This is a genomic window from Xanthobacter cornucopiae, from assembly GCF_043195065.2.
In the GTDB taxonomy this organism is placed as follows: Bacteria; Pseudomonadota; Alphaproteobacteria; order Rhizobiales; family Xanthobacteraceae; genus Xanthobacter.
Map to the genome: position 1 here is coordinate 626,371 of NZ_CM195531.1, position 915,376 is coordinate 1,541,746.

A 915,376-nucleotide genomic window follows, 5' to 3' on the forward strand; every position below is an offset into this window, starting at 1 on the left:
CGGCCGCAGGCGGTCGGCATTCATGGCGAGGCACATGGAGCAGCCCGGCTCGCGCCATTCGAAGCCGGCGGCGGTGAAGATCTTGTCGAGGCCTTCCGCTTCCGCCTGCTCCTTCACCAGCCCCGAGCCCGGAACCACCATGGCCGACACGTTCGCATTGACCCGATGCCCGGCAATGGCGGCAGCAGCCTGGCGCAGGTCCTCGATGCGGCCATTGGTGCACGAGCCGATGAAGACCCGGTCGATGGCGATGTCGGTGATCCGGGTGCCGGCGGCAAGGCCCATGTAGGCGAGCGCCCGCTTCTTGGCGGCGCGCTTGACCTCGTCGGCGATCAGCTCCGGATCGGGCACCACGCCATCCACCGCGATCACGTCCTCGGGGCTGGTGCCCCAGGAGACGATGGGCGGCAGGTTGGCGCCGTCCAGGCGGATCTCGGAATCGAACACCGCGCCCTCGTCGCTGCGCAGGGTCTGCCAGAACTGGAGCGCCTTGTCCCAGGCTTCGCCCTTGGGCGACTTGGGCCGGCCCTTCAGATAGTCGAAGGCCTTCTCGTCCGGCGCCACCAGGCCGGCGCGGGCGCCGCCCTCGATGGTCATGTTGCACACCGTCATCCGCCCTTCCATGGACAGGGAGCGGATGGCCTCGCCGGCGAACTCCACCACATAGCCGGTGCCGCCGGCGGTTCCGATGGTGCCGATGATGGCGAGAATCACGTCCTTGGCGCCCACGCCTTCGGGCAGGACCCCGTCGACGGTGACGCGCATGTTCTTCGCCTTCTTCTGGATCAGCGTCTGGGTGGCGAGCACGTGCTCCACCTCCGAGGTGCCGATGCCGTGGGCGAGGGCGCCAAAGGCGCCATGGGTCGATGTGTGGCTGTCGCCACAGACGATGGTGGTGCCCGGCAGGGTGAAGCCCTGCTCCGGCCCTACCACATGCACCACGCCCTGGCGCTTGTCGAAGCCGTCGTAATATTCGATGCCGAACTCGCGGGTGTTCTCCGCCAGCGCGGCGATCTGGGCCACGCTCTCGGGGTCCGGATTGGGCAGGGTGCGGTCGGTGGTGGGCACGTTGTGATCGACAACCGCCAGGGTCTTGCCCGGCGCGCGCACGGCGCGGCCGGTCATGCGCAGGCCTTCGAATGCCTGCGGGCTGGTGACCTCGTGCACCAGATGGCGGTCGATATAGAGCAGGCAGGTGCCGTCGTCCTGGCGGGCCACCACGTGGTCGTCGAAGATCTTGTCGTACAGGGTGCGCGGGCTGCCGGCGGGTGCGGTCATGGTTCTTGTCCTTGGGGTCTTGGGCCGAGGGACGGCCGGCGCGCGGCGAGGCGGCCGGTCCGAGCACGAAAGGCGGAAAGGATGCGCCTCAGCGCGCGTCCACGGCCGAGGCGGCGGTGGTGAAGCGGCCGAAGAAGCGGCCCGGCAGGCGCACATGGTCGGGCACCGCCGCGAATTCCATGGTGGTGCGCGCGAACGGCCCGGCGGCGCAGAAGGCGGCCCGGCTCCGGTTCGAGAAAATGGCGCACGAATGGAACATGGGTGGGTTTGTAGCAGTTCCACGCTGCCGCGACAATCGGGCCTCGCGACATCGTCATGTCATGCTTAGTCGCGACACATCCTGACGCCTGCGCGCCCGCGCGCGCCCAACCGGAGGAGACCCCATGGCCGAAGCACCGGGAACCGTCGTTCCCTATCTCACCGTGAACGGCGCGGCCGAGGCCATCGCCTTCTACCAGCAGGTGTTCGGCGCCCGCGAGACCTATCGGCTGCCGGCCGACGACGGGCGGCGCCTGCTGCATGCCCGGCTCACCCTGGGCACCGGCCTGCTGATGCTCTCCGATGATTTTCCCGAATACTGCACCGGCGGTGGGGCGCCGGCTTCGGGCGGCGTCGCGAGCGTCGCCGTCTCCCTGTCGCTGGCCACCGCCGCCGAGGTCGACGCCACCCACGCCGCCGCCGTGGCCGCCGGCGCCATCTCGGAGACGTCGCCCCAGGATGTGTTCTGGGGCGATCGCTTCGCCACCGTGCGCGACCCGTTCGGGCATCGCTGGATGCTCACCGCGCCCAAGGGGTGAGACCTGTCGGGCTGAGACCGGCAGGGATCAGGCTTGCAGGGATTAGATCTGCAACGGGTGAGACGTCCCGGCCGCCGCGCCGGATGGCTCGGGCTCGCGGGGCGGGCTTTGCGCGTATCCGCCGTCGCCCGGCTTGCGGCGGCGGCGGCGGCAGGGCAGGCACGGTCAAGAAGTACGATCAACACGGGGGTCCGGGGTGCGTTTCATCGAGTCGTTCGAAATGGTGAGCTTTCTCGACACCATTGTGAGCCTTGGCGCCGCCTTCCTGCTGGGCACGCTCATCGGCGCCGAGCGCCAGTATCGCCAGCGCACCGCCGGCCTGCGCACCAATGTGCTGGTGGCGGTGGGCTCGGCGGCGTTTGCCGATCTCGCCGCGCGGGTCGGCTCGCCGCAGGATGCCATGCGCGTGGTGGCCAATGTGGTCACCGGCGTCGGCTTCCTTGGCGCCGGCGTCATCATGAAGGAAGGCCTCAACGTGCGCGGGCTGAACACCGCCGCGACCCTGTGGTGCTCGGCGGCGGTGGGGGCCTGCACCGGCACCGACATGCTGGCCGAGGCCATCCTCATCACCTTCATCATCATCGCCGGCAACACGGTGCTGCGGCCCCTGGCCGCCGCCATCGACCGCATTCCGCTGGACGAGCGCGCCTCCGAGGTCACCTACGAGGTGCGGGTGTCCACCGATGCCGCCTCCGCCGCCGACGTGCGCGACCTGGTGAGCGACGCCCTGGATGCCGCCAAATATCCGGCCGGCGATGTGGTGACGATGGGGCAGCCGGGTGGCGGCGTGGACATCGTCGCCAAGCTGGTGAGCACGGCCGTGAACCGCGCCGAGCTCGACGCCGTGGTGGAGCGGCTGGAGCGCTTGCCCAAGGTCACCCACGCCACCTGGGAAAGCTCGACCCAGGATTGAGCCGCCGGCCCGGGGCGCCGCCCGGGCCTAAGCCCCGGCTAGATGGTGCAGGACGATGCCGGAGGTGGTGGCCACGTTCAGGCTGTCGAAGCCCGGCGCCATGGGGATGGCCACGGTGCGCGCGGCGGCGAGCACGCGGGTCGGCAGGCCCGGCCCCTCGGCGCCGAACAGCGCCGCCACCCGGGGCGGCGGCACGACGGCGGAGAGCCGCTCGCGCCCCGATGGCGACAGCGCCACCACCCCCACGCCCGCCGCCGCCAGGGCCGCCAGCATGGCGTCGGCGTCGGCGAGCCGGGCGAAGGGCACGATGAGGCTCGCCCCCACCGAGACCCGGATCGCCTTGCGATAGAGCGGGTCGCAGCACGCGCGGTCCAGCAGCACCAGGTCGGCACCGAAGGCGGCGGCATTGCGGAAGATGCCGCCCATGTTGTCATGATTGGCGATGCCGGACACCGCCACCACCAGCGCCCGCTCCCCGAGCCCCGCCAGCAGCGCTTGCGCCGGCACCTCCTGCCGCGCCACGCCCAGCGCCAGGATGCCGCGATGGATGGGAAAGCCGACGATGGCGTCCATCACGTCCTGGGGCGCGACGTGAACCGGCATGTGCGACGGCAGCGCCGCGAGCAGGTCCGACAAGCGCTCCGCCTGACCTTGGGACAGCAGCAGCGAGAGCAGGCGGTGGCCCTGGGCGGTGCGGCCGTCTGCGTCCACCTGCGCCGCCAGCAGGCGCAGCACCACTTCGCCCTCGGCGATGAAGCGGCCCTGCCGCCCCACAAGGTCGCGCTCGCGCACGTCACGATATTCGGCGATGCGCGGATCGTCGGCGGCGGGGACGGGAACGATCATCGGCGGTGGGGCAGGGGAGCGAACGTCATGCCGCCTTATAGAGCGCCGCCGGCGGTGCCGCGCCCGCGACAGGCTGTCCCACTTGAGATGGGTCAAGGACGCTGCCGGGTCCCGGGGCGACAGAAAGACCGCCGCCGGCGACATGCTCCGGTCAGGGCCATGGGGCCCGGCGGCGGCGCGGCCATCGGGAAACCGGGGGCAGCCCGGCGCCCTGGGAGGAATCCCCCCTTCCAGGGGCGCCGCACGCGGCCGGCCCGTCACGCCCGGCGAGGGCCCGGCGCGCCGCTTCCACCCGCCCCATTGGCGGGCCGCGAACAGCACCCGCGTCAGGCCCGCGGGCGTGGATGGGCGGGCGATGACAACAATTTGAACATGAATTATGCGTAGGATCTGCTGCACTGCACAGCTGCGGTTGGCGTCGCGTCGCGACGGGAACGAAGCCGGCGCAGCGGCGTTTTCAAGGGGCAGTGGGAGGTAACAGCGGTGGTGCCAGCGGATTCGCGCATCGTCAGCATCGACTTCTGGCGTGGCTTCGCCCTGCTCACGATCTTCATCAATCACGTGCCTGGCCATCTGCTGAGCGCCTACACGTTCCGCAACTTCGGCGTGTCCGACGCGGCGGAACTGTTCGTGCTGCTGGCGGGCGTCTCGGCGGCGTTCGCCTATGCGCGGCCGTTCGAGCCGGGGCGGCGGCTTCGGGTGGGCGCGCGCATCCTCACCCGGGCGTTCAACCTCTATGTGGCCCATCTGGCGCTGGTGATGGTGGCGGTGGCGGTGATCGGCGGCTTCGTGGTGGAGACCGGAGATACCCGCGTGCTCGGCTGGTACCATCTCGACCTCATCATCGAGGCGCCGGTGGAGGCGCTGGTGGGCATGGCGCTGCTCACCTTCCAGCCGGCCTATCTCAATATCCTGCCGCTGTATGTGAGCCTGCTGCTGATGGCGCCGGTGCTGGTGGCGCTGGCGCGGCGCAGCCTGGCGCTCGCTCTCGGTGTCTCGGCGGCGCTGTACCTCGTCGCCCAGCTTGCCCATCTCGGGCCGCCGGTGTGGCCGGGGGCGGGGCGCTGGTATTTCAACCCGCTGGCGTGGCAATTGCTGTTCACGGCCGGGCTCGCCATCGGCATCGTCCTCGACCGGGGCGGCGCCAGGGTTGCCAACCGCGTGCTGGACGTGCTGGTGCCCGTTTATCTGGTGGCGACGGCGGTGTGGGCGCAGCTCGATTTTCCGGTCTCGCTGCAGATCTGGCGCCTGCCCGCCTTCGTGTGGGATTTCGACAAGTCGAATCTCGATCTGCCGCGGGTGCTGCACATTCTCGCGCTTGCCTATTGCGTCACCCGCCTGCCGGTGGAACGCTGGCTGCGGGGGTGGACGGCAAGCGCGCCGCTCATCCTCATCGGCCGCCACGCGCTGCCGGTGTTCTGCCTCGGCACGGTGCTGAGCCTCGGGGCGCAGGTGCTGCGGCCGGCATTCGATGGCGCGGTGTCGTTCGACCTGCTAATCGTGGTGGTTGGGTTCTCGCTCCAATGGTTGCTCGCGTGGGCACTCGAATGGCAGAAGGGCGGACGCGCCGCCGACGCCAAGGCGTCGGGCGAACGGGGGGTCGCGCGCGCCTGAGCGCCGCCGCGGCGCTGGGCCTTGTTCTGCTCCTGGCCTGTTTTCCGTTCGCCCCGGCGCGGGCGGATATGTCGAAGGCCTGCCGGGTGCCGGAAATCTTCCTCACCTTCGACAGCGAGTTGAAGCGCACCGAGCGGCTGGTGGACCGTTCCCAGCCGGTGCGCATCCTGCTCATCGGCCCGCAGCCGGACCGGCTGGCCCTGTCACCGCGCAAGCGCAGCCGGCTCGAGGTGGAGCTGAACCGCCGCCTGCCGGACATCGCCTTCACCATCATCGAGGAAGGGCCGCAGCCGGGGCTGGCGCGGGAGGATTTCCAGCGCATCCGCTCCGCCATCGAGCAGTTCGAGCCGGATCTGGTGATCTGGCAGGTGGGCACCGGCGATGCCCTCGCCGCGACCGATCCGGAGGATTTCGCCCACACCCTGGAGCAGGCGGCGGACGACCTGAAGGGGCGCGACATCGATCTCGTGCTGATCGATCCGCCGTTCGTGCCCAATGTGCCGCATGAGAAGCTCTATGGGCGCCTCGTCAGCCAGATCGACGCCATTTCCGACCAGGAGAAGATGAACGTGGTGCAGCAATACGCCGCCACCAGCTATCTCCTGTCGCGCCTCTCCCGCCCGCCCGCCGCGCCGGACGGCGTGAGCCCGGCCGAGCAGCAGGGGCGGCTGTGCATGCCGGAACTGGTGGCGGAAGCCATCGTGCGGGCGGTGACGCGCTAAGAGCACCTCACAAAACCATTTATTCACCCTATTGGGCAGAGGCTCGGGCATGGCCGAGAGGCTGTTGCCCGATGGGCTTTGGGTCGAGATCGCCCCGTTGTTTCCAGCCGCTGCGCCGCGCCCGAAAGGCGGGCCCCGGGGGTGGCGGACCGCGAGGTTCTGATCGGCATCCTGTTCGCGCTGTACGCCTCGATCCCGTGGGAACGCCTGCCGCTCCAAGTGGCCGGATGCTCGGGCATGAGCTGCTGGCGCCGGCTGTGGGCCTGGCAGGGTGTCGGCGTGTGGGACCAGATCCATCGCCACATGCTGGAGCATCGCAGCCTTTCCGGAGAGATCGACCGGTCGCGCGCCCGCGTGGATGCTTCCTCGGTGCCGGCGAAAAGGGGGGCGACGCGATCGGCCCGAACCCCACCGATCGCGGCAAGCCGGACACCAGGCGGCACATCGTGGTCGACCGAAAGGGCCTGCCCCTCGCCATTGTCCTGACCGGGGCCAACAGGCACGACAGCGGGGTATTGACCGATGTGGTCGACGCCATCCAACCCGTCCGCCAGCGGCGTGACCGTCCCCGCACGCGGCCCACGAAGCTCCACGTCGACAAGGGCTACGACTTCGACCGCTGCCGCAAAGACCTGCGCAAGTGGGGCATCACGACCCGCATCGCCCGCCGCGGCATCGCCAGCTCACAGCATCTCGACCAGCACAGATGGGTGGTCGAGCGCACCTTCGCCTGGATCATCCGGTTCCGCCGCCTCACCCTCCGCTATGAGCGCTCTGCCGACCTCTGCCGCGCCTTCTGCGTCCTCGCTGCCGCTATCATCTGCTTCCGATCCCCCAGCAGGTTTTGTTGGGCGCGCTAAGAGCGCCGCCCTGGTGTGCGTCAGCCCTTGGGGGCGGGACGTCGCTGGAGCCATCTGGCGGCGCCGGATGCAGGGGCGTTACCGATGGCGGCGCGACACCGGCTTGCGAGCGGCTGCCTCCGCTTTCAAAAAGGGGCATGGCATCTGGCCGCTTATGGCCCCGGCCGCCGCAGTCAGACACCGTCGAACTTGGCTGGGGCCAAGGATGAAGGGCCAAGGATGAGGGGCCAAGGGCATATGTGCGCCGCAAGACGGGGTGTGGGCGGGCGCGTCAAAAAGGCCGGGTCCGCGTACTCGTGAGCCCTGGGCACATGATCGCGGAGGCACACCGGTGACGCCGACGCTTCGCACGCCCGTCGCGGTTGGATCGAAGAGCGCGTGAGCATACAGAGCCGCGCCAGATCGCGCAGGACCGGACATCGCCGCACGGGATATCTTCGCTTGGGATGCGCCGCACCGAACATGCAGCAGGTCGCACGCGTCTGCATGGGCGCTTCGCGGCATCTCCAGACCACTGCGGAGTGAGATTCGGGGCCGGAGCCAGACTGGTGGCCGGAGCCCTTCAGGGGCCGCCCAGGGCGGGAGCGTGTCCTTAGGGGAAGCGTCGCGGAGCGCGCGGTGGCCAAGTCAATGACGCGGGCGTGTTCGCCTACGCTCTGGCTCCTTGTGGGATCCCTTCATGCTCTCGCCCATTGCCCCGCCGTCGTCACTGGCGGGGGCGCGGGCGCCGCTAGCCGAACTTGAGCGGCTTGAAGACGACGTCGCCGTAGAGCTTGATCGTGCCGTCCTCGGCGACCAGCGACTTCAGGGAGGCGGCATCCTGCGGCGTCGGCGGCGTGATGGTCACGACGGTTGGCTGCGAATAGGACGGCGTTGCTACCTTGAACAGGTTCGGCGCCTGCTTGGCGAGACTGGCTAGGAATGTCTCACGCTGATCAGGGGTCGGGAACTTCAGCTGCATGTCAGCCTCCGGAACGCACCCTCACTATCACCTCCCATTTGCCGCCAGCGCAAACACCCAGTGAGGGCAAACGGGTAGTAAAAATGAAGATTGCGGCAATTATGCTACACGAGTGACGCGAATTCGAGCGCTTTCGCAACCCCCGCATCACAATTGATGACTCCACGTCCCACGCAGGCCGCTCCTTCGTGAAGTGGATCGGAGGTGTCGCGGATGATGTCGGCCACGACCTCCGGGCGCAGGGTCGGCGCCACCGAGAGGATGAGCGCGGCGAGGCCGGCCACCTGCGGGCAGGCGCCGGAGGTGCCCCACCAGCCCATCTTGCGATAGCTGCCGCCCCAGGGCACCTCGCCATAGGTGGGGGCCACGCAGTCCGGCTTCAAGCGATTCACCGCCCACTCCCCGGGACCCCGGCTCGAATTGGCGTGCGGTGTCAGCGGATCGCAATTGGTGAGGGCGCGGTTGACGGTGCCGACGCTGACGATCTGGTCGTGGGAGTTCGGCCCCCAGATGGTGTTGGGGCCGCATTCGCGCGGGTCGAAGTCGCATTTGACGTCGTAATGGTTGTTCCCCGCCGCGAAGCACACGAAGACGCCGCGCGCGATGGCCGACAGGATGACCTGGATGTAGGGATGGTCGATGGGCAGCACGTTGGGCGGCGTGCAGGTGTAAAGGCCGTACGAGTTGGTGACCACCAGCGGGCCGGGGAGGGTCCCTTTGTCCCGCAGCATGTTGATGTTGTCGAACACCCCGTAAAGGTCGTCGGAGGTCAGGTTGGTCCGCGCGGCGAGCACCGTGGCTTCGGGGGCCACGCCCTGGAAGCGGCCGCCGGCGTCCCGCGAGCCCGCGGCGATGGCCGCGCACATGGAGCCGTGCCCCACGGCATCCGCCCAGTGGTCGCCGCGATAGTGGGTCTGCAGGTCCACCCCGAGGCGTCGCGCGGCGGGAATCTCCTTGAGCTTCCCGGATATGCCGGTGTCGACGACGGCGATGGTGACCCCCTTGCCGCGGGTGTGCGCCCATGCGCCCGGCGCGCCGATCTGCGCCACGACGTCATCGAGGGAGAAGTCGTGGTCGTCTTGTCCGGCGGTCGTGTGCCAGTCCGTCCCCGCGTCGTCGTCATCCTCGCCGAGGGGAAAGACGCTGAACTGGACATTCTCGTAGATCGTGGCGCCGTTCTTCTCCAGCCAGTCCCGCTCCTTGTCGCTCACGTCCAGGGCGAGAACATCCGGCTGCGTGGCCGAGGGCCGGATATAGCGTGCCGCGCGCTCTTTCGAGGCGACATTCTGCAGGATGTCGATTTTCAGCTTCGCCGTGGGCACCCTGACGAACACACGCTCCATCGCATCCCCCCATTCCTGCCGGTCGCCCGCCCGCGAGTCGGCCACAGGATCGGCCACGGGAATTGAATATGCAACCTATGGAGGCTTGCAAGTACTTTGCAATTGTTCAGCCGGGACCCCGGCCCTTCACCGCCCCTTAACCCGGCGCCGCCACACTGCGACCCGTGAGTAAGCGTTGCGTAGGGTTGCGTCATGCGTAGTGTGGTCAAGGGGGCGCCCGGGCGGGTGGCCCGCCAGTACGGCGAGCACGCGAAAAAGCCTGCGGTCATCCCCTTGACCACAAAAACCGCGCCGCCATTGCCGCGCGACGAGGTGCTGGTGGGCGACAGCATCCTGGAGCTGTCGCGGCTCCCGGCCCATTCCGTGGACATGGTGTTCGCCGACCCCCCGTACAATCTCCAGCTCGGCGGCGAGCTGAAGCGGCCCGACGAAAGCCGGGTGGATGCGGTGGACGACGCCTGGGACCAGTTCGAGAGCTTCGCCGCCTACGACGCGTTCACGCGGGCCTGGCTGCTGGCGGCGCGGCGGGTGCTGAAGCCGAACGGCACGCTGTTCGTCATCGGCTCGTACCACAACATCTTCCGCGTCGGCGCCGCGATGCAGGATCTGGGCTTCTGGATCCTCAACGACATCATCTGGCGCAAGGCCAATCCCATGCCCAATTTCCGCGGCCGGCGCTTCACCAATGCGCACGAGACGCTGATCTGGGCCGCCCGCGATGCCGATGCCAAGTACACTTTCAATTATGAGGCGCTGAAGGCCGGCAACGAAGACGTGCAGATGCGCTCCGACTGGCTGTTTCCCCTGTGCACCGGCCAGGAGCGGCTGAAGGACGAGGCCGGGCGGAAGCTGCACCCCACCCAGAAGCCCGAGGCGCTCATCGCCCGCATCCTGCTCGCCGCCACCAAGCCCGGCGACGTGGTGCTCGATCCCTTCTTCGGCTCCGGCACCACGGGGGCGGTGGCCAAGCGCCTGCGCCGCTCCTTCATCGGCATCGAGCGCGAGGAGGGCTATGCGACCGCCGCCCGCGCCCGCATCGACGCCGTGGAGCCGCTGCCCGAGCACACCCTCATCGCCCCGCCGAGCGCGCGGGAAGCCCCACGCGTCGCCTTCGCGGCCCTGGTGGAGCGCGGCTTCGTTTCTCCCGGCGCCGAGCTGACCGACGCCAAGGGCCGCTTCCGCGCCGTGGTGCGGGCCGACGGCACCATCGCCCTGGACGGCACGGCGGCGCAGGTCGGCTCCATCCATCGCGTCGGCGCCCTGGCCCAGGGCGCGGAAGCCTGCAACGGCTGGACCTTCTGGCATGTGGAGCAGGACGGCCGCCGCCACCCCATCGACGTGCTGCGCGCGCGCCTGCGCGCCGAAATGGGCATCGCCGCCGAATAGGCCCCGGGGCCCCTCGCGCCGGTTCCAGCCCCCGGGAGGCGATTTTCGCGCTGTCCGCACCGGGCGGACGACGGGGCGCGGGCCTCGATGCCGGGGGCGTCTTCCCGTCTATGCCAGCGCGTCGCGTCCCCTTGGCCCATGTCGCCACCGGGCTCGCGACCCGGCTCGAGACCGGGCTCGCGCCCCCGCCCGCGACCTTTGCATCGGCGCACGGCCGGCGGCCTCGCCGGCCCGCCCGAAAGCGCCGCGCCCTATCCCGCCCGCCCGTGGGCCAGCACCTTGCGCATGACGGAGGGCAGGGCCTCGCGGTCGAAGGCCTCCGGCAGGACCCAGCGATGGCCGTCCGGCGCCGGGGTGCTGGCGGGCAGGTCGGCGCGCTGCACGCTCAGCGTCAGCGCGAAATGGGTGAAGACATGGGCCACCGCGCCCGGCAGCGGGCGCCAGCGCGCCGCCAGGGGCGCGTGCTCCTGCGGCCGGGCCGGAGGCGGCCCCCACGGGGTTGAGGGCACCTCGGTCATCCGCGCCAGCAGGCCCTTTTCCGGGCGGGTGCGCAGAAGCACCGCCCCGTCGGCGCGCACGGCGAGGAAGGCGACCCCGGCGCGCTCCGGCTTCTCGGCCTTCCTTGCCTTCACCGGAAAGCGGGCCATGGTGCCCTCCGCCCGCGCCCGGCAGGGGGCGTGAAAGGGGCAGAGCGCGCAGGCCGGCGACTTGGGGGTGCAGATGGTGGCGCCGAGATCCATCATCGCCTGGGCGTGGTCGCCCGGCCGGTCGGCGGGCACCAGCGCGGCGGCCAGGGCCTTGATGCGCGGCTTCGCCTTGGGCAGCGCTTCTTCCACCGCGTGCAGGCGGGAGACCACGCGCTCGATATTGCCGTCCACCGGGCTCGCCGGCAGGTCGAAGGCGATGGCGGCGATGGCCGCCGCCGTGTAGGGGCCGATGCCTGGCAGGTCGATCAGGGCCGCCTCGTCGGCGGGAAAGCGCCCGCCGTGGCGCTCCACCACCGCCCTGGCGCAGGCATGGAGATTGCGCGCCCGCGCGTAATAGCCGAGCCCCGCCCAGGCCGAGAGCACCTCGTCCAGCGGCGCCGCCGCGAGGTCCGTCACCGCCGGCCAGCGCGCCAGGAAGGCGCCGAAATAGGGCCCCACGGCCTTCACCGTGGTCTGCTGCAGCATGATCTCCGAGAGGAAGACGTGGTAGGGGTCGGCGCGAGACCCGCGCTCGGCCCGCCATGGCAGGCGGCGGCGGTGGGTGTCGTACCAGGCGAGCAGGGCGCGCGGATCGGGCGCGGGGGATGGCCGTGTCGCGGCGGCGGGGGGCGTGATCATGGCGCCAAGGTGGCCGCGCCCGCGCGTTCGGGCAAGGGCGTCTCGATAACGGCGATGGGACGGCCGGAGACGAAGGCGGGCCATCACCGGGCCACAAAGGGACTCCACACGCGGACGATGCCTGCCGGCGCGGCCGCTCCGCGCCGGCGCGAAGTCCGTCTCCAGCTCGCGGAACACCATGAGCCAGCCCGTCAAGCGCGCCTTCCGGCCCCGCAATGCCCGTCCTCTGGCCGATTTCGTCGCGCCCACCATCGCCGACGTCTGCGGCAAGGCCGGCTTTTCGGTGGTCGAGGTGGTGACCCACTGGGACGAGATCGTGGGGCCGGACCTCGCCCCCCGCAGCCTGCCGCTGAAGCTGCAATGGGCGCGCGGCGGCGAGACCGAGCCGGCGACGCTGGTGGTGCGGGTCGAAGGTGCCTACGCCATCGAGATGCAATATGCCGCCGCAGTGGTGATCGAGCGCATCAACGCCTATTTCGGCTGGCGCTGCGTCGGGCGGCTGACGCTTCGCCAGGGGCCGGTGCCGCCGCGCCATGCCCGCGCGGTGGTGATGCCGCCGCCCGATCCGGCCGCGGTGCGGGCGATGCGGCAGGAGATCGCCCAGACCATCGGTGGCTTCGAGGACGAGGCCCTGGCCGCCTCCTTGTCCCGTCTCGGCGCCCTGGTGCGGCGCGAGCGCGGCGGGCCGAAACGGGGCGGCTGAGGCGGCCTCGGGCGTGGGGCGGGGCCGGGCGGCCGGCGTGCTGCGGCCGGCGCCGGCCGGCACATGACCGATCTGTGATCGCCGGAGGATTTGCCGCCACACCGCCGGCATGCTAGCGCGCTTGCGTTGGTGCCGTGGGGCTTCCGCCCCAGGCTTCCCCATGGAGACGACCCATGACTTTCGACCGCCGCCGCGTCCTCGCCGGAGTCGGCGCCGCCGCCGTGCTCGCGGGCCTCGGCCTGCCCCTTTCGCCGCGTGCCGCGCTGGCCCAGGCGGCCGATCAGGCGAAGCTGCTGGCCCCCGCCGCCACGCCGCTGACGCAGAAGGTGCTCGGCGATCCCAAGGCCCCGGTCACGGTGGTGGAATATGCCTCCATGACGTGCAGCCACTGCGCGGAGTTTCACACCAAGGTGTTTCCCGAGCTGAAGGCGAAATATATCGACACCGGAAAGGTGCGCTTCATCTTCCGCGAGTTCCCGTTCGAGCCGGTGGCGACCGCCGCGTTCATGCTGGCGCGCTGCATGCCCGACGACAAATACTTTCCCATGGTCTCCACCCTGTTCGAGACCCAGCGCAGCTGGGCCTACAGCCAGGACCCGGCGGCGGGCCTGTTTGCGGTGGCCCGGCAGGCCGGCATGAGCCAGGCCGAGTTCGAGAAGTGCCTGAGCGACAAGGACCTGGCCCAGAAGGTCCAGGAGAGCGCCCGCTACGCCAATGCCGAGCTGGGCGTGAACGCCACGCCCACCTTCTTCATCAACGGCAAGAAGATTTCAGGCGCCATCGGCATCGCCGAGTGGGACAAGGAACTGGAGCCCCTGCTGGCCGCCAAGTGAAGCCAGGGGCCGGTGAGTTGGACGCGTGGGTTCTGGTCGAGCCCGCGCGGTGCCCGAGCGAACCCGTCTGGCACCGCTCAAGGACCGGGGCGATGCGCTGATCTTCGCGTTCGGTCCTGTCCGCGGCGGGCGGGGCGCGTTGGGGCAAGGGTCGTGAGACCCGGTGTGTCCATTGTCAGGACGATTGGCACATTTGGTGGCGTAAATGCCCGGAGGGCGGGCCTCGTCCGGGCTCTGCCTGCCGGCCAGCGCGCGGTGTTGCAGACGGCGATGTGCGATGCTCTGGCGCCTGATGGCGTCTGGCGGCTTGATGATGGCAGCGGCATTGCCGAAAAGCGGCTGGGCTTCATGTCCTGGTTCCCGCGTCGGGCCGGAACACGTTTCAAGCCGGATTATCGCGGGGCAACGTCACCCGCGATAATCCGTGCTGTTGGGGATAAGGTCGCTCGGCGGAAGCCGCCAGGCGCGGCCGCGCATCGCATGGCGGATTGCGTTCACGATCTCGCGCAGTGGCCAGGGCCGCGGTCGCTCCGTTCGCGTCGGCGCCGGCGGCCGCCGGCGTCACGCTCATCCGTCATGCCATCGGCCCCGGTCTTCGACCGGTGCAAAGCGGGTTCGCTCAAGCGCCGCTCGGGCTTGACCAAAGGCACACAAGGCAAGCTCGCGGGCCTTTGGTATCAGATCCGCTTCATATCGAAGTCCCGCGCGACCATGCGGCCAGCGAGTGGCTGGGGCCCGCTTCGCTCGCTCCAGCATGGTCTGAACGCTTCCTTGGAAACACCTGCGTCCCGACCGCTCGACCGTTTCGGGGAGGGGTTCCAAGAAGGGATCTCAGACTCGTTTCAGGAAGCCGTCCGCGGAGGCGGTTATGGCGATCTTGTGTTCGATGGTGAGGTCGGTCTCCAGCATCAGCGGCGCGCCATCCAGCCCCACATGGGGCGTTTCCCGGAGAGACTTCTGATAGGCCCAGACGGCGGTCTTGGGATTATTGCCCTTGCCCCAGGGGCGGTCGGCGCACATGCCATCGGGCAGATCCTCCACCCCAGTGTCCCACACGACCACATAGGACCCCTTGGTGACCATCGGCGCATAGTGCTCAAGCTCGGCCAGCACGTGGGCATGTGAGTGGTTGGAATCCAGGAACACCATCACCCTTTGCGCGGCGGCTGCCTGGGAGCGGATCTGGCTCACGATCTCCTCGTCGATGGAGGAGCCCTGGAGCATCTGAATCTTGGGCGCCAGCGGATGCGCTTCAATGGCGGCACGATTATGGGCCCGGATGTCGATGTCGACGCCGATCACCCGGCTGGTCCCGGCCCGCGGATCGAGCGGGATGCCCTTGGCCATGGCATCGCAATAGTCGATGAGCGCCAGCATGGAGGCGCTCATTATCAAGGAGCCGCCATGGGCGATGCCGGTTTCGATGATGAGGTCCGGCTTCACCTTCCAGACCAGTTCCTGGATGGCATATATGTCCGTGGGCACCTGAATGATGGGGCGGCCGAGCCAGGAGAAATTGTGCGCGTAATTATGCCTCAAGCATTCCCGTACCCAGATGTTGGACAGGCCGATGAAGTCACGATCCTGGCCGATGCCTGCGACGTTCTTTGCGACGTAATTGGCGAATGTTTCTTCTGGTGTCATCACACGTTCCATTTTATCCTCTTGATGCGCGATGCGCATTTCTTATGAGGAAGGGGCTCCAATGGCACCTGCCTCATCCCTGCCGGTTCCAGCATAAAAATAACATAATTTAAATGTGAATAATCGGCCACCGCATGCGCGGGGCGACTTGGCTTCGCGCCCGGTTGCGGGTGGCGGTGGAGTATGCGGCGATCACCTCGTCCCTGCTCAGCCGGGAGCCCGGCATCCCGTCCCCGAAGGGATCCGAAGCTCCCTTGGGGAACGCAAACCCGCGGGCTTGGTCGAACAGTGTGGGCACTGCGGACTGGGCCGACAGCTTAAAGCGGCCGTCGCTCGTTCCGGCAAGGGGCTCGATATGGTCATTGCCGTCCTGCGTGTGGCCGCCGCGCATGAAAGCGGCGAGGCGGGGCTGTGTTCAAGAGCATAGGGTTTCACGCCGCCTTTGGCCATCACGTCGAGCATTGCCCATTCCGGTAGGTCGAGACGGCCGCGCGCCAGCGCCGGACCATGCAGCAGGTGCGTGCCATCCCGTGAGACGACGGCGAGGTGCGCCTTGCCCGCGAGCCTCTGGTCGCCCGCTCCGGATGGCCGGCCGGCCGGTGCGCGGGGTCGATGGATCTCCACCCGCACGTCCGGTCTTTCTCCATGCGCTGGCGCGGCGCGTCGAAACCGCTGATCTAGCGGCCCACGATCAACAGGGGGGCGGGGATAACTGCAGGTTCCTCGACGCGCGCTCGTGGATGGCTGGCTCGGGCGCCGGCGGGCCCTCGGGATGCCCCTGGCGGTGGGGCCGTCCAGCCCCTCCAAGGCGGCAACACGGTGGCGACAAGCGATTCCGCCGCACCGGCGCATCTGTGCGGCCGTCTCTAAAGTTTGTTTAATTTCATAATGTTAAATGGTCGGAGCAGCAGGATTTGAACCTGCGACCCTCTGCTCCCAAAGCAGATGCGCTACCAGGCTGCGCTATGCTCCGACACAAGGGAGAACCGCGCCACTGCTACATTCCAATGCCCCCGAACGCAAGTGCGATCGATGGCTTATGAGGACAGAAAACGAACAGAACGGCCATGTCGCGACGTCGAGGCTCGGAGAAGTCCCGGATGATGTTCTGCCGTTGTTCTCGGTCATGTGGTCAGGGATAAGGCCCTCCTTCCTCAACTCCACCCCGCTCCCCAAATACGCCCGGTCCGCCACGCTCCGCGCCACATGCGGATGGGTGGGCGGGACGCGCTCCAGCGCCCGGTCGATGCGCACGTAGGTGCGGTGCCCGGTCATTTGACCCGCGGCTACCGTCACCGGCTGCAGCCTTGTTCCACCCCGCGATGGGAGCGGTCGGGACGATGGAATTGAAGGGCTGGCCGGCGTATTGAGAAGCGGCTTCCTTGGGGGGATTTCGCGATGATCCGATCCATCAAACTCTTTGTGCCGATCTTCTGCATGGTCTTGGTTTCTCCGGCTCATGCCCAGCCACGGCCGGAGATTTGCAACAGAAGCAAGTCGTGCTTCATGACCTTCAACGGGCCGGATCGGGGGTTCTGCGAGGCCTATGTCGAGGGGAAGTCCTGCTTCATGGCCTTCAAGGATGCCGTGGACATCGGCTGGTGCCAGACCATCCGCGAGGGGAAGTCCTGCTTCATGGCCCTGAACGGCCAGGAGCGGGCCCAATGCGAAGCGGGACGGATACCGCGTGAGCATCGGTACTGGCTGAGACTCTGCCGCCGCTGAGCCCGGAGGGCCCCAGGAGCCCCGGGCCGCTCGCGCCCGCCGCCGGTCGCGGCGGGTGGAGGTGCTCACAGGGCGAGGGCTTCCGCGCCGGGGGGCGGCAGCGCCTGCGGCATGGCGCGGAAGCTGATACGGTTCCGGCCGGCGCTCTTCGCCTCGTAGAGCGCGGCATCCGCCTGGCTCACCAGGGCGTCCACGCGTTCCCCGGGCATGACCCGTGCCGTCGAAACGCCCACGCTGACGGTCACGCCCACCTCGACGCCATCCTTGATCAGGGCGATGTCGGCAATGGCCGCGCGCATGCGCTCGGCGATGAGCAGCGCGCCGTCGCTGCCGGTGGCGGGCAGCAGGACCACGAATTCCTCGCCCCCGAAGCGGGCCGCGAAATCGCCCGGCCGGCGGATGGCGGCCTGGATCTGCCGGGCGATCTGGGCCAGGATCTGGTCGCCGAACGGGTGGCCGTGACGGTCGTTCACCTGCTTGAAATGATCGACGTCGATCATCAGTAGCGACAGGTCCTTCTGGTCGCGGGCGGCGCGGCGCATCTCGGTCTCGGCGGCCATGCCGAAGCCGCGCCGGTTCGGCATGCCGGTCAGCGGATCGGTCAGCGCCATGGTCGCGAGCTGCTCTTCCATCTCGTAGCTGTGGCGCAGCGCGCGCCTGAGATTGACGATCACGTACAGAAGCAGACCGCAGACGGCGATGGTGAGGCCCGACAGGATGACCGCCTGGATGAACCAGTGCCGGAGCGCCTGATCCACTGAAATGCCCACCACCAGGAGCAGCGGAAAGGCGCCGATCCTGCGGCTGAGGAAATAGCGCTTCACGCCATCGATGCTGGCGACGGTGATGAAGCCTTCTCCCGGCTGCGCGAGGGATTTCTGGAACGAGCGGGAATTGGCGACATTGGTGCCGGCATTGCCGCGGCCGTCGACGGAGGGCTGGCGGTAGATGATGGTGCCGTCGGTGCGCACGAGGCTGACCACGCTGCCGGGCCCAAGGTCGAGCTTGCCGAACAGGCTGCGGAAATAGGACAGCCGCACCACCGCCACGGCGACGCCTTCAAAGGTGCCGCCCAAGGTGGCGAGGCGACGGCTGAGGGCGATGCTGGGGTCGCCGGAGCGCACCCGGCTGTCGAACGGAACGCTGATGAAATGCGGCCTCGGCCCGTTCTGCTGCGCGGTGAAATAGTCCCGGTCGGACAGGTCGACGGCGATGGGGGTGGTGTAGCCGGAATAAAAAAGCACCTTGCCGGCAGTGTCCAGGACCAGCATGGAACCCAGGAATTCCGCGCTCGCCGACCGGTCGAACAGCAGCATGTCCCGCGCATGGGGCGACGCCGTCGCCAGCTCCGGCAGGCGCAGCGCCTGCTCCACCCCGTCCAGGGACAATTCCAGGATGGACAGGTTGCGCTCGATGCTGGCGGCCAGGGTCTGCGTCATGTTCTCGGCCGACCGCTCGATGTCGCGCCAAGTATCGGCCCGGGAGCGGATCAAGACATAAGCCTGAATTGCGATGATCATGAAAATGATCAACGCAGTCAATAAGCTTAGTAACGGGCCACGAGTCAGGCGGCGCAACAACCCAAAAGACATGCCTCAACCCATGGGCCCAGAAGATATCCTATAATATCGGGAGCGGCTGTCGAATTCCAGTTTAATCACCGGTTGCGTCACGTTTCCGGATAAGACTGTAAGTGTTGTAAATTCCCGTTTAGGTTGATTTTTTTCGGAACTCAAGTCTTTGTTCGCCGGGCCGTGCGGGGCCCGGCGCGTGTTCTTCCGGCGGCGCGCCGGCGGGCGTCGCGCTCACGCTACGATGACGGGCACGCGAGTCGCCGGCGGCGTGTTGCGCGAACGCTCGGTCCGCACGAGACCGTCGATGATGGTCATGCCGATGCCTGGCAGGTCGCCCAGGCGCACGCTGTCCAGCAGGGTCTTGCCGGCGGAGTGCTGGGGGGTGTCCATGATGACGAAATCCGCCGCCCGCCCCACCTCGATCAGGCCGCAGTCCAGGCCGCGCATGCGGGCGGTGTTGCCGGTGGCGAGGCAGAAGGCCTGTTCCGCCGGCAGGTCGCCGAGCGACGACAGAAGCGCGATCATACGCAGGATGCCGAGCGGCTGCACCCCGGAGCCGGCCGGCCCGTCGGTGCCGAGGATGACGCGGGACAATTCGCCCATCTCCCGCGCCGTGCGCAGGGTGAACAGGGCCGAGCGCTCGTTGCCGTTGTGCACCAGTTCCAGGCCGCGCTTGCAGCCCTCGCAGATGCAGCGGATCTGGTCGTCCGGCAAGGCGGTGTGGCCGCCGTTGATATGGCCCACCACGTCGGCGTCGGTTTCCAGCACCACGTCCTTGTCGATCAGGCCGGAGCCGGCGATGGAGGGCCCGCCGGTGTGGATGGTGGACTGGATGCCGTATTTGCGGGCCCAGCCCACCATCCTGTTGGCGGTGGGCCCGTCCTTCACGCCGCCGAGGCCGATCTCGCCCAGCAGCCTCACCCCGGCGGACGCCAGCTCGCGAAAGTCGTTCTCCTCCATCTCGTGCTCGATCACCGGGGCGCCGGCGTGCAGCTTCACCCCGCCCGGGCGGAAGGCGGAAAAGGCCCGCTGGGCGGTGATGGCCAGCGCCTTGATGCCGATGACGTCGCGCGGGCGGCCGGGATAATGCACCTCGCCGGCCGAGATCATGGTGGTGACGCCGCCGTGGAGCGACGAGTCGATCCAGCCGCTCTGGTTCTGGCGCGGGGTCCAGTCGCCGGCCACCGGGTGCACGTGGCTGTCGATGAGGCCGGGCGACACCGCCGCGCCGTTGGCGTTGACGGTGGTGGTGGCGTGGTCGGCGTCCACGTCCTTGAAGCGGCCGATGGCGGTGATGCGGCCGTTCTCGGCGACGATGGTGTCGGCATCCAGGATCGGCCGTTCGAGATCGCCGCTGAGCAGCAGGCCGATGTTGAAGATGACGAGCTTGGTGGGCCCTTTGGGGCCGGTCTGGGCGTCGTGAGCCATGCCTGATGTCTCCGGAAGGATGGGCCGGAGAGGCGACGCGATCCCGGCCGTTTATTTGTAGGCATATAAACTTTAGAGCAATCCCGGCTGGCGTGTGAAGCGATTTCACCCGCGGGCCGGGCGGGCGGGAGGCCGGGGCCGGTCAGCCCGCGGGCGTGGAGTTTGGGGCGTGGGGCGGCATCCCGGCCCCGCGCCGGGTCGCCGGGCCCGGGTTCAGCGCTCGGCGAAAGCCTTTTCCAGCACGAAGTCGCCGGCTTCGCCATGGTTGCCTTCCGTGAAGCCGAGGCCGGTGAGCCTGGCCTTGAGGTCGGTCATCATCTGCGGCGATCCGCACAGCATCACCCGGTCGCGGGCGGCGTCGAGGGGCGCAAGGCCGATGTCGGCGGCGAGCTTGCCGCTGTCCAGCAGGGTGGAGATGCGGCCCTGGTTGCGGAACGGCTCGCGCGTCACGGTGGGGTAGTAGATCAGCGCCCGCCGCGCGTCCTCGCCCAGCAGGTCATGGGCCTGGAGCGCGGCCACCATGCCGTCCCCATAGGCCAGCTCCGCCACCTGCCGGCAGCCGTGCACCAGCACCACCTTCTTGAAGCGGGCATAGGTTTCCGGGTCGCGGATGATGGACAGGAAGGGGGCAAGTCCGGTGCCGGTGCCGAGCAGGTACAGGTTGGCGCCCGGCCGGAGGTTGTCGATGACAAGGGTGCCGGTGGCCTTGCGGCCGACGATGATGGGGTCGCCGTCCTTCAGGTGCTGGAGGCGGGAGGTGAGCGGGCCGTCGGGCACCTTGATGGAGTAGAACTCCAGCGTGTCCTCATGGTTCGGGCTCACCACCGAATAGGCACGCAGCAGCGGGCGCCCGTCCACCTTCAGGCCGATCATGGTGAACTCGCCGTTGCGAAAGCGGAAGCCGGGGTCGCGGGTGGCGGTGAAGGAGAACAGGCGGTCGGTCCAGTGGCGCACGGCGAGCACGCGCGCATCCATCAGGTTGCTCATGGGGACGGTCCGGTGGCTGGCGGCATAGGGGTTATATTGTTTGTATACAAATGAAATAGACCGGCCGCTTCCCCCTGTCAACGCGTGCTCAGCGGTGTCGGCGCGGACATTTCAGGCAGGCCTGCCGGGTTTCCGGGCAGGCCGCCGCGCGGCGGCCTCAATGGGGGCTGGGGCTGGCGCGCAGGCGCGCCACCGTGGCCTCGATGTCGCCCCAGGCCGGCGCATCGGGGGCGAAGGTGGCGCGGATGTAGCGTGTCAGCGCCGCGACCTGTTCGTCACTCAGGCTGTCGCGGAAGGCGGGCATGTCGCCGAGGTCGCGGGCGGCGGGGGTGGGGATGCCCTCCAGGATGATGCGGATGAGATTGTCGGGCCGTCCGGCATGGACATTGGTGTTGAGCGCCAGCGCCGGGCGTGCGCCCAGCAGGGTCGGGCCATCGTCGCCGTGGCAGGCGGCGCAGGCGCCTTCGTAGAGCCTGCCGCCCATCGTATCGAGCGGGCGCAGCGCCGCGCGCGCCCGGGCCTGGAGCGTGGCGGCGCGGGCCTCGGGGGCGTCGGGCGCGGGCGGGGCGAAGGAGGCGAGATAGGTGGCCATGGCGCGGATGTCGGCATCCGGCAGCGCCGACAACTCCCGGACCACCGGCGCCATGGGGCCGGCGGCGGTGCCGTGGAAGCGCGAGAAGCCGGTTCGCAGATAGGCGAACAACTCGTCTTCGGTCCAGGCAATGGGGGCCTTGGACAAAGCGGTGAGGGCCGGGGCTTCCCAGCCGTCCACCATGGCGCCGCCGAGATGGGCGGCACCCGTCCGCTCGGCCCCCAGCAGGTTGCGCGGGGTGTGGCAGGCGCCGCAATGGCCAAGGCCCTCCACCAGGTAGGCGCCGCGATTCCATTGCGGCGCGCGGCCGGTGTCCGCCGGGAGCGGGCCGGTGTTCAGGAACAGCGCGTTCCAGCCGGCCATGAGGGGGCGCAGGTTGAAGGGAAAGGCCATCCGCGCCGCCGGGCTCGGCGCCGGCACCGGCGGCGCGCTCATCAGGAAGGCGTACAGCGCCTGAAGGTCGGTGTCGGAGGCGCGGGTGAAGGCGGTGTAGGGAAAGGCGGGGTAGAGGTGGCGCCCGTCCCGGGAGATCCCCTCGCGCATGGCGCGCTCGAAGGCGGCATAGGACCAGCGGCCGATGCCGGTCTCCGGGTCCGGGGTGAGATTGGTGGAAAAGACGGTGCCGAACGGCGTCGCCATGGCCCGCCCACCGGCATAAGCCGCCCCGCCGGGGGCGGTGTGGCACACCGCGCAGTCGCCCAGTGCCGCAAGCTGGCGCCCGCGCGCGATCATGTCGGCGGAGAAGGAGGCCGGGTCCGGCGGCGCGATGGGGGCGATGGCGCCGCGCAGCGGCAGGGCCAGGGCCGCCATGCCGAGCGCACCGGCCAGCGCCGCGCCGGCCATGGCGCGCCACGGCCGCCTGCGCGGCGGCGGCGGGGCCTCCTCCGGCGCGGGATGGCCCAGCGCCGCGCGCACCCGCTCGGGCGTGAACGGCGGCTCGCGCATCCTGACCCCGGTGGCGTCGAAGATGGCGTTGGCGATGGCGGCGGCCGAGGGCACGGAGGCGGATTCGCCGGAGCCGAGGGGCGGCTCGTCCGGGCGCGGCATCAGCACCACCTCGATGACTGGCACCTCGGGGAAGGTGAGGATGGGATAGGCGCCCCATTCCCGGTCGGCGACGCCGGTGTCGGTGAAGCGCACCTGTTCCTTCAGCGCCCGGCTGGTGGACTGGATGACGTTGCCGTGGATCTGGTGCTCGATGCCGGCCGGGTTGATCATGAGCCCGGAATCCTGGCCCACCACCACCCGCTTCACGGCGACGTCGCCGGTGACGGTGTTCACCTCCACCTCGGCCACCCAGGCCGACCAGGCGGCGCCGTAGCCGGGAAACTTGGAGTGCACGTAGAGGGCATAAGCGAAGCCCTGGCCACGCACCACGTCGCCCGCGACCACCTCGCGACGCGCCCCGGTGCGGGGGACCCAGCCGGCGCGGGCCGCGACTTCCCTGATGAGGTCCACCGCCCGCGGGTCGTGCAGGTGGCGCAGGCGGTATTCAACCGGATCGACCCCGGCGGCGGTGGCCAGCTCGTCGATATAGCTCTCGTGGGCGAAGGAATTGGGCAGGGCCGAGACGCCGCGCAGCCACGCCGCGCGCACGATGGGCGCCATGTCGTGCACCTTCACCCGCAGGTTGTCGTAGGCATAGGGCGGAATGGCGGTGCGGTCGCCCATCTGGAACACGGGATTGTCGGCCGGCACCCGGCCGGTGAGCAGCAGCGCCAGGGTGGTGGCGGCGTTGGAGGGATAGCGGGTGGAGAAATCGTAGGCGGCGGGGGTGCCATCGGCGGCGATGCCGCCGGAGACCTCCATGAGCTGGGCCGCGCCCTTGGGTTCCCAGGCGTGCTCCTGCTCGCGGGTCAGCTGCACCCGCACCGGCCGGCCCACCGCCCGCGACAGCAAGGCCGCATCGGCGGCCACGTCGTCGGCGCAGTTGCGGCCGTAGCAGCCGGCGGCCTCGAACCGCAGCACCTCGATGTGCGCCTCGGCCATGCCCAGCAGCACCGAGATGTCGAGCCGCAGCGGATAGGGATTTTGCGTGCCGGCCCAGATGGTGGCGCCGTCCGCGCGCACGTCGGCCACCGCGCAGGAGGGGCCGATGGAGCCATGCATCTGGTAGGGCCAGACGTAGGTGCGGTCGAGCGGCACGGCGGCGGCGGCGCGGGCCGTCTCCACATCGCCCCGGTCGATCAGGGTGCGTGGCGTGGCGGGGTTGGCGCGCAGCGCGGTGGCAAGGTCCGACAGGGGCGGCACCGGCGGCGGCGCCTTCCACTCCAGCTTCAGCACGCGGGCGGCCTCCGCCGCCTGCTCCTCGCGCTCGGCCACCACGCCGACGAAGTCGCCCATGGTCACCACCGCCACCACGCCGGGGATGTGGGCGACGGACGCCTCGTCCACCGCGATCAGGCTCCTGCCGATGAAGGCGCCGGCGTCGATGCCGGCATAGGGCGGGCGCACCACCCGGCCATGCAGCATGCCGGGCACGCGCACGTCGTGGACATAAGTGAAGGTGCCGGTGGCCTTGGCGGGAATGTCCACGCGCGGCACCCGCTGGCCGATGATGCGATGCTCCGCCACCGGCTTCAGCGCCACCTGGTCCGCCAGCGTCAGCCGCTCGCGCCGATTGGCCAGCAGCGTGGCGTAGGAAAGCCCGGCGGCCGTGCCGGTGCGCGGATGCACCACCCCGCCGGTGACGGCAAGCCCCTTCGCCGGCAGGCCGAGGGCGAGGGCGGCGAGGTCCACCAGGTGCCGGCGGGCCTGGGCGGCGGCGCGGCGCAGCGGCTCCGCCGCCTTCTGGATGCTGTCGCTGGCGATGGTGGCACCCTGGTTGGGGGTGCCGGAGGTGTGGCCGAGCACCATGGTGACGGCGGCGAAGGGAACGTCCAGCTCTTCCGCCACGATCTGCGCCAGCGCCGTGCGGATGCCGGTGCCGAGGTCCACATGGCCATTGAAGGCCAGCACCTGGCCGGTGTCGTCCAGCAGCAGGAACAGGTCGAGCGCGCCGTCGGGCGGCGGGGCGGTGGGCACCAGGCCGTGCACATGCTGCGCCGGCCGCAGCACCGCCAGGGTGCCGGCGCGCGCCAGCAGCAGCGAGGGGGAGGGCGTGGGCTCGCTCATCATTCCCCCTCGGGCTGCGGCGCCGCGGGTGCGCCAGGGTTCCGCGCTGCGGGTGCGTCCAAGTCCCGCGTGGCGGGCGTGCGAAGGTCCTGTGCCGCCTGCAAGACGGCGCGCAGGATCTCCACATGGGTGCCGCAGCGGCACAGGTTGTAGCGCAGGGCTGCGCGCACCTGGTCGGGGCTGGGGTTCGGGTGGCGCTGCAGGAAGGCGGTGGCGGTCATGATCATGCCGTTGAGGCAGTAGCCGCATTGGGCGGCCTGGGCGGAGATGAAGGCGGCCTGCACCGGGTGCGGCGCCTCCAGCGTGCCGAGCCCCTCCAGGGTGGTGACGGCGCGGCCCTCCACGCTGCGCAGCGTGGTCACGCAGGCGCGCGCCGCCACCCCGTCCACGAGCACGGTGCATGCGCCGCATTCGCCCAGGCCGCAGCCGAACTTCGGGCCGTTGAGCGCAAGGTCGTTGCGCAGCACGTAGATGAGCCGGGTGTCGCGGGGTAGGTGAAAGCTGCATGCCGAGCCGTTCACGGTCAGGGCCACCGCCGCGCCCGCGGGGGCGGGGGCGGGGGCCATTCAGGCCCCTCCAGTGGTGTGCGGGCAGCCCTGCCGGGCGCCCCGAAGTGTTTGCAGTGCAATATGTTTCCGCTTCGCCATGGTGGCCGTTCCGGAACCGCAGGGAGCCCTGTTGTCTTTCCAGATTGTTTCTGTACGAATGAGGATCGTCAAGCGCCACATGGCCGAAGATGCCCATTAAGGCAGCGTGCCCATTCCTTGTGCTTGACAGGGACGGTGGCGGATACTTCATTAGTATACATACGAACCAGGTCGCAGCCGACGGCGTGTCGCGCCTCCGGCGGCGCCCGGTCGAGAGCTGCGAGCGAGGGCCAGATGCCTGACGAGACCACCACCGGGGCGCGGCCGCAGGGCGATGGCAGGATCCGCTGCGATGCCTGCCCGGTCATGTGCTACATCAAGCTTGGGCTTGCCGGCGCCTGTGATCGCTATGCCAATCTCGCGGGCGAACTGGTGCGGGTCGACCCCCATGTGGTGCTGGACCGGACCTTGTCCCAGGGCGGGGCGGTGGTGCCCTTCCATCGCGACGGCGCCTGGGATGGCCGGCTGGTCTCGACACCCGACACCTTCGTGACCGCCATCGGCGCCGGCACCACCTATCCCGACTACAAGCCCGCGCCCTTCATCGTGTCGTCGCAGGTGGACGGGGTGGATATGGTGACCGTCGTCACCGAGGGCATCTTCAGCTATTGCGGCGTCAAGGTGAAGATCGACACCGACCGCTTCCTCGGCCCGGAGCAGGCCACGGTTCGCGCCGGCGGCGAGCCGGTGGGCCATGTCACCACATCGGAATACGGCTCGCAGATGCTGTCCCTGGGCGGGGTGCACCACCTCACCGGCGGCGGCAAGAAGGAAGGGCGCCTCACCTGCGCGGCGCTGCTGGAGCTGTGCAACGGCAAGGCGGTGGAGCTTTCCATCGACGGCGGCGCCACGGTGGTGGTGGAGGCCGGCCGGCCGCCTGTCGTCAATGGCGTGGTGGAGGAGCGCATGCGGGTGGGCTGCGGCTCCGCCACCATCGGCATGTTCGCCAAGCAGTGGTTCGACAAGGCCGACGAGGTGGTGGTGGTGGACGACCACATCACCGGCGTGCTGTCTGAGCACCAGGCCGGCAAGGTGCTGGGCGCGCGCGACACCGGCATCAGGATGAAGGGCCGGCGCTCCACCCCCGGCCGCTATTTCCAGGTGGCGGAGCCCGGCACCGGCTGGGGCGGCACCAGCATTTCCGATCCGCTGTCCATCATCGGCCCGTTCGATCCCAAGGTGGCGTGGCCGGGGCTGCGCCTGTTCTTCATCTCCACCACCGGCGAGCACGCGGCCTATTACGAGCTCGACGACGCCCTGCTGCCGGTGCGCAAGGACCTGCCGCCGGCGCTCGCCGCCTCGGCCCAGCGGGTGAAGGACAATTGCGAGCCGGCGCTCGCCACCGTGCTGTTCATGGCCGGGGCCGGCGGCTCCCTGCGCGCCGGCGTCACCGAGGACCCGGTGCGGCTCACCCGCTCGGTCAAGGCGGCGCTGACCCGTGTCACCTGCGGCGGCGCGCCGGTCTATGTCTATCCCGGCGGCGGCATCACCTTCATGGTGGACGTGACGCGCCTGCCGGAGAACGCCTTCGGCCATGTGCCCACCCCGGCGCTGGTGGCGCCCATCGAATTCACGCTGCCGCTGGCCGACTACCAGGCCCTCGGCGGTCACATGGCCGAGGTGCGGCCCGCCGCCGCGCTGGCCGGGGAGGATGGCATCAAGCCGGTGGCGCCGCATCTCGATAATCCCTGGCCGCTGGCGCCCCAGGCCGGCAGACGCTCGCACGGCTGACCCATGACCGCTCGGCTTTTTCTTTTTCCCCCCCGGCGGCGCGGGTCCCGCGCCCGCCCGCCCCAGGCGGCGCTGCTGGCGGATGGCCGCCGCCTGCACCTGCAGGACGGTCCCATCGACCTCGTGATCGAGGCCATGGGGGAGGAGGATGCGGTGCAGGCCGCCTATGCAGCGGCGGTGGAGCGCTTCGGCGGCCTGCTGGCGGCGCTGTGCGCCGAGCTCGACGCCCTGCGCACCCCCTCGGGCCGGGGGGCGCCGGCGCTCACGCATCCGGCCGCCCGGCGCATGGGGCTGGCGGTGGCGCCCTTCGCCGACGAGGTCTTCATCACCCCCATGGCGGCGGTGGCGGGGGCGGTGGCGGAAGAGGTGCTCGACGCCCTGGTCCTGCCCGGCATCACCCGGGCCTATGTGAACAACGGCGGCGACATCGCCCTTCACCTGCCCGCCGGCGCGCGCTTCGCGGTGGGGCTGGTGGACCGGCCCGACCAGCCGCGCCTCATCGGCGCCGCCGAGCTGGACGCCGACGGTCCGGTGCGCGGGGTGGCCACCAGCGGCTGGCGCGGGCGCAGCTTTTCCCTCGGCATCGCCGATGCCGTGACCATCCTGGCCCCCACCGCCGCCATGGCGGATGCGGCCGCGACCGTGGTGGCGAACGCGGTGGACCTGCCGGGCCATCGCGGCGTTGTGCGGGTGCCGGCCTGCGATCTCAGTCCCGACAGCGACCTCGGCACGCTGCCCGTCACCCGCGAGGTGCCAGACCTGACCGCCGCCGAGCGAACCGAGGCGCTCGAGGCCGGCCTCGGCGTCGCGCGCGCGCTGGTGGCGCGCGGCCTCATCTGCGCCGCTGCGCTGCATCTCAAGGGCGAGAGCGTCGGCACCGGCCCCGGCCTTCTGTCCCTGCCGCCGATGGCGGCGGATGTTCCACCTTCCCCGCAACCCCGATAAGAGCGCCCCATGCCAGAGGTGAAAATTCGCAAGCGGCTCCTCGTCACCGAGGACACCTTCCACGAGGGCGGGCCGGTGGCGGCCACCCCGCGCCGGCGCGGCGCCATCCTGTGCGTGATCGAGAATCCGTTCGCCGGCCGCTATGTGGCGGACATCGCCGGCTTCATGGACGACCTGACGCCGCTGGGCGTGGCCCTCGCGGGCGACCTGCTCAAGGCCCTGGGGGGCGATGCGGCGGCTGTGGATGGCTACGGCAAGGGCGCCATCGTCGGCGCCGCCGGCGAACTGGAGCATGGTGCGCTGTGGCATGTGCCGGGCGGCTACGCCATGCGCGCGATCCTGGGCGAGGCCAAGGCCATCGTGCCCTCCACCAAGAAGGTGGGCGGCCCGGGCACCCGGCTCGACGTGCCGGTGACCCATGTGAACGCCTCTTATGTGCGCAGCCATTTCGATGCCATGGAGGTGGGGGTTCCCGACGCACCGCGGGCCGACGAGATCGTGCTGGCGCTGGTCATGAGCTGCGGCCCGCGCGTCCATGCCCGGGTGGGCGGGCTGGCGGCGGACCAGATCAAGGGCGAGGACGGCCTGAGATGAGCGCCAACATCCGCAAGATCGTCACCTTCGTGGAAGAGACCCTGACCGAGATGGGGCGGCCCGTGTGCCCGCCCACCCGCCGGGCGGCGGCGGTGGCGGTGATCGAGAACCCGTTCGCCGGCCGCTATGTGGAGGACCTCTCGGAGCTGGTCGCCATCGGCGAGGAGCTGGGCGGGCTCCTGGCCCGCCGGGCGGTGGAGGCGCTGGGCATCGCCGGAGCGGCGGCGCAGAGCTACGGCAAGGCCGCGCTGGTGGGCGAGAATGGCGAGCTGGAGCACGCCGCCGCCCTGCTGCACCCGAAGATGGGAACGCCGGTGCGCGCGGTGCTGGGCAAGGGCGCGGCCCTCATTCCCTCCTCCAAGCGGCGCGGCTGCCTGGGCGCCGAGCTGGATATTCCCCTGGGGCATAAGGACGCGGCCTATGTGCGCAGCCATTTCGACGGCATGCAGGTGAGCGTTCCAGATGCCCCGCGCGCCGGCGAGATCGTGGTGGCGGTGGCGGTCACCTGCTCCGGCCGGCCACTGCCGCGGGTGGGCGGGCTCACCATTGCACAGATCAAAGGCGAGGACGGGTTGCGCTAAGCTCACGTCGGGTTCGACGTGCGCTGACGGGAAGGTGCATCGAAAAACCAGAGGGGATGACCGTATGAAACGAATGATGGGCGTGGCGCTGGCGGCGCTGGTGCTGGCCACAGGCGCGGCAAAGGCGCAGCAGGGCGAAATCAAGGTCGGCGAGATCAATTCCTATTCGGCCCTGCCGGGCTTCACCGAGCCCTATCGCAAGGGCATGGAACTGGCGCTGAAGGAGATCAACGACGCCGGCGGCATCAAGGGCAAGAAGCTGGTGGTCATCTCCAAGGATGACGGCGGCAAGCCCGGCGACGCGCTGACCGCCGCCAACGAGCTGGTGTCGCGCGACGGCGTGGTGCTGATCGCCGGCGGTTTCCTCTCCAATGTCGGCCTGGCGCTGTCCGACTTCGCCAAGCAGAAGAAGGTGCTCTACGTGGCGGCCGAGCCGCTCACCGACGCCATCGTCTGGTCGAAGGGCAATGACTACACCTTCCGCCTGCGCACCTCCAACTACATGCAGGCCGCCATGCTGGCGGAGGAGGCGGCCAAGCTGCCCGCCAGGCGCTGGGCCACCATCGCCCCCAACTATGAGTTCGGCCAGTCGTTCGTGGCGGTGTTCAAGGAGCTGCTGAAGGCCAGGCGCCCGGACGTGGAGTTCGTGGCCGAGCAGTGGCCGCCGCTGAACAAGATCGACGCCGGCCCGGTGCTGCAGGCCATCGACGCCGCCAAGCCCGACGCCATCCTCAACGCCACCTTCGCCGGCGATCTGGTGAAGCTGGTGCGCGAGGGCAACACCCGCGGCGTGTTCAAGGACCGCGCGGTGGTGAGCTATCTCACCGGCGAGCCGGAATATCTCGACCCGCTGAAGGGCGAGACCCCGGAGGGCTGGATCGTCACCGGCTACCCCTGGTATGCCATCGACACGCCCGAGCACAAGGCGTTCCTCGACGCCTACCAGCAGCTCAACAAGGACTATCCGCGCCTCGGCTCCATCGTCGGCTATTCCACGGTGAAGAGCATCGGCGCGGCGCTGAACGCCACCGACGACCACTCCACCGAAGGCCTCATCAAGGCCATGAAGGGGCTGAAGGTCTCCACCCCGTTCGGCGACATCGTCTATCGGGGCGCCGACCACCAGTCCACCCTCGGTGCCTTCGTGGGCCGGACCGCGCTCAAGGACGGCAAGGGCGTCATGGTGGACGTGGTGTTCAAGAAGGGCGCCGACTACCTGCCGAGCGAGGCCGAGGCGGCCAAGCTGCGGCCGGCCAACTGATGGGCGCGCGGGGCGCGTCCGCGGACGCGCCCCGATTTCCGCCCCCTGATTTCCGCGGCTCGGCGTCCATGGCTTGAGTGCCGCGGCCCGGTTCTCGCGACCGGCCTTCCGCCCTCGACGGCGGGCGGCCACAACAAGAACACCACCTTCCATACCGGTGAACGAAAGGCGGAGCCGTGGAATTCCTCCTGGTCCAGGCCCTCAGCGGGCTCGCCAGCGCCGCGTCACTATTTCTGGTGGCGTCGGGGCTCTCCATCATCTTTGGCGTCACGCGCATCGTGAATTTCGCCCACGGCGCCTTCTACATGCTCGGCGCCTACGCCGCTTTCACCCTCACCGACCGTTTCTCCGGCCCGCTGGGCTTCTGGGGCGGGCTGGTGGTGGCGGCGCTGGCGGTGGCGGCGGTGGGCGCGCTGATGGAAATGGTGCTGCTGCGCCGCATCTATCAGGCGCCGGAGCTGTTCCAGCTGCTCGCCACCTTCGGCGTGACGCTGATGGTCCAGGATCTGGTGGTGCTGATCTGGGGCCCCGACGACCTCATGGGGCCGCGCGCCCCGGGCTTCACCGGTGCCTTCAGCGTGCTCGGCCGGCTGGTGCCGGCCTATGACGTGCTCTTGATCGTGCTCGGGCCGGCGGTGCTGGGTCTGCTGTGGCTGTTGTTCCACCGCACCCGCTGGGGCGTGCTGGTGCGCGCCGCCACCCAGGACCGCGAGATGGTCGCCGCCCTGGGCGTGAACCAGAAATGGCTGTTCACCTCCGTGTTCGCGCTCGGCGTGTTCCTGGCGGCGCTGGGCGGCGCGCTGCAGATCCCGCGCACCACGGTGACCCATTACATGGACCTGTCCATTATCGTGGAGGTGTTCGTGGTGGTGGTCATCGGCGGGCTCGGCTCGGTCGCGGGCGCCTTCATCGCCGCGGTGCTGGTGTCGGAACTTAACGCCTTCGGCATTCTGGTGCTGCCCAAGATTTCCATGGTCACGGTGTTCCTGGTGATGGCGGCGGTGCTGGTGGTGCGGCCCTGGGGCCTGTTCGGCAAGCCGGACACCACGCCGCGCGCCAGCGCCGGCATGTCCTTCCGCCCCTGGAAGCCCATGTCCGTGGTGGAGCGGGCCGGCGTCGGCCTGGCGGTGGCGCTGGCGGCGGGGCTGCCGCTGTTCGCCGGCAGCTATGCGCTGAGCGTCGGTTCGGAGATCCTGGTGTTCGTGCTGTTCGCGGCGAGCCTCCAGTTCATGATGACGGTGGGGGGGCTCGCCTCGTTCGGCCACGCCGCTTATTTCGGCCTCGGTGCCTATGGCGCCGCGTTCGCCGTGACCTATCTCGGCGCGCCCATGGAACTGGCGCTGCTGGCCGGCCCGCTGCTGGGGCTGGCGGGGGCGGTGCTGTTCGGCTGGTTCTGCGTGCGGCTGTCGGGCGTCTACTTCGCCATGCTCACGCTCGCCTTCGCGCAGATCACCTGGTCGGTGGCGTTCCAGTGGGTGGAGGTGACGGGCGGCGACAACGGCATCCTGGGCATCTGGCCGTCGGCCTGGGCGTCGAGCCCGCAGGGCTTTTTCTGGCTCACCCTGGCGGTGGTGGCGGCGGGCGTGGCGGTGCTGCGGGTGCTGGTGTTCTCGCCCTTCGGCTTCGGGCTGCGGGCAGCCCGCGACAGCGCGTTGCGGGCCGAGGCCATCGGCATCGATGCCAAGCGCACCCAATGGGCCGCCTTCATGGTGGCGGGCACCTTCGCCGGCATCGCCGGGGCGCTGTTCGCCTTCCTCAAGGGCTCCGTGTTTCCCGAGACCCTGGCCATCCCGGTGTCGGTGGACGGGCTGGTGATGGTGCTGCTGGGCGGCATCGAGACCGTGTCCGGCGCGGTGGTGGGCGCGGTGGTCTACAAGGCGCTCGCCATCTGGCTGATGAGCCAGACCGAGCTGTCGAAGCTGGTGCTCGGAGCCATCATCGTGCTGCTGGTGGTGGCCTTTCCCAAGGGCATCGTCGGCTTCCTGGAGGACTGGCGCCATCGCCGGCCACCGGCGCCGGGCGGGGCCGGGCCGCAGCTGGCGGGGGCCGCCGCGCCGGGCGGGCCGCCCGATGCCCTCGGCATCGCCAAGGTGGAGGCCGCCCGATGACCGCGCTGCTGGAGGTGAGGGGACTGGTGAAGTCCTATGCCGGGGTGCATGCCGTGCGCGGCGTGTCCTTTTCCCTGAGGGCCGGGGAGATCCTGGCGCTGATCGGCCCCAACGGCGCTGGCAAGAGCACCTGCTTCAACATGCTGAACGGGCAGATTCGCCCCAATGCCGGCTCCATCACCCTGGCGGGCGAGGAACTGGTGGGCCTGCCGCCGCGCGCGGTGTGGCGGCGGGGCGTGGGGCGCACGTTCCAGATCACCGCCACCTTCTCCTCCATGACGGTGCGGGAGAATGTGCAGGTGGCGCTGCTCTCCCATCATCGCCGCCTGTGGTCGCTGTTCGGCCATGCCGGCGCCGCCTTCCGGGACGAGGCCGACGCGCTGCTCGCCCTGGTGGGCATGGCGGGGGAGGCGGAGCGGCCCTGCGGCGAGCTGGCCTATGGCGACCTGAAGCGGCTGGAGCTGGCGGTGGCGCTGGCCAACGCGCCGCGCCTGCTGCTGATGGACGAGCCCACCGCTGGCATGGCCCCCAAGGAGCGGGTGGAGCTGATGCGCCTCACCGCCGCCATCGCCCGCAAGAAGGAGATCGGCGTGCTGTTCACCGAGCACGACATGGACGTGGTGTTCGAGCATGCCGACGCGGTGATGGTGCTGAACCGGGGCGAGCTGATCGCCCGCGGCGCCCCGCAGGAGGTGCGGCGCGACCCCCATGTGCAGGCCATCTATCTCGGCGAGGGCCTGCTCTACGCTGCCAAGCACCGCGCGGAGGCCGTGCAATGAAGCTCGATGTCTGCGGCCTCAACAGCCTGTACGGCCAGGCCCACATTCTGTTCGATGTCGCCTTCGCGGTGGGGGAGGGCGAGGTGGTGGCGCTGCTGGGCCGCAACGGCGCTGGCAAGAGCACCACCTTCCGCTCGGTGGCGGGGCTGGTGCCCCAGCGCTCCGGGCGGGTGGTGTTCGAGGGCGAGGATGTCTCGCGCCTGCCGGCCTATGAGATCGCCCGGCGGGGCCTCGGCTATGTGCCGGAGGACCGGCGCATCTTCACGGACCTGACGGTGGAGGAGAATTTCGAGGTGGGCCGGCAGCCGCCCCGCCCCGGCGTCGCCACCTGGACGCCGGAGCGCCTCTACGCCCTGTTCCCGAACCTCGGCGAGATGCGCAAGCGCCCGGGCGGCCACATGAGCGGCGGCGAGCAGCAGATGCTGACCATCGGCCGCACCCTGATGGGCAATCCCTCCCTGGTGCTGCTGGACGAGCCTTCCGAGGGGCTTGCCCCCAAGATCGTGGAGCAGATGGCCGACGCCATTCTCGCCATGAAAAGGGAGGGACTCAGCATCCTCCTCTCGGAACAGAACCTGCACTTCGCCCGGCTGATCTGCGACCGCGCCTACATCATCGAAAAGGGGCGGATCCGGTTCTCCGGTTCCATGGAGGAACTGGAGGCCAATCCCGAGGTGCGGGATGCCTATCTTGCGGTGTGAGGCGCCCCGGCGCCGGGGGGCGGGCGGGCCGGTCGGGTCGCCCGCTTTCCATCTTGAGCTCCAGGGGAAGCTCGGCAAGACTGTGACGCGCGGGCGCGTCGGCCATGCGCAGCAACGATCCGCCCCACCCGGCGGATGGGGAAAGGCGAAACGGTGAGCGTCAAGGCTCCATCCGGCACCCGGCGGCGGACGAGGCAGACGCCGCCCGCTTATGTGCTCGACACCCAGGTGGGCTTCGTGCTGCGGCAGGTGGCGCAGCGGCACACCACCATCTTCACCAGCCGCATGGGCGAGGACATCACCGCCACCCAATGGGCGGCGCTGTCCAAGCTGTTCGAGAAGGGGCCATGCTCCCAGAACCTGCTCGGCCGCCTCACCGCCATGGACGCGGCCACCATCAAGGGGGTGGTGGACCGGCTGGTGAAGCGGGCGCTGGTGGAGACCCGGCCCGATCCGGAGGACGGCCGGCGCCTCGTGGTGGGGCTCACCGCCGAGGGCGCGGCCTTCGCGGAGCGCGCCATTCCCCTCGCCCGCGAGATCACCGAGGAAACCCTCGCCCCGCTGGACGCCGGCGAGCAGGCCCAGTTCCTGGCGCTGCTGGAGCGGCTGAAGTAGCCGCCCGCCGGTGCCCGCTCCGCGCAGGCGGCTGCGGGCGTTCGCTTCCCGGTTCGCACCGGCGGGCGCAGGCAGGGGCGCTGGCCCCCGGGCCTTACCCGCCGGCATTTACCCCCGGGCGCGCAGCTCCCGGCGCAGGATCTTTCCGGTGGCAGTCATGGGCAGCTGGTCGGTGAAGGCCACCTGGCGCGGGTATTCGTGGGCCGAGAGGCGGGACTTTACATGGTCCTGCAACTCGCGCGCCAGGTCATCGGTGCCGGCGACGCCGGGTTTGAGCACCAGCCACGCCTTGACCGCCTCGGTGCGCACCGGGTCCGGCACCCCCACCACCGCCGCCAGCGCCACCGCCGGATGCTTCAACAGGCAATCCTCGATTTCCGCCGGGCCGATGCGATAGCCGGCGGAGGTGATGACATCGTCGGCCCGGCCCACGTACCACAGGTAGCCGTCCTCGTCCTGCCGCCCGCGATCGCCGGTGAGCAGGACGTCGCCGGCGTATTTCTCGCGGGTGGCCTCGGGGTTGCGCCAGTATTCCAGCATCATCACCGGATCGCCGGCGCGGACGGCGATATGGCCTTCTGTGCCCACCGGCAGTTCCACCCCCGCGTCATCGACGATGCGCACGTCGTGGCCGGGCATGGGCTTGCCCATGGCCCCGGGGCGCAGGGGAAAGAAGTTGGAATTGGAGCCCACCACCAGGTTGCACTCGGTCTGGCCGTAGATTTCCCGGGCCTCCACGCCCAGGCGCTCGGCCACGAAGGCGCCGAGCTCGGCGCCCAGGCTTTCGCCGCCGGTGAGCAGGGAGCGCAGCTTGAGCGCGCGCGGCTTCACGTCTGCCTGGCGCAGCAGCTTCAGCGCCGTGGGCGGCAGGAACACGTTGCGCACGCCGTGGTCGGCCATCAGCGCCATGGCCGCCTCGGGGTCGAACTTCCTGGCCCGATGGGCCAGCACCGGCACCCCCAGGTGCAGGGTCGGAAACAGCACGTCGAACAGGCCGCCGATCCAGGCCCAGTCGGCCGGGGTCCAGTGCAGGTCGCCGGGCTGCGGCATGCCCTGGTGGATGACCTGGAGGCAGGGCAGGTGGCCCAGCAACACCCGGTGCCCGTGCAGCGCGCCCTTGGGATTGCCGGTGGTGCCGGAGGTGAAGATGATGATGCCGGGATCGTCCGGGCCGGTCGCCACCGGGGTGAAGCGGTCGGAGGCCGCCTCCAGCGCGGCGTCGAACAGCCGGGTGGAGGCGGCGCCCGGGTCGGTGCCGACGATGAACACATGCTCCAGCTCGGGCAGGCGGTCGCGCACCCGCTCCAGCTTGGCGAGGCCCGACAGGTCGGTCACCAGCGCCCGCGCGCCGGAGGCCGCCAGCCGGTATTCCAGCGCCTCGTCGCCGAACAGGGTGAACAGCGGCACCGAGATCATGCCCGCCTTGAAGGCGCCGATATGGGCGATGGCGGTTTCCGGCGCCTGCGGCAGGAACACCGCCACCCGGTCGCCGCGCGCGAGGCCGCCGGCGACCAGGGCATTGGCGAAGCGGTTGGTGAGCGCCTTCAGTTCGTCGAAGGAATAGGCGCGGGTGGCGCCGCTCTCTTCCACGAAGATCAGCGCCGGCTTGCCCGAGCCGTCGGCATGGGCGTCGGCGCAGGCCACCCCCATGTTGAAGCGCTCCGGAATGCTCCAGGAAAAGGCGCGCCGCAGGGTTTCGTAACAGGGGGTGGGCGACGACATGGGGGGTCCTCCGCGCGGCGCCGATTCTCGTTTCGCGCCGGCCGCCCCGGCATTTCCAGGACGTGGCCGGCGCCGGCGGCGCCTTCGATGCGTTCAGGAAACGATCGAACGTTTTTTTCCGGAGGAGGTCAAGGGGGGGGCACGCAAGCGAACGGCGCCGGTGTGCGCCGGCGCCGTTGCTGCTGCAGCCTTCAGACCGGCGGTGAAAGCCGCGCCGGGTCAGTAATAAGACGCGATCTTCTCCACCTCGGCCCTGGAGCCGAACACCAGCGGGATGCGCTGGTGGATGTGATGGGGCACGATGTCCAGAATGCGGGTCTTGCCGTCGGTGGCGGCGCCCTTGGCCTGCTCGGTGAGGAAGGCCACGGGGTTGGCCTCGTAGATCAGTCGTAGGCGGCCATTCTCATAGCCCTTGCGCTTGTCGCGGGGGTAGATGTAGACGCCGCCGCGGGTGAAGATGCGGAAGGCGTCGGCCACCATGGAGCCCACCCAGCGCATGTTGAAATCCTTGGCGCGCGGGCCCTCCTTGCCGGCGAGGCAATCGGCGATATAGGCCGCCATGGGCGCCTCCCACTGGCGCACGTTCGACTGGTTGACGCCGTATTCCTTGGTCTCCGCCGGGATCTCCACGCCATCGCGGGCCAGGAAGAAGTCGGCCTTGTCGCGGTCGTAGACGAACACCTGGGTGCCCTCGCCCAGGGTGGAGACCAGGATGGTGGCCGGGCCGTAGGCCAGGAAGCCGGCGGCCACCTGGTGGCTGCCGGTGCGCATCACCGCCGCCGCCGGCGTGGGGTGCTCCGCCGCGTCATAGGGCAGGATGGAATAGATGGTGCCCACCGACACGTTGGTGTCGATGTTGGAGGAGCCGTCCAGCGGGTCCACCGCCACCACCAGGCGTCCCCCCTCGGTCACGGGAATGAGCTCCTCGCTCTCCTCGGAGGCAAGGAACGCCACCTCGGTGCCCTTCAGGGCGGCGACGATGCGTTCCTCGGCGATGACGTCCAATTCCTTCTGCGCGTCGCCGCCGGCATTGGGATCGGTACCGCGGATCTTGGCGAGGCCCTCCTCGAGCGGCCCGCGCGCCACCAGCTCGGCGATGCCCACCCCGGTCACGGCGATGGTGCGAACCGCGCCGGCCACGGCCCTGCGGCCCGCGTCGGTTCCCGCCCAGCGATCGAGGTACGCCTGAAGGGTCACGATCTCACTCACCATCATCTCCCTGACATCCGGCGGACACCGCCCGCCGCCCTTATGACCCAAGGCAAGCCCGGCGGCAAAGCAAATGCCGCCAACGCCCCGCGTGGCGGTAGGCTGTTAAGCCGCGACGCCTCAGCGCCGGCGCACGATCTCCACCCCCACGTCGCCGAACACGCCGGTGACCGGGGCCCCGGGCTTGTGCACCACCACGCGCACCTGTTCCAGCAGGTGGAAATGGTCCAGCAGCCGGGTGGCGATGCGCTCCGCCAGGGTCTCGATCAGGTTCACGGGGTCGTCGTTCACCACGGCGGCCACGTGCTCATAGACTTGCTGATAGGAGATGGTCAGCGCCTCGTCGTCGGCCCAGGCGGCGGGGCGGGTGTCCAGCCACCAGTCCACGTCGATGACGAATCGCTGCCCCAGCTCGCGCTCGGCCTCGTGCACGCCGTGGCGGGCGAAGAATGGCAGGGCCCGCAGGAACAGGCGCCCGGATTGTCCCGGTCGCGTGGCCGGGGCGGCATCGGTGGCGGCGGAAGCGTCGGCGATGAGGTCGGCGTCGTCGGAAGGTGTCATTCACGCCTCGCGCGGGCAAAAGAGCACCGGATTGCGCGGACGCTGGACCGGACCGGATCAGGCCGGCCGGACCTGTCTGAAGCGCAGGCGGATCGGGACGGCCCAGGTGCCGCGCGCACCGTGGAATTGGCCCTTTCCTATTGCGTTCCCGCGCGCCTTTCAACGGATCATCACGTCCACCGGGCGCGGATGCGGCAACGGAGGCAGGCTTGACGGCCGGCCGATGCCGCCGAGTTCCGGCAGCAGGGCGGCGGGGTTGAGGCCCAGGGCGGCGTGGAGGCCGGCGTAAGCGATGGTGGGGCGGGCATGGATCTCCAGCACCAGCGGCCCGTGCGGGGTCAGCAGCAGGTCGATGCCGACGAAGCCGGCAAGCCCCGGCACCGCGTCCACCACCCGCCGTCCGAGGGCGGCGAGGCGCCCGTCGGCGTCCTCGACGCCGCCGACGATGACGCCGTGGGTGCGGAACAGCCCCACCAGCTGCCGCACATCCAGCCGGTTGGCGGCCAGCAGCGTCACGCCGTCCGGCCGCGCCAGCAGGCTGAGACTGGCGGGAGCGCCGGCGACATAAGGCTGCGCCACCAGTCCCGGATCGTCGGGTAGCGCCGAGCGGTCGGGCCAGGCGCACACTGCCTCGCAGCCGGTGCCCTGGTCCGGCTTGGTCACCAGCGGGCCGGCGAGGTCGGCGGGCAGGTCCGGCAGGGCGAAGGTGGGCACATGGGGAATGCCGGCGGCGGCGAGCCGCGCCGCCGTGGCGCTCTTGCTTATGGCGACGGCGATCGCCTCCTCCCGCGCGGCGATGACGCGGGCGCCGGTGGCGGCGAAGAGAGCGGCCACCCGGCCGAGGGCGCCGCCGGTCTCCGGCGCCACGGGCCACACCACGTCGGCGTCGGCGGCAAGGCGGGCCCACAGGGCGAAGGGATCGTCCCCGGCGCGCACCGGAACGCTGGCCGGGTGGGGCGCGGGCAGGCGGTCGTCATGGGCCAGCAACACCTCGGTGTCCGGCAGGTCCTCCACGTCGGCGACGAGGGCATCGCGGATCAAGGCACCGCCGGGCAGCAGGACTTCCGGCAATGGCTTGTCGCGTAGCCCGCCGGATGTCACGTACTCGCAGATGAACACACGCATGGGACTTCTTCGGGGTTCCAGCTGGCCGCCCGGAATGGCTCCGGCGACGGAAGGTCAAGACAGATGCAGCTTATCCCGGTGATCGACCTGAAGGGTGGAATTGTGGTGCACGCCCGGCGTGGCGCGCGCGACACTTACGCGCCCCTGGCCAGCCCCTTGTCCGCGTCTGCGGCCGCCGCCGACGTGGTGGCGGGCTTTCTCAGGCTGGCGCCGTTCCGCACTCTCTACATCGCCGATCTCGATGCCATCACCGGCACCGGCGACAATGCCGCCGTCATCGCCGGCCTGCGCCGGGCCTTTCCCGCCCTGGAGCTGTGGGTGGATGCCGGGGAGACCACGGTCGCGGCGGTGCGCGCCCGCGCCGCCGCCGGCCTGGGCGTGAGCGTGGTGGGCACCGAATCGCTGCCCCAGGGGGCGGAAGACATCGCGGCCACGCGGGCGGTGCTGGCCGAGGATGTCGTTCTCTCCCTGGATCACGACGGCGCGGGGCCGCTGGGCCCGCGCGCGGTGCACCAGGATGCGAGCCTGTGGCCTGCCCGCGTCATCGTCATGACCCTGGCCCGCGTCGGCGCGGACGCGGGCCCGGACCTTGCCACACTGGCCGCCGTCGCCGCGCGTCGCCGGGCCGGCCTGTTCGCGGCCGGCGGCGTTCGTGGCCCGCGGGATCTCGACGCCCTGGCGGCGGCGGGCGCGTCAGGCGTCCTGGTCGCGAGCGCGTTGCACAGCGGCAGGATTGGCGGCAGCGGCCCGGTCCAGCCTGCGGCTTGAGTCCGCTGTCGGCGCGCTCATTTCAGACACCGGTCGCGGCCGGCAGCGCCGCGCGGCCGGTGCCTCATCGCCCGGTGGGCGCGCGCGCGGCGGCTGCCTCCATTTCCGACGCCTCCGGGCTGCTGAACAGGTAACGGCGCATCCTCGGCCATCCGATCAACCGTGTCAGGTTCTTGAAGGCGAAGAAGGGGAGCAGCGACACGAAGAGAACCACGGCGATGAGGACAACCCCAAGGTAGCCGCCTCCGCCGGTCGAGAGGCTGTCCTCTCCTCCCTGCGGTCCGCGGATCAGGCTGACGACCAGCCGCTCGATCACGTGGAAGACGATGAAAAGCACCGTGCAGAGCAGGGCTTCCAGCAGGATGGAATATATCGCCGGCTTCTTACGCAGCCCGCGCGCCAGATCCAGATGCTCGGCGATCAGCATGACCTTGCCGAGGACGAGGGCGTTGAGGAGCGCGAAGCCCTGGAAAACGACGCCTCCGCCGTGCTCCCGCAGGACGATGTCCTCGTGGAGCACGAACACGCCCAGCAGGACCCAGAGATAGATGAACAGCGTGAAGAAGAGGCGGAACTCGCCGATCAATCGCGCGCGAAGCGTGGGACGGCTCGCGCCCTCCGAATTATGGATGTTCATCGTTTCTCCACCCCCCGGGGAAAACAGGCTCTCACTCGACACAGCTCGATCGCGCCGGCTCTTCCGCGCGGACCGGACCACCCCTGCGCAGCGCCGCGACACCGCGGGCGATGCGGACCTTGTGCGCCGCTGCGACCCTGGCCAAGGGCGCCGGGCGCCCGCGGACCGATGACCTGGCGCCGCGCGCCAAGCGTGTACATGTGCGTGAAGGATGCGTCGAAGGCAATGTCGAGCGGCTCTCCCGACGACCCCTTTCATGCCTTTGGGCAGGTCTGCTTCCCCGGCTACCCCTCGGCTTCCGCTCCCGCGCCCCGCACCGGCGGAAGCCCCCACCGTTCCGCCCCCTCCCGCCTTGACTCCCCCACAATCCGGGTGTTCCTGCGCTCCCCGATTTTGGCTGGACGCCCCAAGCGTCCCAAACGCACGTCCCCGGAGGGCCGCCCATGAGTGATGGACCGCGCGCAGCATCGCAGACCGCCTTCGTCTTTCCCGGCCAGGGCAGCCAAGCGGTTGGCATGGGCAAGGCGCTGGCCGATGCCTTCCCCGTCGCCCGGGCGGTGTTCGACGAGGTGGATGCGGCCCTCAACGAGCACCTCACCCGCGTCATGTGGGAGGGGCCGGCCGAGACCTTGACCCTCACCGCCAATGCCCAGCCGGCGCTGATGGCGGTCTCGCTCGCCGCCCTGCGGGTGCTGGAGGCCGAGGCGGGGCTGGACCTGGCGCGCGAGGCCGCGTTCGTGGCCGGCCATTCGCTGGGCGAATATTCGGCGCTGGCCGCCGCCGGCGCCCTGACCGTCACCGAGGCGGCGCGCCTGCTGCGCATCCGCGGCCGCGCCATGCAGGAGGCGGTGCCGGTGGGCGAGGGCGCCATGGCCGCCCTGCTGGGCCTTGACTACGAACAGGCGGTGGCGGTGGCGGCGGAAGCCGCCGGCGACGAGGTCTGCGAGGCCGCCAACGACAATGCGCCCGGCCAGGTGGTGGTGTCGGGCTCCAAGGCGGCGGTGGACCGGGCGATCGTCATCGCCAAGGCCAAGGGGGCGCTGAAGGCCGTGCTGCTGCCGGTGTCCGCCCCCTTCCATTGCCGCCTCATGGGCCCGGCCGCCGAGGCCATGGAGGTGGCGCTGGCCGGCTCCACCGTGATGACCCCCAAGGTGCCGCTGGTGGCCAATGTGCGCGCCTCCCCGGTGACCGACCCGGCGGAGATTGTGCGGCTGCTGGTGGAGCAGGTGACCGGCACCGTGCGCTGGCGCGAAAGCGTCATCTACATGGCCGGGGCCGGGGTGACCCGCATGGTCGAGGTGGGGGCCGGCAAGGTGCTGTGCGGCCTGGCCAAGCGCATCGACAAGTCGATCGCCACCGCCAACGTGGGCGGGCCGGAGGATGTCGCCGCCTTCATCGCCGCCCGCGCGGCGAGCCCGGTGGCCTGACCCGGCGCTGCGATTTTAACGCCGCGGCACGCCGCGCCCGCTTGCGGGGGCAGAGCGGGCACGGCAAAAGACGGCCCGAACCTGGCGGGCGGCGCCGAGGCCCTCGGCGCCGCCCGTTGATGTGTCGTGCGTGTCTGGTCCGGCGCTGCGGCGGGGCTTCCCGGCCCCGCGCCGGACCGGCCATGCGCCGCCCCCTCTTCGCCGGCTGCGTGCCGGCCAACTCAGATTAAGGACTGGGCTTTCATGTTCGACTTGACTGGCAAGACCGCGCTCGTCACCGGTGCCACGGGCGGCATCGGCGGCGCCATCGCCAAGGCGCTGCACGCCCAGGGAGCCACCGTCGCCGTGTCCGGCACCCGTCGCGAGGCGCTGGACGCCCTGGCCGGCGAGCTGGGCGGCGCGCGGGTGGCGGTGCTGCCGTGCAATCTCGGCAGCACGGAAGAGGTGGAGAAGCTGGTGCCCTCCGCCGAAGAGGCGCTGGGCGGCCACGTGGACATTCTGGTGAACAACGCCGGAATCACCCGCGACAACATTTTCATGCGCCTGTCCGACGAAGCCTGGGACCAGGTGATCGCGGTCAATCTCACCGCCGCCTTCCGGCTGTCGCGGGCGGCGGTGCGCACCATGATGCGCCGCCGCTCGGGCCGCATCATCTCCATCACCTCCATCGTCGGCGTCACCGGCAATGCCGGACAGGGCAACTACGCCGCCGCCAAGGCGGGAATGATCGGCATGTCCAAGTCGCTGGCGCAGGAAGTGGCCTCGCGCGGGGTGACGGTGAACTGCATCGCCCCCGGCTTCATCGCCACGCCCATGACCGACGCCCTCAACGACAAGCAGCGTGAGAGCATCCTGAAGGCGGTGCCCGCCGCCAAGCTGGGCACGCCGGACGACATCGCCGCCGCCGCCGTCTACCTCGCCTCCGACGAGGCCGCCTACGTGACCGGGCAGACCCTGCACGTCAACGGCGGTATGGCCATGATCTGAGCGTGGATGCGGCGCCGCCCTCGGCCTTGCTGGCCAGGGCGGCGCGAGTATGGTACGAGCCGCACAGCCGGTCCGGATTCGGGGGCGCCATCCGGCGGCCCCAGGTCCGTCACGCAGCGTCAGGAGACGTGCGGTTCGGCGCCACGGCGGCGAACACATGCGCCAGTGGCGCCGAGCCCATGCACAAGATGTGGGCGAGGGGGCTGGGCACGGCGGAAAAAAGGCATTATGCCCACCTCCAGCCGCCGAACGGCAACGGGATTATCCGAACAACGAGGGTTGCATCGATGAGTGACATCGCCGAGCGGGTGAAGAAGATTGTCGCTGAGCATCTGGGCGTCGAACCTGAGAAGGTGACCGATGGCGCCTCCTTCATCGACGATCTCGGCGCCGACAGCCTCGACACCGTGGAGCTCGTGATGGCCTTCGAGGAGGCCTTCAACTGCGAGATCCCCGACGACGCCGCCGAGACCATCCTGACGGTGGGCGACGCCATCAAGTTCCTGGAAAAGAACGCGGCGTGAGCCTCGCCTAGGGGTCATGTTCCGGTCGCGCGGCGCGGGGCGCCCGCGGCCGTTGTCTTAAGTTCGGCCCGCCGCGGTCGCGACGGCGACGGGACCCGACAGCAGGCGCGGAGAGCACGGTCAGCGTGCTCTCGGGCCGAGTCGCTTGCACGCTTTATCGAGCGTCTGCCGGAGTTTGCCCATGAGACGTGTCGTCGTCACCGGTCTCGGCATGGTGACGCCCCTCGGCTGCGGCGTGGAACCCACGTGGCGCCGCCTTCTTGCCGGCGAAAGCGGCGTGAAGGCCGTGACGCACTTCGATGTGTCCGATCTCGCCTGCAAGATCGCAGCCAACATCCCACGTGGGGATGGTTCCGACGGCTCCTACAGTCCCGACCAGTGGATGGAGCCGAAGGAGCAGCGCAAGGTCGACGAGTTCATCGTCTTCGCGATGGCGGCCGCCTCCCAGGCCCTCGACGACGCGGGCTGGCATCCGTCCGCCTATGAGGACCAGATCAACACCGGCGTGCTGATCGGCTCCGGCATCGGCGGCATCGAGGGCATCGCGGAAGCCTCGCTCACCCTGAAGGAGCGCGGCCCGCGCCGCATTTCGCCGTTCTTCATCCCCGGCCGACTCATCAACCTCGCCGGCGGCTATGTTTCCATCGCCCACGGTCTCAAGGGGCCGAACCATGCGGTGGTCACCGCCTGCTCCACCGGCGCCCACGCCATCGGCGACGCCGGCCGGCTGATCGCCCTGGGCGATGCCGACGTGATGGTCGCGGGCGGCACCGAATCGCCCATCAACCGGCTGGCGCTGGCGGGCTTCTCGGCCTGCAAGGCGCTCTGCACCGCCTTCAACGACGAGCCGACCCGCGCCTCGCGTCCCTATGACCGGGATCGCGACGGCTTCGTGATGGGTGAGGGCGCCGGCGTTGTCGTGCTCGAGGAACTGGAGCACGCCAAGGCACGCGGCGCCCGGATCTATGCGGAGCTGGTGGGCTACGGCCTGTCGGGCGATGCCTACCATATCACCGCCCCGTCCATGGACGGCGACGGCGCCTACCGCTGCATGTCGGCGGCGCTGAAGCGGGCCGGCATCACCGCCGACGAGATCGACTACATCAACGCCCATGGCACCTCCACCATGGCCGACGAGATCGAGCTGAAGGCGGTGGAACGGGTGCTCGGCAACGCCGCGGGCAAGACCGCCATGTCGTCCACCAAGTCGTCCATCGGCCACCTGCTGGGTGCCGCGGGGGCGGTGGAGGCGATCTTCTCCGTGCTCGCCATCCGCGACCAGATCGCCCCGGCGACGCTCAATCTCGAGAATCCATCGGTGGAAACGCCCATCGATCTCGTGCCGTTGAAGCCACAGCCGCGCAAGATCGACACGGTGCTGTCCAATTCCTTTGGTTTCGGTGGCACCAACGCGTCGCTGATCTTCCGGCGTTACGCGGCCTGAACCGGCGCGGCAGGGATGCCGCGTCCGCCGTCCGGCCGTGGAGACCGGCGTGTCAGATCGCCTGACGCCGCGCGTGGGAGGCCCGCTTTGGAGACGCCAGACACCAACCAGACCCCCGGCAAGGGGGTCGCGCCGCCCTATCTCGTGACGCGGCGCGACAAGGGCAAGCCGAAGAGCGGGCCGGCCAGCCGCCCCTCGCGGGCGGCGCGCCATCCGGCGGTCACCATCGGCAGCGGCATTTTCACCTTCCTGCTGTTCGCCCTGCTGGGCGGGGGCCTCGCCGCCTGGTACGGCGAGCGCGCCTATAACGGGCCGGGGCCGCTGACCACCGAAAAGACGGTGCTGATTCCGCGCGGCGCCGGCGTTCGCGACATGGCGGAGACGCTGGAGCGCGAGGGCGTCATCGACAATTGGCTGGTGTTCACTGTCGGCCAGAAGCTGTCGCACCCGGATGCCAAGATGAAGGCGGGCGAATACCTGTTCAAGCCCGGCCAGTCCATGGCGAGCGTGGTGGAGGCGATCGCTTCCGGCAAGGTGGTGGTGCATCAGGTGACCATTCCAGAGGGCCTGACCAGTCTCCAGGTGGTGCAGCGGCTGATGGCCAACGACATGCTCACCGGCACCCCGGTGGTGCCGCTGGAAGGCACGCTGCTGCCCGAGACCTATCGCATTACCCGGGGCATGAGCCGCGACGAGCTGCTGCGGCAGATGGCGGATGCCCAGCAGAAGCTGGTCAAGGGCCTGTGGGAGAAGCGCGCCCCCGACCTGCCGCTGCGGAGCCCGCAAGAACTCATCATCCTCGCTTCCATCGTGGAGAAGGAGACGGGTGAGCCCGACGAGCGGGACAAGGTGGCGGCGGTGTTCGTCAACCGCCTGAACAAGAAGATGCGGCTGCAGTCGGACCCGACCATCATCTATGGCCTCGTGGGCGGCAAGGGAGCGCTGGGCCGCCCCATCAGCCGCACCGACATCGTCTCGCCCACCGCCTACAACACCTATGCCGTCGACGGCCTGCCGCCGGGACCCATCAGCAATCCAGGTCGCGAGGCGCTGGCGGCGGTGGCCAATCCGGCCAGCACGCGGGACCTCTATTTCGTGGCGGACGGCACCGGCGGGCACGCCTTCGCCGAAACCTTGGCCGACCACAACCGGAATGTCTCGCGCTGGCGGGCGCTTGAGGCGGTGCAGTCGGGTTCGGCTCCGCCGGCGCAGACGCCCGCCCGCCCGTCCGCCACCACGCCGCCCGTGGTTCCCGCGCCCGGCGCCAACTAGGGCGCCATCGCCCGCCTGGCGGGGCGGCCCCCGTGGGGCAGGTGGGCTCTACGTTCGTTCGCCGCCGGTCGGCGTGGGGCCAAGGCCCGCGAGGCGTCTCGCCTCGCGGGTGTTGTTTGCGCCATAGGCGCGCGTCACGTCTCGATCCAACGCGCCACTTGATCTGACGCGTCATCGGCGCCGGCGGGCTTCGCCCGTGTCGATGGACGTCCCAAAGAAGGCATGCGGCGGTCCTGCGCCCGCGTGAGCATCCATGACCCAGCCTCCATCCGCGCCGACGAAAGTCCCTCAACCGCTCGCCAGCATGACCGCTTTTGCCCGGTCCTCCGCCACCGCAGGGCGCTGGCGCTTTGGCTGGGAGCTGCGCTCGGTCAACGGCAAGGGGCTGGACCTGCGCCTGCGCCTGCCGCCCGGCTGCGAGGACATCGAAGCGCCGGTGCGTGCCCGGGCGGGCGCCGCGCTGGCCCGGGGCTCGGTGTCGGCGACCCTGACCGCGGCGCGGGAGGGGGAGGAGGTGACGATTCGCGTCAACGAGGCCGCGCTCGAAAGCCTGGTCCGGGCGGTCCGCCGCACCGCCGAGCGCCTGGGCGTGGCGGCGCCGGGCATGGATGCCTTGCTGTCGGTCAAGGGCATCGTCGAGGTGGTGGAGGCGGAGGAGGACGAGGCCGCGCGCGGCGCCCGGACGACGGCCTGCGTGGCGGCGTTCGACGACGCGCTCGGGGCGCTGACCGAGATGCGCGAGCGGGAGGGGCGGGCGTTGCAGACGCTGCTGCTGGAGCGGCTGGAGGCCATCGCCGGCCTGGTGGCGGCCGCCGAGCGGCTGCCCGAGCGGGCTCTGGAGGCCATCCGCGCCCGGCTCGTCGATCAGGTGCGGGCACTGACCGAAGCGGCCCCGCAGTTGGATCCGGAGCGGCTGCACCAGGAAGCGGTGCTGCTGGCCACCAGGGCGGACGTGCGCGAGGAGCTGGATCGGCTCGCGGCCCATGTGTCGGCGGCCCGCGAACTGCTCGAAAATGGCGGGCCGGTGGGTCGCCGCCTGGATTTCCTGGCCCAGGAGTTCAATCGCGAGGCGAACACATTGTGCTCGAAGTCCGGCTCGGTGGCGCTGACGCAGATCGGCCTTGACCTGAAGCTGCTGGTGGATCAGTTCCGCGAGCAGATCCAGAATTTGGAATGACCGCGGTGACCACGCCTTCTCCCATCTCGTCCCATTTCGCTTTGCCCGGATGGAAGCCCGGCGCCGGCTCCGGGCTTGCCCGGCGCGGGCTGATGCTGGTCTTGTCCTCCCCGTCCGGCGCCGGCAAGACCACCTTGTCGCGGCGTTTGCTGGAGACCGATTCGCGCATCACCATGTCGGTATCCGTGACCACCCGCCCGCCGCGGCCCGGTGAGGTGGAGGGCCGCGACTATTTCTTCGTGGACGTGCCCACCTTTGAGCGGATGCGCGACGGCGGGGAACTGCTGGAGCACGCGGTGGTGTTCCACAATCTCTACGGCACCCCCCGGGGCGCGGTGGAGACGGCACTGTCGGCCGGCCGCGACGTTCTGTTCGACATCGACTGGCAGGGCACGCAGCAATTGGGCGAGAGCGCCCAGCAGGATCTGGTCAAGGTCTTCCTGCTGCCGCCGAGCGCGGCCGACCTGGAACAGCGCCTGCGCACGCGGGCCCAGGACAGCGACGAGGTGGTGCACCAGCGCATGGCCAAGGCGTCCGATGAAATCAGCCACTATGACGAGTATGATTACATTCTTATCAATCACGAGATCGAGGACAGCCTGACCAAGCTGCAGGCGATCCTCCAGGCGGAACGGCTCAAGCGCCGGCGCTTGACGGGCCTTTCCAGCTTCGTGAAGACTCTGCGCGACGGCTTGTAAGGCCCAATGCCGGGACCCGGGGCGGCGGGGTGCCGCGCCGGGTGTGGACGGCGCGTGAGGGGGAGCGTGCGGCTGCCGCAAGTCCGCCGGAATGTTCAGGGAGGATGCGGCCATGAAACAGCTTCGCAACGTCTTCGGCGGCTTCGCCGGTCTCGCTGTGGCGGCCCTTGCCGGCTTTGCCCTGTTCACGGTGATCGGCGGCCTCATCATCGTGGCCGGGGTGGTGGTCACGGCGCTGCTCCTGGGCGGTGGCATCTATGCCCTGGTCACCGGGCGCAAGGCGTTCTCGGCGCGCGGCGGCGCCTTCCAGGGGGTGCGGATCTTCGATCTGCGCACCGGCCGGCCCGCGGCGCCGCCGTTCGAGCATGAGATGATCGACATCACGCCGCCGAAGGAGCGCAAGGGCCGCTGAGCGGCGTGCTTGCGCAGGGGCGCCGGTTCAGGGCCTATCCCCTTCGCGCGGAAAGAGCTTTAGTCTGCCCCCGCGCGAATCCATGTCCGGCGGGGAGCCGAGCTGATGTCCCAGGCGGTGCAATACGCCAACGTGGTCTTTGTCTGCCTCCTGCTTGCAGTGCTCACAGTGATGATTCACATGTGTGGACTGTATATGCTGCGGCGATGGATTCACCGCCTGGTGCGGACCGAGAATTTCCATCACCACGTCATGCGCGAGACCTATGTGGTGAGCGCGCTGGTGCTTGGGCTGTGCGTCATCCACATTGCTGAAATCATGGTCTGGGCAACGGGCTACGTGTCCATGGGCGCGCTGCAGGACTATGGCGACGCTGTGTATTACTCCCTGACCACCTACACCACCGTGGGGCCGGACGGGGTTTCGGTGGGCCGCACCTATCGCGGGGTCGCGGGGTTCGAATCGTTGCTCGGGCCGATGATGATGGCCTGGTCTACGGCGGCGCTGGTGGGGTACGTGACGCAGGTCATGAGCGCCAATCTGCACCCGCCCCACGCGGCCCCTTCCCCACAAAGCGGATCGTGACATCGAGCCTGTGAGCGCGTCCGGCGCCGCCGAGGGCCCTTGCCTGCGGGGCATTTCGCGGGGGGCTTCACGGGGGCTGGCAGCGGGCGTTCGCGTGCCGCGCGCGTGGCTGCGTCGGCAGCCAAAGAGGCTGACGTCTTGCGACCTTGGCGGTAAGTATATGCTCCATGATGCTTTGTGTTGTGGTGCAATATAAGTATATTATATTTATATTATTTATAATATTTGCGTCATTTCTGTCCATGTGTCACATCTGCGAAGGTGGACTCATGCAGGGCCGGGCGGCATTTGCCGCTGCGCAGGTTTCTGCGGCGCATGGGGAACAACGTTTCTCGCCATGAGGCGGATGCTCCCGATGATCTACTCCAAGACGCAGAATTTTATTTTCATGAAGACCCGAAAGACGGGCGGTACCAGCGTAGAACTTGTGTTGCGGAGCGTGTGTGGCGCCGCCGACATGGTCACGCCAGTGGATGAACCGAACTTGTGGGGTGTCAGCGCGCAGAATTACATGATGCGGCGGCGCGACTGGCGCTTGAAACATCGCATTCGCTGGACGCTGGGGCTGCGCGCGCCCCGCTTCAGTCCGTTGGTCCCCATTCCGGATCACATCCATGCGGTGGACCTGCGCCGGCATGTGGGGGCTTCGGCGTTCGACGCGGCCTATCGCTTCTCCATCGAGCGCAACCCGTGGGACCGCCAGGTATCCAATTACTTCTGGCAGACCCGCGACCTTGCGCCGGCCGACAAGCCGGCGTTCGAAACCTGGCTCCACTCCGGCGCGCCGGAGGTGCGGGTGGACAATTGGCAGATCTATTCCATCGCCGATCGCATCGTCGTGCATCGGGTGCTTCGCTACGAGCACCTTGAGGAGGACCTGGCGGACCTGGCGCGCGATCGGGGATTGGCGTTGCCGGCCTTGCCCCGCGCCAAGGGACACTTGCGCCCCGCGGGCAGCTATCGCGCCTATTACACGCCGGCCACGCGCGATCTTGTGGCGTCCTGGTACCAGAACGAGGTGGAGGCGTTCGGCTACACCTTCTGAGTGCCGCCGCCGGCAGGCCGGCGGAGCAGGCAAAGAAAAGGCCGGCGGCTCGCGGGAGCCGCCGGCCTTTTGCATGCGGGGTGCCGACGGCCCGGCGCGATGTCAGACCGAGGTGGGGTAGTTCGGGCTTTCGCGGGTGATGAGCACGTCGTGCACGTGGCTTTCGCGCAGGCCGGCGGAGGAGATGCGCACGAAGCGCGCCTTCTCGCGGAATTCCTGCAGGTTGCGGCCACCCACATAGCCCATGGCGGCGCGCAGGCCACCGGCGAGCTGGTGCAGCACCGCGCCCACCGGGCCCTTGTAGGCCACCTGCCCCTCGATGCCTTCCGGCACCAGCTTCAGGGTGTCGCGCACTTCGGCCTGGAAATAGCGGTCGGCGGAGCCGCGCGCCATGGCGCCCACCGAGCCCATGCCACGATAGGACTTGTAGGACCGGCCCTGGTAGAGAAACACCTCGCCGGGGCTTTCATCGGTGCCGGCCAGAAGCGAGCCGACCATGGCGGCGGAGGCGCCGGCCGCCAGGGCCTTTGCCAGGTCGCCGGAATATTTGATGCCGCCGTCGGCCACCACGGGCGTGCCGGTGGCGTGGGCGGCTTCCACTGCGTCCATCACCGCCGTGAGCTGCGGCACGCCCACCCCGGCGACGATGCGGGTGGTGCAGATGGAGCCTGGGCCGATGCCGACCTTGACCGCGTCGGCCCCGGCGTCGATGAGCGCCCGGGCGCCCTCGGCGGTGGCGATGTTGCCGGCCAGGATCTGGGTGGTGTTGGACAGGCGCTTGATGCGGGTCACCTGGTCCAGCACTTTTCGGGAGTGGCCGTGGGCGGTGTCCACCACCACCAGGTCCACGCCGGCGTCGATCAGGCGCTCGGTGCGCTCGTAGCCGTCCTCGCCGACGGTGGTGGCGGCGGCGACCCGCAGGCGGCCCTGCTCGTCCTTGGCGGCGCTGGGATAGGCCACCGCCTTCTCGATGTCCTTGACGGTGATGAGGCCGACGCAGCGATAATCGGCGTCCACCACCAGCAGCTTCTCAATGCGGTTCTGGTGCAGCAGGCGCTTGGCATCGTCCTGGGTGACCTCGCCCTCGCGCACGGTGATGAGCCGCTCCTTGGTCATCAACTCGGCCACGCGCTGGTCCGGATTGTGGGCGAAGCGCACGTCGCGATTGGTGAGGATGCCCACCAACCGGCCGGGCAGGCTGCCGGCGGACCGCTCCACCACCGGAATGCCGGAGATGTCATAGCGCTTCATCAGCGTCAGGGCGTGGGCGAGAGTTTCGTCGGGGTGGATGGTGACCGGGTTCACCACCATGCCCGATTCGTACTTCTTGACGATCTTGACCTGTTCGGCCTGGAGTTCCGGCGTGAGATTGCGGTGGATCACGCCGATGCCCCCCGCCTGGGCCATGGCAATGGCGAGCTTGGCCTCGGTCACCGTGTCCATGGCGGCGGAGATGATGGGCAGGTTGAGGGTGATGGTCTTGGTCAGCCGGGTGACCGTGTCTACCTCGCCGGGCATCACCTCGGAGGCGCCGGGCGTCAGCAGCACGTCGTCGAAGGTGAGCGCCTCGCGGAACAGGCCGCCGGGAGGGGAGAGCAGAGGGGCAGTCATGGCCAACTCCTGTTGGCGAGGCCGGGAAGGGGCGCCGCGCGATGGTGGTCGAGACGGGGCGGCGGCGGTGAACGCCGGCCGTTGTCGCCCGTTTCGAGTTGGCAGTGGCCGATACCACGGGTCTACGACGAAAAGAAGTCCCGTTGCGCAGACTCGGCGCGCAATGGAGCCATGCGCCTGTCACATCTTGCCTCTCCGGCCGCGGATCCGGCCGCCCCGTTGAGTGGTGTCAACGGCGGATCTGGATGAGCGTGTTGTCCGGCCCATGGCTGCGCACCAGGGCAAAGAGCGTGGCGGCGTGGTCCGGGCGCAGGCGGACACAGCCATGGGAGGCGGGCGCGCCAAGCTGGCTCACCGCCAAGCTGCCGTGGATGGCATAGCCGCCGCGGAAAAAGATGGCGTAAGGCATGGGCGAATTATAGTATTTTCGGGAATAATAGCTGCGATGGAGCCGTTGCGGCCGGTAGGCGCCGGTGGGGGTGACATAGCCCCGCCGGGCGGTGGACACCGGCCAGCTGTGGCGCGGAACGCCGTTCACCAGAATGGTCATGCGCTGGGTGGAGAGGTCCACCCGCGCCAGGACGTCGGCCGCCGCCGGCTCCAGCAGCGGGAACATGAGCGCAAGTGCACACAGGACAATGGCGCGGGACAGGCGCGCGCCCCATGCGTGCCGCCGGCCGACACTCCTGGGGCCAGTCCCGCGGCCACGCCTGTCGCCACGCCTGTCGTTCGTCGCGGCCATTCCCGTCATGCCCGGCCCCTCCCGTGTTCAGTGTGGCAGGCCTGTGATGCAATGCAAGCCTGTAGCCGATGCGCCGGGTGCGGTGCGGCACGGGCTGCGGCACGGGCTTGCCCTTCGGCGCTTTGGCGTGCACTTGAAACCGGAGCGCGGATGCCGCGGGCGGAGGGCGAGCCATGGTGATGATGCTGTTGGGCCTGGTGGTGTTCATCGCCATCCATGTGGTGGCGAGCCTGCGCGGTCTGCGCGCCCGCTGCATCGCGGCGGTGGGCGAGGGCGCCTACAAGGGCTTCTTCTCGTTGCTGGCTGGCAGCGGCCTGGCGCTGATCGTCTACGGTTTCGCGCTGTGGCGGGCGGCGGGCGCGGCGGAGGTGTGGACCCCGCCGCTGGCGCTGCGCCATGTCACGCTGCTGTTGATGCTGCTGGCCTCGATCGCCGCCGTCGCGGCCTATGTGCCGAGCCACATCCGCACCGCTCTCAAGCATCCGCTTCTGGTGGCGGTGAAGGCCTGGGCGGTGGGCCACCTGCTGGCCAATGGCGATGCCGCCTCCATGGTGCTGTTCGGCGCGTTCCTGGCGTGGGCGGTGTATGACCGCATCGCCCTGAAGCGGCGCGGCGCACCGGTGCCGCCGGCCCCCGCGGGATGGACCGGCGATGCCCTTGCGGTGGCCGGCGGTGTGGTGCTCTATGGTCTTCTCGCCTTCGTGTTCCATCCCCATGTCATCGGGGTGCCCGTCATGTGAGCGCGGGCGGCGGGCGCGGGTGCGGCCGTTCGACCGGGGCGAGCAGGGGGCCGCGAGGTCCGCACACAAAATTTAGAGGAACGTCATGTCCAGCCAGGCAGACAGCCGCCGCATCACCGCGCCGGAGATCCAGGCCCGCAAGGGCGGCGAGCCCATCGTCTCGCTCACCTCCTACCACGCCCACACGGCGCGCCTGCTCGACCGCCATGTGGATGTGATCCTGGTGGGGGACAGCCTGGGCATGGTGATGCATGGCCTGGAAACCACCGTGCCGGTGACGGTGGAGATGATGATCGTGCATGGCCGGGCCGTGGTGCGCGGCACCCGGCGGGCACTGATCGTGGTGGACCTGCCCTTCGGCAGCTATGAGGCCAGCCCCACCGAGGCCTTCCATACCGCCGCCCGGGTGCTGAAGGAGACCGGCGCCGGCGCGGTCAAGCTGGAGGGCGGCCGCCGCATGGCCGAGACGGTGCGATTCCTGGTGGATCGCGGCGTGCCGGTGATGGGCCATGTGGGCCTCACCCCCCAGGCCATCAACACCCTGGGCTCGTTCAAGGCGCGCGGGCGCGACGATGCGGAGGCCTCCATCATCCTTGACGACGCCCGCGCGGTGGCGGAGGCCGGCGCCTTCTCCATCGTGCTGGAGGCGATCGCCGAGCCGCTGGCCCGCCGCATCACCCAGGAGGTGGCTCCGCCCACCATCGGCATCGGCGGCTCGGCGGCCTGCGACGGCCAGATCCTGGTGCTGGAAGACATGCTCGGCCTGGGCGACCGGGTGCCCAAGTTCGTGAAGAAGTTCGCCAATCTCGGGCCGGAGATCGAGAAGGCGGTGGCGAGCTATGCGGATGAGGTCCGCGCCCGTGTGTTCCCGGGCCCCGAGCACGTCTATGCGCCGCGCCTGGTGCAGAAGGCCAAGGCCTCCTGATCCGGACCGGGCCGGGATTCCCGTGGCCCTCTTCTTTCCAGCCCCCGGGAAAGGCCCGCGCGCCATGGCGCGCGGGCCGGGGTGCGCTGCGTCCTGGGCGTAGCCGGCTCGGGCTCATCCCAGCAGCCGGTGTTCCAGGCGCTGGAGGGCGCGGGCGAACACCTGCGGATCGGCCAGCGCGCGGGCGAGGGTCAGGGCGCCCTGGATGGATGCCAGGGCCTCTTCGGCCAGCGCGTCGGCGTCTGGCCCCGGGTGGCCGGCGCGGCGCAGGGCGTCCGCCAACGCCGCGCGCCAGCGGCTGAAATAGCCCTCGACCTGGGCCGCGAAGCGGTCGCGCTCGGCGCCGAGCGCGAACACGCCCACCAGGCAGACCCGCCTGCCGCTGCGGAAATAGGCCTCCACGCTCGCCAGCATGTCGCGAATGGCGGCGGCGGCCTCCGCGTTCTCGCGCAGCGGCGTGAACACCTGGGTTTCGAACCAGCCGTCGATCTCCGTCAGCACGGCCGCCGCCATCTCCTCCTTGCCGCCCGGGAAGAAGTGATAAAGGCTGCCCTTGCCGAGGCCGGTGGCGGCAGTGATGGCGGCCAGGCTTGCCCCCTCGAAGCCGCGCTCCCGGAACACCTCGGCCAAGGCGGGCAGGGTGTCCGCCCGCTGCATCACGATCCGCGCCATCACAGCCCCAGTTCGGTGAGCCCGGGATGGTCCGCCGGGCGCGGCCCGGCCGGCCACAGGAACTTGCGGTCCTCGGCGCGGATGGGAACGTCGTTGATGGAGGCTTCCCGCCGCCGCATCAAGCCGGCGGCATCGAACTCCCATTGCTCGTTGCCGTGGGAACGGAACCAGGCCCCGGCCGCGTCGTGCCATTCGTATTGAAACCGCACGGCGATGCGGTGGCCGGTAAAGGCCCAGACGTCCTTGATGAGCCGATAGTCCAGCTCCCGCCGCCACTTGGCCTCCAGGAAGGCAACGATGGCCGCGCGCCCGGCGAGGAAATCGGAGCGGTTCCGCCAGCGGCTGTCGGCCGTGTAGGCGAGGGAGACCCGCTGCGGGTCGCAACTGTTCCACGCGTCCTCCGCGAGGCGCGCCTTCTGCGCGGCGGTTGCGGCGGTGAAGGGGGGAAGAGGGGGGCGCTCGATCATCTCTGTGTACCAATCGGTTTTGTATGTACTGAACGGTACGGAAAACGGGAGCGAAGTCAAGGGGCGCGCGGCACCAGGCGAGGGCAGGACGCGCGGCACGGCGCCGGCACCGGCGCGGCCACGGGGCCAAGCGCTGGGCCAAGCACTGGGCCAACCACCGGGCCAAGCGGGGGGGGTAGAGGCCAGGGAGCCGGGCCAGGGCGCCGGCAGCGCGCAAAGGCGGGGCGTGGGGCCGGGGACCGTTCGCGGCGCGAATCGGCTATCGGTGCCGGCGCCGGTCCGCTTCGTCCGGCGCGGAGCCTTTCGCGCGAGGTCGCTTGCGTTTAGGCTGTGCGCGCCGGTCGCCTGCGACCGCTGTGGCATTCAGAACTTCGGCGAGGACCAGTGCGTTACGTTTCCACCCGCGGTGAAGCCCCGGCCCTGTCATTTTCCGATGCCCTGCTCGCGGGTCTCGCCCGCGACGGCGGCCTCTATGTGCCCGAGAGCTGGCCCACCCTGTCGGCGGACGCCATCGCCGCGCTGGCGGGCAAGCCTTACGCTGCCGTGGCCAAGGCGGTCATCGCCCCGTTCGTGGCCGACACGCTGCCCGAGCGCGCCCTCGACCTGATGATCGCCGATGCCTATGCGGGCTTTCGCCATCCGGCGGTGACGCCGCTGGTGCAGGTGGCGCCGAACCGCTTCGTGCTGGAGCTGTTCCACGGGCCCACGCTGGCGTTCAAGGATGTCGCCATGCAGCTGCTGGCGCGGCTGATGGACCATGTGTTGTCCGCCCGCGGCGCGCGCGCCACCATTGTCGGCGCCACCTCCGGCGACACCGGCAGCGCCGCCATCGAGGCGTTCCGCTCGTCCGACGCGGTGGACGTGTTCATCCTGTACCCGCACGGCCGCGTGTCCGAGGTGCAGCGCCGCCAGATGACGACGGTGGCCTCGCCCAACGTGCACGCCATCGCCGTGGAGGGCACGTTCGACGATTGCCAGGGCCTGGTGAAGGCCATGTTCAACCACCACAGCTTCCGCGACCAGTTGGCCCTGGCGGGGGTGAACTCCATCAACTGGGCGCGCATCGTCGCCCAGGTGGTCTATTATTTTTATGCCGCCACAGCGCTCGGGGCGCCCCATCGCGAGGTGTCGTTCGTGGTGCCCACCGGCAATTTCGGCGACATCCTCGCCGGCTGGGTGGCCAAGAAGATGGGCTTGCCCATCCGCGACCTTGCCATCGCCACCAATGTCAACGACATCCTGGTGCGCACCCTCGACACCGGCCGCTACGAGGTGAAGGGTGTGACGCCCTCCCTCTCGCCGTCCATGGACATCCAGGTGTCGTCCAATTTCGAGCGCCTGCTGTTCGACGCGGTGGACCGCGACGCCGCCGTCATCCGCCAGCTGATGGCCTCGCTCGCCCAGTCCGGCAGCTTCACTCTGCCCCTTGACGCGCGCGCCGCCATCGCTGCCGATTTCACCGCCGCCCGCGCCGACGAGCCCGAGACCAGCGCCACCATCGCCCGGTTCTACAAGAGCGCCGGCTACCTGGTGGATCCGCACACGGCGGTCGCCCTCACAGTCGCCGACAAGGTGGAGCACGCCGCCAGGGTGCCGCAGGTGGTGCTGGCCACCGCCCATGCGGCCAAGTTCCCCGACGCGGTGGCCGCCGCCACCGGCCATCGTCCTCCCCTTCCGCCCCACATGGCGGATCTTCTGACCCGGCGGGAAACCGTCACCGTGCTGCCCAACGACCTTGCCGCCGTGGAGGGCTTCATCCGCGCCCACGCCCGCATCGCCACCGGCGCGGCGGCCTGAGGCGCATCATGGGTGTGAAGCTCTCGACCCTCGACAACGGCATCACCGTCGTCACCGACGCCATGGACCATCTGGGCACGGCCTCGCTCGGCATCTGGGTGGGCACGGGCGCCCGCGACGAGCAGGAGGACGAGCACGGCATCTCCCACCTGCTGGAGCACATGGCCTTCAAGGGCACCCGCCGCCGCACCGCCCGCCGGATCGCGGAGGAGATCGAGCAGGTGGGCGGCGACATCAACGCCGCCACCTCGGTGGAGCAGACCAGCTACAATGTGCGTGTGCTGGGCGAAGATGTGGGCCTGGGCCTCGACATCCTGGCCGACATCCTCACCGAGCCGGCCTTCGCCGCCGACGAGCTGGCGCGCGAGAAGAACGTGATCGTCCAGGAGATCGGCGCGGTTCAGGACACGCCCGACGACCTGGTGTTCGACCTGTTCCAGGAACAGGCCTTTCCCGGCCAGGCGCTGGGCCGCTCCATCCTCGGCACGCCGGAGACCGTGCGTGGCTTCAACCGGCAGCAGCTCGGCGCCTATCTCGGGCGCACCTACAGCGGCCCGCGCATGGTGGTGGGCGCCGCCGGGGCGGTGGATCATGACCAGGTGGTGGCGGAGGCGGCCCAGCGCCTGGCCACCATCGGCGGCGCAGCCAAGCCAGCCCTGCCCCCAGCCGCCTATGCCGGCGGCATCCAGCTCACGCCCCGGGAGCTGGAGCAGGTGCATGTCCTGATCGGGCTGGAGGGGTGCTCCTATCTCGATCCCGGCTATCACGCGCTGCAGGTGCTCACCAACGTGCTGGGCGGCGGCATGTCCTCGCGCCTGTTCCAGGACGTGCGGGAAGAGCGGGGGCTCTGCTATTCCATCTACGCCTTCCATTGGAGCTATGCCGACACCGGGCTGTTCGGCGTCTATGCCGGCACCGATACCGGCGACGTGGGCGAGTTGTCGGAGGCGGTCATCGACCAGTTGTTCGCGGCGGGGGAGACCGTCACCGAGGTCGAGGTGGCCCGGGCCAAGGCGCAGATGAAGGTGGGCCTGCTGGCGGCGCTGGAAAGCTCAGGCGCCCGCGCCGATCAGCTGGCGCGGCAGATCCTGGGCTTCGGCCGCATCATCCCGGTGGATGAGATCGTCGCCAAGGTGGAGGCGGTGGATGTTGCGGCAGTGCGGCAGGCGGCGCACACTCTGGTGGCGCGGGGGCGGCCCACCCTCACCGCTTTGGGGCCCAAGGCCGGCCTGGAGCCGGCCGCCCGCGCGGTGGAGCGCTTGAAGGCCTGAGCGGCGGGGGCTTGCCCGGCGCTTGCGAGACGCCCATCGGCGCCCGGTCGCGGGCCGGCGCCGGGGGCATGGGGACGAACCGGAGAGGCTTCGAGACCGTCGATCATGTGGCCGCTGACCACGCTGTTCGCGCCGGAATTCCTGCCGACCATCGAAGGCGAGAGGGTGTATCTGCGCGTGCCGCAGATGAAGGACTTTCCGGCATGGCGCGACCTGCGGTCGGCGAGCCGGGCCTTCCTCACCCCTTGGGAGCCGGTGTGGCCGGCGGATGATCTGAGCCGCGGCGCCTTTCGCCGGCGCCTGCGCCGCTACGCCCGGGATATGCTCGCGGACGAGGCCTACCCCCTGCTGGTGTTCCGCCAGTCCGACCACCAGCTGCTGGGTGGGCTGACCCTGTCCAACGTGCGGCGCGGTGTCTGCCAGGCGGCCAGCCTCGGCTATTGGATGGGCGCGCCGTTCGCGGGGCAGGGCTATATGAAGGCGGCGGTGACGGCGCTGCTGCCCGTGGCCCACGAGGTGCTGCACCTGCACCGGGTGGAGGCGGCGTGCATGCCCAGCAACCAGCCCTCCATCAGCCTGCTGGAGGGGTGCGGCTTCGCCCGCGAGGGCTATTCGCGCGAGTATCTGTGCATCAATGGCACGTGGGAAGACCACCTGATGTTCGCCCGCCTGCGCCATGACGCCCTGCGCCCGCTGCACCGGCCACGGCAGAGCGTGGCGGCGCTGTAGACACGGCGCCCCGCGACGTCGTCCGGGATGTCGGGGCTCAGTTGGCGGGGCGGCCGGCGTCGGCCGGCAGCGGCGCGGCGGGCTTCACCAGCTTCTCGATCACGGTGTGGACTGCGGCGCCGGACCTGTGGCTCTTCACCGCCTCCAGCAGCGGCTGGGCGGCGCCGGAGCGCTCGATGAGGCTGACCGGATCGGCCATGATACGCGGTGCGCTCCAGGGGCCTTCCACCACGAACGGCAGCGAGATGTCGTGCGGCTCTCCCGCCTTCGGCCCGGCCTTGAGGCTGGCCTCGCCGGCCATGTCGAGGGTGCGCTGGGCAACATCGATGGTGCCGTCCAGGTCGAGATGGATCTGCTTTCCGTCGATGGACATGTCGTCGATGGTGGCGAGCCCGTGGCGCAGGCTGGCCCGCGCCACCAGCGCCGAAAAGGGCGTGCGGCCGCCGCGCGGATCGGCTGCGCCGGACAGGGGCCGGCGCTCGATGCGCCGCAGCACCTGGGCCACGTCGAAACCCACCAGGCTGCCGCCGCTGCTGGAGAGGGCGACGCTGCCCGTGAGGCCCTGCGCGATGTCCTGGACGCTGCGCCCCTCGCTCTGCAGATCGAACTGGAGCGTGCCGCTGCCCTCGAACAGGCCGACGCCGGCAATGTCGTCCAGCGCCCGCTCCAGGGAGATGTCGGCGCATTCCGCCTCCACGCGCAGGGACAGGCCGGTTCCGTCGGCGCCGCGACCGGGCCAGTTCGGGCTGAGGGTGGCGGTGCCGCGCAGCATGCCGTTCCAGCCGCTGGTCTGCCCGAGCGCCAGCACCAGCCGACCGCTGGTGAGCACCGCGCTCGCGGCAACGGTGGTGAAGGTGGCGGTCTCGGCGACCACCTGGCCGGCGGACAGGCGCAGGTCCAGGTCGACGGCATCGAGGGCGGACAGGTCCAGCGGATCGCGCGACCACTCGCGTCCGTTGTCCCCGGTCAGCCGCATCTGGCCGTAGGGCGTGAGGCTCAGGCGCTCGGCGGCGAGCGTGCCCTGGATCACCGGCCGGTTGCCGCCGAGCTTCACCAGGAGGCCGCCTTCGCCGCGATTGCCGTCGAGATCCAGCTGGGTGTCGGTGAGGGAGAGGGTTTCTCCATCCAGCGCAAGGCGGGAGTTGAGGGTGAAGGCGCCGAAGCCGCGGCTGGTGGGCGCGGGGACCCGCACCCAGTCCAGCAGCGCGCGCAGCGAATCGGCATCGGCGGTCACCGTGCCGTCCGCAGCGGGCCGGGCGGAATAGCTGGCCTGGCCGCGAAAGCGCATGCTGGCGAGATCGGAGACCAGGGCGGCACGGGTCGGGGTCGCCACGCCGCTGAGGAAGGCCTTCACGTCGTCGACGGAGAGACTCGCCTCCACCACCACGTCGCGCCAGTCGAATACCACGCTGACCGTCATGCCGCGCCCGCCGATGACCCGGTCGAACCGGCCGACGATGCCGCTGACCAGTTCCCGGGTGAGGCCGCTTTCCGAGCGCCAGGCGATGGTGCCGTCCACCACGCGCAGCTCCGGCCCGTGGGCGGCGGCCAGGAACGGAACGATGCCGAGCTGAGGCAGCCGCTGATCGCCGGTGAGCACCAGGGAGGGGCTTTGAAGCGTCACGTCGGAAATGGCGAGACGCCCGAACAGCAGCGGCCACAGGCTGATACGGCTCACCACCGCGTCCGCGTCGAGGGACTGGCCGTGCGGCAGGCTGAACGTGACCTTGCGCAACTCCACGCGCGGGGAGGGCAGGAGCCGGAGCACCGGATCACCGGAAATGGTGACGCCCTGTTCGGTGGTGCCGGCCACGGCGGCGATGGCGGCGCGGCGCAGGTCCGCGGCGGGCACGAGCAGCGGCAACAGCACCGTCGCGGCCGCCAGCGCCGCAAGGGCGAGGCCGCCGGCGGCCGCGGCGACCAGCGCGACGCGGCGGGTGTTTTCGCGCAGTCTCAACATCCACTCTCGATCGATTGGATTTCGGGGCGTCGGTACCCCTGCCGGCGGTCCGGTCGGGCCTCCGGCGGGCGCAAGACTGTCGGCTACCCGAGGTGAATGCCGCAGCGAGCGAGCCTCCCCCAGGATCAATTCTGGCTGGCGGCACCTTCCAGAGTCTCTGTGTCGCTTTCATGGCCTGGAGGATGGCCATGGCGAAGCGGGGCGGCCGGGATCGGGACGCAAAAAAGCCCGGCGCGAGGCCGGGCTTTCCTGTCACGACCGAAATCGGAGCGAACTCAGTCTTCGTCGAGCTCGCCGATGTGGTGCTGCGCGTACAGCGGCAGGCCGAGCTTGGCGACCAGATCAAGCTGGGTCTCAAGGAAGTCGATGTGACCTTCCTCGTCCGCCATCAGCTCCTCGAACAGGTCGCGGCTGGGATAGTCCTTCACCGAATGGCAGTAGGTGGCTGCCTCCTGGTAGAGGGCGCGGGCGTCGAGCTCGGCGGCGAGATCGGCGTCGAGGATTTCCTTCACGTCCTGGCCGATCCGCAGCGGATCAAGCACCTGCATGTTGGGGAAGCCATCGAGGAAGAGAATGCGGTCGGTGAACTTGTCGGCGTGCACCATCTCTTCGATGGACTCGGCGCGCCACTTCTTGGCCAGCGCCTTGTAGCCCCAGTTGTCCAGCATGCGATAATGGAGCCAGTACTGATTGATGGCGGTCAGTTCCGAACGCAGACCTCTGTTGAGGTATTCGATGACTTTCGGATCGCCCTTCATGATCTGCTCCTCATGCCTGAAACGGCATTTTCCCTGGTTTCTTTAAAACGGTCTTAGATCAGTTCTAATCTAAAATCAATACTGGGAAACCGCCCGCGCCGGAGTGTGGCTCCGGGGCGGGCGGCGGATTCCAACAGCGATCGGGGTCCTATTCGGCGGCCACCAGGCCCGTCAAGCCCGCCACCGCGCAGTCCTCGGCGCACTGGCCGCAGCCGTGGGCCTGGGCCTGATCCATGAGCGCGCGGATGGTGCGGGCGCAACGGCCGCACTGCGGGGAACAGCCCAGGCAGCGATAAACCTCGCCGGGGGTGCGCATGCCTTGTGACGAGCCGGCGATCGCGTCGAGAACCTGACGGTCTGAAAAGACATTGCACGAACAAACGATCATGGTAATGCCCAAATCAAAGCGATTGGAAAGCGTCTAAAAACTGCTTCTGATTATCAATTTACGCAGAAATGGTGCGTCGCAGTCAACCGTTGAGAGTGGCGGCGGAGTGTTTCAGAGGAGGTCTAAGGTACGACCGGTCCGGCCTGCCGTACTTGCGCACCGCGCGATGGCCCTGGCGGGCGCGCGGTGGTGTCTGAGTGCTAGCGCGGCAGGGTCAGCTGCGCGGTCATGCCCTTGGCGATGCCGCGGCGCAGCGCGAAGGTGGCGCCCAGCGCGTGGGCCTCGTCCACCAGGCGGGCCATGCGCAGAGGCCGCCCGGCGCGGCTGAAGCGGTCGGTGCCGGGCGAGGGGGCGAGGGGCGCGCGGGCGGCGGCCTCATCCACCTCGTCCACCGGCGGGCCGGCGTCGCTCACCTGCAGCACCACCGGCGCCCCCCCGTCATGATCGTCGCACAGCAGCGACACGATGATCGCGGTGTGGGGGGGCGCGGCGTCCAGGGCGTCTTCGAGAATGAGGCGGACCAGCCGCGCCAGCCGCGCCGGCCGGGTCGCGATCCGTGGAACGTCGTCGATGTCGGTCCGCACGCTGACATGGCGCCGTCGGGCCCGTGCCAGGGCGAACGCCACCGCGGCGCTGACCAGCGGCGCCGGCGCCGTCGGTTCCCGTTCGCCCTCCGCCAGCGGCGCCGCCAGGGCGCCCAGGTCGTCGATGCACTTCTGCACCGTGGCCAGCGCCGCGTGCACGGCGGGCGGCAGGGCCACGGCATCGTCGGGTGCATAAGCGGCGAGGGTCGAGAAGGATGGGCCGAGGCTTTCCGACAGGCGCCGCGCGACCATGTGCAAGGCGGCTTCCGGGAGCGTGGTGTCGAGCGGCGCGCCGGGTGCGGCCCTCTCGGTCTCCGCGCGCGGGGCTTGGGGCGCTCCGGCGCCCTCCACCGGGGCCGCGCCGCCCGCGGGGCTTGCAGCTTCGCCCGGCTTGGCGTCCGATCGGGTCTCGGCGCGCGGCTCCGGACCCAGCACCAGGCACATCTGTCCGGTGTCCTCGCCCACCGGAGCCAGCCCGGCGAGGGCGTGGAAGGCGCCGCCGCCGTTGGGGCGGAGCAGCAGCACCCGGGGGCGCCGCCCGCCCGGCCGGGCGCGGGCGCGGTCGAGCCAGCCCACGGCTTCACCGCGGCCTTCGGGTGCCAGGACGGTGGTGATGGGTTGGCCTTCCAGTTCCGTCGCCGGAAAGCCCAGGCGTTCGCTCGCGGCATGGTTGGCGAACAGGATGCGGTGGGCGTCGCCGATGAGCAGCACCGGCCACGGCACGAGATCCAGGGCGGCGCGGCGCGGATCGACGGCGGATTCCACCTGCGCGGACGCGGCCTCGCGCCGGCGCAGCACGTGCAGGCGGGCGTCGGGAGCGTGGAACGGGGCGTCCACCATCCGCGCCTCGACTGGCAGATGATCGCCGTCCGCAGTCAGGAGGGTGCCGTCGCCGTCGTCGCCGGTGGTCAGCACGTGGGGCACGCCGCCGACGGCGCGCACGGCGTCGACATCCGGCCAGCCGGTCCATTCCAGGAAGGCGCGGTTGGCGTGCACCAACTGGTCCGCGTCCTCCAGCAAAGTGGCGAGGGGCAGGGTGTCGAGGATGGCCCCGGAGGAGGCGGCGGTTTCGGCCGGCTCGGGAGGGGGCGGTGGTGTCGGGGCCGGCGGTGTCTGGGCCGGCGGGCGGGCATCGGCGCGCATGGCCGCCTCGAGCGTGCGGCCGATCTCGTCGAAATAAGTGCTCTCGCGGGGGGTCAGGCCGCTGAAGGCCACTACGTTGGAAGGCGTCTGGCGCGGCGCCGGCGGATGCGGGGCGGCGGGCGGCGGCGGCCACGACCCGGCTTCGGCGGCAACCGGTGCCGCCGGTGCGGGGCCGTCGGGACCGGCGCGCCAGCGGCGCAGGACGCCGAAGCCCCGCGTCGCCAGCCGGCGGCGGGAGGCATCGAACAACGGCACGCCGCCCAGCTCCAGTTCGATCACCACCGGTCCCGGCACGGTGACATGGACGCCGGAGAAGGCGGCGCCGCGCGCCAGGGCGTCGGCGGCGGCATGGCCGGAAACGATCCGGCCGGCCGCCTCCAGTTCCGGAAAGGTGGCGCCGAGCCAGGCATCGGCGCCGGCGCCGAGCGCCGATGCCAGCGCCGCGGAGAACGAGCGCAGCCGGTCGTCGGCGTCGGTCTCAAAGGTGAAGCGCAGCGCCGGATCGAGGGCTTCGAGCGTGACCGCCGGGCCGGGCGCGGGCTGGCGCGCCTCCACCGCCAGCGCCGGATCGTCGCGGAAGGCGGCGGGATCGGCGAACAGGGCCATGGGCGCGCCGTCGATGTCCAGAAGCTGGGCGCGGAACAGGCGGGGGGTCAGGCTGCGCGGCAGCCGCAGCCGCACCAGGGCCGCCGGCCGGCCGCCCCCGAGGGCGCGCGCGGCTTCCGCCACCTGGGGCGGCGGGGCCCGCTCCGGGCCCATGCCGAGCCGGGCGCCGGCGGCGGTGGCGGCGAGGATGGCGCTGCTGGAGACATCCACCAGGAAGGAGGGCAGGTCCTCCTGGCGCAGGGGCGCAAGGCGGGGGTCCGACAAGTCGAGCGCGCGGGCCTTCGTCTCCGTCATCATGTCCCGTCCGCAATGACCGCCGGAGCCCGGCGGTCTCATGAATCCCAGTGCTTGGCCGAACATGGGCCAAATGGGTTAACATGGACGCAATCGCGGGCACTTTCCGTCCTTTTCATGTTGGCACAGTATGGATGGAGCATATTACACTGTCGCCGGGGCAGCCGTCAGGGCCGTTCCCAACGCCCGAGGAGCAACCACCATGACGAAGTTCGGTCCGAATCTGGAACTGCCGTCCGAAGTGCGCGCCATCGCCGAGAAGAACGTGGCGCAGGCCAGGGAGGCCTTTGAGACATTGTTCAAGAACACCCGCGAGGCCGTGGGGGACAACGAAGGCCACCTGGAGGAAGTGCGCGCCGGCGTCACCGACCTGCGGCAGAAGGCGCTGGGCCTGGTGGAGGCCAATGTGGAGGCCGGCTTCGACTTCCTGCAGAAGCTGGTGTCCGCCAAGACCCCGCAGGAGGCCTTGACCCTGCAGGCCGAGTTCCTCTCCAGCCAGGTGCAGAAGGTGGCTGATCAGGCCAAGGAACTGAGCAGCGACGCGAAAAGCCTGGGCGAGACCACCGCCCGCGCCCTGGACGAGCGCGCCAAGGCGTTGGCGGAGCGGGTCCGGGAACTGTCCGCCGCCGCCGCCCAGAGCGCCCAGAGCGCCGCCGCGGACCTCCGGAGCGTGAGTGAAAGCGTGATCAATGAAGCCAAGGCCAAGGCTGGTCAGGCACTCGACCCAGGGCGGAAGGCTTGACGCGCGTTTACCTCGGTTTTTGTTTCTTATTGTGCGGCGCGAGATTGTTTTTGCGCCGCATCTCACCTTGAGCTATGTATTGAACCCGTCGAGGCAAGACTCCGTATAACTCCAGCTCGTGACTGGTTTTCAACGGTCCGGGAGCCTTCCGTCTGCGGGGAGGGGGCCCTTCGGAACGAGAAACTGGCCGGGAGGCTTGCCGCTTGTGCGAAATCCCCCCTGCGCGGCCCGAGGATGATATGAGCGACTCCTTCATCAAGGCATACCAGGACCAGATCGAAGCAGCGAAGAAGGCGTTTTCGGCCAATGGCATTCCGCCGGTCGAGGTGCCGCCGGCCGTGCGCGAGATCGCCGAGAAGGGTCTTGCCACCCTGCGCGAGAATTACGACAAGCTGAAGGTCTCCGCCGACCAGGTGAACGCGGCCCTGGAGGACACCTACACCACCGCCAGCAAGGGCGTGGCGGAATACAATTCCAAGGTGCTCGAGGCGGTGCAGTCGAACGTGAACTCCACCTTCGACTATTTCAACGCCCTGCTGCAGGCGAAGAGCGTGGCCGAGGCGGTGGAGCTCTCCACCAGCCACGCCCGCAAGCAGTTCGAGACCGTGAGCGGCCAGACCAAGGATCTCACCGCGCTGGCGCAGAAGGTGGCGGCCGAGTCGTCCGAGCCGATCAAGAGCACGGTCGAGAAGAGCACCCGCCCGGTCGCCTGAGGCCCGGCGCGTCGGCCTCGGCCCACCCCGCACATGGAGGGCGCCCGTCTCGGGCGCCCTTTTTATTTGACCTGCCGTTTATTTGACCTGCCGTCGTCCCCGGCCGGGTGTCAGGTCAACTCCCGCATGGCGGCGTCGATTCCCTCCACGGTGAGGGGGAACATGCGGTTGTCCAGGATGTGGCCGATCAGGCGGATGGAATCGGTGTAGCCCCAGTGGGCCTGTGCCACCGGGTTGAGCCATACCGCGTGGGGATAGGTCGCCAGCAGCCGGTCCAGCCACACCTTGCCCGGCTCGGGGTTGTTGTGCTCCACCGAGCCGTTCGCATACATGATTTCGTAGGGGCCCATGGAAGCATCGCCCACGAAGATCAGCTTGTAATCGCTGGCATAGGTGTGCAGCACGTCTTGCAGAGCGATGCGCTCGCTGGCGCGGCGAGTGTTGGAGCGCCACACGCTCTCATAGACGCAATTGTGGAAATAGAAATGCTCCAGGTGCTTGAACTCGGAGCGCGCGGCCGAGAACAGCTCCTCGCATTGGGCGATGTGCCAGTCCATGGAGCCGCCGACGTCGAGGAACAGCAGCACCTTCACCGCATTGCGCCGTTCGGGCCGCAGCTTCACGTCGAGATAGCCGGAGCGGGCAGTCTCGCGGATGGTGCCATCGATGTCGAGTTCCTCGGCGGCGCCCACCCGGGCGAACTTGCGCAGGCGGCGCAGCGCCACCTTGATGTTGCGGGTGCCGAGTTCCACCTGGTCGTCGAGATCCTTGAACTCGCGCTTGTCCCACACCTTCACCGCGCGGAAGTTGCGATTGCCGTCCTGGCCGATGCGCACCCCCTCGGGATTGTAGCCGTAGGCGCCGAAGGGGGAGGTGCCGCCGGTGCCGATCCACTTGTTGCCGCCCTGGTGGCGCTCCTTCTGCTCCTTCAGCCGCTCGGCCAGGGTGTCCAGCAGCTTGTCGAGTCCGCCGAGCGCCTCGATCTGCTTCTTTTCCTCCTCGGTCAGGTGCTTTTCGGTGAGTTTGCGCAGCCAGTCCTGCGGGATGGCATGGCCGTCCTCCCCCAGCGCCGCTTCCAGGCCCTTGAAGCAGTGGCCGAACACCTGGTCGAACTTGTCCAGGTGCCGCTCGTCCTTCACCAGGCTGGCGCGGGCGAGATAATAGAAGGTTTCCACCTGTCGCCCGGCCAGGTCGCGGTCCATGGCCTCCATGAGGGTCAGGTATTCGCGCACGGACACCGGCACGCCCGCCGTTTTCAGGGCTTCGAAGAATGCGATGAACATGGCGCCCGGTCCTCCCGCGCGGAGTGAAGCACGAGCCGGCAGCCAGCGCCACCGGCCGTCCGTTCAGGTGGACAGGATGGCCCGCTCGGCCCCGTCGAGCACCAGGCAGGTGAGGCGCCCGCTGGCGAAGGCGCCGGTGTCGATGCCGATGCGATTGCTGCGCACCTCCGGTTCCGCAACCGGGGTGTGGCCATGCACCACCACATGCTCGAACGGCTCGCCATGGTCCAGGAAGGCGTGGCGAATCCACAGGCAGTCGTGCCGGGTCTGGGCCTCGACCGGTACGCCCGGCCGCAGCCCGGCATGCACGAACAGATAGTCGCCGCAGACATGGGTGGTGCCGAGCCCGCGCAGGAAATCGATGTGGGACTCCGGCATGGCGCCGCGCCAGCGATGCCACAGGTAGCGGTCCTCCACGTCGTCGGCGGTCGCGGCCAGCCGGGGCAGGTAGGACAGCGCCGCCGCCCGGCCGCCGACCCTGAGCCAATGGATGAAGGCATCGTAGGTCCGATACGCCTCCAGCATCAGTTCCTCGTGGTTGCCCGAAAGGCAGATGGCCCCCTGGCGGGCCTGTCGCCGCAACAGGGTGTCGAGCACGCCGGCGGTGGCCGGGCCGCGATCCACATAGTCGCCGAGATAGATTTCCCGGTGGGCGCGGCCGGGATGGGCGGCCTGGTCCTGCTCCATCTGCCGCAGCAGGTTTTCCAGCAGGTCGAGATGGCCATGGATGTCGCCCACCGCATAGACCCTCACGCCCTCGGCCACGCGGGGAGGCCCGTCCGTGGCCACGGGCGCGCCGTTCATGCCTTGCCGCACAATGCCCATGGGTGGTCCGTCTCCCGGTTGCGCACTGCATCATAGGGCCAGAACCAAGCCGGCTACAGCAGCGAAATCGCCTCCTCCGCCCCCGTGGCCGCCAATCGCGCGGCGGTGTCGGGTCATGGCACTATGGCAGGATGGCACGGGTGGAATCACCGGCGCGGGGCCTGCGCGCGGCCGGGCGGAGGGGGCGGCATGGCGTTCGACAGCACGGCGGTGGCCATCATTTTCGAGGCGCTGTTCGGGTATCCGGCGGCTCTGGTGCGGACCATCGGGCATCCCGTCACCTGGATCGGCGCGCTGATCGCCCGGCTGGACCGGGTCTGGAACCAGCCTGCGTTCAGCGATCGCCGGCGCCGGCTGCTGGGAGTGGCGACGGTGGCGGTGCTGGTGCTGGTGGCGGCGGGGCCGGCGCTGATCCTGGAGGAAGGGCTGCGGGCGGTGCCGTTCGGCTGGATCGCCGTCGGCCTTCTCGGCAGCACCCTGATCGCCCAGCGCTCGCTCCATTGGCATGTGGCGGCAGTGGCCACGGCGCTGGAAACCGGCGGGCTGGAGGCCGGGCGCCAGGCGGTGGGCCACATCGTGGGGCGTGATCCGCAGCGGCTGGACGAGGCGGGGGTCGCCCGCGCCGCTATCGAGAGCCTGGCCGAGAACTTCTCGGACGGCATCGTCGCGCCCACCCTGTGGCTGTGCGTGGGCGGGCTGGCTGGCGGCGCCGCCTACAAGGCGCTCAACACTGCCGACAGCATGATCGGCCACCTCACCCCCCGCCACGCCGCGTTCGGGTGGGCGGCGGCGCGGACCGATGACTATGTGAACCTGCCGGCCTCGCGGCTCGCCGGCGGGCTGCTGATCGCGGCGGCGGCGCTGCTGCCGGGCGCCTCGCCGCGCGCGGCCTATGCGGCCATGGTGCGCGATGCCCCGCGCCACCGCTCGCCCAATGCCGGCTGGTCCGAGGCGGCCATGGCCGGGGCGCTGGGCCTCAAGCTCAACGGGCCCAAGGTCTATGGCGGCGTGCTCACCGAGGACGCGGTCATGGGCGATGGCCGGCGCGAGGCGACGGCGGCCGACATCCGCACCGCCCTGCGGCTCTACCGGCGGGCCGACGGGCTCCTGATGGCGCTGGTGGTGGCGGGGGCGCTGCTGGCCTGGGCGCTGTGAGGGATCAGCCGCCCTTCACCGTCATCGGCAGGCCGGCCACCATGAACAGCACCGTGTCCGCCTGCCGGGCCACGATCTGGTTGAGCCGACCGGCGGCGTCGCGGAAGCGGCGGGCCAGGGCATTGTCGGGCACGATGCCGAGGCCGACCTCGTTGGCGACGCAGACGGTCAGCCCGGGCCGGCGGCTCAGTGCCGACAGCAGCGCGGCGCCTTCCGCCTCCAGGTCGTGTTCGGCCAGGAGGTGATTGGTGAGCCACAGGGTCAGGCAGTCCACCAGGGCCGGCTGGCCGGCCGGCAGGGCCGCCAGCGCCGCGGCGAGCGCCAGCGGCGCATCGTGGGTGTGCCAGCCGTCGCCGCGCTGGGCCCGGTGCAGGGCGATGCGCTCCGCCATCTCGCGGTCCAGCGCCTCGGCGGTGGCGAGATAGGCCCAGGGGCCGGGCGTGGCGGTGACGATTCGCTCGGCATGGCCGCTCTTGCCGGAGCGGGCGCCGCCGAGCACCAGGATGAGCCGGCTCATCGCCGCGCCCCGGCGCGGCGGCGGCCGGCGCGCCCCTCTCCGGCGCGTGCGCCGCCCGCCTCGCCGGACGGTGGCGTTTCACCGGGTTTCGTCCCATTCATGGCCGTGCCTCCCCGCCTGTTGGGCGTGCACAGTAGCGGCGCGCGCGGCGTGCGCAACGCGGCGTGAAATTTGTGCACCGGCGCCGGACCCGCCCGGGGCTATACTGCGCGACAGGATCAGCACCCGGAGACCCCCGTCCATGGCGGCCGAGCTCACGCTGGACTGGCTGTCGCGCCTCGTCGGCTTCGACACCACCAGCCGCAATTCCAACCTGCCCCTGGTGGAGGCGGTGGAAGCGTTCTTCCACGCCCGCGACGTGGCCTTCGAGCGGGTGGAGGATGCGGCCCAGGGCAAGGCCGCCCTCATCGCCACCATCGGCCCGCGCGACGTGCCCGGCATCGTGCTGTCCGGCCATACCGACGTGGTGCCCGTGGACGGCCAGGAGTGGACGGCCGATCCCTTCACCCTGACCGCCCGCGACGGCCACCTTTACGGGCGCGGCGCCTGCGACATGAAGGGCTTTCTCGCGGTCTGCCTGGGCCTGGTGCCGGAGATGCAGGCACGGGCGCTGAAGCGCCCGATCCACTTGGCGCTGTCCTATGACGAGGAGGTGGGCTGCCTGGGGGTGCGCCCGCTGCTCGCCCATATGGTGGCCAGCGGTTACCGGCCGCAGGGCTGCATCGTCGGCGAGCCCACCTTGATGCAGGTGGTGGTCGGCCACAAGGCGAAGCGGTCGCTGCGCACCCTCGTCACCGGGCGGGGGGGCCATTCCTCCCGGGCGCCGGAGCTGGTCAACGCGGTGGAGGCGGCCGCCCTCATCGCTGCCCGAATCGTCGCCCTTGGCGTCCGCCTCGGGGGCGGGCGCAGCGATCCGCTGTACGACATCCCGGTGTCCACCACCCATGTGGGCACGCTGCACGGCGGAACGGCGCTCAACATCGTGCCCGACCACGCGGCGATGGACTGGGAGATTCGCGCCCTGCCGGAGGAGGACATCGACGCCCTGGTGGCGGAGATCGTCGATTACGCCCGCACCGAGCTGGAACCGGCCATGAAGGCCAGGGCGCCGGAAGCGGGAATCGAGTTCCGCGTCAAGGCGGCGTTTCCCGGCCTGTCGGCCGATCCCGGCGCGCCCATCACCACCCTGGCCAAGCGCTGGGCCGGACGCAACGACCACGCCAAGGTCGCCTATGGCACCGAGGCGGGGCTGTTCGTGGAAATCGGCGACATCCCGACCGTGGTGTGCGGACCCGGCTCCATCGTCCAGGCCCACCAGCCGGACGAATATATCGCCGTGTCCCAGATCGAGGCGTGCGAGGATTTCGTGCGCAAGGTCATCGACTATTGCGCCTGAGCGCCGGGCTCACGCCCTGGCGACGGAGGGCAGGAGCGCCTCGCGACCGGCTGTGGTTCCCCCTGTTCCGGCACGCGGCGCCTTATGCGCCGCCCTCGGCCGCCAGTCCGAAGGGGCCAACCGGCGTGCAAACCTCAACGCTTCGCCCGCGCCGAAGCCGGGGGCGGCGGGGCCGGCCTGGGGTTCTCCGCCCGCCGTCCAATGCGTCCGCTCGTCGCCGGCGATGCGACCTGTGAACTCCTCGGGGGGCCACCGGGGTCTGTGCCGCCGCCGGGGCGAGGGGGCGCCGGACGCCATCGGGTGTCCCTTGCAGCGCGGACGGTGAGGACGGGCAGGGTGTTGCCCCCTCTTGGCGTCATCTGCCCGCTCTTGCCCTGAGGCGGGGAGGCCGGCAGGGCACGCGCCCGCCGGTCAGTTTCGGGCCTTGGCGACCAGGGCGGAAGTGGAGCGGCCCTCAACCAGGGGCACCAGGGCGACACGGCCGCCCCAGCTTTTCACCAGGTCGCCGCCCACCACCTGGTCCTCGCGATAATCGGCGCCCTTCACCACCACGTCCGGCTTCAGCGCGGCGATGGCCTCATAGGGGGTGTCCTCGTCGAACAGCACCACCAGGTCGACGCAGCGCAGCGCCCCCATCACCCGGGCGCGGGCCGCTTCGTCCTGCACAGGGCGGCTCGCGCCCTTCAGCCGGCGCACCGAGGCATCGGTGTTGAGCGCCACCACCAGCCGGTCGCCCTCGCGCGCGGCGGCTTCCAGCAGCGCCACATGGCCCGGGTGGAGGAGATCGAAACAGCCATTGGTGAACACCACCCGCGCTCCGGCATCGCGCCAGCCGGCGATGATGCCGGCGGCCTGCGCGCGGCTGACCAGCGCGCCTTCCTCGGCCCCCTCCGGCACGCTGGCATCGAGGGCAGCGGCCACCTCGGCGCGGCTCACCACCGCGGTGCCGACCTTGCCCACCGCCACGGCGGCGGCGGCATTGGCATAGTGCACCGCGGTCTCGAGCGGATGGCCTGCCGCCAGCGAGACCGCCAGCGCCGCCAGCGCCGTGTCGCCGGCGCCGGAGACGTCGAACACCTCCCGCGCCTTGGCCGGCACATGCAGCACCCGCCCGTCGCGCCGCCACAGGGTCATGCCCTTCTCGGCCCGGGTCACCAGCACGTCGCCGCCGAACTGGGCGGCCGCGGCCTGTGCGGCCAGCGCCGCCTCGGCGTCGGTGGTGTCGGGCCGGCCGGTGGCGGCGGCCAGCTCCAGCCGGTTGGGGGTGACGAGGCTGGCGCCGCGATAGGCCTCGAAGGTGCGGCGCTTGGGATCGACGATCACCGGAATGCCGGCGGCGTGCGCGGCGGCGATGGTGGCGGCGATGACGCTGTCGGCCAGCACCCCCTTGGCATAGTCGGAGAGCACCACCACCCGGCTGCCGGCGACCGCCGCCGCCGCCGCCGCTGCCAGGGCGCCGAGGGTGGCTGGGCTGGGCGGGGCCTGGGTTTCCGCGTCGATGCGCACGATCTGCTGGCGCCCGCTCATGACCCGGGTCTTGGTGATGGTGGGGCGGGCCGGGTCGGCCACCAGCCGCGACAGGTCGATGCCGGGATAGGGCGCGAGCGCGCCGGCGAGGGCGGCGGCCTCGGCGTCGGTTCCCACCAGGCCCACCAGCGTCACGTCGGCGCCCAGGGCGGCGGCGTTGGCGGCCACGTTGGCGGCGCCGCCGGGCACGATGCGCTCGGCGCCATGCACCAGAACCGGGACCGGCGCCTCGGGCGAGATACGCGAGACCGAGCCGACGATGTAGCGATCCACCATCACATCGCCGACGACGGTGATGCGCGGCGCGCCTTGATCAACCATGCTGGACATCCGCTAGAGCATTTTCAGGCGACGTGGAGACCGGTTCGCGGGAGGAAAATGCGTCAAACCAATAGCCTGGAGCATTTTCAGCACGGGCTTGAACCGGCGTTGCGCCCGAAATTGCGTTGAACCGAGAGCCCGGCGGCTTTCCCGGCCGGGCCCGCGAGGCCTCACCCCTCGCCCTCGCCGCGCCCCTTCAGGTATTCGTTGACGTAGGAATCGACGCCGCTTTCCAGCGAAAGGAACGGGCGCTTGTAGCCGGCGGCGCGCAGCTTGGTCACGTCGGCCTCGGTGAAGTACTGGTAGGCGTTCTGGAGGCTTGCCGGCATGTCCACATAGGTGATGCGCGGGGCCTCGCCCAGCGCCGCGAACACGGCGGTGGCGAGATCGGCGAACGAACGCGCCTTGCCGGTGCCGACATTGAAGATGCCCGACACGTCCGGGTTCTCCAGCAGCCAGCGCACCACCTCCACGCAGTCGGAGACATGGATGAAGTCGCGCAATTGGCCGCCGTCGGCGAACGCGGGGTTGTGGGACTTGAACAGGGTCACGTTCTCGCCGCGCGCGGCGGCGGGATAGATCTTGTGCACCACCGAGCGCATGTCGCCCTTGTGGGCCTCGCCGGGGCCGTAGACATTGAAGAAGCGCAGGCCCGCGAACTGCGGCGGGCGCGGCGCGTCGGCCTCCACGTCGGCCATGATGCGCCGGTCCACGAACAGCTTGGACCAGCCGTAGGGATTGAGCGGCGCCAGCAGCGAGAGGCCCTGGGTGGAATCGTCATCGGTGAAGCCGGCGGCGCCGTCGCCATAGGTGGCGGCGGACGAGGCATAGATGAAGCCCAGGCCCTTGCGCGCGCACAGGTCCCACAGGTCGAGACTGGCGCGGATGTTGCGGGTCACGATCTTGTCGGCGTCGCGCTCGGTGGTGGCGGAAACGGCGCCCATGTGCACCACCGCCGCCAGCCGGCCGGCTTCCTTCTCCACGAAGCCGTTGATGGCTTCCGGACGGATCACGTCATTGAGGGCGATGTCGGCGATGTTGCGCCACTTGGGGCCGTCCTCCAGCCAGTCGGCCACCACCACCCGGTAGCCGTCCTCGGCGGCGGCGCGGGCGATGTTGGAGCCGATGAAGCCGGCTCCGCCGGTGACGAGGAGGATGTCGCGGCTCAAGGCCACTCGGCGCGTCATGGAGTTGGTGCCCTCTCGGCGGTCACGCGGTCATGCCCCGTGTGCCACGCTTTCTCACCCTTTGTCCACGGTGGGCCCGGCCCGGAGCCCGCCAAGCGCCTGCCAGACCGTGTCGGCGGCGTGGTCGGCGAGGCAGGGGGGGCCTTCGTGGGTGTCGGGGGCGATACGGCAGCGGGCTTTCTCGCAGGGCGCGCAGGCCCGCGCCGAGGGCAGCTCGCGCACCCGCGCACCGAACAGGCCGGTGAGGCGCGGATTGGTGGGGCCGTAGAGCCCCAGCGTCGGCACCCCATAGGCGGCGGCCAGATGGCCGAGGCCGGTATCCACGCTCACCACCCCGGCGGCGGCCTGCAGCAGCGGCGCCAGGGTCGCCAGCGATTGGGGCGGCAGCAGCTCCACCGCCGGCTGGCCGGCGGCGATGGCGTTCGCCCGTGCGGTCTCGGCGTCGCCATGGGCGAACAGCAGCACCTTGAGGCCGGCATCGCCGGCGCGGGCGGCGAGCGCCCGCCAGCCGTCCCGGGTCCAGGTCTTGGTGGGCCAGGTGGTGCCGTGCAGGAATACCAGGTAGGGTTGCCCCTCCGGCCTCGCGGGGCGAAGGCCAGTATCGGCCGGGCGGTCCTCCAGGGTATAGCCCAGGGCGGCGGCGAACAGCTTGCGGATGCGCGTCGCCATGTGCTCGGTCTCGGGCACCCGGTAGCGGTGGGCGTAGGTGAGGCTCGCCAGTCCCTCGCGGGCGCTGGCGCGGTCGAAGCCGTGGCGGGTGCCGTGGGCAAAGGCGGCCACCAGGGCGCTTTTCACCAGGCCCTGGGCGTCGATCACCACATCGTAGCGCCGCTCCGCCAGGGCCCGGCGCACGGCCCCGGCCGCGCCGGAGCGGCAGGCCGCGAGCGGGCGCCGGCGCAGCCGCCGCAGCGGCACGACGATGGTGCGACGCACGGCGGGGTGCAGCGCCGCCACCGGCGCGAACGCCTCCTCCACCGCCCAGTCCACCTCGAGGCCGGGGATGGCGGCGGCGGCATCGGTCAGGGCCGGGAAGGTGTGCACCACGTCGCCGAGCGAGGACAGCTTGACGAGCAGCAGCCTCATTGCCGGGTCTGCTCGGCGGCGGCGAACACCTCCTCCGGGGAGATGCTCTCCAGGCACGCCAGGGTGCCGAGCGGGCATTCGCGCTTGTGGCAGGGCCGGCACGACAGGTCGCGCCCCAGCACCCGGGCGTTGCGGGAGGCGGGTGGCGTCATCTTTTCCGAGGACGCGCCATAGATCACCACCAGCCGCCGCTCGAACGCCCCGGCGATGTGCATGAGGCCGGAATCGTTGGAGATCACCACGTCGCTCGCGGCCAGGATGGCGGCCGCGTCGATGAGGCTGGTGCGGCCCACGAGGTTGTCCACGGCAACGCCGCTGGTGGCGGCGATGGTGTTCGCGGCCTCCTGGTCCTTGGGCGAGCCCAGTACCCGCACCCGATAGCCGGCCTTCACCGCCAGCGCCGCCAGCCGGGCGAACTTCGCGGCCGGCCAGCGCTTGGCCGGGCCATATTCGGCGCCGGGGCACAGCACCATCACCGGCCCGTCGCCGGGAAGGGGGAACTTGGCCTCGGCCGCGTCCAGCGCCCCGTCGGGCAGGATCAGGTGCGGGCGCGGCGACAGGGTGGGCGTGCCCTCGGGCAGGGCGAGGGCGACAAAGCGGTCGATGGTGCGCGCGGTCTTGCGGCGGGTGTCGGGCCGCGCATCGGTGAGCAGCGGCGAGCGCAGCTCGCCGCCGTAGCCCACCCGCTCGGGAATGCCGGCGGCGAACGGGGCGATGGCGGCCTTGAACGCGCGCGGCAGGATGATGGCCTTGCCGTAGCCTTCGTCCCGCAGGCCCCGGCCGAGGCGCCAGCGGGCGACGAGCCCCAGCGTCCCATGGCCGAGGCCGAGGGGGATGGAGCGCCGGACGCCGGGAATCATGCGCGCCACGGGCAGGGCCGCCGCCGGCGCCAGCACGTCGATGGGCCGCCCGGGCTCGCGCAGGCGCAGCACTTCCACCAGGCTCGCCGCCATGACCATGTCCCCGACCCAGGACGGGCCGACGAGCAGCAGCGGGGAGACGGAACCGAAGGCACGCATGGGCGGACTCGAGGGGCACGCGGAAAAACCAGGGTTCTCATGGCAAGGCCGGCCCGTCGCGTCAAGCGGCGCCAGCCGCGCGGGGTGGCCGGGTGTGGCGCCGGCGCCCCCGGCCTCCTTTGACCCGGTGTCCCTTGACCCGGTGCCCTTGGACCCGGTGCCCTTGGACCCGGTGCCCTTGGACTTGGTGCCCTTGGACTTGGTGCCCTATGGCCCGGTGTCGCTGGGTCAGGGGCGCCACCGCCAGGGGAGAGGTGCCGGGGGAGGCGCCCCAGGCGCGGCGAATGCCGCCTTATGGGAGCGAGGGCGGCGCTGCACGCCGTCCGGGAGAAGCCCCGCGCCCGCCGCCCGAAAGCGCGCGTGGGCAGAGGCGCCAGCGGCGGACAAGGGGGCGCCAGCACGCGGCATTTCCGAAAAGGCGGTACCCCCTTTCGCGGGGCGCGCGCTATACCATCGCCCCTGACGCGGGCGCCGGCTCGGCGCGCCTGGCCGGGGGCTGCGCCCGGGTGGCTTGGCGGGGTGGCTTGGCGAGGTGGCTTGGCGGGTGATTTGAGCGGGCTGACTTGGCGAGGCTGATTGGGCGAGGCTGATTGGGCGAGGCTGATTTGGCTGGTTGATCTGGCCAGGCCTCCTCGGCCGCCTTTTGCAGGCCCCCCGGCGCAGGCCACGCCCGCCGGTGGCAACATGCCGCTCCGGCGCGCCACTGTGTGCGGGCTGGGTGGCGAGGAGCGGGACGAGTGATGACGCATTCCGGCTGGGATTTCTGGATCGACCGCGGCGGCACCTTTACCGACATCGTGGCGCGCCGGCCCGATGGCGGCCTGGTCGCCCGCAAGATGCTGTCCGAGAACCCGGAGGCCTATCGCGACGCCGCCATCCAGGGCATCCGCGAGCTGATGGGGGTGGCGGAGGGCGCGTTGATCCCCGCCCACCGGATCCGCGCGGTGAAGATGGGCACCACCGTGGCGACGAATGCGCTGCTGGAGCGCAAGGGTGCACCCACCGTGCTGGTCATCACCCGCGGCTTCCGCGACGCCCTGCGCATCGGCTACCAGGATCGCCCGGACATCTTCGCCCGCCGCATCGTCAAGCCCGACCAACTCTATGACCGCGTGGTGGAGGTGGAGGAGCGGGTGCGCGCCGACGGCACCGTGGAGCGCACGCCGGATCTCGCGCAGGTGCGGGCCGATCTCGAGGCCGCGCGGGCGGCGGGGGTGGAGGCCTGCGCCATCGTGTTCATGCACGCCTATCGCTACCCCGCGCACGAGCGGGCGGTGGCGGAGGTCGCCCGCCGCGTGGGGTTCGCGCAGGTGTCGGTCAGCCACGAGGTGTCGCCGCTCATGAAGTTGGTGGGGCGGGGCGACACCACGGTGGTGGATGCCTACCTGTCCCCCATCCTGCGCCGCTATGTGGACCAGGTGGCGGGCGAGCTCCAGGGGGCTGGCGAAGGCTGCCGCCTGATGTTCATGATGTCCTCCGGCGGGCTGACCGACGCGGGCCTGTTCCAGGGGCGCGACGCCATCCTGTCGGGTCCCGCCGGCGGCGTGGTGGGCTGCGTGGAGACGGCGCGCATCGCCGGATTCCGCAAGGTGATCGGCTTCGACATGGGCGGCACCTCCACCGATGTGTCGCATTTCGATGGCGAATACGAGCGCGCCTTCGAGACCGAGGTGGCCGGCGTGCGCATGCGCGCGCCCATGATGTCCATCCACACGGTGGCGGCGGGCGGCGGCTCGCTCCTGCATTACGACGGGGCGCGGCTCACGGTCGGTCCCGATTCGGCCGGCGCCAATCCCGGCCCCGCCTGCTATCGGCGCGGCGGCCCGCTGGCCGTTACCGACGCCAATGTGATGGTCGGCAAGCTGGACCCGGCGTTCTTTCCGCAGATCTTTGGCCCCGGCCGCGACCAGCCGCTCGATGCCGCCGCGGTGCGGGCCGGATTCGAGGCCCTGGCCGCGCGCATCGGCGACGGGCGCCCGCCGGAGGCGGTGGCGGATGGCTTCATCCGCATCGCCGTGGAGAACATGGCCAACGCCATCAAGAAGATCTCGGTGCAGCGGGGCTATGACGTCACCGACTACGCGCTGCAGTGCTTTGGCGGTGCCGGCGGCCAGCACGCCTGCCTGGTGGCGGACGTGCTCGGCATGCGCACGGTGCTCATTCACCCCTTCTCCGGCCTGCTCTCGGCCTATGGCATGGGGCTGGCCGACATTCGCGCCACCCGCCAGGGCACGGTGGAAGCGCGGCTGGACGCGGATGGCGCCGCCCGCGCCGCCGCCGCCCTCGACACGGCGGCCGCCCAGGTGCGGGCGGAACTCATCGGGCAGGGGGTGTCAGAGGGGGATATCGCGGTGTTCCGCCGGGCCCATGTGCGCTACGCCGGCACCGATTCCGCGCTGGCGGTGCCGTTTGGACCGGCGGGGGAGATGAAGGCCGCGTTCGAGGCCGCCCACCGGGGCCGTTTCGGCTTCATCGATGCGGCGAAGGCGCTGGTGATCGAAGCCATATCGGCGGAGGCCGTGGGCGGCGGCTCACGCGTGGAGGAGGCCGAGGGCGCCCTGGTGGACGGGCCGGCCGAGCCCGCCGCGCGCACCCGCTTCTATTCCCAGGGGGCATGGCACGCGGCGGCGGTCTATCGCCGGGCCGAAGTTGCGCGCGGGCAGACCCTGGCCGGCCCGGCGCTGCTCATCGAGCCGCACCAGACCATCGTCATCGAGCCCGGCTGGCGTGCGCAGATCACGGCGCGCGACCACCTGCTGCTCACCCGCCGGGCCGCCGCGCGCCAGGCCCCGGCGCTGGGCACCAAGGCCGACCCGGTGCTGCTGGAGGTGTTCAACAACCTGTTCATGTCGGTGGCCGAACAGATGGGGCTGACGCTCCAGAACACCGCCTATTCCGTGAACATCAAGGAACGGCTGGATTTTTCCTGCGCCATCTTCGACGCCGCCGGGCAGCTGGTGGCCAATGCGCCGCACATCCCGGTGCACCTGGGCTCCATGGACAAGTCGGTGGAGAGCGTCATCCGCGCCACCGGCGGGCGGTTCGAGCCCGGCGACATCTATGCCCTGAACGCGCCCTACAACGGCGGCACCCACCTGCCGGACATCACGGTGGTGATGCCGGTGTTCGACGCGGCGGGCGCGCGCCTTCTGTTCTACGTGGCGGCGCGCGGGCACCATGCGGACGTGGGCGGCGTGGCGCCGGGCTCCATGTCGCCGCGCGCCACCGTCATCGAGGAGGAGGGGGTCTATATCGACACCTTCAAGCTGGTGGAGCGCGGCCGCTTCCGCGAGGCCGAGCTGGTGGAACTGCTGACCACCGCCCGCTACCCGGTGCGCAATGTGGTGCAGAACGTGAACGACCTGAAGGCGCAGATCGCCGCCGCCGAGCGCGGGGCCGGCGAGCTTGCCAAGATGATCGCCCACTTCGGGGCGGACGTGGTGGCCGCCTACATGGGCCACGTGCAGGACAACGCCGCCGAAAGCGTGCGCCGCGTCATCGACCGCCTGGACGACTGCGCCTTCGCGGTGGAGCTGGACCAGGGGAGCCGCATCGCCGTGGCGCTGCGTGTGGACAAGGCGCGGCGCGAGGTGGTGGTGGACTTTTCCGGCACCTCGCCGCAGCGGCCGGACAATTTCAACGCGCCCGGCCCCGTCACCCAGGCCGCCGTGCTCTATGTGTTCCGGGTGATGGTGGAGGGCAAGATTCCCCTCAACGCCGGCTGCCTGCGGCCCATCCGCATCATCGTGCCCGAGGGCTCCATGCTGGCGCCGGCCTATCCGGCGGCGGTGGTGGCCGGCAACGTGGAGGTGAGCCAGCATGTCACCGACTGCCTGTTCGGCGCCCTCGGCACGCTGGGGTCGGCGCAGGGCACCATGAACAACCTCACCTTCGGCAATGCCCGGCACCAATATTACGAGACCATCTGCTCCGGCGCACCGGCGGGGCCGGGCTTCGACGGGGTGGGCGGCGTGCACACCCACATGACCAATTCGCGCCTGACTGATCCGGAAATCCTGGAATTCCGCTATCCGGTGGTGCTGGAGGATTTCCACCTGCGCGCGGGCTCGGGCGGGCGCGGCCAGTGGAATGCCGGCGACGGCACCGCGCGCACCCTGCGCTTCCTGGAGGAGATGGAGTGCGCCATCCTCTCGTCGCATCGGCGGGTGGCGCCGTTCGGCACCAAAGGCGGGGCGCCCGGCGCGCTTGGGCGCAACCTGGTGCGCCGCGCCGACGGGGCGGTGGAAGAGATCGGCGGATGCGCCCAGGTGCGGCTGGCGGCGGGGGAGGCCATCACCATCGTCACCCCCACCGGCGGCGGCTACGGCGATCCCGCCCTGCGGGACTGCGCCTGAACCACGCGCGCCGCCAGCGCGGCGCGCGTGTCCGGCGGCCTTGAACCACGGGCCGGTGAGCCACGCGCGCGGGCCTTTCGCGAAGCCCGCGGGGCGGTCGGGCGAACCCCGCGTGGCGCCGGTCTAAGACCGGCCCGATGGCTTTACTTGCGGATCATGGCGGTCTGCTGCGCCGGCGGCGGATTCCACAGCGGAATGATGATGCGGCCCCATCCGCGCGTGTCCTGGCCGCCGTAATTGCTCTCGTAGACATCGGTGGTGAGATAGGCCTGGAGGATTACCGGGCCGAAATCGTAGCCCACCAGACCACCCACCGCGAACTGGCTCTGCTTTTGGTAGAAAGGCACCGGATTGTTCAGGTCGGTGGAGTAATAGGCCACCGGGCCGACTTCCCACTTGCCGAACTTCTTGGTGGCGGTCAGGTCGACGTTCAGGAAGTCCGGATTGACGGTGCTGGTGTTGCCGTCGAACTGGATGCCCCAGATGGCGTTGGCGGTGAGGTTCCAGCCGTCGGCGGTGTAGCTGATGGCGAAGCGCTGGTTCAGCGACGACGAATCGAAGCCGACGGAGGTGTTCACGCCGGCATAGAAGCCCAGCAGGTAGCTGACGCCGAAGCCGTTGCCGAGATCCCAGGCGAGCTGGCCGGCGAAGAAGGGATTGTAGAAGCCGGAGGTGTAGTCGCTGCCATCCACGCCAACCGTGACGGTGGGAACGGCGGTGAGCAACTGCACCCGGGCGCCGAGGAAATTGACCGGGGTCGCCCAGGCCAGCACCGGAATGTTGACACCGACGCAGGTGTCGCTGGGCGAGGTGTTGCGGCACCCCCAGTCGGCGGTATTGACGAAATAGACTCCCTCGGGCAGAGGCGCGCCCACGGCAAGACCGACGGTCTCGCCGGGCTGGGTCACGGAGCCCGCGTGGGCGGCCGGGCTGAAGGCCGCGACGGACAAAAATCCGGCGACCGCCATTCTTGCGAATGTCGTCATGGCATCCTCCGATATGCGCATGGCCCCACGGCCTTCAGGCTCTTCGGGCACAGGCGCTGGCGTTTCCTCGATGCGCTCTTGGCGGCGCGCGACTACTGGCGCCGGGCACGCGACCGCGTGTCCGCGACGGGTTCGAATCAGGCTGAAGCCTGAAAACTTCAATATGCGTCCGGCCGGGCGCGGGGCCCGGAAGGCTTTGGGTGGCATTGGGGAAAGCTTGCGGCAGCGTGTCACGACCCGACGGCGTGGGCAGAAAGCCCGTGAGTGCCGCGCGAGACCTTCGAGGAGATCCGGAGAAGCCGAGTTCCAGAGTCCTTGAAGCCGAAGCTGTGGATCTTATAAGCCCGCCCCGGCGCGGACACCATGCGCATCACGTGTGTCGACGGCCGCGCGGTTCAAGAAACGTCAAAGATGTTGCTTATGGGCAACAAATAAGGAAGCTGTGCTGTCTGGGTTTGAAACAGGATGCCGCGTCGCATCATTCGGTGGTGCGGTGCAGAGGAGCGCAGATGTCTGGAGAAGAGCAGGGTTTGGAGTGGCTCAACGGGCTCATCAAGGCGGTGGCGGTGGAGCAGGCGCGCTCCATGGTGCAGCATTTCATATTGCGCGACCTGGTGATCCAGATCGCACAGGCGCAGCCCGACGCCAATTCTTATGTGGCATCCATGTTCGAGCGGGTCAGCACCTTGGTGGACCAGTGCGAGCTGGCCGGAAAGCCGGAGGTGGAGGCGGAAATGCTGTGGTACGCCGAGCAGTTCTTCACTCAGGCAGGCAATTCGGCCCGCAAGCCGTAGGCATCCTCCCGGCGCCCGATTTGGGATTCCCCCGCCCCCGGCGCCACCGCGGCAGGGGGCGGGGCGCCGGGGCATGGCGGGACGGCGCGGGTGGGCCTGCCGCTTACTTCTGCCGGAAGATGGGGTGGGCCACCCGGTCGCCGGGGGCGATGCCGAGCTTTTTGGCCGACCCGCCGGCGATCTCCACCACCGCCCGCACCGGCTCGCCGGAGGGGATGGTTTCCGTGGAGAGCGGGGTGGTCATGGCGGCGATGCGCGAGATGGTGCCGTCCGAGCGGATGAACAGCATGTCGAGCGGGATATAGGTGTTCTTCATCCACATGTAGATGGGTTGGTCCACCTTGAAGTCGAACAGCATGCCGTGATGGTCCGGCAGCGACTTGCGATACATGAGGCCGGTGGTGCGCTCCGCGTCGGTCTGCGCGACCTCCACCTCCAGCACCACCACGCCGGAGGCGGTGGCGATCTCGATCGGCTCCACCGTCATGGCGGTGGCGGCGCCGAGCGCCGGGAGCATCACCGCCGCCGCCGGCTGGCCGGCCAGCGCCAGCAGCACCGCCGCCAGCAGGCGCCGGGAAGTCTGAGGCCGGAGGGCCTGACGGCGGGGCGCCCGCGAAGACGCGGCGGCCCGGCCGAACGGGAAAGAGCCGCCCGCCCGCCGGCGCGGCCGCGGGGCTGCGAACAAGACCATGATCAGTGATTCCCACCAGGGCCGGGGTCGGCCTTCACTTCCGCCGCCATCAGGCCTTTCGGCCCGTCGCCGAAGCGCACCAGCACCGTCTGGCCGGGGCGCAGCTCGGTGAGGCCATGGCGGCGCAGGGTTTCCATATGGACGAAGATGTCCGGCGTGCCTTCGCCCTGGCTGAGGAAGCCGAAGCCGCGCAGCCGGTTGAACCATTTCACCTCGGCCCGCTCGAACCCGCCGCGGGGTTCCACCTCCACCCGGGTGCGGGGCGGCTGGGGCACGGGGTGCACGGCCGTGGACAGATCCAGCGAGAGCACGCGGAAGGCCTGCCGGCCCTTGGCGCCGCGCACCGCCTCGCACACCACCCGGGCGCCCTCGATGGCGGTATGGAAGCCGTCGCGCCGCAGGCAGGTGACGTGCACCAGCACATCCGGCCCGCCGTCGTCGGGGATGATGAAGCCATAGCCCTTCGAGGCGTCGAACCATTTGATGGCGCCGCAGACTTCCTCAAGCCCGACGGGCTTCTCGGTCCCCTCGTTCATGATGCCGGCTGCCCGTGGCCCCAATCCCAGTGCGTCAGACCCCATGAGCGCCTCGAGACCCCTGCGCGCGCATGCACGTGGTGTTGCTGGAAACGCAGGATAGCAATTCAAATACCGTTCGCCCACCCCATCTTCACGCCGCCGGCGCGAACGGGGCCAGCACGTCGCCGATGTCGGCATGGACCACCAGGTCGGCGAGCCCGTCGAATTCGGTCGGTTCCCGGTTGACGATCACCAGCCGCGCCCCGTTGTCCTTGGCCTGCAAGGGAAATTGCGCCGCCGGGAAGACCACCAGCGACGAGCCGAGGACGATGAACAGATCGGCCCGCCGGGTGAGCGCGTCGGCCCGCCGCATCTCCTGCTCCGGCATCGCCTGGCCGAACGAGATGGTGGCGGCCTTGATGGGGCCGGTGCAGTGCGGGCAATCGGGGGCGATGCCGCCGGAGGCGTCGAATCGCGCCTTCACCCAGTCGAGCTCGAAGCGCACCCCGCAATCGAGGCAGGTGGCGTAGGTGGCGTTGCCGTGCAATTCGATCAGGTCGGCGTCGGCTACGCCCGAGGCCTGGTGCAAGCCGTCGATGTTCTGGGTGATGATGCCGCCGAGCCGGCCGGCCGCGAGCAGGGCCGCCAGCGCCCGGTGGCCGCGCCCGGGCCGGGCGCCGCCGAAGGCTTCCTCCATGGCGAATCGGCGCCGCCAGGCCTCGTTGCGGGCCGCCTTCATGGAAAGGAAGGCATCGAAGGGTATGGGCTTGTTGCGGCTCCACAGCCCGCCGGGGGAGCGGAAATCGGGAATGCCGCATTCGGTGGAAATGCCCGCCCCGGTGAAGGCGACCGCGCAGCGCGCCGCGCCGAGCCATGTGGCGAGGCGCTCCTGGGTACCCTTGAGATCAGCGTCGAAAGTCATAATTGAGCAGCGCCGGACAGCCGGCACCCCTTCCTGCCGCGGCGCCGGATTTCCGGCGCCCGTTTGCCAACAGCGAGAGCAAAGCGATGCGCTTCCTGCACACCATGGTCCGCGTGACCGACATCGACCAGTCCCTGGCCTTCTACCGCGATAAGCTGGGGCTTGAGGAGGTGCGCCGCAAGGAGGTGCCGCAAGGCCGCTTCACCCTGATCTATCTGGCCGCCCCCGGCCAGGCTGACGTGGCCGAGGTGGAGCTGACCTACAACTGGGATCCGGAAGCCTATGGGGAAGGCCGCAATTTCGGCCATCTGGCGTTCGAGGTGGATGACATTTACGCCACCTGCGCCCGCCTGCAGGCCGCCGGCGTCACCATCAACCGCCCGCCGCGCGACGGATACATGGCCTTCATCCGCTCGCCCGACAACATCTCCATCGAGCTGCTGCAGAAGGGCGGTCCGAAGGCGCCGGAGGAGCCCTGGGCCTCCATGGCCAATACCGGCACGTGGTAGCCGCCAGGCGCGCGCGGGGCGCAGGCGGCGAAGGTGGCGGCCGAATGGCGTAGCGCTTCACGATTTATCCATGAAGAGCGCTCAAGGTGTGCCATGATAAAAACGCACCAGACTGGGATGCCGACGCCGTGAAACCGCTCCTGCTCGCTTCTGGACTCCTGGCGCTCGGCGCCGTCAGTGGCGCCGGCTACGCCTTCGGTCCGGCGCTGCTGTCGCCGCAGGACGCGGCCAAGGCGCCGCCGCCGGCGGTGACCCAGGCCGCCGCGCCCGCCGCCAACACCGCGCTGCCCCCGGCGCCGACGGTGACCGGTTCCATCGCCGCCGCGCCGCCGGCCGCCGGCCATGCCGGGCCGCAGAAGGGCATGATCTATCGCTCCTTCAACGTGGACCAGCCCTATATCGCCCTCACCTTCGACGACGGCCCGAACGCGGAGACGACGCCGCGCCTGCTGGCCATCCTGAAGGCGCGGGGCATCAAGGCCACCTTCTTCGTGCTCGGCAACATGGCCGCCAAGCATCCCGACGTGCTGAAGATGATCGCCGACGACGGCCACGAAATCGGCAACCATTCCTGGAGCCATCCGCAGTTGACGCGCGTGCCCATGGCCGTGGTCGACAAGCAGGTGGGCGAGACCTCGGCGCTGATCGAGGAGGTGACCGGCAAGAAGCCGCGGTATCTGCGTCCGCCCTACGGTTCCATGAAGCCGGCCTTGCGCGACCATATCGAGGACAGCTTCGGCCTCACCATCGTCAACTGGTCGGTGGACCCGCTCGACTGGAAGCATCGCGATTCCAAGATCGTCTATGACGAGATCATGAAGCAGGCGAAGCCCGGCGCCATCGTGCTGTCGCACGACATCTACGCCTCGACGGTGGATGCCATGGAGCGAGCCCTCGATGATCTGATCGCCAAGGGCTACAAGTTCGGCACCATGTCCGAGCTCATCGCCATGGACAAGCCGGTGTCGACCCGGATGGTGGCGTCGTTGGCGCCGCGCCCGGACATGAAGGCCCAGGGCCAGAAGAAGCAGGCGCAGAAGCCGCAGAAGCCGGCCAAGCCGCAGACGGCCTCCAATGCCAAGCCGTCCGGCCAGGGCGGCGGGGCGCAGCCGAAGAACGGCAATCTGTACTGAGCGTGCTCCTCACTCATCGGCACGAAGGGCGCGCCCAGGGCGCGCCTTTCGTCGTTCAGGGGGCGGCGGTTGTTCCCGCCGCCCAAGGTTGCTACAGATCTGGGCGAGAGTCGACACGCAATCTCCCGTTGCGGGAGGTGGGGGCTCCTGGGCCTGTAGCTCAATGGTTAGAGCCGACCGCTCATAACGGTCTGGTTGGGGGTTCGAGTCCCTCCAGGCCTACCAATGATTTCAATGTTTTACACAGATAAAACCGGCTTGCCCGCGAGTTGCCTGGAACCGGCGCGCGTGGCGACGAGACGGCGCGCGGCGTAGCGAAGTCGAGCGCTGCCGCGGCGTTTCGAAGGTGTCGTGGAGAGACGCGCGCGTAGACGCGGCGCGTGATCCGTTTATCCTCGCGTCCCAGGTCTTGGGCGCTGTCCTTCATGTCCACGTCGCCATCGGCCCCGATGGCCCCGTCCGCTCGCGCGTGGCGGCGCGCCGCATCTCACCCCTTGAGAAGGTTCGGGACGCGCGGCATTGGAGTCTTTCCGGTGAAAACGGATCTTGTACCGCCGGATCGGCCGAGGCGTGTTGGATAGTGATCGCATCGGGAGGGACGGACGAAGGAGTGGAGGAGTGTCGGTGGGCGGTCTTCTGGTGAGGAGGCTTCATTGGCGGTGGTCATCGTGTTCCGCCGCCCGCGCGAGTGAAGTAGGCTTTTGGTCCGGCGTGCAGGTCCAGGCACTGGCGAGGGTGGCGTGAGGGTATCGGGCGGCTTGCACCGGTCCGGTTCGTGCTCCATTCCGCCCAAGAGATGAGCGAGGAGCGAGCCAGATGGCCGGTCGCGACACCAAGCGTTGGATACCTCGCCGCCTGAGCCGTGCCGAGGCCGCGCTGCGAAACAACAGCACGCGTCCCCTCGTCACGCCCGCTTCCGTGCTGATTTCCTTCGCCGCCATGCTGGCCATCATGGGGATCACCTCCACCTCGTGGGAGTTCGCGCTGCAGCAGCGCGTCCTTCCGCGTCTCGGCGTGTTCGCAGGCGATCAGCTCGGTGATCTCTCGCGCTGGCGTTTCATCGCCACCTCGGTCGCGTTCGCGGCGCTCAGCCAGATCGGGCCGGCCTTGCTGCTGTTTCGGGTGATGCGCCGCCTCGACCAGGCGCGGATCGCGGTCATCAAGGCGCGCGAGGAGGCGGACGCGCTGGCTCGCCACGACCCGCTGACCGGGCTCGCAAGCCGTCGCATGCTGCGCGAATATATGCGCCGGCGCCTCGCGGGGGCGGCGGGAACCGGCGGGTATGCCTTGCTGCTCATCGACATCGAGCGATTCAAGGCCATCACCGACCTGCATGGCCACCAGACCGGCGACCGGCTGCTGCTCGAGGTCGCCAACCGCATGAAGCGGCTGCTGCCGCCCGAGGCCATCGCCTCGCGGGTGAGCGGGGAGGAGTTCGCCGTCTTCCTGCCGCGTCCGCGCCCGGTGGAGGCGCTCGCCAAGGTGGCGCGGCAGCTGATCTCCCAGCTTTCCGGGCGCTACCAGCTCGACAGCCTCGACGCCCGCCTCGGCGCCACCATCGGCATCGCGGTGACGCCGGAAAACGGCACCGACGAAGGCGAGGTGATGCGCTCGGCGGAAGCCGCGCTCTATCGCGCCAAGGGCAAGCCGGGCAGCTACCGGTTCTTCGAGCCGTCGCTGGACCGGGAGCTGAAGCAATCCCAGCGCCTCCAGCGCGACTTGCACGACGCCATCGCCACCAATGGCATCACCCCTTACTATCAGCCGCTGGTGCGCCTGAGCGACGGGGCGGTGGTGGGGTTCGAGGTGCTCGCCCGCTGGAACCACCCCATGCAAGGCTTCATCTCGCCGGAGATTTTCATCCCCATCGCCGAGGATACCGGCCTGATCGGTCAGCTGACCCAGTCGATCCTGAAGCAGGCCTGCGCCGACGCCTCCAGATGGCCCGACCATATCAAGATTTCGGTGAATCTCTCGGCGGTTCAACTCAAGGACTATTCGGTTCCCGAACAGATCCTGCACACGCTGAAGATCGCTAAATTTCCCTCCCAGCGGCTGGAGATCGAGGTCACCGAAACCGCGCTGGTGGACGACGACAAGTCCGCCAATGCCATCTTGAGCCGGTTTCGCGCCGCCGGCATCGACATCGCGCTCGACGATTTCGGCACCGGCTATTCGAGCCTGCAGAACCTGCGCATGTTCCCGGTGACCAAGCTGAAGATCGACAAGTCGTTCGTGCGGTCCATGAACGTGGACGTGAACGCGAAGAAGCTGATCTCCGGCATCCTGGCGCTCACCCGCAGCCTCGGCATCCTCACCACCGCCGAGGGCATCGAAGAGGCGGAGGAGGCCGACTATCTGCGTTCCATCGGCTGCGATTTCGGACAGGGATACTGCTTCGCCAAGGCCATGAAGGCGGACGACGTGCCGCGGTTCCTCAAGGCCCAGGTGTCTGCATAGGGCCGGCGCGGCTCGTCCGCCGCGCCGGCCCGTGCTCCGCCTGGTCTCGCATGGCGCCGGCGGGTGCGGCGGGGATCATTCGAGCTGCTTCAGGCGGCTCATCTGCCGGTCGATCTCGGCGATCTCCGCGTGCTGGGAGCTGGTGGCCCGGCCCAGATCGTCAAGGGTGCGGCCGATCACGCCGGATTGGTCGAACAGGCGCTCCACCTGCTCGATGGTCTGGCGGTAGTGCCGTTCCTCGTCCTCGAACTGGCCATGGGTGGCGGCGATGATGGCGCCAAGCTGGTCCAGCGAGCGCTCCATGCCGCCGATCGCTTCCTGGGTCTGGGAGAGGGTGGGCTTGGTGTCGTTGGCCAGGTTCTTCACCTCGGCGGCGACCACCGCGAACCCCCGGCCGCCTCGCCCGCGCGCGCCGCCTCGATGGTGGCGTTAAGGGCGAGCAGGTTGGTCTGGCCGGTGATGCCGTCGACGACCGAGAACACCTCGCGCAGCCCCTTCATGGCGCGGGCCAGGGACTGGAATTGCGTGGAGAGGGCTTCGGCATTGGCCTCGGCGGTGTTCGCCGTCCCGGTCCGGGATGCGGACAGGATGGTGGCGCGCAGGCCCTCCATGACGTCCTTCATCGCTCCGGTGCGTTCCACCACCCGCTCGATCTCGTGGGCGAAGCTCATGTGCTCGGCCAGCCGGGTGATGATCTGCGAGCGGAAGGCATTCGGCATTTCGGCGCGCTTGAGCGCGCATTTGGTGAAATAGCTCTGGAAGCGCGCGTAGTGAATGGGGAACGCGTCGATGAATACCAAAGGCCCATGAGCGTGACTCATGGGCCTTTGGTCAAGCCCGCGTGGCGCTTGAGCGGACCCACTTGGCACCGGTCGAAGACCGGGGCCGATGGTAGAAGGCGTCGGTATAATTGCCCGCGCGGGTGTCGAAGAACATCACAGCGCTCAATGTCTGGTTGACATGGATGCCGAACAGCTCGCCGAAGGTGGAAAAGCCGGCGCTGGGGCAGGGCCATAGCCCGGTCGCCGCCGGCAGCGCCCGCTCATTGTTCAGCCGGCGCAGGATGCAGTCGTTGAGGATGGCGCCGAGCGGCTTCGGCTTGCCCTTCAGGAACGCCTGGAGGTCGCGGCGGGTCTGCTCGGTGAAGTCGGTGGCTTCCAGCAGCAGCAGTTCGTCGCCGGGGTTGACGTCGCAGAAGAACGAGGCCGTGCCGGCGTGCAGGTCGATTCCGGAAAGGGAGCGGACGAACAGCTCGCCGTCGATCTCGATGCCGAACGTGCTGGCGAGCGCCTCCAGGAAGGTCGTCACGTCGCCGTTGCCCGGCTGGATCACGCCGGCGACGACGCGCCGGTCGGGATCGGCATCGGCGACCGAGAACGAGCGGCCGGTCTTCTTGAAGTTCTGCGTTTTGAAGGCACCGTAGCGGCGGCCCTCGGCCACCTTCTCGAACAGCACCACGGCGTGGTTCTGGACGATGCTCTCGCCGTTGAAGATGTAAGTATCGCGGAAATCGAACGTGCCGCCGGCGGAGCCGCCGATGAACAGGCAGGGGAAGCGGCCGGTGCGATAGACGGCGTCCGTGAAGCAGTTCTCGCAGGCCGACAGCCCATCGATGAAGGCGAGGGCGAAGACATCGCGCGCATCGACCCGGAACACCGGATGCACCAGGCCCAGCGATTGAACGATTCGCTCCACCCGTTCCTCGCGCGGCAGGGTGGGCGCGCCGGCGCGGATATCGGCATTGTGCAGGGGAACCGAGTGGACGGAGACCGCGCCGATGAGATCGGGCGGAAAAATCTGCAGCGTCACCGACGACCACCGGCTGCCCGTGGGCCGATAGAGCGGCGCCGTGCCGTCGCCGCACAGCTCGCCGGCGGTGGATACCGCCACCACGGGACGGCCCTGTGCCAGCCGCTTCAGGCGGGTGGTGACCGCCGCGACGTCCACGTGGGGGGAGACATAGGCCGGCACCAGGGTCGCGTCGCCGGACTCGAAGCGGAAGGTCGCGCCGTCGATGCCACGCAGGCTGTCATCGGTCTCCTTCACCCGAATCTCGTCCGCGGCACGGGCCGCCGGCGGGGCTTCGGCCGGAACCGGAGCGGGAGGGGCGAGGGCCGTCGCACGGGAGCGTGAAAACACGCGGAAGTCCTTAAATCCATGCCCGTCCGGTCGGAACGCCGCCGGTTGCAGCACTGTCGGGGCCGTTGACGAAAGCCCCCGGCCGGCGCGGAATCGTCGTTCGACACAACATCTTCGGCGCGCCCGCGCCCGCCTCGGCGGCCGTGTTCCATTCACCGCCGGGAACGTCCAGGGAAGCGGATGACGCAGTCCCGCGCTATGCTCCGAAAGCATGGGGCGGCGGCGCGGGCGGAGCCGGGTCCGCGATCCTGGCCCGGCCCCATGGCGGCGGACGCTGTCGTGGGCGGGTGGCCGCCGGGGCCGATCCGGCGGTGGTGTATATGACGGCATCGGCGGCGCGGCAGGCGCCACGGGCGGGGACAGGATGCGCGCAGGATCATGAGTCGTTTCAAGCAGACCCTCTCGCGCTGGGCGCCGGGGCTCGCGGCCATCAGTGCGGCGCGGCCCGCCGATCTCCTCGCCGACATGCGCGCGGGCCTCGCGGTGGCGGCGGTGGCGGTGCCGGTGGGCATCGCCTATGCGCAGCTCGCGGGGTTCCGGCCGGAGGCCGGTCTCTACGCCAGCCTGTTTCCGCTGCTCGCCTATGCGGTGTTCGGCAGTTCCCGCCAGCTCATCCTGGGGCCGGACGCGGCCACCTGCGCCGTCATCGCCGCCACCGTCGCCCCCCTGGCGATGGGGGACGCGGGGCTCTACGGCGCGCTCGCCGCGACGCTGACCATCCTCACCGGCCTGCTGTGCCTGGTCGCCAGCGTGCTGCGGCTCGGGGTGCTCGCCGACTTTCTCTCCAAGCCCATCCTGGTGGGCTTCATGAACGGCATCGCCGTCACCATCATCCTGGGCCAGATCGGCAAGATCCTCGGGGTGTCCACCACGTCCGAGGGCGCGATTCCCCTGGTGATCGAGCTGGCCGCCAAGCTGCCGCAGGCCCATGGACCGACCGTGATGCTCGGTCTCGGCGCCTTTGGCGTGTTCGTGCTCTGCACCCGGCTCCTGCCGGCCCTGCCGGCGGCGGTGGCGGCACTGGGCGGGGCGGGACTGGCGGTGTTCGCGCTGGGGCTGGAGGCGCAGGGGGTGAAGACGCTGGGCGTGGTGCCCTCGGGCCTGCCCGGCCTGCAGGTGCCGGAGCTGCGGCCGGAGACGTTGCCGCAGCTGTTGCCGGCGGCGGCGGGCCTGGCGCTGGTGAGCTTCACCAGCATGATGCTCGCCTCGCGGGCATTCGCCTCCAAGCATGGCTATGAGGTGGACCCGGACCGCGATCTCGCCGCCCTGGGGCTCGCCAACATGCTCGGCGCCCTGACACGGGGGTTCGCCGTCAGCGGCGCGGATTCGCGGACCGCGGTGGGCGACGCCGCCGGCGGGCGCACCCATGCCACCGGCCTCTTCGCCGCCCTGGCGGTGGCGGCGGTGCTGGTCTTCCTGATGGCGCCCTTGCGCTATGTGCCGGTGGCGGCGCTGGGGGCGGTGCTGGTGATGGCCGGGCTTTCGCTCGTCGATCTGGCCTCCCTGCGGGTGATCTTCCAGCTCGACCGGGCCGAGGCCGCGATCTCGCTGCTGGCGACGGCGGGCGTGATCGCCCTCGGCGCCACCGAGGGAATCTTGATGGCCGTGGTGCTGGCGCTGCTGCGTTTCCTGCGCCTCACGGCGCGCCCCCGGGTGGAAATTCTGGGCCGGGTGGAAGGAATGCCCGGCTTTCACGCCATCGTCCGCCACGCCGGCGCGGTGGCGCCGCCGGGGGTGGTGATCTTTCGGTTCAACGGCCCGCTGGTGTTCTTCAATGCGGACCACTTCCGCCGCAGCCTGCTGTCCGCCGCAGGCGATCTCGACGGGCGCGCGGAAGGGGTGGTGCTGGATCTGCTGCCCATCACCGAGGTCGACGTGACCGGGCTCTTCGCCTTGCGGGAGGTCACCGAAAGTCTGACCGGCCGAGGCATCCGCGTGGTCGCGGCCGGCCGCCAGACGGAATGGATGGCATGGATGCGCGAACGGGGCCTTGAGCCGCGTTTGGTGGAGATCTTCCCGACCCTCCGGCATGCCGTTAAGTCATTCCGGCCGCCGGTTGCGGTGGACGATGGGGCACGCCTTGCGCCCGGCCCGGAGCCCCAGTAAAGCTGGAAGACTTCTGCGGCGCCGGGGCGGGCGCGCAGCCCCGCATGCTCCTGGCATGCCGGTGAGGGAGGCGGAATCCACGTTTTTCGACGGCTCCTCTGATTTGGGGAGCATCAGGCGCTGTCTGAGTTCTTCAATCCCATGCGACGCCGGCCCATACGGCGCCGGGCGGCTGGCCCGCCGCGACGCAGCGCGGGCCTTTGGCGGAGGACGGGAATGCCCGGCGGCGCGGGGACGCGCCGAATCGTCGATGGTGATTCCGGGCGGACGGCGCGGAAGCCCTTCTTCAAAAGGGGCATGCAGGAAAAGGGGCATGCCGGGCGCGGCGAGGACTCGTGGCGTTCGGGTGGGCCGGGCAGCAGCCGAGGTCCGCCGTCATGCGATGCGGCCACGCACCGGCAGGACGGCCGGTGCGGTGGATGGGTGGCAAACGGGTGCAGGTGAAATGCGATCGGGCGGCGCGGGGGCGCAGGCGCCCGAGGCGTCGCAGCGGGGAACATGTCATGTTGCGGAAATTCTCAGCGATGGCGGTGGCGGCGATCGGTTTCGCCCTCGCCGGCGGTGTGGCGCGGGGCGCGGACGACGCGGCCATTCCGGTCGGCGTGGTGGCGGCGCAACTGCGCCCCGTGGCTCGGTCCATGGAGTTCGTGGGCCGCGTGGAAGCGCCCGAGCGGGTGGACATCCGGGCCCGCGTCAAGGGCATGCTGGAAGCCGTCCTGTTCAAGGAAGGCGAGGTGGTGAAGGAGGGCGCGCCCCTCTACCGCATCGAGAAGGACCTGTTCCAGGCTGATGTGGAGAACGCCAGCGGCGACCAGGAGCGGGCCAAGGCGGCCTTGACCCTCGCCGAAATCCAGCGCAAGCGCGCCGAGGAACTGGTGGAGCGCAATGCCGGCACCCTGGTCGCCCGCGATCAGGCGGTGGCGGGGGAGGATTCGGCCCGCGGCGCGCTGTTGTCGAGCGAGGCGGCGCTGCGCACGGCGAAGATCAACCTCGGCTACACCGACATCACGTCCCCGATCACCGGCCGCATCGGCCGCTCGGCGGTCACCAAGGGCCACATCGTCGGCCCGGACAGTGGCGTCCTCGCCACCGTGGTGAGCGAGGATCCCATGTATGTGGTGTTCCCGGTCAGCCAGCGCGACTATCTGGAAGCCCAGAAGGAGGGCCACACCCTCGATCTCACCACGCTCGAGGTGCGGATCAAGTTTTCCGACGGCTCGGTCTATGACCAGGTCGGCCGCATCGACTTCGTGGACGTCTCGGTCAACCGCACCACCGACACGGTGATCCTGCGCGCCGTCGTGCCCAACCCCGCCGGCAAGCTCATCGACGGTCAGCTGGTGCGGGTGGAGATCAAGACCGGCGCCCCGGAGGAGCGCCTGCTGGTGCCGCAGGCGGCGCTCATCGCCGATCAGGCGGGGCTCTACGTGTTCGCGGTGGAGAACGGCAAGGCGGTGGTGCGGCGGGTGACCATCGGCGCCAACCAGGGACAGAACGTGGTGGTGGAGAGCGGGCTTGGCGCCGGCGAGCCGGTGATCGTCGAGGGCTTCACCAGCCTGCGCCCCGGCGTGGCGGTGCGCGCCACCCCGGTTCCGGCCTTCGGAGGCTGATCCATGCTCTCCTCCGTCTTCGTCGATCGCCCGCGGCTGGCGATCGTCATCGCCATCGTCACCGTCATCGGCGGCCTGCTGTCGCTGCTGGCCATCCCGGTCGCCCAATATCCCGACATCATCCCGCCGCAGGTGTCGGTCACCACGGTGTTTCCCGGCGCTTCCGCCGAGGTGGTGGAATCCACTGTCGCCCAGCCCATCGAGGCGCAGGTGGTGGGCGTGGACAAGCTCATCTACATGAAGAGCGTGAGCGGCGACGACGGCAGCTATTCGCTGGTGGGCTCGTTCGAGCTCGGCACCGATCCCGACATCAATACCGTCAACATGAACAACCGCGTCCAGGTGGCCCTGTCCAAGCTACCGGACGACGTGAAGCGCCAGGGCGTGGTGGTGAAGAAGAAGTCTTCCGCCCTGCTCGGCGTTCTGGCCGTCTATTCGCCCAAGAAGACCTGGGACCCGCTCTATATCTCCAACTACGTCACCATCAATATTCTTGATGAGCTGAAGAGCATTCCCGGCGTGGGCGACGCCTCCCTGTGGGGGCCGCAAGATTATGCCATGCGGGCCTGGGTGAAGACCGACCGTCTCACCGGCCTCAACCTCACCACCGACGACATCGTCCAGGCCATCCGCGCCCAGAACGTGCAGGCGGCGGTGGGCCGCATCGGCGCGCGCCCCATTTCCGACGATCAGCAGCTCCAGCTCAATTTGCGCACCAAGGGGCGGCTCTCGTCGGTGGAGGATTTCGAGAAGATCGTGCTGCGCACCAATGCCGACGGCTCGGTTCTGCGGCTCGGCGACGTGGCGCGGCTGGAGCTGGGCGCCTCGAATCTCGATCGCGAAACCCTGTTCAACGGGGGGCCGGCGGCGGTGCTGGCGCTCTATCAGTCGCCCGGCGCCAACGCCATCACCACGGTGGAGGCGGTGCGCGCGCGCATGGAGGAACTGGCGAAGGCATTTCCGGAGGACCTGGCCTGGAAGGTGACCTACGACCCCACCGTGTTCGTCACCGACACCATCCATGAGGTGCAGAAGACCCTCATCGAGGCGTTCATCCTGGTGGTGCTGGTGGTCTACCTGTTCCTCGGCTCGTTCCGGGCGACCCTGATCCCCACGCTGGCGGTGCCGGTCAGCCTCATCGGCACCTTCATGGTGCTGAACGCCATCGGCTATTCGGCCAATACGGTGTCGCTGCTCGCCATCGTGCTCGCCATCGGCATCGTCGTGGACGACGCCATCGTGGTGGTGGAGAACGTGGAGCGGGTGATGGAGGAGCATCCCGAGCTCTCCCCCGCCGAGGCCACCAAGAAGGCCATGGCGGAAATCACCGCGCCCATCATCGCCATCACCCTGGTGCTGCTCTCGGTGTTCGTGCCGGTGGCCTTCATTCCCGGCATCTCGGGCGAATTGTTCCGCCAGTTCGCGGTGACCGTGGCGGTGGCCATGTTCCTCTCCGCCATCAACGCGCTGACCCTCTCGCCGGCGCTGTGCGGCATCCTGCTGAAGCCCAGCCACGGGCCCAAGCGCGGGCCCATCGGCTACGTCATGCGCGCCATCGACCGGGTGCGCGACGCCTATGGCGCGGCGGTGGCGCGGCTGGTGCGTTTCTCCGTCATCGGGCTGGTCTGCGTGTTCGTGGCCACCGGCGGCATCATGGCCCTGTCGAAGGTCACCCCGTCCGGCTTCCTGCCGGAGGATGACCAGGGCGCCTTCTTCGTGGTGGTTCAACTGCCTGGCGGCGCTTCGGTGGGGCGCACCACGGACGTGATCCGCAAGGCCGAGGCCGTGCTGAAGGAAGAAGAGACGGTGGAGGACTACACCTCCGTCATCGGCCTCAACTTCATCGACAACTATTCGCAGCCCAATGCCGCGTTCATCGTGGTGACGCTGAAGCCGTTCGAGGAGCGCAAGGGCGCCGGCGAGGGCGCGGACGCCGTCCTAGCCCGGCTCGGCGAGAAGATGCGGCAGATCCAGGGGGGCACGGTGGTGCCGCTGGCGCCGCCGCCCATCGTCGGCCTCGGCACCGGCGGCGGCTTCTCCTTCGTCCTGCAGGACCTGCGAGCCGGCGATCCCAAGACGCTGGCGCAGGTGCTGCGCGGGCTGCTGGTGGCGGCCAACCAGGACCCGCAATTGACGCGGGTGTTCTCCACCTATTCGGCCACCAACCCGTCCATCTTCCTCGACATCGACCGCGACAAGGCGCAGGTGCTCGGCGTGCCGTTGAACGACGTGTTCACGGCGCTCCAGACCTCCCTCGGCGGCCTCTATGTCAATGACATGAACCTGTTCGGCCGCACCTGGCAGGTGCAGGTCCAGTCCGAGGGCGAGGACAGGAAGAGTGTCGACGACATCTACCGCATCCATGTGCGCAACGCGGATGGCCAGATGATCCCGCTGCGCTCCATCGTGGAGGTGCGGCTGGAGGTCGGCCCGCCAGCGATCATCCGCTACAACAACAAGCGGGCGGTGACGGTGCAGGGCACCCCGGCGCCGGGCGTGTCGTCCGGCCAGGCACTGGCGGCCATGGACCAGGTGGCGGCCAGGACGCTGCCGCAGGGCTTCTCCGGCGCCTGGACCGACACGTCGTTCCAGGAGAAGCGGGCGGAGGGCAAGACCGGAACCATTCTCGGCTTCGCGGTGCTGTTCGCCTTCCTGTTCCTGGTGGCACTCTATGAGAGCTGGTCGATTCCGGTGCCGGTGCTGCTGTCGGTCACGGTGGGCATGCTGGGGGCGTTCGCGGCCATCGTCGTCGGCCAGCTCACCCTCGACCTCTATGGGCAGATCGGCATGATCGTGCTGATCGGCCTCGCGGCCAAGAACGGCATCCTCATCGTCGAGTTCGCCAAGGAGCGGCGCGAGCACGGCGAGGACCTGCTCGACGCCGCCACCGAGGGCGCGCGGCTCCGGTTCCGGCCGGTGATGATGACCTCGCTGGCCTTCATCCTCGGCCTCTACCCGCTGGTGGTGGCCACCGGGGCGGCGCAGATGGCGCGGCAGAACGTGGGCACGCCGGTGTTCGGAGGCATGATCTTCGCCTCGGTGCTGGGCATCTTCGTGATCCCGCCGCTCTACGTCACCTTCCAGAGGCTGCGTGAGCGGCTGCGGCCGGGCGCGCGGCCGAAGGTGGCCGCCTCCGGCCCCGGCGGCGGCGCGGGCGGGCACTGACGGCAACCCCGGACGGCAACCCCGGACGGCGGCCCCGCGCGGGCGCCGTTCGGCTGGCTCCGCGCTCTCGCCCCGGTGCTTGCCAGGGCCGATAGTGCGCGGCCGGCCGGGCCGCCTGCAGGATGCGTCATCCGAAGGTGTGGCGAGGGAAGGCCGGGCGTGCCGTCGCCTGCCCGCGGCCCTTCCCCGCGAACGCCTCGCAGCCCTCGCGCGTCCGTGTGCGCCACGCCGCATCTCGTGATTTGAAACAGCGCGGCAAATACGAAAAACCGGCGCCATACGGTCGAGGTCGCGTTTCCGCGGGGCTCATACCAAAGGCCTGTGAGTTTGACTCATGGGCCTTTGGCTGAGCCCGCGCGGCGCTTGAGCGAACCCACTTGGCACCGGTCGAAGATCGGGGCCGATGGTATCAGGTGCCCCGCCCGGGCGGGAAGATGCTGCCTCTCCCTTTCAGATCCGGGGCTCTCCAGGATCGTCAGCAAGGATGAGACATCATGAGTCCACCCGGACCAGGCGCGTCGCCGAAGGCCCAGGCCCCCACGGCCCTGGATGCGGGCCTGGGCGCCATCCATCCCGCGTTTGTCGCGGTGGTGGTGTTCAGCTTTTTCATCAACATCCTCGCCCTCAACGGGCCGCTCTACATGATGCAGGTCTATGACCGCGTGCTGGCGAGCCGAAACCTTGAGACGCTGGTGGTGCTCACCCTCATCGCCGCCTTTCTCTATGCGGTGTGGGCGGCGCTGGAAGGGCTGCGGGCGCGGCTGCTGGCGCGGGCGGGCGTCGCCTTCGACACGACGGTGAACACCGCCGTGTTCGATGCGGTGCTCCGGCTGGCGGCGCGCAGCCCGGGGTCGGGCCAGGCCCAGCCCCTGCGCGACCTGGAGACGGTGCGCGACTTTTTCGCCGGCGCCGGCATCGTCTCGTTGTGCGATGTGCCGTGGGTGCCGATCTACATCGCCTGCGCCACCGTGCTCCATCCGCTCTATGGCGTGCTGGCGGTGGCGAGCTGCGTGTTCTCCGGCGTCATCGCGGTGCTGAACAACCGCGCCACCCGCCGCGCGCTGGAGCAGGCGAACCGCGCCTCCATCAGTGCCAATGCCGTGGCCACGGCCACCTTTCGCAATGCGGAGGCGCTGAAGGCCATGGGCATGGCCGGCCCCCTGCGCGAGCGCTGGCGCAAGGTGCATGACGACGCCCTCGGCTGGCAGGGCGAGGCCGGCGACCGTGGCGCGGTGCTGGTGGCGCTCACCAAGTTCAATCGGGCGCTGGTGCAAAGCGTGGTGCTGGGCCTCGGCGCCTATCTCGCCATCGAGCGGGAGATTTCTCCGGGCATGATGATCGCCGGCTCCATCCTGCTCGGGCGCTGTATCCAGCCCATCGAGCAGGCGGTCAGCAATTGGAAGTCGGTGGTGCAGATGCGCTCGGCCTATGATCGGGTCCAGCTTCTGCTCCGGGCTGCGCCGGCGCCCGAGGCGCGGCTGGAATTGCCGGAGGCGCGGGGCGAGGTGACCGCCGAGGCGCTGTTCGCCCGTGCCCCGGGCCGCGACGTGCCGGTGATCCGCAATCTGTCCTTCAAGCTGCCGGCGGGCGCGGCCCTGGGCATCGTCGGGCCCACCGCGGCCGGCAAGTCCACGCTCGCGCGGGTGCTGGTGGGGGTGTGGCCGGCGGCGGCCGGTTCCATCCGCCTCGACGGCTCGGAACTGGCCCATTGGAACGAGGACCAGCTTGGCCGGCAGGTGGGCTACCTGCCGCAGGATGTGGAGCTGTTTGCCGGCACCGTGGCCGAGAACATCGCCCGGTTCGGCCCTCCGGACGATGCCGGCGTGGTGGAGGCCGCGCGCATCGCCGGCGTGCATGAGATGATCCAGCGCCTCCCCCAGGGCTACAACACGCAGATCGGCGAGGGCGGCGTCGCCCTGTCCGGCGGCCAGCGCCAGCGCGTGGGGCTCGCCCGCGCGGTCTACGGCCTGCCAGCCCTGGTGGTGCTGGACGAGCCCAACGCCAGCCTTGATCCGCCCGGCGAGCAGGCGCTTACCCAGGCGATCCGGACCGTGAAGGAGGCCGGGCGCACGGTCATCATCATCAGCCACCGCGCCGCCGGTCTCGGCCAGTGCGATTTTATCCTGGGGCTGAAGGACGGCGCCCAGCAGGCGTTCGGTCCGCGCGAGGCCACCCTGGCCAAGCTCGCGGGCGGTGCGCCCACGGTGGTGCGCGCGCGCACGCCGCTGCTGCCGACCGACCCCCTCCAGGCCGGCGCGCCTCCGCACGCCGCCTCTGCCGGGCGGGGACCGATGCCGCTGCCCGCGTCTCCCCCCTGGCCCCGCGCGGCCGCACCCGCTTCGCCCGTGCCCGCGGCACGACAGGAGGCCTGAGCCATGACCCTTCTGGAAACCGGCCCAAAGGGACGCAATGCCGTGCGCGACCAGTGGGACCACATGCGCCGGTTTGCGCGCCGGTTTGCGCGCCACGGCGCCGCCACGGGAGCGGGCCTCACGGGCGCGGGCCTCGCACGGGGGCTGAGGGCGGGCGCGGCGTTCGCCTGGATCGGCGGCGGGCTGCGGAGAGGCGTGATGTCCGCCCCGGCTGAACCCTCGCTCCCGGGTGCCGCGCCGCCCCCGTCCGCCGACTACCGGGCGTTCGCGCGGGCCGGCTACGGGCTCATCGCCTTCACCTTCATCGGCGTCGGCGGCTGGGCCGCGCTGAGCAACGTGGGCAGCGCCGTCATCGCCCCGGGGGTGGTGGGGGTGGAGAGCATGCGCCAGGTGGTGCAGCATCTGGAGGGGGGCATCATCGGCGGCATCCTGGTCAAGGAGGGCGACGAGGTGGCCCGGGACCAGGTGTTGTTCCGCCTTGCCGATACCCTGCCCAAGGCCAATTACGATGCCGCGCTGGCGCAGCTGGGGGCGGCGCTGGCCCTGGAGGCGCGCCTGCTGGCCGAGCGCGACAACGCCGGGGAGGTGATCTTCCCGACCGAACTGTCGGAGCAGACGGACCGGCCGGCGGTGCTGCGCGCCATGATCGACCAGATCACCCAGTTCAAGGACGGCCGCGCCAATTTCGACAGCCAGATCGAGATTCTGGAGGGCCGAGTCGCCCAGTTCAACACTGAGATCGAGGGCCTCGGCCAGGAGCGTCAGTCGGCCCGGCAGCAGCTGTCCTTCGTGGAGGACGAACTGGGGGCGGTGCGCGAGCTGGAGCGCAAGGGGCTGGTGAACAAGTCGCGCATCTCGCAGCTGGAGCGGGAGAAGGCGCGGCTCGACGGAACGGTGGGCCGCAACGTGGCCGATACCGCCAAGGCGGGCGGCTCCATCAGCGAGATCAGGATGCAGATCGCGCAGTTGCGCCAGCAGCGGGTGGAGGATGCCGGCCAGCAATTGCTGGAGGTGCGCCAGAAGCTGTCCGACCTGCGCGAGCGGGTGCGCGTCGCCCAGAGCGTGCTGGAGCGCATCGACATTCGCGCCCCGCGCGCCGGCACGGTGCAGAACATCAATCCGCGCATCTACACCGTGGGCGCGGTGGTGCGCCCCGGCGACACCATGCTGGAGATCGTGCCCACCCACGAGCCGCTGGTGGTGGATGCCCAGGTGCCGGTGCAGGACATCGACCGGCTGGAGAAGGACAACGAGGTGGAGGTGAAGTTCCCCGCCTTCCATGCCCGCTCCACGCCGCTGGTGCTGGGCCGCCTGCAATCGGTGTCCCGCGACCGGCTGATGAACGAGACCACCCACGAGCCCTACTTCCTGGCCCGGGTGGCCGTGGCCGACACGGACATTCCCGCCGACCTCAAGGCGCGGCTGCGGCCGGGCATGAACGCGGAAGTGGTGTTCTCCACCGGCGATCGCTCGGTCCTCAGCTTTCTGGTGCGTCCCTTCACCGATGCCATGAGCCACGCCTTCACCGAGCGGTGAGCGCGAGGCCTTCCCCCGGTTCCCGAAAAGCCCGGCCTTGCGCCGGGCTTTTTGCGTTCAGGCCCGGGCGGGCCCGCGCCCGCGTCGGGGCAGGCCGGGCGGGGCGATCAACGGGTGGGCGACGAGTGCCGGGTGCTGTAGCGGCCGGCGTGGCTGGGGCACGCGGCGGAAGGCGGGGCGCGGGCGGAGGAGGCGGAGTACAGGCAGGGGCGGGGCCGCGCAGTCATACCATCGGCCCCGGTCTTCGACCGGTGCCAAGTGGGTCCGCTCAAGCGCCGCGCGGGCTTGACCAAAGGCCCATGAGTCACGCTCATGGGCCTTTGGTATCGGGGGCGTGGTCAGGGCAAAAGAAAAGCGGCCGGCTGGGGGCCGGCCGCTTCGCTGTGACGTGGCGCGATCTTCAGACGGTGCCGAAGATCTTGCTGAAGTCGTAGTCGTCCTGGGTCAGGCCGCTGCCGACCGGCGAGACATAGCCCACCACGTCGCCGTTATCGCGGCCCAGCGACCACATGGAGATGCCGGCGATGTCGTCGTTGGACTGCACATAGTCCACCAGCTGCTGGGCGTCCTCCAGGGTGAACACCTCGCTGGTCACGTCGTTGATGCCGATCATGGGCGTGACGACGATGTCGGCGTCGAGCCCGATCGACTTCAGCTGCGCCAGGGTGGCCTCGGCCGCCGAGATGGCGTCGTCACCCATGTCGCCGCTGTCGTAATAGGCGCCGTAGTCCATGGCCATGATGTTGACCGTGGAAATCTCCACGCCCGCTGCCATGGCGTCCTTCAGCAGGTCCAGGCCGTCCTGGGTCAGCCCGTCGGTGAGCACCGGCAGGGTGAACGACACCTCCAGGTCCGGGTTCGCCTCCTGCAGCGCGGCCAGGGCCTCGTTGCGCAGGCCGTTGGCGGCATCGTTGGCGATGGACGCGCCTTCGATGTCGAAGTCGAGGTGCGTCACCCCATACTTGTCGACCACGGACTGGTAGGCCGCCTCCAGCGCCGCGGCACTGGAGAAGGTCTGCGCCGCCTCCTGGCCGTTGGCGCCGCCGAACGAGATGGTCACCTCGACCCCCATGGCGTGGAGCTGGTCCACGATGGAGGAAATGGTGGTGCCGTTCGAAAGCGCGTCGTTGGCGATGCTGCCGACGCCGCCCCAGCCGATGGTGTCGGTGCCGGAGGACAGCACGAACGCCAGCGTCACCGCCTCCAGGCCGGCGTCGGAGACCATGTTCACCAGGTCCTGGCTGGTGGTCAGCGACATGTCCACATAGGGCGAGAAGCTCTTGTCGGTGCCGACGGAAGACCCGGCCTCGTCGGTGGTCACGCTCAGCGCCGCCGACGGCTGGGACGCGCCGGCCTCGTCGACGGCCACCACGGTGAAGGCATAGGTGGTGTCCGCGTCCAGGCCCGTCACCTTGAAATAGGTGCCGGTGCTGGTGCCGATGAGCTCGCCGTCCTTGTAGATCTCGTAGCCGGAGACGGTGCCCACCCCGTCCACCTCGGCCGCATCCCAGCGCAAGGTCAGCGTGGTGTCGGAGACGGCGGAGGCGGCGAGATCGTCGGGGGCGTCGGGCACCACCGGGGTGGTGTCCATGTAGCCGATGACGGTCCACACCTTGCCGCTGCCCTCGGCCCCCGAATTGGCGGCGGGCTCGTCGCCCTGGGTCCACCAGTTCGCCTCATAGACGAGGTTGCCCACGCTCACCTGGTCACCGGCCACGTAGACCGTGGTCGAGGTCCAGGGATCGGCATAGTCCGCCTCGCCGCCGGTGCCGGGAGTGTCGGTGCCGCCGCCGGTGCCCGGATCATCGGTGCCCGGATCGACGGTGCCGCCACCCGAGCCCGAGCCGCCCGAGCCCGAGCCGCCGGCGAGCGCGTCCCGCCACTCGGCTAGGGCGGAGCTGTCGTTGGCGACGATGTTGTCGAGGCTCAGCTCGTCCAGGGTCACACCGGTCAGGGTGTAGGTCTGGTCGTTGGATGGGATCGAGATCACCACCGAGCCGTTGACCTCGGAAATGGTGAAATTGTCCGCCGAGAACCAGCCGAAATCGAGCTTGTCGCTGTCCGGGTTGAAGGCCAGCACGGTGTCGCTGCCCCAGGACCAGGTGATGACCGTGGTGGTGGCGCCGGTGCTGCCGCCGCCGGTCGAGCCGCCGCTGCCGGTTCCCCCGCCGGTCGAGCCGGTTCCCCCGCTTCCTCCGCCGGTCGAGCCGGCCAGGGCCTCGGTCCATTCCGCCACGGCCGAGCTGTCCTTGGCGACGATGTTCGCGAGGCTGAGCTCGTCGAGGGTCACGCCGGCCAGGGTGTAGCTCTGGTTGTTGGACGGGATGGAGATCACCACCGAGCCATTCACTTCGGCGATGGTGAAGTTGTCCGCGTTCATCCAGCCGAAATCGAGCGTATCGGCTGCCGGATCGAAGTTGAGGGTGGCCTGTGTGCCCCAGGCCCAGGTGATTGTCGTCTTTGTCATTCTGGCTCCTTTGTCGCCGCCGCTGGGAAAGGAGCCCACGGCCAAGTCATGGTCAAGTCGATTAGGTTCATGAGTTTGTGAGATCTGCCGTTATCTCATTCTTGTGAAGGAAAATGAATGTCATTTTCGCGGTTCAAGACTTAAAAGTCATTGTCAAACAAGGAATGTTTATGCAATTCATTACTGCAGTATCTGGGATTTCAACTCTTGAATTTATCACAAGGCTGTCATCCCCCCGCCTGCACGCGAGCGTGATTTGCGTTTCGTGGCGTCGGCGGGAGGCTCGGCCGCGCCTCAGGACTGCCCGGCCGTGGCGCTCTCACGCATGGAGAGGAGGGCGCCCACCAGAAAGCCGAGCGCGCCGAGGAACAGGTGGACATTGGCCAGAACCGGGATCCACCCGGCCTCCGGGCCCGCGGGTACGTAGGCGAGGACGGCGGCGGTCATGAATGCGATGCAGCCCAGCAGGTTGGCGAAGACGATCCGCCATGCCAGCATCTTCGGCTTCCAACTCCAGTATCCACGGCTGGTCTCGATGAAGGCCAGATAGCCGGACACCAGGAACAGCAGGGAGCCGAGCAGGTCTGGCGCCCACACCAGAAGGTCTTGCGCGGTGGCGCCTTCGGGCGCGTGCAGGGCATCGAACGTGTTGAGATTGAAGGCCAGGGTGCCCAGGAACTGCGTGAAGGTGCTGAGCCATCCGACGCTGCGGGGCTGCCAGCCGATCACCGCGATGGCGCGGGGCGCCGCCGGTGTGGGGGCCAGGGAGAAGGCGCCCGCGTTGGCGGCCTGGAAATGCTGCATGTAGCCGGCCACGGTAAACGGCAGCGAACCGGCGAAGAAGACGGCATTGGCGATTCCCGCCGACGGCGGCCAGACCTCGCGGGGAATGAGCGAGAGCGCGGCGCCCAGCATGAAGAGCGCCGAGCCGATGGCGAAGACGAGGCCGGTAATCCAATTATAGGTTTCGCTCTGCCAGCAGGGAACCGGCTCTGCTTCCACCGCCCGGGCGGTGCGGTCCAATCCCTTGCGGTGCTGCCGCGCCCGCCAGATGATGTGCCGGCCGGCGAGCACATAGCTGCGGAAGGTGATGAAGGGCCATGGACCGGCGCTGCGCATATGGCGCGCCAGGGCGGCGCCGAAATGCTTGCCGAAGGGGCTCTTGCCGAAGGAGCTCTTGCCGAAGGGGCTGTTCATGCGCGTGGGGCGCGCTGGCGCGCACCGCCGTGCTGCGCGCCGCGTGGGAGGGCGCGGCGCCCCTGGCGCCGGATGCCTGCGGAACGGCGCTGCGGTGACGGGTGGCGGGCTGACCCGTCCGGCAGGGTGGGGCGGCGAGCCGAAGAGTGCATGGTCGCGTTTCCCCTGCCGTCCGCCCCGGCCCCCGCGAAGTCGATTCGGAGGCGATCACAAGTGATCGCACACCTCCATCCGGGCGAAAAGGGCGAGAGGTGCTCCGCCGCCCCATTCCGGCGTGGCGGCGGGAGCGCGGCGCGCCCCTCCCGCATCTGCGCTCACAGGCCGTTGTAGTCCCTGTACCAGGCGACGAAGGCCTTCACGCCATCCTCCACGCTGGTGCGCGGCACGTAGCCGGTGAGGGCCTCGAGCAGGGCAGGGGAGGCATAGGTCTGGGGCACGTCGCCCTTCTGCATGGGCAGCATCTTGCGGATCGCCGGACGGCCGATGGCCGCCTCCACCGTATCCACGAACGGCAGAAGCCCCACCGGCTGTCCGCCGCCAATGTTGACGACGCGATAGGGGGCCTGGCGCGAAAGGCTGTCGATAACGCCCGCCTGCGTCACGCGGTTGGCCTCGTCGGGGGCGACCGGGATGAGGCGGACGATGGCTTCCACCAGATCGGCGACATAGGTGAAGTCGCGCCGCATCTGGCCCTGGCCGTAGATCTCGATGGGCTCATCCTTGAGAATGGCCGATACGAACTTGAACAGCGCCATGTCGGGCCGGCCCCAGGGGCCGTAGACGGTGAAGAAGCGGAAGGCCGTGGTGGGGATCTTCCACAGATGGGCATAGCTGTGGGCCATCGCCTCGCCAGCCTTCTTGGTGGCGGCATAGAGGGTCAGCGGCTCATCGGTCTTGTCGGCCTCGGCGAACGGTACCTTCTCGTTGGCGCCGTAGACCGAGCTGGTGGAGGCGGTCAGCAGGTGCTTCACCTGCCAGCGCTTGGCCAATTCGAGCACGTTCCAGGTGCCGAGCAGATTGGCGTCCACATAGGCCTTGGGATTTTCCAGGCTGTAGCGAACGCCCGCCTGCGCCGCCAGGTGAACGATCACCTCCGGCTGGATCAGGTCCGCCGCCTTGGCGAGGGCCTCAGGATCCTCGAGCAGGCCCACGACCGGCTGGAACTTGGCAAAGCCCGACAGAATGGCGTGGCGCGCTTCCTTGAGGCGGACGTCGTAATAAGGGGTCATGCCGTCGAAGCCCACGACGTCATGGCCCGCTTCCAGCAAACGCTTGGCCAGGTGGAAGCCGATGAAGCCAGCGGTGCCGGTGATCAAAACACGCATGAGATGGGCTCTCCCCACGAAGCCGTCCGGCGCCAGCCGGGATGCAGGCGCGGCAACGCGCACCCGCGTCTGTGGAAAATTCACTGTTCGCCGCCGAAGATGGCCGCTGACCCCGGCCTTGATCCCCGCACGCGCCGGTGCGCCCCCGCGTCAAGACCCAGGCGATGCGCGCACCCCCGGCGGCCTCCTTACTGCCCATGGATGTGGCCGCTGTCATTGGTTTTTTTTGAGCCCTGGGAGTGGCGGGCGGACGCACGGGCGAGTTGAAGCGGCGATGGGGCCTTGGGGTGGTACCGTGCTCACGCCCGGCGGGGCGCGGGTGGGCCAAGCCATCCGGCCGGCGTCCCGGCCATCGTCGATCTCGTCAGCACGTCGATTGAGGACAGGCAGGTGGGCTGGCGGCATAGCCTTGCGCCTTGGTCTGCCCTTGGAGTCGAGGCAGAGGCCCGTGGCCGTGCGATGTCCCGGCGGTGGGCGTGGCCGCGCCGCGGGGACCGGACCGAGGTGTGCGCAATGGCCGTCATCCGTGCGCCTCTATCGGGTCTGACATGTCCGGCGACGGCGTTCTTAGCTGAAGCGTTCGTAGCTGAAAGCCATGTTGGGGCGTGGAACATCGCCTGCGCATGGCAGGGGGAAAACGTCCCAGGCCAATCAGCCGGATATCCTCAAGCTGAGCCTCTCTGCGAGAGGCTGCGCGTCAATCCCGTCCGGGAACGCCGGCAAAGCCGAGGCCGCTCACCGGCGCGGCGCCCGAGGACCATCCGCTGGCCGCGACGTTCACCATGCGCGGCTGAGGCACAGGTGCTGGCGCACGGGAGGCATCGGCGACGTGCGTCGGCACGGGCTTCGCGGCAACCGGCTTCGTGCTGCCGGAGGCAGTGGGCTTGGTGGCCGCGGCCCGGGAGGCTGTGCCCCGGGATTCCGCAACCTCTTCCGCCTCGGCCACCTGAGTCTCGCTCTCCGTGCCAAGATCGTATGGCCGGCTGAGGGGCAGCGGTGCTTCCGCCGTGCTGGTGGGAACGGCTTCAGGTACGTTGGGAATGAAGGGCTTCGCAGACGCCACCATGACACCGGATGCGTTCGGCACCTGGGCCGGGCTGCCATCCTGGCGCAACGTCATGGCCAGAACCGTATCGTCGGAGCCATTCAACGGCGCGCGACCGACATATTCCACGCGGACGCGGGCGACGCCGAACTTGGCGAAGCCCAGCAAGGTCGCGGTCTTGTAGGACACGTCGACCAGACGCCCGCGCGCGTAAGGACCACGGTTGTTGACGCGGGCGATGATCGAGCGGTTGTTGGCCAGATTGGTCACGCGCACGTAGGACGGCATGGGCAGCGTGCGATGCGCAACCGAAATCGAATCCATGTCGAACACTTCGCCGTTGGCCGTGCGTCGTCCATGGAAGTCGCGTCCATACCAGGACGCGGTGCCTTCTGCCGCATAATCGGGATCTTCGGACGGCACATAGGTCTTGCCGGCGACCGTATAGGGCTTGCCGACCTTGTAGCGCCCGCCGCCCTTGGGAACCGGCTCGCCTTCCGCCACCACGCGGGGGCTGACCTCCACACCGTAGGTGGGGTCCAGCTTGCTCACGGACTCTACCGAACTGCAGCCGGCCAGGGACAGCCCCAGCGTCGCGCCTGCGGCAAGCACGGCGAACCCGCGCCACGAAGAGGCTCCGATGCGCATACGAACATTCTGTTCGCGTGCAGTGGCCAGATCGTTCGACGCGCGCCTTTTGCTCATCCGCGGCTTGCCCCCGGTTATTGCCATCTTACTTCGAACCGTCGGCCCGGACTATGGCCTAGCCTGTGCCTCCGGCTCTCGCACGGCGCGGTCGAACACCCCGCACGCTAGGCAAGGAAGGCGATAAAAGATGGCGAAATTGGGGCGGAGGCGACGACAAGGTAAATAATTCGTGTCCAGTTCATGGCAAAGACAGCGCGCGGAAGGCTTTGGCCCAGCGGTGGACAGCCGCCGCTGGGCGGGGCGCCGCTTTGGGCGAAGAGGGCACTCGACGCCGGCCTCGGGCATTTGGTAATAGCCCCCTGGAGGCCCCGTGTGGCGGCATGGAAGGGTGGCCGAGTGGTTTAAGGCAGCGGTCTTGAAAACCGCCGTGGGGGCAACCCCACCGTGGGTTCGAATCCCACCCCTTCCGCCATTTCAGTCCCAAAGTGGGCACGCCGATTCCCGCTTATTGCCGCCCTTGACCGGCAATAAGCGTCTTCAGCAGCTCCGTTTTCGATCCCATGATGCGAATTGCGTCGTCTGCGACCTCGACGCGCTGCGCCAGGGCGCGCAGGTGATCCCGCCGATAGCCGCCCTCGTGGCCTCGAATGCGCTCCCGCGCGCGGCGTGCAAACCCTTCGATCATTGCGGGGCTGAGCGCACTGTGGCCGGGGCTTTCGAGCAGGGCTTGCGCCCGGTCGGCATCGGCCCGCGCCTGATCGCGGAGAACCTTGAGACCAGCGATGCGCTCCTTGAGCGCCGGGTCGTCCAGATCGGCCACGCCCGCCTCAATGGCGTCATAGAGCCGCTTGAGGCGTGATTCCGATTCGGTCGCCTGCCGCTGCAAAGAGGCGATGTGTTCGCGGCGGCGCTCGGCCTGATCCTCACGGCGACCAAGGATGCTGCCAAGCAACTTCTCCAGACGGGCGGGATCGAGCAAGCGGTCTTCGATATGGTTGGCCACCATGTTGTCGAGCTTGTCCATGGGGATCGCTCGGCCCTTGCAGCCGGTCTCGCCCTGCCGCGCCTTGATCGAGCAGGCATAGTAGCGATAGCGGCCGCTCTTTCCGGTGCGGCTGGTCATGGCTCCGCCGCAGTTGCCGCAATAGCAGATGCCGGTCAGCAGGGTCGGCCCGATCACCACACGCGCGGGCAGCTCGGTCTTGGGGTTTCGAGCCTGCAAAAGACACTGAACGGCGTCGAAGGTCTCCCGCTCGATGATCGCGGGCACCGGGACGATGACGATCTCGCCGGGAGCGCGCGGGTCGTTGTGCTTGCTGCGCTTCCCCCATTCATGTTCGCCGATATAGGTGCGGCGGGTCAGGACGCGATGGACCTGGCCGATGCCCCAGCGGCCGCCGTCGCGGGTGAAGATGCCCTTGGCGTTCAGATGCTTGACGATCGCCTTGACGCCCATCTGGCCACTGTCGCCCTGACCTTCCAGAGCGAGCCGATAGATCAGACGGATCGTGTCGGCGTGCAGCGGGTCGATCTCCAGCTTCTTCTTGGTCTTGGCCCCACGCTGTTCGGCGGCGGCGATCCGGTAGCCGATCGGCGGCAACGCGCCGTTCCAGAAGCCTTGCCGGGCATTCTCCTTCAGGGCGCGCGTGACGTGCTTACCGTTTTCCTTCGACTTGTATTCGTCGAACAGGGACATGATCCGACGCATCATGTGTGGATCGGGTCGTCCCCCAACTCTTGCGTGATGGAGATGAGCCGCACGTCGTTCTTGGCGAGCTTGCGATAGTAATATTCCATGTCGAAAGCATCGCGGAAGAAGCGCGAGAAGCTGTGAACCAGCACCACGTCAAAGGGGGGCGGGTTTCGACGTGCCCGCCTCGATCATCCGCTGGAACTCCGGGCGGCGGTCGTTGGTGGCCGTGTTGCCCGGCTCCACGAAGATTTCGACAAGCTGATAGCCGCGCGCCGCGCAATACGCCTCGCCCTGCTTGCGCTGGTCGGGGATCGACACGTCATGCTCGGCCTGCCGGGCGGTAGAGACGCGCAGATAAAGGGCGGCCCGCAGGGCGACATTGGGGGATTGTGCGTTCATTTGCGGGTTCCTTTCGACTTGCGCCGCTCGATCAGGGGCAAGACCAGTTCCACGCGGTCATGGATGACCTTGGGGACCAGCTTGAGGCCCTTGCCCTTCTCCATGCGGACAAGGCCGTAGCCGGCCATGGCCTTGAGTGTCCGGGACAGGTTGGATTTTGCGCGGCCGGTGATCTGCGCCAGTTCCTCCAGCGATCCCGGCTCATGCTCATGGATGATGCGAAGCAGTTCGCAATTGCTGGGCGACAGGAACTTGGCGAAGGACATGGTGGACGCGAACCAGACGGTCGGATCGCTGGGTGCGGGCTTCTCTTCGCCCTTGGCGATCCGCATGGTGCGGGCCTTCATTTCATCGGGTTCGGCGATCCCGACCTTGAGTGCCGTCATGGCGCGGCTCGATCATTAGAGCGATTTCCTCGCGTTTTGAGTCGTCTGGGGTTCCCAAATCAGCGGCGTTCTGATTCACGCTTCGTGTCGGAGAGGGAGGCCGACATGCATGGCCAGGACGCTGTCTTTGGACCTGCGGGAGCGGGTGGTTGCCGCCGTCGAGGGCGGGATGTCGCGGCGGCAGGCGGCCGAGCGCTTCGGGGTGAGTATCGCCAGCGCCGTGCGCTGGTGCGCCAGGGTACGGGAAACCGGAAGCGTCGCGGCCAAGCCGCGCGGCGGTGACACCCTCTCCGCCCGGATCGAGGCGCAGGCCGACCTGATCCTGAGGCTGGTGGAGGAGACAAGCGACATCACCCTGATGGAGCTTCAGCATCAGCTGGCCGCCCACGGGCACCGCTTTGCCATCGGCACGCTTTGGCGCTTCTTCGACCGTCACGCCATCACTTGGAAAAAAAGACCGCGCACGCGGCCGAGCAGGACCGCCCCGATATCCTGAAACAGCGCCAAGCCTGGTTCGACGGCCAACTGGACCTGGACCCGGAGCGGCTCGTCTTCATCGACGAGACCTGGGCTTCCACCAACATGGCGCGCCGCCACGGCCGTTGCCGGCGCGGGAAACGCCTGCGGGTCGGCGTGCCGCACGGCCACTGGAAGACGACCACCTTCGTCGCCGGCCTGAGATCCACCGGCATGGTCGCACCCATGGTACTCGACGGCCCGATCAACGCCGTGGCATTCCAGGCCTATGTGGAACAGGTTCTCATTCCCGAGCTCATCCCAGGCGACATGGTGGTGATGGACAATCTCGGCTCCCACAAGGGGCCACAGGTCCGCGCCGCCATCGAGGCTGCCGGCGACGGTCTGCTTTATCTGCCGCCCTACAGCCCCGACTTCAATCCCATCGAGAAGGCATTCTCAAAGCTCAAGGCGCTCCTGCGCAAAGCCGCCGAGCGCTCCGTCGCCGGCCTGTGGGACACCATCGGTCGCCTCATCGACTGCTTCACGCCAAAGGAATGCCAGAACTTCTTCATGGCCGCAGGATATGAGCCATTATGAACGGAAATCGCTCTAATGGGAACCGCAATCGAACTGGAGGTCGGCGATGTGCCGATCGCCTACGCCAAAAACCACATGGGCATGGACTTCGGGTATCTATTCCAGCCGGGAGATGAGATGCGCCGTAAATCGGACGCCATCAAATACGACTATTACGAAGAGCGTCGGGAGGAAAAGGACGAATTGGTTGCGCATGAGGCAGCCTTCGTTAGACCTTTGTCGCGTGTGCTTCCCCGCCTTTTGCTCTCCGGGTCCAATATCGAAAGCGCGCGCTTTGAATACGAGGCAATCGTCGTCGATGCTCGCGAGATGGCGTCCTATAGCAATCCACCTGAAAAAAGTGATTTCCTGACCTTCGAGGAATTCTGCGCTATGGTTCGGCGCTATCCGCTTTCAAGACTTTGAGGCGGAACAGAGTTTGAAGATGAAGAAAAGGAGAAAGGTAGGCTCGCGACGGATAAGGATTTCGCACGCATCCCTTGGGCCGACAACTAATACCAACGGCCCTTATCTCTGACCGATGTGTGCCCAATCTCGCCTTCCGATTGAGGTTATGACGTGGGGACTTTCGAAGAGCCTGTGCCAGGCCTCGCAGGCCGCATCGATGATGTCGGCGTAGGTCTCGAAGATGCGATTGGAGAGAAAGTTCGAGCGCAGGTACTGCCAGATCTGCTCCACCGGATTGAGCTTTGGGGATCGGGAGGGCAGGAAGATCAGCGTCACGTTCTTCGGGACGGCGAGATTTCCGGTGGTGCGCCATCCGGCGCGGTCAAGCAGCAGGACGGCGTGCGATCCGCGTGCGACCATGGCGGAGATCTCGTCGAGGTGCATCTGCATGGCCTGGGTGCCGATGTAGGGGAGAGCCAGCGCGGCGCCCACACCGCGTGCCGGGCAAATCGCCCCGAACAGCCAGGCATTGTCGTAGCGCTGGTCGGCCGGCTGGCGGGGCCGGGTTCCTCGTCGTGCCCATTGCCGGACGATGCCGTTTTTCTGTCCGATCCGGGCCTCGTCCTGGAACCACACCTCGATCCGCTTGCCCTTCGGCAGGTGTCCGACGTGGGCGTTCAGCGTCCGGGCAAAGTTTTTTGAACTCCTCCATGACATTTGGATCCTGCCCCGGATGGCGGGGCCGTGCGCTGATGTGGGAGAAGCCGAGCGCCTTCAGGATCTTGCCTACGGTGCGCTCATGGTAGTCGACGCCGAAGCGCTCGAGGACGACCTGTCTCAGGTCGACCCGTCGCCAACGGACGACGCCGTGGACGGCCCGATCCGGGCCGCTCTCGACGATCGCGGCGAGTTCGGTCAACTGTGCCGCCGTCCACCGGGGCGGATGCCCCTTCGAGCGGATATCGCAGAGGCCGTCGGGCCCCTGTTCGTTGAAGCGGTGAACCCAGTCCCGCAGCGTCTGGCGATCCATGCCGCCGATCCGGGCCGCCTGCTCGCGGTCCATACCGTCCACCACCGCCGCCAGAGACAGAAGTCGCCGGTTTTGGTTGGCGTGCTTCGAGGCGGCGGCGAGCTGTCGCAGATCCGAAGCCGAGTAGTCCGTCCGAAGCTTCACCGCAGCAGCCATGGTGCGAATCCTCCCCGCACCATGGAATCAGCGTTCCGAACCGCCGAAAAGACCCCGTGAGTCAGCCCCAAAGCCCGTTGGTATAACCTCATCATGGGGCTGGCGTGGCGACCGTGACCGGCTTCCGAGACTGCCTCACCAACCGGATGGGAGCTTCCCGCGAAATGTCCGCCGCCGCCCCTTGCGTTATGGGATTGAAGCCGAATGGCGGAAACGCGCCCTTGGCGTGGTTCCGGCGCAGCCGAAAGCCCGGCCCAGAGGGCAACGCCCAATCACAATAACTTCAAGGTATAGTTTTCAGCTTCAACAGAATGCCATTACTCTGCGACACGGACAACGAGCTTGCCAAAGTTGCGACCTTCTAAAAGGCCGATGAAAGCCTCTGGCGCATCCTCCCTCTCATATAGGGGTCCAACGAGAGGTACAGAATCTTGAGCAGAACTTGCCCCTCGTCTGGCTCTGCGAGCGGCGCAATATCAAGCTTGAAATTATCTAAGGTGGGCTTACCGGCAGGACGGCTTGCAAGAAGTATTCGACGGTTATTCTCAATCACGGCATGGCCTTCCTGTGACGTTCGACAGCGTTCATCATGGACTCGGGTGCGAGGCTTTTCCCAATCGTGCAATCGTCTTGGGGTCGGAAGCCTCCTTGTGCAGCGCGTCCCAATCATCGGGCGGATTGCCGTTATCCAGCATCCCCTTGAAGACCTTGTAGGCATCCGTTTTGGAGCCGTAGGTCCGCAAGCTGTTTTCGTCGTTCACCCAGGCGAAGATGATGACCTTGCTGGCGCTGCTGTAGCGGAAAAAGAGCCGAAAACGACCATTGCCGAACTTGGCGCGAAACCAGTGCTTGCGGTCATCGCCAAGGGTCGCGCCCTGGCGGTAGATGGATGCCGTCGGGTCCGATGGCACATTGACGGTGACGAGCTGGACCAGGGACGCAAGCAACTTGGCGTCGGCGGATTTCTGATAATCGTCCGGTTTCTTCGCTTTGAGCGCGTCGACCGCCTCGATCAGCTTTTCCCACTGATCGAGAAAGAGAGGGTGTGCGAGGACGGTCCAGCCATTGATCGTCGGCATATCAGATCGAAACGTCCCCCTCGATCTCGGCATCGAGATCGACCGTCATGCCCGCGGTCAGGGCAACAGCCCGGTCGAGCAAGGATTGCGGGAACGGAAGAACAGACTTCTCGGGCTGCTTCGCCATGTCCCGCGCGAGGAATTCGAGAAAACGATCGATCACGGGATCGGCGGTTTCTTCAATCTCGGCCTTCTGGACATAGACGCGATGCTGTTCATCGACGACAAAGGCAATGCGCCCGCCATAGTCAACGCCCAGCGCCTGCCGAACGGACTTCGGCACGGTGGTCTGTCCCTTGGCGGTGATGGTGCTTTCTTCTTTCAGCAGGGCTCCCATGGCGGGCCTCCATAAATCGGTCGAGCAGAATGTAAGGAATATTCCTTATCGTGTCAATATTGGCGTCGCCTTGCTCTGCCAGCTAGTTCCGCGCCTTTATTTTGCGGGCTGGCCGATGCCACCGGCCAGCCGCGAAAATGCGGAGAAACCGACGAATCCGCCGCCAGCAATACAGAAGATTTGCCGCCAGATGTCGGACGGCACGCCTTCCTTGGTGACGCCAAGGACCAGCGCCTAGCCCGCAACGGCGGCGGGCGCGGCGGAGATCAGCGCCACGATCAGGCGAATGACAGGCGAACGGATCGTCTCGAACAGTCCGGCCAGAATGCCGAAGGCGGGACCAGCCGAGAACAGGCCGATGAGTCCCGCGCCTGTCCCGTAGGCGAATTGTGCTGCGGTCAGTCCGAGCATGAAAGGCAACGCATGGACGGCGAGATTGTAGGCGAGGACGCAGAGAAGTGCTGTCAGCGCAACGCTCATGAACATGACGGCGACCATGATTTTTCACCTTTGCTGACAGCACCGCCTTTCGTGCAATCTCAACGATGGCCGCTGCACGTTCCAATGTGTGCCGATGGGTTCTTGTTGTGTCGAGGTCATCCGGCCGCGCGGGAAAGCCGCGCGGCCGGATTTTTACGGGTGGAAGGCCGGGACCGCTGACGCGATCCCGGCCCGCCGTTCATTCCGCCGCGACGGCGAAAGGTTCGTCCTCCACGGTTTCGGCGCTGTCGGTTTCGGGCAGAGCTTCGTCCTCCATAGCCGGGGCTTCCGGCTGCTCGTCCACCGCCAGCCATGCGGGCCGCTCGGTGCGCAGGATCGGCGGGAGCCATCCGGTTCCGGCCAGAGGCTGTTCGGCAGCTTCCGCCATTTCCGGCTTCTTCTTGTCCGCGATCCGCTCGGCGGCCTCATTGCCAAGCGCCTCCCGCACGGCGTCAAGGATATGGGCCTTGGTGACACGCCCGAGATAGGCCCGAACGGTTGGCGTCCAATGCGCCGTCATGTCGAGCGCAACCGCCGTCGCCAACCTGTCCGCCGTTGCATGGGCGTGGCGCTTGTTCTGCTCTCACGGCAGCTTGAGGACGTTGACGGTCTGCGCGGCGCAATGGGCGAACAGCGCCATGACGCGGGCATGGTCCAGACCGGTGATGAAGCCCCAAAGCTCGGCTACGTCGCGCGGCATATCCGCCGCCCATCCGGCGTGACGATCCGCCAGCGCCTTCGCCGCCGCCGTGTCCTCGATGCCGTCCGCATGCCCACCAAGGTTGGCGCTGATGGGGCGGATTTCGAGGGCGTGGGCATCCCCGCCGCCGCGATAGAAAGTCTGCGCGGCAAGCGAATGGGTGACGGCGATCAACGCCATGTCCGGCTGCTCGCCAAGGGCGAGCCGCAAGCCAAGCGTCCGATGGGCGGTCAGGTCGCGGATGAGAAGATCGGAAATCGGCTTGCCGTCTTCCTCCGCTTCCTCGTCCTCGGTGTCGAGCGCGGAAACGTGGTTCCCGTCCTCGTCATATTCGCCGTCTTCCCCGATGATCTCGCCATCGCCGTTGACGCGAACGCCGTCGATGATGGTTTCGCCGTCCGCGCCTTCTTCCTCCGGTTCCGGGGCCTCGTCCTCAGGCCGGATGAAACCGCGCTCGATCCGGGCTTCCCCTTCATGGTTCAGAACCACGAAAGCCCCGCCGCGCCCGATCTCGTCGGCATCATAGGCATGGCGTAGCCCGTCGATGCGCTCGATCTCGGCTTCAAGCTCCGCAAGGCGCTGATCCACCTCGGGCGGCAGGTCCTCGTCCGCGTCCTGCCATTCCGCCGACAGGGGCTCAAGTTCCTCCTGCGCAGCGTCGTAGGCGGCTTCCTGTTCCTCGGAAAGCTCCACCGGCTGCGGATAGGTGCGGCGCATGCCGTGGGCGTGGGGCCAGTCGATATAGGCCGAAACCCATTTCCATCCTTCCGCCTCCTGAACCCCGGTGGGGGTCCTTTCCAGCTTGTCCAGCGCGAGCGGGTCCAGCAGCGCGGCGTCCTCATAGAAGCCCCCGCGATCCTCGGTGAACAGGTCACGGATGATGTTGCCGCCCGCCTCGGTATAGGTTTCCGGGCCGACGAAGATCGCCCGCCGATCCGAAGCCGCCACATTGCTCGCGGTCAGGTCGCGGCGGATGATCCAAGGTTCCTTGTTGTAGGACAGATTCTCATAGACCTGTTCCTGCCGGTCGTGATCGTCGGTGATGGCGAACGCCTGCAACTGGTCCATGGTCAGACCGCCATCGCGGTAAACCTCAATCAGCTTGGGGCTGACAGCGCCGAGGCGAAGCCGCTGCTTAACCACATGCGCGGACTTGCCGAACCAGGCCGCGATTTCCTCCGCACCCCATCCGCGATCTTCCGAAAGCTCGCGGAACTTCTCGAACTCGTCGGCAGGGTGAAGGTTTTGCGGTTGACGTTCTCGTCAAGGCTGATCTCGGCGGCGTCGTTCGCCGTGTCGATGACGCAGCGGATCGGCTCGGTCTTCTTGATCTCCTTGCGCTTGGCGCGCAGAAGCTGCGCCAGCCTGCGGCCTTCCCCGACGCTGACGAGATAGAAGCCGGTCGGCTCCCCGCCCGCGTTCGTTTCCGGCTCCACCACAAGGTTTTGCAGCATCCCCTTGGCGGCGATGCTCGCGGCCTTCCCCTCGATAGACGCCTCGCTGTGCGGGGTCTTCCGGGCGTTTTTCGGATGCTTCTTGAGCTTGGTGAGCGGAATGAAAACCGTTTCGCCATGTTCGGGAACGGTCGTGGTCGTGGCATTGGTCGTCATGATCTTGATCCTCTTGGTCTGGGTTGGAGCGCAGCGCTGCGCTCCAACCCTGGCCGTCGCCGAGACCGGGGGGTGCAAGGCGCAAGGGCGGACGGGCGGAGGGGGATCACCCGGCCTGCACAAGCGGATTGAAGTCATGACGAAGGTGCGAAGCCCGCATCCGCGCGGAAGGCCGGGGATACCGCCCGGCCGCCCTTGTGCCGCGCCAGGGGGCGGCGCCCCCAAGCAACCAGCCGGGCCAGAGCGAAGCGGAGGCCGGGCAGATAGAATGGATCAGGACATGGGAGATTGGGAACAGGCCCAGTGCCATCCATAGTTACCGCCCGGCCAACAGCGCCATCATTGGGTGTCCGTCGTCATAACATTTGGCACAGCAAGCGGCGTAAATTAACCGAGACTGGGCTTGGTCTGGGGGCGGATTTTAGGCGGCGAGCTTGCGGTGTAGCAAGCGTCGATGTTCGATGGTCTGTCGCTTGATGGTTTCGCGCTGCTTGATGATGGCTGGCGCCCTGCCGAAGTAGGCATCAGCGGGCGTCACGTTCTTCAGGCTCTCATGATAGCGCTGATGATTGTAACGCTCGATGAAGGCCTCGATCTGGGCTTCGAGGTCGCCGGGCAGGAAATAGTTCTCCAGCAGGATGCGGTTTTTCAGGGTCTGGTGCCAGCGCTCGATCTTGCCCTGGGTCTGGGGATGCATCGGGGCGCCGCGCACATGGCTCATATCGCGAGCCTTGATGTATTGGGCCAGTTCCTCGGCGATATAGCTGGGACCATTGTCGCTGAGCAGGCGTGGCATGTGCGGGACCCTGGCGCTGTCGCAGCCCGAGGCGGCCAGGGCTAGGTCGAGCGTGTCGGTGACGTCCTGGGCGCGCATGTTGGTGCACAATTTCCAAGAGATGATGTAGCGCGAATAATCGTCGAGCACGGTGGATAGATACATCCAGCCCCAGCCGATGATCTTGAAATAGGTAAAATCGGTCTGCCACATCTCGTTCGGGCGGGTGGTTTTGGTGTGGAATGCCTCGGCCGCCTTGATCACCACATAGGCGGGGCTGGTGATCAGATCATGGGCCTTCAAAATCCGGTAAACCGTTGCCTCGGATACGAAATAGCGCTTTTCGTCGGTGAAGCGCACAGCCAGTTCGCGCGGGCTCAGCTCGGTCTGCTCCAGCGCCATCTCGACGATCTGGTCCTGAATATCCTCGCCAATGCGGTTCCATACCCGGCTTGGCGCGCTGGGCCTGTCTTCCAACGCCTCCGGCCCACCTTTCAGGAAACGATCATACCAACGGTAGAAAGTTCGCCGGGCGATGCCCAACTGATCCAGCGTCTGTTTGGCTGGCAGATGCGACTGCTCGACGAACCTGATAATCTCAAGTTTCTCGGACGCGGGATACCTCATTCCTCGTCGCCCCCATCCGCGATCATGCTTTTTTTGAGCAGCCGGTTCTCCAGCGTCAGGTCAGCCACGCATTCCTTCAGGGCACGGGCCTCGCGGCGCAGATCCTGCACTTCTCCGCTGGTCGCGGCGCGGGCCGTGTCGCCAGCCAGGCGGCGCTTGCCGGCCTCCATGAACTCTTTCGACCAGGTGTAATACAGGCTCTGGGCGATGCCTTCCTTGCGGCACAACTCGGCGATGCTATCCTCGCCGCGCAGGCCATCGAGCACGATACGGATCTTGTCTTCAGCGGAGAAATGCCGCCGCGTCTGTCGGCGGATGTCCTTGACCACCTGCTCGGCAGGGGCCTTCGCCGGCAATTTTCTCGAGGAGGATTGGGGCTTCATCTGCGTTCCTTCGTCACTACGACGAAGCCCCAATCCTCCTCAATTCACAATCTCGAATCTGTGCCAAAGGTGCTGACGGGGGACAATGCCGAAGGCGGCCGCAATCGCCGTCATCCGGGCTGACGTTGCCCCTGCTAGGTGTTTAGTCCCGGCATTTGCTGGAGTGGATTGAGCCTGAATCGTTCGGGCTCGTTTGTCCAGCATTTGCAGATGAATTCGTATGGCGTGAGGCCCCTGAGGGTCTTCAGGCGGCGACCGAAACTGTATGCGGTGACGAAGTCGTCGAGATGGGTCTGAAACTGCCGGTGGTCGTCGTAGTGAAAGCGCTTGACGGTGGCTTCCTTGATGGTGCGGTTCATTCGTTCCACCTGGCCGCTGGTCCAGGGATGTTTCACCTTGGTCAGGCGGTGTTCGATGCCGTTTTCCCGGCACCGCATGTCGAACATATGGGTCATGTAGCGTGCGGTTGGACCATTGGCGTAGCGCGGCGGGAAAGTGAATTGGATGCCGTTGTCGGTGAGCACGGTGTGGATCTTGTAGGGCACAGCCGCGATCAGGGCCTCCAGAAATGCTGAAGCCGAAGTCCGCCCGGTCTTGTGGGTCACCTGGACGAAGGCAAATTTGCTGGTGCGATCGATGGCAACATAGAGGTAGAGCTTCCCCTCGGCAGTTTGCACTTCGGCGATGTCGATATGGAAATAGCCGATGGGGTAGGTTCTGAAATTTTTCCTGACAGGCTTGTCACCCTCGACTTTTGGCAATCTTGAGATGCCGTAGCGTTGCAGACATCGGTGGAGGGTGGAACGCGTCAGGTGAGGGATCGTCGCCTGCAAGGCGTAAAGGCAGTCTTCGAGCGGCAACAACGTATGCCGGCGGAAGGCGACGATGATCGCCTCTTCCTCCGGTGCCAGAACGCTGGACCTCGGCGCCTTTGGTCAAGCCCGCGCGGCGCGTGAGCGGACCCACTTGGCACCGGTCGAAGACCGGGGCCGATGGTATTCGGGCCGGTTGGCAGGTCAGCACAGGACGTCCGCTTCTTCCATTTCGCGACGGTTTTCGGGTTGATCCCGTAGCGTTTCGCCAGCGCCCTCAGGCTCTCTTGACTATGCTGTATCGCTCGACGGACCGCCTCTGTCGTCGTGGCGCATCCATGCAGAACCTGGCCCATAGCGCATCCTTCCAGTCCTGCGAAAAGACTGCACCATCAAAGCCTGGGATCAAACACCTAGCGATCCGCGGAACGATGGAGCCCGCGCGGTGCGGTGCGATGGAGGGTTGCGTGTTGGCGTCACCCTGCGTGCCTGATCGCCGCGCGCCGTGTCATACGAAGTGCTGACGGTGCGGGAGCTGTCGCCATGAATCTCATGTGAACGTCGGTGCCGTCGGGCCGGGGGCGAGCCGAGAGCCCCTTTGCGCTGGGCGGCAAGGTCGCGGTCTCCGGGGCCCGGACGCGCCCATGCCGGGGCCGCTCCGCGCTCGCCCCGCGTCTCCCATCATCCGCATCTCCCGTCTGAGTGTGTCCCGTCTGTGTGTCCCTTGCCGGGCGCCGTCATCGCTCTCACACTGCACTGGTTAAGAACAAGGCAACGAACGAGGAGGGGAGCCATGCTGGCCCTGACGTTGATCATCGCCTGTGGCCTCGCCGCCATTGCTTATGGCGTGTGGGCCGTCCGCGGCCTCATGGCCGCGGACCCCGGCTCGGCCCGCATGCAGGAGGTGGCCGCCGCCATCGCGGAAGGCGCGCAGGCCTATCTCAAGCGGCAGTATCTCACCATCGGCGCGGTAGGGGTGCTCATCTTCGCGCTGGTGGGCGTGGCGCTGGGCTGGCTGGCGGCGGTGGGCTTCGCCATCGGCGCGGTGCTCTCCGCCCTCGCCGGCTTCATCGGCATGAACGTCTCGGTGCGGGCCAATGTGCGCACCGCGCAGGCGGCCGCGCGCTCGCTTTCGGGGGGGCTGGAGCTGGCCTTCAAGGCCGGCGCCGTCACCGGCATGCTGGTGGCCGGCCTCGCTTTGCTGGGAGTTGCCGTCTATTTCCTGGTGCTCACCCAGCTCCTGGGCTTCTTCCCCGCCAGCCGCGCGGTCATGGACGCGCTGGTGGCGCTGGGCTTTGGCGCCTCCCTCATCTCCATTTTCGCCCGGCTCGGCGGCGGAATCTTCACCAAGGGCGCGGACGTGGGCGGCGACCTGGTCGGCAAGGTGGAGGCCGGCATTCCCGAGGACGATCCGCGCAACCCCGCCACCATTGCTGACAATGTGGGCGACAATGTCGGCGACTGCGCCGGCATGGCTGCCGACCTGTTCGAAACCTATGCGGTGACGGTGGTGGCCACCATGGTGCTGGCCACCATCTTCTTCGCCGCCACCCCGGCCACCCTGCACGCGTTGCAGCTCTATCCGCTGGCCATCGGCGCGGCCTGCCTCCTGGCCTCCATTGCCGGAACCTTCTTCGTGCGGCTCGGGCTCAACGGCTCGATCATGGGGGCGCTCTATCGCGGGCTGGCGGCCACCGCCGGCCTCTCGGTGTTCGCGCTGGCCCTGGTGACGTGGCTGCTGCCCGGGTTCGGGCCCATCGAGGGCACCGGCTTCACCGGCATCGCGCTGTTCCTGTGCGCCGTCGTCGGCCTGCTGGTCACGGCCGCCATCGTCGTCATTACGGAATATTATACCGGCACCGGGCATCGCCCCGTGGTGTCCATCGCCCAGGCGTCGGTGACCGGGCACGGCACCAACATCATCCAGGGCCTTGCGGTGTCGCTTGAATCGACGGCGCTGCCCACCCTGGTCATCATCGCCGGCATCCTCGCGGCCCATGGGCTGGCCGGCCTGTTCGGCCTGGCCGTCGCCGCCACGGCCATGCTGGCGGTGGCGGGCATGATCGTGGCGCTCGATGCGTTCGGGCCGGTCACGGACAATGCCGGCGGCATCGCCGAGATGGCCGGCCTGCCGCAGGAGGTGCGCCGCTCCACCGATGCGCTGGATGCGGTGGGCAACACCACCAAGGCGGTGACCAAGGGCTATGCCATCGGCTCCGCCGGGCTCGGCGCCCTGGTGCTATTCGCCGCCTATAACCAGGACCTGAGGCATGTCATCGCCGAGGCCGGGGAGGGAGCGTATTTCGCGGGCGTCGTGCCGAATTTCTCCCTCGACAACCCCTATGTGGTGGTCGGCCTGCTGTTCGGCGGGCTGTTGCCGTTCATGTTCGGGGCCCTCGGCATGACCGCGGTGGGGCGCGCCGCCGGCGCCATCGTGGAAGAGGTGCGCCGCCAGTTCCGGGAGAATCCCGCCATCATGGCGGGCACCGGCCGGCCCGATTATTCCCGCGCGGTGGACCTGCTCACCCGGGCCGCCATCAGGGAGATGGTGGTTCCCTCGCTGCTGCCGGTGCTGTCGCCCATCGTCTGCTATTTCGCCGTGTATCTGGTGGCGGGCGGCGGGGTGGCCGGAAAGTCGGCGGCGGTCTCCGCGGTGGGGGCGATGCTGCTGGGGGTCATCGTCACCGGCCTGTTCGTGGCCATTTCCATGACCTCGGGCGGCGGCGCCTGGGACAATGCCAAGAAATCCTTCGAGGATGGCTTTGTGGACAAGGACGGCGTGCGCCACTTCAAGGGCTCGGAGGCGCACAAGGCCTCGGTGACCGGCGACACCGTGGGCGATCCCTACAAGGACACGGCCGGCCCGGCGGTGAACCCCATGATCAAGATCACCAATATCGTCGCCCTGCTGCTGCTGGCGGTGCTGGGACGCTGACGGGGGACGACGGCCGGGCAGGGGCGGGGCAGGGTTGTTCACGGGGCAGGGTTGTTCACTGGGCTTGCCTCGGGCATCGTGCGCCGGCCCCGCGCCGACGCCCGGCGCCACGATGGAACCTGCCGATGTCGTCCGCCTCGCTCCCCACGCCCCGCCCCCTCAAGCCTGGAGACAGCGTGTTTCTGGTGGATGGCTCGTCCTTCGTGTTCCGGGCCTATTTTCAGTCCATCAACCAGGACCGCAAGTACAACTTCCGCTCCGACCGGCTGCCCACCGGGGCGGTGCGGCTGTTCTGCACCAAGCTGCTGCAGTTCGTGCGCGACGGGGCGGTGGGCATCCGCCCCACCCATCTCGCCATCATCTTCGACAAGTCCGAGGACAGCTTCCGCAAGGAGCTCTATCCCGCTTACAAGGCCAACCGCTCCGATCCGCCGGATGAGCTGATCCCCCAGTTCCCGCTGATGCGTGAGGCGGTGCGTGCCTTTGGCCTGATCCCGGTGGAGCAGGCCCGCTATGAGGCCGACGACCTCATCGCCACCTATGCCGACCACGCGGTGAAGGCGGGGGCGGACGTGCTCATCGTCTCCGCCGACAAGGACCTGATGCAGATGGTGGGGCCGAAGGTCGCCATGTACGACCCGGCTTCCGGCGAGAGCGGCGGGCGCGGGGCGCGGCCGGAACGGCGCATCGGCGTGGGCGAGGTGCTGGAGTATTTCGGGGTGCCGCCGGAAAAGGTCACGGACGTCCAGGCCCTGGCGGGCGATTCCACCGACAATGTGCCCGGCGTGCCCGGCATCGGCATCAAGACCGCGGCCCAGCTCATCGGCGAATACGGCGACCTCGACACCCTGCTCGCGCGCGCCGGCGAGATCAAGCAGCCCAAGCGCCGCCAGTCGCTGATCGAGAACGCCGACGCCGCGCGCATCTCCAAGACCCTGGTGACGCTGGTGCGCGACGTGCCGCTCGACGTGCCGCTGGAAGACCTGGTGCTGGAGGAGCCGGACGCCCGGCGCCTCGTCGCCTTCCTGAAGGCCATGGAGTTCACCACCATCACCCGGCGCGTCGCCGAGGTGTATGGCGTGGACGCAGCCGCCATCGACGCCGATCCCAAGCTGGCGCCCCAGGGCCTGTTCAGCCCCGGGGCCGGGGACGAGCCGCCCAAGCCCAAGGCGGCGAGCGGCACCGAGACCGCGGACGCCGGCGCCGACCTGATGCTGAAGCCCTCGGAGCTGGCCCAAGCCCGCGCCGAGGCCGCCCGCGCCACCCCGGTGGACCGCGCCGCCTATCGCACCGTCACCGATCTCGCGGAGCTGGAGGCCTGGTGCGCCAGGGCCATCGGCCAGGGCGTGGTGGCGTTCGACACCGAGACCACCTCCCTCGATCCCCTGTCGGCGGATCTGGTGGGGGTGTCGCTGGCGCTGGGCCCCAACGAGGCCTGCTATATCCCGCTGGCCCATGTGGGGGCTGGCGATGGCCTGTTCAGCGCCGGGCGGCTGGAAGGCCAGATCCCGCTGGAGCAGGCGATCGCGGCGCTGAAGCCCCTGTTGGAGGATAAAGGCACGCTCAAGGTTGGCCACAACGCCAAGTATGACGTGCTGATGCTGTCGCGTTACGGCCTCGCCGTGGCGCCCATCGACTGCACCATGTGCCTGTCCTATGCCCTGGATGCGGGGCGTCATGGCCACGGCATGGACGAATTGTCCACGCTCCACCTGGGCCATGTGCCCATCGCCTTCACCGAGGTGGTGGGCAAGGGCAAGGCCCAGGTGACTTTCGACAAGATCGCCCTGGAGCCGGCCACCCGGTACGCTGCCGAGGATGCCGACGTGACGCTGCGCCTGTGGCGGGTGCTGAAACCCCGGCTGGTGGCGGAAGGCCGCACCACCGTCTACGAGACCCTGGAACGGCCGCTGATCCCGGTGCTGACGCGAATGGAGGGCCGCGGCATTTCCATCGACAAGGCGATGCTGGCACGCCTGTCATCTGAGTTCGCGCAGGGCGCGGCGCGGGTGGAGGACGAGATCGCCGAGCTGGCCGGTGAGCGGCTGAACGTGGGCAGCCCCAAGCAGATGGGCGACATCCTGTTCGGCAAGATGAACCTGCCCGGCGGTTCCAAGACCCCCACCGGGGCCTGGTCCACCAAGGCCAACGTGCTGGAGGAACTGGCGGAGGCGGGCCACCTCCTGCCGCAGAAGATCCTGCAATGGCGCCAGCTCGCCAAGCTGCGCTCCACCTACACCGATGCCTTGCCCAATTATGTGAACCGCGACACGCATCGGGTTCACACCTCCTACGCGCTGGCCGCCACCACCACCGGGCGCCTCTCTTCCTCAGACCCCAACCTGCAGAACATTCCCGTGCGCACGGAGGAAGGCCGGCGCATTCGCCGCGCGTTCGTGGCCGATGCCGGCAACCTGCTGGTTTCCGCCGACTATTCGCAGATCGAACTGCGCCTGCTGGCGGAGATCGCCGCCATTCCCGCGCTGCGGCAGGCGTTCCAGGAGGGGCTGGACATCCATGCCATGACCGCCTCCGAAATGTTCGGCGTGCCGGTGAAGGACATGCCGAGCGAGGTGCGGCGGCGCGCCAAGGCCATCAATTTCGGCATCATCTACGGCATCTCCGCGTTCGGCCTTGCCAACCAGCTGGGCATCGGGCGCGAGGAGGCGGGGCAGTATATCAAGCGCTATTTCGAGCGCTTTCCCGGCATCCGCGACTACATGGAGGAGACCAAGGCCTTCTGTCGCGAGCATGGCTATGTGGAGACCCTGTTCGGCCGGCGCTGCCACTATCCGGATATTGCCGCCAAGAACCCCTCCATCCGCGCCTTCAATGAGCGCGCGGCCATCAACGCCCGCCTGCAGGGCACCGCCGCCGACATCATCCGCCGCGCCATGATCCGCATGGAACCAGCCCTGGAGGCGGCGCGGCTGTCGGCCCGCATGCTGCTGCAGGTGCACGACGAACTGGTGTTCGAGGTGCCGGAGCAAGAGGTGGAGCAAACCTTGCCGGTGGCGCGGCAGGTGATGGAGACCGCCGCCGACCCGGCGGTGGTGATGGCGGTGCCGCTGCTGGTGGAGGCGCGGGCCGCACGGAACTGGGATGAAGCACATTAAACGCAATAATAATGTGATTAAATGAAACAACGAAAAATCGCGTTGAATAAGGGTGCGGGCTCGTCTATTCAGTGAAATGCGCAGGTCGGGCCCGGCCGGCGTCACTGAATGGAGTTGAGCCGCCCATGGCCGTTCCCGGTCCCGCTCGCCGGCCGCAGCCTGCCGCCAGCGCCCGCATGGCGCCGCTGGCGCGCCTGCCCGTGTTCTTCGACCTGAAGGGGCGGCGTGTGGTGGTGGCAGGGGGCGAAGACCCCGCCGCCTGGAAAGCGGAGCTGCTCTCCGCCGCCGGGGCGTGGGTTGAGGTGTTCACGGACCGTCCGTGCCCGAACCTGGAGCATCTTGCCGGCACGCCCGTGGACGGCCCCGTTCAGCTTCACGCGCGGGCCTGGAGTGCGGCGGATTTCGCCGGTGCCGCGCTGGCGGTGGGGGCGTTCGACGATCCGGCCGAGGGCGCGCGCTTTTCGGCCGCGGCGCGCGCGGCCGGGGTGCCGGTGAATGCGGTGGATCACCCGGGGGTGAGCGACTTCACCCTCGGGGCCATCGTCAATCGCTCGCCGCTGGTGGTGGGCATTTCCACCGATGGGGCCGCCCCCGTGTTCGGGCAGGCGGTGCGGGCCAAGATCGAGGCGCTGTTGCCGCATGGCTTCAGGGGCTGGGCGCAGGCGGCCAGGTCGTGGCGCGGGGCGGTCGGGGCTCTCGGGCTTTCGGCGCCGGCCCGCCGCGCCTTCTGGGAGCGTTTCAGTGCCAAGGCCCTGGCCGAGCCGCATCGGGCGCCCGATGCCGCTGACCGCGACGCTTTCCTCGGCGCGGTGGGGCACGACGCCGGGATGGCTGTGTCGGCCGGATCGGTGGTGCTGGTGGGGGCGGGGCCGGGCGATCCGGAATTGCTCACGCTCAAGGCGGTGCGCGCGCTGCAGGCGGCGGACGTGGTGCTTTACGATGACCTGGTGTCGGCGGCGGTGCTGGATTTCACCCGTCGCGAGGCCCGCAAGATGCTGGTGGGCAAGACTGGATACGGCCCCTCCTGCAAGCAGGACGACATCAACGCGCTGATGGTGAGCCTCGCCCGCGAGGGCCGCCGGGTGGTGCGGCTGAAGGGCGGCGAGCCCATGATCTTCGGCCGCGCCGGCGAGGAAATCGCCGCCTGCCGGGCCGCCGGCATCGCGGTGGAGGTGGTGCCGGGCATTTCCTCGGCGCAGGGCGCCGCCAGCCGCCTGGTGGCCTCTCTCACCCATCGCGACCATGCGCGGCGGCTGCAGTTTGTCACCGCCCATGCCCGCAATGGCAGATTGCCGGAGGATCTCGACTTCAAGGCTTTGGCAGACCCGGCCGCCACCACCGTGGTCTACATGCCCCGTCACACCCTGGCGGAGCTGGTGGGGCGCCTCATGCCCGCGGGCATCGATCCGGCGACGCCTGCGGTGGCGGTGTTCGCCGCCACCCGGCCCGACGAGCGCCTGGTGGGAGCCTCCATCGCGACGCTGGCCGCAGCTGTGGATGCGGCCGTGGCGGACGGCGCCGCCGGCCCCTGCATCGTGCTCTACGGCCACGCTCTGGCCGAGGCGGCGGTGGAAGCGCAGCGCGCCGTGGGTGCCGAGGCGGCGCCCACGGCGCGGCATGCGGTGGGCTGACACGCAGGCCGGTGCGCACCGGCCGAAAGGCGCTTGGTGCCGCTCCGTGGCGATCTTCTCCCGTCCGGCATGTGGCGTGGCGTTCGCTGCCGCGAATGGTCCCGCTCAGGCCGGCGGCTGGAAGGACAGCAGCTTGCCTTGCGGAAAGTCGTAGAGCTTGCCGGTCTCGGTAAAGCTCGGCAGGCACAGCGGCAGGATGGCGGCGGCCGCCGCCTCGGGGGTGGGCAGGGTGGCCGGGTCCTCGCCGGGGAACGCCTTGGCCCGCATGCGGGTGGCGATGGGGCCGGGATTGAACAGGTTCACCTTGAGATTGCCGTTCACGGCCTCCGCCGCCCAGGTGCGGGCCATGGATTCGAGTGCCGCCTTGGTGAGCGCGTAGGGCCCCCAATAGGCGCGCGCCTTGTGGGCGGCGCCGGACGAGATGACCACCGCCCGCGCCGTGGTGGACAGGCGCAGCAGCGGGTCGAACGAGCGGATGCAGCGCCAGTTGGCGGTGAGGTTCACCGCGATGGTGGACTCCCAATCCTTCGGAAATACATGGCCCAGGGGCGACAGCGGGCCGAGCACGCCGGCATTGGCCACATAGACGTCCAGGCGGCCATAGCGCTCATAGAGCGCCGCGCCCAGCCGGTCGATGCCGTCGCTGTCCTTGAGGTCGAGCGGCACCAGCGTGGTGGTGCCGCCGATGGCGGAAATAGCGTCGTCGAGTTCTTCCAGGCCGCCTTGGGTGCGGCTCACCGCCACCACGTGGGCGCCAGCCCTGGCGAGGGCCAGGGCGGTTGCGGCGCCGATGCCGCGGGAGGCGCCGGTGACCAGGGCGATCTTGTCGGCCAGGGGCTTGGGGGCGGGCGTGTCGCCGGCCGGGCTGATGTCGGTCATGGAGGTTCCGCGGGCGTTTCCGTTGAGAGGAGGAGATGAGCCGGCCCGGCCGGAAAAGTCCAGCCTTGGCGCACGGGAGTCCCCCGCCGCGTCCGTGTGGCGCCCCGGTTGCGTCCCCCGGTGTCTTCCCACCCCTCGCTTATGGCCTCGCGGCGCCGCTCCTGGGGCGGGAGCGGGACGCGCTCTCCCTCTGCCGGCGGTGGATGGGCCGGCGCCGTGTTGGGGCCAGGGAAGTGGAATAACGAAGTGAGGCAGGGAGGTGGGACCGGGAGGCGGCCCGGCTGGCCAGGGTCTGCGCCATCACCGGGCGGCCGGGCTGGATGGGAGCGCTGCCACCTCCTGCCCGTTCCCGTTGCCCGTCCCCCTCGCGCGTCCCCTTTGGCCCGTCCCCCTTGGCCCGTCCCCCTTGGCCCGTCCCCCTTGGCCCGTCGGCGGAGGGCGAGCCGGCGACGGCGTCTCCGCGTACAGGGCGCCGGACCGGAGGGCGCAGGGCGTGCACACAGGCGATGGCGCGCGCGGGTTGTCGCGCGCGCCGGCTGCGTCAGCTCGCCTCGGCGAGAAGCGAGAGCTGCTGGGCGCCGATGGCGCCGGAACGGTCGGTGAGGGGGGTGGGATAGTCGCCGGTGAAACAATGGTCGGTGAACTGCGGCCGGGCGGGGTCGCGGCCCTCGTAGCCCATGGCCCGGTACACGCCGTCCACCGTCAGGAAGGCGAGAGAATCGGCGCCGATGTAGCGGCGCATGCCCTCCAGGTCGTGGGTGGCGGCGAGCAGCTTGTCGCGGTCGGGCGTGTCGATGCCGTAATAGTCGGGGTGGGTGATGGGCGGGGAGGCGATGCGGAAGTGCACCTCGCGGGCGCCGGCATCGCGCATCATCTGCACGATCTTCACCGAGGTGGTGCCGCGCACCAGGCTGTCGTCCACCAGCACGATGGAGCGGCCCTCCACCACCGAGCGGTTGGCGGAATGCTTCATGCGCACGCCCTGGTCGCGAATGGACTGGGTGGGCTGGATGAAGGTGCGCCCCACATAGTGGTTGCGGATGATGCCGAGCTCGTAGGGAATGCCCGAGGCCTGGGAGAAGCCGATGGCGGCCGGCACGCCGGAATCCGGCACCGGCACGATGACATCGGCATTGGCCGGGCTTTCCTGGGCCAGCACTTTGCCGAAGGTCTTGCGCACCTGGTAGACCGAGCGCCCGCCCACCACGGAGTCCGGCCGGGCGAAATAGATGTATTCGAAGATGCAGGGCCGCGCCGGCATGTCCGGGAACGGCTTGTAGGATTGCAGGCCGTCCTCGTCGATGACGATGACCTCGCCATTCTCCACGTCGCGCACGTAGCGCGCGCCGATGATGTCGAGGGCGCAGGTTTCGGAGGCGAGGATGGGCGAGCCGTCCAGGGTGCCAAGCACCAGCGGCCGGATGCCGAGGGGATCGCGGGCGCCGATGAGCTTCTTGTTGGTGAGCGCCACCAGCGAATAGGCGCCCTCCAGGGACTGCAGCGCGTCGATGAAGCGGTCGATGAAGCGCGGCTTGCGGGAGCGGGCGACGAGATGAAGGATCACCTCGGTGTCGGTGGTGGACTGGGTGATGGCCCCCTCGCGCACCAGCTGCTTGCGGAGGGTCAGGCCATTGGTGAGGTTGCCGTTGTGGCCCACCGCGAAGCCGCCGGCGTCCAGCTCTGCGAACAGCGGCTGCACGTTGCGCAGCAGGGTTTCGCCGGTGGTGGAATAGCGCACGTGGCCGATGGCGGAATCGCCGGGCAGGCGGTCGATCACCGCGCCGTCGGAAAACGCGTCGCCCACCAGGCCCAGGCGCCGTTCCGAATGGAACCGCCGGCCATCGAAGGAGACGATGCCGGCGGCTTCCTGTCCGCGATGCTGCAGGGCGTGCAGGCCGATGGCCGTCACCGCCGCGGCATGGGGATGGTTATAGATGCCGAAGACGCCGCATTCCTCGCGCAGGCGATCGCCGTCGAGATCGAGGTCGACCCCGGAGGAATAGCGGGTGTGGTCACCCGCGCCGTTCATGCCGCCCGCGTAAGTCTTGTCCATTGTGCACCTCCGCTCGGCGGCCCTACTGGCCGGTCCCGCGCGTGCTCTCCAGCAACTGATCGAACCCCTGCTGGTCCGCGCGCCGATAGCTGGCGGACGCGGCCCCCGGGGTCCCCTGGCCTTGGACGGCTCCCGCCGCCTTGCCCCCGAGCCCCGAGCCCGTGCTGTCGGAACGCTGACCCCCTGCCGGAGCGGCGGGAGCCTCGCCTTCGTCGGCGGCGGGCGGCTTCTTCAACTTGTTCAAAATGGTGTTTTCAGGGTCGTCCGGCAACTGGGCCATCAGCCAATCGCCCGCACTTTGCAAGGCAGGGCGCGATTTTGCGTCCGCCACCCATGGCGGCTGGCTCTTCGCCGGAACGAGCCAGTTGAAGAACAGGAAGGCAACGACCATCACGAGCAGCCCGCGGGCAAGGCCGAACATGAAGCCGAGGGTGCGGTCCAGGGCGCCGATTCGGCTATCCAGCACCACGTCGGAGATGCGGGCGGTGATGATGGAGGCAATCAGAAGCGTGCCAAGGAACAGTATTCCCACGGTGGCGGCGGTGGCCGCCATGTCCTGGGAGATGTACTGCTTCACGAACGGCAGGGCGGGCTTATAGAAATAGAGCGTGACGCCGGCCGCGACAGCCCACGACAGGATGCTGAAGACTTCGCGCAGCAGGCCCCGCACCATGGCGAGGATGCCGGAAATCAGCATCACGGAAATGACAATGATGTCCAGTAAGGTGACAGGCATTGGCGCATCGGTCCGTGGTCGGTGTGGCGCGGAAAAGGAATATCCTGCCGCGCCACGTCATGCGGAGCGCGCCGCGCCGGTCATATAGCCCGCGCGTCCCGGCTCGTCATCCCTCCTGTTGGGTCAGTCCTCGTCCGTGTCCGCCTCGCCGGCGCCAATGGCCGCGCGGGGCTTGGCGCCGCCCGTGCCCTGTGCCGGGCGCATGGCAGCCTTTCGCGGCGCGCGGGCGGCGATGGACGCCACCAATTGGGCCAGGGAGGTCATGGCGTCCACCTCCACCGCCGGGCCGGTGCCGTCCTGGCCGCCGGCGGGAATGACGGCGCGCGTGAAGCCCAGCTTCGCCGCCTCCTTCAGCCGCGCCGGCCCCTGGGAGACCGGGCGCACGGCGCCGGTGAGGCTGGCCTCGCCAAAATAGACCGCGTCGGCCGGCAGCGGTGCCCCGGTGAGCGAGGAAACCAGGGCCGCCGCCACTGCCAGGTCGGCCGCCGGCTCGGCGATGCGCAGGCCGCCGGCGACATTCAGATAGACATCGTGTCCGCCCAGCCGCACGCCGCAGCGGGCATCCAGCACCGCCAGCACCATGGACAGGCGGTTGGGGTCCCAGCCCACCACCGCCCGTCGCGGCGTGCCGAGGGAGGAGGGGGCCACCAGCGCCTGGATCTCCACCAGCACCGGACGGGTGCCCTCCATGCCGGCGAACACGGCGGTGCCGGGGGCGCCGAGGTCGCGGTTGGAGAGGAACAGCTCGGAGGGGTTGGCCACCTCCTTGAGGCCGCCGCCGGTCATCTCGAACACGCCGATCTCGTCGGTGGGGCCGAAGCGGTTCTTCTGCGCGCGCAGCACGCGGAACTGGTGGCCGCCGTCGCCCTCGAACGAGAACACCGCGTCCACCATGTGCTCCACCACCCGGGGGCCGGCGATCTGGCCGTCCTTGGTCACGTGCCCGACCAGGATCACGCAGGCCCCGGTCTGCTTGGCGTAGCGCACCAGCAACTGGGCCGAGGTGCGCACCTGGGTGACGGTGCCGGGCGCCGATTCCACGCTGTCGGACCACATGGTCTGGATGGAATCGATGACCACCACATGCACCGGCGGGCCGCCGGACAGGGTGGCGAGGATGTTTTCCGCATTGGTCTCGGCGGCAAGGCCCACCTTGGCGCCGGCGAGGCCGAGCCGTTGCGCGCGCATCCGCACCTGGTCCACCGCCTCCTCGCCGGACACGTAGACCACGTTGAGCCCGCGCCGGGCCAGGGCGGCTGAGGCCTGAACCAGCAGGGTGGACTTGCCGATGCCCGGGTCGCCGCCGATGAGCAGGATGGAGCCCGGAACGAAGCCGCCGCCGGCGACCCGGTCCAACTCGCCGATGCCGCAGACGAGGCGTGGCGCCGGATTGCCGGCGCCCTCCAGGCTTTCGAGGGCGAAGGCGCGGCCCTTGCGGCCCGAGCGCTGGGCGGCGGGCACGCTGGCGGCCACCGCCACTTCCTCGGACAAGGTGTTCCAGGCGCCGCAGGCGTCGCACTTGCCCTGCCAGCGCGAGTAGACGGCGCCGCAGGACTGGCAGACGAAGGTATGGTCGCGCTTGGCCATGAAGCATCCCGGTCGAGGCGGGCGAATCCGCCCCGTTCCGGACACCCTATACCAAGGCGCAGAAGGGCTTGATACCAAAGGCCCGTGAGCCTGACTCATGGGACTTTGGTCAAGCCCGCGCGGCGCCTGAGCGGACCCACTTGGCACCGGGCGAAGACCGGGGCTGATGGTATGGGGCATCCGCGCCGTGAAATCGCGCGGGCATTCCGGTGCCGGTCGCGCCATGGCGCGGCCAGCGCTCGGGTCGAGGGCTCCGCCTTCAGCAGGCTTCGCGCAGGGCGACGGGCTGGAAGCCGGCGAGCCCGGAGGCGATGAGCTGCTCGATCTCGCGGAAGGTGGCCTCCATCTCGCCGGAGATGGCCTCGTGCAGCACGCTCAGCTTTTCCACGCGCTCGCGCTCGCGCCCTTCCAGCAGGGCCAGGGCGGCGCCGATGACCGCCTGCGGGCCGTCGAAGCGGCCGGAGGCGATGAAGCGATCAACGAGACCGGAGTGTTCCGGAGAAAGAGCGAACCGTTCCGACATGAAAGCCTCCCCACGAACCGCGAGCGGCGCACCGCGAGCAACGCATGCGCGGATGCGCATGTCCGGCGCCGGAAGCAACAGGGGGCGAACCGGGGCTCCGCGCGCTCGGCACGCGCGTCGCGGGGATGGATCGCCGCCCTGGCCAGCTTCAGGCGTGGACCGAGGTTAGGGAGCGCATGGTTAATTTTGGATTAAGGGTTGGCCTGCGCTGGTCCGAGGGCGGGTGCTCAGCCGCCGACATGGCGGCGCAGATAGCGCCGGCCGAGAGCGGTGAGCACCTCGTAGCCGATGGTGCCGGCCTTGCCCGCGAGCTCGTCCACGGTGATGCCGTCGCCCAGGAATACCGCCTTGTCGCCGCGCGCCACCGCGTCCGGAGGCAGGTCGGTGATGTCCAGGGTGGCGAGGTCCATGGAGATGCGCCCCACCAGCGGGCAGCGCCGCCCCGCCAGGATCGCCTCCGCCCCCTTGCGCGTATCGGTGGAGCCGGCGGCGCGGAACAGGCCGTCCGCATAGCCGATATGCACGGTGGCCAGCCGGCTGTCGCGCTTCAGCCGGGCGGTGGCGCCATAGCCCACGCTCTCGCCGGCGGGGGCGGTGCTCACCTGGATCACCCGGGCCTCCAGGCGCACCACGGACCGCAGCGGCGGCACGCCCGCGATGGCGACCCCGCCGTAGAGGAAGATGCCGGGCCGGACCAGATCGAAGCGGAAGTCACGCCCCATCAGGGTGCCGGCGGAATTGGCAAGCGAGGCCTTCACGCGCGGAAAGCGCCGTGCCACGTCGGCGAACACCAGCCGCTGGCGGGCGGTGAGCACATGCCCGGGCGTGTCGGCGCAGGCCAGATGGGTCATGACGAGGCTGGGCTTGAAGCCGAGCAGCCGATAGGTCTGCGACAACTGCACGGCCTCTTCCAGCGAGATGCCGAGCCGGTGCATGCCGGTATCCACATGGATCGCCGCCGGCAGGCTGACGCCGGCCTCGCGGCAATGGTCGCTCCACTCGCTGATCTCGGGCGCCGAGCCGAGCACCGGGCGGATGTCGTGGCTGGCGAAGGCGGCGGCGGTGCCGGGCAGCAGGCCGTTGAGGGCGTGAATGACGGCGTCCGGCAGCAGGCGCCGCAGGTGCAGCGCTTCCTTGAGGTGGGCGACGAAGAAGGTGCGCGCGCCGGCACGCCACAGGGCCGGTGCCACCTGGTCGATGCCGAGGCCGTAGGCGTCGGCCTTCACCACCGCCGCGCATTCCGCCGGGGCGGCAAGCGCGGCGAGGGTGCGCCAGTTTTCCACGATGGCGGACAGATCGACGGTGAGGATGGCGCCGGCTTCCGCTTCCTCCGCCGCTTTCCGGGCCGCCGCGTCCGCGTCGTCGTCGCTCACTGGCGGTCCGGCAGGTGGTCCTCCCGCGCCAGGTTGGAGAAGCGGGTGAACTGGGGCTCGAAATGCACCCTCACCGTCCCCGTCGGGCCGTGGCGCTGCTTTCCGACGATGATTTCGGCCGTGTTCTCGGCCGCCTTCATGTCGATCTCCCACTTGAACCACTCCTCTGTGCCCGGCTTCGGTTCCTTGCCCTTGAGGTAGTATTCCTCGCGGAACACGAACATGACCACGTCGGCGTCCTGCTCGATGGAGCCGGATTCGCGCAGGTCCGAGAGCTGGGGCCTCTTGTCGTCGCGCGCCTCCACCTGGCGGGAGAGCTGGGACAAGGCCATAATGGGCACCTGCAGCTCCTTCGCCAAGGCCTTCAGGCCGGTGGTGATCTCGGTGATCTCCTGCACACGCCCCTGGGACGAGCTCTTGGAGGAACCCGACAGCAGCTGGAGATAGTCCACCACCATGAAGTCGAGCCCGCGCTGGCGCTTCAGCCGCCGTGCCCGCGCCACCAATTGGGCGATGGAGATGCCGCCGGTGTCGTCGATGTAGAGCGGAATCGATTGCATGGTCTGGGCGGCGGCGGCGAGCTTGGAGAACTCGCTTTCCGAGATGTCGCCGCGGCGGATCTTGTAGGACGCGATCTCCGCCTGCTCGGCCAGGATACGGGTGGCGAGCTGCTCGGCCGACATTTCGAGCGAGAAGAAGCCGACGATGCCGCCGGAGGCCGCCTCGATGGAGCCGTCCGGCTTCTGCTCGCCGCGATAGGCGGCGGCGATGTTGAAGGCGATGTTGGTGGCGAGCGAGGTCTTGCCCATGGCGGGGCGCCCCGCCAGGATGATGAGGTCGGACGGCTGCAGCCCGCCCATCTGGTGGTCGAGGTCGTCGAGGGCGGTGGCGATGCCGGACAGGTGCCCGTCGCGCTGGAACGCGCGGGAGGCCATGTCCACCGATTCCCGCAGCGCTTCGCCGAATTTCTGGAACCCGCCGTCGTAGCGGCCGGTCTCGGCGATTTCATAAAGGCTCTTTTCCGCCTGCTCGATCTGCTCCTGGGGTGAGGCCTCCACGCCCGCGTCATAGGCCTCGTTGACGATCTCCTCGCCGATGCGGATGAGGTCGCGGCGCATGGACAGGTCGTAGATGGCCCGCCCATAGTCCTCGGAATTGATGATGGTGGTGGCTTCCGCCGCCAGCCGCGCCAGGTATTGCGGGCCGGTGAGGCCAGCCACGTCCAGCTCCGCCGGCAGGAAGGTCTTCAGCGTTACCGGGGTGGCGATCTTGCCGGCGCGGATGAGAGCGCTGGTAATTTCGTAGAGCTTGCCATGCAGAGGCTCGTAGAAATGGCGCGGCTCCAGGAAGTCGGAGACCCGGTAGAAGGCCTCGTTGTTCACCAGGATGGCGCCGAGCAAGGCCTGTTCCGCCTCCAGGTTGTGGGGCGCCTGACGATAGGAGGGGGCGAAGTCCCCCTTGTTCGGAAGGTCGAGCATGGTGACGAGTCCACGGCTTGGGAGTCTCGTTTAGCAGACCTGGGGTTTAAGAGTCCGTGGACGGCCGGATTCAAGCGGGACGGAGAGCTGAATCCCGGCGCGGTCCCGCCGCTTCATCATGCACAGTTGAGAACTCCGGGGATAGCGGCGAAAACTCCGCCGCGCCGGTTGGCCGGCCCCACAGCTGCCGCCGCGCCCCTCGTGGCGGAGGCCGGAAGGGGAGAGGCGGCAAGGGCTTGTCGCAGAATCAGGCGATCGCCTCCAGGATCCGCACCCAGCTGCGCGTGCCCTTGTGGAACGAGGTGAGGTCGTACTTCTCATTGGGGGCATGCACCCGGTCGTCGTCGAGGCCAAAGCCGATCAGCAGCGTATCCACGCCGATCACCTGCTTGAACTGGCCGACGATGGGAATGGAGCCGCCGGAGCCGACGGTCACCGGGGCGACGCCCCACTCGGCTTCCAGCGCCGCCGCCGCCTTCACCAGGTCCGGGCTCTGCGGCGGCACCAGGAAGGCCCGCGCGCCTTCGCCCGGCGACAGCTCAACCTTGACATCCGCCGGCACCCGCGCCGCAACGAAGGCGGCAAAGGCCTCGCGGATCTTCGCCGGGTCCTGGTCGGCCACCAGTCGGAACGAGATCTTGGCGGAGGCCTTGGAGGGAATGATGGTCTTGGTGCCCTCGCCGGTATAGCCGCCGGTGATGCCGTTCACCTCAAAGGTGGGGCGCGACTGGATCTGCTCGATCAGCAGCCGGTCGCGCTCGCCCACCGACTGCCGCAGGCCCACCGGGCCGAGGAAGCCCTCGGCGGTGAGGCCAAGGGACTCCCAGCGCGCCCGCACCTCCGCCGGCGGTTCGCGCACATCGTCATAGAAGCCGGGAACGGTGACGCGGCCGCTGGCGTCGTGGGCGTCGGCGATGATGGCCGCGAGGATGTGCACGGGGTTGGCCGCCGCCCCGCCGTAGAGGCCGGAATGCAGGTCGCGGTTGGCGCCAGTCAGGGTCAACTCGGTGTGCAGGATGCCGCGCAGGGAGGTGGTGATGGACGGGGTGGTCGCATCCCACATGCCGGTGTCGCAGACCAGGGCGAGGTCGGCCTTGAGCGCGTCCGCGTGGGCCGTCAGGAACGCCGGCAGACTCGGCGAGCCGCACTCCTCCTCCCCCTCCAGCAGCACCGTGACGTCCACCGGCAGGCGCCCCGTGGCCGTCTTCAGGGCCCGCAGGGCGCCGAGGAAGGTGAGGACCTGGCCCTTGTCGTCGGCGGCGCCGCGCGCGACGATGGTGCGCCGCCCGTCCGCCGTTTCGCCCAGGCCCGGCTCGAAGGGCGGCGTGTGCCACAGGTTCAGCGGGTCCACCGGCTGCACGTCGTAATGGCCATAGAACAGCACCCGCCGCGCCGCGCCGGTGTCGGTGCGTGCCAGAACCACCGGATGTCCGGCCGTCTCGTGCACCTGCGCCGTCAGACCGAGATCGCCGAGTTGGGCGGCCGCCCATTCGGCCGCCGCCCGGCAGGCGGGCTTGTGCGCCGGGTCGGTGGAGATGGAGGGAATGCGCAGGAACGCGAACAGCCGCGCCAGGGCGTCGTCGAGCCCGTCGTCCACCGCCTGCAAGGCTTGATCCACCGCCGTCATTCCATCCTCCGCTCAAGCCGGCTGGCCGCGCGACAGGGCGGCCAGCCTCTGCAACCTGTCTCACGGCAGGGGCGGCGCGCCCGTCGGGCCCAGCCGACGGCGTCCGCCCGTGGCCGGGCGGCGTCCCACCTGGACGTACCCTATTACCTGGACCTTGCCCACCTGGACCTTGAGGTTCCGCGTGGCCGAAGGGGCGCCGCCCGTGACTCTCCGGCGGATGCTGGCCCGCCGTTGCCGCAGGCGCAAGCCTTGCGGTGGCGTTCATGGCTGCTGGGCCTCTGGCGCAAGGCGTCCGGGCCGGGGCGGGGCCGCGCTCCACCGGCAGGCGAGGGTGGACACGGCGGACCGGGCGGTGGTTGGCGCTGCGGGCGTGCCGTCTGTCTCCGGACCCCGGCCGCCAGTGGCCATGCCCCGTCCCACCTATGCGCGCGCGGCGCATCCAGGCGGTGGCCGAAGCTCGCTTTTGGATGAGGCGCAGCCGCCTGCTGGTCGCCGCCCGGGGCCGGGATCAATCGGAGCATCGGTGCCGGCGCGCATGCGCCAAAGCAGGGGCTCGGCGTGGGCATGCCGGCCGGCGGCGCTCGGGGAGGGAAAGGGGCGGCGCGGCACCGGACCTCGCGTTCGCCGTCGGTTGGCCTCGTTCCCGGTGGATGCCTGGACGAAAGGGGCGCCGAACGGCCCCCGAGGTCGACCAGGGCGCTAGGCGAGGCGCACCGGCCTTTGGCTCGAACTGATTCATCAGGAATGGGACGCGCGGCAGCCCGGCGGTGCGCGGCGCCGGACGAGGGCATGCGGGGGGAAGTGCCGGAGGGGCGGAATCTGCGTTGCCGCTGATGCATCCGGCGTGCGCTTGGATGATCGCGGGCGGACGTGGCAACCCGGTCGCCGGCTCACATCGGTGCGCAAGCGGGCCGATGCTCGCGGATGACTGGCCGGTCGCGTCCGATTGCCATGGCTCGTGTCCTGTGACGGCTGGCAGGACCGGTCCCGTGGTGGAGGCGGCTGGGCCCCGGTGTCGGGCGCGGGCCCGGCCCCCGGCGCGCGCGACACGCCGGCGCCGTAGTTTCGTGGGTTCCGGCTTCGCGGGTCCCGGCCTCGCGTCGGGGCCGCCGCCGATATGCCGTGCCCTTGGCCACCGGCGGAGTCGACACCGGAGATCGCCGCAGGCCCGGGGGGACGGGCCGACCCGGGAACGCTCCAGGCGGGCGCTGTGTCGCCCGTCCTTGGCTTGGTCCCGTTCTCGGTCCTGGGGCGGGATCATCCCGCGCGACGAAGGGGCCGGACCCGTGCATGGCGCGGCGCGCCTTGGATCGGCGGCGGGGGAGGGCGCCGTGCCGGCCCTTCATCGCCGTGGGGCGAACCCGTCGAGGCGTATCCCACCGGTCCCGTCCTCAAACCGGATACGAGGGCGAAAATGCAAACCGCTCCGGGCGCCTGAGGCGCCGGAGCGGAGAAGACGTGCGCCGACCGTTGCCGGCTCTTCAGTTGATGGCGGCCTGGGCCGCCGGGCGTGCCGGGTCGGCCGGCAACGAGTCCGAGGCGACGGGAAGCGCGGCCAGCCCCGTGCGCACCACCCGGCGTGCCCGCTGCAACACCGAGCCGATACGCCGGTAGAGCAGTCGCGGCGCCAGCGGGGCCCCCAGAGCGGCATCATAGCCGCCCCGCGCCGCCGCGCGCACCAGCGCCGCGGTCGCGACCTCCGCGATCAGGATCGCCGGGGTGCTGTTTCCATCACGAAAGGGATTCTCCGGGATCTGCTCGAGGTCATCGGCATACACCACCAGCACGTCGGCGGCCGGCTGAGTGGGAACCTCCTCGATCTCTCCGAGAGTCGCGGCGCCCTGGATGGCGCCCACGCCAAACACGGCGAGTGCTTCGCGCAGCGCTTCGCGGCGTTCAGATTGGGAATCGACAATGAGAATGCGGGCAGTGGGTAACACCTTCATGAGGCGCTCCTTCTGTAGCCGCGCCCGGCCGGCGATGCCGAATCCAGACGCGCACGTTCAGAAAACTGGCCGAGGGGACCCCGCAATCCCACCGGTTGACATTCAGGTTACCTTTTATGGGGCGATCAGGCAAGCCTCTCCGTTACCCGGGTCGGGTGCCGTGGCTGGGACCGGTGGCGTCCGGCGGTGCCGGGGCATCCGCCCTCAGCGGCGGATGCTGCCCAGGATGCCGCGCAGGATGGCGCGGCTGAGCTGGGTGCCGACCTGGGTCGCCACCGAGCGCGCCACCTGCCGCACCACCAGTTCCGTGGTGGACATCTGGCTGCTTGAGCGGCTCGAGGGTCCGCTCTTGGGCACGCTGGTGCGGCCGCCTCCGGCGCGGCCGCCGCCGCTGCGTGGCCCGGTCGGCTTCGGGGTCACCCCGGGCAGCCCGAGCACGGTGCCCAGCACCGCGTCCAGCAAGCCGCCGCCGGTGGACGGGGCCTCCTGTCCTCTCGGCGTGCCGCGGTCATCCGGCGCGGCGGACGCAGGCTCAGCGCGGCGTTGCAGCATCTCAAACGCCGATTCGCGGTCCACCGCGGTGTCGTAGACGTGGCCCACCGGGCTGCGGGCGGCGATGGCCGCGCGCTCGTCCGGCGTCAGGGGGCCCACCCGGCCCGAGGGCGGCCGGATCAATGTGCGCTGCACCATGGACGGCACGCCGTTGCCTTCCAGGGTGGAGATCAGCGCCTCGCCCTTGCCTAGTTCCATGATGACCTGGGCGGTGTTGAGGGCCGGATTGGGGCGGAAGGTCTCGGCGGCGGCCCGGACCGCCTTCTGGTCGCGCGGGGTGAAGGCGCGCAGCGCATGCTGCACCCGGTTGCCCAATTGCGCCAGAACGCTTTCCGGCACGTCGAGCGGGTTCTGGGTGACGAAATAGACGCCGACTCCCTTGGAGCGGATCAGGCGGACCACCTGTTCCACCTTCTCCAGCAGGATCTTTGGCGCCTCGTCGAACAGCAGATGGGCCTCGTCGAAGAAGAAGACCAGCTTGGGCTTGTCCGGATCGCCGACCTCGGGCAGCTGCTCGAACAGCTCCGCCAGCAGCCACAGGAGGAAGCAGGCATAGAGGCGGGGCGCGCCCATCAGCTTGTCCGCCGCCAGCACCGAGATGGTGCCGTAGCCCGACCGGTCGATCCGCATCAGGTCGCGAATGTCCAGCGCTGGCTCGCCGAAGAACTTGTCGGCGCCCTGGTTCTCCAGCATCAGCAACTGCCGCTGGATCGCGCCCACGCTCTGGGCCGAGACATTGCCGTACTGGGCGGCGAGGCTGGCCGCGTTCTCCGCCACATGGGCGAGCATGGCGCGCAGGTCCTTCAGGTCCAGCAGCAACAGGCCCTGCTCGTCGGCGACGCGGAAGACGATGTTGAGCACGCCTTCCTGAATGTCGTTGAGGTTCATGAGGCGGGCCAGCAGCAGCGGCCCCATCTCCGATACCGTCGCCCGCACCGGATGGCCCTGCGCGCCGAACACGTCCCAGAAGATCACCGGAAAGCTGTCGGGGGTATAGGTGATGCCGACCTCGGCGGCGCGGGACACCACGAAATCCTTGGCCTCGCCCGGAGCGGCGACGCCAGACAGGTCACCCTTGATGTCGGCCGCGAACACCGGCACCCCGGCGCGCGAGAAGCCTTCCGCCAGCACCTGCAGCGTCACCGTCTTGCCGGTGCCGGTGGCGCCGGTGACGAGGCCGTGGCGATTGGCGAGGCGCAGGGTGAGGTATTCTCCGGCGTCCACCACGGCGCCGGCGGTCTGTCGCCGGCCGCCGGCTCTGGGCGCTCCAGCGGCGTCGGCCGCCGGCGGGGGCGCCACGCGTCCGAGAAAGATCTTGCCGTCCACGTCGGGGCTCGATGCTGGGGCCTGGAGCGTCATGGAATCATCCCTCGGGTGGATCGGCGCAGGTGGCGAGTCACGCCTGTTGTTGTCGCGCGGTTTCCGCCATCTGGGCAAGCGGTGCCGGGAGGGGCGGCCGCCAGCGGGCCCTTGCGCCCCGGGGCCGGCGTGGGCAAGGTGAGGCGGGCCGGGGCGCCAGCCTCTGGCCAGCGCCGTGATCGCCGGATCGGACATGAGCCAAGCGGATATGGACCCAGCGGGCAGGAGCCAAACGGAGATCGACAAATCCGACGTCGACGCGCTCATGGCCCGTCTGGCCGCGCGGCTGGAGGTGGACGCCGTGACGGCGCGCGGTGTTTTGCGCATCGTGCTGAAGTTCCTCGACCAGGAGGCGCCGCCGGATGTCCTGCGGCCGTTGCTCGACGCGCATCCCTGGATTCCGGCGCTGGTGGCTGAGGTTCCCGCCGAGGCCGCACTCGCGCCCTCCACCCGTCATCTTGGCGGGATGGGGCGGCTGATGCAGGCCGCCGACCGGCTGATGGCGCTCGGTCTCACCATGGGGCAGGTGCAGGCCGCGGTTCATGAGACGGTGACCTATGCGCGCGAGACGGTGGGAGCCGAGCCCATCGACCGGCTGGTGCGCGCGGTGCCCGGCCTGCGTCAGGTGGCGTGAGCGGCGTCGGTGCCGGGCGCCGCGCGGCTCATGGGAAAGCCGGGATGTGGACGTGCGCGGTCGCTGCGGTCATTTCGCATCCCCTGCCCTTGAAAACCGTTCGCGCACTCCGTATGAGGATGGCGCGTGCCGCGGTAGCTCAGCTGGTAGAGCAACGCATTCGTAATGCGTGGGTCGGGGGTTCGAATCCCTTCCGCGGCACCAGATCGGCTCCCAAAGCTGTCTTGAAGCATAAAATTACTGAAAATCAGTAGATTATGCGGATCGAGGGCTGGTCCGGCTTCCTGAGGCCCGGTTGCCTCGCGGGCAGGCTTGCCTGGACTTGGCGGGCCTGCGCAGCGGATGGCGCCTCAAGTGTGGTTTGGCGCGCGATATGGCGCTTTCCACCCTGCCGGGTGCCCGGCGGGGCCGGCATCGCCCACCTTCTCCGGCCGCGCCGGTGGCTGCGACGAGGCGGCATTCCCGGGGGCCATCACTGGATTCAGCGCGGCCATTCCAACCGGTGGCGACCAGACCGGGGCCCTGCATCGTCGCATTCGCGACAGGAACCGCCGATTGGATGGGTTCTAAAGGCGATTTCTCTGGCGTGAAATTTGCGTGCGGGTACCGCAAGCTTCCTTTCCGAGGGCGGTCCCGATGGCGTTCACTTCCGTGTGTCACACAAGTGCCGTGAATGAAGGGGCGATGGGCCTTTTCCAGGTCGGTCGCAAGAGTGTGCTTCTGGTCTGGCCGACCGGCGGCGAGCTCAAGGCCTATCGCGGGCGCTGTCCGCATGCCGACATGCCGATGAACGAGGCCACCTTCGATGGGCGGACGGTGACCTGTCCCTATCACCACTGGGGATTTGAGGGGGCCAGCGGCAAGTGCTCGACGCATCTCGTGCGCAACGAGCTCCATCCCTATCCGGTGCGGGTGGAGGGCGAGGAGATCCAGGTCGATGTGGGGCCCGTCAAGGCGCCTCGCGCGCCGGCATAATACCAAAGGCCCATGATCTTGACTCATGGGCCTTTGGCCGAGCCCGCGCGGCGCTTGAGCGAACCCACTTGGCACCGGTCGAAGATCGGGGCCGATGGTATAAGGCAGATCCCCGCTCACGCCCGGGGCGGGGCGGGGATCGACTCGCGCCGGTTTCAGCTGTGTGGCCCTGGCGCTCGTCATGGGCATGGCTTCGACGGGGTCGCGCGGCCGGCCGGGGATGGGGAATGGGGCGGCGCATCGTCCGCCCCGCGGGTCACGCCGCGGCGAAATCCGCCACGAAGTTATCGACCACCTGACGCAGCTCGTGGGCGCGCTCGGAAAGGCCGCCCGATAGCGTCATGAGCTGCGTGGAGGCGGCTCCGGTCACGCCCGCCGCCTGGCCCACCCCGGAGATGTTCTGCATCACCTGCTGGGTTCCCGTGGCCGCCCGCTGGCAATTGTGGGCGATCTCGGCGGTCGCCGCGCTCTGCTGCTCCACCGCGCCAGAGATGGCCTCCGCGATCTCCTGCATGGTTCGAATCACCTGGGCGATGCCGCTCATGGATTGCACCGAGCTGTTGGTGGCGTTCTGAATCTCGCTCACCTTGGTGCGGATGTCCTCGGTGGCCTTGGCGGTCTGGAGGGCCAGCTGCTTCACTTCCTCGGCCACCACCGCGAAGCCCTTGCCGGCCTCGCCGGCGCGCGCCGCCTCGATGGTCGCGTTCAGCGCCAGGAGGTTGGTCTGGTCGGCAATGGTCTTGATGAGGTTGACCACGTCGCCGATGGCCGCCGCCGCGATCGCCAGTTCGGAAATGCGGCTGTTCGAGGCCTCGGCCTCGGTGAATGCGGTGTCGGCCACCTGCACCGAATGGACCACCTGGCCGCTGATCTCGCGGATCGAGGCGGCCATCTCCTCGGAGGAGGCGGCGACGGTTTGCACGTTGGACGAGGCGTCTTCCGCGGCGCCTGAGACCGCGACGGCCTGGCGCGAGGTTTCCTCGGCCGTGGCGGACAGGTTCTTCGCCGCGTGCGCCACTTCCGTGGACGAGCCCGCGAAGCCGGAGGCCAGCCGTTGCATGTGGTCGACGAACTCCTTGGCGAGCTGTTCCCGGCGCGCCAGCGCCTGCCGTTCCGCCTGGGCGTGGGCGGCCTGCTCCTGCTTCAGACGTTCGCCTTCGCGCATCTTGTCGCGCATGTAGGCGACGTTCTTGCCGATGACCCCGATCTCGTCCCGGCGGCGCGCCGCCTCGATCTCAACGCCGAGATTGCCGTCGCCGATCTGGAGCACGTCGGCCGACAGCGCGTCGAGCGGCCGGGTGATGGAGCGGGAGAAGAAGAAGGCGGATATGCCCAGGACAACGATCACCAGGGCGATCACCGCCGCCAGAAACAGGGCCTGGGTGAGGAAGACCGCGTCGATGTCGTCCACGTAGATGCCGGCGGCCACCACCCAGTCCCATGCGGGGAAGGGCGCCTCGTAGGAGATCTTCTCGCGCGGGGTCAGGTCCGCGCCGGCCTTCGGGAAATAATAGGTGGTAAATCCGCCGCCGGCCCGGGCGTTGGCGATCTGGTGCTGGGCAAAGGCGTTGCCGAAGGCGTCGCGCTCGTTGTTGGCGTTCACGCCCTCGCGGTCCGCGCGGGTCCCGTGCAGCTGCGTCACGCCATCGAAGCTGTAGACGAACAGATAGTTGTTGCCCTCGAAACGCGTCAGATGAATGAGGTCCGCCGCGCGCTTGCGTGCTTCCGCCTCGGTCATCGCACCGTCGCGGACCGCCTGCTGAAAGCCTTTGATCTGCGAGACCGCGGCTTCAACAATCTGGCGAACATAGTTCTTGCGCTCCGTCATCATGCTGTGCCGGAGGTCGACCAGAAATACGGCGCTGACGGCCAGGAGGCCGATCATGAACGTTCCAACCAGGAGCAGAAGCCGCGTCTTGATCGAAAATGAACTCATGGCAGATCACACGCTCCATCAACACACGAGATCTGCTCAATTATTGGGTCGATATGCGCTGAATGTATAGTCTGAATTTTGGTCAAGTGCGGATTTTCACGGAGGCGGTGGACAACTCGAAACGCGCATGAAGCATTCCAGTCAAGATGAACGCTTGATGGCAGGTCAATCTAGACTTGAGGATAGGGGCGCACACCTCCGCGCCTTGCCATGCGTGGGCAGCATACCGCGCCGCCGCGCCGGGCGCGCCGAAAATAGGCGGATATCAATGGATGAGCCCCGCGCCGGGGAGGATCCGGCATCCGGGTGGGGCGATGCGGAGATCAGGCCGCCTCCGGAGTGGGGCGGTGGGGGCGGCGGCAAGGCCGTCCGCGTCAGGCTTTCCGCGTCCGGTCGGCCGGCATCGGCCGGGTCGGGCAGGCCCGGTCCGCCCGCGGCGATGTGGGGCGCCGCGGGCGAGGGGATCAGTTGCGGGCGTCGGCGGGCCTGCCGCCCTTGGGCCAGTCGTTGACCGCGGCGGGGAAGTCCGGGCGTGGCATGTGGGTGAAGTATTCGGCCACGTCCACGGCGTCCTGGTCGGAGAGGCCGCCCTGGCCCAGGGGGAACTTCTCGTGGAAGCCGATGGGCATGTTGCGCTTCACGAAGGCGGCGGCGGTGTAGGTGCGGGCCATGCCGGCACCGATGTTGAAGGACTTGTCGCCCCACAGCGGCGGGTAGATGAAGTTGCCCTTGGCGTCCTGCAGGCCCTCGCCATTGGCGCCGTGGCAGACGGCGCACTGGGCGGCATAGACCAGCTTGCCGTTTTCCACGTTGGGCTTGATCTTCTGGTCGATCTTGCCGACGCCGCGGCCTTCCACCTTGTCCTCCGGCCTGGTGGCGCCCTTCATCCAGTTGAAGTAGGCGACCATGGCCTTCATGTCCTCGCCCTCCTTCGGCAGGGCCTTGCCGTTCATGGAGCGCAGGAAGCAGCCGTTGATACGGTCCTCCAGCGTGATCTCCCGCCCGGCGCGGGGCGCGTAGCTCGGGAACATGGCCGAGACGCCCACATAGGGCGAGCCGTCGGCCACCGTGCCGCCGTTGAGATGGCAGCTCGTGCAGTTCAGCACGTCGCCGACATTCTTCGGCAGCAGGGTGTGGGTCTCCGTGTTGAGGCGCATGCCCCACACCAACTGCTTGGCGTTCGGCGCGTCCAGCAGGTTGGCGAGGCGCGGCGTCTCGAACTTCGACGCGTCGATCTTGGGATCGATGAGGGCGCGGGCCGTCTTCACCTGCTCCGCGGTCACGGCCGGAGCCGCGTTGCCCCAGTTGGAGCGGACGAAGGTGAGGATTTCCGCCACTTCCTGGTCATCCAGCCGGGCGAAGCCGGGCATGGTGAACACGCGGGGATAAGCGTTGGTCTCGGCGGTCTTCCAGCCGGTGAGGGTGATGTGGATCAGGGTCGCCGGATCATCCGACATCACGGTCGGGTTGCCGGCGAGCGGCGGGAACACCTTGGGCACGCCGGCGCCGTTCAGCCGGTGGCAGTCGGTGCAGAACTGCGCGTAAGCGAGGCCACCACGGGTGGTGAACATGGCCTCCGGCACGGTGTCGTCCGCCGGCAAAGGCGTCACCTCGTGCGGGTGGGCCGTGGGCAGCGACTTCAGGTAGGTGGCGATGGCGATCAGGTCATCGGTGCTGAAGTGCTGCGTGGAATTGTGGATCACCTCCGTCATGGAGCCGGAGACGGTGGCGAAGCGGTTCTGGCCGGTCTTCAGCAGTTCCACCGTGTCGGGGACCGTCCACAGGTCGCGCAGGTTGATGGCGTTCCACTCTTCCACCTTGGCGCCGGAGACGAACTTGTCGCCGTTCGGGCCGCGGCCGGACATGGCGAGTTCCTGGAAGCCGATGCCGCGCGGGGTGTGGCAGGCGCCGCAATGGCCGAGGCTCTCAACCAGATAGGCGCCGCGGTTCCACACCGCGTCCCTGGTGGGGTCGGGCTCGAACCCGCGGGTGTCCATGAAGGCCTTCTGCCAGAAGGCGAGGCCCCAGCGCTGGTTGAAGGGGAAGCTGATGCCCAGCGGCTTGTTCGGCGCCGCAACCGGCTCCACGCCCTGCATGAGGTAGGCGTAGAGGGCATACATGTCGTCCGGCGCCACCTTGGCATAGGAGGGGTAGGGCATGGCCGGGTAGAGGTGCCGGCCGTCCGCCGTCACGCCGTGGCGCATGGCGCGGTCGAACGCGCCGAAGCTGTATGTGCCGATGCCGTCCTTGGCATCGGGCGTGATGTTGGTGGAATAGATCACGCCGAACGGCGTCTCGAGCGGCAGGCCGCCGGCCATGGGGTGGCCGCCCGGCGCGGTGTGGCAGGCCACGCAGTCACCCAGCTCGGCGACATATTTGCCGCGCGCGATCAGGTCGGCATCCGCCGTCTTGGGCAGGGCGCGGCCGGCGTTCTCGACCGGAGGCGGCGTCACCACCCACCAGAAGACCCCCGCGCCCGCCACCACGGCGGCGGCGGCGAGCGCGCCCACCACCTTCCACCTCCACTTGCGTCTGCCTGAAACGTCCTTGTCCATCGCAAAGCCTCCGGGTGCGGGCGGTGGCGGGATCGGGGCGCCTCGCTTCCGGGAAGCGCGGGCCGGTCATGCCCACGGGCCGGTTTCAATACATCCGACATCCATCACCGCAGCGTACCTGCCGCCGACATTGGAGGCGGAATGTATCGATGTATTGACGTTCATCAACTGTGAAATATCCATCAGGTGGAAAAGTCAGGGTCGTCCACGTGAAATGCAGCGCGGCAGCCGTCTTCAGCCGTTCCAATTTTCGATCACGTTTTCGTGTGTCGGCCGAAAAACGCCGCGACTCGATGTGCGGCCAACCATCGGTGATTGTGTGGATCGTGCTCTTGAAAACAATTTTTGCGAGCATTAACGTTTGGTAATTGAATCATGCCATAGGCGCGCGCGTTGACTGCCAAGGGGGCTGGGGCGATGCGGATCGGAACTCTCGTCGGCAGGCCGTTCAAGGCGGTCGCCATTCTGGCTGCGGCGCTGCTGTTCGCGCCACCCCCGGCCCACGCCGGGTCCGCGCGGACGGCGCTTGGCATCGCCGCCGGGGCCATCGTGGGCGCCGCCGTGCTGGGTGCCATCGCCGGCAGCAGCCGGGCGCAGGCGGCGCCGCGCCCGGCGAAGCCACGGAATTCCGCGCAGGGCTCCGGCCAGAAAGGAAGCAAGAAGGTGGCCAGCGGCAAGTCGTCCGGGGGCAAGGCGTCGGGCGGGTCATCCGCGCAAGCCAGCGCCGGGGACGATCCCTTCGCCAAGCCGGCGGGGGAAGCCGTGCCGGTTTCCGCCAAGCCATGAGCCGCAGGGCTGTGCCCCTGATATCGGCGCTCCGCCGGGGCGTGGCCGCCGGTCTGCTCGTCATGGCCGCGCTTCTGGCGGCGTCGTCGGCGGCCATCGCCCAGGGGCTGCTGGTCATGGACGAGACCTTCGGCGAGGTCCGGGGCTGGGACATCGGCATCAACGCCAAGGCCCTCGGCTGCCTTGCCAAGGCGAAATACGAGGACCAGACCACCGTCTGGTTCGGCATCGTCGATGGCGACAAGTCGTTCTTCGCGTTGTCCAACCCGCGCTGGCGTTCCCTTGAGGAGGGCAAGCGCTACAAGCTCCAGCTGGTGGCGCGAGGGGGTGGCCGCTGGCAGGGCACCTTCACCGGCGCCGATTCGAGCGCCGGTCGCAGCCTGGTCGGCACCGATCTCAAGGACAGCTTCATGGTGGACCTCGCCCGTGCCGGCGGGCTTGATGTGCGCTATGAGAACAAGAGCATCACCCGCTTGTCCCTGGCCGGGTCCATGGCCGCGCTGGACGCGGTGCTGGACTGCCAGAAGGAGCTGATCGCCGGGCTCAAGGAGCGGCGCGGGCCGGCCCAGGCGAAGGCCGCCCCCGGCGAGGGGAAGGGCGGCGGCACCAGTTCCGGCACCGGCTTCTTCATCAGCCCGGCCGGTCATCTGCTCACCAATTTTCACGTCATCGACGGCTGCAAGGCCGTCGAGATCACCCGCCAGGGTTCCGTGAGCGAGCCCGTGCAGGTGATCGCCCGTGACGCCACCAACGATCTTGCCTTGCTGAAGGCGCAGAGCGGCCCGGCCGGCCCGGTGCCGACGCTGGCGCCGCGCACCCGCATCGGCGACAGCATCTATGTCTACGGCTTTCCGCTGGCGGGGCTGCTGGCAAGCTCGGGCAACTTCACCGTGGGCAATATCACCGCCACCTCGGGCCTCAATGACGACAGCCGCATGCTGCAGGTGTCCGCGCCGGTGCAGCCCGGCAACAGCGGCGGTCCATTGATGGACCAGTATGGGAACATCGCCGGCGTGGTGGTGTCGAAGCTCAATGCGCTGCAGCTGGCGTCGGTGACGAAGGACTTGGCGCAGAACGTGAACTTCGCCATCAAGAGTTCGGTGGCACAGACCTTTCTCGACGGCAGTTCCGTGCAGCCCGCCATCGGCGCCGCCAGTGGCGCGCCGCTGGATCCGGCGTCCATTGCCGAAAAGGCTAAGGCGTTCACCGTGTTTGTGCTTTGCCGCTGAATCCCGATGGCCCCGGGCACTTGCCCGCCGGGTGTGCGTTGTCCATGGAATTGCCCCGCCGCCGGTGCCGGCGATGCGCGTTGGTGGCGTGGGGGCTGGCGGCGGGGTATCCGGCCAAGAGGCTATTCGGTCAAGAGGCTATTCCGCCAAGAGGCTATTCGGCAGGAGACGTCGAGCGTGACAGGCCGGGGGCTGGGCAAGTCCCCGCGCCATGATCGCGTGCTCCACCTTGGTGCCGGTCGCGGACCGGGACCGATGGTGTCAAGCCAAAGGCTGGCGGGCGGACCTCACTGGGCCCGCCGCTAAACCGGCGGGACGCGTGAAGGTGGTGCCTCAGTCTGGCCGGAAGATCGGCGCCTGGGTCCTCAACTGGCGCGCTTCAGGAGGTCCGCCGGCAGCTGGCGGCAGATTTCCGCCACCTGCATCAGCAGGGCCGCCATGGCCGAGGTCTTGCGCCACAGCAGGCCGATTTGCCGGCTGGGGCGGGAATCGACGAAATCGAGCAGGTGGATGTTGTCGGTGCGCTGCGGCTGGTTCTTGGTGGCCAGCATGGGCAGCAGTGTGAGACCGGCGCCCGCCACCACCATCTGGCGCAGGGTTTCCAGGCTGGTGGCGCGAAACTCGGTCTTCTCCCGTGCCCCGGACAACTGGCACACCTCCAGCGCCTGGTCGCGCAGGCAGTGACCGTCCTCCAGCAGCATCAGATTGTGCTGGCCGAGTTCGTCCAGATGCAGCGAGCGGCGCTGCGCCAGCACATGGTCGCGTGGAACCGCAAGCAGGAAGGGTTCCTCGAACAGGAACTCGGCGTGGAGGTGATGGTCGTGCACGGGCAGGGCAAGAAAGGCGGCATCCAGCGTGCCCGCGGAAAGCCGGGCGATGAGATCGGCGCTCTTCTCCTCGAACAGCGCCAGCTCAAGCTGGGGGAAGCGGGCCCGGATCATGGGCACCACATGGGGCAGCAGATAGGGGCCGAGGGTGGGGAACACGCCCAGCCGCAGGGTTCCGCCCTCCGCGGCGCGGCTACGGCGGGCCGCTTCCTTCATCTGGTCCACTTCACTGAGGATGCGCCGCGCCCGTTCCACCGCGTCGCGGCCGGCGGGAGTCAGCATCACCTTGCGCGGGGCGCGCTCCACCAGCGGCACGCCCAGCTCTTCTTCGAGCTTGCGGATCTGCATCGACAGCGTCGGCTGGCTGACCAGGCAGGCTTCCGCCGCGCGGCGGAAGTTGCGGTGGTCGGCCAGGGCGATGAGGTATTGCAGCTCGCGCAGGGTCATGATGTGCCGATCCGCACCGCCCGCCGGGATGATCCGGCGGGCGGCGGAGGGATCACGCCGCCTTGCTTTCCGGCTCGCCCGGAGCCGAGGTGCGGATCAGGTAGTCGAAGGCGCCGAGGGAGGCCTTGGCCCCTTCGCCCATGGCGATGATGATCTGCTTGTAGGGCACGGTGGTGCAGTCGCCGGCTGCGAACACGCCCGGCACCGAGGTCTGGCCCCGGTCGTCCACCACGATTTCCCCGCGCCCGGTCAGCTCCAGGCTGCCCTTCAGCCATTCGGTGTTGGGCAGCAGGCCGATCTGCACGAAGATGCCCTCCAGCTCCAGGGCGTGGGTCTGGCCGGACACGCGGTTCTCATAAGAGAGCCCCGTCACCTTCTGCCCGTCGCCGAGCACCTCGGTGGTGCGGGCGGAGAGCTTCACGTCCACGTTCGGCAGGCTGTACAGCTTGCGCTGAAGCACCTCGTCGGCCCGCAGCTTGGAGTCGAACTCGATGAGGGTGACATGGGCCACCACACCGGCAAGATCGATGGCCGCCTCCACGCCGGAATTGCCGCCGCCGATCACCGCCACGCGCTTGCCCTTGAACAGGGGGCCGTCGCAATGGGGGCAGTAGGCCACGCCCTTGGAGCGATACGTGTCCTCTCCGGGCACGCCCATCTGCCGCCAGCGGGCACCGGTGGCGAGGATGACGCTCTTGGCCTTCAGCGCCGCGCCATTGGCCAGCTCCACGGAGACGTAGTCGGCGCCGGGCACCAGCTTTTCGGCCTTCTGGAGGTTGAGGATGTCCACCTCATACTCGCGCACGTGCTGTTCCAGCGCGCTCGCCAGCTTCGGCCCCTCGGTGTAGGGCACCGAGATGAAGTTTTCGATGGCCATGGTGTCGAGCACCTGGCCGCCGAAGCGCTCGGCGGCGACGCCGGTGCGGATGCCCTTGCGCGCCGCGTAGATGGCGGCGGCGGCGCCGGCCGGGCCGCCGCCCACCACCAGCACGTCGAACGGTTCGAGGGCGGCGATGCGCTTGGCCTCACGCTCCACCGCGCCGGTGTCGAGCTTGGCGACGATCTCCTCGACCCCCATGCGGCCCTGGCCGAACACGGCGCCGTTCAGGTAGATGGTGGGCACCGACATCACCTGCCGGGCATCCACTTCCTTCTGGAACAGCGCGCCGTCGACGGCCGCATGCTTGATGCGCGGGTTCAGCACGGCCATGAGGTTGAGGGCCTGCACCACGTCCGGGCAGTTCTGGCAGGACTGGGAGAAGTAGGTCTCGAAGGTGAAGTCGCCGTCGAGGCCCTTGATCTGGTCGATGATCGCCTGCTCCACCTTAGGCGGATAGCCGCCGGTCTGCAGCAGCGCCAGCACCAGAGAGGTGAACTCGTGGCCCATGGGCAGGCCGGCGAACACGAGGTGGATGTCCTGGCCCGGGCTGGTGAGGGCGAAGGAGGGAATGCGGGCGCCGGGCGTGTCGCGGCTCTCGACAACGGTGATCTTGTCGGACAGCGGGGCGATGTCTGCCAGCAGCTCCAGCGTCTCCTTGGACTTGGCGCCGTCGTCCACGAAAGCGGTGATCACGATCGGACGGACCACCCGCTCCAGATAGGTCTTGAGTTGAGCCTTCATCGTATTGTCGAGCATGGCAATCCTCCGATGAACAGATGGAAGTGAAGTCCGGCCCCCCGCCGGGGAAAGCAGCCTTCCCCCGCCGGGGGAAGGCTGCCATGCGCACGATCAAATCGCGGTGCGAACCGGTCTTGTCGCGATCAGATCTTGTCGCGATCAGATCTTGCCGACGAGGTCGAGCGAGGGAGCGAGGGTCTTCTCGCCTTCCTGCCACTTGGCCGGGCAGACCTCGCCGGGGTGGGACGCCACGTACTGGGCGGCCTTCACCTTGCGCAGGAGGTCGGCGGCATCGCGGCCGATGCCCTCAGCGGTGATTTCCACGGCCTGGATGACGCCGTTCGGATCGACGATGAAGGTGCCGCGGTCGGCAAGGCCCTGGCCGGGACGCAGAACCTCGAAGTTGGTCGAGATCTCGTGGTTGGCGTCGCCGAGCATGGTGTATTTGATCTTGGCGATGGTCTCGGAGGTGTCGTGCCAGGCCTTGTGGGTGAAGTGGGTGTCGGTGGACACCGAGTAGATCTCCACGCCGAGCTTCTGGAACTCCGCATAATGGTCGGCCACGTCACCAAGCTCGGTGGGGCAAACGAAGGTGAAATCGGCGGGATAGAAGAAGAAAACCGACCACTTGCCAGCCAGGTCCGCGTCGCTCACCTCGATGAACTTGCCGTCCTTGAAAGCCTGGGTCTTGAAAGGCTTGATCTTGGTATTCACGAGAGACATGACAATTCCTTGGGTCAGGTTGTGGTGCCGAAGGGGCGAAGCCTTCGCGACGCAACATATGGGGGCTGTCGGGATAAAGGAAATAGATAAATTTGTGCATTTTGATAGGCTGAAGCTATCACTGGTGCGCTAAGCCTTTCATCCCAATGCGACTGCGGTCGGAAGGCCGGGGCAGAAGCCGTTCGTGCGCTGCGGCAGAACGGCGCAGCGCACGAAGATCAGCCTTTGGGAGCGGGGCCGGCATCCGGCCGGGCGCGGGGCGGCAGCAGCACCAGCAGGGTGCCGGCCAGCACCAGGGCGATGCCGAAGGCGGCGCCGAGGGTCCAGTGGAAGGATTCGAACCATGTGGACAGCGCCAGCGCCACCAGCGGAAACAACACCGTCGCATAGCCGGCGCGGCTGGCGCCGATGCGGCGGATCAGTAGGAAATAGAGCGCGAATCCAGAAAGGGTCTGCGCGCCCACGAGGTAGAGCAGCGAGCCGATGTAGCGCGCGTTCCATTCCACCATGAACGGCGCGCCGCGCGCCAGCGCCAGGGCGAGCAGGATCACGAAGCCGTAGAAGAAGCCCCAGGCGCTCATGGACACCAGCGGATAGCCGCGCCGCCCCGCCACGCCCGAGACCAGGCTTCCCACCGAGAAGCAGAAGGTGCCGGTGAGCGCCAGGGCCAGCCCCTCGCCGGCGCCGCTCACCCCTTCCCCGGATGCGACCGAGGGCCCGAACACCAGGGCCAGCCCCGCCACCCCCACCAGCGCGCCGGCGATCACCCGCCGGCGCAGCGGCTGGCCCAGCACCAGTGCGCCAAGCAGGGGAATCATCACCGCCGCCAGCGCGAACACCACCGAAAGCAGGCCGGAGGGCAGGTGGTAGCCGGCATAATAGAAGGTGATGAAATTGAGCGAGAACAGGGTCGCCCCCAGCACCGCGAACACCAGGTGATCGCGCCAGCCGAACATGAATCGGTCGCGGCGCACGGCGAGCACCGCCAGCATGACCAGGGTGGCAAGCAGGAATCGCCAGGTCAGCGACACCTCAGGCGCCACCACGCCCAGCTGCATCCGCAACGGCAGCCAGCCGGAGCCGAAGATCAGCACCGTCAATGTATAAAGCAGCAGGCCCGCCGGCCCGAACGGGGCGGCGGAAGGGGCGGGGGCCGAGGACATCGTTGTGCTCCGGGGATCAGCAGGCACCCGGCCGGGGGCGGGACGGCGGCCTGGGCAGATCCAGCCGGCGCGTCTAGCGGCTGGCGTCCGGATCTGCGTCATTAAAGCGCGTCAGCCCCTGTTCGGTGCGCCGGTGGGCGGCGAACCCGGTCGTGCAGGGCAGGGAGGAAACCTCATTTCGCCGCTGTCATAGCATTGGCGCTCCGGCGCGTCCGGTGCCGCGCGGGCGGCGTTCAAGGCGCATGCCGGGAGGTATCGCGTTGGCTCATGCCTCGAATGGCCATCACAGGCGCGTGGAACGCCGCCGCGCCGGGCTTTGAACCGGCCCGCCGCGCCCACCCGCCGGCTGGCGGACGATCAAGCGCCATGCGCTTTACGCATGGCAGTCCGGCGGTGCCAGCGCACCACGCCGCTGGGGAAGAGCGGCTCAGTAGGCGAGGGCGGTGAAGGCCGGTTCCACCTGCTCGTTCCAGTCGCCGTGGAAGTGCTCCAACAGCACCTCGGCGGGGGAGCGACCGGAGAACACGGTCTCTTCGAGCGGCGCCAGGAACCGCGTCTCGTCGCGGCCCTGCCGATCGAGCTGGGCGCGCCGCGCCAGCCCGGCGCTGGCGATGGCCAGTGCCTGGCGCGCCACATCCCGCAGCCGGCGGCCGCGAATCTCGGCGTTCAGGGCCAGCCGGGGCACGTCGTCGCGCAGTCGCTGGCGCTCCTCGGCGGTCCAGTCCTTCACCAGGTCCAGGGCCGCATCCAGGCTCTGCTGGTCGTAGAGCAGGCCCACCCAGAACGCCGGCAGGGCGCACAGCTTGGCCCAGGGGCCGGCGTCGGCGCCGCGCATTTCCAGGAACCGTTTCAGCCGCACCTCGGGGAAGATGGTGGACAGGTGGTTGACCCAGTCCGACTGGGTGGCGGTCTCACCGGGCAGCAGCGGATGGCGGCCGGCCAGCAGGTCGCGGAAGGAGGTCCCGGCCACGTCCACATAGGCATCGCCGCGCTTCACGAAGTACATGGGCACGTCGAGCGCGTAGTCGACATAGGCCTCGAAGCCGAAGCCGGCGTCGAAGGCGAACGGCAGCATGCCGGAGCGGGCATTGTCGGTGTCGCGCCAGATCTCGGAGCGGAACGAGAGGAAGCCGTTGGGCTTGCCCTCGGTGAAGGGGGAATTGGCGAACAGCGCGGTGGCCACCGGCTGCAGCGCCAGGCCCACCCGCATCTTCTTCACCATGTCGGCTTCGCTGGAGAAGTCGAGGTTCACCTGAACGGTGCAGGTGCGGAACATCATGTCGAGGCCGAGCGTGCCCACTTTGGGCATGTAGTTGGCCATGATCTTGTAGCGGCCCTTGGGCATCACCGGGGTTTCGGCGCGGCTCCACTTGGGGCTCATGCCGATGCCGAGGAAGCCGATTCCCAGCGGCTCGGCCACCTGCCGCACCTGGGCGAGATGGGCGTTGAGCTCGGCGCAGGTCTCGTGGATGGTCTGCACCGGCGCGCCGGACAGCTCGAATTGCCCGCCCGGCTCCAGGGAAATGGCACCGCCGCCAGTGACGTCGGCGAGGCCGATGATGTGCTCGCCCTCCATGATGGGCTCCCAGCCGAGCAGCAGGCGCATGCCTTCCAGAAGCTGGCGGATGCCCTTGGGCCCCTCGTAAGGCACCGGCTCGTGCCGGGAGAGGGTGAAGGGGATCTTCTCGTGCTCGGTGCCGATACGGAAGGCGCTGTCCGGCTTGTTCCCCCTCTCGATCCAGGCGACCAGCTCGTCGCGGGAGGTAATGGGGGTCGCGTCAAGCGTATCGCGGGCCATACGGACAATCTCTTCAGCACGGAAGGAACACTGGAGGGGCTACTCGGGGGCGCGCGACCATACACGGCTGCCGGGCCGAGGCAAACGGGGCCCCGCGCTGGCCCGCCGCGGCCGGCGGCGGCAGCGGTGTTTCGGCACGCCTGATGCAAGCCGGCTGCCCTCCGCTTCCGGCGCCCGCGGGTCCTCGGCTCAGGCGGCCTCGGTGTCCGGGCGGGCCCGCACGGCGGCGAACACCAGCACCGTCAGCGGCGTGGCCAGCAGCACCCCGAGCGGGCCGAACAGGCTGCCGAACACCACCACCGCGAACAGCGTCACCGCCGGCGGCAGCGCCACCATGCGCTGCTGCAGCACCGGGGTGATGAGGTTGCTCTCGGTCTGCTGCACGGCCACGAACATGGCGAGGGTCCACAGCGCCGAATCAAGGCCGAGGGTCAGGGCGATGAGCAGGGCGGGAATGGCCGCCACCACCGGCCCCACCATGGGCACGAACTCGGCCAGCGAGGCGAACAGCGCCAGCGCCAGCGCCGAGGGGATGCCGAGGAGGGTCAGGCCGATGAAGGTGAGCACGCCCACCACCAGCATGGCGATCACCTGTGCCTTCAGGAAGCCGCGCAGGTCCTCGGCGATGAACATCATGCGCCGCAGCACCCGCGGGCGCTCCTGCTCCGACCACAGGGCGAGGAACAATTTGCGGTAGAGCGCTGGCTCGACCGCGAAATAAAGGCCGCCGACCAGCACCAGGAACAGCCCGACCAGAACCTGGAGCAGGTTGGTGGTGAAGCTTTGCACCATGGTGATGATGACGCTGCTGGGCGGCGCCGCGGCCTCGGCCCGCTGCAGCAGCTCCGGCATCATCTCGCTCAGGTGGAAGCGGTCCTCGAACGCCTTCCAGGCCTGGGGCAGGTCCTGCACCAGCTGGCTCACCTGCACCTGGATGGTCGATCCGAACTGAAAGCCCACCAGCATGAGCCCGCCGATGACCAGGAGCGCCACGGGGAACACGGCGTAATGCTCGCGCAGGCGCGTCACGCGGGCGAACGGAATGGCGAGGCTGTGCAGCCCCACCGCCACCAGCACCGCCGCGAACACCATCAGGAAGACGCTGACCACCTGCCACGCGAAGTAGAATCCCGCCATCACCAGGACGGCGATGGCCACGACGCGGGCCACGTTCCTGTCCGACATCATGAGCGTTCCCTTCCCCAGCGGCCCGAACGGGCGGGTGACAGTCTCGACCATATCGCGCGGCGCGCGAAGCCCCGATGGCGCGCCGCCGGCCTCAGTGGATGCTCAGCCGGAACAGCAGGTCGCGGACCGCCTCGCGCACCGGGCGCGGCGCCAGCTTGCCGAGGCCGATCAGCGCCACCAGCGGCCAGGGGAAGTCCACCCGGCCCCGGCCCCGCGCGGCGGCCCGGGCGATGTGGCGGGCGGCCTTGTCGGCGCTCCATTCCAGCGGCCGCCAGCCCTCATAGCGGGCGCTCATGCCGGTGGCGATGAAGCCGGGACAGGCCACCGTCACGGTGATGCCGAAGCGCCGCAGCCACGGCCGCGCCGCCTCGCCCCAGGCCAGCAGGCCGGCCTTGGTGGCGCAATAGGTGGGCTGGTCCGCCAGCGGCTCCAGCGCCGCCAGCGACGACACCAGGATCACGCCGCCGCGCCGGCGGGCCTGCATGGCCGGCAGCAGCGGCACGACGCTGGCGAGCGCCCCGGCCAGGTTGGTTTCCACCTGCGCCAGCACTGCGTCCAGCGGCTCCGGCGCGCCGTCGGCGCCGATGCTGGCCTCGACGCCGGCATTGGCGATCACCAGGTCCACCGGATGGGCGGCGTCGCGGGCGTGCAGCGCCGCCGCCAGCGCCCGGGTGTCGCGGATGTCGCAGACCAGCGCATCCACGTCGGCTCCGCGCGCGACGCAGTCGGCGACGGTGGCCTGAAGCCGCCGGGCATCGCGGCCGATCAGCAGCAGGCGCACGCCGGGCGCAGCATAATGCCGCGCGAACGCCGCGCCGAGGCCGCCCGAGGCCCCGGTGACGGCCACATGGCCCGGCCCTGCCGCCGCGGCGCTCACGGCTTCGACTCGGGCGTGGCAGGGGAAGAGGCGGGAGCGGGGGTAGCGAGGATGCGCTTGCTGGCGCCCACCACGGCGGCGGCGATGCCCTTGCGGGAAAAATAGCCGCCATTGATCTGGGTGCGCTCCAGCAGCACCCGGCGATAGGCCCGCCAGAGCTCCGCGTCGGGCGGCTCCGCCTTGGTCCAGAAGTCGTCGAGGGGGCCTTGGAAGGCGAGACCCGGAATCTTGTAGGTGGCGCGGCCCAGCACCATCAGCGGCACCCCGTTGTTCAGGGCGAAGGTGGCGGAGGTGGAGTTCACCACGATGGTGCCGGCGGAGGCGGCGATGAAGGGCACGATGTCGCCGCTCTCCACGAAGGTGAGGCGGTCGGCGAAGCCGTGGCGCTCCGCCAGCGCCGTGATCTGCCTGCGGCGATCGCACAGGGGCACGTCGTAGGGGTGGCGCTTCACCATCAGCCGGGCATCGCGCGGCGCGGCGCGGGCGAACGAGGCGAATACCATCTCCGTGGCCTCGCGGGTGTCGCGGAAGTCGGAATGGACGCGGATCTGGAAGTCGCCGTCGAGCTGGAGCGGCAGCACGTAATAGCGCGCCCCCGAGGCCCGCAGGGCCTGGAGCGCCACCGCGTCACGCGCGGCGATGCGGCGTTGCCGGGTGAACTGGCGCAGCCAGCCGGCATACTCGCTCACCGGGTGCAGCGTGGCATGGCGCCGGTAATGCGGATAGGCGGGCGTGCCGAGGATCAGGTTCGAGTTCCAGGCCACGTCCCAGAGCGCGCGAAGGGAGAAGCGGTCGTGATAGATGCGCGGCTTGGGCGCCGGGCCGAGCCGCTCGGCCTCTTCCAGCAGCACCTTCGGATCGCGCGGGAAATCCGAGAAGGCGTTGACCCCCTGGTGCTCCAGGGTGATCCAATGCGGCCGCAGGTAGCCTTCCTCGAACAGGTGCAGGCGCACCCGGAGCGCGCGCGCGGCGAGAATGGCCTGGGCGTGGTAAAAGCGGCAGTCGCCGAACAGGATGAGGTCGGTGACGCCCTCCTCGCGCATCAGTGCGGCCACGTATTCGGGCCAGCGTTCCGGGCGGCCCCGATAGGAGAGGGCCTTGCCGGGCCACAGCACCCACTCGCCAGCGCACAGATGCACCTTGATGATGCGCGCGCCGCGCTTCTGCAGCGCCTGGCCCAGCTCCCAATGGAATTGCGACGCCGCCCCCTGAAGCATCAGGATCACGCGGCCGCTGGCCCCGGCCGCGCGCGCGGGGCGTTCGCGCACGGGGGCATCCGGCGTGGTGCCGGACGGCGCCGCGCTGTCCTGGGAGGCCGGGCGCGATTGCGCCTGCTCTGGACCTCTCATCTGGCCTCGATCCCCTCCCTCGCCCTCGTGCGCGCCCCTCGGTTCCGGGCTCGCTTTTTCTTGCCCGCGACGTCCCGGCCGGGACGTCGCGGCGCCGGCCGGGGCCTTCAGGCGCGTTTCAATGGCCGCGCCCACGACCACGGCCATCTCCTCTTAGAAGTGTTTTGGAGTTCTGCAACGTCATGCTGCAAGGCAAGGGCGCGAACCACCGGGTGGCTCCACACGCTTGCACCGGCGGTCGCGGCCAGCGGCGCCGCGCCGAACGGAAAGGCATCGATCAGGCGGTCGCCGTCGAAATCGAGGGGGCTCCAGGCGCTGTCGATGGCGGCGATGACGTCCTCCCAGTCGGTGGCGGTGCGGCGGGGCTGGAAATAGGCCTGCCGCCGGCGCGCGCCGACGCCGCCGTACAGATCGGCGATGCGCGGGTTGGTGGGCGCCTGGGGATCGAGCTCGAACGCCGCCAGGCCGGCCTTGTCGCGCGCGGCGGCGAAATAGAGGCAGGGGATGCCATAGGCCTCGGCGATCACCAGGCCATGCAGGCTGGTGGAGACGATGCGCTCGCAGGCCAGGATTTCATCCACCTTGGCCTTCAGCCGGCCGACGCCGATGGGCGTGACCGTGGTGATGAGGCGCACCTCGCTGGCGAGGCCCGCCGGCAGGTCATAGCGCCGCAGCGCCGGCAGGGGGTGCGCCTCATAGGCGCGGTCGGCGAGGTCGGAGAGGTGCAGCACCACGCCCAGGCGCCATTTCTTCCTGATGCGCGGGCGGTAGAAGCGTGGCAGCAGCCAGACCGGGTCGCCGAATACGCCGGGACTCGTGTCGCCGCCGGAGAGCAGCGCCCGCGAGATCGGGCCCCGGGTGGCGTGGATCACCATGTCGGTGCCGCGCGGGCGCACGTACGGCACGCGCCGCGCCTTGGGCGCGGAGGGATTGGCCCAGTGCGAGCAGCCGGTGCCCCAGAAATGGACCGTCCCGCCGCGAAAGCCGTGGCCGATGGTACCCACCGCTGCCATGCGGGTCTCGTCGGAGGCGTAGGCCACGCGGCGGACCGCACGCCCCCCCACCAGCGCCACCATCACCGGACTCATGGCGTCGCCGAAATTCAGATAGGTCATGCCGAGCGAGGCGCCGGCCCATCCCAGGGGGATGGCGTCAGGGCTGTCAATCACGCGCGATCCGCTCATGCTTTCAGGTCTGCTTCCGGTCCTCGGGCTGCTGCGCGTCGAATCCGCAGGCCTTTCCGCCTGGAGCCTTTTACCATGTCGGCGGCATGCCGCCATTCGGAAGGCGACGGGGGTGGCGCCTCTCGCGCCGCCGTGGCCGCGTCCCCATTTCAAGGATCCGCTCCGGCCGCGACGTCGCGATGGTTGCCACGACGCCAACTCGCGGAGTAGGGGAAAACAAGATGAATGCGGCACCGCCGCGACACGGACTAGGACGACGATGACGGTTCACACGCGCCCCGCCGACGCCAAGAAGCTCATTGCCGGCGCCACCGGCGACTGGGAGGTGGTGATCGGCATGGAGGTACATGCCCAGGTCGCCTCCAACGCCAAGCTTTTCTCCGGCGCCGCCACCGCCTTCGGCGGCGAGCCCAACGACCATGTCTCGCTGGTGGATGCGGCCATGCCCGGCATGCTGCCGGTCATCAACAAGGAATGCGTGGCCCAGGCGGTGCGCACCGGGCTCGGCCTCAAGGCGCAGATCAACCTGCACTCGGTATTCGACCGGAAGAATTATTTCTATCCCGATCTGCCCCAGGGCTATCAGATCAGCCAGTTCAAGTATCCCATCGTGGGCGAGGGTGAGGTGATCGTGGACCTGACCGACGGCGAGAGCATCGCGGTCGGCATCGAGCGCCTGCACCTGGAGCAGGACGCCGGCAAGTCCATCCACGACCTGTCGCCCACCCAGAGCTTCGTCGACCTCAACCGCTCCGGCGTGGCGCTGATGGAGATCGTGTCGCGGCCGGACCTGCGCTCCTCCGAGGAGGCGAAGGCCTATGTGACCAAGCTGCGCACCATCCTGCGCTATCTCGGCACCTGCGACGGCGACATGGAAAAGGGCAACCTGCGCGCCGACGTGAACGTGTCCGTGCGCCGGCCGGGCGGGCCGCTGGGCACCCGCTGCGAGATCAAGAACGTCAATTCCATCCGCTTCATCGGGCAGGCCATCGAGGTGGAGGCCCGCCGCCAGATCGAGATCCTTGAGGATGGCGGCGCCATCGACCAGGAAACGCGCCTGTTCGACCCCAACAAGGGCGAGACGCGTTCCATGCGCTCCAAGGAGGAGGCGCACGACTACCGCTATTTCCCCGACCCCGACCTGCTGCCGCTCGACCTCAAGCCGGCCTTCGTGGACGACCTCAAGCAGCATCTGCCGGAACTGCCGGACGAGAAGAAGGCGCGCTTCATCGCCGATTACGGCCTCTCCCCCTATGACGCGGGGGTGCTGGTGGCCGAGCGCGAAACCGCCGACTATTTCGAGCAGGTCGCCCGGGGGCGCGACGGCAAGGCGGCCGCCAACTTCATCATCAACGAACTGTTTGGCCGCTTGAACAAGGAGGGCAAGGACGTCACCACCTCTCCGGTGTCGCCGGAGCAGATCGGTGCGATCCTCGACCTGATCGCGGAGAAGACCATCTCCTCCAAGATCGCCAAGGACCTGTTCGAGATCATCTTCACCGAGGGCGGCGATCCCCGCGTGGTGGTGGACGCGCGCGGCCTGAAGCAGGTGACCGACACCGGCGCCATCGAGAAGGTGGTGGATGAGATCATCGCCAAGAACCCGGACAAGGTGGCCCAGGTGCAGGCCAAGCCCACCATGCTCGGCTGGTTCGTGGGCCAGGCCATGAAGGCCTCCGGCGGCAAGGCCAATCCCCAGGCGCTCAACGACATCCTGAAGGCTAAGCTCGGGATCTGATCCCCGCGCCGGCGCCGCCTCCGCGCGGCGCCGGTCGTGATCGGGGCCGGCTCACAGCGCCGGCGGGTCTGCCAGCACGGTCGGGCCGAACACCTCCTCGAACGCCACCCGCATCACCGCATCCACCTCCGGCAGGCTCACCGGCAGGCCGAGGTCGGCGAGGCTGGTCACGCCGTGCTCGCGCACGCCGCACGGCACGATGCCGCCGAAATGGGTGAGGTCCGGTTCCACGTTCAGAGAGACGCCGTGGAACGTCACCCAGCGTCGCACGCGGATGCCGATGGCGGCCACCTTGTCCTCGTCACCATGGCGGCGCACCCACACGCCCACCCGGTCCTCGCGCCGCTCGCCGGTGACGTTGAACGCCGAGAGCGTGCCGATCAGCCAGGCTTCCAGCGCGCTGACATAGCGCCGCACGTCGGGCGCCCGCCGGTGCAGGTCCAGCATCACATAGGCCACCCGCTGGCCGGGGCCATGATAGGTGAACTGCCCGCCGCGCCCGGTCTCGAACACCGGGAAGCGCGGATCGGTGAGGTCCTCGGGCCGGGCACTGGTGCCGGCCGTGTAGAGCGGGGGATGCTCCAGCAGCCACACCGCCTCGCCGGCGGTGCCATCGGCGATGGCGGCGACACGGGCCTCCATGGCGGCCAGCGCGAGCGGATAGGGCACCAGTCCGGGGCTGACCATCCAGGCCACCGGCGGATTCGCGGCCTCGCGGGGCAGGAAGGTGGCGTCCAGGGTGGCGCGGGGAATGGAAGGTGAGGCGGGTGCGGACATGGCGCGAGGGCATAAACCATCCGCGCGCCCCGTCCAGAGTCATTTCCGCCCGGCGGCCGGAGCGCCGCTGCCCGCGCCGTGCTGATTCCCATCGTCGGACCGGCGGCGCGCCGCCGCGCGCGCCGCGCCGGTCCGGACGGGCCTGCGGCTCCGTCTCTGGAAAAGCCTTGCCGCAGGCCGCGTTCAGGCTGCGTCATCCACAGGCTGCGGGGCGTTCGGCCTGCCGGATCATGAAGCTCTTGTGGCACCCGGGTCGATCTGTTAGACGATGGCTCCCCGCCGGAAGCGGCCCCCTCGAAAGGGTCCCGGCGGTGCCATCCCTGACTGCGGTCGTGGCGGAATTGGTAGACGCGCTAGCTTGAGGTGCTAGTGGGGAGACCCGTGGAGGTTCGAGTCCTCTCGTCCGCACCAGGTGATTGATTTGCCCACGAAAAAGGCCGGTCCCGGAAAACTCCGGGCCGGCCTTTTTCGTGCGCTGGGGCAAGGCTTGGGTCAGGATTTCTCGTGGCCGGGTCAGGCGGCGGCATCATCGCCGCGGACCCTGGCTCCGGCTCCAGCCGGTGGGCGGCCGTGCGCGCCGTCAGCGCGCCGCGCCACCTTGTGCCGGCACCATGTGCACCACTTTGTAGCCACGCTCTTTCAAGGCGGAGAGGAAGGCGGGAATCATCGCCGCCGTCTGGGCCTTGGTGTCGTGGAACAGCACGATTCCGCCCCCGGCCGCGTCGAGCCGCTTCAGCACCAGTTCCAATTGCTGCTCCGGCGTCATCACGTTCCAGTCGCTGGCCCAGAAATCGGCGCCGAACACGGCGATGCCCTCGGCGTCGAGGAAGGCCAGCAACTCCGGTGTGGAGGCGAAGCCGGGGAAGCGGAAGAACGGCACCCGCGGCGTCGGGCCGTTGGCGCCATAGGCGGCGGCCTCGTCGGCGGCGATGCCCTTGCGGATCTCGGCCACCGCCGCGTCGAACGGCAGCTTGGCCAGGGTGGCGGCGGGATGGGTCATGGAATGGTGGGCCACGGTGTGGCCCTCGGCCAGGGTCCGGCGCACCAGGGCTGGCCGTGCCGTCGCATTGTCGCCGATCAGGAAGAAGGTGGCCCGCACGCATTCGGCCTTCAGGGCGTCGAGAATGGCGGGGGTGGTCTTCGGCCAGGGGCCGTCGTCGAACGTGAGCACCACCTCGCGCGGGGCCAGCGGCAAGGTGCCGGGGAAGGATTTGGTGCCCACCCGCACCCCCTTGGGGGCGATCTCCATCACCCGCTCGGTGCCCAGCGCGTCGGGCCGGCCGGGGCAGGGCGCCGCCAGGGCGGCTGCGCCCGGCGCGCCCAGGAGCAGCGCCGTCAGCAGCCCGGTGACGGGCCGGAACCTTGAAGCCATGATGCGGTTTTCCCTGCCTGTGTCCGCGCCGTGTGGCGGTGGGGCGGGGACATAGGGCGCCGTCGGGGCGAAATGAAGGTGTTGCAAACGCGTCTCGCCGCGTCTTTGTTGCACGTTGTTCGGAACGCTGCGGTGTTTGCCGCTTCCCTAAACCGGCCAGGCACTCTAGAGGCAGAACAGCGCTTCGCTCCAAGGATGCCGCCGGCTGGTCCGGGCGCGCCTGGTCGCGGGCGTTCACCCCCCCCATTCGTCCGGACCGGGAGCAGCCATGCGCGAGGATCACGATCCCGCCGACGCCGAGCGCGCCGATCACCTGCCCGTGGTGCGCGACGAGGCGGGCAACATCGCCGATGCATTCCGCGATTCGGTGATCGCCGCCATCGGCGAGCGCGACGTGGAGCGGCTGAAGGGGCTGACCTCCAGCCTGCATGAAGCGGACATGGGCGACCTGCTGGAAGCCCTGGAGGGGGACGAGCGGCGGCGGCTGATCGAGCTGTCGGGCGACGGCTTCGACTTCACCGCCCTGACCGAGCTGGACGAGACCATCCGCGTGCAGATCCTGCACGGCCTGTCGCCGCAGACCGTGGCGCGGGGCATGCGCGGCCTTGATTCCGACGACGCGGTCTACATCCTGGAGGACCTGTCCGAAGAGGACGTGGCCGCCATCCTGGAGCACATGCCGGCGCCGGAGCGGGTGGCCCTGCTGCGCTCCCTCGACTACCCGGAGGAGAGCGCCGGCCGGCGCATGCAGACCGAGTTCATCGCCGTGCCGCCGTTCTGGACGGTGGGACGCACCATCGACTACATGCGCGAGACCCCCGGCCTGCCCGAGACCTTCTACGAGGTGTTCGTGGTGGACCCGGCCTATCGCCTGGTGGGCGCCGTGCCCCTCGACCGGCTGCTGCGCACACGCCGGCAGGTGCTGATCACCGCGGTGAAGACCGAGCACGCCCAGGTGGTGAAGGCCACCGAGGACCAGGAGGAAGTGGCGCGCCAGTTCGAGCACTACAACCTCGTCTCCGCCCCGGTGGTGGACGACGCGGGACGGCTCGTGGGCGTCATGACCATCGACGACGTGGTGGACGTGATCCAGGAGGAGGCGGACGAGGACCTGCGCGCCCTGGCCGGCGTCGGTTCCGACGAGGAACTGTCCGACACGGTGGCCTATACCGCCCGCAGCCGGCTGCCGTGGCTGGTGGTCAACCTGGGCACGGCGTTCGTTTCGGCCTCCATCATCTCGCTGTTCGAGGCGACCATCGAGAAGATGGTGGCGCTGGCGGTGCTGATGCCCATCGTCGCCTCCATGGGCGGCAATGCCGGCACCCAGACCATGACGGTGGCGGTGCGGGCGCTGGCCACCAAGGACCTGTCCACCCGCAACGCCCGCCGCATTGTCTCCCGCGAGCTGCTGGTGGGCCTGTTCAACGGCGCCACGCTGGCCTGCCTGCTCGGCGGCATCGCCGCCCTGTGGTTCGTGAACATCCACCTGGGCGTGGTGATCTCGGCGGCGCTGGTGATGAACATGGCGGCGGCCGGACTGTTCGGCATTCTCATTCCGCTCGGCATCTCCCGCCTGCGGCTCGATCCGGCGGTGGCCTCCGGGGTGTTCGTGACCATGGTGACCGACTGCGTCGGCTTCCTGGCCTTCCTGGGCCTCGCCAGCTGGTGGTTCTCCGGCGGCTAGGGGATTTTCCTCCCGGGGTACCCCTAATCGCTTGCAAGGAGATTGAAACTGTCGATCATGCACCTACGCGCGCATCATCGGTGAAGCGGGTTGCGCCGTATCGGATCAGTTGTGTCAGGGAGATTGACCATTCCACCGCGAAAGGATGCGAGAACGCATCGATCTCTAGTCTTCGGGGTGGTCGCCCTTCTGCTGTTGTTTACCGCTTCGGTGGCGGCGCTCGGCTATGCCATCCTGCACTACGACCGGAGCATCGCCGCCCGGGAAGCGGAGGCGGTCAAGTCCTCCATCATCGATCGCGAACGGGCCATGACGGACGCGCTGTCTGGCGCGCTCGCGGAACGCGATGTGCTTGCCTACCTCGCGCGCGGCGACCTCGATGAACTGCACCGGCGATTCGGCAGGCGGCTGCGCGAGGGCGCGGGGCTCGAATACGTCTATGTGATCGATGCCGAGGGCAAGCCGCTCTATGCCTCGGAAAACGGGCAGCTCGGCATGGGCGCGGCGGGCCGCGCGCTGAAGCCGGCAGTGGGCCGGCTCCTGGAGCAATTGCGCGGGGTCCCGCCGGGGGAAGGACGCGCCGGCCTTTCGGTGGGCGACGGCGAGGGCGTGCTGCTGGTCGCCTACGCCTTCCATCAGCAGAGTCCCGCGGTAAGCCAGGCCCAGCCCCTGGTGGCGGTGGCGGCGGACGTGCTGGACGCGCCCCTGCTGGCCTCCCTGGCGCGCTCCTCGGCCATCGACGGCGGCGCCATCACCGTCGCCGAGCGCAACACCGGCCACGGGCGCAGCGAGCTGGGCCTGCAGAACCTTTATGACGGCACGGACCTGCTGCTGACATGGCGCAGCGACCGGCCCGCGACCTATCTGATGCTGGCGGCGATGCCTCTGCTGCTCGTCATCGCAACCCTCGCCTCCCTCATCTTTTTCGTGCTGATGCTGCGCGCCCGCCGGCTGGCGGCGGCGCTGCGGGAGAGCGAGGCCCGCGCCCGCGCCCTGGTCAACCAGGATCAGCTGACCGAGCTTGCCAGTCGCAGCTATTTCATCACCCTGCTCGACCAGACCCTCAAGGCGCCGCTGCGCACTCCGCTGTTCGCGGTGGTGTTCGTGGACCTCGACGGCTTCAAGGGCGTCAACGACACCCATGGGCACGCCGTGGGCGACGAACTGCTGAAGGTGGTGGGCCGGCGCATGCGCGGCTGCCTGGGCGATCGCGGGGTGGTGGCGCGCATCGGCGGCGACGAGTTCGTGCTGTTCGCCCATTACGAGACCGAGGCGGAATTCAGCAGCCTGGTGGCCAGTCTCTATGGCGTGCTCAGCATTCCGGTCCAGCTGGACGCGGCGGAGCTGCGCGTGGGCGCGTCCATGGGCGCGGCGCGGGCGCCGAAGGACGCCGTCTCCTCGGCCGAGCTGATGCGGCTCGCCGATATCGCCCTGTATCGGGCCAAGTCGGATGGCGGCGGCATCTTCCGCGATTTCGAGCCCGCCTTCGAGCAGGAGCAGCTGCGCCGCCGGCGCACCGAGCAGGAGTTGCTCACCGCGCTGGAGCGCAGCGAGCTGACGGTGCTCTACCAGCCCCAGGTGGATGTGGAGAGCGAGCGCGTCATCGGCTTCGAAGCCCTGGTGCGGTGGGATCATCCCAAGCGCGGACGCCTGCTGCCGGGCGAATTCGTGCCGGTGGCCGAGCGTTCGCGCCTCATCACCCGCATCGACGCCTATGTGCTGCGGCGCGCCTGCGCCGATGCCCGGCTTCTGCCGGGGGTGACGCTGTCGGTCAACCTGTCGCCCATCAATCTGCGCACGGCCGGCATCGCCGACGATGTCCAGGCCACCTTGCGGGCGACTGGGTTCGATCCGAACCGGCTGGAGTTGGAGATCACCGAGAGCGCCATCATCGATCCCGGCACGGGCGCGGCCCTGGCGCTCAAGCGGCTGCGGGAGACCGGCATCCGCCTTGCCCTGGACGATTTCGGCACCGGCCACGCCTCGCTGGTGCATGTGCGGCGCTACCCCATCACCAAGATCAAGGTGGACCGCTCGTTCATCATGAACCTGGGCCAGCAGCGCGACGCCGCCTCGATCGTGGAATATGTGGTGCGGCTCGGACAGTCCCTGGGGGTGACGGTGACGGCGGAGGGGGTGGAGACGCGCGAGCAGCTGCGCTTCCTGCGCGCCTTCGGTGCCCACCATGCCCAGGGCTACCTGTTCGCGCCGCCGCTGCCGCTGGAGGCGGCGGTGAAGATGCTGGAGCGCCAGCGCCTGGGCGAGGCGCCGTCGGCGCGCCGTGGCGCGGACGGCGGCGCCGACGGTCCCGGCGATGCCGCCGCGGCCGGGCCAGGGGGCGCAGGGGTGTGACTTCCCCCGCGCGGATGGCGTCATGAATTTCTTTTAAAGAAAATTATTTTCTGTATAAGGCGTCGAGCTTCGCTTCTGGGCTGGCCGGCGCCGGTTTTGTCTTGCGTCCGCGCGGCGGCCGTCCAAGAACGCGGGCCATCGTGCGCATGGTCCGGCCCCTCGCCCTGGCGCGTGGGCCTCGCGGGCCTGCCCTTTCCCACCACCGGATCGGAGCGGGGCTCGCCCGCCCCGGCACCGTGCCAGCGTTTGCCCTTGTCGGCGCCAAAATGACGGGATCTTGTCCGTGATCGAAACCAAGCCCATTGATGGAAAAGCCTTTGCCGCCAACCTGCGTGCCCGCATCGCCGAGGAGGTGATCGCGCTTGGCCGTGATCGCGGCATCACCCCCGGCCTCGCGGTGGTGCTGGTGGGCGAGGACCCGGCGAGCCAGGTCTATGTGCGCAACAAGGCGGCCCAGACCCTGGAAGCCGGCATGGCCTCGTTCGAGCACAAGCTGCCGGCGGACACCGCCGAGGCCGACCTGCTGGCGCTGGTGGCGAAGCTGAACGCCGATCCGGCGGTCAACGGCATCCTGGTGCAACTGCCGCTGCCGGGCCACATCGATTCCACCAAGGTGCTGGCCGCCATCGACCCGGCCAAGGACGTGGACGGCTTCCATGTGGTGAACGCCGGCCGCCTGGCCGTCGGCCTCGACGCGCTGGTGCCGTGCACGCCGCTCGGCTGCGTGATGCTGCTCAAGCATCATCTGGGATCGCTCGCGGGGATGAAGGTGGTGGTGGTGGGGCGCTCCAACATTGTCGGCAAGCCCGCCGCCCAGTTGCTGCTGAAGGAGGACTGCACCGTCACCATCGCCCATTCGCGCACCCGTGACTTGCCGGGAGAGTGCCGGCAGGCGGACATTCTGGTGGCGGCGGTGGGCCGGCCGGAGATGATCCGGGGCGACTGGATCAAGCCCGGCGCCACGGTGATCGACGTGGGCATCAACCGCGTGCCCAGGGAAGACGGCAAGACTCGCCTGGTGGGGGATGTCGCCTATGGCGAGGCGCAGGGCATCGCCGGCCTCATCACGCCGGTGCCGGGCGGTGTCGGTCCCATGACCATCGCCTGCCTGCTGCAGAACACGCTGACGGCGACGCGCCGCCAGAACGGCCTTTGAGCCCGCCAGGGAAGGGAGCCGCGTCATGAGCATCGATCGCAAGAAGACGTTCACTCCGGAGGAGATCGAGGCGCGGCTGAAGGCGGACCTGCCGCACTGGCGCCTTGAGGATGGCTGGATTCGCCGCACCTATCGCACCAACAGCTGGAAGGGCACGCTGATGGTGATCAACGCGGTGGGCCACCTTGCCGAGGCGGCGTGGCACCATCCCGACCTCACCGCCTCCTACGCCTGGGTGGAGGTGCGCCTGATGTCCCACGACGCCAAGGGCATCACGGTGCGCGACTTCGCCTTGGCGCAGAAGATCGAGGAGGTGGTGGGCTGGCAACCCGGCGCCGTCGAGGATGCCCCGCTCGAGGGCACGCCCGCTCACGACCTGCGCTTCGCCTACATCAAGTACGACTGAGGTTGGCTCCGGTGCGCAAGCCCTCTCCCGCTGTGGCGGGACGGGCCGGCACTGGACCGCCTCCCGGCGGCGGGCCTATGAAGGGTGAAAAGCACCCGGGAGACCCGTCCATGACCTCGCTGCTCCACCGCCTCGGCATGAGCATTCCGCTGATCCAGGCGCCCATGGCGGGCACCTCGACGCCGGCCCTGGCGGCGGCGGTGGCATCGGCGGGCGGGCTCGGTTCCATCGCCCTCGGCGCCGTCGATGCGGAGGCCGGGCGGCGGATGATCGCCGCGACCCGGGCGCTCACCGACAAGCCCTTCAACGTCAATGTATTCTGCCACGCGCCGGCAATCCGGGACGCGGTCCGCGAGGCGGCTTGGCTGGAGGCGCTCGCGCCGGCCTTCGCCCGTTTCGGCGCGACCCCGCCGCCGGCCATCCATGAGATCTACACCAGCTTTCTTGCCGATCCCGCCATGGCCGACATGCTGGTTGCGGAGCGGCCGGCGGTGGTGAGCTTTCATTTCGGCCTGCCCCCGGCGACGGTCATCGGCCGGTTGAAGGCGGCCGGGGCGGTGCTGCTGGCGAGCGCCACCAGCCTGGCTGAGGGGCGCGCCGTGGAAGCCGCCGGCATCGACGCGGTGGTGGCGCAAGGCCACGAGGCCGGCGGCCATCGCGGCCAGTTCGACCCCGATGCCCCCGACGACCGGCTCTCCACCCTGGCGCTGGCGCAGGTGTTGGCGCGGGAGCTTGGCATTCCCGTCATCGCGGCCGGCGGCATCATGACCGGCGGCGGAATCGCCGCTGCCCTTGCCAGCGGCGCCGCCGCCGCCCAACTCGGCACCGCTTTCATCGGCTGTCCGGAGAGCGCGGCGGACGCCGGTCACCGTGCCGCCCTGTTCAGCGCCGCCGCCCATCACACCGTGCTCACCGATGCCATCTCCGGCCGTCCGGCCCGTTGCCTTGCCAATGCGTTCACGGCGCTCGCCGCCACACTGCACACGCCGCGCGCCGCCTATCCGGTGGCCTATGATGCCGGCAAGGCGTTGAATGCGGCCGCCAAGGCGGCGGGGAACACCGGCTTCGGCGCCCAATGGGCCGGCCAGGGCGCCCCGCTGGCCCGGGCGCTGCCGGCCGCCGAGCTGTGCGACCTCCTGATGCGGGAATACGCTGCGGCCCGGGCGGCGCTGGTGGTGCGCTGAGGGCGCCTGCGCCGCACCTCTTTTGTGCGCCACGTCAGGCGGCATCGGGCGAGGGTGGAAGGGGCATCCTGTTCTCTTTCACCCGCACTGCGCCGGCCGCCACCCAAGCCCCGACGACACGGTGGCAAGCCCGCCGGGCGCCACGCGGCTCTACCGCTGCCCGAGCCTGCCTGCCCGGCGGCTTGGCGCTCCGGGCGGTGGCCGAAGTGGGGCCGAGCCGGACCGTTCTCGTGCTCGAGTCCAGGGACTATGGCCATGGTCAGGCCCAGGGTCAGGCCCAAGGTCAGGCCCAAGGTCAGGCCTAGGTTCAGCTTGGCCGATCGCCGCAGAGCATCCGGGCGCTGTCCGCCCGACGGCGTGGCGCTCGGGGCGCGGTCATGGCGGGTCAAAAGCAAGGGCCGTTCTTGTGGTGGAGACCCAGGGATTGAGGCCTATGGTCAGGCGCGGGGCTGATCGCCGCGGGTCGTCGGGCCCCGGCACGCAGGTCGATCGCCGTGGCCTTCCTTCCCCGTGAGTGAGCGCGGGCTGCGCCACGGCCTCGTCCGCCACAGACCGGCGGCGGCGGGAGTGCCCGCGTGCGTGATCGGCGTCTTGTGCTGGGGCGGGAGTATGCTCGGTTGCCGTGTGGAGGTGTGCCATGCAAGGGGAAGTTTGCCCTTGCCGGTCCGCAGGACAGGCCCCGGCGACGCCACGGGTGCGCGTGGGGCCGCCTTGGCAGCACCTGTTGCGGGTTGCCGGTCGGGGGGGCCATCGCGCGGCCGAGTGGGCGTGGGCCATGCCCTCTCAGGCGGGCACTGTTTCCCCAAGGTGAAGGGCGCGTGCCACCGCCGCGAGGCGCTCCGGATCGAGCGCGCCGGTGCGACCCTCGGCGCACAGGGCGCCGCGAAAGCCCAGATAGTCCGGGCGCAGGGCCGCCAGCGGTGGAATGTCCGCCACCGCCAGGGAGCCGGCGAGGCCGGTCATCAGGCCGTTCTGGCGCGCCAGCGCCACGAAGCGCGCGAGGGTCGCCGTATCGAGATGGCGACGCAGGCCGCCGGCCGCCTTGTCAGCGGTGTCCAGCATCACCCCGGCGAAGCCAGCGCGCGCAAAGGCGGGAATGTGCGCGAGGTCGGGCCCCTGATCGGCGAACAGCACGGCGATGAGGCGGGTGCGGCGGGCCAGCGGTGCCAGGGCCGCGAGGCAGGGCGCCAGGGCGGCCGCAGTCCCCTGCGGTGGCAGGGCGAAGCCGATCTTCACCAGCGGCACGCCGGTGGCGGCGGTGCGCGCGGCGGCGTCCGCGAGGGTCGCGGCGTCGAGCGGCTGATCGCCCACCGTGGCGCTGAGGTTCGGCCTGTGCGCCTCCGGCCGGTCTCCAAGCGCGCGCCAGAGCTCCACCGCTTGTTCCAGCAGCGCCGGCGGCCAGGCGCCGAGCGCCCCTTCGGCGGGATTCTTCAGGTCCACGATGTCCACGCCGAAGGCGAGCGCGGTGCTCATCTCGGTTAAATCAGCCACGGAGGCGAGGAAGCCGGGCGCGCTCATGATGCAGCCTCGATGCGGTGGGCCTCCACCGCCGCCAGCAGCCAGCTCCAGGCCTCGCGCTCGTCGGGGCCGGCGGTCTTCTCGACGGCGATGGCGAGGTGCGCCATCTCCCGTTCGACCTGTTCGCGCGGGAGCATGTGGAGGCGCGACACCAGCACCGCGCCTTCCACCACGGCGGCGACGGCGCGGTTGAGGCCGTGGAACAGGCGGTGGCTTTCCTCCCGCACCACCTGGCAGAACAGGCGGGGGCGAACGGCATCCTCCTCCACCCGCTCCACCGTGAACTCCGCATGGGCCAGGGTGTCGGCGAGGCGGACGCTGGCGCCGGCGGGAACGGTCGGCCAGTCGCGCCGATGGCCAGTGACGCAGCCGGCGAAGACGCGGGCATCGTCGGTGTAGTTGATGACCCCCGTTCGGGTGGCCAGGAGGTTGTCGAGGGTCCGGGAGGGACGGAACGGCAGCAGCAGATAGCCGTCCTCCAGCACGCTCGCGCCCATGGGCGCCACGTGCGGCGCGCCATCCGGCGAGGCCGTGGTGACGATGGTCTCCCTAATCACGTGCTTCGCCTTTCGATGCGGCCTTCTTCTTGGCGGAGAGGGTCGATCCCGCGTCCTTGAAAGTCAACTTGTGGGCGTCGTCCACCTGGCCGCCGGTCTCGCCCGCGACGCCCCAGCGCAGGGGCTCGTCCTGGGCGTAGCGCTTGCCGAGGCGGTAGGCGATTTCCGCCCGCGCCGTCTCCACGCCGAGATAGAAGGCGTGGGCGCCGTCGCCGTCCACCTTCAGATGGGGAAACAGGCCGAATGGCTCCCGCGCCACATGGTGGCCCTCGCGGTTGTAGGCGTGGATGCCGTCCTGCGTCACCTCGATGCGAAACGCCTTGTCGGTCACCTCGCCGGCCAGTCGCGCCACCTCCTGCGGGGTGGTGGTGAAGGGCTTGCGGTCGCGCAGCGCCATCAGCCCGCCGCCGAAGCCCTGCGGCAGGGACCGCGCCTCGCGGGCGGCGAAGAATTCGCGCCGGGCCCGGTCGAATTCGCGCACGGCGGTGCGGCAATGGGGGCTCACCTGAACCGCCAGCACCGCGTCGAGGCGCAGCTCGGAGATGACGCCCATGAGAAGGGCGTTGATGCCGGTGGTGTCGGCGTCGGTCAGTTCGGTGACGTTGCCGATGCCCATGAGGATGGGGATGTCCGGCTTCAGCCGCCGGAGTTCCGCATAGCGCACCAGCGAGCCGGCGAAGCCGAAGTGGATGGGGTCGAGGATGGGATCGGCCAGGAACGCCTGGCCCGACGCCTCGCACACCTCCACCGCCCGGATGAGCGAGGCCAGATCGCCCGGCTTGGCCGGCACCAGCACCGGCACCGCTGGCCCGTCCTTCGCGATGTCGAGATTGGTCTCGTTGAGGGAGAGCAGGAAGTCGGCCCCGGCGCGGGTGGCGCGGGACAGTTCGGCCGGATCGAAGGAATCGACACTGACCCGGAATCCGTCGGCCTTCAGGGCGCCGATGCTCTCCTCCAGGTGTGGGAAGGGGGCATCCGGCAGGGCGCCGAGGTCGATCACGTCGGCGCCGTCGGCGCGCAGCCGCCGGGCGCGCTCCAGCAGCTCGGGCACCGAGAGGCGGGTGGCGTCCACGATCTCGGCGAACAGCATCACATCCTGGCGGGAGAGGTCCACCGCCCGCCGGCCCTTGCCGAAATAGTCCGGCAGGTCCGCCGCTTCCTCCGGCCCGCGGGCGAAGGGGAGACCGAAGCGCGCCGCCAGCCGGTCGAGATCGCCGCGGAAGCGGCCCGGCATCACCACCCGGTCGACGCCGTCGGGCAGCTTCAGGCGGCGTTCCACGATCTCGGTGGTCATCAGCGCCGCCACCTTCACGCCGATGTTGATGACCACCGGCTGCAACGCCGCGTCGGCGATCGCCTCGGCGATGCGGGCGATGCGCGGCTCGGCCAGCGATCCGGTGATGAGCGCGACCCGCTCGGCCCCAGGCCCGGCCATGGCTCAGCGGGCCGGGGTGGAGTCGCCGGCGGCGGCGAGTTCCGCCCGGCGGCTGGCGATGGCGGCCTGCAGCTCGGCCAGGCTCTCGGCCACCACCGTCGCCTCGAACGCCTTGAGCCGGCTGGTATTCTCCAGGTCGATGCGGCGCGGGTAGACCGGCACCGGGCCTTCCGGCGCCATGGTGATGAGTTCCGGCGCGCTGTCGCAGGCGAACACGATGCAGGGCACCCGGCACTTGCCGGCCTGGGCGAAGCAGTTGGTGACGAGCGAATCGGAAATGCCCCAGACCGCCTTCGCCACCGTGTTGGAGGTGGCGGGGGACACCACCAGAGTGTGGTACTCGCCATGGTAGAAGCGACCGACAGAGGCGGAAGAGGCGCTGTCGTCGCGGTAGATGTGGACGGTGTCCGGCAGCGGTTCCTTGTCCTGGCGGTACATGCGCAGCACTTCGGCGGCGGCGGCGGAGATGAAGAGGTCCACGTCGCCGAGGGCGCGGATGATCTCCATGCTCTCGGTGAAGAAATGGCCGGAACCCGTCAGGGCCCAGGCCCAGCGGGGATTGGTCACTTTGGTCATCGGGCCTTCGGCCTTCAGGGTTCGTGGGTCCTGCCCGCCGCGTCAAGAGGGGCCAGGACGGTGTCGAGGGTGGACGTGTCGTCCGCGGCGGCCAGCACAATATCGCCTTCATAGCCGAGCGCCATGGCCTCGAAGGCCCCGTCCACCAGGCCAAGGCGGCTCCAGGCGGAAACATCCTCCGCCCGGGTCCCGGTGGGCGGCGGAGCGGCCACACCCGCCGCCTTCACCAGCAGCAGGCGCGGCGCGGCGAGCTGGCGCGCCAGCCACAGGGCGAGGCTGTCGGAGGTGACGTCCCAGCTCTCCGCGATGCCGGGATGGCCGATCACCAGGGCGGCGGGAAACCACAGCGCCGCGCCGGGGCCGGTGGCGGCGAGGCCCGCCAGGGTGCGGGCCGGGCGCAGCACGGGCGCCAGGTCGTGGAGGAGATGGGCGGTCTGCTCCATGGCGAGGATGGCCATGCGATGGGCGGCACCATCGCTCAGGCCCAGGCGCGGCTGGGCCTCGCGCACCAGGTCGGCGAAGCCGCCGCCGCCCGGCACCAGCACCAGCCCGGGCAGGGGCGCCAGCCGGGCCAGCAGCGCCCGGGGCGGGCCCTGCCGCGTGAGGCTGCCGCCCAGCTTCGCCACCAGCGCCGGCGGGGCGTCCGCATGTGGGGAGGGGGGGAGAGGGCTCAAGGTCGCATCCGTTCGCCGGTTGGAGTCATGATAATGAAAGGGTGTGATCCGTCCCGGACCGGGTGGCCCGCGCGGCGCAGGCCTACCACGGCATGTTCCAGCGCGGCACGGCAGAGCGTCCGGCCCCGCAGGGAGAGTGCCCCGCATGCGCGGGCAAGAGGAAACGAACGGGCGTGGTGTGGCGGTCCATCGCGCCGAGAAAGAGGACATAAGGTCATGCGTCTCGTTCTGGCTTCCATGCTGCTGCTCGCGGCCACCGGCGCGGCTTTCGCCGATCCCGATCCGGCCAAGCCCGACACTCCGCCCGCCGCCGCGGCTGCGGCCCCCGCCTCGGCTGAGGCCGGTGATGCCGCCAAGGGCGAAACCGTCTTCAAGAAGTGCATGGCCTGCCATGCCATCGGCCCCGGCGCCAAGACCAAGGTTGGCCCGCCGCTGAACGGCATCGTTGGTGCCAAGTGGGCACATTTCGAGGGCTATGCCTATTCCCAGGACATCAAGGACGGCGCCGCCGCCGGCAAGGTGTGGGACCTCGCCACCCTGGACAACTACCTGACCAATCCGAAGGTGCTTGCCCCCAAGGGCAAGATGGCCTTCGCGGGCGTGAAGAACGACCAGGAGCGCGCCGACCTGATCGCCTTCCTTGCCCAGTTCGACGCCGACGGCAACAAGAAGTGAGTCTCCTGGCCGGCGGGCGTGTCCCGCCGGTCATCCGGCCCGGGCCGCAGCGCCCGATGCCGTTGCAGGCCGCTTGCCGGCTCGCCCCGCCGGGGCTGGAGCGCGCCTTGGCGCAGCGGCAGACTGTCCTCCGCTCCCCGCCACGTCCCCTTGCACGCAGGGCCGTCGTCGCCCGCAAGAGGTAACAGGATGCCGTCGTTCGCCCGCCACCCGCATAGGCGCGGTGTGGCGTGGCATGGCGCCTCCAGGGGCGGCCGCGGCGCGCGCGGGCGAGGGCCCGGCGAAGATTCGGGGCGCGTTGCCAGGACCAAGTGCCAGGACCATGTGCCTGGGCCATGTGCCTGGACCAAGTACCAGAGCCAGTCGCCGGGACCCGGCGCCATCAAGACATTCCAGACGTTTGCGCACTGGACCCGCGCACTGGACCGGGCCTTGGCCCCCCAAGGGTTCTGCGCCAGGGCTCGGCGCCAGGGTTCTGCGCCAGGGCTCGGCGGTACGGCGAGGCGCCAGAGCGAGGACTCGGGGCGCGGAATGGGCCCGGGCCTGGCTTTGAGGCACCGCGGCGCGTACCCCGGGCAGCATCGCCGGGCTGGCTCGGCGGGATGGCCGACAGCATCGCACGCGCGGTGGCCGGCAGGGTGGCCGGCAGGATGGCCGGCGGGGCCGTGGGCCACCGGCTCGGGCTGCGCACCTTCTGCAAGGCTGCGCCGGCAGGATTGCACTTGACGGGGTCATCCTCATTCACATAGCTTTGTGACAAAGCTAATTAACGATCCTTCCGGTGAGTCCCAGATGTCGCATTCCGACTTCCCCGCGCTGGATTCGCGCACGTTCCGCCAGGTGCTGGGGCAGTTCGCCACCGGCGTGGCGGTGGTGACCGCGAGCGCCGACGACGGCACCCGCATCGGCGTGACCATGAGCTCGTTCAACTCGGTCTCGCTCGACCCGCCGCTGGTGCTGTTCTGCGTGGACCGGCGCGCCCATTCCCTGCCCGCCCTGCGCGCCGCGCGCGGCTTCGGCATCAATATCCTGGGGGAGGGACAGCAGGCGCTGTCAGACCGTTTCGCGCGGCCCCTGGAGGACAAATGGAGCGCGGTCGAGCACCGGCTCGGCGCCCATGACGTGCCGCTGATCTCCGGCGCCCTGGCGCATCTGGAATGCGCCCCCCATGCCATCCATGCCGGTGGCGACCACGAGATTTTCGTCGTGCGGGTGCTGCGGATTTCGGCGGCGGGAACAGAGCCGCCCCTCGTTTTCTTCCGCGGGCGCTATCATGCGCTCGCGTCCACCGACATGCCGCGGGGCTGAGCCGGCCGCGGCCAACATCGAAGGACCTTCCAGATGATCAAGACCGGAGCCCAGCACACCGCCAGCCTTCAGGATGGCCGCGCGGTCTATATCGACGGCCAGTTGGTGAAGGATGTCACCACCCACCCGGCCTATGAGCGGGCGGTGGCCTCCGTGGCCAGGATGTTCGATTTTCACAGCGCGCCTGAAAATGCCGAGCTGATGACCTTTGCCACCGACACCGGCACCCGCGCCAACCGCATCTGGCAGCTGCCGGAGAGCTATGACGACCTCGTGACCCGCCGCAAGGGCCTGGAGGCCTGGACCGAGCTGCACGCCGGTTTCCTCGGCCGCGCGCCGGACCATGTGGCCTCCTGCATCGCCGGCATGTACATGGGGCTCGACCAGTTCGAGGCCTACGATGCCTCCCGCGCGGCGGCGCTGGCGGACTACTATCGCTATGCGCGCGACAACGACCTTTACCTCACCTATGTCATCATCAATCCGCAGGCGGACCGCTCCAAGGGCGCGGCCGGGCAGGCCGATCCGTTCCTGTCCGCGGCCATCGTCGATCGCGACGCTGAGGGCATCACCGTGCGCGGCGCCAAGATGCTGGCCACCGGCGGCATCATGGCGAACGAGGTGTTCGTCACCTGCATCCAGCCGCTGCAGCCGGGCGACGAGAAATACGCCCTGTCATTCGCCATTCCCATGAACGCCAAGGGCCTGAAGGTGCTGTCGCGCAAGTCCTACGAGGCGGGCGCGCCCTCGGTGTTCGACAATCCCCTGGCCAGCCGCTTCGACGAGAACGACGCGGTGCTCTATTTCGACGACGTGAAGGTGCCGTGGGACCGGGTGTTCGTGGTGGACGACCTCGCCATGACCTTGAAGCAGTTCCACGCCACGCCGGCGCACGTTTACCAGAACTACCAGGCGCAGATCCGGCTTTCGGTGAAGGTGCGGTTCCTGGTGGGCATCGCCCGGCGCATCGCCGAGGTCAACGGCATCCTCAACTTCCCCCAGGTGCGCGAGACGCTGGGCCAGCTCGCCGCCGAGGCCGGCATGGTGGACGCCTTCGTGGCCGCCATGGAGGCCAAGGGCACCCGCTACGGCCGCTATTTCATCCCCGACCGGCACACCCTTTATGCGGCCCAGACCCTGGCCCAGCAGCTCTATGGAAAGCTCATCTCCACCCTGCGGGAACTGGCCGGCGGCGGGCTCATCATGCTGCCGTCCTCGGTGCACGATTATGAAAACCCCGAGCTGGCCGCGCTCATCCGCAAGACCCAGCAGTCGCCGGCGGCGAGCGCCGACGAGCGGGTGAAGTTCTTCAAGCTGGCCTGGGACGCGGTGGGCTCGGAGTTCGCCTCCCGCCATGCCCAGTACGAGATGTTCTATGCCGGCGCGAGCTTCGTGGTGAAGGGCCATTCCTTCCGCACTTACGACTGGGACAAGGCCGGTAGCCTGCTCGACCGCATGCTGTCGGGCTACGCCCTTGCCGACGAGGTGCCCGCCGCCCCCGCCCGCGCGGCGGAATGACGCCGCCCGCGACCCGTTTCAAACCAAGGACTGCCCCCGATGGCCATCACCAAGATCCATGACGAGTTCAGGACGGTCGATCTCTCGACCGGCTGGGAAGTGCCGCCCGGCTATCCGTCCGGCATTCAGCAGAAGATTTTGTCCGGAAGCCTGGACGAGACCGGCAAGAGCGGCTCGCGCACCCGCATCCTGCGCTTCGATCCCGGCATCTACACCACCAAGCCGTTCGTGCACGACTATTGGGAAGAGGTGTTCCTGTTCTCCGGCGACCTGACGGTGGGCAATGACGAGAAGGGGGAGGGCGGGGAAGCCTTCCAGCCCTTCACCTATGCGGTGCGCCCGCCGGGCGCCTTCCACGGGCCGTTCAAGTCGCAGAATGGCTGCATGCTGCTCGAAATCCATTATTACGATCCGGTCTGAGCCGTATCGTCCGATCGGCCCGCCCCGTGTCCCTGACGGGGCGGGCGTCTCTGTTTGGGTAGCCCCGATGTCTGCTTTGTCCGCACTGTCCCCCGTTCCCGCCGGCCCCACCCTCGCCGCCCTCGCCGCCGATCTGGCCACCGGCCGCGTCAGCGCCCGCGCCCTGGTCGAAGATTGCCTCGCGCGCATTCAGGACCCCGGCGGCGAGGGCGCCCGGGCCTTCGTGCGGGTGGATGCCGAGGCCGCCCGCGCCGCCGCCGATGCCCAGGACGCGTTGCGCCGGGCCGGCGCCGCGCCCTCGCTCTTCGCCGGCATCCCGATCGCCGTGAAGGACCTGTTCGACGTGGCCGGCCAGGTCACCGCCGCCGGCTCGCGGGTGCTGGCGGATGCGGCGCCGGCCACTGCGGATGCCCCCGCCGTCGCCCGCCTGCGCCGTGCCGGGTTCGTGCTGCTGGGGCGCAACAGCATGACCGAGTTCGCCTATTCCGGCCTCGGCATGAATCCCCACTCCGGCGATCCGCGCGCGCCGTTCGAGCGCGCCGTCGGCCGCGTGTCCGGCGGCTCCTCGTCCGGCGGGGCGGTGGCGGTGGCCGATGGCATGGCCCACGCGGCGCTCGGCACCGACACCGGCGGCTCCTGCCGCATCCCGGCCGCCTTCTGCGGCATCACCGGCTTCAAGCCCACCGCGCGCCGGGTGCCGCGCGCGGGCGCCTTCCCCTTGTCCTCGACCCTCGACAGCATCGGCCCGCTGGCCCGCTCGGTCGGCTGCTGCGCCAGCCTCGATGCCCTCCTGGCCGGCGCCGAGCCGGCGCCGCTGGCGGCGCGGGAGGTGAGCGGCCTGCGCCTGCTGGTGCCCACCACCGTTGCGCTGGATGGGCTGGACGAGGAGGTGGCGCGGGTGTTCGAGGCGGCGCTGTCGCGGCTTGCGGCGGCGGGCGCGCGGGTGGTCCAGGCCCCGTTTCCGGAATTCGCCGACATCGCCCCCATGAATGCCAAGGGCGGCTTCACCGCGGCCGAGAGCTATGCGGTGCATCGGGCGCTGCTGGCGGAGAAGGGGGCGGCGTATGATCCGCGGGTGTCGGTGCGCATACGCCGGGGCGCGGACCAGTCGGCGGCGGATTATCTCGATCTGGTGGCGGCCCGCAGCGCCCTGGTGGCCCAGGCCGCGACGCGCCTGCTGCCGTTCGATGCGCTGGTGCTGCCCACCGCGCCCATCCTGCCGCCGCGCATCGCCGATCTCGCCACCGACGATGCCGCCTACGGCGTCGCCAATCTCGCCGCCCTGCGCAACCCCACCCTCATCAACATGATCGACGGCTGCGCCATCTCGCTGCCTCTGTCGGGCACCGGCGGGGCTCCGGTGGGCCTGATGCTGGCGGCCGCCGGCGGGCAGGACGCGGCGCTTCTGGCCATCGCCGCCGCGGTGGAAACGCTGCTGCGTGCTTGACCCGGCGAGGCCCGTCGGCCCGCGCCTCGGGCCGACGGGCCTCGCGGCGCGGGCCGCTTCCCGGCCGGCGCGAGGGCGGCTCAGAGCTGGCGGTTGAGATTGTCGGCGAACGAGCGGATATGCGCCCGCACGGCGGCTTCCGCCGCGTCGGGGTCGCGCGAGCGCAGGGCCTCGACGATGGCGGCGTGCTCCTCAACCACCCGGCGGTGGTGCTCCGGGGCGCGCAGGGAAACGAACCACACCCGCTGCGACTTCTCGTGCAGGGTCTTCAGGATCTCCGCCAGCACCGGATTGCCGGCGGCTGTCGAGATGATGGCGTGGAAGCTCCGGTCCAGCGCCATCAGCGTGGCCACATCGCGGCTGGCCGCCGCCTCCACCCCCAGCGCCACGTTGGTGGACAGGGCGCTGAGGTGCCCGGGCTCCGCGCGCGCGGCGGCGAGGCGGGCGCAGAAGCCCTCGTTGATGAGGCGCACCTCCACCATGTCGTGCACTTCGTCATGGGAGATGGGGCGCACCACGATGCCCTTGCGCGGCAGCACCTCCACCAGGTTGTCACGCATCAGCCGGTCGAACGCCTGGCGCACCGGCGTGCGGCCGATGCCGAGCGCGGCGGACACCGCCGCCTCGCTCAGCACCTCGCCCGGGCGGAACACGCACATGATGATGCGCGCCTTGATGAGCTCATAGGCCTCGTCGCGCAGCGAACGGGCCGGCGCGACGGCGTCGTGCGGCGGCTCCTCGGAGGCGTCCAGAACGCCGTGGTCCTCGATCATCTGCACCGTCCCGTACCCTTGAGCCCGGCCGCTCCGGCGGCTCGGGAGTGATCATCCGGCGACCGGCAGGGTCGCCACGTCATAGCCATGGCGGATGGTGCGGCCGAGCACCGGGTCCACCAGCTCGAACTCGAAGCGCTCGGCCGGGCGGATGCCGCCATGGGCGGCCAGCGTGCCGCAATACATCACCGCGCCGTCGGCGAAGGCGGCGTCGTAGCCGGCCAGGATGTCGGCGGGCGGCAGCATGGCGGCCACGGTGCCCTCCTGGTACAGCTCCTTGCGACCGTCGAAGACCGCGTAGGAGCGCAGCACCAGGTCATCCCAATGGGGCGCCACCTCGTCCAGCGCCCACAGCTCGGGGGCGATGGGCTTGTCGCACATCTGCTTGGAAACAGTGATGTTGTAGGTTTCCACTTGGCGGTCGGTGTGGTCGGAGCCGACGCCGAGATAACGCCGCCCGTCCGCCGCAACGATCACGAACTCCACCTCGCCGGACGACGCCCCGCCCGTGCATTCGATGGCGCCGGCGGTGGTGAGGCGGGCGGCGCCGACCCGGTAGTAAATGGGGGTGGAGGCCGGGCGCGGCACGCCCAGGGCTTCCAGTTCCGCGATGTGCTTCTCCAGCGCGGCCTTGTCGCGGCCGGTCCAGCCGGCGATGACGGCGGTGCGGATGGCCAGCGTCTCGCCGTAGGTGCGGCCGTCGGCGTGAATGGTGAAGGTGAGGGCGGTGCCCGACATCAGGGTTCCTCGAACAGGTCTGCAACACGGGTCGTGAACGGCAGGGAAAGAGGGCCGGCGCCCCCGGATGTGGGGGGCTTGAGGGGCGCCGGCCCGGCGCGGCGCCGAGGTCAGTTCGGCAGCCGCGTGTCGAGCAGGGTCCACTTGCCGCCCTTCACCTCGATCACGTAGACCGGCTTCACGGCATCGCCGTCGGTGAAGGAGATGGAACCCTCCATGGCGGGATAGTCCTTCAGCTTGGAGAGCTGGTCGCGGATGGCGGCGCGCTCCTCGGCGCGCTTGGCCGCGTCGCCGGTGACGCCGGCCCGCTGCATCGCCTCGCCGTAGAGATAGACGATGTCATAGACCGAGGCGTCCATCTGGTTGGGGTCGGTGCGCAGGCCGGCGGCCTTGGTGCGCTTGGCGAACTCCTGCGTGAAGGCGCGGGTCTTGTCGTTGGCGTCGGCGAAGAAGGTGGTGCCGATGGTGAGGTTCTCGCCGGCGCCGTCCATGCGCTTGGGCAACTCGGGATCGGCGATGGTGGTGCCGCCGATGACGCGGGTGGTGACCCCCTGGCGCTTCAGCTCCTTGGCGAGGTTCACCGCGCCCTCGGGCGGGGAGCCGAGGCCGACGATGTCCGGGTTGATCTGCTTCAGCTGCGCCACCTGCGGCGACAGGTCGAACGCGGCCAGCTGGAAGTCGACCGAGCCCTTGAGCGGAATGGCGTACTTCTCGAACATCTTGGGCACCACATTGGTGCCGATGGACTTGGACACCACGTCGTCGGTGGCATAGGCCGCCGCGCCCGAGGCCATGGGGAGCTTCTTGTCCTTGATGGCGGCGAGCACCTGGTCGATGACCTTGCCCTCGTCGGTGGTGTTGCGGAAGCCGTAGGTGAAGCCCTTGGTGAGGCCGGGGGCCGAGGAGGCCATGGACATCTGGGAGATGCCCTCGCGCTCGCCCACCGGGAAGGTGGTGCGCACCTCGGAGGAGGAGAACGGGCCGATGATGGCCAGCGCCCCGGCATCCTGGGCGAACGAGCGCACGGCGGTGGTGGCCTGCTTGGGGTCGCCGGCGGTGTCGAACTTCACCACCTTGATCTTGCGGCCGTTGATGCCGCCCTTGGCGTTGATCTCCTCCACCGCGAGGTCGACGGCGATCTCATTGGTGTTGGCGAGGCTCACATAAGGGCCGCTCTTGGCCATCATGTAGCCGAGCACCAGCTCGTTCTCGGCCCGCGCGGCTCCGGCGGCCACCAGCGCCGCCAGCATGGTGGCGCCCAGAAGAACCTGTTTCTTCATGTTCCAACTCCTCTGAAGGTTTCTTGTGATGGCTCAGGCGGAGGCGGTTTCGCCCGCGCCGAGATAGGCGGCCTGCAGCCGTGGGTCGGCGGCCAGCGTCTTCGGGTCGCCGGCCATGGTCACGCGGCCGAGTTCCAGCACGGTCGCGCGGTGGGCCACCTGCAGCGCCTTGCCGGTGTTCTGTTCCACCAGCAGCACGGCGAGGCCGTCGGCGTTCACCTCGCGGATGAGCTCGAACAGCTTGGAGACGAACAAGGGCGACAGGCCGAGCGAGGGTTCGTCCAGCATCATCAGGCGGGGCTTGGCCATCAGCGCGCGGCCGATGGCCAGCATCTGCTGTTCGCCGCCCGACAGGCAGGAGGCGGCCATGTTCCGCCGCTCCGCCAGATTGGGGAAGCGGGCATAGATGGCGTCCATCTCGCGGACGATGGTGGTGGTGTCGCGGCGCATGTGGGCGCCGAGCAGCAGGTTTTCTTCCACCGTCAGCGAGATCAGGATGCGCCGGCCCTCCGGCACCAGCACCAGGCCGGCGCCGATACGGGTGTGCGGGGCGGCGCGGCTGATGTCGGCGTCGGCGAAGGTGATGCCGCCGCTCTTCAGCGGCACGGCGCCGAGGATCGCCTTGAGCAGGGTGCTCTTGCCGGCGCCGTTGGCGCCCAGGACGGTGACGATCTCGCCTTCCTTCACCTGCAGCGACACGTCCTGAAGGGCGTTGACGCGGCCGTAGGAGACGCTGATGCCGGAGACGTCGAGCAGTGCCATGGTCAGGCCTCCTCCGCGCCGATATAGGCTTCGCGCACCTTGGCGTTCTGGCGCACCTGGGAGAGCGGGCCCTCGGCGATCTTCTCGCCGAAATTCAGCACCACCACGTTCTGGCAGATGCTGTCCACGAAGTGCATGTCGTGCTCCACCACCAGCAGGGTGATGCCGCGCGCCATCAGCGCCTTCAGGTGATCGCGCAGGGCGTTGGTCTCCGAGGGGTTGAGGCCGGCGGCGGGCTCGTCGAGCATCAGCACGCTGGCGCCGGCCAGCGTCGCCCGCACCAGGTCGATGCGTTTGCGGACGCCGTAGGGCAGGGCGCCCACGGTCTCGTCGGCCCATTCGGCAAGGCCGCTTTCGGCCAGCGCCTCCCGCGCCTCCACCTTCCAGCGGTGGCCGGGGATGAGGCGATAGGGGATGAGCAAGGCACCAAGCGAGGCGTTGCGCACATGCTGGCCCACCAGCATGTTTTCCAGCACGCTCAGGTGCGACATGAGCCGGATGTTCTGGAACGAGCGGGCGATGCCGGTGGAGATGCGCTTGCGCGAGGGCATGCGGGTGATGTCCACGCCGTTGGCTGTGATGGTGCCGGCATCCACGCCATAGACGCCGCTCACCAGGTTGAACACCGTGGTCTTGCCCGCCCCGTTGGGGCCGATGAGCGCGGTGGTGACGCCCTTGGGCACCTCGAACGATAGATCGCGGATGGCCTTGACGCCGGCGAACGACTTGGCCAGTCCCTGGATGGAGAGAGCGGGGCTCATTGCGCGGCCTCCGAGCGGTCGGCGGGGCGGCGGCGGGTGAAGCGCAGCAGCGAGGGCGTCACCAGGCCTTGCGGTCGCACCGCCATGAAGATGATGATGAACACGGCGAACAGGGCATAGCGCCACTGGTCGGAGGCGCGCAGCAGCTCCGGCGCCAGGGTGAAGAAAGCCGCGCCGACGAGCGGGCCCCACACCGTCTGGGTGCCGCCGAACAGCACGTACAGCACCGTGAACACGCTCAGCAGCACGTTGAAATGCTGGGCCTCGACGAAATTGTAGTGATGGGCGTAGAAGGCGCCGCCGAAGCCGGCCACCGCCGCCCCCAGGGCGAACGCCGCCACCTGGATGCCGCGCACCGACACGCCCAGCAGGTCCGCCACCGTCGCATCGCTCTTCACCGCCGTGAGGTAGAGGGCAAAGCGGGTGCGGGAGAGGTAGAGCATCAGCACCACCACGCCGGCGGCGGCCAGGAACACGCCGTTCGGCCCCACATAATCGGTGACCGGATAGCCGGCGGCGCCGCCCACCACCTCCAGGTTCAGGAACACGGCGGCGATCACCTGGCCGAGGGCAAAGGTGGCCATGGCAAGGTAGATGCCGTGGGTGCGGAGCACCGGAATGCCGATCAGCACGCCGGTGAGGCCGGCAAGGCCGGCGCCGACAGGAATCGCCGCCCACATGGACCATTGGTATTCGTTGGTCAGGAAGGCGGAGGCATAGGCGCCGATGGCCATGAAGCCGGCGATGCCGAGATTGAGCTGTCCCGCCGCCAGCGGCAGATAGACCGCGTAGGCCGCCATGACGTTGAAGGCGAGGACGACGAGGACGCCGGTGAGATAGCCGCTCATCACAGCTTCTCCCGGGTGGCGGGGCGGCCGATGAGGCCCTGGGGACGGACGATGAGGATCAAGAGCAGCAGCCCGTAGACGGTGATGTTGACGACGTCGGCGCCGATGAAGGTGATGGAGAGGACCTCGGCGAGGCCGATCAGCAGCCCGCCCAGCACCGCGCCCCAGATGGACCCCATGCCGCCGATGATCATGGCAGCGACCCCCTTGAAGCCGACCCCCTCGCCCATGAAAGGCGACACCTGCTGGTAGTTGACGGCGAACAGCAGCCCGGCCACCGCCGCCAGCACCGCCGAGGCGATGAACAGCAGCGGCACCAGGCGGCCGGTGTCCACGCCCATGAGCACGGCGGTGTCGCGGTTCTCCGCCACGGTGCGGATGCAACGGCCGGTGGCGGTGGAGGACAGGAACCACGACAGCCACAGCACCAGCGCCACCGAGAGCGCCAGCGAGCCCAGTTGGGCGATGCCGATCACCAGCCCGCCGAAGCGCAGGTTGAGGTCTGGCATCAGCGCCGGAAAGGATTGCTGGTCGGAGCCGAAAAAGATCAGCATCAGGTTTTCCAGCAGCACCAGGAAGCCGAGGGAGGAGACCAGCGGCACCTCCGGGTCGCCGCCCTGCATGGGGCGGTAGGCGAAGCGCTCCACCAGCAGCGACACCAGGGCGGCGGCGGCGAGGGCGGCGGCGAAGGCGAACAGGACCGGCGCGCCAAGCCGCATGAAGCCGAACGCCAGCATGCCGCCCAGCATGAACAGCCCGGGCAGGGAGAAGTTGAGGAAGTTCAGGACGCCGATGGCGAGGGTGAAGGCCACCGCCATCAGCATGTAGATGGCCCCGAGCATGAGGCCGTTGACGATCTGCTGTGCGAGCATGGAACCCCGCGGGAAACCCAACTGGCAAGAGGGGCCGGAGCGGGTGGAGCAGGCCTCCGCGCACCGGAATTAGATAATAGACAAAGCTAATTTCACGGCCGGTTCAAGCTGAAATTTCAGGCGTATTTCAGTGGTGTCTCAGTTTTGCGATGCACATGACGCAGTGCGAAAGTGGCTTCGTTTCCAAGTGATTGCAGGCGTGGCGCGGGCGCGCGCGGGATGGGGCGGTGATGTCGCGCTGGCTAAAAGGCGGGCAGGCCGCCCGATTTTGGTGCGTCGCACATGCGCGAAGGGAGGCGCGACTGGCGCGGATGCCGGTGCCCCGCCACCCCATCCGGCGCGGACCTAGCCCCAGGAGGCGGTGAACGCCCCCCGCGTCGATCCGCCTCTCCCTCGAGGTGGATCATAATTTGACAAAATATATCTATTTAATAATTTATCTCCTCTGCCTGCCCCGCACCCTTAGGACCTCTCCCATGAGCGATCACTCGGTTCTGAATTTGCGTCCGCTGGCTGGCCGGCTCGGCGCGGAAGTGGCGGACCTGCGCGTGTCCGGCGATCTGCATCCGGCCACGGTGAAGGCGATCCACGCCGCCCTTCTTGAATACAAAGTGTTGTTCTTCCGCGGCCAGGACCATCTCGACGACCCCACCCAGGAGGCGTTCGCCCGTCTGTTTGGCGATCTCAACGAGCACCCCACCATCCCCTCCAAGGACGGCACCGAGGCGATCCTCGAGGTGGCCTCCGAGCGGGGCGAGGTGGCGAGCCACTGGCACGCGGACTTCACCTTCCTCGACACCTATCCGCAGATCACCCTGCTGCGTCCGGTGGTGCTGCCTCCCAAGGGCGGCGACACCCTGTGGGGCAACACCGAGGCCGCCTATGACGAGCTGCCCGAATCGCTCAAGACCCTGGCCGACCAGCTCTGGACCCTGCACACCAACGACTATGACTATGTGAGCGACCGCCCGTTCCGCGAGAAGCGCGAGGTGCGCCACAAGGAGCTGTTCACCCGCAAAGTGTTCGAGACCGAGCAGCCGCTGGTGGCCGTGCATCCGCATACCGGCAAGAAGGTGCTCATCGTCGGCAACTTCATCCAGCGCATCCTCGGCTATCGCTCGTCGGATTCCCACGATCTGCTGGAGATCTTCACGCGCCACGCCACCAGCCCGGAAAACACGCTGCGCTGGTCCTGGAAGCTGGGTGACCTCGCGGTCTGGGACAATCGCGCCACCGTGCACCGCGCCATCGACGACTTCGGGTCCGCGCCGCGCACCCTGCGCCGCTCGACCGTGGTGGCGGAGCCGGCGGTCGGTGTCGATGGTCGTCGCGCCACCACCCGCGTCGTCGGCGAGAAGCCGAAGGCGGTCGTCGCCTGAGGCGCCCACGCTCCGGGCGCCCCCGCCGCCCGGAGCGTCCCTAGAGCGTTTTCGAGCGAAGTGGATACCGGTTCGCGTGAAGAAAACGCGTCAATACAAAGTTCTAGAGTGATTTCCGTGAGCCAAGGCGAGCGGAAAATGCTCTAGACGAAAGCATCCACCGGGACCGGAACGGGTCCCGGTGGATGCTTTCGTCTGGCGGTCCATCCGGTCCATCCGGTTCGGCAGCATCGGCGCGGCGACCGTGGCACCGGCCGTGATCACGGGCCGGGCGCGGCCGGCATCGTGGTGCGAACGTCCGCCGCTGGCTTCAATAGCGCAGGCGGGCGTAGTAGGAGTCTTCCGATGCGGCGCGGGCCTCGCCGAGGGTGCGGATGCCCTGCTGGCGCAGCAGCGGCAGCAGCTTCAGGAACACCTCCGCGCACACCAGCGCGTCGCCGAGCGCGGTATGGCGGCCAGAGACCGTCACCCCCAGCCGTGCCGCGATGGCCTCCAGGCTCTGCGCCTCTGCATTCGGATGCACGATGGAAGCGAGCAGCAGCGTGTCCAGCACCGGCTGTTCGAAGCGCACGCCGGTGCTGGCTTCCTTCAGCTTGAGGAAGCGCAGGTCGAACGCCACATTGTGCCCCACCAGCACTGTGTCCGAGACGAAGGCATGGAAGGCCGGCAGAGCCTCGGCGATGGTCGGCTGGCCACGCACCATGGCGGGGCGGATGCCATGGATGGCGATGCCGGCCTCCGGAATGGAGCGGCGCGGGTCCACCAGCTGGTCCAGGCACTCGGCGCGCAGCAGCTTGCCGTTGACGATGCGGGTGGCGCCGATCTGGATGATTTCGTCGCCCCCCGCCGGGTCAAGCCCGGTGGTCTCGGTGTCGAACACGGTGAAGCTCAGGTCCTCCAGCGGGCGGTGGTCGCGCTCGTGGTGGCCGTCGCTGGCGGCGAACAGGGCGAAATCGTAGAATTCGGGCCGGCTTTCCCCCGGTTGCGTGCGGGCCTCTACGGCTGCCGCCAGCGGCAGCAGGAAGCGGAACAGGGCGCGCGGCGGCGTGCCTGCGCGCGCGTGCTCCAGCCACACCTCGCCGCCGTGGCGCTCGGCCACGTCGCGGACGCTGAGCGGCGAGCCGCCGCCGCTGCCGCCTTCCATGGGGCAGGATTGCCAGCCGGCAGCAATGGCGGCGCCGCCGGTAAAGGCGAGATCCAGGTGGGCGCGCCCGTCCACCCGCGACAGGCGCAGTTCCAGGCCCGGCGCCTCGCGCCCCTCCGCAGCGCGGCGCGCCAGGAAGGCGAGGGCGGCGATGAGGGCGAAGCTGTCCACGCTCAGCCACAGCTCGGGATCGACGGCGTCGATCCGCACCTCCTGCCCCGTGTCCTCCAGGATACGGTGGGCGGCGGCGGCGGCGAGGTCGGTGCCGGCCATGTCCTGCAGCGGCCAGCGGGTGCGGATGTCGGCTGCGGCGTCCGCGGCCAGGGCGGTGATGCGCGCGCCCATGCCGGCGACTTCCTCGCGCACCACCTGCTGGAACCGCTCGCGCTCGGCGGGCTCGAGGTCCGGATAGTCCAGCATGTCGAGCGCGGCTTGGATGTTGCCGACGGTGGCGCGGCTGGCCTCGGTAAGCGCGAGCCACTGCCGGTCCTGCCGGGCTTCGGCCTCGTAATCGTCGGTGATGTCGTCGAGCAGCAGCACGAACCCGCTCACGGGGGAGCCCGCCGCGGCGCCGCGCACGGGGGCGAGACTGACGCGCAGCAGGTGGCCGGACGGCGTGTGGGTGACGAAGTGGGCGGCCGGCGCCGGCTCTCCCTTCACGATACGCCGTTCCACGCCCTCCCGGGCATGGGCGATGAGGGCGGCGTCAACCACCCCGTGGATGGAGCGGCCAAGGCCGATCAGCTCGGCGCCGCCGGCCCCGCCCGGCGCCCGCGAGATGCGCCGGCACAGCGCCCGGGCGCGGGCGTTGTAGAGCAGGATGCGGCCGTCGAGATTGCACACCACCACGCTTTGCTGAAGCTCCGCCACCAGGGCACCGAGCTGGTCGCGCTGCTGGGCCACGGCATGGCTGGCCTGTTCCACCAGCCGCGCCATGTCCTGGCGCAGGGCGAGCCGTTCCCGGGCCAGCGCGTTGAGGGCATCGGCCAGGGCCCGCAGGGTGCGCCCGCCGGCCGCCGCCACCGGCGGCGCATCGGCATCGCCCACCAGCACCCGCGCGCCCTCGGCCAGGCGCGCCGGCGCCGAAACAAACCGCGCATGCAGCTTCTGCACGCCCCAGGCCGCGCCGGCGGCCGCCACCAGCCACCAGAACACCACGAGCATGCCGTGGGTCTCGACCAGCGGGCCGAGCGCGGCGGACAGGGCGGCGGCGGCCGGCGGGTCGAGGCTCGCATAGAAGCCTGCGGCGCCCAGCGCCATCCACAGCGCCAGCGCCACCCCCGGCGCCAGCATGGCGGCCACCTGCGACCGGTCGAACGTCATTCGGCGGCGTCCCTGGCCATCATGTCCTTCACCGTCTGCACCAGCTCGCGGGTGGAGAAGGGCTTGGTGACATAGGCATCGGCCCCGGCGCCGACCCCGCGCGCCTTGTCGGTCTCGCGGCCCTTGGCGGTGAGCATGACGATGCGGGTGTTGCGCGTGCCATCGTCGGAGCGCACGGCCTCGCACACGTCGAAGCCGGTCATGCCGGGCATGGTGGCGTCCAGCAGCACCAGGCGGGGGTGCTCGCGGCGGATGGTCTCCAGCGCCTTCAGCCCGTCGCGCGCCACCAGCACCTGGAAGCCCTCGCGCTTCATCATGAATTCCAGGGAGACGACGATGTTGGGCTCGTCATCGGCGATCAGCACCTTTTCGCCCGCGGCGACACGGGGGGCCGCGCCGTGGGTCTCCGGCGTGGTCGCGGTGGCGTGCTCCGTCGCGGCGTTTTCGGGTGCGATCCCGGTGGTTGCGATCTCGGTCATGGCGTTCTTCCTCCTTCCGGCTGGAGGGGCAGTCTGAACGCGAAAGTCGCGCCGCCGCCCGGTTCTGACACCAGCCACATGCTCCCGCCGAAATGATCCACGATCTGGCGGCTGATCGGAAGCCCCAGGCCGGTGCCCTGCGGCCGCGACAGGGCATCCCCGCCTTGGCGGAACTTCTCGAATATGGTGCCTTGCTCGGCCCTTGGCACCCCCGGCCCGTTGTCTTTGACCTCCACCACCAAGCCATCGTCGGCCTGTCGCAGGGTGACGTCCACCTGTCCATGCGCGGCGGGCACGAATTTCGCGGCGTTGGAGAGGAGATTCATCAGCACCTGGGTCAGCCGGTCGGCATCGGCGCGTACCGTGGGCGCCGATGCCGGCAGATGGGCCTCGACCCGCGCGCCCCGGGCGCGGAACAGCTCCGAAGTGGCCTTGATCGCGTCCGCCACCAGCCGCCGCAGGTCCACGTCCTCGGTGTGCCAGTCGGCGAGGCCCGATTCGATCTTGGCGAGGTCGAGCACCTGGTTGACCAGCCGGCCCAGCCGCTCGCTTTCGGCGATGATGATGCGCAAGAACTCCTCGCGCTGCGCCTCGTCCATGTCGGGGGCGTCCAGCATCAGCTCGGAGAAGGCGCGGATGGAGGTGAGCGGGGTCCTCAACTCGTGGGTGACGGACGAAACGAAATCGTCCTTCAACTGGTCCAGGGTCTTCAACTGGGCGTTGGCGGCCTTCAGCTCGGCGCTCGCCGTCTCGAGCTTCCGGGCATAGATGCGCAGCTGCGAGGCCTCATCGAGAATCCGCAACACATCGTCCAAGTCCAGCGGCTCCTCGTCCACCACGGAGGCCACCAGCACCCGTGCCGAGGCGCTGCCCACGGCGCCGGCCAGGGCGCGCTCGACCCGGTCCACCAGCCGGGCGTCGGCGGTCAGGGCCTGAATGTCGGCGACGCCCATGTCCCGCCCGTGGGCCTCGAACACGGCGCGGGCGCGCTCGGCCCCGAGCAGGCGGCTCGCCAGGGCCAGGAGGTCGTCGCGCCGCGCCGCCCCGCGCCAGAACACCGGCGCCGCCGCATCGTGGGTGCGCGCGAACGCATCCACGAACAGCAGCGCCTGGCTCGCCTCGCGGCCGGACGGGGCCCGCCGCAGCGACAGGCCCACGTACAGGCCCACATTGACGAGCAGGCTCCAGAACAGGGCATGGGTGAGGGGGTCGAGCCCGGTGAGGCCGAACAGGCGCTCGGGCGCCAGCAGGGCGATGCCGAACGGGCCGTCGCGCACGAACGCATCGCTGATCCAGCCGGATTTCGCCACCGAGGGCAGCATCAGCGTATAGGTCCACAGCAGGAAGCCGCCGACGAGGCCGCCCAGGGCCCCGGCGCGGGTGGCGCCGCGCCAGTACATGCCGCCCAGCAGCGCCGGGGCGAACTGCGCCACCGCCGCGAAGCTGATGAGGCCGATGGAGACCAGGGCATAGGCCTCCCCCGCAACCTGGAAGTAGAGATAGCCGAGCAGCAGCACGCCGACGATGGCCGCGCGGCGGATGTTCAGCAGCAGCCCGGTGAGATCGCCGCCAGAGCGCGCCGCGAAGCCCGGCCGCCGCAGCAGGGCCGGCATCACCAGATCGTTGCACACCATGGTGGAGACGGCGATGGTCTCGACGATCAGCATGCCGGTGGCGGCCGAGAGCCCGCCCACATAGGCGAACAGCGCCAGCGCCGGCGTGCCATGGGCGAGCGGCAGCGACAGGATGAAGGTGTCGGCGTCCATACGGCCGGGTCCGAACAGCACCAGCCCGCCAAGGGCGATGGGCAGCACGAACACGTTGATGGCGAGCAGGTAGGCGGGAAACACCCAGGCGGCGCGGGTCAGGTGGCGCTCGTCGGTGCACTCCACCACCATCATCTGGAACTGGCGCGGCAGCAGCAGCACCGACAGCAGCGACAGCAGGGTGAGCGCCAGCCACTGGGTGTAATCGAACGGATGCCCGGCGGTGGGGCTGAACAGCGAGGCCAGCTCGGGAAAGGCCTGCGCCCGCGCCCAGATGTCGGCCATGCCGCCGAACAGGCCGTAGGTCACGAACAGGCCCACCGCCAGGAACGCCACCAGCTTCACCACCGATTCGAAGGCGATGGCCGCCACCATGCCCTCGTGCCGCTCGGAGCTGTCGAGGTGGCGGGTGCCGAACAGGATGGTGAACAGGGCAAGGGCCAGCGTCACCAGCAGCGTGCCGTCGCGCCACCACGGCAGGCCGGCGGCGCCCGCGGTCCCGCCGGCGTCGGTGAGGATCTGGTAGCCGGCGGACACCGCCTTCAATTGCAAGGCGATGTAGGGGACGATGCCGACCACGGTGATGAGCGTCACCAGCGCCGCCAGCAGCGGGCTCTTGCCATAGCGGCTGGCAATGAAGTCGGCGATGGAGGTGATGCGATAGGCGTGGGCGATGCGGATCATCTTGCGCACCACCACCCAGGCCAGACACATGGCGAGCATCGGCCCGAGATAGATGGGCAGAAACCAGATGCCCCCCGCCGCCGCCCGCCCGACGCTGCCGAAATAGGTCCAGGCGGTGCAATAGACCGCCAGCGATAGCGCATAGACGGTGGCGCTGGAAATCATCGAGCGCCCGCGCGCCGCCGCGCTGTCGGCCGCCGCGGCGATGGTGAACAGCAGCGCCAGATAGCCGATGGAGACGGCCAGGACGAGGGGCGCCGAGATCATGGCGGTCCGTCCGTCCGCCCGCGCCGGCCCTCGCAGGCGCGGGCGAGCAGCGCGATCAGCAGCGCCCAGACCGTGAACAGCGCCACCGGCAGCAGCGGCAGGCCGAGAACCGTGGCCGGCACGTTCCACACCGCCAGCAGCGGAAAATTGAACAGCGCCAGCCCCGCCGCGAACAGCGCCAGCAGCACCGCGGTGCGCGGGCCGCCCCCGGCGCCGGAGCGTGCGCGGGTAGGGGAGGGGCGGTCCTCGCCGTCCTGGCCCCGGTCCTGTGCTCCGTCGCCGTCCGTGGTCACAGCAGGTCGAACCTGTAGTGCCGGCCAAGCCATTGCTTGAAGCCGCGCACGATCGACAGGGAATCCTTCAGAGCCTGCTTGTCCAGGGTGCCGAGTTCACCCAGGGGCACCTTGTTGCCCGGCTGCCGGCCGGCCTCGAGCTGGCGCAGGTTGTTGGACAGTTTGAGGCCCATCAGGCAATGGAGCGCGTCCGCCAGGTCGCGGCCGAGGGCGGGGTCGAGCCGGCCTTCGGCCACCAGCGCCTTGATGCGCGCCACCGTGGAGAGCGGCTTCACCCGGTATTCGAGCGCAAGCGCGCGCACGCCGTGGACGATGGGGAAGATGCCGAGCTTCTTCAGGTCGATCTCGGCCGCTCCCCGCCCGCGCAGGCCCGGCAGGCGCGACCACCAGGAGGTATTGTCGGCGAATTGCTCCACCGCGCGGGCGAAGCGGGCGAAATAGGCGGCATCGTCCTGCAGCAGCTGGTCGAGATGGGCGCGGGCCTGCGCCAGCAGGGCCGGGTTCCCCGCCGCCACCGAGGCGTCGAGGAAGATGGCGAGGTTCATGGGCCCGTCCGCCTCGGCCGCGAACAGCCAGCGCTTCAACGTGTCCTTGAAGGCGGACAGCTCCTGGCACCAGAGCGGGCGGCTCAGCATGATGCCGCCGGGGCAGGGCGGGTAGCCGAAGCTGATGAGGGTGGCGGTGAAGGCGGCGGTGATCGCCTCCAGCCCCTCGAAGGCGAAGCCGTCGGCGAGGATCAGGGCGTTGTCCTGGTCGGTCTTGATGAGCTGCTCGCCGCGCCCCTCGCTGCCCATCACCAGCAGGCAGGAGTTCTCGCGCAGCTCCGGCGGCGCCAGCAGCTCCCACAGGCGCTGGAACAGGCGGCGGTTCAGTTCGCCCACCAGGTCGCCGATCACCTCCACCCGCACGCCGTCGTCCTGCAGGCCGGCGATGAGGTCGTCGATCTGGGCGGCGGCGGCGCGCAGTTCGTCGGCATCGGCGGCCTCGGCGATTTCAAGGGCGATGAGGTGGGAATGGCTGGCCACGAAGGCCATCAGGTCGATCTGGCTGAGCAGGCCGACGATGTCGTCGCCCTCGCGCACCACCACCCGGTGGATGCGGTGGCGCAGCATGAGCAGCATGGCGCCATAGAGCTCATCGTCGATGGACACGCTCCACGGCTCGAAGGTGGCGACCTCGCGCACCGGCAGCAGGTGGGGCGGGGTGTCGCGCAGCAGCGCGTCGCGCAGGTTGGTGGTGGTGAAGACGCCGACCCGGTCGCCGTCCCGCACCAGGGCGTCTGTCAAGGCGCGCTGAGAAAGCGCCCGGCAGACGCTGACGAGGTCGGTGCCGCCGTCCACGAAGAAGGGCTTGCGCACATAGGCATCGCGCACGCGCGAGGCCATGACGGAAACGAACTCCCGGCGCTCGCGGCGCCGGGAGCGGACCCGCCCTTGATCGGGCGGGTCCTGGGGTGCCGGTGTCCCGACGGGGAGGTCTGGGGGCACCGGTCCCCCAGCCGAGATGGAGCCCGGCTGCGACATGGCCCGGGCTCAGTGCGCCGAGGCTTCCGCCGCGCCGATGCCGGTCTCCGAGCGCACTTCCTGCGCCGGGAAGCCCGCGCGATCGATGCTCGCCCGCTTGCTCTTGTCGGTGATGGAGAAGAGCCAGATGCCGGCGAAGCCGAGCGTCATGGAGAACAGGGCCGGCGAGGTGTAGGGGAACGGCGCCGAGCCGGCCGGGTTGCCGAGGGTGGCTTCCCACACCGAGGGGGACAGGATGGTGAGGATCACCGAGGACGCAAGGCCCAGGAACCCGCCGATCACCGCGCCCTTGGTGGTGCAATCCTTCCACAGCACCGACATGAACAGCACCGGGAAGTTGGCCGAGGCCGCCACCGCGAACGCCAGGGACACCATGAAGGCGATGTTCTGCTTCTCGAAGGCGATGCCCAGCAGCACCGCGATCACGCCGAGGCAGAGCGTGGTGATGCGCGAGACCTTCAGCTCGGAGGCGCTGTCCGCCTTGCCGCCCTTCAGCACGGTCGAGTACAGGTCGTGCGACACCGCCGAGGCACCCGAGAGCGTGAGGCCGGCCACCACTGCGAGGATGGTCGCGAACGCCACCGCCGAGATGAAGCCCAGGAACACGTTGCCGCCGACCGCATGCGCCAGGTGCACCGCCGCCATGTTGTTGCCGCCGATCAGGCCGCCCTTGGCGTCCAGGAACTCGGGGTTGGTCAGCACGAAGGTGATGGCGCCGAAGCCGATGATGAAGGTGAGCAGGTAGAAGTAGCCGATCCAGCCGGTGGCCCACATCACGGACTTGCGGGCTTCCTTGGCGCTGGGCACCGTGAAGAAGCGCATCAGGATGTGCGGCAGGCCGGCGGTGCCGAACATGAGCGCCATGCCGAACGAGATCGCCGAGATCGGGTCCTTGATGAAGGTGCCGGGACCCATGATGGCCTGGCCGGCGGCGGCCGCGGCCTCGGGGGTGACGCCGGGCTTGGCGGCGGCGATCTGGGTCTTCACGCCCACCGCGGCCGCGAACATGGCTTCAGGGCTGAAGCCGTAGGCCAGCAGCACCATGAACGCCATGAAGGTGGCGCCGCCGAGCAGCAGGCACGCCTTGATGATCTGCACCCAGGTGGTGGCCGTCATGCCGCCAAACAGCACGTAGACCATCATGAGGGCGCCGACGATCACCACCGCGATCCAGTAGTCGAGGCCAAACAGCAGCTTGATGAGCTGGCCGGCGCCTACCATCTGGGCGATGAGGTAGAAGGCCACCACCACCAGGGTGCCGGAGGCGGCGAACACGCGCACCGGGGTCTGGGCGAAGCGGAAGGCCGCCACGTCGGCGAAGGTGAACTTGCCGAGGTTGCGCAGGCGTTCGGCCATCAGGAAGGTGAGGATGGGCCAGCCCACGAGGAAGCCGATCGAGTAGATCAGGCCGTCGAAGCCGGAGATCATCACCGCGGCGGAGATGCCGAGGAAGGAGGCCGCCGACATGTAGTCGCCGGCGATGGCGAGGCCGTTCTGGAAGCCGGAGATGCCGCCGCCGGCGGTGTAGAAGTCCGCCGCGGACTTGGTCTTGGAGGCGGCCCACTTGGTGATGAACAAGGTGCCCACCACGAACACCGCGAACATGATGATCGCGGTCCAGTTGGTGGCCTGTTTTTCGGCGGCGCCGAGATCGCCGCCGGCGGCGAAGGCGGGGGCCGACAGGAGGGCGAGGGTGGCCACGCTCGCGGCGTGGGTCAGAAGGCTGCGCGCGCGGGTCACTTCAGCACCTCCGCCTTGATCTTCTCGGACAGGGCATCGAATTCGCCGTTGGCGCGGCGCACGTAGATGGCGGTGATGAGGATGGTGAACACGATCACTCCGAAGCCGATCGGAATGCCCCAGGTCATGACGCCGCTGCCGATCTTCGCGGCGAGCACGTCCTTCTTGAAGGCGATGAGGATGATGAAGCCGTAGTAGACCACGAGCATGGCCAGGGTCAGCAGCCAGCCAAACTTCGCGCGCGTCGATTTCAGGCGTTGGTAGTCCGGGTTGGCCGCGAGGCGCGCGGCCAGAGAATTGTCCATGGGAAGCTCCTCTCCAACCCGCGGGCTATTCCGCGGGCCTTGTTCTTCTGGGTCGGGCGCGCAGGGCGGCCCGGTGGCGAGACGCGCACTCTCAATGCGTCGGCGGTGGCGGTCAGCCATCGCAGACGTGAGGCGCGTGATCTCCGGCATGCGGGCAAGGCGGCACGAACCACCTGGCCGAATGCCGTAGTCTGGTTGCGGGTCCTTGCGGCTCGCACATCAAGCCAGGCACGCGCGCAGGGCGCACGGACATGATTCGGGCGGAGCCGATATTTTTCGCGTGAGTTATCGTTCCGCGACTCGGCATCCTCCCCATGCCGGACAGCGGAATGTCTTCAAGCTCTTGACGCACCGGTCGCTTTGACGTGACCCCGTACCACACGCGGCAAGCGGTAGCCGGAGCCATCGGGCGATTCTCAGTACGCCGACAGCTAATGGCGGAAATCTAAGCGACGACGGCGCCGGAGGCGACTCATACTTAGGTCCGACGCTGGCGGCGGCACGGCGGAGCGGCATTGGTGGGTGTGCACCTGCCGGGGCCGGCGCGGCATCTTCCCGCCACATTCGCGGCCCCATTGTGCCGGCCGGCCATGTTGTTAACCATCTTTGGCTAGGAAAGGGCGGATGCGCGGGACGCGCGCCGGCCGGGATCGAAGCATCACCGAGGGATGGCGCGTGGAGGCACACACGGGACGCGGCGGGAGCGGGACGGGCATGAACGATGTGTTCACATCGGCGCTGAAGAACCAGGGGCGCAGCCTGATGGCGATGCTGATGGCGGAATATTCCGCCCGCGTCTCCAAGCGTTCGCTCGGCATCGTCGAGGAGATTTTCAGCCTGGGCGTGGTCGCCGGCAGCATGCTGGTGCTGCGCCTCATGTCCGGAGCGCCGACGCACCATGGCATGCCGGTGTTTCCGTTCGTGCTGTCGGGCCTGGTGCTGTTCTGGATGTTCCGGACCACGCTGTTTCGTGTCTCCTCCTTCAAGACCGCGAAGGCGGGCTTCCGGAACAATCCGCGCGTGACGGCGCTCGATGTCCTGGCCGCGCGCGGCATTCTCAATGTGATTTTCTATATCTTTCTAGGATTTCCGATCTTTCTGACGCTGTATTTTCTTGATCTCTCCCCATTCATGAGCAATCCGGGAGAGGTATTTTTGATCATGGTGCTCATGGGCATCTGGGGTATTTCCCTGGGGCTGTGTTTCGGCGCCCTGTTCCTCTACATGCCGTTCATGCGGCTCGTGGTACAGGGCATGATGATGATGCTGATGTGGGTCAGCGGCGTCATGTTCATCTGGGCCGAGGCGCCGTACATGCTGCGCTGGCTGATCATCTACAATCCGATCTTCCATTTCATGGAGTTGATGCGCTCCGCATACTTCGGCAGCTATGTCACGCCGGTTGGGGATTGGTCGTTCGTGCTGACCACGGTGGCGGTGTCTCTGGCGCTCGGCTTGATGCTGGAGCGGGTGACGCGCAAGCGGGCGGAGAATGCGGTGCAGCGCCAGGCCGCCGACGATGACGCCTTCGACGGAGAAATGGCGTGACCATGGCCGGCGCCGCACCGGCGCCGTGGGGGAATCCGGGGGCGGGAGGTGCTTGAATGCCGATGCTGAAAGCCTTGTGGCATGCCCTGCCCCGCCGTCGCCAAGCCTTGGCGCGCCCCGCCGAGGGGCCGCGCGAGGACGGCGCCGGGGCTGAGGTTTCATCGGTGGTCGCGCTGCGGCGCGAGGGGCGTGACCATCTGCGCGGCGAAGGCGCCATCGAGCTGCGGGGCGTGAGGAAGGCGCTGGGGCGCCGGCCGAAGGAGACGCAGGTCCTGACCGGCGTCGATGCCATCTTCCCGCGGGGACGCACCATCGGTGTCCTGGGGGCCGCGGGGGCCGGAAAATCCACCCTGGTCCACCTTCTGACCGGCAACACGCGGCCGGACCAGGGGCAGGTGGTGCATGGCATGCGGGTATCCTGGCCGATGAGCGCCCGCGACATCTTCCGCAAGGAAATGACTATTCGGGGCAACGTTCGCCTGCTGAGTGCCCTTTATGGCGCCTGGGCGCCCGAGATGATCGACGCGGTTAAGGAAATCGGAAAGATCCGCGGGCAAGATCTCGATACGCCGATCAACAAGTTGGCGCCTGACTTCATGATCCGCGCATCGACCAGCCTGTGCTATGCGCTCGACTTCGATTGCTATGTGGCTGACGATAATCTGTGCGGGGGGTCAAAGACGTTTCGCGAGTATATCAAGGCATTGTACCAGGAACGGCAGAAAACACACAGTCTCATCATTGTCACGAAGAATGCGGGTGCGATTCGCGATCTCTGCGATGATCTGTACATCTTGGAAGATGGTATCATAAAGACCTATGAAAACCGCCTCGATGCCTACAGAATCTTCAAGGGCGCCGCGCTGAATCGACAGCTTGATCCGAAGGGTGAAGAGGGTGATGATGAGCTTTGAAGCGCAGAGAGGTTCAGCTTGAACAGCCCCGTGAATGCGCGCCAGCGTTCGGCGACCCCGGTTGATCCGGCTGACCTGGACGGCGCCCGTGACGAGAGCCCCGTGAGCCTGCGTCGGCGCCGGGCCGCGGCCCTGCCGCAGGTGCAGCCGGAGGCGGCAGGCGCGGAGGCAGCGGCCAATCTGCGTCGGCGTCGGCCTGCCGCGGTGCTGCCATTGACCGGCGCCGCCCCGGCTGAGACGCCGGCGGTGTTACGCCTGCGCCGCTCCGCGGCGCTCAATCCCGGGCACGCCGCGCCGGCCGACCCGCGCGAGGGCGAGGAGGTTTTCGGCCTTGGCGGGGGGGCGGACGGCGCGCCTGAGGCGCGTCAGCAGGACGCTTTTCCCGCCCCCGCCGCCGAGCCGGAACCGGCTCGCAAGGCACCGTGGCGCCGGGGCGGGCAGGTCAAGTCCATTTTCAACTGGCTCAAGGCGCCGGGCGACGACGTCGTTCAGGAAGAAAAGCCGCAGCCGCTGATGCAGCGGATCGTCGTTCGCGAGTTCTGGCAGTCGAACATCAAGACGTTCAACCGCCTGTTTCTTGCACTGCCTATCATTGCGGCGGCCGGCTACCTCTATTTGATCGCTCCGGACGGCTATCAGGTCGATACGGTGCTGTCGATCCGCAATCCGAGCAACAATGTCGCCATGGGCGGCGCCTCCATGGCGGGGATGGCGGCCTCGCTCGGCAGCACAGGGCAGGGGTATGCGGAGCGCGCCATCGACGAATCCTTCGCGGTGGTGAACTTCATCCGCTCGCGAGAGGCTTTCAACGAGCTCGAGCGCAGCATGAAGCTCAGCGAGCGCTTCATGACCGGGAACATCGACTGGTTCCACCGGATGTCGCCCACGGCCAATTACGAGGCGCGCTACAAGAACTACTTGAACCACATCTCGGTGTCCTATTCGGATATCGAAGGGCAGATCACCCTGACGACGGACGCCTATGATCCCGAGACGTCGTTCGCGATGGCGAAGGAGCTGGCGCGGATCAGCGAGCGGCTCGTGAACCAGTTCAACGAGCGCGCCCGAACCGACATGATCAAGCTCGCCCAGGTGCAGATGACCGAGGCGGAGGACGGCCTGCGTGGCTCGATGCTGGCGCTCACTGACCTGCAGATCAAGAACGGCATGCTGGATCCCGCCGGCGAGGCGGAGAGCTATACCAACATCATTTCGTCGCTGCGCGAGCAGGTGGCGGTGAAGCGGGCGGAGCTTGGGGCCCTCACCAGCACCTCGGCGCCCGATTCGCCACGCGCGGTGGAAATCCGCAACATGCTGGGTTCGCTCGAAACGCAGATCCGCACCGAGCAGAACCGCCTCACCGGCCGCACCGACGCGCTGGCGCCGCTTATCGGCAAGTTCAAGCTGCTGAACATCGATGTGCAGCTTGCGCAGCAGAAGTATAATTCGGCTGCCGCCATGTTGCAGAGCGCGCTGCTGCAGTCTGAGCATCAGAAGCTCTACGTGGTGAATGTCGTCTCCCCGACACCTCCGCTGGAATCGACCATTCCGAAGCGCTTTTTCATCCTGCTCTGTGTGGTGGGAGTCACCTTCCTCGCGTGGCTGATCGCGCGGCTGATCCTCGCCTCCATTCGTGATCACAGCGTCTGAACGGGATGGCGGGCCCTTGGGGGGCCGCCTCCACCCTCAGGTAAGGAATTCCGGCTGATCGCGGGCGCTCATCTCGGGGCAGCGGTTCGGTTTCTGGAAGGGCGGGGCCGGGATGTCCTCCGGTTTCCGCCGCCCTGGGCTCGCACGGTGTGAGGTGCTGTGGGTGCGGGATCGGGCCGGGCAGACGTTTGGAAGGGCGCGGTCGCACCGCGGTAGAGGGTGCCGGGAGCGCCGGGCGTTATCCAGCATCCGCTTCGGCGCTGCATTCTCTTTGGCCTTGCGTCCGCTTTGGCCCTGCGTCCGCTTTGGCCCTGCATCCGCTTTGGCCCTGCATCCACTTTGGCCCTGCGTCCACTTTGGCCCTGCATCCACTTTGGCCCTGCATCCACTTTGGCCCTGCATCCACTTTGGCCCTGCGTCCACTTTGGCCCTGCGTCCGTCTCCGGCTTGGGCGTCGAGCGGGGTTCCAAGGGACTGTCTGTGCGTTGGCACGGGCACTTCAGGGCGCGGCTTTAATCCTTGCTCCGCGGGCCGCGGATGGCCACTTCGGCCTGCCTGTCGTGCTGCGGCGTGATGTCGGGAGCCGGCGCTCGTTCGGAAAGCCGTGATTCTGTCGTCCCGGAAGGGCTGGGACCGAATGTGGGCTTGCCCTCGGCATTTGAACGCTGGGTCGGGTTGGCTCTGTAGCATGCCCGCGGAGGGTGGCGGCTTAACTTGATCTGCCATGCGGGTTCTCGCGGCAGAGCGGCGGGCGCGATGCCGGAGCGGCCTCCCGCGCGGCGGTGGGCTCGGGATCAGGCGCGGGTTCAGGCGGCGGCGTGCTCGTAGATGTCCTCCTCCTGCGCATTGTGCATCCGCGCGAGGGCTTCGATGGCCTCGATCATGCGCTGGGCGTCGCGGATCAGGTAGCGGTCCGTCTCCGCCTGCGTCAGGCCGGCGGCGAGATGCTCCAGCAGGCGTGCAAGATGGAGGATCTCGCGATGGGCGCGGCTCATGGCCGCCAGCCCGGCGTCATCGTGCCGGGCCGCGCGGAGCCTGGGAAAGAGGGTGGTTTCATCCCCCCGCTCGTGCGTGACGATCTTCGTCGTCACCAGCTGGCTCGCCTCGCGGATGAGGGCGAGGGCGTCCGCGCCGGTCGCGTCGTCCAGCCCGTCGGCGATTTCGCGCATCCGGTCCAGGGTGGCCTCCAATCGCAGGTGGTCCTGCTGGAGGGCAATGACGGCGGAGCGCTGCAGCCCGCCGCCATGGCGGAAGCCCCGGCCCGAGGACAGCGCGCGCAGCGCGTTGAGGATGACGGCGACGTCGATCGCCTCCTGGGTCAGCGCTCCGGCCACTGGCGCCAGCCAGCCGAGCGCCGCCGCCACCATGGCGAGACCCGACAGGCCCATGCCCACGCCGATGCTCTGCAAGGCGATGCGCCGGGTGCGCCGGGCGATCGCCACCGCGTCGGAGACCCGGTCGAGCTGGTCCACGAGAATGACCACGTCCGCCGCTTCCGAAGAGGCGGTGGCGCCGTGCGCGCCCATGGCGATGCCGACGTCGGCCGCCGCCAGCGCCGGCGCGTCGTTGATGCCGTCGCCCACCATCAGCGTCGGCGCGAGACGCTGCTCCACGATGACCGCCTCCAGCTTGTCGGCCGGGCTGCGGTTGGCGAGAACGCTGTCGAGATCCAGCGCGGCGCCGATGGTCTCGGCTACCGCTGCGTTATCGCCGGTCAGCATGACGATCCGCTGCACGCCTGCCGCGCGCAGGGACTGGACGGCGCGGGGCGTTTCCCGCCGCAACTCATCGGCCAGCAGAATGGCGCCCTTCAGCTCGCCGTCGACGGCGACGAAGACGCTCAGCGCGGATCGCCATGCCGCCCGGCGCAAGGCGCGCACCGTCCAGGGCGCGGGCTGGAGCCGCCCGCAGACCAGATCGTAGGAGCCGGCCTGCACCCTCTGGCCGCCGACCCGGCCCTCAAGGCCGGACCCGGGCGCCTCGCGCGCGTCCTCGGGGAGTTCCAGCTCCAGCCCGCGCGCATGGGCGGCGCCGACAATGGCGTCGGCGACCACGTGGTGGGAGGCCTGCTCCAGCGAGGCGGCGAGGCGCAGCACCGTATCGGGCGCCACGCCTGGAGCGGTCTCCACGGCCACCAGCCGGGCACCGCCTACGGTGAGGGTTCCGGTCTTGTCGAACATCACCGTGTGCGTGCGCGCCAAGGCTTCCATGGCGCTGCCGCCCTTGACCAGGATGCCCAGCCGCGCGGCGTGGGAGACGCCGGCGATGAAGGCGACCGGGGCCGCCAGGATCAGCGGGCAGGGCGTGGAGGCGACCAGCACCGCCAGGGCGCGGATCTCGTCGCCGGACAGCCACCAGGCACCGCCGGCAAGGATGAGTGTCGCCGGCAGCAACAGCAGGGCATAACGGTCGGCGAGCCGGATGAACGGAGCCCTGGCGGTGCGGGCATCCGTCACCATGCGCACGATGCCGGCGTAGGTGCTGTCCCCGGCGGCCGCAGTGGTCCGCAGCTCGAAGGTCTCGCCGGCATTGAGGGTGCCGCTGAACACCGGGGCGCCGCCCGCCTTCACGACGGGAAGCGGCTCGCCAGTGAGGGCGGCCTCGTCGATCACCGCCCGTGTCCCGAGCACCAGGCCATCGACCGGAATGACCTCGCCGGCGCGCACCACGAGCACATCCGCGACCGCCACGTCCTCCACCGGGATGTCCTCGATGTCCGCCCCGCTCTTGCGGTGCGCGATCCGCGGCGCGCGGTCGACCAATGCCCGAAGGTCCCTTTCCGCCCGGGCGATGGCGAAGTCTTCAAGCAGGTTTCCGCCGGAATACATGACCGCGACCACCGCCCCGGCCAGCCCCTCGCCGAGCGCCAGCGCGCCGGTCATGGACAGCAGGGCCACGGCATCCACCCCCAGCCGCCCCGCCAGCAGGTCCCGCAGGATCGCCACCGCGAGCCAGCCGATCACCGGGACCGTGCCGGCCATCCACAGCCGCCCGGCTAGGGTAGCGGCGCCCAGGGACCAAGCGAGAACGCCGCCCGCCAGCGCCACCAGCGCAAAGCCCGCGAGGATCTGGCGCAGACGACGCGCGTTCATCACACGGCCCATGTCATCGCCTTTCTGCTGGCTCCGTGGCGATCCGTCGCCCGATCTTACAGCAAAGCGCGGCGCTTGAGCGGGGCTCTCGGCCGGCCGGTCGGGGATTTCAAGGCCTGATGACCACCGTCGCGGCCTCGGCTTCGCTGTTCCGGTCCGTTCCCCGCCGGGCGATGGTCATGGAGTGGGGGCAGGCGCGTCGTCGCTTCGCGCCCGGCCGTCCGTTCGCCAGCGGGCGCCAGAAGCTGGAGCGAGGATGTGTGTGCCGCCCATGGGGCCGTCGCGCTCTGCCCGGTCGCGGGCGCACCGCCGGCGCGATGCTCGTTCGCCGGGCATGGGTTCAGCCTACGGCCTTCATTCCCCGCCGCAGGTGGCGCGGGTGGAGGTTGGGACGGGCACGCGACAACGTTCCGTGGACCGGCTCGACCTCGAAGGGGAGGGCACGTAATACCATCGACCCCGGTCTTCGAGCGGTGCCAAGGGGGTCCGCCCAAGCGCCGCGCGGGCTTATACCAAAGGCCCTTGTGTCAAGCTCACGGGCCTTTGGTATAAGCCGCCACCGGCGCCGGGCCGCGTCCAAGGGACCGGGGCCAGGTGCGAAGGGGGAAGGCGAGCGCCCGCTTTTCTGGGGCGCGGCGTTTCCGGCGTGTGGTCTTGGCCGGCTCGGATGCGTCACTCGGCGGCGGTGGGCAGCGGCCGCGCCCCGCCGGGGGCCGAGACCGCCGGATCGAGCGGCACCTGCGCCTTGAAGCGGGCGAGCAATTCTTCCCGGTAAGGGTCGATGTTGTCCGGCAGGCAGTGGGAGAGCTGGCCACAGCCGCCACACACCGCGTTTTCCCGGCGCTTGCCCTCCAGGTGCTGAAGGCGCAGGGCGTTCATCAGCGGCGCGTTCCAGATGTCCTTCATGGACTGGGTGCGCACGTCGCCGATGACGAGCTTGCGGCCCCAGTCGAGGAAGCAGGAACTCACCAGTCCGTCCGCGTTCACCGAGTAGCCGTAGAAGATATAGGGGCAGGTCTCGGTCGCGCCGATGGGCTGCTTATAGATGCCCTCGGTGATCTGCACCCCGGTATGGGCCTCGATGTCGAACTCGGGCCAGCAGGGGGCAAAGTTCTCGATGAAGATGCGGTCGCAATGGTCGCCGAAGGTGTCGTAGAACTCCTGGCGCTGCGGCTCGGTGATAAGCTCGCCGGGAATCTTCACCACCACCTCGCACTGGCCGCGGTTTTCATACAGCCACTTGACGTTGCGGACGAAGCCGTCGAAATCAAAGTCGAAACCGGTGAAGCGTTGGTATTGCTCCCGCGTCATGCCATCGACAGAAATGTTGATCTTGTCGAGCCCGGCTTCCAGCACCGGGCCCAGCCGTTCCGGCGAAATGAAGGTGCCGTTGGTGGTGGTGTCGATATAGTCGACATGGCCGCTTTTCTTGGCATAGGCGACCATATCTGCGAAGCGCTTGTTGAGGAACGGCTCGCCGTCCTTGTAGAGGCGCAGCACCTTGATGGGTTGATCGAACGCGCCGAGGTCGTCGACGATCTTGGTGAAGACCTCGAACTTCATCGCCCCCTGGAAGCGGCCGGTGTCGCGAATCATGTCGCGATGGCCGGTGGGGCAGAAGGTGCATTGGAAGTTGCAGGAGCTGGCCGGGTCGACGAACACGATGAACGGCGTCGCGAGCGGAATCACCGTCTCGAGCCGGGTGCGACCATCGAGATTGATACGCGGCTTGATCTCAGCCTTCATCGTTCCGGCCCCTCACTCTCAGCCCGCTCCAGATTGCACACGCCCACGACCACCGCCGGATCGCCGGGGCGCGGTGGCGCGCTCCCGAAAGACAGCAGGTCGCGGCGCCCGAGCGCGTCCGCCGTACGCTCGGCCAGCTGCCGAACCGTGACCGGAACACCTGAGCAGATGTTGATTGCGCCAAGCTGTCGTGTGTCGACGATCCGGGCCACCATGGCGCCGGCCTCGCGCACGTCCAGGAAGTCGCGCACCTGGGTTCCCGCCGAGAGCTGGGCCACCTCGCCGGCGGCGAGGCGCGCGCGGATGTGCGCCACCAGGCGGCTGGGATGTTCGCCCTCTCCATACAGATAGAACAGGCGCGCCCAGGAAAAAGGCGTCCCGGTGCCGGCGAAGAAAGCGGCCAGGGTGTGGTAGAGGCCGAGCTTGGCGGTGGCATAGAGGGAGGTCGGGCCGAGCGGTGCCGTCACGTCGAGATGCGCCGAGGGCAGTGCGTATTCGAAGCAGGTGCCGATGCCGATGACATGCCCGATACCCGCCTCGGCGGCGCCGCGGGCCAAGGCGAGGCTGCCGCGCACGCAATCCAGATTGAGCGGGGAGGCCAGGTACTGGCCGGGCGTCGCCTCCCAGGCGGCGTGCACCAGGGTGTCGGCTCCGGCGGCGGCCTCGGTCCAGAAGGCGGCGTCGCGCGCGAACAGGTCGTCGGTCTCGATCACCTGCGCCGGGGCGGCAAGGCGGCTGGCGGTTCCGGTCCGCAGCACCGCCCGCACGGTGTGGCCGCGCGCGGCGAGCGCCGCGTGGATCTGCCGCCCGACGAAGCCGGTGGCGCCGGTGAGAACCACCGTCCGGGCCGGGCCGGCAGGCGCGCCTCCGTGCGGCTCGGCAGACGGGGCAGGCGGCGTGAGGGGGGGTCGGGGTGTGGACATGGGACAGCATCCCGCAGGGTCGGTTCGCGCGTCCTTATACCATCGGCCCTGGTCTTCGACCGGTGCCAAATGGGTCCGCTCAAGCGCCGCGCAGGCTTGACCAAAGCCCCGTGAGTCAAGCTCACGGGGCTTTGGTGTTATGGGCAGCGCGGATGGTGCGGGGCTGACTCCGCACGGCGCGGAGACGGCGGTGGACGCGCGGAGGACACAAGGCCGGCGACAGCCTCCCGGTTCATGGTGCGCCCCCGAACGGCCGCGCTGCCCGCGCGGCGCTGCCCTTCGATGTGAGTGAGAGATGCCAGACGCCGCGCCTGCGCCTGCTCAAGACCGGGGTCGGACTTGATGCGCCGTCCCACGGCACCCCATCTCAGGCTCGTTTCCGATGCCCATGTCGCCCGCCGTTTCCACGGCTTGCCGGACCGCGCCACCGCGGTGGCGCTGTTGAGCGAGGCGAATGCCCGCGCGCCGGCGGGCGCGCCGGTGGTTCCCGGCCGCCGGCCGTTGTGGCTCTATGGCGCCGGCAGCCTTGGCAAGCTGGCCTACGCTCATCTTGCGGCGGTGGGCCAGCCGGTGGCCGGGGTGATCGACCGCAATGCAGCGGCCTGCGCCGCCGATCCCGCCTGGGCCGGCGTTCCGGTTCTGGCGCCCGAGGCTGTGCCCGAGGCGGTGCGGGCGCAGGCGCTCTGCGCGGTGGCCATCGTCACCTTGCCCTATGCCCCCCTCGAGGCCGCGCTGAACCAGGCCGGCTGGGCCCATTGCGTGCCGGTCTATGACGTGACCGAAGCCTTCCGTGACCAGCATCCGCTCGGCAACGGCTGGTTTGCCGCGCCCCTCGGCGCCGACGCTCTGGAGGCCGCGGGCCGGGTGCTGGCGGGATTCGCCGATGCGCAGTCGCGGGCCCATTACCTGCGTTTCGCGGCCTGGCGGCTGGCGCGCCAGGAATGGGAGTTCTCCGGCGCCCCGGTGGAGCCGGCCACCCGCTTCTTCATTCCCGAGGTCTCCCGCGCGCTCGGGCACGCCGAGCGCTTCCTCGATGCCGGCGCGCACCATGGCACGGTGGTGGCGCGGCTTCTGGAGATCACCCGTGGCGCCATCTCCACGGTGTGGGCGGTGGAGCCGGATGCCGAAAGCCGCGCCGTGCTGAACGCCTATGTGGGGGGGCTCGACCTCGACCTGCGGGCCCGCATCCAGGTGCTCGACGCGGTGCTGGGCGCGCGCGCGGAGGCCGTGCGCTTCCATGAGGGGCTGGGCTATGCCTCGCAGATCGCGCCCACCGGACGCACGCTGCGGGCCAGCGTGCCGCTGGACGCGCTGACCCTCGACCCGAGCTTCGTGAAGCTGCACCTGGAGGGCGGCGAGCGCGATGCGCTGGCCGGCGCCCGTCAGACCCTGCTGCGCCATCGGCCGATCATCGCCGCCACCGTCTATCACGACGCCGCCGGCCTCATCGAGACGCCGGCATGGCTGATGAGCGAGCTGCCCGATTATTCCGTGCTGATGCGCACCCACGGCTGGTGCGGCACCGGCGCGGTTCTCTATGCCATCCCCACGGAGCGCGTCGCCCGATGACGGTCTTTGCCGATTCCAGCCGGTTCATCATGGACCTCGGCATGAACAGTGGCGACGACACCGCCTATTACCTCGCCAAGGGGTTCGAGGTGGTGGCGCTGGAAGCGAATCCGCTGCTGGCGCAGGCGGCGCGCACCCGCTTCGCCGGCGCCATCGCCGCCGGACGGCTGTCCGTCGTCGAGGCGGCGGTCTGGTCGAAGGCCGGTTCCGTGACCTTCCACGTCAACGCGGTCAATGACCACTGGAGCAGTGTCGTGCGCGCCTTGGCCGGCCGGGAGGGGGCGGCGACCCGCGCCATCGAGGTCGAGGCGCTCACCCTCGGCGATCTGTTCGACCGCTTCGGCACGCCGCTCTACCTCAAGATCGACGTCGCGGGCGTGGACAGGATCGTGATCGACCAACTGACCGGCCAGCTGATCAAGCCGCTCTATCTGAGCGTGGAGGACGGCCGCTCCGGCCTGGATCATGTGGCCGCGCTCGCGGCCGCCGGCTACAACGGTTTCCAGCTCGTGGACCGGTCGGAGGTGCCGCAGATGAGCGATCCCGATCTGCCCTACAGCTTCCCGCCCCTCTCCGCCGGGCCGTTCGGCGAGGCGCTGCCCGACTCCTGGCTGGAGCGCGAGGCGTTCGAGGCGCTTTACCTTTCCACCGTGCGCGACGCTTCCGGTGCGCCCATCGCGCCGCCCACACGGTGGTTCGACATCCACGCCGCGAAGCTCTAGAGCATTTCCCGTTCGCATCGGCGCGCGGCACAGGCTCTGGATTATGGGTTTAACGCATCTTCTTCACGCGAACCGCTAACCGCGTCGTTCGTAAAAGCCCGCCCTGCGGTTTTCGCGCGCCGGCCCCTGCACGCGGGGGGGTTGAAACCGTCTGGCGGTGGCCGGGCCGCCGGGCAGGCATCGCGCGTGACCTTAACACATGGACCCTCCAAGGCCGGTGGCGCCGGGGGCAGGGAGATCGAGGCAATGGCGAAGGGGCACGGGGACGCATTCGGTTCGCCGGCGGGGGGGCGGATGAAGACGCTCCAGGATTCGCTCAAGGCAGCGGAACTGCACAAGGCGGGCAAGTTCGCCGATGCGGCGGCGGCCTACGCCGGCGTTCTCCAGCGCGAGCCGAACAACCCGCACGCCAAGCACATGATGGCGCTGTGCCTCAGCCGCATCGGTCGCCTGCCGGAGGCGGCGAAAGCCTTGCGCGAGGCGGCCAGGAGCCTGCCGGGCGACGCCGACATCGCCGGAAGCCTCGGCAACGTGCTGGCGCAGATGGGGGAGCGCGAGGAGGCGCAGGCCAGTTTCGAGCGCGCGCTTGCGATCAAGCCCGGGCACCGCGCCGCCCAGGCGGGGCTCAGCCAGCTGGCCGCCGCCGATGGCCGGCTCGATGTGCTGCGCCGCGCGGTGGCCGAGGACCCCGACAATGGCGAGGCGGCGCTTGCGCTCGGCTGCGCGCTGATCGCCACCGGCTCCGACCCGGGGCTCGCGGTGGAGGAATGGAGCCAGGCCGTGGGGCGTGGGGCGTTGACGGTGGAGCGGCTGGCGGAGATGTCGCGCCAGGCCTATGCCCAGCTTCGCGACCGCGAGGCGATCCTGCTGTTGCAGACGGCGGCCAGCCTCAGGCCCACCGACGCGGCGCTGTTCGGCAGCCTCGGCGCCCTGCTGCTCGACAAGCAGCGCTACAACGAGGCGCTGGACGCGGTTCGCCGGGCCCTGGCCCTGGACCCGGCAGATGTGAACAGCTGGACCAATCTCGGCACCATCTATGTCGACATCCGGAAGTTCACGGATGCCCTGGCCTGCTACCGGAAGGCGATGGCGCTGGCCCCGGACAATATTTTGGTGCGGGTCAGCTTCAGCAAGGTTGCCCGCGCCGTCTGCGAGTGGAGCGAGGTGGAGCTTCGGGAGGCGGAGACCGCCCGCCTGCTCACGCGCACGGGCGCCATGGCGGGGCTGCGGATCGACCCGTTCTCGCCGCTGTCCAGCCATATGACGCCAGCCGACCACCTGCGCTTCGCGCGCAACTACGCCGCGAGCCTGCGCGTGCTTCCGCAGCACGTGTGCCCGCCGGCACCTCCGGCGAACCCCGGACGCCGCATCCGTGTCGGCTATTTCTCCCGCGATTACCACCACCATGCCACCGCGTTCCTGGCGGTGGAGATGTTCGAGCGGCACGACCGCGAGAAGTTCGAGGTCTTCGCCTATTCCTATGGCCCGAATGACAATTCCGACATGCGTCGGCGGGTGGTCGGCGCGTTCGATCATTTCGTCGAGGTGGCCGGCATGAGCAACGAGGACGTGGCCCGCCGCATCCACGATGACGGCATCGACATTCTGGTGGATCTCAAGGGCTATACCGCCAACTGCCGCACCGAGGTGATGGCGATGCGGCCGGCCCCGGTGCAGGTGAACTTCCTCGGCTTTCCCGGCTCCATGGGCGCGAGCTTCATCGACTACATCATCGGCGACCGGGTCGTGACGCCGCTGGCGGATGCGGCGAACTACGATGAGAAGATCGTCCAGCTCCCCGGCTCCTACCAGCCCAACGACAGCCGCCGTCTCATGTCCGACGTGGTGCCGAGCCGCGCGGACTGCGGCCTGCCCGAGACGGGCATCGTTTTCTGCTGCTTCAACAATACCTACAAGATCACGCCGGACATGTTCCGGCTCTGGATGCGGCTGCTCGACCAGGTGCCCGACTCGGTGCTGTGGCTGTACGAGGCCAACGCCACCGCGCGCGACAACCTTGCCTATGAGGCCGCGAGCGCCGGGGTCGACCCCGACCGCCTCATCTTCGCGCCCTGGGCCGATGTGAAGGATCATCTGGCGCGCCAGGTTCACGCCGACCTGTTCCTCGACACCCGGCCCTACAACGCCCACACCACCGCCAGCGACGCCCTCTGGGCGGGCGTGCCGGTGGTGACCTTTCCAGGCGAGAGCTTCGCCTCGCGGGTGGCCGCCAGCCTGCTCCATGCGGTCGGGCTGCCGGAACTGGTGACCTCTTCCCTGGAGGAGTATGAGGCGCTCGCTTTGGCCCTGGCCCGCGACCCGGAGCGAGTGGCCACGCTCAAGTCTCGCCTGCTGCGCATGCGCGCCGGCGCCGCGCTGTTCGATGCCGCGGCCTACACGCGCGGCATCGAGGCGGCCTATCTGCGCATGCACGCCCTGCGTGTTGCCGGCCGTCCGCCGGAGCCGATCGTGATCTGACCCCCGACAAGGGGCACGGTCGCGGTCGGCGCCGGCGCGTTTGATTTTGGTCAAAGCTCCTTCGCCGGCTATGCTGCAAGCTTTGCCGTGAATGGACGTCCGCGCGGTTGGACGGCGAAGGCGAGGCTCGCGGCGCTGGAAGCTTTGGGGAGCGGCGGTGCGCGCGTCTGTGTCTCCTGTCAAGCGTGGGACCGCGACCGGCAGCGCGGCGGTTTTGGCTGCGGCGCCGGGGCGGAGGTTTGATTAAGGTGTACATCGCCGGCCGCCCGGCACCTCGGGGGGCGGGGCGCGGCTTCGGGCGCGGGGGGATCCGCCTCGTGCGCTGACGACGCGGTGTTAAAATACCGCAGTGTTCAGATACATGGACCGTTTGACGTGAGCCGGTGCGAACGAAGAGCGCTCCAGAGACAGAGGACGACACAGTTCATGGTCGACGAGTCCAAATCCGTGGAGGTGACGATCCAGACTGATGTCACCGCTATTCCCGAGGCTGCCCAGGGCGGTCTGGCGGAGGAGCGGGTGAAGGCCGCGCAAGAGGCAAAGCTCTCGGCGGTTACGGACATCGTCACCAATGCCTCGACAGCCGAGGGGCTGGAGGCGATCATCGCCGGTGCCGCGCCCGACGACGCCGCGCGGTTGCGCGCCTCGCTTGGCCTGCCGAAGGCGCCGGGACAGCCGCGCGTGAGCAGCGACGAGCTTGCCGACGACTGGCGCACCGGTAGCTATCCCTACAAGTTCCGGCTGCTGCGCCGTGATTACGAGCAGCAGAAGTTCCTGCTGCAAAGCGAGCTTCTCAAGCTTCAGTCCTGGGTGAAGGAGGCGCGGCAGCGCCTGATCATCCTGTTCGAGGGGCGCGACGCGGCCGGCAAGGGCGGGACCATCAAGCGGTTCATGGAGCACCTCAATCCGCGTGGCGCGCGGGTGGTGGCGCTGGAGAAGCCGAGCGAGGTCGAGCGCGGGCAGTGGTATTTCCAGCGCTATGTGGAGCACCTGCCCACCACGGGCGAGATCGTCCTGTTCGACCGCAGCTGGTATAATCGTGCCGGCGTGGAGCGGGTGATGGGCTTCTGCAGCGATGAGGAATACCGCGAGTTCCTGCGCCAAGCGCCCGAGTTCGAGCGCAATCTGGTGCGCAGCGGCACGCACCTCATCAAGTTCTGGTTCTCGGTCAGCCGCGATGAGCAGCGCCGGCGGTTCAAGGAACGCAAGGTGCATCCGCTCAAGCAGTGGAAGCTTTCCCCCATCGACCTTTCCTCTCTGGACAAATGGGACGATTACACCCGGGCCAAGGAGGCGATGTTCTTCCACACCGACACCGCGGATTCGCCCTGGACGGTCATCAAGTCCGACGACAAGAAGCGGGCACGGCTGAACGCGCTGCGCTACGTGCTGCATTCGTTGCCCTACAAGGGCAAGGACCCCGAGCGCATCGGCCCGGTGGACAGCCTGCTGGTGGGGCGCGCCAACGCCGTTCACGAGCGCGACGAGTACGTCTTCGGGAAGGCTAAAGGTCTTTAAGTCCGTCCCGCGCCGGCTCTCGTGGGGCCGTCCGGCCGTAACAACGGCCGGAGCGCGGTTTGGCGTCGGTTCCGCCTTGGCGCGGGGCCGGCATGTCCATGAGGGCGTGGCAGGCGGAGCGCTCTTTCCGGTTCCGCGGCGCCTCGCCAGGACGCCGCCTCGCCAGGACGCCGCCTCGCCAGGACGCCGCCTCGCCAGGACGCCGCCTCGCCAGGACGCCGCCTCGCCAGGACGCCGCCTTGGCTCAGCGCCAGAAGGAGTCGATGGGCAGCGTGCGTCCGCGGGCTTCCTCGCGGACGATCTGCCAGAATCGCCGCACTTCCTTGCGAACGTCGTACGTCTCCTGACCCACCGCGCGCAGCATCAGGCCAGCCGCGTGGGGAAGGCGGCTCACGCCTGAAATCGCGCGCGGCGTGGGCGCTGGGAAGTGGGTCTCGAACCGCGCCTTGATGCGCGCGGCGACCTCGGGCGGGGTGAGGCACAAGATGTTGGCGAAGGCATCGAAGCCTTTCATGACGGCGCCATAATCGATTGTCGGGTCGTTCTTCTCGATCAGGATCTTTTCGGCGAACAGCTTGCGGCCGTCCGGGCGCTGGACCGATACCGCCAGCGACAGCAGGTCGAGGCCGAAGCGCTCATCCGCGCGGTGGTGCTTGCGTCCGCTCATCACCATCTCGCCGTGCAGAAGCGTCGCATCCGCCGCGATCACGATGTCGGTCTGATTGATGAAGCGGGAGCCGCGATAGGGGATGGTGAAGTCGGGCAGGTATTCCAGATAGGCGCCGCTGGCGAGGGTCACCGTCTGGTGTTGGGCGGCGTAGTTCGCATCCATCTGGTGGATGCGGTTGGCGCTCTGCGAATGCACGTGGGCGCAGGCGCCCTCACCGACGGCAATGTCGATCTTGTAGCGATCCCCCTGCAGGATGCCGCCCCCGACCGAGATGATCGAGCAGATCGGCAGCTCCGGCATGGCCTCGTCCCAGTAGAGCGCCCGCTGCACCAGCAGCGGGGCGACCCGGTAGAGGTCGTGCAGCACCGAGCGGCCATGCCGTATGGAGAAGCCCAGCCGCAGCTCTCCCACCTTCCCGGGCGCCGCCGCGCGCATCTGCGCCGGCTGCGTCTGGTAGCCACGGACTTCCTTCGCGTCGTCAAGTCGCCGCAGCTGCTCGTGAAGGGGCATGGCTCACTCGGCCGCGTTGACGCCAGGGGTGGGGGTGATGTCGAACAGGGCCAGGTCCAGGATGAGGCGGAGCAGCTCGTCAATGCCCTCGCCGGTCTTGCAATTGGTGAAGACGAACGGCTTCCTGCCGCGCATCAGCCGGGAGTCCCGATCCATGACCTCGAGGCTGGCGCCGACATAGGGCGCAAGGTCCTTCTTATTGATGACCAGGATGTCGGACTGGCAGACGCCGGCGCCATTCTTGCGCGGAATCTTGTCGCCGGCGGCCACGTCGATCACGTAGATATAGAAATCGGCGAGGGCGGGGCTGAAGGTCAGCGTCAGGTTGTCCCCGCCGGATTCGATCAGAATAACGTCGCTGTCGGGGTATTTCTCCTCCAGCTCCTCCACCGCGGCGATGTTCATGGAGGGGTCTTCGCGCACCGCGGTGTGCGGGCAGGCGCCGGTCTCCACCCCGACGATCTTTTCCTCGATGAGAATGCCGTTCAGCGTGCGGCGCACCTGCTTGGCGTCCTCGGTCGTCACCACGTCGTTGGTGATGATCAGCGGCTTGATCCCCATGTCGATGAGGCGCGGCGTGATGGTCTCGATGACCGCCGTCTTGCCGGAGCCGACCGGGCCGCCGATGCCGATGCGCGTGATCTTCTTCATGGTGGGGTCCTCCTCCGACGCCGGCTTCAATTCATGAACAGCCGGACGTGGGTCGTGGTGTGGTGCGCGACGAGAACGTCGAAGACTGGCGCGAAGGCGCTCATCTCGTCGAGCGAAAGGTCGCGCACGGCGCGATAATCGTCCTCCACGTGCCGCTGTACCGCGAACAGGATGCGCTGCGTGTCCAGATGATCGATCCGCATGAGCCGCAGCGCGGCGCCGAGGATCATGGAGGCGATGCCGTATTGGTGCATCACGAAGGCTTCCGCCTCGTCGGCGCCCAGATGGGCGAGGGCGATGGCCTGGCCGATGGGCAGGCATCCCGGCGTGGCCTCGGCCCGGATGTCGCCCAGCCAGCGCTCCAGCCCGGGAAAGGGGGAGATCTTCAGCGCCAGCTCGGCGAACTTCTTGCCCATCCGCGCGAGCATGAGCTGCTGCTCCTCGCCCACCCTGCGGCACCACAGCTCCTGGTCGGCGGCGCGGATCGCGTCGTGGTCGCCAGCCCGCGCCGCCCGGTGCGCATGCAGAAGCGCCACCCCGTCCATCCGCGCCGCCTGCCGGGTTGCCAGCTCGACGAACTGCAGAAGGCTGGCGGGATCGGTGACGATTCCGGTCTGCAGCGCCGATTCAAGGCCGTTCGAGAATGCGAAGGCGCCGATCGGCAAGGTCGAATCCGCGAACTGCAGCAGCCGCGCCAGGTGCACCATGTCACGTGGCGCCGGGCGGGCTCCGGCCTCCTCGCGCGCCATCACTTGGTTCCGGCGGGCGCGTGGTGATGGTCGTGATCGCCGTGATGGTGATCGCCGTGGTGGTGGTGCGGCGTGGCGTCGGCGCCGGCGAACAGCAGCCGCATTTCCTTGGCCGTCAGTTTGTCGGCGATCTCCGCGCCGGGCGCGAATCGCGACGTCACATGCGCGAAGGCGTGGGTACGCATGACCGAGGCCATGACCTTCTGGTCGACCGACAGCGGCACATAGATGGTGCTGCCCTTGATGACCGCCGGCCAGTGCTGGTTTCCCAGGCCATGGCCGAGCTCGAAGCAGATCCGCACGATATCCACCGGCGGCAGGCCCTCCAGCCCGTTGAGCTCGATCACCAGCACGTCCTTAAGGGGCACGCGGGCGACGACGAGATAATCTTTCGCGGCGTCATAATAGAGCACGTCGCCGTCGTGCAGATGCTCCGAGCGCGGCAGCGAGATCGCCAGTTCGAGCCCGCCCTCGCTGGCTTTGCGCAGGCGGCTCTTGGGCGCCTCCCAATGCTCCAGGACGAGGGGGTCCACTTGCCCGCGATGGGAGCGGTCATGCCAGAGTGGATCGCTCACGTTGCCGAGCGTCTTCTCGATGATGATCATGATGGCTCCAGAAGGGATGGATGACGGGCGCGGCGGCGACCGCATCCGGTGAGGCGCGCGCCCGCAGGGCCGGTGGATGCAGCCCCGCCCGGTGCGTGCATCCACTGCGGCAAGGCCCGGGGGCCGCGGGCGGGCGGAATGTCCTGGGCGTGGCGGCGGCCGCCGCGCCCAGGCAGGGGCGTCAGCTGAAGAAATACAGCTGGTTGAGGGGTAGGGTCGTCGCCGGCTCGACGGTGGCGTGCTTGCCATCCACGGTGACGGCGAAGGTTTCCGGGTTCACCTCGATGGTGGGCAGGGCGGAATTGCGCACCATCGATCCCTTGCTGATGGTGCGCGTGCCGTGGACCGGCAGCACCTTGGACTTCAGCTCGTAGCGATCGACGATGCCGTCGTGATAGGCGGCCTGGGAGGTGAAGGTGACGCGCGTCCGCGGAATCGCTGCGCCCAGCGCCCCGAACATGGGGCGGTAGAGAACCGGTTGCGGCGTGGGGAGCGAGGCGTTCGGGTCGCCCATCAGTGACCAGGAGATGAAGCCGCCCTTGATGACCATTTTCGGCTTGGCGCCGAAGAAGGCCGGCTCCCACAGCACCAGGTCGGCCATCTTGCCGACCTCCACCGAGCCGATCACATGGCCGACGCCCTGGGCGATGGCGGGGTTGATCGTCACCTTGGCGACGAAGCGCAACACCCTCTGGTTGTCGTTGTCCGAGGCATCCCCCTCGTAGGCGCCCGTCCGCTGCTTCATGAGATGGGCGGTCTGGATGGTTCGCACCCAGTTTTCGCCGACACGGCCCATGGCCTGGCTGTCGCTGGAGAGGATCGAGATCGCGCCCATGTCGTGGAGCACGTTCTCGGCGGCGATGGTTTCGGCGCGCACCCGGCTTTCGGCGAAGGCGACATCGGTCGGAATTTTCGGGCTGAGATGATGACAGATCATCGTCATGTCGAACAATTCGGCCTGGGAATTGATGCCGTAGGGCAGGGTGGGGTTGGTGGAGCTCGGGATCACGTTGGACAGGCCGGCCACGCGGATGATGTCGGGGGCATGGCCGCCGCCGGCGCCTTCGGTATGGTAGGTGTGGATCGTCCGTCCCTCGAACGCCGCGATGGTGTTCTCGACGAACCCGGCTTCGTTCAGGGTATCGGTGTGGATGCAGATCTGGATGTCGTTCTGGTCCGCCACCGTCAGCGCCGCGCGGATGGTGGCCGGCGTGCTGCCCCAGTCCTCATGGATCTTGAGGCCGATGACGCCGGCCCGGATCTGCTCCTCCATCGGGCGCAGCGACGAGCAGTTGCCCTTGCCCAGCACGCCCGCGTTGACCGGCCAGGAGTCGAACGCCCGAAGCATCATCTCCACATTCCAGGTGCCGGAGGTGATGGTGGTTCCGTTGGCGCCGTCGCTGGGCCCGATGCCGCCGCCGAACAGCGTGGTCACGCCATTGCTCAGCGCCGCCTCGGCCTGCTGGGGGGAGATGAAGTGCACATGGGCGTCGATGCCGCCGGCGGTGAGGATGTAATGCTCGCCGGCGATGGCGTCGGTGGCCGGCCCCAGCGCCAGGCCGGCGGTGACACCGGACATGGTGGAGGGATTGCCCGCCTTGCCGATGCCGCAGATCACGCCGTTCTTGATGCCGACATCGGCCTTGATGACACCCAGCACCGCATCGAGAATGGTGACATTGGTGATGACGAGATCGGGCGCGCCGGCGGCGGAGGTCAGCTCGGTGTCGTACCCCATGCCGTCGCGCAGGGTCTTGCCGCCGCCATAGACTGCTTCTTCCCCATAAATGCGAAGGTCCTTCTCGATCTCGATATAGAGGTCGGTGTCGCCAAGCCTGATCTTGTCGCCGGTCGTGGGGCCGTAGAGATCTGAATAGTGTTGTCTTGAGATCTTTGTCATCTCAAAGCTCCATTCGCAAATGTCGAGGCGGCGCGTTACGGCTTGGTCTTGAACCCGTAGCGGGTCGCGCGCTCCAGCGCGTCGGTCAGGCGCGGGCGATAGTCGTCGTGGGTCTCGTCGCCCACCCAGCCATTGGCCAGCCCGTTGAAGCCGAGCACCCGCTGCTTGCCCTGATAGGGAACCAGCGTGACTTCCTTCTCGTCGCCCGGCTCGAAGCGCAGCGCCGTGCTCGCGGGAATGGAGAGGCGCTTGCCGAAGGCCTGTGCGCGGTCGAACTCGAGGAAGGCATTGACCTCGAAGAAATGGTAGTGCGAGCCGACCTGAATGGGGCGGTCCCCGGTGTTCCGCACCTTGAGCGTCGTCGTCGGGTAGCCGGCGTTGATCTCGATATCGCCGGCGGCGAGAACCAGACCGCCCACGGGGGCCTTCTTCTGAGTGGGGCTCATGACGGCGTTCCCTTCCCGGACTACTTGATGGGGTCGTGCACGGTGATGAGGCGGCTGCCGTCGGTGAACACGGCTTCCACCTGGACGTAGGGGATCATCTCCACCACCCCCTCCATCACGTCGTCGCGGGTGATCGCCTTGCCGGCGAGCTCCATGACTTCCTCCAGTGTCTTTCCGGCCCGCGCGCCGTCCAGCGCCGCCACCGAGATGAGGGAGACCGTCTCGGGATGATTGAGCTTCAGCCCCTGATCCTTGCGCCGCTGGGCAACCTGCGCGAGCATGTAAATCAAAAGCTTATCGATTTCTCGTGGGGTGAAATGCATGCGCAATCCTCCTGGAGATCCGGACAACGCCTGGTTCCCAGGCATCATTTCTGCTGTTTTCTGGTGGCAGTCAATCGGCTTGGGTGTGGGTATGTTTGAGGCATCTGGTGTTGAAGACGGATGCAGTTTCTGCATCTGTCTTCAGGGCATTCAAATACTATAAACCGCAGGTTTTCAGGGCGCTGTTGAAGCTCGGGCCGGTCCGTGGCTGCCTTCTCTTTATGCAACGGCGTACCGGCCGCCCTGCTCCCGCCGTTGATCGACGCGCGGTGCGTTGCGGCTGGCGCGCCGTTCAGTCGAAGGATGCCCTCAGGGCCAGGGGCTGCGCAAGACGCTTCGCGAGCCGTTCCGTCGCGGGCGTTTCCGTGGCGGATGCGGGGTGGCGTGCCCGGCGCGGCCGGCCAAAGTCCGGGCGTCCGGGGACGGCTCCACGTGCGGCTACATCCCACGGCGGCGAGGCGCGGTGGGAACCGCCGATGCCCCGCCGCCGCCCGGCATGCGCGGTGCGCCGTCCGCGTCCGCCTGAAGGTGGCGGGACAGCAGGAGAGCACAGGGGTTGGATCCTCGGCCGGCGCCACTGGAGAGGCGAGCGCGCAAGCGCCCCCAGGAGGGGATGGCGTGGCCGCGATGCCGGGTTATTTTCTGCGCTTCGGAACCGGCTGCCGGGCTCCGGCCATGGGCGCGCCGGGTCGCAGAGGGGAGATCGTGGGAAAGGGGCCGGATCCGGTGGCCGGGGCCACCCTGATCTGCGTGGCTCAGCCGGCAGGGACCCAACCCAGGTTCGGGGCCACGGTCCGCGCGAGGTCGGTGAGCAACTGCACGTTTTCCGACAGGTTATAGGCCGGCGGCAGAAAGAGCACGATCTCGTCCGCGCTCGCGAGGCCCGGGTCGGCGAGGATGGCCGCGCTCACCTGGTCGGGGGTGCCGTGGAAGACCGGGGAAATCTGGGTGCCGGGCGGCTGGTTCACCCGCGCGGTCGGCTCGATGGCGCCCCTGGGGCGGGAGGCGGCGATGCCCAGTGTCTGGCGTTCAAGGTCATACGCGGCATATTTCTCCCGGAGTTCAGCCGTGGTGCCGACGAGGATCGAGGCAGCCACCGCGACCGGCGGTGGCGCGGTGCCCCATGTCTCGCGCCAGGTGTCGCGGAACGCCGCGATGCAGCGGGCCTGGTAGGCCCCGAAGGTTTCGCCCTCGGCGTGGCCGTGCTGCACGGTGCCGGACATGAGGCCGATGCCGAGCTGGGCGGCCTGCACCGCCGAGCCGAGGCTCGCCGCGCCCTGCCGGATGCGCGCGCGCAGGGTGGGGCTGTGCGGCGTCACGCGCAACCCGGTGCCTTCCGGAGCGCCTTGTCCCGGTCCATCCACGGTGTGGAGAATCTCGCCCGAGATCGCCGCCAGGAACCGGGCCTGCCGCCGCTTGGCCTCCATGCGGGCGTCGGTGTCCACCGTTCCGAACACCGCGTCGAAGGCCGCATTCGCCCCGGTGGCGATGGCCAGCTCCAGCCGGCCGCCGATCAGGAGGTCGGTGGTGCCCGCGGCCTCCGCCAGCAGGATCGGGTCCTGATAGCGCATCGGGATGACCGCCGAGCCCAGCCTGATGCGCGCGGTGTGCTGGCCGGCGGCGGCGAAGAATGGCAGCGGCGAGGACAGATAATGGTCGAAATGCCGCTGGTAGACCCAGCCTGACTGGTACCCCAGCCGCTCGGCGGCCTTGAACAGCTCGATCCCGTCGCGCAGCCCCTGCGCCGGTCCGGCGTCGTCGGTGAAGGACACGCGGGTGTTGAAGCCGAGCCGGGCCTTCGGGCGGAACCGCGCGGATGTCGTCATGCGATTTTCTGCGCGTTGAGAGCTGGCGCCGCGCGCGGTGTCCCGGGAGCGCCGCGTGCGGCGCCGGACGGGATCGAGTCCAGCAGCGACCGGGTATAGGGCTGCCGAGGGTTGTCGAAGATATCGGCGACGGTCCCGTGTTCGACAATGCGCCCGCGGTGCATCACCGAGACGGTGTGAGCGAGCTGGCGCACCAGGGCCAGATCATGGGAGACGAAAATATACGTCAGGCCGAGGCTGGCCTGGAGCGTCAGCAGCACCTCGACGATGTCGGCCTGCACGCTGACGTCCAGCGCGGAGGTGGGCTCGTCGAGAACGATCACGTCCGGCCTGAGGACCAGCGCGCGGGCGATGGCCACGCGCTGGCGCTGGCCTCCGGACAAGGCGCCCGGCCTGCGGGAGAGCAGGTGTTCGCCGAGGCCTACGTTCGCCAGCGCCTCGCGCACCCGCCGGGCCCGCTCCTCGCGGGTGCCGACCTGGAACCGGTCGAGCGGCTCGCGCACGAGGTGTTCCACCTTCCATGTCGGATCGAGGGAGGTGAACGGGTTCTGATAGACCAGTTGCAGGTGGCGCCAGACCGCGCGCAATGCGCCGGGCGGTCTGCCGGTGAGGCGCTCGCCGGCGATGGTGATGTCGCCGCTGTCGGGCGCCTCCAGGCCGAGCAGCAGCCGGATCGTCGTCGTCTTGCCCGAGCCCGACTCGCCGACCAGCGCATGGGTGGTGCCAGCCGGAACCGTGAACGACACGTCGTCGACGGCGGTCAGCGTCCGGCCGTCGACCGTGAAGCTCTTGGTGACGGCGCTGACCTCGATCTTGGAGGGGCCGCCCGCCCCGGTTCGCAGCCGATGAAAGCCGGGATCGCGCACATCCGCGTAGCGGTCGGGATTGAGGGCCGGAACGTCGGCATGCAGCTTTCGCGCATAGGCCGAGGCCGGCGCGGAGAAGACCGTCGCGGTGCCGCCGGCCTCCTGGACGCGGCCGTCCTTGAGCACCAGAAGCGAATCCGCCCGCTCCGCGGCGATCGCAAGATCGTGGGTGATAAGGAGCAGGCTGATGCCGAGCTCGCCTTGCAGACGCGAGAGCAGGTCGAGGATCCGCTTCTGGATGGTGACGTCCAGCGCCGATGTGGGCTCGTCGGCGACCAGCAGGGCCGGGCGCGGCAGCACGGCGAGGCCGATCAGCACCCGCTGCAGCATGCCGCCCGACAATTGGTGCGGGTAGGAGCCGTAGACGCGCAGGGGATTATCGAGGCCCACCTGGGCGAATGTCTCCAGGATGAGCGCCTTGCGGGCTGCGGTATTGGCCGTGTCGAGGAGCGCGGCCGCCTCCATCGCCTGGGCGCCGATGGTCCGCACCGGGTTGAGAGCGTTGCCGGGGTCCTGCGGCACGAAGCCCAAGGCGCGTCCCCGGAGCGGCCGGAACCGGCGTTCGGACAGCCCGAGCACCTCGGCGCCATCGAACGCGACGCGACCGCTGGCGCGCGCCTCACCGGGCAGTAGCCGCAGCACCGCGCGGGCGATGGTGGACTTGCCCGAGCCGGATTCGCCGATGAGGGCGAGGCTCCTGCCCCGGCTCAGCTCGAATCCCACCCCTGTCACGACCGCGTTCGGGCCGTAGCTGACGGACAGGTCGTCAACCCGGAGCAGCGTGGCCGAGCGCTGCGGCCCCGGCGCGGGGCCCCCGCTGGACATCACCGTCAGTCTGTCTTGCGGAGCCATCGGCTGATCCTGTTCACGGAGAGGACGGTCGCGATCGTGACGAGGGCAGGCGCGTACACCAGCCACGGCCATTTGAGGTAATCCTTGCCGATGGAGATCAGCAGGCCCCAGTCGGAGGCGGGGGGAGGGTCGCCGTAGCCGAGGAAAGCGAGGCTGGCGATCACCAGGATCGACAGGCCGAATTGCAGCACCGCCAGCGGCAGCACCGAGCGCGAGGCATTGGGGAGAACGTGCCGCCACAGGATGTGCCAGGACGAGCCGCCCGAGAGGAAGGAGGCTTCGACGAAGGTTGCCTGCCGTGTCTTGATGACCTCCGCGCGCATCACCCGGGCGAACACGGCCACCGCGGAGACGCCGGTGGCGATGGCCGCGTTGGTGGTGTCGAAGCCGATGGCGGTGACGACGATGACGGCCAGCAGGAAGTTCGGGATCGCCAGCAGCACGTCCACCAGGCGGGCGAGCACGATGTCCGTCCAGCCGCCGAGAAAGCCGGCCAGAAGACCGACCAGGCCACCGGCGAGCACGCCGATGACCACCGCGATGAGGGCGCTCGACACCGACGAGGCCGTGCCATGGACGACACGGGCGTAAAGATCGCGGCCGAGGTGGTCGGTGCCGAACCAGTGCCCCAGGCTGGGGCCGAGCAGCTTGTCGGCGGGAACGCCGTTGACCGGGTCATGGCTGGTGAACAGGCTCGGGGCGAGCGACCAGGCGACCACCAGCGCGACCATCGCGAAGGCGAGGGCGACCGTGGGCGGTACCCGGAGCGCTGCCAGCCGGCGGGCCGCCGAGGCGCGCGGAGTGCGGGACAGGGCCGCGACGGTCATGCGGCCACCGTGCGGGATGGGTCCGGCGCGTCGTCGGCGGTGGTCTGGCGGGGCCCGCCGGCCTCCGCCAGCTTCACGCGCGGGTCGAGCAGCGGATAGACGAGGTCGGCGATCAGGTTGACCAGCACGAACACCACCGCCGCCAGCGAGACCACCGCCTGCAGCACCGGCAGGTCCTGGGTGGTGACCGACCGCTGCACCAGGCTGCCGATGCCGGTGCGCCCGAACACCGTCTCGGTGATCAGCGAGCCGCCGAGCAGCTCGCCGATGGTGAGCGCGATGACGGTGACCACCGGCAGCGAGGACGGCTTGAGCAGATGCCGCGTGAAGAGGCGGGCGGGCCCAAGGCCACGGCCGCGCGCTACTGCCGCGTATTCCTGCCGGGACTCGTGGTCGAGGTTCGCGATCAACACCTCGGCGATCTGCGCCGAGACGGGGATGCCGAGGGCCGTGGCGGCGAACAGGGTGGCCCAGAAGCTGTCGGGCTCGATGACCCGGAACAGGCCGAGCTGGAAGCCGAAGGCATGGATGAGCACCAGCCCGATCACGAAGTTGGGCACCGACAGGAACAGGGACGGGAAGCCCCGCACGGCGCCCTGGCCGAGCCGCCTCGGCAGGAAGCGGGTGGCATAGGCGATCGCCATCGCCAGCAGCAGCGCGACAGCGAGCCCGCTGGCGGCGAGGATCAAGGTCGAGGGCAGCACCTCGGCGATCAGGGTTGCGACCGGCCGGCTGGAGCGCATGGACAGGCCCAGATCGCCGCTCAGGAAGTGCGACAGGGACGTCCACAGCTGCACCAGGATCGGCCGGTCGAGCCCCTGGGCGGCGATGATCGCCTGGATCTCGTCCTCGGTGAACCCGTTCTGGGGATCGCGCAGCACGTTGGTGACAGGATCGCCCGGCAGGATGCTGACGACGACGAAGGTGAAGACATAGGCGAGCAGAATGACCACCACGGCCTGGGCGATGCGTTTTGCTGCGTAGGTCAGGTAGGCGTTCCTCATGCCGGTCACCTCCTTGCGTTGTCCGGCGGCGCGGCGCGTCACTCGCTTTTCGAGGCCGTGTAGTAGCTGGCGTAGGCGATGCCGTTGTAGACTTCACCCTTGAGCTTGGGTGTCTGCACGTAGATGCGCTGGACGATCTGCGTGCGCGGGATGAAATAGCCCTGCTCGAGGACATAGCTCTGCAACTGGTCGAGGAGGGGCGCGCGGATTTCGGCGGAGCTGGCGCTGGCGATTTTATCCCGCAGCTCGTTGATCTTGGGATCGCTCTCTCCAAGAGCGAACCAGTTCTCTCCGTTGTTGGCATTGGTGAGGATGCTGGCCACCGTGCCGGCGTCGATGAAGCTGCGCGTGACCTCGTAGGCCGGCACCGCCGGGCCGCCGAACTTGACCTTCTCTCCAAAGGTCACGACGTCGTAGGCGCGGATGTTGACCTTCCAGCCGATCTTGCCGAGCTGCTGGGCGATGAGCTCGTCGATGGCCTTGGAGGTCGCGAGATAGGGGTTGGAGTGAAGTGTCAGCGTCAGCGGCTTGCCGTCCTTGACGCGGACGCCATCGGGGCCCTTCGTCCAGCCCGCCGCGTCGAGGAGCCTGCCGGCCTTGTCGGGGTCGTAGGCGAGCAATTCGCCGTGGTCGGTGGCGCCGGGCACGTTGCTCTGGATGAAGGACGTCGCCAGCTTCCAGTCGGGCGTGTAGACGGTGTCGATGATTTCCCGGCGATTGATGCCGGCCTGCAGGGCCTGACGCACCCTCGCATCGTCGTATGGCGCCAGCTTGGTGTTGATCGCGAGGCCGTTGACGAAGCCGAGATAGCGCGGTGTGGCGACGGTGAAGCCCTCGTCCTTGAGCGACTTGAGCTCCTGGGGCGAGGCGCTGTAGGCGACGTCGGCCTGGCCGGACTGGACTGCGGCGACCCGAAGCGAGGGCTCGGACACCAGCTTGTAGGTGATGGTATCGAGATGGGCGGGGCCGGTGTGGCCCACCGCCGGCGGCCCCCAATTGTAATCCTTGCGCTTGGCCAGCTTGACGAAGTCGCCTTCCTTCCAGGCTTCGACCACATAGGGGCCGCTGCCGGAGGTCTTCCCCAGATCCGCCTGTTGGGCGGCGGGTTGGGCCAGGGTCTTCGGGGAGATGAGAATGGAGCCGTGGTAGCCGAGAGTCGGGATGAAGCCGAGCGTCGGCGCCTTGAAGAAGACCTTCACCGTGCGCGGGTCGAGCGCCTCGGCGCGGTCGTAGGTCTTGGGAAAGAGGCCGATGGGATTGATGCCCTCACCCTTGCGGCCGGCATACCAGATGTCGAGGTTCGCGACCACGGCGGCCGCATCGAGCGGGGTGCCGTCGGAGAAGGTCACACCGTCCTTGAGGTGCAGGGTGAATTCGGTGGCGGCGTCGTTCTGTTCCCAGCGTTCGGCGATCCAGGGGCTGACCTTGCCGTCCGCATCCACATAGACGAGCTTGTCGGTCACATGGCCCCAGATGTGGCCCTGGAAGCTGGAAATCGCGCTGTTGTTCGGAATCCAGGTGCTGCCGAGGGAGTCGATCAGAAAGGTGATGCCCCCGCCCGCGCGCGGGCCATCGGCGCTGTGCGCCGGCCCCAGCCCCGCCGTCGCCACCAGGGCCACGGCGGCGAGCGCCGAAGTCGCGATCAGCAGGCGGCGCCGGGAACGGGAAAACACGGACAAGGATTGGGTCATGACGAGATCCTGAGGTTCGATGGTGTCCGGGCGGGTGGCAGGCCCGGGTTTTTGTCCGTCACGCGCAACGCCGTTGCGGCCCGCCGCCCGGCTGCCATGCCCGCGCGGGCGGGCGCCGATGGGGAGTTGCGGTGCGTTGACCACGGCTCCGGTGTCCGCCCCGACCAGGAGCGGGTGATGAGCCGCGCGCCCGGCGATCCCAGGCGCCGCCCGTGCGGATGATCGTGATGGTGCGTTGCGCCTGCCGCTTCGCCACGGCTTGCCCCTGTGGATGCGCGAAAATGGTCGATGCGATGGGCGGCAAGAGCCGCGATGACAACCAGTCTAGGATCAAATATTATTTTGTCTATGGATTTGATATAATAATGATGGGAATGCGGCACCGCCCCCGGAGGGCTCAATCGGCGGCGAAAATTTAGGCTGAAGTCATTGGGTGCCGGTCGTGCCGCGCGCTGCCCAAGGACTCCGGATTCGCGGACACCGGGTTCGCAAGGCCTGGATTCGCGGGGGCGCGGCGCGACTGGCCGCCTCATCGGAATGGTGGGCAGGAGTCATCCACAGGGTTCTGGCCTCGTCTTGTCCACTCCCCCTGCCTCGCATGCCGCCGGCCTGCGAAACCAATGCCGGCGCCGTCTCGCGACCCCTGCGCGCGGGATGCCCGCAGCCTCTATCCACAGGGCAGGGAACGAGAACATGGCCGTCATGACGTTTTTTTGGCGCTCGGCTCTTTCCTTCCCGGGGGTGGGTTGCTACATACGCCTCACCGAACGACGACGCCGCCGGCAACGAACTTCGGACTTGACGCGGGGTGGAGCAGCCCGGTAGCTCGTCAGGCTCATAACCTGAAGGTCGCAGGTTCAAATCCTGCCCCCGCAACCATCTTTACTTGCGAAGACCCCACCCCCGAGGTGGGGTTTTTCGTTTGCGCGGAAATCGCAAGGATTCCAGCGAGATCGCCCTGTACGTCGATCTCCACCTTGCCCTCCACAGGCGTCAGCACAATCTGATCCACCAGCGAGCGAATGGTGTCGGCGGCTTCGATCCGTTTGCCCTCATCTTCATCCTGAAGGGAATCGTAGAGGTTCTGTATCCGCTTGCGGTATTGCAGCGCCATGCTCGGGTGGAGCAGGGGAGGCGGCTCGTCCGCTTCGGCGAGGAACCGTTCCAGATCGACTTTTCTGGCTTCAAGCTTCTTGCTTCGCTCTTTCACCATTTCTACGGAGAGCGCATCGCTCAGGTAGAGATCGAGAATCTTTTCCAGTTCTCGGTTGATCTTGGCCAACTCGGCCTCAGACGAGGCGATGCCGGCGCGGCTTTCCATGCGGAGACGATTCATCTCCTGCGTGAAGACCTCACAGAAATGGGCAAACAGCTCAGGATCAACGAGCCTGGTGCGCAACGCATTCAGGACCCGTGATTCCAACTCGTCACGGCGGATGTTGACGCGGTTGTCACAGGTGCCCTTGTTGCGGGCGGTCGAGCATCCGATCAGCGTTGCCGAGATCGCGGAGTACCCGCCACCGCAGCATGCACATTTAGTCAGGCCCGAGAAGAGGTATTTGGGGCGCCGCCTGTGATTGACAGTGCGGACATCCGTGCTGCCGTTGTCGTCGCGGGTGAGCTTGTTCTTCTCCTGCCGTGCCTTCACTGCATTCCAGAGATCGTCGTCGAGGATCCGGAGCTCTGGCGTCTCCTGGATGACCCATTCCGATTCCGGGTTGGGGCGGGCCTGTCGCTTTCCGGTGTTCGGGTCCTTTACGAAGCGTTGCCGGTTCCAGACGATCTTGCCGACATACATCTCATTATTGAGGATGCCGTTGCCACGTTTCGGGTTGCCGTTGATCGTGCTGAAACCCCAGTCGCCGCCCGAAGGGGCCGGAATGCCGTCCTTGTTCAGTGCAAAAGCGATGGTCTTTGCCGACTTACCGGCGGCGTAGTCGCGGAAGATGCGGAGAACGACGGCGGCCTGGTCTTCGTTGATGGTGCGGTCGCCGCGAATGGGTTCGCCATTGGCGTCCAGCTTCTTGACCACATCGTAGCCATAGGAATTGCCGCCACCCGATTTGCCAGCCTCGACACGGCCGCGCTGGCCGCGGCGGGTCTTGTCAGCAAGATCTTTAAGGAAGAGGGCATTCATCGTGCCCTTCAGACCGACATGCAGATGGCTGACCTCGCCTTCAGACAAGGTGAACATCTTCACATCCGCATAGGACATGCGTTTGAAGATACCGGCGATGTCTTCCTGATCACGCGAGAGGCGATCCATCGCCTCAGAGAGGATCACGTCGAACCGGCCACTCATGGCGTCGGTCATCAGGGCCTGGATGCCCGGACGGATCAGGGATGCTCCTGAAATCGCGTGGTCCGTATATTCTTCGATGACGTGCCAGCCCTGCTTTTCGGCATGGAGGCGGCACATGCGAAGCTGGTCGGCGATGGAAGCGTCGCGTTGATTGTCAGAAGAATAACGGGCGTAGATCGCGACTTTCAAAACATTGCTCCCATCCGCATCAGGAGGTGCGCTTCCTCCTTTGCCTGGACAACTTCACTTCCTCTGCAAAGCATTCCCGTGCCGCCTGCTTTGCCAGGATGCCGACCAGACGCAGAAGGCGAGGGTCGGGACTGCCGCACGGCGTAAACGTCAACTCCGGCGCGTCCAGCAGCAAAGATTCGAGCAGGGCTTCGCGCTCGGCTACTGTCATCTTTGCTGTGTTTTGTGGGGCTCGCAAGGTCATAACTGACAGCATTCGTCCCATGCCCGGCATTAGCAACGAAATTTGCGGGCGAACATTTGGCGGCGTTCAGTGTGCCAATGCGCGTTACGGCGTGCGGCGGCGTAACATGGCGTGCCATGGCAGAGTAAAATAACCTGTCGGAATCGCTCGCTGTCGCCGTCATCTTTTGCCTCGTTGCTGGTCCCTCGGAAGCTGTTGCTTGCAAATGAGACTTTATCGTATTGTAATTAGAGATACAAGGCGCTATCTTCCGACTAAGGAGACTCGCTATGGGCAACACTGCCGAACGCAAGGAATATCCGATCTCGATGCGTCTGCCCGAAGCGGATGTTGCCATGATCGATCGCGCCGCCAGCCTGCGCGGCCGCTCGCGCACCGATTTCGTGCGAGATGCCGCTGTGCGCGCGGCCGAGGAGGTCGTCATGGAGCAGGGCCTGATCCGGATGAGCCCGGAAGGCTTTGCTCAGTTCATGGATGTGCTGTCGCGCCCGGCCGCTCCTGTTCCGGAGATGGTTGAAGTGCTGAAGCGGCCTGCGCCGTGGGAGCCCGGCTACGCGGCGAAGCGGTAATCCCTTGCTGCTTTCAGGACCCGAGCTGCTTTCCGCCGCCCACGATGTTTCCCAGTTTTCCTGTGGCAAACCGACGCTCGACCACTGGCTGAAGACCCGCGCGCTCTCCAATCAGCAGAAGGGCTTTACCGCCGTTCTCGTCGTGCATGAGGCAGAGCGTGTGGTGGGATATTACGGCCTTGCACCAACAGCCGTTGTGCCATCGGTGCTACCGCGCTCCATCCGGACGGGGCAGCCGCCTAATCCAATTCCCTGCATGCTGCTTGGTCAGCTCGCGACCGATATCGGCTCGGCCGGGTTGGGCATCGGGACTGGCCTTGTGAAGCACGCCCTCCAACGGTGCGTTCAGGCCGCATCGCTGATCGGTGGGCGGGCATTGATGGTCAACGCCGTCGACGGGGAGGCTGCCGAATTCTGGCAGCGCCGAGGATTTGAGCCTACCAGAGATGATGAACTGGTCCTGTTTCGCTCGATCAGCGATATTGCTGCGTCGCTCCGTGAGGCTGGAAGGTGAATAGCCCCATGTTTGGTGGACGTCTTCCTTGCTAAATTGAGGCAAGGACCTACGCCGGACATTCAAGACGGTGACCGGCAAGGCGAGGATCTCGAAGGAAATCCGCGACCGCCTCCAGAACCACGCGTTGCAGGATGCCAGCTGCGAGAAGCATGACTGCTAGGCACTACATGGTGGAAAAGCGCGCCGACATGACGAAAAGGGAAAAGTTCGTCTCCGCCACGCTTGCCAAGAAGTGCCGGAAGGGCATGCAATAGCCCGGCGTTCGACGGCATTCAGATCCTGTCTGAAAACCGATCATAGGCATCGATCCGCCGAACCGGGGGATCGACCTCATACCGATAGATTTCCGTTCTCAAGAACCGTAGCTCGGCCTCGAGCTGAGCCTCGGGAACGTCAATATACCATGCGCGCGGCTGCGGGCCGGGATCGCCGTTCCAGCGGTATCCCCGCGCTTTGAGGACATCCTTGAGGTCAAAGGGTGCGTTCTCCGCCCAGATTCGCCAAAAAACGGCACGGGCGCCGTCCAGGAGACGGCTGAGACCTGTAGCGCCAGATCGGGGCAGCCACATTGCCAGCAACTCGACCGTAGCAAGACAGTCGTACATCGCGCGGTGGCGGTCGTAGAAGAAGCCGGCGGCCTGAGCGAGATAGGCGAGTTTCGTGCCCTCGAACCCCTCCGCTGCCCAATCGATCTGGCTGAGCGAGCATGCCCACGGCTTCGTCGAGAACACGTCGCTGAATCGTTCAAGGAAGCGGCGGTCGAACGCCGCATTGTGCGCGATGACGAGCGAAGCCGGCGCTGCGAATGTGGCTACCGCTGCGGGATCAATAATCTGGCCGGCCACCATCTCGTTGGTGATGCCCGTGATCGCGGTGATTTCCGGGGCGATAGGCTCGCTCGGCTGACGCAGCCCTTGGAAGCTGTCACCCACGCTGAAAATGGTGCCATCCAAGCCATAGTTGAATGGTGTCATGGCGAGTTCGATGATCTCGTCGCGCTGATGGTCGAGCCCCGTGGTCTCCACATCGACCACCAGGCCAAGGCGCAGCGGCGTGCCTGGCGGAGGAACGATGCGAGGGCGCGGCTTGAGACGCCGGACGACCCGGTAGTCTCCCGTGGCCTCCAGCGTCTGCGCCAGGGTCTCCAGATGGTCAGAAGATGTCATCGTCTGACGCTTCGTTTGCTGCCATCGGCTCCCCTCCAGCGGTATCGACCGGAGCGAGTCGAATGCCGGCAGCTCGACCTTCTTCGTGGAACCACAAATCGACCACGGCGGTGTCGTCGCTGCGCGGCCGCGGTGATGCCTCCCGCACCTTGAATGTCGTCGGGAGATTGACCGAGGTTCCGAACACCAGCGCGTGCTGCCGAGGCAATGACGGTAACCGTTTCAGGACCGAATCCGAGATGAACGGCGTCATCTGCCGAATCTGAGAAAGATCGTCGGGGTTCTGGATGCGGTGAACCAGGAAATTGGAGCACTGGCTGAGAACCGTCTTGGACAGCTCACTCGGGCGTTGTGATGCCAAGAGCACGAACATGCCGTATTTGCGTCCTTCCTTGGCGATGCGCTCGAATATCTTGGTCGCGTCCACTGCATAGCGGGATGGCGTCGCCGAGATGTAGCGGTGCGCTTCTTCCAGCAGAAGATGGATCGGAAAGCGATTGCGCGGATCGGCGCGCCGGAGCAGGCGAAACAGCATCCGCGCGATCACGGCGCTGACCAGTTCGACCACCTCGTCCTCGACGTCATTCATGTCGATGATGATGATCTGATTGGCCTTGGTGTGGCCGGTTCCCTTGCCGGTCAGGCCGACCAGCCGAGTGAGAAACTCCAGCTCTCCATTGTCGGCGGCCGCGCCGCCCGCCTCATGCCGGAGGAATTCATACTCAGGGCGATCTTCCAGTGCCTGGAAGCGCGTCACCATCTGGGAGCAGTAGTCTCGGATTTGCCGATTACCGTGCGCCTCCGCATACAGGATGGCGAGGTCTATTGCATCGCCGAGTGCCGAAAAGTCGAATGGCAGGTTTTGATAGGCAGGAAGCTTCAAATCCTCCAACTCGAAACCGTTCGGGCCAACCAGATAAGCATCCAGACCCGCAGGGTTGGCCATTTGGCCAAAGTTGATCGCAATATATGGCCGGATTTTTGCCGCGTTGATCTCGTTCGTGCTGAAGCGCTGGAGGATGCCAATGATCCGATCATGCTTGGACGGGCTCGACGAGTCGTCGCGCATAATCTGGGTGATGCACTTGGCGAGGATGTGATTGCGGACGCTGTTGAGTTCTGCGGCCCCCGCATTTGAGAACAAGGTCGAGAGCCCGAGCGCCATGCGCAGGATGGGCACCTGAGTGCGCTCGCTGGCTTGCAGCAACAGCTCCCATTCCGCCAGTTCCAGAAACCAGTGCGGCAAGCGGAAGCCCGCTGCCGTACCGTCGAGGACGACACGCCCGACTCCGATCGCTCCCTCCTTCGCGGAAGCGCTCAGAGCGGCGTGATACTCGCCGTTGACGTCGAAGACGATGAAGGTCGCGCCGCGGGCGTGATGCTCCTTCGGCTTGCAGAAAAGGGACTGCAAGACCGAGGCGACCGTGCAGGATTTACCGCTGCCGGTATTGCCCAGGACGGCGACATGACCGCCGAAGAACTCGTTCAGACGAACTTTGACGTCGTAGTCCTCGAACACCACCGACTTGCCGATCGGTAGAACCCGATAGCGCGTGGCCCCTTCGGGTTGGCAGGCGCCGCCATCCGGGCCGACTGACGGCTCGACGGCGGCCTCGGTCTCAAAGATGCGATCGAGCTCGCCATCCAGCGCATACAGTGCGTCCGCATACAGAGACGGGAAAACCGACACACCGAAGCGAAACGCGCCGCCGCGCATCGGCAACATGCCGACGGGCACCACGTCCAGATATTTCGAGGAGCCGGCCCGGTCGAAATCGCCCCGCTCGGAAGGCGTGCTCGCGTCGCGCTCACGCAGGCCGACAACCTCGACCACGACATATTCCGACTGCGACGGAATCATCAGGAATGATCCCAGCCGCGCCACATAATGCACGTCGTCGAAGCCGACGACCGTGAAGTTATCGGTGCCGACGTGCATCTCGACGACAAAGCGGTCGGCCGCAACCGAGACCACCTTGCCGATCGCCCGCTTGCGATCGTCGTGGCTCATGCCTCGCCATCCTTCGTCTCGTCGTCCCTTTTCGGCGCCAGCTCCGACAACACCTTGCGGACGGCATCATCAATCCTGTCGCTGGGGCGCTGGGGCATGAAATGCTCGACGATCATGTCGAAGTAGTGCGCCCTCGTTCCGTCGGAAGGGCCATTGCCTCCAATGATCCAAATGCGCGGATCGCGCAGCGCCCGCAGCTTGGCGATCTCTCCCTCCGTATCCGGCGCCGCAAAGATCACCAAGCGGAAGGTCGGGATCGTCAGAGCCTGATAGATGATGTTGTTCAGGTGCTCGTCGCCGAAGGCGTAGCCGGCCGTGATGAGAACGCTCTGCTCGCGCACGATCCGGGACTGAAATTCCCGGAACAGGTCTGCGTAGGGCGAGCCGAGCGAAGAGTTCTGCTTCGCCGGCGTCGGATAGATCAGCATCTGGTTTGAGGATTCCGGCGGCCAGACCTCCTTGATCGGGAACAGGCCATGATCGTCCTCGGTCCAAGTGACCGAACCATGCAATTTGCAGAGATAGACGAAGGCGTCGACGGCGGTCCATTTGCGGCTGGCGACGTCGAGCTGCTCGGCCAGAGCATAGCGGAAGATCGCCGGGTTGAAGCGGCGTTCTACGACGCCGGAAAAACCGTTGGCATAGGGAATGCCCAGGCGATCCATCGCCAATTCGCTGAAATGATCGTAGTTGGTCGTGAACACCCAGGGCCGGGGCAAGGACCGATCGCGTAGGACCAGTTTCTTGTAGAAACGCTCGTAGAGGTCGCGCACGGTCGTGTCGCCCTCCGTGGCGAAGGCCCCTTGGGTGACACGGGTCCATAGGAAGTCCTGGACCTTCTTGATGATGCCGTCGAGAACAGCGCGATAGGGGTGAAGATCGGGATTCTCGCTCTGGCGCAGCACGAACCGTTGCGCGAACAGCACTTCCATCAAGCGTTCCAGGTTACGGCTGTAATCCTTCGCCAGGTCGACCCCGAGCGCGTCGAGATAGTCGAGTTCGCCTTTGGTCAGCCGCCACGGTGCCGGTACAGCGCCGGCTGTTGGCGGATCGCTGTAGAATCCCGCCGCGCGTGCCTCGATGGTTTCGCCGCAAAACTCCTTGGCCAGCGGCGCCATGGTCGCAATGCCGAGTTCCTTTTTGTCCTTCATCAGGGAAGAACATCCGGCGCCGAGCAGAAATGCGATGTTCTTGGCGTTCATGGCCTCGGAAATCGCCTTGCGGGCGCTCTCGATCCCCTTGTTCCAGTCCAGTTCAGATGGCTCGGCATCGCCGTCCCGCAGAAACTGGAATTTTCGCTCGTCTTCGACTTCGCTCATATACCCCCGGTCCTCCCAGTTTCTTACTTGGCTGCTCTGTTCGCGCGCGCGGCTATATCAGCGCACTGCGCCATGAGCGCTTCGAACGGCTCCTCGTCGTCGAAGAGCAGTCCATCCTCAACCATGCGGGCATAGTCATCCTCCAACGCCTTCGCGCCATCGCCGACCGGCACGAGTTGCAAGCCGCCGCTGACAGCCGCTGCATAGTCGATCGGCGTGCGGTCGGCGGCCTTCTCTGCGAAGAACATCGACTTGTGCCGAGCGACAGCGTTGGCCAGGTCGCGATCGGCAAAAGCGGCTTCCGCGAAGCCGGCTTCGTCCAGTCGGACGACATCGTGCCAATGTCGCGCGAAGCGGTCGCCGCGCAGCCGCTCCTGAAGGCAGAAGGCGTGGATGGCGGTCGCCTTCTCCCAGAACGTCCGCTCCGCGTGCATGACGCGCGGCCGCGCCGTCGGAAACACCAGGCCGTCGATCAGGCCGGCCGCGTCGCAGACGACGTCGCGCAGGCTCGCGGGTTCGCCCGTCGAGCGCGCGCCGAACTCCAGCATGACGCTTGGAGCCACATAGCCGGACCCGGCTGCGGTCGCCTCATAGTCGATGAAGAGCTTCTCATCCTCGACGCGGACGGCCGCCGCCAGCCCTTCAGCGGCTAGGGCCTTCGCGATTACCGGCTGCACCGTCTCTGCGACCCAGCCCGCAAACGCCGGCGGACCTCGCTGGACCAGCGCTTTTCCTCGCTTCGTGTCTTCGGCAGACCCTCGCCATTGTCCCCGACCAGATCGGGCGCAATCGCCCGAATGTCGTAGGTCAGATCCACATCCTCCGAAAAACGGCGAATGACCTGATAGGCTTTTGACAGCGACGTCCCGCCCTTGAACACCAGATGTTCGCCGAGCGGTGCCGCGTAGAGGGTCGCCAGCGCCCACACCACCCACACATCCTTTTCGAGAAGATGGGTGGGACGACCCGAACGGTCGGCGACGACGCCCAACGCGTCACGCCGATCCTCGGCCGAAAGCTGGAGGAAAACGTCAGCCATAGGCCGCCTTTCCGACGCTCTGCGCGAGCCATGTCGGAAGCTGCGGCGCGGCGGCGACCAGTTCGCCGAACACACCAGGCGGCATCTTCCGTTTCAATGTCGTGAGCGCGGCCTCCGCCCTTTCGGGGCCGAGCCAGGCCAGCGCCCGCACGGCCTCCCCCGCGGGGCGGTTGGCCAGGGCCAGTTGCCAGCGCGGCGCGTGCCGCAATTCGACGACCTGCTTGCCGAGGTGCATCTTTCGGCTGCGCCCGGAGGTCAGATAGACCGAGCGGACGGGCACCTGCGTCGTCAAGCCAAGCGCGTTCGCCGCGGCGGCTCCGTTCGAGACGATGATCTCCCCTTTTTGGGTCGCGAGGGCCTCGACAGCCTGCTCGACCGAAGGTGCGCGCGTGCCAAACCGACTGGCGATGGGGCGCAGATAGACGCCACGACCGGCGCGGATGAGCTGCCCGCGCTCGGACAGACGCGACAATGCCTGATCCACGGCTGCCCGGTTTCCGAGGTGGAGCAGGCCCTTGGCGGACACGGGCATCCCTTCGGGAAGTCCCGTCGCATGTGCCAGAATCTGTTCGGTCAGCCGTGTCATCGTCTTTCTCCTGTTGGAAATATACGCGAGTTTCTGACAGTTTTCAAGGAAGCGCAGGGGAACATACCGAATAGGGGGAAAGCCTTCCCCTGCGGCCGAGCCTTGGTCTCTGCCTACCCCTTCTGCGGGGAGATCCCCGCAACGCCCCCTTCAGAGTGAGAGTGCGGACGGATTTTCCGTGACGGGTTAAGAGCTGGAGGAGAGGCTTCCGGCGCCCGTCGCGGAGATCATCCCGATGGCCAGACAGGGTCGTAACCTCGCGGAAGGTGGCGCGCGCAGCAACCTTTACGACGACATCACCAACAAGATCATCGCCGAGCTGGAGCAAGGGCGGTTGCCATGGGTCCAGCCCTGGGGTGCGTCGCCTGATACCGCCCCGCTGGGCCTGCCGAGAAATGCCTCAACCGGCCGGTCCTATTCCGGTATCAATATTCTCATCCTCTGGGGCGCTGTCATCCAGCACGGCTTCCCCGGTCAGACGTGGCTGACTTTCCGCCAGGCCCTTTCGCTTGGCGGCAATGTCAGGAAGGGCGAACGTGGCACCACCGTCGTTTATGCCGACCGTTTCACTCCCGAGGACGAAAAGCGCCGTGCCCGCGAAACAGGTGAGGATGCGTATGCCATTCCATTCCTGAAGCGGTTCACGGTCTTCAATGCCGCGCAATGCGATGGTCTGCCTGATGACATCACGGCAGTCGCGCCGCCACCGCCGCCGGGCCTGATAGCACCTCGGGTCAAGGAGCTGATCGGAGCCACCGGCGTCGATTTCCGTATCGGTGGTAATCGCGCCTTCTACATGCCGTCCCTCGACTATGTGCAGGTACCGCCTCCGCAAGCCTATTTCGAGCCGATCAACTGGCACAGGACGGCCCTGCATGAGCTGGGGCACGCCAGCGGCCATCACAGCCGCCTCAACCGCGATCTGACCGGCTCGTTCGGTTCGAAGAAATACGCCTTCGAGGAAATGATTGCCGAACAGACCGCGGCCTTCAGTTGCGCCGCGCTCGGGATCGTGCCGACCGTCCGCCATGCCGATTATATCGGATCGTGGTTGGAGGTCATGCGCGAGGATTCCCGCGCGATTGTCCGCGCGGCCTCGCAGGCCAGCAAGGCGGCGGACTGGTTGCTGTCGCATCTTCCGGCCGACGACGCCGGGGAGCCCGATACGAGCGTAACCGACCGGAGGGCTGCGGCATGATCCTCCTGACCAGCACACAGCGCGACCGCCTGCTGGAAAATGGCCGCCAGCGCGAACAGGATCACATCCCGGTCGTGAAGTTCTTCAACCCCCTCGGCGAGGGCGCCTGGCTCGCCACCGAGCTGGATGAGGATGGCGACATCATGTTCGGCCTGGCCGATCTCGGCCATCCCGAACTGGGTTCGTGGAGCCTTGGCGAGATGGCATCAGTCCGGCTGCCCTTCGGCATGGTCATCGAGCGCGATCTGCTGTTCACCGGGGATTTCCCGATCTCGGTCTGGGCCGAGGCCGCCCGCGAAACCGGCAGCATCCGCGCCGCCGAGCGTCTGCTCTACCGCATCGGCGCACGATTCTCCCGTACATCCGCCGATACAGAAAACCGGAGTGCCTGATTTCCGGGTTTCAGGTTCTGCGGCTGGCGTCGCTCTCTGTAGAGTAGGGATGAAGCGCCTTGCCCCGTTACTGGGGCAGGTTTCTTCATCCCCCTCTCCGAACCGGACGTGCAAGTTTCCCGGCATCCGGCTCTCCATGCGTGGCGATTGCCACGGGTGGCCCTCACAATAGGGCGAGGGTGTTGGTCGCCTCCCAGAACTTGTTGGCTCCGTTCAGGAACCACTCATCCGGGGTGGCGTTCCATCCGTTCGGTATACGTATGCCCCGGTCCGGGAAGCGTTTCTGGTGAGCCTCGGTAAACAGAGCGACTTGCCGTTTGCCGTGTTGCCAGCGTTTTCGCTTCCCGCTCCTCGATTGCGCATATTGGCGGAACAGCTCCGCCCACGTTGTTTTATCGTGTTTCCTGCGCAACCAAAGAGTAATGCGCTGATCCAGCCACCAATCGAGTTTGCCAAACTCCTTCCACGCCCGTGAGGCATATCGGTAGTAGTTTCGCCACCCGATGATCATTGGATTGATGGTGCCTATGAGATCGGCGAGAGTCCGGCCGGTTGGCGTTTTCCTCACCTTGCCCTTGATCTTGTCGCGCAACAATTGCAGCTTGCTCTTCGGGATGAAGAGATTGCCGACGTGCCGGCCCGTTGCGGGCGACCGTTGCTGTACGACTCGATAGCCGAGAAAGTCGAAGCCTTCTCGGACATCGGTGATGCGGGTCTTTTCCATCGACAACTCCATACGCAATTCCTCTTTGAGGAACTGCGCCAGCGCGTGACGCTCCTCTTCGGCCTCCTGCCGGGTTCCTTGCACGAGGACGACAAAATCGTCCGCGTAGCGCACCATGTAGAAGGTTGGACGGCCAAGCTTGCGATCCCAGCTGTGGCGACCGCTTACTTTGCTTACTCCCTCCCTTGGGTCAGGAATCCAGCGTTTATATCGCTCGTCGATAGCCGACAGATAGATATTGGCCAACAACGGCGAGATGACGCCCCCTTGCGGGGTTCCCGTCACCGGATGTCGAAGATTGCCCTCGATCATGATGTCCGCCTTCAGGAATGCGAGTACGAGCCGCAGGACCTTGGGGTCCCGAATGCGACGACGTACCCGCTCCATGAGCACGTGATGATCGATGGCGTCGAAGCAGCCCTTGATGTCCCCCTCGATCACATAGCGGGTCCAGGATGGACCAGTGGATGAAGGATGCAGGCGTTGTTGAATTCGCGCCAATGCATCATGAGTGCTTCGACCGGGCCGGAAGCCATACGAGATGGGATAGAAATCCGCCTCGAATATGGGCTCCAGCACCATTTTGAGCGCCATTTGAACCAGTCGATCCTTCAGCGTGGGGATGCCCAATGGCCTGAACTTTCCCGGCTTTCCCGGCTTCGGAATAAGCCTCTGCCGGACAGGTTGTGGCCGGTAAGTTTCTTGCCGTAGGTCTTGCCGGATTTCCTCCAGAAAACCCGTGGCGCCGTTGGCACGCTTTTGGATCGTGTCCCGCGTCACGCCGTCCGTGCCGGGTGTCCTGCTGCCCGCGTTGCGGGCGAGCCTTTCCCAGGCGTGAGACAGCGTCCTGCGGTCGCATACGAAGTTGAACAGATCCGCGAACCTCTTCTCGGGGTCCGTGGAACTCCACCGATACAGCTTGCGCTGCATGTCGAGAATGAACTCGGTATTCACCGTGTCCGACAAGTGTCGATCTCCTGCCTGCAAATTGTATCCACTGCCTGCCTTCGCCATGTGGACGGCTTTCCCGTCCTCGAACTACTACACAGGCTCCGTCCCTGCTCCGCGTGTTCGCCGGTCGATTCGACCATCCGTTCCCCGAGTGGTTCGGAAACACGGGCAGGTTCCCAAGTTCCACCGCCGTCCTTTGTCCGCTTTAGGAGCCGACTGTTCCCCGTGTGGATTCAGACCTCCGAGCCTTGCAGGCTTTCCCGGCGGCTGGCGTTTGAGTGATCAAACGCCCCTGGCGCGCACCTCTAAACAACGCGCCGGCGCTCCACAGGTCTTGCGACCGCTCCACCCACTTCCGAGTTGGTGGAGACCCTCTTGACGGGGAGTCAGCCATCGGTTCGGTTTCCCTCTCCATGGCGGTCTCGCTTGCCGGGCCGCGTCGGGATCGGAAGTCCCCTCGCGCCCGGCTTCAACGGGTTCTACTGATTTATGGCTTGTCGGAATCACCCGGCTCACCTCACCCGCTTGCTTCTCGCCCCACGCTGCACCGTGTGGCGGTCGGGGTCTTACACCCCGAAGGACTAATCGGTAGTTTTGACCGATCTGGTTTCTCCTTTTATTCCAGTTGGTTACAGACTTGGCGTACTCAGAGGAAGAGGGCGGCGCTTCGCTTCGTGACGGGCTGATAGCCGGAGAGAGAGGCTCACCGGCGTCCGTCATGGAGTAACCGACATGGCCACTGCCGCTCAGAAGATCACCCTGTCGTCCTCGCGCGATATTCCCTTCAACAAGCTGGTGCTTTCCCAGTCCAACGTCCGGCGCGTCAAGGCCGGGATCTCGGTCGAGGAACTGGCCGAGTCCATCGCGCGGCGTGGGCTGATCCAGTCCCTGCACGTCCGCCCGGTCGTAGATGCCGAGGGCAAGGAGACCGGCATGTTCGAGGTGCCCGCCGGCGGTCGCCGCTTCCGGGCGCTGGAGTTGCTGGTCAAGCAGAAACGCCTCGCCAAAATCGCGCCGGTTCCGTGTGTGGTGTCGGAGGCCAGCGCCGATGTGCTGATCGACGAGGTATCGCTCGCCGAAAACATCGAGCGCGCACCGCTGCATCCGCTCGACCAGTTCCGCGCCTTCCAGGCCATGCGGGAAAAGGGCATGACCGAGGAAGCCATTGCTGCCGCCTTCTTCGTGGATGCCAAGGTGGTGAAGCAGCGCCTGCGGCTGGTTTCTGTCTCACCGGCATTGCTCGACGTCTATGCCGAGGACGGCATGACGCTGGAGCAGCTCATGGCCTTCAGCGTCAGTTCTGACCATGGCCGTCAGGAGCAGGTCTGGGAAGCGATCAAGGATGGCTGGCAGAAGGAACCTTACCACATCCGCCGCCTGCTGACCGAAACCACAGTCCGCGCCGCTGACAAGCGGGCGGTTTTTGTCGGTATTGCCGCCTATGAGGAAGCTGGCGGCTGCGTCTTGCGCGATCTCTTCCAGCAGGACGATGGTGGCTGGCTGCAAGATCCTGTGCTGCTCGACAGGCTGGTGGGCGAAAAACTGAAGGCCGAGGCCGAAGCCATCGCCGCCGAGGGCTGGAAATGGATCGAGGTCGCCATCACCTTCCCCTATGGTCACGATCATGGCCTACGCCAGATTGTCGGCACCACGGTCGATCTGAGCGAAGAGGAACGCGCCACCCGCGAAGCATTGCGCGACGAATATGACCGGCTTGAAGCCGAATATGGCGAGGCCGACGAGCTGCCTGACGAGATCGACGCCCGCCTGGGTGAGATCGAACGGGCGCTGGAAACCTTCGAGCGCCGTCCGATGACCTTCGAGCCGGACCAGATCAGCATGGCGGGTGTCTTCATCAGCATCGACGCCGATGGCGCATTGCTGATCGAGCGTGGCTATGTTCGCGCCGAGGATGAAACGCCTGCGGAACCGGAAGCTGAAATCGTTGACCCGGAAACCGGCGAGGTGATCCAGCGGGCAGAACCGGAGGTAAGCCGCATGGGTGCAGTTATCACGCTGGGCGGCCAGGCGGTCGAAACTGAGGAGGAAGACGAGGCCGACACCATCAAGCCGCTGCCCGATCGCCTGGTCAGCGAGCTGACCGCGCATCGGACGCTGGCGCTGCGGGATGCGGTGGCAGTAAACCCGCATGTCGCTATGACGGCACTGCTGCACAGGCTGGTCATGGATTGCTTCATGCCGCATTCCAGCAAGGGATGCCTCGAAGCCCAGGTCCGGGAGGTTCATCTGCCCGCTCAGGCCGAGGATCTGCGCGATAGCGCTTCGGCCAAGGCCATCGCTGACCGCCACGAACGCTGGGGCGATCATGTCCCGGCAGACGATGCCGCCCTCTGGGATTGGCTGACCGATCTGGACGACGGTTCGCGCATGGATCTGCTCGCCCATTGCGTCAGCTTCGGTGTCAACGCGCTCTATGAAAAGCCCAACCCTTACAGCGGCGCGGGCGTTAGTCAGCACGGGCTGGACATCCGCCTGTCGCAGGCTGACCGGCTCGCCCGTTCGACCGACCTTGACATGGTAGCCGTGGGCTGGCGGCCGACGGTTGGCAATTATCTCGGTCGCGTGACCAAGCCCCGTATCCTTGAAGCCGTGCGCGAAGGGGCCGGTGATCGGGCCGCCGATCTGATCGGGCATCTGAAGAAGGGCGACATGGCGAAAGAGGCCGAACGCCTGCTGGCCGAAACCGGCTGGCTGCCCGAGCCGCTGCGCATGGTGGATGACGGAATCGGGACAGATTCGGCCACGGGCGCTGACGTAGAAGCCGACGATCTGCCCGACTTCCTCTCCGGCGATGGCGATGACGACCCGGCTGACGAAGAGGAAGAACAGCATATCGTCGCTGCTGAATAGTTCTCAGGCGGGGCGGCTTCGGCTGCCCCGTTTGCACCCTCCGTTTCCGCAACGCGCCCGGTCCTTGTGATCGGGCTTTTTCATTGGAGCGCTTCCATGCCCGCCATCATCGACGTCAATCAAATCTTTCTTGAGGATCACGAACATCCCCCATCGGAGCGCAGCTTGCCTTGGGAGGAAACCCGCGACGGCATCACCGTGGTCGTGGAGCCAAAGCCCCATTGGGCCGAAGACATGCGGGTTTTTCGGCTTAGTGCGCGTGAATATTGCCGCTACGCCGACTGGACGGCTCATGGCGCTCGTGCCCGTTTCTTCGGTCATGTCGACACATCAGGCGACGATCTGATGATGAAGGCCCGCGTTATGATCGCGCGTGAGATCGCCGATGGGCTTTGGACCTGAAGACCTGATCGCGGGGTGTCGGGCCGTGAGGATGATAGCTGTTCACCCCACAGGTCCACCTCCAGCTTCACCACAAAACCCGGCCATCCCTGCACATGGGCAAGCGACGGCCATTTCCAGCCTGATGGGAACACGATCCTGATGCCCGCATGGCGGCAAGGCTGGCGCGGCAGAGCATCTGCGGGCGGGTATCCGGCATCCTGTCAGATGCAAAGCACCACCCCCGCTTCCATTCGCAAACCTTGGTCCGATCCTTCTCTTTGACAATCAACCCGTAAAGGGTCGGCTTACGCGAGCGTGCCGCCCTCGGGGATTCGGAAAAAGTCCGAACGCCCGAGGGTGATTGCAGATCCGGTCAGACACTTCGGGCGCCTGTCGCGCGGGGGATGGTCCCCCGCCTCCAAAGACAGGAGCCGGAACCCATGTCCTATGCAGATGCCACCGCCTTCGCCGCCAGCCTCGCCGCCACGCTGATGGTCGAGATCGTCGTGTTCCAGGCCGGGGACGGCACCCACGCCGCTTGTCCCGCCGCCGAGTTCGACGGCGACGACGACATGGTGAAGCTGGAGCTGGATCCTTGGGGGTAAGGCGCGACCGCGCCTCATCCCCGACGGCCTGGCCGCGACAAGCCCGCGACCGGGCCTTCAGCGCGTCGCTATGGTTGCCCATCGCCGACGGCGGAACCGGGCTGCCCCGGTCCGAGAGGAAGAGTGCGGGCCGTTCGGCCGTGACGGGTTGAGTGTCGGAGAGAGAGGCTCACCGGCGCCCGTCATGGAGTGATCCCGATGACCTTTGTCCGTTCCGAAACCTTCCGTTCCATCGGTCAGATTCTGGCTGCCGATGTTCTGCCCGCGCTTTATCGAGCGCAAAAGCTGCCGCTGCGCATCTCTTGCCTGGGCGTCGCCAACTATGACGCCAGTGACGCGGCGAACAGCTTCGACCGCATGATCCCGCTTGGGGAATGCCCGTCACCGGAAGAGGCCATCCAGGCCGCAGCCGTGCGCGTGGCGCGCGGTGATATTTGCACGGGGCCGGACAGCTTCCCGTATTTTCAGCCGCGTATCATGCTCATTCAGGACCGAGATCAGCGCCTGGTCCTCGCCGGTGAAATCCGCGCCGGCATTATCCTCTGGCAACAGCCAGTCGCATCCGAGGCCGAGGCACGCAGGATCGTGACCGAGGCCAGCCGCCTGCGCGGTATGGCATTCAGGGCCTCGGACCCCGGTGATGCGAGACGGCTGCGTTACCGCGCCGCTGCGCTGGAGGCCCGGTTGGTCGATCCCTTCTGGCGCGAAACCTCGGCCGATCTGCTCCGCCTGCCGCAGGCCGCCTGAGCTTCACCCTTTCCATCACATTCGGCTCGGTCATACGCCGGGCCATGTCATGTTCGGAGACCGTCATGGCCGACTATTACACGCACTTTTCCTGCCTCCTCGACGTAGGCACCCCCGAAAACGCCGCCCGCGCGCTCGAGCTCTACAACGCTCTGGCGGATGACAATGCCGCCGAAGACCCGCCATCGGAAGGCTTCCTGCTATCCATCCAGCCAGAACATGGTGGCACACAGCTCTGGATGCGCGATGACGTCACCGGCGATCCCGAGCATGTCATCCAGTTCGTCAAACGCTGCGCCACCGAGTTCGGCCTGACGGGTCTATGGGGCCTTCAATACGCAAACAGTTGTTCTCGACCCCGCCTGGATGGGTTCGGTGGCGGCGCGCACGTCCTCGATCTCGCCACCGGCGAAACGGTGGACTGGATCTATACCGATGGCTGGCTTTCCTCGGTTCTTGAAGGGAGAGATCCCTATGCCTGAGATCATCGAAACCACCGTCTATCGTCTCGATGAGCTTTCCGATGCGGCGAAGGACAAGGCCCGCGCCTGGTATCGTGAGGGCGGCTTCGACTATGACTGGTACGATGCCGTCTATGAAGATTTCCAGCGTATCGCCGAAATCCTCGGGCTGAACCTCAAGACCCGCACCGTCCGGTTGATGGGCGGCGGCACCCGGCAGGAACCCTGCATCTGGTTCCGGGGCTTTTGGTCGCAAGGTGACGGTGCCTGTTTTGAATGTTGGTATTCCTACCAGAAACATGGGCCGCGCCAGATTAGGGAATACGCCCCGCAGGACATCGAACTGCACCGCATCGCCGACGCCCTTCAGGCGATCCAACGCCGCAACTTCTATCAGCTTCGCGTCGAGGCCAGCCATCGCGGCCATTATTATCACGAATACTGCATGGCGATCTCGGTCGAGCGAGACAGCCCGACCTGGCAGGACATGACCGCCGATGCCGAGGAGACGATCATCGAGGCGCTGCGCGATCTGGCTCGATGGCTCTACCGCCAGCTTGAACGCGAATATGATTATCTGTCCTCGGACGAAGTGGTCGATGAAACCATCGCCGCCAATGAATACACCTTCACCGAATCCGGTCGCCGCTTCGGATGATCCCGGGAAGACACTGACAAGCGCCCCGCCGTCCGGTTGGGGCGCTTTTTCTTATGCTGCGGTTTGAGAGTCGGAGGTGGGCCGGAAAGGGTCAGGTCCGGGTGGTCGAGAGAGAGCGCCGTCCGAGCTTGTCCTTCCCGCTCTCCTGAGGTTCCCGCCATGAACATGGTTTTCCCCGTGGCCGATCCGGTCACGCCGATCGCAGTTGCGCCCGCGATCCTGGCTGCGGCCAATCTTTTGCTCCCCCATCTCGAACGCGGTGAACGCATCGATGCCGCCACCTTGCGCCGTGCTATGGAAACGGCCTTCGGCGCATCCGATGCTACCGGCGCCTGGGACTGGAAGCTGGCCTATGAGGCCTGCGAAGTTGCTACCGTCCTTTTTTTACGCAAATACGGAAAGGCGCTTTTCCGCAAAGCCGCGTCTCCGGCTGCACGGCTTTCCGTGCTGGCAAAGATCGCCGGACTATTGCCGACGCAGACCCGGCGTTCCGAGGAAAGCCAGAATTTCCAGCAGTTTTCGACACCGCTTCCGCTCGGCCTTGCCTCTCTGACAGCCGCTGCGATCACGCCTGATGACAGGGTGCTGGAACCATCGGCGGGCACCGGCCTTCTGGCGATCCTGGCGCAGACCGCCGGCGGCTCGCTGATCCTCAACGAACTGGCCGATACCCGCGCTGAACTGTTGGCCGAGCTCTTTCCGGCCTTTGCCGTCAACCGGTTCGACGCCGCCCAGATCGACGATCATCTAGCCCCGGATGTCGTCCCGTCCGTGGTGCTGATGAACCCGCCATTCTCGGTCATGGCCAATGTCAACGGGCGTGTCGCTGATGCGGCCTATCGCCATGTTGCCTCGGCGCTGGCTCGCCTTGCTCCTGGCGGTCGGCTGGTGACGATCACTGGCGCAGGCTTTGGCCCGGAAGCTCTGGCATGGCGGGACGCGTTCATCCGCTTGCAGGCCCGCGGCCGGGTGGTCTTCACCGCCGCCGTTGATGGCGCGGTCTATGCAAAGCACGGCACCACTTTTCCCACGCGGCTGACCGTGATCGACAAACTGCCCGCCGAAGATCCGGCGAGTTTTCCGGCCTCATCGGGAACTGCACCCGATGTTGCCACGCTGATCGGATGGATCGAGGCGCATGTCCCACAGCGTTCGCCGGTATCATTACCGAAGATTGTCGTGCCCGCTTCGACCGCCGCGCCGAAAACTGTGCGAGGCTATCTGGCCCGCGCGACAGCACCGCGGCCTGCCGCTGCTCCGGCCAACGATCCGGAGGGCGTCGAACTCGTCTATGAGACCGTGGACTGGACGCCACCGGAAGGCGCTCGCCTGTCCGACGCCATCTATGAGGAATATGCGCTGCAATCGCTGCGCATCCCAGACGCACAGCCGCATCCGACCAAGCTGGTGCAATCCGCCGCCATGGCCTCGGTCGCACCGCCCAAACCGTCCTACCAGCCCATGCTGCCCGCCGACATCTGCGCGCGTCTGTCGGACGCCCAGCTCGAAACGGTGATCTATGCCGGTGAAGCCCATGCCGATCATCTCGCCGGCGCATGGACCGTGGATGAGCATTTCGACAATGTGAGCGCTGCACCCGAGGATGCTGCCGGATCGATCCGCTTTCGCCGGGGCTTCATGCTCGGTGACGGAACCGGCGCTGGCAAAGGCCGCCAGTCCGCCGCCATCATTCTCGACAACTGGCTGCGCGGTCGGCGCAAGGCGATCTGGATCTCCAAATCCGACAAGCTGATCGAGGACGCGCAGCGCGACTGGTCGGCGCTCGGCATGGAACGGCTGCTGGTCACGCCGCTGTCACGCTTCCCTCAAGGCGTAAAGATCAAGCTGTCGGAAGGCATCCTTTTTACTACCTATGCCACGCTACGCTCCGACGACCGGGGCGAGAAGGTTTCCCGCGTCAAGCAGATCGTTGAATGGTTGGGGTCCGATTTCGATGGAGCCATCATATTCGACGAGAGCCATTCCATGCAGAATGCCGGTGGCGGCAAAGGCGAACGCGGTGATGTCGCCGCTTCGCAGCAGGGACGTGCGGGCCTGCGGCTCCAACATGCGCTGCCCGACGCCCGCGTGGTTTATGTCTCGGCAACCGGCGCCACCACCGTCCACAATCTCGCCTATGCGCAGCGCCTCGGCCTCTGGGGTGGTGAGGATTTTCCGTTCCAGACGCGTGCCGAGTTCGTCGAGGCGATCGAAGCTGGCGGCGTTGCGGCCATGGAAGTTCTGGCCCGCGACCTGCGATCTCTCGGCCTCTATACCGCCCGCTCACTCTCCTATGATGGCGTCGAATATGAACTGATCGAGCATCAGCTCACTGACGAACAGCGGCACATCTACGACTCATATGCTGCCGCCTTCGCCGTCATTCATGGGAATCTGGACGCGGCGATGGAAGCTGCCAACATCACCGGCAGCGAGGGGACGCTGAACCGGCAGGCCAAATCCGCCGCCCGTTCGGCCTTTGAAAGCACGAAGCAGCGCTTCTTCGGCCATCTGCTGACCTCCATGAAAACCCTGACCCTGATCCGGTCCATCGAGGCCGATCTGGAAGCGGGCCATGCCGCCGTCATCCAGATCGTCTCGACTGGCGAAGCCCTGATGGAACGGCGGCTGTCCGAGATCCCGACCGAGGAATGGAACGATATTTCCGTCGATGTCACGCCGAGGGAATATGTCGGCTCGTATTTGCAGCATTCCTTCCCGGTGCAGCTCTATGAACCCTTCACCGATGGCGAGGGCAACCTGTCGTCACGCCCCGTCTTCCGCGATGGTCAGCCGGTGAAATGCCGTGAAGCCGTGGCGCGGCGCGACGAGATGCTGGAGCAGCTGGGTTCGCTTCCGCCTGTCCCCGGAGCGCTCGACCAGATCGTGCAGTGCTTCGGCACGGATATGGTGGCCGAGGTCACAGGCCGTTCGCGCCGGATCGTGCGCAAGGGTGATGGGGTATCGGCACGTCTTGCGGTCGAGAACCGTGCGCCTTCTGCCAATCTTGCCGAGACCTCGGCCTTCATGGATGACCAGAAGCGCGTTCTGGTCTTCTCTGATGCCGGTGGTACGGGGCGCAGCTATCACGCCGAACTCTCGGCGAAAAACCAGCGGCTGCGCGTGCATTACCTGCTGGAACCTGGCTGGAAGGCCGATGCCGCCATTCAGGGGCTGGGTCGCACCAACCGTACCAATCAGGCGCAGCCGCCGCTCTTCCGGCCCATCGCCACGGATGTCAAAGCCGAGAAGCGCTTTCTCTCGACCATCGCCCGCCGCCTCGACACACTGGGCGCGATCACACGCGGCCAGCGCCAGACCGGCGGTCAGGGGCTGTTCCGTCCCGAGGATAATCTGGAATCCGCCTATGCTCGCGATGCGTTGCGCCAGCTCTATCTTCTGATTGTGCGCGGCAAGGTCGAGGGATGCTCGCTCGAACGGTTTGAATCCGCAACCGGCCTGAAGCTGATGGACGGCAATGGTGTGAAGGACGACCTGCCACCGATCACCACCTTCCTCAACCGCCTGCTAGCATTGACCATCGAATTGCAGGGTATCCTGTTCGCCGCCTTCGAGCAGCTTCTGCAGGCGCGTATCGACGGGGCGATTGCATCCGGCACCTATGATATGGGGCTGGAAACGCTGAAGGCCGAAAGTTTCATCGTCACCGACCGGCAAGTGATCCACACCCATCCGGGCACCGGCGCGGAAACCCGGCTCCTGACGCTCACCGAGCGCAAACGCAATCAGCCGGTCACGCTCGATGCGGCCCTCGCGGAACTGGATGATCCCCGCGCAAGATTGCTCATCAACGAGCGATCCGGGCGTGCCGCCGTGCAGATCCCGACCACCAGCGTCATGCTGGATGATGGTGAGATCGAACGGCGTGTGCGGCTGATCCGGCCCATGGAGACGATGAACATTCCTGTGCGGGCGATGGGTGAGACCCACTGGATCGAGGCCGACCGTGCCGCCTTCACCGTGTCCTGGAAGGCGGAACTGGCCGAGGTGCCGGAGTTCACCGACAGCATCCTGCATATGGTGACAGGGCTGCTTCTGCCGATCTGGAAACGCCTGCCGCAGGACTCCGCCCGCGTCTATCGGCTCCAGACCGACGAGGGCGAACGCATCATCGGTCGCCGGGTATCGCCGGCATGGGCCGCCAATGCCTCGACCAGTGGCGTCACCAGCAGCCTGACACCGGATGCCGCCTATGCCGCGCTGATCGAAGGTCGCACGATCCTTGATCTCGCCGAGGGGCTGCAACTGCGCCGCGTCCGCGTCATGGGGGCCAACCGGATCGAACTGACCGGCTTTACTGATCCGATGCGCGACCGGCTGCGGGCCTATGGTCTCTTCAGCGAGATCATCTCCTGGAAATTGCGCTTCTTCGTGCCCGTCGATGCAACGGGGCCGGAGATCATCGGCAAGCTGCTTGAACGCTTCCCCGTTGAGCGCATCGGCGAGCGGGAGGCCGCATAATGGCGCGCCTCAACGCTTCCGAACTGGCGCAGCGTCTCGGCCGACAGGCCGAGGCGGTGTGCCGTCACTATCTGTCGAATGGTCGCAAACAGGGCAATTACTGGCAGGTTGGTGATGTCCGAAACACGGCTGGCCGCTCCATGTTCGTCCGGCTGCACGACAGCGTGAAAGGCATTGCCGGTAAATGGCAGGACTCGGCCACGGGTGAATATGGCGATCTGCTCGATGTCATCCGGGATTCGCTCGGTCTGATCGACTTCGCCGACGTTGCCGAAGAAGCCCGGCGCTTCCTCACCCTGCCGCATCCTGAACCGCAGCCGCCATCCCGTCCGTCCCGAACGCCAACACCATCGAGATCATCCGAGGCCGCACGCCGCCTCTGGCGCATGACCCAGCCGCTGATCGACAGTACCGCAGAAGCGTATTTACGCGGACGCGGCATTACAGATTTACGCCAGACCACAAATCTGCGCTTCCACCCCAACTGCTACTGGCGGCCCGAGGATGATGGCCCGACGCAAGCCTGGCCCGCCATGATCGCCGCCGTCACCGACCTCAGTGGCAGGATCACCGGCGCACATCGCACATGGCTGGCCCCGGACGGTTCCGGCAAGGCATCCATCGATCCGCCGAGGAAGGCAATGGGCGACCTGCTCGGACATGCGGTTCGTTTCGGGTGCGTGAGGGATGTCATGGCAGCGGGGGAAGGTATCGAAACCATCCTGTCGCTGCGTCAGGCTCTGCCCACCATGCCGATGGTTTCCGCGCTCTCGGCCGGACACCTCGCTGCCATCCTGTTCCCGCCGCAACTGCGCAGGCTCTATATCGTCCGCGACAACGATCCGGCAGGTGACAGCGCCCGCGATAGCCTGGTGGACCGGGCGGTTGATGCCGGGATCGAGGCCATCACGCTCTCGCCCGTGATGGGGGACTTCAACGAAGATCTCGCAACTTACGGGCTGGATGCCGTTCGGGCAGAAATCCGGGTGCAAATCGCTCCCGAGGACGTCTGCCGCTTCATGGCTTCAAGTGCATAGCCGGTACGGGGCCGTGATCGGGCCGTTCCGATCCTGTCATGCGCGCAGGCTGCATCCTGTCACCAGCAGAGGACCGCGCCTTGGCCTTCCGAGAGGGCGATCGGCCCACAAACGCTTCGGTCAGGCAATGGCGGCGCCCGACTGATTTCCGTCGGCGGGCAAGCCCGCCTTTACAGCGCGAAACAAATCAGCCGGGCTTTGCCATCAAGGCCCTCGCCACAGGCTCGCGCTGCCAGACCGGAGCGCCCGTGAGCTTTCGTCGCCATGAAGGCCGCGACGGTCGCGGTCCAACTGACGGAAGCATCCCATGTACGCGCACGACGATTTCGAACCCGATCACAGCACGTCCCCGACCGGCCATGCCATCGAAGAACTCGAACTCTACGGCTATCGCCCCTCCGAAGACGAAGCCGATCCCCGGATCACACCCGAAAATCACGTCATCCAGGGCGCAGTCTCCGACATCTTCGATGCCCTGATTTCCACCATGGCCGACACCAGCCTCGATTTTGACCTCGACGAGATCCTCTGGTCCACCGTCAACACCTTCCACCGCGCTGTCGAGCGGATCGAAACGAAACTCGACGATAACGAGCAGGCACAGAAGCGCCTTCAGCGCGAACAGGACGGCAGCGAGGTCAAATCCGTCCAGCTCGAGACACTGATCGGCGCGGGGCAAAGCCTGATCGAGCGCCGCGACAGCATGGAAACCTTCCGCGAGACCGCCGCCGACATCTATTTGCGCACCACCGGTACGCCCTGGTCGCAACGCTCCGGCTCACGGGTCAACCATCGCCAGATGACCTCGGCCATGATCGACAGCCGCGACTTCATCGCCGCCAAACGCCGGGCCGACAACGAGGTGCTGCTGCCCGCCGGACCGAAGATCGCCTTTTCGGGCGGAGACGCCACCGATCACCGGACGATCTGGGCCAAGCTCGATCAGGTTCACGCCAAGCACCCGGACATGGTGCTGATGCACGGCGGATCACCCAAGGGCGCGGAACGCATCGCGGCCACCTGGGCCAATAACCGCAAGGTCGCACAGGTCGCCTTCAAACCTGACTGGGCAAAACATGCCAAGGCAGCACCGTTCAAGCGCAATGACCAGATGCTCTCCATCATGCCGATCGGGGTCATCATCTTCCCCGGCACGGGTATTCAGGACAACCTGGCCGACAAGGCCCGCAAGATGGGCATCCCGGTCTATCGCTTTGGGATAGGCAGCGCATGAGCGCTGCCTATCCACATCACCGCGCGCCGGATGGTCGAAGCCACCGATCATTCCGGCTCGCGCAGCTGTCCATGTTCATGCTAGATTCTCTTTTGCCCATGGTGGTGGTGGAGGGCGCGACCGTTCAATCCCTTGCACGGAGACACCACCATGATCGTTCTCGGAATTCTTGTTTCCATCGCAGCCATCGGCACCATGTGCTGGCTGATGTTCAACCTTGCCGTCTTTGCGCTGCCGTTCTTCATCGGCCTGAATGCTGGCACCTGGGCTTATGGCACGGGTTCTGGTTGGCTTGGCGCGATATTCGTTGGACTCGTCGCCGCCGGCCTGACACTGGTTGTCGGTCAGGGCTTGCTCGTGCTGATCCGCCCGATCTGGGCGCGATTGCTAATCGCCCTAGCCTTTGTTGCACCCGCGGGCATAGCCGGGTTCTACGCCACCCTCGGTATCGTCAAGCACATGATGCCGTCTGAGACATGGCAACTCATCTTCTCGGTCATCGGTGCGGTCGCAGTGGGCGTGACGGCTTTCCTGTGCGTCGCGGGCACGGCGGCGACCGATGCCTCCGCCGGAGGGTTTTCGCGCGCCTGAAAGGCTGCGCATAGTTACTTTGAGCCCAAAGCTACCGTTCGGATGCTTGCTTTGTATCTCTGTTCACGACCAGTTATACGCCATTTTGCGGCAGCGACACTGACGACGCGTCCGATCCATGAGCCGCCTTCAGCCAAGAGTAAAATGGCCCACCAACTTCGAGTCCATATTTTACCAACGACGTACCTAACTCAGCGTCGAAATATTGGCGCACCTCTGTGATCTGAACCCGTCATACTTCGTTCTCCTTTGGAGCGGCCGAGCTTTGCTCACGTTCAGCAAAGTCACTAATTGACGCCTTGCCGGTTACCCGTCCACCGAGCACTTCAGTCATAACCCTTTCGAAAGCCTCGACGACCTTACCCGGTGTTTCAACGAGCTTGTGCTCGAACAGCAGAGCATCGTGCATTGGCAAAACGACCCTAGCGTCTTGAATGGAGGCAACTGCCAGCAGCGTCCGCTTGAATATCAACGATGCAGTTCCCTGGACGACTTGGCTGACGGCTGAACGCTGCTCTTTACCTGTTAGTTGGCCTCCGTTGGCTCGCCGGTAATGGTTGCCTAGGATAGTGGCTACCCGGCCGGAACTCTGAAATTCGCTCCACACTTCCTTTTTCCATTCTTCGTAGCGTTGGAAAAGTCGGAACGCCCCCTTTGCCTTCTGCCTGTCAACGCCGAGGGATACGGCGGCGTCCACAAGCGCCTTGCGGCTCATTCCGTAAGCATAAGACAGAAACAACTGCTTGGCGGCCTTACGATTTCCGACAAGACCCAAGTGCGTAGTCGCGAAGAGAGCGTACATGTCACCATCCGAATAGAGCCGCTTAAGCTCCTCATCCCCTGACAGGGCTGCCATGATTCCGACCTCGAACTGGTCGAAGTCGACGTAGCCGAGTTGGGCGTCACCACGAGCGGTGATGATTGACCGATATCTTTTCGGGATGTTCTGGAGGCTGGGACTACGAAGTTGTACACGGGATGTGCGCGAACCGAATACGTCAACCACCGGTCGCGTGCAGTCTGTCGACAACGTAAGGGAGCCGAGAACTTTGCGTGTCGTGTCCAAGGCGAGAAGTGCCATGGTGTCACCGCCGAAGTCGCGCTCGTGCGGCACGAACTCAAGGAGGTACTCGACCGAAACCTCGTCCAGCTCAAAGCCCTCCTTGACCAGCTTGGCTTCAATGGCACGCCTGCTCGGCGTTTCGAGCGGCATGTCGTGTTTCGCGGAATAATCCTTCAGTTGCAGGAAATAGTCGTGCTCCGCCTGAGCCCGTTTGTTCGAAAGCCCTGCCGTGTCAATTGAGATGCCGGCAGACATAGCAAGCTGGAGCAGCCGGTAGGCGGGTACCTCGACTGAGAAGAAGCGCTCAAACTCGTCGTCGACGGACGCCTTCTCGCAGAGGTCGAGATACATTGCCGCTATCGCCGTTGCCGCCTTGACTGCGACCGCCTCGTCGAACGGGACGCCCTTGTTGAACATCTTTTGGTAAGTGTCACAGACCTCTTGTTCGGCCCCGTACTGCCCCAGATGCGTTGTGACGTCGCGCTTCTCCCGGGAGAGCCGTTCCTCTGGAATTCCGCTGACTGAGATGCGAAGCTCGTCGACGTCGATGATCGTACCTGGTAGCGTACCCGTCCTATCAAACAGTGCATCGCGGATCATCCAGAAGTCATGGCACACAACGGAGCCTGGAAATGTGACGACACTGGCAGCATCGGTCTCCTGGATCTGACCATCATGGAACCAGTAGAAGGCGTCCGCTCCCCTCCCGGTGAAGTCCTTTACAAAGAGTAGCAGCCTAGCGGTCAGGTCAATCATAGCCGCTAACCTCGTCGACGAGGTTCAGGAGATCCGTGCTTTCCCTTACGGCGAACGGGAGGCCATCTTCGTTGCAGTACCGCTCGGCCCTAGGCCCCGTCCCCTTTAGGCAGACGGGGACATTGCCATACAGCGGACGGCGCGCCTCTTCGTTCAGGACTGACGAGGCAATGAGGAGGTAGCGAGCGTTCTGGTAGGGTAACGTCGCGAACTCCTGCATGCACTTCTCGATCAGTGCCTTCTCATCTACGCAACGGAGCCAGATCAGTATAGCTGCTGACTCGCCCGACTTCATGTCCTCCCGCAGCTTGCGATCCGCGAGTGCGACGAGATCGTCGGACCGGTGCCGCCGCATAGCGAGCAGCATCCAGATGTTATAATTCTGCCAGTCGTGGATCGCCCCGTCCTCTGCGAGCAAGAACGCCTCCAGGGCCGGTAAGCAGCGCCCATCACGATCGAGCGTGGCGATCAACCGACAGTACTGATCAGTCGTAACGGCGTGCTCGGAGAGCGAGCGCGACAGTGTGTCGAGAAGGTTGACCGACAACGCGTCGCCTACGTCGAAGAGGCCGGACTCCACGATCTTCGCCACCCGGTTCACGGCGAAGCGGAAGGTCCGCGTCTGCGAATCACCATCTGCAATGCACCGGCTCAGAATCTCGAAGATGTACGTTACCGACCTGGTCACGATTCGACGGCTGCGGGACTGCCACATCTGGTTGATCGCGATGGTGGAACTGTCCTGTGACGGGAAGTACTCCGCGACTTTCTCACTCGACACGTCGGGCGCAAGTATCTCGGTCTTGTTGGCGTTGATATTGAGGCCGACCGTCCGCAACTGCCGGATAAGGTCCTGGAGGGCGCGCTGCGCGTGCAACTGGGAATCGGCGATGACGCGGATGTCATCGACATAGCGATAGTAATCGTAGCCCTTCCTCGTCATTGCCATGTCCACGAATGACAGCAGGATATTGGACAGGAAAGCCGATGCGTCACGGTTCTGCGGCAGCCCGTGGTCGCGGCTGAACGTCCATTGCGTGAGTAGCCGGTCGAGAGTGGCTATCGCGTTGCGGATCTGCAGCTTCTCCGGTCCGGTTGCCGCGAGGTGGGGGACTGCCTGCTCGAGCGCTTTGATGATCTGCACGCGCGAGATGTTCTCGAAGAAATTGCTCAGATCGGTGACCAGCAGATGGCGTCCCGATTTACGGAAGGTCAGCGTTACACCTTCGAACGTGAACCAGCGGTCGATTTTGTTCTTAAACAGATACTTAGCATTAAGAGGAGCGGGATCGAACCGATAGCTCAGGACGCGATGGCCAAGGAGTGGATCGTAATACGGGATCAGAAAACTACAGATGGCCTGATAGACGAAGCGATCGAAAAAGTCGGTTTCCAAACCATAGCGTTCTCCATATCCTTTCTTTGGAATATTGCGAACAACGCTACGCGTACCCCGGTACTCGCCGTTCCATTCCTGCAAAAGCGAGATGATGATCCGCTTCGCCTCAGCTGGATCTTTGAAAAGATCGTCATACTGAAGGCAGTCAAAATACCAATCGTCACGCATGTCCTGACGGAGGTGCTTCAGTACCAGATCGAACTTGACTGGAAAGCCGAGCGCTTGTCCGTTCAGCCAGAATGCCGGATCAAGCACGTAGTCAATCTTTTCGTTAGCTTTACTATGATTATTCACTCTGTTATATGTGCCCCGTTTTTAGTGGATTCGGCCCCAAGTGCTGCATCCGTCTGATGCAGTGTTATCGACTGCTCAGCAAAAGCCAAGGTTCTCGCCGTTCCTTACAAAAAATTGAGGCTACCTTCACGTTGCCGCCGAAGGTAGCAGGTGTCTTCTGCCGCACCCGGCCATTCGACGTCGCGGCGCCTGACGGCGGCTTTGTCCCACAGAGCAGTCATTGCCCTTCTCGTAGCGTGACGGCTTACCTGCGCGTTGCGGGCATGGCAGCACACGACTAGGCGAACGACCGCTTTGCACCCACCGGAACCTCAATGATCCGTTGATGGCGACCAGACGCGGGTGCGGATCATCTTCCATCTTCGTCAGGAAAATGGTGGTAGACACCGGGCACGCATCGGAGCAGCGTGAGGCGCAGACGAGGCCCATAGGAGCGCGGAACGGTCAGCGCGAGCGTTTGTGGTCTGACCAGAACTCGGTTGGGAGCAGTGCCGATAGAACAGGCCGGGAAGAAAGATGCGCATGACCTGAGATGGCGGGGTGACAAAAAGGCCGGTATTACCCGTCTGGTCATCATGATGGCCTCAAGATTGCCACGTCTCCGTTCAGCCCCCGTGTCTCAACCGCTCCAAACGGCCTCTTCAATGGCCTGATCTGGCCGAAGAACAGCGCGATGCGCTTCGACCGCTTTAGCGCAACAGCGTCGTCACAACTTTCTTCCCCTGTCGGCAAAGCCGCCATTCCGCGCGGAACAAGAAAGTTCCTCCTGTGCTGTCCAGCCCCTTTGGGGTGCGCCAGCGGTCGTCTCCGGCCGGTCGATCGCCATCGAGGCCGCAATGGTGCGGGCTCGGAAACGGAAAACGGAGACTTAAAATGGCAACCATCGGCACCTTCAAGAAGATCGGCTCGAACGAATTCACCGGCGACATCGTCACCCTCAGCGTCCAGGCCAAGGGCGTGCGCATCATCCCCGACCTGCGCGCCACCGGCGAGAACGCCCCCAGCCACCGCGTTCTGGTCGGTCGCGCCGAAATCGGCGCCGCCTGGTCCAAGCGCTCCAACGAGGGCCGCGACTATCTGGGCCTCAAGCTGGACGATCCGAGCTTCAACGCTCCGATCTACGCCAACCTTTTCGACGAAGAAGACGGCGAAACCTTCTCCCTCATCTGGTCCCGCCCCAACGGTCGCCGCGGCGACTGAGGCGCGGAACAAAGGCTCCGACCGCAAGGTCGGGGCCTTTCTCATGCCTGCGGGAAAGTCGCCAGGCCCGGTGACCTGTCCGGGCTGGAACTGCTCAGCCGGTCAGGATCGGGATCATGGTTTTCACATGGGCGTCGATCCGTTCCAGCACGAGCGGGGGGACCACTTCGCGTTCCGGCAGGGTCCACCATTTTGCATCGATGCGTTTCACCGTCTCGACAACGGCCTTGAGCACGGCTGGCTCGGGAAGCCTTGCCCGATTGGCAAACGTCTTCCAGCGGGCCGGGGCCAGGCCCTTGAAGGCCCGCTCCCCGCCCAGAGACAGCGCCAGCCCATCTGCCGGAATATAGGGCACGGTCGAAAGCATGTCGTAGATCGGTGCAAGCGCGGGCGTGTCGCCGTCGCCCGGATAGATCAGCGACCAGTTCTTGAGGTGCATGTCGCCATTGCCCATGACCACCGAGAAGGTCAGCCGCCGGACAAACTCCAGCGCGGCGAACGGCGAGATCGCAACATTCAGCACAGAGGCGATATCGTGGGAGGCGGCGCCATCATATTTGCGCGCCGGGTACAGGCCGAAAACCTGCGCGAAATCCTCGATATGGATGCGCTGCCCGTCTGTCCCGCGATCAAAACGCCGCACGAGCAGAACCAGCCCCTCGGCAAGTGTTTCGAACTCTTCGGGTATCCCCTCGAACTGGTCTCGGCTGACCAGTTCCCGCTCGGGCACGTCCATGCCGATTGCTTCGGAAAGCGCGAGGTTCGCAAACTCGTTTTCCGACACGCCCGGAAAGGCGGTCGAGGGGAATTTTGCAATATACTGGCCCTCGTCATCCCCGAGCGGCAAGGTCAGTCCGCCACCCTTGCCGGTGTTCTGCATCACCGAGAGCTTCATCTGCACGCCCGCCAGCGAGAAGCGGGCTTTTGGCCGCCCTTGGGATGGGGCCGCCCCGATGCCCGGTTGACCGTCACTGGGCAGCACCCGAACGGCACCCGGCAGATCCGCGCCTAGAGCTGCCAGGAGATCGAAATCATTCCCCGGCCGCACATTGCCCGCATGGTGCTTTTCCATCGCCTCGCGCAGCCGGTCTTCGGGTAGCAGGTTGGCAAAGAAGGGCGGCAGGCTGCCTGCGACAGGTCGCGGATCCTTGCGCAAGCCCCCTGATGCCGCGCGCAGGGACAGGCTCAGAACCGGAATACCGCCGGCCGCGCGATAGGCCGGATCAAGGCTGAAGGCGTTGAAATCACCCGGCGTTCTGACGATCGTGCCAACCTTCGCACTGTTCAGGAACACGTCCAGCGCGGTGATGGTCTCAGCGGTACGGGCGGCTGTCATCGTCGCTCTCCGGTTGCGGGCTGAAGGCCGGATGATCGTCCTCGGCATCGGGGCGCAAAAGCGCTTCGATGGCGGGCACCATCGCCTGCGGAACCAGCATCATTTCCAGCCCAAGCGCCCTGGCAATGTTGATCAATGTCGTGGTGCGCGCAGCCGCTGCTCCCGTCTCGATGTCGCGGTAGCGCGGGCGCGAAATGCCCGCAAGATCGGCTACCTGCTCCTGGGTCAGCCCCGCTGCCAGCCGGGCGCGGCGAAAATGGTCGCCGATCAGCCCTAGTGTTTCTGCTTCCGCCTTCATGTGATGCCTCTACGGATCATTTTTGCCGCATTGATCTGAATAGGTATCATATTTTGCGCAAGATGCAACAGTATTGATCTCCAAACGCATCGTTGGAATTCCGTATGATGCGTTTAAGGATCATTCTAGGTCTGCCGTACCTCAAGACCGTGCAGGCGCTGAATATGCGGCATACAGGCGACTCAGACTGCCTGAATGCTCAGCCGTGCAAATAACGCCCTGCGCAGATTCAACGATTTCATGTGGCGTATCGGGCGAGGGCGACTAAAATAGCCGTAGTTCTGGAATGCGCGCCGGTCGCGATGGGAGGTGATCATGCATGATCACCGCTCGACAGTCGCGGGCCGCACGCGCGTTGCTGGGTTGGACGCAGGAGACGCTCGCTGACAAGGCCCGAATATCGCTGACTGCCCTGAAGCGCCTCGAGTCCGAGAACCGGCTCGAGGTGTATGAGACAACGCGGGATCAGGTGCGCCGGGCGCTTGAAGCAGCAGGGATTGTTCTCCTGTCCACGGATCGCGGGCAAGGAGTGTTGCTGGTTCATGACCAAGACGAGAAGAAATATCGCCAGATCCATGGCGCCTGATCGGCACCGGCGGCATCATCAATCCGCCGCTGCGGACCGCGCCCTGCGGCGGCTCTCGACATGACATCCGCAGTCATCCCCTTTGACGACATCGCGCCTGTCGGCAACGAGCTGACCGAATATGATCGCGCGCATGTCAAGCTCTACATGCGTTTGCTTGATGCTCACGCCGATGGTGCGGAATGGACCGAAGCCGTCAAGATTCTGTTCGGTCTCGACCCCGCCCTGGAACCAGTGCGCGCCCGGAAGGTTCATGACAGCCATCTGGCACGGGCGCGCTGGATGACACAGAGCGGCTATCGTCAGCTGCTGCGTCGTCCGACAGATCGGACCTGACCTCGGCGCCGTCGCACCAGTGATGCCCCGAGGGCATCACCTCATGTCTTCGTTCCGGCTTCCATCTTGGTAGAGGCGCCGCAATTCTTTCACGCTCCACCTGTGCAGTTTCAACCAGGAGCGGAGCAATGAAGCCGGATACATCCCGCTGGCGAGACCAGGACCAGTATGAATTCTACGACGCGTTACCCGTTGAGGGCGTCGCCTGGGAATGCCTGCGCCGTAACGCCACCTATCAAGCCAGTTTCGAAGATCTTGTAGCGCAAGGCACCGGGCATCTTCCCTTTGCGGATGACGTCCAACATCGCTGGGGGTTGCGATTTCCCGGCAGACCCCGGCTTTTCCGCTCTCGGCCAACCGGTCATCTGGTCGCCTGTTGCCAATCCGGACATGCTGCTGTTCGGGGCAGCGCCCGATTTTCTTCCGCCTTCTCCGTCCGCCTTATCGGTCGATCTTGCTGATGCCATCTGCGGACCAGAGGGGACATATGGTGTCTTTGACGCCAGAGACGGCGTTCAATATCTGATCCTCGCCGACACCGATGCCAATTCGCAGCCGGCGATCATCCTGCCACTTGACGAAAATTTGCCGGATCGGCTCGAAGCCATACTCAGGCTCTGGCACATGCTGGTCGGGAAACCCGCACGCCGCGACCCCAGGATGACGCCGTATCAGCGCCGGCGGTTCCGCCTGATGATGCAAGCCGCCGACGGAAACGCCAACCACGCGACCTATCGTGAGATTGCCATCGCCATCTACGGAGAGGCGCGCGTCCGGGCCGAACCGTGGAAGACATCGGCTTTGCGCGCCTCCGTCATCGCCCTTGTCCGATCTGCCGCCGCGCTGATCGACGGCGGTTATCAGGACCTTTTGCGCCATCGTCGCAAACCCTGACACTGACGTCTGATCGAGGGTGAGGATTCTACCCCTTCGATCTTCCTCATCCCCCATGCCGCCGCGCCTTCGCCACCGTGCGCATGTCATGCCGTTGATCGTCAGCGGCATCCTGCACAACCACGGAGGCCACCCCATGCGACCTGATCTCGCCGCCTTGCCGCCACGCTATCTGCGCACCAAGGAAGCCGCCGATTTCCTCAGTCTGTCCGCGCGCACGCTGGAAAAGCACAGAACCTACGGAACGGGACCTGCCTATCACAAGCTCGGCGGCCGCGTTGTCTATTCGGTCGAGGATCTCGCAGCCTGGGTTGCGCGCGGATCGGTTACCTCCACGTCGGACCCACGCGGACAAGTTCTCCCGGCGAAACCTATGCCGCCGACCGCATTCACCTCGCCCAAGCGCATCACGCGCTGAACACGGCGGTCAGCCCCTGATGGCAGCGCAGCACCCATCCGCCTCGGAACGCGGGCAACTCGATCTGTTTCGGGCGCTTCCCGGGGAATTCGCACCACGAGACGCGCAGGATCTCATGGCCTATCCTTTCTTTTCCCTTTCCAAATCGCACCGTATCCGCCCGATTGACTTTGCCTTGGGCAACGTCTCGATCCGTGTCGAAGCTGTTCCCGATCACGGTATGGCGACGATCTGGGACGCCGATATACTGATCTGGGCGGCCAGCCAGATCGTGGAAGCGCGGGACGCCGGTCTGCGCACGTCGCGCCTGATGGCGGCAACGCCCTATGAAATCCTGACATTCACAGGGCGCGGAACCTCCCTGAGGGACTATCAGCGCCTAAAGGCGGCGCTGGACCGGCTGCAATCGACCACGGTTGCAACCTCGATCCGCCAGCGCGCGAATGGACGGCGACATCGCTTTTCGTGGATCAACGAATGGCACGAGCGGACCGATGCCAATGGCCGTCCGGACGGCATCGAGATGATCGTGCCCGACTGGTTCTACAGTGCGGTTCTGGATGACGCCCTGATCCTCACCATCGACCGGGCCTATTTCAATCTGACCGGCGGGTTGGATCGCTGGCTCTATCGCCTGGTGCGCAAGCATGGTGGGCGACAGAAAAACGGTTGGCGGTTCGACTTCCGTCACCTGCACCAGAAATCGGGCAGTCTGTCGCCGTTCAAGCGCTTCGCCTTCGAGCTGCGCGACATTATCCGCCGCCAGCCACTGCCCGGCTACACCCTGTTCGCCGAGGTCGAAACCGGCGGCCGGATGCTGCTCGCTTTCGAGCCTGTCCCGGCCTGTGGAAAACCTGTGGATAGTCTCGTGCTATCGGGAACCCGGACTATCGTGCCATCAGGAACCCAAACACCTCCTATCCTTCGGTAACAAAAGCGAAAATCGCGCCCTTAACTTAGAGTCTAACACAGAATCTAACTTTGAAGAGCGGCGGCGCGATGTGGAAAAGCTCATCGCGAAGGCTGGTGCGGCCCTCAGATCGGGTGCCCATAAAGGCAAGCTGACACCCCCAAAGCAAGGATCGCCCGCGTCAACAAGCACGCCTGAACTTCCTCTTGGCAAGCCGGGAGGACAGCGATGATCGTCGCTCTCCTCAATCAGAAAGGCGGTGTCGGAAAAACCACGTTGGCGCTGCATCTCGCCGGTGCGTGGGCTGCGGAAGGCAAACGCGTCATCCTGATCGACGCCGATCCGCAAGGCTCCGCACTCGACTGGTCGCAGCGGCGTGGCCATGAAGGGCTGCCAAGGCTGTTCAGTGTCATCGGCCTGGCCCGCGATACGCTGCACCGGGAAGCGCCGGAGCTGGCGCGTGACGCCGACCATGTCGTCATCGATGGTCCGCCCCGTGTCGCTGGTCTGATGCGCTCAGCGCTGCTTGCAGCCGATCTGGTGCTGGTCCCGGTGCAGCCATCTCCTTTCGACGGCTGGGCCTCCGCCGAGATGCTGGCGCTTCTGAACGAAGCACGCATCTATCGTCCTGAACTGGCCGCCCGTTTTCTGCTGAACCGATGCGCTGCGCGCACCGTCATCGCCCGCGAAACGGCTGAGACACTGGCGGACCAAGATCCGCCGTTGCTGGCCACGACCATCGGCCAGCGCGTCGCCTTTGCTGAAGCCGCACAAACTGGGCGACTGGTCTCAGAGACCGATGGCGGCGAACGGGCTGCACAGGAGGTCACAGCGCTGGTGGCCGAGATCGATAGCCTCGGGATCGGGAGGATTGTGCGATGACACGTCCACCCGCCAAATCCGGCTTCGCATCGCGTCCGGGTAATCCCGATAGCTGGGTCAGGGCCGCCGATGCGCCGGCAACCGGAAAGATGGCTGCCGAGGCGTTTACCGCCCGCCTGACCATCGACATCACACCCGAACTGCGCGGGCGCATCAAGGTGGCCGCTTTCCGGCGCGGCGTCACCGTCGCCGTGATGCTGCGCGAGCTGCTGGGCCGCGAGTTTCCACCCACCGAAGGAGACCGGCCATGACCGGCAAAACCGGGCGTGGTGCGCATGAACATCCGCTGGCGGACGGTCCAGCGCCCTTCACCACACTTGTCGAACTGGCCTTCCAGAAGCGGAAGGTTGAGCACTGGATACGCTTCGGCCACAAGAGCTTTGAGCAGATCATCGACCGCCGCCGCAGTCTCGTCGGCTTCGCACCCGAAAGCATCTTCGCCTTCGTCCGCTGGGCCTCCAACGACTACGGCACCATCGTTTCGCGGCTCGACATCCTGCGCGCTGTCGGGCGTGGCGAGCCGTTCCAGACCGTGCCCTTCGTTCGCCCCGGCGGCGAGATCCTGCTGCGTATTGATGGCTGGCCAAAGGTGCAGCAAGCGCTGGCCGCCATCGACGCCGTGGACGCGCTTGGCGTCGATCCTGCGGATGCTGCGCCGGACCATTGGCGGCACGTCCACAACCGCATGATCGCCGGTCAGGACCCCAACCCCTACACGCCGGAACGCCATGCCGCATGGGTCAGCCGCCGGAGGATCGCACCATGAGCCGCCCTCATATCCTCGCCGTGTCCATGTTGGCCGTCGGTACGCTTGTCGCCACGGCCGTTGCCGATCCGCCAACCAGGCTGATCTGGAATGCGACCGCCAGCGCGCCCATCGGCTTCTACACAGTTGTTCCTGCCGATGTGGTCGAAGTTCCTGAACTCGTCGTCATCGCGCCGCCCGAACCGCTGGAGCGGTTCATGGTCGAGCGCGGCTATATCGGGCGGGACGTGCCGCTGCTGAAACGCGTCCTCGGCTTGCCGGGACAGCGCGTCTGCCGCAGCAGTGCGACGATCACCGTCGATAACGTCGAGATGGGCGATGCACTGGAGCGCGACCGGATGGGACGCGATCTGCCGGTCTGGCAGGGCTGCCGCATCATCCGCGACGGCGAACTCTTCCTCATGAATTGGGAAATCCGGGACAGCCTCGACGGCCGTTACTTCGGACCTGTTCCCGCCAGTTCCGTCATCGGCCGGGCGCTTCCGCTCTGGACCGATGAGGAAGGCGATGGCCGCTACGAATGGCGGGCGGTCACGCATTGAACCCACGCCAAACCCACCAACACAGGAGACATACCATGCCACAGATCGGTCAATTTGCGCGTGACGCATCCGGCTTCGCCGGTCAGCTCGTCACGCTCACCATGAAGCGCGATCTCGTCATCGTGCCCGCTGAACATTCCGATGCGGAGAATGCGCCGGACTATCGCGTCCATTACATTGAGCATGACGGTCCCGAGGTCGGTGCTGCATGGAAACGCACCGGCGAAAAGGCTGGCGAATATCTCTCGGTGCTGCTCGACGATCCGGCCTTACCGCACCCGATCCGCGCCAACCTGTTCCGCGACGACGATGCAGGCTCGTCATGGTCGCTGCACTGGAGCCGCCCGCGGCCCCGCGAAGATCGCGACTGAGATCATGCGATCCCGCACCTTTCTTCTCTTCACGGCCCTGCTGTCGGCTGGCAGCGGCTCGATGCCGGCCATGGCGCAGGTCACGCTGCAACCTGCGCCTGTCACCGCGCATCCCCATGCTGCGTTCATTGCCGAGGCGTCACAGCGTTTCGGCATTCCAGAGCACTGGATTCGAGCCGTGCTGCGCGTGGAAAGCGCGGGCGATGTGCGCGCAATTTCATCGGCGGGCGCGATGGGACTGATGCAGGTCATGCCCGATACCTGGGCGGGCCTGCGCCGCCGCCATGGTCTCGGGCGCGACCCTTACGATCCGCGCGATAACATCCTCGCAGGCACGGCGTATCTGCGCGAGATGTGGAACCGCTACGGCAATGTTGCGGCCATGCTTGCCGCCTACAATGCCGGTCCCGGTCGCTATGACGAGCATCTGGCGACGGGCCGCGTTTTGCCCGCAGAAACGCGCGCCTATGTCGCCACGCTCGCGCCGCTTCTTGGGCATGCGACTGCGCCCGATGTGCCGACAATCGTGCCGCCACCACCACCGGATTGGCGCGAAGCCCCGCTCTTCGTTGCGCAATCCGGCGGCATTTCAGCGGCGGCCAATCAGCCGTCGGGCGACATCCAGGCAACCGTTTCTCTGCGCGATCCCGCCGTTCAGGAACCGCAGGACAGCGGCATATTCGTGGCCCTTGCGGGCGATGGCGACAAGCCATGAGCATGGCGTTTTCGCGCTCGTTCGGTCCATTTGCGGTGTGCAGTCAGGCTTGGGGGCGCCTGGCAGCATTCCCGGCAGGAAGGGCAAAAAGGGAAGGAAAGGCGGAGGGCAAGATAAAGGAAACCGGCACCCTGTCGGGGCGGTTTCTGGGCAAGCCCTTGTCTGCACACTGTTTTGGGACGCGGCGCACGGCACCATGCTTTTGGGTTTCGCGTGCCGCGATTTGGCGCAAAGCCTTGGCTTCGCTGGGTTTTGACCGGCACTATAGCCGAATATATGTCGTTTGCGTGCCTACACGGCATGGGATGCGCTCATGAGCGCCGACGACGAGAACCGCTTTCGCCCGAAGCCTGGCCGCATCAGGTCGGACGTGCCGAAGGCGGGCAAGGCGAAGAGCTTTCTGACGCAGGCGAAGAAGCTGGCGCGTCAGCATAGCAACAGCCCCGGCAGATCATCTTCATTCGCATCACGGACATCCTCGTCGTCTTCATCTGGTTCTGCTGGAAAGAGCGGGAAGGCGTCGCAGGCTGGCAAAGGTCCGGGCGTCAAGCGTGGTCGTGGTGCGGCCTTTATCCGCGCCCGAACCCTGTCGGGCGGTTGGCGTCACAGTACGGCCGGAGCGCGCCGCGTCGTCGTCAAAACCCGTTATGTCCAAGGCGCGGGAAAGAATGGCAAAGGGGCTGCCCATCTGCGCTACATCCAGCGCGACGGCACCTCGCGCGATGGCGAACGTGGCCAGCTTTATTCGGCGAACGAGGACCGCGCCGACGGAGATGCCTTCCTTGATCGCGGCAAGGATGATCGCCACCAATTCCGCTTTATCGTTTCGCCCGAAGATGCCGCCGATCTTTCCGATCTCACCGAGCACACCCGCGAACTGATGAGCCGCATCGAGGCCGACCTTGGCACGAAACTCGATTGGGTGGCTGTCAATCACCACAATACCGGCCATCCCCATGTCCATGTCATTATTCGGGGGAAGGACGATCTGGGCGAGAACCTGGTCATCAATGGCGATTATCTCGCCAATGGTATTCGTGAGCGGGCGAGCGAACTGACCACGCTGGAACTCGGCCCCGTGACCGAGATCGAACAGAGCCGCAAGCTGTCTGCCGAAATCGATCAGGATCGCTTCACGCGCATCGACCGCGCCATGACCGAGGAGGCCGATGAAAGGTTCCTCGATCTGCGCCATGAACCAACAGATGCACGCCGCCAGTTCAACCGGACGCTTCGCCTGCGCCGTCTCGCCAAGCTGGAAAAGATGGGGCTGGCCACCGAACACGCACCCGGCGTCTGGGAGCTTGGCGCGAAGATGGAACCGGCGCTGCGTGAACTGGGTGAGCGCGGTGACGTCATCCGCAACATGCACAAGGCGCTGAAGGCCGATGGGCAGGAACGTGATCCAATGACCTTCCAGCTTCACGATGCGGCTCCCGCGGCTCCCATCACCGGCCGCGTCGTGGACAAATATCTCACCGACGAGATTGGCGAGAACCTGACGCTCGTGGTGGATGGCATCGACGGGCGAACACACCATCTTCCTGGCATTGATCCGGCCCGCGTCGAGGACGCCCGGATCGGCAGCATCGTGGAAGTCGGCCCCGCTGATACAGCACAACGTCCGTCTGATCGCACCATCGCTGCGATCTCGGAGAACGGCATCTACCGGCCCAGCCGCCACCTCGAACAGGCGAAGTTCGAGGGACGTGTGCCTGGCGGTGATTACGAGGGCTATGTCGATGCCCATGTCCGGCGACTGGAGGCATTGCGCCGTGCTGGCATTGCTGAACGGATCGATGCGGACCAGTGGCGCATTCCCGATGACTTCGAGAGCCGCGCCACCGCCTATGATGCCGGTCGCAACCGGCAGGCCAGCATCCGTGTGGTCTCGACCTTCGATCTGGAAAAGCAGATCGGCGCCGATGGCGCGACCTGGCTGGATCGGCGGCTGGTTACTCCCGACGCTTCGGATCTTACCCCGGCAGGGTTCGGTCAGCAGGTGCGCGAGGCTATGGACCAGCGCCGCGACCATCATATCGCACAGGGCGATGCCACGCGGCAGCAGAATGGACGCATCCTCTATCGGCGCAACCTGCTCGCCAATCTGCGAGAACGAGAAGTGGCACGCGTCGGTGCGGAGATGGCCGGGACCATAGGATTGCCGTTCCGTGCGGCTGCCGATGGAGAAACTGTCAGTGGCAAGTTCACCGGGACTGCATATCTATCGAGCGGCAAGTTCGCCATTGTCGAAAAGAGCCACGAGTTCACCCTTGTCCCATGGCGACCAGTGATCGACCGGCAGCTCGGGCGCGAGGTCGCCGGCATCGTGCAAGGCGGATCGGTGTCATGGCAAATGGGACGGACGCGGGGGCTCGGGATCTGAGCCTTCCCAACTGGCACCTACTTGTTCTGTCGAAATCGACATGTGAAGGGGCCTGTCCGATTTGCCGCCGATGGTATCCGACGGCCCTCCGGCACGGCCTTTGCTATTGTCACTCGCGCAAACGGCTATTCTCTGATCGGCTCCGTCTCTCTTGCCGATTGGAGCCTGTATGCGTGGAGGCCGAATACTCTGGGGCCAGATCATTGTCGTGTTCACCATCGTCGTGGTGATGGTGTGGGCTGCAACGCAATGGGTGGCCTTCCGGCTCGGCTTCCAGCCCCAGCTCGGCAATCCCTGGTTCGACGTTGCGGGATGGCCGTTCTATTATCCACCGGCCTTCTTCTGGTGGTGGTTTTCCTATGACGCCTATGCGCCCGGTATTTTCACCGAGGGCGCGTTCATCGCCACGTCCGGGGCGGTGCTCGCTATCGCCGCCGCTTTTTTCATGTCGATCATCCGGGCGCGCGAGGCGCGCAACGTCGCCACCTACGGTTCGGCGCGATGGGCCGAGGACAAGGAAATCCATGCTGCCGGACTGCTCGGTCCCGATGGCGTGGTCCTTGGCAGGCACAGCAAGGATTATCTGCGTCATGACGGCCCCGAGCATGTTCTGTGCTTTGCACCAACGCGATCCGGCAAAGGCGTGGGCCTCGTCGTACCGACGCTGCTGACCTGGCCGGGAAGCTGCATTGTCCATGACATCAAGGGCGAGAACTGGAACCTGACCGCAGGCTTCCGCTCCCGTCATGGCCGCGTCCTGCTGTTCGATCCGACCAATGTACATTCCGCAGCCTATAATCCGCTTCTGGAAGTGCGGCAGGGTGAATGGGAAGTCCGTGATGTGCAGAACATCGCGGACATTCTCGTTGATCCCGAAGGCAGTCTCGACAAACGCAACCATTGGGAAAAGACCTCGCACAGTCTGCTCGTCGGCGCGATCCTGCATGTTCTCTATGCCGAGAAGGAAAAGACACTCGCTGGTGTCGCCAATTTCCTGTCCGATCCACGCCGTCCGGTCGAGGCGACCTTACGCGCGATGATGGACACGCCGCATCTGGGCGAAGCCGGTGTGCATCCCGTCATCGCTTCGTCGGCACGCGAGCTGTTGAACAAATCCGAGAACGAACGCTCCGGCGTGCTGTCCACGGCGATGTCCTTTCTCGGCCTTTACCGAGATCCGGTTGTGGCCCGCGTGACGGCCCGCTGCGACTGGCGCATTGCTGATCTGGTCGGAGCAAAAGAACCCGTCAGCCTCTACCTCGTCGTACCGCCATCGGACATCAATCGCACAAAACCGCTGATCCGCCTCATCCTCAATCAGGTCGGGCGACGGCTGACCGAGGAACTGGAAACCTCCGGCAAGCGCCATCGCCTGCTGTTGATGCTGGACGAGTTCCCCGCGCTCGGGCGGTTGGACTTCTTTGAATCGGCATTGGCTTTCATGGCCGGCTACGGTCTCAAAGCCTTCCTGATCGCCCAATCGCTCAACCAGATCGAGCGCGCCTATGGGCAAAACAATGCCATTCTCGACAACTGCCATGTGCGCGTGGCCTTCGCGGCCAATGACGAACGCACTGCCAAGCGGATCAGCGATGCTCTCGGCACGGCCACGGAAATGCGCGATTCCACCAACTATGCCGGCCATCGCCTCGCACCATGGCTGGGGCACCTTATGGTTTCGCGGCAGGAAACGGCGCGGCCACTCCTGACGCCCGGCGAAATCATGCAGCTTCCACCCACCGACGAGATCGTCATGGTGGCGGGGGTCCCGCCGATCCGCGCTGCCAAGGCACGCTACTATGCTGATGCGCGGTTTCAGGAGCGAGTGATGTCACCGCCCGATTTGCGCAAGCAGCCGGCGACAGTCACCACATCGGCGCCAGACGACTGGACGAGCCGCATTGTCGCGGCTGCGAGCGGCAATGGACCCGCCTCAGATATATCCGACGGCGATCCGGCCAATGCCGGTATCCGGCGTGAACCGGAACTGCCCGAGCATGAGGAAATCATCCCGCCACCTCCGCCGCCATCGCAGGAGTTCGATTTTCTCGATGATGAGCCCGACGTCGATGCCGCCAAGGCCCGCGCCATGCGTCAGCGGATGCGGATGATCGCCCGGCAGGCGTCCATGAATCCCGATGACGGCATTGAGCTTTGAGGGGCAACCAATGACAAACCGCACCCGCATGAACGTCTATTTCGATCCGGAACTGCTCAAGCAGGTCGAAGGCCTGGCGCTGCGCCGCAATGTTTCCAAATCCGCAGTGATCGAGGCGGCGGTCGCATCCTTCCTGTCCGGTGACACGACCGAACGGCTGGAAGCCGCAATGTCGCGACGCCTGGACAAGCTTGGCCGCCAGTTCGACATGCTGGACGAAGATGTCGCCATCCTCGGCGAGACGCTTTCGCTGTTCGTACAATTCTGGCTCACCATGACGCCGCCGCTGTCAGACAGCGCGAAACAGTCGGCACGCATCAAGGGCAACGAGCGCTTCGAAGGCTTCATGCAGACGCTGGGCAAGCGTCTTGCAACTGGCGACAGGTTCCTGAAAGAACTATCACGGGATGTGGATACGCCCCACGATCATTCGGCGCAACGCCAGGCTGAAGCCGATGGAAACCAGCCCTGAACGTTCGATCCATCCGATTTGCCGCCGTCAGCCGCCGATGCCCGCATGCGCACAAACATCTGTTGAAACGGCCCTAAATCAGGTTCTTTTAATCGACCCCAATCCGGGGTCCGTCTTTTGCGCGTCCCGCCATGAACGGGGCCGCCATGACCGCATCACATCAGAAACCCGAGACGATTGCGCGTGGTGCGCGGATGCTGCGCACCGCACTCGGGGCATCGATTGCCCGGTTTCTGGAAGATCCGGCTGTCGTCGAGGTGATGCTGAACCCCGATGGCCGCATCTGGGTGGATCGGCTCTCCGAAGGTCTGGCCAATACGGGGGAGAGGCTGTCTGCGGCTGATGGCGAGCGGATCGTCCGGTTGGTCGCCCATCATGTTGGCGTCGAAGTTCATACCCGAAGTCCGCGTGTATCGGCCGAACTGCCTGAGACCGGAGAGCGCTTCGAAGGGTTGCTGCCGCCTGTTGTCACGGCGCCGACCTTTGCCATCCGCAAGCCCGCCGTCGCGGTGTTCACGCTCGACGACTATGTAAACGCCGGGATCATGACCAGCCCTCAGGCCGAGGTGTTGCGCCTGAACGTCGCCACGCGGGCCAATATCCTCGTCGCGGGCGGCACCTCCACTGGCAAGACCACGCTGACCAACGCGCTGCTGGCAGAAGTCGCCAAGACTTCGGATCGCGTCGTGATCATTGAAGACACGCGCGAACTGCAATGCGCCGCGCCTAATCTCGTCGCCATGCGCACCAAGGATGGCGTGGCGACGCTCTCCGATCTGGTGCGCTCCTCGCTGCGCCTGCGCCCGGATCGCATCCCGGTCGGCGAGGTGCGCGGGTCCGAAGCTCTCGACCTCCTTAAAGCCTGGGGCACCGGCCATCCGGGCGGGATCGGCACCATCCATGCCGGTTCCGGCATTGGCGCGCTGCGACGCCTCGAGCAGCTCATCCAGGAAGCCGTCATCACCGTCCCGCGCGCCCTGATCGCCGAGACCATCGACCTTGTCGCCGTTCTTGCCGGACGTGGATCGTCCCGCCGCCTGGTCGAACTCGCCCGCGTCGATGGGCTGGGACCGGACGGCGACTACGCCATCACGCATCCCATTACTTTGGCAACCACCCCGAAAGGAAACCCTTCATGATCCGCACGATTTCATGCGGCTGCCGTATCATGGCAACCGCCGCCGCCACTGTTTCCATCAGCCTGATGCTGGCGCCTGCCGCACACGCTTCCGGCTCCTCCATGCCCTGGGAGGCGCCGCTTCAGTCGATCCTCCAGTCAATCGAGGGGCCTGTCGCCAAGATCATTGCCGTGATTGTCATCATCGCCACAGGCCTGGCGTTGGCTTTCGGCGATACCTCCGGCGGCTTCCGCCGCCTGATCCAGATCGTCTTCGGTCTGTCGATCGCCTTCGCCGCGTCGAGCTTCTTCCTGTCGTTCTTCTCGTTCGGCGGCGGGGCGCTCATCTGATGGCGGGTGGCCTCGAACAGCTCGACGCGGTGCCGGGCTTCTCCATCCCGGTTCACCGGGCGCTGACCGAGCATATCCTGCTCGGCGGCGCACCGCGCTCCATCGCCATCGTCAACGGAACGCTGGCCGGGGCCATCGGCCTCGGCCTTCGTCTCTGGCTGGTTGGCCTTGCGATCTGGGCAGTCGGTCATTTCCTCGCGGTATGGGCTGCCAAACGCGATCCGCTTTTTGTCGAGGTGGGCCGCAGGCACCTGCGCATACCCGGTCATCTGTCAGTGTGAGGGCGCGGCCATGATGAACCTCACCGAATATCGCCGCACCTCCGCTCGGCTTTCCGACTATCTGCCATGGGCAGCCCTGGTCGGCCCCGGCATTGTTCTGAACAAGGATGGCAGCTTCCAGAGGACGGCAAAGTTTCGTGGGCCGGATCTGGATTCTGCTGTCGCCGCCGAACTTGTCGCGGTCGCCGGTCGGATCAACAACGCCGTCCGCCGTCTGGGTTCGGGCTGGTCGATCTTCGTCGAGGCACAACGCTCCGAGGCTGCGACCTATCCCGATAGCAAGTTTCCAGATGCGGCTTCCGCACTGGTCGATGCTGAGCGCAAAGCCGGGTTCGAGGAAGCGGGCACACATTTCGTGTCGGGCTATTTCCTAACTTTCCTCTGGCTGCCGCCTGCCGAAGATGCCGCCCGCGCAGAAACATGGCTTTACGAGGGACGCGAACAATCCGGCGTCAATCCATGGGAATTGATGCGCGGCTTCATTGACCGCACCGACCGCGTGCTGGCGCTGCTTGACGGCTTCATGCCGGAATGCCGCTGGCTGGATGATGCTGGCACGCTGACATACCTCCATTCGTCGATTTCCACGAACCGGCATCGCGTGCGCGTGCCCGAAGTGCCCATGCACCTCGATGCGCTGCTCGCCGACCAATCGCTGACCGGCGGGCTGGAGCCGCGCCTTGGTGACGCGCATCTGCGCGTCCTGACCATAATCGGCTTCCCGACCGCGACCACGCCTGGCCTGCTCGACGAGATGAACCGACTCGCGTTCCCGTATCGTTGGTCAACCCGCGCCATCCTGATGGACAAGACGGATGCGACGAAGCTCCTTACCAAAATCCGCCGTCAATGGTTCGCCAAGCGAAAATCCATCGCTGCGATCCTCAAGGAGGTCATGACCAACGAGCAATCGGCGCTGGTGGACACCGATGCGTCCAACAAGGCGCTCGATGCCGACATGGCCTTGCAGGAACTGGGCGCTGACGTTGCCGGCATGGCCTATGTCACAGCAACCGTCACCGTCTGGGACGCCGACCCCCGTATCGCCGACGAGAAGCTGCGTCTGGTCGAGAAGATCATTCAGGGCCGTGACTTCACGGCCCTGCCGGAAACTGTCAATGCCGTCGATGCCTGGCTAGGCTCGATCCCCGGACATGCCTACGCCAATGTCCGGCAGCCGCCGATCTCGACGCTCAACCTCGCCCACATGATCCCTCTATCGGCCGTGTGGGCCGGGCCGGAACGGAACGAACATCTCGGAGCGCCCCCCTTGCTGTACGGCAAGACCGAAGGTTCGACTCCGTTCCGGCTTTCCCTTCATGTCGGCGACGTGGGCCATACCCTCGTCGTCGGCCCGACCGGCGCGGGCAAGTCCGTGCTGCTGGCGCTGATGGCGTTGCAATTTCGCCGCTATGATCGCAGTCAGATCTTCGCCTTCGATTTCGGGGGATCGATCCGGGCATCCGCGCTCGCCATGGGCGGCGACTGGCATGACCTCGGCGGTGGTTTGACCGAGGGATCGGAGGTTTCCGTCTCCCTGCAACCGCTCGCGCGAATTGATGACGCTTATGAGCGGTCATGGGCCGCTGACTGGATCGCTGCAATCCTGATGCGTGAGGGCATGACCATCACGCCGGAGGTGAAGGAGCATATCTGGACGGCGCTGACCTCGCTGGCATCCGCCCCCGTCAGCGAGCGCACCATTACCGGCCTTGCGGTCCTGCTGCAATCCAATGACCTGAAACAGGCGCTGCGACCCTATTGCATCGGTGGCGCCTATGGCCGGTTGCTCGATGCCGAGGCGGAACATCTCGGCCACGCCGATGTACAAGCCTTCGAGATCGAAGGACTGGTGGGCACAGGCGCTGCACCTGCCGTGCTGGCCTATCTGTTTCATCGGATCGGCGACCGGCTCGACGGTCGGCCAACCCTGCTTATCATCGACGAAGGTTGGCTGGCGCTGGATGACGAGGGCTTCGCCAATCAGCTCCGCGAGTGGCTGAAAACGCTCCGCAAGAAAAACGCCTCCGTCATCTTCGCTACGCAGTCGCTCTCGGACATCGACGGCAGCAATATCGCGCCTGCGATCATCGAAAGCTGCCCGACACGGCTGCTTCTGCCGAACGAACGCGCCATCGAGCCGCAGATCACGGCAATCTACCGCCGCTTCGGCCTCAATGACCGGCAAATCGAAATCCTGGCGCGGGCCACGCCCAAGCGGGACTACTACTGCCAATCGCGGCGCGGCAATCGCCTGTTCGAGCTTGGCCTCAGCGAGGTCGGCCTCGCGCTCTGCGCCGCATCATCCAAATCCGATCAGACCCGTATCGCCGAACTCGTCGCCGAGCATGGGCAGGACGGTTTTCTCGCCGCCTGGCTGCGCGATCGCGGCGTCGAATGGGCCGTCGATCTGATCCCGAACCTCACCAATCTTGTCGAACGGGCAGAGCCTGCTCGGCCGGTCTCGCCAGATCAAATCCATCCAGATGACAGCCAAGAAAAGGAGACCCTGCCATGATCCGTATCCCCGTTTCCCGATATGTCAGTGCATCCGTGCTGGCGCTGACGCTCGCCATGCCTGTTGCACTGTCGCCCATGCTGACGAGCCCCGCTCACGCTTTTGGCTTCGGCCGCATCGTCTATGATCCGACCAACTATGCGCAGAACCTTCTGACCGCCGCCCGCACGCTGGAGCAGATCAACCACCAGATCACCTCGCTTCAGAATGAAGCGCAGATGCTCATCAATCAGGCGAAGAATCTTGCCAGTCTGCCATATTCCTCGCTCCAGACTTTGCAGCAGAATGTCCAGCGCACGCAGCAGCTTCTGGCCCAGGCGCAGAACATTGCCTTCGACGTGCAGAACGTCGATCAGATGTTCCAACAGAAATACGGCAAGGTTTCGCTATCCGCGACCGACGCCCAGCTCGTCGCCGATGCACGGTCCCGTTGGCAGAATACGGTCGGCGGCTTGCAGGACGCCATGCGCGTGCAGGCCGGTGTCGTCGGCAATATCGACACCAATCGCGCTGAAATGTCCGCTCTTGTCGGGCAGAGCCAGAACGCGACCGGCGCGTTGCAGGCGACACAAGCGGGCAATCAGCTTCTCGCGCTCCAGTCGCAGCAGCTTTCCGACCTGATCGCGCTGATGTCCGCCAATGGTCGCTCCGAAGCTCTGATCGAAGCCGAGCGCGCCACCGCCGCCGAACAGGGCCGCATCCAACGCGAGCGTTTCCTGACACCGGGATCGGGCTATCAGCCCGGCAATGCCCGGATGTTCGGCAACGGCAGCAACTGACCGGACAGGAGGGGCGCGACATGGACGGCAAGACGCTGGCCCGGCTTGGCGCGATCATATTTGTGGCCATCGCCATCACCGCGACGGTGATCGAAATGACACGCGAGGACGAACCAGCGCAGCCCCGTACGGCCCCGGCGCTTCAGGCGCCTGCCGATCCACTGCGCCAGAGCCTGCGCCACTGCCAGCAGTTAGGCGAGGCCGCCGTGAACGATCCCGGCTGCCTCGCCACCTGGGCCGAGAACCGCGACCGGTTTCTCGGTCGGACGCCGGTGCCCGCCGCCCCGCATCAGAACGGGGGTCAGTGAACCATGGGCGGCACCGGCGTCATCGACAATTTCCTGGGCGTTTTTACCAGTTATATCGACAGCGGCTTCGGCCTGCTTGGCGGCGAGGTCGCCTTCATCGCCACCACCCTGATCGTCATCGACGTGACGCTGGCCGCACTCTTCTGGTCTTGGGGCGCCGATGACGACATCATCGCACGCCTCGTCAAGAAGACGCTCTTCGTCGGTGTCTTCGCATACCTGATCGGCAACTGGAACAATCTCGCCCAGATCATCTTCGACAGCTTCGCAGGTCTTGGCCTGAAAGGTTCGGGCACCAGCTTTTCCGCCGCCGATCTGCTGCGGCCCGGCAAGGTGGCGCAGACTGGCCTCGATGCCGGTCGCCCGCTGCTCGAATCCATCTCGGACATGATGGGCTATTGGTCGTTCTTCGAGAACTTCATCCAGATCGCCTGCCTGATGTTCGCCTGGGCGCTGGTACTGCTCGCCTTCTTCATTCTCGCCGTGCAGCTCTTCGTCACGCTGATCGAGTTCAAGCTGACTACGCTGGCGGGCTTTGTCCTCATTCCCTTCGGCCTGTTCGGCAAGACCGCCTTCATGGCCGAGCGCGTTCTTGGCAATGTCGTCTCCTCCGGCATCAAGGTGCTGGTGCTCGCCGTCATCATCGGCATCGGCTCGACATTGTTCTCGCAGTTTACGGCCGGTTTCGGCGGCGTAACGCCGACCATCGACGACGCCATGGCGATCGTGCTGGCAGCCCTTTCCCTTCTCGGCCTTGGCATCTTCGGTCCTGGCATCGCTTCCGGTTTGGTTTCTGGCGGCCCGCAGCTTGGCGCAGGTGCAGCAGTTGGAACCGGCCTTGCAGCTGGCGGCATGATGCTTGCCGGCGGCGCTGCCGCAGGCATGGCCGCGAAGGGAGGGGCAGCGGCGCTGTCGGGTGGAGCTGCTGCCGTCCGTGGCGGTGCTGCTGCCGCAGGTGCGGCGAGCGCCGCCTATAGTGTCGGATCGCTCGGCCAGTCAGGCGCTGCCGGTGTTGCCTCCGGGCTCGGCGGTGTTGCCCGCGCGGCAGGCTCCGCCGCCGCATCGCCTCTGAAACGGACGGCCTCGAAAGCAGCGGAAAGGGTCAAATCCAGCTTCTCCGATGGCGCGCGCGCCGGGCTCGGCGTCACCGGTGGATCGTCCTCGCAGGGAACCATTGGCGGTGCGAGCGTGGCCGGCCCTGCCGGGCCCGCCTCCGCGGGCGGCCCGCCTGCATGGGCGCAGCAGATGCACCGCCGCCAGGCGCTCAATCACGGCACGACCATGGCCGCTCATGCCGTCCGCTCCGGTGACAGCCACGGCGGCGGCTCTTCCGCCAACATCTCCGAAAGTGACCACTCATGAACATCTTCAGACGTCCAGCGACCCATTACGGCAAATCGCCCGAACCCGAGACGCCTTACCAGAAAGCCGCACAAGTCTGGGACGAGCGCATCGGCTCGGCTCGCGTGCAGGCCAAGAACTGGCGCTATATGGCCTTCGGCTCGCTGATCCTCTCTGCGGGCTTCGCTGCCGCGCTCGTTCTGCAATCGGCGCGCGGGACCGTCGTGCCCTGGGTGGTGCAGGTCGATAATCTCGGCCAAGCCCAGACCGTCGCCGCAGCCACGGCCGATTACCGTCCGACCGATCCGCAGATCGCCTTCCATCTTGGCCGTTTCATCGAGCAGACGCGCTCGATCCCAGCGGATGCCATCATCGTGCGCCAAAACTGGCTGCGCGCCTATGAGTTCACCACGGATAGGGGAGCGGCCGCGCTCAACGACTATGCCCGCGCCAATGATCCGTTCACCCGTGTCGGCCGCCAGCAGATTGCCGTTGAGGTGTCGTCGGTGATCCGCGCCTCGAACGACAGCTTCCGAGTCGCCTGGACCGAGCGCCACTACGAGAACGGGCAGCTTTCTACGACCGAGCGCTGGACCGCGATCCTGACCATCGTGATCCAGACTCCGCGCGATGCCGAGCGTCTGCGCGTCAATCCGCTCGGCATCTACGTCAATGCAATTTCATGGTCGCGGGAGATGAGCCAATGACCATCGCGTCTTCCCGCAATTCCGCCCTGCCGGTTTTCCGAAAGCCCGCCTTCGCGGCTTTGTTGCTTTCGGTCACCATGCTGGCAGGCTGCGCCACCAACAAGACGCCGCAGTTCAGCTATGATGCCCATGTGCCGGCGTTGCCCGTCGTGCCGACCGCTGTCACCGATGACCGGCCTCGGCCGCTTCACACGCCGCCGGCCTGGACGGTCGCACGCGGCGGAACCGTTGCCGGAACACCGGCAGGCCGGGTTGAGAACGCCAATGCCGCCGCCCGCGTCGAGCCGCGCCGCGAGGGTTACTATAACGCCATCCAGATCTATCCCTGGTCGGAAGGCGCGCTCTATCAGGTTTATGCCGCACCGGGCCAGATCACCAATATTGCGCTGGAGCCGGGCGAAAGCCTGACCGGCGCGGGACCGATCGCGGCGGGAGACACCGCCCGCTGGATCATTGGCGATACCGAGAGCGGGAGCGGTACGTCGCGCCGGGTCCATATTCTCGTCAAACCATCCCGACCCGACATTTCAACCAATCTCGTGGTGACGACCGATCGGCGCACCTACATGATCGAGCTGCGCGCCCGTGAGGCGCTCTACATGCCGTCGGTATCCTGGTCTTATCCGGCGCTGCCTGCCGGTCAGCGCCAGACCGTTCCCGCAGCACCCATCATCCCGGTCGAGGCGGCACGCAACTATCGTTACGGCCTGACCGGAGATACGCCGCCATGGCGGCCGATTTCCGTCTTCGACGATGGCCGCCGTGTCTATGTCGTTTTCCCGCGCGGCATCGTGCAGGGAGAGATGCCGCCGATCTTCGTCATTGGTTCCGAGGGCGAGACCCAGATCGTCAACAGCCGAATCCACCAGAACGTCTTGATCGTCGATCGGCTGTTCGGAGCGGCTGAGCTGCGTCTTGGTAGCGGCAAGCAGCAGCAGACGGTCAGGATCGTTCGCATCGAGCAAAAGCAAGCTGCCCAGCCCGCTAAAACCGGGGAGCAACCGTCATGAGTGAAGAGGCTACTACCAACCCAACGCCGATGCGTCTGCGTGCTGAGCCGCCGCGCGTCACGCGCCTGTCGCGCAAGATGCTGACCGGTGCCGGGGCTGTTGCGCTCCTCGGCATCGGCGGGGCGCTGATCTATGCGCTCCAGACGCGCGACATGAGCGGAAACGGTGAAGAACTCTATTCGACCGAGAACCGCGCCACGGCAGATGGACTGGCGGGGCTGCCGAAGGATTATACCGGGCCGGTCCTGGGGCCGGCATTGCCGGGCGATCTCGGTGGCCCGATCCTGGATGCCCAGAACCGGGGTCAGCCCGTCACGCCGCCCGCCATGGCGACGCCTGCCCGCGATCCTGCCGAAGAGCGCCGGCTTGCCGAGGAAGAAGCCGCACGTCTTAGCACCGTGTTCTTCCAGTCGGGGCAGAGATCGGCGACGACGCCTGGCTCCAATATGCCGGGCCTTGCTGGCCTTGACCTTGGTGGCCAGCCCGCAACACAGGACCGCCACACGGCATTTCTGAATGGGCCGGTGGAACGGCAGACCGTTGCCATGGATCGGATCATGGTGCCAGCCTCGCCCTACATCCTTCAAGCAGGGGCCGTAATCCCTGCGGCGATGATTACCGGCATCCGCTCTGACCTTCCCGGCCAGATCACCGCGCAGGTCACGGAAAATGTCTATGACAGCCCGACCGGCAGCCTGCTCCTGATCCCGCAGGGAACCCGCATCATCGGTCAGTATGACGCCGGTGTGCAATTCGGTCAGCGCCGCGTGCTGCTGGTCTGGAACCGCCTGATCCTGCCCAATGGCCGCTCCATCGTGCTGGAGCGCCAGCCCGGTGCGGACGTTTCCGGCTATGCCGGGCTGGAAGATGACGTTGATTACCACTGGTGGGATCTGATGAAGGCGGCGGGGCTGTCCACGCTGCTCGGCATCGGCACGGAACTGGCGACCGACGACGAGGATCGTCTGATTCGCGCTATCCGCGACGGAGCGCAGGATACCATCAATCAGGCCGGGCAACAGATCGTCCAGCGCCAGTTGCAGGTTGCGCCGACCCTGACCATCCGGCCGGGCTACCCGGTAAGGGTCATCGTTACCCGCGATCTCGTACTCGAACCTTACAGGAACTGACCATGACGAAGCTGAAACTCGGCCCCCTCATCGAAGACAAGCCCGTGAAGGTGACGGTGGAACTGCCGGCGCCGCTGCACCGCGATCTTGCCGCCTATGCAGAAGTGCTGGCTCGCGAAACCGGCCAGCCCGCTGCCGATCCTGTCAGACTGATTGTGCCGATGCTGGAACGGTTCATTGCGACAGATCGGGGCTTTGCCAGCGCCCGAAGGTCTCGCTCATGAGGTGCCGCGCGAGTCATGGCGCGTCGCGGCGATGATTTCCATCAACGTATCGACGGCCTTTCGTGTCGCATCCCATTTGGCGGTCTGATCCATTTCCCGGTTCTGAAGGGTGAGGCTCACCGCGCCGTGTACCGTTGACCAGAACATAAAGCTGTAACGGCTCAGATCCATGCCGGGCGAAAAGCCTTGGTCCTGAGAGCAGCGAAGTCCCGTCAGCAATAGATTTAGTATCTGTCTTCCAGCTTCGCCCGACCATGGATCATCGCTGACTCCGAGCCGTGGCGGCGGTGTGAACATCAGCCGGTACAGGGTGGGGTTTTCCAGGGCAAAGCGGACATAGGCATAGCTGCCATCACGCAAATAGCCGAATGGATTGCCGCGCATCTGCTGGAAGACGGCCAGTTTTTCTCTGTAGAGCTGGTTGAAACCTTCGTCCCGAACGGCGCGCAGCAAGGCGCTTTTGTTGCGAAAATGGCCGTAAAGCGCTGGCGCTGTGCAACCGATGGCATGCGCGACCGCAGTCAGCGGTACGCCGAGGTCGCCACGCTCTGACAGAAGCCGGATCGTTTCGTCGATCGCACGACGAGCAATATCAAGTTCTTGCTCTTTCCGGGGACGGGCCATTCAGATGCCTGTTGCAACTTGTCGTAAAAACTAAACGACATTTACTTTTTTCGTTGACGGGCTGGAAGTCAAGAAGCAGCATTCGGTAACTGAACGTCGTTTAGTTTGAGGATGTGCGGAGAGCCGATGAACGCACACAGATCGATTTTCGCGTTGATGATGGCGGGGTGCCCGTCAGAAACCGAACGCTGTTTCGGATGATGCACCATGGCTGTGACCGGGAACAATCAGACCTCGCCTGATGATAGCCTCACAAAGGCCGTTGAGGGGAAACCCGGTACATCTGTGGTCCGGCTGAACCAGTTGCGATATTTTGTTGCCGCCGTCGATTATGGGAGTTTTCGCAAGGCTGCTGCCGCGCTTTCGGTGCAGGAATCCTCCATCAGCCGACGAATCCGTGATCTCGAAGATGAACTCGGGGCGTCGCTTTTCATGCGGCATTCTGGCGGGGTGCGGTTGACCGTCGCCGGGCGGGAATTCCTGCGCAACGCTCGCCATGCTCTTCGCCAGATCGACATTGGGGTGACCAAGGTGGCGGCGGTTGGCCGGGCGGAGCAAGGGCTGATCAAGGTCGGGATATTTTCGTCCCTTGCGTCAGGATTTCTGTTCGATCTGTTGCGTGCCTTCGGCACGCGCCACCCGAACGTGCAGGTAGACCTTGTTGACGGCAATCCGCCCGAGCACATCGCGGCTGTCCGGAAACTTTGTCTGGACGTCGCATTCATCACGGGAACCGCGGCATGGGATGGCTGTGAGGCGGAGCATTTATGGTGCGAGAAGGTTTTCGTGGTGCTGCCCGAAAACCACCCTTTGACGGGCAAGCCGGAACTTGGATGGGGCGATTTGGTCTCCGAGCGGTTCATTGTGAGTGACGTTGCGCCGGGTCAGGAGATCCACGACTATTTGGTTGCTCACCTTGCCGGTCTCGGCCGCCACCTCGATATTCAGTCTCAGCAGGTCGGCCGCGACAATATCCTATCGCTGGTCGCTCTCGGTCGCGGCCTCACTCTGACGAGCGAAGCAACGACCGTCGCCCAGTTTCCAGGGATCACCTACCGGGAACTTGCGGATGAGGTGCTGCCGTTCAGCATGGTCTGGTCCGCGCAAAACGACAATCCGGCGTCTCGGCGGTTGTTGAGCCTGGCACGATCGCTGACAGGGCTGGCCCAGCGAAAATAGGGTTTGACGGCACTGTACGATCACTCCCTAGCATTGGCTGCAATCGACATTGACCGTGTCGGTATCGAAGATGTCGTGGCCCTGCCCACGTCCAGGTTGACCGACTTCGATAGCGCTTTTGCCCCGCCGTGTTTGTGCACGGTGACACGGTGCGCATCCGGCCTTCCTCGGGCTTGACAGTCTTAGGTTTGTTAGAATAGAAAATATACGGACATCGCAAGGTGTCCCATATACTTTTTATCCTTTCAAGTGCGGCGGGACGAGCAATGCTGAAATGGGGTGTCGAGAGGCGGTTGGAGTTCATCGAATTCCGCCTGTTCTGGGAGGGGGGTGTCAATCGCTCTGACCTGATCGATACGTTTGGCGTCTCCGTTCCGCAGGCGTCAAAGGACTTGACCCATTATCAGGAGCGTGCGCCGCAGAATGCGGTCTATGACAAGAGTGCTCGCCGCTACGTTGCCGGCCCGGACTTTCAGCCGGTGTTTATGGATCCGGATCCGGATGCCTATCTCATGCGCTTGCGCTCAATGGCGGAAGGTTTCGCCGAGCCGGGTGCGAACTGGCTCGCTGCCCCGCCTGATATGGACGTCGCCCTTACGCTGCGTCGTAAGGTCGATACCGAAGTTCTGCGTTCGGTTCTGGCGGCGGTGCGTGAGGAAAGATCGCTCGTCCTTCACTACCAATCCATGAACCGTAATCGGCCCGATCCGGCCTGGCGGCGGATTACCCCTCATGCTTTTGGCTTTGATGGCCTGCGTTGGCACGTTCGGGCCTGGTGTCATGAGACGGAAAGGTTCAAGGATTTCCTGCTTTCACGCGTCCTTGGCCATGGCGAGTCTGGAGAGCCGGGCGCTCGAGCGGCGCAGGACAGGCTTTGGCAAGAAACATTCGACATCACCATTGTTCCGCATCCCGAGCTGTCGGCCGGCCAGCAGGCAGTGGTCGCGAAGGACTACAACATGGCGGATGGGCGGGCTGTGCTAACAGTTCGCTACGCCATGTTGTTTTATGTGCTCAAGCGGTTGGGACTTCTTGAAGGGGCGCTGACGCGTGATCCGCGGACCCAGCATATAGTTGCCGCCAACGAACATGAGGTTGCTGCCGCCCTTGAGCGTGCGCAGCGGGAATTCGATGAGGCTGACGTAGCAAGCGGGGCGGCGCCTCGATAATGGCTACCGTATCGAAATACCGGATGTCCTTCAGTGTGGGCGGGCTTATGCTCAATGAGAGCCTGGCGATCGCCCAGGCCTATCACCCTGGAGAAACATGGGCTTGTGCTCGCGAGCGCCTGCTTGCCCAGGGCGCGTCGTCCTTGCCCAAACTGGCCTCGCAAACTCGCGCACTTCGTGAAGTGTATGACCGGATAGGTCATCTCTCCGATGCAGAGCGCCATTACCTGTCGGCAGAGGCTGACCGCGCCGAGCAGCAGGCGATGGTCTGGCTAGCCATCTGCCGGACTTATCGGTTCGTCCACGAGTTCGCCGTCGAGGTGATCAGTGAGCGTTACCAATCCTGGCGACTTGATCTGGGCCATGAGGTCTTTGACCGTTTTCTCGCGGAGAAAGCTGAGATCGATCCTGCCCTTGCGGAGCTTTCGTCATCGACTTGCGCGAAATTGCGTCAGGTCCTGTTTCGGATTTTGCGTGAGGCCGGATTGAGGAGCATCGAGGGCAGAATTCAGCCGATTTGGTTGTCGGGGCGCATGAAGCGGCTGATTGAGGAGAGTAATCCGGCGGACTTGCGGGTCTTTCCCGGAAATGGGGGGTAATTGTGAGCACAAAGACTGATCGGCGCGCCCGTGCCGAGCACCTGTTCAAAGTGATTTCCAGTGAACGGTTCCTGCAAAAGCAAGGACTGGGCAACGAGGTTCCCTTTTTCATCTGTGCTTTCGATGCAGAGGACGGGCTGAGCCTGGGGGAAGACCGCGAGGATCTGATCACCCGGCTGGGGCACGCCGGTGTGCGGGTGCTGGATGTCGACCTCTATGACCTTTCGCTCGGGATACTGACGGACAGAGGGATCCTTGAGCAAATTCTCGAGGTCGAAGCCGAGACGGAGAAGGGGGAGCTCAAGGAGCTCTTGCAGGGCGTTCTGGATCCGCAGGAACATCTGATTCCGGAGATCGCGCGGCGCATCGCGGATGTCCCGCACGATGTGATCTTCCTGTCCGGTGTAGGCGAGGTTTACCCCTACCTGCGATCGCACAACGTACTCAACAACCTGCAAAGCACCGCCAAGGACCGGCCGACGATCCTGTTCTTCCCGGGAAAATATACCCATGCGCTGGCGACGGGGGCCTCACTGGAATTGTTCGGGTTGCTGCACGACGACAAATACTACCGCGCGTTCAATATCATGAATTACGAGGTCTGACCGATGGCTACTCTTCTACGTGATATCTTTGCCAAGCCGGTCGACCGGTCGATCGATGGGGTGATCAAGGCTGATGACAAGGCCAGCCTCCTGACCGAGCTTGATGAATATGTCATCACCAACGAGATCGGCGCTCGGCTGGAGCAATTCCTCGACGCCTACAACAATTACGATACCGCGAACGGAGTGTGGATTTCTGGCTTCTTCGGGTCAGGCAAATCTCACCTGCTGAAGATGCTCGCCCTGCTGCTGGAGAATGACGAGGTCGAGGGGCAACGTCCCGTCGAAATCTTTGAGCGCAAGCTTGAGGGCGATCCGATGCTGGCGGGTGCGCTGCGCAAGGCCGTGTCGATTCCGTCCCGGTCGGTCTTGTTCAATATCGACCAGAAGGCGGATGTGATCTCGAAGACGGATGTCGATGCGCTTCTGGCCGTCTTCCAGAAGGTCTTTGACGAGATGTGCGGCTATTACGGCAAGCTCCCGCATATCGCGCAGTTCGAGCGTGATCTCGACAGCCGCGGGAAGCTTGATGCCTTCAAGGCGGCCTTTGCGCAGTCTTCCGGCAAGCCCTGGGAGCGCGGGCGTGAACAGGCTCTGATGGAAGGCAAGCACATTGCCGCCGCTTTCGCGGAGGTCACGGGCGATGAGGTCAAGGATATTCTTGGCCAGTATCGTAAGGATACCAAGGTCTCGATTGAAGATTTCGCCAACATGGTGAAGTCGTGGATCGATGCGCAGGGGCCAAAATTCCGGCTGAACTTCTTCGTCGATGAGGTCGGGCAGTATATCGCCGACAACGTCAAACTCATGACGAACCTGCAAACCATCGCCGAAAGCCTGAACACGAAGTGCAAGGGGCAGGCCTGGATTGTTGTCACCGCCCAGCAGGACATGGGTTCGGTCATCGGGGATCTGACGGCACAGCAAGAGAATGACTTCTCGAAAATTCAGGCACGCTTCGCCAACCGGATGCCTCTGAATTCTCAAGATGTGGCCGAAGTCATCCAGCGCCGCCTTCTGGCTAAGACCGAGGCTGGTCAGATCACCCTTGGCAATCTTTACGATGCCGAAGAGAACAACCTGCGCACCCTGTTCGATTTTGGAGATAATTCCTTCAAGTTCAGGAATTTCTCCGGAAAGGAGCAGTTCGTCGCGAGCTACCCGTTCCCGAACTACCAGTATGATCTGTTCCAGCGCGCGATCATGGGGCTCTCTCAGCACAATGCGTTTGAGGGCAAGCACAGCTCGGTCGGTGAACGCTCCATGTTGGGGGTGTTTCAGGAGGTGGCCAAAAAGCTGGCGGATACGCCAGTCGGGGGGCTGGCGACCTTCGACCTGATGTTCGAGGGGATTCGCACTGCCCTCAAATCCTCGGTTCAGCAGTCGATCCAACTGGCCGAGAAGAACCTTGGTGATGATTTCGCCGTTCGGGTTCTGAAAGTCCTATTCCTTGTCAAATATGTCAAGGAATTCAAGCCGACTGCCCGCAACATATCGATCCTCCTGCTGTCCCGGTTCGAGGCGGACCAGACCGAGCAGCGCCGTAATATCGAAGAGGCTTTGTCGCTTCTGGAACGCCAGACGCTGATCCAGCGTAATGGTGAGGTCTATGAATTCCTAACCAACGAGGAAAAGGACGTCGAGGCCGAGATCAAGGCAATTGCCGTCGATCCCGCAGAGATTGAGCGGCAGCTCGATGAACTGGCGTTTGGGGCGATCCTCCGTCACGGCAAGATCAAGCATGCCGGCACGGGTGTGGACTATGCTTTTACCCGCAAGCTCGACGGGCACAGCCTGAACCGGGAGCATGAGCTTTCGGTGAACATCGTCTCGCCCTTCAGCGACGATTCCGACGCGCCGGATGTGGTTCGTTCGAACAGCATGGCAAGCGATGAGATGGTTGTCCTGCTGGGACGTGATGTGCGCTTCACGCGCGATCTCGTCCTCTGGCTCCAGACCGTGAAATTCGCCCGTCAGGTCACCAGCGGTGACGCCCAGCCCGGTCGTGATCGCATCATTGCGGAAAAGCGTGATCAGAATACGCGGCGCGAAAAGGAACTGGTGCAGCGTCTCCGCACTCTGATCGCGGATGCTCGCCTTTTCGTGCGTGGAGCCGAGCTGGAAATCGGAGGCGAAGACCCGCAGGAACGGCTTATCAAAGGTTTCCAGGTCCTGGTCGACAAGGTCTACACCAGCCTGCCTGTCTTGCGCGGCGCCACCTACACCGAAGCCGATCTTGGACGCGCGGGCCGTGTCGATGGTGGGCTTTTCGGCGGCGAAGGCAGCGGTCTGACTGAAGCCGAGCAGGATGTGCTGAATCACGCTCAGGCCCAGATGCGCCTCGGGACGCGGGTCTCGGTCAAGGCATTGGTCGAGAAGTTTGGCGCCAAACCTTATGGCTGGCCATCCATTGCGGTGCTGTGCCTGACCGCGAGCCTTGTCGCGCGCGGCAAGCTTGAGGCAAGGGCCGACAGTGCTCTGCTGGAAGGGGATGCCCTGGTGCAGGGGCTGCGCAATAGCCATGCCCTTGGCAACATATTGCTCTCCCCGCAGATCGAGTTCACCGGCCCCCAGATCCGCAAATCGCGCGAGCTGTTCCAGGCACTGTTCGATCTGCCCGCCTCGGGCAATGACGCCCGCAGTCTCGGGGCGGAGTGGCAGGCGCAGTTGCGCAAGCTGACCAGCGAACTGGAGGGACTTGGCCGGCAGTCGGCTGGCTATCCCTTTATTGCAGCCCTCGATCCTCTGCGGACTCTGCTCGATAGCATGCGCGACCAGTCGGCGACCTGGTTCATTACCGGCCCGGTTGGGCAGGAAGATCAACTGCTGGATGCCAAGGAGGATATCCTCGACAAGATCCGTAGCTTCATGTCCGGACCGCAGAAGGGCATCTATGACGAGGTGCGCGCTTTCCTGACGGCGCAGGATCAGAACGTCACCTTTGCCGAGGATTCTGCCGCCGATGCGCTGCGTCAGGCGCTAGCCGATCCGCAGTGCTTCAAGGGCACCGCGATTCAGGAACTGAAGGCGGATTTCTACGCCCTGAAGGAGCGCATCGAACAAACGGTTCTGGCCGAGCGCAACGCCGTCATCGCGGCAATTGAAGAGGTGGCCGAGAAAACCACCCAGACCTCGGAATTCCGTGCGCTACCGCCAGAGCAGCAGACCCGTATCCGCGATGAGCTTGCCGCGCAGAAAGCCAGCGTGGCTTCGCAAAACCTGATCCCGGCCTTGCGCAATCGGGCGACAGAGGTGCGTTCCAACCTTCTGGCCGACACGCTGACGCGGATCGCCGAACTAACGCCTGCACCGGCGCCGACGCCCGCGCCGCAGTCCCAATCTGCAGGTGGCGTGGCCGAAGCTCCGGCTAAGCCATATGTGCCGCCGGCACCGGCCAAGCCTCAATATATCAAGGCCCAGTCGATCACCGTCCCCTTCGCGAAAACCTATCTCGAAGATGAGGACGATGTGACGCGCTACCTTGATGAGATGAAAAAGACCCTGCTGGCCGAGATCGGCGCGGGCAAGAAAGTGATTGTCTGATGGATACCAACGCGCTCAAGAAATTTGCGCAAAGCGCGCGCAACCTGCTGATCGATCAGGTCACCGCCCGGCTGGACATGGTGCTGGCCGAGGGCGCAGCAGCCCGCCGCGAACATCCCAAGGCGATTGCGAAGCTGGAAGCCGCAGCCAACAGCAACCGTGGCCAGGTGATCGAACAGGCGGCCTACACATGGTTCAACCGCTTCACCGCACTGCGCTTCATGGATGTGACGGGCCTGACCAATGCCCGTGTCGTATCGCCTGCCGACGGTGCTACCCGGCCCGAGATTCTGGCTGAGGCTATGGCGGGCAACCTGCCGGACCGCGCCCGGCCTGAGATTGCTGAATATCTGAACGGCACCCGTCCCGCCCATGACGGGCAGGCGGAAGCCTATCGGCTGCTGCTAATCCATGCCTGCAACGAATGGCACGGCGCGATGCCCTATATGTTCGAGCGTGCCGACATGCTCGACCGGGCCGAGGATTATACCGAACTGCTGATGCCCGACGATCTTCTGTCGCCAGACAGCATCTTGGCGCGCCTGCGCGAGGTGATGACGGAAGAGGCCTGCCAGGATGTCGAGATCATCGGCTGGCTTTACCAGTTCTATATCAGCGAAAAGAAGGATCAGGTTTTTGCGGGCCTGAAGAAAAACCAGAAGATCACGGCCGAGAATATCCCCGCCGCGACGCAGCTGTTCACCCCGCACTGGATCGTCCGCTATCTGGTGGAAAATTCGCTGGGGCGGCTGTGGCTGCTGAACCGCCCGCAATCGAAGCTGGCGGCGAAGATGGACTATTACATCGCGCCGGAAGAGCCGGAGACGGATTTTCTGCGCATCACCCGGCCCGAGGATATCCGCATCTGCGATCCGGCCTGCGGCTCGGGTCATATGCTGACCTATGCCTTTGACCTGCTCTATGAAATCTATGCCGAGGAAGGCCATGACGCGGCCGAAATCCCGGGCCTGATCCTGAAGCACAATCTGACCGGCATCGAGATTGATGATCGCGCCGGGGCGCTGGCGGCCTTTGCGCTGTCGATGAAGGCGGCGGCGAGGCTGGGGCGGCGGCGGTTTCTGCGGATGGAGCCGAAGCCCGACATCTTCGTGCTGCAGGATGTGCGCTTCACGCCTGCCGAGATGCAGGACGTGGCCGCCGTGGTGGGCAAGGATCTGTTCACCGATGAGTTACGCGAGACGCTGGGGCAGTTCGAGCAGGCCAAGAATTTCGGTTCGCTGATCGTGCCGAAACTGCGCGACCCGGCCGAGACGCTGCGGGTGGTGGCGGCGCGGGACTTCGGCGGCGACCTCCTGCTGAAGGAGGTGCAGGAGCGCGTCGTGGCCGTGTTGCGCATGGCCGAGGCGCTGTCGCCGAAGTATCACTTGGTGGTGGCCAACCCGCCTTATATGGGCGGCGGAGGAATGACCGGACTGCTGACCAACTGGCTAAAGGACAACTACCCATCCACCAAGAGTGATCTGTTTTCGGCATTTATCGAACGGCTTCTTGGAATCGTCAAAGATGACGGTTTCGCGGGAATCGTGACGCCATTTACTTGGCTATACATATCTTCCTTTAAGAAGCTGCGCCACTTGGTCTTAACGAACAGCCATGTCCAGTCTTTCGTAAAGCCATCATATACAGCCTTTTATGAATCCGCGATTGTTCCTCTTATGGCGCTGGTTCTGCGTGAAGGTTCTCAACCCGAGCGTAAAGGTAAGTTCTTTGACCTCGGGTATCTTGGCACCGGCGCTCAACAGCCCGGCCTCTTTAGAGAAAAGATCGAGCGGAACGATTTCGTCGAGAGAAGCGCTTCGCAGTTCCTGTCGTTTGATGGGAAAGAAATGGCATATAATCTGCCGACTGGCTTGGTTGAGCATATCGAAAGCAGGACCAAGCTTGGAGAGATATGCGATATCTCAGAAGGCCTAAAAACGGGTGAGAATGACCGATTCATTCGATTTTGGCAGGAAGTCAGTTCATCTAGATCGGGCAGTTTCGGCGAAGGAAGAACGTGGGTTCCTCACGCGAAAGGAGGAGATTTTCGTCGTTGGTTCGGAAATTTGAGTTGGGTGGTAAAATGGGGGCATGATGGCTCCGAAATGCGGGCAACTGGAAAGGCAGGTTTTCAAGGTCAGCCGAACTATGGAAATGAAGGTGGTGTTTGGTCAAAGATATCCACGAGCTACTTTAGTGTTCGATATCAGCCAGATGGGTGTATTTTTGACTCGGCTTGCCCTGGATACTTCCCAAGGGAAAAGCTAACTGCATACCAGTCCGTGGCGCTTCTTTGCTCCATAGTCGGACAAACCTTCATCAAGTCGCTCAACCCCACGATGAATTTTCAGGTTGGCAACATCGCAGGTATGCCACTTTCTGACGACCTTTCGTGGCAGCAGGAAATCCAAACCGTTGCCGAATCCGCAATCGAATTAAGCAGAACCGACTGGGACGCCTACGAAACCTCCTGGAATTTCACCGCGCTTCCGCTGCTCGCGCCCGATCGCCGGGCCGAGACACTGACGGCAAGCTACAACCGCCTCCGCGCCCATTGGCAGGACATGACGGACGAGATGCAGCGGCTGGAGGAACAGAACAACCGCATCTTCATCGACGCCTATGGCTTGCAGGATGAACTCGCCCCCGAGGTGCCGGTCGAGGAAATCACCCTCACCTGCAACCCGGCCTATCGCTATGGAGTGAAGGGGATGAAAGAGGAGCGTGAGGCGCGGCTGTTGCAGGATACGGTGGCCGAATTTCTTCATTATGCCGTGGGCTGCATGTTCGGGCGCTATAGTCTCGACGCGCCGGGCCTGATCCTCGCCAATCAGGGCGAAGGGATAGAGGAGTATTTGGCCCGCGTGCCGGAGCCCAGCTTCGCGCCCGACCGCGACAATGTCATCCCTGTGCTGGATGCCGACTGGTTCGCCGATGACATCGTCACCCGCGCTCGCGATTTCCTGCGCGTCACCTTTGGCGAGGCGAAGTTCCGCGAAAACCTCGCCTTCATTGAGAAGGCGCTCGGTAAGGATCTGCGCCGCTGGTTCACGAAGGATTTCTTCGATTATCACGTGCGTCGCTACAAGAAGCGCCCGATCTACTGGATGTTCTCCAGCCCCAAGGGCAGCTTCAACGCGCTGATCTATATGCACCGCTACCGGCCCGACACCGTCTCGGTCGTGCTGAACCAATATGTGCGCGAGTTCATCCATAAGCTGGAGGTAGAGCGCGCCCGGCTGGAAAAGCTGGCCGACGATCCTGCCGCTACGCCCGCCCAGCAAACAAAGGCGCAGAAGGAAACGGCCACGGTCATCAAGCAGATCGCCGAGCTGACCGAATGGGAACGCGAAGTCGTCTATCCGATGGCGCAGCAGAAGATCGCCATCGATCTGGATGACGGGGTGAAGCGCAACTATCCGCTGTTCGCCGGTGCGCTGAAGCCGATCAAGGGGCTGGAGGCTGCGGATGACTGACCGCATCACCGCCGGCCTGATGCGGCTCTATGAGGATCAGGGCCATCGCATCGTCTTCTGGTATGACGCCGCCCGCGATCTGCGCACGGCGTTCGATGCCGTTGACCTACCCAGCTTGACAAAGCTGGAGATCGCCAACAACGAATTCGGCCTGAAATACCGCATGCTGCGGCAGGAGCCGAAGGCGCGGTTCCTGCTCTACAAGGATGGCCCGGAACCGCCGATGCCTGAGAACTGGCTGCTGGATGTGCAACTTGCCAGCGCCGTCTTTCGCGCCGATCAGGCGGCGATCTGGATGGCGGATCTCGGCATTCCGGCAAAATACGAAGCGGCCGTGCGCGATCACGCCGAATTCTATCGTTCTGGCAAACGGCTGGAAGCCCTGCGCGCCATCGAGCGGGAGCGCCCGTCGCAAAGCGCCAACGATGTCCGCCGCAAGATGCTGGCGGTCTGCGCCGGAGCAGATGGCGATCTGGATACGGTGATCGAGGCGTTGCTGGCCGAACTGGCTGATGGACAGGATGATGCACTGCGGCTCATCGACCGGGTCGGGCTGTCGGAGTTTTTCTGGAAAGAGGTTTCGGCGCGCTATGGCTATGCGCCGGATACCCCTGATTTTCAGGATTTCGCCATCACGCTGTTTTCCAGCGCCTGGGCGCGGGCCGTGGGTGAGGCTGCGTCCCTGAATACCGATGCCGCGCTGATGTTCCGCCGCTGGAGCGCTTCGCGCCGGTGGGGTGAGGCGTTCGAGAAGCTGTCGGGCGACTATCAGGATGTGTTGAAGATCAGGGACGATCTGGCCTCGCGCGATTTCCGCGCCCTGATTCCGCATGACCATTTCGAGGAAGTGGACCGGCGGATCGTTGTCGCCATCGTGGAGGGGCTGGCCCAGCAAAGCCTGCCGGCCACAGATGTGCTGAAATGGGTGCGCGACCGCCGCCAGAGCCATTGGTATGGCCGTTACGCCGATGTCTATCAGGCCATCGGTTATGCGACCGAGTTCCAGCAGGCGTTGGCCGAAGCTGATCTGACGATGACCAGCCTGTCCGATGGCGTGAAGCGCTATTCCGCAAGCTGGTTCCGGCTGGACCAGCTTTATCGCAAGTTTATCTATCACATGCAGAAAAGCGGGCAGTCGGGGCTGCTATCCGCGCTCTATGAGGCGGTTGAGAACCGCTACACCACGAATTTCGTGCTGAAGCTGAACGATGCCTGGCAGGACCAGGTTGCGCGCCTGACGGACTGGGCGATTCCGGGCTTCCCACGGCAGGTGGATTTCTACCGCGAGCAGGCCGCAGAGTTCAGGCGTAAAGACCAGAAGGTCGTCGTCATTATCTCGGATGCGTTGCGCTATGAGGTGGCCGAAGAGGCGCTGCGCGAGATCCGCAAGCTCAACCGGTTTGATGCCGATCTAAAGCCGATGATCGGGGCCTTGCCCAGCTATACCCAGCTCGGCATGGCGGCGCTCTTGCCGCACCGGCAACTGGCGATCCGCGATGACAATGATCTGGTGCTGCTGGACGGTGAAAGCACCATGGGTGCCGCCGCCCGTGAAAAGGCGCTGGCTGCTGGCAGGGCTGGAGACCGGGTAAAGGTTCTGGCGGCGAAGGATTTCATGAACCTTGGCTCGTCGGAGGGCAAAGACCTCTTCCGGGATCATGACATCCTCTATCTCTACCACAATCAGATCGACGCGATCGGTGACAAGCTCGCCACCGAGGAGTATGTCCCCGCAGCGGCAGAGACCGCCATTGAGGATCTGGTGAAGCTGGTGCGCAAGCTGACCTCGGCCAATTTCTCGAACATCCTGATCACGGCCGATCACGGCTTCCTGTGGCAGCACAAGGCGTTGGAAGAGAGCGGTTTTGCGCTGAGCGAGCCGGAAGGCGACATCGTTACACGCAACCGGCGCTATGTGATCGGACGCGGCCTCAGCAGCGCCGGTGGCATGAAGAAGTTCACCGCTGTCGAGCTTGGCCTGGAGGGTGATCAGGACATCCTGATCCCGAACTCGATCAACCGCCTGCGCGTCAAGGGATCAGGCAGCCGCTTTGTCCATGGCGGGGCGAGCCTGCAGGAGATCGTCCTGCCGGTTCTGCGTGTGGGCAAGCAGCGCAAGGAGGATGTCGGGCAGGTATCGGTGCAGATCATTCCGCCAGCCCGTGCCCAGATCACCACGGGCCAGATCCAGGTCACCTTCTATCAGGCTGAGCCAGTTACCGAGAAGCAGCAGCCCCGACAGGTGCATGCAGCTATCTTTGCCGACGATGGGACTCTCATCTCTGACGAAGCCGAGCTGGAGTTCGATTTCGCGTCCGAAAACCCGCGTGAGCGCGAGCTATCGCGGAGCTTCCTGCTGTCCAAGGCGGCGGACGCCTATAACAATCAGACAGTCTTCCTGAAGGTGCGTACGCGCATCGGCAAGACCAGCCATTTCGAAGATCACGCTTCGCAGCCGCTGCTGCTGAAACGCGGGATCAGCACAGATTTCGATTTCTGAGGTGCCGATGTCGACCCTTGATGACAAGATCAACGAGCATTTTGCCGGTTTCGTGGTCCGCAAGGACCTGGTGAAGGCGGTGAAGGGGAACGCCATTGTTCCCACCTATGTGCTCGAATACCTGCTCGGCCAATATTGCGCGACCGATGACGAAGCCTCGATTGCGACGGGTATCGAGACGGTCAAGGACATCCTGCGCAAGCACTACGTCCATCGTTCCGAAGCGGGGCTGGTCCAGTCGACGATCAAGGAGCGCGGCCGCTACAAGGTCATCGATCAGGTCAGCGTGGCGCTGAACGAAAAGACCGATGCCTATGAGGCGGTGTTCGAAAACCTCGGGATCAAGCGGGTCGCGATCGACAGCGCCACGGTCAAGGCGCACCCGAAGCTGCTTGTAACGGGCATCTGGTGCATCGCCGATGTGCAGTACGAGTTCTCGGAAGACAATCGGATTTCCCCCTGGATCATCGACACGCTGAAACCGATCCAGATCGCCCGCGTCGATTATGATGGCTATCGCGAGACACGGGACAAGTTTACCACGGAGGAATGGATCGATCTGCTGATGCAGAGCATCGGCTTCGATCCGTCATTGTTCGGGCGCAGGTCAAAGCTTTTGCAGTTGCTGCGCCTGATCCCCTTCGTCGAGCGGAACTACAACCTCATCGAGCTTGGTCCCAAGGGTACGGGCAAATCGCATATCTATTCCGAGTTCTCACCCCATGGTCAGCTGATCTCCGGCGGTGAAGTTACGGTTCCCAAGCTCTTCGTGAACAACTCCAATGGGCGGATCGGGCTGGTCGGCTATTGGGACGTCGTGGCCTTTGATGAGTTTGCAGGCCGTGAGAAGACGGCCAACAAGGCGCTTGTCGACATCATGAAGAACTACATGGCGAACAAGCAGTTTTCGCGCGGTGTAAATCCAATGGGTGCCGAGGCCAGCTTCGCCTTCGTCGGCAACACCGACCATAATGTTCCATGGATGCTGAAGAATACCGACCTGTTCGAAGCCCTGCCGCCGCAGTTCCACGACAGCGCCTTCATCGATCGGCTGCATGCCTATCTGCCCGGATGGGAGGTCGACATCATCCGGGGCGAGATGTTCACATCCGGCTATGGGTTCATCGTCGACTATCTGGCCGAAATCCTGCGCCATCTGCGTGCCGAGGACTTCTCGCACCGGCCGGATCGGTTCTTCACCGTTCCCGTTCAGACCCATATCCGCGATCGCGCCGCGATCAACAAAACCATGTCAGGTCTGCTGAAGCTGATCTTCCCGAATGGAGGCGAGACAGAAGCCGAAGTTGAAGAGCTGCTGCGGTTTGCGATTGAATGCCGTAAGCGGGTGAAGGACCAGCTCCTGCGGATTGACAGCACCTTCGAGGACGCGGACTTCCATTACGTCGCCTCGGATGGCGCAAAGCGCCCTGTCACCACGCTGGAGGAAGAGGAGTTTCCCCAGTTCTACCATCGCCGATCGACTGGCGATGGGGATCGCAGTGGGGGGCAATCTGCAACCACGCCGGATCCCACGCATCAGTCCTCAACGCTGGCCACTTCTGAAGCACCTGCTGTTGCCGTTATCCCAGCGTTTGCTCCGAAGCCTGGACATGTCGTTTTCACAGAGAACCGCAAGGGCGTGAGTTTCGACAAGATCTTTGGTCCGTGGACGGATGGCGCGACCAGGATCATCATCACCGATCCTTATATCCGGAAGTTCCATCAGGCCCGCAACGTGATGGAATTGATCGAGATGCTGATTCGGCGCAAACAGCCCGAGGATCAGGTCGCGGTGCATCTCGTCACCGCTCCTGATGATGGAAACATTCAGGAGCAGCGGGAATGCCTGGACGGAATCGCCGAGGCTTGCACGGGCACGGGTGTTGATTTCACCTGGGCGTTTGATGGGAGCGGAACGCTCCATGCCCGCGACATCACCACAGACACCGGATGGAAGATGGTTCTGGATCGTGGGCTGGATATTTTTCAGCCGACCCCCCGGAAGATGAATGGTTTTTCACTGGGGGAGCGAATGCAAGAGCATCGAATGGTCAAGGGTTTCTACGTGACCTATGTCAAAGATGAATAAAAATGTAGTCTACAGCATCGCTGACGTCGCGTCTTTGTCCAACCATGATGGGTCAATTTGCGTGAACAGTGGCCGCTCGAGATAGAAGTGAGGTTTAGCATCGGGTTTCAAGGAGAGCCCAAGCAAAGGGGGTAGATGTGAGGGCTTGTCGGATAACGATAAGTAACTTCAGGGGCGTTAAATCCGCGACTTTGCTGCTGCCGCAGCATGGTGTGCTTATCGGTGACAATAACACCGGCAAGACGACCATACTCGAAGCGCTTGATCTGGTCCTTGGGCCTGACCGGCTCAATCGTCAGCCGCCTATCGATGAACACGATTTCTTCCGGGGGACGTATCTTCTCGCGCCTGCTGCGCCAGCGGCCGAAGCGGCTAGTGACGGCGGCGATGGGGAGCTTCCGGCACCGGAAACCGACGTCGAACCACCGAGGATCGAGATCGAGGTGACCGTTGCCGACCTCACCGACGAGCAAAAAGGGAAATTCGGAGACTACACCGAATTTTGGGACGGAGCGACCGACACCTTCTACGACGAGCCGAATCCGGCCGGTGTGGATGCCGCCACCATCACCGAAGCGCTGCGTGTCACGTTCCTCGGCTGGTACGACGCCGAGGAGGACGATTTCGAGGGGAAGACCTATTTCACCCGCAGCCTAACCGAGAGCGACCGGCCCGAGCCGTTCTCCAGGAAACACAAGCAGGTGTGCGGCTTCCTCTACCTGCGTTCCCTTCGCACAGGTTCACGCGCCCTGAGCCTGGAGCGGGGCAGTCTGCTCGACATCATCCTGCGACTCAAAGAAGTCAGACCACAGATGTGGGAGGCCACCCTCGGCACCTTGGCCGGCATTTCGGTCGCGAGTGATCCGAAGCTCGGCATTTCCCCCGTGCTGGAGAGCATCAACACGGCGTTGAAGAAGTACGTGCCGAAAGAGTGGGGCGTGGAGCCCCATCTCAAGGTCTCCAATCTGACCCGCGAGCATTTGCGCAAGGTGATCACGGCCTTCATCGCTACGGGTGACGGGGACCATGCGGCGCCGTTCTATCGGCAGGGCACTGGCACCATTAACATGCTCGTCCTGGCGATGCTCTCCCAGATCGCCCAGGACAAGCAGAATGTCATCTTCGCCATGGAGGAGCCGGAGACAGCAATCCCGCCCTACGCGCAGAAGCGTATCGTTCACGAGGTGCGGAAGCTCGCGTCACAGACGCTCTTCACGTCCCACTCTCCCTATGTTTTGGAGGAGTTCGCGGTCGAGGAGACTGTGGTGCTCGGGCGCGATGGAGAAGGGGTCCTGGAGCAAAAGGCCATCACTCTCCCGGACAATGTGAAGCTGAAACGCTATCGGCAGCAGTTTCGCACGCGGTTCTGCGAGGGGTTGCTTGCCCGCCGTGTTCTTGTGGCGGAGGGCGCCACTGAAACCTCGGCCTTCCCCGTCGCGTGCCGCCGCCTGGCGGAGCTCAAACCCGATTCCTACGCATCCCTTGAGGCGCTCGGCGTCTGCATTGTTGATGCCGGCGGTGAAACCGACATCCCGGGCATGGCCAAGCTCTACCGAGACCTCGGAAAACGGGCTTTCGCGATCTGCGACAAGCAGAGCGACGCCAACAAGGACCTCATTGAGGCGCAGGTCGATCTGCTCTTGATGCACGACGAAAAAGGCTTTGAGGCCATGGTGCTGAAAGGCACGACGGAGGCCGCCTTGAAGCGGTTCACCAAGCTGATCGACTGGCCCCAAGACTTGGCTCAGAAATATTCCGATCCGGAGGCGCAGGCCGCTGCCGCCCTGACGGACTATTTCGCCAAGTCGAAGGGGAGCTGGGGCATTGCCGATTTTCTCGCGCAATGCAGTGAGGCTGAGATTCCCCAATGGCTCCGGCATGCGGCGGTCAAGTTGAAGGATGCCTGTCTTCCTGCGCCTGCGGGCGGTGACCAACCTGCCGCACCCGTCGCTGCGGAGGAGCACCTGGAAGCGGTCGTACATGGAACTGACTAAGGGCCAACAGGATATCATGGAGTCGGGCGGTCATCTCCTGGTCACAGGCGGGCCGGGCTCCGGCAAGACCACCATCTCCATCCTCAAGGCGGCGCAGATTGCCGAGTGGGACCTTCGCCCCGGTCAGAAGGTCCTGTTCCTCAGCTTTGCCCGCGCCACGGTTTCCCGCGTGGTCGAGGCGATCGAGTACGAGCAGCAGATCCCGCCCGCTCAGAAGCGCCTCATCGACGTGGAAACCTACCATTCCTTTTTCTGGCGCATCCTTAAGGCGCACGGCTATCTCATCGGGCTGCCGCGGCGACTCTTCATTCTCACGCCGCCCGGTGAGGCTATCGCGCTCTCGGCCGCCCGATCAGGCTTCCCCGTCCGGAATCTAACGGACGCGCAGAAAGCAGCAAAAAAGACCGCGGAAGAGACGGAACGGGCCCGCCTTGCAACGGAAGACGGCCGCGTGTGCTTTGATCTTTATGCCCCCTATGTGGGCGACCTTATACATGGCAGCGCGCGTATCCGACGCCTTATCGCCATCATGTACCCTGTCGTCATCCTCGATGAGTTCCAGGACACCAACGAGGCGCAGTGGCGTGTTGTCCAGGCGCTGGGCGAAGTCTGCCGCCTGATCGCCTTGGCGGATCCGGAGCAACGCATTTACGACTGGATCGGCGCCGATCCTGCCCGACTCGACCATTTCCGGGAAGCCTTCAAGCCAACAGAAGTGGACCTGAGCACAGTCAATCACCGTAGCGCCGGAACCGAGATTGCCCTGTTCGGCAATGACGTGCTCACCGGGAAATTCCGGCAGGATTCCTATAAGGGCATCAAGTTAGATGTCTTCGACCCGTTTCTCGATCCGGCGATGACCAAGCTCGTGACGACGGTTTACAAGGCGCGGAAGCGTCTCGTGGATGCGGGCGTCGTCAATTGGTCACTGGCCGTTCTGGTGCCGACAAAGAAAATGACTCGCCTAGTATCCGATGCCTTCCGCCAGCCTCCTGCCGGCATGGTCGAGGTGCCCCACTCGGCAGTCATCGAACTGGAAGCCGCCATTCTCGGCGCGGAAATCATCGCTCTTCTCATGCAGCCAGCCGACGACCGCCATTTCGGCCAGTTCATCGACCTGATGTGCAACTACTTTCAGGGCAAGGGCGGCGATGGGCCGACACAGGGGGCGCTCAAGGAAGCCACGAACATCCGCAAGGCCTACGACGAGTGGCTGGCCTGTCAGACGGCAGGCAAAGCGATCCGCAAAAACAGCATCCTCGTCAACATGATTGCCGTCTACGAGCAGGCCCGTGCCGTTATGTTGACGGGTGATCCCGACGAGGATTGGCGCGCAGTGCGGCGGGTTCTGGAGGATGGGGGCTGCGCGCGCCTGAAGGAGATTGGGCAAGAGGTGCGCAATCTCCGCATTCTAGAGCGCGGCACCCAGCTTCGTCAGGAGCTGTCCCAAGATTGGCGTGACAGTGGCGGCTATCGCAATGCCCTAGCTATTACGCGGCAGGCTTTCATTCAGGAGCACTTCTCGACGAACGCGAAGCCCGAATCCGGGGTCGTCGTGATGAATATGCACAAGGCGAAGGGAAAGCAGTTCGACGAGGTCATCATCTTTGAACACTGGCCGATCAAGCGAAAGGGGCAGCCGCCCTACAATGGCGACAGGATCGTGCGCTTCAACTCCAAGGAGCAGATCGACGATCAGGCGCGGCAGAATTTCCGTGTCAGCGTGACCAGAGGCAAGCGGCAGACGACCATTTTGACCCCAAAAAGCGATCCTTGCGTTCTTCTTCTGGGAGACAATAGTTAGATGGCACTCTATCGCATGCCTGAATCCAGAAGCGCAAGTTATGCTCAGTCTTATATAGTGGCCCAACCTAACGCAGCCCCGGGATAACTACTCGATGGCGTTCTGAAGAAACTGCTCAAGAGATGCCTTTCTCGCAAATCTGTCAAAGGCATAGGCAGTTTGTTTGAATTCCTTTCCGTCCAGTAGGCCTTGAATATACCCCGAGACAGTGTCGGCCGCCATGACGAGTGTGTTGTCCAGCGTATGGACATATCTACTGGTCACCGAACTGTTGGCATGGCCAAGGAGCGCTGCAATTGTGATCTCACTGAGGCCAAGATCATTGGCAATGCTCGCAAAACTGTGCCGAAGGACATGGGCTGTGATCGCCTCAAGTGCAGTCCCGGCGAAGATCTTCTTCCACTTGTTGGGAAAGGCGCCATACGCCTTGCCACCCCGCGATCCAGGAAACACGTAATCTCCCGCAGCAACTTCGCGCTGCATCTCCAGGAACTCGACCACCGGAAGGCCAATCGGGCGTATCGACGCGCCTTCCTTTGAATCCGACAGTCGTAGGCAACTGTTCGAGAGGTCCACGTCGCTCCACCGCAGACCAATGATTTCGCTGCGCCGACAACCGGTCAGGGCAATCTGACGAACGATGTCGGTCATCATAGCAAGATCAGGGTCGGTTGCCGCTCGCCTCAGCGCCTCACCCATCTCTCGATACTCGGCGGTGCTTAGGCGTCGGTTTCTAACCTGATCCTTTGGTTTCTTGATCCCATGGGCAACATTTCGATCCACAATCCCAGCGTCATTCGCATAGGTAAGAATCCCACCGAGTAAGCCGACAGTACGACTTGCTGCCCCTGGTCCACCGCGAAGAATGGATTTGCCACGAAGGTTCTTGGTCTTCCTGACCGCGCGCGTTTTCCCGATCAGAATGTCGTTCATCATCTTCGTCACGTCCGCCTTACTCAGATCGCGCACGCGCTTTTTCCCGAGGACCGGGATGATGTGGCCATTGATTCTGCCGATATCGGTAGTGATTGTTGCTGGCTTCTTGGGCCGACCACGTTTGCCCTGGATAAGACCCGCATGGAGATCGCCGATATAGCGTTCGCAAAGCTCCTTGATCGTCATGGCATTTCGGTCCTCCAGCTTTTCTTCAGCCGGATCGTCGCCTTGAGCCACGCGCCCGAGTTGTGCCTTCGCCTCGCGTCGTGCAGTCTCGGGCGTCCAGATACCGTGAAGGCCGATAGTGAAGCGCCGGGAGGATCCGTTGCTTCGATATTGGATCACATAGCTGCGCTTGCCCGACGCGAAGACTCTCAACCCGAAACCGGGTAGATCATCGTCCCAGATGACGTAGTCGTTGGGCTTGGTTATGGCGCTCTCAACAAGCCGTTTCGATATCTTTGGCATGGAATTTATCCTTTCCAGTTGGGCTCTCGCGTAAGCACCACGTAAGCACATGGGGGAAAACCACAGCGTAGAGCCGGTTACGTTTTTCCGTCGTGATGCGCTGGAAAGTAAAGTTATTTCAGTGCCTTATCGCACTGTAGCGTAGTCCATCGCACGTTTCGGATAGACTGCTAATAATTGCTCCAGACCCGCGATGCCGGCCGGAACGCAGAGGAGCTTTACTCGACCAACAACCGCCAGACGGCAGATGGCCTCGCCGGCCTGCCGCGCGACTATACCGGACCAGTGCTTGGACCTCCGCTGCCTGGTGATCTCGGGCGGCCGATCCTCGACGCCCAGAACCGGGGCCAGCCAGTCGTTCCGCCGACGATCACGACGCCGACTATCGACGAGGCGGAGCAGCGCTGGCGGGCCGAGGAAGAGGCTGCGCGCACCAGCCGCGTCTTCTTTCAGACCCAACCTGGCTCGACAGCGACGGCACCCGGCAGCTCAACCACGCCGAATGTTCCCGGCTTCGATCTCGCCGGACTCGCTGGACAGCCCGGCCAGCAGACCGCCCAGGACCGGCAGCTTGCGTTTTTGAATGCGCCAGTTAATCGCCGCACCACATCGTCGGATCGGGTCATGGCTCCGGCTTCGCCCTTCATCCTTCAGGCCGGGGCCGTGATCTCAGCCGCACTCATCACCGGCATTCGGTCGGATCTGCCCGGCCAGATCACGGCGCAGGTGACGGAAAACGTCTATGACAGTCCTACCGGCAGATTGCTTCTGATCCCCCAAGGCACACGTATTATCGGTCAGTACGACAACAACGTGCAGTTCGGGCAAAGGCGGGCGTTGCTGGTATGGAACCGGCTGATCTTCCCGAACGGCCGCTCCATCGTGCTCGAACGCCAGCCCGGAGCCGATGCGCGGGGCTATGCCGGTCTTGAGGATGGGGTGGACTATCACTGGTGGGACATCGCCAAGGCGGCCGGTCTCTCCACGCTGCTCGCCATCGGGACCGAACTCGCCGTCAGCGACGAGGACCGCCTCTTGCGCGCGATCCGCGACGGCGCACAGGACACGATCAACGACGCCGGACAGCAGATCGTCCGCCGTCAGTTGCAGGTCGCGCCGACGCTGACCATCCGGCCAGGCTTCCCCGTCCGCGTCATCGTCACCAGAGATTTAATTCTCGAACCCTACAGAGGCTGACCATGGCAAAGTTGAAACTTGGCCCCATCGCCGACGACAAGCCCGTAAAAGTCACGGTGGAGCTGCCTGCGGCGCTCCATCGTGACCTCACGGATTATGGCCGTCTTTTGGGGGAAGGGGGCGCGCCGATCGAACCGGCCAAGCTGATCGTGCCGATGCTGGAGCGGTTCATCGCGACGGATCGCGGGTTTGCCAAGGCCCGACGCCCGGTAAAATCTACGACAGGGATGCCCTGATCGTCGCTGGCTCTGCCGCGGCTTTTGCCATAGCGAGGAGCCTTCGGAGCGCGGGGTTGTCGTTGATCGGCGACCAGACGGCGGAGAATGGCAGCAGCTCCCCGGTAATTGGCCGGTAGGTGATGCCGGGAAGGGCGGCGACGGTCATGGCTTCGCTCACCAAGGTCATGCCCCGGCCCATGGCCACCAGCGGCAGCAGGTTGTCTCGGCCCACCGACTGGACCTGGATCTCGGGGTGCCGTCCGAGCGCGGCCAGTTCCCGCACCAGATGATCGTGGATCTCCTGGCCCGGCGCGGCCTCGCTGACGATGAAGGGCTCGTCGACCAGATCGAGCCAAGTCAGCTCGGGCTGCGCGGCGAGGGGATGCCGGTCGGGCAGCACCACGAAGACGCGCTCGGTCCACAGAGAAGCCCGGTCGCAGGCAGGCCAGTCTCTGGCGCCGGTCAGGAAGGCGACGTCGATGTCGAGCTTGCGGATCGCGGCGATGTGCTCGTCGGGATTGCCGTCGACCAGCTCGATGCGGACCTTGCCGTGGCGGGCGCCGTAGCTGTGCAGCAGATCGGCGAGGAAGCCGGAGGCGAGGGAGGAATAGATACCGATCCTGACGCAGCCGTTCTCGGCGCGGCCTGCGGCGGCGATGTCATGGGCGCTCTCGCCGAGGTTGCGGACGATCTGGCGGGCGCGCTGCAGGAAGCGCTGGCCTGCGAAGGTGAGGTGGACGCCGCCGCTGTGGCGGTGGAAGAGGGATGCGCCGAGGCGGTCTTCGAGATCGCGGATGCCGCGGCTGATGGCGGATTCCTGAACGCCGACGGCCGGCGCCGCCTTGCGGAAGCTGCCATGCTCGGCGGCGGCGATGAAATACCGGAGGTGGCGAAATTCGATGCCATCGACCTGCTTCATCACCTCCCGCTTCATGAGGCGACAGCCCTGGCCTTTGCCGAGAGGGTAAAGGCCGCAATGAGACTGACAAGGATGCCGGCAGCCGCGATCCAGAAGGCGAGTTGCGTGCCTTCCGTGCCGGCTCGCTGACACGCGCTGCGCAGCGACTCGGTATCACCCAGCCCGCCGCCTCCGCGTATATCGCCGCGCTGGAGACAATGCTGGGCAAGCCTCTTTTCATACGTCAGGCGCGCGGCGTCACCCCGACGCCAGCAGCTGACGATCTCGCCCGCTTGGTCGCCGCCCATCTCGACGGGATCGAGACGACGATGGACGCGGCGCAGGCGCGGTCGTCCCATCTGAGGGGCACGGTGCATATCGTAGGCCCGGCCGAATATCTGTCGTTGCACGTTGCGCCAAGGCTCGCGCCATTGACCGGAGAAGGCTTGCGGCTGCGCATCCAGACGGTCGACCGCGCGCGTATCTATGCTACTCTCGATGGCGGACATGCCGATCTCGCCGTTACGGCCTCGCCGCCCGAAGGTAGGGCGCATGGCTACGCGGAATTGGGACGGGAACGATTGCTGCCGGTGGCGGCGCCGGGATTCGCCGAGCGGGCGAAGGCCAGGAGCGTGACGGCCGAGCTCCTGTGCGGCCTTCCGTGCGTCGCCTATGGCGAGACCCTGCCGCTGGTGCGCGAGTTCTTCCAGTGGGTATTCGACAAGACCCCTGCGATGCAAGCCGTGGCGACCGCGCCGGACTTGCGCCTTCTTCGGGAGATGGCGAAGGCCGGCGCAGGCTGGACGGTTCTGCCCGACTATCTTTGCATGGATGCAGTCAAGGCTGGCCAACTCGCCGTGCTGCCGACGACAGGCGCGATACCGGAAAACACGCTTTACCTTGCTTGGAACAAGCCCGCGCTGCGCCATCCGCGTGTCGTCTATGTGAGGGATTTCCTGCCTGGAAACAATGAGCGTGGAGACTGACACCCCAGAGGCACGAACTACCATCGCTGCCCTCGCAGATGCGTCTTCATCGATGCTTCGAGCGTTTCAATCTCATCGCCTGACAGGTCCAGCGACAGCGCTCCGAGCGCGTCTGCAAGATGATGCGGCTTGGACAGGCCGACGATGGGCGATGTAATGCCCGGCCCGGCCAATACCGATGCGAGCGCGATCCGCGCGGGCGCCTCGCCGCGTGCCGCAGCAACGCTTTCCACGGCTGCGACGGTTTCACCGACGCCGCCGCGCCCCTCATACCATTGCCTGACCTGCTCATCGGTATCTGCGCGCAGCGTCCCGGCCTTGCGCGCGCCGGCCAGAACACCCCGGCCTAGCGGCGACCAAGGCGTCAGCCCGATCACTTCTTCCCTGCAAAGGGGGATCATCTCTTCCTCGTCCTCGCGCGTGATGAGATTGTATTGGCTCTGCATGGAGACGAAGCGCGCTAGCAGGTTGTGCCGCTGGAAGGCCAGCAGCTTCATGAACTGCCAGGCATGCATGGAGGATGCGCCGAGATAGCGGACCTTGCCGGCCCGAACCACGGCGTCGAGCGCCTCGGCCGTCTCCTCGATCGAGGTTTCCGGATCGAAGCGATGGATCACGAACAGGTCGATGTAATCCATGCCCAGTCGGTGCAGCGAGGCATCGACGCTGGCGAGGATATGCTTGCGCGACAGGCCCCGGTCGTTCGGCTTGTCGCTCATGGGGAAGAACGCCTTGGTGGCGACCACCACGTCCTCGCGCCCCGCGAAGTCCTTGACGGCGCGGCCGACGATCCGCTCGCTTTCGCCGCCCGAATAGACATTGCGCTCGGCACCGCCGAGATCGGACGCGTGGCATGAGACGAACGGGGAAAGGGGGGCTGCTCGCTCAGACGCTGACTTTTGCAACAATGCCCATTTGCTGCCTCGAAAAGATGATGGTGTCCGGTTCATTTACAAATTACGATTAACCTCGCGTCCCTTTGGTAAGAACGATCTGGAGGGGCTGACTGACAAAATCGGGACCATATTGTGTTACCTATGAATGCCATCGACAAGCTATTTGCCGTATTCGGCCTGTTTTCCGACGAAAAGCCTGAATGGACAGTCGAGGCAGCGGCCGAGCAACTTGGGCTGCCTGCCAGTACAACCTATCGATTCTTTAAAAGTCTCAGCGACGAGGGATTGATCGTCGCCTATCTCGCGGGCCGATACGTCCTGGGTCCGGCGATCATTCAGCTCGACCGACAGCTGCGGATACAAGATCCGCTGATCAAGGCTGCGTTGGTGACCATGAAAGAGCTTGCGGAAGGTACAGTCGATGGCACCTTCCTGCTCTGCCGACTTTACCGCAATCAGGTCATCTGCGTTCACCAAGAGACCAAAGGTTTTTCGGCGCTGACCAGCAGTTATGAACGCGGCCGGCTTATGCCGCTGCATCGCGGTGCCGCTTCGAAGATCATTCTTGCGCAAATGCCGGCCCGCACTGTGCGCTCGTACCACAATGCGAATGGTGCCGACATGGCCGACGTCAATCTGGGCGGCGATTGGGATGCCGTGAAACAAACCCTCCGATCGATCAGAAGGTCCGGATGGTGCATGACACACGCCGAACTCGACCCCGGCGCGATTGGTATAGCCGCGCCGCTTTTTCTTGCGGACGACATCGTTGTCGGCAGCCTTGGTTTTGTTTGCATGGAAAAAGATATCGACGGAAATGCTGTTGCCGCGATCAGGAAAAACATTGTCAAAGCTGCACATATAGTCACGTCTCGCCTTAGAGACGGAATCTCTTCGAACCAAACGCCTTGAACATCCCGAATGCGCGCCTTCGCAGGCGAAGCGGCCCTAAAAAATGGCCGAGACGATGGATACCTGGTGAATGCTGGCCCACAGGGATGCGGGCCAGCATGGCTTGTTTATGCAGTCGACAAGCTCCTGCCGACCTGTGTCGGGCAGTCATGATCGTCCTGACACCCGTCAGCACAACTATCCTCAAACCTAATTGGTGCAATCGGATCGTAGAGCCATGCGAGACTCTCGAAACTTTGTTCGGGCGTTCGTCCGGCCAGCATGAGATTGCGGAGTTCCCGCCGGACACCGGTTGCGTGGTAGAATTCGCCGTAAAGACGCGCGGTCAACTGGCAGCGCCCGGTCCGCAGGTATCGGGCGTTCTGGTAGCGATGGAATGCGACAGCGGTATCCGGCGATGTTTCAACCATGTCGGCAAGAGTGACAGCATCCTCGATCGCGGTGCATGCCCCTTGGGCGAGATATTGAAGCATCGGGTGAGCGGCGTCGCCAAGCAGGGTCACGCGGCCCTTGCTCCAGTCCTTGACGGGTTCGCGGTCGCAAAGCACCCACATGCGCCAGGTCTGGATCTTGCGCAACAGCGTCTGTACGGTGTCGCAGGTCCCTTCGAAGCGCTTGTAGAGTTCCTCCGGATCACCTTCGGTGTTCCAGCCCTCATCGTACCGGTCGCTGTGGAAGACTGCGACGAGATTGAACAGCTCACCGCCGCGTAGCGGGTACTGGACAAGGTGGTTCTTCGGGCCGGCCCACAGAATCATCGCATTCTTGCGAAACTCTTCCGGCACGTCGGCGATCGGCAGCACTGCGCGATAGGCGATATGGCCCGATACGCGCGGCTTTCCGTCCCCGACGATCGTTTGGCGAATTTTCGACCAGAGGCCGTCAGCGCCGATCAACGCTCGGCCATCGAAGCGGTGCCCCTGCTTAGTCTCGATGGAAACTGAGGTGCCGTCGTCTTCAAACCTTTCGACACACTGACCGGCGTGAATGCGGATCATCCCCGAGGTCTCTGCAGCTTTCAGAAGTACCGAGTGGAGATCGGCCCGATGGATAAGGGCATAGGGGTATTGAAAGCGCTTGCGAAAACCCTCTCCTACGGGAATTCGGGTTACCTCCTCGCCCGCGGCGCTATCCATCAGAATGAGGTCGTCGGGGAAGACGGCGAGGTGATCCGCAGCGTCACGAAGCCCCAGCCTCTCCATCATCCGGAACCCATTTGGGCCAAACTGGATACCGGCGCCAATCTCACGAATTTCCTCAGCCTGCTCGAGCACATCGACCTCGAAGCCCTTGCGAGCCAGAGCGAGTGCGGCGGCAAGGCCGCCGATCCCGGCGCCCGATATTAGGAATGGTTTGTTCACCTCGGACATTCTTCCCTCCCGTTGCTATGCAAGCACTTCGACGTTGATTTCGCCGATCCCATCGATACGCGCGGACATCACATTTCCTGCCTCGATCGGGCCGACGCCTTCCGGCGTACCGGTCAGGATCACATCGCCCGGCAGAAGGGTGTAGAAGCCGGATGCGAATTCGATCAGTTCCGGCACGTTCAGGATCAGGTCGCGTGTATTGGCCTTCTGGCGGGTCTTGCCATCGACCTGAAGCTCGAAGTCGAGGCCGGCGGGATCGGAGAGCTCGTCGCCGGTCACCAGCCACGGCCCGAGAACGGTGTAGGTGTCGATCGACTTGCGAAGGCTGCGCTCTTCCGGCCCGCGGACGGTGATGTCCAGACCGATTGAATAGCCCGCGACGTAATCCAGCGCCTCGGCGGCGCGAACGCGATCACAGGTTTTGCCAATCACCACGGCAAGCTCGATTTCGTGGTCGGTTCTCCGCTCCGGATGCCGGATGCGGACACCTGCCGAAGGGCCGATCAGTGAACTCGTCGCCTTCAGAAAGAGGCCGGTCTCTTGGATCTGGCGGACATGAGCCCGGGAATAGGTCTCGGGTTCGGCGATGGCTTCCTCCAGATGCTTCCTGTAATTGACGGGCGCCGCGACGATCTTGCCGGGGTTGGCGACGGGACTGAGAAGCTTGACCTCTGCCAGGGCAAGCAACGGAGCCGTGCTTGCGGCCTTTTCGATTTCGGGGCGCAGCGCAGGTAATGCTGCGATGAGCAGGTCATGGGTCGGCAACGGATAATGTTGCGCGGGAAGCGATGTCAGCACGGAGCTGACATCGCGAATGCCTTCGGCTTCGACAACGCCGAGCCGGTTGTCGTTGAACATGCAAAGACGCACGGGGTATCCTCGATTGATGGTGGTTAGGGGGCGACGGTTACTTGCGCTGCTCGCGCCAGAAGCCCAGTTTCTGTTGCAGCGGTTTGTCGGAGAAGCTGAACAGGATCAGGTCATCGCTGGCCGCGAAGCTGTGCCACATCCAGCTCGGCACCACGAAAACATCCCTGGGCTTTACGTCCCATTGTTGATCGCCGACCTTGACGGTCCCCGAACCCTCTACGACGCAATAGACAGTGCCGTCCGTTGAGCGGATATCGGTGCCGTTGAATCCTGACGGCAGAAGCTGCATGAATGCGCCCATGGTGCGGATCGGCGAGTCGCCGGTCGTCGGATCGGTGAAGGCGAGGCGCAGCCCTTCGGCGCTATCCCATTCATCGACGTGACGCATCTTCTCCAGCGCCGCACGCGTGCGCTCGTAGGGATACCAGAAGATCGGGCTTGCCGCGCCCTTGGGCTTGTAGTTGACAGGAACCAGGCCGCTGGCATAGCGGGCCACGGAATCGCCGTCCGAACGCGTGACGACCTGCTGCTCGTCTTCACCCTCGTCAGAGAAGCCGGCGCTCAAAAGCTTGACGATCGGAACGTCCAGACCGTCAAGCCAGGTGACCGGCTCGTCACCGTCGCTACCGTGATCGTGCAGGCTCCAGGTCGGGGTGATGATGAAATCGCCCGGATGCATCTCGACACGCTCGCCATCGACGATCGTATATGCGCCTTTTCCCTCCAGGATCAGCCGGAGCGCCGAGGCCGTGTGACGGTGGGTGGGGGCGACCTCACCTGGCAGGATGAGCTGCACGCCGGCGTAGAGCGACGTGGTGATCTGGGATTGCCCGCGCAGGGCCGGGTTTTCCAGCACGATCACGCGGCGCTCGGCCTTTTCGGCGGTAATGAGCTCTCCGGCCTTGAGAGCCTGCTGACGCAGCAGGTCAGCTTTCCAGATCACGGGCACAGCGGGCGTGCGCGGCTCGCGCGGCACGAGGTTCTTCATCACCTCCCAGAGCGGTGCCAGACCATGGCTGTCCAGCTCGTTGTGAAAGGCCGACAGGGCGAGTTCGGATTGATGCGCGTTCATCTTGCTCCTCCAAGTTTCGACTGAATTGCCCCATTAGGCTACAAAATTATCATAATGCAAGAAAAAAGTTGCATAACTTTAGAAAAACTCCATAGTGTCCTGCGGCTGATTGCCAGCCATTGCCTTATCGTCGCCATCAGGGGAGGAGACCTTCAGCGATGAAAAACAACCATGACCAAATTGATATCGGCGCGGCCATCGACGTCGGTGGCCTTGGGAAATTTCAGATACGCACCATCATGTTCTGCGCCGGCGCCGCCATTCTGGATGGGTTCGACACGCAGATGATCGGGTTCCTTGCGCCATCCATTTCCGAGAGCTTCGGGCTTGAGGTTCGTGCCTTCGCTCCGGTCTTTGTCGCGGGCCTTGTCGGCCTGATGGTCGGGGCGCTGTTACTGGGACCGATCGCGGACAAGATCGGGCGCCGCTGGCTAGTGATCGTTTCGACATTCGCCTTCGGGCTGTGCACCTTCCTCACCGCCAGCGCGACCACGATCGATGAATTTATCATCCTGCGTTTTCTGACGGGCCTGGGTCTCGGAGGCGCCATGCCGAACCTGACGGCGCTTGCGACCGAATACTCGCCCCGCAGATATCAGGCGATGATCGTTGCATGGCTATTCGCGGGGATTCCCGTGGGTGCCATTCTCGGTGGCCTGCTGAGCGCGTGGCTGCTGCCGATCGCTGGATGGCAGACAGTGTTTCACGTTGGCGGCGTATTGCCTATGCTACTTGCCGTCGTACTTGTCTTCGCGTTGCCGGAATCGCTTCGGTTTCTTATTCTAAAGAAGGCGAGCGTCCAGCGGGTCCACGGAATTGCCGACCGTATTTTTCCCGGGCGCTTTCCGGCGGACCAGCAGTTCGTTTCGCCTCAGGAAGCGGTCAAGGGCGTTCCGGTCAAGCATCTCTTCACGGACGGCCGCGCAGTTGGCACTTTCCTCTTGTGGGTTCCCTATTTCATGAACCTTCTGATCATCTATTTCATCATCAGCTGGATGCCTGCGGTGCTGCGCCAATCGGGGATGCCGATTTCCGCCGGCATCGAGGCCGCGACAGCCTTCAGCTTCGGTGGTGCGATAGGGTGCCTGGTGACGGGAAAGCTCATCCAGCATCTTGGCACCAGAACGGTGACGCTTGTCGAGTTCGTCTGCACGATCCTGCTCATCGCTCTTCTGTCGATCTATTCGCATGACTACTGGCCTGTCATGATGATCGCCGGTGTCCTCGGCTTTACCGTTCAGGGTGCCCAGGCGGCTCTCAACGCGCTCGTTGCCGGTTTCTATCCCACTGCCATCCGCTCGACAGGCATTGGCTGGGCGCTAGGCATCGGTCGCGTCGGCTCGATCATCGGCCCGTTGCTCGGCGGTTTCCTACTTTCGATGCAATGGTCGGCTTCCGCGATCTTTCTCGCGACCATCGTTCCCGCCCTTGTTGCAGCGGCGGCAGTTGCGGTGATGATCGCGCGCCATCGCGGTTCCCCCGAAGAGGCAGGCGATCCGTCGACGGTCATCGCGCATTAATCCTGCAAGACGGCATCGGTCAACTCGTCGCACTGCGCATTGGGTTGATCGCTTAACCCTGAGAACCGACGAAAGAGGCTTTTGTCGATTCTCGACCGACCTGTTGAAAAAATCCTTTCCGACACGTTCCGCTCACCGCAGGTCGGGGCGCTTTCCGCCCCGTGGAGGCTGGCATGAATACACCGCGTACTCTATACGACAAGATCTGGGACGACCACATCGTCACGCAGGATCCCGATGGAACCTGTCTCATCTACGTCGACCGCCATCTCGTGCATGAGGTAACGAGTCCTCAGGCTTTCGAAGGGCTGAGAAACTCTGGGCGGCGTGTCCGCGCCCCGACCCGCACCCTAGCAACCGTCGACCACAACGTACCGACCACCAAGGATCGCGTCGAGGGCATTGAGAATGAAGAGAGCCGCATCCAGGTCGAGGCGCTGGCGCGCAATACTGCGGAGTTCGGCATCGAATATTATTCGGAGCGGGATCGCAGGCAGGGCGTGGTCCACGTCGTCGGCCCGGAGCAGGGTTTTACCCTGCCCGGCATGACGATCGTCTGCGGCGACAGCCATACCTCGACGCATGGCGCTTTCGGCTCGCTGGCGCACGGCATCGGCACCTCGGAAGTCGAGCATGTTCTCGCCACCCAGACGCTGATCCAGAAGAAGGCCAAGAACATGCTGGTGCGCGTCGACGGCCGGTTGCCGGAAGGCGTGACGGCCAAGGACATCATCCTCGCCATTATTGGCGAGATCGGCACCGCCGGCGGCACCGGCCATGTCATCGAGTTTGCCGGCGAGGCGATCCGTTCGCTGTCGATGGAAGGCCGCATGACCGTCTGCAACATGACGATCGAGGGTGGCGCCCGCGCCGGCCTGATCGCTCCCGATGAAAAGACCTTCGAATACATCAAGGGCAAGTCCAAGGCTCCGACCGGCGAAATCCTGGAGCAGGCCGTCGCCTACTGGAAGAGGCTACACACCGATGAGGGCGCGCATTTCGACCGTACCGTCGTGCTCGACGCCGCTAACCTGCCGCCGATCGTTTCCTGGGGTTCGTCCCCGGAAGACGTGGTGTCGATCCAGGGCGTCGTGCCGAACCCCGACGAGATCCAGGAAGAGGCCAAGCGCGTCTCCAAGTGGCGTGCGCTCGAATACATGGGCCTCACCCCTGGAACGAAGATGACCGACATCGCCATCGACCGCGTCTTTATCGGTTCGTGCACCAACGGCCGTATCGAGGACCTGCGCGCTGCCGCCGCCGTGATCGGAGGCAGGAAGGTCGCATCGACGGTTTCCGCCATGGTCGTGCCGGGTTCCGGCCTCGTCAAGGAACAGGCCGAAGCCGAAGGTCTTGACAGGATCTTCAAGGAAGCCGGCTTCGAATGGCGCGAGCCGGGCTGCTCCATGTGCCTTGCCATGAACGCCGACCGGCTGAAGCCGGGCGAGCGCTGCGCCTCGACCTCGAACCGCAACTTCGAGGGCCGTCAGGGCTACAAGGGCCGCACCCATCTCGTCTCGCCGGCCATGGCCGCCGCTGCCGCCATCGAAGGCCATTTCGTCGATGTGCGGGCGTGGAATTGAAAGAATGGGGCGTATGCATTGTTGGTCGGAAAGAATTGTCCGCGCATGCCGGCATTGGGGCTTGCGAGGACGCGGCAGCTCTTTTTTGGCCGGCGACGATGCAGGACTGCGTGTGGTTACGAAGGGGTATGCCACGGATACGCGCAATTACGGTCGAAAAGCCGGCAGAAAGACTTCAATCGCCTTGTCAACGGCGGCCTCACAGACTTCTTCGCTGGGAGCTTGGTCAAGGCCCCACAACTGCCGCTCCACCAGTCCCGCCTCACAGAGGGCCTTGAAGTAAAGTCCGGTCTGGCGGACTTCCGCTTTTCGCAGCAAACCCCGCGCCATGAGAGACTCGATGACGATGCAGATCGAAAGCAGCGTCTGCCGGGCGCCGTTCTCGTAAAATATCCGGCTCAGTTGCGGCTGTCTCCCGGCCTCTCCAATGATCAGACGATTCATGGCGATAATGTCTGGACGCGTCACCAGGAGCAGATAAGCCATCCCCAGACGGCGGAGGCTTCGCTCGGTATCGGGTTCATTCCGAGCAGACTCGATTTCTTCAAACCGCCCCTTGCCGGCTTCGATCACAAACGCCTCGAACAGGCCCTCCTTGTTGGGGAAGTAGCTGTAAAGCGTCACTTTCGACGAACCTGCTTCAGCCGCGATTGCTTCCATCGTCACGGCATCGAAGCCCTGTTCGATGAACAGTTTCCCCGCCGCGTTCACGAAACTCAGCCGTCTGGCTTCGGTTTTCCTGCGCATTGCCGATTCGATGCTCCCTTATTGAATATAGCCCGATCCCAAGCCGCCATCCTACGGTATTCCAAACAGCCAAACCATTTAAATGAACGAATACGTACAGAAAACTTGATTCTTGATAATGGTCAGCCTATATGTGAACGACATCGTTCATTTATAAGGTCGTCCATCGTGGCCGATACAGCACTTCTCCCATCGCCACAACAGCACGGAACCGAATTGCCCGGCGATCGCCCGGCGGGGCTGGAGAGTGAGGGAAGGCGCAGGGAAAACGGCATTTCTCCGGAAACGCGGAAGGAGAAGCCGGCGATCTTTGCCGTCCGCACGACGATTGCCGCCCTGCTTGCGCTGGCGGCCGCAGCGGCACTGGATATCCAGCATCCGTGGTGGGCAGCCATGACGGTATGGCTTGTCGCCCAACCGACCCGTGGCCTTCTGCTGGAACGCAGCCTGGCCCGACTGGCGGGGACGGGATGCGGCGCGGCCGTGGGCGCCGTCATTCTGTACGGGCTTGAGGGGCGCCCCCTCCTGTCCCTCGTCGCCCTTGTGCCCTGGCTGGCCTTGTGTGCCGGGTTCGGCAACCTGTTCCGGCATTTCCGCAACTACGGCTCCGTCCTTGCCGGCTACACTGCGGCAATCATCGTTCTGTTCGGGCTGGACGCTGGCAGGACGGATGCGGCACTTGCGATGGACCGTGTTCTCTGCACGATCATCGGTATCGTCTGTTCGGCGATCGCATCGATCCGCGCCATTCCCGGACGCGATCAGGAAAGCCTTGATCGGCGTCTCGATCATGTCATCTGCCTCAGCCTCGATCTTGTCCAGGCGCACCTCTGCAACGGTAGTTCACGATATTCCCCGGAACGCCTTGTTGTCGAGATCGGGGCACTCGAACGCACGGCGGATGAAATGGCAGCAGGCTCCGTCACGGGACGCCGTCTGGCGACGCATGTTCGCTGCGTTGCCGGGCTGCTGCTGGAACTGGCCGCGCTGACGAGCCAGCCTGCCGCTCGTGCCGTTGACGGACCGGCAAGGGTCGGGGGGACGGGCAACGGGCGGATCGCCGACCTTGCGGCGTCCGCCATGGCATCAGGCCGGCCGGATCTCGGGAGCGTTCTGGGTGAGCTGTCGCTGGTGGTGAACCTGCCCCGGCGAGCTGTGTTATTTGGCGATCTGTGGGCTGAGGTCGATCCGAGTGCAATTCTGCGCGCGGCAGCAAGGCCGATCGTTGCGCTGTCGCTGGCATCCGTCATCTGGTGGTCTACCGGCTGGTCGGTCGGCGCGATGATGACAATGACAGCCATCCTGTTTTCATCGCTGTTCTCCAGCAATGACCAGGGCAATCACCTCGTTCTCCAGGTTCTGATCGGTACGCTGTGCGGAGCCGTCTTCGGCGTCGCGGCGCGCCTCTTCCTTTTGCCCGAAGCAGGCAGCCTCCCGGCGGTTCTTGCCATCGTCGCGCCGTTCCTCCTGTTCGGGGCATGGCTGATGCGAGGGTCCATAACGGCCAAGATGGCGATCGATCTCAACATGACGTTCCTGCTGACGGCACAGCCCTTTTCTGCTCCCGCAGCGCCGGACATCGTTTTCAGCGAGACGGGCGCCATCATCGTCGGCGTAGCGATTGCGGTTGCAACCTTCTGGCTGATCCTGCCGGCCACGCCGGGTCATCGTTTTCTGCAACTGGCGCATCGTATCGTGGATCTGACGCGCCGGGCCGCTTCCGGCGGGGACATCACCGGCCTGCTGCGAAGAGTTCGGGCCGCCAACGTCAAATTGCTGCACGTCTCCGATCCGGCAAGCGACCTTTCTCGCGCCGCCCGGGATTGTCTGGCGGCAGTGCGTCGGGCGGTGGTTGTGCGTGAGTACCCGAATTGTCCCGAAGTCTCGCCGGCGGCTGCCGACGACACCCTGCGGCGCGCCAGCGCCGCACTTAACGCCCTTATCCCAACCAAATGATGGAGGAAGCCACATGAAGAACGAGCCTCATATTCGACCAGCCTTTACCGGCCAATACATCGCCGGAAAATGGCGGTCAGGCAGCGCGGGAACCGTACTGCCCGACACCAACCCCTATGACCAGTCGCTGCTAACCGAGATCGCCCAGGCTTCGGTCGAGGATCTCGACGAGGCCTATGCCTCGGCCGCAAGGATCCAGCACGACTGGGCACGCCTGCTGCCAGCCGAGCGCGCTGCCGTGCTTTATCGCGCGGTTGAGGTGATGGACCGGCGTCATGCCGAAATCGTCGACTGGTTGGTCAAGGAATCCGGCGGCACCCGGATGAAGGCCGAGCTCGAATGGTTCTTCACGCGGGCGGGCACACTGGCTGCGGCCGGAATGCCGCACCGTGTCGCCGGGCGAATCCTGCTCACCGACATTCCCGGCAAGGAAAGCCGCGTCTATCGCAAGCCGGTCGGTGTGGTGGGCGTCATCAGCCCCTGGAACTTTCCGATGCATCTCTCCAACCGGACCATCGCGCCCGCGCTTGCGGTAGGCAACGGCGTTGTGGTCAAACCGGCCGAGGATACGCCCGTGACCGGCGGCCTGCTGCTGGCGAGTATCTATGAAGAAGCCGGCCTGCCGCCGGGTCTTCTGAATGTCGTCGTCGGTGATGTCAGCGAGATCGGCGACGCTTTCGTCCTGCATCCCATTCCGAAGTTCATCTCCTTTACCGGTTCGACCCGCGTCGGACGCCACATCGGCGAGTTGGCCGTGAAGGGACCGCTTAAGCGGGTGGGGCTGGAACTCGGCGGCAACGCGCCCTGCGTGGTGCTGGACGATGCCGATCTGGAGCTTGCCGTCACGGCGGCGACCGTCGGTCGTTTCCTGCATCAGGGGCAGATCTGCATGAGCACCAACCGCATTATTGTCGAGGAGGGGCTGTACGACCGTTTCGTCGAGGCTTTCGTCGAGCGTGTGCGTAACCTGAAGGTCGGCGACCCGAACGACGCGGACACCGTGATCGGCCCGCTGATCAACGCAAAACAGATGAAGGCGGCACTCGGCCATATCGAGGCTGCCCGCTCGGCAGGCATCCGGCAGGTTCTCGGTGAAGCAGCTTTCGGGCAAATCCTGCCGCCGCAGGTCTTTGTCGATGTCGCAAGCGACTCTGTACTTGCCCAGACCGAGCTCTTCAGCCCGATCGCGCCGCTGATCCTTGCCGCTGACGAGGCGGATGCGCTGCGGATCGCCAACGATACCGAATTCGGTCTGTCGAGCGCGGTCTTCACGCGGGACGAGCGGCGCGGCCTGCGCTTTGCGCACGGCATCGAAGCCGGGATGACGCATATCAACGACATCACCCCGAACGACGACCCGAACATGATGTTCGGCGGCGAGAAGAACAGCGGTCTCGGTCGCTTCAACAGCGACTGGATCATCGCCGAACTGACGACCGACCACTGGATCGGCGTGCAGCAGGAACCGCGAGCCTATCCCTTTTGAAAAAATGTCCAGTTAAAGGAACCATGCTATGAGCAATGCACCCAGGAAATGGATCAGGGCAGAGATCGAAAGCCTCGACCCGGAAAAGGATTATGTCCGCATCTGGCAGCTTGCCAGCTGTTACGATTCCAGCGAATTCATGTCGAACCTCATGTATGCGCTGACCTTCCCCAACTTCGTCGTCACGACATGGGGATCGGAGGTCGTCTGGCGCGACAAGGGCGGCAAGGTCGTCGAACGGGCCAATTCCCGTGTCGAGCAGACCCAGAGCACCAACGCCTTGTGGTGGTGGTACGGTCCGCATGACGAGCGAACCAAGAAGTCCGTCAACGGCATCAACAATCTTCATGCCTATTGGGCCAAGAAGTATCCCGGCAACTTTGCATATGAGGAGGACTATATCTACGTCTGCGCGTTCTCGGCCATCCTGGGTCACCGGTTCCGGCTTCGCCTCGGGCTGCCTGGCGTTTCGGAGAAGGAACAGATCGGCTCCTTCATCTTCTGGCGCGAAATGCTGAAATTGTTCCGTGCCGAGAACGGCACGCCCATCGAAGGTTTCCCCAAGGATTTCGCCGACTGCATCCGTTTTTGCGAGGAATTCGAAAACACACCCAAGCCCAAGCCCGAGCAGGGTAACCTGATCGCCAAGGCGATCTACGAACAGTTCGTCTTCCGCTTCTTCCCAGAAGAGCTGCACTGGCTGGGCCATCAGCTGATCCGCTGCCTGGCGCTGCCCTCGACGCTTGAGACGATGCAGATCGATCCGCCGCTACCGATGGCGCAGGAGATTGTGCCGAAGATGATGGCCTTCATCCTGTGGTACAAAGACACCTATGAGGATGACCCACCGCGCAGCTATATCGAGATGCGCGAAGCGATGAGCGACGAGCAGCGCCGTGCTGCGCGGGACAAACTGCGCGATCTGGACAAGAAGTTTCCAGCGCATTTTTCCGCGCTCTACAAGGACGATCCCCAGTTTGTTGGCTGCCCCTTCCATTCGGCGCTGCCTCGGTATGAAGGCGAGGTTGCCTTCAACGCGCCTGAGCCGGTGCAGGCGATCGAAACGACCGTCGCGGGCAAGGTTGGCGTAGAGGCCGCCGAGTAAAGCCAACTGCACTTAGCTGGCCACGGACACATGCCCTTCCAATCGGAGGGGCATGTGCAATGAGCTGATATTCATGAAACAAGGAGGCAAGCGATGAACGTTTCCGGCAAGATCCGCCCATGCCGGGTGGTGGTGGTGGGCGGTGGCTTTGCGGGCGTGCAGCTTATTCACAGCCTGCGACGTGCGAACGTGTCCGTCACGCTGATCGACCGGCGCAATCACCATCTGTTCCAGCCTTTGCTCTATCAGGTCGCCACGACCGTACTGTCGACGTCGGAGATCGCCTGGCCGATCCGCCACCTGTTCCGTGACCGGCCCGAGGTCGAGACGTTGCTGGGTGAAGTGACGGCGGTCAATCGCGACGGCAAGGCGGTGATCCTGCAGGATGGCACCCGTATCGGCTACGACATTCTCGTGCTGGCGACGGGTGCACGCCACGCCTATTTCGGCAAGGACGCATGGGAGCCTCACGCGCCGGGCCTGAAGACGCTTGAGGATGCCACGACGATCCGGCGGCGGATGCTTCTTGCCCTTGAACGTGCCGAGCTGGAACCCGACCCTGAAGTTCGTGACGCGCTTTTGACCTTCGCGGTTGTCGGTGCGGGTCCCACTGGCGTCGAACTGGCCGGAACCCTTGCCGAGCTGACTCACCACGTCCTGCCGCGCGAGTTCAGGCGGATCGACACGCGCAAAGCCCGCATCCTGCTCATCGAAGGAGGCCCCCGCGTTCTCGCCGCCTTCAGCGAACCGCTCTCCGCCTATGCGAAGACGGCGCTGGAGAAGATCGGCGTCGAGGTGCTGCTCGGACGGGCCGTGACCGATTGCGGGCCCGACGGTCTGAGGATCGGCGAGACGCCTCTCGCCTGCCGCACCATCATCTGGGCCGCGGGTGTGCAGGCGTCGCCTGCCGCTGCCTGGCTCCGCGTCGAAGGCGATCGCGCGGGGCGCGTCCCGGTCGGTCCCGATCTGTCGCTACCCGATGATCCAGACATTTTTGTCATTGGCGATACCGCGCTCGTGAAGCAGCAGGACGGCAAGCCCGTCCCGGGGCTGGCGCCTGCTGCCAAGCAGCAGGGCGCGTATGTCGCCAAGGTCATCAAGAATCGGATGGGCGGAAAGCCCGCGCCGGCGTCCTTCCTGTATCGCCATCAGGGCAATCTCGCCACAATCGGCCGGCGCGCCGCGATCATCGAGCTCGGCAGCTTGCGCCTCAAAGGCGGCCTTGCCTGGTGGCTCTGGGGCATCGCGCATATCTATTTCCTGATCGGCACCAGATCGCGCTTTTCGGTCGCCTGGAGCTGGCTGTGGATTTTCCTCAGCGGACAACAAAGCGCCCGCCTCATAACTCAGCGCGAGGAGAAACGTGCGCCTGTTGGTGTTGATGGTCTGAGCTTCTAGATTGCTGGCATTGGTTTACCAGCCAGGCGGCAATACTCGGAAACCCTTGTCGTCAGCACCGTTCCGTCCTTCGCGGCGTGCTGCCTGACATCGCGCCTGGGCCGCTTCACGATCGCGCATCCGGGGATCGAGGTGGGGATTGAAACCTCGATACAGCTCGCGGATTTGGGCGGTTCGGCAGACGTGGCACTCAGGCACGGTTCAGGGAACTATCCCGGCCTTGACGCGGTGCGGCTGTTTTCTCCCCAACTTGCTGCGGTTGGAAGCCCCGACCTTCTCATAGACGGACCAGGGTCCGGGTCGTCAGCGAGTTTCTGGTCGAACTGGCGCGGGAAAACCGCGTTGCGCTGGAAACACCGGCTGGGTAGCCGACCTGCTGAGAGGTGCCGGGCGGTGGGATTGTCGTTCTTCAGCGACTACGACGGAGAAGGGGACATCTCTCCGCTTATCGGCCTTGGGGAGCAGGGCGACAGTCACGATCTTGCTCACCATCGGCAGGTTTCCGCCTGATCGCGATGAGCGGCGGTCCATCGACTGAAGGAATGACACCATCTTCCTACGCTGCCACGCGAAAGAGCCCCCAATGACCGCCAACAGGGAGAAATTCCGAAAGGGATTGAACCGGCATCGGTGATCGTAAGCTAAGATGGGTGCAGGCTCCCGCAACCATCTTTACCGGCGTCGATTGCAAGTTATGATCGATGCTGGTCCCCGCAACCATCTTTACTTGCTCGGGCAGCAAGTAAAGATTAGATCTTGCCCCCGCAACCACTGATACAAACAAAACCCGCAGCCTCGGCTGCGGGTTTTGTTTTTCTAGCGGTCTTTCCGATTGCCTGGCGCTCGGTCCATTCCAGGATGGTGCGCAGCTCGCCGTGCAGCGCCGCGAACATCTCGCCTCGCTCATTGCCGGGCGTCAGCACGATCCGCTCGATCAGCATCCGCCAGGCTTCCGCTGCCTGAGGCCTTTCTTCCGGCCTGTTCAGCGCATGGGTCAGAGTCGCGACTTTGCTCGCATAGATAACTGCGGCCCTTGCCAACATGTCCGGCACGTCCTTAGGAAGATCGACCAGCAGCGCTGAAAGCTCCTTCTTTCGGGCCTCCAACGTGTCCATCTCGGCCTTCATGCTCTCATGGAACATTCCGGCCTTGATGGCCTCGATGATACCCCTGATCTGCTTCTCTACCTTGACCAGCTCCGCTTTCCAGGCGTCGCCATTCGAGCGGCGTTCCCGATTGAGCCGGTTCATCTCTTCGGCATAAGCACGCATCGCCTCTGCCGCGACCTCAGGTGCCATCATCCGGCCTTTGAGACCGGCCAGCACGCGGCGCTCTAAGTCCTCGCGCGGGATCGTCCGGCTGTTGGAGCAGCTCCCCTTGCTGATGTGGTTTGAGCATGCGAAACGGTCGGATCCGCGGAGAGAATACGGACCACCACAGCAGCCGCAGAATATCAGCCCCGAGAGCAGCGATTTCGGCCGGCGGCCACCGTTCAGCCGATTCTTGGTATGGTGATCACGGATCGCCTCAGTGACATTCACATACTTCTCGTTGATCTCGCCTTGCCGCTCGCGCACGGCTTGCCACAGCTCGTCGTCGACGATGCGGAGCTCGGGGACGTCCTTGACGATCCACTCCGAGCGCGGATTCATTCGCGAGACGCGCTTCCCGGTTGACGGGTCTTTGACATATCGAAGCCGGTTCCAGAGCAAGCGGCCTACATAAAGCTCATTGTTTACGAGGCCGGTTCCGCGCTTGACGTGACCGCGGATCGTTGTGTCGCTCCACAGTTTGCCGCTCGGGCCGGGAATGCCCTCCTCGTTCAGTCGGCGCGCAGTTGTGCGCGGACCTACACCATCCGCAAACTCGCGAAACACACGTCGAACGATGTTGGCTTCGACCTCGTCGATCTCACGGTCTCCCCGAACGGGATTGCCGTATGTGTCGAGCTTCTTGACCACCTTGTAGCCGTAGCAGAGCCCACCGCCCGACTTGCCGTCCTCGATACGACCACGGAGGCCGCGATGCGTCTTGGCGGCAAGGTCCTTGAGAAACAGCGCGTTCATCGTGCCCTTCAGGCCGACGTGCAATTCGCTGATTTCGCCTTCGGCCAATGTGACGATCGGCACGCCGGCGAACTTTAGGTGCTTGAACAGCGTCGCAATGTCGGCCTGGTCGCGGCTGATGCGGTCCAGCGCCTCGGCCATCACCACATCGAATTGTCCCGCCTGCGCGTCCTGCAACAGCATCTGGATGCCAGGTCGCAGGATCATGCTCGAACCGGAAATCCCTGCGTCCTTGTAAGTGGCGACCACGTTCGACGTGTCGCGCCTCGCCTGCTCACGGCAGAGGCGAAGCTGATCTTCGATCGAGGCTTCCCGCTGATGATCTGAGCTGCTGCCGATTTTGTGGACAGGGAGTTAAGCTAGGCAGCGGACTCATAACGCATTGATCCAGATTCGGACGGCAGCGAGCTTGAGGGCCGCGAGGAAGTTGTCCGGACGGCGATCGTAGCGCGTGGCGAGGCCGCGCATCTGCTTGATGCGGTTGAAGAAGCGCTCGATTTGGTTTCTCTGGCGGTAGAGCCAAGGGCTGAAGGCGAAGGTTCGCTTTCGGATGACACGTGGCGGCACATTGGCAAAGGCGCCGCGTTCCGCCGCTTCAGTGCGGATGGCGTCCGTGTCATAGGCCTTGTCGGCGAGGAGGATGCCGCCGGGTGCGAGCCGGGCCAGGAGTTCGCGCCCCGCCGGTGCGTCGCCGGCCTGCCCTGCGGTGAGCAGGAGGTGAATCGGACGGCCCTCCGCATCGACCAAGGCGTGGATTTTCGTAGTCAGTCCACCCCGGGAGCGTCCCATGCAACGATCGTCATCGCCCCCTTTTTGATCGCGGCGCCGTGCTGGTGAACGCGAACGCAGGAGCTGTCGATCATGACGATGTCCCCGTCATAGGCGGCCGAGACCGCTTCCAGCAACTTGTCCCAGACCCCCGCGGCCCGCCAGCGCACGAAACGGTTGTAGAGGGTTGTACGTGGTCCATAGCGCTCCGGCACATCCCGCCACGGCGCACCGGTCCGAAAGCGCCAGAGGATGCCGTTGATCACTCGGCGGTCATCCACCCGCGCCACGCCGCGCACCTTGTTCGGCAGCAGCGGCGAGATGATCGCCCATTCCTCGTCGGTCAGCTCGTGGCGGCGCATCTGTCAGGCTCCCAGTTCGGGAGCTTGAATCACGATACGCTCAGACGCGCAAATTTATGGGGCCACGCCCTAGCATAGCGCGGGCTTCGAACTCCATGGGGCTTAGAGCCCGTTTGGAAATTCAGGGATGTGCATTTCTCCGGGCGAGATTTGCGCCCATGGCGACGAGGATCATCGCGGTTGAGACGTCGATGCGGCGCTCATAGTCACGCACAAGGCGGCGCCATCGGGTCATCCAGCCGAACGTGCGCTCGACGACCCAGCGGCGCGGCAGGACTTCGAAGCCCTGCACGCCATCGCGGCGGCGGATGATCTCGACGACGAAGGCGAGATAGGCCGCCTTGTCCATGAGCGTGAGCCGGTCGTAGGCGGCGTCGGCGAAGAGGTGCTTCACCCACGGCCAGCGCTTGCGGATCGCATCGAGGATCATCTGTGCCCCGGCGCTGTCGGAAATGTCTGCGGTCGTCAGATGGACCATCAGGAGCCGCCCGTCGGTGTCGACCGCAATGTGGCGCTTGCGCCCGACGATCTTCTTGCCGGCATCGTATCCCCTGGCTTCGGCTTGCGGCGCCTTGATCGTCTGGCTGTCGATCACCGCCCCCGTCGGGCTCGCTTCACGCCCCGCCCGCTCGCGGTCGAGCATCAGTTCGACATCGTGGATGGTCTGGAACAGGAAGCGGCGCGCCAGTTCGCGGAACCAGCCATAGACCGTGCGCCAGTGACCGAAATGGATCGGCAGCATCCGCCAGCCGCCGCCTGAACGCACCAGATAGCGCACCGCATTGATGACTTCCCGGAACTCCACCTCGCGGGGCCGTCCCCGGCGTCCGGGAGCCGGCATCAACGGCGCCATCCGCTCCCATTCTTCATCCGTCAGATCCGACGGATAGCGTTTCGTCTTCCGGGCGATCCTGGCCATCCGGTCCCGCTGTTCTGCTGTCCACATCCACAGCTTGAATCATAAGCACGGACAAACAGGAATCCCTGGATAACGAATTTCCAAACGGGCTCTCAGGTACCCCAGTTTCGAATGCCGCCGACGCGGGTTGTAGAAGCGCTCGATGTAATCGAAGACATCGGCACGGGCTTCGTCGCGGGTGCGATAGAGCTTGCGGGCTGTGCGTTCGGTCTTCAGCGTTGAGAAGAAGCTCTCCATTGCCGAGTTGTCCCAGACATTCCCGGCACGGCTCATCGAGCAAGTGATCTCATTGTCAGCCAGAAGCCGCTGGAACTGCTCGCTTGTGTATTGCGATCCCTGGTCCGAGTGATGAAGCAGAGCGTCGGCCTTGCCACGTCGCAGACCGCCATCATCAGCGCATCCATGACCAGGGAGGCATCCCGCTCGGCCTTCATGGACCAGCCAACGACACGCCGGGAAAACAGGTCGAGGACGGCAGCGACGTAAAGCCAGCCGTCCGCGGTCCAGATATAGGTGAAGTCAGCCAACCACTTCAGGTTTGGCCGGTCGGCCTGGAAGTCGCGGTCGAGAATGTTATCGGCGATGACCGCGCGTTCGCCGTCATCCTTCGGCTTGCCACGGCGCCTGGGCCGCGCCCTCATGGCATTGACCCGCATCAGCCGTTCGATCCGGTGCAGCCCGCAGGCCAGCCCCTCTTCCAGAACATCGCGCCAGACACGGCGCGCGCCGTAGGTCCGGTCGCTGGCCCTGAAGCTTGTTTCGATCGCCATGACGAGCTTCGCGTCATGGATCTCGCGGGCTCTGGTCGGGCGATTGAACCAGGCATGGAAGCCTGAGCGCGAGACCTCCAGGACCTTGCAGAGCCAGCTGACCGGCCAGATGTGGCGGTGTTTGGCGATGAAGACGAACCTCATATCGCCTCGCGCGCGAAAAAAGCCGCGGCCTTCTTGAGGATGTCACCCTCCGCACGCAGCCGCGCGACCTCTTTCTTCAAGGCTGCAATCTCGGCCAGGTCGGCCCGCATCTGCCCGTTCCCAGGAAACGCTGTCGCCGGGGTCGCGGTCAGCTCCCGCATCCAGCGGCGCAGCACGCTCTCCGCCACATCAAGGTCACGGGCCGCCTGCGCTACCGAGACACCCCGATCCGTCACCAGCCTGACGGCCTCGACTTTGAACTCGCGGCTGAATTTCCGCCTCGTCATATCCTCTCTCCAGGTCCTTGGTCACGATCTTATCTTCGTGTCCACGAAACCGGCAGCAGCTCACTCCCCCTGGATATCGTCGTGGGGTCTGCCGAGGGTGATGGATGCGTGCCGCTTGTCCGCCGGGTCGATGCTGAACGCGACGCCCATATCGGGCTCGGCTGCGTGGAGCTTCATGAAGAGGGCCGGATTGCACCACGCCCGGATGATGGCCTCGGACCGGGCGAGGATCAGGCGGCGGTGGCGGACGAGAAGCTGGTGCTGGCCGGCAGTGGAAACGTGCGGGAACATGAGACGACCTCTCGCGTGAGAAGAACGCCTCATCCCGGCCTGGGTGGCTTTACGGAGAAGGTCGAGAGAAGAGCCCGGCGGATTCTTCCTCTGGGCAAGATGAGAGGGGAGAAAAGAGGGGGCTGTTGTTGGTCTTGAGGCAGAGGGACCCAGGCCGGGAATGAGACGCTGCCGGGCGGGAGTGCTTCGGCTCACGTCATATAAAAAGGGGCCTGGGGCTGAAATACACGGGACCTCTTCAGGGTATGAACCCGCCGTGGCCGTGAGTTTTCAATCCGCTGCGTCTTGGAGCACTGCGGCTATCCTGGCCGCCAGTTCGTCTTCGCTCAGCTCGCTTGCGGCCAGCGCCAGCCAGGTGGTCACCGCCGTGGCGTCGTCCATGGCGAGGTCATAGCCGTTGAGGGCCAGGAACAGCTCGCACACCACGAAGGAGGTGCGCTTGTTGCCGTCCACGAAGGGGTGGTTCCTGGCGATGCCATAGGCATAGGCGGCGGCCAGTGTAGCTATGTCGGAGGTGGACACCTGCGTTCCGGCAGCTTCGTCCGGCTGCATGTAGTGGTAGCGGTTCTTCGGACGATCGAGAGCCGTCTCCAGCAACCCTTCGTCCCGCACGCCCCGGCCGCCGCCATGCTCTGCAAGCTGGGCGTCATGAACAGCCAAAACGACGGCCTTGCTCACCCAGCGCGGCTCGCCCCGATGGCGCCCACTCATTTCGCGAGTTCGCGCAGCACATTGCGGCGCTTCTTCATGATCTTGCGGGCTTCCTCCATCTGCGCCTCGAACTCTGGCTCGTAGGGCGACAGGTGGTAGCCGTCCGGGGTCTCGGTCAGATAGAGGGTGTCACCCTGGCCCACCTTGAGGCGCGCCAGTACTTCCTTGGGCAGCACCGCGCCCACCGAGTTGCCGATCTTTCCAAGTTTGAGCGCAACCATGACCGTGCTCCCTTCCGTATGAACGATTGTATGAACCAAATGGCGACGTCAAGGCCAGTCCGCTCCGTTATTCCGGACAGGAAGCGGACGGACTTCGTGCGGCTCACGCCTCGGTGAACGGCTCCCAATCCTCGATGAGGCGATGAACTGGCGTGAAGTCGGTGTAGCGCTCGTGCAGGCGGGCGGCGAGGTCAGGGTCCCCGGTCTCGCCAATGGCCGCAATCACGGCCTCCAGCGTCAGGGCCATGAAGGGCACGCCGTCAGTCCGGTCGGCCAGCATGGTGCGGTAGAGGTCCACGGCATTCCAGACGTCGCGATTGCCGGTGGGGGCGATGACGACGAAGAGCGCGCGGGCGCCCGGCCCCAGACGCTCCCGGATGAGAGCGGCGAGGAGGTGCTCTGCGGTGAGCTGGCCCAGCGGATCAACCAGGAGGCTTGGTGCCTCCGGGTCGAGGTGGAGGGCGCAGGCGCGGGTCAGCTGCCGGTAGCGGGCCGTGCTGCTCCGGCCCTGTTGGCGCATGGTCTCGGAATATTTCATCTCGATGGCGATGAAGGCCGGGCCGCCGTCCGGGGCAAGGCCGCTCACGAAGAGGTCGAAGGCGGTGTAGTCGCCGAGATAGGTGGGGTCGCCCCGGCCGGGCGAGTGCTCGAAGGCGAATTTCCCGACTTGGCCGAAGAAGCCGGGGAAGAGGTGGTTGAAGAGGGCGAGGCCGTGGTCGGGTGCGGCCTGGCAGTGGGCGAACAGGTTGAAGGTGAGCGGCTGGCTCGACAGGAGGTTCTCCCACAGCCTCTGCTCTTCGATGAAGGCGCCAATCTCCCGATAGGCCGTCGCGCGGCGGGTCAGGCGGGCGATGTCGGGGGGCAGGAGGTTGCGGCCCCGGCGGGCGTCGTCTGGATCGAGGCGGCTGCCGAGGATGCGCTGGCGTCCGTCCCGGCTCCGATGCCAGCCCGGGCCAGGCCTCGGCTTTCCCGCAAGATGGATTGAAGAAGTCGGGCGCAGCTCGCAAAACGCGTGTCACCCGGCTCATTCACATGGTGGCGATGGAAAATCTCACGAGGCACAATGGGGAGGTGTGAGTTTTCATAACCATATGCATTATCTGACATTTCGTCACCCGATTGCTGATCGGTGACGATATTTCCTGTCGACCTGCGACAACATTATGCAGCTTCGCGACCGTCTGATTCGGGTTCCAAAACTCTATATTTATTGTCCGGCAAATTCCGGGCGCCTTCGCCAACCTCCTGTGAGGCGCTTTCATGTCCTTCGATTCGTTCTCCTCTTCTGATCTCCTCCCGCAGCTTTCGATCCAGTCCAGTGGACAGTTCACGGGGCCATTTGCACCTGCCCTTCGCGTGACCGGGGCGAGGGGCGACATGGTGTAGCGCGGGAGGCTGAGGCGGCCCACGCGCTACACCAGCCGAGATGAACTGTGTCGCCTGTAAGAAGGCATCCTGTTTGCGAACTATCAGGGCGCGGTGTTGAACGCCGAGGTTACCTTCTCTTGGCGCCTTGCCGGTTACGAGAGCAGCATCCAGATGAATGGAGCCCTCAATCGGGTCTTGGACCGATTCCGAAAATTTGCGGCTCATCGAGAAATGAAATCATATTATTACGAAGTCAATGAACACGGTAAGAATATTGGATATCATACACACATATCATTTCATATCCCGGACAGATACCGGGACGATTTTCGCCGGTGGCTGAGTGACATCAATAGTGATACGGCTAATGCAAGGCGCACGAAGGGGTTCATTTCCCTGCGATCCCATAAACAGGATGCTGTACATAGCCAGTGGCGCTGGTTCCAGTATTGCATGAAAGGCCTTGACCCAAAGCTGCTGAAAGGCGAGGCAAAGGGAGAGGGTTATGAGAGCCCGTTTGGAAATTCGTTATCCAGGGATTCCTGTTTGTCCGTGCTTATGATTCAAGCTGTGGATGTGGACAGCAGAACAGCGGGACCGGATGGCCAGGATCGCCCGGAAGACGAAACGCTATCCGTCGGACCTGACGGATGAAGAATGGGAGCGGATGGCGCCGTTGATGCCGGCTCCCGGACGCCGGGGGCGGCCCCGCGAGGTGGAGTTCCGGGAAGTCATGAATGCGGTGCGCTATCTGGTGCGTTCAGGCGGCGGCTGGCGGATGCTGCCGATCCATTTCGGTCGCAAGCGCCACGCCCTCGTCGACACCGACGGGCGTGACCTCGTCCTCTTCGCCCATGCCGCCAGTGTGCAGGATCGCGATGGGGCGGGCCCGCTGCTGGCTGCCTCGCGTCGCCCGTTCCCCTTCATCGAGAAGGTCTTCGCGGACGCCGGCTACCAGGGCCCGCGTGTCGCGACCGCGACCCGCATCGCCGTCGAGATCGTCCGTCGCAAGCCCGATCAGATCGGCTTCGCCGTTCAGCCCCGGCGATGGGTCGTCGAGCGCTTCTTCGCCTGGATCAATCGGAACAGACGGCTCTGGAAGGACGCCGAAGCCACCATTGCCTCAGCGACCGCCTCCTCTACGCCGCCGCCATGGTCCTCATCCGCCGCATCGCCCGAACGTCATGAGGTTCGGGACGGACTCTGAGGTTCGGATTGACCACCCATGGTGGCCGTCGTCGCCACCAGTAGATCGCGCCGCGCCGGAACACATGCTGGATATGCGTCATGTCTCACCCCGTAACGGGTGAGCGGGTTGAACCGCACCGGCTGCCAAGCGCCGATCCTGTACGACAGTGCTGTACGACAAACGCGTACGACAATGCCCCCAGAAGAGCCCCAGCCAAGCTGGAGCCCAGCAAAATCAACAGAAATCGCGGTTTTGGCTGGGGCGCCAGGATTCGAACCTGGGAATGGGGGAATCAAAATCCCCTGCCTTACCACTTGGCTACGCCCCAACGACCGGTTCAGGCTCGGTGGGCGCGGACCTTATCGCCCATGCTCTATCCTGTCCAATGCGGCGTGCGACATATCCAAAGCCCAGGGCGTGGTGCCGGCGTGCCACCCGCGCGGGGGCGGCACGCCGGCGATCGGGGCCTCAGGCGCCGGTGAAGCGCGGGCCGCGCTTCTCGGCGAAGGCGAGCCGGCCTTCCCGATAGTCGGCACTGGCATTGGCGGCGCTGGTCGCGCGGCGGGCCTCGGCGAGGAGCGCGCCCGAGCCCCCTTCCGCCGCGCGGATCGACAGCTTGGCCGCCTTCAGCGTCAGCGGCGCGTTCTCGGCCATGCGCAGGGCCAGCTTGTCGGCGGCGCCATCCACGTCCTGCGGGCTCGCCAGCAGGTCGATGGCGCCGATCTCGAACGCCCGGCGGGCGGGGAGGCGATCCGCCGTGAAGAAGAGCTGGCGCGCGCCCTGGCTGCCGAACACCCGCAGCACCCGTGGCAATCCACGCGGATCGTAGCCCAGGCCGAGGCGGGCGGCGGGAATGGCGAAGAAGGCGTCGTCCGCCGCGATCCGCAGGTCGCAGCTGGCCGCCAGCGCCGCCCCGGCACCGACGCAGGCGCCGTGGATCAGGGCCAGGGTCGGAAACGCCAGCCCCTCGATGGCGGCGCAGGCGCCTTCAACGATGTCGTCATAGCTCTGCGCGCCGGAAGCATCGGAACGGGCGGCGTCAAAATCGGAGATGTCGGCGCCGCCGGAGAAGGCCAGCGCCCCCTCGCCGCGCAGCACCGCCACGCGGATGTCGGTGCGCCGCGCCGCCTCGCCGGCAAAGGCCGCGAGCGCTTGCCACATGCCGCTGGAGATGGCGTTGCGCCGCTCGGGGTTCGACAGGACGAGACGGGCGATTCCGTCCTCGACGGTGATGGCGATGCTGCCAGCCAACTTCGGCCTCCCAGTTTCAACACGGCGCGGATCATGCGCGAGGGGCGGTGCGCCGCGGGCCCGCGGGTCCTGGTCCCTCCAGGTTCGCGACGCATGCGGTGATCGGCGGCGGGGCGCCACCTCCCGATGCGCGGCTCCGCCACGATGGTGGAGCGGCCCGCGATCCGGTCGTGCACATATGCCCGAAACCGCAGGGGAAGGCCATGGCGGGCGACTGGGGAGCCGGTGGCTGGTGAAGATCTGCCCCATGGGATACGGGACGACGCCCGGAGGCGTCGTCCCGTCCCGACGGGCGCCGGTCAGGGCTTGGCACCCGAAGCCATGTGAGCCGCGCGGCTCGCAGGTTTCATGTTTCGCGTCTTCTTGGCGCGTTCAGGGTTGGAATTCAAGCTAAAAAGCGAATGCCGCCGCCGTCGGGGGTCAGATGTCCGCAGGCGACTTCACGCTGCGCAACTCGGTGCCCTGTATCTCGCTAGTCCGCAATTGAACGACTGCGAGGTCTCTATTCTTTTCGAAAAAGAAAATTTCCAATAAATCCGATTATGAGACTGCCTATGGCTACGACTATGCCATAAAATAGTGCATTCGTCTGAGCGAATGCCGCGACCTCTTGTTCAAACCCCGTCTTGTTGACCTCGAAATGCAACAAGGATTGCGCTGTCACTCGGCCTTCCCGAAGCAGCTTGACGGAGATGTCGTAGTGGCCGAGGGGGGCGCGGCCGGGAATGGCGAAGTCCGCCCGGAACACCCGTGGCGCCAGGAACACCACGCCGCGCGGGTTCTCCTGGTAGAGCTGCTCGGCCTCCTGGGTCCGCAGGAAGGCGAGGCGGAAGGGATCGGTGGGCACCACGTCGGCATAGTCGGTGCCGATCATCTGCACCAGCACGTTGCGGGTGAGGCCGATCTGCTCCACCCGCAGCACCTCTGGCGGGGCCATTTCCTCCGGCGGGCGGTTCGACTGCACGCTGAGAAAGGCCGGCACGTCGATGAAGGTGCGGCTGTCGGTGTTCACCCACAAGCCGAACAGGCGCGACTTGCGCCAGGTGATGAAGCTCTCCTTGGGGCCGCGCACGGTCACCACCACGTCCGGCGAATCGTCGGGAGCCGAGGTTTCCGCGACGCCGAACACCACCAGCTCGGTTCCGGTGAAGCTGGACGTGATCCGAACCCGGGGCTGGGAGATGGAGACCACCAGCCGGTCCGGGGCCGGCGCCGTCTCGGCGGGCTGGGCCTGCGCAGGCAGGGCGTGGAGACCGGCGGCCAGCGCCGCGGCGCGCGCCAGCCGCGCGGCGGGCCACCGCCGGCGGCCGCTCACCGGCGCACCTCGATGGGGTGGAGCACGTAGATGTCGGCCGGGGTGCGCACCAGATCGACCGCCACCCGCAGCCCCACGGACAAGACCAGCAGGCCCAGCAGGAAGCGCAGGTTTTCCGGGCGCATGGTCTGGCCGGTGCGGGCGCCGAACTGCGCCCCCATGGTGCCGCCGATCATCAGCACGAAGGCGAGCACGGCATCCACCGTGCCGTTGGCCACCGCGTGCAGCACCGTGGCCGCCGCCATGGTGACAAGGGTGAGCACCAGGGAGGTGCCCACGGAGGTGGTGGTGGGCACGCGCAGCAGATAGATGAGCGCGGGCACCAGGATGAAGCCGCCGCCGACGCCCAGCACCGCCCCCAGCACGCCGATGATGAAGCCGATGCCCGCCACCGGGATGGCCGAGACATAGATGCGCGAGCGGCGGAACCGCATCTTCAGCGGCAGCCGCATGAACCACGCGTGGGTGCCCGGCCGGCGCACGCGCGGTCGCTCTCCCCGCCGGCTGCGGCGGATGGCGCGCACGCTTTCGGTGAGCATCATGATGCCGATGGCGCCGAGCAGCAGCGTGTAGGCGATGCGGATGAACAGATCCACCTGGCCGATCATCCGCAGCCACAGGAACAGCGCCACCCCCGCCACCGTGCCGAGCAGGCCTCCGATGAGCAGCACGCCGGCCAGAGGCAGGTCCACCATGCCCTTGCGCAGGTAGGAGAGGGCGCCGGAAAAGGAGGAGGCCGCCATGTAGGGCGACACGCTGGCCACCGCCACCGCTGCCGGAACGCCGGTGAAGATGAGAAGCGGGGTCATGAGGAAGCCGCCGCCGACCCCGAACATGCCGGAGATGAAGCCCACCGCGAGCCCCATGGCGAACACGGTGAAGATGAACACCGGCAGCTCGGCAATGGGCAGATAGATGGTCACGGCATCGTCCGTTTTGGATCACGGCGCAGGGGTCGGACTTACGCCATCGCCGGGCCGGTGAGAAGGCCCCGCACGTGCGGCCGGACGTCTTCCGCTGGCTTTTGGCGCCGTGGAGGCCGGCGGAAGGGGCGCGCGCGCCCGCCAGCGGCCTTGCCGGGGGCTCATGCCGTCGGCCCCGGTCCTTGAGCCGGGCCAAGGACCCGGGCCAAGGACCCGGGCCAAGCGGGTTGCTCAGAGGCCGCCCCGGCTCGGCCAGGGGGCAAGGGGCATGCTCAGGGGGCATGCTCAGGGGGGTGGCTCAGGCGCCGGTTCCGGGGCGGACCTGCGCGGCGAAGGCGCGCAGCAGGACCCGCAGCGCCAGGCCGAGGGCGGCGCCGTGACGGTGGGGCCGCCCGGGCACATGCACGAAGACAACGGGGATCGCGTCGCCGGTTCGCGCCAGGGCTATGAAATAGCTGGCATTGCACAGGTAGCGCCCGGCGTCCCGCGACGGCGCGGCGGGACAGGCGGCGCGCGCGGCCGCCACCAGGTGCGGGATGCGTGCCGGGCTCTTCAGCACCGCCGGGGCGCTGGCGTCGATCCGCCGGCGTGGCGGATGCCGCCCGGCCGAATCGGGGCGGTCGGCGGCGGCGTTCACGGCGCGGGTCTCGATGCTCAGCCGGCGGCGGCGCGGCGCAATGCCGAACAGCAGCATCCCGTCCGGCCGGTGCCGGGCGATGAGGTCGGCGAGGACGGGGAGGGAGGCCCAGAGCGTCGGCAGGATCTCCAGGCGGAGATCGCACGCGGCGAGCGCCGGCCGGCGGGCGCGGACCAGATCCCGGGCGAGGCGGGCGGACGGGTTCACCGGCACGCCGGGGAACGGCCCGAAGGCACAGATCATGATCTTTTTGCGCCCGCCCACGGCGCGCTCAAAGGCCGATGAGGCGGGCGATCTCCGCCGCCGCCAGGGCCGGGGCGAGGGTGCCGGCGGCCACCTCCCGCTCCAGGGCCGGCAGGCGCGTCCTCACCCCCGGGTCGGTGGCCACCTTCTCGGCGAGGCGCTCGTTGAGCAGGGTCCACATCCAGCGCACCTGCTGGGCCTGCCGGGTGGCGGCGAAGGCGCCGGCGGCCTCGCACCTCTGGCGGTGCAGCTCCACCTGGCCCCACACCTCGGCGATGCCGTCTCCGGTATAGGCGGAATAAGTCAGCACCGGTGGCGACCAATGGGCCTGGCGGGCGCCGAGCAGGTGCAGCGCGGCGCGGTATTCGCTGGCGGCGGCGCGGGCGCGCATGACATTGTCGCCATCGGCCTTGTTCACGGCGACGATGTCGGCGAGCTCCAGCACCCCCTTCTTGATGCCCTGAAGCTCATCGCCGGCCCCAGGCAGCATCAGCACCAGGAAGGTGTCGGTGAGGTCGGCCACGGCGGTCTCGGACTGGCCGACGCCAACCGTTTCCACCAGCACCACGTCGAAGCCGGCGGCCTCGCACAGCAGCATGGTTTCGCGCGTCTTGGCGGCGATGCCGCCCAGGGTGCCGCCGGAGGGGGAGGGGCGGATGAAGGCGCGCGGGTCCACCGACAGGCGCGCCATGCGGGTCTTGTCGCCGAGGATGGACCCGCCGGTGCGGCTGGAGGAGGGGTCCACCGCCAGCACCGCCACCTTGTGGCCGAGGCCGGTGAGATAGGTGCCGAGCGTGTCGATGGTGGTGGACTTGCCGACCCCGGGCACGCCGGTGATGCCGATCCGGAAGGCGCCGCCGGTGCGCGGCAGCAGGGATTGCAGCAGGGCCTGGGCACGGGTGCGGTGATCGGCGCGGCGGGATTCGACAAGCGTGATGGCCCGCGCCAGCGCGGCGCGCTCACCCCTCGCCACGCCGTCGGCGAGCTTGGCATCGTCGTGCTGTGGCGCAGCCGTCATCGTCGTTTGTCCCCCAGGCTGCCGGCACCGGCCGGCGTCATTTTCCCAATCGCGCGGGAACTCGTCATGCCGTGCCGGCGTTGTCCAGGCAAATTTCCATTCGCGTCGATCGGCGGCGGCCTGTCGCCAGGATCGGCAAACCCGGCGCCGCCCCTTGGGCCGCGCCTGATCGCGGGGTGCCCGGCGGCGCGACGACGTCGCCAGAGCCCCGGCCAATGGAGGTGAAGCCATGAATTGGGATCGCATCGAAGGCAATTGGAAGCAGGCCACCGGCACCGTGAAGGCCCAATGGGGCAAGCTGACCGACGACGACCTGACCGAGATTGCGGGCCGGCGCGACATTCTGGAGGGCAAGATCCAGGAGCGCTACGGGCTCGCCAGGGATGAGGCGAAGCGCCAGGTGGAAAACTTCACCAACGCCTTCGATTCTGCGCGCCGCCACTGAGGCGCCTCCGACCCCCCGCGTCGCTGGTCGGCGCGGGGGCTTTTTTGCGCTCAGCAGCGCCCCACGGCGACGATGTCGCCGGTGTCGAGGCCCGCCAGCGCCCGCGCCGCCTGGACCCCGTCGATGCGGATGTCCGGCGCGATCTCCAGCAGCGGCACCAGGGCAAAGGCCCGCTCCATCAGGCGGGGGTGGGGAATCTCAAGGTCCGGCTGGTCGATCTTGTCAGTCCCGAACAGCAGGATGTCGATGTCGATGCGGCGGGGGCCGAAGCGCACTTCCCGGCTGCGGTCGCGGCCCAGCATCCGTTCCACCAGCAGGCCCAGGAACAGCAGGCTGCGGGCGTCCACCGGGCTGTCTACTTCCACCACCTGGTTGAGATAGGGCCCCTGCGGCACCGGTCCCCAGGGCGGCGTTTCGTAAAGCTGCGAGCGGGCGCGGATGGTGAGGCCGGCCCGCGCCAGCACGCCGAGGGCCAGCGCCAGGGTGGCGGCGCGGTCCCCCACGTTGGAGCCGAGGCACAGATAGGCGGTCTGGATGCTCATGGGGCGTCCCGGATGGCCTCCGCGACCCGCGCCGCCTGCACATGGGCGGCCACGTCGTGCACGCGGATGATCTCCACCCCCGCCAGGATGCCGATGACGTTGGATGCGATGGTGCCCGGCAGCCGCTCCGCCGGGGTGGTCTCGATCACCTTGCCGATCAAGGACTTGCGGGACGTGCCGAGCAGCAGCGGCAAGCCCAGCGTGCGCAGCTCGTCCAGCCGGCGGATGGCGGCGAGGTTCTGCGGGAAGGTCTTGCCGAAGCCGACGCCGGGGTCGAGCACCAGACGGTCGCGCCGGACGCCGGCCCGCTCCGCCTTTTCCAGGGCGATCTCGAAGAAGGCCAGCATGTCGGCGATGATGTCGAGGCCCGGGTCGACCTCGGCGCGGTTGTGCATCACCACGGCGGCGGCGTCGTGGTCGGCCACCACCCGCGCCATGTCGGGATCATGGGCGAAGCCCCACACGTCGTTGACGATGTGGGCGCCGGCCGCGAGCGCCTTGGCGGCCACCTCCGCCTTGTAGGTATCCACCGAGATGGGAACGCTCGCTTCTCCCGCCAGCGCCGCCAGCACCGGAGCGAGGCGGGCCCACTCCGCATCGGCGGGCACCGGCGTGTGGCCGGGCCGGGTGGATTCGCCGCCCACGTCCAGGATGTCGGCGCCCTCGGACACCAGCCGGCGGGCGGTGGCCAGGGCGTCGTCCGGCGCGGCGCTGCGGCCGCCGTCGGAGAACGAATCGGGGGTGACATTGAGAATGCCCATCACCAGTGTGCGCGGACCGAGCGGCAGGGCGCGGTCGCGGGCCTGAAGGATGCGGGGGGCGGGGGGGATCTGCGGAGGGAGCGAGGCCATGGCACGACTGTGTAATCAGGTCGCGCCACTCAAGCCCCTGGGCGTCGCCGTGGCAAGGGTGATCGTCAGGCGGCGCCGCAGGGGTGGGACGCCATGGCGTCCAGGGTATCGAGGATCGGCGCCGGCGCGATGCGCATGGGACCGGCGAACGGCTCGCCCATTTCCACCACCAGGAACAGGGCCGCGGCGATGGCGAGACTGGAGAGGGACAGCGCCACCAGGGCCGGCGGATTGCGCGGGGCGAACCAGCCGAAGCCGGCGAAGATGAGGGTGAGCCAACCCATGACCACCAGCACGAACAGGGTGGGAATGCGACTGTCGGCGTCGCTGCTGAGCTTCCAGCGGTGGGTGAGCAGCGCCTTCAGGCTGCGGGCGGCGTCGGCGCGGGCGAGCTTCTGGTCGTCGCTTGCCGGCGACAGGGCGCGGACCATCTCCTCCAGGCGCAGGAGCTGGCGCGCGGAGGCAGCTTCGAATCGGGTCGGCGTCGGCGCGCTCTCGATGCCGCCGGGACTGCCGCCCCAGGTCTCATCGAGGACGAGCCGCGCATAGGTGGCGAGCGCGTGCCGGGCCGGGCAGGCCTGCGGCCCGAGCTGGCGCAGCTCCATGTCGGCGGTGAGCAGCGTCACCGCGTATTCCTGCACATCCTGCCCGGCGGCCGAATAGGTGTAGCGCATGGAGGTGGTCATCAGGCCGAGGATCAGCGAGGTCATGGCGGCGGTGAGGCCCACCGTGAGCTTCAGCGTGTATCGGGTATCGTCGGACAGATAGTCGGCCGGCGACCGGCGGGCGACCACCATGGCCAGAAAGGCACCCGCCAGCATCGCGGCGCACGCCAGCGGCGCCACCATCCAGGATGTCATGTCGTCTCCCGTCGGGATTGCCGGGCCCGGCAGGGCACGCGGCTGCGCCCGAATAGCGCGCGCCGCGCCGACCCCTCAAGGCCATGCGTGACCTTGAGGGGACGGCGCGGTGGGCTTACATCTTGACGATTGCTTCAGAAAGGACGGCCCCATGCCCGTCGTTCATTTGATCGATCGTGCTCTCATTCGCGCCACCGGACCGGAGGCGGCCAAGTTCCTCCACGGTGTCATCACCTGCAACGTCGCCACCATGGCGGCGGGCGATTCGCGCTATGGCGCCCTGCTGTTCCCGCAGGGCAAGATTCTCAGCGACTTCCTCCTCTATCGCGACGGCGAGGACAGCTTCCTGTTCGACGTTCCCGCCGAAAAGGCGGACGAGCTCCTGAAGCGACTCACCTTCCATCGCCTGCGCGCCAAGGTGAATTTCGAAAAGGCCGACGACCTGGCGGTGGCGGCGGTGTTCGACGAAGCCGGCCCGCTGCCGGAAGGGTGGGTGTTCGCCGATCCGCGCCTCGCCGCGCTGGGCCAGCGCCTGGTGCTCCCCGCGACGGCGGCGGCGGCGCTCGGCACCGGGCTGGAGGTGTACGAGGCGCATCGCATCGGCCTCGGCATTCCCAAGGGCGGGGCGGATTTCCCCTATGGCGAGACCTTCCCGCACGAGGCCGACATGGACCAGCTCGGCGGCGTGGACTTCAAGAAGGGCTGCTACGTGGGCCAGGAGGTGGTGAGCCGCATGGAGCACCGCACCACCGCGCGCAACCGACTGGTGGAGGCCATCTTTCCCGGCCCGGCCGAGATCGGCGCCGAGATCACGGCGGGGGACAAGGTCATCGGCCGGGTGTCGTCGGCCGCCGGCGCCAAGGCCATCGCCAGCGTGCGCCTGGACCGGGCCACCGACGCCAAGGCCGGCGGCGTGCCGCTGCTCGCCGGCGGGGTCGAGATCGAGCTGAAGGCGCCGGACTGGGCGGCGTTCCCCCTGGAGTGGGAGAAGAAAGTGAGCGAGCTCGACAAGAAGCTGAAAGGCGCCAAGCCATGAGGCAAAAAGCCATGAGGCAAAAAGCCATGAGGCACAAAGCCATGAGGCAAGAAGCTGTGGAGCAAGACGCCGTGGCGGCGAAACCCGGGGCGGAGAGCGCCTGATGGCTGCCGGCGAGGCCATTGCCCACCCGGACGGGCGGGCGCGCTGCCCCTGGTGCGGCACCGATCCGCTCTATGTCGCCTATCACGACGAGGAATGGGGCGTGCCGGAGCATGACAGCCGGGCGCTGTTCGAGAAGCTGCTGCTCGACGGCTTCCAGGCCGGCCTCGCCTGGATCACCATCCTGCGCAAACGGGACAATTTCCGCCGCGCCTTCGACGGCTTCGAGCCGGAGCGGATCGCCCGGTACGACGCCGTCCGGATCGAGGCGCTGATGGCCGATGCCGGCATCGTGCGCAACCGCGCCAAGATCGAGGGCGCGGTGCTCTCCGCCCGCGCCTATCTCGATCTCCAGGACCGGGGGACGGCCTTCGCCGACCTCATGTGGGACGCGGTCGGCGGCGCGCCGGTGGTGAACCGTCCGCGCCGGCTGGCCGACGTGCCGGCGCAGACGCCGGCCTCGCAGGCGCTCTCCAAGCGGCTGAAGGGGCTGGGCTTCAAGTTCTGCGGCCCGACCATCGTCTATGCCGCCATGCAGGCGTGCGGCCTGGTGGACGACCACCTGGCCGACTGCCATTGCGCCCGCGCCCGTTGAGGGCCGGGCGATCAGAACCGGGTGACGACCTGGGCGAGGTCCGGCCGGGGCCGGTCCTCCAGCGTCTGGCTGGCGGTGCCCAGATAGATGAAGCCGGCGACACGCTCATGCGCCGCAAGGCCCAGCGCCGCGCGGGCATCGGCATCATAGGTGGGCCATTCGCTGATCCAGGTGGCGCCGTAGCCGAGCGCGGCGGCGGCCAGCAACAGGTTCTGGCAGCAGGCGGCGGCGGACAGCAGCTGTTCCCATTCCGGAATCTTCACGTGCGGCGCGGCCGACGACACGACCCCCACCACCAGCGGCACCCGCAGGAAGCGGTTGCGCTCGTCGGCGAGGCGCTTCTCGCTGGAGTCGGGGTCCTTGGCGGCCAGCACCCGGGCGAAGGCTTCGCCGGCCCGGGCGCGGCCCTCGCCCTCGAACACGATGAAGCGCCACGGGGCAAGCTTGCCATGATCGGGAACCCGAGCGGCGATGGTCAGGATGGTGTCCAGGTGCTCCGCCGTGGGCGCCGGCTCCTGGAGGTCGATGATGCGGGAGGAGCGGCGGGTGCGCAGCAGGTCGAGAGCGTCGGGCATGGGCAGGGCCTTCGCGGAGAAGCGGGGAGGGGCGGCGGTGGGCCGGGGGGCGATCTATACGGGGGATCGAGCCATGTTTGAAGGCATGCGGCCATTGCCTGTTCCGCTGCGGCAGTCGCGCGGGTCCGCACGCGCCGACTTGAAACCGCCCCGAATTTTGTGCACGTCAAGATCATGACCTGCTTCGTTCGCCTGTCTCCGCGTCTCATCCGCCGCCCTGGCCGGCGCGTGCCGCCGGCGGCGCTCGGGCTGGCGCTCGCCATGGCCTGGGGTGCCCCCGTCTCGGCGCAGAGCTTGCAGTTTCTCGGCCCGCAGGCGCCGCCGCCGTCGAAGGCGGGCCCGTTCGCGGCGCCGCCGCCCGGTGGCGGCGCCCGCGCACCGGTGCTGGCGCCGGGGGCCGGCGGCCCCGCCGCCGGGCCGCGCGAGCCGCACCAGGTGTTGCCCAATGCTCCCGCCGGCAAGGCCGCGCTCGGTGTCTTCGCGCGCTTCGGCGACGAGGGGGCGCCGATGACGCGCGGCCTCGTCTGGCGCGTGTTCGCCGATCAGCCGGAGAGCACGGGGGCCTTTCCCCTGGTGGCGGAAAGCGTGGAAGCGGCGCCGGTGTTCTTCCTCACGCCCGGCGGCTACATCGTTCATGTCACCTACGGCCTCGCCACCACGGCGCAACGGGTGGTGGTGGGCTCGGTCTCGCGCCGCGAGGCGTTCGCGCTGCCGGCCGGCGGCCTGCGGCTCCAGGCGGACGTGGAGAACAAGGCGGTCTCGCCCCAGAAGCTGACGTTCGACATTTTCGAGGGCTCGTTCCTGCAGGGGCGCACCTCCAGCCAGCCCTATTACCGCGGCGCCGGCGCCGGCGAGGTGATCCTGCTGCCGGAGGGCACCTACCACGTGGTTTCCACCTATGGTGACGCCAATGCGGTGGTGCGCGCCGACGTGAACGTGGTGCCGGGCAAGCTCACCGATGCCACGATGCACCATCGCGCCGCGCAGGTGATGCTGAAGCTGGTGAAGGACAAGGGCGGCGAAGCCCAGGCCGACACGCAATGGACGGTCATCACGCCGGGCGGGGACACCATCAAGGAATCCATTGGCGCGTTCCCGCTGTTTGTGCTGTCGGAAGGCGACTATACCGCCATCGGCCGCCACGACGGCAAGAATTTCAGCCGCGATTTCAAGGTTGAGGCCGGTAAGGACCAGGAATTGGAAGTGATGATGCGCTGAGCGCGTCGCGCGTTTGATCATCTCCCCAGCGAAAGGCAAGGCCCGTGATCCGCCTCCTGCGTCGACCCTCCGGCCCGCCGATGATGGCGGCCCTCGTTCTCGCCGCCGGCCTCGCCGGGCTTGGCGCCCCGGCCCGCGCCGCCGATGTGACGGCGGGCGCGGCTCTGGCCGAGGAGTGGTGTTCAAGCTGTCATGTGGTGAGCCGCGTCCAGCAGCAGGGACAGAGCGACGCGCCTTCCTTCGTCGCCATCGCCCGGCGCACCGCCGATCTGTCCCCCGAGTGGCTGGCGTTCCGCCTGCTGACCCCGCATCCGTTGATGCCGAAGGTGTCCTTGACCCGCGCCCAGGCCCAGGACCTGGCCGCCTATCTCCACAGCCTGGACACGCTGCAAGACTAGCCGGCGCGGTCCCTTCCGCCGCCGGCGGGCAGCCCCCGGCGGCGGCGTGGACCGGACCGCCCTCGTTCAGAACACCTTGTTGATGGAGACCATCACGGCCTGCACGTCGGCGCTGCCCGAATAGGTGCCGAGCGCGAGGCCGGTGAAGGTGTAGCCGTCGTTGAGGGTGCTGAACGGGGAGGCGAAGCGGTTGGTCTTGGTGGTGGAGACCGTATAGCTGTAGTTCAGGTCCACGAACCAGTCCGGAGCGAGGAAATAGGTGACGCCGGTGGAGACGGTTCCGCCCCAGACCCAATTGGTGCTGGAGAAGTTGCGCGGCGCGCCGGTGAGATCCAGGTGATCGCCGAACAGGCTGGCGAAGCCCACCAGGCCGTTCAACTCCGACTTGATCTGAGTGAGGGTCGGGCCGGCGCCAAGATAGACGAAGCTCTTGTCGAAGCTGTAGCCGAGGAAAGGCACCAGTTCGAACTGGTTGGTGGCCTTCATGGTGTAGCCATGGGCATAGACATTGCCCTTCAGGACGCCGCTGACCTCGCCGGTGTAATAGCCGGCCTGGGGGATCAGGAAATTGTCCTGGGTGGAGGAGGCGTTCAGGTAATTGTAGGTGAACTTGGCGCCCCACATCCAGCTGGTGCCGGCGAAATGGTCAAAATAGCCGAATTGCGCCATGGGCGCGAAGTCGGTCTGCGCCGCCAGATAGGGTGAAGTGGAGCCGCCGGCCTCGCCCCGGGCCACCAGGGTTTCACCCGAATAGATCTTGGACAAGCCTTGCCCGAACACGTCCTGGTCAACGAAGGTTGAAAAGTTCGCGCTGCCGCCGACGCCGACGAAGACGCCCTTCTGCGGCACTCCACCCGCCGCCGGCCCGGCCGCGACCTGCGCCTGCGCGCCGATGGTGCCGCTCCAGGCTGTCGCTCCGGCAATCGCCGCCGTCCATATCCACTTCCGCATCGCCTTGCCCCTCGTCACGGTCCGGGCCGGGAGCCGGCGCGGTTTCGCCGGATGCGGATGACCAAGCAGACTCGATCGCCGGCACGCGTTCCGTGGCCGCGATGTCGTCTGCGCCGGTTCGCGCCAGATCGGTCCTGAGATCCCCCGAGCCCGAGGCCAAGGTTAAGAGGGGGGTACGGGCGGCACAACGCGCAGGGCAAAGGCGGCCAAATTTCAGCAGGGTAACAGCCCCCAAAGTTGGCTTCGGGGGCTGAAGAAGGGTCAGGCGGCGGCGAGGGCCTTGCGCTTGAGGTCTGGAGGTACCGCCTCCTCGCTCAGCGCGGCGAGGATGGCATCCAGGCTGCCGCTCTCCTGGGCGTTGGAGCCGAGTCGGCGGACGGAGAGGGTCCGCTCGGCGGCTTCCTTCTTGCCCGCCACCAGCAGCACCGGCACCTTGGCCAAAGAGTGCTCGCGCACCTTGAGGTTGATCTTCTCGTTGCGCACATCGATCTCGGCCCGGAGCCCGACGGCCTTGAGCTTCTCCACCACTTCCTGCGCATAGGCGTCGGCGTCGGAGGTGATGGTGGCCACCACCACCTGGGTCGGCGCCAGCCACAACGGGAAGTGCCCGGCGAAGTGCTCGATGAGAATACCGGTGAAGCGCTCCATGGAGCCGCAGATGGCGCGGTGGATCATCACCGGCGTCTTCTTCTGGCCGTCGGCGTCCACATAGAAGGCGCCGAACCGCTCCGGCAGATTGAAGTCCACCTGGGTGGTGCCGCACTGCCACTCGCGGCCGATGGCGTCGCGCAGGGTGTATTCGAACTTCGGGCCGTAGAACGCGCCTTCGCCCGGCAGGATGCCGGTCTTGATGCGCCCGCCGGAGGCTTCCTCGATCTGCTTGAGCACGCGGGTCATCACCTCCTCGGCATGGTCCCACACGGCGTCGGAGCCCACCCGCTTCTCGGGGCGGGTGGACAGCTTCACGATGATCTCCTCGAAGCCGAAATCGGCATAGGTGGAGAGGATCAGGTCATTGATCTTCAGGCACTCGGCCGCCATCTGCTCCTCGGTGCAGAAGATGTGGGCGTCGTCCTGGGTGAAGCCGCGCACGCGCATGAGGCCATGCAGCGCGCCCGAGGGCTCGTAGCGGTGCACGGCGCCGAACTCGGCGAGGCGCATGGGCAGGTCGCGATAGCTCTTCAGGCCGTGCTTGAAGATCTGCACATGGCCGGGGCAGTTCATGGGCTTCAGGGCGAACACGCGCTCGTCCTTGGTCTCGTCGCCGGCGGACTGGACCTTGAACATGTTCTCCTTGTACCAGCCCCAGTGGCCGGAGGTTTCCCACAGGCCGGCATCCAGCACCTGCGGTGCGTTGACCTCGCTATAGTCGGCCTTCAGCCGGCGGCGCATGTAGGCCACCAGTTCCTGGAACAGGGTCCAGCCCTTGGGGTGCCAGAAGACGGTGCCGGGGCCTTCCTCCTGGAAGTGGAACAGGTCCATCTCCCGGCCCAAGCGGCGATGGTCGCGCTTCTCGGCTTCCTCCAGGCGGTGGAGATAGGCGGCAAGCTCCTTCTCGTCGTGCCAGGCGGTGCCATAGATGCGGGTCAGCATGGGATTGTTGCTGTCGCCGCGCCAATAGGCGCCGGCCACCTTCATGAGCTTGAAGGCGTTGCCGATCTTGCCGGTGGAGGGCAGGTGCGGGCCGCGGCAGAGGTCGAACCACTCGCCCTGCTTGTAGATCTTCACGTCCTGGTCGGCGGGAATGGCGTCCACCAGCTCGACCTTGTAGGTCTCGCCCAACGCGCCGAACACGCGCTTGGCCTCGTCGCGGGTCCACACTTCCTTGGTGAAGGGGCGGTCCCTGGCGATGATTTCGCGCATCTTGGCCTCGATCACCGGCAGGTCTTCGGTGGTGAAGGGCTCGTTGCGGGCGAAATCGTAATAAAAGCCGTTCTCGATCACCGGGCCGATGGTGACCTGGGTGCCCGGCCACAAAGCCTGCACCGCCTCGGCCATCACATGCGAGCAGTCGTGCCGGATCAGCTCCAGCGCGCGTGGATCGTCGCGGGTGACGATCTCGATCCGGGCGTCGCGGCCGATGGGCTCGGCAAGGTCCGCGAGCGCGCCGTCCAGGGTGACGGCGACCGCCTTCTTGGCCAGGGATTTGGAGATGGCGGCGGCGATGTCGGCGCCGGAGGTTCCCTCGGCGAACTCGCGCTGGGCGCCGTCGGGGAAGGTCAAGGCAATCATGTCACTCCTCCTGCCCACTCCTGCGGACCACGCAGGTAGGCTTCATTCCCATATGGGGCGGACCTTTTAAGGGGGAAGGGGGCGGGCCGTCCAGATCGCCGCGCCGCGCCGCCCGGTCCGACGATGAGGCGGTTGTGATCGAAAAGCGCCACGGATCGCGCGTGTCTCCCCCTTTCGCATCCGCTCCGGCTCAGCTAATCGAAATACGGGGACGTGGGTTGTGCATGCCGCATGTGTTCGCGTAACGCCCGATGGGGAATGCCTCAGGGGCCGGCATGGTGCGCACGGGGGTGGCGCGTGAACGGGGGAGCGGGGCGTTAAGGCGCGCTTAAGCTGAACCCGGCGAAAAACATTCGCTCCCGAAGGGACGCGACAGATGAGGCGGGCATGATTTCCTCGACGTTCAAGACCTTGACTTTCGCCGCCCTGCTTCAGGTCGGCCTCCTTGGCGCGATGGGCGCGAGCCAGGCGCAGACGCCGCCGCGCGGCGTGCCGGGCGCAACCATGGACATCGACGACCAGCCGGGCTTCGTGCCGGCGGACGACGACGAGGCGCAGCTGGACCCGGCCTATCGGCGCCAGCCGGTCTACTTCCGCACCACGGAAAAGCCGGGCACCATCATCATCCACACCAATGAACGCTACCTCTATCTGGTGCAGGGCGACAACCGCGCCATGCGCTACGGCATCGGTGTGGGCCGCGACGGCTTTCAGTGGTCGGGCCTGAAGTCGATCGAGCGCAAGGCCGAATGGCCGGACTGGACGCCGCCGCCGGAAATGATCCAGCGCCAGCCCTACCTGCCGCGCTTCATGGCCGGCGGGCCCGGCAACCCCATGGGCGCCCGAGCGCTCTACATCGGCGGCACGGTCTATCGCATCCATGGCACCAACCAGCCGCAGACCATCGGCTACGCGGTGTCCTCGGGCTGCTTCCGCCTCGTGAACTCGGACATCATCGACCTGTACCAGCGGGTGCCGGTGGGCACCAAGGTGATCGTGCGTCAACAGGCCGTGCTGTGAGGACGGCCCGATTTTCCCATTTCTCTCTTGTCCTGAACCGGGGGCATTCATGAAGAAGATCCTGGCCGTTCTGGCCGGTGCCGTCGCGCTGATCGCCACTGGGGCGCAGGCGCAGACGCTGAAGGCCGTGAAGGACCGTGGCGAACTGCTGTGCGGCGTATCGAAAGGCCTGCCCGGCTTCTCGGCGCCCGACGCCAGCGGCCGCTGGACCGGCTTCGACGTGGACCTGTGCCGCGCCGTCGCCGCCGCGGTGCTCGGCAGCGGGGAAAAGGTGAAGTTCGTGCCGCTGTCGGCGGACGAGCGCTTCCCCGCCCTCAAGAAGGGCGAAGTGGACCTGCTCTCACGCAACTCCACCTGGACGCTGGACCGCGAAAGCAAGCTCGGCCTGCTGTTCGCCGGCATTTCCTATTACGACGGCCAGGGTTTCCTGGTGCGCGACGCCCGCAAGGTCACGTCGGCGCTGGAACTCGACAAGTCCAAGGTCTGCGTGCAGGCCGGCACGACCGCGGTGGAAACCACAGCCGATTACTTCAAGGCCAACAACATGGCCCTGGAGCTGGTGACGCTGCCCAATTCCGTGGAACTGCTGAAGGCCTACGAAGACGGCAAGTGCGACACCCTGACCACCGACGTGTCGCAGCTCTACGCGCTGCGTTCCGGGCTGGCGAAGCCCGCCGACCATATCGTTCTGCCGGACGTGATCTCCAAGGAGCCCCTTGGCCCGGTGGTGCGCCAGGGCGACGACCAGTGGTTCAACGCCGTGAAATGGGTGCTCTATGGCCTCATCAACGCCGAGGAGCTGGGCGTGACCTCCGCCAATCTCGACCAGGCGGTGAAGTCGCAGAAGCCGGACGTGAAGCGCCTCCTTGGCGTCGAAGGCGACAACGGCACCTCGCTCGGCCTGCCGAACGACTTCATCCTGGTGGCGGTGAAGACCGTGGGCAATTATGGAGAGAGCTATGAGCGCAACGTCGGTGCCGCTTCGAAGCTGAGCATTCCGCGTGGCATCAACCAGCTGTGGAGCATGGGCGGCATCCAGTACGCCCCGCCGATCCGCTGATTGCGGCCCGGCGCAGGCCGGGAACCCGCTGGCGCGCGCAGGTCGCGCGTGCTTCCGCAAAGGCGCCGCTCGCAGGCATGTGAGCGGCGCCTTTCCTTTGCGGTATCGACCTCCGGCATGGCGGCGGCTAGGCTGGCGTTCTCCGCGCCCGTCGGGTCAGATCCGTGTGGGCCAAGTCCGTGATCGTGACCAAGGATGCCCATGACCGACCTGTCGCGCCGCACCGTCCTCGCCGGCACCGCCGGCGCCACCGCCCTCCTGGGCACGGCCATGAGCAGCACCCTGGCGCCGGCCCAGGCCCCGGCCCCGGCCGTGGCGCCTTCGCCGACGGCCTCCGTGCCGTTGCCGGTGGCCTATCGCTATAAGGTCGGCGATGTGGGGGTGACGGCGGTCAGCGATGGCGTGCGGACCTTTCCCATGCCCGACGGCTTCGTGCGCAACGCCCCCAAGGACGCGGTGAACGGCGCGCTGGCGGCGGCGTTCCTGCCGCCGGATCGGATTTCCATCCCCTTCAACGTGCTGCTGCTTGAGACCGGAGGCCGGCGGGTGCTGGTGGATACGGGCAATGGCCCGTCGCAAGGCCCGGTCGGCCTTTTGCGCGGCACGCTGGCGTCCATCGGCGTGGATCCCGCCAGCATCGACCAGGTGGTGATTTCCCATTTCCATGGCGATCATATCAACGGCCTGCTCACCGCAGAGGGCACGCCGGCTTTCCCGAAGGCCGAAGTCTTCGTCCCGGAGGCGGAATGGGCGTTCTGGACCGACGAGGGTGAGGCAAGCCGCGCGCCGGAGGCCCTCAAGGGCAGCTTCCAGAATGTGCGCCGGGTATTCAAGCCGTTCGAGGGCAAGGTCACGCGCTATGCCTGGGACAAGGAGATCGCACCCGGCCTGACCAGCGTGGGGACGCCGGGCCACACGCCCGGGCACACCTCGTTCCAGCTCGCTTCCGGCAACGACGCGCTGTTCATCCAGTCCGACGTCACCAACATTCCGGCCCTGTTCGTGGCCAATCCGTCGTGGCATGTGATGTTCGACATGGACCCCGCCAAGGCCGCCGAGGTGCGCAAGCGCACCTATGACCGCCTGTCCGCCGACCGGACCAAGGTCGCCGGCTATCACTTCCCCTTCCCCGGCGCGGCCAATGTCGCCAAGGAGGGGGAGGGCTATCGCTACGTGCCGGTGTTCTGGAACCCGGTGCCGTGAGTGCTCTGGCCCGCCGGGCTAGAGGCTCATCCGCAGGCTGAGGGAGCCCATCTGGTTGAGGAAGCCGGACGGGCTCACCTGCAGATCGTATCCCACGCGCAGGTCGAGGCCGGCGGTCCGGCCCGCCGTGAGGCCTGCGCCGGCGGTGAAGAGCCAGGGCGAAAGGTCGGCTCCGGCCGTGACGAAGCGCGTGCCGCCGCCCAGGAAGGCGGCGGTGGCCCGCGTTCCAGTGTCAAGGAGGTTGTAGCCAACCCCCGCATGGGCGGTGAGGCTCAGCGGCGCCGACAGGCGGTAGGTGCCGCCAAGCGCGCCGGACGCCAGCAGTTCCTGATAGGTCTGGCCGTCTACGGCCAGATTCAGCGCGCCGGCTCCGCTCTCGGTGTAGGCCTGCGCGCTGACGCTCGCATAATCGAGCCGCAGCACCGGCTGCAAGGTCAGGTCGGGGGTGACGGCCAGGGTCGGCCGCACGCCGGCGCCGGCGTGAAAGGTGTAGCTGTCGTAATCGGCGCGGGCGGTGGCGGCGGCGAGGCCCACCAGCCGGCTTTCCGCATTGGCGTTGAAGGCGCCGTCGATCTCGACATCGAGCGCGAGGTTCGCCAGCGGCGCGTAGCTGCCGTAGAGGCCCAGGGCATAGCTCGTCAGGCCCAGGCTGCTTGGCGCGCCCACGGCGGTGCCCGACAGCGCCATGTCCGAATAGGCCGCCATGCCGCCGAGGACCAGATCGCCGCCGATCGGGCGGTCGATGCCGGCAACGAAGCCGCCGCCGCTGGCGTTGAAGCCGCTGTAGCCGGCCTGCGCGGTCTGGCTCGCGAACGCGCCGAACGGTTGCAGCCAGGCGTCCGGCCGGTCCGGATCGGCGGTGTCGCCGCGGGTGGCGAGGCGGTCGGAGACGATCTGGCGCAGGCCGCGCTGGGTGTCGTAGGTGGCGCGGGCGGCGGAGCCGGCCAGGGGCGGCAGGGTCTGGCTCAGGGCCGCCGACAGGGCCGGCCCCTCGAAGGCATCCAGCGCCGCAATCGCCGGGGCCAGCGGTCCGAACAGGCCGGCCGGGGTGCCGGCGACGGCATAGAGCACCCGGGCGGCGCCAAGGGGTGCGGGCGTGCCGGTGGCGCGCAGCGTCTGGGCATAGGGCTGGACCAGAGAGGCCCATGCGAATTCGCCGGTCATGGTGCCCGAGGAATCATAGACGCCCAGCAGCATCTCCGCCGCCTCGGCGCTGCCGGTCACCTCGCCGTAGAGGGTGGTGAGCTTGGGGTCGGCATCGGGCAGGGTGCTGTAAAGCACCTTGCCCTCCGGGGTGATGGAGCCGATCAGCGTGAAGGTGGAGCCGTTGGGGGCTACGCCCTGGCCCCAGAAATAGCCGCTCTTGTAGTCGGTGATGATGAAGCGGCCCGGTGCGGCGGTGCCGAACAGGGTGGGGCTGGTGACCCGCCAGGGGGTGCCCTGCGTCCAGGCCCACTGGGGCGAGGCATTGCTCGGCACCACCTGCGGCGCCGGCGGGGTGAAGGTGGCGGGGTCGTAGGGCAGCATGTAGGCCCAGTGGGTCACCAGCAGCGAGGTGCCGGTGATCATCTGCATCTCCATGGTGGTGACGCCGTTCATCTCCCGCATCATGCCGAGGCCGACCGTGGTCAGTCCGGTGGAGGGGTCGGTGAACAGCATGGTGATCTGCCCCGATGGGGTCACCACCCCCGAGATGGACATGGAGGAGGGGCTTGTGATCGGGCCGATGGCGAGCTCGGCGGAACTCGATCCGGTGAAGACGCCGTTGGTGGAGGTGCCAAGCGCCCACAAGGTCTGGTCGCCCACCGGGATCGGCTGGGCGAAGCTGGTGTTCGATGAGGCATAGGCCAGCATGTTGGGCACGCCGACGTACCAGTGCGACCCCGAGATCACGGCATCCCACTGGGATTGCGCGGCCGCCGGCCCGCACAGCGCCCCCGTCGCGAGCGCGCCGGCGATGAGGCCCGCGCTCCGGCCCGTTCCACGTCGCGCGCGAGCGCCGAAGACGTCCTTCCCCATGACCGCCCGATTCCCCCCTGATGCGATGTCCCGAACCTGTCGGGGTGGCCGGGGCGCCAGAATGACACTAATTGGCCGCGCTCGTCGTCTGGCTTGCCACCCAGGCCGCGAACGCGGCGTCGGCGGCCTCCACCGGCAGCAGCAGGATGGCGGGCACCTCGTAGGGATGGGCGGCCTTGAGCGCGGCCATGAGGGCGGGCGCCGCCGCCGCGGTGGTCTTGAGCAGAAGAACGGCCTCCTGCGTCCGCTCCAGCCGGCCGTCCCATTCATAGATCGACACATGGCCCGGCAGGATATTGCCGCAGGCGGCGAGGCGCGCCTCCACCAGGGCGCGGGCGATGTCCTCGGCGGCGGCGGCCGAGGGCAGGGTGGTGTAGACGATCTTAAGGCTCATGGCGGGTCCTGTGGCGGCGCCCGGCGAGAATGGCGCCCGCGCGCCACCTCGACAAGGCCGGCGCGGGAAGCTACGAAGGCCGGGCGCTGTCCCAGATGCGGCGGCTAGGATCGGTGGGCGCGACTGTCCTGATGACTACTTCCTCTCCGTCGCTGGCGCGGATCGCCTTCGTTTCCAGCCAGACGCCCGAGGCCGAGGCCGCGCGGCAGCGGCTGTCCGATCGCTACGGCGGGGTGCCCGAGGACGCGGCGGATGTCATCGTCGCCCTCGGCGGCGACGGGCTGATGCTCCAGACCCTGCATCGGTTCCGCGACCACGGCCTGCCCATCTATGGCATGCATCGCGGCTCGGTCGGCTTCCTCATGAACACCTTCCGCGAGGACGATCTGCCGGAGCGGCTCGCGGCGGCGCTGCATGTGAAGATCCATCCGCTGATGATGGAGGCGATGGACCGCAACGGCACCCGCCACAAGGCGCCGGCCATCAACGAGGTGTCGCTGCTGCGCCAGACCTATCAGGCGGCCAAGCTCAGGGTGTCCATCGACGGCAGGGTGCGGCTCGACCAGCTCATCTGCGACGGCATCATCATCGCCACCCCGGCCGGCTCCACCGCCTATAACCTCTCGGCCCATGGGCCGATCCTGCCGCTGGGCACGGCGCTGCTCGCCATCACCCCCATCTCGCCCTTCCGCCCCCGCCGCTGGCGCGGGGCGCTGGTGCCGGACAAGGCCCGCATCGACATCGCCGTGATGGAGGCGGACAAGCGCCCGGTGAGCGCCGCGGCGGACCATTTCGAGGTGCGCGACATTGTCGCCGTCACCGCCCGGCTCGACACATCGTCCTCCATCGACATGCTGTTCGATCCCGATCACGGACTGGAAGAGCGCATCCTGCGCGAGCAGTTCGTGTATTAGGCCTCTCCTTGATCGCGGCGCGTCATGGTTTTTTCCTCCGTCACCTTCCTTTATTATTTCCTTCCGGCGTTCCTGATCTGCTATTTCAGCATCAGGGGCCTCAAGGCGCGCAATCTCGTCCTGCTGGTCTTCTCCCTGGTCTTCTATGCATGGGGCGGGCTCGCCAACGTCGTCGTGCTGGGCCTCTCCATCGTCGCCAACTATCTGTTCGCGCGCGGCATCGACGCGCAGCCGGACGGGCGGCGCCTGAAGGCGTTGGGATGGGCGGTGGCGGCCAATCTGGCCGGTCTCATCGGCTTCAAATATCTCGGCTTCCTGGCCGAGAACCTCAATGTCGCGCTGGCGCCGTTCGGGCTGGCGGTGCCGGTGATCCATCCCAGCCTGCCCCTCGGCATCTCCTTCTTCACCTTCCACGCCATCTCCTACCTGGTGGACGTCTACCGGCGCCGGGTTAAGGCGAACGTGCGGCTGGAGGAGATCGCGGTTTACATCACCATGTTCCCGCAGCTGGTGGCCGGCCCCATCGTGCGCTATTCCACCATCGCCCGGCGCATCCATGCCCGGCGCACCACCCTCGGGCGGGTATCGGCGGGCCTGCGCATCTTCATCATCGGCCTGTCGTGGAAGGTGCTGATCGCCGACGAGGTGGCGCCGGTGGTGGCGGTGGTGTTCGACCAGACCGCCGTCCCGAATCTCCAGGAAGCGTGGCTGGGCGTCGTCGCCTACGCGCTGCAGATCTATTTCGACTTCGGCGGCTATTCCAACATGGCCATCGGCCTCGCCCTGGCCATGGGGTTGAAGTTCCCGCGCAACTTCAATTTGCCGTACGGCGCCTTGTCCATCGGCGATTTCTGGCGCCGCTGGCACATGAGCCTGTCGAGCTGGTTCCGCGACTATGTCTACATTCCTCTCGGCGGCAACCGGCTCGGCCACATGCACACGGCCATGAATTTGTGGACCGTGTTCCTGCTGTGCGGGCTGTGGCATGGGGCGAGCTGGAACTTCGTCATCTGGGGCGTGCACCACGGCTCGTTCCTGGTGCTGGAGCGCACCCGCTTCGGCGAGCTGCTGCGCCGGGCGCCGCGGCCGGTGGCCCACGCCTATACGCTGGCGGTGGTGCTCACCGGCTGGGTCTGGTTCCGGGCCGACAGCCTGCCGCTGGCGCTGTCCATGTTCAGCGGGCTTGCCGGGTTCAACGGGGTGGGGGAGCTGTCGGCGGCCCTGTCCTCGGAGCTGCAGATGGCGACCATCGTGGTGATGATCCTGGGATGGCCGCTCGCCATGTTCGGCCTGCCGCGCCCCGGCGGGCGGATGCTGCCCGAGCGGGTCCGCCTCGCGCTCTACGGCGTGGCCGACACGGCGGTGACGGCGGCGCTGTTCATCCTGTGCGTGCTCTCGGTGGGGGCAGCGGCCTACAGCCCCTTCCTTTATTTCCGGTTCTGAGGGGGAAACGGCCATGCCCCTGCTGATGAAATTCCGGCGGTTCTGGGCCATTTTCGTGGTGGCGGTGCTGTGCCTGCCCACCATCGGGTTCTTCACGCCGGACCTGCCGGCGCCGCTGCGTTCGGTCGCCGCGCCGGAAGCGCGCTGGTGGACCAAGGCCGCCACCCGGCTCGACCCCTACATCAACAACGTCTTCGGGTTCCGCGGCGCGGTGCTGGCCGCCCATGGCCAGTACGGGCGCTGGATCGGCTCCGGTAAGAGCCGGGTGCTGAAGGGCGAGGACGGCGCCTTGTTCCTCAAGGAGGATCAGGCGCTGGAACAGTCGCTGGGTCAGGTGCTGCGGCCGCAGGCGGTGGCGGCGGCGGCGGATGTGGCGGCGCGCCTCGACAGGATGATGCAGGCCTCCGGCGGGCGGTTCGTGATGATCTCCCCGCCCAATTCGCAGACGGTGAATTTCGAGCTGCTGCCGGCCTACGCCCGCAAGCTCAAGCGCGCGCCCACCGAGGCCGACCTGCTGGCGCAGGACCTCAAGGCGCGGGGCGTTCCGTTCGTGGACCTGCGGCCACTGCTCATTGACGCCAAGGCCGAGGGCCCGGTCTATCTGCGCATCGACACCCACTGGAACGAGCGCGGCGCCCTGATCGCGTTCAACGCGGCCATGCGGGCGGTGGGCCGGCCGGACCTGGAAGTGGACCCGGCCGAGGCAATCGGCGAACAGGTGGCGCGCACCGAGGGCGACCTGGTGCGCATGGCCGGCATGACGCGGCCGGAAAAGCCGGATGTGGGCTATCGGATCAAGGGACCCATGGCGGCGCAGCCAGGGCTTTCGCCCTTGACCGGGGTGATCGCCCCGGTGGGGCCGCGCGATCCGTTCGTGCCGCAGGTCTTCACGACCGGGCACGCCGGCCCGCGCATCATGGTGATCGGCGATTCCTTCACCCAGGGCTATTGGAAGGGCCTGCTCGCCTCCCGCGCCTCGGCCTATGCGTGGATCCACCACCGCCGCTGCCGCTTCGACTTCGCCGATGTGGAGCGCTTCAAGCCGGACATCCTCATCTACGCGCCCACCGAGCGCGGCATGCCCTGCCTGCCGGCCAAGCCCTGAGCCATCCCTCTGAGCCGGGCTCAGCGGGGCGCCGTCGGGCGCGCGCGTTCCACCAGCCGGTCCACCGGCGCGTAGTCCATGTAGCCGCAGCGGGCGAGCACATGCAGGCGGGCGATGTCCACGCGCCCATCCACCAGCGCGTCGTCATCGATATGCACGCCGACGATCTCGCCGATGACCATATAGGTGTCGCTCTCCTGCCCATCCCGGCCGCGCAGGCGGATGGTTTCCACATAGAGGCATTCCAGCGCGCAGGGGCTGGCCGCCACCCGCGGCGGCTCCACCAGGCGCGATGGCGCGGTGGCGATGTCGAAGGCGACGAACTCGCTCGCGCTCGCCGGCAGCGGCGCGGAGGTGAGGTTGACCGCGTCGATCAGGTCCAGGGTCGCAAGGTTGCAGACGAAGGCGCCAGTGGCCTCGATGTTCGCGACGCTGTCCTTGCGGCCGATGGAGGAGAACATGACCAGCGGCGGCGCCTCGCTCACCAGGTTGAAGAAGGAGTAGGGGGCAAGATTCGCGGTTCCGTCGGCGGCCAGCGAGGAGATCCAGCCGATGGGACGGGGCGAGACGATGGCCTTCAGTGGCGCGTGGGGCAGTCCGTGGTTCTTCTTCGCGGGCTCGTAGAACATGCGGGCGGATCTTCCGAGGGGGCGGCGTGGCCGGGGAAGGGAATCGATAGCCCCCTTCGCCGGGCGCGTCACCCCCGGTTCGGCCCCGGAGGGGAAGACGGCGGCTTGAGCGCCGCCACGGCGGCGGCGATGTCCTCCAGGCCCCGCTCCGCCGCCTCGGCGCCAGCGGCGATGGCCTCGCGGGCGCGCTGGAAATCGAACAGGCCGATGCCGCCCAGCTTCGGTGCCAGTGTCAGGTCCGGCGGGTCGCCAGCGAGGCGCGAGCGGGCGATGCGGTCCTGGGTGATGTTGAAGGCGTCGATCATCACCGTGGACAGGCCGCGCGGCCCGTCGTCCGCCGGCGCGGCGAAGAACTGGCGGCGCAGCCGCTCGGGGGAGAGGCGGGACATGAGGCTCCGGCGCTTGCCGGCAATGGCAACATCCGCAACCTGGCCCACCACGCCGCCATGGTCGTGCACCACGGTGCCACGGCCGAACACCTCGGAATTAAGGTTCACCGCCAGCACCAGGCGCGCCCCGAGCGCCCGCGCCGGGGAGACCGGAACCGGATTCACCAGCGCCCCGTCCATCAGCCAGCGCCCGCCCACGTTCACCGGCGTGAAGATGCCGGGCAGCGCATAGGACGCGCGCAACGCCTCCACGAAGTCGCCGCGGGTCAGCCAGATCTCGTGGCCGGTGCCGAGTTCCGTGGCGATCGCCCCGAACACCACGGGCAGATCCTCGATGGGCAGGTCGCCCACGTTCTGGCGCATGAGGTCCACCAGCTTCTTGCCGCCGATGAGACCGGCGCCGCCCAGGGCGAGGTCGAGCATGCCGAGCACCCGGCGCTTGTTGAGCCCCAGCGCCCAGTCCTCCAGGGCATCGAGCTTGCCGCAGGCCCAGAGCCCGCCGACCACCGCGCCGATGGAGGTGCCGGTGACGACGCCGGGGGACAGGCCGTTCTTTTCCAGCACGCGCAGGATGCCGATATGGGCGAAGCCGCGCGCCGCGCCGCCGCCGAGGGCCAGGCCGAGCGCCGGCCGTGTGGCGCGGGTGGCGGGATGCGCGGGCGCGGCGTCGAGATCGGGGCGGCGCCCGTCTGCGGACCCCATGGGGTCGCCGATGGCGTTGGGGCTGGTCTCGGAAGGACCGAGCGGCGCTTCGGTGCGCCGATGGAAGGGATGAAACATGCTGGCCTCGCCCTGCGTCCGTCGCCGAACGCGTACTGTGCAGTAGCAATGCCCCCACCCGCGCGGTGGTTCCGCGCATCTTGTTCTTGGCAGAAGAATGCTACGGGCGAGTGTCCGGGGCGTGGCCCTGGCGTGGCCGGCCGCGCCCCGCCGGGCGCGGCGAAAAAGCCGGGCGCGTCAGCGGCAGAGGGCGCCCCGCCTCAGTGATCGTGGGGCTTGCCGTAGACGGCGGCGGGATCGAAGCGCGGGGTGTCGCCGGTGAAGCCAAGCCGGGTGTCGGGGCCCGGGGCGGCGCCGAGCGGCACCGTGCGGTAGAAGCAGGAGCGCCGGCCGGTATGGCAGGCGGCGCCGGTGCCGCCCATCTCCACCTTGATGATGACCGCGTCCTGGTCGCAGTCCACGCGCATCTCCAGCACCTTCTGGGTGTGGCCGGAGCTTTCGCCCTTCTTCCAGAGCTTGCCGCGTGAGCGGCTGAAGTAATGCGCCTCGCCGGTGGCGATGGTGAGCGCCAGCGCCTCGGCATTCATGTGGGCGAGCATCAGCACGTCGCCGGTGGCCGCGTCCACGGCCACGCAGGTGATGAGGCCATGGGCATCGAAACGCGGGGTGAGGGCGGTGCCCTCCTCCAGCGCCGCGCCAGAGGCGGCGGCGGCGAAGGGCGCGGGGGAGGTGGTCATCTCGGGCTCTTCAAGCAATCGGGCCGCCCCTCTCGGAGCGGCCCGGGTTGGTGATCCGGCGATGGGGAACGCTCAGGCCTTGCCGGCGCGCACCATGGTCATGAAGCGCACCTGCTCGGCCGGATCGTCGCGGAAGACGCCGGTGAACTGGCTGGTGAGGGTGGAGACCCCCGCCTTGGTGATGCCGCGCATGGACATGCACATGTGCTCGGCCTCGATCATCACCGCCACGCCGCGCGGGCGCAGGCCCTCGTCCAGGGTGGTGACGATCTGCGAGGTCAGGTGCTCCTGGGTCTGGAGCCGGCGGGCGAAGGTGTCCACCACCCGCGCGATCTTGGAGAGGCCCACCACCCGCTCCACCGGGAAATAGGCGACGTGCGCCTTGCCGTAGAACGGCACCATGTGGTGCTCGCAGTGGGAATGGAAGGGGATGTCGCGCACCAGCACCATGTCGTCGAAGGTGCCGATCTCCCCGAAGGTGCGGTCCAGGCTCTCGTCGCCCCCCTCGCGATAGCCGGAAAACAGCTCGTCATAAGCCTTGATGACGCGCTTGGGCGTGTCGAGCAGGCCCTCGCGCGCGGGGTCCTCGCCCATGTAGGCGAGCAGGGTGCGCACGGCCGCTTCCGCGTCCGCCCGCGAGGGGCGGGGGCTGCCGTCGGACAGGGGGGGGAACTCCACTCGGGGGGTGGGCTGGCCGTCCTCGGCCGCCTTGCGGGATTTCTTATGGGCCTGACGCTGGCGTTCTTCATGCTCCGCCTGCGCCTTGAACAATTTCACAACCGCGTCCATGACGTACACAACTCCGTTCGACCCGCCGTCGCGCATGGCGAAACTGGCGAGAGTGTCACCGGTCGTCGGCTACGCATGCGCGGGTGCCTTCCCCATCCGCGCCCCGCCTTGCGGCGGTGGCCTTGCCGTCCGTACCCAAGAGGCTGGAACGCTTCAATGAGCGCCTCCAGGCCAAGCTCCATCATGCTGCCACCGACGCCCGCGCGCAAGAGCGGCGCGCGGGGCGGCGAAGCGAAGGCGGCGGGGCCTTACCTGCGCCCCACACAGCGCTATATATGACGGGGAATGGTCGTTCGCGGGGCCCGGCGCCGCGCGGGGGATCACGTTTTCGTTCAAGGCCGGCGCCGCCGGCGGGTTCCTGCCCATGATCAACGACATCTACAACGCGCGCATCCTGGCGCTGGCCGCCGAGATTCCCCGCCTCGGCCGGCTTGCGGCGCCGCAGGCGACGGCCAAGGCCCATTCGCGCCTGTGCGGCTCGACGGTGGTGGTGGACCTCGCCATGGACGGCGACATCGTGACCGATTTCGCCCATGAGGTGCGCGCCTGCGCGCTCGGGCAGGCCTCTTCCTCGCTCATGGCGCGCCATGTGATCGGCGCCAGGGCGGCGGACCTGCGGGCGCTGCGCGAGCGGGTGTCGCGGATGCTGAAGGAGAATGGCCCGCCGCCCGACGGCGCCTTCGACGACTTCAAGGTGCTGGAGCCGATCCGCGACTACAAGGCGCGTCACGCCTCCACCCTGCTGACCTTCGACGCGGTGGTAGACTGCATCGCCCAGATCGAGGCCGCGCGCGCCGCCCAGGCGGCCGATGCCGCGCGTTAGGCGGGCCGATCATGCGTCCCGCCGATCCCTTGTCCGACCTGCCCTGGTCGCGGCCGGAGAGCGCCGGCCGCCGGCTTGCGCGCCGGCTCGGGCGGGTGCCGCGTCTGCTGCTGCGCGGGCCGGTGCTGTTCTATCGCTACACCCTGTCGGCCTTCATGGGCCGGCAATGCCGCTATTTGCCGACGTGCTCGGCCTATGCCGACGAGGCGCTGGAGCGGCATGGCGCGTGGCCGGGCCTGTTCATGGCCACCGCCCGCGTCTGCCGCTGCCATCCGTGGGGCGGCCACGGCTTCGATCCGGTGCCGGCGGAACTGCCGGCGGCGGGGCGCTGGTACGCGCCATGGCGCTACGGACAGTGGCGCCAGCCCGCCGAGGCGCCGGGCGGGCCCTCGGAGCGCTGAGGCTTCAGCGCCCGGCCAGGCAGGCGGAGGACGGCGTCGCCAGGGCTTGCCAGACGGCGGCGACGGCGGCGTCGTTGTTGCAGCGGTCGCCGGTGTGCTCCAGCTGCTCGCGCAGGTTCATCTGCACCGGCTTCGACAGCCACCAGCTCATGGAGACGTCGCGGATGGCCTTCGGCGTCGCCACGCCCACCGGGCAGGTGCCGTCCAAGGCCTCCGGCCAGACCTTGATGTGGGCGAGGTTGCTGCGGCACCCTGTGCCGAAGCGTTCTTCCAGCCACCGCCCGGCCTCGGCCACCGCGAGCCGCCCGCGTCCGCTGCGCACCGTGCCGATGGCGCCGATGGGGCTCGTCGCCTCGGAGAACCACACGTGCTCGGCGGCGTCGGGCACCACCACCGCGCGCGCCGTGCGCTCCTCGGTCAAGGTGCTGCCAGGATCGTTGGAGATGACGAGGATGAAAGGCGCGAGCTGTGGCGCCACGTCCACCAGGGCCTGGGCCAGCTCCAGGGCGCTGGCGGCGCCGAAGTTCTCGAAATAGCCGCCGTCGACGATGCGGTCCACGACGTCCTTCTCCACCTGGTAGATGGAGCCGGGCGGGGAGATCACCGGGAACCGTGCCGAATTGAGCGCGGCGGTGGAGAGGCGGACATCCAGGTCCGCCCGCACCAGTCCGTGAAAGTCGATGGCGTGGGTGAACAGCGGGCATTCGGACCGTGCGCCGCCGCTAGGGCAGGGCCGGCGGGTGGAATAGGTGGGCTGCAGGTCGGTGGTGACGATCCGCTGGCCGGTTTCCACCGAGGTGCCGTTGAGCACCAGGAACGGCACCCAATGGCTGGGATCGCGCTCCTTCGCCAGGAACGGGGCCGCCATGCGCCGCGCCATCGCCGCATCGGGCGGCGTGACGACCTCGGCGAAGCGCCGCTCCCAGGATTGTTCCAGCAGCGCGGCGCGATCCTCCAGGAAGGCCTGGACCTGGTCGTGGAAGGCGAGGCCGAAGAAGGCGGCGGTGAGATAGTCGCCGCTGGTCAGGCTTTCCAGGCAGTCCTGCCAGGTGGTCACACGGCCGCCGAACCACTGGGGCGCGGGACCCGCCGCGCAGGGTGGCGCCCCGCTGGCGCGGGCCTCGAGCGCCGCCGCCGTCGCCGCCGCGCCATAAGCGCCGCCCGAGACGCCGGAAATGGCGAAGATGCGGGTGGCAATATCCACGTTCGCCAGCGCCTGGGCGGCCTGCGGGCTGATGCGGGCATCGTCCCAGGCGCCACGCACCAGCTTGGAGCCGTCCGCGCGGGTCAGGGTGAAGCCGTCCGCGTGTCGCGCGAAATCGAGGAAATGGCCGATGACGCTGGCGGTGAAGAAGCCGGCGCGGCTCGCCCCGCCGGCGGCGGCCACGATGATCGGGCGCGGGCAGGTGGCCGGCGCTTCCGCGCAGCCGTTGGCGCGCATCCACAGGAAGGCGGCGGTGTCGATGGTGGTGCGCTGATAGGACGGCGCGGTGGCGGTGAGGGTCCGCACCCGATGATTGTCGCCGATGAGGTAGACGCCGGCGGCGCCCAGCAGCAGCAGCGCGGTGACGAAGGGAAAGCGCCAGCGCCGGCCGATGGAGGCGAGATAGGACAGGATCGGCACCCAGCCGCCGAAGATGAGCGGCACCGCCAGCGCCAGCGGGAGCTGGCCTGCCAGCCACAGCGGATTGGCCACGAGGATGGCGACGACGCCCAGAGCGTAGGCGAGCAGCAGCAGCCGGCCCGTGGCATGAAGCTCGCCGCTCGGGTCGTCGGCGCGCGCGGTGATGCCCAGCGCGCGGAACAGACCCGCGCAGGCCCGGCCCACGGCCGCGTCCGCCGCCTGGAACGGGCCGATGCGGATCAGCCGGCCGCGCAGCGCCGCATAGGCGAAGAAGACGGGAACCGCCGCCAGCATCACCCATGCGATGAGCTGGAGTTGCGCCCGCGCCGCGCGCGCCACCTGGGCATCCACCAGGGTCGGCAGGTTCGCCACGGCCGCCACGGCGCCGATGGCGAAGGCGGCGAAGGTGAGGGCACCAAGCAGCCGTGGGGTCTGGCGCAGGATGAAGCTGGTCCAGCGGTCGGTGCTGCCGCGGGGCGTGGTCTCGGCTGCGCGACGGCGGCGCAGGGCGGCGATGCCGTCGTCGGTTTCCAGCAGCAGGCGGGCGGCATAATGCAGCGGAATCGCCCAGAGCACGAAGGTGGCGGCGAGCAGGCCGAGGATCGCCTGGGACAGGCCGGCCGCCTGCGCCAGCGGTGCGCCGGACATGGCGACATCCACCAGTGTATCCTGAGCCTGAGTGACCGCCAGCATCAGCAGCAGGCCGAGGACCAGGCTGGCGAGCGGAATCCGCACCACCCAGAGCACCAGGCCCATGTCGAGCACCCGCGACCAGAGGCGCGCGGCAAGGGGCTTTCCGGGCGGCGGCAGGCCGTCCGGCGGCGAAACGCGGACCTGCCCCGGAACGGTCCGGCGCGGCAGAGGCGGATCGATATGGGCCATGGTCGAGCGTGCCTTTCGTGCGCCCCCGCACACACGCTGGATGAACGCGGGAACACTACCACCTTTGCCCGCGCAGGGCGAGTTCGGAACCATCTGCGGCCCGGGCGGGGCGGGCTTCTGGGCACCGTGCGCGCAGGCCGCTTGCCGCATGCGGCGGGGGCTGCCTATGCTTCCGGCCTGTCCGCCGCCGGTCGCGCGCGGACGCCGGAGGGGCTGGCGTGACGATTTCGGTGATCAGCGGCGGGCCGGTTACGGATGCCGCCTCGGCGGCGGCGAGCCTCGCCCTCGGCACCATGGACCTGATCGGCCCGGCATCGGCCGGCGCGCCGCTGCTCGCGCGGGTGCGGCTGCCGCTGCAGCCGTTCGAGGCCGGCGCGGGCGTGGCCCAGCAGGTCGCCGACCCCTGGTTCGGCACCGTGCGACAGAGCGGCGTGCCCGACACCTTCCGGCTGGCCTCGGGCGACGGCGGGCTGGTGCTCACCGGCAATGTGGGCTCCGACCTGGTGCTGGACGCGCGCAGCCTCGCCTATGGCAAGGTGGTGGATATCGTTTCGGGGCGCCTGTCGGCCAGCGCCCGGGGCGCGGTGTCGCTGTCCCTCTCCGGCAAGGTGGCCACGGCGGAACCGGCGGGACAGGAATTCCATGTGCATTGGGATTCCTGGTTCGAAAAGCCCGACCCCGCCTATCCCGAGCGCTTCTACCTCACCAACCTGCCGCCCTATGTCTCCACCGTGACGCTCTGTTTCGCCCGGCCGCAGGCGACCTATCGCGGGCTCGACGACAACGTCTTCGAAACCACCGGCCTGCAGTTCTGGGGCACCGGGCACCAGCTCAAGAACGCGCTTGACCTGCTGCGGCTGCGCCGGCCCGACATCCGCATCGCCCTGGGCGTGCAGCAGGGCGGCCCGCTCGGCTTCGAGCCCTATGACCGCGACGGCTGGGCCGGCATGACCTCCGGCCATGTGAGGGCGCTGCGGGTGTTCGCGGACCAGATGGGCATCCGCGACATCAGCGTGGACTATGAGTGCGTGTCCTCGTCCATGGATTCGAACAAGCACTGCGTGGTCAAGGCGAACAACGAGGTGTGGTGCTACACGGACGGGGAGTTCGTGCGCGTCATCAAGGCGTTCCGAGACCGCTTCCCGCGGCCCCGCTATCGCCTCGCCATCGACGCCTACAACACCGGCGCCTATTTCGGCCCGTTCGCGCAGCAAATTCCGGTGGGCTGGAACCACGGCTATGTCGCGGCGGTGGCGCGCGATCCCAAGGCCCGGGCCGCCATCGACAGCATCAACATCATGTCGTTCGACGAGAAGCCCGGCTACGACCCGGTGCGGGCGCTGCAGGCTTATCAGTACCATTTCCCCGACGCGTCGGTGTTCCTGGGGCTGCGGTCCGGCCCGCCGTGGCACGGGGACGTGAAGCGCTCGTTGACCGAGTGCCTCGATTTCATCAACGCGGCCATCCGCCTCAAGGCCGGTGGCATCTGGCTGTATTCGCTGCTGTGGGACATCGGCGAGCCGCATGGCCCCTACAGCGCCGACAATCCCGACACGAACATGATGGCACGCCTGGTGGCGGAACGCTTCCGCCTGCCCGGGGCCGACCTGCCGCTGGTGGCGAGCCTGGGCTGACGGCCCCCGGGCGGCACGCGCGCCGCCCGGGGGCCTTGCGCGCCGCCCGGGGCCGCCCGGGGCCGCCGCTGCGGGGGCGGCGGGCCTCGGCACGGCGCCCCGCCCTGCCGGAGGTGGCGCGACGAACCGGGGTCAGCTGGCGATGGCGTCGTCGGGGCCGCGCTCGGCAAGCTGTTCGAGGATGATGGCCCTGACCGCCTTCTTGGAGAGCTTGCCGGTGGCGGTGTGGGGCAGCTCCGGCACCACCACCACGTCGTCCGGAATGCTCCATTTGGAGATCTTGCCCTCGTAATGGGCGCGCATGTCGGCGCGGCTGAAGGTGGCGCCGGGCTTTAGCACCGCCACCAGCACCGGCCGCTCGCCCCAGCGGGCGTCGGGCTTGGCCACGATGGCCGCCTCCTGGATGGCGGGATGGGCCTGGGCGATGTTCTCCAGGTCGATGGAGGAGATCCATTCCCCGCCCGATTTCACCACGTCTTTGGTGCGGTCGACGATCTGGATGAAGCCGTCGGCGTCCTGGGTCACCACGTCGCCGGTGTTGAACCAGCCGGGCTCTTCTTCATGGGCGGGGCTGCGGGGCGTGTTGAAATAGGCCCCGGCCACCCACGGGCCGCGCACCAGCATGGCCCCGAAGCTCTTGCCATCGCGGGGCACGGCCTTGCCGTCAACGCCGGCGACGCGGAATTCCATGCCGAACAGCGGGCGGCCCTGCTTGCATTCCAGGGCCATGCGGGCCTCGGGGTCGAGCGCCTCGTGCTTCGGCTTGAGGGCGGCGGACAGGCCCACCGGGCTGGTTTCGGTCATGCCCCAGGCATGGCGCACCTTCACCCCCATGTTGTGGAACCGGCTGATCATGATCGGCGGGGTGGCCGAGCCGCCGATCACCACCCGCTTGAGGGCGGAGAAGGTCCGGCCGTGGGTGTCCATCCAGTCGAGCAGGCCCAGCCAGACGGTGGGCACGCCGGCGGTGAAGCTGACGCCCTCGCCCTCGAACAAAGCGTGCAGGCTGGCGCCATCGAGATGCGCCCCCGGCAGCACCAGTTTCGCGCCCACCATGGGCGCCGCGAACGGCAGGCCCCAGGCGTTCACATGGAACATGGGCACGATGGGGGCGATCACGTCCGCCGCCGACAGGCCGAGGCTGTCCGGCATGGCGATGGCCATGGCGTGCAGCACGCACGAACGGTGGGAGTAGAGCACGCCCTTGGGGTCGCCGGTGGTGCCGGACGTGTAGCACAGGCCGGAGGCGGTGTTTTCGTCGAAGGTGGGCCAGTCGAAGTGGTCCGGCTCGCCGGCGATGAGGGTTTCGTAGCAGATGAGATCGGGCAAAGCGGCAGACTGCGGCATGTGCGCCTCGTCCGTCATGGCCACGATGGCCTTCAGCCCCTTGAGCTGGTCGGCCAGCTCCTCGACGATGGGCAGGAAGGTGAGGTCGAAGAACAGCGCGCTGTCTTCGGCATGGGCGATGATGAAGGCAATCTGCTCGCGGAACAGGCGCGGGTTGATGGTGTGGCAGACCAGGCCGGAGCCGGAGACACCGTAGTACAGCTCCATGTGCCGGTAGCCGTTCCAGGCCAGGGTGCCCACCCGCTCGCCGGGCGCGAGGCCGAGCCGGGCGAGGGCGTTGGCGAGCTTCTGGCTGCGGGCGGACAGCGCGCCGTAGGTGTAGCGGTGGAGGCCGCCTTCCACGGTCGCGGAAACCACCTCCCCGTCGGCGTGGTAGGCTTCCGCGTGCCGCAGGATCGAGGAGAGCAGCAGCGGCACGTCCATCATCGTTCCAAGCATCGTTTCCTCCGTTGACGTGTGTTGTGTTGGGCGTCGGCGTCGGCGTTCAGAAGGCGTCGGCGGGCAGCGCCATCAGCGAGGGTGCGCCGTGGGCGAGGGCGGCGTCCAGGGCCAGGGTCTGCGGCAGCGTCCGTTCCACGAACACCCGGGCCAGCGCCGCCTTGCGGCGGGCGACCGGGCTTGCGTCCTCCCCCAGGGCCTGGGCGGCGGCGACCATGCGCGCCCACATCCAGCCGAACGAGACCAGGGCGAACAGGCGCAGGTAGTCGGTGGCGGCAGCGCCTGCTTCCACCGCGCCGCCGGCCGCCGCAAGGCGGGCGGTGGCGGCTTCCAGCCGCGCGAGGGCATCGGCCACCGGGGTCACGAGCGCCGCGCCCGCCGCCGGCCGCGCGGCGTCGAGGTCGGCGCGGACCAGGGCGAAGAAGCGCGCCACGGCTGCCCCGCCCTCCAGGGCGAGCTTGCGGCCCACGAGGTCCATGGCCTGGACGCCGTTGGTGCCCTCGTAGATCTGGGCGATCCGGGCATCGCGGACATATTGTTCCATGCCCCATTCGCGGATGTAGCCGTGCCCGCCCAGCACCTGCTGGGAGGCGACCGCCGTCTCGAAGCCGAAATCGGTGAAGGCGGCCTTCACCACCGGGGTCAGCAGCGCCACCAGGGCGTCGGCCACACGCCGGGTCTCGGCGTCCGGGTGGCGGGCGGCGATGTCCATCTGCAGCGCCGTCCACACCGCCAGCGCGCGGGCGGCCTCGGCGAAGGCGCGGCCCGTGAGCAGCATCTTGCGCACGTCGGGATGGGAGAGGATGGCGACCGGGCCGGGGGTGCCATCGGCGCCGTGCCCCTGCAGCCGCTCGCGGGCATAGGCGACGGCCTTCTGGTTCGCCGCCTCGGCGATGCCGAGGCCCTGGATGCCCACGAACAGGCGCTCGGCATTCATCATGGTGAACATGGCGTTCAGCCCGCGCCCGGGCTCGCCCACCAGCCAGCCAGTGGCGCCGTCATAATTCATGACGCAGGTGGGCTGGGCGTGGATGCCCATCTTGTGCTCCAGCGCACCGACCGAAAGGCCGTTGCGGGCGCCAAGGCCGCCGTCCGCGCCCACCAGGAACTTGGGGGCGAGGAACAGGCTGATGCCCTTCACCCCTTTCGGAGCGTCCGGCAGGCGGGCGAGCACCAGGTGGATGACGTTGCCGCCGAAATCCTGGTCGCCGGACGAAATGAAGATCTTGGTGCCGGTGATGGCGTAGGAGCCGTCGCCGTTGGGCACCGCGCGGGTGGTGAGCAGGCCGAGGTCGGTGCCGGCATTGGCCTCGGTGAGGGCCATGGCGCCGGTCCATTCGCCGGAGATCATCTTCGGCAGGTAGGTGGCCTTCAGGGCGGCGCTGGCGTGATGGCCGATGGCCTCCACGGCGCCACGGGTGAGGCCGGGGAACAGGCCGAAGGACAGGTTCGCCGACGACAGCATCTCGTCGAGCAGGATCTGGAGTACCCGCGGCAGGCCCTGACCGCCATATTCAGGATCGCCCGAAAGGCTGCACCAGCCGGCCTCGACGAACGCGCGATAGGCCTCGGCGACGCCCTTCGGGGTGGTCACGCGGCCGTCGGCGAGGGTGCAGCCCTGCTCGTCTCCGGGGCGGTTGAGAGGCTCCAGCACGCCGGCGCAGAACTTGCCGCCTTCCTCCAGCACGCTGACGGCGAGGTCCGAATTGACATCCTCGAAGCCCGGCAGGCCGGCCATGGCGTGGTCGAAATCGAAGACGTGCCGCAGCAGGAAGGCGACGTCATCGACGGGGGGCACATAAGCGGCCATGGGTGGGTCCTCTGCCTTCGAAAAGATTGAAGCGCCGATGTCCGGCGGCGCGGATGGGCGCGGGGAGCGGGCCCGGCGACCGGCGGACGCGCTCCCGCGCGCCTGGGACAGAAGGGGCGTGCCTCGCCACGGGGGCGTCGGGCCATTGCGGCCCGCGCCACGAAGGGTTGCCGATACATGCGCTCGGCGCTGCCAGGACTGGAGCCACGTCAGATCGTCTCCGCTCTGGTGTTCTGTATCAAACGATTGTTACAGTCGGCAAGAGGGCGAAGCGCGTGGCCGTGACGCACCCTCTGCGCGCGGTGCGGCCTTTCTTCCCGTCATCGATGGTCGACCGGCGGGTGTTTGCGACGGCGGTGCGGCGGGGTAAGGGAGGGCATGGCCGGACCGCGGCGGGCGCGGAATGGGTCCGGGCCACGGCGGCGCGGCCGACGGGCGCATCGAGAGGTATGTGGTGAGCGACACGACGCCGGCGAACAAGGCTGAGGGAGCAGCGGCGGCAGTACCTGGCGGGGTGGGCGGAGACCTGTTCGCCGGAGAGATCAGCGAGCGCTATCGCGCCATCCTGGAGGCGGCCGCGAGCCTGTTCGCGGAGCGCGGCTATGCCGCCACCTCCGTGCGGGACATCGGCGAGCGGGTGGGCCTGCTCGGCGGCTCCTTGTACCATTACATCAAGTCGAAGGAGCTCTTGTTCATCAAGATCCACGACACCGCGCTGCAGGTGTCGGAAGATCGCATCCGCGCCGCCATAGACCAGGAAAGCGACCCATGGGCGCGGCTGGAGGCCGCCTGCGTCACCATGCTGGGCATCCAGCTCGATCCCCAGTCCATCACCATGCCGTTGATGAACGACTTCCTGGCTGTCCCCCGCCATGTCCAGGAGAGCCTGATCGCCAAGCGCGATGCCTTCGAGCAGATCTTCGTGACCCTGGTGGATGACCTGCCGCTGGCGGAGGGGATCGATCGCGGCGTCTATCGCCTGCTGTTGCTGACGCTGCTCAACAATGTCGGACTCTGGTACCGGCCGGGGCGGTTGTCGCCGGCAGAGATCGGTCGACAGATCGTGGCGATCTTCCGCCATGAAACGGCGGTGGCCGCGCGCCCTGGCGCGGGTGGTTGAATCATACCTAAATGATATGAGTCTGTTGATTTAGTAGATTATTGGTGCCGAAATCTGAGGTTGCAGGTACCAAGGCCGCGTCCGTTTCCATCGGACTTGAGGGCGGCATCATGGAAATCGAGAATCTGAAGACCCACGATCGGCATTTGACGCAACTGAAAGCGGCGAGCCGAACCAAGCACCTCATTCAGTTCAACCCCGCGCGACCGCTCCAATCGCTGCGCAAGTGGATCGCCGCCGTCGACCGGCGCGTGCCCTACAAGCTTCCAGACAAGCAGCTGATTCCGCGCGAGTTCATCCGCCAGGAGCCGTGGGAGATCGAGTATCTCTACATGCTCGCGCGGCGCGCCAAGGCGGGCATCATCGAAACCGGACGGTTCAACGGCGGATCGGTGCTGATTTTCGCCCTGGCCAACGGGGATGTGCCGATTCACTCCGTCGACATCGCCCCGCAGGACGACGCACGTCTGTCGGGGCTGCTTTCGGGCCTCGGGGCCGGGCAGAACGTGAACCTGATCGTCGGCGACTCCCAGGCCACCAAGTATCCGCAGGTGGGGGAGGCCGACCTTCTCTACGTGGACGGTGACCACAGCTATGCCGGCTGCAGCGCCGATTTGAACAATTGGTGGGACAAGGTGCGCATCGGTGGCCATGTGGTGCTGCACGACAGCTATTTCGGCATCCAGAGCCAGGACGCCGCCATCGATTTCATCGAAAGCCACGAGGTCAGCGTGGTGGTGTCGCCCTACAAGCTCGGCGGGCACTATCGGCACGCCGAAGGCTCGCTTTGCCATTTCATCAAGCGCGGCGACTGACCCTGCTCCAGGCCCCGGCGGTTCCCTCCTGAACCGCCGGCATCGCACGGCTCTAACGTCGCGGCCGAAAAGCGGCCCGGAAATCTTGCCAGGGCTCGCGTCACAGGGCCCCGAAAGGCCGGTTCCCTGCGGTTCGACCGGCTAAAGCAGGAAGCTGGCCGAACTCAGCCTCGGTGTACCGTCGAGTCGGATCACGCCTTCGACAGTGTCGAGGTTGCGATCAGTATTCAACGCGAGGCAGGTGTATCCCGATTCAGAATAGGAACGAACTTGCCCCGCTCCGCTGAAAGCGGCTCCGGCAATGTAGCGGAAGGCCTGGTCACCCGAGGTGGTCGTGTCGGCGTCGATGGCGGTCAAGCTGATGCGGTCGCGCTGCGCCGTGCTGAAGTCGGTAATGATATCGGCATACCAGCTGTTATCGGCTGTTTCCTCCACGTCGGTCCACACAAAGGTATCGCGCCCCGCGCCCCCCGTGAGGGTGTCGGTGCCAAATCCGCCTTCGATCCGATTGGAGCCTGAGTTGCCGCTGATCACGTTGTCCAATTCGTTGCCGGCGGCCGTGAGACTTTTGGTGCCGAGCAGGACCAAATTTTCAAGCCCGATTCCGAGTTCAAAGCTGATCGAGCTGCGCACGAAGTCGTTCCCTCCACCCGGCGCTTCAATGACTGTATCCCCGGCATTATCGACGGTGTAGGTATCGTCCCCATCGTTTCCGACCAGGGTGTCGGCGCCAGTGCCGCCGTCAAGAGCATTGGCCCATTCGTTGCCGACCAATCGGTTGTCGAGGGCGTTGCCCTGGCCATCCATGTCTCCGGACCCGACCAGTTCCAGATTGTCCAGCTGCGCTGCCAACATGTAGCTGATGGTAGAATAGACGGTGTCAGTGCCCCCGCCGGCGGCTTCGATGATGCGGTCAGCAGCCTCGTCGACATAATAGATGTCGTCGCCGGCCCCGCCGGTGAGGCGGTCGCTGCCGGCTGCAGGGCGTAGAGGCAGTCGTCGAGCGGCAACAGGGTGTGCCTGCGGAAGGCGACGACGATCGCCTCTTCCTCAACGGACAGGACCGTCGACTTGGCGTCCTTCGGGCCGGTGGGAAGATCCGCGCAGGAGGTCCGCTGCTTCCATTTCGCGACGGTCTTCTGGTTGATCCCGTAGCGTTTCGCCAGAGCCCTCAGGCTCTCTTGACTATGCTGTATCGCTCGCCGGACCGCCTGTGTCGTCATGGCGCATCCATGCAGAACCTGGCCCATAGCGCATCCTTCCAGTCCTGCGAAAAGACTGCACCATCAAAGCCCGGGATCAAACACCTAGGTCGAGACCTCGCATGCGAGGCCGGAGTGGGTGATGCGGTGCTGCAACACCTTTCGTAGCGGCATATTCCTCGACGCGAAAACAACCTTGTCGTGCATCTGGGGCGCTGTTAGCTCCCACCTTGTGTTGTGTCAGGGTGGTCACACATGTCAGGCGAGGGTGATGCGGGTGTGAAGCTGGATTCCGGCCTCGGCGCGCTTGTGCTCCTGTTGCGTTTCCACGGCGTGGCGGCGGAAGCCGATCAGCTGCGCCATCAACTTGGCGTTGCGCAGGTCGGAACCGCAGACATGCTGCGGTCCGCCCGTGCGTTCGGGCTGAAGGCCCGCATGGTGTCGTCCGGCTGGCGCAAGCTTTCCGGCACGCCTTTGCCGGCGATCGCCGCGTTAAAGGATGGTACCTTTGTCATCCTTGCCAAGGTCTCCGATGACGCGGCGCTCATCCACGATCCGGCTTCGGGGCGGCCCTTGCAATTGGCGCGGGAGGCGTTCGAGGCGCAATGGAGCGGCCGGCTGCTGCTTTTGACACGCCGCGTCCGCTTTTCGGATCTCGCGCGGCGGTTCGATATCTCCTGGTTCATCCGGGCGATGCACAAGTATCGTGCCCTGCTCGGGGAAGTCTTGGCGGCGTCTCTCTTCCTCCAGGTGCTGGCGCTGATCTCGCCTTTGTTCTTCCAGGTGGTGATCGACAAGGTGCTGGTGCACCGGGGACTGACGACGCTCGACATCCTTGTCGTCGGCCTGGTCGTGGTGTCGGTATTCGAGGCGCTGCTTGGGGCCTTGCGTACCCACGTCTTCGCGCACACCACCAATCGGATCGACGTGGAACTGGGCGCGCGGCTTTACCGGCACCTGATGGGTCTGCCGATCGCCTATTTCGAGGCGCGGCGGGCGGGGGATTCGGTGGCTCGCGTGCGCGAGCTGGAGAACATCCGCAGTTTTCTGACCGGCTCGGCACTGACCCTTGTGGTCGATCTGGTCTTTGCGTTTGTCTTCATCGCCGTGATGTTCATGTATTCGGCGACGCTGACCTTCATCGTTCTAGCATCATTTCCAATTTATATTGGGGTGTCGGCTGGAGTGACGCCGCTGTTTCGCCGGCGGCTGGAGGACAAGTTCAACAAGGGCGCCGAGAATCAGGCGCTGCTGGTGGAGAGCGTCACCGGGGTCGAGACGTTGAAGGCGATGGCGGTAGAGCCGCAGATGCAGCGCCGCTGGGAGGAGCAGCTCGCGGCCTATGTGAGCGCCAGCTTCAAGGTGCAGAACCTCGGCAATTGGGCGAGCCAGAGCGTGCAGCTCACGGCCAAGCTGGTGACGGCGGCCACCCTCTATTTCGGTGCCCGCCTGGTCGTCGACGGCAGCCTCACGGTGGGCGAGCTGGTGGCCTTCAACATGCTGGCCTCGCGGGTGTCGCAGCCGGTGCTGCGGCTGGCGCAGGTGTGGCAGGACTTCCATCAGGCGCGGATTTCCATCGACCGGCTCGGCGACATCCTGAACACCGCGCCGGAGCCCTCCCATGCGCCGGGACGGGCGGCGTTGCCGGCGATCCGGGGGGCGATCCGGTTCGATCATGTGGCGTTCCGCTATCGCACCGGCGGCCAGATCGTGCTTCCGGACCTGTCGCTGGACATTGCGGCGGGGCAGGTGGTGGGTATCGTGGGGCCGTCCGGCTCGGGCAAGTCCACCCTCGCCAAATTGGTGCAGCGGCTCTATGTGCCCGAAGGCGGCCGGGTGCTGATCGACGGGGTCGACCTCGCCATGGTGGATGTGGCCTGGCTCCGGCGGCAGATTGGCGTGGTGCTGCAGGAGAACGTGCTGTTCAACCGCTCGGTGCGGGAAAACATCGCCCTGGCCGATCCCACCATGTCGATGGAGCGGGTGGTGGAAGCGGCGCGGCTTGCCGGGGCGCATGATTTCATCCTGGAGCTGCCGCAGGGCTATGACACGGCGGTGGGCGAGCGCGGCAATGGGCTTTCCGGCGGCCAGCGCCAGCGCATCGCCATCGCGCGGGCGCTCGTCACCAACCCGCGCATCCTGATCTTCGACGAGGCGACGAGCGCCCTCGACTATGAGAGCGAGCGGGCGGTGCAGCAGAACATGGCGCGCATCGCCAACGGGCGCACCGTCATCATCATCGCTCACCGTCTGTCCACGGTGCGCCAGGCCGATCGCATCCTCACCCTGGAGCGCGGCCGGCTGGTGGAGGATGGCAACCACGAGGCCTTGGTGCGCGCGGGTGGGCGCTATGCCAGCCTGCACCAGCTGCAATCGGGAGAAGCATGATGGGGCGCGAGACCTCCGCCCCCGTGGTGCCGCTGAAAGCGGCGCGACGCGGCCGCCAGGAGCTGGAGTTCCTGCCGGCGGCGCTGGAGATCATTGAAACGCCGCCCTCGCCGGTGGGGCGGGCCATCGGCGCCAGCATCGTCGGCTTTTCGCTGCTGGCGCTCGCCTGGAGCTGGTTCGGCAGCATCGACATCATCGCCACCGCCGAGGGGCGGGTGGTGCCGGCGGGGCGGACCAAGATGATCCAGCCGCTGGAGACCGGCGTGGTGCGGGCGATCCTCGTGCGCGACGGCATGGCCGTCAGGGCCGGGGACATTCTGATCGAGATCGACCCGACCGCGAGCGATGCGGATGCCCGCCGGCTGGGCCATGACCTGGCGCAGGACCGGCTCGACATCGCCCGGCTGGCGGCGCTGCTGGCGGACGATCCGGCCGCGTTCGCGCCGCCGCCGGGGGTGGCGGGGGAGCTGGCGGACACCGCGCGGCGGCAGATGGAGGCGCAGCGGGCGGAGCATCAGGCGCGGCTGTCGACCCTTGAGCGTCAGATCGCGCAGAAGGCGGCGGAGCGCCGCGCGGTGGCGGCGACCATCGCCAAGGGGGAGGCGCTGCTGCCGCTGTTGAAGGACCAGCGCGACATGCGCGAGACCTTGATGCAGAAGGGCTACGGCACCAAAGTGCTGTATCTGGACGCGCAGCAGAAGGTGGTGGAGCAGGAGCAGCAATTGCTGGTGGACGCGCACCGGGCGGACGAGGTGGCGGCGGCGCTCGGGGCGCTGGAGAAGCAGCGGCTGGAGGCGGCCTCCGAATATCGCAAGAGCCTGTTGTCGGACCTCGCCAAGGCGCAGATGCAGGCGGTTGAGCACGGCGAGGAGAAGGTGAAGGCGGCGCGGCGGCGTCTTGACCAGACGCTGACCGCGCCGGTGGACGGCACCGTGCAGCAATTGGCGGTGCACACCATCGGCGGGGTGGTGACGCCGGCGCAGCAACTGATGGTGATCGTGCCCCGCGACGGGCGTCTGGAGATCGAGGCGGAGCTGATGAACCGGGACGTGGGGTTCGTGCACGCGGGCCAGGAGGCGGAAGTGAAGGTGGAAGCCTTCACCTACACCCGCTACGGGCTTCTGCATGGGGTTGTGGAGAGCGTGAGCCGGGATGCGGTGACGGGCGGGTCGGCGCCGCGCCCGGGCGAGGCCGCCGCCGACGAGACGGCCCGCCAGGCGCGCCAGCCCACATATGTGGCGCGGCTTTCGGTGCGGGAGAGCGGCCTTGAGACGGAACAGGGCTTCCGCCCGATCGAGGCCGGCATGGCGGTAACGGCGGAGATCAAGACCGGCCGCCGCCGCATCATCGACTTCCTCCTCTCCCCATTGCTCAAATATGCCCACGAAGGGGGAAGGGAAAGGTGACGCAGCCCGTGTGCATGGCATGAGGAGGGCATTGAAAATTACGGCCGGCACCCATTGGCGAACATCAGAGGTAGGGCAATGAGATGAGGTTTCTTCGTATACTTTTCATATTTGTTGCGATTATCGTCGCCATTCCCATCGTCGGCGTCATTGCGCTGATGATTATTGCCAGATACGATCAGGGGCCTCATCCCGATGGCACGCGGTGGCCGGTGTTCGGCTCGCGCCCGGCCGGCGCGAGGGCGGCCAGCGGGCCCGCATACAAGGACGTCTGGTTCGGCCGCACCTTGTACCGCCTTCCCGTGCGGAAATACTGGATCTGGGTGCAGCAATATAATGCGGAGCGCGACTACGCGGCCTTCGGCTTCGACGCCCTGGTGCCGGATGCCACCCCAATGGCGGACGACCCAGCCGAAGTCGCCGTTTGGGGAAAGGGCCAGGGCTGGCACCGCAACCTTCATGTCATGGTCGAATATGGAAAGAACCTCATATCACAGTCGCAAATGTTGGAAAATGCATTTGAGAATAACAATACAATGAAATACTTAAGCGAAAACACGGCTATAGAGCTAAGTGTCAACAAAAAATATGACATTTTATTATTAGATAATTCAAAATATACATTATTAGCAAATGGATGTAAAAGATATGATGGCATTTTCATGGGTGGAAGCATAATTCAGGCCTGCGGCGATGGAGATGGCATGATTATTATACAGTGTAATACTGGGTTTCCAGGGATCAATGTTAAGCCGCCATCCCCAGGCTGTGTTGTTAATTTCAATTTATACGATAAAACTGCAATATCATATGCTTATGGGTATGATTATTTCGATTTAGCTCCGGACATACACAAGAACATTGTTGCCTTGCTGACTTCGTTTCGGGTTGAGGCCGGGGGTGAAACTGGGTCTGCGGCGGGTTCTGCTTCTGCTAATTAACTCTTGGAGGGTGTCGTGCCGACATATAGCCGTTCGAAATTAGATGAAATTGGTGGATTTGTTCAGCGCGCTAGTAATTCATACGAGTACGGTGATTTTCAGAATGCCGAAAACTATCTTCGTTCATATTACAATGTACAGGTTGAGTTTCGAGGTTACGCCGCGAATGCACTCAAGGTGATAAATAACGAGGGGATATTCGGGCAGACGGCGAACAATAATGTGATAAATGCAATTGGTGAAGGTCGCTACCAGCAGGTGCGGCTTGGATTAATGCTCGATCTTGCTAACGCTGATTTTAGATATATCAATGAACGCTCAGGTGGTATCCCAACTGAAAATGTCATAAATAATATTCATTATATTGTCTATCCGCAGTGGAATATTCCGCTGGAAGCATTCGGCGGAGCGGCAGATGCATCTTTAGGTAGGGATTGGTCGTCTGGGACGTTGATGTCGTATGAAATAGATGCTGATCTCACAGACAATTATTTCTACAAGAATTTTTCTTATGAAATGACAGGAGTGGCAATTGGGCATTTGATGTATTCTGGGGTATTCGCGCTCGGAACAACGTGGTCGAATGCAGCATCAACGCCGACGTCGTGGCCGGTCACGGAAACCTTAAGCGGAGCCGCTCATATCACGGCTCTTACGGGGGCTTGGGTGCTTACATCCAGCGCCGCGCAGGTCCAACATTCCGCAGCCGCCGTATCTGAATCGATAGATTCGGCTTATTATTCCATAAATAATACATATAATTCCATAAAATATATTTCTGAAACCGTGAACGATATCTCTGAATACATAGCATATATTATTGATTATTCTAATTATGATTATAATTCATACCTGAGCATGGGAGAACTCGCGGCGGCTGGTATCTTCGGCTTCACGGCCATGACGTCATCGGGCGCAGCCTCAGCCGACACCAACGCCGCCCAGCTCACCTTCACGGGCCTGTCGGGCGCGGATGTGACGAGTGCGGTTGACTGGTCCACGCCGAATGTCGGCGGTTACATCTCCCAGGACGCCATCAATTCCGCGCTCGGTTACGCGTCCTTCTCGGACCTCGCCGGCATCCCGGTCACCGGACCGAACCTTGGCGCCTATGTCCCTTCCGGCCTGCCATCTTCCGGCGGGTTCGGCGAGGGCGTCGGCGGCGCCTGGGCGGTCTATGGCGGCTCCAACGGCGGGTTCGGCTTCTCCGGCGGTATCAGTTTCTCGTTCCCGGTTGTGCTGGACCTCAACGGCGACGGCGTAAGCATCATCGAGAGCACCGATTCCGACATCTACATGGACATGGAAGGCGACGGCACGCAGCACCGCACCGCCTGGGCCGGGGCCGGCGACGGCGTGCTGGTCTATGACCGTAGCGGCACCGGGGACGTGGACAATCCGCAGGCGTTCCAGTTCACCCAATACAGTCCCGGCGCCGAGAGCGACATGGAAGCGCTCGCCGACGTGTTCGACACCAATGACGACGGCAAGTTGAGTGCGCTCGACGACCAGTGGTCCAAGTTCAAGGTGCAGGTCACCGGCTCCACCGGCACCCAGGTGCTGAAGACCATGGACGAACTGGGCATCACCGAAATCGCGCTGACGCCTGACGACACCGAGCAGAGCTTCTCCGACGGCTCGCAGATCCTCGGCTCCGCCACCTTCGTGCGCAACGGCGTCGCCCGCGCCGCCGCCGACACCGTGCTCGCCTATGAGGCCACGGGCGAGATCGTCGCGCGCACTTCCGCCAAGCAGGCTGATGGCTCCACCGTGGTGGACGTGAAGGCCTATACCACCGATGGCGCCTTCTCCAAGGAAACCATCACCACCATCAGCGCCGACGGCCTCACCCGGACCTTGAAGCAGGATCTCAACGCGGACGGCCTGTTCGAGAGCCGCCAGACGCGCATCGTCGCCAAGGCCGACGACGGCACCCGCACCACTACCGTTTCCAATTTCGATGTCGCCGGCGCGCTCACCGACCGCACGGTCACGGTGCGCAATTCCACCGGCAAGACCACCACCATCAGTTCGGACCTCGACGGCAATGGCACCGTGGATCGCACCGAAGCGCGGGTGACCACCGGCGGCACCACCGTCACGGTCACCGATGTCGCGCCCGACGGCAGCGTCATCGACAAGACCGTGACCATCGCAACCGTGGTGACCGCCACCGGCCATACGCAGGTCCAGCGTTCCGACCTCGACGGCGACGGCACCTATGAACAGACGCGGAAGGACGCGACCGTCGTCAATGCCGATGGCAGCGAGGTCGAGACCATCGAACAGCGCAGCGGCGATGGCGGTTCCACCAGCACCCTTCTCGGCCGCACCACCATCACCACCCGCGCCGACGGACAGGTGACCACCACCGCCGTCGACAGCGATGGCGACGGCACCACCGACCTCACCCGCGTTGCCGCCCTCTCCGTGGACGACAGCGGCAGCACCGTCACCACGCAGACCACGAAGAGCGCCTCCGGCGCGGTCATCGGCAAGATCATCACCGAGGTCGGCGCCAATGGCATGACGCACAGGGAACGCATCTATTCGGGTGCCAGCAGCACGCCGGACCAGACTCTGCGCGACCAGACCGTGGTTTCATCGAACGGTTCGTCGACCCGCACGGTCCGCGTTACCGCCGGGGACGACACCACCCTGCTCTCGCAGCAGATCACAGTGTGGACCGCGGACGAACGGTCCCGCACGCTCCGGACCGACGCCAATGGCGACGGCCAGTGGGAGCGGAACGAAACCATCACCGTCGATGCGGACGGCTCCAAGACCGACACGCTCGATCTTTATGCAGGCCAGACCCTGGTTTCGCGGACCCGGACGGAAACGTCAGCGGACGGCAAGTCCACGGCCATCACCCGCGCCTTCAACTCTGCCGGCACCGTCAGCGAGACCGAGCTCGACTCGACCGTGACCAATGCCAGCGGCAGCATCACCACCACCGTTTCGCTATATGATGGCGTCTATCACGGCGACACCACCGACGTTCTGCACAGCCGGTTCACGCAGATCACCTCCGCCAACGGCCTGAGGACCATCACCCGCAGCGACATCGATGGCGACGGGATCATCGATGCGACCGAGACCGACACCTTGGCGCTCAATAGCGACGGCAGCCGGACCGAGACAGTGGAAGTCACCAATGCGGACGGCTCGCGGCACTCGCTCTCGGTCACCAAGGTGAGTGCCAACCGCCTCGCCACCAGCCTGTTGGAAGACCTCAATGGCGACGGCCTCAACGACCGCGCCACGATGAGCGCGACAGGCGCCGACGGCACCGTGACCGACACTTTCACCAGCTACAACCTCAGCCGCAAGGCGATGACCGTCGCCACCATGATCACCAGCGCCGATGGCCTCTCCACGACCACGAAGCAGGACGTGAACGGCGACGGCACGACCGACGCCAGCCATACTGATGTGCGCGCCTATGCCGCCGATGGCTCCACCATCGAGACGGTTCGGGACTTCAGCGGCACCACCCTGGTGCAATCCACCCAGACCATCACATCCGGCAATGGTCTGACGGTGACCACCACGCAGGATCTCGACGGCAACGGCGTCTTTGACGCCACAGTGGTGGACAAGAGCGAACTGCTGGACGACGGTTCCACACGCGAGACCATCACCAATACCGGGACGAGCGTGCTGGCCGCCCGCTCTCAGGTGGTGACCGCCAGCGCCGATGGTCGCTCCGTGACGACCCAGGCCGACGCGGACGGTAATGGGGTGGCCGAAAGGGTCACCAAGGATGTGACCGTGCTCGACAGCGCTGGTGATGGCGATCGCACGCGCACCGTGTCGGCGTTCAGCGGCGAGGCGACCCCCCGCCTGATCTCGCGGACCGTCACCACCACCGGCGCTCACGGCAATGTGACCGTGCGCGCCGACATCGATGGCGACGGCGATACGGACCAGATCGTGTCGACCGCCCTGTCGAGCGACGGGCGGACGACGGTCACCGCCACCGACTACAAGGCGGATGGCGCGCAGAAGGACAAGCTCCAGACCATCACCAGCGCCAACGGCCTGTCCATCACGACCCGTTGGTATAATGGGTCTGATAGCGCCATCGACCAGTCGCGCACCGACGTCACCTCCCGGGGGATGGACGGCAGCAGCACCCGCACCGTGACCGATTTCGACGCCGGCAACACGAAGACCGCGCAAACCGTCGCCTGGCGGCGCGGCGACGGGCTGAACGACATTACCCAATGGGATCTCGACGGCGACGGCACTTTCGACCTGCGGGAGGACCATCTCGTCGTGGTCGCCACCAATGGCGTGCAGACCGAAACCATCAGCGACTACAAGCTGGGTACTGGCGCGACCTCTCCGACCGTGCTCGCGTCCAGCTGGAAGAGAGTCGTCAGCGCCGACCAGTTGCTCACCACCACGACCCTTGACCACAACGGCGACGGCAAAGTCGACCAGAAGGTCAGAACCGAGCTGCAGGCAGGCGCCACCAACACGGATGACGATCGTCTCGTCACGACGGCGCAGGACCTCACCACCGCGGGCGTGGTTTCCGATGAGCGCGTCGTCACCCGGACATCCACCGGGCTCTCGACCACCACTCAATGGGACACCAACGGCGACGACGCCTTCGAGGCGGCGTTGACCGACGTCATCGTGCTGAAGACCGACGGAAGCCGAGTGGAGACCGCGACGTATGTGGCTGGTACATCGAAGAAGGATGTGACCGTCGTCATGACCGCGGCCGGCGGCGCGTCGGTCACCACCAAGTGGAACCTTGACGGCACGGGCGGCTACGAGGGGGTAAAGACCGACCAGACGACCCTGTCTGCTGGCGCAACCACCCACACGGTCTCCTATTTCGATGGCACCGGAAAAACCCTCCAGACTCAATATGCCCAGACCATCAGTGCCGATGGATTGACCGTCAGCACCGACTGGGACATCGTCGGCTCTGACGCTTTGAGCCAGTCGTCCACCGACAAGACCACGCTCAACGCCGATGGCAGCCGGACGCGGACCGTCACCGCCTCCAAGGGCGGCAAAAAGCTCTCCTCCGTCACCACGACGACCAGCGCCTCGGGCCTCAGCAGCACCAGCAAGGGCGACTTTGACGGGGATGGGACCATCGACCGGATCCGGACCGTCTCGACCCTGAAGAATGCCGACGGCAGCACCGAAAGCACGCTTCTTGACACGGCCGCCGACGGCTTGACGGTTCAGGGGCGAGCCGCCACCATCACCTCCGCGGATGGGCGCACCACCATGACGACCCGCAATGCCGATGGCAACGACACGCTCGACCAGAGGATTGTCGCGGTGACGGCCATCGATGGCGGCGTCACCACCACCACCGCCGACTATGGCAGTGACGGCAAGGCCGCCGCCAGCTCGACCGAGACCGTCAGCGCCGACGGGCTGACGACCACCACCACGTGGGACTTCGATGGCGACGGCGTGACCGACCAGACGCGAACGGACGTGGTGGTCGCTTCCGCCGACGGCCATCAGGTGGAAACCGTCACCGACACGGCCGCCAACGGAACCTTGGTCCAGAAGGGGATCATGACCACCAGCGCCGATGGCCGGACCGTTACGCTGGAGAAGGACACCGACGGCGACAAGATCATCGATCACACGGAAATCACGACCCTCGCCGCCGACGGCAGCTCCCAGACCAGCATCACAGACCGCAGGACCGACGGCTCACTGAGCCAAAGCACCGTGACCGTCAGCGCGGACGGACTGACACGCACCACCAATACGGATGTCGATGGTAACGGCACCTTTGATAACCATGAAGAAATGACCATCAACGTCGATGGGTCGCGTCACGTCATAAGTTACCGTCTACGTCCGAATGGCCATGTGGAAGACCGGGTTGATACGACGATCAGCGCCGATGGCTCTCTGCGGACGGCACACTTCAGCGCGGATAATACCGATGAGGTGACGCTTACGCATCTGGATGGCAGCGTGACCACCACACGCGTCGCGGAAAATGGCAAGGGCAAGGTTATCAGCACAATCGTCGCCTCGACCAGCGCCAATGGAAAATCTGGAACGATAGTCGAGACCACATCGGATGCGACGCGAACATTTATAACGAGTGACGACAATACGGTAAAGCTTAATGCCGGAGAGGTCGATGTCGTCGTGTCTGGAAAAAATAATACAGTTCTACTGGAGGGTGGAAGCCTTCTGGTCGGACCGGAGGCTTCGGTCGTCATCAAGGGGTCTAACGATATAATTATCGCTGCGCAGGACGCGTCGGTAACTTCATCCGGAGCCAACAACCGCATCTTCCGCGTTAAGGCCGATTTGTTATATACTCGCGGTGCAAGCGGTCGAAATCCCGGGGCGGAGATCGCGTTGGGGGCAAACACAAACGCATACATTTCAAAGGATGGAAACGTAAAAAATTACTACGATTCCGAAACGCTTCCGGTGCAAGTTGATGTTTTGTGTGTAGATGAAAATACAGATAAAACATTCGTTTTATCATCTCGTGTTCATGTATTTCTGAATGGATCTATTGATAAATACAAAAATGCAAACGGAAATTACTGGCCTTATACCAAGATTTCCATTAGTGACAAATCTGGAAAAAATGTAGCGTCTATAGCTAGCCTTGAGATCGGCGGCGATGGCTATGAAGGCGGTGCTGGAAGTTGGGTCACAGCGTTCGGGGATAAGGAGGTTTATATCTCTGGATCGACGACATTTGATGCGAGTGACTATCTGGAAGGGGCAAATGGAAATGACGTGATAGATGGTGGCTTCGGCGATGGTGATGTGCTTTCTGGCGGAAATGGAGACGATACCATTTATTTTGATTGTAGAAGCTACGGAAAAAGTGGCGATCTTGAATTTATAGATTACTTTGGTTTTGCCTCTGCCGGCAGGAAAGCTCGCGCGGTCGATGGGGGAGCAGGATATGATACCGGAGTTCTCACCACGTCAGCCGATGCCGTCATCGACCTCACCAAGGGAAACTTCGAGGCTTTGATCGCGAGTGCCGGCAACGACAAGATCACAGGAAATTCGGCCGCGGAGGGCTATATTGACGGCGGAGCGGGAAACGACACCATCGTCGGAGGTGCAAAAAACGATGTCTTGATCGGAGGTGCTGGAAACGACTCCCTTGATGGTGGAGAGGTAGGTGACATTGGAGCCGACCTGCTGGAAGGGGGTGCCGGCAACGACAGGCTGTCCGGTGGAGCTGGCGCCGACACACTGGATGGTGGCGCGGGCGTGGACACGGTGGACTACTCCTCCTCGGGTGCCGCTGTGAAGGTCACCCTCGGCGTCCGGGGCGCGCAGACCACGGCGTCTGGCGGGAGCGGCAGCGACGCCCTGGGCGACGTGATCCGGAACGTGGAGAACGCCACAGGAGGGGCCTTCAACGACGTCCTCACCGGCAACAGCTCGACCAATGTTCTCGACGGACGCAAGGGTTCCGACACTCTGAACGGCGGCGGCGGCAACGATACGCTGAAGGGAGGGGGCGATTTCGACACCTACATCTTCGGCGCGGCGCAGCAAAGCGAGATTATCGTCAACGGCCTGTCGTCGAACACCGGTGCCAGCGGCGAATTGGATATCGCCTTCGATTCCGACCAGCTCTGGTTCGTCCACTCCGGCGATGACCTCGTCATCGACGTGCTGGGCACCACCCGGCAGGTCGTGGTCAAGGACTGGTATGATAGTGCGTCGAGCCAGGATTGGGAGCGGCTCTCTGTCATTTCAGCCAATGACGGCTTGGAGCTGACGTCCGCGCAGCAGGTGGATAGCCTCGTACAGGCCATGGCGACCTTTGCAGCCAATTACAAGACCAGCAAAGGCATCGCCTTCGATCCCACCGCGGTCGGCGCCTCGGACGTTGCCGCCACGACGATCGCGCAGGCAACGAAAAGCGCCAACACCTGGCATAGCTAGGCGCCTGTCCGAGCAACGGATTTGCCGGACGTTTTGAGATTGCGCATGGGCGGTGATTGCCGTGTGTTTGGGGTCAGTGGGGGGGCAATTTGAGGAGGTTGTGGGCGGTGCGGATCATCGCCCATTCGCATCGGACCTTGTCGAGCCCGCGCAGCAGGAACGGCCGGAAGCTTCTGGCTTGCCTGATCTGCCCGAAGACGGGCGCGACCACCTGCTGTCTCAGGCGGTCGCGCCTTCGACGGCCCGCCCGCTTCAGGCGCGCGGCCATGGCGCGCATCAAGGGCATCTGCGTCGGCTTGCGCCGCCCCGCCGCATTCGCCTCGCCATGACGTGCCCGTCCTGGAGCCAGATAGGCCGTGATCCTGCGCGGCTTCAGCGCGGACCGGTTCGCCTCGTTGGCAAACCCGGCATCGCCCGAGACCTCACGCGGCTTGCGGCCGAGGTGGATGTGAATGTCATCGATGAGCGGCACGAGGGCACGGGAATCCGCGGAATTCGTCACGAGGCGATGCGCCACGATGACCTGATGGGCCGCGTCGACGGCGATCTGGCCGTTGCAGCCATGCATGAAGCCGTCAGGGGAGGGCAGGATGCGGCTGTCCGGATCGGTGAAGGTGTGCTGTGCCCGGTCGGAGGGACCGCCATCCTCGCCGCGCAGGGGCCGGCCCTGCCAGCGCATGCCGGACGATGCGCCCGGTCCGCTCTCGTCGTCCGGATCAGGCGGATCGGCGGCTTCCGCCTCCAGCGCGGCCTTGGCGGAGCGGTCTTGGCGGCGCGGATCGTCTCCAGCCGCGGCTGCGTGTCGGCCATCCCGTCCGGCGTCTCGTCGCCGCGCCGGTCCGGGCCCAATGCCCCCCCTCGGCCGCATCCGCCTCGCGCGCTCGGCTCAGCCAAGCCTCGACCTCGGCGGCCAGCGCCGGCTCGGCCGTCTTCATGCGGCCATGGCTCATCGCCTTGTGACGCGGGGCGTTGGCCTTCTCCTTGGCTCCATCGACGGCGACATAGGCGAACTGGACGAGCCCCGCCGCACGGCACAGGCGCAGTACCTGCACGAACAGATCCGACAGAGCCACGAGGTAGCGCTTTGTTTGATCCCAGGCTTTGATGGTACAGTCTTTTCGCAGGACTGGAAGGATGCGCTATGGGCCAGGTTCTGCATGGATGCGCCACGACGACAGAGGCGGTCCGTCGAGCGATACAGCATAGTCAAGAGAGCCTGAGGGCGCTGGCGAAACGCTACGGGATCAACCCGAAAACCGTCGCGAAATGGAAGAAGCGGACGTCCTGTGCTGACCTGCCAACCGGCCCGAATACCATCGGCCCCGGTCTTCGACCGGTGCCAAGTGGGTCCGCTCACGCGCCGCGCGGGCTTGACCAAAGGCGCCGAGGTCCAGCGTTCTGGCACCGGAGGAAGAGGCGATCATCGTCGCCTTCCGCCGGCATACGTTGTTGCCGCTCGAAGACTGCCTTTACGCCTTGCAGGCGACGATCCCTCACCTGACGCGTTCCACCCTCCACCGATGTCTGCAACGCTACGGCATCTCAAGATTGCCAAAAGTCGAGGGTGACAAGCCTGTCAGGAAAAATTTCAAAACCTACCCCATCGGCTATTTCCATATCGACATCGCCGAAGTGCAAACTGCCGAGGGGAAGCTCTACCTCTATGTTGCCATCGATCGCACCAGCAAATTTGCCTTCGTCCAGGTGACCCACAAGACCGGGCGGACTTCGGCTTCAGCATTTCTGGAGGCCCTGATCGCGGCTGTGCCCTACAAGATCCACACCGTGCTCACCGACAATGGCATCCAATTCACTTTCCCGCCGCGCTACGCCAATGGTCCAACCGCACGCTACATGACCCATATGTTCGACATGCGGTGCCGGGAAAACGGCATCGAACACCGCCTGACCAAGGTGAAACATCCCTGGACCAACGGCCAGGTGGAACGAATGAACCGCACCATCAAGGAAGCCACCGTCAAGCGCTTTCACTACGACGACCACCGGCAGTTTCAGACCCATCTCGACGACTTCGTCACCGCATACAGTTTCGGTCGCCGCCTGAAGACCCTCAGGGGCCTCACGCCATACGAATTCATCTGCAAATGCTGGACAAACGAGCCCGAACGATTCAGGCTCAATCCACTCCAGCAAATGCCGGGACTAAACAGCTAGTCCCAGAGTGTGATGGCGTAGGTTTATCGCCATCTGAAAGGGACACGCTATGGGGCAGGTTCTTCACGGGAGCGCCAAGACCACGCACGCCGTGCGAGCAGAGCTACAGCGATCGAAAGCTCCGGTCGCGGAACTGGCGCGGCGCTACGGGATCAACGAGAAAACCGTAAGTAAGTGGCGTTCCCGGTCGATGGTCGAGGATGAGCGGATGGGGCCCAAGGAGCGGCGAAGCTCTGTCCTGTCCGCCGTCGAAGAGGCTGCGATCGTCGCGCTCCGGGTGCAGGCCCGTCTGCCGCTGGATGATGTCTTCCTCGCCCTGAAGGACGTCATCCCGTATCTGACGCGCTCCTCCCTGCATCGCTGCCTTCCGCGTCATGGCATCTCGCGCCTGCCGAAAGCGGATCGCGAAAAGCCAAAGCGGTTCAAAGCCTACGAGATTGGCTACTTCCACATTGACGTCGCCGAGTTGCATTATGAGGGTGGGAAGGCTTACCTCTTCGTGGCGGTGGATCGGACAAGCGAAGCTCGTTTTCGCCAGGATTTACCGCAAAGCGACAAAACTGGTGGCTGCGGGCTTCCTCAAGGCCCTGACCGGCACCGTTCCGTATCGGATCCATACGGTGCTCACCGACAACGGCGTGCAGTTCATCCCGCACGACAGGAAGGCAGCGGAGGGCTTCGTCAGCCACGTCTTCGGCAGGGTCTGTGCCGAGCGTGGCATCGAGCATCGCTTGACCAAACCCTATCATCCGTGGACCAACGGTCAGGCCGAACGCATGGTGCGCACCATCAAGGAGGCCACCGTCCGTTCCTTCCACTCTGCTTCTTTGATCGATCTCAGGCGCCATGTCCGCGACTGGCTGCTGGCCTATAACTACGCCAAGCAACTCAAGGCATTGCGTTTCAAAACACCCTTCGAAGCCATCCGGCAGATCGCCACGCAGAAGCCCGAACTCTTCGTTCGCCAGCCAAGCCATCACATGCGGGGACTAAACACCTAGGCATTTAAGGGGAGCGGCGATTTCCGGCCGGCTGCACTTTCTGGCGCAATCCAGTAAGTTCGTTGCGGACGCAGGCCGCAACTTCTTGTCGGCCGAGGGACACCGGTGGCTATGGCATTCGTCAATCTTTCTATTCCGCTTCGGACCACGAGCCAGAACGGCTTCTTTATCCATGGCGACAGCTCTCCGCGATACTTGCTCGGCTACGCCGTGCGTATGCGACTTCAAGAACCGTACGTGTATCTGGAGCTTCAGAATATCCCATCAGAAATGGCCCGCGGTCTATTGGATAAGATTCGGCTTATCGTTCCTTGGGCCGCACTGCGACTACGACTAGACTTTGGCATCCTTTCCGCCCCAGGCGATTTGCGTGACCTCCATAAAGCTGACTTTGACGGTCAAAAAGCTGACTTTGACGGTCAATTCGCCACTGCGTATCCAGCACACCTCACGCCTCAGCCTGCCCGAATCGAGGCCAACCATCGGAGGGAGGAGGCAGACACACTCTTGTTTTCGGCCCTTATCGAGGGCGCCGAGTTGCAGCGGCTCATCGGATCGGATGCGCGCCCCGAACTCAAGCTTTCCTGCGAGATGTTCGCTTCGGTCGATTTCGAGGCATCGGACACCGCGCAGTTCCTCGCGCTGATTTCGATCCTGGAAATCATGGCGAAGCCGGCTCTTCGGCCGGCGCGTTGCCTCGAAATCATCGACAGCGCGATGGCGCAAATGAAAAGCGAGGCGGAGGCAGCTACAGACCCGGAACTCCGCCAGGATCTTCTGGACATGCACAAGGGTGCGGTTCACTGGAAGGCGGAGTCGATTAGGAGTTCCGTCCGACGCTTGGCGGTCGACACATCGCGAACGCTTGGAGACGCGGCCCCGGAGAGTGCGGGTAAATCGGCAGTGAAACTGTATGACAAGCGAAGTCGCATCGTGCATGGCGGCGAAACCGCCACGGCCGACGAGGCGCGGGAGGCGAGGCGAATCGTCCGTGAGGTGCTAGCGGTTGCAGCCGACAGCTACCACCGTATTCGCGAACGGTTTCCGACGAGCTGAGCGCCTCCAGGGCGCGCCTGATCGAGTCCAGTTTCCGCTCGGCTCCGCCCCTTTCTGGATCCGAGTGTGAACCGCCCCGGCTTTGCCGGAGGCCCCAGCTCCTGAGAGGATGGGGCTATGACGAGCAAGAAGACGAACAAGTTCTCGCCTGAGGTGCGTGCCCGGGCGGTGCGGCTGGTGCTGGATCACGAGGCTGAACACCCTTCGCGCTGGCAGGCGATCGTGTCGATTGCGGCGAAGATCGGCTGCTCGGCGCACTCACTGAACGAGTGGATGAAGAAGGCCGAGGTCGATGCCGGTAAGCGGGCCGGCGTGACGACGGATATGTCGGCGAAGCTGAAGGCCCTTGAGCGCGAGAACCGCGAGTTGCGGCAGGCGAACGAGATCCTGTGCAAGGCATCCGCATATTTCGCCATGGCGGAGCTCGACCGCCGGTCGAAGACATGATCGCGTTCATCGATGATCATCGCGGTGCGTATGGGGTCGAGCCGATCTGCAAGGTGCTGCCAATCGCCCCATCGACCTATCATGCGCATGTCGCCCGGCGGCTTGATCCGTCGAAGTAATCGGCACGGGCGCTACGGGACGCGGCCTTGCGGCCCGAGATCGAGCGCGTGTTCGCCGAGAACTTCGAGGTCTATGGAGCGCGCAAGGTCTGGCGACAGATGATGCGCGAGGGGCTCGATGTGGCGCGCTGCACCGTCGAACGGCTGATGCAGGGCATGGGCTTTGACGTTGGCCGTGACCGCTGCGTGCACTGTGGTGGGCCTGCCGAGATGGTGGATCACCGCACCGCGCCCAAGGGTGACATGCGCCTGTTCTGGGACACGGCCAACTGGCAGCCCGCCTGCCGGGCCTGCAACACCCGCAAGGCCATCCGCGAGGAAGGCGGGTTCGGCAAGCTGGCATCGAGGTAGGGGGGGGGGTGGATCGCGACTTCGCCCCCCTCGCCCCCTGACCGGTGGTGCAGTCTTGCGCGCACTCTCGGGCAAATGGGGTTTTTGGAAAGGGAGGTTCCCCACATGAAAGGCCGTAAGCCGACGCTCCAGATCGTGGCCGGCAGCAAGGGCGCTGGACGCTGCCCGCCGCCGCCCGGATCGCTCTGCCCTCACGGGGCCGCGGAATGGACGCGCACCGCACCGCTCCTGCATGAGCGCGGGCACCTTGCCGCCGGCACCCTGGCGACGCTGGAAGGCGACTGCCGGGCCGTGGGCCTCGCGCGCACCTGCACCGAGATGATGAACGCCGAAGGCCATGTGCTCCAGACCGACAAGGGGCCGGTGACGCACCCCGCCTTCAAGATGCTCATGGGCGCCATGCGGGAAGCGCGCCTGCTCGCCGCCGAACTCGCGCTGACGCCCCATCGGCGTGGCACCGCCGCCAAGGAGGGGGACGCCGCCAATGGCTGGGACACCGATCTTCTCGCCTGAGTCGGGGCTCTATCCCGACCCCACCGGCCGGGCGGATCGCATGTGCCGCTTCGTGCGCCGGCTCAGGCTGTGGGAAGGGCGCTTCGCGGGCCAGCCCTTCACCCTGCATCCGCTTCAGGAAGCCATCATCCGCCGCATCTATGGCCCCTCGACGGACACCGGGGCGCGGCTGGTGCGCACCGCCTGCATCTGGATTCCCCGAGGCAATGCCAAGACCACCCTGGCCTCAGCCCTCGCGCTCGCCCACTTCATGGGGCCGGAAGCGGAGGCCGGCGGGCAGGTGATCCAGGCGGCGGCCGACCGGGAGAATGCCGGCATCGCCTTCAAGCATTCATTCGAGATGGTGAAGCAGGACGGCGCCTTGCTCTCCCGCGTCGCGCCCATTGAAAGCCGCAAGACCCTCAACCATCCCGGCACCGCGAGCGTGCTGAAGGCCGTCTCCACCGAGGCCTATTCCAAGCACGGCCTGAACGTCTCCTTCTTCCTGGCGGACGAGGTGCATGCGTGGCCGGCTTCCGAGGCGCGCAAGCTGTTCAAGGTGGTGACCGATTCCATGGTGAAGCGCGACCAGCCCCTGACCATCGTCATCTCGACGGCCGGCGAGGGCACGGGCGGGCTTGCCGCCGATCTGTGGGCGTACAGCCACAAGGTGGCCTCCGGCGAGATCGACGACCCGACCTTCGCCCCCATCATCTTCGCCGCGCCGATGGGCGCCGACTGGCGGGATGAAAGCGCCTGGCACAGCGCGAACCCCGCCATCGCCGCTGGCTTCTGCTCGCTGGAAGAACTGCGCATCAAGGCCCGGCGGATCGAGCACTTCCCGGCTGAGATTGCCGACTTCAAGCGCTTCCACCTCAATCTGTGGCAGGAAGGCGCCGCCGAGCCCTGGCTCGCCCTTGAGGTGTACGACGCGGCCGAACCCATGGCCCCGGCGGAAGAGCTGGAAGGCCGGCCCTGCTGGGTGGGCATCGACCTTTCCAGCGTGGAAGACCTCACCGCCGTGGTGGCCGTGTTCCCCTCTGCAGGCGCGGACGGCCACGCCCGCTATGACGTGGTGCCCATGTTCTTCCTGCCCGAGGCCGGCCTTGCCCGCAAAGCCGAGCGCGACCGGGCGGACTATCTGCGCTGGAAGGACGAAGGCGTCCTCACCGTCACCGCCGGCAACGTGGTGGATCACGGCGCCATCATCGCGCACGTGGTGGGCCTGGGGGAGCGCTTCGGCGTTCAGGAAGTGGCCATCGACCGATGGAACTCCACCGCCGTGAACACCGCCCTTCAGGAGGAGGGCTTCACCATCAACCAGTTCGGCCAGGGCTTCGCCAGCATGGCGGCGCCGGTCAAGGAACTGAAGCGAGCGATTCTCGCCGGCCACTTCCGGCACGACGGCAATCCCCTCCTGCGCCTGTGCTTCGGCAATGCGGTGGCCGAGCGCGATGCGGCCGAGAACGAGAAGTTCACCAAGGAGAAAGCCCGCGAGCGCGGCCGGATCGACGGCGCCGTCGCCGCCGCCATGGCCATCGGCCGCATCCTGACCACCGACACCGCCACCAGCATCTACGACAGCGACGAATGGACCCCCGACATGATGGTCATGTGAGGGGAGCCAAAGAGGAAGGCGTTGCCGACTTGAGGCGCAACAGCTTACCGGCCGCTGACTTCTTGCTGACTTCTTGCTGACTTGAGATTTTTGGGTGACTTGGCCTTCGATGCTAAGTCTTTGATTTATTTGGTACAGGTGGGTGGGCTCGAACCACCGACCTCCGGTTCCACAGACCGGCGCTCTAACCAACTGAGCTACACCTGCACACGCTTCAGCGCGAGGCACCGAAGAGAGCGCGGAACCTACGCAAGCTCCCCGCCGATTGCAAGGGGGGTGCCGCGAAGATGGCCCCTCGTCCACAGCCCCGGGGGCGGAGGCATGGCGGCTGCCCTTGCATCCGGACGCGCGGTGGGCGATGGCGGGGCGGGCCCATCGGTGTCATCCTGAGTGCGCGGGCCGGTGGCGGGCGGAAGGCGACCATGCAGCAATATCTCGATCTCCTGGACCGCGTGCTGCGCGACGGCGCGCGCAAGGACGACCGCACCGGAACCGGCACGCTGAGCGTCTTCGGCCACCAGATGCGCTTTGCGCTGGAGGACGGCTTTCCGCTGGTCACCACCAAGAAGCTGCACCTCAAATCCATCATCCACGAGCTTCTGTGGTTCCTGGCTGGCGACACCAACATCGCCTACCTCAAGGCCAACGGCGTCTCCATCTGGGACGAGTGGGCCGATGCCCATGGTGATCTCGGCCCGATCTATGGCCATCAATGGCGGTCCTGGCCGACGCCGGAGGGCGGGGTGATCGACCAGATCGCCCAGGTGGTCGCGGATATCCGCCGCAGTCCCGATTCGCGGCGCCTCATCGTCACCGCCTGGAATCCGGCCGATGTGCCGAAGATGGCGCTGCCGCCCTGTCATTGCCTGTTCCAGTTCGCGGTGGCCGAGGGCCGGCTGTCGTGCCAGCTCTACCAGCGCTCGGCCGACGTATTCCTGGGGGTGCCGTTCAACATCGCCTCCTATGCGCTGCTCACCCACATGGTGGCGCAGGTGACCGGGCTGAAGCCGGGCGACTTCATCCACACGCTCGGCGACGCGCATCTCTATCTCAACCATCTGGACCAGGCGCGCAGCCAGCTCGCGCGGGCGCCTCGCGCCCTGCCGCGCCTGGAGCTGAACCACGCGGTGAACGACATCTTCGGTTTCCGCTACGAGGACGTGCGCATGGTCGGCTATGACCCGCACCCCGCCATCAAGGCGCCGGTGGCGGTGTGACGCACGCCCGGTGGCACTCGCGGTGCATGGCGCGCGGACGTTGGGGCTTTACCGTCAAGGGTGCTGGGGCGCGAGATGATCATTGGCGAACAGGCCGAAAGGCATGCGGTGGCGGCAACCTCCCTCCGGGGGTGGCTGATCTGGGGAACGGCGGCGCTTTTCTATCTCTATGAATTCTTCATAAGGGTCGCGCCCTCGGCCATGGAGCCGGAGCTTCAGGCGAATTTCGGCCTGTCGGCGGAGGCGCTCGGCGCGGCGGCGGGGGCCTATTATTTCATCTACTCGCCGATGCAGCTCGTTTCCGGCACGCTGATCGACCGCTACGGGCCGAAGCGCACGCTGGTGGTCGCCGCGCTCATCTGCACGCTCGGCGCGTTCGTCGAACTGGCGGGCACCAGCCCCCTGCTGCTGTCGCTTGCGCGCTTCATGCAGGGCTTCGGCTCCGCGTTCGCCTTCGTGGGCACCATGTACCTGGCGGCGGACTGGTTTCCGCGCTCCATGCTGGCGCTGCTGGCGGGCCTCACCACCTCCCTCGGCATGGCCGGCGCCATCATCGGCAATTCCGGCACCGCCTTCATGGTGGAAACCGTCGGCTGGCGCGGCGCGCTGCTGGCGGCTGGCGCCTTCGGCTTCGCCATCATCGTCCTCATCCTGCTGGTGGTCCGGCCCCATCCCCTGGCGCAGGCCGGCGCCGCGCCCGCCGCCCCGCCCATCCTCTCCGCGCTCAGGGTGGTGTGGTCCAATCCGCAGAGCTGGTTCATCGGCATCGTCGGCGCGGCGCTGTACATGCCATTGTCCATTCTCGGCGCGCTGTGGGGAGAGGACTACATCGCCGCCGTCACCGGCGCCGATTCGGATCAGGCCGCGGCAGCGGTGTCGGCCATGTACGTGGGCTGGCTCGTGGGCGGCCCGGTGGCGGGGTTGGTGTCGGACCGCTACCGCACCCGGCGGGCGCTGCTGCTCGGCGCCAGCCTTGCCACCTGCGCCGTCACACTGGCCATCGCCTCCATCAGCGAGATATCCATCACCGGCATGTACGGCCTCATGCTGCTGCTCGGGCTGGCCTCCACTTCGCAGGTGGTGTGCTTCGCCGCGGCGGTGGAGCATAATCCGCCGGAGGTGACGGGCACCGCCATCGCCGCCACCAACATGCTCATCATGCTGCTGGGCGGTCTGGGGGAATGGGGCTTCGGCGCGCTGCTCAACGCCTTCGGCGGGGCCGGCGGCACCGACCCGCATGCCTTCCGGCTCGCCATCGGCCTTTTGCCGGCGGTCTGCATCGTCGGCCTCGGCGCGGCGCTGCTGCTCAAGGAGGCGCCGCCGAAGGCGTGAGCCAGCGGCGCGGCGGCCGTCGGGCCGGCCCCTCACGCGAACTTGCGCGCGCCGGCTGTGACGCCAGCGAAACGACGGCCTATGGGAAGGCGGCGGCGGTTGACCGCCGGTTCGCCGCAAAGGCCCGCTCATGTCGCTTTTTCACGAACGCTCCGGTGTCTTCAGCCGGGAGAAGACCGCGTTCCTGGTGCTTGCGGTGCTTCCGGCGGTGTGGCTGGCAGGCCTCGCGCTGTCTGGCGGGCTCGGCGCGCGCCCATGGACGCAGGCCATCCACTTTTGCGGCCTGTGGGCCATTCGTTTCCTGGTGGCGACATTGGCCATCACGCCGCTGCGGCGCCTGCTGTCGGCGCCCAAGCTGTTCTTCGGCCGGCGCATCCTCGGCCTCGCGGCGCTGGCTTACGCCCTGCTGCATGTGGGCCTGTTCGTCATCGATCAGGGGCCGGCGCGGGCGCTCTCGGAAATCGCGCTGCGTTTCTATCTGCTCATCGGTGCCGGCGCGGTGGTGCTGCTGGTGCTGCTGGGCGCCACCTCCACCGACGGCGCGCTCCGCCGTCTCGGGGCACGGCGCTGGACCCTGCTGCATCGTGCCGTCTACGGCATCGCGGTGTTGGCGGCGCTGCATTTCTTCATACAGTCCAAGCTCGACGTGACCGAGCCGGTGCTGGTGGCCGGCGTCATCGTGCTGCTGTTCCTCTACCGGATCGCCTTCAGGGTCGCGGGCAAGGTCACGCCACTGGGGTTCGCCCTGCTGGCGGTGGCGGCGGCGGTCCTCACCGGGGCGCTGGAGACCGCGTGGTATGGCCTTGCCACGCGGGTCGATCCCTGGCTGGTGGCGGAAGCCAATTTCTCTTTCGATCTCGGCCCCCGCCCGGTGTGGTGGGTGCTGGCGGGCGGCCTGGCGGTGGCGCTGGCGGGGGAGGTCCGCCAGCGCGGAGCTGCCCCCCGGCGGCGCCCGCGCGTCGCGCCGTCTCAGCCGCGCTGACCGGCCACGGCGGCAAGCAGCGGCTCCAGCGCCGCCTCGGGCGCCGCGCGGGGCCAGTCGGCCATCTGGGTGCGGAAGAACGTGCGCTGGCGCTTGGCGTAGCGGCGAGTGTCGCCCTGGCCCTCGGCGACAGCGTCGGCAAGGCTGAGCTCGCCGGCCAGATGGCGCGTGAGGGCGGGGGCGCCATGGGCCTTCAGCACGGTGCGGGCGGGGTCGAGCCGCCGCGCCGCCAGCCGCCGCACCTCCTCCAGCGCGCCGGCCTCCAGCATGGCCAGGAAGCGGGCGTCGATGCGCTGGCGCAGGGCCTCCGGGTCCACCTCCAGCACCAACCGCACGCATGATTCGGGGGGCAGGAACGGCGCCTGCGGTGCGTCCTGCCAGGCCGAAAGCGGCCGGCCGGTGGCTGCCTCCACCTCGAGCGCGCGCAAAATGCGTTGCCGGTCCTGGTCGCCGATGCGGGCAGCGGCGACCGGATCGACGGCGGCCAGCAGGACGTGAAGGCGCGGGGTCGGCGTGTCGGCGGCTCGGCCGCGGACTTCGGCCCGCACCGCCTCGGGAATCGGCGCTACCTCTACAAGTCCTTGTGTTAGCGCGCGAAAATAAAGGCCGGTGCCGCCGACGAGAATGGGCAGGCGCCCCGCGCTCCAGGTCGCGGCGAGGGCGTCGGCGGCCTCGCGGCGCCAGTGGCCGACCGAGTAATCGGCGTCCGCGTCCACATGGCCGTAGAGACGATGGGGCGCGCGGCGAAGGTCCGCGTCGCTCGGCCGCGCCGTGAGCACCGCAAGATCGCCATAGACTTGCATGGAATCCGCATTGAGGACGACACCACCCGTGCGCTCGGCGAGCGCGAGGGCGAGCGCCGACTTGCCGCTGGCGGTGGGACCTGCGATGAGCACCGCCGTCCCCCTCTCCTGTCCTGTGTCCGGTTTTTCCATGGCCTATGTTGCGACCCTCATCTCGTCTCCTTCTGCCCCGGCTTTGACCCGCGATGCAATCCATGACGCACGCGCCGTCCTGCCCCATGCCCAGGAGCCGGTGACCCTCGATCCCGAGGTCGCCGCCGACATCCATTTCGCGCCCGAACTGGGCGCCGATGCCCGCGCCATTGCCGATACGGTGCGCGCGGCACTGAAGGGCGCGCCCATCGACGTGGTGGTGCAGCTGGAGGCCGGCCGGCGCAAGCGCCTGTTCCTGGCTGACATGGACTCCACCATGATCGGCCAGGAGTGCATCGACGAACTGGCGGACGTGGTGGGGGTGAAGGCCCATGTGGCCGCCATCACCGAGCGCGCCATGCGCGGCGAGATCGAGTTCGAGCCGGCCCTGCGCGAGCGGGTGGCGCTGCTGCGCGGCCTGCCGGCCGGGGTGGTGAGCGAGGTGCTGCGCGACCGGGTTCGTCTTACGCCCGGCGGGCGCGAGCTGGTGGGCACCATGAAGGCCAACGGCGCCTATACGGCCCTGGTGTCGGGCGGCTTCACCCTGTTCACCTCGGCCATCGCCGCGCAGGTGGGTTTCCACGAGCATCGCGCCAATACGCTGCTGGTGGACGGGGGCGAATTCGTCGGCGCGGTGGCCGAGCCGATCCTGGGCCGGGAGGCCAAGTTCGCGACCCTGGTGGAATTGCGCGACCGCTTCCACCTTGCGCCTTCGGAGACCATGGCCGTGGGCGACGGCGCCAACGATCTGGCGATGCTGGCGGAGGCGGGCCTGGGTGTCGCCTTCCATGCCAAGCCGCAGGTGGCGGCGGCCGCTCACGCCCGCATCGACCATGGCGACCTGACGGCGCTGCTCTATATGCAGGGCTACACGCGGGAGGATTTTCGCACGCTTTGACGCCGGGGGCGGGGCGCCGTGGCGCCCCGCAGCGCGCGCCCCGCCCCGCAGGGAGAGAGGGCCGGCCACGGCTGCGACATCGGTGCATCCCGGCGCGCCGAACGCCCGCCGGGGTGTGACGCGCGCGCCGTTCGGTCAATCCAGCGGCAGGGTGACGAATTCCTGCTGGCCCTGGCCGTCGGACACCAGCAGCAGGGCAGACTTCTTCTTCGCCTTGCGCAGGGCCTCGATCTGCTTCTGCACGTCAGTGGGGCTGGTGACCGTCTCCTGGCCCACCTGCACGATCACCTGGCCGGGCTTCAGCCCCTTGTCTGCGGCGTCGCTGCCGCTCTCGACGCTGGTGATGACGGCGCCGTTGATCTCGCTCTTGATCGTGTAGCGCTTGCGCAGGTCCTCGCTCATGGGCGAAAGCTCCAGGCCAAGTGTGCGCTTGGGCGCAGCCTTCTGGGTGTCGCTGCCCTTGGCGCCCTCCGGCTTGTCGTCGTCGGGCATGCGGGCGACCTTGAGGCGCAGGGACTCCTCCTTGCCCTTGCGGATCACCACCACGTCCACCTCACGTTCGGCCATGGTGTCGGCGACGGTGCGGGTCAGGTCGCGAACGGTCTTGATGTCGCGTCCGTCGAACTTGACGATCACGTCACCGGCCTTGAGGCCCGCCGCGGCCGCCGGCCCGCCCTCGCTCACCACGCCCACCAGCGCGCCGCGCGCCTTGCCGATGCCCAGGCTTTCGGCGAGGTCGTCGGTGACGCTCTGGATGCGCACGCCGATCCAGCCGCGCCGGACCTCCTTGAATTCCTCGATCTGGGCGATCACCGGCTGGGCGGTGGCGGACGGCACCGCGAAGCCGATGCCGATGGAGCCGCCGGAGGGCGAGATGATGGCGGTGTTCACCCCCACCACCTCGCCGTCCATGTTGAACAGCGGCCCGCCGGAATTGCCGCGATTGATGGCAGCGTCGGTCTGGATGAAATTGTCGTAGGGGCCGGAATTGATGTCGCGGTTGCGGGCCGAGACCACGCCCACCGTGAGCGTGCCGCCGAGGCCGAAGGGATTGCCGATGGCCATGACCCAGTCGCCAACCCGCAGCTTTTCGGAATTGCCGAACTTCACCGCGACCAACGGCTTCTCCGGCTTCACCTTCAGCAGGGCGAGGTCGGTCTTCGTGTCGCGGCCGATCAACTCGGCCTTCAGCTTGGTGCCGTCGTTGAAGTTGGCGTAGATCTCGTCGGCATCGGCGATGACGTGGTTGTTGGTGACGATCAGCCCCGAGGGATCGATGACGAATCCGGAGCCGAGCGAGGATACCCGCCGCGCGCCGCCCTCGCCGCCGTCCTCCTTGCGGTGCTTGAAGAATTCGTCAAAGAAATCCTCGAACGGCGAGCCCGGCGGCAGTTGTGGCGTGGGCACGCTGCGGGCGGCGGCAACGGTCTGGGAGGTGGAGATGTTCACCACCGCGTCCATGACCCGCTCGGCCGCGTCCGCCACCGTGTCCGGACCTTTGCCGGGGGCCGCCGCCAGCGGGGTGCTGGACAGCATCGGGACGACCAAGGAGAGGGCCAGAGCCGCTGCGAGAATCGGCCGGCGGCGAGGGAAGCGGCGGGGCAGGGGCATCGGTCTCCTCGGAGCTGCTGCGAGGTGCCGAGGCTGCGCCGGGCCGACGCGGGGCGCAAGGGCAAATTCGGCGCGACCGTTCACATCGCGCGCACCGACCGGTCAGGCCGGTTGACGTCAGGGAGGCGGCGGATCCCGGACAGGCCGTCGCTCCCGTCTCCCGGCGTGCGGCCGGTCGCCTCCTGCCGGACCGGCGGCCAGCGGTCCTGGCGGACGGCTCGGGGCCGGTCCGCCCTCGGCTATGGTCTTACCGGCCGGCGCTCCGAACCAGGAACACCAGCAGCACCCCCAGCGCGCCGACCACAAGGCCGGCGATCCGCATGGGCATTTCGGGGGCGTGAAGAACGGCCTCCATGGCTCGCCGCCAGACGCTGGGAAAGGCGGCGAGGCACAGGCCTTCGATGGCGAGCATAAGCCCGAGGGCGGCGATCAGGTCGGTCATTCCGCCCCGGGCCGTCCTCAGTTGGCGCCTGGCGCCGCCGCGGCCGGCTTGGCCGTGGCGCCACCGAAGGGATCGCGGAAATAGCGGAAGAAGCTCGAGTCCGGGCTCAGCACCAGGCGCGTCTCGCCCGCCTTCATGCTGGCTTCGTACGCCTGCATGGAGCGATAGAAGGTGAAGAAGTCCGGATCGCGCCCGAACGCATCGGCGAAGATGCGGTTGCGCTCGGCATCGCCCTCACCGCGCAGCTGCTCGCCCTTGGAGGCGGCCTCGGCGAGGACGATGGCGGCCTCCCGGTCGGCGCGGGCGCGCAGGCGCTGGGCGGCCTCGTTGCCCTGGGCGCGGATTTCGGCGGCCTCGCGCTGGCGTTCGGTCTGCATGCGCTGGAACACGGCCTGGGAGTTGGCCTCCGGCAGGTCGGCACGGCGAATGCGGACGTCCACCACGGTGATGCCGAAATTGGCGGCCTCGCGATTCACCTGCTCGCCGATCAGGCGCATCAGGTGCTCACGCTGGTCGCGGACCACGGCGATGAAGGTGTTCTCGCCCAGCACCCGGCGCAACGAGGAGTTGAGCACCGTGGCGAGCCGCGAGTTGGCGGCCTCGATGGTGCCCGCCGCCTGGTAGAAGCGCAGCGGATTGGTGATGCGGTAGCGCGCGAAGGCGTCCACCACCAGCCGCTTCTGGTCGGAGGCGATCACCTCCTGGGAGGGGTTTTCCAGGTCCAGGATGCGGTTGTCGATATAGACCACGCTGTCGATGAACGGCAGCTTCCAATGCAGGCCGGGCGTGGTGATGGGGGCGAGCGGGTCGCCGAGGCGCAGCACCAGCGCCTGCTGGGTCTGATTGACGATGAAGGCGGACGAATAGACCACCACCAGGGCGATCACCGCCACAATGGCGAGCACGCCGCCGAAAACAGGATTCTTCATCGCGTGGCTCCCTGCGGCTGGGTGGTGGGGGCGGTGGGACGGCGCAGCAGATCGTTGAGCGGCAGCACGGGCACCACCCCGCCCTGGGCCGGCCGGCCGGTGGTGGAGGCCGCGCCGGGATCGACCAGCACCTTCTCCACGCCGCCGAGCACGCGCTCCATCGTTTCGAGATACATGCGCTCGCGCGTCACTTCCTTGGCCTTCGCGTATTCGTCGAAGACCTTGAGGAACCGGGCGGCCTGGCCGCGGGCCTCCACCACCGTGCGTTCGCGATAGGCCTGGGCCGCGTTGTCGATGCGCGAGGCTTCGCCGCGCGCCTCGGGCAGCACCCGATTGGCGTAGGTCTGGGCTTCGTTCTGCGAGCGCTCGGCATCGGCGCGCGCCGCCTGCACGTCGCGGAAGGCGTCGATGACCTGGGTGGGCGGGTCCACCTTCTGCAACTGCACCTGGGTGACGCGCACGCCGGCGCCATACTGGTCCAGGGTATGCTGCATCAGCTCCTGAACCCCGGTCTCGATGCCCTGGCGGGCGCCGGTGAGGATGGGCTGGATCTCGGTGCGGCCGATCACCTCGCGCATGGCGCTTTCAGCCACGGCCTTGATGGTGCCCTCGGGATTCTGCACGTTGAACAGGAACTTCTCGGCGTTCGAGATGACCCAGAACACGGAAAAGTCCACGTCGACGATGTTCTCGTCGCCGGTGAGCATCAAGCTCTCCTCCGGCACGTCGCGCGGCAGCGCGCTGGTGCGGCGCATGTCGTCAGCGACCCGCATGCCGATGTCGATGCGGTTGACGCGCGTCACCTTGGGGGTGAGCACGGTCTCGACCGGGTAAGGCCAATGGTAATTGAGGCCCGGCTGGGTGATGCCCACGAACTTGCCGAAGCGCAGCACCACGCCCTGCTCGTCCGGTTCCACCCGGTAGAAGCCGGACAGCAGCCAGCCCACCACCACCAGCGCCACCACGAGGATCGCGCCCTTGAAGCCGAACGAGTCGGGCATCATCGTGCGCAGCCGGTCCTGGCTGCGGCGGATGATGTCTTCGATGTCCGGTGGCGTGGGTCCCGAGGATTGCGGTCCTGAACCCCATGGACCGCGCGGCCCGCTTCCCCATGGGCCGCCACTCTGATTTTTCCACGACATCCGTCGTCTCCCGTCGGCGGCGCCGCGCAAGGGCGCCCGCGTCACACCGTGTCTCGTCCGAGCGCCGCGCGAGGCATCATGCCCCGCCCGTTCCCAAGGCCACGCGGTCCGGAAAACCGGCCGCCCGGCTGGGCATGAACCCGCTGGGTCGGGGATGGGACGCCATCCCGCCGAGGGGGGCGGTTATAGAAAACCGCGCGCCACGTTTCAACGTGGCGCGCTGTCCGCCAGGGAAGCAGATAAGGTCTCGGTGCGCATTACGCAACGGGAGGGCTGGCCACGCCGACTCGCTCATTGGCGCCGACGGCGCGCGCGCTCTGCGCTGCACCGCGATAGTGATCGAGGACGAACAGCCTGATCGCTGACGACAAATTGCCCTGCGAGCGCGCGGAGTCGATGGTGGCGACAAGGTCCGACAGGGTCAGTCGCCGGCTTGAGGCGATTTCCTTCAGGGCTTCCCAGAACGCATCCTCAAGGCTCACGCTGGTCTTGTGGCCGGCGATGACGATAGACCTCTTAACCACGGGGCTCTTCATGTTCATCCCTCTCGGTCAGCGCATGGCCTTCATGGCGCTGACGCTGGCGCTCAAGCTCCCGCGCGGCGGCTTCTCGCGCGGCCTTGGTCTGCCCGAATCGAATCCGGTTTTCCTCGGCCCGCGACTGCGCCGCACGGCGCGCCCGCGCCTTGCGTTCACGATGAAGATTCACCACGTCGCCCAACTCATATCCCTCACAGGACAGAAACGGCCGGCTCCCCCAAAAACCCACCGTCGTCGCCTCACATCATGCACGACGCCCCGCGCCGGAACACAATGTGCATGCAGAGACTAGATTACCGCTGCGAGGATGGTGAAGATATGGCGAAATGCTAGGGGTGAAGCCTCCACGGGCTACCTTTCTGGAATTATTTTAATCGACCTTACGGAACACTTACGGTTGCAGCCCGCGCCTTTGCGGAATCCGCTTCGCCGCATGGATGTCTCCCCGTCCGCCCATGACCTGTGCTATGAGCCCGCCGCCGCGCGATGTGGTGTACCTTGGCGTTCATTGGAATGGCGAGCGTGCGCCAGATCCCCGAGTCGATGCGTCTTCGGCGGGCGAGCGGGGAGCCGCTTCGGTCGAACGCGCTTTAGGAGAGAGGGCAGACGCATGAGCACGCGTACCGAGACCGATACCTTCGGTCCGATCGAGGTTCCTTCCGACCGCTACTGGGGCGCCCAGGCGCAACGCTCGCTGGGCAATTTCAAGATCGGCTGGGAAAAGCAGCCGCTGCCGGTGGTGCGGGCGCTCGGCATCGTCAAGCGCGCCGCCGCCGAGGTGAACCAGGAACTCGGGCGGCTCGACCCCGGCGTGTCGCAGGCCATCGTCACCGCCGCTCAGGAGGTGATCGACGGAAAGCTCGACGATCATTTCCCGCTCGTGGTCTGGCAGACCGGCTCCGGCACCCAGTCCAACATGAATGCCAACGAGGTCATCTCGAACCGGGCCATCGAGCTGCTCGGCGGGGAAAAGGGCTCCAAGAAGCCCGTGCATCCCAATGACCACGTCAACATGAGCCAGTCGTCCAACGACACCTTCCCGACCGCCATGCATGTGGCGGCCGCCGAGGAGGTGGTGCATCGCCTGCTGCCGGCGCTGAAGACCCTGCACGACGCCCTCGAGGCCAAGTCGAAGCAGTGGGAGCACATCATCAAGATCGGCCGCACCCACACCCAGGACGCGACCCCGCTGACCCTCGGCCAGGAGTTCTCTGGCTACACCCAGCAGGTGGCGAACGGCATCAAGCGCATCGAGATGACCCTTCCGGGCCTGATGCAGCTGGCCCAGGGCGGCACCGCGGTGGGCACCGGCCTCAATGCGCCGATCGGCTTCGCCGAGAAGGTGGCGGCCAAGATCGCCGAGATCACCGGCCTGGAGTTCACCTCGGCTCCGAACAAGTTCGAAGCGCTCGCCGCCCACGACGCCATGGTGTTCTCCCACGGTGCCATCAACACCGTTGCGGCCTCCCTGTTCAAGATCGCCAACGACATCCGCCTGCTCGGCTCGGGCCCGCGTTCCGGCCTCGGCGAGCTGGCGCTGCCCGAGAACGAGCCCGGCTCCTCCATCATGCCGGGCAAGGTGAACCCCACCCAGTGCGAGGCGATGACCCAGGTCTGCGCGCAGATCTTCGGCAACCACGCCACGCTCACCTTCGCCGACAGCCAGGGCCATTTCGAGCTCAACGTCTACAACCCGGTGATGGCCTACAACTTCCTGCAGTCGGTGCGGCTGATGTCGGACGCGGCGCTCAGCTTCACCGAGCATTGTGTGGTGGGCATCGAGCCGCGCGAGGACAACATCAAGGCCGGCCTGGAGCGCTCGCTGATGCTGGTGACGGCCCTGGCGCCGAAGATCGGCTACGACAACGCCGCCAAGATTGCCAAGACCGCCCACAAGAAGGGCACCACCCTGCGCGAGGAAGCTGTCGGCGGCGGCTATGTCACCAACGAGGAATTCGACGCTGCGGTGCGCCCGGAGAAGATGATCTCGCCCGGCTGAGACTGCCCCGATTGCGTGTATCGAGATGCGGCGCCCCCAGGGGCGCCGTTTTCGTTTCCGGCCGGCGGCACGCCCAGCCTGCGATTAACGGTTGCGTCGGAACGCGGCTAGCATGCCTCTATCATCGTCGCAGCGGGCGACACGGCAGGTGCCGCGACAGCCACGATCGGGGGAGCGCATGGGACGGGTTCGCGAAGGGGACGAGGTCGGGATCGACGGGCTGCATCCCACCCAGCTCACGCTCGGCATGAGCGAGGTGAAGAAGCGCGCCAAGTCCATGGATGGCCTGGCCAAGGACGAGCTGAAGGCGCTCATCGCCCGCAAGCCCATCCCGCACGTGCTTGGCCCGGCGGGGCGACTTTATATGGTGGACCACCACCATCTGTGCCGTGCGCTGCTGCGCATCGACGTGGAAAAGGCGGTGTTGGGCGAGCGTGTCGATGACCTGTCGGCGCTCGATCTGCCGCGCTTCTGGCAGGAGATGGAACGCCGGAACCTGTGCTGGCCGATCGACGTGGACGGCAATCGCCGGCCCTGTGTGAAGATCCCGTCGCATGTGAAGGACCTCACCGACAATCCCTGGCGCACCCTGGCGCGCGGCGTGCGCGGCCGGGCCTATTCGAACGAGGACACGCCGTTCCAGGAATTCATGTGGGGCAATTACTATCGCTCCTTCATGGGCACGCGGCTGCTGGAGGCCGACATCGAGCTCGCCGAGGATCTTGCCATCAAGGTCTCGCGCCTCGACGAGGCCCAGGACCTGCCGGGTTATCTCGGTCCCGCCTGAACGGCGCGCCCGCCGCCCGGCGTGCTATAATTTGTCGAATGACAGCAAGGAGAGGTGCGATGGCAGGTTCGTTCGCGGCGCGGCTCGCCGGGGTCAGGGCGCCGGTGTTCGTGGTCTTGGTCTCGCTGCTGGTCGCCGGTTGCGGCGTCAATGCGATTCCCACCACCGAGGAGCATGCCAAGGCCATGTGGAGCGAGGTGCTCAACCAGTACCAGCGCCGCTCCGACCTCATCCCCAACCTGGTGGAGACGGTGAAGGGCTATGCCACCCAGGAGCGCGACGTGCTCGCCACCGTCATCGAGGCCCGCGCCAAGGCGACGGCGATCAACGTGGACGCTTCCACCATCACCGATCCGGAGAAGTTCAGGCAGTTCCAGGCGGCCCAGTCGGAGCTGGGTCGCGCCCTCGGGCGCCTGATCGCGGTGTCGGAGGCCTATCCGGACCTGAAGTCGAGCCAGAATTTCCTGGCCCTGCAGTCGCAGATCGAAGGCACGGAGAACCGCATCGCCGTGGCTCGGAGGGACTATATCCGCGCGGTCCAGGCCTACAATACCGAGCTGAAGACCTTTCCCGGAGTGGTCTGGGCCTCGACCGTCTATCGCGCCTACAAGCCCATGGAGACCTTCACCATCACCGACGAGCAGAGGCAGGTTCCGAAGGTGAAGTTCAACTGAGGCGGCGGCCGTGAGCAGTCCAGCGAAGCGGGCGGGGAGGCGGGCGAGCGGCCTTTCATGGGGTTCCGCGCGGGCGCTTCTCATGGCTGGCGGGCTGTTGCTGGCGGCGTGCGCGGGGGCGCTCGCGCTCTCCTTCCCCCCGCTCACGGGGCGGGTGGTGGATGCCGCCGGCGTGCTAGACGCGGCCACGCGCGCCCAGCTTGAGGCCCGGCTGGCCGCCCAGGAAGGCAAGACGTCGGACCAGGTGGTGGTGGCGACGGTGCCGGGGCTCGAGGGACTGCCCATCGAAGACTACGGCAACGCGCTGTTCCGCGCCTGGCGGCTCGGGCAGGACGGAAAGAACAACGGCGTGCTGCTGCTGGTGGCGCCGATGGAACGCAAGGTTCGCATCGAGGTCGGCTATGGGCTTGAGGGCATTCTCACGGATGCCGTGGCGAGCACCATCATCCGCAACGCCATCGTTCCCGCCTTCAAGGCCGGCAACATGGCGGGAGGCATCCTCAGCGGCACCGATGCGCTGCTGGAGGTGCTCAATCTCGATCCGGAGGAGGCCCGCGCCCGCGCTCGCGCGGCGGAACCGGAGGCGGCGACCGAGGACTGGCTGGGGCTGATCCTTCTGCTGCTGATGATCGCGCTGTGGATCTACATCTTCTGGCGGGCCGCGCGCGGTTCCGGGCCGGGCGGCCCGACGGCGGGCCGGCGGCGGCGCGCCGCCACCGCCGCGGGTCCGGTCACCACCTGGGACTGGAGCCGGGACCGCGGGGGATCGTCCGGCGGCTCCGGGGGGTGGTCCGGCGGCGGCGGCTCCTCGGGCGGCGGTGGCGCGTCGGGAAGCTGGTAGGGCCCGGATGGCGCCGCGCACCGCATTGTGTGGGGCGAGGACTCGCTTTCGCACGCCGGTTCTGACAAGACTGAGGGGCCGCAAGCGCCCATGCGCGGACTTCTCGCCGGGCGGGGAGGGGCCGTACGGTCCGAGGCGAAGTGGGGCGTGCCGCGTCGGCGCGGCTGGCCTGCGCGGTGCCCGCGATGGTATCGTGCTGGCGGTCGGGGCCCGCGCGGTCGGCGCCCCACGTGGAGCGGAGGCATGAAATGAGCTATGTCGCGACCGCGACTCCCGCGCCTGCCGCGGGCCGGGTGGGCCTGCCGCCGGACGCTATCCGTGAGATCACAGAGGCCATCGCGGCAGCGGAACGCAAGACGTCTGCGGAGATCCGCGTCGTCATCACCCGGGCTCCCCTGGTCCAGCATCCCTTCTTCTCGGTGATGTGGTCGGCCCTGGCGGCCTTGGTGCTGCCATGGGCGGTGGCCGTGGCGTGGCCCATGGGGGCGCTGAGCATCCTGCAGCTGCAGGCCATCATCTTCCTGGTCGCCGCCGGCGTGCTGATGCTGCCGCAGCTCACCGAGCGGGCGGTTCCCAGGCTGGCGCTCAAGGCCGCCGCGCGCTCGGCCGCCATCGAGGCGTTCCTTGCCCACGGCATATCGCGCACCAAGGGCCGCACCGGCATCCTGATTTTCGCGGCCGCGCGGGAGCGCCTGGTGGAGGTGGTGGCCGACGAGGGCGTACATACCCCGCTCGGCCCCGTGGCCTGGGCGGAGATCTGCGATGCCGTGGCCCGCGAGGCCAAGCGGGGCAGCTTGGCCGGCGGCCTCGTTTCCGGCGTTCAGAAGGCCGGCGACCTGCTCGCTGGGCCGTTGCCTCATCGGCCGGGCGACGTGAACGAATTGACCGACCGGGTCATCATTCTCTGACGGCGCTGGTCCGACTCGCTGCGCCGGACCCGGCGCCGTGGCCCTTCTGCATCCGGCACGCCGCGCCGCGCGGCGTGGTCAGCGTCGGCCGTAACGGTGCGAGGACCGCCGCGCGGACCGCCGCCATGTCGTCGAACGCCCCTTGCCCGCGTGGCAGAGGCCTAGACGAAGGAAGCGGGGAGCACGGTGCACGTCGGTGTGCATTCGTCTTTCCAAGCGCGGTTCAAGAGCATAGATTGCGCGCCCGAGCCTGAGGGGCTCACTCAAGGCAAAGGGCATTTTCCCATGACCAAACCCGCCGTTCGCGTCGCCGTCACGGGCGCCGCCGGTCAGATTTGTTACTCGCTTCTGTTCCGCATCGCCAATGGCGATCTGTACGGCAAGGACCAGCCGGTTATTCTGCAGCTTCTCGATCTTCCGCAGGCCCAGGGCGCGGTGGGCGGCGTGGTGATGGAGCTCGAGGATTGCGCGTTCCCGAACCTCGCCGACGTGGTCATCACCTCTGATCCCAAGGTCGCCTTCAAGGACATCGACTCGGCTATCCTGGTGGGCGCCCGTCCGCGCTCGAAGGGCATGGAGCGCGCCGATCTGCTCCAGGCCAACGCCGAGATCTTCAAGGTGCAGGGCGCGGCCCTGAACGAAGTCGCCAAGCGCGACGTCAAGGTGCTGGTGGTCGGCAATCCGGCCAACACCAATGCCTACATCACCGCCAAGAGCGCGCCCGACCTGCCGGCCCGCAACATCACCGCCATGCTGCGGCTGGACCACAACCGCGCCCTGTCGCAGTTCGCCAAGAAGGCCGGCGTGCTGAGCCAGGACATCGAGAAGCTGGCGGTGTGGGGCAACCACTCGCCGACCATGTACGCCGACTATCGCTTCGCCACCGTGAACGGCAAGCCGCTGCCCGAGCTCGTCAATGACGAGGCCTGGTATCGCGAGACGCTGATTCCCACCGTCGGCAAGCGCGGCGCCGCCATCATCGAGGCGCGCGGCCTGTCGTCGGCCGCCTCCGCGGCCAATGCGGCGATCGACCACCTGCACGACTGGATCCACGGCACCGACGGCCGCTGGGTCTCCATGGGCGTGGCTTCCGACGGCTCCTACGGCGTGCCGGAGGGCATCGTCTTCGGCGTGCCGGCGGTGTGCGCCAATGGCGATTACGAAGTCGTGAAGGATCTGCCGATCGACGACTTCTCCAAGGGCAAGCTCGACAACACCCTGAAGGAACTGCTGGAAGAGCGCGACGGCGTCGCCTCCCTGCTGGCCTGATCCTCGGGCATCTCCGACAACCGGGCGCGGCTTCCTGGAGCCGCGCCCTTTTCTTTGTGACAGTCCGCAAATCCTCCGCGTGGGGTGCCCAGACCTTTTCGAATGTCCGAAAAGCCGGGTTGGTCGAGCTTTTCCTGGCTCGCGAGTATTGAAACTCTTGACGCAGAGCGACTCTGCGGCTAAAAGCACCCCACTTTCGCGGCAGGCGAACGGTGTTTTAGGGATTTGAAGTGCTTCCATCGATCGCGGTTCCAGCCCCGGTCAAGCGCTTTTCCCGACACCAACCGCTGCCAGGAACAGCACTGCGATAACTTCAGGTGCACGATCGCAGCGCCGCCTTCGGGCCTTCGGGTCTTGAGGATTGTGCGTTGTGATCCTCTGTCGCGAACAAGGCGTCTTCGCCGCCGATGTGCGGTGGCGGGCGACGCCTTTTCTGTTCGTGGTGCGGCCGACGGCATCCGCTGTCGGTCGAAAGGAATTTCGTACGGCCGCCGCGAGGTGGCCAGCCGTGGCGGTCCTAAGGGGTCGTCGAACTTAAAAGTGCGGTCGAGGCCGCAGGTCAGGACGAGGCGAAGGCGTACATGCCGACGATCAACCAGCTGATCCGTAAGCCACGGGAAGCGCAGAAGGCGCGGGAGAAGGCGCCGGCGCTCCAGTCGAGCCCCCAGAAGCGCGGCGTGTGCACCCGTGTGTACACCACGACCCCGAAGAAGCCGAACTCGGCTCTTCGTAAGGTGGCCAAGGTGCGGCTGACCAACAGCTACGAAGTGATCGGCTACATTCCCGGCGAAGGTCACAACCTTCAGGAGCACTCCGTGGTGATGATCCGCGGCGGACGCGTGAAGGACCTTCCCGGCGTGCGCTACCACATCCTGCGCGGCGTGCTCGATACGCAGGGCGTCAAGAACCGGAAGCAGCGCCGTTCGAAGTACGGCGCGAAGCGTCCGAAGTGATCCGGCTGAAGTGAGGAACTGAACGATGTCACGTCGTCACAAGGCCGAGCGCCGCGAAGTCATCCCGGATGCCAAGTACGGCTCCACCACCCTGTCTCGCTTCATGAATTCCGTGATGCGCGACGGCAAGAAGTCGGTGGCCGAAAGCATCGTGTACGGCGCCCTCGACGTGGTCGAGGTCAAGGCCAAGCACGATCCGGTGGAAGTGTTCATCCAGGCGCTGGAGAACGTGGCGCCGGCGGTGGAGGTTCGCTCCCGCCGCGTGGGTGGCGCCACCTATCAGGTTCCCGTGGAAGTGCGGAACGAGCGTCGCCAGACCCTGGCGATCCGTTGGCTGATCGCTTCCGCCCGGGCGCGCAACGAGAAGACCATGGTGGAGCGTCTCTCCGCTGAGCTGCTCGATGCCGCCAACAATCGCGGCGCCGCCGTGAAGAAACGCGAGGATACGCACCGTATGGCGGAAGCCAACCGTGCCTTCTCGCATTACCGCTGGTGATCGGAGAGGACGACTTCCATGCCCCGTACTCACGCGATCGAGGACTACCGCAACTTCGGCATCATGGCGCACATCGATGCCGGCAAGACCACGACCACGGAGCGGATCCTCTACTATACCGGCAAGAGCCATAAGATCGGCGAAGTCCATGATGGCGCTGCCACCATGGATTGGATGACCCAGGAGCAGGAGCGCGGCATCACCATCACGTCGGCCGCGACGACCGCCATCTGGGCCGGCAAGCGGCTGAACATCATCGACACCCCCGGGCACGTCGATTTCACCATCGAGGTGGAGCGCTCTCTGCGCGTGCTCGACGGCGCGGTGTGCGTGCTCGACGGCAACCAGGGCGTTGAGCCGCAGACCGAGACGGTGTGGCGCCAGGCGGACAAGTACAACGTGCCGCGGATCGTGTTCGTCAACAAGATGGACAAGATCGGCGCCGACTTCTACCGCTGCGTCGAGATGATCGTGGATCGGGTCGCCGGTAATCCGGTGTGCTGCCAGCTGCCCATCGGCTCGGAGAGCAACTTCAAGGGCGTCATCGACCTCGTCCGCATGAAGGCGGTCGTTTGGGAAGATGAGGCGCTGGGCGCGAAGTATCACGACGAAGAGATCCCCGCGGATCTCGCCGACAAGGCTGCCGAGTATCGCAACAAGCTGGTGGAAGCCGCCGTCGAGCTCGACGACGACGCCATGGCCGCGTACCTGGACGGCAATGAGCCGGACGAGGCGACCCTCAAGTCGCTGATCCGCAAGGCTGTCATCGGGCGCAAGTTCAACCCGGTGTTCTGCGGCTCGGCCTTCAAGAACAAGGGCGTGCAGCCCCTGCTCGACGCCGTGGTGGCCTACCTGCCGTCGCCCATCGATCGCGGCGCGATCAAGGGCATCGACTTCAAGACCGAGGAAGACACCGTTCGCCTGCCCTCGGACGACGAGCCGACCTCCGTGCTCGCGTTCAAGATCATGGACGATCCCTTCGTCGGCACCATCACCTTCTGCCGCGTTTACGCCGGCAAGATGGAAACCGGCATGGGCCTGCTCAACTCCACCCGCGACAAGCGCGAGCGCGTCGGGCGGATGCTGCTGATGCACGCCAACAACCGGGAAGACATCAAGGAAGCCTATGCGGGCGACATCGTCGCTCTCGCCGGCCTCAAGGATGTGCGCACCGGCGACACGCTGTGCGATCCGAGCAATGCCGTGATCCTGGAAAAGATGGAATTCCCGGAGCCGGTCATTGAGATCGCCATCGAGCCGAAGTCGAAGGCCGACCAGGAGAAGCTGGGCATCGCCCTGTCGAAGCTGGCCGCCGAGGACCCGTCCTTCCGCGTGTCGACTGACCACGAGAGCGGCCAGACCATTCTCAAGGGGATGGGTGAACTGCATCTCGACATCAAGGTCGACATCCTGAAGCGGACCTACAAGGTCGATGCCAACATCGGCGCGCCGCAGGTCGCCTATCGTGAGACTCTCACGAAGAAGACCGAGGTAGACTACACCCACAAGAAGCAGACCGGTGGTACCGGCCAGTTCGCGCGGGTGAAGTTCATCGTGGAGCCTAACGAGGTCGGCAAGGGCTTTGCCTTTGAAAGCGCCATCGTCGGCGGCGCGGTGCCGAAGGAATATATCCCGGGTGTCCAGAAGGGCCTCGAGAGTGTTCTGGGCGCGGGTGTCCTGGCCGGCTTTCCGGTGGTGGACGTGAAGGTGCAGCTCATCGACGGCGCCTACCATGAGGTGGACTCGTCGGCCCTGGCGTTCGAGATCGCGTCCCGCGCGGCGTTCCGTGAGGCCCTGCAGAAGGGCGGCTCGGTGCTGCTGGAGCCGATCATGAAGGTCGAGGTGGTGACCCCCGAGGATTACACGGGCTCGGTCATCGGCGACCTGAACTCCCGTCGTGGCCAGATTCAGGGCCAGGACATGCGCGGCAATGCGAACGTCATCAACGCGATGGTGCCGCTGGCCAACATGTTCGGCTACGTGAACACGCTCCGCTCCTTCAGCCAGGGGCGCGCCACGTTCACCATGCAGTTCGACCACTACGAGCAGGTGCCGTCGAACGTGGCTCAGGAGGTTCAGGCCAAGTACGCCTGACGGCGTCGGCCTGAACCCCATTCACCCTTTGAAGATCACGCCAGAGAGACCCAACGGAGCGTCCCATGGCCAAAGAGAAGTTCAACCGTTCGAAGCCGCACTGCAACATCGGCACGATTGGTCACGTTGACCATGGCAAGACGTCGCTGACGGCGGCGATCACGAAGGTGCTTGCGGAGACCGGCGGCGCGACGTTCACGGCGTATGACCAGATCGACAAGGCGCCGGAAGAGAAGGCGCGTGGCATCACGATCTCGACCGCGCACGTGGAATACGAGACCCAGAACCGCCACTATGCGCACGTCGACTGCCCCGGGCACGCCGACTATGTGAAGAACATGATCACCGGCGCGGCGCAGATGGACGGCGCGATCCTGGTGGTGTCGGCCGCCGACGGCCCGATGCCGCAGACCCGCGAGCACATCCTGCTCGCCCGTCAGGTGGGCGTGCCGGCGCTGGTGGTGTTCCTGAACAAGTGCGACATGGTCGACGATCCGGAGCTGCTGGAGCTGGTCGAGCTGGAAGTGCGCGAGCTGCTCTCCAAGTACGACTTCCCCGGCGACGACATCCCGATCGTGCGCGGCTCGGCGCTGGTTGCGCTCGAGAACGGCGATCCGGTGCTCGGCCGTGACGCGGTGCTCGAGCTGATGACCCAGGTCGACGCCTATATCCCGCAGCCGGAGCGCCCGGTTGACCTGCCGTTCCTGATGCCGATCGAGGACGTGTTCTCGATCTCGGGCCGCGGCACGGTGGTGACCGGCCGCGTCGAGCGCGGCATCATCAAGGTCGGCGACGAAGTGGAAATCGTCGGCATCCGCCCGACCCAGAAGACCACGGTGACCGGCGTCGAGATGTTCCGCAAGCTGCTGGACCAGGGCCAGGCCGGCGACAACGTGGGCATCCTGGTGCGCGGCACCAAGCGCGAGGACGTGGAACGCGGCCAGGTGGTGTGCAAGCCCGGCTCTGTGAAGCCCCACACCAAGTTCAAGGCCGAGGCCTACATCCTGACCAAGGAGGAGGGTGGCCGTCACACGCCGTTCTTCACCAACTATCGCCCGCAGTTCTACTTCCGCACCACGGACGTGACCGGCGTGTGCACCCTGCCGGAAGGCACCGAAATGGTGATGCCCGGTGACAACGTGTCCATGGACGTGGCGCTGATCGTGCCGATCGCCATGGAAGAGAAGCTGCGCTTCGCCATCCGCGAGGGCGGCCGCACCGTCGGCGCCGGCGTCGTCGCCGCCATCATCGAGTGAGCCGAAACGAAAAGAAACGGGGGCACGCCGCATCGCGCGATGCGCATGGTGCGCGTGCCCTTCATTCCCGGAGCCTTTGAGCCATGAACGGCCAGAACATTCGAATTCGCCTGAAGGCGTTCGATCACCGCATCCTCGATGCGTCGACGCGCGAGATCGTCGCCACGGCCAAGCGCACGGGTGCGCAGGTGCGCGGCCCGATCCCGCTGCCCACGCGGATCGAGAAGTTCACCGTGAATCGCTCTCCGCACATCGATAAGAAGTCGCGCGAGCAGTTCGAGATGCGTACTCACAAGCGGTTGCTCGATATCGTCGATCCGACGCCCCAGACGGTGGACGCGCTGATGAAGCTCGACCTCGCCGCCGGCGTTGACGTCGAAATCAAGCTCTGAACGAGAGGCGAGGAGACACGACCATGCGGTCAGGCGTCATCGCCCAGAAGGTCGGCATGACCCGCATCTTTACCGATGCCGGTGAGCACGTGCCGGTCACTGTGCTGAAAGTCGAGAGCTGCCAGGTGGTTGCCCACCGTACGCTCGATAAGAATGGGTATGTCGCGGTGCAGCTTGGCGCTGGCCGTCGCAAGCCGAAGAACGTGACCCGCGCTGAGCGCGGCCACTTCGCGGTCGCCCAGGTGGAGCCCAAGCACAAGCTTGCGGAATTCCGGGTGCCGGAGGAGGCGCTGATTCCAGTCGGCGCCGAGATCACGGTGGACCATTTCGTGGTGGGCCAGTACGTGGACGTGACTGGCACCACCATCGGCAAGGGTTTCGCCGGCGGCATGAAGCGGCACAACTTCGGCGGTCTGCGGGCCTCCCATGGTGTGTCGATCTCGCATCGTTCGATCGGTTCGACCGGCGGCCGTCAGGATCCGGGCAAGACCTTCAAGAACAAGAAGATGCCCGGCCACATGGGTGACGTGACCGTCACCACCCAGAACCTCAAGGTCGTGATGACCGACGTCGAGCGCGGCCTGATCGCCGTGGAAGGCGCGGTTCCCGGTCACGCCGGCGGCTGGATCACTGTGCGCGACGCCGTGAAGAAGAAGCTCCCCGATGACGCGCCGAAGCCCGGCGCGTTCAAGCTGGGCGCGGACGGCGTGGCCGAGGCGGCCCCTGCGGCTGAAGCCACCAACGAGGAGGGCGCGTGATGGAATTCACCGTCAAGACGCTCGACGGCGCCGACGCCGGTTCGGTGACGCTCTCGGATGAGATCTTCGGTCTCGAGCCGCGCGCGGACATCCTGCACCGCATGGTGACGTGGCAGCTTGCCCGCCGCCAGGCCGGCACGCACCGGACCAAGGGACGCTCGGAGATCAACCGCACGTCCAAGAAGATGTACAAGCAGAAGGGCACCGGCAACGCGCGTCACGGTGCGGCGTCTGCGCCGCAGTTCCGTGGCGGCGGCCGCGCCTTCGGTCCGGTGGTTCGCTCGCATGCGTTCGACCTGCCCAAGAAGGTGCGGGCCCTGGCCCTGAAGCACGCTCTGTCGTCCAAGGTGAAGGCGGAGCAGATCGTGGTGGTCGACGCTGTGTCGCTCGCCGATCCGAAGACCAAGGCCTTGAAGGACCGCTTCGCGCAGCTCGGCTGGGCGTCGGTGCTCATCGTGGACGGGGCGCAGGTGGAGCAGAACGTGGCGCTGGCCGCTCGCAATCTGCCCTACGTGGACGTGCTGCCGGTCCAGGGCATCAACGTCTATGACATCCTGCGTCGCGATACGCTGGTGCTGACCAAGGCCGCCTTGGATGCGCTGGAGGCGCGCTTCAAATGAGTTCCGCGCGCAATATCGAGCCGCGTCATTACGACGTGATCCTCTCGCCGGTCATCACCGAGAAGGCGACGAACCAGAGCGAGCACAACAAGGTCGTCTTCAAGGTGGCGAAGACCGCCACCAAGCCGGCGATCAAGGAAGCGGTCGAGAAGCTCTTCGACGTCAAGGTCAAGAGCGTCAACACCCTGGTCCGCAAGGGCAAGGTGAAGATTTTCCGCGGCCGCAAGGGCGTCCAGAGCGACGTCAAGAAGGCGGTCGTGACCCTCGAAGAGGGGCAGAAGATCGACATCACCACGGGCCTCTGAGAGCGACGGGGAACGGAAAAAGACCATGGCGCTGAAGCATTTCAAGCCGGTCACGCCGAGCCTTCGCCAGCTCGTGATCGTGGACCGCTCCGGCCTCTATAAGGGCAAGCCGGTGAAGACGCTGACCGAGGGCAAGAGCTCGTCGGGCGGCCGTAACAACAATGGCCGTATCACCGTCCGTTTTCGCGGCGGTGGACACAAGCAGACGTATCGCTTGGTGGATTTCAAGCGCACCAAGCGCGGCGTGCCGGCGACTGTGGAGCGGATCGAGTACGATCCCAACCGCACCGCCTTCATCGCCCTCATCAAGTATGAGGACGGCGAGCTGGCGTACATCCTGGCGCCGCAGCGCCTCGCGGTCGGCGATCAGGTGATCGCGGGCAGCCAGGTGGACGTGAAGCCGGGCAATGCCGGGCCTCTGTCGTCGCTTCCGGTGGGCACCATCGTCCACAATGTGGAGCTGAAGCAGGGCAAGGGCGGCCAGATCGCCCGCTCCGCCGGCAGCTATGCGCAGATCGTGGGTCGCGACGAGGGCTACGTGATCCTGCGCTTGAACTCGGGTGAGCAGCGCCTTGTGCACGGGGCGTGCTACGCCACCGTGGGCGCGGTGTCGAACCCGGACCACATGAACATTTCTCTCGGCAAGGCCGGGCGGAACCGGTGGCTGGGCCAGCGCCCGCACAACCGTGGTGTGGTCATGAACCCCGTGGACCATCCGCATGGCGGCGGCGAAGGCCGCACCTCGGGTGGCCGCAATCCGGTCACGCCCTGGGGCATTCCCACCAAGGGCAAGAAGACCCGCAGCAACAAGGCGACGGACAAGTTCATCGTGTCCAGCCGCCACAAGCGGAAGAAGTGAGGGCCTGACAGATGACACGGTCGGTTTGGAAGGGCCCGTTCGTCGACGGCTATCTGCTGAAGAAGGCGGAGGCCGCTGCGGGCTCGGGTCGCAGGGACGTGATCAAGATTTGGAGCCGGCGCTCCACCATCCTGCCCCAATTTGTGGGCTTAACCTTCGGCGTCTACAACGGTCACAAGCACGTGCCCGTGACGGTCACCGAAGAAATGATCGGTCAGAAGTTCGGTGAGTTCGCGCCCACGCGGACCTATTACGGACACGCGGCCGACAAGAAGTCGAAGCGGCGGTGATCGGTCATGGGTAAGCAGGCAAAGCCCCGCGCGCTCGCGGACAACGAAGCCAAGGCGGTGGCGCGCAACCTGCGCGTTTCGCCCCAAAAGTTGAATCTCGTCGCGGGTCTGATCCGCGGCAAGAAAGTGGCTACGGCGCTCGCCGATCTCGAGTTCTCGCATAAGCGGATCGCCCGCGACGTGAAGAAGTGCCTCGAGAGCGCGATTGCCAACGCCGAGAACAACCACGAGCTGGATGTCGACGACCTGGTGGTCGCCGAGGCGCACGTGGGCAAGGGTTTGGTCATGAAGCGGTTCTCGCCGCGGGCGCGTGGTCGCGCCTCGCGCATCGAGAAGCCCTTCTCCCACATCACCATCGTGGTGCGGGAAGTCGAGGAGCGGGCCTGATGGGTCAGAAGGTCAATCCGGTCGGGCTCCGGCTCGGCATCAACCGTACCTGGGACTCGCGCTGGTTTGCCAGCAAGGGCGAGTACGGCAGGCTCCTGCACGAAGACATCAAGATCCGCGAGACGCTGCTGAAGCAGCTCAAGCAGGCTGCGGTGTCCAAGGTGGTGATCGAGCGTCCGCACAAGAAGTGCCGCGTGACCATTTACTCGGCGCGTCCGGGCGTGGTGATCGGCAAGAAGGGCGCGGACATCGACAAGCTGCGCAAGAAGGTCTCCGAGATGACCAACTCGGAGGTTTTCATCAACATCGTCGAGATCCGCAAGCCGGAGACCGACGCGCGCCTCGTCGCTGAGTCCATCGCCCAGCAGCTGGAGCGCCGCGTGGCGTTCCGTCGCGCCATGAAGCGCGCGGTGCAGTCCGCGATGCGGCTTGGCGCGGAAGGCATCCGCATCAACTGCTCCGGTCGCCTCGGCGGCGCCGAGATCGCGCGTCTGGAGTGGTATCGCGAAGGCCGCGTGCCGCTGCACACGTTGCGTGCCGATGTGGATTACGGGACCGCCACTGCGTTCACCACCTACGGCACCTGCGGTGTCAAGGTGTGGATCTTCAAGGGCGAGATCCTCGAGCATGATCCCATGGCGCAGGACAAGCGCCAGGCTGAGCAGGAAGCCGGTCCCTCCTCGCGGCCCCAGCGGCGCGAGCGCGGCGACCGTGAGCGTGGTGATCGCGAGCGTGGTGATCATCACCGCGGCGAGCGCGCCTGACGGCCGGCGAGAGAGAAGGCGATTAAGCCATGCTGCAACCCAAGCGCACCAAGTTCCGCAAGCAGTTCAAGGGACGCATCCACGGCGTCGCCAAGGGCGGCACGGAACTGAACTTCGGCGAGTTCGGCCTGAAGGCCGTGGAGCCGGAGCGTGTCACCGCCCGCCAGATCGAGGCGGCGCGTCGCGCCCTCACCCGTCACATGAAGCGTGCGGGCCGGGTGTGGATCCGCGTGTTCCCCGATGTTCCCGTGTCCGCCAAGCCCACCGAGGTGCGTATGGGTAAGGGCAAGGGCGCTCCCGAATACTGGGCGGCCAAGATCAAGCCTGGCCGCATCATGTTCGAGATCGACGGAGTGAGCGTGGATCTCGCGCGCGAGGCGCTGACCCTCGCGGCGGCCAAGCTGCCCATCAAGACGCGCTTCATCCAGCGCATCGCCGAGTGAGGAGAGGCTCATGAAAGCCGAGGACGTTCGGGCCCTCAGCCCCGATCAGCTCGCCGATGAGCTGCTGAAGCTGAAGAAGGAACAGTTCAACCTGCGCTTCCAAAAGGCGACGGGGCAGCTGGAGAATACGGCGCGGACGAAGGAAATTCGCCGCGACATCGCGCGGATCAAGACCGTGCAGACCACGAAGCGCGCCGGCTCGCCGGCGCAGAAGGCGAAGTGAGGAAGCGATGCCGAAGCGCGTGCTCCAGGGCGTCGTGGTGAGCGACAAGACCGACAAGACCGTGGTGGTCCGGGTGGAGCGTCGCTTCACCCATCCGCTGCTGAAGAAGACCGTCCGCCGGTCCAAGAAGTATCACGCCCATGACGAGGCCAACGCCTGGAAGGTGGGCGACACCGTTTGGATCGAGGAGCATCGGCCCCTGTCCAAGCTGAAGAACTGGATCGTCGTCCAGGGTGAGAAGCGGGCGGAAGTCTGATATGAAGTCGATTCTCACCCGGGTGATGCCATCCGGGTGAGCGAAGGCTCCGATGCTGGGTCCGTCGTGCCCTCGCAGGCGCGAGAGGAGACCGCATCGCGGCAAGCCGTGTTCCGATGAGCGGGCACGGGGAACAAGGGTTAAGGCAAAGCCGGGTCATCCGGTGGCGCCGGATGACGAGAACAGGTGCGTCATGATCCAGATGCAGACCAATCTCGACGTGGCGGACAATTCCGGCGCGCGTCGCGTCATGTGCATCAAGGTGCTTGGCGGCTCTAAGCGGAAGTATGCCCATGTGGGCGACATCATCGTGGTGTCGGTCAAGGAGGCCATTCCGCGCGGCCGCGTGAAGAAGGGCGACGTGATGAAGGCCGTGGTGGTCCGTACCGCCAAGGACATCCGGCGCGTGGACGGTTCGGTGATCCGTTTCGACCGCAACGCGGCGGTGCTGATCAACAATAACAAGGAGCCGGTCGGGACCCGTATTTTCGGACCGGTTCCGCGTGAGCTGCGCGCCAAGAACCACATGAAGATCATCTCGCTGGCGCCGGAGGTGCTGTGATGGCCGCGAAGATTAAGAAGGGCGACAAGGTCGTCGTCCTCGCCGGCCGCGACAAGGGCCGCACCGGCGAGGTCATCCAGGTGTTGCCGAAGGAGGAGCGCGCGCTCGTCCGGGGCGTGAACATCATCAAGCGCCACCAGCGCCAGACGGCGAACCAGGAGGGCGGCATCATCTCCAAGGAGGCGCCGATCCATCTGTCGAATATTGCCGTCGCCGACCCCAAGGGCGGCAAGCCGTCCCGCGTTGGCTTCCAGGTGCTAGAGGACGGGAGCAAGATCCGCGTGGCCAAGCGTTCCGGGGAGAAGATCGATGGCTGAGGCGACCTACACCCCGCGGCTGCGCGCCCATTATGATGAGGTCGTGCGCCCGAAGCTGATCGAGCAGTTCAGCTACAAGAATCCCATGGAAGTGCCGTCGATCGAGAAGATCGTCATCAACATGGGTGTGGGCGAGGCGACCGCGGACACCAAGAAGGCGACCACGGCCGCCGCCGACTTGGCGCTGATCGCCGGCCAGAAGCCGGTTCTCACCCGCGCTCGCAAGGCGATTTCGAACTTCAAGCTGCGTGAAAACCAGCCGGTCGGCGCGAAAGTCACCCTGCGCAAGGTTCGCATGTACGAGTTCCTGGACCGTCTGGTGACCATGGCCCTGCCGCGCGTCCGAGACTTCCGGGGCCTGAACCCCAAGAGCTTCGATGGCCGCGGCAATTACGCCATGGGCATCAAGGAGCACATCGTGTTTCCCGAGATCAACTACGACCGCGTCGAGCAGATCTGGGGCATGGACATCATCGTGTGCACCACGGCGAAGACGGATGAAGAGGCCCGGGCGCTGCTCAAGGCCTTCAACTTCCCCTTCCGCCAGTGATCGATTAGAAGGGGCGCTTCGATTCGGTCCGCCGAAGTCTGGCGTCCCTTGCCGCTGCCGTGAGGCGGTGGCGAAAGGTGTGACTGTTTCGGGTGCTTTTCCGGCCGTGAGGGGGTGATTGCGCGCCCTCAGACGCGGAGAACAGGAGCAAGAGATGGCGAAAAAGAGCGCGGTCGAGACGAACGAGCGCCGTCGCAAGCTGGCCGCCGGCCAGGAAGCGAAGCGCGGGCGTCTGAAGGCGATCGTGAACGACAAGACCCTGCCCATTGAGGAGCGCTTCCAGGCGACCCTCAAGCTGGCGCAGTTGCCGCGCAATGGCGCGAAGATCCGGATTCGCAATCGGTGCGAAGTCACGGGACGTCCGCGCGCGTTTTACCGGAAGTTGAAGATGAGCCGTATCGCGCTGCGCGAGCTCGGGAACCAGGGTGTCATTCCCGGTCTCGTGAAGTCGAGCTGGTGAGGGGGATCGCATGTCTGTGAATGATCCGATCGGCGATCTCATCACCCGCATCCGCAATGCGCAGATGCGCCGCAAGGAAAAGACCCTGACCCCGGGCTCGCGCCTGCGGGCCAGTGTTCTGGATGTTCTGCGCGACGAGGGCTATATCCGCGGTTACACGACCACGGATCACGGCAATGGCCGGAGCGAGTTCTCGATTGAGCTGAAGTATTTCGACGGGCAGCCGGTGATCCGCGAGATTGCGCGCGTGTCGAAGCCGGGTCGGCGCGTCTATGCGTCCGTCAAGAACCTTCCCCGTGTCGGCAATGGTCTCGGCATCGCGGTTGTGTCCACGCCCCAAGGGGTGATGGCCGACCACGAAGCGCGTGACAAGAATGTCGGCGGTGAAGTGCTCTTCACCGTGTTCTGAGGCGAGGGAGGATCGAATGTCGAAGATCGGCAAGCTTCCCGTCGCCATTCCGGCTGGCGTGACCGCCACGTTGGACGGCCAGACGGTGAAGGTGAAAGGGCCCAAGGGCGCGCTTGAGCTGACCCTGGTGGAAGAGATCGTCGCCAAGGTTGAGGGCTCGGAGATCGTGCTCGCGATGACCGGCGACACCAGCCGTCACAAGGCGATGTGGGGGATGTCCCGCACCCTGGTGGCGAATCTGGTCGAGGGTGTCACGAAGGGCTTCGAGAAGAAGCTGGAAATCACGGGCGTCGGCTACAAGGCTGCGGTGCAGGGCAAGAACCTGAACCTGGCACTCGGGTACAGCCATGACGTTCTCTATCCGATCCCGGAAGGGATTCAGATCGTGACGCCGAAGCCGACGGAAGTGGTGATCAGCGGCATCAACCGCCAGCAGGTCGGTCAGGTGGCGGCCGAGATCCGTGAGTTCCGCGGCCCCGAGCCCTATAAGGGCAAGGGCGTCAAATACGCTGGCGAGTTCATCTTCCGCAAGGAAGGCAAGAAGAAGTGACGGAGGCGAACCATGGCTAAGGATTTGGAGGCGCTGGCGCGCCGCAAGGCCAAGGTGCGCCGCGCCATCCGCGCCGCTGCGAACGGGCGCCCGCGCCTGTCGGTGCACCGCACCTCGCAGCACATTTATGCGCAGATCATCGACGATGCGAATGGCGAGACCCTCGCCGCCGCCTCGAGCCTGGAGAAGGAGCTTCGCTCGTCTCTGAAGACCGGTGCGGACACCGAGGCGGCCAAGGTCATTGGCAAGCTGGTGGCCGAGCGGGCGGTGGCGAAGGGCGTGACCGCGGTCGTTTTCGACCGTGGCGCATTCATCTTTCACGGGCGCGTCAAGGCGCTCGCTGAGGGCGCCCGCGAAGGCGGCCTTCAGTTCTGACGCGAGGACGTAAAAATGGCCCGTGAACGGGAACCGCGCCAGGAGCGCGAGGATCGCGACAATACGTTTGTGGACAAGCTGGTCCACATCAATCGTGTCGCCAAGGTGGTGAAGGGTGGCCGTCGGTTCGGCTTCGCGGCTCTGGTCGTCGTCGGCGATCAGAAGGGGCGAGTCGGCTTTGGTCATGGCAAGGCGCGTGAAGTGCCGGAAGCCATCCGCAAGGCCACCGAAAGCGCCAAGCGCGCGCTGATCCGGGTGCCGCTGCGGGAAGGCCGCACCCTGCATCATGACGTCCATGGTCACCATGGCGCTGGAAAGGTCATCCTGCGGGCGGCGCCCGCGGGTACCGGCATCATCGCCGGCGGTCCGATGCGCGCCGTGTTCGAGACGCTCGGCATGCACGATGTGGTGGCGAAGTCCTTCGGGTCTTCCAACCCCTATAACATGGTGCGTGCCACGTTCGACGCCCTGAAGAACCAGGACAGCCCGCGGTCGGTCGCGGCCAGGCGCGGTCTCAAGGTGTCGCAGCTTCAGTCCCGCCGCCGCGTCGAAGACGCGGAAGCGACCGACTGAACGGCGCGAACCGACGCATAGGAGCGCGCTATGAACGCAATCAGCGACAAGACCATCACCGTGGAGCAGATCGGTTCGCCGATCCGCCGCCCGTTCGACCAGGAAGCGACCCTCAAGGGCCTTGGGTTGAACAAGCGGCATCGCCGTTCCACTCTCCAGGACACGCCGGCCATTCGCGGCATGATCGCGAAGGTCGCCCACCTCGTCCGTGTGGTCGAGGGTTGAGGAGCGGACTCATGAAGCTCGATGAAATCCGGGACAATCCCGGGGCCCGTAAGAGCCGGATCCGCGTTGGACGCGGTATCGGTTCCGGCAAGGGGAAAACCGGCGGCCGGGGTGTGAAGGGTCAGAAGTCCCGCACCGGCGTGGCGGTCAAGGGGTTTGAAGGTGGTCAGATGCCCGTGCATCGGCGTTTGCCGAAGCGCGGCTTCCACAACATCTTCCGCCTCGACTACAACGAGGTGTCGATCGGTCGGATCCAGGCGGCCATCGACGCCGGGATCGTGAACGCGGCGGAGCCGGTCACGGTTTCGGTGCTCGTCGCGGCCGGCGTGCTGCGGCGGCTCAAGGACGGCGTGCGCGTCCTGGGCGGCGGCGAGCTGACTTCCAGCGTCACCCTCGAGGTGGCCTATGCCACCGCCTCGGTGACGGCGGCGGTGGAGGCCAAGGGCGGGAAGATCATCCTGCTCGCGCCTCCGACTGTGGCGGCCGAAGCGGTCTGAAGATCAGGCGGCCGGGCTTCGTGCCCGGCCGTTTTGGTGCGTGGCGCGGCATCTCGTGCAGCCTTTCGCTCTTGGCAACCCGGCCCTGCGCCGGGTAAATGCTTTTCAGGGCGATGCGCCGGCGCCGCCTTGGCACCGCGTTTCCTGCCCATATATCAGGGCTGCCCTCAGGGGTGGCGTCCAGCGGAGCAAGGCATGGTCTCGGCGGCGGAACAACTCGCGGCGAACCTCAATTTCGGCGCTCTCGGCAAGGCCGAGGAGCTGAAGAAGCGCATTTGGTTTACCCTCGGCGCGCTCATCGTCTATCGGCTCGGAACCTATATTCCGATGCCCGGCATCAATCCCGATGCGCTGGCGGACGTGTTCAAGAACGCGCAGCAGGGGATCATCGGGCTGTTCAACATGTTCTCGGGCGGCGCCGTCGAGCGCATGGCCATCTTCGCCCTGAACATCATGCCCTATATCTCGGCCTCCATTATCATTCAGCTGCTTACCAGCGTGTCGCCCACGCTGGAGGCGCTGAAGAAGGAAGGCGAGGCGGGCCGCAAGCAGCTCAATCAATATACCCGCTATCTCACCGTGGTGCTGGCGCTGTTCCAGGCCTACGGAATCGCGGTCGGGCTCGAGGGTTCCGGCAGCGTGGTGGCCGAACCGGGCTGGTTTTTCCGTATCTCTACCGTTTTGACACTGACTGGCGGTACCATGTTCCTGATGTGGCTGGGTGAGCAGATCACCTCGCGCGGCATCGGCAATGGCACTTCGCTGATCATCTTCGGCGGCATCGTCGCGGAGTTGCCCGGCGCCTTCGTGCGGACGCTGGAGCTCGGTCGGGAAGGCGCGATCTCCACGGTCGCGATCCTGGGCGTGCTGCTGATGGCAGTGGTCGTTATCGCGTTCATCGTGTTCATGGAACGGGCCCAGCGCCGGCTCCTGATCCAGTACCCCAAGCGGCAGGTCGGCAACCGGATCTACGAGGGCCAGTCGTCGCACCTGCCGTTGAAGCTGAACACCTCCGGCGTCATTCCGCCGATCTTCGCGTCTTCGTTGCTGTTGATTCCCACCACCATCGCCAGCTTCACCCAAGGGGCGGGGCCGGACTGGCTCCAGACCATTACCACCTTTCTCGGGCACGGCCGGCCGCTGTACATGGCGCTCTATGTGGCGCTGATCGTGTTCTTCTGCTTTTTCTACACTGCGATCGTGTTTAATCCGGTGGAGACAGCGGACAATCTGAAGAAGCACGGGGGCTTCATTCCCGGCATCCGCCCGGGTGAGCGTACGGCTGAGTATATCGACTATGTGCTCACCCGCATCACGGTGGTGGGCGCAGCCTACATCGCCGCGGTTTGCCTCTTCCCCGAACTGCTGATTTCCTATGCGGCGGTTCCGTTCTATTTCGGTGGAACGTCGCTCTTGATTGTTGTCAGTGTGACGATGGACACTGTGTCGCAAATTCAAGGCCACCTGCTCGCCCACCAGTACGAAGGATTGGTCAAGAAGGCGAAGCTGCGTGGGGGGAGGAGGAAGTGATGAGGCTCGTTCTGCTTGGCCCGCCGGGGGCGGGAAAGGGCACCCAGGCGCAGCGTCTGGTGTCCCGGCACGGCATCGTGCAGCTGTCCACGGGCGACATGCTGCGCGCGGCGGTCGCGGAAGGGACGCCGATCGGTCTGAAGGCGAAGGCCGTGATGGAGGCGGGCGGGCTCGTCTCCGACGAGATCGTGATCGGGATCATCGCTGATCGCCTGTCCCATCCCGACGCGAAGAAGGGTTTCATCCTTGACGGCTTCCCGCGGACGGTGGCGCAGGCTGAGGCGCTGGACCACATGCTGGCCGAGAAAGGAATCAAGCTCGACGCGGTGATCGAGCTGGTGGTTGACCAGGACCAGCTGGTGAATCGCATTATCAACCGGGCGGCGGAAGCGGTCGCACGCGGTGAGGCGGTTCGTAAGGATGACGATCCGGAGGTCTTCAAGAGCCGGCTTGCAGCCTATAACCGCGATACCGCAGTGGTGGCGCCGTATTATCGGACGCGCGGGCAGCTCAAGCAGATCGACGGCATGGCCGCGATCGATTCTGTCACCGCCGCCATCGACAGCGTGCTGCGCCAGGCCGCCTGATAAGGCGGATGTCGAGACACAGGGCCCTTTCGCAGATGGCGAAGGGGCCTTTTTTTGGATTCGTCGAGGACACGGTGGCGTCAGGCCGGCGGAAGGGTCTGGCGCCGTGGCCGCGGGGGCGAGGCTCCAGGGGACGCTGATTATCGCGTCGCGCCAGAAGCGAGGGTTCGCCGGAGGCGTCTTCTGCGCACGCCGGGTGGCGCGAGGCAACGAATTGACTCTTTCGTTAATCCCGGCTATGGGCTTCTCCTCACTTCGGAAGTCGGTGCCGTTCGGTCCACCCGGAAGGGTCGGGTTGAGCGGCATTTTTGTCGTATCCGTGGTGCTTTGTTTCCCGCAGGGGCCGGCCTCCACCGGACGCGGGGTGTCATCGTCGTCGGCGCCTCGGGGCGCGGGCGCTACATGGAGAGAGCCGTGGCTCGTATTGCAGGCGTCAACATTCCCACCAACAAGCGCGTGCTCATCGCGCTGCAGTATATTCACGGCATCGGCCCGAAGAAGGCTGAAGAGATCGTGGAGAAGGTGGGTATTCCCGCTGAGCGTCGCGTGAATCAGCTCACCGACCAGGAAGTGCTGCAGATCCGTGAGGCGATCGACCGCGACTATGTCGTGGAAGGCGATCTGCGCCGGGAAGTGGCCATGAACATCAAGCGGCTGATGGACCTCGGCTGCTACCGCGGCCTGCGCCATCGTCGCGGGCTGCCGGTGCGCGGGCAGCGGACCCACACCAATGCCCGCACCCGTAAGGGGCCGTCGAAGCCCATCGCCGGCAAGAAGAAGTGATCGGCCGCAAGGCCCGATGAAGGGGAGGCCGGCGACGCCGGCCTTTCCGCGTTGTCCCGGCCTCTGTAAGGGGGCCATCCCGAGCGCCTGGAGTTACGGGCGCGCCTGAAGGATTGAAGGTTAAAGATGGCTAAGGAAGCAACACGCGTGAAGCGCCGCGAGCGCAAGAACATCGCCTCCGGTGTGGCGCATGTGAATGCCTCGTTCAACAACACCATGATCACGATCACCGACGCGCAGGGCAACACCATTTCCTGGTCGTCCGCCGGTGCCATGGGCTTCAAGGGTTCGCGCAAGTCCACGCCCTACGCGGCGCAGGTCGCCGCCGAGGACGCCGCCCGCAAGGCCGCCGAACACGGCATGCGTACCCTCGAGGTGGAAGTGTCCGGTCCCGGTTCGGGCCGTGAGTCGGCGCTGCGCGCGCTGCAGGCGGCTGGCTTCCTCGTCACCTCCATTCGTGACGTGACACCGATCCCGCACAACGGCTGCCGTCCGCGCAAGCGCCGCCGCGTCTGATCCGCTCTTGGTCCCGTGGGCGCAAGCCTGCGGGTTGTTTGCCCGGTTTCTCCTCCCCGTGATCGGGACGGGTCTGCACCTCCGGATGAGGTCTCGACACCCCGGCAGCAGTGACAGCCCGGCGAGAAAGCAAGGTGATGCAAGTGATTCAGAAGAACTGGCAAGAGCTGATCAAGCCCGAGAAGCTGCACGTGAATGCCGGCAGCGATCCCAAGCGCCTCGCCACCGTGGTGGCGGAGCCCCTGGAGCGCGGCTTCGGCATGACGCTCGGCAACGCGTTGCGCCGCATTCTGCTGTCGTCCCTCCAGGGCGCGGCGGTGACCTCCATCCACATCGACGGTGTGCTGCACGAGTTCTCGTCCATCCCCGGCGTGCGAGAGGATGTCACTGACATCATTCTCAATGTGAAGGATGTCGCCATCAAGATGCAGGGCGATGGCCCCAAGCGCATGGTGGCGAAGAAGACCGGTCCCGGCGTGCTCTATGCGGGCGACATCCAGACCGTGGGCGATATCCAGGTGCTGAACCCCCAGCTGCCGATCTGCACCCTCGACGACGGTGCGGAACTGCGGATCGAGTTCACGGTGGATACCGGCAAGGGCTATGTCGCGGCGGATCGCAACCGCCCGGAGGACGCGCCGATCGGATTGATTCCCATCGACAGCCTCTATTCACCGGTGCGCAAGGTCTCCTACAAGGTCGAGAACACCCGTGAGGGTCAGATTCTGGACTATGACAAGCTCACGCTGCAGATCGAGACCGATGGCTCGATCTCGCCCGAGGACGCGCTCGCTTATTCGGCCCGCATCCTGCAGGATCAGCTTGAGATCTTCGTCAACTTCGAGGAGCCCAAGCGCGAGAGCGAGGCCACCGCGATCCAGACGCTGCCGTTCTCGCCGGCGCTGCTGAAAAAGGTGGATGAGCTCGAACTCTCGGTGCGCTCTGCCAATTGCCTGAAGAACGACAACATCGTCTACATCGGCGACCTGATCCAGAAGAGCGAGACGGAGATGCTCCGCACGCCGAACTTCGGACGCAAGTCGCTTAACGAGATCAAGGAAGTGCTGGCCTCCCTGGGGCTGCATCTGGGCATGGAAGTGCCCGGCTGGCCGCCGGAGAACATCGAAGAGCTCGCGAAGCGCTTCGAGGAGCATTATTGATCTGAAATCCGCATGCGGCGTCAGCCGCTGTCTTCAGACTTGAAGCGGCTCGAGCCGCCCCATCCATCGGCTCGCCGCCGTCATCCTTAGGAGTTCGCCGTCATGCGTCACGGCAAGGTACATCGCAAGTTCAACCGCACCTGGGAGCATCGCAAGGCGATGTTCTCCAATCTCGCTGGCGCCCTCATCACCCACGAGCAGATCGTCACCACCCTGCCGAAGGCCAAGGACCTGCGTCCCGTGGTCGAGAAGCTGGTGACGCTGGCCCGCCGGGGCGATCTGCACGCCCGCCGCCAGGCCATCGCCGAGCTGAAAGACCTGACGGTGGTCAAGAAGCTGTTCGATGTGCTCGCGCCCCGTTACGCGGCGCGTCCGGGCGGCTACACCCGCATCATCAAGGCTGGCTTCCGCTATGGCGACAACACGCCGGTGGCGGTGATCGAGTTCGTGGATCGCGACGAAGCGGCGAAGGGCGCGGCGGACCACGCGCGCACCGCGGCTGCGGCCGGCGAGGCCGAGGCGGCCTGAACTTCGGGCAGGCCTGTGATTTGAAAAGGGGCGGTCTTCGGGCCGCCCTTTTTTGCGTTCAGGGCAGCGATATGGTTTGACTCGGTCGAGCGTGCCTGGGACCCCGGCAGGGAGGCCGGTTCGCGCTGGCGGGGCCGGCCAAGGGTATGAGGATGAAGGAAGGCGCAATGGTGCAAGGTCTGTCATCGGTTGTGGTCGCGGCGGTGCTGGCGCTGGCGGCCGTTGAGCCGGCGGGCGCGCAGGCGCAATCGCGGGCGCCGGCGAGCCAGGCCGAGGTGAAGCTCTCGTTCGCGCCGGTGGTGGCACGCACCGCACCGGCAGTGGTGAACGTGTATGCGCAGAAGACCGCGCAGCAGCGGGCTAACCCCATTTTCGACGACCCGTTCTTCCGGCGTTTCTTTGGCGGTCCGGGCGGAGCACCGGGGCTCGGCGCGCCGGAGCGCATGCAGCGCTCGCTGGGTTCGGGCGTCATCGTCGATGGGGCGGGCCTCGTGGTCACCAATTTCCACGTGATCGAGGGGGCGGATGAAATCCGCGTCGCGCTCAACGACAAGCGCGAGTTCGAGGCCGAAGTGCTGCTGCGGGATCAGCGCACCGACCTCGCCATCCTGCGCATCAAGGCGGAGGGCAGGGAGTCCTTCGCCTCCCTCGAGCTGGGCAATTCGGATGAGCTGGCCGTGGGTGACCTGGTGCTGGCCATCGGCGATCCCTTCGGCGTCGGGCAGACGGTGACCCAGGGCATCGTTTCGGCTGTGGCGCGGACCCAGGTCGGGGTTTCGGACTACCAATTCTTCATCCAGACCGACGCCGCCATCAATCCGGGGAATTCGGGTGGCGCCCTGGTGGACATGGCCGGCCGGCTCGTGGGCATCAACAGTGCCATCTACTCGCGCTCCGGCGGCTCGCACGGCATCGGCTTCGCGATTCCGGTCAACATGGTGCGGGTGGTGGTGGAGCAGGCCAAATCGGGCGGCAGGTCGGTGCGCCGTCCCTGGCTGGGCGCGCGGCTGCAGCGGGTGACGCCGGATATCGCCGAGAGCCTGGGCCTGGCGCGGCCCGCCGGCGCCCTGGTCCAGGCGGTGGCGCCGGGAAGCCCGGCGGCGAAGGCGGGGCTGAAGGTGGGCGACCTGGTGGTCGCGGTGGAAGGGCAGGGGGTGGACGATCCGGAATCGCTGAATTACCGGCTGGCGACGCGGCCCATCGGCAGTCGGGCGGCCATCGGTTTCAGCCGGGGCGGGCGGACCGAAAGCGTCGTGGTGGTGCTGGAGAGCGCGCCGGAGATGCCCCCGCGCGAGGATCTTCTCCTGCGTTCCCGCTCGCCGTTCAGCGGCGCGACCGTCGTGAACCTGTCGCCGGCGGTGGCGGAGGAACTGCGGGTGGACGGCGCCGCCAGCGGCGTGGTGATCGCCGAGGTAGCCGAAGGCGCGCCAGCGGCGGCGGCTGGTTTCAAGCCAGGAGACGTCATCGTCGAGGTGAACGGCGCCAAGGTGGGGCGGACCCGGGAGCTGGAAGAGATCACGCGCACGCCGGCGCGCGCGTGGCGGATCACGGTGATCCGGGGCGGGCGCACCATTTCCGCCTTGCTACCGGGCTGAGGCACGACGATGGGCGATCTGTTCGAGGTGGCCGGCATGGCGGAGGGCGCGGCGCGACCGCTGGCGGACCGGCTGCGCCCCACGACCCTGGCGGAGGTGGTGGGGCAGGAGCATCTGGTGGGCTCAGATGGCGTGCTCACGCGCATGCTGGAAGGCCGCTCGCTCGGCTCGCTGGTCCTGTGGGGGCCGCCCGGCACCGGCAAGACCACGGTGGCGCGGCTGCTGGCCTTCGCCACTGACCTTCATTTCGAGCAGATTTCCGCCATCTTCTCTGGCGTCGCCGACCTGAAGAAAGTGTTCGAGCAGGCGCGCGCGCGCCGGCGCATCGGCCAATCCACCCTGCTGTTCGTGGATGAGATTCACCGCTTCAACCGGGCGCAGCAGGACAGTTTCCTGCCGGTGATGGAGGACGGCACGGTGACCCTGGTGGGGGCCACCACCGAGAATCCGTCCTTCGAGTTGAACGCGGCACTGTTGTCGCGGGCGCGGGTGCTGGTGTTCCGGTCTCTTGACGCGACGGCGATCGGCCGGCTGCTCGCCCGGGCTGAGACGGTGGAGGCGCGGCCACTGCCGCTGACGGAAGAGGCGCGCCTTGCCCTGGTCAACATGGCGGACGGCGACGGCCGCGCCGCCCTCACCCTCACCGAGGAGGTGTGGCGGGCGGCGCGGCCCGGCGAGGTGTTCGACGTCGCGGGCCTGGCCGATGTGGTGCAGCGCCGGGCGCCGATCTACGACAAGAGCGAGGATGGGCACTACAACCTGATCTCGGCGCTGCATAAATCGGTGCGGGGATCGGACCCCGACGCGGCGCTTTACTATCTGGCGCGGATGCTGGATGCGGGGGAGAGCCCGCTGTTCCTGGCGCGGCGGATCGTCCGCATGGCCATTGAGGACGTCGGCAACGCCGACCCCCAGGCGCTGGCTGTGGCCAACGCCGCCAAGGATGCCTTCGATTTCCTCGGCTCGCCCGAGGGGGAACTCGCGCTGGCCCAGGCGGTGGTCTACGTGGCCACGGCGCCCAAGTCGAACGCGGTCTATGCGGCCTACAAGGCGGCGACGCGGCTGGCGAAGGAGGGCGGCTCGCTGACCCCGCCCAAGCACATTCTCAATGCCCCCACCAAGCTGATGAAGCGCGAGGGCTATGGCAGCGGCTACCGCTACGATCACGACGAGCCCGACGCCTTTTCCGGGCAGAACTACTTTCCCGAGGCGATCGGCCGGCAGAGTTTCTACCATCCGGTGGAGCGGGGCTTCGAGCGGGAGATCCGGAAGCGGATGGACTATTGGGCGCGGCTGCGGGCGGAGCGCGGCGAGCGCTGAGCGGGACTTGCGTCAGCAGGACTTGCCTTGAGCGGGACTTGCGTTGAGCGGAAATCGCCCGGCACCGGCGGTGTTCAGAGCTTCGGCAGGCCGGCTTCGAGTGGCACCACCGGGGCGTTCTTGACCTGCTTCAAGGTGAGAGCGGTCTTGACATTGCGCACGTTGGGCGTCGCGGTGATTTCCAGGACGAAGTTCTGGAAGGTGCGCAGGTCCGGCGCGACGCAGAGCATGATGAAGTCCACGTCGCCGGACAGCATCCACGCCGCCCGCACCAGGGGCCAGTGGTCGATGCGATCCTGGAAGGCGCCGAGATCGGTTTCGGCCTGGCTGATGAGGTGGACCATGGCCACCGCCGTCAGATCGTAGCCGAGCCGCTTTTCATCCAGCAGGGCCCGGTAACCCTGGATGATGCCGTCCTCCTCCAGCGCGCGGACGCGGCGCAGGCACGGCGGGGCCGAAATGCCCACCCGGCGGGACAGCTCCACATTGGTGATGCGCCCGTCGCGCTGCAGCTCGTCGAGGATTTTCCAGTCGACAGCATCGAGGCGGACGGTCAAGGCGGGCTCCCGGTGGGCAGGCGCGCCGATGGCCAGCGCCCCGGCACCTTAGTGCGCGATTGCGGCAACGCAACGAAATAATCTTTCGTCCAACTGGCGGTGCACAAGGGTCGTGAAAAGGTGAGCGCAGCGGCCGCCTCAACGCCTTGTGGCGATGCGGCGTAGTCCCTACATTTGCGCATAGCTTACGCAGCGCTCGGGCATGGCAGCCGGTTTCGCGCCGCCCGCGAGCGTCGCGTCTTCGCCCTGGCGGGCAGAGCGCTTCGAGGACGTTATGAGTGTGAAGCATACCAAGGTCGTCATCATCGGCTCCGGCCCGGCGGGTTTCACGGCGGCCATCTATGCCGCCCGCGCCATGCTCAAGCCGGTGCTGTTCGAGGGCATCCAGCCGGGCGGACAGCTGACCATCACCACCGACGTCGAGAATTATCCCGGCTTCGCCGAGCCCATCCAGGGGCCGTGGCTGATGGAGCAGATGCGCGCCCAGGCGGAGCACGTGGGCACCACCATCGTCGCCGATCACGTGGCCAGCCTCGACCTGTCGCAGCGGCCATTCCGTTTCGTCACCGAGTCGGGTGAGGCCTACACCGCCGACGTGGTGATCCTGGCCACCGGCGCCCAGGCGCGCTGGCTCGGGCTGGAATCGGAGGGCACCTATCGTGGCTTCGGCGTGTCGGCCTGCGCCACCTGCGACGGCTTCTTCTATCGCGGCAAGCATGTGATCGTGGTGGGCGGGGGCAACACCGCGGTGGAGGAGGCGCTGTTCCTCACCAATTTCGCCTCGAAGGTCACGGTGGTGCACCGGCGCGACGACTTCCGGGCCGAGCGCATCTTGCAGGACCGCCTGTTCGCCAATCCCAAGGTGGAGGTGATCTGGAACGCCGAGGTGGCCGAGGTGGTGGGCGCCGACGAGCCCCCCCATGTCACCGGCGTCGTGCTGCGCGATACCCGCACCGGCGTCAGCCGGCAGATCGAGGCCGACGGCGTGTTCGTCGCCATCGGCCATGCCCCGGCGACCGACCTGGTGAAGGACCAGCTCCGGCTGAAGCCGTCCGGCTATGTCTGGACCGCGCCCGATTCGACCGCCACCTCGGTGCCGGGCGTGTTCGCCGCCGGCGACGTGGCGGACGATGTCTACCGCCAGGCGGTCACCGCCGCCGGGCGCGGCTGCATGGCGGCGCTGGAGGCCGAGCGCTTCCTGGCCCACGCCGTGGCCGCCGCCGCCGAATAGGGCGGCTGACGGGCGTCGCCACGCGGCGGCGTCCGCTCCTGCCTTCGCGGGACGCGCCACGATCCGCCTTCCGCTGCCAGCCGATGGATCGCACACACCGGGCATCCCGCCTTCGCCGGATGCCGCACATGCCGGGGCCCCGATGGATTGGGACAAGCTGAAGGTCTTCCACGTCGCCGCCGAGGCCGGTTCCTTCACCCACGCGGGTGAAACCCTGGGCTTGTCGCAATCGGCGGTCAGCCGCCAGGTGTCGGCGCTGGAGGCGGAACTCAAGGTTCCCCTGTTCCACCGTCATGCGCGCGGGCTGATCCTGACCGAGCAGGGCGAATTGCTCTACCGCACCGCCCATGAGGTGTTCCTGAAGCTGGAATCGGCCCGGGCGCAATTGTCGGACAGCCGCGAGAAGCCCAATGGCGAATTGCGCGTCACCACCACCGTAGGGCTCGGCACCCATTGGCTGACGGCTCGGGTGGGCGAGTTCGTGGAGCTGTTTCCAGATATCCGCATCCAGCTCATCCTCACCGACGAGGAACTGGATCTCGCCATGCGCGAGGCGGACGTCGCCATCCGCATGCGCCAGCCGGTTCAGCCCGATCTGGTGCAGCGCAAGCTGTTCACGGTACATTTCCATGCCTACGCCTCGGTGGATTATCTCAAGCGGCATGGGCAGCCCCGCACGGTGGATGAGCTCGACAAGCACCGCATTCTTCTGCTCGGCGGGCCTATACCCTCCTATTTCCAGGGCCTGAACTGGCTTGAGCATGCGGGGCGCGACGGCAGCACGCCCCGCATCCCCGCGTTCGAGGTGAACAGCGTTCTCGGCCTGAAACGGGCGGTCGAGCGGGGAGTGGGCATCGGCACGCTGCCGGATTATCTGACCGACGACGCGACCTCCCTGGTGCAGCTCTTCACCGATCGCGAGACACCGAAGCTGGAGGCCTATTTCACCTACGCGCAGGAAATGCGGTCGGTGGCGCGCATCCAGGTGTTCAGGGATTTTCTGATCTCGAAGGCACAGCGTTGGAATTTCTGACGTTTTGTCTTCACCCGACGTTTTCCGCAGGGCTGGGAATATGAGATCAGCGCTATGCGCATGCCTGATATGCCGTCATTTGGCGTTGCATTCTGCCTAAGAGACGTGCACTTTGCCTACGCGCTGATCGCATCGTGATTGATGCTTCAGCTGTTCCCCTCTGGAAGGTTCGCCGCTTTGCGGCGATACTTGCCGGGTCCCTCACCGGGCCCGGCATTTTTCTTTTCGGGGCGAGGACATCTGATCGTCGAGGTATGGTGGTATAGAGTTTGGGATCGCTCATTATCGGTGGCGTCAGGGGCGGGGCGCCGTTGTAGCTCGGGAGAGATTCCATGGCAGTGCTGAAGCGTGGATTGGCCGGAGAGCCGGTGAAGATCCTGCAGACGAAGCTGGGCGTGCCGGCGGACGGCCAGTTCGGGCCCGCCACCGAGGAGGCCTTGAAGGCTTTTCAGAAGGCGCACGGGATCGCCGCGGACGGCATTGCGGGGCCGGACACCTTCCTGGCTCTGGAGTTGCCGGAACTGATCCTGCTGTCCGAGGGCAGCCGCGGCGAGGCGGTGAAGAAGCTGCAGGCGGCGCTCGGCGTGGGTGCCGACGGCGTGTTCGGTTCGGGCACCGCGAAGGCCCTGAAGGCCTTCCAGGAAAAGAACGGGCTCGATCCGGACGCCATGGCGGGGCCGGTGACGCTGGCGAAGATTCCGGCGTTCTCCTCGGTCATCACCGCCGCCTCGGTGGCAAAGTCCTTGTCCGGCCCCGAGGTGGCCAGCCCGGATGCCAAGCCGGCGGCGGCGGAGATCTCGGCGGCGCCGCACAAGAGCATCTGGCAAACCATCACCAGCTTCTTCTCCTGAACGGCGCGGGCCCCCGGGGGCACCGGCGCGATGCGGGTGCCTCTTGGCCGTGATGCGTTGCCCCTTGCGGCGGGGTGGGGGACGGCTAGAGTGGGTAGGCGCCGAGCCCGGCGTTTGCCCGTTGAAAGCTTCATGCTCCGCCGTTTCATGACTGATCTCCTCAAGCCTGCCGCCGTCGCCTTCGGGGTCGCGGGGCTTTCGCTGGCCACCCATGCGCGCGCGGAGCGTCCCTCCGTGTTCGTGGACGTGGCGGACGTGGTGCCGGGTGTCGTGCTCGACGTGCGCTATGCCGGCACGGAGAATTTCGTCGGCACCCCGGTGGATGGCTACGGCGCGGCCCGTTGCCTGCTTACCCGTCCGGCGGCGGAGGCGCTGGCGGGCGTGGCCCGCGATGCACGGGCGAAGGGCCTGCAACTCAAGCTGTTCGACTGCTATCGCCCGGCCCGGGCCGTGGCCCATTTCGCCCGCTGGGCGGCAGATCTTGCCGATACCCATACCAAGCCCACCTATTACCCCGATCTCGACAAGGGGCAGTTGTTCGCGCTGGGCTATATCGCCGAGCGGTCCGGCCATTCGCGCGGGTCCACCCTCGATCTGACCCTGGTGGACGCGGCAACGGGCGCCGAGCTCGACATGGGCACCCCGTTCGATCTCTTCAGCACGTTGTCATGGCCCGATTCGGATGCGGTCACCCGCGCACAGAAGGCGAATCGCCAGCTGCTCGCGGGCCTGATGACAGCGCACCGCTTCAAGCCCTTCGAGCAGGAGTGGTGGCATTTCACGCTCGCCGGGGAGCCATTTCCCGATACCTATTTCGATTTTCCCATCGAATGAGCCGCACCCGCGCCGCCGGGCGTGGACGCTGGCCGGCAAACGAGGGCGCACGCTGTTGCCGGCAGGCCACAGCGCTGGCGTGGTGATCGCCGTGGCCATGGCGGAGCGCGACGAGGTCTCGCGGCCGTCGTAACGTCAGGCTCGCGGACATCTCCCCTCCGCCCGGATTCCCGCCCGATGCCCTTTCTGCGCTCATCCGTCAGCCGCCTCGTTCTCACCTTGCTGTGCGCCGGGCTGGGGGCCCCGGCCGTGGCCGGGTCGTTCAGCGTGCCGCCGGCGGCCGGCCCGCAGTCCGTCGCGGGCACCGATCGCGGAACCATTGCCGTCGGCGCCACCCTGGATGGCGGTGCAGATGCGGCCATCACCTGGAGCGCGCCGGCCACGGCGACGGGCGTCGTCATCGAGAATGCTGGCGTCATCCGCTCCAATGACCGCGCCGTCGATACGAAGGACGACGTGAGCGGCACGTTCACCCTCTTCAATTCCGGCACGGTGACGGCCTCGGACGATGCGCTTCGCATCACGGGCGGCTTTGCCGGCGGCGCGCTGGACGTGGTGAATTCCGGCATCATCCGTTCAGCCGAGGGGCAGGCGCTCGATTTCGACAAGGCGGTGGATGCCTCGGCGGCGATCACGGTGCTCAATTCCGGCCGGCTGACCTCCGCTGGCAGCGACGTCGTGCGCCTCGGCGGCGGCGATGTGCTCATCGGCAATTCGGGCACCATCGCGACCACCGCGCCCGGCAAGCGCGCCATCAAGCTGGACACGCCGGAGACGTTGGACAGCCTCGCCTCGCTCACCATCAGCAACGGCCACGGCGGGTTGATCTCCGGCAGTGACGACGGCATCAAGCTCTCGTCCACCGAGAGCAGCGTTGCCGCGCCGATCATCGCCATCAACAATGCCGGTGTCATCCGCTCCACGGTGGACGGGCAGGCTATCGATCTTGGCGGCATTTCCGCCCGGAACGCCCTCATTGTCCTCAACAATTACGAGACCGGCCTCATCTCCGCCGCCGATGACGACGCCATCCAGGGCGCCAACGGCATGGAGGTGTACAATTACGGTCGCATCCGCTCCCATTATGCGGCCGGCACGGCGGACACCCAGAACAACTCGGCCATCAAGATCGACGGCGCCAATCTCGCTGGCGGCATGTTCGCCTACATCGTCAACGACACCCCGGGGGTGATCTCGGGCGCCTATCACGGCATCAAGGCGTCCGGCAGCGAGGATGTGCTGGAGGTGCTGAACTACGGCACCATTGAGGGGCGCAACGGGTCGGGTGTGAATTCCAACGGCACCGGGCTGCTGGTCAATTACGGTCTCGTCACGGGTGGCTTTGACCCCGCCGCCAGCTTCGGCGACGGTGATGGTGTCGATCTCGACAAGGCCGGAGCCATCTATAATTTCGGCACCATCTCCGGCCTTGGTTCCAAGGGCATCAAGCCGGGCGAGACCCGGCCTTCCACCAGCGAGGGCATCGCCATCGGTGGTGGCACCATCGTCAATGGCGACGCGGCGACGCCGCGCGCGCTCATCTCCGGGGCCAACAACGGCATCCTTGCCGACGACAGCAACGGTGGCGATGTCTTCAGCGCCTTGACGGTGACCAATTATGGCACCATTCGCGGCGACGACGGGTTCGGTATCCGTGTCGTCAATGGCGCCGGCGCGTTCGGCAACACCATCGTCAACTACGGCACCATTTCCGGCACCACTTATGCCGTCGCCATGGGCAATGGCGATGATCTGTTCGTCTACGAGGCCGGCTCCAGCGTCGTCGGCGCGGTGAAGGCGGAGGGCGGCACGGACACATTCCGCCTCGGGACGTTCGACGGCGGCTTCGACGTGGCCCTGCTGGGCGAGGCGGCCACCTATCGGGGCTTCGAGCGGCTGACGCTCGCCACCGGGTCGAGCTGGGTGGCCTGGGGCCGCAGCACCTTCTCCGGCGACGCCCTGGTGCAGGGCGCCAGCTTGCAGCTGATCGGCGCCGCTCTGCCGGCCGCTACGGTGACGGTGGGAGGCGACGCCGAAAGCGGCCTGAAGGGCGCGCTGCTGGGCGCCGGCACCATCGGCGCGCTGAAGGTCGCCGATGGCGGCCTGGTGGCGCCCGGCGGCATCGGCCCCACGGGGACGCTCAACGTCTCGGGCACCGTCGCCTTCGCTGACGGTTCCACCTATGGCGTGCGGGCCTCAAACGCCGGCACGGTGGATCGGATCGCCGCCGCCGGCACCGCCACCATCGATCCCGGCGCCGGCGTGCTGCTCGACGCCGCGCCCGCCGGCCTTGCCTGGGGCACGCGCTACACCATCCTCAGCGCCGCGGGCGGCGTGACGGGCATGTTCGGGTCTCTCGCTGGCGCCCCGGACTATCTGTTCGTGACCCCGACCCTGGGCGCCGACGCCACCGATATCTTCCTGACCCTCGAGCGCAATAGGGTCCCCCTCGCGCGCTACGCGGCAACGCCGAACGGACGGGCGGCGGCGTTCGCCCTCGACCGCTATGGCCGGTGGGCCGTGCCCGGCGGCTCGGCGCTGTACGACACGGTGCTGCAGCAGACCGGCCCAGCCGTCGTTCGCGCCGCGTTCACCCAGCTGGCGGGTGACATTCATGCCACCGTGGGGGGAACGATCTTCACGGAGAATGCGCTGGTCAACGATGCCATCCTCGGCCGCTTGCGGCAGGCCGGCCACGCGGGCGAGGCCGGAGCGGCGACGGCGCTCGGCTCCGGCGGCCCCGTGACTGCTTATGTGCAGCCGGCGCCGGCCCAGGCGGAGCCGGTGGGGCCGGTGCTCACCGCCTGGGCCCAGGGGTATGGGCAATGGATCGATGCCAACGCCGGCGCGCTTGAGGCCAGCACCCGGCTGGGCGGCGCCCTCGTCGGTCTGGACGTGACCGCCGGCAATCTCGTGTACGGCTTCGCGGTGGGCTATGCGTCAAGCTCCACCACTTCCGGGACTGCTTCCGCGGATGCCGACACGGTGCGCCTCGCCGGCTATGGGGCGGTGCACGGCGGTGCCTGGACCGTGCGCGCGGGTGCCGACATCGGCTGGGCCAACCTGTCCACTGCGCGCGCCGTCGCCCTCACCGGCGAGCAGCCCAAGGCGGACTACGACGCGACCTCGACCAGCCTGTTCGGAGAACTCGCATATGCTGCGGGTCTCGGCGGGTTGGCGCTGGAGCCGTTCGCGGGGTTCGCCTGGAGCTACATGGACCTCGGCGGCTTCACCGAGAGGGCGGCGCCCGTGGCCGGCCTGCGGTCGGACGGCGACAGCCTGAGCACCCCTTATTCCACCCTGGGGCTGCGCGCAGCCACGCGCTTCGCCGCATGGGACGGGGTGGATCTCACCGCTCATGCCTCAGCGGGGTGGCGCCACGCATTCGCCGACGTGACGCCGACCCGTTCGCTCATCTTCCAGAGCACCGGCACGGCCTTCACCGTCGAGGGGGTGCCGGTGGCGGCCGATAGCCTGGTTGGGGGCGCCGGCCTCGATGTCATCTTCGCCAACGGCGTGACTCTGGGGCTGGCCTATGACGGCAGCTTCGGCGACGGCGTCACCTCCAATGCCGGGCGCGGCATCCTCGCGGTGAAGTTCTGATCCGTCGCGGGCGGGGTCTGCCGGCTCGGCGCGACACCCTCAGAGGGCCAGCAGGGCGGCAAGGATGCTGGCCACGGTCAGGTCGGCGGTGGTGCCGGGGTTGAGGCCGCGCGCCTTCAGCCGGGTGTCGAAGGCCGCCAGGGCGGCGCGGCGGGCTGCGGGTGCGGCGGTTGCGATGTCGCGGCGGAGCTGATCGGCCTCCCGGCGCACTCCCTCCGCCGTGGCATCGTCGAACTTCCGGGCGATGTGGCTGTCGGGAAAGGCGGCGAGCAAAGCGAGATAGGCGTTTTCCACGCCGTGAGGGGCATCGGGCCGCGTCTCGAGGGCTGGAACGCCGATCTCGAACACATCCGCGAAATCGGTCACATATTGCCGGGCGATGCGATCGCGGTCGGCGGCCAGGGCCATGGCGGCGCGCAGGTCGATCCGTGCCGGCGCCCGCACGTCGGCGGTTTCCGAGGCCCCAAGCCCGCCGGGATTGGCGCGGGTGATGGCCGCGAAGGCGGCCTGGGCATCGGCCATGTCAAGGCCCGCCAGAACCGTGACGAGCCGCTGGCGAAGGCCGGCGCGTCGCCGGGTGGCCGGTTCCGCCTGCGCTCCGGCGGTGTCCGTGCATGGGCCGGCGGTTTCCCCCGCCGCAGCCGCGATCAGCGGCGCCGACAGCAGGACAATGCCGAGGTTGGTGTTGCATCCGGCCGCCGCCAGGGAAGCTTCCACCGCCCGGCCGATGCGCGCGCCCACCGTGAGCCCCGGCGCGGCGATGACAGGGGCAGCGGCCGCCGCCGCGTCCTCGAAATGGCGAACGTCCATCCCGTGCCCAGGGGCGAACACGTGCACGTTGCCCGGCTTCAGCGCTTGCAGTTCGGCGCGGCACGCGGCCAGGAAGGCGGCGGCGGCGAAGCCGGCGGGGTCGCGCACGGGCATGGTCCGGCGTCAGGCCACCGGCTCGCGTGACGGCGCGAAGCCGAACTGGCGGCGCACCTCGTCCAGCAGCGTGGCGAGGCGGGCCCGGGCGGCCTCGGCGCTGGGGCCGCTGGCGCGGACGGTGCACACCGGCGCCCCCTTGGGAATGGCCGCGCCGGCTGGCGGACGGTCGGCGATGTGGGCGGCGAGGGGGGTGGCGGGAACCAGCAGGTCGTGTTCCGCATAAAGCACGCTTGCGGCGTGCACCTCGGCGGGGGTGGGTACGGCACTGGGCAGCCGCCCGCCGCAGGCGGCGAGGTGCAGGCCCAGCAGGGGAGGCAGCGGGTCCACGTCGAAGATGTCGAGGGTCGCGCCGAGGCGGGGGTTCACCTCCACCAGGAACCAGCCGTCGTCATGCACCACGAAGTCCATGGAAACGAGGCCCACCAGCCCGCAGGCGAGGGCGATCCGCGTGGCGGCGGCGCGCATGGCGTCGCCATGGGCGGCAGGCAGCGGCACCGGACCCACCACGCCGCCATATCGGAACGGATGCTCGAAGTCGTGGTCGCGCCATTGCCGGGAGGCGCCCACCACCAGCGCATTGCGGCCATTGGCCAGCAGCAGCAGGGAATAGGGTTCGCCCTTGACCTCGCGCTGGAGATAATAGCCCGGCTGCGGCGGCGAGAGATCGCCCGCCGCCCGGCGCCGGATGTGGCCGCCGCCGGCGCCGCCGATCTTCTTCTCGATCACCGGGGCGCCGTCGAAGCGGCCGGCGGGCGGGGTATCGAGGCTGACATCGGGAAACGGCACGTCCAGATGGGCGCAGATCCCGGCGAGGGCCAGGGGATCCTTCAGCACGCGCACCGTTTCCGGCGAGTTGCCGAGAATGGGGTTGCGCGCGGCGATTCGCGCCATCAGGTCCGGATCGTCCTCCAGGCCGCTGCCGAGCACCACCGGCAGGCCGGCCGGAGCCAGGCTGGAAAGGGCCTGGATCAGGTCGTCGCCGTCGAAGGCGAAGCCGTTGCGCTTGTGCACCCGCACACAGCGCGCGGCGTGGGCGCAGGTGTCGAGATCGGCGAACAGGTCCAGCGCCAGGGCGGCAAAGCCGGCGCGCGCGGCACTTGCGGCCAGCGGCCGGGCGGAGAGGGCGATGAGAGCGAGATCCATGCTTGGTCGGCCTGCCTGTTCGTTTGGTCCGCCCGCTTGCTTCGGCGCCATTGCGGCTTCGGGGCGGTTCCTGCGTTCTCGATAACCGGGTCGTCCGCCGGTGGTTCAACCGGATGCCGAATCCGAGGGTGGCGGTCCCGCATGGCGCGGGGGCCGCGGGGGCCGCGGCGACCGGGCGTGCGCGGCGCCCTCCGCTTCAGGCCCGCAGCCCTTTGGCCCGGACGCTCAAGCTTGAGCTCCAGAGCCCGCGACCGGCGTCGGCGGGCTCGGCCGGTCAGGTGAGGCGGGTGCCGCGCGGCTCCAGCTCGGCGCCGCTATTGTTCCCCGCCACACATTCGAACTTCAGATTTGTGAACGATGCATAGCGCCGGCGCAAGGCCTCGACCAGTTCTTCGGCCTGCGCGGCGTCGCCGACGATGGCAAATCCTGTGGGCCCCCAGGAGCTCTGGCCGACCCCTGGGACCCCCTGTGTCTCGATGAAGGCGACGGCCTCGGCCACATCCGGGCTGCAGAATCGTCCGCCGCCCTGCGCCGCCGCGTAATGATCGCCAAGCGCGCGCTGCCAGGCGCCGATGGCCGCTCCGAAGCCACGCGCGTCGCCTTCCGCGAGGGCCGGAAGCGCCTGGAGCAGCATCAGATGGCACAGGTGCGCGGCCAGCGTTTCGGGAAAGGGCGGCAGGGCGGCCATGGCGCGGGTCTCGGCATCGCCGCTCAGGCCTTCCCGCGCCGAATCGAACACCAGCAGAACCCGCCAGTGGTCTGGCAGCGGCAGGCGGGCCAGCAATGGCGGCGGCGCTGGCCGGGTCACCGCGCCGGTGGGCTTGCCGCCATCCAGGATGACGCCTCCCTGGGTGAAGGCCTCCAGCCCGATGGCCGAGCGCAGGCCGCGCCCGAGCAGGCCGGCGACCGCGCGCGCGTCGAGCGCGTGGCCCGACAGGCGGGCCACCGCGACACCCACCGCCAAGGCCAGCTGGGTGCCCGAACCGAGCCCGCCGTGGGGCGGCAAGGCGGACTCCATATGAACCGCGAACGGCGTGGCGACGCCGAGGGCGGCGCGGATGGCGTCGCGCGCGCGGGCCGCGCGAGGGGCGTCGGGCCCGGTGGCACTGTCGGCCTCGGCGCGGGTGACGGTCACCTGCGTGAGCGGACGATCCAGCGTGATGCCCAGGCTGCCGAAGCGGCGGCCCAGCGCGCCGCCCAGGTCGAGAAATCCGAGATGGAGCCGCGCCGGTGCCCTGACGGTCAGCGCGGCGGCGCCGCCGCTCACTGTCCGAGCGCCGCGCGCAGGCGTGCCGCGTGCTCGGCCAGCACCTCGGGCTTTTCGATCTCGCTGGCCGGCGGCTTCATGGGGACGCCGAGGTGACGGGGAATTACATGCACATGGAGATGGAACACCACCTGCCCGCCGGCGTCCTCGTTGAACTGCTGCACCGTCACCCCCTCCGCGGCGAAGGCGGCCTTGGCGGCGATGGCGATGGTCTTCGCCACCTTGGCCACATGGGCGAGGTCATCGGGCGCGATGTCGAGGATGTTGCGGGCGGGCGCCTTGGGAATGACCAGCGTATGGCCCGGGCAACGGGGCATGATGTCCAGGAAGGCGAGCGCCTTGTCGTCCTCATAGACGGTGTGCGCCGGCAGCTCGCCGCGCAGGATCTTGGCGAAGATGTTGTTGGGATCGTACGCCGGCGCGCTGGGCATTGTTCGGTCTCCTCCTGTTTGAGCGAAGGACATTGCAGGGGCGGGCCGAGGGGTCAAGGGGAGACCGCCGCGCTTTCGGCGGCGGGTGGCGGCAGGGGCCGGGGCGTGCCGGCGGACGGGCGCCCGCCAGCTGTCAGCCGAAGCGGCCGGTGAGGTAATTGCTGGTCCGCTTGTCCTTGGGCCGCGTGAACATCGGGTCGGTCCGGCTGAATTCCACCAGCTCTCCCAGATACATGAAGCCGGCATAATCGGAGACGCGCGCGGCCTGCTGAAGATTATGGGTGACGATGATGATGGTATAGTGATCCTTGAGATCCAGCATCGTTTCCTCGATCTTCGCCGTGCTGATGGGATCGAGCGCGGAACAGGGCTCGTCGAGCAGGATCACCTCCGGCCGAACCGCGATGGTGCGGGCGATGCACAGGCGTTGCTGCTGGCCGCCCGAGAGGCCGAGCCCGCTCGCCTTCAACTGGTCCTTGACCTCGTCCCACAGGGCGGCGCGGTGGAGCGCCTCCTCGACCCGCACCGCCACGTCGGCTTCCAGCGGCGCCTCGTTCAGGCGCACGCCCAGGGCGACATTGTCGAAGATGGACATGGGAAACGGTGTCGGACGCTGGAACACCATGCCCACCCGGGCCCGCAGCGCGGCCGGATCGACGGTGGCGCCGAGGATGGAGCGACCATCCATGAGCACCTCGCCGGTCACGCGCTGGTCCGGATACAGCTCGAACATGCGGTTGAACACCCGCAGCAGGGTGGACTTGCCGCAGCCCGACGGCCCCAGCAGGGCGGTGATGTGATGGGCGCTGATGCGCAGCGACACGTCGTGCAGAGCGCGGCGCGCGCCGTAGTGGAAGTCCAGGTGTCGGACCTCCAGCTTCGCCGGCGGCGCGTCCGGCGGCGCGGCGCCCGCTTCCGGACCGGGGCGCAGGCGAACGGCCTGGCTGTCGGCTGGCATGTGCTTGGACACGGCGAGAGCCCTCCGTGTGGCCTCGAAGGACCCTATCATGGAGGTTGTCTTGCCGCGTCTTGATGACACTTCGCCGACGGGCGGCACTTTGTCCCGATGGGGCGCCGCCGGAGGGCGCCAGGGGCGCGACCGGCCCCGGAACGGGGGAGCCGGCGGGGCTAGCTTTGCCCCTGGCTCTGCACCTGCGCCAGCCGCTGGGGCGCGCGCCCGTCCTGGGCGCTGACGCTTTCGCGGAATTCCAGGCCGGTGCTGCGCATGGGCGCGACCCCGAAGGCGTCGAGGCCGACCGCAAGCCGCACGTAATTTTCCGTGGCGCACAGGTTGCGGCCGGCATCGAAGGCGATCCAGCCGGTCTTCGGCACATAGGCTTCGGCCCAATGGCGGGCGGAGCCCTCATCGTCGATGGCGAGATAGCCCGAGATATGGCGGGCGGGAATGCCCAGGTGCCGGGCGGCGGTGACGAACAGGTGGGCGATGCCGCCCGAGCAGGCCGATTTGGCGGCAAGCACGTCGTGGGCCGAGGGCGGGATGCTGGCCGATGCCGTGTCCACCTCCGTCACGGTCTCGTGCAGGCGTACCATCAGGGTGTGCAGCCGGCTGAGCGGATCGTCGATGCCGGCGGTGACACTGTCGGCGAAGGCCATCACCTCGGTGCTGGGGTGCGCCAGGGCGGTTTCCCGCAGATACAGCGAGGGCGGGAACGGCTCCACCGTGCCGCGCACGATGCCGGTGGTGTCGTAGGTTTCCACCTCGCCTTCCGCGATCACCGTCACATGATCGGTGGGGCCGTCCACGCTGAACGCATGGCAGAGGTTGCCGAACGCATCCTCCTGCGGGTGAAGGCGGCCGTCGCTGTTGAGATCGAGGGTCCAGCGCTGGATGAACTGGCCCTCGTGCGGGCGCGGCGTGAGCCGGACCGTCACCGACAGGTTGCGGCTGCCAGGCTCGAAGCGCTGAGTGATCTCATGGCGGATGCGCACACGCATGGTCGGACCCTGAAGGTTCTCCGCGCCTGAAGGCGGTCGGATACGGATAGAGAGTTCACAACGGCACCGGGGAGGGGCGCGAGGAGCGCCCCGCGCCGGATCAGGTCAGGTACTGCTCGGTGATCTCCGCGCCCAGCTTGTTGTTGTCGGAGATGAAGCCGGAGATGAACTCGTGCAGGCCGGTCTGGAAGATGTCCTCAATGTTGCGATTGGTCAGCCGCGCGAGCATGGAGCGCGCCAGCCGCTGCGAGGGGCCCTGGCGGCCATAGGCGGCGGCGATGTCGTCCAGGTTGCGGGCGACGCTGTCGTAGCAGGCGGCCAGAGAGCGCGGCATCTGCCGGTTCAGGATCAAGAGGTCGGCCACCAGCCAGGGCTTCACGCTGTCGCGGTAGACCCAGTGGAAGGCGGTGAGCGCCGAGACCGAGCGCAGGATGGAGGCCCACTGGAAATAGTCGAGCGGCCCGCCCACGTGCTCCTTCTCCGGCAGCAGCACGTGATACTTCACGTCGAGGATGCGGGCGGTGTTGTCCGAGCGCTCCAGCTGGGCGCCGCAGCGGGCGAACCAATAGGCATCGTTGCGCAGCATGGTGCGGAAGGTGGCGCCGTCGAAGCGCAGCGAGGTCTCCTTCACGAAGGCCAGGAAGCGCGAGAGCTCGTCGCGGGTGAGCGCCCGGTTGGGGAAATTGCGCAGCTCGATCCAGGCGGTGTTGATGACCTCCCACATCTCCGACGTCAGCGCCGTGCGCACCGAGCGGGCATTGGTCCGCGCCACCTCGAAGCAGTTGCGGATGGAGGACGGGTTGTCCGGGTCGAAGGCGAGGAAGGAGACCACTTGTTCCTCCTTCGCGTCCTCCAGCGGGCCGTAGCGCTCCACGAACGGCTCGGCGCAGCCGGCGGTCAGCAGCGCCGAGCTCCATTCGTTGGTGGAGCCGCCATAGGTCACGGGGGTGTAGGCGAGCCGCTGCGACACGTCGAGAATCCGCGCGAGACAGTCGGCGCGTTCGACATATCGGCTGAGCCAGTAGAGATTGTCAGCGGTGCGGGAGAGCATGGGGAACCCATCCGGAGGAGAAAGAGGCGGGAGGCGTCGTGGCGTGGCGCCCGCCGGCGGTGCGCCTGAAGGGCGCGGCGCCTGCCCGGGCGGGGCGCCGCGCCCTCGATCATGCGTCGAGCACCCAGGTATCCTTGGTGCCGCCGCCCTGGCTGGAATTGACCACGAGGGAGCCTTCCTTCATGGCCACGCGGGTGAGGCCGCCGGGCACGATGCGCACCTTGTCCGAGCCCGAGAGGATGAACGGCCGCAGGTCCACATGGCGCGGCGCGATGCCCTTTTCCACCAGCGTCGGGCAGGTGGACAGGGCCAGCGTCGGCTGGGCGATGAAGTTGGCGGGATCGGCGATCAGCTTCTCCCGGAACTTCTCGATGGTGGCCTTGTCGGAAGCCGGTCCGACCAGCATGCCGTAGCCGCCGGAGCCGTGCACCTCCTTCACCACCAGCTCGGGCAGGTGCTCCAGCACGTACTTCAGATGGTCGGCCTCGCGGCAGCGCCAGGTGGGCACGTTGGGCAGCAGCGGCTCCTCGCCGAGATAGAAGCGGATGATGTCCGGCATGTAGGAATAGACCGCCTTGTCGTCGGCGACCCCGGTCCCCACCGCGTTGGTGAGGGTGACGTTGCCGGCCTGATAGGCGCTCATGAGCCCCGGCACGCCCAGCACGCTGTCGGAGCGGAAGGCGAGGGGGTCGAGGAAGTCGTCATCCAGGCGGCGATAGATCACGTCCACCCGCTTGGGGCCCTCGGTGGTGCGCATGAAGACGATGCCGTCCTTCACGAACAGGTCGCGGCCCTCCACCAGGTCGACGCCCAGCTTGTCGGCCAGGAAGGAGTGCTCGTAATAGGCCGAGTTGTAGATGCCGGGGGTGAGGATCACCACGTTGGGCTCGTGGCCGCCGTAGGGCGAGAGCGAGCGCAGGGTGGCGAGCAGGTCGTCGGCGTAGTTCTCCACCGGCGCCACCTTGTGCATGGAGAACAGTTCCGGGAACAGCCGCAGCATGATCTCCCGGTTCTCCAGCATGTAGGACACGCCGGATGGAGTGCGGGCGTTGTCCTCCAGCACATAGAAGGTGTCCGGGTCGGTGCGCACGATGTCGATGCCGGCGATATGCACATAAAGGTCGTGCGGCACCCGCTGGCCGTTCATCTCCGGACGGAACGCGGGATTCTTGAACACCAGATCCTCCGGCACGATGCCGGCCTTGAGGATCTCGCGCTTGCCGTAGACGTCGCGGATATAGAGGTTGAGCGCCTTGACCCGCTGCTCAAGCCCGGTGGACAGGCGCGTCCATTCGTTCTTGGTCAGAATGCGCGGCACGATATCGAAGGGAATCAGGCGTTCCTGGGCGTTCTGCTCGCCATAGACGGCGAAGGTGATGCCGATCCTTCTGAAAATATACTCCGCTTCCTTGCGGCGATGATCCAGCACGTCCTGCGGAACGGTGCTGAGCCATTGCCGCAGCGTTTCGTAGGCCGGTCTCACATGCCCATCGATGCTGGACATCTCGTCGAACGCTTGCCGCATTGGGACTGTCACTCCACGTCCGCAGGTATCAGATTCAGAACGCTACAAACATCGTGCCAAAGAAGTGATAAAGGGGAAAGGCTTCCTGGCGGCGACGCTCGCGTTCCGGGTGTGGCTGTGGTTTAGGCAAAAAGGCTCTGAGTGCTGCTTGAAAGGGCAGGTGAGGCGTCATGAGTGAGGCAGACGGCGCGCATTTGGTCACGGCGGGACTGGTCGTCATCGGAGACGAAGTCCTCTCGGGGCGGACCAAGGATAAGAACATCGGTCATATCGCGGAACGGTTGACCGAGGTGGGGATCGATCTGCGCGAGGTGCGCATCGTGCCCGATGTGGAGGAGGACATCGTCGTCGCGGTCAACGCGCTGCGTCATCGCTTCACCTATGTCTTCACCACCGGCGGCATCGGGCCCACCCACGATGACATTACCGCCGATTCGATTGCCAAGGCGTTCGATGTCAGCATAGACGTGGATCCCCGAGCTCGCGCCATGTTGCTCGAATATATTGCCGAGAAAGATCTCAACGAAGCGCGCCTGCGCATGGCGCGGATTCCCGCCGGCGCCTCGCTGGTGGTGAACGAGGTTTCCAAGGCGCCCGGCTTCCGCATTGGCAACGTCATCGTCATGGCCGGCGTGCCGCGCATCATGCAGGCCATGCTGGAGGCGGTGCTGCCGGAACTGGAGAAGGGCCGGCCCATGCTCTCCGAGACGGTGCTGGCCGATGCGCGCGAGGGCGACATCGCCGCCCCGCTGGCCGAGATCGCGCGCCGCTATCCCGCGTCCGTCATCGGCTCCTACCCGTTCCGCGACGAGGACGGCCGCTTCAAGACCCATCTGGTGGTGCGCGCGCGGACTCCGGAGCTGGTCGGCGAGGTGGCTGGCGAGGTGCGGGCCATGGTGGCGCGGGCCACCGCGCAACGGTGAGCCGTGGCCTCCGCCAGGGCATGCCGCACGAAAGTCGCAAGCGGCAATTGGCCGCCGTCGTGCTCGCGGAAGCGTGACCGGGCGGAGGTACCTTCAGGTTGGAATATTTGTAGGGTGTCGCCTCTTCGGGTGCCTCAACGGAGCAGAAGATGCGATTTTTCGTGACCGCCGCGGTTCTCGCCGGGCTCGTCGCCGCCACCGCGGCGGTGGCCCAGACCAACGTCATCCAGCAGCGCCGCGAGGCGATGAAGGTGATCGGCGAGCAGACGGACGTGGCTGCCTCGATCCTGAAGGGCCAGACGCCCTTCACCGCCGCCAAGGCGGAGCTGATCTTCCAGACCTACAAGGACAAGATGGTCGGCTTCGAGAAGCTGTTCCCGCCCGGTTCCGACAAGGGCGAGACCAAGGCGACCTCGGCGGTGTGGAGCGACCGTGCCGGCTTCGACGCGGCGATCGTGAAGTTCAACCAGGCGGTGGCCGATAATGCCGCTGCCGGCGTGACCGAGGCGGGTTTCAAGGCGGCCTTCCTTGCCGTGGCCGAAAACTGCCGCTCCTGCCACCAGAGCTTCAAGACGCGGTGACACATCCGGCGGGCGGCCCCTCGGTCGCCCGCCCTTTCCCCACGGGCCGGCTCAGCCGATCCGGGTCAGGGCGAACACGCCGCCGGCCGCCAGCGCCAGCAGCACCAAGGCGAGGCGGGGCGAGGCCAGGCGGGGCGCGGCGATGGCCGTGGGCAGGCGCTTCCAGCCGGTGATCATGGGGCGGACCAGGTCCTGCCGCAGCAGCACCGCGTAGGCCAGGATGGCGGCCACGTGCAGCGCCACCGCGATCAGGATCAGATCGAACGACAGCCCGTGCAGGACGGTGAGGCGGTCGCTCAGGGCGCCACCCGCCAGGGACGCCAGCGGCCCCTCGGTGAACAGGCCGTCGTTGGCGAACAGGCCGGAGACGGTCTGCACCAGCAGCAGCCCCAGCAGCGCCAGGACCATGTAAGCGCCGGCGGCATTGTGCCCGGTCTCGGGCTCCCCCTGGCGTTTCAGCACGTGGCGCAGGTGGGCGACGGCGGTGCCGGGTGCCTTGACGAAGGACGCGAAGCGCGAGGTCTCGCTGCCGAACAGGCCCCACAGGATGCGGAACGCCACCAGGGCCAGGATCGCGTAGCCGGAATAGAAGTGCCAGTCGATCCAGCCGTTGCGGGCGGTGACATAGGACGTCGCCACCAGGCCGACGAGGGACCAGTGGAACAGCCGCGTCGGCGCGTCCCAGACCTTGATCCAGCGCCAGTCGCGGACCGTGGCTCGTTCGCTTTTTGGGGCGGCGCTTCCGGTGGCGTCCCGCAGCAGGGTGTCGGTCATGGCTTCCATCTCGTCGCAGCGCGGCAGGCCTTGCCGCAAGGCCGCATGTCTACAGAGGCGTTGCGGGCGGTAGAAGACGACCTTTCCAAAACGTGATCGGCGGCGCCGACTTTTCGTGCCGCGCGGAGGAAGACGGGTTAAGCTCCCCGGCGCGGTGCCCGTCTCGCGACGGACCCGTGTTTTTCCGGAGCCGGATCGCCGTCGGCGAAAGTCGCGGGGCGATGCGGGATGCAATTGCAGTGTGAGATTGCCATGAACGACGTTGCCGAAGAGGGCGTCCCGGTCGAGGGCGCCGCGCAGGACCAGATTGAAGTCACCGCCGAGGCGCTGGACCGGTGGCGGGCGCTGGAGTCCGGAGTGCCGCTGAAGCTGAGCCTCTCGCGGGAAGACCTGGACCATCTGCTGCTGGGGCTGCGCAGCCTGGCGATCGGTCAGAATCAGCTGGTGGCGGCGCTCACCGGGCACATCAACCAGGACATGAAGGCGAGCGCCGAGGCGCTGCTGGCGGCGGATCAGCTCTGCGTCGCCGCCTACAACCGGATCAACGCCTTCATCACCATGGTCATGGTCTCGGCGACGCCCGAAACCGGCGGTCCGGCCGGCGAGGGGGCTCCCGTCTCCGGGGACGGGGCAGACCCAGCCTGAGGCCGGGACCGGCGGGGCGCGGAGCCGTCCAGACGGGCTGATGAATATTCCAGCAAGCCCGAAATTTAGGCGATGGAGGCCGTGGCCCGCGCTTGTCGGCGGCTTCGGCCGCTCTTAGGCTGCGCTATATAAATTTCATATCGAACGCTGGCCGGCCGCCGGTTGGGCGCGTGGGACGCCGCGCGCCTCCGCGCCGCGCGAGGAGAGCATGCCCATGGCCATCGACAGAAGCGACACGCCCATCCCGCCCCGTTTCGTGCAGGGCACGGCGGTCCGTGTCCGCCCGCCGTGGCAGAAGACGGCGAAGGCAACCGCCCGCTCGCGCAGCGGTTTTCGCGTGGTGGCCGACAACAGCTCCCGCGACCGGCCCGACGAGACGAAGGACTGACCCCCGCGCTTGGCAAGGAGTGGGCACGCATGACCATCTCGAGCACCGTTACCGCCGCACCGCATTCCGCCTCGGCGCGGCACCTGCCCCTGGCGTCGGCCGGGGAGGCGAGCTTTGCCGGGGTGGCGTTCCGCGCGGCGGCGCGGGCGCCGTCGCGCCCGGGCATCTTCATCCTCACCCGGGGCATCGGTGAACTGGCCTATCCGGTCTATATCGGCGAGGGCGACGATATGGCAGTGGCGGAAGAGGCGGTGCGCGCCACTCTCCCCGCCGACACTGCCCTGGCCGATGGCCTGTTCTACATGGAACGCGCCAATGCGCGGCTGCGGTCCCACACCGTGCGCGATCTCGTCGGCAAGTTCGATCCGCCGCTCAATACGACGGACCGCAAGGGGCCGGCGGCGCCGGAGCTTGCCGCGATCATTCCAGACCGGGCCGAGAGCTGGCCGGAGGGGGCGCGCGAGCAGCTTGCCACCGAGATTCACGTCACTGAGGCGGATCTGGAACGGCTGGTGAAGGAGTTCTACGCCGCTGCCGGGGACGACCCGGTGCTGGGCCCGGTGTTTACCCGCGCCATCCCCGATTGGGAGGGGCATTATCGCGTGGTTCAGAACTTCTGGTCGCGCGCGCTGCTGGGCACCAGCCGCTATTCGGGAAACCCGTTCTCCGCCCACCTCGCCTTGAACCTGAAGCCCGAGCATTTCACGCGCTGGGTCTCGCTGTTCCAGCAGACCGCGCGCCGGGTGCTGGAGCCGGCGGCGGCGGATCGCGCCATCGCCAAGGTGGAGCATATGAGCACCTGTTTCCAGGCCGGCCTCTTTCCTCCGGGCCTGGATGCCGCGCCTTCTCATCCCCATGCGGGACAGGGCGCGGCGAGCGCCTGAGCCGCGCCGGCCCGCCGCCACGGGGCGGGGGCTTGGCTTGGCTGGCGGGCCCGCGCTCAGGCGGTGCCGCCGGATTTCAGGACACGCCGTTCCGCCGCCGACAGCTCCTCGGGGCTCAGGGTGGCGCGGACGGTGTCGAAGAAGCGGTCGGCCAGCGTGCTTCCGCCGGATTTGGCGCGCAGCAGCCAGGCAAAGGCGGCCACCCGATCCCGCGGCACGCCGACCCCCAGGTGATGGGCGGCGCCGATCAGCGCCTGGCCATCGGGGTCTCCGGCCTCGGCGGCCTTGCGCCACCAGCCGGCCGCCTCCGTCTCCTCGGGACTGCCCGGCGCATGGCTGGCCGCCTCCAGGTGGGCGATAAGGCCGAGCCGGGTCATGGCCGTGGCGATGCCCTGGGCCGCCGCCGCCTCGGCCCAGCGCCGCGCTTCGTCCCGGTCGCCGGGCACGGCGCTTTCGAAAAGCAGGAAGCTCAGCATGTCCTGGGCTGGCGCGTCGCCGGCGGCGGCGGCGAGGCGGTACAGCTCAATGCCGCGTTCGGTGTCCTGGTCACCGCCGAGGCCCTTCACATAGAGCCGCGCAAGGTTGCGTTGGCCGACCGGGTCGCCGGCCTCGGCCGAGAGTTCCAGCCATTCGCGCGCAAGCTCAAGGTTCTGGTCCACGCCGAGGCCGTCGATGAAGCAGGCGCCGATGTTGTTCTGGGCGCGGCCATGGCCTTCGCGCGCCAGCGGCTCCCAGATGGCGAGCGCGGTGTCGTAATCTCCCGCCTGCGCCGCGGTCAGCGCGGTCTGCATGTGTTCCTCGGTGCCGGCCCATTGCTCGGGCGGCAGCTCGGTCGCCTCGTCCGGTGTCGGCGCGGGCGCGGCGGCGACCGGCGCGCCGACCGGCACGGCGGGCGCCACGGCGGGTTCTGTGGCCTCGGAGGCGGTGGCACGGTCGGGCATCGGGCGGTCCTCGGCGGTCTGGGCTTCGTCGGCGCCTTTGCCTTTCAGGCGGTCGAGCCAGCTCATGGGGTGTCTCCTGCGACGGCGAAAGCGGCGGCGCGAAGGGGGACGCTGTGGAACACGGGCGCGCAGGCGCGGCCATGCGGGCGCGGACGCAGGCAGCCGCGCGCGGCGCCGCAGGGGCGCTCGCTCGTCGGCCGGCCGGCTGAAACGCGCTGCATGACTTCCTTCGCCTCCGGGCGTGCGCGGGGCGCCTGCCGCCTGCGGCGGTGGTGCCCCGGTTTCTCGACGATTCGGCGGCCGGCTCGCGTGATGCGGGCCGGAACCACCCACGCATGCACCCTTCGCCTCGCAGATGGTGAGGGCCGCGAATCAATCCAGGCCGCATGCGTGTCGAATTGTCCCTGGCGGGGATGAAATATTCGTTCCCAAAGATGTGTTCGCGGGCCGCGTGCTCTCAGCCGCTGGTCAGCCGGCTCCAGGTGAGGGGGCCGATGTCGTAATCCTGCTGGCGGCGCGCGACGGCGCTCCCGGCGTCGGAGGCATCCCGGCCCGCCGCCTGGCGATGCTCCACGCGTTCCACCCGCACGTTCAGCGGCGCATCGAGCCAGATGCCGTGGAACGGCACGCCTCGTTCCCGCGCCACGGCCGCCACCGCGTCGCGCTCCTCCGGCCGCGCGTGGACGGCGTCCACGACCACGCTTTGCCCGGTGGCGAGCACGCGCCCGGCCAGATCGCACAGGCGCGCATAGACCCGTCCCGTCACGCCGGGATCGTAGGCCGCCTCCGGCAGGGGCTCTGTTTCCGCCACGCCGAACAGCCGCTTGCGCTCGATGTCGCTGCGCAGCACCACGGCGCCCGGCGCGCGGCCGATGAACGGCGCCCACTGCCGCGCCCGGCGCGACTTGCCCGATCCGGACAGCCCGCCGATGGCGCACAGGCGTGGCTCCGGCTGCAGCAGCGCGGCGGGAAGGTCTGCCGGAGCCTCCCGCGGCTCCGGTCCGGGCTGCAGGCCAAGGAACGACCCGGCGCTGTCGAACAGATGGCGGACGCGCCGGGCGGCGGCCTCCCGCGCCGACGCGGGCAGATGGGGGAGGCCGGCGGCTTCCACTTTGGCGCGGATGGCCGCGCGCAGCGACAGGAACAGGGGCAGGGCGGAGAGCCCGTCGAGGGCGTCGTCGCGCCGCTCGGCCCACAGATAGCGGTTCATGACCCCGTTGGCGGCCACATGCAGGCCGCGTTGCCACAGGTCCATGAGCAGGAAGGCGAGGTCGTAGAGCACGTCGCAGACGGCGATGTCGTCGCTGAACTCGATGGCGTCGAACAGCACCGGCGTGTCGTGCAGGAGCACGATGTTGGCGAGGTGCAGGTCGCCATGGCAGCGCCGCACGAAGCCATCCCGCGCCCGCGCCCGGAGCAGGGGCGCGATGCGCTCCAGCGCCGTCGCGCTCGCCGCCGCCAGCGCGACGCCCGCCTCCGCCGGGAACAGGTCGCCATGGCGCGCGAACGAGAGGCGGTTGTCGGCCAGATAGCGGGCGAGGCGCTCGCTCACGTCGACCTCGCGGTGGATCTCCGCCCGCGCATGGGAGCAGGACACCGCGTGCGCCAGCGCCGCCACCAGCTCGCGGGAGAGCGGCGCGCGGGCCGCCACCTGGTCCAGGGTGTCGGCGGGATCGAAGCGGCGCATCTTCACCGCGTAGTCCACCGCCGCGCCGTCGCCGCCCAGGACCAGGCCGGTGCCGGAGCGGGTGATGGGCACGACGCCGAGATAGAGGCCCGGCGCGTTGGCGCCGCTGATGGCGACCTCGGCCTCGCAGGCCGCCTTGCGCTTCTCCAGCGTGGAGAAGTCCATGAAGGGGAAGCAGACCGCCCGCTTGACCTTGTAGGCGTGGGGCCCGGCCAGGAACACCGTGGCGCCGTGGGTGTTCACCCGCTGCACCGCCTCGCCGGCGGGAAGTCCGTGGGCGGCGGGATCGGCGAGGACATCGAACACGGCACTCTGGTCGGCCACCACGTGGTCGTCCGAAAGGGGCCCCGGGGTGGGGGCCGGATGCGTCGAAGGGGCCAATTCCGTCTCCTGCGGATGGGCGGCCGACGCTCGTCGATCCCGAAGGTCAGCGGTCCAGGGATTTGGCGTGCAGCAGCGCCAGGGTCATGGCCTGGCTGAACAGGGTGAGGCCAGGACCGGCGATCCGGCCCCGCGCGATTTGCACCGCCCCGGCCGCGAGCAGGCCCATGAAGGCGGCGTTGGTCAGGTCCATGCGCCCGTTGCTGGCCTGCGAAATGGTGGCATTGAGGCGAGCGACCGCGGCATTGGCCTTGCCGATGGGGTCCAGCGGGGGCGGCGGGGCCAGCATCAGCCCGGCGGTCTCCAGGGCCGCTCCAAGCTGCGCCAGGGAATAGTCGTGGCTGACGATCAGGCTGGCGCCGCGAACCTGCGCCTGCACCTGGCCGCCGGCGCTCAGCCGCGCTGCCCGCGCGCGCAGGTCCGCCTCGGGAACATGGGCGGGGGCGGTGAACCGCGTGCGCCGCTCCATGTGGTGGGCGAGGCGGAGCGGGATGGAGGGAGAGGGCGCCACTTCAGTCGTCCGTGGCCGGCGTCACTGGCGGAGCGTTCGCCTCCTCCGACGGCGTGGCCGCCGCCACCTTGGCGCCGCGCCTGGATGCCGCGCGGGAAGCGGCCGTGCCCGCTGCCGGCTTCGCGGCACGGCGTGGCATCTTGCCGGACCCCACCCCTGCGGGCGGGGCCGCTGCCGTGCCGCCGGCCTTTGCCTTTCGCGGCGTCCGGGCCTTCGCGGGCGCGGCGCCGGAGGGCGTCTCGCTGGCGGGTGCGGCCGCTGTCCTGGCGCGCGTGCGCCCGGCTGGGGAGGCGTCACGCGCAGCGGCCGGCTCGGCCGGCTCCGCGATGGGCTTACGCGCCGGCGTGCGCGCCGGCGCCGGCCGCGCGAGGCGGGGATTGCGGCTGGTGCCCCGGATCACGGCGTCGGCCGGGCGCGGGGTCGGGGTGGGCGGGATGATCTCGGTGACCTCCACCACCTCCACCCCGGGCGGAACGTCATCGTCGGCCTTGGGCGCGCGGCCGGTGATGGTCCTGGCCCCGCGCCGGGCGGCAGTCGCGGCCACAGCCGCGACGGTGGCGATTCGCCCCGCCGCCGCCTTCAGCCCGCCGGCGGTGTCCACCACCAGCTCCTTCACGTCGCCTCCGGTCTTCGCCACCGCCTCGCGGGCGGCGTCGGCAGCGCCCTTCGCCGCGTCTTTGGCCGCGGGTCGGGCCGCCTTGAGCAGGCGGGGCCCCACCGCCACCGCACCGGCGCCGAGGGCGACGCCCAGCAGGAAGCCACCGGGCAGGAGAAGAAACGGAAGCATTCTGGGCGGCTCCTTGGGCCTTCGGCGCGGATCATCGCAATTCGCATCCTAAGGGCGTTCCGACGCGAAGTGGAGACCGAAATGCGCGAAGAACAGCGTGTTCTCAAGTCTCTGGATCATTTCCAAAGCCGCGCGGGCGCCCCCGCGCGGCCGCTCCGCCCCTCCGGCCTACGGGGTGATCGCCACTTTCAGCACACCGTCGCGCTGGTTGGCGAACAGGTCGTAGGCGGCCTCGATGTCGTCCAGCTTGAAGCGGTGGGTGACGAGGGCGCGGGCATCCACCCGGCCCGAGGCCACCACGTCCATCAGCCGGCGCATGCGCTCCTTGCCGCCCGGGCACAGGGAGTTGACGATGGTGGTGTCGCCCAGCCCGGCGAAATACGCATCGAGCGGGATCCTCAGGTCGGACGAATACACGCCGAGCGACGACAGCGTGCCGCCGGGTCGCAGCACGCGCAGCGCTGCCTCGAACGTCTCCTGGCGGCCGAGCGCCTCGATGGCCACGTCCACGCCGCGCCCGTCGGTGAGGCGCAGGATCTCCTCCACCGGGTTCACCTTGGAGAAGTCCACCACCGCGTCGGCGCCCATGGCACGGGCCACCTCCAGGCGGGCCGGCACCCGGTCGACGGCGATGATGCGGGTGGCGCCCATCAGCTTCGCCCCGGCGGTGGCGCACAGGCCGATGGGCCCCTGGGCGAATATCGCCACCGTGTCGCCGATCTGGATCTTGCCATGCTCGGCGCCGGAGAAGCCGGTGGACATGATATCCGGGCACATCAGCACCTGCTCGTCGGAAAGCAGGTCCGGCACCGGCGAAAGATTGGTCATGGCGTCGGGCACCAGCAGGTACTCGGCCTGGGCGCCGTCGATGGTGTTGCCGAAGCGCCAGCCGCCCATGGGCTTGAAGCCGTGCCGGGTGCGCGGGCCGTCCTGGGAGCCGCAGCCGCACAGGCAGGCGTTGGAATAACCCGACGGCGTGATGGCGCCGGCGATGACGCGCTGGCCTTCCTCGTATCCCTCCACCGCCGAGCCGAGCTTTTCGATGATGCCCACCGGCTCGTGGCCGATGGTGAGGCCCTTGGCCACCGGATACTCGCCCTTGAGGATGTGCACGTCGGTGCCGCAGATGGTGGTGGTGGTGACGCGGATGAGCGCGTCGAGCGGGCCGACGTCGGGAATCGGCTTTTCGTCGAGGACGATGCGATTCTTCTCGACGAAGATGGCCGCCTTCATCTTCGGCGTCTGCGGCGCCGGACGGTGCGACGCGGGCTTTTCCAGAATTTCCGACATGGCCATCACGCTCCCTGTGTTTCGTTTCCGGAACGATACAGGGCGCGGCGCGAAGCTGGTTTGACACCGGTCAAGCTCGACGCGCCCCGCGCCCTGAGTGCAACGCGCCGGACCCGCCGGCGTTCCATGGCACCTCAGGCGATGGCCGGCGGGGCCACTTCCTCCACCGCCAGCTCGAAGGTGATGCACACCGGATTTTCCCCTGCCAGCCGGCCCTGCGCCAGCGCCCCGGACAGGCCCACCAGCGCGATGTCGAGCTCGGCCGCCAGCACGCCGTCGGCGCCTGGGGCAATGCGGCCATGGCGCACGAACAATTCAGTGGCGTGGTCCGGCAGATCCGGCGCATCGGCGAAGCGCGCGCCGATGAGGCTGCCGATGCTGCCACGCACCCGCCCGGCCGCGAAGCCGTGGCGCCGGCACAGGTCCACCAGGGCGGCGGAGATGTCGGTGTTCGGCCGCACCCGGGCGAAGGCGATGCGCGGTCCCGGCCCCGGCGCCCGCAGGACGCGGGGGGTGAACAGGGTGAAGTTCGTCTCTGCGTCGTATTCGGTGGTCAGCGCGATGTCGGCGGTGCCGTAGGCGCGGGCGAGGATGGGCGCGGCGACCACGCTCTCCAGCGGCATCACGTGGCCGCCGTGGCGGCCGCCGTCGGCCTCGCGCCAGACCGCGTGGCAGTGCACGAAGGGCGCGCCGTCCCTGTGGCCGAAGCTGAGGCAGCCGGCCTCAAGGGGGCTGGCGCCAGCCGGCGTGAACGGGGCGCTGTACCATGCGGCGTGGGTGTCGTCGGGTGCCGCGGCGGGCATCACATAGGTGAAGGGCCCGAAGGCGCCGCCGGACAATTCCACCTGCGCGGCGGTCAAGCCCGCCCGCAGCAGCGGCCCGGCGATGGCGGCGTTGAGGGTTTGCCCCGGTTCCAGGGTGAAGTCGAGCGTCGCGAGGCGGCCCACCGCGCTGATGATCCGTTCCGCCGCCACCGGCCCCGGCTGCGCCAGCCGTCGCGCCTGCGCCATGGTTCGTTCTCCCTCGCTTTTATGGTTGCCCCTCTTATAGCGGCTTCGCGGACGGCGCGCCCGGTCCTCTGGAAACCGCCCTGCGTTCGGCCCGCGCCAGGGAGCCTAGGCGTCCGGTGGGTAGAGATGCACGCCGCCGCAATTGTCGGTGACGCGGAAGCGCTCGCCATCGGCGGCGGGCACCGCCTCAAGGTGGTCCGGCAGCAGCGGCACCTTGCCGGCGCCGCCGGGGATGTCGAGCACGTAGGTGGGCAGGGCCAGACCCGACAGGCGGCCGCGCAGCGCCCGCATCAGCGCCTGGCCCTCGGCGATGGTGAGCCGGAAATGGCCGGTGCCCGGGGCGAGGTCCGGATGGTGCAGGTAATAGGGCTTCACCCGGCATTCCACCAGGGCGCGAAACAGGTCGGCGAGGGTGCCCGCGTCGTCATTCACGCCGCGCAGCAGCACCGTCTGCGACACCAGGGGAATGCCGGCGTCGGCCATGCGGGCGAGGGCGGCGCGGACCTCCCGCGTCAGCTCGCGGGCGTGGTTGGCGTGCACCGCCACATAGGGGGTGAGGCCGGGCGCCTTCAGGGCCTCCACGAACGCGCCGGTCACCCGCTCCGGCGCGGCGATGGGCACGCGGGTGTGGAAGCGCGCCACTTTCACATGGGCGATGGCGGCCAGCCGCGCCACCACCTCGCCCATCCGGCGGGCGGACAGCATGAACGGATCGCCGCCGGTGAGGATGACTTCCCAGATGCCGGGGTGGGCGGAAAGATAAGCGAAGGCCGCCTCCAGCGCCTCTGGCGACAGGGTGGTCTCGGCGCCCGGCCCAACCATCTCCCGGCGAAAGCAGAAGCGGCAATAGACGGCGCAGACCCCGACGATCTTCAGCAGGGCCCGGTCCGGGTAGCGGTGCACGATGCCGGGCACCGGCGAATGGGCGTCGTCGCCGATGGGGTCCGGCCGTTCCTGGGGCTGGATATCCAGCTCGCGCGCGTCCGGCACGAATTGGCGGGCGATGGGGTCGGCCGGATCGGCGCGGTCGATGAGGCCGGCGAGGGGGGCTGTCACTGCCACCGCGTAGCGTTCCGCCACCGGCGCCACATCACCGGCCCGGGCCACCAGGCCGGCGTCCGCCAGTTCCTGCGGCGTGCGCAGGACGAGGGCGCGCAGCGGCGCGACCGTGGGCGGGTTGGGTCGGGACGGGCCGTTCGGGGGCATGCGGCGTCTTTCAGGCGGTCTTTGGGGCGATCTCCGCGGGCATCGGCGCGGATGCGTCGGGCGCCCGGGGGCACTGGCGCCGGGCCGGCGGCAGGGGCATCTATATAGGCGACAGGCCGTGGGTGCCACCGTGCGCCCGATGCGTGAGGAGAGCCGCCGGATGGTCGTGTGCGAGGACGATGTGCTCGAAGCCGCCGAGCGCTGGCGGCGGGAGGGGCGCGGCGTGGCAATCGCCACCGTGCTGGAGACCTGGGGCTCGGCGCCGCGTCCGGTGGGCAGCCGTTTGGTGATCGACGCCTCCGGGGCTTTCCTGGGCTCGGTGTCCGGCGGCTGCGTGGAGGGGGCGGTGGTCACCGAGGCGCTGGAGGTGATCGCCTCGGGCCGGCCCCGTCAGCTCGATTTCGGCGTGGCCGACGCCACCGCCTGGACGGTGGGGCTGTCGTGCGGCGGGCGCATCCGCGTCTATGTGGAGCCGGTCGCGTAAGGCGGGGCTGGTGTGCCGGGCGGTGGGTTGCGTTATGTTCCTGCGGGAAGAAGACTGTTGTGGCGGCGCTGGCGCCGTGCGATCCCATTCCAGCTGCGGCGCCGGTCCGCGAAGGCTTTCGTGATGCGTCTCGATCTGCTCGCCGCTCTCAACGCCGAACGCACCGCGCGCCGGGCCTGCGTGCTGGTGACCGAGCTGGCGAGCGGGGCGCAGCGGCTGGTCCGCGCCGGCGAGATCGCCGGCGATTCGCTGGCGCCGCTGCTGCAGGAGGCCCTGGCCCAGGGGCGCAGCGCCCTTGCGGCGGAGGGCGCGTTGTTCCTCGCGGTGGATATCCCGCCGCCGCGTGTGTTGCTGATCGGCGCCGTGCACATTTCCCAGGCGCTGGCGCCCATGGCGCGGATCGCCGGCTTCGACGTCACCATTGTCGATCCGCGCACCGCCTTCGCCACGCCGGAACGCTTCCCGGAGGCCCCGGTGATCGCGGAATGGCCGGACATCGCCCTGCCGGCCTATGGGCTCGACCCCTTCACCGCCATGGCGGCGCTGACCCACGACCCCAAGATCGATGATCCGGCCCTGGCGGCGGCGCTGGCGGCGGGCTGTTTCTACATCGGCGCGCTCGGCTCGCGGCGCACCCATGCCGCGCGGCTCGATCGGCTGGCGGCGCGCGGTTGCGATGCCGCGGCGCTGGCGCGCATCTCAGCGCCCATCGGGCTCGACATCGGCGCGGCGAGCCCGGCGGAGATCGCGGTGGCGGTGCTGGCGCAGATCATCGCCGCCCTGCGCCGGCCGGCGGCGCGGCGGACGGAAGGAGCCGCGGCGTGAAGTTCGGTTCACTGTCCCTGGACGAGGCGGAAGGGGCGCTCGCCGCCCATGCGGTGCGGCTTGAGGGGGGCGCCATCAAGAAGGGCATGCGGCTCGGCCCGGGCGAGATCGCGCGGCTGCGGGCCGCCGGCTATCGCCAGGTGGTGGCGGCGCGGCTGGAGCCGGGCGACCTGCCCGAGGACACGGCCGCCGTCATCCTGGCCGACGCCGTGGCCGGCGCGGGCGTGCGGGTGGACCGCCCCTTCACCGGGCGCAGCAACCTTTATGCCGCCACGGCCGGCGTGCTCCGGGCGGCGTCGGCGGCCGTGGATGCCTTCAATGGCGTCGACGAGGCGATCACCCTTGCCACCCTGCCGGACCTGCGGGCGGTGGCCGAGGGGGAATTGATCGGCACGGTCAAGGTCATTCCTTATGCGGTGGCCGAGCCGCTGGTGGCGCGCGCGGCGGCGCTGGCGCCGGGGCTGCTGGCGGTGACGCCGTTCCGGGTGCGGCGGGTGGCGGTGGTGTCCACCCTGCTGCCGGGCTTCGCCGAGAAGGTCACGGCCAAGACCCTGGCGGTGACCCGCGCCCGGCTGGCGCCCGCCGGCGCCGAGCTGTGCCGCGCCGCCGCGTGCGCCCATGAGGCCGGGCCCTTGCGCGACCTCCTGCGGGAGGTGGTGGCGGAGGGGGCGGAACTGGTCATCGTGTTCGGCGCCTCGGCCATCGCCGACCGGCGCGACGTGGTGCCCCTGGCGCTGGAGGCGGCGGGGGGCGAGGTGATCCGCCTCGGCATGCCGGTGGACCCGGGCAACCTGCTGCTGCTGGGCCGGCTCGGCGCGGTGCCGGTGCTGGGCGCCCCGGGCTGCGCCCGCAGCCCCAAGGAAAACGGCTTCGATTTCGTGCTGATGCGCCTTCTGGCCGGCATCGACGTCAGTTCCGCCGACATCGCCCGGCTCGGCGCCGGTGGGCTGCTGGCGGATATTCCCACCCGCCCGTTTCCGCGCACCGAGAACGTGGCGGACACCCATGGCTTCGCCGCGGTGGTTCTGGCGGCGGGGCGCAGCACCCGGATGGGCGAAGGCGCCAACAAGCTGCTGGAGGAGGTGGCCGGGGTGCCCGTGATCCGCCGGGTGGTGGAGGCGGCGCTGGCATCGCGGGCGCGGCCGGTGATCGTGGTGACGGGCCATGAGCCGGAGCGTGTGGCGGCGGCGCTGGAGGGACTGCCGATGCTGCTGGTGCACAACGGCGACCATGCCAGCGGCATGGCCTCCTCGCTGCGGGCCGGTATCGCGGCGGTGCCGGACGAGGCGGCCGGCGCCCTGGTGGTGCTGGGTGACATGCCGCTGGTCGAAGGCGCGCTGCTGGACCGGCTGATGGACGCCTCTGCACCGGACGAGGGCCGGCTGATCGCGGTTCCCGTGTCGGGCTCGACCCGAGGGCATCCGGTGCTGTGGTCGCGGCGCTACTTTCCGGAGTTGATGGCGATCGAGGGCGATGTGGGCGCGCGCCATCTCCTGGCGCGGCATGCCGACGCGGTGGTGGAGATCGCTGCCGGTGGCGCCGGCGCCTTCCTGGACGTGGACACGCCGCACCTCCTGGCGGAGGCGCGGGCCTTGGCGCGGGCCGAGTAGAAACGACCCGCCGGTTCGCACCGACCGTTCGCCATGGCTCCGCCGCGCGCGTCCAAAGGGGCGGGGTGGTTGGCTCGCTCAGAACGGCGCGGTGATGAGATGATCGACGCCGATGTCGAGCCGCTGGCACAGCCACTGCGACAGGCGCAGGCGATGGCAGCCCTCCACATGGCGCTCATAGCACAGCAGGCAGAGCCGCCGCCCGCGCGCCAGGCTGGCCAGTTCCTCCAATGCTGCCTGCGCCGGGGCGGTGGCAAGGTGGGCGTCATAGATGCGCATGAGAGCGTCGTGATCGCCGGAGCGGGCGGCGAGGCGCCCCTCCTTGGGCGTGCCCAGCGCCTTCAGGTGCACATAGGCCATGGCATGCTCGGCGATGCCGGCGGCCAGGGCGGTCTTGGAGAATCCCGGCCGGCGCGAGGCCGCCACCGCCCGCACGTCCACCACCAAGTCCACGCCTGCCTCGCTGAGGGCGGCCTGGACGGCGGAGGCAGTGGTCTGCTCGTAGCCGATGGTGAAGAGGGCGGTGGTCTCGCGCATGGGCCGATCATGGCGCCTTGCGCGGCGCGCGTCACCTGCGATGTCGCGCCCGTGCTGGCCGGCGCATTACTGCGGTGCGAAAGACCTGCGCGCGCTCCGGCCCGGGAACAGTGTTTTCGCTGCATGGCAGCATTGTTCAGCACAGGTGCTGAAACCGCATCCCCTGGCACTGCCGGGAATGGAATTTTACCGACAGGTGCGCGATATTGCCTGAGATCTATCTCGATCGGGTGCACAGGGGCGAAACGATGCGGCTGTTCCGGTGTGACGTCTGCGGCCAGCTCCTTTATTTCGAGAATCGCCGCTGCGAAAAATGCGGCCATGGCCTTGGATATCTGGCCGAAGTGAACAATCTGGTGGAGCTTGAGCCGGAGGGTGAGGCTTTTCGCGTGGTCGGCGTGGAGAACCGTCGTTTTCGCTTCTGCGCCAATGCCGCCTATGATGCCTGCAACTGGCTGGTTCCGGAGGAGCAGGACGGTGAATATTGCCTCGCCTGCCGGCACAACCGCACCGTGCCGGACCTGACCAACCCCGACTATCTGAAGAAATGGCGCCGCATCGAGGTGGCGAAGCACCGGCTCATCTATTCCCTGCTGCGTCTCAACCTGCCGTTGGACAGCAACGAGGACCGCGAAGGCGGCCTGTGCTTTGACTTTCTGGCCGATCCCGAGGACAAGGACAAGCCGAGGGTGATGACCGGCCACGATGAAGGCCTCATCACCATTGCCCTCGCCGAGGCGGACGATGCCGAGCGGGAACAGCGGCGCAACGATCTCGGCGAGCTCTATCGTACCCTGCTCGGCCATTTCCGGCACGAGGTGGCCCATTATTATTGGAACTGCCTGGTGCGGGATGCCGGCCGCATCGCCGCTTTCCGTGACATGTTCGGCGACGAGAGCGCCGACTATGGCGAGGCGCTGAAAGCCTATTACAAGGCGGGTCCGCCCGCCGACTGGCAGAGCGCCCACGTCTCGGCTTACGCCACCTCCCACCCGTGGGAGGATTTCGCCGAAACCTTCAAGCACTACATCCACATTGTCGATACGCTGGAGATGGCGAGCGCGTTCGGCATGCGGGTGGACCCCCGTCTGGACCGCAGCGGCGGATTGAAGTCGCAGGTCGATTTCAACCCGTACCGCGCCTACGAGATCGAGGAGATGGTCAACGCCTGGTTGCCCATCGCCTTCGCGCTCAACAGCCTCAACCGCTGCCTGGGGATGGCCGATGCCTACCCCTTCATCCTCAGCCCCGGCGTGGTCGCCAAGCTGGGCTTCATCCACCAGCTGGTGCACCGCGCGGCGCCCGCCGACCCGGTGCGCGCCGCGGTCGCGGAGCGGGTGGAGGCGCCCGCCGCGCCGGCCGGGGACACCATCGGCGAGGGCAACGCTGCCGCCGAATGAAGATGGGCGGCGCCGGCGCTGCCGGAGAGTCTCCCGATGGAGGCGCGCGGGACCGATCAGCCACCGGCCGAGCCGGCGGTCCGCTGCTGGCCGCCGCGGTCGAGGGCGGGCCGTGGCGCGACATCTGTGTGGTGACATTCGTCCCAGGATACTTCCGTCGCGAGGCGTTCGCCGCCGTCCGGAACGCCCGACGACGCCCCTCGGCCATGTCCGGAGCGAGGGGCTGGGGCCAGTGTTCTGCGCCGGTGTCAATGCTTGCAACTTGTGCACGCGGGCGCTGGGCTTCATCTTCGGCGCCCGCCGACTCGGGGGCTTGTGCCCATGGGCTGTCTTTCCGCCGGGTGGCGCCGCGTGCCGGGCTGGCGCGCGGCCTCCACCGGATGCCCGCCACGAAGGCCCGCCGATGACCTGTCCCCGCGCGACCTGTTCCGCCCCGTCCGCGTTGCCCGACGGCGTGGCCGCCGCACCGGTGGCCCTGGCGCACCGGGATGTGCGGCGGGTGATCTTCGGCATCATGCTGGCCATGTTCCTGGGGGCGCTGGAACAGACCATCGTCGCCACGGCGCTGCCCACCATGGGTGAGGCGTTCGGCGACTTCGTCAATCTGTCCTGGGTGGTCACGGCCTATCTTCTCGCCTGCACGGTGGCGACGCCGCTCTATGGCAAGCTCAGCGACATTCACGGCCGGCGCGTCATGCTGCTGGTGTCGGTGGCGGTGTTCACCCTGGCCTCGGTGGCGTGCGCGCTGGCGCCGAACCTGCCCGTGCTGGCCCTGGCGCGGGGCCTGCAGGGGCTCGGCGGCGGCGGCCTCATATCGCTGTCGCAGACCATCATCGCCGATGTGGTGTCCCCCCGTGAGCGCGGCCGCTATCAGGCGCAGATCGCCACCGTGTTCGCCGTCGCCAGCGTCGCCGGCCCGGTGCTGGGCGGAGCCCTGGCGCAGCACCTGCACTGGTCGCTCATCTTCTGGATCAACGTGCCGCTCGGCATCGCCGCCTATGCGGTCACTGACCGCGCGCTGCGCCGGCTGCCGCGCCATGAGCGGCGCCACCGCATGGACTATCCCGGCGCGCTGCTGATGGTGTCGGCCAATGTCTGCCTGCTCCTGGCCCTGTCCTGGGGCGGGGTGCGCCATCCCTGGGGATCGGTGGAGATCCTGGGCCTGCTGGCGGCGGCGGCGGCGCTGGGGGCGGGCTTCGTGTGGCGCATGCGGGTGGCGGCCGAGCCGTTCCTGCCGCTCGACCTGCTGTGCGACCCGGTGGTGAGCCGGGCGATTCCGGCGGCGTTCGCGGCGGCCGGAATCATGGTGGGCCTGTCCATCTTCGTGCCGCTCTATCTCGAGCTGGTGCGCGGCCTGTCGGCGAGCCAGTCCGGCCTCGGCCTCATTCCGCTGGTGGGGGGCGTGGTGTGCGGCGCCACCGCCTCCGGGCGGGCCATGCTGCGCCTTGCCCATTACCGGCTGCCGGCCCTGGCGGGCGGGGTGCTGGCGGCGGCGGCGCTGGCCGGGCTGGCCCTGGGCGCGGGCGGCCTGCGGCTCGACATGGTCAGCGCGTTGCTGGCCCTGACGGGCATCGGCATCGGCATGATCCTGCCGGTGTGCACGGTCTCCATCCAGAATGCGGTGGAGCCGCACCGCATGGGCACGGTGACGGGCATCATGACCTTCTTCCGCCAGCTGGGCGGGGCCACCGCTGTGGCGGTGCTCGGCGCCATTCTGCTGGCGATCGCCGGCCTCGGCGGTTCCGGTGGCATCGAGATGCTGGGCCGGGGGCCGGGCGGCCCATCCCTGGACGCGGCGTTCCAGGTGGTGTTTGGCGCCGCCGCCCTGGTGGTGCTGGCAAGCCTCGCCTTCATGGCCACCATGGTGGAGCGGCCGTTGCGCGGCGCCGTGCGCGTGGCCGCCGACGAAGGCGGGCTCGGAGCCGAATGATGGCGGCCCGCTGGTCGGGTGCCCTGGGGGTCCCGCCTCGCTCCGCCATGCCCCTCCGGACCGGACGGCCGCGCCCCGGCGTGGATGGCTGCGATGCCTGATACCATCGGCTCCGGTCTTCGAGCGGTGCCGAGTGGGTCCGTTCAAGCACCGCGCGGGCTCTTGACCAAAGGCCCAGCAGTCAAGCTCATGGGCCGTTGGTCTGAGGCGGGAATGGCCGCGACGGCGCCATCGGCCCCACCCGTCCTGTCAATGGCGGCACCGGAGCGGCCGGGCATCCGAGCCTGCCGGGAACAGGTGATGCCAGAGGCCGGCGCGGCGTCCGAGCCAACCCATTTGGCGCGGGGTCGTGGACCGGACCCGATGGATTAAGAACACCTCACAAAACCTGCTGATGGCTCTCAAGCAGATGATAGCGGCGGCGAAAACGAGGAACGCGCGGTAGAGGTCGGCGTGGCACTCGTAGCGGATGGCGAGGTGGCGGAACGGGTTGATCCAGGCGAAGGTGTGCTCGCCCCCCCCCAGCGATGCTTGCCGAGATGCGTGCTGCTGTCGATGCCGCGGCGCGCGATGCGGGGCATGATGGCGCGCTTGTGCAGGTCGTTCCGGCAACGGTCGAAGTCGTATCCCTTGTCGGCGTGGAGCTTGTCGGGCCGCTTGTGGGGTCGGCCCCGCCGTTGGCGAACCGGATGGATCGCATCGACGGCGGTGGTCAGCGCCATGCTGTCGTGGCGATTGGCTCCGGTCAGGACGACGGCAAGAGGCAGGCCCCTTCGGTCGACCACCATGTGTCGCTTGGTGCCCGGCGTGCCACGGTCGGTCGGGTTCGGCCCGATCGCGTCGCCCCCCTTTTTTGCGGCAACCGACTACGCGTTCAGGTTGGCGCGCGACCACCCGACTTCCCCGGCGAGGGTCAGGCGCTCCGGCATGTGGCGATGGATCTTGTCTCATAAGCCGGCGTCCTGCCAGGCCCGCAGGCGGCGCAGCAGGTCATGCCCGAGCATCCGGCCACCTCGAACGGCAGCCGCTCCCAAGGGATTGCGGTGTAGAGCACGAACAGGACGCCGATCAGCGCCTCACGGTCCCCCACGCGAGGCCGCCCGCCCTTCGGGCGCGGCGCAGCGATTGGAAACAGAGGGGCGATCTCGGCCCAAAGGGCATCAGGCAACAGTGTCTTGGCCATGCCCGAGGCTCGCCCAGATAAGGGTAACAAATCGTTTTGTGAGGCGCTCTAAGGCTGGAGCCGCGCGCCGCCGCCGGGCCTCGTCTTCTCCAGCGGGCCTCGACGCCATGCCAGGAGCCCGGCTCCAGGCCGCCGGGTCCCAGCCCGCCATTTCCAGTCCCCGTCCGCCGCGACCACCGGCGGGCGGAGGTCGGTCGTGCGGTGCGCCCACAGGACGGTTCCGGACGATGCTCCGGTGGGCCCGCCCCGCGCTGAACCGGCCCGGTCGGGACCCGGCCGGAATCCTCCGCTTAGTCCGACGCGGTGGCGGACTTGGCCGATTTGCGGGCCGGCGCTTTCTTCGGCGCGGGCGCGTCGGTGTCGGCTTCCGCCGAAGCCGCGGCTTCGGCCGTCTTGCCGGCGGCGGCCTTGGACGCTGTCTTGGTCGTCGAGGTCTTGGTTGTCGTGGTCTTGGTTGTCGTGGTCTTGGTTGTCGTGGTCTTGGCCTTCGCCTTCCTGGCGGGCGCCTTGGGGGCGACGTCCGTTTCGCCGGCGTCGCCGCCTGCCTCCGAGGTCTTCGTTCCGGCCTTGGACGCGGCCTTCCTTGTGGCGCTCTTCGCCGTGGCTCCCGTCGTCGCTGCGCCCGTCGTCGCGGCGCCCGTCTTGGCGCTGGCCTTGCGCGGCGCCTTGGCCGGCGTGGTGGCGGCCTTGGCGTCGATCAGGGTCACGGCGTCGGCCAGGGTCAAGGCTTCCGGGTCCATGGACTTGGGCAAGGTGGCGTTGATCTTGCCCAGGTTGACGTAGGGCCCGAAGCGGCCGGCGCGCACGGTGATGGCCCCGCCGAGGGTCGGGTGGTCGCCCAGGGTGCGACCGGCCGGCGCCGCGTTGCGCGGGCCCCGGCCCTTGGTCTGTTTCTCGGCGATCAGCACCACGGCGCGGTTGAGGCCGATGTTGAGCACATCGTCGTCGCCGTCGAGGTTGGCATAGGTGCGACCATGCTGGACATAGGGCCCGTAGCGGCCGATGCCGGCGAGGATCGGTTCCCCGTCGTCCGGGTGCTTGCCGATCTCGCGGGGCAGGGCGAGCAGCTTCAGGGCGGTGTCGAGGTCCACGTCCGCCGCCGCCAGGCCCTTGGGCAACGAGGAGCGCTTGGGCTTCTCCCCGTCCTTGCCCTCGCCGAGCTGCAGATAGGTGCCGAACCGCCCGGAGCGGACGGTGACTTCCTCGCCGCTGTCCGGATCGACGCCGATGATGCGCTTGCCGTCGCCTTCCGGTGTGCCGTCGCCGTTGAGCGGCTGGGTGTGGCGGCACTCGGGATAGTTCGAGCAGCCGATGAAGGCGCCGAACTTGCCCATTTTCAGCGACAGCCGGCCGGCGCCGCAGGTGGGGCACAGGCGCGGATCGGTGCCATCGGCCTTGGGCGGGAAGATGTGCGCCGTGAGCATCTCGTCGAGGGCGTCCAGCACCTGCGACACGCGCAGATCCTTGGTGGCCTCGATGGCGGCGAAGAAGTCGCGCCAGAAGTCGCGCAGCACCTGCTTCCAGTCGAGCTGCGCCGCCGAGACCTCGTCCAGCTTCTCTTCCAGGTCGGCGGTGAAGTCGTATTCCACATAGCGCTTGAAGAAGCTTTCCAGGAAGGCGGTCACCAGCCGGCCCTTATCCTCGGGCACCAGCTTTTTCTTTTCCAGCTTCACGTATTCGCGGTCGCGCAGCACCGCCAGCACGGCCGCGTAGGTGGAGGGCCGGCCGATGCCGAGCTCCTCCATGCGCTTCACCAGGGAGGCTTCCGAATAGCGTGGCGGTGGCTCGGTGAAGTGCTGGGTGGTGGTGATCTCGCGCTTGTCGAGACCCTCGCCGGCGCTCATGGCCGGCAGGCGGCGGCCCTCCTCGTCGTCGTCCTCGTCATCCTTGCCTTCCCGATAAAGGGCAAGGAAGCCGTCGAACTTCACCACCGTGCCGGTGGCGGTGAGGTCGAGGGTGCGCTCGCCCGCCGGGGCGGCGACCTTGGCCTCGATGTCGGCGGTGGTGCGCTCCAGCTCGGCCGATTCCATCTGGCTGGCCACGGTGCGGGTCCAGATCAGATCATAAAGACGCGCCTGCTCCGCATCGAGGTGGCGTGCCACCTCGCGCGGGTGGCGGCCGGGATCGGTGGGGCGAATGGCCTCGTGCGCCTCCTGGGCGTTCTTGGCCTTCACCGTGTACTTGCGCGGCACGCCCGGCAGGTAGCGGGCGCCGAACTGCTTGCCGATGGCGCCACGGGTGGCGGCCACCGCCTCCGGCGCCATGTCCACGCCGTCGGTTCGCATGTAGGTGATGAGGCCGACGGTCTCGCCGCCCACGTCCACGCCCTCGTAGAGCCGCTGGGCGATCTGCATGGTGCGCGCCGGGGCGAGGCCGAGCTTGCGGCTGGCCTCCTGCTGCAGGGTCGAGGTGGTGAAGGGCGGCTGGGGGTGGCGCTTCAGCGGCTTGGCCTCCACCGCGCGCACGCGGAAGCGGCCGCTCTCCAGCGCCGCGCGGAAGGCCTTCGCCTCCTCCGCCGTGCCCACCGAGAGGCGGGTGATCTTCTTGCCGTCGGCGCCGGACAGGCGGGCGTCGAACTCATCGCCGCGGGGCGTGGCGAGGCGGGCGAGGATGGACCAGTATTCCCGCGCGACGAAGGTTTCGATCTCGCGCTCGCGCTCGCAGACGAGGCGCAGCGCCACCGATTGCACGCGGCCGGCGGAGCGGGCGCCGGGCAGCTTGCGCCACAGCACCGGCGACAAAGTGAAGCCCACCAGATAGTCGAGGGCGCGGCGGGCGAGATAGGCATCCACCAGCGCCACGTCGATGGCGCGCGGCGCCTTCATCGCCTCCAGCACCGCCTGCTTGGTGATGGCGTTGAAGACCACGCGCTCGACCTTCTGGTGCTTGAGCGCCTTCTTCTGCCGCAGCACCTCCAGCACGTGCCAGGAAATCGCCTCGCCCTCGCGATCCGGGTCGGTGGCGAGGATCAGCGCATCTGCTCCCTTGACCGCGCTGGCGATCTCGTTGAGTCGCTTCTGCGCCTTGGGGTCCACCTCCCAGAGCATGCGGAAGTCGGCCTCGGGGTCCACCGAGCCGTCCTTGGAGGGCAGGTCGCGGACGTGGCCGTAGGAGGCGATCACCTCATAGCCCGGACCCAGGTATTTGTTGATCGTCTTCGCTTTAGCCGGCGATTCGACGATGACGACCTGCATGACGATAAAGTCTCTCTCTGGTCCGTGGCCCCATTGCGCGGACCCCCCTTTGCGCCGCCATCTGGAGGTCGCTGGCCGGAGATGGAACCGCGCCGGGCGCGGCACGTGCCGCTGGCCGGTGACGGATCCGGTCTCGTTGCGCCGACGGCTCCCCCGGGGCCGGGCCTCGCGGAATGGGATGCTCATTTCACAATGGAAATGGCATCTTTCATCCTCGAGGTTCCCAAAAAGGCGGGCTGCAAGATGGGCACGCCGGCGGCGCCTGTCAAATGCCAAGGCCCCGCGGGCCACCGGATGACGTTCCGTACGGAATGCAACCTTGAGTATGTTTTAATATGAACATCAACCTGTAAGACCATGGGCTTCGACCGTTTGGATGGTCTTAGCAGGATCGCTCCATGGACAAGACAGCAGGCGACAGGACACCTCGGGGCACCGCTTACGGGCGCAAGTCATCCGAGCCGCCGCTGGTGAGCGAGCCCGCCGCGGTGGCGGCCTACGTCGCTGCCCTGACGGAGGAGTTGGCGCGTCTGGCGCGCGGCAGCGGCCTCGTGACTCTCTCCTACCTCCTCGACATCGCTCGCCTGGAGGCGCGCAATGCCGTGGCGGTGGACGGAAAGGGAGACGAGGACGCGCGATAGGACCCCCCGGCCCGTGGCGCCAACGCCGGCGCACGTTTCGCCGCGCGCTGCGGCCGTGGCCGAATCGGCCGTCCGCCGATGACGGGCGGAGCGCGCCGGTATTGCGGCATCTCCCCGGCGGTCGGGCCAGGTTCCGGGCCCCTGGTGGCGGTGCATCCGCGTTGCCGCCACGGCCGATGGCCCAATGGGGAGAAGGCCCGCTGCCTCAAGGGGCGGCGAACAGCGGGGAGACGCCTTCGGTGTCGATATAGACGATGCCGTCTTCCACCTTCACCGGATATTCGGCGAGCGCGCTTTCCTGCGGTTCCAGCGGCGCCCCGGAGGTCAGGTCCCAGGTCCAGTAATGGATGGGGCAGGTGAGCACGCGGCCGTCGAATTCGGCATCGGACAACGGCGTGTTGGTGTGCGGGCACACGCCCTGGAAGGCCTTCAATTCACCATCCTCAGGCCAGGCGAGGACGATGAGATGGCTGTCGGCGATGACCAGCCGCATGCCACCCTCGGGCACGGTTTCGGCTTTGCAGACGCGCGTAAACATTCAAAAATCTCACCAATGCAACAAGAAAACCCGAGCATGATGGCCTGTCCCGCCGGCGCTGAAAAGCCCCGGGGCGGCGCGGGCGGCTGGCCAAGTGAGGGGAAATCTGTGACGCTTTCGGCCGGCGTCGCATTTTCAAGGGGGTTCGCCACCCCGACCTGTTTTGGAATTTCATCCATGCCATTGCCGGAAACGAGCCGTCTCAAGCCCTTCATCCTTCAGCGCAAGGATCAGCTCACCAAGGCCAAGGCCCGCCGCTCCCTGGGCCAGATGCAGGGCAAGATCGGCGAGCTGCCGCTCACCGTCGGCTTCCAGGGGGCGCTGGCCGCCAAGTTCCGCGACACCGGCGTGCCGGTGGTCATCGCGGAACTGAAGGGTGGATCGCCGTTCGATCCCGGTTTCCGCCTCATGGTGCCCTACAAGGCGCTGGCTGAGGATTTCGAGGCGGTGGGCGCGGGCGCGCTCTCGGTGGCGGTGGAGCGGCAGGTGTTCCGCGGTTCGGCTTCCGATCTCGCCACCGTGCGCGGCGCGGTCGGCCTGCCGCTGCTGGCGCAGGACATCATCTTCGATGTCTACCAGATTCTTGAGGCGCGCCTCGCCGGCGCCGATGCGGTTCTCCTGTCGGCGGCGCTCCTGGGCGACAAGCTCGGGGCCTTCCGCGAGCGGGCGGCGGCCATCGCCCTCGACGCCCTGGTGCAGGTCCACACGCCGCAGGAGCTTGAACTGGCGCTGGCGGCCGGCGCCGACTTCATCTGCCTCACCAATCGCGACATCCACACCTTCGAGCTGAAGCCCGGCACCTGCGAGGCGCTGGCGCCGCTGGTGCCCGCCGGCAAGGCCCTGGTGGTGGCGGAGGGCGGCCTCGCCACCGCCGAGGACCGCGCCCGCCTCGGCGCGCTCGGCGTCAAGGCCCTGCTCATCGGCACCGCCTTGATGCGCGACCCGGACCCGGCTGGCGTGCTCGAGAAGGTGCTGGGGGTCGAGAGCCCGGCGAGCTGACCGAACCGGCGGGACCGGCAGGGGCGCCGGTCGCGCCCCTGCCGGTCCCGCGTCGCCGTGCCGGGGTGAGGCACGGGCATTGCATGGGCCTTCCCATGATGGGCCGCCGGTTCTTCCGGGGCCGGTCGCAGCACGGAGGGAAGTCAGTCATGCCCTTGAAAGAAGAGGATATTCAGGTCGGCAAGTGCTACAAGACCAAGGGCCCTGACAATTACAAGGTGATCGCCATCACCCGCGGCATTGTCACCTACCAGACATGGACCTCGCCGCTGCGCATCAATACCGGCATCAAGCCGTTCGCCGATGCCGTCTACAAGGTGGTGCCCTGCCCGGGCTGAGGCGGGCGGGACTGATGCTGGATAGGATCGCAGCGAGGATGACCATGAACAGGCCGGTCCGGACAGGCGCGCCGACGGAACCTCTCGCCGCGCGGCGGGGGGTGGCATGAGCGCGATCACCGAGGGCCCGGGCATCGCGGCGCTTTCGTGCGGCAAGCCGGTGTATCTGGTGGTTTTGCTGCATGGAGAGGGCGCCGATGGCCGCTCCATCATCGATCAGGCGCTCAACTGGGCTCCCGCGCTGCCGAAGGCCGATTTCCTGGCCGCGGAGGCGCCCTGGCCGGCGCCGGGCGGGGGCCGCTCCTGGTTCGACGCGGACCCGGCCCGGGGGCCGGCGTCCATCATGGCGGCAGCCTCGGCCTTGAACACCTTTCTTGACGCCGCGCTGGCGGCCCGGCGCCTGCCCGACAGCCATCTCGCCCTGGTGGGCTTCTCGCAGGGGGCGACGCTGGCCCTGTGCGCTGCGTTGCGCCGGTCCCGCCCGGTGGCGGCGGTGGTCGGCTTCGCCGGGGCGCTCCCGGAAGCAGAGCCGGAAAGGGTGGCGCCGGCGGTTCCGGTGCTGCTGATCCATGGCGAGGACGATCCGGTGGTGCCGTTCGCCGCCATGACCGCCGCCAAGGAGCGGCTGAAGGCGGCTGGCGTGCCGGCGAAGAGCGTCCGGCGGCCGGGGCTCGGCCATGCCATGGACGACGACGGGATTGGCGCCGCCGGCGCGTTCCTCACCCTTCACCTCGCTCCCCGCCCGGCCGCCACCGCCACCGGGACGCACCGTCATGACCAGATTTGACCGGGGGAGCCGGCGATGAGCGCGCGTGTGCCTGAGACGTTGAGGCGTTTCATCTGGGACATCCAGTCCATGGTGGAACTGGCCGACAGTCCTCGGGAGATCCTGTTCATCGGCAGCGACCTCATGCGCCGCCTCGTGGCCGTGGACGACTGGCTGCCGTCGGCCTTCGCCACCCCGGGGGATGGCCCGCGCTTGTTCGAGCTCTATGCCGACGCCATGGAGCGCTTCTGCGTGGCGGCCTCGGTGCTCGCGCCGGGCCAGGGCTGGCCGAGCCTGCAGGACGGGATCTGGGAGATCAGCGGCGTCTTGCGGGGCGAGGTGGTCCGCGAGGTCCGGGGCGTGGGCGCACCCGCCCGGCGTTTGCCGGCTGGCGCGGTGGAGACCGGATCGGGGCGGGAGCCGGTGTCCGTCGTCAACGGGCGCGACGATGCGGTGGCGGTGGTGATCCACGTTCATGGCGGCGACATCGGCCGCAGGGTGCGGCGCGTGGCGCAGGCCGATGGCTGCCAGAGCGACTGGGTGAGCGGATATGCGAACCCGCCGGAGGCCCCGGCCTACGATATCCTGTCCATCCAGGCAGAGATTACGGACTGAGCGGATGCTGGCGCCCGGCGGGCTTTGACCGACGCCGCAGGGGTTCGGCGGCATCGTGTCGGTGGTTTCAGTCAGCAGGGCTGTCCTTCAGGTCCGGTGTCGGACACGCAACACAGCGCCACCTGCGGCCGTGGTCTTCTCCGACTTCAGGCGAAAGCGGCACCGGCCCGCCGCAATCCACCGGCCTGCGACCGGCGGAGCCGGGCCCGGGTGGGCCGGGTCCCACCCGGGCCAAAGGTCACTTCTTGACCTTGCGCAGCATCATCTCAATGGCTGTCACGGATTCCGAGACGTTGAGCCAATTTTCCGCCTGCTCATCGTTCTTGAATTCGCGCCCCAGGTTGATGGGTTCGTCATGACCTTCGACGTTGAGGAAGCACGCCCATTTTCCGCTCGGCAACTGCTCCACCGTAACCTTGTAGTCTGCCATCTTCAGATCCTTCGCCTTTGGCTTTACAGCCGATGACGGGCACTTTGCCCATTCTGGCGCCTCTCCGCGCGCGCCCCCGCGATGCAAATCGGCGGCCAGCATGGCCCAGCCGGCAGGCCGGGAGGGGGAGGAACGGGATCGAAGAGGGGGTGGGGCGCCGGCAGATCGGGCAAGGGGCTCGCCGTCATGGGCCGAACCTGCCGCGGAGGCTGTCAAGGGGCCTGATGAGCGAGGGAGCGCTGCGCTCCTGCCGGGCCTGGCCGGTCCGGGTGAGGCGAGGGATGGCCCTTCACGGCGGCGCCGGGGCCCGGCCGCCGCGACGCCGGTCTACTGGAGGATCCACCCGATGCAGAGGGCGCATAGAACCGTGGTGATCGCAGCGGTTCGAATCACCTCGTGCGGCGACAGGCTGGACATGGCTCCTCCACGACGTTTTATTCTATGGACATTAACCATAGGTCCAATGCGCGGCTCATGCCTATCTCTTTTGTGGGAAATGCGCTGAATTTCCGGCGTGGCAGGTATGATGTTGAGATTTAACGTGTCATCATTGGAGTTTGACGAGATCGGGTGGTGCCTGCGTGCCGACGAGCCCGGGTTTGGTGGCGCCTGTCTCGTGGGATCGGCCGGCGGGGCGGCGGGACTCACCCGCCGATGTAGCGGCGGGCGTACCGGGAGCCGAGGCTGGTGAGCAACTCATAGCCGATGGTGCCCGCCGCCCGCGCCAAGGCATCGAGGTCCTGATCCGGGCCGAGCAGATCCACTGGGTCCCCAGGGCCTAGGGTGCCTGCGGGCAGGGCGCTCGCGTCCAGCACGATGCTGTCCATGGAAACTCGTCCGACCAGCGGCAGCCGCACGCCCCGGTGCCAGGCGCTGCCGACGTTGGACAGGCTGCGCAGGAAGCCGTCCGCATAGCCGACCCCCACGGTGGCGAGTTGGGCGGCGGCGGACGTGGTGGCGGTATGCCCATAGCCGACGGCGGTTCCGGCCGGCACCTGCCGCACCTGCACCACACGCCCTTCCAGGCGCACCACCGGGCGCAGCGGATTGGGCTGGCCCGCCTGGGGAGCGATGCCGTAGAGCGCGGCGCCGGGGCGGACCAGATCGAAATGGAACGCGGGACCCAGGAAGATTCCGGACGACGCGGAAAGACTGGCCGGAATACCGGGCAGGCGCGCGCGGGCGGCCATGAACGCGGCCTGCTGCGCCGCATTGGCGGGGTGCGCGGGCGTGTCGGCACAGGCAAGGTGGCTCATGTGGAGCACCACATCGAGGCTGTCCAGCGTGCCGGCCGGGAGCAGCGCGTCGAGTTCCTCCAGAGTGAGGCCGAAGCGCGCCATCCCGGTGTCGCTCTGCAGGATCGCCGGCAGACGATGGCCGCTCCGGCGGGCAAGTCCGGCAAACGCCGCGACTTGCGGCATCGAGTTGAGCACCGGAATGAGGTCGTGGGCGGGGAAGTCGTCTTCTGTTCCCGGCATCGGCCCGTGCAGCACCGCGATGCGTGTCGAATGGCCGAGGATCCGCCGCAGGGCGATGCCTTCCTCCAGGTGGGCGACGAAGAAGGAGTCGCATCCGGCGGCCGCCAGCGCCGGCGCCACGTGCGCGGCGCCAAGGCCATAGGCATCCGCCTTCACCACCGCGGCGCAGCGCGCCGGGCGGACCTGGGCGGCCAGCGTGGTCCAGTTCCGGACGATGGCGGCCAGGTCGATGGTGAGCACGGCGCCGGCGCGAAGGACACGGGCATCGTCGGCGGCGCGGGGCAGGGGCGGGGTGACCGTCATGGACCCATGAACCTGTGGAAGTGTTCGAGGAGCCTAGGCGCTAATGCTGCGAATCTCTCGCCATTCTTCAAACGAAGCTGGCGTTTGGCCGGGCGGCTTCGAATGAAATGCGAAGATATCGCATAATCTGCGCCACGCCCGTCGTTGCTGGCCGGCCCCCGGCCGGCGCCGGCGAGGAGGGTTACAGCGTGTCTTCGGAATCGATCATGCGGATGCACTCCCGGCATCTCTTGGTGATGTAGGAGGCATGCTTGTTGAACGTCTCGCGCTCCTGGGTGCCCGGGTCCGGCACCGGGGATTCCGCGAACGCGCTGTTGAACAGGTGAATGCCGCGGTTGATGAGGGTGATGCGGAAGTGCAGGTCGTCGCTGATGCGCCAGATGTCGGGATCGGTCGCCAGCCGCTTGAACTCCTGATGCTCCTCGTTGAAGCTGCGGCGCAGGGTGGCCCAGTTCCGGTCCCCCGGCTCCGCCTTGCCGATGGCGGTGAAATCGGCTTCGGTCGCGGCCAGGGTGGAGCGCACGTTGTTCAGGATCTTGCGCAGCCGGCTGCGATGCTCTGCGGTGGCGAGATCGAGCATCCGGGTCTGCGCCTCGATCTGCTGGCGCGCGGCGGTCCAGGCCAGCACGCCGGCGCCAACGCCCAGCAGGCCGCCGACCAGACCGCCGGTGACCGATCCATAAAAGCCGAGCCAGTCACCGGAGAGCCTGGAAAGCGCAGGTATCGCGCTCCAGGCTGCCGCAGCTCCGAAGACGGTTCCGCCGGCGAGCAAGGCCAATGGGTTCCAGAAGTCGGTTTTCTTCATGCGGGGAAACTGCTACGTCCCCGAAAAATTGTCGAGTGGGCGCCGTTCGCGCCATTCTATTGACCCATCGGAAGACAAGGGACTGTTTCTCTTGACCTAGGGAAGGCCGATTACAGTCTCCCCACGGGCAAGAGTGGCGCGCCGCGTCTCAGCTGGCGGTGGTGGCCAGCGGCAGCGCCCGTTCCACCAGCCGCACCCAGAACGACGCGCCATAGGCGATGGCGGAATCGGCAAAGTCGTAGGCGGGATGGTGGAGGCCGGCCGAGGGGCCGTTGCCCAGGAACAGATAGGCGCCGGGCTTTTCCTCCAGCATGAAGGCGAAGTCCTCGGCGGCCATGAGCGGGGCGGTCGCCGCGTCCACCGCCGCCGCGCCCGCCACTTCCCGCGCCACCTCTGCCGCGAAGGCGGCCTGGGCCGGATGATTGCAGGTCACCGGGTAGCCATCGAAGAACGCGACCCGGGCGATGGCGCCGTGGGCGGCCGCAATCCCCTCGGCGATGGCGCGGACCCGCGTCTTCACCAGGGCCCGCACGTCGGGGTCCAGGGTGCGGGCGGTTCCGATCAGCTGGGCGGTCGGCGGCAGGACGTTGTCCACCTCGCCGGCATGGAAGACGCTGATGGAGACGACGGCCGACTTCAGCGGGTCCACATTGCGCGCCGCCACCTGCTGCAGGGCGGCGACGATGGCGGCGCCGGTCAGCACCACGTCCACCCCCTGGTCGGGGCGGGCGGCGTGGGCACCGCACCCGGAAACCTCGATCTCGATGCGGTCCGCGGAGGCCATGATGGCGCCGTCCCGCATGGCGAAGCGGCCGATGGGCAGCCCGGGCAGGTTGTGCAGGCTATAGACCTCGTCCACCGGAAAGCGGCGGAACAGTCCGTCGTCGATCATGGCCTTGGCCCCGGCGCCGCCTTCCTCCGCCGGCTGGAAGATCAGCACGGCGGTGCCGGCGAAGGCGCGCGTCTCGGCCAGGTGGCGGGCGGCGCCCAGCAGCATGGCGGTGTGGCCGTCGTGGCCGCATGCATGCATGCGCCCCGGGGTGAGGGAGGCATAGGGGGCGCCGGTCTCCTCGCGCACCGGCAGGGCATCCATGTCCGCGCGCAGGCCGATCATGCGCGCGCCGGCGGCGCGGCCGTGCACCACGGCGACGACGCCGCTGCCGCCGAGTCCGGTCACCACCTCGTCGCAGCCGAAGGCCCGCAGCTTGTCGGCCACGAAGCCGCTGGTCAGCGGCAGGTCGTATTGGAGCTCGGGATGGAGATGGAGATGGTGGCGCCATTGCGCGATGTCTTCGACGCGCGCGGCGATGCTGTTGTTGAGGGGCATAGCGATCCGGGGGTCGAGGTCATCCGGCCGCCATGGTGCGCAGGGCTGGCGGCGAGGGTCAACGGGCGCGACGATTTTCACAGGCATCGCCCTCGGAACCGCTCCACGCGTCGCACCGGCCTTGACCGTGGGCCGCCGCCGGCCTAACCACTGTCGGGAGTGAGCCCGTAGCTCAGCCGGTAGAGCACGTGACTTTTAATCATGGGGTCTCGGGTTCGAATCCCGACGGGCTCACCAATAAAAACAAAAACTTAGGCATTCTTCCGCTTCCTGAAAATCGACACCCTGAAATCGACACCAGGAAGCACATAGGAAGCAAGAGGCGTTATCGCGCCTCAAGCCACTTCCTGAGTTCCCCTGCTCGTATGCCAACGCGCCGAGGGGACATCCGCACTCCGGGAGGCCCATCTCCGGCCTCGATCCGGTGCCGGAGGGTAGCAAGGCTGATGCCGGTGAGATGTGCGCTGTCCTTGAGGCTCACCACCCGCATGTCTTCCATGCTGCCTGTCATCGATTCGCTCGCCGCTCTCTCCTTCCCGCCTGCACGCTCCCGCGAGGCTTGAGCGAGTGCCAGTTTGCCTTTTTGCGCAACGTGCTTCATTCCACGTCTTCCGCCGGAACCGGAGGTACGTCGACCATGAGCCCACCCGGCGTCCGGGTGACGGTGGCATGGTGGAGCCCGTTGACGCGCAGCAGCAGGCGGCAGCCTTCAATGGGGGTCTCCGCGATGTATTTGCGGGTCTTGCGGACCAGCTCTTGCCGGCCGTTCACCTTCCGTCATTCCTTCTCCGCGGTAAGGGCGCGCACCACCACGTGGTCGTCATAGTGGTCGAGCATGCCGAGGAGGGTTTTGTCCGTGCACTGGATCGCCAGGGGGTAGTGGATCGGGCTGTGGGCGAGCGGCAGCTTCCGTTCGGCACGGGCCCTGCGCTTCATGGGGGTGACGTTCATGGCGCGGCCTCCCCGCCGAGGTACACCTTGCCGAACTGGTGGATCGTCGCCCGGATCATGTTCAGATCATGACCGAGATCGCTCGCGCCGATGCCCGGCTCGGACAGGACGTCGTCGAGCCATGATGGGGTGATGCCCGCGGTGGCAAGGGCCCCGCGGCAGGCCTCGGCGGCATATTGGATGCCGCGGTCCAAGTGTCAGGCCGGGTGCCGGCCTCTGGCGCGCGAGGGCCATCGCGAGGGCCTCCAGCGCGCTGTGTGTGCAATGTCTCGCGCATGGACCAGCCGACCAGCTTGCGGGCGAGCCGGTTGGGAGCGATTGGATCGGAATGGCGGCTGTCGGTGGTCCGCACGCTCCTTGGCATGGCGGCCTGGCAAAGACGGCCAGGCCCCGGATGCCGGCGCGGCGCATGAGCCGCTCGATCCGGGACCGGCCCGCGCGCCGACCGTGCCTCCCTCAGGACCGCATGGATCCGGCGTGCACCATAGGTCCCGCGGCTCTGCGCGTGGATCAGCCGGATGTCATCGGTGAAACACCTTTTCGCCGACGCCGCCTCCGAGCGGCTCAAGCTCATGGACAAGGCCGCCTCTCTCGACTTTGTCGTCGAGATCATCCGCCGCCGGGATGGCGCGCAGGGCTTCGAAGTCCTGCCGCGCCGCCGGGTCGTCGAGCGCACCTTCGGCTGGATGACCCGATGGCGCCGCCTCGTGCGCGACTAAGAGCGCCGCATCGACGTCTCAATGGCCATCATCCTCGTCGCCATGGGCGCAAATCTCGCCCGAAGAAATGCCCATCCCTGAATTTCCAGATGGGCTCCAAACAGGTGACGGGCGGTGCGGGCTTCGCCTTGGGCACGACATTGAAACTGTTTGGCGTTGCGATTTTTGATTGCGCAGGTGGAGGTCGCCGGGTAGCTATTGCGCGTTGAACGTAGGTCGGTTCATGCCCCGAAAGGGCCGGCAGGCGGGCACATAATCGCGTTTGCCCTCCAAGCAACGGGGCCCTGTCGGCTGCGGTGGTACTTGCCCTCCGAGGGGACTCCAAGAGTCGCCAGGACATGCACGACATTCACCTGTTCGTTCCACATTTCGATGTCGAAGCATCTCTCGCGGAAATCCGGACCTGCCTTGAAAAGGGCTGGACCGGCCTTGGCTTCAAGACGGTGGAATTCGAGACGGCCTGGACCGAGTACACGGGCCTGCCCCATGCCCACTTCGTCCACCTCGGGATTGCATCTGGCGGTCAAGATCCTAAAGGATCGCGGCGGCTGGCAGGACGGTGACGAGATCATCACCACCCCATTCACCTTCGTCTCGACGAACCACGCCATCGTCTACGAAAACCTGAAGCCGGTGTTCGCCGACATCGACACGCACCTGTGCCTCGATCCGATCGCCGTGGAGCGCTTGATCGGGCCGCGCACCCGGGCGGTGATGTTTGTCGGCATTGGCGGCAACACCGGGCAATGGCCGGTCATCGTGGAGCTGTGCCGCCGGCGCGGCCTCTCCCTCATCCTCGATTCCGCCCATCAGGCGGGCACCACGCTGGCCGGGCGCGCGCCGGGCCTCGACGCCGACGCTACGGTGTTTTCATTCCACGCGGTCAAGAACCTCGGGACTGCAGACGGCGGCATGGTCTGCTTCGCCGATGCGGCCGACGACGTGCGCGCCCGGCGGCTGTCGTGGCTCGGCATCGACAAAGACACTTTCCAGCGCACCCTCGACGGCGGCAACTACAAGTGGCGCTACGAGGTGAACGAGATCGGCTACAAGTACCACGGCAATTCCATCATGGCCGCGCTCGGCCTGGTGCAATTGCGCCGGCTGGAGGCGGACAATGCCCATCGCCGGCGGATCAGCGCCGTCTATGACGAGGAGCTGGCCGGCATCGCCGGCATCAGCCTGATTCCGCAGCCGCGCGACACGGTGTCGTCGCGCCACCTGTATCAGGTGCGGATCGCGCGGCGCGACGCGGCGATCCCGTTCCTGAACGGCCACCGCATTTTTCCCGGTGTGCACTATCGCGACAACACACAGTACCAAGTCTATATCGAGGCGCAGGGCACCTGTCCCGAGGCGGCCCGCGCGGGCGATGAGGTGCTGTCCCTGCCCCTGCACCTGGGAGTCGCGGAGGACGATGCCCGGCGCGTCGCCGGCGTGCTGCGCCAGTTCGTCGTCGACGCGACCTGAGGGCGGTCATGCTCACCGCGGCGGCCTTCCAGACGGGAGAAACCCTCCTTCCGCGCCGGAGCCGGGAGCGGCCGGATGTCTCGGTGCTGATGCCGTTGCTGCGGCCGCGCCGTTCCCCGCACCTGGAACGGGCCGTGGAGAGCGTCCTCGCACAGCGCGGAGTGGCGTTCGAGCTCGTGCTGATCGACGACGGCAGCGGCGACGACACCTTCTCGCTGCTCCAGCAATGGCATGCCCGCGACCCTCGGGTGACGGTGGTGCGCTATCCGCGCCATTGCGGCCTGCTGGGCCTGCGGCTGGACGACGGCCTGCGGCATGCCACCGGACGCTTCATCGGCTACCAGCTTGACACTGTGTTGCTGCGCCCCGGGGCGCTCGCCTGTCTCTATAGCGCCGCCGCCGCGGCGAGCCCGGACACGGTCGTGGTGTTTGCAACCGGCGCGCGCGTCCCGGCACCGGAGGACATCTCGCCCGGCGCTCCGGTGGCCGGTCTTGCCGGCATCGGCATCGATGAGCCGCACCAGCTCACCTACGAATCGACGCGGCCTCTGCTGCTGCCGGCCAGCCTCCACCCGCGGGGTCTCGTCGCGAAGATCGGGGGCTTCGATCCGCGGGTCGTCCTGGATGGCGTCACCACCCGCGACTTCTGGATGCGGGCGCGGCAGGTGGGCGGATTTCAGCGGCTGGACGAGATCCTGGTGCTGGTCATCGACGAGCCGGCCCCCGGTCCGGCGATTTCCATCGCCGATCTGGTGCGCGGGCTGCGCGATTGGCGCGCCCTTGCTCCGCAGCTCGCGCCCGAGGCGGTGGCGCGCCTGGACCTGCTGGACATTCGTGAGCCGCTGCAGGCCGTCGACCGGCAAGTGCTGTGCGATGGCGTGCTGCGTGCGTTCATCGCCAGTCGCTGCGCGCTGGGCGAGATCGTCGGCACCACCGTGAACGGCCTGCTGCTGGCCGGCCACCACATCCACCTGGATGTCGTGGGGCGGGCCGACGGAACCCCAAGCGCCAAGATCGCCTTCGCCGACTTCGCGCGGCTCTACCCGGAGCATATCGCCTTGCGCTTCACCAAGCGCGCCCCGGTCTACGCCTGGACGGACCCACCCCGCGCGCTGGTCGAGTTCCGCACCTTCCAGCCGCTCGACGAGACCGCCCGGACGCGGGCGCGGGCGCGCGGCGACGCGATATTCTACGGCATGGACGACGACCTGCTCAGCATGGAGCGCCTGGTCGACGACCCGGGCTGGCAACCGGAAGGTGAATTTACCCGCAACGTGCGCGCCAAGATCGCCGATGCCGACTTCAGCTTCGTCTATTCAGATCCGCACCGGGCGCGCATCGGCTCCCTTTCGCCGCGGGTGGCGACGCTGAGCACCAACAGCGAAGCACGCCTGCTGGCCCCCGCGCTCCCGCCCCGGCGGCGGCGGCGCAGCTATGCCATTCTCAGCCAGCAGGTGCGAAGCGAGGAGATGGATGCGTTCGCCGAGGAGGTTCTGTCCTTCTTCGACGATAATCCAGACACCACGGTGCTGAACGTCTTCAGCCGGCCCAAGGACCGACAGCGCTACGAGGGCCATTTCGCCGGGGGCAACATCGAGTTCCTCAATGCGCTGACTTTTCATGAATTCTACGAATTCATCCATAGGCGTGGATTTGACTTCATCATCAATATCCAGAATGACGACCATGCCTTTTATACGGCAAAGTCTCCTCGGAAATTCATCGATTCTGTGATCGCAGGCGCCGTTCTGGTCACTTCCGACGCGCGGATTTTCGCATCCGTGCCCGATGATGTCTGCATCAAGGTTCCCTCCCGCCCCGGCGCGTGGCGGGAGGCGCTGGAGCGCACCCTGGGCCTGGCGGACGGTGCGCGGCGAACCATGGTCGAGCAGGCGGCGGCCTGGACACGGCCGCGCTTTGCCACCGAAAGCCAGTTCTTCCGGTTCATGGCCACCTACACCGCTGGCGCGCTGCATGCGCTGCTGCGCTCGCGGGCCCGGGCCTCGGGCCGGGCCCGCATCGTGCTCGCGGAGGAGGTGGCGCGCGCGGCGGCGCTTGCCCCCGTGCTGGAAGCTTTCGGCTTCGAGGTCGTCACGGCGCCGCCGGCCGCGTCGGAGAGCCTCATCACGCAGACCCTCGCGCGCGCGGATTTCCTCCATGCCGACACGCCGGACTCGCCCTGGATCGCCGCCGCGGCGGCGCGCGGGCTCCCGACCGTCGCGGGGCTGCCGTCGGCCGCCGAACAGGCTTGTGTCGGCTTCGCCCTGGGCGTGGAAGGGCCCGACGGACTGATCGCCGAGACGCCGCAGCGCTGGGCGGAGGCGGCGCGGCTCGTTCCAGGGCTCGGGTTGCACCTGCTGCCGTCCCCCCAGGCCTTTCCCCTCGATCCGCCCCCGCCACCGGAGCCGCCCGCCGCGCGGCTGCGGTTCGCCCTGGCGTGCGCGCCGGAAGACCGCGAATTCGGCACGGCTCTGCTGGCCGAGGCGATCCTGCTGGAGACGCGGCAGCACGCGTGGCGCGGCGCGGCGCGCGTCGAGGTCGCCTTGCCGTTCACCGTGGACGAGCTGGAGGCCTGGCGGCGCCGCTGGCCGCTTCTGGCGGACACCGCTATGGTTCCGCTGGCGGGGACGGCAGCCGATGTGATCGTGGCGTGCGGAGAGACGGCGGAGAGCTTCCGGGCCGTGCTCGGCGCCCTTCATGCCCGCATCCCGGTCATTGCGATCGGCTCGCGGGACGCGGCGGCGCTCCTGATCTCCGGCCATAACGGCTTCGTGGTGCCGCATCGCGACAGCGCCGCGCTGGCCACCGCGCTGCAGCAGGTGGCGTCCCTGTCCATGGACCAGCGCCTGGCCATCGCCGCACAGGGAAGCGCCACCGCTTTCGCCTATTGCGGCGAGACGCAGATCGCGGCACGGCTCTTGGATGCGTACGTTCTGGCGGCGCGGACGCGGCGGGATCGGTCGGCCGACAGCGCGCGGACCCGCTTGTCTCCAGCCCCGCGCCGCCGCATCGAGATTACCCTTCCGCCGGGGCCGCAGCTCCTGCTGCTCGGCTTCCGTTCCCCTGATCCCGATGGCGCGCGGATTCGGACGGGGCGCTTCTCGACCGGCTGGCGGGCCACGGCATACCCGCACCTGCCGCCCCGCCTGCGGGCCCGAAGCAACGTGACCGAGGCGGCCTGCTTCGAGGTGGAGGCACACAGCCTGCTCGTCGGGCTGCGGGCCGGGCCGGGCGGCGCCAGCGTCGGTGTCAGTGTCGACGGCGTGCGCCGTGATGTCTTTGTCAGGGGTGTCCTCTGGTACGACATCGGCCAGCACGTGGAGGGGACGGCGGAACGTCCCACGCCTGCCGCGTGACGCCACGGCGCGAGGGAACGCAGGGTGCCGACCGAGGTTCAAAAGGCGTGGAGCCAATGACGATCGCCGACGAGATCACCACCCACACGGCCGAGGCCCGGCGCATCAGGGCCCTCCTGCTCGGCCAGTCCTGGCCGGGCATGGACCCGCGGGCACACGACGCATGGAACGACGTGGCCACAGCCATGGCCGGCCTGTTCGAGGCCCTCGCCCGCGCCGGGGCGGGCCCGACCTTTCTCGCCGGCGTCGAGGAGGCGATCCTGGCCGCCCAGGCGGAGCAGCCAGCGGGCGAAGGCCCGGTGCCCGGCACCTTCGCTGCCTTGAACCAGCCCGGTCTGCTGACGCTGAACCTGCAGCGCCACCGCGCGCCACCGCCGGACACCTGCCTCCGCCTGTCCAGCCGGATCGAGCACAGCTATATGCTCTCGTTGTCGAACGACTGGAAGGGCGGCGGCCTCATCACGGCCCGGTTCGAAGCCTTGCCGTTCCAGGATGCCAGCATCGACCGCATCTATTTTCCCCACGGCTTTGAATCGAGCCTGGAGCCCGGCGCGGTCCTGGCCGAATGCCTGCGCGTGCTGCGTCCGGGCGGGATGCTGCTGCTGCGCACGCCGCAGCGCCTGTCCCTGGATGCCAGCCGCACCGACTTCATGCGCCTGACAGCGAAGGGCTATCGCCGCATCTTCGCCAGCCTTGACGCACAGGACGTGCGCGTCAGCTCCGATGAGAACGGGTGGGCGCAGGTGCGCCAGCTGGTGCGCGAGATGGAGCCTGCGGCCGGCCTCGCCGACGCCGCGCAGACCCAGGCACGGGTAATGCAGCAATTGGTGCTGCGCCTGCTGGAAGGGCTTGCGGCCGGCGACCGGCAGTTCGCCGACCTCGTCCTGCCCGGAGGCCCGGTCACGGTGTGCGCCAGCAAGCGCGGACAGCACGCGCCCCGAAGCGATCTGCCCCCGCTCGACATCCAGGCGGAGCCCGGCCCGCTCCTCGCCCTGGTGGCGAAGCTGCTGCGTTGCCCGGTGTCCGGCGGCCCGCTGGAGGCCTGCGCCGAGGGCTTGCGCAGCCACGACGCAGGCCGCACCTATCCGATCATCGCCGGACGCCTGCGTTTCGACGCCGTGGCAGGGGGAGGACAATGATGGCCGTGCTTTCATCCGACGCGCGCCTGGCCCTGAAGCCCCAGCCCCTCAAGGGCAGCTCCGTGGCGCTGGAGCCGCTGCACGCGGACCATGCCGACCTGGTGGTGGCGTGGCGCAACCATCCGCAGATCCGCCCCTATTTCTTCGCCGGTCCCGCCTTCACCCGCGAGGGTCAGCTCGGCTGGACACAGCGCCAGCGGGCCCGGGACGACGATTTCACCTATGTCATCCGCGATGCGGGAAACACGGCGGTGGGCATGGCCGCCATCTATGACTTGCAGCCGGAGACGGCATCGGCGGAATTCGGCCGCATCCTGGTAACGCCCGACGCACGGGGCCACGGCCATGCCGCGGCCACCATCGATGCGCTCCGCATCCTGGCGTTCGAGCGGCTGGGGCTGCGGCTGCTGTACGCCTGCTGTCGCATTGAGAACCTGCGCATCCACGCGATCCTTCGGAAAGCCGGCTTCCAGGAACTGCCTGGCGTCCGCTCCACCGAAGGCGGCGAAGCCATGCTCCGCTTCGAGCTGCACGCCCCGGATCCCGCCCCGGCGGGCGCAGCGCCCACCCCATAGGAAGGCCTCGACACGCGCGCCCTCCTGCGGCCAGGGCGCGCGTGCGGGGAGGGAGGAACACAGGGCTGGTCTCCCCGCTCCGACGCCCCGCCCCGAATAGCGCCACCGAACGTCCCGCGCGCGTCTTGACGCATCGGCGATACGTCAGAGGCCCGCAAGCGCGGGAGGCGTATTTAACACATAATACCAAAGGCCCATGAGCGCGACTCATGGGCCTTTGGTCAAGCCCGCGCGGCGCTTGAGCGAATCCACTTGGCACCGGTCGAAGACCGGGGCCGATGGTATAAGGACTGTGCTCAAGCCTTGACGAAAAGCTCGGCGAGCGTGACTGCGGCCTTGAGCTTCCTCAGCGAGACATAGCGCGGGCCCTGCATCGCCCCCTGCGGGGCCGCTCCGAATGGTATCGGAGAAACGGGTTGCGCGGGTTCGGAAAAGAACAACTGGTATTTGCCCGCTTCGCCGTAGGGCTCAATCCTGGCCACGGGCGCGATATGGGTCACAGCCGAGATGGGCTGTGTCTGATAGGCCGCGACAAACTTGATCTTCGGCAGCATGCCACCGGAAATGCGGATGGCACGCCAGGCATTTTCACCGAGAAAGACGGCCTCGAATCCCTCTCGCTGCGCGGGGACGATCACCGTGTCCGGTTCATCGGACGAGGCCACGAGACGCGCGGCGACGGGTGCCGGTGCAACCGGCATGGCGGCCGGCATTGCCTGCGGCCCGACGGCTCGGGGCTGCTCGAAGGCCCGAAGTCCAACCAGAGGCAGGATCTGCAATATCTCACCTAGAAAACCGCTGGTGTCCGCCTTCTCAGCCTCCGACAATCCCGGCTCAGAGGGGGGCGTTCCCATTGTCCAGCCGACTTCGGCGGGCTTTGATGGCCCGCTCAATCAACGCATATTCAAGCCATGTAATATGTGCTCGGTTGAGTCCGCCGCCTGCTGAATGCGAAACGAAGGCGATGCCCCAATGCCAGAAATCCTTCGCGACGAAATGGGCGTCGATCCGGTTCCGCACGCCGTCGCCCTGGCCGATATACATCATCGGCAAGTCATCATCCCCCGCGTAGCCGACGAGAATATACACCCCTGGCCGGGAGAACTCGGCACGCTGTTTCACGCGCGGCCATTGCTCCCTTGGAAAGGCAATACCGAGCCCGGTCCAGTTCATGCGGTCAATGATGCGCAGTCCTTCTGGATCGCCGTCCGGCACGAAAATGCGAATTGTGAACGGGGTGGCCATGGCTGTGCGACTCAAGAACTGTACGACTGGCGAGATTCGGCAACCATCACGGTCGAACGGTTGGGGTGACGTTGCAAGAGGCCGCCATATTATCGGGGGCGGCGCGTCGAAAATGTCCACGGCGCAGTGAAATCAACTCCCTGAGAGCATGGTTTACACGGGCCTGAGGGATGTCATCAGATCGCGCTTCCCGTCTGGTGCCGAAATCAATGGGTTTCGACTGTCCCCGAGCGGTATCGCTGCGTGACAGCGATCACCTATGCGCAGTTTCGCGGGGTATCCCCCACCCGGTCTCTTTCCGCGACACGGGTCCCTCTCGAAGCATCTGACAGACGCTCGCCCCGCCGATGCCGAGGCGTCGGGCCTTCTCCGATTTGGCGATGTCGGCCTTCTGGCGCTTGAGGAGGAGCTCGCGCTTGAAGACGGCCACGGCGCTGAACACCGACATCATGAGACGCCCCGAGGCACGCGACGTGTTCACCCGATCACCTCCCGGGTTGAGGATGATCAGGCCCATGCCCTCCTCTCGCGCGCCTCCCTCAGCCGCCGGAGGCGTGCGATCGAACGGGCGCGGCGCTCCGGCTCGGTTACCATGACGGGTGCGCCCTCGCGGGCGAAATCCAAGGCCCGTTCCCCTTCCCGCCGGGAGGCGGCAGGGGCCGTTGACGCGCTCAGGGAAGATGCACTCTGGGTGGTGTTCCGGGCTGATGTCGAGCAGGTCCGGGCCGCGGCGCCGGCATGGCGAGAAACTCGGCGATTACGCCGAAGGTATTCTGTGGCGCGTCCCCGGATGAGGCCTGTCCGGCTGTCCTGGCCGCCTTGACTGCGGCGGGATCAGCCCCGGATGTGTCAGCGGCTTTCTGGCGCCCGTCCGGCGTTCGCGGGTGTTCCTGAGGCTCACATTGTCATATGGCTCCGGGAAAGCTGCTTCTCTTTTCCCCCGAACCGATGGGCGAGGCGGCAGAGCTTGCCGACGGCAGGCGTCACGCGGAGATTCGGGCGCTCGCCATCGGAGAGCTTGTAGGGCCGCACCTGCGGTTTTGCGGCTTTGCGGCTTTGCGGGCGGCTTCGGTGCGTGCCGTGGTGTTGGCATCCATTCTGTTGGCGTTGGCGATGCCATACAGAATGTCAGCAGATTTCCTGGCCGCACGCACACAAGCAGATGCGCTGGCGCGCGCCTGGAAACAAAACACCGTGCTTTCAAGGGAAGCTGCCGTTGGTCAACAGCTAGAAACAGGTAGATGGCTCCCCGAGCAGGACTCGAACCTGCGACCATTCGATTAACAGTCGAACGCTCTACCAACTGAGCTATCGGGGACCAGTTCGACCGCGAAGTGTTTCGCGACCGAGGCCGGCGATATAGCAACCGGTTCGGGGCTTGTGAAGCCCAAAATGATGGGCGTCGCTTCCCCCTGTGGACATCCGCCCCGCCGGAGGCGTCGCGGATGCCCTTGAAATCAAGCCCGCAGAAGCGTTTCCGGTGGTTCGTCCCCACCCGGCCCATGTTGCTCGTGGGCGAACTGGAGATGATAGAATCCGTAGTAGCGGCCGCGCTTGGCCAGCAGCTCCTCGTGGGTGCCCGATTCTACCACCCGCCCGCCGTCGATCACGCAGATCTTGTCGGCGCGGACCACCGTCTGCAGGCGGTGGGCGATGACGATGGTGGTGCGCTGGTGCTGCAGTTCATTGAGCGCCTTCTGCACCTCGGCTTCCGACTCGCTGTCCAGGGCGGCAGTGGCTTCGTCCAGCAGCAGGATCGGCGCGTCCTTCAGGAAGGCGCGGGCGATGGCGATGCGCTGGCGCTGGCCGCCCGAGAGCTGGGCCCCGTGCTCGCCCACGCGGGCGCCGTAGCCGTCCTCGAAGCCCATGATGAAGTCGTGGGCATGGGCGGCGCGGGCCGCCGCCACGATGTCCTCCTCGGTGGCTCCGGGCCGGCCGTAGCCGATGTTGTCGCGGATGGTGCCGGAGAACAGGTAGACATCCTGGCTCACCAGCGCCACCGCGCCCCGCACCGAGCGGCGGGTGACGCCGCGGGTGTCCACGCCGTCGAACCGCACGGCGCCCGCCTGGGGATCGTAGAAACGTTCGATGAGGTTGATGACGGTGGTCTTGCCGCCGCCCGATTGCCCCACCAGCGCCGTGGTCTGGCCGGGCTCGGCGATGAGATCCAGGCCACGCAGCACCGGTTCGCCGGGCCGATAGCCGAACACCACGCCGTCGAGCTCCACCCGTCCGCGCGGGCGCGGCAGGTCGGGCACGCCGGGCGCCTCTTCCTCCGGGGCTTTCGAATCGAGCAGGTCGAACAGCATTCGCGCGCCCATCAGGTGGGTCACGAGATCCACATGCAGGCGGGCGAGGCGCTTGGCCGGCTCATAGGCGAGCAGCAGCGCGGTGAGCACCGAGAAGAACTCGCCCGGCGACTTGCCCACCACGATCACGTTGTAGCCGGCGTAGAGAATGACGCCGCCGATGGCCAGGCCGCCCAGCGTCTCCATGAGCGGGCTGGATTTCGCCTGGGTGCGCACCAGCCGGTTGGCGTTGCGCTCCACGTCGTCGATATACGCCTCGGTCCGGGTCCGCATCACCGGTTCCAGCGTGTAGGCCTTCACCGTGCGGATGCCCTGGAACACCTCCAGCGCGATGGAGGACAGCTTCACCCCGGACTTGAAGCCGGTGGTGAACAGCCCCTTGGCGCGGCGGATGAGCTTGCGCGTGCCGAACACCGCCACCGGCATCACCACCAGGGCGATGAGGGCCAGGAACGGGTCCTGCACGATGGCCACGCCCGCCAGCATCAAAAGCGAGAGCAGGTCGCGGCCGATGGACGAGATGACGAGGTCCAGCGTGCCGCGCGCGCCGTTGGCGCCGGCGTTGAAGCGGGAGGATACCTCCGCCGTGTGCCGGGTGGCGAAGTAGGAGACATCCTGCTGCATCAGCTTGTTGAAGGCGCGCTTCTGATTGTCGGCGACGATGCGGTTGCCGACCCGCGCCATGGTGATGGTCTGCCCGTAGGCGGAGGCGCCCTTGACGATGGACAGCACCATGACCGCCCCCGAAACCAGCCAGACCGCCTCGGGCGTGGGCTGGATGAAGATGGCGTTGACGGCGTCCCTCATCAGATAGGCGAGGGTCGCGGTGCACGCGCCCATCAGGGCCATGAAGGAGAAGGCGAGGGCGTAGCCCTTCCAGTGTCGCTTGCCGTCCGAGAGCAGGAGCCGGCGCAGGATCGACACCGTCTCCTCATTGCTCACGGGCTCCCGCGACGGGGGGACCGGTTTGGCGTTCATGCGGTTCTCCAGCGGCGGGCGAGGCGCCGGCCGCGTGCGCGCTGTTCAAGCGCCATGGTCGTGGCGAGTCAATTGACGATGGCCCGTCAACCGGCGGCGGCAAGCCCCGGGACGGCAGCGGCGCGCGTGATGGCATCGCGATGCGGCCGCTGGATCATGTCTTGGATGAGGCCTGCCCTGGCCGTGCCTGAAGCGCCGGGCGGCTCTCTGCGCGTTGCGCCTGAATGGAGGCCACGGAGGGAATCGAACCCCCGTACACGGATTTGCAGTCCGCTGCGTAACCACTCCGCCACGTGGCCTCACGAGGTGCGCTTCATACGGTGTTCGCCGTGAGGGCGCAAGCCGTGCCGTCCGTTCATTCGGTCCGTTATGAACAGGAGGCGTCAGGCTTCTTCCGGAAGGGGCGCGATGCGGGTGCTGTCTTCGCCGCGGTGCACGGCGAGGCCGAGCCGGAAGCTGTAGGCCATGCGCTCGGCGTGGGCGATGGCGCGCAGCGCCGCCTCGGGCTCCAGCACGCGTCGCGCCACCGGGCGGAACAGGGTGAGCCAGCGGGCGAAATGCGCATCGCTCATCGGTCCGAGCGTGAGGTGCGGCGGCAAGGGGCGGCCGTCGTAGCGCTTGGTCTTCAGCAGAACCGACGACCAGAAGTCGCACATCTTGGCGAGATGCGCCGGCCACGCGTCGGGCGCGATGCGGGCGGCGAACACCGGGCCGATGAGGGGATCGGCCTGCACCGCCTCGTAGAAGGAGTGGACGAGATCGCGCACCGCCTCCTCGGACGGCGCCAGCGGGCCGGGCTCGGAGACGGCGATGCTGGTGGGAGAGGGGGGGCGCGTCATCGGGGGCTCCGGTCGGTGGCTGGCGGTGGAGGATGGTGCGGCTGAAATCGGTCAGCACAAGGCCCGAGCCGCCCGGTGCGACGCGCTGCCACGGCCTCCGGTCGCCACAGGAGCGAGCCGGAGGGAGGGGCACCTGCCGGCAAGCCCTCTGGCGCCTTGCAAACGGGGCGGCAATGTGGCTCTTGAAGCCGAGTTGACCCGCCGGGCCGGCCCGCCAAGGCGCCCGGGCGTAGTGGTCCGGAGGGAAGACATGATCGATTTCGTCGAGCTTCGCCGCGGCATGGTGGACGGGCAGGTCCGCACCAACGACGTGACGGACCATCGCCTCGTCGCCGCCATGCTCGAGATCCCGCGCGAGACGTTCGTTCCGGCGGCGCTGAGGTCCCTGGCCTATATCGACGACGATCTGGTGATCCGCCCCGCCGAGGGGCAGGCGCCGGCCCGCTACCTCATGGAGCCGATGATCCTGGCCCGGCTGATCCAGCTTGCCGACGTGAGCGAGAAGGATCACGTGCTCGATGTCGGCGCCGGTACGGGTTATGGCGCGGCGGTGCTCGCCCGCCTGGCCCAGCAGGTGGTGGCGCTGGAGGAGGATCCGGAGCTTGCCGCCGCCGCCACCAAGACCCTGGCCGGGCTCGGCGTGGGCAACGTGGCGGTGATGCAGGGCCCGCTGGTGGCCGGCTGGCCGGCGGAAGCCGATTACGACCTCATCCTGATCGAGGGCGCGGTGGAGGTGATTCCCGACCGGCTGTTCGCCCAGCTCAAGGAGGGGGGGCGACTCGTGGCGGTGGTCGGCCGCGGCGGCGCCGGGCGTGCCAGCCTCTTCACCAAGGTGGCGGGTGCGGTGAGCGAGCGGGTGGCCTTCAACGCCGCCGTGCCGCCCTTCTCCGGCTTTGAAGCCGCGCCACGCTTCAGGTTCTGACCCCCCTGTGGCCCGTTTGCCGCGGTAATCCGAAAAGCGACGGGGGAATCGAACCGTTCGGTTTCGTCTCTCCCGCCCTGCGGATATGTTGCCACTTCGTTACCGTGCGGCGGGTGCGCTGGGCGCATCGGGTGGCGTGCCGTGCCGGGTCCAGGAGATCGTAGATGTCGCTTGCGACGAGCATTCGCCGAAACGTATTCGCTTTCCTGGCGGGGTTCGGGGGCATCGCGCTGTCTGTCACCGTGGCGGGCGCTCAGCCGCTCGATGCGGCGCTCGCAGCCGCCTATGTGAACAATCCCACGCTCAACGCCCAGCGCGCCGGCACTCGCGCCACCGATGAGAATGTGTCGAAGGCCCTGTCCGGCTACCGTCCGACCTTGTCGGGCAGCGTCTCCGCCGGGCCGGAGGCGCAGCGCCAGAACGTGTCGGGCGCCATTTCCAGCGGCAACGTGTGGACCCGCACCTTCGCCCTGACCGCCACCCAGACCATTTTCAACGGCTTCGTCACCGGCAACACGACGCTCAGCGCCGAATCCCAGGTGCGCGGCTCGCGGGAAACCCTGCGCAACACCGAGCAGACGGTGCTGCTGGACGGCGTGACCGCGTATATGAATGTGATCCAGGCGATCGCCCTGCTGGATCTGCAGCGGCAGAACCTTGCCGCCCTCGAGCAGGAATTGCGCGCCACCCGTGACCGGTTCAACGTGGGCGAGGTGACTCGCACCGACGTGGCCCAGGCGGAGGCGCGCGTCGCCGATGCCCAGTATCAGGTGAGCCAGGCGGTGGCCAACCTCTCGTCGGCCCGCGCCGTGTATCGGCAGGTGATCGGCGTCGAGCCGGGCACCCTCACCACGCCGAAGTCCATCGAGTGGATGATTCCCTCTACCCTGGGAAAGGTCATCTCCTCGGGTCTGGGGACCCATCCGGCGGTGAAGGCCTCGGAGTTCGCGGTGGATGCCGCCGTGTTCCAGGTCAAGGTCGCCGAGGGCGCCCTGATGCCGAATCTGGCGCTGCAGGGCCAGCTCTCGCAGGCTAACGACACCTCGTTGTCGGTGCAGTCACAGGGCGCGGCGGCGGTGGCTCTCAACCTGACGGTGCCGATCTACCAGGGTGGCGCGGAGTACGCGAACATCCGTCAGGCGAAGGAATTGCTCAGCCAGACGCGGATCGAGGTGGACATCAATCGCGATGCCATCCGCTCCCAGGCGGTGCAATATTGGGGTGCCCTGGAGGCGTCCAAGGCTCAGATTCAGGCCGCGCAGGCGGCGGTCGCCGCCAATACGCTGGCGCTGGAGGGCGTGCGTGAGGAATGGCGCGTGGGCCAGCGCACCACCACCGACGTGTTGAATGCACAGCGCGACCTCACCAACTCGCGCTCGGCGCTGGTGGTGGCGCAGCGCGACCGGGTGGTGGCGGCCTATTCCCTGATCTCCATCATCGGCAAGATGGATGCGGGCTCGCTGAAGCTGAAGGTGAACGTGTACAATCCGGCCGTGCACTACAATCAGGTCCGCGACAGCTGGGTCGGCGTGCGCACGCCCGATGGCAAATAAGGGGACGGCGGCGGGCTGGCCCCTGGCCCCGCGTGGAGCGTGGGTGTCATACTTCCGGTTGTTGGTGATTCTGGTGTCGGGTGCGCGCCGTGGTCTGGTTCGTGCTCGCCGATTGTGGTCGAGGTCGCGACATGCCTGCTAGCCCGAAGGCGCAAGAGCCGTCGATGGAGGAGATTCTCGACTCGATCCGTCGCATCATCGCCGATGATGAGCCCGGTCGGGCTGATCTGCCCCTGGAGCCGCTCCGCCCGGTGCCGCCTGCCCGCCGTCCGGTGGCGGGCTATGGCCAGCGTCCGGCGGGGCCAGCCGGGGAGCGGAGCGCGGCGACGCCGCAGCAGCGCGCCTACGGGCGGGAGCCGGACCAGGGTGTTCCATCGTTCGATGCGCAGGAGCCCGGACGCGACGACCCGCGTTATGGGCGCCCGGCGGGTGGCGAGCGGCGCCAGCCTGTTGCCCCGCCGCCGGACGACCGCTTCGCCGACTTTGAGTATGACGAGGAGCGGATCGGGCGTGCGGTCCAGGCGCCGCCGCCCGCGTCCCTCGGGCGCACCGGCCTGCGGCCAGAGGGACGCCAGGAGGGTCGTGCCACTGGCGGGGGGGGCGCGCCGCGCGCCCCGGTTCGCGCGGCCACACCGCGCCGCTCATGGGATGAGGTCGCGGACCACGACAGTCCGGCGCGGGACGCCGAGCTGAACGGAGGTGGCCTCGACCATGCGGCGCCCTCCGATTCGGCGGGGGAGCGCGGCAGCGCGCTTCAGCGTGGCGGGGCTGACGCCCCGATCGCTTATGAGGCCGTGCCGCAGCGGCCCGATCCGAGGCCGGTGGCGGATTTGCCGCCGGTGAGGCCGCAGCCGGCGGCCCGTGTCGAGCCGGCCGCGCTTCCAGCGGTCGAACGGGAGACGCGGGTAGAGCCGCCGCGGGTGGAGCGCCCCGCGCGGCGTTCGGAGCCGGTAGCGGATGCGCCGCAGCCGGCGGCGGCCGTGGTCGCGGGGGAGTGGCGCGCCGCCTTGCCGCGCAAGGACCTGCTGTCACCCGCAGTGGACGTGGCGGTCGCCGCGGCCTTCAAGTCGCTGGGCGACTTGGTGCTGCCGCAGCAGGAGCGGACGGTGGAGGATCTGGTGAAGGAGATCCTGCGGCCGATGCTCAAGGAGTGGCTGGACCAGAATCTCGCGGGCATCGTGGAGCGCCTCGTTCGCGCCGAGATCGAGCGCGTCACCAGCACGCTGCGCTGAGGACCGGATCCCGTCCCCTGGCTGGTGCGGGTGGACGCGTCCTGGCGGCTCCCGACGCGCTGGGCGGTTGACCTTTTCTTCGCCGTGCGGCTTTAACCCCCATCGAAACCCATCTTGTCCCAAGCGCGACGGATGCCGGTGCCGTCGGGCCAACGCCCGCGCGGGCGGGACGTCGTGACGATGGAGCTGACCCATGCTCGAAAAAGTGTTCGATCCCGCATCCGTCGAGGCCCGTATCGCCGCCGCATGGGAACAGGCCGGCGCCTTCCGCAGCGGCCGGCCGGAGCGCAAGGACCAGCCGGGCTTCTCCATCGTCATTCCGCCGCCGAACGTGACCGGCTCCCTGCACATGGGCCATGCGCTCAACAACACGCTGCAGGATATCCTTGCCCGCTTCGAGCGGATGCGCGGCAAGGACGTGCTGTGGCAGCCGGGCACCGACCATGCCGGCATCGCCACCCAGATGGTGGTGGAGCGCCAACTCGCCACCCAGAAGCTTCCGGGCCGCCGTGACATGGGCCGCGCCGCCTTCATCGAGAAGGTGTGGGCGTGGAAAGCCGAATCGGGCGGCACCATCGTCGGCCAGCTGAAGCGCCTCGGCGCATCCTGCGACTGGTCGCGGGAGCGCTTCACCATGGACGAGGGCCTGTCCCGCGCCGTGCTCAAGGTGTTCGTGCAGCTCTATCGCGAAGGGCTGATCTACAAGGACAAGCGCCTCGTCAATTGGGACCCCAAGCTGATCACCGCCATTTCCGACCTGGAAGTGGTGCCGACGGAGGTGAAGGGCCACCTCTGGCACCTGCGCTACCCGGTGGAGGGCGAAAAGGACCGCTTCATCGTCGTCGCCACCACCCGGCCGGAGACCATGCTGGGCGATTCCGCCGTCGCCGTGCACCCGGACGATCCGCGCTATCAGGACCTGGTGGGCAAGAACGTCATCCTGCCGCTGGTGGGACGGCGCATCCCCATCGTCGCCGACGCCTATTCGGACCCGGAGAAGGGGTCGGGCGCGGTGAAGATCACGCCGGCGCACGATTTCAACGATTTCGAGGTGGGCAAGCGCCATGCCTTGCCGATGATCAACGTGCTCGATGCCGAGGCCCGCATCGAGACCTCCGGCATCCGCGACGATCACGGCGCGCGGCCCGAGGCCTATGTGGACGCGCCAGACGCCGCCGGCATCCTGGCGCACCTCAACGGTCTCGACCGGTTCGCCGCGCGCAAGCAGATCGTTGAACTGCTCACCGGCCTGGAACTGCTGGAGAAGATCGAGCCGCACACCCACATGGTGCCGCACGGCGACCGTTCCAACGTGGTCATCGAGCCGTGGCTGACCGACCAATGGTATGTGGACGCCAAGACCCTGGCCCAGCCGGCGCTCGCCGCCGTGCGCGAGGGGCGCACCACGTTCGTGCCAAAGAATTGGGAGAAGACCTATTTCGAATGGCTCGAGAACATCCAGCCCTGGTGCGTCTCGCGCCAGCTGTGGTGGGGCCATCAGATTCCGGCCTGGTACGACGCGTTCGGCAACGTGTTCGTCGCGCTCGACGAGGATGAGGCGTTCGAGCTGGCGCTCAAGCACAATGTGGGCAACGAAAGCCTCTCGCCGGAGGAGGCCGAGGCGCTGATCCAGGACGCGGACCGGCGCGCACAGTTCCTCACCCGCGACGAGGACGTGCTGGACACCTGGTTTTCCTCGGCCTTGTGGCCGTTCTCCACCATGGGCTGGCCCGACGAGACCGATGAGCTGAAGAAGTTCTATCCCACCAGCGTGCTGGTGACCGGCTTCGACATCATCTTCTTCTGGGTGGCCCGCATGATGATGATGGGCCTCCATTTCATGGACGGCGAGGTGCCGTTCAAGGACATCTACATCCATGCCCTCGTCCGCGACGAGAAGGGGGCGAAGATGTCGAAGTCCAAGGGCAACGTCATCGACCCGCTGGACCTCGTCGACAAGTACGGCGCCGATGCCCTGCGCTTCACTCTTGCTGCCATGGCCGCCCAGGGGCGCGACATCAAGCTCGCCACGTCCCGTGTCGAGGGCTACCGCAATTTCGCGACCAAGCTTTGGAATGCGGCCCGCTTCTCCCAGATGAACGGCTGCGTGCGGGTGGAGGGCTTCGATCCCGCCAAGGTCGAAAATACGCTCAACCGCTGGATCATCGGCGAGGCGGCGCGCGCCGGCGCGGAGGTGAGCGAGGCGATTCTCGCCTATCGCTTCAACGATGCCGCCGGCGCGGTCTATCGGTTCGTCTGGAACGTGCTCTGCGATTGGCACCTGGAACTGGCCAAGCCGCTGCTGTCGGGTCCCGATGGCTCGGCCAAGGACGAGACCCGGGCCACCACCGCCTATGTGCTCGACGTGGCCATGGGGCTGCTGCATCCGTTCATGCCATTTCTCACCGAGGAATTGTGGGCGGAGACCGGCCGGGAGGGACCGGCCCGGGCCGGGCTGCTGGCGCTGGCGCCCTGGCCGGACCTGTCGGGCCTGGAGGCCCCAGATGCCGAGGCGGAGGTCGGCTGGGTGGTGGATCTGATCACCGAGATTCGCTCGGTGCGGGCGGAAATGAATGTCCCGGCCTCGGCCCAGGTGCCGCTGGTGCTGGTGCAGCCGGGTGCCGAGACGGCCGCTCGCGCGGCCCAGTGGGACGAGGCGATCCGCCGCCTGGCGCGCCTCGGCGCCGTCTCCGTCACAGAGGCGATGCCCGGGGAATCGGTGCAGATGGTGATCCGTGGCGAGGTCGCCGCTTTACCTTTGGCGGGCGTGGTGGACCTCGGCGCCGAGCTCGTCCGCCTGAGGAAGGAGGAGAGCAAGCTCGACCAGGAAATCGCCCGCATCGATGGCAAGCTTTCCAATGAGAGCTTCGTTGCCCGCGCGCCGGAAGAGGTGGTTGAAGCGGAACGCGAAAAGCGCGCCGAATATGTGGTGCGCCGGGAGAAGGTCCGCGCCGCTATCGGCCAGCTCTCGGCCTCCTGACCCAGGCGGGCCGGTGGACCTGCCATCGGTCTTTCCCTCCGCTCCGGGCGTCTTTCCGCCGCGCGGGTGTGTCTCGCGGGCCACACCCAGCATCCGTCGCGCGCACATCATGGTGAATCGCGATGGTGGGCGCGGCGCCTCTTCCTGAGTCTCCGAGGGGATCGATGTGACGGCAAAGTCACATCCCCCTCGTTTCCATCCCAGCATCCGCCGGCCTGCCGCAAACGCCGCGATCCCGCCACAAAACCCCCCGACACCAAAGTCCGGGACGGGGCGGAGTGCGTAGCTCGGAAGGTGTTTCCGACCGCCGCGTTGAAGGTAGGGTCGGATGCGCACGCGTTGGACGGCAGACAGCTTTGAAATGCGGAGCGCGGCGGGTGGATGCCCCGGAGAGGCCTCGGACCGGCCTTGCCTCGGCCCCGATATTGCCGCCGGCTGCGGCGATAACACCTCCATCATGTGTGCGGATCGTTCACCAAGCTTGAGGGGGCACCCCGGCGCCCCCGTGCGGCGGGCAACCGGCGGGCGTTCTGCGCGGCTGGCCCTGGCTGCCGTGGCCGGGCTTCTCCTCGCCACGCCGGCGGCCCAGGCGTTCGACGGCACCACCACCACGGCTCCGCCGAGCGTGCAGCCGCTGACGCCGCCGATGGACGTGCCGCTGGCGCCGGCCACGCGCCCGGTGGACGAAGCGTTCCGCACCGGCGCCCAGGCGCTCCGCTCCGGTCAGACCGCGAAGGGCCTCGATGCGCTCGGCTATGCCGCCGCGCAAGGCCATGCGGTGGCGCAATGGAAGCTCGGCCGCATCTATGCCGACGGCGACGGCGTGAAGCGCGACGACGCCAAGGCGTTCAGCTATTTCAGCAAGATCGCCAATTCCCATGCCGACGACTACCCCGGAACGGCCCAGTCCCGTTTCGTGGCCAATGCCTTCGTCGCCCTTGGCGGCTATTATCTGGTCGGCATCCCGGCTGCCGGTGTGAAGCGGGACCCGGCCCGCGCCCGCGACATGTATTCCTATGCCGCGTCCTATTTCGGCGACGCGGATGCGCAATACCGCCTCGGCAAGCTCTATCTTGAGGGGGTCGGCGGCCCGAAGGACGCGCGCAACGCCGGCCGCTGGCTGACCCTGGCGGCCCAGAAGGGCCAGTTCGAGGCCCAGGCGGTGCTGGGGCAGCTGCTGTTCCGGGGCGAGGACGGCGTGCCGCGCCAGGGCGCGCGGGGCCTGATGTGGCTGACCTTGGCGCGCGATGCTGCCGCCCGTCCGGAAGATCATTGGGTGGTGGAACTGCACGAGGAAGTGTTCGCGGAGGCGAACGCCGACGAGCGCGCCATGGCGCTGAGCTATCTGGAAAACTGGCTCAAGACGGCGAAGCGCTGACGCCCCGCCGACTGGCCAGACGATCATGAAGCCGCGGGGCCCTCGGCGGGCCTCGCGGCTTTTTTGCCTTCATGCCCGCGTCGGAAACGCCCCCGCGATCCCTCCCGGGTGCCGCGGGGGCGTATGTTGCCTCACAGCACGAAGTTGCCGCTCGTGAGGTTTTGCGACGAGACGACCTTGATGGTGAGATCGGCGATGCGGTCGCCGTTGGTGTCGGCCTGAACCAGATTGTCCGAGTAGCGCAGCTCGCCGGCGGTGCCGGAGAAGGCGGAAGAGCCGATGAAGACGAAGGCGTCGTTGCTCGTGCCGCCGCCGCTGTTGGCGTCGATCCGCGACAGGTCGATGCGGTCGCGGTCGGTGACGGAGAAGTCCGAGATGGTGTCGAACAGCTTCGACGTGGAGTCGGACAGGGCCGTATAGACGAACAGGTCCGCTCCGGTGCCGCCGGTCAGAAGATCCGCTCCGGCGCCGCCGGTGAGCGTGTCCTTGCCCTCGTCGCCCGAGAGGGTGTCGTTGCCGGCGCCGCCGTTGAGCCGGTCGTTGCCATCGGCGCCGTAGAAGGTGTCGTCTCTCTTGGCCCCGGTCAGCGTGTCGTTGCCGTCGCCGCCGCTGACGGCGATGGCTTCGATGTTGACCACGGAGGACGTGGCCTTGCCGCCCACGGTGGCGATGGACTTGGCGCCGTTCTCCTTCAGGGTGAACACCACCGGCTGGGAGGTGCCATAGAACTCCAGGGCGGCGTAGTCGGTGCCGGCGCCGCCGTCGATGACGTCGGTGCCGCCGCCGCCATAGATGAAGTCGTTGCCGGCGCCGGTGGTGATGAGGTCGCTACCGCGTCCGCCGGAGATGTAGATGTTCTCCACATTGGTCACCGACGTCGCCGTCTTGCCGCCGACGGTGGCGACCGAGGTGGCGCCATTGGCCTTGAGGACGAAGTTCACCGACTTGGTCTGGGCGGAGAAGTCCAGAACGGCATAATCGTTGCCGGCGCCGCCGTCGATGACGTCCCGCTCGATTGCGGTGGAGATGCCGCCATAATAGAGGCCGCCGCCGATCAGGGTGTCGTTGCCGGCGCCGCCGTTCAGCTTGTCGCTGCCGGTGCCGCCGATGAGGGTGTCGCCGCCGTTGCCGCCGGTCAGGGTGTCGTTAGCGGACCCGCCGACGATGTTGAGCACCTCGACATTCTTCACCGTGGTGGCCGACACGCCGCCGACGGTGGCGGTGGAAGTGGCGCCGGCCATGGTGTCGAGGGCGAAGACCACGGCTTTGGTCTGGGTGGAGAAATCCAGGTAGGCGGTGTCGGTGCCGGCGCCGCCGTCCAGAACGTCGCGCTCCAGCAGGGCGGTCGTGCTGCCGAACTGCCAGGCGGTGTTGGCGTGGAGTTCGTCATTGCCCGCGCCGCCGGTGAGCCGGTCGTCGCCGGCGCCACCCACCAGCAGGTCGTTGCCGTTGCCGCCGGTGAGGGTGTCGTTGCCGGCGCCGCCGAAGACGTTCACCGCTTCCACATTGGTGACCGTGGTGCGCGCGTCGCCGCCCACCAAGACGGTGGAGGTGGAGCCCGCCGTGGACTTGAGGGCGAACGAGATGGCCGCGGTCTCATAGGAATAGTCGAGGATCGCCAGGTCGTAGCCGACGCCGCCGTCGATGACGTCCCGCTCGACGATGCCGAAGGTGCCGGGATAATAGGAGCCGCCGCCGTTGAGGGTGTCGTTGCCCGCGCCCCCCACCAGGCGGTCGTTGCCGGAGCCGCCGTAGATCTGGTCGTTGCCCGCGCCGCCGTCGAGCTTGTCCTCGCCGTCACCGCCGGAAATAGAGTCGTCGCCTGCCGCGCCCTTCAGGGTGTCGTTGCCGGTGCCGCCGTTGAGGGTGTCGTTGCCGGCGCCGCCGGTCAGGATGTCGTTGCCGAATCCGCCATTGATGTGGACGGCTTCGATGTTGGTGAGCCGGGTGGTGGCCACGCCGCCCACGCGCACCGTGGAGGTGCCGGCCGACGAGAAAGTGAAGGTCACCGCTTCGACGCGGTCATAATAATTGAGGACGGCGAGGTCGTTACCGGTGCCGCCGTCGAGGATGTCGTTGCCGGTGCCGTCTTCAAGCCGGTCATCGCCCGCCCCGCCGTTCAGGCGGTCGTTGCCGTATCCGCCGTAGAGGGAGTCGTCGCCGCTGCCACCAGTCAGGACATCATTTCCATTGGTACCATAGTAGGTCGCCATAATCTACCTCTCGCCCATGTAAGAGAATCACAAGGTCTAGGGATAACAGATGTTATCCAGAACATGCGATCGCACCCGCTTCATGCATGTATGTACCTGAACGAGGGATGACAATTCATATTCACCCGTGCGCTCCATGGTGTGATGCGCCTGTTGCCTTTCAGTCAGCAGCGGCAGGAGGTGGAGGTAGCGGAGGCTGGAGTGGAGCCGGCGACGCACGGTATTGCCAGCGGCGCGCGCGCGGGCGGCTGGGGGCGAGTCGGTTGGGCTGTCGCCGGTTCGGGGGCGTGGGCGGTGGCCGGCGGCGCGGACCATGCGCCTCATTCCATGGCCGACCGGCCGGTGAGACAGTCCATGCGCCGCGTCCTCGTCCGGGGCGAGGGGGCCATTGGTCGCCTTCAAGCGCGCTGGCGGGGGATCAGGCCGCTGGCGCGCCGGCTTCGGCGGCTGGGCTCCGGCGCGAGGCCGGGCTCAGCCGCCTGGAGTCACAGCACGAAGGCGCTGGCCGTCAACGCGCCGCCGCCCGTGACGCGGATGGTGAGGTCGGCGATGCGGTCGCCATCGGTGTCGGCCTGGACGAAGCTGCCGTTGGCCCGCAGCTCGCCGGCCGTGCCGGAGAAGGTGGAGCGGCCGATGAAGGTGAAGGCATCGTCGCTCGTGCCGCCGGCGGTGTTGGCGTCGAGCCGCGACAGGTCGATGCGATCCCCGGCAGCGGCGGAAAAGTCCGCCAGCACGTCGGTGGCCGTTGCCGTCGAGTCGGCGAGGTCCACATAGACGAACAGGTCCGCCCCCTTGCCGCCGGTGAGCGCATCCGCCCCGGCGCCGCCGATGAGGGTGTCGTTCCCGCCGGCACCGTCCAGCGTGTCGCGCCCGGCGCCGGCGGTGAGCGTGTTGTGCCGCCCGTTGCCTTTGCCGGAGAAGTCGGCGGCGCCGGTGTAGGTGAGGTTTTCAAAATTGGCGCGGAGGGCATAGGCCTCCAGCGCGGTTTTGATGGTGTCGATGCCGCCTTGATAGGCGTCCTCGCCGACGATGTCGCCGGCATCGACCACATAGATGTCGTTGCCGGCCCCGCCGTAGAGGCGGTCCCGGTCTGCGCCGCCGATGAGGGTGTCGTTGCCGGCGTCGCCAGACAGCACGTCGCGCCCCGCCGCGCCGGTCAGCACGTCATCCCCATCGCCGCCATCGAAATAGTCATTGCCGCCAGCGCCGATCAGGGCGTCGTTGCCCGCCCCGCCGGTGACCGAGGCGGTTTCGATGTTGCGCAGGGAGGATGACGTGCGCCCGTCGATCCGGGCCACCGAGAGGGCGCCATTGTCGGCCAGGGTAAACGTCACCGCCGCGCTGATGGCGGAAAAGTTGAGCACGCCCTTGTCGTTGCCAGCGCCGCCGTTCAATGTGTCCTTGCCGCCGGCGCCGCCCTCCAGGATATCGTCGCCGCTCCCGGTGATCAGCACATCATCGCCCCGGCCGCCGGAGATCTCCACCCTCTCGACGCGAGTCATGCGGGCCGCGACGGCCCCGCCGATGAAAACGGTCGAGGTCGCGTCGATCTTCGCCTTGAAACTGAAGGTCACGGCGCGGGTCTCGGCAGAAAAGTCGAACTGAGCTATATCTCGACCGGCGCCACCATCAAGGACGTCGACGCCCTTCTGCTTGTCAGGCGCGCTATATAGCGTGCCGGCAACAAGTCTATCGTCACCGTCACCGCCGGAAAGGGTATCGCTGCCGCGGCCACCCATCAAACAGTCTTCGCCGTCGCCTCCCGTCAGGGTGTCGTCGCCGTCACCACCAAAGACAACGACGTTCTCCACATTTTTCACCGAGATCCCGGATACGCTGCCCACTTGGACCACGGAGACGGCATTGGGCGCGGTGTCCAAGGTGAAGGTGATGTCGTGGCGCTCATTGCTCAGATCAATCAACGCCTCGTCATTGCCCGCGCCACCGTCAATGATGTCGCGTTCCACGCTGATCTTGCCGGCATCAACCGGATAATAGAATCTGCTGCGGATGGAATCGTCGCCATCTCCGCCATCCAGTCGGTCGTTGCCCAAACCACCGGTCAGGCTGTCATTGCCTGCACCGCCGTTCACCACGTCGTCGGCGTCGCCGCCATACAGCACGTCATCCCCGGCGCCTCCGGTCAGGGTGTCGTGGGCGGCGCCGCCATACAGAACGTCATCCCCGGCACCCCCGGTCAGCGTGTTGCCGGCGTCGCCGCCGAAGATTGTGACACTCTCCACATTGGTGAGGGTGATGGTGGTTTGTCTTACGGCAAAGACCAAAGCGCTCCCATCGGCGCTGTCGGGAAGGAGAGTGATGGCATCTGTGCCCATTTCGTAATTCGCGTAGAACCAGTCAAAGCCGTCGCCGCCGTCGAATGTGCTCTGGCTGAAAATCGAGTGTGTGTCGCTGCTCCAGACCGACAGCCCGTCTTTGCCGTCGCCCCCGATGAGGGTGTTGAGCCCCGGGCCAATCCCAAAGGTGTCGTTGCCGGCTCCGCCGTCGAGGATATCGTTCCCTTCGGTATCGTTAAGGAAATCGTCGCCAGCCTTGCCTAAGACCAGATCATCGCCGTCACCGCCGTTGAGTTCGTCGTTGCCCGGAGTGCCGCTATAGGTCGCCATCTGTGCCGCCTGCGTGTGAGAGCGATCGCCTCCGTCATCCGGCCGCCGGATGCGAGGCGGCGGGTGATTGCGACCAAAAGATGCCGCATGTTGTAGTGTGCAATCCATGGCGTGCAATCGCTATTGCGGCGTCGTGGATAGCGGCCATGGTCACGTTGCAGCTTGGCCACAAACGCAGGTTGGTGGCCCGGCGCAGGGGCCTTTCAAGTCCTTGTGGGCGGCGGTTCGGCTTCGTCGCCGGTGCGCTCCGCGGCAAAGCGGGGCAGGTGGGCGCCGAGGCCCTCGCTCATGGCCAGGGCGGTGGAGGTCCAGATGTGGTGGGAGGGGCGCAGGCGGTCGGGTTCGTCCAGCGTGCCGAGGGTGACGTCCACCGCGTCCTCGGCGGCCATGTCGAACAGGATGGGGCTGCCGCAGGCGGCGCAGAAGCCGCGCGCCACGCCGGGCGACGAGGCATGGGTCTTGAGGACGCCGGCGGTCAGGTGGAAGTCGCCGCGCGCCACCGTGGCCCAGGGCAGGGCATTGGCGCCGCTGGCGCGCCGGCACAGGGTGCAATGGCACCAATAGGCGCTTTTCACCCGGTCAAGCCGATAACGCACCGTGCCGCACAGGCAACCGCCGAGCAAGGGGGTGGGCGAGGGCATGCTGGTGCGCGCCGCTTCAGGCGGCAATGGCGAAATCGGCCCAGACGGGCACATGGTCGGAGGGTTTCTCCCACCCACGCACATGCTTGTCGATGCCGGTTGCGATCAGCCGGTCGGCCGCCTGGGGCGACAGCAGCAGATGGTCGATGCGGATGCCGTTGTCACGCTGCCAGGCACCGGCCTGGTAGTCCCAGAAGGTGAAGGTGCGGGCGGCATCGGTGCTGGCGCGCACGGCATCGGTGAGGCCGAGGTTCACCAGCGTGCGGAAGGCCTGGTGGGTGCGCGGCAGGAACAGCGCGTCGCCGGCCCAGGCGGCCGGGTCGGCGGCGTCGATGGGGGCGGGGATGACGTTGAAGTCGCCGGCCAGAATCAACGGCTCCTCCAGCTTCAGCCGGTCGGCGGCGAAGCGGGTGAGGCGGTCCATGAAGCCCAGCTTGTAAGGATATTTCTCGGTGTCCGGCGGATTGCCGTTGGGCAGGTAGATGCAGGCCACCCGCACCACGCCCCCTTTCACCGACACCACCGCCTCGATGAAGCGGGCCTGCTCGTCGCCGTCGTCGCCGGCCAGGCCATGGGTCACATCCTCCAGCGGCAGCCTGGACAGCAGGGCGACTCCGTTGAAGGTCTTCTGGCCGTGCACTGAGACATTGTAGCCGAGCGCTTCGAACGGCTCCCGGGGGAAGGCGTCGGTCTGGCACTTGATCTCCTGCAGGCACGCCACGTCCGGGCGCGTCTCCTTCAGCCACGCGACGGCGTGATCGAGCCGCTGGCGAATGGAATTGACGTTCCAGGTGGCGATGCGCATGGGAACCGGCTCTCCGCAACCCGGCCAAAGCGGGCGGGGGTGCATACTTTGCCCCGCCGCCGGGGCAACGGGCAAGGGCTGGTTCTCCCGCCGGCGGCCATGGTGCGCGGCACCCCGGGGCCAGGGCCCGCCAAGTCGTTCGCGGACGGCGCGAAGATGGCTGCGGCTACACCCGCGCCACCGGGGCCAGGCGCCATCGCGCGGCCGCGGGCTCTGCGCGCCGGCGCCAAAGGGTTGCGGCGCCGGGCAAAGGGTGGCATGCAACGGGCTTGTCCGTGCAGGGATGGCGGCCGCATGACGTTCGCGTCGATCGAGTTTCTGTTCTATTTTCTTCCGCTCTTTCTCGTCTCCTATTTTTCCGCGAAGACGATAACGACGCGGAACTATATCTTTCTGGCTTTTTCTCTGGTCTTTTATGCTGCAGGCTACACGCCGCACATCCTCATTCTTCTCTTTTCCGTTTGCGTGAACTTCTTCCTTGCTCGTGCCATTGATGGGCGCGACGGGGCGCTGCGCAAGCGGGTGCTGGTGCTGGGTGTCGTCTTCAATCTGGTGCTGCTGGGCGTGTTCAAATACACCGGCTTCCTTTTGGAGAATTTGAACGCGATTCTGGAGCCGCTCCATCTGGCGGTGCCGGTGCCGCAGATCGCCTTGCCGCTCGGTATTTCCTTCTATTCTTTCCACGCCGTCTCTTACCTTGCCGACATCTACAAGCGGAAGGTGAAGGCCAATTCCGACCCGGCCCAGTTCGGGCTCTACATGTGCATGTTCCCGCAGCTCGTGGCGGGCCCCATCGTGCGGTATTCCACAGTGGCGCGGCAGCTGGCCGAGCGGCGCGTCACCCTGGGGCGCTTTTCCGCCGGGGCGCGGCTGTTCGCCATCGGCCTCGCCTGGAAGGTGCTGATCGCGGACGAGGTGTCGCGGCTGGTGGTGGGGGTGTTCGATGCCACCACCCATCCCACCTTCGTCGAGGCGTGGCTGGGGCTTTATGCCTACACGGTGCAGATCTATTTCGATTTCGCCGGTTATTCCACCATGGCCGTGGGTCTGGGCGTGATGGTGGGCTTTGCCCTGCCGCGCAATTTCCGCCTGCCCTATACCGCGCGGTCCATCACCGATTTCTGGCGGCGCTGGCACATGAGCCTCAGCGCCTTCCTGCGTGACTATCTCTACATTCCGCTGGGCGGCAACAGGCGCGGGCCGCTGCGCACCTATTTCAATCTGTCGGCGGTGTTCCTGCTGTGTGGCCTGTGGCATGGGGCAAGCTGGAACTTCGTCATCTGGGGCGCCCACCACGGCGCCTTCCTCATCATCGAGCGGGCGTTCCTGGGCCGCTGGCTGAAGCGCCTCCCGGATGCCGTCTCCCATCTTTATGCCGTGGTGGCGGTGATGCTGGGCTGGGTGTGGTTCCGGGCCGATACCTTGCCGGGCGCCCTGGACCTGTTCTCCGGTCTGTTCGGGCTCAACGGCTTTCACCGGCCCTCCATGGCGCTGGGCTTCGGCCTGCACAGCCTTTCGATCCTGGCCCTGGTGCTGGGGGGGCTCATCGGCTTCTTCAGCTGGCCCCGCCTCAAGCTGCTGTCGCGGGAGGGCCGGGTGGCGACCACGGCGGATTTCGCCCTCATCGGCGTGCTGCTGCTGCTGAGCGTCATCTGGGTGGGCGGAACCGTGCCCACGCCGTTCCTCTATTACCGGTTCTGAGGGGCGCACCATGACCCTGCTCGCGCGTCATCGTCGTCGTCTGGGCCTGCTGGTGGCCGGCTTCTTCCTGCTGCTGCTGGCGTCCAACCTCATTCCCGATCCGCTCGGCGGGTGGAAGGTGCGCACCCCCCTCGAACCGGATTGGGGGCTGGTGAAGACGGTGCAGGTGATGGCGCGCAATGCGCCTGCCTTCCTGCAGGACAATTTCGGCTTCCGCGCCACCCTGCCGGTGCTGCGCCGCACGCTGCGCGCGGCCCTGGACGCGCCGGACAGCTATCCCATCTATGCCGGGCGCGACGGCCAGTTGTTCTGGGGCGTGGAGCGCACGCCCGAGCAGTCCGCCGGCGCCGTGGTGCGCGCCTCCGAAGTGGCGCGCTTCGTCACCATGATCGGCGTCCTGCAGCGCCAGTTGGCGCCGCTCGGCACCAAGGTGGTGGTGGCGCTGCCGCCCAACGCGCAGTCGGTGGAACTGGAGGCGCTGCCGGCCTGGACCGATCTTCTCGCTTATCCCACCACCGAATACGACCTCGCCCTCAAGGCGCTGGCGGCCGAAGGGGTGCGCGCGGTGGACCTGCGGCAGGTGCTGCGCGCCAGCCCGCGCCCGCGCTATCTGCTCACCGACACCCATTGGAACGCCCGCAGCGCGGTGCTCGCCTTCAACGCGGTGATGGTGGCGGCCGGGCAGCCCGGCTGGCAGGTGAATGCGGCGGAGGTGGTGGGGCCGCTGGAACCCATGGCCCGGGGAGACCTGCTGCGCGCCATGCGCATGCCGCCGGATGTGAAGGAGGAGAATTTCAGGATCCGCCTGAAGGATCGCGCCGGTGATGTGCGGCTCGATCCCGCCCTCATCCACCACAACACGCACCCGGCGTTCCGTTCCGTCGCCCGCGATTATGCGCCGACCGGGGCGCGGGTGCTGATCCTGGGGGATTCGTTTACCGCCGGCCTGTGGCAGCGGCTGTTCGTGAACGCCGACGTGAGCGTGGTGGCCTGGATGCACGCCTCGCACACGGTGACCGGCACCTGCGACTTCAACTTCACGGATGTGGCCCGCTTTAAGCCGGACCTGCTGATTTACGCCCGCACCGAGCGCTTCTTCATCTGCCCGCCGCACGCCTGGCCCGTGGGCCTGCCGGAGCCGGACGGCAACGCCATCCCTGTCGGCGCCGCCCCCTGAGCGGGGGCCCGGCGGCGCGGCCCGCCGCCGGGCCATGCCGCCCGGCCGGGCCGTGGATCAGACGGCGAAGCTGGAGCCGCAGCCGCATTTGGCGGTGGCGAGGGGATTGTGGATCTTGAAGGCGGAGCCCATCAGGTCGGCCACATAGTCGAGCTGGGAGCCCTTGACGTATTCGAGGGAGATGCGGTCGACGACGATCTTGGCGCCTTCCTTCTCGATGACGAAGTCGTCTTCGCCCTCCTCCGTCGTCATGTCGTACTTGTATGAGAAACCGGAGCAGCCGCCGCCCTCCACCGACAGGCGCAGGAAGGTGCCTTCCGGCTCGGAGGACAGGATCTGGCGGACACGGCGGGCGGCCGCGTCGGTCACGGCGAAGTCCGGCGCCTCGGTGGCGGGCTGGGTGGCGGGGTCGATCTGGGTCGGGGCGAGTGTGGTCATGGTATCGACTTTATGAAATGAAGCTGGCAATGGCCCTGAAGGTAAGCCCAGAACCGTTCAAGTGAAAGGGCGGCGGCTGGGAAAAAGGTGAGCGGGAGGAGCATGAGATGGCGGTTTCCGGCGCAAGGCCCAGAGTTCCATGGGCTTGCGACCCCGAGGGTTCGCGCGGGCGGCTGGTGTTCGAGCCGGAGATGGCGCCGCGCAGCAGCTTTCGGCGCGACTGCGACCGCATCATCCATTCCACCGCCTTTCGCCGCCTGCGGCACAAGACCCAGGTGTTCGTCTTCAATGAGGGCGACCACTATCGCACCCGCCTCACCCACACGCTGGAGGTGGTGCAGGTGGCCCGCTCCATCGCCCGGGCGCTGGGGCTCGACGAGGACCTGGCGGAGGCGCTGGCGCTGGCGCACGACCTTGGCCATCCCCCCTTCGCCCACGCCGGCGAACGGGCGCTGGACGCCTGCATGGCCGGCCACGGCGGCTTCGACCACAATGCCCAGTCGCTGCGGGTGGTGACGCGCATCGAGCGGCGCTATGCCGAGTTCGACGGCCTCAACCTGACCTGGGAGACGCTGGAAGGCATCGTCAAGCACAATGGCCCGCTCGCCGACCGGGAGGGGCGCGGCATCGGCCATTATGCCGCTGGCCTGCCCCATGCGATCGCCGTGCACGACGCCCGCCAGGACCTGGAGTTGTGGAGCCATGCCGGGCCGGAGGCCCAGGTGGCGGCCCTGGCCGACGACATCGCTTATGACGTGCATGACCTGGACGACGGCATCCGCGCCCGCATGTTCACCCTGGAGGAGCTGGAGCTGCTGCCGCTGGTGGGCGAGGCCATCCGCGAGGTGGGCGCGCGCTATCCCGGCCTCGACCGCACGCGCACGGTGAACGAGGTGCTGCGGCGGGTCATTACCCGCCTCATCCACGACGTGGTGCGCGAGGGCGAGGCGCGGGCTGCGGCGGCCGGGGTCGCCACCGCCGACGAGGTGCGCCGGCTGGGGCGCACGCTGATCGCCTTTTCGCCCGGCATGGCGGCCGCGGAAAAGGCCCTCAAGGGGTTCCTCTTTCCGCATATGTACCGCCACGAGCGGGTCGAGCGCGTGATGACCGAGGCCCAGGGGGTGGTGCGGCGGCTGTTCGGCCACTTCATGGCGGCGCCGCGCGACATGCCCGCCTCCTGGCAGGACGACCTGGAGAGCCTGGACCAGCCTCGCCTCGCCCGTCGCGTCACCGATTACATCGCCGGCATGACCGACCGCTACGCCCTGGACCAGCACGCCCGTTTCTTTGACACGACGCCCGATCTGCGATAGGCGCCCCCTCGACCAACCGGATCGGACATTTCCATGAACGTCTACGCGATCTTCGCCGATCATGTGCGCGAAGCCATCGCCACCCTCGTCGCCGAGGGGCAGTTCGCCGAGGGGCGGGGCGCGGGCCTCGACCTGTCCCGCGTGGTGGTGGAGCCGCCGCGCGACGCCAGCCACGGCGACCTCGCCACCAACGCGGCGCTGGTGCTGGCCAAGGACCTGGGCCTGAAGCCCCGGGACCTGGCGGAGCAGATCGCCGGCAGGCTGCGGGCCACCGCTCATGTGGTGAAGGTGGACGTGGCCGGTCCCGGCTTCATCAACCTCACGCTCGATACCGGCTTCTGGCCGCAGGTGCTGGCGGCGGCGCTGGAGCAGGGGCCGGCGTTTGGCCGCTCCGCCCTGGGCGCCGGGCTGCCGGTGAACGTGGAATATGTCTCGGCCAACCCCACCGGGCCGATGCATGTGGGCCATTGCCGGGGCGCGGTGTTCGGCGACGCCATGGCCAACCTGCTGGCCTTCGCCGGCTACAAGGTCACGCGCGAATATTACATCAACGACGCCGGTGCTCAGGTGGATGTGCTCGGCCGTTCCGCCTACCTGCGCTATCGCGAGGCGGCGACTGGCGTGGCGGCGGACATTCCCGACGGCCTCTATCCCGGCGACTATCTGGTGCCGGTGGGCGCGGCCCTGGCCCAGGAATACGGCCCGGCCTTCCTGGAATCGCCGGAGAGCGAGTGGCTGCCGATCTTCCGCAGCTTCGCCATCGGCGCCATGATGGTGATGATCCGTGAGGATCTCCAGGCGCTGGGCATCGCGTTCGACGTGTTCTTCTCCGAGCGCTCGCTGTCCGCCGGGGCGGTGGACAAGGTCGGCGCCACCATCGCCGCCCTCCAGGCCTCCGGCGAGGTGTATGACGGCCGTCTGCCGCCGCCCAAGGGCGCGCCCATCGAGGATTGGGAGGACCGCGAGCAGACCCTGTTCCGCTCCACCGCCTTCGGCGACGACGTGGACCGGCCGCTCAAGAAGTCGGATGGCAGCTACACCTATTTCGCTGGCGACATCGCCTACCACAAGGACAAGGTGGAGCGTGGCTTCCTCACCATGATCGACGTGTGGGGCGCCGATCACGGCGGCTACGTCAAGCGCATGCAGGCGGCGGTCAAGGCGGTGTCCGGCGGCAAGGCCAGCCTGGATGTGGAGCTGATCCAGCTGGTGCGGCTGTTCCGCAATGGCGAGCCGGTGCGCATGTCCAAGCGGGCCGGCTCGTTCGTGACCCTGCGCGACGTGGTGGACGAGGTGGGCCGTGATGCGGTGCGCTTCATGATGCTGTTCCGCAAGAACGACGCGCCGCTGGATTTCGACCTCGCCAAGGTCATCGAGCAGTCGCGCGAGAACCCGGTGTTCTACGTGCAGTATGCCCACGCCCGGGCCAAGTCGATTCTGCGCAATGCCGCGCTGGCGCTGCCCGACCTGCCGGCGACGGGCGCCGCCTTCCTGGGCGCGCCGCTGGCGCGCCTGGACGATGAGGGCGAGCTCGGCCTGCTGCGCCGCATTGCCTCCTGGCCGCGGCTGGTGGAGCAGGCGGCGAGCGCCCGCGAGCCCCATCGCGTGGCCTTCTACCTGCATGAGCTGGCCAGCGATTTCCACGGCCAGTGGAACCGCGGAAAAGACCTGCCACATTTACGCTTCATTATTGAGAATGATCGAGATTTGACCTCGGCTCGCTTAGGCTTGGTGCATGGCGTGGCCACGGTGCTCGCCTCGGGTCTGAAGGTGCTGGGGGTGGAGGCCGTCGACGAGATGAAATAGGCGCTCGTCCAGCGGCCTTACGCGACCCGATTGCCGGGCAGCAGATCCGTCAGGGGCGGGGCGGACGACAAGACATCGAGGCGACATGGTCGACGAAAGCAGGTTCCGCTACCGGCGTGACGGGAGTTCCCGGGACGAAGGCGACGTCGCCGGGCGGGGGCCGTCCGCGCGTGAGGACGCACGCCAGGCACAGGACCCGCGCCACGCAGCCGGGCGTCCTGAACCGGGGCGGCAGGATCTGGGGCGGCAGGATCTGGGGCGGCAAGAGGCTGGCCGTCCAGCTCCCCAGCGTCCGGCTCCCCAGCAGGCGGAGGCCTCGCGGCAGGACCTCGCCCGGCAGGAGGCCCTACGGCAGCGGGCCCTGCGCCAGGAGGCCCTGCGCCAGGAGGCCGTGCGGCAGGATGCGTTGCGCCAGGAGGCCGCGCGCCAGGACCTCGCACGCCAGCAGGCTGCTCGTCAGGAAGCGGCCCGCCAGGCCGCGGCCCAGCGTCCCGCTCCACCGGTTCGTGAGGCAAGCTCGCAGGGACTGGCTCCCGGGGCCGGCGCGGCCCAGGGCCAGCCTGCGCGCCCGGCATCGCGCCCCGCCGCTGCGGCACCTCGTCGCCCCACAGCGGCGCCCGCCGCCGATCCGCTGGCCGAGCTTGCGCGGCTGATCGGCGAGCAGGACCCGTTCTCCGACTTTTCCGAGCTTCAGCCGGAGCCGCCGCGCGGCGCGGCGGTGGCCGAGGCGCCTGCGGCGGAGCCGCGCTCCAGTCTTCAACGCCAGGATGCGCGTCTGGCGGCGCGGCGTCAGGCCGATCTGGAATCCGGCCGGGTGCCGGCGCAGGAGGCGCAGCTGCGGCAGCAGGCGCGCGCGCCCGCCCCGCGGCAGAGCATCGAGCGCGTGGGCCAGGAGCCGGCGCAGGCCCGGGCCGTGCCACAGGACCCCGCCTTCGCGCGCGCGCCGGCGCCGCAGGCCCGTCGCCCCGATGCCGCGTTCGATGCGGGCGAGGGCGGTGAGGCATCGCGTCGGGCGCCGCCACGTCCGGCGGCGGCGCCGGAGCTGCCCCGTCGCCAGGCCTCGCTCGCCGCGCCGCCGCAGCGCACGGCCTTGATGCCGCCGCGCAGTGAGGCGGAGCCGGTGGATCGCAGCGCCACTTCGGTGCGGCTGGGCTACGGGTCGCTCGCCCATCAGGCGCAGGTTCAGCCTCCGCCGGCGGGACCGGCCGGTCGCGCGGCGCCGGACGCGCGCCAGGCACCCGTGGACGACGACTATTATGACGCGGCGCCGCCGCGTCCGGCGGCAGCGCCCGAGGCGCGCCGGCCGCAGGGGCAGGCTCCGGCCCAGGAGCCGGCGGCGGGCTACGCTTATTCCGCGCCGCGGCGCGAGGGCGCCGACGACGATTACGATGAGTATGACGAGGCCTACGATCCCCAATATGGGGAGGACGGCTACATGCCGCCCCATGGGGAAGAGGTCTATGACGGCGAGGCGCGGCGGCGGAAGGGCCGCTCGGCGCTGCTGCTGGTGGCCTCGGTGCTCGGCATCATCGTCGCCGGCACCGCCGGCGTGTTCGCCTACCGCATGGCGGTGCACGGCCCGTCGTCCAGCGCCAGCAACGGCCCGCCCGTGATCCGCGCCGACACCGCGCCGAGCAAGATCGTGGCACCGCCCAGCACCACCCCCCAGGACGCCCAGCAGAAGCTGATTTATGACCGCGTCGGCGGCACCGCCAGCGGCAATGAAAAGATGCTGCCGCGCGAGGAGCAGCCGGTGGACGTGGCGGCGGCGGCCATGCGTGCCAGCCCGTCCATGGCGACCGATCCGGTGATCAATTCGCTGTCCACCGAGCCCAAGCGGGTGCGGACCCTCACCGTGCGCGCCGATGGCTCCATTGCGCCCGAGGCGCCGGCATCCAATGGGCCCAGCGCCGGCGTGCAGGCCTTGCAGGCCTATGCGGCGAGCCAGATGCCGGGCGCTCCGCCGACCATGGTGAACGTGCCGGGCGCCGCCGCCAAGCCGGCCACGCCGGCGGTGAGCCGGAGCGGCGACTTCGTGGTTCAGGTGGCCTCGCAGCGCTCCGAGGCGGATGCGATGGGATCGTGGAAGGCGCTGCAGACCCGCTATCCAAACCTGCTCGGCTCCTATGTGGCGTCGGTGAAGAAGGCGGATCTGGGCGACCGCGGCATCTACTACCGCGCCCAGGTGGGCCCGTTCGCCTCGAAGGACCAGGCCAACGAGCTGTGCCAGGCCCTGCGCGGGCAGGGCGGCGACTGCATGGTCACCAAGAATTGACCGGCGGCGCCCGGAGGGGCGCCGGGTGACGTCCGTATGCGGACGAGTTCAAGGCCCCGGATGCCGCCGCATCCGGGGCCTTTCTCGTCCTGCTGCCGCTCAGGCCGGCTTGAGCGGCGCGCCGATGCGACCGGCGAGATCCTGGATGTATTGAAACGCGGTGCGGCCGGAGCGGGCGCCGCGGGTGGTGGCCCATTCCAGCGCCTCAGGCCGCCACCGGCTTTCGGCCACCGGCAGGGCGTGATGGGCCACATAGGCGGCGACCATGGCGAGATATTCGTCCTGGCTGCACTTGTGGAAGCCGAGCCACAGGCCGAACCGATCGGACAGGGACACCTTTTCCTCCACCGCCTCGCCGGGGTTGATGGCGGTGGAGCGCTCATTGTCCATCATGTCGCGCGGCAGCAGGTGGCGGCGGTTGGAGGTGGCGTAGAAGATCACATTGTCCGGCCGCCCCTCGATGCCGCCCTCCAGCACCGCCTTCAGCGACTTGTAGGAGGTGTCGTCTGCATCGAACGACAGGTCGTCGCAGAAGACGATGAAGCGATGCGGCGAGCCGCGCACCAGGGCCATCAGCGCGGGCAGGGTCTCGATGTCCTCGCGATGGATCTCCACCAGCTTGAGCCGCCCGGCGCGGTCGGCCGGCAGCGCCGCGTTGACGGTGGCGTGGGCGGCCTTCACCAGCGAGCTCTTGCCCATGCCGCGGGTGCCCCACAGCAAGGCATTGTTGGCGGGCAGGCCGGCGGCGAAGCGGCGGGTGTTGTCCACCAGCTGGTCGCGCACGCGGTCGATGCCCTGCAGCAGGTCCATCTCCACCCGGTTCACCCGCGGCACCGGCTCGAAACGCGGCGGCTCGTTCTGCCAGACGAAGGCGTCGGCGGCGTCGAAGTCGGGGTGCGGCACCGGCGGGGGGGCCAGCCGGTCGAGGGCGGCGGCGACCCGTTCCAGCAGGGCGAGAGCCGAAGAGAGAGTGGCCGAATCCAGCAATTGCGACATGATTTCCTCCCGTTGGTCCCGATAAAGCCCGCTCCGCGCGGCGGCAAGGCGCGCGGAGCGGGGGCGGGCGCGGCAGCCATGCCGGAACCGCATGGACCGGCGAGAGGTGTGGTGCGCGTGCATCAGGCCGTGGATCGAATGTGCAGTGCGGAAAGGCTGCCTTAACTTCTCCGCATCAGGCTGTGACCACTGGGGTGTTCGGGGCGAACCGACGTTCTGTTGCATGCGCCGGGTCAGGCTGACACGGCGGGAGCAGGACGGGGGGAACGGTTTGATTCGCGGGGCGGTGTCGCCGGCGGCCATGGGTCGCGGGTGCCGCCCTTTCTGAGAGCACTTGCCGGAGAGGCCGATGCGACCCACACGACACGCGCCCGCCGCCGTATTGACGTCTTCCCTCCTGCTGCTGGCTACCGGAGCCCAGGCGCAGAGCGAGATGACCGCCAAGCGGACCTTGAACGCCGATGGCACCACGTCCATGACCTATGCTGGCGACCTGTCGAGCCTCGCGACCCAGGTCGGCATCGATTTGTCCACCACCAAGACCAGCGCCGCCCCGGTGGCCCAGCCGGGAACCGACACGGTGAGCGGCACCGCCTACGCCAAGGTGACGCTGGCGGCCTTGCCGGAGTGGCTGCTGTGGCAGAAGGGGGCGGTGAACGTCGCCGTCAGCCCCACCGAGGAAGAAAGCCGGGTGGGTACCACCCTTTCGCGCAGCTGGACCATCAACGACGGGCTCAAGGCCGAACTGGCGGACAGCTACCAGGTGGGCCGTTCGGGCGCCACCAACGGCTGGCAGATGGACAAGTCCCTGAGCCTGCAGAACATCGATACCAACACCACGTTTTCCGTGGGGGCCCGTGCCACCGACACGTCGTCGCGCCTGCTGCCCAGCCTCAGCGCCCAGCAGAAGGTGATCGGCGACCTGCACGTCACCACCACGGTGGCCGATACCGGGTCGGACATCAACAAGAGCATCACCGCCGGCTTCTCTCATCGCTGGTGAGGCTCCGCAAACGGCGTCCCGGGGCATGGCTGCCCTGTGCGGGGCTGGCTCACGCCGCGGCGCGCTCGCGGCTTGGTTGCGGATCTTGGGCCGTATCCGCTGCCGCTTATGCTTGGCTCCGGCGGTGCGGCGGGTCGATGGGCCGGTGGCCTTCGTCCCGCGGTTCCTTCTAGCGCCAGGCCAGGGCGAGAACGAAGCGGGCGGCGACCAGCAGCAGGAAGGTTCCGAATCCGATTTCCAGGTGGCGCCGGCTCAGCCGGTGCGCCAGCCGTGCGCCCACAGGCGCAAGCAGGGCGGCCAGCGGCGCCATCAGCGCGAAGCCGAGCAGCGATACATATCCGATCGAGAGGGGTGGCAGCGCGCCGAGGTGCGGCCAGCCGGCCACCGCATAGCCGATGACGCCGGGAATGGGAATGAACACGCCGATGCCGGCGGAGGTGGCCACCGCCGCGTGGATCGGCACGCCGTAGAGCAGCAGGATGTTGGTGGCGATGCCGCCGCCCGACACGCCCACCAGCGCCGACGCGAGGCCGATGAAGAAGCCGTAGACGGCCATGCCGCGCGCATCGGGAAGGGTTTCGCCCAGGCGCCAGTCGTTGCGTCCCACCAGGCTCTTGAGGCCCAGAGTGCCGACGATCAGCGCGAATGCGGCCTGCAGCACCCATCCCGGCACCCAGGCGGCGATGGCGCTGCCGGTGATGATGCCGGCGATGGCGGGGATGCGCCATTGCTTCACCACCCCCGGCAGCACCGCGCCGGTCTTGCCATGGGCCCGGTAGGAGGCGATGGCGGTGGGAATGATGATGGCCAGCGAGGTGCCCACGCACAATTGCATGCGAACATCCTCGTCCACCCCCATGACGGCGAAGACCTGATAGAGAACCGGCACCATGACGCCGCCGCCGCCGATGCCCAGCAGGCCGGCGATGAGCCCGGTGAGGACACCGCCGGCCACCAGGGCGAGGCACAAGGTGGCAAGGTCGCTCCAGGATACGGCGGAAAGCATGGGAAACGTCCGAATCTGGCGGGTCCGTCTCGCGGATCGGTGATGGGATGGCGCCATCCCGCAGGTTGGCGGCCCTCCCATTCCACTCAATGGAGACGTGGATGAAGCGCCTGTGTGCGCCGGTTCCCCCGTCCTGTCCAGCGCTTGCGGCGGGTTCAGGCGGCGGCGCGGTCGCGCTGGCGAACGTGGTCCACGGCGTCGCGCAGCACCTCCAGCCCGGCGCCGGGCGCCACCGCGAGGGTGGACAGGTGGCGCCGATAGAGACGGGAGCCGCGCTTGCCGCCGAACAGCCCCAGCATGTGGCGGGTGATGTCGGAAAGCCGCCCGCCGGCCTCCAGATGGGCGGCCACATAGGGTTCGAACGCCTCGAGGGCGGCGTAGGTGTCGGCGACGGGCGCGGGCGCGCCGAACAGGCGCGGGTCGACCTGGTGCAGCAGTTCCGGGTCATGATAGGCGGCGCGGCCCAGCATCATGCCGTCGAGGCCGGCGGCGGCGGAAAGGCCGGCGTCGATGTCGGTGATGCCGCCGTTCACCGCGATCGGTACATGGGGCAGCCGCTGCTTGAGGCGCCGCACCCGGTCGTAGTCGAGCGGCGGGATGTCCCTGTTCTCCCGCGGCGAGAGGCCCTTCAGCCACGCCTTGCGGGCATGGACGATGAGGGCGTCGGTGCCGGCGGCGACGACGGCATCGGCGAGGTGGTCGAGCGCCGCCTCGGGGTCCTGGTCATCGACGCCGATCCGGCATTTGACCGTGACGGGCACCGCCACCCGCGCCTTCATGGCGGCGACGCAGTCGCCCACCAGCTGCGGCTCGCGCATGAGGCAGGCGCCGAAATTGCCGCCCTGTACCCGGTCGGAGGGGCAGCCGACGTTGAGATTGACCTCGTCATATCCGAAATCGGCGCAGATGGCCGCCGCCTCGGCGAGCTGCGCGGGATCGCTGCCGCCGAGCTGCACCGCCACCGGATGTTCCTGGGCGCCGAAGCCGAGCAGGCGGGCGCGGTCGCCGTGGATGACGGCGGGGGCGGTGACCATCTCGGTATAAAGCCGGGCATGGCGGGAGAAGATGCGATGGAAGGCGCGGCAATGCCGATCAGTCCAATCCATCATAGGCGCCACGGAGAATTTAAACTCTTGATTTTTTGGCATTATTTTCGTAGTTTCATAACGTTGGGTCGCGTCTTGTGCACTCGATCTCACGCCACGATACGCCCCATTTTTCGTTTTTCCGATGCGTCAGTGCACACGGATTGGCCACGTTCACTAAACTAAAATCCGGCTCCTGGAGAGACCAGATCCGTCGGAAGGGGCAGTACGTCAACGAGACGTTCCTGCGCCGCAAGGATGCCGAGGAGTGGGCGCTCGACATGGAGCGCCGCATCGACCGCCAGGAACCCGCCGTCACGCGCAGGTCGCGCGACGCCAAACGTTTCCGCGATCTCGTCGCGCTCCACCGCCAGGACATGGCCGAGGTGGGGATCGGGATCGGCTGCTCCAAGGACTTCTGCCTTACCGCCATCGACGAGGCGCTCGGCGCCTTGAAGATCGGCGAGCTCGACCGCGAGCGCCTTATCAAATACGGCAAGGACCGCGCGAAGGAAGGGGCTGGCCCGGTCACGGTCAGCATGGACTTCGGATATATCAAGACCGTGCTCTCCCACGCTGCCGCGGTCCACGGCGTGACCCTCTCCACCGAACCCCTCGATCTCGCGCGCATCGCCCTGAAGCGGCTCGGCCTGATCGGGAAAGGCAAGGAGCGGGATCGCCGACCGACGCGGGATGAGCTTGACCGCATCATCACGGCGCTGGACGAGAACCCTCGGCAGAACATTCCCGTCGGAAGGATCGTGCGCTTCGCCGTAGCCACCGCGATGCGTCAGGAAGAAATCTGCCGTGTCGAATGGCGCGACTTCGAGCCAAGGACGCGCATGCTGCTCATTCGGGACCGCAAGGATCCGCGCCGGAAAGACGGCAACCATCAGCGCATCCCGCTGCTCGACGTGTCGGGCTACGACGCATGCACGATCATCGAAGAGCAAGGAGCCGCCTTGAGCCGTCGAGAAGGCCGCATCTTCCCCTACAACGGCCGCTCGGTCGGCACCGCATTTCGTCGGCAGTGCCAGGACCTCAAGATCGAGGATCTGCATTTCCACGATCTGCGCCACGAAGGCACCAGCCGGCTGTTCGAGGCCGGCTTCACCATTGAACAGGTGGCTCTCGTGACCGGCCACAAGGACTGGAAGATGCTGCGACGCTACACCCACCTCAAGCCGGAGGCGCTGCACACCATCCGGGCTGCGAGAGCGGCTTAGGTTTTATGGCAGTTTTCTTCCCTTTTGTGGATGTCAGCATCGTCAAGCAGGCCCACTGGAGGGGCGGCCGCTCGCTCTTTCGCCAGTCTGACGCTGCCTCCAACGTCTATCCAGCGGCGAGTTCGCGCTGGTAGTTGAGCGGGATTGCGTCTTCCACTGCATCGTGCGCCGGAATGTTACCGTTTGCGCGCTTGAGTTGACTGCATGAGCGATTTTTCAGTCCATAAGATGTGAGATCTCACCCGCGATATCTGCGGCGGTCTGCCTGAGAAGCTTCAACGTCTGCACGGTTCTGCGCGCGCCAGTCTCTCCTAGGAAGAACATGTGGTTGCCCGGCAGCGTCGCGCTCAGTCGCTGGGCGGCGTGCCCGACATGCTCGACCAGCGCCGCCCATTTGTCGGAGGGAAGCGCGGCGAGCCTCTCCGCTTGCGCGAACACGAGAGATTCGCACAGCTGCTGGGTGATGTAGACGCCCCATGTGGAGCGGTCGGTGAGCGCGTGCCGGGCATCGATCGCAGAGGCGTGCGTCATCAAGGCGAGCGGCGGAAAGGCGCGATACTGCGCGGTGCCAACCTCGAGCGCGTCTCCGGCCGGGTCGGGAACGAAAGATTCGTCTCTGTAGCGCATGGCCGATGCCGCAAGCCCGACCGGGAAATCGCCGGTCATCTCGCGTGTGAATTCGTCGGTATCAAGCACCATGTGGCCGGCAGCCGCGTTCTGATTCGCAAGGCAATGGAGCAGCCAGTCCAGGTAGGCGCCCCTGATCGCGGCGAGGCCGCTTTCGGCTGGCTTCAGGTGGTCGAGACCGGGCAGGGTATTGGGAAGCGCCGTTGCGGCGGCCATCGCGATGAAAAGCTCGATGCCCTTTCCCTTTCGGCGCAGCGCGGCATGAAGCGGCTCTGCAATGCGCCCCGCCATGCTCCAGCCGAGCACGATGGCGTTCGCCGGCAGGCCATTGCGGTCCATGTAGCGCGCGATGATCTCCGCGCTCTGTTCCGCCCAGTCGGTGACCGAGAACTGCGGGAATGCGGTCCCGAATACGCCCCTGTTATCCATCGGATAGGACAGGACAAGCGAGGGAAATCCGTCCTCACGCAGCCAGTGGCACAGGAAATCGGAAGCCCTTCCTCCGGGCGGCCCATAGGCGACGCGGCCGAGCACCCCGCCCCCTGTGACGAAGACCACGAGGGGAAGGCCCTCTCGCCCCGCCTCGAACCGCACCAGAGCCGGATAGCCGGCCGCCTCGGTCAACTCCTCGCCCGGATAGAGCATTGGGGATCTCGTCTGTGCTTCCGCGTGAGCGCGCCATGTCGCGCCCAAGGCTATACCGAGTATCGCGACTTGACGACGATTGAGGTCCAATACCGCCATTGTCGAACGTTCCATATCCCGCCGGTCGCCGGTGCCCATCAGCCCACGTTGCGGCGCGTCGCATAGCCCGCGGGCAGGTCCTCGGGGGCGCAGGCGATGACGCTTTCGTCGTCGCGGCCGCACTCCTCCACGAAGGTGATGTCAGCGAACTCGTCGACGAGCATGGTCGGATAGGTCGGCCCCGCATCGCGATACTGGCGCATCAGGTCGATCTTTTCGTTCTGGAAGCCGATGATCTTCTTCGGTTCCTCCTCGATCCAGCGCGGGAAGAAGGTGGCGCCGTGGGCGCGGTTCTCATTGAGATTGTAGGCGACGCTCACGCAGGTGCCGGTCGGCTCGTGCCAGGAGACCTTGTACACGCCGTCGGCGAGGCGAACGATGTGGACTTCCTGGCCTTTGACCCAGCGCCCGCCCACCATGCCCCCATGGACGCGGTAGTCGATGGTGCGGTCGTTCTTGAAGTACATTTCGTACTGCCAGCCATTGGCATAGGTGTAGATGATGTGCTTGCCCACGAAGGGGGCGATCTCCGCCGGACGGGTGGAGTCGAATGCGTCGGTCATGGCTTTCCTCTCCCCGGCGCCGGGCTGATGCCCAGACCACCGGCTGTTGACGGGGGTGGATGGGGACGCTCAACTGAACCCGTATTCGCGCCAGCGCCGAGACACGCGGTCGACGATCTCCGCCGGATAGCCGTGGCGGAACGAGGCCCGCATCGGCAGGGCTTCGCCCCATTCGTCCGGGGCAAGACAGTTGTAGACAATCTTGCCGGTGTGGCCTGAAACCTTTTCGCTCCTGCGCAAATAGGCGAGAAGCGGCGCGGCCTCGATGTCGTCGAACACGGCATGGCCCAGCAACGGGTGGCAGCGGGTCGCGAAGGCCCAGACCAGTTCCTTCAGGTTGGTCGGATCGATGTCGTCATTGAGCACGATCACCTTGGGGATCACCGCCCCCGCCTTGCTCGCGAACACGGTTTGGCCGATGCGCCGGCACAACGCCTCGCTCTCGCCGACGCCGCTCCGGCGACGCCAGTCGCGCGGAACGGTGACCACCAGCCAGTGCAGCGCCGACTGCAGCGGGATCCATGCCGCGGTGGCCGGGACGCCGGCCTGGCGCAGCTCATGCAGGAGTTGAGCCGCGCTCGGCAGGCCCCAGGCGGTGTGGTTCTCCTCCACCGGCTCGCCGGCAACGACAACCGGCAGGATGGCGCTGTCGCGATAGCTTATGGCGGAGACCCGGTAGGTGGGTCGGCGCATCTGCGTATCGAGAGGGACGTAGCCGGCGAACTCGCCCATGGGGCCTTCCTCGACCAACTCATCGAGATGGAGGTGCCCTTCGATCAGGACCTCTGCGCTGGCTGGCGCTTCAAGGTCGATGGTCTTGCAGCGCACTGTCCGGATCGCCCGCCCCAGCAGCGCGCCGAGGCGCCCGCTTTCGTCGACATGGGCCGGCAGCGGCATGCCGCAGATGAAGGGAATCGCAGGCTCCACCCCGAGCGCCAGGGCGAACGGCATCGGCCTGCCCAGATCCGCCCAGGCCTTCGCCACCATCCCGAGGTGCTGCTCCGGCGCCACGATCCCAGAGAGGCGTTTGCTGTCTATCACCATCATTCGGGCGATGGACCAGTTGGTCCAGGTTTCGTCCGGCATGCGCGCGACGATGCATCCGAAGGTGTTTAGGTATCGTCCGCCGTCCCCATAGTGTAGGAGTGGTATGGGAAGCGCGGTGAGATCCACCGCGGCGCCGGTGACGGTGTTTTCGAAGACCGGCGCATCGTCCACAACCACGGGGTCGATGGCCGGCTTGTCGAGGCTCGCGGTGATGGCCTCCACTATGGCGAGGCCGCCCGTTGTCGGCGGTAGCTCCAGCGCGAGGGCGGTGCGCACCAGCTCCAGCCCGGGCTGGGCGCTGGTGCCGCCCGGCGCGCCGAGGACGCGGAAACCGCCGGGGTGATCGGAGAAGGCGTTGAACAGGGGCGCCGGCGCCCCGGTCTCGATGCAGCGCCGGATGATGGCGCCAAGCTCCAGATCCAGCGAGACCGGCGCGCCGATCTCCTGGATTTCTCCAAGGCCGCGCAGGGCCTCGATGAAAAAGCGCAGGTCGGTGAGCGGCATCATGCATCTCCCCCGGAGCGGGCGGCGGCGGCCTTCGACCCGCCGTTCCATCGGTCAAACAAGCCGGCGTCGAGGTCGTAGAGGTCGAGCACGCGGCCGACCGTATGGTTCACCATCTCGTCGAGCGAGGTCGGTCGGTCGTAGAAGGCGGGGACAGGCGGAAACACGATCGCGCCGTTCTCGGTGGCCTGCGCCATGGAACGGATGTGACCCGCATGCAGGGGCGTCTCCCGGAACATGAGGACCACCCGGCGGCGCTCCTTCAGGCAGACGTCGGCCGCGCGGGTGAGCAGACCGTCGGTGTTACCCGTGGCGACGGCGGACAGGCTCCTCACCGAACAGGGGGCGACGATCATGCCCATGGTGCGAAACGAGCCGGAGGCGATGGTGGCGCCGATGTCGGCGTCGCCATAGCTGAAGTCCGCCATGGCGCGGACGTCGCGCACTTTCAGATCGGTTTCATATACGAGGGTGCGTTCGCCTGGCCTCGACATGACGAGATGGGTCTCGATGTCGAGGCTCCGCAACACCTCCAGGATGCGCAGCCCGTAGATGATCCCGGTGGCGCCGCTGATCCCGACGATCATGCGCCGGCGTCGCGCAGGAATGACGTGCTGTTGCATGGCGTGCGTCCGGTCCCGGTTCGATTGAACGGAGCCTAGCCAGCCGGGCCAGAGGCCTCATCGTCAGAACTGTCTATGCGGGACGTGTGCCGACCGACGGGCCGGCCAAACACCCCTCAGCGCAGCTGCGGCACAAGCGCCCCGAGGGTCGCCATGGTGCGTTCGAAATCGCGCAGGTTTTCCGCTTCCGACTTGCCCAGGATCGAGCGGATCTGGCTGCGGACGGTCATGAGCGAGACCCCGCGTCCGCGCGCCACGTCCTCGGCGCTGGCGCCGCCGGTGAGCGCGACCGCGACCTCCGCCTCGGCACGGCTGAAGCCGAACATCTCGCACAGCATGTCCGCCTGCGGCACAACCTTGCGATTAAGCGGCCGCAGGAGGATGAGAGCCAAAGGGTCCCTGCCATCGCCTTCGTCCCGCCCTCTCACGTCATTTGCAAGGCCCAGCGGCGCCGGCGCAACCGTCAGCGCGGCGATGGCGCCGTTGCGCGAGGTGACACGCATAGCCCCCCCTGGCCCCCCTGACGTAGCGGAGGTAACGAGTTTGCGCAGCAACCCGGCCTCTTCGCGGGACATGGCGGAGAGGTACACGCCACTGCCCGCAAAAGGGCCGGAGCGCATGGAGAACAGGGCGGAATCGGGACCGGCCAAGTACCTGCGAGCAAGATCGTTGACGAAGCGGATCTTCAGGCCCGCATCGACCACCCCCACGCCTACGGGAAGCGCGTCCAGGGCAGCGCGCGTCAGGGCGGCGGCCTCGTCCTCGCGCCCGAGCCGCGCGCGCAACTCGATGGCGCGCTGGACATGCGGCATCAGGGTTTTGAGCAGGCGGACATGGGTTTCGTCGAATGCCCCCGTGTCGTCGCCGCGGGACACCAATATCGGAGTTGCCTCCGTGAGGCCGGCCATGCCGCCGATCACATGACGACGCTCGTGATGCCGCGCGAAGTCGAAGTAATATTCGCTGCGGAGGAGTTCGGTTTCGGCGACCAGCTCGGCGCCGAGCTTTGCGTTGCCGAGGTGGTGGGCCCGCGCTGTCGCAAAGTCGTAGCGGGCCTTGGCAGCGTAGGGGTCTCTGGCGTGGAAATAGGCCGAATAGGCGCTCTCGCTGCCGTCGGGCTGCATCAGCAAGTTGCGCGCCCCCCCGGGACCGCCGAGGACCAGCACAGCGCGCCGCGCATCCATGATGCGGCAGATACGGTCGCCGACGTCCAGCCAACTGCCGTCCCCGGCGCCGGCCTGGTAGATGGCGCCGACGCAATCGGCGAGTTCGCGTTCCGTGTCTCTCACGCTGGGGCAGCCCCGAAAGTAGCCGGAAGATGGCAGAAAATTTCAGCCCGCTCAACGCATCCCGGCCTCCCGGGATGCGGATGAAGCGGCTCGACCTGATCCGCCGCTCTTCTTTCAACCCGAACGACGGGCTTGCAGATTGTCGGCCATCAATTGCTTGAATTTGATCGGCTCGCCCTCAGTCGCCGAACTTGCGGGCGGCATAGTCGATGCCCGCCTGCACCTCGGTTATCGCCTGACGGATCAGCTCCATCGCGCGCTCCCGGTGGCCGCCCTTGTCGGGCGTCGCCTCGCGCAGGGAGCGCAGGGCGACCTCGAGTTCGCCGATGGCGCGCTCCATATTGCCCTGGTACGCCGTCGCGCTTTGAGCGGAAGCTGCCACTACGGCGGCGCCGGCGGCGATGCTTGCGAGGCGGAGCATGGCGCGGCGGGAGGAGGTTCTCTCTTGCATGATCTTTCCTTCCTTGGGTACGGCAGGGGTGGATTGAGGCGGCGGTGAACGTTACGTCATCCTGGTGCGATCACGGGGCAATGGTTAGATCGGTAAGGGGCACCGCCTGACAGGCGAGGCAGGTGCCGGCATCCGCCTCCACCGGCACGCGGTGGGCGACCTGGCCATCCACCAGCGCGACGGCGCAGCTTTCACATTGGCCTACCCGGCAACCGCTGCGCAGTTGGATCCCCGCCGCCTGCGCGGCATCGAGCAGCGAACCCGCTTGCGGCGTCCACACGAAAGACCGGTTGGGTCCCACCACGGTCACGCGCCTCGGCGCGAGCCGGGCCGGCATCTCGGGCGCGACCGAAAAGGCCTCGGTGAAGATGTCGAAGCCCGACACCCCCCATCGCAGCAGCCCGTGCCGCATGGTGGCGATGAAATCCGCAGTTCCGCAGATATAAGTGATCGCCCTGCCCGCCGGCGCGTCGGGCAGGGCATCGCTGACGCGGAGGGCGTCGATGTCGAGGCGACCCGCCACGACCCGGTGCGAAACCCGGTGCCCGGCAAGGTCCTGTACATCGGGCCGTGAATAGGCCGTGATTCTGCGCAGCGCTGGAATGCGCTCTGCGAGGGCATCAAGCCGGTCGGCGAGCGGGTGTTCAGCGCGGCGGCGGCAGCCGTGCAGCAGCAGGACATCTCCGGCGCGTCCGGCCCGCGCCCCCGCCAACGCTTCAAGAAGCGGCAGGAAGGGAGTGATGCCGATGCCGTTGGCGATCAGCAGAAGCGGACGGTCCCCGCCGACGGGAAGTGTGAACACGCCGGATGGAGGCTCCAGCAGCAGCACGTCGCCGGCCTCAAGCTCCTGGATGCGGTGAGAGAGAAAGCCGGCCTCCTCGCCATCCGTACACGCTGGATTGCGCCGCACGGCGATGGAGAAGGTCTGCGGCGCGGCGGGCGGCCCGGTCAAGGAATAGGCCCGTGCCGGACCGCCCTGCGGCAAGCGGACCATCACATGCTGACCGGGCAGGAAGTCCGGCAGAGCGTCGCCGTCCTCCGGCGCCAGCGTCAGGGCACGGGTCTTCGCATCGGCCGCATGCGCGTCGGCGACGATGAAGCGGCGCTCACCCTGCCATCGGCCGCGATTGGCCTCAGGCAGCGGGATGATCTCGCAGCGCACCGCCCTGAGCGGCACCGAGCCGCTGATCGGATCGCGCACCGCATCGCTCAGGGCGGCGTTGATGTTTGCTGTTCCCGGCCCATGGCTGCCGGTGCCGGCCCGGCCGAGAGGGGCGCACGCCTGCCACCAGCCGAAGTCGGCCACCACGGTCGCCGCATCCAGCGAAGTGTTGATGCGCACCCGCAGGCGCGCTGCCCCCTCCCGCGTGCGCACCTCGGCCCAGTCCCCGGCCGCAAGGCCACGGGCGGCGGCGAGGTCCGGGCTGATCTCGACCACGGGGTCCGGCGCCTTGCGGCGCAAGGAAACCACATGGCGATGGGAGGTATGGACGAACCAGCCGCTCTTGGCGGTGGTGAGGATCAGCGGCAGCGCCCTGTCCTCGTCGGCATAGGGGAGTACGAAATCGGGCAATGGGTCGTGGCCATGCTCCAGCAGGCGCTCGCTATAGAGCTCCACCCGGCGGGTCGGGGTGTCGAAGCCGCGCACGGTGCCATCAGCCTCCTGCGTCGCGAACTTCTCATGGGCGAAAGGCTGCGGCACGCGCACCCCGTCCGGCGCGCCGCGCAGGTCTTCGACGGTGAGGCCGAGGGGCGCCAGCTGGTCATTCCAGCCCGCCTCGATGTCGCCGCCGAAGAACTCGGCTGCCATACCGAGGCGCGTCGCCAAAGCCATCACAATCTCATGGTCCGCGCGGCTCTGCCCCAGGGGTTCGAGGACCTTCCGGCGGAACTGGATCGTCTCCGCCGCCGCCTGGGTGATCTCAAAGCCGATGCGCAGGGCGTCGCGCTCCCAGGGCATGTTCACCGGAAGCACGATGTCCGCACGCGCGGCCGTGGGGTTCATGAACATGTCCGCGTGGACATGGAACTCGAGCGCATCCAGCGCTGCGAGGTTGCGCGCCGTGTCGGCCTGCGACACCGCGAAATTGGTGCCGAAGCTCATCAGCGCGCGCACCTTGTAGGGCGCGCCATCGATGGCAGCACGGGCGAAGTCTCGGGCGGTGATCCAGCCGTGGGTAGGCGGGCCCAACGGCAGCTCCGCGAGGCCGAGCGCCTTCTCCTTCTGTCCGGGTGGCAGCAGGGAGAGGTCGTTCAGCGTGTTGGCCGGCGGCGGGACGGTCCAGATGTTGCCGCCCTCCCGGTCGCAGGAACCGACGAGGGCGAACAAGGTGGCGATGGCGCGCTCGGTCTGGGTGGCGTTGGCGTGCTGGCCGACCCCGGTCCAGGTGTAATAGGCGGCGCGCGGGGCGCCTTCCAGCAGGGCGTAGAAGGCCGCGATCTCGTCCGCCTCGAGCCCCGTCAGGGCGCTCACGCGGGAGAGCGGATATCCGGCTGCCCGCGCCGCAAGCCGGCGCAGAACCGTTTCGGCGACGATCCCGCGCCCGTCCGCGCCGCGCAGGCGCGCCGCGCCGTCCAGCACCCAGCGCGCGGCGTTTTGCGGCGCGCGGGTCGTGTCGCAGGGCTGCGGACGACCGTCCACATCAAGCACGAGGAACCCCTTCCTTGCGCAAGTCTCTTCGGCGCGCACCAGCCGACCGGTATGCGCGTCCACCAGCAGCGGCGCATTGGTCCAGCGCCGCACGAAATCGTCGGCAAAGCGCCCGGTTGCGATCAGATGATGGATCGCGCCCATGGCGAGGGCAGCGTCCGCACCCGGCCGCATCCGCAGCCACAGGTCCGCCTGCTGGCCCGAGCCATCCGGCTTGGGATCGATCACCACCACCTTCGCGCCACGCTGGCGCGCCTCCGCTACCCGGCTCGCCTGCGCCAGCCAGGTGCGCGCGGGATTGTGCCCCCACAGCACGATCACATCGGCATGATCGTAGTCCGGCACGCCGAGCCCGCGCCCGAAAGTGAGCGCATGGGCGTAGTCCTTATGCCAGCCGCACACCTCGATGGCATAAATGAGGTTTGGGCTGCCGAAGCACCGCACGAAGCGTTCTACCCATTCGTAGCTGTCGACGATGGGCGATCCGCTGAAGGTGGTAGCGGCGAAGGCCACCGCTTCGGCGCCAGACCCGCTTTTGATGGCACTGAGGCGGCCTGCAATCTCGTCAAGAGCCTCGTCCCAGCCGATCTCCTCCCAGCGCGCACCCTCGCCCTTCGGCCCGGTGCGGCGCATCGGCTTGGTGAGGCGGTTGGGGCTGTGTACCAGCTCCGGCGCTGCGCGACCCTTGGCGCACAGGGCCCCGCCGGTGGGATGGCCCGGACGCGGCTCCACACCGACCATCCGCCCGTTCTCCACCAGCGTGATGGAGCCGCAGCGCGAGCGGCAGAGAGTGCAATAGCCTTGGTGTCGTTCAGCCATGGTCCGTCTTTCGCGCGCTGAAGGGCGCGCGGCTTCTCCGGCCGCGGAAGACGGCCGTCAGATCGAGGGAGAGGTTCAGGCGCCGGATGAGGCGCGGGGCTCGGGTTTAGAACAGCATCGGCGCATCCGCCGGCCAGGAGGCGATCACGCGGTCTCCCGGCCGCAGCTCATCGCGGCCGAGGTCGGCATTCTGCAGATGCGCCGCGAGCTTCGCACCCGAGGCGGTGCGCACGACGAACTCAGTCAGGGCGCCGCGATAGATCACGTCCTCGACAGTCGCCGCCAGGGCGCAGGCGCCATCGGGCCCGGGGTCACCCCGCAGCAGGCTTACATGCTCGGGACGGATGGCCAGCACCGATGCGTTCGGCGGCGCGTCCGCCTTCCCGGTCGAAAAGCACTCGCCGCTCTCGCACCGGAACCGGCCCGGGCCATCGAGCCCGCCGGGGAACAGGTTGGTGAGACCGATGAATTCGGCCACGAAGCGCGTCGCCGGCCGCTGGTAGATCTCGCGCGGGGTACCGACCTGCTCCACCCGCCCCGCCGACATCACCACGATGCGGTCGGCAACGCTGAGCGCCTCGTCCTGGTCGTGAGTGACGAAGATGGTGGTGAGCCCGAGCGCGGATTGCAGCCGCCGCAATTCGGTGCGGACCTCGGTGCGCAGTTTCGCGTCGAGAGCGGAGAGCGGCTCGTCGAGCAGCAGTACCTCGGGCTTGTAGACGATGGCCCGCGCCAGCGCGACCCGCTGCTGCTGGCCGCCGGAGAGCTTTTTCGGCAGACGTTCGGCAAGGTGTGCGAGCTTCACGAGAGAGAGCGCCTCGTCCACCCTGCGCCGCACCTCCGCGCGGTCGACCTTGCGCATCTGAAGCCCGAAAGCGACGTTCTCCGCGACGCTCATATGCGGGAACAGGGCATAGCCCTGGAACACGAGGCCGGCGTCGCGCAGGTAAGGTGGCAGGTTGGTGACCTCGCGCGTACCGAAATGGATCGAGCCGGCGCTCACTTCGGTGAGGCCCGCGATCATGCGCAGGGTTGTCGTCTTGCCGCAGCCGGAGGGGCCGAGAAAGGCGATGAACTCGCCCTGACCGATCTCCAGGGAGACGCGGTCGACAGTCACCTGCGCACCGTGGCGTTTCACGAGGTCCCGGATGAGGATGCTAGACATCTCCGTTCCTCAGAATGCGCGCGCAAGCTTGAAGTAGCGGTCGGTCAGGACGAGTCCCGCCGAAATGATGGCAATCTGGACGGTCGCGACCGCAGCAATGGTCGGGTCGATGCTCCACTCCAGATAGTTGACGATGACGATGGGCAGCGTCGTCATTCCCGGCCCCACCAGGAACAGGGATTTCTCAAGGTCCACGAAGGATGCAATGAAGGCGAATAGCGCTCCCGCCACCACCCCGGGCCGGATCAGGGGCCATGTCACCAGCCGGAACGCGGTGAACTCCCGCGCACCCATGGTGAGCGCGGCTTCCTTCAGTTGGGGATCCAGGCCCACCAGCGAGGCCGTCACCAGCCGCACCGTCCAGGGCAGCGCGATCAGGCTGTGGGCGATGGCGAGGCCGGTAAAGGTCATTGCGACCTGAACGCCGCTCGCCAGTTCCACCTCGATCAGGAACATATAGAGCGCCGCCCCAGCGACGATTCCGGGCACTATGAGCGGCGCCAGCAGCAGCGACTGGATCGCCTCGCGCCCGGGGAAGCGCCCCCGGGCCAGCACAAGGGCCGCCGGCACACCGACGACAAGGCTCACCAGCATCGCGACGAGGCCCAGCTCCAGGCTGGTGAAGAAGCCGTCGCGGAACTGGGGCATTGACGCTGCGGCCCGATACCAGTCGAAGGTGTAGCCGGTCGGTGGAAAGCTGATGATCTTGTTCTCGAAGAAGCTGACCCAGATGATCGCCGCCAGCGGCGAGAGCACCATGACGAAGGCCGCGACGCAGCCGCCCACGATGACCGGCCAGAACGATCCGTCCGACAAGGAGCGCAGGAAGGGGGAGCGCGAGCCGGTCATGGTCACAGCACTCCGTAGCGCTTCTGCAGCGCCAGGCTGGAGGCGACGCTCAGCGCCAGCGTCACGGCCATCAGCACCAGAGCGATGGTGGCGGCGAACGGCCAGTTGTACACCTTGATCGCCTGCTCGAAGACCTTCGGTGCCATCATCTGGAACGAAGGGCCGCCGATGAGGACTGGGGTCGCATAGGCGTTCATCGCCAGCACGAAGCACAAGAGGCAACCGGAGAAGATGCCGGGCATGGCGAGGGGAAGGGTCACGCGGAAGAATGCCGTCCACGGCGGCGCACCCATGGTCTGGGCGGCTTCCTCATAGGCCGTGCCGATGTTCTCGAACACGCTCTCGAGCGAGATCACCATGAACGGCAGCAGCACGGCGATGAGGCCAATGACCACCGCCGATCCGGTGTAGAGGATACGGACCGGCTCGGCGATAAACCCGCCGGACAAGAGCGCCGAATTGATCAGTCCCTTGTCGGCGAGCAGAACCATCCAGCCCGCCGCGCGCACCGCGTTCCCCATGAGCAGCGGAATGATCGTGGCGAGGATGAGCACCGCCTTCAGCGCGCGGCTCTCGACCCGGCTGATGACGAACGCTGCGGGGACACCGAGGACCAGGCAGATGGCCGTGCAGATCAGCGCGACCACCAGCGTCCGGGCGAGGATCATCAGATAGAACGGCTCGCCGAAGAAGCGGACATAGTTTTCCAGCGTGAAGCCCGCGAGATCCGGTGAGGCGGCATCGAAATGGGCGACGCTGGTACGGGCCATGAGGGCAAGCGGCAGGATCAGGCCCGCCAGCACCAGCGTCAGGCTGGGAAAAAGCAGCCAGCCGGCGGTGGAGCGCCGGCGCCCGCGGCCGGGGCCGCCCGGGGCCGGCTGTCCGCCGGTCAGGCTGTCCTCCCCGGTGATGGCGAGCGCGCTCACGCCTTGAATTCCTTGTTCCACCACTCGATCCACTGGGCGTCGCTCTTCGCCGCATATGGGTAGTCGACGAAATTGAGCTTCGCGATCTGGTCGGCGGTGAATTCGAGGCGCTTGCGATCCACCACGGGGACGTCGGCATTGTCGGTGGCGACGGCATAGGACGTGGCGAGGGAGATGGCGCCCATGGCCTTTGGCTGGAGCATCGCCTCCAGATAGGCGTAGGCGCCGTCCACGTTGCGCGCCCGCTTCGGGATGCCCGCGCCGAACGCGATGGCGACAGCACCCTCCTTCGGATAGGACCAGCGCATCGGCAGGCCCTCCTTCTCCCACTGAATCGCGCGGGCGCTGTAGTTGACGGAGATCCAGACCTCCTCCGCCTTGAACGCCGCGGCCAGCGCCTGATGAGAGGGATAGAGCCGTGGCTGCACCGTCTTCTTCAGCTCCAGCAGGGCCGGAAACGCCTTGCTGACATCGCTCATGGAGCCGCCGTAGCCGAGCGCGGCGGCATAGATATAGTTGAAGTAGAGCTGATCGATGATGCCGACGCGCCCCGCGTATTTCGGGTTCCACAGGTCGGCAAAGCTGGTCGGCGGCTCGGGGATGCGGGCGGGATTGTAGATCAGCACCACGCCGCCATAGGCCGCGGGGATGAAATAGGGCCGCCGTAGCGAGGGGATGATGTGGCCAGCGCTCGGGATGCGCGACATGTCGAGGGTTTCCAGCACGCCCTGGGCGCTCATCTCATAGGCATCGGCGTCGCTCAGCCAGGTCACATCGACGCTGGAGCGCGGCAGGCGCCGCTCCGCCAGCAGCTTCGCCTTGCGCTCCGGCACGGGTGCGAGATCGTGGATGATGCGCATGGCGGAGGCGGCGAAAGCCGGCTCCTCGAAGCCCTGGGCGATGCGCTGGTTCCAGTCGCCGCCCCAGTTGGAGACGACGAGCTCGCCGCTCTGCGCGCGGGCGATGCGGGGAAGGAGGGCGGCCGCGCCAAGGACGGCTGCGCTGCCAAGGAGGCGCCTGCGATCCATGACATGGCCCAAGATGGTCTGGTCGGTCACGAAGTTCCCCTCACATCTTCTCTGGAATTGTGGCAGGAGGCCGCGCGCGTGTCTCCGCGCTTCGGCGGGTGTGGAAAGGCGCGCCGGTCCCGGCGCCGGTTATCAGGCCGGGTCTGCGGCCGCTGCCAGCAGTCGCGGCCGCAGCGAGGGCAGCATTCCGCCGGTGTCGCCCGGATAACCCGCCGCCACCATGGCCCGCGCCTTGGCCTCAAAATAGGCGCGCGACCAGAGCGGCCGGGGGCCGCCATCCTGGCCCACCGTCCTGGCAATGGATTCCAGGCTGATGGGCTGGCCGCCATCGCCCCAATTGCCCTCGGTCACCTCGTTGATGACGGTGAGCAGGCTTCCGGCGGGATCGGAGCAGCCGGTCGCCGCAGCGATCGCTTCCGCCACCCAGGCATGAACCTCGTTCTTGTGCGTGACGTTCATGTACCCTTCAGGGATGAAGACATTGACCAGGAACTTTCCCGGCCCGGTCACATAAGTCCCATCGGTTCGGCCGCCGATCCACCAGTCATCGGCGGCGAAGGCAGTGAAAAACACCCAGGCGAACGCACGCCCGCCGGGCGTGTTCGCGCCGCCCTCCATTTTGATGAGCACGTCGGTGAGGCGCGCGGCAAGATCGGCTTTCGCCGCTGCATCGAGCGTCCCGGCGGCATAGCGCACGTCCATGATCGGCATTGTCGTCTCCCTTGGGATGGATCGCCGGGCTCGGCCTCAGTCGAGGAGGTCGGCTCCGTGGGCCTTTTCCCAGGCGCGGATACGGGCATCGTCGAGCATGGCGGTCTCGACGAAGAAGATGTCGGAGCTGTCGGGAGCCTCGATCGCGAGGGCCTCGACGCCGCTGATGCCCAAGCTGTCGCGACGCGCGAGCGCGACGTCGTTCACGGTGGCGCCGCCCTCCGCGACGAACACGTAAACGCCGTGCTCCGGCGTGCGTGGGGTGTAGGTAAAGCGTCCGGCGCGGTCGGTCACCAGACGCGAGACGCGCAGGTCCTGAGACACCTGCAGCGCGCCGTCCGCGTCGCCCACGAGCTGAGCGATACGGTTGCGTCGGGTGCGGATGTCGAAGTGGGCGCGATGGTAGCTCGGCGGCAGATAGAGCTGGCCGGGCATGAGCCACAGATAAATGGCGTTCATGTTCTCCGGGCTGATCGACAGCTCGCAGTGCTTGCCGCCCGAACCGGCCGAGAACACGTAGTAATCGCCCTGCCGCAACTGGTCCACGGTGCCGCGGCCGGCGGTGTTGATGTGGGTCAGCTCGCCTTCCAGCACAAACGCGCAGATGATGAAATTGTGGTGCGGGTGCATGTTGTAGCCGCAGCCGGCACCATTGAACACTTCATCGCCGAACACGCGGACAGTGCCGAAGCCGGGGCGTCCGCTTTGGTATTGATGGAAGTTGAAGCTGGACTCGCGGGCGATATAGCTGCCAGGGTGGCCGGCCACATAAGACGAGGCGCTTCCGTCGGAATAGATCACGTCGTGGCCACGCTCGTTCGCCCGGAGCACAAAGGATTTGGGCATGGTTCGTCTCCCGTAGGTTGTTGCGGGCTCAGGCGATACGCGCCAGATCGACGCCGCCTTCGGCGTAGCCCATCTCCACCATCTCGAACTGGTTTTTGGGGGTGCCGCAATCGGGGCAGACCCAGTCGTCAGGGACATCGGCCCAGCGGGTGCCGGGTGCCAGCCCGTGCTCCGGAAGGCCGAGGGATTCGTCATACGAAAAACCGCACCCGAGGCAGAGCCATCGCTTGAGAGGCGCATTCATGGTGAGTATCCTGCATTACAGTAGCGCGTCACACGTCACGTTTTAGATTGGCGCGCCACCAACGGCAAGCGCAAAGTTTGTGCAGGCTCAAAAGTGCCGACTTTCCCAGCGATCTCTGTCGCCGTCACCGCTTGCGTTGCTTGCGCGGTGCGCAGTGCCGCATTATTGTAGAGCGCTACCAATTGTGCCTCAGGGCACCAACTGCGGGCGGGTAATGGATCCGAATTTGCGTGAACAGGTGCTGCGGCAGGTGCGGTCGGAGATCATCTCGGGACAAAGCGGCCCGGGTAAGATGTACTCGGTGCCCACCCTGGCGGCCGACCTCGGCATGTCCACGACGCCCGTGCGGGAAGCGCTGCTGGAGCTGGCACGGACCGGCCTGATCGAGCCCATGCGCAATCGCGGGTTCAAGGTCGTGGAGCCGACCGTGGACGATCTGCGTAATCTGTTCGACATGCGCAGCCTGCTCGAGGTGCATGCCGCCGAACTGTTCGCCCTCAAGCCGCGGAAGAAAAAGAAGCTCATCGAGCAGCTCACCGGCCACGCCGACGCGGTCCGCGCGGCTGTGGAGAATGACGATCTCTACGGCTACCTGGAGAGCGACCGCAATTTCCACATGGCCTTCATTGGCGCGGCCGAGAATGCACTGCTCACGGAGGTGGCCATGGGCCTGCGCGACAAGATGCGTCTCCACGGCATCTCGTCGCGCGCGGGCCTGGATCGGCAGGCCGCATCTGTGGACGAGCATTACCAGCTGACCGCCCTCGCCGAGGCGGGCAACGTGGACGGCATCCGGGAGCTCATGCGGAACCACATCCTCACCTGGGAGCCAATCTTCATGGAAGCGCTGCTCAAGAGCAGGAGAGAAACGAGCGGAACGCGGGCCTGAGAACGGGCGCCGGACCACTGGGGCTGATCCATCGGCCATGAGTGGCACTCCCACGCCCCCCTCTCGGCACGGTCCCGAGGGGCCCGCGGTGAGGACGAATAAGGCGCGCCACGGGAATATGTCGCATCACCACTTCTGGCGATGCTGCACAGCGGGGCTCCAAATAGGCTGAGATCATCGATCCTTGTCGGACGGCGCACTGGCCGGCACACGACGGGACCGCCCGATCAAGCCGCTTCGTGGATCCTGTCGGGGGCCACAGGTTACGAAAAGGGGGGAATGGTTGCCATGGATGCTGCATTTCTCGACCTGACCATTCCGGCGGGCAAAGCCTCTGCGCGAGAGGCGGCCGAAGGCGACGCAATCCTCATTGCGGAGCTTCGGGACATCGCCGGTCGATCGCATGTCCTGACGAGCCCCGAGGCGACGCGGCGCTTTCGCAGCGGCATCCGCTTCGGTTCCGGCCCGGTGGTCGCCGTGGTGCGGCCCGGCTCGCTGGTGGAGCAATGGCGCGTCCTGAAGGCCTGCGTAGCGGCGGACAAGGTCGTCATCATGCAGTCGGCCAACACCGGGGTCACCGGCGGCTCGACCCCGGACGGGGACGACTACGATCGCGGCGTGGTGGTCATCAACACCATGCGCATCGAGGGCCTGCACCTGATCAACGACGGGACGCAGGTCGTGTGCCTGCCCGGCACGACCTTGTTTCACCTGGAGAAGGCGCTGGAGAAGATCGGCCGCGCGCCGCACTCCGTCATCGGCTCGTCCTGCATCGGCGCATCGGTGTTCGGCGGCGTCTGCAACAATTCCGGCGGTGCCCTGATCCATCGTGGCCCGGCCTTCACGCAGCTCGCCTTGTTCGCGCGGCTGGATACGGCCGGCGAGTTGCATCTCGTCAATCATCTCGGGATCGCGCTGGGCAATGATCCGGAAACGATCCTTCAGCGGGTCGAGAGCGGCGATTTCACCCCCGCCGACATCGTCAACGATCCCTCCCGCGCCGCCTCGGACCATGAGTATGCGGACCATGTGCGCGATATCTCGGCGCCGACTCCCTCCCGCTTCAATGCCGATCCGCGTCGTCTGTTCGAGGCATCGGGCAGCGCCGGTAAGGTGATGTTGATGGCGGTGCGGCTCGACACTTTCCCGAAGGAGAGGGATCAGGTCGTCTTCTACATCGGCTCGAACGACACCCGCGAGCTCGAAGGCGTTCGCCGCCATATCCTCGGAACCTTCAAGGACCTGCCGATCGAAGGCGAGTACATGCACCGGGACTCGTTCAATTGCGCGGAGGTCTACGGCAAGGACACCTTCCTGGTGATTCATTACCTCGGCACCGACATGATCCCGCGGCTGTTCGCGCTCCAGGCGGCATTCGACAATTTTTGCCGGCGGATCGCGTTCCTGCCGAAGAATCTCAGCGCCAAGATGCTGCAGGTCCTGAGCCATCTCTTCCCGAAGCACCTGCCCCGGCGCATGACGGACTACCGCGACCGCTTCGAGCACTACCTTCTGTTGAAGATGGGTGACGACGGCATCGCGGAAGCCCGCGCCTATCTGAAATCGATCTTCCCGTCGAAGTCCGGGGACTATTTCGAGTGTACGCCCGATGAAGGCGACAAGGCCTTCCTGCACCGCTTCGCCGCCGCCGGCGCCGCCATCCGCTATCGCGCGGTGCACGACAGGGAGGTGGAGGACATCGTTGCGCTGGACATCGCGCTCCGCCGCAACGACGAGAACTGGTTCGAGACACTTCCGCAGGAGATCGATAAGCACCTGATCCGCAAGCTCTATTGCGGGCACTTCTTCTGCCACGTCTTCCACCAGGACTATATCGTGGCCAAGGGCAGCAATTGCGAGGAGATCGAGCACGCCATGTGGAAGCTGCTCGATGCCCGCGGCGCGGAATATCCCGCCGAGCACAATGTGGGGCACCTCTATTTCGCGAAGCCCGCAATGGTCGACCATTTCAAGGCGCTCGATCCTTGCAACACCTTCAACCCCGGGATCGGGCGCACCACGAAATGCGCGCACTGGATGCCGCGCGGACAGAACGTTGCACCAGGCGCCTTCCGGTGCGACGGCTGACCATGTGAAATGCCAAGTACGGCGCACGCCACTCGGCTGGCTCCGGCAAGATCATTGGAGCGAACATGACGACACGGACCGGCGGCGAGCTCATCCAGGATTTTCTGGAGACTTATGAAATTCCGTTTGTTTTCGGGAATCCCGGGACCACGGAGACCACCTTCCTGGCGGCGGTGGCGGCCTCGAAGGCCACCTATGTCCTGTCGCTGCATGAATCGAGCGCGGTCGGCATCGCCGCGGGCTATGCCCTGATTACCGGCAAGCCCTCCATCGTCAGCCTGCACACCTATCCGGGCCTCGCCAACGGCATGTTCAACATGCGCAACGCCCTCATGTCCGGGGTGCCGCTGCTGGTCATCAACGGGCAGCAGGATTCCCGCTTCCTCATCCACAATCCGGTGCTGGGCGCGCCCAATGTCCAGCTGGCCGAGACCGCAACCAAATACGCCTATGAGGTGACCCGCACGGACGATCTCGCCGTCGCCCTGCAGCGCTGCTACCTGCACGCGCGGCTTCAGCCGACAGGCCCGGTTTTCCTCTCCATACCCATGAACTTCATGCTGGAGGAGACCGAGCACGCCACCTTCAAGAAGACGCGCATCATCGAGGACGTGGTGCCCCGCGCCATCGGCGAGGTGGCCGCTGCGCTCGCCGCGGTGCCGAGGGGGAAGCTCGCCATGGTCGCCGACTATGCGGTGGGCGCGGCGCACGGCATCGATGCCATCAGCCGCATCGCCAGCGCGCTCGGGGCCGACGTCTATGCCGCGCCCTTCCATGTGCAGGGCACGGTTGATCCGCTGCATCCGAACTTCCGCGGCCAGCTTCCTCCCACCACGAAGGCGATCAACGAGACGCTCGGCCGCTACCACACCATGCTGCTGATCGGCGAGAAGGTGGACAGTTTCACTTATGACGGCCTCCAGGCGCTGCCGCCGGAATTGCAGGTCATCCAGATCGCGCCGGCAGCCAGCCAGCTCGGCTTCGATTTTCCCTGCGACATGGCCGTGCTCGGCGACATCTATGCAACTCTGGACGCGCTGGCTACAGCGCTCGGCGCCGACACAGCGCAAGCCGCCGCGCGGACGATCAGCGAGGCCGCTCTGGATGCGAAGTATCCAGCTTCGGGACCGCGCGCGAGCGATGCGCTGATCCTGGCGGTGCTGCGCCATCTCGACCGATCGACGCATGTCATTACGGAAGGTTCGTCCGAGGACGCCATCGTGCAGGACATGGCGGTGAGCCTCGGCTTCCGGAACGTGCATTTCTCGCCCCGTGGCGGCGGGCTGGGCTGGGCCCTGCCGCTGGGCGTGGGCATCGGCCTGGCAAGCGGCCAGCATGCCGCCTGCTTCGTCGGCGACGGCGGCAGCCTGTTCTCCATCCACGCACTCTGGACGGCGGCGAAGTATTCCATCCCGTCCATCTTCATCTGTTTTGTGAACAATGAGTACCGGCTGCTGAAGGACCTGTGGTGCAATGTGATGGGCACGACCATCGCGAGCACCCACTTCGTCGGTCTGGACTTCAGCGATCCCGACGTGGACATGCGCAAGATCGCCGAGGGGTTCGGTGCTCGCGTCGAGACGATCGACTCTGTCGAGAGCGTCGGCGACGTGCTCGCCCGCGCGCTTGCGCATCAAGGTCCGAGCTTCCTGATCATCAATCGCGAGCCGTGAACCGGCGGCGGCGCTGCTCCGCCGCATCCCCATCAATGCAGAATAAGGGAGGCATCCGTGTCCGGGGATTTCGAGAAGGAACTGACGCGGCGCGTGTGGACCGACGACGCGTTCGCCGCGCAGGTGGAAAGCGATCCCGCCGAGGCGCTCAAGACCATGGGCGTGGCGGTGCCGGCCGGCGTCAAGGTGAAGGTGGTGGTGCAGCGGCGCGACCGGGTCTACTTCACCATTCCGCCCGCCCGCGCGCCCCATGCGCCGCCCGCCGCGACGCCGCTCAACCAGATGGACCTGTGGTCCAGCCAGGGCCTGTTCATCTGGCTCGTGCCCGTGGCCGCCAAATTCAAGCTGCTGGCCCTGCGCAACGCGGCCCGCACCGAGGGAGATCAGCCGTGAGCAACGCCGATTTCGTCGAGAAGAATTACGAGCGCATCGCCACCGATGCCGATTACCGCGCGAAGCTCCTCGCCGATCCGGTTGGGGTGGTCTGCGCGGAGTTCGGCTACACGCCGGGCCCGGATTTCAGGATCGAGATCGTCGAGCAGGCGGAAGACACCATCGTCATCATGGTGCCCCCGAAGCCTGAGGCGGGAGTGGACATGGAGCAGGCGCTCACCGCGGTGACGGAGCGGGTCTTCGACCTGCTCTTTTCGTCCGGGATCGGCGGTTTTTTCATTCCGGACGACAAGCAGAAATGGGTCGTGCGCGAGATGCGCCTCGCCGCGCAGAAGAAGACCGGCCTCGACATTTCGCAATTGTAGGGCGCGCCGGCGCGAAGATCAGGCGCGGTGAGCCCGAGACCGGGGAAGAATGCACATGACGGCCAAGAACGGGAAGCCGGGCTTCTGGGACAATCTCATCGCGCCGAAGGGCGGCCTGTTCGGCGCGCAGCTCGCGGGCTGGACGCCGGGACCCGCCGCGAAGTCGGGGCTCGGCTGCCGCGTCCTCGCGGACCAGATGGTCGAGGTGGCGTCCTCCATCGCGCTCGCTGCCGATGTCTATGTGCCCAAGGCACCCGGCCGCTATCCGGCGGTCGTCTGCTTCGCGGCCTATTCCAAGGAATTGCAGGCCGCCGGCGTCCCGGCCGGAAACAATGAGACCGGCAGCCCGCCGGTCTTCACCGATCGCGGCTATGCCCATGTCATCGTCACCCGCCGTGGCATGGGCCGTTCGGGCGGGGAGGATGCCGTCTACCTCAACGACACGGACGTGGAGGACCACGCCAAGGTCATCGCATGGGCCGCGGCCCAGCCCTGGTGCGACGGGCAGGTGGTGCTATTCGGAACCTCCTATTACGGGCTGACCCAGCCGCAGGTGGCGCGGCTTCGCCCGCCGGCCCTGAAGGGCTTCTTCACCAACGAGATGTGCACGGACTACTTCCGCCACATCGCCATGTTCGGCGGCGCGCCACAGCCCGATTTCTTCGCGCTCTGGATGGGGGCGAACTTCACGCCCCTGCAGTTCCGGCTGCGCGTGCCGCCGCTGCTGCGCGCGGTGGTGAGCCACATCACCAACTCGCCCCTGAAGCACGTGTGGTGGCCGCAGCTGAAGAAGCGCATGACGCGGATCATGAGGACCTTCGAGCGGGAGGTGCCGGCGCCGCAGACGCGGCGGCTGTTCGCCGGCCTCATGCTCGACGGCAAGACCCGGGGGACGAGCGTGCTGCCGGCTGGCCCGTCCGGCGCGCTGGAGGACATCGAGGTGCCGTTCGTGGTGGTGCAGAATGCCGGCTATCTCAACCTGCATCAGTTCGGCGCCTACGATCTGTTCGAGAATGCCGGCACGCCGAAGGATCACCGCTGGCTGATCGTCGGCCCTGCGACCTATGACCTGCCGGTCTATGCCTGGCAGCTGGAGGCGCTCGCCTTCTTCGACCATCTCGTCTACGGCGCGGACAACGGCTATGCCGCGCAGCCGCGGGTGCGATACTGGACGGAAGGGGCTAAGGATTATCGCAGCGCGCCGGACTGGCCCCTTCCCGGCAGCACGGCGCTGCGCCTCTATCCGGCCTCCAATGGTGCCGACGGCGCAACCCATCGCCTCGACCGAGCGCCGGGCGAAGCCGGCACCAACCGATGGGCGGCTGTGCCCCTCGGCGCCATCGTGACGGCGGGCTTCGACGAGGTGGAGAGCCAGCGCCTCACCTTCGATCTGCCGGTGGAGGAAGAGACGGAGCTGGCCGGGCCGGTGACGCTGAGCCTGTCCTTCAGCTCCAACGAGATTGATTCCTACGTAGTGGCCCGCACCGGCATCGTCGCGGCTGACGGCGGCTACCAGATCCTGTCCATGGGCGCGATCCGCCCCGCCTGCCGCAGGATCGATGCGGCGCGTTCCACCGCGACCGAGATCGCCATCGACATCGACACGCCCGAGCCCCTGACACCCGGCGTGCCGGTGGCGCTGCGCTTCAGCCTCACGCCGCAGCCCGTGGTGCTGAAGCCGGGCGAGCGGCTGCGCCTCGACATCGCCAGCCGCACCGATCTCCTGCGCAGCGACGTGAGCCACGGACACGCTCAGTTCGACATGCAGGTGCCGCCCTATTACGCCCGCAACACCCTGCATTACGGACCTGACACCTACATCGAACTTGCCCGGGCCGGCGGGTCCAGGAGCGATCTTCATGTCTGAAGCGACCCCCGCGCTCACATCCACCGCGCTGAGCGGATACGAACTGCTGGCCGATCCCCAGCTCAACAAGGGCACGGCGTTCTCTGAGACCGAGCGCGACACCTTCCACCTGCACGGACTGCTGCCGCCGCATGTCTCGACCCTGGACGAGCAGATGTTCCGCGCGCTCCAGTCGCTGCGCCAGTTCGAGACCGATCTCGAACGCTATGCCTTCCTGCGCGAGTTGCAGGACATCAACGAGACCCTGTTCTACGCGACGCTGGTCGGAAACCTGGAAGAGCTGCTGCCCATCGTCTACACGCCGACCGTCGGCGCCGGCTGCCAGCAGTTCAGCCGGCTCTACCACAAGCCGCGCGGCCTCTTCCTCAGCATTCCGCACCGCTCAAGGCTCGACCAGATCTTTGCCCAACCGCGCTTCGACGCGGTGGAGGCGATCGTCGTGACCGATGGCGAGCGCATCCTGGGGCTGGGAGACCAGGGGGCGGACGGCATGGGCATCCCCATCGGCAAGCTCGCACTCTATTCCGGCTGCGGCGGCCTGCATCCGGCCACCACCCTGCCGATCCTGCTCGATGTCGGGACCGACAATGCCGACCGCCTCGCCGATCCGCTCTATGTGGGCTGGCGCCACGAGCGGGTGCGGGGGCAGGAGTATGACGATTTCATCGAGGCCTTCGTCTCCGCCGTGATCCGGCGCTGGCCCAAGGTTCTCCTGCAATGGGAGGATTTCGCCAAGGGCAATGCGACGCGCATGCTGGAGCGCTATCGCGACCGGCTCTGCACCTTCAACGATGATGTCCAGGGCACGGCAGCGGTGGCGACCGGCACCTTGCTGGCGGCCGTCACTGTCACCGGCGTGCCGCTGACCGAGCAGCGGGTGGCGGTATTCGGCGCCGGCTCCGCCGGCTGCGGGATCGCTGGCCTGATCCGCTCCGCCATGTGCGATGCCGGCCTGTCGGAAAGCGAGGCAGCACAACGCTTCTTCATGGTCGATCGCGACGGATTGCTGATGGACGGCATGCCCGGTCTTGCGCCCTTCCAGGCCCCCTTCGTGCAGAGCAGGCGGGCCATCGAAGGCTGGACGCTCGACCATCCCGACACGATTGCGCTCCTCGATGTGGTGCGCAATGCACGTCCGACCGTGCTGATCGGCGTCTCAGGCCAGGCGGGCGCCTTCGGCGAGCCGGTGGTCCGCGCCATGGCCGAGTGCAACCAGCGGCCTGTGATCTTTCCGCTGTCGAATCCGACCTCGCGCGCGGAAGCAACGCCAGCGGATATCGAGGCCTGGACCGACGGGCGGGCTCTGGTCGGCGTCGGCAGCCCCTTCCCCCCGCTCCTGCGCGACGGCGCCCGCTTCAAGGTCGACCAGACCAACAATTCCTACATCTTTCCCGGAGTTGGCCTCGGCGTTCTTGCGGTCGGCGCCAGCCGCGTGACCGATGGCATGTTCATGGCGGCCGCGAAGGCGCTGGCAGATGCCTCGCCTGCGCGCGACAACCCGAAGCATAATCTCCTGCCCCCGGTGAGCGCCCTGCGCGAAGTCGCGGCCAAGGTCGCCCTCGCGGTCGCAATGCAGGCGCATCGGGAAGGCGCCGCACCCGACGTCCCGGTCGATCAGATCCAGCAGCGCCTGCGCGCCAAGGTCTGGACACCGCGTTACGTCCCGCTCGCTGCGAAGTAGACGTAACCCCCACACCGCGCCCCGCGCGTCGGCACAGGGCCTCTAGTGTGCGCAGACTGAATCGAGCCTCCCGACGAAGCCGTCCGAAATGGCGCGGATCGTTGCTGGAGTGGCGAACTCTTCCACATAGACGACGTTGGCGATCAGCGTGCCGTCATAGACCGACACGGAAACATTGGGGAATTTCTTCATCCAGCCCAAGGCATACTCGAAGCCGGTCACGGCCAGCCGCTCGACCGGCCAGTGAAACTGCACCGTCTGGATGTCGGAGACATTGATGGCGACCGGCGCCTGCTGAGGGCTGCCGAACGCCCTGGGATAATTGATGTAGTCGTGAAAGATGCTACCACTGGCCAGTCCCTGATGGACATCGTCAAAGATGAATCGGGCGATCTCGATCATGGGCCGGTCGAGGTCGGGCACGGGCGTGATGTGCCCGGTGATGGCCGTGAAGACCAGTTCGGGGGAAACGTGGGGCTCGAGCCGCCGGCGCATGTCCACCGATGATCGCATGAGGATCTGGCGCGGGTGGCCGTCCGCGACGTCACCTATGGCGAGCGCGAATGCGGCCAGCAGGAGCGCGTGCACGGAAGAGCCGGTGGCGTGGCTCGCCGCCTTGATCCGATGTACAGCATCCGCCCCGATCACGATCCGCTCGAGCCGGTGGGTCACGGGGCCGCCATCATGGGGCGCAGGCATGGGAATCTCAGCGAACACTCCGGAATAGGAAGACGACGGCGCATCGGTGCCAAGCGCCGCCAGGCTGCGGCTCACGGCTTCATCGACCGGGGTCGGGAACGGCTGCACGCCGAGGGCTGGGGCCTCGCCGCGCACGGCGCAATCGCACATATGGGCGAGACAGGAATGCAGCTCGATCAGCGATGTCGCGTCAGTGATGGCGTGGGATGTGAGCATGAAGACATCGATTGCGTCATCGGCAGCGATGACGTGGATGGCATAGAGCGTCTTCGACGTGTCGAGGTCGGCATTCAGCAACTGCGCGTACAATGCCTCGGCGGAGCAGCTATCGGCGGGCAACCAGCTCTCGACAGCGGATCGGTCATCCATCCGTTCGACGAAATACCCATCCTCGACCACCGCGCGCAGGATGCCATATCGCGCTTCGAGATGCGCGACGGCCGCCTCGAACTGCGCCCTGCCGATCGTCCCGGAGATGCTGCTGCGGCTCACGACGATCATGCGCGTGGCGATGTAGATCAATTCCGTGGGCGAGGCTTCGCGATACACGCTCCGACCGGCATCGTCGTCCGTTGTGGCTCATGGACACGGCGCCAGTCCAGCCCCTCGAGCAGGGCCTGCAACTGCGCCGCTGTCAGCCGTAACGCGCCGTCCTCGATCTTCGGCCAGCGGAACTCGCCATCCTCCAGACGCTTGGCGACGAGCACGACCCCAGTGCCATCCCAGAACACCAGCTTCACCCGGTCCGCGCGCTTGGTCCGGAACACGTACACCGTGCCGGAGAACGGATCGGCGCCCATGGTCTCGCGCACCAGCGCCGCGAGCCCCTCCGCCCCCTTGCGGAAGTCCACCGGCCGCGTCGCCACCATGACGCGGACCGCGCCGCTTGGGCCGATCATGATCGATCCTTCAGCGCGCCGATCACCGCTGCGATGATGGTTGGCGAAGCCCCGTTCTCGATCATCACCCTGACCCCAGCGACGTCGACCTCGATCGCCGCCGCGCGATGTTGCCGACCGCGCCGCTTCCGCCGCAAGCATGTGGCCGCCGGCTCCGATGCTGGAGCCGGTTCCGGCGGGACCACCGCCGGCACGAACGCCTGGAACGTCTCGGCCGCCTTGCGCGCCTCCCGGCGCCAGGTGAACAACTGCTGCGGCGACAAGGCATGGCGGCGCGCCACGTCACTCACCGTGGATCCAGGCTCAAGGCTCTCGGTGACAATCCGCGCCTTCTCCTCGGGAGCCCACTCTCGGCGACGCCCCACTCCGGTGAAAACCTCGAACCGCCGCACTGGCCCCTCGGCGCTGGATTTAAGCGTAAGCTCTGAAATCGTCATACGTCCAAGCCCTCCAGGCTCGGAACATCGCCCCCTCAGCCTCGCCCGCGAAAGGTGGGGGCGGGACACCGCTTACGAATTATATTTAAGATACTGCGTTAAACTAATGCTCAATTCGCGAATTTCCGCGAAGGTATCGAAATAACTCAATCTACCCTCCGTCATGCGAGACGCCGCCCATTGGGCGGCGTCGGATACGTCATGCCCTTCCCGGTCAGCAGCAGCTGGTCCTGTCCTGGATCTCGATCTTGTATTGAGATGCGAGCTGTTCGAGACCGCGCAAAGACAGATAGGCCATAAAGGTGGACTTTGCGACGCTTGCGGCGGCGGCCGCCCTCGTGAAGGGCTCTGGGCTCGGGCTGGCCATAAAAGTCCCCACGCCCGCCGAGATGGCTGCCATGCCCGCCTCTTCTAGTAGCTTGCGGGTCGCTTCTTCAGGGCTGCCGGGGCCATTGATCACCAGGAAGATCTCGTGCTGAAGGAAGCCGATCCGTCCGCCCAGGCACACTTCCTTGCTGCCCTTTGCGGGCCACGGCCAGTGTATGGTCTTCCAGTTATCGCACTCGAATCGCGGCTCAAGGCCGAACTGCATCAGCTTGCGTTCAATCGTTCCCGCGTGTGTCACGGTTGGCAGGGTCGCTATACCCCAAACCAGTACGGCGATCCAGGACAGTATCGCTTTTGACATATCATCTCCTCCACTCCTCCCGCAGCGCGGAAGGTTCGATGGCGGAAGGCTGACAGAGGTCCATTCTTAACGAGGTGCACGAAAGGGGAAAGTCGATGGAGAGGGCAGATGAAGACGACGCCACATTCGATGCTGAGCACTTGGCGGCAATCGCCAAGAGGGTGCGACACCTGCGGAACATGCACGGACTCACACAGGAGCAGCTCGCCCTAGATACAAATTACAGTGTGAGAACGATCAAGAATGTTGAAGCGGGCAGGAAGGTGTCTATCGACACATATAATGCCATTGCAGTGATATTCGGGACAGCGGCGAAAGAATTATTGACGTTTAAGCGTCGTCGCGAGATGGGTCAGCTTGAATTATTCGCTGATCATGTCGTTACAAGTTACAGCAATGATATGAGTGGCAAGATACAGAGAGGTGGTAATATTGACAAATTAATGAGATTAAACAAAATACTTGTTGAAAAAATTGATCGACAATATTCTGGCTATGACAACAGGCTGAGCGCTACGTTCACGGCAATGGGGTTGTACTTGAAGTATGAGTTGGATGATTACTTGGACCAAATGGTTGACTTTGGATTTAAATGGGAGCAGGCATTGTGCCTGACTCATATGTATTTTTTGGAAGTCATCAAGCTGTATACAATGAAAGTCGAACCCCATAATGTTCCGCATATGATCGATTTCTATGTATCCCAGGTCAATCTTACATTCGAGGAGTACAAGCCTTTTGGTTGAGCGTGCGGCGGGAACCGAGGGGCTGGTTTACTTGGCTCAGAAGGTCTCCTGTAGCCAGGCGCGCAGGGGCGCGTGCATGAAGTCGATCTTTTGGAAGGGGCGATCTCAAAGCTATCAGGTCAGCCGTTCCAGGCGATAGCCCTTGGAATGGTGTTCGCTGGGGTTGGCGGTCGTGATGTAGCGGTCACTCCAGTCCGCCGCGCCTGCGAGGGCAAGATCCACCGGGCCGTTGATGCGCTTGGCGAGTCTACCTGCCTTGGCACGCGCTGCGCTGTCGCTGCCCAGTCGTGCGAACGAGACGTCGGCCGAGCACGCTATCGCTCCACTATCGTCGCCGACATAGGCATGAAACTCGAATTGCTGCATCGGTTGTCCCTCAATTGGAAATCAAAAAGTGTCCGCTTTTCGGATCGCGCGAGGCAGCAGCGTCGATATATCCTGGGCGACGAGGACTCGGCGATGGTGAGGTGGCGTTCTGGGGGCAGGCGCCCTGAGCCGCGGTCGGGTAGACGCGGATGGGGCCAGGTTCCAACTGACGCACGGATATCGAGGAGGGGATCATGAGCGAGGCTGAGGATCGGGTTTATCTGTCGGTATCGCGAGCGGAGCTGGATCGCCTGCTCAAAGCTCTGGCGGTCGCGGGGGCCGTCGACACCGGGCCGGAGCTGGCCGCGCTAGGCAACCAGCTCGAGGGGCGTGCCGTGGATGCAAGGGAGATCGTGCAGGTGCTTCAGGGAGCCGTGCACGGCTTCAAGAGCTACGCGACCGGGACTAACGCTGCGACGGATCTTGCCGAGGGCCTGGCGGAGCGCTGCGGAGCCCTTCTCCTGCGCCTGGCCGGCCGGGGCGATCCTCTGGCTCTGAAGGTCGCTGCGGACCTGTTCTTAGAGCCCGTTTGGAAATTCAGGGATGGGCGTTTCTTCGGGCCAGATTTGCGCCCATGGCGACGAGGATCGTGGCGGTTGAGACGTCGATGCGGCGCTCATAGTCACGCACAAGGCGGCGCCATCGGGTCATCCAGCCGAACGTGCGCTCGACGACCCAGCGGCGCGGCAGGACTTCGAAGCCCTGCACGCCATCGCGGCGGCGGATGATCTCGACGACGAAGGCGAGATAGGCCGCCTTGTCCATGAGCGTGAGCCGGTCGTAGGCGGCGTCGGCGAAGAGGTGCTTCACCCACGGCCAGCGCTTGCGGATCGCATCGAGGATCATCTGTGCCCCGGCGCTGTCGGAAATGTCTGCGGTCGTCAGATGGACCATCAGGAGCCGCCCGTCGGTGTCGACCGCAATGTGGCGCTTGCGCCCGACGATCTTCTTGCCGGCATCGTATCCCCTGGCTTCGGCTTGCGGCGCCTTGATCGTCTGGCTGTCGATCACCGCCCCCGTCGGGCTCGCTTCACGCCCCGCCCGCTCGCGGTCGAGCATCAGTTCGACATCGTGGATGGTCTGGAACAGGAAGCGGCGCGCCAGTTCGCGGAACCAGCCATAGACCGTGCGCCAGTGACCGAAATGGATCGGCAGCATCCGCCAGCCGCCGCCTGAACGCACCAGATAGCGCACCGCATTGATGACTTCCCGGAACTCCACCTCGCGGGGCCGCCCCCGGCGTCCGGGAGCCGGCATCAACGGCGCCATCCGCTCCCATTCTTCATCCGTCAGATCCGACGGATAGCGTTTCGTCTTCCGGGCGATCCTGGCCATCCGGTCCCGCTGTTCTGCTGTCCACATCCACAGCTTGAATCATAAGCACGGACAAACAGGAATCCCTGGATAACGAATTTCCAAACGGGCTCTAAACAACAGGCTGTCAGCGCCCCGCCCCAATGTGGTCGAGATAGGGGATAAGGGCTTCCCAGTCCGCGTCCTGCACTGCGGCGGCGAGGTAGCCGTCCGGCCGGACCAGCGAGAGGAGAGTCTCCTCGCCAGACGGACACGCCAGCGCCACCACGAGCCGTGGGAAGCGCGAGGCGAGTTCGGTCGCGCCGCTTCCGCCGCACGCGGTGAATACTGGTGTGTTGCCTGAGCCGAACGGCGCCACGCCGGCCACCGGCCGCACCCGCGCACCCGCCTTCACTTCACCGAGGGAGGGCCCGTTGAGCGGGCTGTTGGGATAGCCGATGGAGACTTCCGCCATCAGTCCGGTGATGGCCCGCTGTACCGGTGGCAGTCCCATCAGGATATGCGCGACGAAGTCGCGTACATGCTGCAGCGTGTGATCGGGCAGCGTGCCGATCCGGGTCATGCGCCCCGAGGCCGCGATCACCTGCGCGCCCACCGGCCGGCGTTCCAGATCGTAGCTCTCCAGCAGCGCCGGAGCGGAAGCGACGCCATGGCTCACCAACGCCAGCTTCCACGCAAGATTGATGGCGTCCTGCATGCCGGTATTCATGCCCTGTCCGCCAGCCGGGCTGTGGATGTGGGCGGCGTCGCCAGCGAGGAAGACCCGCCCCGACCGATAGTTTTCTACCTGCCGCTCGTTGATGCGGAACGCGCTGACCCATTCCGTGCCGGTGAGGGTGATCCCCCCGGGGCCGCGGGCGTCCACCATCTTCTGGAAGGCCTTCTGTTCCAGCGCCACGGGTTCCGCTCCGGTCGAAACGCCGAGGCTAGTGATGATCCGCGCGCGGTCGGGCGCCATGGGAAAAAACAGCAGTGGCCCGTCCTCATGCCAGAAGATCGCCATCTGCGAGGACGGGAAGGGATATCCGCTGAGATGAAAATCGCCCTGCGTCCAGTCGAGGCCGAGCGTATCGCCTTGGAATTCCAGGCCAAGCCGATGACGCACCACGCTGTGCGCGCCGTCGCAGGCGATCAGAAAGGCGAAGCGCTTGATGCTCTCCGTGCCATCCGGTTCCCGCAGGCGGGCGGAGACGCTATCGTCGTCCTGCTCGAAGCCGAGAAGCTCGACGCCGAACTCGGGCTCGACGCCATGGGCGGCGAGGTGACGCCGCAAAACGGCTTCGGTGTCGTACTGCGGTACCATAAGCGCGAACGGATACGGCGAGGGCACCTCGTCGAGAGACAACGAGGCCACCGCCCGGCCGCCCGAAAGGATGTTGGCGACGGTGACCTTGTTGCCCATGGCAATGATGTCCGCCGCCGCCCCGGAGCGGTCGAGAAGCTCCAGAGTGCGCGGCCACACCGCGACCGCACGGGAGGTGTGGGTCGCCTCCGAAATCTTGTCGATGAGACGAACCGGAACGCCATAGCGCGTCAGTTCGAGGGCCATTGTCAGTCCAACCGGTCCGGCACCGGCGATGAGAACGTTGTCCTTCATGATTCCTCCCCCATCAGTTCATGCGTTGGCCGGCCGCGCGCGCGGCAGCGCGGCCGGCCCGGTCGTGGGCCGATGGCCGCGGTGCCGATGAGTCTCAGTCGGTGGGCTGGTCGTTCTTGTTCACCGGCGGGCCGAGGAATTCCACCTGCCACTTCAGACCGAAGGCATTGAGTGCCGCCTGGTCGGGGATGCCGTCATGCATCACGCCGGCGAGCTCCGTGAAGAAGGCCGCCGCATCAAGGGCCGGGGCCATGAGGATGTACTGGCGCGCGGGCTTGTCGGTGACATTGCAGAAGCCGTGTTCGACCCCGCCTGGAATGCTCACCACGTCACCAGCCTCGGCATAGAAGCGCTGGCCGTCCGCCTCATAGAGATACCGGCCCTCGATGACGCGAAAGATCTCTGCTTCGCGATGACGATGCCGGGGCGGGCCGGCGCCCGGTGCATTGATGGTCTCGATGAAGCAGAACTCGCCGGAGCTCGCTGCTGGCGGCATGCGCACGAAGAGGTCGAGCCCGATGGCGGGGATCTTGATGGGCGCTTCGGTGCCCCTTGAATGCAGGAAGGATATGGACACGGGGGCCTCCTTGAGACTGAGGTTGACAGGATAAAAATGATCCAGCCTAGTTCTCTTCTTCGAACAGCCAGATCTCGGCGGTGGGCTGGGGCAGGCCGGCGCCTTCGCGCAGGCCGAGGAAGGCGGGGATGCGCCGCTGCTGCTCCGCCGTGAGAGACCCGACGAGAGGCTTCAGCGCGACCGTCACCATCTTCATGTCGCGCGCCCGCAGAGCCTCGGCGTCGGCGATTCGGTCTAGGATATCCACGAAATCGGCCGGCTGTGGCGCCTTCGCGCGCTCGGCGCGGCGCTCGGCTGACTGCTTCGCCACCGCGCGGATGGCGGCTTCCACCGGCGGCCAGAGCTTTTCCTGCTCAGGGGTCATGTTGATCACCGTCTTCAGCGCGAGAATGCGCGCATTGAGCACGGCCTGCGCATCCGCTGCGCTGTAAAGTTCCACAGCAGGAGGCGCCAGCGGCGTGCCGACGGACGGGGCTGTTTGGGCTCGCGCGGCGGGCGCTGCAATGACGAGTGTGCCCATGAGGGCGGCCATGAGGGTGCGGTTCATGGTCAAATCCTTCGTGTCACCGGATTTCAGGGGAGAGACGCCGCTTGCCGTCACTGCCATCCGCCTCCGGGCAGCCGTCCGTGATAAGGGGTGTCGCGGCAATGTCCCCAGGGGCCATGCCAATAGCCGGGCGGGCAGCCATTGCCGAAATAGCCGTAGGTGGGGGGCAGGTCATAGACCCAACTGCCGCCCGGCACACGGCCGGTATAGGGGGTATCGCGACAATGGCCCCAAGGCCCGCGCCACCAGCCCGGGCCGCAGCCCTGGGCGACGGGGGTTACGATGGCGGTGTCAGGCACCGGGGATGGTGCAAGAGGCATCGCCAAAGCCGGCAACGCCGTCAGCATGCTGAGCCACAAGCCATAACTCAGTCCGAAGGTGTTTCGCATGGGGATCACTCGCAGTGAGACGTCCCGGGCCCCAAACCGCAGCCCGCACCAAGGTCCTTTTTGTGGACCCGAGTGTCAGAATTACCTCTACCGCTATGGAGGCGCATCGATAGAACTGGTGATGCGCCACGTTGTTTATCGTCTCTCCCCATCGAAACGGTGGTGACCATCGGCGCGACCCGGCTCGAGGCCGAACAGGTCTAGGCTCAGGACTCACTAGGTCCTGTTGACGAATAGGATTCCGCTTCGGGCCAAGGAATGATTCAACGTCGCTTTCGGAGGGCGGCGGCGTTGATTCGAGACCTGATGAGTGACGAGGCGAGGCCCACACAGCGGCCGCCGGCCGCAGGATCATCGCCGCGTTCTCGACGGCGTCTTCTGGATCGCGCGCACCGGTGCACAGTGGCGCGATCTGCCCGAGTTTTTCGGAAAATGGTCGTCGGTCTATCGCCAGTTTCGTCGATGGACGCTCTGCGGGCTCTGGGATCTGCTGCTCGAGGTGCTGAACGACACCGAGGGCGTCGGTGAGACGGTCCAGATGATCGACAGCACCGTCATCCGGGCGCACCCCTGCGCCGCCGGCGCAAGGGGGGGCTCCAAGACAGGGTCTCGGGCGCTCGCGAGGTGGGTTTTCGACCAAAATTCATCTCCGCACCAACGGCGCCGGTCTCCCCGTAGCCGTCGACATCGCACCCGGCCAAGGCTCCGATTACACCGGCGCTCTGCCTCTGCTCGATGCCGGCGGGCCGGAGCCGAAGGTTCTTCTCGCCGATCGCGGCTATGATGCCGATGCCATCCGCACAGGGATGGAAGCGCGCGGCATCACCCCGATCATTCCGATGCGGCGAAGTCGGAAGGTCCAGTTGCCCGTAGACGACCACGTCTACGCGCTCCGGAACCGGATCGAACGTTGCTTCAACAGGTTGAAGAACTGGCGCCGTCTCGCCACCCGCTACGGCAAGACCGCCGACAGCTACCTCGGCTTCGTCCTCATCGCCGCCATCCATCTTTGGATGCGCGCATTCGTCAACAGGACCTGGCGTCGCTGGTTCACTGCGCTTCGGCTCTGCAGGGCAGCGGTTGCGGATGGCGCAGCAGGTTCTCGGCCATGAACGAGACGAAGGCGGACAGTTTCGGCGACGGGTGGCGGCTTGCCGGCCACAGGATATGGAATGCGCCCACATCGCGAATGAAGTCGTCGAGCACGCTGACCAGCGTGCCGCGTGCAAGCTGCGTGCGCACGGTGAATTGCGGCAGGCAGACGAGGCCGAAGCCTTCTTCCGCCAGACAGATCTGCGGTTCCAGCGTGCTCGCCACCAGCGTGACCGGCAGAGCCATGTCGATATCGACCCCGTCGCGCGCGAGCGGCCAGCGCTCCAGCTTGCCGGTCGAGGGATATTTGTGATGCAGGCAGGCGTGGGTGACGAGATCCTCCGGCAGCCGAGGCACGCCGTGCGCGGCGAAATAGGCCGGCGAGCCGACGATGCAGTGGGAGAAGGCGCCGACGCGGCGCATCATCAGCCGGCTGTCGCGCGCCTCACCGGTGCGGATCACCGCGTCGAAGCCTTCGTCGATCACATCCACCAGCCGGTCGGTGAAGTCGAGGTCGAGCTCGATCTCCGGATAGGCGCGCATGAAGGCCATCACCGCCGGCATCATCAGCATCCCGATCAGCGGCAGGCCGACGCGGAGTTTTCCGCGCGGCGCCACGCGGGTCTGCGACAGTTCGAGTTCCGCCGCCTCGATCTCGCAGAAGATGCGGCGACAGCGGTCGCGGAACAGCTCACCCTCGGGCGTCAGGGTCAGCGACCGGGTCGAGCGATGAAACAGGCGGACACCGAGCCGTTCCTCGAGCCGGGCTACCGCCTTACCCACGGCGGATGCCGAAATGCCGAGTTTGATCGCAGCGGCGGCGAAGCCGCCGGCCTCGGCCGTCTGGACGAAGGCGTTGAGTGCGCCGAGGTGTTCCATGGGGGCCTTCCGAAATTGCGGACGCGTATGTCCGATATGAGCGGAATTCTAGCCGATTATTCCCGATCGGCGAGTGCCCTAATCTCAGGGGCATGACAGAGACATGCTCCCCCGACGCGGCCGGCCGCGCGCTGCCGTCCTCGGCGCCCTTCCCGTGGTCGAGCCTTCTGGCGCTCGCCATGGCCGGGTTCATCACCATCCTGACCGAAGCGCTTCCGGCGGGGGTGTTGCCGCAGATCGGTGCGAGCCTCGACGTGTCCGAGGCACTCGCCGGGCAACTCGTCACGCTCTACGCCATCGGTTCGCTCGCGGCGGCCATTCCGCTCACGACCGCGACGCAAGGGATACGGCGCCGGCCGCTGCTTCTCGTCGCGATCGGCGGGTTCGCGATGGCGAACACGGCGACAGCCCTATCGGGCAGCTATGAGCTGACGCTCGTCGCCCGGTTCATTGCGGGCGTTTCCGCCGGTCTCCTCTGGGCGCTGATCGCCGGTTATGCCGCGCGCATGGTGCCGGAAGGATCGAAGGGGCGCGCCATCGCCGTCGCGATGATCGGCACGCCGCTGGCGTTGTCGCTCGGCATTCCGGCCGGCACCGCCCTCGGCTCGATCATCGGGTGGCGGGCTTCGTTCGGGATCATGAGCGGGCTCAGCCTCATCCTGATCGCCTGGGTGGCGATGAACGTCCCCGACTTCCCGGGCCACGCGGAAGACAAGCGGCGTCCGCTCGGCCACGTCTTCGTTTTGCCGGGCATCCGCACGGTGCTGTTCGTCACGCTGACCTTCGTGCTCGCCCACAACATCCTCTACACCTACATCGCCCCATTGCTGGGCGGTGGTGGCGGGGCCGTCAGGACCGACATCGCTCTGCTCGTCTTCGGACTGGCCGCGCTGGCCGGGATCTGGATCGTCGGCATCCTGATCGACCATCACCTGCGCTCTCTCACCTTGCTCAGCATCGCGCTGTTCGGCCTCGCGGCACTCGCGCTCGGCATCGCCGGTCATGCGCCCGTGATCACCCTGAGCGCCACGGGATTCTGGGGCCTCGCCTTCGGCGGTATCGCCACGCTGTTTCAGACCGCCCTCGCCAAGGCCGCCGGAGACATGCACGACCTCGCCCAATCGATGCTCGTCACCGCCTGGAACGCGGCGATTGCCGGCGGCGGCCTGATCGGCGGGGTGCTGCTCGATCACGTCGGCGTCGGCGCCTTTGCACCCGTCGCGCTCCTGCTGCTGGCCGCCGCCTACATCGCCGCCCACCGCGCCTGCCGGCACGGTTTCCCACACGCCTTCACCCCCTGACCCGAAACGGAGCCCCGATGCTCGAACGTCCGCTTCAGCCCTCTTCCTCCACGCTCAGCGAGCGGCTCGATGACGTCATCGAAGGCGCGATCGCCGCCGAGCGCATCGTCGGCACCGTCGTGCTGGTGCACCGGAACGGCGAGCCGATCTACGCCCGTGCCGCCGGCATGGCCGACCGCGAGGCCGGTACTCCGATGCGCGACGATGCGCTGTTCCGCCTCGCCTCGGTCTCCAAGCTGTTCGTCGCGGCAGCGGCCATGGCTCTCGTCGGCCGAGGCAAGCTCGATCTCGATCGGCCGATCACCGCGTGGCTTCCCGCTTTCGAGCCGCGCTTCGAGGGCGAGCCCGTCGTCCTCTCGCTCCGGCACCTCCTCACCCACACCTCCGGTCTCGGCTACGGCTTTCTGGAACCGGGGGACGGGCCGCTGCATCGGGCCGGCGTCTCCGATGGCATGGACCGGGCCGGGATCACGCTCGCCGAGAACCTCTCACGGCTCGCCCAGGTGCCGCTGCTGTTCCGGCCGGGCACGCGGTTTTGCTATTCGCTCGCCCTCGATGTCGTGGGTGCCCTGATCGAGGCCGCGACGGGCTCGGCGCTGCCGCAGGCGGTGCGCCGACTGGTGACCGAACCGCTCGGGCTGAACGACACCGGCTTCGCGATTGCGGACCCGGCTCGCCTCGCCGCGGCCTACGCCGACGACACTCCGTATCCGCGCCGGATGCGCGAGCCGGATCTGGTGCCGTTTGTTCCGGGTCTCCCCGGCCTCCGCATGGACCCGTCACGCGCCTTCGACCCGCACGCCTTTCCATCCGGCGGCGCGGGCATGATCGGCTCGGCCCTCGACACGATGGCCCTCCTCGAAGCACTGCGATCGGGCGGCGCGCCGTTGATGCCGCCGGCACAGGCGGCGGACATGGCGCGCGATCACATCGGCGGGCTCGATATCGAAGGCTCGCCCGGCTGGGGTTTTAGCCTCGGTTTCTCGGTCCTGCGTGATGCGAATGCGGCCGGCGTATCCGAGTCGCCCGGCACTTGGCGTTGGGGCGGCGCCTATGGCCATAGCTGGTTCGTCGATCCCAGCAGGAACCTGACGCTGGTCGCCTTCACTAACACCGCGCTCGAAGGCATGTCGAACGGCGGACGCTTCTCCGCCGACCTGAGCCGCGCCCTTTATGCCGCGATTGAATCATGAGGCGGCCCCTCCGAAAATCTCGCCATTGCCGCCATTTCCCGCACGCATACGCCAGCCGGCTTCAAACCACGTGCAACATGCATCATCTTGGTCGCAGTCATTCCACTGCGATCGAAGGCGATCGACAGGCGACGCGAACAACCCTTCCACCAAGACGAAGCTTCGGACGCCGAGAGCACCTCCAGACGGTTTCGGCCGCCTGTCGACCTGCGCAAGCGCGTGATCCGCCGCCCGGAGCTTCGCAAGATCGTGCCACTCGCCGACACGACGCTCTACGAAATGGAACAGCGCGGCGAGTTTCCGAAGCGCTTCTTCCTGACGCCACGCTGAGTGGTGTGTGATTTGGCCGAAGTTGAGACCTGGCTCGATGAACGGCGCCGCGCATCGGAGGCGGACGCCTTGCGCAGGGCACCGGCTCCGGATGTTCGCCAACGCCGTGCGCGACCGGTCAAAGCATAATTTCCGAAGGTCCAGCGAGCGCGGTAGACCTGATGACTGCCGCTACAGGGTCCACTCTTTGCGTAGGATGGCGTATTGCATCGTATTCTCGTAGATCGGCACGCCCTGATCGTCATTGACGAATGACACGAACTCCCGGAACAGCCCCTCCTGTCGCATCCTCAGCCTCTCGCAGAGGCGCTGTGAGGCGAGGTTGCCGTCCTCTACGTAGGCATAGAGCCGCCGGGCCTCTTTCACCTTGAACAAATGGTCGAGCAGCGCCCGCGCCGCCTCGGAGGCGTAGCCGGCACCGCCGAAATTCGCGTTGAAATTCCAACCAACCGAGTATGTGTCGGGAGGTTCGCGGACAAAAAACAGATCGCCGATCAGTCTATCGGAGCTGCGCAGGCATACGGCGACATGTTCATCGCTGCCGCTGCGGGCCTCCACTTCGGCTTGGGCGGCACCGAGATCGGCGAGCTTGAGAGAAGCAAAGCAGCTCGACCTGGGTTGGTGCAAATATGCAAACAGATCAGCAGCGTCACCCTGCCGGAAATTTCGGAGAATCAGCCGGTCCGTTTCGACCACGTTCACTTGAACTTCCTCTCAGGCTTTATCGGTTTTTCTCGCCCATGAATGTCATCGACGGCGGCAAGAGCGTCGGCGCCCGCTTCTCTCCGTTCACCCAGGCGTCGATCATGTCGGCCCATTCCTGGAGCATGTGCCGGCGCTGCGGTTCGTATTCCGCCTTGTTGTAGACGCCGCGTGATGAGCGCCCGTCCTCGTGGGCGAGGCATTTCTCGATCCAGTCGCTGTTGAAGCCCATCTCGTTCAGGAGTGTCGAGCCAGTCCGGCGCAAGTCGTGGACCGTGAACGGCTCCAGCGGCAGCCCCTCCTTCTTTGCCCGCGCCACGACAGCCGCGGTGACGCGATTGAAGGTTGCACGCGACATGGGGGCATTGGCGTCATAGCGGGACGGCAGCAGATAGCGCGAGTTGCCGTCGCAGGTCTTGAGCGCAATCAGGATGTCGAGCGACTGTTGCGACAGATAGACGTTGTGCGCCTTCGACCGCTTCATGCGCTCCTTCGGAATGGTCCAGACCGCGTTCTCGAAATCGACCTCGTCCCAGGTGGCATCCTGCAGTTCACTCTTGCGCACCATGGTGAGCAGGATCAGGCGCAGCCCGAGGCGGATGGTCGGCAGGGTCGGCACATGCTCGATCTGCTGCAGCATGATCTTGATCTCGGCCGGCGACAGCGCGCGGTCCTTCGGCTGGAAGGTCGCGATCGAGGCCGGCCCGACCTCGTCAGCCGGGTTCGGCACCTTCTCGCCGTGCAGGATGGCGAAGGCGAAGATCTGTTTGACGATGTCGCGGACGTGGACGGCGGTCGCCGGGGCGCCGCGCTCCTTCACCTTGGCGCAGAGCTGGCGCAGATCATCCGGCGTCACCTCGGTCAGAAGGCGGTTCTTCCAGGCGGGGAGAATGTCGCGATCGAGGATGGCCTTGCGCATCGAGCGGGTGCTTTCCGCCATGCGCGCGTCCTTGATCCATAAGGCGCTGACAGCACCGAAGCTGCGCTCCATGGCCTTGCGCCGTTTGTCACGCTGCTTCTCATGGGCAGGGGAAAGCCCCTCCGCCAACAGCTTGCGGGCAGTGATGCAGTGCTCGCGAGCCTCGGCGAGCGTGAGGCCATCGGCGCCATAGCGGCCGATCGTCAGCGTCTCCCGGCGACCGTTCAGCCGGTAGTCGTATCGGAAGGTGATTTGGCCTGTCGCGGCGACGGAAACGTACATACCGTCACGGTCGGCTACCTTGTAAATTTATCCTTTGGTTTCAGCCTCTTGATGGCCATGCCTGTAAGCATGGGGACGGCCTCGTTGACGATCGAAAGCGTCTTTTCGAGTTCCAATTTTACCGTCAAATCCGATACCGTCAATCAACGCGAATAATCATTATAAAACAGCATACTAGATTTGTTTTCCGTGGGCTGCTTCCGTTTTCGGCCTGACGGTAGGGCAAAAATCCGACTGACGGCGGAAAACGCATACCGTCGCGCACACCGTCAGAGCCCGTCGCTTCAAGGCGATAGGTTCCGATAGTCAACACTTGAATTTTTGTTTAATTTCAGCTAGTTATGATGATGCTGCGATAGTTCGCGAAACGCCGCGAACCACATCATTTCACTCCCACTTTGTCGTATCGTTCAGCCCATCGGCATTCCGCCAGATCACGACCTGTGCCGTCTTGACATTGGCAGCCTTGAAACTGGTGAGGGTACGGGTCGTGCTGGCGTCGTCTGCCCGAACCGTGACATCGGTTTGCGTCCTGTCGATGGTGTTATCCGGGCCTTGAAACCAGCGGGTGGTGATGGATAGACCATCAGCGCTTATGTCTGTCAGCGCTTTGTCCTTTTGGGCACCGTTCTCATCATGGTCCGTGGCGATGACTCTCGTGATCCCGTTTGCCGTGCGCGACGTCGTGATCTTTTGCTCAGTGTCGCCGTCTCCATCGATATCCCGCAGCACGGTGATCGCGCCGTGGGCGTCGATGGTGGTGGTTTCCCGGGATATCAGGGCGGGGGTCGCCGCGTCGTTTTCCACCGTCACCGAGCGGGTGGTGTCGCCATTCGCGTTGATGGTCGTGACATCCGTGGTTTTGCGCTCGAACGTTCCATCGCCATCGACATCAACCTTCGTGGTGGTGGACAGCCCATCACCGCGTGTCTCGATGACGGACGTTTGGGCCTCAAGCACGCGGTTGCCCGTATTGGTGATGGTTCGCCGGGTTGAACCGTTGGCCAGGAGTTCGGTCTCGTCCACGATCGTCACATCGGTGACATCGATGCCGTTGGTAGCGATGTCACCGTCGAGATTTTGCTTCGTTGTCGTCTTCAGGCCATTGCCCGTGGTGGTAACCACGCTGCTTTGCGTGAATGTCGTGCCCTCGAAAGCCTTCACGCTCTGGGTGATCGATCCATCCGCGCCATGGACCTTGCTTTCGATCCGGGAGGAATCATCCACACCGTCGCCGTTCACGTCCCAGCTGCTGTCGACGGTGAGCCCGTCGGCGCTGGTGGTGACGGTGGAGATATCCTGCACTTTGCGGTTGATGTTATAATTAATGAATTTCGTCACCACCTCGCCGTCCGGCTGCGTTGTGCGCCTGGTGTCCCGATCGATCAGGCGGTCGCCGTTGAGGTCCTCCGAGGTCCGGCTGATGAGCCGGTCGGCACTCACCGTCGAGACCGTCGCGGAGCGGAGCGTTCCGTTGGCGTTGAGCACCTCCACGGTCCGTTTGCGCCCGCCATCATCGGTCTGTGCGACGGTGTCGGTCTGAGAGCCGTCGAACGTGCCGTTGCCGTCGCGGTCCCAGCGCGTGGTCGTGCTCAGGCCATCGGCGCTGGAGAGGGATACGGTCTTGTTGCGCAGGTCGCTGCTCGCGGTGCCGGCACCGTCATATGTGGCCACGGTCGTCGCCACGGTGCCGCTCGCGTTGGTGATGGTCGTGACGGTCTGGGTCTGGTCGATCGTGCCTGCGACATTGAAGGCGCTGGTGACGGTGGATGACTTGCCGTCGGCGGATGTCACCGTCGTCACGCAGCTGGTGAGTGTGTTGCCGGCGTAGAGGGAGACCACGTCCTTTCGCCCACCGTCGCTGGTGATCGTTATGTTCTCGGTGCGTTCCGGCTGGTTGTCGCCATTGGCATCGGTAGTGATGGCGCGGGTCCGGCCATCCGCGCTCCAGGTGGTGACCTCTCTGGACAGTTGCGTCGTGTCGTCGCCGCTGAAGACACTTATAGTGCGTGTCGATGTTCCGTTGCTCTGAACCACGGTCTGGTCGCGGGTGATCCGGTCGGCGCCATCGTCGAGCCCCCCATTCATATCCAGATAGGACTGCTCGGTGCGCGTGAGACCCCCGTTCTGGATGGTGGTGACGGTTCGGCCGATCCGCGTGCCATTGGCGGTCGACACGAGTTCCGAAGTCTTGGTGCCGGTCTGATCGTTGGTGATGAGGGATGTGACGCGGGTGAGATCGACCGTCCCATCCCCGTCGCTGTCTATATTGGCCGTGGTCCTGCTTTTGTCCTTCAGTGTGGTGATCTCGGTGCGGCTCACAAGCGTGTTGCTCGTGCCGGCCACGGTCGCGATGGTTTCCACCTCGCTGCCGTCGGCGTTGACGACGGTTTCATCCGTCTGGGTGACCTCGTAGGTCCCGTCGCCATTGATGTCGGAGCGGACCGTCTTCTTGTGGCCGCTCGCGGTCAAGCGGGTGGCGACGATAAGGGTCCGGTCGATGAGCGTCGTGCCGTCCGGCGCGAGAGTATCGATGGTGACGGTGGTGCCGCCCGTGGTCAGCCGGTGCTCGACGCGGTCATTCTTGCCGTTTCCGTCGCTGTCGGTCTTGATCCAGGTGTCCTTGCCGTCGGCGCTTCTGGTGGTGACGGTCCTGGAGGTCAGCGTATCGGCCGCGTCATAGTTGGATTGGGTGACAGTCCGGCTGCCATCCGCGCTCTTTACGGTGACCTGCGTCTGCTTCTGCTCGAACAGTCCGTCGGCATCGAGGTCCTGTTCGATGGTGCGGGTGAGGCCATCGGCGCTGAGGGTGGTGAGGGTGTGCTTGGAGAGCGTCCCGTCGACGCCATAGGCCTTGACCCCGACGAGGGTGGACCCATCCGCCAGCTTGGTGGAACTGCGCTGGACGCTGTCGTCTTCCGTGTCATAGGCGAGCACGGTGTCGGCGGCGGCGCGGGCGACACCGTTGCGCACGAAGGTGGCGGAGCCGAGGATCTGCGAGCCGTCGGAGAACATCTGCCCGTTGTCGTCCGCCGTGAGCAGGATTTCGGTGATGCCCAGTTCGTCCATGGTCTTCAGCACCTGAGTGCCGGTGGAGCCGGTGACCTGCACCTTGAACTTCGACCATTGGTCGTCGGAGGCATCGAGCCTTCCGTCATCATTGGTGTCGAACACGTCGGCGAGCGCTTCCATGTCGCTGGTGGCGCCGGGACTGTACTGGGTGAACTGGAACGCCTGGGGGTTGTCCACGTCGCCGGAGCCGGTGCGGTCATAGACCAGCACGCCGTCGCCGGCCCCGGCCCAGGCGGTGCGGTGCGGTGCTCGGTGCCGTCGCCCTCCATGTCCATGTAGATGTCGGAATCCGTGCTCTCGATAATGCTCACCCCGTCGCCGTTGAGGTCCAGAACAACCGGGAACGCGAAGCTGATGCCGCCGGAGAAGCCGAACCCGCCGTTGGAGCCGCCATAGACCGCCCAGGCGCCGCCGATGCCCTCGCCGAACCCGCCGGAAGATGGCAGGGCGGAAGGGACATAGGCGCCAAGGTTCGGTCCGGTGACCGGGATGCCGGCGAGGTCCGAGAAGGACGCGTAACCGAGCGCGGAATTGATGGCGTCCTGGGAGATGTAGGACTCAACGTTCGGTGACGACCAGTCGATGCTGCTCGTCACATCCCCACCCCAGGAGGATGTGAAGGTGAGTTGAGTGGCATTGGCGCCTCTCGGTATCGCATCGACATAATTATAAACCGCGTTAAACGAATACCCACTCGCAAACCGATCAAAATAATTATAATACATATATCCTTCGAGTTCGGCCTGATCAACGACACCATTGCCAAAGCCCGCGTGCAAAATTGCCGCTGCAACCAACCTCAGCACGTCAACGGATGTTCTCGCGGCCGGTTCAGTTGATATTAAATCATATAATGTTACATCATCTCCGGTTAGATGAATTTCTCCAGGTTCGATCGGCCGGCCGAACGACGCGTCCATCGCCTCCAGAGCAGATACCATGGAATCGATACCATGGCCCTTTAGCGCTTCGGAAGCAGCCAATGAATAAGCAAAATTATTAAACGTACCATAATTTGCATATGACGTTGCGGCCTGAATTTTTCGGCTATGTAACGCGGATCTGCACCCGTCGCCACATAATTAACTTCACCGGGAAACGAATATCCAAGCGCTGCCGTAACCGCGGATACAGGATCAGCGGACGACACGATATTGTATATATTAAAGTATTTTTGTCCATCGAAATAGCTTGGATTCATAAGTGGCGCATCAAAAGCCACAGCACTAACCCTAGATCCGAGATCCAATTTAGATGTCGCGGTTCTATCCCTTAATAAAATTTGATTCAAAGCAGATGCCGCCACGGCCGCGTGCGCGCCACCGAGCGAATGCCCGATAAAAACAACACTACCGCCCCCATCGAGTATAGATTTTGTTTTTATCCCATAATTTTTTGCACTCAATAACGACTGCGCATCATCTCGGCCGAGAAATATTTTGGCATCATCTCTCAATTTATCCCGCGCAGACGCCCCATTAACATCCGTCCCCGTGAAAAAAATATATTATTATTATATCGCCAAGATTAGAACGCAGTCTATACCCAAATGGCAGTTCAATGCATCGACCCAAGTACACAGATGCACTAAGCTTCGCAAGTGCGACGGTGGATATTTTTGCAGGCATATGAAAGCTCCGACCTAAATGTTAACATCATAGACATTAAGCGTGTTTCCCGTAATCGTAGTCAGTACAAGACCCGATTTCGAAAACATTGGAAGCCAAACATTTCGCGCCACATCCAAACGCTGTAGGGCTTCACCGGTACGAAGATCCCATAAAGTCACCAGTCCACCGGAAAACAAACCCTGATTCGTGGATGCAGATGCAGTTGTCACTGCGACGGGCTTTTGCGGGTGAACATAAAATCCATTTATATGGTTTCCCTCGATCGCTCCATAGCCTCCAAATTTAGATATTAATTTTTTTTCGTCATCATATACAAATATAGATGCATCCAGTGAATAATCTACATTTCTCGATTCTAGAATTACACCCGATCCAAAAAAACAACATATAAATTATGAGTAATAGAATGCATACAATTATCGGGAATTTGGCGCATTATACCAGAATTATTTACACCATTAACCATATCAACCTTGAGCTCTAGATCAAACCTGCGAACACCTTCTTTTGAAAAATCAACAAAATTTGCATATAAAATTTTCTCATGCCTACCCTCGGCACGACTCGTGCGCCACGAAATGGTGGAAAAACCGGTGAAATCACCAGAGAAATAAAAACATCCACCATAACTTTCAATGTCTTTTGGATTTTTATATGCAATAATGTCTATTCTATCTTCACGCAACGACATCGACCCTAACATATAGTCGGCACTTGAAATCAAAGGCGAAAAATAAATATTTTTCAAATCAGCAGATATTTGAGATGAATACTTTATACGAATATTATTTTTAATATAAAATTCATTTACTATATTAAGTGTTTTAATATCATATATAGATACACGCTGTCCGGATGCATGACATAGCGCATCTCCGCCCGTGCTCCAGCTCAGCGTGCTGTTAACGCCGCGCCCTACAATGCCAGTATTATACGCATCACCAGATTCTAAATTGATAACATATATTTCTTCATGTGAATCAAATACAAGCGCGATCATGCGTCCATCTGGGCTTAATGAGCAAATAATAGGCTGCCCATCAAGCTTTATATTTCTTCTCGATATTATATGCTCATTTTTATTTTTTCTCTTATCACTCAAAATCATGGCGGCTATCCCCCCCCGAAAACATTGTTGCCGCAGAAATTCCTAACAGGACACGCCGTGTGTATCTCATTCGTCGCTCCAGTCCTATTATCTATTGAATCCAACATTTCGATTTCACCTCTCCCTTCCTCCTTCGTGTGCATATCTGAGGAGGGGGGAGAGGAGGAAGTCGAGGATGCGGCGGCGGCCGGTCTTGATCTCGGCGGTCACGGACATGCCCGCTTCCAGGGGGCGGAAGCCCTGTTCCGTCTCAAGGCCGCTCTCCCGCACCGAAAGCCGCGCCACATATGTGGGCTGGCGCGCCTGGCGGGCCGTCTCGTCGGCGGCGGCCTCGCCCGGGCGCGGCGGCGACCCGCCCGTCACCGCATCCCGGCTCACGCTCTCCACGACCCCATGCAGAAGACCGTAGCGGGTGAAGGTGAAGGCCTCCACCTTCACTTCCGCCTCCTGGCCCGCATGCACGAACCCCATGTCCCGGTTCATCAGCTCCGCCTCGATCTCCAGCCGCCCGTCTCGGGGCACCACCCCCATCAGCTGCTGCGCGGGCGTCACCACCCCGCCAATGGTGTGCACCGCCAGTTGTTGCACCGTGCCGTCCACGGGGGCAACCAGCGTCTGGTCCGCTCGCCGCCGGGCCGCCTTCACCTTTTCTTCCAGATGCCCGCTCGCCAGGGACTGCGCCTTGGCCAGCTCCGCAAGCAGGCTCTTGCGGTACTCAAAGCCGGCTTCCGCCCGCTGCTTTTCCAGCGCGCCCAGGGCGGCCGCAGCCTCCGCCGAGCGGTGCCCGTCCACGATCAGCTGCTGTTCCTGCTCCACCAATCGCTGCTGCGCTTCGAGGAACAGCACCTTGGTGCCCAGACCCTTGCTCATCAGCGTCTCGCGCATGGCGAGTTGCTCCCTCAGCAGGGGCAGAAGCGCCTCGCCCTTGGCGATCACCGCCTTCACCGATTGCAGCTCCGCCCCCTTCTGCGCCATTTGCCGATCAAGGCCCGACAGCCGCGCTTCATGCTCGGCCTGCTGCTCCTCCATCTGCCGCCGCGCCGTCGCGATCAGCTCCGGTGCCGCATCCGCGGGAGGCGCGAAGGATGCCGCATCCTCGGCCAGGAGCGCCGAAAGCCGGGCGATGTCCAGCCGATCCTGGGCCAGATCATGGTCGAGCCGCCGCGCATCCGCATCATTGGCTGTCGGATCGATTTCCACGAGCACGTCGCCGGCCTTGACGATGGCCCCGTCCCGCACATGGATGGCCCGCACGATGCCGCTCTCGGACGGCTGAATGACCTTGGTGCGCCCGCTGGGCACGAAGCGCCCCTGCGCCGTGGCGATGATATCCAGCGTGCCGAAGATGCTCCAGGCCAGCGCGATCAGCGAGAAGCCGATGATGCTGGCGGCAATCGCCCGTCCCGTGGGAGAGGGCGGGGTTTCCATGATTTCCAGCGCCGCGGGCAGGAATTCCAGCTCGGCGCGGCCGGCCTGCCGCGCGGCCCGGGGCAGTCGCCAGCCGCAACACGGGCTGCGACACCCGTGACGCCAGCATGTTGAAGGCGACGAGCTCGCCCACCGTGGGGCTGCCGTCGATGACGAACTTCGCGCCGAAATAAAGGGTTGCCGCCGTCACCAGCTTGCTGACGAGCTGCACGCTTTGACTCGCCCAATTTCCGAGATTCTGAACGCCGAAGCTGGCGCTCACATAGGCGGCGAGCTGTTCCTTCCAGCGCCGCTGCATCTGTGGCTCCACCGCCATGGCCTTCAGCGTTTCGACGCCGGTGACGCTCTCCACCAGCAGCGCCTGGTTTTCCTCGCCCTTGTTGAACTTGTCCTCGAGCCGCTTCTGAAACAGGGGCGTGACGCCTGCCGAGATCGCGATATAGAAGGGAAAGGAGGCGATCACCACCAGGGTCAATGTTGTCGAATACATGAACATGACGGCGATGAAGATGATGGCGAACACAAGGTCGACGACGAGGGTCAGGGCGGACCCCGTCAGGAAGCTTCGGATGTTCTCAAGCTCACGCACCCGCGCGACGGAATCCCCCGCCCGGCGCGCCTCGAAATAGGCGATGGGCAATCCCAGCAGGTGCCGGTAGAGCCGGGCGCCGAGCTCGACATCGATCCGGTTCGTGGTGTGCGCGAACACGTGCGTGCGCAAGGCCCGAGCAAGGCCTCGAAGGCCAAGACCACGACGAGGCCCAGGACGAGGACATCAGGCGTCGTCAGTCCCCGGTGCACCAGAACCTTGTCGATGATCACCTGGAAGAACAAAGGCGATATCAGCGCCAGCACCTGAAGGAAGAGCCAGGCCGCGAGCACTTCGCCCATAAGCGCGCGATACTTGTGCATCGCCCGGATGAACCAGGAGATGTCGAACCGCCGGGCAAGTTCGGAGAACTTGGCGCGGCGCGCCATAAGCAACAGCCGGCCGCTCCATTGCAACTCGAACCCCTCCCGCTCGACCTGCTGCGGGCGCCCGGAAACCGGGTCGTGAATAAGGGCCTTGTTGTCCACGACCCTGGCCAGGACGACGAACGAGCCATCCTTGCGCTCGGCGATGGCCGGCAGCGGTGTTCCGGCAAGCCGCCGCCAGGACGATGACACGATGCGGGACTTGAGCCCCCAACCCGCGCGCGGAACGCAGCATGTCCGTCAGGTTGAGGGACTCACATCCGATTTGATGGCGGAGTTGGTCGGGTTCCGCAGCGACGCCGTGAAAACGCAACATAAGAACGAGCGCGCCGAGGCCGGAATCCGCCCGCGCGCCCGCATCACCTTCAGCAGACATGTGTGATCGCCCTGACACAATCGCAGCGAGAGCTATCACTCGCTTTACCATTCGGCAAGGTTGCTTTTGTCGCAGAATATTACGTTGCGTCAGAATTCGCGGGGGCGGGGAGGGGGATGCGCCAAATCTGGTGGTGTTTGGCGAACTTTTCCCGCATCACATTTGCTATAGGGCTGAGGGCATAACGTTCATCGTCATCTGTAAGAGCGCGTTTGAGAAGGATTCCCAAGGCGGGTTTTGCGTGGTTCACAGGGGGCCGGATCAGGGAGACGAGCCGTCCCCCTATGCCCCGGAAGAAGCCGCTTTCATGGCGTCGCGACGACACCGACCGGACTGACACACAATGGGATCTGATCGCGCCCATGATCCCCGATGCGCGAGCTGGCGGGCGGCCTCGGAAGGCGACATCGCGCGAGCGGGTGGATGCCATTCTTTATGTCCTGCGCGCCGGCATGGCGTGGCGGCTTTTGCCCCATGACCTGCCGCCGTGGCAGATGGTCTATTATTATCCGCAGCGCTGGCAGCGCGAGGGTGTCTGGGAGCGCGTCCACCACGCCCTCGTCATCGCCGATTGCGAGCGCGGCGGCAGGCCGGCGTCGCCCTCGGCGGCGATCCTCGACAGCCAATCGGTGCGCACCGCCGATCAAAAGGGGGCGCGAAGGGCGACGACGCGGGCAAGAAGACCGCCGGCCGCACGCGGCACATCCTGACTGACACCGATGGACGCCTGCTGTGCGTGCGCGTCCAGGGAGCCGACATCCAGGACCGCGACGGCGGCAAGCCGCCACTCAAGGCCTCGCGTCGACGCTGTCCGTTTATCGCCCACTGGACCGTCCGCGCCACGGCCAAGGCCGCCGGGCTGGCGGCAGGTCAGGCTTTCGGGCGATCCGGCCTTCGCCGGGAAGCTCCCTGACGTGGTCGGGCTCCATTTCAGTCCGCTGGCTCATGCCCTGGTGCTGAGCCTTGACGAGAAGTCGCAGATCCAGGCCCTCGACCGCACCCAGCCCAGCCTGCCGCTGAAGGCGGGACGCGGCGCCACCCTGATGGTTGGCAGGCCGACGAGGGGGCGGAAGACGGATCAGAACACCTGGAGCAGGCGCACCGTGCCGCGGAAAGCCTCGGGAAAGCCGCCTGATGTTGCCACATCCCGCTGCACCAGGCCCAGCACCTGGAAGGTGGGCGTGATGAACTTGGAGAGTTCGATCCGCACCTGGGAGCGTTCGGTGGCGTTGCCGGTGGGCACGCCGGTGAGATATTCCGTGCCGCCCCAGAACTGGGAATAGCCGGCGGCGGCGGACCAGGTGGGGGCGAAGGCGTAGGAAAGCCAGGCTTGCAGCTGGTAGGTGGGGTCTTGCGACAGGGTCTGCGTGCCGTTGCCGGCCCGGGTATTGTCCCCATACCAGATGACGTCGCCGGTGAGCTGGAAGGCGAGCCCGTTCGTAAGGCCCTGGTACCATCCGGCCTGCAGATCGAGCTTCCAGCGGTTCTCGCCCAGGTTCAGCACATCGCCGGCGCTGTATTGGCCGAGGGGCAGGAACACGTACGGCATGATGCCGACATAGGTCTGCGTGGCCTTGTTGTTCACCACCCACACGGTGGTGGCGAGGATGGGATCGCCGAGCCCGGCGGCGGCATCGAACGATGTGCCGGCGAGGCGGCCGTTATAGAGCGTTCCCACCGGCACGAGCACCTGCGGCGCAATGGTGAAGCCGCCGATTTCGAAGTAATGCACGTAGCGCAGGATATCGACGTATGAATCGAGCCCTGTGCCGTTCGAATAGGTCTGGCCAGTGGTGCTCTTATATTCGTCGCGGGTGGCATACTGGCTGTAGAAGACCAGAAGATTGGTGCCGGCGGGGGCTGGCAGGTAGTCGCTGGAATTGACATCGGCGGCATGGGCGGTGCCAGCCATGAAGGACAAGGCGATGAAGCCGGCGCGAAGGCCGGCGTTCGAAAGGCGGGTCATGCTTCCTCCGGGAGTTTTGTCGGCGCCCGCCGGTTTCAAGCGCGGGCCGTTGCTCTCCCCCGCGCGGGCGGGGGAGAAATGTCAGGCCCGCAGGCGTGCGAGGTGTCGCAGAACCGCCTCGGGTTCCGTGCCCACGGGGATCTCCGCGAAGTAGAACTGGCCATCCCCAAGCGTGGCGAGGGGGCCGCCGTCCCACAATTGCCCGCTGACATCGAGCCCCAGGGCCAGGTCTCCGCCATCGGGCAGGGCGGTGGAGATGACGGTGTCGACATCCTCCGCCTTCCGGCCCGGACGCCCGCGCAGGGCAAGGCCCCAGCGATAGTGGCGGGCGACGTTCACCAGGGGGCGATAGGCCGCGCCGTCGGCGTCGCCGGTCCCGTCCTCTTCCTCCAGCAGCAGCCCGCCGATGGGGAGGTGGGAGACGGAGCGCGCCAGATCGGCCATGTACATGGCGGCATCCTCGACGGTGTCGGCGTCGATCGCGGTGCCGTCGCGGCCGGCCAGCCGGGCGGCCTCCCCGAGCCAGCGGCGGGGCGCCGGCACGGCGAGCACAAGGGGGGCCGCACCGCGCAGGCTTGCGGCCACCGCCTCGACCACCTCGGCGAGCAGCCTGCGGGGGCCCTCGTCCTCCAGCATGCGTTTGAGGGGAAAGGCGGCCCGCTTCTTGGACCCCATCTCCGCCTGCAACGCCGGATGGCGCGCGACCCAGGAGCGATAGAGGTCGCCCACATCCACCACGCCCACGTCGGGGCGCAGCAGGCCATGGGCCTGGGTGAAGAAGGCGAGATAGCGCGGGGCGCTCTCCCACGGGTCGCCATCCTCCCCGAGGAGAAGGCGCCGGGCATAGCCCGACGACTTCAGCCACACGCGGATGCCCGGCGCCCCGGAAGGCCGGGGCAGGTCGTCCACGAGGCGGGGGCTCATTGCTTCTCGCCCCCCATGGCGCCCAGGGCCGCGAGGCGCGCCTCGAGCTCGGCGATGCGCACGTCCTTGGGGTGGGCCATGTAGTTCGGGCGGGGCGTATCGGCGGCGCGGGTCCGGTCCGGCGACCCCATGTAGAGCACCGAGACATCATCGCCCCAGGCGCCGAAATACTGCAGGTGTTCCGGCGGCTTCGGCTGGCTCCAGTCCTTCACGAATTCGGCGTAGGGCTTGGAGCGGGCGATGCGGGCCCGGCGCTCGGCGGCGCGGGCGTCTTCGGTCGCCTTCTCGTCGATGGCCAGGGTCTGCGGGTCGAACACCACCTTGTAGAGGCGCGCCGCCACCGCGGTGGAGATGAGGCCGTCCTCGATGTCCTTGATGACGCCCCGGGGGTCGCGCTCCAGCAGGTCGCCATAGCCGGCGCCGGCGCCCTGGGAGATCATGAACAGCTCGCCGCGCTTGGAAATCTCGAAGCCCATGCCCATGTGGTGGGTGGTGTAGCTCGCCTCCTCGAACGGCTGCTCGTTCATGATCTCCTCGATGGAGTGCCGGAACTTCTCCGGCGTGTTCATGAGCACGTCATAGACATCCACGCCCTTGACCTTGGACAGGGGGTAGCAGCCGCAGGCATAGCCGCCGAACAGGCCTTGCAGCGGGGGAATCTTGGCACCCTGGCAGGTGGTCATGAAGCCCCACTGCTCACTGTCCTTGGTGGCCACCATCATGGTGTAGCCCTGGCCTCCGCGATACTTGCCGGGGGCGATGGCGTCGCGCGTCATTTTCTTGGAGACGAGCTGCAGGAAGGGCACTTCCTCTTCGTTCAACTCCTGCTCGCCGATGTCGGCCATGGTGGCGAAGATGGGGGCAAGCGCGTGCTCGCCGTCGCGGTCCGCTGTGGCGCCGGCCCCCATGCCGTTGAGGTCGGCGCAGAGATTGCCCAGCGTCTCGCCGTGCTGGGACACGCCGCCCCAGATGAAGGTGTTGATCATGTTGAAGGTGGGCGCATGCACCTTCGTGAACTTCTCGGGGCAGGAATAAAGGAACTTCGCCACCGCGTGCTGGCCCGCCGTGAAGCCCGTGAAGATGGACATCAGGCTCTGCGAGTTTGGCGCGTCATAGGAGCAGTTGACGATGGAGTGCGGATCGGTGATGACCTCGATGGGGGCGAACGCGGCCTGGCCGCGCGGCAGGTCCGGCCAGACATAGCAGAGGAACACCTGCGCCAGCATTCCCTTGAGGCCCGCCACGATGGTGTTGGTGGCGCGGTTGGTGAATTCGGGCGCCGAGCCGCGGAAGTCGAAGATCAGCCGGTCGCCGGTCTTGGTGAGCTTGCAGTTGATCTTCACCACGCAGTTCTCGCGCAGGGTCGAGTCCTGGATGATGTAGGTGCGCACCGTCATGTCCGGCCATTCGGAGACGCGGCGCTTCACCTCGGCGCGCACGTTCTCCATGGTGAGGCGCAGCGTGGAGACCAGGGCCTGCGGGCCGTCGGTGTTCAGCGTCTCCTCGATGCGCTGCTTGATGCGCAGGCAGGCGAACAGCTTCACCTTCATGTCTTCATACTGAAGCTTCGGCTCGCGCACCGAGTTTTGCAGGAAGGTGAGGATGTCGCGCTTGATCTGGTAGTTTTCCACCACGCGGAAGGGGGACATCTTCAGTCCCTCGTCGGAGGGGCTTTCGGCCATGGACGGCATTCCGCCCGGCTCGATGGCGCCGTTCTCGCCCTCGTGCACGGTGGAGGCCACCCAGCACACCAGCTTGCCCTTGTGGAAGATGGGCACGATCATGGACTGGTCGGTGTTGTGCACGTTGCCGTAGCGGCTGTCGTTATGGATGAAGCCGTCGCCCTCGCGCACGCCGACGGTGGGGTCGTTCATCCAGTTCTTGATGATGAACTTGATGGGGTGATGCACCAGCGCCGAGAAGATCAGCACGCCGCCCGCCGAGGCGATGGCGAGATCGCCGGAGGCCGAGTACACGCCGGTGATGACGTCGCCCCACTTGGCGCCGGGGGCGGCGCCCATCTGCTCCACCATCTCATAGCCTTCGTCGCAGCCGGACTGGATGCGGTCGCGGATCTTGGCGATGGTGTGGGCGTCGGAAACCTTGGCGACGGCTTCTTCCTCGTCCGCCGTGCGCGGCATCAGGTCGTGGTTCTGCATGATCTCGGGGTCGGGCCCGAGGAACAGGGTGGTGTCGTTCAGGAATTTCTGGACAAGGGCCATGTCTTCGGCGCTGGGCAGTTTGCCGCGGCCGGTGTTGCTCATGTCGTTCATGGGGTATCCTCCCGGAATATCTTCAGTGATCGCAGCGCGATGGGCGCATTGCTCCCCGCCCGCGGGGGCAGGGAGCGAGAGGACGTCAGTGCGTCGTCGGGGGCGTGCTGGCGCGCAGGAACCAGGAGGCGCCCTGCTTTGCCGCCACGAAGGTCCAGCCCGGGTTGACCAGGAAGGTCGTCACCTCGGAGGCGACGATGGCCGGCCCCTCGATCTGGACACCCGGCAGGATGTCCGAGCGGCTCCACACCGGTGTTTCCAGCGGGCCGTCCTGTCCCACGAAGTGGCAGACGCGGGTGGCGGCCGGCGCCGGCGGGCCCTTGCGCTCGCTTTCGGGCACCGGCTTGATGTCCTCGAACTGCACGGTTTCGTGGTGCACGTAGGCGGCGATCCGGATGGTGTTGATGCGGATGCCGGCCTCCGGGGCCTGCGAGCCCTCGCCGAAGCGCTTGCCGTAATCGGCCGAGAACTGCGAGATGATGGCGAGCACGTCGGCCGGCCCGTTCACCTCGTGCCTCGGGATCACCGCCGTGGTCTGCACCAGCTGGTTGCCGTAGCGCATGTCCAGTTCGAGGTTGTGGCGGATGTCGGCCAGTGGCACGCCCTGGCGCAGCAGGTCCTGGGTGCCCCGTTCCTTCAGCTCGGCGACGATGGCGTTGAAGCGGTCATAGTCGTCGAACAACGCGCGGGTGTTGCTGTCGTACAGCACCATGTAGAGCGACTGCTCGTGGATATGGAGCTGGTGCATGTTGCCGGCGCCCACCGCGGAGAACACGGAGGACAGGGGCGGGGCCAGGATGCGGTCGATGTTGAGGTTCTGGGCGATGCCGCAGCAATGCAGCGGCCCGTTGCCGCCATAGGCCAGCATGGTAAAGTCCTTGGGGTCATAGCCCCGGGCGCGCAGCTCGGTGAACAGGCCGTTGGCCATGTTGTCGTCCACCTTCTCGCGGATCAGCAGCGCCGCCTCGATCACCGAGCAGTCGAGCTCGTCGCACAGCGCGTCCTCGATCGCCGCCTTGGCCCGGCGCGGGTTGAGCGGAATGGAGCCGCCCGCGTAATTGGCCGGGTCGAGATAGCCGAGCAGCAGGTCGGCGTCGGTCACCGTGGGCTTCATGCCGCCGCGGTCGTAGCAGGCCGGGCCGGGGTCGGAGCCGGCGCTTTCGGGCCCGCACTTCACGGTCTTGTACATGCGGTCGTAGGCGGCGATGGAGCCGCCGCCGGCGCCGAGCGTGACGAGGTGCACCATGGGCACCGAGACCAGCCAGCGGTCGATGACGGGGTTGAAGTCGTAGTGCTTCACACCGCCGTCCACCACGATGCCGATATCGTAGCTGGTGCCGCCCATGTCGGTGGCCACCACGTTGCCGAGGCCGGTGAGCATGGCAAGATGCTCGGAGGCGCCGATGCCGGAGACCGGGCCGGAATGGATGGTCTGCAGCGCGTCGGTGGAGTTGAGCTGCGCCATGCCACCGGAATTGTGGATCACCAGCATGGGCTTCTCATAGCGATGGGCCCTGAGGTTCTGCTCCAGCGCCGAGAGCGCGTGATACATGGTGGAGTGCAGATAGCCGTCGACGATGGCGGAGGTGGCCCGCACATACTCGCCTTTGCGCCCCGCCACCTGGTGGGACAGGATGACCGGAATGGCGCCGAGCAGGTGGGAGGGGTACTCCTCCAGCAGGATTTCCTCGATGCGTTGCTCGTGGGCGGGGTTCACCACCGCGTTCACCAGCGCCACCACGATGATCTGGGCGCCGCGATCCACCAACTCGCGGATCTGCGTGCGTACGTCCTCCTCGTCCAGCGGCATCACCAGCTTGCCCTGGAAGTCGAGCCGCTCGCGCACGCCGCGGATCATGTGCGCCTCCACCAGCGGGTCGGGCCGCTTGGCGTTGGGCATGTCCTGCTGGCCGAGGTTGTCGAGCCCCTCGCCATAGCCGCGGGCGCGGCTCAGCGGCACGGTGGCCTCGTAGCCGGCGGTCACCAGCATGCCGATCTTGGGGCCCTTGTGCTCGATGAGGGCGTTGGTGCCGAGCGTGGTGGCGTAGCGCACGCTGTCCACCGCGCCGAGGATTTCCTCCAGTTCAAGGCCGAGCACGCCGCAGGCCTTGCCCAGGGCCTCGTTGAAGCCCATGGCGAGGTTGTGGTGGGTGGTGAGGGCCTTGGCCTCGATATACTGCTGGTCCCAGACCACGAAGCAGTCGGTGAAGGTGCCACCGATGTCCACGGAAACGCGTTTCATGTCTCCTCCCTGAGGATGCTGGCGAGGGCGCTGCTGCGCCGTATGTCGTTGGGTGGCGCGACACCGTCCCGCGCGGGGACGGTGTCGTCCGGGGATCAGTGTCCGTGGCCGTCGTCGCGCACCACGGCGGGGCCGGCGAAGGGCGCGGCGGCCTCGCCGCGCGCGGCCCACTGGGCCTTCAGCGCATCGAGGTTCACGTCCATGTCGTGGAGCGGCGGATGGCCGGGCACGGCATATTCGGTCTCAACCTGCGTGCCGCAGTTCGGGCAGCAGTATTCGAGGATGCGCACCCATTCCGGATCGGGGCTGAAGGTGAAGCGGTATTTCTGCGGATCGATGATCGGCGGATGGATCTCACGCGGGTCACGGTCGTGGACGAGAAGCCCTTCCTTGTAGTTGCCGCGCGCCGGGGCGATCTCGTGATCGCAGACGCGGCACTCCCACTTCTCCGACGTCAGGTCGATGCGGAGATATTCTGTCATGGCGACTTTCATTGTCTTCAATCCTTCCGGCTCAGCAGGATGTCGCCTGCGTCGCTGATCACGAACTGCCAGCCATCGGGGACGCGGCAGGTGAAATAGTCCTCCTCCAGGATGGCGGGGCCGGAGGCGAAGGCGCCTTCGGCAAGGTCGGCGAGGCGGTAGACCGGCACGTCGATGCGGCCATGGTCGCGGATCAGCACATGGCGCTTGCCGTGGGCGGTCGCCGGCGCCCCGGGGGCGAAGGCGGCGGCCTTCTCGCCGGCCGCGCGCAGGCTCTTCACCGCCTTCAGCTCCAGCTCCACCGAGCGCGCGCCGGCAAAGGCGGCGGGCACCTGCGGGGTGCCGTCGAGCGCCACGCTCTCCACCCGCCCGTCGCCGAAATCGGCGTTGAGGCGGGCCTCGATGGCGTAGGTGCCTTCCGCGCAGCCTTCCGCGAACATGTCGCGGGCGGCCTTCACCCTCAGGGTCTCCAGCGTCTTTCCGAGGTCCGCCGGATCGGCCAGGGTCACCTGGTAGCGCTGGGAGATGTCGCAGGCGCCGATGCCGTAGGCGGAGAACACCGCTGCCATCTGCGGGATGGCGACGCGGCGGATGCCGGCCTTGTCGGCCACGCCGCAGGCGTTGAGCGGGCCGGCGCCGCCGAAGGCGAGCATCACCGTCTCGGGCGAGATCCGCGTGAAGCGGTGCAGTTCCGCCGCGATCTTTTCCTCATAGGCGAACTCCATGCGCAGCAGCGCATCGTCCAGGCTGACGCCGAGCGGGGTGGCGATGTTGGCGGTCACCGCCGCCGCCGCGCGGTCGAGGTCCAGCCCCATGCCGCCGCCGAAATAGGAGGCGGGATCGAACAGGCCGCTCAGGAGGCTGGCGTCGGTGATGGTGGCCTGCTGGCCGCCGCGCCCGAAACAGGCCGGTCCCGGCACCGCGCCCACGCTCTCCGGGCCGATGACGATGCGCCCGTCCACCACCTTGAAGATGGAGGAGCCACCGGCGCCGGCGCTGAGGATCTCGCACAGCGGGAAGGACACGGAGATGCCTTCCACATGGCCCCGCCGCACCTCGGTGACGGTGCCGTCCTTGTACTGGCCGATGTCGGTGGTGGTGCCGCCCACGTCGATGGAGACGCTGTCGGTGAAGCCGTAGCGCCGGGAGAAGGCCTTCACCCCTTCCATGCCGCCACGGGGACCGGACGAATAGGTCTTGATGGCGATGGTCTTGGCGACGCGGGAAGCATCGCCGTCATTGCGGAAGATGAGCAGCGGGTTCTTGGTGCGATAGGCGCGCAGCCGGTTCTCGGCGTTGAAGAGGAACGCTTCCATGGACGGGTGGAGGAAGGAATTGATGAGCGCGGTCCAGGTGCGCCGCTCGCCGTCGGTGTCGGTGGTGAGGTCGGAGCCGTAGAGGATCGGCACCGCGCCCAGCAGGTGGCGCGGGTACTTGCGCAGCGCGACCAGCCGAAACGCATTCTCCACCGACTGGAAGTCGGCCCCGCCAAAGCTCACCACCAGGCGGTTCGCGCCGGCGGCGGTCAGCGTGTTGATGGCCTTGACCACCTCCACGTCCGCGTCCGCGCCGGTGACAACCGCGGCATCAAGGTAAGCGATGCGGTCGCCCACCAGGGCTTCGAACACGTCCTGGTCGTGGGCCGCAAGGCGGCTCGGCAGGTCGCGGGCCCCGGCGTCGAGGATCAGGCCGAGCCGCGGCCCCTTGCGCTCGCAGATGGCGTTGGTGCCCTGCGTGGTGGAATAGCGGATGAGGTCGACTTCCTCCAGCAGCCGCTTCACGTCCGGCGCGCCGTAGAGTACCCCGGACGCCTTGGTGAGGCCTTCGAAGAAACACTTGCTGAGATCATAAGGCGTGGTGAGAACCTTGGTCTTCCTCACCTGATCGTCGGACAGAATACAGATGTCCGTCAGTGTGCCGCCGTTGTCGATGTTGATCTGCAGGGACATACGCTGGTTCTCCTCCCACTTTTTCTCTGGCCGGTGCCGCACGGGTCGACCTCTTCGGACGACAGAACGCGAGATCCATTTCCGGATAACGCGCGATCCGCGAGGCTCCTGCACTGGATCGCAAGGGGCGTGCCAAGAGATGACGGGGGAGGGGAGTCGTTATTTTTCCTATATTTGCATCGATTTCGCTGAAAAGATCACGCCTGGAGGGAAATGGCGGCGACGTCTTTACGAATACCCGTTTGAAAATCAAACTATATTGTGCAACGCAAGAGTATTTTGCGTGCGGCGCACCATGGCCATCCGGGCAAAAAAACACCGCCGAACGAGGTCGGCGGTGTGGAGGAGGGCTCTCGGGGGAGAGGCGCGAAAACTGAATTATTCAAAGCAAGGGGCATGCCGGGTGCGACCTATAGGCCGTGCCAGTCGTGAAGTCCTGCTCCTGGGATGCCTCAAATCTGGAAGCGCCGGGTTTCACCGATGATGCCTTCGAGCCCGAAGCGACGCAGCTTGGCGTAGACCGTGCTCTTGGCGATGCCCAGGTCGCGGGCCACGGCGGTCAGGTTGCCCTTGTGCGCCTGCATCGCCTGGAGCAGCGCGAGGCGCTCGGCATTCTCCATGCCCGTCAGGCCGAGCTGAGGCTCGGGCGGCGCCGGTGTGCCGGCCGGCAGGACGATGGCGGCTCCGGCCGGCGTCCGGATTTCGTCCGGGATGTCGGCTTCGGTCAGTTCCTCGCCCTCGGCGGTGAGGAGCATGCCTTCGATCACGTTGCGCAGCTCGCGCACATTGCCCGGCCAGGCATAGGCCTGGAGCGCCTCGATGGCCCGGGGCGACAGGGCGCGCGGCGTGAGCCCCCCTCGCTCGGCGAGCTCGCCCATCAGGTGCGCGGCAAGGAGGGAAACGTCCGATGCCCGCTCGCGCAAGGCGGGGATGGCGATGCTGGTGACGGCGACGCGATAGAACAGATCCATGCGGAAGCGCCCGGCTTCCACCTCGCTCCTGAGGTCGCGATTGGTGGCGGCGACGAGGCGGAAGTTGACCTTGCGCGGCCGCGTCTCGCCGATCCGGTAGACCTCGCCGGATTCCAGTACGCGCAGGAAATGCGGCTGCAGGTCCTTCGGCATCTCGCCAATCTCATCCAGGAACAGCGTGCCACCGTCCGCCGCCTCGATCTTGCCGACCATGCCGCCGCGGCGTGCTCCGGTGAAGGCGCCCTCGACATAGCCGAACAGCTCGCTGGTCAGCAGCTCGCGGGAGAAGCCGCCGCAATTGAGCGCCACGAAGGCGCCGTCCTTGCCGGCTCCCGCGGCGTGCAGGCACTGGGCGAACACGTCCTTGCCCACGCCGGTCTCGCCGAGCAGCAGCACCGGCGCGCGGCTTTTCGCCAATTGCCGGGCGCGGCCAACCGCCTGGCGCAGGGAGGGCGCGTCGCCCACGATGCGCGCGAAAGCGCCCTGGCCGGCCTCCCGCTCCACCGCGGGGGAGGTGTCCCGGCCAGCCGTGCGCGAAGGCGTGGCGCGGCGGGCCGGCAGGCGCAGCAGGATGCCGAGCCGCTCGCCGTCCTTCACCATCGGCTCCAGCCATTCGCGCCGCATCCAGGAGGGCAACTCGTCCGGCAGCTCCGCTTCCTTGCGCCAGTTGAGCCTGAGCCGCGAAAGCTCGGAGCCCGGCGCATCGTCGCGCTGCCGCCGCAGATCGATGAGCGCGTCGGTGGCGGCGCCGTTGGCCTTCACGGCGCGGCCCCGGCGATCGAACACGATCACGCCTTCGCTGCTCGATCCCGCGAGGCGGTCCATGCAATGGTCCAGGAGGCGCAGCCGGAAATCCATCTCCTGCTGCGCAAGGCGGTTCTCGATGCGCCCCGCCGTCGCCACCACGAGCGCGAGGCTGTGGCGGTTGAAGGTATCGGAAAGTCCGGAGACGTCGATGACGCCCAGGATGGTGCCGTCGCAGGGATCGCGGATGACATTGGCGGAGCACGACCAGAGCTTGATGCCGGAACAATAGTGCTCGGCGGAGTGGATCTGGATGGGCTGCCCGACCTCGATGGCGGTGCCGATGGCATTGGTGCCGCACGCGAGCTCGCTCCAGCTGGCGCCCGACAGGAGGTGGATATCAGCGGCCGCGTCGCGCAGCCGCGGATCGCCCTCGAGATTGAGGATGACGCCGGCCCCGTCGGTCAGCACCATGACGGTTCCGGTCTCGGCCAGGAGCTCGCGGGCCGAGGCCATCACCGGCTGGCTGGCTTCCAGCAGCTCGCTGCAGCCGTCGCGCAGGGAATGCAGCGAATCGTCGCGCATGGGCGGCGGAGCCTGCGCCCGCTGCGGGTCCACGCTGTTGCTCAGGCAGCGCCGCCAGGAATCATCCACGAGCCGGCGCAGCGCATCGGAGCCAAACTCACTGCCGCCGAGAAATTTCTCCCACGACGCCATCACCTTTTCGTCGTTCTCGGGAACCGAGAACTTCTGTCCGGGTCGTCCGAAAGGCATTTTGTTTCCTCCCCTCGGCGGGCCCGGGAGCCCGCCGGTGCGCCGCCCCGGGGCAGATCTGATGTCTGCGTCCTCTTGAGCGGACTTCTCATGTTCTAACTTATAGCAGCCGCCGTTCGCGCCCGTTGCGGCTGCCTTGACGTAATGCCCACTCCTTCTGAAGCGGAAACGACCCCGCGTGAGGCCGGCCAACACCTGGAGTGTCGCCTTAGCATCGATCGTGCCACCCGCAGCGCACACCGGGCCTTGGGATGTCTTGCCGTCCCTGCCGCTTGGCGACGTTGCGGCAGGCCTTGGAATGCGTTCGATTTTGCAACGCGCCGGTGGCTGAAAATCGAACGCTTCAGGCGTCCGCCCGAGACGCCGGGCCGATGCCGGCACCGCTGGCATGGGCGTTGCTGCGCGCGGCCACCGCCGTCGTGCCGCCATCGCCGCGCCACCGGCACAGCGCCTCGGAGACCGCCCATGGCCGAACGTGATCCCCTCGACCCGCGCATCCCCGTCACCCTGCTCACGGGCTTTCTCGGTGCCGGCAAGACCACCTTGTTGAACCGCCTGGTCACGCATCCGGACATGAGCGGCACGGCGCTGCTCATCAACGAATTCGGCACCGTGGGCATCGACCACCATCTGGTGGAGCGGATCGGCGAGACCATGATGCTGCTGGACTCCGGCTGCGTGTGCTGCACCGTCCGCGGCGATCTGGTGGAGGCGCTGGAGCACCTGCATGGCAAGCTCGCGCGCCGCCAGATACCGGACATCCGCCGGGTGGTGATCGAGACCACCGGCCTCGCGGACCCGGTGCCGGTGGTCTGGACGCTGATGGAACAGCGCTTCGTCGCCGCGCGCTTCCGCTGCGACGGTGTCGTCACCCTGGTGGACGCCCGCCTCGGCGCCGACCAGTTGGAGCGCCACGAGGAGGCGCGGCGGCAGGTGGCGATGGCGGACCGCATCCTCCTCACCAAGCCGGACCTTGCCGACCGCGACGCCCATGAGCGGCTGGCCGCGCGGCTCGATGTCCTCAACCCCTCCGCCCCGCGCCTCGCCACGGCCCATGGTGAGATCGAGCCGGGGCGTATCCTCGGCGCCGGCCTGTACGCGCCGGGCAGCCGTCCGGCGGAAGTGGCGCGCTGGGCGGACGAGGCTGAAGCCGCCGCGCGCGATGGCACCGCTCCGCCGTCGGCCCACGCCGCCGGCGCGCCACCGGCGAGCTTCACCTGCTTCTTCACCCGGCAGGTGTCCTGGCGCGGCTTTGCCGTGGCCATGGGCGGGATTCTCTCGGACTACGGCGCGGCCCTCCTGCGCGTGAAAGGGCTCATGAACGTGGCCGGCCTCGGCGGGCCGGTGGTGGTCCAGTGCGTCGAGCGCGTCGCCTACCCGCCGGTGCGCCTGCCGCGATGGCCGGCGGAGGGCACCCGCTTCGACATGCGCGGGCGTCTGGTGTTCATCGCCCGCGACCTGCCGGAGGCCGCGATGGACGACATCCGGCGGCGCCTGGACGACCTGCCCGGCGATGCGGCCGCCCTGCGGATCGCCGCCCGCGCGCCAATGCTGCCGACGCGCTGCTGGCTTGGCGCGCGCATGCCGGTGCGCGGCCGCGCGGCCGTGGAGACGGACGGCTGGCATGTCCAGGCCCTGCGATTGGGCGCGACCCGAGGGGCGGCCTCGCAGCCATGAGGGCGCGCGGCCTGACTGTCGCCGCGCGGGCGGAGGCCGGCTCCCTCCCGGTGGCTGATATCCGGACGCCGGTGTCGTGAAAGCGAACGGCGGTGCCTCCAGGTCCAGCCCCAAGGGCACGCAAACACTCGGCTTGCGGCGCTCATGCCGGTGGCATCCCTCTTGCCCAGGACCCGGGGCGCAAAGGACGCGGGGCGCAAACGCGGCCGCCATCCGGCGGGCCGTGCGTTCAAGGACAATGGAAAAAGGGGAGGTCCCTCATGAAGGGTCTGGTGTATCGCGGTCCCGGCAGGAAGGCTCTGGAAGAAGTGGCGGATCCGCGGATCGAGCAGCCCACAGATGCCGTGGTGAAGATCCTGCGCACGACCATTTGCGGCAGTGACCTGCACATTCTGAAGGGCGACGTGCCGACGGTGAAGCCCGGCACGGTGCTCGGCCATGAGGGCGTCGGCGTCATCGAGGAGGTGGGCCCGGCGGTCTCGACCTTCAAGAAGGGTGATCACGTCCTCATCTCCTGCATCTCTTCCTGCGGCCGCTGCGAATACTGCAAGCGTGGCATGTATTCCCATTGCTCCGTCGCGGGCTGGATGCTCGGCCACACCATCCATGGGACACAGGCCGAATATGTCCGCATCCCCTTCGCCGACACCTCCCTGCATCGCATTCCCGAAGGCATGGACGAGGAAGCGCTCGTCATGCTCAGCGACATCCTGCCGACCGGCTTCGAATGCGGCGTGCTGAACGGGAAGGTGCAGCCGGGCAGCACGGTGGCCATCGTCGGCGCGGGGCCGGTGGGCCTCGCCGCGCTGCTGACCGCGCAGTTCTACTCGCCCGGAGAGATCATCATGATTGATCTCGACGACAACCGCCTCGATGTGGCCCTCACCTTCGGGGCGACGAAGACCGTCAACAGCGGCAGCGAGAATGCCGTCGAGCGGGTGAAGGCCCTCACCGGCGGCATCGGCGTGGATACGGCCATCGAGGCGGTGGGCATTCCGGCCACCTTCGTGCTGTGCCAGGACATCATCGCGCCCGGCGGCACCATCGCCAATGTCGGCGTGCATGGCACCAAGGCGGATCTCCACCTGGAACGCCTGTGGGCGCACAACATCACCCTCACCACCCGCCTGGTGGATACGGTGACGACGCCCCTGCTGATCAAGACCGTGCAATCGAAGAAGCTTGATCCGCGCAAGCTGATCACCCACCGCTTCGCCCTCGCCGACATCCTCGCCGCCTATGAAACCTTCGAGAAGGCGGCGCAGACGAAAGCGCTGAAGGTCATCATCGGATAAGGCCACAGCTTCAATTCGCCTTGGCCGCAGGGTAGCGGAGCCGTGATCGGACATGCCGTAAGGGCATGGACGATCTCGGCCATTGAGTTGGCTCCCATTCCGCGGACAGATGGGCGGCTTTTCTAGGCGGTGTGGACGCAATTGATGAGGATGAAGAAGAAGGCGAGAGCGACGATGGCGGCGATGCCGCGCTCTGTGTTCTCGCAGCGGCCGCAGGAAGAGATGCAGGAGATGAGGACGTGATCACCCTTCTTGAAGGTCGAGATCGCCGGGCCCACCTCCTCGATGATGGCGACGCGATCGGAGGTCTTCGCAACTTCGGCCAGCCTCGATGCCGAGCTTCGCGATCTCCCCTGGCCGACAGTCAACATGTTCCACCGCGCCGTGGACCAGATCGAGCGGAAGCTTGACGGTAATGAGCAGGCCCGGAAGCAGCTTCAGCGCGAACAGGATGGCTCGGAGGTGAAGTCACTGGAGCTCGAGCGCCTGATCGACCTCGGCATGAACCTGATCGGCCGGCGCAACGGCATGGGATCCTTCCGCGAGGCCGCCCCCGACCGCTACCGCATCGCCACCGGCTCGCCATGGACGCAACGGGCCGGATCACGGGTCAACCATCGCCATCCCACCGCGTCATTGATCGACAGCCGAGATTTCCTCGCCGCCAGGAGGCGTGCGGATAACGAGGTGCTCGTGCCCGCCGGGCCGAAGATCGCCTTCTCGGGTGGCGACACCGCCGATCACAGGCAGATCTGGGCCAAGCTCGATCAGATCCACGCCAAGCACCCGGACAGGGTGCTGCTGCATGGCGGCTCACATGCGGAACACATGCCTTCAACTTCGGCATTGCGTAGTTAAAATATAAGCAAAAATTCAAATATTGACTAAAAATACGCCGATTATGGCATGTTAAGACTGGATTTCACTGTCATTTTTGATTCCGGCCGGACTCTTCGATTGACGGCGCTGCGCTGCAATAGAATATATTTATTCAGAGATGCGGCATTAGGCCAGCTTCCTGCCGGGGAGAATGCTATGGGTATGCAGTCCATGGTCGACTTCAAGTGGCCGGGTCTCACGCGGCCGGACGGCCATCGCCTCAGCCTCAATCGCGGCGCCTTCGTCGCCGTCGATCGCCATCGGGACATCAGCTACGATCCCGTCTACAGGCCCCAGGCCCTTTATCACCGCGCGCTGGACGGCCTGCACGCCAACAACGACGCTTTCCTGCTGCAGGAGGTGGCGACCAATCTCCCCATTTACCGGGACGACACCGGGCCGACCGATTTTCATCTTCATCTGCCGCCCGGCGGGTTCCAGCTGGTGCTCGTCACCTCGGGCATGTTCACCTTCGACTACGACGGACGGCTCCATTATGTCGGCCCAGGCGCGGTGATGCTGCAGAGCGCCATCGTGCATCGCCAGCTGTTCTACACCTGGTCGGGCCTGCCCACGGACGAGAACCTGAAGACGCCGCAGACGGTGGTGCCCGACCCCTTGTGCATGGGCTATTCGGGCAAGTTCCTCGAGGCCTTCATCACCGATCCCTCCACCTTCCCGAACCCGAGCGTGGTCGCTCCCGCGCAGATCCGCGAGGACGAGACTCCCCGCACCGCCTGGAAGCACCCGTTGCACAACCGCCCGGCCGGCGCCGGCTTCTGGTTCCAGGACCCGCTCGCGCTCGATGCCCTGTTCCGCGCCTATCCCTCGGACGCCCTGGGGCCGGTGGCCTCGCCGGGGCCGCTCCATGTGCGCGACCTCGGCATCGAGGCGCCGAGCGGCAGCCTGGTCACGGGGCACATCATCGCCACCGATCCGCGCGGCGGCTCGGTCCTGCCCAAGTCCGCCGCCGGAGCGGACGCGGAGGGGCTCGCGAAGGGCGAGGTCGTGGTCTACCGCGTCATCCGCGGCACCGCCGCGTTCTCGGATGGCTCGGGCCGGCCCCTGGAGCTTGCGACCGGCGACACCGTGACCGCCGGCGGCGGCGTCCTCCGGCTCACGGAGGTGGGCGAGGACACGCAGATCCTGCGCCTCGGCCTGCTCAAGGGCATGGAAGAGCTGCGCATGTGGACACCCACCCAACGCGACGAGATCGACGCCCTGGCGGGCCAGATCATCACCCGCTCGGACCTGCGCGGCGACCGGCTGGCGGGAAGCCCGGTGGGCTACCTTTACGAATAGGCGCCCGCCGCATCCTTTCTTCCGGCTGCAAAGGTGTGTTGCCGGTCACGGATATCCAGGCAAGAGCCGTCACGGCGTAGGATCGGGAGGCGAGGCTGCGGGGATGGCCGTCGCGGCCAGCGTGTCTCGGGAGGCGCATCGCCTTCGGAAAAGGACGATACGGAGTGACCATGGCAAGTGGGACCGAGGCAAGTGGGACCGAAGCCCGGGTGGCGTGCGCCGGGCTGCAAATCGCGCGTGCTCTGCACGATTTCATCGAGAATGAGGTGCTTGCCGTCGCCGGCATCGAGGGGGCCGCGTTCTGGGCCGGCCTGTCCGCCATCGCCCACGATCTGGCGCCGCGCAATCGGGACCTGCTGCAGCGCCGCGAGGACCTGCAGAAGACGCTGGACCAGTGGTATCGCGACAATGGCGCGCCGGTGGATCTGGAAGCCTACAAGGCTTTCCTCGCCCAGATCGGCTATCTGGTGCCGGAAGGACCGGCCTTCAGCGTGACCACCTCCAACGTCGACCCGGAGATCGCCCAGGTCGCCGGACCGCAACTGGTGGTGCCGGTGATGAACGCGCGCTACGCCCTCAATGCCGCCAACGCGCGCTGGGGTTCGCTTTATGACGCGCTCTACGGCACCGACGCCATCGCCGAGGACGACGGTGCCGAAAAGGGCAAGGGCTACAATCCTGTGCGCGGCGCGAAGGTGATCGCCTGGGGCCGCGCCTTCCTGGACGCGAGCGCGCCCTTGGCGGCGGGCTCCTGGGCCGAGGCCGGCCCGCTCCGCGTGGCGGACGGTGTCCTTCTCGTCGGCGCCACCGGCCTGGCGGACCCGGCCCAGTTCGCCGGCTATCGTGGCGATGCCGCCGCACCGGCCGTCGTGCTGCTGAAGAAGAACGGGCTGCATGTGGAGGTCGTCATCGACCGGTCGAGCGTCATCGGCAGGGAGGATGCCGCCGGCATCTCCGACATCGTGCTGGAAGCGGCCCTCACCACCATCCAGGACTGCGAGGATTCGGTTGCCGCCGTGGATGCCGAGGACAAGGTCGCCGTCTACCGCAACTGGCTGGGCCTGATGACGGGCGAGCTGAAGGAAGAGATCGCCAAGGGCGGCCGCGCCTTCACCCGCAGCCTCAATCCCGACCGTGCCTACACCGCCCCGGACGGCGGCACCTTGGTGCTGCCGGGCCGGGCGCTGATGCTGGTGCGCAACGTCGGGCACCTGATGACCAATCCGGCCATCCTGCTGAAGGATGGCTCGGAAATCCCCGAGGGCATCCTGGACGCGGCCGTCACCGCGCTCATCGCCCTCGCCGACATTGGCCCCAACGGGCGCCGCGCCAACAGCCGGACCGGCTCCATGTATGTGGTGAAGCCCAAGATGCACGGGCCGCAGGAGGTGGCGTTCGCGGTGGAGATCTTCGACCGGGTCGAGGACCTGCTGGGCTTGCCCCGCGACACCATCAAGATGGGCATCATGGACGAGGAGCGGCGCACCACGGTGAACCTGAAGGAGGCCATCCGCGCCGCGTCGCGCCGCGTCGCCTTCATCAACACCGGCTTCCTCGACCGCACCGGCGACGAGATCCACACCTCCATGGAAGCCGGCCCGATGGTGCGCAAGGGCGACATGAAGCAGGCCGCCTGGATCGGCGCCTACGAGGCCCGCAACGTGGACATCGGGCTGGAGTGCGGCCTTGCCGGCCACGCCCAGATCGGCAAGGGCATGTGGGCCATGCCGGACCTGATGGCGGCCATGCTGGAGCAGAAGATCGCCCACCCCAAGGCCGGCGCCAACACCGCCTGGGTGCCATCCCCCACCGCCGCCATCCTGCACGCCACCCACTATCACCGGGTCGACGTGCACGCGGTGCAGGCGGCGCTGCGCAGCCGCCCCAAGGCGAAGCTGGACGATCTCCTCACCATTCCGGTCGCGGTGCGGCCGAACTGGACGCCCGAGGACATCCAGCAGGAGCTGGACAACAACGCCCAGGGTATCCTCGGCTATGTGGTGCGCTGGGTGGACCAGGGGGTCGGCTGCTCCAAGGTGCCGGACATCCACGACGTGGGCCTGATGGAGGACCGCGCGACGCTGCGCATCTCCTCCCAGCACATCGCCAACTGGCTGCGCCACGGCGTATGCGGCGAAGCGCAGGTGATGGAGACCCTGAAGCGCATGGCCGTGGTGGTGGACCGGCAGAATGGGGGGGATCCGCTCTACCGGCCCATGGCGCCGGATTTCGACGGCTCCATCGCCTTCCAGGCGGCCTGCGACCTGGTTTTCAAGGGCTGCCGGCAGCCGAGCGGCTACACCGAGCCGCTGCTGCACCAGCGCCGGCTGGAGCTGAAGGCCGCGCGCGCCGGGGACTGACCCAGCCACCGGCCGGAGCGCGGTCGCCGCACGCCGCTCCGGCCGCTTCGGTGGCGACTACGGGCTGTTTTGCCCGGTCCGCGGCCGCCCGATCTCGCGTCGCAGGCACTCGGGGCAGAGGCAATCGTTTTCGGCCTGCCTGACCTCCAGTTTCGGCAGGTCCTGGCACCAGCACCGGGCGCCGGTGTCGGGGCGGCCTGATCCGCACGTGAACTCAGCGCCGCATCGTTCGCAGCGCAGCTGGCGGGTGGGGGTGACGACAGGCACGGAATCGCCTCGTGCGGACGCGCCGGCCCGCGTCCCAGCGGCTGCGCGCCGATGGTGTTGCGAGGCTGGGGGACCGGCGCTCCCAGCACCCGACCATATCGCCTTTCGTTCCAGGGAGGGAAGGGCTCCAGCCTGGGGACGTTCAGGTCGAGCGAGGGGGCTGGGCCCGGCGTCCCGCGGCCCCTGCCCCCACGCCGGCTGCACCCACCATCCTCACGCTTGCAAGCGTGAGGATGGTGGGCGGGTGGCGCGGAATGTCCCGCCAATCTGGAACAAGGATCTCGGCCGTGCTGACGGAGTCGGCGCTGTTTTGGCAGAGGTTCGATGCCGCAGCCTCGGCAACCATCTGCGCATCGATCCGGCCTGCAAGACCGCGCGCGGTCCCCGCCATCGGGCCTGCGCTGCATGTGGTCGAGAAGCGCGCGCAGGCCGTAAGACAGGCTGTGGTGACGATTTAGGATTTTTGGGATTCCCAGGGGGGTGGCAAGTCAGCTTCAAGGCCGGTTTTCGGAGATCGGCTATGGATTGCGGCGCGCTTCGCGACGACCGGTGGGATCGGATCAAGGTCTTCATGCCGGTCGGGACCAAAGGCCGGCGCGGGCCGCGCAGGGATAACCGCACGTTCCTCGACGCGCTCTTGTGGACGGCGCGCTCGGGCGGGCGCTGGCGTGATCTGCCGGAGCTGCGGGGCGATGATCGATCGGCGAAGCGGCGCTATTATCACCGGATCGAGATGGGCGTGCTGGACGAGATGCTGGCCGTGCTCGCCCGCGAAGCCGACCTTGAATGGCCGATGATCGTTTCAAGCATCGTGCGGGCCCACCAGCATGCCGCTGGTACGCGCAAGGTCAAAGGGCAGCGGATGCCCAAGGCCAGGGCCGGTCTCGGGGGGGGCCTGAGCACCACGATCCACGCCGCCAGCGCGGCGCTGGGTCTTCCAGTGCGCCTGATCGGCTCGCCCGGCCAGCGCAACGACATCGCCTTGGCCCATCAGCTGATCGAAGAGAACGATCCCGACGCGACCATCGCCGACAAGAGATCCGATGCCGACCATCTTGTGGACCGGATCACGCAGACCGGTGCCGATGCGGTCATCCCGCCAGAGCACAACCGCATCGAGCGCTTCTTCAGCAAGCTCAAGCCGTTCAGACGCGTCGCCCCCCGATGCGACAAGCTCCATGCCAACGTCATGGGCTTCGTCAAACTCGCCGCCATGGCCGTCTGGCTCAAATAGAGAAATCGTAACCCCGTCCTAGGGCTACCTCCAAATATCGACGCGTTCAGCGCTATTACCACAACATCTGGGGGCCATGGTCTTTCGGCTCGCAAGATCGAGAGCGAAGAGGGAAGCCGGCTCAATGCCGACGTTGCCTCCGCGATTGTAAGCGGAGAACAGTCAGCCCGGCCGGCGGCCCGGGCGGACGGTTTTGCGGCGATATGCGCGACCGGGGATCATGGAGCGAGCTGGGAGCGAGCCGGCTGGAGCATCGCGGTTGCGGACGGACCCCGCAAGATGACGGCGCGTGCCCGCAAGCCATACGCGAAAATAATACAGTAAATTGAAGTATAAATACCATTTCAAGCATCCATCACGCCGCGATGGACCGCCTGAGCATCTGATATGGGGTGATTTTCAAGCGTGAGGCAACCAGGGGCGCATCCTGCGCGCCCGGTTTCGCGCCGGGTGGAGGCCGTTGCCTGGGGGATGTGTTGCGCCGGCGCGACCGCGCCGCCGTCCCGGGCGGTTCCGGCGCACGATCGCCCGGTGCTTCGGATCGAAACGGGGCGGCGGCGTAGCCGGCGACGGAGAGGGTGCGCGGCGCCGCCCGGGCCTTTCCCAGCCCGGGCGAACCTGTCCGGCTTCGGCGGGAGCCGTCAGATGCCGACCTTGTTCAGCTCCGAATAGACTTGGTCGGCCCAGGTGCGCAGGTCCATCAGGCCCGCATAGGCCGACCAGATCTCGATGCCGAACTTCTCCGCCAGCTCGTTCTCGGTGGCGGCGAGGGCGTCTTCCACCGGGGTGAAGGTGCGCTCCAGGTGCGGCCAGAGCTCCGAGGTGCAGCGCGGCAGGTCGATGAGGTGCAGGTTGCGCCCGATGCCGGCCTTCTCGATGCGGGCGAAGCTCTGGGTCTCGAAGCTGCCGCCCACTTCGTTGCGCACCACGATGATGTTGGCCACCGGCAGCGCCCCGCCCACCACCACGTCCTCGATCAGGGTCGAGACGTTCTCGATGGAGTGGGTTTCCGGCTTGGTGATCACCAGCAGATCGATCTCGGGCGAATTGCGCTGCTGCATGATGTGGGCGACGCGGCGGTGGTGCGCCCACTGCACCAGCTGCGGCACCACGTTGGCGCCGAGGTCCAGCACCGCGCCGCCGGTGAGCAGCAGCCCGCCGAACCGATCCCAGTAGCGCAACGGCGCATTGGCGTCGTTCTCGGTCTTGGAGGAGGCGAGCGATGAGCCGATGCCCAGCTCCAGCACCTTGGTGGGGAAGAACTTGCCGATCTTGGAATGGCCGGTGCCGTCGGTGAAATCCGCGGCGACCAGCTTATAGGCGAGCTCGCGCTTGCGAAGCGCGGTGAAAACCATCTGGGCGAGGGTCGTCTTACCCTGGCCACCCGCGTAAGCAGCGCAAATATAGGTTTTCATGATGAAAAGGCTCCCCTGCTGGGCCTCTGGCGAAGGGTGACCGCCAGCCGGACGGCAGACGGGAACTGAACCGAAGTCTCATGACGGGACAAAGTCGCCCGCCGCGGTGTTGGGGCACAGGTGCGCCCGGTGCGCCGGGCGGGGGTTGCTCCCCGCCGGCGGTGGCGCTCCGAACCGCCGCGTCAGTCGAAGCGGCCGGCCAGGTGGGCGAGCAGCGTATAGACCTTGCCCGCGTCGGAGGTGAGGTAGGTGCGGGTCAGCGTCTCGCCTCGCTCGCCGGTGCTCACCTGCTCCAGCAGCCGGTCGAACTCGGCGATGTAGCGCTCCACCTGGTCATGGAAGGCCGGCTCGCCGCGATAGCGCCGCCGCATGGCCTCGAAGGTCTGCAGCCCCTGGAGGGTGTAGATGCGGCGGGTGAAGGCGGCGCGCTGGCCCTTCAGCTGGCGCTCCCAGCACTCGGCGGCGGCCGGCGCGTCGATAAGGCGCCCGATCTCGGCGTTGAGCTCCTCCAGCGTCTCGGGCAGGGCGCGCGGTGCCGGGCGGGGGGAGGGGCGACGCGCGGGCGCCGGGGCCTCGGCCGGGCGGCGGGGGGCGGCGTCCTGCTGCTGCAGGTCGTCGGAGGCCAGGGCGAGCAGTTCGCTGAGCAGTTCCTCGCGGTCCACCACATCCGTCGGGGCCACGGGGCGCGGCTCGGCCACCGGAGTGGCGGGGATGGCGGGCGCCTCGACCCGGCGCGGCGGGGTCGGCGCGCGGCGCGGCTCGGTCGCTTCCGGCTTCACCGGCGGCGCCGCCACCTCCCGCGCCACCGTGGCGCGGGCCAGGTCCTGGCTCGCGGCGCGGGCACTGGCCTCCACCACGTCGAAGGCCTGGCTCTGGCGGGCGACGATCTCGTTCAGCTCGGCGAGCGCCTTGATCTGCTCGGCCACGGCCCGGCGCATGGTGGCGGCGCTGGCCTCGGTCTCCACCGGCAGCTCCAGGATGCCGCGCTTCATTTCGGCGCGGGCGAGCTCGATGGACTGCTGGACGCCCTCGCTGGTGCGCTTCAGCTCGCGCGCGGCCTCGGTGAACTGCGTGGCGCTTTCGCCGAACAGCCGGTGCACGTCCTTCAGGGCGGCCTCGTAGGTCTGCTTGAGAGCGGCGGCCGCGCGCTCGCGCTCGGCATCGGCGGCGCCGCGCATCAGGTCGAACTGGGCTTCCACCGCCTTGGTGGAGCCAGAGGTGGCCTCGGCGACCACGCCGGCGATCTGGCGGGCGCGGTTCTGGGCGGTCTTGAAGCTGTCCTCCAGCATGGCGTGGAAGTGCTGCAGGCGGCCATCCATGTCGGCCACGCGGGTGGTCAGCGCGGCGGCGAGCTCCTCCATGGCGCCGCGGCGGCTGTTGAGCGTCGCCTCGACCCGCTCGTGGGTGGCGCCGAGGGCCTGGGACGCCTCGCCGAGCGCGCGGCTCTGCTGCTCCACCCGCTCCGCCAGGGTGCTGACCTCGGCCAGGGTGCCGCCGGACAGGTCCTTGAGCGCCTGGATCTGGGTGTCGAACCGGGCGGCGGCGGTGCCGGCGGCCTGGCCGATGCCCTCCACCGTGTGGCTGAAGCCCTCCACCTGCCGGGAGAAGGTGCCGGAGAACTCGCCCAGGTTGCTGACCGCGCTCGCCATGGCACCCTGGAAGGTGGAATTGGCGTCGCCCAGGCGCTCGATGATGGACTGGACGTCGCCCTTCAAGGCGGTGTTGGTGGCGGAGATTTCGGCGACGGCGCGCTGGCTGGTGCGCTCCAGGGCCACCAGGAAGGCGCCGTTCTTGTCGTCGATGAGGTGGGCGATCTCGTTGAGGCGGGTGCCCAGGGCGTCCGCCACCTTCTCGGCGTGGCTGGTCAGCGCCTGGCCGACATTGAGCGACAGGTCGGTGAGCGAGCGCTCGACGTCCGCGGCATTGACCTTGAGGGTGCCGGACACATCCTCCATGCGCTTGACGAGGTTGTCGGCGATGGCACTGCCGTGCGCCTCCAGCTCGGTGGCGACGCCATCCAGGCGGCCGAGCACGAGGTCTTCGATGCGCGTCACGCGGCCATCGAGCACGGTGGCGATTTCCTGGGCGCGGCTGCCGAGGGCGCGATGCACGACCTCCGCGCGCTCCATCAGCACCTCGCCCAGCACCTTGTTGCGGCTGGCGAAGAAGCCGTCGAGCGTATCCACCGACTTGTCGAGCGCCTCGGTGGCGCTGCGGGTGCCCTCGGCCAGGGTGCGCGCCAGGTTGACGGTGCGGCTGGCCAGGGTTTCGGTCAGGCTCTGGGCGCGCTGGTCCAGGGTCTGCTCGATGCGGGCGATGCGCTGGTCGAGGGTTCCGGCCACGTTGGAGGTGGTGGAGGCGAGGCGCTCGTCCAGATTGTCCACGGCCAGGCGCAGGTTCTCGTTCACCTCGTTGACGCGCAGGTTAATCTGGTCGATCAGCTCGGGCGCCTGCACCTTCACGGTGTTCTCATAGGCGCGCACCCCGTCGTTGACCGCGCGGGCAAAGGCGGTGCCGTCGTGGTGCAGGCGCTCGGCCAGCTCGGCGCCCTGCACGGTGAAGGCCTCGTCGATGGCCTTGAGGCGCGAGCCGAGCATTTCCTTGATGGCGTCTCCCTTGGTGCCGATGGTGGTGACCAGGGTGTCGGCGGTCTCGCGGAAGGCGTCGGTGACCTTGCTGCCGCGCGCGCCCACGGCCTTGGTGACCTGGGTGCCGACGACGGCCAGGCGGTCGGTGATGTCGGCACCGGCGCTGGAGAGGGACGCGGCGATCTCGTTGCCCTTCTCCGCGAGATTGGCGCCGATCTGCGCGCCGGAGCGGTCCAGGGTGGCGGCGATGCGGTCGCCGGTCTCGGCCAGCTTCTGCGGCAGCGCCTCGCCGCGCACCGTAATGGCGTCGGTGATGCGCTGGCTGGTGTCCTCGATGCGCTCGGCGAGCACGGCGCCGCGGGTGGCGAGGCCCTCGTTGATGGCTTCGCCGCTCTTCTCAAGCTGCGCCACCAGTTCGCCGCCGCGGGCACCGAAGTCGGCGACGATGGCTTCGCTGGCCACGCGGAACGCGTCGCTGGCGGCATCGACGCGGGCGGCGATCTCGCTGGTCAGGCGGCCGCCGTTCTCGGCCAGGGTGTCGTCGATGTTCTGCTTGAGCCGGTCGATGTTGACGTTGACGTCTTCGCCCCAGCGGTCGATCAGCATCGCCACGTCGGAGGTGGTGGAGAGCAGGTTGGAGGCGAGGTCGTCGGTGCGCGACTTGAGGGTCTGCACCATCACGTCGCTGGAATTCGACAGGTCCTGGCGGATCTCCGAGCCGGTGAGCTGCAGCCGGTCGATCAGCTCGGTGCCCTTGGCGGTCAGGCCGTCGATCATGGAATCGCCGACCCGGGCGAGGGCGGTCATGATGTGCTCGCCCTTCTCCCCAAGGGTCTCGGTGACGCGCTCGCTGGCCATCACCATGGTCTCGTGGATGCGGGCGGACGCCTCGCGCACCTCTTCCGAGAGCACCGTCTCGGCGCCGGCAATGCCTTCGCGCAGGCGCTCAGTCTCGAGCTGGATGTTGTGGCGCTCGGTCTGCAGTTCGTCGATGAGGGTGCGGATGCGCACCTCATTGTCCTCATAGGCGCGCTCGAGCAGCGACACTTCCGTGCGCACCATGGCTTCCAGCTCGCCGGCGCGGGCCACCGCGCGGTCGAGGCCGTCGCCCATGGCGGCCACCTCGCGCCGCACCGCCTGGCCGACGCTGATGACGCTTTCCGTGGCGATGGAGTCGGGCTGCGCCAGGCGCAGGGCCACCTCGGTCATGGACCGCGAGATCACCTGCATCTCCTGCGACCGGCGCAGCACCGCGGCCAGGCCGAAGAAGGCCACCGGCGGCACCAGGATCGAGGCGATCATGCCCAGCAGGGCCGGCGAGCCGAACAGCGACTGGGCGCCGTCGGGCCCCGCCAGCAGGGCGCGGCTGGAGGTGTAGGCGAGGGCGAGGCCGATCACGATCCAGGCCAGCGACGCGCCGGCTGCCCAGAGATAAGGCGCAGCCGTCGTCGGGCGCCGCAACTGGTTGACCAGCTGGCCCACGGTCTGGCGGTCGTCGTTGGCGGCGCGGCGCTCGGGCGCCTCGCGGCCGCGGGCGGCCTCGCGGCGGGTGTCCTCGGCGGGAGCGGCGGCCGGGGCGGTGCGCTGGGCGCGACGGCCGATGGGGCGGGCGCCGGTGGCGGGCTGCGGCCGCTCCGGCGGCGGCACGGGCCGGTCTGCGGCGACGCTCGGCTCGGCGGCGAGCGGGCGTTCCGCCCCGCGTGGCGCGACGGGTGGGGCCGCCGCCGGCTCCGCCTGCGCGGCGCTGTCGAGTTCCAGCGTCAGAGCCTCCTGAATCGCCGAGAGCGCTGCCTCGGTCGGATCCTGGATCTTCATCGGAGTCTTCATTTCGCCGTCGCCTTTGCCTTCGGTGCGGGGTCCGGCCGCTCGTGCCGATCCGTCACCGCCGATCCCATACGCAGGGCCAGCGAAGGCCCCCCATGGCCGCGCGCGCCCATGGCAATGGTTTACTGATCCTTATCCTAACCAGGGCGGGGTGGGGTTTGAACCGGGCGTGGCGCGAGAATGAAGATATCGTTAATGCCGCGCCGCCGCTTGCCGCTGGCCTCGGCCGGGGGTTGGGGCTATAGGCGCGCAAGGCCGTCCCTGGAACGGCTCCATTCCACTCGGCACGGTGACGGCAAGCCCATGGTCGCGATCACTTTTATCGAATTCGACGGCACATCCCATAAGGTGGAGGCGCCGGAGGGCGCCACCGCCATGGAGGCCGCCGTTCGCAACGGGGTTCCCGGCATCGTCGCCGAATGCGGGGGGGCCTGCGCCTGCGCCACCTGCCATGTCTATGTGGATGCGGCCTGGGCCGACAAGGTGGGCGAGCCTTCCGAGATGGAGGAGGGGATGCTGGATTTCGCCAGCGACGTGCGCCCCACCTCCCGCCTCTCCTGCCAGATCAAGCTGACGCCGGCCCTCGACGGCCTGGTGCTGCACACGCCCGAGAACCAGGGCTGACGCTACGGCATCTGGAGCCGGATTGCTCATGTTTCCTTTACGGTGCGGCGCCACAATGTCGCCCGCGCCGTTGAGGATAAGCTATGGGCTTCGTCACTGCTTCTGCCGAGAGATCCGCTCCCGTGTTGCCCGTTTCCCATCCGGCGCCGACGATCCTCGTGTTCGATTCCGGCGTCGGGGGCCTCTCCGTGTTCCGCGAGGTGGCGCACGCGCGCCCCGACGCCCACTTCATCTATGCCGCCGATGACGCCGGCTTTCCCTATGGCGGCCTGAGCGACCAGGCCCTGGTGGCCCGTGTCGACGAGGTGGTCGGCCGGCTCATCGCCGCCACCGGGCCGTCGCTTGTGGTGATCGCCTGCAACACCGCCTCCACGGTGGTGCTGCCCAGCCTGCGGGCGCGCTATGGCCTGCCGTTCGTCGGCACCGTGCCGGCGGTGAAGCCGGCCTGCGCCGCCTCGGCCTCCGGCCGGGTGAGCATTCTCGCCACGCCGGGCACGGTGCGGCGCGACTACACCGCCGGCCTGATCCGCCAGTTCGCCGCCCGCTGCGAGGTGACGCTGGTGCCGAGCGTGCATCTGGCCGCCCTGGCCGAGGCGGCCCTGGCCGGTGCGGCGGTGGCCGACGACGCCATCCGCGCCGAGATCGCCCCCTGCTTCGTGGACAGGGACGGCCAGCGCACCGATACCGTTGTGCTGGCCTGCACCCATTATCCGCTGCTGCTGGATCGGCTGGAGCGGGTGGCGCCGTGGCCGGTGGCCTGGGTGGACCCGGCCCCGGCCATCGCCCGGCGGGTGATCCAGCTTCTCGGCCCGGCCCCGGCCGATGGCGACCGGGCGATGCCGGTGCGCGTCGTGTCCACCGGGCGGGCGCTGGACGGCGCGCGTGTCGCCGCCGTCATCGGCCGCGCCGTGGAGCCGCCGCGAGTGCTCGGTGCCATGCCGGCCGAGGGGCTCGCGCACGCCGGATTCCGTTTCGCGTGACCGCCGGCCCGGCCCATGACGTCATTCACACTGAGGGAGGGTTTGTCCATGGCCGTTCGGGTCGACCGCCGCGCCGTCTCGTTCGGTCTGCTGGGCGCCGCGCTGGCGGGTTTTGTGCCTGGAGCCGCACGGGCGCAGAGCGCGGCCAAGCCGTTTCCGGCCTGGGTGGAGCAGTTTCGCGCCCGTGCCCGCGCGCGCGGCATTTCGGATGCCACCTACGACCAGGTGTTCGCGGGCCTGAAGCCTGACACCACCGTCTATGCCCAGGATCGGGCGCAGCCCGAGTTCACCGAGCAGACCTGGCAATATCTGAACCGCCGGGTGTCCGACTGGCGCATCGCCACCGGCAAGGAGCGGGCGCGCCAGTATGCGGGCCTGTTCAGCCGCATCGAGCAGGCGTTCGGGGTCGATCGGCGGGTGATGCTCGGCTATTGGGGCATGGAAAGCGCCTTCGGCGACGTGCTTGAGAACGGCAAGCACATGAAGCCCATCTTCCCCTCGCTGGCGGCGCTGGCCTGGGGCGATGCCCGCCGGCGCAGCTATTGGGAAACCGAGCTGCTGAACGCGCTGGTGATCGTCCAGCGCGGCTGGGGCCGGCCCCAGGAGATGACCGGCTCATGGGCCGGCGCCATGGGGCACACCCAATGGATGCCGGAAGTGTGGCTGAACATGGGGGTGGACTTCGACGGCGACGGCCGCATTTCCCCCTTCGGCAAGCCCGACGACGCCCTGGCCGGCACCGCAAACTATTTGGTGCAGCGCGGCAAGTACCGGCGTGGCGAGCCGTGGGGCGTGGAAGCGCGCCTGCCGGACGGCTTCAACACCGCCTTCGCCGACAACAAGACCCGCCGTCCGCTCTCCCAATGGGGCGACATGGGGGTGACCACGGTCGAGGGTCAGTCGCTCTCCGCTTATGACGAGGCGGCGCGGCTGTGGCTGCCGGGCGGGCCCGGCGGGCCGGCGCTGCTGCTGTTCCACAATTTCTATGCGGTGCGCTCTTATAATCCCTCCTCCAACTATGCGTTGGCGGTGGTGCACCTGGGCGATCGCATCATGGGGGAGGGGGCCTTCGCGACCCCGTGGCCCGGTGGCGAGCGCGCCCTGACCCTGGCGGAGCTGCAGGAGATTCAGAAGCGTCTCAGCGCCGCCGGCTTCGACACCGGCGGCACCGACGGGCGGGTGGGCACCGACACCATGCGGGCGGTGCGCGCCTTTCAGCAGAAAGCCGGTATCAGCCCGGCCGATGGCTACGCCTCCATCGCCGTGCTTACCGCCCTGCGGCAGGGGCGGTAGGCGCGCCGCCCCTCACGGGGTGATCACGCGCTTGAAATTGGCGTAGAGCTGCCTCGCCGCCGCCTGGAACACCGGCATTTTCTCCCGCGTCGCCTGCTCCAGCGCGGCCTGTCCGTCGGGGCCGGTGATGGCTTCCAGGGCGCAGCGGTATTCGGTGATGGCGCCCCATTCGGGCACCGTCGCGTCAGTCAGTTCCACATGATACTGGATGCCGAAGGCGCGTGCGCCCAGCTGGATCGCCTGGATCGGGCAATGGGCGTTCTGCGCCAGCACCGTGGCGCCGGGCGGCAGTTCCAGCACCGCCGCGCCGTGCCATTGCAGGGTGGGGAAGGTGGGCGGCAGGCCGGCGAACAGCGGCGCTTCGCGCCCGGCGTCGGTCAGCGACACCTCGGTTACGCCCACCTCGGGCCTGGCCATCAGCCCCACCTTGCCGCCCAGCGCGTCGGCCAGGAGCTGGTGGCCGAGACAGACGCCGAGATAGGGGCGGTCCCTGGCCACCCAGTCGCGGATGGCGGCCTTCTCGGGCACCAGCCAGGGGTGCTCCTGCTCCTGCCACACGTCCATGGGGCCGCCGAACACCATCAGGGCGTCGAAGCCGTCGAGCGGGGGAATCGGCTCGCCCTCGTCCAGCTCCACCGGATGCCATTCGATGCCGTCGGCCCGCATGAGATCGCGGAAGCTGCCGGGGTGCTCGGCGGCGACGTGCTGGAACACGAGAATCTTCATGGGACGTGGCTCCGGTGACAACTGCCGGCAAGCTAGGAGATGGCCGCGCGCCCGCAAGGCCAAATGACGGGCAGGGGTAGCGCCGGGATGATCGCGAAGGCGGCAAACCTTGACTTTGTTCGGCCCGTCCCCTATCAGGCACGGACCTTTCGGGCCGGGTTCGGCCCGCTCGGCGTTTCACGCACCCGTGGCGTCCTGTGGCAGCGCGCTGCAAGAGCCTGTCGGCGAAGGATATTTCGGCCCGCGAGGGCCGCGAGCCGTCGCAGAGGAGGGGCGGGATCCAAACCCAACACGAGAACTTCTAAGGATCCGCGTTACATGAGCAAGCGCATTGCGGCCAAGCACAAGATCGACCGCCGTCTTGGCGAGAACATCTGGGGCCGCTCCAAGAGCCCGGTCAACCGTCGCGAGTATGGCCCCGGCCAGCACGGCCAGCGCCGCAAGGGCAAGCTGTCCGACTTCGGCGTGCAGCTGCGCGCCAAGCAGAAGCTGAAGGGCTATTATGGCCCGATCGGCGAGAAGCAGTTCCACAAGACCTATGTGGAAGCCGGCCGCCTGAAGGGCGACACCGGCGCCAACCTGATCGGCCTCCTGGAGCGCCGGCTGGACGCCGTGGTCTACCGCGCCAAGTTCGTGCCCACCATCTTCGCCGCCCGCCAGTTCGTGTCGCATGGCCACATCAAGGTCAACGGCCAGCGGGTGAACGTGCCGTCCTACCTGGTGAAGGTGGGCGACGTGGTGGAAGTGAAGGAAGCCTCCCGCCAGCTCGCGCTGGTGCTGGAAGCCCAGCAGCTCGGCGAGCGCGACGTGCCCGATTATCTCGAGGCCGACGCCCACAAGCTCGCCGTGCGCTTCGCACGCATTCCGGAGCTGAACGAGGTGCCCTATCCGGTGCAGATGGAACCGAACCTGGTGGTCGAGTTCTATTCGCGCTGATCGCGAAGACAAAGAAAAAGGCCGCCCCGCGCGGCCTTTTTTATTGGCTTCAGATGCATGCGACGCAGGCCGGGCGCGCGGAAACAAGCCCGGCCGAGCGCGGGCTCGTTCCGGTGCGGGCTGTCAGCCGCCCTTCACTTCGCTGGCGGCGACCGCCAGGAACTCATCCATGCTGCGGCGGATCTGGTGGTCGGAGACGACCACGCCCTTGGCGTCGAAATCGGCGCGGAGCTTGCGGAACACGTCCTCGTCGCCGGCCTCCTCCAGGTCGGCGATCACAACTTCCTTAGCGTAAGCCTGCGCTGCCTCATCGGTGAGGCCGAGCTTCTCGGCCGCCCACAGGCCGAGCTTCTTGTTGCGTCGGGCGAGCGCCTTGAAGCGAGTCTCCTCGTCCAGCGCGAAGCGCTTCTCGAACCCTTCTTCGCGCTTGTCGAACGTGGTCATGGCAGCCCTCTTCCTGACGATTTCGTGACCGGCTCTTGACCGGGATTGGTTAGCACGGTTTCCAGAAGGGGAATCCTGATCCGCGCGCGCGCCTTGAATATAGGGCGACTTTTCCTAGATCAATGGCACCGCACCGCTGCCGCGTGTCGCGGGCTAGTCGTCGATCCGCCATCGTAACCCGGCGCGGAATCTGTCAGAAGCCTGCCGAGCGATGCGTTTGACGGGCCAAACGGCCCAATCATGCACCATGTTACCGCTCGGTAGGCGCCGGCCTGCCTCTTTCGTATCAATGTCGCTGTCGCGTTGTGTCTGCGCCCCGGATCGGCTACTGTCCGCACGGGCTCGGCGTGAACTGTTCGACAGCCACCCGCGCCCCGCCGAGGAGCGTCACCAGAACGGAGCCTTGGCACACCCATGGATTTCCTCAATCAGCGGTATACCCCCATGTCGCGCCGCCGCCGTATCTACGAAGGCAAGGCGAAGGTCCTCTATGAAGGCCCGGAGCCCGGCACCCTCATCCAGCACTTCAAGGATGACGCGACCGCCTTCAATGCCAAGAAGCACGATGTCATTGATGGCAAGGGCGTGCTCAACAACCGGATCTCGGAGTATGTCTTCTCCCGGTTGAACGACATCGGCGTGCCGACTCACTTCATCCGTCGCCTGAACATGCGCGAGCAGCTTATCCGCGAGGTGGAGATCATCCCGCTTGAGATCGTTGTGCGCAACGTGGCGGCGGGGTCCCTGTCGACCCGTCTCGGCATCGAGGAAGGCACCCAGCTGCCGCGCTCGATCATCGAGTTCTACTACAAGAACGACGCTCTCAACGACCCGATGGTGTCGGAAGAGCACATCACCGCGTTCGGCTGGGCCGCCACCCAGGAGATCGACGACATCATCGCCCTGGCGATCCGCGTCAATGACTTCCTGTCCGGCCTGTTCCTCGGCGTCGGCATCCGTCTTGTGGACTTCAAGATGGAATGCGGTCGCCTGTGGGAAAACGACATGATGCGGATCGTCGTCGCCGACGAGATCAGCCCTGATTCGTGCCGGCTGTGGGACATCAAGTCCAACGACAAGCTGGACAAGGATCGCTTTCGCCGCGACATGGGCGGGCTGGTCGAGGCTTACACCGAGGTCGCCCGGCGTCTGGGAATTCTCATGGAGAATGATCCCACCCAGGGCAAGGGCCCGGTGCTGGTCAAGTGAGGCCGCCGGCAGGGCATTGAGTCTCGTCGGGTAATAGTGCTAGGCGGGGGCCCGACGGCCCCCGTTTGCGTTGAGTGCCGCAGCCGCGAGAGGCGGGCGGCCGGGCGCGGGGCGGGCCAGCCCTGGGCGCCCGGCGCGAAACGAGAGCGCCCGGCGCGCGAAACGAGAGAAGGTGTCATGAAGGCACGCGTGATCGTCACATTGAAGTCGGCGGTGCTGGACCCGCAGGGCAAGGCCATCGAGGGCGCGTTGCGCTCGCTCGGCGTCAACGGGGTGCAGAGCGTGCGCCAGGGCAAGGTCTTCGACGTGGAGCTTGCCGGCAACGACCGCGCCAGCGCTGAGGTGGCTCTCAAGGACGCCTGCGAGAAGCTGCTCGCCAACACCGTGATCGAAACCTACCGGATCGAGTTCGCGTGAGGCTGTGCTAAGCTGGCGTCCCGGTGCGGCGTCCGCCGGCGGGCGGCATCGCCGCCGCCGGACGGGCGATGCGCCGGGATCGAGCCGGCGCGCGGGCGCCCGGAGCGGGCACGCTTCAGTCTCCCGGCTCCGGCCCAACGCCATCCGGCGGGACGTTCAAAACCGAGTACGGCCGTCGCCCGCCGGGACGACCGGATGGATCGCATCGAACGCCGGCCCGGCCGCGCCGCAGCCGCCCATTGAGAGATCATGAAACCTGCCGTCATCCTCTTTCCCGGCTCCAATCGCGAGCGGGATGCCGCGCGTGCCCTGAAGCTCGTCGCTGGCGCCAAGCCGAACATTGTCTGGCACGCGGAGCATGAGCTGCCGGCAGGCACCGATCTGGTGGTGCTGCCGGGGGGCTTCTCCTATGGCGACTATCTGCGCTGCGGCGCCATCGCCGCCCGCGCCAACATCATGACCGCGGTGCGCGCCCACGCCGCCCGCGGCGGGCTGGTGCTGGGCATCTGCAACGGTTTCCAGATCCTGTGCGAGGCCGGGCTGCTGCCGGGCGTGCTGGTGCGCAACGCGCGCCTGCGTTTCGTCTGCCGCGAGGTGCTGCTGCGGGTGGAGCGGGCCGATACCGCCTTCACCAAGGCCTATCGCAAGAGCGACCTGATCCGCATTCCGGTGGCCCACGGCGAAGGCAATTACACCGCCGACGAGGCCACCATCACCGAGCTGGAGAAGGAAGGGCGCGTCGCCTTCCGCTATGCCCGCGCCGATGGCCAGATCGACGAGAGCGACGGGCCCAACGGCTCCATCAACGGCATTGCCGGCATCTATTCCGAGAAGTTCAACGTGCTCGGCATGATGCCGCATCCGGAAAACTACATCGAGCCGGAGATCGGCCCGACCGACGGGCGCGGCTTGTTCGAAAGCCTCGCCGGCGCCCTGAAGGCGGCGTGACGCGCGCCCAAACCCGGATCGAACCGCTGTGACCCTTCCCAACACGCCCCGCATCACTCCGGACATCGTGGCCGAGCACGGCCTGAAGCCGGACGAATACGCGCATTTCGTCAAGCTCATCGGCCGCGAGCCGACGCTGACGGAGCTTGGCATCGTTTCCGCCATGTGGAACGAGCATTGCTCCTACAAGTCGTCCAAGGTGTGGCTGCGCACCCTGCCCACCTCCGGCCCGCGGGTCATCCAGGGCCCCGGCGAGAATGCCGGCGTGGTGGACATCGGCGGCGGCCTCGCCGTGGTGTTCAAGATGGAGAGCCACAACCACCCGTCCTTCATTGAGCCCTACCAGGGTGCGGGAACTGGCGTGGGCGGCATCCTGCGCGACGTGTTCACCATGGGCGCGCGGCCGATCGCGGCGCTCAACCTGCTGCGTTTCGGCGACTGCCACAACACCAAGACCCGCCGCCTGCTCGCCGGGGTGGTGGCCGGCATCGGCGGCTATGGCAATTCCTTCGGGGTGCCCACGGTGGGCGGCTCGGTGGGCTTCCACAAGCGCTACAACGGCAACATCCTCGTCAATGCCATGGCGGTGGGCCTCGCCAAGACCGACGAGATCTTCTACGCGGCCGCCACCGGCGTCGGCCGGGCCATCGTCTACCTCGGGTCCAAGACCGGTCGCGACGGTATTCACGGGGCCACCATGGCCTCGGCCGAGTTTGGCGCCGATGCGGAGGAGAAGCGTCCCACCGTGCAGGTGGGCGACCCCTTCGCCGAAAAGCTGCTGCTGGAAGCCTGCCTGGAAATCATGAAGGCCGGCTGCGTGGTGGCGATCCAGGACATGGGCGCTGCCGGCCTCACCTCCTCGGCGGTGGAGATGGGCGCCAAGGGTGACCTGGGCGTGGAGCTGAATCTCGATGCCGTGCCCTGCCGCGAGGAGGGCATGAGCGCCTATGAGATGATGCTTTCGGAGAGCCAGGAGCGCATGCTCATGGTGATCGCCGACGGCAAGGAGGACGAGGCCGAAGCGATCTTCCGCAAGTGGGGGCTCGATTTCGCCATCGTCGGCCACACCACCGACACCCTCCGCTTCGTGGTGAAGCACAAGGGCGTCGTGGAAGCCGACTTGCCCATCAAGGATCTGGGCAATGAGGCGCCGGAATATCACCGGCCCTATAAGGAGCCCGCCGACCGGCCGATCATCAAGCCGGAGGACGTGCGCACGCCGCTGTCGGTGGCCGATGCGCTGGAGCGGCTCATCGCCTCGCCGGACCTGTGCTCCAAGCGCTGGGTGTGGGAGCAGTACGATCACCTGATCCTCGGCAACACCGTGCAGAAGCCGGGCGGTGACGCCGCCGTGGTGCGGGTGGAAGACGGCCCCAAGGCGCTCGCCCTCACCACCGACGTGACCCCGCGCTATTGCGAGGCCGGCCCGTTCGAGGGCGGCAAGCAGGCGGTGGCCGAGGCGTGGCGCAACCTGACCGCCGTGGGCGCCACGCCCATCGCCGTCACCGACAATTTGAATTTCGGCAATCCCGAAAAGCCCGAGATCATGGGGCAGTTCGCGGCCTGCGTGAAGGGCATCGGCGCCGCCTGCGAGGCGCTGGACTTCCCGGTCGTCTCCGGCAACGTGAGCCTCTACAACGAGACCAACGGCCAGGCGATCCTGCCGACGCCTTCCATCGGCGGCGTCGGTCTCATCGACGACCTCGCCCAGGCCATGACGCTCGATTTCAAGGCTTCGGGCGAGCTGGTGCTGCTGATCGGCAAGAACACCGGCTGGCTCGGCGCCTCGGCCTTCCTCGCCACCGTCTGCGAGCGGGAGGAGGGCGCCCCGCCGCCGGTGGACCTGGTGGCGGAGAAGCGCAACGGCGATTTCGTGCGCGCCCTCATCCGCGACGGCATCGCCACGGCGGTCCACGACATCTCCGACGGTGGCCTGCTGGTGGCCCTGGCCGAGATGGCCATGGCCGGCCGCATCGGCGCCTCGCTGGAGGCGCCGCCCGACGGCATGGACCCCTATGCGTGGTGGTTCGGCGAGGATCAGGCGCGCTATGTGGTCACCGTGCCCACCAGCCAGAGCGCGGAAGTGGTGCGCCACGCCCAGGCGGCCGGCGTGCCGGTGCTGAAGCTGGGCAAGACCGGCGGCGACCGGCTGGTGCTGCCCGGCGACCGCGCCATCGCCGTCGAATCGCTCCGGGATCGCCACGAGACGTGGTTGCCCATCTACATGGGCGCGTCCTGAACGGACGCGCCGCACGCGCAGACTGCGGAGACGTCAGCCATGCCAATGCAGGCCAGTGAGATCGAAGCCCTCATCAAGTCCGCCTTGCCCGATGCCTCAGTGGTGATCGAGGACCTGGCGGGCGACGGCGACCATTATGCCGCGCGCATCGTCTCCGAGGCGTTCCGCGGCAAGAGCCGGCTGCAGCAGCACCAGATGGTCTATGCCGCGCTGCAGGGCAACATGGGCGGGGTGTTGCACGCCCTGGCCCTGCATACGGCGGTTCCTGAGCGGGCCTGACCGGGGCCAGAGACAGGAGCGCTGTGCGGTGCATGCAACCGCGCGGTGCCGCCGGCCTGTTGTGCCGGCACAGCTTTTCCCCTCTCCCGGGGGTGCGGCGCCATCCCCAGGGCTGTTGCCGCGGCGGGTCTTGCGCTTTGCCCGGTCAGGGTCGATCTTTAGGCGACAGGGCCGGCGTTTCGGCCCACCAGCTTGGAACGGATCTCATGGGCATTCGCGAAGACATCGAAGGCATCGTCAAGTCCAGCGACGTGGTCCTCTTCATGAAGGGCTCGCCGCAGTTCCCCCAGTGCGGCTTTTCCGGTCAGGTGGTGCAGATTCTCGACCACGTGGGCGTGCCGTTCAAGGGCGTGAACGTGCTGGAGAGCGACGCCATCCGCCAGGGCATCAAGGATTACGCCAACTGGCCGACCATTCCCCAGCTCTACATAAAGGGCGAGTTCATCGGCGGCTGCGATATCGTCCGCGAGATGTTCCAGTCGGGTGAGCTGGTGCCCTTCCTGGAAGAAAAGGGTGTCGCCATCCGCGACAAGGCCATCGGCTGACCGCGCGTGGCGCAGGACAAGGGTGAGGCACCCGGGTCGCGGCCGGCGCAAGGTCCGGCCTGGACGCTGAAGGCGGTGATCGGCCTGGGGCTGATCGCCGATGCCGTTTTGGTGATCGTGCTGCTGGCCATCTCGGGCTTCGTCTTCGGCGGTCCGGAAGGGGCGAACGGCGCGCTGGCCGCCGTCACCGGATGGGGGATGACCCTGGCGGTCTGCATCCTGTCGCCGCTGCTCGCGCTGCCCATGTGGCGGCGGGGCCGTCGCGATCTGGCGGTGGCCATGGTCTGGCTGCCGGTGATCGCACTCATGGTGGGCATTCTGATCGGCTCACTCTGACGGCGTGAGAAGCAAAAAGAAAAGGCCCGCCTTTAGGCGGGCCTTTTCTTTTGCGTGATTGAGGCCGATGGCGTTGAAGGCCTGCGCGGTGTTGGGCAAGCTTGCGCGGCCCCGGTCAGAAACCGGGGCCGATGATTTCAGGCGTGGCCGAACACCCGCTTGAAGATGGTATCCACATTCTTCAGGTGGTAGCCGAGATCGAACTTCTCGTTGATATCGTCTTCGGAGAGGTATTTGCGCACATCCGCATCGGCGAGCAGGAAGGTGCGGAAGTCGCCCTCGCCGCGCCAGACCCTCATGGCGTTGCGCTGCACCAGGCGATAGCTGTCCTCGCGGCTGGCGCCCTTCTGGGTCAGCGCCAGGAGAACGCGCTGGGAGTGGATGAGACCGCCCAGCTTGTCCATGTTCTTCTGCATGTTGTCGGTGTGGACCACCAGCTTGTCCATGACGCCGGTGAGGCGCGCCAGGGCGAAGTCCAGGGTCACTGTGGCGTCCGGGCCGATCATGCGCTCGACGGAGGAATGGGAGATGTCGCGCTCGTGCCACAGGGCAACATTCTCCAGCGCCGGCGTCACATAGGCGCGCACCATGCGGGCCAGGCCGGTGAGGTTCTCGGTGAGCACCGGGTTGCGCTTGTGCGGCATGGCGGAGGAACCCTTCTGGGCCTCCGAGAAATACTCCTCCGCTTCCAGCACTTCGGTACGCTGGAGGTGGCGCACCTCGGTAGCGAGCCGCTCCACGGAAGAGGCCACCACGCCCAAGGTGGCGAAGAACATGGCGTGGCGGTCGCGCGGGATGACCTGGGTGGAGACCGGCTCCACCGCGAGCCCGAGCTTTGCCGCCACATGTTCTTCAACCCGCGGGTCGATATGGGCGAAGGTGCCGACCGCGCCGGAGATGGCGCAGGTGGCGATCTCGGCGCGAGCGGCCACCAGCCGGGCGCGGTTGCGCTGGAACTCGGCGCTGGCGATGGCGAGCTTCACGCCGAAAGTGGTGGGCTCGGCATGGATGCCGTGGGAGCGGCCCACCGTGGGGGTGAGCTTGAACTCAAAGGCGCGGCGTTCCAGCACCTTCAGCAGGGCATCCACGTCGGCGATGAGCAGGTCGGCGGCGCGCACGAGCTGCACCGACAAGCAGGTGTCCAGCACGTCCGACGAGGTCATGCCCTGGTGGACGAAGCGGGCCTCGGGGCCGATGAATTCGGCCAGATGGGTCAGGAAGGCGATGACGTCGTGCTTCACCTCCCGCTCGATCTCGTCGATGCGGTCGATGTTGAACTCGGCCTTGCCGCCCAGCTCCCAGATCTTGGCGGCGGCCTCCTTGGGCACGATGCCAAGCTCGGCGAGAGCGTCGGCGGCATGGGCCTCGATCTCGAACCAGATGCGGAACCGGGCTTCGGGCGACCAGATGTCGGCCATCTGCGGCCGGCTATAACGGGGGATCATCGCAGCACTCGTGAAATCTCAGGCGAGGGCTGGCTCTAGCAGATCTCGGCGCGAAAGAGTAGCGCCCACGCCGGGGTGCTCACCGGCCCTTGCGTCGCTGGCGGACGTCGGAATCGAGCAACAGCCCGCGGGAGACCGCGCCGCGCCCGAACTTCGCGGCCAGGGCGTCCATGGCGCTCTCGGCCGCCTTCAGGCGCTCGGTGGTGGGGTCCACCAGGTCGGCCGGGTCGGCGGCGCTGCCGGGCTCCAGCTCGGAGACGCCGACGCCGATCAGGCGAAAGCGGGTGCCATCGGCTTCCTTCACCAGCAGGTCGTGGGCGCTGGCATAGATGCGGCCGGCAAGGCAGGTGGGGCTGTCGAGGGTGCGCGAGCGGGTGCGCAGGCGGAAGTCCGCCGTCTTCAGCTTCAGCGTCACGGCGCGGCCCGACAGGTCGGCGCGCTTGAGGCGGGTGCTGACCTCCTCGGCAAGGCCGTACAGGGTTTGTTCCAGGGGGCGCAGGGCGCCGATGTCGGTTTCAAATGTGGTCTCGGCGGATACGCTCTTGGCCTCCCGGTGCGGCTCCACGGCCCGGGTGTCGATGCCGCGCGCGAGGCGGGCGAGGCGCAGGCCCTCGGCCCCGTAGCGCCGGGCAAGGTCGGCGGCGTCGGCCCGCTGCAGGTCGGCGATGGTGTGGAAGCCGTCACGGGCGAGCCGGCCGCCGAACGCCGCGCCGACGCCCCAGATGAAGGTGACCGGGCGCGGTGCCAGGAATCCCGGCGCCTCGGCGGCGCCGAGCACGGAGAAACCACGCGGCTTGTCGAGATCGGACGCGGTCTTGGCCAGGAACTTGTTGGGCGCGAGCCCCACCGAGACGCTGATTCCCACCTGCCGCTCCACCTCCCGCGCGAACCGCGCCAGGGTGCGGGCGGGGCTGAGGCCGTGCAGCGCCTGGGTGCCGGCGAGGTCGAGGAAGGCCTCGTCGATGGAGAGCGGCTCCACCAGCGGCGTGAGCGCCTGCATCAGGGCGCGAACCTGGCGTCCGGCGATGCGGTACTTCTCCATGTTCGGGGGCAGCACCACGGCGTCGGGGCACAGGGCCTTCGCCTTGAACATGGGCATGGCCGAGCGCACGCCGGCGATGCGGGCGATGTAGCAGGCGGTGGAGACCACGCCGCGCTTGCCACCGCCGATGATGAGCGGCACGTCGGCCAGCGCCGGATTGTCCCGCTTCTCCACCGCGGCGAAGAAGGCGTCGCAATCCACATGGGCGACGGCGAGGGTGTCGATCTCGTCGTGGCGCGCAAGCCGGGGACTGCCGCAGGCAACGCAGCGCCCGCCGGCGCCCGCATCGGCGAGGCAGTCGCGACAGAAGCCCGGGGGCAGTCCTTGGGGCAGGGGAGCCATGGCGCAAGTCTGCCGCGCCCGCCGGCCACGCGCAACTGGCCCCGGGCCGCCGTCACCCGTTGCGGGCTACATGGGCGGGCGGGCCGGGGCGTCGGGGTCCTCCACCGGGGCGAGGATGGCATAGGCGCTCACCACATGACGGGGCTCGAGCTTCTGCGCCTCGGCGAAGGCGATCAGCAGCGGCTCGTCCGACATCACGTAGGCGAGCACGCCCGCGCCGAAATCGGGCTTGCCCGCCGCCTCGCGCAGGGTGGCGGGCGAAAGGCCGGTTTCCGAGAGGAAGCGCACCAGCCGTTCGCCATCCGCGGCGATGAAGGAGAGAGCGGCCACCGCGACGTCCTGGGCGGCGGCGCGCTGGGCTTGCAGGCCTTTGGGTTTGTCTTGAATTGGCATTTGCGCTTCCGCAACGATTGGGCTCTAGCTGTTCCCATTCCAGCACGTTCGCGATGGGCTGCGAAGCGTGAAGCGGGGATGGCGTCCGATGTCGAAGACGGTGATGATCGTGGAAGACAATGAGCTTAACATGAAGCTCTTCCATGATCTGCTGGAAGCTCATGGCTACCGCACGGTCGAGACGCGCACCGGCGTGGAGGCGGTGGACCTTGCCCGCGCCCACCGGCCCGACCTTATCATCATGGACATTCAGCTGCCGGAGATCTCAGGGCTCGACGTGACGCGGAAGCTGAAGGCCGACCGGGACCTGCGCGCGATTCCCGTGGTGGCGGTGACCGCCTTCGCCATGAAGGGCGACGAGGAGCGAATCCGTGCCGGCGGCTGCGAGGCCTATCTCTCCAAGCCGATCTCGGTGGCGAAATTCCTGGAAACCGTTCGCCATTTCACCGGGGGTTGAATCTTCGCCCGCGCTCGCCGAGTCGACTCCAGTTCTTTCCCTTTTGTTGTCCTTGCGCTAGACTTTGGGCGACTTAGAAGTGTAAGGCTACCGCTAGAGGCGCACCGAATCTGCGACTCGGCATCAGTGGCGCAAATGCGACTCGGATAAGTCGAGCCGTCGAATTCGAGACAACCCTACGGAGTGCTCAGGTCCGCCGCATCTCCTGGGTCCGTGGGGTTTGGCCGGTGGGCGAGCGCTGACGGGAGGCCTCCCCGCGCGTTCCCCACCGGCCACCTCTGTCCCGCGAAAAATTGCGACTCGCGAAAAACTGTGGCTCGCGCAAGACTGCTTCGCGCGACACCGTCCTGCACCCCGAGTAACTTGCAGACGGCCGGCTTTCCGCTCCACCGGGAATGCTCCGACCTATCCGTAGCATGCGCCGGACGTGTCCGGCCTCTGACGCATCTCCCGACCCGGCGCAGCAGGCATTGGCTGAAACATCGGATGCGGCTGCGCGTCCTGGGCTGCCACCGGGCGGCGCCCACCGAAGCCTTGGCGCGGCCTAATCTTTTGGCGCGGCTGGTTCCTCTTGGAGTGGCCGTCGCGTGCTGGCTTTGCCTTTTTCCTCCTTGCGTTACCCTCGCCCAGACACCCTGCGGTTCTGACTTGCGCGCGGTCCTGCTTCAGGACGAAGACGAATCCCTCTGGCGGGCGGGCGATAGAGGCGGGACATCATCCCCACCGCGCGAACGGGCAGGTCTCGCCTTTCGGTCCGCGCCTGTCATCCGCCCGCTGGCCCGCCCCGGCTGGCGGGGGCGCGGCATGGTCGCCCCGCGGCGCCCGGGGCGTGTGCTCCCGCCGGTGTCATCCGTGCGCCTTGCCACTCCTGCGCGGCGGTGCGGTGGGCGAAGCGCTGGCGGGCTGGGGGCCTGCGACGCGCCGCTCGCCCTTTCTGATTCTCTGCGCACGAACGGGCAGGGGGGCTGGGGGCCGGGCTCGCCTTTTCGACCTGCCTCTGTCGTCCGTCCGCTGGCCCATGCCCCTGTCGGAGCGTTCCGTGAGGCGTGTTGGTGCCCTCTGGCTGGCGGGGCGCGGCATGGTCGCTCCCGCTGCGCACGGGGCTCTGCTCCCGCCGGTGTCAACCGTGCGCCCGGCCTTGCCTCTTCCGCGCCGCGGTGGGCGAAGCGTTCCTGGGCCTGGGGCCTGGTCTGGGCTTCCGCTGTTGCTGCCCCCTTGCGGTTGAAGCGAAGGCCGGCGGCCGTTCCGGCGCCGGGCATCGCCCAGCCGGGCGCGCGGTTGGGCAGCCGATGGGTGGCACGCCAGCGCTGGGCCAAAAGAAAAGGGCGCCGCAGGGGCGCCCCGTCCTTCACGAAGCGATGGGCGATACGCCCATGGGCCTCACTTGATCTTGGTCTCGCGGAACTCGACGTGCTTGCGGGCGACCGGATCGTACTTCTTCAGCACGATCTTCTCGGTCTTGGTCCGGGAGTTCTTCTTGGTCACGTAGAACGAACCCGTGTCCGCGGTGGACAGGAGCTTGATCTTGATGGTTGCAGCCTTGGCCATGTCTTGATCCCTGGTGCCGCTGGTGGCGCGCAAGTTCTGGCGCGCAAGCCGAATGCCGGCGAAAAGAAACACGCACGCGCTGCCGGTCCGGCGGCTCGTATGCCTCGAAATGCCCCTAACAGCCCTTCATTGTCAAGGCCTGCGGGGTTTCAGCGCTTCGCTGCCGAAAAACAGGCGCACCGCCACCAGCACGGCATAGGCGCCGAGCATGCCGGCGATGACATAAGCGAAGCCGTACGGGTTGTAGATGTCCATGCCCTTGCCCGCCAGCGGCGGCCCGGCGATGAGCCCGAGGGAGTAGAACATCACGAACGCCGCATTGGCGGAGGCAAGGTCGGCGCCGTGGAATCGCGCGCCCAGATGCGCGAGCCCCACCGTGTAGAGCGAGCCCACCACGCCGGTGGCCAGGAACACGGCGGCGAGGAAGCCGAGGCTTTCCACCTGCAGCGCCGGCAGAATCGCCGCGCCGATGGTGCCCACCGTGGCGCAGAGGAACAGCAGCACGCGCCGGTCGATGCGATCGGACACCAGCCCCAGCGGAATCTGGAACGCCACATTGCCCAGCACCGCCACCGTCAGCAGCAAGGTGGCGTCGGCGTCGCCCAGCCCCAGGCGCACGCCATAGAGCGGCAGGAAGCTCATGACCGAGGTTTCCATGGCGCCGAACACCAGCGCCGCCAGCAGCGCCGTAGGCGACTTGCGCAGGAACGACAGGACACCGTGGTGGTCGCTGTCGTGGATGCGGGGGGTCATGCCGCGCGCCAGCAGAATCGGAATGGCGCCCAGGCACAGCACCACCGCGCCGGCGAGGTAGGGTTCCCAGCCGACGGTGCCGGTCACGCTCAGGATCACCGGCCCCAGCGCCGCCCCCACCGAGAGGGCGGTGGCGTAGATTCCCATGATGAGGCCGCGCCGGCGCGGCGGCGCCACCGCGTTGATCCAGAACTCGCTCACCGCGAACAGCACGCACAATGCTGCCCCGAAGGCGAATCGCAGCGGAAACCAGACCACGAACGACGGCACCGCCTTGAACGCCAGCAGGCTGGCCGCGCTGACCGCGATGGCCAGCGTCAGCAGCGCCCGCACCCCCAGGTGGCGCACCAGCCAGGGCACGAACGGCGCGGTCGCCACCGTGGCGATGCCCGCCACCGCCGTGTTGAGGCCGATGAGGGTACCCGAGACGCCCCGCGATTCGAGTTCCAGCGCCAGCAGCGGAATGGAGAGGCTGATGCCCACCCCGACGACGGCGATGGCGGAGATGGCAGCGGAGATCGAGGCCGCCCAGCTCATCTGGGCGGGCTGCGGCTTTGGCGCGTGCATGAAGAAGGGAGTCCGGTCAGTCGAGGAGCGTGCGCACGAAGTTTCCGTGCCGCATGGCATAGGAGGGAACGGGGAGGCGGGGATGGAAGCCGGCCTCGATGCGCGCGGCCAGCTCTTCCAGCACCACGCGGGTGACGGTGGGCAGCTCCTGCGCCTTCGTCTCCTCGAAGGTGAGCCACTTGAGATCCACCAGCTCCGATGCCTCGCCCACCTTGCCCGGCTCCTCGTCGCACACGGCTGCGGCATCGGCAACGAAGAAGCGGGTGTCGAAACGGCGGGGGCGGCGCGGCGGCGTTATGGCGCGGGCCACGAAGGTGAGCGCCTCCAGGTCGGGGAAGATGCCGCGCTGCTCGAAGGCGCGCCAGTCGTCGCAGGGGGCCGCCGGCGCGCCGAGGTCCTTGGTGCCGACCATGAGGCCGGTTTCCTCGTACATCTCGCGGATGGCGGCGGCGGCCAGCCCGCGCACCCGGCCGAGGGTGGGGCGCTGCACCGCCTGCATGAGCCGGCGCTCGCTAAAGGCCTCCACCACCCCGTGCACCGGCATCAGCTTGTCGAACGGCTCCAGCCGGCCGCCGGGGAAGACGTACATGTTGGGCATGAACTTGAGATTGGGGTGGCGGCGGCCCATGAGCACGCGCGGCGCCGGGCCGTCGCGATCCACCAGGATGAGCGTGGCCGCATCCTTGGGGCGCACGTTGGGGGAGTTCTGTCCGCGCTCGGCGGCGCTCAGTCGGCTGGCAAAGTCGGTCATGATGCAAGGGGCGTCGCGCTGGGAGGGAAGGAGGGGCGAACGGCGCCCGCCGGCGGCGGCTCGCGTTCGGGGCTGGCAGGGTCGAAGCCGTGCATGCGCAAGGCCCATTGCAGGGCGATGAGCAGGCCTTTCGCGGGCGGCAGCAGGACGAGGCTCAGCACCAGCGTCAGCGGCAGCCACAGGGCCAGATGGCTCCACAGCGGCGGGCGGAACAGCTCCTCCACCAGCACCATCGCTGGCACCACCACATGGCCTACCACCAGGATCACCGCATAGGGCGGGGCATCGTCGGCCCGGTGGTGATAGAGCTCCTCGCCGCAGCGGCCACAGAAGCTCTCGACCTTCAGGTAGCGGGAAAACAGGCGGCCGGCGCCGCAGGCGGGACACCGGCCGCGCGCGCCGCGCCGCAGCGCCGCGGGGACGGCGCGGGGCGCGGCTTCCGCCAAGGGGCGTTCCGTAAAGGGGCGCGCCAGGGTCGCTGCCGCCGGCGCGCCGGGTGTTCTGGCGCTGGATGTCATGGCGTGCTCGATATCATGGCCTGCTCATGGGCGGGTTCGCCCCTTTCCGTTCCGGCTGCCGCCGGCACGGGACGGCGCGCGGCCGGGGCCGCTCTTCGCTCCGCCGGACCGTCGCGCCGGCCCGGGCCGGCCGCGCGGACCCTTTACATAGGTGCCTTCGGAGAGAAGCTCAAACCGCAGCGCCCCGGCCACCGGGGCGGCCTCCACCAGCCGCACCTCCACCCGGTCGCCGATGCGGTGCATCTCGCCGGTGCGGTCGCCCACCAGCGCCTGCCGCACCTCGTCGAAGCGATAATAATCCGCCCCCAGGGTGCTGGCCGGGATGAAGCCGTCCGCCCCGGTCTCGTCCAGCGACAGGAACAGGCCGGCCTTGGTGGCGCCGGTGAGACGGCCCCTGAACACGGCGCCGATCTGGCTGGCCAGGTGGTGGGCGATAAGCCGGTCCACGGTCTCCCGTTCGGCCGCCATGGCCCGCCGCTCGGTGACGGAGATGGCGGCCGCCACCTCGGCGAGGCCTTCCGGCGTCACCTCCTCGGGCAGGCCGTCCTTGCCGAAGGCCATGGCGCGGATGAGCCCGCGATGCACCACCAGGTCCGCATAGCGGCGGATGGGGGAGGTGAAATGGGCGTAGCGGCGCAGATTGAGGCCGAAATGGCCGTAGTTCAGCGGCGAATATTCCGCCTGGCACTGGCTGCGCAGGATCACCTGGTTGACCAGCGGCGCCACATCCGTGTCCTTCACCAGGGCGAGGATGCGGTTGAGATGGGACGGGCGCACCGCGTCGATCTTGGGCAGGGCGATATCCAGGGTCTTCAGGAAATCCCGCAGGGCGGAGAGCTTTTCGAGCGAGGGCGTGTCGTGCACGCGGTAGATGAGCGGGGTGCGTTTCTCCTCCAGCGTCTCGGCGGCGGCGACGTTGGCGAGGATCATGAATTCCTCGATCAGCCGATGCGCGTCGAGCCGCTCCGGCACCACCACCTTGTCCACCGTGCCGTCTTCCTTCAGCACGATCCGGCGTTCCGGCAGGTCGAGATCCAGCGGCTGGCGCTGGTCGCGGGCGCTCTTCACGCAGGCATAGGCGGCATAGAGCGGCTTCAGCACGCCTTCCAGCAGCGGATCGGTGGCCGCGTCGGCGCGCCCGTCGATGGCGTCCTGGGCCTGGGCATAGGCGAGCTTGGCGGCCGAGCGCATCATGACCCGGTGAAAACTGTGGCTCTTCTTGCGCCCGTCCCGGCCGATGACCATGCGCACCGCCAGCGCCGGCCGGTCCTCCCGCGGGCGCAGCGAGCACAGGTCGTTGGAGATGCGCTCGGGCAGCATCGGCACCACCCGGTCCGGGAAATACACCGAATTGCCGCGCAGCAGCGCTTCGCGGTCGAGGGCGGTGCCGGGACGCACATAAGCGGAAACATCGGCGATGGCGACGGTGACGATGAATCCGCCATCATTGTCGCCGCTGTCGTCGGCGGCGGCATGCACGGCGTCATCGTGGTCCTTGGCGTCGGGCGGGTCGATGGTGACGAGGGGCAGCTTGCGCCAGTCCTCGCGCCCGCGCGCCGTGACCTTGGCGGCCGCTTCCGCCTCCCGCGTCACGGCCTCGGGGAACGCATGGGGAATGCCATGGGCCTGCAGGGCGATGAGGCTCACCGCCTTCTCGGAGGCGACGGAGCCGAGCCGCTCCTTCACCCGCGCGCTGGGCAGGCCGAACACGCGCTGGCGCAGCAGCTCCACCGAAACCAGGTCGCCGTCTTTCGCCTCCTGCTCGGCGCCGGGGGGCACTTGCAGCTCGCGGCCCAGCGCCTTCTTGTCGATGGGCACGATCCGGCCGCCGCCGCTCGGCAGGGCATGGAACACGCCGAGCGTCTGCTTGCGCGCCTTCTCCAGCACCTTGATGACGCGGCCCGCATAGCCCTCGCCGGCGCCCTCCACGATGCGCAGCAGCACCCGATCGGACAGGCCCGGGGCGGGGCCGGCGTCGCGGCCGGGGCGGCGCTGGGCCTGGATGACGATGCGCGGGGCCTCGCCATGGGCCTCGGTGTCCCATTCCACCGGCTGGGCCACCAGCTCCCCGTCGGCGTCGCGGCTGACGATGTCGGCCAGCACCACGCCGGGCAGGGCGCCGGGCACGTGCAGCTTGCGGCTGCGCCGCTCCACCGTTCCATGGTCGGCGAGGTCGCGCAGCAGGGCTTTGAGCTCCACCTTCTGGGCGGCGGACAGGCCGAAGGCGCGGGCGATCTCGCGCTTGCCGACGATGCCGCTCTGGCTGGCGATGAAGGCCAGCACCTGTTCGCGGGTGGGCATCTGGCCGGTGGCGTGGGCTGCCACCACCAGCGCCTCGGCGCGCGTGCGCTCAGCCGCCACGCGCTTGCGGCTGGCGCGGGTCTTGGTGGGGCGGGACGGCGACTTGGTGGGACGTTTGGGCAAGGCAACCTGCTTTTGTGCGGATGCCTGACGCTATCTGGAACAGGCGCCCGCGGCTAGCGGCTTTGGCGCGGGCGGAGGGCCCCGGTGTCCGCGCCGCCGCGAAGATGGGACGGCACGAGGTGGGACGCCGCCCCTGAAAAGGAGACGGCCGGGCACGAGGCCCGGCCGTCCGATTCGCTCTTCCATGCCGCCCGCATCGATCGGCTGTCGCCGGTCGAGCTTTGGCGCTTTTCGCCGGGCGGCGCCGAAGGTCGGGTGGACCTCAGAAGTCCATGCCGCCGCCCGTGGCGACCGGCTGTTGCCGGTCGCACTCTTGCGACTTTACGCCGGGCGGCGCCGAAGGTCGGGTGGACCTCAGAAGTCCATGCCGCCGCCCGTGGCGACCGGCTATTGCCGGTCGCCCTCTTGCGACTTTACGCCGGGCGGCGCCGAAGGTCGGGTGGACCTCAGAAGTCCATGCCGCCGCCCGGCATGGCCGGGGCCGCGGGGGCGTTCTTCTTCGGCAGCTCGGCGATGAGCGCCTCGGTGGTGATCAGCAGGCCAGCGATGGAGGCGGCATCCTGGAGCGCGGTGCGCACGACCTTGGTGGGGTCGATGATGCCGGACTTCACCAGGTCCACGTATTCGCCGGTCTGGGCGTTGTAGCCGAAGGCGTAGTCGGAGGACTCGAGGATCTTGCCCACCACCACCGAGCCGTCGTCGCCGGCATTCTGCACGATCTGGCGCGCCGGAGCCTGGATGGCGCGGCGGACGATCTCGATGCCGGTCTTCTGGTCGGCATTGTCGACGGTGAGACCTTCGAGCGCCTTGATGGCGCGCAGCAGGGCCACGCCGCCGCCGGGAACGATGCCTTCTTCCACCGCAGCGCGGGTGGCATGCAGGGCGTCGTCCACGCGGTCCTTCTTCTCCTTCACTTCCACTTCCGTGGAACCGCCCACGCGCACCACGGCGACGCCGCCGGCGAGCTTGGCCAGGCGCTCCTGCGCCTTTTCGCGGTCGTAGTCGGAGGTGGTGGTCTCGATCTGGGCGCGGATCTGGGCGACGCGCGCCTCGATGTCGGCCTTCTCGCCGGCGCCGTCGACGATGGTGGTGTTCTCCTTCTCGATCACCACCTTCTTGGCGCGGCCGAGGAACGAGAGGTTCACGCTGTCGAGCTTGATGCCGACTTCCTCGGAAATCACGGTGCCGCCGGTCAGGATGGCGATGTCCTGCAGCATGGCCTTGCGGCGATCACCGAAGCCGGGGGCCTTCACCGCCGCGACCTTCAGGCCGCCGCGCAGCTTGTTGACCACCAGGGTGGCCAGCGCCTCGCCTTCCACGTCCTCGGCGATGATGAGCAGCGGACGGGCCGACTGCACCACCGCCTCGAGCACCGGCAGCAGCTCCTGCAGGCCGGTCAGCTTCTTCTCGTTGATGAGGATATAGGGCTCCTCGAACTCAACGCGCATCTTCTCCGCATTGGTCACGAAGTACGGCGAGAGGTAGCCGCGGTCGAACTGCATGCCCTCGACCACGTCGAGCTCGGTCTCGAAGGACTTGGCTTCCTCGACGGTGATGACGCCCTCGTTGCCGACCTTCTTCATGGCTTCCGCCAGGAAGGCGCCGACCTCGGAATCGCCGTTGGCGGAAATGGTGCCGACCTGGGCGATTTCCTCGTTCGAGGTCACCGGCTTGGAATTGGCGGCCAGGTCCTTGATGATGGCTTCCACCGCGACGTCGATGCCGCGCTTCAGGTCCATCGGGTTGAGGCCGGCGGCAACCGCCTTGGAGCCTTCCTTGACGATGGCCTGGGCCAGCACGGTGGCGGTGGTGGTGCCGTCGCCGGCCAGGTCGTTGGTCTTGGAGGCCACCTCACGCACCAGCTGGGCGCCGAGGTTCTCGAACTTGTCCTCGAGCTCGATTTCCTTGGCGACGGAGACGCCGTCCTTGGTGATGCGGGGGGCGCCGAACGCCTTCTCGATCACCACGTTGCGGCCCTTGGGGCCGAGCGTCACCTTCACCGCGTTGGCGAGGATGTCCACGCCACGCAGCACCTTGTCGCGCGCGTCGACGGAGAATTTCACGTCCTTGGCAGCCATGTGCCGTGCTCCTTCAGCTTGGGACGAATGTTCCGGGAATGGTCAGGGGGCGGGCCCGCCGGGCGGGCCGCGGCCGGGTGTTGACTGGGCGGCTCAGGCGGCCTTCTGGGCGCCGGCGGCGCCTTCGATCACGCCGAGGATGTCGCTCTCCTTCATGATGAGGAGATCCTGGCCGTCGATCTTGACCTCGGTGCCGGACCATTTGCCGAACAGCACCACATCGCCGGCCTTCACGTCGAGGGCGACGATCTCGCCCTTCTCGTTGCGGGCGCCGGGACCCACCGCGATCACTTCACCTTGCTGGGGCTTTTCCTTGGCGGTGTCGGGAATGATGATCCCGCCAGCAGACTTCTGCTCGGCGTCGATGCGCTTCACAACAACGCGGTCGTGCAGAGGACGGAAACCCATAGGGTAAACCTCCAGTTGGTTGCCTATTTTACAGACACCGAGCACCCACGGCCCGGCTCAACGCCCATCTAGGGGGGACGGGAAGGTCCCGCAAGAGGGCCCGCGCATTTTTTGGCACTCGATTGTCGGGAGTGCTAGCACCCGGCAAAATGCTGCATTGCGAAGAGGTTGCGGCGGGGGCGCCGGCGGCCGACCGGGACGGGCCGCCACGGCACAGCCGTCAGGGGTGTGTCAGCAGTCCTGGCCAATCGCTGCTAGTTCATTGTTTTTGCACATGGAAACACAATTTTAGTCTTGGCCCCGCGACACTGTTGAGCCGACAATCGAAACGTGATCCCCCGGGCGATCCGGCCCCCTCGGCGCCGGGCCCGCCCGCGGATCACCGTTCATTCGATATTGCCCACGGAGGTCTTCATCATGGCGTCCAAGAGTGCATCCGAACTGTCGCAGAACGGCGTTTCCAACGACTTCAGATTGCAGATGGAAGGCTACGGCCTCGCCACGGCCGAAATTCTCTATCACCTGCCCGACCATCCTTCGGTGCTCCAGAGCTTCCTGTGGCAGGAGTACGATCTGTGCCCCAAGTTCCCGGAGCTCAATCGGTTCCTGGAGTTCTGGCGGCGCGAGATCGAGGGGCGGCTGCATTCGGTGCGGGTGGCCCATTGCGGCCTCATCAAGCCGGCGGAGCTGCGCACCGTGGACGGGCTGTTCGTGCTCCACTGAAAGCACGCCAGTGAGCGCGCGCCGGCGGGGTGCCACAGCGGGCTAACACCCATGGCGCGGCGCGCTCGCCTAGCATTCCTCGCGGCTCGCCAGTGAGCCGCGAGGGAGGATGCCATGGGCGCGAAGAAAATACTGATGATCGTCGGCGACTTCGGCGAGGATTACGAAATCATGGTGCCGTTCCAGGCGCTGCTGGCGGTCGGCCACCAGGTGCACGCGGTGTGTCCCGGCAAGGCGGCCGGCGACCAGGTGGCCACCGCCATCCACGACTTCATCGGCTTCCAGACCTATGTGGAGCTGAAGGGCCACAATTTCACCCTCAACGCCACCTTCGCCAACATCGCGGTGGAGAGCTACGACGCTCTGGTGGTGCCCGGCGGGCGGGCGCCGGAATATCTGCGGCTCGATCCGGCGGTGATCGCCGCCGTCCGCCACTTTTTCGAGGCCGGCAAGCCGGTTGCCGCCTTGTGCCACGGCCCGCAGCTGCTGGCGGCGGCCGGCGTGCTGAAGGGGCGAACCTGCTCAGCCTATCCGGCCTGCCAGCCCGAGGTGGAGCTGGCCGGGGGCATCTATCCCAAGATCGCGGTCGACGAGGCCATCACCGAGGGCAATCTCGTGTCGGCCCCAGCCTGGCCGGCGCATCCGGCGTTCATCGCGCAATTCCTCGTGTTGCTCGGAACGCGGATCTCCCTTTGAACGCCGGCGTGGGCTAAGGTCGCCGACGCGGCGAGAGGCGTGCGCGCTCTGCGGGGGTTGAGCGCGCACGCCGGTCGGTCGAGCCCGCCCCGGGCGTGCGCCGGGGCGTTGGAATGCGCAACAGCGAGCCCGCCATGTGCAGCCTCTTCACCTCAGCCGATCCCGACCTGTGGCAGATGCAGACCCGCTCCGTGCGGCTTGGCGGCATGAGCACCAGCGTGCGGCTGGAGGCCTTCTTCTGGACCGTGCTGGAGGAGATCGGCGCGCGGGACGGGCTCAGCGTGTCGCAACTGCTGGTCCGGCTGCAGGACGAATTGAGCGCAGCCGACCGGGCCATCGACAATTTCGCCTCGTTCCTGCGGGTGTGCTGCGGGCGCTACCTGGCCTTGCGGGCGGATGGGGCCATTGCCGGCGAAGGACCCCTGCGCGCCTATGCCGCCACCGCCTTCGAGCCCGCGCGCGGCCACGCCCGCCCGCTTGCGCCGCACGCCACGCGCTGACGCCGCCGCGCCCCACCGGCACCAATGCCCTGACACCGCCGCTTTCTCGGTGCTATTAGGGGCCACCCTGGGGACGCCGTCGGCCGGGGCAGACGCCGTGGAAGAGGCTGCATTGGACCACCGTACGCCGAGAACGTCCGAACTGCTCGCCGCCGTCCTGTCCGCCCAGGAGGGCGAGAAGGTGGCGATTGGCGATCTCATCAACGCGCTGCGCAACCGTGCCTTCGGCATCCTGTTCCTCATCTTCGGCATTCCCAACTGCATTCCCATGCCCCCCGGCGTGCCGGTGATCTGCGGCATCATTCTTGGCCTCATCGGCCTGCAGATGGCCATGGGCCGCCAGGAACTGTGGCTGCCGGAGCGGATCGCCAGGCGCACCTTCTCGCGCGCCATGCTGGAAACCATCGTTGCCCGGTCGCGGCCATACATCGAGAAGTTCGAGCGTCTCTCGCGCCCCCGCTACGAGCAGTTCGCCGGCCCCACCGCCCGCCGCATCGTGGGGGCGACCGTGGTGCTTTTGGGCTTCACCCTGCTGCTGCCGATTCCCTTCCTGGGCAACCTGCCGCCCGGCTTCGCCGTGTGCGTGTTCGGCCTCGGCCTGGTGGAGCGGGACGGGCTGGTGATCCTGGCCGGTTTCGGCGCCACCTTGGTGGGCCTGCTCATCACCGGCCTCATGAGCTGGGCCATCTGGCAGGGCGCGGTCGCCATCTTCTGACGGCGGCGCGCCCTCCGCCGCGCCGCGGGCCGACTTGCGTTCCCGCGCGGGCGCTGTAGGAACGCGGCTCCTCCCCATTTAGAAGCCCTCCTTCCAAAGCTTTGCGATGCGTGTCGACGCCTTCGATTTTGACCTGCCGCCCGACCGGATCGCCCTGCGCCCGGCGGAACCGCGCGAAGCCGCGCGGCTGCTGGTGGTGCGCCCCGGCGGCCTGCCGGAGCTGGAGGATGCCCGCATCGGCGACCTTCCCGGCCTGCTCGCTCCCGGCGACGCGCTGGTGGTGAACGACACCCGGGTCATCCCCGCCGCCCTGGAGGGCACGCGGACGCGCGAGGGCGCCGGCACGGTTCATGTGGAAGCAACGCTGGTGAAGCGCCGGGACGGTCACCGCTGGACCGCCTTCGCCAAGCCCGCCAAGCGCCTGAAGGCCGGGGACGTCATCCGCTTCGGCCAGGCCGGCAACGCCTGCCTGCTCGGCACCCTGGACGCGCGGGTGGAGGCGCGGCGGGACGGCGAGGTGGATCTCGCCTTCGAGCTGTCCGGACCGGCCCTCGACGCGGCCCTGGCGGAGGTGGGGCACATGCCGATTCCCCCCTACATTGCCGCCCGCCGGGCCGAGGATGCGCGCGACCGGACCGACTACCAGACCCTGTTCGCCCGGGTCGACGGCTCGGTGGCGGCCCCCACCGCCAGCCTGCATTTCACGCCGGAGCTGATGGCGGCGGTGCGGGCCCGCGGGGTCGATGTGGTGACGGTCACGCTGCACGTGGGCCCCGGCACCTTCCTGCCGGTGAAGGCGGACGACACCAGCGGCCATCGCATGCATGCCGAATGGGGCGAGGTTTCGCCGGAGGCGGCGGCCAGCCTCAATCGGGCCAGGGCAGGGGGCGGGCGCATCGTCACCGTGGGCTCCACGTCCACCCGGCTGATCGAGAGCGCCTGCGCCGAAGATGGCGCCATCCGCCCGTTCGTGGGCGAGACCGACATCTTCATCACGCCCGGATACCGCTTCCGCGCCGTGGACGCGATGATGACGAATTTCCACCTGCCGCGTTCCACGCTGGTGATGCTGGTGGCGGCCCTGGTGGGCCATGAGACGCAGAAGCGCGCTTATGCCCACGCCATCGCCGAGGGCTATCGCTTCTATTCTTACGGGGATGCCTGCCTGCTGCTGCCGCAGGCATCGCCCACGCGAGTTCCGGAATGACCCTGCCGCTTCCCGACACCTTTTCCTTCACGCTGGCCGCCACCGACGGGGCGGCGCGCACCGGCGCCATTTTCACCCCGCGCGGGATCATCCGCACTCCGGCCTTCATGCCGGTGGGCACGGTGGCCACGGTGAAGGGCCTCTACTTCGACCAGGTGAAGCAGGCGGGCGCCGACATCGTGCTCGCCAACACCTATCATATGATGCTGCGGCCGGGCGCCGAGCGGGTGGCCAAGCTCGGTGGGCTGCACCGCTTCATGGGCTGGGACGGGCCCATTCTCACCGATTCCGGCGGTTTCCAGGTCATGTCGCTGTCGTCGCTGCGCAAGATGAGCGAGGCCGGCGTCACCTTCCGCTCCCATGTGGACGGCGCCGCCCATGAGCTGACGCCCGAGCGGGCGGTGGAGATCCAGGGCCTGCTCGGCTCCGACATCCAGATGCAGCTCGACGAGTGCGTGCGCCTGCCGTGCACGGACGAGGACGCGGCCCGCGCCATGCGCCTGTCGCTGCGCTGGGCCGAGCGCTCCAAGCGCGCGTTCGAGGCGCAGCCGGCGGACTTCACCGCTGGCCGGGCGCTGTTCGGCATCGTGCAGGGCGGGGCGGTGCCGGAGCTGCGGGTGGAATCGGCGCGCGCCCTGGCCGACATGGACTTCAAGGGCTATTCCATCGGCGGCCTCGCGGTGGGCGAGCCGCAGGAGGTCATGCTGGCCATGATCGAGACGGTGGAACCGCACCTGCCCCTCACCAAGCCGCGCTACCTGATGGGGGTGGGCACCCCCGACGACCTGCTGCAGGCGGTGGCGCGCGGCATCGACATGTTCGATTGCGTGATGCCCACCCGCTCCGGCCGCCACGCGCTGGCCTTCACCCGCTTCGGCCGCATCAACCTGAAGAACGCCCGCCACGCCGAGGACCCGCGCCCGCTGGACGAGACCAGCGACTGCCCGGCCCTGCGCGACTATTCCCGCGCCTACCTGCACCACCTGGTGCGGTGCGAGGAGATGCTGGGGGCGATGCTGATCTCCTGGGCCAACATCCATTATTACCAGCAGCTCATGGCCGGCGCCCGCGCCGCCATCGCCGCCGGCGGTTATGCCGATTACGTGGCCGGGGTGAAGGACGGCTGGGCCCGCGGCGATCTTCCCGTGTGGGAGGGATAGGGCGCCCCGCCGCGGCTCACAGGAAGCTCAGGGGGTCCACGTCGATGGCGACCTTGATGTTGCCGGTGGGCCGGGGCGCCACCTCCCGCCATGCCCGCAGGTAGGCGGACAGGTCGAAGCCGCGCGGCGAGCGCGCCAGCAGCCGCCAGCGATGGCGCCCGCGCAGCACCGCCAGCGGGGCTTCCGCCGGCCCGAGCACGCGCACCCCGGCCACGATGGGCGCGCAGGCGGCCAGCCGCCGGGCATGGGCTTCCGCCACATGCGCCTCGCTGGCCGAGACGATGAGCCCCGCCATGCGGCCGAACGGGGGAAGCTGGGCCTCCTCGCGGGCGGCGATCTCGGTGTCGTAGAAGGCATCGCGGTCGCCGGTGACGAGGGCGCGCATCACCGGATGCTCAGGGCTGCGGGTCTGGATGAAGCCGCGCCCCTCAGTCTTGCCGCGCCCGGCGCGCCCCGCCACCTGGTGCACCAGCTGGAAGGTGCGCTCCGCCGCGCGCGGATCGCCCTGGCCCAGGCCGACGTCGGCATCCACCACCCCCACCAGCGCCAGGCCGGGGAAGTTGTGGCCCTTGGCCACCAGCTGGGTGCCCACCACCACGTCCACCTCGCCCTTCGCCACCGCGTCCAGTTCCGCCCGCATGCGCTCCACCCCGCCGAGCAGGTCGGAGGAGAGCACCAGGGAGCGGGCGGCGGGAAACAGCGCCTGCACCTCCTCCTGAAGCCGCTCCACGCCGGGGCCCACCGCTACCAGGCTGTCCTTGGCGCCGCACTTGGGACATTCCTCCGGCACCGGGGCCTGGTAGCCGCAATGGTGGCAGGTGAGGCGGCGGCGAAAGCGGTGTTCCACCAGCCATGCGGTGCAGGAGGGGCAGCGCATGCGATGGCCGCAGGCATTGCAGAGCGTCAGCGGCGCATAGCCCCGCCGGTTGAGGAACAGCAGCGCCTGGCCGCCGGCGGCCAGGGTGTCGTTGATCTCGCCCTCCAGGCGCGGGGCGATCCAGCGGCCGCGCGGCGGCCCCTCCTTGCGCAGGTCGATGGGGGTGAGGCCCGGCACCTTGGCGCCGCCGAAGCGCACCGGCAGGGCCAGCCGCTGGTAGCGGCCGCGCCGCGCGTTCACCTCCGTCTCCAGCGACGGCGTGGCGGAGGCGAGCACGATCGGGGTGGCGCACAGGCGCGCCCGCACCACCGCCATGTCGCGGGCGTGATAGGTTACGCCGTCGTCCTGCTTGTAGGCGGGGTCGTGCTCCTCATCCACAACCATCAGGCCCAGGTCGTGGAACGGCAGGAACAAAGCGGAGCGGGCCCCGGCCACCACCTGCACCTCGCCGGCGGCCACCCCGGCCAGGATGCGCGCGCGCCGCCGCGCCGAGATGCCGGAATGCCATTCCGCCGGCTTGACGCCGAAGCGCCGGGTGAAACGGTCCAGGAAGGCCTGGGTGAGGGCGATTTCCGGCAGCAGGATGAGTGCCTGGCGCCGGTCGCGCACGGCCTGCGCCACCGCTTCGAAATAGACCTCGGTCTTGCCGGACCCGGTGACGCCGTCCAGCAGGAAGACGCGAAAGGCATGGGCCTCCACCGCCGCCCGCAGGGTTTCGGCGGCGGCCGCCTGCACCTGCGACAGCGCCTGCGCCGCATAGCCGGGATCGGGTGGATAGGCCGCCGGCTCGGGGGGCAGCACCAGGGCCTCCAGCGCCCCGTCGTCGATCAGCCCATCCACGACCGAGGGCGAGACGCCGGCTTCCCGCGCCGCCTCCGCCTTGCCGCGCACGAAGCCATCGGCCACGAACGCCAGCAGCCGGGTGCGGGCGGCGGTCATGCGTTCCGGGCTGCGGCCGGTGGCCCGCACGCCCACCCGCTCACGCGCCGGGCCGGGGGACTCGCCATGCTTCAGTGCCAGCCGCAGCACCATGCCGCGTGGCGCCAGAGTATAGTCGGCCATCCAGTCGATGAGCCGCAGAAGATCGTGCGGCAGCGGCGGATAGTCGAGCCGGGCCTTCACCGCCTTCAGCTTCTTCGGGTCGAGGACGGCTTCGGGGCCGGCGGCGCGCGGCCACACGCAGCCCATCACCGTGCGCGCGCCCAGGGGCACGGTGACGAGGTCGCCGGGGGCGAGGGCCAGCCCCTCCGGCTGAAGGTAGGAATAGGGGGCGTCGAGGCCGAGGGGGAGCAGGACATCGACGGTGGTCGCGCGCGGGGGCGGGGTCATGGCGGTGTTTTGGGCCGCGCCGCCGCAAAGGTCAAAGGGCGGGGGCACCTTGCGCGGCCCGACGTGCGGCGTCATCGTGCGCCGGATTTCAGCGGGAGGCGTGGAGCCATGAGCAGGCGCATCGCCCTGCTGCGGGCGGTGAATGTGGGCGGCACCAAGGCCCTGCCCATGGCGCGGCTGCGTGAGGTGGCGGCCGGCCTTGGCCTGGGCGCGCCGCAAACCGTGCTGCAATCCGGCAACCTGGTGTTCGAGGGAGGGGACGCGGGTGAGGCGGAGCTGGAGGCGCGGCTGGAGCGGGCCCTGGCGGCGGAGGCGGGCCTTGCCACCGCAGTGCTGGTGCGCGACGCGCCGGCCTGGGCGCGCCTGATCGCCGACAATCCCCTGGCCGAGGCTGCCGCGGCGGCGCCGGCCCGTGTCCTGGCAGTGTGCCTGAAGGGGGAGCCTTCGGATGCCGACCTGGAGCAGCTGCGCGCCCTGCGCCGTGATGGGGAGCATGTGGAGGGGCGCGGACGCGTGATCTACGCCGGGTTTCCCCATGGGCTCGGCCGCTCCCGGCTGGCGACGGCGCTTTCCTCCGGGCGGGGGCTGGCGGGCACCGGCCGCAACTGGAACACGGTGCGCAGGATCGCCGCGTGCCTTGAGGGCCGAGTCGGCGACGAGGCCAACTGCCCCTTGCGTTCCGGTGGCGGCGCGTCTACCTCCAGCCCATGAAATTCCTCGATCAAGCCAAGGTCTATGTGCGCTCCGGTGATGGCGGGGCGGGATGCGTCTCGTTCCGGCGCGAGAAGTTCATCGAGTTCGGCGGTCCCGATGGCGGCGACGGCGGACGCGGCGGCGACGTGTGGATCGAATGCGTGGACGGCCTGAACACGCTCATCGACTACCGCTATCAGCAGCACTTCAAGGCCAAGAAGGGCGACCACGGCAAGGGCGCCAACCGCACCGGGGCCAGGGGCGATGACGTGGTGCTCAGGGTGCCGGCCGGGACCCAGATCCTCGACGAGGAGGAAGAGACGGTGCTTGCCGACCTGACCGAGGTGGGCCAGCGCATCAAGCTGCTGGAGGGCGGCAACGGCGGCTTCGGCAACGCCCAGTTCAAGACCTCCACCAACCAGGCCCCACGCCGCGCCAATCCGGGCCTGGAGGGCCAGGAGCGCTGGATCTGGCTGCGGCTGAAACTCATTGCGGATGCCGGCCTCGTCGGCCTGCCCAATGCCGGCAAGTCCACCTTCCTTGCCGCCACCACGGCGGCCAAGCCGAAGATTGCCGATTATCCCTTCACCACGCTCCATCCCGGCCTGGGCGTGGTGCGGGTGGACGGGCGCGAGTTCGTGCTCGCCGACATTCCCGGCCTGATCGAGGGGGCGCACGAAGGCGTCGGCATCGGCGACCGGTTCCTGGGCCATGTGGAGCGCTGCCGCGCCCTGCTGCACCTGGTGGACGGCACCAGCGAGCACGCCGGCAAGGCCTACAAGACCGTGCGCGCCGAGCTGGCCGCCTATGGCAACGGCCTGGACGAGAAGCCGGAGATCGTCGCCCTGTCGAAGGTGGACGCGCTCTCGCCGGAGCTGCTCAAGCAGCAGAAGGAGCGCCTGAGGCGCGCCGCCGGCAAGACGCCGCTGCTGGTGTCGGCCCAGTCGGGGCAGGGGGTGCAGGAGGGCCTGCGGGCGCTGCTCGCCATCGTCGAAGAGGCGCGCGTGGAGGAAAAGGACGCCGAGCCGCGCGACGCCTGGCGTCCCTGAGCCCCCCCTTCCGCTGCCGGCCCGGCTGTGCGTCCCGGCGTCCAATTCGCCGGGCCCCACCGTCGTTTGCATCCCATCTGCCGCGCCCCGACGGGGCGCCGCTCCCATCGGGGCCCCTCAGCTCCCCTCGTCCGCGCTGCGGCCGGAGGGGGCGGCAGCGCGCCGGCCGTGCACTTGCCCGCATGAACCTGTGCGCACCCCATTGAATAAACGGACAACCGTTTTATTCTAGCGCCGCGTCCCCGCCGCGCCGCACCGGCGCGCAAGAACAGGGGAGCGAGGGAGGATGCCCATGCTGCCGAACAGTGCCGCCGGATTCGATTTCGACCTCGGCGAGACCGCCGACATGCTGCGCAACACCGTGCGCCAGTTCTCGGACGCGGAGATTGCGCCCCGTGCGGCCGAGATCGACCGCACCAATCAGTTCCCGCGCGACCTGTGGCCGAAGCTCGGCGCGCTGGGCCTGCACGGCATCACGGTGGAAGAAGAGTATGGCGGCTCGGGCCTGGGCTATCTGGAGCATGTGATCGCGGTGGAGGAAATCTCCCGCGCCTCCGCCTCGGTGGGCCTGTCCTACGGTGCGCATTCAAACCTCTGCATCAACCAGATCCGCCGCAACGGCACCGACGCGCAGAAGGCGAGCTACCTGCCGAAGCTCATCTCCGGGGTGCACGTGGGGGCGCTGGCCATGTCGGAGCCGGGCGCGGGGTCGGACGTGGTGTCCATGCGCACCCGCGCCGAGAAGAAGGGCGATCGCTACATCCTCAACGGTTCGAAGATGTGGATCACCAACGGCCCCATTGCCGAGACCCTGGTGGTCTACGCCAAGACCGACCCGGCGGCGGGCCCGCGCGGCATCACCGCCTTCCTGATCGAGCGCGGCTTCAAGGGCTTTTCCACCGCCCAGAAGCTGGACAAGCTGGGCATGCGCGGCTCCGACACCGGCGAGCTGGTGTTCGAGGATTGCGAGGTGCCGGAAGAGAACGTGCTCGGCGGCGTCGGCCGGGGCGTCAACGTGCTCATGAGCGGGCTCGACTACGAGCGCGCGGTGCTGGCCGCCGGCCCCATCGGCATCATGCAGGCCTGCATGGATGTGGTGTTGCCCTATGTGCACGAGCGCAAGCAGTTCGGCGCCGCCATCGGCACCTTCCAGCTCATGCAGGGCAAGATTGCCGACATGTACGTGGCCATGAATGCCACCCGCGCCTATGTCTACGCCGTCGCCAAAGCCTGCGACCGCGGCGCCACCACCCGCGAGGATGCCGCCGGCGCCATTCTGTTCGCCGCCGAGAAGGCGACCTGGATGGCCCTGGAGGCGATCCAGACCCTGGGTGGAAACGGGTATATCAACGATTACCCGACCGGCCGGCTGCTGCGCGACGCCAAGCTCTATGAGATCGGCGCCGGCACCAGCGAGATTCGCCGCATGCTGATCGGCCGCCAGCTGTACGACAAGACCGCCTGAGGCGCGCCGAACGCCGGGCCGGCGGAGATGTGTTGAATTCAACCCATCCTCCGTCCCGCCTTGGTCTCCCCTTGGTCTCCCCTTGGCCTCCCCTTGGCCCCTTCGCAAGGGCGAAGGGGTCGGCTATCCCTGGAGGTCGGGGCAAGCGGGAGCGCGGCACATGGATTCGTTCTTCACCGTGTCAAAGCTGGCGTGGTTCGTCGCGGCGCCGTCCAACGCCCTGGTCATCGTGCTGGTGCTGGCGGCGCTGCTGCTGCTGGTCGGCTGCCGGCGCGCGGGGCGGGTGCTGCTGGGGCTGGGGGTGGTCGGCCTGCTGGTGTTCGGCTTCAGCCCCGCCGCCAACCACATCATGTCGCCGCTGGAGGAGCGCTTCCCCCAGTTCCATGACGACGGCAAGCCGGTCACCGGGGTGCTGCTGCTGGGTGGCGCCGAGTTGCCTGACATCGGTCTCGCCCGCGGCCAGCCGGCTTTTTCGGAGGCCGGCGAGCGGGTGCTGGCCTTCGCCGACCTGGCCCGGCGCTATCCCGAGGCGCGGCTGGCCTTCATCGGCGGCAGCGGCGCGCTCATTCCCGAGGGCAAGGGGCGGGAGGCGCAGATGATGCGCCAGAGCCTCGGCGTGCTGGGCATCGATCCGGCCCGGGTGGAGTTCGAGGACCAGTCCCGGAACACGGCCGAGAATGCGGAATTCGCCAAGGCTCTGTTGAAGCCCAAGCCGGGCGAACGCTGGTTGCTGGTGACCAGCGCCTTTCACATGCCCCGCGCCATGGGCTGCTTTCGCGCCGTCGACTTTCCGGTGGTGGCGTATCCGGCGGATTTCCGCACCGTCGGCCCGAACGCCCTCGACGACACCTTCTCGCGCGCCGCCAGCGGCCTCGACTTCACCGACGTGGGCGTGAAGGAGTGGGTGGGGCTGGTGGCCTATTATCTCGGCGGCAAGACCCGCACCCTGTTTCCGGCGCCCTGAAACCAAAGGAAAGGCCCGTGAGCATCACTCATGGGCCTCTGGTCCAGCCCGCGCGGCGCTTGAGCGGACCCGCCTGAGCTGATCCCTCGGCACCGGTCGAAGACCGGGGCCGGTGGTCTGAGGGTCAGTCGTTGCGCGGCAGGCCCAGGCGATAGACGCCGCGCAGTTCTGCCGGATCGATCACCTTTCCCTTGCGATAGATGAGCAGGCGCCCGGTCTCGGCCAGGGCGATGGCGCTGCGCCGCACCTGGGGCAGGACGCGCTGCCAATGCTCGCCCGGCGCCACCGCCTGGGCGACGTCCGCCGGCGCGACGGTGCGACCGGGCCCGCAGGCGCCGGCAAGCTCGAGGATGGCGTGTTCCACGGCCTCGGGGTCGAAGCCGCGCGGCGCGCGGGTGTCGTCGGCGGCCATGGGGGATGAGTCGCTGGTCATGACCCCTTGGTAGGGGAAAACGAAAAAAAAGGAAAAGGCGGCCCGAACAGGGCTCGCCGTTGCAAGGCAGCAAAAATCTCCGGCAAAACAGGCCGTTATCGGTTGCGGTGCCGCATTGTGGCGATTCGTGGAGGAATGCGGAGGGATTGGGGCAGATATGAACACACCATGTCACCCCTTGTTTCAAGGTTGAGAAAATCCTAAAGCGAGAGGTGTCGCGGTGCCCCACTCAAGCGTGGGGCGCGCCGAAAACAGGGATGCCAACAAGCCATCATGCACCTGACCGAGACCCGCTCCTGCTGGGGTGCCGCGCGTGTCGCGCTCACCACGTTTCTCCTGGGTGTTGCTGTCGTCTATCTCTTCGGCGGGTTCGAGACCGCCGCGCGGCTCGCAAACTGAGCCGACAGGGCGGCGCGGGCACCCCGCGCCGGCCGACCCTTTAGCCCATCCAGACCACGGGCCGCGCCACGGCGGCATAGGCCGGTGGATCATCGTGCCCGGCGGGTGCGTTTGCCGTCCCGATCCGGTGCGCAGGGGCTATAAGGGGCCATGCCTCTTCATCTGATCAAATTGTGCGTCGGCGCCACCTCCATCGAGGACCTGCGGGCCTGGATCGAGGACCGCAGGATTGATGCCGGCCGCGCCGGCGTGCCGTTCGAGCAAACCCATGTGACCCGCATGACCCCCACCCGGATGGACGAGCTGCGCGACGGCGGCTCGCTCTATTGGGTCATTCGCGGCGACATCGCGGCGCGCCAGCGCCTCTTGGACGTGCGGCCATTCGTGGATGTGGACGGCGTGCGCCGCTGCGCGCTGGTGCTGGACCCGCAGGTGATCGGCGTGCGCCCGCGCCCGGCGCGCCCGTTCCAGGGCTGGCGCTACCTGAAGCCGAATGAGGCGCCCGCCGATCTCGACGCCGTCGACACTTCCGGGGCGGCCGCCATGCCCGAGGAGATGCGGCGCGAGCTGGAGCATCTCGGCCTGTTGTGAGCCCGGGCGCGCGGGCTCAGTCCAGCACCGCGGCCTTCAGCAGGCAGACCATGACCGCCTGCGCCGGGACGCTTCCGCGATTGCGGATGACATGGCGGCGATCGCACCGATACCGCAGCGTCTCTCCCGGTTTCGCCGTCTCGACCACGCCGCCCACCTCGACCTCCAGCGCCCCGGACAGCACGGTGAGGCACTCCACCGAGCCGCGCTGGTGTCCGTCGGAATCGAGCTCGCCGCCCGGCTCCGCCTGGAAGTCATAATATTGCAGCCACTCCACCGTCTTGATCCAGCCGATGATGGACAGCCGGCACAGGCCGTCCTCGGACAGCAGGATGGGAGTGTCGGCGCGGGTCAGCTTCTCGACGAAGGGCGCCTCGTCCGAGGAGGCCAGCACCCGTTCCACCGACATGTCGAGCGCCTGCGACAGGCGCCACACGGTGGCCAACGTCGGGTTGGTCTCGTTGCGCTCGATCTGGCTGATGATGGACTTGGCCACGCCCGATTGCTCGGCCAGATCGGAGAGCGAGAGATTATAGGCCTTGCGCAGGCGCTGAATGGTCTTGCCCAGCTGCCCGGTGATCGCCTGCGCCCCCGATTCGAGGGAGCCGCCCCCCCGATCCTTCACTGCCATGGCGTGCGATCCTTTGTTCCGAACGCGCGTTCGCTGTGACGGACGATACCGCGGATTTCACGCGCCACAAGGGGGGACCGCCGGGAACGACCGTCAGGGAGCGGGGCTTGTGGACCAGTGGGCGAAGAAATGGTGCACCGGCCCATGGCCGCCGCCCACATCGAGCTGGTCGGCGGCGGCGATGGCGCCGGTGATGTAGCGCTTGGCGGCGGCGACGGCGGCGTCGAGGTCGTCGCCCAGGGCCAGGCGCGCGGCGATGGCGGACGACAGGGTGCAGCCGGTGCCGTGGGTGTTCCGCGTGTCCAGGCGGGGTGCGGCATGGCGGGTGGTCCGCCGCGGCGTGACCAGCAGGTCGACGGCATCGGCGCCGCTGGCGTGGCCCCCCTTCATCAGCACCGCGCGCGCGCCCAGCGCCAGCAGCCGGTGGCCCTGGGCCTCCATCTCGGACTCGTCGGCGGCGACGGCGGTGGCGAGCAGGGTGGCGGCCTCCGGCAGGTTGGGGGTGAGGACATCGGCACGGGGCAGCAGCTCGCCGATCAGGGTGGCGACGGCGTCGTCGGTGAGGAGCTTTGCCCCCGAGGCCGCCACCATCACCGGATCGAGCACCACCGGCCGCGCCTGGTGCCGGTCGAGCCCCGCCGCCACCGCGCGGATGGCGCCGGGGCGCGACAGCATGCCGATCTTCACCGCCTTCACCACGAGATCGCTGAACACCGCGTCGAGCTGGGCGGCGATGAAGGCGTCCGGGACATCGTGGATGGCGCTGACGCCGCGCGTGTTCTGGGCGGTGAGGGCGGTGATGACGCTGGCGCCGTAGACCCCGAGCGCGGAAAAGGTCTTCAGATCGGCCTGGATGCCGGCGCCGCCACTGGAATCGGAACCGGCGACGGTGAGGGCGATGGGCGGCGCGCGATGGGACACGGGGCAAACCTCGGCTGGAGGGCGCCGGCGGGGGGACGGCGTGGCGCTGGATTAGAGCATTTCGCCGGCTGGCAAAATTCCAAAAGCTGCGGCGCCGGCACCGGTTCGCCCCGGCCCCTCCCCGCCGTCCCCCGTCGGCGCGTCTCCCCTTGCCTCACGGTGCGCTTTTGTCCACTTTGGCCGCGCCGGTCCGGGAGACGACGCGCGCCCTGTCCCGCGTGCCGTCCCGGCCAAGATGAGAGGCCATGTGGCTTGCCCTCGGTGGCGCGGCGGCGTGGTTTCCAGCGGAGTGCGCCGTGATCCCGTTTTTTGTCCAGATCAAATGTCAGCTCGGCAAGTCCTACGAGGTGGCGGATGCCATCGCCGACGCCGAAATCGCGTCCGAGATCTATTCCACGGCGGGCGAATTCGACCTGCTGGTGAAGTTCTACGTGGAGCCGGGCACCGACATCGGCCAGTTCGTGAACCAGAAGGTGCAGACCATTCCCGGCATCAAGGACACACGCACCATCATCACCTACAAGGCCTTCTGAGCCGGCAGCGACGGTGGCGGCGTCCTGCTGCCGCCGCGCTGGTGGTGGAATTTGCGGTCCCCGGGCGCGCGGGCTATTTCTGCTCGTGCGGGAGTGCGCGTCCGCGAGGCGTGCGTGATCAGGGGTAGCGGAATGAGTTTGGCCTACCGGCCCGACGTCGATGGCCTGCGGGCCATCGCCGTGGGCAGCGTTGTCCTGTTTCACGCCGGCTTCGGCGTGTTCAAGGGCGGCTTCGTCGGCGTGGACGTCTTCTTCGTCATTTCCGGCTTCCTGATCACCTCCATCATCGCCGACGACATGGGGCGTGGGCGCTTCTCCCTGATGGATTTCTATGATCGGCGGGTGCGCCGCATCCTGCCGGCGCTGCTGCTGGTGCTGGCCGGCACCACCGCCATCGGCGCCTTCATCCTGCTGCCCGGGCAGATGCAGGACCTGGCGCGCACGCTCATTCCGGCGACGCTGTTCTACGCCAACGTCCACTTCATGGGCCTTGAATCCTACTTCGCCCCGGCGGCGGAGGAGCTGCCCCTTCTGCATCTGTGGTCGCTGGCGGTGGAGGAGCAGTTCTATATCGTCTTTCCACTGCTGCTGTTCGCGCTCCTGCGGCTGGGCGGCCGGCGGCTGGCGCTGGGCGTGCTGGCGGCGGTGGCCCTGGGCTCCCTCGCCTATGCCCAGATCGAGCTGGAGGACGCCCCGCGCCGCGCCTTCTTCCTGCTGTCGGCGCGCGCCTGGGAACTGCTGACGGGGGCGTTCCTGGCGCTGGCGCCGCTGCCGAAGGTGCGGCCCGCGGTGGCCGCCGGGCTCGGCGCCCTGGGGCTCGGCGCGCTGCTGGTGCCCGTGTTCGCCTATGATCGGAGCACCCCGTTTCCAGGCCTCGCCGCGCTGCCGCCGGTGCTGGGCGCAGCGCTCATCATCTATTCCGGCCGCTTCGCCGCCGCCGGGCCGGTGGCGCGGCTGCTGGCCTTGCCGGGCATGGTCTATGTGGGCCGCATCTCCTATTCCCTTTACCTGTGGCATTGGCCGCTGCTGTCGCTGGCCTTCATCTATCGCGGGCGGGCGCTGACGCCGCTGCTGGCGGCGGCGCTCATCGCCCTGGCGGTGGCGCTGTCGGCGCTGTCGCTGCGGTTCGTGGAAACGCCGCTGCGCCGGCCGGGGCTTCTGGGCGGCCGCCCGGCGGCCCGGCTGGCGGTCGGGGCCGGGGCCTTGTGCGTGGCCGTGCTGGGCGCGCTCGGGCTCGACCGGATCGAGGGGCGGATCTGGCCGCTCTCGCCCCGTGGCGTCCTGGCTGAGGCCGCCATGCGCGAGGGGCACGGCATGACCATCTGCACCACCACGGCCGATTTCATGCCCGGCACGGCGAGCTGCGCCACGGCCCCGCCCGGCGCCGAAGGCGACCCCGCCGTGCTTGTCTGGGGGGATTCCCATGCCCGGGCCAGCTTCCAGGGCTTTGCCGAGCTTGCCGCAGCCGAGGGCGCGGGCAGCCGGCTGCTGACCCTGTCCGGCTGTCCGCCCCTGCTGGGGGTGGAGGCGCCGCGCTTCGGCGACGAGGGCGCCGACTGCGCCAGCTTCAACGCGGCAGTGCTGGGCGAGATCGCCCGGGTGCGCCCCCGGCTGGTGGTTCTGGTGGGGCGCTGGGCTCTGTGGACCACCCACGCCCGGCGCAACGTGGCCTTGACCATGGCCGATCTGCCCGCCGCCCGGGAGCCCAGCGCCGAGGGCAGCCGGGCCGCCTTTCCGGTGGCGCTGCGGCGCACGGTCGAGGAGATCCGCAAGCTCGGAGTGAATGTGCTGGTGGTGGGTCAGGTTCCCGAATACCTCAATCCACCGGCGGGCTGCGTCGCGCGCGCGGAATATTTTGGCGGTGACGCCACGGGCTGCATGACCCAGCCGTTGGCGGAGAAGGATCGGGTGATCGGCTCGACCGACGCCGCGATCCGCCAGGTGGCGCGCGATGTGCCCGGCACCGGCGTGGCGCTGCTGTCCGATCTCTTCTGCGATGCCCGCGACTGCCGCGCCGGCAGCGCCGCAGCCTTCTTCTATAGCGACGGCAACCACCTGTCGCTGTCCGGCGCGCGGCTTCTGCGCGACGATCCCGGCCTGCGCGCCACCATGGGGGGCCTGCTGCGCGCGCCCGCCGCGCGCCTTGATGCGCCGGCGGAGCACGAGCCGGGCGCGGCCGCTGGCCAGAACGCCCAACGGTCAAGCGCCGAGCGGCCGAGCAACTGACGAGCCGGCCGCGGCCGGCCCCGGCTCTCCCGGTCGTGACGTGAACCGCGCCGCTTCAGGTTGCAGTCTTGGGTAGGCTCCCCTAAGAACGCCCGGACCAGCGCGTCCAGGTTGTGTGCCGGTTGGCACCGGGGGAGAGAGCCAAGCATGAGCCAGATCACGGGCACCGCCAACGACGACACGCGCTACGGCACGTCGGGCGACGACACCATCGATGGCGGCGCCGGCAACGACCAGCTGGTCGGCGCCGGGGGCAATGACTGGCTGCTCGGTGGCACCGGCAACGACTGGCTCTATGGCGACTGGAGCGCCGACGTGGCGGGCGGTGACGATCGCCTGGACGGCGGCGCGGGAGACGACAATCTCGTCGGCGTCAGCGGCAACGACATCCTGAATGGCGGCACCGGCAACGACATCCTGAACGGCGGCACGGGCGACGATCGGCTGGCGGGCGGCGCCGGCAACGACGGCCTCTATGGCGCCGACGGCAACGACATCCTCAGCGGCGGCACCGGCAACGATGTCCTGAATGGCGGCGCGGGCAACGATCGCATGGCGGGCGGTCTCGGCAACGACGATTACGTGGTCGACAGCGCCGACGACGTGGTGATCGAGGATGCCAATGGTGGCAATGACATCGTCCGGACCACGCTTGCAACCTACACATTGGCCGACAATGTCGAGGGCCTGATCTACATCGGCGGCGGCTCGTTCAATGGAACGGGCAACGCCCTCAACAACATCATCCGCGGCGGGGCGAACGCCGATAGCTTGAACGGCGCGGCGGGCAACGACAATCTGTTCGGCAACGATGGCGACGACACGCTGTCCGGCGGCCTGGGCAATGACCTGCTGAATGGCGGCGCCGGCAACGACGTGATGCGGGGCGGGGCGGGCAATGATACCTACGTGGTATCGTCGGCCGATGATCGGGTGGTGGAGGCCGCCAACGAGGGCAGCGACACGGTCCAGACCAGGCTCGCGGACCTCACGCTCAGCGACAACGTCGAAAACCTGACCTATGTCGGCGACGGTCCGTTCCGCGGGCTTGGCAATACGCTCAACAACACTCTCACCGGCGGCGCCGGGAATGACATGCTGTACGGCTTGGACGGCAACGACATTCTCAATGGGCGCGGCGGCGTGGACGTCCTGTCCGGCGGGTTCGGCGACGATTATTACATCATCGATTCGGCCGATGACATGGTGGTGGAACTGCGAGGCTATGGCATCGACACCGTTCGCGTCACGTTCGAGGCCTACACGCTCGGCGCGGACGTGGAAAACCTCATCTTCGACGGCGACGCGGCGTTCGAGGGCACCGGCAACGCCCTGTCCAACATCATCACCGGCGGGCGCGGCGACGACCGGCTCGTGGGCGGCGGCGGCGACGATTTCCTGAACGGCCGCGCCGGAAATGACCACCTGTATGGCGGTGCCGGCAGCGACACTTATGTGGTGGATTCCAGGGGCGACGTCGTGAGCGAGGGCGTGGACCTCGGCTCCGATACCGTCCGCACCACCCTCGCGGACTACACGCTCGGCGCCAATCTTGAAAACCTGACCTATATCGGCAAGGCCGGCTTCACCGGCGCAGGCAACGCGGCGGCCAATATCCTCACCGGCGGCGCGGCCGGCGACCGGCTCTCCGGAGAGGCCGGCACCGACACGCTTCAGGGCGGCGGCGGCCGCGACACCCTCGATGGGGGAAGCGGGCGGGACTCCCTGAGCGGGGGCATCGGCGCCGACGTCCTGACGGGCGGTGCGGACGCCGACCTGTTCATCTATTCCCTTGCCCGGGACTCCCATCGCGGCGGCTATGACACGATCACCGATTTCTCGGCGGCCGAGGGCGACCGCATTCATCTCGGCCGGATCGACGCGAACACGCTGAACGGCGCTCGCAACGACCGCTTCGTCTATGTCGGCGCAGCCGCCTTCTCGGGAACCGCGGGCGAGCTGCGCTTCAGCAACGGGCTGCTCCAGGGCGACGTGAATGGCGACAAGATCGCCGATCTCGCCATCAAGCTGGACGGGGTCAAAACTCTCGGCGCCGGCAGCCTCATCCTTTAGGGCCTGCTGCGTACCGTCGCCCACCCGCCGGTCGCCTGGAGTGGTGTCGAAATCGGAGCGCGAGCGCTCCCGCGATCCGGAACACGGCGGACGCGCTGCGCCGCCCCGTTCGCGGGAGAGGGGCGGCCCTTGGCCGGCCCTCAGGGCGGGGTCACGCGTCGCCCAGCAGGCTGGCCAGCTTCAGGGCCACGCCACGCGAGCCCTCCACCTTCAGCCGGCCGGTGGAGAAGGCCAGCATGGCACCGAGGCGGCCGGAAATGAGCTTGTCGAGGGTGGCGGACGACAGGGTCAGAACCGCATCGGCATCGCCGGTGCCGCTTTCCACACTGACAGCGCCGCCAGTGGCGTCGAGGACGATGCTGTCGTCCGTGTCGCTCAGGTCGAACCGCACGCGGTAGCCCAACTCGGACAGGGTGCCGGCGCGCTCGCGCATGGCCTCGATCAAGGTTGCAACGTCAGTCATCTGGAGCATCTCGCAAAAAAGCCGCCCCGGCGGGACGGGGCGGGAGAGGTTCGGGAACCTCGCCACCCGGCGCCGGGTGGCAAGGGCTTCAGAACAAGGCTTCAGAACAGGGCTTCGTCCAGGGCCATGGTGGCGGCCTTGCCGGCCTTGATGGACCCCCACAGGGTTGCCACCTCGGGCAGAAGCTTATCCATGTAGAAGCGGGCGGTGGCGATCTTGGCCTCGTAGAAGGCGGCATCGCCATTGGCGGCGGGCCGCTTTTCGAACGCCACCTGCGCCATGCGCGCCCACATGTAGCCGAGGGCCACCAGGCCGAACAGGCGCAGGTATTCGGTGGCGGCGGCGCCGGCTTCGTCGGGGTCCTTCAGGCCCTTCTCGGCGATATGGGCGGTAGCCAGCTGCAGCGCGCCGAACGCCTTGCCCAGCGGCGCCACCAGCGGGCCGAGGTCGTCGTCGTCCAGCTTGGCGTCGATGAAGGCCAGCACCGGATGGAAGAAGGAGCGCAGGTAGCGCCCCATGTGCGCCGGCAGCTTGCGCCCCACCAGGTCCAACGCCTGCACGCCGTTGGTGCCCTCGTAGATCATGGCGATGCGGGCGTCGCGCACATATTGTTCCATGCCGTGGTCGCGGATGTAGCCGTGCCCGCCATAGACCTGCATGCCGAGCGAGGCGTTGGAAAAGCCGAGATCGGTGAACAGCGCCTTCACGATGGGGGTCATCAGCGCCGTGAAGTCCTCCGCCTCGCGGCGCACCTGCGGGTCGCTCGCGTGCTCCATGAGGTCGAGGGCGCGGGCCACCCAGCCGCCCAGCGCCCGGCAGCCCTCGTTATAGGCGCGCATGGTCATGAGCATGCGCCGCACGTCGGGATGCACGATGAGGGGATCGGCCGGCTTGTCGGGATGCTTGGGCCCGGTAAGCGCCCGGCCCTGCAGGCGTTCCTTGGCATAGGCCACTGCCGCCTGGTAGGCGGCCTCGCCCAGCCCGAGGCCCTGGGTGCCAACCGACAGGCGCTCGGAATTCATCATGGCGAACATGGCGCGCATGCCCTTGTGCGGTTCGCCCACCAGCCAGCCGGTGGCGTCCTCGAACGCCATCTGGCAGGTGGATGAGCCGTGGATGCCCATCTTGTGCTCGATGCCGGTGCACAGCACGCCGTTGCGCGGGCCCAGGGTGCCATCGTCCTTCGGGAGGAATTTCGGCACCAGGAACAGGGAGATGCCCTTGATGCCCTTGGGCGCGTCCGGCAGCCGCGCCAGCACCAGGTGGATGATGTTCTCGGTGAGGTCCTGCTCGCCGGCGGAAATGAAGATCTTGTTGCCGGTGATCTTGTAGCTGCCATCCTGCTGGGGCACCGCGCGGGTGCGCACCAGGCCCAGGTCGGTGCCGCACTGCGGCTCGGTGAGGCACATGGAGCCGGACCACACGCCGGACACCATCTTCGGCAAAAAGCGATCCTTGAGCTCGTCCGAGGCATAGGCCTTCAACGCCTCATAGGCGCCGTGGGTGAGGCCGGGGCAGATGCCGAACGCCAGGTTGCCGGAACACAGCATCTCCTCGACCAGCTTGTTCAGCGAGGCGGGCAGGCCCTGGCCGCCGTATTGCGGATCGCAGGCAATGCCGTTCCAGCCGCCATCGATGAAGGTCTGGTAGGCCTCCTTGAACCCGTTGGGCGTGCGCACCACGCCGTTCTCATAGGTGCAGCCTTCCTGGTCGGCGCTCTGGTTGAGTGGCGCGAGCACCCCGGTGACAAGCTTGGCCGCCTCGTCGAGCACGGCGTCCGCGAGGTCGGGCGTGATCTCCTCGAAGGCGGGCAGGGCGGTAAGCTCCTCCATGCCGTGCAGCTCGTGCAGCACGAAACGCATGTCGCGGAGGGGGGGGGAATAGACCTGCATGGCGTTTGGCTCCCGAATGTCTTGTGTCTTGCGTGCAGGGCCGTGCGGCCGAAGGTGTGGCCGGACGCCCGGCGAACCCTCTCCCGCTTGCTGGGGAGGGCAGGGTGGGCCGGGTGCCGCTCCACCCCGGCGATCTTCGCAGGCAGCGCCGGCACCTCTCTCACGTCGCCCTCCGGCTTGGCCGGAGGGCCCATCTCGCCGCTTTCCAAGTCCGCGCCGCGTCGTCCCGGCGGGGCCGTGGGCCGTCCAGTCCATCCGGACGGCGACGGTGCTTCATCCTCTTAAGCTCCCTCGCACGCGGGAGGGCGGCGGCGCTTAGTTGCGCAGCGGCTTGCCGGTTTCCAGAATGTGCTCAATGCGGTCCAGGGTTGCGGTGGTGCGGATCAGCTGCATGAAGCCGTCCCGTTCCAGCTCCAGCACCCGGGCCTGGCTCACCGGCGCGATGAGATCGGCGTCGCCCCCCGTGAGCACCTGGGCCAGCGCGCCGGACACGACCCGGTCGTGCGGGGTGGCCAGCCCGCGCTTGGCGAAGCCCTCCACCGCCATGTCCATGGCCACCTTGCCGGACGGGCCGGGCAAGGTGAGTTCGATGGGCTTGGGCGGAACATAGCCCTCCACCAGGGCGAGGGCCCTGGCCTTGGCGTCGGCCAGCAGCCGGTCGCGGTTCATGGTGATGCTGTCGCTCTCGCGCAGGAATTTCAGCTCCTTGGCCTCGGCGGCGGACTTGGCCACGGTGGCGGTGGAAACCGTCTCGAACACCTTGGAGGGGGCCGGCATCGGGCCCTTGGGGAAGGCCTTGTCGGCCTGCCAGCGCTCCAGCATGGCGGTGCAGCCGCCCCAGGCCGGCAGCACGCCGACGCCGCATTCCACGAGGCCGATGTAGCTCTCCGCATGGGCCTGTACGGCGTCCGCGTGCAGAAGGATCTCGCAGCCGCCGCCGAGCGCCAGGCCCGCCGGTGCCGCCACCACCGGGAATGGGGCGTACTTCATGTCCTGGTAAGTCTTCTGGCCTGCCGCCACCAGCTTCTCCACCTCGCCGAAAGCGCCGATGTTGCAGGCGAACAGGGCAAGGCCGAGATTTGCACCCACGGAGAAGTTCGAACCCTCGTTATAGATGACGAGCGCCTTGTGCTTGTCCTTCACCAGCTTGAGTGCCTTGCCAAGCAAGGTGATGATGGCCTCGTCGAGCGCGTTGCTCTTGGAGGTGAATTCCAGGCAGACCACGCCGTCGCCGATGTCCCACAAAGCGGCGGAGCCGTTCTTGAGGAGCGGTTGCGATTTCAACTTGATATCCGCCAGCAGCAGCACGCCGTCTGGCCGGGCGATGTCGTGATAGGCACCGTCGATGCCGAGATGCTGTCGCACGCCGTTCTCGACCCGGTAGAAGGCGCGATCCGCCGCCCGGGCCAGCAGGGGCGGAACCTCCACCCCGTCCGCCTCCAGCAGGGCGATGAGGCGGGCGGCGCCGATCTGGTCGATCAGCTCGAACGGGCCGAATTTCCAATTGTAGCCGAGGCGCATGGCGTCATCGACCGCGACGATGTCGTCAGCGGCCTCCGGCACGAGGCGCGCCGCATAGGCCAGGGTGCGGGCCATGACGGAGCGGGCGTAGCGGCCGGCCGGGCCGGGCGCCGACAGGAGCGCGGCCAGATCCTTGCCGCCGCCGTCCTCCAGTTCCGGCACGCTCGCCTTCACCTGCGGCCGGTAGGCGCCGGTCGCAAGGTCCATGGCCTCCTTCAGCTTCTGCCCGTTCTCACGGTTGAGGCGATAGAAGCCGCCCTTGCCCTTGCGCCCGGTGAAGCCGGTCTCGATCATCCGCGCGATCAGCGGCTCCTCGCGCAGGGTGGCATGGAACGGGTCGGCGGCGGGCAGCGCCCGTTTCAGCGAGCCCTGGACATGGGGCATCAGATCGAGCCCCACCAGGTCGATGAGGCCGAACACGCCGGTCCGCGGGAAGCCGAAGGGGCGGCCCATCACCGCGTCCGCCGCCTCCACCGAAAGGCCGAGGGCGAAGGCCTCGCCCACCGCCAGCTGGAGCCAGTAGGTGCCGAGCCGGTTGGCGATGAAGCCGGGGGTGTCCTTGCACGCCACCACCGTCTTGCCGAGCTTGACGTCGGCGAAGCGCGACACGGCGGCCACCGTCTCCGGATCGGTCTGCGGCCCGGCGACGATCTCCAGCAGGCGCATGTAGCGCGGCGGATTGAAGAAATGGGTGATGAGGAAATCGCGCCGGAAGCGCTCGGGCAAGCCGGCGGACAGGTCGGCCAGCGGAATGGTGGAGGTGTTGGACGACACCACGCTGCCGGGCCGGCGCGCCTGCTCGATCCGGGCGTAGAGCGCCTGCTTGATGTCGAGGCGCTCGATCACCGCCTCGACGATCCAGTCGCAGCCGGCGAGATCGGCCAGATGGTCCTCGATATTGCCGGTGCTGACGCGCCGGGCCGCCGCCTTGGACATGAACGGGGCCGGGTCGGCCTTCAGCAGCTTCTCCACCGCCGTCTCGGCGATGATGTTGCGGTTGGCGGCGCCCTCGGGAACGATGTCCAGAAGCAGCACCTCCACGCCCGCATTGGCCACGTGGGCGGCGATCCCCGCGCCCATGACGCCGGCGCCAATGACGGCGACCTTTCTGATCTCGGTCATGCTGGCCTCCCTCAGATGCGCTCGAGGACGGTGGCGATGCCCTGGCCGCCGCCGATGCACTGGGTGGCGAGCGCATACCGGCCGCCCTCGCGCTTCAGCAGTGCGGCCGCCTTGCCGACGATGCGGGCACCGGTCGCGCCCAGCGGATGGCCGAGGGCGATGGCGCCGCCGTCGAGGTTCAAGCGGTCATCGGCGATGCCCAGCTCCCGCTGGCAGGCCAGCGCCTGGGAGGCGAACGCCTCGTTCAGCTCCACCACGTCGATGTCGGAGATGGCGAGGCCGGCGCGGGCGAGAGCCTTGCGGGTGGCCGACACCGGGCCGATGCCCATGATCTCCGGCGCGCACCCCGCCACCGCCACGCTCCTCAGGCGGGCCAGCGGCTCCAGGGCGTTGCGCTCGGCGTAGCTTTCCGAGCACACCAGCACGGCGGAGGCGCCATCGGTGAGGGGGGAGGAGGTGCCGGCGGTCACGGTTCCGTTCTCGTCGAAGGCCGGCTTCAGCCCGGCGAGGGCCTCCAGGGTGGCGTCGCGGCGGATGCAGCCGTCGGTATCCACGGTCTTGTTGACCTTGCCGTTGACATGGACCGGCACGATCTCGGCCTTGAAGCGGCCCTCGGCCTCGGCGCGGGTGGCTTTCTCCTGGCTTTTCAGGGCGAAGGCGTCCTGGTCGGCGCGGGTGATCTGCCACTTGGCGGCGACGTTTTCCGCCGTCTCGCCCATGCCCATGTAGGCGGCGGGCATCCGGGCGTAGAGCGCCGGGTTGGGCAGCGGGTTGAAGCCGGTCATGGGCACACGGCTCATGCTCTCGATGCCGGCGCAGATGAAGGCCTCGCCGGCGCCGAGCTGGATCTGGCCGGCGGCCATGTGCACCGACTGCATGGACGAACCGCAGAAACGGTTCACGGTGGTGCCGGCGACGCTCTGCGGCAGGCCGGCGATCATGCCGATGAGCCGGGCGATGTTGAAGCCCTGCTCCGCCTCCGGGAACGCACAGCCAACGATGAGGTCTTCGATGTCCTGCGCCTTCACCTTGGTGCGGGCGATGAGATCGGCTACGACCTGGGCGGCAAGGTCGTCGGGCCGCAGGCGCGCGAGGTCGCCTTTCTTGGCCAGCGTGAAGGGCGAGCGGGCATAGCCCGCGATCACGACGTTTTGCATGAGCGCTCCTGCCTGTGTTCCATTATTGCCCGCATGCGGCGACGCGCGGGATGCGTGAAGGGTCCGCCCCGCGGCGGTTTCCGCCGGGGGTCACCTGATTTTCCGGCGCCTGCCGTTTCGTCCGACGCAGCCGTCTCGCCCCGCCGGAAGAGGCCCTCTAGCCGGCGGCCTTGGTCTCGCCGGTGGCGGCGGCGAGGCTGGCGAGGGTCTGCTCCTCGATTTCCTTCAGCTCGACGATGGTTTCCTCCAGCGCCAGCCGCTGGTCTTCCAGCAGCTCCAGGCGCGTCTGCACCTGCTTCAGCAGCATCCGCAGCTGCTCGGCCTGGGTCGGGTCCATGTCGTAGAGGTCGAGATAGTTCTTGATGTCCCGCAGCGAGAAACCCAGCCGCTTGCCGCGCAGGATCAGCACCATCCGCGCCCGGTCACGCTTGGTGTAGACCCGCATGGTGCCGGCCCGCCGGGGGGTGATGAGGCCCTTGTCCTCGTAGAAGCGGATGGTGCGCGGCGTCACGGCCAGGTCGCGCGCCAGCTCGGTGACCGTGAAGAAGGTGTCGGTCGGGCCGCCACCGGTGTTGCGCTTGCCTGTCGATGCCACAAGTTCACCTATACGTCACCTAACCGCTCCGACGATACATGCTTTGACCTCGGGCGCAAGTCCCTGTTCCGTGATTTTCCCCGTCCGCCGCGCCGCCGATACGGACCGAGGCAAGCTGATCGCCGCGGTGGAGGCCAAGACGCCTCCGCGCTCCCGCCTGGCGCGGGAAAAGGCACCCGAGAGGAACGCGCAATACGTCAGGTTAAGTGACGTATTTCTGTTCCGCCTGCCAATTGATCTGTTAAGCACGGCAGCAGGGCGGTGGTTGGGCGTGCTGTCCATGCAACGCCACCGGCACAACCTGGAGGGAACATGCGGCAAGGCCATCATCGCTGTTGACGGGGCTATTCGTTTAGGCATTCTGGGTGACGTATAGGGCATGGTAAAAACCTATAGTGCACCGCAACGTGCCGCGCCCTGGGAAACGTCACTTCGAAAACGCCGCGCCGGAAGCGCCGAGCAAGGGGGCCCAATGTTCAGATCCACCGCCATCGCCCGGCAGGTCGGCAGTCTCGCGCTGCCGCTCGTCGCCTCGCTTGCCGCCGTGGAGGCGCAGGCCGGCGGCTTCGGGCTGCGCGAGCAGAGCGCCTATTTCCAAGGCTCCTCCTTCGCCGGCTCGGCCGCGGGCGGCGAGGGCCTGGCGGGCATGTTCTGGAACCCGGCGGCGGTCAGCTTCTCGCCGGGCCTGAATTTCGAGAGCAATTTCACCTACATCATGCCGCATGCCTCGGTGGACGTGCAGAGCGCCCAGGCGCCGATCACTGGCGCCAGCCTGGGGACCACCGGCGTCGGCGACATCATCGACGACGCGCTGCTGCCCACCACCTTCATCACCTATGCCAACGGTGACTTCGCCGTAGGCCTCGGGCTGACGGTGCCGTTCGGCCTGATCTCTGATGCGCCGTGCAATTGGTCCGGGCGCTATTACGGCTGCTACAGCCGCATCTTCGACATCAATGTCCAGGGGTCCGTGGCCTATCGGGTGAATGACTGGCTCACCATCGGCGGCGGCCTCAGCGTCAATTACATCGACGCGCGGCTGAGCAACGCCGTCTTCACCGGCTTCGTGCCGCCGGCCAACAATCTCTATGCCCAGGTGGATGGCGACGATCTGGGCGTGGGCTTCAACCTCGGCGTGCTGCTGACGCCCTGGGCCGGCACCACCATCGGCGTCGGCTACAAGTCGTCCATGGACCAAAACCTGGAAGGCACGCTCGGGCTGTACCTGACTCAGGCCAAGCTCGCCCAATACACGGCTGAGGCCGGGCTGACCCTGCCCGGGCAGATCACCGCCTCCATCCGCTCCCAGGTCGCCCCGCAATGGACCGTGCTCGGCACCGTCGAATGGACCGACTGGTCCAGCGTGGAGCAACTGGTGGTGCGCACCCCGGCGGGCGTCGCCAGCATCCTCGACCTGCAATGGAAGGACGGCTGGTTCTTCTCCGGCGGCGTGGAATACCAGTGGGACCCCAAGCTCGCCCTGCGCGCGGGCCTCGGCTACGAGCTGACCCCGGTGCCCGACGAAACCCGCTCGCCGCGCCTGCCGGACACCAATCGGCTGTGGCTCTCCGGCGGCTTTACCTATGCGGTGACGCAGCAGCTTTCCATGGATTTCGCCTATAGCCACATCTTCGGCGAGACCAGCCCCATCACCCAGACCCCCGACCTGCCGGGCAACATGCTGCGCGGCGTGCTGGTGGGCGAGGTGAGCAACGGCTACGTGGACATCGTCTCGGTCGGCCTGCGCTACAAGTTTGGCGAGCTGGCGCCGCAGCCGGCGGCGCTGTTCACCAAGTAAGGCCGGGCTCCGCGCGGCGGCCGTCCCCGCCGCGCGGTCACGACCGGAACAGGGCGCGCCGCCCTCTCGGCGCGATCGGCGGCGAGCCCGCCCCACGGCGGCCCGCGCAGAGATGGCGCGCGCCTGCCGCCACCCCCATGTAAATTGAAGGCAGCCGGCCCGCGAAACCCGCCGCAGAGCGGTCGCGCCGGCCCTGCCATGCGGGAGAACGCCTATGCTTGAGCGGACCGACGCCGGGCCCATCGTGGCCGTTCCAGTGCCTGACCTTCTGGCCGCCAGCGTCGCGGAGTTCGGCGCCCGCCCGGCGCTGAACTTTCTCGGCCGGCGGTGGAGCTATGCCGAGCTCGGCGCGCTGGTGGACCGAGTGGCTGCCGGGCTGCAGGCTGAAGGGGTGGGGCCGGGCAGCAAGGTGGGCCTGTGCCTGCCCAACACGCCCTATTCTGTCGTCTTCTTCTTCGCCGTGATGAAGGCCGGCGGGACCGTGGTGAATTTCAGCCCGCTCTATGTGGAGCGGGAGCTGCGCCACCAGATCCGCGACTCGGGCACCACCATCATGGTGGTGCCGGACCTGAAGCTGATCCATGCCCGGGTCGCGGCGGTAGCCCATGAGTCCGGGCTGGCGCGCATCATCGTCTGTCCGCTGGCGGGGGTGCTGCCGTGGCTGAAGGGCCTGCTGTTCACCCTGTTCAAGCGCAAGGAGCGGGCCGACTACCACAGCCGCGATGGTCTGCACCTGCCGTTCCGCGCCCTGCTCGCCCACGGCGCGGCGCCGCGGCCGGTGGCGGTCGATCCGTCGAACGACGTGGCCGTGCTGCAGTACACCGGCGGCACCACCGGCGTGCCGAAGGGGGCGATGCTCACCCATGCCAACATTTCCGCCAACGCGCAGCAGGTGATGACGCATGCGGAGTGCCGGCGCATCGGCGTGCGCAAGGTGGTGGGGGTGCTGCCCCTGTTCCACGTCTTCGCCATGCAGACGGTGATGCTCATCCCCATCTGCCTCGGCGCCGAGATCGTGCTGGTGCCACGCTTCCAGCTCTCCGACCTGCTCGACCTGATGGAGCGCGAGCGGCCCACCATGTTTCCCGGCGTTCCCACCCTTTATGCTGCCATCAACAATGCGCCGGGCATCGAGGCGCGGGACCTCTCGTCGTTGACCTTGTGCATCTCCGGCGGCGCGCCGCTGCCCAAGGAGGTGCGCGAGCGGTTCGAGGCCCTCACCGGCTGCAAGCTGGTGGAGGGCTACGGGCTCAGCGAAACCTCGCCGGTGGTGACCGCCAACCCGCCGCTGGGGCTGGTGAAGGACGGCTCGGTGGGCACCGCCCTGCCGCAGACCACCATCGAGATCCGCGACCTCCTGGACCCCTCCCGCCTGTGCGGGGTGGGGCAGAAGGGCGAGGTGTGCGTGCGCGGGCCGCAGGTGATGCGCGGCTATTACAATCGCCCCCTGGAGACCGCCGACGCCTTCCTCGACGGCGCCCTGCGCACCGGCGACGTGGGCTATCTCGACGCCGACGGCTACCTGTTCCTGGTGGACCGCATCAAGGACGTGATCCTGTGCGGCGGCTACAATGTGTATCCCCGGGTGATCGAGGAAGCGCTGTACCTGCATCCGGCGGTGTCGGAGGCCGTGGCCATCGCCATCGACGACACTTATCGCGGCCAGGCGCCCAAGGCGTTCGTGGTGCTGCGCGAGGGCATGGCCGCGACCCCCGAGGAACTGCTGGCCTTCCTGTCGGGCCAAGTCTCCAAGATCGAGATGCCCAAGGCGGTGGAGATTCGCGAGAGCCTGCCCAAGAGCGTGGTCGGCAAGCTCTCCAAGAAGGAGCTGATTGCGGAAGAACGCAGCCGGACGGGGGGGTAAGGGGCCGCTTCGGCTTGCCAAGCGGGCGGGTGCTGGTTAGGCGAGACGGGCGGCGTGCGCCCACCTGCGGTTTGCGGCCCGGGCGCGAGACGCGACCCCTTTTCACCGGCTCGGTGGACGGGAGGGGAGGGGCCGTGCCCCGCTCGCCCGGCCGCCCCAGCCCCGCGCCGCAGACCTTTCATGAACGACCTGTTTGGCCTCGTCTTTCCCTTCTTCGGCCTGATTTTCCTGGGCTATTTCTGCGGACGGCTGGTCCGGCTCCCCGAGGCCGGCCTCGCCTGGCTGACCTTCTTCATCATCTATATCGCGCTGCCGGCGCTGTTCTACCGCATCGTCGCGCAGACGCCGTTCGCGGAGCTGGCAAATCCCTCCTTCATCCTGGCGGTGGTGGCCTCCACCGCCACGGCCGCGCTGATCGCCCTTGGCATCGGCCTGTGGTTCCGGCGCGGCCATGTGGGCGAGGCCGCCATCGCCACTACCGTGGGCGCCTATGCCAATGTGGGCTACATGGGGCCCGGCCTGAGCCTCGCGGCCCTGGGGCAGGGGGCGGCGACGCCGGCCGCCCTCATCTTCGCCTGCGACAGCGTGCTGTTCTTCACCCTGGTGCCGCTGCTGATGGCCACCCGCGGGCGGGGCGAGAGCCTGGCCGCCACCTTCGCCCTGATCGCCAAGCGGGTTTTCACCCACCCCTTCAACATCGCCACCCTGCTGGGCGTGCTGGCGGCGGCGCTGCATGTGCGGGAGCCCGACGCACTGGCGCGGATGCTGGACTATCTGAAGAATGCCGCCGCCCCCTGCGCGCTGTTCACGCTCGGCGTCACCGTGGCGCTGCGGCCGCTGCGGCGCATCCCCACCGAGCTCGTGCCGCTGCTGGCGCTGAAGCTGGTGGGCCAGCCGGCACTCGCGCTCGCGGCGCTCTCCCTGGTCGGGGCGCTCGCGCCGACGGGGGCCCCCGCCTGGTCGGAGGCCTGGGCCCAGACCCTGCTGCTGATGGCGGCCCTGCCGCCGGCCCTCAACTGCTTTGTGCTGGCCCGCCAGTACCATACCTATGTGGAGGAGGCTTCCACGGCGGTGCTGGTGGGCACGGTGTGCTCGGTGTTCACCGTCACCGCCATGCTCTACCTGCTGCGGGCCGGGCTGATTCCGCTCGACCTGCTCCGCTAGCCGGCGCGCGACTCACCGCCCATCGCGCCAGGCCGGTGGGGGCGGCTCACGCCGCGCGGCTGCCGATGCCGAGCCGCATCACCGTGCGGCGCAGCGGTCCCACCCGGTCGAGCAGGTAGAGCCCGAAGCCGCGCACGCCCTGGATCGGCACGAAATCCGACAGCAGCGACCGGTTAAGCACGTCCACCGCCCGCATGCGGGCGTCGATGTCGCCGCGGCGGGCGCGGGCATAGCGCTCCAGAAGCTCCGGGGCGCCCACGTCACGCCCGGCATCGGCGGCGCCGGCCACCAGATCGACCAGCTCCGCCACGTCGCGCAGTCCCAGGTTGAGGCCCTGGGCGCCGATGGGCGGCATGATGTGGGCCGCCTCGGCGATCAGCGCGATGCGCGACGCGGTCAGCCGCTCCGCCGTCTCCGCCGCAAGCGGGAAGGCGCCGCGGCCGGGCAGGATCTCGAATCGACCGAGGATGGAAGACGCCCGGGTCTCCATTTCCCGCGCCAGGGCGTCGTCGGGCAGGGCCATGAGGCGTAGGGCCTCGCGCTCGCTCACCACGCACACGATGCTGGAGCGCTCGCCCGGCAGCGGCACCAGGGTGAAGGGGCCAGTCTCGGTGTGAAACTCGGTGGAGGTGTCCTCGTGGGGCCGGCCGTGGCGCACGATGGCGGTGAACGCCACCTGCGGATAAGCGCGGGTGGCGACGCCGATGCCGGCGGCGGCGCGCACGGTGGAGGCGCGACCATCGGCGCCCACCACCAGCCGGGCGCGCAGCTGCGTTCCGTCGTCCAGGCTGAGTCGCGCCGCGTCAGGCTCCACCGTCAGGGTGGCGAGGCTGCCGCGGACGATCTGGAGCTGCGGCTGGTTCTGCGCCGTGTCCATGAGGGTCAGGCGCAGCGGGTCGTTCTCGATGTTATAGCCGAACGCGTCGAGGCCGATCTCGGCGGATCGGAAGGTGACCTCCGGTGCGCGGAACAGGCGGCGGGTGGCGTCGGCGATGCGCATGTCGCGCAGCGGCGCCGCCTTGGGCGCCAGCGCGGCCCACAGGCCGAAGCGCTCCAGAATACGCACCGAGCCATCCAGCAGGGCGGTGGTGCGATGGTCGACGCCGCGATCCGGCCCGGTGACCAGGGCGGTGGACACGCCCCGGCCGGCGAGACCGAGCGCCATGGCCAGCCCCGCCGGCCCGGCGCCCACCACGACCACGTCGTGCCTGTCATCCGCTGTCATGCTCTTCCCCAGCTTGACCGGCCGCGCGGCCGGGCGCCAACCCTAGACGAGCCGGGCCCCGCGCGCCGCGCGGTCTGTTGACCCAGCATAGCAGAAGCGCACCCGGCCGCCTTGAAGCGCCGCCGTCGCGGCGCGAGAAAGCCCGGACGCCCGCTATCGCGGCGGCGTGCCGCAGGGGAATCAGGGGATGCTCGCGCTCGTCACCTCGCCGGAGGCCTGGGCCGCCTTCGTGACGCTCACGGTCATGGAGATCGTGCTGGGCATCGACAATGTGATCTTCATTTCCCTGGTGATCCAGCGGCTGCCGCACGCGCAGGCGCTCCGGGCGCGCCAGATCGGCCTTTCGGTGGCGCTGGGCCTGCGCATCGCGCTGCTGCTGGCCCTGTCCTGGCTCATCGGCCTGCAACAGCCGGTGCTGGCCGTGTTCGGCCACGATTTCTCGTGGCGCGACCTCATCCTCGTCGCCGGCGGCGCCTTCCTCATCGCCAAGGCCACCATGGAGATGCATGCGGCGGTGGAGGGCGAGGCGCCCTCGGAGGACGCGGCCAGCCCCGCCCAGGTCGCCGGCCGCGCCTTCGGCCTGATCGTCGGCCAGGTGATTCTGCTGGACCTGGTCTTTTCCATCGACTCCATCCTCACCGCCATCGGCATGGCCGAGCACGTGGAAGTGATGGTGGCGGCGGTGATCGTGGCGGTGGGCCTCATGTTCTGGGCCTCCGGGCCCCTCGGCGCCTTCATCGCCATCCATCCCACCACGCGGATGCTGGCGCTCGCCTTCCTGCTGCTGGTGGGCGTGACGCTGGTGGCGGACGGGTTCGGGGTGCATGTGCCGCGCGGCTACATCTATGCCGCCATGGCCTTCTCCGTGACCGTGGAGGGGCTGAACATCGCCGCCGCCCGGCGGCGGCGGCGCCGGAATGTGGAATAGGCCGGGCGAAGTGTTGCGCCGCAAGGCGCGATCATCGCATCAGTGGATTGTCATGGATGCGGCGCCGGCCCTTGCGAGCGCCGTCCCGCTCCCTATGATCCGCCCAGGACACGCGACGGGAAGGGTGAGGCGCCATGGTTCATGCGGTTCGGGTGCATCAGACGGGCGGGCCGGAGGTACTCACCTATGAGGAGATCACCGTCCCGGCGCCGGGACCGGGCGAGGTGCAGATTCGCCAAACCGCCATCGGTCTCAACTTCATCGACGTCTATTTCCGCACCGGCCTCTACAAGGCGGCGGCGCTGCCCTTCATCCCCGGCAACGAGGGCGCCGGCGTGGTGGTGGCGGTCGGCCCCGATGTCACCGGTTTCCACGAGGGCGACCGGGTCGCCTACGCCATGACCGTCGGCGGCTACAGCGAGGTGCGCAACGTTCCGGCCGCCCTCCTGGTGCACCTGCCGGCGGCCATCGACGACCAGACCGCCGCCGCCATGATGCTGAAGGGCATGACCGCGCAATATCTGGTGCGCCGCACCCATCCGGTGAAGCCGGGCGACGTGATCCTGGTGCAGGCCGCGGCCGGCGGCGTCGGGCTCATCCTCACCCAGTGGGCCAAGCGCCTGGGCGCCACCGTGATCGGCACTGTGGGGTCCAAGGACAAGGCCGAGCTCGCCCTCGCCCACGGCTGCGACCACGCGATCCTCTATCGCGACGAGGATTTCGTCCACAAGGTCAAGGAGATCACCAGCGGCAAGCTGTGCGACGTGGTCTATGACGGGGTCGGGCAGGCGACCTATCCGGCCTCCCTCGACTGCCTGAGGCCGCTGGGCCTGTGGGTGAGCTTCGGCAACGCCTCCGGTGCCATCAAGAACTTCGACCTGCTGCTGCTGTCGCAGAAGGGCTCGCTGTTCGCCACCCGGCCGACGCTGGCCACCTTCGTCGCCAAGCGCAGCGACCTGCTTGCCACCGCCAACGACCTGTTCGAGGTGGTGCTGGATGGCTCGGTGAAGATCCCGATTCACCAGACCTACGCCCTGAAGGACGCGCAGAAGGCCCACAAGGACCTGGAAAGCCGCAAGACCACCGGCTCCACCCTGCTTCTGCCCTGATCCCCGGCGCCGGCTCCGCTGGCCGCCGGCGCGGTCTTCCCCTAGTGTTGGTGTGCAATCGACCTTGCGCGTGCCCGGCAGCCCCGGGGCGCGCGACGCCGGGTGCGACGCACCGACCCCCGTCCCGAGAAGCAGAACCAACGTCTTGCGCAAGCTCGTCTTCCGTCCGATATCCAGGACCTTCACAGGGACAGGGTGGCCCGCCTCGCGCCGGGGCCCGTCCCGCCCATGCTGCGACGGATCGTTCCGGCCATGATGCGCCAATACGAACTCGTCGACCGCGTTCGACGCTATAATCGCAACACCGACGAGGCGTTGCTGGACCGCGCCTATGTCTATGCCATGCGCGCCCACGGCAGCCAGCTGCGCGCCTCCGGCGACCCCTATTTCTCCCATCCCCTTGAAGTCGCGGCGATCCTCACCGACCTGAAGCTGGACGACGCCACCATCGTCGCCGCCCTGCTGCACGACACCATCGAGGACACCAGCGCCACCCGGGGCGAGATCGAGCGCCTGTTCGGCCACCAGATCGCGAGCCTGGTGGAGGGCCTGACCAAGATCAAGAAGCTGGACCTCGTGTCCAAGCAGGCCAAGCAGGCGGAAAACCTGCGCAAGCTGCTGCTGGCCATCGCCGACGACGTGCGCGTGCTGCTGGTGAAGCTGGCCGATCGCCTGCACAACATGCGCACCCTGAAATGGGTGCCGCCGGAGAAGCGCGACCGCGTCGCCCAGGAAACCCTCGACATCTACGCGCCCCTGGCGGCCCGCATGGGCATGCAGGACATGCGCGAGGAGCTGGAGGACCTGTCCTTCCGCCAGCTCTCCCCCGAGGCCTATGAGAGCATCACCACCCGCGTCTCCGAGCTGCGGCAGACCAACGGCCCGGTGGTGCAGGAGATCGAACGCGACCTGCGCGAGGCTTTAGGCCAGCGCGGCATGGAGGCCGAGGTGAAGGGGCGGGAGAAGCGCCCCTATTCCATCTGGGGCAAGATGGAGCGCAAGGCCATCGGCTTCGAGCAGCTCTCCGACCTCTACGGCTTCCGCGTCATCGTCGCCAGCATCGAGGACTGCTATCGGGCGCTGGGCGTGGTGCACACCCGCTGGGCCATCGTGCCCGGCCGCTTCAAGGATTATATCTCCACCCCCAAGCCCAACGACTATCGCTCGCTGCATACCACCGTGGTGGGGCCGCGCCGGCAGCGCGTGGAATTGCAGATCCGCACCCGCGACATGGACGAGATCGCCGAATACGGCATCGCCGCCCATGCCCTCTACAAGGACCCCACCGGCGCTCCCGGGGTGATGCTGTCGGGCGAGACGCGGGCCTATGCCTGGCTGCGCAAGACCATCGAGAACCTCTCCCAGGGGCTGTCGCCGGAAGAGTTCCTGGAGCACACCAAGCTGGAGCTGTTTCACGACCAGGTGTTCTGCTTCACCCCCAAGGGCCGGCTCATCGCCCTGCCGCGGCGGGCGACCCCCATCGATTTCGCCTATGCGGTGCACACCGATGTCGGTAACACGGCGGTGGGCTGCAAGATCAACGGCTCGGTGGCGCCGCTGGTGTCGGAGCTGAAGAACGGCGACGAGGTGGAGATCATCACCTCCAAGGCCCAGACCCCGCCGGGAGCTTGGGAAACCATCGCCGTGACCGGCAAGGCGCGGGCGGCGGTGCGCCGGGCGACGCGGGCGGCGGTGCGCGCGCAATATTCCGGGCTCGGCCGCAAGATCGCCGAGCGCGCCTTCGCCAAGGCCGGCAAGTCCTTTTCCGAGGAGGCCATCATCAGGGCCACGCCGCGCCTGGCCCGCGCCGCGGCAGAGGATGTGTTCGCCGCCCTGGGCCGCGGCGAGATCAAGACCGACGACCTCATCCGCGCGGTGTTCCCCGAATGGGTGCCGCCGCGCCCGGAAGATCGCGCCAATGGCGGGCGCGCCTCCACCGCCGAGGGGTGGTTCGAGCTGAAGCGCGGCCACAATCTCAAGTTCAAGATTCCCGAGGGCGCGCCCCTGGAGCGGCTGGACGCCATTCCCATCCGCGGCATCAACGGCGACCTGCCGGTGCGCTTCGCGCCCAATGGCGGGGCCGTGCCCGGCGACCGCATCGTCGGCATCCTGACCCAGGGCGAGGGCATCACCATCTATCCCATCCAGTCGCAATCCCTGCAGAGCTTCGAGGATGCTCCCGAGCGCTGGCTCGACGTGCGCTGGGACGTGGATGAGCTGTCGGATGGGCGTTTCCCCGCCCGCATCGCGGTGACGGCGCGCAACGCACCGGGCTCGCTGGCCCAGGTGGCCAGCGCCATCGGCGACCGGGGCGGCAATATCGAGGGCCTGCAGATGCGCTCGCGCTCGGCCGACTTCACGGAGATGACCATCGACATCGAGGTGTTCGACCTGCGCCATCTCAACGGCATCATCGCGGACCTCAAGGCCCGCGACGTGGTATCGAGCGTCGAGCGCGTGAACGACTGAGGCGCGCTGGCGCAGGGAGTGAGAAGCGATGGACTTCGCGATGCCGGTGCGGCTGGGGGTGAACGTGGACCACGTGGCGACCCTGCGCAATGCGCGCGGCGGGGCGCTGCCCGATCCGGTGCGCGCGGCGCTGGCGGCCAGGGCGGCCGGCGCCGACGGCATCACCGCCCATCTGCGGGAGGACCGCCGCCATATCCGCGATGCCGACATGGAGCGGCTGAAGGCCGAAGTTGCCCTGCCGCTGAATTTCGAGATGGCCTGCACCGACGAGATGGTGGCCATCGCCCGCCGCATCGGCCCCCACGCCTGCTGCCTGGTGCCGGAGAAGCGCCAGGAGCGCACCACCGAGGGCGGCCTCGACGCCGCCGGCCAGATCCGGGAGCTTCGCCCGCGCATCGCCCTGCTCAAGGAGGCGGGCATCCGGGTGTCGCTGTTCATCGCCGCCGAGCCGGCGCAGATCGCCGCCGCGCGGGCGCTGGAGGCGGACATCGTGGAGCTGCACACCGGCGCCTGGTGCGACGCGGGAACCGAGGGGCGCTTCGCCGAGGCGGACGCGGAGTTCGCCCGGCTCCGGGCCGGCGCGCGGGAAGCGGCGGCGCTGGGCCTGGAGGTGCACGGCGGCCATGGGCTCGACTATGCCACCGCCGAGCGCATCGCGGCGGTGCCGGAGATCGTGGAATTGAACATCGGCCATTTCCTGGTGGGCGAGGCGGTGTTCGTTGGCCTGCCGGCCTCCATCCAGGCCATGCGGGAGGCCATCGCCCGGGGCCGCGCCCGGCGCGGGGCGGCGGCATGATGATCCTCGGCATCGGCTCGGACTTCACCGATGCCCGGCGCATCGCCAAGTCCATCGAGCGCTATGGCGACCGCTTCCTCGACCGGGTCTTCACCCCGGCGGAGCGTGCCAAGGCGGACGGCCGGCGGACACGGGCGGAGACCTACGCCAAGCGCTTCGCCGCCAAGGAGGCCTGCTCCAAGGCGCTGGGCACCGGCCTGAGCCAAGGGGTGTTCTGGCGCGACATGGGGGTGGTCAACCTGCCCTCCGGCCAGCCGACCCTCGAACTCACCGGCGGCGCGGCGGCGCGGCTGGCGGCGATGGTGCCCGAGGGCTTCGAGCCGCGCATCCACCTGTCCCTCACCGACGAGGGGCCGCTCTCGGCCGCCTATGTCATCATTTCCGCGGTGCCGCGCGGCTGAGTCGGCGAGGGGGGACGATGAACGAAATCCTGGGCGAGGCCCTGCATTGGATCACCCGGGGTATCGAGGTGGCGGGCACGCTGGTGATCGTGGCAGGCATCCTGGCCGCCGGCGTCGCCTTCGCGCGTGACCTGAAAGCCGCGCGTCCGGTCCAGGAGGCGTTCCGGGCCTGCCGCGCCGCGCTGGGCATGGCGATCCTGCTGGGGCTGGAGCTGCTGGTGGCGGCCGACATCATCTCCACGGTCGCCATCGAGCCCACCCTTTCGAGCCTGGCGGTGCTGGCCGGCATCGTGCTGATCCGCACATTCCTGTCATTCTCGCTGGAGGTGGAAATCGAAGGCCGCTGGCCGTGGCAGGTCCCCCGCCGCCCGGACGGGGCGCCGCGCACCGAGGCGTGAGCGGGCTGTGGCGGCAAATGGGAACCTGACGCTGGGACGCGCGTTGCCGCGGGAGCGGGAAGGCTCTATAGGGGGCACTTCAGTTTTAGATGGGAGGGTCGTCTGGCGTCCCATCCCGGTTTCGGCGACGTGTGCCGCGCGCTGCGTTCCGTTCTCATTTTCTGGGACCCTCGATGACCGCGACCAGCGATTCGAAGAAGGACGGCGGGTTCCTTGAAACCGTCCAGGTAATCGTTCAGGCGCTTCTGATCGCGCTTCTGATCCGCACCTTCCTGTTCCAGCCCTTCAACATCCCCTCGGGGTCCATGAAGGACACGCTTCTGATCGGCGACTACCTGTTCGTGTCCAAGTACAGCTACGGATACTCGCGCTTCTCGATTCCGTTCTCGCCCAACCTGTTCTCGGGCCGCATCTTCGGCTCGGACCCGACCCGGGGCGACGTGGTGGTGTTCAAGCTGCCGCGCGACAACGAGACCGACTACATCAAGCGCGTCATCGGCCTGCCCGGCGACAAGATCCAGATGATCGACGGCTGGTTGCATATCAACGGTGTGCCGGTGAAGCGCGAGCGGCTGTCCGACATCACCGAGGACGACGGCACCGGCCGTCCCGTGCCGGTGAAGCGCTGGCGCGAGACCCTGCCCAACGGTGTCTCCTATGAGACCCTCGATCTGGTGGACAACGGCTTCTACGACAATACCCCCGTCTATGAGGTGCCCCTGGGCCACTATTTCATGATGGGTGACAACCGCGACAATTCGGCCGACAGTCGCGTCTTGAGCCAAGTCGGCTACGTGCCGTTCGAGAACCTCATCGGCAAGGCGCAGATGATCTTCTTCTCCATCGACGAGGGCGCGTCGGCCTGGCAGGTGTGGACATGGCCGTGGACGGTGCGATGGGATCGCTTGTTCAAAATGGTGAACTGAACAGAGTGCACGAGGATCTTTCCGCCCTCGAAGCGCATATCGGCTATTGCTTCAAGAACCGCGCGCTTCTCGACCTAGCCCTCTCCCACATCAGCGCCGTGAAGGGCGAGGCGCCGCGCCTGCGCTCCTATCAGCGCATGGAATTTCTCGGCGACCACGTGCTGGGCTCGGTGGTTTCGCACATGCTCTATCTCGCCTTTCCGGAGGCGGAAGAGGGCGAGCTGTCGCGCCGGCTGGCCGAGCTGGTGCGGGAGGAGGCCTGCGCCGACGTCGCCGCCGACATGAATCTCGGGGCCCATATCCGCCTGGGGCCCGGCGAGACCCAGTCCGGCACCCACAAGCGCCGCGCCATTCTGGCCGACGTGGCCGAGAGCGTGGTGGCGGCGGTGTTCCTCGATGGCGGCTATCCGGCCGCCACCGCCCTGGTGGAGCGCTACTGGCGCCACCGGCTGGAAGCGCCGCGCCGGCCTTTGCGCGATGCCAAGACCGTGTTGCAGGAATGGGCGCAGGCCCGCGGCCTGCCGCCGCCGGTCTACCGCGAGGTGACGCGCTCCGGGCCGGACCATGCCCCGCGCTTCATCATGGCCGTCGACCTGCCGGGCCTTGCCTCGGCGGAGGCCGAAGGATCGTCCAAGCAGGCCGCGCAGAAGGCGGCGGCCGGCGCTTTCCTGCACCGGGAAGGCGTATGGAACGGAAACGAGAACTGAGCATGACCGACAAGCGACGCGGCCAGGGCGAACCCGCCGCGCCCGGCAAGACTCCCGCCCCCGGCCAGCCGGAGACGGACGACGCGGCCGCCTTCCGCCAGGAAGAGATCGAGGCCGTCGAAGACTTCGACGACGAGGCCGACGATTTCGATGACGATGGCGACGCCGGTGACGATGGCGCTCCGGAAGGTGCGCCAGAGGCGCCGCGGCCCTCCGGCCCCACCCGCTGCGGCTTCGTCGCGTTGCTGGGCGCGCCCAATGCCGGCAAGTCCACGCTCACCAATGCGCTGGTGGGCACCAAGGTGTCGATTGTCTCGCACAAGGTGCAGACCACCCGTTCCATCGTGCGGGGCATCTGCATCGAGGGCAATTCCCAGGTGGTGCTGGTGGATACCCCCGGCATCTTCGCCCCCAAGCGGCGACTGGAGCGGGCCATGGTGACCAGCGCCTGGACCCATGCCGCCGACGCCGACGTGATCGCCCTGCTGGTGGATGCCAAGCGCGGGGTGGACGAGGAGATTGAGGCGCTGATCGCGCCGCTGTCGGACATCCGCAAGCCGCGGGTGCTGATCCTCAACAAGATCGACCTCATCCGCCGCGATACGCTGCTGGCGCTGTCGGCGGAATTGAACGCCCGCATGCCGTTCGATCGGGTGTTCATGGTCTCCGCCCATACCGGCGACGGCGTGGACGACGTGCGCCGCTGGTTCGCCGAGGCGCTCCCGCTCGGTCCCTGGCTGTATCCGGAGGACCAGATTACCGACGCTCCCATGCGCATGCTGGCGGCGGAGATCACCCGCGAGAAGATGTTCGTGCGCCTGCACGATGAATTGCCCTACCGCTCGACCGTGGAAACCGAGAGCTGGAAGGAACTGCGGGATGGCTCGGTGCGGATCGAGCAGACCATCTATGTGGAGCGCGACAGCCAGCGCAAGATCGTGCTCGGCAAGGGCGGCAGCGCCATCAAGACCATTTCCTCGGAATCGCGGGCGGAACTGTCCGAGATCCTGGAAGTGCCGGTGCATCTGTTCCTGTTCGTGAAGGTGCGCGAAAATTGGGCCAACGATCCCGAGCGCTATCGCGAAATGGGGCTCGAATTCCCCCGCGGCGAATAGGCCCGGCGCCGGCTTGAGGGCAAAGCGGTGGAGTGGAGCGACGAAGGCATCGTGCTGGGCGTACGCCGTCATGGCGAGGCCAACGCCATCGTCGAGCTGCTCACCGCCCGGCGCGGGCGCCACATGGGCATGGTGCGGGGCGGCGCCTCGCGCAAGCAGGCGCCGGTCATCCAGCCGGGCAATACGGTGAGCGCCACCTGGCGCGCCCGGCTTGAGGAGCACATGGGCAATTTCGCCCTGGAGCCGGTGGTGGTGCGCACCGAGGCACTCATGCGCGTGCCGCACGGCGCCTACGGCATCACCCACATGGCGCAGATGCTGCGCCTGCTGCCCGAGCGCGATCCCCATGAGGGGCTCTATGCCACCCTCGGCGCCATCCTGGATGCGTTCGAGGACCCCGGATCGGCCGGCCTGCTGCTGGCCCGGTTCGAGCTGGCGTTGCTGGCCGAGCTGGGCTTCGGCCTGGAGCTGGAAGCCTGCGCCGCCACCGGCCGGCGCGACGAGCTCATCTATGTGTCGCCGCGCAGCGGACGGGCGGTCTCGCGCGAGGCTGGCGCGCCCTATGCCACGCGTCTGCTGCCGCTGCCGCCGTTCCTGGTGGGGGAGGGCGGGCGCCCCTCCCCCGGCGATGTGGACCATGCGCTGCGGCTCACCGCCTTCTTCCTGCTGCGGCGGGCGCTGGAGCCGCGCGGCCTGGGCTTTTCCGAGGCGCGCGGGCATTTCATCGCCGCCTGGCGGCGCGGGGCGGCGGCGGGCTGATTACCACCAATAGGGACGCGGCGGGCCCCAATAGCGCGGCCCCGGTTCGACCCAGGCGCTGCGGCAGCGCGGCACCACATGCCAGCGGCCGCCCCACCAGCGCCGCTCCTGCCAGCAGCGGCGCACCCAATAGACAGACTCGGGCTTCACCTGGAGGTCGGCGGGCCCGGCGACGGCCGAGGCGGCGCCTGCGAGCGTGGCGGCCGAGGCGGCCTGCGCCTGCGCCGCCAGAAGGCCGAGTGCGACGACGCCCCCCGCTGCCCAAAGGATTGTCCTCATCATCCGCTCCTGTGCCGTGAAACGCGCCCGCTGCCAATGGGGGCGTCACGGCAGGAGACTAGGCCGGGAGGGCGGCGGCAGTTTGTCGATCGGTAGCGCTAAAGGCCGGCAGATACAGCGAGAATCGGTGCACGGCTACCGCGGATATGAACCGTTGTTTAGCTTTCGGGCCGCACTGTGCCCGAGACGACGGCGGGCGCGGCGGCGGGGGCGGTGCACAAGCGCCTTGTCGCCTTTGAGCGCGCGCGGTACTGCCTGGGCATGGCCACCCGTACACTTCCGCCTCCCGCCGGCCCGGACGGGAACATCGAGACCGTCGCGCTCAAGGCGGCGCTGGAAGAGCGCTACCTTGCCTATGCGCTGTCCACCATCATGCATCGTGCGCTGCCGGATGCGCGCGACGGCCTGAAACCGGTGCATCGGCGCATCCTGCACGCCATGCGCCAGCTCAGGCTCGACCCGGGGCAGGCGTTCAAGAAGTCTGCCCGCGTGGTGGGCGACGTCATCGGCAAGTTCCACCCCCACGGCGACCAGTCGGTCTATGACGCCCTGGTGCGGCTGGCCCAGGATTTCGCCCAGCGCTATCCGCTGGTGGACGGGCAGGGCAATTTCGGCAATGTGGATGGCGATAATGCCGCCGCCATGCGATACACCGAAGCCCGCCTGACGGAAACCGCGCGGCTGCTGCTGGACGGCATCGACGAGGATGCGGTGGACTTCCGCCCCACCTATGACGGCTCGGAGGACGAGCCGGTGGTGCTGCCGGCGGCGTTCCCGAACCTGCTCGCCAATGGCTCCCAGGGCATCGCCGTGGGCATGGCCACCTCGATCCCGCCGCACAATGCCGCCGAGCTGCTGGCGGCGGCCCTGCACCTGGTGCAGCATCCCAACGCCTTGGCCGTGGATCTGCTCCAGTTCGTGCCGGGGCCGGACTTTCCCACCGGCGGCGTGCTGGTGGACGATCCGGTGGGCGTTGCGGAAGCCTATGCCACCGGGCGCGGCGCATTCCGGGTGCGCGCGCGCTGGCACAAGGAGGATACCGGCCGCGGCAGCTATCTGGTGGTGGTGACGGAGATTCCCTACGGCGTGGCCAAATCGCGCCTGGTGGAAAAGATCGCCGAGCTGCTGACCGAAAAGAAATTGCCGCTGCTCGCCGACGTGCGCGACGAGAGCGCCGAGGATATCCGCCTGGTGCTGGAGCCGCGTGCCCGCACGGTGGATGCCGAAGTGCTGATGGAGAGCCTGTTCAAGCTCACCGAGCTGGAAGCCCGCGTGTCGCTGAACATGAATGTGCTGGTGCGCGGCCAGATCCCCAAGGTGCTCTCCCTGGCGGAGGCGCTGCGCGAATGGCTGGACCACCGCCGCGACGTGCTGTTGCGCCGCTCGCGCTACCGGCTGGGTGAGATCGCCCACCGCCTGGAGGTGCTGGGCGGTTATCTGATCGCCTATCTCAACCTGGATGAGGTGATCCGCATCATCCGCGAGGAGGACGAGCCCAAGCAGGAGCTCATGCGCACCTTTTCGCTGACCGATGTGCAGACCGAGGCCATCCTCAACATGCGCCTGCGCTCGCTGCGCCGACTGGAGGAGATGGAGATCCGCAAGGAGCATGACGCCCTCTCCAAGGAGCAGGAGGCGTTGAATACGCTGGTCGGCTCCGAGGATGCGCAGTGGAAGGCGATCGCCAAGCAAATCCGCGAGACCCGCAAGACCTATGGGCCCGACACCGCCCTGGGCAAGCGCCGCACCACCTTCGCCGCCGCCCCCGAGCTGGGCGAGGAGGCGTTCGCCCAAGCCCTGGTGGAGCGCGAGCCGATCACCGTGGTGGTCTCGCAGAAGGGGTGGATCCGGGCGCTGAAGGGGCATCAGCAGGACCTGTCCAACCTCCAGTTCAAGACCGACGATGCGCTGGGCCACGCCTTCTTTGCGGAAACCACCTCGAAGCTGATGGTGTTCGCGTCCAACGGGCGGTTCTATACCCTGGATGCCTCCAAGCTGCCGGGCGGACGGGGCCATGGCGAGCCGGTCCGCCTCATGATCGACCTGGAGCAGGAGGCGGAGATCGTCACCGTCTTCGCCCATCAGCCCGGCCGCAAGCTGCTGGTGGCCTCCAAGGAGGGGCGGGGCTTCGTGGTCAGTGAGGAAGAGTGCTTGGCCACCACCCGCAAGGGCAAGCAGGTGTTGTCTGCCGACCCGCCCGACGCGGCGCTGGCGGTGCGCGTGGTGGAGGGCGACTGGGTGGCGGTGATCGGCGATAATCGCAAGCTGCTGCTGTTTCCGCTCAACCAGATCCCGGAAATGACCCGGGGCCGGGGCGTGCGGCTGCAGCGCTATCGCGAGGGCGGGCTGTCGGACGTGAAGGTCTTCCCCATTGCCGGCGGCCTCACCTGGGAGGATTCCTCGGGCCGAACCTGGACCGTGACCGAGCTGCTGGACTGGCAGTCGGAGCGGGCCACCGCCGGGCGCCTGCCGCCCAAGGGGTTTCCGCGCAGCAACAAATTCTCCTGAGCCCGGGCGCCGCTTCGCCCGGTCCGGCGCCTTGCCATGCGCATGAAAAAGCCCGGGCCTGAGGCCCGGGCTTTTTTGTCGGGGCGCTGCGGCGGTCAGCGCCGGCTCAGGCGCCCCGGGTCCAGCGCACGGCGGCTTCCGCCACCCGCTTGCCCAGGTGGGCGGCGGTCTTGCGGTCGGCCTCCGGGGGCACCACGTCGGGGCCCTGGTCCACGTTCGACTGGGCGAAGGCGCCGCCGAAGCCGCCCAGGCGGTTCAGGTCGTTGATGGAGGCGGTGGAGGAATTGTTGCCGGGGTGCAGGCCCAGGCCCACCCACACCATGCCATGCTGCTGCGACAGCGCGATGAGGGCATTCAGGCCCTGCACCTTGTCGCCGCTCTGGCTGCCGGAGTTGACGAAGCCGGCGGCGAGCTTGTCCTTCCAGGCCAGGGACATCCAGCGCTTGGAGCTCTTCTCCGCAAACGCCTGGAACCCGGCCGACACGTTGCCCATGTAGATGGGCGAACCGAAGATGATGGCGGCGGCGCCGTCCAGCACCTCCCACTTGGTGTCCACCTCGTCCACGGAAATGAGGACGCCGTCGACGGCCTCCACTTCCTTGATGCCGGCGAGCACCGCTTCGGCCTGAACCTTCGTGTGGCCGTAGCCGGAATGATAGACGATGGCGACAACGGGCTTCGACATGATGAGTCTCCCCTCACATTCGTTCGACAGCGGTTGTGCCGTGCAAAAGTGATGATTTCCAGGCCTTATTGTGCAAGCCTTATGTGCATCTGCGCAAAGTGACGGGGTGTGCGCTCCGCTGCGGTGCAGCCGGGGCAGGGCCGGCGGTGGCCGGGCGCTGCGTCGGTGCTGGCAATGGGCGCCATTAAGCCGGTGGAAACCGGGACCGCCGAGACTGCGGCCATGCAAAGCCGCTCCCGCCTCCAATCCGCGCTCGCGACCCTTGCCCTGCATGTGGGCGCGGCCGCGCTCATCGCCTACTTTGCCTACAACGCCTACACCGGCGACCATGGCATCGTGGCCCAGCGCAACTACGAGCAGGAGGCCGCCCACCTCCAGGAGGAGCTGGCGACCTTGAAGGCTCAGCGGGTCGCGCTTGAGAACAAGGTCTCACTCCTGGCCGCCACCCGGCTCGATCCGGACATGCTGGACGAGGAGGGGCGGCGCCAGCTCAACTTCATCCATCCGAAGGATTTGGTGCTGCTTCGCAGCAAATGAACTCAATTTCAGTTCAACATACACATGAACCTGAATTTAGTTCAATCATTCAAAATCAAGACTTTACAATGTGTTGCGCTGCAACATGCGCAAATGGCGCTTTGCGGGTGCTGGAAGGTGCGCTAGATGAGTCCGCGAACTTCAGCGCATCCAGAGGTCGCCGATGGCTCCCAGGAAAACCGCCGCTCGTGCCGCCACATCCGCGGCCGGTTCCGCAACCTTCACGAAGGACGATGAACTCTTCGCCTACCGCGAGATGCTCCTGATCCGCCGCTTCGAGGAGAAGGCGGGCCAGATGTATGGCATGGGTCTCATCGGCGGCTTCTGTCACCTCTACATCGGCCAGGAGGCCGTTGTGGTGGGCATGCAGATGGCCATGAAGGAGGGCGATCAGGTCATCACCGGCTACCGTGACCACGGCCACATGCTGGCCGCCGGCATGGACCCGGACGGCGTGATGGCCGAGCTTACCGGCCGTCGCGGCGGCTATTCCAAGGGCAAGGGCGGCTCGATGCACATGTTCAGCATCGAGAAGCAGTTCTTCGGCGGCCACGGCATCGTCGGCGCCCAGGTCTCGCTCGGCACCGGCCTCGCCTTCGCCGACCGCTACAAGGAAAACGGCAACGTTTCCGTCACCTATTTCGGCGACGGCGCGGCCAACCAGGGGCAGGTCTACGAGAGCTTCAACATGGCGGAGCTGTGGAAGCTGCCGGTCGTGTATGTGATCGAGAACAACAAGTACGCCATGGGCACCTCGGTGTCCCGCGCCTCGGCCCAGCAGGACTTCTCCAAGCGCGGCACCTCGTTCAACATTCCCGGCGAGCAGGTGGACGGCATGGACGTGCGCGCGGTGCGCGACGCCGCCGACCGGGCCCTGGCCTTCGCCCGTGAGGGCAACGGCCCCTACATCCTGGAAATGCAGACCTACCGCTATCGCGGCCACTCCATGTCCGACCCGGCCAAGTACCGGTCGAAGGAGGAGGTGCAGAAGATGCGGACCGAGCACGACCCGATCGAGCAGGTGCGGGCGCGCCTGCTGGCCGACCATGGCGCCACCGAGGACGAGCTGAAGAAGGTCGATGCCGAGGTCCGCGACATCGTCGCCGCCTCCGCCGATTTCGCAACTCACAACCCGGAGCCGGACCCGTCCGAGCTCTACACCGACATCCTGCGCTGAGCGCCCGCCGTGGCCGCCGCCTTCCAGCTCCTCGCGCTTCTCGCCATCGCGGCGGCGCTGGCGAGCTGGGGCGTGGCGGTGGCCATCGGCCTTCAGGTGTTCGCCGCGCGGCGGTGGGAGGGGCGGGGCAACGGCATCGGCGCCCGTCTCCTGCTTCTGTTCTGGCCGTTCGCCCTCCGCCGCCGCGCGGATGACGACGGGCCGCTGGCGGCGCGCACCGGCAAGGCCACCGTCGCCTTCTTCGTCGCGCTGACGCTGGCCGTCGCGGCGATTTCCGCATCCACCAATCTGAACCATTCGCGTGCGTCCGCCGGGAAAGCTGCCCCCGTGCCCGGAGCGCCGCCGAGCAAGAGCTGACTGCCATGGCCATCGATGTCCTCATGCCGGCCCTGTCTCCCACCATGGAGAAGGGCAACCTCGCCAAATGGGTCAAGAAGGAAGGCGACACGGTGAAGTCCGGCGACGTGCTCGCCGAGATCGAGACCGACAAGGCCACCATGGAGGTGGAGGCCGTGGACGAGGGCATCCTCGGCAAGATCCTGGTGCCGGAAGGCACCCAGGACGTGGCCGTGAACACCCCCATCGCCATCATCGTCGCCGAGGGCGAGGATGTGAGCGCGGCCGCAGCGCCCGCCGCCGCTCCGTCCCTGGCGCCGACCCCCGTGGCCGCCGCGGTGGCCGCCCCCGCCGTGGTGGCGGCCGAGCCTGCCGTTGCGCCAAGCGATCCGGAAGTGCCGGCCGGCACCGAATATGTCACCCAGACCGTCCGCGAGGCCCTGCGCGATGCCATGGCCGAAGAAATGCGCCGGGACGGCGCAGTGTTCGTGATGGGCGAGGAAGTCGCCGAGTACCAGGGCGCCTACAAGATCACGCAAGGCCTGCTCCAGGAATTCGGCGCCAAGCGGGTGGTGGACACTCCGATCACCGAGCATGGCTTCGCCGGTCTCGCTGTAGGCGCGGCGTTCGCGGGGCTGAAGCCCATCGTGGAGTTCATGACCTTCAACTTCGCCATGCAGGGCATCGACCACATCATCAACTCGGCGGCGAAGACGCTCTACATGTCGGGCGGGCAGGTGCTCAGCTCCATCGTCTTCCGCGGACCGAACGGCGCGGCGGCCCGTGTCGGCGCCCAGCACAGCCAGGATTACGCCGCCTGGTATTCCAACGTGCCCGGCCTCAAGGTGGTTGCCCCCTATTCCGCGGCCGACGCCAAGGGCCTGCTGAAGGCCGCGATCCGCGATCCCAACCCGGTGATCTTCCTGGAGAACGAGATTCTCTACGGTCACTCCTTCGAGGTGCCGAAGCTCGACGACTTCGTGCTGCCCATCGGCAAGGCGCGCATCGCACGGGCCGGCAAGGACGTGACGCTGGTGTCGTTCTCCATCGGCATGACCTATGCCCTGAAGGCGGCCGACGAGCTGGCCAAGCAGGGCATCGAGGCGGAGGTGATCGACCTGCGCACCATCCGCCCCATGGATGTCGCCACCATCGTCGCCTCGGTGAAGAAGACCGGGCGCTGCGTCACCGTGGAGGAGGGCTGGCCGCAGTCCGGCATCGGCGCCGAGATCATCGCCCAGCTGATGGACAAGGCGTTCGACTATCTCGACGCCCCGGTGCTGCGCGTGACCGGCAAGGATGTGCCCATGCCCTACGCCGCCAACCTGGAAAAGCTGGCCCTGCCGTCGGTCGCCGAGGTGATCGAGGCCGTCCATGCCGTGACCTATCGCTGAGGGGGACTTGCGATGCCCATCGAGATCCTGATGCCAGCCCTCTCTCCCACCATGGAGAAGGGCAACCTCGCCAAGTGGGTCAAGAAAGAAGGCGACACGGTGAAGTCCGGCGACGTGCTCGCCGAGATCGAGACCGACAAGGCCACCATGGAGGTGGAGGCCGTGGACGAAGGCGTGCTGGCCAAGATCCTGGTGCCGGAAGGCACCCAGGACGTGCCGGTGAACCAGCTCATTGCCGTGCTGGCCGGCGACGGCGAGGACGCCAAGGCGGTTGCGGCGTCCGCCGGGCAGGGCGGGGCTGCGGCTCCGGCCCCCGTTGCCGCCAGCGCGCCCGTCGCCGCGGCACCGGCTGCCGCACCGGCCGCGCCCCAGGCAGCGCCGGTTGCTGCCGCTCCTGCTGCCGCTCCGGCCGGCCGGGTGTTCGCCTCGCCGCTGGCCCGGAGGCTCGCCAAGGAGAAGGGCGTGGAGATCGCCGCCATCGCCGGCAGCGGTCCCCATGGCCGCGTCATCGCCCGCGATGTGGCGGGGGCCCAGCCCGGGGCCAAGCCTTCCGCCGCTCCGGCTGCGGCCCCCGCTGCCCTCGCCGCGCCGGCGCCGAAGGCGGCGCTTGCCAGCGCGCCGGGCGTGGATCAGGTGAAGGCCTTCTACGAGGCCGGCAGCTACGAGGAAGTGTCGCTGGACGGCATGCGCAAGACCATCGCCCGCCGGCTGGTGGAGAGCGAGCAGGTCACGCCCACCTTCTTCCTCACCGTGGATTGCGACCTGGACGATTTGAATGCCCTGCGCGAGCAGGTGAACGCCAATGCCGCCAAGGACAAGGACGGCAAGCCGGTCTACCGGGTCTCGGTCAACGACTTCATCATCAAGGCGCTGGCGCTGGCCCTGCAGAAGGTCCCGGCCTGCAATGCGGTGTGGGCGGAAGACCGCATCCTGCGCATGAAGCATTCCGACGTCGGCGTGGCGGTGGCCATCGACGGCGGCCTCTATGCCCCGGTGGTGAAGAAGGCCGAGCAGAAGACCCTGTCCGCCATCTCCAACGAGATGCGCGACCTGGCCGCCCGCGCCCGCACCAAGAAGCTGAAGCCGGAGGAGTATTCCGGTGGTTCGTCGTCGGTGTCGAACCTCGGCATGATGGGGATCCGCAACTTTACGGCCATCATCAACGCGCCGCAGTCTTCCATTTTCGCTATCGGTGCGTCGGAACAGCGGGTGGTGCCGCGGGGCGGCGAGGTGAAGATCGTCACCCAGATGACGGTGACCATGACCTGCGACCACCGCGTGATGGACGGCGCCCTTGGCGCCGAGCTTCTCGCCGCCTTCAAGGGCTTCATCGAGAAGCCCATGAGCATGCTGGTGTGACGACGCCCGGGCCGGGTCGCGGCGACCCGGCCCGGCTGTCCGGCCCTGTCCGGCTGGTGTAAGGCAAGCCCGGCTCGCACCGCGAGCGCCTTGCGCCCCATGGGCGTGCGAGAGGACTGGCGGCGCCGCCCTGAGCGGGCGCGGCGCGGCCCAAGACAGGTGAACTGAAAAATGAGCAACACGCCCCACGAACTCGCCGCCGATTTTCCTGAACACGCCGAGAAGATCCAGGCCCTGAAGGCGAGCGACGCACATTTCGCCAAGCTTTACACCGCCTACCACGAGGTGAACGGCCAGGTGCACCGGGCCGAAACCAATGTGGAGCCCACCGGCGACGCGGAGATCGAGTCCCTGCGCCGCGAGCGGATGAAGCTCAAGGATGAGCTTTACGCGCTTCTGACCCGGTGACGGTCTCCACCTGACCTGCAGCGGGCCCCGGCCCGCTGTCCTGTCCTATCGCCGCCGCGTCCCGGGTGCCGGGCGCGGCGGCCGTCCAGGGCCGGCGACCCGCCGCGCCGGTACCGGAGAACGGGCAAGCGCCATGAAGCTCTATCTCGCCGGCCCTGAAGTGTTCCTCGACGATGCGCGCGAGATCGGCCGGCGCAAGCTGGAGCTGTGCGCCCGCTTCGGTTTCACCGGGCTGTTTCCCATCGATGGCGAGCCCCTGCTGGTGGATGAAGGCGGCAGCCTGGCGCGAACCATCTTCGCCAACAACCTGTCGCTGATGCGGGCAGCCGATGCCGTGGTCGCCAATCTCACACCGTTCCGGGGTGTCAGCGCCGATCCGGGCACCGCGTTCGAGGTGGGGTTCGCCTTCGCTTTGGGCAAGCCGGTGGCCGCCTATAGCAACGCCCCCGGCGAGCTGAAGCACCGTGCCCGTGCCGCCATCGGGCCGGCGACGGGAGAGGACCACGCCCCCACCTTTCTCGCCGACGGGCTCCATGTGGAGGACTTCGGCCATTTCGACAACCTGATGCTGGCGGAGGCGCTGGCCGCAAGCCGGCTGCCGGTGCTCCAGGCCGAGGCCCCCCTGGCTGACCCGTTTCGCGACCTGATCCTGTTCGAGCGCGCGGTCGCGGCGCTGGCCGAGGCCCGCGCCGCCGGGCAGCTCGCGCCACCTTTATCCTGAACTCCACAGCTCGCCGAAAACGCGCCCGGCGAGACGGTATCCCGAGGAGGGCTCCTTATGGCTGAGACCTACGACATCATCGTCATCGGCGGCGGGCCGGGCGGCTATGTGGCCGCTATCCGCGCCGCCCAGCTGGGCTTCAAGACCGCCGTCGTGGAAAAGAGCCACCTGGGCGGCATCTGTCTCAACTGGGGCTGCATTCCCACCAAGGCTCTGCTGCGCTCGGCCGAGATCTATCATTACATGGAGCACGCCAAGGATTACGGCCTGTCGGCGGAGAAGATCGGCTTCGACATCGCCGCCGTGGTGAAGCGCTCGCGCGGCGTCTCGGCCCAGCTCGCCACCGGCGTCGGCTTCCTGTTGGCGAAGAACAAGGTGGACGTGATCTGGGGCAAGGCCACCTTCGCCGCCCCGGGCAAGCTGAAGGTTGAAGCCGCCGCCAATCCGCCCAAGGGGGCCAAGGGCGGCGGCGATTACGAGGCCAGGCACGTCATCATCGCCACCGGCGCCCGCCCCCGCGCGCTACCGGGCATCGAGCCCGACAAGAAGCTGATCTGGACCTATTTCGACGCCATGGTGCCGGAGAAGGCTCCGAAAAGCCTGCTGGTGATGGGGTCGGGCGCCATCGGCATCGAATTCGCCTCTTTCTATCGCACGCTCGGCGTGGAGGTGACGGTGGTGGAGGTGCTGCCGCAGATTCTGCCGGTGGAGGACGAGGAGATTGCCGCGCTCGCCCGCAAGCGGTTCGAAAAGCAGGGCATGAAGATTCTTTCCGGCGCCAAGGTCTCCGGCGTCACCAAGCATGCCGACAGCCTCACGGTCCATGTGGTGGACGACAAGGGCAAGACCCAGGACATCACCGTGGAGCGGATGATTTCCGCCGTCGGCGTGGTGGGCAATGTGGAGGGCCTGGGCCTGGAGGCCATCGGCGTGAAGCATGAGCGCGGCATCATCGCCATCGACGGCTTTGGGCGCACCAACGTGCCGGGCGTCTACGCCATCGGCGACATCGCCGGCCCGCCCATGCTGGCGCACAAGGCGGAGCACGAGGGCGTCATCTGCGTCGAGACCATCAAGGGCCTGCATACCCACCCCATGGACAAGGGCAAGATCCCCGGTTGCACCTATTGCACGCCGCAGATCGCCTCCGTCGGCCTCACTGAGAAGAAGGCCAAGGAGGCCGGGCGCCAGATCAAGGTGGGGCGCTTCCCCTTCATCGGCAACGGCAAGGCCATTGCCCTGGGCGAGCCGGATGGGCTGGTGAAGACGATTTTCGACGCCAAGACGGGTGAACTGCTGGGCGCCCATCTGATCGGCGCCGAGGTGACCGAGCTGATCCAGGGCTTCGTGGTGGCCATGAACCTGGAGACCACCGAGGAAGACCTGATGCACACGGTGTTCCCGCATCCCACCCTGTCGGAGACCATGCACGAGAGCGTGCTGGCCGCCTACGGCCGGGCGATCCACATCTGACGCGCCGTCCGCGCGGAGCGGGCGGGGGACGGGGCGGGGAGGGGAGCCTCCCGGCCCCGCCAAGCTGAGGCGCGGCTGCGCGCGGCGGAGATTTGCGCTACAAGGGGATGTGGCCCCTCGCGGGGCGGGAACCAGGCGGGGGCGAGCATGACCGGCGAGACCTATGCGATCCTGAACCAGCCGGGCGTCGGCTTCTTCTCCATGCTGCTCATCGGCGTCATCGCCGGCTGGGTGGCCGAGCGGGTGACCGAGAGCAACCACGGCCTGCTCACCAACCTGCTGGTGGGCATCCTGGGCTCGTTCTTCGGCGGCTGGCTGGCGGCGCTGCTGGAAATCCCGGTGTTCGGCTTCTTCCGCACCCTGGTGGCCGCCATCGTCGGCGCCATCATCCTCCTGTGGCTGTGGCGCAAGATCCGATCCCGCTGAGGGCGGGGCGGATCGAGAGTCCCCACCCCCGCCGCGGGTGGCGCCGGCGCCGGCGCTGCCCTATATGGGGGAAGGGTTTGCATGACGGTGTCGTCGGCCGCAGGGCGGGCACCCAGGAGTCTGGCGCCACCGGCAGCGGGGGCGACGTTTCCGGCTGTCCGCCGTCGCGGGGCCGCACGAGGTTGGGCAAGGCCATGGTCAATGTCATCAACACGCTGAACCGTCCCCGCCACCCGGAAAAGGCGCACAAGCCGTTGACCGAGGTGCAGCGCAAGCCGGACTGGATTCGCGTGAAGGCGCCGGGCTCGGCGGGCTGGTCGCAGACCGCCGGCATCGTGCGCGCCAACGGCCTGCATACGGTGTGCGAGGAGGCGGGCTGCCCCAACATCGGCGAGTGCTGGGAAAAGAAGCACGCCACCATGATGATCATGGGCGACACCTGCACCCGCGCCTGTGCCTTCTGCAACGTCCGCACCGGCATGCCCGGCCCGCTGGACCCGGACGAGCCGCAGAAGGTGGCGGACGCGGTGGCCCAGCTCGGCCTTTCCCATGTGGTCATCACCTCGGTCGACCGGGACGACCTCGCCGACGGCGGGGCGCAGCATTTCGCCCGGACCATCGCCGCCATCCGCGCCAGCAGCCCGCACACCACCATCGAGATCCTCACCCCCGACTTCCTGCGCAAGGATGGGGCGCTGGAGGTGGTGGTGGCGGCCCGGCCCGACGTGTTCAACCACAACCTGGAGACGGTGCCGGCGAAATATCTCACGGTGCGGCCCGGGGCGCGCTATTTCCACTCCCTGCGCCTGCTGCAGAAGGTGAAGGAGATCGACCCCTCCCTGTTCACCAAGTCCGGCATCATGGTGGGCCTGGGCGAGCAGCGCAACGAGGTGCTCCAGCTCATGGACGACCTGCGCTCGGCGGACGTGGACTTCATCACCATTGGCCAGTATCTCCAGCCCACCCGCCAGCACCACAAGGTGGAAGCGTTCGTCACCCCGGACGAGTTCAAGGCCTATGAGACGGTGGCCTTCGCCAAGGGCTTCCTGATGGTCTCATCGAGCCCGCTCACCCGCTCCTCGCACCATGCGGGCGAGGATTTCGCGAAGCTGCGCGCCGCCCGCGCCGCCAAGCTCGGGCGGGCCTGACACACCGTGCCCTCCTTCTCCAACGCGCGGCGCGTGACGCACGGCGCCGTCGAGATGTTTGATCTGGTCGCCGACGTGGAGCGCTATCCGGAGTTCGTGCCCCTGTGCGCGGCGCTGCGGGTGAAGCGGCGCGTGCGCTCGGACGAGGGGGTGGAGATTCTGGTGGCCGACATGACGGTCGCCTACAAGATGATTCGCGAGACCTTCACCTCGCGGGTGATGCTGGACCGGCCGCGGCTTGCCATCCATGTGGAATACCTGGACGGCCCCTTCAGCCGGCTGGACAACCGCTGGGAATTCCTGCCGCGCGGGGAGGGGGCGTGCGAGGTGAAGTTCTTCATCTCCTACGAATTCCGCTCCCGAACCCTGGGCCTGCTCATGGGCGCCATGTTCGACGCCGCCTTCCGCCGCTTCGCGGACGCCTTCGAGGCGCGGGCGAACGCCGTTTACGGCACCGTCTGATCCCTTTGCACCTGCGCCGGTTCGCTGTTAAGTGCCCGCGGCGCGGAGCAGCCGTCGCAGCGATCAGGGGAGACCACATGGACCGCCCGGAACTGACTTTTCCGCCCGATGAAAGTCGGCATGTGCGGGAGGCTTACGGCGCCGCCACAGTCATTCTGGAATATGGGACGGGTGGTTCCACGGTGCTGTGTTCGGAATTGCCGGGCAAGACCCTGTTCGCGGTGGAGAGCGACGGCGCCTGGCTCGACGGTGTGCGCGGCTACATCGAGGGCCAGGGCACTGGCTCGACCATCGTGTATCACCATGCCGACGTCGGCCCCACCAAGCGCTGGGGCTACCCGAAGGACCCCAGCAAAGCCCGCGAGTGGAGCGCCTATTCGGTCGGGGTGTGGAAGCGCCCGGAGTTCCGCCAGCCGGAACTGGTGCTGATCGACGGCCGCTTCCGCGTCGCCTGCTTCCTCGCCACGGTGGCGCTGACCCAGGCGCCGGTGACCATCCTGTTCGACGACTATACGCCGCGCGAGCATTATCACGTGGTGGAGGAACTGGCGAAGCCGGTGGAGTATCACGGCCGCATGGCGGTGTTCAAAGTGCAGCCGGGCCTGCTCACCGTCAGCCGCCTGCTCGACTACATCGGCTATTTCCACGACACGCGCTGAAGCATCGCCCGGTCACGGGGACACCGGCGCGCCGCTCTCCTTCCACGCCTTGAAGCCGCCTTCGACGTGCAACACCGGCTTCAGGCCCATGTCGAGGGCGGTGGCGGCGCTCAGCACCGAGCGCCAGCCGGCGGCGCACAGGAAGATGAAGGCCCGATCCTCGCCGAACACCGGCTTGAAATAGGGGCTTTCCGGGTCGATCCAGAATTCCAGCATGCCGCGCGGGCAGTGAAAAGCGCCGGGAATACGCCCCTCGCGCTCCAGCTCGCGTACGTCGCGCACATCCACCAGCACCGCTTCCCCGGAGCCGAGGCGCTGTGCCGCTTCCAGCGGCGCCAGTGCCGGCACGCGGGCGTTCGCCTCAGCGAGCAGGGCCTTATAGCCGCGGGTAATGATCTGGGTCATGATTTGCCCTCCCGATTTTTGTGAATTGTGCACGGGAGAAAACCGGGCAGGGGCGGCCTGTCAAGGCCTGCCCGCGCCCCGGGCCGGGGTCAGGCCGCCGCGTCCGCCAGCAGCGCCAGCGCCACCAGCACCGAGCGGCGGCGAATCTCGGCGCGGCCGAGGTCGCCGAACGCCATTTCGCAGGCGCGCGTGGTGCCGTCCGGCCGGGCACAGGCGAAATGCACCAGCCCCACCGGCTTCCCGGGCGAGCCGCCGCCGGGACCGGCCACCCCGGTGACGGACACCGCCGCGCTGACGCCGGCGGCTGCACGCGCGCCTTCCGCCATGGCGCGGGCGGTTTGCGCGCTCACCGCGCCGTGCGCGGCCAGCGTCGCCTCGGGCACGCCGAGCATGGCGGTCTTGGCAGCGTTGGAATAGGTCACGAACCCCCGGTCCACCACGTCGGAGGAGCCCGGCACGGCGGTGAGCGCCCCGGCGACGAGACCGCCGGTGCACGATTCGGCGGTGGCCAGGGTCCACCCCCGGGCGCGGAAGGCAGACAGCACGGCCTCGGCGGCGGCGTAGGTGGCAGCGTCGGTCATGCGTCGTCCTCGGGGAAGGGGAGGCGAACAGTGGCGGTGGCGAGGGCGGCGATGCCTTCGCGCCGGCCGGTGAAGCCGAGCTTTTCCGTGGTGGTGGCCTTGACGCTCACCCGCCCCAGCGGCACGCCGGCGATGCGCGCCACGGCGGCGCGGATGGCCTCGCGGTGCGGCCCCACCTTGGGCGCCTCGCAGATGAGGGTCAGGTCGAGATGGGCGATGCGCCCGCCCCGGGCCGCCACGCGCTGGGCGGCGTGGGCGAGGAAGCGGTCGGAGGAGGCGCCCTTCCACTGCGGGTCGGAGGGGGGGAAATGGGCGCCGATGTCGCCCTCGCCCAGGGCGCCGAGCACCGCATCGGTGAGGGCGTGCAGTCCCACGTCGGCATCCGAATGGCCGGCCAGGGCGAAGGCGTGGGGAATGGCGACGCCGCCCAGCATCACATGGTCACCGGGAGCGAAGGCGTGCACGTCGAAGCCGCTGCCGGTGCGCACGTCGCCGAGCTCGGCCAGGGTGGCCGCGCCGGTGGCCCGGGCGAGATCCTCTGCGGACGTGAGCTTCAAATTGGAAACCTCCCCCTCGAAGGTGGCAACCGAATGGCCGGCCCACTCCATCACCGCCGCATCGTCGGTGAGGTGGACCAGGCCGGCGGCGGCGGCAGCGTCATGGGCGAGCGCCAGGGCATCGAAATCGAACGCCTGCGGCGTCTGCACGGTGCGCAGGGCGGTCCGGTCCAGGGTCGAGGCCACGGCGCCGGCGTCGTCCACGGTCTTGATGGTATCGGTGACCGCCAGCACCGGGATGGCGGCTTCGTAACGCTCGGCGGCGGCGACGGCGCGGGAGATGAGGGCGGGCGAGACGAAGGGGCGGGCGGCATCGTGCACCAGGACGCTGCCCGGAGAATGGGCGGCCAACGCCAGCAGCCCGGCGCGAACCGATCCTTGCCGCGTCGCCTCTCCCAGGGCCGGTGCCAGTATCTTGGGCAAATCGGCCGCGGCATCCGCAAAGAGGTCCGAATCATCCTTATGAATGACCGTGAGAACGCCGCAGATGTCTGGATGAGCGGCGAACCGCTGCAGCGTGTGGCGCAGGACGGATTGGCCGCCGATCACGCGATATTGCTTGGGCAGCGCGCCGCCGGCGCGGGTGCCGCGCCCCGCCGCGACAACGATGGCGAAGCAGCGCCTGGAGCTGGTCATGGGGGTCTCTCTTTGGGTCCCGCCTGTTCAAGCGCGCTTGGCGCCCCCGCGCAAGGGGTGAGACGGCGGCGGGCCGGGAACACGCCGTCCATGCCTAATTTGATGCTGCGCCGCACATCTGCGCACACTGCACTTGCACGGTCGGCGTAAATGTCTAACATCTAGGCAACATCGAGCTGGCCCAATTTCTGTGCATCAAAATGACACCCCTTCGCCCATGACGCTCCGGATCGGACCTTATGTCCTTCCCAACGCGGTGCTGCTCGCCCCGATGGCGGGAATCACCGATGCGCCGGTGCGGCGCATGGCGCTGCGCTACGGCGCCGGACTGACGATCTCCGAGATGGTGGCGAGCAACGCGCTGCTGGAGGGTCACCCGGAAATGCTGCTGCGCGCCGAGGGGGAGGGCGTGGCGCTGCACGCGGTGCAGATCGCCGGCAACGACCCCTATTGGATGGGCGAGGCGGCGCGGATGGCGGAGGCCGCCGGCGCCGGCCTCATCGACATCAACATGGGCTGCCCGGCCAAGCGGGTGACCACCGGCGCGGCCGGCGCCGCCCTGCTCAGGGACCTGCCGCTGGCGCGGCGCATCCTGGAGGCGGTGCGCGCCGCGGTGACGGTGCCGGTCACGGTGAAGACCCGGCTCGGCTGGGACGCCGCCAGCCCCACCGCCGTGGACCTCGCCCGCATGGCGGAGGCGACCGGCCTGGCCCTGGTGACGGTACACGGCCGCACCCGCTGCCAGTTCTACACCGGCCGCGCCGATTGGATGGCGATCCGGGCGGTGAAGGCGCAGGTGGGGATTCCGGTGATCGCCAATGGCGACCTGGCGGTGGCGGAGGACGGGGCAGCGATGCTGGCGGCCTCCGGCGCCGATGGCGTGATGATCGGCCGCGGCGCACAGGGGCGCCCGTGGTTCCCCGGGCAGGTGGCGCGGGCGCTGGCCGACGGGCGGGCCCCCGCCGATCCCGCCCTCGCCGAGCAACGCGACGTGCTGCTGGAGCTCTACGAGGGGTGGCTCGCCCTTTACGGCACCGCGCTCGGCGTGCGCCAGGCGCGCAAGCACATCGGCTGGGCGCTCGACGCGGCGGGCGGCCAGGGAAGCGATTTCACGCGCGGGTGGCGGGCACGGCTGCTCACCGCCGAGGACCCGGCGCAGGTGCGCGCGGGCCTCGCGGCCGCCTATGACGAACTCATGTGGAGGGCGGCGGCATGACGGCCGAAGCCAGGACGATGGATACAAAACGCAAGTCGCAGCAGGAGCCCGACCAGTGCCTCACGCGGGCGATCCTGGACGCGGTGCCGCACCCGCTCTTCACCATCGCCGGCAACGGCCATGTGGTGGATGCCAATGTCGCAGCGGAAGCCTTCTTCGAGGTGAGCGCGCCGCTGCTGCGGCGCCGGCCGTTCACCGAGTTCGTGCCGTTCGGCACGCCGCTGCTGGGCCTCATCGACCAGGTGCGGGCGCGCGGCGCGCCGGTGAATGAGTATCGGGTCGACCTCGGGACCCCGCGCAACGGCGGCGAGCGCATCGTCGACATCCACGTGGCGCCGGTGGCGGAGCAGCCGAACCATGTGGTGGTGATGCTGCAGGAGCGCACCATCGCCGACAAGATGGACCGCCAGCTCACCCACCGCGGCGCCGCCCGTTCGGTCAGCGCGCTGGCCTCCATGCTGGCGCACGAGATCAAGAATCCGCTGTCCGGCATCCGCGGCGCGGCGCAGCTGCTGGAACAGTCCGCCGGCGACGAGGATCGCGCGTTGACCCGCCTCATCTGCGACGAGGCGGATCGCATCGTGAAGCTGGTGGACCGCATGGAGGTGTTCTCCGACGAGCGCCCGGTGGAGCGCGAGCCGGTCAACATCCACGCCGTGCTGGAGCATGTGCGCACCCTGGCCATGAGCGGGTTCGCCCGCAACATCCGCTTCGTGGAGGAGTACGACCCCTCGCTGCCGCCGGTGCTGGCCAACCGCGACCAGCTCATCCAGGTTTTCCTCAACCTGGTGAAGAATGCAGCGGAGGCCATCGCCGGCGATCCCGACGGCGAGATCCAGCTCACCACCGCCTTCCGCCCCGGCGTGCGGCTGACCGTGCCGGGCGCCTCCTCCCGCGTCAGCCTGCCGCTTGAATTCTGCGTGCGCGACAACGGCAAGGGCGTGCCCGACGATCTCGTGCCCCACCTGTTCGACCCGTTCGTGACCACCAAGCCCACCGGCAGTGGCCTTGGACTTGCTTTGGTCGCCAAGATCATCGGCGACCATGGCGGCATCGTCGAATGCGAAAGCCAGCCCCGCCGCACCACGTTCCGCGTTCTCCTGCCGATGTATCGCGGCACGAGCCCCGCCCGAGAGGCCAACTGAGGTGTCCATGCCTACCGGAAGCATCCTGGTCGCCGACGACGACGCCGCGATCCGCACGGTGCTCAACCAGGCCCTGTCGCGGGCCGGGTATGAAGTGCGCTCCTGCGGCAATGCGGCGACCCTCTGGCGCTGGGTGAGCCAGGGCGACGGCGACCTCGTCATCACCGACGTGGTGATGCCGGACGAGAACGCGTTCGACCTCCTGCCCCGCATCAAGAAGGCGCGCCCCGACCTGCCGGTCATCGTCATGAGCGCCCAGAACACGTTCATGACCGCCATCCGCGCCTCCGAGCGCGGCGCCTATGAATATCTGCCGAAGCCGTTCGACCTGAAGGAGCTCATTTCCATCGTCGGCCGCGCCCTGGCGGAGCCGAAGAAAGGCGACCACGGGGTCGCGCTGCCCGAGGAGCAGGACAATATTCCCCTGGTGGGCCGCTCGCCGGCCATGCAGGAGATCTACCGCCTGCTTGCCCGGCTGATGCAGACCGACCTGACGGTGATGATCGTGGGCGAGAGCGGCACCGGCAAGGAGCTGGTGGCCCGCGCCCTGCACGATTACGGCAAGCGCCGCACCGGGCCGTTCGTGGCCATCAACATGGCGGCGATCCCGCGCGACCTCATCGAATCGGAGCTGTTCGGCCACGAGAAAGGCTCGTTCACCGGCGCCACCACCCGCAACCCCGGCCGCTTCGAGCAGGCCGAGGGAGGCACGCTGTTCCTGGACGAGATCGGCGACATGCCGATGGAGGCCCAGACCCGGCTGCTGCGGGTGCTGCAGCAGGGCGAATACACCACCGTGGGCGGGCGCACCCCCATCAAGACCGACGTGCGCATCATCGCCGCCACCAACAAGGACTTGAGGACCCTGATCCAGCAGGGGCTGTTCCGCGAGGACCTGTTCTTCCGCCTGAATGTGGTGCCGCTGCGCCTGCCGCCCCTGCGCGAGCGCTCCGAGGACGTTCCGGACCTGGTGCGGCATTTCTTCCTGCAGGCGGAGCGGGAGGGCCTGCCGGCCAAGCAGGTGGACGGCGCGGCGCTGGACCGGCTGAAGCGCTACCGCTGGCCGGGCAATGTGCGCGAGCTGGAAAATCTGGTGCGGCGCCTCGCGGCGCTCTACCCGCAGGAGGTCATCACCACCGCCATCATCGACGCCGAGCTGTCGGAACCGATGCCGAGCCCGCTCGGCGAGGAGGGGCCGGTGGACGCCACCCTGGCGGCCTCGGTGGAGCGCCACCTGAACACTTATTTTGCCGGCTTCGGAGAGGACCTGCCGCCGCCAGGCCTGTACCACCGCATCCTGAAGGACGTGGAATATCCCCTGCTGTCGGCGGCGCTGGCGGTGACGCGGGGCAACCAGATCAAGGCCGCCGAGCTGCTCGGGCTGAATCGCAACACCCTGCGCAAGAAGATCCGCGACCTCGACATCCAGGTCATCCGCACCAGCCGCTGAGGCGGAAGGGGCAGGACGGACCCCAAGCCGGCGCGGGAGCCGGCTACCCGCCTGCGCATCATGCCTGGGTGCAACTTCCCGCGCCTGTGGCGAATGTCACATTTTTGCACCAGTGTCGTTCCACTGCATCACCGGCTGCAGCCCGCGCCAGGCCTTGAGTCGCTCCACTCAAGCCGGTGCGGCAGTGGGGAGACGACCGCCGCATGATGAACGCGCCCGCCGAGGACGCCCCGGGCCTTCCAAAGCCCCGCCGCAGGCTCATGGCGCGCCTGTTCGCGCCCACCGTCGTGGCCCTGGCGCTGGCGTCGGCGCTGGCGGCATTCCTGATTCTGATGGGGCTGACGCGCATCGTGCCGTCTCCCCAGGTGGCCGTGGGGGTGCTGGCGGGGTGCGGCGTCGCCGGGCTCATCCTGCTGGCCATCATCGCCCGCGAGGTGTGGGGCATCTTCCGCGAGCGGGCGCGGGGGCGGGCGGCGGCGCGGCTGCTGGTGCGCATCGTCGGGCTGTTCGCGGTCATCGCCGTGGCGCCCACGGTGGTGGTGGCCATCGTCGCCAGCCTCACCCTGGATCGCAGCCTGGACCGCTACTTCTCCAGCCGCACCCAGAACATCGTCGCCTCGGCCGGCTCGGTGGCGCAAACCTATGTGCGCGAGCACGCGCTCTCCATTCGCGGCGACGCGCTGGCCATGTCGACTGACATCTCGCGCTTGAAACCGCTCTATGACAGCGACCTGGAGAAGTTCCTGCAGATCTTCACCGCCCAGGCGGCGCTGCGGAACGTGCCGGGGGCGCAGATCATCCGCCGCGACCTCAGCACCGTGCAGCGGGCGAGCCTCCACACCGACCGTGAATTCATGGTGCCCACCAACATCGCCGTCAACGAGGCGACGCCGGAACAGCCCATCATCTATCTGCCGTCCGACGCCGATTTCGTGGGCGCGGTCGTGCCCATCAGCGGGTTCGACGACCTGTTCCTCTATGTGGCGCGGCCCATCGACCCGCGGGTGATCGGCTACCTGAAGGTCACCCACGACACGCTGATGGACTATCGGGCGCTGGAGGAGCGGCGCTTCAACGTGCAGCTCGCCTTCGCGCTCATGTACGCGCTCATCACCCTGATCGTGCTGCTGTCGGCGCTGTGGCTGGCCATCAACTTCTCCAAATGGCTGGTGGCTCCCATCCGCCGCCTGATGTGGGCGGCGGACCGGGTGGCGGCGGGCAACCTCGATGTCCAGGTGCCGGTACACAAGTCCGAGGGCGACCTTGCCACCCTGGGCGAGACCTTCAACAACATGACCTCCGAGCTGAAGGGGCAGCGCAACGATATCGTGCGCGCCCGCGACCAGATGGACAGCCGCCGCCGCTTCACCGAGGCGGTGCTGGCGGGCGTCGGGGCCGGGGTGATCGGCCTCGACGCGGACGAGCGCGTCACCATCCTGAACCGCTCGGCCGAGCGCCTGCTGGGCTTGAGCGAGGCGGAGGCCCTGGGCCGCCAGCTGGCCGAGGTGGTGCCGGAGACCGCCTCGCTCATCACCGAGGCGGAGCACGCCGGCCAGCGCATCATCCAGGGTAACATCACCCTGCAGCGCGACGGGCGCGAACGGGTGTTCGCCATGCGCGTCACCACCGAGCAGTCGCCGGAGGCCGAGCATGGCTGGGTGGTGACGCTGGACGACATCACCGCCCTCATCACTGCGCAGCGCACCTCGGCCTGGGCCGACGTGGCGCGCCGCATCGCCCACGAGATCAAGAACCCGCTGACGCCCATCCAGCTTTCGGCCGAGCGGCTGAAGCGCAAGTATGGCCGCCATATCACGCAGGATCGCGACGTGTTTGACCAGTGCACGGACACCATCATCCGCCAGGTCGGCGACATCGGGCGCATGGTGGACGAGTTCTCCTCCTTCGCCCGCATGCCAAAGCCGGTGGTGGATGCGCAGGACCTCACCGAGACCATTCGCCAGGCGGTGTTCCTGATGCGCGTCGGCCACCCCGCCGTGACCTTCGAGACCGAGCTGCCCACCGCGCTGCCGGCCCGCTACGACCGGCGCCTGATCTCCCAGGCGCTCACCAACATTCTTAAGAACGCGGCAGAAGCCATTGATGGTCTTCCAGAATCCGAGCGCGCCGCGCCGCGCATCAAGGTCAGCGCCGAACGCCTTGGCGAGGACCTCGTGATCGACGTGATCGACAACGGCATGGGCCTGCCCCAGGACAAGCGCAACCGTCTGCTGGAGCCTTATGTGACCACCCGCGAGAAGGGCACGGGGCTCGGCCTCGCCATCGTCGGCAAGATCATGGAAGAGCATGGCGGCGGCATCGAGCTCAACGATTCACCGGAAGGACGCGGCGCCTGGATCCGCCTGCGGCTGCGGGCCGACGGGCAGCCGGGCGGCGACGGTGCCGCTGCGTCCGCGACGCTGCCTTCCCCCCCTGCTGCCGGGAGAGCCTGAGACATGGCCATGGACATCCTCATCGTCGACGACGAGGCCGACATCGGCGATCTGGTGGCGGGCATCCTGGAGGACGAGGGCTATTCCGCCCGCACCGCCCGCGACGCCGACAGCGCCCTGGCCGCCATCGCCGCGCGGCGCCCCAATCTCATCTTCCTCGACATCTGGCTGCAGGGCTCGCGCCTCGACGGGCTGGAGCTGCTCAACGAGATCAAGGCCCAGCATCCCGAGGTGCCGGTGGTGATGATCTCCGGCCACGGCAACATCGAGACGGCGGTGGCCGCCATCAAGCGCGGCGCCTACGACTTCATCGAGAAGCCGTTCAATGCCGACCGCCTGGTGATGGTGGCCGAGCGGGCGCTGGAGACGCTGCGCCTCAAGCGCGAGCTGAAGGAGCTGAAGCAGCTGGCGCCGCACACGCGGGCGCTGGTCGGCCGCTCCAGCGCCATCCAGCAGTTGAAATCCACCATCGAGCGGGTGGGCCCCACCAACAGCCGCATCCTCATCGTCGGTCCGTCCGGCTCCGGCAAGGAGCTGGCGGCGCGCATGATTCACGCGGCGTCCGGCCGCGCCCAGGGGCCGTTCGTGGTGCTGAACGCCGCCGCCATCACCCCCGAGCGGCTGGAATACGAGCTGTTCGGCGTCGCCGACGGGGAGGGCAGGGAGGCCAAGCGCGGCGCCCTGGAGGAGGCGCACGGGGGCACCTTGTTCCTGGACGAGATCGCCGACATGTCGCGCGAGACCCAGAACCGGGTGCTGCGGGTGCTGGTGGAGCAGACCTTCACCCGCATCGGCTCCAGCGAGCGGGTGAGCGTGGACGTGCGCATCATCTCCTCCACCGCCCGCAACCTGGAGGAGGAGATCGCCAAGGCCCGGTTCCGCGAGGACCTCTACCACCGCCTGTCGGTGGTGCCGATCCGGGTGCCGCCGCTGGCCGAGCGACGGGAGGATATTCCCGACCTGGTGCAGTTCTTCGTGGACACCATTTCCCAGACCACCGGCATGCCGCGCCGGCCCATCGGCGAGGACGCCATGGCGGTGCTGCAGTCCCATGACTGGCCCGGCAACGTGCGCCAGCTCCGCAACAATGTGGAACGCCTGCTGATCCTGGCCGGCGGCGACCCGGAGGCGACCATCACCGCCGGCATGCTGCCGCCGGACGTGGGCGCGCTGGTGCCGAGCCTGCCCAACGGCAACGGCGGCGAGCACCTCATGGGGCTGCCGCTGCGGGAGGCGCGGGAGGTGTTCGAGCGCGAATACCTGGCGGCGCAGATCAACCGCTTCGGCGGCAACATCTCGCGCACCGCCGAGTTCGTCGGCATGGAGCGCTCCGCCCTCCACCGCAAGCTCAAGGCGCTGGGCGTCGGCTGAGCCGCCCGGCCGGTCCAGCCGCCGGTTTGCCGGCATCCGCGCGGCAAACCGGCGCCTGCCGTCGAAGCGGCGCGGAAGCGGACTCGTCATCCGCATGGGAAACGCCTAGCTTCAGGCGGAATCGGGCCGGGGGCGCGCGCCGGTGCGTGGAAGGCGGGAACCGGAGCCAACCGGTTCCGGCAGGCAAGGGGGACTCCATGAGAGTCGTGATCTGCGGTGCGGGGCAGGTGGGGTTTGGAATCGCCGAGCGCCTTGCCGGTGAGCAGAATGATGTCTCCATCATCGATTCCGACGCCCGCCGCATCCAGATGGTCACCGAGCAGCTCGACGTGCGGGGCGTGGTGGGCTGGGGCTCCCACCCGGACATCCTGGCGCGCGCCGGCATCGAGCAGGCGGACATGCTGATCGCCGTGACCTTGCACGACGAGGTCAACATGGTGGCGTGCCAGGTGGCGCACGCTTTGTTCAACGTGCCCACCAAGGTGGCGCGCATCCGCGCCCAGACCTACCTCCAGCCGGAATGGCGCGACCTGCTCTCGCGCGATCACCTGCCCATCGACGTGGTGATCTCGCCGGAGATTGAGGTTGGCGAGACGGTGCTGCGCCGCCTGTCCCTGCCGGGCGCCATCGACACCGTCAGCTTCGCCGACGGCGCCATCGTCATCGCCGGCGTGGTCTGCGGCGAGGAATGCCCCATCGTCGATACGCCGCTGAGCCAGCTCACCCAGCTTTTTCCCGACGTCCAGGCGACCATCGTCGCCCTGAGCCGCAAGGGCAAGACGCTGGTGCCCCGGTCCACGGAGCAGATCCAGGTCGGCGACATCGCCTATTTCGTGGCCAAGGCGGACCAGGTCCAGCGGGCGCTCGGCCTGTTCGGCCATGACGAGGTGCCGGGCCAGCGCATCGTGGTGGCCGGCGGCGGCAACATCGGCTTCTACGTCGCCAGCGAGCTGGAGCGGCGCAATCCGGCTGCCCGCATCAAACTGATCGAGCAGTCCAAGGATCGCGCGCAGACCGTCGCCGAGCTGCTGTCGCGCACCGTGGTGCTGAACGGCGACGCGCTGGAACGCACCCTGCTGGACGAGGCGGGGGTAGGCGAGGCCGACACCATGATCGCCCTCACCAACGATGACCGCATCAACATCCTGTCCTGCCTGCTGTCGAAGCAGATCGGCGCCAAGCGCATCCTGGCCCTGCTGAACGAGCAGGGCTATGCCGCTTTCGCCCGGGGGCTGGGCATCGATGCCCATGTGAACCCGCGCCAGATCACCGTCTCCAAGGTGCTGCAGCATGTGCGGCGCGGCCGCATCCGCGGCGTGCATGCGCTGCTGGACGGCACCGGCGAGATGATCGAGGCGGAGGCGCTCGAAACCTCGCCGCTGGTGGGCAAGACCCTGCGCGACCTCGACATGCTCGACGGCCTGCGCATCGGCGCCGTGGTGCGGGGCGGGCAGGTGCTGCTGCCGCGCGGCGATTTCGTGGTGCGGGCGCACGACCGGGTGGTGCTGTTCGCCCTCGCCGACCGCATCAAGCGCGTGGAGCAATTGTTCCGCGTCGCGCTCGAATTCTTCTGAGGGCCGGGCGCGATGATCAACGCCGCCCGCCCGCTCGCCGCCGCCCTGGCGGCCATTGGTCTCCTGGCGCTCATCCCGGCGGTGGTCGAGGGACGTTCCGGGGGGGCTTTCCTCGGAGTGTACCTGGCCACCAGCGGCTATTGCCTCTTTCTCGCGCTCATGGTGCGCTTCACCACCGACGGCAGCTCCCTTCACTTCCGCCGCGCCCATGGGCTGGCCGGGCTCACCCTGCTGTGGCTGGTGCTGCCGCTCGCGGCGACGCCGGCGGTGGCGCTGGCCGGCGGGCTCGCGCCGCTGGCGGCGTGGCTGGAAGCGGTGTCCGCCTTCACCACCACCGGCCTCACCTCGCTGCGCCAGGCGCCGGCGAGCCTTTATGTGTGGCTGGGGCTGCTGCAATGGTGCGGCGGCCTGCTCACGGTGGTGTCGGCGGTCACCGTGCTGGCGCCGGCCGGCCTCGGCGGCCTGCCCGACCGCACGCCGAAGGGCGGCGTCGCCCTCGACACCGTGGACGTGAAGGGGGTGGTGGGGGCCATCGCGCCGCTCTATCTGGCGCTGACGGTGCTGGCGCTGCTGGTGCTGATGGTGTCCGGCCACAGCCTTTATGTCTCGTTCACCCTCGCCACAGCGGTGGCCTCGGCCGGCGCGCACCTGCCGCCCGAGGCGCAGCTGGCGCTGACCCTGGAGGAGAGCCCGAAATGGCTGCTCCTGCCATTCCTGCTGTGGGCGGCCACCTCGGTACGCTGGCACCGCGCCTTGGTCACGCGCCGCGTCCATGCCGCGCCCGAGCAGAAGGAAAGCCTGGTGCTGCTCGCCTATTGGGCCGTGCTGGGGGTGGTGCTGGGGGTGGTGCTGTTTCGCGGCGCGGATGTTCCCGCGCTCGCGGCGCTGCGCGACGGCCTGTTCACCGCAGCCTCGCTGATCTCCACCAGCGGCATCGGCCCGCACGAGGGCACCTACGCCAACCTGCCCATGGGGCTGGTCATCGCCGTGGTGCTGCTCGGGGGCGGGGCACTGTCGGTCGCGGGCGGGCTCAAGATGCTGCGCCTGCGGGCCATGCTGCTGCGGGCGCGGGGCGATCTGCTGCGGCTGGTCTATCCCCATCTGGTGCAGCCGGCCTCCCTGGGTGAGGGGGGCGTGGGGTCGGCCATGCGCGGCGTGTGGGTGGGCGCGGCCACCCTGTTCGCGGTCTATGGCGCGCTCATCGTCGCCCTCGCCCCCGGCCTGCCGAGCTTCGACGCGGCGCTGGCGGCGGGGGCCGCCGTCATCAGCAACACCGGGCCGGTCTATGACGCCGGCGGCAGCTGGCCGGCCATCGGGACCCTGCCCGCCGGCTCGGTGCTGGCGGCGGGCTTCGGCATGATCGCCGGCCGGCTGGAGGTGATCGGCTTTTTCGTCATGCTCCACCTGTCGTTATGGCGCACGTGAGCGGCCCCCCGATCCGCTATAAAGCGCGCATCAGCACCTTGGATTTGCCATGTCCCGCATTGCCTATGTGAACGGCCGCTACCTGCCGCACCGCGACGCCAGCATCCATGTGGAGGATCGCGGCTATCAGTTCGCCGACGGCGTCTACGAGGTTTGCGAGGTGCGCGACGGCCACCTTGTGGATGCGCGGCGCCACTTCGACCGCCTCGACCGCTCCCTGGGCGAATTGCGGATTGCCGCCCCCATGAGCCGGGCCGCGCTCGCTCTCGTGCTGCGCGAGACGGTGCGGCGCAATGGGGTGCGCGACGGTATGGTCTATCTGCAGGTCACTCGCGGCGTCGCCCGGCGCGACCACGCGTTTCCAGCCGCGGACACCCCCGCGAGCATCGTCGTCACCGCCCGCCGCGCCGATGTCGCCGCCCAGGACCGGCTGGCGGAGGCTGGCGTCAAGGTCATCAGCGTACCTGAGAACCGCTGGCCGCGCGTGGACATCAAGACCGTGGGCCTTTTGCCCAACGTGCTCGCCAAGCAGGCCGCCAAGGAAGCCGGCGCGCGCGAGGCCTGGTTCGTGGACGCCGGTGGCCATGTGACCGAGGGTGCTTCCACCAACGCCTGGATCGTCACCTGCGACGGGACCATCGTGACGCGCCCGGCGGAGGAGGGGATCTTGCGCGGAATCACACGCACGGTGGTTCTCGAGGAGGCGACGTCCCTCGGCTATCGCCTTGCGGAACGCGCCTTCACGCTGGCTGAAGCCCATGACGCGGCCGAGGCCTTCATCACCGCCGCGTCCACCTTGGTGATGCCGGTGATCGCCATCGACGGGCGCCCGGTCGGCGACGGCCGGCCGGGAGCGGTGGCCACGGCCCTGCGCCGTCGTTTCCACGATTTCACAGAAATCTCTGGCTGATGATGGGGGGATGCACGCCGGCCGCGCCGCAAAATATTATTGCGCTGCCGTTGGGCTGTGCCATTGTAAGCTGATAACTCCCATGGACCATCGGGCAACGTATAATTGCAGCGACCGTGGGTTCAACGCCGAAACAAATGGATACGAAAATGGCGGCGGAACGGACACAGAATCTCCAAGACACTTTTCTCAATCACGTCCGCAAAAATAAGACTCCCCTCACGATTTTCCTAGTGAATGGGGTGAAATTGCAGGGCGTCGTCACTTGGTTCGATAACTTCTGCGTGCTGTTGCGGCGCGATGGTCACTCCCAGCTGGTCTATAAGCACGCTATTTCCACCATCATGCCCGGTCATCCGGTGCAATTGTTCGATCCCGCGGACGAAGGAACGGAGAAGGCCTGATCGCCGTGAACCGCAGCACCGCCAAGGGTGCGCATGAGGGTTGCCCATGACCGGCGCCCCTGAGCCGGGGAAGAGCGGCGGACCTGCCGCCGCCCCCCGCATGACCCCATCTGGAGCCGGTGTGGACCATCGCGCGCCGCCAACGCGGTGTGCCGTGGTCACGCCCTATCTCACCAAGCGGGCCCTGCGCGGCGCCAGCGAACGGCGCGCGCCGGAAGCACGCCTCGACGAAGCCGTGGGACTGGCCGCCGCCATCGACCTGGAGGTGGTCTTTTCCGGCCTCGTTCCCCTCTCAGAAATCCGGCCGGCCACTTATCTGGGCACCGGCAAGGTGGAGGAGATCGGCGGCATCGTCCAGGCGGAGGCGGTGGACCTCGTGTTCTTCGACGCGGCGCTGAGCCCGGTGCAACAGCGCAATCTGGAAAAGGCCTGGTCCGCCAAGGTGGTGGACCGCACCGCCCTGATTCTGGAGATCTTCGGCCGCCGCGCCCGCACCAAGGAAGGCGCGCTGCAGGTGGAGCTTGCCCACCTCAATTACCAGCGCTCGCGCCTGGTGCGCTCCTGGACCCATCTTGAGCGGCAACGGGGCGGCTTCGGCTTCCTCGGCGGCCCGGGCGAGACCCAGATCGAGGCCGACCGGCGGCTCATCGGCGAACGCATCCTTCGCATCGAGAAGGATCTCGAGCAGGTGAAGCGCACGCGGGGCCTGCACCGCGCCAGCCGCAAGCGCGTGCCTTACCCCGTGGTCGCGCTGGTGGGCTACACCAACGCCGGAAAATCCACGCTGTTCAATCGCCTGACGCGGGCCGAGGTGACCGCCCAGGACCTGCTGTTCGCGACCCTCGACCCGACCCTGAGGTCGGTGGACCTGCCCCATGGCACCCGCATCATCCTGTCGGACACGGTGGGCTTCATCTCCGAGCTGCCGACCCAGCTCGTGGCCGCCTTCCGCGCGACCCTGGAAGAGGTCCTGGAGGCTGACCTGATCCTCCACGTTCGGGACATTTCCCATCCGGACACCGAGGCTCAGGCCGCCGACGTGGCCGATGTGCTGTCGGAGCTTGGGGTGGAGGTGCAGCCGGGCGGCCGCGTGGTGGAGGTCTGGAACAAGGTGGACCGACTTGAGCCGTCCATCCGGGAAGCCACCTTCAACAGCGCACAGCGGATCGACGCCCTGGACGCGCCGGTGCTGGTCTCGGCCTTGACCGGCGAAGGCACCGGGGACCTGCTGGATGTGGTGGAGCGGCGCATCACCGCCGGGCGCACCACCCTTAACGTGACCTTGGCCACGGAGGACGGCGAAGGCATGGGCTGGCTCTATCGGCACGGCGAGGTGCTGGAACGCACCGTCGATCCGGACGGCGCCACCCATGTGAAGATCCGGGTCGCTCCGGAGAAGGCGGGCTTGGTGAAGCGACGTTTCGGCAGCCGCCACGTCGGCGGCGCCTGATCCCTGCCGCGCCCACGGGAAGCACGGCTCAGGCGCCGGGCTTTTCGCGCGCCGGGAGGCCAGGCCCGCCCTGTTCCGGCGCGGAGGGCACGCGGGGCTTTTCCGTGCCCTTCGCTTCCCTCCACAGCGCCTCCATGCGCTCAAGGTCCGCCTGCCCGGGCGTTCGGCCCTCCTGGGCGAGGCGGGTCTCGATATGTCGGAAGCGCCGGGTGAACTTCTCATTGGTGCCCCGCAAGGCGGTTTCCGGATCGACGCCGGCATGGCGCGCGAGGTTCACCACGGCGAACAGAAGGTCGCCGATCTCGTCCTGAACCGCCTCGGCGCCATGGTGCGCCAGGGCGTCGGCGACCTCGTCGGCCTCCTCGCGGATCTTGGCGAGCACCTGAACGGCATCGGTCCAGTCGAAGCCTACCCGCGCTGCTTTTTCCTGCAGCTTCAAGGCCCGGGTGAGGGCAGGGAAGGGCAGGGGCACGCCGCCGAGCACCCCTTCATCCGGTTCCCGCACCAGCCCCGCCGCCGCCCGGCGCGCAGCTTTCTCCTGCTTCTCCTGGGCCTTGATCTCGCCCCACAGCGCCTTCACCCCCTCCGGCGAAAGGTCGCGGGTCGCGCCGAACACATGTGGATGGCGGCGAATGAGCTTGGCGGTGATGGCCTCCACCACATCGCCGAAGGCAAAGGCGCCACACTCCTCGCCCAGGCGGGCATGAAAGACGACCTGCAGAAGCAGGTCCCCCAGTTCTTCCCGAAGATCGCCCATGTCGCCACGGACGATGGCATCCACCACCTCATAGGCCTCCTCAAGCGTATAGGAGGCAACGGTCTTGAACGATTGCTCAAGGTCCCAGGGACAGCCCGTTCCAGGCGTCCGCAGCGCGGCCATGATCTCGATGAGGCGCGCAATGTCGCGGGACGCTTCCATGGACTTCTCCTTGCAGCACGGGCGCCGCACTCTAATCTTCCGGCCTTCCTGACGTGAAGCTTGTTTCCCGTCCGAGCGCCGGATGTTCCCCATGGCTCACAGTCCCGATCCCAGCTTCGACCCGGCAATGACCGGCGGCATCCGTTCCGGCGAGCACCGCATCGACCTGCCGGCCCAGTTCGATGCCCACCTCTATTTCATCGGCCGCATCCGCAGCCCCTGGACGCATCGCGCCGAATGTCCCCGCCGTGGCGATCCGCTGGTCGGCCCGGTCTGCACGCTGGAGATCGATTCGCGGTGGGCCGACGCTCTTTCGGGCATCGAAGCGAATGCCCGGCTTCAGGTGCTCTATTGGATGGATCAGGCCCGCCGCGATCTGGTGCTTCAGGTGCCGCGCGCCGGCCGGCCATTAGGCACCTTCGCCCTGCGCTCACCCGCGCGCCCCAACCCCATCGCTTCGTCGGTGGTGACGCTGCTGACCGTGGACGGCCTGCGCCTCACCGTGCGCGGGCTCGATTGCATCGACGGCACCCCCCTGGTCGACCTGAAGCCCGAACATCCGCCAACCTGAAGCCGGCTTGCCCCGGTCTCCCCGATCTTCGGCTCGCCAGTTCCTCCAAGCCGCTCCTCCAAGCCGCTCCTCCAAGCCCGGCCGCTCCAAGCCCGGCCGCGCGCGCCTCGCCAAGGCCGTGGCGGAGGGGCAGGGTAGGGGCGGGCACCGCCACCCTCCGGTCCCCGCCCGACCCATGGATTCGCGATGGATTCGCAATCGTGCGCCCCGCGCCGGCCGCCGGAAATCGCCCGCCTCCCCGCAGCCCTTAGAGCTCTCCGAATATCTCCCCGGAAGACGAGGCGTTAGAGCCTCACTCCGAACACCTCGCCGCAGCCGGCGTCGGAAGTGCTGCGGGCGCGCCATCGAAGGCCGAGGCGAACCGACCAGCCGCCATGTCGGCTGATCCATTCGATCAATCGATAGTTTAATATATTACCACCCAACTCGACCAAAAGCTCAGGCAAATGAGATTCGCAGAAGAGATATTATGGAATATAATATCCGCTCGCGATCGCCGTTGATGCGCTCGTTAACCAAAATACCAGCGGACCCAGGATGCGCCCCCGATGCGCTCCCTAGGATCGGGAGGATTGCCACTAGGACGAAGTCAGCGGTTCGCTCCGGACGCCTCACGCCCATTGCCGCGAATCTCCACCCTCCAGCCTGCCGTCAAGATTGGCCTAAAATCACAAAAATATCGTTAAATATCAAAAATTTATATTCATATTCGAAAGTCGATTATCAGCTGGGAACCGCGCTCAGGCAGGATGCGTTCGCTGGAGTGGAGGCTGGGAATATAGTCCTTGGCTGGTAAATGACAGTCCGTCATATGCGGGCTCTACGCGCTCAGGCAGCTTTCGCTTCAAGGTGGCGTAATCGAGATCGGTATGCAGATCCGTGAGGATCGCCCGGCGCGGCTGCAGGGTCGCGATATGGTTGAGTGCGTCCGTCACCGAGAAATGAGATGGGTGCGGCGTCTCTCGCAGCGCGTCGATGATCCACACATCGAGCTGGCGGAGCCTCGGCAGGGAACTTTCGGGAAGACCGTTCACGTCGCTGGAATAGGCTACGTCGCCAAACCGGAACCCGAAGGACTCGACATCGCCGTGATGCTGCCGGAACGGCAGGGCGACAATCGGCCCCCCCGGCCCTTCTATGGTGATCTCACCGCCGTCATGGAACCGGTGCGCTGTGAGAATCGGCGGGTAGCCGCTTCCCGGCGGCGTTTCAAAGCAATAGCCGAAGCGCTTGCGCAATGCCGCCAGGGTCTCGCCATCGGCGTGAATGTCGATGCGGCGGCGATGCTCGATGGCAAGCGGCCGCAGATCGTCGATGCCGTGGGTGTGGTCGGCGTGGGAATGGGTGAACAGCACCGCGTCGAGCGCGGTGACACCGGCGTCGAGAAGCTGCTCGCGCAGGTCCGGGGAGGTATCCACAAGGACGCGGGTGGTTCCCGTCGCGCCCCTGCGCTCCACCAGGATGGAGCAGCGTCGCCGGCGATTGCGGGGCTCCAAGGGGTCGCACGCGCCCCACCCCTGCCCCACGCGTGGTACGCCCCCGGACGACCCGCAGCCCAGAATGGTGACGGTCAGGGACGCGTGGACGGACATGGGCACCTCGCAAGGACGCGGTCGCGGCGGTCCAGCGGGCCGGCATCGACGGATTCGCTCCGCCGCCCATCTAAACCGGCTTTGCCGTCGGCTCAAACTCCGCGGTTCAGGGCGCCTCACTCATCGCTTGGCTCCGCGTGCGGGCGCAGAAACGGATACCAGGGCGCTCTGCCGATGATGCTGAACGGGCCTGAGCAAGCCCCGCAGGCCATCTTGAGAGGCATCGCGACCCGCATTGAAACCCAAGTCCGTGCGGAGAGGGCGGGCCGGATGGTTGGGATGGAACAGGCGCCCGCGGAATCAAAAAAGACGCCGCACGGCGTCTTTTTTGATTGTCCTGATCATTCAGGGTGTTGAATGGTCGGAGCGAGAGGATTTGAACCTCCGACCCCTAGTCCCCCAGACTAGTGCGCTAACCGGGCTGCGCTACGCTCCGACGTGAGGGGAGGCTTAAAGCATCGTTTTGGTGACGACAAGAGCTATTGTTTTTTCATCCCCAGTCATCCCCAGGGAAGCGCGGATACCAGCACGCGGCCCCCTCCCCTGTTTGCTCGAAAGCCAGAGTCCATAACGGATCGAGCTGGAACGTGAGCAATCACGAGTCGAAATGGATTGAGGCGAAAATCAGACGTAACCGTGCTCATTGCCGCATCTGGGGCAACGAATCGAGACATTGTGAACATATTTCACGGGCAATTGACGTTCTGTCTTCATCAACAGGAAGAATGAACGCATGAAGAAACGCGTGGTCCTGTCATGTGCGGCTCTGAGCTTGATGGCTTTCGCCCCGAGTTCCGGACGTGCAGACACCTCCACCGGCATCGCCTCCTATTATTGGCAAGGCCAGGGCACTGCGAGCGGGGAACGGTTCAAGCCGGGCGATATGACAGCCGCCCATCGCTCCCTTCCATTCGGAACCAAGGTGCGAGTCACGAATCTGCGCAATGGCAAAAGCGTGGTCGTTCGAATCAACGACCGCGGCCCCTACGTCCGCGGACGAATCATCGACGTCTCCAAGGCTGCTGCCAGCCACCTTGGCTTCGCGGGGAACGGGCTGACCCGCGTTTCCCTTGCCGTCCTCGATTGAAATAGGCGGCATCACGCGTTTTGCAAGGGCCGGAGAGGTGGATAGTTCCTCTCCGGTCCACTCAGGCATGATGTGAGTCGGGCTTTCGCTCCGTGGTTTCGCGTAACAGGCGCCGACATTCTCCGAGCTCATACAGCGCCGCCTGCAGCCGGTGGACATCGTCACGCGACAGCACCGGCTGCACACCGCCCGGCCCCGCCGGACGCGGGGGCTCACCCCGCAAATGCGGCGGCAAGTAAGGCTCGATGGGCGCCGGGCGCGCCGCTGGCGCCTCGAACGGGTCACGGCCCTGCCAGAAGGCCGGCGCGCCCGAGGGGCCTGGCGGATATCCGCCGGCTGTCGGTTCACGCGAGCCGGCCCCCGGGCTGTCCGCCGGCCGATCCCAGGGCCCGGTCAGGCCCGCCGGTGGAACCGCAGGCGGCCCACCTTGGACACCAGCTTGAACCGATGCCGCGCCACGCGGTTCCACCGGCGGAAAATCATCCTCCAGGGGGCCGGTGAGCGGCCCGACCCGCCGGGACGGCGTCTCGGGCGCCGCCCAAGACGGCGGGGCCGATGGGGCTGCTGCGGGCGGTGCTGTGGGCGCCGGCCTTGGCTGCGGCGGCACGCGAGATGGCGCGGTCCCCCAGGGTGCGCTCCCCGAGGGGCTGGCCGGCGGCGCAGCCGCCGATGTGGCCTTTCGGGAAACGGGAGGCTGAGACGGCATGGCGGCCTCGCTGGCGGAGGGAGGAGACGGACGCATGGCGCCGGCGATCCCGGACACGCCCGCCAGCGCGCCCATGCCAAGCCGGGCCGAAATCGGAGCGCTCACCTGGAATGCCACCGGCGGCAGCTCGGGCGGCGCCGGTGGGTCGAAATCGTCCACGCCCGCGGCCCACGCATCCTCAAGCGGGGCGTCGTCTGGCCACGGGGCATCGTCGACGTCATCCGCGTGCCAGGGGCCGTCATCGTCCCCGGCCATGTGGAGCGCTTCGCCATCGGGCGTTTCGCCAGGGTCCACGGCATCTTCGGCCGCGTCGGCCTCAAACGGCCCGGCCTCCTCCTCGTCGCTGTCGAAGGGGGCCTGATCGGCACGGGGCGCGGCGAATGCGGGCTCCGGCCCCGGCTCAACGGCCGGCGGAAGGGCAAGGTGATCGTGCCACACCGCCAAGTCCTGCTCAGCCGCCTGCGTGGCCCGCGCCAACTCCGGCCATGCGCCGGACGCGGCCGGAGCCATGGCGGAACGGCTCGCCTCGGCACGCCGCGCGGGCGGTGTCGGACCGGGCCGGCGCCGCAGCTTGGGAGGGAGATATTCCTCCGGCGGACCGGCCTCCTGCTCCTTCAGCCGGCGGATGCGCTCATCCAGCGGTGCCACCGGCGGAGGGGCCGGCTCGTGGTCGAGGAATGGCAGCAGGGGATCGTCGCTCTCCGACGTGGGCGCGGTCGAGACATGGGCCGCGGGGCCGCGGGTCGGGCGCCGCTGCGCCACCGGCTCGGGCCGCACCGGCCGGGGCGGCGCGAATGAAGGCGGTTCCGGCGGGGCGGCGCGCTGCGGCCGAACCGCATCCGTGGGCGGCGCCGGCTGGCGGGAGGGACCGGGCGTGGCGTCCGCAGGCCGTGGCGAGACCGGCCGGGGCGGAGGCACCTCCACGCCATCGTCCGCGCCGGCGCCGAAATCGGGCTCCGTGCGGGCCGGCCAGGCGTCGTCGGTCAGCCGCGGCTCCCGATGGCGCGCGGGCGGGGGCGAGAATTCGCGCTCTTCATAGATGCGCTCTTCATAGACCCCGTCGTCAAACCGGCGCTCCGCCAGGCGGCGCTCGCGGGTCTGTCCACGCGGGGGCAGGGGCGCGACCGGCTCGCCTCGGTCGGCGGCAAGATCGCGATCCAGCTCCGGATCGGGAAACGGCAACGGCAGTTCGACATCGCGCGGCAGCTCGCCCGGAGCGACGTCGTCGGCGCCCTTGCGGCGGCGCGGCAGCAGGCCGAGCAGGCCGCCGAAGATGACCCCCTCCTGCGACGCTGGCGGCCGCTCGGCGGGGGCCGACCGCATCACCGCCACGTCGCGCTCGACGCCGATGTCCTGGACATGTCGAATCCCCTGCTCTTTCAGGATCTTCTGCACGCCTTTGATAGTGTAGCCTTCACGATAGAGCAGCTGCCGGATACCGCGCAGCAGATCCACGTCCTCGGGCCGGTAGAAGCGCCGGCCACCGGCGCGCTTCACCGGCTTGATCTGCGGAAAGCGGGTTTCCCAGAAGCGCAGGACATGTTGCGGCAGATTGAGGTCCTCGGCGACCTCGCTGATGGTCCGGAAGGCGTCCGGATCCTTGTCGGTCTCGCGCGCGTCGCCCACCTTGCCTCACCTTATTGCCGGCCCGCCCGGCAGCCTCGCTTCTTTCGAATCGAAGCCCACCCCATGCGGAACAGGGGAATCATACCGGCAATGGCATAGCGCGGAAAGGTGAGGTGAAATGTAAGGTTATCAATCCTCTTCCGAACCGTCGGGGGTGGTGCCGTTGATGCGATGCTTGAGGATGGAGGAGGGCTTGAACACCATCACCTTGCGTGGCTCGATGGGCACCTCCTGCCCGGTCTTGGGGTTGCGCCCGATACGCTCGCCTTTTTCCCGCACGACGAACGAACCGAACGAGGAGAGCTTCACGGTCTCGCCCCGCGCCAGGCAATCGGCGATCTCCTTCAGCACCTGCTCCACCAGCGCGGCGGATTCGGTGCGCGAAAGCCCAACCTGCTGATAGACGGCCTCACACAGATCCGCCCGCGTCACAGTCCGACCAGCCATATGTTTCCCCGACCCCAAGAGAGCCCGCCGCCGCAGCATAAGACGGCGCGTGACGGCTCCGGCTCTCAAATCCCGCCGATTTCAAACCAGCCCGGATTCACGATGATGACACTGCGCAATCCCTTGCGCATCGCCCGGCCAGCGGGAGCCCGGATGCCGCTCAAGCCTAGACGCCGGGCGACGGCGTGGTCAACGCAATTCACCCGCCCGCCCCGCCAGATAGCTACCACCGCAGCAGCGCCGACCCCCAGGTGAAACCGCCGCCCATGGCCTCCAGCAGCACCAGTTGGCCGCGCTGCACCCGGCCGTCCCGCCAGGCCACGTCCAAGGCCAAGGGAATGGATGCGGCAGAGGTATTGCCGTGCAGGTCGACCGTGGTCACCACCTTCTCGGCGGCGATGCCCAGCTTCAGCGCGCTGGCGTCGATGATACGGCGGTTGGCCTGGTGCGGCACGAACCAGTCGATGCTCTCGGCGCTCTCGCCGGTCGCGGCGAAGGCGTCGGTGATGACGTCCGTGATCATGCCCACCGCGTGCTTGAACACCTCCCGCCCCTCCATCCGCAGATGGCCGACGGTGCCGGTGGAGGACGGCCCGCCATCCACATAGAGCTTGCGGCGATGGCGCCCGTCCGAGCGCAGGTGGGTGGTGAGCAGGCCCGCGCCGCGCGCATCGTCCTGCTGCACCGCCTCCAGTACCATGGCACCGGCACCGTCGCCGAACAAAACGCAGGTGCCGCGATCCTCCCAGTCGAGAATGCGGGAGAAGGTCTCAGCGCCGATCACCAGCGCCCGCTCGAAGGCACCGGACTTCAGATGCGCATCCGCCGTCGCCAGCGCGAACACGAAGCCCGAGCACACCGCGTGCAGGTCGAATGCCGCGCCGTGGGTGATGCCAAGCTCGGCCTGGACAGTGACCGCGGTGGCCGGAAAGGTCTGGTCCGGGGTCGCCGTCGCCAGCACGATGAGGTCGATGTCGCCGGGGGCGAACCCCGCGTCGTTCAGGGCCCGGCGGGCCGCCACCAGGGCGAGGTCCGAGGTCATCTCGCCCTCGGCCGCCACATGGCGCTGGTGAATGCCGGTGCGCTGCACGATCCAGTCGTCGGATGTGTCAATCCGTTGCGACAGTTCGGCGTTGGTGACGACCCGCTCCGGCAGGTAGGAGCCGATGCCCCGGGCGACAGACCTGATCCCGCTCACGATTGACCTTCCACCCCCGCAGGTTGTCGCGCCGGCGCGGCGGGCGCCGCATGGCCGACGAGACTCTTCTCGATGCGCGCCAAAAGCTCGTAGCGCACCATGTCGTAGGCGACATCCACCGCGGAGGCGAAGCCTTCCGCGTCGGTGCCGCCGTGGCTCTTGATGACAATGCCGTTGAGGCCCAGGAACACGCCGCCGTTGGAACGGCGCGGGTCCATCTTTTCCTTCAGGGCCTGGAACGCGTCCCGCGCGAACAGATAGCCGATGCGCGCGCGCAGGCTGCGGCCCATGGCCGCGCGCAGGTAGGCGGCGAGCTGCTTGGCGGTGCCCTCGGCGGTCTTCAGGGCGATGTTGCCGGCGAAGCCCTCGGTCACCACCACGTCCACGGTGCCGGCGCCGATGTCGTTGCCCTCGACGAACCCGTGATAGTTCACGCCCCAGCCTTCCTCGCGCAGGATGCGCGCGGCTTCCTTGACCTCCTCGACCCCCTTGATCTCCTCGACCCCCACGTTGAGAAGGCCGACGGTGGGATTTTCGAGATCGAACAGCACCCGCGCCATGGCCGAGCCCATGACCGCCATCTCCACCAGGCTCTTGGAGGTGGCGCCGATGGAGGCGCCCACGTCCAGCACCACGCTTTCACCGCGCAGGGTGGGCCAGATGCCGGCGATGGCCGGACGGCTGATGCCCGGCATGGTGCGCAGGTTGAAATTGGCCATGGCCATGAGCGCGCCGGTATTGCCGGCGGAAACGGCGGCGTCCGCCTCCTTGAGCTTCACCGCGTCGATGGCGCGCCACATGGTGGACTTGTAGCGGCCGCGCCGCAGTGCCTGGCTCGGTTTGTCGTCCATGCCCACCACCACCTCGGTGTGGACGACGCGGGAGGCCGCCGCCAGCTTGGGGTGGCGCGCGAGCACCTGCTTCAACCGGCCTTCGTCGCCGTACAGGATGAAGGCTGTGTCGGGATGGCGGCCGAGGGAGATCTCCGCACCGGCGAGAACCGTCTCCGGGCCATGGTCGCCGCCCATGGCGTCGACAGCGATGCGGACGGATGCGGTCATCTAAAAAGCAAGTCCCATTGATTTCGAGCGTGCCGCGATGCCGCAGCCGGAAGCGCGACCTCCGCCGCGGCGGAGGCGCCTGTGGATCTGAGACCGAGTCTCTGCACCTTCATACCTTCATGCGGCACGGATGACGACGGTCGGGAACGGATCCCGCGCGGCCGGTCCCGCCGCCGCATCGGGCGGGCGGACAATAGCGGCTCGCGGGCGCATGGCAAGGCATCTCGCGCGCAATGGGAGCGGTGATGGCGCGAGATGCGAGGGCGCTCATGCGTCGTCGTCGCCCTTGAGGCGCGCGAGCGCCGAGAAGGGGGAGGCCGCCGCCGGGTCCTCCGCCGGCGGCTCGAACACGGCGCCGGGTTTGCGCGGGTAGGGATCGATGCCGAGCGCGAGGAATTCCATCGCCAGGGCGCCGACGTCGATGCTGCCGTTGTCGATCTCGTCCGGCGGCTCATAGGTCTCGTCGTCCTCGGCCTCCGGCGGCACTGGAGTTCCGGCCGGCACGAAATGCACGTCCACCACTTCCTTCACCGGCGCCTCGAACGGCTCCAGGGTGACGCCGCACACCTGCACCACGCTGGCCTCCAGGGTGCCGGTCACACGCAGGCCGTCCCGTCCCTCGGGCGCCACATGCAGCCTGGCTGCGAAGCTCGGCACCGCCAGCACTCCCAGATGCTTGGCGAGGCTCTCCCGCACCGCTTCCGCTGGCGCGATGCGCACGTCGAGGCCGTGGGGCGGCACCTCGGCCAGGCTGACGGACTGGGAAAAGGGCAAATGATCGGTCATGGTTCAGTCTCGCATGGCCTCGGGGGCCGGCAGGTCGAGCGTGCCGCGCGCCAGCCGGTCGAACGGGGTTGCCGCCAATTGGCGCACGATGGCGCGGACATAAGCGGCAAGCGCCTGCGGGTGCCCGCCGCGGGCGGCGACATCCACCTCCAGGACATTGCGGGCCAGGGCGGCCACAAGCAGCGTGTCGTCGTCGGCCGCCAGGGCCGCGTCATAGGCGGCGGCGCGCCCATAGAAGGCGGCGCCGATCTTCTTCATCTTCTTCGGCACCGACAAATCGCCCACGCCCATCTCGCGCAGGGTGCGGTCCATGTCGGCGGCGAAGGCGTCGAAGACACCCTGGGACACCGCCTGCTCGGTCGCGTTCCCCGCCTTCAGCCGGTGGCAGACCAGAATGGTGTGCAGAAGCACCATTTCAAACCGGCCCTCCAGCGTATCCGGCACGCCGAAGTCGGTATAGAACCCCGCTCGCCGCGACTGTGCCACGATCACGCCATACAGGCGCTCGATGGTCTCGCGGGACTTGGAGGAGCGAAACAGTTTGAACATCGCGTCCTTGAGGGATCGGCGGGCCGACGCCATGGCGCGGCCCGGCTCTCGGGCGGGGAAAGTCTCGCCAGCGGCGTAACGCGCCGGTGGCGCAGGCGCAAGGGCCGCGGGACACCCCCCGGGCGGGGAGCGGGACCGGAAGCAAAAGCATAGCACGGGCGCTGGCGCTCGTGTGGTATGTCAATCGGGCGGGGGCGTCCGGCCGCGCGCCGGGGGCGTCAACTTATGGGGATGCGTGTGGTGACACGGCACATCGGAAATGCGCGGCGCTCGCCGCACCGGCGGGCTGACGCGGTCCGTGAACGGCGCGGCGGAAAAGCGGGCGCGGCGCTGACGCTGGTATTGGCCGCGACCGCCCTCACCGCCTGCTCCAACGTGGTGGGCGGCAGCGGCTCGTCGCTCTCGGGCGTCACGCGCACCTATCAGCGCGGCTACGTGCTGAGCGAGGGCGCGCTGGAGCAGATCGCCGTGGGATCGAGCCAGGAACAGGTGCTGCTGGTGCTCGGCACGCCCTCGACCGTGGCGACGGTGAATGGCGAGGTGTTCTATTACATCTCGCAGACCGCCACCAAGGTGGCGTTCCTGAAGCCGGAGATCACCGAACAGAAGGTCCTGGCCATCTATTTCGACAAGAACAAGCGCGTCGCCCGCATCGCCCAATACGGCCTGAAGGACGGCAAGGTGTTCGACTTCGTGTCGCAGACCACGCCCACCAGCGGCGACGAACTGAGCCTGGTGCAACAGCTGATCGGCCTCGTCACCTTCTGATTGCGTCCCCCTCCTCCCGGCCGCGGGCCGGGAGGAGGGCCCGCATCACAGAATGGCGCGGGCGATGGCCAGGAAGTCGGCGGCCTTCAGGCTCGCTCCGCCCACCAGGGCGCCGTCCACGTCGGCGACCGCCAGCAGGGTTGCGGCATTGTCCGGCTTCACCGAGCCGCCGTACAGGATGCGGACACCGGCAGCCTCGGCGCCGAATCGCTCCGTGAGCACCCGGCGAATGGTGCCATGCACCTGCGCCACGTCGTCGGGGGTAGGCGTGCGGCCGGTGCCGATGGCCCAGATCGGCTCATAGGCCACGACCAGGCTGTCGGCGGTCGCGCCCTCGGGAATGGACTGGCGGATCTGCCGCGTCACCACGGCGCTCGCCTCGCCCGCATCGCGCTCGGCCAGGGTCTCGCCCACGCAGACCACGGGCAGGAGGCCGGCGCGCCACGCCGCCTTTACCTTGGCGTTGACGATGGCGTCACCCTCGGCATGGTCGGCACGCCGCTCCGAATGACCGACGATGACCGCCACCGCGCCGGCATCCTTGAGCATTTCCGGGGAGATGTCCCCGGTATGGGCGCCGGCCGCGTTGAAGTGGCAATCCTGCCCGCCAAGCAGGATGGGGCTTCCGGCGACCTCGGCGACGAAGCTCGCGAGCAGCGTGGCGGGCGGGCACACCAGCAGGTCGGCCCGAGCGGTCAGCGCCGGATCGAGGCCCGCCACGATCCCCCGCAATTCGCTCTTGGCGCTGCGCAAGCCGTTCATCTTCCAGTTGCCGGCGATGAGGGTACGGCGGGCGGCGGACATGGGCATCTCCGAAAATGTTGTTGTTGACGGTCGGTCTTGCGCATCGTCACCTAGCAGAGCGCGCAAAGGCCCGCAAACGGGCGCAATTGCATGATGAACCGCCGTTGCGGGGCCCCCTGCCCCTCCCTATGATGCGCCGCCTCCGCGCCGGCCCCGCCAGCGCCTATCGAACGAATGGACGATGGTACTTCAGACTCTCCGCAAGGGTGCTTCCGGCTGGATCGCCAAGATCTTCCTTCTCCTGCTCACGCTCAGCTTCGTGGTCTGGGGCATCGCCGATGTGTTCCGCGGCTTCGGGGCCAGCACGGTGGCCACCGTGGGCGGCACCGACATCGCCGCCGCGGACTATCGCAACCAGTTCCTGGAGCAGATCCAGCGCATCGGCCGCAGCACCGGCAAGGGCCTGACCCCGGAGCAGGCGCGGGCGTTCGGCCTCGACCGGCAGATTCTGAACCAGATGATCGCCGACGCCACCCTGGACGAGGAGGCGCGGCGCCTGGGCCTGGCCATCGGCGACGCCCAAATCGCCAAGGCCATCGCCGCCAATCCCAATTACCGCCGGCCGGGCGCGGATAGCTTCGACGCCGCCTATTTCGACCAGCTTCTGCGCGCCAACGGCCTCACCGAGCAGCGTTTCGTGGCCAGCGAGAAGAAGCGGGCGCTGCGCGAGCAGGTGATCGATGCCCTCGGCGACGGCATCGTCGCGCCCAAGGCCCTGCTCGACGCGCTGCACCGCTATGATGGCGAGTTGCGCAACGTGTCCTACATCCTGGTCACGGCGGGCACTGCCGGCACCCTCCCCGTCCCCACCGACGCGCAGCTCCAGGCCTATTTCGACGCGCACAAGGTGGCGTTCCGCGCGCCCGAGTTCCGCAAGGTCTCGGTGCTGGCCCTCACCCCGCAGACGCTGGCCGGGGGCATCGCCGTGTCCGACGCCGAGCTTCGCGCCGCTTATGACCGCGACGTCTCCCGCTTCGGCGTGCCCGAGCGCCGCCAGGTGCAGCAGATCGTCTTTACGAAGGCCGACGACGCCATCGCGGCGGAGGACAAGATCAAGGCCGGCACCAGCTTCGACGACATCGCCACCGCGCGCGGCCTGACGGCGAAAGACATCGACCTTGGACTTGTGACCAAGGCCAGCATCATCGACCCGGCCGTCGCAGACGCCGCCTTCAGCCTGCCGGAGGGCGGCACCAGCGGTGGCGTCGCTGGCCGATTCGGCACGACCCTGGTGCATGTGAGCAAGGTCGAGCCGGGCTCCACCCGTCCATTCGACGAGGTGAAGGGCGAGTTGGCGCAGGAGCTGGCCTTGGCCAAGGCTCGCCGCGAACTCCTCGACAAGCATGACGCCGTGGAAGACGATCGCGCCTCCGGCGCCACGCTGACGGAGACCGCGCAGAAACTCGGCCTCAAGCTGCAGGTCATCGACGCCGTGGACCGCTCCGGCCGCGGCCCCAAGGGCGAGCCGGTGGAGGTGCCCGGCGGCACCGAGGTGATTTCCGGCGCCTTCAACGCCGCCCCCGGCGTGGAGACGGACACGGTGCAGCTGCCGCAGAACGGCGGCTTCATCTGGTACGAGACCAACGCGGTCACACCCTCCCGCGAGCGTACGTTCGAGGAGGCGAAGGCGGCCGTAACGGCCCGCTGGACCGAGGATGAGACCGCCAAGCTGGTGGGGGAGAAGGCCAAGGCCCTGCTCGCCAAGGCGGAAGCGGGCATGCCGCTGGCGCAGGTTGCCGGCGAGGCGGAGTTGCCAATCCAGGTGGCGGACGCGCTGCGGCGTGGCCGGGCCGACGGCAACTTCTCGCCGGAGAGCCTTCAGGCCGTGTTCGACGCCAAGGACGGCGGCTTCGGCGAGACGCCCGCCGCCGCCGCGCCCGGACGCATCGTGTTCCAGGTCACCAAGGTGATCGCGCCGCCGCCGTCGGAGGTGGACGCCCGCGTGGCGCAGGATCTCTCGCGGCAGATCGAGAACGACATCGTGCTGCAGTATCTCGGTGCCCTGCAGAAACAGATCGGCGTCCACATCAACGAGCGGGTGTACGGCCAGTCGGTCGGCGCGCAGACCAACTGAGGCGGCGGTACCCATGAACGCACCGTCCGACTTTGCCCTGTTCGCCGCCCGCTACCTGAAGGGGGAGGCGCAGGTGGTCTCCACCACCCTGGTGGCGGACCTGGAAACTCCCGTTTCGGCCTTCCTGAAGCTGGCCGGCGACCTGCCCAATGCCTTCCTGCTCGAATCCGTGGAGGGCGGGCAGGCGCGCGGGCGCTATTCCATGATCGGCTTCAAGCCTGATCTGCTGTTCCGCGTGCGCGGCGACCTGGCGGAGATCAACCGCGCGCCCGACTTCGATGCCGATGCCTTCGCCCCCTGCCCCGAGGCGCCCTTGCAGGCGCTGCGGGCATTGCTGGCGGAATCCGCCATCGACCTGCCGCCGGGGGCTCCGCCCATGGCGGCAGGCGTGTTCGGCTACCTCGGCTATGACATGGTGCGGCAGATGGAGCGCCTGCCTGCCGCCAAGCCCAACATCATCGGCGTGCCCGACGCGCTGCTGATCCGGCCCACCCTGATGGTGGTGTTCGATTCGGTGAAGGACGAGCTGACCGCGGTCACTCCGGTTCGGCCCCGGCCGGGCGTCACCCCCCAGGCGGCCTATGAAGCCGCCCTCGAGCGGCTGGAGAGCGTGGTGAGCGCCCTCGACAGCGCCGTGGCCCATCCCGCCCCGGAACCGTTCCATGGCAAGGTGGCGGCCAGCTCCAACACCACGGCGGCGGAGTATGTCGCCATGGTCGAGAAGGCGAAGGAGTACATCCGCGCCGGCGACATCTTCCAGGTCGTGCTGTCGCAGCGGTTCGAGAGTCCCTTCACGCTGCCGCCCTTCGCCCTCTATCGCGCCCTGCGGCGGGTCAACCCGGCGCCGTTCCTGGTGTATCTCAACTTCGCCGGCTTCTCGGTGGTGTGCTCCAGCCCGGAAATCCTGGTGCGCCTGCGTGACGGCAAGGTCACCATCCGCCCCATCGCCGGTACCCGGCGGCGCGGCGCCTCCCCCACCGAGGACGAAGCCCTGGCCAGTGAGCTGCTGGCCGATCCCAAGGAGCGGTCCGAGCATCTCATGCTGCTGGACCTCGGCCGCAACGATGTGGGGCGGGTCTCGCGGATCGGCTCCGTCACGGTCACCGACAGCTTCTTCATCGAACGCTACAGCCAGGTCATGCACATCGTCTCCAACGTGGAAGGCGAGCTCGATCCACGGTTCGATGCCCTCGACGTGCTGGCGGCCGGCTTTCCGGCGGGCACCGTCTCCGGGGCGCCGAAGGTGCGGGCCATGCAGATCATCGATGAGCTGGAGAAGGATGCGCGCGGCATCTATGCCGGTGCCATCGGCTATTTCGGCGCCAATGGCGAAATGGACACCTGCATCGTGCTGCGCACCGCCGTGGTGAAGGACGGGCGCATGTATGTGCAGGCCGGCGCCGGCATCGTCTATGATTCGGTTCCGGACAGCGAGCAACAGGAATGTGTGAACAAGGCCAAGGCCTTGTTCCGCGCCGGTGAAGAGGCGGTGCGCTTTGCCGCCACCGCGCGCAAGGGGCAGTGACGCGAGCCGACCCGAAACGATCTCCGCGGCTGGTGTGAGGGGGATCCCGCGCCCGGCACCGGTGCCCCCACGGACCTCTGAGGCACAAGGCCCGCGAACCGACGTTCGCGGGCCTTGCTCATTGTGCGGCCTCGGTCCACGGCCTCGGGGCGCCGCAGACGACGTTCGCCCCTGAAGGCGGATCACGAACGCCTTCAGGCGAAGCTCATCCTTCACGTTAAGTTTGAGGGTGGCTAATAATTTATTTTAAATTCAATTACTTGCGTCCATCTTCTCGCACAGCGCGAGAGCGTCTGAATGGCGGCGGTCCTGCTTGCGTCCAGGCCCCCGTTCCAGCGTCGGTTGACGTAGCGCCGCACCGGCGGTCAGTCCCCCTGGCGATGCGCCGAGAGATCAGTGATGCTCGGCTGTTCCCCGGTCAGGGGGTTCTCGGGATCCCACGCATAGGAGAGCGTCTCGAACCGCATGTCGGCGGCGTCGATCATCAGCAGCCGGCCCACCAGGCCCTGGCCGAAGCCGACGATGACGCGGATCGCTTCCAGGGCGGCAATGGAGCCGGCGACGCCCGCCAGCGCCCCGATCACCCCCGCCTCGGCACAGGCGGGTACGAGGCCGGGGGGCGGCGGTTCGGGAAACAGGCAGCGATAGGTCGGGTTCGGCGCCCCATCCGGCCCCCGCTCATGGGTGCGCAGGGTGGTCACGGTGGCATCGAAGGTGCCCAGGGCCGCCGTGACCAGCGGCTTGCGCGCCAGCACGCAGGCGTCGGAAACGAGATAGCGAGTGGCGAAATTGTCCGACCCATCCACCACCACGTCGGCCCGGGCGATGAGGTCGAGGGCGTTATGGGCATCGATGCGCACGGCATGCGCCTCCACCGCCACGTGGGGATTGAGCGCGGTGAGGGTTTCCCGGGCGCTGTCCACCTTGGGGCGGCCGATGTCCCCGGTGCGGTGGATGACCTGCCGCTGCAGGTTGGAGAGGGAGACGACGTCGTCCTCCACCAGGATCAGCCGGCCCACGCCCGCCGCCGCGAGATAGAGCAGAACCGGCGCGCCGAGGCCGCCGGCTCCCACCACCAGCACGCTCGCCGCCTTGAGCTTCTGCTGCCCCGGCCCGCCCACGTCGCGCAGGACGATATGGCGGGCGTAGCGTTCGATTTCTTCCGTGGAGAACATCAGGTCAATATGGCCCGCCGCGGGGCCGCCGTCACGGGGCCGGCGCGGAAAGCTTGGTGACGAGAGGCAACAGCGTGTTCCGCACCACCTCCGGCGTCAGTGGCCCGACGAATTTATGGACGATGAGCCCATCGCGATCGAGCACGAAGGTTTCTGGCACCCCGTAGACGCCCCAGTCGATGGCGGCGCGCCCCCTCGGGTCCACGCCGACCGCGGCGTAAGGCAGGCCATACTGCCCCAGGAAACGGCGCGCATTGTCCGGCGCGTCCTTGTAGTTCAAGCCAACGAGGCGCAGGCGCGGATCGGCCGCGAGCTGCATCAGGAGCGGATGTTCCTCCCGGCACGGGGCGCACCAGGATGCCCAGACATTCACCAATGTCGGCTTGCCCCTCAGCTCCGCCACGTCGAAGCCAGGCACCGGCACGCCGGCCCGGGTCAGGCCGGCCAAAGGCTCCAGCGCCACGGCCGGCGCCGGGCGCCCCACCAGGGCCGACGGCACCCGCGAGGGATCGCCCCCGGTTTCCAGCCGCGAGAAGAAGAGGGCCGCAAGCGCCAGGAACAGCACCAGCGGCAGCGCCACCAGCCATGGCCGGCGGCGCTGCTGCCGGGCGACAGGACGGGAATCGGGGGGGGTGTCGCTCATTTCGCCCTCGCCGCCGGCTGGGTCGGCGCACCCGCGTCCGCCGCGGCGCGGGGGCGCCGGCGAATGCCGCGGGCGTCCAGCTCGGCCAGGATGCGTTGTTGCCGCCGATAGGACAGGACCATCCACGCCGTGAGAAGGCCGAGCCCCAGGACTGAGACCCCATAGGAGGCGGCGATGAAGAGAAAGTGGCTCATGGGCGGTCCTAGGCCAGGGCCTCGGCGGCGGCGCGCGCCTCCAGCGCCTGCACCCGGCGGTGCAGGATCTCGGTGCGCATGCCGAGCATGTGGAGCGTGACGAACAGCAGCGTGAAGCCGAGGGCACAGCTCAGGAGCGGCCACAAAAGACTCGACTCGATGGTGGAGCCGCCCATGCGGAACACCGAGGCCGGCTGGTGCAGGGTGTTCCACCAATCCACCGAGAACTTGACGATGGGAACATTGATGAAGCCCACCAGGGTGAGCACGGCGGCGGCGCGGCCGGCGCGGTTGGGGTCCTCGATGGCGGCGCGCAGGGCCATCAGGCCGAGATAGAGCAGCAGCAGCACCAGCATGGAAGTGAGCCGCGCATCCCACACCCAATAGGTGCCCCACATGGGCCGCCCCCACAGGGCCCCGGTGATGAGGCACAGGGCGGTGAAGGTGGCGCCGATGGGCGCCGCCGCCTTGTGGGCCACATCCGCCAGCGGGTGGCGCCACACCAGGATGCCGATGGAGGACAGCGCCATCAGGCTGTAGCCAAACAGGCCGAGCCACGCGAACGGCACATGGATGTACATGATCTTGACGGTCTCGCCCTGCTGGTAGTCCGGTGGGGCGCGGAAGGCGAGCCAGAAGCCCACGGCCAGCACCAGCACGGTCGCCGCCGCCAGATAGGGCAGCAGGCGGGCCGAGAAGCTCAGGAAGCGAACCGGATTGGCAAGATCGAGAATGGCCATGAGAAGCGTTCTAGTGCGCCTCGGCGGCGGAGGGAAGCCGCCCGCCCCTGCCCTCGCGGTCGCAGGGCGGGGACGCGACGAATTGCGGCTCCGCCCCCTTGACCAACGCTATATCTAATTGAATATAGCGTCATGCGATCTGCACTGGCTCGCCCGGTGGCCGGGATCGGCGGTGAGGACCACGGCGAGGATCACATGGCGCTTGTCGAGATCATCGGCCAGGATCTGGTGAGCTATGATGGGGCGGCCGATGGCGCCGCATGCGCCCCGAGCCTGCCGAGCGAGTGCCTCCAGACCCGGGTGATGACGCTGCCGCGCATGATGGCGGAAGCCTTGCGGGCGCGCCACAGGGGCGAGGCCCTGCGCATGGCCGATCCGGCCGACACGGTCCGCGTCGGGCAATCCAGCGACCCGCGCAAGCTCATTCTTACCCTGTCGATGCCCGATGGCTTCGAAGTGTCCTTCGCGCTCGACGCGCCGCAGATCGAAGCCCTCGGCACGGCGGGGAGCGCCGCCGGCCTTTCCGCCCACGCCACATGCTTCAATTCAGGCGGCAAAGCAGGTGTTGGAGGCTGGCGCCTCGCATCGCGGCGCGCGGGAAGGCCGCGCGGCATTCTTCTTCTGCGGCACGCCACCGCGCGTGCCGCGTCCCCCGACTCCGTGGTGGGAGTACTCGACGAGAAAGAAGCCGGGCGCAGGCAACTGCGCCCGGCTTCGCTTTGATCGAGAAGCCAGGCGGCAGCTGCTGCGAAGCCGTCATGGGGTGGGCGATGGCCGGCGGAGCCCGGACCCGGCGTAAGGCCCCCGGCGGATGCGAGCTGGGCACGCGGTCGGCATCGCCGGCCGGCCGCCGCAGCGCGAGAAGGCTCCGGCGTTCGTTTCAGGCGGGTTCGTGCCGGTGCAGGTCGGCGGGCGCGGCGGCGGGCTCGGCGCGCGGCTGGGCATGGCGCAGCAGCGCCGCCGCCAGGGGGGCGGGGGGATCGCGATCGGGAATGACAAGGCTGACGGCGGAGCGCCGGTCCGGCTCCACCAGGGGCCGGGCGGCCAGGCCCGCCGGGAGATCAATCGCCTCGACATAGCTGTGGGGCACGATGGAGCACCATCCGCCGCCCCGCACCTGCGACCACACCGCCGGGAAATCCCCCACCTCCAGCCGGGGTTGAGAGGACAGGCCGAGGGTGGCAAGCACCGAATCGACGATGCGCCGGGTCTCGGTATCGGGCGTCAGCAGGCACAGGGGATGATTGGCGGCCTCGGCCCAGGCGATGGCGTCGCGGTGGGCCGCCGGTGACCGGCCCAGGAACACGTAGCGTTCCTCATAAAGCGCCGCCGACCGCACCCGGTTCAGCGGATCGAGGGCGCCGAGGGTCACGGCCGCGTCCAAATCCCGCTCATCAAGGCTGCGCTGGACCTGGCCGGCGCGGAGCGGCTGCACTTGCACCCGCACCTTCGGATGGCGGGCGCAGAAGCCATTGAGCAGGGGGGAAAGCGCCGGCATCGCCGAGGCCACCGCGCCGATGCGCAACAGGCCGCACAAGCCCTGCGTGGTGCCGGACAATTCCTGAAGCAGCCCGTCGTAATCGGCCACCATGCGCCGGGCCCATGTCAAAACCCGCACGCCCTCGTCGGTCAGCCCCAGGAAACGGTGGGAGCGAATGACCAGCGGCAGGCCCAGTTCCTCCTCCAGCCGCCGAATGCCGGCCGACAAGGTGGGCTGGGAAACCTGGCACACTCCGGCGGCGCGCCCGAAGTGCCCCTCGCGCGCGACGGCCACGAGATATTGCAACTGCCGCACGAACATGACCGCCATTCCCTCTGCCTGCCCGCCCACGTTATATGTGCAAGGGAATAGCGACAAGGTGTGTCCGCATTTGTTAGAGTGGTTCCGCGCGGGTCGGCCACGGATGGCAGGCCGCGCCGGGCGGGAAGGCACGATGGCTTCGCTGAGTGTGAGAATTGACCTGAAACCGGGCAGCCGCATCGGGCCGGGAAAGATCGAGCTGCTGGAGAAGATCGCCGCCTTCGGCTCCATCTCCGCCGCCGGACGCGCCATGAGCATGTCCTATCGCCGCGCCTGGGAGCTGGTGGAGGAGATGAACGGCCTCTTCCCCTCCCCGCTGGTTTCGGCGCGCACCGGCGGCAAGCATGGCGGCGGCACCGCACTCACCCCGCTGGGTCTCGCCGTGGTAACGAGATACCGAGCTATCGAGCAGGCCGCCACCGAGGCGGCCCGTCAGCACCTGTCAGCACTGCAAGCGGAGCTGGCGGCGGCGGAGCCGGCGGCGCAGGCGGACCCCCTGCCCTGAGCCTGGGGCGCTCAGCCGCGCGCCGCCCGCAGGGCCGCCGCGGCCGCGACCGGCCCCAGCACCACGGCGAACAGGGCCAGCCCCAGCAGCACGCGGAATGGCGTGCCGAACGGCACCGGGCCGGTGACGGCGGAGGTGGTGGCGGCCACGGCGAAGATCAGCACCGGAATGGCGAGCGGAATCACCAGCACCGCGATCAGCAGCCCGCCGCGCCGAAAGGCACCGGCAAACGCGGCGCCGATGAGGCCGAGGAAGGTGACCGCGGGCGTGCCCACCAGCAGCGTCAGCACCACGGCGCCGATGGCGGCCGGCTCCAGGTTCAGCATCAGCGCCAGCGCCGGCGCCGCCACCACCAGCGGCAGGCCGGTGGCGATCCAGTGGGCAAGGCCCTTGGCGGCGGCGGTCAGTTCCAGGGGCAGCGTCGAAAGCGTGAGCGCATCCAGGGAGCCGTCCTCCGCATCGGCCGAGAACAGCCGTTCCAGGCCGATCAGGCTGGCGAGGAGCGCGCCGATCCACAGAATCGCCGGGCCGATGCGCGCCAGCAGCACCAGGTCCGGCCCCACCGCGAACGGCACCACCGTGACGACCGACAGGAAGAACACCACGCCGAGACCGGCACCGCCGCCGGACCCCACGGACAGGGCGAGATCGCGCCGCACCACGGCGAAGAAGGCGTTCATCATGACTCGAACTCCGCTTCGGTGGCGAGCAGGGCGCGCCCGGACAGCTGCAACTCATCGCTTTCGCCGAGATCGAGGGGCGCATGGGTGGCGGCCACCAGCACCCCGCCGGCCGCCAGATGCGCCCGGCCGAACGCCGCAAAGCGGGCCTGGGCCCGCGCGTCCAGCGCCGTGGTGGGCTCATCCAGCACCCAGGCCGGCCGCCGCGAGACCAGCAGGCGGGCGATGGCGAGGCGCCGCTTCTGTCCGGCCGACAGCACTGACGCCTTGAGCCCGCCCAGCCCGCCCAGCCCCACCTCCTCCAGCGCGTCCTCCACCCCAAGGCCGGTGGGGCCGAGGACCTGGCGCCAGAACGCGAGGTTGGCGCGGACGGTGAGCGCCCCCTTCACGGCATCGTCATGGCCGAGATAATGCAGATGCTCCCGCAGGCTGGAGTCGGCGGCGGCCCCCTCCAGCCTCACCTGTCCGGCCGTGGGCGCCAGGAGGCCGGCCAGGATCCGCAGAAGAGATGATTTTCCGGCCCCGTTCGGGCCGGTCACCACCAGCGCCCGGCCGGAACGGGCGGAAACGTCAAGCTGCTCGAAAAGCAGCTTGAATCCGCGGCGGCAGCTCAGTTTTTGGCCAGCGAGGGCGGCTATGGAAAAAACTGTCATGACCCCTGCTTTGGATGCATTGCGAATTCCCTGTTCTTAGCGCATGACCGCGCTTTGAAATGGCTCTATAAAGCCGCCGAACCGCACCTTTCGAGGTGGTGGGGTGCCGCTCCGACCACCTGTGATTTTTGGCGTTGATCGTCATTGCAACGGAGAGAACGCGCCGTGACATCCCTCGACAGCTTCAAGTGCCGCACCACCCTGAAGGTGGACGACCACGAGTACGTCTATTACAGCCTTGAAGCCGCGGAGAAGAACGGGCTTGAGGGCGTGTCCCGCCTGCCCTTCTCCATGAAGGTGCTGCTGGAGAACCTGCTGCGGTTCGAAGACGGCCGCTCGGTCACCAAGGACGACATCCTCTCGGTCGCCGACTGGCTGAACAACAAGGGCAAGGCGGAAAAGGAAATCGCCTATCGTCCCGCGCGCGTGCTGATGCAGGATTTCACCGGCGTGCCGGCCGTGGTGGACCTTGCCGCCATGCGCGACGCCATGGTGGCCCTCGGCGGCGACCCGGCCAAGATCAACCCGCTGGTGCCCGTCGACCTCGTCATCGACCACTCGGTGATCGTCAACTACTTCGGCTCCGACAGCGCGCTGAAGAAGAATGTGGACGAGGAATACAAGCAGAACCAGGAGCGCTATCGCTTCCTGAAGTGGGGCCAGAACGCGTTCGACAACTTCCGCGTCGTCCCGCCCGGCACCGGCATCTGCCACCAGGTGAACGTCGAATACCTCGCCCAGACCGTCTGGACCCGCGACGAGAAGATCGACGGCAAGAAGGTGGTTGTTGCATACCCAGACACACTGGTGGGCACCGACTCGCACACCACCATGGTGAACGGCCTGGGCGTGCTCGGCTGGGGCGTGGGTGGCATCGAGGCCGAGGCGGCCATGCTCGGCCAGCCCATCTCCATGCTGATCCCCGAGGTCATCGGCTTCAAGCTCGATGGCAAGCTGAAGGAAGGCATCACCGCCACCGACCTTGTGCTCACGGTCACCCAGATGCTCCGCAAGAAGGGCGTGGTGGGCAAGTTCGTGGAGTTCTACGGCCCGGGCCTTGACCACCTGTCCCTCGCCGACCGCGCCACCATCGCCAACATGGCCCCCGAGTACGGCGCGACCTGCGGCTTCTTCCCCGTGGACGGCGAGACCATCGCCTATCTGGAAGAGACCGCCCGCAAGGACAGCCGCGTGAAGCTGGTGGAGAAGTACTCCAAGGCCCAGGGCATGTGGCGCAAGAAGGACACCCCCGATCCGGTGTTCACCGACACGCTTGAGCTCGACCTCGACAGCGTGCTGCCGTCGCTGGCCGGTCCCAAGCGTCCCCAGGACCGCGTGCTGCTGTCCGACACCAAGAGCGGCTTCCTGACCTCTCTCGAAGGTGAGTTCAAGAAGCCCGGCGAGGCGGACAAGCGCGTGCCGGTGGCCGGCACCGACTATTCGGTGGGCCATGGCGACGTGGTGATCGCCGCCATCACCTCCTGCACCAACACCTCCAACCCCTCGGTCCTGATCGCCGCCGGCCTGCTCGCCAAGGCGGCGGTGAAGAAGGGGCTGAAGTCCAAGCCGTGGGTCAAGACCTCGCTGGCGCCGGGCTCGCAGGTGGTGGAAGGCTACCTGAAGGCCTCCGGCCTGCAGGAAGACCTCGACGCCATCGGCTTCAACCTGGTGGGCTTCGGCTGCACCACCTGCATCGGCAATTCGGGCCCGCTGCCGGAAGCCATCTCCGAGGCGATCAATAAGAACGACCTCGTGGCCGGCGCCGTCATCTCCGGCAACCGCAACTTCGAGGGGCGCGTGAACCCCGACGTGAAGGCGAACTACCTCGCCTCCCCGCCGCTGGTGGTGGCCTACGCCCTCGCCGGCTCCCTCCAGATCGACCTGACCACCGAGCCGCTCGGCACGGACAAGGACGGCAAGCCGGTGTTCCTGAAGGACATCTGGCCGTCCAACAAGGAGATCAACGACTACATCCGCGAGAACATCACCCGCAAGATGTTCAAGGAGAAGTATTCGGACGTCTTCAAGGGCGACGAGAACTGGCAGAAGATTGAGGTTCCCACCGGCCAGACCTATGCTTGGCAGGATGCCTCGACCTATGTGCAGAACCCGCCCTATTTCGTGGGCCTGCAGAAGGAGCCGGAGGCGGTCAAGGACATCATCGATGCCCGCATCCTCGGCCTGTTCCTCGATTCCATCACCACCGACCACATCTCGCCCGCCGGCTCCATCAAGCAGGCTTCGCCGGCCGGCAAGTACCTGATCGAGCACCAGGTTCGCCCGGTCGATTTCAACCAGTACGGCACCCGTCGCGGCAATCATGAGATCATGATGCGCGGCACCTTCGCCAACATCCGCATCAAGAACCAGATCGTGCCGGGCGTGGAAGGCGGTGTCACCGTCCATTATCCCGACGGCGAGCAGCTGGCCATCTACGATGCGGCCATGAAGTACAAGGCGGAGGGCGTCCCGCTGGTGGTGTTCGCCGGCAAGGAATACGGCACCGGCTCGTCCCGTGACTGGGCGGCCAAGGGCACCAAGCTGCTCGGCGTGCGCGCCGTGATCGCCCAGTCCTTCGAGCGCATCCACCGCTCGAACCTGGTGGGCATGGGCATCGTGCCGCTGGTGTTCAAGGACGGCGAGAGCTGGCAGACCCTCGGCATCAAGGGCGACGAGATCGTCACCCTGAAGGGCATCGAGGGCGACCTGAAGCCCCGCCAGATCCTCACCGCCGAGATCAAGTTCGCCGACGGCACCGTGAAGAGCGTCGACCTCATCTGCCGTATCGATACGCTGGATGAGCTCGATTATTTCCGCAACGGCGGCATCCTGCCGTACGTGCTGCGCTCGCTCGCGGCCTGACGTCAGCTTCAACCAACATGGCCGGCCCGGAGCGATCCGGGCCGGCTTTTTTTGGGCCGGCCGACGGACGGCTCTGGCCTTCAAGCCCATACAGGCGGTGACACCCCCAGGTGGTGACACCCCTTTGTGACTGGTCGCGGCGCACCATGTCGGCTATCCCGGAAGCAGCTTCCTTTCAGCATCGACCATTGCGAAGATGATATTCTCCCGCGCTGCGCTCGCTTTCGCCCTCACGCTCGTCGCCCTGCCCGCCGCCGCGCAGAGCCAGCCCAAAGCGGTGGTCGAGCTGTTCACGAGCCAGGGGTGTGCCTCCTGCCCGCCGGCGGATTCATTGCTGCAGGAACTGGCCAAGGACCCGCAGATCATCGCCCTCACCATGCCGGTGGACTATTGGGACTATATCGGCTGGAAGGACACACTCGCGCTGCACGGCCACTCCGTGCGCCAGAAGGCCTATGCCGAACGGCGGGCGGATCACAAGGTGTTCACGCCCCAGGCGGTGGTGGACGGTGTCCATGCCGTGAAGGGCAGTGATCGCGCGGCGTTGCAGCGCGCCATCATGGGTGACCCCAGCGGCGGGCGATCCCTGACCGTCCCCCTCACGGTCCGGCAGAACGGCAACCTGCTGGAGATCGAGATCCCGGACTCGTCCCTTCCGCCGGAAGGCGCCGAGCTTTGGGCCTGTCCGGTGGCAAGCACCAAATCGGTGACCATCGGCCGCGGCGAGAACACCGGTCGTAGCATGACCTATGCCAACGTAGTGCGTGGCTGGGTCAAGATCGGCCCCTGGACCGGATCCAGCCAGCGCCATCGTGTGAAGCTGAGCGACCTCAGCCTCGACGAAGCTGATTCCGTCGCGATCCTGCTTCAAGCCGGTACCGCGACCGCCCCCGGCCCGATCCTCGGCGCCGCGCTTCTGTCCCTGGAATAACGCCGGCACGCCGACTCAACGCTCCCGACCGCCGAAGCCGCATGACGCCGTTCCGCTGGAAAGCGGCCGTCCGTCTGCCGCTGGGGCAAAAAAGAAGCCGCCCGGATGGGCGGCTTGAACTTGGGGGTCTGAAGTCGATGCGCAGCAGTGGCCGGTTCGGATGCACCCCGGGGGGCTGGGGGGCTGGGATAGACCGGAGCGCTTCACGAACCGGCCCTGCTACGAGAAGGACTATCCCTCCGCGCCACGGCAAGCGATGGGCCGAAATTCGGCGACACTGTGATTCAGCTAACGTTGGCGTGATCACGCTTAATGCTACTATGGCACCACTCAGCCTCTCGCGCCGGCTATAGAAGAAGCTTGAACGGGCTGGCCTGGGCAGCGATCATGGCTGCATTGGACATGCTGCGGCGCACGCACCCTTGCGGAAGGAAAGGCGATGGGAGACATCGAGCCCATAAGCGCGGCCCTCAAAGGGACGGACCCCCTTGCCGATCAAAGAGGGGGAATGCGCACGCCCGCTCTCGCGGTGCAGGTAACCTTCGATCGCAGGGAACTGGATCGCATCCTCGATCTCTACGGACGGATGGTGGCGCTCGGTGAATGGCGCGATTATGCGATCGACTTCACCCGCGACAAGGCAATCTTTTCCATCTTCCGTCGCGCCCTGGACGTGCCGTTGTATCGCATCGAAAAGGATCCACGCCTGGCGCGGCGCCAGGGTGCCTATTCGGTGGTGTCGCAAACCGGCCTGATCCTGAAGCGCGGCCATGAACTGGCGCGCGTGCTGGCGGTTCTGGAAAAGCCGCTGCGGGAAGTCTGAGGCGAGAGGCTCCCGCGTGGTCGCCGATCCCGCCGATCGTATCGCACGATCAGCGGCGAACCAGCTCCTACCGGGCTGATCCTGGCGTCCCATTCAAAAAAACGCGTGCCCAGCTGCCCCTCATCCCCGAGGGCACCTTGGCACGCGTTTCTTAAACAACCGCGGCACACGAAGGGGTGCCGCGGTTGATGCGCAGTCAGAGAGGAGCGCGCCGCCCCTGTCAGGAGGCGCGATGACTCTTGCGGCGCAGGCGCACGACCACGTCGACGCGCGCCACCTCATAGCCCTCGGGAGGCTCCGGCAGCAGGTTCACCGTCACGTCGCTCGCGGGGATGTCGACCAGATCGTTCTGGCCTTCCAGATAGAAATGGTGGTGATCGGACGAGTTGGTGTCGAAATAGGTCTTCGACCCATCCACCGCCACTTCCCGCAGCAGGCTGGCTTCCGTGAATTGGTGCAGCGTGTTGTAGACAGTGGCCAGAGACACGGGGAAACGGGCCTTGATGGCCTCCTCGTGCAGGATTTCGGCGGTCACATGCCGGTCGCCCTTGGCGAACAGCAGCCAGCCCAGCGCCAGGCGCTGGCGGGTCGGGCGCAACCCCACTTCGCGCAGCATCTCGCGCACGTCATGGAACGGACAGCCGGTGCGGCGCGCGACTGTGATGTCACGCAGCTGGGCAACCGGAAGGGCGGGCTCGTCATGGCCTTCGCTGCTCTGGGCAACGGGAGTACCGAAGGCGGATCGGGATCGGGGCATCTCGTTCATTTCGGTCTGCAATCTTCGTAGCTACCACCAAAATATGCCAGCGGAGGGGAAACGCAATGCGAATGCCTCCGAAGACGACTAGCAACTTATACCGCATGTTGCGGTGCGGAGCCATACCGGCAGCGTGAGTAGGAATAACTCTAAGGTAACCGCGTGCCGCACAGGTCACACCTGCGGCATCGCGGCGCCCGGCCGTGGACAGCCGGCCCGGCTCGGTCTATCGCCAGCGCGGCGCCCGAAGGCGCCGCAGTCCGGCATGTCACAGACAGAGGCCCCCGCGTGATCGCCCGCCCGTTCCTTTCCTTGCACTCGCCCGCGCCGGCGGCCTTGCTGGTGGCGGCAACCTCGGCATTCGCCCTCGCGGCGGCGTGGTTCTTTCAGCTGGTGGTGGGGCTGGCCCCCTGCCCGCTCTGCCTCGACCAGCGGATTCCTTATTATATCGGCCTTCCCTTGGGACTGGTGGCGTTCGTCCTGCTGGCGCGGGGGCAGACTCGCACGGGCCGCGCGCTGCTGGCCCTGCTGGCGCTGCTGATGCTCGGCAACATGGGGCTCGCCCTTTTTCATGCCGGCGTCGAGTGGCGTTTCTGGCCCGGTCCGACGGCCTGCACCGGGGCGCCGACGGTGGTGACGGGGGATATTCTGTCTGCCCTGAAGGGGGCCCGCGTACCACGCTGCGACGAGGCGGCATGGCGCCTGTTCGGCCTGTCCATGGCCGGGTGGAATGCACTGATCGCGGCGGCGCTGGCCGGTATCGCCGGCCGCGCAGCGGCGACAGGTCGCACGCTCTGAATCCGCCTGTTCGGCGCATCAGCGCCATGCGCAGACGCGGTGATGCGCTCAGGGATCGAGCTCGGTATCCCAATAAAGATAGTCGAGCCAGCTCTGGTGCAGATAATTGGGCGGGAAATGGCGGCCGTTCTGGTGCAGGTCGTGGACGGAAGGCTGATACGGCATCTGGGCCGGCCACATGTCCAAGCCCCCGGGCATATGACCGCCCTTGCGCAGATTGCAGGGGGAGCAGGCGGTCACGATATTTTCCCAGGTGGTCTGCCCGCCCCGGGAGCGCGGAATAAGGTGGTCGAACGTCAGGTCCTCGCGCGAGCCGCAGTATTGGCAGGAAAAACGATCGCGCAGGAAAACATTAAATCGGGTAAAAGCGGGTTGTCGCGTGGGTTTAACGAAGGTTCTTAAAGAAACGACACTCGGCAACCTGATCTCTAACCCCGGACTTCGTACCGCCTTGTCATAATATTCGACAATGTTTACGCGTTCCAGAAATGCCGCTTTTATGGCGTCCTGCCATGACCAGACAGATAAGGGGTAATAGCTCAACGGGCGGTAGTCCGCGTTGAGCACGAGGGCTGGCCATGCGCCTGATGACAAAGCAGTGGTCAATGACCGAACTCCTCGTCCTCTCCCATCGAATCGAGCCGGTCGATCACGATGTGCGGCGATACTCTATAGCGACCGTGTCAGTGTTGTGAAGGCGCGCGCCGGGCCGGTGCCGGCGCTCACCGGCCCTTGGCGCCCAGGCATTGGGCCAGGAAGGCGCCGCCAAGGGCCAATTCCGCCTCATCGATTCCGTGGCCGAGCCCGGGGCTCAGGTGCCATTCCACCGGCACGCCGGCGGCGGCCAGCGCCTTGGCCGAGCCGAACAGGGCCTGGGCGGGAATCACCTCGTCGTCCTCGCCGTGCATCATCAGGATGGGGGGCGGATCGCGGAAGGGGATGGAACGCGGGGTGGCGGCGTCCACCCACATGCCGGAGAAGGCCACGACGCCCGCCGGCCGGAAGTCATCGGCGAGTCCGGCCTTCAGTGCCATCATCGCTCCCTGGCTGAACCCCACCAGAGCGAACCGCTCCGGCGGCAGGCTCAGCTTCGCCAGCTCCGTCTCGAGGAAGGCGCGCAGGAGCGGCGCCGCCGCCTCGGCCCCTCGCGTCAGTTCATGCGGGTCGCGGAACGTGAGGGGAAACCACTGCCGGCCCACCGGTGCCTGGCCGCACGGCTCCGGCGCGTGGGGAGAAACGAAGGCGGCGCGGGGCAGCAGGCTGGCCCAGGCATGGCCGAGGTCGATCAGGTCCCGTCCATCCGCACCATAGCCGTGGAGCAGCACCACCAGGGCCTCGGGCGCCCCGCCGGCCGCCGGCCGCAGGCGCGGGCCGTCGAGAATGGGTTCGTCCAGGGAGACACCGTCGAGAGGAAAGGACATGGCACCGCGCCCCCGGGCATGGATCGAATCAAGTCAGGCCGGCGCCCCGGCGCGGGCGCGGCACGTGCCATAATAGGCCCACAGCAGGTGCGCGGCTACGCCCCTGAGCGGACGCCACTCCTCCGCGACGGCCAGAAGCCCCGGCTCGGTGCAGCGCCCGCCCAGCGCGAAGCCGTCGCCCAACGCCACCTGCAACGCCAGGTCGCCGCTGGGAAACGCATCGGCCCGGCCAAGGCAGAACAGAAGGTAGAGATCGGCTGTCCAGCGGCCGACGCCGGGCAGCCGGATCAGTTCGGCCACCGCTGCCTCCGATGAAAGATGGGCGATCCGCTCCAGGTCCGCCATGCCGCTGGTGACCGCACCGGCGATTCCCGTGAGCGTGCGGATCTTGGGCGCCGAGAGACCGGCCTGCCGCAGCAGCTCCGGAGCAGCGGCAAGCATGCCCGCAGGGGTCACGACCCCGCTCAGCGCCAGCTCCAGGCGCTCCGAGATGGCCCGTGCGGCCGCCACCGAGAGCTGTTGTGCCACCACCAGGCCCACGAGACCGCCAAAGCCAGGCGGACGACGGCGCAGCGCGGGGACGCCGGTGGCGCGGGCGAGCGGCTCCAGGCGCGCGTCGAGGGCGATGAGGCGCGCGAACGCCGCCGCGAAAACGCCCTGGTCTCTGAGGATGACATCATCCATGACGCGTGTTCCTTCTCGGACATCCGGCGGACGCCCCGTGATATGCCAGGGCATCATGACTCGCCCTCCCGGTCCCTTCGTCTGCCGCTTCGCGCCCAGCCCCAACGGGCGGCTGCACCTCGGCCATGCGTATTCGGCGATGGTGAACGAGGCCGCGGCCCGCGCGGCCGGGGGCACCTTCCTGTTGCGCATCGAGGATATCGACGCCACCCGATGCCGTGCCGATTACGAAGCCGGCATCCTGGAGGATCTCGCCTGGCTGTCGATCATCCCCGATGCGCCGCCGCGCCGGCAATCGGAGCATTTCGCCGACTATGCGGCCGCCCTCGCCGCGCTGGAGGCACGGGGGCTGGTCTATCCCGCCTTCGAGAGCCGGAGCGACATCCTGCGGGCCGTGACCGCGCGCGAGGCCGCGACCGGCGCGCCCCATCCCCGCGACCCGGACGGGGCCCCGCTCTTTCCCATCCCGCGCGCGGCAGTGTCTGAGACGGCCCGGGCGGCGCGGCGGGCGGCCGGCGAGCCGTTCGTGCTGCGGCTCGACATGGCGCGGGCGCTGACCACGCTGCCGGCGCCCCTGACCTGGCTGGAGGCCCAGGACGCGCCGGATGGACCGACGGTGCCCGTGCCGGCCGACCCGGCGGCCTGGGGCGACGTCATCCTGGCGCGGCGGGAGGTGCCGACCTCCTATCATCTGTCGGTGGTGGTGGACGACGCGGCCCAGGGCATCAGCCATGTCATCCGCGGCCAGGACCTGTTCCACGCCACGGCGGTGCATCGCCTGCTGCAGCATCTGCTGGGCCTGCCCTCCCCGGTTTATCACCACCACCGGCTGATCCTGGATGAGAGTGGCCGCAAGCTCTCCAAGAGCCACGATGCCACCAGCCTCGCGGCGCTGCGGGCGGCCGGCGTGACGGCCCGGGAGATCCGCGCCCGGCTGGCGCCGCCGGTCCTGGCACGGCCCGGGATCGGTCAGCCGACACCGAGCACGTAGAGCCAGAAGGCGACAGTGACGACCGCGCAGGCAGTGGAGAGCGACACCGCGCTGGTGGTGGTGCCCACGGCGACCCCGTAGCGCTGCGCCAGCAGATAGCCGTTGATGCCTGATGGCATGGCCGCGAACAGCACCGCCACGCCCGCCCATACCGGCGGCATGGGAAAGATGAGCGTGAGGCCGAACACCGCGGCCGGATGCACGATCAGCTTGAGCGCGCTGATGAGGACGGGCGGGCGCATGTCGCCGGTGACGCCATAGTGCCGCAGCGACAACCCGAGCGAGATGAGGGCGCAGGGCGTCGCCGACGCGCTCAGCAGGTCGACCAGCTGCTTGGGAATGCCGCTCGCCTGCACCCCCGACACCTGGGCAAGCCCGCCGGCATAGATACCGACCAGAATAGGGTTCAACGCCAAAAGCTTCACCAGCCGGATGATGGTGACCCGGGAAAAGCCGGCGCTGCCCTCCAGCAGGATCGTGGCGGCGATCATCATGACCGGCAGGTGGATGGCGATGAGCAGGAACAGCGGCACCGCGCCCGGCTCGCCATAGGCCTTCAGGATCAACGGCACGCCCACGAACACGGTGTTGGCCTGCCCGGCGGCGAAGCCGTGAATGACCGATTCCTGGTGGCCGCGCCGGAACAGCCGGCGCGCCGCCAGCATCGCCAGGCCGAACACCAGGAACGCGCCGGCGAAATAGGAGATCCAATAGCCCCAGGGCTGGGCCTCCGGCAGCCGGGCTTCGGACAGGGTGCGAAAGATGAGCACCGGCAGGGCCAGGTTGTAGACATATTCCGCCAGCCCGTCGGAAGCCCTGGCGCTGATGAGGCCGAAGCGGGCCACGCCGTAGCCGATGGCCACCATGCCGAACACGGGCAGCACGATGACGGCGATGTCGGCGATGATGGAGAACATGGCGTCCACTGTGGTTCTGGGGCGCCACGCCGGCGCAGCGCCGGGAAGGGAACGGGTCAGGCGGCGGCGTGCACCGGGGCTTCGCCGACGTGCTCCAGGACGGCGCGAAACACCACGGGCATGACGGCGAGACGCATCTTCAGCCGCTCCGCCAGATCAGCATCGGCATGGAAAGCGAGCGACAGGCGCAAGGCCTCCGCCTCCACCTCGCTGTCCATGCGCAGTGGCAGGACATCATGGACGACGAACGGCTCAAGCAGACGCAGCAGGACATTCGCGGCGGGCTCGGCCTCCACCACGAGGCGATGGAGCGCAGCGCCGGCAGGCGCGGAAAGAGTGGTGAGCATGAGGGGACTTCCGGACAGAACGGACGCTGCAGCGTCGCGGGCCACGACATCTCGCACCGAAGTCATGGCGCGGAGAGGCGGGCCGAAGGGAGCTTAAGACCGACGCATCATTCTTTACCCCGGCCGACACAGTCGACCGGGTGGGGAATTCGCCGCGCAACGGGGGCGAAGCCCGAACGATGGAGTCCGGAAACACGCATGCGTTAATCATAGAGCGGCGTTGGAGAGGGCGTCAACATGCCACTCTCCGCCGGGTGCGGATGCGACGCGCCGACGCCTTCCCTGACCGCGCGCAAGCGTGAACAGCCGGCTTCGCCACCCGCTTGGCGGGCGGCGGGCGGGCGGCTACGGTAAAGGGGAGATTCCCGCGATCAGGATACGGTTGATGCGCCCGGCCGGCCCCGCCCCCACTGCCCTGCCCCCTGCGGCCGCGCCGCCGCCCGCGGCGCAGCGGCTTTGGCATGGCATCGGCGTGGCGGCGATGACATCGGGGGGCGTTGCGCTGCTGGCGTTCGCGCTGGTGCTGTGGTGGCGCCATGGCGCCACCGTCTTCTTCGATGTGCTGTCGGCCGGAATCGCTTCGTGTCTCTAGCGGCGCGCACCCGGCTCCGCCGCCTCCCGTTGCCCCTCCCCCTTCTCCCTCTCTGCCCCATAGAGCCATGACGCCCCGCACCAAGCTTCTGACCCTTTTCGGCGCCTTTGCCGCCGGAGCCCTGATCCTGGTGGCCGCGGTCACGGCGCTGGTGCCGGGTCCGGCGCCAAGCGAAACCACCGGCGCGGCAGTCGGCGGTCCTTTTGCGCTGGTGGACCAGAACGGAGCTCCGGTGACCCAGGCGGCACTCAAGGGCAAGCCGACGCTCATCTTCTTCGGCTTCACGCACTGCCCGGACGTGTGCCCCACGGCGCTGTTCGAAATGTCCGAGATCTTCGGCGCGCTCGGCCCCGATGCCGACAAGGTCCAGGCGTTCTTCGTGTCCGTGGACCCCGAGCGCGACACGCCGCCGATCATGAAATCCTATCTGAGCAGCTTCGCGCCGCAGCTCCGCGCTCTCACAGGCACCCCGGAGGCGGTGGACGCCATGAAGAAGGCGTACCGGGTCTATTCGCGCAAGGTGCCCCTGACCGGCGGCGATTACACCATGGACCACACGGCGGTCGTGTACCTCATGGACAAGAACGGGACATTCGTGGCGCCATTCAATTCGAAGCGTCCACCGGCGGATGCGGCGGCCGAGCTCAAGCGTTACTTCTGATACCATCGGCCCCGGTCTTCGAGCGGTGCCAAGTCGGTCAGCTCAAGCGCCGCCCGGTCCGGACCAAAGGCCCATGAGTCAAGATCATGGGCCTTTGGTATGACCCGCCGGCCGCGTGCCGGCGGCACGGTGAGTCGAAAGTCCGTGCGCGGTCTTCTCCCAGTGGTAGGGGCGGCGGACCAGCTCGAACAAGGCGCGCCAGGCGGCCAGCGACAGCAGCAGCCAGTAGAGCGGAATGCTCCAGAGCAGGCTGGCCCGCAGCCGCTCCCCCCGGCGCCGCAGGCCGGTGGCCATGGTGATGGCGGTGCCGCCGTAGCCCACCGCCAGGGTCACGTAGGTGAGAGCCGAGGTGAGCACCTCCGCCCAGGTGGTGCAGGGCTCGCCGAGCACGCCCCACGCCAGATGCCAGCCCAGCACCGCGACACAGAAGGGGTGCAGCAAGGCGGAGGCGAACGGCCCGGCCGTGAGCACCGCCACCGCCGCCGTGCCGCGCCAGCCGAGATCGCGCACCAGGCGGCGCGGGGTGCGCCCATGCACCAGCAGGGTCTGGGCCCAGCCCTTCAGCCACCGGGTGCGCTGGCCGAGCCAGGCCTGCCACGTCACCGGCGCCTCCTCGAAAGTGCTGGAGCCGATCACCTCGGTGCGCCATCCGGCGCGGGCGAGCCGCACGCCCAGGTCGGCATCCTCCGTCACATTGAAGGGGTCCCAGGCGCCGAGCCCCTCCAGCACGTCGCGGCGGAAGTGATTGGACGTCCCGCCGAGCAGGATCGGCAGCTTCAGCGCGCTCAGCACCGGCAGCAGCACATCGAACTGGCCGGCGTATTCGGCGGCGAAATGACCGCTGATCCAGCGTTCGCCGCCATTGTCGATGCACAGCCGCGCCTGCACGCACGCCACCCGGGGCCCTCCCCTGCGGAATGCGGCCAGCGCCCGCTTCAGCTGGTCTTCCTCCGGCTGATCCTCGGCGTCGAAGACCGCCACATAGCGGCCGCGGGCATACGTGAGCGCCACGTTGAGGGCCTTCGGCTTGGTGCGCGGCCCGACGTTGGGCACCGCGACTTCCTCCATGTGCGCGGGCAGCCCGACGGCGGCGATGGCGGCCCGCGTCTCCGCGTCGTCGGCCTCCACCACCAGCTTGATGTCCAGCTTCTCCGGCGGATAGTCCAGCGCCCGCATGGCTGCGACCAGCCGGGGCACGCTGGCGGCCTCCTTGTAGAGGGGGATCAGCAGGCTGTAGACCGGCAGGTGGCGGTCCTCGAAGTCCGGCGCCGGCTCATCCTCGAGCGCGTTGAACCAGCAACCGGCGAGCCGGAACGCGAGCCAGGACAGGAAGATCAAGGACAATGCCGCCTGCGCGGCGAGCACGGTGACCGAGGGCGACACGACCCAGCCCGCCGCCGCCACCGAAATCAAGACCATGGCGAGCCAGGACAGCAGGCGCGTGGCGTCGAGCGCCCCAGCCGACTTGGCCGGCGCGCCGTCGCGGAAGGAGAAGGCCGCGTCATGGGCGATGGCGGCGCCGGCCAGCGTCGTCACCTGCCGCCGCAGGGCCGGTGGAGAAATAAGGCGCGTGCGGGCGCGCAGGCCGGGATCCGCTTTCAGGGCGCGCGCCAGGCGGGTCACCGCGCGGCCCCGCACGGCCACCGTGAACTCCACGCGACGACCGTGATCGAGCCCGGCGCAGATCCCGGTCTGCAGCAGGGCGCGCGCCCAGGCCGCGACCTCTCCGGGCCCGGCGGGCGACGGCGGCGCCAGCCCCTCGATCCACGGGACAACCGGCAGGCCCAGATGCCGGGCCAGGGTGTCGGTCGCCGCCGTGTCGCTCACCTCCGTGTTGCTCACCTCCGTGTTGCTCACCTCCGTGTCGCTCACCTCCGTGTTGCTCACCTCCGTGTTGCTCACCTGGTCCCGGCATCGCAGCACCTCGTCGGCGCCGACGCCGACCCGGCGGGCGCGGGCGAGCACCGCGGCGAGGACGGACGGGGACAGCGTCGGCGCGAACGCCGCAAGTTCCACGGGCAACGGGCGAACGGCGCCCGGCCCGGCGGACGATCGCTCATCTGACGCGCGCGGCCACGCCCCCTTGCCCGCGCGCAGTGCCTCGCCCACCATGCCGCCCCCGACCGCCTGTGACGCAACCGAAGGGTATCATAAGCATCATGGCACGACTTGCTTTCTTCAGCCTGCGGTTGCTTTTTCCGCGCGGGGGACACGGCATGCTGCCGGTCCTGGCGGTGGCGCTGTCGATGCTGTGGGGCGCGCCGGGCGCCGATACCGCGCGCGCGGAAGCGCCGCGCCCCGATGCGCCGACCCAGGGACTCACCGGCGCGGTGGTGGTGCCGAACTTCTGGAACGCTGAGCGCCGGCTGGAGCGGCCCGACGCGGCCGACCTGCCGAAGGAACTGCGGATCGTCACCTCGGACGACTATCCGCCCTTCAACTTCCTCAATGGCGACGCCATCCTGTCGGGCTTCAACGTGGATCTGGCGCGGGCCATCTGCGCCGAGCTGCAGGTGGCCTGCGTCATCCAGGCCGTGGCGTTCGACAGCCTGCTGGACGCCATGGAGCAAGGACGGGCCGACGCCGCCATCGCCGGCATCGCCGCCACTCCCGCCAATCGGGCCGCTCTGGACTTTTCCGAACGCTATCTCGGCACGCCGGCCCGCTTTGTCGCCCGCAAGGGCCAGGCGCCGGCCGTCGCGATCCCCGAAACCGTCGCCGACAAGAAAATCGCCGTGGTGTCGCGCACCGCGCACGAAGCCTATCTGCGGTCGTTCTTCAACGAGGCGGCCATCCGCCCCTACCCGGATCTCAAGACCGCCCAGGCGGCGCTCCGCAATGGCGAGGCCGACCTGCTGTTCGGCGACGGCATCGGCCTGTCGCTCTGGCTCAACGGCACCGATTCGGCCGGCTGCTGCGTGTTCGTCGGCGGAGCCTTCACGGAAAGCCGGTTCTTCGGCGACGGTTTCGCCGTCGCGGTGAAATCCGGCAATGACAAGCTGCGCCATGCCCTCGACTACGCGCTGCAACGCATCTGGGAAAAGGGGGTCTACACCGACCTCTATCTGCGCTGGTTCCCGATCGGCTTCTATTGACGGCGGGCGGCCAGGGTCCGTGCCACGATCTCGATGCCCTCGGGATCGTCGGCGATGCGATCCGTCAGCAGGTGCACCCAGTTGAAGCCGATGTAGAGCGTCAGCAGATGCTCCACCGCCTGCGGCTCGATCTCGCCGCGCGCGGCGGCCTCCTCAAACATGCGCCGCACATCCTTCAGCCGCTGCGGCAGGAACTTGTCGCGCAGGGCAACGAGCGCCGGCGCGCTGGCCTGGGCCTCGGCGATCAGCGCGCGAAAGGTGCGGCCCGAGGGCGTGTCCCGCCAGAATGCCCACAGGGCGCGGGTATAGGCCAGCAGATCGCTCCACAGCGCCCCTGTGCGCGGCGGCGCCAGGGTGGCGCTCTTCTCGGCGCTGTAGACGTCGATGAACAGATCGGCCTTGGTGGGCCACCAGCGATAGATGGTGGGCTTGCCCGCCCCGGCGCGGCGCGCCACCTCCTCAATGGAGAAGCCCGCATAGCCCCGTTCCGCCAGCAGCGCCCGCGCCGCGTCCAGGATGGCCGCTTCCGCCTCCGGATTGCGCCGGGCGCCGATGGAGGCGCGCCGATGGCCCGCCGCGGCTGTCGTGTCACCGGTCATGCTGCACCGCCTTCATCACGTTCCCGCATTGCGGGCCTTGATAAACGGAACGGATCGTATATATCAAACGCCGATAACGAAACGATCCGTTTCGTTAAATCGGTGAGTGCCAGCCATGATCCGCCTGCCTTCCATGTCTCACCTGCGTTTTCTCGGCTTGATGATGATCGGCGCCTATCTGCTGATCAATCTCATCCTGGGCCTTTTGTCGCCGCTCACCGCCGGCTGGCCGGTGTGGGCCACCACCTTGTGCGCGGTGCCGCCGATGGTGGTGGGCATGGTGCACGTGGTTCTGCCGCTGGCGCGCCAGCGGGTTGCCGCGCGTGCGCGTTGACGCCACCGCCGCACCTTCCTAAGTATCGCGCTCCTTGTCTGGAGCCTGTCATGACTGAAGCCTCGTCCGCCTTTGCTGTTCCGGCAGATCTTGCCGGCGAGCTGAAGCGCGTCGCCGAGACGGCCACCGCCTGGCCGTTCGAGGAGGCACGCAAGCTGGTGGAACGGCTGAAGCGCAAACCCGAGGGCGCCGCGCCGCGCGAGGTGCTGTTCGAGACTGGATACGGGCCCTCGGGCCTGCCGCACATCGGCACCTTCGGCGAGGTGGCGCGCACCACCATGGTGCGCCACGCCTTCCGTATCCTCACCGAGGACAAGGTGAAGACCCGGCTGCTGTGCTTCTCCGACGACATGGACGGCATGCGCAAGATTCCGGAGAACGTGCCGGACCCGGCGGCGCTGAAGCCCTATCTTCAGATGCCGCTGACCAAGGTTCCGAACCCGTTCGGCGGCGATTATCCGAGCTTCGGCGCGCATAACAACGCCATGCTCCGCCGCTTCCTCGACACCTTCGGCTTCGATTACGAATTCGCCAGCGCCACCGACTATTATTTTTCCGGCAAGCTGGACCCGGTGCTGCTGAAGGCGGCCGAGAAGTACGACGAGATCATGGCCGTGATGCTGCCGACGCTGGGAGAAGAACGGCAGGCCACCTATTCGCCCTTCCTGCCCATCTCGCCCACCTCGGGCCGGGTGCTGTATGTGCCGCTGAAGGCGGTGGACGCCAAGGCCGGCACCATCACGTTCACCGACGAGGATGGCGAGGACAAGACCGTTCCCGTCACCGGCGGGCATGTGAAGCTGCAGTGGAAGCCGGACTTCGGCGCCCGCTGGGCCGCGCTCAATGTCGATTTCGAGATGTTCGGCAAGGACCACCAGACCAACGCACCGGTCTACGACAAGATTTGCGAAGTCCTTGGCGGCGTGGCTCCGGAGCACTTCGTCTACGAGCTGTTCCTTGATGAGAAGGGGCAGAAGATTTCGAAGTCGAAGGGCAATGGCCTGACCATCGACGAATGGCTGACCTATGCGAGCCCGGAGAGCCTTGCCCTCTACATGTTCCAGTCGCCCCGCTCCGCCAAGAAGCTGCACTTCGACGTGATTCCGAAGGCGGTGGACGAATACTTCAACTTCCTCGCCCGCTATCCGCAGCAGGACTGGAAGCTGCGGCTGGGCAATCCGGTGTGGCACATCCATGCCGGCAACCCGCCCGTGATCGACATGCCAGTGTCCTTCACCATGCTGCTCAACCTCGCCTCCGCCTCCAACACGGAGGATGAGAACGTGCTGTGGGGCTTCCTGCGCCGGCACGTGCCGGGCGTCTCGCCGGAGAGCCACCCCAAGCTCGCTCAACTGGTGGGCTACGCGGTGAAGTATTTCCATGACTTCGTGAAGCCCAACAAGGTGTTCCGTAGCCCGGACGATGTCGAGCGCGAGGCCCTCGCCAAGCTCGACGCCGCCCTCGCCGGCTTGCCCGAAGCCGCCGGTGCCGACGACATCCAGGCCGCGCTCTATGACGTGGCCCGGCCCTTCCCCCGCTATCAGGACCTGAAGGCCAAGGGCGCCACGCCCGAGCGGCCGGGCGTCTCCGTCGAGTGGTTCAACACCCTCTACCAGGTGCTGCTGGGCCTGGCGCGGGGGCCACGCTTCGGCTCGTTCGTGGAAATCTACGGCGTCCCGGAAACCCGCGCGCTGATCGCCAAGGCCCTGGCGGGAGATCTCGCCGCCGCGTGACGCTCCCGCCCTCCTCCCCCGCCCGGGCGGGGGAGGAGCCCCCGGCTTCGGCACCGCTTCTGCATGGTCGCGAGGCGGCCCCTCCGGATGCCGTCCGGTTCCCGGCCCCCTTGGGTTCAGCACGCGGCCAGTCCGCGGCGTGCACGCAAGGGGGCCGGTGTGGACCCCCACGCGTCAAGGCCGTTCCGGCCGGCGCGGGTCAGGGTTCCGTGCTCATCGGGGCTGCACGGCCCCGGCCACCACGAAGCGGTTTCGTCCCGCGTCCTTGGCGGCATAGAGGGCGGCATCGCCGGCGCGCAGCAGGCTTTCCACGCAAAGCTCATCGGTGACGGTGGCCGGGGCGGCGATGGCGATGCCGATGCTCAGCCCCACGGTGATCGCCGTATCCTGAAAGGAGATGGGTTGCGCCATCGCCTCGATCAGTTGCGCGGCGCACCCCTCCGCCGCCTCCAGCGGCGCGTCGCCCGGGGCCATGACAATGATGAATTCGTCACCGCCGAGCCGGGCCACCAGGTCTCCCCGCCCGCAGGCCAGATTGAAGCGGTCGGCTGCGGCCCGCAGGACAGCGTCGCCCGCGGCGTGACCGTGGGTATCGTTCACCTGCTTGAAGTGGTCGAGATCAATGCAGAGCACGGCGAAGCCGGTGCCAGCCCGGGCGGCGCGGCGCACCTGCGTGTCCAGCCGATCCTGCAGCAGGCTGCGGTTTGCAAGGCCGGTCAGCGCGTCGTGCGTCGCCAGGTGCTCCAGGCGGAGCTCGGCCGCCTTGCGCCGGGAAATGTCACGCACCGAGACCACGTAGCCGTCGGGCGCACCAGTCGCCTTGTCGTACGTGAGGCGGATGAAGGCCTCGATCCAGACCCACCCCCCCTGCTTGTGGCGCTGGCGCTGCTCGCTGCGCCCCACATCGATGTGCCCGCCGCGGATCTGGCCCATCAGCGCCTGAAAGGCGGGGAGGTCGTCCGGATGGACGATTTCCGCCGCTCGCCTGCCCACCAGTTCGTCGGGCGTGTAGCCCAGCAGCGCATGCACCGCTGGCGAGACATAAAGACGAACGCCATCAAGATTGCCGCGCACGATGGTATCCGTGGAATTGTCGGCCAGCAGGCGATACAGGCTCGCTTGCTCGCAGGCGCTCACGGCCACGGCCTCAAGGCGCAGGTGGGACGTGGCGATGGCCCCGAGGTCGGCAAGCTGGCGCCGCTGGAGGTCAGAAAGCGCGCGCGGCGCGGGGTCGCTCACGATCAGCACCCCCAGCAGGGCCGCGCCCGGCCCATCGGCGCGCAGCGGGACCACCGCGCAGAAACGCGCCCTGCCCGCCACGCTGCCCGATACCAGGGCCGCAAGCAGGGCCGAGAGCCGGGAATCGCCCGATGGGTCGCCCGCCAGCACTCCGTCCCCGGATGGGGCGGTCCGCCGGCAGAACTCCGCGAGTTCGGCCGCGCCCATCGCGCCACCGGCTCCGTCACGAACGCAGACCGATGCGACATCAAGCAGCGCACACGCGGTGCGGCAGAACGCATCCCATGCCGCACCCGGAGGACGACTCTCCTGTCCCACCATCTCCTCGGCTTCACCTGCATCCCGCATCGGCCCGACATGACCGCCAATGGGCCGGATCACCCTAGGATAAGGTCAGCGGCCTTTCCACCAGGCCGACATCACGGAGCCGTCTGTCCCCCCGTTTTCCCGGCAGTCCGCGCAGCCGGCGCGCCGGATCCCCTTGCGGAAGGCCTGGGGCATATTTTCAATTCAAGTTTACAGATTTGGTGGTATATTGGGCCATTGACGCTTTTCATGCGTGAATTGGAGTGCGATATGAGCTTGCGCCTTGGGGATGTTGTCCCGGATTTCACGGCCCAGACCACCGAAGGGCCTATCAGCTTCCACGAGTGGCTCGGCGACAGCTGGGGCATCCTGTTCTCCCACCCGAAGAACTTCACCCCGGTGTGCACCACCGAGCTCGGCCAGGTCGCTCACCTCAAGGGTGAATTCGACAAGCGCGGCGTGAAGGTGCTCGGCCTGTCGGTGGACACCATCGAGAACCATCCGGCCTGGGTGCAGGATATCAAGGACGCCACCGGCGCGAGCCTGAACTTCCCGCTCATCGCCGATTACGACAAGAAGGTGTCGGGCCTCTATGACCTGATCCACCCCAACGCCAGCGACACCGCCACCGTGCGCTCGGTGTTCATCATCGGCCCGGACAAGAAGCTGAAGCTGTCGATCACCTATCCGGCCTCCACCGGCCGCAATTTCCAGGAAATCCTGCGGGTGGTCGATTCCCTGCAGCTCACCGCCAAGCACTCGGTGGCCACCCCGGTGGACTGGAAGTCCGGCGACGATGTCATCATCGTGCCCTCGCTCTCCGACGAAGCCGCCAAGGAAAAGTTCCCCGAGGGCTGGAAGGCCGTGAAGCCCTACCTGCGCGTGGTGGCCCAGCCCGGCAAGTGACCGTGCCGCAGGCGGCATCGCCGGCGCGCCTCGGGTGACCGCCTCCCAAGCCGGGGCGATCCCTTCTCCGGTCGGCTCCCGCAGCCGACCGGAGCCCATGTCAGGCCGACATGATGTAATCGCGCATGGCGGCGTGCTCGCGCTCCATTTCCTCGACGCGGTGCTTCACCACGTCGCCGATGGAGATGATGCCCACCAGCCGGTCCCGGTCCACCACCGGCACATGCCGGAACCGCCCGCGCGTCATGCGCTCCATGATCATCGGAACGGTCTCGTCGGCGGTGCAGGTGACGACCGCGCGGGTCATCACGCTCTCCAGCGGGGCGGAAAGGGCTTCCGTACCCCGCTCGCCGAGCAGGCGCACCACGTCGCGCTCGGAAATGATGCCTTCCACCGCCAGATGCTCATCCACCACCACGATCGCGCCGATGTGGTGCCTGGCGAGGCGCGCCACCGCGTCGCTCAGGGTGGCGCGCGGCGAGATGGTGACAAGATCCCCTGTTTTTTGCTGCAGAATCCGACCCACAGTCATTGGCGTTCGCTCCCTTCGGACGCCGGCCGGGGCCCGGTATTTTCCGGTTGCTTTGACCCGTGCCGGCCTGATCCGTTGAAAATGATCCATCGCCACGGCCGATGACGCAAGTGCGTTCAGCACTTATTCAACGCAAAGATGTAACAGAATACCAACCCAATCGGGCGTGCCGGCCCTCGCCCTCGATCGCGGCGGCGCCCGTCATGCTCGATAGCCTTGATGTGCCGATCCTTCGAACCCACGCCGATCCGGACGGGGCGCACGGGCGAGAGATGCCGCCGCCTGCGATTCACCGCCGTTTTGAGATCGAGCCGGCAAGCCACCGCGCGCCAGACGCCGATCAGGACGTTCTATGCCATGCGACGGCGCGGCACCGGATCGAACAGTCCGAACAGCAGCAGGCCGGCGGCGAAGCCGCCCACATGGGCTTGCCACGCCACCTCCGACCCTTCGGTGCCAGGCATGGAAACGCCGAGCCCGAACAGCAGGTTGAGACCGAACCAGATGGCGATGAAGATCAACAGCTGGGGGTTCCGGAAGCTGTCAAGCAGGGATTCCGCCGGGTGGTGATCGCCGCCGCTGGCGCCGCCGGCGAGGATGCCGCCGGGCGATACCGCGAAACGCATGGCGGCCGCCATGGCGCCGGAAACCGTGGCCGAGGCACCGATCAGCGGCACGATCCCATCCGGATACGACAGATAATGGGCGCCGGCGCCCGCCGCCGCCGTTACCGCGCAGAACAGGAGGAAACGCACTGTTCCGAACCGGCGCGCCACCGGCGTGCCAAACGCCAGGAACCAGATGAGATTGACGCCCACATGCATCCAGTTGGCATGCAGCAGCGCGTAGGAAACCGGGGTCCACACTTTCGCTTCCCAGCCACCGGGCAGGTAGAACAGCGTGTCCGGAAGAGTGTAGCGGGCGGGGATGAAGGCGAAATAGGCCAGCACCTCCAGGTCCGCGTCCGCGCTGAGGAGGATGACCCGCACGGCATGGATGGCGATGAGCACGAGCGCCACGCCGACGATGCTCGCGGGCAGGTTGAAGACCGGCTCACGGGCCGGCGTGGCGGGAAAGGGCGGGCGTTTCAGCACAGCTTCGACATAGGCACGCCCACGCCCCTCGGCAAGGAAAATCCCCCGCGCGCGGCGCCTCCCCCAAGGCGGCGTCCACAGCGTCCGCGGCGCGTTAAGGTTAATGGAAGGTTGACGGCGCAATTGCGGCCGACCTCGGGCATTATCATTTCATTAACCTCTTGCGGATGCCCGCGATGCCGAAGCGCCTGCCCCGGACCCTGCTGCAGATTGTGCTCCCCCTGGCCTTGCTGTCGGCGGGCCTCTCCGGGGCGTCCGCGCAGGAGCAGCGCTTCGCCAACCTCGCTCCGGCCTTCGCGCCGCGCCACCTCGCGGACGGGCGCGCCACCACGGCGCCGGCGGGGTACCTGCGCTTCTGCGCCGAGCATCCGCGCGACTGCGCGCCGTCGGGCCCCGCCGTCGCCTTCGTTCGTCTCGACGCGCAGCGGGAAGCGGAGCTCGACCGGGTGAATCGGGGCGTCAATGCCCGCATTCAGCCGGTGACCGACCTCGAACACTATGGAGAAGCCGAGCGCTGGGCATATCCCGACGACGGCAAGGGCGATTGCGAGGATTATGTGCTGGAGAAGCGGCGCACCCTGCTGAACCTGGGGTGGCCCGGCTCCGCGCTGCTCATCACCGTGGTGCGCGACCACGCGGGGGACGGCCACGCGGTGCTCACCGTCGTGACCGATCGCGGCGACCTCATTCTCGACAATCAGGAAGACGACATCCTGTCCTGGAAGGACACCGGATACCGCTACGTCAAGCGCCAGTCCCAGGCGGGGGCGGCGGCCTGGGTGTCCCTTGGGGAAACGCTGGTGCCGCCACCGCCGGTGGTGGGCGGCGGGCGCTGAGGCGCTCCGGCCGCCTCCCTCAGCCAAGCCCGTCCGGCGCCACCCAGGTTCGAGGCCGCGACCGGCGATCAGCCGACCTGCACGAAGCCCTTGGCATAGCGCTGCGCGTTGCGCTGATAATTGAGGGCGCTTCTGCCAAGTCCCTCGACGGCGGCATCATCCAGGCCGCGCACGGCCTTCGCCGGGGCGCCGACGATGAGCGAGCGCTCCGGAAAAGTCTTGTCTTCGGTCACGAGCGCCCCCGCCCCCACCAGGCAGCGGGCGCCGATGACCGCCCGGTTCAGCACCGTCGCGCCCATGCCGATCAGGCTGCTGTCGCCGATGCTGCAGCCGTGCAACACCACGTTATGGCCGACCGTGACATTGGCGCCGATGGTCAGCGGGCAGCCCGGATCGGTGTGCAGCACGCTGTTTTCCTGGACGTTGCTGCCCTCACCCACCACGATCGGCTCGTTGTCGCCGCGCAGCACCGCGCCGAACCACACGCTTGCCCCCTCCTTGAGGATGACCCGGCCGATGAGCACCGCCGTCGGCGCGATCCAGAAATTGCCCGAGGCGGGAAGTTCGGGGGCAACACCGTCGAGTGCATAAAGCGGCATGGGCAGGGTCCTCGTTCCGGGCTGAGCGCCCTGCCCTCCCCTACTGCCAAAGGCGCGTGGAGGCCAGAGCGTCGCGGACCCAGGCCGCCGGTCAGGCCGCCTGGAAGTCCTTCACGAAGGTCTCCACCACCACCTTCAGGTCGCCGGCCTGGGCCGAAAGGTCGGTGGAGAGGCTCATGAGCTGGGTCGAGGCGCCGCCCGTCATCTCGGCCGCCTGTCCGACGCCGGAGATGTTCTGTGTCACCTGCTGAGTCCCGGTTGCCGCCTGCTGGCAATTGTGCGCGATCTCGGCGGTGGCGACGCCCTGCTGTTCGACCGCCCCGGCGATGGCCGCGGATGTTTCCTTGATGGTGGAGATGACCCGGACGATCTCCGCCATGGACTTGACGGTGCCTTCGGTGGCCTCCTGGATCTCTCCCACCTTCTCCGAAATGTCGTCGGTGGCCTTGGCGGTCTGGTCGGCCAGTTGCTTCACTTCCGCGGCCACCACGGCGAAGCCCCGTCCGGCCTCCCCGGCGCGCGCCGCCTCGATGGTGGCGTTGAGCGCCAGCAGGTTGGTCTGCGCGGCGATGCCCTTGATCAGGTCGATGACGTCGCCGATGGCCACCGCCGCCGCCGCCAGGGCGCCGATGCGGGTGTTGGAGGATTCCGCTTCCGCGAAGGCGGTGTCGGCGACGGTGGCGGATTGGAGCACCTGGCCATTGATCTCCCGGACCGAGGCCGCCATCTCCTCCGACGACGACGCCACCGTCTGCACGTTGGTCGAGGCCTGCTCGGCGGCGGCGGCCACGGCCTGGGCCTGGCGGGATGTCTCTTCCGCCGTGGCCGACAGGTTCTTCGCCGCGCCCGCCACCTCATTCGAGGACTGAGCAAAGCCCGCGGCCAGCGACTGCATGCGCGAGATGAAGTCGCTGGCCAGCTTCTCGCGATGGGCGAGGGCCTCGCGCTCCACCTTCTCGCGGGCGGCAGCCTCCTGGCGCACGTGCTCGGCCTCCTGCAGCTGACTGCGCAGGGTGGCCAGCGCCTTGGCGATGGTGCCCACCTCGTCGGCCCGCTCGGTGCCGGAGACGGTCACCTGCAACTCGCCCCTGCCGAGCGCCGCCATCACGTCGATGGAGGCCCGCACCGGCCGCACCACGCCCAGGCGCACGACGAGGGCCGCGAGCGCGATGACGACCAGCGTTGCGGCGGCGATGCCGATGAGGGTGGTCCAGGCGGTGTAACGGGACATGACGGCCAGATCGGCCTTCTTCTGCTCGATCTGCGTGGCAAGCGCCCCATTGAAGGTGAGCAGCCTCCCGACCACGGCATCCAGGGCCGGGTCGCAGGTCAGCTTCATGGCCTGCGCCGCGCCGGTCCGTTCCTCATCGCTCTTGCCCCGGGCCAGGACACCCACATCCGAGCAGGGTCCCTCCACGGCGCGCTGGAAATCGGCGCGAATGCTCTTCAGCTCCTCGGCCTGGGCCGGCAGCAGAGCGATGGCGTCGCCCATGTTGTCGTTGAACGCCTTCAGCGCCTCGTCCTGGTGGCGGATCGCACTGAGGATGCCCGCGTCGGTCTCCTCCGCCGCCTCCTGATAGAGGCCGCCGCTATACCGCGCGATGAACCGGCCCGCGCGGGCCAGCTTCAGTGCCGCCATCGAGTCATGGCTCAGCAGATGCGAGTAAGACGCATCGATCGAGAACATCTTCGACGTGGCATAATAGGCGCCCCCGAGGCTGACGGCACCAAGGATCAGCAGAAGGCTCACCACCTTCCACGCAAGCGACCAATTCTTGAACGACATGACACCCCCCATCATATTCGCTTTCTATTCAGCCCACATCGCGGACAGTAAGGCGCTTCTTATTCCTTGAATTATATGGCTCATCTTTTTTAGATGATATATGCTATATATACGTAGCGCCCCTGGTGGCATTCCTACATCCGGCCGGCCAGCCTGCCCCCCCTGGAAACGGTGACACCTGGCGATCATCCCGCATCGGCCGCCACTGCGGCGACATCGGAAATCCGGCGGCATGCCAAGCCCTGGTGCCCGCTGGATATCTTAAGATACCTCTACCAAAGTCGAGACTGAATTCATTGCCCTAGGTCAACCCTCCCCTGCTAAGTCGCAGCCGCACGGCACGGACCTGGGCATTCCGCATCGCTCCGGCGGTCCGGTGATTGACAGATCCAGCGTGGCGGCGGAGGAGTGCGTTTTCAGCCGGTTTCAGGTGACCCGATGGACGACCCCGCCCGCCACCTTCTCTCCGTCGGCGGCCATGACGTGCTGCTCGTGATGGCCACGAGCCAGGAGTTCGGGCCGCATCTTCAGGCCCGCATCGACCCGCTCATCACCGGCGTCGGCCCAGTGGAGGCAGCGGTGGAGACCGCGCGCGCGCTCGCCCGCCTGGACCACGTGGGCCGGCTACCCCATCTCGTCCTCACACTGGGCTCGGCCGGCTCGCGCCGCCTGAGCCATGCCGAGGTGTATCAGGTCTCTCGCGTCGCCTATCGCGACATGGATGCCTCGGCGCTGGGCTTCGAAAAGGGTCGCACCCCGTTCCTGGACGAGCCGGCGGTGATCGAGCTGCCGCACCATATAGAAGGTGTCCCTTCTGCCTCCCTCTCCACCGGTGGCGCAATCATCAGCGGCGGCGCCTATGATGCCATCGCCGAGGACATGGTGGACATGGAGAGCTTCGCGGTGCTGCGCGCCGCCCGCCGCTTCCACCTGCCGATCATGGGCCTGCGCGGCATCTCCGACGGCACGTCGGAGCTGTCCCGCTATGAGGACTGGACCGAGTATTTGCATATCATCGACGAGAAGCTGGCCGCCGCGCTCGACCTGTTCGTGGCGCAAACCGTGGCGCGTGGCCTGGTGCCCGTGGCGGGGCGCGGCGCATGACGCCCGCCGCCCGCCTGTCCGCCGCCATCGAGGTCCTTGCCGACATCGCCGCCCGCCGCCGCCCGGCCGCCGACGCGCTGAAGGACTGGGGCCTGAGCCACCGCTTCGCCGGTTCCGGTGACCGCGCCGCCATCGCCGGCCTCGTCTACGATACCCTGCGCCGGCGCGCCTCCTCGGCCGCGGTGATGGGGGCGGAGACGCCCCGTGCCCTGGTGCTGGGCATGCTGGCGGTGATGCGGGGGCTGGACCTGGCCGCCATCGCCCAGCTCGCCGACGGTTCCCGCTTCGCGCCCGCGCCGCTCAGCGAGGACGAGCGGGCCCGGCTTGCCGCGCCCGATCTCTCCGGTGCGGCGCCGTTCGTGCGGGGCGACTATCCGCAGTGGCTGCATGCCTCGCTGCGCCATGTGTTCGGCGACGATGTGGTGGCGGAAGGCCAGGCCCTGGCCACCCGCGCCCCGCTGGACCTGCGCGTCAACACGCTGAAGACCACGCCGGAAGCGGCCCGCGCCGAGCTGGCCCACCTGCGGCCGGAGCCGGGCCGCTATTCGCCCCTGGCCCTGCGCATCGTTCTCGATGCCGAAGGCAAGGCGCCGCCCGTGTCTTCCGAGCCGGCATTCCTGCGGGGCGAGGTGGAGGTGCAGGACGAGGGCTCCCAGATCGCCGCCATCCTCGCCCAGCCCCTGCCCGGCTCGCAGGTGCTGGACCTGTGCGCCGGCGCCGGCGGCAAGACGCTGGAGTTCGCCGCCCTCATGGACAACAAGGGCCAGATCTACGCGCACGATTCCGACATCCGCCGCCTCAAGCCCATGCATGAGCGCCTCGCCCGGGCCGGGGTGCGCAATGTTCAGGTGCGGGCCCCGCGTGGCGCGGAAGCCGTGCTCGCAGATCTGGAAGGCCATATGGACCTGGTGCTGGTGGACGCCCCCTGCACCGGCACCGGCACCTGGCGCCGCAACCCAGACGCGAAATGGCGCGTGCGCCCCGGCGCCCTGGCCCAGCGCCAGGCGGAACAGGCGAAGGTGCTGGAGGAGGCCGCCCATTACGTCCGCCCCGGCGGACGCCTCGCCTATGTCACATGCTCGCTGCTGGACGAGGAGAACGGCGCCCAGATCCGCGCCCTCATGGCCAAACGCCCGGACTTCACCCCCATTCCGCCGGCCGAGAACCTGCTGGCCCTGGGCGCCCAGGGCCTTGCCCTCAAGGAGGCGGCGATCACCACGCGTGAAGGCGTGCTGCTAACCCCCCGTCGTACCGGCACGGACGGCTTTTTCATCAGCGTGTTGAGGCGAGGCGCTTAAATCTAGAGTTGTTAATCCAAAAAGTGCACCCTAAGCTGCGCAGGCAGTGAAGGGGGCATCTGGATGGATCTGGCGGACCGCTGGAAGATCGGCGTCAGCATCGCCGACATCGCCATCAAGTCCGCCATCGCCCTTGCGCTTGGTTATCTGGGCGTGGTGCAGAACACCGCATCCGAGAATGCCAGGCAAGCCGACCGCGCGGCGCAGGAGGAGCGCGAGCGCTTCAATCGCGAGACCGCCTGCTGGACTGTCATCCGCGACACCATGGCGTTCATCGCCACCAACGGAAAGACCCTTACCGGCGACCAGATCACGGATCTCCGCGCCCTGCTGCCAGATTCCTGTGGAGTCGGGCCGCGGCCCCCGGGCGCGCCAAACGGCGGCGCCTCGAAATCGGAGCGGCTGAGCGCGCTGCTGCTGGCCCTGCTGCCGAGCCCGCCGGTGGGAAGCCCGGCGCAGCCGCCCTCCACCCGCCCGGATTCGGCGGCCGAGGCCTGGGTGGCGGTGGGGTTCTTGAACACGCCTGATTTCAACTTCACCCGGGCCAATGGCGCGGCGATATCTACCATGCCCAAGGACGGCGATGTCCTGCGTGCACGGTGGTCGGTCAACATCCGGCCGGGCGCCGCCGCCTGGGGGCAGTCCTCCGGCGTGCTGGGCGAGGGGCGCTGCTTCAAGGTCGCCCGCACCAAGGCGCTGTCCGCCGGTGGCCTGTCCCAGGCCTGGGCCCAGGGCAGCATCGTGGACTGCCCGGCGAGCTGAGCCGGAGCCCCCTCCCCCGGCCGGCGGCGACGCGGCGACGTCCGGCTTTTGAATTCCGCGCTTTCCGGCTAAAGGATGCGCCATCGTTCCCGCACGCTGGAAAGCCGCATCGCCCATGCCCGCCCCCGCTTCGCAAGACACCATCCTCATCATCGACTTCGGCAGCCAGGTGACCCAGCTCATCGCCCGCCGCGTGCGCGAGGAAGGCGTCTATTCCGAGGTGGTGCCGTTCCAGAAGGGCGCCGAGGCCATCGCACGTCTGCGTCCGCGCGCCATCATCCTCTCCGGCGGGCCCGCCTCGGTCATCGAGGGGGAGAGCCCCAAGGCACCGGAAGAGGCGTTCACCGCCGGCGTCCCGGTGCTGGGCATCTGCTATGGCGAGCAATGCCTCGCGGCCCAGCTCGGCGGCGCGGTGGAAGCCGGCCACCATCGCGAGTTCGGCCGCGCCGAGGTGACGGTTCAAAAAGTGGTGCCCCTGTTCGACGGCGTGTGGCGGGAGGGCGAGCGCCACACGGTCTGGATGAGCCACGGCGATCGTGTCACGGCTCTGCCCGAGGGGTTCGAGGTGGTCGCCACCTCGGAGAACGCACCGTTCGCCGCCATCGCCGACGTGGCGCGCGACTATTATGGCGTGCAATTCCATCCGGAAGTGGTGCACACGCCGGATGGAGCCCGCCTCATCTCCAATTTCGTGCGCAAGGTCGCACGGCTGGAGGGCACCTGGACCATGGGCGCCTTTCGCGAGCGGGCCATCGCACGCATCCGCGAGCAGGTCGGCCAGGGCCGGGTCATCTGCGGCCTATCGGGCGGGGTGGACTCCTCCGTGGCGGCCGTGCTCATCCACGAGGCCATCGGCGATCAGCTCACCTGCGTGTTCGTCGACCACGGCCTGATGCGCAAGGCCGAGGCGGACGAGGTGGTGTCGCTGTTCCGCGGGCATTACAATATCCCCCTGGTGCATGTGGATGCGTCCGATTTGTTCATCGGCGCGCTGGAGGGGGTCGAGGACCCCGAGCAAAAGCGCAAGATCATCGGCAAGCTGTTCATCGACGTGTTCGAGGCGGAGGCCAAGACCGTCGGCGGCGCCGACTTCCTGGCCCAGGGCACGCTCTATCCCGACGTGATCGAAAGCGTGTCGTTCGCCGGCGGCCCCTCGGTCACCATCAAGAGCCACCACAACGTGGGCGGCCTGCCCGCGCGTATGAACATGCAGCTGGTGGAGCCCCTGCGCGACCTGTTCAAAGACGAGGTGCGCGCTCTGGGCCGCGAACTCGGCCTGCCCGAGAGCTTCGTGGGCCGCCATCCCTTCCCGGGGCCGGGCCTCGCCATCCGCTGCCCGGGCGGCATCACCCGCGAAAAGCTGGACATCCTGCGCCAGGCGGATGCCATCTACCTGGAAGAGATCCGCTACGCCGGCCTTTACGACGTGATCTGGCAGGCCTTCGCGGTGCTCCTGCCAGTCCGCACGGTGGGCGTGATGGGCGACGGACGCACCTATGACCACGTGCTGGCGCTGCGCGCGGTCACCTCCGTGGACGGCATGACCGCCGACTTCTACCCCTTCGACATGTCCTTCCTGGGCCGCACCGCCACCCGCATCATCAACGAGGTAAAGGGCGTCAACCGCGTCGTCTACGACGTAACGAGCAAGCCTCCAGGGACGATCGAATGGGAATGAAATGATGTGGTTCGTGGCGTTTCGCGAACTATCGCAACATCATCATAACTAGCTGAAATCAAACAAAAAATCAAGCGTTCACTATCGGAGCCTATCGCCTTGAAGCGGTGGGCTCTGACGGTGCGCGCGACGGTATGCGTTTTTCGCCGTCAGCCGGATTTTTGCCCTACCGTCAGGCCAAAAACGGCAGCAGCCCACGAAAAACCAAGTTAGTACGCTGTTTTATAATGATTATTCGCGTTGATTGACGGTATCGGATTTGACGGTAAAATTGGAACTCGAAAAGACGCTTTCGATCGTCAACTAGGCCGTCCCCATGCTTACAGGCATGGCCATCAAGAGGCTGAAACCAAAGGATAAATTATACAAGGTGGCCGACCGTGACGGTATGTACGTTTCCGTCGCCGCGACACGCCAAATCACCTTCCGATACGACTACCGGCTGAACGGTCGCCGGGAGACGCTAACGATCGGCCGCTATGGCGCCGATGGCCTCACGCTCGCCGAGGCTCGCGAGCGCTGCATCACTGCCAGCAAGCTGGTGGCGGAGGGGCTTTCCCCTGCCCATGAGAAGCAGCGTGACAAACGGCGCAAGGCGATGGAGCGCAGCTTTGGTGCGGTGTGCGCCTTATGGATCAAGGACGCGCGCATGGCGGAAAGCACCCGCTCGATGCGCAAGGACATCCTCGATCGCGACATTCTCCCCGCCTGGAAGAACCGACTTCTGACCGAGGTGACGCCGGACGATCTGCGCCAGCTCTGCGCCAAGGTGAAGGAGCGCGGCGCGCCGGCGACCGCTATCCACGCGCGCGACATCGTCAAACAGATCTTCGCCTTCGCCATCCTGCACGGCGAGAAGGTGCCGAACCCGGCCGACGAGGTGGGGCCAGCCTCGATCGCAACCTTCCAGCCGAAGGACCGGGCGCTGTCGCCGGCCGAGATCAAGATCATGCTGCAGCAGATCGAGCACGTGCCGACCCTGCCGACCATCCGTCTCGGCCTGCGTCTGATCCTGCTCACCATGGTGCGCAAGAGCGAACTGCAGGACGCCACCTGGGACGAGGTGGATTTCGAGAACGCCGTCTGGACGATCCCGAAGGAGCGCATGAAGCGGTCGAAGGCGCACAACGTCTACCTTTCGCAACAGTCGCTCGACATCCTGATTGCGCTCAAGACCTGCGCCGGCAACTCGCGCTACCTGCTACCGTCTCGTTACGACGCCGACGCGCCTATGTCGCGCGCAACCTTCAATCGCGTCACCGCGGCTGTCGTGGCGCGGGCAAAGAAGGAGGGGCTGCCGCTGGAGCCGTTCACGGTCCACGACTTGCGCCGGACCGGCTCGACGCTCCTGAACGAGATGGGCTTCAACAGCGACTGGATCGAGAAATGCCTCGCCCACGAGGACGGGCGCTCTTCACGCGGCGTCTACAACAAGGCCGAATACGAACAGCAGCGGCGACATATGCTTCAGGAATGGGCCGATATGGTGAATGCTTGGGTGAACAGCCAGAAGAGGATGCCGACATTGTTGCCGGAGTCGATGTCGTTCATGGGCGGCCGGGTCGAAGTTTAGTGTGAGCGAGTACGTTCCGCCCGCCAGCCATAGGCATATCCCCGAAATAGTTGCAGGGAGAGAATTCAACGGAAAGCGCGCTGGTAGAGACGCGAGACTGGTTCTTCTTCCGCGGACTTGGCAAGGTTGCATGGCTCGCAAAGGAGCTGGAGGTTGGTCACATCGTTGGCGCCGAAGCAGGCCAACGGTACGATGTGGTCGTAGCGTTCGGTCTCCAGCCGGTTGATGACTGCGGCAAGGCTGCGCTTGCACGATCGGCACTCGCCCTTGTCGCGGTGGAATATCGCCCGGCGCGCCCACTTCGGAATCCTGACCCGCTTGAGGCAGCCCGTCTGGGTCTTCAACTCGTCACCGAAGCCGCTGGCTGACTCGATATAGGTGGCGCAGATCTGGTTGAACGCCTGGAGGAAGCCGACGTCATTGAACAGGACGTGAAAGACCTCTTCGGTCAGTTCGTCGAGTGCGTTGTGGTAGCGGCTCGACTCCGACGCAAAACGCCAGAAGCTATCTTCACTCTCAAAGGCGTCGGCCGGAAACGGCACGTTGAAAGTGTTCAAGAATTCTCGCAGGTAGCGGCAGTGCCCGTCCTCTTGCTCGACTTCCTCCGTCAGGATGTCGGTCGCGATCTCCCGGATGAATTCATGTAGGTTGGTGTAGCGATGAAAGCCGCGCATCAGGTGCGCAGCGCGCGCATCTCCAAGAATTTCTTCAATTCCGCGCAGGTAATCGCCAGAGTGCAGGACGATGTTGAACACCGCGTTAGCAAGGTAATAGACGCTGAAACCGCGCGCCTCATAGTAGTTCTCTTTCTGTGTGCCGGTCATTGGGCGGCCGGCTGGTGCGGGGTGGGCTGAGGCAGCTCGAAGCCGGCCTGGGCCATCTTCTGAACCATGTACTTGAGCGCGTTGCGCTCCGAGGCAGGCAGGTGGATGTCGCCGCGGGTCAACCGCTTGAGGGCAGCGTCCGACTTCGGCGTGAGAAGGCGCCGGCTGCGGGCGAAACTTAAGAAGGGCTGAGTGTCGGCCAACATGACCACCAGCACATGATCAAAGTCGATGTCCTTGTCGACCTTCCTAGCGGCGACCGCCGCCTTGCGGGATATCTCGGCTTCGTCATGGTCGACAAGCAGGCCGTCCAGTCGGTCGTCAAATACGAACTCCGAAGCCGCTACGGCGGCCCAGCACGCTTGCTGCTTGCAGTATTCGCCGACGTTCTTCATCGCTGGCGGCGCATCCTTTATGATCTCGGCAACTTGCGGCGCGATCTGGCCGAGGGCGTCGGCGATTTCGGCGGGCAGCTCCTGCTGCTGCCAGATAGTGTCTAGGTTCAGTTCTTGACCGCGGGCCTGGAGGTGATGAACGAGCCACGCGATTGAATACGTGACGATCTGCAGCTTATAACCGCGATCTTGCTTATACCACTCGGCGCGCGCGACTAGGCGGTCCAAGCTCTTGAAAACGATCGCCTTGGCGATCACCGACTTGAACCAGTACTCGTTGAAGTGTGCCTCTGAAACCTCCCAGACCTTTCCAGCTTTTTCAGCATAGTCGAGGAAGCACTTTTGAGCTAGGCGGCTGACGATATGCGGCCGGCAATCGAACGTGAATTCAAATTTGGCGAGATCTGTCTTTTCGATCAGCTGATCAGCGGGATACTCCAGCTCGAACCGCTTGCGTTCAGTTTGGGTGCCATAGGCAAGTCTATCGCGGTACTGGCCGCGCGCGCGCTCGTAAAACCATTTCGAACCAGACAGTGCGCCAGCCCTGGGGGGCGCCGGCAGGTGCCGAGAAAAGCGTTCCAGCACTAGATGAATCGGGTGACTGGAGAAGAAGTCGGCTTCACTGATCTTGTTCTGCGTGTTGGCGTACCGCGAGATGAGCGGAACCACCTCCTCGAGGCGGTCGAGGTTTACCACCGAGAGCTTCATCTGGACGAAGACTCGGCTGAGGTCCGCTTTCCTATCCTTCCGATGGCTGTCGCTCGCGTAGAGGATTGAGGCGGTGGTCTGGCCACCGTTGACGATCTGGAGATTGTCGATAGAAGCGATGCCCAAGCCGCCGCCTGGCAGCGACGATGTGGTAATGCCGGCGGCGGTTGCGGTTAGCCCATTATTGTAGGCGAAGAACATCTCTGGCGCCGTTTCCAGAGTGCGAATTATGCCAGCGTTCACCTTAGTCCGGGCCTGGAGGAAGGTACGGACGTTCTGCTCCAGCAGCTTAGCGCCGTATAGGCCGTAAATTTCCGCTAGGAAGGTTCCGGGAACCGCGACGAGGTAGGAGGTATGTTCGCCGTCGATGCTGTGCGCCGGCAGGCATGGCAGCGGCGCGCCGTTGATGGCGGTCACGTCAATTTCGATGGGTTCGACGCCGCCCTTGGTGTTGAGGATATTGGCATAGCGCGCAAAATCGAGGACGCTGCAGACGAAGGGCACGCCTAGCACCTCGCCAGTCATCTCCGGCTTGCGACGCGTGGACAGGCGAGCATTGGAGAAAGCAATCACCCGGATGCGCTTAATCTGGCTGCGACCGTCGTAGATGGGCCATGCTGCCTGGAACGACGGGCTTGTCTCATCCACCGCGTTGATGAAGGCGGGCTGCACCGCCAACTCGCAAAAGCGACGGACGCGCTCGAATAGAGCGTCGATCTGGGCGGCATTCAGCGTTTCCAAGTCTCGGCCGGATCGGAAGTCCGAGACGGCCAAGTAGAGATCGCCCCGATCGCGTTCGAGGGCGAAGCCGTCGACCTGGAAAGAGCCGCGCCTTTCGTTGCGAGCCGGTGTGTAGGTGAGATCGATGCAGTCGCCATTCTCGGCGGCGAGCTTGCTGTAGAGCCGGAAGAAGGCGGCGGCCTGAGGTTCAGCCGAAGCCTCCGCCTCAAAGAGCAGGTCTTGCCAGAAGCGGTCAAAGGCTTCGTCGAGGTCGGGGGCGTTCATGTGAAGACCTCTACCAACGTCGCGTCGAGATCGACAGCGAACCTCTGGCAGGCGCTCAGCAGGATGGCGTAGGAAACCGCATGTATCCCGACTGGCAGCATGGCGGGGGTTAGACGTGGGAAGTCGTCGCGCACTTCGAATAGCTGCCGGTCGGTCAGTAGCCAACTGGGCTCGTCGTATTCCTCCCGCCACGCGTAGCGACAGGCTTCGAGGGCCGTCTCGAACTGTTCGATGACCACCGGTCCGTCTGCGGCTACGTCACGCGTGAGGTCGTCAATCAAGGCATTTAGCGAAAGCGCTCCGCTGCCGATAGGTGCTCGGGCGACGGCTTGATGACACAGCAGCAGACGGCTCCGCGCCGTATCGAGTTGGGCTTCCGAGGAGATCAGCAGTCGATGGTCCGCAGTCGAAAGCTGGGTCTTCACCTCGATCTGGCAGGCACCGACGGCGAAGTCCTGCTCGTCCCGGTGCGCCCCACGCCAAGCCGCCACTCCGGCGCTCGCGCCTGCGCGCGGGATTATCTGATCGCGCAAAAACAACAGTTCGCCGACGAGGCCGATGATCTCTTCGGTCGACAGGAGCGCTTCGCGGCGCCTGCGGAGTATATTGTGCCAATCGGCCAGCCGCCGCAGCACGAGCCGCAGACCAGGGCCGTTGGCGCCGCGCGTATGATCAGCAGTGGCGTCGAGCAGGTGGCCGCACAATGCCCTGAAGATGTCGAACTGTTCGCGGTCCTCAAGGGTTAACAGGAGCCGTGCGCCGCCACCCTGCCGGTGCTCCACCAGGACATCTATGCCGTTGAGTTTCGGCGGCTTAGGGCGTGGCCCCATAAATTTGCGCGTCTGAGCGTATCGTGATTCAAGCTCCCGAACTGGGAGCCTGACAGATGCGCCGCCACGAGCTGACCGACGAGGAATGGGCGATCATCTCGCCGCTGCTGCCGAACAAGGTGCGCGGCGTGGCGCGGGTGGATGACCGCCGAGTGATCAACGGCATCCTCTGGCGCTTTCGGACCGGTGCGCCGTGGCGGGATGTGCCGGAGCGCTATGGACCACGTACAACCCTCTACAACCGTTTCGTGCGCTGGCGGGCCGCGGGGGTCTGGGACAAGTTGCTGGAAGCGGTCTCGGCCGCCTATGACGGGGACATCGTCATGATCGACAGCTCCTGCGTTCGCGTTCACCAGCACGGCGCCGCGATCAAAAAGGGGGCGATGACGATCGTTGCATGGGACGCTCCCGGGGTGGACTGACTACGAAAATCCACGCCTTGGTCGATGCGGAGGGCCGTCCGATTCACCTCCTGCTCACCGCAGGGCAGGCCGGCGACGCACCGGCGGGGCGCGAACTCCTGGCCCGGCTCGCACCCGGCGGCATCCTCCTCGCCGACAAGGCCTATGACACGGACGCCATCCGCACTGAAGCGGCGGAACGCGGCGCCTTTGCCAATGTGCCGCCACGTGTCATCCGAAAGCGAACCTTCGCCTTCAGCCCTTGGCTCTACCGCCAGAGAAACCAAATCGAGCGCTTCTTCAACCGCATCAAGCAGATGCGCGGCCTCGCCACGCGCTACGATCGCCGTCCGGACAACTTCCTCGCGGCCCTCAAGCTCGCTGCCGTCCGAATCTGGATCAATGCGTTATGAGTCCGCTGCCTAGGCAACTCGTGGCAGCCGTCGTCTGCAGTCAGGGCGAATATATATTGGCCGGCGAAATTGCGGCCTCGGAAGAAGTCCAGTGGATGCGAGGACAAGGCACGCCGAACATTGTCGACGTGCGGATCGGACGCAGGGGCGATGTCGCGCCAGTCGCTCTCCTCCATCAGATTTCTCCAGCCTGGATGGCGTCGTCGTCGTCCTCATCCTCGCCCGCGAACGCCTCTTCGATCTGCTTCCGATAGACGGCGTTGACTTGGTAGCTCCGCTCACTGGTCGCCATTTCCGTTTGCGTGAGGCAGAAGCTCAAGGTGACGACTGGTCCCCTAAGCTCGAGGTGGGGCAGTCCTTCGTCGGTCGTGAACACATGAATCAGCAGCATCGGGCGACTACGCTGAGCGCAGTAGGCCTTGTCGCCGCGCAACCGGCCGCTGGCCTTCTCGGCATCTCCGGCATCGATCTGGCTCTGTGTCAGACCGATCTGCGCGTCATTGGGATCGGCCACTCGATTTCGACCGCCGGTTACGCGGAACCCACCGTCTACCACGTCGCCGGACGCGCGCGTCCGCAGCGGCAAGGAAAGATCGGACCGCAACACTGTTCTTCGCTCGCCACTGGCGGGATGGGGGATGGCCACATCCCACTCCGACATCTCGTCCCGGACGCGATCGGCGAAGTAGTCCTCGAATAGGCTAACGTTTCCGCTGATTGGCCCCAGATCGCCGTGGGCCGCTGAGAATCTGAAGGTTTTCAACAGTGCCATAACCGATCGACCGGACTGTCGTTCCCAAACCTTGGCCTGCGACGTTGATTTCTCTGAGGACGGCATACCGAGTTCCGTAACGAAGGCAGAGACCGCCTTCAGATTGGCCTCGTTGTCCTTTTGGTTGTTCGGCAGGATGTAGCCCTCCAAATGCCGCAAGGAATAGTCCTGTGCGATTCTCATCTGGGTTGCGGTGCGCATCTTGTTTGCGGCGGTGATACGAATTGCGGTCGGACTTTCCCTAACCTTTAGCCCAAAATGCTCCGGACTCATTCCGAGATCGTGCATCCGGCGCACCTCGTCGCGTAGCTCCTCGATGGCGCCATTGATCTCGCGATAATGGTTGAGGGCGAGCTGCGGCAGGTACACCCGGCAGACGTCTTCGTAGCCCGGCCGGTAGCCGAACCAGCGTGCCATCTGCATGAGGGTGTCGGAGGCTGCGGTGTTGCGCAAGATGTAGGAGACAGTCAGGCCTTCGAGTGTTAGGCCGCGCGAGAGCGCGAGGCCGCCGATGGCGACGACGTGCAGGCCGCTTTCGCGGTGGGCGCGATAGTCCAGCGCGCCTCCCTTCATGTTCACAGTTACTGACTGGACCCGCGCCGCTTCCGCTAGGGCGGTGCGGATGGCGTCGAAGGTCTCCTCGCCGTCGCCGAACTCGCGGTCGAAGTCCTCATTTAGCAGGGCGATGACGGGATCGCGCAGCGCGTCCGATCCCATGGCCATGGCGGCGGCGTTCTGCAGGGTCTGGAGGTACACATAAACTTCGCCGTGCACCTTCTCCTGGATGGCGTTGAAGCGGCTCACGTTGATCATCATCGTGCAATGCTGCCGACCCTGGCCGCGTAGGATACGGATGGCGCGGGTAAGCAGGAACACCCGGAGTGCAGTCAGCAGAGACGGCGGAAGGGTCACAGGGTGGTCCGCCTTGTGGTTCAACGGCAGGTGCGGAACGTAGTCATTCACCACCGCGACCATCGACTGGCGCAGATCGCCATCGTCGGCGAACACGCGGGAGGCGCCGACGTAGGTGTTGGGCGGGTCGAGCGTCTTGATGAAGTGCTTCGGGAACAGATCGTCCTTCAGCATCTCGTCGTTGGTGTCGGGGTCGATGAAAATGTTGGCAAACGGGGTAGCGGTGTAACCGACGTAGGAACGACGTTCGAAGAGCGCCATGATCTCGCGGATCACCGCATTGATCGCCGTGGTTGCCCGGGGGTCATTGGACGTATTGATAGAGGCGTTGTCGGCTTCGTCATCGATCAGCAGAAGGGGCGAGCTGATGATTTGGCCGTGGCCCTGTTCAATGAGCCAGTCGCGTAGTTTGGCCAATGGCGCCTTGTTCTTCTTGCAGACGAAGATGATCGGCTCATTGTGCGCGGCCAAGCTGAAGACTACGCCGGCGCCAGAGTCGCGGGTGAAATCCTTGTCGCGCGAGGTGCCGTAGGCCGGAAAGCGCTTCTTGATGGCGTACGTGAGGATCGGCAGCGGCTCGGCGGCCAGAGCGTGAAAGATCGACTTCCTGCCAATAAAGGTCTCGTCCAGCCGCTCCTGGGTCTGGGCTCGCAGCGAATTCGTAATGCCGGCCAGCAGTATGATGGTGCGGTAACCGGCGTCCGCCGCTTTGCAGATCAGGGCCGAGTAGTTGGTCGTCTTGCCAGACTGGACATGGCCCATCACCATGCCGCGCCGAGCCCCGATACCCGGCGTGAGGGGATTACCGGCGAAGTCGAGGATCTGATCGGTGACGGCGTCCAGGGTGGCGACGACTGGCGCCGCAAGTGAGCCACCTTCAAGGTAATACCGCTTGAGTCGACTCCAGTAGTAGAAGTCGATCGAGGCGGCATTCTCCTTCAGCCAAGGCTTGAAGTCGCTGAAGACGGAGTAGCCGCGTGTCTGGGTCTGCGTGAAGCTCGCCTCCAGCATCCGCAGCATCTCCGCCTTTTCCTCGTCATCGAATCTGAAAGGCGAGGCGGCGATTTCGGCGGCGATCGCGCCGTCCGGCAGCGCACGTCCGGCGCTGACTTCTTGCGAGTAGGTTCTCCCGAGACTCATCGTCAGGTAAGCCAGCTCGGCACTCAGATCACGCATTCAGCCAACCCTTTTCCTTGAGTACCGCTTCGGTGGCACCCCAGGCTTCGCACCACGGCTCGGTTATCCGCAGCAAGGCTTCCAGAGCGGCGAAATCTCCGCCGACCTGCATCAGCAGCAGCGGCAGAGCGGCGTTCAGGTCGCCCCTGAAGACTGATGGATCAGTGAGCGTTTGATGGATCGCATCAGGTTCGCGCGCGACATCCTGAGCGAATGCGGCGACCGGAAATGCCTGCTCGATCACTTTCAGCGCGGTGCTTGCGGTCTGCTTCTGGCTGTCGTCTCCCGACCCCAGGAGCGCCTCGATCACCGGATGATTACGGTTGATCACATAACGGACCTCGCCACCGCGCCCGTAACGACTCCAGACCGACGTGGTGCCGGCACGGTCCAAGCGGCCTCCACGCGAGCGGAACACACGCGCGGAGCGGCGGCGGAGGCCTTCGACGATCTGGCGTAGCCGATTACGCAGGATCGTCGGGAGCTGTGCGTCCGACTTGTCGATGGTGATCTTCCAGATGTGATCGAGTGCGTTGGGAATATCCACGCGCACCCGCACAAGCTGCGATAGCTCGCCGTGTCGCAGCAGCCGGAACCAAGTACCACTGATGATGAGGCGGTGATTGCGGTAGACGTAGAAGCCCTGGTTGCGGAGAAAACCTTCTTCGCCTCCAAGCTGGTCGTACTGATTGGGCAGCAGTTTCGAGTAGTGCGGCAGTATGAAAGGCTGAATATCAATCGTTCGGCCGCCGATCTCCAGTGGCTCGGCTTCGAGCTGCTGGGTTGCCTCGTGGTCGCGGTAGAATGGGTCTAGCGGCTCGATCTTCCGATTGTTAAGTCGGAGCACTAGGCTCAGGACCTATTAATTGAGCTGCGGGTGTGATTCACAGTTTCCGTTGAGGAGGCTGCGATGGGTGATTTGTTCCTGTTGAGCGCGCGCCAGATGGCGAGGATCTCGCCGTTCTTTCCTCTGGCCCATGGGGTTCCGCGGGTGGATGACCGGCGGGTGGTGAGCGGCATCGTCTACGTGATCCGCAACGGCCTGCAGTGGAAGGATGCGCCGAAGGACTACGGTCCGCACAAGACGCTCTACAACCGCTTCATCCGCTGGAGCCGGCTCGGGGTGTTCGACCGCATCTTCGCCAGCCTCGCCGGCGAAGGGCCCAAACCCGATCGGGTCATGATCGATGCCACCCATCTCAAAGCCCACCGCACTGCGGCGAGCCTCTTAAAAAAGGGGCTGTTCCCCGTCGTATCGGGCGCACAAGGGGTGGCCTGAACTCCAAGCTCCACACCGTCTGCGACGATAAAGGCCGGCCGATCATCATGCTCTTGTCGGAAGGCCAGATGAGCGACCACAAGGGCGCCCGCCTTATCCTTGATGCCTTGCCGCCGGCCAAGAGTCTGATCGCCGATCGGGGTTATGACAGCGCCTGGTTCCGGGACGCGCTCGCCGCCAAGGGGATCGCGCCTTGCATTCCATCATCCAGGAGCCGCAAGCGGCCTTTCGCCTATGACAAGGCCCTCTACCGCCAGCGACACAAGGTCGAGAACCTATTCGCCAAACTCAAGGACTGGCGCCGCATCGCCACACGCTACGACCGGTGCGCCCACACCTTCTTCTCAGCCATCTGCATCGCAGCCACCGTCATCTTCTGGCTCTGATTAGTGAGTCCTGAGCCTAATTTCCGGCCTCGCACTTCGCCGGCCAGATAGCGGTGGAAGGTCAGCGCCAGTTGGTTACCGGCGTGAACGACCAGCGCGTTGAACTCCGCCTGGGTGACGCTGCCGTTCTCCGACAGTCGGTCACAATCGGACCAGATTACCTCGACGCCGTCTTTCGCAAGGAGCTCTGGCGACGCCAACGCCTCAATTTCATTGGCCTCGAGCACACCCATACGCCAAGCGTCTACATCCGAGAGATTCCAGACGCAGCCGGTCAGCGCCTCGTTCTTCTGGCTTAGCACGGTGAGGTGGGTACACTGCGAGAAGGACGCTGACTTCATGCCCCAGCCGAACCGGCCGAGGTCATCCGGTGATCGTTCGGCAAGCGGGTTGCTGCTAGCGGGCCGCATAGCGTCGCGCAGTTCCTGGCCCGAAAGCCCGTGGCCGTCGTCGCGGACGCGTATCTCAGGGTCGCCATCGTTGAACAGACAAGTCAGGACAATCTCGCGGGCTCCGGCCTTGATGCTGTTGTCGATCAGGTCAGCCAGGGCACGGGGCAGGTCGTAGTTTCCGAAGCTTCGGGCCGACATCATCAGTGAAGCGGCGTCGGGCGGATTCGTCTCGTACTTCATCCGGCGGCCAGCCCCTTCGAGAACCGCGCAATGAAGCTCCCAGCAACCGCCTTCATCGATTCCCCCGCAATGCTCTATAGTCAGGCTTCATGGTCGGCAGCCATGAGTAGACGAACGTTGATAGCACAGCTCAGGCGGCTTCGGAGTCGGTATCGTCCTGCATCGATCGCACAGGCTCACGTAGGAGGTCCTGCCTGAGCCAACGGGCCACGGCTTCAGCCAAGAGCGGCGGCACAGCATTGCCGATCTGCCGGAAAGCTGCGTTCATGGCACCGGCGAACCGGAAGCTGTCCGGGAAAGACTGAAGCCGGGCTGCCTCCCGCACAGAGACCGTGCGCTTCTGTCCACTGTCCCAGTGGATGTGAGAATAGGTATCCTTGCCCATGTGCGCAGTCAGCGTCCGCGACGGCAGCGCCGGATCCAACTTCCACCACTTGTTAGGGAACTTGCCCGGATCGTAGGGCGGCACATGTTTTGCGCGCAACTCCTCCCAAGCCTTCGAGCCCTCGCCGGGCCGGATGGCGTGGGCCTCAAGCTTCTCCCTGAAGATCGTCTCGGCGACCGCCCTCGCATGCGGATAGTCGCCGCCGTGCTTCATGCGCCTGAAGATGTCAAAGTCGCGAGGTGTGATGCGTACGACGTGGCCGTCGGTATCGACATCTGAGATCTGTTGGCCTGGCCAAGCTCGCATCTTGCTCGCGTAGGTGCTGAGGTCAGTGCTGTAGGCGTAGGGCAGTCGGTCAGTCAACTTGCGCCGCCGCATGTCGCTCGGAGCAGAGAAGTGTTCGGTGATGCACGGCAGATCGCTGAGCGCTGCCTTGACAGAAACGGCTTCCGGCAGCCCCGGACGGACGGGCGGAGCCTCGCTGAAGTGCGCGCCCTCGGCCGGAACATGCTTCAGCGCTACCGTGCGGGCGCTGTCGTAGCCAGACGGCAGCTTGGCGGCGTGGCTCGGCTCCGGAAAACTCGGCGCGAAGCCCAGCGAGCTGTCAATGGCCAAAAGGAACAGCCGCTCGCGCATCTGCGGAATGCCGTAATAGGCTGCGTTCAGAAGGGTATAGCGGGCGTTGTAGCCCATCGTCTCCAGCGTCTGGCAGATTTCCTCCGGCACATTGTGGCCGCCGTGATTGAGGATATCCGGGACATTCTCGATCAGGATCGCAACCGGCTGGACGGATTCGACGTACTGCAGGAACCGCTGATACAGCTTAGCGCGCGGGTCATTGACATAGGCATCACCGTCGCCGGTCACCGAGCGCAGCTTCGATCGACCGATGCGGGCGAAGGCTTGACATGGAAGACCGGCTGCCAGGACATCGAACTGGTCGGAGATCGCGCCCTCCAGACCGATTTCCTTCGCTAGCATCGCCGGATCGGTCGCGACCATGTCGCGGGCAAGACTCCAAGCCACCTTCTGCGCTTCGACCGGAGGCTTGAAGTTCAACGCGTAGCTGGCTGCTGCGGTCTCGTCGAACTCAACGTGAGCCAATAGTTCGAAACCCGCAGCCTCCATGCCAAGGGACAAGCCGCCGCAACCCGAGCACAGTTCAAGCACGCGCGGCGCACCCGTGCGGCGCAGGTGGTCCAGCTTCGCTTGGCGGGCTGCAAAATTGATTATCATCGGTCGTTAGGTCGTCCAAGGTGGGCCGATAAGCGAGAGGTCACGAGCTCCGAATCTTTAGCCTCGCACTCCCATATTACCAAGGTATCCCAGCTCTGTGCATGAAGCTTTGCTATGGCGTTCTGATCGCGCGCCACGTTCGCTGCAAACTTTGCCGTCCAGAACTCGACGTTCGATTTAGGCTCGTAGGCCAAGCGGCAGCCGGGATGACGATGCCAGTAGCAGCCGTGGACGAAAACGACCTTTTTCCGACCGGGGAAGACGAGGTCGGGGCTGCCGGGCAGGTCCTTGCGGTGAAGGCGAAATCGGAACCCGAGCCGGTGGGCAATGCGGCGCACGATCATTTCCGGATTGGTGTCCTTGCCGCGAATGCGGCTCATCAGCCGAGACCGGGCCTCCTTGTCGATGATGTCCATCATGACAATCTGCGCCGGAGATCGTCATCTGCCAAGAGGTATCGCTGCCGCACGACCCGACGGGGTGAGAACGGCGTCAGCAATACCCTCGATGCGACGAAAAAGTGACGGCGCGCTTCGCTTTTTCACCGGGGCAACTCAGCGATGGCTGTCGCTTTTCGGTCGAATCGAAAAATCGTAGGCTCTGTCGAAGCCTACCGTCGGCGGTATGCGCCATCGCAGCTCGAACCCAATGTCTCTTTGGGCGCGAAGGTACCAACTCCCATAGATACGCGGATGTCCGCTTCCAGACCATGGGCCATGACAAGATTAACGGCTGTCCTGGGGCGCGAAGCCGAATCCGCTATCGAGGCGCCATCCAAGGCCCACTCTGGCGCCTTCTGGACCCAGATCTTATCCACGGCCATTCCCTGGTGATCTCCGGGCGGAATGCCGCTCCGTTCATTGGCGCCGAATTGGTGCCCTGACTGGTCGTGCACGCCGTTGTCGAACATCCGGCGCCGGTGCTTTGCGCACGATATCCGCGTCCGATGCGCGGCGCCTCTCGTTGAGCCAGATCTCGACCTCGGCCAGATCCCACACCACGCAACGTGGTGTCAGGAAGTAGCGCTTGGGAAACTCGCCGCGCTGTTCCATCTCGTAGATCGTCGTGTCGGCAAGAGGCACGATCTCTCGAAGCTCCGGGCGGCGGATCACGCGCTTGAGCAGGCTGGCAGGTGGCTGAAACCGCTTGAAGCTGCTCTCGGCAGGCTCGTTGGCGGGTGGCTGCACAGTGTCGGAGGCCAAGGCCGGATCTTCTCTTGAAATCGTCTGATCGCGCCTCATGTCGATTGCCTTCGATCGCAGTGGAATGACTACGACCAAGGTGATGCATGTCGCTCGTCCATTGAAGACATCGGGCGTCGGCGTGCGGAAATCGGCGGCCATCGCGCGAGAATCGGAAGGTAATCGCGAGCGGCGCCAGCCCCCTTCTTCCACAAAGCCCGGCGCATCTTTTCCTGAGCGCACTGTGGCTGTGGCCTTCGATCTCCCCTCTCTCGACGAGCCCCGGCAACGCTGGCCGCCGCCGCGGCGCGGTCAAGCCCGGCCCGCACCGGACCGTGTGGGGCCTGACCGCGCCGCTCGATTACGCCGGCCGAACGCCTCCTCGCCCTCGATCGGAGGGTGACATCAAATGGAGGCCGACATGGCCGCAGCGCTCATCACCAACGAACTCTATGCCCGGCTTCTCGCCAATGGTGCTCGCAGCGCCGCTGGCGAGGACATCGATCCGCGTCCCGTCGTCAAGCTCTTCACACCGGACGCCGGCGCCACCTGGCTTCTCACCGAAGCCGATCCCGAAGACCCCGACCGTCTATTCGGCCTCTGCGATCTCGGTCTTGGCGAGCCCGAACTCGGCTATGTCAGCCTTGCTGAAATCCGCTCGGTGCGCGGACGGCTCCGGCTTCCGGTCGAACGTGACCTCCACTTCAGGGCAGAGCATTCGTTGAGCTGGTACGCTCAGCGCGCCCGCCAATCCGGCAGGATCGTCACCGACTGACGATCGCAATCGCGCCCCGTCATCGGGCGGGGCGCTTCGTCGTGCTCATGAGGAAAGACGGCGATCAGGATGCTCGGCTTTCAGGTTCTACGCCTTTGCTCATCCTGATCCGGTTCTCATGCCCGGCGCTCGCTTTCGCTCGTGCCGGGCGGGTTGCTTGGGGGCGCTGCCCCCTGGCGCGGTGCAAGGGACCGCAGACGCTCGGCCGGGACGGTTTCCCCGACCTTCCGCGCGGATGCGTGTTTCAGATCCTCGCCCATGGCTTCAATCCGCTTGTGCAGGCCGGGTGATCCCCCTCCGTCCCAGCCGCCCTTGCACCTTGCACCCCCCGGTCTCGGCGACGGCCAGGGTTGCAGCGCAGCGCTGCGCTCCAACCCAAGCCAAAGGATCAAGACCATGACCGACACAATCGAAACGACCGCCACGGTTTCCGAAGTTACCGCCATTGAGAACGGTGCGGTGCTGTTCGTGCCGTTGAACAAGTTGAAGAAGTCGCCCCGAAACGCCCGCAAGACCCCGCACAGCGAAGCCCATATCGAGACGCTGGCGGCGAGCATTGCCGCGAAGGGAATGCTGCAAAATCTGGTGGTAGAGCCGGAAACGAACGCGGAAGGCGAGCCGACCGGCTTCTATCTCGTCACCATCGGCGAAGGCCGCAGGCAGGCGCAGTTGCTGCGCGTAAAGCGCAAGCAGATCAAGAAGACAGAAGCCATCCGCTGCGTTCTGGATACCGAGAACGATGCGACGGAAATCAGTCTCGACGAAAACGTCACGCGCGAGGCGATGCACCCCGCCGATCAGTTCGAGCGCTTTCGCGAGCTGGCTGAAAATCGCGGATGGGGTGCGGAAGACATCGCCGCCCGGTTCGGCGTCAGCGCCCATGTCGTGAGACAACGGCTTCGCCTCGGCGCCGTCAGCCCGAAGCTGATGCAGGTTTATCGGGAGGGCGGCTTGTCGCTGGACCAGTTGATGGCCTTCGCCCTCACCGAGGACCATGCTCGGCAGGTGCAGGTCTACGAGAACCTGTCGTGGAACCGCGACCCATCCACCATTCGACGCGACCTCACCAAGATGAATGTCGCGGCGACCGACCGGCAGGCGATCTTCGTCGGCGCGGACGCTTACGCCGAGGCGGGTGGCACCATCATCCGCGACCTCTTCACCGAGGACCGGGGCGGTTATTTCGAGGACGCCGCGCTACTGGATCGGCTCGTCATCGACAAGTTGGAAGGCATCGCCGCCGAGGTACAGGCAGTCGAGGGATGGAAGTGGGCTTCCGTTCACATCGACTTCCCCCACGCGCATGGGATGCGCCGCAGCTATCCGCATCCGGTGGACCTGTCGGCGGACGATGACGCCGCTTTTGGCGCGGCGCAGGAGGACTACGACCGCCTGTCGTCGGAGTACGAAGGTTACGAGGAACTGCCTGACGAGGTAGATCGGCGGTTCGGTGAGCTTGAAGCGGAGATCGAACGGATCGACGCCAGGCGCCACGCCTATGACGCCCACGAGATCGCGCGCGGTGGCGTGTTCGTCATCCTGAACCATGACGGCACGGCCCGTATCGAACGCGGCTTCATCCGCGCCGAAGACGAGGCCCCGAAATCGGCGGATGTGGAGGGGGCGACCATCACGGAAGATGGCGAAATCATCGGCGAGGGAAGCGACGAGGATGCAGAACCACAGCCGGACGACGAGGAGGTCGAGGATGCGGGGAAGCCGCTATCGGACCTTCTCATCCGCGACCTGACCGCCCATCGCACCCTTGGTCTGCGTCTCGCCCTTGGCGAGCAGCCGGCTATGGCGCTTGTCGCCGTGGTCCATGCGCTGGCAGCCCAGACCTTCTATCGCGGTGGGGAAGCCTCCTGCCTCGAAATCCGCTTGACCAGCGCCTATCTCGCTTCCCACGCGGATGGGATCGAGGATACGCCCGCCGCCAAGGCGCTGGCGGATCGTCATGCCGGATGGGCGTCGGACATGCCGCGCGACGTTGCGGACCTGTGGGCCTTCGTCGCCGGTCTGGACTATGCGAGCGTCATGGCCTTGCTCGCCCATTGCGCCGCGCTGACCGTCAATGCGGTGAGGGTGCCGTGGGAGCAGAAGCCTAGAGCGATTTCCGTTCATAATGGCTCATATCCTGCGGCCATGAAGAAGTTCTGGCATTCCTTTGGCGTGAAGCAGTCGATGAGGCGACCGATGGTGTCCCACAGGCCGGCGACGGAGCGCTCGGCGGCTTTGCGCAGGAGCGCCTTGAGCTTTGAGAATGCCTTCTCGATGGGATTGAAGTCGGGGCTGTAGGGCGGCAGATAAAGCAGACCGGCGCCGGCAGCCTCGATGGCGGCGCGGACCTGTGGCCCCTTGTGGGAGCCGAGATTGTCCATCACCACCATGTCGCCTGGGATGAGCTCGGGAATGAGAACCTGTTCCACATAGGCCTGGAATGCCACGGCGTTGATCGGGCCGTCGAGTACCATGGGTGCGACCATGCCGGTGGATCTCAGGCCGGCGACGAAGGTGGTCGTCTTCCAGTGGCCGTGCGGCACGCCGACCCGCAGGCGTTTCCCGCGCCGGCAACGGCCGTGGCGGCGCGCCATGTTGGTGGAAGCCCAGGTCTCGTCGATGAAGACGAGCCGCTCCGGGTCCAGGTCCAGTTGGCCGTCGAACCAGGCTTGGCGCTGTTTCAGGATATCGGGGCGGTCCTGCTCGGCCGCGTGCGCGGTCTTTTTTTCCAAGTGATGGCGTGACGGTCGAAGAAGCGCCAAAGCGTGCCGATGGCAAAGCGGTGCCCGTGGGCGGCCAGCTGATGCTGAAGCTCCATCAGGGTGATGTCGCTTGTCTCCTCCACCAGCCTCAGGATCAGGTCGGCCTGCGCCTCGATCCGGGCGGAGAGGGTGTCACCGCCGCGCGGCTTGGCCGCGACGCTTCCGGTTTCCCGTACCCTGGCGCACCAGCGCACGGCGCTGGCGATACTCACCCCAAAGCGCTCGGCCGCCTGCCGCCGCGACATCCCGCCCTCGACGGCGGCAACCACCCGCTCCCGCAGGTCCAAAGACAGCGTCCTGGCCATGCATGTCGGCCTCCCTCTCCGACACGAAGCGTGAATCAGAACGCAGCTGATTTGGGAACCCCAGACGACTCAAAACGCGAGGAAATCGCTCTAATGCCCGCGCGACAGCGGAAAAGCTGGCGAGTGCAGTTACGCTCGACATGACGGCACACTGGACCCCGACCGTGCAGAGCTACTTCGGCCGCGTGACCAAGGCGCATATTCTTAACGCCGTGCGGGAAGGTGTTGGTGATGAGGCCGCCGAGCGGATCGCGGGTTTGAAGAAGGCAGAGATGGCGCAGGCTGCCGAACAGCTTCTCGCCGGAACCGGCTGGCTGCCGTCCGTGCTCCGCACCGCACGGCCTGCGTCGCGAGACGCGGAGGCGGAAGCGGTCCCCTTCGCGCAAGCTGCCGAGTGAGGACGAGCCGGGGTCGCGCAAGCGGTCCCGGTTTTTCCCGCTGTTGCTTGGAACAATTGCGGTCGCGCGAGGGCGAGCCTCGCGCGACCGCCCGATGACCGTGACCGTCATCGGGTCAGGAGGAAATTGCAATGATCGCGCTCTTTGGCGTGGCCGTCGCCTTGGTCGCCGGTCTTTGTATCCTGGCCTATGCACTCGCCGTCTATGCGCTGCCCTTCATGCTCGGCGTGGAGGCGGCGCGTTGGACTTTCGCCTCGGGCTCCGGCCTGATCGGCGCGGGACTGGTAGCGCTGGTGGCAGGTGTCGCCACCTATGGTCTGTTGCTGATCCCGTTTATGGCGGTCCGTCTGCCGATCCTCCGTCTTGCGGTGGCGCTCGTCTTCGCCGCTCCGGCTGCCATCGCCGGCTATGCGCTGGTGGATGGCATCGCGCGCGAAGCCGTGCCGTCCCATGTCTGGCGCGTGATCTTCTGCTTGGTCGGAGGTGGTTTCGTCAGCGTTTCGGCGCTGATGCGATTGGCAGCAACAGGCTCGACAATTCATCGCGGAGGCTGAAAATCCCGGTAAGTCACGCTACCATTGCTTAAGCTGATCAACACATGAAAGAATATTCCGTGCTAAAGAGCGTGTCAGACCTCACCCGGCCAGACCCCTATTTTTCAGGGGAAGCCGGTTTTATCGGCTCCGCACTGCAAGACTTGCACAGGGATATGTGCGCGTTCGAGCTTCCCGCTTCACTTCCTGATTCTGTCCGGCGATCCCATGATGCGGTGCGACACGCCTATATCTACGCGTACTTCTCGTATGATCTTTTGACCATGGCGGCGAGCCAGACATTCCCTTGCCTCGAACTGGCTTTGCGCGAGCGGATCGGGCACCAGTTCGCCGGAAGAGTGGACAAGAGAGGAAAGCCTCGCCCTGTCATGCTCGACGAGCTGTTGAAATCCGCCAAGAAGCAGAACCTGATTTCCTCTGAGATCGAACATCTGAGTCAATTGCGCAATATGTTTGCCCACGGAAGCGATACAGTGTTGAACCCGCCCATGTTTCTGACCACGTTCGAGATTGTCACCGACATCATTCGGGAACTCTACATAAGCCAACAGGTGTGATCGGCGTTGCCCCTCCTGGGCCGCGCTCTCGGCTGCGCCGGAACCACGTCTGAGGCGCGTTTCCGCCATTCGGCTTCGATCGCTAACGCAAAGTAGCGGCGGGACGCAGGAAGCCCCGCATTCGACCGATGCGCGATGGCGGATTGCGTCAGTCGGTATGGCGGCGAAACCCAATTGTGGAAGTCTCGCAGCTTTGCCCCCCCCAGAACAGCGATCGTGCCGGGGCGGGTCACTCAGCTTCGTCGTTCGATAACGAAGCCCGGCGGGAGCGGTACGTCCAGCCGCGCTGTCTGGAAATGCCAATGATCCACGAGCCGTGGCCGTAACTTTCACCATCTCGGTCGGGACAGCCAGCCGCCTCGGGGACAGCGCCAGCCATAACAGTGATCCCGTTGGCCGGTCTCATCCCGTGATAGGCAACTGCTCGCATCATCGTATCTCCATGGTTTTGCCGAGTCGCACCCACGGCGTCCTCGAATGGATGGGGTCTGACCGGAGAGCGGCTTCGCCTCGATCATCCTCCCGCAACGGCCGTCGCCAGCTTTTTTCCGCCGCGCGCGAGCGCGCTTTGCATCGCGAGGCAAAAAAGCCATCGTCGTCCGCCTTCCACTTCGTTCCAGCCTTTCAGGTGCGGGCTGATCGTCCCCGGTCGCACGACTACCATCGAGGTCGCGATAGGCGCGGCCCGAGGAACGGAGACACAACAATGGCAACCATCGGCACCTTCACCAAGACCGCGAACGGCGACATCACCGGCACGGTCAAGACCCTGACTCTCAACGTCAAGGCCAAGTTCGTCCCCACCGAAGGCGACAGCGAGTGCGGCCCGGACTATCGGATCTTCGCCGGCACCACCGAGTTCGGTGCGGCGTGGAAGAAGACAGCCCGCGAGACTGGTCGCGACTATCTCTCGGTCAAGCTGGACGATCCGAGCTTCCCAGCTCCGATCTACGGCAGCCTAGTCGAGGACGAGGGCGGCGAAGCTCACAACCTGATCTGGTCTCGCCGCAACGGCGAGTGACCATCGGACGCAAGACGCACCGCTCTTCCGAGCGGGGCGTCTCTACATACTCAACTCCTTGAGCTTCGATGCTCAAGGCTTGGTTTGGGGAAAAGTAGACTCATTTGTTGCCAAGGTGACCTGAGCCCCGCGATCCGTCCTAGGCACTTGCCAGACTCAGCATAACGCCTGAGCGGTCCACGCTCCTTCGCATGCCATAGAGCTTGCACTCGGGGAAGGTCTCCACCCGTGAGAATCCTGCTCCAGCTAGGAGAGCTCGCATCTCATTCGCAGTGTAGAGTCGGATCCGCTCCTCCTCTATCTCATGCATGCTGTCGGGGCCTTCGCCCTCTATACGTTGATTGAACACCACTTCGTGCCTATGCACGTCAAAACTGGATCGCGTATGCAGCGTGACAGTCGAGTCGCTCGCATACTTAGTCGTGAATTCGCCGAGCAAGGCATCAACCCCTTCAATATAAAAGGATATCATAATTAAAGAAGCTCCGGAACGGAGCAGCCGCCGCAGTGAGCGCAGCAGAACGAGATCCCCGCTCTCGCCAAACGAGCCTACGCACGACAAAAAGCTCGCAGCTGCAGAGTAGGTCACCGATGGCTGATGCTCTCTGAGAGCCCGTTTGGAAATTCAGGGATGTGCATTTCTCCGGGCGAGATTTGCGCCCATGGCGACGAGGATCATCGCGGTTGAGACGTCGATGCGGCGCTCATAGTCGCGCACCAGGCGTCGCCATCGGGTCATCCAGCCGAAGGTACGCTCGACGACCCGGCGGCGCGGCAGGACTTCGAAGCTCTGCGCGCCGTCCCGGCGGCGGATGATCTCGACGACGAAGTCGAGAGAGGCGGGCTTGTCCATGAGCTTGAGCCGGTCGGAGGCGGCGCCGGTGAAAAGGTGTTTCACCCACGGCCAGCGCTTGCGCATCGCATCAAGGATCATCTGGGCGCCGGCGCTGTCGGAGATGTCCGCGGTGGTCAGATTGACCGTCAGGAGCCGCCCATCGGTATCGACCGCGATGTGGCGCTTGCGCCCGACGCTCTTCCTGCCGGCGTCGTAACCCCTGGCTTCGGCTTGCGGCGCCTTGATCGTCTGACTGTCGATCACCGCCGCCGTCGGGCTTGCCTCACGCCCGGGCCGCTCACGGTCGAGCATCAGTTCAACATGGTGGATGGTCTGGAACAGGAACCGGCGCGCCAGTTCCCGGAACCAGCCGCAGACCGTGCGCCAGTGTCCGAAATGGATTGGCAGCATCCGCCAGCCGCCGCCTGAATGCACCAGATAGCGCACCGCATTGATGACTTCCCGGAATTCCATCTCGCGGGGCCGCCCCCGTCGCCCGGTAGCCGGCATTAACGGCGCCACCCGCTCCCGTTCTTCATCCGTCAGATCCGACGGATAGCGTTTCGTCTTCCGGGCGATCCCGCCCATCCGGTCCCGCTGCTCTGCTGTCCACATCCAGGGCTTGAATCATAAGCACGGACAAACAGGAATCCCTGGATAACGAATTTCCAAACGGGCTCTAAGAGCCCGTTTGGAAATTCAGGGATGTGCATTTCTCCGGGCCAGATTAGCGCCCATGGCGACGAGGATCATCGCGGTTGAGACGTCGATGCGGCGCTCATAGTCGCGCACGAGGCGTCGCCATCGGGTCATCCAGCCGAAGGTGCGCTCGACGACCCAGCGGCGTGGCAGGACTTCGAAACCTTGGGCGCCATCGCGGCGACGGATGATCTCGACGACGAAGTCGAGAGAGGCGGCCTTGTCCATGAGCTTGAGCCGGTCATAAGCAGCGTCGGCGAACAGGTGCTTCACCCACGGCCAGCGCTTGCGTATCGCATCGAGGATCATCTGTGCGCCGGCGCTGTCGGAAATGTCTGCGGTCGTCAGATGGACCATCAGGAGCCGCCCGTCGGTGTCGACCGCAATGTGGCGCTTGCGCCCGACGCTCTTCCTGCCGGCATCGTATCCCCTGGCTTCGGCTTGCGGCGCCTTGATCGTCTGGCTGTCGATCACCGCCCCCGTCGGGCTCGCTTCACGCCCCGCCCGCTCGCGGTCGAGCATCAGTTCGACATCGTGGATGGTCTGGAACAGGAAGCGGCGCGCCAGTTCGCGGAACCAGCCATAGACCGTGCGCCAGTGACCGAAATGGATCGGCAGCATCCGCCAGCCGCCGCCTGAACGCACCAGATAGCGCACCGCATTGATGACTTCCCGGAACTCCACCTCGCGGGGCCGCCCCCGGCGTCCGGGAGCCGGCATCAACGGCGCCATCCGCTCCCATTCTTCATCCGTCAGATCCGACGGATGGCGTTTCGTCTTCCGGGCGATCCTGGCCATCCGGTCCCGCTGTTCTGCTGTCCACATCCACAGCTTGAATCATAAGCACGGACAAACAGGAATCCCTGGATAACGAATTTCCAAACGGGCTCTCAAGGCGACCGAACCACTTCTTGATGAGCGGTTAGCCCCGGTTCTCCTCCGCAATCTTTTGTTGGGCGACGACGAGTTTTTCGAGAGCCTCTGCAATTTGGTGCAGCGAATTTCCTCACCAGCGGCTGAGCCCCTCCTTTCTGGGTTACTTGGACGATGGGCGTCGCGCTTCAACGTCGCGTCGCCTGACCTGCAGGCCGATAAAATCGAGCTGTGGCGGGGCTTTGCGCGGCTTAGAGTACACCCACGTTTTCACGACGTGCCTGGGTGGCGTCAGACTCTGGAGGGCGTCCTAGCGGCAAACATGAGCTGGTTTCACAAGCAAGATATTGTACGCGTCCTCGAGGGGGACCTTGGCTCCTATGTGACTATTGAGGGCCTGCTGTCGCGGGAAGAGAACTGGGTCCATTTCAATCGATGCGAGATCGATCGATTGGACGAGGCTGCTGAGCGATTGTTCCACGAGACTCGCTAGGGTGGAAGTCGGCTGCGACATTGAAGATTGCCCTTTCCTGTAGATGTGATAAAACCTCTGCTATCTACGAAACTTGCCGAGGAAACATCACATCGCTACGGCCATGGACTCGCAACGCGCCCAAGCGCTCAAGCTGCTGAAGACGTGTCCCATGATGCGGCTGAAGGACTTTGCCGCCCGCGGCATCGCGCCCGAAACCCTGGCGCGTCTTGTCCGGGACGGCGAGGTCGTTCGTCCCGCGCGCGGTCTCTATCAACTCGCGGACAGCTCAGGCGATGCGGCTCGCATCCTGGCGGAAGCGTCAGTGCTCGTTCCCAAGGGCGTCATCTGCCTGACCTCGGCGCTGCAGTTCCATGAGCTGACCCTGCAAATGCCATCCGCCGTTTGGATGGCCATCGATCGCACCGCCTGGCTTCCGAAGATCGACTATCCACCCATTCGCTTCGTGCGCTTCGCTGGCCCCTCGCTGACGGAAGGTGTGGAGCGACACTCCATCGATGGCGTCGAGGTGGCGATCACAAATCCAACGCGGACAATCGTAGACTGCTTCCGCTATCGGGCGAAGGTTGGTCTGGATGTCGCCCTGGAAGGCCTACGCGAGGGGCTTCGGCGGCGGAAAGTCACGAGCGACCAGCTCTGGACCTATGGGACGAAGGGCAAAGTCTGGTCGACCATGAAGCCCTATGTGGAGGCGATGGTGGCCGATGGCGCGTGAACCGAGAAAAAATGTCGGCGCTTCGGTCCGGGCTCGTCTGCTCGACCGATCTCGCGTCGAACGCACGGATTTTCAGATTCTGCTGACGCGCTATGCGCTGGAGCGGCTTCTCTACCGGCTGAGCCAATCACCTCATCGCGACCGCTTCATCCTGAAGGGTGCGATGCTGTTCGTAACCTGGGTGGCAGATCCTTTCCGGCCGACACGCGATCTTGATTTCCTCGGCTATGGCGAAAACAGCCCTGAGTCGATCGGCGGGGCCTTTCGCGAGATATGCGGGCAACCGGTCGATGATGATGGTGTGGAGTTCGATATCGTCGCGATCACGGCTGTTCCGATCCGGGAGGACGTTGAATACGGCGGCATTCGCGTACGCACCTCCGCGACGATCGCCGGTGCCCGCGTTCCGATTCAGGTCGACATCGGTTTTGGTGACTCTGTAACTCCGGGACCGGTCGAAATCGTCTATCCGCCGCTGCTTGACGCGCCGGCGCCCCGCCTGCGCGCTTATCCGGTGACGACCGTGGTTGCCGAAAAATTCCAGGCGCTCGTCCAGCTCGGCATCGCGAACAGCCGGCTGAAGGATTTCTACGACCTCTGGCTGATCGCGCAGACATTCGAGTTTGACCGGGCATCCCTTGCAGAGGCCGTCCGTCAGACCTTTGCACGGCGCGAGACCATGCTTCCAACCGAAAATCCGATCGGTCTGAGCGATGCTTACGTGGAGGTTTGGGGGCGCCAGTGGCAGGCCTTTCTGGGGCGAGAGCGTATGGCCGCGGCGCCGGCGGAGCTGGCTGACGTTGTCTCCGATCTCGCCGGATTTCTGCTTCCCCTGACCGCGCCCGCTGAAAAGGATGAGCGTTGGAAGCCCGGCGAGGGCTGGAGGGCAACGAATGCATAGCCTGCAGAGCAACGCGGAGCGCGCGCGCGGATTCGGCGTCTATCGCAGACAATCGCGAACTTTTGTGATCGGCTCTAGCTATTTCTCCCGCACTTCGTATATAATACGAACGAAGAGATTGATGCCGCGCACCGCGCCACATTTATTGTTGAAAATCAATTGCGTATGAATCTGACGGTATATATGACGGTGCTCGTCTATTTCTTGTCATTACAATCATCGAAAATTCAAATACTTACCACTCCGGTTGATCATCGAGTGGGCATCGTCAAGCGCGGCGAGCCAGTCCCAGAGGGCGTCGTCGTCCTTCGGGATGTCGGCGGCCCAGGCGTCGTGACGCTCCTGCACAGCCCGCGCGGAGGGGCTGTCCTTCAGCGTCTCGTCCTGAACCGGGAAGAAGATGTGCTTCACCCCGGCTTCCATGGCGCCCGTGAACATGCGGGTCATGAAGGTGTCCGAGACGAGCTTGTGGAGAAGCGCCGTCATGGCGATGTGCGGGTTTTCCGCCACCGCGTTGCGCAGCGCGAGGGTGCGGTAGGCGGTCAGCTCGACGACGAGGCGTTCCGGCAGCGGCTTGATCCCGTCGTCCTCATCGTCGTCATCGGACTCGGCAGGTTGGCCGCCGATGGTGATGACGGCGCGTTGCACCGGCGGGCGATCGGCGTCGACGGATTCGGTAACCGTCTCCGATCCATTCTCGCCATCGGTTCGGACCTGAGACACATCCTCGGGCCGGACGAAGCCGCGATCGACCGAAAGCGAACCGTCGGCGTCGATGCTGACGAACACGCCGGCGATGGCGATGTCGGCCGGGTCGAAGTGCTCGGGCCGGTCGTCGAAGCCTGCCAACGCCGTCTCGATCTCGCCAAGGCGCTCGTCGACCTCGTCGGGCAGTTCGTCGGCGTCTTGATATTCCGCTTCGAGCCTGGCCTGCTCGGCGGTGAGCGCCTCGATGGTCGCCTGTTCCTCAGCCGACAGATCGATCGGCGTGCCGGAGACCTCGTGCAGGCCGCGAGCGGCATCGTAGGGGAAGCTGACCGCGACCTCGATCCACTTCCATCCTTCGGCGGCGATCGCCTCGGCTTCGGCCTTCAGCTTCTCGGCGACGAGGCGATCGAGAAGCCCGACATCCTGCAGCCAGCCGCCATCATCGGCCTGGAACAGATCGCGCATGACGATGCCACCAGCCGCCTCATAGGCTTCGATGCCGAGGAAAACAGCGCGCTTGTCGGAGGCGCGCACCGTCGTCTCGGTCAGCATGCGCCGGATCTGATAGGGCTCCTTTGACCATGCGTCCTTGATCGCGTCCCAGACCTGCACCTGTCGCTCGTGGTCTTGGGAGACCGTGAAGGCCATGAGCTGCTCCAGCGTCATGCCGTCGCCGGCATAGACGTCGTGCAGCGCGGGCGAGACGGCCGCGAGGCGCAGCCGCTGCTTGACCACGTTGACGGGGACGAAGAAGGCCGCGGCGATCTCCTCCTCGGTCATGCCCTTGGTCAGCATGTCGTGGAAGGCACGGAACTGATCGAGCGGATGGAGCGGGGCACGCTCGGTATTCTCGGCCAGCGACACCTCCTCGGGGAGGATGGCGCCGTCGCGATCGCGGACCACGCAGGGCACCCTGAGCTGCTGCCGGTTTCGTGGACACGAAGATAAGATCGTGACCAAGGACCTGGAGAGAGGATATGACGAGGCGGAAATTCAGCCGCGAGTTCAAAGTCGAGGCCGTCAGGCTGGTGACGGATCGGGGTGTCTCGGTAGCGCAGGCGGCCCGTGACCTTGATGTGGCGGAGAGCGTGCTGCGCCGCTGGATGCGGGAGCTGACCGCGACCCCGGCGACAGCGTTTCCTGGGAACGGGCAGATGCGGGCCGACCTGGCCGAGATTGCAGCCTTGAAGAAAGAGGTCGCGCGGCTGCGTGCGGAGGGTGACATCCTCAAGAAGGCCGCGGCTTTTTTCGCGCGCGAGGCGATATGAGGTTCGTCTTCATCGCCAAACACCGCCACATCTGGCCGGTCAGCTGGCTCTGCAAGGTCCTGGAGGTCTCGCGCTCAGGCTTCCATGCCTGGTTCAATCGCCCGACCAGAGCCCGCGAGATCCATGACGCGAAGCTCGTCATGGCGATCGAAACAAGCTTCAGGGCCAGCGACCGGACCTACGGCGCGCGCCGTGTCTGGCGTGATGTTCTGGAAGAGGGGCTGGCCTGCGGGCTGCACCGGATCGAACGGCTGATGCGGGTCAATGCCATGAGGGCGCGGCCCAGGCGCCGTGGCAAGCCGAAGGATGACGGCGAACGCGCGGTCATCGCCGATAACATTCTCGACCGCGACTTCCAGGCCGACCGGCCAAACCTGAAGTGGTTGGCTGACTTCACCTATATCTGGACCGCGGACGGCTGGCTTTACGTCGCTGCCGTCCTCGACCTGTTTTCCCGGCGTGTCGTTGGCTGGTCCATGAAGGCCGAGCGGGATGCCTCCCTGGTCATGGATGCGCTGATGATGGCGGTCTGGCGACGTGGCAAGGCCGACGCTCTGCTTCATCACTCGGACCAGGGATCGCAATACACAAGCGAGCAGTTCCAGCGGCTTCTGGCTGACAATGAGATCACTTGCTCGATGAGCCGTGCCGGGAATGTCTGGGACAATTCGGCAATGGAGAGCTTCTTCTCAACGCTGAAGACCGAACGCACAGCCCGCAAGCTCTATCGCACCCGCGACGAAGCCCGTGCCGATGTCTTCGATTACATCGAGCGCTTCTACAACCCGCGTCGGCGGCATTCGAAACTGGGGTACCTCAGCCCCATGGAGTTCGAAGCCCGCGCTATGCTAGCTTAACTCCCTGTCCACAAAATCGGCAGCAGCTCACAGGCGCGATCTTGGCGAGACGCTTTTGCTTTACCAGCAGTTCGAGCGCGCGGAAGCGGCGGCCGCCGGCGGGTACTTCGAACATGCCGGTCTCGTTGCCTTCGGCATCGACGACGGGAAAGACGCTGAGGCTCTGGATCAGGCCGCGACGAGCGATCGAGGCCGCGAGGTCCTCGATCGAGACGCCGGCCTTCACCCGCCGAACGTTGGACTGGCTGAGCACCAGCTTGTTGAAGGGGATGTCGCGCGAGGACGACAGGACGATCTTCTGAATGGCAGTAGCCATCGGGATTTACTCCGCGACGGGCGGCCGAGAGACTCTCTCTCAACCTCCAACCCGTCACGAAGCACGGCGCCACCCTCTTCCTCTGAGTACGCCAAGTCTGTAACCAACTGGAATAAAAGGAGAAACCAGATCGGTCAAAACTACCGATTAGTCCTTCGGGGTGTAAGACCCCGACCGCCACACGGTGCAGCGTGGGGCGAGAAGCAAGCGGGTGAGGTGAGCCGGGTGATTCCGACAAGCCATAAATCAGTAGAACCCGTTGAAGCCGGGCGCGAGGGGACTTCCGATCCCGACGCGGCCCGGCAAGCGAGACCGCCATGGAGAGGGAAACCGAACCGATGGCTGACTCCCCGTCAAGAGGGTCTCCACCAACTCGGAAGTGGGTGGAGCGGTCGCAAGACCTGTGGAGCGCCGGCGCGTTGTTTAGAGGTGCGCGCCAGGGGCGTTTGATCACTCAAACGCCAGCCGCCGGGAAAGCCTGCAAGGCTCGGAGGTCTGAATCCACACGGGGAACAGTCGGCTCCTAAAGCGGACAAAGGACGGCGGTGGAACTTGGGAACCTGCCCGTGTTTCCGAACCACTCGGGGAACGGATGGTCGAATCGACCGGCGAACACGCGGAGCAGGGACGGAGCCTGTGTAGTAGTTCGAGGACGGGAAAGCCGTCCACATGGCGAAGGCAGGCAGTGGATACAATTTGCAGGCAGGAGATCGACACTTGTCGGACACGGTGAATACCGAGTTCATTCTCGACATGCAGCGCAAGCTGTATCGGTGGAGTTCCACGGACCCCGAGAAGAGGTTCGCGGATCTGTTCAACTTCGTATGCGACCGCAGGACGCTGTCTCACGCCTGGGAAAGGCTCGCCCGCAACGCGGGCAGCAGGACACCCGGCACGGACGGCGTGACGCGGGACACGATCCAAAAGCGTGCCAACGGCGCCACGGGTTTTCTGGAGGAAATCCGGCAAGACCTACGGCAAGAAACTTACCGGCCACAACCTGTCCGGCAGAGGCTTATTCCGAAGCCGGGAAAGCCGGGAAAGTTCAGGCCATTGGGCATCCCCACGCTGAAGGATCGACTGGTTCAAATGGCGCTCAAAATGGTGCTGGAGCCCATATTCGAGGCGGATTTCTATCCCATCTCGTATGGCTTCCGGCCCGGTCGAAGCACTCATGATGCATTGGCGCGAATTCAACAACGCCTGCATCCTTCATCCACTGGTCCATCCTGGACCCGCTATGTGATCGAGGGGGACATCAAGGGCTGCTTCGACGCCATCGATCATCACGTGCTCATGGAGCGGGTACGTCGTCGCATTCGGGACCCCAAGGTCCTGCGGCTCGTACTCGCATTCCTGAAGGCGGACATCATGATCGAGGGCAATCTTCGACATCCGGTGACGGGAACCCCGCAAGGGGGCGTCATCTCGCCGTTGTTGGCCAATATCTATCTGTCGGCTATCGACGAGCGATATAAACGCTGGATTCCTGACCCAAGGGAGGGAGTAAGCAAAGTAAGCGGTCGCCACAGCTGGGATCGCAAGCTTGGCCGTCCAACCTTCTACATGGTGCGCTACGCGGACGATTTTGTCGTCCTCGTGCAAGGAACCCGGCAGGAGGCCGAAGAGGAGCGTCACGCGCTGGCGCAGTTCCTCAAAGAGGAATTGCGTATGGAGTTGTCGATGGAAAAGACCCGCATCACCGATGTCCGAGAAGGCTTCGACTTTCTCGGCTATCGAGTCGTACAGCAACGGTCGCCCGCAACGGGCCGGCACGTCGGCAATCTCTTCATCCCGAAGAGCAAGCTGCAATTGTTGCGCGACAAGATCAAGGGCAAGGTGAGGAAAACGCCAACCGGCCGGACTCTCGCCGATCTCATAGGCACCATCAATCCAATGATCATCGGGTGGCGAAACTACTACCGATATGCCTCACGGGCGTGGAAGGAGTTTGGCAAACTCGATTGGTGGCTGGATCAGCGCATTACTCTTTGGTTGCGCAGGAAACACGATAAAACAACGTGGGCGGAGCTGTTCCGCCAATATGCGCAATCGAGGAGCGGGAAGCGAAAACGCTGGCAACACGGCAAACGGCAAGTCGCTCTGTTTACCGAGGCTCACCAGAAACGCTTCCCGGACCGGGGCATACGTATACCGAACGGATGGAACGCCACCCCGGATGAGTGGTTCCTGAACGGAGCCAACAAGTTCTGGGAGGCGACCAACACCCTCGCCCTATTGTGAGGGCCACCCGTGGCAATCGCCACGCATGGAGAGCCGGATGCCGGGAAACTTGCACGTCCGGTTCGGAGAGGGGGATGAAGAAACCTGCCCCAGTAACGGGGCAAGGCGCTTCATCCCTACTCTACAGGGGGCAGCGCCACGAACCGGCAAACCTGAAAGGCACGGAAGCGCAAAGCCGGAGACGCGGAAAACCGCATCCCCGGCTTTGCGGAAATCAGGAAGCTCGATCGAGCAGCTTCTTGGCCTTGCCCTCCATGTCCAGGCGGGCGTCCTGATGCGGCTTGTCGCGTGCGACGGCGGTGATGCCCTGCACGAAATCGAAGATGGACTCAGGCGGGCGACCTTCCTCCGCCAGCACCCTGTCGATGATCTTGCCGGTCTCGGCCTTGGAGAAGCCGCGACGACGCAGGAAGTCGGTGCGGTCTTCGTCGGTCCTGGCGACGATCCGCTCGCGGGCCGCCCTGATGCCGTTGACGAACGGCAGGGGCGAGGAGTTCGCGAAGTTCAGCAGCGCCGGGGCTGCCTCGTGCGCGAAGCGATTGGCGGCATATTTGGAGTGGCGGATGGTGATTTCCTCGAAATCCTCCACGCCCCACAAATTGCGATTCTGGCAGACCGCGCGTAGATAGAAGCTCGCCATGCCGAGCGTCTTGGCGCCGACTTCGGAATTCCAGCAATAGAAGCCCCGGAAATAGAGGTCGGGCGAGCCGTCGGGAAGGCGGCCGGCCTCGATCGGGTTCAGGTCGTCGACCAGGAACAGGAAGACATCGCGGTCGGAGGCATAGAGCGTCGTCGTGTCCTTGGTGATGTCGACGCACGGATTGTAGATCCCGGTCGACCAGTCGAGTACGCCCGGGACCTTCCAGCGGGTGTCGCCGGTACCGTTGCCGGCGATGCGCTGGACGGCCTCGACCAGTTCGTGATCGTAGATGCGGCCATAGTCCGGGCCAGTGACGGCGCGCAGTTCGACACGGCCAGTATCGGTTTCGAGCGTCTTGACCTGCTCGGCCCGATTGGCGGTCAGGCCGTATTGCAGGTTGATGCCAGCAAGGGCGGCGGGGAGCTGCCGCAAATAGGCGGCGGGCGCTCCGACCAGGCTGGCGAGTTGGCCGAAGGACCAGTGCGTCGGCGCGACTGGCGCATCCGTGCCCGGCAGGATCAGGGCCAGCCGCTCCGGGTCGTTGCGGTTCGCCTCGACATGGATGAGCGCGCTCTCCGCCACCCGCGTCCGGCTGCGTTCGGTGCGGTCGCGGACCGTGTGGGCCAACTCGGACAAGGAGAGGTAGCGCTCGTCGGCCGGACGCGAGAACCACTCAGACAAAACGCGGCCGACCCGCTCGCCACGGCCGACATCGACCTTGTAACCGCCGCTGGTGTCACGGCGCCCATTGAGGACCTGCATGTTCATGGGACCAATCTCCATGACGGGCGTCAGAGACCTCTTCTCCGACCTTCAACCCGTCACGGGAAACAAGTCCACTCTCTCACTCTCAGCAGGGCGTTGCGGGGCAGCCGCCCCGCAGAAGGGGTCGGTCGAGACCAAGGCTCGGACGCAGGGGAAGGCTTTCCCCTCCCGGTGCGGATGTACAAGGTGACCCGGTGAGCCGTCGTCGCTGTTGGCTCAGGGGTCCGTTTGAGGCGAACGCGTTTCGTAAAACGGCAGCCTCTTACCGGGCACATTTCCTCACCATGCGAAAATGATATAAATCCTCGGATAGTAAGTCTTATGTTCCGAGTTTCCGTATCGAGTCGTCCATGTCCCAACGCCAGATTGCCCATACCGTTTTGACCGCACGCGGAATTGCGCGCCTGGCAGAGCTGCGCGAGGCGGGCGTAACGGCCGCCACCATGAGCCGCATGGAACGCAACGGCGAGGTGCTTCGACTCGCGCGCGGGCTCTCTCAGCTTTCCGACGCGCCCCTCAACATCCACCACAGTCTTGCAGAGGTCGCCAAGCGGGCTCCCAAAGGCGTGGTTTGCCTCGTTTCGGCCTTGGCGTTCCACGGGCTGACCGATCAACTGCCGAGGCAGGTTTGGCTCGCCGTGGGGCAGAAGGACTGGTCCCCGAAACCCAACGGCACGCCCATTCGGCTGGTACGTTTCACAGATCGTCTGCTGAAGGAGGGGGTTAAGACCTACCCTGTCGAGAGGGTGCCCGTGAAGGTTTTCGACGTCGCAAAGACGATCGCCGATTGCTTCCGATATCGGAACAAGATTGGCCTGTCGGTGGCGATCGAAGGCCTGCAGGAAGCGTTGCGTCAGCGCAAGACGACGCCAAGCGAGATTGCCAGCCAGGCCGAGCGAGGAACGGTCGCCACGGTCATTCGGCCCTATCTCGAGGCACTGACCGCCAATGGCTAAGGAGATCGAGAATATCGGCTCCTCAGTTTGCGCCCCGCCTGTCGCAGATTGCCAAAACGAGGTGATGGTGGACCGGGCGGGCGCGGATTAGAATTCTTGACCTTGGAGCTAATTAGTCATATATGATCGTTTTATAGATTTTTTCCATCATATATGGATGATTGAGATGGGTTCTCCCAAGGCGAAGCCAGCACTGGAACGGCTGGGCCAGGATATCCGCAACGCGCGGCTGCGGCGTGGTATCGCCGTGGCGGATCTCGCCGTGCGTGCGGGAACCTCGCCAAGTTCCATCGCCCGCCTTGAACGGGGTGATCCGGGCGTTGCCATCGGAACGCTTGCCGACGTTCTCGTTGTGCTGGGCCTTCTGGAGCGGCTCGCTGACCTGGTCGATATCCGCAAGGACGATCTGGGGCTGGCGCTGGCAGCGGAGCACGGACCGCGCAGGGGCCGCTCCTTCGCGGCAAGGCTGAAAAAGCAGAAGGCTCAGACGGAGGAGACGCAGGATCGGCAGGATGTTGTGGACCCTGACGGGGCTTCCTTCTGATGGCCGATTTCGTCGCCCATGTCGCGCTTGGCGAAGGCCGCACATCGGTGGGCCAGTTGCGTTTCACCCATACCGGACCACGGCAATTCTCGACCTTCGCCTATGGTGCCGAATGGATCGAAAACCCGCGCGCCTTCGCCATACAGCCCGATTTCCCTCTTGAGGCCGGCCCATTCCACACTTCGGGACTGCCCGGGAACATGCGCGATGCCTTGGCGGGCGTTTTCGCCGATGCGGCTCCGGACAGTTGGGGGCGCAGGCTGCTCGAACGCGCTTATGGCAATGGTCTCAACGAATTCGAGTATCTGACGCTTTCCGACGATACCTGTCGCCAAGGCGCGTTGCGCTTTCTGGATGACAAGGGCGAGGTCATCCGCGGCAAGGCAGCGGACGCCGTCCCGCGTCTGGTCGATCTTGAAACCATCACGGCGATCGCGCGGGCCTATGAGCAAGGCAAGGAAATCTCGCCAGAGGAAATGCAGGCGCTGGCCGGCGCCGGCGGCTCCGGCGGCGCTCGCCCCAAAGCCAATGTCAGGGACGGCGATGCACTGTGGCTGGCGAAGTTCACCTCGGTCCACGATCAGCAGCCGATCGAGCGCGTCGAGGTCGCGACGCTGCGCCTGGCGGCGGCCTGCGGTATCCGCACGCCCGAGGCACGGCTGGAACTGGCGGACACGCCGTTCCCGGCTGCGCTGATCCAGCGGTTCGACCGCCGTGGGGCCGCACGGATTCCGTACATCTCCGCGCGCACCGCACTCGGCAAAACGGGAGTGGAGCTGGGCTCCTATACGGAGATCGTCGATTTCATGCGGGCTTATTCGTCCGATCCTTCTGACGATTTCCGCGAACTCTATCGGCGGCTGATCTTCACGATCCTCGTGTCAAACAAGGACGATCACCTGAAGAACCACGGCTTCCTCTATGTGGGGGCGGGTCAGTGGCGCTTGTCGCCGGTATTCGACGTGAACCCGGCGCCGGATCGCAACCCGCATCTCGAGACGGCAATCCTCGAGGGCGGGCCCCATGACCGCTCGGTTAACCTCGCTCTAGAGGCCTGCGCGTTTTTCGAGATTCCCGAGACCGAGGCACGGGAGATCATCCGAACCATGGCGCAGCGCATTTCGGACGGATGGCGGGAAGCCTTCAGACAGGTTGGCGTTTCTGGCGCGCTGGCCCGCGACTATGAGGCTGCTTTCGTCGGCGACGAGATGGAAACGGCGCGCAGTATTTAAGTCATATTTGACCTATAAGTTCAGATTATTTATCAGATATGAGTGTCTTCGAGGGCCATCCGCCTCAGGATCTGCGGCACTGCTATCTGGGAACCCGAGAACCATGAAGCCGGCCGCCGTACTCAAGGCTTCAAAAACGCGTGCGTTGATATCGCCATGGTTCGATCAGGCGCCCGTGACGGTCAGGTTTCTTCCGAACGGTCTCCACCAAAAGAGCGTCATCTATCCGCCCGCGTGCTGCCTCCTCTTTCAAGCCCAGCGGTTGCCGCTATTCAAAGTCGTGCTCCCATAACAACGCCTCTTGGCATTCGAGGACGGCGCCCCTTTCGGCGAGGACTTTCGATGCGTGTGCAGCCAGCGTAGAAATTAACCGCCGATTGCGCTGCAAGTTGCGGGTGAATACCTAACGCATGCACAACTCTTGACTGCCGCTTGCCGTCAAAGCGGATGCTGCCCTTGGGCCTTCCTGCCGTTGGTGCGCAGTGCTAGAGCCTCGCCCGATCTCCGCTGCCGGCAGTTCAGTCTATGACGAAGGACGGCTGGTAGGTCTTGTTTCCAGCCCTATCAAAATCGAACTCGTAGACGATACAGGGTGCGATTCCACGCTGAGCTGCTGCCGGTTTCGTGGACACGAAGATAAGATCGTGACCAAGGACCTGGAGAGAGGATATGACGAGGCGGAAATTCAGCCGCGAGTTCAAAGTCGAGGCCGTCAGGCTGGTGACGGATCGGGGTGTCTCGGTAGCGCAGGCGGCCCGTGACCTTGATGTGGCGGAGAGCGTGCTGCGCCGCTGGATGCGGGAGCTGACCGCGACCCCGGCGACAGCGTTTCCTGGGAACGGGCAGATGCGGGCCGACCTGGCCGAGATTGCAGCCTTGAAGAAAGAGGTCGCGCGGCTGCGTGCGGAGGGTGACATCCTCAAGAAGGCCGCGGCTTTTTTCGCGCGCGAGGCGATATGAGGTTCGTCTTCATCGCCAAACACCGCCACATCTGGCCGGTCAGCTGGCTCTGCAAGGTCCTGGAGGTCTCGCGCTCAGGCTTCCATGCCTGGTTCAATCGCCCGACCAGAGCCCGCGAGATCCATGACGCGAAGCTCGTCATGGCGATCGAAACAAGCTTCAGGGCCAGCGACCGGACCTACGGCGCGCGCCGTGTCTGGCGCGATGTTCTGGAAGAGGGGCTGGCCTGCGGGCTGCACCGGATCGAACGGCTGATGCGGGTCAATGCCATGAGGGCGCGGCCCAGGCGCCGTGGCAAGCCGAAGGATGACGGCGAACGCGCGGTCATCGCCGATAACATTCTCGACCGCGACTTCCAGGCCGACCGGCCAAACCTGAAGTGGTTGGCTGACTTCACCTATATCTGGACCGCGGACGGCTGGCTTTACGTCGCTGCCGTCCTCGACCTGTTTTCCCGGCGTGTCGTTGGCTGGTCCATGAAGGCCGAGCGGGATGCCTCCCTGGTCATGGATGCGCTGATGATGGCGGTCTGCGACGTGGCAAGGCCGACGCTCTGCTTCATCACTCGGACCAGGGATCGCAATACACAAGCGAGCAGTTCCAGCGGCTTCTGGCTGACAATGAGATCACTTGCTCGATGAGCCGTGCCGGGAATGTCTGGGACAACTCGGCAATGGAGAGCTTCTTCTCAACGCTGAAGACCGAACGCACAGCCCGCAAGCTCTATCGCACCCGCGACGAAGCCCGTGCCGATGTCTTCGATTACATCGAGCGCTTCTACAACCCGCGTCGGCGGCATTCGAAACTGGGGTACCTCAGCCCCATGGAGTTCGAAGCCCGCGCTATGCTAGCTTAACTCCCTGTCCACAAAATCGGCAGCAGCTCATCAGGCCCATCTTCGCAGGAGCGTGGCTGAAGCGGCGATGGTGATGAGGGTTTCGGCGACGGTAGTGATCTGCTTATAGTCGCGGACGAGGCGGCGGTTCTTGAAGACCCAGGCGAAGGTGCACTCAATCCCCCCATCTGCGCGGCAGGACCTGGAAGCCCTTGGCCCTGGCGCCGCGGCGGATGATGTCGAGGGGGATGTGGGTCTTGTCGGCTGCCCCCCCCCACGAGCCGCCCGGCATAGCCGCCATCGGCGAAGACGCGAGCGACGAACCGATAACGCCGTCGGGAGGCCTTCAGCGGCAGCTTGCCGCGTCACGGTCCTGGAATGTCGGCGGCATGGACGCGCACGCAGAGCAGGCGTCCGTCAGTGTCGGTCAGGATGTGCCGCTTGCGCCCGGTGATTTTCTTGGCCGCGTCGTAACCCTTGGCACCCTCTTTTGATCGGCGATGCGCACTGACTGGCTGTCGAGGATCGCCGCCGACGGCGACGCGGCCCTGCCGCTGCGCTCGCGGTCGGCCATGACGAGGGTGTGGTGGACCCGCTCCCAGACGCCTTCGCGCTGCCAGCGGCGCAGATAGGAATACACCGTCTGCCACGGCGGCAGGTCATGGGGCAAAAGCCGCCACGCCATGCCCACCCGCAGGAAATAGAGGATGGCGTTCACCAATGCCCGCGAGGCCGCCTTCCTGGGCCGCCCGCCGGCTCGCGCCTCGGGGATCAGCGGCGGATCAGATCCCACTCACTGTGTGTCGGTCAGGTCCGTGTCGTGGCGGCACCGGGCGGGCGGCTTCTTGCGGGGCATGGGGGATCGGCTCGCCTCGTCGATCCGACGCCCTATCAATCACGCAAAAGCCCCCTTGGTAATCCTTCTCAAACGCGCTCTTATGTGTGGATCACGGGAGACGGCGTATGGCGTTGTTCTGGTTGTCGGATGCTGTGTGGGCGGCGATCGAACCGCATCTGCCGAAGAACCAGCCTGGCGCGCTGCGCGTCGATGACCGGCGCGTGATCTCCGGCATCCTGCACGTCCTCAAGATCGGCTGTCGCTGATGTGATTGCCCCGCCGACTACGGGCCTTCGACCACGATCTACAATCGGTTCAATCGCTGGTCGCGCCGGGGGGGCTGGCTCAAGCTGCTCGACGCGCTGGTGGAGGCCGGCGCAGTCACGAAGAGCACCGCCATCGACAGCACTTACATCAAGGCGCAGCGCGCCGCGTTCGGAGCAAAGGGGGGGGGCGTGCGGCGCAGGCGATCGGCCGCTCGCGTGGCGGCTGGACAACCAAGATCCACGCGCTCACCAACGTCATCGGCCGTCCCTATGCGCTGATACTGCCCCCCGGCAACGTCAGCGACATGAAGGCTGCCCCCGCGCTTCTCGAACGGGCCGGACCGATGCGATACCTGCTCGGCGACAAAGGCTATGACGCCGACCGGCTACGCCGACCGGCGCGTAAGGCGGGCGCGATACCCGTCATACCGGGCGGCCGGAATCGCAGGCGCACCATCCGATACGACAAACTCGCTGCCAACTTCCTATCCGCCGCAGCGCTCGCCACGGCCGTAGCCTTCTGGCTCTGATCAAGCCTCAACTCTAGATCGACAAATAGCGATCGCACACCCGCCATCCGGCGCATGCAGACGTATCAATGGAACATATTGCGAACATCGAACAAACCATGTACGAAGAGCCAGGCCTCATTTCCCCTTGCGCCAGCATTGGAGCGCGGCGATGACTCAGGCGACACTCCGACTCGTCGAAGGTTCTTCCATGGATAAGACCAAGGCTCTTGATGCCGCGCTTTCACAGATCGAGCGCCATTTTGGCAAGGGCTCGATCATGCGCCTGGGCAAAGGCGGAAAGGCGCTGGAGGTGGAGAGTGTTCCCTCCGGATCCCTGGGCCTCGACATCGCGCTTGGCATAGGCGGCCTCCCCAAGGGGCGCATCGTGGAGATCTTCGGGCCGGAATCCTCCGGCAAGACCACCCTTGCCCTTCACGTGATCGCCGAAGCCCAGAAGCGGGGCGGCACCTGTGCCTTCATTGACGCCGAGCATGCCCTTGACCCCATCTATGCTCGCAAGCTCGGCGTCAACCTTGACGACCTTCTGATCTCCCAGCCGGATGCCGGCGAGCAAGCCCTTGAGATTGCCGATACCCTGGTGCGTTCCGGCGCCATCGATGTGCTGGTGGTGGATTCGGTGGCGGCGCTCACCCCGCGCGCCGAGCTTGAAGGCGAGATGGGCGATAACCAGCCGGGCATGCAGGCGCGCCTGATGAGTCAGGCGCTGCGCAAGCTGACCGCCTCGATCTCCAAGTCCAACACCATGGTCATCTTCATCAATCAGATCCGCATGAAGATCGGTGTGATGTACGGCTCGCCGGAGACCACCACCGGCGGCAACGCGCTGAAGTTCTACGCGTCGGTTCGCCTTGACATCCGCCGCATCGGCGCCATCAAGGAACGCGACGAAGTGGTCGGCAACCAGACCCGCGTGAAGGTGGTCAAGAACAAGCTGGCCCCGCCCTTCAAGCAGGTTGAATTCGACATCATGTACGGCGAGGGCGTCTCCAAGATGGGAGAGCTGCTCGATCTCGGCGTGCGCGCCGGCGTGGTGGACAAATCCGGCGCGTGGTTCTCTTACGACAGCCAGCGCCTGGGCCAGGGCCGCGAGAACGCGAAAACCTTCCTGCGACAGAACACCGAGGTCGCCGGCCGCATCGAAGCCGCGATCCGGCAGAATGCCGGGCTCATCGCCGACCAGATTCTCGCAGGCGCGCCCGAGGAAGACGCCGAAGGACAGGAGCCGAGCGACGGCTGAGAGACATTCGCGGCTTTGCCCCATGCGAAGATCGTGGTCACGCATGGGGCATGGGTTTCTGGACAAGCGCGAGCCCCGCCGGTAAACGAAACCGGTTCCGGGTCGCGCCCGCCCTGGTTTCCAGGGGTGGCGGTCTCGGAGCCGGATGGGAGCGAGGGCGCCCTGTCCGAGGTGGTCATCGCCGCTTGCGCTTCCGCATCCGGCTCTTAGGGGCAGTAGCCGGCACATGAGCGGCGTCAACGAGATCCGGTCGACCTTCCTCGACTACTTCGTCAAGCACGGGCACGAGGCGGTCCCCTCCTCTCCGTTGGTGCCGCAGAACGACCCGACCCTCATGTTCACCAACGCGGGGATGGTCCAGTTCAAGAACGTCTTCACCGGAATGGAGAAGCGTCCGTACGCGCGGGCCGCGACCGCGCAGAAGTGCGTGCGTGCCGGCGGCAAGCACAACGATCTCGACAATGTCGGCTATACGGCGCGGCATCACACCTTCTTCGAAATGCTCGGCAACTTCTCGTTCGGCGACTATTTCAAGGAACGTGCGATCGAGCTGGCCTGGAACCTGATCACCGGCTCCTTCGACCTGCCGCGGGAGCGCCTCCTCGTCACCGTCTACAGCGAGGATGAGGAGGCGCACGGCCTCTGGAAGAAAATCGCCGGCCTGTCCGACGAGAAGATCATCCGCATTCCCACCTCGGACAATTTCTGGTCGATGGGCGATACCGGTCCCTGCGGTCCCTGTTCCGAGATCTTCTTTGACCATGGCCCCCACATCCCGGGCGGTCCGCCTGGTTCCGCCGATGCCGATGGCGACCGTTTCATCGAGATCTGGAACCTGGTGTTCATGCAGTACGAGCAGCTTCCCGGCGGGGAGCGGGTCGGGTTGCCGCGGCCGTCCATCGATACCGGCATGGGTCTCGAGCGCATCTCGGCGGTACTGCAGGGGACCCACGACAATTACGAGACCGACCTCATGCGCGCCCTCATTGCCGAGGTCGCGGAACTCACCAACATCGATGCCGCCGGGCCGCAAAAGGCGAGCCATCGGGTGATCGCCGACCATCTGCGCGCGGCGGTGTTCCTGACGGCCGACGGCGTCCTGCCCTCGAACGAAGGGCGCGGCTACGTCCTGCGCCGCATCATGCGGCGGGCCATGCGTCACGCCCAGCTCCTGGGCGCGAAGGACCCCTTGATGCATCGGCTGGTGCCGGTGCTGGTGCGCGAGATGGGCCGGGCCTATCCGGAAATCGTGCGCGCCGAATCCCTGGCGAGCGAAACCCTGCTGCTGGAGGAGACCCGCTTCCGGCGAACCCTGGAGCGCGGGCTCTCCATCCTGGAGGAGGAGAGCGCTGGTCTGACCAGCGGCGCCAGCTTCCCGGGAGAAGTGGCCTTCAAGCTATACGATACCTACGGCTTCCCCCTTGACCTGACCCAGGACGCGTTGCGCGCGCGGGACATCGCGGTGGATCTCGACGCCTTTGATGCCGCCATGGCGCGGCAGAAGGCCGAGGCGCGCGCCAATTGGGCCGGTTCGGGCGAGGCGGCGACGGATGCGCTCTGGTTCCAGTTGCGCGACCGGATCGGGGCGACCGAGTTTCTCGGCTATGAAACCGAGCGGGCCGAAGGCGTGGTGCTGGCCTTGCTCAAGGACGGTGTCGAGGTTGACAGCCTGGCGGCCGGAGATCGTGGCTTTGCGATCGTGAACCAGACCCCCTTTTACGCGGAATCAGGCGGGCAGGTCGGCGATACCGGCGCCTGGAGCGGCGAAGGGGGGATCGCGGCCCGTGTGTTGAACACGCAGAAGAAGCTCGGCGACCTGTTCGTGCATGAGGTCGAAATCAGCGACGGCGTGCTCAAGGTGGGAACCGCCTTGGTCCTGGAGGTGGACGGGGGCCGCCGGTCCGCGTTGCGGGCCAATCATTCGGCCACCCATCTGCTCCACGAGGCGCTGCGGCGGGTGTTGGGCGATCATGTGGCGCAGAAGGGCTCGCTGGTGGCGCCTGATCGCCTGCGATTCGACTTCTCCCATCCCAAGCCACTCACACCGGACGAGGTCGCCCGGGTGGAGGATATCGCCAACCGTTTCGTGCTGCGCAACGAGCCGGTGGAGACCCGGATCATGGCGGTGGACGACGCCATCGGCTCCGGGGCCCGGGCGCTGTTCGGCGAGAAGTATGGCGATGAGGTCCGCGTGGTCACCATGGGGACCGACGACGGCAACGGCGCGCCCTACTCCACCGAGCTGTGCGGCGGCACCCATGTGCGTCGCACCGGCGATATCGGCATCGTCTCCGTGGTGTCGGAGAGCGCCGTGGGCTCCGGCGTGAGACGCATCGAGGCGCTGACGGCGGACGCGGCGCGGCACCACCTCAATGCCGCGAGTGTGGCGTTGCAGAACGCGGCGGCGACCCTGAAGGCTCCAGTGGCCGAGGTGGAAGCCCGCCTCGCCGTGCTGGTGGACGAGCGACGCAAGTTGGAACGCGAAATCGCCGAAGCGCGCAAGCGGCTGGCCATGGCCGGCGGCGGCGATGCGGAACAGGGTCCCCGCGTCATAGAGATCAACGGCACGCGCTACCTGCCCATCGCGATTTCCGGAGCCGACCCCAAAGACCTCAAGGCGATCGCCGACGAAGGCAAGACCAAGATCGGGTCCGGCGTGGTGGCCGTGGCCAACCACGCGGCCGATGGCAAGGCCTCGTTGGTGGTGGGCGTCACCTCCGATCTCGTGTCGCGCTTCGACGCCGTGGCGCTGGTCCGCCGAGGCGCCGAGGCGCTGGGCGGCAAGGGTGGCGGTGGACGTCCGGACATGGCTCAGGCCGGCGGACCAGACGGCGCCAAGGCCGAGGCAGCCTTGGCGGCGATCGAGGCTGCGCTGGCCGGCTGAACGCAGCAGGCGGGCGCGGGTCTGTGCGGGGCCCGAGACGCGCCGCTCAAGGTCTCGATCACCTGTCGCGGTGATCGGCCGGGACGGAATGGCGCGGGCCCGCTCGGGGCGGCGCCGAACAGGCGCCGGGGTGCGCGGGCCAAGCGGCCTGTGGTGGTGAGGGCGTGTTGATGAAACCGGCACGCAGCCGGTGCGGACACGCCCTGGAAGGCTTTGGGAGCATTGGCGGTGGCAGACGCCTTCCTCAAGGACGGGTTCGTCTATCTCCTGGCAGCCGGTATTTTAGTACCGCTCTTTCACCGTGCGCGCATCGGCGCGGTGGTGGGCTTCATCGTCGTCGGGGCTTTGCTGGGCCCCCATGGCCTGGGCAGCTGGGCGTCAGACCTGCCGTGGCTGCGTTTCGTCACAATTTCCAATGCGGAACGGGTGGCCCCCTTTGGCGAGCTCGGGGTCATCTTCCTTCTCTTCCTGCTTGGGCTTGAATTTTCCGCCAGCCGCCTTTGGGCCTTGCGACGAGAAGTTTTCGGCATCGGCGGCCTGCAGGTGCTGTTCTGCGGCGGCGCCCTCGCTTCTGCGGTCGGCCTGTCGGGCTTTACCGAGCCCGCCATCGCGCTCGTGCTCGGTTTCGCCCTCGCGCTCTCCTCCACCGCAGTGGTCACGCAGATCCTAGTCGAAGAACATCGCTCGCTCGCGCCCCTGGGACAGCTGGTCATCGCCGTGCTGCTGTTTCAGGATCTCATGGTGGTGCCGATCCTGCTGGCCACCGAGCTCGTGGCCGGCGGCGGCAGCGTGCTGCTGCTGGCGGCAAGCGCGCTGGCGAAGGCGGTGGGCGCGGTCGCGATCATCCTGGTGGCCGGGCGCTACGTCATGGCGCCGCTGGTCGGCATGGCCGGCAGCACCCGGTCGCGCGAGCTGATCATGGCGATCACTCTGGTGGTGGTGGTGGGCACGGCGGCATTCACCCGCGCCGCCGGCCTGTCCGGCGCCCTTGGCGCCTTCCTGGCCGGCATGCTGCTGTCGGAGACCGCCTATCGGCACCAGATCGAAGTCGACCTCGAACCGTTCAAGGGCCTGCTGATCGGCGTCTTCTTCGTCACCGTCGGCATGAGCGTGAATTTCCGCGCCGTGCTGCCGTTGCTCCCGCTGATCCTGGCGGGCACGGTGGGGCTCCTCGTCATCAAGACCGGGTTCAACTACGCTGCGGTGCGCGTGATGCGGGTGGCCCGCGCGGAGGCGACCGAGGCTTCCATCCTGCTGGCCCAGACCGGAGAATTCGCACTCGTGGTGCTCGGGCTGATGGTGGCCAAGGGCATCTTGTCCAGCACCGACGCCGGCGCGGTGGTGGCGGTGGTGGGGCTCGGCCTGGCCGCAACGCCGCTGCTGTCGGCCATCGGGCAGCGTCTCGGTCATCGCCTGGAGGTGGAGGCGCACGGGCATCTTGCCATGCCAGACATGGACCCGCCCAAGGGACACGTCATCATCGGTGGCTTCGGCCGCGTTGGCCGCATGGTGGCGGAAGCCTTGGAGCAGGAGAACGTGCCCTTCGTCGCCGTGGACAACAATCCACGATGCGTGGCGTTGGAACGGGCGACAGGTCGCCCGGTCTATTTTGGCGACGCGGGACGAGAGGAGATCCTCGAGCGCCTGGGCGCCGATCACGCCATCGCGTTTGTGCTGACGCTCGATTCGCCGGTGGCCGCGGAGCGGATGGCGGAAGCGGTGCACCGCCGCTGGGGGACGATTCCCGTGCTCGCCCGTGCCAAGGACGCCGAACACGCCCGCCGCCTCGCCGGACACGGCGTTTCCGGCGTCATTCCCGAGACGGTGGAGGGCAGCCTGCAGCTTGTCGCCCAGCTTCTCGGCGCCCTCGGGCTTCCGCCCGAGGCAGTGTCCACACGCACCGCGGAGGCCCGGGCCCGCGAGACGGAACGGTTCGGATGCCGTTGACCCCGCCGGCCGCCCCGGTGAGGGTCCGTTCATGACATCGACGATTCGCCGACGCACGTTCGACATTCTCGAACGGGATCTTCCCGGCGACTTTGCCGCCGACCTGGTGCACCACCTGCTCATCGCCATCGTGCTGGTGAGCGTGGGCGGCGCCGTCCTGGCCACGGTTCCGGCTCTGGCCCTGCGGGACCAGGCCTGGTTCTCCGCGTGCGAGATCCTGGCGCTGGCGGTGTTTTCGCTGGAATACGCGATCCGCATCTGGGTGGCGCCGGAACATCCGCTGCGGCGGCGCATGCCGGCGTGGCGGGCGCGCCTGAGCTATGTGGCGACACCGGCGGCCGTGATCGATCTGCTCGCGGTGGCGCCGGCCATCCTCGCTCAGGTCGCGCCGCTTGAGATCCACGCGATCCTGGTGCTGCGGCTGCTGCGCTTCCTCAAGCTCGCGCGGTATTCGTCCGGCTTCAACGCCCTCTATCTCTCCGTCAAGCGCGAGCGCTACGCGCTGCTGGCGTGCCTTGTCCTCCTCGGCACCGGCGTCCTGATCGCGGCCACCGCCATGTATCTCGTGGAGCGCACGGTCCAGCCCGACAAGTTCGGCTCCATTCCAGAGGCCATGTGGTGGGCCATCACCACGCTGACGACGGTGGGTTACGGCGATGCGGTGCCGGTCACCACCGTGGGCCGGATGATCGGCGCCGTCACCATGGTGGGTGGCCTGGTGATGCTGGCGCTGCCCATCGCCATCATCGCCAGCTCTTTTTCGGAAGTCATCTCAAAGCATAACTTCGTGGTCACCTTCTCCATGGTGTCCCGCCTGCCGCCCTTCTCCGATCTCGATGCGCGGGTGCTCGGCGATTTGCTGCCCCTGTTCAATTCCCGCAGCTTCGACCGGGGCCACCATGTCGTTCGCCCGGGCGAGCGGGCCCGGCACCTGTTCGTGGTGCTGGAAGGCGAGCTTGAGACAACAAGCGCCGACGGAAGCGTCCGGCTCGGCGCGGGGGACGTGTTCGGCCTGACACCGGGCCTGGACGACACCCCCCGCCCCGTTCGCGCCCTGGCCAAGAGCAAGCTCATCGCCATCGAGGAAGACGAACTGCACATGCTGGCATTGCGCTATCCGGACATCAGCCGCCGCCTGACGGACATGTCGCGCCGGCCGACCGGGGGGCCGCGCCGGTCAAGGCCGCAACCGCCGCGCCCGCGCAAGCGCACGCCTGAGAGGATGGTCGAATGAGGTGTTGCCGGTTGGCGGGCAGAACGTGCGCCACACCAACAACCCAGCCCAATTGGCCGTGAGCAGATGCGAACGGGACACCGCGCGACGGCACCGCAGGGCAGCCTGAACGACGCCCCCCGCTTATGGCCACCGACGACGTCAGCCCCGTGGCCGGTCGAGGGCCGCGATCGTGACCATCATGACGGCACCGATCAGCATGATGGTGACAACCGTCTGCATTCACCCCTCCCCTCACAGCATCGCTCGCAGAGAGAAAGGATAGGCGACTTCGGCATCATGCTGCAGTGCACAAAACGCCGCGCGCATCCGCGCGGCGCGCAGGGCTAAAGCTGCCGGTCCTCGTAGGCGATGGTCTCGGCGATCAGAACCCGCCACACCGCCGTCGCCACGCCGCCGGGGATGCCCCGGGCCTGGCCGAGGGCTTCCACATGGGCCAGAACCTCGTCCACCCGGTCCTGGAGCAAGGCCGGGATGCCGGCCTCGCGCTTGATGCGCACCACCCCGTCCACCACGCCGAAGCGCTCGGCGATCAGGGCGATGAGGCGCGCATCGATGTCATCGATGCGCGCCCGCGCCGCGTTGAGGGCGGCGGGAGCCTCGTTCAGCCCCGCCACCACAGGTCCTCCACCGGAAAGCGGCCGGCGGCTTCCTCGATGACCTCGCCGAGGGCGAACAGGGTCTGCTCCTCGAACGGGCGGCCGATGAGCTGGAGGCCCAGCGGCAGGCCGTCGGCGGACAGGCCCGCCGGCACCGAGATGCCGGGCAGGCCGGCCATGTTCACGGTCACGGTGAACACGTCGTTGAGGTACATCTCGACCGGGTCGGCCTTCAGCTTCTCGCCGATGCCGAAGGCGGGGGACGGGGTGGCCGGGGTCAGCACCGCATCGACGCCGGCGGCGAAGGCGATGTCGAAATCGCGCTTGATGAGGGTGCGCACCTTCTGCGCCCGCAGGTAATAGGCGTCATAATAGCCGGCCGACAGCACATAGGTGCCAATCATGATGCGCCGGCGCACCTCCGCGCCGAAACCGGCGGCACGGGTGTTCTCGTACATCTCCACGATGTCCTTGCCCGGCACGCGCACGCCATAGCGCACCCCGTCATAGCGGGCGAGATTGGAGGACGCCTCCGCCGGTGCCACGATGTAATAGGCCGGCAGCGCATACTTTGTGTGCGGCAGGGAGATGTCGACGATCTCGGCGCCGGCCTCTTCCAGCCACTTGGCGCCTTCCTGCCAGAGGGCATCGATCTCGTCCGACATGCCATCCATGCGGTATTCGCGTGGAATGCCGATCCGCTTGCCGCGGATCGAGGCGCCGACCGACTCCTGATAATCCGGCACCGGGCGGTCGATGCTGGTGGAATCCTTGGCGTCGTAGCCCGCCATGGAGCGCAGCAGCAGCGCCGCGTCGTTCACCGAGCGGGCGAACGGCCCGGCCTGATCCAGCGAGGAGGCGAAGGCGACGATGCCCCAGCGCGAGCAGCGCCCATAGGTGGGCTTGATGCCGACGGTGCCGGTGAAGGCAGCCGGCTGACGGATGGAGCCGCCGGTATCGGTGCCGGTGGCGCCGGCGCACAGGAAGCCCGCCACCGCCGCCGCCGAGCCGCCCGACGAGCCGCCGGGCACCAGCGGCGCCGCGTCGCCCTCGCGGCGCCAGGGCGACACCACCGGGCCGTAGGCCGAGGTCTCATTGGACGAGCCCATGGCGAACTCGTCGTTGTTGAGCTTGCCCAGCATCACCGCGCCATCGCGCCAGAGGTGGGAGGTGACGGTGGATTCGTACTGGGGAATGAAATTCTCGAGGATCTTGGAACAGGCGGTGGTCCGCACGCCCTCGGTGCAGAACATGTCCTTGATGCCGAGCGGGATGCCTTCCAGCGGTCCGGCATCGCCGGAGGCGATGCGGGCGTCGCTCGCGGCCGCCATCTTCAGGGCGATCTCCGGCGTCTCCAGCACATAGGCATTGAGGTGGCGCGCCTCCTCCATGGCCTGCAGATAGGCCGTGGTGAGCTCGACCGAGGTGAATTCGCCCTGGGCGAGCCCCTCGCGGGCCTCGGTGAGGGTGAGTTGGGTCAGATTGGTCATTCCACCACCTTCGGCACGGTGAAGAAGCCGCCTTCGGCATCGGGAGCGTTGGCGAGCACCTTTTCGGGACAATGGCCGTCGCTGACCACGTCGTCGCGCATGGGCAGTTCCACGGGCACCACGCCGGTCAGGGGCTCCACGCCGGAGACATCGAGATCCGCCAGTTGCTCCACGAATTCGAGGATGGCGTTCAGTTCATTCTGGAGGTGGCCGAGTTCCTCGTCGCGCACCGCGATGCGCGCGAGATGGGCCACCCGGCGGACGGTCGCCTGATCGACGGACATATGACGCTCCCAAAAGCTGAGGGCCGCTATAGCAAGGGCGCGCGCGAAGGCGCAACGCCTCTACGCACCTTCCTCCTCCCGTGGCATCATTGGCCGCATCGGACGGAGCCCCCGGGATCGGGCCCGCCCGCGGGAAGGCCGCGGCGCGTCTGCCCTTGATCCCATGCGCCGGACGGCCCGGGGAGAGGCCGCATCAGCCCTCCCGCACCACATCCAGGAACTGTGCCCCATAGCGGGAGAGCTTGGCTTCGCCGACGCCGGAAATGGCGCCGAAATCACCCAGCGACTGTGGCCGCGCGCGGGCGATCTCGGTCAAGGTGGCGTCGTGGAAGATCACATAGGGGGGCACCCCCTGGGCCCGTGCCAGCTCCAGCCGCAAGGCCTTGAGCTTCTGGAACAGGGCCTCGTCGTCCGGGTCGGAGAGGCCGACACGGGGCGGTCGTTGCGCCGGCCCGCCCCGGGCGGCGCGGGCGGCCTTGGCACGCACCTCCGCCTTCAGCTCCACCTTCTCCGCGCCGCGCAGCACCGGGCGGCATTTCTCGGTCAGGCTGAGGCCGCCGTGGCCCTCCACATCCACATGCAGCAGGCCCATCGCCACCAGCTGGCGCACGATGGCGCGCCATTCGTCCCGCGAGAAGTCCTTGCCGATGCCGAAGGTGGACAGCGTGTCGTGGCCGAACTTCACCACCTTTTCATTGCTTTGGCCCAGCAGGACATCGATGACGTGGCCGGCCCCGAAGCGCTCGCCGGTGCGATAGACGCACGACAGCAGCTTTTGTGCCGCCTGAGTGCCGTCGAAGGTCTTGGGCGGATCCAGGCAGACATCGCAATTGCCGCAGGGCTCTGCCAGGGCCTCGTCGAAATAGGACAAAAGCACCTGACGCCGGCAGGTCGCGCTTTCGCACAGGCCCAGCAGCGCATCGAGCTTCTGCCGCTCCACCCGCTTGCGCGCATCGGGCGCATCGGAGGATTCCACGAACTGGATCAGCTTGGCCACATCCTCGACGCCATACAGAAGCAGCGCCTCCGAGGGCAGGCCGTCGCGGCCGGCGCGGCCGGTCTCCTGGTAATAGGCCTCGATGCTCTTGGGCAGGTCGAGATGCACGACAAAGCGGACGTCCGGCTTGTCGATGCCCATGCCGAAGGCCACCGTGGCCACCATCACCACCCCCTCCTCCTTCAGGAAGCGGTCCTGGTGGCGGGCGCGGGTGTCGGCATCGAGGCCGGCATGGTAGGGCAGCGCCGTCAGCCCCTGGGTGGCCAGCGCCTCGGCGGTGGCCTCCACCTTGGCCCGGCTCATGCAATAGATCACGCCGGCCTCGCCCTCATGCTCCTTGAGGAAGGCGTGAAGCTGGGCCTTGGGATTCGCCTTGGCGGCGATGCGGTAGCGGATGTTCGGCCGGTCGAACGACGACAGGAACTCCCGCCCCTCCTCCAGCGCCAGCCGCTCCACGATCTCGCGCCGGGTCGGCCCGTCGGCGGTGGCGGTGAGCGCGATCCGCGGCACACCGGGAAAGCGCTCGTGCAGAACGGTGAGCTGGCGATATTCCGGCCGGAAGTCGTGCCCCCATTGCGAGACGCAATGGGCCTCGTCGATGGCGAACAAAGCGATATGCGCGCCGGACAGGAGCGTGAGGAAGGACTCGCTCAGCAAACGTTCGGGCGCCACATACAGCAGGTCGAGGGTGCCGCTCGCCAGATCGCGTTCCACCTGCCGGGCCTCGCCGGGCGCGAGCGCGGAGTTCAGCGCCGCCGCCTTCACCCCCAGCTGGCGCAGGGCCTGCACCTGGTCGTGCATCAGGGCGATCAGCGGCGAGACGACGATGCCAGTGCCCGGCCGCACCAGGGCTGGCACCTGATAGCACAAAGACTTGCCGCCGCCGGTGGGCATCAGCACCAGGGCGTCGCCGCCGGCGACCACGTGGTCCACGATGTCCTTCTGCCGGCCGCGAAAGGCATCGTAGCCGAACACCTGCCGCAACACCTGGAGCGGAGCGGGCGGAACGGCGGAGAGAGACTCGGAAACAGGCATGGGGAAGTTATAGGAGCGATGCCGGCCGGCGCAATGCCCGCGCCCGTCCCCCAGTCCATGGGGAGCGGGCGCGATATCCCGAGGCCGGCTCAGACCTCGAACGATTCGCCGCTGGCCGGCACCACCACCTTGACCGGGTGCCCCTCCAGCGCCTCCACGAACGCGGAAGCGTCCTGCACCAGGATCGGGAAGGTGCCATAGTGGCAGGGCACCACCACTTCCACCCCCGGCAGGAAGCGCCGCACCGCCAGCGCCGCCACCTGCGGCCCCATGGTGTAGCGGTCGCCGATGGGCACGAACACCACCTTCGGCTGGTGGATCTCCGCGAGCAGGGCCAGGTCGGAGAAGATGTCGGTGTCGCCCAGGTGCCAGACCGTCGGCTCGCCCGGCGCCTTCACGATCAGGCCGTTGGGGTTGCCCAGGTATTCGGAGGGGCTGCCGGGCCCGCCCGAGGAATGGTCGGCCCGCACCATGGTCACGGTGAAGCCGCCGAGGTCCACCGTGCCGCCGGTGTTCATGCCCACATGGTTGGCGCCGCCGCCCTTGGCGGCGAGGTAGGCGCTGATCTCGGGGTTGGTCACCACCGGAATCTCGGTGCCGGCGTCGGCCGCGTCCTCGACGATGGAGATGGTGTCGCCGATATGGTCCGAATGACCGTGGGTCAGCAGGATGTGCGTCGCCCCGCGGGTGGCGTTCTCGACGCCGAAATTGAAGCTCGGATTGCCCGTGTAGAACGGATCGATGAGCACGCCCTTGCCCGCGAAATCGAGCCGGAAAGCCGCGTGGCCGAACCAGGTGATCTTCATGGAATTGCGCCCCTTAACCTGCGCCCGTTGCCTGCGCCCATTGCGCACCCTCTGGCGCGCGCCTTGAAAAGCCGGCCGGCGGGACGCCGGCCATCACGAATGCGCCCGAGTATCCGGGAAGCTCCGCCCCGGCGCAACGCCGCTCTCGCCCCCTCGCGCCGCCATGGCTGGACCCGCCGGACCGTGCTAGCCAGGAGTGATGAGCGACGCTTCCGCCCCCACCATCGGCGCCCTGGCCGACATTGCCGCCCTCCTGCCCGAGCGCGGCAGCCTGATCGGGCTCGACCTTGGCACCAAGACCATCGGCGTCGCCACCTGCGATCCCGACCGGCGCCTCGCCACCGTGGTGGAGACGGTGTGGCGCACCAAGTTCACCGCCGATGCCCAACGCCTGATCGCCCTCGCGGGCGAGCGCCGCGCGGTGGCCTTCGTGCTCGGCCTGCCGCTCAACATGGATGGGTCGGAAGGTCCGCGCGCCCAGTCCACCCGGGCGTTCGCGCGCAATTTCGCGAAGCTCACCGCGCTGCCCATCGCCTTCTGGGACGAGCGCCTGTCCACCGCCGCCGTGGAGCGGGCACTGATCTCGGCCGACGTCAGCCGCGCCAAGCGGGCCCAGGTGGTGGACCAACATGCCGCCGCCTTCATCCTGCAGGGCGCGCTCGACTTCCTCGGCCGCGGCGCGCGCACGCGGAACGAACCGGGATTCGCCGACCCGGACTGATTCGGACCCGCTGTGTCCCCGTCCTGTTCCCGGCCATCGCCGTTCGCTGTCCCGAAAAGGCACATCCACGCGGCAGCGGGAACAGGTCACGGCGGCGCCGCTCACTTCTTGAGCAGCGTTCCAACCTCTTCATTCAGCCGGGTAGCGAAGCCGCTTACCTCGCCGGCCACCCGGCGCACCACCATCGCCGACTGGCGGGTCTCGGCGGCGGCATCGGACACGCCGGAGATCATGTGGCTGACCGAGCGATTGGTCGCGGCCTGCTGCTCCACGCCAGCCGACACCAGGGTGAAGGCCTCGCTCAATTCCCGCACCTTGATGGTGATTTCCGACACTGCGCTGGACGCCGACTGGCTCTCGTCCTGCACCGCGCCCACCAGGCGGCGGATATCCTGGGTGGCGGCGGCGGTCTGCACCGCCAGCGCCTTGACCTCCTGCGCCACCACGGCGAAGCCACGGCCCCATTCCCCCACCCGGGCCGCCTCGATGGTGGCGTTCAGCGCCAGCAGATTGGTCTGGCCGGCGATCTTCTCGATCAGCGCGGTGACCTTGCCGATGCGCTCCATGCTCTCCGACAGGCCGGCGACGATCCGGTCGGCCGAAACCGCCTTGTCGGTGACCTCCCCGGACAGCCCGGTCATCTCGGCGATCCGGCGGTTGATCTCATCGAACGATGCCGACATCTGCACCGCCGCCGCCGACACCGAGACCGAAGTCTGCGCGCTGCCTTCGGTCAGCTCCAGCAGCCGTGCGCTGGACCCCTGCATCTCGGCCGCGGTGGCGGCCATGGCGCTGCCCACATCGGTGATCTCACGCGCCAGTTTCACCCGGTCGGTGGCCACCGACCACGTCACCATGGGCTTCAGATAGCGGCCGTCCGCAGCGGTCACCGCCGACATGCGCAGGTCCAGCACCTCGGGGCCGATATGGATCAAGGCCGAATGGGGCAGGTTCGAGGGGTTGGCCAGGAGACGCTGCTGAACGTGCGGGTGCTTGTGGAAGATGTCGATGGTGGAGCCGACCACCGCGTCCGCCTTCACCGGCAGATATTGCGCCAGGCGCTTGAAGGTCTCACGGCTGGCGCGGTTGGCATAATCGATGCGGAAGTCCTCAAGCGAGCAGGTCATCACATTGACCGGGACCTCTTCCAGCATCCCGAACAGGTCCTCCGCCCGCCGCGCGTCGCGCGCGGCCTCCGTCACCACGTCCCAGGTGAGCTGGGCATGGGCATATTCGCCCTTGCGGCCGTAGACCGGGTTCGCCTTCACCTCCAGCGTCTCGTCGCCGAGCTTGAGGACCAGCCGTTCCGGCAGCTTCGAGGCGACCGCCAGGAACGACGGGAGCGGCACGGGATGCGCTTTGAACAGAACCTCCGCGGACCCGCCGACCAGCGCCTCCGGCCGCACCGGCAGCAGCGCCTCGAGGCGCTTCAGCAGCGTGAGCGACTGCCGATTGGCGTAGGTGACGACGCCGCTGGCGGGGTCGCACAGCAGCACGGCCACCGGCAGGTTATCGAGAAACGGAAAGCCCTGCGCGGCGGCATCCCGCCCCGCCGATTTCAACGCGCCCACAGACATGACGTCCCCTTGGCAGCGGCCCGGCGCGACACCACCAGGCACGGCACGCGCGAACGCGACACGACCAAGCGTGAAACAGGGCGGCAGGCAGCCGGGAAATGGCCGCGGCGCGAATCCGCGAGATCCCCACGCCTGCGTTTCACCCTTCCCAGGCACCTTTAGTGTTTGCCGGCACATAGCCGGCGAGGCTTGTCCGTGGCTGTGCAGGTGCGCGTGTCTGCGCACGCCCGCCTGGGAGCGAGCCCGCGCGCCCTACCTCCGCGCGCCGCGTCGGCGCGTCCCCGGCTGCCCCACGCGGGCGATCGCGACTCCGCCACGGGCGGCGGGCGGCGTCCCGCCCAGCTCACCCCCGCCTCAGCAGGGGGAAACCCAATAGCCGCCGCCGCCCGGCCCGTTGGCCACCCAGCAGCTGCGCGGATTGACCGCCGGCGGCGGATAGAGCGGGGCGACCGGCCCCTGCACGTATACTTCCGGCACCGGATACAGATAGACCCGGGGCGGCTGGCCGTAATAGATCGGCGGCGGCACCGCCCCCACGGCCACGGGCGCATTGGCGATGCCGAGCCCGACGCCGGGCCCGCCGGGCGAGGCGCCCGGAGGCATGCAATTGGTGCAACCCTGGAACCAGCCCCCGCCCTGCTGCGGTGGCAGCGGCTGGGGCACGCGCGCCACCGGCGCCTTCGCCACAGGCCCCGCGGGATACATGTCCACGGCAAAGGCCGAGGGGGCCGCGCCGAGAACGGTGCCCGCCAGCAGCGCGAACGCCACGACCCGGCCCCTTGCTCCGATCCTGGACGTCATGACTGAACTCCGTTGCCTCTGACTTCGGGCGCGGCCCACCGGGCCGGCCCTGTTTACGATACTGGCGGCGACCCGCCACCCGTCCATTCGCAGCCCCCCGCCACCGGCGCGGCGCGCGGCGGGAAATCCCCGCTGCTCCGGCGCAAAGGCGCGCACCCGGCTTGCCGGGCGCGTCCGCTGCGGATATGCCTGCGGCCTGCCATGCCATCCGCACCCGCCTTCACCCTCTCCGGCCGAGACCTGCTCGGCATCGAAGGCCTCACCGCCAGCGAGATCCTGTCCCTGCTCGACCTTGCCGAGGAGTTCGTCGAACTCAACCGGCAGATCGAGAAGAAACGCTCTACCTTGCGTGGGCGTACCCAGATCAACCTGTTCTTCGAGGCCTCCACCCGCACCCAATCGTCCTTCGAGATCGCCGGCAAGCGACTCGGGGCGGACGTGATGAACATGTCGGTCGGCTCATCGTCCGTGAAGAAGGGCGAGACGCTGGTGGACACCGCCATCACGCTGAACGCCATGCACCCGGACATCCTGGTGGTGCGCCACCACGCCTCGGGTGCGGTGGCGCTGCTCGCCCGCAAGGTCGACTGCTGCGTGGTGAACGCCGGCGACGGCGCCCACGAGCACCCCACCCAGGCGCTGCTGGACGCCCTCACCATCCGCCGCAGCAAGGGGCGGATCGAGGGGCTGACGGTGGCCATCTGCGGCGACGTGCTGCATTCGCGGGTGGCGCGCTCCAATATCCTGCTGCTCTCGGCGCTCGGCGCGCGGGTGCGGCTGGTGGCGCCCTCCACCCTGCTGCCGGCCGGCATCGAGAATTTCGGCGTCGAGGTCTACCGTTCCATGGAGGCCGGCCTTGAGGGCGCCGACATCGTGATGATGCTGCGCTTGCAGCGCGAGCGCATGAGCGGCTCGTTCGTGCCCTCGGTCCGCGAGTACTTCCACTATTTCGGCCTCGACGAAGCCAAGCTGCGCTATGCCGCGAAGGACGCCCTGGTGATGCACCCCGGCCCCATGAATCGCGGCGTCGAAATCGATTCGGCGGTCGCCGACAGCCCGCGCTCGCTCATTCGCGAGCAGGTGGAAATGGGCGTCGCCGTGCGCATGGCGGTGCTCGACACTCTGGCCCGGAAGCTGCCCAATGCGTGATGCCCGCCACCCGGCGCGCGAGCCGCGCCCCCTCCTGCTGGCCAACGCGCGCGTCATCGATCCCGCGCGCGGCGCCGACTTCCACGGCGACGTCTATCTCGCCGACGGCGTCATCAAGGACGCCGCGTTCGGCCTCGCCGCCGCCGGCCGTCCCGACGGCGCGGAGGTGGTGGACTGCCGGGGCGCCGTGGTCGCCCCCGGCCTCGTGGACATGCGTGCCTTCGCTGGCGAGCCCGGCTTCGAGCACCTGGAAACCCTCGCCTCGGCCAGCCACGCGGCCGCGGCCGGCGGCGTCACCACCCTGGTGAGCCAGCCCGACACCGACCCGGTGGTGGACGACCCGGCCATCGTCGACTTCATCCTGCGCCGCGCCCGCGACACGGCGGTGGTGCGGGTGCACCCCATGGCCGCCATCACCAAGGGCCTCAGGGGTGAGGAGATGACCGAGGTCGGCCTGCTGAAGGCCGCCGGGGCGGTCGCCTTCACGGATGCCCACAAGTCGATCATGAGCGCGCTGGTGCTGCGCCGCGCCCTCACCTATGCCCGCGACTTCGATGCCCTCATCGTGCATCACACCGAGGACGCCACCCTGTCCAAGGGGGCCATGAACGAGGGCGAGTTCGCCTCGCGCCTCGGCCTGCCGGGCATTCCCAAGGCGGCGGAAACCATGGTGCTCGAACGCGACGTGCGCCTGGTGGGCGGGGTGCGCGGGCGCTACCACGCCGCCGCCCTCACCTGCGCCGAATCCCTGGAGGTGCTGGAGCGGGCCAAGGAGGCCGGGCTGCCGGTGTCCGCCTCGGTCTCGGTCAACCACCTGTCCTTCAACGAGCTCGACGTTCTCGGCTACCGCACCTATTTCCGCCTGCAGCCGCCGCTGCGCGCCGAGGAGGACCGGCAGGCGCTGATCCGCGCCCTGTCGTCCGGCCTCATCGACGTGGTGGTGTCGGACCATGTGCCGCAGGACGTGGAAGGCAAGCGCCTGCCGTTCTCCGAGGCGGAGCCGGGCGCCATCGGCCTCGAAACCCTGCTGCCGGCGGCGCTGCGCCTGGTCCATTCCGATTCGGTGGACCTCGTGAACCTGCTCGCCGCGCTGTCCACGCGCCCCGCGCAGATCCTCGGGCTCGATGCCGGCACGCTCCGCCCCGGCGCGCCGGCGGACGTGATCGTGTTCGATCCCGACCTGCCCTATGTGCTCCAGCCGGGACAGCTTAAGTCGCGCTCGCGCAACACGCCGTTCGACGAGGCGCGCCTCACCGGGCGGGTGCTGCGCACCATCGTTGCCGGTGACGTCGTCTACGAATACGTTTGAGTCCCCGCCTTTCCCGCCTCGGGTCCGACATGCTCGCTGATCTTCCGCCGTCGCTGCTGCATCCCCTGGCGCTGGTGTTCGGCTATCTCCTGGGGTCGATTCCATTCGGCCTGCTGCTGACCCGCTCGGCGGGGACGGCGGACATCCGCGGCATCGGCTCCGGCAACATCGGCGCCACCAACGTGCTGCGCACCGGACGCAAGGACCTGGCGGCGGCGACCCTCGTCGGCGATGCCCTGAAGGGAACGGTCGCGGTGCTGGTGGCGGCCCATCTGGCCGGGCCGGCGGGCGCGCTGGCGGCGGCGCTGGGCGCGTTCCTCGGCCATATCTTCCCGGTGTGGCTGAGGTTTCGCGGCGGCAAGGGGGTCGCGACCTTCCTGGGGGTGACGCTGGGCCTCGCCTGGCCGGCGGCACTGGCGTTCGCCGTGGTGTGGCTGGGGGTAGCCTTTCTCACACGCTACTCGTCGCTGGCGGCGCTTACCGCCTCGGTGGCGACGGTGGCGACGGCGGTCGCCCTCGATCAGCCCCACATCGCTTTGTTGCTGGCCGCGCTCACCGCCCTGCTGTGGGCCAAGCACCACCAGAACATCCGCCGGCTGCTCACCGGCAGCGAGGGCAAGATCGGCGCGAAGGGCTGAGGCGCGCCCCATGGCCTCAAAACCGCCCTCCGGACCCCAGGGCCCTCGCAAGGGCGAGCTGCTCGGCCCGGAGCAGCGGCTGGACTGGCTGCGCCTGATCCGCACCGAGAACGTGGGTCCGCGCACCTTCCGCACCCTCATCAACCAGTTCGGCGGCGCCGCGGCGGCGCTGGAGGCGCTGCCCACCCTGGCCCGTCGCGGCGGACGCCTGCTTCCCCCGCGCACCCCCACCCGCGCCGAAGCCGAGGACGAGATGGCCGCGCTGGCCCGCGGCAAGGCCCGGCTGGTGGCGCTGGGCGAGGACGATTATCCAGCCGCCCTGCGGACCCTGGACGACGCCCCGCCCCTGATCGCCGTGCGCGGCAGCGGCGCCGTGCTGCGCCGCCCGATGGTGGCCATCGTCGGCGCCCGCAATGCATCGGCGGCGGGGCGCACCTTCGCCCAGCGCCTCGCCCGCGGGCTGGGCGCGGCCGGCTGGGTGGTGGCATCCGGCCTTGCCCGCGGCATCGACGCGGCGGCGCACGAAGCGAGCCTCGACACCGGCACGGTGGGTGTGTTCGCCGGCGGGCTGGCCCGGCCCTATCCGCCGGAAAACCTCAAGCTGATCGAGAGCGTCGCCGAGACCGGCGCGGTGCTGTCCGAAATGCCGCTGACCTGGGAGCCCCGCGCCCGCGACTTCCCCCGCCGCAACCGGCTGGTGTCCGGCATGGCGCTGGGCGTGGTGGTGGTGGAAGCCGCAGAACGCTCCGGCTCCCTCATCACCGCCCGGCTCGCCGCCGAGCAGGGCCGCGAGGTGTTCGCGGTGCCGGGCTCCCCGCTCGACCCGCGCGCCGGCGGCACCAACCGGCTCATCAAGCAGGGCGCCGCTTTGGTTACGACGGTGGAGGACATCCTGGAGGTGCTGGCGCCCATCGCCGGCCGCCCCCCGGACACGCCGCTGGACGCCGAGCACCCCGACGTTCCCCTCGACCTGGACCCGGCGGAGCCGGCCGACGACGCCCGTGCCCGCATCATCGAGCTGCTCAGCCCGGCCCCGACGCCCATCGACGACCTGGTGCGCCTGTCCGGCTGCGGGGTGGCGGCGGTGCAGATCGTCCTGCTGGAGCTCGACCTTGCCGGCCGCCTGAGCCGGCCGGGCACCGGCCTCGTTGCCCTCGTCTGAGCCACATCGGCGGGGCGATGCCGAGGGACCATGCCGTCGGACATTTTATGCTAGAGCTTGTCCGGCGAAGCACCTCCCTTCGCCGGTGCGGGAGACATGGACATGAGTGGTGAGATCGCCGTCATCGTCGGAGCCGGCAAGGGCCTGAGCGCCGCCTTGGCGCGCCGGCTGAAGCAGGAGGGATTCCGCCTGGCCCTGGTGGCGCGCAATGTGGAGAAGCTCGCACCGCTGGCGGCCGAAACCGGAGCGCTGGCCCTGTCCGGCGATGTGCAGAGCCCGCAGGCGGTGGAATCCGTGTTCGCCGAGGTGGACCGCGCCCTTGGCGCGCCGGACCTGGTGGTGTTCAACGCCGCGGCCCGCTATCGTGGCCCCATCGAGGAACTCGACCCCGGCGCGGTGCTGGATGCCTATGCGATCGGCGCCTTCGGCGGCTTTCTCACCGCCCAGGCGGCGGCGCGCCGGATGCTGCGGCGCGGCAGCGGCTCGCTGTTCTTCACCGGGGCGACCGCCAGCATCAAGGGGATGCCGCAGTCCACCCCGTTCGCCATGCAGAAATTCGCGCTGCGCGGCCTCGCCCAGAGCCTCGCGCGCGAGCTCGGGCCGCGCAACATCCATGTGGCGCACTTCATCATCGACGGCGGCATTTCCGCGTCCTGGGCCACGCCTGGCGAACCGGGGCCGGCCGACAAGTGGCTGGCGCCGGAGGCCATCGCCGAAACCTATCTCGCCACCCACCGCCAGCACCGCTCGGCCTGGAGCTTCGAGGTGGACCTGAGGCCCTGGGTGGAAAAGTTCTGATCGCGGCCCGCGCGCGAGGGTCCGCCGGCGACGCGCCGGCATAGCCACATCTTTGCCATGGTGCCTTGGTGATCTGAGGCTGGCGGCGAGAAAGGTAGCCCGCTCGCGGATGTATCCGGGGGCACTTTCTCCAACGGGGCAAGGAGCCCCGGCACGTTTCGCGGGCTTCGCCGGGCGGGCGCGAGGGCGATGACGTGTCGGCACGGGTTTCCAGCCCATCACGCCGATGTGCCCATGAAGCTCGCCGCAATTTCCATGGTCCGTGACGAAGCGGACATCATCGAGGTGTGGGCCCGCCACACCCTGTTCTTCCTGGACCGGCTGTTCATCATTGACGACGGCAGCAGCGACGCCACCGCCAGCATCCTGCGGATGCTCGCGGCGGAGGGCCTGCCGGTCGAGCTGGTGCCACATCATTCCTCCACCAGCGACTATCAGGGCGCCTGCACCACCCAGCTGATGGCCCATGCCCTCCGCGCCGCCCCCTGGGATTTCGTCTTTCTCCTCGATGCCGACGAATGCCCCGCCGTATCGAGCCGGGCAGCGCTGGAGCTGGACCTCTCCTGCGTGCCCGCCGCCGCCGTCGCCGGCCTCGCCAAGCTGGAATATCACCTGAGCCCGCTTGACCATCCCGACGATCCCAATCCGCTGACACGGATGCAGCACCACTTTCCCGTCGAGGACGCGGTGTTCAAAGTGGCGCTTCCAGGCCCTGTCGCGCGCCACCCCCGCATCCGCGTCGCCGACGGCAACCATTCGGCATCGATCGCCGACACCCGGTTGCCGGCGCACCTGCTGCGCGTCACCCGGCTCGCCCATTTCCCCGCCCGCTCCCGCGAGCAGCTGGTGGCGAAATGCCTGTCGGCCGACATGCGCTAGACCTCGCGCCACGACTACAGCGCCGGATTCGCCCAGCTCCCGGTGATGGCCGCCAACGTGCTGCGCAATGAAACCGCACTGTCGATTCGCGATTTCGAGGCTTTCTGCGGCACCTATGCCAGGCGCGGTCCGACACCCTGGTGCGGCGCCCGCTCCATGATTGTCGCGGCGCGCTCACCCGCCCGGACCTTGCCGTGACCTATCCTTACCGCAGCCTTCTCGCCGCCCTGGACCAGCTGGCCGCCGGCGCGCGCGGCGCCGCCCAGCATCGGCACCTGCAGGATCTGGCGCTGGAGCGGGCCCACATGGGGCGGCTCGAACGCTTCATCGACAAGAACTTCCGCTCCGTGACCAAGCGTTGGCGAACACTCACGCGGTGATCCGACGCCGTGGGCCTCGGCAACGGGCGACGGGCAAAAAGAAAGGCGCGGGCGAATAGCCCGCGCCTTGATCGCAGCATCACGCGAGGGTCAGAGCCTCACTGCGCCGCCTCGGCGGTCAGCTGCAGCGGATCGACCACGATGTCGGTGGTCGCCGGCTCCAGGCCCAGCACGTGGCGAATGCGCTGCAGCATCGCCAGGGTGCGCGGGTCCATCTCGCCGAGCGGACCGGGGACGAACTGCACCACCTCCGCCGCCCGCCGACGCTCCTCGGGGCTGCGCAGGAGATCGGCGAGGCTGTCGATGGCCGCGTCGTGGGCATATTCCACGATCAGGCTCTGCTCGTGGATGATCTCGGCCTTGCGCGCCGCCGGCAGGGACAGGAACGGCTCGTCCTTGGTCAACACCTGGGCCGAGCGCTCCAGCCGGTCGCGACGCACGTTGCCGCGCGCCTCCGCCAGCAGGATCAGCATGCGGATCACCGCTTCCACGAACCCGCCGGAGGACACGTGCAGCAAAGCCGAGCGCACTTCCGGCAGCGCCACCAGCTCTTCCTTGGTCTTGCGGGTCCGCTCGAAATTGTAGTTGCGGCCGAACCAGCGCATGAAGGGGGTGGCGTAGATGGAATAGAAAGTGACTTCATACCAGGCGTCGCGCACGTCGCGGATGATGTCGATGGTCTGCTCGAACGCATCCGCGATCAGCTTCTCGGCCGCCACGAACGGGTTGTCCTTCTCCACCGGCTTGCGGCCTTCCTTCACCACCTTGGTGACAGCCTCCAGCGGCAGCATGAGCGGATTGCGCGAGGAGGTGACCGCCCGCTGCACCCGCAGCGGATGCAGCATGCGCCCGACCTCGGCGCTCGCCCGCGTCACCGAGGCCTGGATGGCCGGACGCAGGAACACGTCGTAAAGCTCGGCTTGCAGCTCCGAGATATGCTGCACGGCGGCGAACGGCACCTCGTCCTCGCGGCCGTCGGCGAAGCCGGGTAGCTCGCTCATCTTGCGCTCGGCGAAGGAGACGGTGAACTGGGCGTCCTGCCCCTCGCCGCGAATGTCGTCGATGGTCATCTCATAGAGGCCGGGCTGAAGCGCCTCGATGGTCTTCAGCACGGACGAGACCTGCGCGTGCTCGCGCTTGGCGATGGACGACGACACGAAGATGCCGAGATGGCCGATCTTGTCGTGCACCATGTAGACGATGCGCTGACCGCGGATGCGGATCTCTGTCTCGTCGGTATAGGTGTCGATGATCCAGTTGATGGCCTGCTTCACCGGCGTGATGTTGTCGCCATGGCTGGCGAACACGATGATGGGGGAGCGGATCTGCTTCACGTCCAGCGCGCGGCCATGCTCCAGGCGCGCCTCGTTGCGGGCGAGCTTGTTGCCCACGAACAGCTCGCGCACGATCCACACGATCTCCGGCTCGTTGAGCAGGAAGAAGCCGCTCCACCAGCGCTCGAACTCCAGGAAGCGCCCGCTCTCGGTGTCCACCTTCTCGAACAGGTCGTAATATTTGCGGAACCAGGTGCGGCCCGGATTCAGCATCTCGAAGTTCAGCACCAGCCAGGCGCCGTCGAAGACGCCGTCGCCATAGTCGGCCCAGAACATGGGCTGGACCTGGCCGCCCAGCAGGCCAGCATTGTAGCGCATGGGATTGGCGCCCACGTCGCCGGACCAGGTTTCCACCGGGGCGCCGTTCAGCACCAGCGGGCCGGTGATGTCGGGGTTGGCGGCGCCGAGGATCAGCGTCGCCCAGCCGCCCTGGCAGTTGCCGATCACCACCGGCTTCGGCGCGTCGGGATGCTGCTGCTGCACGTAGCGCACGAAGGTGGCCTCGGCGCGCGACACGTCGGCCAGGGTCTGCCCAGGCTCCGGATTGCGGCTGAAGCTGACGAAATAGACCGGATGCCCCCCCTTCAGCGCCACGCCCACCTGGCTGTCGGACTTGAAGCCGCCGATGCCGGCACCGTGACCCGCGCGCGGGTCGATGATGACGTAGGGCCGCTTCCAGGGATAGACCTCCACCCCGGCCGGGGGCTTGATCTTCAGCAGCGCATAGTTGCACGGGCGCGGCAGGCTGCGCCCGTCGATCACCACGTCATAGTCGTAGACGAGCACCGGCGGGCAGCCGGCCGCCTCGTGCTCGAAGAAATTGTCGCCGCGCTGGCGCAGGGTGTCCAGGGTCAGCACCGCGCGCTGGGCGCGGTCCACGGCATAGGCCTGGGCGTCCTTCACGCGCTCTGAGAGCGAGCGCTCGGTATTGGTGATGGTGCCCACCAGAGCCGTCAGCTCGTTGAAGGTCTCGCGCAGCCGCTCGCCATGGGTGGCCGAGATGTTCATGAAGTGGCGCCCGGCCGCCTTCGAGGTGAGCTGGCTCATGGTGGACAGCTCGGAGAGCTGGGCGGTCAGCGCCAGGGCGCGCTGGCGCGCGGTCCAGGCATTGCCATCCGTCACCTTGGCGAAGAACGGGTTGGTGAACTTCGAAGGCGAGAGCTGAGCGTTCAAGCGTTCCTCCTCGCCGCACCGCGGCGTGTTCCGGTTCGGCCGAACTCCGGCTCGGGGCCACCGGAGATTACTGCACTGCACAATACTAGATCGAGCGTGTTGCATAAAGATGGCAACTGCAAGGTCGCCGTCTTTTCGGGTATTGCTCAAGGCAGGCGACCTCGGATCGCCGCCACGCACCGGGGTATGCCATGCATCGGTGACGAAATTCCAAAGGAGGCGCCAGATGGAAGAAACTGTTTCAGGCCGGCAGATCAAGGCCGCCCGCGCGCTTCTGGGCTGGAAGCGGGCCGATCTCGCCACCCGCTCCGGCGTCACCGCGCCCACGGTGCGCGTGATCGAGACCGACGAGGCCAATGTTCCTGCCCTCGCGCCCACCCGCGCGCAACTCACGCGTGTCCTGCATGCTGCGGGCATCGTCTTCGCCACCGGCGGCGCCGTCGGCGTGCAGCTGGTCCAGGCCGAAGAGGGCCTCGCCGTCGACGAGCTCAACGCCTCCAACGACGATTGAAAAAGGCACCCCCGCCGGCGGCGGGGGTGCCTTATGGTCAGGCTTGTGCTTTGCTGTGCGCCAACAGCCTGGATGGACCCATGATTCTGCACAACATCGCGGCCCGCCACTATGTGGTGGTGGCCATCATCCTCATCGTGGCGGTGCTGGCCTTCCTGGGCAGCTGGTCCTGAACGCTCAGGCGCCGACCCGGATCAGCGCGAAGCCGTCATAGCCCTTGGCGCCGACGGTCTGGATGGCGGTGGCGGTGACGCCGGTCTCCGCCGCCAGCGCGTCGAAGAAGCGGCGCACGCCCTGCACCGAGGCATCGGCGCTCTCGGCGTCCACCACCGCGCCATTGCGCACGACATTGTCGCAGACGATGAGGCTGCCCGGCCGCGTCAGCCGCAGCGACCAGCGCAGGTAGTCGGTGTTGCTGGGCTTGTCGGCATCGATGAAGACGAGGTCGAACGGCCCCGCCCCCTCCGCCTCCAGCTTGGGCAGCGTCTCCAGCGCCGGCCCCACCCGCAGGTCGATCTTGTCGGAGAGGCCGGCGCGCGCGAAATTGGCGGCCGCCACCTCGGCATGAAGGGGCACCGCCTCAAGGGTGACGAGCCGGCCATCGGCCGGCAACGCCCGCGCCAGGAAAATGGTGCTGTAGCCGCCGAGGGTGCCAATCTCCAGGATGCGCCGGGCACAGGCGATCCGCGCCAGCAGGTGGAGGAGCTGGCCTTGCGCCGCCGACACCGCGATCGCCGGCAGGCCGGCCGCCGCGCTGGCGTCGAGCGCCGCGGCCAAGACCTTATCCTCGGGCTTCAGCAGAGAGGTGATGTAGTCGTCCACCGCGCTCCACGTGGCCTGGCCTTGCGCACCCATCGACTTCTCCCTTCGTTCAAGTTTCGTCGCTCTCCCGCGCGGCGCGGATGGAGAGCACCGCATAGGCCACCACCAGCCCCAGCTCCACCAGGGTGAACAGCAACAGCGGCGTCATGCCCGCCGGCGCCCAGGCCGCCAGCACCGCCTGGGTCAGGGTCGCGATCAGCCACAGCACCACCGCCCAGCCGGCGCGCAGCCACAGCCCGACGCCGGCGATGGGATCGATGATGGCGGCCCAGATGACCGCCCCCTGCGCCGCGAGCGGCAGGCCCTCGAACCAGGACGGAGTGTCATCGCCCACGCCGAGGATCACCACCCAATGGGTGATCCCTTCGATGAGCAGGAACACGGCCACCCCCCGCAGGAACAGGAACAGCCGTCGTCGCCAGGGCGAAAGGCTTTCCCAATGGGCGCGGGCGCTGGCGTCGATGGGGTCGTAATGGCTCATGCGCCGGGCGCCAGAAGCTCAAGCTCGTCGTCGATGGGCGCGAAATGCGCGGCGATCGCGGCCTCGTCCACCTCGGCGAGGCTGGCCGGCCGCCAGCGGGGGGTATTGTCGCGGTCCACCAGCACCGCGCGGACCCCTTCATAGAAATCATGGCCAGCGAGCACCCGGCTCACCACCCGGAACTCGGTCTTGAGGCATTCGCCCAGGTCGAGGCCCGGACCGCGCCGCATCTGCTCCATGGCCAGGGAGACGGAGGTGGGCGACTTGGTGCGGATGTCGCCCGCGGTGGCTGCTGCGAAAGCGGCAAACGGCCCGCCCCCGGCCGCCGCCTCGTCCAGGGCGGCCAGGATCGCCGAGACGCTGCCGCGCGCGAACGCATCGGCGATGAACCCCTCGCGGTCGGCATAGGCGCTCGCGGCCGGCGCGACCCGATGGGCGGCGATGGCCGCCTCCACGTCGCCGCCGGCGGCCAGGGCTTCCTCCAGCGCGGCAAAGGCGGCCGACGGCACGACATCCGTGGCGAGCCCGCACGCAAGGGCCTCCGGCGCGCGGATGCGGGCGCCGGAAAGCGCCAGGAACACGCCGAACGCGCCCGGCAGGCGCGGCAGCACATGGGTACCGCCCACATCCGGGAACAGGCCGATGTTCACTTCCGGCATGGCGAACAGGTAGCGGTCGCCGGCAACCCGGTGAGCGCCATGGGCCGAAAGCCCGAAGCCGCCGCCCATGCAGATGCCGTCCACCAGCGCCACATAGGGCTTGGGGAAGGTGCCGATATAATGATTGAGGATGTATTCCTCACGGAAGAAGGCGAGCGCCTCCGCGGTGCGCCCGGCCCGGCCGAGATCATAGACCGCGCGCACGTCGCCACCAGCACAGAACGCCTTCTCGCCGGTGGCCTTGATGATGACGCGGGTGATCCCCGGGTCGCCCGCCCAGGCCCGCAGGCGCGGCAGAATCTCGCGCACCATGTTCAGGTTGAGGGCGTTGAGCGCCTTCGGGCGGTTGAGGGTGATGACCCCTGCCTCGCCCTTCTGCTCCAGGAGGACTTCGGGTTCCTGCCGGTGTTCCATGCGCGCGCACCTCATGTCGAAACCACCCGGAACCGGGTCTGGGAGGGTTAGACGCGGTGGCGGCCAGCGTCAACGCCGCCGGCGCCCCCGGCCGGGCCCCGCACGTGTGACACGCGGGGCCGCGCCGCTCGTCTCGCCGCCGCCGGCCGTGGGCGCTATAAGGGCCGACCCGGCGCATCCCGGTGGCGTCGCGAGTCGCCCCCCGGGATGCGCTGGCCGTTGCATCCGGATCGTCGCCTCAAGACCCACGCGCCAAACCCGCGCGGCCGGCTTTGGCGCCCAGACAAGAGTTGAGACATGGCTTTCAATCCGCCCCGCATCCATCCGGCCCCGGACACCGCCCGCGCGCTGCGGCTCGACCTGGTGCAGCGGCCGCGCCGGAACCGGAAGAGCGACTGGTCCCGCCGCCTGGTGCGCGAATCCGCCCTGTCGGTCGACGACCTGATCTGGCCAATCTTCGTGATGGAGGGGCAGGCCACTCGCACGCCCATCGCCTCCATGCCGGGGGTGGAGCGGCTGACCGTGGACGAGGCCGTTCGCGCCGCGGTCCAGGCCGCCCGGCTGAAGATTCCGGCGCTGGCGCTGTTTCCCTACATCGACCCCAACCTGCGCGACCCCGAGGGGAGCGAGGCGCTGAACCAGAACAACCTGGTGTGCCAGACCCTGCGCGCCATCAAGGCCGAGGTGCCGGAGATCGGCCTCATCACCGATGTCGCCCTTGATCCGTTCACCAGCCATGGCCATGACGGGCTGCTGGAAGATGGCCGCATCCTCAATGACGAGACGGTGGACATCCTGGTGCGCCAGGCGCTGGTGCAGGCCGAGGCCGGCGCCGACGTGATCGCGCCCTCCGACATGATGGACGGCCGCGTGGGCGCCATCCGCGCCGGGCTGGACGCCGCCGGCTTCACCGATGTGCAGATCATGTCCTACGCGGCGAAATACGCCTCCGCCTTCTACGGCCCGTTCCGCGACGCCATCGGCACCGCCAAGACCCTCTCCGGCGACAAGCGCACCTACCAGATGGACCCGGGCAACGGCCTGGAGGCCCTGCGCGAGGCCGCCCTCGACGTGGACGAAGGCGCCGACATGCTGATGGTGAAGCCCGGCCTGCCCTATCTCGACATCGTATGGCGGCTGAAGGAGACGTTCGGCCTGCCTACCTTCGCCTACCAGGTGTCCGGCGAATATGCGATGATCGAGGGCGCGATCCGCAACGGCTGGGTGGACGGCGAGCGCATCGTCCTGGAGAGCCTCACCGCCTTCAAGCGCGCCGGCGCCGATGGCATCCTCACCTATTTCGCACCCCGCGTGGCGGAGCAGCTCGCCGCCGGCTGAGGCCGGAGCGAGGCGGGCGGCGGCCGGCGCGCGGGCCCGCCCTCAACCGCCAACCGCCAACCGCCAACCGCCAAACGCCAAACGCCAGTGGACGCCACAACCTTCGCGACCTGCAACGATCCGCCGGCGGCGTTCGGCGAGGAGGAAAGAGCCATGCCCGCCGATGTCCGCCATGCCGCGCCCGTGACCGGCGACCTGCCGGTGACCCTCGCCGACGTGGAAGCCGCCCGGCTGGTGCTGGCCGGCGCGGTGCTGCGCACCCCCACCTTGCGCGCGCCCCGGCTCTCCGCCCTGACCGGCGCCGACGTGTGGGTGAAGTATGAGAATTTCCAGGTCACCGCCTCATTCAAGGAGCGCGGTGCGCTGGTGAAGCTCGCCCGCCTCACCCCGGAGGAGGCGCGGCGCGGGGTGGTGGCCATGTCGGCGGGCAACCATGCCCAGGCGGTGGCGTTCCACGGCGCCCGGCTCGGGGTTGCCACCACCATCGTCATGCCCGAGACCACGCCCCAGGTGAAGGTGAGCGCCACCGCCGCCTTCGGCGCCCAGGTGGTGCTGTTCGGCGAGACGGTGGCGGATGCGCAGGGCGAGGCCGAGCGCATCGCCAAGGCCGAGGGCCGGGTGTTCGTCCATCCTTACGACGACCGGGACGTGATCGCCGGCCAGGGCTCCATCGCCCTGGAGATGATGGAGGACGGGCCGCGCTTCGACGCCGTGGTGGTGCCCATCGGCGGCGGCGGGATGATGGCCGGAATGGCCCTGGCGTTCGCCGGCCTGTCGCCGGATACCGAGATCGTCGGCGTCGAGGCCGCGCTCTACCCGGCCATGTGGAGCGCGCTCACCGGCATCGCCCGGCCCTGCGGCGGGCCCACCCTGGCCGAAGGCATCGCCGTGCGCAACGTGGGGGCGCTGACCTCCCAGATCATCCGCCGGCTGGTGCCAAGCATCGTGCTGGTGGACGAGACCGCCCTGGAGCGGGCCGTGAACGCCTTCCTGATGCACCAGAAGACCCTGGCCGAGGGCGCCGGCGCCGCCGGCCTCGCCGCTTTGCTCACCGAGCCGGAGCGGTTCGCCGGCAAGACCGTGGGCCTGGTGCTGTGCGGCGGCAACATCGACCCGCGCATGCTGGCGGGCATCCTGCTGCGCGAACTGGAGCGGGAAAGCCGCATCGTCTCGTTCCGCCTCACCATCCTCGACCGCCCCGGCATGCTGGGGCGCATCTCCACCCTGCTCGGCAAGCTCGGCGCCAACATCCTGGAAGTGCACCATCGCCGCACCTTCCTCGACGTGCCCGCCAAGGGCACGCGCCTCGACCTCACCGTGGAGACCCGCGACCAGGCCCATGCCGAGCTGATCCAGAAAGCGCTGGAGGCCGAAGGCCTGCCGGTGCAGCGGCTGGGCGCCGGCGGCGCCGACTGGTGAGCGCCGCCATCCCTTGCGGGAGCAGGGCCGGCGCCCCACCTTGAGGGCCAGAAGGAGCAACGGCCCCATGAGCGAGCGCAGCGACACCACCCGCGATCCCTTTCTCGGCGTGTCCGGCGCGCCGAAGGACCACGCCTACGATCCGGCCACCCAGCCGGAATATTTCGAGGGCGTGCTGTCGCGTCGGCTGATCGCCTTTTTCGTGGACGCGGTGATGATTCTCGGCCCCATCGCCGGCTTGGCGGTGTTCATCTTCGTGTTCGGCATCGTCACATTGAGCCTCGGCTGGATGCTGTTCCCCCTGCTGGGCCCGGCCTTCGTCATCTGGGGGCTGGCCTACACCGCCATCACCCTGGGCTCGCCGGCCTCGGCGACGCTGGGCATGCGGCTGATGGATATCGAGATGCGTACCTGGTACGGCGCGCCCTGCTATTCGCTGCTCGGGGCGGTGCACGCGGTGCTGTTCTGGGTGTCGCTCAGCGCCCTCACGCCGCTGGTGCTGCTGGTGGCGCTGTTCAATGGCCGGCGCCGGCTGCTGCACGATTTCGTCGCCGGCACGGTGGTGGTGAACACGCCGGCCCGCGCCGGCCTGCTGCGGCGCCGGCCGTGAAAATCACGCCGGCTTCCATTTCGCCTTTGACGCGCGGTCCCGCTCCAGCGATCCTGTCTGTCCCTGAGGATTGAGGACCGTGAGCGAGCATCCGCGCGATACGCCGCAATTCTACCTGACGGCGCCCTCCCCATGCCCCTACCTCCCCGACCGGGAGGAGCGGAAGGTGTTCACCCACCTGGTGGGAGAGCGGGCCGCCTCGCTCAATGACGTCCTCACCCAGGGCGGCTTCCGCCGCAGCCAGTCCATCGCCTACCGCCCGGCGTGCGAGGGCTGCCGGGCCTGCGTGTCGGTGCGAATCTGCGTCGACGACTTCCACGACAGCCGGAGCTTTCGCCGCGTGCGCGGCGCCAATGACGACGTGGTGGGCACGCTGCGGCCCGCCTCGCCCACCTCCGAGCAATACAGCCTGTTCCGCGCCTATGTCGCGGCCCGCCACGGCGACGGCGGCATGGCCGACATGAGCGTGCTCGATTACGCCATGATGGTGGAGGACACCCATGTTGAGACCCGGCTGGTGGAATACCGCAAGCGCACCCCCGATTCGCGTTTTCTCGGGCGCGGCACCGGCGACCTGATGGCGGTGGCGCTCACGGACATCCTCTCCGACGGGCTGTCCATGGTCTATTCCTTCTACAATCCGCTGGCGCCGCATCGCTCGCTGGGCACCTTCCTCATCCTCGACCATGTGGCCCGGGCCAAGAGCCTCGGCCTGCCCTACGTCTATCTCGGCTATTGGGTGCAGGGCTCGCACAAGATGGACTACAAGCGCCGCTACCTGCCCCAGGAGCGGCTTTCCTCCCACGGCTGGGAGCGGGTGGACGCGTGAGGCCTGCCACGGGGCGCGCGCCGGCCCGCCGGCGGATTGCGCCATGATCTCGTTTCTCAACGTCTTCGTCGCGGTTTATGCCGCGCTGTTTCCCATCGTCAACCCGCTGGGCGCGGCGCCGATCTTCCTCAATTTCGTGCGGCATTGCAGCCCTGCCACCCGCGAGCGCGTCGCCCGCAAGGTTGCCATCTACGGCTTCCTGCTGCTGTTCTTCTCCATGCTTATCGGCGCCAAGGTGCTGTTGTTCTTCGGCGTTACGCTGCCGGTGCTGCGGGTGGCCGGCGGGCTGGTGGTGGCCGCCGTGGGCTGGCGCCTGCTCAACCAGGACGACCCCCCGCCGGCCGAGCGCGCCGGCGGCGCCGCCGGCGACGACGCGGCGGCGCTGGAGCAGGCCTTCTATCCCCTCACCCTGCCGCTGACGGTGGGACCCGGCACCATCGCCACCGCCATCGCGCTTTCGACCGGGCCCGCCGCGGTGGTGGACCAGGATTTCGCGGTGCTGGCGATGCCATTCATGGAGGAAGTGGCGGGCGCGGTGGCCGGCCTCGCCGCCATCGCCCTTTCGGTCTATTTCGCCTTCCGCGAAGCCGCCGTCATCGAGCGGGTGATCGGCCGGACCGGCACCAGCGTCCTGGTGCGGCTGTTCGCCTTCATCCTCCTGGCGATCGGCCTCCAGATTATCTGGCTCGGCCTGCACGAGTTGATCGGCGAGCTGGCCGCGACACCGGCCTGACGGCAACCAGGTCCGCAGGGCGCCGGCCCCCGAACGCAGGGACGGGGGCGCAAAGGCCCCCGTCCTTAAGCCGGCCGCGCCGGAATTCGCGCCCATGCGACCCCGCCCGATCCCTCGCGGACCCGGCGGGGTCGGCCATTTCAGGCCAGGGCCTTCAGGGCCGCCTTGCCGGCATAGCGCGCGGTGTCGCCCAGTTCCTGCTCGATGCGCAGCAGCTGGTTGTACTTGGCGGTACGGTCCGAGCGGGCCAGCGAGCCGGTCTTGATCTGCCCGCAATTGGTGGCCACCGCGAGGTCGGCGATGGTGGAATCCTCGGTCTCGCCCGAGCGGTGGGACATCACGGCGCGATAGGCGTTGGTGTGGGCCAGTTCCACCGCGTCCAGGGTCTCGGTGAGCGAGCCGATCTGGTTCACCTTCACGAGAATGGCGTTGCCCACGCCCTGCTTGATGCCCCGCGACAGGCGCTCGACATTGGTGACGAACAGATCGTCGCCCACCAGCTGGCACTTGGCGCCGACCGTGTCGGTAAGCAGCTTCCAGCCGGCCCAGTCGTCCTCGGCCATGCCGTCCTCGATGGTGACGATGGGATAGTTCGCCACCAGCTCGGCCAGGTATTTCACCTGGGCCTCGATGTCGCGCACCTTGCCTTCGCCCTCGTAATGGTAGGCGCCGGCCTTGAAGAACTCGGTGGAGGCGCAGTCGAGGCCCAGATAGATATCCTCGCCCGGCTTGAAGCCCGCCTTTTCGATGGCCTTGAGCACGAAGTCGAGGGCGGCCTCGGCGGAAGCCAGGTTGGGGGCAAACCCGCCCTCGTCGCCCACATTGGTGTTGTGGCCGGCGTCCTTGAGGCCCTTCTTCAGGGTGTGGAACACTTCCGCGCCCCAGCGCAGGCCTTCCGCGAACGAGTCCGCGCCGGCGGGCAGGATCATGAATTCCTGGAAGTCGATGGGATTGTCGGCATGGGCGCCGCCGTTGATGATGTTCATCATCGGCACCGGCAGGGTGCGGGCGTTCACGCCGCCCACATAGCGGTAGAGCGGCAGGTTGTTGGCGAGCGCGCCGGCCTTGGCCACCGCCAGCGACACGCCCAGGATGGCGTTCGCGCCGAGCCGCGCCTTGTTGGGGGTGCCGTCGAGAGCGATCAGGGTGGCGTCGATCTTGGCCTGGTCCTCGACCTCGAAGCCACCGATGGCGTCGTAGATCTCGCCATTGACCGCATCCACTGCCTTGAGCACGCCCTTGCCCAGGTAGCGATCCGTGTCGCCGTCACGCAGTTCCACGGCCTCATGGGCGCCGGTGGAGGCCCCCGAGGGCACCGCGGCGCGGCCGATGGAGCCGTCCTCCAGCACCACATCCACTTCGACCGTCGGATTGCCGCGGCTGTCCAGAATTTCCCGGCCGATGATGTCGACGATGGCGGTCATGAACGGTCCTTCCCTCATCTCGTGCGTGCGCCGGCGCCGCGACCGGCGGCCCATCCGCCCGTCGCGCTGCGATCCGTCGCAAATCGATTCTGCCCTTGGCTTGTACGAAAATTTCGTACAAGCCAAGGGCGCGCCGCTTCTAGAGCATTTTCGGCCGTCTTTGTATCGCGAAAACGCTGGCGATCGTCGCCCGCGCCGCGGCGCCGGCCGGCGGGCTGCCGCAGCGGCCCGACGGGCCGGCGCCACGTCTGCACCGGCCGCCGCCCCAGGTACCATCCATCATGGATTGCGCAGGCCCGCCATTGCCCTTGTCGCGGGCCCCGGCGGCTTGTTATGTCGAGAGTGGCGAACCTAAGCCCGGGCGCTCGACAATGGGGGCAAGCCGTGACGCAGCAGGACGATTCCGGGACCGCAAACGCGAGCGAACAGCTCTATGCGGACGGCCACCCCTTCGACGAAGTGCACTACCTGGAGGCGAAGATCATCCTCCAGGGCCTGCGCTTCACCACGGTGCAGAGCTTCTTCGACTTTGCCAAGATCGTCGCCCGCGTCGCCAAGCGCGAGGGCGTGGACTTCGAGCCCCATTCCGCGCGCGGCGTGCGACCGCAGATCCGCGAGGTGCTGTTCCTCGATACGCAGGACTTCAAGCTCTACAACAACGCCTTCATCCTGCGCCGGCGCTTCACCTATGAGGACGGGTTTCCGGTGGGCGACCCCGAGATCGTCTTCAAGTTCCGCCACCCCGACCAGGCAACCGCCGCCGCGCTTGACGTGCGCCCGCAGATTCCCGGCAACTACCGCATCAAGTTCAAGGAAGAGACGCTGCCGCTGAAGAACCGGCTCGGCGGCGTGCGCTCCTTGTTTTCGCACAATGTCGAATTCCCCTACCGGCCGCGCGGGGTCGCCGACCCGACGGCGCCGGAAACCCTGGTGCGGGTCTTCCCCGCCCTTGCCCCCCTCCTGCAGGGCAGCGGCGAGCATGTGGAGCTGGTGAATCACACGGCGGTGGAAGAGGTGCTGCAGCAGCTCGGCACGCTCGACTTCGGCAAGGGCATGATCGCCCCGTGCAACGTTTCGGTCTGGCGCACCCGCGGCGAGCAATTCCAGCTGGTGGGCGAATTCGGATACCAGGTGCATTATGCCCGCCGCGCCGACCTGAGCGCCAAGGCCCTGCAGCGCTCCGACAGCTTTTTCCGCGCCCTGCAGGACGAGGCCAAGGACTGGATCCTGCTTGGCACCACCAAGACCGCCGCCGTCTACCGCCTCAAGGGCAACCCGCCACAGAGCCATGAGTGAGACCCCCGCCCCTGCGCCGGACGTGAGCCTGCGCGAGATCTTCATCGGCTTTCTCATCATCGGCGCCTCCAGCTTCGGCGGCGGCGTGGTGGCTTATCTGCGCACCGGCCTGGTGGGGCGGCGCAAGTGGATCGAGGACGAAGCCTTCGTGGAGCTCCTCTCCATCTGCCAGACCCTGCCCGGCCTCAATGCCTCCAACATGGCGATCCTGGTGGGCGACCGGCTGCGCGGCACCGCCGGGGCCGCCCTCGCGCTCGCCGGCATCTGCCTGCCCGGCGGCCTGATGATGGTGGCGGCGGCCATCGCCTATGCCGCCTCCCAGGGCACCCATGCCGGCATTGGCGCCGCCCTGCACGGCATTTCCGCAGCGGCGGTGGGGCTGGTGCTGGCCGTCACCTTCCAGCTCGGGCGCAAGATGCTCACGCGCTGGAGTGACTTCGTCTTCGTCGCCCTCACCGTGATCGGCGTGAACGTGCTGCACCTGTCGGTGCTGGTGGTGCTGCTGGGCGTGGGGGCCGCAGCCATCTTCTGGTACCGCCCCGGCCACCTGCCGGAGGAGGCGCCCAAGCCATGAGCCAGATTCCCGCCCTCATCGCCGTCTTCGCCTATCTCTCGCTGTTGACGGTGGGCGGCGGCATGGCCGCATTCCCGGAAATGAAGACGCTGGTGGTGGACAGCCACCACTGGATGACCTTTCCCCAGCTCATCCACCTCTACAGCGTGGGGCAGATGGCGCCCGGCCCGAACATGATGATGATCGCCGGCGTCGGCCAGTGGGTGGCGGGGCCGCTCGGCGCGCTGGCGGTGGTGCTGGCCTTCTTCCTGCCCACCGGCCTGCTGACGCTGGCGGTGGGCCGGCTGTGGAAGCGGCTCGACCACTGGCCCTGGCGCGCCTCCATCCAGCGCGGCCTGGCGCCGGTGTCCATCGGGCTGCTGCTGGCCGGCGCCATTTCCATCGCCAAGGGCACCGTCACCGGCTGGGAAAGTGCCGTGCTGACGGTGGCGGTGTTCGCCACCCTGGTGGCGACGCGCATGAACCCGCTGCCCCTCATCGCCGGCTCGGCGATGCTGGGCTTCTTCGTGTTCCGGTAGCCGCCGGCGGTTGGGGCCCCGGCCGTCCTGCTCTAAAAGGCGGCGATGGCGCGCGGCCCGCCGCGCCGCCCCCGCCAGGAGCCCGACCCATGACCGACCGTCCGCTACAGCTGGGCGCCCAGACCCAATGGCCCACCTCGCCAGAGGACGCGGTACTCGACCGCGTGCCGAACCCCCACGCCGACACGGACTACGTGGCCCGCTTCACCTGCCCCGAGTTCACATCCTTGTGTCCGGTCACCGGCCAACCCGACTTTGCCCATCTCGTCATCGATTATGTGCCCGACCAGCATCTGGTGGAGTCCAAGTCGCTGAAGCTCTATCTCGCCAGCTTTCGCAACCACGGGGCGTTCCATGAGGACTGCACCGTGGCCATCGGCAAGCGCCTGGTGGGGCTGCTGGCGCCGCGCTTCTTCCGTATCGCCGGCTATTGGTATCCGCGGGGCGGCATCCCCATCGATGTTTTCTGGCAGACGGGAACCTTGCCGGCCGGCGCGTGGTTACCGGACACGGGCGTCGCGTCGTATCGTGGACGCGGGTGAACGGCCCCGCGCCGGCGTGTGACGTCCATCGCCAGGTCGCGGCCACAGGGGCACGGCTCAAGGGAGGGATGGTTCATGCCGAAGCTCATCGTCACCAATGGCGACTCGGCCGTGGAGCGGTTGCGGGCGGCGCACATCGCCGGCCACCTGCTGCCGTGGCAGGACATGCTGCATGACGGCCCGGTGCCGGGTGGCGCCGTGCTCGACGACGTCTCCGACGCCCGGGCGAGCTTCCTGTCCTCCGCCCTCGGGCTGCCGCTCGACAGCGTACGCGCCGATTTCGCCCATCGCGACGCCCAGCTGGACGTCCACTCGGCCTATGGCGAGGTCGAGCTGTGGTTCGAGCACGATCTCTATGACCAGCTCCAGCTGATCCAGCTCCTGCATTATTTCTCCCACGAGCCGGAGCGCATGGGCCTCTACCTGGTCCAGGCGGACCATTATATCGGCGTCATGGATGGCGCGGAGGTGCAGGCGCTGGAGCACCGGCGGACGCCGGTCAGCGCCATTCAGATCGAGACCGCCCGGAAGGCATGGGACGCCTTCACGGCGCAGACGCCAACGGCCCTGGCCGCCTTCGCTGGAGTGCCCCATGACGCCCTGCCCTTTCTCACCCCCGCGCTGCGGCGGCTGCTGGCCGAGCTGCCCGCGCCCCGCAGCGGCCTGTCACTGACGGAACAGCGCATCCTCGAGCAGCTCGCCGACGGGCCGCGCAAGGTCGCCCATCTCTATGCCGCGGTGCACTCCATGGACGAAGCCCAGTTCCTGGCCGATCTGCCCTTCTTTCTGCGCCTTGATGGCCTCGCCTTCGCCCACGCGCCGCTGATCGCCGGCCTGCCCTTCCCCACCAACGAATGCGGGCCGCTGATCTTCTCGCCCGGCGACGGCAGCGTCGCCGAGCACAGCTATCGTGCCTATGCGGCGGCGGAAATCAGCCTGACCAAGGCCGGACACGCGGCGCTGAAGGGCAAGTTCGACCACGCCTGCGAGAACACGGTGGAGCGAGCCATCGGCGGTTTCCAGGTGATGCCGGGGGCCATGTGGCGCTACGACCGCGCCCGCCGCGAGCTGCTGGCGCCCAACTGAGCGGCCGCGGCAGGCCGTGAACCGCAGAGAGGTCCGCGGTCCCGGACCCGCATGCTGCCGCCCTTTTCGGATCCAGGCACTCGACGCGCCCTGGATCCGCCAGCCCAACGCCCCGCCAACCCACCACGCCGGTCGCCGTCCGTTCAGGGCGTGACCAGCTTCAGCCCGACAATGCCCGCCGCCACCAGGGCGATGCACACCAGCCGCAGGATGTCGGCCGATTCGGCGAAGAACAGAATGCCCACCACCGCCGTACCCACGGTGCCGATGCCCGCCCAAACCGCATAAGCGGTGCCGATGGGAATGCCGCGCAGGGCCAGCGACAGCAGCAGCAGGCTGACAGCAATGCCGGAGAGGGTGAAGACGCTCGGCCACAGCCGCGTGAAACCTTCGGAATATTTCATGCCGATGGCCCAGCCGATCTCAGTGAGGCCGGCCGCCAGCAGATACACCCATGCCATGGGGAAACACCTTGGGGAGGCGGGGTCGTCCCCGCCACGCGAAAGGAGAGGGCGCGGTCGTCCGCGCCCGGCGGGGACAGGGCGTCCCCGGGTCCTTCCTACCCCATCCGGCGCCAACGGCCAGATGGGGTCCTGCACAAATGTGCAGCACTATGCGTTCCGCGGCGCGTCGATCTCGAACACCAGGGTGGCGCCCGCCGCCGCCCGGGGCGGCACCACCACCACGCCGGCGATGGACTCCTCCACCATGCGCCGCGCCGCCAGCGCGCGCCGCAACTCCTCCGCGCCGCTGCTGGCGAACCGCACCGCCGCGATGCGCAGGCCCGGCCCCTTGGGCGCCGCCACGCCGTACCGTTCGGTAAACAGCGGCCGGCTCATCACGTCGATCTCGCCGCGCGGGGTGTGAGCGACATACCAATCGTCGCGCGCGCGCAGCACCGGCACATCCGTCAGCGTGTTCAGGAAGCGCTGGTGCTCCACCGGGGTATCGGCCACCAGCACCACGCCGTTCACGCCGGACACCATGTTGGCATGGCGCTGAAGGTCGGCGGACCAGAAATTTTCCGGGCGATGCTGGGTGCAGGTGAAGACGGACAGGTCCGGCGAGGCCGGGTCCTGGGCGTAGGCGAGGGAGAAGCTCACCTCCACCTCCTGGCCGTCCGGCCGGCGGGCCTTGCGGGCGAAGTCGAACACCTCATAGCCGCCGAAGCCGGCCAGGTCGAACACGCCCTTTTCGCCGACGGCACTGGTGCCTTCCAGCGCCAGCATGGAAAAGCCCTCGCCGCAGGTGGCGAGGAAGCCGGCGTTGAACGCGCCGAAGGAGAACTGCCCCGGCCCGGCGGCGGGAATCTTGGCCGGGTCGGTGATCTGCAACAGCTCGATGAAAAATCCGGGGGTCTGAACGATACGATTCTCGGTGCCCCACGGATGAGCGTTGCGGGGGCCGACGGTAAAGCCGAGCAGGTCGTAGGTCTCGCCTGCCGCATCGATGTCACGAACGAGGTGAACCACGTGATCGAGGCCGCGTCGCATGGCATCTCCTTTGTCTAGAGCAAATCCAGAACAGCTGTCATTCAGTCCTGCGCCCAAATTTGCAGTGCCACGAGGTTGGCTCCTGTTCGCCGAGCCCGTGCATGCTGAACAGGATCCAGAGAGGGTCCGACCCGGACGAAGAGGCAGCGGAAGGCCGGATCGGGAACGCGAGCAAGAGAGCATCGGGCGCCCTGCCCGAACTGGCGGTCAACGACCGCCGCATCCGCAGTGTGCGTACACGCGCAGCACCGGCCGCCACCCGACGGCTTAGAAGGAGAGACGCGCCTTAAGACCACACGCGCTGGGGTGCGCCTCCCTCGCTCGCGGGGGAGCTTAGCCGCTGAATGCCGGATTTGCGAAACAGAAATATGGCGGCGCGCCTGAAAGTTGGCGTCCAAACGCCCCATTCCGCCGGGGCACGCCACCTCGCGCGCGCCGCGACAGACGCCTGTTCAAGGCGTTATGGAGGTAACCGCCTCACACGAGGCGGCTCTGCTCCTTGGCCGCGCCGACGAAGGACGCGATCAGCGGATGCGGATCGAACGGCCGCGACTTCAACTCCGGGTGGAACTGGACACCCACGAACCAGGGGTGATTCTGGTGTTCCACGATTTCCGGCAGCAGCCCATCTGGCGACATGCCCGAGAATCTGAGGCCGTGCTGCTCCAGCCGCTCGCGATAGGCGGTGTTCACCTCGTAGCGGTGGCGGTGGCGCTCGAAAATGTCGCGCTTACCATAGATGGACTCGACGCGGCTGCCCGGCTCCAGGCACGCCTCATAGGCGCCGAGCCGCATGGTGCCGCCAAGATCTCCGGCCTCGGTGCGGCGCAGCAGCTCGTTGCCCTTCAGCCATTCCGTGAGCAGGCCGACCACGGGCTCGACGGTCGGGCCGAACTCGGTGGAATTGGCCTTGTCGATGCCGGCCAGGTTTCGCGCCGCCTCGATGACTGCCATCTGCATGCCGAAGCAGATGCCAAGATAGGGCACCTGCCGCTCGCGGGCGAAGCGCGCCGCGCGAATCTTGCCCTCCGCCCCGCGCTGGCCAAAGCCGCCGGGCACGAGGATGCCGTGCACATGCTCCAGGAACGGGGTCGGGTCCTCGCGCTCGAAGGTCTCGCTCTCGATCCAGTCGAGATTGACCTTGACCCGATGGGCGATGCCGCCATGGGCCAGGGCCTCGATCAGCGACTTGTAGGCGTCCTTGAGGCCCGTGTACTTGCCGACGATGGCGATGGTGACCTCGCCCTCGGGGTTGCGCACGCGGTTCTCGATGTCGGTCCATCGCTTCAGGTTTGGCGCCGGCGCCGGCTCGATGTTGAACGCCGCCAGCACCTCCTTGTCGAGGCCCTCCGCATGGTAGGCGGACGGCACGGCATAGATGTTGTCCACATCGCGGGCCTCGATCACCGCGCTTTCCCGCACGTTGCAGAACAGCGACAGCTTGCGCCGCTCCTCGCGCGGGATCTCCCGGTCGGTGCGACACAAGAGGATGTCCGGCTGGATGCCGATGGAGCGCAGCTCCTTCACCGAATGCTGGGTGGGCTTGGTCTTCACCTCGCCGGCCGAAGGGATGTAGGGCAGCAAGGTCAGGTGAATGAAGATGGCGTGGCCGCGCGGCAGCTCGTTCTTCAGTTGGCGGGTGGCCTCGAAGAAGGGCAGGCCCTCGATATCGCCCACCGTGCCGCCGATCTCCACCAGCACGAAGTCGAAGCCCTCGTTGCCCTCGAGCACGAAGTCCTTGATCGCGTTGGTAACGTGGGGAATCACCTGGATCGTGGCGCCGAGATAGTCGCCCCGGCGCTCCTTCGTCAGGATGTCCTGGTAGATGCGGCCCGTGGTGATGTTGTCCTGGCGGGTCGCCGGATGGCCGGTGAAGCGCTCGTAATGGCCGAGGTCGAGGTCGGTCTCCGCGCCGTCGTCGGTCACGAACACCTCACCGTGCTGGTAGGGGCTCATGGTGCCGGGATCGACGTTCAGGTAGGGGTCGAGCTTGCGCAGGCGAACCGTGTATCCGCGCGCCTGCAGCAGCGCGCCGAGGGCGGCGGAGGCGAGGCCCTTGCCCAGGGAAGACACGACGCCGCCGGTGATGAAGATATAGCGCGCCATGGTCGCGACCTCGTGCAAACGCGATTCGGCGAGGGCGAAGCCGCAGCCGGCCTCGCCTCGCCTGTGGAAAAGGACCGGCGCCGCGGACCGACCGCGGCGACACACTCACTGGGACTGCGGAACCTGCGGGCCCGAGGGCGCCGCCGGAGCGGGCGTGGCCGGAGCCCCGCCCTGCGGGCGAATCTGATCGAGAATGCTGCCGCCGCTCTGCGGCACCGCCGGCCCGCCCTGCCCCTGCCCCGCCGGAGCGAGGATGGAGCGCGGCGACCGGCCCCAGCCCGCCTGGATGGTAAGGGCGAGGGAGGTGATGAAGAACAGCACCGCGAGGATGGCGGTGGCGCGGGTCAACACGTTGGCCGAGCCGCGCGCGGTGAAGAAGCCACCGCCGCCGCCACCGCCGCCGCCAATGCCGAGCCCGCCCCCTTCGGAGCGCTGGATCAGCACCACGCCAATGAGCGCGAGCACCACCAACAGGTGAATGACGATCAGAACCGTTTGCATGGAATCCATCATGTTCGCGCCACGGCCGGAGGACCGGGCACGCCAGTTGCCGCGTCATCTACACGAACAATCGACGGGAGGGAAGGCGGTCTTGCGCCCTCCCATGCGGTGGACGCCGGCCTGGGCCGCCGCCGCCGGGAAAGGCGTTGTGCCGGCTGGCTACTCCAGCGCAAGCATCACCGCCGAGGCCGCCGCGATCAGCCACACCGCCCCGCCGATCTCGCGCCAGCGGCCGGCAATCAGCTTCACCCCCACATAGGCCAGGAAGCCCAGGCCGATTCCGGTGGCGATGGAGAAAGTGAAGACGATGCCCAGCGCCGTCACCGCCGCCGGCAGGGATTCGGTCGGCTCGTCCCACGCCAGGTCGCGCAGGGCGCCAAGCATGGAGCAGGCGACATAGAGCAGCGCCGGCGCCGTGGCGAAGGCGGGCACCGCCAGGGCCAACGGCGAGAACAGCAGGCACAGCAGGAACAGCGCAGCGACGGTAACGGCGACGAGGCCGGTGCGGCCGCCGGCGGCGATCCCCGACGCGCTTTCGATATAGGACACGGTGGGAGAAGTGCCGAGCAGGCTGCCGGCGATGGCGCTGCCGGAATCGGCCAGCAGCACCTGGCGCAGGCGCGGCACCGAGCCGTCGGCCCGCATCAGCCCCGCGCGATGCAGGGTGGCGATCAGCGTTCCCATGTTGTCCAGCAGGTCGACCAGGAAGAAGGCGAGCACCACGGCGACGAGCCCGCCCCGCAGCGCCCCGAGGACATCGAGCTGAAACAAGGTCGGCAGCAGCGAGGGCGGCGGCGCCACCACCCCGCCAAAACTGACGAGGCCCAGCGGCACCCCGGCCAGGGTCGCCGCCGCGATGCCGATGAGGATGGCCCCCGGCACCCGGCGCGCCGCCAGCCCCGCCATCAGCAGGAAGCCAAGGCAGGCAAGCAGGGTGGACGCCGCGCCGAGCGGCCCGAGCGCCACCAGGGTGGCCGGCTTGGCCACCACCACGCCCATGCCATGGAGACCGAGCAGGCCCAGGAACAGGCCGATTCCGGCGCCGATGCCGAGCTTGAGCGACAGTGGAATGGAATTCACCAGCCACACCCGGAACCGCAGCAGGCTCACGGCCAGGAACAGCAGGCCGGACAGGAACACGGCGCCCAGCGCCACCGGCCAGGGCACCCCCATGGCGCCGACCACGGTGAAGGCGAAATAGGCATTGATGCCCATGCCCGGAGCCAGCGCGATGGGATAGTTGGCGATCAGCCCCATGGCGAGGCTGCCGAGTGCCGCGGCGAGGCAGGTGGCGACGAAGGCGGCTCCCTGGTCGATGCCCGCCGCCGCCAGAATCTGCGGATTCACCACGATGATGTAGCTCATGGTGAGGAAGGTGGTGACGCCCGCCGCCAGTTCCGTAGGCACCCGGGCGCCATGCGCCTTAAGCCCGAAGGCGCGTTCGAGCGCCCGGCCCAGGGCCGTGCCGGCAACGGTATCGGCATCCTTCGTCATGCTCACCCCCAACGGTAACCCGGGAAGCCGGCCAGTGGCGCCGGCCGGGCTCCCGAAATCATGGGTGCGACGCACAAACCTTGCGTGCGCAGGGCGTTCCGGCCGCTCTACCCATGTTCAACCCCTGCTGCCTATGGTAGCGTGACTTTAAGTCAGACCGCTTCTGTCTGGCCCCGCCCGTCAGCAATCCTGCCGACATGAGGTCGGCACCGATTCACGAACCTGCGTGCACATGACGTGCCCCGCGGGTCCCGCCTCCCAGGAGGGGCATATGGTGACGAGTGCCGTCAATCCATTAAGCGCGCTGTCGTCGGCTCCGGCCAGTCCCGACGCCGCTCTTGTGACCGCGACCTCCGGCGCCGCCGAGGTGGCCGCGGCGGTCGCTGATCCCCTGAAGGTGGACGCGAGTTCCACCTGGCGGCGCGGATCCAGCCTGGCGACAGACGCCTGGATCGCCAGCGCGGAGATCCAGGGCACGCCGGCCGCCTCCAAGCCCGAGGTCCTCGCCGAATACAATGCCGCTCGCGAGGCCTATCAGAAAACGTCCCTGGCCTTGACCAGCGTGCTGCGCAGCCACAACCCCACCGAGGTCTTCGCCAAGGTGGACGCGCTCCTGAGCCAGCTCGGCGCCGACATCGAGCGGCTCGACCGGGGCACGCTGGCGATGATCAAGGCCACCTGAGGCGCTGCCGGCCGCCGTTGGCGCCGCTTCACCGGTTGTTCCGGTGAGTTTTGGCGGGCCCCAGCGGCGGACGGCACCGGGCACGGAGGTCGTGACTGGCGCGCGCGACGATCTGCCTGACTCGTCGGTTGCGGCCGCGGAAGTGACCGATGGAAGCGCTGAGAGCTGCCGGCCAGGGTTGGAGGATGCATCGTCTCCGCCCTCCCCGGCTGCGGAACTGCGCGCCCCCATCTGCGCTCCCCTATCTGCGCGATCGAGGCGTGGCGCTGGTGAGCCGATGGCCACCGGCGTTGACGGCCGGCGGCCCCGCCGGCCTCCCACGGCATCCTGCGACAAGGCGCGTCGCCCCCCGGGCGACACCTGCGGCCCCTTCAGCCTTGACGATGGTGACTGGCGCGCGCCCGCCTGTGCCCTCCTCCAATCGTTGATCGACGCGTCCGCCATGCGTGTCGCTGCCGATAGCATTCGCTTCGTGACCATCGATTCCTGCCGCCACGACACGCCGGCCGCAGCCGACGCCCCCGCCATGAAATCGGCTTCCGCCCTGTAGAAGGCGCAGGCGCCCGCCCGTTTCACCTACGCTTCGCATCTGGCCTTGTTTGCCGGCTTCACCCCGGGCGCGGCGGAACTGGAAACGGCCGCCCTCAACCCGAAGTTCACCCGGCTGTTCGGGCTGGTGCGGGCCGACGTCGCCGACTGGGGACGCGTCGGCCTCTCGGTTTCGGGAAACGATATCGTTCACGGCTTCCGCAATGCGAGCCAAGCCACGGTGGGGACGACCGCCATGGGCTGGTTCAACCCAAATCCCCCAGCGTCGAGGAAGCTCATCGACGGCTTCGAGCAGTTCCTGTCCGTCAGCAGGAAAGGGGTGGGCGCGCAGTTCGCCTACATCGAGAAGGCCATCGCCCGGGACAGGGAGTGGAATCCGCTCGTGTTTCCGAACGGAGGCGAAACCCACGTTCTCCATTATGCTATCGGCCCCGGTCTTCGACCGGTACCAAGTGGGTCCGCTCAGGCGCCGCGCGGGCTCGCCCTGGGATCAGGCGGACACCCCCTGCCTCCCGTTCCAGACCGTGGACCGGGCGGAGGCCTGCCGCAACCGCCAACGCCTGTGCCGCGCGTATGTGGACCGCCAGATCGCGCCGCTGCTGGCGTTGTTCGCGGACACCACGATCATCGTGTGCGGCGACCACGGGGATTGCTGGGGGCGAGGACGGGCTGTGGGCGCGCGGCATCTCCCATGCGGCATCTCCCATAATGATGGTGACCGAACCGCTGCCCCTGCGCCACCGCGGGCGCTCGGTGGAAGGAGGTGGTGTGACGGACGCCCGGCGCGTCAGTCCATCTTTTCGTCCGGGTAGACGCCGAACAATTGCGCCTGCGGCACGTAGCCGTCGAACCCCTCGCCGGACAGGCGGCAGAACTTGCCGTCGCACTTCTTCACGGTGCCGAGCACACCCGGTTCGAGGCGCGCCACCACCTTGGCGTCGGCGTTCGGCTCCGCCCGCAGCAGGACCGTCTCGTTCTTGAGCCAGGGCGCCACCAGCGCCGTGCGCCGCAGCGACAGCATGGAATGATAGACCCAGCCCTCGGCGCCATCGGCATCGCGGATGCGGCGCCAGGTTTCGAACTCGGCCGTCACCTCCACCGGCAGGCCGGCGCGGGAAAACACCCAGGCCACGTCCTGGTCCTTGTTGGGGCCGTTGCGCACGTTCACCTTGTCCGCCTTCAGCGAGACGAAGCGCGGCACCGGCAGGCCGGAGGTGCCGTCCTCGGCGGCGCCCGCCGTCCCGGCCGAACCCAGCGTCACCACCAGGGCCAGGGCCAGCGCCGGCAGGGTCCGCATGAGATCTTTTCGGGGAAGGGCTCGCGCCATCGACAGCATCGGCTGGTCCTTTCGCACTCGGGTTTTCGGGGAAGAGGCAGTGCGCCCGCGCCCGGATGTCGTCAAGCGTGTGCGGCGCGGGACGCCTTGTGTTTCCCCGCCTGTCTGATAGACGGAACGAGAACGGTTAAGAAATGGGGAATGGGAAGTGCCCATCGTGCGCCGCAAACCGCTGGTCGTCGTCACGCGCAAATTGCCCGAATCGGTCGAGACGCGCATGCGCGAGCTTTTCGACGCCCGCCTGAACGTGGACGACACGCCCATGGATCAGGCGGCCCTCACCGAGGCGGTGCGAACCGCCGACGTGCTGGTGCCCACCGTCACGGACCGGATCGATTCCGCCCTGCTCTCGCAGGCGGGTGAGAATCTGCGCCTCATCGCCTCCTTCTCGAACGGCGTCGACCACATCGACGTCGCGAGCGCGCTCAACCGGGGCATCACCGTCACCAATACCCCCGGCGTCCTCACCGAGGACACCGCCGACATGACCATGGCGCTGATCCTGGCGGTGCCGCGCCGCCTCGCCGAAGGCGCGCAGGTGATGATTTCGGACAAGGACGAATGGTCCGGCTGGTCGCCCACCTGGATGCTCGGCCGGCGCATCTGGGGCAAGCGCCTCGGCATCATCGGCATGGGCCGCATCGGCCAGGCGGTGGCGCGCCGCGCCAAGGCCTTCGGCCTGCAGATCCACTATCACAACCGCCACCGGCTGCCTTCCGGCGTGGAAGAGATGCTGGACGCCACCTATTGGGACAGCCTCGACCAGATGCTGGCCCGCATGGACATCGTCTCGGTCAACTGCCCGCACACGCCGGCCACCTATCACCTGCTTTCGGCCCGCCGCCTCAAGCTGCTGAAGCCGGACGCCTATGTGGTGAACACCGCGCGCGGCGAGATCATCGACGAGAACGCCCTCACCCGCCTGCTGGAAGCCGGCGAGCTCGGCGGCGCCGGCCTCGACGTGTTCGAGCAGGAGCCGGCGGTGAACCCCAAGCTGGTGCGCCTCGCGCGGCAGGGCAAGGTGGTGCTGCTGCCGCACCTGGGCTCGGCGACCCTCGAAGGGCGCATCGACATGGGCGAGAAGGTCATCGTGAACATCAAGACCTTCATGGACGGCCACCGCCCGCCGGACCGCGTGCTGCCCGCCATGCTGTGAGGCGCGGCCCGAGCCGTGATCGATCGGACAGCCGGGCTTGCCCGGCTGTTTTCATGTGAGGGGACGCATGTTTCCTGTGGCGCGACCATGGCCGCGCGCAAGCCGGTGGAGCCCGGCGGCGGCCAAGCCGCTTTTCTTGCCCCGCCTGGCGGCGTACTATCCCCGCTTGATCCGGTGCTTGACTTCTCCCAGCGACACCGCGAAACCGCCGATGGACCCGATGCCGCTGCCGAGGCCATTTTCCGCGCGTTCGAACCGGCCCGCCCTGTCCAGGCCGGCGGGCGGTTGCGCTGGCCCGCGCCGATGGCGACCGACGCGCTGAAATCCATCTTCGCCGTCGCTTGACCGCGCCCGCCGGCGCGCGCTTTAACCACCGGACCTTGAGCCGACATCGGGCCGGAGCCGGCAGCTCGCCGCCAATGGGACGGCGACGGCCGCCAGGAGCCGCCAGGAGCCACCATGACCGCCGTTACGCTGATCGATAATTACGACAGCTTCACCTACAACCTCGTGCATTACCTGGGCGAGCTCGGCGCCAGCGTCACCGTGCACCGCAACGACGCCGTCTCCATCGCCGAGGTGCTGGCGCAGAAGCCGGATGCGATCGTGCTCTCCCCCGGCCCCTGCACGCCCTCCGAGGCCGGCATCTGCTGCGATCTCATCGCCGAGGCCGGAGCCCAGGTGCCCATCTTCGGCGTGTGCCTGGGCCACCAGGCCATCGGCCAGGTGTTCGGCGGCGATGTGGTGCGCGCGCCGACCCCCATGCATGGCAAGCTGTCCGAAATCCTGCATGAGGGCCGAAGCGTGTTCCGCGGCCTCAACCATTCGTTCCAGGCGACCCGCTACCACTCCCTGATCGTACGGCGCGAGACCCTGCCCGACGCGCTGGAAGTGACCGCCCACACCGCCGACGGCCTCATCATGGGCCTGGCGCACAAGACCCGGCCAATCCACGGCGTGCAGTTCCACCCCGAGAGCATCGCCTCCGAGAACGGCCATGCGCTGCTGCGCAATTTCCTGGAGATTGCGACCGCCTTCAACGCGGCCAGAGGCTGAGGACAAAAGATGACCGACGAGTTCAAGCCGCTGCTTGGCAAGGTCGCCACCGGCGCCAGCCTGTCCCGCGACGAGGCCGCCATCGCGTTCGACAAGATGATGTCGGGCGAGGCCACCCCCGCGCAGATGGGCGCCCTGCTGATGGGCCTGCGGGTGCGGGGGGAGACCGTGGACGAGATCGCCGGCGCGGTCTCGGTGATGCGGGCCAAGATGCTACCGGTGGTGGCACCCGCCGGGGCCGTGGACGTGGTGGGCACCGGCGGCGATGCCTCCGGCTCCTACAACATCTCCACCTGCGCCTCCTTCATCGTCGCCGGGGCCGGAGTGCCGGTGGCCAAGCACGGCAACCGGGCGCTGTCCTCCAAGTCCGGCGCCGCCGACGTGCTGGCCGCGCTCGGCGTCCGCATCGACCTGTCGCCGGCCGGCATCTCCCGCTGCGTGGCGGAGACCGGCATCGGCTTCATGTTCGCGCCCGCCCATCATCCGGCCATGAAGCACGTGGGGCCGGCCCGGGTGGAACTGGGCACCCGCACCATCTTCAATCTCATCGGCCCGCTCTCCAATCCGGCCGGCGTGACGCGGCAGATGGTGGGCGTGTTCGCCAAGTCCTGGATCGTGCCGCTGGCCGAGGTACTGAAGGCGCTCGGCTCCGAGCGGGCGTTCGTGGTGCACGGCTCCGACGGGCTCGACGAGATCACCATTTCCGGTGCCACCGACATCGCGGTGCTGGAGGACGGCCGCATCCACACCTTCCAGGTGACGCCGGAGGATGTGGGTCTCGCCCGCGCCCCGGCGGAAGCCCTGAAGGGGGGCGACGCGAAGGAGAATGCCGCCGCGCTCACCGCCGTGCTCGACGGCGCGCGCAACGCCTACCGCGACGTTTCGGTGTTCAATGCCGCCGCCGCGCTGGTGGTGGCGGGCCGCGCCAAGGATCTACGCCAGGGCGTCGAGCTGGCCACAGCGAGCCTTGACAGCGGCGCCGCCCGAAGCCGGCTGGCGCATCTGGTGACGGTTTCGGCGGCGCTGGCGGAGGCAGCCTGATGAGCAACATCCTCACTCGCATCGAGGCCTATAAGCGCGAGGAAATCGCGGCCGCCAAGCGGGCCCATCCGCTGGCGGAGATCGAGGCCGCCGCCAGGGCCGCGCCGCGCGTGCGCCCGTTCGCCGCCGCGCTGGCCCGTGCCATCGCCGACGGCCAGACCGCGCTGATCGCCGAGATCAAGAAGGCGAGCCCGTCCAAGGGCCTGATCCGGCCGGACTTTGACCCCCCGGCGCTCGCCCGCGCCTATCAGCGGGGCGGAGCCACCTGCCTCTCCATCCTCACCGACACGCCCTCCTTCCAGGGCGCGCCGGACTACCTGAAGGCGGCGCGGGCGGCGGTGAGCCTGCCGGTGCTGCGCAAGGACTTCATGTACGACACCTACCAGGTGGCGGAAGCCCGCGCCTGGGGGGCCGACTGCATCCTCATCATCATGGCCGGCGTCGACGATGCCCTCGCCGGGGACCTCGCGGCGGCGGCCGACGCCCATGGCATGGATGCCATATTCGAGGTTCACGATGACGCCGAGCTGGACCGCGCCCTGGCGCTGCCGAGCCGCCTCATCGGCATCAACAACCGCGACCTGCGCACCTTCGAGACCTCCCTTAGCACCTGCGAGCGGCTGGCACCGCGGGTGCCGGCGGACCGGCTGGTGATCGGCGAGAGCGGCATCTTCACCGCGCAGGAGGTGGGGCGGCTGGCGCAGGCGGGCATCCGCAGCATCCTGGTGGGCGAGAGCCTGATGCGCCAGGAGGATGTCGCAAGCGCAACATCATCACTCCTTGCGTCGTAGGCTTGCCCTATACGTCACTTTCCGCCTTAATGGATAGACCCGGCCCGCGAAGAGGCCGGGCCATATGGGAGGATCGTGATGAAATGGGCCTTTGTCGCCGCCTGTCTGGGTCTTGCCGGCCTGGTGTCGAGCCCAGCCTCGGCGGCCGATCCCACCGGCCTGTGGCAGACGCCGACGCGCGGCGGCCAGGTGGAGATCTCCCGGTGCGGCGCGGCCTTGTGCGGACGTCTCGTCTCGTCCGAAGGGTTGGCGGCCGATCCGGCGCTGAAGGATGTCAACAACCAGAATGCCGCCCAGCGCGGCCGCCCGCTCAAGGGACTGACCATCCTCACCGGCTTCGCCGGCGGCCCTCAGGAATGGACCGGCGGCACCATCTACAACGCCGAGGACGGCAAGACCTACTCGGGCACCCTCACGCTGGACGGCAACGATACCCTGAAGCTGAAGGGCTGCATCCTCGCGCCGCTCTGCAAGACCCAGAGCTGGACCCGCCTGCGCTGAGCCCCAAGCTCTTCCCGGATCGACAACGGGGGGCGCGGGCGCGCCCCCTGGCTGCGACCCGACGGTGGTGGACAGCTTCGCCCCCGGACGCCATCTTGCGGCGGTCCGCATCGATTCCGAAGGCGTAGTCCCTGCCATGGCGAGCCTGACCCATCTCGACGACCAGGGCGCCGCGCGCATGGTGGACGTCTCGTCAAAGGCGGTAACCGCCCGCGAGGCGGTGGCCGAGGGCCGCATCGCCATGGCGCCCGCCACCCTCCAGATGGTGCTCTCCGGCAACGCCAGGAAGGGCGATGTCCTGGGCGTCGCGCGCATCGCCGGCATCATGGCGTCAAAGCGCGCTCATGAGCTGATTCCCCTCTGCCACCCGCTGATGCTGTCGAAAGTCGAGGTGGAGATCGATGCCGCCCCCGACCTGCCGGGCCTGGTGGTGACGGCGCGGGTGAAGACCTCCGGCCAGACCGGCGTGGAGATGGAAGCGCTCACCGCCGTCTCGGTGGCCTGCCTTACCCTCTACGACATGGCCAAGGCGGTGGATCGCGGCATGCGGATCGAGGGCATTCGCCTCATCGAGAAATCCGGCGGGCGCAGCGGCGCGTGGCGGGCGGAGGACTGAGCCAACGCGCCGGCCAGACAGCAATAAGAAGGAACCGCGCCATGGCGCTGATGACCGTTGAGGAAGCCCAGAGCCGTGTAACCCAGTCGGCGACCCTGCTCGGCGTGGAAGAGGTTCCGGTGGAGGCCGCGGCCGGCCGGGTGCTCGCGGCCGATCTCATCGCCCGGCGGTCCCAGCCCCCCGCCGACATGTCGGCCATGGACGGCTACGCGGTGCGCGGCGCCGACATCGCCGACACCCCTGCGCGCCTTACCGTCATCGGCGAATCTGCCGCCGGCCGCCCGTTCGGCGGGACGGTGGGGAAGGGCGAGGCGGTGCGCATCTTCACCGGCGCGGTGGTGCCCGAGGGGGCAGACACCGTCGTGATCCAGGAAAATACCACCCGGGACGGCGAGCGGCTGACCACCACGGCGCCCACGGCGGCCCTGCGCAATGTGCGCAAACTCGGCTGCGATTTTCTCGCAAGCACGCCGGGCCTTTACGCCGGACGCCGGCTGACCAGCCGCGACATCATGCTGGCAGCGGCCATGGATCATGCCCTCCTGCCTGTGGCGCGTCGCCCGCGCGTCGCCCTCATCCAGACGGGCGATGAACTGGTGCTGCCCGGGCGCGGCTCCGGCGCGCCTGGGGAGATCGTCGTCTCCAACGCCTTCGGCCTTGCCGCGCTGGCGACGCGCGCCGGCGCGGAGGTGACCGATCTTGGTCTCGTGGGCGACGATCTCGCAGACATCCGCGCCATCGTGGCGCGGGCGCTGAGCGGCGCCTTCGATCTGGTGGTGACTTCCGGCGGGGCCTCGGTGGGCGACCACGACCTGATGGCCCCGGCGCTGCGGGCCGAGGGCGTCGATCTCTACGTGCACAAGATCGCGCTGCGTCCCGGCAAGCCGCTGATGTATGGCAGCCGCGGCGCGGTGCGATGCCTGGGCCTGCCCGGCAATCCCGTGTCCTCGCACGTGTGCGCGCTGGTCTTCCTGGACCCCCTGGTGCGCGCGCTTCAGGGTGACGCAGCGGCGGGCCTGCGCACCGCGCCGGCGCGGCTGGCGGTGGCGGTGCCCGCCAACGACCAGCGCCGCGACTTCATGCGCGCGCGCGCGGAACAGGCCCCCGACGGGTCGGTCCGGGTGACGCCCTTCCCGTCTCAGGACAGCGCCATGCTAAGCGTGCTCGCCGCCGCGGACTGCCTGCTGGTGCGCCCCCCCTTCGCCCCCGCCGCCGCGCCCGGCGACCCGTGCGAGATCATCCCCTTTCACGATTAGCACAAAGGCCGGCTTCGGCCTTTTTGGAGCAAGGTTAAGCCGATCTTCACCCTTGCGGAACACAAAAGGAACAGATACAACCTGTTCTTGATTTGTTTCTTTTCGCAACGCCACCGCACACCCTCCATCCTCCCTGCAGGACGGTACGGTTGAACCAGTGCACGGTGGCTGCGCAACGGGGGGTGAGATGCTGACGCGCAAGCAATACGACCTGCTTCGCTTCATCCATGAACGGCTGAAGGAAACCGGCGTTCCACCCTCGTTCGACGAGATGAAGGAGGCGCTCGACCTGCGCTCCAAATCGGGCATCCATCGACTGATCACCGCCCTGGAGGAGCGCGGGTTCATCCGCCGCCTGCCGAACCGGGCGCGGGCGCTGGAGGTGGTGCGCCTGCCGGACAGCGTGGCTCCCGGCCTCGCGACGCCGCGCGGTACCACGCGCGGCTTTTCCCCCTCGGTGATCGAGGGGAGCCTCGGCAAGGTGCGGCCCGTGGCCGAGGACGAGGAAGACAGCGGGCAGAGCGTCGCGGTGCCGGTGATGGGGCGAATTGCCGCCGGCACGCCCATTTCCGCCATCCAGACCCGCAACGCGACCTTGAATATCCCACCGGAAATGCTCGGCTCAGGCGAGCATTTCGCGCTGGAGGTGCGCGGCGACAGCATGATCGAGGCCGGCATCCTGGATGGCGACACGGTGTTGATTCGCAAGTGCGACAGCGCCGAGACCGGCGACATCGTGGTGGCCCTTGTGGATGACGAGGAGGCCACCTTGAAGCGCCTGCGCAAGAAGGGCGCGTCCATAGCCCTGGAAGCGGCGAATCCGGCCTATGAGACGCGCATCTTCGGTCCGGATCGCGTGCGCATCCAGGGCCGGCTGATCGGTCTCATGCGGCGCTACTGAACGCCCGGGGGCCAGCGCCGGCCTGAACGCAAGCGCACCGGAAGCATCGCGGCCGGCTCAGACGGAGCCCGATGCACCTTTGAGGGGCGGCAGGTGGCGGCATCGAAGCACCCGGGAGATCGGCGCACCCAGGCAAATGCGCCAGGTGGCGGACACCGGTTCGACCCGCCGGAATGAAAAAGACGCGGACACCAGCCGGCGGTCGGCCGGCGCGGTTATGGATGTGCCCCTCTCGATGCACGGCGCGGCAGCCCTGCCCGCTCCCGACGGAACCGTGGTCCGCCGGAAAGGGCGCGGCCTTGGTTACTCCGCGGTGGCGTCGTCGGTCTCGGGCGGCGCGGAATCGGTGGCCATGGCCGGCTCCTCGGGCGGCGAGGGAAGTGGCGGCATCCAGGGCCGGTCGATCCCCGGGTCCCTCGCCGGACGGGCCTGCAAGGCGCCGTCGATCAGGAAGAACGCCAAGGTTCCCGAGCGTTGCAGTTCCGCCGGGGTTACGACCCGCGCCGGGCACCCCCGGGGGGGCACCTCGCGGGTGACGACGATGCGGGCATTCAGGCAGTCCGCCGCCAACCCCTCGGCCCGGTACGAAACGGCGAGGGCGCCGCCGCCCGGAAGCGGGGCGACGCAGCCCAGCCGATCGCAAACGAAGCCCCGCGCCATGTCGTCCCCGCCCGCCGCGCGGCGGTCGCCCTCACGCGTCAGCCACTGCTCGACCAGCACCCGCTGGCCGCGCGCTCCCACGACGGACAACCGCCCGTCGGCGCCGCGCACCGCCACCGTGGCGGCATTCGGCGCCACCAGCACGGCGGGGCGCGGCGGCGCGCCGGAGACCAGGATCGCCGCCAGCAGCGCCGGCAGCGCCAGCAGGCTCGGCACGCCGCGCAGCAGGCAAAGGACCAGAAGCGCCACCGTGAACCAGAGCAGGGCGGCGGCGTTCACGGTGTCGAGCCGGGCATCGGCCCCCGGCAGGGCCGCGACCTGGTCGGACACCGCCAGCATGATTTCGATGCCCAGCCCCATCACCGGCCAGGCCAAGGCGTCCCATCCGAACGGCATCAGCAGCACGCCGATGAGCCCAAACGGCATCACCAGAAAAGTGACGGCGGGCATCGCCGCCAGATTGGCCAGGACGCCGTAGGGCGCGATGCGCTGAAAGTGAAAGGCGCCATAGGGACCGCTGGCCGTGCCGGCCACCAGCGCCGTCAGCACGCTGCCGACGACGAACACCAGCGGCATCAGCGCCAGGCGGGCGGCCACCCCGTCCGGCCGGGGCATCGCCTGCAACGGACGCAGCCGCTCGTAGGCCGCCACCAGGGCCAGGGTGGCCGCGAACGACATCTGTGGACCGGGATCGAGCGCCGCCTCGGGGGTGAGGCCCAGCACCACGACCGCCGCCACCGCCACGGTACGCAAGGTGAGGGCGCGCCGCCCCGCGAGAACGCCGACCAGCACCAGCCCCGTCATCACGAACGAGCGCTGCGCCGGCACGTCATTGCCGGACAAGACGAGGTAGCCGGCGCTCCCGGCCAGCGCCAGCAGCGCCGCCAGGGCCTTGATCGGCCAGCGAAGGGCCAGCGTCGGTACCAGGGCCAGCCCCCCGCGCGCCAGGGCGAACAGGGTGCCGGCCACCAGCGCCATGTGCAGGCCGGAGATGGACAGCACATGCGTCAGTCCCGACACCCGCATGCCCTCCTCCACCGCCGGGGCGATGGCGGAGCGGTCACCGGCCACCAGGGCGACGGCGATCGCCGCAGGCGTGCCCTGCAGCACGGCGCGGATGCGGCCGGCAAGCCCCGCGCGCGCCGCGTCCACCGCCATCGCCACCCGCACCGAGAGGGGAGGCGGGCCGGCGGCCGGCGAGAGCCGTGGGCGGCCGAGCCCGAATCCGACCGCGTCGATGCCCTGGAACCACGGCGCCCGCCCGAAGTCGTGGGAGCCCGGCATCGCCGGACCGAGCGGCGGCAGAAGGCGCGCCGTCTGGGTCAGATGCGCGCCCACCGGCGGCGCAGTGCCCCGCTTGAGGGAAAGCCGCACCAGGCGCGGCTGCCCCTCAAGGCCGGACACCGGCCCCGGATCGAGCCGCAGCAGGATGCGATCGCTCGTCGCGCGCCGCTCCAGCCGCTCCACATGGCCGGAGAGCTTCACCGGAAACGCTGGCGGCGCCGCGACCGCCTCATGCATCACCCACGCGGTGCGCACGCAGCCGGCGGAGAACCCCGCCGCAAACGCGCAAAGGCCGGCCAGGACGCCGGCCAGCACCGCCCGCCGCCGCGCCGCCACGGAGGCCGCCGCCAGCGCCGCCGTGAGGCCGAGCGCCGCCGCCAAAGACGGCTCATGGCGGGCGCCGAAATAGGCGAGAATTCCGGCGGCGAAGGCCACGGGCAACCACAGCGCCAGCCGCCCGGACGCGCTCTCGGCCAGGAGGTCCGCGCCGATCCGGGCCGCCAGGGCGCGCCACAGGGGATCGAACCGCGCCACCGCCGGACGCGCCCCCGCGACGACCGCGACGGCCCGCGCGGGCGGGCGGCCTCCGCCACTCCCCTCGCCCCTGCCCCGCCCCGGCTCCATCGGCATCCCGCCCCGTCGCGCCCGTATTTCTTGTGCGGTGCGCCTATGCTACACGGGCGCCTCGCGCGCGCCACGGCAGACTTTCCGCGGTGCCGGCGGTGCGCCTCGCCTGTTCCCGCGCCCTCCGCCCATGGAGCGCGCCCGGCCCTTCGAGTTCTCCATGTCCGAGATCGTCACCCGCTTCGCTCCCTCGCCCACCGGCTTCCTGCACATCGGGGGCGCCCGCACGGCGCTGTTCAACTGGCTCTACGCCAGGGCCAAGGGCGGCAGGATGCTGCTGCGCATCGAGGACACCGATCGCCAGCGCTCCACCAAGGAGGCCATCGACGCCATCCTGGAGGGCCTCTCCTGGCTCGGCATCACCTGGGACGGCGACCCTATCTACCAGTTCGCCCGCGCCGAGCGGCACCGCGCGGCGGTGGAGGAGATGTTGGCGAAGGGCAATGCGTATCGCTGCTATGCCTCCCCCGAGGAGTTGGAGGAGATGCGCGAACTCGCCCGCAAGGAGGGCCGCCCGCCGCGCTACGATGGCCGCTGGCGGGACCGCGACCCCTCCGAGGCGCCCAAGGACCGCAGCCCCGTGATCCGCCTCAAGGCCCCGCGCGAGGGTGAGACGGTGATCGACGACATGGTTCAGGGCCCGGTCACCTTCCCGAACAAGGACCTGGATGACCTGGTGCTGCTGCGCTCGGATGGCACCCCCACCTACATGCTGGCGGTGGTGGTGGACGACCACGACATGGGCGTCACCAACATCATCCGCGGCGACGACCATCTCACCAACGCCGCCCGCCAGACCCAGATCTACCGCGCGCTGGGCTGGGAGGTGCCGCGCATGGCGCACATCCCCCTCATCCACGGCCCCGACGGCGCCAAGCTCTCCAAGCGCCACGGCGCCCTGGGCGTCGATGCCTATCGCGACATGGGCTATCTGCCGGCGGCCCTGCGCAACTATCTGGTGCGCCTGGGCTGGAGCCACGGCGACCAGGAGGTGTTCTCCACGCAGGAAATGGTCAACTATTTCGACCTCGACAAGGTGGGCCGCTCCGCCGCCCGGTTCGACTTCCAGAAGCTGGAGAGCCTGAACGGCCAATATATGCGCGCCGCCTCCGACGCCGAGCTGCTGGCGGCCATCGACGCGCTGGTGCCGCACCTGCCGGACGCCGCCCATCGTCTCGCCCGCATGACGCCGGAGCGCCGCACGCAACTCGCCGCCGCCATGCCCGGCCTTAAGGAGCGGGCCAAGACGGTGGTGGAGTTGCTCGACAACGCCGAGTTCATCTTCGTGGACCGCCCTCTGCCGCTGGATGAGAAGGCCGAAGCCCTGCTCTCGGAGGCTGGCCGTGTGCATCTTGGAAAACTGGTGCCGTTGCTGGAGGCCGCCGACTGGACCGCCGCCGCCACCGAGGAGGTGGTGCGCGCCTATGCGGTCGAGGCCGGCGTGAAGCTGGGCGCGGTGGCGCAGCCGCTCCGGGCGGCGCTCACCGGCAAGTCCACCTCCCCGCCCATTTTCGACGTGCTCACCGTGCTCGGCCGCGCCGAGAGCCTGGCGCGGCTGAAGGACCAGGCGCGGTGATCGGCCTCAGGCGCGCCGCGCCGGAACCGGAACCGGTGGAGCTGGACCTGATGGGCCTGAAATGCCCGCTGCCGGCGCTGCGCACCCGCAAGGCGCTGGCGGCGCTGCCGGCCGGTGGCCGGCTGGTGGTGACCTGCACCGACCCCATGGCGGTCATCGACATCCCCCATGTGGCGCAGGAAACCGGCGCGGTGCTGGAAGAACGCGTGGTGGATGCCGGCCGCCTCACCTTCACCCTGCGCAAGGGCCATTGAACGCGAACGCCGAGGCGAATAACACCGCTCCCTTGTGGGCAATATCGCTGGCCGCGGCATGTGGGCCGTTGCGGACCGGTGCGAGCTATGATGCAGTGCAACTCAACACGGGCCCGGACCATGGGGGACGTCGTCCCCGCCTCCGGAGCCAGGGGGGATCGATGAAGCTTCCGCGTCAGTTCTTCAAGCCGCTCGCCATCGGCGCGCCCGCGCCCTATCGCGACCTGCCGGTGCGGCTCGAGCGCATGATTCACTTCGTGCCGCCGCACCTGGAGAAGATGCGCGCCAAGGTGCCGGATATCGCCCGCCAAGTGGACGTGGTGCTGGGCAACCTTGAGGATGCCATCCCCTCGGATGCCAAGGAAGCCGCCCGCAAGGGCTTCATCGAGATGGCGCAGGCCACCGACTTCGGCTCCACCGGCCTGTGGACCCGCATCAACTGCCTGAACAGCCCCTGGGTGCTCGACGACATCGTCGAGATCGTCACCGCCATCGGCAACAAGCTCGATGTCATCATGCTGCCGAAGGTGGAAGGCGCCTGGGACATCCATTACCTCGACCAGCTCCTGGCCCAGCTGGAGGCGAAGAACGGCGTCCGCAAGCCGATTCTCATCCACGCCATCCTGGAGACGGCCGAGGGCGTGAAGAACGTGGAGGAGATCGCCAGCGCCTCCCCGCGCATGCATGGCATGAGCCTGGGCCCGGCCGACCTGGCCGCCTCGCGCGCCATGAAGACCACCCGCGTCGGCGGCGGCCATCCCGACTACAAGGTGCTGGCCGACGCCAATGGCGACGCTCCCCGCGCCGGCTACCAGCAGGACCTGTGGCACTACACCGTCGGCAAGATGGTGGACGCCTGCGCCGCCAACGGCATCAAGCCCTTCTATGGCCCGTTCGGGGATTTCTCCGATCTCGCCGCCTGCGAGAGCCAGTTCCGCAATGCCTTCCTGCAGGGCTGCGTCGGCGCCTGGTCGCTGCACCCCACCCAGATCGACATCGCCAAGCGGGTGTTCTCGCCCGACCCCGGCGAGGTGGCGTTCGCCCTCAAGATCGTCGAGGCCATGCCCGACGGCTCCGGGGCGGTGATGATCGACGGCAAGATGCAGGACGATGCCACCTGGAAACAGGCGAAGGTGATCGTGGACCTGGCCCGGATCGTCGCGGCCAAGGATCCGGAAATGGGCAAGGCCTACGGCCTGTGACATAATCCGGCTAAGGACAAGGAGGCGGACGATGGGCGCACAACAGAAGACGAGCTCTCCCTCCGCCGTTGGCGCTGTGGAAGGGGTTGGGGCCATGGCCCCTCCCGCGGTGGTCGCGGCGACGGTCGAGGCTCCGCAGATGCGGTTGGCGAAGTTCCGGATCGGCGAGGTGGTGCGGCACAAGCACTTCCCGTTCCGCGGCGTGGTGTTCGACGTGGACCCGGTGTTCGACAATACCGAGGAATGGTGGCTGTCGATCCCCGAGGACATCCGCCCCGACAAGGACCAGCCCTTCTATCACCTGTTCGCGGAGAATGCGGACAGCGAGTACGTGGCCTATGTCTCCGAGCAGAATCTGGAGGCCGACACGTCGGAGGAGCCGGTTCGGCACCCCAAGGTCAACGAGGCCCTGCTGGACGACGGCGCAGGCGGTTGGCGGGTGCGGCCGGGCAGCCTGAACTGATTCCCACGCACGGCAGGAGGCAAGCCGGCCGCGCCGGTTCGCGCCCGCCGCGTGCAGCGTGCCCCAAGAGTGAGGCTCTCCCCCGCTCTGGTACGATACGACGCGCAAGACCCGCAGGGCGAGGTCTGATTCGCCACCGCCGGGAGAGGCGCCGCTGACGGGCACTCCACAAGACCAAACCCATGCCATCCCATGGCGATGTGGCGCCGGCTACAGGCCCATGCGGCCGCCGCCACATCGGGAATCGGGGCAAGCAGCGCCCCAATACGCCTGTGCCACATAGGTCCCCCGCGATCGGCCGGGCTCGTCAGGGCGCAAGCCCCTGCCCGCGCGTGCCGTGGCGGCGGGTTCTCCGGACGCTGAACACGCAAACGGCACGCGCCGGACGTGGCGCGCGCCGTTTTGATCTCACACGCCCTGCACCCCGAGGGCTCAGCCCCCAGGGCACGGAAGGCGTCATCGGCGGGCGAGCGTCAGCCTCACTTGGCGCTCACAGCCTCACTTGGCGCCCTGGGCGTTGGCCTTCTCCAGCTCCTGCCCCTTCTTCAGCAGCGCCGCCTTGTTCTGCTCATCCTGGGCCTGCTGCTTGGCGCGGGCCTCTTCCATGCGCTTCTTTTCCTGCTCGATGGCCACCTTGGCATCGACGCCGGGGCTGTCGTAGGCCTTGCCGAAATCGGCGTTCGACACCGGCAGGCTCAAGGTGCGGCCGACGCCGTTCACCATCTGCAGATAGACCGCATTGGCCTTCTTCAGCTTGGCGATGAAGCCGGCATCCACCTCCACGTCGCCGATGCAGGTGGCGCCGCCGCCCTGGATGGGATTGCAGATGACGAACGGAATGGAGACGGGCTCCTTGTCGAGCGTCAGGCGCAGGCCGGGCTGCAGGCGCATGCCGAGCGGCACCGAGACGTTGAGGCGCTTCTTCGGCTCGTCCTTCATCTCGATGATGTCGAGCTTGGCGATGGCCTGGCTCTCCACCCCGAGGATCTGGGTGAGCACGCACACCTGCTTCTTGTTCTCGGGATTCTCCTGGCAGATCTTCTGCCAGGGCGAGGCGGAGAACTTCACGTCGGCCTCGGCCGGCGCGCCGGCGGGAGCGCCGCCCTGGGCCCCGCCGGCGGGCTTCGCCGGCTGCGCCTGGGCGGCGGGCTTGGCGGGCTGCGCCTGGGAGAAAGCCGGGCCGGCCAGCGCCACAGTGAACAAAGTTGCGGCGACGCCCGCCGCGAGCCGCGCAATGGAATCGGTCTTCGTCATTGTGGCCTTTCCTGTGGTGCCTGCCGGTCGCTCACCTTCGCGCACGACGGCTGGCCCGCACCTGCTTCATGACCCGCGCTGTCTCTGGGCCAATTGAGGCAAGATGGTGGCGGGCCGCGAACTGTGCCTGCTGGGTTCGACTTTGCGTGCTACCTTGCCGACGAATAAGGCCAATACACGACCGAAGTCCGAGTGAACAAGTCGCATTCATCGGGACTGGGGCAAGCGACGGGGGCATCGGAAGCACTCATGCCGCGCAGATCGACACGAAAGAGGGATGCGTTGCCTCTCGCTGCGGCGCGGGCTTTGGCAGGGCTGGCGGCCGCGGCGTGGCTCGCCACCGTCTCGCCCGTGGCCGCCACCGCCGGCGAGACTGAGGAAAAGGGAGCACCGGCCATCGCCATGCGCGGCGCACCGGACCTGCCGGCGAACTTCTCCGCCCTGCCCTACGCCAATCCCGATGCGCCGAAGGGGGGCCGCCTCACGCTCTCCCTGGTGGGAACCTTCGACAGCCTCAACCCCTTCATCGTCAAGGGGTCGGCACCGGCGGTGGTACGGAATTACGTGGTCGAGCCGCTGATGGCCCGCTCGTTCGACGAGCCCTTCACCCTTTATCCGCTGCTGGCGCAGTCGGTGGCCACCGACCCGGCGCGGACCTTCGTGGAATTCACCCTCGATCCGCGCGCCCGTTTTTCCAACGGCGCGCCGGTGACAGCGGACGACGTGCTGTTCTCGTTCACCCTGCTGCGCGAGATGGGCCGGCCGAACCACCGGCTCTATTACGGCAAGGTGGCAAAAGCAGAGGCGCGCGACCCCCGCACCGTGCGTTTCACCTTCACCGCCCCGGATCGCGAGCTGCCGCTCATCATGGGCCTGATGCCGGTGCTGTCGCGCGCCAGCACCGATCCCGCGCGGTTCGAGGAGACCAGCCTCACCCCGCCGATCGGCTCCGGCCCCTACACCGTCGGCGCGGTGGACGCGGGCGCGTCCGTCACGCTGGCGCGCAACCCCGACTATTGGGGGCGCGACCTGCCGGTGAACCGCGGCCTCCACAATTTCGACACCCTGCATTTCGTCTATTTCCGCGACGGCAACACGGAATTCGAGGCCTTCAAGAAGGGCCTGATCGACGCCCGCTTCGAGAGCGATCCCTCGCGCTGGGAAACCGGCTACGACTTCCCCGCCGCCCGCGCCGGCGACGTGGTGAAGGAGGTCATCCCAACCGGTGTTCCGAAACCCTATTCCGCTTTGGTCTTCAACACCCGGCGGACATTGTTCGCCGACATCCGGGTGCGGCGCGCGCTGATCGAGCTGTTCGATTTCGAATGGCTGGATCGCAGTTTTTATCATGGCCTCTACCAACGCACAGCGAGCTTTTTCCAAGGCTCGGAGCTGTCCGCCCTGGGGCAGCCGGCGGACGCGCGCGAACGCGCCCTGCTGGCGCCGTTCCCCGATGCCGTGACGCCGGACGTGCTGGCCGGCACCTATCGCCCGCCAGTCTCCGACGGCACGGGGCGCGACCGCGAGCGCCTGCGCGCGGCCCTGGCGCTGCTGGGCGCCGCCGGATGGCAGCTGCGCCAGGGCAGCCTGGTGAATGGCGAGGGTGCGTCCTTCGACTTCGAGATCATGGTGGCGACCCGCGACCAGGAGCGGCTGGCCCTGGCCTACGCCGCCCAGTTGAAGCGCGCCGGCATCGTGGCGCGGGTGCGGTTCGTGGACGCGGTGCAGTTCGATGCCCGTCGCAATGCCTATGAGTTCGACATGGTGCCCTTCATCTGGGGCCAGTCCCTGTCGCCGGGAAACGAGCAGGCCTTTTATTTCGGCTCCGCCGCCGCCGATACGCCGGGCACGCGCAACTACATGGGCGCACGCAATCCCGCCGTGGATGCCGCCATCGCTGCCCTGATCGACGCCAGCGACGAGGACGCCTACGTGTCCGCCGCCCGGGCCCTGGACCGAACCCTGATGTCCGGCGCTTATGCCGTGCCGCTGTTCCACACCCCGGGCCAATGGCTCGCGCGCTGGACCCGGATCGCGCGGCCCGGGCGCGCTTCCCTTTATGGCACTTTGCCCGAAACCTGGTGGCGGGTGCCGGGCCGTTGACGGCACCCGTGACGCGCCTACTATGGCACCGCTCCCCGGCACAGATCGGCCGCATTCGCTGGCCAGTGTCCGGACGCCGCCCGCAGGGGCCCGGGGCGTGGCGTTCAGTGATCGGCGGATTTTCGCAGGCAGACTGTCGGGGAGGGAAATGATGGCCAACCTCCAGCGTGCGCCAGAAAACCTCGACATCGAACCGCGCCCGGCCTCCCCGCAGCCCCCGGCCGAGCCGCCGCGCGGCCCGTTCGCGCAGGGCGTTCGCCCCCGCATCGGCGGCGGCCCTGTCGCTACGCCCCGCCGGGGAAACGCCCGTGTCGACCGCGCCGTAGCGCTCCGGGCGCTGGCCATCTCCTGCGCGGTGGCGGTGGTCGTCCTGGGTGGCTTCTACACGCTGCACAGCCTCGGCTTTGGACGTACGGAGGAGGCCGGCCGCGACGCCGCCGCTCCCGGAGCCTCCGTCGCCCCCGCCGGCCTTGTCCCCACCACCGCCGCCGTTGCTCCCGCCGACGCCGCCGGAGAACCGGAACCGCCCGCTCCAGCCCCCGAGCCGGCCCCGGCATCCGCGCCGGCGGCACCGGTACCGGCCGGGCCCACCGCCGAAGACTTCGCGCGGCCTGCCTTTCTTGAGCCCATGTCCGCCGACAAAGCCGACGCCGATGCCACCGACGACCCCACCCCCGAGGTAGCCACCGCGGCCAAGCCGGCGACCGAGGCCGCCGACGGCACCGCCGCGCCCACGGGAGAAAACGGGCGCATCAACACCGCCATCAACCTGCGCAGCGCGCCACAGAAGGGCGCGGCGGTGCTGGCGACCCTGGAGGCCGGCACCAAGGTGACGGTCTATTCATGCAAGTTCTGGTGTGAGGTGGCGGCCAACGGCAAGCGGGGCTATGTATATCGTCGGGCGGTGGACCAATGACCCGCCCCGGAGCGCCCGTTCGGCCGGCGTGACGCGCATCGGCCCCTTGGCGGCGTCCGAAACGACGAACAGGAAGGATCAGCCATGAAGACGAGCATTGCGGCGGGAGCAGCCCTCCTCGCTCTGGCGCTGGCATCCACCGGAGCCTCCGCGCAGGGCGTGGTGCAGGGCGCCCAGCAGGGCGCGGACAAGGGCGCGGCGGCGGGCGACAAGGCTGCGGGGCCGGTGGGTGGCGCCGTGGGCGGCACTGTGGGCGCGGTCGGTGGCGGCGTCGCGGGCGGCGTGGTCGGTGGGGCCAAGGGCGCCGGCGAGGGCGCCACCGAGGGCGTGAAGGCCGGCGAGAAGGCGGCCGGCCCGGTGGGCGCCGTGGTCGGCGGCGCCGTGGGCGCGGTCGGCGGCACGGTCGGCGGCATCCTGGGCATCGACGGCAAGAAATAAGCCCGGCGGCAGCCTCGGGGCCAGGGCTTCGCCGGAGGCTTGAGCCTTCTGGAGGCTTGGTTCTTCAGGAGGCATCGAGCGCCGGGCTCCCGTCCGGCGCCACCGAGGGAACGGATCGCGCATGCCGGCTGCGTCGCGCGCAGCCGGCATGGCCGCGGGTCCGGAGAGGTCGATCTGGAACGCTCCTCAGCCGGGCTCGCGCCGTCCGGCGTTGGACGGCCGTGCGATGAGCGGGGGAAACGGCAGGCGGCGCGCAAGCAGCGGCCGCTCGGTTGTGCCCCGGCCTCACCGCGCCCGCCGGGCCTGGGCCGGGCTTCCTGGGCCGGGCTTCCTGGGCCGGGTTCCGACACCGGAGCCCATCGACCGGCCGGTGCCGCCGCGATGCCCCCTTGGCGGATGCCCCTTGGTGGAAGGCGCCAGGGGCGCGCCCCTGGCGCCGGCCTTCAAAGCCCCTTCTTCTGCGCCAGGGCCGCCAGCTTCTTCAAAATCGCCAACGTGCCCTTCAGCCGGGCATCGGCCGCCGGCCATTCGCGCAGGAACACCACCTTGAAGTCGGGGCGCACCTTGGCCTGAGACCCCTCCTGGGCAATGAGCTTCACCAGCCCCGAGGGGTCCGCGAACTCGTTGCCCCGGAAACCGAGCACCACTCCCTTGGGACCGGCATCCACCTTCTCCACATTGGCGGCGCGGGCCAGGGCCTTGATCTTGGCCAGTTGGATCAGATGCCCCACCTCCTGCGGCGCCGGGCCGAAGCGGTCGGTGAGCTCGGCGCTGAAGCCGTCAATCTCCTGGTCCTCCTGCAGGTCCGCCAGCCGGCGATAGAGCGCGAGGCGGACATGGAGGTCGGCCACATAGTCCTCGGGGATCAGCACCGGCGTGCCGATGGTGATGTTGGGCGACCACTTGTCGTCCACATAGTCGGTGATGCCGGCCTTGATGTGGGCGATCGCCTCCTGGAGCATCTCCTGGTACAGCTCGTAGCCCACCTCCTTGATGTGGCCCGACTGTTCGTCGCCCAGGAGGTTCCCGGCGCCGCGGATGTCGAGGTCATGGCTGGCGAGCTGGAAGCCGGCGCCCAGCGTTTCCAGCGATTGCAGCACCTTCAGCCGGCGTTCCGCCTGCGCCGTCACCGCCCGGGCCGCCGGCAGGGTGAAGATGGCATAGGCCCGGGCCTTGGCCCGGCCGACCCGGCCGCGCAGCTGGTAGAGCTGGGCAAGGCCGAACATGTCCGCCCGGTGCACGATGAGGGTGTTGGCATTGGGCACGTCGAGGCCCGACTCGACGATGGTGGTGGACAAAAGCACATCGTACTGGCCGTCGTAGAAGGCGGTCATGATGTCTTCCAGCGCCCCGGCGCCCATCTGGCCGTGCGCCACTGCCACCTTCACTTCCGGCACCGTCGCCGCCAGGAACTCCTGAACCTCCGCCAGGTTCTCGATGCGTGGCACCACATAGAAACTCTGGCCACCGCGATAGCGCTCCCGCAGCAGCGCTTCGCGCACGATGAGCGGGTCGAACGGGGTCACGAAGGTGCGCACCGCCAGCCGGTCCACCGGCGGCGTGGCGATGATGGACAGTTCGCGCACCCCGGTCATGGCGAGCTGGAGCGTGCGCGGGATGGGCGTGGCGGTGAGGGTGAGCACGTGCACCTCGGCCCGCAGCTGCTTCAGCCGCTCCTTGTGGCCGACGCCGAAATGCTGCTCCTCATCGACGATGACGAGGCCGAGGTCGCGGAACTGGATTGCCTTGCCCAACAGGGCATGGGTGCCCACCACGATGTCGACGGTGCCGTCGGCCAGCCCCTTCTTGACCGCCGTGAGATCCTTGCCCGTAACCATGCGCGAGGCCTGGGCGACCTGCACCGGCAGCCCCTTGAAGCGCTCGGAAAAGGTCTTGAAATGCTGGCGGGCCAGCAGGGTTGTGGGCACCACGACCGCCACCTGCTTGCCGGAGAGGGCCACCGCGAAAGCGGCCCGCAAGGCCACCTCGGTCTTGCCGAAGCCCACGTCGCCGCACACCAGGCGATCCATGGGATGGCCGGAGCCCAGGTCGTCCAGCACGGCGCCGATGGCGGCTTCCTGGTCGTCGGTCTCCTCATAGGGGAAGCGGGCGCGGAACTCGTCATAGAGGCCGGCGGCGGGCACCAGCCGGGGCGCCTCGCCGAGCTGGCGCTGGGCAGCGATCTTGATGAGGCCGGCAGCCATCTCGCGGATGCGCTTCTTCATGCGCGCCTTGCGCGCCTGCCAGGCCCCGCCGCCCAGCTTGTCCAGCTGGGCCTCGGTGTCCTCCGAGCCGTAGCGCGAGAGCAGCTCCAGGTTTTCCACCGGCAGGAACAGCTTGTCGCCGCCCGCGTAGTGAATTTCCAGGCAGTCGTGGGGCGCGCCCATGGCCTCGATGGTCTTCAGGCCGATGAAGCGGCCGATGCCATGGTCCACATGCACCACCAGGTCGCCGGCGGTGAGGGCGGTGAGCTCGGAAATGACATCCTGGGGCTTCCGCGCCTTGCGCTTTGGGCGCACCAGACGGTCGCCGAGAATGTCCTGTTCGCCGATGAGCGCGAAGTCGGGGGTCTCGAACCCGGCCTCGACGCCATAGACAGCGAGCGCCACCTGGGTCTTGGGAAAGGCGCCGAGGCTGTCGAAGCGGGAGATGGGGGCGGCCCCCGTCAGCCCGTGGTCCGCCAGCACCGTGCCGAGCCGCTCGCGCGAGCCCTCCGACCAGCCGGCAAGGATGACCTTCTTGCTCTTCTGCAGCTCGCGCACATGGGCGACGGCGGCGTCGAACACGTTGCCTTCCGGATCGGCCCGCTCGGCGGCGAAGGAATGGCCCTTGGTGCCGCCCACGTCGATCACCTCGCCCCGGGCGGTGCCGGCCGGCGGCGGGGCGAAGGGCGACAGATGGGCGGTGCGGGCGGCGGCGACGCGCGCGGTCCATTCCGCACCGGTGAGATAGAGCCGGTTGGGCGGCAGCGGATTATAGACCGCGCCACCCGCCGGATGGTCCAGCGCCTCCTTGCGGGCGGCATAATAATCGGCGATCTGCGCCACCCGCTCACCCGCCACCTCGTCCACCAGCGGGTCGAGCACGATGGGGCTTTGCGACACATAGTCGAACAGCGTGTCCATGTGCTCGTGGAACAGCGGTAGCCAATGTTCCATGCCGGCGTGGCGGCGCCCCTCGCTGACCGCCTCGTAGAGGGTGTCGCCCTTCTGCGCCGCGCCGAACTCCGCCACATAGGCCATGCGGAAGCGCTTCATGGTGGCGGTGGTGAGCTGGAACTCGGCCATGGGCACCAGCTCCAGCGACCGGAGCTGGCCGGTGGTGCGCTGGGTCTCCGGGTCGAAGGCGCGGATGCTCTCCAGCGTGTCGCCGAAGAAATCGAGCCGGATGGGGGCGTCGAGGCCTGGGGGATAAAGGTCGATCAGCCCGCCGCGCACCGCATATTCGCCGGTGTCGCGCACGGTGGGCGTGCGCAGGAAGCCGTTCTGCTCCGCCCAGGCGGTGACGCCATCGAGGGCGATGGCATTGCCCGGCGCCGCCGAGAGCGATTGCGCCGCCACCAGCGTCCGGGCCGGCACCCGCTGCACCGTGGCGTTCACGGTGGTGAGCAGCACCGCCGCGCCACCCCCCTTCACCCGGGCGAGGCGCGCCAGCGTCGCCATGCGCCGGGCCGAAATGGCGGCGTTGGGCGAGGCCCGGTCATAGGGCAGGCAATCCCAGGACGGGAAAGCGTGAACCTCCACCTCTGGGGCAAAGAAAGCGAGGCCCCGCTCCAGCGCCGCCATGCGCTGGCCATCGCGGCAGATGACGGTGAGCGCCGGCCAGGGCCCGTTCTTCTCGGCGGCGACGGCGCGGGCGAGATCCCCCACCACCAGGCCCTCCATGCCCTCCGCGACGCGGGCGAGGGTCAGGGGCCGGCCTTGCACCAGCGCTTCGGCAAGCAGGCGGGGACGCTTCACGGGATCAACTCCGGGGGCACGGGGGCGGCGGGAGCGGGTGTCGCGCGCATCAACCCGCGTCAACCGCTCCGGACATTTCGAGCGCAAGCGCTGCCGCGGCCCTGGCGGCGGCGGGACGGCCTGCCCTTCTCACTCTTAGGCATCTTCCCTCACGCGCGCCCGCCGCTGCTGCGGATGGGGACGCGCCCAAGGCGGACGGCGGACGGCGGCAGGCCTATGCGGAGAGGCCGCGCCCGTCGTCGTGGAACCCCTTCATGCGGGCGAACAGAGGTGTATCGTATTCGGCCGGCAGCGGCTTGGTTTCAGAAATCCAGGAGAAGATGTCCTGGTCCTGGGCATCGATCAGGGCCTCGAAATCGGCGAGCTCGACCTCTGAAAGACCCGTGATCTCGGCATCGGCAAACTTGCCCATGATCAGATCCATCTCGCGCATGCCCCGATGCCAGGCACGATAGAGCAGCCGCTTGCGACGCGGATCGAGATCGGCGCTGGAGCGCGGTGAGCCGGACATGAACGCGGTCTCCAAATAAAGGCGGCGGCCGGGCCGCCGGCCCGTCCGTGGACGACGCTTATAGGAGCAAGCGGAGGCACTGGCCAGGGGGCAGCCGCCAGGCGCCGCCTGCCGGGAGCGCTGAGGACACACCCCGATCCGGGGCGCCTACTTGCCTTCGAACAGCAAGGCCAGGCGCGTCATCAGCGGCTCGTCGGTCATGTCGAGGCGCAGCGGCGTCACCGAGATGCGGCCTTCATCCAGGGCACGCAGGTCCGAGCCCGGCGCGGTGTCGAAAATGCGGCGCTCGAACGCGATCCAGTAATAGGGGTGGTTGCGCCCGTCGCGCCGCGCCTCGATGCGCATGAGCCGCTGGTCGCGCTTGCCCTGGGCGGTGGCGACGATGCCGGTGATCTCCTCCGGCGGCCGGTCCGGAAAATTCACGTTCATGACGATGCCGGGCGGAATTCCCTCCTCCAGCAAGGCGCGGATGATCTTGGGGGCGTGGGTTTCGGCGGTGATGTAGCTGGGGTTTTCCCGGCTCTTGATGCCGAACGCCTGGGACAGGGCGATGGAGGGAATGCCCAGGATGGTGCCCTCGATAGCCCCCGCCACGGTGCCCGAATAGCTCACGTCCTCAGCGATGTTCTGGCCGCGGTTGACGCCGGACAGCACCAGATCCGGCGGCTTGTCCGCCAGGATGTGGCGCACCGCCATGATGACGCAATCGGTGGGCGTGCCCTTCACCGCGAAGCGGCGCTCTTCCACCTGGCGTAGGCGCAGCGGGTCCGACAGCGAGAGGGAATGGGCGACGCCGGACTGGTCGAACTCGGGCGCCACCACCCAGACGTCGTCGGAGAAGGCGGCGGCGATGCGGGCGCAAGCCTCCAGGCCGGGGGCATGGATGCCGTCGTCATTGGTCACCAGGATACGCATGGCCTCTTCCCCTTTCGACCCGAAGTCACGATCTGCCGCCCGCCCCATGGCGCACCCGTCCTCCCCCACGGGGGAGGACGGGGCAGGTCGCGCTACTTCAGCTTTTCGATCAGCTTGAGCCCGCCCATGTAGGGGGCGAGCGCCTCCGGCACGGCCACCGCGCCGTTCTCCTGCTGGTATGTCTCCAGCACCGCCACCAGGGCGCGGCCGACCGCCACGCCCGAGCCGTTCAGAGTGTGCACGAAGCGCGGCGCCGCCTTGCCATCCTTGCCGTCGGCCGGGCGATAACGGGCGTTCATACGACGCGCCTGGAAATCGCCGCACACGGAGCACGACGAAATCTCGCGGAACGCCGCCTGCCCGGGAAGCCACACTTCGATGTCATAGGTCTTCTGCGAGGCGAAGCCCATGTCACCGGTGCACAGGGTCACCACGCGATAATGCAGGTCCAGCTTTTTCAGCACCGCCTCGGCGCAGGCGAGCATGCGCTCGTGCTCCTCGCCCGACTTTTCCGGCGCGGTGACGGACACCAGCTCAACCTTGTTGAACTGGTGCTGGCGGATCATGCCGCGGGTGTCGCGCCCCGCCGCCCCGGCCTCAGCGCGGAAACAGGGGGTCAGCGCGGTGAGGCGCAGCGGCAGTTCCTCTTCAGCCACAATGCTTTCGCGCACCAGATTGGTCAGCGGCACCTCGGCGGTGGGCACCAGCCACAGCCGGTTGGCGAGCTGCGCCTTGCGGATGTGGGCGGCCAGATTCACCCGATCGAGCGCACTCGCCACGTCGAGCCCCTCGGCCAGCAGCGCCGCGATCTGGGCGGCGGCCTGGTCCTGCGCGCCGGCCACCGCCGCCGCCAGGTCCTCGGCGCGGAAAGTGCCGAACTGGTCATCCTCGAACTTCGGCAGCTGCGCCGTGCCATACATGGCCTCGTCGCGCACCAGGATCGGCGGATTGACCTCGGTGTAGCCGTGCTCGCCGGTGTGGGTGTCGAGGAAGAACTGGCCCAGCGCCCGTTCCAGGCGCGCCAGCGGCCCCTTGTTCACCACGAACCGCGCGCCGGAGAGCTTGGCGGCAGCCTCGAAATCCATCTGGCCGAGGGCCTCGCCCACCTCGAAATGCTGGCGCGGCGTGAAGGCGTAGGCGCGCGGCGCGCCGAAGCGGCTCTTCTCCACATTGTCATGCTCGTCCTGGCCGAGCGGGGCCTCGGACAGCGGTACGTTCGGGATAGCGGCCAGCTCGGCGTCAAGCGCCTGCTCCACCACCTTCACCTCGGCCTCCAGCGCCGGCACGTCCACCTTGAGGGCGGCGACCTCGGCCATCAGCGCCTGGGCGCGGACCTCATCCTTGCGCGCCTTGGCCTGGCCGATCTCCTTGGACGCGGCATTGCGCCGCGCCAGCAGGCCCTCGAGCCGGGTGACGGCGACGCGCCGCTGCTCGTCGAGGCCCAGCACCTTCTTGACCAGCAGGTCGCCGGCGAGGCGCGCCGCATCGGCGTTGCCACCGCGCCGGGCCAGGGCATCCACGAGGCCCTCCGGCTGTTCGCGAATCCATTTGATGTCGTGCATGTGCCGGCCTCTTCGCTTGCGGCCCGTTCTTCGCCGCAGGGGCCAGCCCCGACCACCCGCCTCCGGGTTGTCGTTCCGCCGTCCCGTCGAAATTGGACTGGGGAACCCCGCCGCGCTCAGCCGGCGGCGGAGTCGGCCGCGTCCCGCGCCGCATCGTCCGCCGCCCGCCGCTTCTCGACGATGCCCACCAGATAGACGGACACCTCGTAGAGAACGAGCGTCGGCAGGGCAAGGGAGAGCTGGCTGATGACGTCCGGCGGGGTGAGCACGGCGGCGGCCACGAACACACCGACGATGGCGTAGCGGCGCGCCTTGCGCAGCATGTCCTGCGTGACCACGCCGATGCGCGCCAGCAGGGTGAGGATCACCGGCAGCTGGAAGCAGATGCCAAATGCCAGGATCAGCGTGGTGATGAGGGACAGGTATTCCGACACGCGCGGCAGCAGCGAGATTTCCGCCCGGCCATCGCCACCGGCCTGCTGCATGTTCAAAAAGTAGGTCATCGCCAGCGGCATGGCGATGAAATAGACGAACGCCGCGCCGATGAGGAAACAGATGGGGGTGGCGATAAGATACGGCCGGAACGCGTTCTTTTCGTGCTTGTAGAGCCCAGGCGCCACGAACATGTAGACCTGCGCCGCCACCACCGGGAACGAGATGAAGGCCGCCCCGAACATGCCCAGCTTGATCTGGGTGAACAAGAACTCCTGTGGCGCAGTATAGATGAGCTTCAGCCCCGGCGCGAATCCGGAGGCGAACTCATAGGGCCACAACAGGATGTTGTAGATCTGCTTGGCGAACGTGAAGCAGATGAAGAACGCAACCAGGAAGGCCAGGAGCGACTTGATGAGGCGCGCGCGCAGCTCGATCAGGTGCTCGATCAACGGGGCCTTCGATGCGTCGATGTCGTCCTCGTCGCTCATTGCGCACTCGTGCTGGGCGATTGGGCCAAAGGCGCGCCAACCGGCGCATTTGCCGAAAGTTCATTTGCAGCGGCGGCATTTGCGGGCGAAGCAGCCGCAGGCGGCGCGGCCGCCGGAAACACCGGCGGCGGCAGCGGCGCTTCCGCTGGCGGCGGCACCAGGGATTGCACGGGACTCTCGGACCCGGCAGCCGGAGCGGGCTCCACCTTGGGCTTGCCGGCGCTCTCCACCGTCGCCCGAATCTCGTCGCGGATGGATTTGAGGGGGTCAAACACCTCCCCGGCGCCGACGCCCGCGAACGACGAGCGGGCGGTGTCGGTTACGTCCGAGATTTCCTTGCGCATGTCGGCGATATCCGCCTCGCGCAAGGCCTCCTGGAACTGCCCCTGGAATTCGCCGGCCATGCGGCGCAACTTCGTCACCGTGCGGCCGACGGTGCGCAGCACCGAAGGCAGCTCCTTCGGGCCGATGACGATCAGCGCGACAATGCCGATCAGCATCAGCTCGGACCAGCCGATCTCGAACATGGGCGCCTCACGCCGGCGGCCGCAGCCGCCCTCCTCATCGCGGATGGACGGGAAGAACGCCGTCAGACGGCCTTCTTCTCACCCTCGGTGGCGCTGGTGGCCTGGTTGGGCAGGGGACGCGGCGCCTCCGGCGTGGCGGGCTTCGCCGGCTCGTCGTCGTCGGCCATGCCCTTCTTGAAGGACTTGATGCCCTTCGCCACGTCGCCCATCAGGTCGGAGATCTTGCCCCGGCCGAACAACAGGAGCACCACGGCCAGCACCACGATCCAGTGCCAGATGCTCAACGAACCCATTCCGGTCATCCTCCGAAAGATCAGAGGCCCCGGCGGCAGGCGCCTCGGGGCATTCGGACGCCGACACTAGGCCCCACCCGCGGCGAAAACAAGGACGCCGGCGGCATCCACAGGGCGGGCCGTGCCCGGCCGCGGCCATGCGGAGAACCCACCGATTTACCGCCTGGGCGGGCGCCCGCTCATCCCGGGCCTTCGTCCTCGGGCGGCGGCGCCAGGGTGAAATCGAGCGGCGCCGGCTCCAGGGGCTCCTCGTCGTCGCGCAAGGCCGGATCGTCGGAGGGCAGCGGCATGGCGAAGCCGGCGGGAATGCGCCCGTCCAGCAGCCCGGCGCCCTTCAATTCGTCCATGCCCGGCAGGTCGGACACAGCATCGAGACCGAATTGAATGAGGAACGCCGCCGTGGTGCCGTAAGTCACCGGGCGCCCTGGCGCCTTGCGGCGCCCGCGCAGGCGGATCCACCCCGTCTCGAGCAGCACGTCCAGCGTGCCCTTGGAGGTGGAAACGCCGCGAATCTCCTCGATTTCGGCCCGGGTGACCGGCTGGTGGTAGGCAATGATGGCCAGCACCTCCACCGCCGCCCGCGACAGCTTGCGTTGCTCCGGCACCAGGTCCGCCAGCTCGCCGGCGAGGTCCGGCGCCGTGCGCAGCATCCAGCCGCCGCCGATCCGCGCCACATTGACGCCGCGCCGGGCATAGTCGGCAGCCAGCGCCTCCATCAGCGCCTCCAGGTCGGCGCCCTTGGACAGGCGCGGGCGAAGCGCCCGCGCATCCAGCGGGCTCGACGCGGTGAACAACAGCGCCTCGATCACCCGCAGGTCACGCGCGAAAGCGGCGGCGCGCGCGTCGTCGGGACGAACGTCGAACAGGTCGATGCGCGGCGCCGGCTTCTTCATGGCTCCTCTCCCGACCCGGACCGCCCGCCACCGGCCGGGTCCGCCTTCGAGCGCAGCCACAGCGGCGCGAACGGCGCCTCCTGGCGAATCTCGATCAGTCCCTCGCGCACCATCTCCAGGGTGGCGGAAAAGCTGGAGGCGAGCGCCGTTGCGCGCTGGTCGGGCCGGGCGAGATACTCTAGCAGGAACTGGTCCAGCCGCATCCAGTCGGCCAGCATCTGCCGCCCCAGCAGCCGCTCCAGCCGCTCGCGCGCGTCGGCCAGGGACCAGACCGCCCGAAGCTTCAGCGTCACCGTGGACAGCAGCTGGGTCTGGCGCTGGCGGGCGTAGGCGGACAGGAGGTCGTAGAGCGCGGCCGTGTACACCACCGGACGCGGCGGCAGGCTGGCCGGGTCCGGCCGGGCGCGGGCAAACACGTCCCGCTCCATCTGCGGCCGGGCCATGAGCTGCTCCGCGGCCTTGCGGATGCGTTCCAGGTGCCGAAGACGCCGGGCAAAGGCGGCGGCCAGCTCCTCGGCGCTCGGCCCCTCCTCCTGGGGCGGCGCCGGCAACAGCAGGCGGGACTTGAGATAGGCGAGCCAGGCCGCCATCACCAGATAATCCGCCGCCAGCTCCAGCCGCCCGCGCCGCGCCGCCTCGATGAAAGCAAGATACTGGTTGGCGAGGGCGAGGATCGACATGCGGCTCAAGTCGATCTTCTGGGTGCGGGCCAGGGCCAGCAGCAGGTCCAGCGGCCCCTCGAAGCCGTCGAGGTCCACCACGAAGGCCTCGTCCCCCCCGGTGTCGGGCGTATCGCCAAATGCGGGGAAGTCGCCGCCGCCCCCCGCCATGGTCAGGCGCGCGCGCCCAGCCGGCGCGCCACCTCCGCCCGCAGCGCCGCGCTGTCCACCGGCGGTCCCGGCTGGCGCAGGGCCAGCGCCCGCGCGGCGCGAACCGCCGCCGCCCCCGCCAGCGGCGGGGCTACGGCGGCCACCTCCACCATCTCCTCCAGGCGGCCGTTGCAGTGGAGCAGCAGATCGCAGCCGGCGGCGATCGCCGCCTCGCCCCGCTCCGCCAGGGCTCCCGCCAGGGCGCCCATGGACAGGTCGTCGCTCATCAGTGCGCCGTCGAAGCCGATGGCGCCGCGCACGATCTCGTCCAGCACCACCGGCGAGGTGGTGGCGGGCCGCGCGGGGTCGATATCGGCATAGACCACATGGGCGGTCATGCCGAGGGGCAGGTCGTTGAGGGCGCGGAAGGCGGCAAAATCGCTTCCCTCCAATTCCGCGCGCGGCGCGTGCACCACCGGCAGGCGCTCGTGGCTGTCCGCCGGGGCGCGGCCATGGCCGGGAATGTGCTTCAGCACCGGCAGCACGCCACCTTGAAGCAGGCCCTCCGCGGCGGCGCGCGCCAGGGCCGCCACCGCCGCCGGCTCGGTGCCATAGGCCCGGTTGCCGATGATGCCGTGGCCGTCCGGGTGGCGCAGGTCCGCCACCGGCAGGCAATCCACGTCGATGCCGAGGTCGAGGAGGTCGGCGGCGATGGCGCGCGAGTTGAGGCGCACCGCCTCCAGCGCCGCCGCCGGGTCGGCGAGATAGAGGGTGCCGAAGGCTTCGGCCGGCGGGTCCTGCGGCCAATGGGGCGGGCGCAGGCGCTGCACCCGGCCGCCTTCCTGGTCGATCAGCACCGGCGCGGCCCAGCCCACGGCGTCGCGCAGGTCCGCCACCAGCGCCCGCACCTGGGCGGGGTGGTCCACGTTGCGGGCGAACAGGATGAAGCCCCAGGGCGCGGAGGCCGCGAAGAAGCGGCGTTCCTCCGCGGAAAGAGCAAGGCCGGCACAGCCGGCGATGAAAGCCCGTGATGACATGATGTGCCCCTATGAGCGTCCGCGCGTGGCGTCAAGGTGGCGCGACGCCCACATGAAAACGGCCGGGACAAGCCCGGCCGTGAAGAATTCCGCCGTGGACCGGCTCAGAGGCCGGCCACGTATCGCGACGGATCGACGGCGGTCGATCCCTTGCGGATCTCGAAATGGAGCTGCGGGCTCTGCACGCTGCCGCTCTGGCCGGCCTTGGCGATGATCTGGCCGCGGCGCACGGTGTCGCCGCGCTTCACGTCCAGTGCACTGGCATGGGCATAGGCGGTCACGTAGCCGTCGGCATGCTTGATGAGCACCAGGTTGCCGTAGCCCTTCAGCTCGTTGCCCGCATAGGCCACCACGCCGTCCTCGGCGGCGCGCACGGCGGTGCCCTCCGGCACCGCGAAATTGACGCCGTCATTGCGCGCGCCACCCGGCTTGGGCCCGAACGAGGACACCACCCGGCCGCGCACCGGGGCGCGGAACTGCGGGCCGCTGCCGGCGGCGCGCGGGGCATCCTCCACCTCGGCCACCGCGCTCACCTTGGCGGCGGTCTCCACCTTGGGCTCCACCGCCGGGGCCGGAGCCCGGGCCACCGCGGCCGTGGGCGCCGAAAGGGTGGAACTCATGGGCGGCGCCGCCGCCAGCGTCGCCGCCGGCTTGGCGGGCGCGGGCTTGGCCGCCGCCGTCATGGGCGCGGGCGCGGGAACCGAACTCGGTGCGGGCAGCGGCTTGGCGGCCGCCACGGCGGCCGGTGCCGGGGCAGGCACGGTGCCAAGGGTGCGGGGCGCCGCCGCAAGTCCGGGCGCGGGCGCCTGCATCTGCGCCACCGCCGGGGCCGCAACCGGTGCGCCACCGGTGGGGACCACGAGCGTCTGGCCGGTGCGCACGGTCTTGCCCGGGGAAATATTATTGGCCGCGCCGAGCACCTCGGGCTTCACATTATAGATGCGCGCCACCGAGGTCAGCGTCTCTCCGGCCTGCACCACATGAGTGCCGCCGGCCACCCGTGGGGCCACCGGCGCGGAGGGCGGCGTATAGCCGGGCGCCACGTAGTTGGGCGCGCTGACGGCATAGTTGGGCGCGCCATAGAGGGGCTGGCCAGCAGCGGCCGATGCATAGGAGCTGGGCCCGCCGGTGGGCGGCGGCGGCAGGGCGGCGCCATCCACCCGCGCGGAGGGCGCGGCGCCGAGCGATCCGGTGACATCCGGCGCCGGCTGCGGCTGGGTGCCGCCGAAATTGAAGTCGGGGAAACCGGTGAAACGCGCCGTATCGGAACTGCAACCGGCAACGGTTCCGGACATGAGCCCGATCACGGCCAGTCGCGCGATGACGCGGCGCCCCTTGGTCTCGCTGGAATAACGCATGTGACCGTACTCGCACGCAACAGAACTGCCGCCCATTAGAGGTCGCAGGCGTAAACGTGCCCTTAAGCGAACCTCCGGCTGGAGCGTCCCTGAACACTTTCCTGCCGCCGTTGCAGATTCGACACAGTGCGTGTCCCGGCCGCCCGCGCGATGGCGCCACGCGGCCATGGGCGGCGCGCCGGCACCCGGTCACGGGGAGCGGCGAAGCCTCGGCCCGCACCGGGGGCCTTGACCGGAAGCGCAAATCAGGGTCCCAAATTCGCACCCGTTCCCGGCCCCGTCGCGACGCCCCGGCGCCGCGCTTTCCCCAGGACAAGCACCGCAGATGGCGTTGAAGCCGATCGTCGAGGATGTCATCGCCGCGCTGCGCTTCTATTCGCGCCTGCCGCTGCCCGAGCGGGGCGCCGACCCGCACGCCGCCCCCGACCTCGACCGGCTGGCCTATGCCGTCCCGCTGGCAGGGCTGCTGCTGGGAGCTCTGGGGGGGCTGGCGCTGCTGGCGGCGAGCGCCGCGCACCTGTCGCCGTTCCTGGCGGCAGCGCTCGCGGTGACAGTGCTGGTGCTCATCACCGGCGCGCTCCAGGAAGACGGCCTCGCGGACACTGCCGATGGCTTCGGCGGCGGACGGGACACGACCCATCGCCTCGCCATCATGCGAGACAGCCGCGTCGGCTCGTTCGGCGCCACCGCACTGGTGCTGGCGCTGATCCTGCGCGTCGGCGCGATCGAGGCGCTGATCCAGGCGAGCGGACCGCTGCGGGCAGCGCTGGCGCTGGCCGCGGCGGCCGCCGCCGCACGGGCGACCGGCATCCTCATGCTACGTGCCCTGCCCTCCGCCCGTTCGGACGGCGCCTCCGCCGCCATCGGCCAGCCGGCACCGGCCGCGGCGCTGGCCTGCGGCCTCACCGCAGCGCTGGTGGTGGCCGTGATCCTGGTGCCGAGCTTCGGCGTCGGCGCCACCTTCGCCGGCCTGCTGGCCCCGCTCGCCGCGCTGGCGGCGATGGCGGTGATGGCGGCGCGCCTGATCGGCGGGCAGACCGGGGATGTCGCCGGCGCCACCCAGCAGCTCGGCGAGATTGTGTTCCTGCTCGCCGTGCTTATCTTCTCCAGAGGCTGAAACCGTTTCGGAGATCCGACCCCAGGTGTCCTCCGCCCCCGCCCCTCAGTCCCCCGCCTCGCCGTGCGTGAAGCGCTGCGCGATCAGCCCGACGCATGGATTGTGCACCGGCTGCGGGCGCACGCTGGACGAGATCGCCGCATGGTCCGCGCTGTCCCCGCGCGCGCGGGCCGAGATCATGGCCGGCCTGCCGCAGCGCCGCGCGCGGGCCGGCCTCCCTTCCTGAGCGCTCAGGTGCTGAATGGCCAATCGCAGTGACCGCCTGCTGTGGGTTCTCCTGACCGGGCTTCTGATCGGCCTCGTGGTGCTGGTGGCGCACCATGAACAGGGCGAGGTCGCGGGGCTGAGCCTCGACCAGTTCGGCGCCCTGGTGGCGATGGGGTCCATCGGCATCTGGATCGGCTCGGGGCTGCTGGCGCGCGTTCACGGCCGTTTTCTCGACAGCGTGCTGGCGGTGCTGTTCTGGCTGCTGGTGGCGGTGCTGCTGGCCGGCGTCTACACCTATCGGGCGCCGCTGCAGCAGTTCGGCCAGCGGCTGATGGCCCAGCTCGTGCCCGGCCGCGCCCTCACCATGGCCAGCGGCGGCGCGGTGACGGTGGAGATCGAGCGCGGCGGCAACGGCGAGTTCTCGGCCTGGGCGGCGGTCAACGGCGCGGGGCTCAACATGCTGGTGGACACCGGCGCCTCGTCGGTGGTGCTGACCCAGGAGGCCGCCCGAGCCGCCGGCCTGCCGCTGGACTTCCTGCGCTACGACGTGCCGGTGGAAACCGCCAACGGCCGGGTGAAGGCGGCCTCCGTGCTCATCGACAACATCATCATCGGCGGCATCGTCGAACGGCGGGTGCCGGCCCTGGTGTCGCCGCCCGGGGCGCTGCGCAATTCGCTGCTGGGCATGAGCTTCCTGTCGAGGCTGGAAGCCTTCGAGTTCCGCGGTAACACGCTCATCATGCGCGGCGCGCCGGCGCCCTGAGGCCGGGCGCGGCGCCCTCAGATCATCTCCAGCGCCACCTTGCCGGCCGGCGGCGGGAAATCACTGTCGATGGCGGCAAGGTCGTCGGCATCCAGCACGATGGCGCCAGCCTGGGCATTGGCCTCCACATGGGCGATGCGCGTGGCCTTGGGAATCGCGATCACGTCCGGCCGGCGCAGCACCCAGGCCAGCGCCACCTGGAACGGGTCCACCCCATGCTTGTCGGCCACGCGGCCCAATGCCCCGCCCCGCGGCAGGCGGCCCTGCTCGATGGGACTGTAGGCCATCAGGGGGATGCCCGCCTCCGCGTGGTAGGCGAACAGGTCGAACTCCGGGCCGCGCCGGCTCACATTATAAAGGATCTGGTTGACCGCGCAGCCGCCGCCGCCGGCCGCCGCGAGGTCCCGCATGTCGGCGACGTCGAAATTGCTCACGCCCCAATGGCGGATCTTGCCGGCCGCCTGCAGGGCCTCGAACCCGGCAATGGTCTCCGCGAGCGGATGCTCGCCGCGCCAGTGCAGAAGGTAAAGGTCCAGCCGATCGGTGCCGAGGCGCCGGAGGCTGCGCTCACAGGCCGCCACCACGCCAGTGCGGCTGGCATTGTGAGGATAGACCTTGCTCACCAGGAACACCGTGTCGCGACGGCCGGCGATGGCCTCGCCCACCATGTCCTCGGCGCCGCCCTCGCCATACATCTCGGCGGTGTCGATGAGGTCGATGCCGAGGTCGAGCCCGGCGCGCAGGGCCGCCACCTCGGCCGCCCGGGAGCCGGCCTGCTCGCCCATGTACCAGGTGCCCTGCCCCAGGGCGGAGACGGCCTCGCCGCCGGGAAGCTGAACGGTTTTGCGCATCGGATGGCCTTTCCGGCGCGTGTCGCGGCGCCGGTCTCCCTGGGTGGACGAGCTTCAGGTTCCGGACATAACCCATGCGGGCGATTCACCGAAGCGCGAACCGACGCGCTTTCGCCGGCAGGCGAAGACGGTAACAAAAAACCGCTTCACCCTCACGCTCTCAGATCGCGGATCGGGCGATCATATGCGCAAATGTGAAGAGATCGCCCTTGCGCTCGCGTCGCATCGAAAGTAATTGAGAACACATCACTTTACGTTAAGCAGCAGATCACTAGATTAGATTTATTCTAAAGAACGATCCTCGAAGATATTTTTGCGCAGACTGTACTCAGGGTGGACTCCATGAAGAGATACTTCCTAAAGGGAATCGCGACGCTGGCCCTCGCACTGATGCCGGCCGTGGCCGGCGCCGGCGAGATCACGCTCTATTCGGGCCGTGGCGAGACGCTGGTGGGAGGACTCATCAAGCAGTTCGAGGCCGAGAGCGGGGTCAAGGTCAATACCCGCTTCGGCGGCACCTCGGAGCTTGCCACCCTGCTGAAGGAGGAAGGCGCGCGCTCTCCGGCCGATGTGTTCTGGGGCCAGGAGGCCGGCTCGCTCATCACCCTGGCGCCGCAGTTCGCGCCGTTGCCGGCGGCCGTCAACGCCGAGGTGGCGCCGCCGTTCCGCTCCGGCACCGACGCCTGGGCCCCTACCTCCGCCCGCACCCGCACCCTGGTCTATTCCAAGGACCGCGTGAAGCCGGCCGAGCTGCCCGCCTCGGTGAAGGACCTGACCGACCCGAAGTACAAGGGCCGGGTCGCCTGGGCGCCCACCAACGGCTCGTTCCAGGCCTTCATCACCGCGTTCCGGGCCATCGAGGGCGAGGCCGCGGCCAAGGCCTGGCTGGAGGCCATGAAGGCCAACGGCGCCAAGGCCTATCGCAACAACGGCACGCAGATCGAGGCCATCGCCAATGGCGAGGTGGATTTCGGCCTGGTCAACAACTACTACCTCGGCCGCTACACCGCCCGCGACGCCGCCTATCCGGTGGTGCAGACCCATTTCGTGGCCGGCGACCTCGGCAACCTGCCGCTGGTTTCCGGGGTGGGCGTGCTCGCCACCTCCGACAACACGGCCGACGCGGTGAAGTTCGTGGAATTCCTGCTGTCCAAGGGCGCGCAGCAGACCATCACCGAGAAGGGCTACGAATATGCCGTGATCCCCGGCATTGCCGTGCCCCCCACCCTGGAATCCTATGACACGCTGCTGAAGATCACGCCCAAGGTGGACTTGGCGGCGCTGGCCGATCTCGATGGCACCTTGAAGCTGCTGCGCGACGTCGGCCTGCTCTGATCCTGTGACCCTCATCCCATGACCCTGTCGGTTCCGGGGGCGGCCGAAGGCCGGCCCGCCCCCGTCCCATTCCCCCGGCGTCCGCGCGTGGCGCGCCCGCCCCTGGGGCTGCGGCTGCTGGCCGCGATGGTGGCGGCGGCGCTGCTGGTGCCGCTCGGATACCTGTTGCTGCGGGCCTTCGCCGCCGATCCCGCCACCCTGTCGGGCATCGTCTTCCGCTGGCGCAACCTGGAGCTCATGGGCAACACGGCGGCGCTGACGGGGCTGGTGCTGGCCTTCTCCACCCTCATCGCCCTGCCGCTCGCCTGGCTGACCACGCGTTCCGACCTGCCCCACAAGAAGCTGTTCACGGTGCTGGCGGTGCTGCCGCTGGCGGTGCCGGGCTATGTGATGGCCTATGCGCTTATTGGCCTCGCTGGGTATAGCGGCCTCGCCAATGCCCTGTTCGGCCTGCGCCTGCCCCGCCCGGAAGGGCTTTTGGGCGCGGCGACGGCGCTGACGCTCTATATCTTCCCCTATCTTTTCCTCAACCTGCGCGCGGCGTTGCTGAGCATGGACGCGGGCCTGGAGGAAACCGCCCGCAGCCTGGGATGCGCGCCGCTGGCCACCTTCCGCAGGGTGACATTGCCGCACCTGCTGCCGGCGCTGGCCTCCGGCTGGCTCATCACCGCGCTTTATGTCATCGGCGACTTCGGCGTGGTGGCGCTGATGCGGTTCGAGGTCTTCAGCTACGCCATCTTCACCCAATATTCCGCCGCCTTCGACCGCACCTCCGCGGCGTGGCTGTCGCTGATGCTGCTGGCGGTGACCCTGGTGCTGCTGCTGGGCGCCAGCCGGCTCTCGGCCCGGCGGCGCCTCGCCCGGGTGGGGACCGGGCTCGGCCGGCGCGCGGGGGATGTGCCGCTCGGCCGGCTGCGGCCGCTGGCCTATGCCTTCCTGGCGCTGGTGCATGGCGTCTCGCTCGGCCTGCCGCTGCTGACCCTGGGCTACTGGATGTCGTTCGTGGCGTTCGATGCCACCGCGGGCCAGCTCGCCAGCGTGTTCCTGCACACCCTGAGCGCCGCCGCCCCGGCGGCCGCGGTGGCCTGTGCGCTCGCCGTGCCGCTGGTGGTGCTGCTGGTGCGCTACCCCTCGCCCGGCACGGCGATGCTGGAGCGCTTCGTGTACCTGGGCTATGCGGTGCCGCCGCTGGCGTTCGGTCTGGCGCTGGTGTTCTTCGCCCTTGGCGCGGTGCCGTGGGTGTACCAGAGCCTGACCCTGCTGGTGGCCGCCTATGCGCTGCACTTCCTGGCGCTGGCCATCGGCCCGCTGCGCAGCGCCCTGATGCAGATGGGCGTGCGGCCCGAGCAGGCGGCGCGGGCGCTGGGCTATGGGCGGCTGGAGACCTTCGCGAAGGTGACGTTGCCGCGCCTGCGCAAGAGCGTGATCGCCGGGGCGCTGATGGTGTTCATCGTGGTGGTGAAGGAGCTGCCCATCACCTTCCTGCTGGCGCCGCCGGGCTTCACCACCCTGGCCACCCGCGTGTTCTCCTACACTTCCGAGGGCATGCTGTATGAGGCGGCGCCCTATGCCGCGCTGCTGGTGGCATTCTCCAGCCTGTTCGTGGGCCTCGTGGTCCGCTATGAGGGCGGGCGATGATCACCCCCCTGCTTTCCATCGAACGGCTCGGCAAGGCCTATGCCGCCGCAACCGCGCCGGCGGTGCTCGACGCCGCCTTCGAGGTCCGCCATGGCGAGATCTTCACCCTCATCGGGCCATCGGGCTGCGGCAAGTCCACCCTCTTGCGCATGATCGCCGGCTTCGAGACGCCCGACACCGGCGTCATCCGCCTGGAGGGGCGGGACATCACCACCACGGCGCCGGAGCACCGGCGCATCGGCATCGTGTTCCAGGATTACGCGCTGTTTCCCCACCTGTCGGTCATCGACAACGTGGCGTTCGCCCTGCGCGGCCGGCCCAAGGCGGAGCGGCGCGAACAGGCGCTGCAATTCCTCGCCAAGGTGCGGCTGGACGGGGTTGCCGACCGCTTTCCGGACCAGCTTTCCGGCGGACAGCAGCAGCGCGTGGCACTGGCGCGCTCGCTGGCCGGCATGCCGCGCCTGATCCTGCTGGACGAGCCGTTTTCCAACCTCGACGCCGCCCTGCGCGTCAGCACCCGCCGCGAGATTCGCGACATCCTGCGCGAGAACGGGGTGGGCGCGGTGTTCGTCACCCACGATCAGGAGGAGGCCTTGTCCTTCGCCGACCGGGTGGCGGTGATGCGGCACGGGCGCATCGAGCAGATCGGCGCGCCGGAAGAGGTTTACGCGCGCCCCGTCAACGCCTTCGTGGCCGGCTTCCTGGGACGCACCAATCTGGTGCCGGCCGAGGCGCGCGCGGCCACCGCGCTCACCGTGTTCGGCGAAGTGGCGCTGGCAACCCCGGCCGACGGGCCGGTGCTGCTCTCGCTGCGGCCGGAGCAGCTCGTTCTCGATGCCGTGGCAGGCGGTGCCGGCGAGGTAGTGGCGCGGGAGTTCAAGGGTCACGACGTCACCTTCTGGGTGCGTCACCACGGGCTCGAGCTGCAGGTGGACGCCGAGACGCTCTCGCCCTTCCGCCCCGGCGACCGGGTCCGGATCGCCGCCCGCGCCCCGGCCGTGGTGGTGGCGCACGCCCCTGCGCCAGCGCACGGCTAAACCGCGCGCCGCCGCGCAAACGCTGCCGCAAGCAAGAACGCTCCGCGCTTGAACACCACCGCCGGCCGTTGAACGCCGCCACCGGCGTCTGGCTACAGGCCGCCGTTCCCCTTCTTGCGCAACGCGGGTCCGCGGCCTCCGTGCGGTGGCCCGCAGGACGCGGCGGCGCGCGGGCCTTCAACGGGACAGGATCACGCAGCCGCAGCCCCTGCCGCAGGGCCCGCCCGGTGCAGAACACTCCAGCGCTGGCGACGCCCGGAGGCCGCGGCCCGGCGTCGGTGTGGGCGAAACGGGCGACGCCCCGCGCGGGGACCGCACGGGGCGTCGCTGGACACCATCAAGCCGGAAGAGCGAACAGAGGCGCGGACGCGCGCCCCCGCGCCGGCCCTATCCCTTCACCACCGGGCTATAGCCCTGGCGCAGCGATGAAATCAGCGGATTTCCGACATCCAGATGGCCCTTGACCAGGTCCGCCGGGGTCAGGGCCAGCCACTGGTTCAAGGACACGTCCTTGTACTCGCCGGAATTGAACACGTTCAGCACCCGCATCGGCTCGTCGCCGACGTTCTCGATATAATGGGCGAGCGTCTTCGGCACATAGCCGACATCTCCGGACGTGTAGTCGAAGGTGCGTGCATTGCTGACCGCGTCGAACACCGTCATGCGCGCCTTGCCGCCGAGGTAATACTGAATCTCATCGGCATCGGGATGCCAGTGGATCTCGCGCATGCCGCCCGGCTCCAGGTCGATCACCAGCGCCGCCATGTTGGTGACATGGAACGTCTTGGAGTCGATGATCTTGGTGCCGCCGCCGGCGAAGCTGTTGAACGGCACCTCGGACGCCCGGAACACATACTTGCCGGTCATGGAGACGGCACCGAGCTGGGCGCGCACCTCATCGAGCGGACCCGGCACGGGCTGGCGGAAGATGTACTTCTCAGCCGGCGGGATGCCGTCGAAGGCGCTCTGCGGCACGCCGAAATTCTTCGCCAGCACCTCACGCGGGGTGTGGGCGAACAGCTCGGTGAGGAGCAGGGTCTGGTTCTCGGAGAAGTTGCCGTCGTTGAAGACCAGCACGAACTCTGTGCCGTCCTCCAGGCCCTGGATGGCGTGGGGGAAGCCGGCCGGCGCCAGCCACAGGTCGCCGGGATTGAGATCCTCGATCAGCACCTGGCGCTTGTCGTCCACCAGGTAGAAGCGCACGCGACCGCTCAGCACATAGGCCCATTCGGCCTCCTTGTGCCAATGCAGCTCGCGCACCACGCCCGGTCCCAGGCGCATGTTGACGATGGCGAGCTCCTTCAGCGCCGGGCATTCGCGGATGGTGACCTCGCGGGCCCAGCCGCCATCCTCCAGGCGATTGTGGGCCATGGCGAAGGGGAACTTGAGGCTGGGGATGCCGCCGTTGTCGGTGGGCGGCGGAATCAGGATGTCGGGGTTCTGCGCCTCGACCTGCGGGTTGCGCGGCCCCGCGATGGTGGCGCCCCTCGTGCCCACGATGGGCTGTACCAGATCGGTCATCGCATGCTTCTCCATTGGATGGGGTCAGAGACGTTGGGCATTGAAATTGGGCATTGAAATTCGTCGCCCCTCGGGCGGAGCGCCGGAACCGTCCGGCCCCCCGCCGCGGCGCGGTTCAGCCGATCAGGCCGCCGGAGGTGGGATCGGCACGCTTCAGCTGGCGCAGCGCCCGCACCGCCAGCACCAGGGCCAGCAGACCGGCCAGGAACAGCGAGGCATGATCCAGCACGCGCAGGTCGATGTAGAAACCCAGGGCGCCGCCGCCGGCGAAGCCGACCAGAACCGAAAAGAAAATTCCGGCCCACATCATGTTGGGCTCACCATTGATGCCCTCCTTCTTGAACACGCCCTGCACAAGGAAGTTGAAGGCCATCTGGACGACGAAGGTCACGGCCACGTTTCCGTAAAGCATGCCATGATTCTTATGGAAGGCATTGCCCTGCGCGCCGGCGACGAACGACACCACGTAGGCCACCACGTGCGGATCGATGACACCCAGCCGCGAGGCCACGCCCAGGCCGACCAGGGCCGCGCATTCGAACCCCAGCACCACCGGGGTGAACACCCGCTTGCGGCGCAGCATCCCGGTCATCAGCGCGCCGCAGGCGGCCGAGCCGATGCCGAAGGCGAGGACCGAGCCGAGCGCGAAGACGAACGCCTGCCAGTCGCCCTGCACCAGCCGGTAACCGCTCTGCACCACGTTGCCGGATTGCACGGTGGCGAAGGTCTGGGCGTGGGCCAGGGTCCACGCGTTCAGCAGCCCGGCCATCAGGGCGAGCAGAAACCCCACCGTCCGCTCTTCCATCAGCGGAAAGCGGATCTGTTCCGGATGTTCCTGAATGATCGCAGTCACGACAGCTCCTTCATGTTCCGCCCCAAACGCGCCCAGGCCGATGCGGGCCCGATCCTCACCAGAGGGGAGACGCGGCACAATATCCCAAATAAGGTAAAACACTACCCTGCGCCGGACGCCACGCGACCAAAATGGCGGCGCTCCCGCTGCTGGCCCTGGCGTGGCGGGGGCGGTCTTGACCGGCGACAGGCCCTTCACATGCGCGTGAAGATGAGGAATCTACCCCCGACAGGCCATCGGGACCTGCGCGAGAATCCGCTCGCGCAAGGCCTGGAGGGGGCAGAGGCCCGTCGGACCGCAGCCGGGCAGCGGCACGGCAAGGGCATGCACCTTCGCCGGGTCGAGCGCGCGCATTCCCTCAAGCTCGGCATACCACACGGTCACGCCGAGCAGCAGCGCCCCGCTCTGCGTGTCGCGCCAGCGTTCCAACGCCAGGGCGGTGGCCGGGGCGGTGGCATCGGGTTGCCCCGGCAGGCTCCAGCTCACACCCAGCAGCGCCCCGAGATTCGAGAGATTGGTGTCGTGGCCAGCCAGGGCCAGCATCCGGATGCCGGCGTCCAGCGGCGGATCGGTGGCATTCGCCTCCCCCGACAGCATCTCCAGCATGACGCGCGCCATGACCCCCGATTGACGGGCCGCCACATAAGGCACGCCCCGGGCGATCAGCGCACCGCGATTGCGGGCCGCCAGCAACGGCGCGAGCGCGGCGGAATCGCCCCCGGCGCCCCAGGCCACGTCGCCGGCCGGCATGCCCTGCGCGTACTCCAGAAGGAAGATCTCCGAGGCCGGCGTGGCCACGCTCAGCGCGCCGGTGAGGGACACGCCGCCCGGCTTCACCTCGAAGCCCGTCGGTGCCAGGGGCTGCGGCGGAGCCAGAAGGGCGATCACGCGGCGCACCGCCGCGTCGGAGGCTTCATCCAGCAGGAGATCCTCGCCGCCGACAAGGGCCGTCACGGCGGCGCGGCCTTCGTCGGGGTCGAGCGTGCAGGCGCCCCCCGCGCCTCCGAACACCGCGTCGCGCGCCCCGGCGGGCCGATGGCGGAGCACATCCGGGCAGCCGGGCGCCAGCTGCCCCGCCATCATCCGTCCGCTTTCACGCGTGCGCTGGACATGACTGTCGGCCCACACCAGCAGATCGCCGCCCGGGCAACCGGCGGCAGGCAGCACGCCCTTGGCCACGTAGGCGGCGCGCATCGCGGCGCTCACCAGGGCCACCACGTCCGCGCCATGGGGGGTGAGATCGCCGGTCGCCACCGGCCAGGACGGCCAGGCCCGGCGGGACCAGCCCGCCAGGGTCTCCGCCGACTGCACCGGCGCGCGCACGCCGTGGCGCTGGACCAGCGCCACGCGCTCCAGCACCACCTCCGCCCGGAGGGGACCGGCACCAAGCCAGGAGCCGAACAGCAGAACGAAGGCGACGGCGCCGAACACCCCGCCGCCGCAACACAGACCCGCGCGCGGTGCCATCGGTCCTCCCCCGCGTGAACGCCGCAGCTTACCGTCCCCGCGCCGGGGGAACAACGCGATACCGCGCCCCTGCCGCTCCGTCCCGCCCGTGAACGCCCCTTGACGGACCCGCCCGAACAGTCCGAAACCTGCCTCGCGGCCAGCCGAAACGCACCCGCCGCGCCATCGAATGGGCAGCACCGTGCATTTCGAATCGTCGGACGCCGCAGATCTCCTCGCCACCGCCTCCAGCCTCCTGTTCTTGAACGGGCAGTCCTCCGAGAGCACGGAGGCGACCATCCGGCGCTTCGGCGCGGCCCTCGGCGTCGAGGCGGATGTGCTCCTGCGCTGGGGCGAGGTGGTGCTGTTCGTCAGCAACCAGCGCGTGCCGATCATTCTGCCGGCCAAGCCGACCACGGTGGACATGGGCCGGGTCGCCGCCGTGCTCCATATCATCGATGAAGTGGAGGCGGGGCGCATGGACCCCGGCCAGGCGCGGGCGGCGCTGGACGGGATCACCCGCATGCCGCCGGTGTCGGTGGTGCGCTTCGCGGCCCTGGCGGCGGCGGGCGCGGCGGCCTTGGGAGTCATCTTCGGCGCCACCACCGCGGCGACGCTGGCGGTCATCGCCCTCAGCGCCGGCGGCGGCGCCCTGCTGCGGCGCGCGGTCTCGCATCTGACCCACAATGCCCTGGCCCAGCCCTTCTGCGCCGCCCTGCTGGCCGGGGTCGCAGGCGTGCTCGCCATCCGCGCCGACATCGGGGTGGACCCGCGGCTCGTCCTGGTGTGCCCCTGCATGGTGCTGGTGCCGGGGCCGCACGTGCTCAACGGCACCATCGACCTCGCCCGCGCCCGCATCACCATCGGCTCGGCCCGGCTGATGTTCGCGGGGCTGCTGGTGCTCATGATCTGCGCCGGCCTGCTGCTCGGCCTCACCGCCGGCGACATCTCCCTGCCGGCGGCCGGCCCGGCGACGGTGGTGCCCTGGTATCGGGACATGGCGGCGGCGGGACTCGCGGTGGCCGCCTACGGCACCTTCTTCAACATGCCGTGGCGGGTGCTGCCGGTGCCCGTTCTGGTGGGCATGGCCGCCCATGGCGCGCGCTGGCTGCTGCTGACCTGGGGCGTGAGCCTGGCGGCGGCCAGCCTCGCCGCCTGCCTGATCGTGGGCGTCCTGGTGACCGTGCTGGCGGATCGGCTGCGCTATCCGTTCGCCGCGTTCGGCTTCGCCTCGGTGGTGTCGATGGTGCCGGGCGTGTTCCTGTTCGAATCGGCGGCGGCTCTGGTGGAACTGACCGCCCAAGGCGTGGGCGCGCCGGCCCGGCTGGTGGTGGAGGCGGTGGTGAACGGCATCTCGGCGCTGCTGATCATCCTCGCCATGACAGTGGGGCTGATCGTGCCGAAGATGGCGATCGAGGGGTGGCGCCCCCCCCGCGCCCGCGACCGCTGAGGCCGGCATCGCGCCCATCGAGGGAACCGGCGTGCCACGGCGGCGTTCAAGGCAGGCGTCTCAGGCGCGCGCAATGAACACGGGGCATGCCATGGAAGACAACCAGATCGGCTGGATCGCCGCCATCATCGTCGGCGGCTTCGCCGGGTGGATCGCCTCCGGCGTCATGAAGAGCGACACCGGGCTCTTCATGAACATCATCCTCGGCATTCTCGGCGCGGCGGTGGCGAGCTTCCTGTTCGGCCTGCTGGGGGTGAGCTTCGGCGGCTGGCTCGGCTATCTCATCGCCGGCATCGTCGGCGCCTGCCTTCTCATCGGCGGCGCGCGGGCGGTGCGCGGCTGAGCCGCCGCAGGGACCGATCTGCGGCGGCGGCCCCCGCGGAGCCAAAGCGACGGGCCGACCTGAGGGCCTACCGCCGCAGGCCGCCCGCCAGCAGATAGCCCGCCGCCAGCCCGACCAGGGCACCCACGACACCGGCCGAGGACAACACCGCCGCCGCGGTGCCAGGATTCTCGCCGATCACGTCGGAAACCGCATGAGCTTGCCGCCCAACCGTCCTGGCGGCGCCGTCGGCCCTGGATCTCGCCGCCTCGAACGTGTCCCGGGCGCCCTCCGCCGCATCGGCCGCCCGCGCCTGCACCGATCGGCTGATCCGGCTCATCTCCGCCTTCAGGTCGGCGATCTGCGCCTCCAGGCTCTCGCGCACATCCTTCGGTGAACTGAGGTCCGTCATGCTCTTCCATCCTCCTTCCAGCCTCAAGCCTGCCCATGACGAGCATAACTCCGGCCGTGTGAAGGAAACGCTCTGGAACATGGACGGTTCCCACAAGCGGATGAGCACGGATGAGCGCTCATGACACCACGGCTACAGGGCCCCACACCAGCCGCATGGAGAGGAACAAGATGCAGCTCTTCAAATGCCAGACCTGCGCCCAGGTCCTTTATTTCGAGAACACGATCTGCGAGCGGTGCCAAAGCCGGATCGGCTACCTGCCCGGCAGCGGCGTGCTGAGCGCGGTCGAGCCGGACGGAACCGGCTGGATCGCCCGGGCCAACCCTGGCCCGCGCTATCGCTTCTGCGAGAACTGGGAGCGCAACGCCTGCAACTGGATGGTCGATGCCGGCGAAGGCGAGACGTTGTGCCTGGCCTGCCGCCACAATCGCACCATCCCGGACATTTGCGACCCGGAGAACCATCGGCGCTGGCAGAAGATCGAGGCCGCCAAGCGGCGTCTGTTCTATTCCCTCGTCAAGCTCGCCCTGCCCATCCCCACCGTCGCGAGCGGTGACCACGAGCCGCTGGTGTTCGACTTCCTCGCCGACCCGACGGACGGCGGCCCCCGGATCATGACCGGCCATGACAACGGGCTGATCACCATCGCCTTGACCGAGGCCGACGACGCCGCGCGGGAGCAGGCCCGCGCCTCCATGGGCGAGCTCTACCGCACCCTGCTCGGCCACTTCCGCCACGAGGTCGGGCACTATTACTGGGACCGGCTGGTGAGCGCCTCCCCCGCGCTGGAGGGCTTCCGCGCTCTCTTCGGCGACGAGCGCCAGGACTATGGCGAGGCCCTCGCCCGCCATTACGAGAACGGCCCGCCGCCGGGCTGGCACAACGGCTTCGTGAGCGCCTATGCCACCATGCACCCCTGGGAGGACTGGGCCGAGACCTGGGCGCATTACCTGCATATCGTCGATACGCTGGAAATGGCCGGGGCGTTCGGCATCAAGATCGCGCCGGACATGTCCGACGATCCGGCGCTGGAGGCGGAGATCTCCTTCGACCCGCACCGCGTGCGCCACGCCCGCACGCTGGTGGATGCCTGGCTGCCGCTGACTTATGCCGTCAACTCCCTCAACCGCTCCATGGGTCAAGGCGACCTCTATCCATTCGTCATCCCGCCCCCGGTGGTGGATAAACTTGAATACATTCACGCCCTGGTGCACGCCAACCAGGCAGGGTGAACGCCGCCGCCAGCCGCTTAAATGGGCGGGCGCCGGGCGCGCGCCCGGCGCTCAGGTCATTGTGCCGCGCAGGTCCCATGGCCACTTGCAAACCGGGGACAGGCCGACCAAAAGCAGACGGCTTCCTTCAAAGAAGCATGCACGGGCGATATGGTGGGCTGGGGTTCCGTTGCGGACGGCCCCTGGGGGGACCGCATGAAAGTCGTGATTTTGGCCGGCGGGCGCGGCTCGCGCCTTTCGGAGGAAACCAGCGTGCGGCCGAAGCCGCTGGTCGAGATCGGCGACAAGCCGATCCTCTGGCACATCATGAGCATCTATGCTCACTACGGCCTCATCGACTTCATCGTCTGCGCCGGATATAAAGGATACCAGATCAAGGAATATTTCGCGAACATGGTGCTCCACCACTCCGACGTGACGGTGGACCTCGGTCGCAATCTCGTGCACTACCACCAGCGCGACACGCCGGACTGGCGGGTGAGCATCGTCGATACCGGGCTCAACACCGAGACCGGCGGACGCCTCAAGCGGATCGCTCCTTATCTCACGCCCGGCGAAACCTTCTGCATGACCTATGGCGACGGCGTCGCCGACGTGGACGTGGCGAAGGAGGTGGCCTTCCACCGCGCCCACGGCCTCAAGGCCACCATGTGCGCGGTGGCCCAGCCCGGCCGCTTCGGCTCGGTGAACATCGAGGGACACCGCGTCTCCACCTTCGTGGAGAAGCCTACCGCCGGCAACCAGCGCATCAACGGCGGCTTCTTCGTGCTGGAGCCGGAGGTGGTGGACCTGATCGAGGGCGACGGTACGGCCTGGGAGTGCGCGCCCCTGGAACGGCTGGCGGCGGATCGCCAGCTCGCCGCCTATCCGCACGATGGCTTCTGGCGCCCCATGGACACATTGCGCGAGCGCATCCAGCTCGAAGAAATGTGGAACACCGGCAACGCCCCCTGGAAGGTGTGGGCGTGAGGGACTTCTGGCGCGGACGACGGGTTCTCGTCACCGGCCACACCGACCTCAAGGGCGCCTCGCTCTGTCTATGGCTGGAGCAGCGCGGCGCCGAGGTGAGCGCGCTGGCGCTTGCTCCAGACACCCGGCCCGCCCTCTATGACATCCTCGGGCCATGGACCGGCCAAGCCCAGGGCGAGACCGATATCCGCGATCTTCCCGCCCTCGCCGCGCGGGTGGCGGCGGCGCGGCCGCAGGTGGTGCTGCATCTGGCCGCCCACGCGCTGGTGCGCAGCTCCCACACCCAGCCGGCGGAGACCTTCGCCCGCAACGCGATGGGCATCGTGAACCTTCTTGCGGCCCTGCGCCACGCGCCGGACCTGGAGGCGGTGGTGATCGCCACCAGCGACAAGGTCTATGCCAATGCAGGCGCCGGACGGCCTTTCGTGGAGGACGACCGGTTCGGGGGCAAGGAGCCCTATTCCGTCTCCAAGGCCTGCGCCGAGCTGGCAGCGGACAGCTTCCATGTGCGCTTCTTCACCGCCGGCAATGCGACCGGCTGCGGCGATGGGGCGGCCGAGCGGCTGGAGCCGGACTTCGTGCCCGCCCTGGCCGCGGGCGTGCCGCTGCGGCGGAGCCGTCCCGCTGCGGTGCGCCCCTGGCAGCATGTGCTCGCCCCCCTGGCCGGCGGTCTCGACCTCACGGAGGCGCTGGCGAGCCAGCCCGCCGCCGCGCCGCAGGCGGTGAATTTCGGACCCGATCCGGACAGCTTCGCCTCACTCGCCGCGGTCGCGGAGGCCCTCGGTCGGGCCTTCGATGGCGCTATCCCCCACCTGCCGGCGCCCGGCCCCCACCCCCCGGAAGCCAGCACCCTGCGCCTGCCCTCCGACCGTGCCGCACAGGCCCTGTCCTGGTCCGCCAACCGGTACCGCTCCCACCGCGATGGCGCCGACATGCGCGCCTTCACCCTCGCCCAGATCGCCGCCTACGAGGAGCGCCTCGGCCAATGAAATTCCAGCCCACCGCCGTCGATGGCGCCGTGATCATCGACGTCAGCCCGTTCGAAGACGAACGCGGCAGCTTCGCCCGCGCCTTCTGCGCCGACACGTTCCGCGCCGAGGGGCTGATGGACCGCTTCGTCCACGCCAATACCTCCTGGAACCCGAAGGCCGGCACCCTGCGTGGCCTGCACCTGCAGGATCCGCCGCGGGCCGAGGCGAAGCTGGTGCGGGCGGTGCGCGGCCGTGTGTTCGACGTGGCGGTGGACCTGCGTCCATCATCACCCACCTATCTGCGCTGGGCCGGCGTCGAGCTATCCGCCGACCGCCGCAACGCCTTCCATGTGCCACAAGGCTGCGCCCACGGCTTCCTGACCCTCGAGGACGCCTGCGAGGTGTTCTACCTCGTCTCCGACATCTACGCCGCCGACCTCGCCCGAACCTACCGCTGGAACGATCCCGCCTTCGGCGTGGACTGGCCGGCGGTCCCCCAGATCATCTCGACCCGCGACGCCACTGCGGAGGATTACACGCCATGATCTCGCCGTTCGCCCCCAAGTCTTCCTCCTCGCACCCCAGCGAAGCCCAGGCTGAGATCACGCTCAGCATCTGCGTGCCCACCTACAACCGCTCGGCCTTCCTCGAATATCTGTTCCCGCTGATCCGGGCATGGGGGGAGAGCTGGGATTTCACCTACGAAATCGTGGTGTCCGACAACCACTCCCCTGACAATACCGCCGAGGTGGTGGAGCGCTTTCGCGCCGAAGGCCTGCCGATCCAGTATTTCAAGCAGGAAGAAAACAAGGTTCTCTCAAACCTGTTGAGCGCCTATCACCGCGCGCGCGGCAAATATCTGATCTATTTGGCGGACGACGACCTGCTCATTCCGGAAGCGGTGGCCGACAACATCCACTTCATGGAGGAAAACCCGGAAATCCGGGCCTGCTACACGCCATGGGAAATTTATGACGACCTGAACAAGGTTTCCGGTGGGCTGTACTACAATCAGCCCCAGGACCTTCAAATCTTCAAGCCCGGCGATGAGCTGAACCTGATCGGCTTCATCGTCGAGAATCACATCTTCCCGGAGATCGCGATCTACCGGGCCGACGCCGTCCGCCAGATCGTGTCCGCGCCGCGGTTCTGCTACTGGGCCTTCTCCTATATCGCCGCCGTCGCCTCCGCCGGGCCTGTGGCTTTCCGCCGGACGCCCCATTACCGGTCCGTGACGCTCACGCCGGTCATGCCGAACCGCAACCAGGCCGGCGTCGACGACGCCATGACCATCTGGGATAATTATCGCGGCGGCATCGAATACATGGTGTTCAGTCTGTTGCGGCGGCGCAATCTGGTGCTGGACACCGAAGCCCGCACCGCATTCCGCTCCCTGATCGATCATTTCGTCGAGACCCGCATGCGGGTGGCACTGCGGCTGTGGCTGGAGCGCAAGGACTACACGCGCGCCTATGAGATCATAAGCCGCCTGTCGCACCTTGACGCGAGCGTCCTGGAAAGCTTCGATTTCATGGACAAGCTGCCGCTGCTCGCCATGGCGCAGACGCTGGCCCGCTTTGCCAACGGCGTGGCGGAGATCGAGCGCCTGATGGTGGCCGGGGTGGAGGACGGGCAGGCCCTCGGCCATCTGCTACGCGACGCCGGGCTTGAACGGCGCATCCTGGTCATTCCGCCGCCGGCGGTGCCGTCGGCGAAGAACCTGCGCACCAGCATCGTCTTCATCTCCCGCGAGGATCTGCGCCAGTCGTTCGTCGACCAGGGCTACGCCCCGGGCCTCATCCTCAGCGAGCAGGACATCCGCAGCACCATGTTGCTGTGACGGCAGGCCGGCGCTCAGCGCGCCAGGGCGGCAAGGGCGGCAAGGCCGGGATCGTCGGGGAAGCAGTCGCGGAAATGGCCGAGGCTGCCCTTCGACGAGGAACCGGCCAGCAGCCGCGCGCCGGGGGGCGGCTCCCCGCCCCCCGGGTCGAGTGTCGACAGGAACCAGGCCCGAGCATCGGCGCCGAGCGCGCCGGCGAAGTCGCGCGGCTCACGCGGGCGCGCTGCCACCGCCGCGTAAGCCGTGCGAAAGGTCGCCAGGGTCGCGGCCGGCGTATGGGATCGCGCCATGGCGTCCGCAGCGCGGGCGCCAACCTGCCCCACCTCCCTTGGGTGATCGAGCGCCCAGGCCAAGCGCCCGGCACACACCGACAGATCGTCCACCACGAAGCCGGTCTCGCCGTCGCGCACGATGTGCGTCTCCGCCGGATTAGCCCACACCAGCGGCGCCGCCCCCACCGACATGGCTTCCACCAGGGCATTCTCCGCCGTGCCATAATGCCCGGGCGCCAGCAGGTAGAGAAAGAGATCGAGCGCGCCCAGCACCCGCTGGGGATCGCTGGCATAGCCCTCGAAGCGGACCCGCTCGGGATGCCGCATCGCCGCCGCCCGCGCCGCCACCTCGCCCACGGGATCGAGCTGGCCGAAGAAGGATACGCGCAGGTCGCCGGGCACCGCGTCGATCACGTCGAACACGCCGGGGTGCATCTTGATGAAATCGAGCGTCCCGAGGTAGCCGCACCTCACCGGCCCGGTCCCGCCACGGGCCGCCGCCGGCGCAAAGCCGAAGCCGGAATTCGCCACCGCGAACGCGTCCGGCCGCGCGGCCACCGCCGCCTGCAGGTTCGGCGCGGCGAAGGAACAGGGCGAGGTGAAGAAGGTGCGATCCGCGCGAGACGGCAGCAGGGCCGGCAGGAACGGTGGCGCCAGGCCGGAAATGTGGGTCCACAGCACCAGCCGCATGGCTGGCAGCGGCGTGCGTGCGAGAAGGTCGTAGAGGCGGGGGTGGTTCCACCACTCCACCTGCACCACGTCGGCGGCGGCGACCAGCTCGCGGATCTGTTCCGGCGTCGCCACCCGCACCTCGTCACCGGCGGCGACGATGCGGTCCACATAGGTCAGGTCGCGCGGCGCCTCGATGAGCGCGAAGATGTGCCGCTCGGGTTCGCCGGCCTCGGCCCGGCTCTCGGCGAGCGCCGCATGGGCCTTGCCGACGCCACCGCCCAGATGCGCCGCGACATGCAGGATGTTCATGCCCCGCTCATCGCCACCCAGGCCGGTGTGCGGACCTCCCCGCCACTGACAGCGCGACCCTCGGCCGCGAGAGCCCGATCCGCACCCGCATGAGGCCCGCTTCTCCCGTGTCGTCCCAAAGGTCGCCCCTCCGCCGTGCCCTTATACCAAAGGCCCGTGATCTTGACTCATGAGCCTTTGGTCAAGTCCGCGCGGCGCTTGAGCGGACCCGCTTGGCACCCTTGAAGACCCGGCCGATGGTATGAAGGGGGCGCAAAACTGATGCCCGGCGCCTGGAGCGGAACGCACGTTCCGCCGCGCGCGTGCCTGTTTTCGACCGCCAGCCTAGGTCCCCGCGCCGAAACACGGACCGTGCTTCAGCCCCACAGCTCCGGCGGCGGGGGAAGGACGGTGGCCCCCTGATAGGTCAGGTGAGGTGAGCGGTCGCGCGCCAGCAGCAACGGCCCGTCGAGATCGACCACCGCCGCCCGCTGCGCCACCAACAGGGCCGGCGCCATCGCCAGCGAGGTCGCCAGCATGCACCCCACCATCACCCCGAACCCCAGCCGCTCCGCCTCCGCCACCAGGGCCAGGGCCTCGGTGAGACCGCCGGTCTTGTCGAGCTTGATGTTGACGGCGTCATAACGCGCGCGCAGCGCCGCCAGGCCGGCCCGATCGTGGACGCTTTCGTCGGCGCAGATGGGCACCGGGTGGGCCATGTCCGCCAACGCGGCATCGGCGGCGGCGGGCAACGGCTGTTCCACCAGCTCGACGCCGACCGCCGCGCAGGCGGCCAGCAGCCCGGGCAGGGCATCGGCATCCCAGCCCTCGTTGGCATCGACGATGAGGCGCGCCGCCGGCACCGCGGCGCGCACGGCGGCCAGCCGCTCCCGGTCGCCCGGCGCGCCGAGCTTCAGCTTCAGCAACGGCCGGCCGGCTCCGGCGGCCGCTGCGGCCATTGCGGCGGGCGTGTCGAGGCTCAAGGTGAAGGCGGTCTCCAGGGGCCGCAGCGGCGGCAGCCCCGCGGCCACGGCCGCCGGCACGCCGGAGCGCTTCGCCTCCAGGTCCCAGAACGCGCAATCAAGGGCATTGCGGGCGGCTCCGGCGGGGAGCAGCGCCTGCAGCCCGGCCCGGCCCAGTCCCCCGGCGATGGCCGGCGCCGTGGCGGCGATGGCCGCGGCGACCCCCTCAACGGTCTCTCCATACCGACCGTAGGGCACGCACTCCCCCTGCCCGCAGACTCCATCGGCCTCCAGGCGCGCCACCACCACCACGGCCTCGGTCTTGGAGCCGCGGGCGATGGTGAAGGTGCCGGCGATGGGGAAATGGTCCACGCTCACATTCAAAGTTGGCATGTCGGGTCTGGTCGCGCTCAAGGTGTGCCTCAAATGCCGATGTCGCCGAAAATCCGCCATGCGGGCGGTCGCGAGCCGCAGCACGCGGTTCTGATGTGGTAATGAAGGCGCGGCTATGGCGGCGCGGATCTCGAATCGTAAGCCGATTCGGCAGGTCGGGCCGCAGTTTAGCGCGAAGATCCTGGCTCTGTGCGCCTCGCGTGCGGGCCCTGGCTCGCCAGTCTCGGCGCGGACGGCTCCCCTGGGGCCGCACGCCGCCAGATGTCGAGGCCGGATAGCCGGGTTCGAGGGGGTGAAGACATCCACGGCGGGGAGGGCATTCCCCCGCCGCGCCGAAGCGGGAACGGGCGGCCGCAGCCCGGCCGAGCCGGCCGACTGACACTTGGGTCCTGGAGAGGTCGCGTTGCCCCATACCTCGTTGATTTCCGTGCACACCCAGGATGATCGCCTGACCGTGGCGGGCCGGGGGGCATGGACGTCCGAGCATGCGGACGAGCTGGAGCAGGCCGTCACCAGCACGGTGGCCACCTACAAATCGCCAAAGTCGGTGACCTTCGACCTGTCCGGCGTCGAGCGCATGGATACCTTCGGGGCCCTGCTGTTCGAGCGGCTGCGCCGGGCCTGGGGCGACCTCGGCGTGGACACCAGCATCAGCGGCCTCGCGCCACGCTACAAGATCCTGCTCGAGGAGATGGTCCGCGCCGGCCGCGACCCACGCCCGGCGCCGCGCCGGCAGGAAGGGTTCCTGGAGCGGTTCGGCCACGAGGTGGTCAACACCGCCGCCGACGCGCTGGCCCTGCTCAATTTCATCGGCGCCACCATCGCCGCCATGATGCGCGTGGTCCTGAAGCCGCGCAGCTTCCGCTTCACCGCCATGGTCAACCAGCTCGACCGGGTCGGCCTGCGCGCGGTGCCGATCATCGTGCTCATCACCTTCCTCATCGGCTGCATCCTGGCGCAGCAGGGCATCTTCAACTTTCGCCGGTTCGGGGCGGAGATCTACGTGGTGGACATGGTCGGCGTGCTGGTGCTGCGCGAGCTCGGCGTGCTCATCGTCGCCATCATGATCGCCGGCCGCTCGGGCAGCGCCTACACCGCCGAGCTCGGCTCCATGCGCATGCGCGAGGAGATGGACGCCCTGCGGGTGATGGGCTTCGACCCCATCGAGGTGCTGGTGGTGCCGCGCATCACCGCGCTCATCATCGCCCTGCCGCTGCTCACCTTCATCGGCTCCATGGCGGCGATCTTCGGGGCCGGGCTGGTGTCCTGGGGCTATGGCGGCATCACCCCGGAAATCTTCATGCAGCGCCTCAAGAGCGCCATCGACCTCGACCAGTTCAACGTCGGCATGATCAAGGCGCCGTTCATGGCCGCCACCATCGGCATCGTCGCCTGCCTAGAGGGCATGCGGGTGGGCGGCAGCGCGGAATCGCTGGGCGCGCACACCACCGCTTCGGTGGTGAAGGCGATCTTCCTTGTCATCGTGATGGACGGCGTGTTCGCCATGTTCTTCGCCGCGATCAAGATGTGAGGCGAGGATGGACACGCCCCCCCTCCCCCCCGCCAACGGCAAGGACGCGATCATCAAGGTGCGCGACATCGTCGTCGGCTTCGGCGACCGGGTCATCCTGAACCACCTCGACCTGGATGTGTATCGCGGCGAGATCCTGGGCTTCGTCGGCACCTCCGGCGGCGGCAAGTCGGTGCTCACCCGCACCATCCTCGGCCTGGTGCCCAAGCGCTCAGGACTGGTGGAGGTGTTCGGGGAGAATCTCGACGAGCTCGGCGAGAGCCAGCGCTCGGCGCTGGAGCGGCGCTGGGGCGTGCTGTTTCAGCAGGGCGCGCTGTTCTCCTCCCTCACCGTGAAGCAGAACATCCAGTTCCCGATCCGGGAGAATCTGAAGGTCTCGCAGCGGCTGATGGACGACATCGCATTTGCGAAAATCGAGATGGTGGGACTGAAGCCGGATGTCGCGGAAAAGCTGCCGTCCGAGCTGTCCGGCGGCATGATCAAGCGCGCGGCGCTGGCCCGCTCGCTGGCGCTGGACCCGGAAATCCTGTTCCTGGACGAGCCCACCTCGGGCCTCGACCCCATCGGCGCAGGCGAGTTCGACGAGCTCATCCGCACGTTGCAGCAGACTTTGGGGCTCACCGTTTTCATGGTAACCCACGATCTGGATAGTCTGCACACGGTCTGCGACCGCATCGCGGCCCTGGCAGAGGGGAAAGTGATCGCGCAGGGCACCATTGAAGACATGATGCGGCAGACGCATCCGTGGCTGCGCGCCTATTTCCACGGCGCGCGGGCGCGGGCGGTGCAGCAGGGCCGCGGCTGAACGGCGCGGCCTCTGCGGACGAAAACACGGGCGGGTTCAGGGCAACCGAGAGCAAGGCATGGAAACAAAGGCCAACTACACCATCATCGGGGCCTTCACGCTGCTCGTCATCGCGGCAGCGTTCGGCTTCGTGTACTGGTTCGCCGGGCCGCAGGATTCCAGTGCCCGCAAGACCTACGAAATCGTCTTCGACAATTCGGTGGCCGGCCTGCGCCAGGGCAATTCGGTGCTGTTCAACGGCATTCCCGTCGGCCAGGTGCAGAGCCTCAACCTGGTGCCCAACGAGCCCGGCCAGGTGCTGGTGCGGGTCGACATCGACAAGACCGTGCCGGTGTTGTCCGACGCCCGGGCCGGCCTCGAATCCCAGGGCATCACCGGCATCGTCGCAGTGGGCATCCGCGGCGGCAAGCCGGACGCCCCGCCTCTGCCGGTGGGTCCCGGCGGCTACCAGCGCATTCCCTCCGACAGCGGAACGGGCATGGCGGGCCTGGTGAATTCGGTGCAGGGGGTGGCGCGCAAGATCGAAGTGGTCCTGCAGGCCATCAATCCGGATGAAATCGCCTCCATCATCAAGAATGTGGATGTCTTCTCCAAGGCCGTGGCCGACCGCTCGAACGATGTCGGCACCCTGATCGAGCAATCCAAGTCGCTGGTGACACAGCTGAACGACATCGCCGGCAAGGTGGACACGGTCATGGTGAACCTGAAGGCCGCCACCGAGGACAAGAACGGCCTGCTGGCGCAGGCCACCGACGCCGCCACCTCGGTGCGGCAACTGGCCGACAATCTCGACCAGCGCACGGCGCTGCTCACCACTGAGATCAGCCGTTTCACCGGGCCGGGCCTGCGCCAGTACGAAGCGCTGGCCGCGGACGGGCGGCGCACTCTCGGTGAGATCGAGCGGGTGCTGCGCTCCATCGAGCGCAATCCGCAGCAATTCATTCTCGGCGGCGGCAATGCCGTGCCGACCTACAGGCGATGAGCTCAGGTCATGACCGACGCGCGCAGGAACCGTCTCGCTGTCCGGAGGCGCATGCGGCCATGCCGGGAGGGCGGCTGGCTGCCGCGCGCGGCCGTGCTCGCCCTCGGCCTGCTGCTGGCGGCCTGCGGCTCAACCCCGGTGCCCACCTACAATCTTTCGGCTCCGCACGGCTTCTCCGCCGGCGGTGGCGGCGGCAACGGCCAGCTGGTGGTGACCGCGCCCTACGCCCTGGCTGCGCTCAACACCGATAAGATCTTCGTGGAGCCGAACCCGGGCCAGATCGCCTATCTCGGCGACGCCCAATGGGGAGACACCCTGCCCTCCCTGCTGCAGGCCCGCATCATCCAGGCGTTCGAGAACGGCAGCCGGCTGAAGCGCGTGGCCCGGCCCGGCGACGGCGTGACGGCGGATTACCAACTCTCCACCGACATTCGCGTATTCGGCCTGCGCATCACCCCCGAAGGGCCAGTCGCGGTGGTGGAGCTGTCGGCGAAGCTGGTGGGCAACCAGAATGGCCGCATCCTGGCCGCCCAGGTCTTCAAGGCCTCGGTGCCCGCAGCCGGCACCTCGGGCGCGGAAGCCACGCGGGCTCTGGACCAGGCCTCCGACCAGGTGCTTCTGGCCATGGTGCGCTGGGCCGCCGGCAAGTTCTGAGCGGCGCCCAATCCAATCGCCGGCGGTTTCGACCAGGGCGGGCGCTCGCACCGCGTAACCTGCGTCAAGATTCTGCGGCAAGATCGTGATGCCCTCGCGCGCCCGCGGGGCGGCATCGAAGCGGCAGGCTGGTGCGCGGTCCGTTCGTCGGCCTGCGCGCGGGAACAGGCCTGAGGACCCGTCCGCGGCGAGCGGCGCGCGTCGTCCATGGCACCGCTGTCCCGAAGATCTGTGGGACCTTCAAGGCCCAGAGCCATGGGCCTTTGATTTTACGCAACTCCTTTCGCAGAATCGCGACGCACTTTTGCGGGAATTGCTCTAGAGCGTTTTCGAGCGAAGTGGATACCGGTTCGCGTGAAGAAAACGCGTCAATACAAAGTTCTAGAGCGATTTCCGTGAGCCAAGGCGAGCGGAAAATGCTCTAGCGGGCCCGGCGACGGATCGCCAATGCCAGCAGCGCCCCGGCGGCCCCCAGGGCCGCCGATACCGCGAATGCCCCGGCCCCGAGCGCGACCCAGAGCGGGCCCGACGCAACCGTAGCCCCCGACATGAAGATGTTCACCACCCAGGCCGCCAGCGACTGGCCCGATGCCGAGCGGTGGGCGCTGACGCCCCGCGCCACCATCTCCACCATGCCGAGATAGGTGGCCCCGAAGGTGAAGCCGTGCAGCAGCTGGAGCGGAAACAGCACTGCCAGAGGCGGATCGAAGCTCATGACCCCGAACCGCACCAGGGCCGCGACACCGCCGAGCGCGATCAGCCGGTGCGGGCCCAACCGCCCCATCAGCCGCGTGCCGAAGCGGAACAGGGCGATCTCCGCCGCCACCCCGGTGGCCCAAAGCAGGCCGATGGTGGTGAGCGACCAGCCCTCCGCCCGCCAATGCACCGAGGCGAAGGCATAAAGCAAGGCGTGGCTGGCCTGCACCAGCGCCACCGCCACCACGCTCGCCGCCAGCAGCGCGGGAAGCGGGCCGCGCTTCTCCTCATGGGGTGCGGGCCGCGATGGCCGGGGCAGTTCCGGCAGGCGCAGGGACACCGCGAAATAGCAGAGCTGGCCGAGCACCATCCACACCACCACCGACCCCGCCCCGGTGATGGTGATGACGACGCCGCCAGCCAGATTGGCCGCGAGGAACGCGGCCGAGCCCCATTGGCGCGAGCGGCCATAGTCGGCCCGTCCCGCCTGCGCCTGCCGGGCGGCATAGGCGTCCAGCAGCGCGAAGCTCGGGTGCCAGCTCAGGGCGATCAGGCCCAGCGCCACGAAGATCAGCAGCGGATCGACGCTGAGCGCCAGCAAGCCCATGGTAATGCTGGTCATGGCCGCCAGCACGGTCAGCGTCGCCCGGGGCCGGCCCACCCGGTCGGACAGGAGCCCCAGGACCGGCGTCGCGAACAGGCGCGTCACCAGCGGCACCGCGATGGCGACGCCGATCTCCTGCGGGTCCAGTCCCCGATGCTGCAGCCAGAGCGGCAGATAGGGCATCTGGATGCCGAGCGGCAGGTAGAAGGTGGCGAAGGCGGCGGCAAGCCAGACCTTGAGGTCGCCCCCCCGGCCCGGCCCCTGGGAAGACCCCGCCCCCTCTCCCGGCTCGGAGGAACGACCGGCATCGGGCCCGGCCTGCGGCGCGCGCGTGGACATGCGGATTCCGGCGGTTCGCTTCCCCGGCGCCTGCCGGGAGAATGCTCCGAGGCAGGACAGGCCCGGAAACAGAAGGCGGGATGGGCCGGCCGGCGATCCCGGCCGGCGGGCAGTCAGCCGCCCGTCAGGCAGCGGGTGAAGGTCTCGGCATCGACGTTGCCGCCGGACAGGACGATGACGACAGTGCCCTTAGCCTGAAGCCGGCCTTCGAGCAACGCCGCCAGGGCCACGGCGCCGCCCGGCTCCACCACCAGCTTCAACTCGGTGAAGGCATAGGCGACGGCGCGCGCCACCTCCGCGTCATCGGCGGCGGCCGCCTCGCCCACCAGCTGGCGGGTCACCGCGAAGGTGACTTCCCCCGGCGTCGGCGCCAGCAGCGCGTCGCAGAACGAGCCGGTGGGGGCGGCATTGCGCTCGCGCACGCCGGAGCGGAACGAGCGGGCATGGTCCTCGAACCCCGCGGGCTCGCAGGCCACCACCCGCGCCGCCGGCACCCGCGCCTTCACCGCCAGGGCGATGCCGGCAATGAGGCCGCCGCCCGACGTATTGGCCGCGACCAGATCCGGCGCCAGCCCCTGGGCGGCCAGATCCTCGGCGATCTCAAGGCCCACCGTGCCCTGGCCGGCGATGACGTCCGGATCGTCATAGGGCGGCACCATCACCGCGCCGCGCGCGGCGGCGATGGCCCGGGCGATGGCGTCGCGATCCTCGGTGGCGCGATCATAGCCCACCACCTCGGCCCCCAGCGCCAGGGTGCGCGCGCGCTTCAGCGCCGGGGCATCGTTGGGCATCACGATCACCGCCGGCATGCCGCGCAGGGCCGCCGCCGCCGCCACGCCCTGGGCATGGTTGCCGGACGAGCAGGCCACCACGCCCGCCGCCACCGCATCCGCCGGAATCTGGGCGATTCGATTATAGGCGCCGCGAAACTTGAAGGAGCCGGTGCGCTGCAGCGTCTCCGGCTTCAAGAACACCCGGGTGCCGACACGGTCGCTGAGCACGGGCGAGAACAGGAGCGGCGTGCGCACCGCCACGCCCTTCAGGCGCAGGGCGGCGGCATCCACATCGGCGGCGGTGGGGAGAGGAAGCGGGGCGATCATGCCCCGGAAGCTACCCGACGTCGCAGCCGAAGGCGATAGCGCCGCGCGATCGGCCCGATGTCGTGGGCGATCAGCACATTGTCCAGGAACTGCCGGGCGCTCTCGCGCCAAGTGTAGCGCTCGCCGAAGCGGCGCGCCGCGGCCGGCGACAGTTCCAGCGCCTTCAGGCAGGCAGTGCGCAGGTCCTCATCCAGCACCCCCACCGGCTCGGTGGCGTCCTCCAGCACGTCCATGGGGCCGGTGACCGGATAGGCCGCCACCGGCAGGCCGCTGGCCAGCGCCTCCAGCAGCACGATGCCGAAGGTATCGGTGCGGCTCGGGAAGCAGAACACATCGCAGGCCGCATAGACCTGCGCCAGCTCCTCGCCCTCCTTGGAACCCAGGAAATGCACCTGCGGATAGCGCGCCTTGAGGCTCTCCAGCGCCGGCCCGCTGCCCACCACCACCTTGGAGCCGGGCAGGTCGAGGCTGAGGAAGGCCTCGATGTTCTTTTCCACCGCCACCCGGCCGACGAACAGGAAGGCCGGCCGCGGAATGTTCAAGGTCGCTTCCGGGCGCGGGCGGAACAGGTCCGCGTCCACCCCGCGCGACCAGCGCATGAGACGCTTGAAGCCACGCGCGGCCAAGTCGCGCTCAAGGGTGCCGGTGGAGACCATGACGCCGCCGGCGGCGTTGTGGAACGCGCGCAGCCAGGCATAGGTCCAGCGCTCCGGCACCGGGGCGCGGGCCGAGAGATATTCGGGAAACTTGGTGTGGTAGGAGGTGGTGAAGGTGCGGCGCGTGGCGATGCAGGCGCGCCGCACCAGGATGCCGATGGGCCCCTCGGTGGCGATGTGGACGAAATCCGGCTGCATGGCCTCGATGCGGCGCAGCACCATGCGCGGCGTGGCCAGCGCCAGGCGAATCTCGCCATAGGTGGGCAACGGCACCGTGCGGAACTCCTGCGGGGTGAGGAACAGAAGCTCCGCCCCCAGCTGCTCCGCCTCGCGGGCGGTGTATTCCAGCGAGCGCACCACGCCGTTGATCTGGGGATGCCACGCATCCGTCGCGATGAGAACGCGCATCAGGCGGCCGCCTGGGCCTGTCCTTCCACCAAATCCGTTTCGCTGTTCGGTGCGGCTTTCAGATGGCGTGTCCAGCAGATGATCTCCATGCGGCCGTCGTCGTGCTCGGCGATGGCGGTGCAGCTCTCCACCCAATCGCCGCAATTCACATAGCGCACGCCGAACTGATCGTGAATGACCGCATGGTGGATATGGCCGCAGATGACGCCGTCCACGGCATTGCGCTTGGCCTCGTCGGCCACCGCCTCCTCGAACTTGCCGATGTAGTTGACCGCGTTCTTGACCTTCAGCTTGGCCCACTGGCTGAGCGACCAATAGGTGAGGCCGAGCTTGCGGCGCACCCGGTTCACATAGGTGTTGGCGGTCAGCGCCGCCGAATAGGCCCAGTCGCCCATGAAGGCGAGCCAGCGGGCGTGGCGCACCACCACGTCGAACACGTCGCCATGGATGACCAGATAGCGCTTGCCGTCGGCCGCCTCGTGGATGGCGGTTTCCATCACCTCGATGCCGCCGAAATGGGTGCCGTAATAATCCCGCAGGAATTCGTCGTGATTGCCCGGCAGGTAGACGATGCGGGTGCCCTTGCGGCCCTTGCGCAGCAGCTTCTGCACCACGTCGTTGTGCTTCTGCGGCCAGTACCAGGACGAGCGCAGCCGCCAGCCGTCGACGATGTCGCCGACCAAGTAGATCACGTCTGCATCGTGATACTTCAGGAAGTCGATGAGGAGATCCGCCTGACAGCCCTTGGTGCCGAGGTGGATATCGGAAAGGAACAGGGCGCGAAAACGTCGCGCGTCCGGACTCTCGCTCACGCCAGGACCTCCGCACTTTGGAACCCGACCATGGCCCGCGGACCGATCCGGCGGATCGGGTCCCGGGGCCACCCCCACAGGTTCCCTCCAGTTGCCCCCACCGGAGCCCCGGCCGCTGCGCGGGCCTTCGCGGGCGCTTGACGGACTTACCCGGAGTCGTGATTCCCTTTTATGACGCTACCGCGAAAAACGGAAACCCCATAGCCGCAAACCGGCCCCCGGCAACCCTGGCTGCAGTATCTGGCACCGGAAGGAGAGACGGCTAATAGTCCTTGGTCTGAGAGGTGACAGCTCTTCTCCACACAGCGGCTGGAAAATGCGGAGGGCGGACGCCAGCTATGCCATCGACAGCCCGCGATGTCCCGGCAATGCAGGCCCGCCCGGCAGGAGGAGCAGTTCTCGCAGAGCATGACGCAAGGGAATACAGACATCGCACCGACGGTCGGCATCGCGCCGCGCCCGGCATTGACCCGGCGCCCGTCCCGGGCCAGCGTGCGGCGCGAGCCGCGCGACCGGCGCCGGCGGCGCGAAGGAGCATTTGGCATGAAACTGGTTCGTTTCGGCGCGAAGGGCGCGGAGAAGCCCGGCCTGATCGATGCGGCGGGACGGGTGCGCGACCTTTCGGCTCACGTCCCTGATCTCGGCGGCGCGGCCCTGTCGCCGGCAAGCTTGGCGCGTCTTGCCGCGCTCGACAGCGACAGCCTGCCGCTGGCGCCGGAGGGGGTGCGGCTCGGCGCGTGCGTGCCGCAGCCGGGCAATTTCATCGCCATCGGCCTCAACTTCGCCGACCATGCCGCCGAGACCGGCAACCCCATCCCCCCCGAGCCGGTGCTGTTCAACAAGGCGCCCAACTGCATCAGCGGGCCGAACGACGACATTCTCATCCCCAAGGGCTCCACCAAGCTCGACTGGGAAGTGGAGCTGGCGTTCGTCATCGGCACCCGCGCGCGCTATGTGGAGGAAAAGGACGCCTTGTCCCATATTGCCGGCTATTGCCTGTGCAACGACGTCTCCGAGCGCGCCTTCCAGATGGAGCGCGCCGGCCAGTGGACCAAGGGCAAGGGCTGCGAGAGCTTCGGCCCGCTCGGCCCCTGGCTGGTGACACCCGACGAGCTTGGCGACACCGCCGACCTCGCCATGCGGCTCGACGTGAACGGCGAGACCATGCAGAACGGCTCCACCCGCACCATGATCTTCCGGGTGCCGTTCCTGGTGCACTACCTCAGCCAGTTCATGGTCCTGGACCCCGGCGACGTGATCACCACCGGCACTCCGCCCGGCGTCGGCCTCGGCTACAGGCCACCGCGCTTCCTGAAGGCGGGAGACGTGGTGACGCTGTCCATCGCCGGGCTCGGCACGCAGCGCCAGACCGTGGTGCCCGCCCACCCCTGATCGCGCGGGGCGCGGGGCGACGACGCCTCGCGCCCATCGGCCGGCGGGCATGTGTCGCCGGCCGATGGGCTACTGCAAGGTGGTCTCCGCCAGCCAGCTCTTCACTGCGTTAAGCGCCTCGGAGCGGTTGCCGGTGCGGTGCTGCGCCTCCTGGTAGACGGCGATCTGGGCATCGGCGCTGGTACCTGCCTCGGCGATGGTGCGCACGTGCATGAGGGCGTCGAGGCAATCGAGAGCCTCCGCGTCCTCGGCCACCAGGTTCACCAGCCCCTCCACCGCATCGCGCACCGCCACCGCGCGGCGCTGCGCCAGATCCACGAACGAACCGTGGATGCCATAGCGCTGGGCCCGCCATTTGTTCTCGTCGGCGATGGCGCGATCCACCGCGTCCACATCGCGATTATGGTGGGGATTTCGCACCAGGAACCGCGCCAATGCCCGGTAGAGGGCGGCGATGGCCAGCGTGTCCTCGAGACGGGTGCAGCTGTCGGGCGCGCGCAGCTCCAGCGTGGGCAGCTTGCGCGAGGGGCGGATCGCCCACCACACATAGCTGGAATCCGAGATCGCCCGCGCCGAAACCAGCGCGTCCACATAACGTTCGTAAGCAGCGTTGCTCTCGAACATCTCCGGCAGGCCGGTGCGGGGAAGCTCGTCATAGGCGGCGAGGCGATAGCCCATCAGGCCGGTCTGCTTCGAGGCCCAGAACGGCGACGAGGTGGCGAGCGCGATGAAGTGCGGCACATAGGGCACCAGCCGCCGCATGACATCGACGCGATCGTCCGGGTTCGGCAGTTCCACATGCACATGCAGGCCGCACACCATGTTGCGCTCGCCCAGCATCCTCAGGTCATTCATGAGGTTGTCGTAGCGATGGGCCTTGGTGGCCCGCACCCCGTCCCAATTGGCGGTCGGGTGGGTGCCGGCGGCGATGAAGCCCAGGCCATGCCGCGCCGCCACCCCGCCCACGGCCCGCCGCAGCTGGCGCAATTCGTCCCGCGCGCCGTCGGACGCCGTGGCCGGCTGGGTCGCGATCTCGATCTGGGACTGCAGCAGTTCCACGGTGACCGAGGCGCCCAGCTCCTCCTTCAGCTCCTCGAAGAAGCCCGCCGGCATGCGCCGCTGCACCGCCTTGGTGGCGGCATCCACGACGAAGAACTCCTCCTCGATCCCGAACCGGTATCTCTGCGGCATCGTCTCCTCCAAAAAATTATAATGAAACAACGCACCGAAACGACCAGATCCTTCAAGAGCACCGACAGACTGCCGGAAAATCGGTCGAAAATACGGCGCGCCTCACCTTTTTATGGAGAGCAGCGCTCATTATCATGAGTGCAATGCAAAATAAGGCCGCGCAAAACGCCAGAACACTTGAATGTGCACCGCAACCAGAAGACACATTGGAATAACTTCTAAAACAACCTCATTGTTTGCTGAGAATGAAAATCAAAACTATATGGCGCCACGCGCCGCCTCCACCAGCGCCAGCGCCGCCACCGCCGCCGTATCGGCACGCAGGATCCGCGGCCCAAGGCAAAGCGTGACCGCGCGCGGCAGCAGCATGGCGCGCTCCTCCGGAGCGAACCCACCTTCCGGCCCGACCAGAATGCTCACCGGCCCCGCCGGCGCCTGTCGCAGCGCGGCGACGGGATCGGTCGCCGCCGCCGCTTCGTCACAGAAGGCCAGGACCCTGTCGCTCGGCAAGCTGGCCACCCATTCGGCCAGACCACGTGGCGGATTGACCTGGGGCAGGGTCAGGATTCCGCACTGCTCCGCAGCTTCAACGGCATTGGCTGCCATACGTTCCAAATTCACGCGCGAAACCTGGGTGTAGCGGGTGATGACCGGCGACAGGATGCCGGCGCCCATCTCGACCGCCTTCTGGACCATGTAGTCCAGGCGCGCGTGCTTCAGGGGGGCGAATGCGTATTCCACGGTGAGCGGTGCCGGCTGCGGCCGGATTCGCGCCGACACGCCGAGCTTCACATCGCGCTTGCCCGCCGCCACCCTCTGCCCACGCCACTCGCCATCCCGCCCGTTGAACAGGAGCAGGTCGCCCCCAACCGCGAGACGGATGACATTGGCCACATAATGGGCCTGTTCGGCCGGCAGCGTCACCACGGCGCCCTCGAACAGATCGTCGCTGACGCACAGGCGCTGGGCATTGAAATCATGGTCGGGCATGGGGCGTCCTTTCTCGCCCCGAGGCGAAGCACGGGCTCGCGACGATGACAAGGGCCCCATGGCGGTAATGCGGAAACGGGAAATGTCAGGCCACGCGGCGCAATGGCATCGGGCCCTTGCCCCAGCCAGAGCCTTCAGGGGGCTTTCAGGCGCCACATGGCGCTGATGGCACCGGCCGGGGGCTTTCGAGGCACTGCGGGTGACGCCAGGATGCTGGGCCGCCCGCAGTGCATCAAAGCAGGTGTTGGAGCCCCACCAGCACCCACAGCGCCTGACCGGCCCTCTTGAAATGCCCTATTTCGGCACCTGCGGACATCCCCCGAACAGGGGATGCCTGCCGATGCGTTTCACGCCATAATAATCGATCATCGGATCGCCAGGGGGCGCCGTGCCCCGACGCTCCCGGAGAGGGAGGGCCGAACACGCGCTCACCACTCCGCCGGGAGCCGGCCGAGCGACACCACTTCCGCCGGCATTGGAGCGGCAACGTCCCGCCCCTGCCGGCGGAATGGCAGGCGCCGTGACCTTCGATCTCACACGGCTGGGCTGTGCGCGCGGCAAAAGCCCAGCGCGCATGCTCCAAAAGCCCCTCCCGCACGCGCCGCAGCCCGGGCACCAAGACCCGGGCGGAGCGCTCAGAACAGGCTGGAGTTGCTCGATGGCGGGGTGCCCCGCTTCACCGCCGCCGCCGGGCGCGGGGCCACCGGGTCGTTCGACGCCGAGGCCGCCACCGGCTTCACAGGCTTGGGAGCATTGGCCGTCGCCGCCGGCTTCGGCTTCTTGCGCACCACCGGGGGGGCGAGGGCCGCCACCTCCTTGGCCGGAGCCGGCTTGTGCATGGCGATAAGGTCGGACACGGTCACGAACTTGTACCCCTTCGCCAGCAGGGCATCGAGCACGCGCGGCACCGCCGCCACCGTGGTTGCGTGGATATCGTGCATCAAGATGATGCCGCCGGCCCGGGTCTGCGCCATGACCTTGTCATAGATGGCCTGGGCGTCGCGGTTCTTCCAGTCGAGGGAATCCGCCGACCAATAGACCATGGCGAGCCCGAACTTGTCCTCGATGTGCTTGCGCAGCGCCGACGTCATGGCCCCATAGGGCGGACGGATATAGAGGGGATCCTTGCCGATGGCGGCGCGGATCGCGGCCGAGGTGTCGGCGACCTGACGGTCCGCCTCCGCCACGCTGACCTTCGGCAACTGCGGATGATTCCAGGAGTGGTTGCCGACCTCATGTCCTTCGGCCACCATGCGCCGCAGCAGATCGGGATTTTCCGACGCCCGCGTGCCGACCACAAAGAAGGTCGCCTTCACCCCCCGGGCCTCCAGCATCTTCAGGAGCTTCGGCGTGGTTTCCGGGTTCGGGCCGTCGTCGAACGTGATGGCGATATAGGGCCCGTCCACATCCACGGACGTGTAGGCGGGAAACCGATGTCCGGACGCGGCCCCGGCAGCGGCCGGCGCCTGCATTCCCACCGCGGCGGACGGCGCGGCCAAGACTGCGCCCCCGGCGGGGGTGGGCGTCCCGGGCGCGGCCCCGGCCACCGGCTCAGCGACCACGGCGGCGGCGGCCTTGGCGGCCGCATCCGAGGAGGTGAAGGGAGCGAAGCTGCCTGTCGGAGGCGCCGCCTGTGCCAGCTGCACCAGGGGTGGCGCCGCCGGAAGAGAATTCAAGGCGGAAGCCGCCGGGACGAGTGAAACATCGCCAGCCGGAGCGGACGACACCATCGGGCCGAGCGCGAGACCAAGACCCAGCGCGCCAGACGCCAGAAACGCAGACATGGCCACAAAAGCTCTCACGACGCCGGCTTCCCAAACTGTTCCACAAGAATGATAGCGCACTCTCGACCTGCTTTTATGGACAAATTATGAACTGCGGCCGCCCGCGCACCGCAGCGGCGGCGGCAATCGCGCCTCGACGCAACCGCGCAGCCCCTGGCACGACCTGAGGAAACGCCATGTCACGGCGCCTCGGCACCGGCCCGGGCACGCCCTGTCGCCGCCACGCGATCGGCGCAATCGGCATGAATGCGTTGCAGGCACGTCACACCAATCTTACTATGATACCTCCAACTCAGACTGGCCGCAGCAACTCGACGCGACTCGCCGGCGGAAAAGCCAGCCATTTGGCCCGCCGGACGACGATTTCTCCCTGCCGCCGACTCTTGTCTTGCGCTCCGGCGTGCTCCGGTGGTCCACTTCAGGGATGGCTCGCGAACACCCCCCCCTTCCGTCAGGCCTGGTGCAGATGCACCCGGGACTTGGCCTGCTGCGCTTCGCCGCCCTTCTCTCGGATGGCGCCGAGGCGGACGATGATACGCTCGACGCCATGTTCGAGCAGATGGAAATCGGCGCGCTGGACCGGCTTGCGCCTGAAGAGATGTGGCAGGAACTGGCCCAGGGTCTCATGGGCGCGCAGCCGTCCGCCATGTTGCGGGCGCTTCGGGCGTGCGGCGTGCTGGAAATCGTGCTGCCGGAAGTCCATGCCCTGTTCGGGGTGCCGCAGATCGCCGACGATCCCGGCGAGGTGGACCTGGGGGACCTGCTGCTGCGCTCGCTCGACGAGGCGGCGCGCCTGAACGCCCCGCTGGAGGTGCGCTTCGCCCTGCTCACCATGAATGTGGGCAAGTCCGATTCCCCGCGTGAGCACCTCCCCGCCCACTACCGCCATATGGAGCGCGGCGCGCCGCGCATCTCCGCCATCGCCGACCGCTTCCACGTGGCGCCGGCCTGCCGCGATCTGGCGCTGCTGGCCCTGAAGGAGTGCGAGCGCGTGCACCGCACCTCGGAGGTGCGCGCCGGCCCGGTGGCGGCGATGCTGGAGCGGCTCGGCGCCTTTTCCGATCCCGGCCGCTTCGCGCTGCTGATGAGCGTCGCCCATTGCGATTATTTCGGCCATGGCGGGCGGTCCGAGGCGGTCTATCCCAAGGCCGAGCTGCTGAAGAAGGCGCGTGCCGCCTGTGATGACCTCGGCGACCGCGATTTCGACACCACGGACGAGTTGATGACCGCGCGCGCCGGCGCCATCGCCCGGGCGTTCCGCTCCCAGCGCTGGTCCGACGACGTCAGCTGACCTGACCGACGTTGCCGCCTGCGGGGGATGACGGGCGACGACACCCATCGGGCGACGCGGCGCGGCAAGCTCGTCTCCTTCTGCAGACACGGTGCGGTCGCGAGCGCGGGCAAGTGCATTCCCTGCTTGGCGACCTCGGTCGCGTCACGCGGTTCCGGCGCCGACATCAGCGCTGCGTCACCGCTGGGACGGCTCATTTTATGGTATTTTAATACCTAAAAGACCGACGAAAGAACCGCTCACTCAAATGAACGACGGCTCGTCCGCGCGCCAGCGGAGCACGTCTGTTGTTCGCCACGCCGAAGAAAACAGGACTCCAACACGTTTCAACCGCTCGCAGCCCCGAGGAAATGATCTTCCTCAACGCAAGTGCCAGATTTGGCGTGGCACACTCAAAACGAGTTTTTCAATACGGCACGCGCAAAAAGCGGAACACGAGAGACGTGTTGCGCGCGAGTGGTATGCGGGATCGGTGGGGGCTTGTCGCGCAAGCGAAGCGGGAGCAGGACATGGCGATAATCGTTGGGACAGCGGGCGACGACGTTTGGACCGGGACCGAAGGCAATGATGACTACAACGGCTTATCCGGAAACGACACGATTCAGGCCCTAGGCGGCAACGACCGTCTCGTTGGCGGCATCGGCAATGACACCATGCTCGGCGGTAGCGGCAATGACACCTATGGCGTGGATTCGTCTGGAGATGTTGTAACCGAACTTCCGAACGAAGGAACAGATACAGTTAATACAACAATTTTAGATTACACACTCCCAGATAATGTAGAAGTATTAAAATATACAGGGATCGGAAATTTTGTCGGAAAAGGAAATAGTATAGATAATGAAATTTATGGAAACACAGGAAACGACACATTGTACGGCTATGCAGGAGCCGATCAATTTAGCGGTGGCGACGGAGCAGATGAAATTGACGGAGGTGATGGAAATGACACAATTTTAGCTGGTTCCGGAAACGATTTGGTCCGCGGCGGCGCAGGTAACGACCGCCTTGATGGCGGCGCCGATAACGACACGCTTTTCGGTGGCACCGGCAACGACAGCTATAACGTCGATACGGCCGACGACATTATCTCCGAGTTCGCGAACGAAGGCACCGACATCGTCTACGCGACGTCCACCAGCTACAGGCTGAGCGAAAACATCGAAAATCTCACCTATTTGGGGTCCTCCTACTTCGTCGGCGTCGGCAACGCCCTCGACAACATCATCAATGGCGGTGCGGACAGCAATACCCTCATTGGTGGCTCTGGCAATGACGAGCTCAACAGCTCCGGCGTCAGTGACCAGCTCGTTGGTGGCACTGGCAACGACCGCTATATACTGCGGACATCGAACGCGAGCATCGTCGAGGCTGCGAACGAAGGCTATGACAGCGTCCAATGTCGGCTTGGGATCTTCAAGCTCTCCGACAACGTCGAGAGGTTGGACTATTTAGGCTCAGGCTCCTTCATCGGCGTTGGCAATTCTGTCGATAATACTATCATGAGCAACGATGGCAACGACACCCTCATCGGTGGCGATGGACGCGACAGCTTGGCCAGCCGCGGCGGCAACGACACCCTCATCGGCGGCACCGGCAACGATGACCTTAGAGGCGGGACCGGCAACGACACCTATGAGGTCGACGCCTCCGACGACGCGATAATCGAAAACGCCGACGAGGGCAGCGACATCGTACTCGCGACTGCGTCGTCCTATGTCCTGTCCGCCAATGTGGAGAACCTGCTGTTCACCGGCACCGGCGACTTCGCCGGCACCGGAAACAACCTCGCCAACGCCATCGCCGGTGGCGCGGGCAACGACACGCTCGACGGTGGAGCAGGTAACGATATCCTCTACGGCCAGGGCGGCAGCGACACCTTGATCGGCGGCTCCGGCCGCGACACCTATCATGTCGACACTTCCGACGACGTGATACTTGAAAATGCCGATGAGGGCAGTGACATCGTACGCGCCACCGCGTCGAACTACACCCTGTCCGCCAATGTGGAGCACCTGCTGTTCACCGGCACCGGTGACTTCGCCGGCACCGGAAACGAGCTCGCCAACGCCATCGCCGGTGGCGCAGGCAACGACACGCTCGACGGCGGCGCAGGTAACGATATCCTCTACGGCCAGGGCGGCAACGACACCTTGATCGGTGGCTCCGGCAACGACATCTATCATGTCGACGCCTCCGACGACGCGATAATCGAAAACGCCGACGAGGGCAGCGACATCGTACGCGCGACTGCGTCGTCCTATGCCCTGTCCGCCAACGTGGAGAACCTGCTGTTCATCGGCACCGGTGACTTCGCCGGCACCGGAAACGACCTTGCCAACGCCATCGCCGGTGGCGCGGGCAACGACACGCTCGACGGCGGCGCAGGCAACGATAACCTCTATGGCAAAGACGGCGACGACACCTTGATCGGCGGTGCCGGCAACGACGTCTATTATGTCGATACCACAAACGATGTGGTGATCGAAAACCTGGATGAAGGCAGCGATATCGTACGCACGACCACGTCGAGCTACTCCCTGTCCGCCAACGTGGAGGGCCTGCTGTTTACCGGCATCGGCGACTTCACCGGCATCGGAAACGACCTCGCCAACTCCATGGCTGGCGACACGGGAAACGACACATTGCGGGGTGGCGGTGGCAACGATACGCTCCACGGTCTTACCGGCAGCGACCGCCTCGAAGGTGGCGCCGGTGCCGATACCCTCGTAGGCGGCGCGGGCGCAGATATCTTCATCTATAGTGACTCGGCGCTCTCGATACGGGGCTATGACACGATCGTCGATTTCTCGGCTTCAGAGAATGATTTCATCGACCTGTCCGGGATCGACCTGGCTGCCATCAGCGACGGCGCCACCGATACTTTCATTTATATCAACGACGTGGCCTTCTCGGGCGTGGCGGGCGAATTGCGGTTCGCCAGCGGACTGCTCCAGGCCGACACCAACGGTGACATGATCGCCGACCTGACCCTGCAGCTGACCGGCGTCGATACCCTGAGCTCAAGCAGCCTTATCTTGTGAGGTCACCCAACATTTGACGACACCCGCCTCTCCCGGGCCGAAGGCCGGGGAAGGCGGATGTGAAATCAAGATCCGCCGTGCGCACCGGCGGGGACCACGACGCGCAGGACCGGCAATCGCAGACCGTCGCTCCTCGCGCAGAAGCCAGACCGAAACGCGCTCACCGCGAGCCATCGTCCACACGCGGCAGCGGTTCGTCCTCGGGCAGGCAGACCGTGCGCGAAGCGCATCCCCCCCTGGCCGCCAGCCTCTCGCGCGGCGAAATCGCTGCCTCACGGTGCCTCTATCCCAGCCGGCGCGAAGACTGCTCCGGCACGATCCGGAACAGACCAGCCCGCATTGAACCGCTTACCCGTCGAGACGACGCGGCCCCTTCGACACGCATCCATCACACGATCACCGACTTGTCTGCCGTGAGCAATGATCGCATCAACCTGTCGGCGATCACCGACAACACCATCAGCGGCGGTGCCGTCAGAGCCTTCGCTTATACCGGCGGTTCGGCCTCCTCCGGAACCGCGGGTCTGTTGCAATGCGCCGATGAACTGGTCCAGGCCGGCGCTGATGACGACAACGTCCCCGACCTCACCCTCAGCCTGACCGTCGTCGGCACCCTGAACGACAGCCGCGTCATCCTGTAATTCCTCGCCGCTTCCACGCGCGCCGTAGCCCCCGGTGAACGAGACGGGAGCCATGGCGCACGTGGAGACGACAGCTCACAATCCGCGACCATCCCGCCGTGGACCGATCGACCGTGGCAGGGCGGGCGGCCCGGCGAAGGATCGGGCGCCGGCCACGCAGGCGACCACGGCGACGGTGACTGCAAGCATGGCGCCATCCACCGCCTCCCCCAGGATCAGGGCCGCGAGCGCGAGGCCGAGCAGCGGCTGGAGCAATTGCAGCTGGCCCACCGCGGCGATGCCCCCCAGCGCCAGGCCGCGATACCAGAAAATGAAGCCGATCAGCATGCTGAACAGCGCCACATAGGCGAGGCCGAGCCACGCCGACAGCGGCACCGCGGCAAATCCGGCGGGCGCGGCGACAACGGCCACCGCCAGCATCACCGGCAGCGCCAGCACCAGCGCCCAGGAGATCACCTGCCAGCCGCCCAGGGTCCGCGACAGCCGGCCGCCCTCCGCATAGCCGAAGCCGCAGACCAGGACGGCGCCGAGCATCAGCAGATCGCCCGTGGCGACCCCGCCGCCTGCCCGCGCCCACGCAAAGCCGGCCACCAGCCCGGCGCCGGCGAGGGCGCAGAGCCAGAAGGCCGGACGCGGCCTCTCGCCGCCGCGCAGCACGCCGAAGACGGCGGTGGCCAGGGGCAGAAGCCCGATGAAGACCAGCGCGTGCGCCGATGTCATGTGCTGGAGCGCCAGTGCCGTCAGCAGCGGAAACCCGACCACGACACCGATCGCCACCGCCACCAGCAGGAGAAGATCCGGCATCGCCGGCCGCTTCGCCCGAAACACCAGCAGCAGGCAGAAACCGAGCACGCCGGCGATCACCGCCCGCGCCCCGGTCAGAAACACCGGATCGAAGCCGCCCACCGCCACGCGCGTCGCCGGCAGCGAGCCGCTGAAGATGAGAACCCCGACCCCGCCGCTGACCCAGCCGCCCGTCATTCTGTCCATCGCCGGCTCCCTTTCGCCCCCGCTTATGCGCGGGCGCCCCTTGCCGGGCCAGGGACAGTCCAATACGATTCAAAATAACTGTTATGGATACGTGGGCAGCACAATTGACCGTGGCGGAACCTCCGGGCAGCACGCGCATCGATCAGGTGATGGCGCATGTCCGCGCCCGGATCGCCGCGCGCCAGCTCACCCCGGGCGCCCGCCTGCCCTCGGTGCGGCGCGCCGCCGAGGCCCTGGCGGTGTCGGTGTCCACCGTGGTGGAAGCCTATGACCGGCTGGCGGCGGAAGGCGTGATCCGCTCCCGCCCCGGCGCCGGTTTCTATGTGTCGGCTCCGCTGGCACCGCTGGCCCTCGCCGAGATCGGCCCTCGCCTCGACCGCGACGTGGACCCGCTGTGGATCTCGCGCCAATCCCTTGATGCCGGCGACCAGATGCTGCGGCCGGGCTGCGGCTGGCTGCCGCCGTCATGGATGCCCGACGCCGCCTTGCGCCGGGCGCTGCGCGCAGCGGCGCGGGCACCAGCGGCGGCGCTGACCGACTATGCCACGCCGCTGGGCCTCGCGCCCCTGCGCGCGCGGCTGGCCCGCCGGCTCGGAGAGCGCGACATCCACGCGGCGCCGGACCAGATCCTGCTGACCGGCTCGGGCACCCAGGCCATCGACCTCATCTGCCGCTTTCTGATCGAGCCCGGCGACACGGTGCTGATCGACGACCCCTGCTATTTCAATTTCCACGCGCTCCTGCGCGCCCATCGCGCGCAGGTGGTCGGCGTGCCGTTCACGCCCAGCGGACCGGACGTCGCCTGCTTCGCCGAGGCCCTGGCCCGTTACCGGCCACGGCTCTACATCACCAATTCGGCAATCCACAATCCCACCGGCGCCACCCTCTCGCCGGTCACGGCCCACCAGATCCTCAAGCTCGCGGAACCGGCCGGCCTCACCATCGTCGAGGACGACATCTTCGCGGATTTCGAGGTCACCCCCGCGCCCCGCCTGGCCGCCTTCGACGGGCTCGCCCATGTGGTGCAGGTGGGCAGCTTCTCGAAGACCCTGTCGGCCGCGGTGCGCTGCGGCTTCATCGCCGCCCGCGCCGAGTGGATCGACAAGCTCGCCGACCTCCAGCTCGCCACCCAGTTCGGCAGCCCGCGGCTGTCGGCGGACCTGGTGCTGGCGCTGCTCACCGACGGTGGCTATCGCCGCCATGTGGAGGCCCTGCGCGCGCGCCTTGCCGACGCCATGGCCGCCACCGTCAGGCGTCTGTCCGCGATCGGCATCGCGCCGTGGATCGTGCCGGAGGCCGGGATGTTCCTGTGGTGCCGGCTGCCGGACGGACAGGATGGCGCCGAGATCGCGCGCCGATGCCTGCGACAGGACGTGGTGCTGGCGCCCGGCAACGCCTTCAGCCTGTCGCAGGGCGCGCGCGGCTTCCTGCGCTTCAACGTGGCGCAATCGAGCGATCCGCGCCTGTTCGAGGTGATCGAGCGGGCGCTGAGGTAGCGCCCGCTCACGGGGACGGCGGCCCGAAAGCCTCAAGGTGGCCTTAAGGCGGGCGGCTCACCCGTGCCCGGCGGGCAGCTCGGCGCCGGCCGGCGCGGCGGCATCCGGCACGTCGTGCCGGGCCAGCGGCCGGTTGCCCGCCAGCCGCCGCATGAGGACATAGAACACCGGCGTCAGGAAGATGCCGAAGGCGGTGACGCCGATCATGCCGGCGAACACGGCGATGCCCATGGCCTGGCGCATCTCCGCCCCGGCGCCGATGGAGGTCACCAGCGGCACCACGCCCATGATGAAGGCGAGCGAGGTCATCAGGATCGGGCGCAGGCGCAGCCGGCTCGCCTCGATCGCGGCGTTGAGCGGCGAGCGGCCTTCCATCTCCAGCTCGCGGGCGAACTCGACGATGAGGATGGCATTCTTGGCCGACAGCCCCACCAGCACCACGAGGCCGATCTGGGTGAACACATTGTTGTCGCCGCCCGCCAGCCACACGCCAGTCAGCGCCGCCAGCAACCCCATGGGGATGATAAGCAGGATGGCGATGGGCAGCGTCAGGCTCTCGTATTGCGCCGCCAGCACCAGGAACACCAGCAGGATGGCGACGGGAAACACGATCACCGCCGAATTGCCGGCCAGGATCTCCTGGTAGGTCAGCTCCGTCCATTCGAAGGCGAAGCCCTTCGGCAGCGTCTCCGCGGCAATGCGCACCGCCGCCGCCTGGGCCTGGCCGGAGGAGAAGCCTGGTGCCGGGCCGGCGGTGATATCGGCAGCGAGGAAGCCGTTGTAGCGCATGGCCCGCTCGGGGCCGGCATCGGAGCGGATGTTCAGCACCGCGCTCAGCGGCACCATCTCGCCCGAGGCCGAGCGCACCTTGAGCGCGCCGATATGCTCGGGCAAGGCGCGGAACGGCGCGTCGGCCTGGGCGCGCACCGTGTAGGTGCGGCCGAACCTATTGAAGTCGTTCACGTAAGCGGAGCCGAGATAGATTTGCAGCGTGTCGAAGACATCCGGCACGGCAACGCCGAGCTGGCGGGCCTTGGTGCGGTCGATGTCGGCGAAGACCTGCGGCACGTTCACCTGGAAGGACGAGAACAGGCCCGCGATCTCCGGCGCCGCCGCCGCCTTCGCCATGAAGGCGCGGGTGGCGGCATCGAGGGCCGCGTAGCCGAGGCCGGCGCGATCCTCGATCTCCAGCTTGAAGCCGCCCACGGTGCCGAGGCCGGCCACCGGTGGCGGTGGGAACATGGCGATGAAGGCATCCTTGATGCCCGCATACTGCTGGTTGAGGGCCGCCGCGATGGCGGCACCCGAAAGCGCGGGGTCGCGGCGCTCATCGAACGGCTTCAGGGTCACGAACACGATTCCGGCGTTCGATGAATTGGTGAAGCCGTTGATGGACAGGCCGGGAAAGGCCACCGCGCTCTGCACCCCGGGCGTCCGCAGGGCGATATCGCCCATGCGGCGAATGACATCCTCGGTGCGGTCCAGGGTGGCGGCGTCGGGCAATTGGGCGAAGCCGACCAGATACTGCTTGTCCTGGGCCGGCACGAAGCCGCTCGGCACGGCGCGGAACAGCACACCGGTGAGCGCCAGCAGCAGCACATAGGCCACCATCACAACCGCGCGATGCGAGATGGCGCGGCGCACGCCGCCGCCATAGACCCCCGAGCCCCATTGGAACAGGCGGTTGAAGCGGGTGAAGAACCAGCCGAACGCGAAATCCAGGCCACGGGTCAGCCGGTCGCGGGGGGCGTGGTGGGACCGCAGCAGCACCGCCGCCAGCGCCGGGGACAGGGTCAGGGAGTTGAGGGCCGAGATCACCGTCGAGATGGCGATGGTGAGCGCGAATTGCCGGTAGAACTGGCCGGTGAGGCCGGAGATGAAGGCCAGCGGCACGAACACCGCCACCAGCACCAAGGCAATGGCGATGATGGGCCCGGACACCTCGCGCATGGCCTTGTAGGTGGCCGCGCGCGGGGCTAGCCCCGCCTCGATGTTGCGCTCCACATTCTCCACCACGACGATGGCATCGTCCACCACGATGCCGATGGCCAGGACCAGTCCGAACAGCGTCAGGGCATTGATGGAGAAGCCGAACACATACATGACCGCGAACGTGCCGACCACCGAGACCGGCACCGCCACCAGCGGGATGACCGAGGCCCGCCAGGTCTGCAGGAAGATGATAACCACCAGCACCACCAGCGCCACCGCCTCCAGCAGCGTGTGCACCACCGCCGCGATGGAGGCGCGCACGAACTGGGTGGTGTCGTAGACGATGGCATAGTCCACGCCCTCGGGCATGTTCTGCTTGATCTCAGCCATCACCCGCTGCACCTCGTCGGCGATGGCGATGGCGTTGGACCCCGGCGCCTGGAACACCGGCACCGCCACCGCCGGCTTGTTGTCGAGCAGCGAGCGCAGGGCGTAGTCGGCGGCGCCGAGCTCGATGCGGGCGAGGTCGCGCAGGCGCGTCACGGCGCCGTCGGCGCCGGTCTTCACGATGATGTCGCCGAATTCCTCCTCGTCCTGCAGCCGCCCCTGCGCGTTCACCGAAAGCTGGAGATCGAGCCCCGCGGCGTTGGGCGAGGCGCCGATGACGCCGGCCGCCGCCTGCACGTTCTGGGCGCGGATCTCGCGCACCACGTCGGCGGCGGACAGGCCGTGCTCCGCCACCTTCTGCGGATCGAGCCAGACCCGCATGGCGTAGTCGCCGGAGCCGAACAATTGCACCTGCCCCACGCCATCGATGCGGGCCAGCCGGTCCTTGACGTTGAGCACCGCGTAATTGCGCAGATAGGTCATGTCGTAGCGGCCGTTCGGCGAGGTGATGTGCACCACCATGGTCAGGTCCGGCGCGCTCTTGATGGTGGTGACGCCGAGCCGGCGCACCTCTTCCGGCAGGCGCGGCTCGGCCTGAGAGACACGGTTCTGAACCAGCTGCTGCGCCTTGTCGGGGTCGGTCCCGAGCTTGAAGGTGACGTTGAGGGTCATCAGCCCGTCGGTGGTGGCCTGGCTCGACATGTAGAGCATGCCCTCGACGCCGTTGATCTGCTCCTCGATGGGGGTGGCGACGGTCTCGGCGATGACGCGGGGGCTGGCACCGGGATACTGCGCGCGCACCACCACGGTGGGCGGGGCGACATCGGGATATTCCGAGATCGGCAGCACCCGCAGCGCCAGCAGGCCGGCGAGGAGGATGAGCACCGACAGCACGGCGGCGAAGATTGGCCGGTCGATGAAGAATTTCGAAAGATTCATGGCTGCGCCCCCTGCTGCGCGGCGCGCCGGCGGGTCATCGCCCGCCGGGCTCCGGCTGGGTTGGATCGCCGACGCTCAGCGCGTCTGCGTGTCGGATGTGGCCTGTTCGCTGCGGGCGGTCTCGATCCGGCCGGTCGCGGCTCCCGCCGCCTCGGCGCGCCGCAGCTCTGTCTTCTCGCCCATGGGCACCGGCTCGGGCGCGAGGCTGGCGCCCGGGCGCACCCGCTGCAGGCCGTTGACGACGATGCGCTCGCCGGGCGCCAGCCCGGAGGTGACGACCCGCAGCCCGTCATGGGCGGGGCCGAGGGTGATCTCGCGCCAGGCGGCCTTGTCGTCGGCGCCCACCACGAAGACGAACTTCTTGTTCTGGTCCGTACCCACCGCGCGCTCGTTGATGACGAGCTTCGGCTCGGCCCGCGCCTGGCCCATCTCCACCCGCACGAACTGGCCCGGCATCAGCTTGCCGCCGGGATTGTCCAGCAGCGCCCGGACCCGCACCGTGCCGCTGGCGGCCTCGATGCCATTGTCGACGAAGTGGAGCCGGCCCTGGTGGCGCGCCGCCTCGGCGGTGGCGGTGGTGATCCGCACCGGAATCGGATCGAGCGCGGGATCGTCGGCCGGCAGCGAGGCGAGGGCATCCAGCAGGCTGCGCTCGTCGGCATTGAACGCGGCATAGATGGGATCGACCGAGAGCAGGCTGGTGAGCACCGGGGCACCGGCGCCGGCGGTTACAAGATTGCCGGTGGTGACCTCGAGCCGCCCCACCCGTCCGCTTATGGGGGCGCGGATCTCGGTATAGTCGAGATTGAGGCGGGCGGTCCGCAGGGCCGCCTCGGCGGCGTGCAGGTTGGCCTGCGCCTCGCGCAGCGCGTTGATGCGCGAGTCGAGGTCGCGCTGCGAGAGGTTGCGGCTGGAGAACAGCTGCTGCCCGCGCTCGTTCTCGCCGTTGGCAAGGGCGACCCGGGCTTCGGCCGCGCGCATCTGCGCCTCCACCCGCTCCAGCTCGGCGAGATAGGGCGCCTGATCGATGCTGATCAGAAGGTCGCCCTGCTTCACCAGGCTGCCCTCGCGGAAATGGACGGCCTCCACCACGCCGGACACACGCGAGCGCACCTCCACGCGCTCGATGGCCTCCAGCCGGCCGGAGAATTCCGCCCAGGTGACGATCTGGCGGGGCTCCACCGTGGCCACCGAGACCGGTACGGCCGGCGGCGGGGGGGCGACGACGTCTCCTTGGGCGCGGGAGACGAAGGCATTAATGGAAAACACGGCGGCCAGCGCGACCGAAGCGGCGAGCGCGGCCTTCAGGCCATGACGGGTCGTTCCCTGGGGCATGGGTTCGGGTCCTTGTCGAAACGGGAGGATGGACAGGAGCGGACCGGAGCGAAGGAGCTCCAGCCCGATCGAAACCTAGGGTGGCGCGGTCAGCGCGTAGAAGGCGGCGATCTCCCCGCCGACCCGGCACAGGCAGGCGTCCGGGCGCGGGGCATCGCCATAGGCCTTGGGCCAGTGGCTGGGGCCCGCCTCCACATGGTGGCGAACCGTGACGCCGGCTTCGGCAAGCCGCCGCGCATAAGTGGCCGCCTCATCGCGCAAGGGATCGTCCCCGGCGCTCACCAGCAGCGCCGGCGGCAGGCCTGCGAGCCGCGAGGCCTGGAGCGGCGCGGCATAGGGATGCTCCGCTTTCTCTGGGGTCCCCAGATAGTCGGCCCAGCCATCGGCCCAGCGGCAGCCGACGGGACCGGCCCGGACCTGCCGCAGCGATGCCGTGGCCAAGCCCGCGTCGAGCATGGGCGAGAACAGGATCTGCCCCGCCAGCGCCGGCCCGCCGCGATCGCGCGCCATGAGCGCCAGCGCGGCCGCAAGGTTGCCTCCGGCCTCCTCGCCGGCGACATGAAGGACGCCACGACGGCCGCAAAAACGCGCGCGACCCCTGGCAAACAGCTCCAGCGCCGCATAGATCATTTCCAGCGCCTGCGGAAAACGATGCCGCGGCGCCAGCGGATAGGCGAGCGAGAAGACCGTGGCTCCGGCCCCGGCCAGCGCGTGGGCGACCGCCTCGCCGGCGGCAGGTGAGCCGGAATTGAAGGTACCGCCGTGCAGATGCAGCACCAGCGCGGTGTTCCGTGCCTCTTCAGGCGGGCTGTAGAGCCGGCCGGCGAAGCGCGTCTCGCCGTCCTGGAGGCTTTCGACCCTCCATGTGACGGAGGAGCGCGGCGCGCGGATGGTGCTCATGACGGTGCCTCCGGCCGAAGGCACCGGCCTCCTGCCCTGTCTTGCCGGCCTTCGGCGTCCGCCGTCCGGCCTTGTGCGTGATGGTGCGTTGCGTCAAAACATACTGATGCGCGGGTGGGAATAAATAGCCAGACGGCTTATTCATTATTCACCCAAGGAAACAATATCGGGAGTGTCGCCGTGGACCAGCTCGCCGCCATGCGCGCCTTCGTCCGGGTGGTGGAGGCCGGCACCTTCACCCGCGCCGCCGACCTGCTGGAGATGCCGAAGCCGACCGTGACCAAGCTGATCCAGCAACTGGAAACGCACCTGCGCGCGCGGCTCCTCCACCGCACCACCCGGCGGGTGACGGTGACGCTGGACGGGGCGGCCTATTACGAGCGGGCGCAACGCCTGCTGTCCGAGCTGGACGAGCTCGACGCCGGCATGGCGCTGGCCCAGGCGCGGCCCAGCGGCCGGCTGCGGGTGGACTGCAGTTCGGCCCTGGCCACCTCGGTCATCATCCCGGCGCTGCCGGCCTTTCACGCGCGCTACCCCGACATCCAGCTCGACCTCGGCCTGAGCGACCGGCCCGCCGACCTGCTGGCGGAAAACCTCGACTGCGCGGTCCGGGCCGGCGAAATCCAGGACCAGAGCCTGATCGCCCGGCGCATCGGCGACATGCGGGTCATCACCTGTGCGACGCCCGGCTATTTCGCGCGGGCGGGCACGCCCCAGCACCCCCGCGACCTGGAGCGCGGCCACCACATCGTCGCCTATCGCCCGGCGGCCGGCAGCCGGGTGCTGCCGCTGATCTACCAGAACCGGTCGGAGGCCATCGAGATCGCCGGCCGCTACGTGGTCTCGCTCAATGACGGCATGGGCTATCTGGCGGCGGCGCTGGCGGGGCTCGGCATCGTCCAGCTGCCCACCTTCATGGCCCGCGAGGCGATCACCGACGGGCGGCTGGTGCCGATCCTGCTCGACTGGTGCACGGCCCCCAAGCCCCTGCACATCGTGTACCCGCCCAACCGTCATCTGAGCAACAAGGTGCGGGTGTTCGTGGACTGGCTGGCGGACCTGCTGGCGCAGGACGACCTCGTCTTCCGCGCCAGCGCCGACCTTGCGGCCTGCGCGGCGGCGGCCGAGCCCGCCGCCGCCGATCCCGAGGGCGCCCTCAGCGCCGGCTAGGACGTTTTTCGCGCGGGCGCCCGGCGGGCGCGTGGACGCCGCTCCAGACCTTGCGCCTGCGCCTTGTCTTCACGCGAAGCGGTGTCCGCTTCGCGGGATGCCCCGCCCGGGACCGGGACCGGGGCCGGGGCCGGGGCGTCCGGCCCGGGCCTCACTTCGCCTTGGCATAGACTGCGGCGAACCCCTCCAGCGGCAGGTTCATGTTCACGGTCTGCCCGTCCACGCCCTTGAACGACAGGTTCAGCTCCTTGCCGGTGCGGGTCGCGGTGGCGAAGGCGTCGGGCAAGGGCGCATTGGCGAAGCAGCCCTCGGGACGACAGGTTTCCACCGCCAGGTTGACCGCGTTCTGGCCATCCACCTTCAGCACCACCGGCTGGCTGACCAGGATGCCCAGGGGAATCTGCGACACCAGCACCGGCTTGCGCGTATCCGCCGGCACCCGGGCCGCCACCATCGCCACCAACTGCCCGGAGTCCTTGACCACCACCCGCTGGCCAACCTGGCAATCGACGCCCTTGGCCCCGTTGGTGCATTCGAGCCGCCAGCCGGTGGCGGTATAGACCGGGGCCTTCTCGCCCTCCGCCGCCGCCGGGCTGACGGCGCCGAGAAGGGTCGCGAGCAGAACAAGGGTGCGTGGGTGCATCGTCTGGGCTTTCAAGCTGTTTGAACAAGATGCGGTGGGAAAACAGAGCGGACCCGGCCGGCCTCGGCCCGGGTGCCGGCGCCTCCCATGGGCACCGATCTGAAGCATGATTTTACAGCTTCTGCCCTGTCGCAGATTGACCCGAACGTTAACGTGATTCCGGCTCGCCGTCGCCGGCCGGCCACCCCCGGATGCCCGGCCGCCCCGGCGGGCTGCGGATTTATCGCCGCCGCCGACACCGGGCTGCACTTTGGCGTCGAACCTGCATGGGCGCTCCGAGGTCCAGCAGGCGCGCGCCCTTTGTCACAAACCGGACGGCGTGCGGCGCCGGCTCGTGTTTGAAGGCGCCAGGCATGACGGACAAAGAGGAATGGGTCATCTGGAACGGGTCCCTGGGGATCCTCGACATGGTGGCCATCGGCCGGGTCGAGGAACACGCGGGCGCCCGGCGGGCCTGCCTGGCGGACCCCTATGGCATCGTCGGTCCGTTCGATCTCGACGAGCTCGAGACACACGGCCAGATCGCCTTCGGCGAATGCCTCGTCCTGTCCCGGCGGCGGTGGCAGGAGGACCAGGTGGAATTGCGCCGGGAAGCCTTCCGCAAGCGCCAGGCCTTCCTGTTCCAGCCCGCCCGCCGCGACGACGACAGCGCGCATCGCGAGGTGCTGGACCTGCCGGAAGACGTCGTGCTGGACCCCGCTCAGATCAATGCCGCATTCCGCCGCCTGGCCAAGACCGCCCATCCCGACGTCGGCGGCAGCTCCGAACACTACCGGCGCATCGCCGAAGCCCGCGATGCCCTGCTCCGGCCGTTCGCGAGCGTCCCGTAGGACACCCCCTGGGATCTTGCGCCCCCGCCCCGCCCGTGGACCGGAACGCCCCGCCCGCGCAGGAGCGCCCGGAAGCCGCCGGACGGGGGATGGCCCCGCCTCCTGAGCTCAGGCCGCGATGCGCCGGAGGAAGTGGTCGACCTGGTCCTGAAGCTGGGTGATCTGCTTGTCGAGGGCGCCGGTGGCCTCCAGCAGCGAGCCGGAAAAGTCGCTGGCATTGGCCGCCTTCTCGCGCACCGTCAGAATCGATTCGGAAACCCGCGAGGTGCCGCCGGAGGCCGCTGTGATGTTGCGGCCGATCTCGGCGGTGGCCGCGTTCTGCTCCTCCACCGCGCCGGCGACGGAGGTGGTGGCGGCGTTGATGTCGCCCACGTTCTGAATGATGATCTTCACTGAATCCACGGACTGGCCGATGGCGCTCTGGATCCGGCCGATGCGCTGGTCGATCTCGGCGGTGCGGGTGGCGGTCTCGTTGGCCAGCTTCTTCACCTCTTCCGCCACCACGGCGAAGCCCTTGCCGGCGTCGCCGGCGCGCGCCGCCTCGATGGTCGCATTCAGCGCCAGCAGGTTGGTCTGGTCGGCGATGCCGCGGATGGTGTCGATCACGCCGCCGATGTTGCTGGCCAGCGTCGTCAGCTCGGTGATGGCGATGGAGGTGCGCTGCGCGTCGTCGGCGGCGCACTGGGCCTTGCGGGCGACCCCGTCGATCTGGCGGGCGATCTCGGACGACGATGCGGTCAACTGCTCCGTGGCACCGGCAACGGACTGCACGTTGCCGCTCGCATGCTCCATGTCGGACGACGCGGCGGAGCTCAACGACGAGGTCAGGAGGGCGATGTCATGCAGGCTGGAAGAGGCCCCGCTGACCTGCCGCGCCACCCCCTTCAGGCCCTCCACCACACCCGAGACCTCGCTCTGAAACGCCGCGGCGAGCCGGGCGGACGCCTCGCGCCGGGCCGCCTGCTCACGCTCTGCCGCCGCGCGGTGCGCCTCGGCCGTGCCATCGGCCACGAAATCCCGATAGGAGATGATGGAGCGGGCGATGGTGCCGATCTCGTCCGCATTGGCCTGATAGGGCACCTCAGTGTCGGGCACCCCTGCCGCCAGCGCGCGCACCGATTGGGTGAGGCGCGCCACCGGCGTGAGCACCCGCCGGCGCACCACCACCAGAATGGCACCGTAGAGCGAAATGATGACAGCGAGGCCGACGATCTGCGCCACGTCCAGCCACGCGCTCAGGGCCTCTGCCTCGTCCACCTGCGCGGCGGCGATCTGCGAGAAGCGATCGGCGGACTGGTCCACGATCCGCACCAGATCGCCCACCTGCGCGCTCAAGGCCGCAGCCACGGTATCGAATTCCGGCATGATGACGTTGCCGAGCGTGGGACCGCCGGCCACGTACTGGCGGGCCATCTTCTCACCGACCTGATAATAGGGCGAAAAGGCGGCCTCCACCTGGGAAATCGCGCGCTCCACCTCCTTCAGGCTCAGCTTGCGGGCGATCTCGCGAGCGGCGTCGGCGTTGCGGTTAAAGGTTTGGGCGTGGGTGGCCGCCTTCTTGAAGCCGTCATCCAGGCCGTTCTTGCCCTGGGTGGCCGAAACGTCGGTGAGGAACTGCTGGACCTGGACGATGTCGAGCTGGACGTCCTTGATGCGCAAGGCCAGGTCGGCGCTCAGGCGCTCCTGGTCCGCCGCATCGTCGATGCGAACAACACTTCGCCCCATCGAATAGCCGAGATAGGCGATGATCGAAAAGCACAGAAGGGTGGTCGATATCAAAATTACAAATATCGTCTGAACAATTGCCTTGATCGACATGTCACACCCTTTGGCGCGGAGCCCTTAAGCTCCACCTGGCTACTGCGGTGGCTCAGCCCCTTCTACGGCCTGCAAGCCCACGGTCAAGCCGGCCGGGCCCGCACGCTGGGTGCCGTAGCACGGGGCCGCGCCGCCGGCATTGATCTGGTCGGGTCATCCCCTGGAACCGGTCCCCGCGCGCTGTTCGGCTCCTCCGCCAGCCTCTACACTGCCGGCCGCCGACAGGGCGTGGCCCTGTTCCTCACCATTGCTCCTCTGTTGCGGGAAGACCTCCATGGCGTCACGAAACATCGCCGACCAGATCGTCGAGACCCTCGACCAAGCTGGCGTGGAACGCATCTATGGCGTCGTCGGCGACAGCCTCAACGGCCTGACGGAGGCCCTGCGCCGCACTGGCGGCATTCGCTGGGTGCATGTGCGCCATGAGGAAGCCGCAGCGTTCGCGGCCGCGGGCGAAGCCCAGATCACCGGCCAGCTCGCGGTGTGCGCCGGCTCCTGCGGCCCGGGCAACCTGCACCTCATCAACGGCCTGTTCGATGCCCAGCGCAGCCGCACGCCGGTGCTGGCCATCGCCGCGCAGATCCCCTCGGCGGAGATCGGCGGCGGCTATTTCCAGGAAACCCATCCGCAGAACCTCTTCCGCGAGTGCAGCGTCTATTGCGAGATGGTATCCGACCCCGCGCAGATGCCCTACGTGCTGGAGAATGCCATTCGCGCCGCCGTGGGCGAGCGCGGCGTGGCGGTGGTGGTCATTCCCGGCGACGTGGCCTTGAGCCCCGCGCCCGAGCGGGCGGTGACGCCGGCCGCCGGCCTGCTGCCCCCGGTGCCGGTGGTCACCCCGGCTCCCGCCGAGCTCGACGCTTTGGCCGGGCTGCTGAACGCAGCCCAGCGCGTGACGCTGTTCTGCGGCCGGGGCTGCGCCGGCGCCCACACCGAGCTGATGGCCCTGGCCGAGACCCTCAAGAGCCCCATCGTCCACGCCCTCGGCGGCAAGGACCATGTGGAGTATGACAATCCCTACGACGTGGGCATGACGGGCTTCATCGGCTTCCCCTCCGGCTACGAGGCCATGCACGCCTGTGACACCCTGCTGCTGCTGGGCACCGACTTTCCCTACAAGCAGTTCCTGCCCACCGGCATCCGCATCGCCCAGGTGGACATTCGCCCCGGCCAGCTCGGCCGGCGCTGCAAGCTCGATCTCGGCCTGGTGGGCGACGTGCGCGCGACCCTTGCGGCGCTGCTGCCGCGCCTCGCCGCCAAGGCCGACCGCCGCCATCTCGACGACGCCCTGGCGCACTACCAGTCCTCGCGCAAGGGGCTCGACGACCTGGCACGGGGCACGCCGGGACGCCCGCCCATTCACCCCCAGTATCTGGCCAAGGTGGTGAGCGATCTTGCAGCCGAAGACGCGGTGTTCACCTTCGATGTGGGCACCCCGACCATCTGGGCCGCGCGCTACCTCAAGATGAACGGCAAGCGGCGGCTGGTGGGCTCGCTGGTGCACGGCTCCATGGCCAATGCCCTGCCCCAGGCCATCGGCATCAAGACCGCCCGTCCGGAGCGGCAGGTGGTCTCGCTGTCGGGCGACGGCGGCTTCACCATGCTGATGGGGGACCTGATTACGCTGCGCCAGGAACAGGTGCCGGTGAAAATCGTGATCTTCAACAACGGCACCCTGGGGTTCGTGGCGCTGGAGATGAAGGCGGCGGGCTTCGTGGAGCTGGGCACCAAGCTCGACAACCCCGACTTCGCCGCCATGGCCCGCGCCATGGGCATTCACGGCATTCGCGTGGAGGACCCCGGCGACCTGCCGGCGGCGGTGGCCGACGTGCTGGCCCATGACGGGCCGGCGGTGCTCGACGTGGTGACGGCGACGCAGGAGCTGTCGCTTCCCCCCACCATCGGCCTGCAGCAGGCCAAGGGGTTCAGCCTGTGGCTGCTGCGGGCGGTGATGAGCGGGCGCGGCGACGAAGTGCTCGACCTCGCAAAGCAAAACCTGCTGCCGCGCTGACCGGCAGTCGAACGGCCACCCCCGCCCCGTCTGAGGGGGCGGGGGTGGCGCGGATCAGACGAACACGAAGTCCGCTTCGCTGATGGCGGCGATGCCCACGCCGCTCAGCACGATGGTGTCGGCGCTGTTCTGGAAGGTGACGGTGACACCGTCGGCGCCATCGACCAGCGACACGTCGGCCCAGGTGCGGCCGGCGAGGCGGATGCGATCCGCGCCGTCCTCGAAGTCGCGGATGACGTCGTTGCCCGCCCCCTTGACGAAGATGAAGGTGTCGGCGCCCCCCTCGCCCCAGAGGATGTCGTTGCCGGTGCCGCCGGCGATCAGATCGGCATCGGCGCCGGCGTAGATGACATCGTCGCCCGCATCGCCGGAGATCACGTCCTTGCCGGCGCCGCCATAGAGATAGTCCTTTCCGCCACCACCGGACAGGGTATCGCGGCCAGCATTGCCGTGGAGGCTGTTGGCGCCGTCGTCACCGGTGAGCTTGTCATCGAAGTCCGAGCCGATCACATTCTCGAAGCCGGAAATGGTGTCGCCCTCCGCGAAGCCGCCAGACGCGGTCCAGGTGGCGAGGTTGACCACGACGCCCGCGGTCGATCCCGAGTAGTGAAGGGAATCATAGGTTCCGGCACCGCCTTCGAGCACGTCGGCGCCGGCGCTGCCGTAGATCTGGTCGTTGCCGGCACCACCCACGAGGCAATCCGAGGTGGCGCTGCCGCGCAGCGTGTCGTTGTATTTTGTGCCGATCACGCCCTCGATGTTGAACAGGGTGTCGCCGGTGGCGTCGCCGCCGGACACGGTCTGGGCGGCGAGGTCGGCGGCAATGCCGGCATTGGCCTGGCCGGAATAGTCGATGGTATCGAAGCCGTTGCCCCCGTTGAGCACATCGGCCCCGGAGCCCCCCACGAGGCGGTCGTCGCCCTCGCCGCCGATCAGCGTGTCGTTGCCGACGCCGCCGATCAACGTGTCGTTGCCGGCGCGACCGTCCAGCGTGTCGTTGCCGTCGTCGCCCTTGATGATATTGGCGTGCTTGTTGCCGGTGCCCTTGAAATCATCAGCGAGCAGGGCGGTGAGGTTCTCGATGTCGGAGCCGAGCGTGTAGCTGGTGAGATAGCTGCGGACTTCGTCCTGATCGGTGTAATAAATGCCGGTGTCGGTCACCGTGTCGCTGGCGGAACGCACATAATAGATGTCGCTGCCGGCGCCACCGAGCAGCGTGTTGACGCCCGAGCCGCCGTCCAGGAGGTCGTCGCCATCCTCGCCGCGCAGGGTGTCGTTGCCCTCGCCGCCGTAGAGGCGATCGTTGCCTTCCCCGCCCCACAGCAGGTCATGGCCGCCCTGGCCCTGGAGATAGTCATTTCCGCCATCCCCGAACAGCTGGTCGTTGTCGTCCTCGCCGGTCATGGTGTCATTGCCGCTACCGCCGGACAGCAGGTCGCGGCCGGCGCCACCGGACAGCGTGTCGTTCCCGCTTCCGCCGGACAAATTGTCGTCGCCGGAGCCGCCATAGGCAAAGTCGTTGCCCGCTCCGCCATTGAGGGTGTCGGCGCCATTCTCCCCGTAGAGCTGGTCGTTGCCGTTGCCACCGACCAGGATGTCGTCATGGTTGCCGCCCCACAGGTAGTCGTCGCCATTGTTGCCCCACAGCCGGTCGTTGCCGTCGTAGCCGCGCAGGACATTGCTGCCGTTGGAACCGGTGATGTCGTTGGCCAAGGCGTTGCCATAGCCGCTGGCGCCGTCGGAGAGCAGAACCAGCGCTTCGACATTGGCGCCGAGGGTATAATAGCTGCTCGTCGTGCGGACCGTGTCGTAGCCGCCGCCGGCCGCCTCGAACACCGTCACCGAGGAGGTGACATAGTAGGTGTCATTGCCCTCGTCGCCGAACAGCGCATCTTGGTCGGTGCCATAGAGCGTATCGTTGCCGGCGCCGCCGTGGAGCGTATCCTTGCCGGCGCCGCCGTCCAGCACGTCGTCACCGAGGCCGCCATACAGCAGGTCGTTGCCGGCTTCGCCGAACAGGCGGTCATTGCCTTCACCGCCGTCGAGGGTGTCGTTGTCCAGGCCGCCGTAGAGCGTATCGTCGCCGGCCCGGCCCCACAGCGCGTCGTTGCCGCCGGCGCCGAATAGCGTGTCATTGCCACCGCCGCCGGTGACCGTGTCGTCGCCGGCGTTCGCATAGATCAGGTAATCGCTGTTGTCGGGGGCGGTCCAGATGTCTTTGCTGCTGGTCAGGTTGATCGTGATCGGGGGCATTTTGATCTCCATCGGTTCGGAACGCTGGCGGGGACGCCCGTGGACGCCGCCGCGCATGGACGCCGCCGACCTCAGGTCCGCGGGTCCGATGGGAGGACTTTGACGGCCTCGTGTTTCGCGCCGGACACGGCCGGACGCGGCTCCGTTTCATTTGTTTCGCGCAACCGCCCGCCGGGACCGACACAAACGCCCCGCGCCGCGCAGGCCGGCGCAGGGCAGCCGCGGGCCGCGGGCGCGCTGTGCCCAAGACGCGTGCCCAAGACGCCGTGCCCAAGACGCCGTGCCCAAAACAAGGATGGAGATGGGGCCCGCAAGCCCCGGAAAGCGAACGGGTGAGGTGCTGCGACGCCCCCGGCGCTGCCGCATCGCGGTCCCTGGGGAGAGGGTTCGCCGCCGGCGCACCCGCCAAGGCTGGCGGCGGCTCATCCCGATGCCCCGGATCGCGACCGGCTCTCCCCGAGTGGCACCGGCGCGCAGACGATCTAGGCGTCAGCCTGCACCCGCTCGAGGGCCGCGGCCACGTCGTCGGGGCCGAACGGCTTCTCGAGGGTCACGATGTCGGTGCGACCGAGGGCGGCGAGACGTGACGGGCCGGCAACGGTATCGCCTGTGACCACCACCGCCCGCCGCGCCAGCTGCGGCCGCACCTGCGCGAGCCGCTCCAGGAACGACACCCCATCGATGCCCGGCATCCGCAGGTCGGTGAGCAGCACGTCGAACGCGGCGCCGCCTTCCACCAGGGCCAAGGCGGCGGCCGGGCCGTCCACCACCGTGGCGCGATGGCCCAGCATGTCGGCCATCTCGGCGAGGCTCGCCGCGACGTCGGGTTCGTCATCGACGATCAGGATGTCGAGCCCCGGGGACGCGGCGGCGGGCGCGTCCTCCGCGCTATCCGCGCTCGGCGCTCCGGATACAGGCAGGCGGATTTCGAACGCGGCCCCGCCCTCCGGCCGCGCGGCGAGCCGGAGCTCGCCGCCATGGGAGGCGACGATGTTGCGCGAGATGGACAGGCCGATGCCGGTGCCCACGCCGGCGGCCTTGGTGGTGAAATAGGGATCGAAGATGCGCGCGGCGATCTCCGGCGACACGCCGGGCCCGTTATCGGCGATCTGGATCGCCAGCATGTCGCCCTCGCGCCGGGCGCGGATGCGGATGCGGCGCGGTGGGGGCTGCTCCACCAGGGCCTGCTGCGCATTCAGCAGCAGGTTGCTCACCACCTGGCTCATGAGGTCGCGGTCGGCGAGGATGGTGGGCAACGGCCGCGCCAGCTCCGTCTCCACCTCGACCCCCGATGACCGCAGGCCATAGCCCAGCATCTCCAGGGCGTTCCTCACCACCTCGTCCATGTCGAGCGGCTCGCGCACCGGCGGCTTCTGGCGCGCCATGGCGAGGAAGCTCTTGACGATGCGGCCGCAGCGGTCGGCGGCGGCGCGGATGCGCTCGGCGCGCTGGCGGGTGCCCTCATTGTCGGCCTTGCTGGCCAGCAGGGTGGACTGGGCGATGACGATGGCGAGCGGATTGTTCAGTTCATGGGCGACGCTGGCCAGCAGCGAGCCCATGGCCGAGAGCTTCTCCACATGGTGCAGCCGCTCCCGGCCCGCCTCGATCTCGCGGGCCAGACGCTTCTGCTCCCTCAGGTCGCGGATGTGGGAGGTGAACAGACGGTGCTCCCCCTGCATGACCTCGGTGACCGTCAGTTCCACCGGCAGCTCGGAGCCGTCGGCATGAAGCGCCGTCACTTCGATGCGCCGTCCCACCACCCGGGCGAGACCGGTGGACAGGTAGCGGGCCAGTCCCGAGCGGTGCGCCTCCCGCAGCGCCGGGGGAATGATGACGTCGGCGATGGGCTTGCCGATGACCCGGTCGGCGCGGCGGCCAAACATGGCCTCGGCGGCGGGATTGAACTCGCGGGTGATTCCCTCGCCATCCATCACGATGATGCCGTCGAGCGCCGACAGCACGATGGAGCGGTGCAGGGCCTCGCTGGATGCCAGCGCCTCCAGGCTTTCCGCCGCCTCGTGCTCGGCCTTCTTCAGCTCGGTGAGATCGCGCGTGAAGGTCAGGAATCCCGGTTCCGTCTCGCCGGCTGCGGTGAAGGGCAGGACCGACACCTGCAGATAGCGGCGCCCCTGCTCCAGGAAGTCGATCCAGCCCTCCCACCGGCCGAGATCGCCGCGCCGGATACTTGGGGCGAGGCGGCGATATTCCTCCTCCACCAGCGCCCCCAGCACCTCGCGCACGCGCCGGCCGATCACCTGGTCCCGGCTGCGGCCGACAAAGTCCAGGAACTCGCGATTGGCGTCGCGATAGAACAGCGCCGCGTCCACATAGACCGCCCGCAGCGGAATGCCGTCGATCATGGCGCGCATCTGGCGCACCTGGGCGGTCTGCTCGGCGAACGAGGCGCGGATCTTGGCGCTCAGGCCGCGCCAGCTGTCCGGCACCGTGGGCGGGCCCACCGCCTCCGCCTCCTGGGGGGTCAGGGCGCCGTAGTTGGCGATCGCCACCGCCGGCCCCACGAAATGGCGGCCGAACAGGAAGGCGAAGGTGGCGAAGGTGGCGAGAATCCCCGCCAGCAGGGCGGCATGGGGCCAGAGCTCCTCCAACACCGCGTCGGTGATGGTGGCGCCGGGAATGGTCATGACCATGCGCCAGGGCGTTCCGGCGATGTCCACCACCGAGACCAGCAGATCCCCCTGCGGCTCGAACCGACCGCCCGTTCCCCCGGTGGAGATCGAACCCAGAAGCACCCCGGCCGGCACCGGGTCGGGCCCGCTCAGGGGCCGGTCGATGGAGGTGGCGACCACATGTCCCGTCTGGTCCAGCACCACCACGACGCCGTCGATGGCCGGCATGCGGGCGAGGTCCTCGGACAGCGTGGAGAGCAGCACGTCGGTGCCGACAATGCCGAGAAACGTGTCCGCATCCCAAACCGGCGCCGCATAGGTCACGATCAGCCCGGCGCCGCCCGCGTCCCAATAGACCGGTGTCCAATACGGCGTGCGGGTCGGGTTGCGCCTGGGCTCGCCGAGGGCGAACACGTCGTAATCGAAATAGCCGTCGAACACCTTGGTCGGATCGGCGCCGGGCAGCATCTCCTGCGGCGGCGCCCAGGGATAAATGGCGGTGAAGTCGCGCAGGGCCGAGAAATAATAGCTCCAGCGCAGGAACGGATGGGCGGCATGGCTGGCGCGCGCGAGCGCGAAGATCGGTTCCACCGCGGTCAGCTCGCGGCGGCCGTCGGGCGTGATCCGGCCGGGCGGAGACAGGATGCCGCCGCCATCGGGGCCGGGATCCGAAGCCGCGCCGCTCCAGTCCAGGCGGCCACGCCAGGGCGGCAGGTCCGCCCGCCGGTGCAGGCGGTTCTCCACGTAGGAGAGCATCACCGCCACATGGGTACGCACCCGGCCGACCATCTCCTCCAGCTTGCGCTGGCGCGCCAGCTGGGCATCCTCGTGGCGGGAAATCACGTCGCGGCTGGTCCGCTCGTAGGTCCGCGCGCCTTGCGCCAGCAACAACAGCACCAGCGGCACCACAGCCGCCAGCAGCAGCAGCAGGAAGCGGCGACTGAGCCCCCGGTCGGCGCGATCCGGCGGAAGCCCGCCCCTCACCATGTTCGCCCCTCGCTCGCTGTCGCACCGAGACCGACGCCGACGCGCCTGCCGCCCCGCGCGCGACGCCCCGGGCGCGGATCACCCGGCGGGCCGCGCGCCGCGCCGAATGCCGCGCAGCCTATCCGGCCCGGCCGCCCGCGCCAAGATGGTCACAGCGCCGTGACGCAACCCGTCGTCCGGGACAGAATCGCGCGCCGGGCCCAGCGGGGGTGGGCCCGGCGCGCGCCGCCGAGGATGGGGCTGGACCGTTCGCGAACGGTCCAGCCATCCTCGATCCGGATGATGCTCAGGCCGCCACCACCCGCGCTTCGCTCGCCGCCACCATGACGTCGGCCAAGGTCGCATAGGCCTCGCCCCAGGCGGCGCGGTTGGCGGCGCCGAAGCCACCACCCAGCGTCTCCTCCAGGGTTCCCAGGATGGCCTCGCCAACGATGGCATAGTGCTCCGGCTGCACGCCGTAATCGCCATGGCGCGCGCCGAGCCCCTGCACCGCGGGCAGGATGTCGTCGAGCCGGTCCAGCCCCGCCACCACCATCGCCAGCGCCTGCACCAGCTTGCGCCGCTGCTCGCTCAGGTCGTCCGGGAACAGGACGCGCAGGGCGGGGTCCAGGGTGAACAGACGGGCATAGAAGCGGGCGGCGAAATCATCCGGCGCGCGCGCCACGATGGCAAAATCGGCCCGGATGGCGGCGATGTCCGAGGGGGTCATGAATGCTCCTTCCAGCGGCAAGGCAAGGGTGTGGCCAGGTGAGGGCCGGCGGACGCCGCCCTTGAGCCCAGACTTGCAGCGGAAGGTTTC

At 67.4% G+C, this 915,376-nt stretch carries 787 protein-coding genes, 12 tRNA genes, 35 pseudogenes, 1 riboswitch and 1 other annotated feature (1 of these 836 cut by a window edge); of the genes and pseudogenes, 446 read left to right on the forward strand and 388 right to left on the reverse strand.

The window, feature by feature from the left end; genetic code table 11:
• Both leuC (V5F53_RS02755) and V5F53_RS02760 read right to left on the reverse strand, forming a co-directional pair.
• Positions 1–1,278 carry the 5' portion of a 3-isopropylmalate dehydratase large subunit gene (gene leuC / locus V5F53_RS02755; RefSeq protein WP_393996941.1) on the reverse strand. The gene continues 150 nt to the left of window position 1, outside the view, so the window shows 1,278 of its 1,428 coding nt (coding positions 1–1,278); its start codon is at positions 1,276–1,278; its stop codon lies beyond the left edge, outside the window.
• 88 nt (positions 1,279–1,366) lie between these two features.
• Positions 1,367–1,537, reverse strand: coding sequence for a hypothetical protein (locus V5F53_RS02760; RefSeq protein WP_393996942.1), 171 nt, complete (start codon positions 1,535–1,537; stop codon positions 1,367–1,369).
• Positions 1,538–1,661: 124 nt separating this feature from the next.
• Between V5F53_RS02760 and V5F53_RS02765 the strand changes: the two genes are divergently transcribed.
• Positions 1,662–2,075 (forward strand): VOC family protein, encoded by a 414-nt coding sequence (locus tag V5F53_RS02765; RefSeq protein WP_393996943.1) that lies wholly within the window; start codon positions 1,662–1,664, stop codon positions 2,073–2,075.
• Between the two features lie 196 nt (positions 2,076–2,271).
• Entirely contained in the window at positions 2,272–2,988 is a 717-nt protein-coding gene (locus V5F53_RS02770; protein WP_393996944.1) for an MgtC/SapB family protein, read from the forward strand.
• 27 nt (positions 2,989–3,015) lie between these two features.
• Here the strand turns inward: V5F53_RS02770 and V5F53_RS02775 are convergent, their stop codons facing one another.
• A complete protein-coding gene (locus tag V5F53_RS02775; protein WP_393996945.1) occupies positions 3,016–3,834 on the reverse strand; it encodes a TrmH family RNA methyltransferase in 819 nt (272 codons plus the stop codon).
• 483 nt (positions 3,835–4,317) lie between these two features.
• Between V5F53_RS02775 and V5F53_RS02780 the strand changes: the two genes are divergently transcribed.
• The 3 genes and pseudogenes from V5F53_RS02780 to V5F53_RS02790 all read left to right on the forward strand — a co-directional run bounded on the left by V5F53_RS02780 (position 4,318) and on the right by V5F53_RS02790 (position 7,030).
• On the forward strand, positions 4,318–5,448 hold the full coding sequence (locus V5F53_RS02780; protein WP_393996946.1) for an OpgC family protein: 1,131 nt from the start codon (positions 4,318–4,320) through the stop codon (positions 5,446–5,448).
• 68 nt (positions 5,449–5,516) lie between these two features.
• Entirely contained in the window at positions 5,517–6,170 is a 654-nt protein-coding gene (locus V5F53_RS02785) for an SGNH/GDSL hydrolase family protein (protein WP_393996947.1), read from the forward strand.
• 49 nt (positions 6,171–6,219) lie between these two features.
• Positions 6,220–7,030, forward strand: a pseudogene (locus tag V5F53_RS02790) (IS5 family transposase).
• A 730-nt stretch (positions 7,031–7,760) separates the two neighbouring features.
• Here the strand turns inward: V5F53_RS02790 and V5F53_RS02795 are convergent.
• Both V5F53_RS02795 and V5F53_RS02800 read right to left on the reverse strand, forming a co-directional pair.
• Positions 7,761–7,991, reverse strand: a complete 231-nt coding sequence (locus tag V5F53_RS02795) for a hypothetical protein (protein ID WP_393996948.1) — start codon at positions 7,989–7,991, stop codon at positions 7,761–7,763.
• A gap of 104 nt (positions 7,992–8,095) precedes the next feature.
• Positions 8,096–9,334, reverse strand: a complete 1,239-nt coding sequence (locus tag V5F53_RS02800) for a S8 family peptidase (protein WP_393996949.1) — start codon at positions 9,332–9,334, stop codon at positions 8,096–8,098.
• Between the two features lie 192 nt (positions 9,335–9,526).
• Between V5F53_RS02800 and V5F53_RS02805 the strand changes: the two genes are divergently transcribed.
• Positions 9,527–10,720 carry a site-specific DNA-methyltransferase gene (locus V5F53_RS02805; protein ID WP_393996950.1) on the forward strand — a complete coding sequence of 398 codons (1,194 nt, stop codon included), beginning with the start codon at positions 9,527–9,529 and terminating at the stop codon, positions 10,718–10,720.
• A 251-nt stretch (positions 10,721–10,971) separates the two neighbouring features.
• Here the strand turns inward: V5F53_RS02805 and mutY are convergent, their stop codons facing one another.
• Positions 10,972–12,045 (reverse strand): A/G-specific adenine glycosylase, encoded by a 1,074-nt coding sequence (gene mutY / locus V5F53_RS02810; RefSeq protein WP_393996951.1) that lies wholly within the window; start codon positions 12,043–12,045, stop codon positions 10,972–10,974.
• A gap of 178 nt (positions 12,046–12,223) precedes the next feature.
• Between mutY and V5F53_RS02815 the strand changes: the two genes are divergently transcribed.
• Both V5F53_RS02815 and V5F53_RS02820 read left to right on the forward strand, forming a co-directional pair.
• Complete coding sequence (locus tag V5F53_RS02815; protein WP_393996952.1) at positions 12,224–12,748, forward strand: DUF721 domain-containing protein; 525 nt, start codon at positions 12,224–12,226, stop codon at positions 12,746–12,748.
• A 173-nt stretch (positions 12,749–12,921) separates the two neighbouring features.
• Positions 12,922–13,581: a DsbA family protein gene (locus V5F53_RS02820; RefSeq protein WP_393996953.1), complete on the forward strand. Its 660-nt coding sequence runs from the start codon at positions 12,922–12,924 to the stop codon at positions 13,579–13,581.
• Positions 13,582–14,412: 831 nt separating this feature from the next.
• On the opposite strand, the gene V5F53_RS02825 is transcribed toward V5F53_RS02820, so the two are convergent.
• Both V5F53_RS02825 and V5F53_RS02830 read right to left on the reverse strand, forming a co-directional pair.
• On the reverse strand, positions 14,413–15,225 hold the full coding sequence (locus V5F53_RS02825; RefSeq protein WP_393996954.1) for a cephalosporin hydroxylase family protein: 813 nt from the start codon (positions 15,223–15,225) through the stop codon (positions 14,413–14,415).
• Between the two features lie 896 nt (positions 15,226–16,121).
• Positions 16,122–16,198, reverse strand: a tRNA-Pro gene (locus tag V5F53_RS02830).
• 425 nt (positions 16,199–16,623) lie between these two features.
• Here V5F53_RS02830 and V5F53_RS02835 point away from each other — a divergent pair.
• Positions 16,624–16,950, forward strand: coding sequence for a hypothetical protein (locus tag V5F53_RS02835; RefSeq protein ID WP_393996955.1), 327 nt, complete (start codon positions 16,624–16,626; stop codon positions 16,948–16,950).
• A 65-nt stretch (positions 16,951–17,015) separates the two neighbouring features.
• Here V5F53_RS02835 and V5F53_RS02840 read toward each other — a convergent pair whose 3' ends face one another.
• From V5F53_RS02840 to V5F53_RS02860, 5 genes are all read right to left on the reverse strand, one after another.
• Positions 17,016–18,470, reverse strand: coding sequence for a sensor domain-containing diguanylate cyclase (locus tag V5F53_RS02840; protein ID WP_393996956.1), 1,455 nt, complete (start codon positions 18,468–18,470; stop codon positions 17,016–17,018).
• Positions 18,471–18,755: 285 nt separating this feature from the next.
• On the reverse strand, positions 18,756–19,952 hold the full coding sequence (locus tag V5F53_RS02845; protein WP_393996957.1) for an amidohydrolase family protein: 1,197 nt from the start codon (positions 19,950–19,952) through the stop codon (positions 18,756–18,758).
• 213 nt (positions 19,953–20,165) lie between these two features.
• Entirely contained in the window at positions 20,166–20,939 is a 774-nt protein-coding gene (locus tag V5F53_RS02850) for a ferredoxin--NADP reductase (RefSeq protein WP_393996958.1), read from the reverse strand.
• A 157-nt stretch (positions 20,940–21,096) separates the two neighbouring features.
• Positions 21,097–24,645, reverse strand: coding sequence for a molybdopterin cofactor-binding domain-containing protein (locus V5F53_RS02855; protein ID WP_393997030.1), 3,549 nt, complete (start codon positions 24,643–24,645; stop codon positions 21,097–21,099).
• Positions 24,645–25,211 (reverse strand): (2Fe-2S)-binding protein, encoded by a 567-nt coding sequence (locus V5F53_RS02860; RefSeq protein WP_393996959.1) that lies wholly within the window; start codon positions 25,209–25,211, stop codon positions 24,645–24,647. The genes V5F53_RS02855 and V5F53_RS02860 overlap by 1 nt, the downstream gene beginning before the upstream one ends.
• Before the next feature lie 315 nt (positions 25,212–25,526).
• On the opposite strand from V5F53_RS02860, the gene V5F53_RS02865 reads away from it, so the two are divergent.
• The 9 genes from V5F53_RS02865 to V5F53_RS02905 all read left to right on the forward strand — a co-directional run bounded on the left by V5F53_RS02865 (position 25,527) and on the right by V5F53_RS02905 (position 34,607).
• Positions 25,527–27,023 (forward strand): 6-hydroxynicotinate reductase, encoded by a 1,497-nt coding sequence (locus tag V5F53_RS02865; protein WP_393996960.1) that lies wholly within the window; start codon positions 25,527–25,529, stop codon positions 27,021–27,023.
• 3 nt (positions 27,024–27,026) lie between these two features.
• Entirely contained in the window at positions 27,027–27,968 is a 942-nt protein-coding gene (locus V5F53_RS02870; RefSeq protein WP_393996961.1) for a UPF0280 family protein, read from the forward strand.
• 9 nt (positions 27,969–27,977) lie between these two features.
• Positions 27,978–28,562, forward strand: coding sequence for an amino acid synthesis family protein (locus V5F53_RS02875; protein WP_393996962.1), 585 nt, complete (start codon positions 27,978–27,980; stop codon positions 28,560–28,562).
• Entirely contained in the window at positions 28,559–29,143 is a 585-nt protein-coding gene (locus V5F53_RS02880; RefSeq protein ID WP_393996963.1) for an amino acid synthesis family protein, read from the forward strand. The genes V5F53_RS02875 and V5F53_RS02880 overlap by 4 nt, the downstream gene beginning before the upstream one ends.
• 64 nt (positions 29,144–29,207) lie before the next feature.
• The gene (locus tag V5F53_RS02885) at positions 29,208–30,404 is read left to right on the forward strand and encodes an ABC transporter substrate-binding protein (protein WP_393996964.1); all 1,197 of its coding nucleotides are present in this window, start codon (positions 29,208–29,210) and stop codon (positions 30,402–30,404) included.
• A gap of 176 nt (positions 30,405–30,580) precedes the next feature.
• Positions 30,581–32,512, forward strand: coding sequence for an ABC transporter permease (locus V5F53_RS02890; RefSeq protein WP_393996965.1), 1,932 nt, complete (start codon positions 30,581–30,583; stop codon positions 32,510–32,512).
• Positions 32,509–33,291, forward strand: a complete 783-nt coding sequence (locus V5F53_RS02895; RefSeq protein ID WP_393996966.1) for an ABC transporter ATP-binding protein — start codon at positions 32,509–32,511, stop codon at positions 33,289–33,291. Before V5F53_RS02890 ends, V5F53_RS02895 begins: the two co-directional genes overlap by 4 nt.
• Positions 33,288–33,992 (forward strand): ABC transporter ATP-binding protein, encoded by a 705-nt coding sequence (locus V5F53_RS02900; protein WP_393996967.1) that lies wholly within the window; start codon positions 33,288–33,290, stop codon positions 33,990–33,992. Before V5F53_RS02895 ends, V5F53_RS02900 begins: the two co-directional genes overlap by 4 nt.
• A 135-nt stretch (positions 33,993–34,127) precedes the next feature.
• Positions 34,128–34,607, forward strand: a complete 480-nt coding sequence (locus tag V5F53_RS02905; RefSeq protein ID WP_393996968.1) for a MarR family winged helix-turn-helix transcriptional regulator — start codon at positions 34,128–34,130, stop codon at positions 34,605–34,607.
• A gap of 108 nt (positions 34,608–34,715) precedes the next feature.
• On the opposite strand, the gene V5F53_RS02910 is transcribed toward V5F53_RS02905, so the two are convergent.
• From V5F53_RS02910 to V5F53_RS02925, 4 genes are all read right to left on the reverse strand, one after another.
• The gene (locus V5F53_RS02910) at positions 34,716–36,329 is read right to left on the reverse strand and encodes an acyl-CoA synthetase (protein WP_393996969.1); all 1,614 of its coding nucleotides are present in this window, start codon (positions 36,327–36,329) and stop codon (positions 34,716–34,718) included.
• A gap of 219 nt (positions 36,330–36,548) precedes the next feature.
• Positions 36,549–37,541 (reverse strand): class 1 fructose-bisphosphatase, encoded by a 993-nt coding sequence (locus tag V5F53_RS02915; RefSeq protein ID WP_393997031.1) that lies wholly within the window; start codon positions 37,539–37,541, stop codon positions 36,549–36,551.
• Positions 37,542–37,658: 117 nt separating this feature from the next.
• Complete coding sequence (folB, locus tag V5F53_RS02920) at positions 37,659–38,099, reverse strand: dihydroneopterin aldolase (protein WP_393996970.1); 441 nt, start codon at positions 38,097–38,099, stop codon at positions 37,659–37,661.
• 159 nt (positions 38,100–38,258) lie between these two features.
• A complete protein-coding gene (locus tag V5F53_RS02925; RefSeq protein ID WP_393996971.1) occupies positions 38,259–39,224 on the reverse strand; it encodes an ATP-grasp domain-containing protein in 966 nt (321 codons plus the stop codon).
• Positions 39,225–39,287: 63 nt separating this feature from the next.
• On the opposite strand from V5F53_RS02925, the gene V5F53_RS02930 reads away from it, so the two are divergent.
• Positions 39,288–39,992, forward strand: coding sequence for a HisA/HisF-related TIM barrel protein (locus V5F53_RS02930; protein ID WP_393996972.1), 705 nt, complete (start codon positions 39,288–39,290; stop codon positions 39,990–39,992).
• A gap of 64 nt (positions 39,993–40,056) precedes the next feature.
• Here V5F53_RS02930 and V5F53_RS02935 read toward each other — a convergent pair whose 3' ends face one another.
• Entirely contained in the window at positions 40,057–40,629 is a 573-nt protein-coding gene (locus V5F53_RS02935; protein WP_393996973.1) for a hypothetical protein, read from the reverse strand.
• Between the two features lie 443 nt (positions 40,630–41,072).
• Between V5F53_RS02935 and fabD the strand changes: the two genes are divergently transcribed.
• From fabD to V5F53_RS02985, 10 genes are all read left to right on the forward strand, one after another.
• Positions 41,073–42,056, forward strand: a complete 984-nt coding sequence (gene fabD / locus V5F53_RS02940; RefSeq protein WP_393996974.1) for an ACP S-malonyltransferase — start codon at positions 41,073–41,075, stop codon at positions 42,054–42,056.
• Positions 42,057–42,299: 243 nt separating this feature from the next.
• On the forward strand, positions 42,300–43,043 hold the full coding sequence (gene fabG, locus V5F53_RS02945) for a 3-oxoacyl-[acyl-carrier-protein] reductase (RefSeq protein ID WP_393996975.1): 744 nt from the start codon (positions 42,300–42,302) through the stop codon (positions 43,041–43,043).
• A gap of 287 nt (positions 43,044–43,330) precedes the next feature.
• Positions 43,331–43,567: an acyl carrier protein gene (locus V5F53_RS02950; RefSeq protein WP_234050244.1), complete on the forward strand. Its 237-nt coding sequence runs from the start codon at positions 43,331–43,333 to the stop codon at positions 43,565–43,567.
• Positions 43,568–43,748: 181 nt separating this feature from the next.
• Positions 43,749–45,011, forward strand: a complete 1,263-nt coding sequence (fabF, locus tag V5F53_RS02955) for a beta-ketoacyl-ACP synthase II (protein WP_393996976.1) — start codon at positions 43,749–43,751, stop codon at positions 45,009–45,011.
• An 87-nt stretch (positions 45,012–45,098) separates the two neighbouring features.
• The gene (mltG, locus tag V5F53_RS02960) at positions 45,099–46,283 is read left to right on the forward strand and encodes an endolytic transglycosylase MltG (protein WP_393996977.1); all 1,185 of its coding nucleotides are present in this window, start codon (positions 45,099–45,101) and stop codon (positions 46,281–46,283) included.
• A gap of 304 nt (positions 46,284–46,587) precedes the next feature.
• Positions 46,588–47,460, forward strand: a complete 873-nt coding sequence (locus V5F53_RS02965) for a YicC/YloC family endoribonuclease (protein WP_509212858.1) — start codon at positions 46,588–46,590, stop codon at positions 47,458–47,460.
• A gap of 92 nt (positions 47,461–47,552) precedes the next feature.
• On the forward strand, positions 47,553–48,158 hold the full coding sequence (gene gmk / locus V5F53_RS02970) for a guanylate kinase (protein ID WP_393997032.1): 606 nt from the start codon (positions 47,553–47,555) through the stop codon (positions 48,156–48,158).
• A gap of 112 nt (positions 48,159–48,270) precedes the next feature.
• Entirely contained in the window at positions 48,271–48,570 is a 300-nt protein-coding gene (locus V5F53_RS02975) for a hypothetical protein (protein WP_393996979.1), read from the forward strand.
• A 105-nt stretch (positions 48,571–48,675) separates the two neighbouring features.
• Positions 48,676–49,155: an ion channel gene (locus V5F53_RS02980; protein WP_393996980.1), complete on the forward strand. Its 480-nt coding sequence runs from the start codon at positions 48,676–48,678 to the stop codon at positions 49,153–49,155.
• A gap of 469 nt (positions 49,156–49,624) precedes the next feature.
• Positions 49,625–50,200 carry a hypothetical protein gene (locus V5F53_RS02985; RefSeq protein ID WP_393996981.1) on the forward strand — a complete coding sequence of 192 codons (576 nt, stop codon included), beginning with the start codon at positions 49,625–49,627 and terminating at the stop codon, positions 50,198–50,200.
• A gap of 102 nt (positions 50,201–50,302) precedes the next feature.
• Here the strand turns inward: V5F53_RS02985 and guaB are convergent, their stop codons facing one another.
• Positions 50,303–51,811, reverse strand: coding sequence for an IMP dehydrogenase (gene guaB, locus V5F53_RS02990; RefSeq protein WP_393996982.1), 1,509 nt, complete (start codon positions 51,809–51,811; stop codon positions 50,303–50,305).
• Between the two features lie 229 nt (positions 51,812–52,040).
• A complete protein-coding gene (locus tag V5F53_RS02995) occupies positions 52,041–52,427 on the reverse strand; it encodes a L,D-transpeptidase (protein ID WP_393996983.1) in 387 nt (128 codons plus the stop codon).
• Positions 52,428–52,726: 299 nt separating this feature from the next.
• Here V5F53_RS02995 and V5F53_RS03000 point away from each other — a divergent pair, with 299 nt between their 5' ends.
• Complete coding sequence (locus V5F53_RS03000) at positions 52,727–53,293, forward strand: NnrU family protein (RefSeq protein WP_393996984.1); 567 nt, start codon at positions 52,727–52,729, stop codon at positions 53,291–53,293.
• An 85-nt stretch (positions 53,294–53,378) separates the two neighbouring features.
• Positions 53,379–54,218 carry a 3-methyl-2-oxobutanoate hydroxymethyltransferase gene (gene panB / locus V5F53_RS03005; RefSeq protein ID WP_393996985.1) on the forward strand — a complete coding sequence of 280 codons (840 nt, stop codon included), beginning with the start codon at positions 53,379–53,381 and terminating at the stop codon, positions 54,216–54,218.
• Positions 54,219–54,332: 114 nt separating this feature from the next.
• On the opposite strand, the gene V5F53_RS03010 is transcribed toward panB, so the two are convergent.
• The gene (locus V5F53_RS03010; protein WP_393996986.1) at positions 54,333–54,890 is read right to left on the reverse strand and encodes a TetR/AcrR family transcriptional regulator; all 558 of its coding nucleotides are present in this window, start codon (positions 54,888–54,890) and stop codon (positions 54,333–54,335) included.
• A complete protein-coding gene (locus V5F53_RS03015) occupies positions 54,890–55,357 on the reverse strand; it encodes a nuclear transport factor 2 family protein (protein ID WP_393996987.1) in 468 nt (155 codons plus the stop codon). The genes V5F53_RS03010 and V5F53_RS03015 overlap by 1 nt, the downstream gene beginning before the upstream one ends.
• Positions 55,358–55,741: 384 nt before the next feature.
• On the opposite strand from V5F53_RS03015, the gene thrC reads away from it, so the two are divergent.
• The 3 genes from thrC to V5F53_RS03030 all read left to right on the forward strand — a co-directional run bounded on the left by thrC (position 55,742) and on the right by V5F53_RS03030 (position 59,154).
• Complete coding sequence (gene thrC / locus V5F53_RS03020) at positions 55,742–57,154, forward strand: threonine synthase (RefSeq protein WP_393996988.1); 1,413 nt, start codon at positions 55,742–55,744, stop codon at positions 57,152–57,154.
• Between the two features lie 8 nt (positions 57,155–57,162).
• Positions 57,163–58,425 (forward strand): M16 family metallopeptidase, encoded by a 1,263-nt coding sequence (locus V5F53_RS03025; RefSeq protein WP_393996989.1) that lies wholly within the window; start codon positions 57,163–57,165, stop codon positions 58,423–58,425.
• Between the two features lie 105 nt (positions 58,426–58,530).
• Positions 58,531–59,154, forward strand: coding sequence for a GNAT family N-acetyltransferase (locus V5F53_RS03030; RefSeq protein ID WP_393996990.1), 624 nt, complete (start codon positions 58,531–58,533; stop codon positions 59,152–59,154).
• Between the two features lie 37 nt (positions 59,155–59,191).
• On the opposite strand, the gene V5F53_RS03035 is transcribed toward V5F53_RS03030, so the two are convergent.
• The 4 genes from V5F53_RS03035 to V5F53_RS03050 form a co-directional block, all read right to left on the reverse strand.
• On the reverse strand, positions 59,192–61,114 hold the full coding sequence (locus tag V5F53_RS03035; RefSeq protein ID WP_393996991.1) for an AsmA family protein: 1,923 nt from the start codon (positions 61,112–61,114) through the stop codon (positions 59,192–59,194).
• A 275-nt stretch (positions 61,115–61,389) separates the two neighbouring features.
• A complete protein-coding gene (gene bfr, locus V5F53_RS03040; RefSeq protein ID WP_393996992.1) occupies positions 61,390–61,872 on the reverse strand; it encodes a bacterioferritin in 483 nt (160 codons plus the stop codon).
• Between the two features lie 148 nt (positions 61,873–62,020).
• Positions 62,021–62,260, reverse strand: coding sequence for a (2Fe-2S)-binding protein (locus V5F53_RS03045; RefSeq protein ID WP_393996993.1), 240 nt, complete (start codon positions 62,258–62,260; stop codon positions 62,021–62,023).
• A gap of 200 nt (positions 62,261–62,460) precedes the next feature.
• Complete coding sequence (locus V5F53_RS03050) at positions 62,461–64,890, reverse strand: PAS domain-containing protein (protein ID WP_393996994.1); 2,430 nt, start codon at positions 64,888–64,890, stop codon at positions 62,461–62,463.
• 199 nt (positions 64,891–65,089) lie between these two features.
• Between V5F53_RS03050 and V5F53_RS03055 the strand changes: the two genes are divergently transcribed.
• Complete coding sequence (locus V5F53_RS03055; RefSeq protein WP_393996995.1) at positions 65,090–65,629, forward strand: phasin family protein; 540 nt, start codon at positions 65,090–65,092, stop codon at positions 65,627–65,629.
• A 239-nt stretch (positions 65,630–65,868) separates the two neighbouring features.
• Positions 65,869–66,342 (forward strand): phasin, encoded by a 474-nt coding sequence (locus V5F53_RS03060; RefSeq protein ID WP_393996996.1) that lies wholly within the window; start codon positions 65,869–65,871, stop codon positions 66,340–66,342.
• Between the two features lie 110 nt (positions 66,343–66,452).
• Here the strand turns inward: V5F53_RS03060 and V5F53_RS03065 are convergent, their stop codons facing one another.
• Positions 66,453–67,625 carry a vWA domain-containing protein gene (locus V5F53_RS03065; protein ID WP_393996997.1) on the reverse strand — a complete coding sequence of 391 codons (1,173 nt, stop codon included), beginning with the start codon at positions 67,623–67,625 and terminating at the stop codon, positions 66,453–66,455.
• A gap of 63 nt (positions 67,626–67,688) precedes the next feature.
• Positions 67,689–68,429 carry a metallophosphoesterase family protein gene (locus V5F53_RS03070; protein WP_393996998.1) on the reverse strand — a complete coding sequence of 247 codons (741 nt, stop codon included), beginning with the start codon at positions 68,427–68,429 and terminating at the stop codon, positions 67,689–67,691.
• Between the two features lie 210 nt (positions 68,430–68,639).
• On the opposite strand from V5F53_RS03070, the gene cbiB reads away from it, so the two are divergent.
• Positions 68,640–69,605: an adenosylcobinamide-phosphate synthase CbiB gene (gene cbiB / locus V5F53_RS03075; protein WP_393996999.1), complete on the forward strand. Its 966-nt coding sequence runs from the start codon at positions 68,640–68,642 to the stop codon at positions 69,603–69,605.
• Between the two features lie 4 nt (positions 69,606–69,609).
• Here the strand turns inward: cbiB and cobU are convergent, their stop codons facing one another.
• Complete coding sequence (gene cobU, locus V5F53_RS03080; protein ID WP_393997000.1) at positions 69,610–70,122, reverse strand: bifunctional adenosylcobinamide kinase/adenosylcobinamide-phosphate guanylyltransferase; 513 nt, start codon at positions 70,120–70,122, stop codon at positions 69,610–69,612.
• Positions 70,123–70,363: 241 nt separating this feature from the next.
• Here cobU and argE point away from each other — a divergent pair, with 241 nt between their 5' ends.
• Positions 70,364–71,518, forward strand: coding sequence for an acetylornithine deacetylase (argE, locus tag V5F53_RS03085; RefSeq protein ID WP_393997001.1), 1,155 nt, complete (start codon positions 70,364–70,366; stop codon positions 71,516–71,518).
• A 411-nt stretch (positions 71,519–71,929) separates the two neighbouring features.
• On the opposite strand, the gene rfaE1 is transcribed toward argE, so the two are convergent.
• The 4 genes from rfaE1 to waaF form a co-directional block, all read right to left on the reverse strand.
• A complete protein-coding gene (rfaE1, locus tag V5F53_RS03090; protein ID WP_393997002.1) occupies positions 71,930–73,366 on the reverse strand; it encodes a D-glycero-beta-D-manno-heptose-7-phosphate kinase in 1,437 nt (478 codons plus the stop codon).
• Between the two features lie 170 nt (positions 73,367–73,536).
• Positions 73,537–74,523 (reverse strand): ADP-glyceromanno-heptose 6-epimerase, encoded by a 987-nt coding sequence (gene rfaD, locus V5F53_RS03095; RefSeq protein ID WP_393997033.1) that lies wholly within the window; start codon positions 74,521–74,523, stop codon positions 73,537–73,539.
• Between the two features lie 84 nt (positions 74,524–74,607).
• Positions 74,608–75,636, reverse strand: coding sequence for a lipopolysaccharide heptosyltransferase I (waaC, locus tag V5F53_RS03100; RefSeq protein ID WP_393997003.1), 1,029 nt, complete (start codon positions 75,634–75,636; stop codon positions 74,608–74,610).
• The gene (gene waaF / locus V5F53_RS03105; protein ID WP_393997004.1) at positions 75,633–76,655 is read right to left on the reverse strand and encodes a lipopolysaccharide heptosyltransferase II; all 1,023 of its coding nucleotides are present in this window, start codon (positions 76,653–76,655) and stop codon (positions 75,633–75,635) included. Before waaF ends, waaC begins: the two co-directional genes overlap by 4 nt.
• Positions 76,656–77,395: 740 nt before the next feature.
• Between waaF and V5F53_RS03110 the strand changes: the two genes are divergently transcribed.
• Positions 77,396–81,010, forward strand: a complete 3,615-nt coding sequence (locus tag V5F53_RS03110; protein WP_393997034.1) for a hydantoinase B/oxoprolinase family protein — start codon at positions 77,396–77,398, stop codon at positions 81,008–81,010.
• Positions 81,011–81,153: 143 nt separating this feature from the next.
• Here the strand turns inward: V5F53_RS03110 and V5F53_RS03115 are convergent, their stop codons facing one another.
• Entirely contained in the window at positions 81,154–81,996 is an 843-nt protein-coding gene (locus V5F53_RS03115) for a transporter (protein ID WP_393997005.1), read from the reverse strand.
• Positions 81,997–82,505: 509 nt separating this feature from the next.
• Between V5F53_RS03115 and V5F53_RS03120 the strand changes: the two genes are divergently transcribed.
• Positions 82,506–82,790, forward strand: a complete 285-nt coding sequence (locus tag V5F53_RS03120; RefSeq protein WP_393997006.1) for a hypothetical protein — start codon at positions 82,506–82,508, stop codon at positions 82,788–82,790.
• A gap of 103 nt (positions 82,791–82,893) precedes the next feature.
• Here V5F53_RS03120 and V5F53_RS03125 read toward each other — a convergent pair whose 3' ends face one another.
• The 3 genes from V5F53_RS03125 to V5F53_RS03135 all read right to left on the reverse strand — a co-directional run bounded on the left by V5F53_RS03125 (position 82,894) and on the right by V5F53_RS03135 (position 84,921).
• Positions 82,894–83,481 carry a DUF192 domain-containing protein gene (locus V5F53_RS03125; protein ID WP_393997007.1) on the reverse strand — a complete coding sequence of 196 codons (588 nt, stop codon included), beginning with the start codon at positions 83,479–83,481 and terminating at the stop codon, positions 82,894–82,896.
• Between the two features lie 2 nt (positions 83,482–83,483).
• Complete coding sequence (locus V5F53_RS03130; protein WP_393997008.1) at positions 83,484–84,017, reverse strand: cold-shock protein; 534 nt, start codon at positions 84,015–84,017, stop codon at positions 83,484–83,486.
• Positions 84,018–84,150: 133 nt separating this feature from the next.
• The gene (locus V5F53_RS03135) at positions 84,151–84,921 is read right to left on the reverse strand and encodes an SIR2 family NAD-dependent protein deacylase (RefSeq protein ID WP_393997009.1); all 771 of its coding nucleotides are present in this window, start codon (positions 84,919–84,921) and stop codon (positions 84,151–84,153) included.
• Between the two features lie 86 nt (positions 84,922–85,007).
• Here V5F53_RS03135 and V5F53_RS03140 point away from each other — a divergent pair, with 86 nt between their 5' ends.
• The 4 genes from V5F53_RS03140 (at position 85,008) to V5F53_RS03155 (ending at position 89,023) form a co-directional block, all read left to right on the forward strand.
• Positions 85,008–85,430 (forward strand): VOC family protein, encoded by a 423-nt coding sequence (locus tag V5F53_RS03140; protein WP_393997010.1) that lies wholly within the window; start codon positions 85,008–85,010, stop codon positions 85,428–85,430.
• A 128-nt stretch (positions 85,431–85,558) separates the two neighbouring features.
• Positions 85,559–86,563 carry a polysaccharide deacetylase family protein gene (locus tag V5F53_RS03145; RefSeq protein ID WP_393997011.1) on the forward strand — a complete coding sequence of 335 codons (1,005 nt, stop codon included), beginning with the start codon at positions 85,559–85,561 and terminating at the stop codon, positions 86,561–86,563.
• Positions 86,564–86,712: 149 nt separating this feature from the next.
• A tRNA-Ile gene (locus V5F53_RS03150) sits at positions 86,713–86,788 on the forward strand.
• Between the two features lie 591 nt (positions 86,789–87,379).
• Positions 87,380–89,023, forward strand: coding sequence for a putative bifunctional diguanylate cyclase/phosphodiesterase (locus V5F53_RS03155; RefSeq protein ID WP_393997012.1), 1,644 nt, complete (start codon positions 87,380–87,382; stop codon positions 89,021–89,023).
• A gap of 75 nt (positions 89,024–89,098) precedes the next feature.
• On the opposite strand, the pseudogene V5F53_RS03160 reads toward V5F53_RS03155, so the two are convergent.
• Together V5F53_RS03160 and V5F53_RS03165 are read right to left on the reverse strand one after the other, a co-directional pair.
• Positions 89,099–89,844, reverse strand: a pseudogene (locus V5F53_RS03160) (methyl-accepting chemotaxis protein).
• A 10-nt stretch (positions 89,845–89,854) separates the two neighbouring features.
• Entirely contained in the window at positions 89,855–91,069 is a 1,215-nt protein-coding gene (locus V5F53_RS03165; protein WP_393997013.1) for an FIST signal transduction protein, read from the reverse strand.
• A gap of 471 nt (positions 91,070–91,540) precedes the next feature.
• On the opposite strand from V5F53_RS03165, the gene V5F53_RS03170 reads away from it, so the two are divergent.
• From V5F53_RS03170 to V5F53_RS03190, 5 genes are all read left to right on the forward strand, one after another.
• The gene (locus V5F53_RS03170; protein ID WP_393997014.1) at positions 91,541–93,268 is read left to right on the forward strand and encodes a SulP family inorganic anion transporter; all 1,728 of its coding nucleotides are present in this window, start codon (positions 91,541–91,543) and stop codon (positions 93,266–93,268) included.
• Between the two features lie 503 nt (positions 93,269–93,771).
• The gene (locus tag V5F53_RS03175) at positions 93,772–94,878 is read left to right on the forward strand and encodes an efflux RND transporter periplasmic adaptor subunit (RefSeq protein ID WP_393997015.1); all 1,107 of its coding nucleotides are present in this window, start codon (positions 93,772–93,774) and stop codon (positions 94,876–94,878) included.
• A 3-nt stretch (positions 94,879–94,881) separates the two neighbouring features.
• On the forward strand, positions 94,882–98,043 hold the full coding sequence (locus V5F53_RS03180; RefSeq protein ID WP_393997016.1) for an efflux RND transporter permease subunit: 3,162 nt from the start codon (positions 94,882–94,884) through the stop codon (positions 98,041–98,043).
• Between the two features lie 494 nt (positions 98,044–98,537).
• Entirely contained in the window at positions 98,538–100,415 is a 1,878-nt protein-coding gene (locus tag V5F53_RS03185; protein ID WP_393997017.1) for a type I secretion system permease/ATPase, read from the forward strand.
• 3 nt (positions 100,416–100,418) lie between these two features.
• Positions 100,419–101,951, forward strand: coding sequence for an HlyD family type I secretion periplasmic adaptor subunit (locus V5F53_RS03190; protein WP_393997018.1), 1,533 nt, complete (start codon positions 100,419–100,421; stop codon positions 101,949–101,951).
• Positions 101,952–102,351: 400 nt separating this feature from the next.
• Here V5F53_RS03190 and V5F53_RS03195 read toward each other — a convergent pair whose 3' ends face one another.
• The 4 genes from V5F53_RS03195 to V5F53_RS03210 form a co-directional block, all read right to left on the reverse strand.
• Positions 102,352–104,418: a fibronectin type III domain-containing protein gene (locus V5F53_RS03195; RefSeq protein WP_393997019.1), complete on the reverse strand. Its 2,067-nt coding sequence runs from the start codon at positions 104,416–104,418 to the stop codon at positions 102,352–102,354.
• Positions 104,419–104,712: 294 nt separating this feature from the next.
• Positions 104,713–105,615: a hypothetical protein gene (locus tag V5F53_RS03200; RefSeq protein ID WP_393997020.1), complete on the reverse strand. Its 903-nt coding sequence runs from the start codon at positions 105,613–105,615 to the stop codon at positions 104,713–104,715.
• 314 nt (positions 105,616–105,929) lie between these two features.
• Positions 105,930–106,940 carry an NAD-dependent epimerase gene (locus V5F53_RS03205; RefSeq protein WP_393997021.1) on the reverse strand — a complete coding sequence of 337 codons (1,011 nt, stop codon included), beginning with the start codon at positions 106,938–106,940 and terminating at the stop codon, positions 105,930–105,932.
• 697 nt (positions 106,941–107,637) lie between these two features.
• Positions 107,638–108,690, reverse strand: coding sequence for a septal ring lytic transglycosylase RlpA family protein (locus V5F53_RS03210; RefSeq protein WP_445329443.1), 1,053 nt, complete (start codon positions 108,688–108,690; stop codon positions 107,638–107,640).
• 325 nt (positions 108,691–109,015) lie between these two features.
• Between V5F53_RS03210 and V5F53_RS03215 the strand changes: the two genes are divergently transcribed.
• Positions 109,016–109,105, forward strand: a tRNA-Ser gene (locus V5F53_RS03215).
• Between the two features lie 33 nt (positions 109,106–109,138).
• Here the strand turns inward: V5F53_RS03215 and V5F53_RS03220 are convergent.
• From V5F53_RS03220 to V5F53_RS03235, 4 genes are read right to left on the reverse strand one after another with little or no spacing between them, the layout of a single operon-like run.
• Positions 109,139–110,329 carry a recombinase family protein gene (locus V5F53_RS03220; RefSeq protein ID WP_393997022.1) on the reverse strand — a complete coding sequence of 397 codons (1,191 nt, stop codon included), beginning with the start codon at positions 110,327–110,329 and terminating at the stop codon, positions 109,139–109,141.
• A gap of 11 nt (positions 110,330–110,340) precedes the next feature.
• Positions 110,341–110,478, reverse strand: a complete 138-nt coding sequence (locus tag V5F53_RS03225) for a recombinase family protein (protein WP_393997023.1) — start codon at positions 110,476–110,478, stop codon at positions 110,341–110,343.
• A 1-nt stretch (position 110,479) separates the two neighbouring features.
• On the reverse strand, positions 110,480–110,725 hold the full coding sequence (locus tag V5F53_RS03230) for a recombinase family protein (RefSeq protein WP_393997024.1): 246 nt from the start codon (positions 110,723–110,725) through the stop codon (positions 110,480–110,482).
• Positions 110,722–111,111 (reverse strand): HVO_A0114 family putative DNA-binding protein, encoded by a 390-nt coding sequence (locus tag V5F53_RS03235; RefSeq protein ID WP_393997025.1) that lies wholly within the window; start codon positions 111,109–111,111, stop codon positions 110,722–110,724. The genes V5F53_RS03230 and V5F53_RS03235 overlap by 4 nt, the downstream gene beginning before the upstream one ends.
• A 109-nt stretch (positions 111,112–111,220) precedes the next feature.
• Here V5F53_RS03235 and V5F53_RS03240 point away from each other — a divergent pair.
• Together V5F53_RS03240 and V5F53_RS03245 are read left to right on the forward strand one after the other, a co-directional pair.
• Positions 111,221–112,167, forward strand: a protein-coding gene (locus tag V5F53_RS03240; protein ID WP_509212353.1) for an IS630 family transposase whose coding sequence is annotated in 2 segments (ribosomal slippage) — positions 111,221–111,560 and positions 111,560–112,167 — 948 coding nt in all. Because the reading frame shifts where the segments join, the coding sequence is not laid out codon by codon here.
• Positions 112,168–112,182: 15 nt separating this feature from the next.
• On the forward strand, positions 112,183–112,572 hold the full coding sequence (locus tag V5F53_RS03245) for a HEPN/Toprim-associated domain-containing protein (protein WP_393998858.1): 390 nt from the start codon (positions 112,183–112,185) through the stop codon (positions 112,570–112,572).
• A 102-nt stretch (positions 112,573–112,674) separates the two neighbouring features.
• Here V5F53_RS03245 and V5F53_RS03250 read toward each other — a convergent pair.
• From V5F53_RS03250 to V5F53_RS03285, 8 genes and pseudogenes are all read right to left on the reverse strand, one after another.
• Positions 112,675–113,740, reverse strand: a protein-coding gene (locus tag V5F53_RS03250) for an IS630 family transposase (protein WP_509212865.1) whose coding sequence is annotated in 2 segments (ribosomal slippage) — positions 112,675–113,254 and positions 113,253–113,740 — 1,068 coding nt in all. Because the reading frame shifts where the segments join, the coding sequence is not laid out codon by codon here.
• Between the two features lie 367 nt (positions 113,741–114,107).
• Positions 114,108–114,293 (reverse strand): annotated as a pseudogene (locus V5F53_RS03255) (NADP-dependent oxidoreductase); the annotation flags it as partial.
• Positions 114,294–114,327: 34 nt separating this feature from the next.
• Entirely contained in the window at positions 114,328–114,819 is a 492-nt protein-coding gene (locus V5F53_RS03260) for a type II toxin-antitoxin system YhaV family toxin (RefSeq protein WP_393998819.1), read from the reverse strand.
• A gap of 1 nt (position 114,820) precedes the next feature.
• Positions 114,821–115,156: a type II toxin-antitoxin system PrlF family antitoxin gene (locus V5F53_RS03265; RefSeq protein ID WP_393998820.1), complete on the reverse strand. Its 336-nt coding sequence runs from the start codon at positions 115,154–115,156 to the stop codon at positions 114,821–114,823.
• Between the two features lie 234 nt (positions 115,157–115,390).
• Entirely contained in the window at positions 115,391–115,654 is a 264-nt protein-coding gene (locus V5F53_RS03270; RefSeq protein ID WP_393998822.1) for a hypothetical protein, read from the reverse strand.
• Between the two features lie 181 nt (positions 115,655–115,835).
• Positions 115,836–117,946 (reverse strand): annotated as a pseudogene (locus V5F53_RS03275) (ParB/RepB/Spo0J family partition protein).
• A 421-nt stretch (positions 117,947–118,367) separates the two neighbouring features.
• A protein-coding gene (locus V5F53_RS03280; RefSeq protein ID WP_393998823.1) for an IS3 family transposase occupies positions 118,368–119,731 on the reverse strand; the annotation gives its coding sequence in 2 pieces (ribosomal slippage) (positions 118,368–119,381 and positions 119,384–119,731; 1,362 coding nt in all).
• 134 nt (positions 119,732–119,865) lie between these two features.
• Positions 119,866–120,899: pseudogene (locus tag V5F53_RS03285) on the reverse strand (IS481 family transposase).
• Between the two features lie 437 nt (positions 120,900–121,336).
• Between V5F53_RS03285 and V5F53_RS03290 the strand changes: the two are divergent.
• From V5F53_RS03290 to cysG, 3 genes are all read left to right on the forward strand, one after another.
• Positions 121,337–123,478: a sodium-translocating pyrophosphatase gene (locus tag V5F53_RS03290; RefSeq protein WP_393997803.1), complete on the forward strand. Its 2,142-nt coding sequence runs from the start codon at positions 121,337–121,339 to the stop codon at positions 123,476–123,478.
• A 125-nt stretch (positions 123,479–123,603) separates the two neighbouring features.
• Positions 123,604–126,594, forward strand: a complete 2,991-nt coding sequence (gene polA, locus V5F53_RS03295; RefSeq protein ID WP_393997804.1) for a DNA polymerase I — start codon at positions 123,604–123,606, stop codon at positions 126,592–126,594.
• Positions 126,595–126,719: 125 nt separating this feature from the next.
• Positions 126,720–128,225, forward strand: a complete 1,506-nt coding sequence (gene cysG / locus V5F53_RS03300; RefSeq protein WP_393997805.1) for a siroheme synthase CysG — start codon at positions 126,720–126,722, stop codon at positions 128,223–128,225.
• A gap of 105 nt (positions 128,226–128,330) precedes the next feature.
• Here cysG and V5F53_RS03305 read toward each other — a convergent pair whose 3' ends face one another.
• From V5F53_RS03305 to V5F53_RS03350, 10 genes are all read right to left on the reverse strand, one after another.
• Complete coding sequence (locus V5F53_RS03305) at positions 128,331–129,104, reverse strand: SDR family NAD(P)-dependent oxidoreductase (RefSeq protein ID WP_393997806.1); 774 nt, start codon at positions 129,102–129,104, stop codon at positions 128,331–128,333.
• Between the two features lie 541 nt (positions 129,105–129,645).
• A complete protein-coding gene (gene purF / locus V5F53_RS03310; protein ID WP_393997888.1) occupies positions 129,646–131,133 on the reverse strand; it encodes an amidophosphoribosyltransferase in 1,488 nt (495 codons plus the stop codon).
• A gap of 46 nt (positions 131,134–131,179) precedes the next feature.
• Positions 131,180–131,893 carry a CvpA family protein gene (locus V5F53_RS03315; protein ID WP_393997807.1) on the reverse strand — a complete coding sequence of 238 codons (714 nt, stop codon included), beginning with the start codon at positions 131,891–131,893 and terminating at the stop codon, positions 131,180–131,182.
• A 123-nt stretch (positions 131,894–132,016) separates the two neighbouring features.
• Positions 132,017–133,480 (reverse strand): DNA repair protein RadA, encoded by a 1,464-nt coding sequence (gene radA, locus V5F53_RS03320; protein ID WP_393997808.1) that lies wholly within the window; start codon positions 133,478–133,480, stop codon positions 132,017–132,019.
• Positions 133,481–133,739: 259 nt separating this feature from the next.
• A complete protein-coding gene (locus V5F53_RS03325; RefSeq protein ID WP_393997809.1) occupies positions 133,740–134,003 on the reverse strand; it encodes a type II toxin-antitoxin system ParD family antitoxin in 264 nt (87 codons plus the stop codon).
• A gap of 227 nt (positions 134,004–134,230) precedes the next feature.
• Positions 134,231–135,376, reverse strand: a complete 1,146-nt coding sequence (alr, locus tag V5F53_RS03330) for an alanine racemase (protein ID WP_393997810.1) — start codon at positions 135,374–135,376, stop codon at positions 134,231–134,233.
• On the reverse strand, positions 135,373–136,854 hold the full coding sequence (locus tag V5F53_RS03335) for a replicative DNA helicase (RefSeq protein WP_393997811.1): 1,482 nt from the start codon (positions 136,852–136,854) through the stop codon (positions 135,373–135,375). The genes alr (V5F53_RS03330) and V5F53_RS03335 overlap by 4 nt, the downstream gene beginning before the upstream one ends.
• 247 nt (positions 136,855–137,101) lie before the next feature.
• A complete protein-coding gene (locus tag V5F53_RS03340) occupies positions 137,102–138,481 on the reverse strand; it encodes a dipeptidase (protein WP_393997812.1) in 1,380 nt (459 codons plus the stop codon).
• A 1,481-nt stretch (positions 138,482–139,962) separates the two neighbouring features.
• The gene (locus V5F53_RS03345) at positions 139,963–140,427 is read right to left on the reverse strand and encodes an ANTAR domain-containing protein (protein WP_393997813.1); all 465 of its coding nucleotides are present in this window, start codon (positions 140,425–140,427) and stop codon (positions 139,963–139,965) included.
• Positions 140,428–140,631: 204 nt separating this feature from the next.
• Complete coding sequence (locus V5F53_RS03350; protein ID WP_393997814.1) at positions 140,632–142,338, reverse strand: helicase HerA-like domain-containing protein; 1,707 nt, start codon at positions 142,336–142,338, stop codon at positions 140,632–140,634.
• Positions 142,339–142,531: 193 nt separating this feature from the next.
• Here V5F53_RS03350 and V5F53_RS03355 point away from each other — a divergent pair, with 193 nt between their 5' ends.
• From V5F53_RS03355 to V5F53_RS03365, 3 genes are all read left to right on the forward strand, one after another.
• Positions 142,532–142,972 (forward strand): hypothetical protein, encoded by a 441-nt coding sequence (locus V5F53_RS03355; protein WP_509212869.1) that lies wholly within the window; start codon positions 142,532–142,534, stop codon positions 142,970–142,972.
• 128 nt (positions 142,973–143,100) lie between these two features.
• Positions 143,101–143,176: transfer RNA gene (locus tag V5F53_RS03360), tRNA-Thr, on the forward strand.
• A gap of 432 nt (positions 143,177–143,608) precedes the next feature.
• Complete coding sequence (locus tag V5F53_RS03365) at positions 143,609–143,947, forward strand: Rieske 2Fe-2S domain-containing protein (protein ID WP_393997816.1); 339 nt, start codon at positions 143,609–143,611, stop codon at positions 143,945–143,947.
• Positions 143,948–144,203: 256 nt separating this feature from the next.
• On the opposite strand, the gene V5F53_RS03370 is transcribed toward V5F53_RS03365, so the two are convergent.
• Together V5F53_RS03370 and V5F53_RS03375 are read right to left on the reverse strand one after the other, a co-directional pair.
• The gene (locus V5F53_RS03370; protein WP_393997817.1) at positions 144,204–145,832 is read right to left on the reverse strand and encodes a methyl-accepting chemotaxis protein; all 1,629 of its coding nucleotides are present in this window, start codon (positions 145,830–145,832) and stop codon (positions 144,204–144,206) included.
• A 515-nt stretch (positions 145,833–146,347) separates the two neighbouring features.
• On the reverse strand, positions 146,348–148,438 hold the full coding sequence (locus tag V5F53_RS03375) for a c-type cytochrome (RefSeq protein ID WP_393997818.1): 2,091 nt from the start codon (positions 148,436–148,438) through the stop codon (positions 146,348–146,350).
• Between the two features lie 417 nt (positions 148,439–148,855).
• Here V5F53_RS03375 and V5F53_RS03380 point away from each other — a divergent pair, with 417 nt between their 5' ends.
• Entirely contained in the window at positions 148,856–149,224 is a 369-nt protein-coding gene (locus V5F53_RS03380) for a hypothetical protein (protein WP_393997819.1), read from the forward strand.
• 62 nt (positions 149,225–149,286) lie between these two features.
• On the forward strand, positions 149,287–150,453 hold the full coding sequence (locus V5F53_RS03385; protein ID WP_509212871.1) for a trypsin-like peptidase domain-containing protein: 1,167 nt from the start codon (positions 149,287–149,289) through the stop codon (positions 150,451–150,453).
• Positions 150,454–150,818: 365 nt separating this feature from the next.
• Here V5F53_RS03385 and V5F53_RS03390 read toward each other — a convergent pair whose 3' ends face one another.
• From V5F53_RS03390 to V5F53_RS03430, 9 genes are all read right to left on the reverse strand, one after another.
• Positions 150,819–151,727 carry a LysR substrate-binding domain-containing protein gene (locus tag V5F53_RS03390; protein ID WP_393997821.1) on the reverse strand — a complete coding sequence of 303 codons (909 nt, stop codon included), beginning with the start codon at positions 151,725–151,727 and terminating at the stop codon, positions 150,819–150,821.
• Between the two features lie 52 nt (positions 151,728–151,779).
• Positions 151,780–153,363 carry an alkyl hydroperoxide reductase subunit F gene (gene ahpF / locus V5F53_RS03395; protein ID WP_393997822.1) on the reverse strand — a complete coding sequence of 528 codons (1,584 nt, stop codon included), beginning with the start codon at positions 153,361–153,363 and terminating at the stop codon, positions 151,780–151,782.
• A 141-nt stretch (positions 153,364–153,504) separates the two neighbouring features.
• Entirely contained in the window at positions 153,505–154,068 is a 564-nt protein-coding gene (gene ahpC / locus V5F53_RS03400; protein ID WP_393997823.1) for an alkyl hydroperoxide reductase subunit C, read from the reverse strand.
• A gap of 218 nt (positions 154,069–154,286) precedes the next feature.
• Positions 154,287–155,231 (reverse strand): DMT family transporter, encoded by a 945-nt coding sequence (locus V5F53_RS03405; protein WP_393997824.1) that lies wholly within the window; start codon positions 155,229–155,231, stop codon positions 154,287–154,289.
• A gap of 427 nt (positions 155,232–155,658) precedes the next feature.
• The gene (locus V5F53_RS03410; protein ID WP_393997825.1) at positions 155,659–157,029 is read right to left on the reverse strand and encodes a glutamate--cysteine ligase; all 1,371 of its coding nucleotides are present in this window, start codon (positions 157,027–157,029) and stop codon (positions 155,659–155,661) included.
• Between the two features lie 189 nt (positions 157,030–157,218).
• Positions 157,219–158,217: an AI-2E family transporter gene (locus V5F53_RS03415; RefSeq protein WP_393997826.1), complete on the reverse strand. Its 999-nt coding sequence runs from the start codon at positions 158,215–158,217 to the stop codon at positions 157,219–157,221.
• 91 nt (positions 158,218–158,308) lie between these two features.
• Positions 158,309–159,094, reverse strand: a complete 786-nt coding sequence (locus V5F53_RS03420) for an SDR family NAD(P)-dependent oxidoreductase (protein ID WP_393997827.1) — start codon at positions 159,092–159,094, stop codon at positions 158,309–158,311.
• The gene (locus V5F53_RS03425; RefSeq protein WP_393997828.1) at positions 159,091–160,443 is read right to left on the reverse strand and encodes a capsule polysaccharide biogenesis protein; all 1,353 of its coding nucleotides are present in this window, start codon (positions 160,441–160,443) and stop codon (positions 159,091–159,093) included. Before V5F53_RS03425 ends, V5F53_RS03420 begins: the two co-directional genes overlap by 4 nt.
• A 107-nt stretch (positions 160,444–160,550) precedes the next feature.
• Positions 160,551–161,612, reverse strand: coding sequence for a polysaccharide pyruvyl transferase family protein (locus V5F53_RS03430; RefSeq protein ID WP_393997829.1), 1,062 nt, complete (start codon positions 161,610–161,612; stop codon positions 160,551–160,553).
• 274 nt (positions 161,613–161,886) lie between these two features.
• Between V5F53_RS03430 and gatB the strand changes: the two genes are divergently transcribed.
• On the forward strand, positions 161,887–163,365 hold the full coding sequence (gene gatB / locus V5F53_RS03435; protein WP_393997830.1) for an Asp-tRNA(Asn)/Glu-tRNA(Gln) amidotransferase subunit GatB: 1,479 nt from the start codon (positions 161,887–161,889) through the stop codon (positions 163,363–163,365).
• Between the two features lie 51 nt (positions 163,366–163,416).
• Here gatB and lipB read toward each other — a convergent pair whose 3' ends face one another.
• On the reverse strand, positions 163,417–164,142 hold the full coding sequence (gene lipB / locus V5F53_RS03440) for a lipoyl(octanoyl) transferase LipB (protein ID WP_393997831.1): 726 nt from the start codon (positions 164,140–164,142) through the stop codon (positions 163,417–163,419).
• A 326-nt stretch (positions 164,143–164,468) separates the two neighbouring features.
• On the opposite strand from lipB, the gene V5F53_RS03445 reads away from it, so the two are divergent.
• A tRNA-Leu gene (locus tag V5F53_RS03445) sits at positions 164,469–164,553 on the forward strand.
• A 169-nt stretch (positions 164,554–164,722) separates the two neighbouring features.
• On the opposite strand, the gene V5F53_RS03450 is transcribed toward V5F53_RS03445, so the two are convergent.
• The gene (locus V5F53_RS03450) at positions 164,723–165,514 is read right to left on the reverse strand and encodes a polysaccharide deacetylase family protein (RefSeq protein ID WP_393997832.1); all 792 of its coding nucleotides are present in this window, start codon (positions 165,512–165,514) and stop codon (positions 164,723–164,725) included.
• 268 nt (positions 165,515–165,782) lie between these two features.
• Here V5F53_RS03450 and mgtE point away from each other — a divergent pair, with 268 nt between their 5' ends.
• The 5 genes from mgtE (at position 165,783) to V5F53_RS03475 (ending at position 172,296) form a co-directional block, all read left to right on the forward strand.
• Positions 165,783–167,198, forward strand: coding sequence for a magnesium transporter (mgtE, locus tag V5F53_RS03455; RefSeq protein WP_393997833.1), 1,416 nt, complete (start codon positions 165,783–165,785; stop codon positions 167,196–167,198).
• 177 nt (positions 167,199–167,375) lie between these two features.
• Positions 167,376–169,550 (forward strand): putative bifunctional diguanylate cyclase/phosphodiesterase, encoded by a 2,175-nt coding sequence (locus V5F53_RS03460; protein ID WP_393997834.1) that lies wholly within the window; start codon positions 167,376–167,378, stop codon positions 169,548–169,550.
• 283 nt (positions 169,551–169,833) lie between these two features.
• Positions 169,834–170,706, forward strand: a complete 873-nt coding sequence (folD, locus tag V5F53_RS03465) for a bifunctional methylenetetrahydrofolate dehydrogenase/methenyltetrahydrofolate cyclohydrolase FolD (protein ID WP_393997889.1) — start codon at positions 169,834–169,836, stop codon at positions 170,704–170,706.
• Positions 170,707–170,731: 25 nt separating this feature from the next.
• The gene (locus V5F53_RS03470) at positions 170,732–171,112 is read left to right on the forward strand and encodes a 4a-hydroxytetrahydrobiopterin dehydratase (protein WP_393997835.1); all 381 of its coding nucleotides are present in this window, start codon (positions 170,732–170,734) and stop codon (positions 171,110–171,112) included.
• Positions 171,113–171,222: 110 nt separating this feature from the next.
• Positions 171,223–172,296, forward strand: coding sequence for an NAD(P)H-dependent flavin oxidoreductase (locus tag V5F53_RS03475; RefSeq protein ID WP_393997836.1), 1,074 nt, complete (start codon positions 171,223–171,225; stop codon positions 172,294–172,296).
• A gap of 783 nt (positions 172,297–173,079) precedes the next feature.
• On the opposite strand, the gene V5F53_RS03480 is transcribed toward V5F53_RS03475, so the two are convergent.
• From V5F53_RS03480 to V5F53_RS03500, 5 genes are read right to left on the reverse strand one after another with little or no spacing between them, the layout of a single operon-like run.
• Complete coding sequence (locus V5F53_RS03480; protein ID WP_393997837.1) at positions 173,080–173,814, reverse strand: (5-formylfuran-3-yl)methyl phosphate synthase; 735 nt, start codon at positions 173,812–173,814, stop codon at positions 173,080–173,082.
• Positions 173,811–174,371, reverse strand: a complete 561-nt coding sequence (locus V5F53_RS03485) for a DUF447 domain-containing protein (protein WP_393997838.1) — start codon at positions 174,369–174,371, stop codon at positions 173,811–173,813. Before V5F53_RS03485 ends, V5F53_RS03480 begins: the two co-directional genes overlap by 4 nt.
• Positions 174,364–175,806: a DUF6513 domain-containing protein gene (locus V5F53_RS03490; protein ID WP_393997839.1), complete on the reverse strand. Its 1,443-nt coding sequence runs from the start codon at positions 175,804–175,806 to the stop codon at positions 174,364–174,366. Before V5F53_RS03490 ends, V5F53_RS03485 begins: the two co-directional genes overlap by 8 nt.
• 3 nt (positions 175,807–175,809) lie before the next feature.
• The gene (locus tag V5F53_RS03495; protein ID WP_393997840.1) at positions 175,810–176,382 is read right to left on the reverse strand and encodes a flavoprotein; all 573 of its coding nucleotides are present in this window, start codon (positions 176,380–176,382) and stop codon (positions 175,810–175,812) included.
• Between the two features lie 14 nt (positions 176,383–176,396).
• Positions 176,397–177,056, reverse strand: coding sequence for a hypothetical protein (locus V5F53_RS03500; RefSeq protein ID WP_393997841.1), 660 nt, complete (start codon positions 177,054–177,056; stop codon positions 176,397–176,399).
• Positions 177,057–177,272: 216 nt separating this feature from the next.
• On the opposite strand from V5F53_RS03500, the gene V5F53_RS03505 reads away from it, so the two are divergent.
• The 5 genes from V5F53_RS03505 (at position 177,273) to V5F53_RS03525 (ending at position 182,424) form a co-directional block, all read left to right on the forward strand.
• Complete coding sequence (locus tag V5F53_RS03505; RefSeq protein ID WP_393997842.1) at positions 177,273–177,731, forward strand: c-type cytochrome; 459 nt, start codon at positions 177,273–177,275, stop codon at positions 177,729–177,731.
• 792 nt (positions 177,732–178,523) lie between these two features.
• A complete protein-coding gene (locus V5F53_RS03510; RefSeq protein ID WP_393997843.1) occupies positions 178,524–179,039 on the forward strand; it encodes a flavin reductase family protein in 516 nt (171 codons plus the stop codon).
• Between the two features lie 33 nt (positions 179,040–179,072).
• Positions 179,073–180,557, forward strand: a complete 1,485-nt coding sequence (locus tag V5F53_RS03515) for a 4-hydroxyphenylacetate 3-hydroxylase family protein (RefSeq protein WP_393997844.1) — start codon at positions 179,073–179,075, stop codon at positions 180,555–180,557.
• Between the two features lie 39 nt (positions 180,558–180,596).
• Positions 180,597–180,977, forward strand: coding sequence for a cupin domain-containing protein (locus V5F53_RS03520; RefSeq protein ID WP_393997845.1), 381 nt, complete (start codon positions 180,597–180,599; stop codon positions 180,975–180,977).
• 67 nt (positions 180,978–181,044) lie between these two features.
• The gene (locus tag V5F53_RS03525) at positions 181,045–182,424 is read left to right on the forward strand and encodes an amidase (protein WP_393997846.1); all 1,380 of its coding nucleotides are present in this window, start codon (positions 181,045–181,047) and stop codon (positions 182,422–182,424) included.
• An 80-nt stretch (positions 182,425–182,504) separates the two neighbouring features.
• Here the strand turns inward: V5F53_RS03525 and V5F53_RS03530 are convergent, their stop codons facing one another.
• The 7 genes from V5F53_RS03530 to V5F53_RS03560 form a co-directional block, all read right to left on the reverse strand.
• A complete protein-coding gene (locus V5F53_RS03530) occupies positions 182,505–183,197 on the reverse strand; it encodes a GntR family transcriptional regulator (RefSeq protein ID WP_393997847.1) in 693 nt (230 codons plus the stop codon).
• A 51-nt stretch (positions 183,198–183,248) separates the two neighbouring features.
• A complete protein-coding gene (locus tag V5F53_RS03535) occupies positions 183,249–183,935 on the reverse strand; it encodes a DUF2848 domain-containing protein (protein WP_393997848.1) in 687 nt (228 codons plus the stop codon).
• 110 nt (positions 183,936–184,045) lie between these two features.
• Positions 184,046–185,215, reverse strand: coding sequence for an ABC transporter substrate-binding protein (locus V5F53_RS03540; protein ID WP_393997849.1), 1,170 nt, complete (start codon positions 185,213–185,215; stop codon positions 184,046–184,048).
• Positions 185,216–185,248: 33 nt separating this feature from the next.
• Positions 185,249–185,977 carry an ABC transporter ATP-binding protein gene (locus V5F53_RS03545; protein WP_393997850.1) on the reverse strand — a complete coding sequence of 243 codons (729 nt, stop codon included), beginning with the start codon at positions 185,975–185,977 and terminating at the stop codon, positions 185,249–185,251.
• A gap of 2 nt (positions 185,978–185,979) precedes the next feature.
• Positions 185,980–186,738 carry an ABC transporter ATP-binding protein gene (locus tag V5F53_RS03550; protein WP_393997851.1) on the reverse strand — a complete coding sequence of 253 codons (759 nt, stop codon included), beginning with the start codon at positions 186,736–186,738 and terminating at the stop codon, positions 185,980–185,982.
• A complete protein-coding gene (locus V5F53_RS03555; RefSeq protein ID WP_393997852.1) occupies positions 186,735–187,586 on the reverse strand; it encodes a branched-chain amino acid ABC transporter permease in 852 nt (283 codons plus the stop codon). Before V5F53_RS03555 ends, V5F53_RS03550 begins: the two co-directional genes overlap by 4 nt.
• Positions 187,586–188,458 (reverse strand): branched-chain amino acid ABC transporter permease, encoded by an 873-nt coding sequence (locus V5F53_RS03560; RefSeq protein WP_393997853.1) that lies wholly within the window; start codon positions 188,456–188,458, stop codon positions 187,586–187,588. Before V5F53_RS03560 ends, V5F53_RS03555 begins: the two co-directional genes overlap by 1 nt.
• A 476-nt stretch (positions 188,459–188,934) precedes the next feature.
• Here V5F53_RS03560 and V5F53_RS03565 point away from each other — a divergent pair, with 476 nt between their 5' ends.
• Complete coding sequence (locus V5F53_RS03565) at positions 188,935–189,837, forward strand: TauD/TfdA dioxygenase family protein (protein ID WP_393997854.1); 903 nt, start codon at positions 188,935–188,937, stop codon at positions 189,835–189,837.
• A 310-nt stretch (positions 189,838–190,147) separates the two neighbouring features.
• Here V5F53_RS03565 and V5F53_RS03570 read toward each other — a convergent pair whose 3' ends face one another.
• From V5F53_RS03570 to V5F53_RS03600, 7 genes are all read right to left on the reverse strand, one after another.
• Positions 190,148–192,304: an exonuclease domain-containing protein gene (locus V5F53_RS03570; RefSeq protein ID WP_393997855.1), complete on the reverse strand. Its 2,157-nt coding sequence runs from the start codon at positions 192,302–192,304 to the stop codon at positions 190,148–190,150.
• Positions 192,301–192,783 (reverse strand): response regulator transcription factor, encoded by a 483-nt coding sequence (locus V5F53_RS03575; protein ID WP_393997856.1) that lies wholly within the window; start codon positions 192,781–192,783, stop codon positions 192,301–192,303. The genes V5F53_RS03570 and V5F53_RS03575 overlap by 4 nt, the downstream gene beginning before the upstream one ends.
• A complete protein-coding gene (locus V5F53_RS03580; protein WP_393997857.1) occupies positions 192,780–195,500 on the reverse strand; it encodes an ATP-binding protein in 2,721 nt (906 codons plus the stop codon). Before V5F53_RS03580 ends, V5F53_RS03575 begins: the two co-directional genes overlap by 4 nt.
• The gene (locus V5F53_RS03585; RefSeq protein WP_393997858.1) at positions 195,497–195,793 is read right to left on the reverse strand and encodes a hypothetical protein; all 297 of its coding nucleotides are present in this window, start codon (positions 195,791–195,793) and stop codon (positions 195,497–195,499) included. Before V5F53_RS03585 ends, V5F53_RS03580 begins: the two co-directional genes overlap by 4 nt.
• Positions 195,790–197,178 carry a putative nucleotidyltransferase substrate binding domain-containing protein gene (locus V5F53_RS03590; RefSeq protein WP_393997859.1) on the reverse strand — a complete coding sequence of 463 codons (1,389 nt, stop codon included), beginning with the start codon at positions 197,176–197,178 and terminating at the stop codon, positions 195,790–195,792. The genes V5F53_RS03585 and V5F53_RS03590 overlap by 4 nt, the downstream gene beginning before the upstream one ends.
• Before the next feature lie 147 nt (positions 197,179–197,325).
• A complete protein-coding gene (locus V5F53_RS03595; RefSeq protein ID WP_393997860.1) occupies positions 197,326–199,056 on the reverse strand; it encodes a cation acetate symporter in 1,731 nt (576 codons plus the stop codon).
• Positions 199,053–199,361: a DUF485 domain-containing protein gene (locus tag V5F53_RS03600; RefSeq protein ID WP_393997861.1), complete on the reverse strand. Its 309-nt coding sequence runs from the start codon at positions 199,359–199,361 to the stop codon at positions 199,053–199,055. Before V5F53_RS03600 ends, V5F53_RS03595 begins: the two co-directional genes overlap by 4 nt.
• A 714-nt stretch (positions 199,362–200,075) precedes the next feature.
• Here V5F53_RS03600 and V5F53_RS03605 point away from each other — a divergent pair.
• From V5F53_RS03605 to V5F53_RS03615, 3 genes are read left to right on the forward strand one after another with little or no spacing between them, the layout of a single operon-like run.
• Complete coding sequence (locus tag V5F53_RS03605; RefSeq protein WP_393997862.1) at positions 200,076–200,909, forward strand: ABC transporter permease; 834 nt, start codon at positions 200,076–200,078, stop codon at positions 200,907–200,909.
• 56 nt (positions 200,910–200,965) lie between these two features.
• Positions 200,966–201,823 (forward strand): ATP-binding cassette domain-containing protein, encoded by an 858-nt coding sequence (locus tag V5F53_RS03610; RefSeq protein ID WP_393997863.1) that lies wholly within the window; start codon positions 200,966–200,968, stop codon positions 201,821–201,823.
• Between the two features lie 18 nt (positions 201,824–201,841).
• A complete protein-coding gene (locus tag V5F53_RS03615; protein WP_393997864.1) occupies positions 201,842–203,473 on the forward strand; it encodes a KpsE/RkpR family capsule polysaccharide export protein in 1,632 nt (543 codons plus the stop codon).
• An 806-nt stretch (positions 203,474–204,279) separates the two neighbouring features.
• On the opposite strand, the gene V5F53_RS03620 is transcribed toward V5F53_RS03615, so the two are convergent.
• The 3 genes from V5F53_RS03620 to V5F53_RS03630 form a co-directional block, all read right to left on the reverse strand.
• Positions 204,280–206,565 carry a heavy metal translocating P-type ATPase gene (locus tag V5F53_RS03620; protein ID WP_393997865.1) on the reverse strand — a complete coding sequence of 762 codons (2,286 nt, stop codon included), beginning with the start codon at positions 206,563–206,565 and terminating at the stop codon, positions 204,280–204,282.
• A 672-nt stretch (positions 206,566–207,237) separates the two neighbouring features.
• A complete protein-coding gene (locus V5F53_RS03625; protein WP_393997866.1) occupies positions 207,238–208,311 on the reverse strand; it encodes a radical SAM/SPASM domain-containing protein in 1,074 nt (357 codons plus the stop codon).
• Positions 208,308–209,234 (reverse strand): NAD-dependent epimerase/dehydratase family protein, encoded by a 927-nt coding sequence (locus tag V5F53_RS03630; RefSeq protein ID WP_393997867.1) that lies wholly within the window; start codon positions 209,232–209,234, stop codon positions 208,308–208,310. Before V5F53_RS03630 ends, V5F53_RS03625 begins: the two co-directional genes overlap by 4 nt.
• Before the next feature lie 342 nt (positions 209,235–209,576).
• Here V5F53_RS03630 and V5F53_RS03635 point away from each other — a divergent pair, with 342 nt between their 5' ends.
• The 4 genes from V5F53_RS03635 (at position 209,577) to ppk2 (ending at position 215,521) form a co-directional block, all read left to right on the forward strand.
• Entirely contained in the window at positions 209,577–210,803 is a 1,227-nt protein-coding gene (locus V5F53_RS03635; RefSeq protein ID WP_393997890.1) for an FkbM family methyltransferase, read from the forward strand.
• Positions 210,800–211,525, forward strand: coding sequence for an FkbM family methyltransferase (locus tag V5F53_RS03640; protein ID WP_393997868.1), 726 nt, complete (start codon positions 210,800–210,802; stop codon positions 211,523–211,525). The genes V5F53_RS03635 and V5F53_RS03640 overlap by 4 nt, the downstream gene beginning before the upstream one ends.
• Before the next feature lie 294 nt (positions 211,526–211,819).
• The gene (locus tag V5F53_RS03645) at positions 211,820–214,003 is read left to right on the forward strand and encodes an O-linked N-acetylglucosamine transferase, SPINDLY family protein (RefSeq protein WP_393997869.1); all 2,184 of its coding nucleotides are present in this window, start codon (positions 211,820–211,822) and stop codon (positions 214,001–214,003) included.
• A 426-nt stretch (positions 214,004–214,429) separates the two neighbouring features.
• Complete coding sequence (gene ppk2 / locus V5F53_RS03650) at positions 214,430–215,521, forward strand: polyphosphate kinase 2 (RefSeq protein WP_393997870.1); 1,092 nt, start codon at positions 214,430–214,432, stop codon at positions 215,519–215,521.
• 244 nt (positions 215,522–215,765) lie between these two features.
• On the opposite strand, the gene V5F53_RS03655 is transcribed toward ppk2, so the two are convergent.
• The 12 genes from V5F53_RS03655 to V5F53_RS03710 form a co-directional block, all read right to left on the reverse strand.
• Positions 215,766–216,701, reverse strand: a complete 936-nt coding sequence (locus V5F53_RS03655) for an urease accessory protein UreD (RefSeq protein WP_393997871.1) — start codon at positions 216,699–216,701, stop codon at positions 215,766–215,768.
• A 3-nt stretch (positions 216,702–216,704) separates the two neighbouring features.
• The gene (gene ureG, locus V5F53_RS03660) at positions 216,705–217,352 is read right to left on the reverse strand and encodes an urease accessory protein UreG (protein WP_393997872.1); all 648 of its coding nucleotides are present in this window, start codon (positions 217,350–217,352) and stop codon (positions 216,705–216,707) included.
• A 26-nt stretch (positions 217,353–217,378) separates the two neighbouring features.
• Positions 217,379–218,059, reverse strand: coding sequence for an urease accessory protein UreF (locus V5F53_RS03665; RefSeq protein ID WP_393997891.1), 681 nt, complete (start codon positions 218,057–218,059; stop codon positions 217,379–217,381).
• Between the two features lie 41 nt (positions 218,060–218,100).
• On the reverse strand, positions 218,101–218,706 hold the full coding sequence (locus tag V5F53_RS03670) for an urease accessory protein UreE (protein WP_393997873.1): 606 nt from the start codon (positions 218,704–218,706) through the stop codon (positions 218,101–218,103).
• A 181-nt stretch (positions 218,707–218,887) separates the two neighbouring features.
• The gene (locus tag V5F53_RS03675) at positions 218,888–220,606 is read right to left on the reverse strand and encodes an urease subunit alpha (RefSeq protein ID WP_393997874.1); all 1,719 of its coding nucleotides are present in this window, start codon (positions 220,604–220,606) and stop codon (positions 218,888–218,890) included.
• A gap of 35 nt (positions 220,607–220,641) precedes the next feature.
• Positions 220,642–221,052 (reverse strand): urease subunit beta, encoded by a 411-nt coding sequence (locus V5F53_RS03680; protein WP_393997875.1) that lies wholly within the window; start codon positions 221,050–221,052, stop codon positions 220,642–220,644.
• Positions 221,053–221,072: 20 nt separating this feature from the next.
• The gene (locus V5F53_RS03685) at positions 221,073–221,375 is read right to left on the reverse strand and encodes an urease subunit gamma (RefSeq protein WP_393997876.1); all 303 of its coding nucleotides are present in this window, start codon (positions 221,373–221,375) and stop codon (positions 221,073–221,075) included.
• A gap of 755 nt (positions 221,376–222,130) precedes the next feature.
• On the reverse strand, positions 222,131–223,201 hold the full coding sequence (locus tag V5F53_RS03690; protein ID WP_393997877.1) for an LLM class flavin-dependent oxidoreductase: 1,071 nt from the start codon (positions 223,199–223,201) through the stop codon (positions 222,131–222,133).
• Positions 223,198–224,919 carry a dipeptide ABC transporter ATP-binding protein gene (locus tag V5F53_RS03695; RefSeq protein WP_393997878.1) on the reverse strand — a complete coding sequence of 574 codons (1,722 nt, stop codon included), beginning with the start codon at positions 224,917–224,919 and terminating at the stop codon, positions 223,198–223,200. Before V5F53_RS03695 ends, V5F53_RS03690 begins: the two co-directional genes overlap by 4 nt.
• Complete coding sequence (locus V5F53_RS03700) at positions 224,898–225,746, reverse strand: ABC transporter permease (RefSeq protein WP_393997879.1); 849 nt, start codon at positions 225,744–225,746, stop codon at positions 224,898–224,900. The genes V5F53_RS03695 and V5F53_RS03700 overlap by 22 nt, the downstream gene beginning before the upstream one ends.
• A complete protein-coding gene (locus V5F53_RS03705) occupies positions 225,743–226,750 on the reverse strand; it encodes an ABC transporter permease (protein ID WP_393997880.1) in 1,008 nt (335 codons plus the stop codon). Before V5F53_RS03705 ends, V5F53_RS03700 begins: the two co-directional genes overlap by 4 nt.
• A gap of 38 nt (positions 226,751–226,788) precedes the next feature.
• Positions 226,789–228,441 (reverse strand): ABC transporter substrate-binding protein, encoded by a 1,653-nt coding sequence (locus V5F53_RS03710; protein ID WP_393997881.1) that lies wholly within the window; start codon positions 228,439–228,441, stop codon positions 226,789–226,791.
• An 802-nt stretch (positions 228,442–229,243) separates the two neighbouring features.
• Here V5F53_RS03710 and V5F53_RS03715 point away from each other — a divergent pair.
• Both V5F53_RS03715 and V5F53_RS03720 read left to right on the forward strand, forming a co-directional pair.
• Positions 229,244–229,320: transfer RNA gene (locus V5F53_RS03715), tRNA-Met, on the forward strand.
• A 43-nt stretch (positions 229,321–229,363) separates the two neighbouring features.
• Positions 229,364–229,858: a hypothetical protein gene (locus V5F53_RS03720; protein WP_393997882.1), complete on the forward strand. Its 495-nt coding sequence runs from the start codon at positions 229,364–229,366 to the stop codon at positions 229,856–229,858.
• 36 nt (positions 229,859–229,894) lie between these two features.
• Here V5F53_RS03720 and V5F53_RS03725 read toward each other — a convergent pair.
• Positions 229,895–230,932, reverse strand: a pseudogene (locus tag V5F53_RS03725) (recombinase family protein); the annotation flags it as partial.
• 19 nt (positions 230,933–230,951) lie between these two features.
• Positions 230,952–231,143: a hypothetical protein gene (locus V5F53_RS03730; RefSeq protein WP_148207751.1), complete on the reverse strand. Its 192-nt coding sequence runs from the start codon at positions 231,141–231,143 to the stop codon at positions 230,952–230,954.
• A 302-nt stretch (positions 231,144–231,445) separates the two neighbouring features.
• Here V5F53_RS03730 and V5F53_RS03735 point away from each other — a divergent pair, with 302 nt between their 5' ends.
• The 3 genes and pseudogenes from V5F53_RS03735 to V5F53_RS03745 all read left to right on the forward strand — a co-directional run.
• Positions 231,446–231,745 carry a type II toxin-antitoxin system TacA family antitoxin gene (locus tag V5F53_RS03735; protein WP_010335689.1) on the forward strand — a complete coding sequence of 100 codons (300 nt, stop codon included), beginning with the start codon at positions 231,446–231,448 and terminating at the stop codon, positions 231,743–231,745.
• Between the two features lie 4 nt (positions 231,746–231,749).
• Positions 231,750–232,259: a GNAT family N-acetyltransferase gene (locus V5F53_RS03740; protein ID WP_393997883.1), complete on the forward strand. Its 510-nt coding sequence runs from the start codon at positions 231,750–231,752 to the stop codon at positions 232,257–232,259.
• A gap of 43 nt (positions 232,260–232,302) precedes the next feature.
• A pseudogene (locus tag V5F53_RS03745) lies at positions 232,303–232,516 on the forward strand (site-specific integrase); the annotation flags it as partial.
• A gap of 18 nt (positions 232,517–232,534) precedes the next feature.
• Here the strand turns inward: V5F53_RS03745 and V5F53_RS03750 are convergent.
• The 5 genes and pseudogenes from V5F53_RS03750 to V5F53_RS03770 form a co-directional block, all read right to left on the reverse strand.
• Positions 232,535–233,428 carry a 3'-5' exonuclease gene (locus V5F53_RS03750; protein WP_393997884.1) on the reverse strand — a complete coding sequence of 298 codons (894 nt, stop codon included), beginning with the start codon at positions 233,426–233,428 and terminating at the stop codon, positions 232,535–232,537.
• Entirely contained in the window at positions 233,415–235,439 is a 2,025-nt protein-coding gene (locus V5F53_RS03755; protein WP_393997885.1) for an ATP-binding protein, read from the reverse strand. Before V5F53_RS03755 ends, V5F53_RS03750 begins: the two co-directional genes overlap by 14 nt.
• Positions 235,436–236,758 (reverse strand): SIR2 family protein, encoded by a 1,323-nt coding sequence (locus tag V5F53_RS03760; RefSeq protein WP_151616540.1) that lies wholly within the window; start codon positions 236,756–236,758, stop codon positions 235,436–235,438. The genes V5F53_RS03755 and V5F53_RS03760 overlap by 4 nt, the downstream gene beginning before the upstream one ends.
• A gap of 23 nt (positions 236,759–236,781) precedes the next feature.
• Positions 236,782–237,797 (reverse strand): annotated as a pseudogene (locus V5F53_RS03765) (nucleotidyl transferase AbiEii/AbiGii toxin family protein).
• Positions 237,790–238,383 (reverse strand): DUF6088 family protein, encoded by a 594-nt coding sequence (locus V5F53_RS03770; protein ID WP_010335695.1) that lies wholly within the window; start codon positions 238,381–238,383, stop codon positions 237,790–237,792. The pseudogene V5F53_RS03765 and the gene V5F53_RS03770 overlap by 8 nt, the downstream one beginning before the upstream one ends.
• Positions 238,384–238,618: 235 nt before the next feature.
• Here V5F53_RS03770 and V5F53_RS03775 point away from each other — a divergent pair, with 235 nt between their 5' ends.
• Both V5F53_RS03775 and V5F53_RS03780 read left to right on the forward strand, forming a co-directional pair.
• Positions 238,619–239,581 carry an ArdC family protein gene (locus V5F53_RS03775; protein WP_393997886.1) on the forward strand — a complete coding sequence of 321 codons (963 nt, stop codon included), beginning with the start codon at positions 238,619–238,621 and terminating at the stop codon, positions 239,579–239,581.
• Entirely contained in the window at positions 239,578–239,973 is a 396-nt protein-coding gene (locus tag V5F53_RS03780; RefSeq protein WP_393997887.1) for a DUF2958 domain-containing protein, read from the forward strand. Before V5F53_RS03775 ends, V5F53_RS03780 begins: the two co-directional genes overlap by 4 nt.
• Before the next feature lie 163 nt (positions 239,974–240,136).
• Here V5F53_RS03780 and ltrA (V5F53_RS03785) read toward each other — a convergent pair whose 3' ends face one another.
• On the reverse strand, positions 240,137–241,663 hold the full coding sequence (gene ltrA / locus V5F53_RS03785; protein ID WP_393998844.1) for a group II intron reverse transcriptase/maturase: 1,527 nt from the start codon (positions 241,661–241,663) through the stop codon (positions 240,137–240,139).
• Positions 241,664–242,380: 717 nt separating this feature from the next.
• On the opposite strand from ltrA (V5F53_RS03785), the gene V5F53_RS03790 reads away from it, so the two are divergent.
• The 10 genes from V5F53_RS03790 to V5F53_RS03835 all read left to right on the forward strand — a co-directional run bounded on the left by V5F53_RS03790 (position 242,381) and on the right by V5F53_RS03835 (position 254,718).
• The gene (locus V5F53_RS03790; protein WP_393998203.1) at positions 242,381–244,519 is read left to right on the forward strand and encodes a Spo0J and enkurin domain-containing protein; all 2,139 of its coding nucleotides are present in this window, start codon (positions 242,381–242,383) and stop codon (positions 244,517–244,519) included.
• 96 nt (positions 244,520–244,615) lie between these two features.
• Positions 244,616–244,921 (forward strand): hypothetical protein, encoded by a 306-nt coding sequence (locus V5F53_RS03795; protein ID WP_258093356.1) that lies wholly within the window; start codon positions 244,616–244,618, stop codon positions 244,919–244,921.
• A 422-nt stretch (positions 244,922–245,343) separates the two neighbouring features.
• On the forward strand, positions 245,344–245,508 hold the full coding sequence (locus tag V5F53_RS03800; RefSeq protein ID WP_015740132.1) for a hypothetical protein: 165 nt from the start codon (positions 245,344–245,346) through the stop codon (positions 245,506–245,508).
• A 198-nt stretch (positions 245,509–245,706) separates the two neighbouring features.
• Complete coding sequence (locus V5F53_RS03805; protein ID WP_393998202.1) at positions 245,707–246,255, forward strand: hypothetical protein; 549 nt, start codon at positions 245,707–245,709, stop codon at positions 246,253–246,255.
• A 65-nt stretch (positions 246,256–246,320) separates the two neighbouring features.
• A complete protein-coding gene (locus V5F53_RS03810; RefSeq protein WP_131389689.1) occupies positions 246,321–246,737 on the forward strand; it encodes a hypothetical protein in 417 nt (138 codons plus the stop codon).
• Positions 246,730–247,374: a DUF8835 domain-containing pootine gene (locus V5F53_RS03815; RefSeq protein ID WP_131389690.1), complete on the forward strand. Its 645-nt coding sequence runs from the start codon at positions 246,730–246,732 to the stop codon at positions 247,372–247,374. The genes V5F53_RS03810 and V5F53_RS03815 overlap by 8 nt, the downstream gene beginning before the upstream one ends.
• A gap of 159 nt (positions 247,375–247,533) precedes the next feature.
• A complete protein-coding gene (locus V5F53_RS03820; protein WP_393998201.1) occupies positions 247,534–251,856 on the forward strand; it encodes a strawberry notch-like NTP hydrolase domain-containing protein in 4,323 nt (1,440 codons plus the stop codon).
• Entirely contained in the window at positions 251,856–252,893 is a 1,038-nt protein-coding gene (locus V5F53_RS03825; RefSeq protein ID WP_393998200.1) for a DUF7146 domain-containing protein, read from the forward strand. Before V5F53_RS03820 ends, V5F53_RS03825 begins: the two co-directional genes overlap by 1 nt.
• 307 nt (positions 252,894–253,200) lie before the next feature.
• Entirely contained in the window at positions 253,201–254,127 is a 927-nt protein-coding gene (locus V5F53_RS03830; protein ID WP_393998199.1) for a DUF2493 domain-containing protein, read from the forward strand.
• A 150-nt stretch (positions 254,128–254,277) separates the two neighbouring features.
• On the forward strand, positions 254,278–254,718 hold the full coding sequence (locus V5F53_RS03835) for a hypothetical protein (RefSeq protein WP_393998198.1): 441 nt from the start codon (positions 254,278–254,280) through the stop codon (positions 254,716–254,718).
• A 232-nt stretch (positions 254,719–254,950) separates the two neighbouring features.
• Here the strand turns inward: V5F53_RS03835 and V5F53_RS03840 are convergent, their stop codons facing one another.
• Together V5F53_RS03840 and V5F53_RS03845 are read right to left on the reverse strand one after the other, a co-directional pair.
• Positions 254,951–256,537, reverse strand: coding sequence for a DNA polymerase (locus tag V5F53_RS03840; protein ID WP_393998197.1), 1,587 nt, complete (start codon positions 256,535–256,537; stop codon positions 254,951–254,953).
• Entirely contained in the window at positions 256,530–258,191 is a 1,662-nt protein-coding gene (locus V5F53_RS03845; RefSeq protein ID WP_393998196.1) for an RNA-directed DNA polymerase, read from the reverse strand. The genes V5F53_RS03840 and V5F53_RS03845 overlap by 8 nt, the downstream gene beginning before the upstream one ends.
• A 912-nt stretch (positions 258,192–259,103) precedes the next feature.
• On the opposite strand from V5F53_RS03845, the gene V5F53_RS03850 reads away from it, so the two are divergent.
• Complete coding sequence (locus V5F53_RS03850) at positions 259,104–259,430, forward strand: DUF736 domain-containing protein (protein WP_393998195.1); 327 nt, start codon at positions 259,104–259,106, stop codon at positions 259,428–259,430.
• 94 nt (positions 259,431–259,524) lie between these two features.
• Here V5F53_RS03850 and V5F53_RS03855 read toward each other — a convergent pair whose 3' ends face one another.
• Together V5F53_RS03855 and V5F53_RS03860 are read right to left on the reverse strand one after the other, a co-directional pair.
• Positions 259,525–260,766 (reverse strand): type II toxin-antitoxin system HipA family toxin, encoded by a 1,242-nt coding sequence (locus V5F53_RS03855; protein ID WP_393998194.1) that lies wholly within the window; start codon positions 260,764–260,766, stop codon positions 259,525–259,527.
• Positions 260,744–261,064, reverse strand: coding sequence for a helix-turn-helix domain-containing protein (locus V5F53_RS03860; protein ID WP_272790989.1), 321 nt, complete (start codon positions 261,062–261,064; stop codon positions 260,744–260,746). The genes V5F53_RS03855 and V5F53_RS03860 overlap by 23 nt, the downstream gene beginning before the upstream one ends.
• A gap of 319 nt (positions 261,065–261,383) precedes the next feature.
• Here V5F53_RS03860 and V5F53_RS03865 point away from each other — a divergent pair, with 319 nt between their 5' ends.
• From V5F53_RS03865 to V5F53_RS03990, 26 genes and pseudogenes are all read left to right on the forward strand, one after another.
• A complete protein-coding gene (locus tag V5F53_RS03865; RefSeq protein WP_151616564.1) occupies positions 261,384–261,650 on the forward strand; it encodes a helix-turn-helix domain-containing protein in 267 nt (88 codons plus the stop codon).
• Between the two features lie 60 nt (positions 261,651–261,710).
• The gene (locus V5F53_RS03870; RefSeq protein WP_151616565.1) at positions 261,711–261,986 is read left to right on the forward strand and encodes a DNA -binding domain-containing protein; all 276 of its coding nucleotides are present in this window, start codon (positions 261,711–261,713) and stop codon (positions 261,984–261,986) included.
• A gap of 128 nt (positions 261,987–262,114) precedes the next feature.
• Positions 262,115–262,447, forward strand: coding sequence for a transcriptional regulator domain-containing protein (locus tag V5F53_RS03875; protein ID WP_235917020.1), 333 nt, complete (start codon positions 262,115–262,117; stop codon positions 262,445–262,447).
• Complete coding sequence (locus tag V5F53_RS03880; protein WP_393998193.1) at positions 262,377–262,880, forward strand: DUF2285 domain-containing protein; 504 nt, start codon at positions 262,377–262,379, stop codon at positions 262,878–262,880. Before V5F53_RS03875 ends, V5F53_RS03880 begins: the two co-directional genes overlap by 71 nt.
• A gap of 136 nt (positions 262,881–263,016) precedes the next feature.
• On the forward strand, positions 263,017–263,298 hold the full coding sequence (locus V5F53_RS03885) for a helix-turn-helix transcriptional regulator (RefSeq protein ID WP_035746363.1): 282 nt from the start codon (positions 263,017–263,019) through the stop codon (positions 263,296–263,298).
• A 19-nt stretch (positions 263,299–263,317) separates the two neighbouring features.
• Positions 263,318–264,440, forward strand: a pseudogene (locus V5F53_RS03890) (replication initiator protein A).
• A complete protein-coding gene (gene parA, locus V5F53_RS03895) occupies positions 264,437–265,090 on the forward strand; it encodes a ParA family partition ATPase (protein WP_035746336.1) in 654 nt (217 codons plus the stop codon). Before V5F53_RS03890 ends, parA begins: the two are co-directional and overlap by 4 nt.
• Positions 265,087–265,341 carry a hypothetical protein gene (locus V5F53_RS03900; RefSeq protein ID WP_009450548.1) on the forward strand — a complete coding sequence of 85 codons (255 nt, stop codon included), beginning with the start codon at positions 265,087–265,089 and terminating at the stop codon, positions 265,339–265,341. Before parA ends, V5F53_RS03900 begins: the two co-directional genes overlap by 4 nt.
• Positions 265,338–265,856: a DUF2840 domain-containing protein gene (locus tag V5F53_RS03905; protein WP_009450547.1), complete on the forward strand. Its 519-nt coding sequence runs from the start codon at positions 265,338–265,340 to the stop codon at positions 265,854–265,856. Before V5F53_RS03900 ends, V5F53_RS03905 begins: the two co-directional genes overlap by 4 nt.
• On the forward strand, positions 265,853–266,398 hold the full coding sequence (locus V5F53_RS03910; RefSeq protein ID WP_393998192.1) for a S26 family signal peptidase: 546 nt from the start codon (positions 265,853–265,855) through the stop codon (positions 266,396–266,398). The genes V5F53_RS03905 and V5F53_RS03910 overlap by 4 nt, the downstream gene beginning before the upstream one ends.
• A gap of 35 nt (positions 266,399–266,433) precedes the next feature.
• Positions 266,434–266,769: a DUF736 domain-containing protein gene (locus V5F53_RS03915; RefSeq protein WP_009450545.1), complete on the forward strand. Its 336-nt coding sequence runs from the start codon at positions 266,434–266,436 to the stop codon at positions 266,767–266,769.
• Positions 266,770–266,773: 4 nt separating this feature from the next.
• A complete protein-coding gene (locus tag V5F53_RS03920; protein WP_035746332.1) occupies positions 266,774–267,484 on the forward strand; it encodes a lytic transglycosylase domain-containing protein in 711 nt (236 codons plus the stop codon).
• A gap of 880 nt (positions 267,485–268,364) precedes the next feature.
• Positions 268,365–269,870: a DUF3363 domain-containing protein gene (locus V5F53_RS03925; RefSeq protein ID WP_509213006.1), complete on the forward strand. Its 1,506-nt coding sequence runs from the start codon at positions 268,365–268,367 to the stop codon at positions 269,868–269,870.
• A 169-nt stretch (positions 269,871–270,039) separates the two neighbouring features.
• Entirely contained in the window at positions 270,040–272,028 is a 1,989-nt protein-coding gene (locus tag V5F53_RS03930; protein ID WP_393998190.1) for a conjugal transfer protein TraG, read from the forward strand.
• Positions 272,029–272,038: 10 nt separating this feature from the next.
• Positions 272,039–272,500 carry a ribbon-helix-helix domain-containing protein gene (locus V5F53_RS03935; RefSeq protein WP_393998189.1) on the forward strand — a complete coding sequence of 154 codons (462 nt, stop codon included), beginning with the start codon at positions 272,039–272,041 and terminating at the stop codon, positions 272,498–272,500.
• A gap of 146 nt (positions 272,501–272,646) precedes the next feature.
• Entirely contained in the window at positions 272,647–273,639 is a 993-nt protein-coding gene (trbB, locus tag V5F53_RS03940; protein WP_393998188.1) for a P-type conjugative transfer ATPase TrbB, read from the forward strand.
• Positions 273,636–273,968: a TrbC/VirB2 family type IV secretion system protein gene (locus V5F53_RS03945; RefSeq protein WP_299941387.1), complete on the forward strand. Its 333-nt coding sequence runs from the start codon at positions 273,636–273,638 to the stop codon at positions 273,966–273,968. Before trbB ends, V5F53_RS03945 begins: the two co-directional genes overlap by 4 nt.
• Entirely contained in the window at positions 273,968–274,249 is a 282-nt protein-coding gene (locus V5F53_RS03950; RefSeq protein ID WP_393998187.1) for a VirB3 family type IV secretion system protein, read from the forward strand. Before V5F53_RS03945 ends, V5F53_RS03950 begins: the two co-directional genes overlap by 1 nt.
• Before the next feature lie 10 nt (positions 274,250–274,259).
• Positions 274,260–276,767, forward strand: coding sequence for a conjugal transfer protein TrbE (trbE, locus tag V5F53_RS03955; RefSeq protein WP_393998186.1), 2,508 nt, complete (start codon positions 274,260–274,262; stop codon positions 276,765–276,767).
• On the forward strand, positions 276,764–277,546 hold the full coding sequence (gene trbJ, locus V5F53_RS03960; protein ID WP_020818569.1) for a P-type conjugative transfer protein TrbJ: 783 nt from the start codon (positions 276,764–276,766) through the stop codon (positions 277,544–277,546). Before trbE ends, trbJ begins: the two co-directional genes overlap by 4 nt.
• A 20-nt stretch (positions 277,547–277,566) precedes the next feature.
• Positions 277,567–277,854: a putative entry exclusion protein TrbK-alt gene (gene trbK-alt / locus V5F53_RS03965; protein WP_020818570.1), complete on the forward strand. Its 288-nt coding sequence runs from the start codon at positions 277,567–277,569 to the stop codon at positions 277,852–277,854.
• A 3-nt stretch (positions 277,855–277,857) separates the two neighbouring features.
• Complete coding sequence (gene trbL / locus V5F53_RS03970) at positions 277,858–279,216, forward strand: P-type conjugative transfer protein TrbL (RefSeq protein ID WP_393998185.1); 1,359 nt, start codon at positions 277,858–277,860, stop codon at positions 279,214–279,216.
• Positions 279,213–279,902, forward strand: coding sequence for a conjugal transfer protein TrbF (gene trbF / locus V5F53_RS03975; protein ID WP_393998184.1), 690 nt, complete (start codon positions 279,213–279,215; stop codon positions 279,900–279,902). The genes trbL and trbF overlap by 4 nt, the downstream gene beginning before the upstream one ends.
• Entirely contained in the window at positions 279,899–280,912 is a 1,014-nt protein-coding gene (trbG, locus tag V5F53_RS03980; protein ID WP_393998183.1) for a P-type conjugative transfer protein TrbG, read from the forward strand. Before trbF ends, trbG begins: the two co-directional genes overlap by 4 nt.
• A gap of 29 nt (positions 280,913–280,941) precedes the next feature.
• Positions 280,942–282,042: a TraB/TrbI/VirB10 family type IV secretion system protein gene (locus tag V5F53_RS03985; protein ID WP_445329449.1), complete on the forward strand. Its 1,101-nt coding sequence runs from the start codon at positions 280,942–280,944 to the stop codon at positions 282,040–282,042.
• 2 nt (positions 282,043–282,044) lie between these two features.
• Complete coding sequence (locus tag V5F53_RS03990) at positions 282,045–282,266, forward strand: DUF2274 domain-containing protein (RefSeq protein ID WP_393998181.1); 222 nt, start codon at positions 282,045–282,047, stop codon at positions 282,264–282,266.
• Here the strand turns inward: V5F53_RS03990 and V5F53_RS03995 are convergent.
• Positions 282,261–282,890, reverse strand: a complete 630-nt coding sequence (locus V5F53_RS03995) for a TetR/AcrR family transcriptional regulator (protein WP_393998180.1) — start codon at positions 282,888–282,890, stop codon at positions 282,261–282,263. The genes V5F53_RS03990 and V5F53_RS03995 overlap by 6 nt on opposite strands.
• A 207-nt stretch (positions 282,891–283,097) precedes the next feature.
• On the opposite strand from V5F53_RS03995, the gene V5F53_RS04000 reads away from it, so the two are divergent.
• The 10 genes from V5F53_RS04000 (at position 283,098) to V5F53_RS04045 (ending at position 301,848) form a co-directional block, all read left to right on the forward strand.
• Positions 283,098–284,069 carry a LysR family transcriptional regulator gene (locus V5F53_RS04000; RefSeq protein ID WP_393998179.1) on the forward strand — a complete coding sequence of 324 codons (972 nt, stop codon included), beginning with the start codon at positions 283,098–283,100 and terminating at the stop codon, positions 284,067–284,069.
• Positions 284,070–284,362: 293 nt separating this feature from the next.
• On the forward strand, positions 284,363–285,238 hold the full coding sequence (locus V5F53_RS04005) for a BrxR family helix-turn-helix transcriptional regulator (RefSeq protein ID WP_445329448.1): 876 nt from the start codon (positions 284,363–284,365) through the stop codon (positions 285,236–285,238).
• On the forward strand, positions 285,238–285,837 hold the full coding sequence (locus tag V5F53_RS04010; protein ID WP_393998177.1) for a DUF1819 family protein: 600 nt from the start codon (positions 285,238–285,240) through the stop codon (positions 285,835–285,837). The genes V5F53_RS04005 and V5F53_RS04010 overlap by 1 nt, the downstream gene beginning before the upstream one ends.
• A gap of 2 nt (positions 285,838–285,839) precedes the next feature.
• Entirely contained in the window at positions 285,840–286,442 is a 603-nt protein-coding gene (locus V5F53_RS04015) for a DUF1788 domain-containing protein (RefSeq protein WP_393998176.1), read from the forward strand.
• A 3-nt stretch (positions 286,443–286,445) separates the two neighbouring features.
• Positions 286,446–289,985, forward strand: a complete 3,540-nt coding sequence (brxC, locus tag V5F53_RS04020; protein ID WP_393998175.1) for a BREX system P-loop protein BrxC — start codon at positions 286,446–286,448, stop codon at positions 289,983–289,985.
• A complete protein-coding gene (gene pglX, locus V5F53_RS04025; protein WP_393998174.1) occupies positions 289,985–293,461 on the forward strand; it encodes a BREX-1 system adenine-specific DNA-methyltransferase PglX in 3,477 nt (1,158 codons plus the stop codon). Before brxC ends, pglX begins: the two co-directional genes overlap by 1 nt.
• Entirely contained in the window at positions 293,454–295,961 is a 2,508-nt protein-coding gene (gene pglZ, locus V5F53_RS04030) for a BREX-1 system phosphatase PglZ type A (protein ID WP_393998173.1), read from the forward strand. The genes pglX and pglZ overlap by 8 nt, the downstream gene beginning before the upstream one ends.
• A gap of 7 nt (positions 295,962–295,968) precedes the next feature.
• Positions 295,969–298,050, forward strand: coding sequence for a BREX system Lon protease-like protein BrxL (brxL, locus tag V5F53_RS04035; protein ID WP_293334131.1), 2,082 nt, complete (start codon positions 295,969–295,971; stop codon positions 298,048–298,050).
• Positions 298,051–298,241: 191 nt separating this feature from the next.
• Positions 298,242–300,044 (forward strand): AAA family ATPase, encoded by a 1,803-nt coding sequence (locus V5F53_RS04040; protein WP_509212890.1) that lies wholly within the window; start codon positions 298,242–298,244, stop codon positions 300,042–300,044.
• Positions 300,031–301,848: a UvrD-helicase domain-containing protein gene (locus V5F53_RS04045; RefSeq protein WP_299941318.1), complete on the forward strand. Its 1,818-nt coding sequence runs from the start codon at positions 300,031–300,033 to the stop codon at positions 301,846–301,848. The genes V5F53_RS04040 and V5F53_RS04045 overlap by 14 nt, the downstream gene beginning before the upstream one ends.
• An 87-nt stretch (positions 301,849–301,935) precedes the next feature.
• Here V5F53_RS04045 and V5F53_RS04050 read toward each other — a convergent pair whose 3' ends face one another.
• Positions 301,936–303,252 carry a tyrosine-type recombinase/integrase gene (locus tag V5F53_RS04050; RefSeq protein WP_393998171.1) on the reverse strand — a complete coding sequence of 439 codons (1,317 nt, stop codon included), beginning with the start codon at positions 303,250–303,252 and terminating at the stop codon, positions 301,936–301,938.
• Positions 303,253–303,429: 177 nt separating this feature from the next.
• Here V5F53_RS04050 and V5F53_RS04055 point away from each other — a divergent pair, with 177 nt between their 5' ends.
• Both V5F53_RS04055 and V5F53_RS04060 read left to right on the forward strand, forming a co-directional pair.
• Positions 303,430–304,449, forward strand: a complete 1,020-nt coding sequence (locus V5F53_RS04055) for a TraB/TrbI/VirB10 family type IV secretion system protein (RefSeq protein WP_393998170.1) — start codon at positions 303,430–303,432, stop codon at positions 304,447–304,449.
• Positions 304,450–304,451: 2 nt separating this feature from the next.
• The gene (locus V5F53_RS04060; RefSeq protein ID WP_151616493.1) at positions 304,452–304,685 is read left to right on the forward strand and encodes a DUF2274 domain-containing protein; all 234 of its coding nucleotides are present in this window, start codon (positions 304,452–304,454) and stop codon (positions 304,683–304,685) included.
• Here V5F53_RS04060 and V5F53_RS04065 read toward each other — a convergent pair.
• A complete protein-coding gene (locus V5F53_RS04065; protein ID WP_393998169.1) occupies positions 304,666–305,586 on the reverse strand; it encodes a LysR family transcriptional regulator in 921 nt (306 codons plus the stop codon). The two genes, V5F53_RS04060 and V5F53_RS04065, sit on opposite strands and share 20 nt — an antisense overlap.
• Positions 305,587–305,687: 101 nt before the next feature.
• Here V5F53_RS04065 and V5F53_RS04070 point away from each other — a divergent pair, with 101 nt between their 5' ends.
• A complete protein-coding gene (locus V5F53_RS04070) occupies positions 305,688–306,551 on the forward strand; it encodes a LysR family transcriptional regulator (RefSeq protein WP_393998168.1) in 864 nt (287 codons plus the stop codon).
• 17 nt (positions 306,552–306,568) lie between these two features.
• Here V5F53_RS04070 and V5F53_RS04075 read toward each other — a convergent pair whose 3' ends face one another.
• Positions 306,569–307,501: an aldo/keto reductase gene (locus V5F53_RS04075; protein ID WP_393998167.1), complete on the reverse strand. Its 933-nt coding sequence runs from the start codon at positions 307,499–307,501 to the stop codon at positions 306,569–306,571.
• Positions 307,502–307,588: 87 nt separating this feature from the next.
• Between V5F53_RS04075 and V5F53_RS04080 the strand changes: the two genes are divergently transcribed.
• Positions 307,589–308,359 carry an IclR family transcriptional regulator gene (locus V5F53_RS04080; protein ID WP_151616490.1) on the forward strand — a complete coding sequence of 257 codons (771 nt, stop codon included), beginning with the start codon at positions 307,589–307,591 and terminating at the stop codon, positions 308,357–308,359.
• A 107-nt stretch (positions 308,360–308,466) separates the two neighbouring features.
• Here the strand turns inward: V5F53_RS04080 and V5F53_RS04085 are convergent, their stop codons facing one another.
• From V5F53_RS04085 to gtdA, 3 genes are read right to left on the reverse strand one after another with little or no spacing between them, the layout of a single operon-like run.
• Positions 308,467–309,729 (reverse strand): 3-hydroxybenzoate 6-monooxygenase, encoded by a 1,263-nt coding sequence (locus V5F53_RS04085; protein ID WP_151616489.1) that lies wholly within the window; start codon positions 309,727–309,729, stop codon positions 308,467–308,469.
• Positions 309,730–309,744: 15 nt separating this feature from the next.
• Complete coding sequence (locus V5F53_RS04090; RefSeq protein ID WP_393998166.1) at positions 309,745–310,587, reverse strand: fumarylacetoacetate hydrolase family protein; 843 nt, start codon at positions 310,585–310,587, stop codon at positions 309,745–309,747.
• 49 nt (positions 310,588–310,636) lie between these two features.
• Positions 310,637–311,671, reverse strand: a complete 1,035-nt coding sequence (gene gtdA / locus V5F53_RS04095; protein ID WP_151616487.1) for a gentisate 1,2-dioxygenase — start codon at positions 311,669–311,671, stop codon at positions 310,637–310,639.
• A gap of 158 nt (positions 311,672–311,829) precedes the next feature.
• On the opposite strand from gtdA, the gene V5F53_RS04100 reads away from it, so the two are divergent.
• Positions 311,830–313,191, forward strand: a complete 1,362-nt coding sequence (locus tag V5F53_RS04100; RefSeq protein WP_393998165.1) for an MFS transporter — start codon at positions 311,830–311,832, stop codon at positions 313,189–313,191.
• 173 nt (positions 313,192–313,364) lie between these two features.
• Positions 313,365–314,774, forward strand: coding sequence for a 3-isopropylmalate dehydratase large subunit (gene leuC, locus V5F53_RS04105; protein ID WP_151616485.1), 1,410 nt, complete (start codon positions 313,365–313,367; stop codon positions 314,772–314,774).
• Between the two features lie 147 nt (positions 314,775–314,921).
• Here leuC (V5F53_RS04105) and V5F53_RS04110 read toward each other — a convergent pair whose 3' ends face one another.
• Positions 314,922–315,521, reverse strand: a complete 600-nt coding sequence (locus V5F53_RS04110) for a TetR/AcrR family transcriptional regulator (protein WP_192799953.1) — start codon at positions 315,519–315,521, stop codon at positions 314,922–314,924.
• 168 nt (positions 315,522–315,689) lie between these two features.
• Between V5F53_RS04110 and V5F53_RS04115 the strand changes: the two genes are divergently transcribed.
• The 5 genes from V5F53_RS04115 (at position 315,690) to V5F53_RS04135 (ending at position 321,976) form a co-directional block, all read left to right on the forward strand.
• A complete protein-coding gene (locus V5F53_RS04115) occupies positions 315,690–317,477 on the forward strand; it encodes an FUSC family protein (RefSeq protein ID WP_192800254.1) in 1,788 nt (595 codons plus the stop codon).
• 13 nt (positions 317,478–317,490) lie between these two features.
• Positions 317,491–318,963, forward strand: a complete 1,473-nt coding sequence (locus V5F53_RS04120) for an aldehyde dehydrogenase family protein (RefSeq protein WP_393998164.1) — start codon at positions 317,491–317,493, stop codon at positions 318,961–318,963.
• Between the two features lie 28 nt (positions 318,964–318,991).
• Positions 318,992–320,068 (forward strand): hypothetical protein, encoded by a 1,077-nt coding sequence (locus V5F53_RS04125; protein ID WP_393998163.1) that lies wholly within the window; start codon positions 318,992–318,994, stop codon positions 320,066–320,068.
• Positions 320,069–320,161: 93 nt separating this feature from the next.
• Entirely contained in the window at positions 320,162–321,466 is a 1,305-nt protein-coding gene (locus V5F53_RS04130) for an NAD(P)/FAD-dependent oxidoreductase (protein ID WP_393998162.1), read from the forward strand.
• Between the two features lie 84 nt (positions 321,467–321,550).
• On the forward strand, positions 321,551–321,976 hold the full coding sequence (locus V5F53_RS04135; RefSeq protein WP_509213007.1) for a LysR substrate-binding domain-containing protein: 426 nt from the start codon (positions 321,551–321,553) through the stop codon (positions 321,974–321,976).
• A 239-nt stretch (positions 321,977–322,215) separates the two neighbouring features.
• Here V5F53_RS04135 and V5F53_RS04140 read toward each other — a convergent pair whose 3' ends face one another.
• The 8 genes and pseudogenes from V5F53_RS04140 to V5F53_RS04175 all read right to left on the reverse strand — a co-directional run bounded on the left by V5F53_RS04140 (position 322,216) and on the right by V5F53_RS04175 (position 329,005).
• Entirely contained in the window at positions 322,216–323,871 is a 1,656-nt protein-coding gene (locus V5F53_RS04140; RefSeq protein ID WP_509213008.1) for a recombinase family protein, read from the reverse strand.
• A gap of 33 nt (positions 323,872–323,904) precedes the next feature.
• Positions 323,905–324,662, reverse strand: a protein-coding gene (locus V5F53_RS04145; RefSeq protein ID WP_509212894.1) for an IS5 family transposase whose coding sequence is annotated in 2 segments (ribosomal slippage) — positions 323,905–324,350 and positions 324,350–324,662 — 759 coding nt in all. Because the reading frame shifts where the segments join, the coding sequence is not laid out codon by codon here.
• Positions 324,663–324,783: 121 nt separating this feature from the next.
• Positions 324,784–325,608 carry an IS5 family transposase gene (locus V5F53_RS04150; RefSeq protein ID WP_509212896.1) on the reverse strand — a complete coding sequence of 275 codons (825 nt, stop codon included), beginning with the start codon at positions 325,606–325,608 and terminating at the stop codon, positions 324,784–324,786.
• Positions 325,609–325,620: 12 nt separating this feature from the next.
• A pseudogene (locus V5F53_RS04155) lies at positions 325,621–326,782 on the reverse strand (IS3 family transposase).
• Positions 326,783–326,842: 60 nt separating this feature from the next.
• Positions 326,843–327,073 carry a hypothetical protein gene (locus V5F53_RS04160; protein WP_393998608.1) on the reverse strand — a complete coding sequence of 77 codons (231 nt, stop codon included), beginning with the start codon at positions 327,071–327,073 and terminating at the stop codon, positions 326,843–326,845.
• 270 nt (positions 327,074–327,343) lie between these two features.
• Positions 327,344–327,733, reverse strand: a complete 390-nt coding sequence (locus V5F53_RS04165; protein WP_509212898.1) for a type II toxin-antitoxin system death-on-curing family toxin — start codon at positions 327,731–327,733, stop codon at positions 327,344–327,346.
• 47 nt (positions 327,734–327,780) lie between these two features.
• Positions 327,781–328,005 carry an AbrB/MazE/SpoVT family DNA-binding domain-containing protein gene (locus V5F53_RS04170; protein ID WP_234050726.1) on the reverse strand — a complete coding sequence of 75 codons (225 nt, stop codon included), beginning with the start codon at positions 328,003–328,005 and terminating at the stop codon, positions 327,781–327,783.
• A 103-nt stretch (positions 328,006–328,108) separates the two neighbouring features.
• On the reverse strand, positions 328,109–329,005 hold the full coding sequence (locus tag V5F53_RS04175; protein ID WP_509213009.1) for a PGN_0703 family putative restriction endonuclease: 897 nt from the start codon (positions 329,003–329,005) through the stop codon (positions 328,109–328,111).
• A 942-nt stretch (positions 329,006–329,947) separates the two neighbouring features.
• On the opposite strand from V5F53_RS04175, the pseudogene V5F53_RS04180 reads away from it, so the two are divergent.
• Positions 329,948–330,561, forward strand: a pseudogene (locus V5F53_RS04180) (transposase).
• A 254-nt stretch (positions 330,562–330,815) separates the two neighbouring features.
• On the opposite strand, the gene V5F53_RS04185 reads toward V5F53_RS04180, so the two are convergent.
• The 6 genes from V5F53_RS04185 to meaB all read right to left on the reverse strand — a co-directional run bounded on the left by V5F53_RS04185 (position 330,816) and on the right by meaB (position 335,949).
• Positions 330,816–330,890 (reverse strand) — tRNA-Gln (locus V5F53_RS04185).
• Positions 330,891–331,030: 140 nt separating this feature from the next.
• Positions 331,031–331,813, reverse strand: coding sequence for an enoyl-CoA hydratase-related protein (locus tag V5F53_RS04190; protein ID WP_393998606.1), 783 nt, complete (start codon positions 331,811–331,813; stop codon positions 331,031–331,033).
• Between the two features lie 502 nt (positions 331,814–332,315).
• Positions 332,316–333,128 carry a TIGR02186 family protein gene (locus tag V5F53_RS04195; RefSeq protein WP_393998605.1) on the reverse strand — a complete coding sequence of 271 codons (813 nt, stop codon included), beginning with the start codon at positions 333,126–333,128 and terminating at the stop codon, positions 332,316–332,318.
• Entirely contained in the window at positions 333,125–334,051 is a 927-nt protein-coding gene (locus V5F53_RS04200) for a sulfite exporter TauE/SafE family protein (RefSeq protein WP_393998604.1), read from the reverse strand. Before V5F53_RS04200 ends, V5F53_RS04195 begins: the two co-directional genes overlap by 4 nt.
• Positions 334,052–334,349: 298 nt before the next feature.
• Entirely contained in the window at positions 334,350–334,931 is a 582-nt protein-coding gene (locus V5F53_RS04205; RefSeq protein WP_393998603.1) for a pyroglutamyl-peptidase I family protein, read from the reverse strand.
• 28 nt (positions 334,932–334,959) lie between these two features.
• Entirely contained in the window at positions 334,960–335,949 is a 990-nt protein-coding gene (gene meaB / locus V5F53_RS04210) for a methylmalonyl Co-A mutase-associated GTPase MeaB (protein WP_393998602.1), read from the reverse strand.
• Between the two features lie 229 nt (positions 335,950–336,178).
• Between meaB and V5F53_RS04215 the strand changes: the two genes are divergently transcribed.
• On the forward strand, positions 336,179–336,394 hold the full coding sequence (locus V5F53_RS04215; protein WP_393998601.1) for a CsbD family protein: 216 nt from the start codon (positions 336,179–336,181) through the stop codon (positions 336,392–336,394).
• A 50-nt stretch (positions 336,395–336,444) separates the two neighbouring features.
• On the opposite strand, the gene folK is transcribed toward V5F53_RS04215, so the two are convergent.
• The 3 genes from folK to V5F53_RS04230 form a co-directional block, all read right to left on the reverse strand.
• A complete protein-coding gene (gene folK, locus V5F53_RS04220) occupies positions 336,445–336,936 on the reverse strand; it encodes a 2-amino-4-hydroxy-6-hydroxymethyldihydropteridine diphosphokinase (protein WP_393998600.1) in 492 nt (163 codons plus the stop codon).
• Positions 336,933–337,787 carry a dihydropteroate synthase gene (folP, locus tag V5F53_RS04225; RefSeq protein WP_393998599.1) on the reverse strand — a complete coding sequence of 285 codons (855 nt, stop codon included), beginning with the start codon at positions 337,785–337,787 and terminating at the stop codon, positions 336,933–336,935. Before folP ends, folK begins: the two co-directional genes overlap by 4 nt.
• A gap of 65 nt (positions 337,788–337,852) precedes the next feature.
• Positions 337,853–338,647, reverse strand: coding sequence for a bestrophin-like domain (locus V5F53_RS04230; RefSeq protein ID WP_393998598.1), 795 nt, complete (start codon positions 338,645–338,647; stop codon positions 337,853–337,855).
• 151 nt (positions 338,648–338,798) lie between these two features.
• Between V5F53_RS04230 and ygfZ the strand changes: the two genes are divergently transcribed.
• Positions 338,799–339,683, forward strand: coding sequence for a CAF17-like 4Fe-4S cluster assembly/insertion protein YgfZ (ygfZ, locus tag V5F53_RS04235; protein ID WP_393998597.1), 885 nt, complete (start codon positions 338,799–338,801; stop codon positions 339,681–339,683).
• 103 nt (positions 339,684–339,786) lie between these two features.
• The gene (locus V5F53_RS04240) at positions 339,787–340,380 is read left to right on the forward strand and encodes a DNA-3-methyladenine glycosylase I (RefSeq protein ID WP_393998596.1); all 594 of its coding nucleotides are present in this window, start codon (positions 339,787–339,789) and stop codon (positions 340,378–340,380) included.
• 11 nt (positions 340,381–340,391) lie between these two features.
• Here V5F53_RS04240 and V5F53_RS04245 read toward each other — a convergent pair whose 3' ends face one another.
• A complete protein-coding gene (locus tag V5F53_RS04245; protein ID WP_393998595.1) occupies positions 340,392–340,955 on the reverse strand; it encodes a nitroreductase family protein in 564 nt (187 codons plus the stop codon).
• A 174-nt stretch (positions 340,956–341,129) separates the two neighbouring features.
• Between V5F53_RS04245 and V5F53_RS04250 the strand changes: the two genes are divergently transcribed.
• A complete protein-coding gene (locus V5F53_RS04250) occupies positions 341,130–342,173 on the forward strand; it encodes an RgsD C-terminal domain-containing protein (RefSeq protein ID WP_393998594.1) in 1,044 nt (347 codons plus the stop codon).
• Between the two features lie 44 nt (positions 342,174–342,217).
• The gene (locus V5F53_RS04255) at positions 342,218–342,571 is read left to right on the forward strand and encodes a c-type cytochrome (protein WP_393998593.1); all 354 of its coding nucleotides are present in this window, start codon (positions 342,218–342,220) and stop codon (positions 342,569–342,571) included.
• A gap of 66 nt (positions 342,572–342,637) precedes the next feature.
• Here the strand turns inward: V5F53_RS04255 and V5F53_RS04260 are convergent, their stop codons facing one another.
• The gene (locus V5F53_RS04260) at positions 342,638–343,522 is read right to left on the reverse strand and encodes a hypothetical protein (RefSeq protein ID WP_393998592.1); all 885 of its coding nucleotides are present in this window, start codon (positions 343,520–343,522) and stop codon (positions 342,638–342,640) included.
• 261 nt (positions 343,523–343,783) lie between these two features.
• Complete coding sequence (thrS, locus tag V5F53_RS04265) at positions 343,784–345,754, reverse strand: threonine--tRNA ligase (RefSeq protein WP_393998591.1); 1,971 nt, start codon at positions 345,752–345,754, stop codon at positions 343,784–343,786.
• A 387-nt stretch (positions 345,755–346,141) separates the two neighbouring features.
• Here thrS and V5F53_RS04270 point away from each other — a divergent pair, with 387 nt between their 5' ends.
• The 3 genes from V5F53_RS04270 (at position 346,142) to V5F53_RS04280 (ending at position 349,037) form a co-directional block, all read left to right on the forward strand.
• Positions 346,142–346,774, forward strand: a complete 633-nt coding sequence (locus V5F53_RS04270; protein ID WP_393998590.1) for a L,D-transpeptidase — start codon at positions 346,142–346,144, stop codon at positions 346,772–346,774.
• 49 nt (positions 346,775–346,823) lie between these two features.
• The gene (locus V5F53_RS04275; protein ID WP_393998589.1) at positions 346,824–347,834 is read left to right on the forward strand and encodes an amino acid ABC transporter substrate-binding protein; all 1,011 of its coding nucleotides are present in this window, start codon (positions 346,824–346,826) and stop codon (positions 347,832–347,834) included.
• Between the two features lie 201 nt (positions 347,835–348,035).
• A complete protein-coding gene (locus V5F53_RS04280; RefSeq protein ID WP_393998588.1) occupies positions 348,036–349,037 on the forward strand; it encodes an MBL fold metallo-hydrolase in 1,002 nt (333 codons plus the stop codon).
• A gap of 18 nt (positions 349,038–349,055) precedes the next feature.
• On the opposite strand, the gene V5F53_RS04285 is transcribed toward V5F53_RS04280, so the two are convergent.
• Positions 349,056–351,056 (reverse strand): autotransporter family protein, encoded by a 2,001-nt coding sequence (locus V5F53_RS04285; protein ID WP_393998587.1) that lies wholly within the window; start codon positions 351,054–351,056, stop codon positions 349,056–349,058.
• A gap of 67 nt (positions 351,057–351,123) precedes the next feature.
• The gene (cutA, locus tag V5F53_RS04290) at positions 351,124–351,450 is read right to left on the reverse strand and encodes a divalent-cation tolerance protein CutA (protein ID WP_393998586.1); all 327 of its coding nucleotides are present in this window, start codon (positions 351,448–351,450) and stop codon (positions 351,124–351,126) included.
• Positions 351,451–351,581: 131 nt separating this feature from the next.
• Between cutA and V5F53_RS04295 the strand changes: the two genes are divergently transcribed.
• From V5F53_RS04295 to V5F53_RS04305, 3 genes are read left to right on the forward strand one after another with little or no spacing between them, the layout of a single operon-like run.
• Entirely contained in the window at positions 351,582–352,364 is a 783-nt protein-coding gene (locus tag V5F53_RS04295) for an NAD kinase (RefSeq protein WP_393998610.1), read from the forward strand.
• Between the two features lie 24 nt (positions 352,365–352,388).
• On the forward strand, positions 352,389–353,807 hold the full coding sequence (locus V5F53_RS04300; RefSeq protein WP_393998585.1) for an MBOAT family O-acyltransferase: 1,419 nt from the start codon (positions 352,389–352,391) through the stop codon (positions 353,805–353,807).
• A 13-nt stretch (positions 353,808–353,820) separates the two neighbouring features.
• A complete protein-coding gene (locus tag V5F53_RS04305; RefSeq protein ID WP_393998584.1) occupies positions 353,821–354,912 on the forward strand; it encodes an alginate O-acetyltransferase AlgX-related protein in 1,092 nt (363 codons plus the stop codon).
• 20 nt (positions 354,913–354,932) lie between these two features.
• Here the strand turns inward: V5F53_RS04305 and V5F53_RS04310 are convergent, their stop codons facing one another.
• The 4 genes from V5F53_RS04310 to folE all read right to left on the reverse strand — a co-directional run bounded on the left by V5F53_RS04310 (position 354,933) and on the right by folE (position 358,176).
• On the reverse strand, positions 354,933–355,541 hold the full coding sequence (locus V5F53_RS04310) for a flavin reductase family protein (protein WP_393998583.1): 609 nt from the start codon (positions 355,539–355,541) through the stop codon (positions 354,933–354,935).
• Between the two features lie 68 nt (positions 355,542–355,609).
• Complete coding sequence (locus V5F53_RS04315; RefSeq protein ID WP_393998582.1) at positions 355,610–356,710, reverse strand: patatin-like phospholipase family protein; 1,101 nt, start codon at positions 356,708–356,710, stop codon at positions 355,610–355,612.
• A 200-nt stretch (positions 356,711–356,910) separates the two neighbouring features.
• The gene (gene hisI / locus V5F53_RS04320) at positions 356,911–357,387 is read right to left on the reverse strand and encodes a phosphoribosyl-AMP cyclohydrolase (RefSeq protein WP_393998581.1); all 477 of its coding nucleotides are present in this window, start codon (positions 357,385–357,387) and stop codon (positions 356,911–356,913) included.
• Positions 357,388–357,459: 72 nt separating this feature from the next.
• Positions 357,460–358,176 carry a GTP cyclohydrolase I FolE gene (gene folE, locus V5F53_RS04325; protein ID WP_393998580.1) on the reverse strand — a complete coding sequence of 239 codons (717 nt, stop codon included), beginning with the start codon at positions 358,174–358,176 and terminating at the stop codon, positions 357,460–357,462.
• A gap of 364 nt (positions 358,177–358,540) precedes the next feature.
• Here folE and V5F53_RS04330 point away from each other — a divergent pair, with 364 nt between their 5' ends.
• Positions 358,541–358,999 carry an iron-sulfur cluster assembly scaffold protein gene (locus V5F53_RS04330; RefSeq protein ID WP_393998579.1) on the forward strand — a complete coding sequence of 153 codons (459 nt, stop codon included), beginning with the start codon at positions 358,541–358,543 and terminating at the stop codon, positions 358,997–358,999.
• A gap of 11 nt (positions 359,000–359,010) precedes the next feature.
• Positions 359,011–359,400, forward strand: a complete 390-nt coding sequence (gene yidD, locus V5F53_RS04335; protein ID WP_393998578.1) for a membrane protein insertion efficiency factor YidD — start codon at positions 359,011–359,013, stop codon at positions 359,398–359,400.
• 4 nt (positions 359,401–359,404) lie between these two features.
• Here yidD and V5F53_RS04340 read toward each other — a convergent pair whose 3' ends face one another.
• On the reverse strand, positions 359,405–361,906 hold the full coding sequence (locus tag V5F53_RS04340) for a hypothetical protein (RefSeq protein WP_393998577.1): 2,502 nt from the start codon (positions 361,904–361,906) through the stop codon (positions 359,405–359,407).
• Between the two features lie 218 nt (positions 361,907–362,124).
• Here V5F53_RS04340 and V5F53_RS04345 point away from each other — a divergent pair, with 218 nt between their 5' ends.
• On the forward strand, positions 362,125–363,540 hold the full coding sequence (locus V5F53_RS04345; RefSeq protein ID WP_393998576.1) for a hypothetical protein: 1,416 nt from the start codon (positions 362,125–362,127) through the stop codon (positions 363,538–363,540).
• Between the two features lie 132 nt (positions 363,541–363,672).
• Here the strand turns inward: V5F53_RS04345 and V5F53_RS04350 are convergent, their stop codons facing one another.
• Both V5F53_RS04350 and V5F53_RS04355 read right to left on the reverse strand, forming a co-directional pair.
• Entirely contained in the window at positions 363,673–365,325 is a 1,653-nt protein-coding gene (locus tag V5F53_RS04350; RefSeq protein WP_393998575.1) for a long-chain-fatty-acid--CoA ligase, read from the reverse strand.
• Positions 365,326–365,371: 46 nt separating this feature from the next.
• Complete coding sequence (locus tag V5F53_RS04355; protein ID WP_393998574.1) at positions 365,372–367,135, reverse strand: acyl-CoA dehydrogenase; 1,764 nt, start codon at positions 367,133–367,135, stop codon at positions 365,372–365,374.
• Positions 367,136–367,589: 454 nt separating this feature from the next.
• On the opposite strand from V5F53_RS04355, the gene V5F53_RS04360 reads away from it, so the two are divergent.
• Complete coding sequence (locus V5F53_RS04360; protein WP_393998573.1) at positions 367,590–368,255, forward strand: TetR/AcrR family transcriptional regulator; 666 nt, start codon at positions 367,590–367,592, stop codon at positions 368,253–368,255.
• 110 nt (positions 368,256–368,365) lie between these two features.
• A complete protein-coding gene (locus V5F53_RS04365) occupies positions 368,366–369,070 on the forward strand; it encodes a class I SAM-dependent methyltransferase (RefSeq protein WP_393998572.1) in 705 nt (234 codons plus the stop codon).
• A 141-nt stretch (positions 369,071–369,211) separates the two neighbouring features.
• On the opposite strand, the gene V5F53_RS04370 is transcribed toward V5F53_RS04365, so the two are convergent.
• From V5F53_RS04370 to V5F53_RS04380, 3 genes and pseudogenes are all read right to left on the reverse strand, one after another.
• Positions 369,212–369,925 carry a calcium-binding protein gene (locus V5F53_RS04370; protein WP_393998571.1) on the reverse strand — a complete coding sequence of 238 codons (714 nt, stop codon included), beginning with the start codon at positions 369,923–369,925 and terminating at the stop codon, positions 369,212–369,214.
• A gap of 84 nt (positions 369,926–370,009) precedes the next feature.
• Positions 370,010–370,066, reverse strand: a pseudogene (locus V5F53_RS04375) (hypothetical protein); the annotation flags it as partial.
• Positions 370,045–370,320 (reverse strand): annotated as a pseudogene (locus V5F53_RS04380) (IS481 family transposase); the annotation flags it as partial. The pseudogenes V5F53_RS04375 and V5F53_RS04380, both read right to left, overlap by 22 nt.
• A 285-nt stretch (positions 370,321–370,605) precedes the next feature.
• On the opposite strand from V5F53_RS04380, the gene V5F53_RS04385 reads away from it, so the two are divergent.
• The 4 genes from V5F53_RS04385 (at position 370,606) to V5F53_RS04400 (ending at position 382,936) form a co-directional block, all read left to right on the forward strand.
• Positions 370,606–372,660, forward strand: a complete 2,055-nt coding sequence (locus tag V5F53_RS04385) for a type I secretion system permease/ATPase (protein ID WP_393998609.1) — start codon at positions 370,606–370,608, stop codon at positions 372,658–372,660.
• Positions 372,657–374,066 (forward strand): HlyD family type I secretion periplasmic adaptor subunit, encoded by a 1,410-nt coding sequence (locus V5F53_RS04390; protein WP_393998570.1) that lies wholly within the window; start codon positions 372,657–372,659, stop codon positions 374,064–374,066. Before V5F53_RS04385 ends, V5F53_RS04390 begins: the two co-directional genes overlap by 4 nt.
• 83 nt (positions 374,067–374,149) lie before the next feature.
• Positions 374,150–375,007 carry a hypothetical protein gene (locus tag V5F53_RS04395; protein WP_393998569.1) on the forward strand — a complete coding sequence of 286 codons (858 nt, stop codon included), beginning with the start codon at positions 374,150–374,152 and terminating at the stop codon, positions 375,005–375,007.
• Between the two features lie 15 nt (positions 375,008–375,022).
• Positions 375,023–382,936, forward strand: a complete 7,914-nt coding sequence (locus V5F53_RS04400) for an SPM autocatalytic domain-containing protein (RefSeq protein WP_393998568.1) — start codon at positions 375,023–375,025, stop codon at positions 382,934–382,936.
• Positions 382,937–383,009: 73 nt separating this feature from the next.
• Here V5F53_RS04400 and V5F53_RS04405 read toward each other — a convergent pair.
• Positions 383,010–384,030 (reverse strand): annotated as a pseudogene (locus V5F53_RS04405) (transposase); the annotation flags it as partial.
• Positions 384,031–384,077: 47 nt separating this feature from the next.
• Between V5F53_RS04405 and V5F53_RS04410 the strand changes: the two are divergent.
• From V5F53_RS04410 to V5F53_RS04435, 6 genes and pseudogenes are all read left to right on the forward strand, one after another.
• Positions 384,078–385,111 (forward strand): annotated as a pseudogene (locus tag V5F53_RS04410) (IS481 family transposase).
• Between the two features lie 49 nt (positions 385,112–385,160).
• Positions 385,161–386,112: pseudogene (locus tag V5F53_RS04415) on the forward strand (IS481 family transposase).
• Positions 386,113–386,223: 111 nt separating this feature from the next.
• A complete protein-coding gene (locus tag V5F53_RS04420; protein WP_393998850.1) occupies positions 386,224–387,168 on the forward strand; it encodes a hypothetical protein in 945 nt (314 codons plus the stop codon).
• Positions 387,169–387,285: 117 nt separating this feature from the next.
• A pseudogene (locus V5F53_RS04425) lies at positions 387,286–387,896 on the forward strand (IS3 family transposase); the annotation flags it as partial.
• Positions 387,570–387,686 (forward strand) — a sequence feature (AL1L pseudoknot). Its footprint overlaps the pseudogene before it by 117 nt.
• 294 nt (positions 387,897–388,190) lie before the next feature.
• Positions 388,191–388,598, forward strand: a complete 408-nt coding sequence (locus V5F53_RS04430) for a P27 family phage terminase small subunit (protein ID WP_393998845.1) — start codon at positions 388,191–388,193, stop codon at positions 388,596–388,598.
• Entirely contained in the window at positions 388,570–390,195 is a 1,626-nt protein-coding gene (locus V5F53_RS04435; protein WP_393998846.1) for a terminase large subunit, read from the forward strand. Before V5F53_RS04430 ends, V5F53_RS04435 begins: the two co-directional genes overlap by 29 nt.
• 130 nt (positions 390,196–390,325) lie before the next feature.
• On the opposite strand, the gene V5F53_RS04440 is transcribed toward V5F53_RS04435, so the two are convergent.
• Positions 390,326–390,402: transfer RNA gene (locus tag V5F53_RS04440), tRNA-His, on the reverse strand.
• A gap of 215 nt (positions 390,403–390,617) precedes the next feature.
• On the opposite strand from V5F53_RS04440, the gene V5F53_RS04445 reads away from it, so the two are divergent.
• From V5F53_RS04445 to V5F53_RS04455, 3 genes are all read left to right on the forward strand, one after another.
• Entirely contained in the window at positions 390,618–391,412 is a 795-nt protein-coding gene (locus tag V5F53_RS04445) for a thymidylate synthase (RefSeq protein ID WP_393998737.1), read from the forward strand.
• A gap of 75 nt (positions 391,413–391,487) precedes the next feature.
• On the forward strand, positions 391,488–392,744 hold the full coding sequence (locus V5F53_RS04450) for an MFS transporter (protein ID WP_393998738.1): 1,257 nt from the start codon (positions 391,488–391,490) through the stop codon (positions 392,742–392,744).
• Between the two features lie 130 nt (positions 392,745–392,874).
• Positions 392,875–393,726 (forward strand): protein-methionine-sulfoxide reductase heme-binding subunit MsrQ, encoded by an 852-nt coding sequence (locus V5F53_RS04455; RefSeq protein WP_393998739.1) that lies wholly within the window; start codon positions 392,875–392,877, stop codon positions 393,724–393,726.
• Here V5F53_RS04455 and miaA read toward each other — a convergent pair.
• The gene (gene miaA, locus V5F53_RS04460) at positions 393,714–394,661 is read right to left on the reverse strand and encodes a tRNA (adenosine(37)-N6)-dimethylallyltransferase MiaA (protein WP_393998740.1); all 948 of its coding nucleotides are present in this window, start codon (positions 394,659–394,661) and stop codon (positions 393,714–393,716) included. The genes V5F53_RS04455 and miaA overlap by 13 nt on opposite strands.
• Between miaA and serB the strand changes: the two genes are divergently transcribed.
• Entirely contained in the window at positions 394,660–395,559 is a 900-nt protein-coding gene (gene serB, locus V5F53_RS04465) for a phosphoserine phosphatase SerB (RefSeq protein ID WP_393998741.1), read from the forward strand. The two genes, miaA and serB, sit on opposite strands and share 2 nt — an antisense overlap.
• A 135-nt stretch (positions 395,560–395,694) precedes the next feature.
• Here the strand turns inward: serB and V5F53_RS04470 are convergent, their stop codons facing one another.
• From V5F53_RS04470 to V5F53_RS04495, 6 genes are all read right to left on the reverse strand, one after another.
• The gene (locus V5F53_RS04470) at positions 395,695–397,170 is read right to left on the reverse strand and encodes a Do family serine endopeptidase (protein ID WP_393998742.1); all 1,476 of its coding nucleotides are present in this window, start codon (positions 397,168–397,170) and stop codon (positions 395,695–395,697) included.
• Between the two features lie 247 nt (positions 397,171–397,417).
• Complete coding sequence (locus tag V5F53_RS04475) at positions 397,418–397,612, reverse strand: DUF2065 domain-containing protein (RefSeq protein ID WP_393998743.1); 195 nt, start codon at positions 397,610–397,612, stop codon at positions 397,418–397,420.
• A gap of 17 nt (positions 397,613–397,629) precedes the next feature.
• Positions 397,630–398,541 (reverse strand): protease modulator HflC, encoded by a 912-nt coding sequence (hflC, locus tag V5F53_RS04480; protein WP_393998744.1) that lies wholly within the window; start codon positions 398,539–398,541, stop codon positions 397,630–397,632.
• The gene (gene hflK / locus V5F53_RS04485) at positions 398,538–399,683 is read right to left on the reverse strand and encodes an FtsH protease activity modulator HflK (RefSeq protein ID WP_393998745.1); all 1,146 of its coding nucleotides are present in this window, start codon (positions 399,681–399,683) and stop codon (positions 398,538–398,540) included. The genes hflC and hflK overlap by 4 nt, the downstream gene beginning before the upstream one ends.
• A gap of 257 nt (positions 399,684–399,940) precedes the next feature.
• Entirely contained in the window at positions 399,941–400,219 is a 279-nt protein-coding gene (locus V5F53_RS04490) for a ribbon-helix-helix domain-containing protein (RefSeq protein ID WP_393998746.1), read from the reverse strand.
• A complete protein-coding gene (locus V5F53_RS04495; protein ID WP_393998756.1) occupies positions 400,200–400,394 on the reverse strand; it encodes a DUF4169 family protein in 195 nt (64 codons plus the stop codon). Before V5F53_RS04495 ends, V5F53_RS04490 begins: the two co-directional genes overlap by 20 nt.
• Positions 400,395–400,832: 438 nt before the next feature.
• On the opposite strand from V5F53_RS04495, the gene fumC reads away from it, so the two are divergent.
• The 39 genes from fumC (at position 400,833) to V5F53_RS04690 (ending at position 429,333) form a co-directional block, all read left to right on the forward strand.
• The gene (gene fumC / locus V5F53_RS04500; RefSeq protein ID WP_393998747.1) at positions 400,833–402,221 is read left to right on the forward strand and encodes a class II fumarate hydratase; all 1,389 of its coding nucleotides are present in this window, start codon (positions 400,833–400,835) and stop codon (positions 402,219–402,221) included.
• Between the two features lie 178 nt (positions 402,222–402,399).
• A complete protein-coding gene (locus V5F53_RS04505; RefSeq protein WP_393998748.1) occupies positions 402,400–403,008 on the forward strand; it encodes a ParB-like protein in 609 nt (202 codons plus the stop codon).
• Positions 403,009–403,046: 38 nt separating this feature from the next.
• Positions 403,047–403,682, forward strand: coding sequence for a LemA family protein (locus V5F53_RS04510; RefSeq protein ID WP_393998749.1), 636 nt, complete (start codon positions 403,047–403,049; stop codon positions 403,680–403,682).
• An 82-nt stretch (positions 403,683–403,764) separates the two neighbouring features.
• Complete coding sequence (locus tag V5F53_RS04515) at positions 403,765–404,523, forward strand: TPM domain-containing protein (protein WP_393998750.1); 759 nt, start codon at positions 403,765–403,767, stop codon at positions 404,521–404,523.
• 248 nt (positions 404,524–404,771) lie between these two features.
• On the forward strand, positions 404,772–405,431 hold the full coding sequence (locus V5F53_RS04520; RefSeq protein ID WP_393998751.1) for a TPM domain-containing protein: 660 nt from the start codon (positions 404,772–404,774) through the stop codon (positions 405,429–405,431).
• 285 nt (positions 405,432–405,716) lie between these two features.
• Complete coding sequence (locus V5F53_RS04525) at positions 405,717–406,700, forward strand: malate dehydrogenase (RefSeq protein WP_393998752.1); 984 nt, start codon at positions 405,717–405,719, stop codon at positions 406,698–406,700.
• A gap of 581 nt (positions 406,701–407,281) precedes the next feature.
• Complete coding sequence (gene rpsL / locus V5F53_RS04530; protein WP_393998753.1) at positions 407,282–407,653, forward strand: 30S ribosomal protein S12; 372 nt, start codon at positions 407,282–407,284, stop codon at positions 407,651–407,653.
• A gap of 25 nt (positions 407,654–407,678) precedes the next feature.
• Positions 407,679–408,149, forward strand: a complete 471-nt coding sequence (gene rpsG, locus V5F53_RS04535) for a 30S ribosomal protein S7 (protein ID WP_393998754.1) — start codon at positions 407,679–407,681, stop codon at positions 408,147–408,149.
• A gap of 18 nt (positions 408,150–408,167) precedes the next feature.
• A complete protein-coding gene (gene fusA, locus V5F53_RS04540; protein ID WP_393998755.1) occupies positions 408,168–410,243 on the forward strand; it encodes an elongation factor G in 2,076 nt (691 codons plus the stop codon).
• 65 nt (positions 410,244–410,308) lie between these two features.
• Positions 410,309–411,499 (forward strand): elongation factor Tu, encoded by a 1,191-nt coding sequence (gene tuf / locus V5F53_RS04545; RefSeq protein ID WP_509212781.1) that lies wholly within the window; start codon positions 410,309–410,311, stop codon positions 411,497–411,499.
• Between the two features lie 83 nt (positions 411,500–411,582).
• Entirely contained in the window at positions 411,583–411,891 is a 309-nt protein-coding gene (gene rpsJ / locus V5F53_RS04550; RefSeq protein ID WP_012113701.1) for a 30S ribosomal protein S10, read from the forward strand.
• Between the two features lie 23 nt (positions 411,892–411,914).
• A complete protein-coding gene (gene rplC / locus V5F53_RS04555) occupies positions 411,915–412,649 on the forward strand; it encodes a 50S ribosomal protein L3 (RefSeq protein ID WP_393998351.1) in 735 nt (244 codons plus the stop codon).
• The gene (rplD, locus tag V5F53_RS04560) at positions 412,649–413,269 is read left to right on the forward strand and encodes a 50S ribosomal protein L4 (protein WP_393998350.1); all 621 of its coding nucleotides are present in this window, start codon (positions 412,649–412,651) and stop codon (positions 413,267–413,269) included. Before rplC ends, rplD begins: the two co-directional genes overlap by 1 nt.
• The gene (locus V5F53_RS04565; RefSeq protein WP_393998349.1) at positions 413,266–413,574 is read left to right on the forward strand and encodes a 50S ribosomal protein L23; all 309 of its coding nucleotides are present in this window, start codon (positions 413,266–413,268) and stop codon (positions 413,572–413,574) included. Before rplD ends, V5F53_RS04565 begins: the two co-directional genes overlap by 4 nt.
• Before the next feature lie 25 nt (positions 413,575–413,599).
• Complete coding sequence (rplB, locus tag V5F53_RS04570; protein WP_393998348.1) at positions 413,600–414,433, forward strand: 50S ribosomal protein L2; 834 nt, start codon at positions 413,600–413,602, stop codon at positions 414,431–414,433.
• 11 nt (positions 414,434–414,444) lie between these two features.
• Entirely contained in the window at positions 414,445–414,723 is a 279-nt protein-coding gene (gene rpsS, locus V5F53_RS04575) for a 30S ribosomal protein S19 (RefSeq protein WP_393998347.1), read from the forward strand.
• 6 nt (positions 414,724–414,729) lie between these two features.
• On the forward strand, positions 414,730–415,110 hold the full coding sequence (rplV, locus tag V5F53_RS04580) for a 50S ribosomal protein L22 (RefSeq protein ID WP_393998346.1): 381 nt from the start codon (positions 414,730–414,732) through the stop codon (positions 415,108–415,110).
• Positions 415,110–415,874, forward strand: a complete 765-nt coding sequence (gene rpsC, locus V5F53_RS04585; RefSeq protein WP_393998345.1) for a 30S ribosomal protein S3 — start codon at positions 415,110–415,112, stop codon at positions 415,872–415,874. Before rplV ends, rpsC begins: the two co-directional genes overlap by 1 nt.
• A 29-nt stretch (positions 415,875–415,903) precedes the next feature.
• A complete protein-coding gene (rplP, locus tag V5F53_RS04590; protein WP_393998344.1) occupies positions 415,904–416,317 on the forward strand; it encodes a 50S ribosomal protein L16 in 414 nt (137 codons plus the stop codon).
• 10 nt (positions 416,318–416,327) lie between these two features.
• On the forward strand, positions 416,328–416,540 hold the full coding sequence (gene rpmC, locus V5F53_RS04595; protein WP_393998343.1) for a 50S ribosomal protein L29: 213 nt from the start codon (positions 416,328–416,330) through the stop codon (positions 416,538–416,540).
• 7 nt (positions 416,541–416,547) lie between these two features.
• A complete protein-coding gene (gene rpsQ, locus V5F53_RS04600; RefSeq protein ID WP_238121343.1) occupies positions 416,548–416,796 on the forward strand; it encodes a 30S ribosomal protein S17 in 249 nt (82 codons plus the stop codon).
• Between the two features lie 193 nt (positions 416,797–416,989).
• The gene (gene rplN / locus V5F53_RS04605) at positions 416,990–417,358 is read left to right on the forward strand and encodes a 50S ribosomal protein L14 (protein WP_018390610.1); all 369 of its coding nucleotides are present in this window, start codon (positions 416,990–416,992) and stop codon (positions 417,356–417,358) included.
• Entirely contained in the window at positions 417,358–417,675 is a 318-nt protein-coding gene (rplX, locus tag V5F53_RS04610; protein WP_393998357.1) for a 50S ribosomal protein L24, read from the forward strand. The genes rplN and rplX overlap by 1 nt, the downstream gene beginning before the upstream one ends.
• A complete protein-coding gene (rplE, locus tag V5F53_RS04615) occupies positions 417,668–418,225 on the forward strand; it encodes a 50S ribosomal protein L5 (protein WP_393998342.1) in 558 nt (185 codons plus the stop codon). Before rplX ends, rplE begins: the two co-directional genes overlap by 8 nt.
• Before the next feature lie 154 nt (positions 418,226–418,379).
• Positions 418,380–418,685 (forward strand): 30S ribosomal protein S14, encoded by a 306-nt coding sequence (gene rpsN / locus V5F53_RS04620; protein ID WP_393998341.1) that lies wholly within the window; start codon positions 418,380–418,382, stop codon positions 418,683–418,685.
• Positions 418,686–418,695: 10 nt separating this feature from the next.
• Positions 418,696–419,094 (forward strand): 30S ribosomal protein S8, encoded by a 399-nt coding sequence (gene rpsH, locus V5F53_RS04625; protein WP_393998340.1) that lies wholly within the window; start codon positions 418,696–418,698, stop codon positions 419,092–419,094.
• A 16-nt stretch (positions 419,095–419,110) separates the two neighbouring features.
• Positions 419,111–419,644 carry a 50S ribosomal protein L6 gene (gene rplF, locus V5F53_RS04630; RefSeq protein WP_509212912.1) on the forward strand — a complete coding sequence of 178 codons (534 nt, stop codon included), beginning with the start codon at positions 419,111–419,113 and terminating at the stop codon, positions 419,642–419,644.
• 12 nt (positions 419,645–419,656) lie between these two features.
• A complete protein-coding gene (rplR, locus tag V5F53_RS04635) occupies positions 419,657–420,019 on the forward strand; it encodes a 50S ribosomal protein L18 (RefSeq protein ID WP_393998338.1) in 363 nt (120 codons plus the stop codon).
• Between the two features lie 15 nt (positions 420,020–420,034).
• Positions 420,035–420,592 (forward strand): 30S ribosomal protein S5, encoded by a 558-nt coding sequence (gene rpsE / locus V5F53_RS04640; protein WP_393998337.1) that lies wholly within the window; start codon positions 420,035–420,037, stop codon positions 420,590–420,592.
• Between the two features lie 30 nt (positions 420,593–420,622).
• Positions 420,623–420,817, forward strand: a complete 195-nt coding sequence (gene rpmD / locus V5F53_RS04645; RefSeq protein ID WP_393998336.1) for a 50S ribosomal protein L30 — start codon at positions 420,623–420,625, stop codon at positions 420,815–420,817.
• Positions 420,818–420,828: 11 nt separating this feature from the next.
• Complete coding sequence (gene rplO / locus V5F53_RS04650) at positions 420,829–421,314, forward strand: 50S ribosomal protein L15 (RefSeq protein ID WP_393998335.1); 486 nt, start codon at positions 420,829–420,831, stop codon at positions 421,312–421,314.
• 195 nt (positions 421,315–421,509) lie between these two features.
• Positions 421,510–422,844, forward strand: coding sequence for a preprotein translocase subunit SecY (gene secY / locus V5F53_RS04655; protein WP_393998334.1), 1,335 nt, complete (start codon positions 421,510–421,512; stop codon positions 422,842–422,844).
• Positions 422,844–423,431, forward strand: coding sequence for an adenylate kinase (locus tag V5F53_RS04660; protein ID WP_393998333.1), 588 nt, complete (start codon positions 422,844–422,846; stop codon positions 423,429–423,431). The genes secY and V5F53_RS04660 overlap by 1 nt, the downstream gene beginning before the upstream one ends.
• 414 nt (positions 423,432–423,845) lie before the next feature.
• A complete protein-coding gene (gene rpsM / locus V5F53_RS04665; RefSeq protein WP_393998332.1) occupies positions 423,846–424,214 on the forward strand; it encodes a 30S ribosomal protein S13 in 369 nt (122 codons plus the stop codon).
• A 126-nt stretch (positions 424,215–424,340) separates the two neighbouring features.
• On the forward strand, positions 424,341–424,730 hold the full coding sequence (gene rpsK, locus V5F53_RS04670; RefSeq protein ID WP_012116745.1) for a 30S ribosomal protein S11: 390 nt from the start codon (positions 424,341–424,343) through the stop codon (positions 424,728–424,730).
• Between the two features lie 137 nt (positions 424,731–424,867).
• Complete coding sequence (locus V5F53_RS04675; protein ID WP_393998331.1) at positions 424,868–425,890, forward strand: DNA-directed RNA polymerase subunit alpha; 1,023 nt, start codon at positions 424,868–424,870, stop codon at positions 425,888–425,890.
• Between the two features lie 102 nt (positions 425,891–425,992).
• Positions 425,993–426,418 carry a 50S ribosomal protein L17 gene (gene rplQ, locus V5F53_RS04680; RefSeq protein WP_393998330.1) on the forward strand — a complete coding sequence of 142 codons (426 nt, stop codon included), beginning with the start codon at positions 425,993–425,995 and terminating at the stop codon, positions 426,416–426,418.
• 167 nt (positions 426,419–426,585) lie between these two features.
• Positions 426,586–428,013: a Do family serine endopeptidase gene (locus tag V5F53_RS04685; protein WP_393998329.1), complete on the forward strand. Its 1,428-nt coding sequence runs from the start codon at positions 426,586–426,588 to the stop codon at positions 428,011–428,013.
• 9 nt (positions 428,014–428,022) lie between these two features.
• Positions 428,023–429,333 carry a replication-associated recombination protein A gene (locus V5F53_RS04690; RefSeq protein WP_393998328.1) on the forward strand — a complete coding sequence of 437 codons (1,311 nt, stop codon included), beginning with the start codon at positions 428,023–428,025 and terminating at the stop codon, positions 429,331–429,333.
• Between the two features lie 74 nt (positions 429,334–429,407).
• Here V5F53_RS04690 and V5F53_RS04695 read toward each other — a convergent pair whose 3' ends face one another.
• Complete coding sequence (locus V5F53_RS04695; protein WP_393998327.1) at positions 429,408–429,890, reverse strand: Lrp/AsnC family transcriptional regulator; 483 nt, start codon at positions 429,888–429,890, stop codon at positions 429,408–429,410.
• Between the two features lie 274 nt (positions 429,891–430,164).
• Between V5F53_RS04695 and trxB the strand changes: the two genes are divergently transcribed.
• The 5 genes from trxB (at position 430,165) to V5F53_RS04720 (ending at position 437,442) form a co-directional block, all read left to right on the forward strand.
• Complete coding sequence (gene trxB / locus V5F53_RS04700) at positions 430,165–431,121, forward strand: thioredoxin-disulfide reductase (protein WP_393998326.1); 957 nt, start codon at positions 430,165–430,167, stop codon at positions 431,119–431,121.
• 142 nt (positions 431,122–431,263) lie between these two features.
• Complete coding sequence (locus V5F53_RS04705; protein ID WP_393998325.1) at positions 431,264–432,154, forward strand: LysR family transcriptional regulator; 891 nt, start codon at positions 431,264–431,266, stop codon at positions 432,152–432,154.
• 332 nt (positions 432,155–432,486) lie between these two features.
• Positions 432,487–433,005, forward strand: coding sequence for a peptidoglycan-binding domain-containing protein (locus V5F53_RS04710; RefSeq protein WP_393998324.1), 519 nt, complete (start codon positions 432,487–432,489; stop codon positions 433,003–433,005).
• Between the two features lie 147 nt (positions 433,006–433,152).
• Positions 433,153–433,839, forward strand: coding sequence for a M15 family metallopeptidase (locus V5F53_RS04715; RefSeq protein ID WP_509212916.1), 687 nt, complete (start codon positions 433,153–433,155; stop codon positions 433,837–433,839).
• A 177-nt stretch (positions 433,840–434,016) separates the two neighbouring features.
• Complete coding sequence (locus V5F53_RS04720; protein WP_393998322.1) at positions 434,017–437,442, forward strand: autotransporter outer membrane beta-barrel domain-containing protein; 3,426 nt, start codon at positions 434,017–434,019, stop codon at positions 437,440–437,442.
• A 39-nt stretch (positions 437,443–437,481) separates the two neighbouring features.
• On the opposite strand, the gene V5F53_RS04725 is transcribed toward V5F53_RS04720, so the two are convergent.
• The 8 genes from V5F53_RS04725 to V5F53_RS04760 all read right to left on the reverse strand — a co-directional run bounded on the left by V5F53_RS04725 (position 437,482) and on the right by V5F53_RS04760 (position 445,742).
• Entirely contained in the window at positions 437,482–438,360 is an 879-nt protein-coding gene (locus V5F53_RS04725; RefSeq protein WP_509212918.1) for a triphosphoribosyl-dephospho-CoA synthase, read from the reverse strand.
• A gap of 15 nt (positions 438,361–438,375) precedes the next feature.
• Entirely contained in the window at positions 438,376–439,512 is a 1,137-nt protein-coding gene (locus V5F53_RS04730) for an ATP-grasp domain-containing protein (RefSeq protein WP_393998320.1), read from the reverse strand.
• Between the two features lie 274 nt (positions 439,513–439,786).
• A complete protein-coding gene (locus tag V5F53_RS04735) occupies positions 439,787–440,779 on the reverse strand; it encodes a beta-ribofuranosylaminobenzene 5'-phosphate synthase family protein (protein ID WP_393998319.1) in 993 nt (330 codons plus the stop codon).
• Complete coding sequence (locus tag V5F53_RS04740; RefSeq protein WP_393998318.1) at positions 440,776–441,210, reverse strand: HIT domain-containing protein; 435 nt, start codon at positions 441,208–441,210, stop codon at positions 440,776–440,778. The genes V5F53_RS04735 and V5F53_RS04740 overlap by 4 nt, the downstream gene beginning before the upstream one ends.
• Positions 441,211–441,343: 133 nt before the next feature.
• A complete protein-coding gene (pstB, locus tag V5F53_RS04745; RefSeq protein WP_393998356.1) occupies positions 441,344–442,168 on the reverse strand; it encodes a phosphate ABC transporter ATP-binding protein PstB in 825 nt (274 codons plus the stop codon).
• A gap of 170 nt (positions 442,169–442,338) precedes the next feature.
• Positions 442,339–443,166: a transglutaminase domain-containing protein gene (locus tag V5F53_RS04750; protein WP_393998317.1), complete on the reverse strand. Its 828-nt coding sequence runs from the start codon at positions 443,164–443,166 to the stop codon at positions 442,339–442,341.
• A 100-nt stretch (positions 443,167–443,266) separates the two neighbouring features.
• Positions 443,267–444,217, reverse strand: coding sequence for an alpha-E domain-containing protein (locus V5F53_RS04755; protein ID WP_393998316.1), 951 nt, complete (start codon positions 444,215–444,217; stop codon positions 443,267–443,269).
• A 109-nt stretch (positions 444,218–444,326) separates the two neighbouring features.
• Complete coding sequence (locus V5F53_RS04760; RefSeq protein ID WP_393998315.1) at positions 444,327–445,742, reverse strand: circularly permuted type 2 ATP-grasp protein; 1,416 nt, start codon at positions 445,740–445,742, stop codon at positions 444,327–444,329.
• A gap of 170 nt (positions 445,743–445,912) precedes the next feature.
• Between V5F53_RS04760 and V5F53_RS04765 the strand changes: the two genes are divergently transcribed.
• Entirely contained in the window at positions 445,913–446,665 is a 753-nt protein-coding gene (locus V5F53_RS04765) for a competence/damage-inducible protein A (protein WP_393998314.1), read from the forward strand.
• A 149-nt stretch (positions 446,666–446,814) separates the two neighbouring features.
• On the forward strand, positions 446,815–447,246 hold the full coding sequence (locus V5F53_RS04770; RefSeq protein WP_393998313.1) for a c-type cytochrome: 432 nt from the start codon (positions 446,815–446,817) through the stop codon (positions 447,244–447,246).
• Between the two features lie 51 nt (positions 447,247–447,297).
• Here V5F53_RS04770 and V5F53_RS04775 read toward each other — a convergent pair whose 3' ends face one another.
• Positions 447,298–448,020, reverse strand: a complete 723-nt coding sequence (locus V5F53_RS04775; protein WP_393998312.1) for a cytochrome b/b6 domain-containing protein — start codon at positions 448,018–448,020, stop codon at positions 447,298–447,300.
• A 252-nt stretch (positions 448,021–448,272) separates the two neighbouring features.
• Here V5F53_RS04775 and V5F53_RS04780 point away from each other — a divergent pair, with 252 nt between their 5' ends.
• The 3 genes from V5F53_RS04780 to V5F53_RS04790 all read left to right on the forward strand — a co-directional run bounded on the left by V5F53_RS04780 (position 448,273) and on the right by V5F53_RS04790 (position 449,937).
• Positions 448,273–448,665 (forward strand): hypothetical protein, encoded by a 393-nt coding sequence (locus V5F53_RS04780; RefSeq protein WP_393998311.1) that lies wholly within the window; start codon positions 448,273–448,275, stop codon positions 448,663–448,665.
• Positions 448,666–448,879: 214 nt separating this feature from the next.
• Entirely contained in the window at positions 448,880–449,053 is a 174-nt protein-coding gene (locus tag V5F53_RS04785) for a hypothetical protein (RefSeq protein WP_393998310.1), read from the forward strand.
• Positions 449,054–449,082: 29 nt separating this feature from the next.
• A complete protein-coding gene (locus tag V5F53_RS04790) occupies positions 449,083–449,937 on the forward strand; it encodes a group III truncated hemoglobin (protein WP_393998309.1) in 855 nt (284 codons plus the stop codon).
• A 56-nt stretch (positions 449,938–449,993) separates the two neighbouring features.
• Here V5F53_RS04790 and V5F53_RS04795 read toward each other — a convergent pair whose 3' ends face one another.
• The 7 genes from V5F53_RS04795 to V5F53_RS04825 all read right to left on the reverse strand — a co-directional run bounded on the left by V5F53_RS04795 (position 449,994) and on the right by V5F53_RS04825 (position 457,750).
• The gene (locus V5F53_RS04795; RefSeq protein WP_393998355.1) at positions 449,994–450,728 is read right to left on the reverse strand and encodes a tetratricopeptide repeat protein; all 735 of its coding nucleotides are present in this window, start codon (positions 450,726–450,728) and stop codon (positions 449,994–449,996) included.
• A gap of 607 nt (positions 450,729–451,335) precedes the next feature.
• Positions 451,336–452,946: a bifunctional aminoglycoside phosphotransferase/ATP-binding protein gene (locus V5F53_RS04800; protein WP_393998308.1), complete on the reverse strand. Its 1,611-nt coding sequence runs from the start codon at positions 452,944–452,946 to the stop codon at positions 451,336–451,338.
• 46 nt (positions 452,947–452,992) lie between these two features.
• Complete coding sequence (locus V5F53_RS04805) at positions 452,993–453,457, reverse strand: hypothetical protein (protein WP_393998307.1); 465 nt, start codon at positions 453,455–453,457, stop codon at positions 452,993–452,995.
• Between the two features lies 1 nt (position 453,458).
• Positions 453,459–454,244, reverse strand: a complete 786-nt coding sequence (locus V5F53_RS04810; protein ID WP_393998306.1) for a hypothetical protein — start codon at positions 454,242–454,244, stop codon at positions 453,459–453,461.
• Between the two features lie 168 nt (positions 454,245–454,412).
• The gene (locus V5F53_RS04815) at positions 454,413–455,534 is read right to left on the reverse strand and encodes an NAD(P)-dependent alcohol dehydrogenase (RefSeq protein ID WP_393998305.1); all 1,122 of its coding nucleotides are present in this window, start codon (positions 455,532–455,534) and stop codon (positions 454,413–454,415) included.
• Positions 455,535–455,668: 134 nt separating this feature from the next.
• On the reverse strand, positions 455,669–456,544 hold the full coding sequence (locus V5F53_RS04820; RefSeq protein ID WP_393998304.1) for a PPC domain-containing DNA-binding protein: 876 nt from the start codon (positions 456,542–456,544) through the stop codon (positions 455,669–455,671).
• Between the two features lie 105 nt (positions 456,545–456,649).
• Positions 456,650–457,750, reverse strand: a complete 1,101-nt coding sequence (locus V5F53_RS04825) for a lysine-2,3-aminomutase-like protein (protein WP_393998303.1) — start codon at positions 457,748–457,750, stop codon at positions 456,650–456,652.
• Positions 457,751–457,910: 160 nt separating this feature from the next.
• On the opposite strand from V5F53_RS04825, the gene V5F53_RS04830 reads away from it, so the two are divergent.
• The 3 genes from V5F53_RS04830 to V5F53_RS04840 all read left to right on the forward strand — a co-directional run bounded on the left by V5F53_RS04830 (position 457,911) and on the right by V5F53_RS04840 (position 460,669).
• On the forward strand, positions 457,911–458,234 hold the full coding sequence (locus V5F53_RS04830; RefSeq protein WP_393998302.1) for an XdhC family protein: 324 nt from the start codon (positions 457,911–457,913) through the stop codon (positions 458,232–458,234).
• Between the two features lie 123 nt (positions 458,235–458,357).
• Positions 458,358–459,059, forward strand: coding sequence for an XdhC family protein (locus tag V5F53_RS04835; RefSeq protein ID WP_393998354.1), 702 nt, complete (start codon positions 458,358–458,360; stop codon positions 459,057–459,059).
• Positions 459,056–460,669 carry an NTP transferase domain-containing protein gene (locus V5F53_RS04840; protein WP_393998301.1) on the forward strand — a complete coding sequence of 538 codons (1,614 nt, stop codon included), beginning with the start codon at positions 459,056–459,058 and terminating at the stop codon, positions 460,667–460,669. The genes V5F53_RS04835 and V5F53_RS04840 overlap by 4 nt, the downstream gene beginning before the upstream one ends.
• Before the next feature lie 78 nt (positions 460,670–460,747).
• On the opposite strand, the gene V5F53_RS04845 is transcribed toward V5F53_RS04840, so the two are convergent.
• Positions 460,748–461,206: a DUF488 domain-containing protein gene (locus tag V5F53_RS04845; protein ID WP_393998300.1), complete on the reverse strand. Its 459-nt coding sequence runs from the start codon at positions 461,204–461,206 to the stop codon at positions 460,748–460,750.
• A 248-nt stretch (positions 461,207–461,454) separates the two neighbouring features.
• Here V5F53_RS04845 and V5F53_RS04850 point away from each other — a divergent pair, with 248 nt between their 5' ends.
• Positions 461,455–462,606: a zinc-binding metallopeptidase family protein gene (locus tag V5F53_RS04850; protein ID WP_393998353.1), complete on the forward strand. Its 1,152-nt coding sequence runs from the start codon at positions 461,455–461,457 to the stop codon at positions 462,604–462,606.
• Positions 462,607–463,009: 403 nt separating this feature from the next.
• The gene (locus V5F53_RS04855; RefSeq protein WP_393998299.1) at positions 463,010–464,536 is read left to right on the forward strand and encodes an MDR family MFS transporter; all 1,527 of its coding nucleotides are present in this window, start codon (positions 463,010–463,012) and stop codon (positions 464,534–464,536) included.
• Between the two features lie 381 nt (positions 464,537–464,917).
• Here V5F53_RS04855 and V5F53_RS04860 read toward each other — a convergent pair.
• Together V5F53_RS04860 and topA are read right to left on the reverse strand one after the other, a co-directional pair.
• A pseudogene (locus tag V5F53_RS04860) lies at positions 464,918–465,719 on the reverse strand (IS5 family transposase); the annotation flags it as partial.
• 290 nt (positions 465,720–466,009) lie between these two features.
• Positions 466,010–468,913: a type I DNA topoisomerase gene (gene topA / locus V5F53_RS04865; protein WP_393998298.1), complete on the reverse strand. Its 2,904-nt coding sequence runs from the start codon at positions 468,911–468,913 to the stop codon at positions 466,010–466,012.
• Between the two features lie 398 nt (positions 468,914–469,311).
• Between topA and V5F53_RS04870 the strand changes: the two genes are divergently transcribed.
• A complete protein-coding gene (locus V5F53_RS04870; protein WP_393998297.1) occupies positions 469,312–469,554 on the forward strand; it encodes a hypothetical protein in 243 nt (80 codons plus the stop codon).
• A gap of 205 nt (positions 469,555–469,759) precedes the next feature.
• Here V5F53_RS04870 and V5F53_RS04875 read toward each other — a convergent pair whose 3' ends face one another.
• On the reverse strand, positions 469,760–470,092 hold the full coding sequence (locus V5F53_RS04875; protein WP_393998296.1) for a monooxygenase system ferredoxin subunit: 333 nt from the start codon (positions 470,090–470,092) through the stop codon (positions 469,760–469,762).
• Between the two features lie 177 nt (positions 470,093–470,269).
• On the opposite strand from V5F53_RS04875, the gene V5F53_RS04880 reads away from it, so the two are divergent.
• From V5F53_RS04880 to V5F53_RS04895, 4 genes are all read left to right on the forward strand, one after another.
• Entirely contained in the window at positions 470,270–471,091 is an 822-nt protein-coding gene (locus tag V5F53_RS04880; protein ID WP_393998295.1) for an indole-3-glycerol phosphate synthase TrpC, read from the forward strand.
• Positions 471,092–471,240: 149 nt separating this feature from the next.
• Positions 471,241–471,429 (forward strand): hypothetical protein, encoded by a 189-nt coding sequence (locus V5F53_RS04885; protein ID WP_393998294.1) that lies wholly within the window; start codon positions 471,241–471,243, stop codon positions 471,427–471,429.
• A 106-nt stretch (positions 471,430–471,535) separates the two neighbouring features.
• Positions 471,536–472,216: an alpha/beta hydrolase gene (locus V5F53_RS04890; protein ID WP_393998293.1), complete on the forward strand. Its 681-nt coding sequence runs from the start codon at positions 471,536–471,538 to the stop codon at positions 472,214–472,216.
• A gap of 15 nt (positions 472,217–472,231) precedes the next feature.
• Positions 472,232–472,810, forward strand: a complete 579-nt coding sequence (locus V5F53_RS04895) for a cysteine dioxygenase family protein (protein ID WP_393998292.1) — start codon at positions 472,232–472,234, stop codon at positions 472,808–472,810.
• Positions 472,811–473,048: 238 nt separating this feature from the next.
• On the opposite strand, the gene V5F53_RS04900 is transcribed toward V5F53_RS04895, so the two are convergent.
• The 4 genes from V5F53_RS04900 to V5F53_RS04915 form a co-directional block, all read right to left on the reverse strand.
• A complete protein-coding gene (locus V5F53_RS04900) occupies positions 473,049–473,240 on the reverse strand; it encodes a hypothetical protein (RefSeq protein WP_393998291.1) in 192 nt (63 codons plus the stop codon).
• A gap of 644 nt (positions 473,241–473,884) precedes the next feature.
• The gene (gene alr / locus V5F53_RS04905; RefSeq protein ID WP_393998290.1) at positions 473,885–475,021 is read right to left on the reverse strand and encodes an alanine racemase; all 1,137 of its coding nucleotides are present in this window, start codon (positions 475,019–475,021) and stop codon (positions 473,885–473,887) included.
• Positions 475,022–475,202: 181 nt separating this feature from the next.
• Positions 475,203–475,826 carry a hypothetical protein gene (locus tag V5F53_RS04910; RefSeq protein WP_393998289.1) on the reverse strand — a complete coding sequence of 208 codons (624 nt, stop codon included), beginning with the start codon at positions 475,824–475,826 and terminating at the stop codon, positions 475,203–475,205.
• Between the two features lie 148 nt (positions 475,827–475,974).
• Positions 475,975–477,153 (reverse strand): M20 aminoacylase family protein, encoded by a 1,179-nt coding sequence (locus tag V5F53_RS04915; RefSeq protein ID WP_393998288.1) that lies wholly within the window; start codon positions 477,151–477,153, stop codon positions 475,975–475,977.
• 161 nt (positions 477,154–477,314) lie between these two features.
• Between V5F53_RS04915 and V5F53_RS04920 the strand changes: the two genes are divergently transcribed.
• Positions 477,315–477,390: transfer RNA gene (locus tag V5F53_RS04920), tRNA-Lys, on the forward strand.
• Positions 477,391–477,478: 88 nt separating this feature from the next.
• Here the strand turns inward: V5F53_RS04920 and V5F53_RS04925 are convergent.
• From V5F53_RS04925 to V5F53_RS04940, 4 genes and pseudogenes are all read right to left on the reverse strand, one after another.
• On the reverse strand, positions 477,479–477,754 hold the full coding sequence (locus tag V5F53_RS04925) for an AlpA family phage regulatory protein (protein ID WP_509212926.1): 276 nt from the start codon (positions 477,752–477,754) through the stop codon (positions 477,479–477,481).
• Positions 477,751–477,924, reverse strand: coding sequence for a hypothetical protein (locus tag V5F53_RS04930; protein WP_393998287.1), 174 nt, complete (start codon positions 477,922–477,924; stop codon positions 477,751–477,753). The genes V5F53_RS04925 and V5F53_RS04930 overlap by 4 nt, the downstream gene beginning before the upstream one ends.
• 6 nt (positions 477,925–477,930) lie before the next feature.
• Positions 477,931–478,104 (reverse strand): hypothetical protein, encoded by a 174-nt coding sequence (locus tag V5F53_RS04935; protein ID WP_393998286.1) that lies wholly within the window; start codon positions 478,102–478,104, stop codon positions 477,931–477,933.
• Positions 478,105–478,226: 122 nt separating this feature from the next.
• Positions 478,227–478,663, reverse strand: a pseudogene (locus V5F53_RS04940) (IS3 family transposase); the annotation flags it as partial.
• Here V5F53_RS04940 and V5F53_RS04945 point away from each other — a divergent pair.
• From V5F53_RS04945 to V5F53_RS04970, 6 genes and pseudogenes are all read left to right on the forward strand, one after another.
• Positions 478,632–478,904, forward strand: a pseudogene (locus tag V5F53_RS04945) (transposase); the annotation flags it as partial. The pseudogenes V5F53_RS04940 and V5F53_RS04945 sit on opposite strands and share 32 nt — an antisense overlap.
• Before the next feature lie 257 nt (positions 478,905–479,161).
• A complete protein-coding gene (locus tag V5F53_RS04950; RefSeq protein ID WP_393998841.1) occupies positions 479,162–479,386 on the forward strand; it encodes a hypothetical protein in 225 nt (74 codons plus the stop codon).
• Positions 479,310–480,293 (forward strand): DegT/DnrJ/EryC1/StrS family aminotransferase, encoded by a 984-nt coding sequence (locus tag V5F53_RS04955; RefSeq protein ID WP_393998842.1) that lies wholly within the window; start codon positions 479,310–479,312, stop codon positions 480,291–480,293. Before V5F53_RS04950 ends, V5F53_RS04955 begins: the two co-directional genes overlap by 77 nt.
• 8 nt (positions 480,294–480,301) lie before the next feature.
• The gene (locus V5F53_RS04960; RefSeq protein WP_509212928.1) at positions 480,302–483,649 is read left to right on the forward strand and encodes a glycosyltransferase; all 3,348 of its coding nucleotides are present in this window, start codon (positions 480,302–480,304) and stop codon (positions 483,647–483,649) included.
• A gap of 56 nt (positions 483,650–483,705) precedes the next feature.
• A complete protein-coding gene (locus V5F53_RS04965; RefSeq protein WP_509212930.1) occupies positions 483,706–484,788 on the forward strand; it encodes a methyltransferase domain-containing protein in 1,083 nt (360 codons plus the stop codon).
• On the forward strand, positions 484,788–485,363 hold the full coding sequence (locus V5F53_RS04970) for a GNAT family N-acetyltransferase (RefSeq protein WP_509212932.1): 576 nt from the start codon (positions 484,788–484,790) through the stop codon (positions 485,361–485,363). The genes V5F53_RS04965 and V5F53_RS04970 overlap by 1 nt, the downstream gene beginning before the upstream one ends.
• A gap of 296 nt (positions 485,364–485,659) precedes the next feature.
• On the opposite strand, the gene V5F53_RS04975 is transcribed toward V5F53_RS04970, so the two are convergent.
• From V5F53_RS04975 to V5F53_RS05005, 7 genes are all read right to left on the reverse strand, one after another.
• Entirely contained in the window at positions 485,660–486,190 is a 531-nt protein-coding gene (locus V5F53_RS04975) for a DUF8743 domain-containing protein (RefSeq protein ID WP_393998466.1), read from the reverse strand.
• Positions 486,191–486,197: 7 nt separating this feature from the next.
• Positions 486,198–486,608, reverse strand: coding sequence for a GIY-YIG nuclease family protein (locus V5F53_RS04980; protein ID WP_393998465.1), 411 nt, complete (start codon positions 486,606–486,608; stop codon positions 486,198–486,200).
• Positions 486,609–486,861: 253 nt separating this feature from the next.
• Positions 486,862–487,125 (reverse strand): recombinase family protein, encoded by a 264-nt coding sequence (locus tag V5F53_RS04985; protein WP_393998464.1) that lies wholly within the window; start codon positions 487,123–487,125, stop codon positions 486,862–486,864.
• A 725-nt stretch (positions 487,126–487,850) separates the two neighbouring features.
• Positions 487,851–487,926: transfer RNA gene (locus tag V5F53_RS04990), tRNA-Asn, on the reverse strand.
• 139 nt (positions 487,927–488,065) lie between these two features.
• Positions 488,066–489,859 (reverse strand): ABC transporter transmembrane domain-containing protein, encoded by a 1,794-nt coding sequence (locus V5F53_RS04995; RefSeq protein WP_509212934.1) that lies wholly within the window; start codon positions 489,857–489,859, stop codon positions 488,066–488,068.
• A 261-nt stretch (positions 489,860–490,120) separates the two neighbouring features.
• Positions 490,121–490,194: transfer RNA gene (locus V5F53_RS05000), tRNA-Cys, on the reverse strand.
• Between the two features lie 84 nt (positions 490,195–490,278).
• On the reverse strand, positions 490,279–490,734 hold the full coding sequence (locus V5F53_RS05005) for a group III truncated hemoglobin (RefSeq protein ID WP_393998462.1): 456 nt from the start codon (positions 490,732–490,734) through the stop codon (positions 490,279–490,281).
• Between the two features lie 250 nt (positions 490,735–490,984).
• On the opposite strand from V5F53_RS05005, the gene V5F53_RS05010 reads away from it, so the two are divergent.
• The 5 genes from V5F53_RS05010 to V5F53_RS05030 all read left to right on the forward strand — a co-directional run bounded on the left by V5F53_RS05010 (position 490,985) and on the right by V5F53_RS05030 (position 498,799).
• Positions 490,985–491,656 carry a protein-L-isoaspartate O-methyltransferase family protein gene (locus tag V5F53_RS05010; protein WP_393998461.1) on the forward strand — a complete coding sequence of 224 codons (672 nt, stop codon included), beginning with the start codon at positions 490,985–490,987 and terminating at the stop codon, positions 491,654–491,656.
• Positions 491,657–491,820: 164 nt separating this feature from the next.
• A complete protein-coding gene (locus V5F53_RS05015) occupies positions 491,821–493,209 on the forward strand; it encodes a TolC family outer membrane protein (RefSeq protein WP_393998460.1) in 1,389 nt (462 codons plus the stop codon).
• A gap of 164 nt (positions 493,210–493,373) precedes the next feature.
• Positions 493,374–494,441: a PopZ family protein gene (locus V5F53_RS05020; protein WP_393998459.1), complete on the forward strand. Its 1,068-nt coding sequence runs from the start codon at positions 493,374–493,376 to the stop codon at positions 494,439–494,441.
• Positions 494,442–494,634: 193 nt separating this feature from the next.
• The gene (locus V5F53_RS05025; RefSeq protein WP_393998458.1) at positions 494,635–497,421 is read left to right on the forward strand and encodes a valine--tRNA ligase; all 2,787 of its coding nucleotides are present in this window, start codon (positions 494,635–494,637) and stop codon (positions 497,419–497,421) included.
• Between the two features lie 553 nt (positions 497,422–497,974).
• Complete coding sequence (locus tag V5F53_RS05030) at positions 497,975–498,799, forward strand: tetratricopeptide repeat protein (protein WP_393998457.1); 825 nt, start codon at positions 497,975–497,977, stop codon at positions 498,797–498,799.
• A 131-nt stretch (positions 498,800–498,930) separates the two neighbouring features.
• Here V5F53_RS05030 and V5F53_RS05035 read toward each other — a convergent pair whose 3' ends face one another.
• The 4 genes from V5F53_RS05035 to xth form a co-directional block, all read right to left on the reverse strand.
• Positions 498,931–501,012 (reverse strand): calcium-binding protein, encoded by a 2,082-nt coding sequence (locus V5F53_RS05035; protein ID WP_393998456.1) that lies wholly within the window; start codon positions 501,010–501,012, stop codon positions 498,931–498,933.
• Positions 501,013–501,497: 485 nt separating this feature from the next.
• Positions 501,498–503,639, reverse strand: a complete 2,142-nt coding sequence (locus V5F53_RS05040; RefSeq protein ID WP_393998455.1) for a calcium-binding protein — start codon at positions 503,637–503,639, stop codon at positions 501,498–501,500.
• Between the two features lie 203 nt (positions 503,640–503,842).
• Positions 503,843–504,280 (reverse strand): GFA family protein, encoded by a 438-nt coding sequence (locus V5F53_RS05045; RefSeq protein WP_393998454.1) that lies wholly within the window; start codon positions 504,278–504,280, stop codon positions 503,843–503,845.
• A 16-nt stretch (positions 504,281–504,296) separates the two neighbouring features.
• Positions 504,297–505,085 carry an exodeoxyribonuclease III gene (gene xth / locus V5F53_RS05050; protein ID WP_393998453.1) on the reverse strand — a complete coding sequence of 263 codons (789 nt, stop codon included), beginning with the start codon at positions 505,083–505,085 and terminating at the stop codon, positions 504,297–504,299.
• 294 nt (positions 505,086–505,379) lie between these two features.
• Between xth and V5F53_RS05055 the strand changes: the two genes are divergently transcribed.
• Both V5F53_RS05055 and V5F53_RS05060 read left to right on the forward strand, forming a co-directional pair.
• Complete coding sequence (locus V5F53_RS05055; RefSeq protein WP_393998452.1) at positions 505,380–506,786, forward strand: MBOAT family O-acyltransferase; 1,407 nt, start codon at positions 505,380–505,382, stop codon at positions 506,784–506,786.
• 10 nt (positions 506,787–506,796) lie between these two features.
• Entirely contained in the window at positions 506,797–507,963 is a 1,167-nt protein-coding gene (locus tag V5F53_RS05060) for an alginate O-acetyltransferase AlgX-related protein (protein WP_393998451.1), read from the forward strand.
• A 57-nt stretch (positions 507,964–508,020) separates the two neighbouring features.
• On the opposite strand, the gene erpA is transcribed toward V5F53_RS05060, so the two are convergent.
• Positions 508,021–508,401, reverse strand: coding sequence for an iron-sulfur cluster insertion protein ErpA (gene erpA / locus V5F53_RS05065; protein ID WP_393998450.1), 381 nt, complete (start codon positions 508,399–508,401; stop codon positions 508,021–508,023).
• A gap of 107 nt (positions 508,402–508,508) precedes the next feature.
• On the opposite strand from erpA, the gene V5F53_RS05070 reads away from it, so the two are divergent.
• The 3 genes from V5F53_RS05070 (at position 508,509) to V5F53_RS05080 (ending at position 513,795) form a co-directional block, all read left to right on the forward strand.
• Entirely contained in the window at positions 508,509–509,714 is a 1,206-nt protein-coding gene (locus tag V5F53_RS05070; RefSeq protein ID WP_393998449.1) for a deoxyguanosinetriphosphate triphosphohydrolase, read from the forward strand.
• Positions 509,715–509,747: 33 nt separating this feature from the next.
• A complete protein-coding gene (argS, locus tag V5F53_RS05075; RefSeq protein WP_393998448.1) occupies positions 509,748–511,520 on the forward strand; it encodes an arginine--tRNA ligase in 1,773 nt (590 codons plus the stop codon).
• An 85-nt stretch (positions 511,521–511,605) separates the two neighbouring features.
• Positions 511,606–513,795 carry an SPOR domain-containing protein gene (locus tag V5F53_RS05080; RefSeq protein ID WP_509212937.1) on the forward strand — a complete coding sequence of 730 codons (2,190 nt, stop codon included), beginning with the start codon at positions 511,606–511,608 and terminating at the stop codon, positions 513,793–513,795.
• Between the two features lie 99 nt (positions 513,796–513,894).
• Here V5F53_RS05080 and V5F53_RS05085 read toward each other — a convergent pair whose 3' ends face one another.
• Entirely contained in the window at positions 513,895–514,791 is an 897-nt protein-coding gene (locus V5F53_RS05085) for an ATP-binding protein (protein WP_393998446.1), read from the reverse strand.
• Between the two features lie 349 nt (positions 514,792–515,140).
• Between V5F53_RS05085 and V5F53_RS05090 the strand changes: the two genes are divergently transcribed.
• Positions 515,141–515,794, forward strand: coding sequence for a hypothetical protein (locus tag V5F53_RS05090; RefSeq protein WP_393998445.1), 654 nt, complete (start codon positions 515,141–515,143; stop codon positions 515,792–515,794).
• A 169-nt stretch (positions 515,795–515,963) separates the two neighbouring features.
• Here the strand turns inward: V5F53_RS05090 and V5F53_RS05095 are convergent, their stop codons facing one another.
• Positions 515,964–516,800 (reverse strand): sulfite exporter TauE/SafE family protein, encoded by an 837-nt coding sequence (locus V5F53_RS05095; protein ID WP_393998444.1) that lies wholly within the window; start codon positions 516,798–516,800, stop codon positions 515,964–515,966.
• Between the two features lie 155 nt (positions 516,801–516,955).
• On the reverse strand, positions 516,956–517,909 hold the full coding sequence (gene dusA / locus V5F53_RS05100) for a tRNA dihydrouridine(20/20a) synthase DusA (protein WP_509212939.1): 954 nt from the start codon (positions 517,907–517,909) through the stop codon (positions 516,956–516,958).
• Positions 517,910–518,049: 140 nt separating this feature from the next.
• Between dusA and V5F53_RS05105 the strand changes: the two genes are divergently transcribed.
• Positions 518,050–519,111, forward strand: coding sequence for a site-specific integrase (locus tag V5F53_RS05105; protein ID WP_393998442.1), 1,062 nt, complete (start codon positions 518,050–518,052; stop codon positions 519,109–519,111).
• A gap of 216 nt (positions 519,112–519,327) precedes the next feature.
• Here V5F53_RS05105 and V5F53_RS05110 read toward each other — a convergent pair whose 3' ends face one another.
• The 14 genes from V5F53_RS05110 to V5F53_RS05175 form a co-directional block, all read right to left on the reverse strand.
• Complete coding sequence (locus V5F53_RS05110; protein ID WP_393998441.1) at positions 519,328–520,383, reverse strand: hypothetical protein; 1,056 nt, start codon at positions 520,381–520,383, stop codon at positions 519,328–519,330.
• Positions 520,384–520,520: 137 nt separating this feature from the next.
• Complete coding sequence (locus V5F53_RS05115; protein ID WP_393998440.1) at positions 520,521–521,045, reverse strand: phenolic acid decarboxylase; 525 nt, start codon at positions 521,043–521,045, stop codon at positions 520,521–520,523.
• 69 nt (positions 521,046–521,114) lie between these two features.
• On the reverse strand, positions 521,115–522,599 hold the full coding sequence (locus V5F53_RS05120) for a UbiD family decarboxylase (RefSeq protein ID WP_393998439.1): 1,485 nt from the start codon (positions 522,597–522,599) through the stop codon (positions 521,115–521,117).
• Positions 522,596–523,219 (reverse strand): UbiX family flavin prenyltransferase, encoded by a 624-nt coding sequence (locus V5F53_RS05125; protein ID WP_393998438.1) that lies wholly within the window; start codon positions 523,217–523,219, stop codon positions 522,596–522,598. Before V5F53_RS05125 ends, V5F53_RS05120 begins: the two co-directional genes overlap by 4 nt.
• Positions 523,220–523,335: 116 nt before the next feature.
• The gene (locus V5F53_RS05130; RefSeq protein ID WP_393998437.1) at positions 523,336–524,508 is read right to left on the reverse strand and encodes a hypothetical protein; all 1,173 of its coding nucleotides are present in this window, start codon (positions 524,506–524,508) and stop codon (positions 523,336–523,338) included.
• A 178-nt stretch (positions 524,509–524,686) separates the two neighbouring features.
• Positions 524,687–524,959, reverse strand: coding sequence for a hypothetical protein (locus V5F53_RS05135; RefSeq protein WP_393998436.1), 273 nt, complete (start codon positions 524,957–524,959; stop codon positions 524,687–524,689).
• A gap of 70 nt (positions 524,960–525,029) precedes the next feature.
• The gene (locus V5F53_RS05140; RefSeq protein ID WP_393998435.1) at positions 525,030–528,428 is read right to left on the reverse strand and encodes a molybdopterin-dependent oxidoreductase; all 3,399 of its coding nucleotides are present in this window, start codon (positions 528,426–528,428) and stop codon (positions 525,030–525,032) included.
• A gap of 106 nt (positions 528,429–528,534) precedes the next feature.
• On the reverse strand, positions 528,535–529,593 hold the full coding sequence (locus V5F53_RS05145) for an ABC transporter ATP-binding protein (RefSeq protein WP_393998434.1): 1,059 nt from the start codon (positions 529,591–529,593) through the stop codon (positions 528,535–528,537).
• Positions 529,594–529,602: 9 nt separating this feature from the next.
• Positions 529,603–530,442: an ABC transporter permease gene (locus tag V5F53_RS05150; RefSeq protein ID WP_393998433.1), complete on the reverse strand. Its 840-nt coding sequence runs from the start codon at positions 530,440–530,442 to the stop codon at positions 529,603–529,605.
• Positions 530,443–530,444: 2 nt separating this feature from the next.
• Entirely contained in the window at positions 530,445–531,368 is a 924-nt protein-coding gene (locus tag V5F53_RS05155; protein ID WP_393998432.1) for an ABC transporter permease, read from the reverse strand.
• Entirely contained in the window at positions 531,365–532,426 is a 1,062-nt protein-coding gene (locus V5F53_RS05160; RefSeq protein ID WP_393998431.1) for an ABC transporter substrate-binding protein, read from the reverse strand. The genes V5F53_RS05155 and V5F53_RS05160 overlap by 4 nt, the downstream gene beginning before the upstream one ends.
• A gap of 102 nt (positions 532,427–532,528) precedes the next feature.
• Positions 532,529–533,098, reverse strand: a complete 570-nt coding sequence (locus tag V5F53_RS05165; protein ID WP_509212943.1) for a tautomerase family protein — start codon at positions 533,096–533,098, stop codon at positions 532,529–532,531.
• A gap of 45 nt (positions 533,099–533,143) precedes the next feature.
• Complete coding sequence (locus tag V5F53_RS05170) at positions 533,144–533,953, reverse strand: pirin family protein (protein ID WP_393998429.1); 810 nt, start codon at positions 533,951–533,953, stop codon at positions 533,144–533,146.
• Between the two features lie 28 nt (positions 533,954–533,981).
• Positions 533,982–534,197 carry a rubredoxin gene (locus V5F53_RS05175; protein WP_393998428.1) on the reverse strand — a complete coding sequence of 72 codons (216 nt, stop codon included), beginning with the start codon at positions 534,195–534,197 and terminating at the stop codon, positions 533,982–533,984.
• A gap of 226 nt (positions 534,198–534,423) precedes the next feature.
• Here V5F53_RS05175 and V5F53_RS05180 point away from each other — a divergent pair, with 226 nt between their 5' ends.
• The 7 genes from V5F53_RS05180 (at position 534,424) to V5F53_RS05210 (ending at position 543,153) form a co-directional block, all read left to right on the forward strand.
• Positions 534,424–535,086, forward strand: coding sequence for a GntR family transcriptional regulator (locus tag V5F53_RS05180; RefSeq protein ID WP_393998427.1), 663 nt, complete (start codon positions 534,424–534,426; stop codon positions 535,084–535,086).
• A gap of 141 nt (positions 535,087–535,227) precedes the next feature.
• Complete coding sequence (gene dld, locus V5F53_RS05185) at positions 535,228–537,174, forward strand: D-lactate dehydrogenase (RefSeq protein WP_393998426.1); 1,947 nt, start codon at positions 535,228–535,230, stop codon at positions 537,172–537,174.
• A 65-nt stretch (positions 537,175–537,239) separates the two neighbouring features.
• The gene (locus V5F53_RS05190; protein ID WP_393998425.1) at positions 537,240–538,847 is read left to right on the forward strand and encodes a thiamine pyrophosphate-binding protein; all 1,608 of its coding nucleotides are present in this window, start codon (positions 537,240–537,242) and stop codon (positions 538,845–538,847) included.
• Positions 538,848–538,904: 57 nt separating this feature from the next.
• On the forward strand, positions 538,905–539,240 hold the full coding sequence (locus V5F53_RS05195) for a hypothetical protein (protein ID WP_393998424.1): 336 nt from the start codon (positions 538,905–538,907) through the stop codon (positions 539,238–539,240).
• Positions 539,237–539,605, forward strand: coding sequence for a hypothetical protein (locus V5F53_RS05200; RefSeq protein ID WP_393998423.1), 369 nt, complete (start codon positions 539,237–539,239; stop codon positions 539,603–539,605). Before V5F53_RS05195 ends, V5F53_RS05200 begins: the two co-directional genes overlap by 4 nt.
• A 55-nt stretch (positions 539,606–539,660) precedes the next feature.
• The gene (locus tag V5F53_RS05205; RefSeq protein ID WP_393998422.1) at positions 539,661–541,472 is read left to right on the forward strand and encodes a CocE/NonD family hydrolase; all 1,812 of its coding nucleotides are present in this window, start codon (positions 539,661–539,663) and stop codon (positions 541,470–541,472) included.
• Positions 541,465–543,153, forward strand: coding sequence for an NAD-dependent malic enzyme (locus V5F53_RS05210; RefSeq protein ID WP_393998421.1), 1,689 nt, complete (start codon positions 541,465–541,467; stop codon positions 543,151–543,153). The genes V5F53_RS05205 and V5F53_RS05210 overlap by 8 nt, the downstream gene beginning before the upstream one ends.
• A 42-nt stretch (positions 543,154–543,195) precedes the next feature.
• Here V5F53_RS05210 and V5F53_RS05215 read toward each other — a convergent pair whose 3' ends face one another.
• The 4 genes from V5F53_RS05215 to V5F53_RS05230 all read right to left on the reverse strand — a co-directional run bounded on the left by V5F53_RS05215 (position 543,196) and on the right by V5F53_RS05230 (position 545,876).
• Positions 543,196–544,401, reverse strand: a complete 1,206-nt coding sequence (locus V5F53_RS05215) for a phthiocerol/phthiodiolone dimycocerosyl transferase family protein (protein WP_393998420.1) — start codon at positions 544,399–544,401, stop codon at positions 543,196–543,198.
• Entirely contained in the window at positions 544,371–544,751 is a 381-nt protein-coding gene (gene tnpB, locus V5F53_RS05220; protein WP_393998419.1) for an IS66 family insertion sequence element accessory protein TnpB, read from the reverse strand. The genes V5F53_RS05215 and tnpB overlap by 31 nt, the downstream gene beginning before the upstream one ends.
• Complete coding sequence (gene tnpA, locus V5F53_RS05225; RefSeq protein WP_393998418.1) at positions 544,748–545,188, reverse strand: IS66-like element accessory protein TnpA; 441 nt, start codon at positions 545,186–545,188, stop codon at positions 544,748–544,750. Before tnpA ends, tnpB begins: the two co-directional genes overlap by 4 nt.
• A gap of 214 nt (positions 545,189–545,402) precedes the next feature.
• Complete coding sequence (locus V5F53_RS05230) at positions 545,403–545,876, reverse strand: hypothetical protein (RefSeq protein WP_393998417.1); 474 nt, start codon at positions 545,874–545,876, stop codon at positions 545,403–545,405.
• Positions 545,877–545,971: 95 nt separating this feature from the next.
• Between V5F53_RS05230 and V5F53_RS05235 the strand changes: the two genes are divergently transcribed.
• Entirely contained in the window at positions 545,972–546,622 is a 651-nt protein-coding gene (locus V5F53_RS05235; RefSeq protein WP_393998416.1) for a helix-turn-helix domain-containing protein, read from the forward strand.
• Positions 546,623–546,736: 114 nt separating this feature from the next.
• Here V5F53_RS05235 and V5F53_RS05240 read toward each other — a convergent pair whose 3' ends face one another.
• The 6 genes from V5F53_RS05240 to V5F53_RS05265 form a co-directional block, all read right to left on the reverse strand.
• On the reverse strand, positions 546,737–546,988 hold the full coding sequence (locus V5F53_RS05240) for a hypothetical protein (protein ID WP_393998415.1): 252 nt from the start codon (positions 546,986–546,988) through the stop codon (positions 546,737–546,739).
• A gap of 537 nt (positions 546,989–547,525) precedes the next feature.
• A complete protein-coding gene (locus tag V5F53_RS05245) occupies positions 547,526–548,350 on the reverse strand; it encodes an IS5 family transposase (protein WP_509212946.1) in 825 nt (274 codons plus the stop codon).
• 79 nt (positions 548,351–548,429) lie between these two features.
• Complete coding sequence (locus V5F53_RS05250) at positions 548,430–549,899, reverse strand: FAD-dependent monooxygenase (protein ID WP_393997365.1); 1,470 nt, start codon at positions 549,897–549,899, stop codon at positions 548,430–548,432.
• A 94-nt stretch (positions 549,900–549,993) separates the two neighbouring features.
• Entirely contained in the window at positions 549,994–550,476 is a 483-nt protein-coding gene (locus V5F53_RS05255; protein WP_393997364.1) for a cupin domain-containing protein, read from the reverse strand.
• A gap of 46 nt (positions 550,477–550,522) precedes the next feature.
• Entirely contained in the window at positions 550,523–551,023 is a 501-nt protein-coding gene (locus V5F53_RS05260) for a Spy/CpxP family protein refolding chaperone (RefSeq protein ID WP_393997363.1), read from the reverse strand.
• A 50-nt stretch (positions 551,024–551,073) separates the two neighbouring features.
• Positions 551,074–551,412, reverse strand: a complete 339-nt coding sequence (locus V5F53_RS05265; protein ID WP_393997362.1) for a GCG_CRPN prefix-to-repeats domain-containing protein — start codon at positions 551,410–551,412, stop codon at positions 551,074–551,076.
• A gap of 310 nt (positions 551,413–551,722) precedes the next feature.
• Here V5F53_RS05265 and V5F53_RS05270 point away from each other — a divergent pair.
• Positions 551,723–552,431 (forward strand): annotated as a pseudogene (locus tag V5F53_RS05270) (IS5 family transposase); the annotation flags it as partial.
• 31 nt (positions 552,432–552,462) lie between these two features.
• On the opposite strand, the gene V5F53_RS05275 reads toward V5F53_RS05270, so the two are convergent.
• Complete coding sequence (locus V5F53_RS05275; RefSeq protein WP_393997361.1) at positions 552,463–553,383, reverse strand: LysR substrate-binding domain-containing protein; 921 nt, start codon at positions 553,381–553,383, stop codon at positions 552,463–552,465.
• Between the two features lie 179 nt (positions 553,384–553,562).
• On the opposite strand from V5F53_RS05275, the gene V5F53_RS05280 reads away from it, so the two are divergent.
• The 3 genes and pseudogenes from V5F53_RS05280 to V5F53_RS05290 all read left to right on the forward strand — a co-directional run bounded on the left by V5F53_RS05280 (position 553,563) and on the right by V5F53_RS05290 (position 556,336).
• Entirely contained in the window at positions 553,563–554,684 is a 1,122-nt protein-coding gene (locus V5F53_RS05280; RefSeq protein WP_393997360.1) for an MFS transporter, read from the forward strand.
• A 17-nt stretch (positions 554,685–554,701) separates the two neighbouring features.
• Positions 554,702–555,877: a serine hydrolase domain-containing protein gene (locus tag V5F53_RS05285; RefSeq protein ID WP_393997359.1), complete on the forward strand. Its 1,176-nt coding sequence runs from the start codon at positions 554,702–554,704 to the stop codon at positions 555,875–555,877.
• Positions 555,878–556,084: 207 nt separating this feature from the next.
• Positions 556,085–556,336: pseudogene (locus tag V5F53_RS05290) on the forward strand (helix-turn-helix transcriptional regulator).
• A gap of 42 nt (positions 556,337–556,378) precedes the next feature.
• Here V5F53_RS05290 and V5F53_RS05295 read toward each other — a convergent pair.
• The 7 genes and pseudogenes from V5F53_RS05295 to V5F53_RS05325 form a co-directional block, all read right to left on the reverse strand.
• Positions 556,379–556,909, reverse strand: coding sequence for a GNAT family N-acetyltransferase (locus tag V5F53_RS05295; protein ID WP_393997358.1), 531 nt, complete (start codon positions 556,907–556,909; stop codon positions 556,379–556,381).
• A 19-nt stretch (positions 556,910–556,928) separates the two neighbouring features.
• Positions 556,929–558,181: pseudogene (locus tag V5F53_RS05300) on the reverse strand (tyrosine-type recombinase/integrase).
• A gap of 316 nt (positions 558,182–558,497) precedes the next feature.
• A complete protein-coding gene (locus V5F53_RS05305) occupies positions 558,498–561,392 on the reverse strand; it encodes a beta strand repeat-containing protein (protein WP_393997357.1) in 2,895 nt (964 codons plus the stop codon).
• Positions 561,393–562,143: 751 nt separating this feature from the next.
• Positions 562,144–562,638, reverse strand: a complete 495-nt coding sequence (locus V5F53_RS05310) for a lipase family protein (RefSeq protein ID WP_393997356.1) — start codon at positions 562,636–562,638, stop codon at positions 562,144–562,146.
• A gap of 536 nt (positions 562,639–563,174) precedes the next feature.
• Positions 563,175–563,921, reverse strand: a complete 747-nt coding sequence (locus tag V5F53_RS05315) for a hypothetical protein (protein WP_393997355.1) — start codon at positions 563,919–563,921, stop codon at positions 563,175–563,177.
• 114 nt (positions 563,922–564,035) lie between these two features.
• A complete protein-coding gene (locus V5F53_RS05320) occupies positions 564,036–565,349 on the reverse strand; it encodes an HlyD family type I secretion periplasmic adaptor subunit (protein ID WP_393997354.1) in 1,314 nt (437 codons plus the stop codon).
• A 67-nt stretch (positions 565,350–565,416) separates the two neighbouring features.
• Positions 565,417–566,700: pseudogene (locus tag V5F53_RS05325) on the reverse strand (ABC transporter transmembrane domain-containing protein); the annotation flags it as partial.
• Positions 566,701–566,984: 284 nt separating this feature from the next.
• On the opposite strand from V5F53_RS05325, the gene V5F53_RS05330 reads away from it, so the two are divergent.
• The 3 genes and pseudogenes from V5F53_RS05330 to V5F53_RS05340 all read left to right on the forward strand — a co-directional run.
• Positions 566,985–567,410, forward strand: coding sequence for a transposase (locus V5F53_RS05330; protein ID WP_393997353.1), 426 nt, complete (start codon positions 566,985–566,987; stop codon positions 567,408–567,410).
• The gene (locus V5F53_RS05335; RefSeq protein ID WP_393997373.1) at positions 567,326–567,613 is read left to right on the forward strand and encodes a transposase; all 288 of its coding nucleotides are present in this window, start codon (positions 567,326–567,328) and stop codon (positions 567,611–567,613) included. The genes V5F53_RS05330 and V5F53_RS05335 overlap by 85 nt, the downstream gene beginning before the upstream one ends.
• Positions 567,552–567,743 (forward strand): annotated as a pseudogene (locus tag V5F53_RS05340) (IS630 family transposase); the annotation flags it as partial. The gene V5F53_RS05335 and the pseudogene V5F53_RS05340, both read left to right, overlap by 62 nt.
• Positions 567,744–567,778: 35 nt before the next feature.
• Here the strand turns inward: V5F53_RS05340 and V5F53_RS05345 are convergent.
• The 7 genes from V5F53_RS05345 to V5F53_RS05375 form a co-directional block, all read right to left on the reverse strand.
• Entirely contained in the window at positions 567,779–568,666 is an 888-nt protein-coding gene (locus tag V5F53_RS05345) for a transporter (RefSeq protein WP_393997352.1), read from the reverse strand.
• Positions 568,667–568,747: 81 nt separating this feature from the next.
• Positions 568,748–569,590, reverse strand: coding sequence for a hypothetical protein (locus tag V5F53_RS05350; protein ID WP_393997351.1), 843 nt, complete (start codon positions 569,588–569,590; stop codon positions 568,748–568,750).
• Complete coding sequence (locus V5F53_RS05355; RefSeq protein ID WP_393997350.1) at positions 569,587–571,863, reverse strand: hydantoinase B/oxoprolinase family protein; 2,277 nt, start codon at positions 571,861–571,863, stop codon at positions 569,587–569,589. Before V5F53_RS05355 ends, V5F53_RS05350 begins: the two co-directional genes overlap by 4 nt.
• 85 nt (positions 571,864–571,948) lie before the next feature.
• On the reverse strand, positions 571,949–574,105 hold the full coding sequence (locus V5F53_RS05360; protein WP_393997349.1) for a hydantoinase/oxoprolinase family protein: 2,157 nt from the start codon (positions 574,103–574,105) through the stop codon (positions 571,949–571,951).
• 95 nt (positions 574,106–574,200) lie between these two features.
• Positions 574,201–574,587 carry an acetone carboxylase subunit gamma gene (locus V5F53_RS05365; RefSeq protein WP_393997348.1) on the reverse strand — a complete coding sequence of 129 codons (387 nt, stop codon included), beginning with the start codon at positions 574,585–574,587 and terminating at the stop codon, positions 574,201–574,203.
• 17 nt (positions 574,588–574,604) lie between these two features.
• A complete protein-coding gene (locus tag V5F53_RS05370; protein ID WP_393997347.1) occupies positions 574,605–576,536 on the reverse strand; it encodes a hydantoinase/oxoprolinase family protein in 1,932 nt (643 codons plus the stop codon).
• A gap of 452 nt (positions 576,537–576,988) precedes the next feature.
• Positions 576,989–579,217, reverse strand: a complete 2,229-nt coding sequence (locus V5F53_RS05375) for a sigma 54-interacting transcriptional regulator (protein ID WP_509212950.1) — start codon at positions 579,215–579,217, stop codon at positions 576,989–576,991.
• 273 nt (positions 579,218–579,490) lie between these two features.
• On the opposite strand from V5F53_RS05375, the gene V5F53_RS05380 reads away from it, so the two are divergent.
• Together V5F53_RS05380 and V5F53_RS05385 are read left to right on the forward strand one after the other, a co-directional pair.
• Positions 579,491–580,702 (forward strand): CobW family GTP-binding protein, encoded by a 1,212-nt coding sequence (locus V5F53_RS05380; protein WP_393997345.1) that lies wholly within the window; start codon positions 579,491–579,493, stop codon positions 580,700–580,702.
• 260 nt (positions 580,703–580,962) lie between these two features.
• Entirely contained in the window at positions 580,963–581,997 is a 1,035-nt protein-coding gene (locus V5F53_RS05385) for a zinc-dependent alcohol dehydrogenase family protein (protein ID WP_393997344.1), read from the forward strand.
• A 122-nt stretch (positions 581,998–582,119) separates the two neighbouring features.
• On the opposite strand, the gene V5F53_RS05390 is transcribed toward V5F53_RS05385, so the two are convergent.
• Positions 582,120–582,368: an alcohol dehydrogenase catalytic domain-containing protein gene (locus V5F53_RS05390; RefSeq protein WP_393997343.1), complete on the reverse strand. Its 249-nt coding sequence runs from the start codon at positions 582,366–582,368 to the stop codon at positions 582,120–582,122.
• On the opposite strand from V5F53_RS05390, the pseudogene V5F53_RS05395 reads away from it, so the two are divergent.
• The 3 genes and pseudogenes from V5F53_RS05395 to V5F53_RS05405 all read left to right on the forward strand — a co-directional run.
• Positions 582,322–582,813, forward strand: a pseudogene (locus tag V5F53_RS05395) (SLOG family protein); the annotation flags it as partial. The gene V5F53_RS05390 and the pseudogene V5F53_RS05395 overlap by 47 nt on opposite strands.
• Positions 582,814–583,032: 219 nt before the next feature.
• Entirely contained in the window at positions 583,033–584,178 is a 1,146-nt protein-coding gene (locus tag V5F53_RS05400; protein WP_393997342.1) for a hypothetical protein, read from the forward strand.
• Between the two features lie 170 nt (positions 584,179–584,348).
• The gene (locus V5F53_RS05405; protein ID WP_393997341.1) at positions 584,349–586,538 is read left to right on the forward strand and encodes a malate synthase G; all 2,190 of its coding nucleotides are present in this window, start codon (positions 584,349–584,351) and stop codon (positions 586,536–586,538) included.
• Between the two features lie 57 nt (positions 586,539–586,595).
• Here V5F53_RS05405 and V5F53_RS05410 read toward each other — a convergent pair whose 3' ends face one another.
• Positions 586,596–587,009 (reverse strand): cysteine-rich CWC family protein, encoded by a 414-nt coding sequence (locus tag V5F53_RS05410; protein WP_509212952.1) that lies wholly within the window; start codon positions 587,007–587,009, stop codon positions 586,596–586,598.
• A gap of 316 nt (positions 587,010–587,325) precedes the next feature.
• Between V5F53_RS05410 and V5F53_RS05415 the strand changes: the two genes are divergently transcribed.
• Complete coding sequence (locus V5F53_RS05415) at positions 587,326–588,039, forward strand: IS5 family transposase (RefSeq protein WP_393997339.1); 714 nt, start codon at positions 587,326–587,328, stop codon at positions 588,037–588,039.
• Positions 588,040–588,099: 60 nt separating this feature from the next.
• Positions 588,100–588,236: riboswitch (cobalamin riboswitch) on the forward strand.
• A 444-nt stretch (positions 588,237–588,680) separates the two neighbouring features.
• Here the strand turns inward: V5F53_RS05415 and V5F53_RS05420 are convergent.
• Together V5F53_RS05420 and V5F53_RS05425 are read right to left on the reverse strand one after the other, a co-directional pair.
• The gene (locus V5F53_RS05420; RefSeq protein WP_393997338.1) at positions 588,681–589,454 is read right to left on the reverse strand and encodes a hypothetical protein; all 774 of its coding nucleotides are present in this window, start codon (positions 589,452–589,454) and stop codon (positions 588,681–588,683) included.
• 182 nt (positions 589,455–589,636) lie between these two features.
• Positions 589,637–593,857 carry an apolipoprotein A-IV repeat region-like domain-containing protein gene (locus V5F53_RS05425; RefSeq protein ID WP_393997337.1) on the reverse strand — a complete coding sequence of 1,407 codons (4,221 nt, stop codon included), beginning with the start codon at positions 593,855–593,857 and terminating at the stop codon, positions 589,637–589,639.
• A gap of 312 nt (positions 593,858–594,169) precedes the next feature.
• Here V5F53_RS05425 and V5F53_RS05430 point away from each other — a divergent pair, with 312 nt between their 5' ends.
• From V5F53_RS05430 to V5F53_RS05440, 3 genes are all read left to right on the forward strand, one after another.
• Positions 594,170–594,490, forward strand: a complete 321-nt coding sequence (locus tag V5F53_RS05430; RefSeq protein WP_393997336.1) for a 2Fe-2S iron-sulfur cluster-binding protein — start codon at positions 594,170–594,172, stop codon at positions 594,488–594,490.
• An 83-nt stretch (positions 594,491–594,573) separates the two neighbouring features.
• A complete protein-coding gene (gene murI / locus V5F53_RS05435; protein WP_393997335.1) occupies positions 594,574–595,470 on the forward strand; it encodes a glutamate racemase in 897 nt (298 codons plus the stop codon).
• A 48-nt stretch (positions 595,471–595,518) separates the two neighbouring features.
• Positions 595,519–596,763, forward strand: a complete 1,245-nt coding sequence (locus tag V5F53_RS05440; RefSeq protein WP_393997334.1) for a lytic murein transglycosylase — start codon at positions 595,519–595,521, stop codon at positions 596,761–596,763.
• Positions 596,764–596,775: 12 nt separating this feature from the next.
• Here the strand turns inward: V5F53_RS05440 and V5F53_RS05445 are convergent, their stop codons facing one another.
• Positions 596,776–597,489 carry a type 1 glutamine amidotransferase gene (locus V5F53_RS05445; protein WP_393997333.1) on the reverse strand — a complete coding sequence of 238 codons (714 nt, stop codon included), beginning with the start codon at positions 597,487–597,489 and terminating at the stop codon, positions 596,776–596,778.
• Between the two features lie 318 nt (positions 597,490–597,807).
• On the opposite strand from V5F53_RS05445, the gene rpsD reads away from it, so the two are divergent.
• Positions 597,808–598,425 carry a 30S ribosomal protein S4 gene (rpsD, locus tag V5F53_RS05450; RefSeq protein ID WP_393997332.1) on the forward strand — a complete coding sequence of 206 codons (618 nt, stop codon included), beginning with the start codon at positions 597,808–597,810 and terminating at the stop codon, positions 598,423–598,425.
• A 123-nt stretch (positions 598,426–598,548) separates the two neighbouring features.
• Here rpsD and V5F53_RS05455 read toward each other — a convergent pair whose 3' ends face one another.
• On the reverse strand, positions 598,549–598,869 hold the full coding sequence (locus V5F53_RS05455) for a DUF1476 domain-containing protein (protein ID WP_393997331.1): 321 nt from the start codon (positions 598,867–598,869) through the stop codon (positions 598,549–598,551).
• 414 nt (positions 598,870–599,283) lie between these two features.
• On the opposite strand from V5F53_RS05455, the gene purC reads away from it, so the two are divergent.
• The 7 genes from purC (at position 599,284) to V5F53_RS05490 (ending at position 604,842) form a co-directional block, all read left to right on the forward strand.
• The gene (purC, locus tag V5F53_RS05460) at positions 599,284–600,078 is read left to right on the forward strand and encodes a phosphoribosylaminoimidazolesuccinocarboxamide synthase (RefSeq protein ID WP_393997330.1); all 795 of its coding nucleotides are present in this window, start codon (positions 599,284–599,286) and stop codon (positions 600,076–600,078) included.
• Positions 600,079–600,255: 177 nt separating this feature from the next.
• A complete protein-coding gene (purS, locus tag V5F53_RS05465; protein WP_393997329.1) occupies positions 600,256–600,495 on the forward strand; it encodes a phosphoribosylformylglycinamidine synthase subunit PurS in 240 nt (79 codons plus the stop codon).
• A 249-nt stretch (positions 600,496–600,744) separates the two neighbouring features.
• Entirely contained in the window at positions 600,745–601,443 is a 699-nt protein-coding gene (gene purQ, locus V5F53_RS05470; protein WP_393997328.1) for a phosphoribosylformylglycinamidine synthase subunit PurQ, read from the forward strand.
• Positions 601,444–601,471: 28 nt separating this feature from the next.
• The gene (purL, locus tag V5F53_RS05475; RefSeq protein WP_393997327.1) at positions 601,472–603,682 is read left to right on the forward strand and encodes a phosphoribosylformylglycinamidine synthase subunit PurL; all 2,211 of its coding nucleotides are present in this window, start codon (positions 601,472–601,474) and stop codon (positions 603,680–603,682) included.
• 39 nt (positions 603,683–603,721) lie between these two features.
• The gene (locus V5F53_RS05480) at positions 603,722–603,961 is read left to right on the forward strand and encodes a BolA family protein (protein WP_393997326.1); all 240 of its coding nucleotides are present in this window, start codon (positions 603,722–603,724) and stop codon (positions 603,959–603,961) included.
• 206 nt (positions 603,962–604,167) lie between these two features.
• Complete coding sequence (grxD, locus tag V5F53_RS05485) at positions 604,168–604,506, forward strand: Grx4 family monothiol glutaredoxin (RefSeq protein WP_393997325.1); 339 nt, start codon at positions 604,168–604,170, stop codon at positions 604,504–604,506.
• 6 nt (positions 604,507–604,512) lie between these two features.
• Positions 604,513–604,842, forward strand: a complete 330-nt coding sequence (locus V5F53_RS05490; protein ID WP_393997324.1) for a hypothetical protein — start codon at positions 604,513–604,515, stop codon at positions 604,840–604,842.
• A gap of 137 nt (positions 604,843–604,979) precedes the next feature.
• Here the strand turns inward: V5F53_RS05490 and purB are convergent, their stop codons facing one another.
• From purB to V5F53_RS05505, 3 genes are all read right to left on the reverse strand, one after another.
• A complete protein-coding gene (gene purB / locus V5F53_RS05495; protein WP_393997323.1) occupies positions 604,980–606,287 on the reverse strand; it encodes an adenylosuccinate lyase in 1,308 nt (435 codons plus the stop codon).
• 79 nt (positions 606,288–606,366) lie between these two features.
• Entirely contained in the window at positions 606,367–607,671 is a 1,305-nt protein-coding gene (locus V5F53_RS05500; RefSeq protein WP_393997322.1) for a DNA polymerase IV, read from the reverse strand.
• A gap of 66 nt (positions 607,672–607,737) precedes the next feature.
• Positions 607,738–608,064: a DUF3572 domain-containing protein gene (locus V5F53_RS05505; protein ID WP_393997321.1), complete on the reverse strand. Its 327-nt coding sequence runs from the start codon at positions 608,062–608,064 to the stop codon at positions 607,738–607,740.
• A gap of 88 nt (positions 608,065–608,152) precedes the next feature.
• On the opposite strand from V5F53_RS05505, the gene V5F53_RS05510 reads away from it, so the two are divergent.
• Positions 608,153–608,521, forward strand: coding sequence for a response regulator (locus tag V5F53_RS05510; protein ID WP_393997320.1), 369 nt, complete (start codon positions 608,153–608,155; stop codon positions 608,519–608,521).
• Positions 608,522–609,901: 1,380 nt separating this feature from the next.
• On the opposite strand, the gene rpmG is transcribed toward V5F53_RS05510, so the two are convergent.
• The 7 genes from rpmG to groES all read right to left on the reverse strand — a co-directional run bounded on the left by rpmG (position 609,902) and on the right by groES (position 617,568).
• The gene (gene rpmG, locus V5F53_RS05515) at positions 609,902–610,069 is read right to left on the reverse strand and encodes a 50S ribosomal protein L33 (protein ID WP_393997319.1); all 168 of its coding nucleotides are present in this window, start codon (positions 610,067–610,069) and stop codon (positions 609,902–609,904) included.
• Between the two features lie 132 nt (positions 610,070–610,201).
• The gene (locus tag V5F53_RS05520) at positions 610,202–611,389 is read right to left on the reverse strand and encodes an MFS transporter (RefSeq protein ID WP_393997318.1); all 1,188 of its coding nucleotides are present in this window, start codon (positions 611,387–611,389) and stop codon (positions 610,202–610,204) included.
• 16 nt (positions 611,390–611,405) lie between these two features.
• Positions 611,406–612,140, reverse strand: a complete 735-nt coding sequence (locus V5F53_RS05525; protein WP_393997317.1) for an NUDIX hydrolase — start codon at positions 612,138–612,140, stop codon at positions 611,406–611,408.
• Entirely contained in the window at positions 612,137–612,658 is a 522-nt protein-coding gene (locus V5F53_RS05530; RefSeq protein WP_393997316.1) for a DUF983 domain-containing protein, read from the reverse strand. The genes V5F53_RS05525 and V5F53_RS05530 overlap by 4 nt, the downstream gene beginning before the upstream one ends.
• Positions 612,659–612,682: 24 nt before the next feature.
• Positions 612,683–614,959, reverse strand: coding sequence for a ribonuclease R (rnr, locus tag V5F53_RS05535; protein ID WP_393997372.1), 2,277 nt, complete (start codon positions 614,957–614,959; stop codon positions 612,683–612,685).
• Between the two features lie 569 nt (positions 614,960–615,528).
• On the reverse strand, positions 615,529–617,160 hold the full coding sequence (gene groL / locus V5F53_RS05540; RefSeq protein WP_393997315.1) for a chaperonin GroEL: 1,632 nt from the start codon (positions 617,158–617,160) through the stop codon (positions 615,529–615,531).
• A 93-nt stretch (positions 617,161–617,253) separates the two neighbouring features.
• Positions 617,254–617,568: a co-chaperone GroES gene (gene groES, locus V5F53_RS05545; RefSeq protein ID WP_393997314.1), complete on the reverse strand. Its 315-nt coding sequence runs from the start codon at positions 617,566–617,568 to the stop codon at positions 617,254–617,256.
• 417 nt (positions 617,569–617,985) lie between these two features.
• On the opposite strand from groES, the gene V5F53_RS05550 reads away from it, so the two are divergent.
• The 6 genes from V5F53_RS05550 to tgt all read left to right on the forward strand — a co-directional run bounded on the left by V5F53_RS05550 (position 617,986) and on the right by tgt (position 622,569).
• Positions 617,986–618,291, forward strand: coding sequence for an usg protein (locus tag V5F53_RS05550; protein ID WP_393997313.1), 306 nt, complete (start codon positions 617,986–617,988; stop codon positions 618,289–618,291).
• 114 nt (positions 618,292–618,405) lie between these two features.
• Positions 618,406–618,987 (forward strand): DJ-1/PfpI family protein, encoded by a 582-nt coding sequence (locus V5F53_RS05555; protein ID WP_393997312.1) that lies wholly within the window; start codon positions 618,406–618,408, stop codon positions 618,985–618,987.
• A gap of 134 nt (positions 618,988–619,121) precedes the next feature.
• Positions 619,122–619,487 (forward strand): ribbon-helix-helix domain-containing protein, encoded by a 366-nt coding sequence (locus V5F53_RS05560; protein WP_393997311.1) that lies wholly within the window; start codon positions 619,122–619,124, stop codon positions 619,485–619,487.
• A 112-nt stretch (positions 619,488–619,599) separates the two neighbouring features.
• Positions 619,600–620,202: an exopolysaccharide biosynthesis protein gene (locus V5F53_RS05565; protein ID WP_393997310.1), complete on the forward strand. Its 603-nt coding sequence runs from the start codon at positions 619,600–619,602 to the stop codon at positions 620,200–620,202.
• Positions 620,203–620,308: 106 nt separating this feature from the next.
• Positions 620,309–621,409 (forward strand): tRNA preQ1(34) S-adenosylmethionine ribosyltransferase-isomerase QueA, encoded by a 1,101-nt coding sequence (queA, locus tag V5F53_RS05570; RefSeq protein WP_393997309.1) that lies wholly within the window; start codon positions 620,309–620,311, stop codon positions 621,407–621,409.
• Positions 621,406–622,569: a tRNA guanosine(34) transglycosylase Tgt gene (gene tgt / locus V5F53_RS05575; protein ID WP_393997308.1), complete on the forward strand. Its 1,164-nt coding sequence runs from the start codon at positions 621,406–621,408 to the stop codon at positions 622,567–622,569. The genes queA and tgt overlap by 4 nt, the downstream gene beginning before the upstream one ends.
• Before the next feature lie 16 nt (positions 622,570–622,585).
• Here the strand turns inward: tgt and V5F53_RS05580 are convergent, their stop codons facing one another.
• Positions 622,586–624,775, reverse strand: a complete 2,190-nt coding sequence (locus V5F53_RS05580) for a primosomal protein N' (RefSeq protein WP_393997307.1) — start codon at positions 624,773–624,775, stop codon at positions 622,586–622,588.
• A gap of 108 nt (positions 624,776–624,883) precedes the next feature.
• Between V5F53_RS05580 and V5F53_RS05585 the strand changes: the two genes are divergently transcribed.
• The 4 genes from V5F53_RS05585 to V5F53_RS05600 all read left to right on the forward strand — a co-directional run bounded on the left by V5F53_RS05585 (position 624,884) and on the right by V5F53_RS05600 (position 628,946).
• On the forward strand, positions 624,884–625,486 hold the full coding sequence (locus tag V5F53_RS05585) for a DUF1697 domain-containing protein (protein WP_393997306.1): 603 nt from the start codon (positions 624,884–624,886) through the stop codon (positions 625,484–625,486).
• The gene (gene obgE / locus V5F53_RS05590; RefSeq protein ID WP_393997305.1) at positions 625,483–626,517 is read left to right on the forward strand and encodes a GTPase ObgE; all 1,035 of its coding nucleotides are present in this window, start codon (positions 625,483–625,485) and stop codon (positions 626,515–626,517) included. Before V5F53_RS05585 ends, obgE begins: the two co-directional genes overlap by 4 nt.
• 292 nt (positions 626,518–626,809) lie before the next feature.
• Positions 626,810–627,982: an isovaleryl-CoA dehydrogenase gene (locus V5F53_RS05595; RefSeq protein ID WP_393997304.1), complete on the forward strand. Its 1,173-nt coding sequence runs from the start codon at positions 626,810–626,812 to the stop codon at positions 627,980–627,982.
• A gap of 160 nt (positions 627,983–628,142) precedes the next feature.
• Complete coding sequence (locus V5F53_RS05600) at positions 628,143–628,946, forward strand: YdcF family protein (RefSeq protein WP_393997303.1); 804 nt, start codon at positions 628,143–628,145, stop codon at positions 628,944–628,946.
• A gap of 124 nt (positions 628,947–629,070) precedes the next feature.
• Here the strand turns inward: V5F53_RS05600 and V5F53_RS05605 are convergent, their stop codons facing one another.
• Positions 629,071–629,379 (reverse strand): DUF3253 domain-containing protein, encoded by a 309-nt coding sequence (locus V5F53_RS05605; RefSeq protein WP_393997302.1) that lies wholly within the window; start codon positions 629,377–629,379, stop codon positions 629,071–629,073.
• Positions 629,380–629,652: 273 nt separating this feature from the next.
• Here V5F53_RS05605 and V5F53_RS05610 point away from each other — a divergent pair, with 273 nt between their 5' ends.
• Positions 629,653–629,778 carry a hypothetical protein gene (locus V5F53_RS05610; protein ID WP_393997301.1) on the forward strand — a complete coding sequence of 42 codons (126 nt, stop codon included), beginning with the start codon at positions 629,653–629,655 and terminating at the stop codon, positions 629,776–629,778.
• 150 nt (positions 629,779–629,928) lie between these two features.
• A complete protein-coding gene (locus tag V5F53_RS05615) occupies positions 629,929–630,369 on the forward strand; it encodes a DUF1489 family protein (RefSeq protein WP_393997300.1) in 441 nt (146 codons plus the stop codon).
• A 16-nt stretch (positions 630,370–630,385) separates the two neighbouring features.
• On the opposite strand, the gene V5F53_RS05620 is transcribed toward V5F53_RS05615, so the two are convergent.
• Complete coding sequence (locus V5F53_RS05620; RefSeq protein WP_393997299.1) at positions 630,386–631,000, reverse strand: helix-turn-helix domain-containing protein; 615 nt, start codon at positions 630,998–631,000, stop codon at positions 630,386–630,388.
• A gap of 93 nt (positions 631,001–631,093) precedes the next feature.
• Positions 631,094–631,921, reverse strand: coding sequence for a bifunctional hydroxymethylpyrimidine kinase/phosphomethylpyrimidine kinase (gene thiD, locus V5F53_RS05625; RefSeq protein ID WP_393997298.1), 828 nt, complete (start codon positions 631,919–631,921; stop codon positions 631,094–631,096).
• Positions 631,922–632,217: 296 nt separating this feature from the next.
• On the opposite strand from thiD, the gene V5F53_RS05630 reads away from it, so the two are divergent.
• From V5F53_RS05630 to V5F53_RS05640, 3 genes are all read left to right on the forward strand, one after another.
• Positions 632,218–632,454: an Lrp/AsnC ligand binding domain-containing protein gene (locus tag V5F53_RS05630; RefSeq protein ID WP_393997297.1), complete on the forward strand. Its 237-nt coding sequence runs from the start codon at positions 632,218–632,220 to the stop codon at positions 632,452–632,454.
• A gap of 132 nt (positions 632,455–632,586) precedes the next feature.
• Complete coding sequence (locus V5F53_RS05635) at positions 632,587–634,680, forward strand: acyltransferase family protein (RefSeq protein WP_393997296.1); 2,094 nt, start codon at positions 632,587–632,589, stop codon at positions 634,678–634,680.
• Between the two features lie 147 nt (positions 634,681–634,827).
• Positions 634,828–636,753: a calcium-binding protein gene (locus V5F53_RS05640; RefSeq protein WP_393997295.1), complete on the forward strand. Its 1,926-nt coding sequence runs from the start codon at positions 634,828–634,830 to the stop codon at positions 636,751–636,753.
• A 151-nt stretch (positions 636,754–636,904) separates the two neighbouring features.
• Here the strand turns inward: V5F53_RS05640 and V5F53_RS05645 are convergent, their stop codons facing one another.
• From V5F53_RS05645 to V5F53_RS05665, 5 genes are all read right to left on the reverse strand, one after another.
• Positions 636,905–637,216: an SCP2 sterol-binding domain-containing protein gene (locus V5F53_RS05645; RefSeq protein ID WP_393997294.1), complete on the reverse strand. Its 312-nt coding sequence runs from the start codon at positions 637,214–637,216 to the stop codon at positions 636,905–636,907.
• A 101-nt stretch (positions 637,217–637,317) separates the two neighbouring features.
• Positions 637,318–639,108 (reverse strand): acyl-CoA dehydrogenase C-terminal domain-containing protein, encoded by a 1,791-nt coding sequence (locus V5F53_RS05650; protein ID WP_393997293.1) that lies wholly within the window; start codon positions 639,106–639,108, stop codon positions 637,318–637,320.
• 315 nt (positions 639,109–639,423) lie between these two features.
• Entirely contained in the window at positions 639,424–641,751 is a 2,328-nt protein-coding gene (locus V5F53_RS05655; RefSeq protein ID WP_393997292.1) for a 3-hydroxyacyl-CoA dehydrogenase/enoyl-CoA hydratase family protein, read from the reverse strand.
• 11 nt (positions 641,752–641,762) lie between these two features.
• Positions 641,763–642,908 (reverse strand): thiolase family protein, encoded by a 1,146-nt coding sequence (locus V5F53_RS05660; protein WP_393997291.1) that lies wholly within the window; start codon positions 642,906–642,908, stop codon positions 641,763–641,765.
• 157 nt (positions 642,909–643,065) lie between these two features.
• On the reverse strand, positions 643,066–643,503 hold the full coding sequence (locus V5F53_RS05665) for a MerR family transcriptional regulator (RefSeq protein ID WP_393997290.1): 438 nt from the start codon (positions 643,501–643,503) through the stop codon (positions 643,066–643,068).
• Between the two features lie 70 nt (positions 643,504–643,573).
• Here V5F53_RS05665 and V5F53_RS05670 point away from each other — a divergent pair, with 70 nt between their 5' ends.
• The 4 genes from V5F53_RS05670 to V5F53_RS05685 all read left to right on the forward strand — a co-directional run bounded on the left by V5F53_RS05670 (position 643,574) and on the right by V5F53_RS05685 (position 648,329).
• Positions 643,574–643,879, forward strand: coding sequence for a hypothetical protein (locus tag V5F53_RS05670; protein ID WP_393997289.1), 306 nt, complete (start codon positions 643,574–643,576; stop codon positions 643,877–643,879).
• A gap of 96 nt (positions 643,880–643,975) precedes the next feature.
• Complete coding sequence (locus V5F53_RS05675) at positions 643,976–645,301, forward strand: OmpP1/FadL family transporter (RefSeq protein WP_393997288.1); 1,326 nt, start codon at positions 643,976–643,978, stop codon at positions 645,299–645,301.
• 214 nt (positions 645,302–645,515) lie between these two features.
• A complete protein-coding gene (locus tag V5F53_RS05680; RefSeq protein ID WP_393997287.1) occupies positions 645,516–647,165 on the forward strand; it encodes a long-chain-fatty-acid--CoA ligase in 1,650 nt (549 codons plus the stop codon).
• Between the two features lie 180 nt (positions 647,166–647,345).
• Entirely contained in the window at positions 647,346–648,329 is a 984-nt protein-coding gene (locus tag V5F53_RS05685; protein WP_393997286.1) for an AEC family transporter, read from the forward strand.
• A gap of 46 nt (positions 648,330–648,375) precedes the next feature.
• Here V5F53_RS05685 and V5F53_RS05690 read toward each other — a convergent pair whose 3' ends face one another.
• Positions 648,376–649,554 carry a UbiH/UbiF family hydroxylase gene (locus tag V5F53_RS05690; RefSeq protein WP_393997285.1) on the reverse strand — a complete coding sequence of 393 codons (1,179 nt, stop codon included), beginning with the start codon at positions 649,552–649,554 and terminating at the stop codon, positions 648,376–648,378.
• 187 nt (positions 649,555–649,741) lie between these two features.
• Between V5F53_RS05690 and V5F53_RS05695 the strand changes: the two genes are divergently transcribed.
• The 10 genes from V5F53_RS05695 to recO all read left to right on the forward strand — a co-directional run bounded on the left by V5F53_RS05695 (position 649,742) and on the right by recO (position 659,162).
• Positions 649,742–650,482: a TerC family protein gene (locus V5F53_RS05695; protein WP_393997284.1), complete on the forward strand. Its 741-nt coding sequence runs from the start codon at positions 649,742–649,744 to the stop codon at positions 650,480–650,482.
• Positions 650,483–650,616: 134 nt separating this feature from the next.
• Positions 650,617–651,591, forward strand: a complete 975-nt coding sequence (locus tag V5F53_RS05700; RefSeq protein WP_393997283.1) for a quinone oxidoreductase family protein — start codon at positions 650,617–650,619, stop codon at positions 651,589–651,591.
• Between the two features lie 252 nt (positions 651,592–651,843).
• Positions 651,844–654,060, forward strand: a complete 2,217-nt coding sequence (locus V5F53_RS05705) for a RelA/SpoT family protein (RefSeq protein ID WP_393997282.1) — start codon at positions 651,844–651,846, stop codon at positions 654,058–654,060.
• A gap of 28 nt (positions 654,061–654,088) precedes the next feature.
• Positions 654,089–654,856 carry a pyridoxine 5'-phosphate synthase gene (locus V5F53_RS05710; protein ID WP_393997281.1) on the forward strand — a complete coding sequence of 256 codons (768 nt, stop codon included), beginning with the start codon at positions 654,089–654,091 and terminating at the stop codon, positions 654,854–654,856.
• Positions 654,856–655,257, forward strand: a complete 402-nt coding sequence (gene acpS, locus V5F53_RS05715; RefSeq protein WP_393997371.1) for a holo-ACP synthase — start codon at positions 654,856–654,858, stop codon at positions 655,255–655,257. The genes V5F53_RS05710 and acpS overlap by 1 nt, the downstream gene beginning before the upstream one ends.
• A gap of 17 nt (positions 655,258–655,274) precedes the next feature.
• Entirely contained in the window at positions 655,275–655,655 is a 381-nt protein-coding gene (locus V5F53_RS05720) for a DUF1622 domain-containing protein (RefSeq protein WP_393997280.1), read from the forward strand.
• Positions 655,656–655,828: 173 nt separating this feature from the next.
• Positions 655,829–656,581, forward strand: coding sequence for a signal peptidase I (lepB, locus tag V5F53_RS05725; RefSeq protein WP_393997279.1), 753 nt, complete (start codon positions 655,829–655,831; stop codon positions 656,579–656,581).
• Positions 656,551–657,288 (forward strand): ribonuclease III, encoded by a 738-nt coding sequence (gene rnc, locus V5F53_RS05730; protein ID WP_393997278.1) that lies wholly within the window; start codon positions 656,551–656,553, stop codon positions 657,286–657,288. Before lepB ends, rnc begins: the two co-directional genes overlap by 31 nt.
• A 2-nt stretch (positions 657,289–657,290) precedes the next feature.
• Positions 657,291–658,403, forward strand: a complete 1,113-nt coding sequence (gene era, locus V5F53_RS05735) for a GTPase Era (protein WP_393997277.1) — start codon at positions 657,291–657,293, stop codon at positions 658,401–658,403.
• Positions 658,404–658,430: 27 nt separating this feature from the next.
• Complete coding sequence (gene recO, locus V5F53_RS05740; RefSeq protein ID WP_393997276.1) at positions 658,431–659,162, forward strand: DNA repair protein RecO; 732 nt, start codon at positions 658,431–658,433, stop codon at positions 659,160–659,162.
• Here recO and V5F53_RS05745 read toward each other — a convergent pair whose 3' ends face one another.
• Positions 659,163–659,441, reverse strand: coding sequence for a hypothetical protein (locus tag V5F53_RS05745; protein WP_393997275.1), 279 nt, complete (start codon positions 659,439–659,441; stop codon positions 659,163–659,165).
• 261 nt (positions 659,442–659,702) lie between these two features.
• Between V5F53_RS05745 and parC the strand changes: the two genes are divergently transcribed.
• Positions 659,703–661,949 carry a DNA topoisomerase IV subunit A gene (gene parC, locus V5F53_RS05750; protein ID WP_393997370.1) on the forward strand — a complete coding sequence of 749 codons (2,247 nt, stop codon included), beginning with the start codon at positions 659,703–659,705 and terminating at the stop codon, positions 661,947–661,949.
• A 106-nt stretch (positions 661,950–662,055) separates the two neighbouring features.
• On the opposite strand, the gene V5F53_RS05755 is transcribed toward parC, so the two are convergent.
• Positions 662,056–662,634, reverse strand: a complete 579-nt coding sequence (locus V5F53_RS05755) for a flavodoxin family protein (protein ID WP_393997274.1) — start codon at positions 662,632–662,634, stop codon at positions 662,056–662,058.
• Positions 662,635–662,856: 222 nt separating this feature from the next.
• Here V5F53_RS05755 and V5F53_RS05760 point away from each other — a divergent pair, with 222 nt between their 5' ends.
• The 12 genes from V5F53_RS05760 to V5F53_RS05815 all read left to right on the forward strand — a co-directional run bounded on the left by V5F53_RS05760 (position 662,857) and on the right by V5F53_RS05815 (position 672,734).
• Positions 662,857–663,171: an FtsB family cell division protein gene (locus V5F53_RS05760; protein ID WP_393997273.1), complete on the forward strand. Its 315-nt coding sequence runs from the start codon at positions 662,857–662,859 to the stop codon at positions 663,169–663,171.
• Positions 663,172–663,334: 163 nt separating this feature from the next.
• Positions 663,335–664,348 carry a pyruvate dehydrogenase (acetyl-transferring) E1 component subunit alpha gene (gene pdhA / locus V5F53_RS05765; RefSeq protein WP_393997272.1) on the forward strand — a complete coding sequence of 338 codons (1,014 nt, stop codon included), beginning with the start codon at positions 663,335–663,337 and terminating at the stop codon, positions 664,346–664,348.
• Positions 664,349–664,357: 9 nt separating this feature from the next.
• Positions 664,358–664,705 (forward strand): hypothetical protein, encoded by a 348-nt coding sequence (locus V5F53_RS05770; protein ID WP_393997271.1) that lies wholly within the window; start codon positions 664,358–664,360, stop codon positions 664,703–664,705.
• A gap of 5 nt (positions 664,706–664,710) precedes the next feature.
• The gene (locus V5F53_RS05775; RefSeq protein WP_393997270.1) at positions 664,711–666,078 is read left to right on the forward strand and encodes a pyruvate dehydrogenase complex E1 component subunit beta; all 1,368 of its coding nucleotides are present in this window, start codon (positions 664,711–664,713) and stop codon (positions 666,076–666,078) included.
• Positions 666,079–666,090: 12 nt separating this feature from the next.
• Positions 666,091–667,437, forward strand: coding sequence for a pyruvate dehydrogenase complex dihydrolipoamide acetyltransferase (locus V5F53_RS05780; RefSeq protein ID WP_393997269.1), 1,347 nt, complete (start codon positions 666,091–666,093; stop codon positions 667,435–667,437).
• Between the two features lie 171 nt (positions 667,438–667,608).
• Complete coding sequence (locus V5F53_RS05785) at positions 667,609–667,845, forward strand: HP1242/YdcH family protein (RefSeq protein WP_393997268.1); 237 nt, start codon at positions 667,609–667,611, stop codon at positions 667,843–667,845.
• A gap of 133 nt (positions 667,846–667,978) precedes the next feature.
• Entirely contained in the window at positions 667,979–668,566 is a 588-nt protein-coding gene (locus tag V5F53_RS05790) for a nucleoside 2-deoxyribosyltransferase (protein ID WP_393997267.1), read from the forward strand.
• A gap of 57 nt (positions 668,567–668,623) precedes the next feature.
• Entirely contained in the window at positions 668,624–670,039 is a 1,416-nt protein-coding gene (lpdA, locus tag V5F53_RS05795; RefSeq protein ID WP_393997266.1) for a dihydrolipoyl dehydrogenase, read from the forward strand.
• Positions 670,040–670,186: 147 nt separating this feature from the next.
• Positions 670,187–670,465, forward strand: coding sequence for a GlsB/YeaQ/YmgE family stress response membrane protein (locus V5F53_RS05800; RefSeq protein ID WP_393997265.1), 279 nt, complete (start codon positions 670,187–670,189; stop codon positions 670,463–670,465).
• Between the two features lie 194 nt (positions 670,466–670,659).
• Positions 670,660–671,613 (forward strand): lipoyl synthase, encoded by a 954-nt coding sequence (lipA, locus tag V5F53_RS05805; RefSeq protein ID WP_393997264.1) that lies wholly within the window; start codon positions 670,660–670,662, stop codon positions 671,611–671,613.
• 6 nt (positions 671,614–671,619) lie between these two features.
• Positions 671,620–672,075, forward strand: coding sequence for a type II toxin-antitoxin system RatA family toxin (locus V5F53_RS05810; RefSeq protein ID WP_393997263.1), 456 nt, complete (start codon positions 671,620–671,622; stop codon positions 672,073–672,075).
• A gap of 77 nt (positions 672,076–672,152) precedes the next feature.
• Positions 672,153–672,734, forward strand: a complete 582-nt coding sequence (locus V5F53_RS05815) for a hypothetical protein (protein WP_393997262.1) — start codon at positions 672,153–672,155, stop codon at positions 672,732–672,734.
• Positions 672,735–672,746: 12 nt separating this feature from the next.
• On the opposite strand, the gene V5F53_RS05820 is transcribed toward V5F53_RS05815, so the two are convergent.
• The 3 genes from V5F53_RS05820 to V5F53_RS05830 all read right to left on the reverse strand — a co-directional run bounded on the left by V5F53_RS05820 (position 672,747) and on the right by V5F53_RS05830 (position 674,913).
• Complete coding sequence (locus V5F53_RS05820; protein ID WP_393997261.1) at positions 672,747–673,139, reverse strand: rhodanese-like domain-containing protein; 393 nt, start codon at positions 673,137–673,139, stop codon at positions 672,747–672,749.
• Positions 673,140–673,228: 89 nt separating this feature from the next.
• Positions 673,229–673,720 carry a CinA family protein gene (locus V5F53_RS05825; protein ID WP_393997260.1) on the reverse strand — a complete coding sequence of 164 codons (492 nt, stop codon included), beginning with the start codon at positions 673,718–673,720 and terminating at the stop codon, positions 673,229–673,231.
• Positions 673,717–674,913, reverse strand: a complete 1,197-nt coding sequence (locus tag V5F53_RS05830; RefSeq protein ID WP_393997259.1) for a bifunctional 2-C-methyl-D-erythritol 4-phosphate cytidylyltransferase/2-C-methyl-D-erythritol 2,4-cyclodiphosphate synthase — start codon at positions 674,911–674,913, stop codon at positions 673,717–673,719. The genes V5F53_RS05825 and V5F53_RS05830 overlap by 4 nt, the downstream gene beginning before the upstream one ends.
• Positions 674,914–675,130: 217 nt before the next feature.
• Here V5F53_RS05830 and dusB point away from each other — a divergent pair, with 217 nt between their 5' ends.
• The 10 genes from dusB (at position 675,131) to hflX (ending at position 688,311) form a co-directional block, all read left to right on the forward strand.
• The gene (gene dusB, locus V5F53_RS05835; protein WP_393997258.1) at positions 675,131–676,129 is read left to right on the forward strand and encodes a tRNA dihydrouridine synthase DusB; all 999 of its coding nucleotides are present in this window, start codon (positions 675,131–675,133) and stop codon (positions 676,127–676,129) included.
• Positions 676,130–676,146: 17 nt separating this feature from the next.
• Positions 676,147–677,274, forward strand: coding sequence for a two-component system sensor histidine kinase NtrB (locus V5F53_RS05840; RefSeq protein WP_393997257.1), 1,128 nt, complete (start codon positions 676,147–676,149; stop codon positions 677,272–677,274).
• A gap of 7 nt (positions 677,275–677,281) precedes the next feature.
• The gene (gene ntrC, locus V5F53_RS05845) at positions 677,282–678,724 is read left to right on the forward strand and encodes a nitrogen regulation protein NR(I) (RefSeq protein WP_393997256.1); all 1,443 of its coding nucleotides are present in this window, start codon (positions 677,282–677,284) and stop codon (positions 678,722–678,724) included.
• Positions 678,725–678,927: 203 nt separating this feature from the next.
• Positions 678,928–681,177 carry a sensor histidine kinase NtrY-like gene (locus V5F53_RS05850; RefSeq protein WP_393997255.1) on the forward strand — a complete coding sequence of 750 codons (2,250 nt, stop codon included), beginning with the start codon at positions 678,928–678,930 and terminating at the stop codon, positions 681,175–681,177.
• A 3-nt stretch (positions 681,178–681,180) separates the two neighbouring features.
• Positions 681,181–682,548, forward strand: coding sequence for a nitrogen assimilation response regulator NtrX (ntrX, locus tag V5F53_RS05855; RefSeq protein WP_393997254.1), 1,368 nt, complete (start codon positions 681,181–681,183; stop codon positions 682,546–682,548).
• Between the two features lie 197 nt (positions 682,549–682,745).
• The gene (gene trkA, locus V5F53_RS05860; protein WP_393997253.1) at positions 682,746–684,122 is read left to right on the forward strand and encodes a Trk system potassium transporter TrkA; all 1,377 of its coding nucleotides are present in this window, start codon (positions 682,746–682,748) and stop codon (positions 684,120–684,122) included.
• 12 nt (positions 684,123–684,134) lie between these two features.
• Positions 684,135–685,547: a hypothetical protein gene (locus V5F53_RS05865; RefSeq protein ID WP_393997252.1), complete on the forward strand. Its 1,413-nt coding sequence runs from the start codon at positions 684,135–684,137 to the stop codon at positions 685,545–685,547.
• 49 nt (positions 685,548–685,596) lie between these two features.
• Positions 685,597–686,457, forward strand: a complete 861-nt coding sequence (locus tag V5F53_RS05870) for a D-amino-acid transaminase (protein ID WP_393997251.1) — start codon at positions 685,597–685,599, stop codon at positions 686,455–686,457.
• Positions 686,458–686,606: 149 nt separating this feature from the next.
• Positions 686,607–686,861, forward strand: coding sequence for an RNA chaperone Hfq (gene hfq, locus V5F53_RS05875; RefSeq protein WP_234050345.1), 255 nt, complete (start codon positions 686,607–686,609; stop codon positions 686,859–686,861).
• Positions 686,862–686,961: 100 nt separating this feature from the next.
• Entirely contained in the window at positions 686,962–688,311 is a 1,350-nt protein-coding gene (gene hflX, locus V5F53_RS05880; protein ID WP_393997369.1) for a GTPase HflX, read from the forward strand.
• Positions 688,312–688,339: 28 nt separating this feature from the next.
• On the opposite strand, the gene mazG is transcribed toward hflX, so the two are convergent.
• A complete protein-coding gene (mazG, locus tag V5F53_RS05885; protein WP_393997250.1) occupies positions 688,340–689,230 on the reverse strand; it encodes a nucleoside triphosphate pyrophosphohydrolase in 891 nt (296 codons plus the stop codon).
• A 91-nt stretch (positions 689,231–689,321) separates the two neighbouring features.
• Here mazG and V5F53_RS05890 point away from each other — a divergent pair, with 91 nt between their 5' ends.
• Positions 689,322–689,801 (forward strand): SAM-dependent methyltransferase, encoded by a 480-nt coding sequence (locus V5F53_RS05890; protein WP_393997249.1) that lies wholly within the window; start codon positions 689,322–689,324, stop codon positions 689,799–689,801.
• Between the two features lie 740 nt (positions 689,802–690,541).
• Here V5F53_RS05890 and V5F53_RS05895 read toward each other — a convergent pair.
• Positions 690,542–691,393 carry an MBL fold metallo-hydrolase gene (locus V5F53_RS05895; protein WP_393997248.1) on the reverse strand — a complete coding sequence of 284 codons (852 nt, stop codon included), beginning with the start codon at positions 691,391–691,393 and terminating at the stop codon, positions 690,542–690,544.
• 358 nt (positions 691,394–691,751) lie between these two features.
• A tRNA-Pro gene (locus V5F53_RS05900) sits at positions 691,752–691,829 on the reverse strand.
• 297 nt (positions 691,830–692,126) lie between these two features.
• Between V5F53_RS05900 and V5F53_RS05905 the strand changes: the two genes are divergently transcribed.
• Positions 692,127–692,480 carry a septal ring lytic transglycosylase RlpA family protein gene (locus V5F53_RS05905; protein ID WP_393997247.1) on the forward strand — a complete coding sequence of 118 codons (354 nt, stop codon included), beginning with the start codon at positions 692,127–692,129 and terminating at the stop codon, positions 692,478–692,480.
• A 2,058-nt stretch (positions 692,481–694,538) separates the two neighbouring features.
• On the opposite strand, the pseudogene V5F53_RS05910 reads toward V5F53_RS05905, so the two are convergent.
• From V5F53_RS05910 to V5F53_RS05935, 6 genes and pseudogenes are all read right to left on the reverse strand, one after another.
• Positions 694,539–694,812: pseudogene (locus V5F53_RS05910) on the reverse strand (MerR family transcriptional regulator); the annotation flags it as partial.
• 129 nt (positions 694,813–694,941) lie between these two features.
• Positions 694,942–695,259: an integration host factor subunit alpha gene (locus tag V5F53_RS05915; protein ID WP_393997246.1), complete on the reverse strand. Its 318-nt coding sequence runs from the start codon at positions 695,257–695,259 to the stop codon at positions 694,942–694,944.
• Between the two features lie 223 nt (positions 695,260–695,482).
• A complete protein-coding gene (locus tag V5F53_RS05920) occupies positions 695,483–696,457 on the reverse strand; it encodes a beta-ketoacyl-ACP synthase III (RefSeq protein ID WP_393997245.1) in 975 nt (324 codons plus the stop codon).
• Positions 696,454–697,518, reverse strand: a complete 1,065-nt coding sequence (plsX, locus tag V5F53_RS05925) for a phosphate acyltransferase PlsX (protein ID WP_393997244.1) — start codon at positions 697,516–697,518, stop codon at positions 696,454–696,456. Before plsX ends, V5F53_RS05920 begins: the two co-directional genes overlap by 4 nt.
• Before the next feature lie 267 nt (positions 697,519–697,785).
• On the reverse strand, positions 697,786–698,304 hold the full coding sequence (locus tag V5F53_RS05930) for a YceD family protein (RefSeq protein ID WP_393997243.1): 519 nt from the start codon (positions 698,302–698,304) through the stop codon (positions 697,786–697,788).
• A 3-nt stretch (positions 698,305–698,307) separates the two neighbouring features.
• Positions 698,308–698,853: a ubiquinol-cytochrome C chaperone family protein gene (locus tag V5F53_RS05935; protein WP_393997242.1), complete on the reverse strand. Its 546-nt coding sequence runs from the start codon at positions 698,851–698,853 to the stop codon at positions 698,308–698,310.
• Between the two features lie 231 nt (positions 698,854–699,084).
• On the opposite strand from V5F53_RS05935, the gene V5F53_RS05940 reads away from it, so the two are divergent.
• Entirely contained in the window at positions 699,085–699,621 is a 537-nt protein-coding gene (locus V5F53_RS05940; RefSeq protein WP_393997241.1) for an outer membrane protein assembly factor BamE, read from the forward strand.
• 45 nt (positions 699,622–699,666) lie between these two features.
• Here the strand turns inward: V5F53_RS05940 and tpiA are convergent, their stop codons facing one another.
• Positions 699,667–700,425, reverse strand: coding sequence for a triose-phosphate isomerase (tpiA, locus tag V5F53_RS05945; protein ID WP_393997240.1), 759 nt, complete (start codon positions 700,423–700,425; stop codon positions 699,667–699,669).
• Between the two features lie 181 nt (positions 700,426–700,606).
• Between tpiA and V5F53_RS05950 the strand changes: the two genes are divergently transcribed.
• Positions 700,607–702,499 (forward strand): peptidylprolyl isomerase, encoded by a 1,893-nt coding sequence (locus V5F53_RS05950; RefSeq protein WP_393997239.1) that lies wholly within the window; start codon positions 700,607–700,609, stop codon positions 702,497–702,499.
• Positions 702,500–702,512: 13 nt separating this feature from the next.
• Positions 702,513–704,024 (forward strand): anthranilate synthase component I, encoded by a 1,512-nt coding sequence (gene trpE / locus V5F53_RS05955; RefSeq protein WP_393997238.1) that lies wholly within the window; start codon positions 702,513–702,515, stop codon positions 704,022–704,024.
• 365 nt (positions 704,025–704,389) lie between these two features.
• Here trpE and V5F53_RS05960 read toward each other — a convergent pair whose 3' ends face one another.
• The 4 genes from V5F53_RS05960 to V5F53_RS05975 are packed head-to-tail and all read right to left on the reverse strand — an operon-like array spanning position 704,390 to position 706,776.
• Positions 704,390–705,199 (reverse strand): HesA/MoeB/ThiF family protein, encoded by an 810-nt coding sequence (locus V5F53_RS05960; protein ID WP_393997237.1) that lies wholly within the window; start codon positions 705,197–705,199, stop codon positions 704,390–704,392.
• Between the two features lie 31 nt (positions 705,200–705,230).
• Complete coding sequence (locus V5F53_RS05965) at positions 705,231–705,842, reverse strand: DsbE family thiol:disulfide interchange protein (protein ID WP_393997236.1); 612 nt, start codon at positions 705,840–705,842, stop codon at positions 705,231–705,233.
• Entirely contained in the window at positions 705,839–706,036 is a 198-nt protein-coding gene (gene ccmD, locus V5F53_RS05970; protein ID WP_393997235.1) for a heme exporter protein CcmD, read from the reverse strand. Before ccmD ends, V5F53_RS05965 begins: the two co-directional genes overlap by 4 nt.
• A gap of 8 nt (positions 706,037–706,044) precedes the next feature.
• Complete coding sequence (locus tag V5F53_RS05975) at positions 706,045–706,776, reverse strand: heme ABC transporter permease (protein WP_393997234.1); 732 nt, start codon at positions 706,774–706,776, stop codon at positions 706,045–706,047.
• Between the two features lie 156 nt (positions 706,777–706,932).
• Here V5F53_RS05975 and V5F53_RS05980 point away from each other — a divergent pair, with 156 nt between their 5' ends.
• On the forward strand, positions 706,933–707,499 hold the full coding sequence (locus tag V5F53_RS05980; protein WP_393997233.1) for a hypothetical protein: 567 nt from the start codon (positions 706,933–706,935) through the stop codon (positions 707,497–707,499).
• A 157-nt stretch (positions 707,500–707,656) separates the two neighbouring features.
• Here V5F53_RS05980 and V5F53_RS05985 read toward each other — a convergent pair whose 3' ends face one another.
• Complete coding sequence (locus V5F53_RS05985; RefSeq protein ID WP_393997232.1) at positions 707,657–708,586, reverse strand: LysR family transcriptional regulator; 930 nt, start codon at positions 708,584–708,586, stop codon at positions 707,657–707,659.
• A 124-nt stretch (positions 708,587–708,710) separates the two neighbouring features.
• Here V5F53_RS05985 and V5F53_RS05990 point away from each other — a divergent pair, with 124 nt between their 5' ends.
• Positions 708,711–709,082, forward strand: a complete 372-nt coding sequence (locus tag V5F53_RS05990) for a winged helix-turn-helix domain-containing protein (RefSeq protein ID WP_393997231.1) — start codon at positions 708,711–708,713, stop codon at positions 709,080–709,082.
• Positions 709,083–709,093: 11 nt separating this feature from the next.
• Here the strand turns inward: V5F53_RS05990 and ccmB are convergent, their stop codons facing one another.
• The gene (gene ccmB / locus V5F53_RS05995; protein ID WP_393997368.1) at positions 709,094–709,762 is read right to left on the reverse strand and encodes a heme exporter protein CcmB; all 669 of its coding nucleotides are present in this window, start codon (positions 709,760–709,762) and stop codon (positions 709,094–709,096) included.
• Positions 709,762–710,415: a heme ABC exporter ATP-binding protein CcmA gene (ccmA, locus tag V5F53_RS06000; RefSeq protein WP_393997230.1), complete on the reverse strand. Its 654-nt coding sequence runs from the start codon at positions 710,413–710,415 to the stop codon at positions 709,762–709,764. Before ccmA ends, ccmB begins: the two co-directional genes overlap by 1 nt.
• A 165-nt stretch (positions 710,416–710,580) precedes the next feature.
• Between ccmA and acnA the strand changes: the two genes are divergently transcribed.
• From acnA to V5F53_RS06015, 3 genes are all read left to right on the forward strand, one after another.
• Positions 710,581–713,277: an aconitate hydratase AcnA gene (gene acnA, locus V5F53_RS06005; RefSeq protein WP_393997229.1), complete on the forward strand. Its 2,697-nt coding sequence runs from the start codon at positions 710,581–710,583 to the stop codon at positions 713,275–713,277.
• A 196-nt stretch (positions 713,278–713,473) separates the two neighbouring features.
• Entirely contained in the window at positions 713,474–714,208 is a 735-nt protein-coding gene (locus V5F53_RS06010) for a DUF1223 domain-containing protein (protein ID WP_393997228.1), read from the forward strand.
• A gap of 508 nt (positions 714,209–714,716) precedes the next feature.
• Positions 714,717–715,031, forward strand: coding sequence for a DUF2794 domain-containing protein (locus tag V5F53_RS06015; RefSeq protein ID WP_393997367.1), 315 nt, complete (start codon positions 714,717–714,719; stop codon positions 715,029–715,031).
• 220 nt (positions 715,032–715,251) lie between these two features.
• On the opposite strand, the gene irrA is transcribed toward V5F53_RS06015, so the two are convergent.
• Positions 715,252–715,788 (reverse strand): iron response transcriptional regulator IrrA, encoded by a 537-nt coding sequence (irrA, locus tag V5F53_RS06020; protein ID WP_393997227.1) that lies wholly within the window; start codon positions 715,786–715,788, stop codon positions 715,252–715,254.
• 288 nt (positions 715,789–716,076) lie between these two features.
• Between irrA and V5F53_RS06025 the strand changes: the two genes are divergently transcribed.
• Positions 716,077–716,586 carry a disulfide bond formation protein B gene (locus V5F53_RS06025; protein ID WP_393997226.1) on the forward strand — a complete coding sequence of 170 codons (510 nt, stop codon included), beginning with the start codon at positions 716,077–716,079 and terminating at the stop codon, positions 716,584–716,586.
• A 48-nt stretch (positions 716,587–716,634) separates the two neighbouring features.
• Here V5F53_RS06025 and V5F53_RS06030 read toward each other — a convergent pair whose 3' ends face one another.
• From V5F53_RS06030 to V5F53_RS06040, 3 genes are all read right to left on the reverse strand, one after another.
• Positions 716,635–717,192, reverse strand: a complete 558-nt coding sequence (locus V5F53_RS06030; RefSeq protein ID WP_393997225.1) for an HNH endonuclease — start codon at positions 717,190–717,192, stop codon at positions 716,635–716,637.
• A gap of 116 nt (positions 717,193–717,308) precedes the next feature.
• Complete coding sequence (locus V5F53_RS06035) at positions 717,309–718,007, reverse strand: alpha/beta hydrolase (RefSeq protein ID WP_393997224.1); 699 nt, start codon at positions 718,005–718,007, stop codon at positions 717,309–717,311.
• Between the two features lie 33 nt (positions 718,008–718,040).
• Entirely contained in the window at positions 718,041–718,691 is a 651-nt protein-coding gene (locus V5F53_RS06040) for a DNA-3-methyladenine glycosylase family protein (protein ID WP_393997223.1), read from the reverse strand.
• A 55-nt stretch (positions 718,692–718,746) separates the two neighbouring features.
• Between V5F53_RS06040 and gluQRS the strand changes: the two genes are divergently transcribed.
• Positions 718,747–719,682 (forward strand): tRNA glutamyl-Q(34) synthetase GluQRS, encoded by a 936-nt coding sequence (gene gluQRS, locus V5F53_RS06045; RefSeq protein WP_393997222.1) that lies wholly within the window; start codon positions 718,747–718,749, stop codon positions 719,680–719,682.
• Here the strand turns inward: gluQRS and V5F53_RS06050 are convergent.
• Together V5F53_RS06050 and V5F53_RS06055 are read right to left on the reverse strand one after the other, a co-directional pair.
• Positions 719,661–720,599, reverse strand: a complete 939-nt coding sequence (locus V5F53_RS06050) for an AEC family transporter (RefSeq protein WP_393997221.1) — start codon at positions 720,597–720,599, stop codon at positions 719,661–719,663. The two genes, gluQRS and V5F53_RS06050, sit on opposite strands and share 22 nt — an antisense overlap.
• 56 nt (positions 720,600–720,655) lie before the next feature.
• On the reverse strand, positions 720,656–720,946 hold the full coding sequence (locus tag V5F53_RS06055) for a hypothetical protein (RefSeq protein WP_393997220.1): 291 nt from the start codon (positions 720,944–720,946) through the stop codon (positions 720,656–720,658).
• A gap of 385 nt (positions 720,947–721,331) precedes the next feature.
• Here V5F53_RS06055 and V5F53_RS06060 point away from each other — a divergent pair, with 385 nt between their 5' ends.
• On the forward strand, positions 721,332–721,538 hold the full coding sequence (locus V5F53_RS06060) for a hypothetical protein (protein ID WP_393997219.1): 207 nt from the start codon (positions 721,332–721,334) through the stop codon (positions 721,536–721,538).
• 67 nt (positions 721,539–721,605) lie between these two features.
• Entirely contained in the window at positions 721,606–722,199 is a 594-nt protein-coding gene (locus V5F53_RS06065; protein WP_393997218.1) for an SCO family protein, read from the forward strand.
• An 84-nt stretch (positions 722,200–722,283) separates the two neighbouring features.
• Here the strand turns inward: V5F53_RS06065 and V5F53_RS06070 are convergent, their stop codons facing one another.
• The gene (locus tag V5F53_RS06070) at positions 722,284–724,215 is read right to left on the reverse strand and encodes a glycosyltransferase family 2 protein (RefSeq protein ID WP_393997366.1); all 1,932 of its coding nucleotides are present in this window, start codon (positions 724,213–724,215) and stop codon (positions 722,284–722,286) included.
• Positions 724,216–724,415: 200 nt separating this feature from the next.
• On the opposite strand from V5F53_RS06070, the gene V5F53_RS06075 reads away from it, so the two are divergent.
• Positions 724,416–725,294, forward strand: coding sequence for a transporter substrate-binding domain-containing protein (locus V5F53_RS06075; protein WP_393997217.1), 879 nt, complete (start codon positions 724,416–724,418; stop codon positions 725,292–725,294).
• Here the strand turns inward: V5F53_RS06075 and V5F53_RS06080 are convergent.
• On the reverse strand, positions 725,288–725,893 hold the full coding sequence (locus V5F53_RS06080; protein WP_393997216.1) for a TetR/AcrR family transcriptional regulator: 606 nt from the start codon (positions 725,891–725,893) through the stop codon (positions 725,288–725,290). The genes V5F53_RS06075 and V5F53_RS06080 overlap by 7 nt on opposite strands.
• Before the next feature lie 115 nt (positions 725,894–726,008).
• On the opposite strand from V5F53_RS06080, the gene V5F53_RS06085 reads away from it, so the two are divergent.
• Both V5F53_RS06085 and V5F53_RS06090 read left to right on the forward strand, forming a co-directional pair.
• On the forward strand, positions 726,009–726,227 hold the full coding sequence (locus tag V5F53_RS06085; protein WP_393997215.1) for a hypothetical protein: 219 nt from the start codon (positions 726,009–726,011) through the stop codon (positions 726,225–726,227).
• Positions 726,228–726,277: 50 nt separating this feature from the next.
• The gene (locus tag V5F53_RS06090) at positions 726,278–727,960 is read left to right on the forward strand and encodes a lysine--tRNA ligase (protein ID WP_393997214.1); all 1,683 of its coding nucleotides are present in this window, start codon (positions 726,278–726,280) and stop codon (positions 727,958–727,960) included.
• A 213-nt stretch (positions 727,961–728,173) separates the two neighbouring features.
• On the opposite strand, the gene V5F53_RS06095 is transcribed toward V5F53_RS06090, so the two are convergent.
• Complete coding sequence (locus V5F53_RS06095) at positions 728,174–729,406, reverse strand: diguanylate cyclase domain-containing protein (RefSeq protein WP_509212970.1); 1,233 nt, start codon at positions 729,404–729,406, stop codon at positions 728,174–728,176.
• A 369-nt stretch (positions 729,407–729,775) separates the two neighbouring features.
• Between V5F53_RS06095 and V5F53_RS06100 the strand changes: the two genes are divergently transcribed.
• A complete protein-coding gene (locus tag V5F53_RS06100; protein WP_393997212.1) occupies positions 729,776–730,411 on the forward strand; it encodes a peroxiredoxin in 636 nt (211 codons plus the stop codon).
• A gap of 100 nt (positions 730,412–730,511) precedes the next feature.
• Here V5F53_RS06100 and V5F53_RS06105 read toward each other — a convergent pair whose 3' ends face one another.
• Together V5F53_RS06105 and V5F53_RS06110 are read right to left on the reverse strand one after the other, a co-directional pair.
• A complete protein-coding gene (locus V5F53_RS06105) occupies positions 730,512–730,943 on the reverse strand; it encodes a CBS domain-containing protein (protein WP_393997211.1) in 432 nt (143 codons plus the stop codon).
• A 350-nt stretch (positions 730,944–731,293) separates the two neighbouring features.
• The gene (locus V5F53_RS06110) at positions 731,294–732,037 is read right to left on the reverse strand and encodes a rhomboid family intramembrane serine protease (protein ID WP_393997210.1); all 744 of its coding nucleotides are present in this window, start codon (positions 732,035–732,037) and stop codon (positions 731,294–731,296) included.
• 176 nt (positions 732,038–732,213) lie between these two features.
• Here V5F53_RS06110 and V5F53_RS06115 point away from each other — a divergent pair, with 176 nt between their 5' ends.
• Positions 732,214–732,873 carry a transglutaminase-like cysteine peptidase gene (locus V5F53_RS06115; RefSeq protein WP_393997209.1) on the forward strand — a complete coding sequence of 220 codons (660 nt, stop codon included), beginning with the start codon at positions 732,214–732,216 and terminating at the stop codon, positions 732,871–732,873.
• Positions 732,874–732,941: 68 nt separating this feature from the next.
• Here the strand turns inward: V5F53_RS06115 and V5F53_RS06120 are convergent, their stop codons facing one another.
• Positions 732,942–733,472: a gamma carbonic anhydrase family protein gene (locus tag V5F53_RS06120; RefSeq protein WP_393997208.1), complete on the reverse strand. Its 531-nt coding sequence runs from the start codon at positions 733,470–733,472 to the stop codon at positions 732,942–732,944.
• Between the two features lie 91 nt (positions 733,473–733,563).
• Positions 733,564–735,258, reverse strand: a complete 1,695-nt coding sequence (locus V5F53_RS06125; RefSeq protein ID WP_393997207.1) for a methyl-accepting chemotaxis protein — start codon at positions 735,256–735,258, stop codon at positions 733,564–733,566.
• 438 nt (positions 735,259–735,696) lie between these two features.
• Between V5F53_RS06125 and V5F53_RS06130 the strand changes: the two genes are divergently transcribed.
• The 5 genes from V5F53_RS06130 (at position 735,697) to V5F53_RS06150 (ending at position 741,673) form a co-directional block, all read left to right on the forward strand.
• Positions 735,697–736,362, forward strand: a complete 666-nt coding sequence (locus V5F53_RS06130) for a 5'-methylthioadenosine/S-adenosylhomocysteine nucleosidase (protein ID WP_393997206.1) — start codon at positions 735,697–735,699, stop codon at positions 736,360–736,362.
• A complete protein-coding gene (locus V5F53_RS06135) occupies positions 736,359–737,660 on the forward strand; it encodes an RsmB/NOP family class I SAM-dependent RNA methyltransferase (RefSeq protein WP_393997205.1) in 1,302 nt (433 codons plus the stop codon). Before V5F53_RS06130 ends, V5F53_RS06135 begins: the two co-directional genes overlap by 4 nt.
• Before the next feature lie 63 nt (positions 737,661–737,723).
• Positions 737,724–738,422, forward strand: coding sequence for a hypothetical protein (locus tag V5F53_RS06140; protein ID WP_393997204.1), 699 nt, complete (start codon positions 737,724–737,726; stop codon positions 738,420–738,422).
• A 115-nt stretch (positions 738,423–738,537) separates the two neighbouring features.
• Positions 738,538–740,100, forward strand: a complete 1,563-nt coding sequence (guaA, locus tag V5F53_RS06145) for a glutamine-hydrolyzing GMP synthase (RefSeq protein WP_393997203.1) — start codon at positions 738,538–738,540, stop codon at positions 740,098–740,100.
• Between the two features lie 316 nt (positions 740,101–740,416).
• Complete coding sequence (locus V5F53_RS06150; RefSeq protein ID WP_393997202.1) at positions 740,417–741,673, forward strand: tyrosine-type recombinase/integrase; 1,257 nt, start codon at positions 740,417–740,419, stop codon at positions 741,671–741,673.
• 65 nt (positions 741,674–741,738) lie between these two features.
• Here the strand turns inward: V5F53_RS06150 and V5F53_RS06155 are convergent, their stop codons facing one another.
• Genes V5F53_RS06155 through V5F53_RS06165 form a run of 3 tightly spaced genes read right to left on the reverse strand, consistent with a single transcriptional unit; the run spans position 741,739 to position 745,387 of the window.
• Positions 741,739–742,497 (reverse strand): HNH endonuclease, encoded by a 759-nt coding sequence (locus V5F53_RS06155; RefSeq protein ID WP_393997201.1) that lies wholly within the window; start codon positions 742,495–742,497, stop codon positions 741,739–741,741.
• Positions 742,494–744,605, reverse strand: coding sequence for an AIPR family protein (locus V5F53_RS06160; RefSeq protein ID WP_393997200.1), 2,112 nt, complete (start codon positions 744,603–744,605; stop codon positions 742,494–742,496). The genes V5F53_RS06155 and V5F53_RS06160 overlap by 4 nt, the downstream gene beginning before the upstream one ends.
• Positions 744,602–745,387 (reverse strand): PD-(D/E)XK motif protein, encoded by a 786-nt coding sequence (locus V5F53_RS06165; protein ID WP_509212971.1) that lies wholly within the window; start codon positions 745,385–745,387, stop codon positions 744,602–744,604. Before V5F53_RS06165 ends, V5F53_RS06160 begins: the two co-directional genes overlap by 4 nt.
• A gap of 104 nt (positions 745,388–745,491) precedes the next feature.
• Here V5F53_RS06165 and V5F53_RS06170 point away from each other — a divergent pair.
• Positions 745,492–746,249, forward strand: a pseudogene (locus tag V5F53_RS06170) (IS5 family transposase).
• Between the two features lie 175 nt (positions 746,250–746,424).
• Here the strand turns inward: V5F53_RS06170 and V5F53_RS06175 are convergent.
• Both V5F53_RS06175 and V5F53_RS06180 read right to left on the reverse strand, forming a co-directional pair.
• The gene (locus tag V5F53_RS06175) at positions 746,425–749,109 is read right to left on the reverse strand and encodes a Z1 domain-containing protein (protein ID WP_393998835.1); all 2,685 of its coding nucleotides are present in this window, start codon (positions 749,107–749,109) and stop codon (positions 746,425–746,427) included.
• Positions 749,102–749,956 carry a hypothetical protein gene (locus tag V5F53_RS06180; RefSeq protein ID WP_509212972.1) on the reverse strand — a complete coding sequence of 285 codons (855 nt, stop codon included), beginning with the start codon at positions 749,954–749,956 and terminating at the stop codon, positions 749,102–749,104. The genes V5F53_RS06175 and V5F53_RS06180 overlap by 8 nt, the downstream gene beginning before the upstream one ends.
• A 63-nt stretch (positions 749,957–750,019) precedes the next feature.
• On the opposite strand from V5F53_RS06180, the gene V5F53_RS06185 reads away from it, so the two are divergent.
• A protein-coding gene (locus V5F53_RS06185; RefSeq protein ID WP_509212807.1) for an IS5 family transposase occupies positions 750,020–750,774 on the forward strand; the annotation gives its coding sequence in 2 pieces (ribosomal slippage) (positions 750,020–750,353 and positions 750,353–750,774; 756 coding nt in all).
• Here the strand turns inward: V5F53_RS06185 and V5F53_RS06190 are convergent.
• The 4 genes from V5F53_RS06190 to V5F53_RS06205 form a co-directional block, all read right to left on the reverse strand.
• Positions 750,705–751,406 carry an ATP-binding protein gene (locus V5F53_RS06190; RefSeq protein WP_509212973.1) on the reverse strand — a complete coding sequence of 234 codons (702 nt, stop codon included), beginning with the start codon at positions 751,404–751,406 and terminating at the stop codon, positions 750,705–750,707. The two genes, V5F53_RS06185 and V5F53_RS06190, sit on opposite strands and share 70 nt — an antisense overlap.
• Before the next feature lie 130 nt (positions 751,407–751,536).
• The gene (locus tag V5F53_RS06195; RefSeq protein WP_393998817.1) at positions 751,537–753,027 is read right to left on the reverse strand and encodes a DNA cytosine methyltransferase; all 1,491 of its coding nucleotides are present in this window, start codon (positions 753,025–753,027) and stop codon (positions 751,537–751,539) included.
• Complete coding sequence (locus tag V5F53_RS06200) at positions 753,024–753,446, reverse strand: very short patch repair endonuclease (RefSeq protein ID WP_393998816.1); 423 nt, start codon at positions 753,444–753,446, stop codon at positions 753,024–753,026. Before V5F53_RS06200 ends, V5F53_RS06195 begins: the two co-directional genes overlap by 4 nt.
• Before the next feature lie 438 nt (positions 753,447–753,884).
• The gene (locus V5F53_RS06205) at positions 753,885–754,370 is read right to left on the reverse strand and encodes a helix-turn-helix transcriptional regulator (protein WP_393998815.1); all 486 of its coding nucleotides are present in this window, start codon (positions 754,368–754,370) and stop codon (positions 753,885–753,887) included.
• A gap of 259 nt (positions 754,371–754,629) precedes the next feature.
• On the opposite strand from V5F53_RS06205, the gene V5F53_RS06210 reads away from it, so the two are divergent.
• Positions 754,630–754,983 (forward strand): DUF2958 domain-containing protein, encoded by a 354-nt coding sequence (locus tag V5F53_RS06210; RefSeq protein WP_393998814.1) that lies wholly within the window; start codon positions 754,630–754,632, stop codon positions 754,981–754,983.
• A gap of 396 nt (positions 754,984–755,379) precedes the next feature.
• Positions 755,380–757,095, forward strand: a pseudogene (locus V5F53_RS06215) (ParB/RepB/Spo0J family partition protein); the annotation flags it as partial.
• 8 nt (positions 757,096–757,103) lie between these two features.
• Here the strand turns inward: V5F53_RS06215 and V5F53_RS06220 are convergent.
• Positions 757,104–758,050, reverse strand: a protein-coding gene (locus V5F53_RS06220) for an IS630 family transposase (RefSeq protein WP_509212974.1) whose coding sequence is annotated in 2 segments (ribosomal slippage) — positions 757,104–757,711 and positions 757,711–758,050 — 948 coding nt in all. Because the reading frame shifts where the segments join, the coding sequence is not laid out codon by codon here.
• 86 nt (positions 758,051–758,136) lie between these two features.
• On the opposite strand from V5F53_RS06220, the pseudogene V5F53_RS06225 reads away from it, so the two are divergent.
• From V5F53_RS06225 to V5F53_RS06240, 4 genes and pseudogenes are all read left to right on the forward strand, one after another.
• Positions 758,137–758,448 (forward strand): annotated as a pseudogene (locus V5F53_RS06225) (chromosome partitioning protein ParB); the annotation flags it as partial.
• 131 nt (positions 758,449–758,579) lie between these two features.
• On the forward strand, positions 758,580–759,002 hold the full coding sequence (locus V5F53_RS06230) for a hypothetical protein (protein WP_393998836.1): 423 nt from the start codon (positions 758,580–758,582) through the stop codon (positions 759,000–759,002).
• Between the two features lie 44 nt (positions 759,003–759,046).
• A complete protein-coding gene (locus V5F53_RS06235; RefSeq protein ID WP_234050606.1) occupies positions 759,047–759,559 on the forward strand; it encodes a hypothetical protein in 513 nt (170 codons plus the stop codon).
• Between the two features lie 706 nt (positions 759,560–760,265).
• On the forward strand, positions 760,266–760,580 hold the full coding sequence (locus V5F53_RS06240; RefSeq protein WP_393998837.1) for a DUF736 domain-containing protein: 315 nt from the start codon (positions 760,266–760,268) through the stop codon (positions 760,578–760,580).
• 625 nt (positions 760,581–761,205) lie between these two features.
• Here V5F53_RS06240 and V5F53_RS06245 read toward each other — a convergent pair.
• Together V5F53_RS06245 and V5F53_RS06250 are read right to left on the reverse strand one after the other, a co-directional pair.
• Complete coding sequence (locus V5F53_RS06245) at positions 761,206–762,030, reverse strand: IS5 family transposase (RefSeq protein WP_509212975.1); 825 nt, start codon at positions 762,028–762,030, stop codon at positions 761,206–761,208.
• A gap of 84 nt (positions 762,031–762,114) precedes the next feature.
• Positions 762,115–762,939, reverse strand: coding sequence for an IS5 family transposase (locus tag V5F53_RS06250; protein WP_509212976.1), 825 nt, complete (start codon positions 762,937–762,939; stop codon positions 762,115–762,117).
• A 692-nt stretch (positions 762,940–763,631) separates the two neighbouring features.
• On the opposite strand from V5F53_RS06250, the gene V5F53_RS06255 reads away from it, so the two are divergent.
• The gene (locus V5F53_RS06255) at positions 763,632–764,195 is read left to right on the forward strand and encodes a type IV toxin-antitoxin system AbiEi family antitoxin domain-containing protein (protein WP_393998833.1); all 564 of its coding nucleotides are present in this window, start codon (positions 763,632–763,634) and stop codon (positions 764,193–764,195) included.
• Positions 764,185–765,096 (forward strand): nucleotidyl transferase AbiEii/AbiGii toxin family protein, encoded by a 912-nt coding sequence (locus tag V5F53_RS06260; RefSeq protein WP_393998832.1) that lies wholly within the window; start codon positions 764,185–764,187, stop codon positions 765,094–765,096. The genes V5F53_RS06255 and V5F53_RS06260 overlap by 11 nt, the downstream gene beginning before the upstream one ends.
• Before the next feature lie 252 nt (positions 765,097–765,348).
• Here V5F53_RS06260 and V5F53_RS06265 read toward each other — a convergent pair.
• A pseudogene (locus V5F53_RS06265) lies at positions 765,349–766,716 on the reverse strand (ParB/RepB/Spo0J family partition protein); the annotation flags it as partial.
• Positions 766,717–766,781: 65 nt separating this feature from the next.
• Here V5F53_RS06265 and V5F53_RS06270 point away from each other — a divergent pair.
• A protein-coding gene (locus V5F53_RS06270; protein ID WP_509212977.1) for an IS3 family transposase occupies positions 766,782–767,929 on the forward strand; the annotation gives its coding sequence in 2 pieces (ribosomal slippage) (positions 766,782–767,037 and positions 767,037–767,929; 1,149 coding nt in all).
• Between the two features lie 22 nt (positions 767,930–767,951).
• Here V5F53_RS06270 and V5F53_RS06275 read toward each other — a convergent pair.
• A pseudogene (locus V5F53_RS06275) lies at positions 767,952–768,245 on the reverse strand (ParB/Srx family N-terminal domain-containing protein); the annotation flags it as partial.
• Between the two features lie 717 nt (positions 768,246–768,962).
• On the opposite strand from V5F53_RS06275, the gene ltrA (V5F53_RS06280) reads away from it, so the two are divergent.
• Positions 768,963–770,489: a group II intron reverse transcriptase/maturase gene (gene ltrA, locus V5F53_RS06280; protein WP_393998844.1), complete on the forward strand. Its 1,527-nt coding sequence runs from the start codon at positions 768,963–768,965 to the stop codon at positions 770,487–770,489.
• A gap of 214 nt (positions 770,490–770,703) precedes the next feature.
• Here ltrA (V5F53_RS06280) and V5F53_RS06285 read toward each other — a convergent pair whose 3' ends face one another.
• The gene (locus V5F53_RS06285) at positions 770,704–771,897 is read right to left on the reverse strand and encodes a DUF932 domain-containing protein (protein WP_393998826.1); all 1,194 of its coding nucleotides are present in this window, start codon (positions 771,895–771,897) and stop codon (positions 770,704–770,706) included.
• 347 nt (positions 771,898–772,244) lie between these two features.
• Here V5F53_RS06285 and V5F53_RS06290 point away from each other — a divergent pair, with 347 nt between their 5' ends.
• The 4 genes and pseudogenes from V5F53_RS06290 (at position 772,245) to V5F53_RS06305 (ending at position 776,442) form a co-directional block, all read left to right on the forward strand.
• Positions 772,245–772,850 carry a type IV toxin-antitoxin system AbiEi family antitoxin domain-containing protein gene (locus V5F53_RS06290; protein WP_393998825.1) on the forward strand — a complete coding sequence of 202 codons (606 nt, stop codon included), beginning with the start codon at positions 772,245–772,247 and terminating at the stop codon, positions 772,848–772,850.
• Between the two features lie 166 nt (positions 772,851–773,016).
• Entirely contained in the window at positions 773,017–773,394 is a 378-nt protein-coding gene (locus tag V5F53_RS06295) for a helix-turn-helix domain-containing protein (protein WP_048648545.1), read from the forward strand.
• Positions 773,394–774,626 carry a type II toxin-antitoxin system HipA family toxin gene (locus V5F53_RS06300; RefSeq protein WP_393998824.1) on the forward strand — a complete coding sequence of 411 codons (1,233 nt, stop codon included), beginning with the start codon at positions 773,394–773,396 and terminating at the stop codon, positions 774,624–774,626. Before V5F53_RS06295 ends, V5F53_RS06300 begins: the two co-directional genes overlap by 1 nt.
• 669 nt (positions 774,627–775,295) lie before the next feature.
• A pseudogene (locus V5F53_RS06305) lies at positions 775,296–776,442 on the forward strand (IS3 family transposase).
• A 344-nt stretch (positions 776,443–776,786) separates the two neighbouring features.
• On the opposite strand, the gene V5F53_RS06310 reads toward V5F53_RS06305, so the two are convergent.
• Positions 776,787–777,071, reverse strand: coding sequence for a transposase (locus V5F53_RS06310; protein WP_393996815.1), 285 nt, complete (start codon positions 777,069–777,071; stop codon positions 776,787–776,789).
• Positions 777,068–777,214 (reverse strand): annotated as a pseudogene (locus V5F53_RS06315) (transposase); the annotation flags it as partial. The pseudogene V5F53_RS06315 and the gene V5F53_RS06310, both read right to left, overlap by 4 nt.
• Positions 777,215–777,384: 170 nt before the next feature.
• On the opposite strand from V5F53_RS06315, the pseudogene V5F53_RS06320 reads away from it, so the two are divergent.
• The 5 genes and pseudogenes from V5F53_RS06320 (at position 777,385) to V5F53_RS06340 (ending at position 785,360) form a co-directional block, all read left to right on the forward strand.
• A pseudogene (locus V5F53_RS06320) lies at positions 777,385–778,055 on the forward strand (IS5 family transposase).
• A gap of 151 nt (positions 778,056–778,206) precedes the next feature.
• Complete coding sequence (recA, locus tag V5F53_RS06325) at positions 778,207–779,295, forward strand: recombinase RecA (RefSeq protein ID WP_393996814.1); 1,089 nt, start codon at positions 778,207–778,209, stop codon at positions 779,293–779,295.
• A 226-nt stretch (positions 779,296–779,521) separates the two neighbouring features.
• A complete protein-coding gene (alaS, locus tag V5F53_RS06330) occupies positions 779,522–782,179 on the forward strand; it encodes an alanine--tRNA ligase (protein WP_393996805.1) in 2,658 nt (885 codons plus the stop codon).
• 228 nt (positions 782,180–782,407) lie between these two features.
• Positions 782,408–784,126, forward strand: coding sequence for a cation:proton antiporter domain-containing protein (locus V5F53_RS06335; RefSeq protein WP_393996804.1), 1,719 nt, complete (start codon positions 782,408–782,410; stop codon positions 784,124–784,126).
• A gap of 31 nt (positions 784,127–784,157) precedes the next feature.
• Positions 784,158–785,360 carry a cyclic nucleotide-gated ion channel gene (locus tag V5F53_RS06340; RefSeq protein WP_393996803.1) on the forward strand — a complete coding sequence of 401 codons (1,203 nt, stop codon included), beginning with the start codon at positions 784,158–784,160 and terminating at the stop codon, positions 785,358–785,360.
• Between the two features lie 326 nt (positions 785,361–785,686).
• Here the strand turns inward: V5F53_RS06340 and V5F53_RS06345 are convergent, their stop codons facing one another.
• The 5 genes from V5F53_RS06345 to V5F53_RS06365 all read right to left on the reverse strand — a co-directional run bounded on the left by V5F53_RS06345 (position 785,687) and on the right by V5F53_RS06365 (position 790,571).
• Entirely contained in the window at positions 785,687–785,977 is a 291-nt protein-coding gene (locus V5F53_RS06345) for a chorismate mutase (RefSeq protein WP_393996802.1), read from the reverse strand.
• Positions 785,965–787,449, reverse strand: a complete 1,485-nt coding sequence (gene gatA, locus V5F53_RS06350) for an Asp-tRNA(Asn)/Glu-tRNA(Gln) amidotransferase subunit GatA (protein WP_393996801.1) — start codon at positions 787,447–787,449, stop codon at positions 785,965–785,967. The genes V5F53_RS06345 and gatA overlap by 13 nt, the downstream gene beginning before the upstream one ends.
• Positions 787,446–787,733 carry an Asp-tRNA(Asn)/Glu-tRNA(Gln) amidotransferase subunit GatC gene (gene gatC, locus V5F53_RS06355; RefSeq protein ID WP_393996800.1) on the reverse strand — a complete coding sequence of 96 codons (288 nt, stop codon included), beginning with the start codon at positions 787,731–787,733 and terminating at the stop codon, positions 787,446–787,448. The genes gatA and gatC overlap by 4 nt, the downstream gene beginning before the upstream one ends.
• A gap of 193 nt (positions 787,734–787,926) precedes the next feature.
• Complete coding sequence (gene recQ, locus V5F53_RS06360) at positions 787,927–789,765, reverse strand: DNA helicase RecQ (protein ID WP_393996799.1); 1,839 nt, start codon at positions 789,763–789,765, stop codon at positions 787,927–787,929.
• Between the two features lie 89 nt (positions 789,766–789,854).
• Positions 789,855–790,571, reverse strand: coding sequence for a metal-dependent hydrolase (locus tag V5F53_RS06365; protein ID WP_393996798.1), 717 nt, complete (start codon positions 790,569–790,571; stop codon positions 789,855–789,857).
• A gap of 199 nt (positions 790,572–790,770) precedes the next feature.
• Between V5F53_RS06365 and ruvX the strand changes: the two genes are divergently transcribed.
• The gene (gene ruvX / locus V5F53_RS06370; RefSeq protein WP_393996797.1) at positions 790,771–791,292 is read left to right on the forward strand and encodes a Holliday junction resolvase RuvX; all 522 of its coding nucleotides are present in this window, start codon (positions 790,771–790,773) and stop codon (positions 791,290–791,292) included.
• A 101-nt stretch (positions 791,293–791,393) separates the two neighbouring features.
• Here ruvX and V5F53_RS06375 read toward each other — a convergent pair whose 3' ends face one another.
• Positions 791,394–792,869 carry a methyl-accepting chemotaxis protein gene (locus V5F53_RS06375; RefSeq protein WP_393996796.1) on the reverse strand — a complete coding sequence of 492 codons (1,476 nt, stop codon included), beginning with the start codon at positions 792,867–792,869 and terminating at the stop codon, positions 791,394–791,396.
• 354 nt (positions 792,870–793,223) lie between these two features.
• On the reverse strand, positions 793,224–793,670 hold the full coding sequence (locus V5F53_RS06380; protein WP_393996795.1) for a hypothetical protein: 447 nt from the start codon (positions 793,668–793,670) through the stop codon (positions 793,224–793,226).
• Between the two features lie 201 nt (positions 793,671–793,871).
• Here V5F53_RS06380 and V5F53_RS06385 point away from each other — a divergent pair, with 201 nt between their 5' ends.
• The 8 genes from V5F53_RS06385 to V5F53_RS06420 all read left to right on the forward strand — a co-directional run bounded on the left by V5F53_RS06385 (position 793,872) and on the right by V5F53_RS06420 (position 799,985).
• A complete protein-coding gene (locus V5F53_RS06385) occupies positions 793,872–794,819 on the forward strand; it encodes an aspartate carbamoyltransferase catalytic subunit (RefSeq protein WP_393996794.1) in 948 nt (315 codons plus the stop codon).
• A complete protein-coding gene (locus V5F53_RS06390; protein ID WP_393996793.1) occupies positions 794,812–796,128 on the forward strand; it encodes a dihydroorotase in 1,317 nt (438 codons plus the stop codon). Before V5F53_RS06385 ends, V5F53_RS06390 begins: the two co-directional genes overlap by 8 nt.
• A gap of 29 nt (positions 796,129–796,157) precedes the next feature.
• Entirely contained in the window at positions 796,158–796,766 is a 609-nt protein-coding gene (gene plsY / locus V5F53_RS06395) for a glycerol-3-phosphate 1-O-acyltransferase PlsY (RefSeq protein WP_393996792.1), read from the forward strand.
• A gap of 10 nt (positions 796,767–796,776) precedes the next feature.
• Positions 796,777–797,928 carry a DNA-processing protein DprA gene (gene dprA, locus V5F53_RS06400; RefSeq protein ID WP_393996791.1) on the forward strand — a complete coding sequence of 384 codons (1,152 nt, stop codon included), beginning with the start codon at positions 796,777–796,779 and terminating at the stop codon, positions 797,926–797,928.
• Positions 797,929–798,030: 102 nt separating this feature from the next.
• Entirely contained in the window at positions 798,031–798,726 is a 696-nt protein-coding gene (locus V5F53_RS06405; protein ID WP_393996790.1) for an SDR family NAD(P)-dependent oxidoreductase, read from the forward strand.
• A gap of 234 nt (positions 798,727–798,960) precedes the next feature.
• Positions 798,961–799,605: a glycosyltransferase family 2 protein gene (locus V5F53_RS06410; RefSeq protein ID WP_393996789.1), complete on the forward strand. Its 645-nt coding sequence runs from the start codon at positions 798,961–798,963 to the stop codon at positions 799,603–799,605.
• Positions 799,606–799,650: 45 nt separating this feature from the next.
• Positions 799,651–799,803 carry a hypothetical protein gene (locus tag V5F53_RS06415; protein ID WP_393996788.1) on the forward strand — a complete coding sequence of 51 codons (153 nt, stop codon included), beginning with the start codon at positions 799,651–799,653 and terminating at the stop codon, positions 799,801–799,803.
• On the forward strand, positions 799,800–799,985 hold the full coding sequence (locus tag V5F53_RS06420; protein ID WP_393996787.1) for a hypothetical protein: 186 nt from the start codon (positions 799,800–799,802) through the stop codon (positions 799,983–799,985). Before V5F53_RS06415 ends, V5F53_RS06420 begins: the two co-directional genes overlap by 4 nt.
• Before the next feature lie 98 nt (positions 799,986–800,083).
• Here V5F53_RS06420 and V5F53_RS06425 read toward each other — a convergent pair whose 3' ends face one another.
• Positions 800,084–802,492 (reverse strand): DUF3141 domain-containing protein, encoded by a 2,409-nt coding sequence (locus V5F53_RS06425; RefSeq protein ID WP_393996786.1) that lies wholly within the window; start codon positions 802,490–802,492, stop codon positions 800,084–800,086.
• A 226-nt stretch (positions 802,493–802,718) separates the two neighbouring features.
• Here V5F53_RS06425 and V5F53_RS06430 point away from each other — a divergent pair, with 226 nt between their 5' ends.
• The gene (locus tag V5F53_RS06430; protein WP_393996785.1) at positions 802,719–803,003 is read left to right on the forward strand and encodes a helix-turn-helix domain-containing protein; all 285 of its coding nucleotides are present in this window, start codon (positions 802,719–802,721) and stop codon (positions 803,001–803,003) included.
• Positions 803,004–803,180: 177 nt separating this feature from the next.
• On the opposite strand, the gene V5F53_RS06435 is transcribed toward V5F53_RS06430, so the two are convergent.
• Genes V5F53_RS06435 through V5F53_RS06445 form a run of 3 tightly spaced genes read right to left on the reverse strand, consistent with a single transcriptional unit; the run spans position 803,181 to position 805,379 of the window.
• Positions 803,181–803,858 (reverse strand): O-methyltransferase, encoded by a 678-nt coding sequence (locus V5F53_RS06435; protein ID WP_393996784.1) that lies wholly within the window; start codon positions 803,856–803,858, stop codon positions 803,181–803,183.
• 16 nt (positions 803,859–803,874) lie between these two features.
• A complete protein-coding gene (locus V5F53_RS06440) occupies positions 803,875–804,306 on the reverse strand; it encodes a DUF6163 family protein (RefSeq protein ID WP_393996783.1) in 432 nt (143 codons plus the stop codon).
• Entirely contained in the window at positions 804,303–805,379 is a 1,077-nt protein-coding gene (locus V5F53_RS06445) for an enoyl-CoA hydratase/isomerase family protein (protein WP_393996782.1), read from the reverse strand. The genes V5F53_RS06440 and V5F53_RS06445 overlap by 4 nt, the downstream gene beginning before the upstream one ends.
• Positions 805,380–805,676: 297 nt before the next feature.
• On the opposite strand from V5F53_RS06445, the gene hemB reads away from it, so the two are divergent.
• From hemB to V5F53_RS06470, 5 genes are all read left to right on the forward strand, one after another.
• On the forward strand, positions 805,677–806,717 hold the full coding sequence (gene hemB / locus V5F53_RS06450) for a porphobilinogen synthase (protein WP_393996781.1): 1,041 nt from the start codon (positions 805,677–805,679) through the stop codon (positions 806,715–806,717).
• A 153-nt stretch (positions 806,718–806,870) separates the two neighbouring features.
• Positions 806,871–808,136: a threonine ammonia-lyase gene (locus V5F53_RS06455; RefSeq protein ID WP_393996780.1), complete on the forward strand. Its 1,266-nt coding sequence runs from the start codon at positions 806,871–806,873 to the stop codon at positions 808,134–808,136.
• A 67-nt stretch (positions 808,137–808,203) separates the two neighbouring features.
• Entirely contained in the window at positions 808,204–808,746 is a 543-nt protein-coding gene (locus V5F53_RS06460; RefSeq protein WP_393996779.1) for an RDD family protein, read from the forward strand.
• Between the two features lie 79 nt (positions 808,747–808,825).
• A complete protein-coding gene (locus V5F53_RS06465; RefSeq protein ID WP_393996778.1) occupies positions 808,826–809,575 on the forward strand; it encodes an arginyltransferase in 750 nt (249 codons plus the stop codon).
• A gap of 43 nt (positions 809,576–809,618) precedes the next feature.
• Positions 809,619–810,308 (forward strand): MarC family protein, encoded by a 690-nt coding sequence (locus V5F53_RS06470; RefSeq protein ID WP_393996777.1) that lies wholly within the window; start codon positions 809,619–809,621, stop codon positions 810,306–810,308.
• 140 nt (positions 810,309–810,448) lie between these two features.
• On the opposite strand, the gene eno is transcribed toward V5F53_RS06470, so the two are convergent.
• Positions 810,449–811,732 carry a phosphopyruvate hydratase gene (eno, locus tag V5F53_RS06475; protein ID WP_393996776.1) on the reverse strand — a complete coding sequence of 428 codons (1,284 nt, stop codon included), beginning with the start codon at positions 811,730–811,732 and terminating at the stop codon, positions 810,449–810,451.
• Between the two features lie 384 nt (positions 811,733–812,116).
• On the opposite strand from eno, the gene V5F53_RS06480 reads away from it, so the two are divergent.
• The 5 genes from V5F53_RS06480 (at position 812,117) to V5F53_RS06500 (ending at position 815,748) form a co-directional block, all read left to right on the forward strand.
• On the forward strand, positions 812,117–813,028 hold the full coding sequence (locus V5F53_RS06480) for a hypothetical protein (protein ID WP_393996775.1): 912 nt from the start codon (positions 812,117–812,119) through the stop codon (positions 813,026–813,028).
• Complete coding sequence (locus tag V5F53_RS06485) at positions 813,021–813,602, forward strand: chromate transporter (protein ID WP_393996774.1); 582 nt, start codon at positions 813,021–813,023, stop codon at positions 813,600–813,602. The genes V5F53_RS06480 and V5F53_RS06485 overlap by 8 nt, the downstream gene beginning before the upstream one ends.
• Complete coding sequence (locus tag V5F53_RS06490) at positions 813,599–814,120, forward strand: chromate transporter (protein ID WP_393996773.1); 522 nt, start codon at positions 813,599–813,601, stop codon at positions 814,118–814,120. The genes V5F53_RS06485 and V5F53_RS06490 overlap by 4 nt, the downstream gene beginning before the upstream one ends.
• A gap of 89 nt (positions 814,121–814,209) precedes the next feature.
• A complete protein-coding gene (gene queF / locus V5F53_RS06495; RefSeq protein ID WP_393996772.1) occupies positions 814,210–814,662 on the forward strand; it encodes a preQ(1) synthase in 453 nt (150 codons plus the stop codon).
• 75 nt (positions 814,663–814,737) lie between these two features.
• Positions 814,738–815,748 (forward strand): hypothetical protein, encoded by a 1,011-nt coding sequence (locus tag V5F53_RS06500; RefSeq protein WP_393996771.1) that lies wholly within the window; start codon positions 814,738–814,740, stop codon positions 815,746–815,748.
• 143 nt (positions 815,749–815,891) lie between these two features.
• Here V5F53_RS06500 and V5F53_RS06505 read toward each other — a convergent pair whose 3' ends face one another.
• From V5F53_RS06505 to V5F53_RS06525, 5 genes are all read right to left on the reverse strand, one after another.
• On the reverse strand, positions 815,892–816,209 hold the full coding sequence (locus V5F53_RS06505; protein ID WP_393996770.1) for a DMT family transporter: 318 nt from the start codon (positions 816,207–816,209) through the stop codon (positions 815,892–815,894).
• 150 nt (positions 816,210–816,359) lie between these two features.
• On the reverse strand, positions 816,360–817,241 hold the full coding sequence (locus V5F53_RS06510; protein ID WP_393996769.1) for a VOC family protein: 882 nt from the start codon (positions 817,239–817,241) through the stop codon (positions 816,360–816,362).
• Positions 817,242–817,718: 477 nt separating this feature from the next.
• The gene (gene pyrG / locus V5F53_RS06515) at positions 817,719–819,347 is read right to left on the reverse strand and encodes a CTP synthase (RefSeq protein WP_393996768.1); all 1,629 of its coding nucleotides are present in this window, start codon (positions 819,345–819,347) and stop codon (positions 817,719–817,721) included.
• Between the two features lie 105 nt (positions 819,348–819,452).
• Positions 819,453–819,848 (reverse strand): preprotein translocase subunit SecG, encoded by a 396-nt coding sequence (secG, locus tag V5F53_RS06520; protein ID WP_393996767.1) that lies wholly within the window; start codon positions 819,846–819,848, stop codon positions 819,453–819,455.
• 159 nt (positions 819,849–820,007) lie between these two features.
• Positions 820,008–821,342 carry an NCS2 family permease gene (locus tag V5F53_RS06525; RefSeq protein ID WP_393996766.1) on the reverse strand — a complete coding sequence of 445 codons (1,335 nt, stop codon included), beginning with the start codon at positions 821,340–821,342 and terminating at the stop codon, positions 820,008–820,010.
• Positions 821,343–821,613: 271 nt separating this feature from the next.
• Here V5F53_RS06525 and V5F53_RS06530 point away from each other — a divergent pair, with 271 nt between their 5' ends.
• Complete coding sequence (locus tag V5F53_RS06530; protein ID WP_393996765.1) at positions 821,614–822,024, forward strand: hypothetical protein; 411 nt, start codon at positions 821,614–821,616, stop codon at positions 822,022–822,024.
• Positions 822,025–823,360: 1,336 nt separating this feature from the next.
• On the opposite strand, the gene V5F53_RS06535 is transcribed toward V5F53_RS06530, so the two are convergent.
• Positions 823,361–823,870, reverse strand: coding sequence for an SH3 domain-containing protein (locus tag V5F53_RS06535; protein WP_393996764.1), 510 nt, complete (start codon positions 823,868–823,870; stop codon positions 823,361–823,363).
• Between the two features lie 256 nt (positions 823,871–824,126).
• Here V5F53_RS06535 and V5F53_RS06540 point away from each other — a divergent pair, with 256 nt between their 5' ends.
• The 9 genes from V5F53_RS06540 (at position 824,127) to lexA (ending at position 831,227) form a co-directional block, all read left to right on the forward strand.
• Positions 824,127–825,065: an NAD(P)-dependent oxidoreductase gene (locus V5F53_RS06540; RefSeq protein WP_509212978.1), complete on the forward strand. Its 939-nt coding sequence runs from the start codon at positions 824,127–824,129 to the stop codon at positions 825,063–825,065.
• An 87-nt stretch (positions 825,066–825,152) separates the two neighbouring features.
• Positions 825,153–825,410, forward strand: a complete 258-nt coding sequence (locus V5F53_RS06545; RefSeq protein WP_393996763.1) for a hypothetical protein — start codon at positions 825,153–825,155, stop codon at positions 825,408–825,410.
• Positions 825,411–825,524: 114 nt separating this feature from the next.
• Complete coding sequence (locus V5F53_RS06550) at positions 825,525–826,121, forward strand: anthranilate synthase component II (RefSeq protein WP_393996762.1); 597 nt, start codon at positions 825,525–825,527, stop codon at positions 826,119–826,121.
• A 9-nt stretch (positions 826,122–826,130) separates the two neighbouring features.
• Positions 826,131–827,162: an anthranilate phosphoribosyltransferase gene (gene trpD, locus V5F53_RS06555; RefSeq protein WP_393996761.1), complete on the forward strand. Its 1,032-nt coding sequence runs from the start codon at positions 826,131–826,133 to the stop codon at positions 827,160–827,162.
• The gene (gene trpC / locus V5F53_RS06560; RefSeq protein ID WP_393996760.1) at positions 827,162–827,953 is read left to right on the forward strand and encodes an indole-3-glycerol phosphate synthase TrpC; all 792 of its coding nucleotides are present in this window, start codon (positions 827,162–827,164) and stop codon (positions 827,951–827,953) included. The genes trpD and trpC overlap by 1 nt, the downstream gene beginning before the upstream one ends.
• 78 nt (positions 827,954–828,031) lie before the next feature.
• The gene (locus tag V5F53_RS06565; protein WP_393996759.1) at positions 828,032–828,454 is read left to right on the forward strand and encodes a DUF2147 domain-containing protein; all 423 of its coding nucleotides are present in this window, start codon (positions 828,032–828,034) and stop codon (positions 828,452–828,454) included.
• Positions 828,455–828,590: 136 nt separating this feature from the next.
• Positions 828,591–829,070, forward strand: coding sequence for a cyclic pyranopterin monophosphate synthase MoaC (gene moaC, locus V5F53_RS06570; RefSeq protein WP_393996758.1), 480 nt, complete (start codon positions 828,591–828,593; stop codon positions 829,068–829,070).
• Between the two features lie 41 nt (positions 829,071–829,111).
• On the forward strand, positions 829,112–830,326 hold the full coding sequence (locus V5F53_RS06575; RefSeq protein WP_393996757.1) for a molybdopterin molybdotransferase MoeA: 1,215 nt from the start codon (positions 829,112–829,114) through the stop codon (positions 830,324–830,326).
• A gap of 187 nt (positions 830,327–830,513) precedes the next feature.
• Positions 830,514–831,227 (forward strand): transcriptional repressor LexA, encoded by a 714-nt coding sequence (gene lexA / locus V5F53_RS06580; RefSeq protein WP_393996756.1) that lies wholly within the window; start codon positions 830,514–830,516, stop codon positions 831,225–831,227.
• A gap of 303 nt (positions 831,228–831,530) precedes the next feature.
• On the opposite strand, the gene V5F53_RS06585 is transcribed toward lexA, so the two are convergent.
• Positions 831,531–833,705, reverse strand: coding sequence for a ComEC/Rec2 family competence protein (locus V5F53_RS06585; RefSeq protein ID WP_393996755.1), 2,175 nt, complete (start codon positions 833,703–833,705; stop codon positions 831,531–831,533).
• Positions 833,706–833,955: 250 nt separating this feature from the next.
• On the opposite strand from V5F53_RS06585, the gene gltX reads away from it, so the two are divergent.
• The 4 genes from gltX (at position 833,956) to hspQ (ending at position 837,290) form a co-directional block, all read left to right on the forward strand.
• Positions 833,956–835,371 carry a glutamate--tRNA ligase gene (gene gltX / locus V5F53_RS06590; RefSeq protein WP_393996754.1) on the forward strand — a complete coding sequence of 472 codons (1,416 nt, stop codon included), beginning with the start codon at positions 833,956–833,958 and terminating at the stop codon, positions 835,369–835,371.
• A 50-nt stretch (positions 835,372–835,421) separates the two neighbouring features.
• Entirely contained in the window at positions 835,422–835,625 is a 204-nt protein-coding gene (locus V5F53_RS06595) for a sulfurtransferase TusA family protein (RefSeq protein WP_393996812.1), read from the forward strand.
• 161 nt (positions 835,626–835,786) lie between these two features.
• Positions 835,787–836,827, forward strand: coding sequence for an HpcH/HpaI aldolase/citrate lyase family protein (locus V5F53_RS06600; RefSeq protein ID WP_393996753.1), 1,041 nt, complete (start codon positions 835,787–835,789; stop codon positions 836,825–836,827).
• Between the two features lie 94 nt (positions 836,828–836,921).
• Positions 836,922–837,290 carry a heat shock protein HspQ gene (gene hspQ / locus V5F53_RS06605; RefSeq protein ID WP_393996752.1) on the forward strand — a complete coding sequence of 123 codons (369 nt, stop codon included), beginning with the start codon at positions 836,922–836,924 and terminating at the stop codon, positions 837,288–837,290.
• Between the two features lie 498 nt (positions 837,291–837,788).
• On the opposite strand, the gene V5F53_RS06610 is transcribed toward hspQ, so the two are convergent.
• On the reverse strand, positions 837,789–838,544 hold the full coding sequence (locus tag V5F53_RS06610; RefSeq protein ID WP_393996751.1) for an invasion associated locus B family protein: 756 nt from the start codon (positions 838,542–838,544) through the stop codon (positions 837,789–837,791).
• A 249-nt stretch (positions 838,545–838,793) separates the two neighbouring features.
• Between V5F53_RS06610 and V5F53_RS06615 the strand changes: the two genes are divergently transcribed.
• The 3 genes from V5F53_RS06615 (at position 838,794) to V5F53_RS06625 (ending at position 842,001) form a co-directional block, all read left to right on the forward strand.
• Entirely contained in the window at positions 838,794–840,647 is a 1,854-nt protein-coding gene (locus V5F53_RS06615; RefSeq protein WP_393996750.1) for an extracellular solute-binding protein, read from the forward strand.
• Between the two features lie 148 nt (positions 840,648–840,795).
• Positions 840,796–841,563, forward strand: a complete 768-nt coding sequence (locus V5F53_RS06620; RefSeq protein WP_393996749.1) for an SH3 domain-containing protein — start codon at positions 840,796–840,798, stop codon at positions 841,561–841,563.
• An 84-nt stretch (positions 841,564–841,647) separates the two neighbouring features.
• Positions 841,648–842,001 carry a hypothetical protein gene (locus V5F53_RS06625; RefSeq protein WP_393996748.1) on the forward strand — a complete coding sequence of 118 codons (354 nt, stop codon included), beginning with the start codon at positions 841,648–841,650 and terminating at the stop codon, positions 841,999–842,001.
• 443 nt (positions 842,002–842,444) lie between these two features.
• On the opposite strand, the gene mfd is transcribed toward V5F53_RS06625, so the two are convergent.
• The 11 genes from mfd to V5F53_RS06680 all read right to left on the reverse strand — a co-directional run bounded on the left by mfd (position 842,445) and on the right by V5F53_RS06680 (position 854,788).
• On the reverse strand, positions 842,445–845,960 hold the full coding sequence (gene mfd / locus V5F53_RS06630) for a transcription-repair coupling factor (protein WP_393996747.1): 3,516 nt from the start codon (positions 845,958–845,960) through the stop codon (positions 842,445–842,447).
• 214 nt (positions 845,961–846,174) lie between these two features.
• A complete protein-coding gene (locus V5F53_RS06635; protein ID WP_393996746.1) occupies positions 846,175–846,471 on the reverse strand; it encodes an FAD assembly factor SdhE in 297 nt (98 codons plus the stop codon).
• A 147-nt stretch (positions 846,472–846,618) separates the two neighbouring features.
• A complete protein-coding gene (gene surE / locus V5F53_RS06640; protein ID WP_393996745.1) occupies positions 846,619–847,386 on the reverse strand; it encodes a 5'/3'-nucleotidase SurE in 768 nt (255 codons plus the stop codon).
• Between the two features lie 92 nt (positions 847,387–847,478).
• On the reverse strand, positions 847,479–848,948 hold the full coding sequence (gene serS, locus V5F53_RS06645; RefSeq protein ID WP_393996744.1) for a serine--tRNA ligase: 1,470 nt from the start codon (positions 848,946–848,948) through the stop codon (positions 847,479–847,481).
• A 116-nt stretch (positions 848,949–849,064) separates the two neighbouring features.
• Positions 849,065–849,871 (reverse strand): twin-arginine translocase subunit TatC, encoded by an 807-nt coding sequence (gene tatC, locus V5F53_RS06650; RefSeq protein WP_393996743.1) that lies wholly within the window; start codon positions 849,869–849,871, stop codon positions 849,065–849,067.
• Positions 849,868–850,398 carry a Sec-independent protein translocase protein TatB gene (gene tatB / locus V5F53_RS06655; RefSeq protein WP_393996742.1) on the reverse strand — a complete coding sequence of 177 codons (531 nt, stop codon included), beginning with the start codon at positions 850,396–850,398 and terminating at the stop codon, positions 849,868–849,870. The genes tatC and tatB overlap by 4 nt, the downstream gene beginning before the upstream one ends.
• 62 nt (positions 850,399–850,460) lie before the next feature.
• Positions 850,461–850,691 carry a twin-arginine translocase TatA/TatE family subunit gene (locus V5F53_RS06660; protein ID WP_393996741.1) on the reverse strand — a complete coding sequence of 77 codons (231 nt, stop codon included), beginning with the start codon at positions 850,689–850,691 and terminating at the stop codon, positions 850,461–850,463.
• A gap of 179 nt (positions 850,692–850,870) precedes the next feature.
• Positions 850,871–851,584, reverse strand: coding sequence for an SMC-Scp complex subunit ScpB (gene scpB / locus V5F53_RS06665; RefSeq protein ID WP_393996740.1), 714 nt, complete (start codon positions 851,582–851,584; stop codon positions 850,871–850,873).
• On the reverse strand, positions 851,581–852,414 hold the full coding sequence (locus V5F53_RS06670) for a segregation and condensation protein A (RefSeq protein WP_393996739.1): 834 nt from the start codon (positions 852,412–852,414) through the stop codon (positions 851,581–851,583). Before V5F53_RS06670 ends, scpB begins: the two co-directional genes overlap by 4 nt.
• A gap of 2 nt (positions 852,415–852,416) precedes the next feature.
• Positions 852,417–853,430, reverse strand: coding sequence for a beta-N-acetylhexosaminidase (gene nagZ, locus V5F53_RS06675; RefSeq protein ID WP_393996738.1), 1,014 nt, complete (start codon positions 853,428–853,430; stop codon positions 852,417–852,419).
• A 104-nt stretch (positions 853,431–853,534) separates the two neighbouring features.
• Complete coding sequence (locus V5F53_RS06680) at positions 853,535–854,788, reverse strand: peptidoglycan DD-metalloendopeptidase family protein (RefSeq protein ID WP_393996737.1); 1,254 nt, start codon at positions 854,786–854,788, stop codon at positions 853,535–853,537.
• A gap of 325 nt (positions 854,789–855,113) precedes the next feature.
• On the opposite strand from V5F53_RS06680, the gene cobS reads away from it, so the two are divergent.
• From cobS to V5F53_RS06695, 3 genes are read left to right on the forward strand one after another with little or no spacing between them, the layout of a single operon-like run.
• Positions 855,114–855,905 (forward strand): adenosylcobinamide-GDP ribazoletransferase, encoded by a 792-nt coding sequence (gene cobS, locus V5F53_RS06685; RefSeq protein WP_393996736.1) that lies wholly within the window; start codon positions 855,114–855,116, stop codon positions 855,903–855,905.
• Positions 855,832–856,131 carry a DUF1289 domain-containing protein gene (locus V5F53_RS06690; protein WP_393996735.1) on the forward strand — a complete coding sequence of 100 codons (300 nt, stop codon included), beginning with the start codon at positions 855,832–855,834 and terminating at the stop codon, positions 856,129–856,131. The genes cobS and V5F53_RS06690 overlap by 74 nt, the downstream gene beginning before the upstream one ends.
• 15 nt (positions 856,132–856,146) lie before the next feature.
• Positions 856,147–856,875, forward strand: a complete 729-nt coding sequence (locus V5F53_RS06695) for a TIGR02281 family clan AA aspartic protease (RefSeq protein WP_393996734.1) — start codon at positions 856,147–856,149, stop codon at positions 856,873–856,875.
• A gap of 17 nt (positions 856,876–856,892) precedes the next feature.
• Here V5F53_RS06695 and V5F53_RS06700 read toward each other — a convergent pair whose 3' ends face one another.
• Positions 856,893–857,726: an aldo/keto reductase gene (locus V5F53_RS06700; RefSeq protein WP_393996733.1), complete on the reverse strand. Its 834-nt coding sequence runs from the start codon at positions 857,724–857,726 to the stop codon at positions 856,893–856,895.
• Between the two features lie 342 nt (positions 857,727–858,068).
• Here V5F53_RS06700 and V5F53_RS06705 point away from each other — a divergent pair, with 342 nt between their 5' ends.
• From V5F53_RS06705 to V5F53_RS06715, 3 genes are all read left to right on the forward strand, one after another.
• Positions 858,069–859,061, forward strand: a complete 993-nt coding sequence (locus V5F53_RS06705; RefSeq protein WP_393996732.1) for an iron ABC transporter substrate-binding protein — start codon at positions 858,069–858,071, stop codon at positions 859,059–859,061.
• A gap of 87 nt (positions 859,062–859,148) precedes the next feature.
• On the forward strand, positions 859,149–860,699 hold the full coding sequence (locus V5F53_RS06710) for an ABC transporter permease (protein WP_393996731.1): 1,551 nt from the start codon (positions 859,149–859,151) through the stop codon (positions 860,697–860,699).
• On the forward strand, positions 860,696–861,736 hold the full coding sequence (locus V5F53_RS06715) for an ABC transporter ATP-binding protein (RefSeq protein ID WP_393996730.1): 1,041 nt from the start codon (positions 860,696–860,698) through the stop codon (positions 861,734–861,736). The genes V5F53_RS06710 and V5F53_RS06715 overlap by 4 nt, the downstream gene beginning before the upstream one ends.
• 387 nt (positions 861,737–862,123) lie before the next feature.
• Here the strand turns inward: V5F53_RS06715 and V5F53_RS06720 are convergent, their stop codons facing one another.
• The 3 genes from V5F53_RS06720 to V5F53_RS06730 form a co-directional block, all read right to left on the reverse strand.
• Entirely contained in the window at positions 862,124–863,257 is a 1,134-nt protein-coding gene (locus tag V5F53_RS06720; protein ID WP_393996729.1) for a cupin domain-containing protein, read from the reverse strand.
• 115 nt (positions 863,258–863,372) lie between these two features.
• Complete coding sequence (locus V5F53_RS06725) at positions 863,373–864,110, reverse strand: YoaK family protein (protein ID WP_393996728.1); 738 nt, start codon at positions 864,108–864,110, stop codon at positions 863,373–863,375.
• Between the two features lie 219 nt (positions 864,111–864,329).
• Positions 864,330–865,541, reverse strand: a complete 1,212-nt coding sequence (locus V5F53_RS06730) for a histidine-type phosphatase (protein WP_509212979.1) — start codon at positions 865,539–865,541, stop codon at positions 864,330–864,332.
• 217 nt (positions 865,542–865,758) lie between these two features.
• On the opposite strand from V5F53_RS06730, the gene V5F53_RS06735 reads away from it, so the two are divergent.
• Entirely contained in the window at positions 865,759–867,006 is a 1,248-nt protein-coding gene (locus V5F53_RS06735; protein WP_393996726.1) for a threonine/serine exporter family protein, read from the forward strand.
• A 91-nt stretch (positions 867,007–867,097) separates the two neighbouring features.
• Positions 867,098–867,349, forward strand: coding sequence for a GlsB/YeaQ/YmgE family stress response membrane protein (locus tag V5F53_RS06740; protein WP_393996811.1), 252 nt, complete (start codon positions 867,098–867,100; stop codon positions 867,347–867,349).
• Positions 867,350–867,416: 67 nt separating this feature from the next.
• Here V5F53_RS06740 and V5F53_RS06745 read toward each other — a convergent pair whose 3' ends face one another.
• Positions 867,417–867,740 (reverse strand): hypothetical protein, encoded by a 324-nt coding sequence (locus V5F53_RS06745; protein WP_393996725.1) that lies wholly within the window; start codon positions 867,738–867,740, stop codon positions 867,417–867,419.
• A gap of 170 nt (positions 867,741–867,910) precedes the next feature.
• On the opposite strand from V5F53_RS06745, the gene V5F53_RS06750 reads away from it, so the two are divergent.
• The 5 genes from V5F53_RS06750 (at position 867,911) to V5F53_RS06770 (ending at position 872,752) form a co-directional block, all read left to right on the forward strand.
• Positions 867,911–868,972 carry a zinc-binding metallopeptidase family protein gene (locus V5F53_RS06750; RefSeq protein ID WP_393996724.1) on the forward strand — a complete coding sequence of 354 codons (1,062 nt, stop codon included), beginning with the start codon at positions 867,911–867,913 and terminating at the stop codon, positions 868,970–868,972.
• Between the two features lie 195 nt (positions 868,973–869,167).
• The gene (rfbF, locus tag V5F53_RS06755) at positions 869,168–869,941 is read left to right on the forward strand and encodes a glucose-1-phosphate cytidylyltransferase (RefSeq protein ID WP_393996723.1); all 774 of its coding nucleotides are present in this window, start codon (positions 869,168–869,170) and stop codon (positions 869,939–869,941) included.
• The gene (locus tag V5F53_RS06760) at positions 869,938–870,930 is read left to right on the forward strand and encodes an NAD-dependent epimerase/dehydratase family protein (RefSeq protein ID WP_393996722.1); all 993 of its coding nucleotides are present in this window, start codon (positions 869,938–869,940) and stop codon (positions 870,928–870,930) included. Before rfbF ends, V5F53_RS06760 begins: the two co-directional genes overlap by 4 nt.
• Positions 870,927–871,457 (forward strand): dTDP-4-dehydrorhamnose 3,5-epimerase, encoded by a 531-nt coding sequence (gene rfbC / locus V5F53_RS06765; protein WP_393996721.1) that lies wholly within the window; start codon positions 870,927–870,929, stop codon positions 871,455–871,457. Before V5F53_RS06760 ends, rfbC begins: the two co-directional genes overlap by 4 nt.
• Positions 871,454–872,752 (forward strand): glycosyltransferase family 2 protein, encoded by a 1,299-nt coding sequence (locus tag V5F53_RS06770; RefSeq protein ID WP_393996720.1) that lies wholly within the window; start codon positions 871,454–871,456, stop codon positions 872,750–872,752. Before rfbC ends, V5F53_RS06770 begins: the two co-directional genes overlap by 4 nt.
• A 14-nt stretch (positions 872,753–872,766) precedes the next feature.
• Here V5F53_RS06770 and V5F53_RS06775 read toward each other — a convergent pair whose 3' ends face one another.
• Both V5F53_RS06775 and dgcA read right to left on the reverse strand, forming a co-directional pair.
• Positions 872,767–874,005, reverse strand: a complete 1,239-nt coding sequence (locus V5F53_RS06775) for a glycosyltransferase (protein WP_393996719.1) — start codon at positions 874,003–874,005, stop codon at positions 872,767–872,769.
• 356 nt (positions 874,006–874,361) lie between these two features.
• A complete protein-coding gene (gene dgcA, locus V5F53_RS06780; RefSeq protein WP_393996718.1) occupies positions 874,362–875,339 on the reverse strand; it encodes an N-acetyl-D-Glu racemase DgcA in 978 nt (325 codons plus the stop codon).
• A 403-nt stretch (positions 875,340–875,742) separates the two neighbouring features.
• Here dgcA and V5F53_RS06785 point away from each other — a divergent pair, with 403 nt between their 5' ends.
• Genes V5F53_RS06785 through V5F53_RS06800 form a run of 4 tightly spaced genes read left to right on the forward strand, consistent with a single transcriptional unit; the run spans position 875,743 to position 879,311 of the window.
• On the forward strand, positions 875,743–876,870 hold the full coding sequence (locus tag V5F53_RS06785) for an MlaE family lipid ABC transporter permease subunit (protein WP_393996717.1): 1,128 nt from the start codon (positions 875,743–875,745) through the stop codon (positions 876,868–876,870).
• A gap of 7 nt (positions 876,871–876,877) precedes the next feature.
• Positions 876,878–877,675: an ABC transporter ATP-binding protein gene (locus tag V5F53_RS06790; RefSeq protein WP_393996716.1), complete on the forward strand. Its 798-nt coding sequence runs from the start codon at positions 876,878–876,880 to the stop codon at positions 877,673–877,675.
• A 58-nt stretch (positions 877,676–877,733) separates the two neighbouring features.
• Positions 877,734–878,657, forward strand: coding sequence for an MlaD family protein (locus tag V5F53_RS06795; protein WP_393996715.1), 924 nt, complete (start codon positions 877,734–877,736; stop codon positions 878,655–878,657).
• 9 nt (positions 878,658–878,666) lie between these two features.
• Complete coding sequence (locus V5F53_RS06800) at positions 878,667–879,311, forward strand: ABC-type transport auxiliary lipoprotein family protein (RefSeq protein ID WP_509212980.1); 645 nt, start codon at positions 878,667–878,669, stop codon at positions 879,309–879,311.
• Between the two features lie 421 nt (positions 879,312–879,732).
• Here V5F53_RS06800 and V5F53_RS06805 read toward each other — a convergent pair whose 3' ends face one another.
• The 4 genes from V5F53_RS06805 to V5F53_RS06820 form a co-directional block, all read right to left on the reverse strand.
• Positions 879,733–880,950, reverse strand: a complete 1,218-nt coding sequence (locus V5F53_RS06805) for an MFS transporter (protein WP_393996713.1) — start codon at positions 880,948–880,950, stop codon at positions 879,733–879,735.
• A 113-nt stretch (positions 880,951–881,063) separates the two neighbouring features.
• A complete protein-coding gene (locus V5F53_RS06810) occupies positions 881,064–882,050 on the reverse strand; it encodes a threonine ammonia-lyase (RefSeq protein ID WP_393996712.1) in 987 nt (328 codons plus the stop codon).
• Positions 882,047–883,114, reverse strand: a complete 1,068-nt coding sequence (locus V5F53_RS06815) for a glycosyltransferase family 4 protein (protein WP_393996711.1) — start codon at positions 883,112–883,114, stop codon at positions 882,047–882,049. The genes V5F53_RS06810 and V5F53_RS06815 overlap by 4 nt, the downstream gene beginning before the upstream one ends.
• Positions 883,114–883,926: a UDP-2,3-diacylglucosamine diphosphatase gene (locus tag V5F53_RS06820; RefSeq protein ID WP_393996710.1), complete on the reverse strand. Its 813-nt coding sequence runs from the start codon at positions 883,924–883,926 to the stop codon at positions 883,114–883,116. The genes V5F53_RS06815 and V5F53_RS06820 overlap by 1 nt, the downstream gene beginning before the upstream one ends.
• 543 nt (positions 883,927–884,469) lie before the next feature.
• On the opposite strand from V5F53_RS06820, the gene V5F53_RS06825 reads away from it, so the two are divergent.
• Positions 884,470–885,318, forward strand: a complete 849-nt coding sequence (locus V5F53_RS06825; RefSeq protein WP_393996709.1) for a fumarylacetoacetate hydrolase family protein — start codon at positions 884,470–884,472, stop codon at positions 885,316–885,318.
• A gap of 69 nt (positions 885,319–885,387) precedes the next feature.
• On the opposite strand, the gene V5F53_RS06830 is transcribed toward V5F53_RS06825, so the two are convergent.
• From V5F53_RS06830 to V5F53_RS06840, 3 genes are all read right to left on the reverse strand, one after another.
• Positions 885,388–886,509, reverse strand: a complete 1,122-nt coding sequence (locus V5F53_RS06830; RefSeq protein WP_393996708.1) for a carboxylate-amine ligase — start codon at positions 886,507–886,509, stop codon at positions 885,388–885,390.
• A gap of 258 nt (positions 886,510–886,767) precedes the next feature.
• Positions 886,768–887,499, reverse strand: a complete 732-nt coding sequence (locus V5F53_RS06835; protein ID WP_393996707.1) for a 16S rRNA (uracil(1498)-N(3))-methyltransferase — start codon at positions 887,497–887,499, stop codon at positions 886,768–886,770.
• 635 nt (positions 887,500–888,134) lie between these two features.
• Entirely contained in the window at positions 888,135–889,175 is a 1,041-nt protein-coding gene (locus V5F53_RS06840) for a polysaccharide deacetylase family protein (protein WP_393996706.1), read from the reverse strand.
• A gap of 574 nt (positions 889,176–889,749) precedes the next feature.
• Here V5F53_RS06840 and V5F53_RS06845 point away from each other — a divergent pair.
• The 3 genes from V5F53_RS06845 (at position 889,750) to V5F53_RS06855 (ending at position 894,259) form a co-directional block, all read left to right on the forward strand.
• Complete coding sequence (locus tag V5F53_RS06845; protein WP_393996705.1) at positions 889,750–890,574, forward strand: tRNA nucleotidyltransferase/poly(A) polymerase-related protein; 825 nt, start codon at positions 889,750–889,752, stop codon at positions 890,572–890,574.
• 287 nt (positions 890,575–890,861) lie between these two features.
• A complete protein-coding gene (locus V5F53_RS06850; protein WP_393996704.1) occupies positions 890,862–893,618 on the forward strand; it encodes a calcium-binding protein in 2,757 nt (918 codons plus the stop codon).
• Positions 893,619–893,677: 59 nt separating this feature from the next.
• Positions 893,678–894,259, forward strand: a complete 582-nt coding sequence (locus tag V5F53_RS06855; protein ID WP_393996703.1) for a hypothetical protein — start codon at positions 893,678–893,680, stop codon at positions 894,257–894,259.
• A 75-nt stretch (positions 894,260–894,334) separates the two neighbouring features.
• Here V5F53_RS06855 and V5F53_RS06860 read toward each other — a convergent pair whose 3' ends face one another.
• Positions 894,335–895,249 (reverse strand): DMT family transporter, encoded by a 915-nt coding sequence (locus V5F53_RS06860; RefSeq protein ID WP_393996702.1) that lies wholly within the window; start codon positions 895,247–895,249, stop codon positions 894,335–894,337.
• An 83-nt stretch (positions 895,250–895,332) separates the two neighbouring features.
• On the opposite strand from V5F53_RS06860, the gene V5F53_RS06865 reads away from it, so the two are divergent.
• Complete coding sequence (locus tag V5F53_RS06865) at positions 895,333–896,745, forward strand: aminotransferase-like domain-containing protein (RefSeq protein WP_393996701.1); 1,413 nt, start codon at positions 895,333–895,335, stop codon at positions 896,743–896,745.
• Positions 896,746–896,802: 57 nt separating this feature from the next.
• Here V5F53_RS06865 and V5F53_RS06870 read toward each other — a convergent pair whose 3' ends face one another.
• The 3 genes from V5F53_RS06870 to V5F53_RS06880 form a co-directional block, all read right to left on the reverse strand.
• Positions 896,803–900,003: an efflux RND transporter permease subunit gene (locus V5F53_RS06870; protein WP_393996700.1), complete on the reverse strand. Its 3,201-nt coding sequence runs from the start codon at positions 900,001–900,003 to the stop codon at positions 896,803–896,805.
• Between the two features lie 75 nt (positions 900,004–900,078).
• Positions 900,079–901,338 carry an efflux RND transporter periplasmic adaptor subunit gene (locus V5F53_RS06875; protein ID WP_393996699.1) on the reverse strand — a complete coding sequence of 420 codons (1,260 nt, stop codon included), beginning with the start codon at positions 901,336–901,338 and terminating at the stop codon, positions 900,079–900,081.
• Positions 901,339–901,413: 75 nt separating this feature from the next.
• Complete coding sequence (locus V5F53_RS06880; RefSeq protein WP_393996698.1) at positions 901,414–902,238, reverse strand: alpha/beta hydrolase; 825 nt, start codon at positions 902,236–902,238, stop codon at positions 901,414–901,416.
• A 180-nt stretch (positions 902,239–902,418) separates the two neighbouring features.
• Between V5F53_RS06880 and V5F53_RS06885 the strand changes: the two genes are divergently transcribed.
• A complete protein-coding gene (locus V5F53_RS06885) occupies positions 902,419–903,408 on the forward strand; it encodes a LysR family transcriptional regulator (protein WP_393996697.1) in 990 nt (329 codons plus the stop codon).
• Between the two features lie 151 nt (positions 903,409–903,559).
• Here V5F53_RS06885 and V5F53_RS06890 read toward each other — a convergent pair whose 3' ends face one another.
• A complete protein-coding gene (locus tag V5F53_RS06890; RefSeq protein ID WP_393996696.1) occupies positions 903,560–904,051 on the reverse strand; it encodes an invasion associated locus B family protein in 492 nt (163 codons plus the stop codon).
• Positions 904,052–904,404: 353 nt separating this feature from the next.
• Here V5F53_RS06890 and V5F53_RS06895 point away from each other — a divergent pair, with 353 nt between their 5' ends.
• A complete protein-coding gene (locus V5F53_RS06895) occupies positions 904,405–904,881 on the forward strand; it encodes a J domain-containing protein (RefSeq protein ID WP_393996695.1) in 477 nt (158 codons plus the stop codon).
• 108 nt (positions 904,882–904,989) lie between these two features.
• Here the strand turns inward: V5F53_RS06895 and V5F53_RS06900 are convergent, their stop codons facing one another.
• On the reverse strand, positions 904,990–906,660 hold the full coding sequence (locus tag V5F53_RS06900) for a methyl-accepting chemotaxis protein (protein ID WP_393996694.1): 1,671 nt from the start codon (positions 906,658–906,660) through the stop codon (positions 904,990–904,992).
• 313 nt (positions 906,661–906,973) lie between these two features.
• Between V5F53_RS06900 and poxB the strand changes: the two genes are divergently transcribed.
• Positions 906,974–908,710, forward strand: a complete 1,737-nt coding sequence (gene poxB, locus V5F53_RS06905) for a ubiquinone-dependent pyruvate dehydrogenase (RefSeq protein WP_393996693.1) — start codon at positions 906,974–906,976, stop codon at positions 908,708–908,710.
• A gap of 54 nt (positions 908,711–908,764) precedes the next feature.
• Here poxB and V5F53_RS06910 read toward each other — a convergent pair whose 3' ends face one another.
• The 3 genes from V5F53_RS06910 to V5F53_RS06920 form a co-directional block, all read right to left on the reverse strand.
• The gene (locus V5F53_RS06910; RefSeq protein WP_393996692.1) at positions 908,765–910,963 is read right to left on the reverse strand and encodes a calcium-binding protein; all 2,199 of its coding nucleotides are present in this window, start codon (positions 910,961–910,963) and stop codon (positions 908,765–908,767) included.
• Between the two features lie 482 nt (positions 910,964–911,445).
• Positions 911,446–914,577, reverse strand: a complete 3,132-nt coding sequence (locus tag V5F53_RS06915) for a PAS domain S-box protein (protein WP_393996691.1) — start codon at positions 914,575–914,577, stop codon at positions 911,446–911,448.
• A gap of 286 nt (positions 914,578–914,863) precedes the next feature.
• On the reverse strand, positions 914,864–915,286 hold the full coding sequence (locus V5F53_RS06920; RefSeq protein ID WP_393996690.1) for a globin domain-containing protein: 423 nt from the start codon (positions 915,284–915,286) through the stop codon (positions 914,864–914,866).
• Between the last annotated feature and the right edge of the window lie 90 nt (positions 915,287–915,376).

Excerpts from the sequence above, each read along its gene's own strand:
- guaB (WP_393996982.1), bottom strand. The coding sequence starts at position 51,811 with ATGACTGCCCCTCTGCTCTCCCCTCCCGGCGGCCTGTTCCGCGAGGCG.
- V5F53_RS06105 (WP_393997211.1), bottom strand. The coding sequence starts at position 730,943 with ATGACTGTGGGTCGGATTCTGCAGCAAAAAACAGGGGATCTTGTCACC.
- V5F53_RS03820 (WP_393998201.1), top strand. The coding sequence starts at position 247,534 with ATGAACATGGTTTTCCCCGTGGCCGATCCGGTCACGCCGATCGCAGTT.
- V5F53_RS03155 (WP_393997012.1), top strand. The coding sequence starts at position 87,380 with ATGGCCGGTCGCGACACCAAGCGTTGGATACCTCGCCGCCTGAGCCGT.
- V5F53_RS04955 (WP_393998842.1), top strand. The coding sequence starts at position 479,310 with ATGCCCACTTCGTCCACCTCGGGATTGCATCTGGCGGTCAAGATCCTA.
- V5F53_RS03530 (WP_393997847.1), bottom strand. The coding sequence starts at position 183,197 with ATGATCGAGGACCACGGCGTTCTGGACGCCTCCGAGGAGCCGCCGCAC.
- V5F53_RS05655 (WP_393997292.1), bottom strand. The coding sequence starts at position 641,751 with ATGACCGAGATCAGAAAGGTCGCCGTCATTGGCGCCGGCGTCATGGGC.
- V5F53_RS05040 (WP_393998455.1), bottom strand. The coding sequence starts at position 503,639 with ATGGCGACCTATAGCGGCACTCCGGGCAACGACGAACTCAACGGCGGT.
- rplN (WP_018390610.1), top strand. The coding sequence starts at position 416,990 with ATGATCCAGATGCAGACCAATCTCGACGTGGCGGACAATTCCGGCGCG.
- bfr (WP_393996992.1), bottom strand. The coding sequence starts at position 61,872 with ATGAAGGGCGATCCGAAAGTCATCGAATACCTCAACAGAGGTCTGCGT.
- V5F53_RS06510 (WP_393996769.1), bottom strand. The coding sequence starts at position 817,241 with ATGCGACGCGGCCTCGATCACGTGGTTCACCTCGTTCGTGACATCGAT.
- V5F53_RS05125 (WP_393998438.1), bottom strand. The coding sequence starts at position 523,219 with ATGCAACAGCACGTCATTCCTGCGCGACGCCGGCGCATGATCGTCGGG.
- V5F53_RS05580 (WP_393997307.1), bottom strand. The coding sequence starts at position 624,775 with ATGACCCCGCCCCCGCGCGCGACCACCGTCGATGTCCTGCTCCCCCTC.
- V5F53_RS04820 (WP_393998304.1), bottom strand. The coding sequence starts at position 456,544 with ATGGCGCAGGCGCGACGGCTGGCGCAGCCGGGGCCGGTGGCGGCGGAA.
- V5F53_RS06545 (WP_393996763.1), top strand. The coding sequence starts at position 825,153 with ATGGCCGCGCGCAAGCCGGTGGAGCCCGGCGGCGGCCAAGCCGCTTTT.
- pstB (WP_393998356.1), bottom strand. The coding sequence starts at position 442,168 with ATGCCAGCCGACAGCCAGGCCGTTCGCCTGCGCCCCGGTCCGGAAGCG.
- V5F53_RS06695 (WP_393996734.1), top strand. The coding sequence starts at position 856,147 with ATGGCCAATCGCAGTGACCGCCTGCTGTGGGTTCTCCTGACCGGGCTT.
- V5F53_RS04130 (WP_393998162.1), top strand. The coding sequence starts at position 320,162 with ATGAACGTTTCCGGCAAGATCCGCCCATGCCGGGTGGTGGTGGTGGGC.
- V5F53_RS06375 (WP_393996796.1), bottom strand. The coding sequence starts at position 792,869 with ATGTCTGTGGGCGCGTTGAAATCGGCGGGGCGGGATGCCGCCGCGCAG.
- V5F53_RS03490 (WP_393997839.1), bottom strand. The coding sequence starts at position 175,806 with ATGGCCGGGCCTGGGGCCGAGCGGGTCGCGCTCATCACCGGATCGCTG.
- V5F53_RS04230 (WP_393998598.1), bottom strand. The coding sequence starts at position 338,647 with ATGACATCCTGGATGGTGGCGCCGCTGGCGTGCGCCGCGATGCTGGCG.
- ahpC (WP_393997823.1), bottom strand. The coding sequence starts at position 154,068 with ATGTCTCTCGTGAATACCAAGATCAAGCCTTTCAAGACCCAGGCTTTC.
- trbL (WP_393998185.1), top strand. The coding sequence starts at position 277,858 with ATGGGCGGCACCGGCGTCATCGACAATTTCCTGGGCGTTTTTACCAGT.
- V5F53_RS06200 (WP_393998816.1), bottom strand. The coding sequence starts at position 753,446 with ATGATGGACATCATCGACAAGGAGGCCCGGTCTCGGCTGATGAGCCGC.
- V5F53_RS05210 (WP_393998421.1), top strand. The coding sequence starts at position 541,465 with ATGTCTGAAGCGACCCCCGCGCTCACATCCACCGCGCTGAGCGGATAC.
- V5F53_RS04215 (WP_393998601.1), top strand. The coding sequence starts at position 336,179 with ATGAATTGGGATCGCATCGAAGGCAATTGGAAGCAGGCCACCGGCACC.
- V5F53_RS03810 (WP_131389689.1), top strand. The coding sequence starts at position 246,321 with ATGGCCGACTATTACACGCACTTTTCCTGCCTCCTCGACGTAGGCACC.
- V5F53_RS03830 (WP_393998199.1), top strand. The coding sequence starts at position 253,201 with ATGTACGCGCACGACGATTTCGAACCCGATCACAGCACGTCCCCGACC.
- V5F53_RS05090 (WP_393998445.1), top strand. The coding sequence starts at position 515,141 with ATGCGACCCACACGACACGCGCCCGCCGCCGTATTGACGTCTTCCCTC.
- V5F53_RS02820 (WP_393996953.1), top strand. The coding sequence starts at position 12,922 with ATGACTTTCGACCGCCGCCGCGTCCTCGCCGGAGTCGGCGCCGCCGCC.
- V5F53_RS03925 (WP_509213006.1), top strand. The coding sequence starts at position 268,365 with ATGAGCCGCATCGAGGCCGACCTTGGCACGAAACTCGATTGGGTGGCT.
- V5F53_RS06890 (WP_393996696.1), bottom strand. The coding sequence starts at position 904,051 with ATGCACCCACGCACCCTTGTTCTGCTCGCGACCCTTCTCGGCGCCGTC.
- V5F53_RS05405 (WP_393997341.1), top strand. The coding sequence starts at position 584,349 with ATGGCAAGTGGGACCGAGGCAAGTGGGACCGAAGCCCGGGTGGCGTGC.
- V5F53_RS06635 (WP_393996746.1), bottom strand. The coding sequence starts at position 846,471 with ATGTCCGGCTCACCGCGCTCCAGCGCCGATCTCGATCCGCGTCGCAAG.
- V5F53_RS04450 (WP_393998738.1), top strand. The coding sequence starts at position 391,488 with ATGATCATTGGCGAACAGGCCGAAAGGCATGCGGTGGCGGCAACCTCC.
- V5F53_RS02815 (WP_393996952.1), top strand. The coding sequence starts at position 12,224 with ATGAGCCAGCCCGTCAAGCGCGCCTTCCGGCCCCGCAATGCCCGTCCT.
- V5F53_RS05510 (WP_393997320.1), top strand. The coding sequence starts at position 608,153 with ATGTCGAAGACGGTGATGATCGTGGAAGACAATGAGCTTAACATGAAG.
- V5F53_RS04505 (WP_393998748.1), top strand. The coding sequence starts at position 402,400 with ATGGGACGGGTTCGCGAAGGGGACGAGGTCGGGATCGACGGGCTGCAT.
- V5F53_RS03195 (WP_393997019.1), bottom strand. The coding sequence starts at position 104,418 with ATGACAAAGACGACAATCACCTGGGCCTGGGGCACACAGGCCACCCTC.
- V5F53_RS06870 (WP_393996700.1), bottom strand. The coding sequence starts at position 900,003 with ATGAATCTTTCGAAATTCTTCATCGACCGGCCAATCTTCGCCGCCGTG.
- purQ (WP_393997328.1), top strand. The coding sequence starts at position 600,745 with ATGAAACCTGCCGTCATCCTCTTTCCCGGCTCCAATCGCGAGCGGGAT.
- V5F53_RS04430 (WP_393998845.1), top strand. The coding sequence starts at position 388,191 with ATGAAAGGCCGTAAGCCGACGCTCCAGATCGTGGCCGGCAGCAAGGGC.
- V5F53_RS06060 (WP_393997219.1), top strand. The coding sequence starts at position 721,332 with ATGCGCCCGGCCGGCCCCGCCCCCACTGCCCTGCCCCCTGCGGCCGCG.
- V5F53_RS06830 (WP_393996708.1), bottom strand. The coding sequence starts at position 886,509 with ATGCCGCAGAGATACCGGTTCGGGATCGAGGAGGAGTTCTTCGTCGTG.
- ruvX (WP_393996797.1), top strand. The coding sequence starts at position 790,771 with ATGAGCGACGCTTCCGCCCCCACCATCGGCGCCCTGGCCGACATTGCC.
- V5F53_RS04525 (WP_393998752.1), top strand. The coding sequence starts at position 405,717 with ATGACCAAACCCGCCGTTCGCGTCGCCGTCACGGGCGCCGCCGGTCAG.
- V5F53_RS05720 (WP_393997280.1), top strand. The coding sequence starts at position 655,275 with ATGAACGAAATCCTGGGCGAGGCCCTGCATTGGATCACCCGGGGTATC.
- V5F53_RS03540 (WP_393997849.1), bottom strand. The coding sequence starts at position 185,215 with ATGAAGAAACAGGTTCTTCTGGGCGCCACCATGCTGGCGGCGCTGGTG.
- V5F53_RS03510 (WP_393997843.1), top strand. The coding sequence starts at position 178,524 with ATGTCGCATTCCGACTTCCCCGCGCTGGATTCGCGCACGTTCCGCCAG.
- V5F53_RS04685 (WP_393998329.1), top strand. The coding sequence starts at position 426,586 with ATGGTGCAAGGTCTGTCATCGGTTGTGGTCGCGGCGGTGCTGGCGCTG.
- V5F53_RS03425 (WP_393997828.1), bottom strand. The coding sequence starts at position 160,443 with ATGAGAGGTCCAGAGCAGGCGCAATCGCGCCCGGCCTCCCAGGACAGC.
- V5F53_RS03805 (WP_393998202.1), top strand. The coding sequence starts at position 245,707 with ATGACCTTTGTCCGTTCCGAAACCTTCCGTTCCATCGGTCAGATTCTG.
- V5F53_RS06090 (WP_393997214.1), top strand. The coding sequence starts at position 726,278 with ATGACTGAAGCCTCGTCCGCCTTTGCTGTTCCGGCAGATCTTGCCGGC.
- V5F53_RS05315 (WP_393997355.1), bottom strand. The coding sequence starts at position 563,921 with ATGATTTTGAGTGATAAGAGAAAAAATAAAAATGAGCATATAATATCG.
- rpmC (WP_393998343.1), top strand. The coding sequence starts at position 416,328 with ATGAAAGCCGAGGACGTTCGGGCCCTCAGCCCCGATCAGCTCGCCGAT.
- V5F53_RS06615 (WP_393996750.1), top strand. The coding sequence starts at position 838,794 with ATGCCGCGCAGATCGACACGAAAGAGGGATGCGTTGCCTCTCGCTGCG.
- V5F53_RS06525 (WP_393996766.1), bottom strand. The coding sequence starts at position 821,342 with ATGACGAAGGATGCCGATACCGTTGCCGGCACGGCCCTGGGCCGGGCG.
- V5F53_RS04295 (WP_393998610.1), top strand. The coding sequence starts at position 351,582 with ATGACTACTTCCTCTCCGTCGCTGGCGCGGATCGCCTTCGTTTCCAGC.
- V5F53_RS03825 (WP_393998200.1), top strand. The coding sequence starts at position 251,856 with ATGGCGCGCCTCAACGCTTCCGAACTGGCGCAGCGTCTCGGCCGACAG.
- V5F53_RS06415 (WP_393996788.1), top strand. The coding sequence starts at position 799,651 with ATGGCCGCCAACGTGCTGCGCAATGAAACCGCACTGTCGATTCGCGAT.
- V5F53_RS03565 (WP_393997854.1), top strand. The coding sequence starts at position 188,935 with ATGAGCGATCACTCGGTTCTGAATTTGCGTCCGCTGGCTGGCCGGCTC.
- V5F53_RS05815 (WP_393997262.1), top strand. The coding sequence starts at position 672,153 with ATGGACCGCCCGGAACTGACTTTTCCGCCCGATGAAAGTCGGCATGTG.
- V5F53_RS05595 (WP_393997304.1), top strand. The coding sequence starts at position 626,810 with ATGCTGCCGAACAGTGCCGCCGGATTCGATTTCGACCTCGGCGAGACC.
- V5F53_RS05930 (WP_393997243.1), bottom strand. The coding sequence starts at position 698,304 with ATGACCGATCATTTGCCCTTTTCCCAGTCCGTCAGCCTGGCCGAGGTG.
- V5F53_RS03730 (WP_148207751.1), bottom strand. The coding sequence starts at position 231,143 with ATGACAGTAGCCGAGCGCGAAGCCCTGCTCGAATCTTTGCTGCTGGAC.
- V5F53_RS06410 (WP_393996789.1), top strand. The coding sequence starts at position 798,961 with ATGAAGCTCGCCGCAATTTCCATGGTCCGTGACGAAGCGGACATCATC.
- V5F53_RS03515 (WP_393997844.1), top strand. The coding sequence starts at position 179,073 with ATGATCAAGACCGGAGCCCAGCACACCGCCAGCCTTCAGGATGGCCGC.
- secY (WP_393998334.1), top strand. The coding sequence starts at position 421,510 with ATGGTCTCGGCGGCGGAACAACTCGCGGCGAACCTCAATTTCGGCGCT.
- rfbF (WP_393996723.1), top strand. The coding sequence starts at position 869,168 with ATGAAAGTCGTGATTTTGGCCGGCGGGCGCGGCTCGCGCCTTTCGGAG.
- V5F53_RS04885 (WP_393998294.1), top strand. The coding sequence starts at position 471,241 with ATGCCCTTGAAAGAAGAGGATATTCAGGTCGGCAAGTGCTACAAGACC.
- rplE (WP_393998342.1), top strand. The coding sequence starts at position 417,668 with ATGGCTGAGGCGACCTACACCCCGCGGCTGCGCGCCCATTATGATGAG.
- V5F53_RS06190 (WP_509212973.1), bottom strand. The coding sequence starts at position 751,406 with ATGAAGTACGAGACGAATCCGCCCGACGCCGCTTCACTGATGATGTCG.
- V5F53_RS03045 (WP_393996993.1), bottom strand. The coding sequence starts at position 62,260 with ATGATCGTTTGTTCGTGCAATGTCTTTTCAGACCGTCAGGTTCTCGAC.
- V5F53_RS05990 (WP_393997231.1), top strand. The coding sequence starts at position 708,711 with ATGGCTTCGCTGAGTGTGAGAATTGACCTGAAACCGGGCAGCCGCATC.
- V5F53_RS03125 (WP_393997007.1), bottom strand. The coding sequence starts at position 83,481 with ATGGTCTTGTTCGCAGCCCCGCGGCCGCGCCGGCGGGCGGGCGGCTCT.
- V5F53_RS04455 (WP_393998739.1), top strand. The coding sequence starts at position 392,875 with ATGTCGCTTTTTCACGAACGCTCCGGTGTCTTCAGCCGGGAGAAGACC.
- V5F53_RS03475 (WP_393997836.1), top strand. The coding sequence starts at position 171,223 with ATGACCTCGCTGCTCCACCGCCTCGGCATGAGCATTCCGCTGATCCAG.
- V5F53_RS06540 (WP_509212978.1), top strand. The coding sequence starts at position 824,127 with ATGCGCGAGCTTTTCGACGCCCGCCTGAACGTGGACGACACGCCCATG.
- V5F53_RS05055 (WP_393998452.1), top strand. The coding sequence starts at position 505,380 with ATGACGTTCGCGTCGATCGAGTTTCTGTTCTATTTTCTTCCGCTCTTT.
- rplX (WP_393998357.1), top strand. The coding sequence starts at position 417,358 with ATGGCCGCGAAGATTAAGAAGGGCGACAAGGTCGTCGTCCTCGCCGGC.
- V5F53_RS03200 (WP_393997020.1), bottom strand. The coding sequence starts at position 105,615 with ATGAACAGCCCCTTCGGCAAGAGCTCCTTCGGCAAGAGCCCCTTCGGC.
- alr (WP_393998290.1), bottom strand. The coding sequence starts at position 475,021 with ATGACGGTCACCCCGCCCCTGCCCCGCGCCGCCGACGATGCCCGTGTC.
- gatB (WP_393997830.1), top strand. The coding sequence starts at position 161,887 with ATGACGGTTCACACGCGCCCCGCCGACGCCAAGAAGCTCATTGCCGGC.
- V5F53_RS05705 (WP_393997282.1), top strand. The coding sequence starts at position 651,844 with ATGATGCGCCAATACGAACTCGTCGACCGCGTTCGACGCTATAATCGC.
- rpsE (WP_393998337.1), top strand. The coding sequence starts at position 420,035 with ATGGCCCGTGAACGGGAACCGCGCCAGGAGCGCGAGGATCGCGACAAT.
- mazG (WP_393997250.1), bottom strand. The coding sequence starts at position 689,230 with ATGGAAGCGTCCCGCGACATTGCGCGCCTCATCGAGATCATGGCCGCG.
- V5F53_RS04350 (WP_393998575.1), bottom strand. The coding sequence starts at position 365,325 with ATGCTTGGAACGATGATGGACGTGCCGCTGCTGCTCTCCTCGATCCTG.
- V5F53_RS06690 (WP_393996735.1), top strand. The coding sequence starts at position 855,832 with ATGTCGCCGGCGCCACCCAGCAGCTCGGCGAGATTGTGTTCCTGCTCG.
- obgE (WP_393997305.1), top strand. The coding sequence starts at position 625,483 with ATGAAATTCCTCGATCAAGCCAAGGTCTATGTGCGCTCCGGTGATGGC.
- V5F53_RS03795 (WP_258093356.1), top strand. The coding sequence starts at position 244,616 with ATGCCCGCCATCATCGACGTCAATCAAATCTTTCTTGAGGATCACGAA.
- hisI (WP_393998581.1), bottom strand. The coding sequence starts at position 357,387 with ATGACCACCTCCCCCGCGCCCTTCGCCGCCGCCGCCTCTGGCGCGGCG.
- V5F53_RS06660 (WP_393996741.1), bottom strand. The coding sequence starts at position 850,691 with ATGGGTTCGTTGAGCATCTGGCACTGGATCGTGGTGCTGGCCGTGGTG.
- V5F53_RS05915 (WP_393997246.1), bottom strand. The coding sequence starts at position 695,259 with ATGGCTGGTCGGACTGTGACGCGGGCGGATCTGTGTGAGGCCGTCTAT.
- rpsN (WP_393998341.1), top strand. The coding sequence starts at position 418,380 with ATGGCGAAAAAGAGCGCGGTCGAGACGAACGAGCGCCGTCGCAAGCTG.
- V5F53_RS06700 (WP_393996733.1), bottom strand. The coding sequence starts at position 857,726 with ATGCGCAAAACCGTTCAGCTTCCCGGCGGCGAGGCCGTCTCCGCCCTG.
- gluQRS (WP_393997222.1), top strand. The coding sequence starts at position 718,747 with ATGACTCGCCCTCCCGGTCCCTTCGTCTGCCGCTTCGCGCCCAGCCCC.
- V5F53_RS03175 (WP_393997015.1), top strand. The coding sequence starts at position 93,772 with ATGTTGCGGAAATTCTCAGCGATGGCGGTGGCGGCGATCGGTTTCGCC.
- V5F53_RS03840 (WP_393998197.1), bottom strand. The coding sequence starts at position 256,537 with ATGATTGACCTGACCGCTAGGCTGCTACTCTTTGTAAAGGACTTCACC.
- V5F53_RS04815 (WP_393998305.1), bottom strand. The coding sequence starts at position 455,534 with ATGTCGGAAATTCTGGAAAAGCCCGCGTCGCACCGTCCGGCGCCGCAG.
- V5F53_RS03670 (WP_393997873.1), bottom strand. The coding sequence starts at position 218,706 with ATGATCATCATCGAGAAGACGCTCGGCAACGTGAGCGATCCACTCTGG.
- V5F53_RS05240 (WP_393998415.1), bottom strand. The coding sequence starts at position 546,988 with ATGCAGCAATTCGAGTTTCATGCCTATGTCGGCGACGATAGTGGAGCG.
- secG (WP_393996767.1), bottom strand. The coding sequence starts at position 819,848 with ATGCAAACGGTTCTGATCGTCATTCACCTGTTGGTGGTGCTCGCGCTC.
- V5F53_RS04285 (WP_393998587.1), bottom strand. The coding sequence starts at position 351,056 with ATGGGGAAGGACGTCTTCGGCGCTCGCGCGCGACGTGGAACGGGCCGG.
- hflK (WP_393998745.1), bottom strand. The coding sequence starts at position 399,683 with ATGTCGTGGAAAAATCAGAGTGGCGGCCCATGGGGAAGCGGGCCGCGC.
- parA (WP_035746336.1), top strand. The coding sequence starts at position 264,437 with ATGATCGTCGCTCTCCTCAATCAGAAAGGCGGTGTCGGAAAAACCACG.
- V5F53_RS05390 (WP_393997343.1), bottom strand. The coding sequence starts at position 582,368 with ATGTTGACTGTCGGCCAGGGGAGATCGCGAAGCTCGGCATCGAGGCTG.
- V5F53_RS03375 (WP_393997818.1), bottom strand. The coding sequence starts at position 148,438 with ATGGACAAGGACGTTTCAGGCAGACGCAAGTGGAGGTGGAAGGTGGTG.
- V5F53_RS04710 (WP_393998324.1), top strand. The coding sequence starts at position 432,487 with ATGGCAGTGCTGAAGCGTGGATTGGCCGGAGAGCCGGTGAAGATCCTG.
- V5F53_RS03630 (WP_393997867.1), bottom strand. The coding sequence starts at position 209,234 with ATGTCCACACCCCGACCCCCCCTCACGCCGCCTGCCCCGTCTGCCGAG.
- V5F53_RS04765 (WP_393998314.1), top strand. The coding sequence starts at position 445,913 with ATGAGTGAGGCAGACGGCGCGCATTTGGTCACGGCGGGACTGGTCGTC.
- V5F53_RS05365 (WP_393997348.1), bottom strand. The coding sequence starts at position 574,587 with ATGACAGAATATCTCCGCATCGACCTGACGTCGGAGAAGTGGGAGTGC.
- V5F53_RS06260 (WP_393998832.1), top strand. The coding sequence starts at position 764,185 with ATGGCGCGTGAACCGAGAAAAAATGTCGGCGCTTCGGTCCGGGCTCGT.
- V5F53_RS05985 (WP_393997232.1), bottom strand. The coding sequence starts at position 708,586 with ATGGCGGTCATGTTCGTGCGGCAGTTGCAATATCTCGTGGCCGTCGCG.
- gatA (WP_393996801.1), bottom strand. The coding sequence starts at position 787,449 with ATGACCAATCTGACCCAACTCACCCTCACCGAGGCCCGCGAGGGGCTC.
- V5F53_RS04895 (WP_393998292.1), top strand. The coding sequence starts at position 472,232 with ATGAGCGCGCGTGTGCCTGAGACGTTGAGGCGTTTCATCTGGGACATC.
- purB (WP_393997323.1), bottom strand. The coding sequence starts at position 606,287 with ATGATCCCCCGTTATAGCCGGCCGCAGATGGCCGACATCTGGTCGCCC.
- V5F53_RS06295 (WP_048648545.1), top strand. The coding sequence starts at position 773,017 with ATGGGTTCTCCCAAGGCGAAGCCAGCACTGGAACGGCTGGGCCAGGAT.
- V5F53_RS03655 (WP_393997871.1), bottom strand. The coding sequence starts at position 216,701 with ATGCCCCTTCACGAGCAGCTGCGGCGACTTGACGACGCGAAGGAAGTC.
- V5F53_RS06150 (WP_393997202.1), top strand. The coding sequence starts at position 740,417 with ATGCTTACAGGCATGGCCATCAAGAGGCTGAAACCAAAGGATAAATTA.
- V5F53_RS04330 (WP_393998579.1), top strand. The coding sequence starts at position 358,541 with ATGATCAACGACATCTACAACGCGCGCATCCTGGCGCTGGCCGCCGAG.
- V5F53_RS05370 (WP_393997347.1), bottom strand. The coding sequence starts at position 576,536 with ATGTCCCTGCAGATCAACATCGACAACGGCGGCACACTGACGGACATC.
- trbE (WP_393998186.1), top strand. The coding sequence starts at position 274,260 with ATGATGAACCTCACCGAATATCGCCGCACCTCCGCTCGGCTTTCCGAC.
- tatB (WP_393996742.1), bottom strand. The coding sequence starts at position 850,398 with ATGTTCGAGATCGGCTGGTCCGAGCTGATGCTGATCGGCATTGTCGCG.
- V5F53_RS04420 (WP_393998850.1), top strand. The coding sequence starts at position 386,224 with ATGGCATTCGTCAATCTTTCTATTCCGCTTCGGACCACGAGCCAGAAC.
- purS (WP_393997329.1), top strand. The coding sequence starts at position 600,256 with ATGAAGGCACGCGTGATCGTCACATTGAAGTCGGCGGTGCTGGACCCG.
- V5F53_RS06115 (WP_393997209.1), top strand. The coding sequence starts at position 732,214 with ATGCCGAAGCGCCTGCCCCGGACCCTGCTGCAGATTGTGCTCCCCCTG.
- V5F53_RS06340 (WP_393996803.1), top strand. The coding sequence starts at position 784,158 with ATGACATCGACGATTCGCCGACGCACGTTCGACATTCTCGAACGGGAT.
- V5F53_RS03335 (WP_393997811.1), bottom strand. The coding sequence starts at position 136,854 with ATGCTCGACCTTCCGAACAAGGGGGACTTCGCCCCCTCCTATCGTCAG.
- V5F53_RS03025 (WP_393996989.1), top strand. The coding sequence starts at position 57,163 with ATGGGTGTGAAGCTCTCGACCCTCGACAACGGCATCACCGTCGTCACC.
- guaA (WP_393997203.1), top strand. The coding sequence starts at position 738,538 with ATGCCCGCCCCCGCTTCGCAAGACACCATCCTCATCATCGACTTCGGC.
- V5F53_RS05640 (WP_393997295.1), top strand. The coding sequence starts at position 634,828 with ATGAGCCAGATCACGGGCACCGCCAACGACGACACGCGCTACGGCACG.
- queA (WP_393997309.1), top strand. The coding sequence starts at position 620,309 with ATGCGTGTCGACGCCTTCGATTTTGACCTGCCGCCCGACCGGATCGCC.
- V5F53_RS05585 (WP_393997306.1), top strand. The coding sequence starts at position 624,884 with ATGAGCAGGCGCATCGCCCTGCTGCGGGCGGTGAATGTGGGCGGCACC.
- V5F53_RS04065 (WP_393998169.1), bottom strand. The coding sequence starts at position 305,586 with ATGAAGCAGGTCGATGGCATCGAATTTCGCCACCTCCGGTATTTCATC.
- V5F53_RS04100 (WP_393998165.1), top strand. The coding sequence starts at position 311,830 with ATGAAAAACAACCATGACCAAATTGATATCGGCGCGGCCATCGACGTC.
- V5F53_RS05205 (WP_393998422.1), top strand. The coding sequence starts at position 539,661 with ATGACGGCCAAGAACGGGAAGCCGGGCTTCTGGGACAATCTCATCGCG.
- trbF (WP_393998184.1), top strand. The coding sequence starts at position 279,213 with ATGAACATCTTCAGACGTCCAGCGACCCATTACGGCAAATCGCCCGAA.
- V5F53_RS03945 (WP_299941387.1), top strand. The coding sequence starts at position 273,636 with ATGATCCGCACGATTTCATGCGGCTGCCGTATCATGGCAACCGCCGCC.
- V5F53_RS04890 (WP_393998293.1), top strand. The coding sequence starts at position 471,536 with ATGAGCGCGATCACCGAGGGCCCGGGCATCGCGGCGCTTTCGTGCGGC.
- V5F53_RS05005 (WP_393998462.1), bottom strand. The coding sequence starts at position 490,734 with ATGACGCGCCCCCCCTCTCCCACCAGCATCGCCGTCTCCGAGCCCGGC.
- V5F53_RS06080 (WP_393997216.1), bottom strand. The coding sequence starts at position 725,893 with ATGACCGGTGACACGACAGCCGCGGCGGGCCATCGGCGCGCCTCCATC.
- V5F53_RS03535 (WP_393997848.1), bottom strand. The coding sequence starts at position 183,935 with ATGTCGGGCACCGCCCTCACCTTCACCATTCACGCCGACGGCCGCACC.
- V5F53_RS03170 (WP_393997014.1), top strand. The coding sequence starts at position 91,541 with ATGAGTCGTTTCAAGCAGACCCTCTCGCGCTGGGCGCCGGGGCTCGCG.
- V5F53_RS03985 (WP_445329449.1), top strand. The coding sequence starts at position 280,942 with ATGCGTCTGCGTGCTGAGCCGCCGCGCGTCACGCGCCTGTCGCGCAAG.
- V5F53_RS05695 (WP_393997284.1), top strand. The coding sequence starts at position 649,742 with ATGCTCGCGCTCGTCACCTCGCCGGAGGCCTGGGCCGCCTTCGTGACG.
- V5F53_RS03305 (WP_393997806.1), bottom strand. The coding sequence starts at position 129,104 with ATGACCGACATCAGCCCGGCCGGCGACACGCCCGCCCCCAAGCCCCTG.
- rplD (WP_393998350.1), top strand. The coding sequence starts at position 412,649 with ATGGAATTCACCGTCAAGACGCTCGACGGCGCCGACGCCGGTTCGGTG.
- V5F53_RS05745 (WP_393997275.1), bottom strand. The coding sequence starts at position 659,441 with ATGAGGACAATCCTTTGGGCAGCGGGGGGCGTCGTCGCACTCGGCCTT.
- rpsK (WP_012116745.1), top strand. The coding sequence starts at position 424,341 with ATGGCTAAGGAAGCAACACGCGTGAAGCGCCGCGAGCGCAAGAACATC.
- V5F53_RS06140 (WP_393997204.1), top strand. The coding sequence starts at position 737,724 with ATGGATCTGGCGGACCGCTGGAAGATCGGCGTCAGCATCGCCGACATC.
- V5F53_RS05940 (WP_393997241.1), top strand. The coding sequence starts at position 699,085 with ATGCGTGTGGTGACACGGCACATCGGAAATGCGCGGCGCTCGCCGCAC.
- nagZ (WP_393996738.1), bottom strand. The coding sequence starts at position 853,430 with ATGTCATCACGGGCTTTCATCGCCGGCTGTGCCGGCCTTGCTCTTTCC.
- V5F53_RS02850 (WP_393996958.1), bottom strand. The coding sequence starts at position 20,939 with ATGAGCAACCTGATGGATGCGCGCGTGCTCGCCGTGCGCCACTGGACC.
- V5F53_RS04870 (WP_393998297.1), top strand. The coding sequence starts at position 469,312 with ATGGACAAGACAGCAGGCGACAGGACACCTCGGGGCACCGCTTACGGG.
- murI (WP_393997335.1), top strand. The coding sequence starts at position 594,574 with ATGGGCTTCGTCACTGCTTCTGCCGAGAGATCCGCTCCCGTGTTGCCC.
- purC (WP_393997330.1), top strand. The coding sequence starts at position 599,284 with ATGGATTTCCTCAATCAGCGGTATACCCCCATGTCGCGCCGCCGCCGT.
- V5F53_RS06100 (WP_393997212.1), top strand. The coding sequence starts at position 729,776 with ATGAGCTTGCGCCTTGGGGATGTTGTCCCGGATTTCACGGCCCAGACC.
- V5F53_RS05800 (WP_393997265.1), top strand. The coding sequence starts at position 670,187 with ATGACCGGCGAGACCTATGCGATCCTGAACCAGCCGGGCGTCGGCTTC.
- V5F53_RS05675 (WP_393997288.1), top strand. The coding sequence starts at position 643,976 with ATGTTCAGATCCACCGCCATCGCCCGGCAGGTCGGCAGTCTCGCGCTG.
- V5F53_RS04280 (WP_393998588.1), top strand. The coding sequence starts at position 348,036 with ATGACCGACCTGTCGCGCCGCACCGTCCTCGCCGGCACCGCCGGCGCC.
- fabG (WP_393996975.1), top strand. The coding sequence starts at position 42,300 with ATGTTCGACTTGACTGGCAAGACCGCGCTCGTCACCGGTGCCACGGGC.
- waaC (WP_393997003.1), bottom strand. The coding sequence starts at position 75,636 with ATGAGGCTGCTGCTCGTCAAGCTGTCCTCGCTCGGCGACGTGGTGCAC.
- lepB (WP_393997279.1), top strand. The coding sequence starts at position 655,829 with ATGACCGCGACCAGCGATTCGAAGAAGGACGGCGGGTTCCTTGAAACC.
- V5F53_RS06205 (WP_393998815.1), bottom strand. The coding sequence starts at position 754,370 with ATGGCCGCCGATTTCCGCACGCCGACGCCCGATGTCTTCAATGGACGA.
- rpsC (WP_393998345.1), top strand. The coding sequence starts at position 415,110 with ATGGGTCAGAAGGTCAATCCGGTCGGGCTCCGGCTCGGCATCAACCGT.
- rpsS (WP_393998347.1), top strand. The coding sequence starts at position 414,445 with ATGACACGGTCGGTTTGGAAGGGCCCGTTCGTCGACGGCTATCTGCTG.
- V5F53_RS04925 (WP_509212926.1), bottom strand. The coding sequence starts at position 477,754 with ATGAAGCACGTTGCGCAAAAAGGCAAACTGGCACTCGCTCAAGCCTCG.
- V5F53_RS06460 (WP_393996779.1), top strand. The coding sequence starts at position 808,204 with ATGAGCGAGCGCAGCGACACCACCCGCGATCCCTTTCTCGGCGTGTCC.
- V5F53_RS03735 (WP_010335689.1), top strand. The coding sequence starts at position 231,446 with ATGGGCAACACTGCCGAACGCAAGGAATATCCGATCTCGATGCGTCTG.
- V5F53_RS05690 (WP_393997285.1), bottom strand. The coding sequence starts at position 649,554 with ATGACAGCGGATGACAGGCACGACGTGGTCGTGGTGGGCGCCGGGCCG.
- V5F53_RS03860 (WP_272790989.1), bottom strand. The coding sequence starts at position 261,064 with ATGAAGGCGGAAGCAGAAACACTAGGGCTGATCGGCGACCATTTTCGC.
- V5F53_RS02935 (WP_393996973.1), bottom strand. The coding sequence starts at position 40,629 with ATGAACATCCATAATTCGGAGGGCGCGAGCCGTCCCACGCTTCGCGCG.
- mgtE (WP_393997833.1), top strand. The coding sequence starts at position 165,783 with ATGCGCGAGGATCACGATCCCGCCGACGCCGAGCGCGCCGATCACCTG.
- V5F53_RS04970 (WP_509212932.1), top strand. The coding sequence starts at position 484,788 with ATGGCCGTGCTTTCATCCGACGCGCGCCTGGCCCTGAAGCCCCAGCCC.
- V5F53_RS04085 (WP_151616489.1), bottom strand. The coding sequence starts at position 309,729 with ATGTCCGAGGTGAACAAACCATTCCTAATATCGGGCGCCGGGATCGGC.
- V5F53_RS05260 (WP_393997363.1), bottom strand. The coding sequence starts at position 551,023 with ATGAACCGCACCCTCATGGCCGCCCTCATGGGCACACTCGTCATTGCA.
- V5F53_RS06095 (WP_509212970.1), bottom strand. The coding sequence starts at position 729,406 with ATGGGCGCGGCCGAACTCGCGGAGTTCTGCCGGCGGACCGCCCCATCC.
- V5F53_RS06745 (WP_393996725.1), bottom strand. The coding sequence starts at position 867,740 with ATGACGGACCTCAGTTCACCGAAGGATGTGCGCGAGAGCCTGGAGGCG.
- lipB (WP_393997831.1), bottom strand. The coding sequence starts at position 164,142 with ATGTCCGCACCCGCCTCACCTTCCATTCCCCGCGCCACCCTGGACGCC.
- V5F53_RS04900 (WP_393998291.1), bottom strand. The coding sequence starts at position 473,240 with ATGGCAGACTACAAGGTTACGGTGGAGCAGTTGCCGAGCGGAAAATGG.
- V5F53_RS03885 (WP_035746363.1), top strand. The coding sequence starts at position 263,017 with ATGCGACCTGATCTCGCCGCCTTGCCGCCACGCTATCTGCGCACCAAG.
- gtdA (WP_151616487.1), bottom strand. The coding sequence starts at position 311,671 with ATGAACGCGCATCAATCCGAACTCGCCCTGTCGGCCTTTCACAACGAG.
- V5F53_RS05965 (WP_393997236.1), bottom strand. The coding sequence starts at position 705,842 with ATGAGCGACACCCCCCCCGATTCCCGTCCTGTCGCCCGGCAGCAGCGC.
- recQ (WP_393996799.1), bottom strand. The coding sequence starts at position 789,765 with ATGCCTGTTTCCGAGTCTCTCTCCGCCGTTCCGCCCGCTCCGCTCCAG.
- yidD (WP_393998578.1), top strand. The coding sequence starts at position 359,011 with ATGCGTCCCGCCGATCCCTTGTCCGACCTGCCCTGGTCGCGGCCGGAG.
- V5F53_RS03135 (WP_393997009.1), bottom strand. The coding sequence starts at position 84,921 with ATGACTTTCGACGCTGATCTCAAGGGTACCCAGGAGCGCCTCGCCACA.
- V5F53_RS05865 (WP_393997252.1), top strand. The coding sequence starts at position 684,135 with ATGATCAACGCCGCCCGCCCGCTCGCCGCCGCCCTGGCGGCCATTGGT.
- V5F53_RS05445 (WP_393997333.1), bottom strand. The coding sequence starts at position 597,489 with ATGAAGATTCTCGTGTTCCAGCACGTCGCCGCCGAGCACCCCGGCAGC.
- V5F53_RS04960 (WP_509212928.1), top strand. The coding sequence starts at position 480,302 with ATGCTCACCGCGGCGGCCTTCCAGACGGGAGAAACCCTCCTTCCGCGC.
- V5F53_RS06910 (WP_393996692.1), bottom strand. The coding sequence starts at position 910,963 with ATGCCCCCGATCACGATCAACCTGACCAGCAGCAAAGACATCTGGACC.
- V5F53_RS05010 (WP_393998461.1), top strand. The coding sequence starts at position 490,985 with ATGATCGATTTCGTCGAGCTTCGCCGCGGCATGGTGGACGGGCAGGTC.
- V5F53_RS05275 (WP_393997361.1), bottom strand. The coding sequence starts at position 553,383 with ATGGAACACCTCGGCGCACTCAACGCCTTCGTCCAGACGGCCGAGGCC.
- V5F53_RS03855 (WP_393998194.1), bottom strand. The coding sequence starts at position 260,766 with ATGACAGCCGCCCGTACCGCTGAGACCATCACCGCGCTGGACGTGTTC.
- V5F53_RS05635 (WP_393997296.1), top strand. The coding sequence starts at position 632,587 with ATGAGTTTGGCCTACCGGCCCGACGTCGATGGCCTGCGGGCCATCGCC.
- V5F53_RS03410 (WP_393997825.1), bottom strand. The coding sequence starts at position 157,029 with ATGGCCCGCGATACGCTTGACGCGACCCCCATTACCTCCCGCGACGAG.
- thrS (WP_393998591.1), bottom strand. The coding sequence starts at position 345,754 with ATGATTGCCTTGACCTTCCCCGACGGCGCCCAGCGCGAGTTCGCCGAG.
- V5F53_RS04770 (WP_393998313.1), top strand. The coding sequence starts at position 446,815 with ATGCGATTTTTCGTGACCGCCGCGGTTCTCGCCGGGCTCGTCGCCGCC.
- V5F53_RS04050 (WP_393998171.1), bottom strand. The coding sequence starts at position 303,252 with ATGCCAAAGATATCGAAACGGCTTGTTGAGAGCGCCATAACCAAGCCC.
- rplC (WP_393998351.1), top strand. The coding sequence starts at position 411,915 with ATGCGGTCAGGCGTCATCGCCCAGAAGGTCGGCATGACCCGCATCTTT.
- trbB (WP_393998188.1), top strand. The coding sequence starts at position 272,647 with ATGACCGCATCACATCAGAAACCCGAGACGATTGCGCGTGGTGCGCGG.
- V5F53_RS06575 (WP_393996757.1), top strand. The coding sequence starts at position 829,112 with ATGGCGCTGATGACCGTTGAGGAAGCCCAGAGCCGTGTAACCCAGTCG.
- V5F53_RS03775 (WP_393997886.1), top strand. The coding sequence starts at position 238,619 with ATGGCCAGACAGGGTCGTAACCTCGCGGAAGGTGGCGCGCGCAGCAAC.
- trbG (WP_393998183.1), top strand. The coding sequence starts at position 279,899 with ATGACCATCGCGTCTTCCCGCAATTCCGCCCTGCCGGTTTTCCGAAAG.
- rplB (WP_393998348.1), top strand. The coding sequence starts at position 413,600 with ATGGCGCTGAAGCATTTCAAGCCGGTCACGCCGAGCCTTCGCCAGCTC.
- V5F53_RS03290 (WP_393997803.1), top strand. The coding sequence starts at position 121,337 with ATGCTGGCCCTGACGTTGATCATCGCCTGTGGCCTCGCCGCCATTGCT.
- waaF (WP_393997004.1), bottom strand. The coding sequence starts at position 76,655 with ATGCGTGCCTTCGGTTCCGTCTCCCCGCTGCTGCTCGTCGGCCCGTCC.
- moaC (WP_393996758.1), top strand. The coding sequence starts at position 828,591 with ATGGCGAGCCTGACCCATCTCGACGACCAGGGCGCCGCGCGCATGGTG.
- V5F53_RS03345 (WP_393997813.1), bottom strand. The coding sequence starts at position 140,427 with ATGAAGGTGTTACCCACTGCCCGCATTCTCATTGTCGATTCCCAATCT.
- V5F53_RS04300 (WP_393998585.1), top strand. The coding sequence starts at position 352,389 with ATGGTTTTTTCCTCCGTCACCTTCCTTTATTATTTCCTTCCGGCGTTC.
- V5F53_RS04790 (WP_393998309.1), top strand. The coding sequence starts at position 449,083 with ATGACCATCTCGAGCACCGTTACCGCCGCACCGCATTCCGCCTCGGCG.
- V5F53_RS05035 (WP_393998456.1), bottom strand. The coding sequence starts at position 501,012 with ATGGCGACCTACTATGGTACCAATGGAAATGATGTCCTGACTGGTGGC.
- V5F53_RS06670 (WP_393996739.1), bottom strand. The coding sequence starts at position 852,414 with ATGGCGGGGGGCGGCGGCGACTTCCCCGCATTTGGCGATACGCCCGAC.
- V5F53_RS05660 (WP_393997291.1), bottom strand. The coding sequence starts at position 642,908 with ATGCAAAACGTCGTGATCGCGGGCTATGCCCGCTCGCCCTTCACGCTG.
- V5F53_RS04475 (WP_393998743.1), bottom strand. The coding sequence starts at position 397,612 with ATGACCGACCTGATCGCCGCCCTCGGGCTTATGCTCGCCATCGAAGGC.
- V5F53_RS06620 (WP_393996749.1), top strand. The coding sequence starts at position 840,796 with ATGATGGCCAACCTCCAGCGTGCGCCAGAAAACCTCGACATCGAACCG.
- V5F53_RS06750 (WP_393996724.1), top strand. The coding sequence starts at position 867,911 with ATGCAGCTCTTCAAATGCCAGACCTGCGCCCAGGTCCTTTATTTCGAG.
- V5F53_RS03230 (WP_393997024.1), bottom strand. The coding sequence starts at position 110,725 with ATGAACGCACAATCCCCCAATGTCGCCCTGCGGGCCGCCCTTTATCTG.
- V5F53_RS06880 (WP_393996698.1), bottom strand. The coding sequence starts at position 902,238 with ATGAGCACCATCCGCGCGCCGCGCTCCTCCGTCACATGGAGGGTCGAA.
- V5F53_RS03995 (WP_393998180.1), bottom strand. The coding sequence starts at position 282,890 with ATGGCCCGTCCCCGGAAAGAGCAAGAACTTGATATTGCTCGTCGTGCG.
- meaB (WP_393998602.1), bottom strand. The coding sequence starts at position 335,949 with ATGACGGCTGCGCCACAGCACGACGATGCCAAGCTCGCCGACGGCGTG.
- V5F53_RS05560 (WP_393997311.1), top strand. The coding sequence starts at position 619,122 with ATGTGCAGCCTCTTCACCTCAGCCGATCCCGACCTGTGGCAGATGCAG.
- V5F53_RS03710 (WP_393997881.1), bottom strand. The coding sequence starts at position 228,441 with ATGACCCAATCCTTGTCCGTGTTTTCCCGTTCCCGGCGCCGCCTGCTG.
- V5F53_RS05700 (WP_393997283.1), top strand. The coding sequence starts at position 650,617 with ATGGTTCATGCGGTTCGGGTGCATCAGACGGGCGGGCCGGAGGTACTC.
- V5F53_RS03690 (WP_393997877.1), bottom strand. The coding sequence starts at position 223,201 with ATGACGACATCCGCGCGGTTCCGCCCGAAGGCCCGGCTCGGCTTCAAC.
- V5F53_RS04980 (WP_393998465.1), bottom strand. The coding sequence starts at position 486,608 with ATGGCCACCCCGTTCACAATTCGCATTTTCGTGCCGGACGGCGATCCA.
- V5F53_RS03270 (WP_393998822.1), bottom strand. The coding sequence starts at position 115,654 with ATGGTCGCCGTCATGTTCATGAGCGTTGCGCTGACAGCACTTCTCTGC.
- V5F53_RS03370 (WP_393997817.1), bottom strand. The coding sequence starts at position 145,832 with ATGATCGGCCTCCTGGCCGTCAGCGCCGTATTTCTGGTCGACCTCCGG.
- V5F53_RS06235 (WP_234050606.1), top strand. The coding sequence starts at position 759,047 with ATGAAAGAATATTCCGTGCTAAAGAGCGTGTCAGACCTCACCCGGCCA.
- panB (WP_393996985.1), top strand. The coding sequence starts at position 53,379 with ATGTCCAGCCAGGCAGACAGCCGCCGCATCACCGCGCCGGAGATCCAG.
- V5F53_RS03760 (WP_151616540.1), bottom strand. The coding sequence starts at position 236,758 with ATGAGCGAAGTCGAAGACGAGCGAAAATTCCAGTTTCTGCGGGACGGC.
- V5F53_RS06210 (WP_393998814.1), top strand. The coding sequence starts at position 754,630 with ATGGCCGCAGCGCTCATCACCAACGAACTCTATGCCCGGCTTCTCGCC.
- V5F53_RS06075 (WP_393997217.1), top strand. The coding sequence starts at position 724,416 with ATGCTGCCGGTCCTGGCGGTGGCGCTGTCGATGCTGTGGGGCGCGCCG.
- V5F53_RS03910 (WP_393998192.1), top strand. The coding sequence starts at position 265,853 with ATGAGCCGCCCTCATATCCTCGCCGTGTCCATGTTGGCCGTCGGTACG.
- V5F53_RS03220 (WP_393997022.1), bottom strand. The coding sequence starts at position 110,329 with ATGTCCCTGTTCGACGAATACAAGTCGAAGGAAAACGGTAAGCACGTC.
- V5F53_RS04120 (WP_393998164.1), top strand. The coding sequence starts at position 317,491 with ATGAAGAACGAGCCTCATATTCGACCAGCCTTTACCGGCCAATACATC.
- V5F53_RS03905 (WP_009450547.1), top strand. The coding sequence starts at position 265,338 with ATGACCGGCAAAACCGGGCGTGGTGCGCATGAACATCCGCTGGCGGAC.
- V5F53_RS03470 (WP_393997835.1), top strand. The coding sequence starts at position 170,732 with ATGAGCATCGATCGCAAGAAGACGTTCACTCCGGAGGAGATCGAGGCG.
- V5F53_RS03900 (WP_009450548.1), top strand. The coding sequence starts at position 265,087 with ATGACACGTCCACCCGCCAAATCCGGCTTCGCATCGCGTCCGGGTAAT.
- V5F53_RS05355 (WP_393997350.1), bottom strand. The coding sequence starts at position 571,863 with ATGAACGACATGAGCAACACCGGCCGCGGCAAACTGCCCAGCGCCGAA.
- V5F53_RS02995 (WP_393996983.1), bottom strand. The coding sequence starts at position 52,427 with ATGTTCCCGCTGCTGGAGCCGGCGGCGGCCGACGTCCTGGCGCGGGTG.
- V5F53_RS03115 (WP_393997005.1), bottom strand. The coding sequence starts at position 81,996 with ATGACGACATTCGCAAGAATGGCGGTCGCCGGATTTTTGTCCGTCGCG.
- V5F53_RS03000 (WP_393996984.1), top strand. The coding sequence starts at position 52,727 with ATGGTGATGATGCTGTTGGGCCTGGTGGTGTTCATCGCCATCCATGTG.
- V5F53_RS06530 (WP_393996765.1), top strand. The coding sequence starts at position 821,614 with ATGGTGACGAGTGCCGTCAATCCATTAAGCGCGCTGTCGTCGGCTCCG.
- V5F53_RS04395 (WP_393998569.1), top strand. The coding sequence starts at position 374,150 with ATGAGGTTTCTTCGTATACTTTTCATATTTGTTGCGATTATCGTCGCC.
- V5F53_RS06740 (WP_393996811.1), top strand. The coding sequence starts at position 867,098 with ATGGAAGACAACCAGATCGGCTGGATCGCCGCCATCATCGTCGGCGGC.
- V5F53_RS03850 (WP_393998195.1), top strand. The coding sequence starts at position 259,104 with ATGGCAACCATCGGCACCTTCAAGAAGATCGGCTCGAACGAATTCACC.
- trpD (WP_393996761.1), top strand. The coding sequence starts at position 826,131 with ATGACCGACGAGTTCAAGCCGCTGCTTGGCAAGGTCGCCACCGGCGCC.
- V5F53_RS04720 (WP_393998322.1), top strand. The coding sequence starts at position 434,017 with ATGCCCTTTCTGCGCTCATCCGTCAGCCGCCTCGTTCTCACCTTGCTG.
- hfq (WP_234050345.1), top strand. The coding sequence starts at position 686,607 with ATGGCGGCGGAACGGACACAGAATCTCCAAGACACTTTTCTCAATCAC.
- V5F53_RS05870 (WP_393997251.1), top strand. The coding sequence starts at position 685,597 with ATGTCCCGCATTGCCTATGTGAACGGCCGCTACCTGCCGCACCGCGAC.
- rpsJ (WP_012113701.1), top strand. The coding sequence starts at position 411,583 with ATGAACGGCCAGAACATTCGAATTCGCCTGAAGGCGTTCGATCACCGC.
- V5F53_RS04445 (WP_393998737.1), top strand. The coding sequence starts at position 390,618 with ATGCAGCAATATCTCGATCTCCTGGACCGCGTGCTGCGCGACGGCGCG.
- V5F53_RS06065 (WP_393997218.1), top strand. The coding sequence starts at position 721,606 with ATGACGCCCCGCACCAAGCTTCTGACCCTTTTCGGCGCCTTTGCCGCC.
- V5F53_RS04310 (WP_393998583.1), bottom strand. The coding sequence starts at position 355,541 with ATGTTCTACGAGCCCGCGAAGAAGAACCACGGACTGCCCCACGCGCCA.
- cobU (WP_393997000.1), bottom strand. The coding sequence starts at position 70,122 with ATGAGCCGGCTCATCCTGGTGCTCGGCGGCGCCCGCTCCGGCAAGAGC.
- V5F53_RS05170 (WP_393998429.1), bottom strand. The coding sequence starts at position 533,953 with ATGCCCAAATCCTTTGTGCTCCGGGCGAACGAGCGTGGCCACGACGTG.
- lipA (WP_393997264.1), top strand. The coding sequence starts at position 670,660 with ATGGTCAATGTCATCAACACGCTGAACCGTCCCCGCCACCCGGAAAAG.
- purF (WP_393997888.1), bottom strand. The coding sequence starts at position 131,133 with ATGAACGGCGCGGGTGACCACACCCGCTATTCCTCCGGGGTCGACCTC.
- V5F53_RS02965 (WP_509212858.1), top strand. The coding sequence starts at position 46,588 with ATGACCGCTTTTGCCCGGTCCTCCGCCACCGCAGGGCGCTGGCGCTTT.
- V5F53_RS03130 (WP_393997008.1), bottom strand. The coding sequence starts at position 84,017 with ATGAACGAGGGGACCGAGAAGCCCGTCGGGCTTGAGGAAGTCTGCGGC.
- V5F53_RS04160 (WP_393998608.1), bottom strand. The coding sequence starts at position 327,073 with ATGTTCCCGCACGTTTCCACTGCCGGCCAGCACCAGCTTCTCGTCCGC.
- V5F53_RS06770 (WP_393996720.1), top strand. The coding sequence starts at position 871,454 with ATGATCTCGCCGTTCGCCCCCAAGTCTTCCTCCTCGCACCCCAGCGAA.
- V5F53_RS04965 (WP_509212930.1), top strand. The coding sequence starts at position 483,706 with ATGACGATCGCCGACGAGATCACCACCCACACGGCCGAGGCCCGGCGC.
- V5F53_RS05500 (WP_393997322.1), bottom strand. The coding sequence starts at position 607,671 with ATGGCTCCCCTGCCCCAAGGACTGCCCCCGGGCTTCTGTCGCGACTGC.
- mutY (WP_393996951.1), bottom strand. The coding sequence starts at position 12,045 with ATGATCACGCCCCCCGCCGCCGCGACACGGCCATCCCCCGCGCCCGAT.
- cutA (WP_393998586.1), bottom strand. The coding sequence starts at position 351,450 with ATGAGCCTTAAGATCGTCTACACCACCCTGCCCTCGGCCGCCGCCGCC.
- V5F53_RS02880 (WP_393996963.1), top strand. The coding sequence starts at position 28,559 with ATGAGCGCCAACATCCGCAAGATCGTCACCTTCGTGGAAGAGACCCTG.
- acpS (WP_393997371.1), top strand. The coding sequence starts at position 654,856 with ATGATCCTCGGCATCGGCTCGGACTTCACCGATGCCCGGCGCATCGCC.
- tnpB (WP_393998419.1), bottom strand. The coding sequence starts at position 544,751 with ATGATCGGCCCAAGCGGCGCGGTCCGCGTCATGGTGGCGACGCGGCCG.
- rpmG (WP_393997319.1), bottom strand. The coding sequence starts at position 610,069 with ATGGCCAAGGCTGCAACCATCAAGATCAAGCTCCTGTCCACCGCGGAC.
- V5F53_RS03495 (WP_393997840.1), bottom strand. The coding sequence starts at position 176,382 with ATGACCAAAGTGACCAATCCCCGCTGGGCCTGGGCCCTGACGGGTTCC.
- V5F53_RS02760 (WP_393996942.1), bottom strand. The coding sequence starts at position 1,537 with ATGTTCCATTCGTGCGCCATTTTCTCGAACCGGAGCCGGGCCGCCTTC.
- trbK-alt (WP_020818570.1), top strand. The coding sequence starts at position 277,567 with ATGGACGGCAAGACGCTGGCCCGGCTTGGCGCGATCATATTTGTGGCC.
- rplR (WP_393998338.1), top strand. The coding sequence starts at position 419,657 with ATGGCTAAGGATTTGGAGGCGCTGGCGCGCCGCAAGGCCAAGGTGCGC.
- V5F53_RS06865 (WP_393996701.1), top strand. The coding sequence starts at position 895,333 with ATGGATACGTGGGCAGCACAATTGACCGTGGCGGAACCTCCGGGCAGC.
- V5F53_RS05085 (WP_393998446.1), bottom strand. The coding sequence starts at position 514,791 with ATGTCGCAATTGCTGGATTCGGCCACTCTCTCTTCGGCTCTCGCCCTG.
- V5F53_RS02910 (WP_393996969.1), bottom strand. The coding sequence starts at position 36,329 with ATGTCGTCGCCCACCCCCTGTTACGAAACCCTGCGGCGCGCCTTTTCC.
- V5F53_RS05530 (WP_393997316.1), bottom strand. The coding sequence starts at position 612,658 with ATGACATCCAGCGCCAGAACACCCGGCGCGCCGGCGGCAGCGACCCTG.
- V5F53_RS05115 (WP_393998440.1), bottom strand. The coding sequence starts at position 521,045 with ATGACCGACGCATTCGACTCCACCCGTCCGGCGGAGATCGCCCCCTTC.
- V5F53_RS02915 (WP_393997031.1), bottom strand. The coding sequence starts at position 37,541 with ATGGTGAGTGAGATCGTGACCCTTCAGGCGTACCTCGATCGCTGGGCG.
- V5F53_RS02930 (WP_393996972.1), top strand. The coding sequence starts at position 39,288 with ATGCAGCTTATCCCGGTGATCGACCTGAAGGGTGGAATTGTGGTGCAC.
- V5F53_RS04715 (WP_509212916.1), top strand. The coding sequence starts at position 433,153 with ATGACTGATCTCCTCAAGCCTGCCGCCGTCGCCTTCGGGGTCGCGGGG.
- V5F53_RS06895 (WP_393996695.1), top strand. The coding sequence starts at position 904,405 with ATGACGGACAAAGAGGAATGGGTCATCTGGAACGGGTCCCTGGGGATC.
- V5F53_RS03695 (WP_393997878.1), bottom strand. The coding sequence starts at position 224,919 with ATGGCTCCGCAAGACAGACTGACGGTGATGTCCAGCGGGGGCCCCGCG.
- V5F53_RS05830 (WP_393997259.1), bottom strand. The coding sequence starts at position 674,913 with ATGACCAGCTCCAGGCGCTGCTTCGCCATCGTTGTCGCGGCGGGGCGC.
- V5F53_RS02870 (WP_393996961.1), top strand. The coding sequence starts at position 27,027 with ATGACCGCTCGGCTTTTTCTTTTTCCCCCCCGGCGGCGCGGGTCCCGC.
- polA (WP_393997804.1), top strand. The coding sequence starts at position 123,604 with ATGTCGTCCGCCTCGCTCCCCACGCCCCGCCCCCTCAAGCCTGGAGAC.
- V5F53_RS05785 (WP_393997268.1), top strand. The coding sequence starts at position 667,609 with ATGAGCAACACGCCCCACGAACTCGCCGCCGATTTTCCTGAACACGCC.
- trpE (WP_393997238.1), top strand. The coding sequence starts at position 702,513 with ATGAACGCACCGTCCGACTTTGCCCTGTTCGCCGCCCGCTACCTGAAG.
- V5F53_RS05775 (WP_393997270.1), top strand. The coding sequence starts at position 664,711 with ATGGCCATCGATGTCCTCATGCCGGCCCTGTCTCCCACCATGGAGAAG.
- V5F53_RS06130 (WP_393997206.1), top strand. The coding sequence starts at position 735,697 with ATGGACGACCCCGCCCGCCACCTTCTCTCCGTCGGCGGCCATGACGTG.
- V5F53_RS05095 (WP_393998444.1), bottom strand. The coding sequence starts at position 516,800 with ATGCTTTCCGCCGTATCCTGGAGCGACCTTGCCACCTTGTGCCTCGCC.
- V5F53_RS05140 (WP_393998435.1), bottom strand. The coding sequence starts at position 528,428 with ATGGCTGAACGACACCAAGGCTATTGCACTCTCTGCCGCTCGCGCTGC.
- V5F53_RS06595 (WP_393996812.1), top strand. The coding sequence starts at position 835,422 with ATGGGCCTGAAATGCCCGCTGCCGGCGCTGCGCACCCGCAAGGCGCTG.
- V5F53_RS05045 (WP_393998454.1), bottom strand. The coding sequence starts at position 504,280 with ATGCCCTCGCCCACCCCCTTGCTCGGCGGTTGCCTGTGCGGCACGGTG.
- surE (WP_393996745.1), bottom strand. The coding sequence starts at position 847,386 with ATGCGTATCCTGGTGACCAATGACGACGGCATCCATGCCCCCGGCCTG.
- rpsH (WP_393998340.1), top strand. The coding sequence starts at position 418,696 with ATGTCTGTGAATGATCCGATCGGCGATCTCATCACCCGCATCCGCAAT.
- V5F53_RS03010 (WP_393996986.1), bottom strand. The coding sequence starts at position 54,890 with ATGGCGCGGATCGTGATGCAGCGGGCGGACACCCTGCCCGCCTTGGCC.
- V5F53_RS05895 (WP_393997248.1), bottom strand. The coding sequence starts at position 691,393 with ATGTCCGTCCACGCGTCCCTGACCGTCACCATTCTGGGCTGCGGGTCG.
- V5F53_RS03065 (WP_393996997.1), bottom strand. The coding sequence starts at position 67,625 with ATGTTCATCGCATTCTTCGAAGCCCTGAAAACGGCGGGCGTGCCGGTG.
- V5F53_RS05175 (WP_393998428.1), bottom strand. The coding sequence starts at position 534,197 with ATGAATGCGCCTCTCAAGCGATGGCTCTGCCTCGGGTGCGGTTTTTCG.
- tgt (WP_393997308.1), top strand. The coding sequence starts at position 621,406 with ATGACCCTGCCGCTTCCCGACACCTTTTCCTTCACGCTGGCCGCCACC.
- grxD (WP_393997325.1), top strand. The coding sequence starts at position 604,168 with ATGGGCATTCGCGAAGACATCGAAGGCATCGTCAAGTCCAGCGACGTG.
- brxC (WP_393998175.1), top strand. The coding sequence starts at position 286,446 with ATGGCTACTCTTCTACGTGATATCTTTGCCAAGCCGGTCGACCGGTCG.
- V5F53_RS04795 (WP_393998355.1), bottom strand. The coding sequence starts at position 450,728 with ATGCAGACCGCGCTGACCGCGGCGCAGGCGGGAGATTACGACACCGCG.
- V5F53_RS06455 (WP_393996780.1), top strand. The coding sequence starts at position 806,871 with ATGCCCGCCGATGTCCGCCATGCCGCGCCCGTGACCGGCGACCTGCCG.
- cysG (WP_393997805.1), top strand. The coding sequence starts at position 126,720 with ATGGCCGTTCCCGGTCCCGCTCGCCGGCCGCAGCCTGCCGCCAGCGCC.
- V5F53_RS03505 (WP_393997842.1), top strand. The coding sequence starts at position 177,273 with ATGCGTCTCGTTCTGGCTTCCATGCTGCTGCTCGCGGCCACCGGCGCG.
- V5F53_RS05975 (WP_393997234.1), bottom strand. The coding sequence starts at position 706,776 with ATGGCCATTCTCGATCTTGCCAATCCGGTTCGCTTCCTGAGCTTCTCG.
- V5F53_RS04170 (WP_234050726.1), bottom strand. The coding sequence starts at position 328,005 with ATGGTTGCGCTCAAACTTGGAAAGATCGGCAACTCGGTGGGCGCGGTG.
- V5F53_RS03070 (WP_393996998.1), bottom strand. The coding sequence starts at position 68,429 with ATGAACGGCGCGCCCGTGGCCACGGACGGGCCTCCCCGCGTGGCCGAG.
- V5F53_RS03545 (WP_393997850.1), bottom strand. The coding sequence starts at position 185,977 with ATGGCACTGCTCGACGTCTCCGGCATCAGCGTCTCCTACGGCCGCGTC.
- V5F53_RS04740 (WP_393998318.1), bottom strand. The coding sequence starts at position 441,210 with ATGCCCAGCGCGCCGGCGTACGATCCCAACAACATCTTCGCCAAGATC.
- ygfZ (WP_393998597.1), top strand. The coding sequence starts at position 338,799 with ATGCCCGTCGTTCATTTGATCGATCGTGCTCTCATTCGCGCCACCGGA.
- folK (WP_393998600.1), bottom strand. The coding sequence starts at position 336,936 with ATGAGCATCCAGACCGCCTATCTGTGCCTCGGCTCCAACGTGGGGGAC.
- V5F53_RS06055 (WP_393997220.1), bottom strand. The coding sequence starts at position 720,946 with ATGCTCACCACTCTTTCCGCGCCTGCCGGCGCTGCGCTCCATCGCCTC.
- V5F53_RS05070 (WP_393998449.1), top strand. The coding sequence starts at position 508,509 with ATGGCGGTTTCCGGCGCAAGGCCCAGAGTTCCATGGGCTTGCGACCCC.
- groES (WP_393997314.1), bottom strand. The coding sequence starts at position 617,568 with ATGGGTTTCCGTCCTCTGCACGACCGCGTTGTTGTGAAGCGCATCGAC.
- V5F53_RS03560 (WP_393997853.1), bottom strand. The coding sequence starts at position 188,458 with ATGCTCGCACAGCAGATCGTCAACGGCCTCATGCTCGGGGCCATCTAC.
- V5F53_RS06610 (WP_393996751.1), bottom strand. The coding sequence starts at position 838,544 with ATGACGAAGACCGATTCCATTGCGCGGCTCGCGGCGGGCGTCGCCGCA.
- V5F53_RS06155 (WP_393997201.1), bottom strand. The coding sequence starts at position 742,497 with ATGACCGGCACACAGAAAGAGAACTACTATGAGGCGCGCGGTTTCAGC.
- V5F53_RS06600 (WP_393996753.1), top strand. The coding sequence starts at position 835,787 with ATGAAGCTTCCGCGTCAGTTCTTCAAGCCGCTCGCCATCGGCGCGCCC.
- V5F53_RS06790 (WP_393996716.1), top strand. The coding sequence starts at position 876,878 with ATGGACACGCCCCCCCTCCCCCCCGCCAACGGCAAGGACGCGATCATC.
- serB (WP_393998741.1), top strand. The coding sequence starts at position 394,660 with ATGGCCTATGTTGCGACCCTCATCTCGTCTCCTTCTGCCCCGGCTTTG.
- hemB (WP_393996781.1), top strand. The coding sequence starts at position 805,677 with ATGGCTTTCAATCCGCCCCGCATCCATCCGGCCCCGGACACCGCCCGC.
- xth (WP_393998453.1), bottom strand. The coding sequence starts at position 505,085 with ATGCGCATCGCCACCTGGAACGTCAATTCCATTCGCCAGCGGCTCGAT.
- pglX (WP_393998174.1), top strand. The coding sequence starts at position 289,985 with ATGGATACCAACGCGCTCAAGAAATTTGCGCAAAGCGCGCGCAACCTG.
- V5F53_RS06135 (WP_393997205.1), top strand. The coding sequence starts at position 736,359 with ATGACGCCCGCCGCCCGCCTGTCCGCCGCCATCGAGGTCCTTGCCGAC.
- V5F53_RS04660 (WP_393998333.1), top strand. The coding sequence starts at position 422,844 with ATGAGGCTCGTTCTGCTTGGCCCGCCGGGGGCGGGAAAGGGCACCCAG.
- V5F53_RS03705 (WP_393997880.1), bottom strand. The coding sequence starts at position 226,750 with ATGAGGAACGCCTACCTGACCTACGCAGCAAAACGCATCGCCCAGGCC.
- V5F53_RS03415 (WP_393997826.1), bottom strand. The coding sequence starts at position 158,217 with ATGATGTCGGACAGGAACGTGGCCCGCGTCGTGGCCATCGCCGTCCTG.
- V5F53_RS04730 (WP_393998320.1), bottom strand. The coding sequence starts at position 439,512 with ATGGATCTCGCTCTCATCGCCCTCTCCGCCCGGCCGCTGGCCGCAAGT.
- V5F53_RS02950 (WP_234050244.1), top strand. The coding sequence starts at position 43,331 with ATGAGTGACATCGCCGAGCGGGTGAAGAAGATTGTCGCTGAGCATCTG.
- V5F53_RS02975 (WP_393996979.1), top strand. The coding sequence starts at position 48,271 with ATGAAACAGCTTCGCAACGTCTTCGGCGGCTTCGCCGGTCTCGCTGTG.
- V5F53_RS05680 (WP_393997287.1), top strand. The coding sequence starts at position 645,516 with ATGCTTGAGCGGACCGACGCCGGGCCCATCGTGGCCGTTCCAGTGCCT.
- V5F53_RS05790 (WP_393997267.1), top strand. The coding sequence starts at position 667,979 with ATGAAGCTCTATCTCGCCGGCCCTGAAGTGTTCCTCGACGATGCGCGC.
- recA (WP_393996814.1), top strand. The coding sequence starts at position 778,207 with ATGACTCAGGCGACACTCCGACTCGTCGAAGGTTCTTCCATGGATAAG.
- V5F53_RS03625 (WP_393997866.1), bottom strand. The coding sequence starts at position 208,311 with ATGAAGGCTGAGATCAAGCCGCGTATCAATCTCGATGGTCGCACCCGG.
- V5F53_RS04855 (WP_393998299.1), top strand. The coding sequence starts at position 463,010 with ATGACCTGTCCCCGCGCGACCTGTTCCGCCCCGTCCGCGTTGCCCGAC.
- V5F53_RS06440 (WP_393996783.1), bottom strand. The coding sequence starts at position 804,306 with ATGAGCCATTACGACCCCATCGACGCCAGCGCCCGCGCCCATTGGGAA.
- V5F53_RS05420 (WP_393997338.1), bottom strand. The coding sequence starts at position 589,454 with ATGAAAACCTATATTTGCGCTGCTTACGCGGGTGGCCAGGGTAAGACG.
- rpsG (WP_393998754.1), top strand. The coding sequence starts at position 407,679 with ATGTCACGTCGTCACAAGGCCGAGCGCCGCGAAGTCATCCCGGATGCC.
- V5F53_RS04755 (WP_393998316.1), bottom strand. The coding sequence starts at position 444,217 with ATGCTCTCCCGCACCGCTGACAATCTCTACTGGCTCAGCCGATATGTC.
- V5F53_RS02925 (WP_393996971.1), bottom strand. The coding sequence starts at position 39,224 with ATGCGTGTGTTCATCTGCGAGTACGTGACATCCGGCGGGCTACGCGAC.
- cbiB (WP_393996999.1), top strand. The coding sequence starts at position 68,640 with ATGGCGTTCGACAGCACGGCGGTGGCCATCATTTTCGAGGCGCTGTTC.
- V5F53_RS06385 (WP_393996794.1), top strand. The coding sequence starts at position 793,872 with ATGCCATCCGCACCCGCCTTCACCCTCTCCGGCCGAGACCTGCTCGGC.
- V5F53_RS06470 (WP_393996777.1), top strand. The coding sequence starts at position 809,619 with ATGATCTCGTTTCTCAACGTCTTCGTCGCGGTTTATGCCGCGCTGTTT.
- rpmD (WP_393998336.1), top strand. The coding sequence starts at position 420,623 with ATGAACGCAATCAGCGACAAGACCATCACCGTGGAGCAGATCGGTTCG.
- gatC (WP_393996800.1), bottom strand. The coding sequence starts at position 787,733 with ATGTCCGTCGATCAGGCGACCGTCCGCCGGGTGGCCCATCTCGCGCGC.
- V5F53_RS06300 (WP_393998824.1), top strand. The coding sequence starts at position 773,394 with ATGGCCGATTTCGTCGCCCATGTCGCGCTTGGCGAAGGCCGCACATCG.
- V5F53_RS02875 (WP_393996962.1), top strand. The coding sequence starts at position 27,978 with ATGCCAGAGGTGAAAATTCGCAAGCGGCTCCTCGTCACCGAGGACACC.
- groL (WP_393997315.1), bottom strand. The coding sequence starts at position 617,160 with ATGGCTGCCAAGGACGTGAAATTCTCCGTCGACGCGCGCGACAAGGTG.
- V5F53_RS05620 (WP_393997299.1), bottom strand. The coding sequence starts at position 631,000 with ATGGCAGTGAAGGATCGGGGGGGCGGCTCCCTCGAATCGGGGGCGCAG.
- ureG (WP_393997872.1), bottom strand. The coding sequence starts at position 217,352 with ATGAAGAAGATCACGCGCATCGGCATCGGCGGCCCGGTCGGCTCCGGC.
- V5F53_RS06435 (WP_393996784.1), bottom strand. The coding sequence starts at position 803,858 with ATGGGTGCGCAAGGCCAGGCCACGTGGAGCGCGGTGGACGACTACATC.
- V5F53_RS06390 (WP_393996793.1), top strand. The coding sequence starts at position 794,812 with ATGCGTGATGCCCGCCACCCGGCGCGCGAGCCGCGCCCCCTCCTGCTG.
- V5F53_RS03575 (WP_393997856.1), bottom strand. The coding sequence starts at position 192,783 with ATGACCGAGATCGCAACCACCGGGATCGCACCCGAAAACGCCGCGACG.
- dprA (WP_393996791.1), top strand. The coding sequence starts at position 796,777 with ATGGCCTCAAAACCGCCCTCCGGACCCCAGGGCCCTCGCAAGGGCGAG.
- V5F53_RS02795 (WP_393996948.1), bottom strand. The coding sequence starts at position 7,991 with ATGCAGCTGAAGTTCCCGACCCCTGATCAGCGTGAGACATTCCTAGCC.
- V5F53_RS04390 (WP_393998570.1), top strand. The coding sequence starts at position 372,657 with ATGATGGGGCGCGAGACCTCCGCCCCCGTGGTGCCGCTGAAAGCGGCG.
- V5F53_RS03865 (WP_151616564.1), top strand. The coding sequence starts at position 261,384 with ATGATCACCGCTCGACAGTCGCGGGCCGCACGCGCGTTGCTGGGTTGG.
- V5F53_RS04845 (WP_393998300.1), bottom strand. The coding sequence starts at position 461,206 with ATGCGCGAGACCACCGCCCTCTTCACCATCGGCTACGAGCAGACCACT.
- ccmB (WP_393997368.1), bottom strand. The coding sequence starts at position 709,762 with ATGAACGCCTTCTTCGCCGTGGTGCGGCGCGATCTCGCCCTGTCCGTG.
- V5F53_RS06805 (WP_393996713.1), bottom strand. The coding sequence starts at position 880,950 with ATGTCCACGCGCGCGCCGCAGGCCGGGCCCGATGCCGGTCGTTCCTCC.
- miaA (WP_393998740.1), bottom strand. The coding sequence starts at position 394,661 with ATGGAAAAACCGGACACAGGACAGGAGAGGGGGACGGCGGTGCTCATC.
- V5F53_RS06290 (WP_393998825.1), top strand. The coding sequence starts at position 772,245 with ATGTCCCAACGCCAGATTGCCCATACCGTTTTGACCGCACGCGGAATT.
- V5F53_RS04045 (WP_299941318.1), top strand. The coding sequence starts at position 300,031 with ATGGAACTGACTAAGGGCCAACAGGATATCATGGAGTCGGGCGGTCAT.
- V5F53_RS03055 (WP_393996995.1), top strand. The coding sequence starts at position 65,090 with ATGACGAAGTTCGGTCCGAATCTGGAACTGCCGTCCGAAGTGCGCGCC.
- V5F53_RS03120 (WP_393997006.1), top strand. The coding sequence starts at position 82,506 with ATGTCTGGAGAAGAGCAGGGTTTGGAGTGGCTCAACGGGCTCATCAAG.
- V5F53_RS02855 (WP_393997030.1), bottom strand. The coding sequence starts at position 24,645 with ATGAGCGAGCCCACGCCCTCCCCCTCGCTGCTGCTGGCGCGCGCCGGC.
- V5F53_RS02825 (WP_393996954.1), bottom strand. The coding sequence starts at position 15,225 with ATGACACCAGAAGAAACATTCGCCAATTACGTCGCAAAGAACGTCGCA.
- topA (WP_393998298.1), bottom strand. The coding sequence starts at position 468,913 with ATGCAGGTCGTCATCGTCGAATCGCCGGCTAAAGCGAAGACGATCAAC.
- V5F53_RS05430 (WP_393997336.1), top strand. The coding sequence starts at position 594,170 with ATGGTCGCGATCACTTTTATCGAATTCGACGGCACATCCCATAAGGTG.
- brxL (WP_293334131.1), top strand. The coding sequence starts at position 295,969 with ATGTCGACCCTTGATGACAAGATCAACGAGCATTTTGCCGGTTTCGTG.
- V5F53_RS06405 (WP_393996790.1), top strand. The coding sequence starts at position 798,031 with ATGAGTGGTGAGATCGCCGTCATCGTCGGAGCCGGCAAGGGCCTGAGC.
- V5F53_RS02765 (WP_393996943.1), top strand. The coding sequence starts at position 1,662 with ATGGCCGAAGCACCGGGAACCGTCGTTCCCTATCTCACCGTGAACGGC.
- V5F53_RS03590 (WP_393997859.1), bottom strand. The coding sequence starts at position 197,178 with ATGGCCTCGCGCGTGCGCGATGCCTATGTGCGCAAGCCCTTCTTCGTG.
- rplP (WP_393998344.1), top strand. The coding sequence starts at position 415,904 with ATGCTGCAACCCAAGCGCACCAAGTTCCGCAAGCAGTTCAAGGGACGC.
- V5F53_RS05425 (WP_393997337.1), bottom strand. The coding sequence starts at position 593,857 with ATGAAGATCCAGGATCCGACCGAGGCAGCGCTCTCGGCGATTCAGGAG.
- V5F53_RS05850 (WP_393997255.1), top strand. The coding sequence starts at position 678,928 with ATGATGAACGCGCCCGCCGAGGACGCCCCGGGCCTTCCAAAGCCCCGC.
- V5F53_RS06050 (WP_393997221.1), bottom strand. The coding sequence starts at position 720,599 with ATGTTCTCCATCATCGCCGACATCGCCGTCATCGTGCTGCCCGTGTTC.
- V5F53_RS04250 (WP_393998594.1), top strand. The coding sequence starts at position 341,130 with ATGACCTGCTTCGTTCGCCTGTCTCCGCGTCTCATCCGCCGCCCTGGC.
- V5F53_RS03110 (WP_393997034.1), top strand. The coding sequence starts at position 77,396 with ATGACGCATTCCGGCTGGGATTTCTGGATCGACCGCGGCGGCACCTTT.
- argE (WP_393997001.1), top strand. The coding sequence starts at position 70,364 with ATGGCGGCCGAGCTCACGCTGGACTGGCTGTCGCGCCTCGTCGGCTTC.
- V5F53_RS06705 (WP_393996732.1), top strand. The coding sequence starts at position 858,069 with ATGAAGAGATACTTCCTAAAGGGAATCGCGACGCTGGCCCTCGCACTG.
- V5F53_RS04830 (WP_393998302.1), top strand. The coding sequence starts at position 457,911 with ATGGTCGTGTGCGAGGACGATGTGCTCGAAGCCGCCGAGCGCTGGCGG.
- V5F53_RS03325 (WP_393997809.1), bottom strand. The coding sequence starts at position 134,003 with ATGTCGGAACGGTTCGCTCTTTCTCCGGAACACTCCGGTCTCGTTGAT.
- V5F53_RS04835 (WP_393998354.1), top strand. The coding sequence starts at position 458,358 with ATGCGTCTCGATCTGCTCGCCGCTCTCAACGCCGAACGCACCGCGCGC.
- V5F53_RS05110 (WP_393998441.1), bottom strand. The coding sequence starts at position 520,383 with ATGCTCTATCCGGGCGAGGAGTTGACCGAGGCGGCCGGCTATCCGGCT.
- V5F53_RS04810 (WP_393998306.1), bottom strand. The coding sequence starts at position 454,244 with ATGCTTCCGTTTCTTCTCCTGCCCGGTGGCTTCCTGCTGGGCGTCGCC.
- V5F53_RS03245 (WP_393998858.1), top strand. The coding sequence starts at position 112,183 with ATGGGAACCGCAATCGAACTGGAGGTCGGCGATGTGCCGATCGCCTAC.
- V5F53_RS06285 (WP_393998826.1), bottom strand. The coding sequence starts at position 771,897 with ATGAACATGCAGGTCCTCAATGGGCGCCGTGACACCAGCGGCGGTTAC.
- V5F53_RS03350 (WP_393997814.1), bottom strand. The coding sequence starts at position 142,338 with ATGACGCTCCAGGCCCCAGCATCGAGCCCCGACGTGGACGGCAAGATC.
- gmk (WP_393997032.1), top strand. The coding sequence starts at position 47,553 with ATGCTGGTCTTGTCCTCCCCGTCCGGCGCCGGCAAGACCACCTTGTCG.
- V5F53_RS03390 (WP_393997821.1), bottom strand. The coding sequence starts at position 151,727 with ATGACCCTGCGCGAGCTGCAATACCTCATCGCCCTGGCCGACCACCGC.
- V5F53_RS05950 (WP_393997239.1), top strand. The coding sequence starts at position 700,607 with ATGGTACTTCAGACTCTCCGCAAGGGTGCTTCCGGCTGGATCGCCAAG.
- V5F53_RS04125 (WP_393998163.1), top strand. The coding sequence starts at position 318,992 with ATGAGCAATGCACCCAGGAAATGGATCAGGGCAGAGATCGAAAGCCTC.
- V5F53_RS03600 (WP_393997861.1), bottom strand. The coding sequence starts at position 199,361 with ATGGACAATTCTCTGGCCGCGCGCCTCGCGGCCAACCCGGACTACCAA.
- V5F53_RS06825 (WP_393996709.1), top strand. The coding sequence starts at position 884,470 with ATGAAACTGGTTCGTTTCGGCGCGAAGGGCGCGGAGAAGCCCGGCCTG.
- V5F53_RS02865 (WP_393996960.1), top strand. The coding sequence starts at position 25,527 with ATGCCTGACGAGACCACCACCGGGGCGCGGCCGCAGGGCGATGGCAGG.
- V5F53_RS06715 (WP_393996730.1), top strand. The coding sequence starts at position 860,696 with ATGATCACCCCCCTGCTTTCCATCGAACGGCTCGGCAAGGCCTATGCC.
- ccmA (WP_393997230.1), bottom strand. The coding sequence starts at position 710,415 with ATGACAGTTTTTTCCATAGCCGCCCTCGCTGGCCAAAAACTGAGCTGC.
- V5F53_RS04910 (WP_393998289.1), bottom strand. The coding sequence starts at position 475,826 with ATGAAGAAAACCGACTTCTGGAACCCATTGGCCTTGCTCGCCGGCGGA.
- V5F53_RS05360 (WP_393997349.1), bottom strand. The coding sequence starts at position 574,105 with ATGAAACGCGTTTCCGTGGACATCGGTGGCACCTTCACCGACTGCTTC.
- V5F53_RS05285 (WP_393997359.1), top strand. The coding sequence starts at position 554,702 with ATGCTCGAACGTCCGCTTCAGCCCTCTTCCTCCACGCTCAGCGAGCGG.
- V5F53_RS03315 (WP_393997807.1), bottom strand. The coding sequence starts at position 131,893 with ATGCCTGTCACCTTACTGGACATCATTGTCATTTCCGTGATGCTGATT.
- V5F53_RS04850 (WP_393998353.1), top strand. The coding sequence starts at position 461,455 with ATGCGGCTGTTCCGGTGTGACGTCTGCGGCCAGCTCCTTTATTTCGAG.
- V5F53_RS05650 (WP_393997293.1), bottom strand. The coding sequence starts at position 639,108 with ATGCAGGTCTATTCCCCCCCCCTCCGCGACATGCGTTTCGTGCTGCAC.
- V5F53_RS04915 (WP_393998288.1), bottom strand. The coding sequence starts at position 477,153 with ATGCCCCTCAACAACAGCATCGCCGCGCGCGTCGAAGACATCGCGCAA.
- rpsL (WP_393998753.1), top strand. The coding sequence starts at position 407,282 with ATGCCGACGATCAACCAGCTGATCCGTAAGCCACGGGAAGCGCAGAAG.
- irrA (WP_393997227.1), bottom strand. The coding sequence starts at position 715,788 with ATGCCCCGATCCCGATCCGCCTTCGGTACTCCCGTTGCCCAGAGCAGC.
- leuC (WP_151616485.1), top strand. The coding sequence starts at position 313,365 with ATGAATACACCGCGTACTCTATACGACAAGATCTGGGACGACCACATC.
- V5F53_RS03610 (WP_393997863.1), top strand. The coding sequence starts at position 200,966 with ATGCCGATGCTGAAAGCCTTGTGGCATGCCCTGCCCCGCCGTCGCCAA.
- V5F53_RS03050 (WP_393996994.1), bottom strand. The coding sequence starts at position 64,890 with ATGATGACGGAGACGAAGGCCCGCGCGCTCGACTTGTCGGACCCCCGC.
- V5F53_RS05550 (WP_393997313.1), top strand. The coding sequence starts at position 617,986 with ATGGCGTCCAAGAGTGCATCCGAACTGTCGCAGAACGGCGTTTCCAAC.
- V5F53_RS03525 (WP_393997846.1), top strand. The coding sequence starts at position 181,045 with ATGTCTGCTTTGTCCGCACTGTCCCCCGTTCCCGCCGGCCCCACCCTC.
- ntrC (WP_393997256.1), top strand. The coding sequence starts at position 677,282 with ATGCCTACCGGAAGCATCCTGGTCGCCGACGACGACGCCGCGATCCGC.
- V5F53_RS04750 (WP_393998317.1), bottom strand. The coding sequence starts at position 443,166 with ATGCGTGTGCGCATCCGCCATGAGATCACTCAGCGCTTCGAGCCTGGC.
- rfbC (WP_393996721.1), top strand. The coding sequence starts at position 870,927 with ATGAAATTCCAGCCCACCGCCGTCGATGGCGCCGTGATCATCGACGTC.
- V5F53_RS06775 (WP_393996719.1), bottom strand. The coding sequence starts at position 874,005 with ATGAACATCCTGCATGTCGCGGCGCATCTGGGCGGTGGCGTCGGCAAG.
- V5F53_RS06195 (WP_393998817.1), bottom strand. The coding sequence starts at position 753,027 with ATGATAATCAATTTTGCAGCCCGCCAAGCGAAGCTGGACCACCTGCGC.
- V5F53_RS04315 (WP_393998582.1), bottom strand. The coding sequence starts at position 356,710 with ATGTTTCATCCCTTCCATCGGCGCACCGAAGCGCCGCTCGGTCCTTCC.
- V5F53_RS04435 (WP_393998846.1), top strand. The coding sequence starts at position 388,570 with ATGGCTGGGACACCGATCTTCTCGCCTGAGTCGGGGCTCTATCCCGAC.
- trpC (WP_393996760.1), top strand. The coding sequence starts at position 827,162 with ATGAGCAACATCCTCACTCGCATCGAGGCCTATAAGCGCGAGGAAATC.
- V5F53_RS06430 (WP_393996785.1), top strand. The coding sequence starts at position 802,719 with ATGGAAGAAACTGTTTCAGGCCGGCAGATCAAGGCCGCCCGCGCGCTT.
- V5F53_RS02805 (WP_393996950.1), top strand. The coding sequence starts at position 9,527 with ATGCGTAGTGTGGTCAAGGGGGCGCCCGGGCGGGTGGCCCGCCAGTAC.
- plsX (WP_393997244.1), bottom strand. The coding sequence starts at position 697,518 with ATGACCGCATCCGTCCGCATCGCTGTCGACGCCATGGGCGGCGACCAT.
- V5F53_RS06625 (WP_393996748.1), top strand. The coding sequence starts at position 841,648 with ATGAAGACGAGCATTGCGGCGGGAGCAGCCCTCCTCGCTCTGGCGCTG.
- V5F53_RS03555 (WP_393997852.1), bottom strand. The coding sequence starts at position 187,586 with ATGAGCGGCTATCTCACCGGCGTCCTCGTCGTCCTCGCCTTCAACGTC.
- rplV (WP_393998346.1), top strand. The coding sequence starts at position 414,730 with ATGGGTAAGCAGGCAAAGCCCCGCGCGCTCGCGGACAACGAAGCCAAG.
- V5F53_RS04675 (WP_393998331.1), top strand. The coding sequence starts at position 424,868 with ATGCAAGTGATTCAGAAGAACTGGCAAGAGCTGATCAAGCCCGAGAAG.
- V5F53_RS06230 (WP_393998836.1), top strand. The coding sequence starts at position 758,580 with ATGATCGCGCTCTTTGGCGTGGCCGTCGCCTTGGTCGCCGGTCTTTGT.
- V5F53_RS06380 (WP_393996795.1), bottom strand. The coding sequence starts at position 793,670 with ATGACGTCCAGGATCGGAGCAAGGGGCCGGGTCGTGGCGTTCGCGCTG.
- V5F53_RS05330 (WP_393997353.1), top strand. The coding sequence starts at position 566,985 with ATGCCCCGGAAGAAGCCGCTTTCATGGCGTCGCGACGACACCGACCGG.
- V5F53_RS03480 (WP_393997837.1), bottom strand. The coding sequence starts at position 173,814 with ATGAGCGCGCCCGGCTTCCTCGCCTCCGTGGCTGATTTAACCGAGATG.
- V5F53_RS05960 (WP_393997237.1), bottom strand. The coding sequence starts at position 705,199 with ATGTTCTCCACGGAAGAAATCGAACGCTACGCCCGCCATATCGTCCTG.
- V5F53_RS03570 (WP_393997855.1), bottom strand. The coding sequence starts at position 192,304 with ATGACGTTCGACCGGTCGCAGGTGGCCGCCATGCTGGCGCCGGGGGTG.
- folB (WP_393996970.1), bottom strand. The coding sequence starts at position 38,099 with ATGACACCTTCCGACGACGCCGACCTCATCGCCGACGCTTCCGCCGCC.
- V5F53_RS06245 (WP_509212975.1), bottom strand. The coding sequence starts at position 762,030 with ATGTGGACAGCAGAGCAGCGGGACCGGATGGGCGGGATCGCCCGGAAG.
- V5F53_RS03755 (WP_393997885.1), bottom strand. The coding sequence starts at position 235,439 with ATGAGCCACGACGATCGCAAGCGGGCGATCGGCAAGGTGGTCTCGGTT.
- V5F53_RS06490 (WP_393996773.1), top strand. The coding sequence starts at position 813,599 with ATGAGCCAGATTCCCGCCCTCATCGCCGTCTTCGCCTATCTCTCGCTG.
- V5F53_RS04010 (WP_393998177.1), top strand. The coding sequence starts at position 285,238 with ATGGCTACCGTATCGAAATACCGGATGTCCTTCAGTGTGGGCGGGCTT.
- V5F53_RS05120 (WP_393998439.1), bottom strand. The coding sequence starts at position 522,599 with ATGATGCCGCTCACCGACCTGCGCTTTTTCATCGAGGCCCTGCGCGGC.
- V5F53_RS05825 (WP_393997260.1), bottom strand. The coding sequence starts at position 673,720 with ATGACCGACGCTGCCACCTACGCCGCCGCCGAGGCCGTGCTGTCTGCC.
- V5F53_RS03520 (WP_393997845.1), top strand. The coding sequence starts at position 180,597 with ATGGCCATCACCAAGATCCATGACGAGTTCAGGACGGTCGATCTCTCG.
- V5F53_RS05440 (WP_393997334.1), top strand. The coding sequence starts at position 595,519 with ATGGCCGTTCGGGTCGACCGCCGCGCCGTCTCGTTCGGTCTGCTGGGC.
- V5F53_RS03880 (WP_393998193.1), top strand. The coding sequence starts at position 262,377 with ATGCTGCTGTTCGGGGCAGCGCCCGATTTTCTTCCGCCTTCTCCGTCC.
- rplO (WP_393998335.1), top strand. The coding sequence starts at position 420,829 with ATGAAGCTCGATGAAATCCGGGACAATCCCGGGGCCCGTAAGAGCCGG.
- V5F53_RS05145 (WP_393998434.1), bottom strand. The coding sequence starts at position 529,593 with ATGTCTAGCATCCTCATCCGGGACCTCGTGAAACGCCACGGTGCGCAG.
- V5F53_RS03640 (WP_393997868.1), top strand. The coding sequence starts at position 210,800 with ATGACGGTCTTTGCCGATTCCAGCCGGTTCATCATGGACCTCGGCATG.
- cobS (WP_393996736.1), top strand. The coding sequence starts at position 855,114 with ATGGCGTTGAAGCCGATCGTCGAGGATGTCATCGCCGCGCTGCGCTTC.
- V5F53_RS06920 (WP_393996690.1), bottom strand. The coding sequence starts at position 915,286 with ATGACCCCCTCGGACATCGCCGCCATCCGGGCCGATTTTGCCATCGTG.
- hflX (WP_393997369.1), top strand. The coding sequence starts at position 686,962 with ATGACCCCATCTGGAGCCGGTGTGGACCATCGCGCGCCGCCAACGCGG.
- V5F53_RS04985 (WP_393998464.1), bottom strand. The coding sequence starts at position 487,125 with ATGGGCCTGATCATCCTCAACCCGGGAGGTGATCGGGTGAACACGTCG.
- V5F53_RS02845 (WP_393996957.1), bottom strand. The coding sequence starts at position 19,952 with ATGGCTCACGACGCCCAGACCGGCCCCAAAGGGCCCACCAAGCTCGTC.
- V5F53_RS04760 (WP_393998315.1), bottom strand. The coding sequence starts at position 445,742 with ATGCGGCAAGCGTTCGACGAGATGTCCAGCATCGATGGGCATGTGAGA.
- V5F53_RS02860 (WP_393996959.1), bottom strand. The coding sequence starts at position 25,211 with ATGGCCCCCGCCCCCGCCCCCGCGGGCGCGGCGGTGGCCCTGACCGTG.
- fusA (WP_393998755.1), top strand. The coding sequence starts at position 408,168 with ATGCCCCGTACTCACGCGATCGAGGACTACCGCAACTTCGGCATCATG.
- fabD (WP_393996974.1), top strand. The coding sequence starts at position 41,073 with ATGAGTGATGGACCGCGCGCAGCATCGCAGACCGCCTTCGTCTTTCCC.
- V5F53_RS05710 (WP_393997281.1), top strand. The coding sequence starts at position 654,089 with ATGGACTTCGCGATGCCGGTGCGGCTGGGGGTGAACGTGGACCACGTG.
- V5F53_RS05020 (WP_393998459.1), top strand. The coding sequence starts at position 493,374 with ATGGAGGAGATTCTCGACTCGATCCGTCGCATCATCGCCGATGATGAG.
- eno (WP_393996776.1), bottom strand. The coding sequence starts at position 811,732 with ATGACCGCCATCGTCGACATCATCGGCCGGGAAATTCTGGACAGCCGC.
- V5F53_RS05385 (WP_393997344.1), top strand. The coding sequence starts at position 580,963 with ATGAAGGGTCTGGTGTATCGCGGTCCCGGCAGGAAGGCTCTGGAAGAA.
- tpiA (WP_393997240.1), bottom strand. The coding sequence starts at position 700,425 with ATGTCCGCCGCCCGCCGTACCCTCATCGCCGGCAACTGGAAGATGAAC.
- V5F53_RS06535 (WP_393996764.1), bottom strand. The coding sequence starts at position 823,870 with ATGCGGACCCTGCCGGCGCTGGCCCTGGCCCTGGTGGTGACGCTGGGT.
- V5F53_RS04690 (WP_393998328.1), top strand. The coding sequence starts at position 428,023 with ATGGGCGATCTGTTCGAGGTGGCCGGCATGGCGGAGGGCGCGGCGCGA.
- V5F53_RS03915 (WP_009450545.1), top strand. The coding sequence starts at position 266,434 with ATGCCACAGATCGGTCAATTTGCGCGTGACGCATCCGGCTTCGCCGGT.
- V5F53_RS05250 (WP_393997365.1), bottom strand. The coding sequence starts at position 549,899 with ATGAAGGACAACGTTCTCATCGCCGGTGCCGGACCGGTTGGACTGACA.
- V5F53_RS05415 (WP_393997339.1), top strand. The coding sequence starts at position 587,326 with ATGGATTGCGGCGCGCTTCGCGACGACCGGTGGGATCGGATCAAGGTC.
- V5F53_RS03680 (WP_393997875.1), bottom strand. The coding sequence starts at position 221,052 with ATGAGCCCCACTCAGAAGAAGGCCCCCGTGGGCGGTCTGGTTCTCGCC.
- V5F53_RS06240 (WP_393998837.1), top strand. The coding sequence starts at position 760,266 with ATGGCAACCATCGGCACCTTCACCAAGACCGCGAACGGCGACATCACC.
- V5F53_RS02835 (WP_393996955.1), top strand. The coding sequence starts at position 16,624 with ATGATCCGATCCATCAAACTCTTTGTGCCGATCTTCTGCATGGTCTTG.
- V5F53_RS05345 (WP_393997352.1), bottom strand. The coding sequence starts at position 568,666 with ATGACCCGCCTTTCGAACGCCGGCCTTCGCGCCGGCTTCATCGCCTTG.
- V5F53_RS04825 (WP_393998303.1), bottom strand. The coding sequence starts at position 457,750 with ATGCCCCCGAACGGCCCGTCCCGACCCAACCCGCCCACGGTCGCGCCG.
- fumC (WP_393998747.1), top strand. The coding sequence starts at position 400,833 with ATGAGCACGCGTACCGAGACCGATACCTTCGGTCCGATCGAGGTTCCT.
- lpdA (WP_393997266.1), top strand. The coding sequence starts at position 668,624 with ATGGCTGAGACCTACGACATCATCGTCATCGGCGGCGGGCCGGGCGGC.
- V5F53_RS04355 (WP_393998574.1), bottom strand. The coding sequence starts at position 367,135 with ATGGCCGCTTATGTGCCCCCCGTCGATGACGTCGCCTTCCTGCTGCGG.
- V5F53_RS06040 (WP_393997223.1), bottom strand. The coding sequence starts at position 718,691 with ATGGATGATGTCATCCTCAGAGACCAGGGCGTTTTCGCGGCGGCGTTC.
- V5F53_RS05525 (WP_393997317.1), bottom strand. The coding sequence starts at position 612,140 with ATGACCGACTTTGCCAGCCGACTGAGCGCCGCCGAGCGCGGACAGAAC.
- tuf (WP_509212781.1), top strand. The coding sequence starts at position 410,309 with ATGGCCAAAGAGAAGTTCAACCGTTCGAAGCCGCACTGCAACATCGGC.
- fabF (WP_393996976.1), top strand. The coding sequence starts at position 43,749 with ATGAGACGTGTCGTCGTCACCGGTCTCGGCATGGTGACGCCCCTCGGC.
- V5F53_RS03780 (WP_393997887.1), top strand. The coding sequence starts at position 239,578 with ATGATCCTCCTGACCAGCACACAGCGCGACCGCCTGCTGGAAAATGGC.
- V5F53_RS03185 (WP_393997017.1), top strand. The coding sequence starts at position 98,538 with ATGAGTCCACCCGGACCAGGCGCGTCGCCGAAGGCCCAGGCCCCCACG.
- V5F53_RS06015 (WP_393997367.1), top strand. The coding sequence starts at position 714,717 with ATGCGCACGCCCGCTCTCGCGGTGCAGGTAACCTTCGATCGCAGGGAA.
- V5F53_RS05455 (WP_393997331.1), bottom strand. The coding sequence starts at position 598,869 with ATGACCACGTTCGACAAGCGCGAAGAAGGGTTCGAGAAGCGCTTCGCG.
- V5F53_RS03550 (WP_393997851.1), bottom strand. The coding sequence starts at position 186,738 with ATGAGCCCCGCTCTCTCCATCCAGGGACTGGCCAAGTCGTTCGCCGGC.
- V5F53_RS06550 (WP_393996762.1), top strand. The coding sequence starts at position 825,525 with ATGACCGCCGTTACGCTGATCGATAATTACGACAGCTTCACCTACAAC.
- V5F53_RS05245 (WP_509212946.1), bottom strand. The coding sequence starts at position 548,350 with ATGTGGACAGCAGAACAGCGGGACCGGATGGCCAGGATCGCCCGGAAG.
- V5F53_RS03620 (WP_393997865.1), bottom strand. The coding sequence starts at position 206,565 with ATGAACGCGCGTCGTCTGCGCCAGATCCTCGCGGGCTTTGCGCTGGTG.
- rnr (WP_393997372.1), bottom strand. The coding sequence starts at position 614,959 with ATGCCCACCCGCGAACAGGTGCTGGCCTTCATCGCCAGCCAGAGCGGC.
- V5F53_RS06175 (WP_393998835.1), bottom strand. The coding sequence starts at position 749,109 with ATGCGTGATCTGAGTGCCGAGCTGGCTTACCTGACGATGAGTCTCGGG.
- V5F53_RS05060 (WP_393998451.1), top strand. The coding sequence starts at position 506,797 with ATGACCCTGCTCGCGCGTCATCGTCGTCGTCTGGGCCTGCTGGTGGCC.
- V5F53_RS03405 (WP_393997824.1), bottom strand. The coding sequence starts at position 155,231 with ATGTCCTCGGCCCCCGCCCCTTCCGCCGCCCCGTTCGGGCCGGCGGGC.
- V5F53_RS04305 (WP_393998584.1), top strand. The coding sequence starts at position 353,821 with ATGCCCCTGCTGATGAAATTCCGGCGGTTCTGGGCCATTTTCGTGGTG.
- tatC (WP_393996743.1), bottom strand. The coding sequence starts at position 849,871 with ATGAGCGACGAGGACGACATCGACGCATCGAAGGCCCCGTTGATCGAG.
- V5F53_RS04510 (WP_393998749.1), top strand. The coding sequence starts at position 403,047 with ATGACAGCAAGGAGAGGTGCGATGGCAGGTTCGTTCGCGGCGCGGCTC.
- V5F53_RS06860 (WP_393996702.1), bottom strand. The coding sequence starts at position 895,249 with ATGGACAGAATGACGGGCGGCTGGGTCAGCGGCGGGGTCGGGGTTCTC.
- erpA (WP_393998450.1), bottom strand. The coding sequence starts at position 508,401 with ATGACCACACTCGCCCCGACCCAGATCGACCCCGCCACCCAGCCCGCC.
- V5F53_RS04470 (WP_393998742.1), bottom strand. The coding sequence starts at position 397,170 with ATGCCCCTGCCCCGCCGCTTCCCTCGCCGCCGGCCGATTCTCGCAGCG.
- V5F53_RS05190 (WP_393998425.1), top strand. The coding sequence starts at position 537,240 with ATGACGACACGGACCGGCGGCGAGCTCATCCAGGATTTTCTGGAGACT.
- V5F53_RS04490 (WP_393998746.1), bottom strand. The coding sequence starts at position 400,219 with ATGAAGAGCCCCGTGGTTAAGAGGTCTATCGTCATCGCCGGCCACAAG.
- V5F53_RS06795 (WP_393996715.1), top strand. The coding sequence starts at position 877,734 with ATGGAAACAAAGGCCAACTACACCATCATCGGGGCCTTCACGCTGCTC.
- V5F53_RS03580 (WP_393997857.1), bottom strand. The coding sequence starts at position 195,500 with ATGATCTCGGCGCCCCTCGTCCTGGCCGTCTCCATCGGCTATCTGGCG.
- hspQ (WP_393996752.1), top strand. The coding sequence starts at position 836,922 with ATGGCCCCTCCCGCGGTGGTCGCGGCGACGGTCGAGGCTCCGCAGATG.
- V5F53_RS03355 (WP_509212869.1), top strand. The coding sequence starts at position 142,532 with ATGAGCCAAGCGGATATGGACCCAGCGGGCAGGAGCCAAACGGAGATC.
- rnc (WP_393997278.1), top strand. The coding sequence starts at position 656,551 with ATGGGATCGCTTGTTCAAAATGGTGAACTGAACAGAGTGCACGAGGAT.
- tnpA (WP_393998418.1), bottom strand. The coding sequence starts at position 545,188 with ATGACGATTTCAGAGCTTACGCTTAAATCCAGCGCCGAGGGGCCAGTG.
- V5F53_RS04205 (WP_393998603.1), bottom strand. The coding sequence starts at position 334,931 with ATGATCTGTGCCTTCGGGCCGTTCCCCGGCGTGCCGGTGAACCCGTCC.
- V5F53_RS02785 (WP_393996947.1), top strand. The coding sequence starts at position 5,517 with ATGTCGAAGGCCTGCCGGGTGCCGGAAATCTTCCTCACCTTCGACAGC.
- V5F53_RS02800 (WP_393996949.1), bottom strand. The coding sequence starts at position 9,334 with ATGGAGCGTGTGTTCGTCAGGGTGCCCACGGCGAAGCTGAAAATCGAC.
- poxB (WP_393996693.1), top strand. The coding sequence starts at position 906,974 with ATGGCGTCACGAAACATCGCCGACCAGATCGTCGAGACCCTCGACCAA.
- V5F53_RS05265 (WP_393997362.1), bottom strand. The coding sequence starts at position 551,412 with ATGCGAAACACCTTCGGACTGAGTTATGGCTTGTGGCTCAGCATGCTG.
- V5F53_RS06485 (WP_393996774.1), top strand. The coding sequence starts at position 813,021 with ATGAGTGAGACCCCCGCCCCTGCGCCGGACGTGAGCCTGCGCGAGATC.
- V5F53_RS05615 (WP_393997300.1), top strand. The coding sequence starts at position 629,929 with ATGCCTCTTCATCTGATCAAATTGTGCGTCGGCGCCACCTCCATCGAG.
- V5F53_RS03450 (WP_393997832.1), bottom strand. The coding sequence starts at position 165,514 with ATGGCTTCAAGGTTCCGGCCCGTCACCGGGCTGCTGACGGCGCTGCTC.
- era (WP_393997277.1), top strand. The coding sequence starts at position 657,291 with ATGACCGACAAGCGACGCGGCCAGGGCGAACCCGCCGCGCCCGGCAAG.
- rplQ (WP_393998330.1), top strand. The coding sequence starts at position 425,993 with ATGCGTCACGGCAAGGTACATCGCAAGTTCAACCGCACCTGGGAGCAT.
- V5F53_RS05505 (WP_393997321.1), bottom strand. The coding sequence starts at position 608,064 with ATGCCAATTCAAGACAAACCCAAAGGCCTGCAAGCCCAGCGCGCCGCC.
- V5F53_RS04000 (WP_393998179.1), top strand. The coding sequence starts at position 283,098 with ATGGCTGTGACCGGGAACAATCAGACCTCGCCTGATGATAGCCTCACA.
- V5F53_RS04340 (WP_393998577.1), bottom strand. The coding sequence starts at position 361,906 with ATGGCCCATATCGATCCGCCTCTGCCGCGCCGGACCGTTCCGGGGCAG.
- V5F53_RS04110 (WP_192799953.1), bottom strand. The coding sequence starts at position 315,521 with ATGCGCAGGAAAACCGAAGCCAGACGGCTGAGTTTCGTGAACGCGGCG.
- V5F53_RS04275 (WP_393998589.1), top strand. The coding sequence starts at position 346,824 with ATGAAGAAGATCCTGGCCGTTCTGGCCGGTGCCGTCGCGCTGATCGCC.
- V5F53_RS03635 (WP_393997890.1), top strand. The coding sequence starts at position 209,577 with ATGCGCCGTCCCACGGCACCCCATCTCAGGCTCGTTTCCGATGCCCAT.
- V5F53_RS05080 (WP_509212937.1), top strand. The coding sequence starts at position 511,606 with ATGGTCGACGAAAGCAGGTTCCGCTACCGGCGTGACGGGAGTTCCCGG.
- V5F53_RS03340 (WP_393997812.1), bottom strand. The coding sequence starts at position 138,481 with ATGACGGCGGTGGATCAAGCCTTGCAGGCGGTGGACGACGGGCTCGAC.
- V5F53_RS06505 (WP_393996770.1), bottom strand. The coding sequence starts at position 816,209 with ATGGCATGGGTGTATCTGCTGGCGGCCGGCCTCACTGAGATCGGCTGG.
- V5F53_RS05890 (WP_393997249.1), top strand. The coding sequence starts at position 689,322 with ATGGCTCACAGTCCCGATCCCAGCTTCGACCCGGCAATGACCGGCGGC.
- V5F53_RS03265 (WP_393998820.1), bottom strand. The coding sequence starts at position 115,156 with ATGGGAGCCCTGCTGAAAGAAGAAAGCACCATCACCGCCAAGGGACAG.
- V5F53_RS05820 (WP_393997261.1), bottom strand. The coding sequence starts at position 673,139 with ATGACCCAGATCATTACCCGCGGCTATAAGGCCCTGCTCGCTGAGGCG.
- V5F53_RS03685 (WP_393997876.1), bottom strand. The coding sequence starts at position 221,375 with ATGCATTTCACCCCACGAGAAATCGATAAGCTTTTGATTTACATGCTC.
- V5F53_RS04365 (WP_393998572.1), top strand. The coding sequence starts at position 368,366 with ATGGAAATCGAGAATCTGAAGACCCACGATCGGCATTTGACGCAACTG.
- V5F53_RS05280 (WP_393997360.1), top strand. The coding sequence starts at position 553,563 with ATGGCCGGGTTCATCACCATCCTGACCGAAGCGCTTCCGGCGGGGGTG.
- V5F53_RS02885 (WP_393996964.1), top strand. The coding sequence starts at position 29,208 with ATGAAACGAATGATGGGCGTGGCGCTGGCGGCGCTGGTGCTGGCCACA.
- V5F53_RS06035 (WP_393997224.1), bottom strand. The coding sequence starts at position 718,007 with ATGTCCTTTCCTCTCGACGGTGTCTCCCTGGACGAACCCATTCTCGAC.
- V5F53_RS04875 (WP_393998296.1), bottom strand. The coding sequence starts at position 470,092 with ATGTTTACGCGCGTCTGCAAAGCCGAAACCGTGCCCGAGGGTGGCATG.
- V5F53_RS06255 (WP_393998833.1), top strand. The coding sequence starts at position 763,632 with ATGATGCGGCTGAAGGACTTTGCCGCCCGCGGCATCGCGCCCGAAACC.
- rplF (WP_509212912.1), top strand. The coding sequence starts at position 419,111 with ATGTCGAAGATCGGCAAGCTTCCCGTCGCCATTCCGGCTGGCGTGACC.
- V5F53_RS05480 (WP_393997326.1), top strand. The coding sequence starts at position 603,722 with ATGCCAATGCAGGCCAGTGAGATCGAAGCCCTCATCAAGTCCGCCTTG.
- dusA (WP_509212939.1), bottom strand. The coding sequence starts at position 517,909 with ATGATGGATTGGACTGATCGGCATTGCCGCGCCTTCCATCGCATCTTC.
- V5F53_RS04075 (WP_393998167.1), bottom strand. The coding sequence starts at position 307,501 with ATGAACCGGACACCATCATCTTTTCGAGGCAGCAAATGGGCATTGTTG.
- trbJ (WP_020818569.1), top strand. The coding sequence starts at position 276,764 with ATGATCCGTATCCCCGTTTCCCGATATGTCAGTGCATCCGTGCTGGCG.
- V5F53_RS06720 (WP_393996729.1), bottom strand. The coding sequence starts at position 863,257 with ATGACCGATCTGGTACAGCCCATCGTGGGCACGAGGGGCGCCACCATC.
- V5F53_RS05780 (WP_393997269.1), top strand. The coding sequence starts at position 666,091 with ATGCCCATCGAGATCCTGATGCCAGCCCTCTCTCCCACCATGGAGAAG.
- alaS (WP_393996805.1), top strand. The coding sequence starts at position 779,522 with ATGAGCGGCGTCAACGAGATCCGGTCGACCTTCCTCGACTACTTCGTC.
- plsY (WP_393996792.1), top strand. The coding sequence starts at position 796,158 with ATGCTCGCTGATCTTCCGCCGTCGCTGCTGCATCCCCTGGCGCTGGTG.
- V5F53_RS05605 (WP_393997302.1), bottom strand. The coding sequence starts at position 629,379 with ATGACCAGCGACTCATCCCCCATGGCCGCCGACGACACCCGCGCGCCG.
- V5F53_RS05600 (WP_393997303.1), top strand. The coding sequence starts at position 628,143 with ATGGATTCGTTCTTCACCGTGTCAAAGCTGGCGTGGTTCGTCGCGGCG.
- V5F53_RS06800 (WP_509212980.1), top strand. The coding sequence starts at position 878,667 with ATGACCGACGCGCGCAGGAACCGTCTCGCTGTCCGGAGGCGCATGCGG.
- V5F53_RS03935 (WP_393998189.1), top strand. The coding sequence starts at position 272,039 with ATGACAAACCGCACCCGCATGAACGTCTATTTCGATCCGGAACTGCTC.
- V5F53_RS02900 (WP_393996967.1), top strand. The coding sequence starts at position 33,288 with ATGAAGCTCGATGTCTGCGGCCTCAACAGCCTGTACGGCCAGGCCCAC.
- V5F53_RS03870 (WP_151616565.1), top strand. The coding sequence starts at position 261,711 with ATGACATCCGCAGTCATCCCCTTTGACGACATCGCGCCTGTCGGCAAC.
- V5F53_RS05350 (WP_393997351.1), bottom strand. The coding sequence starts at position 569,590 with ATGAGCCCCCGCCTCGTGGACGACCTGCCCCGGCCTTCCGGGGCGCCG.
- V5F53_RS04260 (WP_393998592.1), bottom strand. The coding sequence starts at position 343,522 with ATGCGGAAGTGGATATGGACGGCGGCGATTGCCGGAGCGACAGCCTGG.
- V5F53_RS06160 (WP_393997200.1), bottom strand. The coding sequence starts at position 744,605 with ATGAACGCCCCCGACCTCGACGAAGCCTTTGACCGCTTCTGGCAAGAC.
- V5F53_RS03015 (WP_393996987.1), bottom strand. The coding sequence starts at position 55,357 with ATGATCGAGCGCCCCCCTCTTCCCCCCTTCACCGCCGCAACCGCCGCG.
- V5F53_RS05320 (WP_393997354.1), bottom strand. The coding sequence starts at position 565,349 with ATGGAAACCCCGCCCTCTCCCACGGGACGGGCGATTGCCGCCAGCATC.
- V5F53_RS02775 (WP_393996945.1), bottom strand. The coding sequence starts at position 3,834 with ATGATCGTTCCCGTCCCCGCCGCCGACGATCCGCGCATCGCCGAATAT.
- trkA (WP_393997253.1), top strand. The coding sequence starts at position 682,746 with ATGAGAGTCGTGATCTGCGGTGCGGGGCAGGTGGGGTTTGGAATCGCC.
- V5F53_RS04520 (WP_393998751.1), top strand. The coding sequence starts at position 404,772 with ATGAGCTATGTCGCGACCGCGACTCCCGCGCCTGCCGCGGGCCGGGTG.
- V5F53_RS05015 (WP_393998460.1), top strand. The coding sequence starts at position 491,821 with ATGTCGCTTGCGACGAGCATTCGCCGAAACGTATTCGCTTTCCTGGCG.
- V5F53_RS03380 (WP_393997819.1), top strand. The coding sequence starts at position 148,856 with ATGCGGATCGGAACTCTCGTCGGCAGGCCGTTCAAGGCGGTCGCCATT.
- V5F53_RS04705 (WP_393998325.1), top strand. The coding sequence starts at position 431,264 with ATGGATTGGGACAAGCTGAAGGTCTTCCACGTCGCCGCCGAGGCCGGT.
- dusB (WP_393997258.1), top strand. The coding sequence starts at position 675,131 with ATGACGCTCCGGATCGGACCTTATGTCCTTCCCAACGCGGTGCTGCTC.
- V5F53_RS05165 (WP_509212943.1), bottom strand. The coding sequence starts at position 533,098 with ATGGACGTGCGCTATGCCGCCGGGACGCTCGATGCAGCGGCGAAAGCC.
- V5F53_RS04785 (WP_393998310.1), top strand. The coding sequence starts at position 448,880 with ATGGCCATCGACAGAAGCGACACGCCCATCCCGCCCCGTTTCGTGCAG.
- V5F53_RS06680 (WP_393996737.1), bottom strand. The coding sequence starts at position 854,788 with ATGCGTTATTCCAGCGAGACCAAGGGGCGCCGCGTCATCGCGCGACTG.
- V5F53_RS05150 (WP_393998433.1), bottom strand. The coding sequence starts at position 530,442 with ATGACCGGCTCGCGCTCCCCCTTCCTGCGCTCCTTGTCGGACGGATCG.
- V5F53_RS03750 (WP_393997884.1), bottom strand. The coding sequence starts at position 233,428 with ATGACATCTTCTGACCATCTGGAGACCCTGGCGCAGACGCTGGAGGCC.
- V5F53_RS03235 (WP_393997025.1), bottom strand. The coding sequence starts at position 111,111 with ATGACGGCACTCAAGGTCGGGATCGCCGAACCCGATGAAATGAAGGCC.
- ppk2 (WP_393997870.1), top strand. The coding sequence starts at position 214,430 with ATGGTCGACGAGTCCAAATCCGTGGAGGTGACGATCCAGACTGATGTC.
- V5F53_RS04150 (WP_509212896.1), bottom strand. The coding sequence starts at position 325,608 with ATGTGGACAGCAGAACAGCGGGACCGGATGGCCAGGATCGCCCGGAAG.
- V5F53_RS03365 (WP_393997816.1), top strand. The coding sequence starts at position 143,609 with ATGGCGTTCACTTCCGTGTGTCACACAAGTGCCGTGAATGAAGGGGCG.
- V5F53_RS06120 (WP_393997208.1), bottom strand. The coding sequence starts at position 733,472 with ATGCCGCTTTATGCACTCGACGGTGTTGCCCCCGAACTTCCCGCCTCG.
- V5F53_RS02905 (WP_393996968.1), top strand. The coding sequence starts at position 34,128 with ATGGGGAAAGGCGAAACGGTGAGCGTCAAGGCTCCATCCGGCACCCGG.
- V5F53_RS03035 (WP_393996991.1), bottom strand. The coding sequence starts at position 61,114 with ATGTTGAGACTGCGCGAAAACACCCGCCGCGTCGCGCTGGTCGCCGCG.
- V5F53_RS05555 (WP_393997312.1), top strand. The coding sequence starts at position 618,406 with ATGGGCGCGAAGAAAATACTGATGATCGTCGGCGACTTCGGCGAGGAT.
- V5F53_RS06875 (WP_393996699.1), bottom strand. The coding sequence starts at position 901,338 with ATGCCCCAGGGAACGACCCGTCATGGCCTGAAGGCCGCGCTCGCCGCT.
- V5F53_RS06250 (WP_509212976.1), bottom strand. The coding sequence starts at position 762,939 with ATGTGGACAGCAGAACAGCGGGACCGGATGGCCAGGATCGCCCGGAAG.
- V5F53_RS05025 (WP_393998458.1), top strand. The coding sequence starts at position 494,635 with ATGCTCGAAAAAGTGTTCGATCCCGCATCCGTCGAGGCCCGTATCGCC.
- folE (WP_393998580.1), bottom strand. The coding sequence starts at position 358,176 with ATGGACGCGGTTGTGAAATTGTTCAAGGCGCAGGCGGAGCATGAAGAA.
- V5F53_RS02895 (WP_393996966.1), top strand. The coding sequence starts at position 32,509 with ATGACCGCGCTGCTGGAGGTGAGGGGACTGGTGAAGTCCTATGCCGGG.
- V5F53_RS05230 (WP_393998417.1), bottom strand. The coding sequence starts at position 545,876 with ATGTCAAAAGCGATACTGTCCTGGATCGCCGTACTGGTTTGGGGTATA.
- V5F53_RS03815 (WP_131389690.1), top strand. The coding sequence starts at position 246,730 with ATGCCTGAGATCATCGAAACCACCGTCTATCGTCTCGATGAGCTTTCC.
- V5F53_RS03770 (WP_010335695.1), bottom strand. The coding sequence starts at position 238,383 with ATGACACGGCTGACCGAACAGATTCTGGCACATGCGACGGGACTTCCC.
- pdhA (WP_393997272.1), top strand. The coding sequence starts at position 663,335 with ATGGCTCCCAGGAAAACCGCCGCTCGTGCCGCCACATCCGCGGCCGGT.
- V5F53_RS04515 (WP_393998750.1), top strand. The coding sequence starts at position 403,765 with ATGGCTGGCGGGCTGTTGCTGGCGGCGTGCGCGGGGGCGCTCGCGCTC.
- V5F53_RS05905 (WP_393997247.1), top strand. The coding sequence starts at position 692,127 with ATGAAGAAACGCGTGGTCCTGTCATGTGCGGCTCTGAGCTTGATGGCT.
- trxB (WP_393998326.1), top strand. The coding sequence starts at position 430,165 with ATGAGTGTGAAGCATACCAAGGTCGTCATCATCGGCTCCGGCCCGGCG.
- V5F53_RS05645 (WP_393997294.1), bottom strand. The coding sequence starts at position 637,216 with ATGACTGACGTTGCAACCTTGATCGAGGCCATGCGCGAGCGCGCCGGC.
- radA (WP_393997808.1), bottom strand. The coding sequence starts at position 133,480 with ATGGCCAAGCGCGACCATACCTTCGTCTGCCAGTCCTGCGGCGCCGTC.
- V5F53_RS06835 (WP_393996707.1), bottom strand. The coding sequence starts at position 887,499 with ATGCCCGACCATGATTTCAATGCCCAGCGCCTGTGCGTCAGCGACGAT.
- V5F53_RS05840 (WP_393997257.1), top strand. The coding sequence starts at position 676,147 with ATGGATACAAAACGCAAGTCGCAGCAGGAGCCCGACCAGTGCCTCACG.
- V5F53_RS05135 (WP_393998436.1), bottom strand. The coding sequence starts at position 524,959 with ATGCAAGAGAGAACCTCCTCCCGCCGCGCCATGCTCCGCCTCGCAAGC.
- V5F53_RS04370 (WP_393998571.1), bottom strand. The coding sequence starts at position 369,925 with ATGTTGGCAGCGCAGCTGGACAATCTGGAACTGGTCGGGTCCGGAGAC.
- V5F53_RS06125 (WP_393997207.1), bottom strand. The coding sequence starts at position 735,258 with ATGTCGTTCAAGAATTGGTCGCTTGCGTGGAAGGTGGTGAGCCTTCTG.
- pglZ (WP_393998173.1), top strand. The coding sequence starts at position 293,454 with ATGACTGACCGCATCACCGCCGGCCTGATGCGGCTCTATGAGGATCAG.
- V5F53_RS05760 (WP_393997273.1), top strand. The coding sequence starts at position 662,857 with ATGCAAAGCCGCTCCCGCCTCCAATCCGCGCTCGCGACCCTTGCCCTG.
- V5F53_RS03800 (WP_015740132.1), top strand. The coding sequence starts at position 245,344 with ATGTCCTATGCAGATGCCACCGCCTTCGCCGCCAGCCTCGCCGCCACG.
- V5F53_RS04775 (WP_393998312.1), bottom strand. The coding sequence starts at position 448,020 with ATGACCGACACCCTGCTGCGGGACGCCACCGGAAGCGCCGCCCCAAAA.
- V5F53_RS03875 (WP_235917020.1), top strand. The coding sequence starts at position 262,115 with ATGAAGCCGGATACATCCCGCTGGCGAGACCAGGACCAGTATGAATTC.
- V5F53_RS03140 (WP_393997010.1), top strand. The coding sequence starts at position 85,008 with ATGCGCTTCCTGCACACCATGGTCCGCGTGACCGACATCGACCAGTCC.
- V5F53_RS02840 (WP_393996956.1), bottom strand. The coding sequence starts at position 18,470 with ATGATCATCGCAATTCAGGCTTATGTCTTGATCCGCTCCCGGGCCGAT.
- V5F53_RS03030 (WP_393996990.1), top strand. The coding sequence starts at position 58,531 with ATGTGGCCGCTGACCACGCTGTTCGCGCCGGAATTCCTGCCGACCATC.
- folP (WP_393998599.1), bottom strand. The coding sequence starts at position 337,787 with ATGGCCTCGCTCCCTCCGCAGATCCCCCCCGCCCCCCGCATCCTTCAG.
- V5F53_RS06915 (WP_393996691.1), bottom strand. The coding sequence starts at position 914,577 with ATGGTGAGGGGCGGGCTTCCGCCGGATCGCGCCGACCGGGGGCTCAGT.
- V5F53_RS05755 (WP_393997274.1), bottom strand. The coding sequence starts at position 662,634 with ATGTCGAAGCCCGTTGTCGCCATCGTCTATCATTCCGGCTACGGCCAC.
- dld (WP_393998426.1), top strand. The coding sequence starts at position 535,228 with ATGCTGCACAGCGGGGCTCCAAATAGGCTGAGATCATCGATCCTTGTC.
- gltX (WP_393996754.1), top strand. The coding sequence starts at position 833,956 with ATGTCCGAGATCGTCACCCGCTTCGCTCCCTCGCCCACCGGCTTCCTG.
- V5F53_RS06815 (WP_393996711.1), bottom strand. The coding sequence starts at position 883,114 with ATGCGCGTTCTCATCGCGACGGATGCGTGGCATCCCCAGATCAACGGC.
- V5F53_RS03180 (WP_393997016.1), top strand. The coding sequence starts at position 94,882 with ATGCTCTCCTCCGTCTTCGTCGATCGCCCGCGGCTGGCGATCGTCATC.
- rpsQ (WP_238121343.1), top strand. The coding sequence starts at position 416,548 with ATGCCGAAGCGCGTGCTCCAGGGCGTCGTGGTGAGCGACAAGACCGAC.
- V5F53_RS03645 (WP_393997869.1), top strand. The coding sequence starts at position 211,820 with ATGAAGACGCTCCAGGATTCGCTCAAGGCAGCGGAACTGCACAAGGCG.
- V5F53_RS03385 (WP_509212871.1), top strand. The coding sequence starts at position 149,287 with ATGGCCGCGCTTCTGGCGGCGTCGTCGGCGGCCATCGCCCAGGGGCTG.
- V5F53_RS04935 (WP_393998286.1), bottom strand. The coding sequence starts at position 478,104 with ATGAACGTCACCCCCATGAAGCGCAGGGCCCGTGCCGAACGGAAGCTG.
- ahpF (WP_393997822.1), bottom strand. The coding sequence starts at position 153,363 with ATGCTCGACAATACGATGAAGGCTCAACTCAAGACCTATCTGGAGCGG.
- V5F53_RS03210 (WP_445329443.1), bottom strand. The coding sequence starts at position 108,690 with ATGAGCAAAAGGCGCGCGTCGAACGATCTGGCCACTGCACGCGAACAG.
- V5F53_RS03675 (WP_393997874.1), bottom strand. The coding sequence starts at position 220,606 with ATGACAAAGATCTCAAGACAACACTATTCAGATCTCTACGGCCCCACG.
- V5F53_RS04080 (WP_151616490.1), top strand. The coding sequence starts at position 307,589 with ATGAATGCCATCGACAAGCTATTTGCCGTATTCGGCCTGTTTTCCGAC.
- V5F53_RS06810 (WP_393996712.1), bottom strand. The coding sequence starts at position 882,050 with ATGATCGCCCCGCTTCCTCTCCCCACCGCCGCCGATGTGGATGCCGCC.
- V5F53_RS04780 (WP_393998311.1), top strand. The coding sequence starts at position 448,273 with ATGAACGACGTTGCCGAAGAGGGCGTCCCGGTCGAGGGCGCCGCGCAG.
- V5F53_RS04240 (WP_393998596.1), top strand. The coding sequence starts at position 339,787 with ATGGCTGCCGGCGAGGCCATTGCCCACCCGGACGGGCGGGCGCGCTGC.
- V5F53_RS02980 (WP_393996980.1), top strand. The coding sequence starts at position 48,676 with ATGTCCCAGGCGGTGCAATACGCCAACGTGGTCTTTGTCTGCCTCCTG.
- V5F53_RS03605 (WP_393997862.1), top strand. The coding sequence starts at position 200,076 with ATGAACGATGTGTTCACATCGGCGCTGAAGAACCAGGGGCGCAGCCTG.
- V5F53_RS05685 (WP_393997286.1), top strand. The coding sequence starts at position 647,346 with ATGAACGACCTGTTTGGCCTCGTCTTTCCCTTCTTCGGCCTGATTTTC.
- V5F53_RS03060 (WP_393996996.1), top strand. The coding sequence starts at position 65,869 with ATGAGCGACTCCTTCATCAAGGCATACCAGGACCAGATCGAAGCAGCG.
- hflC (WP_393998744.1), bottom strand. The coding sequence starts at position 398,541 with ATGAAGAATCCTGTTTTCGGCGGCGTGCTCGCCATTGTGGCGGTGATC.
- argS (WP_393998448.1), top strand. The coding sequence starts at position 509,748 with ATGAACGTCTACGCGATCTTCGCCGATCATGTGCGCGAAGCCATCGCC.
- V5F53_RS04880 (WP_393998295.1), top strand. The coding sequence starts at position 470,270 with ATGCCATTGCCGGAAACGAGCCGTCTCAAGCCCTTCATCCTTCAGCGC.
- rpsD (WP_393997332.1), top strand. The coding sequence starts at position 597,808 with ATGAGCAAGCGCATTGCGGCCAAGCACAAGATCGACCGCCGTCTTGGC.
- V5F53_RS04245 (WP_393998595.1), bottom strand. The coding sequence starts at position 340,955 with ATGCCCGACGCTCTCGACCTGCTGCGCACCCGCCGCTCCTCCCGCATC.
- scpB (WP_393996740.1), bottom strand. The coding sequence starts at position 851,584 with ATGAAGAAGCCGGCGCCGCGCATCGACCTGTTCGACGTTCGTCCCGAC.
- queF (WP_393996772.1), top strand. The coding sequence starts at position 814,210 with ATGACCGACCGTCCGCTACAGCTGGGCGCCCAGACCCAATGGCCCACC.
- V5F53_RS03190 (WP_393997018.1), top strand. The coding sequence starts at position 100,419 with ATGACCCTTCTGGAAACCGGCCCAAAGGGACGCAATGCCGTGCGCGAC.
- V5F53_RS05610 (WP_393997301.1), top strand. The coding sequence starts at position 629,653 with ATGCACCTGACCGAGACCCGCTCCTGCTGGGGTGCCGCGCGTGTCGCG.
- V5F53_RS06010 (WP_393997228.1), top strand. The coding sequence starts at position 713,474 with ATGATATTCTCCCGCGCTGCGCTCGCTTTCGCCCTCACGCTCGTCGCC.
- V5F53_RS04950 (WP_393998841.1), top strand. The coding sequence starts at position 479,162 with ATGCACGACATTCACCTGTTCGTTCCACATTTCGATGTCGAAGCATCT.
- V5F53_RS03990 (WP_393998181.1), top strand. The coding sequence starts at position 282,045 with ATGACGAAGCTGAAACTCGGCCCCCTCATCGAAGACAAGCCCGTGAAG.
- parC (WP_393997370.1), top strand. The coding sequence starts at position 659,703 with ATGGCCACCCGTACACTTCCGCCTCCCGCCGGCCCGGACGGGAACATC.
- V5F53_RS06565 (WP_393996759.1), top strand. The coding sequence starts at position 828,032 with ATGAAATGGGCCTTTGTCGCCGCCTGTCTGGGTCTTGCCGGCCTGGTG.
- V5F53_RS03835 (WP_393998198.1), top strand. The coding sequence starts at position 254,278 with ATGATCGTTCTCGGAATTCTTGTTTCCATCGCAGCCATCGGCACCATG.
- V5F53_RS03700 (WP_393997879.1), bottom strand. The coding sequence starts at position 225,746 with ATGACCGTCGCGGCCCTGTCCCGCACTCCGCGCGCCTCGGCGGCCCGC.
- V5F53_RS06365 (WP_393996798.1), bottom strand. The coding sequence starts at position 790,571 with ATGAAGATCACCTGGTTCGGCCACGCGGCTTTCCGGCTCGATTTCGCG.
- V5F53_RS03930 (WP_393998190.1), top strand. The coding sequence starts at position 270,040 with ATGCGTGGAGGCCGAATACTCTGGGGCCAGATCATTGTCGTGTTCACC.
- V5F53_RS04060 (WP_151616493.1), top strand. The coding sequence starts at position 304,452 with ATGGCAAAGTTGAAACTTGGCCCCATCGCCGACGACAAGCCCGTAAAA.
- V5F53_RS03790 (WP_393998203.1), top strand. The coding sequence starts at position 242,381 with ATGGCCACTGCCGCTCAGAAGATCACCCTGTCGTCCTCGCGCGATATT.
- V5F53_RS05400 (WP_393997342.1), top strand. The coding sequence starts at position 583,033 with ATGGGTATGCAGTCCATGGTCGACTTCAAGTGGCCGGGTCTCACGCGG.
- V5F53_RS05235 (WP_393998416.1), top strand. The coding sequence starts at position 545,972 with ATGGAGAGGGCAGATGAAGACGACGCCACATTCGATGCTGAGCACTTG.
- V5F53_RS03920 (WP_035746332.1), top strand. The coding sequence starts at position 266,774 with ATGCGATCCCGCACCTTTCTTCTCTTCACGGCCCTGCTGTCGGCTGGC.
- V5F53_RS06845 (WP_393996705.1), top strand. The coding sequence starts at position 889,750 with ATGCACCCGGGACTTGGCCTGCTGCGCTTCGCCGCCCTTCTCTCGGAT.
- V5F53_RS06085 (WP_393997215.1), top strand. The coding sequence starts at position 726,009 with ATGATCCGCCTGCCTTCCATGTCTCACCTGCGTTTTCTCGGCTTGATG.
- V5F53_RS03950 (WP_393998187.1), top strand. The coding sequence starts at position 273,968 with ATGGCGGGTGGCCTCGAACAGCTCGACGCGGTGCCGGGCTTCTCCATC.
- V5F53_RS06445 (WP_393996782.1), bottom strand. The coding sequence starts at position 805,379 with ATGGAACACCGGCAGGAACCCGAAGTCCTCCTGGAGCAGAAGGGCGAG.
- V5F53_RS04090 (WP_393998166.1), bottom strand. The coding sequence starts at position 310,587 with ATGTTCAACGACAACCGGCTCGGCGTTGTCGAAGCCGAAGGCATTCGC.
- V5F53_RS05380 (WP_393997345.1), top strand. The coding sequence starts at position 579,491 with ATGGCCGAACGTGATCCCCTCGACCCGCGCATCCCCGTCACCCTGCTC.
- dgcA (WP_393996718.1), bottom strand. The coding sequence starts at position 875,339 with ATGCCAACTTTGAATGTGAGCGTGGACCATTTCCCCATCGCCGGCACC.
- serS (WP_393996744.1), bottom strand. The coding sequence starts at position 848,948 with ATGCACGACATCAAATGGATTCGCGAACAGCCGGAGGGCCTCGTGGAT.
- V5F53_RS03205 (WP_393997021.1), bottom strand. The coding sequence starts at position 106,940 with ATGCGTGTTTTGATCACCGGCACCGCTGGCTTCATCGGCTTCCACCTG.
- V5F53_RS03260 (WP_393998819.1), bottom strand. The coding sequence starts at position 114,819 with ATGCCGACGATCAATGGCTGGACCGTCCTCGCACACCCTCTCTTTCTC.
- pyrG (WP_393996768.1), bottom strand. The coding sequence starts at position 819,347 with ATGGCGCGCTATATCTTCATCACCGGCGGCGTCGTGTCTTCCCTGGGC.
- ntrX (WP_393997254.1), top strand. The coding sequence starts at position 681,181 with ATGGCCATGGACATCCTCATCGTCGACGACGAGGCCGACATCGGCGAT.
- rfaE1 (WP_393997002.1), bottom strand. The coding sequence starts at position 73,366 with ATGGTTGATCAAGGCGCGCCGCGCATCACCGTCGTCGGCGATGTGATG.
- V5F53_RS06500 (WP_393996771.1), top strand. The coding sequence starts at position 814,738 with ATGCCGAAGCTCATCGTCACCAATGGCGACTCGGCCGTGGAGCGGTTG.
- V5F53_RS05935 (WP_393997242.1), bottom strand. The coding sequence starts at position 698,853 with ATGTTCAAACTGTTTCGCTCCTCCAAGTCCCGCGAGACCATCGAGCGC.
- V5F53_RS03665 (WP_393997891.1), bottom strand. The coding sequence starts at position 218,059 with ATGGTGCACCTGGCGCGGCTGCTGCAGTTCGCGGATTCGACCTTGCCG.
- V5F53_RS04565 (WP_393998349.1), top strand. The coding sequence starts at position 413,266 with ATGAGTTCCGCGCGCAATATCGAGCCGCGTCATTACGACGTGATCCTC.
- V5F53_RS04270 (WP_393998590.1), top strand. The coding sequence starts at position 346,142 with ATGATTTCCTCGACGTTCAAGACCTTGACTTTCGCCGCCCTGCTTCAG.
- ccmD (WP_393997235.1), bottom strand. The coding sequence starts at position 706,036 with ATGAGCCACTTTCTCTTCATCGCCGCCTCCTATGGGGTCTCAGTCCTG.
- V5F53_RS05520 (WP_393997318.1), bottom strand. The coding sequence starts at position 611,389 with ATGCACGCGCCAAAGCCGCAGCCCGCCCAGATGAGCTGGGCGGCCTCG.
- lexA (WP_393996756.1), top strand. The coding sequence starts at position 830,514 with ATGCTGACGCGCAAGCAATACGACCTGCTTCGCTTCATCCATGAACGG.